609 protein-coding genes, 3 tRNA genes and 4 pseudogenes (2 of these 616 running past the window's edge) are annotated in these 922,746 nt (G+C 70.0%); 348 read left to right on the forward strand and 268 right to left on the reverse strand.

What is annotated here, in order from left to right:
• The 6 genes from NR792_RS01965 to NR792_RS01990 form a co-directional block, all read left to right on the forward strand.
• Positions 1-164 carry the 3' end of an acyl-CoA carboxylase subunit beta gene (locus NR792_RS01965; protein ID WP_375758356.1) on the forward strand. Its footprint begins 1,453 nt before the window's first position, so only the last 164 of its 1,617 coding nucleotides appear in the window; its start codon lies off the left edge, out of view; the stop codon is at positions 162-164.
• 12 nt (positions 165-176) lie between these two features.
• On the forward strand, positions 177-2,189 hold the full coding sequence (locus NR792_RS01970) for an acetyl/propionyl/methylcrotonyl-CoA carboxylase subunit alpha (RefSeq protein ID WP_375758357.1): 2,013 nt from the start codon (positions 177-179) through the stop codon (positions 2,187-2,189).
• Entirely contained in the window at positions 2,186-2,959 is a 774-nt protein-coding gene (locus tag NR792_RS01975) for an enoyl-CoA hydratase family protein (protein WP_375758358.1), read from the forward strand. Before NR792_RS01970 ends, NR792_RS01975 begins: the two co-directional genes overlap by 4 nt.
• A 17-nt stretch (positions 2,960-2,976) precedes the next feature.
• Positions 2,977-4,587, forward strand: coding sequence for an AMP-binding protein (locus NR792_RS01980; protein ID WP_375758359.1), 1,611 nt, complete (start codon positions 2,977-2,979; stop codon positions 4,585-4,587).
• The gene (locus NR792_RS01985; RefSeq protein ID WP_375758360.1) at positions 4,568-5,251 is read left to right on the forward strand and encodes a pilin; all 684 of its coding nucleotides are present in this window, start codon (positions 4,568-4,570) and stop codon (positions 5,249-5,251) included. The genes NR792_RS01980 and NR792_RS01985 overlap by 20 nt, the downstream gene beginning before the upstream one ends.
• Before the next feature lie 335 nt (positions 5,252-5,586).
• Positions 5,587-7,023: a hypothetical protein gene (locus tag NR792_RS01990; RefSeq protein ID WP_375758361.1), complete on the forward strand. Its 1,437-nt coding sequence runs from the start codon at positions 5,587-5,589 to the stop codon at positions 7,021-7,023.
• A 58-nt stretch (positions 7,024-7,081) separates the two neighbouring features.
• Here the strand turns inward: NR792_RS01990 and NR792_RS01995 are convergent, their stop codons facing one another.
• Together NR792_RS01995 and NR792_RS02000 are read right to left on the reverse strand one after the other, a co-directional pair.
• Positions 7,082-7,282 carry a hypothetical protein gene (locus NR792_RS01995; RefSeq protein WP_375758362.1) on the reverse strand — a complete coding sequence of 67 codons (201 nt, stop codon included), beginning with the start codon at positions 7,280-7,282 and terminating at the stop codon, positions 7,082-7,084.
• A 62-nt stretch (positions 7,283-7,344) separates the two neighbouring features.
• Positions 7,345-9,093 (reverse strand): hypothetical protein, encoded by a 1,749-nt coding sequence (locus tag NR792_RS02000; RefSeq protein ID WP_375758363.1) that lies wholly within the window; start codon positions 9,091-9,093, stop codon positions 7,345-7,347.
• A gap of 293 nt (positions 9,094-9,386) precedes the next feature.
• Between NR792_RS02000 and NR792_RS02005 the strand changes: the two genes are divergently transcribed.
• Positions 9,387-10,262 carry a phytanoyl-CoA dioxygenase family protein gene (locus NR792_RS02005; protein ID WP_375758364.1) on the forward strand — a complete coding sequence of 292 codons (876 nt, stop codon included), beginning with the start codon at positions 9,387-9,389 and terminating at the stop codon, positions 10,260-10,262.
• A 9-nt stretch (positions 10,263-10,271) separates the two neighbouring features.
• Here the strand turns inward: NR792_RS02005 and NR792_RS02010 are convergent, their stop codons facing one another.
• Positions 10,272-11,552: an MFS transporter gene (locus NR792_RS02010; protein ID WP_375758365.1), complete on the reverse strand. Its 1,281-nt coding sequence runs from the start codon at positions 11,550-11,552 to the stop codon at positions 10,272-10,274.
• Between the two features lie 67 nt (positions 11,553-11,619).
• Entirely contained in the window at positions 11,620-12,192 is a 573-nt protein-coding gene (locus NR792_RS02015) for a DUF2231 domain-containing protein (protein WP_375758366.1), read from the reverse strand.
• A gap of 225 nt (positions 12,193-12,417) precedes the next feature.
• Between NR792_RS02015 and NR792_RS02020 the strand changes: the two genes are divergently transcribed.
• Positions 12,418-15,087, forward strand: a complete 2,670-nt coding sequence (locus tag NR792_RS02020) for a DEAD/DEAH box helicase (RefSeq protein ID WP_375758367.1) — start codon at positions 12,418-12,420, stop codon at positions 15,085-15,087.
• 3 nt (positions 15,088-15,090) lie between these two features.
• On the opposite strand, the gene NR792_RS02025 is transcribed toward NR792_RS02020, so the two are convergent.
• The 3 genes from NR792_RS02025 to NR792_RS02035 all read right to left on the reverse strand — a co-directional run bounded on the left by NR792_RS02025 (position 15,091) and on the right by NR792_RS02035 (position 16,722).
• Positions 15,091-15,753 (reverse strand): hypothetical protein, encoded by a 663-nt coding sequence (locus tag NR792_RS02025; RefSeq protein ID WP_375758368.1) that lies wholly within the window; start codon positions 15,751-15,753, stop codon positions 15,091-15,093.
• A gap of 140 nt (positions 15,754-15,893) precedes the next feature.
• Positions 15,894-16,382: an SRPBCC domain-containing protein gene (locus NR792_RS02030; protein WP_375758369.1), complete on the reverse strand. Its 489-nt coding sequence runs from the start codon at positions 16,380-16,382 to the stop codon at positions 15,894-15,896.
• A 4-nt stretch (positions 16,383-16,386) separates the two neighbouring features.
• Complete coding sequence (locus tag NR792_RS02035; protein WP_375758370.1) at positions 16,387-16,722, reverse strand: ArsR/SmtB family transcription factor; 336 nt, start codon at positions 16,720-16,722, stop codon at positions 16,387-16,389.
• A gap of 92 nt (positions 16,723-16,814) precedes the next feature.
• On the opposite strand from NR792_RS02035, the gene NR792_RS02040 reads away from it, so the two are divergent.
• Positions 16,815-18,461: an endo alpha-1,4 polygalactosaminidase gene (locus NR792_RS02040; protein WP_375758371.1), complete on the forward strand. Its 1,647-nt coding sequence runs from the start codon at positions 16,815-16,817 to the stop codon at positions 18,459-18,461.
• 83 nt (positions 18,462-18,544) lie between these two features.
• On the opposite strand, the gene NR792_RS02045 is transcribed toward NR792_RS02040, so the two are convergent.
• Positions 18,545-18,925 (reverse strand): hypothetical protein, encoded by a 381-nt coding sequence (locus NR792_RS02045; protein ID WP_375758372.1) that lies wholly within the window; start codon positions 18,923-18,925, stop codon positions 18,545-18,547.
• 223 nt (positions 18,926-19,148) lie between these two features.
• Between NR792_RS02045 and NR792_RS02050 the strand changes: the two genes are divergently transcribed.
• Complete coding sequence (locus NR792_RS02050) at positions 19,149-22,787, forward strand: protein kinase (RefSeq protein ID WP_375758373.1); 3,639 nt, start codon at positions 19,149-19,151, stop codon at positions 22,785-22,787.
• Positions 22,788-23,092: 305 nt separating this feature from the next.
• Here NR792_RS02050 and NR792_RS02055 read toward each other — a convergent pair whose 3' ends face one another.
• On the reverse strand, positions 23,093-24,646 hold the full coding sequence (locus tag NR792_RS02055) for a sigma 54-interacting transcriptional regulator (protein ID WP_375758374.1): 1,554 nt from the start codon (positions 24,644-24,646) through the stop codon (positions 23,093-23,095).
• 223 nt (positions 24,647-24,869) lie between these two features.
• Between NR792_RS02055 and NR792_RS02060 the strand changes: the two genes are divergently transcribed.
• Together NR792_RS02060 and NR792_RS02065 are read left to right on the forward strand one after the other, a co-directional pair.
• Positions 24,870-25,595, forward strand: a complete 726-nt coding sequence (locus NR792_RS02060; RefSeq protein WP_375758375.1) for a hypothetical protein — start codon at positions 24,870-24,872, stop codon at positions 25,593-25,595.
• 43 nt (positions 25,596-25,638) lie between these two features.
• Positions 25,639-26,466 carry a hypothetical protein gene (locus NR792_RS02065; protein ID WP_375758376.1) on the forward strand — a complete coding sequence of 276 codons (828 nt, stop codon included), beginning with the start codon at positions 25,639-25,641 and terminating at the stop codon, positions 26,464-26,466.
• Between the two features lie 22 nt (positions 26,467-26,488).
• Here the strand turns inward: NR792_RS02065 and NR792_RS02070 are convergent, their stop codons facing one another.
• Both NR792_RS02070 and NR792_RS02075 read right to left on the reverse strand, forming a co-directional pair.
• The gene (locus NR792_RS02070; RefSeq protein WP_375758377.1) at positions 26,489-27,226 is read right to left on the reverse strand and encodes an endonuclease/exonuclease/phosphatase family protein; all 738 of its coding nucleotides are present in this window, start codon (positions 27,224-27,226) and stop codon (positions 26,489-26,491) included.
• Between the two features lie 77 nt (positions 27,227-27,303).
• On the reverse strand, positions 27,304-28,239 hold the full coding sequence (locus NR792_RS02075) for a bestrophin family protein (RefSeq protein WP_375758378.1): 936 nt from the start codon (positions 28,237-28,239) through the stop codon (positions 27,304-27,306).
• Between the two features lie 188 nt (positions 28,240-28,427).
• Between NR792_RS02075 and NR792_RS02080 the strand changes: the two genes are divergently transcribed.
• The 5 genes from NR792_RS02080 (at position 28,428) to NR792_RS02100 (ending at position 33,135) form a co-directional block, all read left to right on the forward strand.
• Positions 28,428-29,126, forward strand: coding sequence for a DUF4476 domain-containing protein (locus NR792_RS02080; protein WP_375758379.1), 699 nt, complete (start codon positions 28,428-28,430; stop codon positions 29,124-29,126).
• A 39-nt stretch (positions 29,127-29,165) separates the two neighbouring features.
• Positions 29,166-30,299, forward strand: a complete 1,134-nt coding sequence (locus NR792_RS02085) for a hypothetical protein (RefSeq protein ID WP_375758380.1) — start codon at positions 29,166-29,168, stop codon at positions 30,297-30,299.
• Positions 30,300-30,371: 72 nt separating this feature from the next.
• Entirely contained in the window at positions 30,372-30,782 is a 411-nt protein-coding gene (locus NR792_RS02090) for a hypothetical protein (RefSeq protein ID WP_375758381.1), read from the forward strand.
• A gap of 31 nt (positions 30,783-30,813) precedes the next feature.
• Positions 30,814-31,977 (forward strand): serine hydrolase domain-containing protein, encoded by a 1,164-nt coding sequence (locus tag NR792_RS02095; protein WP_375758382.1) that lies wholly within the window; start codon positions 30,814-30,816, stop codon positions 31,975-31,977.
• Between the two features lie 27 nt (positions 31,978-32,004).
• The gene (locus NR792_RS02100; protein ID WP_375758383.1) at positions 32,005-33,135 is read left to right on the forward strand and encodes a TPM domain-containing protein; all 1,131 of its coding nucleotides are present in this window, start codon (positions 32,005-32,007) and stop codon (positions 33,133-33,135) included.
• A 40-nt stretch (positions 33,136-33,175) separates the two neighbouring features.
• On the opposite strand, the gene NR792_RS02105 is transcribed toward NR792_RS02100, so the two are convergent.
• Both NR792_RS02105 and NR792_RS02110 read right to left on the reverse strand, forming a co-directional pair.
• Entirely contained in the window at positions 33,176-33,934 is a 759-nt protein-coding gene (locus NR792_RS02105; RefSeq protein WP_375758384.1) for a 2OG-Fe(II) oxygenase, read from the reverse strand.
• A 60-nt stretch (positions 33,935-33,994) separates the two neighbouring features.
• The gene (locus tag NR792_RS02110; RefSeq protein ID WP_375758385.1) at positions 33,995-34,363 is read right to left on the reverse strand and encodes a hypothetical protein; all 369 of its coding nucleotides are present in this window, start codon (positions 34,361-34,363) and stop codon (positions 33,995-33,997) included.
• Positions 34,364-34,482: 119 nt separating this feature from the next.
• Here NR792_RS02110 and NR792_RS02115 point away from each other — a divergent pair, with 119 nt between their 5' ends.
• Positions 34,483-34,836: a calmodulin gene (locus tag NR792_RS02115; protein ID WP_375758386.1), complete on the forward strand. Its 354-nt coding sequence runs from the start codon at positions 34,483-34,485 to the stop codon at positions 34,834-34,836.
• Between the two features lie 63 nt (positions 34,837-34,899).
• A complete protein-coding gene (locus NR792_RS02120) occupies positions 34,900-35,931 on the forward strand; it encodes an SRPBCC domain-containing protein (RefSeq protein ID WP_375758387.1) in 1,032 nt (343 codons plus the stop codon).
• A 43-nt stretch (positions 35,932-35,974) separates the two neighbouring features.
• On the opposite strand, the gene NR792_RS02125 is transcribed toward NR792_RS02120, so the two are convergent.
• The gene (locus NR792_RS02125; RefSeq protein ID WP_375758388.1) at positions 35,975-37,168 is read right to left on the reverse strand and encodes a macrolide family glycosyltransferase; all 1,194 of its coding nucleotides are present in this window, start codon (positions 37,166-37,168) and stop codon (positions 35,975-35,977) included.
• Positions 37,169-37,286: 118 nt separating this feature from the next.
• Here NR792_RS02125 and NR792_RS02130 point away from each other — a divergent pair, with 118 nt between their 5' ends.
• Positions 37,287-37,895 (forward strand): TetR/AcrR family transcriptional regulator, encoded by a 609-nt coding sequence (locus NR792_RS02130; protein ID WP_375758389.1) that lies wholly within the window; start codon positions 37,287-37,289, stop codon positions 37,893-37,895.
• Here NR792_RS02130 and NR792_RS02135 read toward each other — a convergent pair.
• Positions 37,881-38,471, reverse strand: coding sequence for a hypothetical protein (locus tag NR792_RS02135; protein ID WP_375758390.1), 591 nt, complete (start codon positions 38,469-38,471; stop codon positions 37,881-37,883). The genes NR792_RS02130 and NR792_RS02135 overlap by 15 nt on opposite strands.
• 138 nt (positions 38,472-38,609) lie before the next feature.
• Between NR792_RS02135 and NR792_RS02140 the strand changes: the two genes are divergently transcribed.
• The gene (locus NR792_RS02140) at positions 38,610-39,773 is read left to right on the forward strand and encodes a sensor histidine kinase (protein ID WP_375758391.1); all 1,164 of its coding nucleotides are present in this window, start codon (positions 38,610-38,612) and stop codon (positions 39,771-39,773) included.
• Positions 39,770-40,417: a response regulator gene (locus tag NR792_RS02145; protein WP_375758392.1), complete on the forward strand. Its 648-nt coding sequence runs from the start codon at positions 39,770-39,772 to the stop codon at positions 40,415-40,417. The genes NR792_RS02140 and NR792_RS02145 overlap by 4 nt, the downstream gene beginning before the upstream one ends.
• Here the strand turns inward: NR792_RS02145 and NR792_RS02150 are convergent.
• From NR792_RS02150 to NR792_RS02160, 3 genes are all read right to left on the reverse strand, one after another.
• Positions 40,414-42,069, reverse strand: coding sequence for a serine hydrolase domain-containing protein (locus NR792_RS02150; RefSeq protein WP_375758393.1), 1,656 nt, complete (start codon positions 42,067-42,069; stop codon positions 40,414-40,416). The two genes, NR792_RS02145 and NR792_RS02150, sit on opposite strands and share 4 nt — an antisense overlap.
• An 87-nt stretch (positions 42,070-42,156) precedes the next feature.
• Positions 42,157-42,528, reverse strand: coding sequence for a hypothetical protein (locus tag NR792_RS02155; RefSeq protein ID WP_375758394.1), 372 nt, complete (start codon positions 42,526-42,528; stop codon positions 42,157-42,159).
• A gap of 2 nt (positions 42,529-42,530) precedes the next feature.
• A complete protein-coding gene (locus tag NR792_RS02160) occupies positions 42,531-43,256 on the reverse strand; it encodes a hypothetical protein (RefSeq protein ID WP_375758395.1) in 726 nt (241 codons plus the stop codon).
• A 226-nt stretch (positions 43,257-43,482) separates the two neighbouring features.
• On the opposite strand from NR792_RS02160, the gene NR792_RS02165 reads away from it, so the two are divergent.
• The gene (locus NR792_RS02165; protein ID WP_375758396.1) at positions 43,483-44,385 is read left to right on the forward strand and encodes a hypothetical protein; all 903 of its coding nucleotides are present in this window, start codon (positions 43,483-43,485) and stop codon (positions 44,383-44,385) included.
• A gap of 411 nt (positions 44,386-44,796) precedes the next feature.
• Complete coding sequence (locus NR792_RS02170) at positions 44,797-45,798, forward strand: hypothetical protein (RefSeq protein WP_375758397.1); 1,002 nt, start codon at positions 44,797-44,799, stop codon at positions 45,796-45,798.
• A gap of 72 nt (positions 45,799-45,870) precedes the next feature.
• Here NR792_RS02170 and NR792_RS02175 read toward each other — a convergent pair whose 3' ends face one another.
• Complete coding sequence (locus NR792_RS02175; RefSeq protein WP_375758398.1) at positions 45,871-47,121, reverse strand: MFS transporter; 1,251 nt, start codon at positions 47,119-47,121, stop codon at positions 45,871-45,873.
• Between the two features lie 103 nt (positions 47,122-47,224).
• On the opposite strand from NR792_RS02175, the gene NR792_RS02180 reads away from it, so the two are divergent.
• Positions 47,225-48,193: a LysR family transcriptional regulator gene (locus NR792_RS02180; protein ID WP_375758399.1), complete on the forward strand. Its 969-nt coding sequence runs from the start codon at positions 47,225-47,227 to the stop codon at positions 48,191-48,193.
• A gap of 18 nt (positions 48,194-48,211) precedes the next feature.
• Here the strand turns inward: NR792_RS02180 and NR792_RS02185 are convergent, their stop codons facing one another.
• The 3 genes from NR792_RS02185 to NR792_RS02195 all read right to left on the reverse strand — a co-directional run bounded on the left by NR792_RS02185 (position 48,212) and on the right by NR792_RS02195 (position 50,693).
• Positions 48,212-48,520: a hypothetical protein gene (locus NR792_RS02185; protein ID WP_375758400.1), complete on the reverse strand. Its 309-nt coding sequence runs from the start codon at positions 48,518-48,520 to the stop codon at positions 48,212-48,214.
• A 484-nt stretch (positions 48,521-49,004) separates the two neighbouring features.
• Complete coding sequence (locus NR792_RS02190; RefSeq protein WP_375758401.1) at positions 49,005-50,135, reverse strand: 50S ribosomal protein L11 methyltransferase; 1,131 nt, start codon at positions 50,133-50,135, stop codon at positions 49,005-49,007.
• Positions 50,136-50,198: 63 nt separating this feature from the next.
• Positions 50,199-50,693 (reverse strand): endonuclease V, encoded by a 495-nt coding sequence (locus tag NR792_RS02195; protein WP_375758402.1) that lies wholly within the window; start codon positions 50,691-50,693, stop codon positions 50,199-50,201.
• 131 nt (positions 50,694-50,824) lie between these two features.
• Here NR792_RS02195 and NR792_RS02200 point away from each other — a divergent pair, with 131 nt between their 5' ends.
• A complete protein-coding gene (locus NR792_RS02200; protein WP_375758403.1) occupies positions 50,825-52,795 on the forward strand; it encodes a DUF4185 domain-containing protein in 1,971 nt (656 codons plus the stop codon).
• A 54-nt stretch (positions 52,796-52,849) separates the two neighbouring features.
• On the opposite strand, the gene NR792_RS02205 is transcribed toward NR792_RS02200, so the two are convergent.
• Positions 52,850-53,827, reverse strand: coding sequence for a hypothetical protein (locus NR792_RS02205; protein ID WP_375758404.1), 978 nt, complete (start codon positions 53,825-53,827; stop codon positions 52,850-52,852).
• Between the two features lie 155 nt (positions 53,828-53,982).
• Positions 53,983-90,264, reverse strand: coding sequence for a non-ribosomal peptide synthase/polyketide synthase (locus NR792_RS02210; RefSeq protein ID WP_375758405.1), 36,282 nt, complete (start codon positions 90,262-90,264; stop codon positions 53,983-53,985).
• A 289-nt stretch (positions 90,265-90,553) separates the two neighbouring features.
• On the opposite strand from NR792_RS02210, the gene NR792_RS02215 reads away from it, so the two are divergent.
• Complete coding sequence (locus tag NR792_RS02215) at positions 90,554-91,012, forward strand: hypothetical protein (RefSeq protein WP_375758406.1); 459 nt, start codon at positions 90,554-90,556, stop codon at positions 91,010-91,012.
• Positions 91,013-91,030: 18 nt separating this feature from the next.
• On the opposite strand, the gene NR792_RS02220 is transcribed toward NR792_RS02215, so the two are convergent.
• The gene (locus tag NR792_RS02220) at positions 91,031-92,317 is read right to left on the reverse strand and encodes an amidohydrolase family protein (protein ID WP_375758407.1); all 1,287 of its coding nucleotides are present in this window, start codon (positions 92,315-92,317) and stop codon (positions 91,031-91,033) included.
• Between the two features lie 329 nt (positions 92,318-92,646).
• Here NR792_RS02220 and NR792_RS02225 point away from each other — a divergent pair, with 329 nt between their 5' ends.
• Complete coding sequence (locus tag NR792_RS02225; RefSeq protein ID WP_375758408.1) at positions 92,647-94,218, forward strand: PKD domain-containing protein; 1,572 nt, start codon at positions 92,647-92,649, stop codon at positions 94,216-94,218.
• Between the two features lie 64 nt (positions 94,219-94,282).
• Here NR792_RS02225 and NR792_RS02230 read toward each other — a convergent pair whose 3' ends face one another.
• From NR792_RS02230 to NR792_RS02240, 3 genes are all read right to left on the reverse strand, one after another.
• Positions 94,283-95,317, reverse strand: a complete 1,035-nt coding sequence (locus NR792_RS02230; protein WP_375758409.1) for a hypothetical protein — start codon at positions 95,315-95,317, stop codon at positions 94,283-94,285.
• A gap of 60 nt (positions 95,318-95,377) precedes the next feature.
• Positions 95,378-96,445 carry a PKD domain-containing protein gene (locus NR792_RS02235; protein WP_375758410.1) on the reverse strand — a complete coding sequence of 356 codons (1,068 nt, stop codon included), beginning with the start codon at positions 96,443-96,445 and terminating at the stop codon, positions 95,378-95,380.
• Between the two features lie 196 nt (positions 96,446-96,641).
• Entirely contained in the window at positions 96,642-97,445 is an 804-nt protein-coding gene (locus NR792_RS02240; RefSeq protein ID WP_375758411.1) for a hypothetical protein, read from the reverse strand.
• A gap of 221 nt (positions 97,446-97,666) precedes the next feature.
• Here NR792_RS02240 and NR792_RS02245 point away from each other — a divergent pair, with 221 nt between their 5' ends.
• Together NR792_RS02245 and NR792_RS02250 are read left to right on the forward strand one after the other, a co-directional pair.
• Positions 97,667-100,459 (forward strand): ATP-binding protein, encoded by a 2,793-nt coding sequence (locus tag NR792_RS02245; protein ID WP_375758412.1) that lies wholly within the window; start codon positions 97,667-97,669, stop codon positions 100,457-100,459.
• Between the two features lie 192 nt (positions 100,460-100,651).
• The gene (locus tag NR792_RS02250; protein ID WP_375758413.1) at positions 100,652-102,541 is read left to right on the forward strand and encodes an AAA family ATPase; all 1,890 of its coding nucleotides are present in this window, start codon (positions 100,652-100,654) and stop codon (positions 102,539-102,541) included.
• A 16-nt stretch (positions 102,542-102,557) separates the two neighbouring features.
• On the opposite strand, the gene NR792_RS02255 is transcribed toward NR792_RS02250, so the two are convergent.
• Positions 102,558-103,796, reverse strand: a complete 1,239-nt coding sequence (locus NR792_RS02255; protein WP_375758414.1) for an erythromycin esterase family protein — start codon at positions 103,794-103,796, stop codon at positions 102,558-102,560.
• 161 nt (positions 103,797-103,957) lie between these two features.
• On the opposite strand from NR792_RS02255, the gene NR792_RS02260 reads away from it, so the two are divergent.
• Positions 103,958-104,944, forward strand: a complete 987-nt coding sequence (locus NR792_RS02260) for an alpha/beta hydrolase fold domain-containing protein (protein WP_375758415.1) — start codon at positions 103,958-103,960, stop codon at positions 104,942-104,944.
• 126 nt (positions 104,945-105,070) lie between these two features.
• Here the strand turns inward: NR792_RS02260 and NR792_RS02265 are convergent, their stop codons facing one another.
• The gene (locus tag NR792_RS02265) at positions 105,071-106,369 is read right to left on the reverse strand and encodes a FadR/GntR family transcriptional regulator (protein ID WP_375758416.1); all 1,299 of its coding nucleotides are present in this window, start codon (positions 106,367-106,369) and stop codon (positions 105,071-105,073) included.
• A 246-nt stretch (positions 106,370-106,615) separates the two neighbouring features.
• Complete coding sequence (locus NR792_RS02270; protein WP_375758417.1) at positions 106,616-107,488, reverse strand: NAD(P)H-binding protein; 873 nt, start codon at positions 107,486-107,488, stop codon at positions 106,616-106,618.
• 123 nt (positions 107,489-107,611) lie between these two features.
• Between NR792_RS02270 and NR792_RS02275 the strand changes: the two genes are divergently transcribed.
• Positions 107,612-108,340, forward strand: a complete 729-nt coding sequence (locus NR792_RS02275; protein ID WP_375758418.1) for a TetR/AcrR family transcriptional regulator — start codon at positions 107,612-107,614, stop codon at positions 108,338-108,340.
• A gap of 11 nt (positions 108,341-108,351) precedes the next feature.
• Here NR792_RS02275 and NR792_RS02280 read toward each other — a convergent pair whose 3' ends face one another.
• The gene (locus tag NR792_RS02280) at positions 108,352-108,774 is read right to left on the reverse strand and encodes an immunoglobulin-like domain-containing protein (RefSeq protein ID WP_375758419.1); all 423 of its coding nucleotides are present in this window, start codon (positions 108,772-108,774) and stop codon (positions 108,352-108,354) included.
• Between the two features lie 321 nt (positions 108,775-109,095).
• Here NR792_RS02280 and NR792_RS02285 point away from each other — a divergent pair, with 321 nt between their 5' ends.
• Positions 109,096-109,809: a hypothetical protein gene (locus NR792_RS02285; protein ID WP_375758420.1), complete on the forward strand. Its 714-nt coding sequence runs from the start codon at positions 109,096-109,098 to the stop codon at positions 109,807-109,809.
• 31 nt (positions 109,810-109,840) lie between these two features.
• Here NR792_RS02285 and NR792_RS02290 read toward each other — a convergent pair whose 3' ends face one another.
• The gene (locus tag NR792_RS02290; RefSeq protein ID WP_375758421.1) at positions 109,841-110,800 is read right to left on the reverse strand and encodes a hypothetical protein; all 960 of its coding nucleotides are present in this window, start codon (positions 110,798-110,800) and stop codon (positions 109,841-109,843) included.
• 311 nt (positions 110,801-111,111) lie between these two features.
• Between NR792_RS02290 and NR792_RS02295 the strand changes: the two genes are divergently transcribed.
• The gene (locus NR792_RS02295) at positions 111,112-111,885 is read left to right on the forward strand and encodes a lysophospholipid acyltransferase family protein (protein WP_375758422.1); all 774 of its coding nucleotides are present in this window, start codon (positions 111,112-111,114) and stop codon (positions 111,883-111,885) included.
• Between the two features lies 1 nt (position 111,886).
• Here NR792_RS02295 and NR792_RS02300 read toward each other — a convergent pair whose 3' ends face one another.
• Positions 111,887-113,284, reverse strand: a complete 1,398-nt coding sequence (locus NR792_RS02300; protein WP_375758423.1) for an APC family permease — start codon at positions 113,282-113,284, stop codon at positions 111,887-111,889.
• A gap of 20 nt (positions 113,285-113,304) precedes the next feature.
• Positions 113,305-114,717, reverse strand: a complete 1,413-nt coding sequence (locus NR792_RS02305) for a DUF3943 domain-containing protein (RefSeq protein ID WP_375758424.1) — start codon at positions 114,715-114,717, stop codon at positions 113,305-113,307.
• Between the two features lie 511 nt (positions 114,718-115,228).
• On the opposite strand from NR792_RS02305, the gene NR792_RS02310 reads away from it, so the two are divergent.
• The 3 genes from NR792_RS02310 to NR792_RS02320 all read left to right on the forward strand — a co-directional run bounded on the left by NR792_RS02310 (position 115,229) and on the right by NR792_RS02320 (position 118,103).
• Positions 115,229-115,900: an endonuclease/exonuclease/phosphatase family protein gene (locus tag NR792_RS02310; RefSeq protein ID WP_375758425.1), complete on the forward strand. Its 672-nt coding sequence runs from the start codon at positions 115,229-115,231 to the stop codon at positions 115,898-115,900.
• Positions 115,897-116,568 carry a hypothetical protein gene (locus NR792_RS02315; protein WP_375761561.1) on the forward strand — a complete coding sequence of 224 codons (672 nt, stop codon included), beginning with the start codon at positions 115,897-115,899 and terminating at the stop codon, positions 116,566-116,568. Before NR792_RS02310 ends, NR792_RS02315 begins: the two co-directional genes overlap by 4 nt.
• 89 nt (positions 116,569-116,657) lie before the next feature.
• Positions 116,658-118,103, forward strand: a complete 1,446-nt coding sequence (locus NR792_RS02320; RefSeq protein ID WP_375758426.1) for a hypothetical protein — start codon at positions 116,658-116,660, stop codon at positions 118,101-118,103.
• A gap of 34 nt (positions 118,104-118,137) precedes the next feature.
• Here the strand turns inward: NR792_RS02320 and NR792_RS02325 are convergent, their stop codons facing one another.
• Both NR792_RS02325 and NR792_RS02330 read right to left on the reverse strand, forming a co-directional pair.
• Positions 118,138-118,527: a hypothetical protein gene (locus NR792_RS02325; protein WP_375758427.1), complete on the reverse strand. Its 390-nt coding sequence runs from the start codon at positions 118,525-118,527 to the stop codon at positions 118,138-118,140.
• Between the two features lie 155 nt (positions 118,528-118,682).
• On the reverse strand, positions 118,683-119,087 hold the full coding sequence (locus tag NR792_RS02330) for a RidA family protein (RefSeq protein ID WP_375758428.1): 405 nt from the start codon (positions 119,085-119,087) through the stop codon (positions 118,683-118,685).
• A gap of 106 nt (positions 119,088-119,193) precedes the next feature.
• Here NR792_RS02330 and NR792_RS02335 point away from each other — a divergent pair, with 106 nt between their 5' ends.
• Positions 119,194-120,102, forward strand: coding sequence for a LysR family transcriptional regulator (locus tag NR792_RS02335; protein ID WP_375758429.1), 909 nt, complete (start codon positions 119,194-119,196; stop codon positions 120,100-120,102).
• Positions 120,103-120,146: 44 nt separating this feature from the next.
• Here NR792_RS02335 and NR792_RS02340 read toward each other — a convergent pair whose 3' ends face one another.
• Together NR792_RS02340 and NR792_RS02345 are read right to left on the reverse strand one after the other, a co-directional pair.
• Entirely contained in the window at positions 120,147-122,138 is a 1,992-nt protein-coding gene (locus tag NR792_RS02340) for a choice-of-anchor Q domain-containing protein (protein WP_375758430.1), read from the reverse strand.
• 247 nt (positions 122,139-122,385) lie between these two features.
• On the reverse strand, positions 122,386-125,271 hold the full coding sequence (locus tag NR792_RS02345) for a YncE family protein (RefSeq protein WP_375758431.1): 2,886 nt from the start codon (positions 125,269-125,271) through the stop codon (positions 122,386-122,388).
• Between the two features lie 223 nt (positions 125,272-125,494).
• On the opposite strand from NR792_RS02345, the gene NR792_RS02350 reads away from it, so the two are divergent.
• The 3 genes from NR792_RS02350 to NR792_RS02360 all read left to right on the forward strand — a co-directional run bounded on the left by NR792_RS02350 (position 125,495) and on the right by NR792_RS02360 (position 130,758).
• Positions 125,495-128,260 carry a LuxR C-terminal-related transcriptional regulator gene (locus NR792_RS02350; RefSeq protein ID WP_375758432.1) on the forward strand — a complete coding sequence of 922 codons (2,766 nt, stop codon included), beginning with the start codon at positions 125,495-125,497 and terminating at the stop codon, positions 128,258-128,260.
• A gap of 180 nt (positions 128,261-128,440) precedes the next feature.
• Positions 128,441-130,120: a hypothetical protein gene (locus NR792_RS02355; RefSeq protein ID WP_375758433.1), complete on the forward strand. Its 1,680-nt coding sequence runs from the start codon at positions 128,441-128,443 to the stop codon at positions 130,118-130,120.
• An 11-nt stretch (positions 130,121-130,131) separates the two neighbouring features.
• Positions 130,132-130,758 carry a hypothetical protein gene (locus NR792_RS02360; RefSeq protein ID WP_375758434.1) on the forward strand — a complete coding sequence of 209 codons (627 nt, stop codon included), beginning with the start codon at positions 130,132-130,134 and terminating at the stop codon, positions 130,756-130,758.
• A gap of 16 nt (positions 130,759-130,774) precedes the next feature.
• Here NR792_RS02360 and NR792_RS02365 read toward each other — a convergent pair whose 3' ends face one another.
• Positions 130,775-131,557, reverse strand: coding sequence for a tol-pal system YbgF family protein (locus tag NR792_RS02365; protein ID WP_375758435.1), 783 nt, complete (start codon positions 131,555-131,557; stop codon positions 130,775-130,777).
• 377 nt (positions 131,558-131,934) lie between these two features.
• Between NR792_RS02365 and NR792_RS02370 the strand changes: the two genes are divergently transcribed.
• Positions 131,935-132,900, forward strand: a complete 966-nt coding sequence (locus NR792_RS02370; RefSeq protein ID WP_375758436.1) for a 3-hydroxyacyl-CoA dehydrogenase family protein — start codon at positions 131,935-131,937, stop codon at positions 132,898-132,900.
• A complete protein-coding gene (locus NR792_RS02375) occupies positions 132,897-133,571 on the forward strand; it encodes a hypothetical protein (RefSeq protein ID WP_375758437.1) in 675 nt (224 codons plus the stop codon). Before NR792_RS02370 ends, NR792_RS02375 begins: the two co-directional genes overlap by 4 nt.
• On the opposite strand, the gene NR792_RS02380 is transcribed toward NR792_RS02375, so the two are convergent.
• Entirely contained in the window at positions 133,507-134,112 is a 606-nt protein-coding gene (locus tag NR792_RS02380; RefSeq protein WP_375758438.1) for a hypothetical protein, read from the reverse strand. The two genes, NR792_RS02375 and NR792_RS02380, sit on opposite strands and share 65 nt — an antisense overlap.
• Positions 134,113-134,158: 46 nt before the next feature.
• Here NR792_RS02380 and NR792_RS02385 point away from each other — a divergent pair, with 46 nt between their 5' ends.
• The 3 genes from NR792_RS02385 to NR792_RS02395 all read left to right on the forward strand — a co-directional run bounded on the left by NR792_RS02385 (position 134,159) and on the right by NR792_RS02395 (position 140,865).
• Entirely contained in the window at positions 134,159-136,582 is a 2,424-nt protein-coding gene (locus NR792_RS02385; protein ID WP_375758439.1) for an OTU domain-containing protein, read from the forward strand.
• Between the two features lie 19 nt (positions 136,583-136,601).
• A complete protein-coding gene (locus tag NR792_RS02390; protein WP_375758440.1) occupies positions 136,602-138,497 on the forward strand; it encodes a WD40 repeat domain-containing protein in 1,896 nt (631 codons plus the stop codon).
• 88 nt (positions 138,498-138,585) lie between these two features.
• Positions 138,586-140,865 (forward strand): kelch repeat-containing protein, encoded by a 2,280-nt coding sequence (locus NR792_RS02395; protein ID WP_375758441.1) that lies wholly within the window; start codon positions 138,586-138,588, stop codon positions 140,863-140,865.
• A 9-nt stretch (positions 140,866-140,874) separates the two neighbouring features.
• Here the strand turns inward: NR792_RS02395 and NR792_RS02400 are convergent, their stop codons facing one another.
• Positions 140,875-141,213 carry a hypothetical protein gene (locus NR792_RS02400; protein ID WP_375758442.1) on the reverse strand — a complete coding sequence of 113 codons (339 nt, stop codon included), beginning with the start codon at positions 141,211-141,213 and terminating at the stop codon, positions 140,875-140,877.
• Positions 141,210-142,037, reverse strand: coding sequence for a DUF2092 domain-containing protein (locus tag NR792_RS02405; RefSeq protein WP_375758443.1), 828 nt, complete (start codon positions 142,035-142,037; stop codon positions 141,210-141,212). Before NR792_RS02405 ends, NR792_RS02400 begins: the two co-directional genes overlap by 4 nt.
• A gap of 242 nt (positions 142,038-142,279) precedes the next feature.
• Between NR792_RS02405 and NR792_RS02410 the strand changes: the two genes are divergently transcribed.
• Positions 142,280-143,110, forward strand: coding sequence for a HEAT repeat domain-containing protein (locus NR792_RS02410; RefSeq protein WP_375758444.1), 831 nt, complete (start codon positions 142,280-142,282; stop codon positions 143,108-143,110).
• Positions 143,111-143,548: 438 nt separating this feature from the next.
• Here the strand turns inward: NR792_RS02410 and NR792_RS02415 are convergent, their stop codons facing one another.
• Positions 143,549-144,514: a M91 family zinc metallopeptidase gene (locus NR792_RS02415; protein WP_375758445.1), complete on the reverse strand. Its 966-nt coding sequence runs from the start codon at positions 144,512-144,514 to the stop codon at positions 143,549-143,551.
• Between the two features lie 536 nt (positions 144,515-145,050).
• Between NR792_RS02415 and NR792_RS02420 the strand changes: the two genes are divergently transcribed.
• Positions 145,051-147,663 carry a hypothetical protein gene (locus NR792_RS02420; RefSeq protein ID WP_375758446.1) on the forward strand — a complete coding sequence of 871 codons (2,613 nt, stop codon included), beginning with the start codon at positions 145,051-145,053 and terminating at the stop codon, positions 147,661-147,663.
• Positions 147,664-147,685: 22 nt separating this feature from the next.
• Here the strand turns inward: NR792_RS02420 and NR792_RS02425 are convergent, their stop codons facing one another.
• The 4 genes from NR792_RS02425 to NR792_RS02440 all read right to left on the reverse strand — a co-directional run bounded on the left by NR792_RS02425 (position 147,686) and on the right by NR792_RS02440 (position 149,853).
• On the reverse strand, positions 147,686-148,066 hold the full coding sequence (locus tag NR792_RS02425) for a sterol desaturase family protein (protein ID WP_375758447.1): 381 nt from the start codon (positions 148,064-148,066) through the stop codon (positions 147,686-147,688).
• Positions 148,067-148,224: 158 nt separating this feature from the next.
• A complete protein-coding gene (locus NR792_RS02430; RefSeq protein WP_375758448.1) occupies positions 148,225-149,049 on the reverse strand; it encodes a hypothetical protein in 825 nt (274 codons plus the stop codon).
• 14 nt (positions 149,050-149,063) lie between these two features.
• Positions 149,064-149,348, reverse strand: coding sequence for a hypothetical protein (locus NR792_RS02435; RefSeq protein ID WP_375758449.1), 285 nt, complete (start codon positions 149,346-149,348; stop codon positions 149,064-149,066).
• A 142-nt stretch (positions 149,349-149,490) separates the two neighbouring features.
• A complete protein-coding gene (locus NR792_RS02440) occupies positions 149,491-149,853 on the reverse strand; it encodes a hypothetical protein (RefSeq protein ID WP_375758450.1) in 363 nt (120 codons plus the stop codon).
• A 431-nt stretch (positions 149,854-150,284) separates the two neighbouring features.
• Between NR792_RS02440 and NR792_RS02445 the strand changes: the two genes are divergently transcribed.
• Positions 150,285-151,403: an alpha/beta hydrolase family protein gene (locus NR792_RS02445; protein ID WP_375758451.1), complete on the forward strand. Its 1,119-nt coding sequence runs from the start codon at positions 150,285-150,287 to the stop codon at positions 151,401-151,403.
• A 56-nt stretch (positions 151,404-151,459) separates the two neighbouring features.
• On the opposite strand, the gene NR792_RS02450 is transcribed toward NR792_RS02445, so the two are convergent.
• Both NR792_RS02450 and NR792_RS02455 read right to left on the reverse strand, forming a co-directional pair.
• Entirely contained in the window at positions 151,460-152,437 is a 978-nt protein-coding gene (locus NR792_RS02450) for a hypothetical protein (protein WP_375758452.1), read from the reverse strand.
• 94 nt (positions 152,438-152,531) lie between these two features.
• Positions 152,532-154,283: a serine/threonine protein kinase gene (locus tag NR792_RS02455; RefSeq protein WP_375758453.1), complete on the reverse strand. Its 1,752-nt coding sequence runs from the start codon at positions 154,281-154,283 to the stop codon at positions 152,532-152,534.
• A gap of 124 nt (positions 154,284-154,407) precedes the next feature.
• Between NR792_RS02455 and NR792_RS02460 the strand changes: the two genes are divergently transcribed.
• Positions 154,408-156,369: an ABC-F family ATP-binding cassette domain-containing protein gene (locus NR792_RS02460; protein ID WP_375758454.1), complete on the forward strand. Its 1,962-nt coding sequence runs from the start codon at positions 154,408-154,410 to the stop codon at positions 156,367-156,369.
• On the opposite strand, the gene NR792_RS02465 is transcribed toward NR792_RS02460, so the two are convergent.
• The 6 genes from NR792_RS02465 to NR792_RS02490 all read right to left on the reverse strand — a co-directional run bounded on the left by NR792_RS02465 (position 156,370) and on the right by NR792_RS02490 (position 164,233).
• Entirely contained in the window at positions 156,370-157,605 is a 1,236-nt protein-coding gene (locus NR792_RS02465; protein ID WP_375758455.1) for an endonuclease/exonuclease/phosphatase family protein, read from the reverse strand.
• Positions 157,606-157,683: 78 nt separating this feature from the next.
• Entirely contained in the window at positions 157,684-158,694 is a 1,011-nt protein-coding gene (gene gspC / locus NR792_RS02470) for a type II secretion system protein GspC (RefSeq protein ID WP_375758456.1), read from the reverse strand.
• A gap of 302 nt (positions 158,695-158,996) precedes the next feature.
• Positions 158,997-159,131, reverse strand: coding sequence for a hypothetical protein (locus NR792_RS02475; RefSeq protein ID WP_375758457.1), 135 nt, complete (start codon positions 159,129-159,131; stop codon positions 158,997-158,999).
• 172 nt (positions 159,132-159,303) lie between these two features.
• Positions 159,304-161,193: an HNH endonuclease gene (locus NR792_RS02480; RefSeq protein ID WP_375758458.1), complete on the reverse strand. Its 1,890-nt coding sequence runs from the start codon at positions 161,191-161,193 to the stop codon at positions 159,304-159,306.
• Between the two features lie 41 nt (positions 161,194-161,234).
• Complete coding sequence (locus tag NR792_RS02485) at positions 161,235-161,936, reverse strand: zf-TFIIB domain-containing protein (RefSeq protein ID WP_375758459.1); 702 nt, start codon at positions 161,934-161,936, stop codon at positions 161,235-161,237.
• Between the two features lie 53 nt (positions 161,937-161,989).
• Positions 161,990-164,233 carry an ATP-binding protein gene (locus NR792_RS02490; RefSeq protein ID WP_375758460.1) on the reverse strand — a complete coding sequence of 748 codons (2,244 nt, stop codon included), beginning with the start codon at positions 164,231-164,233 and terminating at the stop codon, positions 161,990-161,992.
• Between the two features lie 110 nt (positions 164,234-164,343).
• On the opposite strand from NR792_RS02490, the gene NR792_RS02495 reads away from it, so the two are divergent.
• The 6 genes from NR792_RS02495 to NR792_RS02520 all read left to right on the forward strand — a co-directional run bounded on the left by NR792_RS02495 (position 164,344) and on the right by NR792_RS02520 (position 172,649).
• Complete coding sequence (locus tag NR792_RS02495; RefSeq protein ID WP_375758461.1) at positions 164,344-166,791, forward strand: transglycosylase SLT domain-containing protein; 2,448 nt, start codon at positions 164,344-164,346, stop codon at positions 166,789-166,791.
• A gap of 78 nt (positions 166,792-166,869) precedes the next feature.
• Positions 166,870-168,312 carry a hypothetical protein gene (locus NR792_RS02500; RefSeq protein ID WP_375758462.1) on the forward strand — a complete coding sequence of 481 codons (1,443 nt, stop codon included), beginning with the start codon at positions 166,870-166,872 and terminating at the stop codon, positions 168,310-168,312.
• A gap of 149 nt (positions 168,313-168,461) precedes the next feature.
• Entirely contained in the window at positions 168,462-169,610 is a 1,149-nt protein-coding gene (locus tag NR792_RS02505; protein ID WP_375758463.1) for a hypothetical protein, read from the forward strand.
• Between the two features lie 89 nt (positions 169,611-169,699).
• A complete protein-coding gene (locus tag NR792_RS02510; RefSeq protein WP_375761562.1) occupies positions 169,700-170,656 on the forward strand; it encodes a serine/threonine-protein kinase in 957 nt (318 codons plus the stop codon).
• A 24-nt stretch (positions 170,657-170,680) separates the two neighbouring features.
• Positions 170,681-171,061 (forward strand): VOC family protein, encoded by a 381-nt coding sequence (locus NR792_RS02515; RefSeq protein WP_375758464.1) that lies wholly within the window; start codon positions 170,681-170,683, stop codon positions 171,059-171,061.
• A 136-nt stretch (positions 171,062-171,197) separates the two neighbouring features.
• Positions 171,198-172,649, forward strand: coding sequence for an NAD(P)/FAD-dependent oxidoreductase (locus tag NR792_RS02520; RefSeq protein ID WP_375758465.1), 1,452 nt, complete (start codon positions 171,198-171,200; stop codon positions 172,647-172,649).
• Between the two features lie 21 nt (positions 172,650-172,670).
• On the opposite strand, the gene NR792_RS02525 is transcribed toward NR792_RS02520, so the two are convergent.
• From NR792_RS02525 to NR792_RS02535, 3 genes are read right to left on the reverse strand one after another with little or no spacing between them, the layout of a single operon-like run.
• Complete coding sequence (locus tag NR792_RS02525) at positions 172,671-174,230, reverse strand: pyridoxal phosphate-dependent decarboxylase family protein (protein ID WP_375758466.1); 1,560 nt, start codon at positions 174,228-174,230, stop codon at positions 172,671-172,673.
• Positions 174,227-198,946 carry a non-ribosomal peptide synthase/polyketide synthase gene (locus tag NR792_RS02530; RefSeq protein WP_375758467.1) on the reverse strand — a complete coding sequence of 8,240 codons (24,720 nt, stop codon included), beginning with the start codon at positions 198,944-198,946 and terminating at the stop codon, positions 174,227-174,229. The genes NR792_RS02525 and NR792_RS02530 overlap by 4 nt, the downstream gene beginning before the upstream one ends.
• Positions 198,939-202,268 carry an amino acid adenylation domain-containing protein gene (locus NR792_RS02535; protein ID WP_375758468.1) on the reverse strand — a complete coding sequence of 1,110 codons (3,330 nt, stop codon included), beginning with the start codon at positions 202,266-202,268 and terminating at the stop codon, positions 198,939-198,941. Before NR792_RS02535 ends, NR792_RS02530 begins: the two co-directional genes overlap by 8 nt.
• Positions 202,269-202,531: 263 nt before the next feature.
• Here NR792_RS02535 and NR792_RS02540 point away from each other — a divergent pair.
• The 8 genes and pseudogenes from NR792_RS02540 to NR792_RS02575 all read left to right on the forward strand — a co-directional run.
• Positions 202,532-202,684 (forward strand): annotated as a pseudogene (locus NR792_RS02540) (serine/threonine protein kinase); the annotation flags it as partial.
• A 73-nt stretch (positions 202,685-202,757) separates the two neighbouring features.
• Positions 202,758-202,982 (forward strand): hypothetical protein, encoded by a 225-nt coding sequence (locus NR792_RS02545; protein WP_375761774.1) that lies wholly within the window; start codon positions 202,758-202,760, stop codon positions 202,980-202,982.
• Between the two features lie 1,229 nt (positions 202,983-204,211).
• Positions 204,212-205,606 carry an L-seryl-tRNA(Sec) selenium transferase gene (selA, locus tag NR792_RS02550; protein WP_375758469.1) on the forward strand — a complete coding sequence of 465 codons (1,395 nt, stop codon included), beginning with the start codon at positions 204,212-204,214 and terminating at the stop codon, positions 205,604-205,606.
• A complete protein-coding gene (locus tag NR792_RS02555; protein ID WP_120526360.1) occupies positions 205,603-206,196 on the forward strand; it encodes an HNH endonuclease in 594 nt (197 codons plus the stop codon). Before selA ends, NR792_RS02555 begins: the two co-directional genes overlap by 4 nt.
• A 123-nt stretch (positions 206,197-206,319) precedes the next feature.
• Entirely contained in the window at positions 206,320-207,366 is a 1,047-nt protein-coding gene (locus tag NR792_RS02560; protein ID WP_375758470.1) for a MinD/ParA family protein, read from the forward strand.
• The gene (locus NR792_RS02565) at positions 207,363-209,084 is read left to right on the forward strand and encodes a helix-turn-helix domain-containing protein (RefSeq protein ID WP_375758471.1); all 1,722 of its coding nucleotides are present in this window, start codon (positions 207,363-207,365) and stop codon (positions 209,082-209,084) included. The genes NR792_RS02560 and NR792_RS02565 overlap by 4 nt, the downstream gene beginning before the upstream one ends.
• Positions 209,085-209,161: 77 nt before the next feature.
• Positions 209,162-209,425 carry a hypothetical protein gene (locus tag NR792_RS02570; protein ID WP_120526362.1) on the forward strand — a complete coding sequence of 88 codons (264 nt, stop codon included), beginning with the start codon at positions 209,162-209,164 and terminating at the stop codon, positions 209,423-209,425.
• 11 nt (positions 209,426-209,436) lie between these two features.
• Positions 209,437-210,477, forward strand: coding sequence for an RluA family pseudouridine synthase (locus NR792_RS02575; RefSeq protein ID WP_375758472.1), 1,041 nt, complete (start codon positions 209,437-209,439; stop codon positions 210,475-210,477).
• Here NR792_RS02575 and NR792_RS02580 read toward each other — a convergent pair.
• Both NR792_RS02580 and NR792_RS02585 read right to left on the reverse strand, forming a co-directional pair.
• Positions 210,458-211,768, reverse strand: coding sequence for an HD-GYP domain-containing protein (locus NR792_RS02580; protein WP_375758473.1), 1,311 nt, complete (start codon positions 211,766-211,768; stop codon positions 210,458-210,460). The two genes, NR792_RS02575 and NR792_RS02580, sit on opposite strands and share 20 nt — an antisense overlap.
• 4 nt (positions 211,769-211,772) lie before the next feature.
• Positions 211,773-213,539: a HEAT repeat domain-containing protein gene (locus tag NR792_RS02585; protein ID WP_375758474.1), complete on the reverse strand. Its 1,767-nt coding sequence runs from the start codon at positions 213,537-213,539 to the stop codon at positions 211,773-211,775.
• Between the two features lie 198 nt (positions 213,540-213,737).
• Between NR792_RS02585 and NR792_RS02590 the strand changes: the two genes are divergently transcribed.
• Positions 213,738-214,070: a hypothetical protein gene (locus NR792_RS02590; RefSeq protein ID WP_375758475.1), complete on the forward strand. Its 333-nt coding sequence runs from the start codon at positions 213,738-213,740 to the stop codon at positions 214,068-214,070.
• A 43-nt stretch (positions 214,071-214,113) separates the two neighbouring features.
• Here NR792_RS02590 and NR792_RS02595 read toward each other — a convergent pair whose 3' ends face one another.
• The 7 genes from NR792_RS02595 to NR792_RS02625 all read right to left on the reverse strand — a co-directional run bounded on the left by NR792_RS02595 (position 214,114) and on the right by NR792_RS02625 (position 223,412).
• Positions 214,114-216,582, reverse strand: coding sequence for an OPT family oligopeptide transporter (locus tag NR792_RS02595; RefSeq protein WP_375758476.1), 2,469 nt, complete (start codon positions 216,580-216,582; stop codon positions 214,114-214,116).
• Between the two features lie 71 nt (positions 216,583-216,653).
• On the reverse strand, positions 216,654-217,541 hold the full coding sequence (locus NR792_RS02600; RefSeq protein ID WP_014396039.1) for an RNA polymerase factor sigma-32: 888 nt from the start codon (positions 217,539-217,541) through the stop codon (positions 216,654-216,656).
• A 420-nt stretch (positions 217,542-217,961) separates the two neighbouring features.
• Complete coding sequence (locus NR792_RS02605; protein WP_375758477.1) at positions 217,962-220,031, reverse strand: DUF3488 and DUF4129 domain-containing transglutaminase family protein; 2,070 nt, start codon at positions 220,029-220,031, stop codon at positions 217,962-217,964.
• Complete coding sequence (locus tag NR792_RS02610) at positions 220,028-221,008, reverse strand: DUF58 domain-containing protein (RefSeq protein ID WP_375758478.1); 981 nt, start codon at positions 221,006-221,008, stop codon at positions 220,028-220,030. The genes NR792_RS02605 and NR792_RS02610 overlap by 4 nt, the downstream gene beginning before the upstream one ends.
• Positions 221,005-221,985, reverse strand: coding sequence for an AAA family ATPase (locus NR792_RS02615; RefSeq protein WP_375758479.1), 981 nt, complete (start codon positions 221,983-221,985; stop codon positions 221,005-221,007). The genes NR792_RS02610 and NR792_RS02615 overlap by 4 nt, the downstream gene beginning before the upstream one ends.
• Positions 221,986-222,124: 139 nt before the next feature.
• On the reverse strand, positions 222,125-222,451 hold the full coding sequence (locus tag NR792_RS02620; RefSeq protein WP_375758480.1) for an STAS domain-containing protein: 327 nt from the start codon (positions 222,449-222,451) through the stop codon (positions 222,125-222,127).
• Between the two features lie 223 nt (positions 222,452-222,674).
• A complete protein-coding gene (locus tag NR792_RS02625) occupies positions 222,675-223,412 on the reverse strand; it encodes a lytic transglycosylase domain-containing protein (RefSeq protein WP_375758481.1) in 738 nt (245 codons plus the stop codon).
• Positions 223,413-223,716: 304 nt separating this feature from the next.
• Here NR792_RS02625 and NR792_RS02630 point away from each other — a divergent pair, with 304 nt between their 5' ends.
• From NR792_RS02630 to cglE, 14 genes are all read left to right on the forward strand, one after another.
• Positions 223,717-223,863 (forward strand): lmo0937 family membrane protein, encoded by a 147-nt coding sequence (locus tag NR792_RS02630; protein ID WP_216619045.1) that lies wholly within the window; start codon positions 223,717-223,719, stop codon positions 223,861-223,863.
• On the forward strand, positions 223,860-224,429 hold the full coding sequence (locus tag NR792_RS02635) for a hypothetical protein (protein ID WP_375758482.1): 570 nt from the start codon (positions 223,860-223,862) through the stop codon (positions 224,427-224,429). Before NR792_RS02630 ends, NR792_RS02635 begins: the two co-directional genes overlap by 4 nt.
• A gap of 75 nt (positions 224,430-224,504) precedes the next feature.
• Positions 224,505-225,158 (forward strand): HupE/UreJ family protein, encoded by a 654-nt coding sequence (locus NR792_RS02640; protein WP_375758483.1) that lies wholly within the window; start codon positions 224,505-224,507, stop codon positions 225,156-225,158.
• A 54-nt stretch (positions 225,159-225,212) separates the two neighbouring features.
• Positions 225,213-225,686, forward strand: a complete 474-nt coding sequence (locus NR792_RS02645; RefSeq protein WP_014396048.1) for a hypothetical protein — start codon at positions 225,213-225,215, stop codon at positions 225,684-225,686.
• A 77-nt stretch (positions 225,687-225,763) separates the two neighbouring features.
• Positions 225,764-226,534: a hypothetical protein gene (locus NR792_RS02650; RefSeq protein WP_375758484.1), complete on the forward strand. Its 771-nt coding sequence runs from the start codon at positions 225,764-225,766 to the stop codon at positions 226,532-226,534.
• A 143-nt stretch (positions 226,535-226,677) separates the two neighbouring features.
• Positions 226,678-227,346: a 50S ribosomal protein L3 gene (gene rplC / locus NR792_RS02655; protein ID WP_375758485.1), complete on the forward strand. Its 669-nt coding sequence runs from the start codon at positions 226,678-226,680 to the stop codon at positions 227,344-227,346.
• Positions 227,347-227,653: 307 nt separating this feature from the next.
• Positions 227,654-228,472 carry an outer membrane beta-barrel domain-containing protein gene (locus NR792_RS02660; protein ID WP_375758486.1) on the forward strand — a complete coding sequence of 273 codons (819 nt, stop codon included), beginning with the start codon at positions 227,654-227,656 and terminating at the stop codon, positions 228,470-228,472.
• Positions 228,473-228,481: 9 nt separating this feature from the next.
• Positions 228,482-229,693 (forward strand): outer membrane beta-barrel domain-containing protein, encoded by a 1,212-nt coding sequence (locus NR792_RS02665; protein WP_375758487.1) that lies wholly within the window; start codon positions 228,482-228,484, stop codon positions 229,691-229,693.
• A gap of 2 nt (positions 229,694-229,695) precedes the next feature.
• Positions 229,696-231,234 (forward strand): tetratricopeptide repeat protein, encoded by a 1,539-nt coding sequence (locus tag NR792_RS02670; protein ID WP_375758488.1) that lies wholly within the window; start codon positions 229,696-229,698, stop codon positions 231,232-231,234.
• A gap of 260 nt (positions 231,235-231,494) precedes the next feature.
• Positions 231,495-235,154, forward strand: coding sequence for a tol-pal system YbgF family protein (locus NR792_RS02675; protein ID WP_375758489.1), 3,660 nt, complete (start codon positions 231,495-231,497; stop codon positions 235,152-235,154).
• On the forward strand, positions 235,151-236,662 hold the full coding sequence (locus NR792_RS02680; protein WP_375758490.1) for a tetratricopeptide repeat protein: 1,512 nt from the start codon (positions 235,151-235,153) through the stop codon (positions 236,660-236,662). Before NR792_RS02675 ends, NR792_RS02680 begins: the two co-directional genes overlap by 4 nt.
• A 158-nt stretch (positions 236,663-236,820) precedes the next feature.
• On the forward strand, positions 236,821-237,105 hold the full coding sequence (locus NR792_RS02685) for a hypothetical protein (protein ID WP_375758491.1): 285 nt from the start codon (positions 236,821-236,823) through the stop codon (positions 237,103-237,105).
• A 56-nt stretch (positions 237,106-237,161) separates the two neighbouring features.
• A complete protein-coding gene (locus NR792_RS02690; RefSeq protein ID WP_375758492.1) occupies positions 237,162-239,240 on the forward strand; it encodes a TonB family protein in 2,079 nt (692 codons plus the stop codon).
• 164 nt (positions 239,241-239,404) lie between these two features.
• Positions 239,405-240,004, forward strand: a complete 600-nt coding sequence (cglE, locus tag NR792_RS02695) for an adventurous gliding motility protein CglE (RefSeq protein WP_375761563.1) — start codon at positions 239,405-239,407, stop codon at positions 240,002-240,004.
• A gap of 6 nt (positions 240,005-240,010) precedes the next feature.
• Here the strand turns inward: cglE and NR792_RS02700 are convergent, their stop codons facing one another.
• Positions 240,011-240,703, reverse strand: a complete 693-nt coding sequence (locus NR792_RS02700; RefSeq protein ID WP_375758493.1) for an aspartate/glutamate racemase family protein — start codon at positions 240,701-240,703, stop codon at positions 240,011-240,013.
• A 287-nt stretch (positions 240,704-240,990) separates the two neighbouring features.
• Between NR792_RS02700 and NR792_RS02705 the strand changes: the two genes are divergently transcribed.
• Entirely contained in the window at positions 240,991-241,797 is an 807-nt protein-coding gene (locus NR792_RS02705; protein WP_375758494.1) for a hypothetical protein, read from the forward strand.
• An 80-nt stretch (positions 241,798-241,877) separates the two neighbouring features.
• Here NR792_RS02705 and typA read toward each other — a convergent pair whose 3' ends face one another.
• From typA to NR792_RS02720, 3 genes are all read right to left on the reverse strand, one after another.
• The gene (typA, locus tag NR792_RS02710) at positions 241,878-243,728 is read right to left on the reverse strand and encodes a translational GTPase TypA (RefSeq protein ID WP_375758495.1); all 1,851 of its coding nucleotides are present in this window, start codon (positions 243,726-243,728) and stop codon (positions 241,878-241,880) included.
• 165 nt (positions 243,729-243,893) lie between these two features.
• Positions 243,894-244,817, reverse strand: coding sequence for an alpha/beta fold hydrolase (locus tag NR792_RS02715; RefSeq protein ID WP_375758496.1), 924 nt, complete (start codon positions 244,815-244,817; stop codon positions 243,894-243,896).
• Entirely contained in the window at positions 244,814-246,403 is a 1,590-nt protein-coding gene (locus NR792_RS02720; RefSeq protein WP_375758497.1) for a sigma 54-interacting transcriptional regulator, read from the reverse strand. Before NR792_RS02720 ends, NR792_RS02715 begins: the two co-directional genes overlap by 4 nt.
• A 113-nt stretch (positions 246,404-246,516) precedes the next feature.
• Here NR792_RS02720 and NR792_RS02725 point away from each other — a divergent pair, with 113 nt between their 5' ends.
• The 6 genes from NR792_RS02725 (at position 246,517) to NR792_RS02750 (ending at position 252,862) form a co-directional block, all read left to right on the forward strand.
• Positions 246,517-247,524: a cation diffusion facilitator family transporter gene (locus tag NR792_RS02725; protein WP_375758498.1), complete on the forward strand. Its 1,008-nt coding sequence runs from the start codon at positions 246,517-246,519 to the stop codon at positions 247,522-247,524.
• Positions 247,525-247,571: 47 nt separating this feature from the next.
• Positions 247,572-248,615, forward strand: coding sequence for a hypothetical protein (locus NR792_RS02730; protein ID WP_375758499.1), 1,044 nt, complete (start codon positions 247,572-247,574; stop codon positions 248,613-248,615).
• Positions 248,616-248,625: 10 nt separating this feature from the next.
• Complete coding sequence (gene rsmD, locus NR792_RS02735) at positions 248,626-249,183, forward strand: 16S rRNA (guanine(966)-N(2))-methyltransferase RsmD (RefSeq protein WP_375758500.1); 558 nt, start codon at positions 248,626-248,628, stop codon at positions 249,181-249,183.
• Positions 249,184-249,230: 47 nt separating this feature from the next.
• The gene (gene coaD / locus NR792_RS02740) at positions 249,231-249,713 is read left to right on the forward strand and encodes a pantetheine-phosphate adenylyltransferase (RefSeq protein ID WP_375758501.1); all 483 of its coding nucleotides are present in this window, start codon (positions 249,231-249,233) and stop codon (positions 249,711-249,713) included.
• 79 nt (positions 249,714-249,792) lie between these two features.
• Positions 249,793-250,986: a pyridoxal phosphate-dependent aminotransferase gene (locus tag NR792_RS02745; protein ID WP_375758502.1), complete on the forward strand. Its 1,194-nt coding sequence runs from the start codon at positions 249,793-249,795 to the stop codon at positions 250,984-250,986.
• 217 nt (positions 250,987-251,203) lie between these two features.
• A complete protein-coding gene (locus NR792_RS02750; RefSeq protein ID WP_375758503.1) occupies positions 251,204-252,862 on the forward strand; it encodes a carboxypeptidase regulatory-like domain-containing protein in 1,659 nt (552 codons plus the stop codon).
• 69 nt (positions 252,863-252,931) lie between these two features.
• Here the strand turns inward: NR792_RS02750 and NR792_RS02755 are convergent, their stop codons facing one another.
• A complete protein-coding gene (locus NR792_RS02755) occupies positions 252,932-253,684 on the reverse strand; it encodes a hypothetical protein (RefSeq protein ID WP_375758504.1) in 753 nt (250 codons plus the stop codon).
• A gap of 142 nt (positions 253,685-253,826) precedes the next feature.
• Here NR792_RS02755 and carB point away from each other — a divergent pair, with 142 nt between their 5' ends.
• The 3 genes from carB (at position 253,827) to NR792_RS02770 (ending at position 262,017) form a co-directional block, all read left to right on the forward strand.
• Positions 253,827-257,078: a carbamoyl-phosphate synthase large subunit gene (carB, locus tag NR792_RS02760; protein WP_375758505.1), complete on the forward strand. Its 3,252-nt coding sequence runs from the start codon at positions 253,827-253,829 to the stop codon at positions 257,076-257,078.
• Positions 257,079-257,354: 276 nt separating this feature from the next.
• On the forward strand, positions 257,355-261,236 hold the full coding sequence (locus NR792_RS02765; protein WP_375758506.1) for a hypothetical protein: 3,882 nt from the start codon (positions 257,355-257,357) through the stop codon (positions 261,234-261,236).
• 115 nt (positions 261,237-261,351) lie between these two features.
• On the forward strand, positions 261,352-262,017 hold the full coding sequence (locus tag NR792_RS02770; RefSeq protein ID WP_375758507.1) for a hypothetical protein: 666 nt from the start codon (positions 261,352-261,354) through the stop codon (positions 262,015-262,017).
• Between the two features lie 25 nt (positions 262,018-262,042).
• On the opposite strand, the gene NR792_RS02775 is transcribed toward NR792_RS02770, so the two are convergent.
• Entirely contained in the window at positions 262,043-264,364 is a 2,322-nt protein-coding gene (locus NR792_RS02775) for a PAS domain S-box protein (protein WP_375758508.1), read from the reverse strand.
• A gap of 465 nt (positions 264,365-264,829) precedes the next feature.
• On the opposite strand from NR792_RS02775, the gene NR792_RS02780 reads away from it, so the two are divergent.
• The 24 genes from NR792_RS02780 to NR792_RS02895 all read left to right on the forward strand — a co-directional run bounded on the left by NR792_RS02780 (position 264,830) and on the right by NR792_RS02895 (position 302,920).
• Positions 264,830-266,788 (forward strand): hypothetical protein, encoded by a 1,959-nt coding sequence (locus NR792_RS02780; RefSeq protein ID WP_375758509.1) that lies wholly within the window; start codon positions 264,830-264,832, stop codon positions 266,786-266,788.
• A 16-nt stretch (positions 266,789-266,804) separates the two neighbouring features.
• Positions 266,805-269,126 carry a phage tail sheath subtilisin-like domain-containing protein gene (locus NR792_RS02785; RefSeq protein ID WP_375758510.1) on the forward strand — a complete coding sequence of 774 codons (2,322 nt, stop codon included), beginning with the start codon at positions 266,805-266,807 and terminating at the stop codon, positions 269,124-269,126.
• Complete coding sequence (locus NR792_RS02790; protein ID WP_375758511.1) at positions 269,126-269,689, forward strand: phage tail protein; 564 nt, start codon at positions 269,126-269,128, stop codon at positions 269,687-269,689. The genes NR792_RS02785 and NR792_RS02790 overlap by 1 nt, the downstream gene beginning before the upstream one ends.
• A gap of 24 nt (positions 269,690-269,713) precedes the next feature.
• A complete protein-coding gene (locus NR792_RS02795; RefSeq protein ID WP_207057404.1) occupies positions 269,714-270,205 on the forward strand; it encodes a phage tail protein in 492 nt (163 codons plus the stop codon).
• Between the two features lies 1 nt (position 270,206).
• Positions 270,207-271,082 carry a hypothetical protein gene (locus NR792_RS02800; protein WP_375758512.1) on the forward strand — a complete coding sequence of 292 codons (876 nt, stop codon included), beginning with the start codon at positions 270,207-270,209 and terminating at the stop codon, positions 271,080-271,082.
• A gap of 20 nt (positions 271,083-271,102) precedes the next feature.
• Complete coding sequence (locus NR792_RS02805; RefSeq protein ID WP_171417092.1) at positions 271,103-271,321, forward strand: hypothetical protein; 219 nt, start codon at positions 271,103-271,105, stop codon at positions 271,319-271,321.
• A complete protein-coding gene (locus NR792_RS02810) occupies positions 271,318-272,046 on the forward strand; it encodes a hypothetical protein (protein WP_375758513.1) in 729 nt (242 codons plus the stop codon). Before NR792_RS02805 ends, NR792_RS02810 begins: the two co-directional genes overlap by 4 nt.
• Positions 272,047-272,053: 7 nt before the next feature.
• Positions 272,054-272,332: a tail protein X gene (locus NR792_RS02815; RefSeq protein WP_171417096.1), complete on the forward strand. Its 279-nt coding sequence runs from the start codon at positions 272,054-272,056 to the stop codon at positions 272,330-272,332.
• Positions 272,332-273,519, forward strand: a complete 1,188-nt coding sequence (locus NR792_RS02820) for a phage late control D family protein (RefSeq protein ID WP_375758514.1) — start codon at positions 272,332-272,334, stop codon at positions 273,517-273,519. The genes NR792_RS02815 and NR792_RS02820 overlap by 1 nt, the downstream gene beginning before the upstream one ends.
• The gene (locus NR792_RS02825; protein ID WP_375758515.1) at positions 273,519-273,893 is read left to right on the forward strand and encodes a GPW/gp25 family protein; all 375 of its coding nucleotides are present in this window, start codon (positions 273,519-273,521) and stop codon (positions 273,891-273,893) included. Before NR792_RS02820 ends, NR792_RS02825 begins: the two co-directional genes overlap by 1 nt.
• A gap of 82 nt (positions 273,894-273,975) precedes the next feature.
• Positions 273,976-277,746, forward strand: coding sequence for a baseplate J/gp47 family protein (locus NR792_RS02830; RefSeq protein WP_375758516.1), 3,771 nt, complete (start codon positions 273,976-273,978; stop codon positions 277,744-277,746).
• Entirely contained in the window at positions 277,743-280,283 is a 2,541-nt protein-coding gene (locus tag NR792_RS02835; protein WP_375758517.1) for a hypothetical protein, read from the forward strand. The genes NR792_RS02830 and NR792_RS02835 overlap by 4 nt, the downstream gene beginning before the upstream one ends.
• Before the next feature lie 805 nt (positions 280,284-281,088).
• Positions 281,089-284,730, forward strand: a complete 3,642-nt coding sequence (locus NR792_RS02840; RefSeq protein ID WP_375758518.1) for a phage tail protein — start codon at positions 281,089-281,091, stop codon at positions 284,728-284,730.
• A complete protein-coding gene (locus NR792_RS02845) occupies positions 284,727-292,328 on the forward strand; it encodes a hypothetical protein (RefSeq protein ID WP_375758519.1) in 7,602 nt (2,533 codons plus the stop codon). Before NR792_RS02840 ends, NR792_RS02845 begins: the two co-directional genes overlap by 4 nt.
• Positions 292,329-292,358: 30 nt before the next feature.
• Positions 292,359-292,700: a hypothetical protein gene (locus tag NR792_RS02850; RefSeq protein WP_375758520.1), complete on the forward strand. Its 342-nt coding sequence runs from the start codon at positions 292,359-292,361 to the stop codon at positions 292,698-292,700.
• Positions 292,700-292,909 (forward strand): hypothetical protein, encoded by a 210-nt coding sequence (locus NR792_RS02855; RefSeq protein ID WP_375758521.1) that lies wholly within the window; start codon positions 292,700-292,702, stop codon positions 292,907-292,909. Before NR792_RS02850 ends, NR792_RS02855 begins: the two co-directional genes overlap by 1 nt.
• Complete coding sequence (locus tag NR792_RS02860) at positions 292,906-294,093, forward strand: phage baseplate assembly protein V (RefSeq protein ID WP_375758522.1); 1,188 nt, start codon at positions 292,906-292,908, stop codon at positions 294,091-294,093. The genes NR792_RS02855 and NR792_RS02860 overlap by 4 nt, the downstream gene beginning before the upstream one ends.
• A gap of 4 nt (positions 294,094-294,097) precedes the next feature.
• Positions 294,098-294,292, forward strand: a complete 195-nt coding sequence (locus NR792_RS02865) for a hypothetical protein (RefSeq protein ID WP_375758523.1) — start codon at positions 294,098-294,100, stop codon at positions 294,290-294,292.
• Positions 294,261-295,895 carry a hypothetical protein gene (locus NR792_RS02870; RefSeq protein WP_375758524.1) on the forward strand — a complete coding sequence of 545 codons (1,635 nt, stop codon included), beginning with the start codon at positions 294,261-294,263 and terminating at the stop codon, positions 295,893-295,895. Before NR792_RS02865 ends, NR792_RS02870 begins: the two co-directional genes overlap by 32 nt.
• On the forward strand, positions 295,892-298,063 hold the full coding sequence (locus NR792_RS02875; protein WP_375758525.1) for a hypothetical protein: 2,172 nt from the start codon (positions 295,892-295,894) through the stop codon (positions 298,061-298,063). Before NR792_RS02870 ends, NR792_RS02875 begins: the two co-directional genes overlap by 4 nt.
• Before the next feature lie 1,225 nt (positions 298,064-299,288).
• Complete coding sequence (locus NR792_RS02880; protein ID WP_375758526.1) at positions 299,289-300,020, forward strand: hypothetical protein; 732 nt, start codon at positions 299,289-299,291, stop codon at positions 300,018-300,020.
• Positions 300,017-300,238, forward strand: a complete 222-nt coding sequence (locus NR792_RS02885) for a hypothetical protein (protein ID WP_375758527.1) — start codon at positions 300,017-300,019, stop codon at positions 300,236-300,238. The genes NR792_RS02880 and NR792_RS02885 overlap by 4 nt, the downstream gene beginning before the upstream one ends.
• A 193-nt stretch (positions 300,239-300,431) precedes the next feature.
• Complete coding sequence (locus NR792_RS02890; protein ID WP_375758528.1) at positions 300,432-302,078, forward strand: metallophosphoesterase family protein; 1,647 nt, start codon at positions 300,432-300,434, stop codon at positions 302,076-302,078.
• A complete protein-coding gene (locus NR792_RS02895) occupies positions 302,075-302,920 on the forward strand; it encodes an HAD family hydrolase (protein ID WP_375758529.1) in 846 nt (281 codons plus the stop codon). Before NR792_RS02890 ends, NR792_RS02895 begins: the two co-directional genes overlap by 4 nt.
• Positions 302,921-303,379: 459 nt before the next feature.
• On the opposite strand, the gene NR792_RS02900 is transcribed toward NR792_RS02895, so the two are convergent.
• The 6 genes from NR792_RS02900 to NR792_RS02925 form a co-directional block, all read right to left on the reverse strand.
• Positions 303,380-304,306 (reverse strand): hypothetical protein, encoded by a 927-nt coding sequence (locus NR792_RS02900; protein ID WP_375758530.1) that lies wholly within the window; start codon positions 304,304-304,306, stop codon positions 303,380-303,382.
• Between the two features lie 192 nt (positions 304,307-304,498).
• Complete coding sequence (locus tag NR792_RS02905; RefSeq protein WP_375758531.1) at positions 304,499-306,031, reverse strand: formylglycine-generating enzyme family protein; 1,533 nt, start codon at positions 306,029-306,031, stop codon at positions 304,499-304,501.
• Positions 306,031-306,801, reverse strand: a complete 771-nt coding sequence (locus tag NR792_RS02910) for a hypothetical protein (RefSeq protein WP_375758532.1) — start codon at positions 306,799-306,801, stop codon at positions 306,031-306,033. The genes NR792_RS02905 and NR792_RS02910 overlap by 1 nt, the downstream gene beginning before the upstream one ends.
• A gap of 11 nt (positions 306,802-306,812) precedes the next feature.
• Entirely contained in the window at positions 306,813-307,337 is a 525-nt protein-coding gene (locus NR792_RS02915) for a hypothetical protein (RefSeq protein WP_375758533.1), read from the reverse strand.
• 12 nt (positions 307,338-307,349) lie between these two features.
• On the reverse strand, positions 307,350-315,359 hold the full coding sequence (locus NR792_RS02920) for a hypothetical protein (RefSeq protein ID WP_375758534.1): 8,010 nt from the start codon (positions 315,357-315,359) through the stop codon (positions 307,350-307,352).
• A 30-nt stretch (positions 315,360-315,389) separates the two neighbouring features.
• A complete protein-coding gene (locus NR792_RS02925; RefSeq protein WP_375758535.1) occupies positions 315,390-317,747 on the reverse strand; it encodes an AAA family ATPase in 2,358 nt (785 codons plus the stop codon).
• Between the two features lie 148 nt (positions 317,748-317,895).
• Here NR792_RS02925 and NR792_RS02930 point away from each other — a divergent pair, with 148 nt between their 5' ends.
• Together NR792_RS02930 and NR792_RS02935 are read left to right on the forward strand one after the other, a co-directional pair.
• Complete coding sequence (locus NR792_RS02930) at positions 317,896-318,399, forward strand: flavin reductase family protein (RefSeq protein WP_375758536.1); 504 nt, start codon at positions 317,896-317,898, stop codon at positions 318,397-318,399.
• A 42-nt stretch (positions 318,400-318,441) separates the two neighbouring features.
• Positions 318,442-319,041: a superoxide dismutase gene (locus NR792_RS02935; RefSeq protein WP_375758537.1), complete on the forward strand. Its 600-nt coding sequence runs from the start codon at positions 318,442-318,444 to the stop codon at positions 319,039-319,041.
• Between the two features lie 77 nt (positions 319,042-319,118).
• Here the strand turns inward: NR792_RS02935 and NR792_RS02940 are convergent, their stop codons facing one another.
• From NR792_RS02940 to NR792_RS02955, 4 genes are all read right to left on the reverse strand, one after another.
• Complete coding sequence (locus NR792_RS02940) at positions 319,119-321,845, reverse strand: protein kinase (RefSeq protein WP_375758538.1); 2,727 nt, start codon at positions 321,843-321,845, stop codon at positions 319,119-319,121.
• Positions 321,846-321,875: 30 nt separating this feature from the next.
• Positions 321,876-322,838 carry an SMP-30/gluconolactonase/LRE family protein gene (locus NR792_RS02945; RefSeq protein WP_375758539.1) on the reverse strand — a complete coding sequence of 321 codons (963 nt, stop codon included), beginning with the start codon at positions 322,836-322,838 and terminating at the stop codon, positions 321,876-321,878.
• A gap of 77 nt (positions 322,839-322,915) precedes the next feature.
• Positions 322,916-323,821, reverse strand: coding sequence for a sigma-70 family RNA polymerase sigma factor (locus NR792_RS02950; RefSeq protein ID WP_375758540.1), 906 nt, complete (start codon positions 323,819-323,821; stop codon positions 322,916-322,918).
• A gap of 84 nt (positions 323,822-323,905) precedes the next feature.
• Positions 323,906-325,285, reverse strand: a complete 1,380-nt coding sequence (locus NR792_RS02955; RefSeq protein WP_375758541.1) for an amidohydrolase family protein — start codon at positions 325,283-325,285, stop codon at positions 323,906-323,908.
• A 332-nt stretch (positions 325,286-325,617) separates the two neighbouring features.
• Here NR792_RS02955 and NR792_RS02960 point away from each other — a divergent pair, with 332 nt between their 5' ends.
• From NR792_RS02960 to NR792_RS02980, 5 genes are all read left to right on the forward strand, one after another.
• Positions 325,618-336,735, forward strand: a complete 11,118-nt coding sequence (locus NR792_RS02960) for an SDR family NAD(P)-dependent oxidoreductase (RefSeq protein ID WP_375758542.1) — start codon at positions 325,618-325,620, stop codon at positions 336,733-336,735.
• Entirely contained in the window at positions 336,732-342,344 is a 5,613-nt protein-coding gene (locus NR792_RS02965; protein ID WP_375758543.1) for an amino acid adenylation domain-containing protein, read from the forward strand. Before NR792_RS02960 ends, NR792_RS02965 begins: the two co-directional genes overlap by 4 nt.
• A gap of 89 nt (positions 342,345-342,433) precedes the next feature.
• Entirely contained in the window at positions 342,434-346,060 is a 3,627-nt protein-coding gene (locus NR792_RS02970; protein WP_375758544.1) for a beta-ketoacyl synthase N-terminal-like domain-containing protein, read from the forward strand.
• Complete coding sequence (locus NR792_RS02975; protein WP_375758545.1) at positions 346,057-346,548, forward strand: hypothetical protein; 492 nt, start codon at positions 346,057-346,059, stop codon at positions 346,546-346,548. The genes NR792_RS02970 and NR792_RS02975 overlap by 4 nt, the downstream gene beginning before the upstream one ends.
• A gap of 11 nt (positions 346,549-346,559) precedes the next feature.
• Positions 346,560-347,036, forward strand: coding sequence for a hypothetical protein (locus NR792_RS02980; RefSeq protein WP_375758546.1), 477 nt, complete (start codon positions 346,560-346,562; stop codon positions 347,034-347,036).
• An 88-nt stretch (positions 347,037-347,124) separates the two neighbouring features.
• Here the strand turns inward: NR792_RS02980 and NR792_RS02985 are convergent, their stop codons facing one another.
• Positions 347,125-347,802: a DUF1579 family protein gene (locus NR792_RS02985; protein WP_375758547.1), complete on the reverse strand. Its 678-nt coding sequence runs from the start codon at positions 347,800-347,802 to the stop codon at positions 347,125-347,127.
• Between the two features lie 127 nt (positions 347,803-347,929).
• Here NR792_RS02985 and fabD point away from each other — a divergent pair, with 127 nt between their 5' ends.
• From fabD to NR792_RS03030, 9 genes are read left to right on the forward strand one after another with little or no spacing between them, the layout of a single operon-like run.
• On the forward strand, positions 347,930-351,364 hold the full coding sequence (gene fabD, locus NR792_RS02990; protein ID WP_375758548.1) for an ACP S-malonyltransferase: 3,435 nt from the start codon (positions 347,930-347,932) through the stop codon (positions 351,362-351,364).
• 20 nt (positions 351,365-351,384) lie between these two features.
• Positions 351,385-351,633, forward strand: a complete 249-nt coding sequence (locus tag NR792_RS02995; protein WP_375758549.1) for a phosphopantetheine-binding protein — start codon at positions 351,385-351,387, stop codon at positions 351,631-351,633.
• A 10-nt stretch (positions 351,634-351,643) separates the two neighbouring features.
• Positions 351,644-352,906 carry a beta-ketoacyl synthase N-terminal-like domain-containing protein gene (locus NR792_RS03000; protein WP_375758550.1) on the forward strand — a complete coding sequence of 421 codons (1,263 nt, stop codon included), beginning with the start codon at positions 351,644-351,646 and terminating at the stop codon, positions 352,904-352,906.
• Positions 352,903-354,165: a hydroxymethylglutaryl-CoA synthase family protein gene (locus NR792_RS03005; protein WP_375758551.1), complete on the forward strand. Its 1,263-nt coding sequence runs from the start codon at positions 352,903-352,905 to the stop codon at positions 354,163-354,165. Before NR792_RS03000 ends, NR792_RS03005 begins: the two co-directional genes overlap by 4 nt.
• Positions 354,156-354,959, forward strand: coding sequence for an enoyl-CoA hydratase-related protein (locus NR792_RS03010; protein WP_375758552.1), 804 nt, complete (start codon positions 354,156-354,158; stop codon positions 354,957-354,959). The genes NR792_RS03005 and NR792_RS03010 overlap by 10 nt, the downstream gene beginning before the upstream one ends.
• A 22-nt stretch (positions 354,960-354,981) precedes the next feature.
• Positions 354,982-355,719 (forward strand): polyketide synthase, encoded by a 738-nt coding sequence (locus tag NR792_RS03015; protein ID WP_375758553.1) that lies wholly within the window; start codon positions 354,982-354,984, stop codon positions 355,717-355,719.
• A 9-nt stretch (positions 355,720-355,728) separates the two neighbouring features.
• Complete coding sequence (locus NR792_RS03020) at positions 355,729-368,112, forward strand: SDR family NAD(P)-dependent oxidoreductase (protein WP_375758554.1); 12,384 nt, start codon at positions 355,729-355,731, stop codon at positions 368,110-368,112.
• Complete coding sequence (locus NR792_RS03025; protein ID WP_375758555.1) at positions 368,105-374,257, forward strand: beta-ketoacyl synthase N-terminal-like domain-containing protein; 6,153 nt, start codon at positions 368,105-368,107, stop codon at positions 374,255-374,257. Before NR792_RS03020 ends, NR792_RS03025 begins: the two co-directional genes overlap by 8 nt.
• A 3-nt stretch (positions 374,258-374,260) precedes the next feature.
• Complete coding sequence (locus tag NR792_RS03030; RefSeq protein ID WP_375758556.1) at positions 374,261-381,301, forward strand: SDR family NAD(P)-dependent oxidoreductase; 7,041 nt, start codon at positions 374,261-374,263, stop codon at positions 381,299-381,301.
• Positions 381,302-381,381: 80 nt separating this feature from the next.
• Here NR792_RS03030 and trxA read toward each other — a convergent pair whose 3' ends face one another.
• The gene (gene trxA, locus NR792_RS03035) at positions 381,382-381,723 is read right to left on the reverse strand and encodes a thioredoxin (RefSeq protein WP_207057359.1); all 342 of its coding nucleotides are present in this window, start codon (positions 381,721-381,723) and stop codon (positions 381,382-381,384) included.
• A 167-nt stretch (positions 381,724-381,890) separates the two neighbouring features.
• On the opposite strand from trxA, the gene NR792_RS03040 reads away from it, so the two are divergent.
• The gene (locus tag NR792_RS03040) at positions 381,891-382,643 is read left to right on the forward strand and encodes a VOC family protein (protein WP_375758557.1); all 753 of its coding nucleotides are present in this window, start codon (positions 381,891-381,893) and stop codon (positions 382,641-382,643) included.
• A 29-nt stretch (positions 382,644-382,672) separates the two neighbouring features.
• Here the strand turns inward: NR792_RS03040 and NR792_RS03045 are convergent, their stop codons facing one another.
• From NR792_RS03045 to NR792_RS03075, 7 genes are all read right to left on the reverse strand, one after another.
• A complete protein-coding gene (locus tag NR792_RS03045) occupies positions 382,673-387,382 on the reverse strand; it encodes an amino acid adenylation domain-containing protein (protein WP_375758558.1) in 4,710 nt (1,569 codons plus the stop codon).
• Between the two features lie 34 nt (positions 387,383-387,416).
• A complete protein-coding gene (glyA, locus tag NR792_RS03050; protein ID WP_375758559.1) occupies positions 387,417-388,772 on the reverse strand; it encodes a serine hydroxymethyltransferase in 1,356 nt (451 codons plus the stop codon).
• 50 nt (positions 388,773-388,822) lie between these two features.
• Complete coding sequence (locus tag NR792_RS03055) at positions 388,823-393,433, reverse strand: SDR family NAD(P)-dependent oxidoreductase (RefSeq protein WP_375758560.1); 4,611 nt, start codon at positions 393,431-393,433, stop codon at positions 388,823-388,825.
• The gene (locus tag NR792_RS03060) at positions 393,426-401,264 is read right to left on the reverse strand and encodes an amino acid adenylation domain-containing protein (protein WP_375758561.1); all 7,839 of its coding nucleotides are present in this window, start codon (positions 401,262-401,264) and stop codon (positions 393,426-393,428) included. The genes NR792_RS03055 and NR792_RS03060 overlap by 8 nt, the downstream gene beginning before the upstream one ends.
• Before the next feature lie 22 nt (positions 401,265-401,286).
• The gene (locus tag NR792_RS03065) at positions 401,287-413,010 is read right to left on the reverse strand and encodes an amino acid adenylation domain-containing protein (protein ID WP_375758562.1); all 11,724 of its coding nucleotides are present in this window, start codon (positions 413,008-413,010) and stop codon (positions 401,287-401,289) included.
• An 82-nt stretch (positions 413,011-413,092) separates the two neighbouring features.
• Positions 413,093-414,511, reverse strand: coding sequence for a cytochrome P450 (locus tag NR792_RS03070; protein ID WP_375758563.1), 1,419 nt, complete (start codon positions 414,509-414,511; stop codon positions 413,093-413,095).
• A 40-nt stretch (positions 414,512-414,551) separates the two neighbouring features.
• Complete coding sequence (locus NR792_RS03075) at positions 414,552-416,348, reverse strand: ABC transporter ATP-binding protein/permease (RefSeq protein WP_375758564.1); 1,797 nt, start codon at positions 416,346-416,348, stop codon at positions 414,552-414,554.
• Positions 416,349-416,601: 253 nt separating this feature from the next.
• Here NR792_RS03075 and NR792_RS03080 point away from each other — a divergent pair, with 253 nt between their 5' ends.
• The gene (locus NR792_RS03080; protein WP_375758565.1) at positions 416,602-417,864 is read left to right on the forward strand and encodes a winged helix-turn-helix domain-containing protein; all 1,263 of its coding nucleotides are present in this window, start codon (positions 416,602-416,604) and stop codon (positions 417,862-417,864) included.
• A 4-nt stretch (positions 417,865-417,868) separates the two neighbouring features.
• Here the strand turns inward: NR792_RS03080 and NR792_RS03085 are convergent.
• The 4 genes from NR792_RS03085 to NR792_RS03100 all read right to left on the reverse strand — a co-directional run bounded on the left by NR792_RS03085 (position 417,869) and on the right by NR792_RS03100 (position 420,537).
• Positions 417,869-417,967, reverse strand: a tRNA-Sec gene (locus NR792_RS03085).
• Between the two features lie 43 nt (positions 417,968-418,010).
• A complete protein-coding gene (locus tag NR792_RS03090; RefSeq protein WP_375758566.1) occupies positions 418,011-418,979 on the reverse strand; it encodes an SAM-dependent methyltransferase in 969 nt (322 codons plus the stop codon).
• A 161-nt stretch (positions 418,980-419,140) separates the two neighbouring features.
• Complete coding sequence (locus NR792_RS03095; RefSeq protein ID WP_375758567.1) at positions 419,141-419,434, reverse strand: hypothetical protein; 294 nt, start codon at positions 419,432-419,434, stop codon at positions 419,141-419,143.
• A gap of 29 nt (positions 419,435-419,463) precedes the next feature.
• Positions 419,464-420,537 (reverse strand): metallopeptidase family protein, encoded by a 1,074-nt coding sequence (locus NR792_RS03100; protein ID WP_375758568.1) that lies wholly within the window; start codon positions 420,535-420,537, stop codon positions 419,464-419,466.
• A gap of 88 nt (positions 420,538-420,625) precedes the next feature.
• On the opposite strand from NR792_RS03100, the gene NR792_RS03105 reads away from it, so the two are divergent.
• Positions 420,626-420,982, forward strand: coding sequence for a response regulator (locus tag NR792_RS03105; RefSeq protein WP_120546639.1), 357 nt, complete (start codon positions 420,626-420,628; stop codon positions 420,980-420,982).
• Positions 420,983-421,163: 181 nt separating this feature from the next.
• Positions 421,164-422,807 (forward strand): chaperonin GroEL, encoded by a 1,644-nt coding sequence (gene groL, locus NR792_RS03110; RefSeq protein WP_375758569.1) that lies wholly within the window; start codon positions 421,164-421,166, stop codon positions 422,805-422,807.
• Between the two features lie 94 nt (positions 422,808-422,901).
• Here groL and sinK read toward each other — a convergent pair whose 3' ends face one another.
• Positions 422,902-424,419, reverse strand: a complete 1,518-nt coding sequence (gene sinK, locus NR792_RS03115) for a hybrid histidine protein kinase/response regulator SinK (protein WP_375758570.1) — start codon at positions 424,417-424,419, stop codon at positions 422,902-422,904.
• A 169-nt stretch (positions 424,420-424,588) separates the two neighbouring features.
• On the opposite strand from sinK, the gene NR792_RS03120 reads away from it, so the two are divergent.
• Positions 424,589-424,975, forward strand: coding sequence for a demethoxyubiquinone hydroxylase family protein (locus tag NR792_RS03120; RefSeq protein WP_375758571.1), 387 nt, complete (start codon positions 424,589-424,591; stop codon positions 424,973-424,975).
• Between the two features lie 18 nt (positions 424,976-424,993).
• Here the strand turns inward: NR792_RS03120 and NR792_RS03125 are convergent, their stop codons facing one another.
• Positions 424,994-426,379, reverse strand: a complete 1,386-nt coding sequence (locus tag NR792_RS03125) for a diguanylate cyclase (protein WP_375758572.1) — start codon at positions 426,377-426,379, stop codon at positions 424,994-424,996.
• Positions 426,380-426,431: 52 nt separating this feature from the next.
• On the opposite strand from NR792_RS03125, the gene NR792_RS03130 reads away from it, so the two are divergent.
• The 5 genes from NR792_RS03130 to NR792_RS03150 all read left to right on the forward strand — a co-directional run bounded on the left by NR792_RS03130 (position 426,432) and on the right by NR792_RS03150 (position 433,436).
• Positions 426,432-427,247, forward strand: a complete 816-nt coding sequence (locus NR792_RS03130; protein ID WP_375758573.1) for a chemotaxis protein CheW — start codon at positions 426,432-426,434, stop codon at positions 427,245-427,247.
• Positions 427,248-427,364: 117 nt separating this feature from the next.
• Entirely contained in the window at positions 427,365-428,627 is a 1,263-nt protein-coding gene (locus NR792_RS03135) for a PleD family two-component system response regulator (protein ID WP_375758574.1), read from the forward strand.
• 53 nt (positions 428,628-428,680) lie between these two features.
• The gene (locus NR792_RS03140) at positions 428,681-432,160 is read left to right on the forward strand and encodes a valine--tRNA ligase (RefSeq protein ID WP_375758575.1); all 3,480 of its coding nucleotides are present in this window, start codon (positions 428,681-428,683) and stop codon (positions 432,158-432,160) included.
• A 9-nt stretch (positions 432,161-432,169) separates the two neighbouring features.
• A complete protein-coding gene (gene nadC / locus NR792_RS03145; RefSeq protein WP_375758576.1) occupies positions 432,170-433,048 on the forward strand; it encodes a carboxylating nicotinate-nucleotide diphosphorylase in 879 nt (292 codons plus the stop codon).
• 130 nt (positions 433,049-433,178) lie between these two features.
• On the forward strand, positions 433,179-433,436 hold the full coding sequence (locus NR792_RS03150) for a hypothetical protein (RefSeq protein WP_375758577.1): 258 nt from the start codon (positions 433,179-433,181) through the stop codon (positions 433,434-433,436).
• A 21-nt stretch (positions 433,437-433,457) separates the two neighbouring features.
• On the opposite strand, the gene NR792_RS03155 is transcribed toward NR792_RS03150, so the two are convergent.
• Positions 433,458-435,071 carry an alkaline phosphatase family protein gene (locus tag NR792_RS03155; RefSeq protein ID WP_375758578.1) on the reverse strand — a complete coding sequence of 538 codons (1,614 nt, stop codon included), beginning with the start codon at positions 435,069-435,071 and terminating at the stop codon, positions 433,458-433,460.
• Positions 435,072-435,164: 93 nt separating this feature from the next.
• Between NR792_RS03155 and NR792_RS03160 the strand changes: the two genes are divergently transcribed.
• From NR792_RS03160 to NR792_RS03175, 4 genes are all read left to right on the forward strand, one after another.
• Positions 435,165-435,575 carry an acyl-CoA thioesterase gene (locus NR792_RS03160; RefSeq protein WP_375758579.1) on the forward strand — a complete coding sequence of 137 codons (411 nt, stop codon included), beginning with the start codon at positions 435,165-435,167 and terminating at the stop codon, positions 435,573-435,575.
• Positions 435,576-435,618: 43 nt separating this feature from the next.
• Positions 435,619-436,584 carry a class II fructose-bisphosphatase gene (glpX, locus tag NR792_RS03165; RefSeq protein WP_014396138.1) on the forward strand — a complete coding sequence of 322 codons (966 nt, stop codon included), beginning with the start codon at positions 435,619-435,621 and terminating at the stop codon, positions 436,582-436,584.
• Positions 436,585-436,629: 45 nt separating this feature from the next.
• Entirely contained in the window at positions 436,630-437,055 is a 426-nt protein-coding gene (locus tag NR792_RS03170; protein WP_014396139.1) for a type II toxin-antitoxin system RatA family toxin, read from the forward strand.
• A gap of 407 nt (positions 437,056-437,462) precedes the next feature.
• Positions 437,463-437,642, forward strand: coding sequence for a hypothetical protein (locus tag NR792_RS03175; RefSeq protein ID WP_120556713.1), 180 nt, complete (start codon positions 437,463-437,465; stop codon positions 437,640-437,642).
• Between the two features lie 112 nt (positions 437,643-437,754).
• On the opposite strand, the gene NR792_RS03180 is transcribed toward NR792_RS03175, so the two are convergent.
• Complete coding sequence (locus NR792_RS03180) at positions 437,755-438,843, reverse strand: ADP-ribosylglycohydrolase family protein (RefSeq protein WP_375758580.1); 1,089 nt, start codon at positions 438,841-438,843, stop codon at positions 437,755-437,757.
• Between the two features lie 80 nt (positions 438,844-438,923).
• On the opposite strand from NR792_RS03180, the gene eno reads away from it, so the two are divergent.
• From eno to NR792_RS03195, 3 genes are read left to right on the forward strand one after another with little or no spacing between them, the layout of a single operon-like run.
• Positions 438,924-440,222 carry a phosphopyruvate hydratase gene (gene eno / locus NR792_RS03185; protein WP_375758581.1) on the forward strand — a complete coding sequence of 433 codons (1,299 nt, stop codon included), beginning with the start codon at positions 438,924-438,926 and terminating at the stop codon, positions 440,220-440,222.
• 2 nt (positions 440,223-440,224) lie between these two features.
• The gene (gene surE / locus NR792_RS03190) at positions 440,225-441,016 is read left to right on the forward strand and encodes a 5'/3'-nucleotidase SurE (protein WP_375758582.1); all 792 of its coding nucleotides are present in this window, start codon (positions 440,225-440,227) and stop codon (positions 441,014-441,016) included.
• Positions 441,017-441,060: 44 nt separating this feature from the next.
• On the forward strand, positions 441,061-441,945 hold the full coding sequence (locus NR792_RS03195) for a peptidoglycan DD-metalloendopeptidase family protein (protein WP_375758583.1): 885 nt from the start codon (positions 441,061-441,063) through the stop codon (positions 441,943-441,945).
• A gap of 109 nt (positions 441,946-442,054) precedes the next feature.
• Here NR792_RS03195 and NR792_RS03200 read toward each other — a convergent pair whose 3' ends face one another.
• Together NR792_RS03200 and NR792_RS03205 are read right to left on the reverse strand one after the other, a co-directional pair.
• Positions 442,055-443,056 carry a 2-dehydropantoate 2-reductase gene (locus NR792_RS03200; RefSeq protein ID WP_375758584.1) on the reverse strand — a complete coding sequence of 334 codons (1,002 nt, stop codon included), beginning with the start codon at positions 443,054-443,056 and terminating at the stop codon, positions 442,055-442,057.
• Positions 443,053-444,582, reverse strand: a complete 1,530-nt coding sequence (locus tag NR792_RS03205) for an acyl--CoA ligase (RefSeq protein WP_375758585.1) — start codon at positions 444,580-444,582, stop codon at positions 443,053-443,055. The genes NR792_RS03200 and NR792_RS03205 overlap by 4 nt, the downstream gene beginning before the upstream one ends.
• A gap of 149 nt (positions 444,583-444,731) precedes the next feature.
• On the opposite strand from NR792_RS03205, the gene NR792_RS03210 reads away from it, so the two are divergent.
• The 5 genes from NR792_RS03210 (at position 444,732) to NR792_RS03230 (ending at position 449,801) form a co-directional block, all read left to right on the forward strand.
• Positions 444,732-445,514 carry an SDR family NAD(P)-dependent oxidoreductase gene (locus NR792_RS03210; protein ID WP_375758586.1) on the forward strand — a complete coding sequence of 261 codons (783 nt, stop codon included), beginning with the start codon at positions 444,732-444,734 and terminating at the stop codon, positions 445,512-445,514.
• Between the two features lie 63 nt (positions 445,515-445,577).
• Entirely contained in the window at positions 445,578-446,723 is a 1,146-nt protein-coding gene (locus tag NR792_RS03215) for a hypothetical protein (protein ID WP_375758587.1), read from the forward strand.
• Between the two features lie 17 nt (positions 446,724-446,740).
• Complete coding sequence (locus NR792_RS03220; RefSeq protein WP_375758588.1) at positions 446,741-447,883, forward strand: tetratricopeptide repeat protein; 1,143 nt, start codon at positions 446,741-446,743, stop codon at positions 447,881-447,883.
• An 8-nt stretch (positions 447,884-447,891) separates the two neighbouring features.
• Positions 447,892-449,220, forward strand: coding sequence for an AHH domain-containing protein (locus NR792_RS03225; protein WP_375758589.1), 1,329 nt, complete (start codon positions 447,892-447,894; stop codon positions 449,218-449,220).
• 14 nt (positions 449,221-449,234) lie between these two features.
• The gene (locus NR792_RS03230; RefSeq protein WP_375758590.1) at positions 449,235-449,801 is read left to right on the forward strand and encodes an imm11 family protein; all 567 of its coding nucleotides are present in this window, start codon (positions 449,235-449,237) and stop codon (positions 449,799-449,801) included.
• Between the two features lie 43 nt (positions 449,802-449,844).
• Here the strand turns inward: NR792_RS03230 and lexA are convergent, their stop codons facing one another.
• On the reverse strand, positions 449,845-450,513 hold the full coding sequence (lexA, locus tag NR792_RS03235; protein WP_375758591.1) for a transcriptional repressor LexA: 669 nt from the start codon (positions 450,511-450,513) through the stop codon (positions 449,845-449,847).
• 196 nt (positions 450,514-450,709) lie between these two features.
• On the opposite strand from lexA, the gene NR792_RS03240 reads away from it, so the two are divergent.
• The 6 genes from NR792_RS03240 (at position 450,710) to NR792_RS03265 (ending at position 465,983) form a co-directional block, all read left to right on the forward strand.
• Positions 450,710-454,048 (forward strand): response regulator, encoded by a 3,339-nt coding sequence (locus NR792_RS03240; RefSeq protein ID WP_375758592.1) that lies wholly within the window; start codon positions 450,710-450,712, stop codon positions 454,046-454,048.
• Positions 454,045-455,883 carry an ATP-binding protein gene (locus NR792_RS03245; RefSeq protein WP_375758593.1) on the forward strand — a complete coding sequence of 613 codons (1,839 nt, stop codon included), beginning with the start codon at positions 454,045-454,047 and terminating at the stop codon, positions 455,881-455,883. Before NR792_RS03240 ends, NR792_RS03245 begins: the two co-directional genes overlap by 4 nt.
• Positions 455,884-455,916: 33 nt before the next feature.
• Entirely contained in the window at positions 455,917-456,891 is a 975-nt protein-coding gene (locus tag NR792_RS03250; protein ID WP_375758594.1) for a FecR domain-containing protein, read from the forward strand.
• Positions 456,892-457,074: 183 nt separating this feature from the next.
• Positions 457,075-458,979, forward strand: coding sequence for a hypothetical protein (locus tag NR792_RS03255; protein WP_375761564.1), 1,905 nt, complete (start codon positions 457,075-457,077; stop codon positions 458,977-458,979).
• A 170-nt stretch (positions 458,980-459,149) separates the two neighbouring features.
• Positions 459,150-462,842 carry a flagellar motor protein gene (locus NR792_RS03260; RefSeq protein ID WP_375758595.1) on the forward strand — a complete coding sequence of 1,231 codons (3,693 nt, stop codon included), beginning with the start codon at positions 459,150-459,152 and terminating at the stop codon, positions 462,840-462,842.
• Between the two features lie 24 nt (positions 462,843-462,866).
• Complete coding sequence (locus tag NR792_RS03265) at positions 462,867-465,983, forward strand: hypothetical protein (protein ID WP_375758596.1); 3,117 nt, start codon at positions 462,867-462,869, stop codon at positions 465,981-465,983.
• On the opposite strand, the gene NR792_RS03270 is transcribed toward NR792_RS03265, so the two are convergent.
• Entirely contained in the window at positions 465,967-467,322 is a 1,356-nt protein-coding gene (locus NR792_RS03270) for a DUF4388 domain-containing protein (protein ID WP_375758597.1), read from the reverse strand. The genes NR792_RS03265 and NR792_RS03270 overlap by 17 nt on opposite strands.
• 27 nt (positions 467,323-467,349) lie before the next feature.
• On the opposite strand from NR792_RS03270, the gene NR792_RS03275 reads away from it, so the two are divergent.
• Positions 467,350-467,739 (forward strand): VOC family protein, encoded by a 390-nt coding sequence (locus NR792_RS03275; protein WP_338267321.1) that lies wholly within the window; start codon positions 467,350-467,352, stop codon positions 467,737-467,739.
• 59 nt (positions 467,740-467,798) lie between these two features.
• The gene (locus NR792_RS03280; RefSeq protein WP_375758598.1) at positions 467,799-469,784 is read left to right on the forward strand and encodes a hypothetical protein; all 1,986 of its coding nucleotides are present in this window, start codon (positions 467,799-467,801) and stop codon (positions 469,782-469,784) included.
• A 19-nt stretch (positions 469,785-469,803) separates the two neighbouring features.
• Here the strand turns inward: NR792_RS03280 and NR792_RS03285 are convergent, their stop codons facing one another.
• The 5 genes from NR792_RS03285 to NR792_RS03305 form a co-directional block, all read right to left on the reverse strand.
• Complete coding sequence (locus NR792_RS03285) at positions 469,804-470,766, reverse strand: alpha/beta fold hydrolase (protein ID WP_375758599.1); 963 nt, start codon at positions 470,764-470,766, stop codon at positions 469,804-469,806.
• An 87-nt stretch (positions 470,767-470,853) separates the two neighbouring features.
• Positions 470,854-471,966 carry a hypothetical protein gene (locus NR792_RS03290; protein WP_375758600.1) on the reverse strand — a complete coding sequence of 371 codons (1,113 nt, stop codon included), beginning with the start codon at positions 471,964-471,966 and terminating at the stop codon, positions 470,854-470,856.
• A gap of 255 nt (positions 471,967-472,221) precedes the next feature.
• A complete protein-coding gene (locus tag NR792_RS03295) occupies positions 472,222-473,484 on the reverse strand; it encodes a hypothetical protein (RefSeq protein ID WP_375758601.1) in 1,263 nt (420 codons plus the stop codon).
• Positions 473,485-473,706: 222 nt separating this feature from the next.
• Positions 473,707-475,659, reverse strand: coding sequence for a serine/threonine-protein kinase (locus tag NR792_RS03300; RefSeq protein WP_375758602.1), 1,953 nt, complete (start codon positions 475,657-475,659; stop codon positions 473,707-473,709).
• A 55-nt stretch (positions 475,660-475,714) separates the two neighbouring features.
• On the reverse strand, positions 475,715-476,062 hold the full coding sequence (locus tag NR792_RS03305) for a PEGA domain-containing protein (RefSeq protein WP_375758603.1): 348 nt from the start codon (positions 476,060-476,062) through the stop codon (positions 475,715-475,717).
• Positions 476,063-476,543: 481 nt separating this feature from the next.
• Between NR792_RS03305 and NR792_RS03310 the strand changes: the two genes are divergently transcribed.
• The 9 genes from NR792_RS03310 (at position 476,544) to NR792_RS03350 (ending at position 485,965) form a co-directional block, all read left to right on the forward strand.
• Complete coding sequence (locus NR792_RS03310; protein WP_375758604.1) at positions 476,544-477,455, forward strand: hypothetical protein; 912 nt, start codon at positions 476,544-476,546, stop codon at positions 477,453-477,455.
• A complete protein-coding gene (locus NR792_RS03315; RefSeq protein WP_375758605.1) occupies positions 477,448-478,179 on the forward strand; it encodes a PIG-L deacetylase family protein in 732 nt (243 codons plus the stop codon). Before NR792_RS03310 ends, NR792_RS03315 begins: the two co-directional genes overlap by 8 nt.
• Positions 478,176-480,104 (forward strand): glycosyltransferase, encoded by a 1,929-nt coding sequence (locus NR792_RS03320; protein WP_375758606.1) that lies wholly within the window; start codon positions 478,176-478,178, stop codon positions 480,102-480,104. Before NR792_RS03315 ends, NR792_RS03320 begins: the two co-directional genes overlap by 4 nt.
• A 40-nt stretch (positions 480,105-480,144) precedes the next feature.
• The gene (locus tag NR792_RS03325) at positions 480,145-481,248 is read left to right on the forward strand and encodes a class I SAM-dependent methyltransferase (protein ID WP_375758607.1); all 1,104 of its coding nucleotides are present in this window, start codon (positions 480,145-480,147) and stop codon (positions 481,246-481,248) included.
• A gap of 68 nt (positions 481,249-481,316) precedes the next feature.
• A complete protein-coding gene (locus NR792_RS03330; RefSeq protein WP_375758608.1) occupies positions 481,317-482,528 on the forward strand; it encodes a proprotein convertase P-domain-containing protein in 1,212 nt (403 codons plus the stop codon).
• A gap of 91 nt (positions 482,529-482,619) precedes the next feature.
• Positions 482,620-484,125, forward strand: coding sequence for a hypothetical protein (locus NR792_RS03335; RefSeq protein ID WP_375758609.1), 1,506 nt, complete (start codon positions 482,620-482,622; stop codon positions 484,123-484,125).
• A 67-nt stretch (positions 484,126-484,192) separates the two neighbouring features.
• Positions 484,193-484,876, forward strand: coding sequence for a fimbrial protein (locus NR792_RS03340; RefSeq protein ID WP_375758610.1), 684 nt, complete (start codon positions 484,193-484,195; stop codon positions 484,874-484,876).
• Positions 484,877-485,009: 133 nt separating this feature from the next.
• Positions 485,010-485,636: an SRPBCC family protein gene (locus NR792_RS03345; protein ID WP_375758611.1), complete on the forward strand. Its 627-nt coding sequence runs from the start codon at positions 485,010-485,012 to the stop codon at positions 485,634-485,636.
• A complete protein-coding gene (locus tag NR792_RS03350; protein ID WP_193430354.1) occupies positions 485,636-485,965 on the forward strand; it encodes a helix-turn-helix transcriptional regulator in 330 nt (109 codons plus the stop codon). Before NR792_RS03345 ends, NR792_RS03350 begins: the two co-directional genes overlap by 1 nt.
• Before the next feature lie 33 nt (positions 485,966-485,998).
• Here the strand turns inward: NR792_RS03350 and NR792_RS03355 are convergent, their stop codons facing one another.
• Positions 485,999-486,364, reverse strand: a complete 366-nt coding sequence (locus NR792_RS03355; protein WP_375758612.1) for a hypothetical protein — start codon at positions 486,362-486,364, stop codon at positions 485,999-486,001.
• Positions 486,365-486,504: 140 nt separating this feature from the next.
• A complete protein-coding gene (locus NR792_RS03360; RefSeq protein WP_375758613.1) occupies positions 486,505-487,326 on the reverse strand; it encodes a hypothetical protein in 822 nt (273 codons plus the stop codon).
• A 527-nt stretch (positions 487,327-487,853) separates the two neighbouring features.
• On the opposite strand from NR792_RS03360, the gene NR792_RS03365 reads away from it, so the two are divergent.
• Both NR792_RS03365 and NR792_RS03370 read left to right on the forward strand, forming a co-directional pair.
• Positions 487,854-488,369 carry an OmpA family protein gene (locus NR792_RS03365; protein WP_375758614.1) on the forward strand — a complete coding sequence of 172 codons (516 nt, stop codon included), beginning with the start codon at positions 487,854-487,856 and terminating at the stop codon, positions 488,367-488,369.
• 453 nt (positions 488,370-488,822) lie between these two features.
• Positions 488,823-490,979, forward strand: coding sequence for a DUF4082 domain-containing protein (locus tag NR792_RS03370; RefSeq protein ID WP_375758615.1), 2,157 nt, complete (start codon positions 488,823-488,825; stop codon positions 490,977-490,979).
• Between the two features lie 68 nt (positions 490,980-491,047).
• Here NR792_RS03370 and NR792_RS03375 read toward each other — a convergent pair whose 3' ends face one another.
• A complete protein-coding gene (locus tag NR792_RS03375; protein ID WP_375758616.1) occupies positions 491,048-491,407 on the reverse strand; it encodes a hypothetical protein in 360 nt (119 codons plus the stop codon).
• A gap of 54 nt (positions 491,408-491,461) precedes the next feature.
• Positions 491,462-491,914: a YciI family protein gene (locus NR792_RS03380; protein ID WP_375758617.1), complete on the reverse strand. Its 453-nt coding sequence runs from the start codon at positions 491,912-491,914 to the stop codon at positions 491,462-491,464.
• Positions 491,915-492,060: 146 nt separating this feature from the next.
• Between NR792_RS03380 and NR792_RS03385 the strand changes: the two genes are divergently transcribed.
• From NR792_RS03385 to NR792_RS03405, 5 genes are all read left to right on the forward strand, one after another.
• On the forward strand, positions 492,061-492,579 hold the full coding sequence (locus NR792_RS03385; RefSeq protein WP_375758618.1) for a DUF3592 domain-containing protein: 519 nt from the start codon (positions 492,061-492,063) through the stop codon (positions 492,577-492,579).
• Positions 492,580-492,823: 244 nt separating this feature from the next.
• On the forward strand, positions 492,824-493,450 hold the full coding sequence (locus NR792_RS03390; RefSeq protein WP_375758619.1) for a hypothetical protein: 627 nt from the start codon (positions 492,824-492,826) through the stop codon (positions 493,448-493,450).
• Positions 493,451-493,571: 121 nt separating this feature from the next.
• Positions 493,572-494,111: an RNA polymerase sigma factor gene (locus tag NR792_RS03395; RefSeq protein ID WP_375758620.1), complete on the forward strand. Its 540-nt coding sequence runs from the start codon at positions 493,572-493,574 to the stop codon at positions 494,109-494,111.
• The gene (locus NR792_RS03400; RefSeq protein ID WP_375758621.1) at positions 494,108-494,953 is read left to right on the forward strand and encodes an anti-sigma factor family protein; all 846 of its coding nucleotides are present in this window, start codon (positions 494,108-494,110) and stop codon (positions 494,951-494,953) included. Before NR792_RS03395 ends, NR792_RS03400 begins: the two co-directional genes overlap by 4 nt.
• A complete protein-coding gene (locus NR792_RS03405) occupies positions 494,950-496,851 on the forward strand; it encodes a hypothetical protein (protein WP_375758622.1) in 1,902 nt (633 codons plus the stop codon). The genes NR792_RS03400 and NR792_RS03405 overlap by 4 nt, the downstream gene beginning before the upstream one ends.
• Before the next feature lie 28 nt (positions 496,852-496,879).
• Here the strand turns inward: NR792_RS03405 and NR792_RS03410 are convergent, their stop codons facing one another.
• Both NR792_RS03410 and NR792_RS03415 read right to left on the reverse strand, forming a co-directional pair.
• Complete coding sequence (locus tag NR792_RS03410; RefSeq protein ID WP_375758623.1) at positions 496,880-498,208, reverse strand: peptidoglycan-binding protein; 1,329 nt, start codon at positions 498,206-498,208, stop codon at positions 496,880-496,882.
• Between the two features lie 101 nt (positions 498,209-498,309).
• Positions 498,310-499,335, reverse strand: coding sequence for a methyltransferase (locus NR792_RS03415; RefSeq protein ID WP_375758624.1), 1,026 nt, complete (start codon positions 499,333-499,335; stop codon positions 498,310-498,312).
• A gap of 100 nt (positions 499,336-499,435) precedes the next feature.
• Between NR792_RS03415 and NR792_RS03420 the strand changes: the two genes are divergently transcribed.
• Complete coding sequence (locus NR792_RS03420) at positions 499,436-500,779, forward strand: ankyrin repeat domain-containing protein (protein ID WP_375758625.1); 1,344 nt, start codon at positions 499,436-499,438, stop codon at positions 500,777-500,779.
• Between the two features lie 59 nt (positions 500,780-500,838).
• Positions 500,839-501,852: a methyltransferase gene (locus NR792_RS03425; RefSeq protein ID WP_375758626.1), complete on the forward strand. Its 1,014-nt coding sequence runs from the start codon at positions 500,839-500,841 to the stop codon at positions 501,850-501,852.
• A gap of 15 nt (positions 501,853-501,867) precedes the next feature.
• On the opposite strand, the gene NR792_RS03430 is transcribed toward NR792_RS03425, so the two are convergent.
• Positions 501,868-502,746 carry an SMI1/KNR4 family protein gene (locus NR792_RS03430; protein ID WP_375758627.1) on the reverse strand — a complete coding sequence of 293 codons (879 nt, stop codon included), beginning with the start codon at positions 502,744-502,746 and terminating at the stop codon, positions 501,868-501,870.
• A gap of 22 nt (positions 502,747-502,768) precedes the next feature.
• A complete protein-coding gene (locus NR792_RS03435; protein WP_375758628.1) occupies positions 502,769-503,596 on the reverse strand; it encodes a crotonase/enoyl-CoA hydratase family protein in 828 nt (275 codons plus the stop codon).
• 161 nt (positions 503,597-503,757) lie between these two features.
• Between NR792_RS03435 and NR792_RS03440 the strand changes: the two genes are divergently transcribed.
• A complete protein-coding gene (locus tag NR792_RS03440) occupies positions 503,758-504,081 on the forward strand; it encodes a hypothetical protein (RefSeq protein ID WP_375758629.1) in 324 nt (107 codons plus the stop codon).
• 210 nt (positions 504,082-504,291) lie between these two features.
• Positions 504,292-504,759, forward strand: coding sequence for a hypothetical protein (locus NR792_RS03445; protein WP_375758630.1), 468 nt, complete (start codon positions 504,292-504,294; stop codon positions 504,757-504,759).
• A gap of 15 nt (positions 504,760-504,774) precedes the next feature.
• Here the strand turns inward: NR792_RS03445 and NR792_RS03450 are convergent, their stop codons facing one another.
• The 4 genes from NR792_RS03450 to NR792_RS03465 form a co-directional block, all read right to left on the reverse strand.
• On the reverse strand, positions 504,775-505,557 hold the full coding sequence (locus NR792_RS03450; RefSeq protein WP_375758631.1) for an endonuclease/exonuclease/phosphatase family protein: 783 nt from the start codon (positions 505,555-505,557) through the stop codon (positions 504,775-504,777).
• Entirely contained in the window at positions 505,554-506,861 is a 1,308-nt protein-coding gene (locus NR792_RS03455) for a hypothetical protein (RefSeq protein ID WP_375758632.1), read from the reverse strand. The genes NR792_RS03450 and NR792_RS03455 overlap by 4 nt, the downstream gene beginning before the upstream one ends.
• Before the next feature lie 99 nt (positions 506,862-506,960).
• Entirely contained in the window at positions 506,961-507,722 is a 762-nt protein-coding gene (locus NR792_RS03460) for a DUF72 domain-containing protein (protein ID WP_375758633.1), read from the reverse strand.
• A gap of 86 nt (positions 507,723-507,808) precedes the next feature.
• Positions 507,809-508,324 carry a hypothetical protein gene (locus tag NR792_RS03465; protein ID WP_375758634.1) on the reverse strand — a complete coding sequence of 172 codons (516 nt, stop codon included), beginning with the start codon at positions 508,322-508,324 and terminating at the stop codon, positions 507,809-507,811.
• A gap of 217 nt (positions 508,325-508,541) precedes the next feature.
• Between NR792_RS03465 and NR792_RS03470 the strand changes: the two genes are divergently transcribed.
• Positions 508,542-509,513 (forward strand): aldo/keto reductase, encoded by a 972-nt coding sequence (locus tag NR792_RS03470; protein WP_375758635.1) that lies wholly within the window; start codon positions 508,542-508,544, stop codon positions 509,511-509,513.
• 11 nt (positions 509,514-509,524) lie between these two features.
• Here the strand turns inward: NR792_RS03470 and NR792_RS03475 are convergent, their stop codons facing one another.
• Positions 509,525-510,454, reverse strand: a complete 930-nt coding sequence (locus tag NR792_RS03475; protein ID WP_375758636.1) for a LysR family transcriptional regulator — start codon at positions 510,452-510,454, stop codon at positions 509,525-509,527.
• A gap of 103 nt (positions 510,455-510,557) precedes the next feature.
• On the opposite strand from NR792_RS03475, the gene NR792_RS03480 reads away from it, so the two are divergent.
• Positions 510,558-511,196: a glutathione binding-like protein gene (locus NR792_RS03480; RefSeq protein WP_375758637.1), complete on the forward strand. Its 639-nt coding sequence runs from the start codon at positions 510,558-510,560 to the stop codon at positions 511,194-511,196.
• Here NR792_RS03480 and NR792_RS03485 read toward each other — a convergent pair.
• Positions 511,190-511,873 (reverse strand): DUF1361 domain-containing protein, encoded by a 684-nt coding sequence (locus NR792_RS03485; protein WP_375758638.1) that lies wholly within the window; start codon positions 511,871-511,873, stop codon positions 511,190-511,192. The two genes, NR792_RS03480 and NR792_RS03485, sit on opposite strands and share 7 nt — an antisense overlap.
• A gap of 168 nt (positions 511,874-512,041) precedes the next feature.
• Between NR792_RS03485 and NR792_RS03490 the strand changes: the two genes are divergently transcribed.
• Positions 512,042-513,448: a hypothetical protein gene (locus NR792_RS03490; RefSeq protein WP_375758639.1), complete on the forward strand. Its 1,407-nt coding sequence runs from the start codon at positions 512,042-512,044 to the stop codon at positions 513,446-513,448.
• Position 513,449: 1 nt separating this feature from the next.
• Here NR792_RS03490 and NR792_RS03495 read toward each other — a convergent pair whose 3' ends face one another.
• Together NR792_RS03495 and NR792_RS03500 are read right to left on the reverse strand one after the other, a co-directional pair.
• A complete protein-coding gene (locus tag NR792_RS03495) occupies positions 513,450-514,373 on the reverse strand; it encodes a hypothetical protein (RefSeq protein ID WP_375758640.1) in 924 nt (307 codons plus the stop codon).
• 1 nt (position 514,374) lies between these two features.
• Positions 514,375-517,119, reverse strand: coding sequence for a TonB family protein (locus tag NR792_RS03500; RefSeq protein WP_375758641.1), 2,745 nt, complete (start codon positions 517,117-517,119; stop codon positions 514,375-514,377).
• Between the two features lie 227 nt (positions 517,120-517,346).
• Between NR792_RS03500 and NR792_RS03505 the strand changes: the two genes are divergently transcribed.
• Positions 517,347-518,072, forward strand: coding sequence for a hypothetical protein (locus NR792_RS03505; RefSeq protein ID WP_375758642.1), 726 nt, complete (start codon positions 517,347-517,349; stop codon positions 518,070-518,072).
• Between the two features lie 30 nt (positions 518,073-518,102).
• On the opposite strand, the gene NR792_RS03510 is transcribed toward NR792_RS03505, so the two are convergent.
• The 4 genes from NR792_RS03510 to NR792_RS03525 all read right to left on the reverse strand — a co-directional run bounded on the left by NR792_RS03510 (position 518,103) and on the right by NR792_RS03525 (position 523,015).
• Positions 518,103-519,644 carry a hypothetical protein gene (locus NR792_RS03510; protein ID WP_375758643.1) on the reverse strand — a complete coding sequence of 514 codons (1,542 nt, stop codon included), beginning with the start codon at positions 519,642-519,644 and terminating at the stop codon, positions 518,103-518,105.
• Between the two features lie 182 nt (positions 519,645-519,826).
• Positions 519,827-520,642: a hypothetical protein gene (locus NR792_RS03515; RefSeq protein WP_375758644.1), complete on the reverse strand. Its 816-nt coding sequence runs from the start codon at positions 520,640-520,642 to the stop codon at positions 519,827-519,829.
• Positions 520,643-520,895: 253 nt separating this feature from the next.
• Entirely contained in the window at positions 520,896-522,323 is a 1,428-nt protein-coding gene (locus NR792_RS03520) for a Kelch repeat-containing protein (protein ID WP_375758645.1), read from the reverse strand.
• Between the two features lie 119 nt (positions 522,324-522,442).
• On the reverse strand, positions 522,443-523,015 hold the full coding sequence (locus NR792_RS03525) for a hypothetical protein (protein ID WP_375758646.1): 573 nt from the start codon (positions 523,013-523,015) through the stop codon (positions 522,443-522,445).
• A 196-nt stretch (positions 523,016-523,211) separates the two neighbouring features.
• Here NR792_RS03525 and NR792_RS03530 point away from each other — a divergent pair, with 196 nt between their 5' ends.
• On the forward strand, positions 523,212-524,615 hold the full coding sequence (locus tag NR792_RS03530) for a hypothetical protein (RefSeq protein WP_375758647.1): 1,404 nt from the start codon (positions 523,212-523,214) through the stop codon (positions 524,613-524,615).
• Here NR792_RS03530 and NR792_RS03535 read toward each other — a convergent pair.
• The gene (locus NR792_RS03535) at positions 524,591-525,367 is read right to left on the reverse strand and encodes a class I SAM-dependent methyltransferase (RefSeq protein ID WP_375758648.1); all 777 of its coding nucleotides are present in this window, start codon (positions 525,365-525,367) and stop codon (positions 524,591-524,593) included. The two genes, NR792_RS03530 and NR792_RS03535, sit on opposite strands and share 25 nt — an antisense overlap.
• A 202-nt stretch (positions 525,368-525,569) precedes the next feature.
• On the opposite strand from NR792_RS03535, the gene NR792_RS03540 reads away from it, so the two are divergent.
• Both NR792_RS03540 and NR792_RS03545 read left to right on the forward strand, forming a co-directional pair.
• Positions 525,570-526,442, forward strand: coding sequence for a hypothetical protein (locus NR792_RS03540; protein WP_375758649.1), 873 nt, complete (start codon positions 525,570-525,572; stop codon positions 526,440-526,442).
• Between the two features lie 41 nt (positions 526,443-526,483).
• The gene (locus NR792_RS03545; protein ID WP_375758650.1) at positions 526,484-527,380 is read left to right on the forward strand and encodes a hypothetical protein; all 897 of its coding nucleotides are present in this window, start codon (positions 526,484-526,486) and stop codon (positions 527,378-527,380) included.
• Between the two features lie 70 nt (positions 527,381-527,450).
• Here the strand turns inward: NR792_RS03545 and NR792_RS03550 are convergent, their stop codons facing one another.
• Positions 527,451-531,053, reverse strand: coding sequence for a hypothetical protein (locus NR792_RS03550; RefSeq protein WP_375758651.1), 3,603 nt, complete (start codon positions 531,051-531,053; stop codon positions 527,451-527,453).
• A 228-nt stretch (positions 531,054-531,281) separates the two neighbouring features.
• Here NR792_RS03550 and NR792_RS03555 point away from each other — a divergent pair, with 228 nt between their 5' ends.
• The 3 genes from NR792_RS03555 (at position 531,282) to NR792_RS03565 (ending at position 535,925) form a co-directional block, all read left to right on the forward strand.
• Positions 531,282-532,616 carry a hypothetical protein gene (locus NR792_RS03555; RefSeq protein ID WP_375758652.1) on the forward strand — a complete coding sequence of 445 codons (1,335 nt, stop codon included), beginning with the start codon at positions 531,282-531,284 and terminating at the stop codon, positions 532,614-532,616.
• A 76-nt stretch (positions 532,617-532,692) separates the two neighbouring features.
• Positions 532,693-533,613: a hypothetical protein gene (locus tag NR792_RS03560; protein ID WP_375758653.1), complete on the forward strand. Its 921-nt coding sequence runs from the start codon at positions 532,693-532,695 to the stop codon at positions 533,611-533,613.
• A gap of 224 nt (positions 533,614-533,837) precedes the next feature.
• Positions 533,838-535,925, forward strand: a complete 2,088-nt coding sequence (locus NR792_RS03565) for an alpha-amylase family glycosyl hydrolase (RefSeq protein WP_375758654.1) — start codon at positions 533,838-533,840, stop codon at positions 535,923-535,925.
• Positions 535,926-535,947: 22 nt separating this feature from the next.
• Here the strand turns inward: NR792_RS03565 and NR792_RS03570 are convergent, their stop codons facing one another.
• A complete protein-coding gene (locus tag NR792_RS03570) occupies positions 535,948-536,079 on the reverse strand; it encodes a hypothetical protein (protein ID WP_375758655.1) in 132 nt (43 codons plus the stop codon).
• Between the two features lie 96 nt (positions 536,080-536,175).
• On the opposite strand from NR792_RS03570, the gene NR792_RS03575 reads away from it, so the two are divergent.
• On the forward strand, positions 536,176-536,625 hold the full coding sequence (locus NR792_RS03575) for a hypothetical protein (protein ID WP_375758656.1): 450 nt from the start codon (positions 536,176-536,178) through the stop codon (positions 536,623-536,625).
• 23 nt (positions 536,626-536,648) lie between these two features.
• Here the strand turns inward: NR792_RS03575 and NR792_RS03580 are convergent, their stop codons facing one another.
• The 4 genes and pseudogenes from NR792_RS03580 to NR792_RS03595 all read right to left on the reverse strand — a co-directional run bounded on the left by NR792_RS03580 (position 536,649) and on the right by NR792_RS03595 (position 544,276).
• Complete coding sequence (locus tag NR792_RS03580) at positions 536,649-537,977, reverse strand: PQQ-dependent sugar dehydrogenase (protein WP_375758657.1); 1,329 nt, start codon at positions 537,975-537,977, stop codon at positions 536,649-536,651.
• Between the two features lie 823 nt (positions 537,978-538,800).
• Positions 538,801-539,181, reverse strand: a pseudogene (locus NR792_RS03585) (esterase/lipase family protein); the annotation flags it as partial.
• A 98-nt stretch (positions 539,182-539,279) separates the two neighbouring features.
• On the reverse strand, positions 539,280-540,113 hold the full coding sequence (locus NR792_RS03590; protein ID WP_375758658.1) for a YopT-type cysteine protease domain-containing protein: 834 nt from the start codon (positions 540,111-540,113) through the stop codon (positions 539,280-539,282).
• Between the two features lie 29 nt (positions 540,114-540,142).
• Positions 540,143-544,276, reverse strand: a complete 4,134-nt coding sequence (locus NR792_RS03595) for an MG2 domain-containing protein (protein WP_375758659.1) — start codon at positions 544,274-544,276, stop codon at positions 540,143-540,145.
• Between the two features lie 188 nt (positions 544,277-544,464).
• On the opposite strand from NR792_RS03595, the gene NR792_RS03600 reads away from it, so the two are divergent.
• A complete protein-coding gene (locus NR792_RS03600; RefSeq protein WP_375758660.1) occupies positions 544,465-545,064 on the forward strand; it encodes a hypothetical protein in 600 nt (199 codons plus the stop codon).
• A 28-nt stretch (positions 545,065-545,092) separates the two neighbouring features.
• On the opposite strand, the gene NR792_RS03605 is transcribed toward NR792_RS03600, so the two are convergent.
• Positions 545,093-545,407: a hypothetical protein gene (locus tag NR792_RS03605; RefSeq protein ID WP_375758661.1), complete on the reverse strand. Its 315-nt coding sequence runs from the start codon at positions 545,405-545,407 to the stop codon at positions 545,093-545,095.
• 353 nt (positions 545,408-545,760) lie between these two features.
• Here NR792_RS03605 and NR792_RS03610 point away from each other — a divergent pair, with 353 nt between their 5' ends.
• On the forward strand, positions 545,761-546,144 hold the full coding sequence (locus tag NR792_RS03610) for a hypothetical protein (RefSeq protein ID WP_375758662.1): 384 nt from the start codon (positions 545,761-545,763) through the stop codon (positions 546,142-546,144).
• A 21-nt stretch (positions 546,145-546,165) separates the two neighbouring features.
• Here the strand turns inward: NR792_RS03610 and NR792_RS03615 are convergent, their stop codons facing one another.
• Together NR792_RS03615 and NR792_RS03620 are read right to left on the reverse strand one after the other, a co-directional pair.
• Positions 546,166-547,182 (reverse strand): peptidylprolyl isomerase, encoded by a 1,017-nt coding sequence (locus tag NR792_RS03615; protein ID WP_375758663.1) that lies wholly within the window; start codon positions 547,180-547,182, stop codon positions 546,166-546,168.
• 194 nt (positions 547,183-547,376) lie between these two features.
• The gene (locus tag NR792_RS03620) at positions 547,377-548,405 is read right to left on the reverse strand and encodes a hypothetical protein (protein WP_375758664.1); all 1,029 of its coding nucleotides are present in this window, start codon (positions 548,403-548,405) and stop codon (positions 547,377-547,379) included.
• Positions 548,406-548,703: 298 nt separating this feature from the next.
• Here NR792_RS03620 and NR792_RS03625 point away from each other — a divergent pair, with 298 nt between their 5' ends.
• Complete coding sequence (locus NR792_RS03625) at positions 548,704-549,996, forward strand: OprO/OprP family phosphate-selective porin (protein ID WP_375758665.1); 1,293 nt, start codon at positions 548,704-548,706, stop codon at positions 549,994-549,996.
• Between the two features lie 38 nt (positions 549,997-550,034).
• On the opposite strand, the gene NR792_RS03630 is transcribed toward NR792_RS03625, so the two are convergent.
• Positions 550,035-551,003 (reverse strand): AraC family transcriptional regulator, encoded by a 969-nt coding sequence (locus NR792_RS03630; RefSeq protein WP_375758666.1) that lies wholly within the window; start codon positions 551,001-551,003, stop codon positions 550,035-550,037.
• 102 nt (positions 551,004-551,105) lie between these two features.
• Between NR792_RS03630 and NR792_RS03635 the strand changes: the two genes are divergently transcribed.
• Complete coding sequence (locus NR792_RS03635) at positions 551,106-552,050, forward strand: alpha/beta hydrolase family protein (protein WP_375758667.1); 945 nt, start codon at positions 551,106-551,108, stop codon at positions 552,048-552,050.
• A gap of 94 nt (positions 552,051-552,144) precedes the next feature.
• Here the strand turns inward: NR792_RS03635 and NR792_RS03640 are convergent, their stop codons facing one another.
• Entirely contained in the window at positions 552,145-553,008 is an 864-nt protein-coding gene (locus NR792_RS03640) for a hypothetical protein (RefSeq protein WP_375758668.1), read from the reverse strand.
• A 652-nt stretch (positions 553,009-553,660) separates the two neighbouring features.
• On the opposite strand from NR792_RS03640, the gene NR792_RS03645 reads away from it, so the two are divergent.
• On the forward strand, positions 553,661-554,932 hold the full coding sequence (locus NR792_RS03645; RefSeq protein ID WP_375758669.1) for a hypothetical protein: 1,272 nt from the start codon (positions 553,661-553,663) through the stop codon (positions 554,930-554,932).
• A gap of 125 nt (positions 554,933-555,057) precedes the next feature.
• Here the strand turns inward: NR792_RS03645 and NR792_RS03650 are convergent, their stop codons facing one another.
• The gene (locus NR792_RS03650) at positions 555,058-555,339 is read right to left on the reverse strand and encodes a hypothetical protein (RefSeq protein ID WP_375758670.1); all 282 of its coding nucleotides are present in this window, start codon (positions 555,337-555,339) and stop codon (positions 555,058-555,060) included.
• 171 nt (positions 555,340-555,510) lie between these two features.
• On the opposite strand from NR792_RS03650, the gene NR792_RS03655 reads away from it, so the two are divergent.
• Complete coding sequence (locus tag NR792_RS03655) at positions 555,511-556,419, forward strand: LysR family transcriptional regulator (protein ID WP_375758671.1); 909 nt, start codon at positions 555,511-555,513, stop codon at positions 556,417-556,419.
• 6 nt (positions 556,420-556,425) lie between these two features.
• Here the strand turns inward: NR792_RS03655 and NR792_RS03660 are convergent, their stop codons facing one another.
• From NR792_RS03660 to NR792_RS03680, 5 genes are all read right to left on the reverse strand, one after another.
• A complete protein-coding gene (locus NR792_RS03660) occupies positions 556,426-556,596 on the reverse strand; it encodes a GMC oxidoreductase (RefSeq protein ID WP_375758672.1) in 171 nt (56 codons plus the stop codon).
• Between the two features lie 105 nt (positions 556,597-556,701).
• Positions 556,702-558,501: an amidohydrolase gene (locus NR792_RS03665; protein WP_375758673.1), complete on the reverse strand. Its 1,800-nt coding sequence runs from the start codon at positions 558,499-558,501 to the stop codon at positions 556,702-556,704.
• 1,331 nt (positions 558,502-559,832) lie between these two features.
• On the reverse strand, positions 559,833-561,845 hold the full coding sequence (locus NR792_RS03670) for an AAA family ATPase (RefSeq protein ID WP_375758674.1): 2,013 nt from the start codon (positions 561,843-561,845) through the stop codon (positions 559,833-559,835).
• The gene (locus NR792_RS03675; RefSeq protein ID WP_375758675.1) at positions 561,842-562,381 is read right to left on the reverse strand and encodes a hypothetical protein; all 540 of its coding nucleotides are present in this window, start codon (positions 562,379-562,381) and stop codon (positions 561,842-561,844) included. Before NR792_RS03675 ends, NR792_RS03670 begins: the two co-directional genes overlap by 4 nt.
• Complete coding sequence (locus tag NR792_RS03680; RefSeq protein ID WP_375758676.1) at positions 562,381-563,388, reverse strand: hypothetical protein; 1,008 nt, start codon at positions 563,386-563,388, stop codon at positions 562,381-562,383. The genes NR792_RS03675 and NR792_RS03680 overlap by 1 nt, the downstream gene beginning before the upstream one ends.
• Before the next feature lie 986 nt (positions 563,389-564,374).
• Between NR792_RS03680 and NR792_RS03685 the strand changes: the two genes are divergently transcribed.
• The 3 genes from NR792_RS03685 to NR792_RS03695 are packed head-to-tail and all read left to right on the forward strand — an operon-like array spanning position 564,375 to position 567,040.
• Positions 564,375-565,211, forward strand: coding sequence for a trypsin-like serine peptidase (locus NR792_RS03685; RefSeq protein WP_375758677.1), 837 nt, complete (start codon positions 564,375-564,377; stop codon positions 565,209-565,211).
• 24 nt (positions 565,212-565,235) lie between these two features.
• A complete protein-coding gene (locus NR792_RS03690; protein WP_375758678.1) occupies positions 565,236-566,750 on the forward strand; it encodes a hypothetical protein in 1,515 nt (504 codons plus the stop codon).
• A 20-nt stretch (positions 566,751-566,770) separates the two neighbouring features.
• On the forward strand, positions 566,771-567,040 hold the full coding sequence (locus NR792_RS03695) for a hypothetical protein (RefSeq protein WP_375758679.1): 270 nt from the start codon (positions 566,771-566,773) through the stop codon (positions 567,038-567,040).
• Here NR792_RS03695 and NR792_RS03700 read toward each other — a convergent pair.
• The 3 genes from NR792_RS03700 to NR792_RS03710 all read right to left on the reverse strand — a co-directional run bounded on the left by NR792_RS03700 (position 567,037) and on the right by NR792_RS03710 (position 571,330).
• Positions 567,037-568,236, reverse strand: a complete 1,200-nt coding sequence (locus NR792_RS03700) for a serine/threonine protein kinase (RefSeq protein ID WP_375758680.1) — start codon at positions 568,234-568,236, stop codon at positions 567,037-567,039. The two genes, NR792_RS03695 and NR792_RS03700, sit on opposite strands and share 4 nt — an antisense overlap.
• A gap of 225 nt (positions 568,237-568,461) precedes the next feature.
• On the reverse strand, positions 568,462-570,405 hold the full coding sequence (locus tag NR792_RS03705; protein ID WP_375758681.1) for a serine/threonine protein kinase: 1,944 nt from the start codon (positions 570,403-570,405) through the stop codon (positions 568,462-568,464).
• A gap of 22 nt (positions 570,406-570,427) precedes the next feature.
• A complete protein-coding gene (locus NR792_RS03710) occupies positions 570,428-571,330 on the reverse strand; it encodes a DUF2381 family protein (RefSeq protein ID WP_375758682.1) in 903 nt (300 codons plus the stop codon).
• Between the two features lie 866 nt (positions 571,331-572,196).
• Here NR792_RS03710 and NR792_RS03715 point away from each other — a divergent pair.
• Both NR792_RS03715 and NR792_RS03720 read left to right on the forward strand, forming a co-directional pair.
• Entirely contained in the window at positions 572,197-572,421 is a 225-nt protein-coding gene (locus NR792_RS03715; RefSeq protein ID WP_375758683.1) for a helix-turn-helix domain-containing protein, read from the forward strand.
• The gene (locus NR792_RS03720; protein ID WP_375758684.1) at positions 572,418-573,605 is read left to right on the forward strand and encodes a tyrosine-type recombinase/integrase; all 1,188 of its coding nucleotides are present in this window, start codon (positions 572,418-572,420) and stop codon (positions 573,603-573,605) included. The genes NR792_RS03715 and NR792_RS03720 overlap by 4 nt, the downstream gene beginning before the upstream one ends.
• 120 nt (positions 573,606-573,725) lie before the next feature.
• Here NR792_RS03720 and NR792_RS03725 read toward each other — a convergent pair whose 3' ends face one another.
• The 6 genes from NR792_RS03725 to NR792_RS03750 all read right to left on the reverse strand — a co-directional run bounded on the left by NR792_RS03725 (position 573,726) and on the right by NR792_RS03750 (position 580,838).
• Positions 573,726-575,129: a UdgX family uracil-DNA binding protein gene (locus NR792_RS03725; protein ID WP_375758685.1), complete on the reverse strand. Its 1,404-nt coding sequence runs from the start codon at positions 575,127-575,129 to the stop codon at positions 573,726-573,728.
• Positions 575,129-576,379 carry a putative DNA modification/repair radical SAM protein gene (locus NR792_RS03730; RefSeq protein WP_375758686.1) on the reverse strand — a complete coding sequence of 417 codons (1,251 nt, stop codon included), beginning with the start codon at positions 576,377-576,379 and terminating at the stop codon, positions 575,129-575,131. The genes NR792_RS03725 and NR792_RS03730 overlap by 1 nt, the downstream gene beginning before the upstream one ends.
• A gap of 139 nt (positions 576,380-576,518) precedes the next feature.
• Positions 576,519-578,315: a hypothetical protein gene (locus NR792_RS03735; RefSeq protein WP_375758687.1), complete on the reverse strand. Its 1,797-nt coding sequence runs from the start codon at positions 578,313-578,315 to the stop codon at positions 576,519-576,521.
• Between the two features lie 109 nt (positions 578,316-578,424).
• Positions 578,425-579,879, reverse strand: a complete 1,455-nt coding sequence (locus NR792_RS03740; RefSeq protein WP_375758688.1) for a carotenoid oxygenase family protein — start codon at positions 579,877-579,879, stop codon at positions 578,425-578,427.
• An 11-nt stretch (positions 579,880-579,890) separates the two neighbouring features.
• Positions 579,891-580,298, reverse strand: a complete 408-nt coding sequence (locus tag NR792_RS03745) for a DUF2141 domain-containing protein (protein ID WP_375758689.1) — start codon at positions 580,296-580,298, stop codon at positions 579,891-579,893.
• A 204-nt stretch (positions 580,299-580,502) separates the two neighbouring features.
• Positions 580,503-580,838 carry a hypothetical protein gene (locus tag NR792_RS03750; protein WP_375758690.1) on the reverse strand — a complete coding sequence of 112 codons (336 nt, stop codon included), beginning with the start codon at positions 580,836-580,838 and terminating at the stop codon, positions 580,503-580,505.
• Positions 580,839-581,067: 229 nt separating this feature from the next.
• Between NR792_RS03750 and NR792_RS03755 the strand changes: the two genes are divergently transcribed.
• The 3 genes from NR792_RS03755 (at position 581,068) to NR792_RS03765 (ending at position 584,635) form a co-directional block, all read left to right on the forward strand.
• Positions 581,068-582,009, forward strand: coding sequence for a sigma-70 family RNA polymerase sigma factor (locus NR792_RS03755; RefSeq protein ID WP_375758691.1), 942 nt, complete (start codon positions 581,068-581,070; stop codon positions 582,007-582,009).
• Between the two features lie 10 nt (positions 582,010-582,019).
• Complete coding sequence (locus NR792_RS03760) at positions 582,020-582,814, forward strand: alpha/beta fold hydrolase (RefSeq protein ID WP_375758692.1); 795 nt, start codon at positions 582,020-582,022, stop codon at positions 582,812-582,814.
• 75 nt (positions 582,815-582,889) lie between these two features.
• Complete coding sequence (locus NR792_RS03765; protein WP_375758693.1) at positions 582,890-584,635, forward strand: hypothetical protein; 1,746 nt, start codon at positions 582,890-582,892, stop codon at positions 584,633-584,635.
• Between the two features lie 35 nt (positions 584,636-584,670).
• Here NR792_RS03765 and NR792_RS03770 read toward each other — a convergent pair whose 3' ends face one another.
• Positions 584,671-585,939, reverse strand: coding sequence for a DEAD/DEAH box helicase (locus NR792_RS03770; RefSeq protein ID WP_375758694.1), 1,269 nt, complete (start codon positions 585,937-585,939; stop codon positions 584,671-584,673).
• A 196-nt stretch (positions 585,940-586,135) separates the two neighbouring features.
• On the opposite strand from NR792_RS03770, the gene NR792_RS03775 reads away from it, so the two are divergent.
• The 3 genes from NR792_RS03775 (at position 586,136) to NR792_RS03785 (ending at position 590,077) form a co-directional block, all read left to right on the forward strand.
• Positions 586,136-586,366: a hypothetical protein gene (locus tag NR792_RS03775; RefSeq protein ID WP_375758695.1), complete on the forward strand. Its 231-nt coding sequence runs from the start codon at positions 586,136-586,138 to the stop codon at positions 586,364-586,366.
• A gap of 231 nt (positions 586,367-586,597) precedes the next feature.
• Positions 586,598-588,172 (forward strand): hypothetical protein, encoded by a 1,575-nt coding sequence (locus NR792_RS03780; protein ID WP_375758696.1) that lies wholly within the window; start codon positions 586,598-586,600, stop codon positions 588,170-588,172.
• A 12-nt stretch (positions 588,173-588,184) separates the two neighbouring features.
• Entirely contained in the window at positions 588,185-590,077 is a 1,893-nt protein-coding gene (locus NR792_RS03785) for a hypothetical protein (RefSeq protein WP_375758697.1), read from the forward strand.
• A 64-nt stretch (positions 590,078-590,141) separates the two neighbouring features.
• Here the strand turns inward: NR792_RS03785 and NR792_RS03790 are convergent, their stop codons facing one another.
• The 6 genes from NR792_RS03790 to NR792_RS03815 all read right to left on the reverse strand — a co-directional run bounded on the left by NR792_RS03790 (position 590,142) and on the right by NR792_RS03815 (position 598,782).
• The gene (locus NR792_RS03790) at positions 590,142-590,687 is read right to left on the reverse strand and encodes a DUF488 family protein (RefSeq protein ID WP_375758698.1); all 546 of its coding nucleotides are present in this window, start codon (positions 590,685-590,687) and stop codon (positions 590,142-590,144) included.
• 61 nt (positions 590,688-590,748) lie between these two features.
• On the reverse strand, positions 590,749-594,459 hold the full coding sequence (hrpA, locus tag NR792_RS03795) for an ATP-dependent RNA helicase HrpA (protein WP_375758699.1): 3,711 nt from the start codon (positions 594,457-594,459) through the stop codon (positions 590,749-590,751).
• A gap of 342 nt (positions 594,460-594,801) precedes the next feature.
• Positions 594,802-596,256, reverse strand: a complete 1,455-nt coding sequence (locus NR792_RS03800; protein WP_375758700.1) for a M12 family metallopeptidase — start codon at positions 596,254-596,256, stop codon at positions 594,802-594,804.
• 34 nt (positions 596,257-596,290) lie between these two features.
• The gene (locus NR792_RS03805) at positions 596,291-597,748 is read right to left on the reverse strand and encodes a glycosyl hydrolase family 18 protein (RefSeq protein WP_375758701.1); all 1,458 of its coding nucleotides are present in this window, start codon (positions 597,746-597,748) and stop codon (positions 596,291-596,293) included.
• Positions 597,749-598,169: 421 nt separating this feature from the next.
• Positions 598,170-598,577, reverse strand: a complete 408-nt coding sequence (locus NR792_RS03810; RefSeq protein ID WP_375758702.1) for an IS5 family transposase — start codon at positions 598,575-598,577, stop codon at positions 598,170-598,172.
• Complete coding sequence (locus NR792_RS03815; protein WP_375758703.1) at positions 598,516-598,782, reverse strand: transposase; 267 nt, start codon at positions 598,780-598,782, stop codon at positions 598,516-598,518. Before NR792_RS03815 ends, NR792_RS03810 begins: the two co-directional genes overlap by 62 nt.
• An 89-nt stretch (positions 598,783-598,871) precedes the next feature.
• Here NR792_RS03815 and NR792_RS03820 point away from each other — a divergent pair.
• Positions 598,872-600,463, forward strand: a protein-coding gene (locus NR792_RS03820) for an IS3 family transposase (protein ID WP_375756402.1) whose coding sequence is annotated in 2 segments (ribosomal slippage) — positions 598,872-599,360 and positions 599,363-600,463 — 1,590 coding nt in all. Because the reading frame shifts where the segments join, the coding sequence is not laid out codon by codon here.
• A gap of 241 nt (positions 600,464-600,704) precedes the next feature.
• Here the strand turns inward: NR792_RS03820 and NR792_RS03825 are convergent.
• Positions 600,705-601,945, reverse strand: a pseudogene (locus NR792_RS03825) (IS3 family transposase).
• 93 nt (positions 601,946-602,038) lie between these two features.
• Here NR792_RS03825 and NR792_RS03830 point away from each other — a divergent pair.
• Positions 602,039-602,434 carry a hypothetical protein gene (locus NR792_RS03830; RefSeq protein WP_375758704.1) on the forward strand — a complete coding sequence of 132 codons (396 nt, stop codon included), beginning with the start codon at positions 602,039-602,041 and terminating at the stop codon, positions 602,432-602,434.
• 95 nt (positions 602,435-602,529) lie between these two features.
• On the opposite strand, the gene NR792_RS03835 is transcribed toward NR792_RS03830, so the two are convergent.
• Complete coding sequence (locus NR792_RS03835) at positions 602,530-603,588, reverse strand: hypothetical protein (RefSeq protein WP_375758705.1); 1,059 nt, start codon at positions 603,586-603,588, stop codon at positions 602,530-602,532.
• Between the two features lie 686 nt (positions 603,589-604,274).
• The gene (locus NR792_RS03840) at positions 604,275-605,894 is read right to left on the reverse strand and encodes a hypothetical protein (protein ID WP_375758706.1); all 1,620 of its coding nucleotides are present in this window, start codon (positions 605,892-605,894) and stop codon (positions 604,275-604,277) included.
• 392 nt (positions 605,895-606,286) lie between these two features.
• Here NR792_RS03840 and NR792_RS03845 point away from each other — a divergent pair, with 392 nt between their 5' ends.
• The 5 genes from NR792_RS03845 to NR792_RS03865 all read left to right on the forward strand — a co-directional run bounded on the left by NR792_RS03845 (position 606,287) and on the right by NR792_RS03865 (position 610,364).
• Positions 606,287-606,853, forward strand: a complete 567-nt coding sequence (locus NR792_RS03845; RefSeq protein ID WP_375758707.1) for a GNAT family N-acetyltransferase — start codon at positions 606,287-606,289, stop codon at positions 606,851-606,853.
• Positions 606,854-606,936: 83 nt separating this feature from the next.
• Positions 606,937-607,131, forward strand: a complete 195-nt coding sequence (locus tag NR792_RS03850) for a hypothetical protein (protein WP_375758708.1) — start codon at positions 606,937-606,939, stop codon at positions 607,129-607,131.
• A gap of 288 nt (positions 607,132-607,419) precedes the next feature.
• A complete protein-coding gene (locus NR792_RS03855) occupies positions 607,420-607,857 on the forward strand; it encodes a hypothetical protein (protein WP_375758709.1) in 438 nt (145 codons plus the stop codon).
• Between the two features lie 279 nt (positions 607,858-608,136).
• Entirely contained in the window at positions 608,137-609,051 is a 915-nt protein-coding gene (locus NR792_RS03860) for a hypothetical protein (protein ID WP_375758710.1), read from the forward strand.
• Between the two features lie 158 nt (positions 609,052-609,209).
• Positions 609,210-610,364 carry a hypothetical protein gene (locus tag NR792_RS03865; RefSeq protein ID WP_375758711.1) on the forward strand — a complete coding sequence of 385 codons (1,155 nt, stop codon included), beginning with the start codon at positions 609,210-609,212 and terminating at the stop codon, positions 610,362-610,364.
• 1,242 nt (positions 610,365-611,606) lie between these two features.
• Here NR792_RS03865 and NR792_RS03870 read toward each other — a convergent pair.
• From NR792_RS03870 to NR792_RS03900, 7 genes are all read right to left on the reverse strand, one after another.
• The gene (locus tag NR792_RS03870; RefSeq protein ID WP_375758712.1) at positions 611,607-613,490 is read right to left on the reverse strand and encodes a PHB depolymerase family esterase; all 1,884 of its coding nucleotides are present in this window, start codon (positions 613,488-613,490) and stop codon (positions 611,607-611,609) included.
• A 49-nt stretch (positions 613,491-613,539) separates the two neighbouring features.
• Positions 613,540-614,592, reverse strand: a complete 1,053-nt coding sequence (locus NR792_RS03875; protein ID WP_375758713.1) for an alpha/beta fold hydrolase — start codon at positions 614,590-614,592, stop codon at positions 613,540-613,542.
• Between the two features lie 2 nt (positions 614,593-614,594).
• Positions 614,595-616,235: a hypothetical protein gene (locus NR792_RS03880; RefSeq protein WP_375758714.1), complete on the reverse strand. Its 1,641-nt coding sequence runs from the start codon at positions 616,233-616,235 to the stop codon at positions 614,595-614,597.
• Positions 616,236-616,297: 62 nt separating this feature from the next.
• The gene (locus tag NR792_RS03885) at positions 616,298-616,918 is read right to left on the reverse strand and encodes a hypothetical protein (RefSeq protein WP_375758715.1); all 621 of its coding nucleotides are present in this window, start codon (positions 616,916-616,918) and stop codon (positions 616,298-616,300) included.
• Positions 616,919-617,186: 268 nt separating this feature from the next.
• Complete coding sequence (locus NR792_RS03890) at positions 617,187-618,566, reverse strand: FAD-binding protein (protein WP_375758716.1); 1,380 nt, start codon at positions 618,564-618,566, stop codon at positions 617,187-617,189.
• Positions 618,567-618,734: 168 nt separating this feature from the next.
• Positions 618,735-619,013: a hypothetical protein gene (locus tag NR792_RS03895; RefSeq protein WP_375758717.1), complete on the reverse strand. Its 279-nt coding sequence runs from the start codon at positions 619,011-619,013 to the stop codon at positions 618,735-618,737.
• A 92-nt stretch (positions 619,014-619,105) separates the two neighbouring features.
• Positions 619,106-620,407 carry a trypsin-like serine protease gene (locus NR792_RS03900; RefSeq protein WP_375758718.1) on the reverse strand — a complete coding sequence of 434 codons (1,302 nt, stop codon included), beginning with the start codon at positions 620,405-620,407 and terminating at the stop codon, positions 619,106-619,108.
• A gap of 271 nt (positions 620,408-620,678) precedes the next feature.
• Here NR792_RS03900 and NR792_RS03905 point away from each other — a divergent pair, with 271 nt between their 5' ends.
• Positions 620,679-621,173, forward strand: a complete 495-nt coding sequence (locus tag NR792_RS03905) for a hypothetical protein (protein ID WP_375758719.1) — start codon at positions 620,679-620,681, stop codon at positions 621,171-621,173.
• 85 nt (positions 621,174-621,258) lie between these two features.
• On the opposite strand, the gene NR792_RS03910 is transcribed toward NR792_RS03905, so the two are convergent.
• Positions 621,259-622,008, reverse strand: a complete 750-nt coding sequence (locus tag NR792_RS03910) for a hypothetical protein (RefSeq protein WP_375758720.1) — start codon at positions 622,006-622,008, stop codon at positions 621,259-621,261.
• Between the two features lie 575 nt (positions 622,009-622,583).
• Between NR792_RS03910 and NR792_RS03915 the strand changes: the two genes are divergently transcribed.
• The 4 genes from NR792_RS03915 (at position 622,584) to NR792_RS03930 (ending at position 626,257) form a co-directional block, all read left to right on the forward strand.
• Positions 622,584-624,041, forward strand: coding sequence for a hypothetical protein (locus NR792_RS03915; protein WP_375758721.1), 1,458 nt, complete (start codon positions 622,584-622,586; stop codon positions 624,039-624,041).
• 119 nt (positions 624,042-624,160) lie between these two features.
• Positions 624,161-625,237 carry an amidohydrolase family protein gene (locus tag NR792_RS03920; protein WP_375758722.1) on the forward strand — a complete coding sequence of 359 codons (1,077 nt, stop codon included), beginning with the start codon at positions 624,161-624,163 and terminating at the stop codon, positions 625,235-625,237.
• Complete coding sequence (locus tag NR792_RS03925) at positions 625,230-625,601, forward strand: metal-sulfur cluster assembly factor (RefSeq protein ID WP_375758723.1); 372 nt, start codon at positions 625,230-625,232, stop codon at positions 625,599-625,601. Before NR792_RS03920 ends, NR792_RS03925 begins: the two co-directional genes overlap by 8 nt.
• A gap of 338 nt (positions 625,602-625,939) precedes the next feature.
• The gene (locus NR792_RS03930) at positions 625,940-626,257 is read left to right on the forward strand and encodes a hypothetical protein (RefSeq protein WP_375758724.1); all 318 of its coding nucleotides are present in this window, start codon (positions 625,940-625,942) and stop codon (positions 626,255-626,257) included.
• Between the two features lie 56 nt (positions 626,258-626,313).
• Here NR792_RS03930 and NR792_RS03935 read toward each other — a convergent pair whose 3' ends face one another.
• The gene (locus NR792_RS03935) at positions 626,314-627,255 is read right to left on the reverse strand and encodes a glycoside hydrolase family 43 protein (RefSeq protein WP_375758725.1); all 942 of its coding nucleotides are present in this window, start codon (positions 627,253-627,255) and stop codon (positions 626,314-626,316) included.
• 112 nt (positions 627,256-627,367) lie between these two features.
• On the opposite strand from NR792_RS03935, the gene NR792_RS03940 reads away from it, so the two are divergent.
• On the forward strand, positions 627,368-628,408 hold the full coding sequence (locus NR792_RS03940; protein WP_375758726.1) for a glycoside hydrolase family 43 protein: 1,041 nt from the start codon (positions 627,368-627,370) through the stop codon (positions 628,406-628,408).
• A 44-nt stretch (positions 628,409-628,452) separates the two neighbouring features.
• On the opposite strand, the gene NR792_RS03945 is transcribed toward NR792_RS03940, so the two are convergent.
• A complete protein-coding gene (locus NR792_RS03945; RefSeq protein ID WP_375758727.1) occupies positions 628,453-631,308 on the reverse strand; it encodes a TonB-dependent receptor in 2,856 nt (951 codons plus the stop codon).
• Between the two features lie 320 nt (positions 631,309-631,628).
• Here NR792_RS03945 and NR792_RS03950 point away from each other — a divergent pair, with 320 nt between their 5' ends.
• From NR792_RS03950 to NR792_RS03995, 10 genes are all read left to right on the forward strand, one after another.
• On the forward strand, positions 631,629-632,693 hold the full coding sequence (locus NR792_RS03950; RefSeq protein WP_375758728.1) for an aldose epimerase family protein: 1,065 nt from the start codon (positions 631,629-631,631) through the stop codon (positions 632,691-632,693).
• A 34-nt stretch (positions 632,694-632,727) separates the two neighbouring features.
• Positions 632,728-633,864: a galactokinase gene (galK, locus tag NR792_RS03955; RefSeq protein WP_375758729.1), complete on the forward strand. Its 1,137-nt coding sequence runs from the start codon at positions 632,728-632,730 to the stop codon at positions 633,862-633,864.
• Between the two features lie 105 nt (positions 633,865-633,969).
• Positions 633,970-635,067: an ABC transporter ATP-binding protein gene (locus NR792_RS03960; RefSeq protein WP_375758730.1), complete on the forward strand. Its 1,098-nt coding sequence runs from the start codon at positions 633,970-633,972 to the stop codon at positions 635,065-635,067.
• Positions 635,064-635,999 carry a carbohydrate ABC transporter permease gene (locus NR792_RS03965; protein WP_375758731.1) on the forward strand — a complete coding sequence of 312 codons (936 nt, stop codon included), beginning with the start codon at positions 635,064-635,066 and terminating at the stop codon, positions 635,997-635,999. Before NR792_RS03960 ends, NR792_RS03965 begins: the two co-directional genes overlap by 4 nt.
• A gap of 4 nt (positions 636,000-636,003) precedes the next feature.
• A complete protein-coding gene (locus NR792_RS03970) occupies positions 636,004-636,828 on the forward strand; it encodes a carbohydrate ABC transporter permease (protein WP_375758732.1) in 825 nt (274 codons plus the stop codon).
• A 20-nt stretch (positions 636,829-636,848) separates the two neighbouring features.
• Positions 636,849-638,171: an extracellular solute-binding protein gene (locus tag NR792_RS03975; RefSeq protein WP_375758733.1), complete on the forward strand. Its 1,323-nt coding sequence runs from the start codon at positions 636,849-636,851 to the stop codon at positions 638,169-638,171.
• A 101-nt stretch (positions 638,172-638,272) separates the two neighbouring features.
• Positions 638,273-639,547 carry a xylosidase gene (locus NR792_RS03980; protein ID WP_375758734.1) on the forward strand — a complete coding sequence of 425 codons (1,275 nt, stop codon included), beginning with the start codon at positions 638,273-638,275 and terminating at the stop codon, positions 639,545-639,547.
• 12 nt (positions 639,548-639,559) lie between these two features.
• The gene (locus NR792_RS03985) at positions 639,560-640,639 is read left to right on the forward strand and encodes a glycoside hydrolase family 43 protein (RefSeq protein ID WP_375758735.1); all 1,080 of its coding nucleotides are present in this window, start codon (positions 639,560-639,562) and stop codon (positions 640,637-640,639) included.
• A 26-nt stretch (positions 640,640-640,665) separates the two neighbouring features.
• On the forward strand, positions 640,666-641,502 hold the full coding sequence (locus tag NR792_RS03990; protein WP_375758736.1) for a phytanoyl-CoA dioxygenase family protein: 837 nt from the start codon (positions 640,666-640,668) through the stop codon (positions 641,500-641,502).
• 54 nt (positions 641,503-641,556) lie between these two features.
• A complete protein-coding gene (locus NR792_RS03995; protein ID WP_375758737.1) occupies positions 641,557-642,696 on the forward strand; it encodes a UTP--glucose-1-phosphate uridylyltransferase in 1,140 nt (379 codons plus the stop codon).
• A 57-nt stretch (positions 642,697-642,753) separates the two neighbouring features.
• Here NR792_RS03995 and NR792_RS04000 read toward each other — a convergent pair whose 3' ends face one another.
• Positions 642,754-643,314 carry a DUF1993 family protein gene (locus tag NR792_RS04000; RefSeq protein ID WP_375758738.1) on the reverse strand — a complete coding sequence of 187 codons (561 nt, stop codon included), beginning with the start codon at positions 643,312-643,314 and terminating at the stop codon, positions 642,754-642,756.
• A 160-nt stretch (positions 643,315-643,474) separates the two neighbouring features.
• Between NR792_RS04000 and NR792_RS04005 the strand changes: the two genes are divergently transcribed.
• The gene (locus NR792_RS04005; RefSeq protein ID WP_375758739.1) at positions 643,475-646,123 is read left to right on the forward strand and encodes a M12 family metallopeptidase; all 2,649 of its coding nucleotides are present in this window, start codon (positions 643,475-643,477) and stop codon (positions 646,121-646,123) included.
• Positions 646,124-646,419: 296 nt separating this feature from the next.
• On the opposite strand, the gene NR792_RS04010 is transcribed toward NR792_RS04005, so the two are convergent.
• Both NR792_RS04010 and NR792_RS04015 read right to left on the reverse strand, forming a co-directional pair.
• Positions 646,420-647,388 (reverse strand): hypothetical protein, encoded by a 969-nt coding sequence (locus NR792_RS04010; RefSeq protein ID WP_375758740.1) that lies wholly within the window; start codon positions 647,386-647,388, stop codon positions 646,420-646,422.
• Positions 647,389-647,539: 151 nt separating this feature from the next.
• Positions 647,540-648,430, reverse strand: a complete 891-nt coding sequence (locus NR792_RS04015) for a GON domain-containing protein (RefSeq protein ID WP_375758741.1) — start codon at positions 648,428-648,430, stop codon at positions 647,540-647,542.
• 361 nt (positions 648,431-648,791) lie between these two features.
• On the opposite strand from NR792_RS04015, the gene NR792_RS04020 reads away from it, so the two are divergent.
• Complete coding sequence (locus NR792_RS04020) at positions 648,792-650,075, forward strand: hypothetical protein (RefSeq protein WP_375758742.1); 1,284 nt, start codon at positions 648,792-648,794, stop codon at positions 650,073-650,075.
• On the opposite strand, the gene NR792_RS04025 is transcribed toward NR792_RS04020, so the two are convergent.
• Entirely contained in the window at positions 650,072-650,287 is a 216-nt protein-coding gene (locus NR792_RS04025; protein ID WP_375758743.1) for a hypothetical protein, read from the reverse strand. The genes NR792_RS04020 and NR792_RS04025 overlap by 4 nt on opposite strands.
• 96 nt (positions 650,288-650,383) lie before the next feature.
• On the opposite strand from NR792_RS04025, the gene NR792_RS04030 reads away from it, so the two are divergent.
• The 9 genes from NR792_RS04030 to NR792_RS04070 all read left to right on the forward strand — a co-directional run bounded on the left by NR792_RS04030 (position 650,384) and on the right by NR792_RS04070 (position 661,154).
• Positions 650,384-652,225 carry an NADPH-dependent F420 reductase gene (locus tag NR792_RS04030; protein WP_375758744.1) on the forward strand — a complete coding sequence of 614 codons (1,842 nt, stop codon included), beginning with the start codon at positions 650,384-650,386 and terminating at the stop codon, positions 652,223-652,225.
• A 42-nt stretch (positions 652,226-652,267) separates the two neighbouring features.
• On the forward strand, positions 652,268-653,431 hold the full coding sequence (locus tag NR792_RS04035; RefSeq protein ID WP_375758745.1) for a hypothetical protein: 1,164 nt from the start codon (positions 652,268-652,270) through the stop codon (positions 653,429-653,431).
• A 176-nt stretch (positions 653,432-653,607) separates the two neighbouring features.
• The gene (locus tag NR792_RS04040; protein ID WP_375758746.1) at positions 653,608-655,062 is read left to right on the forward strand and encodes an FAD-dependent oxidoreductase; all 1,455 of its coding nucleotides are present in this window, start codon (positions 653,608-653,610) and stop codon (positions 655,060-655,062) included.
• A gap of 195 nt (positions 655,063-655,257) precedes the next feature.
• Positions 655,258-656,958 carry a hypothetical protein gene (locus NR792_RS04045; RefSeq protein ID WP_375758747.1) on the forward strand — a complete coding sequence of 567 codons (1,701 nt, stop codon included), beginning with the start codon at positions 655,258-655,260 and terminating at the stop codon, positions 656,956-656,958.
• Positions 656,958-658,004, forward strand: coding sequence for a hypothetical protein (locus NR792_RS04050; protein WP_375758748.1), 1,047 nt, complete (start codon positions 656,958-656,960; stop codon positions 658,002-658,004). Before NR792_RS04045 ends, NR792_RS04050 begins: the two co-directional genes overlap by 1 nt.
• A gap of 11 nt (positions 658,005-658,015) precedes the next feature.
• Positions 658,016-659,596: a DUF1501 domain-containing protein gene (locus NR792_RS04055; protein ID WP_375758749.1), complete on the forward strand. Its 1,581-nt coding sequence runs from the start codon at positions 658,016-658,018 to the stop codon at positions 659,594-659,596.
• A gap of 82 nt (positions 659,597-659,678) precedes the next feature.
• Complete coding sequence (locus NR792_RS04060) at positions 659,679-660,215, forward strand: transposase (protein ID WP_375758750.1); 537 nt, start codon at positions 659,679-659,681, stop codon at positions 660,213-660,215.
• Between the two features lie 397 nt (positions 660,216-660,612).
• Positions 660,613-660,837, forward strand: a complete 225-nt coding sequence (locus NR792_RS04065) for a hypothetical protein (protein ID WP_375758751.1) — start codon at positions 660,613-660,615, stop codon at positions 660,835-660,837.
• 56 nt (positions 660,838-660,893) lie between these two features.
• Positions 660,894-661,154, forward strand: coding sequence for a hypothetical protein (locus tag NR792_RS04070; RefSeq protein WP_375758752.1), 261 nt, complete (start codon positions 660,894-660,896; stop codon positions 661,152-661,154).
• Positions 661,155-661,353: 199 nt separating this feature from the next.
• Here NR792_RS04070 and NR792_RS04075 read toward each other — a convergent pair whose 3' ends face one another.
• Positions 661,354-661,635: a hypothetical protein gene (locus NR792_RS04075; protein ID WP_375758753.1), complete on the reverse strand. Its 282-nt coding sequence runs from the start codon at positions 661,633-661,635 to the stop codon at positions 661,354-661,356.
• 49 nt (positions 661,636-661,684) lie between these two features.
• Positions 661,685-662,107 carry a hypothetical protein gene (locus NR792_RS04080; protein ID WP_375758754.1) on the reverse strand — a complete coding sequence of 141 codons (423 nt, stop codon included), beginning with the start codon at positions 662,105-662,107 and terminating at the stop codon, positions 661,685-661,687.
• 112 nt (positions 662,108-662,219) lie between these two features.
• On the opposite strand from NR792_RS04080, the gene NR792_RS04085 reads away from it, so the two are divergent.
• Complete coding sequence (locus NR792_RS04085) at positions 662,220-662,582, forward strand: hypothetical protein (RefSeq protein WP_375758755.1); 363 nt, start codon at positions 662,220-662,222, stop codon at positions 662,580-662,582.
• Between the two features lie 32 nt (positions 662,583-662,614).
• Here the strand turns inward: NR792_RS04085 and NR792_RS04090 are convergent, their stop codons facing one another.
• Complete coding sequence (locus NR792_RS04090; RefSeq protein ID WP_375758756.1) at positions 662,615-663,016, reverse strand: hypothetical protein; 402 nt, start codon at positions 663,014-663,016, stop codon at positions 662,615-662,617.
• A 435-nt stretch (positions 663,017-663,451) separates the two neighbouring features.
• Between NR792_RS04090 and NR792_RS04095 the strand changes: the two genes are divergently transcribed.
• Positions 663,452-663,949 carry a hypothetical protein gene (locus tag NR792_RS04095; protein ID WP_375758757.1) on the forward strand — a complete coding sequence of 166 codons (498 nt, stop codon included), beginning with the start codon at positions 663,452-663,454 and terminating at the stop codon, positions 663,947-663,949.
• A 315-nt stretch (positions 663,950-664,264) separates the two neighbouring features.
• Here the strand turns inward: NR792_RS04095 and NR792_RS04100 are convergent, their stop codons facing one another.
• Both NR792_RS04100 and NR792_RS04105 read right to left on the reverse strand, forming a co-directional pair.
• Complete coding sequence (locus NR792_RS04100) at positions 664,265-665,629, reverse strand: IS701 family transposase (RefSeq protein WP_375756965.1); 1,365 nt, start codon at positions 665,627-665,629, stop codon at positions 664,265-664,267.
• A 95-nt stretch (positions 665,630-665,724) separates the two neighbouring features.
• Positions 665,725-668,316: a CHAT domain-containing protein gene (locus NR792_RS04105; RefSeq protein ID WP_375758758.1), complete on the reverse strand. Its 2,592-nt coding sequence runs from the start codon at positions 668,314-668,316 to the stop codon at positions 665,725-665,727.
• A 441-nt stretch (positions 668,317-668,757) separates the two neighbouring features.
• Between NR792_RS04105 and NR792_RS04110 the strand changes: the two are divergent.
• A pseudogene (locus NR792_RS04110) lies at positions 668,758-669,311 on the forward strand (site-specific integrase); the annotation flags it as partial.
• A 283-nt stretch (positions 669,312-669,594) separates the two neighbouring features.
• Here NR792_RS04110 and NR792_RS04115 read toward each other — a convergent pair.
• Together NR792_RS04115 and NR792_RS04120 are read right to left on the reverse strand one after the other, a co-directional pair.
• Positions 669,595-671,586 (reverse strand): protein kinase, encoded by a 1,992-nt coding sequence (locus NR792_RS04115; RefSeq protein ID WP_375758759.1) that lies wholly within the window; start codon positions 671,584-671,586, stop codon positions 669,595-669,597.
• A 53-nt stretch (positions 671,587-671,639) separates the two neighbouring features.
• Complete coding sequence (locus NR792_RS04120) at positions 671,640-672,980, reverse strand: trypsin-like peptidase domain-containing protein (protein WP_375758760.1); 1,341 nt, start codon at positions 672,978-672,980, stop codon at positions 671,640-671,642.
• A gap of 256 nt (positions 672,981-673,236) precedes the next feature.
• On the opposite strand from NR792_RS04120, the gene NR792_RS04125 reads away from it, so the two are divergent.
• Complete coding sequence (locus NR792_RS04125; RefSeq protein ID WP_375758761.1) at positions 673,237-674,244, forward strand: ATP-binding protein; 1,008 nt, start codon at positions 673,237-673,239, stop codon at positions 674,242-674,244.
• Positions 674,245-674,247: 3 nt separating this feature from the next.
• On the opposite strand, the gene NR792_RS04130 is transcribed toward NR792_RS04125, so the two are convergent.
• Positions 674,248-675,285: an agmatinase family protein gene (locus NR792_RS04130; protein ID WP_375758762.1), complete on the reverse strand. Its 1,038-nt coding sequence runs from the start codon at positions 675,283-675,285 to the stop codon at positions 674,248-674,250.
• Between the two features lie 77 nt (positions 675,286-675,362).
• On the opposite strand from NR792_RS04130, the gene NR792_RS04135 reads away from it, so the two are divergent.
• A complete protein-coding gene (locus NR792_RS04135; protein ID WP_375758763.1) occupies positions 675,363-675,791 on the forward strand; it encodes an MmcQ/YjbR family DNA-binding protein in 429 nt (142 codons plus the stop codon).
• A gap of 6 nt (positions 675,792-675,797) precedes the next feature.
• Here NR792_RS04135 and NR792_RS04140 read toward each other — a convergent pair whose 3' ends face one another.
• Together NR792_RS04140 and NR792_RS04145 are read right to left on the reverse strand one after the other, a co-directional pair.
• Positions 675,798-676,787, reverse strand: a complete 990-nt coding sequence (locus tag NR792_RS04140; protein ID WP_375758764.1) for an NAD(P)H-quinone oxidoreductase — start codon at positions 676,785-676,787, stop codon at positions 675,798-675,800.
• Positions 676,788-676,822: 35 nt separating this feature from the next.
• On the reverse strand, positions 676,823-677,824 hold the full coding sequence (locus tag NR792_RS04145; protein ID WP_375758765.1) for a magnesium transporter: 1,002 nt from the start codon (positions 677,822-677,824) through the stop codon (positions 676,823-676,825).
• A gap of 52 nt (positions 677,825-677,876) precedes the next feature.
• Here NR792_RS04145 and NR792_RS04150 point away from each other — a divergent pair, with 52 nt between their 5' ends.
• Positions 677,877-678,080 (forward strand): DNA gyrase inhibitor YacG, encoded by a 204-nt coding sequence (locus NR792_RS04150; protein WP_120526005.1) that lies wholly within the window; start codon positions 677,877-677,879, stop codon positions 678,078-678,080.
• 150 nt (positions 678,081-678,230) lie between these two features.
• Positions 678,231-679,301 (forward strand): lysylphosphatidylglycerol synthase transmembrane domain-containing protein, encoded by a 1,071-nt coding sequence (locus NR792_RS04155; protein ID WP_375758766.1) that lies wholly within the window; start codon positions 678,231-678,233, stop codon positions 679,299-679,301.
• A 12-nt stretch (positions 679,302-679,313) separates the two neighbouring features.
• Here NR792_RS04155 and NR792_RS04160 read toward each other — a convergent pair whose 3' ends face one another.
• Positions 679,314-679,775: a hypothetical protein gene (locus NR792_RS04160; protein ID WP_375758767.1), complete on the reverse strand. Its 462-nt coding sequence runs from the start codon at positions 679,773-679,775 to the stop codon at positions 679,314-679,316.
• Positions 679,776-679,944: 169 nt separating this feature from the next.
• Positions 679,945-680,199: a ribbon-helix-helix domain-containing protein gene (locus tag NR792_RS04165; protein ID WP_014396286.1), complete on the reverse strand. Its 255-nt coding sequence runs from the start codon at positions 680,197-680,199 to the stop codon at positions 679,945-679,947.
• 363 nt (positions 680,200-680,562) lie between these two features.
• Here NR792_RS04165 and NR792_RS04170 point away from each other — a divergent pair, with 363 nt between their 5' ends.
• A complete protein-coding gene (locus NR792_RS04170; protein WP_375761565.1) occupies positions 680,563-681,129 on the forward strand; it encodes a TMEM165/GDT1 family protein in 567 nt (188 codons plus the stop codon).
• Positions 681,130-681,194: 65 nt separating this feature from the next.
• Here the strand turns inward: NR792_RS04170 and NR792_RS04175 are convergent, their stop codons facing one another.
• Positions 681,195-682,244: an NAD(P)-dependent alcohol dehydrogenase gene (locus tag NR792_RS04175; protein WP_375758768.1), complete on the reverse strand. Its 1,050-nt coding sequence runs from the start codon at positions 682,242-682,244 to the stop codon at positions 681,195-681,197.
• A 117-nt stretch (positions 682,245-682,361) separates the two neighbouring features.
• Between NR792_RS04175 and NR792_RS04180 the strand changes: the two genes are divergently transcribed.
• Positions 682,362-682,862, forward strand: a complete 501-nt coding sequence (locus NR792_RS04180) for a DUF1579 domain-containing protein (RefSeq protein WP_375758769.1) — start codon at positions 682,362-682,364, stop codon at positions 682,860-682,862.
• A 23-nt stretch (positions 682,863-682,885) separates the two neighbouring features.
• Here the strand turns inward: NR792_RS04180 and NR792_RS04185 are convergent, their stop codons facing one another.
• The 5 genes from NR792_RS04185 to NR792_RS04205 all read right to left on the reverse strand — a co-directional run bounded on the left by NR792_RS04185 (position 682,886) and on the right by NR792_RS04205 (position 686,635).
• A complete protein-coding gene (locus NR792_RS04185) occupies positions 682,886-683,458 on the reverse strand; it encodes a class I SAM-dependent methyltransferase (protein ID WP_375758770.1) in 573 nt (190 codons plus the stop codon).
• 34 nt (positions 683,459-683,492) lie between these two features.
• A complete protein-coding gene (locus NR792_RS04190; protein WP_375758771.1) occupies positions 683,493-684,308 on the reverse strand; it encodes an isocitrate lyase/phosphoenolpyruvate mutase family protein in 816 nt (271 codons plus the stop codon).
• Positions 684,309-684,341: 33 nt separating this feature from the next.
• Positions 684,342-684,863 carry a methylated-DNA--[protein]-cysteine S-methyltransferase gene (gene ogt / locus NR792_RS04195; RefSeq protein ID WP_375758772.1) on the reverse strand — a complete coding sequence of 174 codons (522 nt, stop codon included), beginning with the start codon at positions 684,861-684,863 and terminating at the stop codon, positions 684,342-684,344.
• Positions 684,856-686,418: an AlkA N-terminal domain-containing protein gene (locus NR792_RS04200; protein ID WP_375758773.1), complete on the reverse strand. Its 1,563-nt coding sequence runs from the start codon at positions 686,416-686,418 to the stop codon at positions 684,856-684,858. Before NR792_RS04200 ends, ogt begins: the two co-directional genes overlap by 8 nt.
• Positions 686,419-686,561: 143 nt before the next feature.
• Positions 686,562-686,635, reverse strand: a tRNA-Ile gene (locus NR792_RS04205).
• A 623-nt stretch (positions 686,636-687,258) separates the two neighbouring features.
• On the opposite strand from NR792_RS04205, the gene NR792_RS04210 reads away from it, so the two are divergent.
• The 7 genes from NR792_RS04210 (at position 687,259) to NR792_RS04240 (ending at position 698,410) form a co-directional block, all read left to right on the forward strand.
• A complete protein-coding gene (locus NR792_RS04210; RefSeq protein WP_375758774.1) occupies positions 687,259-687,426 on the forward strand; it encodes a hypothetical protein in 168 nt (55 codons plus the stop codon).
• A gap of 659 nt (positions 687,427-688,085) precedes the next feature.
• Complete coding sequence (locus NR792_RS04215; RefSeq protein WP_375758775.1) at positions 688,086-689,303, forward strand: HlyD family secretion protein; 1,218 nt, start codon at positions 688,086-688,088, stop codon at positions 689,301-689,303.
• Between the two features lie 2 nt (positions 689,304-689,305).
• Positions 689,306-692,035: an ATP-binding cassette domain-containing protein gene (locus NR792_RS04220; protein ID WP_375758776.1), complete on the forward strand. Its 2,730-nt coding sequence runs from the start codon at positions 689,306-689,308 to the stop codon at positions 692,033-692,035.
• Positions 692,032-694,143: an ATP-binding cassette domain-containing protein gene (locus NR792_RS04225; RefSeq protein WP_375758777.1), complete on the forward strand. Its 2,112-nt coding sequence runs from the start codon at positions 692,032-692,034 to the stop codon at positions 694,141-694,143. Before NR792_RS04220 ends, NR792_RS04225 begins: the two co-directional genes overlap by 4 nt.
• A complete protein-coding gene (locus tag NR792_RS04230) occupies positions 694,140-695,633 on the forward strand; it encodes a TolC family protein (RefSeq protein WP_375758778.1) in 1,494 nt (497 codons plus the stop codon). The genes NR792_RS04225 and NR792_RS04230 overlap by 4 nt, the downstream gene beginning before the upstream one ends.
• A 6-nt stretch (positions 695,634-695,639) precedes the next feature.
• Positions 695,640-697,388 (forward strand): hypothetical protein, encoded by a 1,749-nt coding sequence (locus tag NR792_RS04235; RefSeq protein WP_375758779.1) that lies wholly within the window; start codon positions 695,640-695,642, stop codon positions 697,386-697,388.
• An 8-nt stretch (positions 697,389-697,396) separates the two neighbouring features.
• A complete protein-coding gene (locus NR792_RS04240; RefSeq protein ID WP_375758780.1) occupies positions 697,397-698,410 on the forward strand; it encodes a phosphotransferase enzyme family protein in 1,014 nt (337 codons plus the stop codon).
• Positions 698,411-698,444: 34 nt separating this feature from the next.
• On the opposite strand, the gene NR792_RS04245 is transcribed toward NR792_RS04240, so the two are convergent.
• The 4 genes from NR792_RS04245 to NR792_RS04260 form a co-directional block, all read right to left on the reverse strand.
• Positions 698,445-699,044, reverse strand: coding sequence for a hypothetical protein (locus NR792_RS04245; protein WP_375758781.1), 600 nt, complete (start codon positions 699,042-699,044; stop codon positions 698,445-698,447).
• A 53-nt stretch (positions 699,045-699,097) separates the two neighbouring features.
• Entirely contained in the window at positions 699,098-707,200 is an 8,103-nt protein-coding gene (locus tag NR792_RS04250; protein WP_375758782.1) for a SpvB/TcaC N-terminal domain-containing protein, read from the reverse strand.
• 93 nt (positions 707,201-707,293) lie between these two features.
• Positions 707,294-707,656, reverse strand: coding sequence for a nucleotidyltransferase domain-containing protein (locus NR792_RS04255; RefSeq protein ID WP_375758783.1), 363 nt, complete (start codon positions 707,654-707,656; stop codon positions 707,294-707,296).
• A gap of 4 nt (positions 707,657-707,660) precedes the next feature.
• Entirely contained in the window at positions 707,661-716,615 is an 8,955-nt protein-coding gene (locus NR792_RS04260) for a neuraminidase-like domain-containing protein (RefSeq protein ID WP_375758784.1), read from the reverse strand.
• A gap of 352 nt (positions 716,616-716,967) precedes the next feature.
• Here NR792_RS04260 and NR792_RS04265 point away from each other — a divergent pair, with 352 nt between their 5' ends.
• Complete coding sequence (locus tag NR792_RS04265) at positions 716,968-717,276, forward strand: hypothetical protein (protein ID WP_375758785.1); 309 nt, start codon at positions 716,968-716,970, stop codon at positions 717,274-717,276.
• A gap of 70 nt (positions 717,277-717,346) precedes the next feature.
• On the opposite strand, the gene NR792_RS04270 is transcribed toward NR792_RS04265, so the two are convergent.
• The 10 genes from NR792_RS04270 to NR792_RS04315 all read right to left on the reverse strand — a co-directional run bounded on the left by NR792_RS04270 (position 717,347) and on the right by NR792_RS04315 (position 725,470).
• Positions 717,347-718,033: a MotA/TolQ/ExbB proton channel family protein gene (locus tag NR792_RS04270; RefSeq protein WP_375758786.1), complete on the reverse strand. Its 687-nt coding sequence runs from the start codon at positions 718,031-718,033 to the stop codon at positions 717,347-717,349.
• A 149-nt stretch (positions 718,034-718,182) separates the two neighbouring features.
• Positions 718,183-719,001: an SDR family NAD(P)-dependent oxidoreductase gene (locus tag NR792_RS04275; protein ID WP_375758787.1), complete on the reverse strand. Its 819-nt coding sequence runs from the start codon at positions 718,999-719,001 to the stop codon at positions 718,183-718,185.
• A 140-nt stretch (positions 719,002-719,141) separates the two neighbouring features.
• Positions 719,142-719,420, reverse strand: coding sequence for a hypothetical protein (locus tag NR792_RS04280; RefSeq protein WP_120528784.1), 279 nt, complete (start codon positions 719,418-719,420; stop codon positions 719,142-719,144).
• Between the two features lie 107 nt (positions 719,421-719,527).
• Positions 719,528-720,091: a hypothetical protein gene (locus NR792_RS04285; protein WP_375758788.1), complete on the reverse strand. Its 564-nt coding sequence runs from the start codon at positions 720,089-720,091 to the stop codon at positions 719,528-719,530.
• Positions 720,092-720,343: 252 nt separating this feature from the next.
• On the reverse strand, positions 720,344-720,613 hold the full coding sequence (locus NR792_RS04290) for a hypothetical protein (protein WP_375758789.1): 270 nt from the start codon (positions 720,611-720,613) through the stop codon (positions 720,344-720,346).
• A 138-nt stretch (positions 720,614-720,751) separates the two neighbouring features.
• Positions 720,752-720,913 (reverse strand): hypothetical protein, encoded by a 162-nt coding sequence (locus NR792_RS04295; protein WP_375758790.1) that lies wholly within the window; start codon positions 720,911-720,913, stop codon positions 720,752-720,754.
• Between the two features lie 79 nt (positions 720,914-720,992).
• Positions 720,993-721,757 (reverse strand): hypothetical protein, encoded by a 765-nt coding sequence (locus NR792_RS04300; RefSeq protein ID WP_375758791.1) that lies wholly within the window; start codon positions 721,755-721,757, stop codon positions 720,993-720,995.
• 127 nt (positions 721,758-721,884) lie between these two features.
• Complete coding sequence (locus NR792_RS04305; RefSeq protein ID WP_375758792.1) at positions 721,885-723,657, reverse strand: protein kinase; 1,773 nt, start codon at positions 723,655-723,657, stop codon at positions 721,885-721,887.
• A 57-nt stretch (positions 723,658-723,714) separates the two neighbouring features.
• On the reverse strand, positions 723,715-724,797 hold the full coding sequence (locus NR792_RS04310) for a hypothetical protein (RefSeq protein WP_375758793.1): 1,083 nt from the start codon (positions 724,795-724,797) through the stop codon (positions 723,715-723,717).
• Positions 724,769-725,470 carry a hypothetical protein gene (locus NR792_RS04315; RefSeq protein WP_375758794.1) on the reverse strand — a complete coding sequence of 234 codons (702 nt, stop codon included), beginning with the start codon at positions 725,468-725,470 and terminating at the stop codon, positions 724,769-724,771. The genes NR792_RS04310 and NR792_RS04315 overlap by 29 nt, the downstream gene beginning before the upstream one ends.
• 201 nt (positions 725,471-725,671) lie before the next feature.
• Between NR792_RS04315 and NR792_RS04320 the strand changes: the two genes are divergently transcribed.
• The 9 genes from NR792_RS04320 (at position 725,672) to NR792_RS04360 (ending at position 735,655) form a co-directional block, all read left to right on the forward strand.
• Positions 725,672-726,403 (forward strand): hypothetical protein, encoded by a 732-nt coding sequence (locus NR792_RS04320; RefSeq protein ID WP_375758795.1) that lies wholly within the window; start codon positions 725,672-725,674, stop codon positions 726,401-726,403.
• 2 nt (positions 726,404-726,405) lie between these two features.
• Positions 726,406-726,777 (forward strand): hypothetical protein, encoded by a 372-nt coding sequence (locus NR792_RS04325; RefSeq protein WP_375758796.1) that lies wholly within the window; start codon positions 726,406-726,408, stop codon positions 726,775-726,777.
• Between the two features lie 173 nt (positions 726,778-726,950).
• Positions 726,951-727,568 (forward strand): hypothetical protein, encoded by a 618-nt coding sequence (locus NR792_RS04330; protein WP_375758797.1) that lies wholly within the window; start codon positions 726,951-726,953, stop codon positions 727,566-727,568.
• A 16-nt stretch (positions 727,569-727,584) separates the two neighbouring features.
• Positions 727,585-728,754 carry a glycosyltransferase gene (locus NR792_RS04335; RefSeq protein WP_375758798.1) on the forward strand — a complete coding sequence of 390 codons (1,170 nt, stop codon included), beginning with the start codon at positions 727,585-727,587 and terminating at the stop codon, positions 728,752-728,754.
• Between the two features lie 62 nt (positions 728,755-728,816).
• On the forward strand, positions 728,817-728,990 hold the full coding sequence (locus NR792_RS04340; RefSeq protein ID WP_375758799.1) for a hypothetical protein: 174 nt from the start codon (positions 728,817-728,819) through the stop codon (positions 728,988-728,990).
• Between the two features lie 108 nt (positions 728,991-729,098).
• A complete protein-coding gene (locus tag NR792_RS04345) occupies positions 729,099-730,844 on the forward strand; it encodes a DUF692 family multinuclear iron-containing protein (protein ID WP_375758800.1) in 1,746 nt (581 codons plus the stop codon).
• Positions 730,845-730,875: 31 nt separating this feature from the next.
• Positions 730,876-732,849, forward strand: a complete 1,974-nt coding sequence (locus NR792_RS04350) for a PqqD family peptide modification chaperone (RefSeq protein ID WP_375758801.1) — start codon at positions 730,876-730,878, stop codon at positions 732,847-732,849.
• Positions 732,850-732,862: 13 nt separating this feature from the next.
• Positions 732,863-734,632, forward strand: coding sequence for an asparagine synthase (glutamine-hydrolyzing) (asnB, locus tag NR792_RS04355; RefSeq protein WP_375758802.1), 1,770 nt, complete (start codon positions 732,863-732,865; stop codon positions 734,630-734,632).
• A gap of 48 nt (positions 734,633-734,680) precedes the next feature.
• Positions 734,681-735,655: an N-acetylmuramoyl-L-alanine amidase gene (locus NR792_RS04360; RefSeq protein WP_375758803.1), complete on the forward strand. Its 975-nt coding sequence runs from the start codon at positions 734,681-734,683 to the stop codon at positions 735,653-735,655.
• A gap of 4 nt (positions 735,656-735,659) precedes the next feature.
• On the opposite strand, the gene NR792_RS04365 is transcribed toward NR792_RS04360, so the two are convergent.
• A complete protein-coding gene (locus NR792_RS04365) occupies positions 735,660-737,207 on the reverse strand; it encodes a hypothetical protein (RefSeq protein WP_375758804.1) in 1,548 nt (515 codons plus the stop codon).
• A 122-nt stretch (positions 737,208-737,329) separates the two neighbouring features.
• Here NR792_RS04365 and NR792_RS04370 point away from each other — a divergent pair, with 122 nt between their 5' ends.
• On the forward strand, positions 737,330-738,175 hold the full coding sequence (locus tag NR792_RS04370) for a biosynthetic peptidoglycan transglycosylase (RefSeq protein WP_375758805.1): 846 nt from the start codon (positions 737,330-737,332) through the stop codon (positions 738,173-738,175).
• A 25-nt stretch (positions 738,176-738,200) separates the two neighbouring features.
• Here NR792_RS04370 and NR792_RS04375 read toward each other — a convergent pair whose 3' ends face one another.
• The 3 genes from NR792_RS04375 to NR792_RS04385 all read right to left on the reverse strand — a co-directional run bounded on the left by NR792_RS04375 (position 738,201) and on the right by NR792_RS04385 (position 741,482).
• Positions 738,201-739,112 carry a biosynthetic peptidoglycan transglycosylase gene (locus NR792_RS04375; RefSeq protein ID WP_375758806.1) on the reverse strand — a complete coding sequence of 304 codons (912 nt, stop codon included), beginning with the start codon at positions 739,110-739,112 and terminating at the stop codon, positions 738,201-738,203.
• Positions 739,113-739,260: 148 nt separating this feature from the next.
• Positions 739,261-740,211 carry an NmrA/HSCARG family protein gene (locus NR792_RS04380; RefSeq protein WP_375758807.1) on the reverse strand — a complete coding sequence of 317 codons (951 nt, stop codon included), beginning with the start codon at positions 740,209-740,211 and terminating at the stop codon, positions 739,261-739,263.
• Positions 740,212-740,213: 2 nt separating this feature from the next.
• Positions 740,214-741,482 carry an SET domain-containing histone-lysine N-methyltransferase gene (locus NR792_RS04385; protein ID WP_375758808.1) on the reverse strand — a complete coding sequence of 423 codons (1,269 nt, stop codon included), beginning with the start codon at positions 741,480-741,482 and terminating at the stop codon, positions 740,214-740,216.
• A 162-nt stretch (positions 741,483-741,644) separates the two neighbouring features.
• Here NR792_RS04385 and NR792_RS04390 point away from each other — a divergent pair, with 162 nt between their 5' ends.
• A complete protein-coding gene (locus tag NR792_RS04390; RefSeq protein ID WP_375758809.1) occupies positions 741,645-742,184 on the forward strand; it encodes an RNA polymerase sigma factor in 540 nt (179 codons plus the stop codon).
• A gap of 22 nt (positions 742,185-742,206) precedes the next feature.
• Here NR792_RS04390 and NR792_RS04395 read toward each other — a convergent pair whose 3' ends face one another.
• Both NR792_RS04395 and phbB read right to left on the reverse strand, forming a co-directional pair.
• Positions 742,207-743,847 (reverse strand): PHA/PHB synthase family protein, encoded by a 1,641-nt coding sequence (locus NR792_RS04395; protein ID WP_375758810.1) that lies wholly within the window; start codon positions 743,845-743,847, stop codon positions 742,207-742,209.
• Positions 743,848-743,857: 10 nt separating this feature from the next.
• Positions 743,858-744,583 carry an acetoacetyl-CoA reductase gene (gene phbB / locus NR792_RS04400; protein ID WP_375758811.1) on the reverse strand — a complete coding sequence of 242 codons (726 nt, stop codon included), beginning with the start codon at positions 744,581-744,583 and terminating at the stop codon, positions 743,858-743,860.
• A gap of 222 nt (positions 744,584-744,805) precedes the next feature.
• Between phbB and NR792_RS04405 the strand changes: the two genes are divergently transcribed.
• Entirely contained in the window at positions 744,806-745,987 is a 1,182-nt protein-coding gene (locus NR792_RS04405; protein ID WP_375758812.1) for a patatin-like phospholipase family protein, read from the forward strand.
• Positions 745,988-746,006: 19 nt separating this feature from the next.
• Complete coding sequence (locus NR792_RS04410) at positions 746,007-746,333, forward strand: hypothetical protein (protein WP_375758813.1); 327 nt, start codon at positions 746,007-746,009, stop codon at positions 746,331-746,333.
• Positions 746,334-746,423: 90 nt separating this feature from the next.
• Here the strand turns inward: NR792_RS04410 and NR792_RS04415 are convergent, their stop codons facing one another.
• On the reverse strand, positions 746,424-747,881 hold the full coding sequence (locus NR792_RS04415; protein WP_375758814.1) for a hypothetical protein: 1,458 nt from the start codon (positions 747,879-747,881) through the stop codon (positions 746,424-746,426).
• A 166-nt stretch (positions 747,882-748,047) separates the two neighbouring features.
• Between NR792_RS04415 and NR792_RS04420 the strand changes: the two genes are divergently transcribed.
• Together NR792_RS04420 and NR792_RS04425 are read left to right on the forward strand one after the other, a co-directional pair.
• Positions 748,048-748,353, forward strand: coding sequence for a hypothetical protein (locus NR792_RS04420; protein WP_375758815.1), 306 nt, complete (start codon positions 748,048-748,050; stop codon positions 748,351-748,353).
• A gap of 116 nt (positions 748,354-748,469) precedes the next feature.
• Entirely contained in the window at positions 748,470-748,883 is a 414-nt protein-coding gene (locus NR792_RS04425; RefSeq protein ID WP_375758816.1) for a hypothetical protein, read from the forward strand.
• An 85-nt stretch (positions 748,884-748,968) separates the two neighbouring features.
• On the opposite strand, the gene NR792_RS04430 is transcribed toward NR792_RS04425, so the two are convergent.
• The 4 genes from NR792_RS04430 to NR792_RS04445 form a co-directional block, all read right to left on the reverse strand.
• Positions 748,969-749,580 (reverse strand): glycoside hydrolase family 19 protein, encoded by a 612-nt coding sequence (locus tag NR792_RS04430; RefSeq protein ID WP_375758817.1) that lies wholly within the window; start codon positions 749,578-749,580, stop codon positions 748,969-748,971.
• Positions 749,581-749,658: 78 nt separating this feature from the next.
• Positions 749,659-754,395 carry a CHAT domain-containing protein gene (locus tag NR792_RS04435; protein WP_375758818.1) on the reverse strand — a complete coding sequence of 1,579 codons (4,737 nt, stop codon included), beginning with the start codon at positions 754,393-754,395 and terminating at the stop codon, positions 749,659-749,661.
• Positions 754,392-755,588: an ABC transporter substrate-binding protein gene (locus NR792_RS04440; RefSeq protein WP_375758819.1), complete on the reverse strand. Its 1,197-nt coding sequence runs from the start codon at positions 755,586-755,588 to the stop codon at positions 754,392-754,394. The genes NR792_RS04435 and NR792_RS04440 overlap by 4 nt, the downstream gene beginning before the upstream one ends.
• Positions 755,581-757,902 carry an MFS transporter gene (locus NR792_RS04445; protein ID WP_375758820.1) on the reverse strand — a complete coding sequence of 774 codons (2,322 nt, stop codon included), beginning with the start codon at positions 757,900-757,902 and terminating at the stop codon, positions 755,581-755,583. The genes NR792_RS04440 and NR792_RS04445 overlap by 8 nt, the downstream gene beginning before the upstream one ends.
• Positions 757,903-758,032: 130 nt before the next feature.
• Here NR792_RS04445 and NR792_RS04450 point away from each other — a divergent pair, with 130 nt between their 5' ends.
• Genes NR792_RS04450 through NR792_RS04470 form a run of 5 tightly spaced genes read left to right on the forward strand, consistent with a single transcriptional unit; the run spans position 758,033 to position 764,186 of the window.
• The gene (locus tag NR792_RS04450) at positions 758,033-759,289 is read left to right on the forward strand and encodes an OprO/OprP family phosphate-selective porin (RefSeq protein ID WP_375758821.1); all 1,257 of its coding nucleotides are present in this window, start codon (positions 758,033-758,035) and stop codon (positions 759,287-759,289) included.
• Between the two features lie 16 nt (positions 759,290-759,305).
• On the forward strand, positions 759,306-760,064 hold the full coding sequence (locus NR792_RS04455; RefSeq protein ID WP_375758822.1) for a hypothetical protein: 759 nt from the start codon (positions 759,306-759,308) through the stop codon (positions 760,062-760,064).
• Positions 760,061-762,154 carry an MFS transporter gene (locus tag NR792_RS04460; protein ID WP_375758823.1) on the forward strand — a complete coding sequence of 698 codons (2,094 nt, stop codon included), beginning with the start codon at positions 760,061-760,063 and terminating at the stop codon, positions 762,152-762,154. Before NR792_RS04455 ends, NR792_RS04460 begins: the two co-directional genes overlap by 4 nt.
• A complete protein-coding gene (locus NR792_RS04465; protein ID WP_375758824.1) occupies positions 762,151-763,209 on the forward strand; it encodes a hypothetical protein in 1,059 nt (352 codons plus the stop codon). The genes NR792_RS04460 and NR792_RS04465 overlap by 4 nt, the downstream gene beginning before the upstream one ends.
• Positions 763,206-764,186, forward strand: a complete 981-nt coding sequence (locus NR792_RS04470; protein WP_375758825.1) for an ABC transporter substrate-binding protein — start codon at positions 763,206-763,208, stop codon at positions 764,184-764,186. The genes NR792_RS04465 and NR792_RS04470 overlap by 4 nt, the downstream gene beginning before the upstream one ends.
• Here NR792_RS04470 and NR792_RS04475 read toward each other — a convergent pair.
• Both NR792_RS04475 and NR792_RS04480 read right to left on the reverse strand, forming a co-directional pair.
• Positions 764,158-764,880, reverse strand: a complete 723-nt coding sequence (locus NR792_RS04475; RefSeq protein WP_375758826.1) for a hypothetical protein — start codon at positions 764,878-764,880, stop codon at positions 764,158-764,160. The genes NR792_RS04470 and NR792_RS04475 overlap by 29 nt on opposite strands.
• Before the next feature lie 146 nt (positions 764,881-765,026).
• Positions 765,027-766,277: a hypothetical protein gene (locus NR792_RS04480; protein WP_375758827.1), complete on the reverse strand. Its 1,251-nt coding sequence runs from the start codon at positions 766,275-766,277 to the stop codon at positions 765,027-765,029.
• A gap of 100 nt (positions 766,278-766,377) precedes the next feature.
• Here NR792_RS04480 and NR792_RS04485 point away from each other — a divergent pair, with 100 nt between their 5' ends.
• Positions 766,378-766,836, forward strand: a complete 459-nt coding sequence (locus tag NR792_RS04485) for a GNAT family N-acetyltransferase (protein ID WP_375758828.1) — start codon at positions 766,378-766,380, stop codon at positions 766,834-766,836.
• 45 nt (positions 766,837-766,881) lie between these two features.
• Here NR792_RS04485 and NR792_RS04490 read toward each other — a convergent pair whose 3' ends face one another.
• Positions 766,882-767,631, reverse strand: coding sequence for an MBL fold metallo-hydrolase (locus NR792_RS04490; RefSeq protein WP_375758829.1), 750 nt, complete (start codon positions 767,629-767,631; stop codon positions 766,882-766,884).
• Between the two features lie 99 nt (positions 767,632-767,730).
• Between NR792_RS04490 and NR792_RS04495 the strand changes: the two genes are divergently transcribed.
• Positions 767,731-768,555: a helix-turn-helix domain-containing protein gene (locus NR792_RS04495; protein WP_375758830.1), complete on the forward strand. Its 825-nt coding sequence runs from the start codon at positions 767,731-767,733 to the stop codon at positions 768,553-768,555.
• A gap of 37 nt (positions 768,556-768,592) precedes the next feature.
• On the opposite strand, the gene NR792_RS04500 is transcribed toward NR792_RS04495, so the two are convergent.
• The 4 genes from NR792_RS04500 to NR792_RS04515 all read right to left on the reverse strand — a co-directional run bounded on the left by NR792_RS04500 (position 768,593) and on the right by NR792_RS04515 (position 772,207).
• Positions 768,593-769,003 carry a VOC family protein gene (locus tag NR792_RS04500; RefSeq protein WP_375758831.1) on the reverse strand — a complete coding sequence of 137 codons (411 nt, stop codon included), beginning with the start codon at positions 769,001-769,003 and terminating at the stop codon, positions 768,593-768,595.
• Positions 769,004-769,126: 123 nt separating this feature from the next.
• Complete coding sequence (locus NR792_RS04505) at positions 769,127-770,497, reverse strand: FAD-binding oxidoreductase (RefSeq protein ID WP_375758832.1); 1,371 nt, start codon at positions 770,495-770,497, stop codon at positions 769,127-769,129.
• A 46-nt stretch (positions 770,498-770,543) separates the two neighbouring features.
• Positions 770,544-771,317 (reverse strand): dienelactone hydrolase family protein, encoded by a 774-nt coding sequence (locus tag NR792_RS04510; RefSeq protein ID WP_375758833.1) that lies wholly within the window; start codon positions 771,315-771,317, stop codon positions 770,544-770,546.
• A 65-nt stretch (positions 771,318-771,382) separates the two neighbouring features.
• Positions 771,383-772,207, reverse strand: a complete 825-nt coding sequence (locus NR792_RS04515; protein WP_375758834.1) for a helix-turn-helix domain-containing protein — start codon at positions 772,205-772,207, stop codon at positions 771,383-771,385.
• Positions 772,208-772,278: 71 nt separating this feature from the next.
• Here NR792_RS04515 and NR792_RS04520 point away from each other — a divergent pair, with 71 nt between their 5' ends.
• From NR792_RS04520 to NR792_RS04530, 3 genes are all read left to right on the forward strand, one after another.
• On the forward strand, positions 772,279-773,733 hold the full coding sequence (locus NR792_RS04520; RefSeq protein ID WP_375758835.1) for an RluA family pseudouridine synthase: 1,455 nt from the start codon (positions 772,279-772,281) through the stop codon (positions 773,731-773,733).
• Between the two features lie 113 nt (positions 773,734-773,846).
• Complete coding sequence (locus NR792_RS04525; RefSeq protein WP_375758836.1) at positions 773,847-774,383, forward strand: hypothetical protein; 537 nt, start codon at positions 773,847-773,849, stop codon at positions 774,381-774,383.
• Between the two features lie 221 nt (positions 774,384-774,604).
• Positions 774,605-775,189: a DUF2716 domain-containing protein gene (locus NR792_RS04530; protein ID WP_375758837.1), complete on the forward strand. Its 585-nt coding sequence runs from the start codon at positions 774,605-774,607 to the stop codon at positions 775,187-775,189.
• Positions 775,190-775,204: 15 nt separating this feature from the next.
• Here NR792_RS04530 and NR792_RS04535 read toward each other — a convergent pair whose 3' ends face one another.
• A complete protein-coding gene (locus NR792_RS04535; protein ID WP_375758838.1) occupies positions 775,205-775,399 on the reverse strand; it encodes a hypothetical protein in 195 nt (64 codons plus the stop codon).
• Positions 775,400-775,509: 110 nt separating this feature from the next.
• On the opposite strand from NR792_RS04535, the gene NR792_RS04540 reads away from it, so the two are divergent.
• From NR792_RS04540 to coaBC, 5 genes are all read left to right on the forward strand, one after another.
• Positions 775,510-776,124, forward strand: coding sequence for a hypothetical protein (locus NR792_RS04540; RefSeq protein ID WP_375758839.1), 615 nt, complete (start codon positions 775,510-775,512; stop codon positions 776,122-776,124).
• A 77-nt stretch (positions 776,125-776,201) separates the two neighbouring features.
• Complete coding sequence (locus tag NR792_RS04545) at positions 776,202-776,714, forward strand: FHA domain-containing protein (protein ID WP_375758840.1); 513 nt, start codon at positions 776,202-776,204, stop codon at positions 776,712-776,714.
• Between the two features lie 57 nt (positions 776,715-776,771).
• On the forward strand, positions 776,772-778,064 hold the full coding sequence (locus NR792_RS04550) for a Stp1/IreP family PP2C-type Ser/Thr phosphatase (protein ID WP_014396319.1): 1,293 nt from the start codon (positions 776,772-776,774) through the stop codon (positions 778,062-778,064).
• Between the two features lie 111 nt (positions 778,065-778,175).
• Complete coding sequence (locus NR792_RS04555) at positions 778,176-781,154, forward strand: carboxypeptidase regulatory-like domain-containing protein (protein WP_375758841.1); 2,979 nt, start codon at positions 778,176-778,178, stop codon at positions 781,152-781,154.
• 40 nt (positions 781,155-781,194) lie between these two features.
• Positions 781,195-782,412, forward strand: a complete 1,218-nt coding sequence (gene coaBC / locus NR792_RS04560; RefSeq protein ID WP_375758842.1) for a bifunctional phosphopantothenoylcysteine decarboxylase/phosphopantothenate--cysteine ligase CoaBC — start codon at positions 781,195-781,197, stop codon at positions 782,410-782,412.
• Here coaBC and NR792_RS04565 read toward each other — a convergent pair.
• Complete coding sequence (locus NR792_RS04565) at positions 782,398-782,856, reverse strand: SgcJ/EcaC family oxidoreductase (RefSeq protein ID WP_375758843.1); 459 nt, start codon at positions 782,854-782,856, stop codon at positions 782,398-782,400. The genes coaBC and NR792_RS04565 overlap by 15 nt on opposite strands.
• 83 nt (positions 782,857-782,939) lie before the next feature.
• Between NR792_RS04565 and NR792_RS04570 the strand changes: the two genes are divergently transcribed.
• Positions 782,940-783,857, forward strand: a complete 918-nt coding sequence (locus tag NR792_RS04570; RefSeq protein WP_375758844.1) for a LysR family transcriptional regulator — start codon at positions 782,940-782,942, stop codon at positions 783,855-783,857.
• On the opposite strand, the gene NR792_RS04575 is transcribed toward NR792_RS04570, so the two are convergent.
• On the reverse strand, positions 783,847-784,905 hold the full coding sequence (locus NR792_RS04575) for an SDR family oxidoreductase (protein ID WP_375758845.1): 1,059 nt from the start codon (positions 784,903-784,905) through the stop codon (positions 783,847-783,849). The two genes, NR792_RS04570 and NR792_RS04575, sit on opposite strands and share 11 nt — an antisense overlap.
• Positions 784,906-785,021: 116 nt before the next feature.
• Here NR792_RS04575 and NR792_RS04580 point away from each other — a divergent pair, with 116 nt between their 5' ends.
• Complete coding sequence (locus tag NR792_RS04580) at positions 785,022-785,924, forward strand: LysR family transcriptional regulator (protein WP_375758846.1); 903 nt, start codon at positions 785,022-785,024, stop codon at positions 785,922-785,924.
• A gap of 6 nt (positions 785,925-785,930) precedes the next feature.
• Here NR792_RS04580 and NR792_RS04585 read toward each other — a convergent pair whose 3' ends face one another.
• The 3 genes from NR792_RS04585 to NR792_RS04595 all read right to left on the reverse strand — a co-directional run bounded on the left by NR792_RS04585 (position 785,931) and on the right by NR792_RS04595 (position 787,971).
• Complete coding sequence (locus NR792_RS04585; RefSeq protein ID WP_375761566.1) at positions 785,931-786,407, reverse strand: SMI1/KNR4 family protein; 477 nt, start codon at positions 786,405-786,407, stop codon at positions 785,931-785,933.
• Positions 786,408-786,573: 166 nt separating this feature from the next.
• Positions 786,574-787,479 (reverse strand): hypothetical protein, encoded by a 906-nt coding sequence (locus NR792_RS04590; RefSeq protein WP_375758847.1) that lies wholly within the window; start codon positions 787,477-787,479, stop codon positions 786,574-786,576.
• A gap of 84 nt (positions 787,480-787,563) precedes the next feature.
• Positions 787,564-787,971 (reverse strand): hypothetical protein, encoded by a 408-nt coding sequence (locus NR792_RS04595; protein WP_375758848.1) that lies wholly within the window; start codon positions 787,969-787,971, stop codon positions 787,564-787,566.
• A 147-nt stretch (positions 787,972-788,118) separates the two neighbouring features.
• Here NR792_RS04595 and NR792_RS04600 point away from each other — a divergent pair, with 147 nt between their 5' ends.
• Positions 788,119-788,937 carry a helix-turn-helix domain-containing protein gene (locus NR792_RS04600; protein WP_375758849.1) on the forward strand — a complete coding sequence of 273 codons (819 nt, stop codon included), beginning with the start codon at positions 788,119-788,121 and terminating at the stop codon, positions 788,935-788,937.
• Between the two features lie 4 nt (positions 788,938-788,941).
• Here NR792_RS04600 and NR792_RS04605 read toward each other — a convergent pair whose 3' ends face one another.
• Positions 788,942-789,505: an NADPH-dependent FMN reductase gene (locus tag NR792_RS04605; protein WP_375758850.1), complete on the reverse strand. Its 564-nt coding sequence runs from the start codon at positions 789,503-789,505 to the stop codon at positions 788,942-788,944.
• Positions 789,506-789,727: 222 nt separating this feature from the next.
• Here NR792_RS04605 and NR792_RS04610 point away from each other — a divergent pair, with 222 nt between their 5' ends.
• From NR792_RS04610 to NR792_RS04620, 3 genes are read left to right on the forward strand one after another with little or no spacing between them, the layout of a single operon-like run.
• Complete coding sequence (locus NR792_RS04610) at positions 789,728-790,747, forward strand: uracil-DNA glycosylase family protein (RefSeq protein ID WP_375758851.1); 1,020 nt, start codon at positions 789,728-789,730, stop codon at positions 790,745-790,747.
• A gap of 37 nt (positions 790,748-790,784) precedes the next feature.
• Entirely contained in the window at positions 790,785-791,792 is a 1,008-nt protein-coding gene (locus NR792_RS04615; RefSeq protein ID WP_375758852.1) for an alpha/beta hydrolase, read from the forward strand.
• Between the two features lie 12 nt (positions 791,793-791,804).
• Positions 791,805-792,830 carry an L-erythro-3,5-diaminohexanoate dehydrogenase gene (locus NR792_RS04620; RefSeq protein ID WP_375758853.1) on the forward strand — a complete coding sequence of 342 codons (1,026 nt, stop codon included), beginning with the start codon at positions 791,805-791,807 and terminating at the stop codon, positions 792,828-792,830.
• Here the strand turns inward: NR792_RS04620 and NR792_RS04625 are convergent.
• From NR792_RS04625 to NR792_RS04635, 3 genes are all read right to left on the reverse strand, one after another.
• Entirely contained in the window at positions 792,827-794,569 is a 1,743-nt protein-coding gene (locus tag NR792_RS04625; RefSeq protein ID WP_375758854.1) for a glycosyl hydrolase family 18 protein, read from the reverse strand. The two genes, NR792_RS04620 and NR792_RS04625, sit on opposite strands and share 4 nt — an antisense overlap.
• A 266-nt stretch (positions 794,570-794,835) precedes the next feature.
• Complete coding sequence (locus NR792_RS04630) at positions 794,836-795,453, reverse strand: ankyrin repeat domain-containing protein (protein WP_375758855.1); 618 nt, start codon at positions 795,451-795,453, stop codon at positions 794,836-794,838.
• A 78-nt stretch (positions 795,454-795,531) separates the two neighbouring features.
• Positions 795,532-797,076 (reverse strand): catalase, encoded by a 1,545-nt coding sequence (locus NR792_RS04635; RefSeq protein WP_375758856.1) that lies wholly within the window; start codon positions 797,074-797,076, stop codon positions 795,532-795,534.
• A gap of 313 nt (positions 797,077-797,389) precedes the next feature.
• On the opposite strand from NR792_RS04635, the gene NR792_RS04640 reads away from it, so the two are divergent.
• From NR792_RS04640 to NR792_RS04660, 5 genes are read left to right on the forward strand one after another with little or no spacing between them, the layout of a single operon-like run.
• Positions 797,390-798,940 carry a lysine 5,6-aminomutase subunit alpha gene (locus NR792_RS04640; protein ID WP_375758857.1) on the forward strand — a complete coding sequence of 517 codons (1,551 nt, stop codon included), beginning with the start codon at positions 797,390-797,392 and terminating at the stop codon, positions 798,938-798,940.
• Positions 798,937-799,422: a hypothetical protein gene (locus NR792_RS04645; protein WP_375758858.1), complete on the forward strand. Its 486-nt coding sequence runs from the start codon at positions 798,937-798,939 to the stop codon at positions 799,420-799,422. Before NR792_RS04640 ends, NR792_RS04645 begins: the two co-directional genes overlap by 4 nt.
• A gap of 4 nt (positions 799,423-799,426) precedes the next feature.
• Entirely contained in the window at positions 799,427-800,212 is a 786-nt protein-coding gene (locus NR792_RS04650) for an OAM dimerization domain-containing protein (RefSeq protein ID WP_375758859.1), read from the forward strand.
• A complete protein-coding gene (locus NR792_RS04655) occupies positions 800,209-800,607 on the forward strand; it encodes a hotdog fold domain-containing protein (protein WP_375758860.1) in 399 nt (132 codons plus the stop codon). Before NR792_RS04650 ends, NR792_RS04655 begins: the two co-directional genes overlap by 4 nt.
• On the forward strand, positions 800,604-801,431 hold the full coding sequence (locus NR792_RS04660) for a 3-keto-5-aminohexanoate cleavage protein (protein ID WP_120591679.1): 828 nt from the start codon (positions 800,604-800,606) through the stop codon (positions 801,429-801,431). Before NR792_RS04655 ends, NR792_RS04660 begins: the two co-directional genes overlap by 4 nt.
• 50 nt (positions 801,432-801,481) lie before the next feature.
• On the opposite strand, the gene NR792_RS04665 is transcribed toward NR792_RS04660, so the two are convergent.
• Positions 801,482-802,936 carry an FAD-dependent monooxygenase gene (locus NR792_RS04665; RefSeq protein ID WP_375758861.1) on the reverse strand — a complete coding sequence of 485 codons (1,455 nt, stop codon included), beginning with the start codon at positions 802,934-802,936 and terminating at the stop codon, positions 801,482-801,484.
• Positions 802,937-803,027: 91 nt separating this feature from the next.
• Between NR792_RS04665 and NR792_RS04670 the strand changes: the two genes are divergently transcribed.
• The 6 genes from NR792_RS04670 to NR792_RS04695 all read left to right on the forward strand — a co-directional run bounded on the left by NR792_RS04670 (position 803,028) and on the right by NR792_RS04695 (position 807,431).
• A complete protein-coding gene (locus NR792_RS04670) occupies positions 803,028-803,654 on the forward strand; it encodes a TetR/AcrR family transcriptional regulator C-terminal domain-containing protein (RefSeq protein WP_375758862.1) in 627 nt (208 codons plus the stop codon).
• Positions 803,655-803,828: 174 nt separating this feature from the next.
• A complete protein-coding gene (locus NR792_RS04675) occupies positions 803,829-804,605 on the forward strand; it encodes an SDR family NAD(P)-dependent oxidoreductase (RefSeq protein ID WP_375758863.1) in 777 nt (258 codons plus the stop codon).
• A complete protein-coding gene (locus NR792_RS04680) occupies positions 804,595-805,389 on the forward strand; it encodes a class I SAM-dependent methyltransferase (RefSeq protein ID WP_375758864.1) in 795 nt (264 codons plus the stop codon). The genes NR792_RS04675 and NR792_RS04680 overlap by 11 nt, the downstream gene beginning before the upstream one ends.
• A gap of 117 nt (positions 805,390-805,506) precedes the next feature.
• The gene (locus NR792_RS04685; RefSeq protein ID WP_375758865.1) at positions 805,507-805,887 is read left to right on the forward strand and encodes a hypothetical protein; all 381 of its coding nucleotides are present in this window, start codon (positions 805,507-805,509) and stop codon (positions 805,885-805,887) included.
• A gap of 82 nt (positions 805,888-805,969) precedes the next feature.
• The gene (locus tag NR792_RS04690; protein ID WP_375758866.1) at positions 805,970-806,926 is read left to right on the forward strand and encodes a hypothetical protein; all 957 of its coding nucleotides are present in this window, start codon (positions 805,970-805,972) and stop codon (positions 806,924-806,926) included.
• 109 nt (positions 806,927-807,035) lie between these two features.
• Positions 807,036-807,431, forward strand: a complete 396-nt coding sequence (locus tag NR792_RS04695) for a LysM peptidoglycan-binding domain-containing protein (RefSeq protein WP_375758867.1) — start codon at positions 807,036-807,038, stop codon at positions 807,429-807,431.
• Positions 807,432-807,467: 36 nt separating this feature from the next.
• Here the strand turns inward: NR792_RS04695 and NR792_RS04700 are convergent, their stop codons facing one another.
• Both NR792_RS04700 and NR792_RS04705 read right to left on the reverse strand, forming a co-directional pair.
• Positions 807,468-808,169, reverse strand: a complete 702-nt coding sequence (locus tag NR792_RS04700) for a hypothetical protein (protein ID WP_375758868.1) — start codon at positions 808,167-808,169, stop codon at positions 807,468-807,470.
• Between the two features lie 62 nt (positions 808,170-808,231).
• A complete protein-coding gene (locus NR792_RS04705) occupies positions 808,232-809,791 on the reverse strand; it encodes a ChaN family lipoprotein (RefSeq protein ID WP_375761567.1) in 1,560 nt (519 codons plus the stop codon).
• Positions 809,792-809,905: 114 nt separating this feature from the next.
• Between NR792_RS04705 and NR792_RS04710 the strand changes: the two genes are divergently transcribed.
• Both NR792_RS04710 and NR792_RS04715 read left to right on the forward strand, forming a co-directional pair.
• Positions 809,906-812,788, forward strand: coding sequence for a TonB-dependent receptor plug domain-containing protein (locus NR792_RS04710; protein WP_375758869.1), 2,883 nt, complete (start codon positions 809,906-809,908; stop codon positions 812,786-812,788).
• Entirely contained in the window at positions 812,788-813,618 is an 831-nt protein-coding gene (locus NR792_RS04715; RefSeq protein WP_375758870.1) for a 5'-nucleotidase C-terminal domain-containing protein, read from the forward strand. The genes NR792_RS04710 and NR792_RS04715 overlap by 1 nt, the downstream gene beginning before the upstream one ends.
• 45 nt (positions 813,619-813,663) lie before the next feature.
• Here NR792_RS04715 and NR792_RS04720 read toward each other — a convergent pair whose 3' ends face one another.
• Complete coding sequence (locus NR792_RS04720) at positions 813,664-813,945, reverse strand: TIGR04563 family protein (RefSeq protein WP_014396355.1); 282 nt, start codon at positions 813,943-813,945, stop codon at positions 813,664-813,666.
• 9 nt (positions 813,946-813,954) lie between these two features.
• Positions 813,955-814,164, reverse strand: a complete 210-nt coding sequence (locus NR792_RS04725) for a TIGR04563 family protein (protein ID WP_014396356.1) — start codon at positions 814,162-814,164, stop codon at positions 813,955-813,957.
• Between the two features lie 444 nt (positions 814,165-814,608).
• On the opposite strand from NR792_RS04725, the gene tilS reads away from it, so the two are divergent.
• From tilS to tsaE, 10 genes are all read left to right on the forward strand, one after another.
• Positions 814,609-815,976, forward strand: a complete 1,368-nt coding sequence (gene tilS, locus NR792_RS04730) for a tRNA lysidine(34) synthetase TilS (RefSeq protein WP_375758871.1) — start codon at positions 814,609-814,611, stop codon at positions 815,974-815,976.
• A 182-nt stretch (positions 815,977-816,158) separates the two neighbouring features.
• A complete protein-coding gene (gene ftsH, locus NR792_RS04735) occupies positions 816,159-818,075 on the forward strand; it encodes an ATP-dependent zinc metalloprotease FtsH (RefSeq protein ID WP_014396358.1) in 1,917 nt (638 codons plus the stop codon).
• Positions 818,076-818,409: 334 nt separating this feature from the next.
• A complete protein-coding gene (locus tag NR792_RS04740) occupies positions 818,410-820,413 on the forward strand; it encodes a DNRLRE domain-containing protein (RefSeq protein WP_375758872.1) in 2,004 nt (667 codons plus the stop codon).
• A 300-nt stretch (positions 820,414-820,713) separates the two neighbouring features.
• On the forward strand, positions 820,714-822,723 hold the full coding sequence (locus NR792_RS04745; RefSeq protein WP_375758873.1) for a DNRLRE domain-containing protein: 2,010 nt from the start codon (positions 820,714-820,716) through the stop codon (positions 822,721-822,723).
• A gap of 150 nt (positions 822,724-822,873) precedes the next feature.
• Positions 822,874-824,097 (forward strand): dihydropteroate synthase, encoded by a 1,224-nt coding sequence (gene folP / locus NR792_RS04750; protein WP_375758874.1) that lies wholly within the window; start codon positions 822,874-822,876, stop codon positions 824,095-824,097.
• Positions 824,098-824,261: 164 nt separating this feature from the next.
• On the forward strand, positions 824,262-825,656 hold the full coding sequence (glmM, locus tag NR792_RS04755; RefSeq protein WP_375758875.1) for a phosphoglucosamine mutase: 1,395 nt from the start codon (positions 824,262-824,264) through the stop codon (positions 825,654-825,656).
• A 101-nt stretch (positions 825,657-825,757) separates the two neighbouring features.
• Positions 825,758-826,483 carry a pyridoxine 5'-phosphate synthase gene (locus NR792_RS04760; RefSeq protein WP_120603339.1) on the forward strand — a complete coding sequence of 242 codons (726 nt, stop codon included), beginning with the start codon at positions 825,758-825,760 and terminating at the stop codon, positions 826,481-826,483.
• Between the two features lie 6 nt (positions 826,484-826,489).
• The gene (locus NR792_RS04765; RefSeq protein WP_120588133.1) at positions 826,490-826,864 is read left to right on the forward strand and encodes a holo-ACP synthase; all 375 of its coding nucleotides are present in this window, start codon (positions 826,490-826,492) and stop codon (positions 826,862-826,864) included.
• A gap of 14 nt (positions 826,865-826,878) precedes the next feature.
• Positions 826,879-828,411, forward strand: a complete 1,533-nt coding sequence (locus NR792_RS04770; RefSeq protein WP_375758876.1) for an NAD(P)H-hydrate dehydratase — start codon at positions 826,879-826,881, stop codon at positions 828,409-828,411.
• Entirely contained in the window at positions 828,408-828,896 is a 489-nt protein-coding gene (tsaE, locus tag NR792_RS04775; RefSeq protein ID WP_375758877.1) for a tRNA (adenosine(37)-N6)-threonylcarbamoyltransferase complex ATPase subunit type 1 TsaE, read from the forward strand. Before NR792_RS04770 ends, tsaE begins: the two co-directional genes overlap by 4 nt.
• 1 nt (position 828,897) lies before the next feature.
• Here the strand turns inward: tsaE and NR792_RS04780 are convergent, their stop codons facing one another.
• From NR792_RS04780 to NR792_RS04800, 5 genes are all read right to left on the reverse strand, one after another.
• Positions 828,898-829,767, reverse strand: coding sequence for a class II glutamine amidotransferase (locus tag NR792_RS04780; RefSeq protein ID WP_375758878.1), 870 nt, complete (start codon positions 829,765-829,767; stop codon positions 828,898-828,900).
• 87 nt (positions 829,768-829,854) lie between these two features.
• Positions 829,855-831,120: an imidazolonepropionase gene (gene hutI, locus NR792_RS04785; protein WP_375758879.1), complete on the reverse strand. Its 1,266-nt coding sequence runs from the start codon at positions 831,118-831,120 to the stop codon at positions 829,855-829,857.
• Positions 831,121-831,122: 2 nt separating this feature from the next.
• Positions 831,123-831,842, reverse strand: coding sequence for a hypothetical protein (locus NR792_RS04790; RefSeq protein ID WP_375758880.1), 720 nt, complete (start codon positions 831,840-831,842; stop codon positions 831,123-831,125).
• Positions 831,843-831,852: 10 nt separating this feature from the next.
• On the reverse strand, positions 831,853-833,508 hold the full coding sequence (gene hutU / locus NR792_RS04795; RefSeq protein ID WP_375758881.1) for a urocanate hydratase: 1,656 nt from the start codon (positions 833,506-833,508) through the stop codon (positions 831,853-831,855).
• Positions 833,509-833,616: 108 nt separating this feature from the next.
• Positions 833,617-834,048: a hypothetical protein gene (locus tag NR792_RS04800; protein ID WP_375758882.1), complete on the reverse strand. Its 432-nt coding sequence runs from the start codon at positions 834,046-834,048 to the stop codon at positions 833,617-833,619.
• Between the two features lie 180 nt (positions 834,049-834,228).
• On the opposite strand from NR792_RS04800, the gene NR792_RS04805 reads away from it, so the two are divergent.
• From NR792_RS04805 to NR792_RS04820, 4 genes are all read left to right on the forward strand, one after another.
• Positions 834,229-836,589 carry an FdhF/YdeP family oxidoreductase gene (locus tag NR792_RS04805; RefSeq protein WP_375758883.1) on the forward strand — a complete coding sequence of 787 codons (2,361 nt, stop codon included), beginning with the start codon at positions 834,229-834,231 and terminating at the stop codon, positions 836,587-836,589.
• Positions 836,586-838,820: a hypothetical protein gene (locus tag NR792_RS04810; protein WP_375758884.1), complete on the forward strand. Its 2,235-nt coding sequence runs from the start codon at positions 836,586-836,588 to the stop codon at positions 838,818-838,820. Before NR792_RS04805 ends, NR792_RS04810 begins: the two co-directional genes overlap by 4 nt.
• A gap of 380 nt (positions 838,821-839,200) precedes the next feature.
• On the forward strand, positions 839,201-840,496 hold the full coding sequence (locus NR792_RS04815) for a sigma-54 interaction domain-containing protein (protein WP_375758885.1): 1,296 nt from the start codon (positions 839,201-839,203) through the stop codon (positions 840,494-840,496).
• A gap of 122 nt (positions 840,497-840,618) precedes the next feature.
• The gene (locus NR792_RS04820) at positions 840,619-841,491 is read left to right on the forward strand and encodes a MaoC/PaaZ C-terminal domain-containing protein (RefSeq protein ID WP_375758886.1); all 873 of its coding nucleotides are present in this window, start codon (positions 840,619-840,621) and stop codon (positions 841,489-841,491) included.
• A gap of 49 nt (positions 841,492-841,540) precedes the next feature.
• Here NR792_RS04820 and NR792_RS04825 read toward each other — a convergent pair whose 3' ends face one another.
• Positions 841,541-842,002, reverse strand: coding sequence for a multiprotein-bridging factor 1 family protein (locus NR792_RS04825; protein ID WP_375758887.1), 462 nt, complete (start codon positions 842,000-842,002; stop codon positions 841,541-841,543).
• A gap of 110 nt (positions 842,003-842,112) precedes the next feature.
• Between NR792_RS04825 and NR792_RS04830 the strand changes: the two genes are divergently transcribed.
• The 6 genes from NR792_RS04830 to NR792_RS04855 all read left to right on the forward strand — a co-directional run bounded on the left by NR792_RS04830 (position 842,113) and on the right by NR792_RS04855 (position 848,309).
• On the forward strand, positions 842,113-842,520 hold the full coding sequence (locus NR792_RS04830) for a (deoxy)nucleoside triphosphate pyrophosphohydrolase (RefSeq protein WP_120555303.1): 408 nt from the start codon (positions 842,113-842,115) through the stop codon (positions 842,518-842,520).
• Between the two features lie 2 nt (positions 842,521-842,522).
• The gene (locus NR792_RS04835) at positions 842,523-843,464 is read left to right on the forward strand and encodes a hypothetical protein (RefSeq protein ID WP_375758888.1); all 942 of its coding nucleotides are present in this window, start codon (positions 842,523-842,525) and stop codon (positions 843,462-843,464) included.
• A 148-nt stretch (positions 843,465-843,612) separates the two neighbouring features.
• Positions 843,613-845,658 carry an ATP-dependent zinc metalloprotease FtsH gene (ftsH, locus tag NR792_RS04840; protein ID WP_375761568.1) on the forward strand — a complete coding sequence of 682 codons (2,046 nt, stop codon included), beginning with the start codon at positions 843,613-843,615 and terminating at the stop codon, positions 845,656-845,658.
• A gap of 106 nt (positions 845,659-845,764) precedes the next feature.
• A complete protein-coding gene (locus tag NR792_RS04845) occupies positions 845,765-846,013 on the forward strand; it encodes an RNA polymerase sigma factor region1.1 domain-containing protein (protein WP_375758889.1) in 249 nt (82 codons plus the stop codon).
• Between the two features lie 84 nt (positions 846,014-846,097).
• Positions 846,098-846,688: a nucleotide exchange factor GrpE gene (locus tag NR792_RS04850; protein WP_375758890.1), complete on the forward strand. Its 591-nt coding sequence runs from the start codon at positions 846,098-846,100 to the stop codon at positions 846,686-846,688.
• An 85-nt stretch (positions 846,689-846,773) separates the two neighbouring features.
• Entirely contained in the window at positions 846,774-848,309 is a 1,536-nt protein-coding gene (locus NR792_RS04855; protein ID WP_375758891.1) for a trypsin-like peptidase domain-containing protein, read from the forward strand.
• A 12-nt stretch (positions 848,310-848,321) separates the two neighbouring features.
• Here NR792_RS04855 and NR792_RS04860 read toward each other — a convergent pair whose 3' ends face one another.
• Positions 848,322-848,954 (reverse strand): DUF6066 family protein, encoded by a 633-nt coding sequence (locus NR792_RS04860; RefSeq protein WP_375758892.1) that lies wholly within the window; start codon positions 848,952-848,954, stop codon positions 848,322-848,324.
• Positions 848,955-849,151: 197 nt separating this feature from the next.
• Here NR792_RS04860 and NR792_RS04865 point away from each other — a divergent pair, with 197 nt between their 5' ends.
• A complete protein-coding gene (locus NR792_RS04865) occupies positions 849,152-849,511 on the forward strand; it encodes a PilZ domain-containing protein (protein ID WP_014396384.1) in 360 nt (119 codons plus the stop codon).
• An 88-nt stretch (positions 849,512-849,599) separates the two neighbouring features.
• Here the strand turns inward: NR792_RS04865 and NR792_RS04870 are convergent, their stop codons facing one another.
• On the reverse strand, positions 849,600-851,150 hold the full coding sequence (locus NR792_RS04870) for a Glu/Leu/Phe/Val dehydrogenase (RefSeq protein ID WP_375758893.1): 1,551 nt from the start codon (positions 851,148-851,150) through the stop codon (positions 849,600-849,602).
• Positions 851,151-851,447: 297 nt separating this feature from the next.
• On the opposite strand from NR792_RS04870, the gene NR792_RS04875 reads away from it, so the two are divergent.
• The 6 genes from NR792_RS04875 to lanKC all read left to right on the forward strand — a co-directional run bounded on the left by NR792_RS04875 (position 851,448) and on the right by lanKC (position 860,827).
• Positions 851,448-851,523: transfer RNA gene (locus NR792_RS04875), tRNA-Thr, on the forward strand.
• Between the two features lie 120 nt (positions 851,524-851,643).
• On the forward strand, positions 851,644-854,085 hold the full coding sequence (locus NR792_RS04880) for an ABC transporter permease (RefSeq protein ID WP_375758894.1): 2,442 nt from the start codon (positions 851,644-851,646) through the stop codon (positions 854,083-854,085).
• 162 nt (positions 854,086-854,247) lie between these two features.
• Positions 854,248-855,957: an ABC transporter ATP-binding protein gene (locus tag NR792_RS04885; RefSeq protein WP_375761569.1), complete on the forward strand. Its 1,710-nt coding sequence runs from the start codon at positions 854,248-854,250 to the stop codon at positions 855,955-855,957.
• Entirely contained in the window at positions 855,954-857,711 is a 1,758-nt protein-coding gene (locus NR792_RS04890) for an ATP-binding cassette domain-containing protein (protein WP_375758895.1), read from the forward strand. The genes NR792_RS04885 and NR792_RS04890 overlap by 4 nt, the downstream gene beginning before the upstream one ends.
• A gap of 114 nt (positions 857,712-857,825) precedes the next feature.
• On the forward strand, positions 857,826-857,948 hold the full coding sequence (locus tag NR792_RS04895; RefSeq protein ID WP_375758896.1) for a class III lanthipeptide: 123 nt from the start codon (positions 857,826-857,828) through the stop codon (positions 857,946-857,948).
• A gap of 203 nt (positions 857,949-858,151) precedes the next feature.
• Positions 858,152-860,827, forward strand: a complete 2,676-nt coding sequence (gene lanKC, locus NR792_RS04900) for a class III lanthionine synthetase LanKC (protein ID WP_375758897.1) — start codon at positions 858,152-858,154, stop codon at positions 860,825-860,827.
• A gap of 6 nt (positions 860,828-860,833) precedes the next feature.
• On the opposite strand, the gene NR792_RS04905 is transcribed toward lanKC, so the two are convergent.
• Positions 860,834-863,020: a WD40 repeat domain-containing protein gene (locus NR792_RS04905; protein WP_375758898.1), complete on the reverse strand. Its 2,187-nt coding sequence runs from the start codon at positions 863,018-863,020 to the stop codon at positions 860,834-860,836.
• A 157-nt stretch (positions 863,021-863,177) separates the two neighbouring features.
• Entirely contained in the window at positions 863,178-868,025 is a 4,848-nt protein-coding gene (locus tag NR792_RS04910) for a diguanylate cyclase domain-containing protein (protein ID WP_375758899.1), read from the reverse strand.
• A gap of 192 nt (positions 868,026-868,217) precedes the next feature.
• Between NR792_RS04910 and NR792_RS04915 the strand changes: the two genes are divergently transcribed.
• The 4 genes from NR792_RS04915 to NR792_RS04930 all read left to right on the forward strand — a co-directional run bounded on the left by NR792_RS04915 (position 868,218) and on the right by NR792_RS04930 (position 870,628).
• On the forward strand, positions 868,218-868,613 hold the full coding sequence (locus NR792_RS04915; protein WP_375758900.1) for a hypothetical protein: 396 nt from the start codon (positions 868,218-868,220) through the stop codon (positions 868,611-868,613).
• A gap of 72 nt (positions 868,614-868,685) precedes the next feature.
• A complete protein-coding gene (locus NR792_RS04920; protein ID WP_375758901.1) occupies positions 868,686-869,030 on the forward strand; it encodes a DUF2019 domain-containing protein in 345 nt (114 codons plus the stop codon).
• 25 nt (positions 869,031-869,055) lie between these two features.
• Positions 869,056-869,475, forward strand: coding sequence for a DUF2019 domain-containing protein (locus tag NR792_RS04925; protein WP_375758902.1), 420 nt, complete (start codon positions 869,056-869,058; stop codon positions 869,473-869,475).
• Between the two features lie 379 nt (positions 869,476-869,854).
• Positions 869,855-870,628 carry a ferredoxin--NADP reductase gene (locus NR792_RS04930; RefSeq protein WP_208729782.1) on the forward strand — a complete coding sequence of 258 codons (774 nt, stop codon included), beginning with the start codon at positions 869,855-869,857 and terminating at the stop codon, positions 870,626-870,628.
• A 9-nt stretch (positions 870,629-870,637) separates the two neighbouring features.
• Here the strand turns inward: NR792_RS04930 and NR792_RS04935 are convergent, their stop codons facing one another.
• The gene (locus NR792_RS04935; protein ID WP_375758903.1) at positions 870,638-871,681 is read right to left on the reverse strand and encodes a hypothetical protein; all 1,044 of its coding nucleotides are present in this window, start codon (positions 871,679-871,681) and stop codon (positions 870,638-870,640) included.
• A gap of 435 nt (positions 871,682-872,116) precedes the next feature.
• Positions 872,117-873,328 carry a DUF418 domain-containing protein gene (locus NR792_RS04940; RefSeq protein WP_375758904.1) on the reverse strand — a complete coding sequence of 404 codons (1,212 nt, stop codon included), beginning with the start codon at positions 873,326-873,328 and terminating at the stop codon, positions 872,117-872,119.
• Between the two features lie 143 nt (positions 873,329-873,471).
• Here NR792_RS04940 and NR792_RS04945 point away from each other — a divergent pair, with 143 nt between their 5' ends.
• Positions 873,472-874,704: a GNAT family N-acetyltransferase gene (locus NR792_RS04945; RefSeq protein ID WP_375758905.1), complete on the forward strand. Its 1,233-nt coding sequence runs from the start codon at positions 873,472-873,474 to the stop codon at positions 874,702-874,704.
• Here the strand turns inward: NR792_RS04945 and NR792_RS04950 are convergent.
• The 7 genes from NR792_RS04950 to NR792_RS04980 are packed head-to-tail and all read right to left on the reverse strand — an operon-like array spanning position 874,688 to position 881,336.
• The gene (locus NR792_RS04950; RefSeq protein ID WP_375758906.1) at positions 874,688-876,100 is read right to left on the reverse strand and encodes an acyltransferase; all 1,413 of its coding nucleotides are present in this window, start codon (positions 876,098-876,100) and stop codon (positions 874,688-874,690) included. The genes NR792_RS04945 and NR792_RS04950 overlap by 17 nt on opposite strands.
• Positions 876,101-876,130: 30 nt before the next feature.
• Complete coding sequence (locus NR792_RS04955; protein ID WP_375758907.1) at positions 876,131-876,766, reverse strand: FMN-binding negative transcriptional regulator; 636 nt, start codon at positions 876,764-876,766, stop codon at positions 876,131-876,133.
• A 20-nt stretch (positions 876,767-876,786) separates the two neighbouring features.
• Positions 876,787-877,917, reverse strand: a complete 1,131-nt coding sequence (locus NR792_RS04960) for a GNAT family N-acetyltransferase (protein WP_375758908.1) — start codon at positions 877,915-877,917, stop codon at positions 876,787-876,789.
• Positions 877,895-878,779: an aspartyl/asparaginyl beta-hydroxylase domain-containing protein gene (locus tag NR792_RS04965; protein ID WP_375758909.1), complete on the reverse strand. Its 885-nt coding sequence runs from the start codon at positions 878,777-878,779 to the stop codon at positions 877,895-877,897. Before NR792_RS04965 ends, NR792_RS04960 begins: the two co-directional genes overlap by 23 nt.
• A 13-nt stretch (positions 878,780-878,792) precedes the next feature.
• Positions 878,793-879,872, reverse strand: a complete 1,080-nt coding sequence (locus NR792_RS04970; protein WP_375758910.1) for a DUF3419 family protein — start codon at positions 879,870-879,872, stop codon at positions 878,793-878,795.
• A 10-nt stretch (positions 879,873-879,882) separates the two neighbouring features.
• A complete protein-coding gene (locus NR792_RS04975; RefSeq protein ID WP_375758911.1) occupies positions 879,883-880,605 on the reverse strand; it encodes an iron-containing redox enzyme family protein in 723 nt (240 codons plus the stop codon).
• Positions 880,602-881,336, reverse strand: coding sequence for a GNAT family N-acetyltransferase (locus tag NR792_RS04980; protein ID WP_375758912.1), 735 nt, complete (start codon positions 881,334-881,336; stop codon positions 880,602-880,604). The genes NR792_RS04975 and NR792_RS04980 overlap by 4 nt, the downstream gene beginning before the upstream one ends.
• Positions 881,337-881,602: 266 nt before the next feature.
• Between NR792_RS04980 and NR792_RS04985 the strand changes: the two genes are divergently transcribed.
• Positions 881,603-882,154 (forward strand): glutathione peroxidase, encoded by a 552-nt coding sequence (locus NR792_RS04985; RefSeq protein WP_375758913.1) that lies wholly within the window; start codon positions 881,603-881,605, stop codon positions 882,152-882,154.
• A gap of 2 nt (positions 882,155-882,156) precedes the next feature.
• Here NR792_RS04985 and NR792_RS04990 read toward each other — a convergent pair whose 3' ends face one another.
• A complete protein-coding gene (locus NR792_RS04990) occupies positions 882,157-882,858 on the reverse strand; it encodes an MBL fold metallo-hydrolase (RefSeq protein ID WP_375758914.1) in 702 nt (233 codons plus the stop codon).
• Positions 882,859-883,008: 150 nt separating this feature from the next.
• Here NR792_RS04990 and NR792_RS04995 point away from each other — a divergent pair, with 150 nt between their 5' ends.
• The 8 genes from NR792_RS04995 to NR792_RS05030 are packed head-to-tail and all read left to right on the forward strand — an operon-like array spanning position 883,009 to position 891,389.
• Entirely contained in the window at positions 883,009-884,223 is a 1,215-nt protein-coding gene (locus tag NR792_RS04995) for an FAD-dependent oxidoreductase (protein ID WP_375758915.1), read from the forward strand.
• Between the two features lie 55 nt (positions 884,224-884,278).
• Positions 884,279-884,917, forward strand: a complete 639-nt coding sequence (locus NR792_RS05000; RefSeq protein WP_375758916.1) for a carbonic anhydrase — start codon at positions 884,279-884,281, stop codon at positions 884,915-884,917.
• Between the two features lie 60 nt (positions 884,918-884,977).
• Positions 884,978-886,702, forward strand: a complete 1,725-nt coding sequence (locus NR792_RS05005; protein ID WP_375758917.1) for a sigma 54-interacting transcriptional regulator — start codon at positions 884,978-884,980, stop codon at positions 886,700-886,702.
• A gap of 60 nt (positions 886,703-886,762) precedes the next feature.
• Positions 886,763-887,224 carry an SMI1/KNR4 family protein gene (locus NR792_RS05010; protein ID WP_375758918.1) on the forward strand — a complete coding sequence of 154 codons (462 nt, stop codon included), beginning with the start codon at positions 886,763-886,765 and terminating at the stop codon, positions 887,222-887,224.
• A 14-nt stretch (positions 887,225-887,238) separates the two neighbouring features.
• Entirely contained in the window at positions 887,239-887,781 is a 543-nt protein-coding gene (locus NR792_RS05015; RefSeq protein WP_375758919.1) for a latent transforming growth factor beta-binding protein, read from the forward strand.
• A 52-nt stretch (positions 887,782-887,833) separates the two neighbouring features.
• Complete coding sequence (locus NR792_RS05020; RefSeq protein WP_375758920.1) at positions 887,834-889,804, forward strand: protein kinase; 1,971 nt, start codon at positions 887,834-887,836, stop codon at positions 889,802-889,804.
• Positions 889,801-890,532 (forward strand): hypothetical protein, encoded by a 732-nt coding sequence (locus tag NR792_RS05025; protein ID WP_375758921.1) that lies wholly within the window; start codon positions 889,801-889,803, stop codon positions 890,530-890,532. The genes NR792_RS05020 and NR792_RS05025 overlap by 4 nt, the downstream gene beginning before the upstream one ends.
• 32 nt (positions 890,533-890,564) lie before the next feature.
• Positions 890,565-891,389: a GNAT family N-acetyltransferase gene (locus tag NR792_RS05030; protein ID WP_375758922.1), complete on the forward strand. Its 825-nt coding sequence runs from the start codon at positions 890,565-890,567 to the stop codon at positions 891,387-891,389.
• A 3-nt stretch (positions 891,390-891,392) separates the two neighbouring features.
• Here NR792_RS05030 and NR792_RS05035 read toward each other — a convergent pair whose 3' ends face one another.
• Complete coding sequence (locus NR792_RS05035) at positions 891,393-892,754, reverse strand: GON domain-containing protein (RefSeq protein WP_375758923.1); 1,362 nt, start codon at positions 892,752-892,754, stop codon at positions 891,393-891,395.
• 194 nt (positions 892,755-892,948) lie between these two features.
• A protein-coding gene (locus tag NR792_RS05040) for a non-ribosomal peptide synthase/polyketide synthase (protein WP_375758924.1) crosses the window boundary here: on the reverse strand, positions 892,949-922,746 show its 3' portion. The gene runs 2,731 nt beyond the window's last position; the window shows 29,798 of its 32,529 coding nt (coding positions 2,732-32,529); its start codon lies beyond the right edge, outside the window; it ends in the stop codon at positions 892,949-892,951.

Genomic DNA, 922,746 nt, shown 5'->3' on the forward strand with positions numbered 1-922,746 from the left:
TCGACCAGGAGTCGGATGCCTTCCACTGCAGCGCGCGGCTGTTCGACGACGGTGTCATCGACCCCCGGGACACGCGGCGGGTGCTCGGGTTCATCCTGGCCACGTGCGACGAGGCTTCGCGCCGCACGCTGTCGCCCAACTCCTTCGGCGTCGCCCGGCTGTAGGCGAGGGGAATCATGAAACGCATCCACAAGGTGCTGGTGGCGAACCGGGGTGAGATCGCCGTGCGCGTGCTGCGGACGTGCCGCCGGCTCGGCCTGCGCACGGTCGCCGTCTTCTCCGACGCGGACCGGGAGGCCCCCCACGTGCGGCTCGCCGACGAGGCGATGCACCTGGGGCCGGCGCCCGCGAGGGAGTCCTACCTCTCCATCGAGCGGGTCCTCGCCGCGGCGAAGGCCTCCGGGGCGGACGCCATCCATCCCGGGTACGGCTTCCTCTCCGAGAACGAGGACTTCGCGCGTGCGTGCGCGGAGGCCGGCTTCGTGTTCGTCGGGCCGCCGGCGGAAGCCATCGAGCTGATGGGGAACAAGCGGCAGGCGAAGCTGCGCATGCAGGCCGCCGACGTGCCGTGCATCCCCGGCTATGAGGCGGCCCGTCCCGGTGAGTCGCTCGAGGACGAGGCCCTGGTCCGCGAGGGCCAGCGCATCGGGTTCCCCATCATGGTGAAGGCCGCGGCGGGCGGCGGTGGCCGCGGCATGCGCCTGGTCCGCGACCCGGGCGCGCTGCTGGACGCCATCCGCTCCGCGCGCTCGGAGGCGACGAACGCTTTCGGCAGCGGCGAGCTCATCCTGGAGCGCGCCATCGAAGGCGCGCGCCACGTGGAGGTGCAGGTCTTCGCGGACGAACATGGCAACGCTGTGCACCTGGGGGAGCGCGACTGCTCCATCCAGCGGCGGCACCAGAAGGTGATTGAAGAGAGCCCGTCCCCGGCCGTCACGCCCGAGCTGCGCGAGCGCATGGGCGCCGTGGCGGTGCAGGCCGTCCGCGCCATCGGGTATCGCGGCGCGGGCACCATCGAGTTCCTCCTGGCCCCGAATGGCGACTTCTTCTTCATGGAGATGAACACGCGCCTGCAGGTGGAGCACCCGGTGACGGAGCTCGTCACCGGGCTCGACCTGGTGGAATGGCAGCTGCGCGTCGCCGACGGCGAGCCGCTTCCGTTGACGCAGGCGGAGGTCACCTTCCGTGGGCACGCCATCGAGGCGCGCCTGTGCGCGGAGGATCCGGCCAGGGGCTTCCTCCCGCAGGCGGGGCGGCTGCTCGCGTGGGTGCCGCCGGAAGGCGAGGGCATCCGCGTGGACCACGGCGTGCGTGAGGGGCAGGACATCACGCCGTTCTACGACTCCATGCAGGCGAAGCTCATCGCGCATGGGCCGGACCGCGAGACGGCGCGCGAGCGGCTGGCCGCGGCGCTGCGCGAGCTGACGGTGTTCGGCGTCACGACGAACAGCACCTTCATCCAGCACGTCCTCGGGCACGAGGCGTTCCGCTCCGGCCGTTACGACACGGGCTTCGTCGGCGCGCACACGCCGCCGGAGACGCTGCAAGCGCTGGGGCAGGCCTCCACGGAGGACCAGGCCATCCTGGCCGCCGTGCTCTTCCATGACGACGCGGTGGCGCTGGCCCGCAAGGGCGGGTTCGACGCGGCGCTGACGGGCTGGAGCAGCTCCTACGCCCTGCCGGTGCCGGTCGTCCTGCATGACGGGACCGCGGAGCTCCGCGCTTCGGTCCGCCCCGTCTCGCCGGAGGCGTACGACGTCCGCATCGGGGACACGCGGGTCTCGCTCTCCCTGCGCGGGCTGGGCGCCGAGCGCGTGGAGGTCGAAATGGCGGGGAGGCGCCGCGCGGTCCGCTACCGCCGCGCGGGAGGCACGTTGTGGTGCTCGCTGGACGGCATCACGCGCAGCTTGCGCGACGTCTCCTTCCGGCTGCCCTCCGAACGCGAGCGGGCCAGCGACGGCCGCCTGCGCGCGCCCATGGATGGACGTATCATCCGGGTGAGCACCCAGGTGGGTGCGACGGTGAAGCGGGGCGACGTGCTGGTGGTGCTCGAGGCGATGAAGATGGAGTCGTCCCTCATCGCTCCCACGGATGGTGTCGTCACCGCGGTGAACGTCACGGTCGGGGCGCAGGTGCCGGCACGGCACGTCGTCGCGGTCGTCTCCCCTGAAGCGAAGGAGGCAGCATGAGTGAAGCACCGCTCGTCCGTTACGAGGTGTCTCGCGGCGTCGCGACCCTCACGCTCGACTCGCCCCGCAACCGCAACGCGCTGTCGCGGGCGCTCGTCACGCAGCTGCTGGAGCGGCTGCACGCCGTGGGGGCGGACCCCTCGGTGCGCGCGGTCGTCCTGGCGGCCACGGGGCCCGCGTTCTGCGCCGGTGCGGACCTCTCGGAGATGGCGGACGGAGGCGCCGCGAAGGCACCGGCCGTGCTGCTCGACGTGCTGCGCACCCTCGTGACGCTGCCCCAGCCGGTCGTCGCGAAGGTCGCGGGGCAGGTGAGGGCGGGGGGCATCGGCATCGTGGGCGCGTGCGACGTGGCGGTCGTCGCGGAGTCCGTGAAGTTCGCCTTCACGGAGGCGCGCATCGGCGTCACGCCCGCGGTCATCTCCCTCACCACGCTGCCGCACCTGACCCGCCGGGCGGCGAGCCGCTACTTCCTCACCGGTGAGGCGTTCGACGCCGCCGAGGCCGCGCGCATCGGGCTCATCACGTCCGCGGTGCCGGACGCGTCGCTGGAGGGCGCCGTCGAGCAGATCCTGGAGACCTTCCGGGTGTCGTCACCGCAAGGCCTTCGCGAGACGAAGCAGCTGGTGGCCGCCGGGCTGCGCGCGCGCCTGGACGCCGGGGGCGCGGACATGGTCGCGCTCTCCGGACGGCTGTTCGCCTCAGAAGAGGCCCAGGAGGGCATGCTTGCCTTCCTGGAGCGCCGTCCCCCCGCGTGGGCCACACCCAAGTAGACGAAAAGGAGCACACGATGTCCGCGACCCAGGAAGCGCAGTTCCCGCGCATCAGCCGAGTCTCGCTGGGAGACATCGTCCACCGGTCGGCACTGCGCTGGCCGGAGCGGACGGCGCTCGTCGACGGTGACCTCGAGTTCACCTACGCGGAGCTCGACCGGCGCTCGAACGCGTTCGCGCACTACCTGCTCGCGCAGGGCCTTCCCCAGGGCGCGCGCATCGCGATGCTCTGCGGCAACTCGGCGCAGATGGTCACTGCGTTCATCGGCATCTACAAGGCCGGGCTCGTCTGGGTGCCCATCAACACCGGCCTCGCCGTGGAGGCCGTCCGGTACATCCTCGAGCACGCCGAAGCCACGCACGTCGTCATCGACGCGGAGTTCCTGGCGAAGCCCGGGCTGCGGGCGATGCTCGACGCGCTGGGCACCCGCCTCATCGTCTGCGTTCCGGAGGGCCAGGCGTCACCGGGCGGGGACATGGCCGCGTTCCCGGACACGCTGAAGGGACAGCACGGCACCCTGCCGGAGGTGGGCATCGAGAGCGGCCAGCTCGCGCAGATCATGTACACCAGCGGCACCACCGGCCAGCAGAAGGGCGTCATGCACTCGCACGCGTCGGTGCACGCGGCGCTGAGTGGCAACCTCTTCGAGCTGGAGATGCGGCCGGGCGACTCCACCCTCTGCGTGCTCCCGATGTTCCACTGCGCGCAGCACGCCATCGTGATGACGTTCCTGCTGGCCGGGGCGGCCATCGTCGTGCGGCGTGTCTTCGACCCGGCCGCGATGCTCGCGACCATCGAGCGGCGCGGCATCACGTTCCTGCTGGGCCTGCCGGTGATGTACGGCGCGATGCTGGCGCACCCGGCGCGGCCGGCGACGAAGCTGTCCAGCCTGCGCATGTGCCTCTACGTGATGGCCCCCATGGCCCGCACGCTGCTCGTGGAGCTCATCGAGCACTTCTGCCCGGGAGGCTTCGCGCTCGCGTCCGGGCAGACGGAGATGTACCCGGCGACGACCATGTTCAAGCCGGAGCAGCAGCTCAAGCGGTTCGGCTCGTACTGGGGAGACTCGGTCGTGACGAACGAGACGGCCATCATGGACGATGACGGCCGGCTGCTCGGACGCGGCGAGGTGGGAGAGATCGTCCATCGCGGGCCGAACGTGATGCTCGGCTACTACAAGGACCCGGAGGCGACCGCGCGGGCGCGCGCCTTCGGCTGGCACCACACCGGCGACCTGGGCATGTTCGACGCCGACGGCCAGCTCCTCTTCGTGGACCGCAAGAAGGACATGATCAAGACGGGCGGAGAGAACGTCCCGTCCATCAAGGTGGAGGAGGTCCTCCTGCGCCACCCCGCCGTGCTCCAGGTCGCGGTGGTGGGGCTGCCGCACTCGCGCTGGACGGAGGCGGTGACGGGCTTCGTCGTGCTCAAGCCCGGCGCGTCCGCGACGGAGGCGGAGATCAACGCCCACTGCCGCCAGCACCTGGGAGGGTTCGAGGTGCCGAAGGCCATCGTCCTGCTCCCGGCCATGCCGCAGACGAGCACGGGCAAGGCGCAGAAATTCGTGCTCCGGCAGCAGTACGCGCGGCACTACGATGCGGGACGTGATGACCTCGATACCCCCTGAGTCCGCCCCGCCGAAGAAGACCGCCCTGCCTGGAGTCGCACTGGGCTTTGCCATCGCAAGCCTGTGCGTGGGCTGTCTGTGGCCGGTGGGCATCCTGCTCTCCGTCTTCGCGATGATGAAGACGGGCAAGCCGGAGTATGCCGGCCGCAGGGGGCTCGCCACGGCGGCGCTCATCGTGTCGTGCCTGGGCTTCTTCTTCATTGGCATCCAGGCCGCCATCGTCATTCCCAACTTCATCAAGTTCCAGGCGCGCTCGAAGCAGGCGGAGTGCAAGGCCAACCTGCAGTCGGTCTTCCTGTCGGCGAGGACGCGGATGCTGGAAGAGCAGCCCCTGGACGACTTCCAGGCGCTGGGCTTCGAGCCCGGGCCGCGCAATCGCTATGCGTACGTGCTGGCGATGCCGGAGGCCGTCATCCCCGTGGCCGGAAGCTTCCCGGCGCTCGACCCGGAGGAGATCCAGACGGCGCTCGCCAGGGCGGAGGTGGAGCCCGGCGTGCAGGGGCAATGTCCTGACTGCGCCCTGACGGTCGCGTGCGTGGGCAACGTGGACAACGACGCCACGCTGGACGTGTGGAGCATCTCCACCGCCAACCGCACGGACGCCAACAACGAGGCCATCGCTCCCGGAGAGGCCTTCCACCACGTGGACGACATCAATCAGTGAGCGGTCCCGGGGGCGGGTAGTCATTCGGGTTTGTGAGGCCTTTCCAGGATGACGCAGCTCACCCGGCGGCTGTCGTGCCCGGGGCCCCTGCGCGTTTCCGGCCGGACGTGATAGTTATTGCCGGAGTGGGGGCCGAGGGGGGCGAAACCCGACTCGTGGCGTGGGACGGAGTGACGGAGTGGCCCTGACGGACCTGCTGGCGCTGCCGGGAGCGCCTGCCTCCAACAACATCGTCCGGATCCGGCTCTAGCCCCGGACTGCGCTGCTTCGAAAGCCTTTCAATGACTGCTCAAGTACGAAGTGCCTCCCCGCGCCGCATGGGGAGGCTGCTGGGCTTGCTGCTGGCGAGCCTGGGCGCCGCCCATTGCCATGAGAACGTGGAGCCGCCTCCACCGGTGGAGGTGGATGAGCCGGATGAGCCGGAGGAGGAGGAGAAGACCTTCTTTCCGGCGGTGGCCCGTGACGCCCGTCTGCTCCAGGTGGATGAAGCGCAGCGCGTCCTGTTGTCCGTTCGTGCGGATGGCACGTACGCGCAGGCGCTTCCCACGGGAGACCCCGTGCGCATCGCGGACGTGGCGGAAGGGGCGGACATCTCGACCGACAGCCAGACGGTGGTGCTGTGGAGCGCGGCGGTGAACGACGAGCGGACGGTCTGGCTCTGGCGGGCCGGGACGCCGGAGGCCATCCTGCTCAGCCAGAAGGCGCGGGGCGCGGTGCTTCATGACGAAGCGCAGAGCTACGTGGCCTTCCTGGAACGGGACGGCGCGGGAACCACCTCCGTCCGCGTGGCGGGGACGGCGTCCTGCATGCCCGGCGACTGCGTGCTCCAGACGCCGCTCCAGGTCCAGGGCGGGACGCCGGTGCTCGAGCGCGGTGGCCGCCTGCTGTCCCTGGTGGAGGGAACCCACCGTTGGTTCATCAACACGTCCGCGGGCGCGGTCACGGACCTGGGCGTCCTGCCGGGCCCCTCGTTCCTGTCGCCCGAGGGGACTCGCTACGGCTGGGTGGTGGAGGATTCGCAGCATGTGCGGGTGTTCGACACCGCCACGGGCGTGCAGCTCTGGGAACAGGGCGGCAACCCCGCCCCCGTCTACGTGAAATGGACCTACACCGGTGCCTTCATGCTCAACGAGGCGAGCGTCCTGGTGACCGCCTATGCGACGGAACAATGGGGAGGCCCCTCCCTCCCTGGGTCCCACTTCATGGACAGGTGCTGGGCGGAGGGCTGCAACATGGTCACAGCCCTCTACGCGTGCAGTCCGGTCGAGAGCTCCGGACAGCCGGCGATGCATTGCCAGTCGGACCCCTGCATCACGCGCGGCTGCACGACGCCCCAACCGCAGATCCGGGACGGCGAAGGGGTGTCGGTCCACACGCTAGACAGCGGCACCCTGGCCGGGCCCTTCTTCAGCCGGGGCTTCAAGGATGTGGTCTCGCTCAAAGGCATCGCAGGGCGGCAGGTCTCGCTGGAATGGAAACGGCAGGAGTCGCTCTGGAAGCTGAACCTGGAGGCTCCCACTCCGACGGCGCCCATCCAGTTCCTGCCGGATCAGCAGCGGGTGCTGTTCCATCAACCGGTGTCACGGGACGGGACCGTCGAAGACCATCTCTGGACGTGGGACCGGTTCGAGCGGGTCGACCTGGGGGTGCTGGGTGGAACGCCCGGGCCTGGAAGCCTCATGCGGGACGACCCGCCCACGCTCTACATGGATGTCGACACCGTGAACGCGGACGGCACCTCCGCCAGATCCATCATTCGCGTCGCGCTCTGAGCGCCGTTCGTACGGCCGGGCCCCGACGTGGACCCGGCCGTGGTTCATCTGCTCCGGCCTACTGGCAGATGGTGACGTCCGAACACACGCACTGCCTGCCGCCGCCCAGGCCACACTGCCGGAAACACGAGCAGTCTTCGTTCATGCAGATGTTGGGGCAGATGCCCCCGGCCTCGGAGTTGGTGGGAACGAGCGTCCCGACGGCGCCTCCAGCCACGACTCCCAGCACGAACATCCACTTCGCCATTGCCTTGCGCATGAACCGCCTCCCGGGTTGAACGACCCGCCAAGTCTAGCGTCACGTCCTCTTCCGCCGTGAGCTCAGGGGGCGGCGTGGGGCGTGCCCACGTGGCCGTCTTCCGGGACACGTCCGTCCCCGCCGAGGGCCCACGCCGCCGGCAGTGCGAGCACGGCGCTCGTTCCGGGAAGGTGCCGCGTGGCGTAGCCGAACGCGCCCGGTGCCGCGAGGAAGGACTCCAGCGAAGGGTCGTTCTCGAAGCGAGGCTCCTCGCGCAGCTTGTGGTCCAGGAAGACGAGCTCGATGCGTTCGCGGCGCAGGTACTGGGTGAATGACTCACCCGGGCGCCGCGTCCAGGGCGGAACGCGCCGGAAGGGGGCACCCAGGTACACCGGCAGCCCGCCCTGCGTGTCCAGGACGCCCAGGGAGCCTCCTGCCGCGACGTGGCTTCCCAGCCCGAGCGCGCGCAGGGCCCGCACCTGCTGGAGCAGCTCCCTGCGCGGCCTGGAACGGGCATCGGGAGCAGGCACCGCCAGCACCACCAGGACCGCCGACAGCGCGGCGCCCCCCAACGCGCCAGCGGTGCCCACCGCGCGGGACGGTCCCGGGGGAAGGCCGGGCACGTCCAGCGCGTGCTTCATCAACGCGAGCAGCGCCAGCCCCATCACGCCCGGAATGACGAGGTAATGCTGCCGGGGGTAGAAGAGGACCGAGGACACGATGCCGGGGAGGAGCACCGCGGCTGCCGCGACCGCGCTCCAGGCCACCCGCGGCGTCGCCAGGGCCCGGACCGCGTTCCTCCCGCGCCGGGCGAAAGCCCCCAGCGGAAGCGCCAGCACGGCGACGAGGAGCAGCACGTGCGCCATCTGCTCGCGCGTCCAGGGTCCGTTCCGGGGCGTGGGCGGCACGTCGCCGTAGCCGTAGGTGAAGAGCTTGCGCGACTCGCGGGGAAGGCGCGACAGGTTCCAGCGCACGTGCGCGAGGAACGCCCCCGGGTTCGAGCGCAGGGCGTCCCCCAGCGTGCTGGCCTCACCGAAGACGGGCTGGAGCACCTGTTCGCACCGGGACCAGGGATTGACCCGGACCTCGCCCGTGCGCCTGGCGAGTCCGTCCGCGAAGTGCTGACAGAACGCGTAGAAGCGCCGGTTGCTGGTGTTGCCGAACGGGTTGCCCAGGAGGCCCACCAGGACGAGGACCATCCCCGCGTAGGCCACCGCCGTGCCCCACGCGTGACGTCGTCGCGCGGGCTCCCGGCGGACGCGGCGCGACAGCTGGAGGCCCAGCAGCGCGGACACCGCCAGGAAGGACAGGAAGCCCTCGGGCCGTGCGAACGACGCCAGCAGCAAGCCCGCTCCCAGCCGGCCCCAGGCGCCCTCGGGCGTGGCGGCCCGGCACGCGGCGCACGACGCGGCCAGGATGATCAGCAGCGCCAGCAGGGTGGGGCGCGGCTGGATGTGCGGCGCCAGCGACAGCAGGTACACCGCGCTCGCGGCCAGCGAGAACCCGGGCCGGACCCCCACCTGTCGCAGCAGCGCGTAGCCCGCGACGGACGTCAGCAGCACGAGCCACCGGGTGTTCGCGTAGTAGAGCGCCACCGGATCCGGCCAGACGTACGAGAGCGCGAAGTACCAGAGCGAGTACAGCGGCCCCCACTCCGGATCCGGCAGCCCGCTCTGGGGCAGCGTGAGCGCGCGGTGCAGGTAGTCCGCCTCGTCCCACGGCGCCAGGTCGAGCACCGCTTCGACGCCCTGGCCCAGCTTCACGCATGCCAGCACGAGCGCCAGCAGACACACCGCCTCGGCGAGGAACGCGAGGGGCCTGGCTGGGGACATGGATCCGCTCCTCGCCGCGCGGAGGGTTCGCGGGACGCGCGCCACCCTACCGTCGGGGTTCGGGAATCCGGGGCATGGCCCCCGGTGTCCGTCCACGGAGCGACGAAGCCCACCGCATCAGGGCCTCCGCCCCTGGACCCTGGGACCAGACAAGCATCCGGCATGGGACAAAGGTCGGAGACGGCCAGCCGGGCTCGCGCAGCACGGCCCGGCCGTCCAGGCATCAGTCCAGGCTTCGGCGCGCAATCGCAGACAGCGCGAATCACCTGAACCCGCGGGGGTGTTGAGGCCGCATGGAACAGCATGGACAGGCATGGGAAGCGGAGAGCCCTCGCAAGGACCTCCGGGGCGCCGAAGCGCGGTTCGACACCGCGACCCTCATGGCGGGCCTCTACGGAGACGGCATCATCGCCCGCAGGGGGGCCTTCTCGCCGGAATGGGTCCGCCAGGTGGGAGAGGACATCGACGTCCTGTTCCGCGAGGCACTCGGGCGGCCGGGCGGCGCGCTGCCCCGAGGCCCCAACCGCTACTACGTGGAGATCCACCCCGAGCGGCTCCGCGGCTTCGTGGAGCTCGTCACGCATCCGTGGCTGGTGGCGGTGTGCGAGGCCGTGCTCGGCCCGGACTATCGCGTGGTGGAGCTGGGCTTCGACATTCCAGGGCCGGGCGCCCTGAACCAGCCCTGGCACCGGGACTTCCCCGCGCCGCAGGCCACGCTCACCGGGCGGCGCCTGAACTCGCTCGCCTTCAACCTCACCACCGTGGACGTCCACGAGGACATGGGGCCCCTGGAGATCGCCCCCGGCACGCAGTGGGAAGCGGGCGAGGACTTCGACGGCGGCATGTTCCCGCCCAAATCGCAGGCGTCCCGCTATGAGCGCCTCGCCCAGCGCAAGATGCCCAAGGTGGGCGACCTCTCCGCGCGCTCCGCCCTCACCATCCACCGGGGCACGGCCAACCGCTCCAACAAGTCCCGCCCGGCCCTCGTGCTCGGCGTGGATGCGCCGGACGGGCGCAACGCGGAGCGGCACGACCTGCAGCTCAGCCGCGCGTACCACGACACCCTGCCGGAGGCCGTGCGCCGCCACATGACGTACCGCGTGGTGGACTCGCTGGAGACCATCGTCCAGGCGCACACCATCGACGGGCTCCTGACGAGCGACGCCTGAGGCGCCGGGCTACCGGGCCGTTCCAGGAATGAGAGGGCCGCCCCGCTGCCTGCGTGGCGGCCTCTCGCGCGCTGGAGCGGGTTCGTCCTTGTGCGGCGGCTCCTGCACGCGAAGGGCGAAGAGGAGCGTGGCCCCCATGCCCACGCCCGCGAGCGTCAGGAAGGCGGCGGGATAGCCCCCGAGCTTCACCATCCAGCCGCCCAGGATGTTGCTCAGCGCCATCCCCAGCCCGACGGCCGAGTACGTCATTCCCTGGAGCAGGTTGAAGTGGCCGGTGCCCTTGCCCAGGTCCGCCATCATGACGATGAGCAGCACGCCGTAGATGCCCGCGCCCAGACCGTCCACCACCTGGAGTCCAATGAGGACGGGCTTGGTGTCGATGAAGGCGAAGAGCAGGGCGCGCACCGGCACCAGCAGGAAGGCCACGAGGAAGAGGCGCTTGCGGCCGTGCGTCGCCGCCCACCTCGAGGCCAGCGGCGCGACGGCGATCATCACCGCCTGGGCAATCGTGATGCAGATGGACAGGAACAGCGCCGAGTTCCGGACGTCGTCGAGCCCCAGCTTCTGGCCCAGCAGCGGCAGCATCGCCCCGTTGGCCAGGTTCCACAGGCCCATGCAGACGATGAAGAAGGCGATGTTCCGCCGCGACCACAGCGCCCGGGCGCCGGCGAGAGAGGACGTCGCGGAGCGGGAGCCCTCCTCCGCAGCGGCCCGTGCCAGGTCGTGGTCGATGTCCCGCTCGCGGATGAGCAGGGTGGCCGCGATGATGGCCACGCACTGGAACACCGAGAAGTAGAAGATGCCCTCGTAGGAGATGTACCAGCCGATGAAGATGGACACCACGGCGGCCAGCATGTTGCCCGCGTGGTTGAAGCCCTCGTTGCGGCCGATGCGCCGGGACATGCGCTGGTGCCCGACCATGCCCAGCGTGATGGCCGCGACGCAGGGCGGAAACAGCGTCTGCACGAGGCCCAGCGCCACCTGCGCCAGGCTGATGGGGAGCAGGGTGGGGAGGAAGACGACCGTCAGGCAGGACGCCGCGACGATGGCGGACGCGAGGATGAGCAGCAGGCGCTTGAGGCGCGTGTGGTCGATGAGCGCGCCCACCGGCGCCTGCGCGAGGATGGAGACGAACCAGGGGATGGCCACCACCCAGCCAATGCGGGCCGGGTCCCACTTCAGGTCCGTCAGCAGGTAGACGGAGAGGTAGACGCCCACGCCGTCCTTCACGTCCGCCATGAAGACGTTGACGAGGTCCAGCCCTCGCAGGCTGCGTTTCGAAGCACCCAAGGGACACCCCCAGGTCCAAGGGTGTCCTTCGTGAGCATCGCGGACATCGGCCGGAGGCGCCCCGCGGTCAGGCTCCTGCCCGCGCCGTCAGCGCGGCGCGCGCCCGGCCCAGCAGCCATGCGGCGCCCCGGCTCGCGTCCTTGATGAGCGCCACGGGGGCCTCGGGCGACAGCAGCAGGGGCTGCTTCAACGAGCCCTGCGGCGCGTCCTTCGGCATCGGGTTGATGCCGATGCCCTGCTCGTAGACCATCTTCCCGCCGAGCGTCGCCGTGTAGAGCGAGAAGGCGCACGCGCCCAGGCCCAGCGCCGTCGTCACGGCGGTGGGCGCCTTCGCCAGCCGCCACGCCATGATGCCCAGCGCGCCCAGCGTGATGAGGGCATTGCCCACGCCGTGCAGGACCGTCATGTCCCGGGCGCGCGGCGAGTTCATGCGCACCTCCTGGCTCGCGGCCAGGCCCGCCACCCCGGCGAACACCGCGCTCGCCGCGCCCGCCACCCACAGGCGGCGCCCCACCTTCTCCCAGGCGCGGTCCCCCGTCGTCACCACGATGAGGTCCGCCACGGCCGCCGTCGGCAGCAACGCCAGCGGCATGTGCACCACCGACGGGTGCAGCTCATGAAGCAGCATCTCCCTTTTCATCGTCCCCTCCCGGTCCTGTCGAAGCGGAAGGTAGGCATGGGGCAGGGCGCCTGCGTCGGGCCCCCGGTCGGAGCCCCCCTTCGTGCGGGAAATGGGCAGGGGACAACGTTTCAGCTGGATCCACGTCCAAGGCCGCTGCTGGTGGCGGCTGCCTGCCTCCCTGGCGCGGGCCTGGGCGGGCGAATTGCTTCCCCTGGACACCGCCCGTGCGTATCACTGGTTTCCGTGCGTACTCCCACCGACCGATACCTGCCGCCTCGCGCGGATGCTTCCTCCTCCGTGGCGGCCCAGCGCGGGCGGGTCATCGTCATCGCGCCCACGCGCGCCGCGTGCGAGACCATCGAGCTGGCGCTCGGGCTGGAGCTGCGCACGTACCTGGAGGAGCACCACGGCAAGCGCCTCCGGGAGCTGGCCCGGAGCGGGCAGGGGTTCGGCATCGTCGCGGGCACCGGCACGGGCAAGACGCTCGCCATCCGCCCCATCGCGGAGGAGCTCGTGGGCCGCAAGCCCCTGCGGGTGGCGGTGGTCAACCGGGAGCGGGAGGCCACCGCGGAGACGCCGCTCGCGGACGTGGTCATCGTCACCACCGGCATCGCGCGGCGCTGGTTCCAGGGCGGCGTCATCCGGCGGGAGGACACGCTCATCGTGGATGAGATCCACCAGACCTCCGCGGAGCTGGAGCTGTGCCTGGCCCTGGGCAAGCGCGTGGGCTGCCGCTTCATCTGGCTGTCCGCCACCGTGGATCCGGCCTTCTACTCGCGCTACCTGGACAGCGCGGACGTGCTCCAGGTGTCCTCCTTCGACCCGCGCAAGGCGGCCACGGTGGAGGTGGAGCGCCGCCAGCCCCTGTCCTTCCTCGACGACGCCTTCCTGCGGGACGTGGAGCGGCGTGGGCGCGGCGTGGGCGTGTTCCTGGCCACGCGCGCAGGGGTGGAGGAGGTGGCGGCCCACGTGCGCGCGGACTGGCCGGAGATCCACGCGGCGCACTACCACGGCGGCGAACCGCTGCGCGCCATCCGCCCCTTCCTGGAAGGCACGGCGCCCCGGCCCTTCGTGCTCGCGATGACGGCGGCGGGGCAGAGCGCGCTCAACGTGCCGGGGCTGGACACGGTCGTCATCGACGACATGCGCTTCACGAACCTGGTGGAGGGCGGCCGCAACATCCTCACCCGCGTGCACCTGGGCAACAACGAGCTCTTGCAGATGGCGGGGCGCGTGCACGGGCGCGTGGAGGGCGGGCGCGTCTTCATCCTGAGTGACCGGCCGCTCCACTTCGCCTCGCTCAAGCCCACCGAGCCCGAGTTCCAGCTCGCGGGCGAGCCGGAGCGCGTGGCCCTCACCGCGGCGGCCCTGGGCGTGCGGGCGGACGAGCTGGACCTGCCCGTGCCGTTGGACCGCAACGCCTATCGCCGGGCGCTCGGGAAGCTCCAGGCGCGCAACATCGTGGACGCGGACGGGCGGCTGTCCGACTACGGCCGCGCGGTGGAGGCCCTGCCCGTGGAGCGCCCCTGGGCGGAGCTCATCGTCAACGCGGAGGACGCGCTGCTGCCGTTCCTCGCGGTGTGCAGCTCGGTGGAGTCGCTGCACCGGATGACGCGCGAGGAGCGCAACCTGGAGGGCGTGCTCGTGCCCGGCAGCGACCACCTGACCGCGTACAACCTGTACGCGGAGGCCTTCCAGGAGGCGGGCACGGTGGGCGAGGTGCAGGGGCTGCCGCGCCACGTGTTCAACGCGGAGAAGCTCGCGGCGTGGGCGGAGGGGCGCGGGGTGCTGGTGAAGGCCCTGGAGGACGCGGCGCTCGCGATGGCGAGCGTGTACCGGAGCGTGGGGCTGAAGCTGCCCGCGCACATGCCCTTCGCGACCTCCCGCGTCTACCAGCGCTTCTGCGATCTGCTCGCGCGCTTCATGCCCTTCGACCTGGTCATCGACGAGCGCACGGCCTGGGGCGAGGTCGCGCGCGTGTCGAAGACGAGCGTGTGCGGCAACCTGGGCGCGGTGGCGGGCCCGCTGCGCTACTTCGCGGACCGCAACGGCGATTCGCAGGCCGGCATCGAAGGCACCCAGCTGCCCCAGTCGCTGCTGCGCCGCTACGCCCGGCGGCACTCGGCGGCGCCAGCGTACGACGCGCGCTTCCGCTCGGTCGTGCTCATCACGCGGGTGGAGTTCTTCGGCTTCGCGCTGGAACAGGAGGTGGAGGTGCTGCGCGCCTGGGGGCCGGAACTCGCCAAGGCGGCCCGGCACGCGCTCGCGGAGGCGCTGGCGCAGGGCGAGGCGCCCCATCCCGCGGTGGACCGTCACCGCGTCGCCATCGCGGAGGTGCGCGAGCTGTGGCGGCGCTCGGGCGGAACCACCGCGCAGCTTGGGTTCCCGGAGCTCACCGCGCTCTACGAGGCGCAGCTGGAGGGCGTGGACACGCTCGACGACTTCAAGGCGCGCCCGCTGCGGCTCGACCTGGACGCGCTCGTGCCGCCCGCGACGCGCCGGGCCCTGCGGGCGCTGCCGGACGCCGTGGAGGTGCGCGAGCAGGAGGTCGCGCTCGAGTACGACGTGGAGACGCTGTCGGATGGGGCCCCCCGCGGCGTGGTGCGGCTGCACCTGCCGGAGAAGCTCGCCCGGACGTTGGTGGAGGAGGAGCTGCCGCTGCTCGACCGCCCTCAGCGCTTCGCCGTGGCCCGGGGCCGTCGGGGCGTGCTCCAGGCCCGCTCGCTCCTTGAGCTCCAGGAGCTGCTCGACCGGCCCTGGATGCCGGACGAGATCGCCGAGGTCACCCGGGAGCGCCCGCCCCAGACGCAGGAACGGGAGCGCGGCGCTCCCAGACGCGGACCCAACCGGGGCCACCACGGCAAGGCGCCCAGGAACGCAAAACGGCCAGGAGGCGGCAGGCGGCGGCGCTGAGCGTCAGAAGCCGAAGCCCAGCCGCAGGAGGTCCAGGTTGATGTCCACGATGCCCCCGCTCCCGCGGCTGCTGCCCCACGGCAGGTTGTACCGGGCGCCGAGGTCCACCACGTCGCGCCGCTGGTTCCAGCTGTAGCCCACGCCCGCGCCGAACACGAAGGCCAGGTAGAAGTTCGAGGCCGTCGTCTTCTGGAAGCCCAGGTCGAGGCCGAGCGTGAGCTGCCCTCCCGTCGCGCCTCCATCGGGCCGGTCCTTCTCGTTGATCACCATGCCGCTCAGCTTGGGCTGGAGGAAGAAGCCATTGCCCCGTGCCCGGGCCCACGGCCTCCAGGCCACGCCCGTGGAGAGCGTGAGGGAGCGGACCGTGCCGCAGCTGTCGAAGTCGTCGGTGCAGCGGCGGCGCGAGAACCGGGGAGTGATCTCCAGGACCAGGTCGCTCCGGTCCGACAGCTTGCGGTTCACCCCGACAGGGAGCGCCAGATGGACCATGTCGCCCATGGGCGGTCCCATCACCGCGAAGAAGCCATGCATCGCGGGAGCGACCCAGAGCACGTTCGCAGGCCGCTCACCCACCAGGGGCTGCTGTCCTGGTCGCTCCATGGACTGGGCCCGGGCCTGCGTCACGGAGAGGAGAAGGAGCACGGGGACCAGCATCGCCTTGTTCAACGCATGCCTCCTGCGGCGGGGAGTCCCTTGCTGGAGCAAGGGACGTTCCACCGGCACGCACGAGACTCACGCAGAGTGACAGTCCCTCCGCGCATGACACGCCTGTCAGAGCCCGCGGGGGAGGACCCCGGACACAGGTGTCACACGCGCCGCTCGGCGAGCGCGGCGAGCTGCGCCGTGACGGTGCCCCAGCCTTCGTGGAAGCCCAGGTCGTTGTGCAGGTCCCTGTCCCCGCGGTTCTTGTGCATCACGTGGGCGCTGTAGTCGGTGCCCTGAGGATGATCCTTCAGCGTGATGATGGCGGTCATGAGCGGCATGCCGGAGACGTCCGCGGGCCGCCAGTCCGCGACCAGCGTGTTCGTGAACACGATGCGCTCCAGCGTGTCCACGGCGAGGAAGCACGCGCTGAGGTGCGGCATGAAGTCGCTGGTGGCCGCCTCGCTGAAGTGCGTCACCAGCGCACCGCCGGAGCGCAGGTCCAGCTCCAACACCTTGCACCGGGAAGGCGCCGGCACCCACCACTGCGCGAAGCTGACGGGGTCCGTCCACGCCTTCCAGACCACGGCGCGAGGGGCCTTGATGATGCGCGAGATGCTCAGGTCGAGCTCGGGATGCAGGGCAGGGGACATCGCTTCACTCCTTGTTGGAGAGGGTGGTGACGAACTGCTCGAGCCGGTCCGTGCGGGCTTCCCAGAGGGCACGCTGCGCGGACAGCCAGGACTCCACGACGGCGAAGGGCTTCTTCTCCAGCGCGCACGTCCGCACGCGCCCCTCCTTGTGCGTGCGGATGAGCCCGCTCTCCTCCAGGAAGTGGATGTGCTTCATGAAGGAGGGCAGGGCCATGTCGAAGGGCTTCGCCAGGTCGCTGATGCTGGCGGGCCCCTTGCCCAGACGCGACAGCACGGCCCGACGGGTCGGATCCGCGAGCGCCTGGAAAATTCCATTCAGCTGTTCCGGATGCTTTTCCACGAGGCTAAGTAACGTCTCCCGACACTTAGCGCAAGGGCTAAGTGATGGGGTGGCCTTTTGTGATAGCCGGGCACGAACCCCCTGGAGGCGTGATGCTGAATCGAAGTGCCTGGCTGTTCCCCTGTCTTGCCTTGCTGCTGCCCGGATGCATGCCATTGGAGGCGGATGAAGCGCTGGCGCCGGAGGCCCAGGCGCAGGCCCTGACCGGCACGGAGGTCATCGACTTCGCCTCCGCGAGCACGCAGGCGAACACGGACGCGTCCGGCAAGAGCGGCGGCATGGCCGTGCTCAAGACGAACAGCGCGAACTGCACGGTCGGCGCGTACGCGGACTGCTATGCGCAGTACATCGAGTTCAGCCCCAGCTACACGGGCTACCTGACCTTCAAGCTCTCCAGCCTCACCCAGGCTGCGCCCACCCCCGCCCAGGTCACCCAGCTCCAGCTGCTGACGAAGTACCAGGGGCCCGGCGTGGCCACGTCCTACTACCAGTGGCAGCTCTACCGGTTCACGACCTCCAGCTGGGTCAACATCGCCAGCTCGCAGGGGCGCGGTGACTGGGTGTGGACCCCGGCCCTGACGCTCAACCTGCCCACCACCGAAGTGGCCGCGAACTTCGTGTCGAGCACCGGCGACATCCGCGCGCGCATCGTCAAGGGCGCGGGCACGGACGCGGCGCAGCTCGACAGCCTCCGCCTCCAGGTGTCCTGGGACATCGCCACGACGTGCACCGCGGAGACCGACGCGGCCTTCTGCTCGCGGCTGGGCAAGAACTGCGGCCAGGTGAGCGGCACCGACAACTGCGGCCAGGCGCGCACGGTCGTCAGCTGCGGCGCCTGCCAGAGCCCGGCGACGTGCGGCGGTGGCGGCACCGCGAACGTCTGCGGCCAGGGCTCCGCCTGCACGGTGGCGGCCTTCCCCAGGGGCACCACCTGGATGTGGGACCTGGAGCACGCCTCCCTCCCCACGAACCTCGACGCGCAGGTCTACGTCGTGGACCTCTTCAACACGACCAGCGCGAAGATCCAGGAGTACAAGACCGCCGGGAAGAAGGTCGTCTGCTACTTCAGCGCCGGCACCTACGAGGACTGGCGCGAGGACGCGAACCAGTTCCCGCAGGACACGTACTGCACCCCCGGTGAGAACTGCGCGCAGTCCGTCCACATCCTCGGAGACTGGTGCACGAGCGGCGGCGGCTGTGAGTGGTGGTTGGACCACCGCAAGCAGGCGGTGCGGACGGTGATGACGTCGCGCATGCAGCTGGCGAAGAACAAGGGCTGCGACGCGGTGGAGCCGGACAACATCGACGGCTACTCGCACGACGATGAAATCAGCTGCACCGACCAGGCCTGCTGGGGCCTCACGGCGACGAACCAGCTCGACTACAACCGCTGGCTGGCCACCACCGCCCACTCGCTGTGCCTGGGCATCGCGCTCAAGAACGACGTGGACCAGGTCCCCTCGCTCGCGGACTCCTTCGACTTCGCCATCAACGAGGAGTGCCAGAAGTACAACGAGTGCGGCGCCTACAAGACCTGGTTCACCAACAAGAACAAGGCGGTCTTCAACGCCGAGTACCGCGTGGACTCGGGTGGGGACACCACGAATTGGACGAACTGCACGGGGACGGGAGCGACCTGCGCCTGCGGTGAGAGCAACTTCGTCCAGGGGGACCTGCGCACGCTGGTCTTCAGCACCGCGTCGGTCCGCTACGACAACATCCACTTCAGCTGCTGGTAGCGCGGGCGGGCCGGGGCGGTCTTCACGCCCCGGCCTTCATGGAGGGGCGCGGCACGCTGGCGGCATGCCTCGCCCCGGCGGCGCTAGGCCGGTGGCTCCTCACCACCGGCGGAGACATCAATCGTCCCGTTGGCTGTCTTTGTGTCATTCCAGGGCTGGGGTTGGTCGCTCGTGAAGCTGTAGTTGTAGCGGTGGGACTTCTTCTGCGAGCCCGAGGGCGCGTGCGCGTGCGCGACGTAGAAGACGAAGTACCAGGCGGTCACGCCCCTGTCATATTCCGTCGCGGTCTGGGAGATGACCCGGACGGGCTTCTCCAGCGTCAGGCGCGGTTGCCCGGCCTCGCTGGGCGCCAACACCAGGAGCGTGAGCGCACCGCCCGGCGTTGTCCGGCAGGGCGGTACCTTGATGGGATTGATGCTGTTGTGCTCGGGGAAGTCGATGACTGCGTCCAGCTTGAATGGCATGCGGTTCTCCAGCGTTGCCCCGGAAGGGGCGCGGGGCGCCCGTCCTTCCTATTCAATCGCAATGCCGGACTGACGGCCGTGGGTTCCTGTGCGCCCGCGGACGCCGCGGTCCCAGGTCGGCGGCACGTCGGCGACATGCCGCGCGTCATTCGCCCGGAGCGCACTTCGCGTCCGTTCAGGGCTCGCGTCATACTCAGGGCCCTCTTCACGAGGCCCCCTGCCAATGACCCGCGATGATGAGAAGGAGATCTGGCTCGCCATCGATGAGGGCCTCCTGCCGCGGGAACAGGCGGGGGCCCTGCTGGAGGAGGCCCGGCGGCGCCAACGCCGCCCGCTGGAGCTGCTCCGCGAGCGGGGCGTGGTGTCCGAGGAGACGCTCCAGTCACTCCTGAAGGACAGCGCTACCCCGGTGGGGCCCCAGCCCATGGAGGGCCCGCCCGACGACGAGACCGCCACCCTCGACGGGCCTCCGGGCCTCCGGGCCCTGGCGCCGCGACAGGCCGGCGCCCCGGCCTTCCCCATCCCCGGGTGGGAGCGGTACCAGTCCGTGCGGTTCCTCGGACAGGGCGGCATGGGGCGCGTGTTCCTGGCCCTGGATCCCCGGCTGCGCCGCCACGTGGCCCTCAAGTTCGTCCGGGACGACGACGAGGCCCTGACCCGCCGCTTCATCTGCGAGGCGCGCGCCCAGGCCAAGGTGCGTCACGAACGCGTGTGCCAGGTGTACGAGGTCGGTCACGTCGAGGGGAAGGTCTTCATCGCCATGCAGTACATCGACGGCCAGCCGTTGAGCGCCCTGGTGGGCTCTCTCACCGTCGAGCAGAAGGCCCTGGTGATGCGCGAGGCGGCCCTGGGGGTGCACGAAGCCCACCGCGTGGGGCTCATCCACCGGGACATCAAGCCCTCCAACATCATGGTCGAGCGCGCCGAGGACGGCACGCCCCGGCCCTACGTGATGGACTTCGGCCTGGCGCGGGACTGGAACGAATCCGTGACGGCCACCGGCGCGGTGCTGGGCACGCCGCACTACATGGCCCCGGAGCAGGCGCGTGGGGAGGTGAGCCGGCTCGACCGGCGCGCGGACGTCTACAGCCTGGGCGCCAGCCTCTACTTCCTCCTCACCGGCCAGGTCCCCATCCCGGGTGCCAACGGCCTGGAGGTGCTCAACAACATCCCCACGGCGGAGCCGCGACCGCCGCGGCTGCTGGAGCCGGGCCTGCCGCCGGACCTGGAGGCCGTCGCCCTCAAGTGCCTGGAGAAGGATCGCTCCGCCCGCTACGACTCGGCGCGCGCGCTCGCGGAGGACCTGGACCGGTTCCTCTCTGGCGAGCCCGTGCTGGCGCGCACCGGCTTTGGCTACGCCCTGCGCAAGCGGTTGCGCAAGCACCGGCTCCTGGCCTCCGTGAGCGCCGCCGCGCTGGTCGCCGTGTCGGTGGCGCTGGGCTGGGGCGCCCTGGCGCGCCGCGAGGCCGCCGAGCGCGAGCGGATCGCCCAGCGCTTCACCGAGCTGGTGGAGCACCTCGAGGCCATGGTGCGCTACTCCGCGCTCTCCCGGCTGCACGACACCCGCGAGGACCGCCGGGCCCTCCAGGCGCGCATGGCGGAGCTGGAGGCGGAGATTGCCCGCGCCGGGCCGCGCGCCCTGGGCCCCGGGCACTACGCGCTGGGGCGCGGCCACCTCGCGCTGGGGGACGAACAGAAGGCCCGCGAGCTGCTCGAGTCCGCCTGGAGTCACGGCTTCCACGAGCCCCGGGCCGCGTACGCGCTCGCCCTCGTGACGGGGCGGCGCTACCAGCAGCAGCTCCTGGAGGCGCAGCGGATCCGCAATCCCCAGCTGCGGGAGGTCTCGACGCGCGACGCGGAGCGCCTCTACCGGGACCCGGCGCTGGCATGGCTCAAGCAGAGCGAAGGCGCCCAGGTGCCGTCGGTGGAGTACGTGGCGGCGCTGGTGGCCTTCTATGAAGGCCGCTTCGACGAGGCCCTGGCCCTGCTGGAGAGGGCCCGGACCCGGCTGCCGTGGTTCCATGAGCTGCCCATGCTGCGCGGGGACCTGCTGGAGGCCCGGGCCTTCAAGCGCTGGAACGGAGGGGACCCCGAGGGAGCGCGCACGGACTTCGACGCCGGCCGCAAGGCCTACGCGGCGGCGGCGGCGGCGGCGGAGAGCGAGCCCGCCGTGTACCGGTCCCTGGCGCGGCTCGAGGCGGACGCGATGGTGATGGAGCTGTATGGGAAGGGGGACGTGATGCCCTCCTACCAGCGCGCCCTGGACGCCCTGGCGCGCTGCCTCACCGTGGTTCCGGAGGACGCCGCGTGCCTGGTGCAGATGGCGCGCGTCCACCACCGCCTGGCCGAGTACCAGCTCACACGGGGCGAGGACGGGACGGTGCCGCTCGCGAAAGCGATGGATGCCGCGCGGCGCGCGAAGGCGGTGGAGCCCCCGCGCCTGGAGGCCACGCTCTACCTGGCGCGGAGCGTCTGGCTCCAGGCGCGCTACCGCATCGAGAAGGGCGAGGATCCCCGCGAGCTGCTCGCGAAGTCCGCCGCGTTGTTCGAGAGCATTCCCGTGACGGACCGGGACCGGGGCTTCTACGGAGACTACGGCCTCGTCTTCAAGACCTGGGCGGACTTCGAGGACCAGGTGGGGGCGGACTCCCAGGGCAGCCGCGACAAGGCCATCCGCGCCTACGAGGCGGCCATCGCGCTCGACGCGCGCATTCCCGAGGATTGGATCAACCTGGGCAGCGCGCTCTTCACCCGCGCGGCCCTGCCGCGCAACGCGGAGGCGGACCAGGACCTGGAGAAGGCCCTTCACGCGCTCGAGAAGGCCCGGGCCCTCAACCCCGGGCACATGGTGCCGTACTTCTACGCGGGCGAGGTCCATGCGCAACGGGCCCGCCGGCGGAGGAATCGCGGTGAGGACCCACGCCCCGAGCTGGCGCTCGCCCTGGAGCAGTACCGGCGGGGAATCGCCATCAATCCCAAAATCCCCAACCTCCACAACGGGGTGGGCGGCGTGCTGGTGCTCCAGGCGGATGATGCGTGGAACCGGGGGGAGGATCCGCTTCCCGTGCTCGACGAGGCCCGGGCCGCGTACGCGCAGGCCATCGCGGTCGCGCCGGGACAGGGCTTCGCCTATGCGAACCTGGGCTCCCTGCTCGTCCGGCGCTGCAACTACCTGCTCGCGCGGGGCGAGGATCCCCGGCCGAGCGCTCACGAGGCGGAAGCGCCACTGCGGCAGGGCCTGGAGCGGATGCCGGGGGCCACCTGGCTGAGGGGCCTGCTGGGCACGGTGCACGTCATCCAGGCCCGCTTCGAGCTGGACCACGGGAGGGACCCGGGGGCCGAGCTGTCGCGCGCACTGGAGGAGCTGCGCGCCGCGCTGGAGAAGAACCCACAGGACGCGGAGATGTGGCTCCAGCTCGGAAAGGCGAAGGCGATGGAGGCCCGCTGGAAGGAGCGGCGCGGGCCGCTCCAGACCGGGGCGGTGGAGGAGGTGGCGAAGTCCTTCGAGAAGGCCATCACGCTCTCACCGGACGAGCCGGAGTATCGCCTGGAGGCCGGCCTCTTCTACCGCCACCACGGGGAGCGGAAGCAGCGCGAGGGCGGGGATGCAGGCCCCTGGCTCCAGCGAGGGTTGGAGCTGGCGGAGCAGGTCCTGAAGGCCCGGCCTGACTGGCCCGTGGCCCAGGCCCTGCGTGCCAGCTTGCGTCTGGAGTGGGCAGACACCGCCGGGCCCGAGGATCCGAATCACTGGCGGCGTCTGGCATTGGAAGAGCTCACCCAGGCGCTCCAGCGCAATCCGAACCTGTCCCACGAGTGGAGCGGCGTGCTCACCGCCGCGCGGCGTCCTGGCGCCGGCCCCTGAGCCGTGAAGGCTAGCGCCCGGCGCTGTTGCCGGACGTTTCAATGGTCCCGTTGTTCTGCTTTGAGTCAGGCGCTCGGCTGTCGGACGTGGTGCTGTCGGGCGTGATGCTGTGGGGGTTGCAGCATGACATGGCGCTCTCCAGGGCTTCCCGGAAGGATTCCGGGGGTGACGTCTGGCATTTCAAGCAGGATGCCAACCATGCAACCCCCTGCGTCCCATGGGCTTGCCACGCATGGAGCCTGTGGGGCCAGACTCGCGGTGAAACAGCACGCCTCGCGACATGCCGCCGACATGCCGCCGTCGGTTCAGGCGTCCTTCGGGACCAGTCCCAGCTCCTTGACGCGCCGGTTCAAGGCCCGCTTGGAGACCTCCAGGCGCCGTACCATCTCATCCAGATTGCCACCGCATGCGTGGAAGCAGAGGGTGAGCTCCTCCACGCTCAGGTCACCGGCCAGGCGGATGCTGGGGTTGCGCTCGATGAGGTCGTAGATGGAGGAGCGGGCGATGCCCAGGTGGTGCGCGGCCTTCTTGACGTCCCAGTCGTGCGCGCGCAGGGCCGTGAGCAGCTCCTCCTCGCCCACCTCCGTGGACTTGCGGCGTGCCGCGACCTCGGGCTCTGGAGCAGGAGCTTGGGGTGGAGGCGCCCGGTGCGGGGCGGCTTGCGGAAGCCGCAGCTCCTGGGCGAGGCGCGTGTCCAGCTCCAGGAAGGACTGGCCCCGGCTGCCGATGACGAGCTGCTTGGCCACGTTGCGCAGCTGGCGGATGTTCCCCGGCCAGGGGAAGAGCAGCAGGCGGACCGCCAGCGCCGCCGGCACCCAGGGCGGTGCGTAGGGGTCGCTCGGGGTGAGGAGGTGGGCCTCTCCCAGCGCCTCCAGTTCCTGGCGGGCGAAGTGGAGGAACAGCGGCCCGATGTCCTCCCGGCGCTCGCGCAGGGGCGGGATCCGGAGCTCGTAGCCGGCCAGCCGGTGGAGGAGCGGGGCCCGGAAGCGTCCGTCAGCGATCTGCGCTTCCAGGTCCGCGTCCGTGGCGGCCACGAGGCGGACGTCCGTGGCCACGGGCCTGCTGGCCCCGACCGGGTACATCTCCCCGGTTTCCAGCACCCGGAGGAGCATGACCTGCACCTCGGGGGAGGCTTCGCCCACCTCGTCGAGGAAGAGGGTGCCGCCCTGGGCGGCGCGGAAGAAGCCCTCGCGGTCGCGCTGGGCGCCGGTGAAGGCCCCCCGGACGCTGCCGAAGAGCTCCGCGGCGGCCAGCTCCTTGGGGATGGCCCCCAGGTTGACGCTGATGAACGGGCCGCTGCGCCGGCTGCGCGCATGGAGGGCCTGGGCCACCAGCTCCTTGCCCGCCCCCGTCTCGCCCCGGATGAGCACGGGCACGTCCACGTCGGCCACGCGCTCGATGTGCCGGCGCAGGCCGTGGAGGGCGGCGCTCTGTCCCACCATGCCCAGCGAGGCGGGGGCGTGCGCTTCGGGAGGCGGGGCCAGGTGCAGCAGCAGCACGGTGCGCCCGGAGAACTCGAGCGGGACGCCCCGCGCGAGCTCCTCGGGGCCGAACTCCCGGCCGCCGTGGAGCGGCTCTCCCGCGCAGGTGCAGCGTCCTTCGTCTCCCGGGACGACGCGGACCCCTTCGCCCACCGGAGCGAACAGGACGGGCTTGCGGCTCATGAAGGGGTCGCCCAGCGGCAGCCCCAGCGGTTCACCCGGGCGGGTGAAGTCCGGGGCATTGCGGGAGAGCGCCACCTCCCGCCCGGCGAGGAGGCCATGGAGCAGCAGCCGCTCTCCGATGCGCGCGGCCGTGGGGTGCGAGACGAGCGTCAACGCAGGGATGGGGCGCGCGGCGGAGCGTTGTCCCCGCGGCATCGATTCGGCGGCCGTGGAGACATCCGCCGTTGCGACGGGGGCCTGGGGATCGCGAGCACCGGGACGAGGCATTGGCGCGAATGTACCTCACCCTCCCGGGAAGGCACTCCGGGCCTGGCATATCGCGTGCTTATGCCTGACGTCGGAGCGCACGAGACGAAGTCAAGGCGCTCTTGAACAACCCCATACCCTTGCAAGGGTATCCCACCCGGAGAACCAATCCATGGCGACCAACTATCAGATCAGCATCCAGATGAGCGACGAGACCCTCACCGCGCTGACGGACGGCGGGTACTACCTGTATGGCTTCAAGGGCGTGAGCACCGCGATGAAGGGCGGGGCGCCGCTCGTCTGGTTCCAGTCGCAGGCGTACTCCCAGAGCACGATCCTCCAGTGGCAGGAGCAGTACCAGGCCTACACCTCCACCAACGCCATCATCCCCAACGGTCACATCTCCGCGAGCGCGGCGTACGACATCGACCTGGAGCAGACCCTGAACGTCACCGGCCAGAGCGGCATCGGGCAGGTCGTCCAGGGAGGCACGCCCGGCGCCATCTCCATCGTCAACCAGACGAATCCGCCCAAGCAGTTCACGTGTGGCATCTCGCAGGTGCAGAGCATCGCCGGCGGCGCGTCCACCAGCACGCCCCTGTGCGCCTTCCCGCTCTACGGCACCGGCGCGGACGTCATGGCTCCCATCGAGCGCTGCCTCCTGATGTTCGCCACGCAGCAGGTCAACACCGGCACGGTGATCTACAAGGCCTACAGCCAGGGCATCCTGGCGGATCTGACGGGGGCGCAGCAGCGGTCCGTCTCGTTCGACATCAACAACGGCTGGAGCTGGGGCGGCGGCTCGTGGGCCAGCAGCGTCGCGCCCCAGACGGACCTCGTTCCGCTCCTGATTTCCAGCAGCACCGTCACCTCCATCAGCCGGAAGCTCGTGGCTTAAGGCTGGCGGCGCGAGCCTCAAGCCAGACGCGAGGAAGGGTCCCATGCAGGAGCGCACTCTCATCCACATGGGGCTCCACCTCGCGGCGCTGGCCGTCCTGACGTGTGGCCCGGACGCGCTGGCGGTTCCGGCCAGCCCCTACCGGGTCACCCTCACGTTGAGCGAGGACACCGTCAAGGGGCTGGCGGAGTCCGGCACCTTTCTCTACGGCTTCATGGCCGTCGGCGGCACGGACCAGGCAGGGGTGCCGCTGGTCTGGTTCCAGCTGCGCGACTATTCGCTCACCACCATCATCTCATGGCAGGAGCAATGGCAGGCCTATGTCTCGCTTCAGCCGACCGCTCCGACGCCCCTGTTCAACGCCAGCGCCTCGTACGGCATCACGCCGGGCCAGACCTTTCAGGTCCAGACGCCCCAAGGCCTGGGGCAGGTCGTCAATGACGGGATGCCGGGTGCCATCTCCATCGTGAATCAAACGCAGACGCCGCTCACCTGCGGCATCTCCCTGCTGTCCGGGGGCGCCTCCGCCCCCATCGCGGCCTTCCCCCTCTACGGAAACGGGCTCCAGCTCCTTGTCCCCGTGAAGCGGGTGCTCTTGATGTTCTCGACGGTCCCGCTCGAGCCGGGGACCGCGCTCCGGCGCTCGTGCGGCCCCGGGGTCCTGATGGATTTCAGCGACGCGCGGACGCGTGGGCTCTCATTCGATCTCAACACCGGCTGGGATTGGGGAGGCCAGGGCTGGGCGCGGGCGGTCCCGGCCGGTTCGGACCTCGCCCCGTTGCTCATTGTCCAAACGGCCCCCCTGATGCCTCTTCACCGCCCTGTCAAGCCCCCTCCAGCCGTCGTACCTGCCCCATTGAAAAAACAATGACGCTCAATCCCCGGCCCTCGCCTCAATACTGGACCGTCGCGGTGTAGGCGAAGTGGTCGGAGCCGTACTTCTCCAGCCGCTCGGCGGGGCCGGTGCCGATGCCGATGCTGACGTAGATCTGATCGATGGGCACGCCGTCGACGCCCGCGGTGCGCAGGTGGTTCATCCCGGGGATGTCCTGCGACAGCGCGCGGTTGAAGTCTCCCACCAGGACGACGGGCAGCCCCCGGCCGCGCAGCTCCGCCACCACCTCACGCACCACCGCGTTGTGCGTGCGCCAGCGCTCCTGCCGCTCGGGGTGCTCCCCATTCCAGGCGCCAGAGATGTAGTGGGTGTTGACGAACGCCAGCTTCGCGCCGGTCGCGAGGTTCTTCAGCACGACCCAGTTCACGAAGCGCGACGGCGTCACCCCGGCCTCACCGCCGTGCGTGAGGCGGGACCCGTCACCGGTCTTCTCGTACTTGTTCTTGCGCCAGGAGATGGCGATGGAGTTGCGGGCGTCCAGCCGGTCCTCGCCGGGCCGGAAGTGGGCGTAGTACTCCATCGCTCCCAGCTTGGAGTGCCCCTCCGCGGTGCTCACCTCCTGCCAGCCGATGACGTCCGCGAGCGGCTGGAAGTTCGCCTCTCCGTAATGCGTGTTGTGCGTCGCGACCGTGGTCGTCGTGACGGCGAGCGCCGCCGTCTGCTCCGGAGAGGTGGAGGGCAGGAGCCCCAGGGAGAGCAGCACACTGAGAACTGCCGAGGACAGGAGCTTGAGCATGGTTCCCTCGAAACGTGCGCCAGGCCTTTCCTGGCGCATCAAGGGAAACTAGCTAAACCAGCAAATATAGAAAACCCCTAGGGGAGGATGAAGTCCTTGGGGCGCAGCGGCTCCGGCTGGGGCTCCCCCAGCGCCTCCAGCAGGTTGATCTCCGCCGTGCGGGCCATCGCGAGCAGGGGCAGGTCGTTGGGTGCCTGTCCGAAGGGCTCCTCCAGCTCCTCGCTCAGCAGGTCCAGGCCGAAGAAGGTGTAGGCAATCATCGCCGTGAGCACGGGCGTGAACCACCCCATGGACTCGGCGAGCCCGAACGGCAGCATCAGGCAGAAGAGGTAGGCGGTGCGGTGCAGGAGCACCGTGTAGGCGAAGGGCAGGGGCGTGAGGCGGATCCGCTCGCAGGCGGTGAAGACGCTCATCATGGCGTGCACCCGTTCGTTCAAGGCACCCCAGGTGATGTCGGTGAGTCGGCCCTCCCGCAGCAGGCGGGCCAGCTCCACCTGGTGCTCACGCAGGAGGGCGTTCGGGCGGTTGACACTGCTCAGGACGCGTGCGCGCTCGGAGTCGGAGACATAGCGGCTGATGTCCTCTCCGGCGTCGTGTCCCCGCAGGTGCGCGGCGAGTGCGTAGGGGAAGGCGATGGTGCGATGCACCAGCCGCCGGGCCGCCTGCCGTCCCGCGACGGGCAGCTCGTCGCGCCCATCGTCCAGCAGCGCGATGGCCGCGTGGGTGAAGGCGCGCACCTCGATGATGAGCGCGCCCCACTGCTTCCGGCCCTCCCACCACCGGTCGTAGCAGGCGTTGTTGCGGAAGCCGAGGAAGATGGAGAGCGCGATGCCGAGCAGAGACAGGGGCGCGGGCGACGTCACCGGAAGCCGCAGGTAGCCCTGCTTGAGCGTCAGGACGACGAGGGAGGCGAGCGCCGCGACGCCCAGCACGTGAGGCAGGACGCGCGGCAGGATGGTGCCGCGCACGACGAAGAGCAGCTTGAAGAAGCCAGGACGGGGACGAACGATCACGAGCGGGGTCTCGTGCACCAAATCCCGCCGGGTCGCAAGCGCGCGGTGCGGTGCGCTTCGACCCGCCTCCCCTGAAGTCTTCTCTGCCAGGGAGCGTGAATATTTTCGCGCGCAGTGCGTGACAAGGAACGGCGGCGACAACGTCTACCGTTTCGACCGCACCCATCCCGCACCCCACCTGGAGTCCCATGAACCGCATCGTCCGTGCCGTGCTCGTTTCGTCCCTGTTTGTCTCGTCCGCCGGCTTCGCGCAGGACGCGGAGTTCAACATGCAGGTGGATGTCGATGATGCGGACATGCCCTCCGCCCGCATCAAGATGAAGACGACGACGAACGTGGATGGCGAGGAGACCACCACCGTGAAGGTGCGCGGCGGCGGCACCAAGATGGACGTCCGCGTGACGGGCGGCATGACGGGTGGAACGATGGAGACGGAGAGCCGGACGGAGACCCGGACGGAGACCCGCGGGTTCAGCCGGTCGGAACCCCGTGACGAGCCCCGCGAGGAGCGCCGCGCGGAGCGGCCGATGCCCTCCGAGCCCGCGTTCCGCGACTGTGGCGTGGGCTCGGACGAGGGCTGCACGACACGGCGGGATGGACAGCTCCCGATGGACGCCTCCACCTGGCGCGGCTTCTACCAGTCGCTCAAGAGCGAGAACAACGAGCTCGTCCGCCAGGAGAAGGCGGAGAAGATGCTCAAGCGGGTCTACCTGACCGCGGCGCAGTTCGGCCTGGTGCTGGACCTGTTCAACAATGAGATCACCCGCCTGGAGGTGGCGAAGGTCACCGCGCCCCACGTGGTGGATCCGCAGCACGCGCTGGGCTTCTCCTCCAAGTGGCGCAACTCCATCAGCGGCAGCGAGTACACCGACATCATCACCGAGTAGTCCCGGAAGGTCCTAGACTGCCTCCTTCCTGGAGGCTGAATGCACCCGAAGAGACCCCACCGGTTCCCCGCGTCCACGCTCCTTTCGCTGGCCGCGGGGTTCGTGCTCGCCTGCGCCGCGGGCTGTTCAAGCGATGACGCGGGCGTGGACGTTCCCAATCCGCTGACCAACCCCAAGGACGGGCCTCCCGCTGGCAATCCCAACGCGGAGGCCACGTGCAGCGTGCCCGCCGAGGCGGGACTCGCGGACGTCTCCCGTCCCACCACCGTCGTCGGGACGGGGACGCCGGCCAGCTGTACCGGCGAGGCCTTCGTCCAGGCCGTGGCGAAGGGCGGGGTCATCACCTTCGACTGCGGCCCGGAACCCGTCGTCATCACGCTCGACCGGACGGCGAAGGTCTTCAACGACAAGGGACCGGACATCGTCATCGACGGCAAGGGGCTGGTGACGCTCAGCGGGGCAGGGAAGCACCGCATCCTGTACATGAACACCTGCGACCAGGCCCAGGTGTGGACGACCTCCCACTGCCAGGACCAGGACCACCCCCGGCTGACGCTCCAGAACCTCACGTTCGTGGATGCCAGCTCCAAGAGCGAGTCGGAGTACGACGGGGGCGGCGCGGTCTGGGTGCGCGGCGGGCGGGTGAAGGTCATCAACTCCCGCTTCTTCAACAACGCGTGCGCGGATGTCGGGCCTGACGTCGGGGGCGGCGCGCTGCGGGTGTTCGACCAGTACGACGACCTGCCTGTCTACGTGGTGAACACGACCTTCGGCGGCAAGGAGGGCTACGGCGGGGTCTGCTCCAACGGCGGCGGCATCAGCAGCATTGGCGTGTCGTGGACCGTCATCAACAGCCTCTTCTCCCACAACCGGGCCATCGGCAAGGGCGCCAATCCCGCCAGCCCGGGCACGCCGGGCGGGGGCAGCGGCGGGGCCATCTACAACGACGGCAACACGATGACGCTGTCGCTCTGCGGCACGCGGATTGAGCACAACGAGGTCAACGCCCACGGCAGCGCCATCTTCTTCGTGAGCAATGACCACTCGGGCGACATCCGCATCGACCGCTCGGTCATCCAGAACAACCAGGGCGGCTCCTGGTACGAGTCCTATCCTCAAATCTCCAACCACGCGGACACGCCCATCCGGGTGACGAACTCCACGATCGAGTGACAGCGGCCCTGGTGGCGTGCCAAAGCCTTTCAGTATGCTCCGCCCCGGTCTTGCATCCGACCGGGGGGACTCATGACGGAACGACGTGAGTGGGTGTTCGGAGCGCACCGGGTGCACCTGGAGGCGCCCGATGTCTTGTGGGTCGACTTCAACGGCGCCACGAACCTGGACGATGCGAAGCGTCTGCTCTCCATCGTGCAGGAGGTGGCGGTCGACGGCCCGGTGTTCGTCGTCGTGGACATCGACGGGTCCGTCATCGACAAGCCCGCCCGCGAGTACTTCAGCAAGGAATCCAGCCCGGAGTGGCTGCGCGGCGTCATCTACGTCGGAACCCAGCGCCTGCAGATGGCGAGCGCCAAGGCCGTCGCGTTCGCGCTCTACCTCACGGGCAGGCTGAAGGGCGACGTCGAGTTCGTCACGAGCGGGCAGGCCGCGCGCGAGCTCATCGAACGCAAGCGCGCGAAGGCGGCCGCGGGCCGCTGAACCCGGTTGCTCCGAGGAGGCTCCGTCCGGCATGAAGCCAGCCACCATGACCGTCCCCTCGCTTGCCGCCATCGTCCTCGCCTCCCTCCTCGTCGGGTGTGCGGGAGCCACCGCGAACAGCCGGGGCGCGCCAGCCCCGGAGGCGAGCACGGTGGACACCCTCTTCCGCGACTACGACGGCCTGGATCGCCCCGGAGCCAGCGTCGTGGTGATCCATGACGGGCAGGTCGTGCTCCGTCGGGCCTACGGCCTGGCCGGACTGGAGAAGCGCGAGCCCGCCACGCCCGACAGCAACTACCGGCTCGCCTCGCTCACCAAGCAGTTCACGGCCACGGCCATCCTGCTGCTGGTCCAGGATGGCCGGCTCCGGATCGAGGACCGCGTGGTGGACGTGCTCCCCGGCTTCCCGCCCTCCCTGCGGGAGGTCCGCGTCCACCACCTGCTCCAGCACACGTCGGGCCTCTGGGACTACGAGGACTTCGTCCCGGCGACGCAGCCGGTGCAGGTGAAGGACCGGGACGTGCTGACCCTGGTCTCCCGCGTGGACCGCACGTACTTCCCGCCTGGAACGGCGGTGCGCTACAGCAACTCCGGCTACGCGGTGCTCGCGCTCCTGGTGGAGCAGGTGAGCGGAATGCCGTTCGCGCGGTTCCTGCACGAGCGCGTCTTCGTTCCGGGCGGCATGCGTTCGACCGTGGCGCACGAGGAGGGGGTCTCCCAGGTGCCCCGCCGTGCGTATGGGTATGCCGTGGGCCCGAGCGGCTTCGTCCCCAGGGACCAGAGCCCCACCAGTGCCGTGCTGGGGGATGGCGGCATCTACTCGTCCGTGATGGACCTGGTGGCGTGGGACCGGGCGCTGGATTCGGACGCGCTGCTCCGCACGGAGACCCGGAAGCAGGCCTGGCTGCCGCCGACGCTTCAGGGCGCCTCCTCGCGCTACGGCTTCGGCTGGTTCGTCGACGACGACGGGGGGCGGCAGCGGCTGTCGCACCACGGTGAGACGTGTGGCTTCACCAACGCCATCGTGAAGTATCCGGAGCAGCGCCTCACGGTCATCGTCCTGACGAACCGCGCGGGCGGAGCACCGTGGACGCTGGCCCAGGGACTCGCGGACCTGTGGCTGGACAGGCCCGCGAAGGACGGGCCGCCCACGAACCGCCCCTGGCCGTTCGAGACCCTGCCCAACGCGCACTGAAGGGGGCCTTGGGTTACCTTCGGACCCATGCGCGCATGGCTGGGGTGGTTGGTGGTGTTCTGTGTCCTTGGCACTCCGGCCCTGGGTGTCACGGTGGAATCAATCCCCCGGCCCTCCAAGGGCTCCTGGACGGTGGACCTCACCCCGAACCGCGTCCTCACGCCGGCGGTCAGGGCGGAGGTGGACCAGCTGGCCCATGCGCTGAACGACGAAGGGCTCGGCCAGCTCATGGTGGTGATGGTGGGCACGACGTCGCGAAGGCCCCCGCGTGAGTTCGCGCTGGCGCTCTTCAACCGCTGGGGCATCGGCCATGCCGGGCGGGACGACGGCGTGCTGCTCTTCATCGCGTATTCCGACCGCAAGGCGGAGATCATCCTCGGAGACGGGGTCGACGAGCCCGAGGACCAGGAGGCCAGCGACGCCGTGATGGCGCAGGACATCGTGCCCGCCTTCAAGCGTGGAGACCCGAACGAGGCCGTGCGGCAGGGCGCGCAGGGCCTGAAGGCGCTCATCGAGAACGCGCGGCTCAACAACCCCGGTGCCGCCGCCGCCGACCTGGGAGGCCAGGAGCCGGCATCAGCGCCGACCGTGAGCATCACGGAAGCGCCCGCGAGCATGACGGAAACGTCGTCCTCGGAGCCGAGCCTCGGCTTCTTCGCGGGCGCCACGGGCGTGGTTGGCGCGCTGGGGCTGGCCGGCAGTGCCTGGCTCCGCCGTCGTCCTCGCAAGTGCCGGACGTGCGGCAACCCGCGGGCGCGGCTTGGTGAGGCGCAGGACGATGCCCACCTGGACCCGGGCCAGCGGAAGGAGGAGTCGCTGGGCTCGGTGGACTACGACGTCTGGTGGTGTGAGTCGTGCGAGGACGGAACCGTCGAGCGCTATGGCCGGTTCTTCTCCCGCTTCAAGCGCTGCACGCGGTGCCGCTATGTGACGGGCAAGCAGACCTCGCGGACGCTGCGAAGCGCGACGTACGACCACGGGGGCGAAGTGGAGGTCACGGTGCGCTGCGGGCACTGTGACTACGTCACCACCTCACGCCACAGCACGCCGCGGCGCACCCGGTCCTCGTCGTCGAGCTCCTCCTCCCGCTCCTCGAGCTCCTCCCGGTCCTCTGGAGGCGGGCGCTCCTCGGGCGGCGGCTCCAGCGGAAGCTGGTAGTCGCGTCATCCGGCTCAGCCTGTGCGCCCCCGGGCGCGGCTCAGGAGCGCGCTGGCGCCCAGAGGGCGCTGTGGGCCTCCGGCGCGTCCGGGGACTCCTCCGCCGTGTAGAAGTAGGCCGCGACCGTGGCGCGGCCCCGTCCCTCCGGACACATCAGCGCGGAGGGGTGGCCATGCCAGTGGGTGTCCCCGTGCGCCATCACGACCAGCCGGTCGAGCACTGGCGCGATGCGCGCCTCGCACCGGGACAGGTCGGCGTTCCACAGCTCCAGGTCTCCGCCCCAGGCGGGCTCCCAGCCCGGGTTCAGGTAGTAGAGGACGGTGAGCCGCCGTGAGAGCGCGCGGGTGCGGTCACGGTTGAAGTCCGCGTGGAGCGCCAGATGGCCTCCTCGCAGCGTGAGGTGCAGCCCCGCGCCCCGGAAGTGCGGATCCGCGATGAGCCCTTTGACGCCGGTGAGCGTCTCCAGGAAGTCGAGGAACGCCATGCCCGAGAGCTCCGCGAGCAGATGGCGAAGCGCGCCAGGCACGCCCTCGAAGGCCTTGCGCTGAAGCTGGCCCAACCGCGCTGCCTGCTCCGGGTGATCGCGCCGCATCCACGGAGCCCCGGTCGCGCCGGGAAAGACGCCGGCCAGTCCCGTCGCCAGCCGTTCGCCCAGGAAGCCATCGATGACGACGTGCGGATGGGGCCGGGCGGTGCCATAGGCGTCACGATGCTCCAACGCGAGCGAGCGGAGCGCCGTCCGGCTGAGGAAGAAGCTGGGCCCCAGCAACGGGCCCTCTTCGAGGGTTGCGACGCTCACGGGATCTCTTCCGCTCGGGTGTCCGGACTTCGATGATGCCATGCGCGCGGAACCCACGTCTTACCCGGGGGCGCCGCCTTCGGTCTCGAGGAGTGCCGCGAGGAACAGCGCATACGTGAGCTCGGCGACGGGCCGCCGCTCCCGCCGGGCCTGGAGGCGCAGCGCCTTGGGCAGGGAGCAGACCTGGCCCCCTTCACCGTCGCGCATCTGGACATAGCCTCGCGGGGAATAGCCAACCACCTGCCAGCCCATTCCACCCAGCGCCCGGCTGAGGTCGTCGGTGAGCTGGTGGTGGATGGCGCGAGCGATGGGGACGGGGCGGAAACGCTCGCTCGACCAGCCTTCCGCGTCCTCGCGCCAACCCCGCGCGCGCAGGTAGTTCACCTTGCGCGCAAGCGACAATCCGCCGACGTGGCGCTCGAGCTTCATGGGCCTCCTCGGGACTGGGACGCACTGGCATATTCCATACACAGACCACCGTCCCCAATCCGATAGGTAGGGCCGGGCCAATCCGTTACATGGGGCCTCCACGAAAAAGGAGACTCACAATGGCTACCGCCACCCGATTCGCTTTCACCCAGCCCAGCTCGCCTGGGACCGAGTTCATCATTGAGTTGACGGATGAGGCGATGATTGCCCATGCGCGCCGAGTCCTTTCAGGAGAGGAGAAGAACGCGGTCCACGTCCACGGGCGCATCATCAAGCGGACCGCCCCCTACAATCCGAAATTCTCGTTCCACATCGACCCCCAGACCATCCGTTTCTTCGAGATGGCCATCGAGGTCTGCGACGCCAACATGACCTATGTCGAGGACCATCTGGACGAAGCCGGCGGCGCGTTCCTGCCCGGTGGTCACTGGTGCCCGTGGGACTCCAAGCTGACGCGTGAACTGAAGGCGTAAGCGGCGCGCCGCTGCCTCCGGTTCTGCTAAGTCGGGACGAAACGCTCCGGAGGCCCGACGACCATGGCGACGAAGACCCGAGTCCCGCAGACGATTGACGCCTACCTGGCGGGCCTGGAGGACCCCACGGTGAAGAAGACCCTGGGGGCCCTGCGCACGCAGCTGCGGAAGCTGCTCCCCAAGGCCACCGAGTCCATCACCTACCAGATGCCCACCTTCAAGGTGGACGGGGCCTCCGTGGCGGGCTTCGCGTTCTTCAAGAACCACTGCGGCTACTACCCCTTCAGCGGCAGCGTGGTGCCGGCCCTGAAGTCGGAGCTGGCCGGGTACGCCACGTCGAAGAGCGGCGTCACCTTTTCCCCAGACCAACCGCTTCCCGCGAAGCTGGTGAAGACGCTGGTGCAGGCGCGGCTCGCGGAGATCGCCACGCGCGGGAAGAAGCCCGCGGCCGCGAAGAAGGCCGCGGCCGTGAAGAGGCCCGCGGCCGCGAAGAAGGCGCTCGTCACCGACCGGGTCACCGACGCCGCCGTGAAGGAGGCCACCGGACGCGACTGGAAGGCGTGGATGCGCGCGCTGGACAAGGCGGGGGCGGCCGGGCTGGCCCACAAGCAGCTCGTCGCGCTCGTGAGCCGGGAGGTCGAGTCCGGGTGGTGGCAGCAGTCGATCGCGGTGGCGTACGAGCAGGCCCGAGGCCAGCGCGTGGTGGGCCAGACCGCCGCCACGGGCTTCCAGGTGGGCGTGGTGCGCACGCTGCCCATGACCGCCCCTGAGCTCTGGGCCTGGGTCACGACCCAGCCGGAGCGCTGGCTGGGCCCGGGCGCGACGCTGAAGGCCGAGCCGGGCGGGGAATACAAGGTCCCCAAGCGGCGCGGGTCCCCCGGCGTGCGCGGAGAGGTCCGGGTGGTGAAGCCCGGGCAACGCCTGCGCATGACCTGGCAGCCGGACGGCTGGACGAAGCCCGCCACGTTGCAGCTCACGCTGACGCCCAAGGCGAAGGGCGCCTCCCTCCACGTGCACATGGAGAAGCTCCCGGACGCGGAAGCCCGGGAGGCCATGCGGGAGCGCTGGTCGAAGGTCCTCGCCCAGGCCGTCTAGCGAAGTGCGCCTCTCCTCCGGGAAGTGAAGCAGGGGAGGCCCATCACAGGCGGAACTCCTGCTCCAGCAGCGCCGCCGCGCGCGCGGCTCCGGCCCCCGCCCGGAGCTCCCGCTTGAGGCCCGCGAGCCGGGCCGCGACGGCCGGATCCTCCGTGAGCTGAAGCAGCGCCGAGCGCAGCGCGTCTGGCGTTGCGTGCTCCGTGTCGAGCCGCCGCGCGATGCCCAGCGCGACGAGCTGGTCGGCGTTGGCGAACTGGTCCGACGCCTGGGGCACGGCAATCATTGGCACCCCGCAGTACAGGCCCTCCTGCGAGCCGCCCATCCCGGCGTGGGTGACGAACGCGTCGGCCTGCTCGAGCACCGCCAGCTGCGGCACCCAGCGGTGGACCTCGACGTTGTCCGGGATGGCGCCAAGGTCCTCCATCGCCACGTGCTTGCCGATCTGCAGCACGACGTGCCAGCCGGGAAGCCCTCCGAAGGCGGCGAGGCACGCGCGGTAGAAGGCGGGCTGGAGGGTGAAGGTCGAGCCGAGCGACACCAGCAGCACCTTCTCCACGCCCGGGGGGCGCTGCCACGAGCCCTGCGCCGAGCGGTCTCCGAAGCACGGCCCCACGAAGGTGAAGCGCTTGCGGTCCACCCGGTCCGCGTGGGGTTGGAGCGCGCTCGGGATGAGCACCAGGCCGCGCGGCGGCTTGCCGACGAACAGCATGGCGTCCGTCTCCGCCACGCCGCACTCCTGGAGCCAGGCGGAGTAGCGCTGGTAGTGCGCCACGGCGCGCGGCTCGGTGCGCAGCATCTCCACCATCGCGGCCATGTCCTGCTCGTAGCCCTCCCAGGCAACCATGCTGGGGGAGAGCTGGACCGCGGGGAGGCCCCAGTTCTCCGCGAGGATTCGCGCCGTCGAACAGCCGATGTCGTACAGGAAGAGATCCGGCCGGTCGTGCTCATAGGCCGCGCGCAGCTGCGGAAGCATGGCCATGGCGTCATCGAGGAACATGTCCAGCTGCCCCACCATGTCGTCGGGCCAGCGTGTGTTCGGCGTCCCCTCGCGCGGGAGGAGGGAGCGGTAGGGCCGGAGCTCCGCGCCCGTGCGGGAGATGGCTTCCGCGAAGGCGGCGTCGTTGGCGTACGTCACCCGGTGCCCCCGGGACACCAGCTCCCGGATGAGCTCCAGGCTCGGATTGACGTGGCCATGGGCGGGGATGCTGACCATCGCGATGTGGGCACGACGAGACATGGAGCTCTCCTGGCAGGATGTTGGCGAGACGGACCGTCTCGTTTCGTCATGAACCATGGAGGAGGGGCGGACGTCAAGACGAGACGTTCCGTCTCGCGAGCTGGTAGGGTGGCGTCCGATGACTGACCCGAAGACCCCGGAACCGTCCCGCCGCAGTGAGCGCTCCCGCCAGGCCATCCTCACCGCCGCCGTCGAGCTCGTCGGGGAGGTGGGCTATGCGCGTCTGACGGTCGAGGCGATCGCGGCGCGGGCGGGGGTGGGCAAGCAGACCATCTACCGCTGGTGGCCTTCCAAGGGGGCGGTGGTGCTGGACGCCTTCGTGGAGCTGAGCGGCGGCAACCAGCCCGCGGCCCTGCCGGACACCGGCAACCTGGAGGCGGACCTGAGGACGGTGCTGCGGGCCACCGTGAAGGAGCTCACGGATCCGCGCTTCGAGTTGCCCTCGCGGGCGCTCACCGCCGAGTCCCAGGCGGACGCCGCGCTGGCCCAGCAGTTCGTGGAGGCCGTGCTGCGGCCCCACCTGAAGGCGATTCAGGAGCGGCTGCGCTCGGCACAGCGCGCGGGCCAGGTCGCGAAGGGGGTGGACCTGGCGGTCGCGGTGGAGTTGCTCGTCGGGCCGCTCTTCCACCGGTGGCTGCTTCGCACCGCGCCCCTCACGAGCGCGTACGCGGACACCGTGGCGGCGCTGGTCATCGCCGCGCTGCGGCCCCCGTCAAAGGGACGCTAGCGGGCCCTCGACGCCCACGTGCCGGGCGTTCACGACCAGGGCCGCGGTGAGGGTGCCGATGCCCGAGGCCCCCATGGCGGCCATGTGCTGGAACCACCAGTGCATCCGCTCCTGGGGCGGCCGCATCCAGTACCACAGGCCGGTGAGGCCGCAGAGGATGCCCACCGGCGCGAAGCCCCACAGCAGCGGTATGCCCATCCGCAGGCCGTACGCCCCGGTGAAGAGCCCCAGGCACAAGAGCAGCGTGGACAGCCCCACGTCCAGCGGGTGCGTGCTCGCCTCCGTGCGCGTCTTCGTCCTCGGCACGCGCACTCCCATGGACGCGGCCGCCGCGCTCAGCACCGCGAGGTAGACGAAGAAGAGGGCCATGGGCTGCTCGCGCGGCGCCTGGAGGAAGCGCCCTCCGGAGCTGACCAGCGCGAAGAGCGCGGCGGAGATCGTGGCGCCCACGTAGATCCGGCCCGCGCGCCGGTGCAGGGCACCTCCCTTGTGCGCCACCAGGGGAAGCCAGAGCGTGACGAACGCGACGACGCCCGACGCGATGTGGAGCCAACGGGCGAGCAGGTAGAGCGACATGGAGGCCTCTGGCGGGGTGCGAGTCCGAAAGGACGGTACGCGCCCGCGCGGGTGCCTCCATCTGACGGAAGTCATACGGCCCGCATGTGACTTCCGGCACATGGCCCGTCCTCCAGGGGTGTCCTAGGGTCTCCCGTCATGCCCGAGCGGTCCCCCGTGGCCAAGCCCGCCACCACCCATCGCATGCTGCTCGTCGCCGGGATGCTGACCTGGGCCGTGGTCGGCTTCGCGCACGCCGAGGACCTGGCGCGTGAGCCCGCGCGGTGGATGGCTCCGGACACGCTGCTCTGGGGTCTCTCGCTCCTCACCTTCGGTGGGGCCTTCTGGTTCCAGACGCGGGTGCAGGGCAAAGGAGAGCTGCCGCTGCTCGCCGCGCAGACGCTCGCGGCGCTGGTCTGCCTCGCCACGGGGGAGAGCAGGCTGGACGGCGCGCTGCTCGCCATCACCGCGGGGCAGGTCCCCGAAATCCTCCCGCAGCGCCGGGCGCTGGCGTGGGTGGGGGCCCAGGTGGGGGGCATGTTCGTCGTGTTCGCCGTCCACCACCCGCTCGTCCAGGCCCTGGTGCAGACGCTCATCTACACCGGCTTCCAGGTCTTCACGTTCGGCACGGCGCTGGTGATGGTCCGCGAAGCGGAGGCCCGCCGCGAACTGGCCCGGGTCCACGTGGAGCTCCAGGCCACCCAGGTGCTGCTCGCCACCCGTGAGCGCGAGGGCGAGCGGCTGCGCATCGCCCGCGAGCTGCACGACTCCGTGGGGCACCACCTCACCGCGCTCAGCCTCAACCTGGAGGCCGCCGCGCATACCGCGAAGGACCCCGCCTCCACCGGACACCTGCGCCGCGCCAGGGATGCGGCCCGCACGCTGCTGTCCGAGGTGCGGGGAACGGTGACGGCGCTGCGCGATGCGCCCACGCCCCTGCTGCCGTCGCTGCGAGCACTCGCGGAGGGCGTCCCGGGACTCGCCGTCCACCTGGAGGTCCCCGAGGCGTTCGCCCTGGAGTCCTCCGAGGCTGCGCACTCGCTGTTCCGCTGCGTGCAGGAGGTCCTCACCAATACGCTGCGCCACGCAGGGGCCCGCAACCTGTGGATCACCATCGTGCCCACGGAGGATGGCGGGGTGCGGGTGCACGCGAGGGATGACGGGGGCGGCGCGGCGCAAGTGACGCCCGGCGCGGGGCTCACTGGCATGCGGGAGCGGTTCACCCGGCTGGGGGGCCGCGTGGAGTGGCGCGCGGCGGCGGGGCGGGGACTGGAGCTGGAGGCGTGGCTGCCGGCCACGCCGGAGAGCGGGGTGGGCACGTGAACACCCTCCGGCTGGTGCTCGTGGATGATCACGCCCTGGTGCGCCAGGGGCTGCGCAGCCTGTTGGAGCTCACGCCCGACCTGCGGGTGGTGGGCGAGGCCGCCGACGGCGAGGAGGCGCTGCGCAAGGTCGCGGAGCTGGACCCGGACGTGGTGCTGATGGACGTGCGCATGCCGCGCATGACGGGGCTGGAGGCCCTGCGCGCGCTGCGCCGCACGGATCCTGAGCGGCGCGTGGTGCTGCTCACCACCTTCGACGAGGACACGGCGCTCATCGAAGCCCTGCGCGCGGGAGTGCAGGGCTTCCTCCTCAAGGACGTGTCCCTGGAGGAGCTGGCGGAGGCCATCCGGCGTGTCGCCTCCGGACAGACGCTGCTGCCCCCCGGCATCGCGGAGCGCGTGGCGCGCGGCATGGCGGAGGTGCCCCGCGACTTCCCCCACGCGGACCTGCCGGAAGGGCTCACCCGCCGCGAGGTGGAGGTGCTGCGCCTCATCGCGCGGGGGCTGAGCAACCGGGAGATTGCTGAAGCGCTGGGGACGGCGGAGGGGACGGTGAAGAACCAGACCTCCAGCATCCTCTCCAAGCTGGGCGTGAGGGACCGCACCCGCGCCGTGCTGCGGGCCATGGAGCTGGGCTGTCTCTAGCGCGGCTTCCGCTCGAACCGCAGGTCCCCGAAGCCGAAGCCCGTCACCTGCCCGCTGGCATCCCGGGTGAGGTGGAGCAGGCCGTGGGGCGTGTTGAACGCATCAGCGAAGGCCGGCACGAGCGGCGGGCTTCCCAGGGCCCGGCCCTTCAGCACCGCCTTCCCATCCTTCAGCTCGATGCGCCAGGTCACCTCCAGCTCGGGGCTGTAGTACGTCCCCACCAGCTGCTTCCAGGCTGCGTCGGAGAGCGAGGAGGCCGGCTGCACCCGCTTGAAGACGGTCCGGATCTCCTCGCTGCGCAGGAACGTCATCTGCTCTCCCGCGAAGCGGAGGGTGAGGGGCGCCCCCTCCACGTCGAAGCGGTCTTCGCCCGCCGGCCGAAGCGGGAGCGCGCGTCCCGGGAAGGCCAGCTCCAGCTTGCCGTCCTGCTGGCGGACGTTCACCACGCGGTGGGCGTCCTCGTCGTAATAGAGGCCGGCGTACCGGGCGAGGTCCCCGCTCGCGGTCGCAAGCGTCGCGGGCGCCGCGGCCTTCGCGTCCCGCGGTTCGGCCGCCTGGAAGACATGGCCCAGGACGAGGTCCGCCACGCGCTCGGCGATGTCCGGTCGCATGTCCGCCCGGTTGCAGAGGATGGCGATGGAGAGGTGGTGCGCGGGGAAGCGCATCAACGCTGCGCGATAGCCTCCCCAGGCTCCGGAGTGATGGACGCGTTCCACTCCGCGATAGGTGTCCAGGAACAGCCCCCGGCCATAGGACGTGCTGGCGCCCGTGTTCAGGGTCCCGCGCACCTGGAGCCCGTCGATGAGGGCGCGCCCGCCCACCCTGGCGGTGGTGAAGTTCTCCTCCCATTTGACCAGCTCGGTGACGCTGGTCTGGACCTGTCCGTCCCCCAGCTGGTTCCAGTTCGACATGTCCAGCTGGAAGCCGCCCTTGCCGGCAGGGGCATAGGCCGTGGCGCGGCCGGGGACGACGGCCGTGTGGTCGTCGCGGAAATGGCTCCGCGCCATTCCCAGCGGCTGGAAGAACCGCTCCTTCGCGAACGCGGCCAGGTTCTGGCCCGTGACGCGCTTCACGATGAGCGCCGCCAGGAAGTAGCCACTGTTGCTGTATTCAAACCGCGCTCCGGGCTTGAACCTCAGCGCGCGCTGGCGGGCGATGACCTCCAGGGCGTCGTCGTCGTCGGTGACGTCCTCGTAGTGAAAGCCCTTGAGGAAGAGCAGGTCGTTGTAGTCGCGCAGCCCGCTCGTGTGGTGGAGCAGGTGGTCCACGGTGATGGGCGTCCCTGGGTCCGGCAGCTCCGGCACGTACTTCCGGATGTCATCCGTCAGCGCCAGCTTCCCCTCGTTGGCCAGCAGCACGACGCTCGCGGCGGTGAACTGCTTGGACACCGAGCCGACGTCGAACAGCGTCGTGGGGGTGATGGGCGTGCCCTGGTTCAGGTCCGCCGTGCCGTAGCCCCGTGAGTACAGGAGCTTGCCGTCCTGGGAGATGCCGAGCGCGCAGCCCGGGGTCGCAGGGCCGCTGTAGTCCTTGAACACCGCGTCGATGCGGGCCGGCTGGATGCGGACGGCGGAGGGTGGGGCGGCCAGGGCCGGAAGCGCCGTCATGAGTCCAACGAGCCCGACGACCGTGAAGCGCGGCGAGGCGTGCATGGGGGTTCTCTTGAAAGGAGGGACCACCGGGGTGGCACGCGAAGGCTGTCATGGGGTTGAGGGGCGCATCAACAGACGCCGGCCGCCTCAGCGAGTCTTCTGCTGGTAGGTCTTCACCAGCGCGTTCATGCGCCGCCCGCTCGGGTCCTCCTTGCGGGGATCGGAGACGACGAGCACCCACTTGCCCGAGACCACGCTGGAGCCGACAGCGTCGCCGATGAGCGCCCAGCCGGCCTCCTCCGCCTTCTTGGCCTGCTCCGCGCCGTCGAAGAGGCACACCGTGGCCTCCAGGCCGCTCACCTTGCCGGCCTGGCACTTCCCGCCGGGCAGCTTCTCGCCGACGTCGGTGAAGCCGGACGGTGACTCACCCGCCGCCTTCCACGCGTCCAGCACGTCGTTCGCATTGCTGGAGCATCCCGCCAGCAGCAATGCCCCCAGCGCGAATCCCTTGCGCCGCATGCTCAGTCCCGTCCCTTGTGTTTGTGCTTCTTGTGCTTGCCGTGACCGTGGCCATGGTCGTGGCCATGACCATGGTGATGGTCGTCATCGTCGTCGTCCCGGATGATGATGACCTCGCGGGAGGGCGGAGGCGGCCTGCCACCGACCCTCACGTCCACGTCCACGTTCACGCCCACCTGGATGATGGGGCCGTGGTACTGGGGCGGCGGCGCGAAGGCCATCACCGGCCGCGGCACGTTCCAGCCGCGATAGACCGTGTTGACCCGCACCCGCTTCGGGTTCTCCCGCCGGTATTCCTCGGGGTACTCGCCCGCGTAGAAGTGGACGTCCTCCTTGTCCACGAACTGCTGGCGCGGCGGCGGCTCGTAGGCGTGGTAGTGCGGCCCGTCGTGGTAGCAGTACTCCACCACGTCCACGTCCACGTCGATGTTGACGATCACGTTGAGCACCACCGGATGGTGCCCGTAGTAGGAGTGCCGGGGGCCCTCGTAGCCGAAGGGCGTCGGGTCGCCGATGAAGACGTAGACGTTGTCGCGCGTGCGGTAGAGCGTGTCCGCGTGCAACGGCGCGGCGGAGTGCACGTGCGGCGCCTCGAGGTGGCACAGCCCGTCCCGGGGCTGCCCGGTGCGCGGGTGCATTCCCGCGTACCTCCACTGCTTCGCTTCGGCCGCGCTGGCGGCCATGAGCAGCAGCGCCGTGGCCAGCGGGGCCAGATTCCTGTGTGACATGGTGGGGGTTCTCCCTGGAGGCGGGCACGCTCCAGCGAACCTCTGACCCGGACCGCCCCGGAGCGGTCACATCCGGGCGCGGGGCCCGCCTCCGCGGTGTCCGTGGAGGTGCTCCACGCGCCTCCCGGTGACAGCAGGCGCGAAACATTTCGGTGCCGCGACACTCAGCCTCCGGCGTGCTTCGCGGCCATCGCCATCCGCGCGGCGTCGACTAGGGTCGCGCCGCATGAACCCCCGTCTGCCCCTCGTCTTCCTCGCCGCCTTCCTCGCCGTGTCCAGCGCGGGGGCCAAGCCCTACCGCGCCATGGTGACGCGCACCGCGTCCACCACGAAGGCCGGCAACCTGGAGCTGGGCCTGCGCTACCAGGGCTTCTTCGCGTTGGACCTGGATGCGTCGCAGCCCTACCAGCAGATCTCCCCGAGCCTGCGCTTCGGCATCGTCGACAACCTGGAGGCCAACCTCTACGTGGAGCTGCTGGCGCTGGGGCTTCCCGGCGAGGACGACTTCAAGGTCGCCTTCGGTGACATCCCGCTCGGGTTGCAGTGGACGTTCCTGGAGACGAGCCAGGCGGCGCTGGCGGCCTACGGGCGCGTGACGCTGCCCACCGGGCCCAGCGACGAGGACGGCATCATTCCGAGCCTGTCCGACGGCACCTGGGACTATGAGGGCACCCTCGTGGGCGAGCTGCGCGCGGGCAAGGACCTGCGCTTCATGCTCAATGGCAGCTATCTCCACCAGGGCACCCGGGACCGCGGAACGCTGCCGGAGTTCGATGTCCCGGACGCGGTCCAGCTCGCGCTCGCGGCGACCTACAACCTGGACAACTTCACGATGCTGGGGCTGGAGGTGGTGGGCCGCCTCTACTTCGAGGACGTCATCACCCCCGTCTGGCGGGACAACGCCGCGCAGGTGGAGATCCTCCCGATGGTGCGCCACGAGGCGTTCCCCGGCCTGGTGCTGGAGGCCGTCGCGGGCGTGGCCGTCACCGAGGACCTGCGGGAGATCTACCAGTTCCGCGTCCTGCTCGGTGCGACCTACGAGTTCGACCTCTCCTCGGGGCCCAAGCTGCCGAAGAGCAAGCAGGACCTGCGTCCGCCCAAGAAGCCCGCGCCCAAGCGCCGCCGCTGAGCAAGGGGGCTGTCTCGACTTTCGAACCTGCCCCGGCGGGCGCGGCCGGGGCTGGACACTTCGACTGTCCAGGCCCGGACGGCACGACCCGGGGACTGGGGCGCTGGGGGCAGTCGTCCGTCCTTTCCTGGATGGGCCGCTGTTCCCCGGGGGGCATTGGGACGGGTCCGGGGCACCCATACCCTTGCGGGCCACATCGACCTGAAGCGAGGCCCCCCGATGTCGAAACCCCGCTGCTCATGCCACTCCCGGTTGCTCCGTGTGCCGGTCCTGTTGCTCTCCCTGCTGCTGTGCAGCGCATGTGAGGCCGTGGGGCGGATCGAGACTCCCGAAGGGCAGGCTCTTGCCCTGGAGCCGTTTCCTGCTCTGCCGGCCCCCGCCGGGCTTCGCCCCGTCGCGATCTGGGAGAGCATGTTCGTGGATGAGTGGGGGCGGGAGCACGAGGAGACCTTCCTGCCCTGGAGCCACTCGCGCGACAGCTGGGACTTCTACAACCTCGCCTACGGCCTGGACGCCAACACCGCGATGTACCGGGCGACCGGGAGAGTTGCGTACCTCGACCGGGCGCTGCTCTACGCCAACAACCTGGTGGCCTCCGCGCGCGTCTCCTCGTCGCTTCCGCGAAGCCAGTTCAAGGACGAGTACCTGGGCTGGTCCTCGTCGAAGTCGGAGCCGTCCGGGCAGGAGGTGCCGCTGTATGAGAGCTATTGCTGGCGCTACGTGACGCGTCTGCTGCGCGTCATCCGCGAGACGCCGGCGCTCTACGCCGCCAGCGCCTACCGCGCGCAGTACGACCGGCTGCTGGCGTTCACGGAGAAGCACATCTTCGACAAGTGGTTCCTGCGAGGGGCGGATGACTTCGTCTACCGCAACCGCACGCACATGGCCGCGCACTGGGCCTTCATCTCCATGGACCTGTCGAGGATGACCACCGACCCCGAGCGCAAGGCCCGCTACCTGGAGGTCTTCGACAACATCCACCACGGCATGCCGAACTTCCCGACCTCCCTGCGCACGAAGCTGGAACCCAACCCGGACCACCCGGGGGCCTGGTTCTGGAACGACAAGTGGGACACGAACGCCCAGCCCGGTCAGGACGTGGCGCACGCGAACAACCTGCTGGCCTTCATCGTCGAGGCCCACGACGCGGGCATGGAGTGGACGGACGCGGACATCCGCGGGTTCGTCGTGACGCTCAACACCGTCATCTGGCCCGCGCCCAGGGTGTTCGCGGAGTATGTGGATGGCTCGGGGGCAGGGGAGGGCTGGTTCAACGACGGGCTGATGAAGCTCGGCCGCTACGACGTCAACCTCCAGCGCCGGCTGGAGCAGCATCGCGTCGGGCAGAACACCCAGTACTTCGCCAACTGCGCGCTCAACGTGCGGCTGCTGTCCGAACGGGCCGTGCAGTAGGCGGCCGGCTCGGGGAGGGGAGGCCGGTTCGCTTTGCGCGTGCCGGCGCCCCTTCGCGCGCAGCCCCGTGGCTCAGCGGGCCGTGCGTGCTCCCGGGAACAGGCGGACCCCCAGGGCCGCCAGCGAGGTGAGCGTCGCCAGCAGCGTCACGGCCGTCCATCCCCACCGGGCCAGCACGAGGCTGCCGCCGGCCGCGCCGATGGACATGCCGATGAACATGGTGACGAACAGCACCGCGTTGAGCCGGCTGCGCGCGGCGGGGTCGATGCCGAAGACGAGGGTCTGGTGCGCCACGAGCGTGATCTGCGCGCCCAGGTCGAAGCCGATGGCGCTGGCGCCAATCAGCCACAGCCGGTGATTCGGCTCCAGCCACGGCGCCGCGAACATCGTGGCGAAGGAGACGACGGTCAGGCCGGCGCCCAGCCGCGTCACGACTTCCGGCCCGAAGCGATCCGCGATGCGGCCCGCCACCGGCGCCCCCAGCGCTCCCGCCGCGCCCGCGAGGCCAAAGGCCCCTGCCGCCGCGCTCCCCAGGTGGAACGGCGCGCCATGCAGCATCACGGCGAGCGTGGACCAGAACGCGCTGAAGCCGATGGAGATCAGCCCCTGCGCCAGCGCCGCCCGGCGAAGCGCCCCGTACCTGCGCCACAGGCCGGCGAGCGAGCCGAGCAGGGCGCCGTAGGAGAGCGTGTTGGTCGGGTGGAAGCGGGGCAGGCCGCGCCAGGCCGCCACGCCGACGAACGCCACGCTGGCGGCGGCGACCCCGTACATGGCGCGCCAGCCGAAGTGCTCGGCGACCACGCCGCTGATGACACGGGACAGGAGGATGCCGAGCAGCAGGCCGGTCATCACCGTGCCGACGACCTTGCCGCGCTCCTGCTCGGGGGCCAGGGTCGCGGCGGCCGGCACGATGTCCTGCGCCAGCGTCGCCGTCAGGCCCACGGCGAAGCTCACGAGGAGCAGCAGCTGGATGCCCGGCGCGATGCCGCCCAGCAGCAGCGCCACGCTCAGCAGGGCGGCCTTGATGAGGATGATGCGGCGCCGGTCGAAGCGGTCGCCCAGCGGCGTCAGCAGCAGGATGCCCAGCGCGTAGCCCAGCTGCGTGAGCATGGGCACGAGTCCCACCGCGGTGTCGGAGGCGCCGATGGAGGCCCCCATCACCCCGAGCATCGGCTGGCTGTAATAGATGGAGGCCACCGACAGGCCAGCGCTCGCGGCCAGCAGCAGGCGCAGGCCGCCCGACAGGGACGGGCTGGCGGCGGAGACCCGCGCGGGGAGGGGGACGTTTCCGGCGGTTCCATGTACGGCGCGAATGAAGGACATGATGTTCACCTCGGCTGATGCGCTACGAGGCAACAGTGCGCCAGAGGGGCAGGGCGCGGTAGACGCGTGCTCCGTACAGCGGTTATACGCTGCGCGTATCAACATGCCCCGCCCCTCCAAGCAGGTCCGGCCGAGGAGTTCCGCCCCCACCACGCCCGCCAGCGCCGACCGGCTGGAGCTGATGCAGACCTTCCTGCGCATCGTTGACGCGGGGAGCCTGTCCTCCGCCGCCGCGCAGCTGGGCACCACGCAGCCGACGGTGAGCCGCCGGCTCCAGGCGCTGGAGCGCTCGCTGGGGCTGCGGCTGCTGCAGCGCTCCACCCATGCGATGAAGCTCACCGAGGACGGCGCGCGCTGCTACGAACGGGCAAAGGAGTTGCTGGCCAGCTGGGAGCTGTTCGAGGCCGACCTGCGCGGCGCGAGCGACGAACCGGAGGGCACGCTGCGCGTCGTGGTGCCGCACGCGTTCGGGCAGCAGTTGTTGGTGGAGCCGCTGACGGAGTACCTGCGCCGCCACCCGCGGGTCTCCGTCGAATGGCTGCTGCACGACCGGGCGGTGGACTTCATCGCGGACGGGATTGATTGCGCGATCCACGTCGGCGAGGTGCATGACCCGAGCGTGGTGGCGATCCGCGTGGCCGAGGTGCCGCGCATCGTCGCGGCCGCGCCCTCCGTGCTGGCGGGAGGGCCGGTGCCGACGCATCCCGACGAGCTGGCCAGGCTGCCCTGGCTGTCCCTGCGCACGTTCTATCGCAACGAGCTCTCACTGACCCACGTGGCCACCGGAGAGGTCCAGCCCATCGTCTTCCAGCCCCGCGTGAGCACGGACAGCCTCTACGCGCTTCGCAGCGCAGCGGTGAAGGGGCTCGGTGTCTGCGTGGGCTCGTCCTGGGTGATGCACGAGGACATCCAGCGGGGCCGGCTGCTGCACCTGGTGCCGCGATGGCAGGCCGCGCCCCTGCCCATGTACCTGCTCTATCCGTATGCGCGGTTTCACCCAGCGCGGCTGCGCAGGTTCGTGGAGTTGATGCGGGAGATGATCCCCGCAGCCCTGGCGGTGGCGGTGCGCTGAGCCGTCCGTGGTAGGTTTTCAGCGCTTTTCCCGGCGCAATGCCATTCCACGAAGAGGAGCTCCCATGAAGAAGTCCGCGCTGCTGTCCGTGCTGTCCGGTTTGCTGCTGGTGGCCTGTGGTGGAGTCCCCGACTCGAGCACCGAGCCGGCCGATGCGCCCCTGGGCACCACCGAGGCCGCGGTGTGCTCCGATGGAAGCTGTACGTGTATCGCGCCGGACTGCGACGCCCTGAACTGGACGACCTGCGGGAAGGGAAGCGCCACGACGACGTGCTCCTGGAACGACGGCACCACCTGCAGGACCGCCACCTGCAGCTGCTCGAGCATGAGGTGGCTCTGCCCTTGAGCGGGCTGCAACGCCTTTCGAACGTCCAGCCGGATTGTGGGCTGGCCGACACGGTTGTTTGAGAAGGAATTCGGATCCTGGGTAGCCTTGAACGTTCAATCCTACCCAGGAGTCCGGATGCGGAAGTGGATGAGCCCGCTTGGCGGCATTGGCAGCCTTGCTGTTGTCCTTGCCTCGTTGACAGCCTCCGCGGCGCCGACGTCGTGCACGGATGAAAGCGAATGCAATTGCGCTACACCCTGCAGCGAAATCTGCTTCATGGGGCCCATCGGGGCCCGCTATCCGTCAACGTGTGGCCAGGACGGGATTTGCATTGACTATTGTGGTGGCGTTGGCGCCGAGGCCTCTGCCACCCAGGCGGCTCAGGCGCAACAGGACGCCTCCCTGGACGTCTGCACCGAGCCGGTCCCGCAGGCCAGCACCGCGAAGAGCTGAAGGGCGGAGCCGCTCCCGTGTCCCGTCGTGCTACCTGGCGGCGGGCACGAGGCCGTAGAGGGTGGTGACCTCCTTGGAGCGCGCGGCGTGCAGCGGGTCCGCCTTGTCCTTCGCCTTGGAGTGCCGCGCCGGGTTGGACTTCCGCCACGCCACCTTCAGGCCGCAGCGCTCGAATTGCTCCTCGAGCCACCCGGGCGGACGCAGCCCCAGCAGCACCGCCAGGTCCGACAGGATGAGCAATCCCTCTCCACCCGGCGTCAGCGCGGCGGGGAGCCCTTCGAGGAAGCGCCGCAGGAACTGGCTGTCCTCGTCGAACACCGCGCGGTCCACCCGGTTCTTGGGAGGTTCGGGGATCCACGGCGGGTTGCAGACGACGAGGTCCGCCTTGCCCTCCGGGAACAGGTCCGCCTCCGCCACCTGGAAGCGCTGCGCAAGGCCAAGCCGCTCCGCGTTCTCGCGTGCGCACGCGACCGCGCGGGAATCGCAGTCCGTGGCCTGCGCGAACGCCGCGCCGCGCTGCAGGAGGAGGAAGGAGAGCACGCCGGTGCCGGTGCCCACGTCGAACACGCGCTTGCCCTTCACGTCCGGCACGGCCGCCAACAACTCCACGTAGTCGGTGCGCGTGGGCAGGTAGACGCCGTAGTGCGGATGGAGCAGGCCCTTCAGTCCCGGGACCGCCAGGCCCTTGCGCCGCCACTCCGCCGCTCCGAGCATGCCGAGCAGCTGCTTGAGCGGCACGACGGTGAAGTCCGCCGTGGGCTCGCCCCACACCTGCCAGCACGCCTCCGCGACGTCCGGTGCGCGTGAGAGCTCCAGGTGGTAGCCGCGGTCCAGCGCGACGACGATGCGCGACAGCGTCGCGTGCTCCTGCTGCCGGGCGCGGCGTTCGGCCCGGAAGGCCTCCAGCGGTGAGCGGGCCTGCCAGGGGCGCTCGAGCCGCCGGCCCAGCGCGCCGAGCAGCTGCTTCGCGTTGTGGAAGTCGCCGGTGTAGCGCAGGAACTCGCCCCGGCGGACGCGCTTGAGCGCGGCGTCGGCGCTGAGCCCGTCGTCCACGGGCGACAGGCGCGTGGGGGCGGGCTCGTCACTCTCCGAGTGCCAGGTGAACGCGGCGTCGGCCGGAAACTCGAAGGTCGCGGCGGCGGGGCGGCGGGGACGGTCCATGGGCCGTGGGGTAGCACGTCCTGGCCCCTCCGGCCCTGCGTCTTGCGACGAATTGTTCCGGAGTCAGGACTCACGGCACAGCCGGTCCACGAACTTCAGCATCGTCGGCAGGCGCGATGAGCCGTGCATCCGCCGGATGTGCTCCGCGGCGGTCGCGGTCTCCATGCCGATGGCGGTGATGAGCAACGGCTTCAGGCTCTGGCCTCGCACGATGGGCAGGGCCGAGCCGGTGGTGACATAGGGCGTCTTGGCCACGCCGATGACGGGCACCGCGCGGCAGAGCGCCTCGTACAGGTGGGCACCCAGGCCCGGCTTGTCCTCTCCGAGCCACACGTAGCCGTCCACGACGATGGCCTCCAGCGGCTCCTGCACCCCGGCCAACACCCGCAGCAGGTGCGGCAGCTCGCGGCGGTAGAACTGGCCGGGCTCGTAGGGCTCCGCGACGGGGCCCCGCTCCACCAGGTGCCCGGCCTCCTTGCCGTCCGTCCAACCACGGAAGAGGACGCACGCGGCCACGGTGACGTCAGGGCGGTAGTCCACGTCCACGCAGGCGAGCATCCGGTTCTCCTTGCCGGCCCCAGGCTACACGGGCCCGCGCTCCACTGGAGTCTTCCGCGCAAGTGCGCCTAGATTCAGGATTTGTCTGTTTTGCTGTGAATACCCATTCGTGTGCCGGAGGAGCCCAGGTGATGAGGCGTGTGACGACTTGGAAGCGGGCGGTGGTGCTGCAAGCAATGTGTCTGCTGGGCGGCGCGGGGACGGCCGGGGCGGTGACGCCCACGAACGTGACGAAGGTGGCGCGGGTGACGGGCGCCACGCAGGCAGGGGAGACGCTGCCCAACCCGAACCAGACGCACACGAACTACGAGGTGTACGGCACGGACCTGGGCATCGTCTGGGACAAGGGGGGCGGCGAGGTGTTCGTCCTGTTCGGAGACACCTTCGGCGCGGGCTGGTGCGGCAACGGCGGGTGCGGCGGCGGCTGGCGCAGCAACGTGCTGGCGCGCTCGGCGGACACCACGCTGTCCAACGGCCTGACTTTCACCACCATGGTGCAGGACGGCACCCGCCACGCGAAGGAGGTGCTGGCGTCCCGGAAGGTGGACAACGACGAGATCACCGTCATCCCCACCGCGGGCGTCAGCGTCGGGACGCGCCACTACATCCACTACATGTCCGTGAAGCACTGGGGCAATCCGGGGCAGTGGACCACCAACTACGCGGGCATCGCGTACTCGGACGACAACGGGCAGAACTGGGTGAAGCACCCCACGGCGCGCTGGGTGAACAACGCGTCCTTCACGAACCCCTTCCAGATGGGCGCCTTCGTGAAGAACGGCGGCTTCGTCTACCTGTACGCCACGCCCAACGGGCGCTACGGCAACGTGCACCTGGCGCGCGTGCCGGAGGGCGCGCTGCTGGACATCAACGCGTACCGGTACTGGGACGGCAACGGCTGGTCCGCGTCCCAGGCGGCGGCGCGGCCGGTGGTCATCGGCATCGCGGGGGAGCTGTCCGTCTCCTACAACGCCGCGCTGGGCCGCTTCCTGATGACGTATCTCAACGAGCACCGGCAGGCCGTGGTGCTGCGCGATGCCGGCACGCCCACCGGGCCCTGGAGCGGGGAGAAGCTGCTGGCCACCGGCGCCGCCTTCCCCGGCATCTACAACGGCTTCATCCACCCGTGGGGCAACGGCGCCAGCGAGCTGTACTTCATCATCTCGCAGTGGACGCCCTACAACACGTTCCTGCTGCGCGCGACGCTCACCGCCGACGCGGACGGCAACAACCTGCTGTCCGAGCCGGGCTTCGAGACGCAGGGCCCCACGCCGACGATGGCCCCCTGGTACCTGGCGGGCGCGGGCGGCATCGACCGGGCGCTGGGCCAGGCGCACTCCGGCCAGGACAACGGCTTCGTGCGCGCGTCCAGTGGCTGGAACGCGCTCAAGCAGAGCGTCGTGGTGCAGCCGTACACGGACTACACGCTCAAGGGCTGGCTGCGCTCCTCGTCCAACACCACCCGGGGCTACTTCGGCGCGCGCGCCGCGGGCAACGGCCCCATCCTGGGGGAGACGCAGTACGGCTCGCTGCCGTCCTGGGCGGAGCGCACCGTCACCTTCAACTCCGGCGCCAACTCCATCGTGGAGGTGTACGGCGGCGTGTGGGCGGACGCGGGTGACACCTGGGCGCAGCTGGATGACGTGAGCCTCACCCGGGGCGCGAACCTGGTGGCGCAGGGCGGCTTCGAACAGCAGCCGTCCTCCACCGCCACCTCCCCGTGGTCCGTGTTCGGCAAAGGCGGCATCGACCGGGGACTGGGCTTCGCGCGCACGGGCGCCAACAACGGCTTCGTGCGCAACGACACCGGCTGGAACGCCCTCAAGCAGGAGGTCGCGGTGACGCCCAACACCGTCTACACGCTGACCGGCTGGGTGAAGACGTCCTCCAACCAGAACGACGGCTACTTCGGCGTGCGCGGGCTCAACGCCGGCCCCATCCTCAACGAGGTGCACCTGACGCAGCCGCTGGGCGGCTACACGCTCCAGACCGTCACCTTCAACTCCGGCTCGAACCACAGCGTGGAGGTGTACGCCGGGACGTGGGCGAACGCGGGCGACACCTGGCTCCAGGTGGACGACGTGGCGGTGGTCCGCAACTGAAACCGCCGCGTGCGAGCCAAGGGCCGATGCGGTCATCGGCCCTCCAGGAGTCGCTCAGGCGAGCAGGACCTGGAGTCCCTGCAGGAGGTGCATCGCGGCATCGCGAGAGGGCAGCCCCGCCTGCTCGACGAGCACGGCCTCGGGCTCCTCACTCGCGACCCTTCGCTCCAGGTCGTGGAAGGCTTCGAGACGCGCCTGACGCACCCGCTGGCGCGCTTCGGGCGTGAGGCGCTCAAGCGCCCAGGCCTCCACGGCCCAGGACAGCTCGGCATGGCGCAGCTCATCCTCGGCGATCCGGCTCAGCGCCTCCCGCACCTGCTCGTCGCGCGCCGTGCGTGCCTGCCACGCGGCCACCATCGCGCCATAGGTCTCGCCGACACACCCTTCCTTCGCGTTCTCCGACAGCAGGGCCTCCAGCGAGCGCGAGGAGAACGGAGCGACCTCCACCGCGGGCACGGTGGCGCCGTGTCGCCGGGCCAGTGCTCGCGCGGCGCGCGTGTGGCGGACCTCTTCTCCGGCCGAGCGTCGGGCCGCGCGGATCAGCTCGGCGGGAGCGCCGTGGGCCTTCAGCTCCTCCGCGAGCCGGAGGAAGGCGGGCACGGAGGCCGCCTCCAACCAGGCCATCCGCGCGAAGTGGCTGCCCAGCGCGCACCGCGCCTGCGCTCGCGCCGCCTGGAGTCCCTCGGGCCGGCGTCCGTCGGAAGCGCATCCCGCGGGTGCGGTGTAGAAGCAGTTCGTGTAGGGCTTCATGAGCACACCGCCGTCCTCTTGCCACGAGGAAACGGAGTGGACCTGGCAGCGATGGGCGTCCGGACGGCACACCGCCAGGCAGTTCGAGTCCGTGGGGGTTCCCCCGTCCGGAAGCCAGCCGCTGACGTCGTAGCGTGCCTCGCGCGCGTCATACGGGATGCATCCCGGATCCTCTTCCGCGCAACCCATGACCGACAAGACGGGCGCGGCGAACAGCAGCCGGGCCACGGTCTGTCGAAGCAGCAGGTTGCGTGGAAGCAGGTGGTTCTTGTCGTTGGCCATGCGAGTTCCCCCTCGGGTGTTGAAGGCTTTCAGGTGGCGTTCAAGACGAGGGCGTCAATCGCCGGACGCATGAGCACGCCCCTGAAACCGCGTCACCGGTCTTAGTCCAATCCCTGACGCAATGGCAGAGGCCATCCCTCTCATGGGTTGTGGGGTCACCGGCTTTCGGAGTCCAGGGCGCGCAGGCGCTCCGTGAGGCGTTCCGCCAGCGTGGGGACCTGGGGCTCTTCGAGGAGGGTCAGGTGCGTGCCCGGCACGTGGCATACCGAGACGCCTCCCGGGAGCCAGGCCTTCCAGCCTTCGTCCTCGGCGCGGTTGGGGTCGCTCGCGCGGACCGCGGCGCGGAAGAGCTCGGCGGGGCCTTCGTAGCGGCTGGCGGGCACGTAGCCACGGTTGGCCTCTCCCAGCCGTTCGTGGACGGCGAAGAGGCGCTCGATCTGTCCCGGCTCCAACCCGCCAGCGGCAGGCAGGTTCCGGAGGAGTTGGACCATCCGCGACAGCAGCGCTTCGCCGTCGAGGCTTTCCAGTTGCTCGAGCTCGGAGGCGGGGACGTCCTGGACGGGGAGCCCGACCATCTTGCCGAACGCGGCCAGACGGATCAGCGGCGGCGGCTCCGGGTCCGGCTCTCCCGACGGTGCGAGGCTGTCGAGCAGCGCCAGGAACTCCACCGGCTCGCCGAGGGCCTGGAGCTGACGCGCCATCTCGTAGACCACCAGGCCGCCGAAGGACCAGCCCGCGAGCCGGTAGGGACCGTGGGGCTGCACTTCGCGCACCTGCTCCAGGTAGAGCCGGGCCAGGGCCTCCATGGACGACGGCGGCAGCTCTCCGTCCTCCAGGCCGGGCGCGAACACGCCATACACGGGCCGCTCGTTGCCCAGGTGGCGCACGAGGTCCGCGTAGCTGAGCACGCCACCGCCGCCGCCATGCACGAGGAACAGCGGCCGGCGCTGTGAGTCCCCCGTGTCGAGCCGCGCCAGGTTGGGGCCCAGCGCGCGGGTCTCGTCGGAGGGCGACAGCAGCGTTGCGAGCCGCTCGACGGTGGAGCCCTGGAAGAGCGCGGACAGGGGCAGCGCCCGGCCCGTGCGCTCGCGGAGGAGCGCCATCAGGTGCACGGCGAGCAGCGAGTGGCCGCCCAGGTCGAAGAAGTCCGCATCGGCGCTGACGCGCTCCAGGCGCAGCACCTCCGCGAAGGCCTGTGCAAGCAGTTGCTCCATGGGCGTGCGCGGCGCGACGTAGCGGCCGTGGGACGCGGCGGCGTCCGGGGCGGGCAGGGCCCTGCGGTCCACCTTGCCGTTCGCGTTGAGGGGCAGGGCCTCCAGCACGACGAAGGCGGAGGGCACCATGTAGCCGGGCAGCTGTTGCTGGAGCTGGACTCGCAGCGTCTCCGCCAGGTCTTCGGACGCAGGCATGGACGGGACAACGTAGGCGACGAGGCGCTTGTCGCCGGGAACGTCCTCGCGAGCCAGCACCAGGGCCTCCGCGACGGCGGGGAGCTGGCGCAGCGCGGCTTCGATCTCGCCGGGTTCGATGCGGAAGCCGCGCAGCTTGAGCTGGAAGTCGGTGCGGCCGAGGAAGTCGAGCGTGCCGTCCGCGCGCCAGCGGGCCTTGTCACCCGTGCGGTAGAGGCGCTGGCCCGGAGTGGTGGCGAAGGGATGCGGGACGAAGCGCTCGGCGGTGAGGTCGGAGCGGTTCAGGTAGCCCCAGGCGAGGCCGTCACCGCCGACGAAGAGCTCGCCGGAGACACCCACGGGCACCGGGCGCAGATGCGTGTCGAGCACGTAGGCCGTGGCATTGGAGATGGGGCGGCCAATCGACACGGGACCGTCCACGCGCGTGTCGGGATGGAGCGTCAGCGTGGCGGAGAAGGTCGTGTTCTCGGTGGGGCCGTAGCCGTTGACGAGGACGGAGCCCGGGCTCAGGCGGGAGAGGTGCTGGCGCACGCGCTCCGCGGGCAGCACGTCGCCACCCGCGAGGACCTGGCGGACCTGCGCGAGGGCTTCGCCCTGATGCAGCGTCATCTGCTCGAAGAGGGCTGCGGTGAGCCACAGCGTCGTCACGCGGTGATGACGAAGCAGGGCCGCGAGCTCCTCGGTGGAGACGGCATGGTGCGGCGCGAGGACGAGCTTCGCGCCGTGGAGCAGCGCTCCCCAGATTTCGAGCGTGGAGGCATCGAAGGCGACGGGGGCGAACTGGAGGAAGACCTCGTCGGGGCCGAAGTCGATGAAGGCGCTGCCGAGCACCAGCCGGGTGACGCCCCGGTGAGGCACCAGGACACCCTTGGGCCTGCCGGTGGAGCCGGAGGTGAACATCACGTAGGCGAGGCTGTCTGGCGACGTGGAGACAGCAGGCGCATGCGTGGGCTGACGCGCGAGGAGCGAGGCCTCGTCGTCCAGCAGGAGGGTGCGGCCGGGGAAGGACGGCAGACGCTGCGCCAGCGAGGCGTGGGACAGCAGCAGGGGCGAGGCGCAGTCCTGCAGCAGCAGGGCAAGGCGCTCACGGGGATGGGCCAGCTCCAGGGGGACGTAGGCGGCGCCAGCCTTGAGGATGGCGAGGAGGGCGACGATGAGGTCGAAGGAACGCTCCAGGCCCACGGCCACGGGCGTGCCCGGAGTGACGCCCAGACCCATGAGGGCATGGGCGAGCTGGTTGGCGCGCTCATCGAGCTGCCGGTACGTGAGGCGGTCCTCACCGGAGATGAGGGCCACGGCCTCCGGCGTGCGCCGGGCCTGGGCCTGGAACAGCTCGGGCAGGGTGGCATCGCGCGGGGTGTGGGTGCGCGTGTCGTTCCAGTCGAGCAACACCTGACGCTGCTCGTCCTGGGAGAGCATGGATGCGGATGCGAGCGGCGCCTCCGGATGCGCGACGAGGGCTTCGACGAGGGCGCCGAAGTGACGCGCCATGCGCTGCGCCGTGGCGGGGGCGAAGAGGTCGGTGTTGTAGCCGAGCGAACCGTCGAAGCCGTCCGGTGTCTCGAAGAGGAACAGCTCCAGCTCGGCCTTGACGCTGTGGCCTTCCACGTCCAGCGGGCGCAGGACGACGCCCGGCAGCTGGACGGCGGGCATGGAGGTGTTCTGCAGGGAGAAGAGGGCCTGGAACAGCGGCGGCCGCGTCAGGTCGCGCTGCGGCCTCAGGTCCTCGACGAGGCGCTCGAAGGGGACGTCCTGGTGGGCATAGGCACCCAGGGAGGCCTCGCGCACCTGCTGGAGCAGCTGGTGGAAGGACGCGCCAGGGGACACGCGGGAGCGAAGGACGAGCGTGTTGACGAAGAAGCCGATGAGGCTCTCCGTTTCCGCGTGCGTGCGGCCCGCGATGGGCGTGCCGACGCTGATGTCCTCCTGGCCCGCGTAGCGCGAGAGGAGCACCTGGAAGGCCGCCAGCAGGAGCATGAACGGTGTGACGCCGCCACTCCGGCCCAGGGTCTTGAGGGCGTGCGCGAGCGACGCGGACAGCCGCAGCGGGACGACGTCTCCATGGAAGGTCTGCATGGGGGGGCGCGGCTTGTCCGTGGGCAGCTCCAGGGGCGCCGCGTCCGCGAGGCGCTGACGCCAGTAGGAGAGCTGGGCGTCGAGGACCTCGCCTTGCAACCACGAGCGCTGCCAGAGGGCGTAGTCGGCGTACTGGACAGGCAGCTCGGGCAGGGGCGAGGGCCGGCCGTCGGAGAAGGCCTCGTAGAGCGCGGCCACCTCGCGGACGAGGACGCCACGGGACCAGCCGTCGGAGACGATGTGGTGCAGGGTGAAGACGAGCACGTGCTCGGTGGGCGTGAGCTTCAGCAGCAGCGCGCGCACGAGCGGACCGGAGGCCAGGTCGAAGGCACGCTGGGCTTCGGTGGATGCCAGACGACGGGCTTCGTCGAGGGCTGCGTCGCCCAGGTGGCTGAGGTCCACCGTGGGCAGGGGCAGGTCGGTGGGGGACTCGATGTGCTGGAAGGGCTGGCCCTGGCGCGAGGGGAAGCGGGTGCGCAGGGCTTCGTGGCGGCGCACCAGCTCGGTGAGGCTCTGGCCCAGGGCTTCGACGTGCAGCTCACCTTCCAGGCGGAGGATGGACGGGACGTTGTAGGTGGACGACCCGGGGACGAGCTGATCAATGAACCACAGGCGCTGCTGAGCGAAGGACAGCGGCAGCTCTCCCGTGCGAGGTGCCGGCACGAGCGGAGGTGCCTTCACGCCGGACGCCTGCTTCCCTGCGTCGTCGATGCGGCGCGCGAGGTCCGTCAGGACCGGAGCTTCGAAGACGGAGCGCAGGGGCAGCTCCACTCCGAACGCCGCACGCACGCGGGCCACGAGCTGTGTGGCGAGCAGCGAGTGTCCGCCCGACTCGAAGAACTGATCCTGTGAGCCCACGCGGGGAAGATGCAGCACTTCGGCCCAGAGAGACGCGAGCAGCTCCTCCGTGGGCGTGCGAGGCGCCACGTAGTCGGAGCTCGACGCGGAAGCCTCCGGAGCGGGAAGGGCCTTGCGGTCGACCTTGCCGTTGGAAGTGAGGGGCAGGGCCTCCAGGAAGACGAATGCGGAGGGCACCATGTACTCGGGCAGCCGCTGCTTCAGGGCGTCGCGGAGTGAGGACAGTTCCGTGGAGTCCGCGACGACGTAGGCGACGAGGCGCGCCTCGCCGGGCGAGTCCTGGCGAGCCACGACGACGGCTTCATGCACGGAAGGAAGAGCACGAAGCACGGTGGCGATTTCGCCGGGCTCCACACGGAAACCACGCACCTTCACCTGGAAGTCGACGCGGCCGAGGAACTCCACTCGACCGTCCGCGAGCCAGCGCACGCGGTCGCCCGTGCGGTACATGCGAGCGCCCGCGGTAGGACTGAACGGGTCCGGCACGTAGCGCTCGGCCGTCAAGTCAGGGCGGCCGAGGTAGCCGCGCGTCACCTGTGCGCCACCGACGAAGAGCTCGCCGGGGACGCCCAGCGGAGTGGGCCGCAGCGAAGCATCCAGGACGTAGAGGCGAGAGTGTGCCAGCGGCCAGCCCAGTGCCACGGAGGCGGGAGTCGGATTTGCCGGAGGCAGCTGCACGCGGCCAGCGAGCACGCCGACCGTCGTCTCGGTGGGGCCGTAGTGGTTGTGCACCTCGCAGTCCGGAGCGAGTGCATGGACGGACTGGAGCAGGGCCCAGGTGGAGGACTCACCGCCAAGCACCAGACGCTTGCGAGGCAGGACGTGTCGAGGCTCGGGAGCGGTGAGAAGGGCGGCCAGGTGCGAAGGAACCACCTTCATGCAGTCAATGGGGTGATGCGCGAAGTAGTCGGCCAGTGCCGCGGGGCTGGAGGCGCACTCCTGGGAGAGGACGTGAAGCAGGCCACCGGTGGTGAGGGCGGGGAAGAGGACGGTGTTGCCCAGGTCGGCGACGAAGGTGGAGACGAGCGCGAAGCTGGAGCAGGCCTCCAGGCCCAGACGCTGCGTCACCGAATCGACGTAGGTGGAAAGCTGGGAGTGCGCGACGGCGACGCCCTTGGGCCTGCCGGTGGAGCCGGAGGTGAAGAGGACGTAGGCGAGGGAGCCCGGATGCGCCTCACCCGAAGGCGCGTCGGTGCGCAGGCGTGAGAGCACCGAGGCGTCCTCATCCAGGCGAACGACGTGCGCGCTGGAAGAGGAGGCGAAGGAGGACGCGGAAAGCACCGAAGCGTCCTCGTCCGGGCGAACGACGTGCGAGATGGAAGAGGCAAACGCGGACGCGTGGCGGGCCACCGTAACGACGACGGGCGCGGAGACCTCCTGCACGAGGGACTGCAAGCGTAGGGCAGGCTGAGCCGGGTCCAGTGGCACGTAGGCACCCCCGGCCTTCCAGACGCCCAGCAAGGCAACGACGGTTTCAACGGAGCGCTCCAGGCACAGGGCGACGCACGAGTCGGTGCCGACGCCCAGCGAGCGGAGGTGCCAGGCCAGTTGGTTGGCACGTGCGTCCAGCTCTCCGTAGGTGAGCACCTGGCCGTCGCACGCCACGGCGGGCGCATCCGGCTGGAGGGCAGCGCGCTGCTCGAAGAGGGAGTGCACGCTGCGCGGCGGAGGAAGCGGCGCCGCGGTGGAGACGAAGTCCGAGAGGAGCAGCTTCTTCTCCGCGTCCGTCAGCAGCGGCAGCTCACTGACGTGTGAGTCGGGCGAAGCAAGCGCGGCGTCCAAGAGGACGTGCAGGTGCTCCACCATGCGGGAGACGGTGGCCTCCACGAAGAGGTCGGTGCGGTAGCCCAGGGTGCCGGTGAGGCCATGCGGCGTCTGGGAGAGCGACAGGGTGAGGTCGGACTTGGTCGCCTCGAAGTCGCGCGCGAGCGGCTGGAAGGACAGGCCGGCGAGACTCAGCTCCGAGGCCGGCGCGTTCTGCAGCACGAGCATGACCTGGAAGAGAGGCGAGTGGCTCAAGCTGCGCTGCGGTTGCAGCTCCTCGACGAGCTTCTCGAAGGGCAGGTGCTGGTGCTCGTAGGCGGCCAGGGTGGTGTCACGCACCTGGGCCAGGAGTTGCCGGAACGAAGCGTCCGGCGCGACGTGGGAGCGCAGGACCAGGGTGTTGATGAACAGGCCGATGAGGCCCTCGGTCTCCCCCCGGGTGCGGCCGGCGATGGGCGTGCCGACGGAGACGTCCTCCTGGCCGGAGTAGCGCGACAGCAGCACCTGGAAGGCGGCCAGCAGGGCCATGAAGGGCGTGACGCCTTCACGCTGGCAGAAGTCCGTGAGCGCATCGGACAGCGGCAGGTGCACGGGCAGGGACGCACCGCGCTGGGACTGCACGGCGGGACGCGGCCTATCCGTGGGCAGCTCCAGCAGGGCAGGCGCGCCCGTGAGCTGCTGCTTCCAGTAGCCCAGCTGCGCCTCCAGCACCTCTCCCTGCAACCACGAGCGCTGCCACACGGCGTAGTCCGCGTACTGGACCGGCAGCGCTGGCAGCGGCGAGGACCTGCCCTGGACGAAGGCCCCGTAGAGCCCCGCCACTTCTCGCACGAGCACGTCCATGGACCAGCCGTCGGAGACGATGTGGTGCATCGTCAAGAGCAGCACGTGCTCTTGCGAATCAAGCCGGATCAGCGAGGCGCGCAGCAGCGGCCCGCGCGCGAGGTCGAACGGACGCACGGCCTCGGCGGCGGCCCGTCCCTGGGCCTCGGCCTCACGTTCGGCCCTGGGCAGCGCGCCCAGGTCCACCACGGTCAGGTGGAAGTCACCGGCGGGATGGACCTCCTGGAATGGCTCCGCGTCACGAACCACGAACGTGGTGCGCAGGGCCTCGTGACGATGAAGGAGCGCGCGGAAGGTCTGCTCCAGGGCTGGCACGTCCAGCGCTCCCCGCACGCGCAGCGCGAACGGGATGTTGTACGTGGCGGTGCCGGGCTGCAGCTGATCAATGAACCACAGCCGCTGCTGCGCGAACGACAGCGGCAGCGGGCCCGTGCGCGGCACGGGGACCAGCGGAGGCGGCGCGGGCAGCTCCACCTTCCGCTGGGCGACCAGCGTCCGGTACACCTCGCGAGCGCGCCGGTGTGCCTCGGACCAGGTGAGGGTTTCGCCCTCCAGCTCCGCGGCCACGGCCTCCGGCGTGAGCCGGGCCTGGGCCTGGAGCAGCCGGTGCAGGCCGGCGTCCTTCGCGGTGGCGGCGGATGAATCACGCCACGTGCGGAACAACAGGTGCCGCTCCCCAGCCGTGAGCAGGGGCAGCGCGTGGAGCGGATGATCCGGCCCCGCGAGCGCTCCCTCCAGCAGCACGCGCAGGTGGCCCATCATGCGCTCCGCCGTCGAGGCGTCGAACAGGTCGGTGCTGTACTCCAGCACGCCGCGCAGCCCCTGGCCCCGGTCGTTGACGGACAGGACGAGGTCGAACTTCGCCGCGCGGTGCTCGATCTTGAGCGAGCCCATCCGAAGCCCGGGCCCGAGCACCTCGGGCATCGGGGCGTTCTGGTACGCGAGCATCACCTGGAAGAGGGGCGCGCGGCCGGCGACGCGCTCGGGCCGCAGGGCTTCCACCAGCTTCTCGAAGGGCACGTCCTGATGGGCATAGGCGCCCAGCGTCACCTCGCGCACCCGGGCGAGCAGCGCGCGGAAGCTGGGGACCCCGGCGAGGTCCGTGCGCAGGACCAGCGTGTTGACGAAGAAGCCGATGAGCCCCTCCAGCTCCGCGTGCGTGCGGCCGGCGATGGGCGAGCCCACGGAGATGTCCTCCTGGCCGGAGTAGCGCGACAGCAGCACCTGGAACGCGGCCAGCACCACCATGGACGGCGTGACGCCCTCCTGGCGGCAGAGGGCCTGGAGCGCCTCCGACAGCTCCACGGGGAACTGGAACGCATGCGCGCCACCCTGGAGCGTCGGCGCGGCCGGGCGAGGGCGATCCGTGGGCAGCTCCAGCGTCCGGGGCGCGCCCTGGAGCCGGGCCCGCCACCAGCCGAGCTGTGCCTCCAGCACCTCGTCGCGCAGCCACCCGCGCTGCCAGAGGGCGAAGTCCGGGTACTGCACGGCGAGCGGTTCAAGGCTCGCGGGTCGTCCCTGCGCGTGGGCCGTGTACAGCGTCGTCAGCTCCTGGACGAGGACGCCCATGGACCAGCCGTCGGAGATGACGTGGTGCAGGGTGATGAGCAGCGCGTGTCGCGCCTCATCCAACCGGACGAGGAGCACGCGCCAGAGCGGCCCCGTCGACAGGTCGAAGGGCCGCCCTGCCTCGTGTTCGACGAGGCGCTGGAGCGCGGCTTCGCGTTCGTTGGCGGGTAGGTCACTGACGTCCGCCCAGACCGCGGGCAGCGGAGGCTCCGGGGCGATGACCTGGACGGGCTGGTGCCCGTGCTCCTGGAGCGTGGTGCGCAGGGACTCGTGGCGCTGGAGCACGTCGCGCAGGGCGCGCGTGAGCGCGGGCACGTCGAGCGGGCCCTCCAGACGCACGGCGGTGGGGAGGTTGTAGTTCGTGCTGTCGGGGTCCAGCTTCGAGAGGAACCACAGGCGCTGCTGCGCGAAGGACAGGGGCGCGGGGGCCTGCGTGGTCCGCGCGCGGAGCGGCGGCACGGGCGCCGCGGGCCGCTCCAGCACCAGCGCGTCGATGCGGCGGGCCACCGCCTCCACGGTGGGGCTCGCGAAGAAGTCGGGCAGGGAGAGCTCGACCCCGAAGTGCTGACGCACACGCGCGAGCACCTGGGTGGCGCTCAGCGAGTGGCCGCCCAGGTCGAAGAAGCTGTCCTCGGCGCCGGGTTCCTCGACGCGAAGCACGCGGCTCCAGAGCGCCGCCAGCTCGCGCTCCGTGTCGGTGCGCGGCGGGCGGGTGGGGACGCGGACCCGCGAGGCTTCGGGAGCGGGCAGGGCCTTGCGGTCCACCTTGCCACTGGGTGTCAGGGGCAGGGCCTCCAGCACCACGAAGGCGGAGGGCACCATGTACTCCGGCAGCTTCTCGTGCAGCCGCGAGCGCAGCGCGGAGACCTCCACCGCCTCCGTGCCGCTGCTCCGGACGACGTAGGCGACAAGTCGCTTGTCGCCAGCCACGTCCTCGCGGGCTACCACGACCGCCTGGCGCACGCCGGGGTGCTGCTCCAGCGCGGCTTCAATCTCCCCCAGTTCGATGCGCAGGCCGCGCACCTTCACCTGGAAGTCCGCACGGCCCACGTACTCGATGGCGCCATCCGGCAGCCAGCGGGCCACGTCGCCGGTGCGGTACAGCCGCGCGCCCGGCGAGTCGCTGAAGCCATCCGGGATGAAGCGCTCGGCCGTCAGCTCCGGGCGTCCCAGGTAGCCGCGCCCCACCTGCACGCCGCCAATGAAGAGCTCACCGGGAACGCCCACGGGCACCGGCTCCAGGCGGGAGTCCAGCAGGCGGATCTGGGTATTGGCCACCGGCCGGCCAATGGGCACGGAGCGTCGCGACTCACCCGGCAGGCACTGGTGGAAGGTGACGTCGACGGCAGCCTCGGTGGGGCCGTAGAGGTTGTGCAGCCCGGCCCACGGCAGCCGTCGCAGGCAGCGCTCCGCGAGTTCCAGCGGCAAGGCCTCACCGCTGCACACCACGCGGCGCAGGGAGGTGCACGCTTCCAGCCCGGGCTCCTCCAGGAACACCTGGAGCATGGAGGGCACGAAGTGCAGCGTGGTGACGCCGGCCTCGGAGATGAGGCGCGCGAGGTAGGCGGGGTCCTGGTGTCCGCCGGGCTTGGCGACGACGAGGCGCGCACCCGTCATGAGGGGCCAGAAGAACTCCCAGACGGAGACGTCGAAGCTGAAGGGCGTCTTCTGCAGGACGACGTCCGAAGGCCCCAGGCCATAGGCGGACTGCATCCACAGCAGCCGGTTGACGACGGGACCATGGGCATTCATGGCGCCCTTGGGGCGCCCCGTGCTGCCGGAGGTGAAGATGACGTAGGCCAGGCCGTCGGCGGTGGCGCGAGGAGGAGGCGCATGCCGGGGCTGGAGCGAGATGTCCTCCCACTGGGTGTCGATGCACAGCACCCGGGCGTCATGGGCGGGCAGACGCGACAGCAGGTGCTCCTGGGCCAGGAGGACGGCGGGGCGCGCGTCCTCCAGCATCCAGGTGAGGCGCTGGGCGGGGTAGGCGGGGTCGAAGGGGACGTAGGCGCCGCCGGCCTTGAGCGTGGCGAGCAGGGCCACGACGAGCTCCAGGGAGCGCTCCAGCAGCAGGCCCACGCGAACCTCGGGCCCCACGCCGCGCGCGATGAGGGCATGGGCGAGCTGATTGGCCCGCGCGTCCAGCTCCCGGTACGTGAGCGTGCGGCCCTCGAACACCAAAGCAACCGCGTCGGGCGTGCGCTCCACCTGGGCCTCGATGAGGCCATGCAGCGTGGCATCGCGCGGGAAGTCGGCCGCCGTCGCGTTCCACTCCACCAGCACCTGCCGACGCTCGGCGTCCGTGAGCGGGCGGACGTTGGCGGAGTCCTCGCCCGGCTCCACCGGAGTGGGCTTCGCCACTTCGCGCGCCGCGACCTCCTCCAGCGGGAGGAGGGGCACGGACAGCGCGGGGCCTTCACGCCGGCGGGAAGGCGCCGGCATGCCCCGGCCTTCGAGGGCCGCGTCGATGCGCGCGGCCAGCCCTTCGACGGTGGGCGCGTCGAAGAGGGCGCGCAGTGGCAGTTCCACGCCGAACGCCTCCCGGATGCGGCTGATGGCCTGCGTGGCCAGCAGTGAGTGGCCGCCCAGGTCGAAGAAGCTGTCGGTGGCTCCCACCCGGGGGACACCCAGGAGCGGACGCCACAGCCCGGCGAGCCGCTCCTCGGTGCCGGTGCGCGGCGGGACGTGCTCGCGGTCCTCGCCGGTGAAGTCCGGCGCGGGCAGGGCCTTGCGGTCCACCTTGCCGTTGGCGGTGAGGGGCAGGGCGGGCAGCGCCACGAAGGCCGCGGGCACCATGTACTCGGGCAGGTGCTGCTTCAGGTGCTCCCGGAGCGCGGCCGCGTCCGGCGCGTCCGCGACGACGTAGGCCACGAGGCGCCGGTCGCCCGGCACGTCCTCGCGCACCAGCACCACCGCCTCCTTCACCGAGGGGGCCGCGCGCAGCACCGCCTCCACCTCTCCCAGTTCGATGCGGAAGCCGCGCACCTTCACCTGCGCGTCGGCGCGGCCAACGAACTCCAGCGTGCCGTCCTCGCGCCAGCGCACCACGTCGCCCGTGCGGTACAGCCTTGCTCCGGGTTCGCCCGAGAAGGCGTCCGGCAGGAAGCGCTCGGCCGTCAGCGCGGGACGCCCCGCGTAGCCACGCGCCACGCCCACGCCTCCCAGGTACAGCTCTCCCCGCACGCCCACGGGCACCGGCTCGCCGCGCGCGTCCAGCGCGTAGGCGCGCACGTTGGCCAGGGGCCTGCCGATGGCGGGCACCCGTCCGTCCGCCACGCAGTCGGTGAGCGTGGCCACCACCGTGGCCTCCGTGGGGCCGTAGGTGTTGAGCAACCTCCGCCCGGAGGCCCAGCTCGCCACCACGTCGGCTGGCAGCGCCTCGCCTCCGGAGATGACGGTGCGCAGCGCGGGCAGCCCGTCCGCGGGCGTGGCCGCCAGCGCCGCGGGCGTGAGGCTGATGACGGTGAGGGCCTCCTCGCGCAGCAACTGCTGGAGCGGCGCGCCCGGCATCAGCTTCTCCATCGGCGCCAGCACCAGCGTCGCGCCGGCGCACAGCGTGGTGAAGATCTCCTCCACCGACAGGTCGAAGCTCAGGTTGGCGAACTGGAGGACGCGGTCCCCCGGCCCGATGCCATACGCCAGCGCCTCGTGCGTGACGAGGTTGGCCACGCTCCGGTGCTCCACCAGGGTGCCCTTGGGCAGGCCGGTGCTGCCGGACGTGTAGAGCAGGTACGCCAGGTGGCGCGGGGTGACGCCGCAGGCCGGTGCGTCGGTGCGCTCCTGCGCGAGGGCGTCGCGTTCCGCGTCCAGGCAGAGCGCGGACGTGCGGTGGGGCTCGGGGAAGCGGTCGCGCAGCGCCGCCTGCGTCAGCAGCACCCGGGCGCCGCTGTCCTCCAACATGAAGGCGCGCCGCTCGCTCGGCAGGAGCGGATCCACCGGCACCCACGCGCCTCCGGCCTTGAGGATGCCCAGCAGGCCGATGACGACGTCCAGCGAGCGCTCCACGCTCAGGGCCACGCGCACCTCGGGCCCGACACCCCGGCGGCGCAGCGCGTGGGCGACCTGGTTGGCGCGGGTGTCCAGCTCCGCGTACGTGAGGTGCGTTCCCCCGAACGTGGCGGCGCGTGCGTCTGGCGCGCGGCGCACCTGGGCCTCGAAGAGGGTGTGCACGCAGGCGTCGGGGAAGTCCGCGCGCGTGGCGTTCCAGTCCACCAGCACCTGCTGGCGCTCCGCTTCCGTCAGCAGCGGGAGCGCGGAGAGCCGGCGCTCGGGAGCGGCCACCAGGGCCTCCACCAGCACGCGCAGGTGGTGCATCAGCCGCTCGGCGGTGGAGGCGTCGTAGAAGTCCTGGGCATACTCCAGGGTCCCCGTGAAGCCCCTCTCGGTCCGGCTGAGCGCCAGCGTCAGGTCGAACTTGGCGGCGCGGCCTCGCGACGGGAGCGCGCGGAACGTCAGCCCCGGGACGGACAGCTCCGCCGGGGGCGTGTTCTGGAGAATGAACATCACCTGGAACAGCGGCGCCTGGTGCAGGTCGCGCATCGGCTGGAGCTGTTCGAAGGGCACGTGCTGGTGCGCGAAGGCGTCCAGCGCGGTGGTGCGCACACGGGCCAGCAGCTCGCGCACGGTGGGGTCCCCGTCCAGGCGGGTGCGCAGGACCAGGGTGTTGAGGAAGAAGCCGATGAGCCCTTCCAGCTCCGCGCGGTTGCGGCCCGCGACGGGCGAACCCACGCTGATGTCGTCCTGGCCGGAGTAGCGCGCCAGGAGCACCTGGAAGGCCGCCAGCAGGAACATGAAGGGCGTGACGCCCTCGCGGCGGCAGAGCGCCTCCACGGCTTCGCTCAGCGCCAGCGGAAGCTCCACGGGGAGCAGCCCCGCACGGAGCGAGGCGTGGGGCGCGCGGGGCCGGTCGGTGGGCAGCTCCAGCGCTTGCGGTGCCCCGTCCAGCTGGCGCCGCCACCAGGTGAGCTGCTCCTCCAGCACGTCCCCTTGCAGCCACTGGCGCTGCCAGGCGGCGTAGTCGCCGAACTGGAGGGGCAGGGGCGGCAGGGACGCGGGGGTGTGGGTGGCGAAGGCCCGGTAGAGCTCCACCACCTCGCGCACCATCACGGACATGGACCAGCCGTCGCTGATGATGTGATGCAGCGTGAGGAGCAGCACGTGCTCCCCGGCGTCCAGGACCAGCAGCGACACGCGCAGCAGCGGGCCCGTGGCCAGGTCGAAGGGACGCAAGGCCTCCGCGTCGGAGCGTCGCTGCGCCTCGGCCTCACGCGCGTCGGCGGGCAGCGAGCGCAGGTCGATGGGCTCCAGCGTCAGGGGGCCGGGCGGCGCGATGACCTGGATGGGGCCCTCGGCGGTCGCGCGGAACGTGGTGCGCAGGGCTTCGTGCCGGTGCACCAGGGCCTCGAGGGCGTGGCGCAGGGCCTGGACGTCCAGCGCTCCCGACAGGCGCAGGGCCAGGGGCATGTTGAAGGCCGTGCCGCCGGGGGCCAGCTGGTCGAGCAACCACACCCGGTGCTGCGAGTACGAGACGGGCAGCGCCTCGGAGGACGGCGCGCGCTGGAGGGGCGGCGCCGCCGCGAGCTGGCCGGACTGGAGCGCGGCGTCGATGCGTGCCGCCACCTCCGCCAGGGTCGGCCCTTCGAACAGCGCCTGGAGGGGCAGCTCGACGCCGAACGTGGCGCGCAGGCGCGAGACGAGCTGCGTGGCCAGGAGTGAGTGACCGCCCAGTTCGAAGAAGTGGTCGGTGGCACCCACGCGCGGCACGCGAAGCACCTGGGCCCAGAGCGCCGCGACCTGCTCCTCGGTGGGCGTGCGCGGGGCGACATACCCGGCGGTGGAGACCGGAGCCTCCGGCAGGGGCAGGGCCTTGCGGTCCACCTTGCCATTGGGCGTGAGCGGGAACGCATCCAGCGCCATGAAGAGCGACGGCACCAGGTGCTCGGGCAGGTGCTGGCGGGCGAAGTCGCGCAGCGCCGCGGGCTCCAGCGTTTGTCCGTCCCGCAGCACCAGCCACGCCACGAGCCTGCCATCGCCGGAAGCGTCGAGCCGGGCCCCGGCCACTGCCTGGAGCACGTCCGGGTGCCGGACGAGAGCGGCCTCCACCTCTCCGGGTTCGATGCGGAAGCCACGCACCTTCACCTGGAAGTCGGTGCGGCCCAGGAAGTCGAGCGTCCCGTCGGAGCGCCAGCGCGCGAGGTCGCCCGTGCGGTACATGCGAGCGCCGGGGTCGCCGGAGAGGGCATCCGGCACGAAGCGCTCGGCGGTCAGTTCCGGGCGCGCCAGGTAGCCGCGCACCACGCCGTCGCCCGCGATGAAGAGCTCACCGGGAACACCCACGGGCACGGGCTGGCCCCGCGGATCCAACACGTACAGGCGCGTGTTCGCGATGGGCGCGCCAATGGAGATGGTGGCGGGCAGTGCCTCGCCGGTGACGGCGTGCACGGAGGAATAGACGGTGGTCTCCGTGGGCCCATACATGTTGCGCAGCAAGGCCGAGGGCACGGCTTCCCGCAGCTGGAGCGCGAGCGCCCCGGGCAAGGCTTCGCCGCCGACGAGCAGGTGCCGCAGTGCTCCCAGCGACGTCACGGAGTCGGGCGCCAGCACGAGTGTGCGCGCGAAGGCGGGCGTGCACTGCAGGTGGGTGACAGCGTGGCGACGCAGCAGCTGCGCGAGCGGGAGCGCGCCGCTCCGGGCCACGGCCTGCTCGTCGTGGAGGACGACCTGGAAGCCGCGCGTCAGCGTCCAGAGCAGCTCCAGGACGTGGATGTCGAAGGAGATGCTGGTGACGGCGAGCCAGGTGCCTGGAGTGGACGTCTCCAGCTCCGCGTCCATGGCCTCCAGGAAGTTCGAGAGGGTGTGATGGGTCACCATGACGCCCTTGGGGCGGCCTGTGCTTCCCGACGTGTAGATGACGTAGGCCAGCGTCGCGGGCAGGGAGGCACCCGGAGCGTGCGCGGCCTCGCCGTCGCCGGTCTCCTCGATGAACACCACGTCCAGCCCGTCCGCCGGCACCGCGTCCCGCAGCGGCCGTTGGGTGACGAGCACGCGGGCCCGCGAGTCGCGGAGCATCCAGGCGAGGCGGTCCGCCGGGTAGCCCGGATCCAACGGCAGGTAGGCGCCGCCAGCATGGAGGATGGCGAGCATCGCCACGACCATGTCCGGAGCGCGGCGGGCGCACAGGGCCACGGGCTCATCCGGGCGCACGCCCAGCGCCTGGAGCCTGCGTGAGAGGCGCAGGACTCGCTGGTGGAGCTCACGGTAGGTGAGCCGCTCCTCTCCGGCGACGAGCGCGACCGCGTCCGGTGTGCGGGTGGCCTGGGCTTCGAACCGGGAGTGGACGCGGGTGGCGTCGAAGGGACGGGCAGTGTCGTTCCACGCGAGGAGCACCTGCTGGCACTCCTCGGGCGGGAGCAGGGGCAGGTCGTGCACGCGTGTTCCTGGCGTGCGAACGGCGGCCTCCAGCAGCACGCGCAGATGGCCGACGAGCCGGCGGATGGAGTCCTCGCGGAACAAGGCGGTGCTGTACGTGATGGAACCGGCCAGACCCTGGGGCGAGTCCGTGAAGGCGAAGGTGAGGTCGAACTTCGAGGACGTGCTTCCGTCCTGCTCGACGGGGCGCAGGGACAGGATGTCAGGCCGTGCACCTTCCTCCGCGCGGGGCGCGTTCTGGAGGATGAGCATCACCTGGAAGAGCGGTGAGCGGCTCAGGTCGCGCTGAGGCTGAAGCTCCTCGACGAGCTTCTCGAAGGGGATGTCCTGGTGCGCGTAGGCCCCGAGGGTGGCTTCACGCACGCGGCCGAGCAGTTCCACGAAGGTGGGGCCGTCATCCAAGCGGGAGCGCAGCGCGAGCGTGTTGATGAAGAAGCCGATGAGGCCTTCGAGCTCCGCGAAGCGGCGGCCCGCGATGGGCGAGCCGATGACGACGTCGTCCTGCCCGGAGTGGCGCGCGAGCAGGGCCTGGGTGGAAGCCAGCAGCGCCATGAAGAGCGTGGCGCCGTGCCGCTGGGCCAGCGTCTGGAGGCCGTTGGAAAGCTCCTGGGGGAGCAGGAACTGGACGGAGGCGCCGCGGAAGGACTGGACGGCGGGACGGGGGAAATCGGTGGGCAGATCCAGCGCGCTCGGTGCGCCGGTCAGGTGCTGACGCCACCAGGAGCGCTGCCGCTCGAGGGCGTCTCCCTGCAACCAGTTGCGCTGCCAGAGAGCGTAGTCCGCGTACTGGAGGGGCAGTGCAGCCAGTGGCGAAGTGAGGCCTGTGGAGAAGGCGCGGTAGAGGGCACCCAGCTCGCGCACGAGGATGCCCATGGACCAGCCGTCGGAGACGATGTGGTGCATCGTCACGAGCAGCACGTGCTGCTGCTCGGCAAGCCTCAGCAGCGAGGCGCGGAGCAGCGGGCCCTTCGCGAGGTCGAAGGGGCGCAGGGCTTCGGCGCCAGCAAGACGCCGGGCCTCAGCTTCGCGCGCGTCCGGAGCGAGGTGCTCCAGGTCCTGCACGTGCAGGGTGAAGTCAGCGGTGGAGTGGAAGCGTTGGACGGGCTCGCCCGCGTGCTCATGGAAGGTGGTGCGCAGGGACTCGTGACGCTGGAGGAGCTCGCGGAAGGAGCGCTCCAAGGCTGTCAGGTCCAGCGGCCCGTCCAGGTGCAGGGCGCCCGGGATGTTGTACGTGGAAGTCCCGGGCTGGAGCTGATCCAGGAACCACAGTCGCTGCTGAGCGAACGACAGCGGCGCTTCATCGCCACGCGCGATGGCGGCGGGTGGCGGCAGGGCGGTGCCTTCGGTGGCCTGTAGCGCTTCGTCCACACGGAGGGCGAGCCGGGCGAGCGTGGGGGCCTCGAAGAGGGCACGCAGGGGCAGCTCCACGCCGAAGGCGGAGCGGATCCGCGAGACGAGCTGCGTGGCCATCAAGGAGTGGCCACCGAGCGCGAAGAAGTCGTCCTCGCGTCCGATGCGATCCACACGGAGCACGTTGGCCCAGAGGCCGGCCAGCAGTTCCTCGGTGGGCGTGCTTGGGCGCGTGTACGACTCACGTTCCTGCGCGGAGGCCTCCGGCGCGGGAAGCGCGTTGCGGTCGAGCTTGCCGTTGGGTGAGAGCGGCAGGGCCTCCAGCGCGACGAAGGCGGAGGGCACCATGTACTCGGGCAGCCGCTGCCGCAGGGCCTCGCGCACGGTGGCGATGTCGAGGGTCGCGGAGGCGGGGACGACGTAGGCGACGAGGCGCTTGTCGCCAGCCACGTCCTCGCGGGCCACGACCACCGCCTGGCGCACGCCGGGGTGCTGCTCCAGCGCGGACTCAATCTCGCCCAACTCGATGCGCAGGCCGCGCACCTTCACCTGGAAGTCCGCACGGCCCACGTACTCGATGGCACCGTCGGGCAGCCAGCGGGCCACGTCGCCCGTGCGGTACAGCCGCGCGCCCGGTGTGTCGCTGAAGGCATCCGGAATGAAGCGCTCGGCCGTCAGCTCCGGGCGTCCCAGGTAGCCGCGTCCCACCTGCACGCCGCCAATGAAGAGCTCTCCCGGCACGCCCACGGGCACCGGCTCCAGGCGGGAGTCCAGCAGGCGGATCTGGGTATTGGCCACCGGTCGGCCAATGGGTACGGAGCGTCGCGACTCACCCGGCAGGCACGGGTGGAAGGTGACGTCGACGGCGGCCTCGGTGGGGCCGTAGAGGTTGTGAAGCCCGGCCCACGGCAGCCGCTGCAAGCAGCGCTCGGCAAGCTCCACCGGCAGGGCCTCGCCGCTGCACACCACGCGGCGCAGGGAGGTGCACGCTTCCAGCCCGGGCTCCTCCAGGAACACCTGGAGCATGGAGGGCACGAAGTGCAGCGTGGTGACGCCGGCCTCGGAGATGAGGCGCGCGAGGTAGGCCGGGTCCTGGTGGCCGCCGGGCTTGGCGACAACGAGGCGTGCGCCCGTCATGAGGGGCCAGAAGAACTCCCAGACGGAGACGTCGAAGCTGAAGGGCGTCTTCTGCAGGACGACGTCCGAAGGGCCCAAGGCGTAGGCGGACTGCATCCACAGCAGCCGGTTGACGACGGGGCCATGGGCATTCATCGCGCCCTTGGGGCGCCCCGTGCTGCCGGAGGTGAAGATGACGTAGGCCAGGCCGTCGGCGGTGGCGCGAGGGGGAGGCGCATGCCGGGGCTGGAGCGCGATGGCCTCCCACTGGGTGTCGATGCACAGCACCTGGGCGTCATGCGCGGGCAGGCGCGACAGCAGGTGCTCCTGGGCCAACAGCACGGCGGGGCGCGCGTCCTCCAGCATCCAGGTGAGGCGCTGGGCGGGGTAGGCGGGGTCGAAGGGGACGTAGGCGCCGCCGGCCTTGAGCGTGGCGAGCAGGGCGACGACGAGCTCCAGGGAGCGCTCCAGCAGCAGGCCGACGCGAACCTCGGGCCCCACGCCGCGCGCGATGAGGGCATGGGCGAGCTGATTGGCCCGCGCATCCAGCTCCCGGTACGTGAGCGTACGGTCCTCGAAAATGAGCGCCACGGCATCCGGTGTGCGCTCCACTTGCGCCTGGGTCAGCTCCGGCAGGGTGGCTGCGCGCGGGAAGTCGACGCGGGTGTCGTTCCAGTCGAGCAGCACCTGGCGCTGCTCGGCCTCGTCCATGAGGGGCAGCGCGGACACAGGCTGCCCGGCATCCAGGACGACGGCCTGAAGCAGCACGCGCAGGTGGCTGATGAGCCGGCGAATGGAGTCCTCGCGGAACAGGGCGGTGCTGTACGTGACGGAGCCGGCCAGCCCCTGGGGCGAGTCCGTGAAGACGAAGGAGAGGTCGAACTTCGAGGACGTGCTGCCGTCCTGCTCGACGGGGCGCAGGGACAGGGCGTCGGGCCGTGCGCCTTCCTCCGCGCGGGGCGTGTTCTGGAGGATGAGCATCACCTGGAAGAGCGGTGAGCGGCTCAGGTCGCGCTGGGGCTGCAGCTCTTCGACGAGCTTCTCGAAGGGAATGTCCTGGTGCGCGTAGGCCCCGAGGGTGGCTTCACGCACGCGGCCCAGCAGTTCCACGAAGGTGGGGCCGTCATCCAGGCGGGAGCGCAGCGCGAGCGTGTTGATGAAGAAGCCGATGAGGCCTTCGAGCTCCGCGAAGCGGCGGCCCGCGATGGGCGAGCCGATGACGATGTCGTCCTGCCCGGAGTGGCGCGCGAGCAAGGCCTGGGTGGAGGCCAGCAGCGCCATGAAGAGCGTGGCGCCGTTACACTGGGCCAGCGTCTGGAGGCCGTTGGCAAGCTCCGCGGGAAGCAGGAACTGGACGGAGGCGCCAGCGAAGGACTGGACGGCGGGACGCGGGAAGTCGGTGGGCAGCTCCAGCGCACGCGGTGCGCCGGACAGGTGCTGACGCCACCAGGAGCGCTGCCGCTCAAGGGCGTCACCCTGCAACCAGTTGCGCTGCCAGAGAGCGTAGTCGGCGTACTGGAGGGGCAGTGCAGCCAGCGGTGAGTCCAGGCCGGCGGCGAAGGCGCGGTAGAGGGCACCCAGTTCGCGCACGAGGATGCCCATGGACCAGCCGTCGGAGACGATGTGGTGCATCGTCACGAGCAGCACGTGCTGGTGCTCAGCGAGCCTCAGCAGCGAGGCGCGCAGCAGCGGACCCTTCGCGAGGTCGAAGGGGCGCAAGGCTTCGGCGCCAGCGAGACGCCGGGCCTCCGCGTCGCGGGCGTCCGGAGCGAGGTGCTCCAGGTCCTGCACATCCAGGCTGAAGTCGGCAGTGGCGTGGAATCGTTGGACGGGCTCGCCTGCGTGCTCATGGAAGGTGGTGCGCAGGGACTCGTGGCGCTGGAGGAGCTCGCGGAAGGAGCGCTCCAAGGCTGTCAGGTCCAGCGGCCCGTCCAGGCGCAGGGCGCCCGGGATGTTGTACGTGGCCGTCCCGGGCTGGAGCTGATCCAGGAACCACAGTCGCTGCTGAGCGAACGACAGCGGCGCTTCATCGCCACGCGCGATGGCGGCGGGTGCCGGCAGGGCGGTGCCTTCGGTGGCCTGTAGCGCTTCGTCCACACGGAGGGCGAGCCGGGCGAGCGTGGGAGCCTCGAAGAGGGCACGCAGGGGCAGCTCCACGCCAAGGGCGGAGCGGATCCGCGAGACGAGCTGGGTCCCCAGCAGCGAATGTCCACCCACCTCGAAGAAGTCGTCCTCCGCGCCGATGCGCTCCACGCGGAGCACTTCGGTCCAGAGGGCCGCGAGCTTCTGCTCGGTGGGAGTCGTCGGGGGCACGTAGCGTCCCGGCTCCAGCGCGGTCGCGGTGGGGGCGGGAAGGGCGTTGCGGTCCACCTTGCCATTGGGCGTGAGGGGCAGGGCCTCCATCACGACGAAGGAGGAGGGCACCATGTGCGCAGGCAGCAGTTGCTGGAGGTGGGCTCGCAGCGCCGCGGCATCCAGCGTCGGTCCACCGGCCCCGGAGGGAATGGCGACGTAGGCGACGAGGCGCTTGTCGCCGGGCACGTCCTCGCGGGCCATCACCAGCGTCTCGGCGACACCGGGCAGCCGCTGCAATGCGGACTCCACCTCACCCGGTTCGATGCGGAAGCCGCGCACCTTCACCTGGAAGTCGGTGCGGCCCAGGAACTCCAACGTGCCGTCCGCGCGCCAGCGGGCCTTGTCGCCCGTGCGGTAGAGGCGCTCACCGGGCGAGGACGTGAAGGCATTGGGAATGAAGCGCTCGGCGGTGAGGTCGGGGCGGCGCAGGTAGCCCCACGCGAGGCCGGCGCCACCGACGAACAGCTCCCCAGCCACGCCCACGGGCACAGGCCGCAGGTGGGTATCCAGCACGTAGACCGTGGACTGCCCGATGGGCTTGCCGATGGGCACCGCGTGCCCGACGGGGGACCCCGGGCCCATGACGTGGGCGGTGGAGGCGGTGGTGTTCTCTGTCGGGCCGTAGCCGTTGACGAGCACGGATCCAGGAGCCAGCTTCGCCAGGTGCTGGCGGGCGCGCTCGGCGGGCATCACGTCGCCACCGATCATGAGCTGGTTGACCCGCGCCAGGGTCTCGCCCTGATGGATTGCCAGCTGCTCGAAGAGGGCCGTGGTGAGGACGACGCTCGTCGGGGAATGGCGGCGGAAGAAGGCCGCGAGCTCCTCCAGCGAGAGCGAATGCGGCGGCGCGAGCACCAGCTGGGCCCCGTGCAGCAGCGCACCCCAGATCTCCATCGTGGACGCGTCGAAGGCGGTGGGGGCCAGCTGGAAGTAGCGGTGCTCCGGACCGAAGCGGAAGTAGGACGCGCCGCACACCAGCCGCACGACGCCGCGGTGGGGCACCATGACGCCCTTGGGCCGGCCGGTGGAGCCGGAGGTGAACATCACGTAGGCGAGGCTGTCCGGCGATGCGGGCACCCTGGGCGCATGAGTCGGCTTGCGCTCGAGCAGCGCGGCGTCGTCATCCATCAGCAGGGAGGCGCCGAAGAACGACGGAAGGCTCTGCTCCCAATCGGAGCGGGTCACCAGCACGGGCGCCCCGGAGTCCTCCAGCAGCATGGCGAGGCGCTCGTGGGGGTAGTTCATCTCCAGCGGGACGTAGGCCCCGCCGGCCTTGAGGACACCCAGGATGGCGACGATGAGGTCGAGCGAGCGCCCGAGGCCCAGCGCCACGGGAGTGCCCGGACGCACGCCCAGGCCGATGAGCGCATGGGCGAGCTGGTTGGCGCGCTCATCCAGCTGCCGGTACGTGAGGTGGTCATCACCGAAGACCACGGCCACCGCGTCGGGCACCGCGCGCGCCTGATCCGCGAAGCGCTGGTGGATGGAGAGCTCGTCGGGGAACGGCGACCGCGTGTCGTTCCACTGCACCAGGAGCTGGCGCAGCTCGTCCTGGGAAAGCATGGGCGCGGAGGCGAGCGGCGCCTCGGGATGGGAGACGAGCGCTTCGACAAGGGAGACGAAGTGCCGCGCCATGCGCTGTGCGGTAGCGGGAGCGAAGAGGTCGGTGTTGAAGCAGAGCGCGCCCTCGAAGCCGTCGGAGGACTCGAAGACGAACAGCTCCAGCTCGGCCTTGACGTTGTGGCCCTCCAGCTCCAGGCCTCGCAGGGAGAGCCCGGGGAGCTGGAGCGAAGGCATGGACGTGTTCTGCAGGGCGAAGAGGGCCTGGAAGAGCGGCGGGCGCGTCAGGTCGCGCTGGGGCCTCAGGTCCTCGACGAGTCGCTCGAAGGGGATGTCCTGGTGTGCGTAGGCGCCGAGGGACGCTTCACGCACCTGCTGGAGCAACTGGCGGAACGAGGCACCCGACGCGACGTGAGAGCGAAGGACGAGCGTGTTGACGAAGAAGCCGATGAGGCCCTCGGTCTCCACGCGAGTACGGCCGGCGATGGGCGTGCCGACACTGATGTCCTCCTGGCCGGAGTAGCGGGCCAGCAGCGCCTGGAAGGCAGCCATCAGGAGCATGAAGGGCGTGACTGCTTCACGCTGGGCGAGCGCCTTGAGCGCACCCGTCAGCGGCAGGGGCAGCCGCAGTGGCTGCACGCCACCGTGGGCCTTCTGCACGGCGGGGCGGGGGAAGTCAGTGGCCAGCTCCAGCGGAGCCGCGTCCGAGAGGCGCTGGCGCCAGTAGGCAAGCTGGGTGTCGAGCACCTCGCCCTGCAACCAGGAGCGCTGCCAGAGGGCGTAGTCGGCGTACTGGATGGGCAGCTCACGCAGGGGTGAGGGCTGACCTTCGGAGAAGGCCGTGTAGAGCGCGGCCACCTCGCGGATGAGGACACCGCGGGACCAGCCGTCGGACACGATGTGGTGCAGGGTGAAGACGAGCACGTGCTCGGTAGGCGTGAGCTTCAGCAGCAGCGCGCGCACGAGCGGACCGGCGGCCAGGTTGAAGGGACGCTGGGCCTCGATGGACGCCAGGTGCCGCGCTTCGTCGAAAGCCGCATCGCCCAGGTGGCGGAGGTCCACCATCGGCAGGGGCAGGTCGCTGGGGGAAGCGATGCGCTGGAAGGGCTGACCCTGGGTTTCGGAGAAGGTGGTGCGCAGGGCCTCGTGGCGGCGCACCAGCTCGGTGAGGCTCTGCCTCAGGGCTTCGAGGTGCAGCTCGCCTTCCAGCCGGAGGATGGACGGGATGTTGTAGGTGGACGACCCGGGGACGAGCTGATCCATGAACCACAGGCGCTGCTGCGCGAAAGACAGCGGCAGCTCTCCCGTGCGCGGCGCCGGCGCCAGCGGAGGGGCCTGGAAAGCATGCGCCTGTCGCGCGGCCTCGATGCGCGGTGCGAGGGCCGCGATGGTGGGCGCCTCGAAGAGCGCGCGCAGCGGCACTTCCACGCCGAAGGCGGAACGGATGCGGGAGACCAGCTGTGTGGCCAGCAGTGAATGGCCGCCGAGGGCGAAGAAGTCCTCCGCGATGCCAACGCGTTCCAGGCGCAGCACGTCGGCCCAGAGGGACGCGAGCAGTTCCTCGGTGGGAGTGGTTGGGGAGACGTACCCGGTGGAGGATGCGGATGCCTGCGGGATGGGCAGCGCCTGACGGTCGACCTTGCCGTTGGGAGTGAGAGGCAGGGCCTCCAGGAAGACGAAGGCGGAGGGCACCATGTACTCGGGCAGCCGCTGCTTCAGGCTCTCCCGAAGCGCGGACACGTCCGTGGAGTCCGCGACGACGTAGGCGACCAGGCGCGTGTCGCCGGGGGAGTCTTCGCGAGCCACGACGACGGCTTCGTTCACGGAGGGAAGCGTCCGCAGCACGGTGGCGACTTCGCCGGGCTCCACGCGGAAGCCACGCACCTTCACCTGGAAGTCGACGCGGCCGAGGAACTCCACGCGGCCGTCCGCGAGCCAGCGCACGCGGTCACCCGTGCGGTACATGCGAGCGCCAGGGATGGGGCTGAACGGATCCGGCACGTACCGCTCAGCCGTCAGGTCAGGCCGAGCGAGGTAGCCACGCGTCACCTGCGCGCCACCGACGAAGAGCTCGCCGGGGACGCCCAGAGGCGTGGGCCGCAGCGAAGCATCCAGGACGTAGAGGCGGGAGTGCGCCAGCGGCCAGCCCAGTGCCACGGAGGCGGGAGCCGGGTGTGCCGGAGGCAGCTGCACGCGGCCTGCGAGCACGCCGACAGTCGTCTCGGTGGGGCCGTAGTGGTTGTGCACCTCGCAGTCCGGAGCGAGCGCATGCACGGACTGGAGCAGGGCCCAGGTGGAGGACTCACCGCCGAGCACCAGACGCTTGCGAGGCAGGACGTGGCGAGGCTCGGGAGCGGTGAGCAATGCGGCCAGGTGCGAAGGCACCACCTTCATGCAGTCAATGGGATGACGCGCGAAGTAGTCGGCCAGTGCCGCGGGGCTGGAAGCGCACTCCTGGGAGAGGACGTGCAGGAGCCCACCCGTGGTGAGGGCGGGGAAGAGGACGGTATTGCCCAGGTCGGCGACGAAGGTGGAGACGAGCGCGAAGCTGGAGCAAGCCTCCAGGCCCAGTCGCTGCGTCACGGAGTCGACGTAGGTGAAGAGCTGGGAGTGCGCGACGGCGACGCCCTTGGGCCTGCCGGTGGAGCCCGAAGTGAAGAGGACGTAGGCGAGAGAGTCCGCCAATGCCTTGGCGGGAGGCGCATCGGTGCGCAGGCACGAAAGCGCCAGGGCGTCCTCATCCAGACGAACGACGTGCGCGCTGGAAGAGGCAAACGCGGACGCGTGGCGAGCCACCGTAACGACGACGGGCGCGGAGACTTCCTGCACCAGGGACTGCAAGCGCAATGCGGGCTGAGCCGGATCCAGCGGCACGTAGGCACCACCGGCCTTCCAGACGCCCAGCAGCGCAACGACAGTCTCGACGGAGCGCTCCAGGCACAGGGCGACGCACGAATCGGTGCCGACGCCCAGCGAGCGCAGGTGCCAGGCCAACTGGTTGGCACGTGCGTCCAGCTCTCCGTAGGTGAGCACCTGGCCGTCGCACGCCACGGCGGGCGCATCCGGCTGGAGGGCAGCCCGCTGTTCGAAGAGGGAGTGCACGCTCCGAGGCAGAGGAAGCGGCGCCTCCGTGGAGACGAAGTCCTGAAGCAGCAGCTTCCGCTCCGTGTCCGTCAGGAGCGGCAACTCACTGACAAGCATCCCAGGAGAGGCAAGCGCGGCCTCCAGCAGGACGCGCAGGTGCTCCACCATGCGGGAGACGGTGGCCTGCTCGAACAGGTCCGTGCGGTAGCCAAGGGCTCCCGTGAGACCCTGGGGTGTCTGCGTCAGGGAGAGCCGCAGATCGAACTTGGTGGACTCGAAGTCCTGCTCCAGGGGCCGGAAGGTCAGGCCCGCGAGGCTCAGCTCCGTGGCAGGCATGTTCTGCAGCACGAGCATGACCTGGAAGAGGGGCGAGTGACTCAGGCTGCGCTGTGGCTGCAGCTCCTCGACGAGCTTCTCGAAGGGCAGGTGCTGGTGCTCGTAGGCGGCCAGGGTGGTGTCACGCACCTGGGCCACGAGCTGGCGGAACGAAGCCGCGGGCTGCACGTTCGAGCGCAACACGAGTGTGTTGACGAAGAAGCCGATGAGGCCCTCGGTCTCCGCGCGAGTGCGGCCAGCGATGGGAGAGCCGACGGAGACGTCCTCCTGGCCGGAGTAGCGCGACAGCAGCACCTGGAAGGCGGCCAGCAGGGCCATGAAGGGCGTGACGCCCTCGCGCTGACAGAAGTCGGACAGCGCCGCTGACAAAGACAGAGGCAGGTGCACGGGCAGGGACGCACCGCGCTGAGACTGCACTGCGGGACGCGGCTTGTCCGTGGGCAGCTCCAGCAGGGCGGGAGCACCGGAGAGCTGCTGCTTCCAGTAGTCCAGCTGCGCTCCGAGCGCATCGCCTTGCAGCCACGAGCGCTGCCAGACGGCGAAGTCGGCATACTGCAAGGGCAGGTCGGGAAGCGGTGAAGGCCTGTTCTGGACGAAGGCCGCATAGAGCGCGGCCACCTCGCGCACGAGCACCCCGCGAGACCATCCGTCCGAGACGATGTGGTGCAGTGTCACGAGCAGCACGTGCTGGTGCTCGGTGAGCTTCAGGAGCGAGGCGCGCAGCAGCGGGCCCCGGGTGAGCTCAAAGGGACGCAGCGCTTCCTCGGCGGCGAGCCGCTGCGCTTCCGTCTGACGCGCCTCCTCGGTGAGGTGCTCCAGGTCCACCCGGTCCAGGATGAAGTCCACGGAGGAGTGGATGCGCTGGACGGGCTCGCCCGCGTGCGCGTGGAAGGTGGTGCGCAGGGACTCGTGACGGCGGATGAGCTCGTGGAAGGCGCGCTCCAGGGCGGAGACGTCGGCTGGACCCTCCAGGCGCAGCGCGTACGGCATGTTGTACGTGGCCGTTCCAGGCTGGAGCTGATCCAGGAACCAGAGCCGCTGCTGCGCGAACGACAGCGGCAGCTCCCCCGTGCGAGGCACCGCGACGAGGGGTGGTGCCAGAAGCCCGGACGTACGGGCCCTGGCGTCATCGATGCGGCGCGCGAGGCCTGTCAGGCTCGGGGCTTCGAAGACGGAGCGCAGGGGCAGCTCCACGTCGAAAGCCGCGCGCACGCGGGCCACGAGCTGCGTGGCCAGCAGCGAGTGTCCGCCCAGCTCGAAGAAGTGGTCGGTGGAGCCTACGCGGGGAAGGCGCAGCACCTCGGCCCAGAGGGACGCGAGCTTCTCCTCGGTAGGCGTGCCCGGGGCGACGTAGGCGGAGGAAGAGCTGGTGGCTTCGGGAACGGGAAGGGCCTTGCGGTCGACCTTGCCGTTGGGAGTGAGGGGCAGGGCCTCCAGGAAGACGAAGGCGGAGGGCACCATGTACTCGGGCAGCCGCTGCTTCAGGGCGTCGCGGAGCGAGGACACGTCCGTGGAGTCCGCGACGACGTAGGCGACGAGGCGTGCCTCGCCGGGAGAATCCTCGCGAGCCACGACGACGGCTTCATGCACGGAGGGAAGTGCACGAAGCACGGTGGCGATTTCGCCGGGCTCCACGCGGAAGCCACGCACCTTCACCTGGAAGTCGACGCGGCCGAGGAACTCCACGCGGCCGTCCGCGAGCCAGCGCACGCGGTCACCCGTGCGGTACATGCGAGCACCGGCAATAGGGCTGAACGGATCCGGCACGTAGCGCTCGGCCGTCAAGTCAGGGCGGCCGAGGTAGCCGCGCGTCACCTGTGCGCCACCGACGAAGAGCTCGCCGGGGACGCCCAGCGGAGTGGGCCGCAGCGAAGCATCCAGGACGTAGAGGCGAGAGTGCGCCAGCGGCCAGCCCAGTGCCACGGAGGCGGGAGTCGGATTTGCCGGAGGCAGGAGCACACGGCCTGCGAGCACGCCAACGGTCGTCTCGGTGGGGCCGTAGTGGTTGTGAACCTCGCAGTCCGGAGCGAGCGCATGCACGGACTGGAGCAGGGCCCAGGTGGAGGACTCACCGCCGAGCACCAGACGCTTGCGAGGCAGGACGTGGCGAGGCTCGGGAGCAGTAAGCAATGCGGCCAGGTGCGAAGGCACCACCTTCATGCAGTCGATGGGGTGACGCGCGAAGTAGTCGGCCAGTGCCGCGGGGCTGGAGGCGCACTCCTGGGAGAGGACGTGCAGGAGCCCACCCGTGGTGAGGGCGGGGAAGAGGACGGTGTTGCCCAGGTCGGCGACGAAGGTGGAGACGAGCGCGAAGCTTGCGCAGGCCTCCAGGCCCAGGCGCTGCGTCACGGAGTCGACGTAGGTGAAGAGCTGGGAGTGCGCGACGGCGACGCCCTTGGGCCTGCCAGTGGAGCCCGAAGTGAAGAGGACGTAGGCGAGGGAGTCCGGATGCGCCTCCCCCGGAGGGGCGTCGGTGCGCAGGCGCGAAAGCGCCAGGGCGTCTTCATCCAGGCGGACGGCATGCGCGGAAGTGGATGCGAAGGAGGACGCGTGGCGAGCCACCGTAACGACGACGGGCGCGGAGACTTCCTGCACGAGGGACTGCAAGCGTAGGGCAGGCTGAGCCGGGTCCAGTGGCACGTAGGCACCCCCGGCCTTCCAGACGCCCAGCAAGGCAACAACGGTTTCGACGGAGCGCTCCAGGCACAGGGCGACGCACGAGTCAGTGCCGACGCCCAGCGAGCGCAGGTGCCAGGCCAACTGGTTGGCGCGCGCGTCCAGCTCTCCGTAGGTAAGTACCTGGCCGTCGCACGCCACGGCGGGCGCATCCGGCTGGAGGGCCGCGCGCTGCTCGAAGAGGGAGTGCACGCTGCACGGCGGAGGAAGCGGCGCCGCGGTGGAGACGAAGTCCGAGAGGAGCAGCTTCTTCTCCGCGTCCGTCAGCAGCGGCAGCTCACTGACGTGTGAGTCGGGCGAAGCGAGCGCGGCCTCCAAGAGGACGCGCAGGTGCTCGACCATGCGGGAGATGGTGGCCTCCACGAAGAGGTCGGTGCGGTAGCCCAGGGTGCCGGTGAGGCCATGCGGCGTCTGGGAGAGTGACAGGGTGAGGTCGGACTTGGTCGCCTCGAAGTCGCGCGCGAGCGGCTGGAAGGACAGCCCCGAAAGACTCAGCTCCGAGGCTGGCGCGTTCTGCAGCACGAGCATCACCTGGAAGAGAGGCGAGTGACTCAGGCTGCGCTGCGGTTGCAGCTCCTCGACGAGCTTCTCGAAGGGCAGGTGCTGGTGCTCGTAGGCGGCCAGGGTGGTGTCACGCACCTGGGCCAGGAGCTGCCGGAACGAAGCGTCCGGCGCGACGTGGGAGCGCAGGACCAGGGTGTTGATGAACAGGCCGATGAGGCCCTCGGTCTCCCCCCGGGTGCGGCCGGCGATGGGCGTGCCGACGGAGACATCCTCCTGGCCGGAGTAGCGCGACAGCAGCACCTGGAAGGCCGCCAGCAGGGCCATGAAGGGCGTGACGCCTTCACGTTGGCAGAAGTCCGTGAGCGCATCGGACAGCGGCAGGTGCACGGGCAGGGACGCACCGCGCTGGGACTGCACGGCGGGACGCGGCCTGTCCGTGGGCAGCTCCAGCAGGGCAGGAGCGCCCGTGAGCTGCTGCTTCCAGTAGCCCAGCTGCGCCTCCAGCACCTCCCCCTGCAACCACGACCGCTGCCATGCCGCGTAGTCCGCGTACTGCACGGGCAGCGGGGCCACGTCCGGCGTCCGCCCTTCACGGAACGCCTCGTAGAAGGAGACAAGCTCCCGCACGAGCACGCCCGTGGACCAGCCGTCGGAGACGATGTGGTGCATCGTCAAGAGCAGTACGTGCTCGGTGGCCGCGAGCCTCAGCAACTGGACGCGCAGCAGCGGCCCTTGCGCGAGATCGAACGGACGCATGGCCTCGGCGGAGGCCAGGCGCCGCGACTCCTCCAGCGCCGCGTCTCCCCGTGCGCTCAGGTCCACCACGGGCAGGGAGAAGTCGACAGCGGGGTGGATGACCTGGACGGGCTCGGGCTGCCGTGGCGCGAAGGTTGTGCGGAGGGGTTCGTGCCGCTCGATGAGGGCGCGGAAGGCCCGCTCCAGCGCCGCGACGTCCACGACCCCCTGCATCCGCAGGGCCGTGGGAATGTTGTAGGCGAGGTTCCCAGGCTCCAGCTGATCAATCAGCCACAGCCGCTGCTGCGCGAAGGACAGCGGCAGGTCCCCCGTGCGAGGCACCGGCGTCAACGCAGGCCCCTCCACGGAAGCCCGAGGCCCGGCCTCGTCGATGCGCCGGGCGAGCGCCGCCAGGGTGGGCGCCTCGAAGAAGGTGCGAAGCGGCAGCTCCACGCCGAAGGCCGCGAGCACGCGCGAGACAAGCTGGGTGGCCAGCAGCGAATGTCCACCCGCCTCGAAGAAGTCGTCCTCCGCGCCGATGCGCTCCACGCGGAGCACCTCGGTCCAGAGGGCCGCGAGCTTCTGCTCGGTGGGAGTCGTCGGGGGCACGTAGCGTCCCGGCTCCAGCGCGGTCGCGGTGGGCGCGGGAAGGGCGTTGCGGTCCACCTTGCCATTGGGCGTGAGGGGCAGGGCCTCCATCACGACGAAGGAGGAGGGCACCATGTGCGCGGGCAGCAGTTGCTGGAGGTGGGCTCGCAGCGCCGCGGCATCCAGCGTCGGTCCACCGGCCCCGGAGGGAATGGCGACGTAGGCGACGAGGCGCTTGTCGCCGGGCACGTCCTCGCGGGCCATCACCAGCGTCTCGGCGACACCGGGCAGTTGCTGCAGCGCGGACTCCACCTCGCCCGGTTCAATGCGGAAGCCGCGCACCTTCACCTGGAAGTCGATGCGGCCCAGGAACTCCAGCGTGCCGTCCGCGCGCCAGCGGGCCTTGTCGCCCGTGCGGTAGAGGCGCTCGCCCGGAATCGCGGCAAAGGGATGCGGAACGAAGCGCTCGGCGGTGAGGTCGGGGCGGCGCAGATGGCCCCACGCGAGGCCGTCGCCTCCGACGAACAGCTCCCCAGCCACGCCCACGGGCACGGGCCGCAGGTGGGTATCCAGCACGTAGGTCGTGGACTGCCCGATGGGCTTGCCGATGGGCACCGCGTGCCCGACGGTGGCCCCCGGGCCCATGACATGGGCGGTGGAGGCGGTGGTGTTCTCTGTCGGGCCGTAGCCGTTGACGAGCACGGAGCCGGGAGCCAGCTTCGCCAGGTGCTGGCGGGCGCGCTCCGCGGGCATCACGTCGCCACCGACCATGAGCTGGGGCACGCGCGCCAGCGTGTCTCCCTGGTGGAGCGCCAGCTGCTCGAAGAGCGCCGTGGTGAGGATGACGCTGGTGGGGGCGTGGCGGCGGAAGAGGGCTGCGAGCTCCTCCAGCGACAGCGAATGCGGCGGCGCGAGCACCAGCTGGGCTCCGTGCAGCAGCGCGCCCCAGATCTCCTGAGTGGAGGTGTCGAAGGCGATGGCCGCCAGTTGGAGGTAACGGTGCTCCGGGCCGAAGCGGAAGTAGGACGCGCCGCACACCAGCCGCACGACGCCGCGGTGGGCCACCATGACGCCCTTGGGCCGGCCGGTGGAGCCCGAGGTGAACATCACGTAGGCGAGGCTGTCCGCCGAGGTGAACACGGCGGGCGCGTGCGTGGGCTTGTTCGCGAGCAGCGCGGCGTCGTCATCCATCAGCAGGGTGGCGCCGAAGAACGACGGAAGGCTCTGCTCCCAATCGGAGCGGGTCACCAGCACGGGCGCCCCGGAGTCCTCCAGCAGCATGGCGAGGCGCTCGTGGGGGTAGTTCATCTCCAGCGGGACGTAGGCCCCGCCGGCCTTGAGGACACCCAGGATGGCGACGATGAGGTCGAGCGAGCGCCCGAGGCCCAGCGCCACGGGAGTGCCCGGACGCACGCCCAGGCCGATGAGCGCATGGGCAAGCTGGTTGGCGCGCTCATCCAGTTGCCGGTACGTGAGGTGGTCATCACCGAAGACCACGGCCACCGCGTCCGGCCTCGCGCGCGCCTGATCCGCGAAGCGCTGGTGGATGGAGAGCTCGTCGGGGAAGGGCGACCGCGTGTCGTTCCAGTCGATGAGCACCTGGCGCTGCTCGGCCTCGTCCATGAGCGGTAGCGCGGACACGGGCTGCCGCACGTCCCGGACGACGGCCTGGAGCAGCGAACGCAGGTGTCCCAGCATGCGCGCGACGGTGGCCTCGTCGAAGAGGGCGGTGCGGTACTCGGCGGAGAGGCGAAGGCCGCGAGCCTCCTCGGAGGCGATGAGCGTCAGGTCGAAGCGGGCCACGCCGCCGTCCACCGGCAACGTGTCCATGCGCAGGCCGGGAAGCGGCACGAGCGACAGGGGCGCGTTCTGCAGGACGAACATCACCTGGAACAGCGGTGAGACGTTCAGCCAGCGCGAGGGCTGGAGCACCTCCACCAGCTTCTCGAAGGGCACGTCCTGGTGCGCGAAGGCGCCAAGGGCGGAGTCATGCACCTGGCTCAGCAGCTCACGGAAGGACGGGTCCCCGGACAGGTCCGCGCGAAGGACGAGCGTGTTGACGAACAGGCCGATGAGGCCTTCGAGCTCGGAGCGCGAGCGGCCGGCGACGGGAGTGCCGACGGCGAGGTCGTCCTGACCGGAGTAGCGCTGGAGCAGGACGTTGAACGCCGCCAGCAGCACGGAGAACAGCGTGCGGCCCTCGCGCAGGGCCACGAGCTTGAGGCGCTGGACGAGCGGAAGGGGCAACAGCAACTCGTAGCGAGCCCCCCGGCCGTCGGGCTGCGCCTGGCGTGGCCGGTCCGTAGGCAGCTCCAGCACGGCGTGCGGATCCAACCGCTGACGCCAGTACGACAGCTGTGCTTCGAGCGCGTCCCCCCGCATCCACTGGCGCTGCCATGCGGCATGGTCCGCGTACTGCAGGCGCAGCGGTGTCAGGGACGGGGCCTGGCCGGAAGCGAAGGCCCGGTACAACTCCGCCACCTCGCGGACGAGCACGCCCAGGGACCAGCCGTCGGACACGATGTGGTGGATCGTCAGGAGCAGCAGGTGCTCCTGCTCCTCCAGGACCAGGAGGGCCGCGCGCAGCAGGGGCCCGGTGGTGAGCGTGAAGGGGCGAACGGCCTCGGCGGTGGCGCGGCGGCGTGCCTCGGCCTGACGCTCCTCGTGCGGCAGGGAGCGCAGGTCGGTGAGGTCCAGCGCCAGGGCGGAAGGCGGCGCGATGATCTGGACGGGGCCTTCGGGCGTGTCGCGGAACGTGGTGCGCAGGGCCTCGTGCCGGTGCACCAGCGCCTCGAGCCCCCGGCGCAGGGAATCGACGTCCAGAGCCCCGGACAGCCGTAGGGCGACGGGCATGTTGTACGTGGCCGTCCCGGGCTCCAGCTGATCAATCAGCCACAGCCGCTGCTGGGCGAAGGACAGCGGCGGAGCGTCCCCGCGCGGCACCGGCACCAGGGGTGGCAACCCGGTCGCGGGTTCCGACGCGCTGGTCGCGTCGAGGTGCCGCGCGAGGCCTTCCAACGTCGGGGCCTCGAAGACGGTGCGCAGGGCCAGCTCCACGCCGAAGACCGCGCGCACGCGTGAGACCATCTGCGTGGCCAGGAGCGAGTGGCCGCCCAGCTCGAAGAAGTGGTCGGTGGCGCCCACGCGGGGAACGCGCAGCACCTGGGCCCAGAGTGCCGCGAGCTTCTCCTCGGTGGGGTTGCGCGGGGCGACGTACTCAGCGGTGGAGACCGGGGCCTCCGGGGCCGGCAGGGCCTTGCGGTCCACCTTGCCACTGGGCGTCAGGGGCAGGGCCTCCAGCACCACGAACGCGGAGGGCACCATGTACTCCGGCAGCTTCTCGTGCAGCCGCGAGCGCAGCGCGGAGACGTCCACCGTCTCCGCGCCACTCCGGCATGCGACGTAGGCCACCAGCCGCTTGTCACCGGCAGCGTCCTCACGGGCCACGACCACCGCCTGGCGCACGCCGGGGTGCTGCTCCAGAGCGGACTCAATCTCGCCCAGCTCGATGCGCAGGCCGCGCACCTTCACCTGGAAGTCCGCACGGCCCACGTACTCGATGGCGCCGTCGGGCAGCCAGCGGGCCACGTCGCCGGTGCGGTACAGCCGCGCGCCCGGCGAGTCGCTGAAGGCATCCGGGATGAAGCGCTCGGCCGTCAGCTCCGGGCGTCCCAGGTAGCCGCGCCCCACCTGCACGCCGCCGATGAAGAGCTCTCCCGGCACACCCACGGGCACGGGCTCCAGGCGGGAGTCCAGCAGGCGGATATGGGTATTGGCCACCGGCCGGCCAATGGGCACGGAGCGTCGCGACTCACCCGGCAGGCACTGGTGGAAGGTGACGTCGACGGCGGCCTCGGTGGGGCCGTAGAGGTTGTGCAGCCCGGCCCACGGCAGCCGCCGCAAGCAGCGCTCGGCAAGCTCCACCGGCAGGGCCTCGCCGCTGCACACCACGCGGCGCAGGGAGGTGCACGCTTCCAGGCCGGGCTCCTCCAGGAACACCTGGAGCATGGAGGGCACGAAGTGCAGCGTGGTGACACCGGCCTCGGAGATGAGGCGCGCGAGGTACGTCGGGTCCTGGTGTCCCCCAGGCTTCGCGACGACGAGGCGCGCGCCCGTCATGAGAGGCCAGAAGAATTCCCAGACGGAGACGTCGAAGCTGAAGGGCGTCTTCTGCAGGACGACGTCCGAAGGCCCCAGGCCATAGGCGGACTGCATCCACAGCAGCCGGTTGACGACCGGGCCATGGGCATTCATCGCGCCCTTGGGACGGCCGGTGCTACCGGAGGTGAAGATGACGTAGGCCAGACCATCGGCGGTGGCGCGAGGAGGAGGCGCATGCCGGGGCTGGAGCGCGATGTCCTCCCACTGGGTGTCGATGCACAGCACCTGGGCGTCATGTGCGGGCAGACGCGACAGCAGGTGCTCCTGGGCCAGCAGCACGGCGGGACGCGCGTCCTCCAGCATCCAGGTGAGGCGTTGGGCGGGGTAGGCGGGGTCGAAGGGGACGTAGGCGCCGCCGGCCTTGAGCGTGGCGAGCAGGGCCACGACGAGCTCCAGCGAGCGCTCCAGCAGCAGGCCGACGCGAACCTCGGGACCCACGCCCCGTGCGATGAGGGCATGGGCGAGCTGGTTGGCCCGCGCATCCAGCTCCCGGTACGTGAGCGTGCGGCCCTCGAACACCAAAGCAACCGCGTCGGGCGTGCGCTCCACCTGCGCCTGGATCAGCTCCGGCAGGGTGGCCGCGCGGGGGAAATCAGCCGCCGTCGCGTTCCAGTCGAGCAGCACCTGACGCTGCTCGACCTCGTCCATGAGGGGCAGCGCGGACACACGCTGTCCGGCGTCCAGGACGACGGCCTGGAGCAGCGAACGCAGGTGCCCCAGCATGCGCGCGACGGTGGTTTCGTCGAAGAGGGCGGTGCGGTACTCGGCGATGAGGCGCAGGCCGCGAGCCTCTTCGGTGGCGATGAGCGTCAGGTCGAACCGGGCCGCGCCCGCGTCCACCGGCTGTGCATCCATGCGCAGGCCGGGGAGGGGAGGGAGGGAGAGCGGCGCGTTCTGCAGGACGAACATCACCTGGAACAGCGGTGAGACGTTCAGCCGGCGCGAGGGCTGGAGCACCTCCACCAGCTTTTCGAAGGACACGTCCTGGTGCGCGAAGGCGCCAAGGGCGGAGTCATGCACCTGGCCCAACAGCTGACGGAAGGACGGGTCCCCGGACAGGTCCGAACGCAGGACGAGCGTGTTGACGAACAGGCCGATGAGGCCTTCGAGCTCGGAGCGCGAGCGGCCGGCGACAGGGGTGCCAACGGTGAGGTCGTCCTGACCGGAGTAGCGCTGGAGCAGGACGTTGAACGCCGCCAGCAGCACGGAGAACAGCGTGCGGCCCTCGCGCTGGCCCAGCTCCTTGAGGGCCTGGGTGAGCACCAGGGACAGGACGATGGAGTGGCGCGCGCCCTGGACGTCCATGTTCGCGGGGCGCGGACGGTCCGAGGGCAGCTCCAGCACGGCGTGAGGATCCAACCGCTGGCGCCAGTACGACAGCTGCGCTTCGAGCGCGTCCCCCTGCGACCCCTGCCGCTGCCACGCGGCAAAGTCCGCGTACTGCAACGGCAAAGCCGTCAGGGACGACGGCTGGCCGGACGCGAAGGCCTGGTACAGCTCCGCCACCTCGCGGACCAGCACGCCCATGGACCAGCCGTCGGACACGATGTGGTGGACCGTGACGAGCAGCAGGTGCTCTTGCGCGGAGAGCCGATAGCGCACCGCGCGAAGCAGCGGCCCCCGCTCCAGGTCGAACGGCACACGGACGTCTTCCCGCACACGGCGCAAGGCCTCGGGTTCACGCTGCGCTTCAGGCAGGCCCCCCAGGTCCACCTCCGCGATGGACAGCTCCAGGTCCGGAGCGACCTGCTGGAGCGGCCGGCCCTCGTGCTCCGGGAAGGTGGTGCGAAGCGCGTCATGGCGGTCCACGACGGCCTGGAAGGCCCGGGAGAGCGCCACGGGGTCCAGCTTCCCGGAGAGGCGCACGGTGACGGCCATGTGGAGCGCCGCGTTGCCGGGTGACAGCCGCTCCTGGAGCCACATCCGTTCCTGCCCGAAGGAGGCGGCCACGCGGGTGGACGGACGGATCTTTCCACGCAGCAATTCGGCCAGCCGCGAGCGCTTGTCATCAGAGGGGAGGGTCATGTTGGCGCCAGCTCCTTCGTGTCGCACGGACGGGCGCCGACTCCTCCTGTGGAGCGGCGTCTTCCTGAAGTGCGCGACGACGTGAACTGGGGGCCAGCTATCTCACCGAACGGTTACCTTGTCCAAACACGAGGCGGACTGAGCCCGGCGGCCAGGATGTCCGGGGCGCGTGAATCGCGCACGGCAAGCTCCTGGGTGTCCACGGACGCAATCACACACAGTGCGGGCCGCTCGATGAGGCGCTTCGTGGAGGTTGTCTGGCGGGCCTGCGCGCCTCTAGGCTTGCCGGATGAAACGACTCCTCGCGGCGCTGCTCCTGCTTCCTTCGATGGCCTTCGGCCAGGTGCGTGTCGACATCGATGTGAAGCTGCCCGACATCGTCTTCAAGACCGCGCCGGCGCTCGTCGTCGTGCAGCCCGGCGTGCAGGTGGTGGAGGACTACGACGAGGACCTCTACGTCGTGGACGATGCGTACTGGGTGCGCCGCGATGGGCGGTGGTACCGGGCGCGCGACTACCGCGGTGGCTGGGAGGTCGTGGAGGAGCGGCGGGTCCCCGTCACCGTCGTCAAGCTGCCTCCCGGGCGCTACAAGCGGTGGAAGCGCTCGAAGAAGGGGGCCGTCGTGCCCGCGTCGTACCGTGAAGGCGGCCGCGAGCACCATCATGACCGGGACCGCGGCGATGACCACCACAAGGACCGGGGTCACGACGACCACCACAAGGGCGGCAAGGGCAAGGGGAAGAAGTAGCTCCGCCTCGGGGGCCCGTCAGGGGCCCGGCGGCGCGCCACCCGCTGGCGCGCGGACGAAGAGCGCCTTGCCCGCGCGAATCGTGCACTTCACGGCGGTGAACCGCCGGACATCCGTGGCGGGATCGCCGTCGAGCACCACGAGGTCGGCGTCGAAGCCTGGCTTGACGCGGCCCCGGCGCTCGGCGGCGCTCCAGCGCGCCGCGGGTGCGGTGGTCAGCGACGCGAGGAGCTGCATCGGCGTCAGCCCCGCGTGCGCCATGAGGACGTATTCCTGCGTCGGATCCAGGTCCGTCATGTACCCGGCGTCAGTGCCGAACAGGACCTGGCCCCCGGCGCTCGAGAACGCCGCGAGCTGCCGTTCGGCAGCCGCCACGATGCGCTCGCGCACGTCGGTGGGCACGTCCGCCTTGGCGAGCTCGTAGCCCCAGAGCTGCAGCGTGGGGACCACGGAGACGTGGCGCGAGACCATCTGTCCGATGAGCTCGGCGCTCCACTCCCTCTTCGGTGAATCAATGGTGGTGTGCACGATGACGTCGGCGCCGGCCTGCACGGCGGTGCTCACGCCGTCGGGATCCGTGGGATGCACCATGACCAGGCCTCCCCGACGGTGCGTTTCGTCCGCCGCGGCGCGCGCGATGTCCGCGGCCATGCGCCGGATCTCGCCATGCCCCTGGGGCGTGGCGACGAAGAGCTTGGTCCCCTGCGCGCCGGTTTCGAAGCTCGTGCGGACGTTGGCGCGAGCCTCCTCCGCCGACGCGGGTTGCGGAAGCTGTCGCAGCAGCTCGGGCGGCAGGTCGCGCAGGTAGAAGGGGATGCCGTTCTCCGGATACAGCGGGGAGCCGACGGTGAGGATCGCCGGGCCCTGGAGTTCGCCACGCTCGATGCGCTGGCGGAGGGCCCCGGTGTTCGCGGGGTCGGAGCCGGTATCGACGACCGTCGTGAAGCCAAAGCGCGTGGTCAGCTGGCTCAGGGGCTGCTGGAGTTCGTCACGCGGCCGGTCCGCGGCCCCGGCGAACGCAGGGTCCGTGAAGTGGACGTGGCTGTTCTGGAACCCGGCCGTGATGACCCCGCCGCCGCAGGCGTCCTCGCGCCGCACGCCCGCCGGCGGGGCGTCCGACGCGGAACCGATGGCTTCAATCTTCCCATCGCTCACGAGCACCCAGGCGTTGTCCAGCGGCGGCGCGTCCGGAGCGACATAGAGCCGCGTGCCAGTCAGGAGCCAGCGATCAGTGGCGGCAGGACGCTGGTTCGACGCGCAGCCCGCGGTGGCCAGCCAGAGAAGACTCAGTGCGATCCGTTTCACGATGTTCACCTCGCTGCGCCGCACCGTGCACTCAAGAACGCACCCAGTCAATCGGCCAGCTCGGCACAGACCACCCCATCCCTGTGTCGATGCAATGGAGGGCGTCGCATGTTGCCCTCTTCTTCCCCTCTCGGTCGCAATCTCGCCATGGGCGCACTGGCCCGGTCCGGCGTTTGATATGACTTCAGGCATGTCCCTGAAGGCCTCCCTCGTCACGTCGCTGGGTGCCGCTTCGGTATATCCTGCTTTGTCGGAACCTTATTGACTTCCTGGTTTGGGCGCTCGCAATGTCTCCCCCGTCGCGAAGGTTGGCGACAGGGGAGCACACCATGCCGAAGTCGAAGCAACTCGCGTCCTGCCTTGCCCTTGCCCTGGCTGCGTCCGCGCCGGCGGCCCTGGCTGATTCGGCCATCTACGGCGGGGGGCCGTTCTATTCCGGCGGCACCGCGGTGATGAACGACCTGCGCGGCTCGGGCTTCACCACCGTGATCCTCTGGAGCTTCCACATCGAGGACAACGGCGACCTCGTCTACAACGACATCCCGGTGGTCAGGAACGGCGCCTACATTGGAGACCCGGCGTGGCCCACGCGGCTGGCCACGCTGAAGACGGCGCCGACCTCGGTCAATCGCATTGAAGTGTCCATTGGCGCCTGGAGCGTTCCGGACTTCGAGCGCATGGCCCGGCTGGTCAACGGCACCGCCGCGGGCTGCGGCAGCACCCTGGTCTGCGGCACCGGCACCAACAGCATCCTGTACCGCAACTTCCAGGCGCTGAAGACCGCCACCGGCGCCACCGCGGTCAACTTCGACGACGAGAGCGCTTACGACCTGGCCCCGACGACCCAGTTCGGGCAGATGCTCATTGGACAGGGCTACAAGATCACCTTCGCGCCCTACACCCAGCAGACCTTCTGGCGCAGCCTCAAGGACAACCTCGGCAGCGCGGTCGACGGCATCTACCTGCAGGTGTACGACGGCGGCGCCGGCAACAACCCGGCGAGCTGGAACACCGCGATGGGCATGACGGTGGACCCGGGCCTGTGGTCCCGCCACGGCTCCGGCTGCGCCAGCGGTGACAGTCCGGCCACGGTGCAGAGCAAGATGAGCAACTGGAAGAGCTCCGCCGGCATCAACGGCGGCTTCATCTGGCTGTACGACGACATCCAGGCGTGCGCGGCGCAGGGCACGAGCGCCCAGTACGCGGCGGCGATCAACACCGCGGTCAGTGGCAACACCCCGCCGGTGGCCAACTTCGGCGTCACCGTGAGCGGGCTGACCGCGACCTTCAGCGACGCCTCCAGCGACAGCGACGGCAGCATCGCCTCGCGCAGCTGGAACTTCGGCGACGGCAGCGGTTCGACCACCACCAACCCCAGCCATGTCTATGCCAGCGGAGGCAACTACACCGTCAGCCTGACGGTGACCGACAACGGCGGGGCCAGCCACACCAAGACGCAGACCGTCTCGGTGGGCGCCGGCTACGTCAACCTGGCGCTCAACAAGCCGGCGACCGGCTCCACCGCCTGCAACAGCAGCGAAACGCCGGCCAAGGCGGTCAACGGGAGCGTCTCCGGTGGCACGACGGACAAGTTCTGCTCGTTGGCCTCGGGGGCCTGGCTGCAGGTGGACCTCGGCTCTGCGCAGACGGTCAGCAGCTTCGTCGTCAAGCACGCGGGCGCGGGCGGTGAATCCAGCACCTGGAACACCCGGGCCTTCACCATCCAGACCTCCAGCAACGGCACGAACTGGAGCACCCCGGTGACGGTGACGAACAACACCGCCAGCACCACCACGCACGCCATCAGCGCCACCTCGGCGCGCTACCTCAAGCTCAACGTGACCACCGCGTCCCAGAACGGCGACCCGGCGACGCGCATCTACGAATTCGAGGTGCGCTGACCCGGGTTGCAGGAGCGGCATCGCGCGTCGCGGGCACGGACGCGCGATGCCCCACGGCCCTGGGCTACGGCTGCACTACGCCCGACTCGTAGGCCTTGCGGATGGCCTGGGCGCAGACGCGGGACTTCTCACCCTCCTCGTCACCGAAGAACTGACGATTGCGGGCCAGGATCATGTACCGGCTCCTGGCGGGACTCACCCAGGGATAGAAGCCGAATGCTCCCGGAGAGGAGTGGCCCGTCACGGTCCACTCGCCGTTGCGCATCTCTCCCTCGATCCAGTGCCCGAGGCCGTAATACGCCTCGCCCCCCGTCCACGGGGTGAAGGACACGCCGGGCCCTCCTGGCCAGGCCGGGACGGCGTCCACGGTCAGCAGGGAGGACATCACGTACTCGTCGTTGATCATCTTCGACAGGAAGACGCGGTACTGGGCCGCGCTGGCGGAGAAACCCCCGGCCACGGCGACGTCGCTGTCGGACTCCGGCAGGGTGGTGCCCAGCCGGGCGTTGACCCAATCCATGACGCTCAGCAGCCCCGTGCCCTTCCGCGAGCCAATGTCGTCCAGGGCCAGCTTCTGCAGGTGGCCGCCGTTGTAGAAATACCGGCCGCTCTGGAGCGGGCGGTAGGAGACGTCCTTGTAGGCGGAGCCGTAGCACTCCGAGACGGTCGTCCCGGGGTCCCCACACAGGGTGCTGCGCTCGTCGATGTAGCCGCTGGTGAAGTTGAGCAGCTTCTTCTCGTTCGCGGTGAGGTTCGCGTACCCCCGCGACTGCACGTAGGCCCCCGCGTACAGCCACTTGCTCGCGGACGCGATGGGCAGCACCGTCGTGGCCGTCACGCCGCCGCCCTTCGGGATGGCGTAGAGCGGCCCCGCGCGATTGCCAAACTCCCAGTAGAAGTTCCCGAGCGGCGTGCAGCTCGTGGAGGTGTTGGCCGTGGTCAGCGCGGCCTGCTCGCCCGCCGTGAGTTCCGCCTGGGACGTGGCCAGGGGCGCATCCTCGACAGGGCCGAGGGCGTCCTCGGCGGTTCCACAGCCGATGAGGCCCAGGGCCAGCAGCCCGCACGCCGGGATGAACGTCGTCCTTCCGAATTGCTTCATGGGTATTTCCTCCGGGTTGGACCCCTGTGAACCCGGGATGCGTCCGGAAGTTTCGCGGCGCTATTTCGCGGGCGGCCGTTCCGAGGCGCGGGGAGCCGGGCGCGGGGGCTCGGCCTTGTAGGCGGACCAGGACAGCGACACCTCCGCGCCCGTCGCGTCGCGACCGTGGAGGGAGTCGATGACCTGCTTCACCTCCGGGCGCACGTCGGAGGGCAGCACGGTGACGTGGCCCCGGAAGCCTCCGCGTCCCAGGTCCTCCTCCACGGTGATGACCTCGCGCCACGCCCGTGTGCGGGAGTCCACCTGGTCGTCCCACGTCACCGTGAGGCGTTCCACGCGCTCCCACGTGACGGCGCCGCCTTCCGGCACGTCGACCTGGACCTTGCTCCTCCAGCCCTCGTCCGAAGTCCGTGGGGCCTCGCGCTCCAGCTGGAGGCTCGCCCGGGGTGGCGCATCGGAAACAGGCTGCCCCCGGACCTGCACGAACGCCGTCGCGGTCTGCTCGGCTGCTGCGCCCCGCGCGGATACCCGCACCGTGTGGACACGCGCTTCCGGTTCGCCTGCGTAGACATGCGAGGCCGTGGGCTCCGTCGTCGCGGTGGAGCGTCCATCCCCGAAGTCCCAGGTGTACGCGGTGGCGGGGTAGGGGGACACCGCCCGGAAGGCGAAGGCCGTGGGGCCCTGCTGGGCGGCTTCGAGGCGAAGCGCGCGGGCCTGCCCCTCGTCCTGACCGCACGCGCGCACGTCGATGCTGGCGACCTGCTCGGCCAGGACGCCGACGCGCCGGCCCCCCAGGTCCTTGCAGAGCTGGAAGCGCACGAAGTACCGGCCGGGCGTGGCGGGTGCACGCCAGGGAAGGCGTGTGCCGGGCTGCAGCTCCGCGCCCGTCTCCGCCCCCGGCCACACCCAGCGCGGGACGGCGTCCGGTTCGGCCGTGCCTCCCACGCGAGCGGACAACGTCATCCGCTCCCCCGCGCAGACCCACGGGCGGTCCGTGTCGATGCCCTCGATGACGGCGGTCGACGTCAGCACCACCCGCTCCTCGTTGAGCGCGGCGGAGAGGGCTTCTCCCGTCGCGGCGGGCGGAATGCGCTCGGGGGCGGGTGGCTGTGATGGCGCGGCACGCACGATGGGAGCCGGCGCCCCCTGGGGAGGGGCCACTCCCCAGGGGGCCGGGAGCACCGGAGGCGCATCCTCCTGTGACCGCGCACGGGCCAACCCGAAGACCCCGAGGCCAGCACTGATCAGCAGCACCAGCACGCCGCCGGCCTGCTTCCTTCGGTCGCGACCTCCAGGGGCCCCAGGGGACATGGGTGGTCGAGCGTCAGAAGCCGAAGTCGTTGAGGTGGCGCCGGTAGCCCTGGGAGTTGGGCCGGTACCACTGGTCATCCCAGCCCTTGAACTCCACGTCGTCGAGCAGCCGCTCCGTCTTCCCGTTGAGCACGACCGGGTTGATGAGCTGCACGGCCGTGGAGCCCACGTTGCGCGAGGCAAGCTTGTTCGCGGTGGTATCCAGGTACTGAGCCGTCGTGCGGCTGCAGTAGTCCTGGGAGAAGCACCCCTTGTCGCACGTGGAGAGGGTGTTGTAGGCGGCGTGCTTGTCCTCGGCCATGTAGAGGACGGGCCATCCGCGATAGCCATTGCGTGAGTCGCTCAGGTCGTACTCGAGCTGATCGAACGCGTACCAGGCCGAGGAGTCACACGCGCTCTTGCGGTGCGCGGACAGGTAGGCCTGGTCGAGGTACCAGCGCCCGCCGGAGTAGTGCACCTCGAAGAGCTGGAACTCGGGGTCGCCGTCGTGGCCGGTGGTGACGCCGGTGTCCTCGAAGAAGGTGTCCAGGTAGAAGATGCGCACGGTGCGGGTGGCGAAGGCCTGGCTCTTGACGGCGTAGTACGGCCGGCGTGCCATGCCGCTCTCCCCGCTGTCGAACCAGAACAGCGGCATGAACCACTTCGCGAGCTGGTACTCGCAGTCGTCATTGAGGCCGTCCCGGTCCGCGTCCGTGCCGGTGCCCCAGCAGTTGTCGCCATAGGGAATGACGGAGAGGCCATCCGCCCGGGCCACCGGGGCGGACAGCGCGAGGAACAGGCCCAACGACACGACGGCGGTGCGAAGACCACGGCTCATGGAAGCGCTCCAGAGGGACGTCGAAGGAGGCCGGAGGCTACCGGTCGCGCGTGGACGGGAACAGGGGCGCGGAACCGCCAGCTTCCGTCGAGCAGCGGACGTTCCCGGGGGGCCGGGCAGCTCCCACCGGCGGAAGTTCGGGTACGGCCCATGGATTCGCGTGAGCATCACGCACCCCGCGCATCGGTCGACGCCGTGTTGCATTGATGCCTTCAACAACCATGACGCCTGCCCATGGCCGCGCCCAACGGCCCGTCCCCCGCCTGCTCTCGCAGGCGCTCCGCGTGGGGGCACTGCTCTGTGCCTGCATCCTGGCCTCGTGGAACCTCGATGCGCTGGTCCACAGCGTCCCCTTTCCCATCTTCCTCGCGGGAGTCATGGCCGCGGGCTGGTACGGCGGCCTCTGGCCCGCGCTCTCGCTGACGGTCCTCGCGACGCTCGTCCTCGACCTCCTGTTCATCCATCCCCTGCACTCGCCCGCCATCTCCAGCCCCGGCGAGGGCGTGCTGCTGGGCGTCTTCAGCGTCGTGGGCGTGCTCATCAGCACGGCGGCCGGCACGCTGCATGAGGCGCGCAGACGCGCGGAGCAGTCGCAGCGCCTCACCGAGGCGCTCGCTCGGGCCGTCACGCCCGCGGACATCGCCGAGGTCGCCCAGGCCCACACCCTGACGCTGCTGGGGGCTCGCGCCACCGCGCTGTGGGTGATTCCCGACGGGGGAGGCACGGAGACCGCGCGCCTCGTTCCCGCCCCCGCGGCGGAGTCCCCTCCGCCAGACGCGCTCGCCTCCCTCGCCCAGGAGGCCCTGCGCACGGGCGCACCGGTGTTGCCCCGGGGCACCGCGCGGGGGCTCTCCCTGCCGCTGCGGAGCGCCAGCCGGGTGCTGGGGGCGCTCGCCTTGCTCCTGCCGGGCCGCGGGGGTGCGGGGGCCCGGCAGCTCCAGGTGGCCCGGGCCCTGGGTGACGCCTGCGCGACAGCACTGGAGCGGGCCCTGCTCCACGAGCGGTTGCAGCGCGAGCGGAGGCTGCTCGACTCCGTGCTCGAGCAGGCCCCCGTGGGCGTCATCGTCGCCGAGGCGCCCAGCAGCCGGATCCTCTTCTACAACGCGGCCTCGGAGCGCATCCTCGGCCACCCCGTCATCCCCTCGGCGGACGTGTCGCACTACGCCCGCTATGGGGGCTACCACGCCGACGGCACCCCCGTGGCCGCCGAGGACTACCCCACCGCGCGCGCCCTCCTGAAGGGCGAGCAGGTGCGCAACGAATTGATGCGTTACCGCCGTGGCGACGGCCAGGACTCGCTCCTGGAGATCAGCGCGGCCCCGGTGCGGACTCCCGATGGAACCATCACGGCCTCCGTCTGCGTGTTCGCGGACGTGACCGAGCGCCAGCAGGCCGAGCAGCGCCTGCGCGCGAGCGAGGAGCGCTACCGCCAGCTGTTCGAAGCCGCGCCCCAGGTCATCTGGACGAACCGGACGGACGGCGGCAACACCCAGTTCAACTCGCTCTGGTTCAAGCTGACCGGGCAGACGCTGGAGGAGGCCTCCAACTACGGGTGGCTGAACGCCATCCATCCCGAGGACCGGGTGCGGCTGAAGCTGCAGCGTGAGGAGGCCATCCGTCAGGAACAGGCGTATGCCATTGATTTCCGCCTGAGGATGGTGAACGGCGGGTACCGGTGGCAGGTGGGGCGCGTGGTGCCCCTGTATGGCGACTCCGGCAAGCTCGAGGGCTGGCTGGGCGCCGCCATCGACGTCCATGAACGCAGGCGGGCGGAAGCCGTGCAGCACTTCCTCTCGGAGGCGAGCGCCACCCTGGCCCGCTCACTCGATGAGCGTGAGACGATCGAGCAGGCCACCCGGCTGATGGTGCCGGAGCTCGCCGACTGGTGCATCGTGGATCTCCAGACACCGAACGGGCTGGAGCGCGCGGCGGTGTTCCACCCGGATCCCAGCGCCGCCTCGGCGGTGGAGATCATCCGCCGCCACCGTCCCCGCCCGGAGTCACCCAGCCCCGTGCTGGAGGTCTTCCGCACCGGTCAGGCGAGGCTCGTGGAGCGGTTCGACGACGAGGACTACAGGGCCACCGTGTCGTCGGACGAGCACCTGGTCGCCGTGCGCGCGCTGGCGCCGCACACCCTCCTGGTGATCCCCCTGGTGGCCCGGGAGCGCCTGCTGGGAGCCATCACCCTGCTGCGCGGTGGGGCCCGCGAGCGCTTCACGGAGGAGGCGCAGGTGCTGGCGCAGGACTTCAGCCAGCGGTGCGCCCAGGCCATCGACAACGCGCGCCTCCTCACGGAGCTGAAGCGCTCCCTGCGGACCCGGGATGACTTCCTGTCGTCGGTGAGCCACGACCTGCGCAACCCGCTGTCGGTCATCATGATGCGCGCGGCGGGCCTGCGCGCGGAGGTGGACCAGCGAGGCAGCATCGTGCCCGAGCGCCTCACGACCGCGACGACGCGCATCCTGTCGGCCGCCGAGGAGATGCGCTCGATGGTCGAGAGCCTGCTCGACGTGGTGCGCAGCGAGATGGGCCAGCAGCCGAACCTGCGGCGCGTCCAGCTGGACGTGGGCGAGCTCGTGCGCGGCGTCATCGTGGATCAGCAGCAGGTCACCCAGCGACATACCTTCCAGGTCCACACCCCTGAAACGCCGGTGATGGCCTTCCTGGACGAGGTCCGCGTGCGGCGCGTCGTGCGCAACCTGCTGCTCAATGCGGTGAAGTACAGCCCGGAGGGGAGCAGCATCGACGTGCACGTCCAGCAGGGGGACGCTGAAGGCCGGAGCTGGGCCGTCATCGAGGTCCGGGACCAGGGCATCGGCATCCCCGCGAGCGACCTGCCGCACCTGTTCGAACGCTTCCACCGGGGCGGGAACGTCGTGGGGCGCATCCCCGGCACGGGGCTCGGGCTGTTTGGAGCCCGGCAGCTCGTGGAACAGCACGGAGGCCGCATCACCGTGACGAGCGTGGAAGGGCAGGGCAGCACCTTCCGGGTGTGGCTGCCCCAGCAGCAGTGACGCGGGGGCAGGACGACCGCGCTCATCCTCGATGCCCCCGGCCGCGCGCCTTGAGCCTGAGCGAACCCGGTGGCCAGGCCCACGCGCCGCAAGGACGCCCCATGAAGCTCCGACGCCTGTCCCTGCTGTGAAGTCCGCGCCTGCCGCGCAGGGCAGGTAGAATCTCCGCGCCTTGGCTTGGCTGGAGGATTGATGCAGATCACGGCGGTGAGACTTCCCAAGAACTTCCTGGAGTTAGGGATGGAGCGCACGACCATGGACCGTTTGGGTTCCATGGTGGTTCTCGCGGGACCGAACGGCGGCGGCAAGTCCCGGCTCCTTCGGTCCGTCTACACCGCCGTTAAGTATTACCACCTGACAGAACAGCAGGAACACCTGCGGAGAGAGGTGGCATCCCAAAAAGAAATCTTGTCGACCCTGCGACTCGAGCTTTCCATCACAACCCAAGAGCTTCGCCTGGCTTCGCTCAAGAAGCAGATCGATGAACACGAGCAACTGCTTCAGAAACACGAGGAAACACTGGCGGATGTCCCCCTGGTCGAGCTCAAGCAGCTGAGGGACGACAGACCGATTCATCAGTACGTGCCCCGGTCCGTTGACTTCGTGGATCCCTTCAAGCAGGCCCGTAACGCGACCCTCGCGGCAGCAAACCAGGTGCGTAACGAGGTGGGCTTCGAGCCTCTCAGAGACGGCTGCCTTGCCTACATTGGTAATGTGCAGGACCGCTGGTTCCAGGCCACCCATCCCCAGGTGACCATCCCTGAGAATGAGAAGGCATTGGCTGTCGCCGAATACCAGCGGCTGCGCGACGATCTCAAGAAGCTCCTGGGTGCGCAGCTCGATCGCAACCTGGACGGCGCACCGACTCTTTGGGGCCGCTCCATCCCGAAGGCCGGACTCTCCGATGGTCAGCGCCTCCTCCTGCAACTCGCGGTGGCTCTCCACGCGCAGGGCACGAAGCTGAGCGAGGCCGTCCTTCTGCTTGACGAGCCCGAGACGCACCTACACCCAGCGGCAGTGATCGACGTCCTTGAAACGCTCCGCAAGGCGACGCCGGACGGGCAGCTCTGGATCGCGACCCACTCATTGCCCGTGCTGGCATGGGCACCGACCGAGTGCCTCTGGTTCGTTCGCGAGGGCCACACGAAGTGGGCGGGACGGGAACCTGAAATGGTGCTCTCCGGCCTGCTGGGTGATGCGCAAGGTCGTGAACGCCTGGAGGCGTTTCTCCAACTGCCCGCGCAGTTCGCGAGCAATCGTTTCGCGGCGGATTGCCTTCTGGCTCCGACCGTCGTCATGACCGGTGGCGACGATCCACAACTCCGGCAGATCCGCGACGCCATCCTCAAGCTGCAGAACCCCAGCCGCCCCCTCCGCATCCTGGATTTCGGTGCAGGCAAGGGGCGGTTGCTGGCGGCGCTGCGCGAAGCCCATAACGAAGTCCGGCCGTTCGTCGAGGTGATCGACTATCGCGCCTTCGACGCGGGTTCGACCGACAGCAAGCATTGCTCGTCGCTGATCGACACGGCCTACGGCGAGGGCGCATCGGCGGAGCGGTACTTCAGTCAATACGCCGAGCTGGAGGCTCAGCTCGACACAGGCAGCGTCGACGTGGCAATCCTGTGCAACGTCCTGCACGAAATCACGCCAAGTCAGTGGCCATCCCTCCTGGGGCCTGACTCGGCGCTTGCCCGACGGCTCCGGCCAGACGGGTTCCTGCTCATCGTCGAGGACATCCACATCCCAGTGGGGGAGAAGGCCCACCGCCACGGGTTCCTCCTGCTCGATACGTCCCCACTGAAGGGCTTGTTCGCCTGGCGCGAGAGCGATGCCTCCATCCAATTCGCGGCGGAGCGGGAGGGACGACTGAAAGCCTGGCTGGTGCCAGCATCACTCCTACAACGGGTCAGCTCCGCGACCCGCACCGAAGCACTCCGGCGTCTTCAGCGACAAGCGCGGGACGAACTCCAGAAGCTACGTGAGGAGACCACGAGCTACCGCAACGGCCAGCTCCACGGCCTGTGGACCCAGCTCTTCGCCAACGCAAGCCTCGCTCTGGAGGAGTTCGGCCCCACGGCCTGAAGCTTCCTACGCCAGCTCACCCACCCCGGGGCGTCGGGCGGGATGGGGCCTCTTCCCGGAAGATCAGCAACCCGTCCAGGACCGTGTCCCAGGGCGCCGTCATCCACGTGTAGTTCAACGGACGGGCCACCCTGGGCCCGAAGTCACGAAGCTGGCGCCCATCCAGATACCGGGTGTCCGCGGGGTGGTTCGAGAACGCCCAGCCCTCCAGGGAGTCGGCCGTCGCGGGGGCAAGGACGAAGGTGCGAGTCGTGCTGCCGAGGGAGTAGCTCCCGGCGCTCGCGGAGAACCCCAGCACGAAGGCCTGGGCTCCGAACCTCTCTTGGACATGCGACCCGAAGGACGTCCCGTGTCGCGCGTCCGCATCCACGCCCTTGAGGTCCTTCGCGGCATGGATGGTGGCAAGCCAGACGATGGCCTTCCGCGGCTTGGAGGACTGGGACAGGAGCCACTCCAGGTTGAGGAACATGGAGCGGTCCCGCGCGCTGAAGTCGCTCCAGTTCCGTGAGTCCTGGGGCTGCTCCGGAGCCTGCGACATCGCGGCGACCTGACGGGTGAACAACCGCTCCAGGTTGCGGACCATCTGCAGCGGGCGCTCGGCCCCGGGCATCGCGGCCGCTTCGGGGGCGGCGAGCACCGACGCCAATTCCTGCCAGCAGCCCAGGATGAACTTCGCGGTCTCGGCCGTGTACGGGTGGGCTTCGTCATATCCCCAGGCCATGTGCCGCTCGATTTCCGCTCCGCACGCGGCCTGCCTTGGACCGTCGAGGGAGGCGAGGAACTCACGCGTCATCTGGCGATGGGCGTAGGTGCCCCTGCCAATCTGATCATCGATCCCACCAGCCAGGAGGGTCCCCGCCTGGATGCGCGCGGTCAGGAACGGAATCAGGGGCGCCATCTCCTCGGTGGCCCACATCCCGCCAATCGCGGTGGCGACCGTGTCCTCGCTGACGGGTTGGCCCGCCTTCAGCAGCGCCTGGATGCGGAGGAAGTCGTAGGTGCCTGACTCGATGAAGAACGCATCGTACTGGCACTCCTCCACGAGCCTGCGCGTCAGGGCCACCTTGAAGGCGACCGTCCTGGCATTGCCGTGGTGGGACTCCTCGCCCAGCAGCGCGATCCTCTTGTCACAAAGCTCCCGGACGATCCGGTCGGCGTCCGAGTCCGCCACGGCCTCCCGCGCGGCCGTGCCCCGGGAGGGCGAGGGCGAGGCACAGGCTGAAAGCAGCGGGAGCAGGAGCAGGAGGTATTTCATTCGCGGTCCTTTCATGAGCGGAGTGACCTACTCTAAATCCGTTTTGGCCTGAAAACGTGACATCCTTTGCCGCGTCGTGAGGTGAGGGCCGCGTCTGATAAAGCCGGAGGGGAGTGCTCATCTCGCGCCGTCAACGACGGCCTGCCTGTCCCCGACCTTCCATGACCCGCCCGAACGCATCCCCCGACTTCGACCCCCAGCTCGCCGCGCTCCTGCCTTCGTTGGAGGGATATGTGCCGGTGAAGATGACGCTGGAGCAGCTCGAGCACTTCCGCGCGTTGAGCCGTGTGAGCCGGGAGGACCTGCTCGGAGATGCGAAGGTCCACTGCGTCGACCACCGCATCCCCGGGTACCAGGGCGCGGAGATCACGGTCTCGGTCATCACGCGCCAGGACCACGCGACTCCGGGGCCCGCGGTCTATTTCATCCATGGCGGCGGCATGGTGATGGGGACCCGCTTCGCGGGGGCGAAGCCGCTGGTGGACTGGGCGCTCCGTCATGATGCGGTCTGCGTGACGGTGGAATACCGGCTGGCGCCCGAGCATCCGGCGCCCACCCTGGTGGAGGACTGTTACGCCGGGCTGGAGTGGATGGCGGCGAACGCCGCGCTGCTGCGGTTTGATCCGAACCAGCTGGTCATCTTCGGCGGGAGCGGCGGGGGAGGGCTCGCGGCGGGGACGACGCTCCTGGCCCGGGATCGGCGCGGCCCGCGGCTGCTGGGCCAGCTGCTGCAATGCCCCATGCTGGACGACCGCAACGAGACGGAGTCCGCCCATCGGTACGACGGCGTCGGCGTCTGGGACCGCACCAGCAACCTGACGGCCTGGCGGGCGGTGCTGGGCGACCGTCTGGGCGGCCCTGACGTGTCTGCCTATTCCGCGCCCGCGCGAGCAACGGAACTCCGGGGGCTGCCTCCGACCTTCATCGACGTCGCGGCAGGGGAGACGTTCCGGGATGAAGCCGTGGCCTATGCGCGCGGAATCCTGGCCGCTGGCGGCGAGTGCGAGCTGCATGTCTGGGGGGGCGCCTTCCACGGCTTCTACGACATCGCCCCGCAGTCCGACGTGGCCCGGGCCTGCATCGCGACGCGCGACGCCTGGCTGGGACGGATGTTTGCCCGCGGCGCAGCGGGCAGGAGCGCGACGTAACGGAGGGCTCGGGGGCCGCTAAGTAGGTCGCCAAATGTTCCTGAACGAATCCGAGGCGAAGCGGGGGGAACGGGCAAGGCCCCTGCATTCGTCTCGGAACTGGTGGCTCCCTACTTAGATAGGCCCTCAGGAGTTCGTTGCCTCATCCGGGGCGGAGGCACGGCTCAAGCGGATACGTCGGGGGCAGTCGGCACAGGAGTGCTCTTTCAGAGGGGCGACGTGCGGGTCTTCATGGACGATGGAAGAAGCGAAGGGCCGTGGCTGCACACGAAGCAGGTCGCCCTGGTAAGCGAGCAACGGAGCTTCCGGAGGCGCGCAGTCCCCTGGGCCTGGGGGCCTGGGGGGCGTGATGCAGTCCGTCCGACAGTCGGATGGGTCTTCCCAAGGTCGCGCCCGGCACGCCCACCCAACGCCCCCCTCATTGGGCGCGCAGGGGGAAGTTCCGAACGCCTCGGTGGCAGACGTGGGGGCGCCGAGGCCGTGCTCCTCCACGGAAGGGTGTGTCTCAAAAGCGTCGTCTTGCGCAGTGACTGACGCGGGGGAATCAAGGCCGTGCTCCTCAACATACGGGCGTGCATCGAGCGCATCGTCCTGCGCGGTGGCTGACGCGGGGGCTTCGAGGAGGCCCTCCTGGGCGCACTGGACCTCGGGAGACACAGGCTCCTGGGGGGCTGGCGCGAACTGGTTGAGCACGCCCTCATCGCATGCCTTCATCAGCGTAGGCAGTTGGTGCTGAAGTGCCTGCGCGTCGCGCTCGCTCAGGGCGTGCATCGCGCACAGGGCCCACTGGCGCAGGGATTCGCCGCCCATGAAGGACAGCAGCCGGGCCGCGTTGCCTCTCAGGGCCCGTTGCAGGGACTGAATGAGGAGCACGTGCCCTGGACGTGACGCCGCCTGGGCCGCCAGCCGCAGCAACTCGAATTCCAGCTGCGCGCACCGTGCCCCGGGGTTCCAGTGCGCCGCGTCCGAGAGCCTGTAGCAGGTGTCCTCCAGCAGGCTCACGTCCCGCTCGGAGGCACTCGCGCAGCAGTCCGCCAGGAGCTCCACCAGCACCTGCCGCTTGAGGCTGAAGAAGCCCTCCAGCAGCCGCCGGCACTCCTCGGAGCGCTTGTCATGCAGCGCCAGTCCCAGGTTCTCCAGCGTCAGCGACTCATCCAGCGCCACCGCACGCGTCACCCGGCCGGGACGCTGCACCACCAGGCCTCGCGCCGCCAGCCGCCGCAGCGCTTCGCGCACGGTGCCTCGGCTCACCCCATAGCGACGCGCCAGCACCTGCTCCGAGCCAATCTGGCCGTTCCTCGGCAGCCTCCCGAGCGAAATCTCTCGCTCGAGTTGCTCCTCCACGTACGCCACGAGCCCCACCCGCACCATCACCGCCACCCTCCTCGCCCAGTACGCCTCCATCCAACCAGAAGGGTCTGACATGGACGCGGGGGCACACCGTCCTCATGTCCTCCCGTGCCGGTGCGGCCCCGGGCCCCATGCAGCGCGAACCTGTCCGACTGTCAGACAGGTTTGGCGAAGGCGCGCCCGGCGGGCGCCCCTGCCCGTGGGCCCGCCGTGACGCCCGCGGATGCACACCGTCGCGACTCACCGCTGCGCTTCGCAAGGCGCGTCTTCGCGGAGAACCTTCAGGCCGCAGGCCTTGTTCATCAACTTCTGGCCACCTACTTAGGCCGTCCGGTCCAGCTTCTCGGTCAGCACCTCGCGCATGTTCGTCGGCGCACGGCCCAGCAGCTCTCGCAGCGTGGGATCGACGGGCGCGAACTCGCCGTCGCGGCTCGCGCGGTAGAGGCCGAGCGAGATGGCCACCGCGGACGCGGGCATGCCGGAGGCCACGAGCTTCGCGCGCATCTCGTCCTCCGGCACGGTGCTCCGACGGAGCGGGCTTCCGAGGACGCTCGACGCGAGCTCGCACAGCGCTTCGAAGTCGAGCGCCTGCGATGCCGTGAGCGGCGGCGTCGGCCCGTCGTAGCGGCCCTCGTTCGTCAGGATCACCGCCGCCGCCTCCGCCAGGTCCGCGTGCGTGGTCCAGGAGACCTTGCCGTCCGTGGGCGCCTCGAAGACTCCCGTCTGCAGGCCCTTCGCCAGCAGGAACACCGCGCTCGAAGCGTAGAAGCCGTTGCGAAGCGCGGTCCACGCCAGCCCGGACTCGCCCAGCATCTGCTCCGTCGCCGCATGGTCGAGCATCGGGGGAAACGCCGAGGAACGGCTCGCGGCCATGTGGCTCGTGTAGACGATGCGTCGCGCTCCGGCAGCCCGTGCGGCGTCGATGGCGGCGCGGTGCTGGGCGAGGGTGTCGCCGCCCGTCGCGCGCGCATTCGATGAAACCATCAGCACCTGGGACGCGCCCTCGAAGGCGTGCGCCAGGCTCGCTGGATCCGCGAAGTCGCCCCTGCGCACCCGGACGCCACGTGCCGCCAGGTCCTGGGCCTTCCGCACGTCCCGGACACTGACGGCGACCCGGTCCGCCGGGACGCGGGTGATGAGGTTCTCCACGATGAGACGGCCGAGCTGCCCGGTGGCTCCGGTCACGACGATCATCGAACGCTCCTTGGAATATCAGCGAAAACGATTCTGCGTTACCGGCGATAACGTAGTGGCCGTTATCGGCGATATCAAGACTTCGTTATCGGCGTTCCGGGGGCTGCGTGCTATCTCAGCCCCATGAAGGAGAAGGACCGCGAGAAGGTCGCTGCCGAGGACGCGGAGGGCTCCGATGTGCGCGCGCGCATCATCGCGGCTGCCGCTGAACTCATCGCTTCCGGAGGGCCCGAGGCCGCCACCACGCGGGCCGTGGCCTCCGCCGCGGGGGTGCAGGCACCGACCCTCTACCGGCTCTTCGGCGACAAGCGCGGCCTCCTCGCGGCTGTCTTCGAGCACGCGATGAAGCGCTACGTGTCGGAGAAGGCCGCGCGCAAGCCGCACCCGGATCCGCTCCAGGACTTTCGCGACGGGTGGGATACGCACATCGCGTTCGGCCTCAGCCATCCCGGGCTGTTCGCCATCATGAGCAGCGATCCGCAGCTGGCGTCGCAGTCCCCGTCCCTTGGCGACGGGGAGGATGTCCTGCGGCGCCGCATCCGGAACCTCGCGCTCGCGGGGCGGCTGCGGGTCAGTGAGGAGCGGGCGCTCGGCCTCGTGTCGGCGATGGGCATTGGCGCCGTGCTCACGCTCCTGAGCCAGCCCGAAGGCAAGCGTGACCCCGGACTCGCCCAGGCCGCGCGCGAGGCAGCCGTGGCCGCCATCACGAGCGAGGCGGCGACACCGAAGAACGCGGAGGTCCGCGCCGTGGCCGCCGCGCTGCGTGCCTCCATGGGCCGGATCCGTGGGCTCTCAAAAGGCGAAAGCCTGCTGCTGAGCGAGCTGCTCGAGCGCATCGCGGACGCCGGGTAACCGCTATCGCGTCACGGCACCTCCCGCTCGACGCGGAACGGATTGCTGATCACCTGCTCCTGGCGGGAGCGCCCCTGGGAGTCGGTCCGCAGGGTGTCCACGTCGCTCACGATGCGGTACTCGCCGGACTGCAGCTCCGAGGGGAGCGTCAGCGTGCCTTGGTCCTGCGCACCGATCTTCAGCGTGTGAAGCACGGCCGGGCAGGCTTCGTTCTCGCCCAGGTGCGGCGTGTGGAGCCACCCGCTGTCCTCCCGGCGCTCGACCCGGACGGAGCAGAGGTTGTAGCCCACCTCGCGAGTGCCTTCGTTCTGAAGCACGAGCTGGACGGTGTCGCCGGGCAGGTACGCCGTGGCGTCCGTGGTGAGAGAGACCTCCACCTCCCCACAAGCCATGAGAAGCGAGGTGAGGGCCATCAACGGCAGTGTGCGTCGCATCTGCGTTCTCCTGGGGTTGAGTCCCGGCGCTGATGCAGCCGTCAGGCCATCGTCATCCCTGCATGATCCGGAGGGTTGCATGGGAGGCGCTCTCGGAAATCCACAGCCATGGCGACCGGGCTCTCAGGTATCTGAGGACCCGACGAGAGGTCCGCCAGACCCACGTACGTGTTGGGGCCGGGGACGCCGTCAGTGGGCCCGGTGGAGTCCCCCTGGTAGACTTCCCTGGACTCCGATGTGGGCTTCCGCGCCCCTCGCGAAGCAGGGGGGCCTGCCTTGACGTCCAATCCCAACCACGCTGCACCATCAAGGGGAATCACCATGAGAGGCTTTGTTCGCGCAGGGGCCGTGCTGCTGTCCGCGCTCATTGGCAGTGCCTGTGGCCAACCCGAGCGGGAGCAGGGGACGCGCCAGGAGCTCGGGTCACTGGAGAGCACGCTCCGCATCGAGCCCGCGTGGGAGCGGACGACCGGGTACTTCATCGAGGAGGTTCCCTATTTCCGGTACTATGGCGACGACGACCGGGACGAGACCTGGACGTCGAATGCCTGGGATGGGCGCAGCCAGGATGTCCAGGGCCGTCAAATTCCCGGCCATATCCCCGGAGACACCTGGTTCTACACGCCGGACCTTGGCCAGGGCCAGGTGGGCGCGGATGGCTACCTCAAAGGCACCTACTACTGGTTCAGGACCCAGGTGGAGCTCACCAACGTCGCGGCACTGAAGTCACTCAAGCTCGAGGACAAGTTCCGCCCAGGCCGCGTCGTCATGAACGACGGCTACGTCGTCTTCGTCAATGGCATCCCCGTGGTGGGCCTGTTGCCCGGCGTGACCAAGAGCCTGGTGACTGGCGGAGACCCGCTCCATGGCACCAGCATCGTCCAGGATGCATCCCTGCCCACGGAGTGGTCCTCCGAGGCTTTCCCCATCCCCCTCTACAAGCTGAGGGAGGGGACGAACGAGATCGCCGTCCTCTTCGAGGAACGCTACGGCGGCGGAGGCCTGGGGCACCTGGTCCTGGATGCGCAGTACTGATTGAGCCTTCCTCGGTGAACCTGGCTGGCCGTCAAGGCGTTCCCTTGTCCGCCTGGAGCACCTTGACCTTCAGCCAGTATTGAATGGCGTAGTCGCGATCAATTGGGATGGGCTGGCCCATTGCTTCCACTGGAGTCCCGCTCGACAGGACTCCGAGCACCGGGACGCCACGAAAGTAGCTTTCATTGTCGGGGGGCTGGCCTTGCCTCAAGACCAGGGCGCCTCTTGCCTGAAGCAGCGTGCCCTCACTGATGGTGCTCGGCGACTTCGTGAAATCCCTTCCGTCAATGTCACGTATCCTTGGCTTCGTCCACGAGCCGTTCTTTTGGTCCCCGATCCAGATGAAGCCGATTTTGTCTTCCAGGCTTGGCCGCTGGGTCTGTGGGGTTGCGAGCTGGGCGAGTTCAACAGTTCTTTCCGAGACAATATCTTCAAGCTTTATGGCTTGCGGTGCGATAGCAGGCGGATGCGCTACGCCTGCATCAGGCAGCCCGCCAGCGGAGATGCGCACTTCTCGCTCGGTGTTCTTTTGCAGCTGTTCGATGAGCGCTTTGTTCTGGTCGTTTTCTAGAGAAAGAGCAATGAGCTTGGTTTTCGTTTCCGTGTCGAACTCAATCTCCGTCGGCCCGATCTTCTTGATGTAGCTGAGATCGATGTTCAGGAGGCTCCCCGCGCAGTAGATGGCAATCAGGATGCTCGCGGTGAGGATGGGTGTTTTTGACAGTTCGACCAGCGCGTTGAGTCGAGCGGTTTGCTGGTTTTGGGCCGTAAGCTTCTTGTGCTCTGCCACCTCCTTGCGGATCTCGGCGAGCACCTCCTCGGACCTTCGGCTTGCATCACGGACTTGCTCAAGGAGCGGTTGAGAAACTTCGCGGGCAGCTGATTGGGCGCGAGTGGCTGCGTCCTGCGCGCTGCTGAGGAGCATTTGAATTCCTGTGCTCCAGTCCGAGGATATCTCAGGCAAGGACGGGTCTTTTTGGACGTCGGGCATGTCATCCCCCAGTGATCACACCGGCAACTGCTTGTAACGAGCCAGACCCGGTGTTGACCGCGAGCGTAAAATCAGAGGTGCGGCCTGTCCAGGCCGCATGGCAAATCAATAAAGAGGAGACCTGACGGAGGCCTCGAGGAAGGAGTTGGGCCCTGGGATGCTTCCAGAAAGCGTCCCTCGTCCTGCTCGCCGCGATTCGCGTCTGGCTCTGTGCGCCGGTTGCCCCGAGGGCGCACGCTCGCGCCTGGAATCGAGCAGGGCCATGCGTCGGGGGAGGGGGGCTGCACCCATCCGGGGAGAATGCGCACCTGATGTGGGTGGATCCACCCATCCATGACAGAGTGGGGATCATCCGAATCCCCCTCTCGATTGCGTTCTGGACCTTCCTCGCGCTGTCCAGCGCGGTGTTGTTCCTTGGAGCGCTCCTGCTGTGGGCGCTCACCCGCCCGTTTGACGCGAATGGACGCGTGCTTCACCTGTACTCGTGCTTCTGGGCGCAGCTGTATTTCTACGTGAACCCGATGTGGCACCTGCGGGTGGAGGGCCGCGAACGCCTGCCCTGGAAGGGCGCGGCGGTGCTGGTGGCCAACCACGAGTCGCTGGGGGACATCCTGGTCCTCTTCGGCCTCTACCGGCCGTTCAAGTGGGTCTCCAAGGCGGAGAACTTCAAGCTGCCGCTCATCGGCTGGAACATGCGCCTCAACCGCTATGTGCCGCTCATCCGTGGAGACCGCGCGAGCATCATCCAGATGATGGCCGGGTGCAGGCGCTGGCTGGCGCGCGGCGTCCCCATCCTGATGTTTCCCGAAGGCACCCGCTCCCATGACGGCCAGGTGAAGGCCTTCAAGGATGGCGCCTTCACGCTCTCCATCCAGGAGCACTGTCCCATCATCCCCATCGTCCTCACCGGCACCGCGCGCACCATGCCCAAGCACGGGCTCGTCCTCCAGCAGGCGGTCCACGCCCGGGTGCGCGTACTGGAGCCCATCGACCCCGCGGGCTTCGGTGGAGACATCCACGCCCTGCGCGACCACGTGCGCGACGTCATCATCCGCGAGAAGGCGCGCATGGAGGCCGAAGGGTGAGTCAAGGCGCGCCGAGCGCCGGCGGAGCCTCCGGCCGCCGGGTGCGCCGGCGCCAGTAGAGGAACACGGGCACGCCCGCGCCGAGCAGCAACGTGCCCTTGAGCGCGTTGAGCGGGTTGGAGGCCGTCGAGCCCAGCAGCACGTACAGCGCGGCCGCGATGAAGAGGAGCGGGGTGACGGGATAGCCGGGCACCCGGTACGCGGCGCGGGGCACCAGCCCCTGCCGCTCGCGCGCGCGGTAGACGAACAGCGTCGCGGCCGTGGCGCCGAAGACGAGCCAGTCGGCGAAGACGACGGAGTCGAGCAGCTCGCCGTACGTGCCCGTGCCCGTGAGGAGGATGGCCCAGGCCGCCTGGAACACGATGGCGTTGGAGGGCGTGCGGTAGCGCGGGTGCAGCCGCGCCATCCAGGGGAAGAACAGTCCATCCGCGGCCATGGCCTGGTAGACGCGCGGCGAGACGAGGATGACGAGGTTGAGGAAGCCGAAGGTGGAGAGGGCGACGCCCGCGGTGATGAACGTGCGGCCCGCGGGCCCCAGCAGCTGGCCGAGCGCGTCCGCCGCCGGGGCGCTGCTCGCCGCGAGCCCCGCCGCGCCGAGCGTGCGCAGGTAGGTGAGGTTCGCCAGCAGGTACACCGTCACCACGCCGATGACGCCGAGCAACAGCGCGCGCGGCAGGTTGCGCTCGGGGTCGACCATCTCCTCGGCCACGAAGTTCGTCTGCTGCCACCCGCCGTAGCTGAACAGCACCGGGACGAGCGCCGCCCCCAGGGCGAGCACGAGGGAGTCAGGCGCCTGGGGCACGGCGGCCGCCTCCACCGCCGCCGGACGGACGCCTTCGAGCAGCAGCCCCGCGCCCACGAGCCCCGCGAGCGCCAGCAGCTTGAGCACGGTGAAGACGTTCTGCGTGAGCGCTCCGGGCCGCACGCCCAGGTAGTTCACCCCGGAGAGCAGGACGATGGCGCCGACGGCGAGGGGGAAGCGGAAGCCGGCCCCCAGGCCGGTGAGCGCGAGGGTGTAGTTGGCGAAGGTGACGGCCACCGCGGCGATGGCGCCGGTGGCGATCATCAGCATCATCCCCCATGCGTTGAGGAACGCGGGCAGCGGGCCGAAGGCGTCGCGCAGGTAGACGTAGCTGCCGCCCGCCTTGGGGATGCGCTGTCCCAGCTCCCCGTAGATGAAGGCGCCGATGAGCGCCACGCCTCCGCCGAGCAGCCACACGCCCAGGGTGAGCCCCGGCGTGTGCACGCGCTGCGCGACGATGGCCGGGTTGAGGAAGATGCCCGAGCCGATGATGCCGCCGATGACGAGCATCACCCCCGAGAAGAGGCCGACGCGGCGCGCGTATCCGTCACGAGGCTCGGCCGGGCGGGCTTCATCCTGGAGAGGGGAGGGGCTCATGGGCGCCGAGCATAGGGGGCTCAGTGCCACGACACGAACACCTGGAACCGCGGGGTCTGCTGGGGGTCGCGCTTCGCGTCGGGAATGAGGCTGTCGCGCCGGAAGAGCTGGAGGCTGCCACCCAGCCCCAGCCCACGGTAGACCGGGATGTCCGCATGGAGGCGTCCCTCGTGGATGAGGTGGTCCTTCACCACTCCGTCCAGCGTGTGGATCCATGACGTCTCCAGCTCCACGCCGACGTACTCCCACGGCCAGGAGCCCAGCGCGGCCCGCAGCGTGACGCCCACCCCGGGGCCGTAGTCGTAGCCCCGTCCGCTGGTTTCGGAGAGGTTGGAGGAGATGGCCGCGAGCGCCACTCCCCGCAGGTCCAGGGCCGCGCGCACGTCCATCGAGCCCAGCACTGAATGGCGGTAGAGCAGGCTCCCGCTGAAGGACTGCGCTCCCACCTGGTAGTTGCCGATGTCCACGAAGTCGTAGAGCTGGTACGCGCCCAGCAGGACCTGCCACCGGGGGCGCTGCACCAGCGAGGTGACCGCGAGCAGCCCCTGCGCCTCGGCCTGACCCAGGAAATGGCCCTGGCGGACGATGAAGCTGGCGTCCACCGAGAAGCTGTCGAATGGCTTGTGGAAGTCGTCGAGGAACGGGTCGCCATGGCGCATGCCCAGCCCGATGAGGAGCCGGCCCTCGCCCGGTTCCCCTGCGTCGTTGTCTCCCTCCTGGAGGAACCCCACGCGCGCGATGCCGGCGAAGTGGGGCGGCGTCCACTCGCGCGGCGTGGGCCCGACCCTCCACGCCTCGCCCCGGACGACCCGGCTGAAGCCACGCCCCGGATTGAGCAGGCCCGCCGCCACCTCGCGGCCGCCCCGCTCCCAGCCCGTGGCACCGTTGTCCAGGATCATCGAGGACAACCGGTACAGCACCTCGCCGACGGCGAGACCTCCGATGCTGGTGTTGATGATGTCGTTGGTGGACGGGGGGTTGTTCTCGCCGAACACCTCCCACTGGAGGCTGCCAAAGAGGGTGAGGGGGGCGGCCTCCCAGTAGCTCAAGCCATTGTCGCGCCCGATGTTGTAGTAGATGGCGCCGTGGTACGGGTGGTCGAGCTGGTTGGCGGTGAACTTGTCCGCGTCCCACTCGAAGCCGCTCGTCAGGTTGCGCCGCCACACCTCCGGGCTCACCTCGGCCCAGTCGCGTTTGCGGATGAACCGGTTCACCGACCAGATCGCCGTGTTCGCCACCGTCACCTCGCCCAGCGCCAGCCAGACATTCCGGCGCGGAGGAGGCGGTTCCTGGCACCCGGCGGCGGCTTCCCGGCCCGCCTTCCCTTCGGCCCCAGGCGTGGGCTCCCCCTCGGCGAGCGGCGCATCCGCGGGGAAACCATGCGCCTGGGCCGGGAAGGCAGCGGCCAGCAGCAGCGCGGTCGCGACGTTCACGAGGGCTGCCGGGCTGGTCCGCCTGGACTTCACGGCCATGGTCCCCAACGCGCGGCCCCGCCTCTCCTGAGCCGGAATGAGTGCCCCCCGGCCCGCCACGCCGGGAAGCCTGTCGGGATGGAGGGTGGGGCTGACCTGCCAGGCCGGCCATCAGCCCTGGAGCCGGAGGAGCCGTCGGACGCGCAACGGTTGCCTCCTCTCTGCTCGAATCACAGGGCAATGGAGGGGCCAGGCGGAGGCTGTCGCGGCCCCGATGCCGCGGCGAATGGAATCTCCGGTTCCCCGCATTGTTTCAAGTGGCTTGATGAGTCAGTCATTGCGTCCCAACGAAGCCCGCGGACCCCGAAGGAAGGGCTCGCTCGTCGCGCTGCCGTGGGCGCTCCTCCTGCTCTCGCTCCTGACCGCGTGCCCACAGGCGGAGAACTACGCCGATGCGACAGGCCCGAGGTACAGCGGGGACCATCGGACTGCTGACGCTGCTTCCGCGGAAGCGCCCTCCTCGCTCACCGTCGTGACGTTCAACCTTTCCTTCGCAGAGCAGGTCTCCGAGGCGATAACGGCCCTCTCGAGACCGCCGCTCGCGGGGGCGGACGTCATCCTGATGCAGGAGATGGACGCGGCCTCCGTGGACCGGATCGCACGGGAGCTCGGGCTGGCCTACGTCTACTACCCCGGCTCGGTCGCGGTGGATGGGGATGACTTCGGGAACGCGGTGCTGAGCCGGTGGCCCATCACCGCGGATTGGAAGATCAACCTTCCCCATGACGACCCCTACCGCCAGCAGCACCGCATCGCTGTCGTCGCGACGCTGGACGTCCGGGGGACCCCCGTCCAGGCGGTCTGCGTGCACAACGCGACGCCCATCGTCGGGCTCGGCGCCCGGTTGGATCAGGCGGAGACCATCATCGACGCGCTCGACGGAACGGGGCCGTTGCAGATCATCGCTGGCGACTTCAACACCTCCGACCCGGGAAGCCTCAAGCAGACCGTGAAGCTGTTCTCGGAGCGGGGCTTCCACTGGGCCTCGGAAGGAGTGGGGGACACCGTGGACTCCGTGATTGGTGGCCTGCCGCTCGACTCCGTCTTCGTCCAGGGGCTCTCCGCGGTGGAGCGCGGCGTGGACAAGCGTCCCGCCGGGAGCGACCACCATCCCGTCTGGGTTCGCTTCGCGTGGCCGCCATGACGCCGCGACACGTCACGTGGGCCCTGGGCCTGGGCGGGCTCCTCCTCATCGCGCCCGGCTGCATGAGCGGAGCGCGGAACCTCGGCGCGGCGACGACCCCGGCGGGGACGACCGAGGTCGGCGTCTCAGTGAACGCGGTCGCTTTCGAGCGCGGCCGGGAGCGGGCGTACCTGCCCAGTCCCGAGCTCACCTTCCGCAAGGGGGTTGGCGAGAACTGGGATTGGGGCGGTCGCCTCACGCTGCTGGGCCTCGAGCTCGGGACCCGGCATCGGCTCGTCGAGCGGTCGCCCTGGACGTTGTCGGTCGCTCCGAGCGCGGGGCTCTGGTACGTGCCCGTCACCAACAACTCCACGGAGCCCGTCAATCTGCGCCTCGGGGCGCAGGCGCTGCTCGATTACCGGCTCAATCGGACGTGGACCATCACCGGGGGCGCCTCGCTGATGGGGACCTTCGCGGGACCGCTCACCGTCTTTCAAGGCAGGTTCAACGGCTCGCACCTGCTTGCCTTACCGGGCGGCTCGCTGGGCGTCGCGTTCCGGCTGCGCCCGAACCTGGAGCTGCGAGCAGAGGGCGGCCTCGAGCTTCCGCTCGACCTGAGAGACGGCCGCCGGCAGCCGACGGGCCATGTCGGGCTGACGCTCCGCTGGCGACGCGCCGACGCTCGCTGACGGAGCGGGGCGTGCACCGGCTCCAGCCCGCCCCCCCAGGGTGATTGTGCCCGGCCGCGGGGGCTCCCTAGTCTCGACTCGGGGGGCCCATGCTGCTCAAGCACGACTATTACGCCGACGAGGTCTGGCCGGGATGGATCAATGACATCCGCAACTCGCCCCGTCGCGCCATCTTCCTGCATGGGGTGATGGGCAGCGAGCTGTACGACCGGCAACGCCGTGACACCCTCTGGGCCGACTCGGGCATCTGGCACGAGGTGGACAACCTCGCCTTCCTGAACGTCACGCCCCAGGGCGGAGTCGACAGCCCCGGGCAGTTCATCTACGCACGCTCCACGGTCAACCTGCCCGTCTTCGGCGATCACTACGCCGACTGTCTCGCGGGAATCGGGTGGGGCCGCTTCAACTTCGACTGGCGCGACGGCATTGGCATCGAGGCCCAGCGGCTGGCGCTCTTCCTGCGGAGTCTGCGCACGGACGGGCAGCCGCTGCGCTTCGTCACCCACAGCATGGGCGGCTGCGTGCTGCTGCGGATGCTGGCCTCCACGCGTGAGTTCGATGACGCCATCGAGCGCATCGTCTTCTGCGCGCCGCCCTTCTGGGGTGCCCTCAAGCCCATCCGGGTCATCGAGGATGGCACCGGCTCGCCCGCGGACTGGCTCATCAGCAATGCCACCCTGCGCCAGTCCGCGGCGAGCATGCCGGGGCTCTTCAACCTCCTCGTGGCTCCCCGCGAGTACTGGCCCACCCGCCTACCCGGGCTGGACGCGACGCTGAAGTACCCCGTGCGCACCGGTCAGGACCTCTACAGCGCCGGGTCCTGGACCAATCCCTACCGCCTCGAGCTGCGCGACCCGCTGCTGCGCTTCTCATACAGCGGCTACCAGTTCACCCGCCCGCAGGCGCAGGACGTGGCCCAGCGCCTGGCGTCACGCATCGTGGTCATCGTCGGCCTGAATGGGAGGACGGACTACGCGGCGCGCATGGGGCCGGGAGGCTGGACGCTCCACTCGCAGCCGCCACCCCCTCAGGGCAGGCTCTCCAACGGTGACGGCACCGTGCTCTTCCAGTCCTCGTTCCTGCCGGGGCTGCCCACCAGCTGCTACCACGCCTATGTGCCCCCGGTGCGCGAGGACTCCCACAGCGACCTGGTCAACCTGCCGGAGGTCATCAACGCGATCCGCACGGCGCTCGCGGGAGACTCCCTGGCCTCCAGCGGGCTGGTGCCCTATGCGGACTTCATCCAGGCCATCGACTGGAGCCTCGAGGTCGAGCAGGCCCCCGAGCTCGGACTGACGCAGAACCTGGGTTACCTGGAGCGCGCGCGGCTGCGGGCGCGGCTTCCCCTGGCGGCGTGGGGACCCTCGCTGGACCCGGGAGGGAACGACGACCGGCTCTTCCATGCCACGCGGCAGTCCGCGTTCAAGGTGCTCCAGGGCGCGGACCTGCGCACGGAGGCAGGCCGCCTCGGGGTGAGCTACCGCTTCCTCGCCGACCACATCCGGGACCTGCTCCTGCCAGTGCTCTCCGGATGACGGCCCCTTCAAGGGGTGCGGCCTGGACGCAAGGTCAGAACGAAGCGTTCCACGTGAGCGCCGCGCCGCCGCGGGTGGGCGCGATGCTGACGTCGGTCAGCGCGGCGAGGGCGCGGTGCTGCCGCTTCCACTCGACATAGTTGTTGTGGCGGCTGATGCCCACGAGCAGGAGCGGAACGCCCACGGCCGTCAGGGCGCCGCCGATGACCAGCGAGGTCCCAAGGCAGACGTCCTGCGTGTCCCGGGGAACCATGCTCGTCTTGCAGAGGGGCGAGGTGAGCAGGTTGACCGCCCCGACGCCGGTCATGATGCTGCCCGTGACGAGCATCCCGGTGCCCGTGGGAGGAGGCTTGCCGGCGGACAGGTCCAGCCCGTGCTCCTGGGCGAGGACGGGAGCCGAGGCGAAGGTGACAGCTGCGCTCACAACCCATGAGAGAGTCACGTTCATGTGACAACGAGAGCGTGGGGGCGAGCAAAACGTCAAGCGTACCCCGGTCACACCTCCTCGCAGGGCGTGTCTGCCTTTGGGGTGATTTCGACCCGCACGCACCGGCCGTATGGCCTGGCGCATGAAACTGCTCAATCCACGACCGCGGTGGCTTCAATCTCGACGAGGACGCCCGGCTCGAAGAGCACGGAGACCCCGATGAGTGATGCCGGCGCCGGCACGATCCCCAGCTCCTTGGAGACCTGCTCGATGCCGGCGAGGAAGGCGGGCATCAACTCATGCTTCCAGTCGACCACGTAGAACGTCAGCCGGACGACGTCGTTGAACGTCGCCCCGGCGGCCGCGAGGGCGATGGCGACGTTGCGGTAGGCCTGCGCCACCTGTCCGGCCAGGTCCCCCCGCGCGACGAGCTGTCCCTGCGCGTCGTACGCGACCTGTCCCGCGACGTGCACCTGCCGGGTGCCGGTGGAGATCGCCACCTGCCGGTACACGTCGGGCTTCATGAGTCCATCGGGGTTGAGCAGGGTCACGGGCATGGAGGCGCTCCAAATGAATGGGTGAATGCCGGGTTCCTATACCGGGCCCATTGACGAACGGCGTTCCCCTCTCCAGCGACGCGGTCGCTACAATGGAGCGCCATCGATGAAACGCGCCCAACTGGATGAGATTTTCGCCTTCATGGCCGTCGTGGACGCGGGCAGCTTCGTGGGCGGCGGCCAGGCCCTCGGCCTGACGCGCTCGGCGGCGGGCAAGGCCCTGGCCCGGTTGGAATCCCGCCTCGGGGTGCGCCTGCTCAATCGCACGACACGCCAGCTGAGCCTCACCGACGAGGGCCGTGTCTTCCAGGAGCACTGCCTGCAAGTCCTCGCGGCCCTGGACGACGCGGAAGCCAGCGTGGGGCAGCGCGCGGGAACGCCTCGGGGGGTTCTCCGGCTTACGCTGCCGGCCGCCTTCGGCAGACGGCGGGTCCTTCCCTTGCTGCGGGACTACCTGCGGGCCTGGCCCGAGCTGCAGGCGGAGGTGAGCTTCACGGACCGCGTCTCGGACATCATCGAGGAGGGCTACGACCTGGCCGTGCGCATCAGTGCCTCCAGCACCGATACGCGCCTGGTCTCCCGGGTCGTGGCTCGACACCCGGTGTTCGTCTGCGCCGCGCCCTCCTACCTCAAGGCGCACGGTGAACCCGCCACGCTGGAGGACCTCGCGGCGCATGAGTGCCTGCTCTTCAGCAGCCGGACGCGGCGGCAGCCCTGGCATCTGCGTGAGAAGGGCGGCTCCCCGGTGAAGGTGGAGGGAAGAAGCCGCCTGCGGCTCGACAGTGGCGAGGCGCTCCGGGACGCGGCCGTCGCGGGACTGGGCATCGCCTATCTTCCCGGCTTCCTGGTCGATGAAGACCTGGCCAGCGGGCGGCTCAAGGCGCTGCTGCCGTTCTGCGAAACGGAGTACGTCCCGATCGTCGCGCTCTACCCGAGCAGGCGTCACCTGCCGGCGAAGGTGCGGCGCTTCATCGACCTGATGGTCGAGCAGTGGAGCGCGACCCCCGCGGCCTGAACGACAGGGGCGAGCTGACCTCGAGCTCGCCCCAGCCTCATCGCCTAGTTCTGCAAGGTCTGCGAAATCGAGCTGCTGTCACCCGCGGCGGACGTCGTCGCTCCGGGATAGGTCAGCTTGTACGACTCGGCACCGCCGTGGAACACGCCCGTGTCGTAGCCGCCGGTGAAGGCGGTCTTGTTCTCGGCGTAGGTCCAGCCGGCCGCCGTCTCGAAGTCCGCGTTCGTCACGGTGACGCCGTTGATCGCGACATCATCCACGTTGTAGGCGACCGCGTAGTTCGACACGCCCGCCTTGCTGATCAGCCGGAACCGCAGCTCGAAGCTCGGGCTGGCCGGCGCGATGTTGACCGTGTGCGACTGCCAGGCCGTGCCGTCCGCCGTGACATCGCTCTCCCACACGACCACGCCATCCACGAGCGCCTGCTTGAACCAGTAGCCAGCCGTCGGGCCGGCCACGCTGTCCTTCTCCCAGAACGTGAGCGTCTTGTTCACGTTCACCTGCTGCGTGACGGAGCTCGCATCCCCCGCGGCGGACGCCGTGGCCCCCGGGTAGGACAGCTTGTACGACCGCGCTCCCCCATGGAACGAGGAGTCATAGGCTCCCGTGAAGGCGGCGTTGTTCTCGGCATAGGTCCAGTCGGTCGAGGACTCGAAGCCCGCGTTCGCGACGGTCAGGCCGCCGATGGAGACATCATCGACATGGAAGGAGATGGGGTAGTTCGACACGCCCGCCTTGCTGATCAACCGGAACCGCAGGTCGAAGCTCGCTGCGCCAGGGTTGATCGCGACCGAGTGCGACTGCCAGCCCGTGCCGTCCGCCGTGACGTCGCTTTCCCACACGACCACGCCATTCACGAGCGCCTGCTTGTACCAGTAGCCGGCGGTGGAGCCGGCCTCGCTGTCCCGCTCCCAGAACGTGAGCACCTGGCCCGGGGGCGCGGCGCCATGCTCGTAGGCGCCAATGTCATACTTGCCACCCACGGGGCGGGGATTGCCGTCCAGGTCGACGGAGGGCGCGAAGGTGGGGGAGCCCGCGTTGATCGCCAGCGAACCCGCTGCCAGGTGGAAATCTCCCGCAGACGCGTTCACGAACCGAGGAGGGGCGATGACGGTCCCGGAATGGCTCGCGCCGGAGCTGAAGTTGTACGTGTTCTGATACACGAGGTTGTTCGTGTACGTGTTGTGCGAGCCGACGTCACCCGAGAGGTTCACGCCATAGACGTTGTTGACGAGGATGTTGTTGGAGACATTCACGTAGTCGGCGGGACCGCTGTATTTGTAATAATCGCCGCCGCCGACGATGATGCCCCACTGCGTGTTCACGATCGTGTTGTTGGCGATGGTGACCTCGTGGGCGTCATGCCAGAGGTGGATGCCTCCCCCTCCCGGGTTGTTGTAGGAGAGGTTGTTCGTCACCGTCGCCCGGGTGCTGATGTAGATGTTCTGGATGAACCGGCAGTTGTTTCCGATGTCGTGGACCTTGTTGCGCGTCACCACCGTGCCCGTCATGAAAGTGGTGAAGGCGCTATCCACGATGTTGATGCCGGAGCCGCCACCGCCGTTGCAGGCCTGATCGGAGCGGGCGGCGATGTGGTGGACGTCGTTGTTGCTGATCGTCACATACGAGCCCTGGTTGAGCAGGCCGTTAGGCATCCGGGTGCCCGTGCCATCGAACTCGAACCCGTCGATGTCGACGTACGCGCCCCGGTTCTCCCACATGATGCCCGTCGTCGCCGTGGCGTTCGGCGGGACGATCTTCGCCCGGGCGCCCGTGGTCGGGTTCGTGTCGGAGACGTAGCGGATGCGGGCGGCGGCCGTTCCGCTCTTCGTTGTCAGGAAGCTGCCGCTGTAGGTTCCTGGCGCGACATGGATGGTGGTGGGAGTGCCAGTGATGGCGGCCTGCGATGCCCTCAGAATGGTCCTGAAGGGATTGCTTTGCGAGCCCGTCGTGCCCGTCGCGTCACTGCCCGTCGTCGACACGTAGAGGTCGGCCGCGGACGCGGTGGAGGCTGAAAGCAGACAGAGGAAGGCCATCAAGGACGGTCTACGAAGAAAGTGCATGGTGTTTCTCCCTGGTGAACGCAGCGGCGCACCGGCGGTGCGTGGGGATACTCTCCATGTCTGACAAAACAGAGTAAAGCAAGAATTAACATTTTAACCGGAATTGCATGTTCGCTGGATTGTTTGATGGGGATGGCACGGACGCATCCAGCACACGAAAAAGCCCCGCCTCCCCGGGGGCACCGGAGAGGCGGGGCAGGGGGCCACGCGCTGAAGCGGGCTACTGACCGTCGAGCCTGCCGTCCAGGTTCCGGTCGAGCGCGATGCGCGTGCCGGAGCCCGGGGGCACCGCGGTGAAGGTCACCTCCTGGCCCAGCGTGTTCGCCAGCGCGCGCAGGGCCGCGGTGGTGAGGTTGGCGGTGCCGTCGTCGGGCTTCCAGGTGCCGGCCGCGCGGTCGAACAGGAAGCCCTTCACGCGGGTGCCGATGGCGGCCTTCGCCACCAGGTCGGCCTCATACGTGGCGCCGCCGAGGATCTTCGACACGAAGGGCGCCTTCGCCCGGGCCATCAACAGGTCGATGCGCGCCCCCACCGCGGAGGCGTTCGTCGACGTGAGCGTCACCTGCTGACCGACGATGGGCGCCAGGTCCGAGTCCACCGCCAGCATGTAGGCCTCCACGCTCCGGCGCTCGGAGTCGCTCCGGAAGCCCACCAGGGGGCCACCGATGCTGTTGTTGGCGAAGACGATGGCGCTGAAGAAGCGGAACAGCGTGTCCACCGCGCCGTCGTGCGTGAAGCCGAAGCCGCGAACCTGGTCGCCCGTGGGCCCGGTGTCCGGGTGCTGGAAGAAGCTGTTGTCCGGGAAGCCGAACATGCCGACCTTCGTGTACATGTTGCGCACGTGGGGAATCTTCATGATCTGGCTGATGCCTTCGAAGCTGGATTGGCCGTCGGTGCCGAAGAAGCCCTGCGACGGGTCTATGGTGTGACAGCCATTGCAGTTGAAGCCGGTGTTGGCGCCAATCGCCAGGCCGTCCACGCGGCGGCTGCCGAAGTAGAAGTCGCGGCCGGCCGCCTGCGTTGACGTGAGCGAGTTGTCCAGGTTGCGGATGGGATTGGGCGGCAGCTGCACCTGGAGCTGGAAGTCGGTGAACTTGTTCATCTCCGCCTCGGTGGGCTGGTCCGCGCGGCCGAGCAGTCCGGGGAAGGCGACGACGAAGTTCTTGAACGACAGGGCCTCGTCATACGCCCCCGCGCCGAAGAAGCCCGTGGAGCGGTCCCCGCGCCAGTGCATGGCGCCCGACGTGGACATGCCGCGCAGGGTCTGCGTCGTCATGGGGCCCTTCATCGGGTGGAAGGCATTCTGGTTGCCGGTGCCGTTGACGTCCGAGCCCGGGTGGCCGGTGAGCAGGCGGAACGCGCCAATCTCCAGGCTGCTCGCGAGCCGCTTGTCGATGGCGTTGGTCGTGACCGCGTCATCCGGGTTGCCCAGGTCCCACGCGAGCTCGTCCTTGTCGCCGAAGACGTGGCAGCTGGCGCAGGAGGCCTCGCCGTTGGCCGAGGAGAAGTTCGCGTCGTAGAGGAACGGGCGGCCCTGCACGACGGAAGGAGGCTCCGGGTTGTAGAGCGCGGCCGAGGCCACCTGGCTCTTCGTGCCGAGGTCGATGACCTTCACCGCGTTGTCGAAGCGGGTCATCACGTAGAGGCGGTTGCGCGCCTCGTCCAGCACCAGGCCGCTGGGGCCGCCGCCGCTCACCGGGATGTAGTTGGCGCTCGCCGTGCGGGGGTTGAACGTGTCCGCCTCCAGCGCCGCGGTGTCGAAGACGCCGACCTTGCTGGAGCTGAACGCGGCCACGTACAGCTTCGCGCCGTCGCTCGAAACGGCCATCTCCGTGGGGGTGGAGAGGCTGTGGTCGCGGGCCGTGGGGTCGAAGCCGGGGGAGCCGGCCAGCTTCGAATAGTCGATGTGCTTGTTCAGGTGGCGCGGCGACACCGACGTCCCCTTGATGACGGTGATGCGCATCTTCGCGATGTTGCCCTGCACCGTGGTGCCGCCGAAGACGCCGGGGCCCTCGAAGCGGGTGAGGTTGTTGGCGTCGCTGTTGGTCGCGTACACCGCGCCCGTCTTCGGGTTGGTGGCCAGGTTGAAGACGGTCGTGCCCACGCCCGTGTAGAACGCCTTCTGCTGAAGGCCGTCCGCGTCGATGGCGAAGACGTCCTTGTCCGGCAGGTTGAAGCGCACGCCGTTGTTCCAGTTGCGGCCGAGCGTGTCCTCCCAGCGGCTGGTGGCGCTGTTCCACTTGACGATGAGGCCCGTCTCCGGCGCCTTCGCGCCTTCAACGTTGGTGGACGGCCCGGGCAGCCCGCCCAGGAAGAGGTTGTTGCCCCAGGGGAACGTGTCCGGCTGGACCAGGCACACGCCCGCCGTCCTGAAGCCGTCGCACACGCTGTCCATGTTGATGGTCGTCGTCCGGTTGCCGGACTGCGCGATGGCCGCGTAGACCGTCCTCTTGTCCGGGCTGACGGCGAGCCCGCGCGGGGTGTCACCGAAGAGCGTCAGGATGCGCACGGGCGTGCCGCCCAGCGTCGTCCCCAGGGACGCGGGGTTGAAGACCCAGATGTCCGCGCGGCCCACGCCCGGCGTGGTGAGCTGCGGGTCCCCCGCGCCGGGCACGGAGGCGATGGACGGGTCCGTGCGGTGCTGGCCCCGGTGCGCGGTGGAGATGAACGCATGGCCGTTGGCGCCGGCGAACACGATGTCGCGCGGCTCGTCGCCCACCAGCAGCGTGCGCACCACGCGCGGCGTGCCGCTCACGCTCACCACGCTGATGCTGTCCGACAGGTGGTTGACCACCCAGACCTCGGTGTTGCTGCGCGCGGCGACGGAGACGGGCTCCAGGCCCACCGGCACCTCCGCCACCAGCGACAGGCCCCCGCTGGTGACGTTGAAGACCTCCAGGCGGTTGTCCGGCGTGTTGACGGCGAACAGCTTCGTGCCGTCCGGAGAGAGGGCCAGCGGGCGCACGTGCGCGCTCTCGAACTCGATGAACGCGGGCGCCTGGGCCGCGGCACGGGAGGAGACGAACAGCGACACGGCGGCGCACAGCAGACCGGCTCGGGCGCGCCACCGGTTCTTGCTCAGGGCCACCTGCGGGAAATGGACCATCTGGAACTCCTGGGTGAGCAGGTAAGAACTGCACAGTCGGAATTACCAGGGTGTGTCAGGACATCGCCCCCTCCGAAGGGAGGGGGAGGGGAGGGGGGCCCACGGCCGTGATGACGCGTTGCGTTGGTGGCGGATTGGCACTGGGCGTCCCGGGGCCCCGGTTCCCGCACGCACCGCCCGTGGTCTACTTGGCGCGCCATCGGTCGCAGGGGGGAACGTGCCCATGCCGAGCTCTCGAAATGCCCCAGGGAGCGCGCTCCCGGCGTCCGCGCCGCTGAGCGACCCGCTCTCGCACCTGCTGCCGACGAAGCTCTCGCCGCCGCAGACGGCGTCGGTGCTCGTGTCGCGGAGCGCGGCGCTCCGGAAGATCGACCGGGGTGTCGGCGGCAAGCTGGTGCTGGTGACCGCGCCGCTGGGCTCGGGCAAGACGACGCTGCTGACGCAGTGGTACCGCGAGGCGCGCGGGTCGCGGCTGCTCGCGTGGCTGTCGCTCGACGAGCGGGACAACGCGCCCGAGCGCTTCTTCTCGTACCTCGTCGGGGCCATCCGCCGCGCGGCCCCGGAGTTCGACGCGTACATCACGGGCCCGCTGGACGCGCAGGTGGCGCTCCCGCTGGACCATGCGACGACGGTGGTGCTGCGGAGCCTGTGGAACCTGGGGCGCGAGCTCGTCGTGGTGCTGGACGACTTCCACGTGCTGCGGGAGCGCGCGCTGACGCGGGCCTTCTCGTACCTGCTGGACCACGCGCCGCCGCACGTCCATTGGATCGTCTCGTCGCGCGGCCCGCCGGAGCTGGACCTGGCGAAGCTGAAGCTCACCGAGCAGCTGGTGACGCTCGACAGCCGCGACCTGGGCCTGGACGGGGAGGCCATCCACGAGCTGGGGCAGCGGCTGTGCGGCGCCGCGCTCAAGCCCGAGGACGTCGAGTACCTGCGCGCGCGCACCGAGGGCTGGGTGGCCGGCGTGAAGCTGGCCCTGCTGACGGCGGGCGAGCACGCCAGCGTGAGCGACGCGCTCCGCAAGGCCATTGGCTCCAACCACGACGTGGCGAAGTACCTCGCGGACGTGGTGCTGCGCGAGCAGACGGAGGAGGTGCACGCGTTCCTGGTGCTGAGCTCGGTGGTGGACCGGCTCAACGGAGAACTGTGCAACGCCCTCCTGGGCATCACCCGCGGGCCCGCGCTGCTGGCGGAGCTGGAGCGCGGACAGCTGTTCATCCAGTCGCTCGACACGCAGCACCAGTGGTACCGCTACCACCCGCTGTTCCTCGACTTCCTGCGCACCCAGCTCGCGTGCACGCACGGCGACCGCATCCCCGGGCTCCACCGCGCGGCGAGCGCGTGGTTCGCCGAGCACGGGCTGCCGGACGAGGCCCTGACGCACGCGTTCGCCTCCGGGGACCGGGGCTGGTGCCTGGAGCTCACGGCCCGCTGCGTGGAGGCGTGGATGCGCGAGGGAGAGATTGCCTCCGTGCTCCATTGGACGACGAAGCTGACGGCGGAGGAGACCCTGCGCTCGCCGGCCATCTGCGTGGCGCGCATCGCGTGCCTCACCCTGTCCCGCGCCTTCGTGCCGGCCTCCCTGGCGCTGCAGGACGCGCAGCGCCGGCTCCAGACGGCGGCGTCGGACCCGGAGCGCGAGCGGCTGTCGCGGCAGCTCTCCCGGCTCGCGCTGCTGCACGCCGTCCTCTCGGACTCCGCGCAGGGCTCCGTCATCGAGCTGGAGACGCCTCCGGGGGACGAGGACCCGGACGTCTTCATGGCGGGCGCGGTGCTGGCGGCGAAGGCGTACCAGGCGCTCCGGCTGAACCGGTTCGATGCGATGCGCCGGCTCGCGTCCATCGCGCGTGAGACGCTGCAGGCGCAGAACAACCCCTACATGGTGGGCTACACGGACGTGCTCATCGTGCTGGCGGACCGGGCCCAGGGAAACATGAAGGACGCGGTGGACCGGTGCGAGGCGGCCTTCGAGCGCGCGAGCCGCGGCCGGCGCAACCCGGTGTGGGTGAACGCGGCGACGGCGCTGGCCAACACCCGCTACGACCAGAACCGGCTGGACGAGGCCGAGGCGCTCTGCATCGAGGTCCTGCCGCTCCTGTCCCAGGCGGCGGTGTTCGAGACCTTCGCGATGGCCTACCTGGTGCTGGCCCGCATCAAGACGATTCGAGGCAAGTACGCGGAGGCGTGGCAGTTGCTGGACTACCTGCACAGCGTGCTCGAGTGCGGACACCAGACGCGCTTCCTGGCCCATGTCTGCGGGGAGAAGATCCGCCTGTCCCTGGTGGAGCAGACCCCCGCGCGGATGAAGGCGGTGGCGCAGGAGTTCGGCCTGGGCGAGCGCATGCGCCGGGGCGAGTGGAGCGAGCGGCGCTTCTACGACGAGGCCTGGGAGCAATCGGGCGTGGCGCAGGCCTGGGTGTTGATGGCGCGCGGGCGGCACGCCCGGGCGCACGGGCTGCTGGAGACGCTGCGGGCCAGCGCGCATGACGCCGGCTGCGTCGCCCGGGAGACGGCGCTGCTGGCCGCGCTGGCGGTGTGTCATTGGCGTGCCGGAGATCCGACGGCGGCGTTCGCCGCGGTGAACCGGGGCTTCGCGCTGGTGCCCCGCTTCGGCTTCAGCCGGGGCGTGTTCGACGAGACGCCGGGGCTGCAGGAGGTCATCGTCGCGGCGGCCACGCAGCGCAAGCTGAGCCACGTGCTGCCGGCCCGCTACACCGAGCGGTACCAGGACCTGCTGTCCCTGGGCCACGCGGGACAGGCCCCGTTCCCGGCCCTGCCCAGCGCGCCGCTGGAGCCGCTCACGGAGCGGGAGCTCCAGATGCTCAAGCTGCTGGCCCAGGGCCTGAGCAACCAGGAGATCAGCGAGCGCTCCAACGTGGCGCTCTCCACCACGAAGTGGCACCTGCGAAATGTCTTCGCGAAGCTCGACGTGACGACGCGCACCGCCGCCATCGTGAAGGCGCGGGAGCGGCTGGAACGGAATCTCTGACACCCACTCCGGGTGACCGGCGGGAACCGCCAGGCTCGGGGCGTCAAAGGGCCGTCGCGTGGCCGACAGCCCCCGGCCGGGGTCGTCTCCTGGGCTGGCGCCCCACGTCGTGGCGCCCATGGAGGTCGTGGCCCCGTCGGTGGGAGGGCGCTCACGGCCGGCCGGGAAGGGACTGTCCGGATGAAGGCGAACCGCTGGCTGTTGCTGGGGGCGCTGGGTGTGGCGCTCGGTGTCGTGGCGTGTAGCAGTGGAGACATCGGCAAGCCGCCGGAGAACCCGCCGGTCACCGTGGACGCCGGAGCGGACGCGGGGCCGCAGCCCCTCCCCGACGCGGGGCCTGGCTCCCAGTGCCTCGGCGAGGGCACGGCGTGCAGCCGGGACTCGGGCGCCCAGTGCTGTACGGGCCTCTGTTCGGACACGGGCGTCTGTCCGGCCCCCAGTACCCAGTGCACCGCCGCGGGCGAGGCCTGCACCAGCGGCATCGAGTGCTGCACGAACAGCTGCCTGGACGGCAAGTGCTCCACGCTGCAGTGCCTGGACGTGGGCAGCACGTGCGCCAGCGCGGAGGCGTGCTGCACGAAGCTCTGCGGCGCGGACGGCAAGTGCGCGGCGCTGCCTTCCAGCAGCACCAGCAACTGCAAGGTGCCGGGCCAGGCCTGCACCGGCGCGGGGGACTGCTGCTCCAGCAACTGCCAGGGCGGGGTCTGCAAGCCGGCGTACTCGTGCCAGGCCAACGACGACCTGTGCATGAAGGGCTCGGACTGCTGCGGCGGGGTGTGCTCGCAGGAGAACACGGGCACCCCGGGCCGCTGCGTGGCGGTCAGCGGTGGTGGCGCGGGCAGCTGCCTCCAGGACGGCAACCCGTGCTCGGGCTCCAGCAACTGCTGTTCGCGCACGTGCGTGGACCTTGGCTACGGGACCACCGTGTGCCAGCCGGTGGGCGGCTGCCGTCCCACGGGCAATTACTGCACCGGCGACGGCGTGTGCTGCGGAGGGGAGAAGCTGTCCAACGCGGTGGACTGCCGCGAGAGCCGCTGTGACAAGCCGAATGGCTGCAACCCGGTGGGCAACATCTGCGGCAGCGGCCAGCTGCCCGACGGCGGCATCATCGACGTGAACGCCCGCGAGGCCTGCTGCGACGGCCAGAAGGCCGTGTGCAAGGTGGACTCCGCCGGCGTGCCGCGCTGCTTCGGCGGCTGCCCCAACAACAACTGCCCGGCGGGCTGCCCCACGGGCTACACCGGCGAGGAGCCGTGCTGCATCGCGCAGGACCAGCAGTGCCAGTTCTCCGACCAGTGCTGCGGCGGCGCGCGCTGCCTGCCCGGCGCGAATGGCGGCCTGACCTGCCAGAAGGTGACGTGCGATCCCGTGGGCACGACGTGTGACCCGGAGAACTCCAAGTGCTGCGCGGGCACCACCTGCTCCATCGTCTCCGAGTTCGCCTACGCCTGCCTCGCCAAGGCCGTGCCGGGCGGTGGCGGCACCGACGGCGGCACGGGCACCCAGGACGGAGGCACGGGCGGAACGGACGCGGGCACGTGCGCAGCGAACGGGAAGGCCTGTGCCTCGGGTGCCGCCTGCTGCTCCGGCATCTGCACCAATGGCACCTGCGCGGCCCCCAGCGCCTGTCAGCCCCAGGGCCAGGCCTGCACCTCGCCCGCGGACTGCTGCGTCGGGCTGGGCTGCAACATCCCGGGGGGGAGCATCGTCGGCACCTGCGAGACGGGCTCGACCTGCTCCGCCGCCGGTCAGGCGTGCTCGCCCACCAGCCTGTGCTGCCCGCGGCTCAACTGCGAGACGTTCGCCGGCGAAGCCTGCACCGGGACGACGCCCTGCACTTGCAACAGCCCCATCGGCTGACAGGAGAAACCATGCTCACCTCCCTTCCTCGCACCCTGACCGCTGTCGCGTGCTCCCTCTTCCTGTCCCTGGGGCTCACGGCTTGCGGTGATGACGACATCAGCTCCGACGAGCAGGCCCGCCGCGCGTACCTCGGACTCGACCCGTCCGTGAGCAAGGCCCTGCAGCTGGGCTTCACCGGCTTCAACGCCGCGTCCAGCGCGAACATCCCGCCCCAGTCCACGACGGGCGACGCCTCCGGGACGCTGCTCGTCACCGGGCAGGTGGATCAGGGCAGCTCGGCCAACAAGGGCATGCGGCTGAGCATCGGCATGACCGGGTACTCCGACGGTGAGATCGTCCTGGGCGGGGACGAGGACCCGGTGAACATCACCTACGCCTCGAGCACGGACACGGCGGCGCAGCCGGAGCTCACCCTCCAGCTGCGCGACATCCCGGACGGCACCTTCACCGGGACGCTCAAGGGGCCCTTCCAGATGACCGGGGACCTGGAGGGCAGCGTCACCCTGGACCTTGCCCTCTCGGGTGAAATCGAGGACGACGGCACCGGCCAGGTCCGCCGCACGCCGGGCAGCACCCGGGTGACGGGCACCGCCACGTCCGGCGACGGCGTCTACACCGTCGACGTCACGCGGTAGCCAGAGGGGCCCACCGCTACGCCACGCGGGAAAGCCCCCGCCGCTCCATGAAGGCCTGCAGCTCGGGCCACCGGGCGGAGAGGAACTCGAGGTCGCCGGGGCGCACGGGCTGGAGGGACGCCAGCGTGGCATCGATGGCGGCCGCGTTGCCCACCGGGTCCAGGGCGTCCAGGGCAAAGGCCCTGAGCAGCTTGAGCCGGCGGGCGTCGCGCCCCACCAGCGCGTCCGCCTCGCCCGCCCGCGCATCCAGCTCGGTCACTGCGGCGGCGGGGTTGCCTTCGCGGCACAGGAGCGCGACCTCCGGCAGCAGCGCGTACATGGGGGGCAGGGCGCCGTTGCGCTTGCGTCCCTCCTCCAGCCAGGCGTGCGCGGAGGCCAGGTCTCCCTGAGCGAGCCGCGCCGTGGCGATCAGGCTGGGCATCCACCGGTGCATCGCCGGGACGGCGCTCCGCAGCTTGCCGGAGCGCTCCGCCGAGCCGAACAGCTCCAGCGCGCGTCCGGTGTCTCCCAGCGACAGCTGGCACTGCCCCATCATGGCGACCGAGATCGCCCGCTGGACGCCCTGGGTGGCGCGGCGGGCGGCTTCCTCGAAGTGGCGGGAGGCCTGCTGTTCGTCTCCCACGCTGAAGTAGGAGACGCCCTGGTGGTAGGTCCCCGCCCAGCGGCGGATCCGCCAGTAGAAGAAGGCGAACAGCACCAGGAAGACCGTGACGAGGAGCGGGACGTGCAGCTGGGGTCCCCAGGCCTCCCCGGCCCCGCGACCTCCCCGGCTGAAGTGATTGTAGGCGACCAGGAACACGCCGACCCAGACCGCCCAGGCGATGCCCCTTTGCACGGAGAGGAGTGGAAAGGGTTTGAGGTGGGACTCTTTCGGCAGGGGGAGTTCGTTCACGGGACCTGCGACCCTACCAGCTCGCTTTCAGCGACGCGGTCCGCGTGATTCAGACCGTACTCCCGCGCCTTGCGTGGCATCTCCGCCCTCCGGTTTCGTGAGCTGCTGGGGCCAGGGCCATTGGATGTCACCTGGGGCTGTTTTCCCACGATGCCGGACGACGCGCTGCGGTGGAGGGCGCGGAACGGACAATTGCAGCACTCCTTCACGGCAGCGGCCCAAAACGCCGCGTGCGTGTGAGATGGATTGCCTCCGCCACGCGAGCGCGGCGACGCTGCGCCGCCATGACGATCAGGCGACTGATGCGGGTGGGCGTGGTGGGTGGCGGAGCCATGGGGTGCGGCATCGCCCTCGAGCTCGCCATCGCCGGCAGGCGGGTGGTGCTCTACAACACGCGTCCGGACAGCAGTGAGCGCGCGAGGGCGAAGCTGGAGCGCGACGCGGCCCTGCTGGTGGAGACCGGCTTGCTGACCCCGGCGCAACGGGAGGCGGCGCTCGGGCGCATCCGGCGCACCACGGTGCTCGCGGAGGCAGTCGTGGACCAGGACCTCGTCCTCGAGTCCGTGCCCGAGGACCTCGCGCTCAAGCAGGAGGTCTTCCGCCAGCTGGACGCACTCGCGGCGCCGGACACCGTGCTCGCGTCCAACACCACCGCGCTGAGCGTGACGGCGCTGGCCCGCGACTGCACCCGGCCCGAGCGCGTCCTCAGCGCGCACTACTACCTGCCGGCGCACCTGGTTCCCCTGGTGGATGTCATCCCCGGGGAGCGGACCTCCCCCGACGTCGTGGAGGCCGTGCGCCAGTTGCTCGAGGAGGTGGGCAAGACGCCGGTGGTGTTCGCGAAGGACGTGCCGGGCTCGGTGGGCCCGCGGCTGCTCCAGGCGCTCATCGGCGAGGGAATCCGGCTGGTGCAGGAAGGCGTCGCCACGCCGGAGATGGTGGACCGCGTGCTCACCCAGGGCATCGGAAGGCGCCTGGGCGTGTCCGGCGTCTTCGACCGGCTGGACCTCGCGGGGTTGGACCTGGTCACCAGCGTCATGCGCAACGCCGGGCGCCCGGTGCCGCCGGTGCTCGAGCGGAAGGTGGAGCAGGGGGAACTGGGGCTGAAGACAGGGCAGGGCTTCTACACCTGGACGCCGGACACCACCGCCGCCTTCGAGGAGCGCGTCGCCCGCGGCCTCATCACCCAGCTTCGCGAGGACCGGGCCGAGGGCCGCCTCCGCGCCCCCACGGCGGAGGTCCCGGAATGAGCCCGCGGCACGTGCTGCTGGAGCCGGGCGTGCTGTCGGACTTCCTCGCGGACGCCCAGCGCGAATACGCGGCCTGCACCCCGGAGCTGCCGCCCCGGAGCTGGGCCGTGTTGCTGGGGCGCTTCGTCGAGGACGGGATGCGGGTGGAGCGCGTCCGCTTCGCCACCAACATCCGTGAGACGGACGAGGCCGTGCTCCAGGAGTTCGACGCCGCCATCATCCCGCGCTTCGGGGCCTGCTACGCCAATGGGCGGCGCGGCTACTGGTGCGAGCCCCGGGAGCTGCTGCGCATCACCGCGGAGGCGGAGGCCGCGGGGCTGGAGGTGCTCGGCTCCATCCACCTGCACCCGGACTGGCACCGCATCGGCCCGCCCCACGAGCGGGGCCTGCGGGTGAGCCAGGAGCCCACGCCCATGGACCGGCACCTGTTCCAGGGCGCCGGCTGGCCGCTCAACATGATCCTCTACCTGGAGCGGCGCGAGGGGCGGCTCTACCACGCGCTCGGGGCCTGGGCCTCCCCGGACGACTCCTCGCCCGACGCCGGCTGCCGCGCCCTGAGCCTGCACTTCGGCATGCCGGACACGGCGAGCACCGAGGCGCCACGCGTCAGTCGGTCAGCAACACCATCAGCAGATGGGCCAGGGCCTTCGCCTCAGCGTGTTCTGGGTTGAGCTCCAGCGCCTGGCCGGCCATGGCGTCGGCCTCGGTCAGGCGGCCCTGCTCCTTGAGGAACAGGCCGTAGGCGTAGAACGCCTCCGCGGACTTGGGCTCCTTCGCGATGCGCTCCAGGAACGGCTTCTCCTCGGCGTCCGGCGGCGTGAAGGCACCTGACGGAGGACACGGGTCGCCATACTGGCCCTTGATGCTCTTGGAGTACGCCCCTGGCGCGTGCACCTTGAGCGCCTTCATGAAGCGCTTGAGGTCCGTGGCCACCTCCGCGTCCCGGGCACAGAGCCCGAGCACGGCGATGTACAGCCCCTTGTTGAGCCCGGGGTAGGTGTCGGACTTCTCCACGGCCAGGAAGCCCCCGCTCGGTTGTGCCACGCGCACCCAGAGCACCTGGGCCTTCAGCCGGTCGAGCGCGGCCTGCGCCTCCGCTTCGGTCTTTCCGCCTCCGACGATGATGATGTCGTACGTGCGCGGCTTCGGCTCCCGGGCCGAGGCCAGCAACGGGACACAGACGGCCAGCAGCAGCAGGAGGCGGGAGTTCATCCCCCCAATCTACCTATACTGGGCGTACGGGGGAACGCAGCCACTCATGGCCACCAAGAAACAGCGACTGAAGCAGAAGAAGGTCGAGCGCGCGAAGAACTACCAGGAGCGGATGGAGCAGCGGCAGCTCGACGCGCGCATCGGGCCCCGGAAGCGGGAGGTCGCGATCATGCCCGCCGTGCAGGCGGAGCGCGACCTCACCGCCGCCGTGTTCGGTGGCGACGCGGAGGCCTATGCCGCCTTCGAGCAGGAGGTCTCGCTGCCGGCGGTCCTGCGGCTGCACCGGGTCTTCGGAGGCAGGGCGGGCGTGTCCGTCCTCGCGGGCGTCATCGAAGACGTCTGCCACGGAGACGCCGGGACCTTCGCCGAGCTCCTCCAGGGGCTCGGGAGCGAACGGGCGCTGCGGCACATGCTCGTCGTCTTCAACGGCGACACGACGCTCATCTCCATGCTGCTCACGCGGCTGGGGACGACAGGCGCGTTCACGGACGCCTTCAAGCAACAGGTGGAGGAGCGCGAGAAGGTCCGGCGCGAACAGGGTGAGGGGAACCTTCCCAGCATCGCGGGGCGCGTGGAGCGGTTCGCCACCGAGGCCAGGACGAAGCTCGCCCTCGCGCAGGCCCAGGCCGCCCAGAAGGCCCAGAACATCCAGCACCCCGTCGTCCAGAACCTGATGCGGGAGTGGTACGCGCGCCAGGCGGAGCTGGAGGACCTGTTGCGCAGCGGCAAGCCCTCCGTGCAGGCGCTGACGGGCGCCATCGTCACCCTCAACGACTTCCTCCAGGGCGCGGAGCGGGTGCGGGCCACCGTCGAGCAGGAGTGGTTCCACTGGATCAAGTTCCGGGACAGCAAGGCGAAGATCGACGAGCTCATCCGGGTGGCGAAGCAGAAGCACACGGACATCGCCGGGGAGCTGATGACGCGCTCCGGCCCCATGCCCTTTCCACAGCAGCGCATGGTCCCCAGCGCGAAGGACCTGGAGGCCGTCCAGGCACGGATGAACCAGGACAAGGCCCTGCGGACCCCGAGCCAGGCCTGGGCGCTCGTCGCCGCCGAGCGCAAGGGCGCGTTCGAGAAGGCCTTCGCCCGCGTCAAGGCCTTGCAGCGCATGGCGGACCTGAACGCGAAGTGGGGCACGGACTACGACGAGGAGGACTTCGAGCGCATCCTCCAGCACCTGGTGCAGCTGCGGCTCGTCACGAACTACACCTTCGCGAAGAAGCCCGGCGACAACCTGGACCAGCGCAAGAACAAGCCCGTCGGGACGCCGCTGAAGGACCTGCTGATGAGCAGCACCACCTTCAAACAGGTCTGGGAGACGGGCGCCAGCCAGGCCTCGACCGACCTGACCAAGCGCGGCGCCGTGGAGGAGCAGATGGGGTACGCCTTCGCCCTGAAGCGGACCCAGGGCCGGTTCCAGGACTACAACGACGCCACCAGCCGCTTCGCGCCCACCGACGGCGCGCAGATGCCCAAGTACGCGGCGCTCGTGTCCCCCACGCAGAAGCACGGCGTCGCGCAGCGCTACGGCAAGAGCTACGTCATCTGGAAGGACGCCCTGCACGAGCGCATGACGCACACCCCCGGAGACAGCTGGAACCAGCTGGACCAGGGCGTGAAGCACTTCACCAGTCCCAATCACCCGGAGATGCTCTTCGCGCACACGGATGAGCCCATCATCCGGCTGGCCGCCGCGGAGGCCACGGGGAAGGACGCCGCCTGGCTGAAGAAGCAGCGCGCGTCAGGGGCGGAGTTCGGTGGGCCCTACATCGAAACCCAGCTCCACGGGGACCTCACCTGGAAGGACGTGGCCACCATCGTCGTGGGCGACGACGAGGAGGACGCGGAGGCGATGGTCGAGCAGTTCCGGGCGTTCGCGAAGAAGCACGGCCACGACTTCCTCGTCCGCGGCAAGGGCGAGCGGGGCGCCGTCCCCATGGGAGGCCGCAAGGCCCCGTTTGTCCCGCGGGCCGTCGAGGTGAGCGTCGACAAGGGAGACATGCCCAAGCCGTCCTCGCGGAGCGCGCAGCGGCAGGTGTCCGCCGGGCATGGATACTTCCTCACGTCGGCGCAGGCCGCGCGGCTCGCCCGGGCGGGACGCCAGAACGTGGCCATCGCGCCCGACGGAGACTGCCTGTTCGCGTCGTTGATCCGCGTGGGCGCCTACGCCGGTTCGGTGATGCGGCTTCGCCAGCTCGTCGCGGACCGGGTGGCGAACGGGCGAATTGACATCAGCGCCTTCAATCTCGATCCACGACAGACGGCCGCGGACATCCGCCGGCTCGGCTCGTACAACAACCTCGCGGGGGATGCGACGCCCTCCCTCCTCGCGAACGCGCTCGGCATCAACATCCTCATCTACAACCCGGATGGCAGCACCACGACGCTCGACAGCGGAAGCGCTCGCACCTTCCACGTCATCCGGTTCCTCGCGCCCGCGGCGCACTACCATGCGACCGCGCCGCTCTGAGCGGCAGGTCAGGTGCTTCATGACCTCTCGACGCGTCTTCGGCGCCGCCCCGTTCAACGTCCCTGGGGAGTTCATCGGAGTCGACTTCTCCCCGGACTCGAAACACCTGTGGGCCATCCTCTCCACGGGGGAGCGCTCGCACGTGGTGTCTTTCGACATGGTGAGCGGGAAGGTGGCCGGACAGCACGAGGCCGACGGCGCCCTTCGGGGGGTGCGCGCGCTGCCAGGGGATGAGGTCCTCGTGGGTGGGTGGGGGCTCATCCGCCGTCTCTCCGCGAAGGGCAGGGCGGTCTGGACGCTGAAGGGCCAGCAGCCCCTCCACCTGGCTGGCGTGAGTGCGGACCGGTCCCTGTTCGCCACGATCGAGGGCAAGGTGGCCCAGGTCCGCGACGTGAAGCGCAACACCGTGCTCCACACGCTCAAGGAGAAGGACGGAGACCTCCATGCCGTTGCCTTCAGCGCGGACGGTGCGCTGCTGGCGACCGGGTCGGCTCAAGGCGTGGTCCGCCTGTTCGACGCGCGGACAGGGGAGGAGCGGGCAAGGCGCAAGAGCACCAAGGTCCTGGCCCTGGCCTTCTCGCCCTCCGGCGGGCACCTGCTCGTGGGCCACGGCAACGGCAAGGTGGGGCTGTGGGGCGTGCCGGACCTGAAGCCGGTGAGGCACTTCGTCGGCTGGCACGGGTTCGACGCGGGAGGCGGCGCGGGTTGCCGGTGGGTGGGCTTCTCCGCCGACGGCACGCGCGCGTACTCGCTGGGCAACGAACACCGGATTCGCACCTGGAGCGTGCCGGGCGGTGCTGCCGGGCCGGTCATCGACGTGCCCGCTCGCCACATGCAGGGCTCCGTGACGGCCCTGTCACCGGATGGGCGGTGGCTCGCCAGCGGATCCACCCAGGGCGCCCTCAGCGTCTGGTCCACGGCGGACGGTGCGTCGCGCACAGGTGAGGCCGCGCCGTCACCCATCCTGGGATTGGCGCTCATGCCGGGCGCTGTCGTTGCCGCCTCGAACCGTGCCTATGTCTCATGGGACCTGGGCTCTGGCTCGCGAACGGAGATCGAAGCCAACTTCCCTCCCACGGATGTGAAGGGCCTGTCTTCCGGGAGGCTGGTGCGGCTCGATTACGCATCCCTCTACGTGGAGAAGTCGCTCAGCGCGAAGTCACGCGAGGCCTTCGAACTGGCCAGCTACGCGTCGGGGCCGTTGGCCATCTCCCGGGATGAGACGCGGCTCGCCGCGCCCGCGCAGGAGCGGGTCCAGGTCTGGGAGCTGAAGCGGTCCCGGCTCCAGGCCGACCTGGTGCACAAGGAGCGCGTCCAGGCCTGTGCCTTCGGGCCCGCGGATGCGTGGCTGGTCACCGCGGACGATGCCCTGCACCTGTGGCGGTTGGGAAAGTCGCCAGAGATCATCCGGGACATCGCGCTGGACGACGGCGTCAGCGTTCAGGGGCTGGCGGTGTCCCCACGCGGCTGGATCGCGGTGAGCGTGGCGGACAGCGACCGCGATGACGCGGAGAGCTGGCTGTTGCTCGTGGACCCGCGAAGCGGCGAGACGGTGTGCCGGCTCGAACGGCATGACGCGATCCTGGGACAGCTGTTCTTCGCGGGGGACACACGCATCGGAGTGGCCGATTCGCTGGGGCGGCTGCTCCTCGTGGACGCGAAGGACCCGGCGAATGCGCGCTGGCTGGAGCCTGATCCGGAGGACGCCATGCCCACCTCGTTGGTGAAGGAGGCACGGCCCCTCGCGCGGCTCGGCGACACGGTGGCCCATGTGGGGCCGGATGGCAGCGTGGTGGTGGCGACGTTGAAGGACGGGCCGCTCGACGCGGGGGCTCCCTTCCTCCTCGAGGTGGGGGCCTCGCGTCCCATGCGCCTGTTTGGAGGGCCTGGCCGTCCAACACGCGACGGCGCATGAGGCTGCTGGGGTGATGTCCAGCGCCGCTTCCCCTTGCCAATACTCCGCGCCCTGGCTGCAAGGAATTGGAAGAGGGGGAGGCTGGCTCATGAAGAAAGCATTCACTCCGTGGATGTTCGCGCTCGCGGTGGCGCTGCTGGCGGGCTGCTCGGATTCCTCCAGGAATACCCGCCCGGTCCGGTTCGCTGTCTCCGTCAGCCAGGCCCTCGCCTCCGACATTGCTCGCGTCTCGGTCACCTCGAGCGCGGCGGATATCCCCTCGGTGACCGTGGACCTGGCTCCCACCCACGGCGTGTGGGGCGGCATCATTGGCAACATCCCCGCGGGCTCCAATCGCTCCTTCCTGGCTCAGGCCTTCGACTCCTCCGGCACCTTGCGCTTCGAAGGTTCCGCCACGGGAGTCACCATCACCGCCAACCAGAGCACCCTGGTCGCCATCACCCTCCAGCAGCTCCACCCTCCGCCGCCCTTCGACAACGAGGCGCCCCTCATTGACTCCCTGGTGGCCTCCGCCACCTCCGTGCCCGCGGGAGATTCCATCTCGCTGACGGCCACCGCGCATGACCCCAATCCGGGCGATGCCCTCTCCTACGCCTGGAGTGCGACCGCGGGGGCCTTCTCCGCGCCCTCGGCTGCCTCCACTTCGTGGGCCGCGCCTGCCTCCACGGGCATCCAGACCCTGACCCTGACCGTGACGGACTCGCGCGGCCTGTCCTCCAGCGTCGTGCTGACCGTCAACGTCACCTCGGGCGGCGAGGGAGATGCGGAGCTGTCCATCTGCTTCAACAGCTCCCCCGTGGTGACCGCGCTCAGTGCCAGCCCCACGCAGCTGGCCGTCGGGCAGACGACGTCTGTCTCCACCTCGGCTTCCGACCCGGACGGTGACAGCCTCTCCTACGCCTGGAGCGCATCCTGTGCCGGCACCTGGGCCCAGGCCTCCTCCCGTTCGGCCCGGTTCACGCCTTCGGAGCTGCCCGCGGGGAGCTGCAACAACTGCCGCCTGACCGTCACGGTCTCCGATGGGCGCGGCGGACAGACCACCGGCACCGTCGCCCTGTGCGTCAGCGACACGCCCCCGGCCAACCACTTCAACCCCGTCATCATCCGCTCGTACCGCTCCTCGGACACGGCCTCACCAGGCCAGGAGCTCACCTACGAGGTGGTGGCCAGCGATCCGGAAGGTTCCGCCCTCACGTTCTCCTGGGAGGCCAATACCGGCACCCTGGGCACGCCGGCCAGCGACGCCTCCCGCAGCCGCGTCACCTGGACGGCTCCCTCCTGTGCCAGCACACCCCCTTCCATCACCGCCACCGTCACCAATGCCTTCCACCTGACTGACACCCGCACCTTCACCGTGACGGGGCTGCCGGCCTGTGAGGAGCCCTGGTCCTTGACTGGCTCCCTGGCGGGGCTTCGCGCCGGCCACGAGGCAGCGCTGCTGCCCGACGGCAGGGTGCTCGTCATGGGAGGGGATCGCGCGGATAACGAATTCCTCGCGACGGCGGAGCTGTACGACCCGGCCACGGGGACCTGGGGCCCCACCGGCTCCATGGCGGACGCGCGTTGGCAGTTCACGGCGACGCTGCTCCCCGATGGCAGGGTCCTCGCCGTAGGGGGACTCAATTCCCCCGACTTTCTCGCGACGGCGGAGCTGTACGACCCGGCCACGGGCACCTGGAGCCCCACCGGCTCCATGCAGGATCGCCGCTCCGGCCATACGGCGACGCTGCTGCCCGATGGCACGGTGCTCGTCGCGGGGGGCATCAGCGATATCGGAGGGCGCGTGAGGGAGGAGGTGTACGACCCGGCCACGGGGACCTGGAGCCCGACCGGCGCCATGGCGGAAGCGCGTTGGGCCCACACGGCGACGCTGCTGCCCGATGGCAAGGTCCTCGTCGCCGGGGGATTCGGTCCTCCCAGCATGGCGACGGCGGAGCTCTACGACCCGGCCACGGGCACCTGGAGCCCCACCGGCTCCATGACCGAAGCTCGCGCCTTCCACACGGCGACACTGCTGCCCGATGGCAGGGTGCTCGTCACGGGGGGATTGGACATCTTTGGCGCCTCCCTGGCGACGGCGGAGGTGTACGACCCGGCCACGGGCACCTGGAGCCCCATCGGCTCCATGGCCGAAACTCGCGCCCTCCACACGGCGACGCTGCTGCCGGATGGCACGGTGCTCGTCGTGTCGGGACAGATGCCGCAAGTGTACGACCCGGCCACGAACACCTGGAGCCCTGCCGGAGCCCTGGTCGAACCCCGCTCGGACCACACCGCGACGCTGCTGCCCAACGGGCAGGTCCTCATCGCGGCGGGATTCGGGAGCTCCGGCGTCCGGCTGGCAACGGCGGAGCTGTACTCGCCCTGAGCGCGGAGGCTACTCGACGACGTAGACGAGGCTCTCCCCCTGGTAGTAGGGGCGGTAGCGGACGCCGCCGCATTGCTGGTAGGTGATGCCGCCCGCCACCGTGGCCGCGCACCCCGCGGGGAGCGCCGTGACGGTCTGCGCTCCCGCCGGCACCGCCACCACGGCCGTGTTCGTGCCGCCGTACATGGCATCCTGACGGGCGGCCGTGCGTCGCGAGGTGCGCCGCGCCACCCGGCGCGACGTGCCGTAGTAGGCCAGGGCCACGTCCGGGAGCAGCTCCCCCAGGAAGAAGAGTCCCATCAACATCGCCGCCGCCCGCTGGCGGGACTTGCGCGCGAGCATCCTCATTTCGAGCCTCCTTGCTGCGCCCCGCCCTGCGCATCGGGTGCGAGGAACGACACGCGCATCGCATCGCGTGGGGGCGTGAACTGGAACTGGTCCGGGGTGAGCTCGGGCGACAGGTTCCATTCGGACAGGTTCACCGAGTACTGCGGCGCTCCCGGCAGGTCCCGGGAGGTGATGACGTACTTGCGCGGCAGGGGCCGCGGGCCGTCCTCGACCCACACCTCCCAGTCCACGCCGTCGTTGTTGCGGAACGCCAGGTGGTGCACGGCCACGCCGTCCACCCTGGAGCTGCCGAGATACTTCCCGGAGCGCACGTCCTCGGTGAGGACGGCGTAGGGGTTGCTGACGAGCAGGTCCGCCCCGGGCGCATCCAATCCGAGCTTCTGTGAGGCCATGTCCAACGTGGCATCCAGGGTGGAGGGGGCTGGCGTCGTCGCATAGGCGTTGGCGCGCTCACCATGGAGGGTGAGCTGCCGGCCGTCGTAGAAGAGATGAAGCCTGGCCAGGTCTCCCGTGCGGTCCACGCGGAGCCGGTTGGGCCGCTGCAGGCGCACGTCACCCGCGCGCTGCAGCTGGACCTTCTGCCCCGAGTCGAGCACCTCATCGAGCGTCCCCTCGGTGCGGACGGAGAACTCACGCTGCGCGGACAGGAAGTCGCTCATCTGGCGCAGGATGCGCTGCGCCTGGGGGTCGATTCGATCGGTGGGCCCGGTGGAGGCTTTCGTCTGCTGCGCGTCCCCGAGCAGGGGCGTCGCTCCGAGGAGCAGGGCGAGCAGGGGCCCCCACCACCTCTTCCACGACCTTGCGCTGCGACCTGTGTCTGTCATGAGCACCTCCTGGGGCGCGAGAGACGCCCCGGACGCCGGGCGGCCTCGCGGCACGTCTTCGGCCATTGCCCCAGGACGTTGGGAGTGGGGCCACCGGGTACAAAGACTCACCGGATCGACCGCCGCGCTGTCTGGTGGCCCGTGGAAGGCCGCCGCGCAGGCTGCCCACGGCCGGACACCGTGGCCGCCGGACGCCCCGGTCCAGGGCTGAACGGGGGACGTCTGGCGCTACGCTGCCGCGCATGACGTCCCCGCCCGAAGCCGACCTCTCCACCGACGCGCTGTTCGCCCGCACGCTCCAGGGCGACGAGGAAGACGAGGGCGCGTGGAGCGCCATCTGGCAGCTGCACCACCGCGGAGGGGAGGACGTCTTCCAGCGGGCCGCCGCCTGGCTCCAGTCCCCGTCCCCCAAGGAGCGGGGACGCGGCGCGAACGTCCTTTCCCAACTGGATTTCCGGCACCGGGGGCCGGAGCTCGTCGCGCGCTTCACGGACGCACTCCTGCCGGCGCTCGCGAAGGAGCAGGACGCCGCAGTGCTGGAGGCGATGGCCGCCGCGCTGGGCCACCTGGGCGATCCCCGCGCGGTGCCCGCGCTGCTTCCCCTGAAGGACCACCCGGACGCCCACGTCCGCTTCGGCGTCGTCATGGGGTTGTCGCGGCACCGGGACGCCCAGGCGCTCCAGACGTTGCTCCAGCTCTCCCGCGACGCCGACGAGGTCGTGCGCGAGTGGGCCACGTTCACGCTCGGCTCCCAGGCGCGGGAGGTGGACACGCCGGAGCTGCGCGAGGCGCTGGTGGAGCGGCTCTCCGAAACCCACCCGAAGATTCGCGGGGAGGCGCTCCTGGGGCTGGCCCTGCGCAAGGACGCGCGCGTCCTCGAACCGCTGCGGCGCGTGCTGGAGGGGCCCGGGGTCACCACGCTGGACGTAGAGGCGGCCCAGGCGCTGGAGGACGTCTCGTTATTGCCGCTGCTTCTGGCGCACCGGGAGGCCTTCGACAAAGAGGACGACGACCCTGAGTTCCTCGCGGTCCTCTTCGAGGCCATCCACTCCCTGGAATCCCTCTCCCGGTGACGCTGGCCCGTTCCCTGGAACGGGCCAGCGCCCTGGAGACCTTCGAGCTGAGAGCGCTACCTGCCCTGAATCATGAGCAGGGCAGCCAGCGGAGGAGGCTCAATAGCAGGCGCAGTCGTTCCTGCTGGGACAGAAGCCATACGAGAAACCCATTTCGATACAAGACTGGATGCAGGCATCACAGGTATACGCCTGGGGCCCCTGAGGTGCGGGAGTAGAGAAGGCCAGCGTGGCACCGAATGACAAGGCAGAGGCCGCGGCGACGGCGAGCAATGTCTGTCCCGCGTTTTTCACGAAGCGAATCATGACAACTCCTGGATGGGCTGATATCCGTTCGAGACACCGCAGCAAGGGCTGCGGCCTGAAACGGTAGCCTTGCAAGGCGAAGCCGTCAAAGCGGCACAGCCGGGGCCCGTTGTCAGGTGTTCGCGCCGTGCCTCACTTCTCCAGGTCGCCGACGATCTTCTGGAAGGGCGACGGCTGGCCGGACAGCTTCTGGAAGAAGTTCCGGGCGTCGGTGCCCTCGTCGTAGTTCTTGAAGGCCACGTCGTTGCTGTTGTTCCCGTCGGGCTTCAGGCCCGAGTAGTCCTGGCGGGACGGCAGGCCGTGCTCGGCGCGGAGGGCGTTCTCGGTCGGGTTGTTCTTCGTGTGCGGCGTGGGGCGCAGGCCGATGGTCTCGAACTCCTCCCGCAGGCGGAGGCGGTCGTCGACGGTCTCCTTCATGTCGGTCGAGTGCGACGGGTACTGCTTGAAGATGGCAGCGTCGCTGTGCTTGCTGGCGGCCAGGGGGCTCACCTGGAGGCCGTTGGACGCGCGCCACGCGTGGACCGACTCGTGGCCCAGGCTGTTGAAGCGCTGGCCGCCGCCGTTCTCGTTGTACTTGACGTCGCTGGCCGTGCCGGCGCCGGGCTGGCCGTCGAAGCGGTACGCCGGGCGGGTGGACGACAGGGTGCCGTCGTTGCGGGGCACATGCGAGTTGGGCAGCGCCGAGTTGCGGCCCGAGTAGACGTCCATCGACGTCAGCGGATGGCGCAGCGTGCCCGTGGCGCCAGGGTTCACGGCCTGGGTGCGGCCGTTGATGTCGTTCAGCATCTGGTTGCCGACGGGCTTGCTCGTCAGGCGGTTGGTGGAGTTGCGCACGTCCTGCGTGAAGTCCGCGAACTGCGCGCCGGACTGGCCGTTGTCACGGCGGGTCCGGATGCCCTGGAGCTTGGGGTCCACCACGCCGTAGTCGGTGGGCTTGAGGTTGTTCTTGCCCGCCTGCAGCTCCGCGGGCGACACCGGGGCCTTCGGCTTCGCGGTCTCGGGCCGGGCCGGCAGGCTGTCGCTGCGGGGGCGGGAGGTGGAGGAGCTGGAGCCGAAGGAGGAAGAGGGCTTGGAGAAGGAAGAGGAGCGCAGCTTCATGGGGGGCCTCGGAAGTGGAGTGCAGCGACGGACCACCCCTACTGCACCCCCCGTGCCCACCGTTTCACGGCCCTTGGACCGTCTGCTCCTCATGGTTTCCAGGGGGTTACGGCGAAGTGGCGGCCGCGGCCCTGGTGACTGGAGTCGGGGGCCTGATGTCTGGAGTCATCAGGCCGTGATGGTGCTGACCTCGAGGCCCGCGGAATTCGAATCCGCGAGTTGCTTCTCCGCGGGTCCCCCAGCCCCTCGGTACGCCTGATGGGGCAACCCTGGACAATGGCGTAAGCCTTGAGCAGGGCTTGGCACCATCCGTCGCCAGCTCCACCCTGCGATTCCACGTGAAAGCCATCAATCCCAGGGCAGGTCGTCTGCCTTTCAAGGAAGGCCCCGCCATGTCATTTACTTGGAGTCGCCTCGAAACCCGCCAGCTGACCCCCTCGAGACTCCTGCAGGGGATGGCGGTTGCCTGCTTCGCCCTGGTGCTCTGTCTCTCGGGAGCGGCACAGGCTGGAGCCACGCCGCGGGTCGCCCCTTCCTTGAGCGCCGACATCCCGCTGGAGCTGCGCGAGGCGGTCGAGAAGTCACGCTATCGGATTCGGGAGCAGGAGCGCGCCACGCACCCGCACGGCTACCGGTGCGCCAACCCGGCTCAGGCCTTCGACGCAACCTTCACCGGAGCGGGATTGGACCTGACGCCGCGCGGGCCTTCGACCGGCTCCTCGCCGCTGCGAATGAGCCTGCGCGGCTACGGCTACGGCGAGCAGATGCAGCCCGTGGCGGCCGCCGAGCTGGTCGTCCGTGACAACCGCATCGAGTACCAGCGCGGGCCGCTGACCGAATGGTACATCAACGAGCGGCAGGGCCTCGAGCAGGGCTTCACCCTGGCGGCCCCGCCGGCGGGGTCCCCCTCGGGCGAACCGCTGGTGCTGCGGTTGGGCGTGACCGGTGAACTGCGTGCCGTGCTCGAGGCCGACGGTGCGCAGGTGGCCTTCGTGGACGCGGGCGGAGAGCGGGTGTGGAGCTACAGCAAGCTCGCCGCCTTCGACGCCAAGGGCCGCCAGTTGCCGGCCCGGATGCGCCTGGCGCGGGACGAAGTGCGGCTGGAGGTGGATGACCGGGACGCGGCCTACCCGGTGACCATCGATCCGCTCATCGTCACCGAGCAGGCGAAGCTCACCGCCAGCGACGCGGAGGGGGGCGACTTCTTCGGCTCCGCGGTGGCGCTCAGCGGCGACACCGCCGTCGTCGGCGTCCCGGGCTCCAACACGGCGCCGTTCCTCGATGGCGGCGCGGCCTACGTCTTCGTGCGAAGCGGCTCCACGTGGAGCGAGCAGGCGAAGCTCACCGCCAGTGACGCGGCGGAAGGGGTCGCCTTCGGCGCCTCGGTGGCGATCAGCGGCGACACCGTCATCATCAGTGATCCCAACCGCGACGTGGGTGCGGGCGCGGTCTATGTCTTCGTGCGGAGCGGGACGACGTGGAGTGAGCAGGGGAGGCTCACCCCCAGTGACCTGGAGGCAGGTGACCAGCTCGGCTTCTCGCTGGCACTCAGCGGCGACACCGCCATCGTCAGCGCCTTCCGCGACGATTCGGAGGCAGGCGAGAATACCGGCGCGGTCTACGTCTTCGTGCGAAGCGGCTCGACGTGGAGCGAGCAGGCGAAGCTCACCGCCAGCGACGCGGCGGAGCTTGAAGAGTTTGGCTTCGCGGTGGCGTTCAGCGGCGACACCACCTTCATCAGCGCCCCTAACGCTGACACGGAGGCGGGCGAGAATGCCGGCGCGGTCTACGTCTTCGTGCGCAGTGGCACGACGTGGAGCGAGCAGGCGAAGCTCACCGCCAGTGACGCGGCGGAAGGTGACCTCTTCGGCCGCTCGGTGGCGCTCAGCTGTGACACCGCCATCGTCGGCGCCGAAGGCGTCGACACGGAGGCGGGCGAGAATGCCGGCGCGGCCTACGTCTTCGTGCGCAGCGGCACGACGTGGAACGAGCAGGCGAGGCTCACCGCCAGCGACGCGGCGGCGTCCGACTCATTGGGCACCTCGGTGGCGCTCCGCGGCGACACCGCCATCGTCGGCGCCCCTTTCGACGACACGGCGGCGGGCACGGATGCCGGCTCGGCCTACGTCTTCGTGCGCAGCGGCACGATGTGGAGCGAGCAGGCGAGGCTCACCGCCAGCGACGCGGCGGAAGGTGACCTCTTCGGCCTCTCGATGGAGTTCAGCGGCGACACCCTCGTCATCGGCGCCCCGGCCGACGACACGCCGGCGGGCGAGAATGCCGGCTCGGCCTATGTCTTTGTGCTGGGCGGCAAGGCCGATCTTCAACTCAGTAAAAAGGTCAGCCCGGCCCCCGTGGTGCTCACCGGACAGCACGTGACCTATACCCTGACGCTCACCAACAATGGGCCGGCACCTGCCACGAACGTCGTCATCACCGACAAACTGCCCGGCTCGACCCGCTTCGTCTCGTGCAGAGCGAATCAGGGTGGGGTCTGTGGCGGAGCCGGTAACAACCGCGTCATCCGCTTCACCTCCCTTGCTCCCTCCACGACGGCAACCGTCACCCTCGTGGCTCGCGTCGCCTGCGACGTGACCGACGGCACGCCCATCATCAACTCCGCCACCGCCACTTCCGACACGCCGGACGCCAATCCCGCCAACAACTCGGCAACGGTGAAGAGCCGCGCCTTCAATCCGGCTCCCCTGGTCCTCTCCTCGGTCGCCACCTCCATGCTCTGGCCCCCGAACGGCAAGCTCATCAACGTCGGGCTCATGGGCCACGCGATCGACACGTGTCCTGGAGTCGCTCTCAAGGTGCGCGTGTTCAGCGACGAGAATGACCAGCCCTCCTCGCCGGATGCCAAGGACATTGCTCTGCGCACGCTGCGCTTGCGCGCCGAGCGCAGCGCGCAGGGCGACGGACGGGTCTACCTGATCGTCATCAAGGCCACGGACGCTGGAGGCAAGGTGGGAGTCAGCGTCCAGACCGTGGTCGTGCCCAGGAACCTGAGCCCGGCAAGCATCTCCTCGGTCCATCGCCAGGCGGCGGCGGCAAGGATCCATGCGCTGTCCCACAACGGCAACCCGCCACCCGGCTATTTCTCCATGGGCGCGCCCGGCGCTTCAGCCATTGGCCCGGAGCCGTAGGCGCCTCCGGGGGAGCTGGCTGCTATCCGTAGGGCGTCTGCTTGTGACGCTGGAACGGGTACGCCAGCTGCCCCAGGTAGGTCTCCGGCGGCTGGAACTTCGTGGTCCCGTACTTCGAGGGCCAGTGGGCCGGCATGTGCGCGGTGCCGAAGATGACGTCGATGAACGACAGGAAGACGGCGAAGTTCTTGTCGAGGCCTTCGTCGTCCGACGTGTGGTGCCAGTGGTGGAACTCCGGCGTGGCGAAGATCCAGCGCAGGTACGGCCAGCGGTGGTTGACGTTGGCGTGGATGTACACCGCGTGGAAGGACACGAAGACGAGGTAGCCGTAGATGGCGGCCGGGTGGAAGCCCAGCAGGAACACCGGCACGAAGCCCGCGAAGCGGTTGACCAGGATGTCCACCAGGTGGCTGCGCGGCCACGTGCGCCTGGAGGTCCAGCTTCACGGCCCAGGACAGGAACACCTGCACGGGGATGAGCACCGCGAAGGTCCAGGAGGAGTGCGGCGGGGCCTGAGCCTACACCACCCGGTTGAGGGCGCAGGAGCGCCCCCGGAGGGCCTCAGGGGACGCGGATGCCGTGGCGCGAAAGCGGCGCCCGCACCTGCGTCTCCGCCGTCTCCTGGCTCACCGTGACGTAGTCCCGGGACTCCATCCAGCCCAGCTCCGTCACGTGCTCCAGCAGGAAGCCCTCGCTCGTGACGCCATCCTTCGTGGTGCTGCGAAGCTTCTCCCAGAGCGGGGCCTGCGCATCCAGGGCCTCGCGCGCCACGCGCCCCAGCCGGTCCTTCTCCGCGGCATCCAGGTCCGGGGCCAGCCAGTCCAGGTAGAGGAACCCCAGCCGTCCGTGCAGGGCCTCCTCCTGGACCAGCGTGGTGAGCACCGCGCGCGTCAGCGGGTGGGACGTCGCGCGGAGGCAGCCGGACAGGAGCGCGAAGGAGAGCGTCTCCCCCACGCAGCACACCCGCACGATGAGCTCGCTGGCGCGCTGGAGGTAGGTGAGCGACGGGTCGAACGCCACGGCGAAGGCCCCGGGCGAGTAGGACAGCTGGGTGCCGCCTCCCAGCCGCATCGCCATCCGCGCGCAGAGCTCCACGTGGTGGATCTCCTCCGCGGGGAAGCGCGCCGCCAGGCTCCACAGGTCCAGGGGCACGCGCGCCTCACCCATCACCTGGACCAGCTGCCCCATCACCGTCGCGCTGCCGAATTCGTTGAGCGCCCGCAGCGTCCACGAGTACCGCGCCCGCTCCAGCAGCGCCGCCGGGTAGCGCGACGGCTCCAGCGAGTCCCACGGATAGCGTTCCGCCACGTGGCCCGACGCGCGCTCGTGCAGGGTCAGCGCGGGGCCGTCCGTCAGGTCCAGTTCGAAGAGCGTGTCGGTGGTCATGCCGGACGCCTCCTTCAAGGGTTCTGAGGCAGGCCCGCGTCCGTCCCCGCGTCGGTGCCCGCGTCCCTCGGGGCATTGTCGGTGCCATTGGACGGGTCGCAATCATTGTCAATCAGGCCCCCGTCATAGACGCACGGCGCGGGGTTGGTCGTCATGCCCATGCCGCACGCGACCATCGTGAAGGCCGCGCTCGCGGCGGTGGCGGCCAGCAGCACGCGGCCCCGGCGGCGCTCCGGAGGGGCGGGCTCCAACGGCAGGGAAGGGGACGACACATCGGGCTTCGGGGGGAAATCGCTCATGGATGACTCGCGGTTCGCCGGCCCGACAGCTCGCCCGGCACCCTAACCCGGAGGGCCTGGACCTGTCATCCACCCGTGCCGAAGCGGATGGGAGGGGCGGGTGACGGCATTGGCTTCGCCACCCACCTGCCTCAATCAATGACTAGCAGAGGCCAGCCCAGCGGACGTAGCCGTAGCCGCCGATGCAGGTATAGGGCGCGTAGCAGTAGAGCTGGCCACGGACCCAGTTCTCGCCGTTCGACGAGAACACCGAGCTGTCGGTGTTGAAGTGGTTGCCGTACTGCATCACGAACACGATCTGGGAGGACGTGTTGGGCTGGCTGTAGATACCGAGCTGGCTCCAGCAGACCGTATAGACAGACTCCTGATGGAAGCGAGGCTGCTCGAGGGTGGGCTGCTGCTCGGAGCCCATGGAGAGCTCCTCCTGGGCATCGACACCACAGCCCGTGCCGAGCAGCGCGACACCGCCAGCCAGGCCCACAATCATTCGCAGGTTCTTCATCATGTGATGTTTCTCCGTGAAATATGACGCCGCGCATCGTCCCCTTGCGGCGGGCAGTTGCCAGAGGAGGTCGCATTGTTTCAACGCGAGGCGCGCGGAACATATAGCGGAGGCACCCAACCTGTATCAAATGCGGGGCATTGCTCGCCTTCGCGAGCGGGCCTGCTTTCGCCGTTGCTGCTGGGGGCGTGACTTCGGCACCGTGGGAACCCTTTTCGCACAGCGAGTGGAACTCCACGAAACCGGGGGCACTTCAGTTGCACGTCTACAGCGAGATTCGCTGCCTCGGCCGGCAGCGTTCCGTTTGCACGTCATGAGTGACTGTTCAGGTCGGAGCCGGTGTTCCACAAGCGGATGCCAGCCTTTTGCCGTACCCGCAGCGGGTCCGGCAGGTGCGGCAGCCGTGCCACCCTTCCTGCAAGGAAATGACACCCATGCGCGGTCTCTCGCTCGCCACCGTACTGACCCTTGTCCTGTGCGCATCGCCCGCCGCGGCGGACACGGCGCCCTCCCTCCCCGAACCTACCGGCCGACAGCCGGTCGGCAGCACCTCCCTGTACCTGAAGGACACCTCGCGCCCCGACCCGTGGGTGCCTTCGGTGAGCTACCGGGAGCTGATGGTCTCCCTCTTCTACCCGGCGCTCTGGGCGCACGGTCCGAAGGCGCGGTACATGACCCCGGCGGAGTCGGCGGCGCTGCTCGCGGACAGCGGTCTCCCCGACGTGCCGCCCGACCTGCTGAGCAGGACGCGGACCCACTCCGTCCGCGATGCGTGGCCGGCCGGTTGGGCGCACAGCCTGCCGCTGGTCGTGCTGTCGCCGGGCTACAAAAAGCCCCGTGCCACGCTCAGCGCACTCGCCGAGGACCTGGCGAGCCACGGCTACGTCGTGGCGGTGGTGGACCACACCCATGAGACCCTTGCCACCAGCTTCCCCGACGGACACGTCACCGGGTGTGCCTCGTGCGACATCCCGCACGACCCCGGTTTCTGGCAGAAGCTGGAGCAGGGCCGGGCGGCCGACGTGTCCTTCGTGCTGGACGCGCTGACCGGTCCGCACGCGAAGTGGCGTGGCGCACACCTGCTCGATCCGTCCCGCGTCGGCATGGCCGGCCACTCCGTGGGGGGCGCGAGCACCCTTCCCACCATGGTCAATGACTCCCGCATCCAGGCCGGAATCGACATCGACGGCACCACGGAAACCCCGCTCCTCGCCCCCGGGTTGTCCCGGCCATTCATGATCCTGAGCCACCAGCTCACGCCCACCCTGTGCCAGCCCGGCGTGAACACGCCCTGGGAGCGGGACTGGCAGCAGATGACCGGGTGGAAGCGCTGGCTCGAGGTGGCAGGCACGGTGCACGCGTCGTTCACCGACGTCGGGCTGTTCGCGGACCACCTGGGCATCGACATCGGCGCGAGCACCCCCGGGGAGCGCACCCAGGCCATCACCCGGTCCTATGTCAAAGCGTTCTTCGACCAGCACCTGCTCGGCAAGCCGCGGCCACTGCTGGACACGGCCTCGCCGCTGTACCCCGAGCTCGTCTTCTGCCACTGAGCGTCTTCCGCCCGGCGGAGACGGCACCGTGGCCGTCACCCCCTGCTCGGTCTCCGCTACTTCCGGATGAACTGGCCCGACTGCAGCAGGGTGTGGATCTCCAGCTTCATCTTGTCGAAGTACTCATCCTCGAGGGACGCCTCGCCGGTCTCGAGGGTGACGTACCGCCGCTTCTCCCCGAAGTCGTCCCAGCGCCGCTTGATGGCACCGCGGCCCAGGAAGTTCTTGGGGCCGTCACCGCCCAGCTTGTTGTCCGAGAGGAAGTCGTCGTAGGGGATGAACAGGACCTTGGCGAACTTCCCCTTGTCGTCATAGTCCCGGATGACGTTCTCCAGCTTGCTCTGCTCCTGCTTGTTGCAGAACATCACGACCTGGAACTTCTCCACTCCCGGGATGGTGAAGCCACTCAGGAACTTGCAGAGGACCTTGAAGCTGCTTCCGCTCGAGGCGTAGTCCGTCACGCCCACCTTCAGGTTCGTCGGGCCGCTGGGGTTCCACTGCCTTGCTTGCTCGATGCCCTTTTCCAGCTTCCGGATCAGGTACTCCTGCCATGCCACGGAGGGCTTGGCGCCTTCCCCTCCGGTCGTGAGGGAGCCGCTCACCTTGACCCCGGGCAGCCTCCTGGCGACCCCTGCTTCCTCGAGCTTCTCATTCACGAACCAGTTCATGCATCGCTTCACCAGCGTCAGGCTTTCACCCAGATACACCATCAAATCGATTTCGTGATGGATCGCCAGCTGGGCCAGATGGATGCTCATATCCACATAGGAGCCCAGGGTCCTTTGCGGATCCTTGTTCCATTCCTTGACGAAGAAGCTGTCCGCGCGGACCTGTCTCATCATGTCGGCGCCGCAGCAGTTCGTCAGGCACTCCCGTGGAACGAGCTCTCCGCAGTTCGAGCAGAAGCCGCGATAGTCCTTGCTGAAGGCACTCCTGCATTTCCCACACATGTCCAGCACCGGGTAGCCGGCGTTGGTGATGGGGCCTTCGCTGTATTCTCCGGGGTCGAATGGGCAGCCGGTATGACAGGGCATGGCGTTCCTCCTGCGGGTGGGCGCTGTATCCTTGACGAACCTTGGGAGATGGCTCGGCTTGCCGGGATGGAGGCCGCGGGCCCCGGAGCTGGGCCTACTCGAAGACGCCGATGCCCGGGTCGTTGCCACCGGACTTCGCGGGCTTCGTGGGCCGGGGCGGCGGCGCGGCGCGCACCGGATCCAGCCGCACGTTCACGCGCTGCTCCGCCGTGTCCGCGAGCCGGCTGTAGTCCAGGGTCTTCTCCTGGTCCTGATGCCCGGCGAGCTTGAAGCGCAGCTCGGTGACCTTGGAGCGCGGCATGAGCAGCTTGGTGGGCGTGGTGCCGATCTGCACATCGCCATCAAAGATGGCCGCGCCCGCGGGCGTGGAGATGAACTCCACCGTCACGTCCTGCGGCAGCGCGGCCGGAGGAGGCGTCGCCGGCTCCTGCACCCGCGCGGGCGGCGCATCCACGGGCGCCTTCGGAGGCGTCATCGCCACGGGGGCCGGCGTTGGTGCCGTCTCGCCACCCCCGCGCGCCATCACCACCGCGACGCCCGCGCCAATGAGCAGCAGCGGCACGCCGATGATCGCGGCCTTCACACCCGCGGACATGCCCTTGGGCGGCGGCGGAAGCTCCGGCTCCACGGGGCGGGGGGCAGGCGGACGGGCCCGGTTCGCGGCCACGGGTGCCGGACTGTGCGCGTTGGACGTCCCACGCGGCGCCGGTGCCTGCGCTCCCGCCGGCGTGGTCCCCCGGGGCTGCGGGGCCAGGCCCATCCGGGAGCCCGTCTTGCCCGGGGCCGGCGCACGGCCCGCGCGGCTGCCAGAGCCCAGCCGGCTGCCTGAACCCGCGCGGCTGCCAGAGCCCGCGCGGCTGCGGCTGCCCGTGCCTCGCTCCGCACCCGGCGTGCCGCCCGTGGGGTGGGCGTCCAGTTCCTCCTGGGACAGGCCCTCCACCGCGTCCAGCAGCGCGTCGATGAACTCCTGCGCGTTCTGGTACCGGTCCTCCTTCTCCGGCGCGAGCGCCTTGGCGAAGAAGGCGTCCAGCTCCGGCGGCACCGGCGCGCCCTGGCGCTTGCTGTTCACCGGGGGGACGGGCTGCGTCAGCGACGCCGTCAGCGCCTTGCGCACCGTGTTCGCGCCGTAGGGCGAGCTGCCCGTGAGGCAGAAGTAGAGCACGCCCGCCATCGAGTAGAGGTCGGAGCGCTGGTCCACGGACTCGCCGCCGGCCTGCTCGGGCGGCATGTACTGCGGGGTGCCCAGCACCTGGCCCGTGGAGGTGAGCTGCTCCTCCTCGTCCTGCTCCAGCGCCTTCACCAGACCGAAGTCCAGCACCTTGACGAAGTCCTTCCCGTCGAGCGCCTGGACCATGATGTTGTGCGGCTTCAGGTCGCGGTGGACGCAACCCTCTTCATGCGCGTGCGCCAGCCCCAGCGTGGCCTGCTCCAGCAGGTTCACCGCGCGGCGCAGCGTCATGGGCCCTTCGCGCTTCACCAGCTCCTTGAGGCTCTCCCCCTTGAGGAGCTCCATCACGTAGTAGCAGGTGCCGTCCGCCGCCCGGCCGAAGTCGAAGATGGTGATGACGTTCGGGTGGCGCAGCCGGCTGGCGATCTCCGCCTCGCGGCGGAAGCGCTCGAAGAACTGGGGCGCCGCGGCAAGCGACGGGTTGAGCGTCTTCACGGCCACCGGGCGCTGCACCGACGTCTGCGTGGCGCGGAACACCATGCCCATGCCGCCCTGACCCAGGACGCTTTCAATCTTGTACCGGCCGTCCAGCACCTGGCCCAGGAGCTGGAGACTCTGCGCCGCGCACAGGTGATCTTGACCTTCAGTACTACCGCAGTGGGGGCAGGGGGCGGCCATGGGTGCCGGGAGTATAGGCAAGCCCCGCCTTCCGCCCAACCGGGGAGATGTGCTCCCTGGGCAGTCAAGCAGGCATCAGAACCGTTCCCGTAGGGCTTCCCGGCTGTTATCTCCCCCCTCCGCCATGAGCCTCGTCATCGCCCAGGACATCAGCCTCGCCTACGGAAAGAAGGTCCTCTTCGACGAGGACAATTTCACCCTCGGTCCCAGGGACCGGGTGGGCCTGGTGGGGGCCAACGGGACGGGCAAGTCGTCCCTGATGAAGATCATCGCCGGGGTGAGCCAGCCGGACGGGGGCACCGTCCAGTACAGCCGCCGCGCCCGGGCGGGCTACCTGCCCCAGGAGATCGCCGGCCTGCCGGAGGGCACGGTGGTGGAAGCCGTCATGAGCACCGTGCCCGGCCGGGACTCGCTGGAGTCGCGCCTCAAGGACACGGAAGCCGCGCTCGCGGCCAGCACGGACGAGGAGGAGCAGCTGGAGCTGGCGCAGACGCTGGCGGACCTCCACGCGGAGCTGGACGACTTCGAGAACCGCTACGGCCGCCACCACGCCGAGCGCATCCTCAAGGGCCTGGGCTTCAAGGACGCGGACCTGTCCAAGCCCACCCAGGCGCTCTCCGGCGGCTGGCGCATGCGCGCGGCGCTGGCGGGCCTGCTGCTCCAGGACCCGGACCTGCTGCTCCTGGACGAGCCCACGAACCACCTGGACGTGCCCACGCTCGCGTGGTTCGACGGCTTCCTGCGCCGCTCCAACAAGGCGATGGTGCTCATCTCCCACGACCGCGACTTCCTCAACCGGCAGATCAACCGGGTGGTGTCGCTGGAGATGGAGGGCGTGCGCGAGTACGCCGGCAACTACGAGGACTACAAGCGCCAGCGCGCGGAGGAGATGGTGCTCCTCCAGGCCCGCGCGGAGAAGGTGGAGCAGCGCCGCGCGGAGCTGCAGGGCTTCATCGACCGGTTCGGCGCGAAGGCCACCAAGGCGAAGCAGGCGCAGAGCCGCGCGAAGATGCTGGCCAAGCTGGAGAAGGTCCAGATCCTGGAAGAGCGCCAGACGATGAAGTTCCGCTTCCCGGAAGTGGAGCGCAGCGGCCGGGACGTGGTGTTGATGGAGGGCATCACCAAGCGCTACGGCGCGCTCACCGTCTACGACGGGCTGAACGCGCGGCTGGAGCGGGGGCAGCGCATCGCCGTGGTGGGCGCGAACGGCGCGGGCAAGACGACGCTGCTCAAGATGGTCGCGGGGGAGCTGGCGCCGGACACCGGCAAGGTGACGCTGGGGCACAACGTGGTGGTGGGCTATTACGCGCAGCACCACGCGGACAAGCTGGACCGCCGCAACACCATTATTGAAGAGGTGCGGCCCCTGGCGGCGGACAAGCCGGAGAGCTACGTGCGCGGCGTGCTGGGCGCGTTCCTCTTCAGCGGCGACGACGTGGACAAGCCCATTGGCGTGCTGAGCGGTGGCGAGCGCGCGCGCGTGGCCCTGGCGAAGCTGCTGCTCATCCCGTCCAACTTCCTCTTGATGGACGAGCCGACGAACCACCTGGACCTGGACTCGTCGGAGATGCTGATCGAGGCGCTGAAGCTGTACGGCGGCACGCTCCTGTTCGTGAGCCACAACCGCAGCTTCATCAACAACCTCTGCACGCACGTCTGGGAGGTGGCGGACGGCAAGCTCACGTCGCACCCGGGCAACCTGGACGAATACCTCTACCACCAGGAGCAGCTGCGCCTGGCGGCGGAGGGCGCGGACACGGGCGCGTCGAACGGGAAGGGCGCGGCGGCGGGCGCGGGCCCGGTGTCGGAGAAGGAGCGCAAGCGCCTGGAGGCGGAGGCGCGCCAGCGGCGCTCGGTGGTGGAGGGCCCCATCAAGAAGGAGATCGCGAAGCTGGAGGAGCGCATCGCGAAGGTGGAGGCCGAGCAGAAGGACCGCGAGGGGCAGCTCGCGGATCCGGTGCTCTACAACGACTTCGCCCGGGCGAAGCCGCTGATGGACGCGCACCGCGCGGGCAAGGAGGAGCTGGAGGACCTCTATGCCCGGTGGGAGGCCGCGCAGGAGAAGCTGGCGGCGGCGCAGGCCTGATCAGCTGATCTCCGTGTAGCCGGCGTGCGGGTGGTCCGACGTGTCCCGGGTATCCACCTGGGCGCTGTTCTGGGTGTTCACGCCGGCGGTGGTCCACACCTGGTCGAAGTCCTCGATTTCATCCGGGTCGCCGCTCGTGCCGCCCACGGCGCGCTGCAGGCCGTACTGGCCGAAGATCTCCTGGACCTCCGAGGTGGAGGTGTTGAGGTCGCCCATCACCACGACGTCTCGCGCGGGCGGGCCCTTGGCCTCGGCGGCGGCGAGCTGCGCGATGTACGCGAGCTGCGCGTCACGCAGTTCCTTGTTCTCCTCACCCGCGGCGACGTGGACGTTGATGATGGTGCGCTCCTGGCCGTCCGGCCCCTTGACGCGGGTGACGAGCGCGGCGCGCGGCTCCGACGCGTCGTTGTGGCGGAGGACCTCGTTGTTGTCGTGCAGTTGGTTGCGCTCCTCGGGCGTCAGCTTGCCGTCCGCGAGGGCGGCCAGCTCGTCGGCGGAGGCGGCGCCCTTGCCCCCGACGCGGGTGGGCAGCGCGACGGTATAGGCCTCGGTGAGCTCATCCGGAGACGCGACGTAGGTGGCGTTGCCGTAGGTGGCATCCGAACCCCTGTCCTCCTTGATGCCGCCCTCCTGGTCATCGCCGGAGAAGGCCTCGCCCGTGACGAGCGTGCCCCCGGGCGTCTGGTAGAGGGTGGTGCCGTCCACGCCCTCGCGGATGGCGGTCTCGGGAGCCTCCGCGTAGATGTCCACGGGTTCAGGGCTGTCTTCTCCCAGGAAGACCGCGAAATCCCGGTCGACGCCGGCGACGATGTCGAGCGCGGTGTTCCGGTCGCCGCTGCGCTTGACGTTCACGTCCACTTCCTGGAACGCGACGACGGTGGCGCCGGAGTCCTTGATGAGCTCGGCCTGGGCCTTGCGGTTGGTCTTGCTGTTGTACTCGTCGCCCGCGCCCGTGGCGGTGTTGATGGTGAGGATGGCCGTGCCCGTCTTCTTGGACGGCAGGTCCTCCGCCTGCTGGGGCTTGTCGTAGCCGGTGTGGATGGCCCGGGGGTTGAGCTCCGGCATCGGGCTCTTGCGCCCAGGGCCCGACGGGGTGAACGAGTCCTGGTTCCGCAGGTGCGCGGGCGGCGGCTTGAGGGCGGGGGCGGCCTTCGGGGCCACCTCCGGGCGGGGGGCCGGCTTGGGCGTGATGCGGGCGCGGAAGGCGTCGCGGGCGGCGGGGCTCCAGAGGCTCATGGGATGGCTCCGTGGTCAGGTCGGGAACAGCGGGTTGCCGACATGTACGCAGCGCCCTGGAAAGGGGTTACAGGGGATTTACTGAACGTCGAAGACCTTCCGGACCGGCGCGCCGCCGCGCTCGATTTGAAGCTCGATGCGCCGGGCCTCGCGCAGCGTGTTGAAGGCCTCCAGCGCCTTGTCCGGGCTGTCCAGGTCCAGGCCGTTGATGCGCTGGAGCACGTCACCATTGCGCAGCCCCAACCGTGAGTAGAACGAGCCTTCACGGATGGAGAACAGCTTGAAGCCGACGGGGCGGCCGTCGCGGAAGGAGGGGACGACGCGGGCCTGCATCATCAGCTCATCCAGGTGCGTGAGCGCCTCGGTGACGTCCTCGCGGGGCACGGCATAGGTGTCCGCGCCCGTCTCGCGGATGCCACGGCCCAGCACGGCGCCGGGGTGGACGTTCACCGGAACGGGCGCCACGCTTCCGGAACCGTCGACGTATTCCAGCCGCCCGTCCACCAGCAGCAGGATGCGCTCCCGCTCGATGGCGAAGACGCGGGCGCCCTGGATGGTGTCACTGAGCATCAGGCTGCGCGCGCTGCCGGCCGGAAGCTCATGGATGGAGGCCATGGACCAGTGGGGATCCTGCGCCACCAGCGTCCCCAGCAGCCGGATGCCCAACGTGCTCCGGCGGAGGTCCGGCGGTCGCTCAGGATCCACCTCCACTGCCACCGCGGTGGCGAACGGGAGCCCCGTCAGCCGTGCCAGCCGCGCTTCATCCAACGCTGGCGCGGGAGGACCGTCTGAAGGCGCTGAAGCCGCGGCCCACGTGTCCCGAGGGCTCGGAGTCACGAAGGCCATGAACCCCTGGTTCACGATCAGCGCGGCCGTCAGGGCACACGCAAAGACAAGCAGGACGGACAGGCCCTGGACGGACCTCTGCTGCATGACACGGTTCACGCAAAACCTCCCTGTTTGGAACAGGGAGGCCTTGAGCAAGACAAGGGCCAGGAGGGGAGGGCGCCGGGCTTCAGAGGGAAGCGCCAACCCGCCCCGGCCTGTCGCTGGACCGCCTGTCAGGGAACGCGGTGCCGGGAATGACATCCCGCCATGACACGGTGTCTGAGCCAGCCCTCAGTGGCTGTGATAGAAGGACGAGCCCCAGATGGACGCCGTGCGGCTGGCGGGAGCCGCGCCGACATAGCAATGAGCGCCATCAAAGCCTCTGATGGGGTACGAGGGCAGCGGCGTGATGTAGAGACTGTTCGCGTACTTGACGGGCGTCGAGCCCCAGGGCAGCGGCATGACGAAGCAGTCGGCCCCGTCGAGCCAGGTCGACGAGGGGCAGGCATTGCCGGGGCTAGACGTCCGGTAGATTTTCCGGACCAGATGAAGTAGCTGGTGCGCTAGGAGGGGTAGGGAAGGATGTAACAGTTCGCGGTGTCCCCCGAAGGCGCCAGAAACGACGTGCCGGCCAGCGCGTTGACGTAATTGGCGTTGTTGTGGACGAACGCCGTCAGCCCGGCGGGGGTATCCATCACGTGGCAGTTCGCCACGTCCCATCCCGTTGGGAGGCCACGCAAGGGAAACTGGCGGTGGCGCAGGCGTAGGTCTGTGCCGATGGCTTACAGAATTTTTGCGTGCGCTACTTCGGTGTGCGCCCACAGTGTTTTATGGATAGTAGGTTTTTGATTTCGCGTAGGCGGGTTTTCTTCATTCTCCGGCGGCTGTGTCGTTAGCGGAGAACGCTACGCCTTCCGGGCGCCTAAACATTGACAGCCAGTGATGGCGCCAGGATTCAATGTCAATCTTATGTTCTGACGTTGTTCGAAGATGCGTACGCAACGGTTCTGTGAGTCCAGATGTGCAAATAATCTGCCCTTCGGCAGTGACTCCGATGGCACCAAGATGCAGGAGTCGGTGGCACAGGGGGCACAGGCAAACGACGTTTGACTCGGAGTCGGCTCCGCCTGCCCCTAATGGATGGACGTGATGGGCTTCGGAGTATGGGTGGCCATCAATGTAGTCAAAAAGTTTTCGGTCGCAGATTTGGCAGGCATTGTTCTCTGCTGCTTTTACTTTACGGACAACCTCTGAATCCCGTTCAATTCGCGAGCCAGAGTATTTAGATCGCGAAACGTCTCGCTCGAAAGAGCCAATAGGTGTGGTGGTCTGCCGTGGCTTGGGGGTGAACGAGATTGGGAGAGAATTTTCGCGCTGGTCAGCTATCGGAACATGTGTAGTGTTGGCAGATGAGCGTGTAGGGCCTTTTGCCTCCTGAGGTGGGGGTAGAGGGCTTTCAATTGCTGCTGTGTGGCCAAGCGAGAGATCGTTTGCGCTTGTGTCGCCGGGCGGCTCTTGCAGGTGGCTGGTGCCAGTCTCCTTGGCGGCAGGAGTAGAAAGTTTGGGCGGGATGACCGTAGAGGTCGCGACTTCCTCAAGGCTTCGACCAGGCCAGTATTTTTGACCAAGCTCTCGTGCCTTGGAAATCGCAGATGCGCTGTTTGACTCAAGGATTGCGGCGATGAAGTTGCCGGCTTGGTGTTGGTATCCGAGAAGCGCGGTAATTGCGATGCCAATTCGGGCTTGAGGAGAAGCGCTTTTAAGTTCTGTCTCCAGTAGCTTGAGCCCAAGTGTGCTTTTGGAGCTAATTGCCAATTGCCGCGCTTCGTGGTGTTTTCCTGGATGATTGAGGATGGCCTGGATGTGGTTTGTCCATGCTGGGTCATTCAGGGCGAGAAGTGTTCTTATGGCAGGCTTGGGGATTAGCTCAATCAGCTCGGAGGGCGTGGCGTCTGAATGGGCGGCGGCGATACGGGAGATGGTGTTTTTGAGATTCTCTAACGAGCCTCGACGACCATGGGTTGTTCCATAAATCTGTGCGGCGAGGGCGACGCTTTCCGTGGTGCTTTCCTCAAGGAGTTCAAAGCATTCTGGGGGGATGGCTGCGTCCGGATCTGTATAGGCTGAGGTTATTGCGGTCAGTGCATTGGAGATTCTGATTCGAGGGCGGTCGCTTAGAAGGTAGTCTATCGCCGCTAGGGGGGAGTACTGGGCCAGAAGTAGGACTGCTTCTTCGTTGATGCTGTCCGGGGCATCAAATGCAAGGCGTTCCAGTGTCTCAATTGTTTTCCTTGGATCGATAGGGTACGTCCAACGAGCAGCTAGCAGTTGAACTGGTTCGCCTCCTGTTGCTAGCGCATGCAGCACGCCACCTCGGGCGAGAGGTGTGTTTGAGGCAATGAGTGACTCGATTCGCCGAAGATAGTTGTGGCGGTTGGGGTTTCCTTTTAGTTGGTTTGTGTATAGCTCAAGCATCTGTTTTATGGCCGTGAGGTGGCCAAGATGCCATAGGAGGTTGATTAGGAATGTCTTGTCGGTTGTTTTGTTGGTTGTTTTTAGTTCTTCTAGAATGGCGGGGATGAATGAGGTGAGTCGGCGATGGCGAATTAGCTCACCTATTGCATTCTGGTGGTCGTCGCTGAGGAGTGCTAGGGAGATAACTGCTTTGGGTTGTCCCTTGATGAGCTGGGCGCGGTCTTTCGAGACTTGGTCTCGGAGGGCTATTCCGCGAAGTCTTCTTAGTTGGGCGAAGTCAATCATATTTTCTGATTGAAAGCGGTTTGTGGGAGGCTAGGAGGTGGTTATCTCTTGAAGATCTTCGACAGCAGCCACACGACGGCGGACTCCGCGGCGCTGTTGTTCAGGTGACGGGCCCGGCGGCCGTAGGTCTCGCTGGGCTGGGCCTTGGTCAGCTCGTCCGTGTAGGGCGCGGAGCCCTCCGGCGCGCAGCTTCCACAGTACAGCCGCTCCTCCCAGACGAAGCCGTAGCGCGCGTCCATCCGCCGGTCACACGTCACGCAGGCCGGCTCGTCGCCGATGCGCACCCTGGGCAAGAGGTTCAGGCTCCGCCGGTCGTCGTACTCGTGCTCGAAGTCGGCGGCGGGTGCCGGCTCGTGGCGGGGCTCCGGCTCCGCGGCCTTCTGGAGCCGGGCCAGCTCCTCCGCGTCCAGCGCCACGCCCCGGCACTTCCCGCAGACATCCACCGCCACGTCGCGCAGCTCCACCACCGGCAGCGGCGCCGCTCCGCACGTGGGACAGGTGGGCGCCTGACGCCCGCAGGACGGACAGCCCGGGACGTACTGGAGCGACGCCTCACAGCCCTTGCACCGTCCGGGCTTGCCCTTCGCCTGCTCGAACACGGCCGCCAGCGTGGGCGCGCCGACGACCTTCGCCAGCATCTCCTCCTCGAACCAGGCGGCGCCGCACGCACCGCACTCGTCGCGCACCAACCCCCGGGACCAGGTGTTGCGCATCGTCGTCTGGCAGAAGGGGCACGCCTGCATGGCGTCCGCCAGCCTACCGGGTCTTCCCCGGAAACGGGATGCCCGGCGCCCGCTCACCCCGCGCGGCGGCGCTTCTCCTTCTTTGGCTTGGGCTCCGGCGGCTTCGGGACGGGTGTGGGTTCGCGCAGCTCCTCCGGGACGGGCAGGGCGGGCTGCGAGGGGCGCGTGGGGGGCGCGGGCGTGCCCTCCGGCAATGCGCCTTCCACCGGCTCGGACGGGAGCGCCGGCAGCCGGATGATGAACGCGGTGCCTTCGCCCGTCTTGCTCTGCACGCTGATGCTGCCGCCGTGGTTCTTCACGATGCGTTGGCAGATGGCGAGCCCCAGGCCCGTGCCCTTCTGCTTCGTCGTGAAGAAGGGCACGAAGATGTGCGGCTGCTGATCCGCCGGGATGCCCGGGCCGGTGTCGGAGACGCGCACCTCCACGAACTCGCCGCCCGCGCTGCGCAGGTCCCCGAAGCGCTCCGGCTTCTCCGTGCGCACCGTGATGCGGCCCGTCTGCGGCCCCATCGCCTGCACCGCGTTCTGCACTAGGTTGATCAGCACCTGCTTGAGCTGCTCCGCGTCGCCCTCCGCGCGCGGCAGGCGCAGGTCCAGCTCCACCGCCAGCTCCACCGTGGCCGGCATGTCGTTCTGGATGAGCCGCATCGTGCGCGTCACCACCTCGTTGAGGTCGGTGGGCCCGAAGCTCTGCTTCAGCGGCCGGGAGTAGTCCAGGAACGCCGTCACCACGCCGTTGAGGCGGTTGACCTCCTCCACGATGACGTCCAGGAACTCGCCGTCCTCGCCCGGCAGCTTCTTGGGGTCCAGGCACTGCGCCGCGCCCTTGATGGCGCCCAGCGGGTTGCGGATTTCATGCGCCAGACCCGCCGCCATCTCGCCCAGCGCCGCCAGGCGGTCGCGCTCGCGGATCTTCTCGTACAGCTTGGAGTTCTCCAGCACCGTCGCCATCCGCTCGGAGACCTCCAGGATGAGGGCGATCTCATCCGACGCGTACGCCTCCGGCACCCGTTCGTCCCACAGGTTCAGGAAGCCGATGACGCGGTCGTTGCCCATCAGCGGCACGCAGATGCCCGCCTTCATCTGGAGCAGCGCGGCGCGCGTGTCGTTGAGCCGCTTCAGCTCATCGCGGAAGCGCTTGCCCTCCACCGCCTGCACCCGCATCACGGAGATGCGCCGCTCGATGTTCTCCAGCAGCACCGCCTTCTGCCCGCTGGCCACCGCGAACAGCACGCCGCGCGCGGCGGCCGTGTCCAGCAGCGCCACCGGCAGCGGCCCGCGCGAGTCCAGCAGCCGGTACCCGGGCCGGTCCTCCGCCATCAGGTACACCGACGCGTGCGTCACGCGCCCCGTCTCGTGCAGCGCGTCCAGCACCACGCGCGCCAGTTCCGAGATCTCGATGACGGACGCCATGCGCACGCGCAGGGCGCCCAGCGTGCCCAGGAGGGCGAAGCGCTCGCGGAAGAAGATGCGCACCACCATCTCCTCCACCTTGGTGCGCAGCGGATCCAACAGGATGAGGATGACGAACGCGGCCACCACCGTGTTGAAGACGAACAGCGACGTGTTCTCGTCCACCCACGCGGTGAGCACCGTGAAGACCGCGGCCAGGATGATGGCCAGCACCGTCTGCGAGGCGATCTTCCCCAACAGCTCGTGCAGGTCCATCAGCCGCAGCCGCAGGAGCGTCTGCGCGAGGAAGAACAGGTAGAGCGTCGCGAAGACCGGCCCCAGCGTGGGGAACGGGATGTCGAAGCGCGACAGGAAGTCCAACCCGTTGAACAGCACCGCCGCGCCCGCGCCAATGGCCAGGTACGCCAGCCGGAACTGCTCGATGCGCGACTCCGTCGTGCGCACCCGGTGCACCAGCAAGGACACGGAAGTGAACAGCGCGCCCAGCACCCAGGCGCCCATCGCCACCCGCGCCCAGGGTTTGTCCGCCAGGGGTGTAACGGCGACCGTCAGCCCCAGCACGCCGGACAGGAGGGCGAGCCGCCGGCCGACCTGGTGGGCGCCCTTGCTGACCCCCAGGAACTCGAGGAAGAAGGCGACCGCCGCCCCGGGCACCAGGGAGACGACGAGCACCGAGGCCCCGAGTGCGATGCGCGACACCCAGCGGTAGTCCTGGGCGGGAAAGATGCTGTGGAAGAAGAGGCTGAGGTAGTACCCGGCGACCGTCAGGGTGAAGACGGAGTAGAGCGTGAGGACCCGGGGCCGTCCGGGCCGCAACAACATGGACACGCCCAGGGCCAGACCGATGATGGAAGCAAGCAGGGCGCTCTGGGTGCGGATATCCATGTGCAGGCGGACAGTCTAACCTCTGTCAGGGGCTGGAAATTTTCCATCCATCCCCAGTTGTCCTCGGGCGTGCCCGAGCGCATCTCCCAGGGTCCCCGAGGCCCCCGCGAATGAAAGTCTCCCTCCAGCATCTCGCCCTCCTCGCCTCCGCGGCGCTGTTGTCCGCGCAGGCTCCCGCCCCCGCTGACTCCACGACCGCCGCCACGGCTCCGGCGGCACCGGCCACCACGGCTCCGGCACCGGCCCCCACCGACGACACGGATCAGGCCCCCACGACGCGCACGGACAGCGCGCCGTCGGAGGCGCAGCTGACGCCGCCGCCGGACGCGGACAAGGCGCCGTCGCCGGTGGGCTACGTGCAGGTGTTCAACCCGGCCTTCCCGGGGCTCGTGCCGCCCACGCCGGTGGTGCACCGCGGGCGCCGCTACGGGCTGGAGGACCTGACGCCGTACTTCGCGGACGGCAAGAAGCGGGACGCGAAGGACGCGTTCGACAAGGGCCAGTACACCCGGGCGCGCACCCTGCTGGAGGGCGAGGGTGACAGCCCGCCGGTGCGCTACCTGCGCGCGCTGTCGGCGGTGCGGGCCGGGGACGACAAGGCGGCGGCGACGGAGATGGCGGCGCTGGCCAACGACTACCCGGCGCTCAAGGACCGCTGCCTCACGCACGCGGGTGTGGCGCTGGAGTCCCAGGGACGGCTGGACGACGCGGCGGAGAGCTTCAAGCAGGTGCCGGAAGGCTCGCGCATGTACGTGGACGCGCGCCTGGGCCTGGCGCGCGTGCTGCGCAAGAAGAAGGACTACGACGGCGCCATGGCGGCGCTGACGCCGCTCACCCAGCGCATGATGACGGGCTGGGGCCGCAACGTGGGCGCGGAGGCGCTCATCGCCACGGCGGACCTCGCGGTGGAGAAGAAGGACAAGGCCGCGGAGAAGGCCGCGCTGTGGAAGCTGTGGGCCAGCCAGCCCCTGTCGCCCATCGTCAAGCAGGTGGAGAAGCGCCTCAAGGGGCAGACGCCGCCCGTGGACGCCAAGGTGGGCCGCGCGGAGGCGCTCATCGAAGCGCACCGCAACAAGCAGGGCATGGCCATCCTGGAGCCGATGCTCAAGACGCTGAAGCTGCCGGACGCGCTCGCGTGCCGCGCGCACTTCGCGTTCGGCAAGGGGCAGCGCAAGGAGCGCCAGCACACGGCCGCCATCCAGGTGCTCACGCCGGTGGTGGAGCAGTGCAAGGACCGCGACCTCCTGGCCCGCGCGCTGTACGTGCTGGGCTCGTCGCGCTCCATCGTGGATCAGCAGCGCGGCACGGACACCTACGAGCGGCTGGCGAAGGAGTTCCCGGACCACTCGTTCGCGGACGACGCGCTCTTCTACGCGGCGGACCTGTACGTGAAGACGAACCGTCCCAAGGACGCCATGGCGCGCCTGGACGAGGTGGCCCGGCTCTACCCCAAGGGCGACTTCCTGGGCGAGGCGCTCTTCAAGGCGTTCTGGGTGGCGCGCACGTCGAAGGCGGAGGACGGGGGCTTCTCCTTCCTGGACCGCATCGAGCAGCAGTTCGCCAACGCGGACGAGTCCTACGACGTGGAGCGCGCGCGCTACTGGCGGGCCCGCACGCTGGAGGAGCGCGGCAACATCCAGGGCGCCGCGGAGCTGATGGAGAAGCTCGCGGTGGAGCACCCGGCCACGTACTACGGCCTGATGGCGCGCTCGAAGCTGGGCGAGCTGGACCCGAAGCGGCTGGAGCGCGTGTCCGCGTCCATCTTCGACGTGCCGGAGTCCGCCAGCCCCTGGCCCATGTTCGCGGGCCCCATGGGGGACGACCCGCACTTCCGCGCGGGCGTGGAGCTCCTGCGGCTGGGCTTCCCGGACTCCGTGTCGTCGGAGCTGATGCTGGTGAACCGCACCAATCAGCCGCCAGAGTCCATGCGGCTCCTGGTGATGGTGCTGTCGCAGTCCGGCGACGCGCGATCGGCGCACGCCATCGCGCGGCTCGCGCTGCGCAAGGACCTGAGCGGGCGCATCACCGCGCAGACGCGGCCGGTGTGGGAGGTGGCCTATCCCAACGCGTTCCGCGACCTGATTGAGAAGCACACCTCGCCCGCGGGCGTGGAGCCGGACCTGCTCCAAGCGCTGATGCGCGAGGAGAGCGCGTTGGATCCCAAGGCCCTGTCCTGGGCCGGCGCCATGGGCCTCACGCAGCTGATGCCGTCCACGGCGAAGGGCGTGGCGCGCGAGCTCAAGGTGAAGAAGTTCACTGTGGACTCGCTGCTCCAGCCGGAGCTGAACATCCGCTTCGGCGCGCACTACCTGGGCGGGCTCATCAAACAGTTCAAGGGCCACACGCCCTACGCGGTGGGCAGCTACAACGCGGGCTCCGGCGCGGTGAACCGCTGGCGCGCGGCCAACCCGGACCTGCCCCTGGACGCGTGGGTGGAGGAGATCCCCATCGCGGAGACGCGCGGCTACATCAAGCGCGTGCTGCGCTCCTACAACACCTACCAGCTCCTCTACGGCCGCGTGCCCAAGGTGCCGGTGATGCCTAGTGCATCGCGTTAGTGTGTAATCCTGGCTGAAACCTGAATTCACGTATTCTTTGTGGAGGGGGAGGGGCGGGCCGTGGTTTCGTCGGCCGCCATGCTCCCCCTCCGAACGAGAATCGCTCCCCTCGCGGTCATGCTGTTCACCCTGGTGGGCCTGTGCCTTCCGGCCCGGGCCGAGGCGCAGGCCTGGTCACTGACGACGGAGCAGCGCCAGGCGTTCCTGCGCTACTACGCGCCGGTCATCTTCAAGCGCGCGAACGCGAACGACGGCAAGCACGGCTACGACTGGCTGACGAACTTCGACTTCGACCAGGACGGAGACTTCTCCAACAACAAGCTGCACTGGAAGCAGATCAACCAGTACGTGGACGCGTCGCGCACGGGGCCCAGCGCCTTTGACAGGTGGCGCATCCGGCCGACGCTCTACACCTCGCTGATTGAGTTCATGGACGGGGGGAAGAACCTCGTCCTCGTGTATCACCTGTATCACGCGCTGGATAAGAACGCGGCGGGCAACTGGCAGCTCCACGACTGGGAGCGCGTCGAGCTGCAGCTTCGCAACGTGGTGGGCAACCCGGGCAGCGGGGAGTCCGTGGCGTTCGCGGTGGTGACGCAGCACAAGCGCCACGTGGTGCGCCGGCAGGGCAGCACGGACCTGAACTTCATGCAGACGGGCACGGGCAGCCACCTGCTCATCTGGCAGGCGGAGTGGTCAGACAAGCTGCTGGCGCCGCACGGGCAGGAGCTGCGCTTCGTGACGGAGCCGTACTCGTTCTTCGCGGGGCGGATGGCGTCGGGCGGGAAGGCGGAGGCGGACGTGAACAACGACGACGGGCGCAAGAAGCTGCACTACGCGTTCGTGCCGGAGGACGACGCGGCGGCGGTGGCGGCGTTCAACGCGCAGCCGGTGCGCTACGCCACGGCGGACGCGCAGGCCAGCCGCTACGACAACGGGTCTTCCGCCAATTGGCCCGCGGTGAAGCGCGTCACCTATGAGCTGCAGGACCTGGCGGACATCCTCCCCACGCACTGGGAGTTCGGCGGCTACGCGACGCACTGGCTGCCGGACTCGCCGCGGTTCTTCTTCCTGGAGAGCCCGGTGGTGAACGAGGCGGGGCAGGCGGAGGTGAGCGCGGGCATGCAGCGCTTCTTCTCGAAGACGCGCGACATTGAAGGGCAGGACGACCGCGAGGGCTACCCGTCGAAGGCGTGGTTCTTCGGCACGTTCGAGCTCAACGACAAGGCGTCCGACACGGGCGGCGGCGGTGGCTCGTTCGGCGACAAGGCCTGGGCGAGCACCGTGGTGGACTCGCGCGGGCAGACGCGCACGAGCGCCAGCGGCTACCCGGCGTCGGCGAGTTCCTGGTGGTGGCAGCACGACTACTTCGTGCACTCGGGCGTGACGGACGACACCGACGGGCAGGAGCAGGGCTTCTGGCTGCAGGGCGGGTGGTACCTGCCCCAGAACGGCGGCTTCGACGGACGCTGGGTGCAGCTCTTCAGCGACCGGCCAGGCAAGGAGTCTGGCGAGTACTGATTTGGTCCTGATTGCCAGGTGGGGGCAGAGCGAGAAGCGGCGCTCATGCCCACCCGCCCGGCGCCGAGGGAAGCGGCTCGGGGGAGGGGATGGGCTGGTAGGATTGGAGGGTCGTCCCACCCCCCTCGTTTGCGTGAAGGAAACACGCCATGAGCCAGCCCAGCGCCCCCAGCCCCCAACACATAGACCTCAACCGAACCGCCGTGGAGATTGCCCCCGAGACCTTCTGGGTCGGGAAGCGCGAGCCCGGCGGCATCTTCTTCGCCAACCCGTACCTGCGCCGTTTCCGGGGCACGGACGCGCGGACGAAGAAACCCTCCGAGTTCAACCTCCTCATCGACCCCGGGTCGAGCAGCGACTTCTCCACCATCCACACGAAGGTGGTGTCGCTGATTGGCGGGATGGACCGGCTGTCGGCGCTCTTCATCAACCACCAGGACCCGGACGTGGGGTCGTCCGCGAACATCATCTCCGCGCGCTACTCGCCGCGCGCGAGCATCCTGTGCTCCGAGGACACCTGGCGGCTCATCGTCCACTTCAACCTGCCGCGCAACCGCTTCATCCCGACGGAGAAGTTCACGGCCGGGCTGAGCGTGCCCACGGGGCACAAGCTGCTGCCGGTGCCGTCGCCCTTCTGCCACTTCCGGGGCGCGGTGATGCTCTATGACCCGCAGACGCGGGTGCTCTTCACGGGGGACCTCTTCGGCGGCCTCACGGACAGCAAGGCGCAGGGGCTGTGGGCGGACGAGTCCGACTGGACGGGCATCCGGGCGTTCCATCAAATCTACATGCCGGTGAACTCGGCGCTGGTGCGCGCGGTGGCGGCCATCCGCAAGCTCACGCCCGCGGTGGAGATGATCGCCCCGCAGCACGGCCGCATCATCCGGGGCAAGCTGGTGCACCAGTTCCTGGAGCGCATGGAGCGGCTGCAGGTGGGCCTGGACATCATCGACGAGGCGCAGGACCGCACGCACCTCCAGGCGTGGAACTCGGTCATCGACCGGGTCCTGAACCTGGCGCGCGGCTACCTGGGCGACTCCGTGGAGGCCAAGCTCTCCGCGAGCGACGCGCTGTCGGACACGGCGAAGTTCAACGGCCCGCGGCTGGAGGTGAGCCGCATGGGCAAGTGGACGCTGGAGCACGTGGTGGAGGTGCTCTGCCAGGGGGAGCCCTCCGAAATCTCCGGCCCCATCATGGTGGAGGCCACCATCGCCGCCGCTGAATACAACCTGCCCACGCCGCACCTGGACATCGAAGGCGCGGGTGCGCCGGCCCCGGTCTCCCTGCTGGAGTCGTGAGAGGGGGGCGGGTGCATTCCAAGGACCGTGACAGCGGTGGCTTGACCTACCTGGGTCCGGAGGCGCTGAACGCGCGCCCGGGCAACGCCGTGGCCGAGGACGGCTCGGAGCCGACGCTGCCGCAGGTGCGGACGCCCGTGTCTCCCGGCGGCACGTTGATTCAGGGGGCCGTGACGCCGCGGCCCCTCGCGCCCGTGAGCCAGGGGCTCGTCCCCGGGCAGGTGGTGGCGGGGCGCTACCGGGTGGAGAAGTGGCTGGGCGTGGGTGGCACGTCGGCGGTGTACCAGGCGCTGGACTTGAAGACCCACCAGCGCGTGGCGCTCAAGGTGCTGGCCGTGCCGCACGCGGACGCGGCGATGGTGACGCGCTTCCGCCAGGAGGTGGAGCACGCCCGCGCCCTGGAGCACGTGAACATCCTGCATGTCTTCGACGTGGGCTCGGATGGGGACAGGCACTACCTGACGGTGGAGCTATTGGAGGGCAGGGACCTGCGGCAGGTGATGCTGGAGGGCCGCCCCACGCTGGCCAATGCCTTGCGGTGGCTGACGCACGCCACGGTGGCGCTGGAGCACGCGCACGCGCACGGCGTCCTGCACCGGGACGTGAAGCCGGGGAACCTGTTCATCACGCGCATGGGCGTGCTGAAGCTGATGGACTTCGGGCTCGCCAAGAGCGCGCACGTGATGGGCAACACGGCCCAGGGCGCGACCTTGGGGACGCCGGAGTACATGGCGCCGGAGCAGGTGACAGGGGCGGAGGTGTCTCCGGCCACGGACCTGTATGCGCTGGGCGTGGTGGCGTACGAGCTGCTCACCGGGCAGCTGCCGTTCCGTCACGCGCAGCCCGTGCCGCTGATGCTGATGCACGTGCAGGAGACGCCGGTGCCTCCGAGGAAGCTGCGTCCGGAGCTGCCGGAGGCTTTCGAGCAGGTCGTCCTCAAGCTGATGCGCAAGCGGCCGGAGGAGCGTCAAGCCAGCGCGACGATGCTGCGCGCTGAACTGGCGAGGCTGTGGCCTCTGGCACTCCAGCGCGGGCGCGGACTATAGGGGGCTCATCCACTGGGGGCCCTCATGTCTGTCAAATTCAACCACACCATCATCCACGCGAAGGACAAGGTGGCGTCCGCGCATTTCCTCGCGGAGTTGCTCGGGCTGCCGGAGCCCACGCCCTTCGGGCACTTCCAGGTGGTGAAGCTGACGGACGGGGCGTCGCTCGACTTCATCACCACGCAGGACGCCATCCACGGTCAGCACTACGCGTTCCTGGTGACGGAGGAGGTCTTCGATTCGCTGATCGCGAAGATCCGCGACCGGAAGATCCAGCACTGGGCCGACCCGCGCGGCCAGCATGAGAACCAGATCAACACCCATGACGGAGGCCGCGGGGTCTACTTCCAGGACCCGAATGGCCACTACATGGAAGCCATCACCGTGCCCTACGGCGGCTGGTGACACATCCAATCCCAGTCAGGAATGACACCTCGGGGTCCAGGGAAAGACCGCGAGCCCGGGTAACGCGGAAGACGGCGTGATACTTTCTCGGGGCGCGGCCCAGGCTGTCGCACACCTCGAGCAGGAGCATTCCGTCATGGCTGGCAGCTTCGACGTTCTCATCATCGGCAATGGGGTCCTGGGCCTTTCCACCGCCAATGCCCTGATTGCTCGGGACCCGGAGGTCCGCGTCGCGGTCATCGGCCCCGTGGCCCGGACCTACGGCGCCTCTCCGGCGGCCGGCGCGATGATGGGATGTTTCGGTGAAATCACCCGGGCGTCCGTGGCCGGGAAGTACGGCCCCATCAAGCTGGGGCTGGGCCTCCAGGCCCGGAAGCTGTGGCCCACGTGGCTCGCCGCCCTCAACGCGCAGCTCCCGGAGTCGGACCGGCTGGCCATCACGCCCGGCACCTTCGTGGTGGCCAACAACCGCTCCGGGCTCATCGAGGATGAGAACTTCACGGTCATGCGCCGCACGCTCCAGGAGTACCAGGAGCGCTTCGAGGACGTGAACCCGCTCCACATCGCCGGCATGCACCCCGCCGGCGACAGCCGCCCCACCGCCGCGCTCTTCATGCCGGATGAGGGCTCGCTGGACTCCAGCCGTCTGCTGGCGGGCCTGGCCGGCGCCGCGGTGCGCTCGTCGCGCGTCTCCTTCCTGGAGGACACCGTCAGCGGGCTGGTGGTGGAGGGTGGCCGCGCCGTGGGCGTGCAGCTGGCGGATGGCCAGAAGCTGTCCGCGAAGCACGTGCTGCTCGCCTCGGGCGTGCAGAGCCAGAAGGTGCTGGACTCGCTGCCGGACCTGGCCCGGCGCGTGCCCCGCCTGCTGCCCGGCATGGGCACGTCGCTGGTGCTGGAGACCACGGACTTCCCCCTCAACCCCAGCGTCATCCGCACGCCCAACCGCGCCTTCGCCTGCGGCCTGCACGTCGTGCCTCGCGGCGCGAACCGCGTCTACGTGGGCGCCACCAACAACACGATGCTCGCGCCGGCGGACCGGCCCACCGTGTCCGACGTGTTCTTCCTGATGGACTGCATGATGGAGCAGATCCACCAGGGCTATCAGGGCGCGAAGCTCATCTCCACGGCGGTGGGCAACCGCCCCATCGCCATCGACACGCTGCCGCTCATCGGCGGGACGTCGGTACAGGGCCTGTGGATCGCCTCCGGCACCTACCGCGACGGGCTGTTCCTCTCTCCGCTCGTGGCGCAGCACATGGCCGGCCTCATCCTGGGACAGGGCGGCCTGATGGAGAACGTCTTCCCCCCCGAGCGCAAGCCCATCAACCGCTTCACGCGCGAGGAGGCCATGGAGGAGACGGCGCGGCACTACGCCGCGGCCGGCTGGGAGCACGGCATCCGCATCCCCAAGGTCGGCTGGCACGAGACGTTCGCCCGCATGTTCAAGCGGACCATCACCACCGTCTACGAGGAGATTGGCACCGACTACGTGCTGCCGCCGGAGTTCGTCTACGTCGTCGACAACGACCGCGAGCGCATGGTGCCGTACTTCCGCGACTACTACCGGAGCGTGGACGCCGCCTGGTAGCGGCGCCCCGAGGGCCCGGGGCTACTGCGCCTCGCGGGCGAGCTGGATGAGCGCGTCGGCCAGCGCGGCCATGTGTTCGGGCCGCGAGGCCGGGTTGATGAAGACGGCCCGCAGGTACAGGCGGCCGCTGGCGTGCCGGTAGCAGCTCACCGCGAACTTCCGGCCCTGCATCAGCCGTGACAGCAGCGCGTCGTTGCGCGCGTTCTCCCTCGCGAGCCCCTCGGGCGTCCCGCCGTCGGCCTTCGGGATGAGGCGGAAGGCGAGCATGTTCATGGCCGGCGTGTCGGGGAAGAGCTCGAAGCAGCCGCTCTTCCTCAGGCGCCGCGTGAAGTCCCGGGTGAGCGCGAAGAGGTGGTCCACGAGCCTGCCGTAGCCATCACGGCCGAAGTGGCGCAGCAGCAGCCAGGCGCCCAGCGAGTTGAGCGCGCGCGAGCCGTCCAGCGTCACCTCGCCCAGGTCGGGCACCTCGCTCGCGACGAAGTAGTCCAGGCTCACCTTGCCCAGCAGCGTGAGCAGCCGCGCGTCGCGCACCAGCAGGCCGCCCAGCTGCGCGTTGAGGCCCAGCACCTTGTGGGGATCCAGCGTGACGGTGTCCGCGTCCTGGAGGCCGTCGAGCAGGCCCCGGTGACGCTGGGAGAAGAGCATCAGGCTGCCGTGGGCCGCGTCCACGTGGACGAGCGCGCCGTACTCACGGGCGAGCCGCATTCCCTCGCGCAAGGGGTCGACGGCGCCCACTCCCGAGCTTCCCGCGGTCAGCACCACCACGGCGGGAAGCTGGCCCTGGCGCCGCGCCTCCACCAGCGCGGCCTCCAGGGCGCTCGGACACAACCGGTCCTCCCGGTCGGTGGGAACGCGGTGGAGTCCCGCGTCGCCCAGCCCCAGCTGGCGGACGGCGGCGAAGATGCTGGGGTGCGAGGCCTCGGACGCGAAGACGCGCATCCCCCGGTGGCCCGTGCGCGACAGCGCCTCCACGAGCCCCAGCGCGTTGACGTCCGCCCCGGCGCGGCGCAGCGCTTCGTTGCGCAGGATGAGCAGGGCCTGGAAGTTGGATTGCGTCCCGCCGGAGGTGAAGCAGCCTCCGGCCTGGGGGACGTCCGGAAACGCGAGCGACGTGAGCCAGCCGAGAACCTGCCGCTCGACGAACGTGCCCGAGCGCGCGGACGAGAAGGTGATGGGGTCCTGCGCCAGGGCGCGGATGAGCAGGCCGCTGAAGACGGAGTAGTCCGTGGGCGGGACGTCCAGCTGCGCGAACCACGTGGGCGAGCGCTTGTCACGCCCGTGGGGCATCACGTGTTCGGCGACATCCGCGAGGATGGCCTCGATGGGTTGTCCCTCCTCCGGGAGCGGCGCCTCGAAGGCCTTGGCGATGACGCGGGCGGGGACGGACGGGGGGACGGGGCTGGAGGCCGGGGCCCGCAGCCGCTGGAGCGTGAGGGCGACAAAGCCCTCCAGCCGGGAGCGGACCTCGTCCTCGGGCAGGGCTTCGAAGGCGGCCCGCAGGGCTGGGGGCAGCTCCGGGTAGGAGGACTCGGTGACGTCGGCGTGGACCATCGCGGCGGGGGTCGCTCGTATCGCGCTCAAGGCGTCTCTCCTCCCACGCGGGAAGGCGGGGATGGGTGCTCATCGGGTTGAAGGGTGGCGGCGGGTGGCTGGGCTCGTGCGGTCGCGGCGTGCTCCAACAGCGGCGCGAGGACTCGCGCGAGCCCCTCCACGTAGAGGGGATGCAGCAGCGTGTAGTGGTCGCCGGGGACAGGGATGACGTCCACGTGGGGCGCAAGGGCGTCCCATCCGCGAGCGTCCGGATTGCCGGAGTCCGCGCCGACGATGAGCGTGAGGGGCACCGGAAGCGGCGTGAACGCGTGCCTTGCGAGCGCGCGGACGTTGGCGGTGAAGACGCGGAGCAGGATGCGCAGCTCCTCCAGTCCGGACTCCGCGGAGAAGAGGCCGGTCCGCTGACCTTCCGCGTGCAGGTGGTGCAGCAGCGCCTCCGGTCCGCCGCCGATGACGTTCGCGGGAAGGCGAGGGGGCAGCCCGGCGAGGCGGGCCAGGTCCAGCGCGAAGTGGAGGGCCAGCTCCGAGTCGTCATCCCCCATGGCGGCGTGGGCCGGGCTGGGCTCGATGAGGGCGAGCAGCTCCACGACTTCACCGGCCTGATGGAGGTGGCGCGCCATCTCCGCCGCGATGACGGCGCCGAGTGACCAGCCTCCCAGCCGGTAGGGGCCGTGCGGCTGGACGGAGCGGAGCGCCGCGACGTAGTGCCGGGCCATGGCGTCGATGGAGTCCAGCGGCGGCAGCCGGCCGTCGAGGCCCTGTGCCTGGAGGCCGTAGACGGGCTGCTCGGGCCCGAGCTGCCGCGCGAGGTCCGCGAAGGCGAGCACGTTGCCGCCCGCGGGGTGGACGCAGAAGAAGGGCTGGCGGGTCCCTCCGCGCTGGATGACGACGAGCGAGGACGTTGGGGCCGGGCCGTCATCGAGGACGGCCGCGAGCTGTTCGAGGGTCGGGGCCTGGAAGAGCGCGGCGAGCGGGAGGCTCTTGCCGGTCCGCGCGCGGATGCTCGCGGCCAGACGGACGGCGAGCAGTGAGTGGCCACCCGACGCGAAGAAGTCGTCGTGGATGCCGACCTGCTCCTTGTGGAGCAGCTCCGCCCAGAGCGTGGCCAGCAGTGCTTCGGTGGGCGTGCGCGGGGCGACGTAGCCGTGAGAGGAGGCGTGGGCGTCGGGAGGCGGCAGGGCCTTGCGGTCGAGCTTGGCCTGGGCGGTGAGAGGCAAGGCGTCCAGGCGCACGAAGGCGGAAGGCACCATGTACTCGGGCAGGTGCCGCAGGAGGAAGGTGCGCAGGCTGGAGGTGGCGAGGGTGTCCGGGGCGGTGACGTAGGCGACGAGGCGCTTGTCGCCGGGGACGTCCTCGCGGAGCAGCACGATGGCCTGGCGTACGTCGGGGTGGCGCAGCAGGGCGGCTTCGACTTCGGGCAACTCGATGCGGAAGCCGCGCAGCTTCACCTGGGAGTCGAGGCGGCCAAGGAACTCGAGCGAGCCGTCGGGACGCCAGCGGGCCTTGTCACCGGTGCGGTAGAGGCGCGCGCCGGGCGTGGAGGCGAAGGGGTCTGGCAGGAAGCGCTCTGCGGTGAGGGAGGGCTGCTCGAGGTAGCCGCGCGCGAGGCCGTCACCACCGATGAAGAGCTCACCGGGCAGGCCGATGGGAAGCGGGAGGCCCTGGGCGTCGAGGACGTAGACGCGGGTATTGGCCAGCGGCTTGCCGATGGGCAGGGAGGCACCGGGGAATGAGGAGTCTTCTAGCTGGAAGGCGGTGGCGAAGACGGTGGACTCGGTGGGGCCGTAGCCGTTGGTGACGGGGAGGTGGAGGGCGTCGAGGACGCGGCGCGCGTGAGGAAGCGAAACGACGTCGCCACCGGTGAGCAGGTGCTTGAGGGGGCGAAGGCCCTCGAGGTGGCCGTCGACCATCTGCGAGAAGAGGCCGGAGGTGAGCCAGAGGGTGGTGACGTTGAAGCGCTGAAGCAGGGCGCCCAACTCCTCGAGCGAAGGAGGGTGGGGCGGGGCGATGACGAGGCGGGAGCCGTGAAGCAGGGCGCCCCAGATTTCGAAGGTGGAGGCGTCGAAGGAAATGGGGGCGAGCAGCAGGAAGGACGCGTCGGGCCCGAAGTGGGTGAGGCCCGTGGCGAAGAGGGTACGAAGGACGGCGCGGTGAGGCGTGCCGACCCCTTTGGGCCTGCCAGAGGAGCCGGAGGTGAAGTCGATATAGGCGAGGCTCAGCGGCAGTGCGGAAGGTGCCGGGGCATGGGAGGGCAAGTCCTCCAGCGAGACTTCCTCCAGCACCACAGTGGTCAATGCCTGGGACTTCGCAGTGGCAGACGTGCTGCCTGCGGTTGAGGAGGCAAACGCATCCCTCACTGCCGTGGAGGCCAACGCGTCACTCGTTGTCGTTGAAGCGAACGCGCCGCGTGCTGCCGTGGCGCCGAATGCGTCGCTAGCTGTCGTGGAGGCGGAGACATTCCGCGTTGCATCGGCTGCTGTGCCGTCGCCAGGTAGCGCGGCGGCAGCCGCATCGCGTGTCGATGCGGAGATCAAGGCCTCGGGAAGCTTTGCCAGGAACGCACGGGACGTGAGGAGGACATGAGGACGGGCGTCCTCCACCATGGCCACAAGACGCTCACGCGGGTAGCTCGGGTCCAGCGGCACATAGGCGCCACCGGCCTTGAGGATGGCGAGCAGGCCGACGACGAGCTCCAGCGAGCGCTCCAGCGCGATGGCCACGCGCGAGTCAGTGGTAACGCCAAGGCCGCGCAGGTGGTGGGCGAGGCGGTTGGCCCGCGCATCCAGTTGCCGGTAGGTGAGGCGCGCCTCTCCGAACTCAAGAGCGAGCTTCTCCGGGAAGCGGGCGACGACCTGGGCGAAGACTTCCGGAAGGGTGGAGTCCTGCGGGTAGCTGGCGTCAGTGGCGTTCCACTCCACCAGCATCTGGCGCCGCTCGTCCTCGCCGAGCATGGAGACGGACGCGAGGGGCGCGTCCGGCTGGGACAGCAGCGCGTCCACGAGGCGGCCAAAGTGCGCGGCCAGTCGTGAGGCGGTGCTCACCTCGAAGAGGTCGGTGTTGAAGCCGAGCGCCCCTTGGAAGCCCTCGGGCGTGTCGGAGAGGATGAGCTGCAACTCGAACTTGGAGGTGGACGCTTCCACGTCCAGGGGATGCAGCGACAGGGCCTGTTCGCGAAGAGGTGCGGCCGGGGCGTTCTGCAGGGCGAAGAGGACCTGGAAGAGCGGAGCGCGGCTCATGTCGCGCGTGGGCTGAAGCTCTTCCACCAGCCGCTCGAAGGGCACGTCCTGATGGGCGTAGGCCCCGAGCGCTGTCTCCTTCACCTGCGCGAGCAAGGCCCGGAAGGAGAGGGCGGGGGCGACGCGTGCGCGAAGCACCAGCGTGTTGACGAAGAAGCCGATGAGGTCTTCGACCTCTCCACGTTGACGCCCAGCGATGGGAGAGCCGACGGTAACGTCCTCCTGGCCGGCGTAGCGGGAGAGCAGCACCTGGAAGGCACTCAGCAGCAGCATGAAGGGCGTGACGCCTTCCTGGAGGCCCAGGGCCTTGATGCGACTGGACGTCTCGGCCGGCAGGACGACGGACACCTGCGCGCCGTTGGAGGACTGCACGGGAGGCCGAGGCTTGTCCGTAGGCAGCTCCAACGGCACGGCACCAGAGAGCTGCTGCCTCCAGTAGTCCAGTTGCGCCTGGAGGACGTCGCCTTGCAGCCACTGCCGCTGCCAGACGGCGTAGTCGGCGTACTGCACGGGCAACGGAGGCAGGGGTGAAGGCCTGCCCTGGGAGAAGGCCTCGTAGAGGGCGGCCACTTCACGCACCAGCACGCCCATGGACCAGCCGTCGGAGACGATGTGGTGCATCGTCAGTAGCAACACGGACTCGTCCGTGCCCAGCCGCAACAGCCGTGCACGCAGGAGCGGTCCCTGGGCGAGATCGAAGGGACGTGTCGCTTCCTCGGCCGCGAGCCTCGACGCCTCCGCCTGCCGCTGTGCTTCGGGCAGTGCCCGCAGGTCCTCCACGCTCAGGGGCTGCCGTACGGGCGCGTGGATGCGCTGGAAGGGCACACCGTCGTGCACCACGAAGGTGGTGCGCAGGGCTTCGTGCCGTTCGAGCAGGACCGCGAAGCTTCGTTGCAGCGCGTCCTCGTCCACGGTGCTTCGCACGCGCAGCGCCATGGGCATGTTGTACGCACTGCCTCCCGGCTGGAGCGTGTCGAGGAACCACAGCCGCTGCTGCGCGAAAGATGCGGGCAGGTCCCCCGTGCGCGGCACGGGGACGATGGCGGGGGCCCGGTGCTCCGCTTCCGCGTGCCCATCCAACCGTGCGGCGAGCGCCGCGACGGTGGGCGCTTCGAAGAGCGCACGCACGGGCAGCTCCACCTGGAAGGCTTCACGCACGCGGGACACCACCTGCGTGGCCAGCAGCGAGTGTCCCCCCAGGGCGAAGAAGTCCTCATCCACGCCCAACTCGCGCAGACGCAGCACCTCCGCCCAGATGGTCATGAGCCGCTGTTCGATGGGGTTGCGGGGGGCCACTCGTGAGACACCGGCTCCCTTCACCTGCTCCGGCGCGGGCAGGGCCTTGCGGTCCACCTTGCCGTGCGTGTCGAGCGGCAGCGCCTCCAACGCGATGAACGCGGAGGGCACCATGTACACAGGCAGCTTTCGCGCCAGCATCGAGCGCAGGCCCGCCGTGTCGGCCGTGGGCCCGTCCGCCGTGAGGAGGTAGGCCACCAGCCGCTGATCGCCCGGCACGTCCTCGCGTGCCAGCACCACGGCCCGGCGCACTCCGGGCACTTCCTCCAGCGCGGCCTCCACCTCTCCCAATTCGATGCGGAAGCCGCGCAGCTTCACCTGGAAGTCGATGCGGCCCAGGAACTCCAGCTCCCCAGTGGGGCTCCAGCGCACCCGGTCCCCCGTGCGGTACAGCCGTTCGCCCGGTGTCGTCGCGAAGGGATCCGGAATGAACCGCTCGGCGGTGAGCCCGGGCCGGTGCAGGTAGCCTCGCGCCACGCCCGCGCCCGCGATGAACAACTCTCCCGGAACGCCGGGAGGCAGGGGCTGGAGACGCTCGTCGAGCACGTAGGTCCGGACGTTGGCCAGCGCCCTTCCCAGCGTGGGGCGTGTCGTGCCGCGCACCTCGCGGAGGGTGGCGTCCACGGTGCACTCGGTGGGACCGTAGACGTTGAAGCCATGGAGGCGCGGATGGGCGGACAGCTTCGCCCACAGCGCTTCATCCACGGCTTCCCCTCCCACCAACACCCGCAGGGCCCTGCCGGAGCCCAGACCTGCCTCCAGCAACAGCCGCAGGTGCGAGGGCGAGCAGTCCAGCACGTCCACGCCGTGCCGCTCTACCCAGGCCGTCATCAACGCCGCGTCCTCGCGCACTGCCTGGGGGACGACGCAGAGCGCGTGGCCGTCCGACAGCTGGACGAGCTGCTGGACGGAAGCGTCGAAGGACACCGGCGCGTTGAGGCTGACGCGCATCGGCCCCTGCACGCCGCGATAGGCCGTGGCACGAAGGGCTTCGCGCAGGTTCATCACCGAGGCGTGCTGCACCATCACGCCCTTTGGACGGCCCGTGCTGCCCGACGTGTAGATGACGTAGGCCAGGTGCGAGGGCACGCTCCACCGGACCGGGTTGCCGCTGGATTCCCGGGCGAGGGCTTCGCGCTGAGCCGCGTCGTCCAGGAATACGGCCTCCGCGTGGCGGTGCTCCACCCGCGCGCCCAGGTGGCGCTGCGTGAGGACCAGGGCCGCACCGCTGTCCTGGAGCATGAAGCCCAGCCGCTCGGGGGGCAGGGCCGGATCCAGGGGGACGTAGGCGCCACCCGCCTTGAGGATGGCGAGCACCGCCGCCACCAGGTCCACACTCCGCTCCAGGCACAGCGCGACCCGGACCTCGGGACCGACGCCACGGGCTCGCAGCCAGTGGGCGAGCCGGTTGACCCGGGCATTGAGCGCATCGAAGGAGAGCGCGCCCTGTTCATCGAGCACGGCGAGCGCGTCCGGTGTGCGGGCGGCCTGGTCCTCGAAGCCTTCGTGCAGGGCCCCGGTCCACGTGGGCTCCCGGCGGCTGTCATTCCAATCCAACAGCACCGCCTGACGCTCCCCCGCGGGCAGCAGGGGCAGGTCGCCCACCGGTGCATCCGGCGCGGCGAGCGCGGCCTCCGTCAGGATGCGCAGGTGTTCGCCCATGCGGACGACGGTGGCCGCGTCGAACAGGTCCGTGCGGTAGGCAAGCGTTCCTTCCAGGCCTCCAGGCTGCTGTGCCAGGGACAACGACAGGTCGAACTTGGCGGTCCGAGCGTCGGGCTCGAAAGGTTCGAGCCGCAGCGGTGCATGCGCGTTGGGGCCCGCAGGGATCTCCGTGCCCGACACCGGCAGGTTCTGGAGGGCGAACATCACCTGGAAGAGAGGGGAGTGACGAAGGGAGCGCTGGGGCTGGAGCTCCTCAACGAGCTTCTCGAAGGGGAGGTCCTGGTGCTCGAAGGCAGCGAGGGTGGAGGCGCGTACCTCGGAGAGGAGGTGGCGGAAGGAGCGGTGAAAGGAGATGCGGGAGCGCAGGACGAGGGTGTTGACGAAGAAGCCGATGAGGCCCTCGGTCTCGGAGCGGGTGCGGCCCGCGATGGGAGCGCCGACGCTGAGGTCGTGCTGGCCGGAGTAGCGGGAGAGGAGCAGCTGCCAGAGGGCGAGCAGGGCCATGAAGGGAGTGGCGCCCTGCTGCTGGCAGAAGGTGAGGAGGCGGGAGGTGAGGGCCGCGGGAAGCTGGACGGGGACGTACGCGCCGCGAGAGGACTGCACGGCGGGACGGGGCCTGTCGGTGGGCAGCTCCAGGAGGGCAGGGGCACCGGAGAGCTGCTGGCGCCAGAAGTCGAGCTGGCGGACGAGGACGTCCCCTTGCAGCCACTGACGCTGCCAGGAGGCGAAGTCGGCGTACTGCACGGACAGGGGCGGCAGCGACGAAGGCCTGCCCTGCGCGAAGGCCTCGTAGAGGGCAGCCACTTCCCGCACGAGCACGCCCATGGACCAGCCGTCGGAGACGATGTGGTGCATCGTCACCACCAGCACGTGCTCCTCCTCGGCCACTCGCAACAGCAGGGCTCGGAAGAGGGGCCCCCGTGAGAGGTCGAACGGGATCATGGCCTCTTCGGAGGCCCGGCGTCTGGCTTCGGTCTCCCGCGTTGCGTCCGGCAGGGTGCTCAGCTCCACGAACGACAGGTGGAAGTCCACGAGGGGCTGGATGACCTGCGCGGGCTCGCCGTCCTGCGTGCCGAAGACGGTGCGCAGGGCTTCGTGACGTTCGACGAGCGCGGTGAATGCACGCTGCATCGCCGCCACGTCGAGCGGGCCTCGCAAGCGCAACGCCGTGGGGATGTTGTAGGCGCTCCCCCCGGGTTCGATCTGGTCGATGAGCCACAGGCGCTGCTGCGCGAAGGACAGCGGCAGGGCGCCTGCGCGCGGCACCGGCAGCAGGGGTGGTGCCAGGAGCGGACGAGAACCCAGTGCCGCGTCGATTCGCAACGCGAGGGCGGACAGGACAGGGGCTTCGAAGAGGACGCGCAGCGGCAGCTCCACCCCGAAGGCGGCGCGGATCCGGGAGACGAGCTGGGTTGCCAGCAGCGAGTGGCCTCCCCGCTCGAAGAAGTGATCATCAGCGCCCACGCGCTCCACCTGGAGCAAGGGAGCCCACAGCTCGGCGAGTTGCTTTTCGGTGGGTGTGCGCGGGGCGACGTAGCCGTGAGCGGAGGCGTGGGCGTCAGGAGGAGGCAGGGCCCTGCGGTCGAGCTTGGCCTGGGCGGTGAGCGGCAAGGCGTCCAGGCGCACGAAGGCGGAAGGCACCATGTACTCGGGCAGGTGCCGCAGGAGGAAGGCGCGCAGGCTGGAGGTGGCGAGGGTGTCCGGGGCGGTGACGTAGGCGACGAGGCGCTTGTCGCCGGGGGCGTCCTCGCGGAGCAGCGCGACGGCCTGACGCACGTCGGGGTGGCGCAGCAGGGTGGCTTCGACTTCGGGCAGCTCAATGCGGAAGCCGCGCAGCTTCACCTGGGAGTCGAGGCGGCCGAGGAACTCGAGCGAGCCGTCGGGACGCCAGCGAGCCTTGTCCCCGGTGCGGTAGAGGCGCGCGCCGGGCGTGGAGGCGAAGGGGTCTGGCAGGAAGCGCTCTGCGGTGAGGGAGGGCTGCTCGAGGTAGCCGCGCGCGAGGCCGTCTCCACCGATGAAGAGCTCACCGGGCAGGCCGACGGGAAGCGGGAGGCCCTGGGCGTCGAGGACGTAGACGCGGGTATTGGCCAGCGGTTTGCCGATGGGCAGCGAGGCACCGGGGAATGCAGTGTCGCGCAGGTGGAAGGCGGTGGCGAAGACGGTGGACTCGGTGGGGCCGTAACCGTTGGTGATTGGGAGGTGGAGAGCGTCGAGGACGCGGCGCGCGTGAGGAAGCGAGACGACGTCGCCACCGGTGAGCAGGTGCTTGAGGGGGCGAAGGCCCTCGAGGTGGCCATCGACCATCTGCGAGAAGAGGCCGGAGGTGAGCCAGAGGGTGGTGACGTTGAAGCGCTGAAGCAGGGCGCCCAACTCTTCCAGGGAAGGAGGCTGGGGCGGGGCGATGACGAGGCGGGAGCCGTGAAGCAGGGCGCCCCAGATTTCGAAGGTGGAGGCGTCGAAGGAGATGGGGGCGAGCAGCAGGAAGGACGCGTCGGGCCCGAAGTGGGTGAGGCCCGTACCGAAGAGGGTGCGAAGGACGGCGCGGTGAGGCGTGCCGACACCTTTGGGCCTGCCGGAGGAGCCGGAGGTGAAGTCGATATAGGCGAGGCTCAGCGGCAGGGCGGACGGCGTGGGGGCGTGGGAGGGCAAGTCCTCCAGCGGGACGTCCTCCAGCACCACGGTGCTCAACGTCAGCCGCTTCGCGAAAGCAGACGTGTCGCCCACGGCTGAGGAGCTAAATGCGTCGCTCGTTGTCGTGGAGGCGGAGACATTCCGCGTTGCATCGGCTGCTGTGCCGTCGCCGGGTATCGCGGCGGCGGCAGCGTCGCGTGTCGACGCGGAGATCAGGGCTTCGGGCAGCTTCGCCAGGAGCGCACGGGACGTGAGGAGGACATGAGGACGGGCGTCCTCCACCATGGCCGCAAGACGCTCACGCGGGTAGCTCGGGTCCAGCGGCACATAGGCGCCACCGGCCTTGAGGATGGCGAGCAGGCCGACGACGAGCTCCAGCGAGCGCTCCAGGGCGATGGCCACGCGCGAGTCGGTGGTGACGCCGAGGCCGCGCAGGTGGTGGGCGAGGCGGTTCACTCGCTCATCCAACTGCCGGTAGGTGAGGCACGCCTCTCCGAACTCAAGAGCGAGCTTCTCCGGGAAGCGGGCGACGACCTGGGCGAAGACTTCTGGAAGGGTGGAGTCCTGCGGGTAGCTGGCGTCGGTGGCGTTCCACTCCGCCAGCACCTGGCGCCGCTCGTCCTCGTCGAGCATGGAGACGGAAGCGAGGGGCGCGTCCGGCTGAGACAGCAGCGCGTCCACGAGGCGGCCGAAGTGCGTGGCCAGTCGTGAGGCGGTGCTCACCTCGAAGAGGTCGGTGTTGAAGCCGAGTGCCCCTTGGAAGCCCTCAGGCGTGTCGGAGAGGATGAGCTGCAATTCGAACTTGGAGGTGGACGCTTCCACGTCCAGGGGATGCAGCGACAGGGCCTGCTCGCGAAGGGGCGCGGCCGGGGCGTTCTGCAGGGCGAAGAGGACCTGGAAGAGCGGGGCGCGGCTCATGTCGCGCGTGGGCTGAAGCTCTTCCACCAACCGCTCGAAGGGCACGTCCTGATGGGCGTAGGCCCCCAGCGCCATCTCCTTCACCTGTCGCAACAAGTGGACGAACGCCTTCTGCCCATCCACCTGGATGCGCAGTGCCAGCGTGTTGACGAAGAATCCGATGAGGTCTTCGAGCTCTCCGCGCTGACGTCCCGCGATGGGAGAGCCGACGGTGACGTCCTCCTGGCCGGCGTAGCGGGAGAGCAGCACCTGGAAGGCACCCAGCAGCAGCATGAAGGGCGTGACGCCCTCCTGGAGGCCCAGGGCCTTGATTCGGCGGGACGTCTCGACCGGCAGCACGACGGGCACCTGCGCGCCGTTGGAGGACTGCACGGGAGGCCGAGGCCTGTCCGTGGGCAGCTCCAACGGCACGGCACCGGAGAGCTGCTGCCTCCAGTAATCCAGTTGCGCCTGGAGGACGTCGCCTTGCAGCCACTGCCGCTGCCAGACGGCGTAGTCGGCGTACTGCACGGGCAGGGGTGGCAGGGGCGAAGGCCTGCCCTGAGAGAAGGCCTCATAGAGGGCAGCCACTTCACGCACCAGCACGCCCATGGACCAGCCGTCGGAGACGATGTGGTGCATCGTCAGCGCGAGCACGTGCTCGGTGGGCCCCAGGCGCCAGAGCTTCGCGCGGGCCAGCGGGCCGGAGTCGAGCTGGAAGGGGCGTGAGGCCTCCTCGCGCAGCTGTGGCTCCAGTGCAAGGGCGCCCGCCTCCACGACGACGAGCGGCAGCTGTGACGTGTGTGAGATGCGCTGAAGCGGCTGGCCTTCGTGCTGGACGAAGGTGGTGCGCAGGGCTTCGTGACGGTGCACCAGTTCGTCGAGCGCGCGTTGCAGCGCGGCCTCATCCAGGGGGCCCACCAGCCGCACGAAGGTGGGCATGTGGTAGGCGGCGCTCAGCGGCTGCAGCTGGTCGATGAACCAGAGGCGCTGCTGGGCGAAGGAGAGGGGGAGGTCCCCATCGCGCGGGACGGGGCGCAGGGCAGGGGCTTGCGTGCGCGCGGCGGAGTCGATGCGCGCCGCGAGCGCGGCCACGGTGGGCGCTTCGAAGAGCGCTCGCACCGGCAGCTCCACCTCCAGGGCGGAGCGGATCCGGGAGACCAGCTGCGTGGCCAGCAGCGAGTGGCCTCCCAGCTCGAAGAAGTGAGCGTGAATGCCGATGCCTTCCCGGCCCAGCACCTTCTCCCAGAGCGAGACCAGCTGGGTCTCCAGCGTGTTGCGCGGGGGCTCGTGGGTCGCGGATCCGCGTGGGGCTTCTGGTGCGGGCAGGGCCTTGCGGTCCACCTTGCCGTGGGCCGACAGCGGCAAGGCCTCCATTGTCACGAAGGCGGACGGCACCAGGTACTCCGGCAGCCGCTGGCGCAGGTGGTCGCGCAGCCGCGCGGTGTCCAGCTCCGCGGGCACGACGTAGGCCACCAGTCGCTTGTCTCCGGGGACATCCTCGCGCACCAGCACGGTCGCATCGGTGACCGCGGCGTGCTCGCGCAGCACCGCCTCCACTTCGCCCGGTTCGATGCGGAAGCCGCGCAGCTTCACCTGGAAGTCCATGCGCCCCAGGAACCTCAGCGTTCCGTCCGCGCTCCAGCACACGCGGTCCCCGGAGCGGTACAGCCGCTCACCCGGGATCGCCGCGAAGGGATGCGGCACGAAGCGTTCCGCGGTGAGGGCTGGCCGCCCCAGGTAGCCTCGCGCCAGGCCGTCGCCGCCGATGTACAGCTCGCCCGGCACCCCCACGGGGACCGGCTGCATCGCCGCATCCAGCACGTAGACCTGTGTGTTGGCGATGGGCCGGCCGATGGGCACGGAGCCGCCCACGGCGTCTCCGGGAGCCATCACGTGGCAGGTGGTGAAGGTCGTGCTCTCCGTGGGCCCGTAGCCGTTCACGAGGCCGCGCGACAGGGCCAGCCGCTCGCGAACCCTCGGCACGGGGAGCACATCGCCTCCGGCGAGGAGCTGCGCCACCGCCGCCAGGGCCCGGGGCTGCTCCTGCTGCATCTGGTCGAAGAGCGCCGCCGTCAGCCAGAGCACCGACACCCGATGCCGGAGCAGGGCCTGACCCAGCTCGTCCAGCGACGGAACCGCCTGGGGAAAGAGCACCAGCCGGCCGCCGTGCAACAGTGCACCCCAGATCTCCAGGGTCGACGCATCGAACGCCAGCGGCGCCAGCTGCAACACGACTTCCGAGGGCCCCAGCTTCACGAAGCGCGAGCCGATCAACAGCCGCACCACGCCCCGGTGGGGAATGGCCACGCCCTTGGGCGTCCCCGTCGAGCCCGACGTGTACGTGACATACGCCAGCTGCTCCGCACGGACGGGCGCGTGGAACGCCTCCGCCGGCTGACGTGCGATCCGTTCCCCGTCGGAGTCCAGGCACACCACCGGGCGCGAGGACTCCGGAAGCACCGGCGTCAGCGACTGATGCGTGAGCACCGCCGCCACGCCCGAATCCTCGAGCAGGAACGCCAGCCGCTGGGCCGGGTAGGAGGGATCCAGCGGCACGTAGCAGCCACCGGCCTTGAGGATGCCCAGCAGCCCCACCACCAGCTCCACGCTCCGGTGGAGACACACCCCGATGCGCGGCTCAATGCCCAGGTCCAGCGTCAGCAGGAAGCGCGCGAGCTGATTGGCCCGCGCATCCAGTTGCCGATAGGTGAGCGTCGCCCCTTCCGCCTCGACGGCGATGGCGTCTGGTGTCCGGAGCGCCTGCTCCTGGAAGAGCGAGTGGATGCTGGCGTCGCGGGGGAAGTCGGAAGCGGTGGCATTCCACTCGACGAGCACCTGGCGCCGCTCGTCCTCGCCGAGCATGGAGACGGAGGCCAGGGGCGCGTCGGGCCGCGCCAGCAGTGCGTCCACGAGGCGGCCGAAGTGCGCGGCCAGTCGCGAGGCGGTGCTCACCTCGAAGAGGTCCGTGTTGAAGGCGAGCGTGCCCTGGAAGCCCTCGGGAGTGTCGGAGAGGATGAGCTGCAACTCGAACTTGGAGGTCGCCGTGTCCGCCTCCAGGGGATGCAGCGACAGGGCCTGGTTCCGAAGGGGCTCCGTGTTGGGCGCGCCTTGCAGGGAGAAGAGGACCTGGAAGAGCGGGGCGCGGCTCATGTCGCGCGTGGGATGGAGTTCCTCCACCAGCCGTTCGAAGGGCACGTCCTGATGCGCGTAGGCCCCGAGCGCCGTCTCCTTCACCTGCGCGAGCAAGGCCCGGAAGGAGAGGGCGGGAGCGACGCGTGCGCGAAGCACCAGCGTGTTGACGAAGAAGCCGATGAGGTCTTCGAGCTCACCGCGTTGACGCCCAGCGATGGGCGAGCCGACGGTGACGTCCTCCTGGCCCGCGTAGCGGGAGAGCAGCACCTGGAAGGCACCCAGCAGCAGCATGAAGGGCGTGACGCCTTCCTGGAGGCCCAGGGCCTTGATGCGACTGGACGTCTCTGCCGGCAGGACGACGGACACCTGCGCGCCGTTGGAGGACTGCACGGGAGGCCGGGGCTTGTCCGTGGGCAGCTCCAACGGAGCGGCGCCGGAGAGCTGCTGCTTCCAGTAATCCAGTTGTGCCTTGAGGACGTCGCCTTGCAGCCACTGCCGCTGCCAGACGGCGTAGTCGGCGTACTGCACGGGCAGGGGTGGCAGCGGCGAAGGCCTGCCCTGGGAGAAGGCCTCGTAGAGGGCGGCTACTTCGCGCACCAGCACGCCCATGGACCAGCCGTCGGAGACGATGTGGTGCATCGTCAGCGCGAGCACGTGCTCCGTGGGCCCCAGGCGCCAGAGCTTCGCGCGAGCCAGCGGGCCGGCGTCGAGCTGGAAGGGCCGTGAAGCCTCCTCGCGCAGCTGCGGCTCCAGTGCAAGGGCGCCCGCCTCCACGACGACGAGCGGCAACTGTGACGTGGGCGAGATGCGCTGAAGCGGCTGGCCTTCGTGCTGGACGAAGGTGGTGCGCAGGGCTTCGTGACGGTGCACCAGTTCGTCGAGCGCGCGTTGCAGCGCGGCCTCATCCAGGGGGCCCACCAGCCGCACGAAGGCGGGCATGTGGTAGGCGGCGCTCATTGGCTGCAGCTGGTCGATGAACCAGAGGCGCTGCTGGGCGAAGGAGAGGGGGAGGTCCCCATCGCGCGGGACGGGGCGCAGGGCAGGGGCTTGCGTGCGCGCGGCGGAGTCGATGCGTGCCGCGAGCGCGGCCACGGTGGGCGCTTCGAAGAGGGCTCGCACCGGCAGCTCCACCTCGAAGGCCTGGCGGACCCGCGAGACCACCTGCGTGGCCAGCAGCGAGTGGCCACCGAGCGCGAAGAAGTCCTCCTCCACGCTGACCCGCTCCGCGCGCAACAGTCCGGCCCACAGGGCCGCGAGCCGTTCCTCGGTGGGGGTTCGCGGGGCGATGAAGGCCTCCGCGCGGGTCGTGTCTTCCGGCGCGGGCAGGGCCTTGCGATCCCGCTTGCCGTTCGAGGTGAGCGGCATCGCCTCCAGGTGCACGAATGCGGACGGCACCATGTAGGCCGGCAGCCGCTCCTGGAGGAAGGCGCGCAGCTCCCCGGCGGGCACGGGCTCCGCCGCGCTCACGACGTAGGCGACGAGCCTCGGGTCTCCGGGCATGTCCTCACGCGACACGACCCAGGCTTCCCTCACTGCGGGGTGCTCGCTCAGGGCCGCGGTGACTTCTCCCGGCTCCACGCGGAAGCCGCGCACCTTCACCTGGAAGTCGGCGCGGCCGATGAACTCCACGCGCCCGTCCGGCAGCCAGCGCACCCGGTCCCCGCTGCGGTACATGCGCGCGCCCGGCAGCGGGCTGTGCACGTCCGGCAGGTAGCGCTCCGCCGTCAGCTCCGGCCGGCCCAGGTAGCCGCGGGTCACCTGCGCGCCGCCGATGAACAGCTCGCCCGGGATGCCCACGGGCACGGGCCGCAGCCCTTCGTCCAGGACGTACAGCCGCGTGTGCGCCAGGGCCCGGCCCAGCGGCACCGGTGCCTGGGGCCGGACCTCCACCGGTCCCGCGATCACGCCCACGGTCGTCTCCGTGGGGCCGTAGTGGTTGAACAGCTCGCAGTCCGGCGCCAGTGCGCGCACCTGCTCCAGCAGGGCCGGCGAGGAGGACTCGCCTCCCAGCACCAGCTTCCTCCGGGGCAGGACGTGGCGAGGCTCGGCCGCCGTGAGCAGCGCCGCCAGGTGCGACGGGACGATCTTCATGCAGTCCACCGCGTGGCGCTGGAAGTACGCGGCCACCTCCGTGGGACTGCTGGCCAGCTCCTGCGGCAGCACGTGGAGCAGGCCTCCCGTGCACAGCGCGGGGAAGAGCACCGTGTTGCCCAGGTCCGCGGCGAACGTGGAGACGAGCGCGAAGCTCGCGCACTCCTCCAGCCGCAGCCTTTCGGTGGCGGCCCGCACGTACTGGAAGAGCTGGGCATGCTCCACGGCCACGCCCTTGGGCCGGCCCGTGCTGCCTGACGTGAAGAGGACGTAGGCCAGTGACCGCGCGGTGGCACCGTGGGCAGGCGCTTCCCGTGGCTGGGCCGAGAGTTCCTGCGCGTCCGTGTCCATCCGGACCACGTGCGCCGCGAGCGAAGTGAAGGCCTCCGTGTGACGGGATGCCGTCACGACGACGCGTGCCGCGACCTCCTCCACCAGGGACCGCAACCGCTGCGCGGGTTGGGACGGCTCCAGCGGGACGTACGCCCCCCCGGCCTTCCAGACCCCCAACAGCGCCACCACCATGTCCACCGAGCGCTCCAGGCACAGCCCGACGCGCACCTCGGGCCCCACGCCCAGCGAGCGCAGCCGCCACGCCAACTGGTTGGCGCGCGTGTCCAGCGCTCCATACGTGAGCACCTGATCACCGCAGGCCACCGCGGGCCGCTCCGGGTGGCGAGCGGCCTGCGCCTCGATGAGCGCGTGCAGCGGGCCCGGCGCGACGAAGGCGTCCGCCGTTGCGTTGAAGCCTTCCAGCAGCTGCGCGCGCTCCCCGGCGGACAGCAGGGACAGGTCGCCCACCGGAGCATCCGGCGCGGCGAGCGCGGCCTCCGTCAACGTGCGCAGGTGTTCGCCCATGCGGATGATGGTGGCCGCGTCGAACAGGTCCGTGCGGTAGAGGATCTCCCCGGTCAGGCCCTCGGGTGTCTCCGCCAGCGAGAGGTTCAGGTCGAACTTCGCCGCGACGACGTCCGACTCCACCGGACTCAACTCCAGCGCGGACGCGCCTCCCTCCACCTGGATGGCGGCGTCCGGCGTGTTCCTCAGCGTGAACATCACCTGGAAGAGAGGGGAGTGACGAAGGGAGCGCTGGGGCTGGAGCTCCTCAACGAGCTTCTCGAAGGGGAGGTCCTGGTGCTCGAAGGCAGCGAGGGTGGAGGCGCGTACCTCGGAGAGGAGGTGGCGGAAGGAGCGGTGAAAGGAGATGCGGGAGCGCAGGACGAGGGTGTTGACGAAGAAGCCGATGAGGCCCTCGGTCTCGGAGCGGGTACGGCCTGCGATGGGCGCGCCGACGCTGATGTCGTGCTGGCAGGAGTAGCGGGAGAGGAGCAGCTGCCAGAGGGCGAGCAGGGCCATGAAGGGAGTGGCGCCCTGCTGCTGGCAGAAGGTGAGGAGGCGGGAGGTGAGGGCCGCGGGAAGCTGGACGGGGACGTACGCGCCGCGAGAGGACTGGACGGCGGGACGGGGTCTGTCGGTGGGCAGTTCCAGCAGGGCGGGGGCACCGGAGAGTTGCTGGCGCCAGAAGTCGAGCTGGCGTGAGAGGACGTCACCTTGCAGCCACTGCCGCTGCCAGGAGGCGAAGTCGGCGTACTGGAGAGGCAGGGGCGCGAGAGCCGCGACGAGGTCCGAGGAGGAGGCGGCGTAGAAGGAGGCCACCTCGCGCACGAGCAGGGCCATGGACCAGCCGTCGGAGACGATGTGGTGCATCGTCACCACCAGCACATGCTCCTCCGCGCCCACTCTCAGCAGCAGGGCTCGCAGCAGCGGCCCCTCCGCCAGATTGAACGGGCGCCAGGTCTCCGCTTCGGCACGTTGCCGCACCTGGGCCTCGCGCTCCGTGTCCGGAGCGTCTGACAGGTCCACCTCTGGCAGCGTGAACTCCTTGGGCGGCTGGATGACCTGCACGGGCTCGCCGTCCTGCGTGGCGAAGACGGTGCGCAGGGATTCGTGACGCTCGACGAGCGCGGTGAAGGCTTTACCCAGCGCTCCCCGGTCCAGACGTCCGCGGACGCGCAGCACCGTGGGGATGTTGTAGGCGGTGCCACCGGGCTCGATCTGCTCGATGAGCCACAGGCGCTGCTGCGCGAAGGACAGCGGCAGCGCGCCCGTGCGCGGCACCGGCAGCAGGGGCGGGGCCCGCGATGCGTCCTCGGGCCGGGCCGCGTCCAGCCTTCGTGCGAGCGCCGAGAGCGTCGGGGCTTCGAAGAGGGCTTGCAGCGGCAGCTCCACGCCGAAGTCCGCGCGGATGCGGGAGACGAGCTGGGTGGCCAGCAGCGAATGGCCTCCCAGCTCGAAGAAGTGATCATCCGCCCCCACGCGCTCCACCTGGAGCAGCGGCGCCCAGAGCGCGGCGAGCCGTTCCTCCGTGGGCGTGCGCGGGGGCACGTGGCCCGGCGTGCCGCTCGCGCGGAGCTCGGGTGAAGGCAGGGCCTGCCGGTCCACCTTGCCACTGGAGGTGAGCGGCAACGCCTCCAGCACGACGAACGTCGCGGGCACCATGTACTCGGGCAGCCGCTGCTGGAGGAACGCGCGCAGCTCGGCCACGCCCGGGGTCCCGTCCCCGGTTGGCACCACGTACGCGACCAGCCTCGGCAGCCCCGGCGCATCCTCGCGCACCAGCGCCACGGCCTGGAGTACCGCCGCGTGCGCTTGCAGCGCGGCCTCCACTTCACCCAGCTCGATGCGGAAGCCGCGCAGCTTCACCTGGAAGTCGGTCCGGCCCAGGTACTCGACGTCCCCTTCCTGCCTCCAGCGCACGCGGTCGCCGGTGCGGTACAGCCTCGCGCCTGGCTCGGTGCCGAAGGGGTCGGGGAGGAAGCGCCCGGCGGTGAGATCCGGACGGCCCAGGTAGCCGCGGGCCAGTCCCACGCCCCCGATGAACAGCTCCCCGGGCACGCCCACGGGCACCGGCCGCAGGTGCGCGTCCAGCACGTAGAGCCGCGTGTTGGGCCACGGCTTGCCGATGCCGGGCGCGTCGGCTCGGACCGGCCCTGGCGTGATGGAGGCGCAGACGGTGGCTTCGGTGGGACCGTAGGCGTTGAGCAGCGTGCGGCCCTCGCTCCAGCGCCGGGCGACCTCCGGGGACAGGGCCTCGCCCGCGGAGATGACGGTGCGGAGGCTCTCGAGGCCTTCCGACGTCAGCTGCGCCAGCACCGACGGCGTCAGCGTGACGGCGGTGACCTCCTGCTCGGACAACAGCGCGCGCAGGGGCGCGTCCGGCAGCAGCCGCTCCCGGGGGGCCAGCACCAGCGTGGCTCCCGCGAGCAGCGGCGCGAAGGTCTCCAGGATGGCGGCATCGAAGGTCGGGGACGCGAATTGGAGGACGCGGCTCGCGGGAGACAGGTCATGGGCCCGGACCGCCGCGAGCACCGAATTGCACAGCCCTCGGTGCGCGAGGAGCGTGCCCTTGGGCCGGCCCGTGCTGCCCGAGGTGTAGATGACGTAGGCCAGGTGGCCCGCGTGGATCTCCACCTCCGGTGGCGTCGTGGGGCGGCGCGAGATGGCGGCCGCGTCGGTGTCGAAACAGCACGGCACGCAGGACGAGGACAGGGGCAGCACGTCCAGCAGCGCGTCCTGGGTCAACAGCACCTGGAGCCCCGAGTCCTCCAGCATCAGCGCGAGTCGCGCGGTGGGGTGGGCGGGATCCAGGCAGAGGAAGGCGCCTCCCGCCTTGAGGATGGCGAGCATCCCCACCACGCCCTCCACCGAGCGCTCCACGCACAGCCCCACGATGACCTCGGGGCCGACGCCCAGCGCGCGCAGCTGGTGCGCGAGTTGATTGGCGCGCGTGTCCAGCTGGCGGTACGTGAGGTGTTGCGATTCGAAGACGACCGCGCGCGCGTCCGGCGTGCTCCGGACCTGCGCCTCGAACAGCGAGTGCAGGCTCGCCTCGCGTGGGAAGTCCGCGTCGCTGGCGTTCCAGTCCACCAGCAGCTCACGGCGCTCGGCGTCCGTGAGCAGGGGCAGCTCGGACAGCCGCAGGTGGGGGCTTCGCAGTGCCGCCTCCAGCAGCACGTGCAGGTGGGTGACCAGGCGCTGCGCCGTCTCCGGACGGAACAGGTCGCTGGCGTACTCCAGCACGCCCGTCAGGCCTCGCGGCGTGTCGGTGAGCACCAGCGTGAGGTCGAAGCGGCCCGTGCCGCCCTCGAGGGGGATGGGCTCGAAGCGCAGCCCCGGCGCCTCCAGCGTGCCCATGGGCATGTTCTGGAACGTGAAGTTCACCTGGAAGAGCGGCGAGCGTGAAGGGTCCCGCTCAGGCCGCAGCACCTCGACGAGCTTCTCGAAGGGCAGGTCCTGGTGGGCGTGCGCCTCCAGGGTCGTGTCGCGCACGCGGGCGAGCAGCTCGCGGAACGTGGGGTCCGCGTGCAGGCGTGTGCGGTACACCAGCGTGTTCACGAAGAAGCCGATGAGCGCTTCCTGCTCCGCGAAGCGGCGGCCGGCCATGGCGCTGCCGACGCTCACGTCGTCCTGGCCCGAGTAGCGGCTGAGCAGGGCCTGGAATCCGGCCAGCAGGGCCATGAACGGGGTGACGCCCTCGGCCTGGCACAGCGCGGCCAGTGACTCGGAGAGCGCACGCGGCAGGGCGACGGGCACCGCGTCACCCCGGAAGGACGCCACCGGTGGACGCGGGAAGTCGGTGGGCAGCGTCAGGAACGCGGGGGCGCCTTCCAGCTGCTGACGCCACCAGCGGATCCTCGACTCCAGGGCCTCACCCCGAAGCCACGCGCGCTGCCAGGCGGCATGGTCGGCGTACTGCACCGGCAGCGGGGTCAGCGCGGAGGGCTGTCCGGACGCGAAGGCCTGGTAGAGCGCCACCATCTCCCGGACGAGCACGCCCAGCGACCAGCCGTCGGAGACGATGTGGTGCATCGTCACCACCAGCACGTGCCGCGTCTCTCCCAGGCGGATCAGCACCGCGCGCAGCAAGGGCCCCGCGGTGAGGTCGAACGGACGCAGCTGCTCCTCGGCCGCGAGCCGGTGCGCCTCCGCTTCGGGAGCGCCGTGGGACGACACGTCGAGGACCGCCAGCCGGAAGGCCGCTGGCGCGTGGATGCGTTGCAGAGGCGCGCCGCCGTCCGCGTGGAAGGTGGTGCGCAGCGCCTCGTGCCGGCGGACGAGCTCCGTGAAGGCCTGCTCCAGCGCGGCCGTGTCGACGCGGCCCTCCAGGCGGAGGGCGGACGGCATGTTGTAGGCGCTGCCTCCCGGATGCAGCTGCTCGAGGAACCAGAGGCTCTGCTGGGAGAAGGACAGCGGCAGGGGCCGTCCGTCGCGGGGCACGGGTGTCAGTGGCGGGAGGACGCTCGCGGGGGCACCGGTGGTCGCGGCGTCCACGCGCTCCGCGAGCTTCGCGGGCGTGGGCGCTTCGAAGAAGGCGCGCAGGGGCAGCTCCACGGCGAAGGCGGACCTCACGCGCGCGAGCACCTGGGTGGCCAGCAGCGAGTGGCCGCCCAGCTCGAAGAAGTCATCGTCCACGCCGAGCGTGTCGATGCCCAGCATCTCCTGCCACAGCTCCACCACGCGGCGCTCGGTGTCGCCACGGGGGGCCACGTACGGCGTCGCCAGCGGCGGGCGGGGATGCCGTCCGGTGTCCCGGGGCCGGGACCCGTCCGTCGGATCCGCAGCCGTCCCGGACGTCCCACCGGCCTCCGGCTCCTCAGCGCGCGGCGGGCCCCGGGAAATCCACCAGCGTCCCCCTTGAGCCGAGGCGGCGAGCAGGCCCAGCCACACCGGGATGACCTCCTCCCGCCACGCGTCCAGGTCCACCACGTACCAGCGCGGCCCCGGGCCCCGGTTCTGCTCCGCCGCGAAGGTGTCCATCGCGGCATGCGCGGCGGCCAGCACGCCACGCCCCACGCCTCCCACGACGGCCGTCAGCGAGGAGCACACTGTCACGAAGTCCGGAGCACGCCCCTGGAGGGCCCTGGCCAGCGCTCCCAGCACACCGACGCGGGAGCGGAAGACAGGTGCCCACGCCTCGGGAGTGGCGTCCGCCAGGGGTTGCCTGGCCGCGCCCGCCGTGCCCTCCGGCACGAAGAAGACGCCGTGGAGCGCGCCGAAGCGGGCCTCGGCGGCGAGCAGCCCCTGGAGGAGCGGCTCGGGCTCACCCGCGCCCATCGGCGCGAGGAGCACGCCCTGCGCCCCCGTGCGCTCAAGGCCCCCGAGGCGCTCCATGTTGGGCGCCTGGGGCACGGTATCGGTCAGCAGCACCAGCCGCGCCCGCGCGGTGGTGGCGAGCGCCTCGGCCAGGGCAAGGCCTCCGGCCTCCAGATCCCCCAGGACCACGTACACGCCGCCCTCGCGCAAGGGCGAGGGGGATGCCGCCGCGCGTGGCGGGACGACCGGCTCGAACGACTCCGTGAAGCGGTGCGGCCCGCGCAGCGCGACCACGGCCGGCCCGCCCGCGCCCAGCTCCGCCACCAGCCGATCCGCCCAACGCGGACCTTCCTCCGGCCGTGGCGCGCTCACGTCGATGGCGCGGCAGCGCAGCCCCGGGTACTCCTGGGACAGCACCCGACACACGCCGGACACGGTGGCCTGCCATGCGCGCAGGGGCTCCTCGCCCGTCACGTCCTGGGCGCCACACGTGAGCACGGCCAGCGTCACGGGCCGCTTGGCCGCGGCCGGCCCCAACCGCCGCGCGAGGTCGAGCAGCCCGTGAAGCACGCGGTCCACCGCGCCCGGGCCCTCCGCAGGGGCCAGGGGCCACAGGAACGCGACATGATCCGGCCCTTCGCCAGCCGCCAGCCGTTCCTCAAGCGGTGCCCAAAGCGACTCCGGATCCAACGCGAGCACGCCCGAGCCCCGTGCTTCCAGCCGTTCCTCAAACGGTGTCCGGGACGCGTCCGGGCTCAGCGCGAGCACATCCGCGCCACGCGCTTTCAGCCGTTCCTTGAGCGGCTTCAAGGGTGCGTTCGAGTCGAGCGCGAGCACGTCCGCGCCGCGCGCCTTCAACCGCTGCGCGATGCTTCCGCCAGGCGCGTTCGCATCCTCCAGCACCAGCCAGCGCTGAGCGTCGAAGCGGGGGACAGGGGCGCCCGCGATGCGCTGCCATGTGGGCACTGCGCACTCGAGCGCGGGCGTGACGTCCTCGCGGGGGACCTCGGACACGGCGAAGGCCGGAAGCCGGGCACCCGGAACGGACGCGACCGCGAGCAGGTCGAAGCGCTCCCGCTGGAAGGGGTAGGGCGGCAGCGGGACGCGGCGGCGGGGCTCCTTGCCGTACAGCTTCGCCAACTCGATGGGCGCACCGGCCAGCCAGAGCCGGGCGGCGGTCTCCGTCAGGTGCAGGTGGGCGTCCTGGCCGTCACGCGGGCGGGGCAGCGACGTGAGGGCGGTGGGAGGACTGCCCGCGGGCGCGCACTGCCGGACGAACGTTCCCAGGGCCTGGCCCGGACCGACTTCCAGATAGAGCCGTTCCGCGCCCCCGAGCAGCGTGGTCGCGGCCTGCGCGAAGCGGACGGGCTCGCGCAGGTGGCGCGCCCAGGTTCGTGGATCCGTGGCCTGCGCGGCGGTGATCCACGTCCCGGACAGGCTGGAGACGTACGGCCGCTTCGGCGGCGACAGGCGCACGCGCGAGAGCTCCTGGAGGAAGCCCGCCACCATGGGCTCCACGGCCTCCGAGTGAAACGCGTGCAGCGCGCGGACCCGCCGGGTGCTCACACCTCTGGCAGCCAGCGTCGCCTCCAGCGCCTCCAGCGCGGAGGAGGGCCCGGCCACCACGACCAGCGCGGGCGCGTTCACCGCCGCGACGGACACCCCCGGCGGCAGCAGCGGCGCGAGCGCGTCCTCCGGCAGGGACACCGACAGCATTCCGCCGGGCGGCAGTGCGTCCATGAGGCGTCCGCGCGCGGCAACCAGCGCCAGCGCGTCGGGGAGCGAGAAGACGCCCGCGAGGCACGCGGCCACGTACTCGCCCGTGCTGTGGCCGACCATGGCCTCCGGCTCCACGCCGAACGAACGCCACAGCTGCGCGAGCGCGTACTCCACCGCGAACATCGCGGGCTGCGCGAAGGTCATCCGCTCCAGCAGCGCTTCGGCCTCCTGTGCTGCCTGAGCCGGAAACAGCACGGAGCGCAGGTCGCGGCCCAGGTGCGCGGCCAGCGCGTCGCAACACGCGTCCAGGTGCTTGCGGAAGACGGGCTCCGCTTCGTACAGCGCGCGGCCCATGTCCACGTGGTGGCTGCCGTGGCCCGGGAAGAGGAACACCACGGGGCGGCGCGTGTTCACGCTGAAGCCCCCCAGGTGGCGGCGCGGATCCGCCAGCGCGGCCCGCGCATCCTCCAGGTTCCGGCAGAGCAGCGCGCGCCGGTGCTCGTGCGTGCGGCGGCCTCGCTGGAGCGTGGACGCGACGTCCGCCAGCTCCAGGCCCGGCGTGCGCTCCAGGTGCGCGGCGAGCCTCGCGGTGGCCTCGTCCAGCGCCCGGGGCGTGCGCGCGGACAGCGGCAGCACGTGCCACGCGCGCCGGGTGCCGGCGGCCTTCGCGCGCGGCGGCTCCTCCAGCACCACGTGGACGTTGGTGCCTCCCAGGCCGAACGAGCTGACCCCGGCCCGGCGCTTCACCGCCCCGTCCCACGGCCGGGGCTCGGCGGTGACGAAGAAGGGGCCGCCGTCGAAGTCGATGGCGGGGTTGGGCTGCTGGAAGTGGGGCGTGGGCGGGATGACCGCGTGCTTCAGGGCCAGCACCGTCTTGAGCAGCCCCGCCACGCCCGCGGCGGAGTCCAGGTGGCCGATGTTCGCCTTCACCGTGCCCAGCACACAGCGCCGCGTGCCCGAGCGCGCACCGCCGAAGGCCTGGTTGAGCGCGGCGACCTCCACCGGGTCGCCCAGCGCCGTCGCCGTGCCGTGCCCCTCCACGTACTGGAGGTCCTCCGGCTCCACGCCCGCGACGCCCAGCGCCTCCGCGATGGCGGCCGCCTGGCCCTCCACGCTGGGCGCGGTGAAGCCCGCCTTGGCGGAGCCGTCGTTGTTGACGGCCGACCCGAGGATGACCGCATGGATGGTGTCCCGATCCCGCACCGCCTCCGACAGGCGCTTGAGCACCACCACGCCCACGCCCGAGCCGAAGATGGTGCCTTGCGAGCGGGCGTCGTACGCGCGGCACAGCCCGTCCGGGGAGATGATCATCCCCGGCTGGTACGCGTACCCGGCCGCCTGCGGGAACGCCACGGAGACGCCGCCCGCGAGCGCCATCTCGCACTCGCCCGACAGGAGGCTCTGACAGGCCAGGTGCACCGCCACCAGCGCGCTGGAACAGCCCGTCTGCACGGTGGCGCTCGGCCCCCGCAGGCCCAGCCGGTGCGAGGTGCGCGTGGCGACGAAGTCCTTGTCGTTGGCGAGCGACAGGTTGTACAGGCCCACCGTCTGCAACAGCTCCGGGCGCCGCAGCAGCGCCTGGAACAGGTACGAGCTGGTGCTGGTGCTCGCGAAGGCGGCGATGGCCTCCGGGAAGCGCTCCGGGTCGTAGCCCGCGTCCTCCAGGGCCTCCAGCGCCGTCTCCATGAAGACGCGCTGCTGCGGATCCAGCACCTCCGCCTCGCGCGGGCTGTAGCCGAAGTACCCCGCGTCGAAGTGCGTGGGGCCGTCCAGCGGATACGCGGCGCGCACCCAGTCCGGCCGCTCGCGCTGGGCCTTGGGCACCCCGGCCTGCTCCAGGTCCGCCTCGGTCAGCTCGCGCCGCGAGTGCACGCCGCGCCGGAGGTTGTCCCAGAAGGCGTCGAGCGTGGGCGCGCCGGGAAAGCGTCCCGACATGCCAACGATGGCGATGCGCTCCACCGTGTCCGCCGTCTCCTCAGACATCCGCGTCTCCGTCCAACTCCGGCTCCAGCTCCACGTCGTCGTCCGAGTCCGTGTCCCGCGCGGGCGCGGCCACCGTCCTGCGCGCGAACGCCTGCCGCCGGCGCGACCGGTCGCGTCCGGACTTCGCCCCGTTGTCGGATCCGCCACCCTGCGCCATGCGCTCCGCCAGGGCCCGGACCGTGGAGTGCTGGAAGAGCACCGTCAGCGGCAGCTCCACGCCCATCTCCGCGCGCAGCCGCTGGTGCAGCCGCAGCGCGAGCAGCGAGTTGCCGCCCAGTTCGAAGAACGGATCATCCAGGCCCACGCGCTCCACCTGGAGCACCTCGCTCCAGAGCCGGGCCAGCTGCTCCTCCCGCTCCGTGCGCGGCGCCTCGAACGTCCGCCCCGAGTCCAGCTGCCCGGACGTGGGCGGCGGCAGCGCGCGCACGTCCAGCTTGCCGTTGGCGGTGAGGGGGAACGCGGGCACGGCGACGAAGGCGGACGGCACCATGTGCGGAGGAAGCCGCTCCAGGAGGAAGGCATGCAGCGCCTTCGCGGTGGGAGGCTGTCCCGCCGTGGCCGGGACGAGCCACGCGACGAGCCGCTGGCCCCCCGCGGGCGTGTCCTGGATGAGCACGGCGGCCTCCTCCACCGCGGCGTGCTGGCGGAGCGCCGCTTCAATCTCGCCCAGCTCGATGCGGAAGCCGCGCAGCTTCACCTGGCCATCCAGCCGGCCCAGGAACTCCAGCTCTCCGTCCGGCCGCCAGCGCACCCGGTCTCCCGTGCGGTAGAGGCGCGCGCCGGCTTCCGACGCGTAGGGATCCGGCACGAAGCGCTCGGCCGTGGTGCCCGGCAGGTTCAGGTAGCCGCGGGCCAGGCCCACGCCGCCCACGCACAGCTCCCCGGGGACGCCCACCGGCACCGGCGACAGCCGCGCGTCCAGCACGTACACGCGCACGTTGGGGATGGGGCGGCCCAGCGGCGGGGCGCGGCCCTCCGGGCGGACCTCCGTCGCGGTGGCCGTCACCGTCACCTCCGTGGGCCCATAGCCGTTGATGAAGCGCCGGCCCTCGCCCCAGCGCGCCACCAGCTCCGCGGTGCACGCCTCGCCGCCGGAGAAGACGGTGCGCAGCGCGGGCAGGCCCGTGGCGTCGGTGGCCGCGAGCGCCGTGGGGGTGGCGTTGAGCACGGTGATGGCCTGCTGCTTCAGCACCTGGTGCAGCGGCTCGCCGGGCATCAGCCGCTCCACGGGCGCCAGGCACAGGGTGCCGCCGGCGGTGAGGGTGGCGAAGATCTCCTCCACGGACACGTCGAAGCCGGGGTTGGAGAACTGGAGCACGCGCGAGCCCGGGCCCAGCTCGCTGACGCGCGCCTCGTGCACCACCAGGTTGCAGGCCGCGCGGTGCGTGGCCACGACGCCCTTGGGCTGGCCCGTGGAGCCGGAGGTGTAGATGACGTAGGCGGGGCCGTCCGGCAGGGGCGCTCCGGGGGGCGCCCGCGAGCTGTCCGCGTCGGGGACGCCGTCCTCGAAGCACACCGTGCGAGCACCCGGCGCGGGAGGCAGTCCCGCGAGCAGGGGACGGTGCGCCAGCAGCACCTTCACGGCGGAGTCCTGGAGCATGAAGGCCAGCCGCGCCGCGGGATAGGTCGGATCCAACGGCACATACGCGCCGCCCGCCTTGAGCGTCGCGAGCATGCCCACCACCATGTCGAACGAGCGCGAGGCACACAGCCCCACGTACGTCTCCGGCCCCACGCCTGAGCTGCGCAGGTGCCACGCCCACTGGTTGGCGCGAGCGTCCAGCTGCCGGTAGCTCAGCGCTTCGCCCTCGAAGGTGAGCGCGAGAGCGTCGGGCGTGCGGCGTGCCTGGGCCTCGAAGAGGGTGTGCAGCCCGTCCTCGTGGGGGTAGGGCGCGGATCCGCCGCTCCACGCTCCCAGCACCTGCTCGCGCTCGTCCGGGGTGAGCAGGGGCAGCCGCGACAGGGGCTCCTGCGGCGCGGCCAGGGCCCCCTCCAGCAAGCGGCTCAGGTGCGCCAGCATCCGGCGGACGGTGCCGGGCTCGAACAGGTCCGTGGCGTACTCCGCGGTGAGGCGCAGCCCCTGGGGCAGGTCCTCGGCGATGAGCGTCAGGTCGAACTGGGCGGAGCCCGTGTCCACCGGACGCGCCTCCAGTTGCAGGCCGGGCGCCTCCAGGGGCGGCAGCGGTGCGTTCTGGAGGACGAACATCACCTGGAAGAGGGGCGCGCGGCTTGGGTCGCGGCCCGGCTTGAGGGCGTCCACCAGCCGCTCGAAGGGAAGCTCCTCGCGAGCGAACGCGTCGAGCGCCACCGGCTGGAGCCGCGCCAGCAGCTCCCGGAACGACGGGGCGCCGGACAGGTCCGTGCGCAGGACGACCGTGTTGACGAACAGGCCGATGAGCCCCTCCAGCTCCGCGCGGGGGCGGTTGGCCACGGGCGTTCCGACGGCGAGGTCCTCCTGGCCGGTGTAGCGGTGGAGCAGGGTCTGGAACGCCGCGAGCAGAGTGACGAACAGCGTGCGCCCTTCCTTCCGGGCGAACGCCTTGAGGTCCGCGGTGAGCGCGGCGGGCAGTTGGAGCGCTTCACGAGCGCCGCGAGTGCCCAGCACCGCCGGACGAGGCTTGTCCGTGGGCAGCTCCAGCGACGCGTGCGGATCGATGCGCTCGCGCCACCACGCGAGCCGCGCCTCCGCCTCCGCGCCCTCCTGGGCCCGGCGCTGCCAGCCCGCGTAGTCGCCGTACTGCAACGGCAGCGGCGGCAGCGCGGAGGGCTTCCCTTCGAGGAAGGCCGCGTAGAGCGCCGTCAGCTCGCGGACGACGACGCCCATGGACCAGGCGTCCGACACGCCGTGGTGCATGGCGAAGAGCAGCAGGTGCTCGCGCGCGGACAACTGGAAGAGGCGCGCCCGGAACAGCGGCCCCCGTTCCAGGTCGAAGGGCTCACGGGCCACCTCCGCGACGCGCTGCACGGCCCGGGGCTCCCGCTCCGGCGGGGGAAGTGCCTGCAGGTCCTCCACCGGGAGCGCGGCCTCCTGCGTGGGCGCGATGACCTGCACGGGCCGGCCGTCCGCCAGCGAGAAGGTGGTGCGCAGCGCCTCATGGCGGAGCACCAGCGCCTGGAGCGCGCGCTGGAGCACCGGCGCCTGGAGCTCGCCCGTGAGCCGCACGGCCACCGGCATGTTCAGCGACGCCCCCCCGGGGCTCCACTGTTCCAGGAACCACATCCGTTCCTGCGCGAAGGAGAGCGGAGCGCGCTTGGGTGCCGCGACCTTCTCCTGGAGGAGCTTCGCTAGCAGGGCCCGCTTGTCGTCGGTGGGTGACGTCATGGATTCCGGTATTGCCCTGGAGGGCATGGAAACGTTGAGAACCCCGCGAATGTCTCACGAAACATCCCAGGCTCCGATACACGCCGGCAGGCCCCCTGCTTCGCGGCGGGTTTGACCCAGGGGCGGGGGACTTGACGCCGACGCCGCGGCCCCTCGCGCCCGCGAGCCAGGGACTCGTCCCCGGGCAGGTGGTGGCGGGGCGCTACCGGGTGGAGCGGTGGCTGGGCGTGGGCGGCACGTCGGCGGTGTACCAGGCGCTGGATTTGAAGAACCACCAGCGCGTGGCGCTCAAGGTGCTGGCCGTGCCTCACGCCGACGAGGCGATGGTGACGCGCTTCCGCCAGGAGGTGGAGCACGCGCGGGCCCTGGAGCACGTGAACATCTTGCACGTCTTCGACGTGGGCTCGGATGGCGACCGGCACTACCTGACGGTGGAATTGCTGGAGGGCAGGGACCTGCGGCAGGTGATGCTGGAAGGGCGCCCCGCAGGTGACCGGCGCGCAGGTGTCACCGGCCACGGACCTGTATGCGCTGGGCGTGGTGGCGTACGAGTTGCTCACCGGGCAACTGCCGTTCCGTCACGCGCAGCCCGTGCCGCTGATGCTGATGCACGTGCTGGAGCCGCCGGTGCCGCCGAGGAAGCTGCGCCCAGCGCTGCCGGAAGCCTTCGAGCAGGTCGTCCTCAAGCCACGAGAACCAGATCAACACCCATGACGGAGGCCGCGGGGTCTACTTCCAGGACCCCAGCGGCCACTACATGGAAGCCAGCACCGTGCCCTACGGCGGATGGTGATGCCTTGACGCAAAGTGCTGAAGCTCTGCGTGTTTACCCTGTCTGGGATGGCCCATGTCCTGATTGTATTCGCAAGTCAGCCCAACGGCCGGGCCAATGCAGGCAAGCGAAAAGAGTCGCTGCCTGCGGTTGAGGTGCGCCTTGATGCGCATGGGCAATGCGAGCAGGCCCACCTGCGCTTCATGAAGTTGCGCACGCAGCGAGGCTGCATGCTCAGATAACCGAAGATATGCCTGACACCTCCATGGTGTTTGGGGTTGTGTATGGACGTGTGTGGGCGTGTGACTGTCTTTGCGTTCAGTGCGGACTTCAAGGAAAGCCAGTTGTGCCCAGATGCTGGTTGATGACGGGGCTGGCCAGTTGATAGGCAACACGCATTGAGCTAATGTCGAGTCCCGGATTCAGCCTTGTTGAAAGGGGGGGCAATGCGATCTGTATGTTTGGTGCTTGCCGTGATTGTGAGTGGGCTCTGGAGTTCACCTGCTCAGGCTCAATGTGCGCCCGTTTCCCATGCTCGTGACGATTACGCCGCACTCAGCAGATTCTGGGGCACCACATTTCCGCTCTGCCGTCTCCGTGACGGGATGAATAATGCCTATGCTGATCGAGGTAATCGGGTCGTTTGGGCGGACCAGGCATGGCTTGATAGAATCGCAGGAACGTATGGCTCATGGGCCGCATCCGGGATTCTGGCACATGAGTGGGGGCATATGGTGCAGGGGAGTGTTTCTGGGACCGCTGCTGAGCTTCAAGCTGATTGCCTGGCAGGGGTCTTCTTGAAGGGAATGGGGCTCTCCTGGCAAACCGTTGAGCAGTTCGCCGCTGTGAATTGGAGCGAGGGCGGTGATCCCTATTGGGTGCCAGATGGGCATGGCACCAAAGCTCAGCGAGTCGTTGCTGCGAGGCGTGGTTATTCTGGGTATTTTGGACAGTCGGGTTACGCGCTTGTCGCGCTGTGTCCTTTGAGTGCATTCTGAGTCAGGGATGAGTTGAGGCGCTTTTCTACTGCTGGCTCTCTCGCAGGGGCACTTTCGCTGTGTCTCTGCGCGAGTTGGGAGGATGTTGAGCTAATGCACGTGCATGTTGGACGGCGAGATATTGTTCAGGTCTGAACTTCACGACGCCGAAGCGAGTAGTAGAGTCCCGGGGCATGGGCGCTGCCTCGAACCCCCCGGACAGCAAGAACGCACTGCTTCGCGGCCTTCCTTCCATCGAGCAACTCCTCCGGCGGCCGTCGCTGGAGTCCCGGCTCGCGAACCTTTCCCATGCCCGCGCGGTCGCGGCCCTGCGGCTCGCTGTCGAACGCGTGCGCTCCCGGCTCCTTGCCGGTGACGCGCGGCCCTTCGAGGACGCGGACGTGGAAGCCGCGCTCGAATCCCTGGCCACGCCGAACCTGCGGCCGGTGATCAACGCCACCGGCGTCGTGCTCCACACCAACCTGGGCCGTGCGCCGCTTGCCCCGGAAGCCGTGGAGCGCGTCGTCGCCGTGGCACGGGGCTACTCCAACCTCGAATACGACCTGGACGAAGGTGAACGCGGCAGCCGCTACGCGCCCCTCATCGGTCACCTGCGCACGCTCACCGGCGCGGAGGACGCCATCGTCGTCAACAACTGCGCGGGCGCCGTGCTGCTCGTCCTCGCCGCGTTGGCCTCCGGCCGTGAGTGCGTCGTGTCACGCGGAGAGCTCGTCGAAATCGGCGGCGGCTTCCGCATCCCGGACGTCATGCGCCAGTCCGGCGCGAAGCTCGTGGAGGTCGGCACCACCAACCGCACCCGCCGCGCGGACTACGCCAACGCCCTGAGCCCGGACACCGGCCTCATCGTGAAGGTCCACCGCTCCAACTTCGCGCTCGTCGGCTTCACGGAGGAGGCGCCCCTCGCGGAGCTGACGGAGCTGGGGCGCTCCCGCGACGTGCCCGTGTTCCAGGACCTGGGCTCGGGCGCGCTCGTGCCGCTGTCGGGCCCCGGCCTCACCCCGGAGCCCACCGTGGGCCAGGCCATCCGCGAGGGCGCGGACGTCGTGGCCTTCTCCGGCGACAAGCTCCTGGGCGGACCCCAGGCGGGCATCATCGTCGGCCGCGCGGACCTGCTCCAGCGCATCAAATCCCACCCGCTCACACGCGCGCTGCGTGTCGACAAGATGACGGTCGCGGCCCTGGAGGCGACGCTGGAGCTGTACCGGGATGGCCGCCCGGACGCCGTTCCCACCCAGAGCCTGCTCACCCAGCAGCCAGCGGTCTTGCAGGCCCGGGCGGAACGGCTGGCGGCCCTGCTCGCGGCGCACGGCATCGTGTGCCGCGTCGTGTCCGTGGATGGACAGGTGGGAGGGGGGGCCATGCCCCTGGCCCGGTTGCCTTCCTCCGCTTGCAGCCTCACCGTAGAGACGCCGAAAGTATTCCTGGAACGTCTGCGCGAAGGCGAGGTGCCGGTTATTGGCAGGATTGCGGATGACGAGGTCGTTCTCGACGTCCGGTGTCTCTCAGAGGAGGACCTGGGGCAGGTCGCGCAGGCTGTGGCGGCCGCCCGTTCGGGAAGCCAGCCATGATCAACAGCGCCGTGCTCGTTTTAAACCGGTACTACCAACCGGTTCACGTGACGTCAGTCAAACGGGCTTTTTCCCTGCTGTATCAAGGCGTCGCCAAAGCCATCGACGAGCAGTACCGGCTGTATGAGTTCGAGGACTGGGCCGCCCTCAGCGCCACCCAGGACAGCATCACCACCATCGACCGCACCATCCGTGTCCCGCGCGTGCTCGTGCTCGGCGCGTATGACCACCTGCCGCGCGCCAAGGTGCGCTTCTCGCGCCTCAACATCTACGCGCGCGACAACGACACCTGCCAGTACTGCGCGAAGCAGCTGCCCCGCAGCGAGCTCAACCTGGACCACGTCAACCCGCGCACCCAGGGGGGCAAGACGACGTGGGAGAACGTGGTGTGCTCCTGCGTCCCCTGCAACCTGAAGAAGGGCGGACGCACGCCCGAGCAGGCCGGCATGCGGCTGCTCAAGAAGCCCGTGCGCCCGCGCTGGACGCCGCTGTTCCGTGGCGCCATCCGCAAGGTCACCTACCGCGAGTGGCTGCCGTTCCTGCACCTGGCGGACGTGTCGTACTGGAACGTCGAACTGCTCGACGAGTGACAGCGAACGGTTCCCCGGCCGCCTGCTCCCCGAGCCTCCTGGCGACGGGGCACGGGCACCGGGGGCCGTAGGGGCCGGCCGTGAAATGGCGGGGTGTCGACTCGGGCAGTAGGACGGGCTTTGATGCGAGCCTTCGTGAAGCCCGCCCCCTTGCCTCCATCCGCCCCCGCCTCGCTTGCTGGCTCCTCGCCGCGTGCGGCCAATGACGTGTCGTCCGCCGGGCCCGCGGGCCTTACGCGGCGCGCCCGCTCGCGACGGATCATCGCGGTGGGCGGTGGCAAGGGCGGCATCGGCAAGTCGATGGTGTCCGCGAACCTGGGCGTCGCGCTCGCGCAGGCCGGCCACAAGGTGCTGCTCGTGGACGCGGACCTGGGCGGCGCCAACCTGCACACGTGCCTGGGCGTGGGGCCTCCGGAGGCCACGCTGTCGGACTTCCTCCGGCGCGGGAAGGCCAACCTCGAAGAGGTGATGGTCTCCACCGGCGTGCCCGGGCTGTCGCTGATCGCCGGCGCGCAGGACTCGCTGGACGCGGCGAACCTCAAGTACGCGCAGAAGCAGAAGCTCTTGCGCACGCTGCTGTCGCAGACGACGGCGGACTACCTCATCCTGGACCTGGGCGCGGGCACCAGCTTCAACACGCTCGACCTCTTCCTCATCGCGGACCACGGCCTGCTCGTCGTGCTGCCGGAGCCCACGTCCGTGGAGAACGCGTACCGCTTCGTCAAGGCGGCCTTCTTCCGCATGCTCCAGCAGACGGAGGCGCGCTACGGCATCCAGGACCTCGTCGAGAGCGCGCTGTCCACCCGCGAGGGCGGCCTGCGGACCCTGCACGACGTCGTCGAACAGGTGCGGCGCAAGGCCCCTTCGGACGCGGAGCGGCTGGAGCGCGAGCTGGCGGCGTTCCGCGTGCACCTCGTCGTGAACCAGGCGCGCACGGACGCGGATGAGAAGGTGGGCGCCGCGATGGTGTCCGCGTGGAAGAAGTTCTTCGGCATCGACATGGATGACCTGGGCGCCCTGCGCTACGACGACGAGGCGTGGCGCGCGGTGCGCAAGCGCAAGCCGGTGCTCATCGAGCGGCCCGACTCGCCCGTGGCCCAGGGTCTCCAGCGCATCGCCGCGCGCATCCTGACGCTCGACGGCCCTTCCCCCGAGTCCGCCATCCCATGAAGCCCTTCGCGCAGCAGACCTACTACGAGCTCCTGGAGGTGCCGCCCACGGCCTCCGACGCGGAGATCCGCGCGGCCCACGAGCGCCTGATGGAGTTGTATTCACCGGATTCCATCGCGGTGTACGCGCTGGGAGACCCGGACCAGGTGGACGCGCTGCGTGAACGGATGAACGAAGCGATGGAGATGCTTACCGACGCGGACCTGCGCGTCGAGTATGACCGCTCCATCGGGCTGTCCACGGAGCGGCTCGCGAAGGCGGCCGTGACGGCGGATGCCGCGGACAAGGTGGACTCGGCCGCGCGGGTCGCGGAGGCCCTGGCCACCGCCGCCGCGGCGCTGGCGAAGGCGGCGGGCGCGGTGGACGCCGAACGGTTGGAGGCGGAGTCGCGACTGAAGGCCGCGGCGTCCGTGAGCGATACGGAAGGGGAGGCGCCCCGCGCGAGCGAGACGCCTGGAAAGAGCGAGGAGCGGATGCGCGGTGAGGAGTCGAAGCGGCAGGAGGCCTCGGGGAAGGACGCGCCAGGCGTGCCCTCCGAGCCGGTGATGGTGGGGGGCGTGGCGGTGGTGGAGGCCTTCCGTGCCTCGTTCACCCGGAGCCTGTCGTTCGTCTACGTCCCCACGACTCCGCTGCGCGGACAGGGCAGGGGAGCCACCGAAGCTCCGGCGCCCGCCCTGGACGCGAAGCCGTCCGCCCCCGAAGGCGCGACGCCTGCCGCGACACCGGAGGCCGTGGAGGCCGAGGCGTCCAGCACGCCCGCTCCCGAAGTGACCCCGTCGGCCGCGCAGGCGGTCAGCGCCAACGCTTCGGATCCGGTCAGCGCCCCTGCTTCGACGCCCGTGCAGGACGTGGCCGCGCAGGCCCCCGTGCAGAGCGGCACCGGCTCCGCGGTCGTCGCTGACGGATCCGCCGCCGCATCCGGTGGTTCCGCCGGGGTCGCTGACGGATCCGCCACGCCCCCGGACCGCGTGGAAGCCGCCCCTCCGGCCGCCGAGGCCGCCCCGCAGGCGCCCACCGTCGAGGCCTCCGCGGAGCCACCGGCCCCCGAGGCCAGCGCGGCGACGTCCCCAGCCGAGTCCAGCTCCGTGGCCACCAGCCCCGCGCCCACGCCAGAAGCCTCCAGCGCGGACGCCGTGACGACCACCCAGGGCGAGTCGGATCCGAACCCCGCCCCGGGCGCCCCGACCCCGGATTCCAGCACCACCGCGCTGGCCCGGATGCCGGCCACCGGCGCCTCCCGCGCCGCCGTGCGGCCCCTGACGTCGCGCCCCATCGACTCGCGTCCTTCCGCGAACAGCCCCACGGGGCCGGGCACCGTGAAGGGCCCCACGGTCCGCAAGCTCGGGGAGGCCCAGGTGCTGGCGCAGGACTCCGCCATCGCGACGGCCGAGTCCGCGCTGGCCCAGGTGGCCGCCAAGGTCCGCGAGGGCCGGCCCCGGGGCGTGGACATCCCGGCGGACGCCGAGTTCAACGGCGAGCTGCTGCGCCGCGTCCGCGAGGCCCGCGGCCTGTCCATCCAACAGCTCGCCGACCGCACCCGCATCTCCGTGCGTCACCTGGAGAACGTGGAGGCGGACCGCTACACCGCGCTCCCCACCACCGTGTACCTGCGCGGCATCCTCATGAACCTCGCCCGCGAGCTGGGCCTGGACCCCCTGCGCGTGTCCAAGAGCTACCTGGCGCTGTTCTCCGAGAAACCCGCCAAGTCGGGCCGTTGACCCGGAGGCGGCCGGGCACCCTCCCGTGCGACGGGAAAAGTTGACTCGCACGGGGTGGGTGCCTAAGTAGTGGCACGATGACGGAAGAGGAAAAGGTCAAGGCGATGCGACTCGCTCGCGCGATCGCCTCCGATATCTCGCTCTACAACGAGCAGAAGATCATCAAGGGCATCGAGCAGGACAACCTTTTCGAGGTCCTCAAGGAGGAACTGGAAGAGGGGCGCGCGCTCTACAAGAGCCGCGTGAGCGCGGAGATCAGCACCCAGGCGAACTTCTTCGAGCGCGCCATCAACGACATCGTGCTGCGCTCCAAGGCGCACGTGAAGTCGAAGATCTGGTAGCGCCCTCCGCCGTGGCCTCACCCGACACGCGCGAGCACCGCGCCCTCCCGGAAGCCCGGGGCGAGCGGCTGGATGCGTACCTCGCCCGCGCGTTCCCGGACCTCACCCGCTCCCGCCTCCAGGGCCTCATCGCGGACGGCCACGTGCTGTCCGACGGCAAGCCCGCCAAGGCCGCGCAGCGCCTGCGCGGGGGCGAGCTGCTGTCGCTCCACGTCCCCGCGCCCGTCGCCGCGATTCCCCAGGCCGAAGCCCTGCCCGTGTCCGTGCTGCACGAGGACCGGGACCTCGTCGTCGTGGACAAGGCCGCCGGCATGGTGGTGCACCCGGGCGCGGGGCACGCCTCCGGCACGCTGGTCAACGCGCTGCTGCACCGCGTGAAGGACCTGGCCGGCGTGGGCGGCGAGCTGCGCCCCGGCATCGTCCACCGGCTGGACAAGGACACCACCGGCTGCCTCGTCGTCGCCAAGCACGAGCAGGCCCTGGTGGCCCTCCAGAAGGCCTTCAAGACGCGCGAGGTCCAGAAGACGTACCTGGCCCTGGTGCACGGCGTGCCGCCCGCGGAAGGGCGCATTGAAACGCTCTATGGCCGCCACCCCATCCACCGCCAGAAGTTCACCGGCAAGGTGAAGGAGGGCAAGCCCGCCATCACCCTGTTCCGCGTGCGTGAGGCCTTTGAGGGCGCCGCGCTGGTGGAGGTGGACCTGCTCACCGGCCGCACGCATCAGATCCGCGTCCACCTGGCGGAGGCCGGGCACCCGCTGCTCTGCGACGCGCTCTACGGCGCCGGCCGCAAGGCGAAGGGCGCGGTGGCGCAGGCGCAGGAGGGGCTGGGCCGCCAGGCGCTGCACGCGTGGCGCCTGGCCTTCGAGCACCCGCGCACCCACAAGGCGCTGGACCTGGAAGCCCCCCTCCCGGAGGACTTCACGCAGGCGCTCACGCTCTTGCGCGAGGCGAGCGTGCCCGCGGGCCCGCCTCCGAAGGCTCAGGCGAAGGCGAAGGCGAAGCCCGCCTCGAAGAAGCCGGCGACGAAGGCTACAGGCCGGAAACGCTGAGCTGCTGCTGACGGCGGGAGAGGACCTTGATGGGCTGGATGGCCATCACCCGCATGAAGACGGACAGCAGCTCCGGGTCGAACTTCTGGCGCATCTCCGTCCACATCAGCATCAGCGCCACCTCCGGGCCGTACGCGTCCCGGTAGGGCCTGCGGGAGGTGAGCGCGTCGTACGCGTCGCAGATGGCGATGATCTTCGCGTACACCCCCAGGTTCGTCTTGGGGATGATCATCTGGATGTTGCCGCGCGCGTCGCGCACCGCCGTGCCGTAGTCCGTCTTGTGCTCGAACGTCGTCACCACGCGCAGGAGCGTGGAGCGGCTGAAGCCCTTCTCCATCAGGATGTTGCGCACGCTGATGAGCGGCGCGCGCGCCACGGCCGTCTTCTCGTCCGCGGTGAGCGCCCCGCGCTTGGTGGCCAGCTCCTCCGGCAGCGTCGTCATGCCCGCGTCGTGGAAGAGGGCGATGTAGCCCAGGTCGCGCAGCTGCGGCTTCGTGAGGCCCAGCTCCGCGCCGAACACGATGCACATCAGCGCCACGTTCACCTGGTGGTAGACGAGGTAGTCCTCCTCGCGCTTCTGCGTCGTCATGCCCAGGAAGTGGGTGCGCTGGTCGTAGGAGATGTCCACGAAGTCCTGCACCAGGCGCAGCGCCCGCGAGGACCCGATGGGCTTCCCCGCGCGCACGGACTCCAGGTACTTCTGCAGGAAGAACACCGCGCGGGCGTACACGGTCATCGCGTACTTCTTGCGGTCGACCTTCTGGTCGCCCGGCGTGTCCATGTCCTTGTTCAGCTTCTCCTTGAGCCTGGAGAACTTCGCCACGCGCATGTTGAGCAGCTTGCGCCCCTGGAGGCCGTCCTCCTCCGCGGTGGAGGACTGCTCCTTGCTGAAGATCCAGATGAAGTTCTTCAGCTCCTGCGTGGTGACGGGCTTCGTCAGCGTGATGCCGCCCACGTCCTTGGCGCGCATCTCCGCCAGGAGGTAGCGCTGGTTCTCGATGGAGTTCAGGTCCACCTTCACCAGCATGCCGTTGAGGTAGTACGAGTCCTTGACGCCCGTCAGCTCCAGCCGGCCTTCCTTGCCGATGATCTGGTTGATGATGTCCTGGAGCTGGTGCAGCGGCTTCTCGAAGACGGCGTTCTCCGGGTCGTACATCTTCACGGAGCGCACGAGCATGTAGAGGCCCGCGAGCATGGAGCGCGAGAGGTTCTGGAGCTTCTCGTTGTGCTCGCGCCCGTACTCCCCCAGGTTCTCTTCCTGGGTCTGATTGATCTTCAGGTTGTCGGCCATGGTGTCAGCTCGCCTCTTCCGGAAGCGCCGAGTCCCCGAACAGGGCCTTGCGCGTCTGGTACATCGCCTTGCGTGCCGCGGTGAGGACTTCCAGGGGCTGCGCCTTGTCCTCCACCACGGCCTGCAACATCTTGTAGGACTGGATGGAGCCCGCGCCGCCCAGGCCGGTGATGGCCAGCAGCTTGTCCTCCATCACCCGCCGCTTGTTGAGCAGCGACGGCTTCACCGTGAGCAGCTGCTGCATCATGGACAGCGCGGCGGGCAGGTTGGTGGCCCCGATGGCCCCGTACACGGCGGCCTTCTCGTCGGACGTCTTCTTGTCCCAGCCGGGGTCTCGCACCAGCCGCACCAGGTCCGTGAAGGCCTTCTCGCGGTCGAACTCCGGCAGCAGCTTCGCGGCCAGCATGCGCACCTGGGAGACGCTGTCGGTGAGCGCGTCGTGGATGATGCGCCGGGCCTCCGCCGTGCGGCCGCGCCCGATGATCTGCATGACCTCCAGCTTCACCACCAGGTTGGGGCTCTTCATCACCTGGCCGAACATCTTCACCCGCTCCGGGTGGTTGCTCTTCTCCAGGATGTAGACCATGTCGCGCACCGTCTGCGGCCGGTCCGACAGCAGGCGCGCCACGAACGGCTCCGGCAGGTCGCGCGCGAAGGTGGCCAGCACGTCGCCCAGGAGCGCGCGATTCTCCGGCAGCTCGATGGTCTCCAGCACGCTGAGCAGGGGCAGCACCGAGTCCACGCCCAGCGCCTGCAGGTAGCGCGTCACGTCCTGCGGCTGCCGCGTGCGCGTCGTCTTCAGCGACTCGCCCAGCCGCGTGAGGCGCTGCTCCTCGCCCATCTTGTGGAGGAAGTTGTTGAGCAGGCGCCCCAGGTCCTCGCCGCCCTCGCGCTGGGAGAGCGCGCGCAGCTTGAGGACGATCTGGTTCACCGTGGCGAAGTCGTCCTGGAGCAGCAGCATGTCCAACAGCTGCAGGAAGATCTCCTCCAGGAGGGCCGCGTCATCCACGCCGCCTTCCACCACCTGGAACACCGCGCCCACCAGCTTCGGGAAGAGGCGCGCGTTCTCCTCTTCGGTGATTTCGCGCTGGATGCGGGCCTTCAGGTCGTCCGAGGCGTGGCGGCCGCCCACGACGAGGCCGCGGATCTGCTCCACGCCGTCCAGCTTCGCGTCCAGGTCCTCCGCGGACACGCGCGCGAAGCGCAGGAAGTCATCCGAGTTCGTCTGGAGGCGGGAGTAGAGGTAGCCCACCACCTTGTCCACCTCCACCTGGACCTCGTCCTCGTTGGCTCCCTCCATGGAGAAGCCTTCCACCACCACGTACTCCACCTGCTGCATGCCCGCGCGCCACAGCTGCGCGAGCACGTCGTCCGCGCCGCGCTCCGGCTCCGACAGCGCGATGAGCGTGAGGGTGACCAGCTCCTCCAGCGGCAGCCCCGGCCGGAAGATGAGCTGACGGATGCCGTCGCGGAAGAACTTGTAGGGGAGCGGCGACTCCTCGGAGAAGAGCGGCTCGCCATGCAGCGTGAAGTTCTGCTGCTCCACCTTCAGCGAGAGCGGCCCGAACTTCTCCGTGTACGCGGAGATGGCCTCCTGCGCCTTGGCGAGGAACTCCGGGAAGCGCGCCTCGTTGTGGCGGTACATGCCAATCTGCTTGATGCCCTTGAGCAGGTGGAACGCGAACGTCTTCGCCAGCTCCACCTTCTCGCGGACCTCCGGCGACTGCTCCGGCTCGGCGTTCGCGTCCGTGACTTTCTGGGGCTGTGCCATGAAACCTGGAAGAATCCGGAGGGGGCGGAAGGCCCCGCTGGGGGAACCCGAAGTGTACTCCTGTCTCCCGTCGGCTCCCAATCCGAGAAACGCCCAGAATCCAGAGGTTTGAAGTGACAGCTGGGCAACACCGGGCGGACTGGCGGTGAATCCCGGGTGTGTTAGGCAGGGGGCCCCTTTCCTTCCGGAGTCCCGTCCATGAAGCGACTGGCCGCGTCCGCCCTCGTCCTGGCGTCCCTCACGGGGTGCTTCCGCATGAGCGTGCGCAGCCCGGCGCCGCGCGACGGGGCGCCGGAGTCCCAGCTGGGGGCGAGCTTCGTGGCGGGGCTGACGACGTCCAACGTGGCCGCGGCGGAGTGCCGGCATGGCCTGTCGCGGGTGGACGTGTACTGGCCGTGGTGGAGCCCGTTCGTCTACGCCTTCACCTTCGGCGTCGTGACGCCGCTGCGCGCGGAGTACGTCTGCGCGAAGGGGGCGGCGGACTCCGGCGGCGGCGACACGGAGGTGCCGCCGTCGGTGCCCGGGCTGTGACGGGGCCTCCCCGCCCGGAAGCGGGGAGGGCGCTTGCCGGCCGTCAGTGCGACGGCGGCGGGGCCTCCGCGCCGCTCTTGCCCTTGAGGGCGGAGCGGAAGAGGACCGCGGTGAGGACGGCGAAGAAGGCCAGGCCCCAGACGTTGGACCACGTCGGGTGCGCCAGCTCGCTCTCGCCCACGGCGTTGAGGAAGGCGCCCACCGCGCCCTCGTGCCCGAAGAGGGCGGGCAGGTTGATGGCGCGCGTCCAGGCGCCGTCGCTGGCGATCTCCAGGAACGCGATGAGCACGCCCGCGATGGAGCCGCCCGCGATGTAGCCGGAGGACATCAGCGTGCCGGGGGAGAACTCGGACTCCGCCGCGCTGCCGCCGCGCAGCTTGTCCACGAAGTGGCGCACCATGCCGCCCACGAAGATGGGGGCGCTGCTGCTGATGGGCAGGTACACGCCCACCGCGAAGGGCAGCGCGGACACGCCGCACAGCTCCAGCATCAGCGCGATGAAGACGCCCAGCAGCACCAGGTCCCACGGCAGCCGCTGCGTGAGGATGCCGTCGATGATGAGCGCGAACAGCTGCGCCTTGGGCGCCGAGTAGCGGGTGAGCGTCTGGCCCTCGTACTCGCTGATGCGGCCGCCGATGCCCGGGTCCACCACGTACTGGATGCGGCCCTGGTCATCCACCAGGTAGCGGCCGGCGGGCACGGGCGTGTCCGCGCCGCGCACGAAGCCTTCCTTGTAGACGCGGTCCGGACCGGCGGTGACGAGCCCCGCGTCCGACAGCTTCAGCGACGGGCCGTTGGCGGGCGACAGCGTGAGGCTGGACAGCTGCTCGGCCGGCACCGGGCGCCAGCTGCGCAGCTCCAGCGCGCCGTCCGCCGGCGCCACGTCCAGGCGCTCCGCCCACAGCGAGCGCTTGAGCTTTTCGGGCGTCATGCCGCGCTGGGTGAGCGCGTCCTGGGACACCGCCCAGCGGTAGGTGTGCTGGGTGCGCGTCTCCTGCGTCAGCTCCGTCACCTGCACGCCCGGGTGCGCTTCCGGGATGACCGCCGTGGCGCCCTGGTTGAGCAGCACCAGCACCAGGCCGATGAACATGGCGCTGGTCAGCACGCCCACGAAGAGGGCGATCTGCTGCTTCTTGGGCGTGCCGCCCACGAGGAACGCCGTCTTCAGGTCCTGCGCGGTGGTGCCGCCGTTGGACGCCGCGATGCCCACGATGGCCGCCGTGGTGAGCGCCATGAAGCGGTCCGGCGACGACGTCCAGCCGAACAGCAGGTACACGAGGCAGGTGACGAGCAGCGTGGCCACCACCATGCCGGAGATGGGGTTGGACGAGGAGCCGATCTCCCCGGTGATGCGCGCGCTCACCGTCACGAAGAAGAAGCCGAAGATGACGATGAGGATGGCGGAGATGAAGTTCACGTGCAGCGGCGGCGCCAGCCAGATGGCGAGGATCAGCAGCGCGCTGCCCACCAGCACCACCGTGATGGGCAGGTCCTGGTCCGTGCGCAGCACCGTGGGCAGGGCGCCCTGCGTGCGCGACTGGCGCAGCGTCTCCACGCTGCGCTTGAAGGCGCCCACGATGGTGGGCATGGAGCGGATGAGGCTGATGAGGCCGCCCGTCGCCACCGCGCCCGCGCCGATGTAGAGCACGTACGCGTTGCGGATCTGATCCGGCGACATGTCCTTGATGAGCTGCCCGTTGTGCACCAGCAGGGGCGTCTCCATGCCGCTGCCGAAGAAGGAGATCATCGGGATGAGGATGAGGTAGCTGAGCACGCCGCCCGCGAAGGTGATGCCCGCCACGCGAGGCCCGATGATGTAGCCCACGCCCAGGAGCTCCGGGGACACCTCCGTGGAGAGCGTCGCGGCCTTGAGCCCCTTGATGGGCGTGCCGATGGCCTCCTTGAAGAGCTTCATCCCGGAGTAGGCGAACTTGTAGACGCCGCCGATGATGAAACCCAGGATGACCGTGCGCGCGTTGGTGCCGCCCTGCTCACCGACGATGAGCACGTCCGCGCTGGCGGTGCCCTCCGGGTAGGTGAGCTTGCCGTGCTCCTGGACGATGAGGCCCTGGCGCAGGGGGATCATCATCAGCACGCCCAGCACGCCGCCCAGCGCGGCGGTGAGGAACGCGTGCGTGAGGCTGATGTCGTAGCCCAGGATGAGCAGCGCGGGCAGCGCCGCCGCCACGCCGAACGCGAGCGACTCACCCGCGGAGCCCGTCGTCTGGACGATGGTGTTCTCCAGGATGCTGGAGCGCCCCAGGGCCCGGAAGATGGCGATGGAGAGCACCGCCACCGGGATGGACGCGGACACCGTGAGGCCGACCTTGATGGCCAGGTACACGGACGACGCCGCGAACACGATGCCCAGCACCGACCCGAGCACCAGGCCGCGGATCGTCAGCTCCGCGGGCGACTGCTCCGGTGGGACGTAGGGCTTGTGCGAGGCGGGACCATGCGCCTCCGCGAGAGGGACGCGATCATCGACGACCGGCGGGGAACCGTGGGACAAGCAGGCACTCCTGACAGGAAATCAGGGGGCCCGTTGTAGCAGGGTCTCCGCCGGGGCGCGAAAACTGCCCGCTAGCCCTGGGCGGCGAGCGTCTCCGGATCCACCTCCGCCATGAGGGCGGCCAGCTCCGACTTGAGCTTGTCCTTGGCGCGGATCTCCAGCTGGCGCGCGCGCTCGCGGGAGAAGCCGAAGTGCTCGCCCAGCTCCTTGAGCGTCATGGGGCGCTCGTTCATCACGCGCTGCTCGATGATGAAGCGCTCGCGCGGATCCAGGCGCATGAGGGCGGTGCGGACGCGGTTGTTGATGAGGCCCGCCTCCTCCTTGTCCGCGAACTCGTCGTCCTGGGGCGCCGCGGCGCTCACCACGAAGTCCACGTGGCTGTTGCCGCCGTCCTCGCCCATGGGCGCGTCCAGGGACAAGTCCCGGCCGCCCATGCGCTGCTCCATCTCCCGCACCTCACCGGGCTTCACATGGAGCTTCCTGGCAATCTCGTCCACGTTCACCACGGCCTCGCCGCTGCCCAGCTTCTCCAGCTCGCGGCGCGTGCGCGCCAGACTGAAGAACAGCTTGCGCTGCGCCTGCGTGGTCCCAAGCTTCACCAGGGACCAGCTCTTCAGGATGTAGTTCTGGATGTACGCGCGGATCCACCACACCGCGTACGAGATGAGGCGGATGCCCTTGTCCGGGTCGAACTTCTGCACCGCCTTCATCAGGCCGATATTCCCCTCCTGGATGAGGTCCGACATCTTGATGCCGTAGGAGCGGTACTCGTAGGAGACCTTCACCACGAAGCGCAGGTTGCTGGTCACCAGCCGGTGACCCGCGGCCAGGTCTCCCTTGATGAACCGGCGCGCCAGCTCCTGCTCCTCTTCCACCTTCAGGAGCGAGTACTGGTTGATCTCCGAGAGGTACATCGCGAGGGAGCCGGAGTTGGACGACTGCTCGGTCGAAGCCTGCATGGATGGATTCTCCAAATCGGGCCTCCTGCCGCGGCGGAGGCGCTTGAAAAAGTGCTCTGGGTTCAAGTCCTACAACTTGACGTGTCTGCCCTGAGCAACCGGGATGCCAACCAGGGTTGGATGTATTCGCGTGTGTCTCCGAGGGGTTGGAAGACGCAGACCCGCGCCTCCTGGGAACGGTCTGTAACCGTTACCCGTGGCCGAGAGGAAATCCGCGGGTCTGCGAGGGGAGAAGGTGCACGGCTCACGGCCCTCGAGCGCACGTCGCGATGGCTTTCGCGAAGCGTGGTTCGCTCAAAGGCTTAATGCCGACGCAGGTCGACAGTGGCGACATTTCTCCACCTCGGCTGGGCGTTCCTGGGGAGGGCGGGCGACCGGCGACGGAAGCCGGCTTCCGTCCGGAGGGCACTTCTCTTCCGCTCAGGAGGCGCGGGCGGTAGGGCCCGCCTGTCCGGCCGGCTTCGCGGCGCGGCGGGCGGCTTCGGCGTCCAGCGCGCGGCGCAAGGTGGCGAGCAGGTGCTCGGCCTCTCCCTCGCGCAGGGTCCGGCCGCCGAAGCGGGCCTCCAGGTAGCGGCGGGTGAGGGGCGTCAGCGCCAGCGCCAGCGGGTGGCCGTCGCGCGCCAGGCGCGTGGTCAGGTCCTCCAGCGTCTCGTGCTCGAAGCGCGGCACGTGGGCGCGCTGGAGCACGGCGTCCACCCGGTCGAGGAAGCGCGTGGCCTCCAGCATGGGGGCGCGCCCCGTCCAGCGGGAGACGAAGCGGGCCGCGCGCCAGACGACGAGGGCCACGACGGCGGCCGTCACCCACGCGCGCGGCGGGGGCAGGCGGCTGGGGGCCTCGTTCGCGGGGGCCCCGGCCGGGCGGCGCGGCGGGCGGACCAGGGAGCTGGCCAGCGCGAACTGGTCGCGGAAGGAGTAGTCGACGACGGAGTTGCGCCAGCGCGCCTCCACCGCTTCATAGAAGGCGAGCACCTTCTCCAGCAGCACGGAGCCCTGGCTCGTGCGGTTCGACGGCGGCGTCGCGTCCACGGTGACGAAGCCCCGCCCCGGCACCAGCACGTGCGTCCACGCGTGCGCGTCCCCCGCGCGAATCAGGTAGCCGCCGTCCACGCGCGTGCCGCCGTAGAAGCCCGTGGCGAGCCGCGCCCCGATGCCCTGCGTGCGCAACAGCAGCGTGAGCGCGGTGGCGAAGTGCTCGCAGTGCCCCGCCTTGCGCACGAAGAGGAAGTCCGCCAGCGGGTCCTCCGGGATGCCTCCCTGCTCCAGCGTGTACGCGTAGTCCTTCTGCAGGAAGGCCGCGAGCTTGCGCGCCGCGGCCAGCGGCTCCTTCTCTCCCTGGAGCACCCGCGCCGCGAGCTGGGCCACGCGCGGATCCAGGTGCTCCGGCAGCGCCAGGAGCTGGTCGCGCTCCGCCTGGACCAGGCCGGCGGACAGGCCCGCCTTCGCGTCCGGGGGCAGGCTGTAGGCCTCGTAGGTGTACGAGGGCGCGGTGATGGTGAAGCGCACCTCGCCCCCGCCCTGGAGCTGCACGGGGCTGTTCCGGGTGCCGGTGGGGGTGTGGGCCATGGCGTTGCCCAGGCGCGAGGGCATCTCCAGGGCAATCAGCGTGCGGGCGCCGTACGCGGGCAGCAACTCGATGCGCTGGTGCAGGAGCGTGTCGCTGGCGGGGCGCAGGGTGATCTGCCGCTCGGTCTGCTTCGCGCCGACGACGTTGGTCCACTCCATGCCGTCGAAGGTGTCGTAGGTGCGGCCCACCCAGTAGGCGTCCAGCGCGTCGCGCTCCGGATCCGGCGTGAGCGTGGCGCGCAGCACCACGCGCGGGTTGCCCTTGATGGTGCCCGCGCCGCCCAGCCGCACGGTGTTGGAGTAGCCCGCGCTGCTCACCGCGCCCAGGCCCGGCGCCGAGCGCGGCCCCACCATGGCCCAGTTGAGGCGCGGGAAGAGGACGAAGAAGGCCACCGCGCCGGCCACCGCGAACGCCAGGCCCGCGGACAGCGGCCGCATCACCGCGCGCACCGGCACGGGCTCGCCGTCCGGCACCGCCGCCTCCACCACGCCCAGCGCCAGCGACAGGCTGGCCAGCACCCCGAAGGCGATGAGGCACAGCGCGTACGTCATGTCGCCGGACAGCGCCGCGCCACCGGCCACCATCAGCAGGCCCGTCAGGTGCGTCTGGCCCTCCGCCGCGGCGTCCGGCGTGGACAGCATCCGCTGCGCGGCGATGAGGCCCGCGAAGGCGCACGCGGCCACCACCGCGTTCATCGCGCCGGACGTCAGCTGGAGGCCCAGGAGCACCGCCGCGACCATGAGCCCCAGCGCGGACAGGCGCGCGTGGCGCGCGACGAGCCGCACGTCGCACAGCGCCAGCACCAGCGCGCCCAGGAAGATGCCCAGCGCCCACAGGGGGAGCTGTCCGGACACGGCCATCGCGCCGAAGGCGGAGCCCGCCGCCAGGTCGCGCAGGACGAGCCGCAGCCGCAGGGGGCGCTTCACGCGGCCTCCCGGGAGCCCGCTTCCGCTTCCGCGTCCTCGAAGCCCACCCACGCGAGCGCCTGGAGGATGCGGCGCTCCTGCGAGGCCCCCGCCGCCGGCCGCAGCGTGCGCTCCGGGAGCTGGAGGCCGACCTCGTGCCCCGCGTCCAGGAGCTGGTGCGCCTGGGCCGCGACCTCCTCACAGCGGCGCTCCAGCGCGTCGCCCGTGAGGCCCGTCTCCAGCGCGAGCTTCCAGACGCGGCGCTCCTCGCGCTCGCGCTCCACCTTCAGCAGGCGCCCCACCGCGGCGCTCTTCAGCCAGTGGATGCGGCGCGCGTCCTCGTTCGCGGCAAGCTCGCGCAGGCCCGCGACGTCACCGGTGCCATCCAGGTGGCGCGGGCTGCCCGCCTCGCCGCGAGGCCCCTTCTCCGCGGGCCCCGGCTCCTTGCAGGCGTAGCCCCGGCGCGGGTACACGAGCAGCATCCCCTCCAGGGAGAACACGCGCGTCTTGGCGAACAGGCCCAGCGGCCACGTCGTGGTGACGCGCACGCCGGACAGGCGCACGGGGCCCCGGTGGGGCGCGGCCAGGTCCGCCCGGACAATGTGCTCCTTGCCGGCGGGCAGGTGGCCCAGCTTCCCGGTGCCGGTGAGCGGGGAGAGGTCTTCCGAGAACGTCAGCGCGAAGCCGTGGCCCGCCTTGCGCGACACCGCCCAGCGGTAGGCGAAGGGCTCGCGCGCGAAGGCCGCGTCCGCGCCCACCCGGCGCACCGTCAGGTCGCGCAGGCAGCGCTCCGACAGCACGCCGGACACCACCACCATGCTGAGCAGCAGGCCCAGGAGCAGGTAGAGCAGGTTGTTGCCCGTGTTGAGCGCGCCCAGCCCCACGCCGAACGTCACCACCAGGTACGTGCGGCCCGTCTTCGTCACCGTCAGGGTGCGCGGCGGACGCAGGAAGGCGCGCAGCCGCGCCTTGAGGGAGGAGCGGGCGGGGGCCTTCACCGGGGCGCCGCCACCTTGCGGGCGATCTCCTCCACCAGGTGCGCCGCCTCGTCCCGCGCGGACACGCCCTGCACGGCGCTGCGCAGGAGCACGCGGTGCGCCCAGCAGGGCACCAGCATGGCGCGCACGTCGCCGGGGGTGACGAAGTCGCGTCCCTCCCACAGGGCCTGGGCCCGCGCCGCGGACCCCAGCGCCAGCACCGCGCGCGTGGAGGCGCCGCGCTCCAGGTCGCCGTGCTCGCGCGTGGCCCGCGCCAGCCGCACCACGTAGTCCGCCACCGCCGCGTCCAGCTTCACGTCCTGGACGAAGTCGCGCAGCGACGCGAACTCCTCCGGCCCCGTCACCGCCTCCACCGACGGCAGCGGGGACGCCGCGCCGCGCGTGGTGAGCAGGCGCGCCTCCACGTCCGGCGCCGGGTGGCCCAGCGACAGGCGCACGAGGAAGCGATCCAGCTGCGAGTCCGGCAGGGGATAGGTGCCGGAGAAGTCCACCGGGTTCTGGGTGGCGACGACGGTGAAGGGCGAGGGCAGGGGGTGCGTCTCACCGTCCAGCGACACCTGGCCCTGCGCCATGCCCTCCAGGAGCGCGGACTGGGTGCGCGGCGGCGCGCGGTTGAGCTCGTCCGCCAGCACCAGCTGCCGGAACAGCGGCCCGGGCCGGAAGGAGAAGGTGGCCGTCTGCGCGTGGAACACCTGCGCGCCCAGGATGTCCGCCGGCAGCAGGTCCGCGGTGAACTGGATGCGGGAGAAGGAGAGGGCGCACGCTCGGGCCAGGGCCTCCGCCAGCGTCGTCTTGCCCACGCCGGGCATGTCCTCCAGGAGCAGGTGCCCGCCGGCCACCACACAGGTGACGACGCGCCGGACCTCCTCGGGCTTGCCCTGCACGGCACGGCCAAGCTGGGCGGCGAGCCGCTCCATGACCGCACGTGCGGAAGCAGGGGAGGGAACTGGACCGAGGACGCGGGCGGGCTGGGTCATCCTGGGCGCGGACTCTAGCCCAGGCGACCGCGAGCAGGCACCCCTCCAGGCCGCCCGTGTTCCACGCCGGATGGCCGCTTGCCCTGGAGGCGCGGACACTTTCCGGGGATCCACACGGCCCGGAGGGCCTGACCGTGACTCAGACGGACAGGATGTCCTCGGGCGTGTAGTACGCCCGGTGCGTCGACGGCGAGGACAGCACGCCGAAGTAGCGGAACATCCGCTCGTGGTGCGTGGCCAGCCCGCGCAGCTCCACGGCGCCGTCCTTCAGCCCGTGGGTCAGGACACCCACCGCGCTGTCCTTGAACTCACGCAGGTGCGCGAAGTCCAGGACCACCTCGCTCTGGCCCAGCGCCTGGAGCGAGTTGCGCAGCTCCTGCGCCGTGCGGCCGTCCAGCGTTCCTTCCAGGCGCAGGGTGATCCGACCCGCCGCTTCCTGCTCTTGGTGAATCCGAAGCCCAGTCATGTTGCGCGCTCCCGCTGAGGTGTGCACGTGTGTGCCGCCTGCGATGGTGAATGGCGGCTGAGGCACGTTCCGGACCACCTGTGGGTCCGGGGGGGCCCCACGCGTCGTGGGGGGTGCACAGCCGGAGACAAACACTGCACCTTTCCGGAAGATTCGGTCAGTGGCGGGCTTGCAACTTCGGCCGGAGTGTTGGCGACCGGGCGAAGCGCATGTCACGCAGCGGTCAACCCTTGCGGTCGGCTGTCGGCTGCTCGGCACGCAGGCTGATGGCGCGCTCCTGCTGGGCCTTCAGCTTGCGGAACTCCTTCACGACCTTGGCGGGGTAGCCGGCCATGAACTTCACCCGGTTCTCCTTCTTGGCCAGGATGCGCCTGGCCAGCCCCGGACCCGCGTTGTAGGCGACGAGCGCGCCCTCCACGGAGCCGAAGCGGGTGATCAGGTCCGCCAGGTAGGCCGTGCCCAGGTTCACGTTCGTCTCGAAGTCGAAGAGGTTCGTGTGGCGGCCCAGCTTGTAGCCGGACTTCTCCGCCAGGTACTTGCCCGTGTCCGGCATCACCTGCATGAGGCCCATGGCGCCCACCCCGGACACCGCGTAGTTGTTGAAGGAGGACTCGCAGCGGATCAGCGCCACCACCAGCAGCGGATCCAGGTTGTTGCGCTCCGCCTCGCGGACGATGGAGACCGCCAGCCGGCGCTGCTGCCGCTCGGGGAGCCCGGAGGCGCGCACGGCCTCGGCCACGCCCAGCTGCTCCGCGCGGAGGTAGTCCGCCTCATCCTCATACTGCTGCAGACGGGCCAGGGCCGCCTTGAGCTGCGCATCCTTCTCCGCGAGCTGCGCCCTCAGGGCCGCGACGTCCGGCGCTTCACCCTGGGCACCCACCGGCACCTGCACCGGGAAAGCCATCGCGTTCGTCCCCACCAGCACCACCGCCGCCGCCATCGCCACCGTCCAACCCCGCATCTCGCCCTCCCCTGGCGCCCCAACTCCCCGCGCCCGCTAACTCGCCCACACCCAGCGGCTAAGCAGGCAACGTGCCAGCGTACGTGGCGGGCGCTGGCTGCCTCACGGATCCTTAAGAGAGGGCCTGAAACAGGTCCGGCGGGGCTCACGGTGGCCGGAAAAAATGCCCGGCCTGGGAAGTTTGTTTCCCAACCTGACCCTGCAGAAAGCTCCACCTGTTGCCGCGGTGCGCCCGCGTTCCTAGCTTGCGCCCGGTCTGATTCCTGGACCTTCGTGTGGCGGGAGGCGTGGCGTGTACTGGACCATGGGCATCATCTTGATGGTGTTGTGGGTGATGGGGCTGATCACCGGTTCGACGGAGGGGCAGTGGGTGCACCTCCTCCTGGTGTTCTCGCTCATCGCGTTCGTGCTGGGCGTCGCGTCGCTGGGGCGCCGGCGGGGGCTGGCGTGAACCTGCCGGAGCTGGACATGGCGTGGCTGGAGCTGCCGCGGGACAAGGCGGGCTTCGTGCGGCGCGAATGTCCCCGCTGCCAGCGCTCCTTCAAGACGCGGCCCAGCCGCCACGACGCGGGGATGCTGCAGCGGCTGCTCGCGGGCTACTTCCCCTTCGAGAACCTCCACGAGGCGTACACGGCGGAGGAGCTGCCCGCGTGGCACTGCCTGTACTGCGGCCACCGCGCGCTGCCGGACGCGTGGCTCACGCCGGAGCAGTCCGCGCACGTGGAGCAGATGGCGCGCGCGTGGGCGAACCACGTGCGGTACGAACAGCTGGCGTACGTGCAGCGCACGCTGTCGCAGAACCCGCGGCCCACCTTCGTGTCGGTGGCGCCGGAGCCGCTGCCCCGGCCGCTGCCTCAGGACGAGGAGCTGCTGCGCACGCTCCCCATGGTCTGCTGCGGGGAAGAGGTGCAGGCGTCGTGGGACTGGGATCAGCCCATGGTCTGTCCGCGCTGCGGCGCGCACCACGGCGGGCTCTCCGGCCGCCAGCAGGTGCATCTGGAGTTCGTGCGCGAGTAGGCAAGGCCCGGCCGCCCGGCCGGATCATCCCGGAGTGGACGGGCGGGTCGCGCGGAGGGCAGGCTCCTTCGCGCGATGAAGCCGTTTCCCGCAGCCCGGGTGGTGTTGCTGGCCCTGGTCCTGCTGGGGCCGGCCGCCGTGCACGCCCATGAGGTGGAGGTCGCGCCCGCGGCGGTGGACGGCTTCGCCGGCTGGGTGGGCGAGGGCATCCGCCACATCCTCGCGGGCGCGGATCATCTCCTGTTCCTCTTCGCCGTGTTGCTGGTGGGCGGCTCGCTGCGGCGGATCCTCCTCCTGGTGACGTCCTTCACGCTGGCGCACTCGCTGACGCTGGCGGTCACCTCGCTGGGCTGGTGGACGCTGAGCGCGCGGGGCACGCGGTGGGCCGAGGCCGCGATCGCCGCCTCCATCCTCTACATGGCGCTGGAGAACCTGCTGCTGCGCCGGCATGGACACCGCGCGGGGCTCACCTTCCTGTTCGGCCTGGTGCACGGGCTGGGCTTCGCGAGCGTGCTCAGCGGCTACGGACTGGGGGACTCCGTGGTGGTGGCGCTCGTGGGCTTCAACCTGGGCGTGGAGCTGGGGCAGGCGGTGGTGGTGGCCCTCCTGGTCCCCGTGCTGCGCATCGTCCAGCGCAGGCCCCGGCTGCACTCGAAGGTTGTGCGCCTGTCATCCATCTGCCTCGCGGGGGCGGGGCTTTATTGGATGGTTGCTCGCGCGGTCGGTTGAATTGCCCCAACAGCGTCCCTAGCTTGCGTTGACGAGGGTGGGGGAGGGACGCTGATGGGTGCGAGGCATACCCGGCTGGCCGCTGCACTGGCCGCCGCGTGGGAGGCGGAAGTGGTGTCAGCTCGTCGCATGACGGGGCTGGCGGAGCGCATGAACGACGCGCGGGTCCGGGCGCGCCTGATGGTGCTGGCCGCGTTCTGCCGCGCCCATGCGTCCCGGCTGCTGGCCCGTCTGGCGGCGCTGGGACGCGGGCCGCTGCCGGTGCCTCCAGAGGAGATCGATCTGGATCCGGACACGGTGCTGGAGCTGCGCCGGGAGGGGGCCTTCGCCCGCGCGTCGGCCGCGCGCTACGAGACCACCGCGGAGATGGCGCGCCAGCACGCGGACCTGTCGTCCGCGTGGGTGTGCGAGCTGAACCGGACCGAGGAGCAGGACCGCGCCCGGGAGCTGCTCGCCCTGGCGGAAGGCGCCCTGGCGGCGGTGCGGCGGGGCGAGTCCCAGGCCGTCGCGGCCCCCGCGGACTCCTGAGGGAGTGACGGGGCCGGGCGCTTTCGGACGCGCTCGGCCGGTGACAGTCCTGGCGACTTGGGCGTATGACTCCGCCCATGGCGAAGGAGAGCTACAACGATCTCATCTTCCAGCTCGGCGACCTGGCCCGGGACGTCCTCCCGGGCAAGCCGAACTGCCCCCGCTCCATGGAACGCGTCTACCGCGCCGAAGAGGTGCTGGAGGCGCGCCGGGATGAGCTGGCGGCGCTGGAAGCGGAGATGAACGACGAGGACGTGGCCTATCAGGATTTCCTGGCGCAGCACGAGGACGACTGTGCCGCCCAGAAGGAGATCACCGGCCGGTTCCAGAAGGCGGTGACGGCGGTGGAGGGCAAGGTGAAGGGGCTGCGCAAGACGCTGGACACGCGCCGCGCCGACCTCCGCTACGCCATCGCGGGCCTCAAGAAGCTGGAGGCGAAGCTCGCGGACCTGGAGATGACCACCCAGGACCCCGTGAAGCTGGACACCGCCCGGCAGAACCTGAAGAAGAACCGCATCGCCCAGATGCGCCTGGCCCGCGAGGTCGAGGACTGGGAGGCCCAGCTGTCCAGCGCCCTCACGCCCACCCCCGGTCAGCCCGGCGCGGCGGGCATCCTGGCGCACAAGCGCCTGATCGAGCTGGAGGACGGCGCCGCGGAGCAGAAGCGGCAGCACGACGCCCGGATGGCGGAGCTCGACCAGGCCATCGCCGCCAAGGAGGAGGAGATCAAGGGCGCGGAAGATTATCTGGATCAAGCCCTGTTCCTCCTCGGCGAAGAGGTGTATGCCCAGCGCATCGCGGATACGCAGCTCAACCCCTTCTACCCGCGGTTGGATGTCGCGCAGTGAGGGGGACGCCCACCCTTGGTGCTTGACGTAGGGGACGTGTTTGCTATCTTGCGCCGCTTCCTGGCGGCCGCGGGGACGCGTGTAGGCCAGTTCATTGATTTCATTGGGCTTTCAGCGCCACGGGCGCTCGCTGTGAGGACGACGTGAAGGGTCTGATTGGCAAGAAGATCGGCATGACCCAGGTGTTCAACGACGAGGGCAACCTCGTTCCGGTGACGGTCATCGACGTCAACACCTGTCTGGTGGTCGGCAAGCGCACCCCGGAGAAGGATCAGTACTCCGCGGTGACCGTGGGCTTTGGCGAAGTGCGCGAGAAGGTCCTGAACAAGCCGCAGCTCGGCTTCTTCAAGAAGGCCAGCGCCACGCCGCGCCGCCACCTGCGTGAGTTCCGCGTCACGGCCGAGGAGGCCGCGGGCTTCAACGTGGGCGACGCCATCAAGGCGGACATGTTCGCCAAGGGCGAGCTGGTGGACGTCACCGGCGTGACCAAGGGTCGCGGCTTCTCCGGCGTCATGCGCCGCTGGAGCTTCAAGGGTTCGCAGACCAAGACGCACGGTACGCACGAGTATCAGCGTCACCCGGGCGCCATCGGTCAGCGTAAGACGCCGGGCCGTACGTACCCGAACAAGAAGATGCCGGGTCACTACGGCGTCGAGCGCGTCACCACGCAGAACCTGACCGTGGTGGACGTGGACGTGGAGAAGGGCCTCGTGCTCGTGAAGGGCGCGGTCGCCGGCCACAACGACGGCATCGTCATCGTGCGCCCCTCCATCAAGGTGGCCATGCGCGCGCAGCACAAGGCCGCGCGCTAGTTTCCTGAGCCGCTGACGCCGGGGCGCTTCACCGCGCCCCGTTCAACGCCCCGCTTCCGGCACCTTCGGGTCCCGGGCGGGGCGTTCGTCGTTTCCGGCGACGCGAGGGCTCGCATCCTCGTGGAAACGTTGAGTGCTGGTCGCCCTGGCGACAAAGGGCGAAAACTTTACCGACTGCCGCTGGGATCCGCTTGCGGTGAAGGGGCGCCGTGCTCACATGGCTGTCCCACGCCGGAGCCTCGCCGTCCAAGCAGACGGGTTGCCATCCGGATCACCCAACGGCCCACCCCCGGGCCGGGCAGGAGATATGAACGCACGCACGCTTCGCGTCTTCGCCGCGCTGAGCCTCTCGCTGACGGCGCTCGGCGCCGCCGCACAGGAAGACGGCGTCCTGGACTCGGCGGTCGTCCGCAACCGGCTCTACAAGCCCGCGGGCCATCCGGAGCTGTCCCTGTCCGTGGGCCTGCCAGTGCAGACGCACCTGACGGCGCACTACTTCTTCGACGCCGGCCTGGCCTACAACCTCTTCGACACGTTCGCGCTGGAAGCGCGCGCGGGCTACGCCGCCAGCCGCCACACGGGCCTGGCGCGCTCCATCTCCGAATCCTTCCTGGACCGCGAGGACAAGCGCGTCACGGACGAGCTGGAGGACATGTGGCGGATGGGCCTGCACGGCGTCGTCGGCGCGCGGTGGGCTCCCATCTACGGGAAGATCTCCCTCGTCGCGGACATCCCGGTGCACTTCCAGACGTACCTCTGGGCGGGCGGCGGCCTCACGGACCTGAAGCGCCAGTCCGTCATCCAGTGCACCCAGGTGGTGGACCGGGCCGCGGGCGTCTGTGACAACCGCACGGACGTGACGGACCGGGGCAGCGCCACGGAGAACTACTGGGTGAAGGAGTCGCGCGTGGCGCCGGTGGTGTCCGCCGCGCTGGGCTTCCGCTTCTTCATCAAGGAGCAGCACGGCATCCGGCTGGAGCTGCGCGACTGGATCTTCAAGGACAGCTACCGCGTGAACCTGCTGCGCGACGACTGGGAGGCCGGCAATGCCACCGGCGAGCCCGCCGGCAGCCCGGGCCTCACGCACCTGGTGCAGTTCGACCTCGGCTACACCTTCTCCTTCTGACCCCTTCCTATGCGACCCTTCCGTTCCATCGCGCTCCTCGTCGCCGCGGTGCCTGCCCTCGCGTTCGCGCAAGGCGCCGCCCCGGCGCAGCCGCCGGCCGCTCCGGGTCCGGATGCGACCGCGCCGGCCTCTCCTTCACCCGCGGAACCGCCGGAGCGCCAGCGCACCGAGCGCGACGCGCCCGCCGTGCCCCAGTCCTCTCCGGAAGCCGCGCCGGCCCGGCCGTCCGCGCCCACGCCCACCGACGAGGACGACACCGGCGGCACGCCGTCCGCCCCGTCTTCGGAGGCCCAGGCTCCGGCCGCCACCCCGCCCGCGGACGCGCCGGTGCTGGACTCCGGTGAGGCGCCGCGCACCACGGACGCGCAGCAGCAGCGGCTGGTGAATGGCGCGCCGCTCTACAACCCGAACGTCAACGTCCACATCGTCCAGAAGAAGCGCTTCGCGGACGAGGGCAAGCACGAGCTGGTGCTGTACCCCGGCGTCGTGCAGGTGAACGGCAAGTTCACCAACCACGTGGGCACCGCGCTGCACTACGTCTACCACCTGCAGGAGAACTTCGCCCTCCAGGTGGGCGGCCAGTACAACTGGTACTCCGACGAGAGCGACTTCAACCTGGAGCTCATCGACAAGGTGCGCGAGCAGGCCCAGGCCGCGTCGTCGCTCCTGCTCCAGTGGGGCGCTCACGCGGGTGTCGAGGTGACGCCGCTCTACGGCAAGTTCGCCTTCTTCAACAACTCGCTGGCGCAGTTCAGCCTGGTGCTCAGCGGCGGCGCCGGCATCGGCAAGACGCGCCACCTCATCCGCCCGGAGGTGGCGAACGAGGTGGAGGGCCAGACGTACCAGGTGCCCGCGCGCTTCGGCGACACCGGCAACAAGTTCCTGGGTGAGGTGGGCGGCGGCTTCCGCGTGCAGTTCGGCGAGTCCTACGCCATCCGCCTGGAGGTGCGCGACCTCATCTACACCGCGCGCGTGGACAAGGTGGACGGCTGCAACCTGGCGGACTTCGAGGCGCTGGAGGCCGCGCGCGCCGCCAACCAGCCCTTCGACGGCCTCAACCTGAGCGGCAGCTGCAAGGTGGCCAAGTTCGACGGCGTGGACCCGGAGACGAAGAAGAACTACCGCGAGGACATCATCCTCGGGAGGGATCTCGTCGCCGAGCCTTCGTCGGACGTCCTCAACAACGTCAGCTTCTACGCTGGCTTCTCGGTGCTCTTCTAGCCATGTCCCGACTGCTCCGACTCCTCGTCGTCCTCGGGCCCCTCGCCGTGCCCGCGGTGGCCTTCGCCCAGCAGGACGTGGGCGCCTACAACCGCGCGCTGTCCGCCTTCAACGCGGGCCAGCTCGACACCGCCGCCCCCCTCTTCGCGCAGCTGGCGGAAGGGGAGGACGCGGACCTCAAGGGCAAGGCCGAGTTCTACCTGGCGCAGACCTTCGCCAAGAAGGAGCTGCCCGTCGCGGCCTTCATCTCCTACGCGGCCATCGTCAACGCCGGCCCCAAGCACCCCTCGTACCTGAAGGCCATCGAGGGGCTGGTGGACATGCAGCAGCGGCTGGATGAGCAGAACCTCATCCCCAGCATCCTCAACCAGGCCTACACCGACGAGGTGCGCGACCAGTGGGTCACGCTGCCCAAGGAGGTGCTCGCGCGCATCAACTACCTGGTGGGCACCGCCAGCCAGCGCCGCATGCGCTTCGAGGAGTCCCGGTCGCTGCTGGAGGCCGTGCCCGCCGACAGCCGCGTCTACGCGAAGGCCCGCTACCTCTTGGGCACGGTGCTCGCCGACCCGCGCTTCCCGGGCCGTCCCGGGGAAGGGGAGACGCTGGACAAGGAGGCCATCGCCGCGTTCCAGGCCGCGCTCAACGCCAAGGAGCCGCAGGTGGAGCTGCCGGAGACGCGCGAGCTGGCGCTGCTGGCCCTGGGCCGCGTGCACTACCGCCGCGGCGAGTACGCGGACGCGGTGAAGGCGTACGAGGGCGTGCCCCGCTACGCGCGCTTCTGGGACCAGGCCCTGTTCGAGAACGGCTTCGCCCGCTTCCAGAACGAGGACTTCGGCGGCGCGCTGGGCAGCCTCCAGGCGCTGCACGCGCCGCAGTTCGAGGGCGCCTTCCAGCCCGAGTCGTGGATCCTCAAGGCCACCGTCTATTACTACTCGTGCCTCTATGACGAGGTGAAGACGACGCTCGCCGCGTTCGACGAGCGCTATGGCCCCATGGCGAAGCAGCTGGAGTCCTTCACCGGCGACGACGTCGCGCCCATCAACGCCTTCAACATGGTGTCCTCCGAGAACCGCCGCCTGCCGCGCGCGGTGTACCTGTGGATCCGCAACAACGAGCGCATCCGCGAGGTGATGCGGACCCTGTCCCGCGTGGACCAGGAGAAGCGCGCCATCAGTGAAGGCCCGTGGCGCGGGACGCCGTTCGCCGCGCAGACCGTGGCGTCGCTCGAGGAGATCCGCACCACGCTGCTCCAGGTGGGCGGCACGCTGGCCAAGAACCGCATCAAGGAGGCCGCGGACAACCTCCGCACCTTCTCCGACCAGGCGGAGATCATCCGCGTGCAGACCGCGCTGGATGAGAAGGACCTCTTCTCCGAGGGCGTGGACCAGAAGGCGCTGCTCACCCGCCAGACGCTCTACCGCCCGAAGATGCCCGGCGCGGACTACAACTACTGGCGCTTCCAGGGCGAGTTCTGGATCGACGAGATTGGCTACTACCAGTACACGCTCAAGCGGGGCTGCCCTGCCCGGCAGGAGAAGTAGCAGGGTAGGCCCCAGGCCCACCTGACAGCCACCGGCAGCACCCTCGAGGCCCCGCCACCGTGACTTTGCGTCACGGGGACGGGGCCTTCTGGCGTGATGTTGAGTCCTGAAAGGTGGCTCGGCGTGATCGCGTACGCCGGGGCACAAGGCACGTTCCGGGCCACTTCTCAATCTGGGTACCCGCGTCTACTTTCCGTCGTCCCTCCCAACTGGGCAGAAGTTTTCCCAGGGTGGCGAGGCGCGGTTCTCCAGGAGCTCGCATGAAGGTGGTTCTTCGGTTCGGTGCACTGGCGGTGGGCGTCGCGCTCGCGGCCGGTGGGGTGGGGGAGGCGGCGGAGCAGACGGCACCGCCGCGCAAGGTGGCGACGAAGAAGTCCTCTTCTGCGAAGGCCGCGGCCAGGAAGGCCGAGGCCAGCAAGAAGGACAAGGAGGAGGCGAAGAAGGCGGAGCTGCCGCCCGGCGTCGCGCCCCAGGACATGCGCAAGGGCCCGGCGCGGGTGAAGCCCGCCACGGCCAAGTTCGCGGACGTGCCGCGCATCGCGGACTCCAAGAAGGACGCGCTCGCGGACAAGAAGCGCGACGAGGCCATTGAAGGCTTCAAGCGCCTCATCCCCAAGCTGCAGGAGACCTCCACCCAGAAGGCGGAGATGCAGTACCGCCTGTCGGAGCTCTACTGGGAGAAGTCCAAGTACCTCTACCAGCTGGAGATGGAGAAGTTCCTCACGGCGGAGAAGGCCTACGACGCCGCCGTGGCGCGCGGCGAGAAGGCCACCGCTCCGGAGCAGGACCACCGTGAGTCGGAGCGCTACCGCGCCGAGACCATGCGCATCTACGAGGCCATCCTCAGCGAGTACCCGGACTACCCGGCCCGCGACGAGGTCCTCTTCTCCCTGGGCTACAACCTCTACGAGCTCAACCGCCGCGAGGACGCGGTGGCGCGCTACGAGGAGCTGATCCGCGACTTCCCGAAGTCGCAGTTCGTCCCGGACGCGTACATCCAGCTGGGCAACCACTACTTCGAGAACAACAAGCTCGCGCCCGCGAAGGAGAACTACGAGAAGGCGCGCGACTCCGGCGTTCCCAAGATCTACGCCTACGCCACCTACAAGCTGTCCTGGTGTGACTTCAACGCGGGCGACCTGGACGCGGGCCTGAAGAAGCTCCACGAGGTCGTGGACTACGCGAGCCAGCGCGGCGAGGAGCTGGGCGACCTGCGCACGGAGGCCCTCAACGACCTCACCGTCTTCTACGTCCAGCTGGATCAGCCCAAGGAGGCGCTCGCCTACTTCAAGCAGAAGGCCCCGCCCAAGCGCCAGGGCCGGCTGCTCGCCAAGACGGCCGCGGGCCTGGTGGACGCGGGCCACTTCGACAGCGCCATCCTGGTGTACCGCACGCTCATCGACGACGCGCCCATGGGCGCGAACGCTCCCGAGTACCAGCAGGCCGTGGTGCGCGCCTACGAAGGGCTGCGCCAGCGCCAGCAGGTCCGCAAGGAGATGAAGCGGATGGTGGACCTCTACCGCCCGGGTGGCGAGTGGTGGACCGCCAACGCGGGCAACGCGGGCGTGCTGCGCAACGCCTTCAGCGTGACCGAAGAGGCCATGCGCGTGATGGTCACCGAGTACCACCAGGAGGCGCAGAAGACGCGCCAGGTGGAGACCTACCGGCTCGCGCGCGACATCTACAAGCAGTACGTGGACGCGTTCGCCTCCAGCGACAACCCGGAGTTCGTCGCGGACTCCGCCTTCAACATCCGCTTCTTCTACGCTGAAATCCTCTGGGCCCTGGAGGAGTGGGAGGCCGCCGCCGGTGAGTACGACGCCGTGGTGGCGTTCAAGATCCCGGACCGCGACTCCGCGAAGGAGGTCTCCAACGAGTCCTACCGCAAGTCCGCCGCGTACAACGCGGTGCTCGCCTACGACAAGCTCGTCAAGATTGAACGCGGCCAGCTCTCCAAGAGCGACCTGAAGGACGGCCAGAAGGTCGACGAGAAGAAGGACAAGGGCGACGTCGCCAGGCAGAAGCTGGTGAAGCGCGACGCCAAGGAGCAGGCCGAGCAGCCGCTCACCAAGTTCGAGGACCGGCTGGTCGCCGCGTGCGACACGTACAACACCCTCTTCCCGGGCAACCAGGATGAGATCGACCTGCGCTACCAGGCGGCCGTCATCCTCTACGACCGCGCGCACTTCGTGGACGCGGCCCGCCGCTTCGGGGAGATCATCGACAAGTTCCCGGAGGAGCGCCGCTCGCGCGACGCCGCGGACCTGACCATGTACGTGCTGGAGAGCCGCGAGGAGTGGCAGGAGCTCAACACGCTCTCGCGCAAGTTCCTGGGCAACAAGAAGCTGTCCAAGCCCGGCTCGGACTTCGCCCTGCGCGTGGCCCGCGTGGTGGAGGGCAGCCAGTACAAGTACGTGGACGAGGTCGTCTACAAGAAGGAGAAGAACCCGGCGAAGGCCGCCGAGGAGTTCCTCGCCTTCGTGACGGAGTTCCCCAAGTCGGAGAACGCGGACCGCGCGCTCACCTACGCGATGGTCATCGCGCAGGAGGCCGGTGAGGTGGACAAGGGCATCACCGCCGGCGAGCGCGTCCTCAAGGAGTACCCGAACAGCAACTTCGAGCTGAAGACCCGCTACACGCTGTCCGGCCTCTACGAGAAGGTCGCCGAGTTCAAGAAGGCCGCGGCCATGTCCGAGTCCTTCGTGGCCGAGTACGACGCCGCCCTCAAGGCCCGCGAGTCGCAGTCGAAGAAGGACAAGGAGAAGAAGGCCAAGGCCACCACCGTCGCGAAGAAGGACGACACGCCGGGCGCCGCGGAGGACGCGGAGTCCAAGCGCGCGCAGAAGGCCGCCGAGCGCAAGGCGCAGGTGGACGCGGCGGGCGAGTGGGTGGCGGACGCCCTCTTCAACGCGGGCGTCTGGTACGACGGCCTGGGCGAGTCCCAGAAGGCCGTCAACGCCTGGAACAGCTACCTGACGCGCTTCAAGGACCGCAAGGACGTGCCCCAGGTGGCGTTCTCCATCGGCCTCGTGTGGGAGAAGGAGAAGAAGTGGGGCGACGCGGCCCGCGCCTTCGACCGCTTCGTGGAGGACTACGGCCGGGACTCGCGCACCGCCGCGGGGCAGCCGTACCTGGCGCGCTACCACCAGCTGCTCGCGTACCAGAAGATGAAGGACGTGCGCGGCCAGGAGAAGGCGCAGGAGGAGCTGGTGCGCGGCTGGAACAAGCTGGCGGAGAGCGTGCGCAAGGACACCGCGGTGCTCAACGCGTACGGCCACGCGCGCTTCCTGGCGCTGGAGCCCACGTGGAAGCGCTTCAGCGACATCAAGTTCACGCGCGTCTCCACCATCCGCCGCGACCTGCAGGCCAAGCAGAAGGAGATGCTGCGCGTGGAGAAGGAGTACGCGGCGGTGCTCGCCACGGGCTCCGGCGAGTGGGGCATCGCGGCGCTGACCCGCATTGGCCTCGCGTACGCGGACTTCGCGCGCAACATCATGGACTCGCCGGACCCCTCCGGGCTGGATGACGAGCAGCTCAGCATGTACCGCGCGGAGCTGGAGAACCTGGCCATGCCCCTGGAGGAGAAGTCCAGCGAGGCCCTGGAGAAGGGCCTCCAGAAGGCCTACGAGCTGGGCATCTACAGCGAGTGGACGCTGGCCGCGCAGGATCAGATCAACAAGCTGCGTCCGGGCGCCTACGCCCAGGTGAAGCCGGTGACGTACCGGGGCAGCAGTGATTCGCGCATCGCCGCGGGCGTGCTGAAGGACCTCAACGGCCCCATCAGCGCCTCCGCGGAGCCGAAGCCCGCCGCCGCGCCGGAGGCCGTGCCCGCCGAGGGCGCGAAGCCTGCCGCTCCGGAAGGGGCCCCGGAGGCCGCGAAGCCTGAACCCACCGCGTCGCTCGAGGGGGTGCGGCCGTGAAGACGAACCACAGCATCGACATCAGCAGCCAGTTGAAGGGGATGGGGACGACGGGGATGAACGGCTTTCGCACCAAGCGGATGTTCCTGGCGGGGGCCTTCGCCTTCGCCTTCACCACGGCCTGCGCCACGGGGCCCCGCCCCACGCCGGTCGCGATGAACACGGTGGAGAAGCCCGCCGCCGTGGCCGCCGCCACGCCCGCGCCCGCCCCGGTGCAGAAGGGTGACACCGACGGCCAGTTCGCCGAGGCCCTGAAGGCCTACGAGGCCGGTGACCTGGACGCCGCGCGCAAGGGCTTCGAGGCGGTCGTCTCCCAGGAGCCCAAGGCGCTCAACGCCCGGTTCAACCTGGGCGTCATCGCGGAGAAGCAGGGCCGCCCGGCGGACGCCCGCGCGGCGTACGAGCAGGTGCTCACCCTCGATCCGGCGCATACCCCGTCGGTGATGAACCTGGGGCTGATGCACCGGCACGAGGGCCAGCTGGACGAGGCCCTCGCGCTGTACACGAAGGCGCTCCAGACGCCGGGCCACGAACACGACGAGCCCGTGCTCAACGCGCTGGCCGCGACGTACCGGCTGGCGGGCAAGCTGGACGAGGCGGAGGCCACCGGCCGGCGCGTGCTCGCGCGCAGCAAGGACAACGCGGAGGCGTACAAGACGCTGGCGCTGGTGGCGTACGACCGAGGCCAGTACCGCCTGGCGGAGCTGCTGGTCATCAACGCGCGCAAGGTGGCGCAGGACGACCCGGCCATCTCCAACACGCTGGGGATGATCTACCTGAAGATGGACGACCGCCCGCGCGCGCTCGCCCAGTTCCAGAAGGCCGTGTCGCTGGATGACAACTTCGCGCCCGGCCACCTCAACCTGGGCGCCCTGGCGCTGAGCTACCGCGACTACGCGGGCGCGGAGAAGGCCTTCACCAAGGCCCTGTCCCTGGAGCCCGACGGCCTGGAGGGCCAGCTGTACCTGGCGTACGCGCTGGACGGCCAGAAGGGCCTGGATCCGAAGAAGGGCGTGGCCGCGGGCGAGGCCTTCGAGAAGGTGCTCGCGCGCGCCGCGGACAAGCCGGAGGCGGTGTGCGGCGCGGGCTGGGCGTACGCGGCCGACCGCGCGGGCTTCGAGAAGGCCATCGCGTTCCTGGACCGCTGCAAGGAGCTGCCCGTCTCGACGGATCAGGACAAGCAGCTCATCACCGCCAAGGTGAACGGCCTGCAGAACATGCTCAAGAACCCGCCGCCGGCGCCGGCTCCGGCCGCCACGGCGGAGGCGGAGGGCGAGCCCAAGACGGACGCGGCCGCCACCGGAGGCGCGGGTTCGTCCGTGATGAACCAGCTGCCCCAGGACGCCAACGCGCCCGAGCAGATCCCCGCCGAGGGCGCCGCGGAAGGCAGCACCGGTGCGCCCGAGGCGGCTTCGGAGGCGGCTCCCGAAGCGGCTCCGGCCGCGCCCGCCGCCAACGAAACGTCTGGCAATGGACAGGCGGCGCCTTCGCCTGCGCCGACGCCCTGAAGAAACAACAGTCGCCCTGGCGGGAAGGACGAGAACTTTCTTCCCGTCTCCAGGCCCCCAGGTGCAAGCGGCCGGGCGACTCCCTTAGAATCCAGGGACTTGGAGTTGGTGCGAGCCCTGCAATGGATGGCGCGAAGCGGGCCTGGCGGAGACATCACATGAAAAGACTGCTGGCAGCGATGGTGATGGTGGCGGGACTGGGGGCGGCTCCCGCCCTGGCGCAGGACAGCGGCAGGGACTCGGTGAAGATCATCCAGGAGGAGGATCGCACCGTGTACCGCAAGAAGACGGTGATTGATTTCACGGATGTCGCGGTGGAGGGCGAGCTCACGAAGCCGGAGGGCTCCTACGTGCTCAACCGCAAGAAGACGGATTTCCAGAGCCTCATCAAGGTCCGGGAGAACTTCGACCCGGAGCTTCAGAAGTCGGCGGACAATCTCTAGACAGCACAGGTGGCGTTGAACGTTTTCGGGACGGGAAGGGAAGAAGGAAGAACTTCATGGCGGCGGCGAGAAAAAACGGTTTGACGCTTCGGATCACCACCCCCGACGGCTCCATCCAGGAGACGGTTTCGGAGGCGGAGAGTGTCATCGTGGGGTCGGGCGCCCAGGCGGCGGTGAAGATTCAGGATCCGCGCGTGTCCAACCTCCACGTGATGCTGAAGGTGGACAACGATGGCTCCGTGACGGCCATCGACCTGGGCAGTGAAGGTGGCACCCAGGTGTCCGGGCAGAAGCTCATCATCCCCACGGCGCTCAAGCCCGGGGACGTGCTCACGGTGGGCACCTCTCAGGTGGAGGTGCTCTTCGGTGACGCGCCCCGGCCGGTGGCTCCGGCGGCGGCGGTGGCCCAGCCCGGCGTGTTCCAGCAGCGCCCGGTGATGCCTCCGGCGGCTCCGGTTCCGGCGCCGGTGGCCCACGCGGCGCCGGTGGCCCACGCGGCCCCGGTGCCTCCGAACATGCGGCAGGCGCCTCCTCCTCCGCGGCCCGCGATGAACGCGGCCAACGTGGTGGGCACGGTGAGCACGCCGCGCTCCGCTCCGGCGGGCGCGCTGGGCACGCAGGTGTCCACGAACGTGACGTCCACCCCGGTGTTCGGTCCTCCGGCGCCTCCGGTGGCGGCGCGCAAGGCCACGCCTCCCCAGGTGGCGGCGGCCCGCAAGCCGCAGCCTCCGCCGCACCTGCAGGAGCCGCTGCCCCGGGACGCGCAGCCGACGCCTGACGCGAAGGTGCTGCAGGTCTCCATGCTCTGGGGCGACCAGATGCTGGAGGTCCAGCACTTCAAGGACGGCGCGCCGGTCACCATCGGCGAGGGCGCGAAGAACACCTTCACCGTGTACTCGCCGCAGGTGGGCAAGAGCCACGTGCTCGCGGTGAGCAAGGGCGACAAGCTGGAGCTGCGCGCTCCGGCGGGCTCCGGCGTGTTCGTCACCAACAACGGTGACGTGCGCACGAAGGACGCGCTGCGCGCCGCGGGCCAGCTCAACAACGCCACGCCGGACCAGGAGCAGCTCTTCACCCTGGGCCTGCATGACCGGGCGGAGGTGTCGCTGGGCACGGTGGCGTTCGTGATGCGCTACGTGAAGCCGTCGCCGGCCATCCTGGCGACGTCGCTGTCGGACCGCGACTTCAGCTTCTTCAAGATCTCCGCCATCTGCCTGCTCGTGGCGGCGGCGTTCGTCACCGCCATGGTGCTGACGCCGCGCACGGAGACGAAGTCCGCGGACGACGTCTTCGAGTCCCAGCAGCGCGTGGCCAAGTTCCTCATCGCCCCGCAGAAGAAGGAGGAGGCGAAGAAGCTCCAGCTCTCCGGCGTGGAAGAGGGCGCCAAGGCCAAGGACGAAGAGGGCAAGTTCGGCAAGCAGGAGGCGAAGCAGGAGGAGGCCGCGCCCTCCAAGCCGGGCACCCCGGTGGTGGACAAGAGCAAGAAGGAGAAGGACCGCCAGGTGGTGGGCAAGGTCGGTCTGCTGGGCGCGCTCAAGGGCATGAAGGGTGGCGCGTCGGATGTGTTCGGTCCGGGCGGCATCGGCACCGGCATCAACAACTCGCTGGGCGGCCTCAAGGGCGGCGCGGCCATGGGTGACGCGCACGGCGTGGGCGGCCTGGGTTCGCGCGGCACGGGCAACGGCGGTGGCGGCACGGCGCTGGGCATCGGCGGCCTGGGCACCCAGGGCAACGGCCGGGGCACGGGTGGGTCCGGCGGCATCGACCTGGGCGGCCGCGGCAAGTCCGTCACCAAGGTCATCCCCGGCAAGACGACGGTGATTGGCGGCCTGGACAAGGACGTCATCGCCAAGGTCATCCGGCGGCACCAGAACGAGATCAAGTACTGCTACGAGTCGGAGCTGAACAAGAACCCGTCGCTGGCCGGCAAGGTCGCGGTGGCCTTCACCATCGACCCGGCGGGCGCGGTGGCGGACGCCACCGTGTCGGAGTCCACGCTGGGCAGCACCCCCGCGGAGCAGTGCATGATCTCCCGCATCCGCCGCTGGAAGTTCCCGGAGCCCAAGGGCGGCGGCGTGGTGAACGTGACGTACCCCTGGCTGTTCTCGCCCTCGGGCGCGGACGCCGCTGAGTAGTCCGGGGCGCGATTCGTAGACTGGAAGACCGAAGTGGCGTGGACGAAACGGTCCACGCCATTTTCGTTTTTCCCCGCTGCCGTTTCGTGCCCGGCATCACTACTGTCCGTGCCGCTGCTGCCTGGAGTGCGAGGGAGCAGGAGGACAACGTGACGGGAGGAGTCGTGAGGAAGTCGCTGCTGTTGGCCGCGTTCGCGCTGGCGACGCCGGCCCTGGGAGCCACCCCGCCGGAGGGCGTCCCATTCGAGCCGCGCCGGGGGTTCTTCACCGAGACCGACGTCGGGGTGTTCTTCACGGTGGGCGGCGAGAACAGCTACTCCAACGCGCAGTCGTACGTGCAGCTGGGCATCGGCTACGACCTGACGGAGCGGCTGTCGCTGGGCGCCCACTTCGCGCTGGGCTCCTCCGCGCAGAACTGCTTCGCGGGCTACCTGCCGGAGTCCAATGTCTGCGCGCTGTCGGACAACTTCACGGTGGCCTTCGGCGACCTGACGGCCGCGTACCACGTGCAGCTGGCCCACCGCTTCTACCTGACGCCCAAGGTGGCGGCGGGCTACACGCGCCTGGACCCCACGCCGGTGGATCCGGAGAAGGGGGACCCGGGCCGCTCCATCAACGCCTTCAACGCGGGCCTGGGCGTGGGCGTGGAGTACGCGACGTCCTTCGAGCACTTCTCCGTGGGCGCGGACCTGCTCGGGCGCTACATCATCGGGCCCAACATCATGACGTTCGCCGTGTTCCCGCGCGTGAAGTACACGTTCTGAGACGGGCTACGAGCCCAGACAGAACCCGGCGGCCTTCCGGGCGTGGATGGCCGTGGTGTCGAACACCGGCACCGACGCGTCACCGGGTTTGATCAGCAGGGTGATCTCCGTGCAGCCCAGGATGATGCCCTGGGCGCCCCGGCGGACCAGGCTCTCCATGATGCGCTGGTAGCGCTCCCGGGAGGCGGCCTTCACCTGGCCCAGGCACAGCTCCTGGTAGATGACGTCATGGACTACCTGGCGCTCCTCGTCGGTGGGCACCAGGACCTCCAGGCCTGATTCGGCGAGCCTGCCTTTGTAGAAGTCCTGCTCCATCGTGTAGCGCGTTCCGAGCAGGCCCACGGTCTTCACCCCGGCGCGGAGGACCTCCTGGGCGGTGGCCTCCGCGATGTGGAGGAAGGGGATGCGGATGGCGGAGGAGAGGTCCGCCGCCAGCTTGTGCATGGTGTTGGTGCACAGCACCAGGGCCTCGGCCCCCGCGCGTTCCAGCGCCCGGGCGGCGTCGCACAGGATGCGGGCCGCCTCGTCCCACCGGCCGCTGCTCTGGGCGTGCTCAATCTCCTGGAAGTCCACGCTGTAGAGGACGACCTTCGCGGAGTGATGGCCCCCCAGCTCTCGCTTCACGTGCTCGTTGATCAGCCGGTAGTACTCCGCCGAGGACTCCCAGCTCATCCCGCCCAGCAATCCAATCGTCTTCATCCGTTTCGTCCCTTCATTGATTGAGGGTCCGCTCCATGCGCCGCCTGCCGGGCGTAGCTCGCGGGACGCGGACGTGCTCGAAGTGCCGGGGATCCGGGCGCGGATACAAGAGGCCCCGAGGCTTTCCCGCGTTCGACTCCACGCTTCCTCCCGCCGGACGTCCGTGCGCGGTTCTACTACCGCTTCGACGGGCGGCGGACACGGGCCACGACCGGGGGGCGGATTCAGGTCCCTTCGCCGTGTGCGCACCGTGGAAGGCACCCTCGCAGCCCCTTGCAGGTATGCCCATGACCCCCGTCGTCCGTTCCCGCGCCCGCGCGTGGGTGCTGGTGCTGTCGTTGCTGTCCGTCCCCGCGCTCGCGCAGGGCCTCCCAGACCTGCCGCCCGCGGAAGCGTGCTGGGGCCAGGTGCCGGACGCGGACGGTGACGGCGTGAGCGACACCTGCGAGCTCCAGGTGGCGGCGGCCTTCATGCCCACGCTGTGGATTGCCCAGGGCGAGAAGGGCGTGGCGCGGCGGCCGTACTTCGCGGCGCGGCGCCTGAACTCCGCGCTGCACACCCTGCGCATCTTCTACATGAGCGCCTACTTCGAGGATCACGGCATCCCCAGCCTGGGCATCTTCAACGTCTTCGCGCACGACGGGGACTCCGAGTTCCAGGTGCTGGACGTGCACTACGCCGACGGCCGCTGGTTCCTGGACCAGGCCTTCCTGTCCGCGCACCTGGAGTCGGCCTGCGACTCGTCGGGCTGGTACTCCTACGCGCAGCTCGAATACGCGGGCGCGTTCCGGGGCGCGCCGCGCATCTACGTGGCCGGCAACAAGCACGGCGCCTACAACGCGAAGGCCACCTGCGACCGGGGCTGCTACTTCACCGACAGCTGCTCCCAGGGACGGCAGGAGGCGCTGGACCCGGAGAACCGGCTCGCGGCCCGCAACGTGGGGTCCCTCAGCGCGCCGTTGATCAACGCCGTCACCGTCAACGGCCAGACGGAGCGGCTCTTGGACGACGTGGAGTTCAAGGGCTGGGACGACCAGGCGGGCCGGAGCAACTCCTCGCCGTACCGCGCCCGGCTCGTCCAGTTCGGCTTCTAGGCCTGGAACGAAAGAGGGGCCGCCACCCGCGTGTGCGCGGGTGACGGCCCCTGGAAGCTTCAGGCGTTCAAGGCGAAGGACTACTCCGCCTCGGCGCGCTCCTCGCGCTTGCGGTCGCGCTCGGCGCGGTAGCGCTCGCCCACGGCCAGCGCCTTCTTGCGCATGCGCACGGACTTGGGCGTCACCTCGACGAGCTCGTCGTCGGCGATCCACTCCAGGGCCTTCTCCAGCCCCATCTCCTTGGGCGGCACGAGGATGACGTTCTCGTCGCGGCCGGCGGCGCGGATGTTGGTGAGCTTCTTCTCGCGGCAGCAGTTGACGTTGAGCTCGGACGGGTGCGCGTGCTCGCCGATGATCATGCCCTCGTACACCGTCACGCCCGCGCCGATGAAGAGCTGGCCGCGCTCCTGGATGCTGAACAGCGCGTAGGGCACCGTGTCGCCCAGGCGGTCGGAGACCATCGCGCCGTTGGCGCGCTTCGGGATGTAGCCGAACCACGGCTCGAAGCCGTCGAACTGGCTGCTCATGATGCCCTCACCGCGGGTGATGGTGAGGAACTCCGAGCGGAACCCGATGAGGCCGCGCGCGGGGATGCGGAACTGGAGGCGGGTGCGGCCCGAGCCCAGCTGCGCCATGTCCGTCATGCGGCCCTTGCGGGGCCCCAGGCGCTCCGTCACCGCGCCCACGCTGTTCTCCGGCACGTCGCAGAAGAGCAGCTCCATGGGCTCGTGCGTCTGCCCGTCCACCACCTTGGTGATGGGCTCCGGGTTGGAGGCGGTGAGCTCGTAGCCCTCGCGGCGCATGTTCTCGATGATGACCGCCAGCGCCAGTTCGCCACGGCCCACCACGCGGAACGCGTCCGGCGTCGCGGTGTCCTCCACGCGCACGGCCACGTTGCGGTAGGCCTCGCGGTACAGGCGCTCGCGCAGGTTGCGGGAGGTGACGTACTTGCCCTCCTTGCCCGCCAGCGGCCCGTCGTTGACCTTGAAGATCATCATCATCGTGGGCTCGTCCACGGTGATGCGCGGCAGCGCCACGGGCTTCTCGGCGTCCGCGATGGTGTCGCCAATAGAGATCTCTTCAATGCCCGCGATGGAGACGATCTCACCGGGGCCCGCGTCCGGGATCTCCGTGCGCTTCAGGCCGGAGAAGCCGAACAGCTTCACGACCTTGCCCTGCTGCACCTTGCCGCCCTCGCGGACGACGGACACGGGCATGTTCGGGGTGATGCGGCCCGCCTGCACGCGGCCCACCGCCAGACGGCCGACGTAGTCGTCGTAGTCCAGGTTGGCGACGAGCAGCTGCAGCGTCGTCTGCTCCGCCGGGGGCGCGGGCGGGGGCGGGATGTGCTTGATGATGGCGTCGTACAGCGGCTCCAGCGTCTTGCCCGGCACGTCCAGCGACGTGGAGGCCTGACCCTGGCGCGCGACGGTGTAGAGGACGGGCATCTCCAACTGCTCTTCGTTCGCGCCCAGGTCGATGTAGAGCGAGTACACCAGGTCCAGCACTTCCTTGGCCCGGGCGTCCTGACGGTCGATCTTGTTGATGACCAGCACCGTCTTCAGGCCCATGGCCAGCGCCTTGGTGAGCACGAAGCGCGTCTGGGGCAGGGGACCTTCAGCGGCGTCCACCAGCAGGATGACGCCATCGACCAGGCGCAGACCGCGCTCCACCTCGCCACCGAAGTCGGCGTGGCCCGGGGTGTCGATGATGTTGATCTGCATCCCCTTGTAGGAGACGGCGGTGTTCTTCGCGAGGATGGTGATGCCCTTCTCGCGTTCGAGGTCGTTCGAGTCCATGACCCGTTCGGCCACGTGCTCATTGGAGCGGAAGGTGCCTGCCTGCCGGAGCAGGTGGTCGACGAGGGTGGTCTTGCCGTGGTCGACGTGAGCGACGATGGCGACGTTGCGGATGTTTTCGCGAGAGATCATGCGGACCAACTGACTGAAAGAAGGTGCGAGGAGAGACGCCCAGGACGGGGTTTCTCAATCCCACCGGAACCCGGAAGGCGGGGGCTTATATGCCGGGGGCTTCCCACCTGCAATGAACGCGGGTGTCCAGCAGGCAAACAATCAAGCCCCCCACCCGCCGGGCGCTTATCCCACCTTTGGCTGTGACTCCGCGGTTTCAACCCCCAGCCGCTCTCTGAGGAAGCGCTCCACGCGCAGCTCCACGAGCCCCGGGACTTCCAGTGGGGCGGTATGGGTGCCCTCGGAAATCATCAGGAGCTCGGAGGCGGGGATGCGCTCGGCCATCTTCCGGGACAACCACCCGGGGGTGAAGCGGTCCTTCTCCCCGGCGACCACCAGGGTGGGCACGTCCACGCGCTCCAGGTGGTCCTCGGCGGTGTGGTTCGCCAGCGAGTCCAGGGTGCGCACGAACACGACGGGGTCCATCCGCGCCAGGTGCGTGAAGTAGGGCGCCAGGTCGTTGCGCGCGATGAGCTCCGGGTTCATCTCCAGGCGGATGGCCAGCTGCACCACCAGCTCCGTGGTGAGCGCCCCGTGCACGATGCGCGCGGTGTGGCGGGGGAAGCGCTCCACCGCGGCCCTCAGGGTGGGGAAGAGGCGCTTGAGCAGCGTGGAGTCATGGAAGGTGTCCAGGGGCAGGCCGTAGCTGCCGCACACCAGCACCAGCCCCTCCACGCGCCGGGCGTAGCGGCGGTGGAACTCCAGCGCCACCTGCACGCCCATGGAGTGGCCGAAGAGGACGGCCTTCTCCATGCCCGCCGCGTCCATCACCCGCGCCAGGTCGTCGCAGGTGTACTCCATGCCGATGCGCGTGCGGTCCGTGGGGACGGTGCTCTTGCCGTGGCCCCGGTAGTGCCATCTGAGCACGCGGTGGCGCCGGCCCAGGTAGGGCAGGAGGTACTTCCACGCGAAGCCGTCACAGCCCAGGCCGTCGCACAGCACCATGCCCGGGCTGCCCTCGCCCCGCACCTGGTAGTAGAGGTCCGCGCCGTCGGGGACCCGCAGCGAGTCCTGGCGGAAGGAGACCGCCTGTCCATGGGGCGCGCTCACGCTTCCACCTCGTCCGCGTCCAGGCCTTCGGGGATGCCCTTGTCCAGCCCGTAGCGGGAGATCTTCAGGATGAGGTTGGAGCGGCTGATGCCCAGCTCCCGCGACAGCCGGCTCTTGTTGTAGCGGGTGCGCACCAGGCCCTGGTGGATCATCTCCTTCTCCAGGGACTCCACCGCCTCGTGCAGCTTGCCGTGCGCGCGCGGGGCGATGAAGGGCCCGCCTCCGGGGACGACGGCGTCGCGGATGCGGCTGGAGAGCAGCTCCGCGGGGATGACCTCCAGCTCGCCGCCCAGCACCAGCAGCCGCTCGATTTCGTTCTCCAGCTCGCGGATGTTCCCGGGCCACGCGTACGCGCCCAGGATGCCCAGGGCCTCCGGCGCCAGGCCGCGCGCGCGCTGGCCCTCGCGGTGGTGCTTGCGCAGGAAGTGGTCGATGAGGACGGGCAGGTCGTCCTTGCGCTCGCGCAGGGGCGGCAGCTGCAGGCGGATGACGTTGATGCGGTAGAAGAGGTCCTCGCGGAACTCGCCGCGCTTGACCAGCTCGCCCAGGTCCTTGTGGGTGGCGGCGATGACGCGCACGTCGACCTCGCGGGACTGGGTGCCGCCCACGGGCAGGAAGGTGCCCTCCTGGAGCACGCGCAGGAGCTTCACCTGGAGGGCGGGGGACATGTCGCCCACTTCATCCAGGAAGAAGGTGCCCGTGTCCGCGACCTCGAAGAGGCCCTTCTTGTCCTTGAGCGCGCCGGTGAAGGCGCCCCGGGTGTGCCCGAAGAGGGCGCTCTCCAGCAGGTTGTCGTTGAAGGCGGAGCAGTTCTGCACGACGAACGGCTTGTCCTTGCGCGGGCCGTTGTGGTGGATGGCGCGCGCCACCAGCTCCTTGCCCGTGCCGGACTCGCCGTTGATGAGGACGGTGGAGTCGGAGTTCGCCACCTTCTCCATCAGGCGGAAGACTTCGTTCATGGCCCCGGAGCGGCCGATGATCTTCTCGAAGCGGTAGCGGTTGGACAGCTCGGAGGCCATGGACTGGATGGTCTCCTCCTTGCGCGTGAGCTCCACCTCCTGGTTGGCGATCTCCGTCACCGCGAACTCCAAGAGGTCCGACAGCTTGCTCAGCTCCGAGCCGTCCAGCACCGGCACGCGCTCCGCGGCGCCCTCCAGCTCCAGCAGCGCCCCGGGGGCGATGTCGCGCATCTTCCCCAGCAGCACCTGGCCGTCGCCGGGCGTGAGCGGCTGGCGGGCGAAGCCCTCCACGAAGAGGAAGCCCTCGTACTCGTTGCGGATGTAGAGCGGCGCGCCCACGATGGACAGGCGCAGGTGGCAGTCGTGGAACAGCGAGCGGCGCAGGTTCTTGGCGGCCTTGAACTTCTCGTGGAGCACCCGCACCGACTGGGCACACCGCCGCATCCCCTCCCGCGCCCCCAGCGAGTGGCGGCAGAAGTCGTTGGGCGGCGGGATGAAATCCCCGCGCTGCCAGTCGTGGACCAGGCCGTTGCGATCCGCGAACGACAGCTCCACCTGCCACCACTTGCGGATGACATCCCTCAACATGACAATGGTGTGCAGATTCTGATGCTTCTCGAAGTCCATCCCCACGGTCCTCGCCCTGTTGCGGATCAGGACAATGGATCTACGGGGTTGTCCGAAATCAATCCAGCGGCACCTGTCTGAATGACGGCGCTGTTCGCGTACCCTGGTTCCCTGTGAGCGCACCCCCACATACACACGGCAGGGCAGGGCACGGCCATTCGCACGACCACGATCATGACCATTCCCACCATGGGCACTCGCATGGCCATGGGCATGGACATTCGCACGGCCCCAAGCGGGGCGGGCTGGCGGAGGAGCGGCGCAAGGACCGCCGCCGGCTGCTGTTCGCGCTGGGGCTGACGGCGACCATCATGGTGGCGGAGGCGGTGGGGGGTTTCCTCACCAACTCGCTGGCGCTGCTCTCCGACGCCGGGCACATGCTGACGGACGTGTCGGCCATGGTCCTGAGCCTGCTGGCGCTGTGGTTCGCCGGGCGGCCCGCGGACCTGAAGAAGACCTACGGCTACTACCGGATGGAGATCCTGAGCGCGCTGCTCAACGGGGTGCTGCTCCTGGTCATCACCATCTTCATCCTGATGGAGGCCTGGGAGCGCATGCGCACGCCGGCCCCGGTGGAGCTGGGGACCATGTCGCTGGTGGCGGGCATCGGCCTGGTCGCGAACCTGGCGGCGCTGGGCTTCCTGCACCAGACGCACTCCATGAACGTGCGCGGCGCGTTCCTGCACGTGCTGGGGGACACGCTGTCGTCGGTGGGCGTGCTCATTGGCGCGGGCATCATGTGGTGGACCGGCTGGTACATCGTGGACCCCATCATCTCCGTGCTCATCTCCGCCATCATCGTCGTGGGCGCGCTGCGGCTGGTGAAGGACGCGGTGGACGTGCTGCTGGAGGCGGTGCCCGCGCACGTGGACCTGGAGCAGGTGAGGGATCTCATGGGGAAGGTGCCGGGCGTGCAGGCGGTGCATGACCTGCACGTGTGGACCATCTCCAGCGGGATGTACGCGCTGTCCGCGCACCTGGTGGTGGCGGACCCCATGGTCTGCAACAACGACGACATCCTGTCCGCGGTGAAGCACGACCTCTTCGACCGCTTCGGCATCGACCACACCACCATCCAGATCGAGAGCCAGTCCTACGCCCACCTGGGCGAGGTGCACTGACTCACGCTTGCGAAAGGCGCGCGGGGCGGGGATTCTCGCCGGCTCCTATGAGCGTGCTGGACAAGGTGTTGTCGCTGCGGCCGGGCAACGTGGTGGCGCGGGTGGGCCCGGGCTCCCGGGTGCCCCTGCTGGATCCACGGGAGCTGCTGCGGGCGCTGGAGTCCACGCCCATGGCGCTGCCGTGCCTGCCGGTGCTGTCCAAGGGCGCGCTGCCGGGCCTCTTGGGCGCCGCGCGCGCGGAGGACGCGGTGCTGGGCCTGGCGTGTCCGCACCCGCTGGCGGACCGGGGCGCGCCCGAGCGCTTCGTGCAGGCGGTGCACGCGGCCGCCCAGGAGGCCGGGCACACCCGGCCCCTGTTCCTCCAGGCCGGTCCCATCCGGGTGACGTCCACGGACGCGGACGTGCTGGACGCGCTCCAGGAAGGGCTCTTCCGCGTGGTGGACGCGGGCTTCGCGCTGGTGTCGTTGGATCTGTCGCGCCTCACGTCCTACGAGGCCGTGGAGGCGGTGAACGCGCTGGTGGGCCCGCTCAAGGAGCGCGAGCTGTCGCTGGAGGTCTCCCCGCCGCAGGTGTCCTCCGGCGGGCTGGTGGACGCGTGCGCGACGCTGCTGGAGGGGCTGTCGCAGTGGCAGGTCCCGGTGCGCTTGCTGCGCGTGCCGGACGCGCAGCTGGGGGACGGTGAGCTGGACGTGGAGGAGCTGCGCCGGGTGGTGGAGACCGCCTCGGCCAAGGGCGTGGCGGTGACGGTGGAGGACGTGTCCACGGGGGCGGCGCGGGGGCTGGCCAGCTACGTGGCCGCGGGCGTGCGCAAGGTGGACCGGGGAGGGCCCCTGGGACCGCTGGCCCTGCGCGCCTGGCCGCCGGAGGTGCGCGAGCCGGTGGTGGCGCGGGCCCAGGCGGCGGGCATGCCGGCCGGCGAGCTGCTGTCCGTGCTGGAGGAGGGGCTGCCGCCCCTGTCGCCTGGCGCGCGCGAGACGCTGGAGGCGCTGTCCTTCGCGGAGGCCACGGAGACGCTGGCGGCGCTGGGGGCGCACCGCTCGGCGTCGGTGGCCATGGCGTTCCTGGCGAAGCCGGACGGCGACCTGGGCTAGAAGGGCGCCCATGCGCATCGTGGCAGGCAGCGCGAAGGGCCGGGCCCTGACGGGGCCCAAGCCGTCGTCCGGACACATCCGCCCCACGGCGGACCGGGTCCGGGAAACCATCTTCAACATGCTGGGCCAGTTCCTGGACGGCCAGGCCGTGCTGGACCTGTACGCGGGCACCGGCGCGCTGGGGCTGGAGGCCCTGTCGCGGGGCGCGGGCCGGCTGGTGCTGGTGGACCAGGACCGCGAGGCCCTGGAGCTGTGCCGCAAGAACACCGACGCCCTGGGCTTCAGCGCCCAGGTGTCCATCCTGGCGCAGCCCGTGGTCCGTGCGCTGGGGACGCTGGGCAAGCAGGGGGAGAAGTTCGAGCTCGTCTTCGCGGATCCGCCCTACGCGGCGCGCGTGGTGGAGACGGTGCTGGAGGCGGTGGCGGCCGCGGGCGTGGTGACGCCGGGCGGCACCGTGGTGGTGGAGCACGACAAGCGGGAGGCGGCCCCGGACGCCCACGCCGGGCTCACCCGGGAGGACCAGCGCCGGTTCGGGGACACCCTGGTGAGCTTCTACCGGGCGCCGTGACGTGCGCTTGACCCGCCCCCTGGGCCCGCCGAGACTTCCGGGCACCCATGCCGGTTGCCATCTATCCTGGTTCGTTTGATCCGCTCACCAACGGGCACCTGAGCCTCATCCAGCGCAGCCTGAAGATGTTCGACCGGCTCATCGTCGCCATCGCGGTGAACCCGAAGAAGACGCCCCTCTTCAGCCAGGAGGAGCGCATCGAGCTCATCCGCGAGGCGGTGAACGACAGCCGCGTGGAGGTGGACGCCTTCCACGGCCTGCTCGTGGACTACGTGCACCAGCGCAACGTGAGCGTCGTCATCCGCGGGCTGCGCGCGGTGTCGGACTTCGAATACGAGTTCCAGCTGGCGAACATGAACCGCAAGCTGGCGCCGGACATCGACACTGTCTTCATGATGACGGGCGAGGACTACTTCTACATCTCCTCGCAGCTCGTCCGGGAGGTCGCCACCTTCGGAGGCAACGTGGAGGGGCTCGTCCCCCCGAACGTGAACGCGGGGCTGAAGAAGAAGTTCGGCCCGAAACCGTAGGGCCCCGGAGCGGCGACAGGGCAACGCAGCGCGCCCGTTGTGCTTGTCCGCTTCGGGAGTTCCGCGCTAGGCAGGGCGCATGAAACTCGCCCGCCGGCTGCAAGCCATCAAGCCCTCCGCCACCCTGGCCCTCAACGCCCGCGCCAAGGCGCTCGCCGCCAGTGGCAAGGACGTGGTGGTGCTGGCCGCCGGTGAGCCGGACTTCGACACGCCGGAGTTCGTGAAGCAGGCGGCCATCGACGCGCTCCGCTCGGGCTTCACCAAGTACACCGCCACCGCGGGCATGCCGGAGCTGCGCGAGGCGGTCTGCCGCAAGCTGGAGAAGGACAACGGCCTGAAGTACGCGCCGGATCAGGTGGTGGTGACGGCGGGCGGCAAGCAGTCGCTCTACAACTGCTTCCAGGCGCTGCTGGATGAAGGGGATGAAGTCATCATCTTCGCGCCGTACTGGGTGAGCTACCCGGACATGGTGCACCTGGCGGGCGGCACGCCGGTCATCGTCCCCACGCGCGAGGAGGACGGCTATGCGCCGGACCCCGCCGCCATCAAGAAGGCGCTCACCCCGCGCACGCGCGCCATCGTGCTCAACAGCCCGGCCAACCCCACGGGCGCGGTGTACTCGCGCGCCACGCTGGAGGGCATCGCGGACGCGGTGCGCGGCCACGACTGCATGCTCGTCACCGACGACATGTACGAGAAGCTCCTCTACACGGGGGAGCCGTTCCTCAATATCGGCAACGTGGCGCCGGACCTGGTGCCCCGGCTGCTGGTGTCCAACGGCCTGTCCAAGTCCTACGCGATGACGGGCTGGCGGCTGGGCTACGCGGCCGGGCCCAAGGCGCTCATCTCCGGCATGCAGCTCGTGCAGGACCAGTCCACCTCCAACGCGTCCTCCATCACCCAGAAGGCGGCGCTGGCTGCGCTCAACGGCCCCACGGACACCATCACCGCGATGGTGAACGAGTACCGCGCGCGCAGGGACCTGTTCGTCGCGGGGCTCAACGCCATCCCCGGCATCCGCTGCCGGCTGCCGGAAGGGGCCTTCTACGCGATGGCGGACGTGCGCGGCCTGCTGGGCAAGACGTACAAGGGCAAGCCGCTGACGGACTCGCTGCAGCTCTCCGAGGCGCTGCTCAACGACTTCCTCGTGGCGGCGGTGCCGGGAGACCCCTTCGGCGCGCCGGGCTACATCCGCATGAGCTTCGTCACCTCGCGCGAGGTGCTCCAGAAGGGCCTCGCGCGCCTGCGGGACTTCGTCGCCGCGCTGGGCTGAGCGCGGGCGCGGGTCCGTCATCCCGGTGAGGTGAAGCAGCGGTCTGGGGTGTTGACGCCCCGGATTTCTTCTTCACTTCGCGTGATCTGGAAAAACACGCACAGAGTCAATTTTCGCACTCCCAGCGCGTTTGAGGGGTTCGTTACGGGACGTCGTGCCCGGAACGGCTTCACCAGACTGACCGGGCGCCTCGCGCCCTCCACCGGGAAGAATCCACATGATGATGAAGAGAAAGGGCGCGCTCTGGGCGCTGCTCCTGGCCGTGCTGTCCGCTTGTGGCGCTGATGACGACATGGGGCAGGTGCGGGGACACGTCACGACAGAAGCGGGGGACGCGCTGGCGGGCGCCCAGGTACGCGTGGACGGCACGGGCGCCGTGGCCACGTCGAATTCGCTGGGCGAGTTCACCCTGTCGAACCTGCCGCGCGGTGGACACACGCTGGTGGCGTCCCACGCGGACTACGTCGACAGCTCGCAGCGGGTGGAGGTCAAGGCCGGGGCGGCGGCGGAGGTGTCGCTCAAGCTCGTGCTCGCCGTGGGGCGTGTGACGGGGACCGTCCGCATGGAGGACAACAGCTCTCCGGCGGGGGTGCTCGTCTCCGTCCCTGGCACCGACGTCAGCGCGGTGACGGACGCGCAGGGCGCCTTCACGCTGCCCGCGGTGCTCCCGGGCGCCCGGACCGTGGTGGCGCACATGGACCACTACAAGAAGGCCTCTCGGGACCTGGCGGTGGTTCGCGACGAGAACCCCTCCGTGGACTTCGTGCTGGCCCGGAATGAGACCGCCCCGGCGGTCACCGTCCCCCTGTTGTCGGTGCAGGGCGGCGTCCTCACGATCACGGGCGGGCCCTTCGGGATGGCGCGTGGCGAGAGCACGGTGACGGTGGGTGGGGTTCCGGTCGCGGAGTACTTCTCCTGGACGGACGCGAAGATCGTCGCGCGGGTGGCCGCGTCGCTCGCTTCCGGGGACCAGCCGGTGGTGGTGACGATGGAGGCGTCCTGGCGCCCGGTGGTCACGGACTCGGTGCGCGTCCTGCGGGCCAGGACGGTGTTCGTCGAGAATTCCCTGGGCGCGGGCATCCGGCCCGACGGCACCCTCGTGACGTGGGGAAAAGGGTGGCCGCCCATCGAGAATCCCCCGCAGGTGGGCGGCCTGGTGGGCGTCGCGCTGGGGACCTACCACAGCGTTCTGCTGAAGGCAGACGGCTCGCTGGTGTTGTGGGGCGGTGAAGCCGCATACCTCCCGCCCCTTGACGTGCACGACGGCGTGGCCGTGGCCTGCGCGCGCTACACCTGCTTCGTGCTCCGGGCGGATGGGACGGTCCTCGGTTGGAGCATGCACTCGGAGCCGGAGTCCGTGGTTCCCCAGGGGCTGAAGGACGTGGTGTCCATCGACGGAGGCTTGACCCACGTGGTCGCGGTGACGATGGACGGCCGCGTGGTGGCCTGGGGTCACAATGAGAACAACGCGACGACGGTCCCCGCGGGCCTCTCGGACGTGGCGGAGGTGGCGGCGGCGGGCAACCACACCATCGTCCTCAAGCGGGACGGCACCGTGACGGGATTCGGGTCCAGCTTCACGGGCGAAAGTTCCCCTCCCTCGGACCTCTCGGAGGTCATCTCCGTGGGGGGCGGCACGCTGCACGGCTATGCCCTCACGAAGGCGGGCCAGGTGCACTGCTGGGGCAATGGCTACGGCGTGTGCAACCTGCCCACGGAGGCCCTGTCCCAGGTCGCGCAGGTCGTGACCGTCAAGGACGGAGTCTGGGGCATGGTGCTCAAGCAGGACGGCACCCTGGTCTCCTGGAAGGGAGAGTATGCCGGTGAGCGCGTTCCTCCTCCCCAGGGGCTCATCCTGGCGGTGCCGCCTCTCTAAGAGGAGCGGCGCGACATCGCGGTGACAGGACAGGGTGCCCGGTGGGAACACCGGGCGCCCGTGTCGTCTTCAGTCCGTGTACGCGAAGGCGTGCCAGCTCAGGTCCGGGCTGCCGCGGAAGAGGAAGATGGCCGCGTGGCCGGAGAGGTTGCCCACCGCGGCCCAGGTGTCCTTGAGCGCGCGCGGATCCAACCCCAGGCGCGCGGGCGGCTTGCCGTACTTCTTCTCCATCTCCGCGATGGGCAGCACCTCGATGTCGTAGAGCGTGACCAGGTCCGTGCGCCGCGCGCGCAGCTGCTTCACCCACGCCTGCACCAGCTCGTCCGGGGTGTTGAAGCGCTTGTCCTCCAGCTGGAACGGATACGACAGCTCCGCGGACGCGTTGCGCACATCCCCCGTCAGCAGGCTCTGGAAGAGGAAGCGCGCTTCGTTGTGGATCATCGTGCGCGCGATGCCTTCGGGGGACAGGTCCTCCTCGCTGGGGCGCGCGGCCTCACGGCCCGGGCCCAGCTGGACGCTGCCCGCGGTGGAGGGGGTGGGCGGCGTCGGCGGGCGCGCGGTGGGAGCCATGGGCGCGGCGGCCGGGGCCGGGGTGGGCGCTGGCGCGGCCTTGCGCGGGGCCGGGGTGGGGGACGCCGCCGGTGGCTGGGCCGGCGTGGGCGCGGCAGGGGCTGGAGCCTCGGCCGGCGTCGGCGCGGCGGGAGCCGGAGCCTGGGCGGGGGCCGGGGTGGGCTCGGCGGGGGCGGGCGTGGCGGGAGCGGTGTCCTGGGCGAGGGCGGGCGCGGAGAGAAGGACGAGCAGGGCCAGGGGCCAGCGACGCATGAAACCTCCGGTGGGAAGCGCGGCAGCGTAGCAGAGGACGCCGGGCCGGGGTCCTCCGAGCAAGCGGCCATCGGACGGTCCCTTTGGATGCCACAACGCACCGCGTGCATGTGGGGGCGGACGTTGGTATGGGGGGCGCCCGATGCCCAAGCGCACTGATATCCGGAAGGTTCTCGTGATTGGCTCGGGCCCGATTGTCATCGGGCAGGCCGTCGAGTTCGACTACTCAGGCACCCAGGCGATCAAGGCGCTTCGGGACGAGGGCGTGGAGGTGGTGCTGCTCAACAGCAACCCCGCCACGGTGATGACGGACCCCGAGTTCGCGCACCGCACCTACATCGAGCCCATCACCGTGGAGGCGGCGGAGAAGATCCTCGCCGCCGAGCGCCCGGACTCCCTCCTGCCCACCATGGGCGGACAGACGGCGCTCAACCTGGCGAAGGCGCTCGCGGAGCGGGGCATCCTGGAGAAGTACGGGGTGCGGCTCATCGGCGCGTCGCTGGAGGCCATCAACAAGGCCGAGGACCGCCAGCTCTTCAAGGCGGCCATGCAGAAGATTGGCGTGGCGCTGCCCAAGAGCGGCTACGCCACGACGCTCACGGACGCGATGGCGCTGGTGGAGGAGATCGGCTTCCCGGCCATCATCCGCCCCTCCTTCACGCTGGGCGGCACGGGCGGCGGCATCGCGTACAACCGCGAGGAGTTCGAGGCCATCTGCCGCTCGGGCCTCAAGGCGAGCCCCACCTCCACCATCCTCGTGGAGGAGAGCGTGCTCGGCTGGAAGGAGTACGAGCTGGAGGTGGTCCGCGACTCCGCGGACAACGTCATCATCATCTGCTCCATCGAGAACCTGGATCCGATGGGCGTGCACACCGGTGACTCCATCACCGTGGCGCCCGCGCAGACGCTGACGGACCGCGAGTACCAGCGCATGCGGCAGGCCTCGCTGGCCATCATCCGCGAGATTGGCGTCGACACGGGTGGCTCCAACATCCAGTTCGGCATCCACCCGCGCGACGGCCGCATGGTCGTCATCGAGATGAACCCGCGCGTGTCGCGCTCCAGCGCGCTGGCGTCCAAGGCGACGGGCTACCCCATCGCGAAGGTCGCCGCGAAGCTGGCGCTGGGCTACACGCTGGATGAGCTGCGCAACGACATCACCCGCGACACGCCGGCCTCCTTCGAGCCGACGCTGGACTACGTGGTGGTGAAGGTGCCGCGCTTCAACTTCGAGAAGTTCCCCAAGGCGGACCGCACGCTGACGACGAGCATGCGCTCGGTGGGCGAGGTGATGGCCATTGGCCGCACCTTCCCCGAGGCGTACATGAAGGCGCTGCGCTCCATGGAGCTGGGGCGCGTGGGCCTGGAGTCGCCGGAGCTGCCCACGGAGAAGGAGGAGCGGCAGAAGGTGCTGAACGAGGGGCTGCGCGTGCCCCGCCCGGAGCGTCCGTGGTTCGTGGCGCAGGCGTTCCGCGAGGGCATGACGGTGGAGCAGGTCCACGCGCTCTCCGCCATCGACCCGTGGTTCCTGCGGCACATCGAAGCGCTGGTGCACGAGGCGCAGTCGCTGGCGGACATCGGCCGGCTGGACCATCTGCCGGACGACGTCTTGCGCCAGGCGAAGTCGCACGGCTTCTCCGACAAGTACCTGGGCAACCTGATGGGCTACCCGGAGGCGGAGGTGCGGGCGCACCGGCACTCGCGCGGCATCCGTCCGGTGTTCAAGCGGGTGGACACCTGCGCCGCGGAGTTCGAGGCGTACACGCCCTACCTGTACTCCACCTACGAGGAGGAGGACGAGGCGCCCCCCACGGACCGGCAGAAGGTCCTGATCCTGGGCAGCGGTCCCATCCGCATCGGCCAGGGCATCGAGTTCGACTACGCGTGCGTGCACGCGGCCTTCGCGCTGCGCGAGGCCGGGTACGAGACGGTGATGGTCAACTGCAACCCGGAGACGGTGTCCACGGACTACGACACGTCCGACCGCCTCTACTTCGAGCCGCTGACCATTGAAGACGTGCTGGAGGTGTCCCAGCGCGAGAAGCCGGTGGGCGCCATCGTGCAGTTCGGCGGGCAGACGCCGCTGCGGCTGAGCGTGCCGCTGGAGCAGGCGGGGCTGCCGATCCTGGGCACGTCGCCGGACGCCATCGACCGGGCGGAGGACCGCGAGAAGTTCTCCAAGCTGATTGAGAAGCTGGGCCTGAAGCAGCCGGAGAACGGCGTCGCGCGCAGCCACGCGGAGGCCTTCAAGGTGGCCGAGCGCATCGGCTATCCGGTGATGGTGCGTCCGTCGTACGTGCTGGGCGGCCGGGCGATGGAGACGGTCTACGACGCGGCCAGCCTGGAGCGCTACATGCGCGAGGCGGTGAGCGCGTCGCCGGAGCACCCGGTGCTCATCGACCGCTTCCTGAAGGACGCCATCGAGGTGGACCTGGACCTGGTGGCGGACCGCACGGGGCAGGTGCTGATTGGCGGCGTGCTGGAGCACATCCAGGAGGCGGGGGTGCACTCGGGTGACGCGGCGGCGACGCTGCCGCCGCACTCGCTGTCGCCGGACCTGGTGGAGCGGATGAAGGACCAGGCCATCGCCATGGCGCGCGAGTTGGGCGTGGTGGGCCTGATGAACGTGCAGTTCGCCATCCAGGGGAAGAACATCTACATCCTGGAAGTGAACCCACGCGCCAGCCGCACGGTGCCGTTCATCTCCAAGGCCACGGGCATGCCGATGGCGAAGATCGCCGCGCTCTGCATGGTGGGCAAGACGCTGAAGGAGCTGGGCCGCACGGAGGAGCCGGAGTTCCGGCACGTGGCGGTCAAGGAGAGCGTCTTCCCGTTCGCGCGCTTCGCCGGGGTGGACGTGATTCTGGGGCCGGAGATGAAGTCCACGGGCGAGGTGATGGGCCTGGCGGAGGACTACGCGTCGGCCTTCGCGAAGAGCCAGCTGGCGGCGGGCGTGAAGCTGCCCAAGACGGGCCGGGTGTTCATCTCCGTGAAGGACGAGGACAAGCCGGCGGTGGTGGACCTGGCGCGGCGCCTGCGTTCCCTGGGCTTCAGCCTGACGGCGACGTCGGGCACGCACGACTACCTGCAGACGAAGGGCATCGAGTCGCAGCGGGTGCAGAAGGTGAAGGAGGGCCGGCCGAACATCGTCGACAAGATCGTCGACGGGGAGATCGTCCTGGTCATCAACACCACCTTCGGCAAGCAGGAGATCGCGGACAGCTTCTCCATCCGCCGTGAGTCGCTGATGCACTCGGTGCCGTACTACACGACGGTGCAGGCGGCGCGCATGGCGGTGGGCGCGCTGGAGTCGCTGAAGCGCTCGGACCTCGCGGTGAAGCCGCTGCAGGGCTACCTGTACGGCGACGCGGGCGTGCCTCCGGCGCGGCGGTAGTGCTGTAAGGAATTGCGCCCCCTGGATGACAGGGGGCGCGCAGGACCTGGGCGTTGATGGCGAAGGCAGGGTGTCCCTCCTGCCCCTCGCGCCGCCCATGTTCAAAATCCGAAAGTCCTGTTAGGGTTGCGAAAGGCTTTCAGCCTGCACAATCCGTCGTGGCTGGGATGGGACCCGCCCAATCCCTGCACCCCTGAACGTCAGGGAGCCGCTGACGGGTCAGTCCATCCGCTTCCCGGATGCCTCCCCTTGCTTCGTTGCCTTGAGAGATCTGTCTTGACCCATTCCACCTCCCGACTCGTGTCATTGCGCACGGCCGGGCTTGCAATCTTTTTCAGCCTTCTCACGGCATGTATTGATGAGGCTCCCGCGCCGCAGGAGTTGGTAGGCACTCGCCCACAAGCCTTGAGCCTGGCGCGGAACACGGCCATCTCCGGGCGGTTCTACGCCTTCACGGTCCTGGCGACCGAGGGACAGGATCCAAGTGCGGGGCGGGGAGGCTACAATCACCCGCCGGGGCTCGCCGAAAACGGGGCCATTGCCTTCTATCACAACGATCATGCGGGCTCGGAGCTGAGTGCCATTGCCGCGGCGGAGCTCGCTCTGGACGGAGGGGTGGGATTCAAGGTCGTCAGTTATGGCCCCAGCACTGTCCGCCGATACCTGTCGAGTGGCTCCATCAACGAGATGGGGCATGTCGCGGTAACGGCGCGCCAATCCAGCACCAATACCCAGACGCTCTACCTGTTCGACACAAACCCGGCGACGGCGGGCGACATTGGCAGCTTCGCGACGAGCGGCGGCCCTCGGGACGTGGATTTCGCCACCATCACCCCGAACGTCACCATCAACAACAGTGACAAGGTGGCTTTCATTGCCACGAACAAGGACGGTGGGACGGTCCTTGTCTCCATGGGGCTGAACGAGGATGGGGGCACGCTCCAGCAGGCCAAGCTGGACGGTGGCTTTCCGGTCATCGTGGATGCGAACAACCAGACCCTGATCCGCCCGGATGAGACGAGCGAGCTGCTGCTCTTCCCGTATCCGGTGAACTCAGCGCCTCCCGTGGCGGTGCTGCCAGCGGGCTACTTCTCCTACGTGGGCAAGAAGCCCGGCATCTCACGGGATGGAAAGCTCATTGCATTCTATGGAGACCTGACGCCCGCGGGAGCTCAAGCGCTTCGGGAGGAGGCGGGCCCCGGTATCTTCCTGAGCGCCACCAATGCCGCGGGAACGCGCCTGTTCGCCAAGATCGCGGGGAAGGGCAAGCGCTTCGAGGTTCAAGACTCCCGATTCAATAACATGGATGGTCTCTGCATCCCCGACGGTGGGCCTGCCAGCGAAGTCTGCTACTCGGCTGAGCTTGGCTTTGATTCGAACCTCACCCCCCGCTCGCTCACCTTCCCGAATCCGGACGAGCGGGTGCTCGTCATCCGGCACAAGTACAACTCCATCTTGAATGGGGACACCGCCGTCGTCGCGTTCACGGCCACTCCGGAAGGGGAGGACTTCATGAAGACGTTCAGTCCGCAGAAGGGCCTGTGGACTGTCCGGATGAACCTGGTGAACGCGGCCGACTACCCCATCTCCAAGCTCCTGGCTCCGACGCCCGTCATCCAGGTGGGAGACACCCTCGGGGACAGGACGGTCCAGGGATTCACCTACGACTTCGCCCTCGCACGTGCCCCCCGCTACCGCAGTGGGATTACCGCGCCAGGCTTCACGCAGGGGGAGCACCAGCTGGCCCTCAACGTCCAGACACAGCAAGGCCGGCTCCTGGCCCTCGCGACCTGGAGGGATGCGGACGCGGATGCGTTGCCCGACCACTGGGAGGCGCGCGGTATCGACTTCAATCAGGATGGCACCATCGACCTGCCGCTCCACCTGGCGCCCTACAATGCCAAGGTCAACGAGAAGGACCTCTTCGTTGAAGCGGACTACATGGAGGATCCGGATGACGGCGGCGTCGCGCATCGGCCCACCGCGGCTCAGATGACGGCCATTCAGGACGTCTTCCGCAAGAACAAGATCGCGCTTCACGTCAGCTTCGATGAACAGCTGCCCGAGGCGGACTATACGGCGTTTCAGGCGATGGAGGTCGACTCCCAGCTCGACGGTGGGTCCTCCTCCCTGGCGTTCGTTGAGCCGCTGGTCTACGGCACCGGCATGAACCCCTGCGCACCGGATGCGGGGGCCCACCTGGGGACGGCCACTGAGCGCGCCTCCGCCGCATGCCCCGACGTCATGGGCGCCCGCTACCTGAGTCACCGCTACGTCCTCTTCGCGGACTCGAATGGGAACGCGATCCACTCCACTGGCATCGCGCGGAACAACGGCAACCTTCTCGTCGTGGCCGCGTCAAGCCTGGGGGACTACGTGGCCTCCGATGGAGGCGTGACACTTCCCGAGCGGGTTGTCTCCACCGGCCTGATGATGGCGCGGTGTACGCAGCCGTTTGATCGCAAGCGCTGCGGGCTTCAGCAGATGAACGCGGACACGTTCATGCACGAGCTGGGGCACACGCTTGGGCTCCGGCACGGTGGCGGAGACAACTTGAGCTGCAAGCCTCACCATCAGAGCGTGATGAATTACGCCTACCAGTTCGCCAAGGATGATCCGGAGCGAGTCCTCGACTACTCACAGGCGGATCTGGGCCCGCTCGACAAGACCCAGCTCAATGAGCCCCAGGGCGTTGGGGCGGTCCTGGTGAAGAACCTTGTCCACGGTCTGCCCGACGGAGGTGTTCAGCGGGTCGATGCCGGTACCCTGGCCATTGACTGGAACGGCAGCGGGGCCGCGACGGATACGGGCATTCCCGTTCCCATCGACACCTTCGGTAGCTCCTGCCCTGGCAACAGCGCGGCGGTGCTTTCCGGGGCCGAGGAGTGGTCGAAGATCAACTTCGAATTCCGCACGGCGTCGCGCTCGGAGAAGACAGGCGTTTCGAACGGGGGACCGGTAGAGCTGACCGTCGACCCTCGGGAGCCCGTGCCTGACGTGGACTTCGACGGAGATGGGCTGGGCGTTCGCAATGACAACTGCCCGCTGGTCCACAACCCGGGACAGCAGGACAGTGATGGGGATGGGATCGGGGACGCGTGCGATCCCGACCTGGCCTATGTGGATGTGCAGCTCGTGGCGGCGCTGTCGCCGACCACGGTGGCCGTGAACGGTGAGATGCAGTTGACGGCGACCGCTACCAACACGGGCACGCTTCCGGCCACGGGGCTGTATTTCCGAGTGGTTCTTCCGGAGGAGGTCACCCTGGTTCAAAGCACGGGTGGAACAGGACAGCCCTGCCACGCCTCTGGCACGCGTATCATCTGCGCGGCGCAAGCGATCGTCGGGAGCTCGTCCACGAGCATCTCGCTCGTGCTGAAGCCCACGGAGCTGGGGGCGTTCTCGGTCTCGGTCGATGCCGATGTGCCGGTGGATCCGACCCTGGCCAACAACACGGTGACGCTGGAGGGAGTGGCGGGCGTCTGCACTCCCAAGACCTGCGTGGAGCTGGGCGCGACCTGTGGATCCGTGCCGGATGAATGTGGCGGTACGCTTTCCTGTGGTTCGTGCACATCCCCGTTGACCTGTGGCGGTGGTGGCACGGCGAACGTCTGTGGTTGCTCCGCGGAAACAGACAGCCAGTTCTGCTCGCGGCAGGGCAAGAACTGCGGGGCCGTCACAGGCACGGACAACTGTGGCCAGACGCGCACGGTGGCGTCCTGTGGAAGCTGCACCAGTCCTCAGACCTGCGGTGGCGGCGGCACGGCCAACGTCTGCGCTTGCTCAGGGGAGACGGACGCTCAGTTCTGCACCCGCCTGGGGAAGAGCTGTGGGGCGGTGACCGGCACGGACAACTGCGGTCAGGCGCGCACGGTGGCCTCCTGCGGGAGCTGCACCAGTCCGCAGACCTGCGGTGGCGGCGGCACGGCCAACGTCTGTGGAACCTGCACTCCCGTGCCTCAGGCGACGGCTTGTGCGAACTGGCAGTGCGGCACGGCGTCGGACGGGTGTGGCGGATCTTATACCTGTGGAACCTGCGGACCGGGGCTGGGGTGTGCGCCCATCAGCCACGTCTGTGGCACGCCCAGTTGCCCCGGGGGAGGCATCTCCGTGTGCAACGACCTGTTCTGCCGCTGCGAAGGAGGAAATGACATGTGACCCGCGGGGAGCCTCCGCGGGTTCCCTGGGTTCATCAAGCTGAAGACAGAAGACCGTGAGTGCTCGCGGCCCCTGGGAGCTCGGGGGCCGCGAGTCATGGAGGAAGAGGGGACGAATGCGCATCGAGGAGTTCCGGCCTGCGCTCGAGAAGGCGGCGTCAAGAATCGGGATGGGGGTCCGCTTCAGTCCTGGCGCGACAGGGGAAGCCCTCGACGCGTGTGAGCGGCGGCTGGGCGTGACGTTCCCTGCGAACGTCCGGCGCTTCTACGCGGCCCATGACGGGGTGTGGGTGGAGGCGCCGTCGCTCATCATCCGGCCCCTGGAGGAGCTGGTCCTGGCGCCTGGCGGGCGGCTGTCCTTCGCGGACTTCGACTTCCAGCACACCCTGGCGTTCGCCGTGGATGCGGTGAACGAAGCAGGGGAGTGGGACATCGTGAACGCGAAGACCGGCTTCAAGGTCACCCTCACGATGGCGAGCTTCTGGTCCAACAAGGTCTTCGCCTGGGTGATGCGCCAGCGGCCCATCTGGGCCGAGGAGCATCCGACGCAGGTGTTCCTGGGGCAGCAGGACGTGCCGGAGATCGGGTCGAGCATCACCGACCCCGTGGAAAAGGCGTTCTTCGACATGGCCATGGCCGCGGCGGTGTTGCGGTGGACGAACGGCGACGCGCCCGTGGCTGGGTTTGACCTCACGTTCTTCGCTCGAGTCGTGAAGGACCTCGCGTCGCGCAAGGAGGAGGTGTTGCGCGTGCTCAATGGCGAGGAGCCGGATTGGCTGTAGCTCTAAAAGGGAATGACCGGTGGCATCAATCCGACACCGGCAGCTCCACGATGAACGTCGCGCCCTTCCCGGGTTGGCTCTCCGCGCGCAGGGTGCCGTGGTGGGCTTCGACAATCTGCCTGGTGATGAAGAGGCCCAATCCCAGGCCTCCGTAGTGCCTTGTCGACACGGCGCGGGTGAACTTCTCGAAGATGGCCTGGAGGCTCCCCTGCGCGATGCCGATGCCTTCGTCCTTCACGCTCAGCCTCGCCCGGCCCAGGCCCTTCTCCACCCGGATGGTCACCGGGTGGCCCGCGCCGTACTTCAGCGCGTTGGACAGCAGGCTGCTCACCACCTGCTCCAGCCGGTGGCGGTCCCAGCGGCCCGCCACGCCCGGGGCGGCTTCGATGATGAGCTCGCAGCCCGCCTTCGCCGCCTGCGCCTGGAAGCGCTCCACCTCCTTGCGCACCACGTCCGCCAGGTCCACGTCCTCCAGCCGCAGCGGCGCGGAGGGGCCCGTGAGCTGCGTCACCTCCAGCAGGTCGTTGATGAGCGTGGTCATCTTGCGGACCTGCCCGGAGACGGTCTCCGCGGTCCTCGTCACGCGCTCCCGCAGCGTCTCCAGCGTCTGGGCTGACTGCGCGTCGCGCACCAGGGACTGGAGCTTGAGCTGCAACGGCGTCAGCGGCGTCTTCAATTCGTGCGACGCCACCGTCAGGAACTCGTCCCGCAGGGACACCGCGTGCTGGAGCTGGGCCTGCGTCTTGCGCAGCTCGGTGACGTCCTGGAGGGCCAGGAGGATGGCCGCCGGATGCCCGTGCTGGGCGGGCAGCGGCGCCGCCTCCACCAGCAGGGAGTAGTGCCCGGTGGGCGTGTGCCAGATGACCGGCTCTCCGTGGACGGGCGAGCCCTTCGCGGCCCGGACGCCCGGAATCTCATCCATGCTCAGCTCGCGTCCCGTTTCGTCCGTGAAGCGATGCGCCCCCGAGTAGGACTCCGCCCGCAGGCCCCCGGGGAAGTCGCCGCCGGCCATCTGCCGGGCCGCCTGGTTCGCGAAGAGGATGCGGCCCGTCCGCGGCGCCACCAGGATGAGCGCCACCGGCGTCCGGTCCAGCACCGCCTCCAGCCACTGCTGCTGGTTCCTCAGCGACGCGGCCCACTCCTCCAGCTTCTTCCGGGCCTCCACCCGCTCCGTCACGTCGATGGCGAACGACAACACGGAGTCCACCTGGCCCGACAGGTCGCGCAGCGGCTGGCACACGAGGTCGAACCGGCGCGTGGCCTCCACCCCTTCGCCCTGGAAGTCGGTGGTGACGGCGATCTCCTTCTCCATCACCGGCTCGCCGCTGGTGTAGGCCTTCTCCAGCATCCTGGAGTAGTGCAGGCACTTGAGCTGCTCCGCGTTCCTGACGGAGGTGCCCAGCAGCTCCGCTCCCTGGGACAGCCGCTTGTAGAGGGGGTTCACCAGCGTGAAGACCTGCTCCTTGCCGGTGAGGAGCGCGATGGACGCCGGGGCGCTCGTCAGCACGGCGCGCAGCCTCGCGCGCTCGTTCTCCGCCCGGGCCTCCGCCTGCTTGCGGTCGGTGATGTCCTCCGCCGTGGACACCCACTCGCGGATGGCGCCCTTGTCGCCGAACACGGGCACGGCCCGGCCCACCACGTCCCGGTAGCCCCCGGCGTGGAAGCGCAGGCGGAACTCGCCCCGGTAGGACGTCTTCGTGCGCAGGGACTCCACCCAGCCGCGCACCACGCGCTTGCGGTCCTCCGGGTGGATGGCGGCGAGCCAGCCCAGCCCCAGGTGCTCCTCATGCGTCTGGCCCGTGAACGCCAGCCAGCGGGGCGCGGGCTCCACCACCTCGCCCCGGGCGTTGGTGGTCCATACCGGCTGCGCCATGGCCTCCACCAGCGAGCGGTAGCGCTGCTCGCTGGCCCGGAGGGCTTCGTGGGCCCTCCGCTGCTCGGTGATCTCCGCGACGATGACGCCGATGCCCAGCAGCACGCCCGCTGGCGTGCGCACCGGGTAGTAGCTGACGAGGAAGTGGCGCTCCACGCCCACCTCCTTCGGCGTGGCGCCGCTGACCTCCACCGTCTGCGCGGTCCCGCCCTCCAGGATGCGCTGGTACTGGAGGCGGAGCGTGGGCCACATCTCCGGGACGATCTCCTGCACCTTGCGCCCCAGGTGGGCCGCGCGCGGAATGCCGTTCATGGCGGCGAGCGCGTCGTTGACCTGGACGAAGCGCTGCTCCATGTCCACGACCGCGAGCCCCACCGGCGTGCTCGCCACCAGCGTCTCGAGGAGCAGCCGGGAGTGCGCGTCGGTGATGGACTCGGAGGACTCCGGGTCGAAGCTTGCGCTGTGACTCTCCACGCGCGCCTCCTCTGACCCCGGCCCTTCCCGGCGAGCTTGGAGGCAGGGCCCCGTGAAGCCGCTTCCCACCATGGGAGTGGCCTGACCTGGAGGGTGTGCATCCCCGGCCCTCGCGGGCAATCCGCGCCCGCCTGGAGGAGCAGCCGCTGATTGGCCGCGCCCCCACGAACAGTCCCAACGGCGGCGTCCCGGATGACGAGCGGCCTCCAGGAAGAGGGGCGCGACCCGGCGGACAACCACCCCGTCCCACCCTCCCCGCAGGGCAGGGTCGGCGTCAGGTTTGACACACTCCAGGTCAAAGGCTGTCGGCCCTCCAGTGTTGACGTCCGTCTGGTTCCTGGTTCATTGTCGCCCCCTCGTCGCATGTCGCATGCGGTGGACCAGGCGGTTCTGCGGGGTACCGGGGGGTGCCGTGACGCAGCAGCTTGAAACCAGACATGCCGCTGCCCTGGAGGGTCCCTTCGCGTGATTCGCGAGATCCTCAGCGGCCTGCTGTGGCAGGGCAGGATGGCCTTGCGCAGCGGCGACGTGCGCGTCTTCGCCGCGCATGGCTACGTGGACGAGGGCTACCGGCCCTCGCGCGTGCCCTTCTTCTCCGTCGTCGGTCCGCTGGGCCTCTTCCCTGAACCCGAGCGCGAGAACGGCCGCACCGGCGTCGCCACCGTCCGCGTCCCGGGGCACCTCATCGGCAGGCCTCGCGCCGCCGCGGACAGCGTGCCTCCGGGCGGCTCGCTCAAGCTGCGCCTGGATGGCCGCGCCACCGTCACCCTCACGGGCCTGCCGGGAGGTTCGTTCGCCTCCACCGCCACCGGCCCCGCGCTCGCGGCCGCCCTCAACGCGAAGCTGGAGGAGGCGCGCATGGGCGGCCTCTTCCAGGAGCCCACGGGCGCGCCGCTCACGGACCCCCTGCTGCTGGAGGCGCTCGCCGCCGCGACCGCGCGCTGGGACCTGGAGGGGGGCCGGCTCGCGCTCAGCTCCGACCCGGGCATCGCGTCCATGGAGTTCCGCTCCAGCGTGGAGGTGCTGCCCGTCACCGGCAGCATCGCGGGCCCCCTGGGCCTGGAGCCTCCGGAGCGGGCCCAGGAGGGCAGGGCGTTCCTGAGCAAGCTGCGCGCGCCCAAGGCCATGGCCATCGACGTGCAGGTGGACCTGTGGGCGGGCTCGCAGGTGGACCTGGCGTCCATCATGGACACGGTGGCGCTCTCCATCCCCACGCGCGGGCAGATGGTCCTCCGCCCGTCGCTCTTGGCCGAGGACGTCCCCGACGGCGCCACGAAGCTGCGCCTCCTGCCGCGCGGTGAGCCCACCACGCTCCTGTCCCTGGCGCACCTGGAGTCCAGCGACCAGGGCCTGGAGCGCGCGCGTGGCGGACGCGTGGACCTGACGCCGGGCGCGTCCTTCCTGCCGGCCTCCGAGGGCCTGCGCCTGTCCGGCACCGGCACCGCCTCCGTCCTCGTGCACCCCATGCCCGCCGTGCCGGATGCCTTCCACGCCGACAATCCGGCCCCGGACGGGCTGGCGCTGTCGCTGGGGCTGCGGGTGGCCTCCGGTGCCGTGGCCGCGCAGACGCTGCCGGTGGCCGTCCTGATGTCGCAGGGGCAGCCCGTGCTGCGGCTCGTCGTCCGCTACGAGCAGGTGGGCACCCGGCTCATGGGCGAGGTGGTGGCCACCGCGACGCTGTCCCAGGGCAGCGGCACGCAGGTCGCGGAGACGCGCTGGCGCCTCCCCGCGGAGCGGCTGGAGGCCGGCGTGGTGCTGCACGCGCGGCTGGAGGCGGGGGAGGGCGTGGTGTGGCTGTCGGCGGACGGGTCGCCGCAGCCGCTCCAGGACGCGGAGGCCACGCCCGCGCCGCCCGTCGCCGCGCCCGGCGTCACCGTCGCCGGCAGCGACATGGTGCTCACGCTGGGAGCGCAGACGGGCACGCCGCTGGACTTCACGGTGGACCACCTGCACCTGGTGGCGGAGCCGGTGGGGCCGTTGGATCCGGCGCTGCGCCGCAGCGTCACCGCGGCCCCTCGCCTCAAGGTCGGCGACGTGGTGGTGCTGGGCGCGAGCGAGGACGGCTATCGCGTGGGCAAGCGGCGCTTCCAGGCGCTGGTGCTCGGGCTGGACGGAGACGCGGTGACGCTCAGCCGGCCCGTGGAGGGCGCCTGGACCCGGGGCCGCACGCTGGTGTTCCAGGAGGAGTGCTTCTTCTTCCAGACCCAGCTGCGCCGCCGCGACGACCTCTTGAACCACCTGTACCGCTGCAGCGTGGACTACCGCGTCTCCGCGCTGATGGACGAGCCGAACGCGCGCGCCAGCGCCCGGCTCGTCGAGAAGCCCCAGGTGGACCTCATCGCGCGCGGTGCCTCGCGCGGCGCCAGCGGCCACCCGGGAACGTCCGTCACCGAAGTCGATACCGCCAGGCGCGGGACCATCTGAACCCAGGAGGATGAACGTGGCTGAGCGATTGCATCCGGGCGTCTATGTCGAAGAGATCAGTGCCGGTGCGCGCCCCATCGAAGGGGTGGGCACGTCCACGGCGGCGTTCGTCGGACGCACGGCGCGCGGCATCCCGGGCCTGGCCCAGTTCGTCACCGGCTTCGCCGAGTACGAGCGCGCCTTCGGGGGCCACGAGCCGGGGGAGGCGGGCCTCGTCGCGCAGGCGGTGGAGGCCTTCTTCGACTCGGGCGGACGCCGCGCCTACGTCGTGCGCGTGCTGCCCTCGGACGCGGTGGCCGGCGCGTCCGCGCCCCTCGTCTCGCGCGCGGGCGGTGGCCTCAACGCCCTCACGTTCCTCGCGCGGGGCGCGGGCGAGTGGTCCGACTCCCTGCGCGTCCACGTGAGCGACTCCATCAACTTCCCCAGCGAGGCCTTCCGCGTGGAGGTCATCTGGACGGAGGCCGGAGCCACGCGCCGCCTGGAGACGTTCGAGGACGTGCGCATGGACCCGTCCAGCGAGGACTACGTCGCGGACCGCATCAACGACATCTCCCGCTACATCCGCGTGCGCGACGAGTTCCAGGTGAGGCTGGCCGCGCAGCCTTCCGGCTCGGTGCTGGTGCCGGGGGTGCCGCCCAGGCTCAAGGCCGCCGTGCTGTCCGGCACCAAGTACAGCCTCTACGACGGCGGCAAGCTGCAGGTCTCCACCTGGGACGAGGCCCAGCCGGACCTGCCCCGCACGACGCTGGACGTGCCCATCACCCAGGCCCTGGTGACGACCGCGGTGCCGGCCGCCGCGTTCGCCAACGGCCGCACGCAGCTGGACGCCACCCAGCTCAAGACCTTCCTCACCCAGGCCGTCACCGCCGCGGGGCTCACCAACACCTTCGTCATCGGCGGCTCGGACTCGCCGGAGATTTCGCTGAAGGTGGCCACCGGGCCCACGCTCACCATCGCCAAGCCCTCGGGCACGACGTACGACCTGGATGAGGAGGACGCGAAGGTCACCGTGGGCCCGCCGGGCGGCACCACGGTGGTGCCCATCCCCATCCTGGCGGCGAACGCGGCGGCGGTGACGCCCGCGGAGCTGAACCAGTCGCTGACCACGGCGCTCGCCGGCAAGGTCGCGTCGGTGGTGACGGACGGGCAGGGCAACACCGTCATCACCGGCCTGCCCACGGCGGCGGGCACCTCCACGCTGTCGCTCACCGCCACCGGCCTCACCGGCAACGCCGCCGCCGGCACCGCGGGCCTGACGGCGGAGAGCTTCGACGGGCTCCAGCTCTCCATCAGCGAAACGCTCCAGCCCACGGTGCCCACCATGCTCCGGCAGCTGGGCTTCGCGGCGCGCGCCCGGGGCTACTCCAACGACTCGCCCGCGAACCCCGCCGTGCGTCCGGCGTCGGTGACGAACGTGCGGCTCCTGGGCGGCGACGACGGCACGGGCCTGCTGGACACCTCCGACTTCGCGGGCGACGCGAAGCTGCGCACCGGCCTGCACGCGCTGGACACGGAGGAGATCAACATCGTGGCGCTGCCGGGCAAGAACGAGGTCGCGTTCATCTCCACCGGCATCGCGTACTGCGACAACCGGGGCGACTGCTTCTTCCTCGCGGATGGCCCCGGCGGCGTGGACAAGGACTTCGTCGTCGCGCCGGATGACGCGAAGCAGTTCGTGGAGGGCCTGCCCGCGCGCTCGAAGAACTCCGCCATGTTCTACCCGTGGATCCGCGTGGCGGATCCGGTGGGCGTGGGGCGCAACCCCACGCGGCTGGTGCCACCGTCCGGCCACGTGGCGGGCCTGTTCGCCCGCACGGACACCACGCGCGGCGTGTGGAAGGCGCCCGCCGGCATCGAGGCGTCCATCTCCGAGGCGCTGGGGCTGCAGTACTCCGTCATCGACGCGGAGCAGGACCTGCTCAACCCGGTGAGCCTCAACTGCCTGCGCCAGTTCCCCGGCGTGGGGCTGGTGTCGTGGGGCTCGCGCACGCTGTCTCCGGATCCGGAGTGGCGCTACATCCCGGTGCGCCGCACCGCGCTCTTCCTCAAGGAGTCCCTGCGGCGCGGCCTGAAGTGGGCGGTGTTCGAGCCCAACGACGAGGAGCTGTGGGGCCGCATCCGCGTCTCCATCGAGTCCTTCATGCTGGGGCTCTTCCGCCAGGGCGCCTTCCAGGGCAGCACGCCCGAGGAGGCCTTCAGCGTCGTCTGCGACCGGAGCACCAACCCGCAGGAGAACGTGGACGCGGGCATCGTCACCGCGCAGGTGGCCTTCGCGCCGCTGAAGCCCGCGGAGTTCGTGGTCATCGAAATCAGCCAGAAGAGCCTGCTGGCGGCCTGATGCCCACGCCCGTCCCCGCCAACGCGCGCAACCCGCTGCGGACCTTCCGCTTCCGGCTCCGGATGAGCACGTCCGCGGCCGGCGAGTACGTGGCGGGGGTGCGCTCCGTGTCCGGCCTGTCCGTCAACGTGGGGGCCTACGAAATCTGGGAGGGCGGCAACAACCTGCACCGCTACGCCCAGCCCCACAAGGTGAGCTGGGATCCGCTCGTGCTGGAGCAGGGGCTGGCGCTCGACGACACGCTGGAGCGCTGGGCGCGGGCGGTGCTGGAGTTCGCGCGCACCGGCAAGGCGCCCGGCGAGCCGGTGAAGCGCGACCTCTTCATCGACCTGTGGGACGCGTACGCGCACCCCACGGACGTGCCCACGCCCGGGGGCATGGAGGCGCGCATCCGCAGCTTCCACGTGCACAACGCGTGGGTGAGCAAGTTCCACGCCCTGCCCAAGCTGGACGCCATGGCGGGGGAGGTGGCGCTCCTGTCGCTGGAGCTCACCCACGAAGGCTGGGAGCCGGTGCCCCGGCCCGTCCTGTCCAAGCCGGCGACGACCATCCCGACGCCCTGACGACCCCATTCGAGGAGCCACGCCATGCCCCGATTCGTCGAATCCACGAAGCGCGACCCGTACCGCAACTTCAACTTCCGCGTGCTGTTCAACAACATCGAGGTGGCCGCGTGCCGCAAAATCAGCGGCCTCACCGGCACCGTGGAGGTGGTGAAGTTCCGCTCCGGCAACAGCACGTCCACCGTGGACGAGCTGTCCCCGGGCCGCGTGCACTACGAGCCCTTCACGCTGGAGGCGGGCCTCACCCAGGACACGACGTTCCGGGACTGGGCCCTCCAGCTCATCCGCCACGAGGCCACGCCGGGCTTCCGCGCCGCGGAGCCGGACTACCGGCGCACCGTTGAAATCCTCGTCTACGACCTGGACTTCAACCGCGCGGTGAAGAAGTTCGTGCTGCGCAACGCGTGGGTCTCGAAGTTCACCGCGATGTCGGAGCTCGCCGCGGAGGCGAACGAGATCCTCATCGAGACCGTCGAAATCCAGCACGAGGGCTTCACGCTGGAGGCGGTGACCTGACGTGCTCCTGGAGCCTCCCATCCCGGTGCTGCTGCCGCACGGCCTCTTCGACGAGGACGGCCGCTGTCACCGCCAGGGCGAGCTGCGCCCGCTCACCGGCCGCGAGGAGTGGGCGCTGGCCCAGGCCGGCGAGCGTCCGGGGCCGCGCGCGGTGAGCGCGTTGCTGGCGGCGTGCCTGGGACGGCTGGGGGACTATCCGCGCGTGGACGCGGAGCTGGCGGCCTGCCTCACGCGCGGGGACCGGCACCACCTGGCGCTGCACCTGCGGGCCCGGATGTACGGGGACCGGGTGACGCTGGTGGCGCGCTGCCCCGCGCCCGGGTGCGAGGCGATGGCGGACGTGGACGTGCGGCTCTCCGCGCTCTCCCCGGACCGGGCCGTGGAAGCGCCGGAGGTGCTCACCGTCGCGCTGCCGGAAGGCCGGGCGGAGGTGCGTGAGCCGACGGGCGAGGACGACGCGCTGCTCGCGGAAGCGCAGGGCACCCGCGCGGAGCGGTCCGCGCTCCTGTGGTCGCGGCTGGTGGCGGTGGAGGGCGTGGCGCTGACGCCCGACGCGTGGCTGTCGCTGCCCGCGCGCTCGCGGCACGCGGTGGCGCTGGCGCTGGCGCAAGGAACGTCCGCGCCGGACCTGGGGCTCCTGGCGCGCTGTCCGAAGTGCGCCGCGTGGCTGGAGCTGGAGCTGGATCCGTTCGCGCTGCTGGCGCGCGAGCTGCGGGGGGGGGCGGCGCGGCTGGAGACGGAGGTGCACGTGCTGGCCTTCCACTACCACTGGTCGGAGGCGGACATCCTGGCCCTGCCGCGGGCGCGGCGGTGGCGCTACCTGGAGCTGCTTCGCAACGAGCTGGAAGGCCGTCCGCTGGTGGATGGCTGGAGCTGACGAGAGAGGACGCACACGCCATGGCCCCACCCCCGGTGCAAGGACAGGTCGGACTCACCCGCCGCGAGCTGGAGCGTGAGCTCGCGTGGATGCTGCGCAGCGTCCCGGAGAACCCCAAGGAGTTCATGAAGCTGCTCACCCAGACGGTGGTGACGCTGATGGACAAGAACAACGAAGCCATCGCCCGCGGGCTCGCCCAGCGCGAGTCCACCGGCACCGGTGCCCGGGGCAACGGATGACGCGCAACCTGGACCCGACGCTCATCGCGTTCGACCAGCAGCTCCAGAAGGGCATGCTGGTGACGCTGCCGCAGACGGCCGACGACAAGAAGTCGGAGCCCTCCGTGCGCGCGCTGCGCTTCCAGTACAACCCGGAGACGGTGACGCGCACGCGCGCGGGCCAGTGGGAGACGAAGCCCGGCAAGACGCCCGAGCAGACCAAGGTCCTCACCGACGGCCAGCGCGGCGGCGGCCTGCACGCCAAGAGCGAGACGATTGCGTTGAAGCTCGTCTTCGACGTGACGGAGGCGCTGCTGCGCGACACGAAGGGGGAGGGGACCCAGGGCGTGCTGCCGGAGCTGGCCATCCTGGAGGGCATGGCGCTGGGCAAGGACCAGACGGGCGAGGAGGAGAAGAAGCCCGCGACGAAGCTCGTGTCGCTCAACCCCACGGAGCTCCTGCTGATGCTGGGGCCGCGCACCTTCCCGGTGGTCATCACCGGCATGACCATCGTGGAGCAGCGATTCGACCCGGCGCTGTACCCGCTGCGCGCGGAGGTGGACCTGCGCATGCGCATCCTGGAGGTGGGGGAGAACGCGGCGAACAACAAGGTGGCCCAGGCGTTCGCCAACCTGCGGGACCAGCGCCTGCGGATGGAGGACCTGGCGGCGGTGAAGGGCGCGGACGCGAGCACCCTCATCGCGCAGGCCCTGGCGCCGCAGGTGAAGCTCAACGGGGCGAGCTGAAGCGGCCATGAGCGACCCTTCCTCGCGACACAAGGACCTGCCGACGTACGCGGTGCCGCTGGGCCCGGAGGGCGCCACGGTGTCGCTGTACGTGCCCCGCGTGGCGCCGCGCGTGCCCACGTCCCTCCTGCACAAGGTGGTGGCGGGGGACCGGTTGGATCTGCTCGCGCAGCGCTACTTCAGCGACCCGTTCCAGGCGTGGCGCATCGTGGACGCCAACCCCACCTTCGAGCCCGAGGCGCTCCTGGTGCCGGGCACGGTGCTGCTCATCCCGGAGAAGCCCTGATGGCGGAGCAGCGCGCGGCGTTCCTCCAGCTGTGGATCGACGGGCAGCCCGTGACGGACGCCCGCAGCCGGGTGTCTCGTCTGGAGGTGGACGAGCGCACCGACGACGCGTCGTCCTTCCACCTGTCGCTGGACATGGCGCCCACGGACGCCGGGGACTGGGACGCGCTGGCGGACGGCCGGTTCGCGCTGCTCAAGCGCATCACCATCAGCTTCGGGCTGGGGCTTCCGGACAGCGAGGCGCCGGACGTGCAGGAGGTGGTGTTCGACGGGTACATCACCGCGGTGGAGCCGTACTTCGGCCCGTCGCGCGTGCCGGACTCGTCGCTGGAGGTGTACGGGCTGGACGCGTCGTGCCTGATGCACCTGGAGGAGCGCACGCGGTCGTTCAGCGGGCTGTCCGACGCGGGCATCGTGCGGCAGCTCTACGGCGAGTACGGCTTCGCGCTGGACGTGCAGGAGACGGCGCCGGTGCGCGACCCGGCGCGCGCGGTGGTGCTCCAGCGCGGCACGGATGCGTCGCTCATCCGGTGGCTCGCGCGGCGCAACGGCTACGAGGCCTTCGTGGAGCGCAAGCAGGGCCCGGTGGGCGCGGGCGCGAACGCGGCGGCGGAGTGCGTGGGCCACTTCCACCTGCCCCGGCCGGACGGGCCGAAGCAGCCGGACCTGTCGCTGATTCCACGCTCCACGCCGTCGGTCATCGAGCTCAAGGCGCGCTGGGAGAGCCACCGGCCCACGGAGCTGCGGGGCGAGCACATCGACGAGCGCACGCGGCGCATCCGCACCTCCACGGTGACGGCGCCGCGCTTCCCTCGCATGGGGACCACCAGCCGCGCGGACATCCTGAAGGCGCGCATGGCGGCGGTGCTGCCGAAGCGGCCGCGGACGAAGGCAGTGGGCTTGCAGTTCGTGGACGTGCCGCACGACGTGCCGGAGGTGGAGAACCTGGCGTGGGCGGACTACCGCGAGGCGGACTGGCTGGCGGAGGCGAACGGCACGGTGCAGGGGCTGCGGTACGAGCGCATCCTCCGCGCCCGGCGTCCGGTGGGGCTCGTGGGCGCGGGCAAGCTGATGGACGGCACCTGGTACGTGCGCGGCGCGCGGCACCGCTGGGTGTGGGCGGAGGCGCTGGCCCGCTACGAAGTGGACGTGGACCTGGCGCGCGACGCGCTCAACGGGGTGGCGTGATGGGGCGCGGCCTGCACTTCCCCTTCCAGCTGGGAGACCTGGGCACGCCCCGCACGGTGGGGCCCACGCAGGTCATCCGGCAGCAGCTGGAGCAGCTGCTCTTCACGCTGCCCGGCGAGCGGGTGAACCGGCCGCGCTTCGGGTGCGGGGTGCAGCGGATGGTGTTCGGCGCCGCGAGCCCGGAGGCCGCCGCCGCGGCCGAGTACATCATCCGCCTCAACGTGCAGGAGTTCATGCGCGACGTGGTGCGCCTGGACGCGGTGAAGGTGAGCGCCGAGGACGCGACGCTCTACGTGGACATCCTCTACACGCTGCTGGCGACGGGCGAGGAGCACGCGGAGCTGTTCCGCCGGGACCTGGAGGCGCCGCCGTGAACGCGCACGTCCTGCTGACATTGCCGCCGGAGGCGGGCGAGGAGCGTGCGGAGCCGTTCCGCCGGGATCTGGAGGCCCTGCCGTGAGCGTGCGCGTCCTGCTGACCTTGCCGCTGGAAGCTTCGCTCGCGGCGGCCCAGGCCGCGTTGCCGGCGACGCCGCCGGGCGAAGTGGAGTGGGTGCTACCCGTGGGCGAGGGCGTGCTCACCACGGACCTCGTCGTCGGCACGCCGGCGCATGCGCTGCGGCTCACGGGGGGGCCGGGCGTGACGCTGAAGCTCGATGGCGGAACGCTCGAGGTCACGGGCCTCGTGACCGGCCTGTCGGACGTGACGGTGGTGGCGGTGGACTCCGGGTTGATCCTCCTGGGGACTCGGGTGGAGGTGGCGGACGTCACGGTGAGCGCCAACGCGTCGGGCGATTGCGCGGCGCTGAGCGTGGAGACGCCGGATGGCACGGTGGCCATCGACTCGCTCACGGTGACGGCGGCGAAGGGCGAGGACGCCACGGGGCTCCGGCTCCTGGCGGCGGAGGCTCGCGTCACTGGCCTGTCCATCGAGGCCGTGGAGGCCACGGTGGGTGAGGCCTTCGGCGTGCGGGCGGTCTGCCAGCGCTCGCAGTGGGCGGACGTGACGGTGCGGGACGTCGTGGGCGTGGGGTCGGGCGTGGGCGTGGAGCTGGCGGGCTTCACTCGCGCGGACCTGTCCGGGCTCACGGTGTCGAAGGTGTCCGGTGGGAGCGCGACCGGTGCTCGGGTGCTGGTCGCCCGGGAGGAGGGCGAGGGTCTGTCCGCGGTGGACGTGTCCGTGACCGACGTGAAGGCGCTGGGGACGGAGTGGGGCGTCGGGCTGGTGGCGGCTTCGGTGGGTGCGTTGCAGGTGCGCGGCTTCACCGTGCAGCGGGTGCAGGGGGCGTTCGCGCTGGGCCTGCTCGCGCTGGGCGGGCGGGGCATTGAGACGGGCATCGGGCAGGTGGAGGACGTCGCGGGCGGCTCGCGGGCCACGGGCATGCGGGTGCTGGGCGGTCCTTCACTGGAGCCGGTGGCGGTTCGCGACGTGGAGGTGAGCCGGGTGTCGGCCACGCCGGTTCCGGTGGGCGCGCAGCCGGCCTCGGCGTGGTCGGACTGGCTCACCGCCGCGCTGGACTCATTGTCGGCTTCGGTCGTGGGGCCGCTCACGCTGCCTGCGCTTCCCTCCGATGCGGACGTCGTGGGCCTGCATGTGGCCGCGCCGCTGGGCGGCCTGGAGCCGGTGCTGGACGTGGGCACGCCGGGAGAGATGGCCGTCGAGGACTGCTCCCTCTTCGTCATCACCGGCACCGCGCTCCAGTTGGAAGGCGGGCTGCGCACGGCGCTGGTACGGCGCAGCGAGGCCTGGACGTCCGTGCACGCGGGCTGGCTCCAGGCGGAGCAGCTGCTGCTGGCGCAGCTCACCTGGCACCGGCATGCGCATGGGCTGCGGCTGGGGCCGGGGGAGATCCGCGCGTACGACTCGCTGTTCACGGCCATTGGCGGCGCGCCCTTCGTGCTGGAGACGGACGCGGAGCTGTCCGCTTCGCCCGCGTTGTTCGCGCAGGGCGCGGGCCTGCCGTTCCTGGAGGTGGGGCCGCTGCCATACCGGACGCCCGGTGCTCCGGAGGTGCCTCCCGTGCTCCTCACCGGCGGCCTGCCGCCCCCGGAGACCGTGGACCTGCGGCTGGTGCCCGACGCGGCCATTTCGCGCGCGGCGGTGCCCGTGCCGGGCGACGGTCCTCGCGACCCCGCGCCGTTCGTGGGCGCGTGGGCTCCGGACGTGGTGCCGGGCTGTGACGTGCGGGATCCGCAGCCGCGTCCATGGCTTGCGGCGCCGGAGCGGCCGGCTCCTGGCGCGTTGGTGGACTACCGTGCCCGCGACGCGCAGTCGCTGCTGGCGGTGATGCTGGAGCGGGCCCGCACGGTGATGGCGCCGTGGGAGGACCGGGGGCCCGCGGACTTCACGACCATGCTGCTGGAGGCGGTGGCCGCGCAGCTCGACTCGCTGGCGTACCGGCAGGAGCGCGCGGTGGTGGAGGGCTTCCTGGAGGACGCCCGGCTGCGGCGCTCCGTGGAGGACCACGCGCGCGGCCTGGACTACGTGCCGGACCCCGGGCTCTCCGCCACGGTGATGCTGCGGTTCCGGTTGGATCCAGCAGCGCTCGCCGCGCTGGTGAAGGCCCGGCTGGAGGAGCTGCACCTGCCGGTGCTTCCTCCCGGCACCACCGCGCTGGAGTTCCTCACCGGCGGTGGCGTGCTGGAGATCCCGGCCGACACGCTGGTGGCGAACGCCACCACGGACGAGCACTCGCTGGTGTTCGTCACCGAGTCGCCCCTGTCGTACTTCCCCCGCCTGGAGGCCGTGACGCTCGCGGAGTCCGTGCGGCCGGGGGACACCGGGGCCACGCTCGCGGGCCTCTACCCGGAGCTGGAGCCCGGCCGGTGGCTGATCCTCTACCGGGGACGCGGCGAGGGGGGGCACGTGGTGCGCGTGACGTCCGTGGCGCTCGCCACCGATACGACCTTCGTCGGGTGGGATCCCCGCCGCTTCGCGCCGGAGGCCTTCCTGGCCCCGGGGGACCCCGCGCCCGGGCCTCGCGCGACGGTGCTGGGCAACGTGGTGCCCGCGCATCACGGGCTGCCGGTGACGCCGCTTCCGGAGGGCTTCGAGGCGGACTCGGCGGAGCCCTTCGCGCGCAGCCTCGCGCAGTGGCGCGCGCTGCTGTCGCCCGTCGTGGACGGCAGCCAGGAGCGCGAGTGGGCCCTGCCGTTCCACCCGGTCAGCGTCCAGGCCTCCGGGTATCCGCTGCCGGGCGAGGCATCGCGGCGCGGGACGCCCCAGCTCCAGGTGAGCGTGGAGGACGACCCGTGGACGCTGGTGGACGACCTGTCCGTCCAGGGACCGGGGGATGAGGTCATCGTGCTGCGCGCGACTCCCACGGGCGGTGCCAGCCTGCGCTGGGGCGACGGCGTCAATGGCGCCGCGCTGCCGCCCCGGGAGACGACGCTGGGGCTGTCGTTGCGCATTGGCCTGGGGACGCTGGCCAACGTGGGGGAGGGCGTGCTCACGCGGCTGCTCCAGGTGCCGTTGGATCCGCAGCGCTCCGCGTCCGCGGGCGAGCTGCTGGCCCAGTCGATGGACGACGTGCGCCTGCTGGTGCGCGTGGACAACCCGCTGCCCGCGGTGGGGGGACGGGATCCGGAGTCGCTCGACTCCATCCGCTACCGCGCGCCGGCGGGCGTGTCGCAGCCCCTGTCCGCCGTCACCGTCGAGGACTACGTGCGCATGCTCCAGCAGCTGCCGGAGGTGGCCGGGGCCTCCGCGCGCGTCGTGGGCCGGGACCTGCGCACGGTCATCCGCGTGACGGTGCTGCTGCGCGACGAGGACACGCTGGACCGTGACGAGCTGCTGCGCCGCTGGGCCGGGGTGCGGCGGCGGTTGGAGGAGATCCGCCTGCTGGGCGTGGACGTGGAAGCGCTGCCGCCGAAATGGGTTCCACTGGATCTGGACCTGGAGGTGGATGCCGCGCCGCACGCGCAGGCGGACCAGGTGCGCGACGCAGTGGTGGGCGCCATCGCGGGTGACGGGGGCCTGTTGGATCCGGACCGCTCCGGCCTGAACGGCGACGTGCAGCTCGCGGACCTGTACCAGGCGGTGCTGCGCGTGCCGGGCGTGACGGCGGTGCGGGTGAAGCGCTTCCGCCGGCTGGAGCCCCACGCGCAGGAGCGGCTGGAGTCGGGCGTCATCCCCATTGGACCGGAGGAGGTGGCCACCGCGCGTGGGGGTTACTGGCCGGGCTCGGAAGGCGTCCTCACCGTGCAGGTCTGCGGAGGGCTGCGATGAGCCGCGTTCCTTCCTCGCACCAGGCGCTGACGCATGAGCAGCTCCGCACCCGGCTGGGAGAGTCGGCGCGCATCGTCTTCTCCCGGCTGGACGAGGCACCGACCTGGAACCCGCTCGCGTACGCTGCGCCGTCGTCGGTGGACCTGGGGCGCGGGCTGCTCGACAGCGTGGCGCTGGCGCTGCATGTGCTGTGGACGTACCAGCAGGCGTGGGCGGAGGAGGGCTTCCTCGCCACCGCGCGGCTGGAGGACTTCGTCTCCAAGTTGCTCGGGCACATCGGCTACCGGCCGAGCCCGGGCACCGCGGCGGTGGGGCTCCAGCACTTCCGCTGCAAGGCGAACGTGCGCGGCACGCTGCCGGCTGGGACGGCGGTGAACTCAGCGGCGGAAGGCGAAGAGGCCGCCGCCGTCTTCGAGACGCTCGCGCCACTGCGCCTGCTGCCGGAGCTCAACGAGCTCCGCGCGTTCCTGCCACCTCGCACGGGCGCGGAGACGGGCACGGGGACGGGAGCCGGAACAGGGACGGGTGGTGGCACGGGGACGGGGGGGACGGGCACGGGAGGCGGCACGGGCGGGGCAGGGGGCGGAACCGGTGCGCCTTCCGGCGAGGCGGGTGAGCCCGGTGCTCCGGCGCCCTCGGGCGGCATCTTCGGGCCGGGGTCGGTGGTCGCGGGACTTCAGGATCGCATCGAGGTGCAGCGCCACGGTCCGCTGGAGGAACGGCGGGTGGCTCGGGCGAAGCAGGATGCTCGCAAGCTGGCGTCGCTGATGAAGACGCTGGACCTGGGCGGGGATGCCGCGTGCAAGGGCACCCTGGACGCGCTCTGCGAACAGCTGTGCGAGGCCCAGAAGGTCGTGGCGCAGGCGGTGCCCCCGCCCGGCCGTCCCGTGGGGGCGTTGTCCGAGTCGCAGGAGATCCTCGCCCGTCAGCTTCGGAATCTACAGAAGCGGCAGGCGGAGGCCCTGGCCGCGTTGGAGGCGGCCCTGGCGCCCTGCGCGGACGAGGACCCGGCGCTGCACGCCGTGCGGTTGGACAAGATGGTCACATTCCTGGATGCCTTCGTGAACAGCCTCATCCAGGAGGCGCGGGATCAGCTCGTCATCCTCAAGGGCAGCGAGGCGCTGAACCGGGCGGACCTCGCCTTTGGCGCCGAGGCAGGTGTGGCCCGGCCGCTGGGCGTGGCGAGCGCCGGCACGGATACGGTCTATCTGCTGGCGCTGACGGATGCGTCCGGGCTCACGTCGCAGGAGCCGCCGGTGCGCCCGGGGGACTGGCTGGTGCTGGCCGAGGACGTGGAGCGGCTGGGCCCCGGCGGCGTGAAGGGCACCGAGCGGCTCTACCGCGAAGCCCTGCGCGTGCTGCGCGTGCGCATGGAGATTCCGCCGGGTCAGCGCACGCCGATGACGCAGGTGACGTTCCAGCCGCCGCTGTCGCGCTCGTACGCGTTGGACCGCGTGGTGCTGCTGGGCAACAACACGCTCGTCAGCGAGGGCTCCACGGTGGAGGAGGTCGCCGTGCCCGCGCTGGACCTGCGCACGGTGCCGCTGCTTCACGGTCCGGTGACGTGGCTGCGCGACCCGAGCCACGCGGGAGGCCGCCGGCCGGAGGTGTCCCTGACGGTGGGGGGACGCGCGTGGCATCCGGTGGATTCGCTCCTGGACGCGGCGCCGGACGAGCTGGCCTTCGCGGTGGAGCCGCTGCCAGCCGGGGCCGCGCGACTGCGCTTCGGCGGCGAGGACCACGGCTCGGCGTTGCCCCTGGGCGCGGAGGTACGGGTCCGGTATCGCGTGGGGCGGGGGACGGGCGGCAACCGTGCCGCGCTGCGGCTGATGGCGATGGCGACGCCGCATCCGTGCGTGGAGAAGACCTTCAACCCCTTGTCGCTGGCCGGTGGAACGGACCCGGAGGCACCCGCGCTGGCGCGCGTGCGAGGGCCCGCCACGGTGGGTGCGATGGACCGCGCTGTGTCGCTGCCGGACGTGCTGGCGCTGACGCTGGTGTTCGACGGCGTGCACCGCGCGAACGTGTTCCGCGACGCCGTGCGCCGCCGGTCCTTGAAGGTGGTGGTGTCCGGGCCAGAGGGTGCGGCCCTGCGCGCGTCCGACCTGGAGGCACTGCACGCGCACCTGGCGGCGCGGGTGGCACCGGGCGTGGAGCTGCACCTGACCAACCGGCAGCGCGTGGAAGTGCGGCTGCGAGTGCTGCTGCGCGTGGTGAAGGGGGCGGATCCGGTCGCGGTGCTCCAGGAGACGCGCTTGCGCCTGGGCGTGGACCGCGACCCGGAGCGCGAGCTGGGGTTGCTGGATCCGGACCGCGTGGAGCTGGGCCAGGACCTCCAGCTGTCGGACGTGTACGGTGCGCTCGCGGGAATCAGCGGCCTGCGGTCGGTGGTGGTGCAGCGGCTGCATCGCGAAGGCACGCCGCCGTCCCTCTTCGAGCGCATCGCCACCGCGCCCGGCGAACTGCTCGCATGGGCACCGCCGTCCGGCGAAAGCGACGGCGTCGCGCTGTCCTACGAGGAGGCCCAGGACCTATGAGCCCCGCCTCGATGCACCGGCCCGGTCATCGCCCCAAGCTCACGGACCTGGGGTCTGTCTCCATGGATGAGAAGGCGAGAACCCGGCTGGGACACCCCGTCGGCGGCGCACCACATGAACCTGTCCGACTGTCGGACAGGTTTGGAAGGCCGCGGCCGGCCCCTCTGGGCTGCCGGGTTCCCTCGGACGTTCCTCATCGGACCGGCAGACTCACCTGCCGTGGCTGGGCTGGGCTCCCGCCCCCCCCGAGCACCGGAAACCTGTCCGACAGTCGGACAGGTTTGGGGAGCCGGGGCTGGAGGGGCCTCCGCTCCTACCGGGCAGGGGAAACCGGTCCGACAGTTGGACCGGTTTGGAGAACCGGGGCTGGCGGGATGCCGCTGCTCCAGCCGGGCACTGGAAACCTGTCCGACAGTCGGACCGGTTGGGCGAACCGCAGCGGAGAGAGGCCGCTCCCGCCGGGCACCGGAAACCTGTCCGACAGTCGGACCAGTTGGGCGAATCGTGGCAGGGGGAGGGCGCTCCAGCCGGGCACCGGAAACCTGTCCGACAGTCGGACCAGTTGGGCGAGCCGTGGCGGGGGGAGGCTGCGCCAGCCGGGTACCGGAAACCTGTCCGACAGTCGGACCAGTTGGGCGAACCGCGGTGGGGGGAGTCCGCTTCAGCCGGGCACCGGAAACCTGTCCGACTGTCGGACAGGTTTGGACCGCGACGGGCGGGAGGTGGGCAGCCTGGATGTCCGGGGGCTTGACGTGGGCCGTCACGGTGGGACCGCAACACTGCGCTTCGTGGAGGTGCGGATCCCATGAGCCTTCCCTCCCAGCGGCTGATCCAGCTCCTCCCAGGCCTCTACACGGCGCGGGACTCCACGCTCGCGGACCATCCGTTCCTCAAGCTGCTCTCCGTGCTGGGCATGGAGCTGGACGCGTTCTCCCGCGCGGTGGACCAGCTGTGGGACGACCACTTCGTGGAGCGCGCCGGACCGCAGGCGCTGCCGTTGCTCGCGGAGCTCATGGGTGCGCGGCTGCTCACCGACGACCCTCGCGTGCAGCGTGGGGTGGTGGCCCGCGCGGTGGCGTGGCGTCGGCGGAAGGGCACGCTCGCGTCGCTGGAGGAGGTGCTGTCCGTCACCAGCCTCTGGGACGCGGAGGTGGATGAGTCCTTCCGCTCCCTGCTGGAGACCCAGGACCTCAATGACGTGCTGCCCTGGCGCGGCCGCAGCGCGGTGGTGTGGGATCCCATCGGCCTCGCGGATCCGCTCACCCGCCGCTCGCCCGGCGTCGAGCGTCCTCGCGATGGCGTCCCGGAGCGCGGTCCGGTCATTGGCATCGCCCCGGGGGAGACGCTGGATCAGGCCCTGCGCCGGCTGGGGAGCGCGGATGCCGGCCGCCATGCCGCGACGCCGCGCACGCTGGACCTGCTGGGCTGGGCACGCCCGGACGTGGCGCTCATCCGCACCGCGCGACTGACACCCGTGGAGCTGGAGGAAGTCACCCCCGCCACGGTGCACACCCTGCCCAACGGCTACCGGGGCTTCCGCGTGGATCCCCTGGACCGCGATGGCCCCCTGGTGTGGCTCAAGCCGCTGGAGCGAGCGGACCTCACGGGCGGCCTCACCGCGCGCCATGAGCCCGCGCCTCCGTCGCTCGCCACGGGGCGCACGGCGGCGATGCTGCTCACCCCCACCGCGCTGGCCGAGGACGCCAACGCCGCGGAACGCGCGGACGCCATCACCGTCTCCGTCGACGGCATTCCGCTGGTGGGACCGGAATCGCTGCCGCTCCTGCGTGGCCCCCTGCCCACCGCGCCTGTCGGGCCCGCCCCCACGCTCCGGTTCGCGGACCGGGGCCGGCCGTCGCCGGGGGACACGTGGCGCCTCACGCTGCTCGCGGCGCGTGAGAACTCGGACACGGTGCTCCTGTCCACGGAACTGACATCGGGCACGCTGAACACCGTCACCGTCGCTCCGGAAGCGAACCTGCTCCTGGGCGGCACCACGGCGGCGCTCCTCGTCGAACGCTTGAGCGGCGAGCCGCGCCTGCGCGACGTGGACGGCTCGTGGCGCACCCTCGCCGCGGGCATTCGCCAGGGACCACCCCGCAGCAACGCCGTCCGCGTGGACCTGTCGGGCGCCCCATGGGTCGCGCGCATCGAGCAACACCTCGCGGACGGCAGCCTGCGCCTCGCCCGCTTCGACGCGAGCGCCGACGGCGCGCCCTGGCAGGTGGCGGAGCTGGGCGGCGCGCTGCCTCCGGATGGTCCGGGCATGTCCCTCGCCGTCGTCGGAGACGCGCTGCTGCTGGTGGCACCGGATGGGACGGGAAAGCTGGGCGTGTGGTCGGTGACGGACCTGGACACCGCCACGCCGACGGCAGCGCGGCTGGACACCGCGAGCCCGCGGCAGCCCTCCGCGCGCCTGGCGCCTGGCCTGTGCGTGCGAAGTGGCCGGCTCTTCGTCCACGGCGGCGACCTGGGCGGCGCGCCCACCGGTGACCTCTGGTCGCTGCCGGTCGCGGGTGGACCGTGGCGGCCCCATGCGGTGCGCAACCGCCAGGAGCGCAAGGCCGCGACACTGCTGAGCACGCCGCAGGGCCTGGTGCTCGTGGGCGGCGAGGCCGTGACGGGCGAGCTGGCCGTGCCGGTGATGGCCTGCGACCCGGCCTCCGCGAGCCCGGCCTGGCGTCCCCTGGCCCCGCTGCCCATCACCGCGAACCTGCCCGGCCTGCTCGTGGCGGCGCCGACCGCCGAGGGCCTGGAGGCGCTCGTCTGGGCGGACACGACGCGTCCCCGCAGGATGACGCTGAAGGCAGGAGAGGGCGCCTGGGTCACGGGACCGCTGGAACTCTCGGGCACGAACCCTCCGGTTCCAGGAGAGGCGCTGTACGTCGATGGCCGCTTGCTCCTGGTGGATCCGGTGCCATTGCCCGCGTCGGAGGTCGTCTTCTCGTTGGGAGGACGCGGACATTTGGCCTTCCTGCCGGAGCTGGCCCTGCTGCCGGATGAGCTCCTGCGCTTCAACGTCGCCAACGACGGCGCAGTGTTCATCGAGCCTCGCGAGGGCCAGCCGCTCCCGCTCGACTCCCGGCCCGGTGGCGCGTACCACTCCCGGGATGCGTCGGGGGTCGGCGGCGCGCGGCGCTACTCGATTCCCGGCCGGCTGAAGCGCCACCCGTTCACGCTGCGCCAGCGAAGCCTGGGCCCGTGGACGACGCTCGCCCCGAGCAACGCCTCCGGCATCGTCGCGGTGGATCCGCGCCTGGGACGCGTCGTGCTCCAGGACGACGCGCCCGTGGGCCGCGTCACCGTGTCCGCGCGGGTGGGGCGGGGTGCCTCGCTGGGCGCGGGGCTGCTCCCACCGGACCGTCGTCCGCCCGCCGCGTGGGCGGAGCCGGACCTCCCGTTCATCGACCCTCCGGACCGTCCTGGCGACCGCTCCGGCACGGGTCTTCCCGTCACCGCGTGGATCTCCCCGGAGCGCGCGGGCGGAGTGCTGGCGGCCGGAGGCCAGGAGCGGCCCATCGTCTCGACCGTCGCGCAAGGACTCGGCTCCGGAACGCCCCCGGTGCTGGGCCTCATCGGTTCGCCGCGCCTGCCGCCGGAGCGCCTGTCCCAGGGGCTCGACGGTGGGCTGTCCCTCTTCGCCGCGGACACGGGCGCGGCCCCCTGCATCGGCGCGGATGAGCATGGCCTCTCGCTGGCGCTCTACCCGGGGTTCGGGGGCAGCGCGGCCACGCGCGTGTGGCTCGCGGGCCTGTGGCTCGCGGGACGCCTGGAGCTGGTGCTCGCGCGGGGGCAGGCGGACCTGCGCTGGTGCAACCTGGGCGCTCCCGGGCAGGTGGGCCTGTGGATGCCGGGCGGTGGGCACCAGGACATCAGCGCGCGGCGCTCGCTGCCTCCCGCGGACGTGGAGCTGCGCCTCTACGGCTGCATGGTGGGCGTCATCGAGCTGCCGCCCTGGGTACACCTCGTCGCCGCGGGCTGCACCTTCGACGCAGGGGACCGGGGCGCGGTCGCCATCCGCGCGGCGGGGGCTCGCGTGCGGCTGCGGCACTGCACGGTGCTGGGCGCCACCGAGGCGGGCGTGCTGGAGGCGTCCTCCTGCGCCTTCGCGGGCGAGGTGCGCACGGACCGGCCGGACCTGGGCTGGCTGCGCTACAGCCTGCACGCGCGCGGCGGACAGCCTCCGGTGTCGCACCAGTCGCGGGTGCACACCGTGTCCTTCCAATCCAACCGCCAGACGGACCCGGGCTACCTCGTCCTGGGCGACAACAACGGCCCCGAAGCGCTCCATGCCTCCGAGCGCGGCGGAGTCCCCGGCGCCCACGGCGAGCGCTCCGACCACGAGCGCGAGCTGTCCGCGCGCACCGACGACAGCATGCCCATTGGCGTGACGCCCTTCCACGCCGACCGCAGCCAGGACGACCTCAATCGGATGAACCGATCATGACCGTGAAAGCGTACACCTCCAGGTCCCGCTTCGACGAAGCCCGGCGATTCTCCGGCGTCTACCAGCAGATGGGGCGCATGAGCCTCGACGCTGACTGGAACGAGGAGGTGCGGCTGCGCACCGTGGATGCGCGCCGCCGCTCCGCCGACGTCGCCGAGGGCTCGCCCGACGACGGCTTCCGCATCGTCGACACGTACCTCGTGGACCCCATCCGCAACGTGCTCGGCTGGACGGGGCAGGGCCTGCCCGTGGGCGACGAGCGCACCATCCCACGCGAGCTGCGCCTGGACCGCTACGACGCGGAGACGCTGCCCTTCGTGGTGCGCAGCCGGGGCCACATCGCGCTGCGCCGCACGCTGCCCGCACCGCTGGACCTCACCGCCGTGCCGCGCTCCGACGGCACGACCTTCACCGCATCGGCGCTCGTCATCGGCGTGCGCTTCGAGCGGCCGCCCACCGACGATGAGATCATCGATCTGCGCGTGGTGGTCGCGGACACGGACGGCCACGAGACCATCATCTCCGCCGGGCTGGGCCAGCGCCCCGCCGGCTGGAACGACGTGCGCTTCCCCGTCTCCGCGTTCGCGAGCGTGGACCCGGCGAAGCTGAAGACCTGGGGCATCCTGGGCCTGCCACCGGTGGCCCGCACGTGGGTGACCGCGCTGCGCGTGGAGGACGCGGCCCTGGGCGCGGACGTCGTCATCCGGGGCGGTGACGGGACGCTGCCGGGCGCGGGCCGCATCCTGCTCGACGGCGTGCGCGTCTTCCTGGAGCAGGACCTGCGCTACTCCGCGCAGCCGGACCTGCCGGAGGCGCCCCCGCTGGCCGCGCTGCCCACGGACGGCACGCGGCACCACTTCTTCTTCCTCGACTGCTGGGAGCAGACCACCACCCACCTGGACGACGCGTTCCTGGAGGAGCCCGCGCTGGACGGCCAGGACACCACCGTGCGCCTGCGGCTCGTCACCCAGGTGCGCGCGCTCCAGGGTCTGGCCGCCACCGACGCGGAAGCCCTGCCCACGCCCACCAGCGGCGCGCGGCTCACCACCAACATCCCGAAGGGCGCGCTGCCGGACCGCTTCCCTCCGGAGCCGCTGGACCCCTGCCGCGACCGCTGCCTCGCCACGGAGAGCGCCTCCACGGGCGAGGGCTACGTGGGCTCCGACAACCTCCACTTCCGCGTGGAGTTCTTCCGGGGCGGCGCGCAGCCGGTGGTGCTGTGGTCGCGCGACAACGGCTCCACGGTGCTGCCGCTCACCGCGCCCGCGGCGGCGGACGCGATGACGCTCCAGGTCTCCCCCGCGAGCGCCTCGAAGCTGCGCGCGGGCGACCTCGTCGTCATCGAGGACCGCGTCACGCGGCTCCAGCCGGAGGGCCCGTCGCTGCCGGTGCTGCGGCGGCTGCGTGGCGTCCAGGCGGACACGGGCAAGCTGGAGCTGGCGGACGCGAGCGCCGTGCTCACCACGGACCCCGCGGTGGTCCCCGTGGGAGGCACGCTGGGCCGTGCCTTCAGCCCCGCGCAGGGCGCCGTGGTGCGCCGGTGGGACGGCGGTGACCTGGCGGTGCCGAACGTGCGCTACCGCTTCGAGGACGGCATCACGCTGGCCTTCGCCAACACGCAAGGGCGCGCGAGCGAGTACTGGTCCTTCACCGTGCGCGTGCGCGCGGCGGACGGCGCGGCCCGGGGCGAGGTGGAGCAGCTCACGGACGCGCCCGTGCACGGCCCGGTGCACCACTGCGTGCCGCTGGCGCGCGTGACGGGCGGCGCGGTGCGCACCTTCCAGGACCTGCGTCCGCGCTACCTGCCGCTCGCCCAGGTGCGCGACAGGCTGGTGGAGCTCTCCGAGCGCGTCGTGGGCCCCGGCGTCTTCACGGTGGTGGTGGGCGACGGCGTGCGCAGCTTCGGCGACGTGGACCAGGACCTGCTCGAAGGCATCACCGGCGACGAGGCGCTCCAGGCGGCCGTGGACCGGATGGGCGGGCAGGGCGGCTCCATCTTCGTGCGCTCCGGCCGCTACAAGCTGGAGCACCCGGTGCTCCTGCGCAACCTGTCCTCCGTGCACCTGCTGGGCGACGGCGAGGCCACCGAGCTGCGCACCCAGGGCTCCGGCGGCGCCTTCTTCGTGGACCGCTGCGGCCTGGAAGGCGACGTGCGCATCGAGGACCTCAAGCTGGTGGAGGCCCCCTTCGAGGACGTCGTCATCGGCGGAGGACTCCAGCCTGTCGTCAAGGCGGTGAAGGCGAGCGTGTCCACCACGGACGGCAGGCGCTTCGTGCCGCTCTTGGAGGTGGACGACGACCGCGTGCTGGAAGAGGACGACGTGAAGCACCCGTCCGCCGAGGCCGACTTCGTGGACGTGGTCGCCGGCCGCATCAAGGTCATCGTCCCCGGCCAGGGCCGCGCGGCGGGCTCCGTGGTGGCCACGCTGGTGCAGCTGCGCAAGCTGCAGCGGCTGCACCCGGGCCAGCCGCTGGAGGACGTGCCGGAGGCCAAGCCGCTGCTCGACGCGCTGGCCACGCTGCCGCACGGCGTGGTGACGCTGGCGGACTCCAGCGGCGTGACGCTGCGCCGCTGCCACATCCAGGCGAACCAGGCCGGCTCGGAGGCGACGGGCGTGCTGGTGACGGGCACCTGCGCGCGCATCGTCATCGACGAGAACCGCATCGGCGCGGCGACGGGCATCGCGGTGGCGCCCTATGCCCCGTACCTCGCGGAGCGCTTCCTCGCGTCCTTCCCGCGCGCGGGCCTCTTCGTCGACGCGCTGGCCATCACGAACAACCGGCTCCAGCCGCTGGGAGAGGCGACCACGGGCATCCACGTCGCGGACGGGCGCCTGGCCGGCGTGGAGGTGCGCGGCAACCGCGTCCAGGGCTTCCACGTGGGCATCCTCGTGCAGGACCTGGCGGAAGGAGGCGTGACGGGGCCGGTGGACCGCGTGGTGGTGGCGGAGAATCAAGTCCTGGGCTCCGCGGCCGTGGGCATCCAGGTCGCGGGCGACGGCGTGGACGTCGTGGGCAATGAGATCCGCAACGCCGTGTCGGACGGCCTGTTCCAGGTGGGCATCCAGCTGTCGGGCCGGGCGCTGCGCGTGCGCGAGTCGTGGATCTCCCTGCCGGCCGTGCCCGCCGCGTCGGTGCTGGGCGTGGTGGCCGGCATCGTCGTGGGCGACGGCCTGGATGACGGCCAGTCCAACGGCCGCCCCGCCGCGGACGTGGAGGTGGTGGACAACCGCATCGAGGGCGACGGCGAGTCCACGCCGGGCTTCGGCATCCTGCTGGGCGGCCCGCACCCGGTGTTCGACGTGCGCATCCGGGGCAACGTGGTGCGCGCGCTGGGGGACGCGGCCGTGCGCACCTGGGGCACGGGCGGCGCGGTGGGGCGCCTGCGCATCGAGGACAACCGCTTCGAACAGGTGGCGCTCGCGGACGTGCCGTCGCAGACGGACAACACCGTGGCGCTGTCCCGGTTGGACCCGGGCCTGGGCGGCATCCTGAACGCGGACGCCCGCGCCCGGCCCCGGCCGCTCCTGGAGGCGCTGCTCGCCAACGCCACGCCCCGCGTGCGCGCTCCGCTGGACGCCGCGCTGCGCTGGCTGGAGCGGCTGACGCTCCGGGGCGCGGTGGTGCTCGCGGGCGTGGACGAGGCGCAGGTGCGCGGCAACCGGCTGCTCCAGGTGGGAAGGACGCAGGCGTACGGCGCGCCCGGCCTCGCGGACGCGGAGGTGCGCGCGGCGGGCATCGCGGTGGTGTCCGGCTCCGGCATCACCGTGGAGGGCAACGAGGTGGACGGCGTGCACGCGCCGGTGACGAAGACGCAGCCGCCGCCGGTGACGGGGCCGGTGAAGCTGCCGCCCATCACCCAGGTGCTCCAGCAGCTCAGCGTCACGACCACCACCGTCCGTCCGGAGCGTGCAGACGTGCACGGTGCCGTGGTGGGCATGTACGCCACCGTGTTGCAGTACACGGGCGCGAACGAGGACGGACGCCAGAAGATCGGCCGGGGGCTGTACGGGCCGCTGGACACCATCGCGCTGGAGCTGAAGGACCTGGGGACGATGCCCGCCTCCATCATCGACGCGCTGGTGCGCGAGGTGGCGGAGATGCGCGCCGCCCAGGGCTTCGAGGACCACACGAAGACGTCGCACGCGGTGCGCTCGTCGCTGGCGCGGGCCTCCAGCTTCACCGCGCCGGATGACGTGTCCCAGGAGGCGTGGGACACCGTGGCGCAGTTCGACCTGGCCACCGTGTCCGGCAAGGAGGCCGTGGCGAAGACGGCGGACCGCATCAAGGGCGCGTTCGACTCGCTGGTGCAGGGACTGCCCACCAACGTGAAGAAGGTCCTGCTCGAGGCCCTGGGCCGGGTGCAGGGCGGGCCCGGGGACCTGACGGCCCTCGTCACCCTGTCCGGCGCGTTGAGCCAGGTGGCCCAGCTGCGCGAGGCGCAGGTGCAGCGCGCGCGTCAGCCCGTCATCGGCCAGGCGGTGGGGCCCAAGAAGACCATCATCGGCACCTTCGCCGAAGCCGCGCTCCAGCAGCTCCCGCTTCAAGCCGGCCCCAAGCGCGCGAAGGCCAACGCGGACGTGCTCGTGCAGCTGCGCCAGTCCAAGGAGGCCCTGGCGGATCAGCTCAAGGAACTCCACCCCGCGCTCGCCTTGCAGGTGGAGGCGGACTACCGCGACGTGGAGCGCACCAGCGGACAGGCGCAGCCGGTGGAGCGCCTGCGCGCCACGCTCAAGCAGGTGCTGGAGTTCACCACCGGCCAGCTGCCCTCGGCGGAGGTCGCGCTGGAGGACGCCGCGCGCGTCACGGCGCAGGGACGCACCGCCACCATCGGCCTGTACGCCACGAACCTGGACCGGCAGGCCGCGGGGCTCGTCACCGAGTCCGAGGACTCGGTGGAGAAGCAGCTGCGCGCCTTCGGCACCGCGGTGGGCCAGCTGGGCGAGCTGGTGAGCGGCGACGCGGAGCTGTCCACGCTGTCGCTCCAGGCGCACCAGGCGGTGCTCGCCGCCATCGCCCAGCCGCAGAAGCGCATGGAGCAGGTGGCCATCGCCCGGGGGCTCCTGGACCGCATCCGGGTGACGACGCTGGACGTGCTCCCGGTGCTGCCCACGCTCCCTTCACCCATGCCGGTGAAGGCGGAGCCGCTGGAGCGCTGGGTCTCCGCCCTGGGCGCGCTGGTGCTGGCGGTGCGCGGCCTGGCGCCGGGGCCGGTGCTCACCGGGTCGCTCCAGCTCTACCTCTCCCACTACGAGCGCGTGCTGGACATCGCGGGCGTCCAGGGGAAGTTCCGCACGCTGGCGCTCAAGCGCGTGACGGAGGCCATCACCACGCTCAACGGCGGCAATGGGGGCGCGGCCTCGCGCCAGGCCCTGCACCTGCTGGTGGACGAGCCCGCCACCACCGCCGCGGAGGCCATCGCCAAGTCCAGCGCGGTGACGGCCGAGCTGGACGCCGCCGCGGTGCTGCTGCGCGCCGTGGAGCAGGCCCTGGACCCCGCCGAGGACGATGCGTCGCGGGTCGCCCGCCTCCAGGAGTACCTGCGCCAGCGCGCCGAGAAGGTCTCCGCGTCGCTCGTCGCCGTCGTCACCGGCATGCAGGACCTGGACGGCATCCTGGGCGTGCTGCGCAAGTCGCTGGAGCAGCTGGCGCGCGGCGAGGCCCCGGACCCCGGCGACCTGGTGGACCCCGTCTTCGACACCTTCCCGTCGCCCGCGGACGGCCTCTTCGTGTCGGGCGTGCAGGGCCGCGTGCGGCTGGCGAACAACACCGTGCGCGACACCGTCACCGGCATCACCGCCCTGGGCGCGGCGGGGCACCTGCTGACGGAGGCGCCCACCGAGCCGGGCTCGCTGCTGGACGTGGAGGGCAACCGGCTGGAGGGGTGCGCGGTGGCGGGGCTGCGGCTGCGGCCGGACCTGTCCGTGACGGTCGTCTCCGACAACCACCTCTTCGCGTGCGCGGGGCTGCCCACCGCGGGCGACCCCGGCCTGGGCCAGGCGGTCGCCACCTTCGTGGGCTCCGGCGAGCTGGTGGTGAAGGGCAACGTCTTCCTGGAGAGCGGCAACGCGCTGCCCCAGGCGCTGCTCCACGAGGTGGCCATCGACTGGCGGGGAGAGACGGTGGTGCGCGGCAACACCGTGCGCCACGAGGGCGGCGGAGGCGGCGGCGCGGGCGTCCTCGTCGTCACCGACACGCTGCCACCGGACCTGGTGACGAAGCTGTCGCGAGTGCCCTTCCTCGCCACGGATCCGGTGCCCAAGCCGGGCACGGACGGGCGCACCGTCCCGGGCAAGCCGTTGCCGTCCTCCTCCCTGGCCACGCTCGCCTCCGTGCCTCGGGTGGAGGATCTGGTGCAGATCGGCTCGCTGAAGCAGAAGTTCGCCGCGGGGCCGGTGCTCAACCGCGCGCTCGCGGTGAAGGCCCAGGACTTCGCGCCCGCCCTGAGCGCCAGCGCGGCGGCCTCGCGCTACCTCTCCGCCACGGCCGCGCTGGTGAAGCCCGCGCTGGTGGACTTCCTCATCAAGCCCATCCCCATCCTCCCGCGGCCCATCGTGAAGGCGAAGCGGGGCGTGCAGGTGGAGGGCAACGACATCACCGCGCGCGGCCCCGCGTTGCTGCTGTTGGGCAACGGCGGCGCGGTCATCTCCGCCGCCGTGTCCGGCAACGAGCTGCGCAGTCAGGGCGGCGTGGGCGCGGTGTACCTGCGCCGCGCGGACTCCACCGTCTTCAGCGGAAACCGGTGCCAGTGCCTGGACGCGGTGAACGTCGTCGTCCTTCGCGTGGAGCGCGCGCCGGTGACGTTCACCGGCAACGTGGTGTTGGGCGCGGAGACGGTGACGCCGCCCCGGCCGGTGGTGCGTCCCCCGTGGACGCTGCCCGCGGACAAGCTGACGCTCCAGATTCCCGTGGGCGGCGGCTCCACCCTGGGCGTGCCCCTGGACCAGGGGCTGCTCCTGGGCGGCCTCCAGCGCCGCCGCGACGTGGCGAGCGACGCCTTCTCCACGCTGCTTTCGGAGCTCGTCACCCAGCCCCAGACCCGCGCGGAGATCCCCTCCAAGGCCGTGCTGGACCAGAGCACCGTGGAGGACGTCCGCTCGAAGCTGCCCGCGACCATGGACGTGCGCCTGGGGGCCCGGACGCTCTACGGCATCGCCGTGACGAAGGACGACTCGCCCACCAGCGCGCTGCGCGACCTGGTGGACCGCGTCGCGATGCACGCGGAGAAGCCCGAGGACGTACAGGGCCAGGTGCGCTCCGTGCTGGCCGCGTCGCAGGGCGACCCGAAGAAGGCCCTCCAACTGGTGGACAAGAGCGTGCTCGGCATCGACTCGGCGGCGTCCACCGTGAAGGAGAGCATCCTCAACGTCTCCGTGCTGCACGAGGTGCTGGCGGACTCGTTCTACTCGGGCGGCGTGAAGGGCCCCAAGCCGGTGCAGGACGCCGGCGTGCTGCCCGTGCCGGAGGAGCCGCCGCCGGATCCGTACGCCCACTCCGTCGTCATCCTGGGCGGCTCGCGCGTGGCGGCCGTCGGCAACGCGACCACCTCCGGCGTTCACGTCCAGGAAGCCGACGCCGTGGTGGAGCTCAACCCGTAGCGCTGGAAGCCCTTTCACCAGGACACCCCCATGCCCGACCCCTTCGCCCTCAGTGGCCGCGTCGCCCTCCAGCGCACCGCGCTGCCCGAAGTCACCCTCTCCGCCACGCCGGACGCGCCCGACGCGAAGGCCGCGGCGCTGGCGAACCTGGCCGGCACGCGCGCGAAGCTGGACCTGGACGCCGCCGTGCTCAAGGCCCTGGACGTGCGCATCTCCCGGCTGCCGCCCATTCCCACCGTGCCCGCCACGCTCCAGGACCTGGTGCGCGCCGCGCGCCGCAAGCTCGCTTCCGAGCGCCAGCGCGAGGTGGGCGTCTGGGTGGACACGCGCGTGAAGCTGGCGACGCGGCTCGTGCAGAAGCTGGAGGAGTGATGCGCAAGCTGCTCGAAGCCCGCATGGGGCAGCGCTGCTACCTCTTCACCACGCTGGGCCAGGTGTACGTGGGCCTGGTGGTGGAGCTCATCGACGACGTCGTCCACCTCACCGGGCCGGACGGCCTCACACCCGTCTACATCAACCTGTCGGACGTCTCCGGCGTGCGCCAGTACGACGAGGACAACGACCTGGGGACCGCGCGATGATTGAACAACTGCTGCAGCAGCTCATCGAACGCACGGAGAGCCGCTACTTCGGCAAGTACCGAGGCTATGTGACCAACGTGTCGGATCCCCTCAACCTGGGGCGCATCCAGTGCGTGGTGCCGCGTTTGATGGGGGACGTGGCCACCGGCTGGGCCATGCCGTGCACGCCCTACGCGGGCCCGGACCAGGGCCTCTTCGTGGTGCCGGACGTGGGCGCGGGCGTCTGGGTGGAGTTCGAGGGGGGCGACCTGTCCCAGCCCATCTGGAGCGGCATGTGGTGGGGCCAGCCCGCCCTCTCCGACCTGGGCCAGCCGGACTCCAGCGCGCGCGTGGCCCCGGACGTCAGCGAGGTGCCCAAGCACGACTATCCGCCGCAGTCCGCGGTGCCGGGCGTGCGGATGCTCAAGTCCGCCACGGGCCACTACATCGTCCTGGACGACCGGCCGGAGTCCGCGCGCGTGGAGATCCACGACCGGCAGGGCAACCGCGTCATCCTGTCCGCGGAGGGACTGGACCGGCTCATCAGCAACGAGCGCACGGTGAACGAGGGCAACCGCTCCGCGGAGGTGGACGGCGACGACCGGCTGGAGGTGGGCGGCGCGCAGGAGGAGACGGTGGACGGCAGCCACACCCGCGACGTGGGCGGGGACGTGTCGCTGCACGTGACGGGGTCGCTGACGGAGAAGGTGGACGTGGCGGGCTACAGCCGCGTGGTGGGCGGCAGCGGCCTGAAGGAGACGGTGGGCGGCCCGCGCGAGGACCGCATCCAGGGCAGCCACACGCGCACCGTGTCCGGCGCGTCGCAGGAGACGGCGGTGGGCGGCTTCGGCGTCACGTCCGGCGGCAACGTGAACCTCGCCGCGGGCAAGGCGGTGAAGGTCGCCGCGACGATGCCGGACATGCCGGGCCCGTCGCTCAACGCCATCTCCATCGACGCGCTGATGGGCAACGTGTCCATCAACACCATGTTGGGCATGTGCCAGGTGGGCGGCATCTCCGCCATCTCGCCCATGGTGCTGGGGGACGGGCTGGCCATCCACTTCACGATGCTGGCCCAGATCCTCAAGGCCGTGAACCCGATGACGGTGGCCGCGTACGGGCCGCTGCTGGACGTCTGGGCCGCGATGACGCCGATGCTGGACTGGTCCTACTTCGGCTTCGTCAAGCGCATGCCGGTGGGGTGACGCGATGAAGGAGCCCGGCTGGAAGCCGCTGGAAGCATCGGTGCTGCGCGAGCGGCTGGAAGAGGTGAAGGCCCTGCTGCTCCAGGCGGCGGCGGTGGGCGTGGCCCAGGACGCCGAGCGGCTGGAGAAGCTGATGGAGCTGGAACAACGCACCCGGGAGGACACGCGTGGCCGAGTTCAACGACGCCGCTATCGCTGAGCTCCACGGCGCGCTGGAGGTCTGCTGCGACGAGCTGGCGAAGGCCCTGGCCGAGGCGGAAGGGACAGAAGGCGACGGCACCGGGACGGGGACGGGGACGGGCGCGGGGACCGCGGCCGGGCCCGCGTGGCGGCCGTTGGTGCTCGCGGCGCCGCCGGGGCTGGAGCAGCTGGTGGGCATCGTCAAGCCGCCGCTCCAGATCATCATCGCGGTGCTCCAGTTCGTGAAGGCGCTGCTCCAGGCGCTGGCGGCCATCCTCCTGGGGCTGCTGGATCCGTTCCGCGCGCTCATCCTCGCGGCCTACACGCTGCTCAAGGACATCATCGACGACCTGCTCAACGCGGGCGCGTACCTCTACGCGGACGCGCCGGGCATCGGTCCCACGGAGACGAACCTGGCGGAGACGGGCTTCATCCCGAACCTGCCCAGGGACTTCAAGGCGGGGTTCGCGCTGGAGCGGCCGCCGGCGACGCCGGACGCCTTCGCGCGCTGGGCGGGGCGGTTCACCGCGTCGTTCGACGACCCGGGGGACAACGCGCGCCCGGTGGTCACGGACGGCGCGCCGGTGCAGGCGGTGTTCATCGTGATGGCGGCGCCCTCGCTGGATGCGCTCCGGCAGGCGCTGTACCTGCTGGGCAAGCTGCTCAACATCAGCGCGTTCAAGAAGGCGTTCGAGAAGTACCCCAGGGGCTCGCTGGATCCGCGCCGCAGCCGGGCGCGTGGCAAGTCAGTGAAGCCGGACTGGAAGTCCGCGCGCATGCGCGACCTGTTCCCGGACCTGGAGAAGCTGCTCATCCTCCCGGAGGCGCTCCGGTCGCTGCTGCTGTCCGTGGACAACCTCGCGTCGCTCATCAAGAGCCTCGCCGCCGCGATGCAGGACAAGGCGCAGGTGTTGATGAAGCTGGCGCAGGCGGTGCAGGCCATCATCGACCTGCTGGACGCGCTGAAGTCCGCGGGCATGTACGCGCTGCCGGTGTCCACGACGGGCGGGGTGGCGGGGCTGAAGCAGGCCTTCCTCACGGCGACGAACCGGCCCCCGGGCGGCTACGTGGGCGGCATCTGCCTGCTGGCGTCCGGGCCCAACCTGGCGAAGGCCGCGATGCTCTGGGAGCTGCTGGGGATGTCCGCCGCCATGGACCTGGCGTCGGGAGAGCTCACGCTGAAGGACGTGGCGAAGGCGATAGAGAACAGCAAGGCGGCCCAGGTGCTGGAGGCGAGCGCGGACGAGGTGAAGGACGCCTGGGGCAACCTGAAGACGAAGGCCCAGAAGCAGGCGGACACGTTCGTGAAGGCGGTGGAGGAGGCGCCCGAGGAGTTCGTGAAGGCGGTGGGGCGCACGCCGGAGGAGCTCAAGGCCGCCGCCGAGCGGGGTCGCTCCACGCTGGTGGAGGTGCTGGACCAGTCGAAGGAGCATCTGGAGGAGCAGAAGGAGATCGTCGAGGGCATGGCCACGACGAAGCACTCCCAGCGCCGGGGAGCGCGTTCGCTGGCGATGGGGTTTGGCGGGCCGGGTGCGTCGGAGCGTCCACCGAGCCCGCAGCCGCCCGCCGCTGAACCGCCCGCGCCGGCTCCCGGCACGCCGAAGAAAGGAACCGGCCCGTGAGCGCGGTGAAGCGCCTGAGCATGGAGCTGGATGGGTGGCAGGCGGCCTGGAAGCAGCTGGAGGCCTTCCTGGACCGCGTGGAAGGCGTGGCGGACCAGGACGCGCCGCACGTGCAGACGGTGTGCGCGCTGCTGCCGGTGTTCAACGTCATCGAGCGGGCCCGCCGTCGCGCGGTCGGAATCGCGCTGGCGCCGGCCCTGGCCAGTGCTCCCCGGGGCGAAGGGCTGCCCGCGGTGTCCGTCGGCTCATTGGTGGGGACGGAGGGCCGGCTGCCAGGAGTGGAGGAGCTGGAGTTCGCGGTGGGCACCATCGGCACGGACAGCGACGGGCAGCTCACGGGCGCGGCGGTGCTCTCCAGCACGGTGACGCTGTTCGCGTTCCGCGACGAGAAGCACGGCGGCGAGGTGGCGGTGCGCGTGCCCACGTATGACTTCGGGCCGCTGTCGGCGAGCGGCGTCGTGTCGGACGCCATCGACGCGGGCCTCTTCACCACGGACCAGCGGAAGGAGGCCGCGGAGAGCGGCGTCGCGGAACTGGGGACGTGGACGGGCCTGCGCACCGCGAGGCGGGCACAGCTGACGACAACGTCGGAGACGGTGTCGCTCAGCAGCGTGCTGGACGGGCTGTCCGTCTCGTCGCTTTCGAGCGCCTTCGACCCGGTGGCCTCGGGCGCTGCGGCCCGGAAGAGCGAGTGTCTGGCGGACCGGAACGTGCTGCTCCAGGCGAAGGCCACGGTGGAGGAGCAGGGCGCGGCCCCGGAGCTGACGGATGCGCTCCAGCGCGCGGCGGACTCGTTGCAGGCGTCAGCGACGGACTACGGCGCGGTGGCCACGGCGCTCCAGCCTCCGCGCACCGTGATTGGGTCCGTGCCCGGACTGGCGTCGCTGAAGACCACGCTGCGGAGGGCGGACTCCCCCGGCATCCCCGGGCAGCTGTCCAACGAGCTGACGACGCTGGACATCGAAGCGGGGAAGGGGATGGACGAAGCGGTGGCGGCGCGGCTGGCGTATCCGGACGGCCCGCTCCGGATGCTCCGGACGCTGGAGTGGTCGCTGCGCTTCCACTGGGTGTTCCGCCAGAGGTGGTTCGACGCGCGCAACCGGGCCGCGCTGGCGCCGCTGCTGCGGCAGGTGCTGAAGCCGTTCTGCGACAGCCTGACGCGGGTGCTCGCGGGACAGTCCACGGGGATTCCGCTGGTGGGCCCGGTGCTGCTGGTGAAGGACACGCCCACGCAGGCGACGGCGCTGTCGGTGACGCCCACGGTGGACCTGGGGCGGGTGCAGGCGGGGCACGTGGCGCACGTGGGCGGAGACCGGCCCACGCTGGCGCTGGTGCTGGGCTGGGAGGTGAAGGGGGGCACGCCGGGCGAGAAGCGGCTGCGCATCGCGCCGCTGAACGTGTCCATCGCGACGGACGCGAAGCTGCCGGGGGTGGCGGGACTGGTGAGGAGTGGTGCGCCGGTGGACGGGAGCGCCGTGTCGGTCTCGTCGCAGGAGCTGCTGGACGGGCACTCGGCGGCGGGCCCGCAGGCGGACGGGGTGGTGCAGGAGGTCATCGCGCTGGGCGCGAAGCTGAACCTGCTGCTGGGGCAGGGCGGTGGGGCGCTGGGGCTGGTGCCGCCGGCGGTGGCGGCGCCGTATCCAGGCCAGACGTTCAAGCTGCTGCCTCCCGTGGAGGTCGGCGCGACGCGGCTGTTCCTGGACGGGGTGCCTTCCGCGAGCGCGTCCGGCTCGAGCAAGCCCGTGCAGGTGGCGAGGCCGGGGGAACTGCTGCTGGTGCGAGGCGCGGACGACGAAGGCACCTGGTGGCAGGGCGTGGCGCAGGTGGACACGGTGGACGTGCGCACGGGCGCGGCGGCCCGGGCGGATGATGAGGTGACGACGACGCCCACGCCCCTGTGCTGCGGGGACGACGAGGCGGTCGTGGTCATCACGCTGCGCGACCTGCAACTGCCGAAGGCGCTGGTGCGCGACGTGACACTGCGGCGCGACTTCAAGGGCTTCGGAGGTCCCAGCCTCGCCACGGGCGTGATGCTGCCCATCGAGCTGGACCCGGGCACGGCGAACATCACGGTGCAGGACGGCGGCGTGACGAAGATGGTGCTGCGGGACCCGGAGCTGCGGGCCGCGACCACGGTCCTCAAGTCCTGGCTGGGAGTGCCGACATGAGCGAAGCACGAGACGACCTCTTCGCGGTGGCCGCGCTTCTCGCGGACCTGGACCGGGTGCTCCATCCGCTGGAGCGGGGAGAGGGCGGGGACTTCAAGGTGGATCCGCCCCTGCCGCCGTCCCTGCCGACGCCGGGTGCGCAGAGGCGGGGAGGGGAGACAGGTCGCGCGGTGAAGACCGCGTCGCCCACGTCAGGCCCCAGGTCCATGGCGCTCACCGAGCCTGGAGACGTGACGCCGCCGGTGCTCCTCAGGCCCGCTGTTCAGGCCCAGGGCCCCACCAGGACGGAACCCCTCGCGCCGGTCCGCCGTCGCGTTCCCCGGCCCGAAGGGACACCGGCAACGACGCGGGAACCAAGGCCCACGGTCGAAGCCCCGACCCGAATCCAGGAAGAGGGCCCACGTCCCACGAGCGCGGTCCCCGTGGTCGCTACCGCTCCAGAGCCCCACGCGGAGTTCGTGGAGTCACCTCCAATCCTTCCTCGCATCCAGGCCCGGGAGGTTCCTTCCCAGGATGGCCCCCGGGTCGCACCCGCGAAGCAGGACACTCCTGAAGTGTTTCCTGTGGTCGAAGCGGTGGTGGAAGCCCCCGTCTCCCGGAGGAACCGGGTGCCGCGGCCCTCCGAGGAAAGGACCACCGAACGCCCTCGGGTCAGCGCACGGGCTCCGGAGCCCGCCACGCGGCGCCACCGGGTTGCCCGCGCCGTCGCGCAACCTCAACAACAGGCTTCCCCCGTGGCGCCCGGTATGACCCCGGCACGGGTATCGCCACGGAGAAGGCCACTCCACGCGCCGGACCGCCTGCCTGCCCCGGACACGCGAAAGGCCCCACCGTTCCAGGACGCACCCGGGCCACGACGTCACGACAGCGTCGCCCAGCCCGAAAGGACAGCCGCGCGGGAACCCGCACCGCCAGGACGAAGCAAGCCGGCGGAACCCGCACGTCCTCCATCACGGAGCGTGGGGCGCCCCGTACCAGCAGGGCCGGTGCACATCGAAGTGAAGACGTTGCTTCCTCCGCCGCGAGTCGAAGCACCGCCCCGGCAGGAAGCCCTGGATGAAGACCTCCCGTGGATTGAAGCACCGGATGACGAAATGGACACCGGTGCGCGAGCCCTCTTCGTGAACGGACGTCGCGTCACGGACAGGGACCACGAAGCGCTCCAGCAAGCAGAACAGCGACTGCGGCGCCGGATGACCGGCCGCTCCCTGTGGCGGAGGCGAGGATGAGTGGACTTCCTCCAAGGCAGCGACTGGGGCACCTGTTGCGCTCCCTCTCCAAGCACCTTCCAGATCAGCTCGACGGCCTGCTGGAGAACGCGAGGTTCAAGGATGGTGCCGCCGCGCTCCAACGGCTGGCGGACCCGGCGCACGTGGAGAAGGCCCTGGCGCGCATGTCGCCCGAGGAGGCTGGATGGCTCGCCGACATCCTGACCGAACGCTGGTCATGGATCGTCGACGTCCAGCTGGATCCCGAAGTGGCCATCGTCGCGCCCGAAGAACTCTGGATCGGCGCGGAGCCTGTGCGTCTGCCCATGTCGCTCGCGGCGGTGGGCCTGGATGAGGGGTTCGAAGCACTCTGGGAAGGCGCGGTGCTACCGGGCCCGCAGTCCTCCAGGGCCACGCTCCTCGCGAAGCCACCCGAAGGCAAGGCACCCGAAGTCGCCCGCGTCCGGGCCCAGGTCCGCGCGAGCGTGAAAGGCCAGCGCTGCGTGCTCATCGCACAAGCCCAGGTCGCGCTGAGAAGGCCGTCGGTGGTGGTGAGCGACGACCGGCGCAGGCTGCTGGCCCAGGATCAAGCGGGCCGCCCGGCGGTGGGTTGCCGCCTGGAGATCGGCACGGAGGTGCACATCACGGGTCCAGGCGGGCTGGTGGAACTGGAAGTCCCAGCGCCGTCCGGCGTGTCACTCAAGCTGGAAGGCATCCCCGCGGGCCGCATTCCAGGAGGCAAGCCATGAAGACCATGACGCCCCAGACGCGCAAGACCCCCGACCGCAAGCCGGCCATGAACAAGTCCATCGCCCCTTCGCAGCAACCCAAGACCGACACACCCCGAGCCCAGCTCGGAAGCGCGGCCGCGGGGCCCACGATGAAGGCCGCGGCCGGAAGCAACTTCAAGGCGAAGAGCGCGCCCAAAGTCGCGGCGAACCCCAACATCCGGATGCCGAAGAAGTAGCTAGAGCGGATGCTGCCCAGTCAATTTGTACAGGTCGGCCCTCGCCACGCTTCCATGAGGTGCGCGCAGGGGCTCAATCCTACAGGACCTGACCACCCCCTGTCAGGTTTTGTGGGCACCCGTCAGGGAACTAGCTTATCCTCATTACTACATACACAAACTGCACCCAGGATACAGCCAAACAGGATGCCTCATGCCCAATGTCGAGACGCTCATACTCCGATTCAGAGACCTGACGACGCCACAGGGCGAAACAGTGAAGCGGCACAACAAGATCGCTGAGCAGCACGGGTACGTTTGGTGGGGTTGGTGGAACAAAGGGGGCGAGCAAGTCCCGGTCACTACTTTTGGTGAACTGCTCACCAAAATGACCAACAAAGCCTCCAGACGAGGAAGGCAGAGCCAATCCAGTCTGACGCTATATCTCCTTGATTCGGGGACGAGCCAGCTCTTCGAGGCGCTGTGTTTCGAGATCAAGTGGTCCCCAACTCGGGAACTTCTCAAAACACCTGAAACAGCGAAGACACCAACCTACTATAAGTCTAACCGGAACTTGGCATGGTTTAAGTTGGGCGCAATTAAGCCCTCAAACATCAATCTGCAGACCCTCTCCTATGTGCAGGTAGACGAGTTTTTTGTCGACGCCCCATCCAAGTACACGGCTTTCTACAACAAGAGAGTGCACTCAACAGGCGAACTTACGCATCAGAACAGAACTATCTGGTTCGTGCGTCCGAGTCTTCCGACCGACAGCAACCACGAGATTTCAATTGCAGGCACGGAGCAGCTCGCTCCGTCACACTTTTCACGCAACTTCACATCCTCGTCCAGCCTTAATTTACTCTGGGTGTCTGATCTCCACTACACAGCTGGCTCCAACAGCCACCATGCCTTCCCAATCAAGCCGAGCACGGCAAAGAAGAGCCTAGGCCATGCGATTGAACTAGCTTTGCGTGATTCAGGAACACCGGATCTTGCAGGAGTGGTGGTTTCCGGAGACGTCACATGGAAGGCGGATCCGGCCGAATTTGAGCAATCCAAGAGCTTCTTCGACTGGACACGGAGCTGGGCGAAGCTAGAGCCGCACCAGTTTGCAGTTTGTCCGGGCAATCACGATGTAGCCTTCTCGGCTCGCCCGAACGACAAAGACTCACCCATTGACATTGCGTTCGAACAGGCACGAAATCCATACTCGAAGTTTTACCAAGACCTATTTCACCTCCCCGCGAATCAGTTTTTGAGCTGCGGCCGTCGAATCCTCGTAGGAGGGGCAATTCCCATTGAGATTGTCTGCCTGAACTCATCGCTGCTTGAGCAGCGGCCGGGGATTTTCCAAGGCCACGGATTTGTTGGCGATGAGCAACTACGAGATGCCTCAAAGCAGCTCGGCTGGGAGGGAAAGAGCGACGAGGCGCCGCGACCCTACCGGATCGTGGTCCTGCACCACCATCTAGTGCCGACAAGCTTTCGCGAACAGCCAGTTCCAGGAGCGCTCTACAGTGTAGTCCTTGACGCAGAGGCTCTCATGCAATGGATGGTCAAGCATCGAGTCAATCTTGTGCTGCATGGCCACATGCATCAACCGTCGTGCACCGAGATCGTTAAGCCGACGTCGCTCGTCGGGAGCGTTTCCAACTGGTGGCGCTTCCACGTCATCGGTATGGGGAGCACAGGAGTCGAGCGTAACCATCTCCCTCCCAACACGCCAAACACCTTCGGTGTTCTTCAGTTCAAGCGCAACTCCGTACGAGTCACCGTGCGATCAGTCGACGCGGTTGCGGAATCCCAGGAGGTTTGGAACATTGAACTGCCGTACGAATCCGCTCGAGAGCGAGCATGAAACTACTTATAACAGACCTCGACAACACGCTGTATGACTGGGTTACGTTTTTCTCAACGGCATTCAAGGCAATGTCGAGTGAGCTGACTCGGCTACTTGATATCGACGAGGCGACGCTGTTTGCTGAATTTAGAGCGATTCACCAGCGATACGGCGACTCGGAATACCCCTTTGCTTTACTAGAGCTTCCATCAGCAAGACGGCGTTTTGGGGACATTCCGGTCGGAGAGATGAAGCGACATCTTGACTCGGCCCTGCACGCCTTCAATTCTGCTCGCTCGCGAGAGTTGCGACTGTACGAGTCCGTCAAAGAGACTTTGCAGATACTTTCCGCATCCGGCGTAGTCATTGTCGGACATACGGAAGCTCTAGCCGTTAATGCGGAATTCCGACTCAGACGACTGGGAATCGAAAAGCACTTTAAGCACCTTTACGCACTTGAGGGAAATGTAACTCCGCATCCCGACAGCTCAGATCGCCAGCCCACGCCAATGCGAGAAGGTTTTGTGCGACTAGTTCCACGTGCGGAGCGAAAGCCCAACCCGCGCTTGCTCGCAGACATCTGCAACCGAGAAGAAATTTCTCTAGCTGAATCCTGGTATGTTGGTGATAGCCTCATCAGGGACATTGCGATGGCGAAGGCGGCTGGCGTCAAAGCTGTCTGGGCAGAGTACGGCACCCGCTACGACCAGTCTCAATGGGCGGCGCTCGTGAAGATCAGCCATTGGACTTCTGAAGACGTAAAGCGCGAAGCCGAACTGAAGCAGAATGCCGCCAAAATCACTCCAGACCACACGATCCAGCGCTATTCCGAGCTACTGGCTCTTGCCGCAGCAGGATGACGTCGAATAGGCGCTTTGCCACAGCCTGTGGCGCAGACCAACAGACAAATGGTGTCATGCCGGAGAGGACTGGTCCTACAGTTGGAGTTCGGAAAGGACCGCAGTTCGCCTCCTGTTGAAGAAACAGGAGGGGGAGCGAGACTTCCCATGCAGCAGCCATCGGCCACTGAAGCGCAGGCACCGGAAGTTCTGCTGGTTGGCCGTCTCGTAATGGAACTGGAGGCGGTAGGCAGCCTGGCTGCAACCTCTCTTGCGTAGGCACGAGGCGCAGGCCACGACATTTGAATACGTGAAGGCGGCACTGGAAGAGCGCAACACAAGAATGCGTGCTGCCTCTCGGAAGACGCGAGGCACCGAATGCCCTATGCCTTCCGGCACGTGCTGTTGCGCCTTTAGCCACTACGCTCTCTTCCCGTGCTACGCCAGCGCACGCGCCCTGCTTGGTGTCTGGAAAAGTATTTAGGCTGTTTCCTGAGATGGTCTGATGCCACAGCACTTGCCTATTAGTTTGCAAATATCCAAAAGGTCGAGCACTCCTTCTTCTGGTCCTCTCTCCCAAAGCTTTACCATTCGATCGTCATCGCCGGTGGTGCCGAAGTATGGCTGGAGTTCGGCTCCCCTTAAACGAATGCCCTTTGGATCCTCAAGAGCTATGAGCGAAAGATGGATTTGCCTGTGCTTCCATACTCGGAATACCCACCCCAGCCAGAATCGCTTTTCATTAAGCGAAACGGAGACGCCATAGTACCAAGTTTTCCCTGGAGATTTCGAACCATCAATCTTTGAGAATTGAAGGCGAGGCGAGAAACGCGCCCGAATGAACTGAAGGGCTAACCAAAGGTTGCGCCAAGTCAAGCCTCTTCTCTTTGTTTCCCAGTACTTCATGTATTGATTGGCACCCAAGACCAAATCGGCCGATGCGAGTTTCGAGCTGCCCAGCCAGAGGCCCGCAAGTGAACCAATCGTCTTGGAGCCGAGAATGCCATCAATGGCCTCCCAATGAATGATTTTCACTCCGTCTCCAAGTTGCTTTGGTGGCTGCCGCCAGCTTGGCATGATCAATACGTCAATTCGCGTATTGTTGTCGGCTTGTTTGCCTAGTCTGAGAGCCTTTGTCTGTCGCTTGGTAAAGGGAGCATCGCCTTTGAGCTCGATGCGCACTTGCCTGCCGCTGTCGGACGTCAATACGATGTCGTGACGTGCTTCACGGTTGGCTGACCACTCTTGGCTCGTGACCTTCCGGAGATTCCATCTCAAGTCGGTTCCAATTGCCTCCTGGAACCTCCTGATGACTCGCTGGGAGCGCAACGCTTCGACCAAAATGGCTTCGGCAAGGGCCTCTCGTTGCGTGACATAGCGCGAAATGACATCAAGCCAGTTGCTCATGTTTTCCTTGTGTGGCTGATCGTCTCTTCTGGGTTTATACAAAGTGTATGCGAGGGGTCTTGGGAGGGGTACCCAATGTGCTTGGATTGAGCAGCGCGCTACTGAGTTGGCGTGATTCCAGTGTGTGCGGCATGATTCTAGTGTCAGGAGCATCCTTGGTCTTGGTCCACTACGGCTGTAGCGCTTGCTTCATCAAGCCGAAGATGCCACCACCCACCGCACGGCTCCCACCGCACTCCCATCCTCCGCCGCCACCTCGCGACGGGAAGCGCACCGCGGCTGCTCCCGTCCGCCGCACAGCAGGCCATCCCGCGCCCACTGAGGCAGCGAAGCGACAAGCTTCTCCACGCCCCATGGCGAGGCGCGCGAAGCCCCGTCTTCCATCATCGAATTGCCCCACGGGAACAGCCGCCCATCCGGCCCCCGGGCCGCCATCTCCCATTCGTCACCAGAAGGCAGCCGCAGCTCCACGCCTTCGATGCGGGCCAACGCCTCGCACACCTGCTCCGCTTCCACCCGCGTGCAGGGCAGGGGCTCCTCCGCGTCCGGCCCCGCCGTGCCCACCGGCCCCTGCGAAGCCGCCAGAGCCCAGGCCGCCGCGGCCCGGCTCACGGGCACCCGTGCGACGAAGTACCCAGGTGACTTCACCCGCCGCAGCGTCCCCTCCGTCCCCAGCCAGTGCTCCACGGGCGGCACCCAACTCGCTTCCAGCCCGGAGCGGCGCAGCCGGTACGTGCCCTCCCGCTCCACCAGCGCTTCCGGCAACGACGCGGGAGGCGGCCCCGGATCCACGGGCGTCGTCAGCGAGTACAGGAGCAGTTGGGGGTCGTTCCGCACTTCCACGGGACCTGACAGCGCGCGCAGGAGCGGCGACATCCGCTCGCGCTTCGGTGAACCCTCCGGGGGCGGCGGCCGGCCTGCGAGTAAATCGGCCACCACGTTCCGCAGGCCCACGTAGAAATGCCGGTCCAACGGGGACGCGCCTTCTCGCGTCGACGTGGGGATGTTCGCCTCGCGCAGCGCCGGCAGCACCGCGCGGGCCTGGAGTCGTGCCGCCGCAAGCACCGCCGTCACCCGCACCTCCGCGTCCTCGTCCACCAGCGCCGAGTTCAGCACCGCGTCGATGTCCGGATTGGACGCCGTGTAGTCGTGGATGAGCCAGCGCAGCACCTGCCGCCGCTGCTCCTCACCGGGCAGGTGCGCGAACAGCACGGAGCGGTCCGGATGCGCCTCCTTCTCCGCCTTCAGCCGCTGGAATACCTCCTCCGTCCCATCCGGCACCAGCGATGCCAGCACGCGCTCCGCGGTCCGCGACACGCTGAACTCCGGGTGGAACCGCAGCGCCGACACGCGGTCCAGCGACGCGCGCTCGCGCAGCGTCTCCGTGGCCAGCAATCCCAGCAGGACCTCCCGCGTCTCCGACGACGTCAGCAGCGCCGCCAGCGCCGGCGCATCCAGCACCGGCACCGCCTTGCGCACGGTCGCCCATTGCCCCAGCGCATCGCGGCCGGAGAACTCGAGCACCCGCAGCCGGAGCACCGGATTGAACGTGTAGTGCAGCGCCGTGTCCGTCCCTCGGTGCACGTACACCGCGAGCTCCGGCTCGCCGGGGATGATGGGCGGCGTCTGGCTTTCGGACTGGAGGAACCAGCCCAGCGCGGACAGCACCCCGTCCATCGCCTCGAACGAAACCTCCGGCCGCGCGACGAGGGCAGGGGAGCGCATCAGGCCGGCTTCACGCGCGCATGCAGCGACTCACCCACCCGCGCCACCGGCCGCCCCTCCACACCCACGAAGTACGCGCGCGCGGCCCACACCAGGTCACTCCACGAGGCCCGCTCCGCGGCCTTGTTCTTCGGATAGCCCTCCACGTAGGAGTCCCACGCGGGCCGCACCGCTTCCGACGGGGCCTGGACCTTCATCGCCGTCGCCAGGTAGCGCACGAAGCCCTGGACGTTGAAGCCGAACTGCTCTCCGGGCGTGAGCGTCGCCGGGAGCTTCCCGCCTCCCACCAGCTTCGCCGCCAGGTCCGGGTCGCCCAGACACAGCGCCACCAGCCCACAGCGGTACAGCAGCAGGTCGTCCTGCTTCTTCACCGTCTTCGCGATGGCCGCCAGCCACGCCTTCGCTGCCGAGCCCTCCACCAGCCCCTGCGCGGCCCCGCAGGCCTCCGCCGCGTTCACGAAGGACAGCACCTGGATGGCGACACGCGGGGGATCCACGGACTCGAAGAGCCGCCCGGCCTGCGTGAGCGCGGGCTCGCACATCGGCACCAGCGGCTCGGCCGCCGCGCGGGCCTCCGTGGCCCCCGTCAGCACGATGAGCGACGCCAGCACGTCCGCCAGCGTCCGCAGGTGCGTCACCGGGGTGTTCGGCTTCGCCAGCGCCATCGCGGTGAAGCGCTTCATGAACTCCCGCGCGTGGGCGTCCTCTCCCCACTCGGAGGAGAAGAGCCCGGCCCACGTGCCTGGAGCGCTGTTCGAGGACTCGGCCATGGGGTCTCTCCTTACGAGTGCTTCCGCTGCCGGAAGATGGCCATGTGGCGGTTCCACAGGGCGCGGTGCGCATTTTTGACGGGCGCCGCGGCGCGCTGCAATCGCTCGAAGAGGCCACCGACCTCCGCCTCCATCCGCAGCTTCGCGACGAACTTCGTCTCCGCCTTCAGCCCCGCGTCCTTGCTCCGCTGGAGCCGCGCCAGGTTGGCTTCCTCCCAGGCCCCCAGGTCAAGCTTACGAGCCAACGACAGCAGCGTGTCCACCTCCGCCTCCGTGCGGGTGAAGCGCTCCAGGAAGCGCTCCACCGTGCCATACGTCTTCTTCTCCTCCGGCGCGCCGGCCTCGGTGAGCAGCAGGCTCTTGGCCACGCCCACGTCCAGCTTCGGGATGTTCCGCAGGGGAGCGTCACAGAAGGGACAGGCTGACGGCTCCTGGAGGACGGTCCGCCGTCCTCCTTCCAGGTCCACCTTGTTGTGGACGGTGAACGTGGAGCCGCACACGAAGCAGGTGACGGAGATGGAAGGGGCGACGCGCATGTCGGAACCTCATCATGGAGGAGGCCAGATGGGCGGCAAGAGATCGATGACGCGGCGGCCGAAGCTCTCCGCGTCCGTTTCAATGGGCTGCCGGAAGTACCGGGGGTCCCCCGGCCCATAGTAGTGGCCGCCGGAGCCGGGCAGGTTGCGCCACCACCGGCGCGAGAACGGATGCGACTGCCGGCCCAGCGAGTACTGGTAGGCCTGATACGCCTGATAGTAGTGGCGCGACTCGTGGACGGCGGTGCCCACCGCGTCGCCCACGTCCAGGTTCTCGTTGATGACGATGACGCCCCGCCGGTTCATGGGCGAGAGCCGGCCCTGAGGCGTCACGTTGAAGTTCCACTCCATCCAGCCGTAGTCCCCCGCCGCCAGGTTCTGGAACTCGACCCGGGGACGGCGTGACTTGGGGATGCCCAGCGCGTCCATGGCCGCGCTCACCGACTTCTTGAGCGCCTGCTGACGGTCGCGCAGCGACAGCGTGCCGAACGTGGCGGGGTCCAGCTCCGGGATGGCCTCCAGCCCCTTCTGGAGGTCGCGCATCTGCGCCAGCTCGAAGGGCTTGAACCGGCGGTTGCGCCAGCTGCGCGAGAGGGTGATGTCGAAGTCTCCCCAGCCCAGCACGTTGCCGGTGGGGCCAATCGTGCGCACGCGCTTCGCGGCCTCGAACGGTTCGGTGATGCGGGCGATCTCCCCCGGCTTCACGTTCGGGTCCAGGCTGTGGATGAGGCTCTTCAGCTCGCTGGGGTCGATGTTGTACTGCGCCAGCAGGCCCGGCTTGCGCTTCGTGCCCTTGAGGGCCTTCTCCACCTTCTCCAGCGCCTTCATCGTGGGCTTGACGCGGCCCTTGTGCATCGCGGCCTTGAACTCCTTCATCAAGGCCTCGATCTCCGCGCGGGCCGCGGCGCCCTCGGGGATGACGGCGTGGACCAGGGACAGCTTGCGCCACGCATCCGCGATGCGCTCGACGCGGCCCACCAGGTCCCGGCCCGGCGCGGGCATGGGCGTCTTCGGCCCGATGCGCAGCTCGATGGAGAGCTGCCACTCGTCGATGGCCTTGCCCAGGGCCTCCAGGTGCGCGGGCCCCAGGCCGTGCGCCTTCGCCCAGGCCAGGTCGGTCAGCTTGTCTCGCAGCTCGTCCAGGTTCTGGCGGAGGTTCTCTCCCACCGCGGTGAACTTCTCGAGCGTCGGAGCGTGGCCGCCGCCCTTGACCTCCACGACGTGGAGCTTCGCGAGCTTCGGATCCGCGGCGTGGTCGAACTCGACGATGATCTCGTCGAAGCCGCTGCCCTGCGCCTCGCCCAGGGGCTTGAAGTCCAGCCGCCGGAACTTCTCCGTCGGGCCCAGCTTGTTGCCGAGAACCGCCTCCGTCATCTTCTTGGACTGGATGTTCTCCAGCGCCCCGCCGGCCTCGGTGATGTCCCTGCCGCGCACCTGCCAGCGGTTGCCGGACCGCTTGGACATGATGAGCTGGAGGTATTCCTTCTCACCCGTGGCACGGGTCACCTCCACCAGCTTGTAGTAGCGGATCTCCGTGGTGCCGGGCTTGAGCTCCTGCCAGGCGGGGCCGATCTGCGCCACCGTGTCCTTCGGGTCCAGCTTCAGCGTGGTGCGCCCACGCTGCTGCTGCGAGAACACCTGGCGCTCCGCGCCCTGGATGAACGGGTCGTCCTTCAGCGGCGGCGTCTTCGAGAACGGTCCCACGTCCGGGTGGTCGGCGTGATGCACGGTGTTGGGCCAGGCGTCGTTGGCCCGGCCCGTCTGCGAGATGACCGGCTCCGTGTCCGTCACGGTGAGCACCGGCGCCTGCCGTTTCTTGCCGCCCCCCGCGCGCTTCTTGGCCGCCGTCTTCGCCGGCGCCTTCGGAGGCTTCTTGGTGAACAGGCGCGGCGGTTCATTCAGGTACTGCGGCTTCGCGCGCACGCCCTGGCCGAACTCCGCCAGGTCCAGGGGCGTGAAGGCATCCACCTCCTTCATCCGCTGGCGCAGGTTCTCCAGCGTCTTCTCGCCCTGGCGGATGCGGCGGGCCGCCTCCGCGGGGTCCATGGACACGCCGCGCTTGCCCTCCAGCGAGGCCAGCAGCGACTCCTGCGCGTCGATCTCCAGGCGCAGCTTCTTGCGGTAGAGCTCGAACTGCTTCTCGATGGGCAGCTTGTCCCAGTGCCGCAGCGCCGTTTCGTCCAGCGACTTGACCAGGCCGCGCGTCGCCTTGTCGTGGCGCTGGAGCAGGTGCAGGCCCTCCTCGCCCAGCGCCGACAGGTCCGCGCCCGCCTTGACGACGATGGTGGGCTTGCCCCGCCGGAACATCGTGACGGCCTGGCCGCTCTTGCTGCCGGTGAGCGCCTGGAAGTCCGCCTCGGAGACCAGCTCGATGGGCGTCTTCGCGAAGGCCTTCCGCTGCGCGGGCGGGATGTGCTCCAGCAGCTCCTTGCGCATCACGCGCTGGAGCTGCTTCTTGTCGAAGTCGTTCGACATCTGCTTGAGCAGGCTGTCGTCGAACTCGCGCAGGAACTCCTTCATGTTCCCGGCGGGGTTCTCCGCCTTCCACTTCTTGAAGAGGGTCAGCCGCTCCTTGGGCGTGCCCCGGAAGTGCAGCAGGTCCTGGGTGCGCGGAGGCAGCCGGGGCTTGGAGATGCCGCCCAGCGCGCCCAGGCCCCCGGCCAGCACCGCGCCCGGCGCCGCCTGCATCACGGTGCCCGCCAGCACGTTGAGGAGCGCGTTGCCGCCCTTGTAGTTCTCGTCGTTGAGGACGTTGCCCAGGAAGGCGGACGGCACGGACTGCACCAGGCCCTCGGCGCCCTGCGCCAGGCCGTGCGCCGTCATGCGCGCCAGCGTGCCGCCCTTCTCCGCCATGCGCGCCAGGAACCCCAGCTTGAGCAGCTTGGAGCCCATGCCCGCCGTCGCCGCGGCGGTGAGCGCATCCAACGCGCCCACGCCCGCGTCGGTGGCCGCCTCCTCCCAGCCGTAGGCGGCGCCCTTCATGGCGGCCTTCGTCGCCATCATCACGGCGGCCGTCGCCAGCGCCGTGCCCACCAGCACCGTGGAGCTGGCCATGAACGCGCCGAACGCCGCCCAGAACCCCACGCCCGCCGGTGGGAAGAAGATGCTCACGACGACGCCAATGGCGACCACCACCGCCATCACCACCGCGCCGAGGATGTTCACGAGCCGGTCGGTGACGAAGTCCACCTGCTCGCGGTGCATCCTCACCGACTCGTCGGCGTGCCCCGCCTGGACCGTCACGCGCTCGGCCTTCTTCTCCCAGTCGTCCTGCCAGGCGCGCAGCCCGTCTGCGGTGTAGTTCTTGTCCCCGGGCTTGGGGCGCATCCGCTCGTGCCGCTCCAGGGCCGCCACCTCGGCGTCCAGCGCGGACGCCTGGTACAGCACCAGCTGGTACTCCGAGGACGCCATGCCGTTGGTGGAGCGCGCCTCGAAGTGCGCGCGGCGCCAGGCCCGGTCCGCCTTCTCCTGGGGCGTGACGGGCTCGCCGTGGTCCACCATGTCCAGGATGTCGAAGGCCTCGCGCCCGCTCAGCTCCTCGTCGATGCGCGCGCGGAAGCGCTCGAGGGGCGTGCGCGTGTCGCCAGGGTCGGGCGGGTTGTTCTTCGCCCACTCCTCGGCCATGGCCTTGATCTCCTCCTTCGTCTTTCCGGCCATGACCTCCTTGAGCGCGTCCTCGTCCGTGCCCGCGCCCTGCACGGCGTACTGAACGACCTCCGCGTCGGTGAGGTAGCCCTTCTTCAGGAGCGCATCGACGGCCTCCCGGTCCGCGCCGGACGTGTCCATGCGGACGGCCTGCTCGAACGTGGGCTGGCCCAGCGTGGCGTCCACGTAGGCGGCGTCGTACTCGGCCGCCAGCGCCTTCATGTTCGCCGGGGCGTTGGCCTGGGCCCGGGCCTTCGCCTGGACGTCCACCTCCTTGCGTTCCTTCGCGATGCGGGCCTGGAGCTTCTCCGGGCTCCACTTGTCCAGGAACTCCACCTCGCTGATGAGGCCCTTCTTGCGGTCCTCATCGGTGAGCGGGCCCTTGCTGGCGGGCTTGACCCTCGCCGCGTCCAGCTCGCGCTCGATGTCCAGCCGCTCCTGGATGTCCAGGTAGCCGTCGCGCCGCGCGTCGGCGATCTGCCGCTTGCCCTCCGCGGACATCGCGTCGCGGATGATCTTGTCGTCCGCGTAGAAGATGCTGGTGTGCTCGATGTGGATGCGCGCCGCATCCACCTGGAGTCCCTTGTCGTCGCGCAGGCCCTGGATGAGCTTGAGCTCGTCGCCCTGCATCTCGTCGCGGAACGCGGCGCTGAGCGCGCTCTCCGTGCCCACGCGCTCGGTCCAGTCCTTGCCGTATTGCTTCTCATACGACGCGTCGAGCGCCTGGTTGCGCTTGAGCAGCTCCTCGCGGAACGTCTTGGAGTCCCAGCCGTACTGCTGCGCGTCGGCCTCCGTCTCCTTGCGGATGCGGTCGTAGACGCCCTCCATGGCCTTGCGGTCGGTGCCCAGGCCGAAGAACCACCCGCCGCGCATCGCGCGGTCCATCTCGATGGCGCGCGCGTCCTCGGTGCGGCCCTCCACCAGGGCGTGCATCTCGTCGGCGTCGTGGGTCTTGAGCGCGCCGCTGCGCAGCTCGTCGTCCATCTGGGCGACGAGGTCCTTGCCGTACTTCGCCTGGTAGGCCTTCTTGATGGCCTCAATCTGCTCCGGCGTCTTGCCGCGCAGCAGGTTGAGGATGGCGCCCTCGTCCGTGCCCAGGCCCGTGCCCAGGAAGGTGCCCTCCATGGCTTCGTTCAGCTCCACGGCGGCGACCTTGGCGGCGTTGCCGGAGAGCAGCGCCTCGGCCTTGTCGGCGTCGTGCGTGGTGGTGCTGAAGAAGTCGTCCAGCTCGCTCTTGAGCCGCGCGCGCAGGTTCTCGCCGTGCTCCTTCTCGTAGAGGACCTCGACGTAGTGGCCCTGCAGCGGGTTGAGGTTGGCGAGCGCGTCGAAGATCTTCTTCTCGTCCGTGCCCCACTGGTCCACGCCCTCCCAGACCATGAGGGTGATGTTGCGGGCGCGGTTGCTGAAGAGCGGCTCCTGCTGGTCCACGACGGTCTTCAGGCGCTCCAGGTCGGTGGACGCGAGCAGCTCCTTGTCCAGCGCCTCCAGCAGCGGCTTCTTGCGCTGGCCGGTGATGCGCACGGCCAGGCCCTCCGCCAGCGCCTGCACGGGGTCCTTGCCGCCCTTGCCGTAGTAGGAGAGCAGGATGGCCTTCTGCTCCTCGCTGAGGGCGTTGTTGCCCTTGATGGTCTCCTCGTCCAGCTCCTCGCCCTGGCGCAGGCGCACCTCCGCGAGGAACAGCATGTTCTGGTCCAGCGACGCCTTGTTCTCCTGCGCGCGCGCGGCCTCCCACGCGCGGCTCTCGTCGTGGGCGGCGGCCAGCCAGTCGATGATCCACCCGAGCAGCCGGTCCCAGAAGCCGCGCTCGTAGCCGATCTGCTTCGCGTGCCAGTCGCGGATGACCTCCCGGGCCTCCTTGCCGGCGTCGCGCAGCTCCTGCTGGTAGCGCTCGACGCTCTTGTCGATGTCGCGCTTCGCCTGGGTGACGACGGCGGCAATCTCCTTGCGGCGGTCGTCCAGCCACTTCTTGGTGGGACGGTACGCCTCCGCGGCGGCCTTGAGCTTCACCGGATCATCGCCGGCGTCCTTCTCCAGCTCCCATTTGTCCTGGAGGGCGGCCAGCTCGTAGGCGCGCATCTGGTCGGTCGCGGCCTTCGCGAAGGCTTCCTTGAAGCGCTTGCCGTTCTGGTCGTACCGGACGACCCAGTTGCTCACCTTGGTGTCGACCGCGGCGATGAGGGCGTCGCGCTTGCGGCGGGCCTCCGTCAGGTCGACGCCGCCCTTGATGGCGGCGGCCTTCGCCTCGGACTGCGCGTCGAGCGAGGCGCGCATGCGCGACAGGGAGTCCGCGAACCCCTTGCCGCTCTGCTCCAGGCTCGTCTTCGCGTCCTCGTGGGCCTTGCTGAGCGTCTCGGTGGTGGCGGTGTGCGAGTCCACCAGCTGCTTGCGGCGGGCCTCCACCTTCGCGTCCAGGTCCTCCTTCTTGAGCTGCGCGGCGTCCGCGACGCGCTGGAGCTCGGCGGCGAAGATGGTGCGCTCGGCGGTGACGAGCGCCGTGCCCCAGGACGCGTCCAGGCCACCCGGGACGTAGGCCTCCCGGGCCTTCTGGACGGAGGCGTCGGCGTACTTGTCCGGAGCGGCGAGCAGCCGCGCCAGCACGTCGCCAATGTCCACGCGCGCGAAGTCGGGGACGTTGATGGGCGCGGGCGCGCCCTGTTCCAGGACGGTGAGGCCCTTCGCGGGCTCCTTGGGCTGGGCCTTCGCCTTCTTCTGCTTGTCGGCCGCGGCGGTGATCTTCTTCTGGAGGAGCGTCCAGTCCTTGAGCTTGTCGGGGTCGGTGGGCTTCGGGCCGCCGGGCTTGTAGACGATGTCGCCGAGCGGCCCCTTGATGAGCATGTGCCCGCCGTCGTCCTGCATGAGCTGCGAGCCGATCTCCGGCACGTGGCCCAGCGGACTCTTCTGCAGGTCGGGGAGCTTCGCGTTGCGGACCTCCAGCTTCCGCTCGCACTTCGCGTCCACCAGCGAGGAGGCCTTGCCGGTGGGGTCGTCCGGGATGGCGGGCAGGTCCTTCGGCTGCTGCGCCGGGGTGATGGCCTTCTTGCCCTCGTCCTCCAGTTGCTTGAGGCGCGCGGCGCGGACCGCGTTGGGGTCCACGGCGGCCTGGGTGATCTTGAACGTGTAGCGGGGCGCGGGAGGAAGCTTGGGCTCCGGCACCTTCGCCGTGGTGCCGGCGATGCGGCCCTTCCAGGCGGCGACGGCGTCCGCGCCCTCGCTCGCCGCCGGAGCGGCGGGGATGGGCGCAGCCGTGACAGGTGCCTCCGCCGTGGGCGCGGGAGGCGCGGCCGGCAGCGGGGCAGGGGGCTCCACCGCGATGGCGCCCGTCGGATCCGGCGCGGACTCCAGGCCCTGCTGGATGCCCTGGACGCCCTTCGCGTGGGCCTCGGCCAGCTGCTTCTGCGCGTCCAGCGCCGCCGGAGCCACGGGGACCGCGGGCGAGGGAGCCTCCTCGGGAAGGCCCGTATCGACCGTGGCATCCGTCTGGATGGGAGGAGGCTTCGCGACGGCTCCGGGCCCCGTGCCACCGGAGGCCTGGCGGATGACGATGCGGACGTCGCTCCGCGCCGACAGCGCGGACACCACCGTGTCGATGCGCGCGGCTTCATCCATGCCGCCGGGGGCCGTTCCCGCGGGGACGGCGGCGGGCTCGGGTGCTTGATCCGGCGTGGCTGCTTCACCGCCCGCGCTGGGCGCATCGACGGTGGTCTCCGGCGGCGGGGCGCCGGTGGGCGACGTGCTGCCCCCCAGACCCGCTGCTTCGACGCTTGCATCGAGCGTCGCCGTGCCTCCGGTGAACGGGCTGAGCGCCAGCGGGGTGGAGGGCGTGAGGTCGGAGGCGCGGGCCTCGGCCAGGCGCGCGGCGAGGTCTCCCAGCTGATCCGCGGAGCCCGGGGGCAGGACGGACGTGCGCGCCGCCGCACGCCGCCGGGCATCCTCCTCCTGCTGCGCGAGGGTCGCGGGCTGGGATTCCCCCGGCGCCTGCGCGAGCCCGGTGTTCGGCTGTGGCGCGAGCCCGTGGATGCCCAGCTCCGCCTCGACGGCGCCGGGCGTGGAGAGCAGCGCGACCTCTGGCGGGTGGCCGGGGCACGGCTCGAAGAGGTGCGAGCGCGGACCGCCCAGCGTCCGCCACGCCGGGTCGCTCCAGCGGCGCTCCTGGTCGCGCGCGGCCTCGCGGAGCACGGGCCCATGCAGGGCCGGGGACGCGCCCTTCAGCGACGCGAGCCGGGCCGCCAGCTCGCGCGCGGGATTGGAGGAGGACGGGCCCCGGGGAACGACGCCCGGTGCACGCGGCAGGGCCGCTGAGGACGAGGGAGTGCGCCCGGAGCCCTTCCGGATCGTGGCCTTGGCGGACGCCTTCGAGCCCTGTTCACGGATGCGCACGGTCCCCCCGTACCACCAGTGAATGGGACGCTAGGCCATCTCCACGTCCAGCACCAGGGAGGCCCGGATGGGATGTCCATGACTGCTCCAGAAGCGGTGGAGCAGGTCGAAGTCGTAGCTCTCCTGGACGCGAGGGGTGAGCTTGCGGCCATCCAGCTCATGCGGGAGGCCGCGCGCGAGCAGCCCATGGAGCACGCCGAGCAGCTCGTGCTCCTCCTCCGCGCGGTTGGACCAGGCGGAGACGATGAGGCCCAGACGCAGCGCGCCGCTCTGGGTGACGGCCAGCCGGTAGAGCGCGAGCGACACGGCGGGCCGCTTCCCCGCGAGCGCCTCCCGGGTGGGAGAGCCGTGGAGGATGTGGATCTCCTTGAGGAAGTGTTGTCGCAGCTGCGAGTCCAGCGCCTCCTGGAACACCTCCGCCACGCGGCGCAGCCGGGTCCCCGCGTCCGCGGGAGCATCCGCCTCCGGACGCCGGGACAGCCGGCCCAGCTCGTACAGCTCCAGGGCGACGGCGCGCTCCAGGTGCTCCTGGGCCAGCGGGGCGCCGGCCTGTTCGGCGAGGAAGATGGCCTTGAGCGCGGCGTTGCGGATGTCGCCGCCCGCCAGCCGGTGCCGCTGGGCGAGCCCCGCCAGGTCGAGCGTCCCCACGCGAGGCACGCCCTCCGGAAGCATCAGCTCCCAGATGCGCCGGCGCTCCTCGACCTCGGGGAAGGGGAACTCGATGCGCGCGTGGAAGCGGCGCAGGAACGCTTCGTCGATGGCGGTCTGGAGGTTGGTGGCGAGGATGATCAGTCCGTCGTGGCGCTCGATGCGCTGGAGAAGGAAGCCGACCTCCAGGTTGGCGAAGCGATCATTGGCGTTGCTGACCTCCGTGCGAGCGGAGAACAGCGAGTCCGCCTCGTCGAAGAACAGCACGGCGCCCGCGCGCTCGCCGTGGGAGAGCACCTCGTCGATGTTCTTCTCCGTCTCGCCCACGTACTTGCTGACGAGCCGCGACAGGTCGACGACGTACAGCGGCCGGCCCACCGCATGGGCGATGACCTCCGCGGCCAGCGTCTTGCCGGTGCCGGAGCGTCCGGAGAAGAGGGCCACCGGGCCGGTGTGCAGCCGGAAGCGGCGCAGCAGGCCGCGCTCCTCGGCGACGCGGTCGCGCTGGGCCACGTAGAACAGCAGGCGCTCCAGCGCCGCGCGGGTCGTGTCGCGCACCACGAGGTCCGCGAACGTCCGCGACGTCTCCAGCCGGTAGCCATGGCGCAGCGGCACCTGCACGAGCCGCGACGCGGCGGCGCGAAGGGCGTCCGCATCACCCCCTGGCGCCGAGTCGAACACGCGGCGGATCTCCTGGAGCCCGCCCCGGAAGCCGGACGCCAGCCGTCCCGCGTCCGCCTCCGCCAGGGACAGTCCCCGGGCCCGGGCCTCCTCCCGCCACAGGGCCCGCCGCTGGATGAAGCCCAGCGCGGGAGCCTCGTGGTGCGGCACGGCGACAGGCTGCGCGGAGTCCGCGAGCACCAGGGCCCGCCCGCCGAATCGCTGGCACAGGCCCGACAGCGTCTCCGTGACGGACAGCGCCAGTCCGCGCTCACACCCGGACACGTCCAGGGCCAGCACGGCGCCGCGCACGGAGGCCAGGCGCCAGAGGGCCCGGGCCATGGACGCCGGCTCCTGTGTGCCCGCCCACCGCGCGACGACGAGGGGCATCCCCGCATCGGAGGCGAGCCCCAGCGCCACGCCCAGGCGCTCACCCTCGCCATGCACGACGGCGAACGTCCCCGGCGCCGCGCGCTCGCCGGACGGCAGGGCGTCCACGCCATGCCACTCCAGCGTGAGGTCCCCCATCACGGAGGGACGGGGCAATTCCAGCAGGGCCTCGCGGACCTCCGGAGCCAGGTCCACGGGCCGGAGCATGGGAGGAAAGGCGCCGGCGCCCGTCTGCAGCAATCCGCCCCCCACGAGGAGCCCGCTGTCGGTCAGCGACGCCATCAAGCGCTGCGCGCGAGCCGGCGTGCGGCCCAGCACGGTGAGCAGCAGCCGCTCCACGTTCCATCCCTGCGCGGTCTCGTCCTGGAGCACGGCGAACAGGCGCGGGTAGCGCGGCTCCAGCCAGGCCGCGAGCAGCAGCAGCAGCGCCTCCTCCTCCACGGGGTCGACGCGCAGCGAAGCGCGCAGCCGGGCGAAGGGGAGGGGTGGCGAAGCGCCCAGGAGCGGCGTCTCCGCCAGCGCGGTGCTGAAGGCCAGCTCCGCCGCGGAGGGGCGCACGGTGGTGCGCACGGCATCCCAGCCACTCTCCTGCTCACCCCGAAGCTTCGACGCGCGGGCCTCCTCCAGGTCACACACCTGGACGAGCAGCGCATCCAGACGCCTCAGCGTCTCCCCCCACAACGGATCCATGGGCGCCTCCGGCCGGCCAGCATACGGGGGGCGGGTGGATCAGGCCATCGAGGGAGCCAAAAGAGGGGGGTGCCACTGCGTTGGTATTCCGCCAATGGATTGGAGGAAGTGCTGACCCGGTGGCGGGGCGGGTGGTAGAGACCGGCACATGACTCAGAGCGGTACTGAAGGGGTGTCGCCCCTGGAGTTCCGGGAGGCGATGTCCCGGTGGGCGAGCGGGGTGGCGGTGGTCTCCGTCCGGGACACGGACGGGGTCGCGGCGACGACGGTCAGCTCCTTCAGCTCGCTCTCCCTCACGCCTCCGCTGATCGTCCTGTCGCTGCAGCAGTCCTCCCGCACGCTCAAGCGCGTGGAGGCCGCCCGTCGCTTCAGTGTGAGCGTGTTGTCCACCTCCCAACGCGACGTGTCGATCCGCTGCGCGAAGGGGGAGGCCGAAGGCCTGGTGTTCGACGAAAGCGCCTTCGTGCAGGACAGCCTGGTGGGTCTGGCGTGCGCTCTGTTGGATGTGCACCGTTACGGCGATCACCTGTTGCTGGTGGGCCGCGTGGAGCGCATCCAGCGGGGAGCGGAGGCCGAGCCCCTGCTCTACTGGAACCGGGCGTATCGCGCGCTGACGGCGCACCCGGAGCCAGGGCCCGCCCCGAAGTCGTGAAACCGCAGACGAACCTCACGTAACCCAGAAAGGACGTACCCGATGCCCTTCACGCTGCCCGAGCTTCCGTACAAGAAGGACGCGCTGGCCCCTCACATGAGCGCGGAGACGCTGGAGTACCACCACGACAAGCATCACGCGACGTACGTCAACAAGCTGAACGAGCTGACCGCGGGCAAGCCCGAGGCCACCAAGTCGCTGGTCGAGGTCATCCTCAGCAGCGACGGCGCCGTGTTCAACAACGCCGCCCAGGTGTGGAACCACACCTTCTTCTGGAACTGCATGACGCCGACCAACGGCGGCGGCAAGCCGACGGGGGAGATCGCGGAGGCCATCAACCGCGACTTCGGCTCCTACGAGGAGTTCAAGCGGCAGTTCGCCGACGCCGCCGCCACGCAGTTCGGCTCCGGCTGGGCGTGGCTGGTGCAGGACAGCGGCGGCAAGCTGTCCGTGATGAAGACGGCCAACGCGGACCTGCCGATGAAGCACGGCAAGAAGGCGCTGCTCACCATCGACGTCTGGGAGCACGCCTACTACATCGACTACCGCAACGCGCGCCCCAAGTTCATCGAGACCTTCCTCACCAGCCTGGTGAACTGGGACTTCGTGAACCAGAACCTGAAGGCCACGGACGTCAAGTGATGTGAAGTGACGGGAACCGCGCGGCCCGGCTCGGCACGGTCCGGAGCGGCGCGGTTCCTGGAATCGGTTTGAGAAGGTCAGTGGGGCGAAGGCCAGGCCCCGGCCAATCCCTCCACCAAGAACAGTCGCGAGAGCGCCTCGCTGTAGCTGTATGCGTAGAACTTTCCGTCCGCGGAGAGTGCCAGCGTCATCACGGAGATGAGGCCCGGCATGGTGCCCCCCGCGGGGACGGTCAGGTGCGGCGTGCTCGCGCCGGTCCTCACGTCGACCCGGGAGACCTGCACCGGGAGCGAGACGCGTCGCAGGTAGAGGGCTTCTCCGCTCGCATCCCAGGCCACCACGGTCTGGCCCGAGAAGCGGCCGGGGACGGTGCTTCGCGCTTCACCTGTCGCGGAAGACACGCGGAGGTTTCCTTCCGCATCCACCGCCGCGAGCCGTGCGCCGTCCGGGGAGATGGCCGTGTCGAAGCCCGTGCCTTCCGGTGTGATGGGCGTAGGGGCTCCGGCACCGGGCTCGTACACCCACAGGCGGGCGCGATGGCCCTCCTCGTTGGCGCGCAGGAGCAACCGCCTTCCATCCGGGAACCAGCGCGCGGTGAGCACCGTGGCGACCGGCGCGAGCGACAGGGGACGCGGCTCCCCCGCGCCCGTGGGCAGCAGCAGGTACTCCATCCGCTCGCCGTAGCGCGCCGTGAACACCTGCTTGCCGTCCGGAGACAGCGCCATGGGAATGCCATCTCCCAGCCGCACGGGTGGGGCGCCATCGGTGGTCCGCAGGTAGGCGCCGTAGGTGGGGCCCTCCACCTCGCCGCCCTCCGCGAAGATGAGCGTCCGGCCGTCGCGGGACAGGTCGGTCATGAATGAGGAGTCCGACCACGCCAGGTCGCGCTCCGTCCCCGCCTGGCCGAACGCGAGCCCGGTGCGGATCACCGGGTGGTCCACCAGGACGGCGCCCTCGCTGGAGATGTCATGCAGCACCATCCTCCCGGCGATGCGATCCACTGGCCGCAGCGTGCCTCGCAGGTCGACCGCGAACAGCTCGGAGTCGGCGCCCGTGCGGGAGGCGGTGAACCACACCTCGCGCCCGTCCGGAGCCCACGCGAGCCCCCGGATGCTCGCCCAGTCCGCGGAGAGCTCCCGGGGCGGACCGTCCTTCTCCAGTACCCAGACGCCGCCCCGGTCGTCCTTCGGATGCGCGTGGAACAGGAACGCGATCCGCGCTCCGTCCGGAGACACGCGCGCGTGGCTGATCCACCCCTGGGACTCGAAGCGCACCGTGCCGGGAGGCTGCTCCAGCCGGAAGTTCTCACCCACGCGGCGCACCACCGCGAGCGGTCCGTCGCTCCGCCCCCAGTCCGCCTCCAGCACGCCGTCGAGCACGGCCCGCGGCGCGCCACCACCCAGCGGCATCAGGCCCAGCGTCCCGCTGCCATGGTCCGCGTCGAAGAAGCGGGGCTCGAGCAACACCGCCAGCTCTCCGCGCGACGACGCGGCGAGCACGTCCGCGGGGTGCCCCAGCGGTTGTGACAACGGCCGTTCGGTGCGGGCGCTGTAGAGCTCCGCGCGTCCTCCCTCCCACGCCGCGCCATAGAGCAGCGTGTGGCCGTCCGCGGAGAACCGCGCGTTGAGCACGTGGCCCCGGCGGAACGTGACGGGGCGGTACGTCGGGCGCGCCGCCTGCGCCGCCGTCGCCTCCGGGGCAGCCTGCCCGCGTAGGAAGGCCACGAGCCCGCCGGCCACGAACAGCAGCACGACCGCCGCGGCCGCGAACAGGGCAGGGTGGAGGACCGGGCGCCGCCGCACGGCCAGGGGCGCGCCGCGAGCCGCGATGGACTCCAGGGCGAAGGCCAGGTCCTGCGCGGACTGGAACCGGTCCCCCGGGGCCTTCGCCAGACAGCGGGCGATCACCGCCCCCAGCTCCCCCGGCAGCACGGGAGGTTCATCGCGGAGCGCGGCGCTCATCCGCTCCACCGGGCTGTCCCCGCCGAAGGGCGCACGGCCGCTCACGGCCTCGTGGAGCACCGCGCCGAGCGAGAACACGTCCGCGCGAGCATCCACGCCCTGACCGCGGATCTGCTCCGGTGCCATGTACCCGGCGGTGCCCACCACCGCGCCGCTCTGGGTCAGCGAAGCGTCCTCGGTGCGCTCGGTGAGCCGCGCCAGACCGAAGTCGAGGATCCGCGCGCTCCCGTTCGAGCAGAGGAAGATGTTCGCGGGCTTGAGGTCGCGGTGGATGACGCCGCGTGCGTGCGCGGCCGCGAGCCCCTGCGACAACTGGAGGCCCAGCCGCGCCACCTGCTCCAGCGGCAGCGGTCCCCGCATCAGCCGCGTCCGCAGGGTGACGCCCTCCAGCCACTCGGTGACGAGGTAGGGCACGTCCTCGTGGGTGCCCACGTCGAACAGGGTGAGCAGGTGCGGATGGGACAGCACCCCCGCGGCGCGGGCCTCCTGCCGGAAGCGCGCCAGGCGCTCCGCGTCCTGGGCGAACCGCGCGGGCAGCACCTTCACCGCCACGTCCCGTCCCAGCCTGTGGTCGCGCGCCCGGTACACGTCACCCATCGCGCCACTGCCAGCATGTTCGACGATGACGTACGGCCCCACCTGCTCCCCCGGGGCGAAGGCGCGCAGCGGAGGGGCCGCCTCGGTGAGCCGGCCCTCCGCATGCCATGTCGCCGCGACGGCCGCGATCAGCGAGCCGCAGGCCTCACAGCGTGAGAGGTGGGCCTCGGCGAGGCCGCGCTGCTCTGGCGGCAGGCGGTCCTCCACGAAGGCGAGAATCGTTTCCTCGGAAGGACACCCGGACATGGTGGGACGCGACTCTAGGGGCGTTGGTGCTCAGGGAAGAAGCGGGGGCACCGCGACCCGGTACGCGCGGAAGGGCAGGGCCGGCGCACCCGGCGTGCCGAAGAGGAAGCCCATCTGCGACTCCAGCACCCAGGCCCCGTCCTCGGTGAGCGCGGCGGCGGTCGGCTCCACGAACCCGTTGGCGAGCACCTCCTTCGCCCCCGCGCCTTCACCGAGCGTCACCAGGGACGCCTGACCCGCCGTGTTCTCCACGACCAGCAGCCGCTGTGAGTCCACCCACTCCAGCCCATCCGGCGTCTCCAGCGCCGGGGCCACCGGGATGATTACCGGCGCCGCCGCGCTGCCATCCGGTTGGATGTCGATGGAGAACAGCGTGCCCGTGTCGCTCTTCACGACGTAGAGCCTGCTCGCCCCGTCGTAGGCGATGCCATTGAGGGTGAAGGCCCCAGGCTCGGAGGGCGCGAACGCGTCATCCGAGGCCCACGTCGTGAGCGCCGTCCCACCGACCGCGAGCCGGACGATGATGTTCGCGAACGAATCCGTCGCGTACACGTTGCCCGCCGCGTCGACGGTCACGTCGTTGCAGAAGCCACTCTCACCGGGCATGGGATGGCTGGCCTTCTGTGCGCCCGTGGAGAGCGCATACGCGGCCAGGTGCGCGGGCTGCTCGGGCGGAAGCAGGTCGTCGTAGGTGCAGGCCCAGAGCGTGTCGTGCGCTTCGTCCACCGCGAGCCCGTAGACGCCGAAGGCGGGGCGGCCCGGGACGAAGACCTCGGCCCCCAATGCTCCCGGCCGGGCGCGAGCGATGGCCCCCGTGCCCAGGCTGCCCGCGTAGAGCGTGCCGTCCTTCGCGGCCGCGATGCCCTCCGGATAGAAGTCCTCGTCAGGCCACTGCACTTGCGTCAGGCCGGAGCCAGGGGCCTCCGGGAACGGCTCGCAGGCGGAGAGGGCGGCGGCGAGGGTGACGACGGACATCCACGAACAGGCGCGCATGGGGCTTTCCTCGGTGAGGCCCGGAAGGGGCCTTTCGATGCCCTGACACCGGCCGGAAAAACCCTTGCAGCGAAAGTTCAGCCCCCCTGGCCGAGCAGCCGCGTGAGGCTCAAGTCCACCTGGCTCACGACCAGCGCCGCGATGCTGTCCACCGACGACGCGCCGACCCCCAGGCGCTCACAGAGCTGCCGCGTCGTGGTCTCCGCCACCTGTTCGCGGGCGCGGCTGAGCCAGCGCGAGACGGTGGACATGTGCACGCGGTAGAGCGCCGCGATGGCCTCCAGGGACAGCGCCTCCACGTGGTACAGGCGCATCAGGGTTCGGTCCCGGTCGGACAGCTGCTCCAGCGCTGTTCGCACGGCCTCCGTGAAGGCCTCGCGGTAGCGCGAGCGGAGGTGCTCCAGCTCTGGTCCCAGCTGCTCGCCGAACGCGGTCTCGACGGAGTCCTGGGCCACTGCGTCGGCCCGCGCTTCGGAGCGCTTGAGGTTGAGCGCGATGCGCAGCGCCGCCACCCGCACCCAGCCGCCCAGCGCGCCGCCGCCGGTGAACTCCGAAATCTTCGGCTCGGAGCCCGGCTCCGCGGTGAACAGCTTCTCGCGCAGCAGCTGCCGCACCTCCGCCACGAACGCGGGCGAGCGGTCCACCCCGGACACGAACGCGCCGACCTCGCGGAGGTAGTCGTCCTCGAAGAACTGGAGCGCGGCGCGCTGGTGCCGCAGGCACCCGAAGGTCAGGTACAGCTCCGAGAAGGCAGGGGAGTCCCCATCGAGCGCCGCCAGCAGGGCCGAAGGGGACGCGAGCCGCTCCGCGACGAACGCGACGAACGCCAGGGGCTCCACCCCCAGGCCGGGCCAGCGCGAGCCGGCGCGCTCGATCGCCGAGGCGAACAGGCCCTCCAGCCGCGCGGGCTCCGGAAGCGAAGCCGGCGCGCAGCCAGAGGCCGCGAGGAAGGCGGAGGCCAGCGGGGTGGGAGCAGGGGGCACGCCCGGGACGCTACTCAGACATCGCCGCTGGCGGAACCCACCCGCCGGACGGACCCCTTTCCCGCTTCGCGATACGTCGGGGCGCTACGCCGCGGACGTCGACGGCGGCGCGGCCGACTTCAGGCCGTAGCGGAAGCCCATGCCCAGGTGTCCCGGCGGGCCCTGCGTGAGGGGCTTGTTGACCTCCTCGGCCAGGGGGCCGACCTTCGCCGCCACCTGGGCCAGCTTCTGCCGGTCGAAGTTGTACACGTCGATAGCGTTGCCGCCGACCATCATCGACACGTCCAGCGACGGCATCCCGGAGAAGGTGAACTGCATCGACTTCTTCGAGTGCGGCCACGTGCCCTCCAGGTGCGGGAAGTCCGACCCCCAGAGGATGTTCTTCAACCCGATGGCGTGCCGCTGCTCCGCCTCCTCGCGGAACATGAAGGTCCCCACGTAGCACTGGCGCGCCCAGTACTCGCTCGGCTTCATGCGCAGCGTCTGGCGCACCGCCGCGAACCACGGCATGTCGTAGAAGAAGTCCAGCTCCGCCAGCTTCTGCGGCGCCCAGTACGCGGACTGCTCGGTGAACACCACCTTGAGCTTCGGGTGCCGCTCGAACACGCCGCCCCACATCATGTACCAGAGGGGCGCGGAGCCGTAGAAGCTCAGCTCCGTCATCCGGATGAGGAACGCGTCCGGCGACGTGCCGTACGGCGGCTGGCCACCGCCCGCGTGCACGTTCACGGGCATGCCCAGGTCCTCGCACACCGACCAGAGCGGCTCGTAGATGGGGTCGTTGTAGCCGCGCATCTCCGTCAAGAGCAGCAGCGGCAGCAGCACGCCGCCCGTCAGCCCGGAGGCATGCGCGCGCTTGACCTCCTCCACCATCAAGCCCACGTCATGCGTCGGTAGGATGGCCACGCCCGCGTGACGTCCCGGGTTGGTGGCACAGAACTCGGACAGCCACCGGTTGTACGCACGCGCTCCCGCGGCCACCAGCTCCACCGGGTACAGCTCCGGCTGCTTGCCCGGCTCACCGCCGCCCATCTGGCCAATGCCGCGCCGGCCATGCGCATACCCCGCGCCGAAGGGCGGCTCGTTGTCCACGTTGCCGTCCGGGAAGATGACGTCACCCACCACGCCGTCCTTCTCCAGCACCGCCAGCCGACGCGCCGGGTCCCAAAGGCTCTCCGACGCGTCCGCGAAGGACACGGTCGCCGTGAACTCGGACGCGGCCTCCTCGGAGAGGCCAATCGTCTTCATGCTCTCCACGAAGGTGTCCGACGAAGCCTCGGCCGGCGCCCCGGCGGGGGCAGCGGGCTTGCCGTCCGGCGTGCCGCGGCTCTCCTTCAGGTAGTCCTCGAACGCGTTCCAGTGCTTCTTCTCCAGGTAGTCCCGGAACGTGCGGGCCGGCGGTCCGGCGTGGCCGTCCGAGGTGACGACGACGTAGCGGCCATTCGAAAGATGCGGCTCGGTCATGTGGTGTCCTGTGGGAACGGTGCTGCGGGGTGGGCGGAGTACGCCGTGACAGCGCGTTTCAGCGGTTAAACAGGGATGGCAGCATAGGCGTTCCTGGGGAGTGATTGCAGTCGCGATCCGCCGCCGTATTCCCGCGTGACCTGGGAAAGGTCCCTGCGGCCACGCTGATCAGGAATCAGTGAGCTGCCAGTGAAGTTCAGGTCACGGGGATTAATCGGCGAGATCTGGTTTCCACCTGCATTTCCATTTGTTATCTAGCGCACCCCGGATCGGGGATCCGGGGTGGGCCATTTCGATGAGGGACGGCCGGGGGAAGGCCGCGAGTGCTGCTCGTGAGTGGAGACGGAACCAGAGGCCCGACGCTGTCGGAGGAGGAGAAGCGGGAGCTGCTGATCCGCCTGCTGCAGGGCCGCCGTCCGGGCGCCCGCGCCCAGGCCATCGCCATCGTGGGAATAAGTGGCCGCTATCCCCAGGCGGAGAGGCTTGACGGGCTGTGGGAGAACCTGAAGGCCGGCCGCAACTGCATCAGCGAAATTCCTCCCACGCGCTGGGATTGGCGGCGCTTCCACTCGGATGACCCGGAGGCGCCGGAGTCCATCTACAGCCGGTGGGGTGGGTTCCTCGCGGACGCGGACGCGTTCGATGCGGCGTTCTTCAACCTCTCGCCGCGCGAAGCCGACGGGATGGATCCCCAGGAGCGGCAGTTCCTGGAGGTGGCGTGGGCCACCTTCGAGGACGCGGGCTACGACGTGAGCGCGCCGTCGCTGGACCGGGACGTGGGCGTGTTCGTGGGGGTGATGAACGGCGGCTACGGGTGGGTGGCGTCGGAGGCGTGGGGCTCCGGGCAGCGGACCGCCGCGCGCAGCCCGTTCTGGTCCGTGGCCAACCGCGTCTCGTACCACCTCAACCTGTCCGGTCCCAGCTTCGCGGTGGACTCCGCCTGCTCGTCGTCCTTCACGGCGCTGCACCTGGCGTGTGAGAGCCTGCGCCGGGGCGAGTGCCGGGCCGCGCTCGCGGGTGGGGTGAACCTCATCCTCCACCCGATGCACTACCACGCCCTCACCAGCATGAAGATGCTGTCCCGGGGGGATGCGTGCCGCGCCTTCGGGGAGGGCGCGGACGGCTTCGTGGACGGCGAGGGCGTGGGGGCCGTCCTGCTGAAGACGCTGGAGCAGGCGCTCGTCGACGGCGACCGGATCCACGCGGTCATCCTCGGCAGCGCGGTCAACGCCGGGGGCAAGACGAGTGGCTACACCGTCCCCAATCCGCACGCGCAGCAGCGGGTCATCTCCCGGGTGCTGGCGGAGACCGGCGTCCACGCGCGCACGCTGAGCTACGTGGAGGCGCACGGGACGGGCACGTCGCTGGGGGACCCCATCGAGGTGGCCGCGCTCCAGCGCGCGTTCCGTGAGCACACGCAGGAGCGGCGGTTCTGCGCGCTGGGGTCGCTGAAGGCGAACATCGGGCACCTGGAGTCCGCGGCGGGCATCGCGGCGCTGACCAAGGTCGTGCTGCAGCTGCGCGAGGGGATGCTCGTCCCGTCGCCGCACTCGGAGCGCCCCAACCCGAAGATCGACTTCGACGCGTCGCCCTTCTTCGTGCAGCGCGAGCTGGCGGAGTGGCGCAGGCCGGAGGTGGAGGAGGGCGGGCGCGTGCGGCAGGTGCCGCGCCGGGCGGGGATCAGCTCCTTCGGGGCGGGCGGGGCGAACGCGCACGTCCTGGTCGAGGAGTACGTGGCGCCGCCCCGGCGGGAGGTGCCCGAGTCCGGGCCTGTCGTCCTGGTGCTCTCCGCGAAGAACCTGGAGCGGCTCCGGGTGCATGCGCGGCAGGTGGCGGCGTTCCTCGTGGGGAACGCGCGGGCGCGCGCCAGTGGAGCGCGTCACGCGGCGCTGGCGGACATCGCCTTCACGTCACAGGTGGGACGGCAGGCGATGGAGGAGCGGCTCGCCGTCGTGGCCTCCACGGAGGAGGCGCTGGCGGACGCGCTCCAGGCCTTCGCTTCCGAGCAGCCTGCTTCGCTCCCTGTCTTCCACGGCCGCGTCCGGGGGCTCTCGGAGGCGGCCGCACCGCTTCCGGCCGGGACGGCCGATGCCGAAGCGCTGGCGCGTGCCTGGGTGGCGGGCGCGCGCGTGGACTGGCGGGCGGCCCTGCATGCGGGGCGTTCGCGGCAGCGCGTCTCGATGCCCACCTATCCGTTCGTGAGGAAGCGCCACTGGATTGGCGAGCACCGCGCGCCAACGGTCCAGCGCGCGGCGGAGCCCGTGAGCTCCGCACCCGCCGTCGTTCCGCAGCCCGCCGTCCCCGTCCGGCCCACGCCTTCCGCCGCGGAGGTCGCTCCGGCGCCCCCGCCGCCTCCCCGACATGAGGTCCCCATCGTGAACAGACCCAAGATCCAGCTGCGGCGGCCCGGGCAGACCTCCGCGAGGGAGACGCGCGAGGAGACCCCCGTGGCCCCGGTCGAGACCGTCCGCGCCGCCGCGCCCGAAGTCGCCGCGCCGCCGGCTCCACCCGCCGTGAATCCGGCGGAGGCCCAGGCCCGGTCGGAAGGCCTCAAGCAGACCGTGAAGGGGGCCCTGGCGCGCGTGCTCTTCTGCGAGCCCGGGGACATCGACGAGGAGAAGAACTTCCTCGAGCTGGGGCTGGATTCGATCCTCATGGTGGAGCTGACCAAGGGGTTGAGCCAGGACCTCCAGCTCAAGCTCAAGGTCAACAAGCTCTACGACCATCCGTCGGTCCTCCGGCTGGCCGAGTACCTGGCCTCGCAGGTCCCCGCCGCCGCGTCGCCTTCCGCGCCCGCGCCAGCACCTCGCGAGGCCATCCCCGCGCCGCGAGCCCCCGAGCCGGAGGCCCGTGCTTCCATCCCCGCGCCGCGCGCCACTGAGCCCGAGTCTCGTGTTCCAGCGGCTCCGGCCCGCGTGTCCGAGCCCGCGCCGCGCGAGTCCGCTCCGGTGGCCGAACGTCCCCGCGTCCCTGACGCGCATGCGCTGGAGGCCGAACCCCCTCCGTTCCACGTCACCCTGAAGCGCAAGCCGACGCCGAGCGCTCCCGAGCCCACCCCGGCTCCCGCCGTGGCCGCGTCCACCGACGTCGCCATCATCGGCATGTCCGCGCGCTTCCCGGGTGCCCGGAACCTGGACGAGTACTGGGCCCACCTGGCGGCGGGCGTGGACTCGGTGACGGAGGTCCCTCCGGAGCGCTGGGACGTCCAGCGCTACTACGATCCGGATCCGAAGAAGAAGGACCGCTCCACCAGCAAGTGGGGCGGCTTCCTGTCGGACATCGACAAGTTCGACCCGCTCTTCTTCAGCATCTCCCCGGCCGAGGCCCGGCTGATGGACCCGCAGCAGCGCCTGTTCCTCCAGGAGTCCTGGAAGGCGCTGGAGGACGCGGGCTACTCGCCGGAGCAGCTCAGCAAGGCCCGCTGCGGCGTCTACGTCGGGGTGATGAACAACGACTACAACCGGCTGGTGGGCCTGGCGGACCCCGACCGCAGCCCCGCGCTCCAACTGCTGGGCAACTCCAACTCCATCCTCGCCGCGCGCATCGCGTACCTCCTGAACCTCAAGGGGCCCGCGCTGGCGCTGGACACCGCCTGCTCCTCGTCGCTCGTGGCCACGCACCTGGCCGTGCGCAGCCTGCTCGCGGGAGACGTGGACCTCATGCTCGCGGGCGGCGTGACGCTCTACATCACCGAGGATCCGTACATCCAGATGAGCAAGGCCGGCATGCTGTCGCCCAACGGGCGCTGCCGCGCCTTCGATGACCGGGCGGACGGCTTCGTCCCCGGCGAGGGCGTGGGCGTCGTCGTCCTCAAGCGGCTCGCGGACGCGCTCCGCGACGGCGACCACGTGTACGGCGTCATCCGGGGCTCCGGGACCAACCAGGACGGCAAGACGAACGGCATCTCCGCGCCCAGCTCGGACGCGCAGACGGAGCTGGAGCTCCAGGTCTACCAGCGCGCCGGCATCAGCCCGGAGTCCGTGACGTACGTGGAGGCGCACGGCACGGGCACGAAGCTGGGCGACCCCATCGAGGTGGAGGCGCTCACGGAGGCCTTCTCGCGCTACACCGACCGCAAGCAGTTCTGCTTCCTCGGGTCGGTGAAGTCGAACCTCGGCCACACGTCCGCCGCCGCGGGCGTGGCCGGCCTCATCAAGGTCCTGCTGTCCTTCCAGCACCGCCAGCTGCCGCCCTCGCTCCACTTCGAGCGGCAGAACAGCAACATCGACTTCGCCGCGACGCCGTTCGTCGTGAACACCGCGCTGCGGGACTGGACCGTCCCCGGCAACGGTCCCCGGCGCGCGGCCCTCAGCGGCTTCGCCTTCAGCGGCACCAACGCGCACCTCCTCCTGGAGGAGCCCCCCGCACGGCCCGGCGCGCCCCGGGAGGCGAGGGGCACCGCGCGCCTCGTCGTCTTCTCCGGCAAGACGGAGGAGGCCCTGACGCGGCGGCTGGAGGACATGGCCACCTGGCTGCGCCGCCACGGTGAGGCGCACCGGCTGGGGGACATCGCCTTCACGCTGCTCGTGGGCCGGGCCCACCACAAGGCCCGCACGGCGTTCGTGGTGCGCAGCCACCGCGAGCTGCTGGACGGCATCGAGGCGGCCCTGGCGGGACGCGAGGTGCCGTATCAGCTCACGTCCGATCCGCGGGACGCGGGACGGAAGGTGGATCCGCTCCTCAAGGAGCTGGGGCGGACGCTGATGGCGGAGCTGGCCTCGCCGGGCGCACAGGCCGGGGAAGGGGCCCAGGAGCAGCTCTTCTCGCTGGCGTCGCTCTACGTGAAGGCCGCGCCGCTGAACTGGGCGGCGCTGTTCTCCGGTCCCCACCAGCGCGTGCCGCTGCCCACGTACCCCTTCGCGCAGGAGCGTCACTGGGTCACGCCCGTCATGGGCGCGGCCCTTCCCGAAGCCCCCCGGACCGTGGAGGCACGGGCGGCCGCCGTCCGTCGCCGCACGGTGCTGGAGGCCTCGTCGCCGCTGGTGGCGGATCACCGCGTGAACGGCGCGGGCGTGCTGCCGGGCATGGCCTACCTCGAGCTGGCCCGTGAGGCCTTCGCGGCCGCGCATGGCGAGGGGCCGGTGTCCCTCTCGCAGGTGCTCTGGCTCCAGCCCTGCGTCCTCGACGGTGCGCGGAAGGTGCTGTGGACCACGCTGGAGGAGAAGGGCGGCCACGCGCTCTTCGAGGTCCGCTCCGGTGAGGGAGACGACGCGGTCCTGCACTGCAAGGGACGCATCGAGGCGGCGGTGGAGCGCGCGGGGGCCGAGTCGTTCGCGCTCCGTCCGTTCCAGGCCCGGAGCACGCACCACGTCGATGGCGAGGTGCTGCGCCAGCGCTTCGCCCAGATGGGGATCCACTACGGTCCCACCTTCCGCGCCCTGCGCGAGGTGTGGAGCGACGCAAGCGAGGCCCTGGGCCGCCTGGAGGGCGCCGCGCCGGAGGGCAGCCGCTGGAGCCTTCCGCCGCAGCTGCTGGACTCGGCCGCGCAGGCCGTGGCCGCGCTCACGTCGTCGTCCGGCGCGCTGATGCTGCCGTTCTCGCTGGGAGGCGTGGACGTGCGTCGCCCGCTGCCGGCTTCGGGCAGGGCGTACGCGCGGGTGCGGATGCAGGACCCCGCGCGCGTCGACGTCGCGCTGCTGGATGAGCAGGGCGAGGTGTGCGTCGAGCTGCGGGACCTGGGCTTCCGCGAGCGCAAGTCGCGGCCGCAGGGCTTCTTCTACCTGCCCCGCTGGACGGAAGCGGCGCTGCCGGCGCAGGACCGCGAGCTGGGGCGCGCGGTCATCGTCGCGGGTGCGGACAGCCTGGGCCTGGAGGACGGCCTGGCCGCGGTCCATGCCCGCGCGGGCGTACTGCGGGTCCGTCTGGGTGCGCGCACCCGGCGCGAGGCCGAGGGCCGGTGGGAGTGGTCCAGCGCGGATGAGGCCGGCGTCGAGGCGTGGTGGAACGAGGCCGGGCAGCCCCGGCGGCTCTACTTCCTCGCGGGCATCGACGCGCGGGCGGCGGCGCTGGACGACGTGGAGGCGCTGGAGGCCAGCCAGGAGCGCGGCGTGCTGGCACTGTTCCGGATGCTCAAGGGCCTGTCGCGGCTGGGCGTGCTCCAGCAGCGCCTGGAGCTGGTGGTCGTCACCGCGGACGTGTTCCCCGTCACCGGCACGGAGCAGGCGCGTCCGTCCGGCGCGAGCCTCCACGGCCTGTGCAAGTCGCTGGCGAAGGAGCACCCCCAGCTGGCGGTGAGCTGCATCGACGTGGGGGCGCGTGACGCGCTCCATGCCCCGGGCGTGCTCGTCTCCCAGCTGGTCGCGGAGCCGGAGCACAAGGGCCGTCTGGACGTGGCCTTGCGCGAGGGGCGCCGTCACGTCCGGCAGCTCGTTCCCGCCCGTCTGGAGGCAGGGGACGGAGTCCTGCGCCAGGGCGGCGTCTACGTCATCGTGGGCGGTCTGGGCGGCATCGGGCTGGCGCTCGCGGAGGACCTGGCCGGGCGCTTCCAGGCGCGGCTGGTCCTCACCGGACGCGGTCCCCTGACGGAAGCACAGCGCGAGCGCATCGCGGCCATGGAGGCGCGCGGCGCAAGCGTGCTGCACGTCCGCGCGGACGTCACGCGCCCCGCGAGCATGCGGGACGTGATGGCCCAGGCGAAGGCGCGCTTCGGGGCAGTCCATGGCGTGGTGCACTCCGCGCTGGTCCTCCGCGACGCGCCCATCGAGCGCATGGACGCCACGGCGTTCATGGAGGCGATGGATGCCAAGGTCCGGGGCAGCGCGGTGCTGGCCCAGGTGCTGAAGGACGAGCCGCTCGACTTCCTGGTGTTCTTCTCGTCCATCCAGTCCTTCTCGGGGAACGCGGGGCAGGGCAACTACGCCGCGGCCTCCCTGTTCCAGGACACCTTCGCCGGGTGGCTGGGCCGCTCCGCGCGCTTCCCCGTGAGCGTCGTCAACTGGGGCTACTGGGGCTCCGTGGGCGCCGTCACGGATCCGAAGTACCAGCGCGCCATGGAGCTGCGAGGCGTGCACTCCATCGAGGTCGCCGAGGGCCTGGAGGCCCTGCGCCAGGTGCTCGCGAGCAGCGCCCCCCAGGTGGTCGCCTTCAAGGGCACCCCGGAGGCGTTGGCGAAGCTGGGCGTCTCCCAGGAGGAGCCCGTCGCGGTCGCGGGCCGCCGTCAGGCGCAGGGGCGTGAGGTCCGGCCCCCGGAGCCGGTCCGCGCGCCCGTGGAGGCCCGCCCGGCGTCGCAGGCGGTGGTGCCCGTGCGGACGGGGCCGTCGCTCGCGGAGGTGGAGCGCCGCATCGGTCAGCTCACCAGCGAGGCGCTCAGCGTCAGCTCGGACGTCATCAACCCGGAGGTGCCGTTCTCGGACTACGGCGTCGACTCCATCACCGGCGCCGGGATGATCGAGCGCATCAGCGAGGCGTTCGACCTCGAGCTGCCCATCACGGTCGTCTTCGACTACTCGAGCGTCCGCGCCCTGGCCCGGCACATCCTGTCCCTGCTCGACGCGGCGAAGCCCCAGGCTGCTCCCGTGGCGCCGCCAGCGCGCGAGCCTGAACCGGCCTACGCCAGCCCGGAACCGCCGCCCGCGTTCGCACCCCAGCCGCGGGTGGAAGCGCCCAGGCCGTCCCTCCCGACGGTGCCTCCTCCCGCGCCCCAGGCGCAGCCGGTGCGTGAGGCCGCCGCGCCCCGTCCGGCCTCGCGCTCCATCGCCGTCATCGGCATGTCCGGGCGCTTCCCCGGTGCGCCCGACCTGGACACCTTCTGGAAGCGGCTGGCCGCGGGCGACAACCTGGTCGGGGAGATTCCCAAGGAACGCTGGGACATCGACGCGTACTACGACGCGGACCCGCGCAACCTCGACGCGACGAACTGCCGCTACGGCGCCGTGCTCGACGACATCGACAAGTTCGACGCGGCCTTCTTCAACATCGCGGGGCGGGAGGCGGACCTGTCCGACCCGCAGCAGCGCGTGTTCCTGGAGGAGGCGTGGAAGGCGCTGGAGGACGCGGGCTACGCGGCCCGGTCCATGTCGGAGAAGCGCTGCGGCGTCTACGTCGGCGTCGACGTGGGCGACTACGGCCTGCGCATGGCCCAGGCCGGCATCAAGCGCGAGGCCCAGGCCATCTGGGGCAACGACACGTCCATCCTCGCGGCCCGCATCGCGTACTTCCTCAACCTGAAGGGCCCGAGCATGGCCATCAACACGGCCTGCTCCTCGTCGCTGGTGTCCATCCACCTGGCCTGCCAGAGCCTGCTCGCTGGTGAGACGGAGATGGCGCTCGCGGGCGGCGTCTACGTCTCCACGATGCCCAACTTCCACATCTACGCGAGCAACGCGCAGATGCTGTCGGTGGACGGCAAGTGCAAGTCGTTCGCCGCCGGTGCCAACGGCTTCGTGCCGGGCGAGGGCGTGGGCGTCGTCGTCCTCAAGCCGCTGGAGGCGGCGCTGCGCGACGGCGATCAGATCCACGGCGTCATCCGCGCCTCCGCCATCAACCAGGACGGCAAGACGAACGGCATCACCGCGCCCAGCGCCGCGTCCCAGACGGAGCTGGAGGCGTCCGTCTACGAGGCGGCGGGCTGCGACCCGGCGACCATCACCTTCGTGGAGGCCCACGGCTCGGGCACGCGGCTGGGCGACCCCATCGAGGTCAAGGCGCTCACGGACGCGTTCCGGCGCTGGACGGACAAGCGCGGCTACTGCGCGCTCGGCTCGGTGAAGACGAACGTCGGGCACACCATCGCCGCGGCCGGCATCGCGGGCGTGCTGAAGGTGCTGCTGTCGCTGCGGCACGGCGCCATCCCGCCGTCGCTCCACTTCGACACGCCCAACGAGTTCATCGACTTCAAGAACAGCCCCTTCGTCGTCAACACGCGGCTGAAGCCCTGGGAGCCCGCACCGTCGGCGCCCCGCAGGGCGGCCGTCAGCTCCTTCGGCTTCAGCGGCACCAACGCGCACCTGCTCATCGAAGCCCCGCCCGAGCAGCCCGCGCCGTCCGCCGCGCACGGCCCGCAGCTCCTCCCGCTGTCGGCCCGGACGCCGGAGGGCCTGAAGGCCGCCGCCACGCGGCTCGCGGACTTCCTGCGCCGCCAGCAGCCCTCGCGTCCCAGCGAGGGCAGGGGAGACGGTTCGCGCATCCGCGAGGCGCTGCTGGAGGCCGCAGCGGGCATCCTGGACGTCCCGGCCTCGGCCCTGGATCCGGAGCGCCCCTTCGAGGAGGCCGGCTTCGACGTCGTCCAGCTCGCGGCGTTCGCGGATGAGATTGGCCGCCGGCTGGACCTCGAGGTGCGCCCGCGCCTCTTCATCGAGTGCCCGACCCTGGCGTCGCTGGAGCGGCACCTGACGGAGCGTCAGCGCGGCGCTGGTGTCGAAGTCCTTCCGGAGGGCACGCCCGTCTCGCTCTCCGACGTGGCGTACACCCTCCAGGTGGGCCGCGAACCGATGCCGGAGCGGCTGGCGGTGGTGGCCCGCGACGTGACCGAGGCCATCGACGCGCTGACCCGCTTCGCCCAGGGGCAGACGGCTCCGGGCCTCTTCACCGGCAAGGTGGACGCGGCCCTGCCGCTCGCGGGCCTGCTCTCCGAGGGCCGCGCCGGCACGGCCTTCCTCCAGGTCGCGATGGAGGAGCGGCAGCTCTCCACGCTGGCCCAGCTCTGGAGCATAGGCGTGGAGCTGCCCTGGCGCACGCTCCACGGCGCGGAGCGGCCCCGGAAGGTGTCGCTGCCCACGTATCCGTTCGCGCGGGTGCGCCACTGGTTCCCGGAGTCGCGTCCCGTCACGCAGGAGGCCGCGTCGCTGCTCACGCCGCGCGTGGAGCAGGCGCTGCGCGACAGCACGGTGCGCGAGCTGCCTCCGCCCGCGAGCCGCGAGGACTACGAGCGCTTCAACTCACTCATGCTGCTGGGCTTCTTCCAGCGAATGGGCGTCTTCCTCCGCTCGGGGGAGCAGTACACGGTGGACGGCCTGCGCTCGAAGCTCCGCGTCGCGCCGGGCTACACGCGCCTGTTCTCCGCGCTGCTGAACATCCTGGCCCGTGCAGGCTACGTGCGGCTGAGCGGAGCGGACGTCACCACGCTGCCGGAGCTGGACGCGGCGGCGCCGCACCTGGAGCGGCAGAGCCTGCAGGCGCGCGGTGAGCGCCTGGTCGCGCAGGCGCCGATGACCGCTCCGCACGTCGCCATCATGTGGGCGTGCGCGGAGCGCTACGGCGAGGTGCTGCGCGGAGAGATTCCCGCCACGGACCTGCTGTTCCCCCAGTCGTCGATGCGGCTGATGGGCCCCATGTACAAGGGCAACCCCGTCGCGGACTACTTCAACGCGCTGGTCGCCGACAGCCTGCGCCAGTACGTCGCCGAGCGGCTCGCGCAGCTCCCCGACGGCGGGAAGATCCGCATCCTGGAGGTGGGCGCTGGCACGGGCGGCACCACCGACCTGGCCCTGAAGGCGCTGAGCCAGTACGCGGACCGCATCGTCTACACGTACACGGACGTGTCGCGCTCGTTCGTCCAGTACGGCCGCGAGAACTTCCGGTACGGGTTCATGGAGTACTCGGTGCTGGACATCGAGAAGGACGTGGTGCCGCAGGGCTACACGGCGGGCGCCTACGACGTGGTGCTCGCAGCCAACGTCCTGCACGCGACCGAGGAGCTGCGCCAGACGCTGCGCAACGTGAAGACGCTGCTGCGCCCCGGAGGCTGGCTGCTCCTCAACGAGGTCACCACCGTGCACGACTTCTCCACGGTGGCCTTCGGCCTGCTGCCCGGCTGGTGGCGCTTCAAGGACGACCTGCGGCTCCAGGACGCGCCGCTGCTGAGCAGCGACCAGTGGCGGTCCGTGCTGGGCGCCGAGGGCTTCCCGAAGGTCGTCGTGCTGGGCCACCCGGATCAGCAGCGCTCCGACCTGGGACAGAACATCATCATCGGCGAGCGCGACCGCCGCGGCCTCGCCACCGCCGCGAGGACCCTGGCCGCGCCGGCCACCGTGGTGACGAACGGCCATGCCAGCGTGGGGCAGGGGACACCGGTCTCTACTCCGAGGGGCGCACGGCCGGACCTGGAGTCGGTGATCGCCTCATGCGTGGAGGTCGTCGTGGCGAACGGCGCCGTGCAGCTGGATCCGCTCAAGCCGTTCCAGGACTTCGGCGTGGACTCCATCTTCGCCGTCAGCATCATCGAGCGCATCAACGCGGCGCTGGGCATCGCGCTGCGCTCCACGGACCTCTTCAACTACGCGAGCGTCGCGAAGCTGGCCGAGCACATCCGCGCCACCTTCCCCACCGCCGAGGCGGGAGCACGGCCCGCGCCCGCGCCGCAGCCGGTCTCTCCGGCGGCTCCCATCGTCGTGCAGGCGAAGCCCGAACCGGCACCGGCCGGTGACGACGGGCTCCTGGGCCTGCTGGACCGCATCGAGGCCGGGGAGCTGAACCTCGACGCGGTGGAGCGCTTCGTCGGGGGCGCGTCATGAGCCGCCAGGAGCCCATCGCGGTGGTCGGCCTCTCCGCCCGCTACCCCGGGGCGCGGGACGTGCGGGAGCTGTGGCGCAACCTCGTCGAGGGGCGGGACTCCATCCAGGAGGTGCCCCGCGAGCGGTGGGACCACGCCCGCTGGTACGACCCGGATCCGGACGCGCACAACAAGAGCGTCAGCCGGTGGGGCGGCTTCATCCACGACGTGGACCGGTTCGACCCGCTCTTCTTCAACATCTCCCCGTTGGAAGCGGAGTGGATGGACCCGCAGCACCGCCTCTTCCTGGAGGAGGCCTGGAAGGCGCTGGAGGACGCGGGCTGCGCGGCGGGCACGCTCGAAGGCCGGCGCTGCAGCGTCTTCGTGGGCTGCAAGGAGGGCGAGTACGTCCAGAAGCTCCAGGGACAGGAGCTCAACGCGTTCACGCTGAGCGGCAACAGCGCGGCCATCCTCCCGGCCCGGCTGTCGTACCTGCTGAACCTCCGGGGCCCGAGCGTCCCGGTGGACACCGCGTGCTCGTCCTCGCTGGTCGCCGTCCACCTGGCCTGCGAGAGCATCCGCAGCGGCTCGTGTGACATGGCCATCGCGGGTGGCATCGCGCTGATGCTGACGGCGCGCACCCACGTGGTGCTCGGCAAGGCGGGCATCCTGTCGCCCCAGGGCCGCTGCCGGACCTTCGACGACGCGGCGGATGGCATCGTGACGGGGGAGGGCGTGGGCGTCGTGGTGCTCAAGCGCCTGGAGCAGGCGCTGGCGGATGGGGACCGGATCCACGGCATCATCCGGGGCTCGGGCATCAACCAGGACGGCAGGACCAACGGCATCACCGCGCCCAGCGCGCCGTCGCAGCGCGCCCTGGAGCTGGATGTCTACGAGCGCTCCGGCGTGCACCCGGACACCATCGGCTACGTGGAGGCGCACGGCACCGGCACGAAGCTGGGCGACCCCATCGAGCTCCAGGCGCTCACCGAGTCCTTCCGCCAGCACACCGGCCGGAAGCAGTTCTGCGCCATCGGCTCCATCAAGACGAACATCGGGCACACGATGGAGGCGTCGGGCGTGGCGGGCCTCATCAAGGTCCTGCTGTGCCTCCAGCACCGCAAGCTGGTGCCGTCGCTGCACTACACGCGCTCGAACCGGCACCTGGACTTCCCCAGCACGCCCTTCTTCGTCAACACGGAGACGCGCGAGTGGCGCACCGACGGCCAGCCACGAAGGGCCGCGCTCAGCTCGTTCGGCTTCAGCGGCACCAACGCGCACCTCGTGGTGGAGGAGGCCCCGGAGCTTCCCGCGCGTCCGGTGTCCACCGAGCAGCGCCTCCACGTCCTGCCTGTGTCCGCGCACTCGGAGCAGGCGCTGCGGCAGCGGATGGCGGACCTGCGGACCTGGCTGGACACGGAAGGAGCCCAGGCCAGGCTGGACGACCTCGCGCTGACGCTCCAGGCGGGCCGCAGCCACTTCGCGCTGCGCGCGGCCTTCCTCGCGAGAAGCACGGGCCACCTGAAGGACCTGCTCGACGCAGCCCTGCGCGGCGAGAGGCCGGAAGGGCTGTGGGTGTCCACCGCGGGAGCGCAGCCGAACGCGCGCAAGGACACCGGACTGCTCACGCTGGGCAACACCCTGTTGGCCGGTTCGCGAGCACCCATGGCGGAAGCGGAAGCCTGGCGCCGCATGAGCGTGGTGGCCGGCCTGTACGTGAAGGGCTACGCGCTGGACTGGCGCGGGGCGCACGGCACGGAGACCCGGCGCATCCCGCTGCCGACGTACCCCTTCGCCCGTGAGCGCTACTGGTCGGAAGGCGGACCCTGGAGCGACGCCGCGTCACCGGAAGGTTCGCTGGCGCAAGTACCCGCCACGCCGCGCCTCTCCGCCGCAACGCTGCAAGGTTCGCCCGCGTCCGTTGCGGCTCGGTCTTCAGCCGCGGCCCCCGAAGGTTCGCTGGCGTTCGTCCCCGCCGCGTCGCACGTCTCCGCTGCGACGCTGGATGGTTCCTCCGTGCCCGCTTCGGCGCGGTCTTCCGTCGCCGTAGCCACGGAGGGCGTGCTGCCTGTCCTGCGCGGGATGATCGCTTCGCTGTTGAAGCTGCCGGAGGCCACGCTCCAGCCCGATGAGGAGCTGATGGTCTATGGCTTCAACTCGCTGATTGGTGCCCGGCTGCTCCGCCGCCTGGAGGAGACCCACGGCGTCGAGCTCACCAACGCGGCGCTGCTGGAAGCCGGCACGCTCCGGCGGCTGGCGGAACTCGTCGCTCGGGAGATGGGCACGGAGGCGGTTCCCACGCCGCCACCGGCTCCGGTCTCACTGCCCACGCCCGCGCGTGAGCGGCCCGCCGCCGTGGAAGAAAAGGCCGGCCCGCCCCGTCACCCGATGTCGGCGGGACAGCTGGGCCTGTGGATGATCCAGCAGCTCTCCCCGGAGAGCAGCGCCTACAACGTGCCGTGCGCCTTCCGCATCCGGGGCACGCTGGACGTCCCCGCGCTGAAGGCCGCGCTCCAGCGGCTCTGGGCCCGGCATCCCAGCCTGCGAGCACGTGTCGTGGTGGAGGACGCGCAGCCCCTGCTGGCGATGGCGCCGGCGTCGTCGGAGGTGCCGTTCGAAATCCACACCCTGCCCGCCGCCTCACCGGAAGACGAGCAGGCCTTCCTGTCACGCCTGGGCTTCAAGCCGTTCGACCTCTCGCGGGATGTGCTCGCGCGGGTGCACCTGGTGCAGCGGCCGGGCCGTGAACCGCTGCTGGTGCTCGCGGCGCACCACCTGGTCATGGACGGAAGCTCGCTCCAGCTCCTCGTGAGGGACCTGGAAGCGCTCTACCGCGCGGAGCGGACGCACGGGGACGCGGCGCTCGTGCCGCTGTCCGCCACCTATGCGGACTTCGTCGCGTGGCAGGAGCGGATGCTCGCGTCCGATGAGGGCCTGCGCCACCGCGAGTTCTGGCGAAGCCGTCTGCTGCCACCGCCCCCCGCGCTCCAGCTGCCCACGGACCGGCCGCGTCCGGCGAAGCGGCGGCTGGAGGGCCGGGTCCACGCGACGACGCTCCCGCTGGAGCTGGCCCTGGACGCGCGCCGCCTGGGCGCCACGCAGCGCATCTATCCCTTCAGCCTGTTCCTCGCGGCCTTCAAGGCGCTGCTGCACCGCTACACGCAGCAGGAGGACCTGGCGGTAGGCGTGCCCGTGGCGGGCCGGCCCCGGACCGAGTTCGAGGACGTCGTCGGCTACTTCGTCAACGTGGTCTGCGTGCGCAGCCGCGTGGCGTCCGACCTGCCGTTCCTCGACTACGCGCGCTCGCTCCAGTCCACCCACCTGGAGGCGCAGGAGCACGCGGACTTCCCCTTCACGGAGATGGTGCGCGAAGCGGGTGGGGCGAGGGATCGCGGCCTCATGCCGCTCATCCAGGCCCAGTTCGTCTACCAGAACTGGCTCTCCCAGGGCGGCCTGGGCACGGGCGCGGCGGACGGCCTCGCGCTGGACGCCATCCTCGACCTCCAGCAGCAGGGCGAGTTCGACATCTCGCTGGAGCTGGTGGAGACCGAGGGCCGCGTGCACGCCTTCTTCAAGTACGCCCCCGACCTCTTCGACGCCGCGACCGTCGAGCGCATGGCCACGCACTACGAGGGCCTGCTGCGCTCGGCGCTGCGCGACCCGCGCCAGTCCATCGGGGCGCTGGAGCTGCTGGGGCCCGTGGAGCGCTACCAGCTGGAGACGGAGTGGCGGCGCACCGCGCGGCCGTTCCCCCGCGAGAAGTGCGTCCACGAGCTCTTCGAGGAGCGCGTCGCGCACGGTCCGGACGACGTGGCCGTCACCTTCGAGGGTGGCCTGCTCACCTACGGCGAGCTGAACACCCGGGCCAACCGGCTCGCGGCGACGCTGCGGCAGGCAGGCGTGGGGCCGGACTCCATCGTGGCCATCGTCGCGGAGCGCTCGCTGGAGCTGATGGTCGGGCTCTACGGCATCCTCAAGGCGGGCGGTGCGTACCTCCCGGTGGATCCGCGCTACCCGGCCGACCGCATCCGCTACATGCTCGAGGACAGCCGCACGGACGTGGTGCTCGTCAGCGACGCACGCTTCACGCCGGAGGGCTTCGCCGGACGCGTGTTCGACCTGCGCGACGCGGCGACGTTCAGCGGTGACGGCGCGAACCTCGCGCCACGCGCCCGGCCGGACTCGCTCGCCTACGTCATCTACACGTCGGGCTCCACCGGCCGTCCGAAGGGCGCCATGCTGGAGCACCGCGGCCTCATCAACCGGCTCAAGTGGATGCAGAACCGCTATCCCCTGGGCCGGGGCGACGTCATCCTCCAGAAGACGCCGTACACCTTCGACGTCTCCGTCTGGGAGCTGTTCTGGTGGTCGCTGGAGGGCGCGAGCGTGGCGCTCCTGGCCCCGGGCGCGGAGCGGGACCCACGGCAGGTCGCGGACGCCATCGCCCGCGAGCAGGTGACGGTGCTGCACTTCGTGCCGTCCATGCTCGGCGTCTTCCTGGAGTACGCACGGACGCTCGACGACGTGTCGTCCCTCTCCAGCCTGCGTCAGGTGTTCGCCAGCGGCGAGGCCCTGACGGTGTCCCAGGTGGAGCGCTTCAACGCGCTGCTGCACCGCCAGAACGGCACCCGGCTGGCGAACCTCTACGGGCCCACCGAGGCCAGCATCGACGTCTCCTACTTCGACTGCTCGGAAGCCGAACATCACGAGCGCATCCCCATCGGCCGGCCCATCGACAACATCCAGCTCCTCGTGCTGGACCGGGGCGGGCGCATGCAGCCCATCGGCGTGCCGGGGGAGCTGTGCATCGCGGGCGTGGGGCTCGCGCGCGGCTACCTCCACAACCCGACGCTGACGGCGGAGCGCTTCGTCGCCCATCCGTTCGCGCCGGGCGAGCGGCTCTACCGCACGGGAGACCTGGCGCGGTGGCTGCCCGACGGCAACCTGGAGTACCTGGGGCGCCTGGACCGGCAGGTGAAGGTGCGCGGGCTGCGCATCGAGCTGGGCGAAGTCGAGGCCGCGCTCTGCGCGCTGCCCGGCATCCAGCAGTCCTTCGTCATGGCCATGCCCGCTCCGGACGGCGCGGGCCATGACCGCGTGGTGGCGTATTGGGCGGGCGACGCGGCCCAGCCGTACACGCCCGACGCGCTCCGGAAGCTGCTGGGCCAGCGGCTGCCGGAGTACATGGTGCCGTCGGCCTTCCTGCGGCTCCCGGCGCTGCCGCAGACGGCGCACGGCAAGGTGGACACCCGCGCGCTGCCCCCGGTGGAGCAGGGGACCGCCGCCGATGAAGCCTCGCGCGGCGAGGACGCGCGGCCGGGCCTGGAGGGCACCATCGCCGGCATCGTGCGGCAGCTGCTGGGCGGACGTGGGGTGGGGCGGAAGCAGAACTTCTTCGACCTCGGGTGCCACTCGCTCCAGCTCGCGCAGGCCGCCATCCGCCTGGGCGCGGCGCTGGGCCGGGACGTGCCGGTGGTGGCCCTGTTCGAACACCCCACGGTGGAGGCCCTGGCCCGTCACCTCTCTCCCGGGGCGCAGGAGCGCGGGCTGGCGGAGAGCGCACGGCGCGGACAGCGGCAGCGGCGGATGCTCGCCGCGCTCGCGGCCCGGCCCGAGGACCCACGGGCCTGAGGCGACGACAGGCACGGCTGGAGCTGGAAACAGACCTTTGAAGCCGCCGGGTCCTCGGGTGAGGCCCCTCGCGGGATGGAGTGCGAAGCGTGCGTGACGATTCGAACGAGTCAGTGAACGGTCTGGATGTCGCCATCGTCGGCATGGCCGCGCGCCTTCCCGGCGCGAAGGACGTGGATCAGTTCTGGAAGAACCTCTGCGACGGCGTGGAGTCCATCCGCGTCTTCTCCGACGAGGAGCTGCTGGCGGCAGGGGTGGACCCCGCGGCGCTGAAGGACCCGAACTACGTCCGGGCCTCGCCGGTGCTGGACGACATCGAGTCCTTCGACGCGAGCTTCTTCAACTTCAGCCCGCTGGAGGCGAAGGTGATGGACCCGCAGCGGCGGCTCTTCCTGGAGTCGTGCTGGCACGCGCTCGAGGACGCCGGCTACACGCCGGAGGGCTACGCGGGGACCATTGGCGTCTACGCGGGCGCGGGGCTCAACACGTACCTCTTGCAGAACGTGCTGGGCGACGAAGCGCTCGTGCGCAACATCGGCCTGCAGCAGCTGCTCATCGCCAGCGACAAGGACTTCCTGCCGACGCACGTCTCCTACAAGCTCAACCTCACCGGCCCCAGCGTCAACGTCAACACCGCGTGCTCCACGTCGCTGGTGGCGCTGCACTTCGCCCGCCAGGCCCTCATCCTGGGCGAGTGCGACATGGCGCTCGCCGGGGGCGTGTCCCTCAACGTCCCGCACCTCGCCGGCTACCACCACGTGCAGGACAGCATCCTGTCCCCGGACGGGCACTGCCGCGCCTTCGACGCGCAGGCCCGGGGCACGCTGTGGGGCAACGGCAGCGGCGTGGTCGTCCTCAAGCGGCTGGCGGACGCGCTCGCGGACGGCGACGACATCCGCGCGGTCATCAAGGGCTCGGCCATCAACAACGACGGCTCCACCAAGGTGGGCTACACGGCCCCCAGCGTGGAGGGTCAGGCGAAGGTCATCGTCCAGGCGCTCGCGACGTCGGACGTGGCGCCGGAGTCCATCAGCTACGTGGAAGCCCACGGCACGGGGACGGAGGTGGGGGACCCCATCGAGCTGGCCGCGCTGACGCAGGCCTTCCGCCTGCACACCGACCGCAAGGGCTTCTGCGCCATCGGCTCGGTGAAGACCAACATCGGCCACCTCAACGCCGCCGCGGGCGTCGCCGGCCTCATCAAGGTCGTGCGCGCGCTGGAGGAGCGCAAGCTGCCGCCCAGCCTCCACTTCCAGACGCCCAACCCGAAGATCGACTTCGGCAACAGCCCCTTCTTCGTCAACACCGCGCTCACGGAGTGGAAGCGCGGGGAGACGCCGCTGCGCGCGGGGATGAGCTCGCTGGGCATCGGCGGCACGAACGCGCACGTCATCCTGGAGGAGGCGCCGGCGCGGCCCGCGCGCACGGAGACCTCCCAGGACGAGCAGCTGCTGGTGCTGTCCGCGCGGAGCCCGGAGGCGCTGGACCGCGTCACCGTCCTGCTGGCGGACCACCTGGAGGCGCACCCGGAGCTGTCCCTGCGCGACGTGGCCTTCACGCTCCAGCGCGGCCGCCGCGCCTTCACGTACCGCAGGGCCGTGCGCGCCCGCACGCTCCCCGAGGCCATCCGTGCGCTGCGGGAGCGCCGGTTCGCGTCCCCGGACGCGGGCTCGGTGCCCGCCTCGTGGCAGGCCCTGCTCGGGCCCTGGCTCGCGGGCGACGAGGTGGACTGGTCCATGCTGCACGACGGCGCCTCGCCCCGCCGCGTCCGCCTGCCGCTCTATCCCTTCGAGCGGCAGCGGCTGTGGGTGGAGCCACGCGCCCCGGAGGCCCAGGCCCCCGTGAAGGACAAGGACGCCTTCTGGCGCAAGCGCCCGGACATGGCGGACTGGTTCTACCGCGCGCAGTGGAAGCAGTCCGCGCTGCCGCTGGAGCCCGTGCCCGCGACGCGCGAGACGTTCCTCGTCTTCTCCGACGGCGCTCCGCTCACCCGGAAGCTCATTGAACGGCTGGGCCGCCGGGGCACGGTCGTCACCGTGACGCCCGGCGCGACGTTCGCGAAGCAGGGCGACGCGGCGTTCAGCCTGCCCGTGTCGGACCGCAAGGCGTACGAGCTGCTGGTGCTGGAGCTGCGCAGCCGTCAGCTGCTGCCGGACCGCGTGCTCCACTTCTGGGGCCTTCAGTCCGTGGACGCTCCCCGCCCCGCCAACGACCTGGACGCGCTGGTGGCCTCGCAGGAGCAGGGCCTCTTCAGCCTGCTGTTCTTCGGCCAGGCGCTGGGACAGCTCGCGGTGACGCGGTCCATGCGGCTGCTCGCGTTCTCCAACGACGTCTTCGAGGTCACCGGCGAGGAGGCGCTGCGCTACGAGCAGAGCTCCGTGTCGGGCATCTGCAAGGTGCTCCAGCAGGAGTACAACAACCTCCACTGCCGCGCGGTGGACCTCTCCGTGCCGGAGGACGGCTCCTGGAAGGTGGACGCGCTGGCGGAGGCGCTGGAGCGCGAGGTGCTGTCCTCCATCGGGGACGTGCTCTGCGCGTACCGGGGCACCCGCCGGTGGATCCAGTTCTACGAGCCCGTGCGCGTGACGGCCGACGCGCCGAAGCCGCCGCTCGTCCACAAGGGCGAGACGTACCTCGTCTACTACGGCCTGGAGGGCATCGGCTTCCTCACCGCCCGGCGCATGCTGGAGCAGGGCGCGCGGCTCATCATCCTGGAGGAGCCGGACTTCCCGGAGCCCGACGCGTGGGGCCAGTGGCTGGGCGCGAAGCGCCGCGAGCCGATTGGCGTCCGCGTGGGCAACGCGGTGGGGCTCCAGGCCGCGGGCCATGACTTCGTCCTGAAGAAGGCCCGGCTGGATGACGTGGAAGCCATGCGGCGCGTGCTGGCGGAGGCCGAGGCGGAAGCAGGCCCCATCCGCGGGCTGCTCCACGCGTCCGGCGCGTCCAACTTCGAGCGCATCAAGCCCCTGCGCGACGCGGACCGCGAGCTGTGCAAGCAGCACTTCGCCTCCATCCCGCACAGCCTGCGGATGCTGGACGAACTCCTGCGTGAGCGCGACCTGCGCTTCCGCGTGATGATGAGCTCGCTGGGCTCGGTGCTGGGCGGCCTGGGCTTCATCGCCATCGCGAGCGCCAGCAGCCTCGCGTCCAACTACACCGTCCTTCAGAACCGCCGGCACGCGCAGAAGTGGGTGGTCCAGTACTGGGACTCGTGGGACATCGAGTGGAAGAAGGCGAAGGAGATCGTCCACCCGTCGATGTACGAGCGGCTGGCGCCCAGCGTCCTCACCGAGCCCGAGGGGCTGGAGTCCTTCCACCGCCTCTTCGCCATCCCGGACTCCACCCAGGTCGCGGTGTGCGCGACGGACCTCCAGGCCCGCTACGACAAGTGGGTGAAGCTGGAGGCCGTCCGGCAGGAGCCCGGCACCGCGGAGGTGCTCAAGCGCCCGGACCTGGACACGCCCTTCGTCGAGCCGCGTGACGAGATGGAGCGCACCATCGCGTCCGTCTACCAGGAGTTCCTGGGCGTGGACCGCGTGGGCGCGGACGACGGCTTCCACGAGCTGGGGGGCCACTCGCTCCTGGCCACGCAGATGGTCTCCCGGCTGCGCGAGGTGCTGAAGGTCGACGTGGAGCTGTTCGTCGTGCTGGCGCACCCCACGGTCTCCAGCCTGGCGGCCCACCTGTCCACCGTGGCATCCGGAGCGCGGGCATGAGTCACCCTGAAAGGAACGCGATGCAGCCCGAGTTGGTGAAGATGAGCGTGGAGGACTTCGAGTCCATGGACGACCTGTCGCTGTGCCGGGCCTGCGTCTGGGACGCGAGCATGAAGATGCGCGGCACCGACAACGAGACGCGCTCACGCGTCTATGGCTCGCTCACGGAAGGGCAGCGCGCGGTGTTCATGTTCTGGGTGCTCAACGCCCGGGGGCCGCGCGGCTTCACGCAGCTGCACGAACAGCTGCCGCACCTGGTGTACGAGGACTCGTTCTGGGACGGGCTGCGCGCCGCCGGCCGGCTGGTGGGCGTGGAGGAACTGGTGACGCTCACCGACGCGTTCCTCGCCCTGCGTGACCAGGACGGCAACGAGGAGGCCATCGCCAGGCTCGACGCCGCGCTCGCCCAGCTCATCCGCCGCGAGCTGCCGCGCTTCTCCGCCTTCATCCGCGCCCATCCGGGCCAGTTCGTGCAGCTGGACAGCTAGGGGACACGGCCATGGGAACGACGTTGATCCGCATGACGCGCCAGGAGCTGGCCTCGCTGGACGACACGGCGCTCTGCCAGAAGTGCGTGCAGCCCGCCGCGCTGGCCATGCGCGGCCGGGGCAGTGACGTGCGCGAGCAGGTGTACGGCTCGCTGACGCCCGGCCAGCGCGCGGTGTTCATGTTCTGGGTGCTCTACGCGCACGGCCGGGGCTGGACGCAGATGTGCGCGGAGCTGCCGCACCTGGTGGGCGAGGACTCGTTCTGGCTGGAGCTCAAGCTGGCCGCGAAGCACCTGCACCTGGACGAGCTGCTGGCCCAGACGCAAGCCTTCGAGAAGCACCTGCGCGAGGCGCGCGCGGCGAACCGGCCCATCCAGGGGAAGGAGCAGGACGACGCGCTCCTGGCCAAGACGCTCGCGCGGGACATCCACACCGTCGCGAGCTACATCCGCGCCAACCCCGGTCAGTTCGTCGAGCTGAAGGACTGACATGCGCCGCGGACCTTCCCCAGCGCACCGCGGGACTCCCCGGCCGGCCACGTTCGAGCGTGCCGGCCAGGGCTCCGCATGGGACCTGCTAGCGCTTGCAGGTCTCCTCGACCATCACCACCCACTGGCCGCCGATGTTGGCCTCGCCGGTGTGGGACATCTCCTTCGCGCTCTTGCGGTGGAAGACGCCGCGGGCGCCGGACTTCATGCCGCCCATGTTGTACTCGCCCACCCAGGTGAAGGTGTCGCCCTGCCAGCCGGCGGACAGCTGCTCGCTGCGGCCACCGAAGTTGTCGTGCCAGAGCGCCAGCAGCTGGTTGCTGGTCGGGTCGAAGCCGAGCGCGTAGTCACCGACCACCGGGAACTGGTTCTTGGCGGTCTTCTTCTCCTCCAGGCGGATGGAGACCCAGAAGCCGTTCAGGTCCTTCTTGCCCGTCCAGGTCGTCTCGATGGGGTAGGAGGGCACGCCCGGCATCGGGACGCGCGTGCCGGAGCACTTCCACTTGCCCTCGAAGTCCTTCAGCTGCGCGAGCAGCGGGGAGGGCTGGGGCAGGGCGGGCGGCGGACCCTGCTGCGCGGCGCCAGCGGGCGGCGCGGCGGTGGTGGCCGCGGGAGCGGCGGTGTTCGCGCCCGGCTTGGCGGCCGGCGCGGCGGGGGTGGCGGGCGTGGCGCCGGGCTTCGCGGCGGGAGCCTGGGGCTCCGCGGCCAGCGCCGGGGCGGAAAGCAGGGTCAGGCACGTCAGGGAGACTGCGAATCGGTTTGTCATGGTCATGGTGTTTTCCTCGGACTACAGGGACGGACCATAACGGCGGGTTTGCGATGACAGAAATTGTTTCGTCACCGGGTACATGTCTGGCAATCGGCACGGGCGACAGGGTTCGGGGGCACAGGTCATGAGCGCGCCATTGGTCTTCCTCTGTTCGGGACAGGGGTCGCAGTACCTGCAGATGGGGGTGGACCTGTACCGCCACGACCCGGTGTTCCGGGAGTGGGTGCTCCGGCTGGACCGCGTGGCGACGCCGCTCATCGGCACGTCGGTGGTGGGGCTCTTGTACGGGGATGGCCGCTCCGGCGCGCCGCTGCCGCGCGCGCTGCACAGCAACGCGTCCATCTTCACGGTGGAGTACGCGCTGGCGCGCTCGCTGATGGCGCGGGGGCTGGAGCCGGCGATGACACTGGGCGTGAGCCTGGGGGAGATCGTCGCGGCGGCCATCGCGGGCATCTACGAACCGGAGGCCGCACTGGAGGCGTGTGTCCGGCTGGCCCGGGCGGTGGAGGGCGCGTGCGAGGCGGGCGGGATGCTGGCCGTCCTGCATGATCCGGCGCTGATGGAGCGCGAGCCCGGCCTCTTCCAGGGCGTGGAGTTCGCGGGACGCAACGACGCCTTCCAGTTCGTGGTGTCCGGCCGCGTGGAGGCACTGCGCGCGGTGGATGCGCGGCTCCAGGCACGGGGCCTCACGACCTTCGAGCTGCCGGTGGCCCACGCGTTTCACTCGTCGTTCATGGACCCCGCCCGGGAGCGCTACCTGGCGGACCTGCGGGGCCTGCCGCAGCGGGCCGCCCGCATCCCCGTGGTGTCCGGCCTGGACGGCGGCGTCCGCCGTGAGCTGCCACCCGAGCACCTGTGGGGCGCCATCCGGGGCCCCATGGCGTTCTCCGACGCCGTGCGCGGGCTGGTGTCGCGCGGCGAGTACACCTTCATCGACGTGGGGCCCTCCAGCTCGCTGGCGAACCTGCTGAAGGCGGGCGTCGCGAAGAGCGGACGCCCCGCGGTGTTCTCCGTGATGACGCCGGCCCACGGCGAGGTGGAGCGCCTGAAGCAGCTGGAGCGCGCGCTCGTGCCTCCTCCCACCGTGTCCTCTCCTCCACTCCAGCATGAGAAGAAAAGCATGATTGCGTACGTCTTCCCGGGGCAGGGCACCCAGCGCAAGGGCATGGGCGCGCGCCTGTTCGAGCCGTACCGGTCGCTCACGGACAAGGCGAGCGACATCCTGGGCTACTCCATCGAGGAGCTGTGCCTCCAGAACCCGGACAACCGCCTGGGGCAGACGCAGTACACGCAGCCGGCGTTGTACGTCGTCAACGCGCTGTCGTACCTGGAGAAGAAGGCGAAGGACGGCGAGCCGGACTTCGTCGCCGGTCACAGCCTGGGTGAATACAACGCCCTCTTCGCCGCGGGCAGCTTCGACTTCGAGACGGGCCTGCGGCTGGTGAAGCGCCGCGGGGAGATCATGGCCGAGGCGAAGGGCGGCGGCATGGCGGCCGTGGTCGGCCTGTCGCGCGAGCGCATCGAAGAGGTGCTGCGCTCGTCGGAGGAGTTCGGCGCGCTGGACGTGGCGAACTTCAACACGCCGAACCAGGTGGTCATCGCCGGACCGGCGGACGTGGTGCAGCGCGCGAGCCCGGCCTTCGAGGCGGCGGGCGCGAAGGCGTACGTGCTGCTCAAGGTGAGCGCGGCCTTCCACTCGCGCTACATGGTCGCGGCGTCGGAGACGTTCCGCCGGTTCCTGGCGGGCTTCGACTTCCAGCCGCCCCGCATCCCGGTCATCTCCAACGTGGAGGCGCGGCCCTACGAAGCGGCGCGGTGCCGCGAGCTGCTCGCCATCCAGATCGCCAGGCCGGTGAACTGGGCGGGCACGGTGCGCTACCTGCTCGCGCAGCCGGGGATGAAGATCGTGGAGGTGGGCCCCGGCATCGTGCTGGCCAACATGCTGAGGGACTTCGAGGGAGAAGTTCCGGCCGCGCCCGTCGCGGCGGCGCCGGCACCCACCCAGGCCTCCGCGCCGTCCGCGCCTTACGTGCCCGTCGCGGCGGCGCCGGCATCCACCCAGGCCTCCGCGCCGTTCATGCCCGAGGCGAGCGCGCCGGTGGCACCTTCGCCCGCTGCTCCCGAACTCCGGCGCAACGGGGTCGTCCGGCACGAGCCGCGTGAGGCGGCTCCCGTGGCGCAGGAAGGCTTCTCCGCGCAGTCGCTGGGCAGCGCGGAGTTCCGGGCCGACCACGGCATCAAGTACGCCTACGTGGCGGGCGCGATGTACCGGGGCGTGGCATCGAAGGAGCTGGTCGTCGCCATGGGCAAGGCCGGCATGCTCGGCTACTTCGGCTCCGGTGGCGTCCCGCTCCGCGACACCGAGGCCGCCATCCTCTACATCCAGCGGGAGCTGTCGCGCGGCCAGGCCTACGGCATCAACCTGCTGAGCAGCCCGCAGAACCCGCAGCTGGAGGAGGACACCGTCGACCTCTTCCTGCGCCACGGCGTGCGCCACATCGAGGCCGCGTCCTACATGGCCGTGACCTCCGCGCTGGTGCGCTACCGGCTGGTGGGGCTGGAGCGCGACGCGCGCGGCAACGTCGTCCCGAAGAACCACATCGTGGCCAAGGTCTCCCGCCCGGAGATCGCGGAGGCCTTCCTGCGTCCCGCCCCGGAGCGGCTGGTGCGGCGCCTGGTGGAGCAGCGGCGCATCACCCCGGAGCAGGCCGAGTGGTCCCAGCGCATCCCCCTGGCGGACGACCTCTGCGTGGAGGCGGACTCCGGCGGCCACACGGACCAGGGCGTCGCGTACGCCCTCACCCCCGCCATCATCCGCCTGCGCGACCGCATGATGACCCAGTACGGCTACGCGAAGCGCGTGCGCGTGGGCGCGGCGGGAGGCATCGGCACGCCGGAGGCCGCCGCGGCGGCGTTCATGCTGGGCGCGGACTTCATCCTCACCGGCTCCATCAACCAGTGCACGGTGGAGGCGGGCACCAGCAACGAGGTGAAGGAGCTGCTCCAGGGACTCAACGTCCAGGACTTCGACTACGCCCCGGCCGGGGACCTGTTCGAGCTGGGCGCGCGCGTCCAGGTGGTGAAGAAGGGCCTCTTCTTCTCCGCCCGCGCGAACAAGCTCTACGACCTCTACCGCTTCCACGACTCGCTGGAGCAGATCGACGCGAAGACCCGCGAGCACCTGCAGACCGCCTACTTCCGCAAGAGCTTCGACGCCGTCTACGAGGACGTGAAGGCCTACTACCCGCCCTCGGAGATTGAGAAGGCGGAGGCCCTGCCCAAGTACAAGATGGCGCTCATCTTCAAGTGGTACTTCGGCTACAGCACGCGGCTGGCGCTGGGCGGCTCCAAGGAGAGCCGCATCGACTACCAGGTCCACAGCGGGCCGGCGCTCGGCGCCTTCAACCAGTGGGTCAAGGGCACGCCGATGGAGCGCTGGGAGAACCGGCGCGTCGCGGAGATTGGCGAGCTGCTCATGCAGCAGACCGCCCAGGTCATCACCGACCGGATGCGCGCCTTCGGTGCGCTTCCGCGCGGCAACGTTCACGCAGCAGCTTGAGCAGGACAGGAACAACGACGATGAGCACGGACCTCTTCCAGGTGATTTCGGAGAACATCCTCAAGGTGCTGCCGGACGTGGACGCGCGGCTGATCACCCCCGAGCGGCAGCTGAAGGAACTGGGCGCGAACTCCATCGACCGGATGGAGATCGTCATGGGCACGATGGAGGACCTGGGCATCAACGTCCCCGTCACGGAGCTCAGCCAGGCCAAGGACATCGGCTCGCTGCTGGGCATCTTCCAGCGGCACCACGCCCAGCGCTCCTGAGTTTCGCACCGTGAGCGACCGCCGCATCATCATCACCGGCATGGGGGCGCTGACCGCCCTGGGCCTCGGCGTGCCCGCGCTCGCGCGAGGCCTGCGCGAGGGCCGCGTCGCCATCCGTGCGCCCCAGCAGCCCGCCCTGGCTGGCCTCCCGGCCGCGGCGGAGCTGGAAGGCTTCACGCTCGCGGAGGCCCTGAAGTCGCTCCCGGAGGGGGCCGGGCCGCTCCTGGAGAAGGCCCGCCGCCTGGCCCAGCGCGCACCGCGCCCCATCGAGTGCGCCACCTTCAGCGCCCTGGAGGCGTGGCTGGACGCGGGGCTGCACACAGCGCCCGTGCCCGCGGAGCGCGTGGGGCTGATCGTCGCGGGCAGCAACCTGTCGCTGCGCCTCCAGCACGACACGGCGAAGAAGTTCGTGGCGAACCCGGAGTTCATCGACCCGCGCTACGCCATGCGCTTCTTGGACACGGACCACGTCGGGGTTCTCAGCGAGGTGCTGGGCATCCGGGGCGAGGGCTTCACCGTGGGCGGTGCGTCCGCCAGCGGGAACGTGGCCCTGCTCAAGGCCTGGCAGCTGCTCCAGCTGGGCGAGGTGGACGCCTGCCTGGTGGTGGGACCCCTGGCGGACCTGTCCCCCATGGAGCTTCAAGCGCTGCACCACCTGGGCGCGCTGAGCCCGGGCGGCGGCCGCGAGGCGGACCAGGTGTGCCGCCCCTTCGACGCCGGGCGCGACGGCTTCGTGCTGGGGCAGGGGACGGCCTGTGTCGTCCTGGAGCGGGAGGACTCGGCGCGCCGTCGTGGGGCTCCGCTTCACGCGGAGTTCGCGGGGGCGAGCCTGGTGCTGTCCGCCAGCCACTCGGCGGCGCCGGACGTCGCGGGCGAGGCCGCGGCGATGCGCGGGGCGCTGGCCCGCGCGGGCGTGGCGCCGGAGGCCGTGGAGTACGTCAACGCGCACGCCACGGCGTCCACCGCCGGTGACGACGCGGAGGTGCAGGCCCTGCGCGAGGTGTTCGGCGGGCACCTGGGCCAGGTGTGGCTCAACGCCACCAAGGGGCTTTTGGGCCACTGCCTGTTCTCCGCGGGCGTCGTGGAGTGCATCGCGACCGTGCTCCAGCTCCGCGAAGGCTTCCTCCACCGCAACGCGAACCTGCGCGAGCCGCTCGCCCAGGACTGCCGCTTCTGCGGCGACGCGGCCACCGCGCAGTCCGTCGGTGTGGCGCTCAGCAATTCGTTTGGTTTCGGCGGCATCAACACGAGCGTGGTCATCCGCAGGTCATGAACGGACACGAGGCGCAGCGCATGGAGTTCGGCATCGAGGCGATGAATGCGTACGGCGGTGAGGCCTACCTGGACATCCGCACGCTCTTCGAGAAGCGGGGGCTGGACCTGACACGCTTCGACAACCTCCTGATGGAGAAGAAGGCCGTCGGCATGCCCTGGGAGGACGCCATCACCAACGGGGTGAACGCCGCCAAGGCGCTGGTGGACGCCCTCACCCCGGAGCAGCAGGCCCGCATCGAGCTGGTCATCGCCTCCACGGAGTCCGGCGTCGACTTCGGCAAGGCCATCAGCACGTACATCCACGACCACCTGGGGCTGCACCGCCGGTGCCGCGTCTTCGAGGTGAAGCAGGCCTGCTACGGCGGCACGGCCGCGCTCCAGATGGCGCTGGGCTTCGTCGCGTCGGGCGTGTCCCCGGGCGCCAAGGCGCTGGTCATCGCCACGGACGAGGCGCGCAACGGCTCGCGCAACACGTACCACGAGCCCTCGCAGGGCACCGGCGCGGTGGCGCTGCTCGTGGGCTCCGAGCCGAAGGTCCTGAGCATGGACCTGGGCGCCAACGGCTACTACAGCTACGAGGTCATGGACACGTGCCGGCCCCAGGTCGGCATCGAGGCGGGCGACCCGGACGTGTCGCTCCTGGCGTACCTGGACTGCCTCCAGAACAGCTTCAAGGGCTACGCGGAGCGCGTGGAGGGGGCGGACTTCCGCACGAGCTTCGACTACCTCGCGTTCCACACGCCGTTCGCCGGCATGGTGAAGGGCGCGCACCGCAAGATGATGCGCGCCTTCGGTGGGCCGGGCCTGGGCGCCGCGCAGATTGAAGAGGACTTCCAGCGCCGCATCGTCCCGGCCACGCGCTACTGCACGCAGGTGGGCAACATCTACTCGGCCACCGTCTTCCTGGCGCTGTGCGGCCTCATCGACCACGCCAACGCGCAGGACTTCCACCGCGTGGGCCTCTTCTCCTACGGCTCCGGGTGCTCGTCGGAGTTCTACAGCGGCACGTTCGACCGGAACTCGCAGCGGGTCCAGGCGCGCTTCGACATCGGCGGGCACCTGGCGCGCCGGCACTCGCTGTCCATGGACGAGTACGAGCGCATCCTCGACCGGAGCATGGAGATCGGCTTCGGTACCAAGGACGCCGAGGTCCAGGTGGGGGACCTGTCCAACCTCTACGCGCGCCAGTTCGAGGGCCGCAAGCGCCTGCGGCTCGTCCGCGTGAAGGGCTTCCACCGGGAGTACGCATGGACCTGAGCGGCCATGGGGGCCTCCAGACGCTGCGCGTGGACGCGGCGGACGGCGTGGTGACGGTGACGATCCACCGCCCGGAGGCGCGCAACAGCATCAACGCCGTGCTCCTGGAGGAGCTGCACGCGGTGCTGGACGCCGTGGAGGCGGACGCGCGCCAGCAGTTGATTGTCCTGCGGGGCCAGCCGGGCACGTTCTGCACCGGCATGGACTTCGACGAGGTGTCCACGCTGCGCCCGGACGCCACCGCCGCGGAGCAGGAGGTGCTGACCCGTCCGTACATGCGGCTCTTGCGGCGCATGGCGACGATGTCGCGGGTGATCATCTCGCACGTGGACGGCGAGGTGCTGGCGGGGGGCGTGGGCTTCGTCGCCGCCAGCGACCTGGTGGTGGCCACGCCGCGCTCGCGCTTCAGCCTGTCGGAGGTGCTCTGGGGGCTCATGCCCGCCATGGTCATCCCGTACCTCATCCGGCGCGTGGGCTACCAGCCCGCGTACCGCATGGCGCTCACCACGCAGCCGGTGTCCGCCGAGGCGGCCCTGGCCATGAACCTCGTCGACGAGGTGAGCGACTCACCGGAGCTCGCGCTGCGCCGGCTGAAGGTACGGCTGTCGCGCGTGCAGCCCGCGACGGTGGGGAACCTCAAGCGCTACTTCCGTCAGGTCTGGGTGCTGTCCGACGAGGTGGAGGAGCTGGCCGTGTCGGAGATCTCCCGGCTGATGGTCCACGGCGACTTCCAGAAGAACCTGCGGGACTTCGTGGAGCACCAGCTGCTGCCCTGGGAAGCGAAGGACCGCTGAGGCGCGGGAAAGGGGGCGTGCGATGGATGACGTGGTGAAGCTGACGGTGGAGGGGAGCATCGCGGTGGTGCGCATGGAGGAGCGCGCCCAGAAGAACACCTTCTCCCGCGCGCTGGTGGAGGGGCTCCAGGGGGCGTTCGCGCAGGTGGCACGGCGGCCGGACCTGAAGGTCGTCGTGCTCACGGGCTACGACACCTACTTCTGCTGCGGCGGGAACAAGGAAGAGCTGCTCGCGATGAACGAGGGCCGGATGCGGTTCACCGACATGGCCTTCTACGACCTGCTCCTGCGGTGCGAGCTGCCCGTGGTGTCGGCCATGCAGGGGCACGGCATCGGCGGCGGGCTGGTGTTCGGCTGCACCGCGGACGTCATCGTGATGGCGCTGGAAGCCGTCTACTGCACGAACTTCATGCGCTACGGCTTCACGCCGGGGTTCGGCGCCACCTGCGTCATCCCCCGGAAGTTCGGCGACGTGCTCGCCAGCGAAATGCTCTTCACGGCGGCCAACTACACCGGCGCCCAGCTCAAGGAGCGCGGCGCGCCCATGCACATCGTCCCGCGCAAGGACGTGCTCTCGGTGGCGATGGCCAAGGCGGAGGAGCTGGCGGACAAGCCGCTCGTGTCACTCAAGCTGTTGAAGCAGCGGCTGACGGCGCGGCTCCGCGCGGAGCTGGCGGACGCCGTCGACGCGGAGCTTCGGATGCAGGAAACGACGTTCACCCTCCCCGAGGTCCGGGAGCGCATCGAAGGTCAGTTCTAGGGAGGCAGCATGCGCAGCAAGTCGGGTGTGCCAGGGGAGTCGATCGCCATCATCGGGATGGCCTGCCGGTTCCCGGGGGCGAAGGACGTTGAGGCCTATTGGCACAACCTCGTCGCGGGGGTGAGCTCCATCCAGCCCCTGCCGCGCGAGCGCTGGGTGACGAAGCCGACGAGCCAGGGCCAGTGGAGCGGGCTCGTGGAGCACGTGGACTCGTTCGACGCCGCCGCCTTCGGCATCTCTCCCGCCGAGGCCGACAACATGGACCCCCAGCAGCGCCTGGTGCTGGAGGAGGCCTGGCACTGCTTCGAGGACGCGGCGGTGCCGCTGGACCGGCTGCGCGAGAAGAAGACGGGCGTCTTCATCGGCACCATGAGCAGCGACTATCTCCAGGAGCTGGGGATGGCGGGCGTCACGGCGAGCCGCTACGCGTCCACGGGCGGGTTCGCGTGCATCGTGGCGAACCGCGTCTCGTACGTGTTCGGCTTCCGGGGGCCCAGCATGGCCGTCGAGGCGGCGTGCACCTCGTCGCTCGTCGCGCTGCACGAAGCGAAGGAGGCGCTGCTGCGCGGCGAGTGCGACTACGCGCTCGTGGGCGGCGCCAGCCTGAACCTCCACCCGTGGAAGTTCGACGCCTTCGAACAGCTCCGGCTGTTCAGCCCGGAGGGCAAGAGCAAGACGTACGACGTGGACGCGGACGGCTACGCGCCCGGAGAGGGCATCGGGCTGGTGCTGCTCCAGCGGCTGAGCGACGCCCGGGCCGAGCACAACCGGGTCCTCGCGCTCGTGCGGGGGACGGCGGTGAACCACAACGGGCACGGCCGCGGCCTCACCGCCCCCAGCATGCCGGCCCTGCGCGACGTGACGCTGGCCGCCAGCGAGGACGCGGGCTTCGGCCTGGACACCGTGAGCTACATGGAGTCCCACGGGACGGGCACGTCGCTGGGAGACCCCATCGAGTTCGAGGGACTGACGCAGGCGTTCCGCAAGCACACGCAGGCGCGCAACTTCTGCCAGCTGGGGTCGGTGAAGCCGAACGTCGGCCACCTGGAGCCCGCGTCCGGCGTGGCGAGCCTCATCAAGATCCTCCTGATGCTGAGGCACCGGTGGGTCGCGCCCAGCATCGACGTGAAGACGGTGAACCCGCTGGTCGACTTCGACGCCAGTCCCTTCCAGTTCGCGCGGGCCTCGGTGCCGTGGAAGAGCGTCCGGGAGGACGTGCCGCTGCGCGCGGGCATGACCTGCTTCGGCTTTGGCGGCGTGAACGCGCAGGTGCTGGTGGAGGCCGCGCCGCCGGACACCGCGCACCGTGAGTCGTCCGAGCAGGGTCCCCAGGTGTTCACGCTGTCGGCGAACTCCGCGGCCAGCCTGTCGAACCTGGTGGAGGCGTGGAGCACGTTCGCGTCGGGGAAGGACTTCGACGGGCTGCGGCTGGAGGACGTGTGCGGGACGCTCGCGCGGGGGCGGCAGTCGCTGCCGTACCGGCTGGGCGTCGTCGTGGAGGAGCGCGACGGTGTCCGCCGGTTCCTGGCGCAGGCGCCGCAGGCGGAGCGCCATGGCCCGCGGTCCTGGGTGCTGCGGGTGGGGTCCGGCGTGGGAGGGCAGGGGACGGCCTCGCGGCTCGTGCCGGGAGGCGCGCTGCGGCGGTGGGTGGAGGATGCGAAGCAGGCGGAAGCGCTGACGACGCCGGAGGGCGGCTTCGTGGCGGCGCATGCCTATGTCGCCGGACTGCTGGCCACGGGCTTCGTGCCCGAGCGCATCACGGGCCATGGTGATGGCGTGTGGCCGGCCCTGGTCGTCAGCGGCGTCGTGCGGCTGACGGACGCGCTGCGGGTGCTGCGCGGCGAGCTGTCTCCGGGCGCGGTGGAGCTGTCGCGGCCATCGGTGCCCTTCGTAGATCCCGTGGGCGGCGGGGTGTGGATGCGGTACGCGCTGGACGCGGACTACCTGCGCGACCTGGTGGCGCGGGCCCATGGCGTGGTGGACACGCTCGTGCCGTGGGTGGAGAGCGCGCGGCTGCTCATCCGCAAGCAGCACTCCTTCCGCAAGCTCGCGGCCGAGTGGGCTCCCGCACTGGGCGGCCTGCACGCGGGGCTCACCTCGCTGCTGGATGGCACCCATCCGCTGCGGGACGTCGAGGACCGGCACCAGCGGTTGTTGTTCGCGTTCGTGAGCGCGGTGCTGCTGCGGTCGCTCCAGCAGAAGTGGGAGCTGGACACCGCGCTGGAGCGGCTGGACCCGGTCCTGCGCGAGCTGCTGGAGCTGGTGTCCGGTGAGGTGATTCCCCGCCGGGAGCTGGTGGAGCTGCTCGCGGTGGAGCAGCCGGACTTCGAGCGCATCGCCACGCTGGCGCACGCGCGTCAGCGCCGGCTGCGGCCGGGGGCCGTGTGCCCGCTGCTGGAGGGACGCAGCGGACGGCTGCACGAGGCGGGGGACTTCGCGCAGTGGCTGGGGCGCGCGCAGGCGCTCCAGCAGGCGCCCGATGCCGGAGAGGACTTCGCGTGCCTCGCGCTGGGTGAGACGGCCCTGACGCGTCCGGCGGAGCTCGCCGTGATCCCCGCCCAGACGCGCACCCTGGATGACAGCTTCTGGGACACGGCCTTGAAGCTGTGGCTCCGGGGCGTGGACGTGCGCTGGGATGAGCTCTACCCGGACGGCGCCTACGCGAAGGTCGCCCTCCCGCTGTACCCGTTCGTGCGTCGCCGTCACTGGATCGAGGACTCGCCACTGCGGGCCGAGCGCGAGGGCCGGGTGTCCGTGACCACTGCCGCTCCGAAATCTTCTGTTCCCACGCAGGTGGAGGTTCCCGCCGTGTCGAAGTCCTCGCCGCCTCCTGCTCCGCAGGCCGCATCCGCCGCGCCGTCGCTTCCGGCACCTCGTGCTCCGGCGATCGACGCGCGGGCCTTCACCCGGAAGGTGGAGGCGGAGCTGTTGGCCGCGGGCACGGAGATCCTCCGCGTCGACGCGGGGGCCCTCGGGGCGCATGACAGCCTGGGGGACGTGGGCTTCGACTCGCTGGGGCTCAAGGACTTCGCCGCCCGCATCGAGCGCCAGTTCAAGGTGGACTTCAACCCGTCCCTGTTCTTCTCGCACCCGACCATCGCGAGCATCGCGGAGCACCTCTGGGAGCAGTACGGCGAGGAACTCGCGCGGGCCCAGGCGCCCGCGAACGCCGCGCCTGCCGGAGCATCCGCGTCTGCCGGAGCAGCCGCGCCTGCCGCAGCGCCCGCGTCTGGCGCAGCTCCGACGTCTGCGGGAGCACCGGCGTCTGCCTCAGCACCCGCTTCTGGCGCAGCACCTGCGCCTTCGACACAGGCGGTGCCTCAGGCCCCGGTGATGCCCGTGACGGAGGCTCCTCGTGCGACGGCCGCAGCCGCTGAATCTCGTGTCGCCCAGCGGACCGAGGGCACGGAGCGGGGCGTGGCGATCATCGGAATGTCCGGCGTGTTCCCCGGCGCCCGGGACGTGGACGAGCTCTGGCGCCGCCTGCGCGCGGGTGAGCACCTCATCTCCGAAGCGCCCACGAACCGGTGGGACTGGAGGGCGTGGGGCGAGGAGGACGGCGCCTACCTGCGCTGGGGCGGCTTCGCGCCGGGGTTCGACTGCTTCGACGCGTCGTTCTTCGGTGCCTCCCCGCGCGAGGCGGAGCTGATGGACCCGCAGCAGCGCATGCTGCTGCAGAGCACCTGGAAGGCGCTGGAGGACGCGGGGCTGCCGCCGTCGAAGCTGTCGGGGCGCAACGTCGGCGTCTTCATGGGCGTGTGGTCGCAGGACTACCACCACCGCCTGTCGCATCACGGCCTCCTGCACGCGCAGGTGGAGACCGGCAACGCCCTGACGATGCTGGCCAACCGCATCTCCTACTTCTTCAACTTCCGGGGACCCAGCGAGGTCCACAACGCCGCCTGCGCCAGCAGCGTCGTCGCGCTCCACCGCGCGGTGCAGTCGCTGCGGTCCGGTGAGTGCGACATCGCCATCGCGGGTGGCGTCAACGTGCTGGCCCTGCCGGAGGTGACGCAGAACCTCGCGCAGGTGGGCATCCTCTCCCGCGACGGGCGCTGCAAGACGTTCGACTCGTCGGCGAACGGCTACGTGCGCGGCGAGGGCTCGGTGGTGGTGGTCCTCAAGCGCCTGGACCAGGCGGAGGCGGACGCGGATCCCATCCACGCGGTCGTCCGGGGCTCCCGGCAGAACCACGGCGGCCGGGCCAACTCGCTGACCGCGCCGAACCCGAAGGCCCAGGCGGAGCTCATCCTCGGGTCGCTGGACGACGCGGGCTTCGAGCCGGAGACCGTCACGTACATGGAAGCGCACGGCACGGGCACCGAGCTGGGTGACCCCGTGGAGGTGGAGGGCCTGAAGACGGCCTTCACCCAGCTCGCGCGGCGGCGCGGCCGGGCGCTGAAGCAGGCGAACTACTGCGGCATCGGGTCCATCAAGACGAACGTCGGCCACCTGGAGTCGGCTGCGGGCCTCGCGGGCGTGGTGAAGGTGCTGATGGCCATGCGCCACGGCGAGCTGCCGGCGAGCCTCCACGTCCAGAAGCTCAACCCGCTGGTCCGGCTGGAGGGCAGCCCCTTCTACATCGTCCACAAGACGCAGCCCTGGACGCGCCTGACGGACGCCGAGGGACGGACGGTTCCCCGGCGCGCGGGCGTGAGTTCCTTCGGCTTCGGCGGCGCCAATGCCCACGTGGCGCTCGAGGAGTACGTGGCGGCCCGGCCCCAGGGCGTCACGTCGTCGTCCGGCCCCTGGCTGTTCCCCCTGTCCGCCCGCAGCGCGGACCGGCTGAAGGATCAGGCGGCGCAGTTGATCCGGTTCATTGAGGAGCGCCAGGGCATTGCCCCGGCAGGCACCGGCGTGCAGGGGAGCGCGGAGGACATCGTGCTGACCGCCGCGTCCGCGGTGCTCGGGATTCCCGTGGACGAGCTGCGCCACGAGGAGGACTGGGGCGCGACGGCGCTCGGGCCCGCGGGAGTGGCGGAGCTGCTGGGCCGGGTGAACGAGGCCTGCGACGTGGAGCTGTCCTCGTCGGTGCTGAGTGGAAGCCTGTCGTTGAAGCCGCTGGTCCAGGCGCTGGAGGCGCGGGGTGTGGGTCGTGCGGCCGCGCAGCCGGCGCAGGGGCCGGTGGCGGAGCTTCCGCTCGCGGACGTCGCCTACACGTTGCAGGTCGGCCGTGAGGAGATGGAGGAGCGGCTGGCCATCGTGGCGGGGAGCGCCGCGGAGCTGCTCCAGAGGCTGCGCGCGTTCCTGGCGGGGCGTCAGGACGGAGAGACGTTCGTGGGCAGCGCGAAGGGCGCGGGCCGCCGCAACACGCTCCTGAGCGACGACGAGGACGCGCAGGTGATGCTGCGGAGCTGGGCGCGCAAGGGGAAGCTGCCCCGGCTCGCGGAGCTGTGGGTCGGAGGCGCGGGCATTGACTGGGCGGTCCTCCCGCAGGGCGAGGGCTGCCGGCGAATGCCGCTGCCGACGTACCCGTTCGCGCAGGATCGCTACTGGCTGGATGCGCCGAAGGCAGCCCGGACCTACGTCCCGTCGCCGCTGGCTCAGGCCGGTCTGGCTCCGGAAGCCGCGCTACCGCGTGGCGGACACGCACCGTCGCACCCGGCGACCGTGACGCCTCAGGCGTTTGAACGCCCGTCGGGCCACGGACCCACGCCCACGGCTTCGTTCGCGCCAGCTGCGGTGGCGTCGCCTCCAGCGTTCGCGCCGGTGACACCGACCTCCGCGTTCGCGCCAACTGCGGTGGCGTCGCCTCCAGCGTTCGCGCCGGTGACACCGAACTCTGCGTTCGTGCCATCGACGATGGCAACGCCGTCGGGATTCGCGCCGACGGCATCCTCCTCCACGTTCGCGCCGGTGACACCGACCTCCGCGTTCGCACAAGCGACGGTAGCAACGCCGTCGGGGTTCGCGCCGACGGCTTCCTCCTCAGCGTTCGTACCAGCGACGGTGGCAACGCAGTCGGGGTTCGCGCCGACGGCCTCCTCGTTCGCGCCGGCGGGTGTGGCCTCGACGCCGGGGACCGCGCACGGAGCGGTAGGGTCCCCTTCAGGGTTCGAGCGCCCGATGGGGCAGGGGCCATCGCAGATGCCTGCGTTCGCGCCTCCCGCGGTCGAGGCTCCGAGAACGGCCTTGGCCCCCGCCTACGGGCATCCCGGTGCGCATGCGCCGGCAAGCACGGCGTCGACGCGGCCCGTGGCGGCGCAGCCCCCGGTGGACCTGGGCCGGGCGGTCGAGGGTGAAATCGTGCGCCTCGTCGCGGAGATCCTCGGGATGCCGGAGGACCGCATCGACCGCGAGCAGCAGTTCGCGGAGTACGGAATCAACTCCATCATGGGCATCGGCCTGGTCAACAGCCTCAACCGGACCCTGGGCCTGTCCCTGCGCACGACGACCCTCTTCGACTACCCGAACGTCTTCCGCCTCCGGGACTTCCTCCTGAAGACCCACGCGAGCGCCGTGGAGCGGGCCTTCGCCGCGAAGGCTCCGCCGCCGCAGGCCGCGCCGCAGCCCGAGGTCCAGCTCGCGGACCGCCAGGTCTTAGAGGCCCACATCCCGACGCCCGAGCCCTCACCCGTGGCGTCGTCGGACATCGCCGTCATCGGGCTCGCGGGGCGCTTCCCGGGAGCCCCGAACGCGCGTGCCTTCTGGAAGCTGCTGGAGTCCGGCCGGAGCGCCATCACCGAGGTCCCCGCGAGCCGCTGGGACTGGACCCGGCACTACGATCCGGATCCGATGAAGCGCGACAAGACCCACTGCAAGTGGGGCGGCTTCCTCACCGACATCGATCGCTTCGACGCGCGCTTCTTCGGCATCACCGGCCGCGAAGCCGAGCTGGCCGAGCCGCAGCAGCGCGTGTTCCTGGAGGAGTGCTGGAGCGCGCTCGAAGACGCCGGCTACGCCACCGACGAAGCGTCCCGGCTGCGCGTGGGCGTCTTCGCCGGAGTGAACGCGGGCGACTACACCCTCAACCTCCAGCAGGCCGGAGTGCAGACCGAGGCGCAGGCGCTGGCGGGCAACGACTGCTCCGTCATCCCCGCGCGGCTGTCCTACTTCCTCAACCTGAAGGGCCCGAGCATCTCGCTCGACACGGCCTGCTCGTCCTCGCTCACGGCCGTCCACCTCGCATGCCGGAGCCTGCTCGTGGGCGACTGTGAGATGGCGGTGGCGGGAGGCGTCTTCATCGCCGTGACGCCGTCGTTCTACATCAAGACCAGCAACGCCGGCATGCTGTCCCCGCGCGGCCAGTGCCGCACGTTCGACGACGGCGCGGATGGCTTCGTCCCCGGAGAAGCCGCGGCGGCGGTCGTCCTCAAGCCGCTGGCGGCGGCGCTGCGCGACCGCGACCACATCTACGGCGTCATCAAGGGCACGGGCGTCAACCAGGACGGCAAGACGAACGGCCTGACCGCGCCCAGCGCCCTGTCGCAGGAGGAACTGGAGCGCTCCGTCTACGAACGGGCCGGTGTGCACCCGGAGACCATCAGCTACGTGGAGGCGCACGGCACGGGCACCCGGCTGGGGGACCCCATCGAAGTGCAGGCCCTGACGAACGCCTTCCGCGCGTCGACAGACCGCACGCGCTTCTGCGGCCTGGGTTCGGTGAAGACGAACGTGGGCCACACGGCCGCGGCGGCCGGCGTCACCGGGCTGATCAAGCTGCTCCTGTCGCTGGAGCACGGCCTGCTGCCGCCCAGCCTCGGGCTAGAGCGCGAGAACGAGCACATCGACTTCCAGTCGAGCCCCTTCTACGTCGTCCGCCAGCTCCAACAGTGGCCGCGCCAGGAAGGCCGTCCGCGCAGGGCGGCGCTCAGCTCGTTCGGGTTCAGCGGCACCAACGCCCACCTCGTGCTGGAGGAGGCGCCCGCCGTGGCCCACGCGACGGGCGAGGTGCCGGACTCCCACGCCCTCATCGTCCTGTCCGGCCGGACGGAGGAAGCCCTCCTGCGCCGGATGCAGGACCTGGGCGGATGGCTGGAGGCGGAGGGCGCGACGTCCTCGCTGGAGGACATCAGCCACACGCTGCTCCTGGGCCGCCGCCACTTCGCGGTGCGAGCCGCCTTCGTCGTCCGGAGCGTCGCCGAGCTGCGCGACCAGCTGCGGGAGGCCCTGAGGCAGCCCGCGGGCGCGCGGGGGCCGTGGTTCGCGGAGGTGGCCAATGTCATGTCGCGTCCGCCGGTGGACGCGGCGGCGGACGAGGCGCGCTGGCGGGAGGCACGCGCCTCCGGTGCGCGCTTCGCGGAGCAGCTCCACGCGCTCGCCACGGCGTGGTTGAAGGGCGGCTCCGTGGAGGGCACGCGCCTGTTCGCGGACCGTGAGCGCCGGCGCGTGTCGCTGCCGACGTATCCGTTCGCCCGGACGCGCCACTGGATTGGCGAGTCCGCGCGCGACGCGCACCTGCTGCTCGGAGCGGTGGAAGCGGGAGGCACCCTGGATACGGGGCTCGTCTTCACGCGGCGCCTGCCGGAGGAGGCCTGGGTGGTGGCGGAGCACCGGGTGCGGGGACACGCCATCCTTCCCGGCGTCGCCTACCTGGAGATGGCGCACGAAGCGGCGCGCCAGGCGCTCGGGCCCGGGCAGTACACGCTGCGCCGCGTGGTGTGGCTGCAGAAGCTGGCGGTGGAAGGCGCGGGACGCGACGTCCGCCTGACGCTGCGCCGGGGCGAAGCCGGCCGGTTGGACTTCCTGGTGCAGAGCCAGGGGGCCGACGGCGAGGGCTGGACGACCCACGCGCAGGGAGAGATCCACACGGGTTCGCAGCCCGAGGCGGGCGCGCGCGTGTCCCTGGAGGAGCTGCGGGCGCGGTGTGAGCGGAGGCTCGACGCGCCGGAGCTGTACCAGCGCTATGAGGGAATCGGCCTGCGTTACGGCGAGAGCTTCCGGAGCGTGAGGGAGGTCCGCTGTGGCGCGACGGAGGCGCTGTCGCATCTAACGGTGAACGGGAAGCAGCGCGAGGAATGGAACCAGTGGGGCCTTCCGCCCGGCATGCTGGACGGCGCGATGCAGAGCGTCCTCGGCGTGGTGGAGCAGGCGCCAGGGACCACGGTCATGCCCTTCGCGGTGGAGGAGGTCGTGCTCCGCCGCGCGGTCCCGGCCGAGGCCTTCGCCGCCATCAAGCAGCTCGGGCGCTTGCGCTACGACGTCGCGATCCTCGACGCGAAGGGAGAGGTCTGCGTCGAGCTGAACGAGGTGACGCTGCGGGAGTGGCGAGACACGAAGCCGCAAGCCGCCGCGAAGCCTGAGCCCGCCGTGAAGGCCGAAGCGCTCCTGTACGCGCCCAGGTGGGAACCGGCGCCGGCACCAGTGCGTGCCCGCGAATGGAACCCCACGACGCAAGGCGCGCGCGTGGTGCTGGTAGGCCACGAAGGCTGCGCGGAGCTGGAAGAGGCCCTGGCGCAGGCGCACGCGACGGAAGGCGTGGTGCGGGTGCGGCTGTCGGAGCGGACGCACCGTCACGGCCCGGGCCAGTGGGAGTGGAACCGGCGCGACGAAGCCGGAGCGCAGGAGTGGCTGCAAGAGGCCGGAGGCCTCACGCGGCTGTACTTCCTGGGAGGCGCGGACGCGAAGCCCACTGCAAGCGTGGAGGACGCGGGAGCGCTGGAAGCCAGCCAGGAGCGTGGAGTGGTGGCCCTCTTCAGCCTGGTGAAGGCGCTGAGCGTGCACGGCTGGGCGCTCAAGCCGTTGGAGTTGAGGGTGGTGACGGTAGGTGCGCACCGCGTGGTGGAAGGCGAGACCCCACGTCCGTGGGGCGCGAGCGTGCAGGGCTTCGCGAAGGCGGTGGCGAACGAGTACCCGGCGCTGCGGGTGAGCTACGTGGACGTGGGGACGGAGGACGTCGCACGCGGCCAGTGGGTGGAAGGCGTGGTGGGGGAGGAAGGGGACGGGAAGGGAGCGGACGTGGCGCTGAGGCAGGGGCGCCGGTACGTGCGCAGGCTGCTGCCGGTGAAGCGGCTGCAGCAGGGGCGGGTGCCGCTGAGGCAGCGGGGCGTGTACCTGCTGGTAGGCGGCGGAGGTGGCATCGGGCTGGCGGTGGGCGAGTGGCTGGCGAGGAAGTACGCGGCGCGGCTGGTCATCGTGGGGAGGCGCGAGGCAGAAGGAGAGCTCGCGCAGAAGCTGAAGGCGTTGGAGGCCGCTGGAGCCGAAGTCGAGTACGTGCGGGCCGACGTGACGAAGCCGGGCGAAGCGGCGCGAGTCGTGGCGCAGGCGAAGCAGCGCTTCGGCACCGTGCACGGCGTCTTCCACCTCGCCGTGGTGATCCAGGACCAGCTCCTGGAGCGGATGACGGAAGGCATGCTGCGCACGGTGCTGGACTCGAAGGTGAAGGCGAGCGTGGCGGTGCACGCGGCGCTGGAGGGAGAGCCGCTGGAGTGCGCGGTCTTCTTCTCCTCGGGCCAGTCGTTCTGGGGCAACGTGGGCGCGTCGAACTACTCGGCGGGCTGCACGTTCCAGGACGCGTACGCGGCGTGGCTGCGCGAGGTGAAGAACGTGCCCGCGTTCGCGCTGAACTGGGGCTCGTGGGGAAGCCTGGGCCTCGTGGCCGACGAGGGGCTGCGCAGGCGGCTGGAGAACCAGGGCATCCTGCCCATGGAGGCCTACGAGGGCATGGAGGGCATGGAGGCGGTGCTCGCGGGGGCGGCGCCGCAGATGATGGTCTTCAAGGGCACACGCCCGCTGCTGGAGCGGCTGGGCGTGGACTTCAGCCGGAGCGTGGAGGTGTACGCCCCGGCGCCCCCTGGCCTCGAAGCCCGCGCGCTCCAGGAGGCGCCGGTCTGGGAACAGCAGGCCGGTGGCCGGCTGCCCGGGGTCGAGGACGCCTACGCCCAGGTGGAGGCCTGGGGCCGTGCGATGCTGCTGGGCGCATTCAAGCGCCTGGGCGCCGTGGTCCACGCGGGCGAGGAGTGGGACGCCCAGACGCGGGCGCGGCAGGTGGGCGTGGTGGAGGACCACGCGCGCCTCTGGCAGGCGATGCTGGGCGTGCTGGAGCGCGGCGGCTACGTGGAGCGCCGAGGCACCTTCATCCGCGTCACGCCCCGCGCGGAGACGTCACCGGACGCGCGCGAGCTGGAGGCCTGGCGGGAGCACCTGCTCGTCACGCACCCGGAGTTCCGGCCGCACCTGGACCTGATGTGGGCGACGCTGTCGCGGGCTCATGAGGTATTGCGCGGGGAGCTGCTGCCGACGGAGGTGCTGTTCCCGGACTCCTCCAGCAGGCTCGTGGAGGCCTACTACCGGGGCCACCCGCTCGCGGACTACTTCAACCGCCTGGTGGCCATCATGTGCCGCTGGTTCGTGGAGGAGCGCCGCCGCACCGGGAGCCAGGAGCCCGTCCGCATCCTGGAGGTGGGCGCCGGCACGGGAAGCACCACGGCGTTCGTGCTGGAGGCGCTCAAGGACGTCGGCGCGGTGGAGTTCGTCTTCACCGACGTGGGCCTGGGCTTCGTCAACGCGGCCCGCAAGCAGTTCGGCACCGCGTATCCCTTCGCCACCTTCCAGGTGCTCGACGTGGAGAAGCGCCCGGAGGCCCAGGGGCTGGTGCCGGGCTCCTTCGACCTCGTGATGGGGACCAACGTGCTCCACGCGACGAAGAACATCCGCAGGACGCTGGAGCAGGTGAAGGTGCTGATGAAGCACCACGGCTGGCTGGCCATCAGCGAGCTCACGGACGTCCCCGAGTACACGACGCTGACGTTCGGCTTCCTCAAGGGCTGGTGGCTCTTCGAGGACGTGGCGGACCGGCTCCCCGACGCGCCCCTCCTGAGCATCCCGGGCTGGAGCACGGCGCTCCAGGACACGGGCTTCCGGCCGCTCGTGGCCTGCGGTCAGCCCGGCGGGCTGGGGCACGGCCTTGCCCAGCACGTCATGATTGGAGTCAGCGACGGGTGCGTGGGTGCGCCCGCCATGGTGTCCGCGCAGCCGCCCGTGCCCACGGTGTCCGCCCCCGCGAAGCCTCCCGCGCCTCCGCGTCCGGAAGTGCCTCCAGCGCCTGTGCCGAAGCCTCCGGCCGCCACGCCTCGCGTGACGGGCTCCAGCGAGGAGCAGCGCCGGCAGGTGGAGCGGGAGATCGTCCAGGTGGCCGCGGTGGTGCTGCGCATCCCGGAGCACGAGCTGCTTCCGGAGCTGCCCTTCGCGGAGCTGGGCGTGGACTCCATCCTCGCGGTGGACCTGTCGGACAAGCTCAACCGGGCCCTGTCCGTCGCGCTGCGCAGCACGGACCTGTTCAACTACGGCTCCGTCCGGCAGCTCGCCAAACACATCCTGGAGCTGCGCGGGAGCGTGCCCTCACAGGCCCCCGTGAATGGCGAGGACGAAATGCTCTCGATGCTCGCGGCGCTCGAATCGGGCGACGTGTCCATCGACGAGGTCGATGACTTCCTGGAGCGCAGACATGGATAGGGAAGCCCTCCGTCGCAGGGACATCCTGGAGAAGGTGGCGCGCAGGGAGCTGTCGCGCGAGGAGGCGATGCGCCTGCTCAAGGAAACCGCGCCCGTCTCCCGGCCCGTCGCCCCCGTCGCGGCGCACAGCGGGACGGGCTCGCGCGACATCGCCATCATCGGCATGTCGGGCCAGTTCCCCGGCGCGCCGGACGTCGAGCGGTTCTGGGAGAACCTGCTGGAAGGCAGGGACTCGGTCACGTCCATCCCGAAGGACCGCTGGGATGGCGACGCCTTCTATGATCCGGATCCGCGCGTGCCCGGCCGCAGCACGTGCAACCGGGGCGGCTTCCTGTCGGACGTGGACCGGTTCGACCGGGAGTTCTTCGGCATCTCCCCGCGCGAAGCGCAGCTCATGGATCCGCAGCAGCGGCTGTTCCTCCAGGAGGCGTGGCGGGCGCTGGAGGACGCGGGCTACTCGGACACGGCGCTGGCGGAGCGCTCCTGTGGCGTCTACGTCGGCTTCGGCTGGAGCGACTACCGGCTGGCGATGGCCGAGCGCGACCTGGTGCCCGAGGGCTACGCCCTGGGCGGCATCTCCGGCGCCATCCTCGCGGCCCGCATCGCGTACTTCCTGAACCTGCGCGGGCCCGCCCTCACGGTGGACACGGCCTGCTCCGCGTCGCTGGTGGCCATCCACCTGGCCTGTGAGAGCCTCTGGAGCGGCACGGTCCGCATGGCGCTGGCGGCGGGCGTGTCCCTCTTCATGACGCCGGACGTGCACGTGCTGGCGTCGAAGATGGGGATGCTCTCCACGGACGGGCGCTGCAAGACCTTCGACGACGAGGCCAACGGCTTCGTCCCCGCGGAGGGCGTGGGCGTCGTCGTGCTCAAGCCGCTGGAGGACGCGCTGGCGGACGGCGACAGCATCCACGCGGTCATCAAGGCCACGGGCATCAACCAGGACGGGAAGACCAACGGCATCACCGCGCCCAGCGCGCCGTCGCAGCTCGCGCTGGAGACGGGCGTCTACACGCGCTTCGGCATCGACCCGGGGACGCTCGGGTACGTGGAGGCCCACGGCACGGGGACGAAGCTCGGGGACCCCATCGAGATCCAGGCGCTCAGCGGCGCGTTCGCGCGGTTCACGGACCGCAAGCAGTTCTGCGCCATCGGCGCGGTGAAGACGAACATCGGTCACTCCATCGCGGCGGCGGGAGTGGCCGGGGTGATCAAGACGGCGCTGTGCCTGAAGCACCGCCGCATCCCGCGCTCGCTGCACTTCCACAAGCCGAACCGGCACATCGACTTCGCGCAGACGCCGTTCTACGTCCCCACGGAGACGCGTGACTGGCCCGCGGAGGCCGGCCGGCCCCGGCGCGCGGCGATCAGTTCGTTCGGCTTCAGCGGCACCAACGCGCACCTGGTACTGGAGGAGGCACCGGCGCGGAAGGACGGCCGCCCGTGGCCCGTCCACCTGGCCCTCTTCTCCGCGAAGACGGAGCCCGGCCTGCGCCGGGTGCTGGAGCGGTTCCTGGCGTGGATGCCGGAGGGGCTGTCGGAGCGCTCTCTCGAGGACGTCACGTACACCTTGCAGGTGGGCCGCAGCCACTTCCCGGTCCGCTGCGCGCTGGTTGCTCGCGATGCCGCCGAGTTGAAGGCCCAGCTCCAGGCCGTGCTCCGGGGCGAGGCGGTGGAGGGAGCAGGGTCGGCCAACCTGGAGTCGAACCCGGTCCCATGGGATGCCGCGCGGCAGTCGCGCGGAGAGGCGCTGCTCGCGGAGACCTCGGCGTTGGCGCCGGACGCGGAGGCCGCCTGCCGCAATGGGCTCCTGGCGCTGAAGGACCTCTACCTCCAGGGCTATGCCTTGCCCTGGGAGACGCTCCACCATGGTGGGGGACGCCGTCGGGTGTCCCTGCCCACGTACCCGTTCGAGGGCGAGCGCTACGGCCTGCCCGGACCGCATCCGTCACCGGGGACGGGGAGTGCTGTCACTGTCGATGCAGCGTCATCGGGTGGCGCTCATTCCGTTGCCGCCCCGAGCGCGTCGCCGACGATGGGAACTGCTCCGGCCGGCACCACGGCGCCTGTGCTCGCCGCGAAGGCCCCACCGGCGTCCACGTCTCCGGGGGATGATTCAAGGGAGCGCCTGCGGAAGGACCTGGCTCGGCTCGCGGCGGAGGTCCTCAAGCTGGATCCGCGTGAGCTGGATCTGCGCAAGCCGCTGAGCGTCTACGGCTTCGACTCCATCCTGTTCACGGAGTTGGTGGGCGTACTCAAGCGGGTCTACGGCGTCGAGCTCGACGCGACCGTCTTCTTCGAGCACCCGTCGCTGCTGTCGTTCGCGGATCACCTCCACGGCCTGTTGCCGGAGTCCGTCCTGCGCGGCGACATGCTCCCTGAGCGTCAGGCTGACATCGCGGAAGCCAGCCTCCCCGTGGTCATGCCGACGCGCGGTGCCGAAACAACGGTCGTGACCCCGGAGCCCGCCGCGACGCCGGTCGAGGCGGCGACGGATGAGCCCATCGCCATCGTCGGGATGGCGGGCCGGTTCCCCCAATCTTCGGAGGTGGACGCGTTCTGGGAACACCTCCTCGCGGGCGATGACCTGGTGACGGAGGTCCCCGCCGAACGCTGGGACTGGCGTGCGTACTTCGGAGACCCGGCGCGGGACCCTGGCAAGACGCGGGTGAAGTGGGGCGGCTTCATCGACGACGTGGACCGGTTCGACGCCCTGTTCTTCGGCATCTCCCCCAAGGAGGCCGAGGTCATGGATCCGCAGCAGCGCCTCTTCCTGGAGACCGCCTGGAAGGCCATCGAGGACTCCGGCCACCGCACCGCGGAGCTGTGGGGCTCCAGGACCGGCGTCTTCGTGGGCATGGCCGCGACGGACTACCCGAGCGTGCTCGTACGCCAGGGTTCACCCGTCGTGCCGCAGTCGGTGACGGGCTCGTCGCGCTCCATCCTGCCCAACCGCCTGTCGTACCTGCTGAACCTGCGTGGACCGAGCGAAGCGGTGGACACGGCCTGCTCCAGCGCCCTCGTCGCGCTGCACCGCGCGGTCCAGGCCCTGCGGCGAGGCGAATGCGACCAGGCCCTGGTGGGCGGCGTCCACGTGATGCTCGACCCGGACCTGTTCGTCATCGCGGACAAGGGCGGACTGCTGAGCCCGGACGGACGCTCCAAGACGTTCGATGCGAGCGCCAACGGCTACGTGCGCGGAGAGGGCGTCGCGGTGGTGGTGCTCAAGCCGCTGCGCAAGGCGCAAAAGGACGGGGACACCATCCACGGCCTCATCCGCGGCGTCGCCATCAACCACGGCGGCCGTTCCACGTCCCTGACCGCGCCGAACCCCGTGGCCCAGGCGGAGGCCATGGTCGAGGCCTACTCCGAGGCGCGGATCGACCCCGCCACCGTCACCTACGTCGAAGCGATGGGCACGGGGACTGCGCTGGGAGACCCCATCGAGCTCAACGCGCTGAAGAAGGCCTTCGCGGAGCTGTACCGGCGTTGGGACCATCCGCCCGCGCCCCGGCCTCACTGCGGCCTGGGTTCGGTGAAGACGAACATCGGCCACCTGGAGCCCGCCTCGGGCATGGCCAGCCTGGTGAAGGTGCTGCTCGCCCTGCGGCACGGAGTCCTCCCGGCCACCCTCCACGTGCGCGACGTGAACCCGCGCATCCAGCTGGAAGGCAGCCCCTTCTACCTGAACCGGGAGGCCCGTCCCTGGCCGCGCCTGAGCGATGCGAAGGGGAACGTCGTGCCCCGGCGCGCGGGCGTGAACTCTTTCGGCTACGGCGGCGTGAACGCGCACGTCGTGCTGGAGGAGTACCTGCCGCCGTCCCGGTCCGAACCCGCGCGACGGAGCGAGCCCGGAGTGCTCGTCCTCTCGGCGAGGGATCCGGAGCGGCTGCGGGCCTACGCGGCGCTGCTGCGGGACACGCTGGGACGCTCGGCGGCGCCACAGGCCAGGGCCTCCTCCGAAGGCCTGCGGGAGGACGTGGCGGCGCTGTGCGCGGAGCTGCTGGGCGTGGACGCGGCGGAGGTCCTCGCGGACGACTCCATCCTCGGCGCGCTGCTCCAGCGCAACGTCATCGGAAGGCTGGTGGAGCGCATCGAGGAGAAGTGGGACGTCTCCCTGCTGCCCTCGGAGTTCGTGGGCGTGGAGGGACTGGGTGCGCTCGTCGAGCGCATCGCCCGGAAGCGTCCGCAGACCGCGCCCGCGTCCAACCCAGCAGGCCTCTCCACGGCTGACTTCGCGTCGGTGCTCTACACGCTGCAGGTGGGACGGGATGCCCACGACGAGCGACTGGCGCTCGTGGTGTCGAACGCGAGCGAAGCCCGCGAGGGACTGGACGCCTATCTGCGCGGACAGGCGCTGCCGGGCCGGCTGTACCTGGGCCATCGGAAGCGAAGCGCCGAGGCACTGAAGGCCCTGGGCGCGAAGGCGGAAGCCCCGCCCCTGGAAAGCCACCTGAAGCACCACCACGCCGCGCCCCTGGCCGAGGCCTGGGCCCTGGGCGCCGAAGTGGACTGGTCCAGCTGGTACACGGAGGCCCCGCCGCGAAGGGTGCCCCTGCCGACCTATCCCTTCGCCCGCACCCGCTACTGGGCCGAAGCCGGAACCCCGCCCGCCCCGCAGGCCCTGCTGGGAACGCGCGCCACCAGCACGGACGGAACGCGCTTCACCCACAAGCTGTCGGGGGAAGAGTTCTTCGTGCGCGACCACGTCATCCAGGGCCAGCGGTTGCTGCCGGGAGCAGTGTCGCTGGAGCTGGCGCGAGCGGCCGCCGTGGAGCTGCTGGGCACGGCGACCGTACGGGGACTGCGTCAGGTGAGCTGGCGCAGGCCCGTGGTGGTCGACGCACCGCGAGAGGTCTCGCTGCGGTTCGGTGGCGGGGACGACGGCCTGGACTTCGAGGTCGCCATGGACGGGGAGGGCGCGCGCGAGCACGCACGAGGCCGGTTGCTCCTCGGCGCGCACCGTCCGGCGCCGGCGCCCATCGACGTCGCCACGGTTCTGGGCCGATGCCCCGACCGGAAGCCCGGAGCCACCTGGTACGACGTCCTCCGCCAGTCCGGCTCCGACTACGGCCCAAGCCTGCGAGTCATCGAGGAGCTCGCGAGCGGCGAGCACGAGTCCATCGCGCGGCTGCGCCTGCCCGATTCGCTGCGGCAACACCGCCAGGACTTCGTGCTGCATCCGGCGCTGATGGATGGCGCGTTCCAGTCGCTCGCGGGCCTGCTCCGGCCTGGAGCGTTCGTCTACGTGCCCGTGGCGTTGGAGGAGCTGGAGCTGTTCGGCCCGCTGCCACCCGACTGCTACGTCCGCGCCGAGGAAGTGGCCTCGCCGCCCGCCGACGGCCTCCGGACCTTCCACCTCCAGGTCCTCGACCTGGAAGGCCGTCACGTCGCGCGTCTGCGAGGCCTGTCCGTCAAGCCGCTGGAGCGGGGCCTCACGCGGCCTGCGGCGCCGTTCTACTGCGAGCGGCGCTGGGAGCTGTCACACGCGCAGACGCCCGAAGCCGTCCCGGACATGGGAGGCCCGCTGCTCGTCTTCGGTCCGGATGCGGCCTCGGTGGATCGGGTGAGGACACACCTGACCGCGCTGGGCGTGGACGGCACGGAGGTCCTCTTCGTGCGGCCCGGCGAGCGGTTCGAGCGCATCGGGCGGGACGTCTTCACGGTGGCGCCAGGACGTGAGGAGGACTTCGACCGGTTGCTGGACGCGCTGGGCGAAGGGCGGCTCCCGGGGCGGCTCCTGCACCTCTGGTCCGAGCCCCCCGTGGGCACGGACGCGGAGGACCTGGAGCAGCAGTTGCTGCTTGGCTTCTACTCGGTGGCGTCGCTCTGCCGGGCCCTGGCGAGCCGCAAGCCGAAGCAGCGGATCCAGCTCCTGCATGCCCACGCCTCCGGGCGGGACGGCAGCGAGCCGCTCCACGCCGCCGTCGCGGGGCTGCTGCGCACCGCGAGGATGGAGAGTCCGGCCCTGGCGCTCCGGAGCGTGGAGCTCGCCGACACCGAGCGTCCATCGCTGACCGGCGCGCGGAGTCTGGCCGTGCTCCTGCGGGAGCTGGGCAGCGTGGATGGGCAGGACGTGGAGATCCAGTACCGGGAAGGGCGTCGTTACGTGAGCAGCCTGGGCGTGCTGCGGGAGAATCGCTGAGCCATGTCGGTGACGAGCAACGATGTCTCGCAGCAGTCCCTGCTCCGTGAGCGAGGGACGTATGTCATCACGGGCGGAGCCGCGGGCATTGGCCGGCTGTTCGCCGAGTTCCTGGCGAAGCAGGTCCATGCCCGGCTGGTGCTCGTGGGCCGCTCCGTCCCGGATGCACGCACGGCGGAGCTGCTGGAGCGCCTGCGCGGCCTGGGCGGTGAGGCGGAGTACCTCCGCGCGGACGTGTCGGACCGGGCCCAGGTGCAGGGCCTCGTCCAGCGGGCGAAGGCCCGGTTCGGCTCCCTGCACGGGCTCATCCACTCCGCGGGCGTGCTGCGCGATGCGCTGCTGATCAAGAAGACACGCGAGGACATGCGCGCCGTGCTCGCGCCCAAGGTGCAGGGCGTGATGGCGCTCGACGAGGCGCTGAAGGATGAGCCGCTGGACTTCTTCGTCCTCTTCTCGTCGCTGTCGGCGGTCATCGGCAACGTGGGGCAGGCGGACTACGCGTACGCCAACGCCTTCCTGGACCGGTTCGCGGAGCGGCGCGAACGGCTCCGGGCCCGGGGCGAGCGCACCGGCAGGACGCTGTCGCTGAACTGGCCGTTCTGGCGCGAAGGCGGCATGGCGCTGGACGCCGCGTCCGAGAAGTACATGACGCAGGTCATGGGGCTGAACCCCATCGACACCGCCACGGGCCTCCAGGCGTTCATGGACGGCCTGGCGTCGCCGCTGGCGCAGTTCGTGGTCGTGGAAGGAGACCGGCAGAAGGCAGGCCGCACCCTGGGCCTGCCCGGCGCGGAAGCCCCCGCACCGCGTGCGCCCGCGAAGCCGGAGCCTGCGGCCGACTCCAGCGACCTGCTGGCGCGCACGGAGGCCTTCCTGAAGACACTGCTCTCACGGGAGACGAAGGTGCCCGTCGAGCAGCTGGATCCCACCGAGCCGCTCGAGCGCTACGGCGTGGACTCCCTGGTCATCGTCGGCGTCAACACGGCGTTGCAGCAGCACTTCGGTGACATCTCCCGGACGCTGCTGTTCGAGTACCAGACCACGCGCGAGCTGGCCGAGTACTTCGTCCGCCAGCACGGCCCCCGGATGCGGGAGCTGGTGGGCGCAGCCGTCACCGAGGCACGGGCCCCGGCGGTCCCGGTGCCGGAAGCCCGCGCGCCGGTGCAGGAGTCCACACGCGACGTGCGCCCGGCCGCGTGGGAGCGCGCGGACCCGATGGAGGATGCCATCGCCATCGTGGGCGTGAGCGGGCGTTATCCGATGGCGGACGACCTCTGGGCCTTCTGGGACAACCTGAAGGCGGGGCGCGACTGCATCACGGAGATTCCGCTGGGGCGCTGGGAGTACCCACCCTATTTCGACGCGGACAAGGACGCGGAGGGCCGGAGCTATTCGAAGTGGGGCGGCTTCCTGTCGGACGTGGCGGCGTTCGACGCGCTCTTCTTCAACATCTCCACGCGGGAAGCGGAGGGGATGGATCCGCAGGAGCGCCTCTTCCTGCAGACGGTCTGGTCGCTGTTCGAGGACGCGGGCTACACGCGGCGCACCCTGGCCCCGAAGGCGCCCAGGACGGGCGTGTTCGTCGGGGTGATGTACGGCCAGTATGAATGGCTGGGCGTGGAGGCCGCGCTCCGGGGCCAGGCCTCGCGGGCGCAATCCGGACACTGGTCCATCGCCAATCGCATCTCCTACTTCTTCAACTTCCAGGGCCCCAGCCTGGCGGTGGACACGGCCTGTTCGTCATCGCTCACGGCCATCCATCTGGCCTGCCAGTCCCTGCGTTCGGGCGAGTGCGATGTGGCGGTGGCGGGCGGGGTGAACCTGTCCATCCATCCGCACAAGTACACGCTGCTGAGCCAGGGCCGCTTCGCCTCCAGTGACGGGCGGTGCCGCTCGTTCGGAGAGGGGGGCGACGGCTACGTGCCCGGCGAGGGCGTGGGCGCGGTGCTGCTCAAGCCCCTGCGCAAGGCGCTCGCGGACGGGGACCGGGTGTACGCGCTGGTGAAGGGCTCGGCGCTCAACCACGGCGGCAAGACGAATGGCTACACGGTGCCCAACCCGAACGCCCAGGGCGACGTCATCGCCGAGGCGCTGCGGCGCGCGAAGGTCGACGCGCGGGAGCTGGGCTACCTGGAGGCGCACGGGACGGGGACGTCGCTCGGAGACCCCATCGAAGTCACCGGGCTGACGCGCGCCTTCGGGGCACCCTCGGCGGAGCAGGGGCGCGTGCCCATGGGCTCCGTGAAGTCGAACATCGGCCACCTGGAGGCGGCGGCGGGCATCGCGGGGGTGACGAAGGTCCTGTTGCAGCTGAAGCACGGGCAGCTGGTGCCCTCGCTCCATTCGGAGCCCGCGAATCCGAACATCCGCTTCGCGGACGCGCCCCTCGTCGTGCAGAAGGAGCTGGCCCCGTGGCCCGCGAAGGAGCACGGGCCGAGGAGGGCGGCCATCAGCTCCTTCGGCGCGGGAGGCGCGAACGCCCACGTGGTGCTGGAGGAGTTCCGGGAGACGAAGGCCGGGGCACCGGCGCCGGAAGGCCCGTGGTTGTTCCCGCTGTCCGCGAAGGGACCGGACCGGCTGCGGGAAGCCGCGGAGCGACTGGTCCGCTACGTGCGCGAGCGCATGGAACTGGAAGGCGTCCGTCCCTGCGACGTGGCCTTCACGCTCCAGGTCGGACGCGAGCCGATGGAAGAGCGTCTGGCCATCGTGGCCGACAGCAAGGCGGCGCTGCTCACGAAGCTGGAGGCCTTCCTGGAGGGCCGTTCAGCGGACGGGCTGTATCGGGGCGCGGGCCGCAAGTCCACGCTGCTGAGCACGGACGAGGATGCGCGGCGCCTGCTGGAGGGCTGGCAGCAGCGAGGCCGTCTGACGAGCCTCGCGGAGGCCTGGGTGGAAGGCGCGGCGATCGACTGGCGCCTGCAGGGGCACGAGGCCTGCCGGCGCGTGTCGCTGCCCACGTATCCCTTCGCGCGCGAGCGGCACTGGGTGGAAGCCGCCGCGATGGAGGGAGGCCTCGTGGGGCCGCATCCGCTGCTCGGGCGGTTGAAGCCGGAGGCGAGCCTGGGCAGTGGGCTGGTCTTCCAGCAGCGCTTGTCGGACTCCGCCTGGGTGGTGGCGGAGCACCAGGTCCGAGGCCGCGCCATGTTGCCGGGAGTGGCCTACCTGGAGATGGCCGCCGTGGCGGCGCGTCAGGCGCTGGGCCCCGGGAAGTACACGCTTCGGCGGGTGCGGTGGTCACAGCCCCTGGTCGTGGAAGGGGCAGGGCGCGAGGTGCGGCTGACGCTCCGCAAGGACGATGCGGACCGGATGGAGTTCGAGGTCCGAAGCCAGCAGCCCGGAGACACCGGGTGGACGACGCACGCGAGCGGTGAGGTCCTGGTCCAGGGCTCCGAAGCGGGTGACGACGCGGCGGTGTCGCTGGACGAGGTGCGTGGCCGGTGCGTTCGTCACCTTGAAGCAAGCGAGGTGTACGCGCGCTTCGAAGCCCTGGGCCTGCGCTACGGCGAAGGTTTCCAGACGGTGCGCGAGGTGTGGAGCAACGAGGAAGAGGTCCTCGCACGCCTGGAAGCCAGCGCCGCGCAGCAAGAGGCCTGGGGCCGCTGGGCGCTGCCCCCCGGCGTGCTGGATGGAGCGTTGCAGAGCATTCTGGGGCTGAGGGTGGGCGACGGCCTCGCGGTGCCCTTCGCGGTGGAAGAGGTCGCGGTGCGCGGGCCCGTGCCGCCAGAGGTCTACGTCCACGTCCGGTCCTCGGGAGGGCTGCGCTACGACATCACGCTGGTGGACCGCGATGGCGAACCCTGCGTCGAGTTGAAGGAAGTCGCGCTGCGCGAGTGGCGCGAGACGGCGTCGGAAGTCGCGGCCAAGGCCGAAGCGCTCCTGTACGTGCCGAAGTGGGAGCCGGCGCCGGCACCAGTGCATGCCCGCGAATGGAACGCCACGACGCAAGGCGCGCGAGTGGTGCTGGTGGGCCACGAAGGCAGCGCGGAGCTGGAAGAGGCCCTGGCGAAGGCGCACGCGACGGAAGGCGTGGTGCGGGTGCGGCTGTCGGAGCGGACGCACCGCCACGGTCCGGGCCAGTGGGAGTGGAATCGGCGCGACGAAGCCGGAGCGCAGGAGTGGCTGCAAGAGGCAGGAGGCCTCACGCGGCTGTACTTCCTGGGAGGCGCGGACGCGAAGCTCACTGCAAGCGTGGAGGACGCGGGAGCACTGGAAGCCAGCCAGGAGCGGGGAGTGGTGGCCCTCTTCAGCCTGGTGAAGGCGCTGAGCGTGCACGGCTGGGCGCTCAAGCCGTTGGAGTTGAGGGTGGTGACGGTAGGTGCGCACTGGGTGGTGGAGGGCGAAAGCCCGCGTCCGTGGGGCGCGAGCGTGCAGGGCTTCGCGAAGGCGGTGGCGAACGAGTATCCGGCGCTGCGGGTGAGCTACGTGGACGTGGGGACGGAGGACGTCGCACGCGGCCAGTGGGTGGACGGGGTGGTGGGGGAGGAAGGGGACGGGAAGGGCGCGGACGTGGCGCTGAGGCAGGGGCGCCGGTACGTGCGCAGGCTGCTGCCGGTGAAGCGGTTGCAGCAGGGGCGGGTGCCGCTGAGGCAGCAGGGCGTGTACCTGCTGGTAGGAGGCGGAGGAGGCATCGGGCTGGCGGTGGGCGAGTGGCTGGCGAGAAAGTACGCGGCGCGGCTGGTCATCGTGGGGAGGCGCGAGTCGGAAGGAGAGCTCGCGCAGAAGCTGAAGGGGCTGGAGGCCGCCGGAGCTGAAGTGGAGTACGTCCGGGCGGACGTGACGAAGCCGGGCGAAGCAGCGCGGGTGGTCGCGCAGGCGAAGCAGCGCTTCGGCGCCGTGCACGGCGTCTTCCACCTGGCGATGGTGCTCCACGACTGCGCGCTCGAGCGCATGACGGAGGACGTGCTGCGCACGGTGCTGGACTCGAAGGTGAAGGCGAGCGTGGCGGTGCACGCGGCGCTGGAGGGAGAGCCGCTGGAGTGCGCGGTCTTCTTCTCCTCGGGGCAGTCCATCTGGGGCAATGCGGGGCAGGCGAACTACGCCGCGGGCAGCACGTTCCAGGACGCGTTTGGCGCCTGGGTGCGTGAGGCGAAGGGCCTCCCCGCGTTCGTCCTGAACTGGGGCTACTGGGGCAGCGTGGGCGCGGTGGCCAACGCGCACCATCAGCAGCGGCTGGCCCAGCAGGGCATCCTGCCCATCGAGGTCGCGGAGGGCATGGCGGGCATGGAGGAGGTGCTCGCGGGAGCGGCGCCGCAGGTCATGCTCTTCAAGGCCACGCGCCCGCTGCTGGAGCGGCTGGGCGTGGACTTCAGCCGGAGCGTGGACGTGTACGCGCCCGGTGCCCGGGGGCTCGATGCAAGAGCCCTGGAGGAGGCAAGCACCTGGGGTCGGCGGGTGGAGTCGAACCTGCGCGGCGCGGCCACGGCCTACGCCGACGTCGAACAGTGGGGCCGGGCGGTGCTGCTCGGCGCACTGAAGCGCCTGGGCGCCGTGGGCCACGCGGGCGAGGAATGGGACCTCTACGCACAGGCCCGGAAGGTGGGCGTGGTGGAGGAGCACTCCCGCCTCTGGCAGGCGCTGATGGGCGTGCTGGAGCGGGGCGGCTACGTCGAGCGCCAGGGCACCCGCATCCACGTGAGGCCGGAAGCCTCGCAGGCACCGGACGCGAGCGGGCTGGAGACGTGGAAGCAGCGGCTGCTCACCGCGCATCCCGACCTGGGCCACCTCATCGCCCTGCTGGCCCTCTGCCTGGACGCCTATCCCGACGTGCTGACCGGCCGCCGCGAGGCCACGGCGGTGCTCTTCCCGCAGGGCTCCATGGAGAAGGTCGAGCGCGTCTACAAGGGCAACCCCATCGCGGACTTCTTCAACGGCCTGGTGGCGAACGCGATCCGCGCGTACGTGCAGGTCCGGGTGGCGGAAGCCCCGACGACCGTGGTCCGCATCCTCGAAGTGGGCGCGGGCACCGGAGGCACCAGCGAGCACGTCCTGACCGCGCTCAAGGACCTGGGGCCGCACGTGCGCTACGTCTACACGGACGTGTCGGCGGGGTTCGTCCGGTACGGCGCGGAGAAGTACGGCACGGCGCACGCCTTCCTGGAGCCGAAGGTCCTGAACATCGAAGCGGACCCCAGCGCGCAGGGCATCGAGCCCGGGAGCGTGGACCTGGTGCTGGCCACCAACGTGCTGCACGCGACCCGGAGCATGGGCCGCACGCTGGCCCACATCCAGCGGATGCTCCGCGCGGGCGGGCTGGTCGTCATCAACGAGCTCACCCGCGTCTGGGACTTCACCACGCTCGTCTTCGGGATGACGCAGGGCTGGTGGCTCTACGAGGAAGGCGAGGGCCGCATCGAGCACTCGCCGCTGCTCGACGCCGCGGGGTGGACCGCGCTGCTGGGCCAGGCGGGCTTCGCGAAGGCCGCCTTCGTCCCGCACGCCACGGGGGCAGGGCAGGACGTGGTGATCGCCCGGAGCACGGGGCAGGTGGTGCACGCCGCCCAGACGGCCACCACCAGGGCCACCGCGCCCGAAGCCACCCGCCGGGACAAGCCCGTCCCCGTGAAGCGGAAGCAGGCCCCCACGCCGGTCCTGGACCTGCGCGCGAAGACGCTGGCCTACGTCACCGGCGTGTTCTCCACGCTCCTGAAGATCGCCCCAGAGCGCTTTGATCCGCAGGCGACCTTCGAGACCTACGGCGTGGACTCGCTGGTGAACCTGTCGGTCATCAAGCAGCTGGAGAAGGACTTCGGGAAGCTGCCCGCCACGCTGCTCTTCGAGAACATGACCCTCGACATGCTGGCGACGTACTTCATGACGGAACACGCGGAGCGCGTGCGCACGCTGTTCCAGGAAGAGGTCCCGGAGCCCGAGCCCGTCCAGGCGAAGCCGCCGGAGGCCCCACTGCCGGCCCCGCCGCCCCGGCTGGGCGACACGCCGGAGGGCGACCTGGAGCGGATCCGCGCCTACGTGGAGGGCCTGTCCGGAGCGGAGCTGGACGCGGCGCTGGGGCAGGTGCTGGGAACCCCCGCGCTCCAGGACCGCTAGGAAAGACAAAGGCTCCATCGTCCGGAACACACGGGCGATGGAGCCTTGGGTTCAGCAGGGGAGCCCGTGGCTCCCAGGGGTCACGCCTGCGGCGACAGGATCTTCGTGATGGCGCCTTCGAGGCGGCTCTTGGGCACCGCGCCGACGATCTGCTCCACGACCTTGCCGCCCTTGAACACCAGCAGGGTCGGCAGCGAACGGATGCCGTACTCCTGGGAGGTGTCCTGGTTGGCGTCGACGTCGAGCTTGGCGATCTTCATCTGGCCCTTGTAGCGGGTCGCCAGCTCCGCGACGGCGGGAGCAATGGCCCGGCAGGGGGCACACCAGGCGGCCGTGAAGTCCACCAGCACGGGAACGTCTGACTCCAAGACTTCCTTCTTGAAATTGGAATCCCCGATATCCAGTACATCCGTGCCTGCCATGTTTCCTCCTGGTACTTTGCGCCCGAGACATATGCAGGGGCCGCGACCATCCTGATCCGGAACCTAAGGGCCACGCAGCGAAAAAGCACGGCTTTGGCGGCCCGGCGGTGGGAGCAGTGTCGGAGAGTGGAAGGCGACCCCATTCGCGGAGCGAAAGGAAGGGCCAGATGCGTGAGGGAAGGGCCATCTTGGGGCGCGTGGTGTGGCGGGAGCTGACGACGCCGGAGCCGGAGAAGGCGAAGGCGTTCTACGCCGACCTCTTCGGTTGGACGTACGAGGAGGCGGCCCCGGGGGCGGGGACGACCCTCCGGCTGGCGGGGCAGCCGCTGGGCGCCATCCGACAGGCCCAGCGGGTGGGGTTCGGGACGGGCTGGGTGAGCTTCGTGTCGGTGGACAACGTGGACGCCTCGGTGGTGATCGCCTCCGCGGACGGGGGCGGAGCCCTGCCGGGGCTGAGAGAGGTGCCGGGGCTGGGGCGGGTGGCCCGGGTGGTGGACTACGCGGAAGCGATGCTCGCCGCGGTGAAGAGCCCCCCGGGGACCCCGGTGCCCCCGAAGGCAGAGGTAGGAGCCTTCTGCTGGGAGACGCTGATCACCCCCGACGTCGCCCGGGCGAAGGAGTTCTACGGAAAGGTCTTCGGCTGGAGGATGCAGTCCGCGGCGGACGGAAGCACCGTCTTCGCGGCGGACAGCACCCCCGCGGGCCAGGTCGCCAGCGCGGAGGAATCCCCGGACGCCAGGCAGCACTGGCGCACGCACCTCCGGGTGGAGAACCTGGACGCCACGCGTGAGCACGCCGTGCGGCTGGGCGCGAAGGTCCTGGTCCCACGCAGGGCGGGCCCCGCGGGCGGAAGCCTCGCGGTGCTGACGGATCCGACCGGCGTGGAGTTCGGACTCCTGGAGCCCGCGCGCCCGAGCTGAGCGCGGCGGGTCAGGGCGAAGGCGGCTCGCTACAGGTGGCGCTGGACCAGTGCTCGGAGGGGCTGGTCCGGTCCGGCGACCATGCCTTCCAGCAGGGCCTTGAACTCCTCCAGGAGCCGGGTGATGGCCTCCGCGCCGTGGCGGCTCCGGTAGTAGGAGAGGACCAGCTGCAGCTCCGCGCCGGGGATGACCTCCACGCGCAGGGGGAACTCGGTCTGCGCGACGTCGTAGTTGTCCCGGGCGAGCGGATGCTTGCCCACCCAGCCCTTGCCCACCTCGAGCAACGCCGGATCCACCGGGTAGTTCTCGAACACGATGATGCTCTCGAAGGGGATGCGGTCCGGCGACAGGCCCGCGAGCTGCTGGATGCGCGGCAGCGGCGTGTACTCGTGCTGACGCGCATCGACCTGCCGGGTCTGCAGCTCCTTCAGCCAGGGCACGAGCAGCGTGCCGGGATCCACCTGGATGCGCATGGGCAGCGTGTTCATGCACAGCCCGACGACCGTCTCCACGTCGGCCATGTCCGTGGGCCGGCCCGACGAGGTCACCCCGATGACGACGTCCTTCCGGCCCTGACCGTGGTGGTGCTGCAGGAGGACCCAGGCGCCCTGGACCAGCGTGTTCACCGTGAGCTGGTGCTGCCGGCCCATCGCCTGGAGCGCCGCGGTGGTGGCCGCGGACAGCGTCAGGCTCTGCTTGTCGAACCGGTCCTCCTGCGGCGCCAGCGGGGCGGGAGCAGGCCCGAGGACGAGCGGCTCCGGACCCGAGAAGCCGCTCAGCTGCTGCCGCCAGAACTGCTCGGACGCGGCGGAGTCCTTCTGCTGGATCCACCCGATGTAGTCCGCATAGGAGCGCCGCGCCTGGAGCGGCGGGGCCTCGTTCGTCAGGAGCGCCCGGTACGTGAGGAACACGTCCTTCAGCACGATGGCCCGGGACCAGCCATCCAGCAGCGCGTGGTGGTTGCTCCAGGTGAAGTAGTACGTGCTCGCGTCCACGTGGATGAGCAGCAGCCGCATCAGCGGCGCCCGTGACAGCTCGAACCCGCGCCGCCGGTCCGCCAGCAGCAGGGCCGCCAGCTGCTCCCGCTGCGCGTCCAGGGACAGGTGCCGCCAGTCATGGGCCTCGAGCGGCACGTCCACCGCGCGGCGCACCACCTGCAACGGCTCGTCCAGCCCTTCCCAGGCGAAGCCCGTCCGGAGGATGGGGTGGTGCTCCGCCACGCGCTGCCACGCCTCCCGGAAGCGCTCCACGTGGAGGTCGCCGGGAAGCTGCATGCTGGCGTGGACGACGTAGAGCCCCGGGGCATGGGGCCCCCGGTCCCTCAGCAGCATGTTCCGCTGCATGGGGGAGACGGGATACAGCGCTTCGATATTGGAGTCCTCCGCGCGCATCCGGTCCGCGGCCTGCTGCTGCGCGGCCGTGAGCCGGGGACCCGAGGCCTCTCCCGCGGGCCGCGCGACGACGGGCTCCACCACCTCCGCCAGCGCGGCGAGCGTCTGGTGCTGGAAGAGCTGCTTCGGGGTGAGGTGGAGTCCCGCCTGCTGGGCCCGGGCGACCAGTTGCACGCCCAGCACCGAGTCGCCGCCCAGGCTGAAGAAGTTGTCGTGCACGCTGAGCTGCTCGACCCCCAGCAGCGCGCTCCAGATGCCCGCGAGCACCTTCTCCTCGGGCGTGCGCGGCGCCACCACCGGCTGCGCGTCCTGGCGGATCAGCTGGGGAGCCGGCAGGTTGCGCCGGTCCACCTTGCCGTTGGGTGTCAGCGGCAGGGCCTCCAGGAAGACGTACGCGGTGGGCACCATGTACTCGGGGATCCGGGACTTGAGGGCGGCCCTCACGTCCTCCGCCGTCAGCGTCTGGCCCGCGTCGGGCACGACGTAGGCCACCAGCCGCTTGGGGCCCGAGCCCTCGGCCCGGGCGACGACGATGACCTCGTCGACGCCAGGGAGCTTGCGCAGGGCGGCCTCAATCTCTCCCAGCTCGATGCGCAGCCCGTTGATCTTCACCTGGTTGTCGATGCGGCCGAGCAGCTCCAGGTTGCCGTCCGGGCGGTAGCGGGCGAGGTCCCCCGTCTTGTAGAGCCGGCCGCCGGGGCGCGTGCTGAACGGGTGCGGGATGAACTTCGTGGCCGTCAGCTCGGGCCGGTTCAGGTAGCCCCAGGCCACCCCCACGCCGCCCAGGTGCAGCTCGCCCGGCACGCCGATGGGCACCGGCTGCAGCTGCGCGTCCAGCACGTAGCAGAGCTGGTTCGTCATGGGCATGCCGTAGGGGATGCTCTTCCACGCGGGGTCGGTCTCCACGACGTCGTAGAGGGTGGAGTCCATGGAGATCTCCGTGGCGCCGCCCAGGCTGATGACCCGTGCGCCCGCGACCACCGCCTTGAGCCGGTCCGGCAGCGAGACGGGAATCCAGTCGCCGCCCAGGAGCACCAGGCGCAGCCAGCGGGGGACGCGCTCCGCGTCGGTGCCCACGCTGGCCAGGAGCATCTCCAGCAGCGCGGGCACGGAGTGCCACACGGAGACGCGGTGCTGGACCATGAGCTGCGCCCAGTGGGCCGGGTCGCGCTCGAGCGCCGCGACGGGCAGCACGATGGTGGAGCCCGCGGCCAGCGTCCCGAAGACGTCATACGCGGACATGTCGAAGCTCAGCGAGGACAGGGCCAGCACGGCGTCCCCGGGGCCCACTTCGAAGCGGCGGTTGAAGTCGGTGAAGTTGTTCACCCGGCCCCGGTGGTCCAGCATCACCCCCTTGGGGTTGCCGGTGGAGCCCGACGTGTAGATGACATAGACGAGGTCCTCCGGCGTCGCGACATGGGCCGGGTTCGTGTCCGGCTCCCGGGCGATCTCCGCCCAGTCCGTGTCCAGGCACAGCACCCGCGAGCGCTGCGCGGGCAGCCGCTCCAGCAGCGGTGACTGCGTGAGCAGCACCGGCGCCTGCACGTCCTCCAGCATGAACTGGAGCCGCTCCTTCGGGTAGGCCGGGTCGAGCGGCATGTACGCGCCCCCCGCCTTCACAATGCCCATCAAGCCCACCACGGCGTCCAGCGAGCGCCGCACGCAGATGCCCACCTTGACGTTGGGCCCCACGCCGAGCGCGCGCAGGCGGTGGGCCAGCTGGTTCGCGCGCCGGTTGAGCTCGCGGTAGCTCAGCGCCTCCTCGCCACACACGGCGGCGACGGCGTCCGGCGCGCGGTCCACCCACGCCTCGAACAGCTCATGCAGGCACGCGCGCTCCGGGAACGCCAGGTCCGTGGCGTTCCAGTCCCGCAGGAGCTGCTGCTGCTCGGGCGCCGTCAGCAGCGGCACGCGGGACAGGCGCTGGCCGGGATCCGCGGCCACGCTGGTGAGGAGCGTGCGGAAGTGCCCCTCCATGCGGTGGATGGTGGCCGCGTTGAAGAGGTCGGTGCTGTACTCCAGGGACACCTGGAGCCGGCCCTCGACCTCCATGAGGTAGAGCGTCAGGTCGAACTTCGACGTCCCGCTCTCCACCTCCATGGGCGCCATCGTCAGCTCCGGCAGCGCCAGCGGCTTCGACGGGTCGTTGCGGAACACGAACATGACCTGGAACAGCGGCATGTGGCTCAGGCTTCGCTCCGGCTGGATGAGCTCCACCAGCTGATCGAAGGGGAGGTCCTGGTGCGCGTACGCACCCAGGCACACGTCCTCGACCTGCTTCAGGAACGCGCGGAAGGTGGGGTCCCCGTCGAGGTCCGTGCGGAGCACCAGCGTGTTGGCGAAGTAGCCAATCAGCCCCTCCAGCTCCGGCTGGGTGCGGTTGGCGATGGGCGTGCCCACCAGCAGGTCCACCTGGCCGTTGTAGCGGTGGAGCAGCAGCTTGAAGGCGGCCAGCATCGTCATGAAGAGCGTGACGCCCTCCTGACGGCTCACGTCCTTGAGCGCCGCCGTGAGGGGCGCGTCGAGGAGGAAGAGGTGGTGCGCGCCGCGGAAGGACTGCACGGCCGGGCGGGGGCGGTCGGTGGGCAGCTCCAGCACCGGCAGGCTGCCCGCGAGCTGCTTCTTCCAGTACGCGGCCTGCTTCGCGTACTCCTCACCGCTCAGCCACTCGCGCTGCCACACGGAGTAGTCCGCGTACTGCACAGGCAGCTCCGGGAGGATGGACGCGCGGCCCGCAGCGAGGCTTGCGTAGAGCGTGCCCATCTCCTGGAGCATCACGCCCATGGACCAGCCGTCGGAGATGATGTGGTGCATGTTCAAGAGCAGCACGTGCTCCCGCTCCGCCAGGCGCAGCAGCGTCGCGCGGACCAGGGGCCCCTTTTGCAAGGCGAACACGTGCCGGGCCTCCGCGAGCGCATGCCGCTCCACCGCCGCGTCCTGTTCCGCGCGGGGCAGGCCCTGGAGGTCCACCACCGGCAGCTCCAGCGCCAGCGCGGGCGCGATGACCTGCACGGCGCGCCCTTCCTGGGCCTGGGGCGCGAAGGTCGTGCGGAGGACCTCGTGCCGGCGGACGATCTCATTCAGGCTGCGCCGCAGCACCTGCGCGTCCAGCTTGCCCGTGAGGCGCACGTTGGTGGGGACGTTGTAGAGCGGGCTGTCAGGCTCCAGCTGGTCGAGGAACCAGAGCCGCTGCTGGGCGAAGGAGAGCGGCACGGCCGCGTTCGGAGGCCGCCGTGGGACGGCCGGACCCCGGGGGGCCTCGGCCTCGGTCTTGTTCTTGAGCTGTCGTGACAGCAGGGCGCGCTTCTCGGGAGGAAGGGCGGCGAGTCGCTTGGAGAGGTCGCTCATGGAGAGGTCCGTCGTGCTCGGGAGGGAGTGACGCCTACGGCTCGGGGTGGACGGCCGCGTAGCGGGGAAGGGGGAAGCGCCGGGACAGGGCGCGGACCTCCGCGCGGATGCCGGCCTGGAGGGTGGGGCTGAGGCTGTACTCGCGCGGCCCCAACACCTCGATGCCGGAGAGGACGCGGTGGAAGAGGTCGGCGCACTGCTCCATCTCGCGCGGGCCGTAGCCCCGGCCCGCCAGCGTGTTGGTGCCCAGCCGCACGCCGCTGGCGATCTCCGCCGGGTTCTTGTCGCCCGGGATGGAGTTCTTGTTGACGATGATGCCGCAGGCCTCCAGCGCCTGCTCCGCCAGGATGCCGGTGAGGCCCCTCGCCGCGACGTCCACGAGCACGATGTGGTTGTCCGTGCCGCCGGAGATGATGCGGTAGCCGCGCGCCTGGAGCGCCTGGGCCAGCGCGCGCGCGTCCTCGACGATGCGCTCCGCGGTGGCCTTGAAGCCGGGGGTGACGGCGACGGCCAGGGCCCGGGCCTTGGCCGCCATGGCGTTGATGATGGGCGCGCCCTGGAAGTAGGGGAACACCGCGCGGCGCATCAGGTCGGTCAGCGTGTGCTTGCCGTCCGGGCCCATCGCCTCGTGGTCGCGCCCCAGCAGGATGAGCCCGCCGCGCGGCCCGTAGAGCTGCTTGTGCGTGCACGTGGTGGTGAAGTGGGCGTGGTCGATGGGGTTCGGGTGGAGCCCGGTGATGACCAGCCCCGCGATGTGCGAGATGTCCGCCAGCAGGTAGGCGTTCACCTCGTCGGCGATCTCCCGGAAGCGGCGGAAGTCGACGACGCGCGAGTACGCGGTGGCGCCGCAGATGATGAGCCGGGGCTTGAACTCCCGGGCCATCCGCGCGGCCTGCTCGTAGTCGATGAAGCCGTTCTCATCGACGCCGTAGTGGACGGAGCGGAAGTACTGCCCGGACATGGAGACCTTGGACCCATGTGTCAGGTGGCCGCCCGCGCGCAGGCCCATGCCGAGGATGGTGTCGCCCGGCGACAGCAGGTGCGACATGACGATGTAGTTGGCGGACGTTGCCGAGTGCGGCTGGGTGTTGGCGTACTGCGCTCCGAAGGCGGCCTTGGCCCGGTCGATGGCCAGCTGCTCGATGCCGTCGATGCGCTCGCAGCCGGCGTGGTAGCGCTTGCCCGGGTAGCCCTCGGCGGTCACGTTGACCGCCACCGAGCCCTGGCACGCGAGCACCGAAGGGTCGGCGATGCTGCACGAGGCGACCATCACGAGCGTGTCCTGCTGACGCTCGTACTCACCTTCGAGCAGCGCGAAGAGCGCGGGGTCTTCCTCGGCGAGGAGCTCGGTCCCGCTGCGCATGAGCTCCGAAAGGACGTTCTTGTTCACGGGGGATTCCTCTCGTTGGAACGGATGGGGAAGGAGCGGTGTCACGGCGTTCATGAGGCTTCGCTTTCGGCCAGCAGGCCCGCGGCGTCCTCGCTGGACATCGCTTCGATGTCGGCGAGCATCCGGGCCAGGGTGTCGTCATCCACCTGCTCGGCCTGCGCCTCGAGGACGACGTCCGCGATGCTGGCGACAGTGGGGCTCGCCAGCAGGCGGCGCAGCGGAAGCTCCACCTTGAAGGTGGCCTTCAGCCGGGTGGTGAGCTGGGTGGCCAGCAGCGAGTGCCCGCCCAGCTCGAAGAAGTTGTCGTGGATGCCGACCCGGTCGATCCCGAGCAGGGTCTGCCACAGGTCCGCGATGGTCTGTTCCAGCTCGCCGCGGGGCGCGACGTAGTCGGTGCGCAGCTGGGGACGGGCGTGCGCGAGGTTCGCGCGAGAGGCGGTGCCGCCCGGGGCCGTGCCGTCCTCCTGGAACCGGGTCCACCGGTCGAGCCGGGCCTGGAGCGAGCCCGTGGACATGAGCACGTTGGCGACGGGCTCCAGGGACAGGAGGTGCTCGAAGGCCTTCACGCCTTCGGCGGAAGTGACGGTCAGCTCCTGGAGCGTCGCGCCCAGCGCGTTGCCCTGCGCGGGAGGCGCGTCCGTCCGCCAGCCCTCCCAGTTGAGGGAGATCCAGGGGAATGAGGAGGCCCGGCTGTGCGCCTGGGCGAAGACGTCCATGAAGCGGTTGGCGGACGCGTAGGCTGCGTAGCCAAGGCCACCGAGGACCGACGCCAGCGACGAGCACAGGATGCAGAAGTCGAGCTCGCGTCCTTCCAGGAGTGAGGCCAGCACCTGGAGGCCCCGCACCTTGGGGTCGAAGTGCCAGTCGCAGTCGGCGGGCTGGGCCTCGTCGATGAGGCGGACGGCCCTGTCGCCCGTCGTGCCCGCCGCGTGGATGACGCCATGGAGGGGACCGAAGCGGGCGGTGGCCGCGTCGAACGCCGCGGACATCTGCCCCGCGTCGGCCACATCCGCGCGGAGCACCAGGACCTCGGCGCCCAGGGACTCCAGCTCGTCGAGTGCGCGGAGCCGCTCGCGGGTCGCCGCGTCCGCCGTGCCCGACTCCTCACGGTTGGGCACGCCGGTCCTGCCGAGGAGCACCAATCGGGCCTGGACGGTGCGCGCCAGGTGTCGCGCCAGCTCGAGGCCGATCTTCCCGAGCCCGCCGGTGATGAGGTAGGTGCCGCGCTGCCGGAGCGGGAGGGTGGCTTCGGCGGTGGGACGCGAGGGGACCTGCTCGAAGGTCCGCACCCAGCGGTGGCTGCCGCGGTAGGCGACCTCCGCGTCCTTCACGTCGGCGAGGACTTCCTTCACGAGCCGGGCCGCGAGCGTGACGGTGCCCGCCGCACCCGAAGGAAGCTCCACGTCGATGCTCCGGCAGGAGAGGTTCTGGTGCTCCTGGGGAATCACGTTGCAGAGGCCCAGCACGGCCGCCTTCGAGGCGTTCAGCGGCTCGTGGCCGGTGACCTCCTGCGTTCCGTTCGACAGCGTCACGATGCGCAGCGACTCCGAGAGGTGCTGGCTCCCGAGCGCCTGGGTGAGGAACAGGAGGCTGTAGAAGCCAAGGTCCAGGTCCCGCTCGAGCACGTCGGAGCCCGGCTCATCCGGACGCGTGAGTCCCCAGCCGTGGAGGATGAGGTCCGGCGAGGACTGGCCGGTGCTCAGCTCACCCAGGAGCCGCGAGTAGTCCGCGCGGTTCCGCGGATCGATGACGAACCCGTGGCTGCCCTCGCGGCGGTACTCCGCGCCCATGGTGACGGAGAAGACGGAGTGGCCGAGGGCTTCGAGCCGCGAGACGAGGGAGGCAGCGAGGCCAAGCGGGTCGACGAAGACGAGGCAGCGGCGAGGCGTGGAGGCAGCGGAGGAAGGCGGAAGGGAGCGCTTCCAGGACGGCAGGTAGAACCAGTCCTCGACACGCGGCCGCTTGCGGAGCGGATCCGCGAGAGAAGCAAGCGACGCATGGCCCGGCTCCACCCAGAAGCGCTGACGCTCATAGGGGTAGGTGGGGAGGAGAGCGCGGCGAGGCTGCGAGGCGTGGACGGCAGGCCAGGAGATGGGGACGCCGGAGAGCCAGGCGCGGCCGAGGGACGAGAGCAGCACGTGGACGTCATCGGCCTCCTCCTGAGGGTGGCGCATGGAGGAGAGGACGAGGGCGTCCGGATGGGCACGAGTGGAGAGGTGGGCGAGACGGGAGAGCGTCTGGCCTGGGCCCACTTCAAGGAAGAGGGGCGAAGGAAGAGACGCGAGCGCCGTCTGAACGCCAGAGGCGAAGCGAACCGTCTGGCGAAGGTGGCGGGCCCAGTAGTCGGGGCTGGTGGCTTCGCTGGAGGTAATCCAGGTGCCAGAGACGTTGGAGAGGAAGGGAAGAGAAGGAGGCTGGAGGGAGAGGGAAGAGAGGACGCGGGTGAACTCCGCGAGCAGCGGCTCCACCATGGAGGAGTGGGCGGCGACGTCGATGGCGATTTCGCGGTGCTCGACGGAGGAGGCGCGAAGGCGCTCGGCCAGCTGGGAGATGGAAGCGGTAGGGCCAGAGACAACGCAGAGCGAGGGAGCGTTGACGGCGGCGAGGGAGAGCGAATCGCCCAACAGCGGAAGGACGTCGGCCTCGGAGAGGGCGACGCTGAGCATGGAGCCCGAGGGCAACTGCTCGAAGAGACGGCCACGAAGGCAGACAAGGGCGAGCGCGTCTTTCAGTGAGAAGACGCCCGCGAGACAGGCGGCGACGTACTCACCGAGGGAGTGGCCGATGAGGGCCTGGGGCTTGAGGCCCCAGGCGAGCCACTGCTGGGCGAGGGCGTAGGAGGTGACGAAGAGGGCGGGGAGGCCGAGGCGAGGCTGGCGCAGGAGGGAGGCGCAAGCGTCGGCGCGGGAAGCCTCGGGGTAGAGGACGGCGCGCAAGTCCTGGCCCAGGACGGGCAGCAGGAGCGAAGCGCAGTGGTCGACGGTGTCGCGGAAGAGAGGGAGGGACGCGTAGAGGGACTGGCCCATGAGGGCGTATTGAGCGCCGCCGCCGGGGAACATGAAGACGACGGGCCGGTCGTCGGATTCGTCGAAGGCAGAAGGCTGTGCGTCCTGGAGAAGCTGCGAGGCCTGGAGGGCGTCGGAAGCGATGACGAAGCGGCGGTGGGGCAACAGCCGGCGGCCCACCTGGAGGGTGAAGGCAACGTCAGCCAGGGGCAGCTCAGGGTGGCCCTGCAGGTGCGAGGCGAGCTGCGCGGTGGCGCTCTCCAGCGCCGAGGCCGTCTTCGCCGAAAGCACCAGCACCTGCGGTGCGTTCGTGGAAGCAGCGACCTCCCGCGCGGGAGCTTCCTCAAGGACGACGTGGGCGTTCGTGCCGCCGATGCCGAAGGCGCTGACGCCGGCCCTGCGAGGTACGCCAGCAGGAGGCTGCCAGTCCTTCAGCGACGCATTGACGTAGAAGGGACTGTCCTCCAGGCCCAGCTGAGGATTGGGCGCGGAGTAGTGAAGGCTGGGCGGCAGCTTGCGGTGGTGTAGCGCGAGCGCCGTCTTGATGAGGCCGGTGACACCGGCCGCCGCATCCAGGTGGCCCAGGTTGGATTTGACCGAACCCAGGGCGCACGTGGCACGCGAGGAGGAGCGGAAGGCGCGCTTGAGTGCCGCCAGCTCAATGGGGTCACCCAGGGGCGTGGCGGTGCCGTGCGCTTCGACGTAGGAGATGGAAGAGGCCTCCACGTCGGCCATCGCGAGCGCTTCGGTGATGGCCTCGGTCTGGCCGTCGACGCTGGGGGCGGTGAAGCCGGCCTTGAGGGCGCCATCGTTGTTGATGGCCGAGCCCTTGATGACGGCATAGACGGTGTCGCCGTCGCGCAGTGCATCCGAAAGGCGCTTGAGGAGGACGACGCCAACGCCGTTGCCGCTGACGGTGCCCTGGGCCCTGGCATCGAAGGTACGGCAGTGCCCGTCCGGCGACAGGATGCCTTCCGGCTCGTAGACATAGCCGGAGGCCTGCGGAACCTGGACGCAGGCGCCGCCCGCCAGCGCCATATCGCAGCGGTAGCTGATCAGGTTCTGGCAGGCGACGTGGACGGCGACGAGCGAGGTGGAGCAGGCCGTCTGGACGGTGAGGCTGGGACCGCGAAGGCCGAGCTTGTAGGCCACGCGCGTCGCCACGAAGTCCTTATCGTTCCCCAGCGCGGCCTGGTAACCCGAGGCACCGGCCAGCAGCTCCGGGTGGCCGTACAGGTTGTGCAGGAGATAGGTGTTCATGCTCACACCGGCGAAGACGCCGGTGCGGTTGTCGGGAGCGGGGGCACCATGGCCCGCGCGCTCGAGGGCTTCGGCGGCGCACTCGAGGAAGAGACGCTGCTGGGGATCCATGGTCGCGGCCTCGCGGGGAGCGAGTCCGAAGAACGAGGCATCGAACTGGTCGATGTCGGCGATCACGCCCCGGGCGGGGACATAGTCGGGCCGGCCTCGCACGGAGGCGTCGACACCGGCGGCGGCCAGCTCCGCGTCGGAGAAGAAGGAGACGGACTCGGCACCCGCGCAGAGGTTCTCCCAGAGCGCTTCGATGCTCCGCGCGCCGGGAAAGCGCCCGCTCATGCCGATGATGGCAATGGTCTCCATGCCATCCTGGGGACCCTCCTCGACCAGGCTATCCATTCTTCTTCCCCTCCTTCATGCGCATCAGCAGCCGCTTCTGTTGATCCATGACCTGCTTCTGTTTGGTGGCCCGCTCCTGATGCTTCTCGAGCGAGGGTTGCTCGGAGCCGTCACGGCTCAACAGCTTCGCGAGTGAGCGGATGGTGGGAGCCTGGAAGAGCTCGACCAGCGGAACGTCGAGCTTCAAGGCCTCGCGGAGCTGCGCGTGAAGCTGGACCATCAGCAGCGAGTTGCCGCCGAGGTCGAAGAAGTTGTCGTGGATGCCGACCTTGTCGAGGCGAAGGACGGCCTGCCACGCGGAAGCAAGCTGTACCTCCAGCGCGCTCTGCGGCGCGATGAAGCCCGTGTCCAGCGAAGGCCGGGCGTCCGGCGCAGGCAAGGCGCGCCGGTCCAGCTTGCCGTTGGGCGTAAGCGGAAGCGCATCCAGCGGCAGCAGGTGCGCAGGCACCATGTAGCCGGGAAGCAGTTGCTGCAACGCGCGGCGTAGCTCACTGACGGAAGGAGCGTCAGAAGCGAGGACGAGGTAGGCGACGAGGCGCTTGTCGCCGGGCACGTCCTCACGGACGAGGACGGCCACCTCCCGCACGCCCGGCTGACGGGCCAGCGCGGCCTCAATCTCCCCCAACTCGATGCGGAAGCCGCGCAGCTTCACCTGGTTGTCGTTGCGACCCAGGAACTCCAGCTGTCCATCCGCGCGCCAGCGAGCGAGGTCGCCGGTGCGGTAGAGGCGAGCACCCGGCGAAGTGCTGAAGGGGTTGGGGACAAAGCGCTCCGCAGTGAGCGCGGGCTGGCCAAGGTAGCCACGCGCGAGGCCTTCACCGCCGAGGAAGACTTCGCCCGGCACGCCCAGAGGAGTCGGCTGACCGAAGCGGTCCAGCAGGTACACCTGGGAGTTGGCGATGGCGCGTCCAATGGGAGGCGTGCCCGTGGCGTCGGCGTCGAGGAGGGCCCAGGTGGAATAGGTGGTGTCCTCGGAAGGGCCGTAGAGGTTGAAGAGGCGCTGGAGGGTGGGCACCTGGAAGGCGCGCGACACCAGGGCGCGAGGAAGCGGCTCGCCCGCGAGGTTGACGGTGCGGACGGAGGGGGGAAGGCCCGCGCCGCGAAGCAGCTCGGAGAGGGCGGAGGGGACGGTGTTGAGGAGGGTGACATGGGAGGCGGCGGGGTGCGAAGGCAGCTGGAGTGCGTTGTCCGCGAGGACGACGCTGCCGCCGAAGCACAAGGGGACGAAGAGCTCGAAGACGGAGAGGTCGAAGCAGACGGAGGTGCTGGCCAGCACGCCGGAGCGCTCCTCCGCGGAGAAGCAGTCGCGGGCCCAGAAGAGCATGGCGACAGCGCTGCGGTGGCTGATGGCGACAGCCTTGGGACGTCCCGTGGAGCCCGAGGTGTAGATGAGGTAGGCGAGGTTCTCCGGGAAGAGGCCCAGCGGCGGAGGAGACGAAGGCCGAGAGGCGACTTCATCGGCTACCTCATCGAGGCACAGCGCGCGGTGCGCCCCCGCCGGCAACCTGTCGCGAAGCTCCGAGTGGGAGAGGACGAGCCCCGCGCGAGAGTCCTCGAGCATGAGGGCCAGGCGCTCGGAGGGGTAGGCAGGGTCGAGGGGGACGTAGGCGCCGCCCGCGCAGAGGATGGCGAGGAGGCTGGTGACGAGCTCGTCGGAGCGCTGGAGGAAGACGCCGACGGTGACTTCGGGGCCGACGCCCAGGTGGCGCAGGTGGTGGGCGAGGCGGCAGACGCGCTCGGAGAGGGTACGGAAGGAGAGCTGCGTTTCAGCGGTGAAGAGGGCCGTGGCGTCCGGAGTGCGCGCGGCCTGGGCGAAGAAGAGGGCGGGGAGCGAGAGCTCCAGCGGGTAGGGCACGGCGGTGGCGTTGAGGTCCACCAGCAGCCGCTGACGCTCGGCCTCCGGCAGGACCGGCAGCTCACGGAGGCGTGCGTCGGGTGACGCGACGGCTCCGGTCAGCAGGGTGGAGAACTGATCCGCCAGCCGGGCGATCGTCTCTGGCGCGAAGAGGTCGGTGTTGTACTCCAGGAACCCGCGGATCGAGTCCCCGGTCTCCTGGAGTGACAGGGTCAAGTCGAACTTCGCGGTGACGGTGTCGGTGCCCTCGACCTCCAGCGTCACCCCCGGCAGGCCCAGCGAACGCAGGGGCGCGTTCTGCAGGATGAAGAGGACCTGGATGAGGGGCGTGTGGCTCAAGTCGCGCGACAGGTGGAGCGCATCGACGAGGTGCTCGAAGGGCAGCTCCTGGTGCGCGTAGGCCTCCAGGCAGGTGGCCTGCACTCGACGCAGCAGCGCGCGGAAGGAAGGCTGACCGGAAAGGTTCGCGCGAATGGGAAGCGTGTTGATGAAGCAGCCGATGAGCGACTCGGTCTCGCTGCGCGTCCTGTTGGCGATGGGGGTGCCGACGATGAAGTCATCCTTGGCGCAGTAGCGCTGGAGGAGGACCTGGAAGGCGGCCATCAGCGTCATGAAGAGAGTGAGCCCCTCCTCCCGGCTGAGCGCGTGCAGGGATGCCGTGAGCTCCGCGGGGAGCTGAAAGGGATGGAGCGCGCCACGCGTGGTCGCGATGGCCGGACGCGGGAAGTCCGTGGGCAGCTCGAGAATGGTGGGCACGTCCGCGAGCTGGTGGGTCCAATAGTCCAGCAGTGACTGCCGGGCCGGGCCCTGGAACCACTCGCGCTGCCAGAGCGCGTAGTCCGCGTACTGGATGGGCAGCGGAGGCAGCGCATCCGGCTGGCCGCGCAGCGCGGCGGCGTAGAGGGTGGCGACCTCCTGGATGAGCACGCCCATGGACCAGCCGTCGGTCACGACGTGGTGCATGGACAGCAGCCACAGGTGCGAGTCATCCGCGAGCCGCAGCAGACAGGAGCGCAGCAGCGGTCCCTTCTTCAGGTCGAAAGGTCGCAGGGCGAAGTCCTGCGTGTGCCGGGCCACCTCGGCGGACCGGGCGTCGGCCGGAAGCGAACGCAGGTCGGTGAGCGGCAGCGGGATGTCGGGGTCCGGAGCAATGACCTGCATGGGCCGCCCGTCGACGAGCTGGAAGGTGGTGCGCAGGACTTCGTGGCGCTGGACGACGGTGCGCAGGCTGTACGTCAGGGCGGCCACGTCGAGCGCCCCCGTCAGGCGCACCGCCAGGGGAATGACGTAGAGCGGGCTGTCCGGCAGCAGCTGGTCGATGAACCACAGCCGCTCCTGCGCGAAGGACAGGGGCAGCGCGGAGGCACCCTGGTCCCGGGGACGGATGCTCCCGGGCGTTTGATCCTGCTTCGGCGTGCCGGCAGTCGCGTCCGAGCCGGACTGCTCGGCCAGGTGCTTCTGGATGAGCGTGGCGAGCTGTCCCACGGTGGGGGACTGGAAGAGGCTCCGGAGCGGCAGGGTGACCTGGAACGCATCCCGCACGCGCGAGGCGACCCGCGTTCCCAGCAGTGAGTGGCCCCCCAGCTCGAAGAAGTTGTCGTGCAGGCCGACCTGCTCGACCCCCAGCAGCTCCTGCCAGATGTGGGCGAGCTGCTTCTCGATGGGCGTCGAGGGGGCGGCGTAGGGCGTCTTCAGGTGGGGGCGTGCATGCGGTGCGGACGCGGCCGACTCCGTGGTGCCGGGCAGCGCGGCGTCCCGCTGGAGCCACAGGGCGAGCCGGGCCTGGAGGTCTCCGGTGGAGACGACGATCTGCCCGCAGCCCAGTCCCCGGCTGAGGATCCGCTGGAAGGCATCGAGCGCTTCCGGCGCCGTCATCGTGTAGCGGTCCATGCTGGTGCGGACCTGGGCGCGCGGGTTCGGCTGCTGCACCTGCCAGCCATCCCAGTTCGTGCTGATCCACGGCGTCCCGCCTCGCTTGTTCTGACGGGCCGCGAAGGCATCGACGAACAGGTTGGCCGCCGAGTACGCGACGAAGCCCAGTCCGCCCAGGACCGAAGCGTTCGAGGACAGCAGCACGCAGAAGTCCAACGCCGAGTCCCGGAGCAGCGTGTCCAGGACGTAGAGCCCGTGGACCTTGGGCTGGAACTGGGACGCGGACTCCTGACGGCCCACGTCGCGAAGCGGGCTGAAGATGGACGTGCCGTGGGTGATGCCCGCCGCATGAATCAAACCGTGAAGGGGACCGTAGCGGCCAGTGGCCTGGGAGAGGGCGGCACGCATCGAGTCCACGTTGGCGACGTCCGCGCTCAGCACGAGCACCTCCGCGCCCAGCGCCTCCAGCTCCTGGAGCTTGCGGATCCGCTGGCAGGTGGGCTCATCCGAAGGGTGCTGGGAGAGCCACTCCGGCCAGAGCTCCCGCGAGGGCAGGCCGGTGCGGCCGACGAGGACGAGCCGGGCCTGGACGGTTCGCGCGAGGTGCTCGGCCAGCAGCAGGCCGACGCCGCCAAGGCCGCCCGTGATGAGGTACGTCCCGCGCTGACGAAGCGCCGGACCCGGCTGCGTGGCGGCTTCCAACCGGAGCGGTTCGTAGGCCTGCACCCAGCGCTGGTGGCCGCGATAGGCAACCAACGGCTCCGAGGCGTGGGCTTCGAGCTCCGTCAGGAGCTGGCCGACGAGCGCCGATGACGGAGAGACGCCACCGTCGGGAAGCACGATGTCGATGCAGCGGCAGGAGATGTGCGGGAACTCCTGCGGAATCACCGTGCAGGGGCCCAGCAGCGTGGCCTTCTCCGGCTGGGCTGGCTCCAGGGCGGTGACATCGCAGAGGCGATTCGACACGACGTCGATGCGCAAGGGCTTGTCAAAGCCCAGCGTGTCGAGCGCCTGCGCGAGGAACAGCATGCTGTAGTAGCCGCGCTCTTGCGTGTGTTCGAAGTGCGCACGTTCTTCCCGGACCGCCGGCTCGTCGCCAGTGACACTCCAGCAGTGCACGACGGTGTCCAGCGGCTGCTCCCGGACCTGGAGTGCGGTGAGCAGCCGCTCGTAATCGCCACGGATCGTCGGGTTCAGCGTGAACGAGCGCGGACCGTTTCGCTGGTACTCCGCGCCCAAGGAGACAGAGAAGACGGAGTGGCCGAGGGCTTCGAGCCGCGAGACGAGAGAGGCAGCGAGCCCAAGCGAGTCGATGAAGACGAGGCAGCGGCGAGGCGTGGAGGCAGCGGAGGAAGGCGGAAGGGAGCGCTTCCAGGACGGCAGGTAGAACCAGTCCTCGACGCGAGCCTGCTTGCGAAGCGGGTCCGCGAGAGAAGCAAGCGAAGCGTGGCCCGGCTCCACCCAGAAGCGCTGACGCTCATAGGGGTAGGTGGGGAGCAGGGCGCGACGAGGAGGCGAGGCGTGGACGGCAGGCCAGGAGATGGGGACGCCGGAGAGCCAGGCGCGGCCGAGGGACGAGAGCAGCACGTGGACGTCATCGGACTCCTCCTGGGGGTGGCGCATGGAGGAGAGGACGAGGGCGTCCGGATGGGCACGAGTGGAGAGGTGGGCGAGACGGGAGAGCGTCTGGCCTGGGCCCACTTCAAGGAAGAGGGGCGAAGGAAGAGACGCGAGCGCCGTCTGAACGCCAGAGGCGAAGCGAACCGTCTGGCGAAGGTGGCGGGCCCAGTAGTCGGGGCTGGTGGCTTCGCTGGAGGTAATCCAGGTGCCAGAGACGTTGGAGAGGAAGGGAAGAGAAGGAGGCTGGAGGGAGAGGGAAGAGAGGACGCGGGTGAACTCCGCGAGCAGCGGCTCCACCATGGAGGAGTGGGCGGCGACGTCGATGGCGATTTCGCGGTGCTCGACGGAGGAGGCGCGAAGGCGCTCGGCCAGCTGGGAGATGGAAGCGGTAGGGCCAGAGACAACGCAGAGCGAGGGAGCGTTGACGGCGGCGAGGGAGAGCGAATCGCCCAACAGCGGAAGGACGTCGGCCTCGGAGAGGGCGACGCTGAGCATGGAGCCCGAGGGCAACTGCTCGAAGAGACGGCCACGAAGGCAGACAAGGGCGAGCGCGTCTTTCAGTGAGAAGACGCCCGCGAGACAGGCGGCGACGTACTCACCGAGGGAGTGGCCGATGAGGGCCTGGGGCTTGAGGCCCCAGGCGAGCCACTGCTGGGCGAGGGCGTAGGAGGTGACGAAGAGGGCGGGGAGGCCGAGGCGAGGCTGGCGCAGGAGGGAGGCGCAAGCGTCGGCGCGGGAAGCCTCGGGGTAGAGGACGGCGCGCAAGTCCTGGCCCAGGACGGGCAGCAGGAGCGAAGCGCAGTGGTCGACGGTGTCGCGGAAGAGAGGGAGGGACGCGTAGAGGGCCTGGCCCATGAGGGCGTACTGAGCGCCGCCGCCGGGGAACATGAAGACGACGGGCCGGTCGTCGGATTCGTCGAAGGCAGAAGGCTGTGCGTCCTGGAGGAGTTGCGAGGCCTGGAGGGCGTCGGAAGCGATGACGAAGCGGCGGTGGGGCAACAGCCGGCGACCCACCTGAAGGGTGAAGGCAACGTCAGCCAGGGGCAGCTCAGGGTGGCCCTGCAGGTGCGAGGCGAGCTGCGCGGTGGCGCTCTCCAGCGCCGAAGCCGTCTTCGCCGAAAGCACCAGCACCTGCGGCGTGCCCGCACTGATCAACGGCTCGGAAGAATCAGGTTCGGGAGCCTCCTCAAGCACGACGTGGGCGTTGGTGCCGCCGATGCCGAAGGCACTCACGCCAGCCCTGCGCGGAACACCAGCAGGAGGCTGCCAGTCCTTCAGCGACGCATTGACGTAGAAGGGGCTGTCCTCCAGGCCCAGCTGCGGATTGGGCGCGGAGTAGTGAAGGCTGGGCGGCAGCTTGCGGTGGTGCAGCGCCAGAGCCGTCTTGATGAGGCCAGTGACACCGGCCGCCGCATCCAAATGGCCCAGGTTGGATTTGACCGAACCCAGGGCGCACGTGGCGCGCGAAGAGGAGCGGAAGGCGCGCTTGAGTGCCGCCAGCTCAATGGGGTCGCCCAGGGGCGTGGCGGTGCCGTGCGCTTCGACGTAGGAGATGGAAGAGGCCTCCACGTCGGCCATGGCGAGCGCTTCGGCGATGGCTTCAGCCTGACCGTCGACGCTGGGCGCCGTGAAGCCCGGCTTGAGGGCGCCATCGTTGTTGATGGCCGAGCCCTTGATGACGGCATAGACGGTGTCGCCGTCGTTCAGCGCATCCGAGAGGCGCTTGAGGAGGACGACGCCAACGCCGTTGCCGCTGACGGTGCCCTGGGCCTTGGCATCGAAGGTACGGCAGTGGCCATCCGGCGACAGGATGCCTTCCGGCTCGTAGACGTAGCCGGAGGCCTGTGGAACGCGGATGCAGACGCCTCCCGCCAGCGCCATGTCGCACTCGCCATTGGCGAGGGACTGGGCCGCGAGGTGGACGGCGACGAGCGAGGTGGAGCAGGCGGTCTGGACGGTGAGGCTGGGACCGCGAAGGCCAAGCTTGTAGGCCACGCGTGTCGCGACGAAGTCCTTGTCGTTGCCGAGCATGAGCTCGTAGCTGTCGACCGTCGTCATGACCTCTGCGTTGGTGCAGAGGTTGTTGAGGAGATACGTGTTGGTGCTCACCCCGGCGAAGACGCTGGTGCGGTTGTCGGGGGCGGGAGCGCCATGGCCCGCGCGATCGAGGACCTCCGCGGCGCACTCCAGGAAGAGGCGCTGCTGGGGGTCCATGGTGGCGGCTTCGCGAGGAGCGAGGCCGAAGAACGAGGCATCGAACTGGTCGATGTCGGCGATCACGCCCCGGGCAGGGACGTAGTCGGGCCGGCCTCGCACGGAAGCGTCGACACCGGCGGCGGCCAGCTCCGCGTCGGAGAAGAAGGAGATGGACTCGGCGCCCGAGCAGAGGTTCTCCCAGAGCGCGTCGACGCTCCGCGCACCGGGGAAGCGCCCGCTCATGCCGATGATCGCGACTTCGTGACTGAAGGTCTCTGAGGTGTCCATCGTGAGGTCTCGGGTGCCGGGGTTACTTCTTCGACGTCTTGTTGCGCTCGCGCAGTGCCCGCTGGTTCTTCATCGAGGCCTTGCGATTCGTGGCCCGGTCCTGGCTGTGCTCGAACGAGCCCGCTTCGGACTGCTGCGTGACGTGCTTCGCGAGTGAGCGGATGGTGGGAGCCTGGAAGAGCTCGACCAGCGGGACGTCGAGCTTCAAGGCTTCGCGAAGCCGCGTGTGAAGCTGGACCATCAGCAGCGAGTTGCCGCCGAGGTCGAAGAAGTTGTCGTGAACGCCGACCTTGTCGAGGCGAAGGACGGCCTGCCACGCCGAGGCAAGCTGCACCTCCAGCGCGCTCTGCGGCGCGACGAAGCCCGTGTCCAGCGAAGGCCGAGCATCCGGCGCGGGCAACGCGCGCCGGTCCAGCTTGCCATTGGGGGTGAGCGGGAACGCATCCAGGGGCAGCAGGTGCGCGGGCACCATGTAGCCAGGAAGCAGTTGCTGCAACGCGCGGCGCAGCTCATTGACGGAAGGAGCGTCAGAAGCGAGGACGAGGTACGCGACGAGGCGCTTGTCGCCGGGCACATCCTCGCGGACGAGGACAGCCACCTCGCGCACTCCAGGTTGACGGGCCAGCGCGGCCTCAATCTCCCCCAACTCAATCCGGAAGCCACGCAGCTTCACCTGGTTGTCGCGGCGGCCGAGGAACTCCAGCTGTCCGTCCGCGCGCCAGCGAGCGAGGTCGCCCGTGCGGTAGAGGCGAGCACCGGGTGAAGCGCTGAAGGGATTGGGGACGAAGCGCTCCGCGGTGAGCGAAGGCTGGTCGAGATAGCCACGCGCCAGTCCGTCTCCGCCTGCGAAGAGTTCCCCCGGCACACCAATGGGAGAGGGCTGGCCGAAGCGGTCCAGGACGAAGACGGAGGTGTTGGAGATGGGGCGGCCCAGCGGGACAGAGGCCCCCACCTGCGAGGCATCCGAGAGAGGAGCGCAGCAGGTGAAGGTGGTGTTCTCGGTGGGGCCGTAGCCGTTGACGAGGGTGCAATGGGGCAGGCGCGAGAGCCAGGCCCGCACGTGCGAAGGCGAGAGGACGTCACCACCCGCCAACAAGGTGCGAAGGGGCCGCAGCAGGGGCAGCAGGGAGTCGTCGAGGGAGTCGACGAGCTGATGGAAGAGGCCCGCGGTCAGCCAGAGGGTGGAGACGTTGAAGTGGGAGACGGCGTGGGCCAGGGACTCAGCGGAAGGAGGCGAGGCGGGGAAGAGGGCCAGCCGGGCGCCATTGAGAAGCGGGGCCCACACTTCGAAGGTGGAGGCGTCGAAGGCGGTGGGCGCCAGGTGCAGCACGACGTCATCGGCACGCAGGGCGAAGTAGTTGGAGTCCTTCACCAGTCGGATGACGGCCTGATGCGGAACGCTGACGCCCTTGGGACGTCCCGTGGAACCCGATGTGTAGATGACGTAGGCGAGGCCCTGGGGTGAAAGGGCGCAGGCCGGAGGCGAGGACGGTCGCGAGTCCACCTCGGATTGCACCTCGTCGAGGCACAGCACCCGGTGGGCGCCCGTGGGCAGCCTGGAGGAGAGCGCCGAGTGAGAGAGGACGAGGGAGGCGCGGGAGTCCTCGAGCATGAAGGCAAGGCGCTCGGAGGGGTAGCTGGTGTCGAGGGGGAGGTAGGCGCCGCCCGCGGAGAGGATGGCCAGGAGACTGACGATGAGGTCGGGCGAGCGCTCCAGGAAGACGCCAACGGTGACCTCGGGGCCGACACCCAGGTGACGCAGGTGGTGGGCGAGGCGGCCGGCACGCTCGGAGAGGTCGCGGTAGGTGAGGGAGGCGTCGGAGGTGAGGAGCGCGAGCGCGTCCGGAGTCCTGGCGGCCTGGGCATGGAAGAGCGAGGCGATGGAGTCGGACGGATAGGCGGAGGTGTTGGCGTTGAACTCCACCAGCACCTGCCGTCGCTCGCGCTCCGACAGCACCGGCAGCGTGTGGACCTCCGCGTCCGGTGCCGCAACGACGCCAGCCAGCAAGGTGGCGAACTGTTCGGCGAGCCGAGCGATCGTGGGCGCGGCGAACAAGCCCGTGCGGTATTCGAACCAGCCCTTCAGCCCATCCGAGGTCTCCTCCAGGTTGAGCGTGAGGTCGAACTTGGCGGTGGTGCTCTGGGTGGGCAGCGGCTCCAGATGCAGGCCGGGGAGAGCCAGCGCCGCCATGGGAGCGTTCTGGAGGACGAAGAGCACCTGGACGAGCGGCGTGTGTCGGAGGTCGCGCGACAGGTGGAGCGCGTCGACGAGGTGCTCGAAGGGCAGCTCCTGGTGCGCGTAGGCCTCCAGACAGGTGGCCTGCACCCGCCGCAGCAGCGCGCGGAAGGAAGGCTGACCGGAGAGGTTCGCGCGAATGGGAAGCGTGTTGATGAAGCAGCCGATGAGCGACTCGGTCTCGCTGCGCGTCCTGTTGGCGATGGGAGTACCGACGACGAAGTCATCCTTGGCGCAGTAGCGCTGGAGGAGGACCTGGAAGGCGGCCATCAGCGTCATGAAGAGGGTGAGCCCCTCTTCGCGGCTGAGCGCCTTCAAGGACGCCGTGAGCTCCGACGGGAGCTGGATCGCGTGCAGGGCCCCCTGGGGCGACGGCACCGCGGGACGCGGGAAGTCCGTGGGCAGTTCGAGGACGGAGGGCACGTCCGCGAGCTGCCGGGTCCAGTAGTCCACCAGCGGTCGACGGGCCGGGCCCTGGAGCCACTCGCGCTGCCAGAGCGCATAGTCGGCGTACTGGATCGGCAGCGCAGGCAACGCATCCGGCTCACCACGCGATGCGGAAGCGTAGAGCGCGGCGACCTCCTGAACGAGCACGCCCAGGGACCAGCCATCGGCCACGATGTGATGCAGCGACAGCAGCCACAGGTGCGAGTCGTCCGCGAGCCGAAGCAGACAGGAGCGCAGCAGTGGTCCCTTGATCAAATCGAAGGGCTGCGCGGCGAAGGACTGCGTGTGCTGGGCCACTGCGGCGGACTGTTCGTCGGCCGGAAGCGAGCGAAGGTCGGTGAGCGGCAGCGGCACGTCCTGCACGGACGCGATGAGCTGCACGGGCTTGTCGTCCACCAGTCCGAACGTGGTGCGAAGGCTCTCATGGCGCTGAACCAGGGCTCGCAGGCTGTGCGCGAGGGCCGCCGCATCCAGCGTCCCCGTCAGCCGCACGGCCAGCGGGATCGAATAGAGGGCGCTGTCCGGAATGAGCCGATCGATGAACCAGAGCCGCTCCTGAGCAAAGGAGAGGGGAAGGGGTCCATCGGGACGAGGCTTGAAGGCGGGCTCAAGCGCCTGCGAAGTAGGCGCGTGGGCCTGAAGGTGACGCGCGAGCCCCGAGATGCTCGGTGCCTGGAAGAAGGCGTGAAGCGGAACAGAGATGGCGAACCGGTCGCGCAGCCGGGAAACCACCTGGGTGGCCAGCAACGAGTTGCCACCGAGGTCGAAGAAGTTGTCGTGGACGCCGACCTTGTCGAGGCGAAGGACGGCCTGCCACGCGGAGGCGAGCTGCACCTCCAGCGCGCTCTGCGGCGCGACGAAGCCCGTGTCCAGCGAAGGCCGAGCATCCGGTGCAGGCAACGCGCGCCGGTCCAGCTTGCCATTAGGCGTGAGCGGGAACGCATCCAGGGGCAGCAGGTGCGCGGGCACCATGTAGCCGGGAAGCGCCTGCTGAAGAGCGCGGCGCAGCTCACTGACGGAAGGAGCGTCGGGAGCGAGGACGAGGTACGCGACGAGGCGCTTGTCGCCGGGCACATCCTCGCGGACGAGGACAGCCACCTCGCGCACTCCAGGTTGACGGGCCAGCGCAGCCTCAATCTCCCCCAGTTCGATGCGGAAGCCGCGCAGCTTCACCTGGTTGTCGCGGCGGCCGAGGAACTCCAGTTGGCCGTCCGTGCGCCAGCGAGCGAGGTCGCCGGTGCGGTAGAGGCGGGAACCGGGCGAAGCGCTGAAGGGATTGGGGACGAAGCGCTCCGCGGTGAGCGAAGGCTGGCCAAGGTAGCCACGCGCCAGGCCGTCCCCGCCTGCGAAGAGTTCCCCCGGGACGCCAATGGGAGAGGGCTGGCCGAAGCGGTCCAGGACGAAGACGGAGGTGTTGGAGATGGGGCGGCCCAGCGGGACAGAGGCACCCACCTGCGAGGCATCCGAGAGAGGAGCGCAGCAGGTGAAGGTGGTGTTCTCGGTGGGGCCGTAGCCGTTGACGAGGGTGCAGTGGGGGAGGCGCGAGAGCCAGGCCCGCACGTGCGAGGGCGAGAGGACGTCACCACCCGCCAACAAGGTGCGCAGAGGCCGCAGCAAGGGCAGCAGGGAGTCGTCGAGGGAGTCAACGAGCTGATGGAAGAGGCCCGCGGTCAGCCAGAGGGTGGAGACGTTGAAGTGGGAGACGGCGTGGGCCAGGGACTCAGCGGAAGGAGGCGAGGCGGGGAAGAGGGCCAGCCGGGCGCCATTGAGAAGCGGGGCCCACACCTCGAAGGTGGAGGCGTCGAAGGCGGTGGGCGCCAGGTGCAACACGACGTCATCGGCACGCAGGGCGAAGTAGTTGGAGTCCTTCACCAGGCGGATGACGGCCTGGTGCGGAACGCTGACGCCCTTGGGACGTCCCGTGGAACCCGACGTGTAGATGACGTAGGCGAGGCCCTGGGGTGAGACGGAGAGAGGAGGCGGGAACGAAGGCCGCGAAGCGAGCTCGACGGCAACCTCATCAAGGCACAGGGTGCGTTGAGAGCCCGGCGGAAGCCGAGGAGCCAGCGCCGAGTGAGAGAGGACGAGGGAGGCGCGGGAATCCTCGAGCATGAAGGCAAGGCGCTCGGAGGGATAGCTGGTGTCGAGAGGAAGGTATGCGCCACCCGCGGAGAGGATGGCCAGGAGACTGACGATGAGGTCGGGCGAGCGCTCCAGGAAGACGCCGACGGTGACCTCGGGGCCGACACCCAGGTGACGCAGGTGGTGGGCGAGGCGGCCAGCGCGCTCGGAAAGTGCGCGGTAGGTGAGGGAGGTGTCGGAGGTGAGCAGGGCGAGCGCGTCCGGAGTCCGGGCGGCCTGGGCATGGAAGAGCGAGGCGATAGAGTCGGACGGATAGGCGGAGGTGTTGGCGTTGAACTCCACCAGCACCTGCTGTCGCTCGCGCTCCGACAGCACCGGCAGCATCGCGAGCGGCTGGTTCGGCGTGGCCACGATGCCTTCGAGCAACGTCTGGAACTGGCCCATCAGTCGCTGGATCGTTTCCGTCGTGAACAGTTCGGTGCGGTACTCGAACCAACCCGTCAGTCCACCGGAGGTCTCCTCGAGATTGAGCGTGAGGTCGAACTTCGCGGTGGTGCTCTGGGTGGGAAGTGGCTCCAGGTGCAGGCCGGGAAGTTCCGGCGCCGTCATGGGCGCGTTCTGGAGGACGAAGAGGACCTGGACGAGCGGCGTATGGCTCAGGTCCCGCGAGAGATGGAGCGCGTCGACCAGGTGCTCGAAGGGCAGCTCCTGGTGCGCATAGGCCTCCAGGCAGGTGGCCTGCACGCGACGCAGCAGCGCGCGGAAGGAAGGCTGCCCGGCGAGGTTCGCGCGAATGGGGAGCGTGTTGACGAAGCAGCCGATGAGCGACTCGGTTTGGCCGAGGGTCCTGTTGGCGATGGGGGTGCCGACGACGAAGTCATCCTTGGCGCAGTAGCGCTGCAGGAGGACCTGGAAGGCGGCCATCAGCGTCATGAAGAGGGTGACGCCCTCCTCCCTGCTGAGCGCCTTCAGGGCCGTCGTGAGCTCCACGGGAAGTTGCAGCGGCTGAAGCGCGCCGCGGCTCGAAGCGATCGCGGGGCGAGGGAAGTCCGTGGGCAGTTCGAGGACGGAGGGCACGTCCGCGAGCTGTCGGGTCCAGTAGTCCAGCAGTGGTTGACGGGCCGGGCCCTGGAGCCACTCGCGCTGCCAGAGCGCATAGTCGGCGTACTGGATGGGCAGTGCGGGCAGGGAGGCCGGCTCACCGCGCAACGCGGAGGCGTAGAGCGCGGCGACCTCCTGGACGAGGACACCCAGGGACCAGCCATCCGCCACGATGTGATGCAGCGACAGCAGCCACAGGTGCGAGTCGTCCGCGAGCCGAAGCAGGCAGGAGCGCAGCAGCGGTCCCGTGTGCAAATCGAACGGCTGCACGGCGAAGGTCTGTGTGTGCTGAGCCACAGCTGCGGACTGTTCGTCGGCCGGAAGCGGGCGCAGGTCGACGAGCGGCAGGGGCACGTCCTGCACGGACGCGATGAGCTGCACGGGCTTGTCGTCCACCAGGCCGAACGTGGTGCGCAGGCTCTCATGGCGCTGAACCAGGGCACGCAGGCTGTGCGCGAGGGCCGCCGCATCCAGCGTCCCCGTCAGCCGCACCGCCAGCGGCATGACGTAGAGCGGGTTCCCCGGTAGCAGTTGGTCGATGAACCAGAGCCGCTCCTGGGCAAAGGAGAGGGGAAGGGGGCCCGCGGGACGAGGCTTGAAGGAAGGCTGGAGCGATTGCGCCGCAGGCGCGTGGGCCTGGAGATGACGCGCGAGCCCCGAGATGCTCGGCGCCTGGAAGAGGACGTGCAGCGGCACCGAGATGGCGAACTGGTCGCGCAGCCGGGAGACCACCTGGGTGGCCAGCAGCGAGTTGCCACCGAGGTCGAAGAAGTTGTCGTGGACGCCGACCTTGTCGAGGCGAAGGACGGCCTGCCACGCGGAAGCAAGCTGCACCTCCAGCGCGCTCTGCGGCGCGATGAACCCCGTGTCCAGAGAGGGCCGGGCATCCGGTGCATGCAAGGCGCGCCGGTCCAGCTTGCCGTTGGGCGTAAGCGGAAGCGCATCCAGCGGCAGCAGGTGCGCAGGCACCATGTAGCCGGGAAGCAGTTGCTGCAACGTGCGGCGCAGCTCACTGACGGAAGGAGCGTCGGGAGCAAGGACGAGGTACGCGACGAGGCGCTTGTCGCCGGGCACATCCTCGCGGACGAGGACGGCCACCTCGCGCACGCCCGGCTGACGGGCCAGCGCGGCCTCAATCTCCCCCAACTCGATGCGGAAGCCGCGCAACTTCACCTGGTTGTCGTTGCGACCCAGGAACTCCAGCTGTCCATCCGCGCGCCAGCGAGCGAGGTCGCCGGTGCGGTAGAGGCGAGCACCCGGCGAAGTGCTGAAGGGGTTGGGGACAAAGCGCTCCGCGGTGAGCGAGGGCTGACCGAGGTAGCCACGCGCGAGGCCCTCACCGCCGAGGAAGACTTCGCCCGGGACGCCCAGAGGAGTCGGCTGCCCGAAGCGGTCCAGCAGGTACACCTGGGAGTTGGCGATGGCGCGTCCAATGGGAGGCGTGCCCGAGGCGTCGGCGTCGAGGAGGGCCCAGGTGGAATAGGTGGTGTCCTCGGAAGGGCCGTAGAGGTTGAAGAGGCGCTGGAGGGTGGGCACCTGGAAGGCGCGCGACACCAGGGCGCGAGGAAGCGGCTCGCCCGCGAGGTTGACGGTGCGGACGGACGAGGGAAGGCCCGCGCCGCGAAGCAGCTCGGAGAGGGCGGAGGGGACGGTGTTGAGGAGGGTGACGTGAGAGGCGGCGGGGTGCGAAGGCAACTGAAGGGCGTTGTCCGCGAGGACGACGCTGCCACCGAAGCACAGGGGGACGAAGAGCTCGAAGACGGAGAGGTCGAAGCAGACGGAGGTGCTGGCCAGCACGCCGGAGCGCTCCTCCGCGGAGAAGCAGTCGCGGGCCCAGAAGAGCATGGCGACAGCGCTGCGGTGGCTGATGGCGACAGCCTTGGGACGTCCCGTGGAGCCCGAGGTGTAGATGAGGTAGGCGAGGTTCTCCGGGAAGAGGCTCAGCGGCGGAGGAGACGAAGGCCGCGAGGCGACTTCATCGGCTACCTCATCGAGGCACAGCGCGCGGTGCGCCCCCGCCGGCAACCTGTCGCGAAGCTCCGAGTGGGAGAGGACGAGCCCGGCGCGAGAGTCCTCGAGCATGAGGGCCAGGCGCTCGGAGGGGTAGGCAGGGTCGAGGGGGACGTAGGCGCCGCCCGCGCAGAGGATGGCGAGGAGGCTGGTGACGAGCTCGTCGGAGCGCTGGAGGAAGACGCCGACGGTGACTTCGGGGCCGACGCCCAGGTGGCGCAGGTGGTGGGCGAGGCGGCAGACGCGCTCGGTGAGAGTACGGAAGGAGAGCTGCGTTTCAGCGGTGAAGAGGGCCGTGGCGTCCGGAGTGCGCGCGGCCTGGGCGAAGAAGAGGGCGGGGAGCGAGAGCTCCAGCGGGTAGGGCGCGGCGGTGGCGTTGAGGTCCACCAGCAGCCGCTGACGCTCGGCCTCCGGCAGGACCGGCACGGTGGAGACCGGCTGGCGGGGATCCGCGACGATGCTCTCGAGCAGCGTCATGAACCGGCCGCTCATCCGCTCGACCGTCGCCGCCTCGAACAGGTCCGAGTTGTACTGGAACGCGCCGACGAGCTCCGCGTCGTGCTCGGCCATCATCAGGGTGAGGTCGAACTGCGACACCTGCTGTTCGAGCGCGATGGCCTCGAACGGGAGCCCACCGACCGTCATCGTGGCCCCCGCGGAGCCCAGCGCGAACTCGGGCAGGCCTCGCAGGGCCGCCGGCAGCTGGGCCTGCTGCAGGGTGAACATGGCCTGGAAGAGCGGTGACCGGCTCGCGTCCCGCTTCGGGTGGAGGCGGTCGACGAGCAGGGCGAAGGGGAAGTCCTGGTGCTTCAGCGCCTCCAGGACGACCTGCCGCATCCGCCGCAGGAACGCCTCGAAGGCCGGCCGCCCGGACAGGTCGGCCCGGAGGACGACGGGGTTCACGAAGTAGCCCACGACGTGGGCCGTGCCCGCCTCGGTCCGCCCCAGCGTCGGAGAACCGACCAGGATGTCGTCCTGCCCACTGTGCCGGTGCAGCAGCACCTGGAACGCCGCGAGCAGCGCCGTGAAGAGGGTCGTCTCGGCGCCACGCGCGAGCGCCTTGAGCTTCGCGCTGACCTCGGCCCCTACCCGGAACGGAACGGAGCCGCCACGGTAGGTCTGCACCGGCGGCCGCGGATGATCCGTCGGGAGGTCGAGGACGGGCAGGGTGCCCGCGAGCTGCTCACGCCAGTACGCCCACAACCGCTCGCCTTCACCGCGCTCCAGCCGCGCGAGCTGGCGCCGCACCTGGTCCGTGTAGCGCATGGGCAGCGCGGGCAGGTTCGCCGGATGGCCCGCGAGCGCGGCGGGATAGAGCTGATCCAGCTCGCGGATCATCACCGTCAGCGACCACAGGTCGGCCACGACGTGGTGGACGACCAGCAACAGCACGTGCTCCTGCGCCGAGCGCTCGAAGAGCTGGACGCGCAGGAGCGGACCGCGCTCCAGGTCGAACGGACGGTGCGCCTCCGCGCTCAGCCGCTCCCGCAGCCACGCCTCGCTCGGGGCGAAGGCCTCTTCCAGCAGGAAGCATCCGTCGTGGAAGGGCGAGAGGACCTGCACCGCGCCGCCCGGCTGATCCGAGAAGGTGGAGCGAAGCTGCTCATGCCGCTCCACCAGGGCCCGGAGCGAAGCGCGCAGCGCCGCCACGTCCAGGAGGCCGCGGATCCGGACCGCGCTCGCGATGTTGTACGCGACGCTCCCGGGATCGAACTGCTGAAGGAACCAGAGGGCCTGCTGGCCCGGCGAAAGCGGGGCCCTGTCCGAACCGGCCTCCGCCGTGGGCACGACCGCGTCCACACCGGGGACATCCGCCTGCGTCTCCAGCGCGCGCAGCACCAGCGCCGCCAGGTCGCCGAGCGTGGCCCCCTCCAGCACGTCCGCCATGGGCAACGGCACGTGGAAGCACGACTCGACGCCGTGCTGGAGCTCCACGGCCATGAGCGAGTCGAGCCCCAGGCCGCTGACCGGCTGTCCCGAAGGAACCTGGGTGGGCGCCACCTGAAGGAGCCGGGCCACCCGCTCCCGCAGGTCCTGCTCCAGCAGCCCCGGTCGCTCCTCCGGCGCGGCCGCCAGCAGTCGCTCCCGGTCCAGCACTGGCTCCCCGGCTCCCTGCTCGAGGCGGGCCGGCCCGCTGCGACTGATGACGTCCAGCGCTCCCGACCGGAGGTCCTCCCGGCAGGCGTTGCGCTGGATCTTCCCGCTCGACGTCTTCGGGATGCCGCCGGTCCGGATGAGGACGACCTCGGAGACGTAGACGCCATGCTGTTCGGAGACGGCCTGCCGGATGGCAGCGGCCACGGGCTCCGGGTCGGTCTTCAGGTGCTGGCGGTCCAGCTCGTACACGATGACGAGCTGCTCTTCGCCGCCCGCTTCCATCGAGAACGCCGCGCCACAGCCGGAGCGCAGCGCGGGGTGGCTCTGCTCGGCCGTCAGCTCCAGGTCCTGCGGGTAGTGGTTGCGGCCCCGGAGGATGATCAGGTCCTTGAGGCGGCCCGTGACGAAGAGCTCGCCGCCCTCCAGGAAGCCCAGGTCCCCGGTCCGCAGGAAGGGCCCCTCCGTGCCGCCCGCGAGGTGCGCGTGGAACGTCTGCGCCGTCTGCTCCGGACGGCGCCAGTAGCCCTGGGCGACGCTCGGGCCGGACACCCAGATCTCGCCGACCTGCCCGGACGTCAGCTCCACCCCCGTCCGCGGATCCACGATGAGGATCCGCTGGTCCGGAAGACTCTGGCCGCACCCGATGAAGGACCGCGCGCCGTCGGCACCGGGGGGCGCTTCGATGAACCGGTTCTGTTCCAGCGCATCCGCCCGTGCGCTCCGCATCACCGGAAGCGCGGTGTGCTCACCGCCGGAGACGATCAGCGTCGCCTCGGCCAGGCCGTAGCAGGGATAGAAGGCACTTCGGCGGAAGCCACGGGGCCCGAACACCTCCGTGAAGCGGTCGAGCGTCTCCGTCCTCACGGGCTCCGCGCCGGTGAAGGCGACATTCCACGCGCTGAGGTCGAGCTTCTCCAGGTCCTCGGCCGTGGCCCGGCGCGCGCACAGGTCGTATGCGAAGTTCGGTCCACCGCTGGTGGTTGCGCGCTCGCGGGAGACGGCCTCCAGCCAGCGCATGGGGCGCTGGAGGAAGGCCAGCGGCGACATCAGCGTGACGGGGAACCCGACGAAGATGGGCTGGAGGATGCCTCCGATGAGCCCCATGTCGTGGTACGGCGGCAGCCAGATGACGCCCCGGCTCTCGGGCGTGTGCCCGAAGCAGCGCTGGATGAGCGTCAGGTTGTGCAGCAGGTTGCCATGCGTGAGCACCACGCCCTTGGGCGTGGACGTGGAGCCGGAGGTGTACTGGAGGAACGCGAGCGTCCCGGAGCCCATCTCCGGGGCCCGCCAGCCTTCCGCGTACCCGGCGACGTCCTCGCCATCCGTGGCCAGCCACTTCAGCGCCGCCAGGTCCGGCATGTCCGTGAAGAAGCCCTGGAGCATCTCCAGGATGGGCGATGTCGTGAGCGCCAGCTCCGCCTGGGCATCGGCCGCGATGGCCTGGAGCCGGGGGGCCTGGCGGGGCCGCATTGGCGGGTAGGCCGGCACGGCGGTGACGCCGGCATACAGACACCCGAAGAACGCGGCGATGTACTCCGGCCCCGGTGCGTACAGCAGCAGCGCCCGGCGCCCCGCCCAGCCACCCTGGATCAGGAGCGCGCCAATGGCCCGGGCCTGGCGGTCCAGCTCCGCGTACGTCAGCGGGGCCTCTTCCGACTCACCATCCAGCAGGAAGGTGAACGCACGGGCGTCGGGCTGATGGAGCGCACGCGTGCGCAGCAGCTCGACGAGCGTGGAGAACCCAGGGGTGGAGGAGGATCGCGAAGCATTCATGGCGGAAGGGGCCTTGGCGTGAAGGCATGAGGGTGCGGACGCGGCGTTGCCGCGCCTGCCGTTCCCCCACACCGCGCTTCGTTCAGGAGAGGTCGACCATCTCGTGGATGTTGCCGCGCACGCCCGCGCGCACCGGGAGGCGTCCGGGCTCGCCCAGCGTCATCGGGATGCCGCGCTTCGGGAACAGCGTCAGCCGGACGCGGCGGTCGATCCTCGCGCCCGCGTCCAGCTGCATGCTGAAGCGCTGGAGCAGGATGGCGAGGACGATCTTCATCTCCATCATCGCGAACTCGGCGCCGATGCAGCGGCGCGCGCCCGCGCTGAACGTCATGAAGCCGTAGGGGTTCGCCGGCGCCTTGTGCCAGCGCTCGGGCTTGAACTTCCGCGGCTCGGGGTACAGCTCCGGCATCATGTGCGTCATGTAGATGCTGAGGATGACGAGCGTGCCCTTGGGAATTGTGTGCGCGCCCAGCTCCACCGGCTCGTTCACCACGCGCATGCTGTAGGTGCCCGGCGGCAGCAGGCGCAGGCTCTCCTTGATGCACCCCTCGAGCAGCGGCAGCTTTCCCAGGTGCTCGACACCCGGAGCGCCGCCGCGCAGCACGGACTTCAGCTCCTCCAGCACGTTGGCGAGGATCTCCGGGTGCTGGGACAGCAGGAACAGCGTCCAGCCCAGGGCGTTGCCGCTCGTCTCATGGCCGCCGTTGAAGAGGTTGTTGGCCTGGCCGATCAGCTCGTGGTCGGTCATCTCCGTCCCCTCCTCGTCGCGCGCCTGCATCAGCAGCCACAGCAGGTCGTGCTGCGGCTCCGGGTTGGCGCGCTTCTGTTCAATCTTCTTGAGCAGGTGCGCCTCCAGCGTCTCCGACAGGCGCAGCAGCCGGCGGTAGGGCGTCCCCGGCAGGTCGCGGGGGAAGGCGAACACGCCCAGGCTCGTCTGGGTGTCGATCCACTTGCGGATGACGCCGCCCAGCAGCGAGGCCTCCGTGCGGGAGTCGGTGCCGAAGAGCGTCTTGCCCACGATGATGAGCGCCAGGTGCTGCATGGCCTTGGCGACGTTCAGCTGCTGTCCGACCTTCCACCCGGAGATGTACTCCTCCGTCACGCGGACCATGTCCTCGCAGTACACGTCCAGGTGCTTCTTGTGGAACACCGGCATGATGAGCCGGCGCTGCTTCTTGTGCCGCTCCCCGTTCATGGTGATGAGCCCGGAGTTCAGCCGGTCCAGGCTGGAGCCGGGCGGGATGGGCAGCGTCAGCGACATCGACGGGATGTGGAACGTCGTGTTGTCCGTGAGGACGCGCTGGTTGTTCTCCGCGCCGAAGGCGTAGACCCACTTCGGGTCCTGCTTCGCGAAGGCGACGACGTTCCCGTAGGTGGCGTGCGCCTCGCGCATGTGCGCGACGGGGTCGAGCGAGAACTTGATGAGGCTTCCCTGGAGTCCCAGCAGCGGCAGCGCGCTCGGTCCCGGGATGGGCGGGGAGGATGGACGGGCAGTCGTCATGGAGGGGTCCTGGCGGTGGATTCCTGAAGGGGGCAGGGCGCTACTTCACGTACCAGCGGAGCCAGCGGGACATGGCCCAGAGCCCGCCCGCGGCCATCACGAAGAGGACGGCGAGGTCCAGGTAGAACCGGGGGCCAATCGTCCCGCCCAGCGCGTGCCGCAGGGCGTCCGCCGCGTAGGTGGGCGGAATGGCGTAGCCGAGCATCCGCAGCGGCGCGGGGAGCGCGGCCTCCGGGATGAAGACGGGGGCCGCCATGAGAAGGACGAAGACCAGCGCGTTCGTCACCATCACGATGAGGTCCACGCTCTTGAGCGCCGTGCCCAGCGTGACGCCCAGTGACGCGAGCGACAGGATGGTCAGCGGCATCAGCACCAGCACCCATGGGCTGAAGTGCAGGTCCACGTCGTACAGGACGGGCCCGGCGAACAGCGGGATGAGCATGCCCGGCAGCGTGACGGACAGCCGCGACAGCATCAGCGAGATGACGAAGGCCGCTTTGCTGATGGGCAGTGAGGCGTAATAGAGCAGCAGGCCGTCGCGCTTCATCACGCCCACGCGCTGGGCCATGGTGACGACGCCCTCGATGACCACCGCGAAGACGGAGGCGCCGCTGATGATGTAGAGGAGGCTCTCGCGGTCGTTCAGCCCGCGGCCGACCCGGGCGAGCCCGAAGATCATGGCCAGCGGCATGAACAGGGAGAAGACGAGGAACAGGGGCCAGGTCCTGCGCACCTCTCCCATCTGCTCCAGCCAGAGGTACTGGATGTCCACGAGGAACTTCCGCCAGCCGGTCAGCCGGGGCTCCCCGGGACGCGGCCGCAGGCTGGAGGGTGCCGCGGGAAGCAGCTCCACGGCCGCCGCGGCGGGCGCGGCCTCCACGACGGCAGGGGAGGGCGCGGGCTTCGGGACGCCCGGGTCCTTCAGCTCCAGGTAGACGTCCTCGAGCGACGGCGGCGCGAGGCGGAAGTCGTCGAGCCGGGCCAGCCCCAGCTGGTTGACCACGATGTCGGTGGCGAGCGCGACCTGGAGGCTCGGCAGGTAGAGGCGGTAGCGCCCGGGGTGGGGCTGCTCCAGGTCGCCCATCGCGGACAGCTTGAGGTGGTTCTCCGGGGCCAGGCCCTCACCGTCCCGCAGCTGCAGCTCCAGCCGGACCCGCGCGCCCAGACGGGCCTTGAGCTCGCCGGGCGTGCCCAGGGCGATGATGCGTCCGGACTGCATCACCGCGACGCGCCGGATGACCTTCTCCGCCTCCAGCACGTTGTGGGTGACCAGGATGCAGGTCGTCCCGTGCTCGCGGTTCAGCCGCGCGATGACGTCCCACACCAGCCGGCGCTTGTGCGGATCCAGCTCATTGGTGGGCTCGTCGAGCAGCAGCACGGGAGGCCAGCCCATCAACGCCATGGCGAAGTTGACGATGCGTGTCTGGCCACCACTCAGTTGATACACATACTGTCGGGAGCACTCCGTCAGGCCCAGCTCCTCCAACAGCTCGCGCGCCTGTTTCCGGGCATCCGCTTCCGTCTGTCCACGCAGGCGCCCGACATAGACAAGGGCCTGCTCGACCTCCACGAAACGCAACCCCAGGCGTGTCTGGGGCAGGAATCCCACCAGTTCCTTGACGAGCTGGGGACGCCGGGTGACATCAATTCCCTCCACCAGGATGCGTCCGGAGCTGGGCTGGAGCAATCCCAGCAACTGGCTCACGAGCGTCGTCTTCCCGGCGCCATTCGGCCCGAGCAGCCCGAAGACCTCGCCTCGGCGGACCTCGAACGACAGTGCGTCGTTGGCGACAATCTGGCGCTTGTCACGCCCCTCGCCCTGGAACGTACGGGTCAAGTTCTCGACTGTGATTGATACAGGTTCCAGAGACATGACCGAGTGTCACCCCAAAGGCGTCTGGCGCGTGCGCAATAAGACAGAGCCAGATAGGCAAGTCGAGTAAATATCGTTCTTCCAGGAAGCTACGTAATCATACGTAGAGCCATGTTTGTGATATCTGTGATTGGAATCGTCTCGCGTGGCTTGAATGCTGATACGCGTCGTATTGCCTGGGCTGGGACAGGGCGCGTGGTAGCTTCCGCGAGCGTTCATGCGCTCCGCTCAATCCCTTCGGACCCTCTCCCCCACGACGGCACGCCGGCTCGCGCTGTCCCGCCAGCACCTCGCGGGAGACCGCGCGGCGGGCCCGGCCCGTTTCCTGGACGTGGTGCGCGACCTGTGCTGCCTCCAGCTCGATCCCACCCAGGTCGTGGCGCGCAGCCACCTGCTGGTGCTGTGGAGCCGCCTGGGCGCGTATCCCCTGGCGGACCTGGAGTCCTTCATCTGGAAGGAGCGGCAGCTCTTCGAGTACTTCGCGCACTGCGCCTCGTTGGTGCTGACGGAGGACTTCCCCATCCACCGTGCGCGGATGCGTCACTTCACGTCAGGCAGTTCGCTCCGTGAGCAGCAGGCCGCGCGCTGGTTGAAGGACAACGCGGGCTTCCGCCGCTACATCGTCGGGGAGCTGCGGCGGAAGGGGCCGCTCCCGTCGGACGCCTTCGAGGACCGGTCGCGCGCGGGCTGGTGCTCCGGTGGCTGGAACACGGGGCGCAACGTGAACCAGATGCTGGAGCTCCTGTTGGGCCACGGGCTCGTCCTGGTCGCGGGAAGGGCGGCGGGGCAGCGCCTCTGGGGGCTCCCGGAGCACTGCCTTCCGGGCTGGACGCCGCGGGACGTGCTGTCCGTGCGTGACGCGGTCCGGCTCGCGGCGCAGCGGTCGCTGCGCGCACTGGGGGTCGCGCAGGCGGCACACATCCGGCGCTACTTCGTCCGGGACACGTATCCCGGACTGCCGGAGGCGCTGCGCGACCTGGAAGCGGCGGGGCGCATCGTCCGCGTGCGGATCCGGGACGGGAGCCGCGACTGGCCCGGCACCTGGTACGTGCACGCCGAGGAGCTCCCGCTGCTCGACAGGCTTGAGGCGGAGGAGGGTAACTGGGAGGGACGCACCGTCCTGCTCTCGCCCTTCGACAACCTCATCTGCGACCGGGCCCGCACGGAGGCGCTCTTCGACTTCCGGTTCCGGTTGGAGATCTACGTGCCCAAGGAGAAGCGGCAGTACGGCTACTTCGTCATGCCCCTGCTGCACGGGGACCGGCTGATTGGCCGGGTGGACCCGGAGCTGGACCGGGAGCACGGGCGGCTGGTCATCAACGCCCTCCATGTCGAGGAGCACGCCGCACGGTCCGCGGAGCCTGCCCGGGCGGTGGCCCGCGCGCTCCAGTCGCTGGCGTCCTTCGTGGGCGCGCGGGAGCTCCACTACCCGGGCCCGGTGCCGAAGGCGTGGCGACGCGCGCTCGTCACGGGCGCGTGAGGAGTGGCGGTAGGGCACGGGAATCGAACTCGCCAGGGACTGCTCTCGCAGCCCCTCACCGGTTTTGAAGACCGGGCCGGCCACCAGGTCCGGAGGCCCTACCGTCGCCGATTACCGCCGCTTTAGCGCCGGTCCGTCAACCGCCGTCACGGCTTGCGCGCGGACACGACGGCGTACTCGTCGCAGTTGAACAGCGCGGGCCACTGGAGCTGCTCCGGCGTCATCCGCATGGCCCGGTGCACGTCCGCGCGCACCTGGTGCAGCGACGTGCTCCCGGGCTTCTTCTCCAGCTGCGTCATCCCGCGCAGCGCCACCAGCGCCGTGTTCACCGCCGGGTACACGTCGTTCGCGATGGACTCCACCTTCGCGTCCTGGAACCCCGCCCGCCGCAGCTCCGCCAGGTAGCGCTCCGTCGACCAGACGTTCGCCTCCGGGAAGGCAATCAGCCCCCGCCAGTAGCGGTAGCGCAGCCGCTGCCGCAGCCCGGCGCCCGACTCGCGGTCCGTCTTCTGCGCCATGTCCGCCATCACCAGCCGGCCCCCCGGCTTCAACACCCGGAACGCCTCGCGCAGGAAGTCCTGCCGCGTCCGGAAGTGCATCGCGGACTCCAGCGCGAACACCACGTCGAACGCCCCCTCGCCCCCCGGCAGCGCCGTCGCGGAGCCCACCTCCAGCCGGACCACGTTCTCCAGCCCCGTCAGCTTCAACCGCTCCCGGCCCACCCGCACCTGGTTGGGCGTGATGTTCACCCCCACGATGCTCGCGGGCTTGAACTCCTCCGCCCACAGCAGGTCCTGATCCGCGTACCCGTTGCCACAGTCCATCACCGCGTCGCCGGGCCCCAGGTTCGCCGTCCTCGCCAGCAGGCGCGCCATCTCCGCCTGCGCGGACCGGAACAGTTCCCCCACGCGCTCCACGTTGGAGTCGTCCACCTTCTCCACGTTCTTCCAGTAGCCCAGGTTGATCCAGAAGGGCTCCCGGCCTGTCTCCACCCGGATGTCCTGCGGCGCGGGCAGCCCCGCCACCCAGGCCCCTGTCTCGTTCGTGTAGAAGCGCTCCGGGTCCGCCAGGAGCGCACTCTTCAGCCGCGTCGCGACCTGCCTCACGTTGACCATCCCAAGCCTCCTTGGACTTCCAATCGACGGCGGAACCCTAGTCCGGGTCACGGCGATTCCGGACCTGGCTCGCATGTCGGTTTTCACTGGTGAAAGGAGGGGGTGGACGCCCGCTCTGCGTCCCAGGGGGCGCCTTGCCTGACGCCTCAGCCGCCACGGCCCTACTGGCAGATGCCCGGGCAGTCCGCGGCCGACCCGGGCTGGCACGTGTCGGTCGGATCATCCACGCAGGTCGTGCCGGACACGTCCGTCACGCAGCCCCCGAAGAGGCCGCCGCAGCACGCGACGAAGCCTTCCGGCACGTCGCACGGCGTCGGGTACGCCATGCACGTCCCGGTGTCCGAGCGCGCGAACACCACCACCTGGGGACACACCCGCGGCTCTTCGGCCCCGCCTCCGGTGCAGCCCGTCAGGCCCAGCACCGCCATCAGCCCCAGCCTCGTCCATGCTCGCATGGCGCGCATCAGGGCAGGGGAGAACGGCGCTAGTCCAGCCCCCGCTCCCACAGGTCGTCCTCATCCAGACCCATCAGGTGACCGACCTCGTGCATCACCGTGATGCCAATCTGTTCGATGAGCTCCTCGCGGGTGCGCGCGAAGCGCTCCAGGTTCTTCTGGTACAGGACGATGGCGGGCGGGAAGTGGTCCGCCGCGTCCATCACGCTGCGCTCGCCCACGGGCGTGCCCCGGAACACCCCCAGGATGCACGGCGACAGCGGCGGCTGCTGACCCAGCAGGTCCTCGTCCGACGGCAGGTCCTCCACCGCCAGGGTCACGTTGTCCATGTACTGCTTCACCTGCGAGGGCAGGGCGCGCATCGCGTCCTCCACCGCGCGGTCGAACGCCGCCTCCTCCAGGGCCACCGGCGGCGGCAGCTCTTCCGGCGCCAGTGCCTGCGCGCGCGTGAAGCGCTTCTTCGCCTCGCGCGCATCCTTGCGCCGCTCCGCGATGAGCCCCAGGTAGTGGTGCGCCCACGCCTCGTCCGGCGCGTCCTTCAGCACCCGCTCGAAGGCCTCCTGCGCGGGCGCGAAGCGGCAGAGCTCGAAGAGCGCGATGCCCCGCTCCAGCTGTGCGTCCGGGGAGCGCGGCATGTGCGTCAGCGCCTGGTCCAGGCTCTTGAGCGCGGCCTCGCACTCCCCCAACTGGTTGAGGCCCATGCCCTCCAGGAGGAGGAACTCATAGACGAGCTCCACGTCGTCGGCCTTCTGCGCCAGCTTGCGCCCGCGGCCGCACCACTCCAGCCCCTCCTCCACCGCCTCGCGGTCCTCGCCCGTGCGACAGACGAGGAACTCCGCCGCGCCGAAGAGGATCTCCAGGTCTTCCGGAGCGACCTTCAGGGCGGCGCCGTAGGCCTTGCCCGCGTCCTCCAGGCGGCCCACCTCCACCAGCGCGGCGGCCCGGTAGTGCAGGGCTTCTGGTGAGTCCGGAACGTCCCGGAGCAGGGCGTCGGCGCTGGCGAGCGCGGCCTCGAAGTCCCGTGCCTCGAAGGCGTCCGCCACCCCCTCCAGTCGCGCGTCCACGCCCCTCGCCTCCCCTTGCTTCGCCGTGCGCTTCGCCATACGGGCCGGCAGCTAAGAAGCCGTGCTTCGCGTTGTCAACGACCGGCGTGGCTGTTACCTTCCAGCGCCCCGTTTCGGCCCGAACCCCGTGAACATCCTGGTCGTCGACGACGATTACGAGCTGTGCACCATGCTCTCTCGCTACCTGGAGATGCATGGCTACACCGTGTTCTCGGCGTCGGACGCGCTCCAGGCCCTGGACATCATGGAGCGTCATCCCGTGGGGCTGGTCATCACCGACTACCTGATGCCCCACCTGGACGGCATCCACTTCACGGAGATGCTGAAGGCGGACCCCCGCTTCCAGAACATCTCCGTCCTGATGATGACCGCCAGCACGGACGCCAACATCTCCGACCGCGGCCTGCGCAAGGGCGTTGCCATCACCCTGCAGAAGCCCCTGGACATGGGGCAATTGCTCAACCTCGTGCGCTTCGCGGAGTAGGGCCTTCCGGCAGGTCGCCTGAACCCCCCGTCCGGGCGGGCTGGAAGGCGTCCTCAGGCCCACACGCCTGCCCCTTTCCGTTGACATCGTCGATGCGGCCCTTATGTTGGCGCTCGACATGGCCGAGTGCTAACGGCCATCCCCATTCGTAGAAATTCCCCAAGCATTATCGGAGGTTGCGATGGCAGCGAAGGAAATCTTCTTCCATCAGTCCGCGCGGGATTCCATCCTGCGTGGCGTCCGGATCCTCGCGGATGCGGTCGCGGTGACGCTCGGTCCCAAGGGCCGCAACGTGGTCATCGAGAAGAGCTTCGGCTCGCCCACCATCACCAAGGACGGCGTCACCGTCGCCAAGGAGATCGATCTCGAGAACCGCTTCGAGAACATGGGCGCGCAGATGGTGAAGGAGGTCGCGTCCAAGACCTCCGACAAGGCGGGCGACGGCACGACGACGGCGACGGTGCTGGCGCGCGCCATCTATGAGGAGGGCCTGAAGCTGGTGGCCGCCGGCCACAGCCCCATGGACCTCAAGCGCGGCATCGACAAGGCGGTGGAGGTGGTGGTGGCGGAGCTGAAGAAGCTCTCCAAGCCCACGTCCGACAAGCAGGCCATCGCGCAGGTGGGCACCATCTCCGCGAACGGTGACGAGACCATCGGCACCATCATCGCGGACGCGATGGAGAAGGTGGGCAAGGAGGGCGTCATCACCGTCGAGGAGGCCAAGGGCCTCGAGACGACGCTCGACGTGGTGGAGGGCATGCAGTTCGACCGTGGCTACGTGTCGCCGTACTTCGTCACGAACCGCGATCGCATGGAGGTCGTCATGGACGACCCCTACATCCTCATCAGCGAGAAGAAGGTCTCGTCGATGCAGGACATGATCCCCGTGCTGGAGCAGGTGGCGCGCTCGGGCAAGCCGCTGCTCATCATCGCGGACGACATCGAGGGCGAGGCCCTGGCGACGCTGGTGGTGAACAAGATCCGCGGCGTGCTGAACGTGGCCGCGGTGAAGGCGCCGGGCTTCGGTGACCGCCGCAAGGACATGCTCAAGGACATCGCCACGCTGACGGGCGGCATGGTGGTGAGCGAGGAGCTGGGTCACAAGTACGAGAACCTGACCCTCAACGACCTGGGCCGCGCCAAGCGCATCACGGTGGACAAGGACAACACCACCATCGTGGACGGTGCCGGCCAGAAGGCGGACATCGAGGGCCGCATCAAGCTCATCCGCACCCAGATCGAGACGGTCACCAGCGACTACGACCGCGAGAAGCTCCAGGAGCGCATGGCGAAGCTCGTGGGCGGCGTGGCGGTCATCAACGTCGGCGCGGCGACCGAAGTGGAGATGAAGGAGAAGAAGGCCCGCGTGGAGGACGCGCTGCACGCGACCCGCGCGGCCGTCGAAGAGGGCATCGTCCCTGGCGGCGGCGTGGCCTACATCCGCAGCCTCAAGGCGCTGGACGGCCTGAAGCTGGGCGGCGAGCAGGACTTCGGCGTGGAGATCATCCGCAAGGCGCTCCAGGAGCCCCTGCGCAAGATCTCCAGCAACGCCGGCATCGAGGGCGCCGTCGTCATCAACAAGGTCAAGGAAGGCACCGGCGCGTACGGCTTCAACGCCCGCACGGAGGTCTACGAGGACCTGGAGAAGGCCGGCGTCATCGACCCGACGAAGGTCGAGCGCACCGCGCTGCAGAACGCCGCCTCCGTGGCGTCCCTGCTGCTCACCACCGAGGCGATGATCGCCGAGCGCCCGAAGAAGAAGGCCAAGGGCGGCGCGGGTGGCGGCGCCATGCCGGAGTACGGCGGCGACGACATGGACTACTGAGCCGCTTCGAGGCTCGGTAGCTCGGTCGTTCCGTAGGGTTTCCGGCCCCGGTGGGCTCCCGTGCGAAGCGGGGCACCCGGGGCCGGAGTCTTTTTCAGGCCGAGGCCTTCTTGAAGGCCAGGCTCAGCTCCCGGCTGAGCGCCGTGGTGTCGGAGAGCAGCTTGGGCAGGCACGCGGCGGCCCCGGCGCGCAGCGACGCCAGCGCCGTCTCCATGGTGAGGTGCTCCGCCAGCACGACGAAGGGCGCGCCCTGGCTCAGGCCCCGGGCCAGCTCCAGTGCCTTCTTGCCGTAGGCCGGCGCGAAGTCCCACGACACCACCACGCCCACGGGCGGCTCCAGCGCGGCCACCTCCGCGCCGGCGACGACGCGGGCCTCCAGGCCCAGCAGGCCCAGCGCTTCTGAAATCAGCCGCGCGGTGGCCGGGTTGTCCTCCAGCACGTCCACGCGGCGCATGGTGGCGCTGGGGGCCGGGGCGGGCGGCGCCACGGGCGTGTACAGCGCCTGGCGCAGGAGCGCGCGCACCTGGCGGATGTCGTCGAAGGGCTTGAGCAGGTAGTCCACCACGCCCAGCTGCAGCGCCTGCTGCGTCGTCACCAATGAGGGGTAGCCCGTCATCAGGATGACGCGCGAGGCGGGGTCCAGCTTGCGCGCGTGCTGGGCCAGCTCCAGGCCGGACAGCCCGGGCAGGTTCTTGTCCGTGACGATGAGGTCCACGCGCGACGAGCGCAGGAGCTCGAGCGCGGCCTCGCCCGTGGCCGCTTCAATCACTTCGCACTCCTTCTCCATTAGGTCCTTGAAGACCATCCGGATGATGCCCTCGTCGTCCACCACCAAGAGCCGCTTGCGAGGCGGGCGGGGCGCGTCCGTGGGCGGGAAGAGCACGCGGAACACCGTGGCCGGGGGCGGCACCTCGCGCAGCGTCGTCGGCGGCACCAGGGCAATCTGCGCGTGGTGCTCCTGCGCGATGCGCCGACAGACGGCGAGCCCCAGGCCGGTGCCGCGTTTGCTGGCGGAGACGTAGGGCTCGAAGATGCGCGTCTTGAGCTCGTCCGGGATGCCCGGGCCCCAGTCGGACACGTAGAGGGCCGCGGACGCGCCCTCGCGCGCCAGCGTCACCTTCACGCGGCCCCGGCCGGCCATGGCGTCGCGCGCGTTGTTGAGCAGGTTGAGCGTGAGCTGTTCAATCAGCCGCGCGTTGCCCTGGATGGAGAGGTCCTCGGGGGCCTCCACCTCCAGGGAGATGCGCGCCGAGTCCGGGTTGACGCTGAACACCTTCGCCGCCGCCCAGATGGGCGCCGCCAGGGACAGCCGCTGCTGCGGGGCCGGCCGCTCGCTGGCCAGGCGGATGAAGTCGGAGACGATCTGCTCCATCCGCTCCACCTGCGCGAGCAGCAGCTTCAGCGGCCCGCTGGAGCCCCCTTCCTCGGCCAGCAGCTGGGCGTAGGCCTTGGCGCCCAGCAGCGGCTGGCGCAGCTCGTGGAGCACCTCCGCGGCGACCTGGTGGGTGTGGGCGTTGGCGCGTTGCAGCGCCGCCGCCGCGAGCCGTGCCTTCTCCAGGTCCCCCGCGTCCAGGGCCTGGAGCAGCTGCGCGAGCGGCGAGGGGGTCTCCATGCGCGGAAGCATGACGGAGGCAGGTGTTCAGGCGCAACGCACCCCCAGCGGGATTCGGTTGACCCCGCTCGCGACCGAACGGATGCTCGCCACCGCCCTCCAGCGGGGCCCGACGGGACACAGGATGCCCGCTCGCCTGCTGGGGACTCTCCCTGTCGCAGAGGCCCTCATGCCGCAGACGAACCCGTTCCACTCGCTGGTGCCCCGGAAGCTGACGGACTCCGAACTGGCCCGCTCCATCCGGCTCAACATCGAGGCGGAGCTGGACGCCATCAACCTCTACGCCGCGCACCTGGATGCGACGGACAACGAAGAGGCGAAGGCCATCCTGCGGCACGTCATGGACGAGGAGCGCGAGCACGCGGCCCTGTTCTGGCAGCTCATCGCGCGGCTGGACCCGGAGCAGGCCCAGCACGACCGCGAGGCGTCGCAGAAGTACCACCTCATCACCACCGGCGCGTCCCACGAGGAGGTGGAGGCGGTGGGCGAGGGCGGCGGCGCGCCCGCCGAGGTGGAGCTGCCCAAGCGCCTCACCGTGGGCAGCCTGCGCAAGTAGCGCGGGCCTGAGCCTGCTTCAGCCCTGGCCCTGCGGGGGCGGGTTCTGACGGCGCTCGGCCGGGGTGGCTTCCAGGTCCTGCGCCGCCATGTAGACGACGTTCCGGGTGCCGCGCTTGCCCCGGTACATGGCCCGGTCGGACAGGTCCAGCAGGTGGTCCTTGTCCTGGGCGTGCTCCGGGAAGCTGGCCACGCCGATGCAGGTGGTGAGCTTGAGCGCCAGCCCCTCGCGGCCCAGGAACTGGTGGGTCTCCATGGTGCGGCGGATGCGCTCGGCGACCTTGAGGGCCCCGCCGGAGTCGGTGCCGCGCAGGAGCACCACGTACTCGTCGCCGCCGAAGCGCGCCACCACGTCCGGGTCGCGCACGCAGCCCTTGAGCACGCGCGCGGCCTCCACCAGCACGCGCGAGCCCACCAGGTGCCCGTGCGTGTCGTTGATGGCCTTGAAGCGGTCCAGGTCCAGGAACAGCAGGGAGAAGGGCCGCTGCGTCTGGAGGGCCTCGTTCACCTCGCGGTCCAGCACCAGGTGCAGGTAGCGCGTGTTGAACAGGCGGGTGAGGTCGTCGACGTACGCCAGGTCCTCCACGGCGGCGAAGCGGCCCAGGTTGCGCAGGGCCAGCGCCCAGTTGCGCACGAGGAAGCTCACCGTCTCCGGGTGGTGCTCCACCGGAGCGCTGTCGTGGAAGAGCACCGCGTGGCCCAGCACCAGGTCGCCGTCCACGGCGGGGAAGGTGAGGGTGCGCGGCCAGGGCACCTGCAGGCCGTCGAATGACTGGGGCGTGCGCGCTCCCGCGAGCCGCTCGACGAGCTGCGGGACCAGCGCCTCGTGCAGGTCCACCGGCAGCCCGCGCATGCCGTGCGAGCGGAAGCCCGTGCCGCCCGGGTCGCGCTCCAGGAGCATGACCGCGGAGGCGTTGGCCATGGACTCCAGCGCGTCCGCGGTGGCGGCGGCCAGCCGCTCGCGGTCGAGCGTGGTGGCGATGCGCTGGCCCGCCTCCAGGAGCGCGACGTGGTGGCGCAGGGACGCGTTCTCGCGCATCAGGTCGCGCGTGGTGAGCGCGCGGCGCAGCGCGTGCTCCAGGGCCTCCGGCGCCACCGGCTTGACCAGGTACTCCGCCGCGCCGCTCTTGATGGCGCGCACCGCGGGGGCCACCTTGTCCAGGCCGGTGATGACCAGCACCTCCACGCCGGGGTAGCGCTCGCGCACGTGGCGCAGCACTTCCATGCCGTCGCCGCCGGGGAGGATGAGGTCCGTCACCACCGCGTCGAACCGCCCCGCGGCGAGGGCGGCCTTCGCATCCGCCACGGTGGGCACCGCCGTGACGAAGTGTCCCGCGGCGGTGAGGTAGTCGCCGTAGAGGTTGCGGGCGATCTTTTCGTCGTCGACGAGGAGCAGTCGCGCCATGACTGCTCAGGGCTTAGCACCCAACCCTGGAAGGCTGCTAGGGTCCCCCTCCGTGTCGCCCTTTGAAAGCGGACGGCGGCTCTGCCTGCTGGTGGAGGCCGGTGAGACGCGCTACGCGGTGGAGGCCACGTCCGTCATCGAGGTCGCGATGCCGGGCGCTCGCGGCGCGAGCCTCCGCGGCGTGCTGGAGGTGAAGGATCTCTCCTCGCTGCTCGGCGGACCGCCGGAGGACGTGCCGGGCATGGTGGTGGTGCTGGACGTCAGCCCCACGCTCGCGGTGCGGGTGCGCTCCGTGGTGGAGGTCGCGGACGTCGCGCGGGATCCGTTCTTCCTCTTGCCCCCCGGCCTGGCGGACTCGCTGGCGCCCCTGAGCCGGGGCGCGGTGCTGCACAAGGACCGGCTGTACCTGGAGCTCATCGTGGAGGCGCTGCCGCACCGGGCGGGCCCCCGGGCCACCCCGCCGGAGCTGAGGCCCGTGCACTGGGTGGACGTGCCCCCGGAGCGGGCGCTGGTGCTGGAGTCCCAGGGCGTGCTGTTCGGCGTCCCGCTGGGCAACGTCTCCCAGGTGGTGCCCCGGGGCGAGGCGTTCAGCGTGCTCCCGGTGCAGAGCGGACCCGTGGCGGGGGTCTACCCGCACGCGCAGGCGCTGTGGCCCATCTGTTCGGTTCCGGCGCTCCTGGGGGCGCCGGCCCGGGTGGAGGACCTGTTCGTCCTGACGGAGCTGGCGGGGCGCAACGTGGGGCTGGCGGCCACCCGGGTGCTCGGCGTGCTGCAGAAGTTCAAGCCGGCCGAGCTGACCGGAACGTTCCGGGCGCCGGGGCTGCCGGATCCGGTGATGTTACTGGACCTGCAGCGCATGTTTTCTTGATCGGCCCAAAGCGCGAATCCTAAGCTTCTCCGATTGACACAGGGCGTGCAGGCAGGCTTGCTCGCCCGAAATCTCAAACGAATTCAGGGGGGTATGCGCCCCCCGAGGCCGGAGCCGATGCCCAAGAATCTGCTGATCGCCGACGACTCGCTCACCATCCGCAAGGTGATCGGGATGATCTTCGCGACGGAAGACTTCCAGGTGACCGCGGTGGACAACGGGCTGGACGCCATCTCCCGCACGCGCGAGCTGCGCCCGGACGTGGTGCTCGCCGACGTGATGATGCCGGGCAAGAGCGGCTACGAGGTCTGCGAGGCGCTCAAGAACGACCCCGCCACGCAGGCCATCCCGGTGCTGCTGCTGGCCGGCACCTTCGAGGCGTTCGACGAGAACCGCGCGAAGGCCGCCCGTGCGGACGACCACATCACCAAGCCCTTCGAGAGCCAGATCCTCCTCGACAAGGTGAAGGCCCTGGTGGGCCAGAAGTCCAACACCATGCCCGCGTCCGCCGCGACGCGCGTGCTGCCCCAGACCGCCGCTCCGGTGGCCCCGGCCGGTGCGCCGCCCGCCGCCGTGCCTCCGGGGGCGCGTCCCGCGGGTGCGCCGCCTCCGGGCGCCGTGCCGCCGGGTGCCCGTCCTCCGGGGCCGGGCGTGCCGCCGCCTCCGGGGGCGCGTCCTCCGGGCGCCGGTGTGCCGCCGCCTCCGGGCGCCGCGCGTCCGCTGCCGGGCGCCGTGCCTCCGGGTGCGCGTCCGCCGGGTGCGCCGCCTCCGGGCGCCGTGCCGCCGGGTGCGCGTCCGCCACCGGGCGCCGTGCCGCCGGGCGCGCGTCCTCCGGGTGCGCCGCCTCCGGGCGCCATGCCGCCGGGTGCGCGTCCTCCGCCGGGCGCCGTGCCTCCTCCGGGTGCGCGTCCTCCTGGGGCGCCGCCTCCGGGCATGGCCGCGCGTCCTCCCGGTCCTGGCGCTCCGAACATCCCGGGGGGCTTCCCGCGTCCGCCGGGCGCCGCGCCGCTGCCCTCCGCGCCCCCGCCCGCCGCGGTGCCTCCGGCCGCCCGGGCCCGGGACCCGTTCGGGCTGGGAGCGCCGTCCGCGCCGCCCGCCGCGCAGGCCCGCACGGAGAGCATCCGCATCGAGGACTCGCTGCCCGAGCCCAGCGGCGCGGAGGAGATCTCCCTGGACATCGGCGGACCCTCGCCGGCCACTCCGCCCGCGCGCGCCCGTCCGGCCGCGGATGGCGGCGAGGCGCAGCTTCGCGAGGCGTTGTCGAAGGCGTCCCGCGAGGTCATCGAGAAGATCGCCTGGGAGGTCGTCCCGCAGCTGGCGGAGACCATCATCCGGGAAGAGCTGGAGCGGCTCATCAAGGACCGCGAGACCCAGCATTGATTCGCAGTCCCCCCTGATTCCCCGCCGGCCCCGTCGGGGGCCGGCCGCTTGCAATGACTGACACGACTGAACTGTCCAAGGCCTACGAGCCCTCCGAGGTGGAGGCGCGGTGGTACAACCACTGGCTGGAGCGTGACTACTTCCGCGCCGAAGCCCCTTCCGCCAAGCCGCCGTTCAGCATCGTGCTGCCGCCGCCCAACGTCACGGGCAGCCTGCACATCGGCCACGCGCTCACCGCCACCATCCAGGACATCCTCACGCGCTGGAAGCGCATGAGCGGCTTCAACGCGCTCTGGCTGCCGGGCACGGACCACGCGGGCATCGCCACGCAGATGGTGGTGGAGAAGGAGCTCAAGAAGACGGAAGGCAAGAGCCGCCACGACCTGGGCCGCGAGGCGTTCCTCGAGCGCGTCTGGACGTGGAAGGGCAAGTTCGGCGCGCGCATCGGCGAGCAGCACCGCTACCTGGGCGCGTCGCTGGACTGGAGCCGCGAGCGCTTCACCATGGACGAGCAGTCCTCGGCCGCGGTGCGCGAGGTGTTCGTCCGGCTGTACGAAGAGGGCCTGATGTACCGGGCCCAGAAGCTCATCAACTGGTGCCCGTCCTGCCGCACGGCCCTCTCCGACCTGGAAGTGGAGCACGAGGAGAAGAACGGCTCGCTCTGGCACATCCGCTACCCGGTGAAGGACAGCGACCGCTCGCTCACCGTGGCGACGACGCGCCCGGAGACGCTCGTAGGCGACACGGCGGTGGCCGTGCACCCGGACGACCCGCGCTACCTGGGCCTCGTGGGCCGCAGCGTGTCCCTGCCGCTCACCGACCGCGAGATCCCCATCATCGCGGACGCGGAGCTCGTCAACATGGAGTTCGGCACCGGCGTGGTGAAGGTCACGCCCGCGCACGACTTCAACGACTACCAGACGGGCCTGCGCCACAAGCTGCCAATGCTGTCCATCCTGGACGAAGCGGCGCGGATGACGAAGGACACCGGCAAGTACGCGGGCCTGGATCGCGCGGAGGCGCGCAAGCAGGTGCTGGCGGACCTGACGGAGCTGGGCCTGCTGGAGAAGGAGGAGCCGCACAAGCTGAACGTGGGCACCTGCCAGCGCTGCGCCACGGTGGTGGAGCCGCGCCTGTCGCCGCAGTGGTTCATCAAGATCGAGCCCCTGGCGAAGCCGGCCATCGAGGCGGTGGAGCAGGGCCGCACGAAGTTCGTCCCCGAGTCCTGGACGAACACGTACTTCCACTGGATGAACAACATCCACGACTGGTGCGTGAGCCGCCAGCTGTGGTGGGGCCACCAGATTCCGGCGTGGTACTGCACGGCGTGCACGCCCCCGGAGGCGCGCTCCAAGGACACGGCGGACGTCATCGTGTCGCGCACGACGCCGGAGTCCTGCCCGAAGTGCGGCGGCACGGAGCTGACGCAGGACCCGGACGTGCTGGACACCTGGTTCTCGTCCGCGCTGTGGCCGTTCTCCACGCTGGGCTGGCCGCGCCAGACGGCGGACCTCCAGACCTTCTACCCGACGTCCGTGATGGAGACGGGCCACGACATCATCTTCTTCTGGGTCGCCCGGATGATGATGATGGGCCTGCACTTCATGGGCGAAGTGCCCTTCCGCACCGTGTACCTGCACGCGATGGTGCGCGACGAGAAGGGCGAGAAGATGTCCAAGACGAAGGGGAACGTCATCGATCCCCTGGACGTCATCTTGGGCGCGAAGGCGGACGCGCTGCAGCCGTCCTTGCGCAACCGCTTCCCGCAGGGCATGCCCGCGCACGGCGCGGACGCGCTGCGCTTCACGCTCGCGTCGCTCACGCAGCAGGGCCGTGACATCAAGCTGTCGATGGACCGCCTGGGTGGCTACAAGGCGTTCTGCAACAAGCTGTGGAACGCCAGCCGCTTCGCCCTGATGAACATGGGCGACTTCCGCCTGGACAAGACGCCGCTGGAGGGCCGCAAGCTGACGCTGGCGGACCGGTGGATCCTCTCCCGGCTGCAGAAGGCCACCGGGGAGACGCGCGCGTCGCTGGAGGCGTTTGGCTTCGCGGAGGCCGCGTCCACGCTGTACCAGTTCCTGTGGGCGGAGTTCTGCGACTGGTACATCGAGCTGGCGAAGGGCTCGCTGTACGGCGAGGACGCGGAGGCCAAGGACACCACGCGCGCGGTGCTGGTGACGTGCCTGGACCGCATCCTGCGGCTGATGCACCCGTTCATGCCGTTCATCACCGAGGAGATCTGGCAGAAGCTGCCGATGTCCCGGCCCACGGAGAGCATCTGCATCGCGGCGTACCCGGAGCCGGAGGCGGCGTGGGTGGACGCGGCCGCGGAAGGCGAGATGGCGCCGGTCATCGCGGCCATCGAGGGGCTGCGCACGCTGCGCGGCGAGAGCAACCTGCCGCCGTCCGCCAAGGTGAAGGCGGTGGTGCAGAGCCCGGACGCGACGACGCGCGAGCTCTTGGAGCGGTGGCGCGCGTACCTGATGCCGCTCGCGGGCCTGTCCGAGGTGGTGGTGGGCCCGCCGGGCGCCAAGCCTCCGCAGGCGGCGGCGTTCGTCAGCGGCAACCTGGAGATCTACGTGCCCCTGGCGGGCCTGGTGGATCTGGACGCGGAGCGCGACCGCCTGAAGAAGGAGATCGCCCGCGCCGAGCAGGAGCTCGCCGCTTTGCAGCGCAAGCTGGACAACCCGAACTTCGTGGCCCGTGCTCCGCCGGACGTGGTGGAGAAGGACAAGGCCCGGGTGGCGGAGCTCCAGGAGCGCACGGTCAAGCTGCAGGATCACCTCCAGCGCATCGCCCCGGAGCCCCCCATGTCCGAGACGCCGTCACCGTTACCGGGCAGCACCGAGTCCGAAGCCCCTGAAGCGTCCGAGAACATCGCGCCCGAGAGCGCGCAGGTGAAGGTGGCCGCCGAGCCGCAGGCACCGAAGGACGAAGGGGTGAACCTGGGGCAGGAGCTGAAGGGCGAGATTGAGGCCGAGGAGGCTTCGCAGGCGCCCCAGGCCGCGGATCCGGTGGTGGAGGAGGCGCTCAACAAGCTGCGCGAGGGCACCAAGGAAGGCCTGTCCGCGGCGGACCACCACGACCTGGGCGTCGCGTACATGAGCATGGGCCTCGTGGACGACGCGATGCGCGAGTTCGACCGGGCCAAGGAGGGTGGCGACACCCGCGAGGCGCCGGAGGGCTCGGCGGAGCCGGTGAAGAAGGCCGCTGGGAAGAAGACGGCCGCGAAGAAGGCTCCGGCGAAGAAGGCCACGGGCAAGAAGACGGCCGCGAAGAAGGCTCCGGCGAAGAAGGCCCCCGCGAAGAAGGCGGCGGGGAAGAAGACCGCCGCGAAGAAGGCCGCGGGCAAGAAGCCGGCGGCGAAGAAGGCCGCCGGGAAGAAGACCGCGGGCAAGAAGGCGGCGGCGAAGAAGGCCCCTGCGAAGAAGGCTTCCGCGAAGAAGGCGGCGGGGAAGAAGGCCGCCGCGAAGAAGTCCGCGGCGAAGAAGACCACTCGGGGCAAGCCGGCGCGCAAGACACGCCGGTAGGAGGCGGAAGTGCAGCAGGATTATCTCGATCGGCTCATCGCGCTGTCCCTCGACGAGGACCTGGGCGCGGCGGGGGACGTCACCTCGCTCGCGGTGGTTCCCGCCGACGCGGAGGGCAGTGGTGAGCTGGTCGCGAAGGAGCAGATGATCGTCGCCGGCCTCGATGCCTTCGTCCGCGTCTTCCACATGGTGGACGCGGAGGTGGAGGTGGAGGTCCTCAAGCGCGACGGCGAGGAGATCAAACCGAAGGTGGTCGCCGCGCGCGTCCACGGCAAGCTGCGCTCGCTGCTGGCCGCCGAGCGCACCGCGCTCAACCTGGTGCAGCGCGCCGCCGGCATCGCGACGCTGGCCCAGCAGGCGATGACCTCCGTGCGGGGGTCGAAGCTGCGGGTGCTGGACACGCGCAAGACGCCGCCGGGCATGCGCGGGCTGGCCAAGCACGCGGTGCGCATGGGCGGCGCGTCCAACCACCGCTTCGGCCTCTTCGACGGCATCCTCATCAAGGACAACCACATCGCGGCGGTGGGCGGAGACATCACCGAAGCGGTCCGCCGCGCGAAGCTGAATGGCCCCCGGCTGGTGAAGATTGAAGTGGAGGTCACCAACTTCAAGCAGCTGGAGGAGGCCATCGCGGCGGGCGCGGACGTCATCATGTTGGACAACATGGACGACGCGCAGATCCGCGAAGCGGTGAAGCTGACGGCGAGCCGCGTGCCCATTGAAGTCTCGGGCGGCGTCACGCTGGACCGGCTGCCCCGGCTGGCGAAGCTGGGCGTGGACTTCGTGTCGATGGGCGCGCTGACGCACTCGGCGCGGGCCATGGACCTGTCGCTGGAGATCGCGACGACGAAGAAGTCCACGCGCAAGTCCCGCTCCACGCAGGGCTGAGGCGGTACTTTATTTCAGGCTGAGGACATGGGCAGGCGGGTCAGTGAAGGCTGACCCAGCCTGCCCATTGTCATCGGAGTGACGCAGGGAATGAGTCCCGCGCGGGCGATGGTCTTGGGGGATGACTGCCATGCCGATTCGCTTGGATGAACTGCAGGAGAGAGCGCGCGTCGCAGTCCGCGAGGCTTTGGCCCGCTGCCCGCCGATCCCAGCAGCCTTCCGGCAGGAGCTGGTGATCGGCGTGAGAATTGATGGCAATGAACGTGTCTTCGAACTCTACAAGGCTGGAGAGAGGCCTGAAGATGCGCTCGTTATTGCGAGAGCCGTCTTGAATGCTTCGACTGGAGACCTCAAGCAGGTCGAAGTGTTTCCAGAGCGATGGACATGACGGTGCTCTTCCGGAGCGCCTTCATTTCACCAGCGCCTCCGCGCGCGGCTTGCCCTCCGCTGACGCGGGCATGCCCATCTCCAGCAGCGCGGACAGGGTCGGGGCCACGTCCACGGGGTTGATCTCCTCCAGGTACAGGCCCGGCTTCACGCCCTTGCCCGCGAACACCACGGGCACCTGCGTGTCGTACGAGTACGGCGTGCCGTGGTTCGTGCCGCGCGGATAGTCGCTGATGACCTGGAAGGGCTTCGCCATGAAGACCACGTCGCCGCTGCGCATCGGGTAGTAGCCCCGGCGCATCGCCGCCACCAGCCCATCCGGGTCCGGTGCCGTGGCCAGGTCGTCCTTCGCCACCGCCCACACGGTGTAGGGCTGCTTCGCCAGCCATGCCGCCGCCGCGCGCCGCACCGCCGCCGCGTCCACCTTGCCATCCTCCAGCGCCTTGCCGCCCAGGTACACGTCCAGCTCCAGCAGCTTCACCGTCACGTCCACGCCGAACTTCGCCTTCAGTTCCTGCGCCAGCCCCTTCGCCGCCTCCACCGGATTCAGCCGCGCCGCCGGCACGCCCGCCTGCACCCACGCCTCCGGAATCTCCGCGCCGCCGTGGTCCGCCGACAGCGCGATGACCAGGTTCGCCTTGCCTCCGGCCGCGCGCTCGGCGGCGGCGATGAGCTCGCCCATCGCCTGGTCCAACCGCAGCATCGTGTCCTGCATCTCCCACGAGTACGGCCCGAACGCGTGGAACACCGCGTCCGTGCCGCTGAAGCTCACCGCGAGGATGTCCGGCACGTCGTCCTTGCCCAGGCCCTCGCCCTCCAGCGCCGCCTTCGCCGCCTGCACCAGCAGGTCATGCGACAGCGGGGACACCGCGAACGCCCGGTACGACGCGGGCCCGGGCGCCTGGAGCCCGCCCTTCAGCGCGTGGGGGAACACGCGCCCCATGCCGTAGGCCTCCGGCTCCATGGCGCGGTCGTCGTCGCCTACGTACTCGGCGCGAGGGCGCAGCAGCTCCCACGTCTTGCCGAACCCCGCGTCCGCCAGCTTGCGCGCGTTGAACGCCTGCATCCACGCGGGCTCCGCCTTCGCGTACCAGGTGCTCGTCACCATCCGCCCCGTGGCCTCGTCGAACCACCACGCCTGGCCCTGGCGCCCGGCCAGCGGAATCGCCGCGCGCGACTTGAACGACAGCGCCACCACCTTGCCCCGGCCTTGCGTGGACACGCGCAGCCGGTCCGACAGCGTCTCCGCCATCAGGTTCGCCGGGCTCGTGTCCGACCCCGCGGCCGTGTTCCCGTTCAGCACCGGATGCGTCGGGTCCGTGTAGACCTGCACCGCCTGTCCCATTGCCCGGTCGTAGACGTCGTTGTCCACGATGCCGTGGCGCCAGGGGTTCGCGCCCGTGGCCAGCGTGGCGTGGCCCGGGGCGGTGCGCGCCTCCGCGTAGGCGTACCGGGCGTAGGGGTAGTACGCGCCCGTGGAGAGCAGCCGGCCCAGGCCGCTGGTGAGGCGCGGACGGCTCCGGAGCAGGAGGTCGCTGCCCATCGCGTCCACGCTGATGAACAGCGTGAGCTTGGGGGCCCTGGCGGCGGCCGGCAGGGCGAACAGGACGAGGAGGGCGGCGAGAAAGCGCGACATGGTGCGGCAGCCTCTTCTGCCGGATGAACAGAAGCAACCAACATGCGCGCCCACCGCTTGGACACGTCACCCCGCCCTGATATGGGCGGCCCAATGGTCGAGGCACGGCTGCGCGTCATCTACGGCGACACGGATCAGATGGGGGTCGTCTACTACGCGAACTACTTCCGCTACTTCGAGTTCGCCCGCAGCGAGTTCTTCCGTGCCCACGGAGGCAGCTACCGCGAGCTGGAGAGCACCGGGCTGCTGCTGCCCGTGGTGGAGGCCAGCGCCCACTACAAGGCGTCCGCGCGCTACGACGACCTGCTCCTCATCCGCACCACCCTGGGCGAGTTGCGCCGTGCGTCACTCGTGTTCACCTACGAGCTGCTGCGCGACGGTGATTCCCCCACGCTCCTGTGCACCGGCCGCACGATGCACGCCTGCGTGGGGCGCGACGGAAAACCCCAGCGGCTGCCCGAAGCCATCGCCCGCCTGAAGGCCGCGGACGACACCGACACCTGAACCTTTTCCCCTTCCCGAAATCCCGAACGAGGAGCACCCGACAATGGATCGCAACCTGGCAATGGAGGTCGTGCGCGTCACCGAGATGGCGGCCATCGCCTCCGCCCGGCTCATGGGCCGCGGCAACAAGGACGAGTCCGACCAGGCCGCCGTGGACGCGATGCGCCGCGCCTTCGACGCGCTGAACATCGACGGCACGGTCGTCATCGGCGAGGGCGAGCGCGACGAGGCGCCCATGCTCTACATCGGTGAGCGCGTAGGCGCCCGCAACGCCGGCGCCCCCGAGGTGGACATCGCCCTGGACCCGCTGGAGGGCACCAACCTGTGCGCCTACGGCCGCCCGGGCTCCATCTCCGTCGTGGCCATGTCCAGCCACGGCGGCCTGCTCAACGCGCCCGACACGTACATGGAGAAGCTGGCCGTGGGTCCGCGCGCCAAGGGCGCCATCGACCTGACCAAGTCCCCCACGGAGAACCTGCGCTCCATCGCGGAGCGCATGAAGCTCTACGTGGAGGACCTCACGGTCATGATTCTGGACCGCGAGCGCCACGCCGACCTCATCAAGGAGGTCCGCGCCGCGGGCGCGCGCGTGCGCCTCATCGAGGACGGTGACGTGGCGGGCGCCATCGCCACCTGCTTCGAGGGCTCCGGCGTGGACGTGCTCATGGGCATCGGCGGCGCGCCCGAAGGCGTCATCGCCGCGGCCGCCATCCGCGCCACCGGCGGGGACATGCAGGGCCGGCTCGTGCCGCGCAACCAGGGCGAAATCGAGCGCGCCAAGAAGATGGGCATCTCCGACATCCACAAGATCTACACCGCCGAGGAGCTGGCCCGGGGCGAGGTGATGTTCGCGGCCACCGGCGTGACGAGCGGCGACTTCCTCAAGGGCGTGCGCTTCTTCGGCGGCGGCTGTGAGACGCACTCCGTCGTCATGCGCAGCAAGACGGGCACCGTGCGCTTCATCCAGTCCATCCACAAGTTCGACAAGAAGCCGGGCTACGCGCCGTAAGCTGTCCGTCAGCCTGAGTCCTTCACGCCTCCCGGAGACACCGTCATGGCCGGCGCCACGCGCACCATCACCATCAATGCCCCCGTCGAGAAGGTCTTCGACATCATCACCAACTACGACCGCTACGCGGAGTTCCTCCCGGAGGTGAAGAAGGTCTCCACCTCGCAGCGCCAGGGGAACACCGTCCAGGTGCACTACGAGGTCGATGTGGTGAAGCGCATCCGCTACACCATCCGCGTCACCGAGGAGCGCCCCAAGCGCATGTCCTGGACCTTCGTCGAGGGCGAGGTGATGAAGGACAACAAGGGCAGCTGGACGCTGGAGCCCGAGGGCGAGGGCAAGACCCGCGCGACCTACAACGTGGAGATGGCCCTGGGCGCCCTCATCCCCAAGGCCATCATCAACACCCTCACGGAGACCCAGCTCCCCAAGATGCTGGAGGCCTTCAAGCGCCGCGCGGAAGCGCCCTGACGGCTTTCGTCACCCGCTGACATTCCGCGTCAGGTTTCCGCCCGCCTGCCTGTCATCCCGTACGGCCCGTGCCGTGCAAGGGGGCAGGAGGGCGGGCGGGCCCTTTTCGGCTGGAACCGTGCCGCTCAAGGGCAGGGGGGCCACCTGAAATGAGTCGTGTTGCGGCGCGCGGTGGGCGCATTAGGATCAGGCGAATTTTGAACGTCCACGCACGTCTGCCTGACATCCGTGGCACGGTTGCCCTGTCCCGGATGTCGGGAGCTGGACGAGCAGCCATGCGGAATCAGGCCGGCGTCACCAGAAAGAAACCGGGGTTCTTAATTTGCATCAAAGAGATGTGGAAGTGGTAAGGGGGCGGGACGGCGGGCGTACATCGGGGTACGTAGGCTGAGGGAGAGACCGAACCCATGCTCGACGCGTTCATCATTGAAGAAATCAAGCGCCGCGAGCGGCTCCGCCGCGAGGATTACGAGCGGCCGGTGGTGGAGCTCCCACTGCCTGCACCCGATGACCGTCCCCAGCGGAGGACGGACACCGAGGAAGAGAAGCCGTCGCGAGGCGTCGTCGTCATCGACCTCCTCGGCTGATGACCCATCCCACCCGTGGCCCTGGAGCCACGGCGTGTCCCGGAGCCCGCGGACGGGCCGCCCCTCACCGGACGGCCCCCGCGGGCTTCGCACTTGCGGGGCATGAGGGGCGCTAGGCCGGGGCCAGCAGCAGCAGGTGCCGGGGGTGGTACACCTCCCACAGCACCGTCCCCTTCTGGAGGGGATTGTAGGGCTGGAGGGCCAGGAGGACCTTCTGGCGCCACTCCTCCGGCAGCGCACCTTCCCCGTGGAAGGCGCCCACCAGCGCCCCGGTGACGGAGGCGTGGACCTCCGTGTCGCCGCCCCGGTGGATGACGTCCAGGAGCGCGGCTTCCGCGGTGGGCACGTGGAGCAGCTCCCAGAAGGCCAGCCGGAACGCTGCACGCACCGCGTTATTGCCGGGCCGGTGCATGTGCAGCTCCGGGCCATAGAGCTGCGGGTCGTCCCTGGCCGCCAGGGCCAGGTCCTCGCGCAGGAGGCCCGCGGCCTGGGACACCTCCTGGACGTAGTCCTTCTCCTGCTTTCCCAGGGCGGCGGCCGCCAGGGAGATGCCCACCTCCGCGGCCGGCAGCAGGTCCGCGGCCTTCAGGTTCGGTCCCCCCGTCACCGCCTTGGCGATGGCGGCGCACAGCCCCGCGCTGGCCAGCTGGCTGCGTGGGTCGAAGTGGGTGAGGGCGGTGTCCTCCAGCGCGGCCTTCGCCAGGGCGAAGGAGTCCTTCGCCAGGTGCACGCCCAGGGGCACCACGCGCGGCAGGGCGCCAGCGGGGGCCAGGCGGCGGAAGTTCTTCTGCCAGACGCGCTTGCCGGCGTCCTTCATCTGGGGCGGGAGGCTCGCGTCACACTCCTGGAACAGCTCCCTCATGGGCTCGCTGACGGAGATGGCGTGCGGCTGCCAGGCCCGGTAGCGCTTGAGCGCGTCTCCCGCGTCATAGCGCTTCAGGTCGCGCAGGCTCAGGGCCAGCGCCACCGCGAGCTGGGTGGGCTCCGTCACCTGCCCCTTGCGCAGGTCGTGTGGTCCGCCGCCGTGCATGCCCTGGTACGGCCCCTCGGCGAGCTGGGGGAAGGACGGAGCGTAGAAGGGCCTCCCCGCGGTGGGGACGGCCAGGGCGTTGCCGATGGCGAGGCCCAGCAGGGCCCCCCGGGCGCGTTGACCAGGAAGCGGATCGGGGCCCGTGGCGCGGCGCTTGGGAGGAGGAGGCATTCGGCGGCTGGACACTGTAGCAGGCGGCCCGTGCGAGCGTGCTTGCCCGTTCCGGCCGTGCCTCGTAGAAACGGCCGCCTATGACCGAGATCGCTCAAATCCTGGCGCGTGAAGTGCTCGATTCCCGTGGCAACCCGACCGTGGAGGCCGAAGTGCTGCTCGTGGGCGGCTCGCGTGGCCGCGCGACGGTGCCCTCCGGCGCCTCCACCGGCGAGCACGAGGCGCACGAGCTGCGCGACGGCGACAAGGGCCGCTACCTGGGCAAGGGCGTGCAGAAGGCCGTGGACCACGTGCGCGACACCATCGGGCCCGCGCTCATCGGCATGGACGCCGTGGACCAGGTCGCCGTGGACCGGCGGATGATTGAGCTGGACGGCACGTCCACCAAGTCCAAGCTGGGCGCCAATTCCATCCTCGCCGTCTCCATGGCCGCCGCGCGCGCCGCGGCGGACGCGCACGGCCTGCCGCTGTACCGCTACGTGGGCGGCCTGCAGGCGCGCACGCTGCCCGTGCCGCTGATGAACATCCTCAACGGCGGCGCGCACGCGGACACCCGCGTGGACGTGCAGGAGTTCATGGTGGTGCCCGCCGGCGCCAAGACCTTCGCGGAGGGCCTGCGCTGGGGCGCGGAGGTGTTCCACGCGCTCAAGAAGATCCTCAAGGGCCGCAAGCTGGCCACGGGCGTGGGCGACGAGGGCGGCTATGCCCCGGACCTGCCGGCCAACGAAGAGGCGCTCAAGCTCATCATGGAGGCCATCGACGCCGCGGGCTTCAAGGCGGGCGAGCAGCTGTTCCTGGCGCTGGACGTGGCCGCGAGCGAGTTCTTCGACAAGGGCTCCAAGAAGTACAAGCTCAAGGGCGAGGGCAAGGAGTACGACTCGCAGGGCCTGCTGGAGTACTACCGGGGCCTGACGCAGAAGTACCCCATCATCTCCATTGAAGACGGCATGGCGGAGGATGACTGGGAGGGTTGGAAGAAGCTCACCGACGCGCTGGGTGACACGGTGCAGCTCGTGGGCGACGACCTCTTCGTCACCAACGTGGAGCGCCTGTCCAAGGGCATCCAGACGGGCACGGCGAACTCCATCCTGGTGAAGGTGAACCAGATTGGCTCCCTGACGGAGACGTTCGACGCGGTGCGCATGGCGCACAAGGCGGGCATGACGTCCATCATGAGCCACCGCTCCGGCGAGTCCGAGGACACCACCATCGCGGACCTCGCGGTGGCGCTGGACTGCGGGCAGATCAAGACGGGCTCGGCGTCGCGCTCCGACCGCGTGGCCAAGTACAACCAGCTCCTGCGCATTGAAGAGGAGCTGGGCGCCGGGGCGCGGTACGCGGGCCGCACCGCCTTCCGCTCGCTCGCGAAGAAGCAGTGACCGTGAGCACTCCGCGCCCCCGCATCCTCGTCTCCAACGACGACGGCTACTTCTCCGAAGGGCTGCAGACGCTCGTGGAGGCGGTGAGCCCCCTGGGCGAGGTGTGGGTGGTGGCGCCTGACCGCGAGCAGAGCGCCGCCTCCCATGCCATCAGCCTGCACCGGCCGCTGCGCATCAAGGAGGTGCGCGAGCGGTGGTTCGCCGTGGACGGCACCCCCACGGATTGCTCGTATCTGGCGGTGAACCACCTGCTGAAGGACAATCGTCCCCAGCTCATGGTCTCCGGCATCAATCACGGCGCGAACCTCGCGGACGACATCATGTACTCCGGGACGGTGGCGGCGGCCATGGAGGCCGCGTTCCTGGGCATTCCGGCCATCGCGTTCAGCCTGGTGACGCGGGGGCCGTTCGACTTCGGGCCGGCGGGCCGCTTCGCGCGGGCGCTGGTGACGGAGGCGCTGTCGCGGCCCCTGCCGCCCCGGATGCTCCTCAACGTGAACATCCCCGGGGGCGTGGAGCCGGACGGCTACGTCATCACCCGGCAGGGGCGGCACTCCTACGGCAACAACGTCGTGGAGAAGGAGGACCCGCGCGGCCGCAAGTACTACTGGATTGGCGGCACGGAGTACGCGCACGACGACATCCCGGGCAGCGACTGCAACATCGTCATCGACGAGAAGCGCGTGTCGGTGACGCCGCTGCACTTCGAGATGACCGACCACGGTCGCATCCCCGAGTTGACGGGGTGGAACCTGCAGGGCTTCAAGCGGCACGGTTCGGACGGCGGTGCCTGAGGTTGGGGCCGGGCGGCTCCAGCCGAGCGGGCAGGGCGCTCTGGGTGTTGCTCGCGGCCGCGCTGTCGGGCGGCTGCGTGGGCACCCAGGCCGCTTCCTCCTCTCAGCTGGACACGGCGGGCGCGCTGCCCGCGTCCACGAGTGATGGCAAGCCGCTGTCCTTCGCGCTGAGGCCCACGCACGAGGAGCCGGAGCTGGTGGCGGTGCGCCACCGCGTGGCCCCGGGCGAGACGATGTACCGCATCGCCAAGACGTACGGCATCACGGTGGAGGAGCTGGCGCGGGCCAACGGCATCAAGGATCCGCGCGAGCTGTCCGTGGGCCAGGAGCTGATGATTCCGGGCGACGAGCCCCCGAAGTACGGCGACCCGGGACCGCTGTCCGACGAGGAGCCGGAGCTGGTGCTCTCGAAGCCCGGGCAGGCGCCGGTGTCCACGCCGCGCCGTCCGGTGCCGGCGGTCTCGCGCCGTGAGGAGCGGCCGCGTGCGCGCGTGGTGTCGGGGCGGCCGGGCGCGCCGTCGCGTCCGAGGCTCGCGACGCAGGGGATGCTCGACTGGCCGCTGCGCGGGGTGCTGTATGGCCGCTTCGGCAAGAAGGGCAAGGAGCCGCACGACGGCATCGACCTGGCGGCGCCCGCGGGCACGCCCATCAAGACGGCGCAGGAGGGCACGGTCCTCTACGCGGGCGAGCAGAAGGGCTACGGCCTCATCGTCATCGTGGAGCACGCGCCGCCGCTGATCACCCTGTACGCGCACAACCGCGACCTGCGCGTGAAGACGGGGCAGAAGGTGCGGCGCGGGCAGGTCATCGCCACGGTGGGCGAGTCCGGCCGTACGTCCGGGCCGCACGTGCACTTCGAGGTGCGCGTGGATGGCAAGCCGGCGGATCCGCTGGAGTACCTGGGCGTGATGCCGTCCGCGTCCGACTGAGCCCCTGGATGGGAAGGGCGGCCCCCTCCCGCCCGGAGCGTCCCAACCTGTCCGACTGTCGGACAGGTTCGCGTGGTGCGCCGTTGACGGGCGGTCCCCAGCCGAAGGCTCAGGTGGCTTCGGGCGTCGCGCGGGGCGGGTAGCCTCCGGCATGGCGGGCGCGCTCGCGCACCAGGGCGAGGATGTTCTCGCAGGTGGGCATGGGGCGGCCCACGAGCTGGCCCAGCTCCACGACGGCGCCCAGCAGCGCGTCGATCTCCATGGGGCGCCCGCGCTCCAGGTCCTGGAGCATGGACGTCTTGTGCGCGCCGACCTGGCCCGCGCCCTGGATGCGCTGATCCACGTCGATGAGGAAGCGCGTGCCCAGCGTCTCCGCCATCGCCTGCGCCTCCACCATCATCGCGCGAGCCACGGCACGCAGGTCCGGCTGGCGGGAGAGGACGTCGAGCGTCGCGCCTGTGAGCGCCGACAGGGGATTGAAGGCGAGGTTGCCCCAGAGCTTCACCCAGATTTCATCGCGGATGCGGGGGCGCACGGGGGACTTGAGCCCGGCCTTCATCATGAGCTGTGACAGGGCCTGCACGCGCGGGCTCTTGCTGCCGTCCGGTTCGCCCAGCGTCACGCGGTCGTTGTACGTGTGGACGATGACGCCGGGGGAGACGACCTCCGCGGCCGGATACACCACCGTGGCGATGACGCGCTCCGGAGGCAGCGTGCGCAGGAGCACGCCGCCTGGATCCACGCTCTCGATGTGGCGGCCCGCGTACGGACCCTCGAGTCCGTGGAAGTACCAGTAGGGCACGCCGTTGATGCCGGTGACGAGCGCCGTCTCCGGGCCCAGCAGCCGGGCAATCTGCGGCGCGGCGGCGGGCAGGGCGTGGGCCTTGAGCGTGAGGAACACGTAGTCCTGCGGGCCCGCGTCGTCGGGAGAGTCCGTGCAATGCGGACGTACGGTGACCGTCTCGCCGCCGCTGGTGAGCGTGATGCCATTCGCGCGCATCGCGTCCAGGTGGGCGCCTCGCGCGATGAAGGTGACGTCCGCGCCGGCCTGGAGCAGCTTGACGCCGAGGAACCCGCCGATGGCGCCCGCGCCGAAGATGGCGATCCTCATGACGTGAGCCCCAGCCGCTCCGCGAGCCCGATGCGCTGCACCTTGCCGGTGGGCCCCTTGGGCAGCTCCGTGAGGAGGACGATGCGGCGGGGCACCTTGAAGTCCGCGACGCGCGACGCGACGAAGTCACGCAGCTCGCGCTCGGTGGGGTGGTGGCCCTCGCGCGGGACGACGGCGGCGGCCACGTCCTCGCCGAGCTTCGGGTGGGGCAGGGCGAACGTCACGGCCTGCTGCACGGCGGGATGATCCAGCAACACGGTGTCCACCTCCAGTGGGCTGACCTTCTCCCCACCGCGATTGATCAACTCCTTCAGCCGGCCCGTGAGCCGCAGGTAGCCCTGCGCATCGAGCGTGCCCTGGTCGCCCGTGCGGAACCACCCGTGGGTGAAGGCGCGTGCGTTGGCCTCGGGGTTGTTCACGTAGCCGGACATGACGTTGGGACCCCGGATGACCACCTCGCCGAGCGCACCTGGAGGCAGCAGCGTGCCCGCATCGTCCATGATGGCGACCTCGGGGCCCGCGGCGAGCCCCACCGAGCCCGCGTACCGGGGACGCGGTGGCAGCGGGTTGGAGGCCATCTGGTGCGCGGCCTCCGTCATGCCGTAGCTCTCGATGACGGGCACGCCGAAGACGCGCTCCAGCTCCTCCATCACCTGCGGCGGCAGCGACGCGGAGGAGGACCGGATGAAGCGCAGCCGATGGTCCTTCAGGTTGTCCGTGTTGCGGCGGGCTCGCTCCACCAGGGCCTGATGCATGGTGGGGACGGCCGTGTACCAGGTGGGGCGGACCTCCTCGAACCAGGAGAAGAAGCGCAGGGCGTTGAAGCCCGGCGAGCACACCACGCGGCCTCCGGCACCCAGGCTGGACAGCACCGCCGCCACCAGCCCGTGGATGTGGAACAGCGGCATGATGTTGAGGCACGCATCCGTGGGCCCCAGGCCCAGCCGCGCGCCGATGTGCCGCGCGGAGGCGCTGAGGTTCGCCTGCGTCAGCGGGACCAGCTTGGGGCGTGCTGTCGTACCCGACGTGTGCAGCACCAGCGCGACATCGTCAGCAGCCGCGGGCCCGGGACGTTGCGCCATGCCCGACAGCGGCGGCGCGGCCTTGAGCGTGAAGTGCCCCGCGGGTCCCTCCGGTGTCGGACTCAGTTCGATGAGCGGGAGGCTCCGTGAGCGCGCGACCTCGCGGGCCGGCCCCTCCATGCCTTCGAGCACGACGAGGGCCCGGGCCTGGAGGTCCTCCAGGTAGAACGTGAGCTCGTCCGCGCGGTAGGCGGGGTTGAGCGGCGCGGTCGTCGCGGCGCCGGCCACGGCGAGGAAGGCCGCCGCCATCTCCGGCCCGTTGGGCAGCACCAGCGCGATGCGGTCACCCTGGCCCAGGCCCCACGCGTTCAACTGCTCGCGGATGCTCCCGGTGAGCTCCCGCAGTGCGCCGTACGTCAGGCCCTGCCTGCCGGGTGCACCGAGCGCTACGTCCTCCGCCCGTCCGCGTGCGAGCAGTGCTTCGAGGGTGTCCATCCGCTCCATGCCGGGCTCCACGTCCTCGGGGTTCCCTTCCGAATATGGCCGTGGATCCTCGTGGGCAACCGCTTTGTGCTCGGGCTGTCCTGCTCCGGGGCGCGCCGGAGCGCGGGTCCCGGGCGCTCTGCTATATCGGCGCGCCGGGAGGCTTCACCATGTCGCGGAAAGTGGCGCTCATCACCGGCGCGTCGGCGGGGCTCGGAGAGCAGTTCGCGGAGCAGTTCGCGAAGGATGGACATGACGTCATCCTCGTGGCGCGCGGCGCGGGGAAGCTGGAGGCCCTGGCCCGGAAGCTGGAGCAGGCGCACGGCGTGAAGGCGCACGTGCTGGCGACGGACCTGGGGCAGCCCTCCGCACCCGACCAGCTCTTCGCGCGCGTGCAGGAGCTGGGGCTCGCGGTGGACTTCCTCGTCAACAACGCGGGGTTCGGCTCCTCCGGGCCGTTCCTGGATCAGGACCTGGGACGCGAGGCGGAGATGGTGGAGGTCAACTGCACCGCGCTCCTGAAGCTCACGCACCTGTTCGCGCGGCCCATGCGCGAGCGCAAGCAGGGGCGCATCCTCAACATCGCGTCCACCGCGGGCTTCCAGCCGGGGCCGTACATGGCCACGTACTACGCGACGAAGGCGTTCGTGCTGTCGTTCACGGAGGCGCTCGCGTTCGAGCTGGAGGGCACCGGCGTGACGGTGACCTGCCACTGCCCGGGCGCCACGAAGACGGAGTTCACCGCGCGCGCGGGCAACGCGGAGTCGCGCCTGTTCAAGCGGTCCGGCGTGGCGGAAGCCCCCGAGGTCGCGGGGCATGCCTATGCGGCGATGATGAAGGGGCGGGTCCTCGCCGTGCACGGCGTCCTCAACCGGCTGGCGGCCTTCTCGCTGCGGTTCAGCCCCCGTGCCGCGGTGCGTTTCGTCACGGCGAAGCTCAACCAGCAGGCCTGAGCGGGCAGGGAAGCGGGCACGGAGCCCCTGGGCGCGGGCCGGGAGGAGGGTAGAGTGTCAGGCGTGTTTCGCACCCCCTGGCTCCTCTTCTCGTGCCTCGTGTCGCTGTCGTCACCTGTCCTCGCGCAGGACGGGACGGCCGTTCCCCCCGGGCTCCCCGCTCCGGCGTCTCCCGTGAGCCCGGCGCAGGCCACTCCCTCGACGGTACCGGACGCGCCGCCTGCGTCCTCGAAGCCGCCGGTCGCCGATGGGGTGACGACGCCGTTCACGGTGGCCGTGCTGCCCCTGGAGGCGAATGCGGCGGGGAAGGAGGCCGCGCCGGGCATCACCTCGCTCATCGCGAGCCGGCTCGCGGAGTCGCCCCGGCTGCGCGTGCTGTCCCAGCGCGACATCCAGACGATGCTCGACGCCGAGCGCCAGCGGCAGCTCCTGGGCGACACCACCTGTGAGAAGGGGAACTGCCTCCAGGAGCTGTCCTCGCTGACGGGCGCCCGCTACATCCTCACGGGCCGCCTGGACCGGTTCGGGGGGCAGTACCTCCTCACCGCGAGCCTGGTGGACACCCACGAGGGCCGCAGCCTCGCCCGGCCGCGCGCGGAGGCCTCCGACGACGGCGAGCTGCTGCGCACGGCCGTCGCCGTGTCCGACGAGCTGAGCGCGGCGCTGGCGTCGCCCGGTGAAACCATCACGGCCCGGCCGCTGCTGGGCGGCGCGGTCGCGTCGTCGCCAGGGGGCGGGCTGACGCTGGGGCTGCGCTTCAACAACAGCTTCATCGACAAGCTGTCGTCGCTGAACCCCGGTCTGGACCTGGAGCTGGGCTACTGGTTCCACCCGGAATGGCAGGGCTTCCTCCAGGTGGGCTTCACGCTGGTGCGCTCCAACGGCGACGAAGGCGAGGGCAAGCTCAACGTGCTGCCCAGCATCCTGGGCGCGAGGCACTACCACCGCCTGGACAAGTCCCTGCGGCCCTACTGGGGCTTCGGCCTGGGCGTGCAGCTGGCGTTCGGCGACTACGGCATCTTCCAGAACACGGGCCCGCTGCCTTCCGTGGTGGGCTTCGTGGGATTGGAATACCTGCTGGTGGGCCACGTGGGCTTCCAGCTGGAGCTGGGGACGAACATCGCGCAGGCGGTGCTGGGGCTCGCCGACGACGGCGCGGGCGACGGCCTCAACCTGGATGTCAACGCTGGCATCGCGTACCACTTCTGAGTCTTCCGGAGCCTTTCATGTCCTCGCGTCTGCGCGCCCTGCCGCTCCTCGCACTGCTGGCCTCCGGGGCCTGCACCGAACCGCCGAAGATGGATCCGAAGGACCAGGCGGAAGGGCTCTACCTCCGGGGCAACTCGGAGTACCTCCAGGGCAAGTTCGACGCCGCGCTCAAGTCCTTCGACGAGATGAAGGCCCTGGCGCCAGGGGACCCGCGCCTGCCCGCCGCGAGGGGCGAGGTGCTCCTGTCGATGAGCCGGCTGGAGGAGTCCGCGAAGGAGTTCGAGGCCGCGCTGCGGTTGGATCCGAAGCGCTCCACCAACTGGAGCCGGCTGGGGTTCATCCAGGCTCAGCTGGGCAAGAAGGACGAAGCGCGGCAGTCGTTGCAGAAGGCGCTGGCGCTGCATCCAAAGGACTTCAACGCGCTGGAGCAGCTGGGCGAGCTGGCCGAGGAGCGCGGCGACCACGACGAGGCTGTGCGCGACTTCACGCAGGCGGCCGAAGCCGCGCCGGAGGCGTCGAAGTCCGACCTGCTGGTGCGGGCCGTGGACGTGCTGACGAAGCAGGGGCGGCAGGACGAGGTGCTCGGGCTCTTGCGCAAGGCGACGGGGCAGGGCGTGCGGACGCCGGAGGTGCTGACGGCGCTGGGAGACGCGGAGGTGCGCGCGGGCCGCCTGCCGGAAGCGGCGGCGGCGTACGAGGAGGCCGCGAAGAAGTCGCCCAAGGACCCGACGCTGTGGGAGCTGGTGGCGGAGATCCAGCTCAAGCTGGGCAAGCGCGAGGAAGCACTGAAGGCCTACGGCGAGTCGCTGAAGGTGAAGGACCGCGCCATCGTCCATGTGGCGATTGCGAGGGCGCACCTGGCGGTGGAGGACCGCGCGGCGGCGGAAGGGGAGCTGCAGAAGGCCCTGGACACGGTGTCGGGCGCGGACGTGGGGGAGATGCAGGAGCTCGCGGACCTGCTCACGACGTTGGGGCGCAAGCAGGACGCCCTGCGCATCCTGACGAGCCTGGGCTCGGAGCCGGGGCACGCGAAGAACACGGACTTGCAGCTGGCCACCGCGAGGCTCGCGCGTGACTTGAAGGACACGGCCGCGGTCCAGGCCGCCTGCGCCCGGGTGGCCGCGGCGGCGACGGATGGTGGCGTGGTGAAGTGCCCGTAGGTGCGCGGATGCATCGCGGGTGGCTGTGCCTGCTCCTGCCGTTCCTCCTGACGGGCTGCGCCTCCGTTCGGGTCGTGCGTCTGGACACGGGGCGAGCGGAGCCCGTCGTCGTGACGCCCCGGGTGGAGGAGGAAGCTCCGCTGGAGGACGCGGAGCTGGAGGCGGACGAATTCGAGGCGGCGGTCACGGCGCTCGCGCGGGATGTCCGTCCGCTCTCGCATCCGTTGCGGGATGCCCGGGCGATGTTCGGAGTGCCGGAGCGCAGTGGCGTGTTCGGGTACGACGCGCGCACGCATCGGATCCGCCCCCTGGGGGAAGCGGAAGCGCGCGAGCTGCACCTGCTGGACGATGCGTCGGCGGAGCTGACGCGTGCCTATGGGCGCTGGTGCGAGCGCAAGAAGCAGGGACGGGACTGCCTGTCGTTGTTGGAAGAGGGGCCGCTGCTCGGGAGCGACGGCCGGTATGCACTGGCCCTCGCGCTGGCGATGGATTCGGTGTGGGAGGAGACGGCGGACGCGTTGCGGAACACGGTGAATCCGCAAGCGGTGCTGGCCACCGTGACGGCCTCCGTGACCGTGTACCTGCTGTTGTGGTCGTTGCCCGAGCCTGTGTCCAAGGGCATCGCGGCGCTGATGACGGCGACGTCCATCGCGTATCTGGGCGTGGACACGGTGTGGGGGCTGCTGAACGGGTGGCTGACGTTGGTGAAGCAGGCCGACCGCGCGATGACGTTCGACGAGCTGCGCGAAGCAGGTGAGGGCTACGGGAAGGTGCTGGGGAAGAACGCCGCGCGGGTGTTCGTGATGCTGGCCACGGCGGCGCTGGGCAACACGGTGGGGCTCGCGGCGAAGGCACCTGGGCTGCCGGGCTCCGCGCAGGCGGCGCTCGCGGTGGAGGCTCAGGCGGGCTACGCCTACGCGGGCATCGGTGGCGTGCGGTCCGTGGCGATGACCGCGGACGGCTTCACCATCGCGCTGGCGCCCAACGCGGTCGCCATGTCGTCACGGGACGGCAGCCAGAAGCACCATCTGGCGACCCTGCGGAACAATGCGTCCGCCTTGCGCGGAGGACCGTGGACGCCCCGCTTCCGGCGAATCTTCAAGAAGGCCGGGATGGAGCTGAAGGACCCGGAGAACGTCGTCGAGGTTTCGGGACATCGCGGCCCCCATCCTCAGCGGTACCATCAACGGGTAATGGCGCGACTCAACAGTGCCACAGCAAATTGCCGGAAGGTCGAAGACTGCCGTGTGGCACTGATCCGAGCGCTTGAACTCCTGGCCAAGGAAGTCAAAACGCCTGGCACAGAACTCAACCTGCTCGTCACACGAGGCGGGTAAAAGCCTAGAGCCCCATGACACTTCGCTACTTCGAGCTGTCTGAAGACGTCCAGGCCGGAACCTGGTACCTCGGCGACCCCGTCGATGATCAAGGGCAGGAGGTCGAAGACCCCTGGCAGTTCCGGGCGGGTCGTCCGGTGTCGATCTCCGGCAGGTTGACCGTGCCTATTGATCAGCAGGGGCGTGCGTTGGATTTCTCGACTGCGGGAGTTGGACTGGCGCCCGTTGTCCACGTGCAGGTGGCATCCGTCTTCGCGGAACTCGCTCCAGAGGATGTCCAGTTCATTCCTGTCCGCATCAAGGGCATGCCAGACCAGTACGTCATCCTCGTGGCCACGAAGTGCATCCTCTGCATTGATGAGCAGGCTTCTGCCGTCCAGTTCTGGACCGCCGAAGATGGATTGCCAGAGAAAGTTGGGTCGTACTACGCCGTGGATGATCTGCACATCGACGTGAAGAAGGTCGGCACCACGAAGGTGTTCCGGACCGAGGGCTGGAAAATCGCCCTCATCGTCTCAGAGGACATCAAGCACGCCCTGGAACGCATCCGCGCCACGGGAGTCCGCTTCACTCCCGTCTGACCTCCCGCCCGGGCCCACCGTGCCCGGGCGGCGTCACCGCGCCTTAGGTCCGGCCGCCCTGCAGCTTCCGGTACACGCCCACCACCTGCCCCAGAATCATCGTGGAGCGGAAGTCCGCGCGGTTCACGTAGATGGGCTGCATCGTCGCGTTCGCCGGCTGGAAGCGGATGCGGTCCTGCTCCGGGTAGTAGCGCTTCACCGTGGCCTCGTCCTCGATGAGCGCCACGACAATCTCCCCCGGCTGCGCCGACGGCGTCTTCTTCACGAAGAGGTAGTCCCCGTCGTGGATGCCGTCGTCGATCATCGACTGGCCCTTGACCCTCAGCGCGAACACCTCCCGGCCGTTCACCCCGCCCAGGAGGAAGCTGTCGATCTTGACCGAGTCCTCCATGTGCTCCTGCGCCAGCGCCGGCGCACCCGCCGCCACCTTGCCCAGGAGGGGGATCTCCACCATGCCGGACTCGCGGCTCTTCATCCCCAGGCCCAGCAGCAGCCTTGCCCGCTTGGTGGGCACCAGCGAGCGGCTCTGCTGCTCGCCCCGGGTCAGGTAGCCCTTGCGCTCCAGGGCCTTCAGGTGGTCGTTCACCCCGTTGGTCGAGCGGATGTCCATGTGCTCCCCAATCTCCCGGATGGTCGGGGGGAAGCCTCGGACCTCCGTCTCCTTCACGATGAAGGTCAGGATTTCGCGCTGGCGCTCCGTGAGCTCTTCCATGGCCGCACTCCTTCGCTCGGTCGCCCGCCTGCTCTGGCGGTGATGGGCAACAGAATTTCAGTGTCCCATGCTCCCTGAACATACGTGTAGAGTCAATCTGTTCAGTACCCCCACCCATACCCGCCGTGCTGCCCCCGACCTGTCGTTCTCGTGGCTTGAGGAGGCGCGTTGATCTCGGCGTACACTTGGCGCCGCCGTGTCCGACCTCCGCCACACGCTGCTCTTCGTCGATGACGAGGCCGACGTCCTGGACATCCTCAGCCGGATGTTCCAGCGACGCTATCGCGTCCTCACCGCGCCCCACGGCAAGGCAGCCCTGGAAATCCTGCGTACCGAGTCCGTGGACGTCCTCGTCACCGACCAGCGCATGCCGGAGATGACCGGCATCGACCTGGTCAACGCCGCCCGCGCGGAAGGGATGGACGTCACCACGCTCCTGCTGACCGCCTACACGGACCCGCAGGACATCATCGCGGCCATCAACCAGGGCCAGGTGTACCGCTACGTCACCAAGCCCTGGGACGTGAACGACCTGCTCATCACCGTGAAGAACGCGGTGGAGTTCGCCCAGCTCAAGAAGGACAAGGAGAAGCTCATCCGCCAGCTGCACCAGCGGGTGGAGGCCCTCTTCGTCCTCTACGAGGTCAGCCGCGCCAGCGCGAACGACCCGGCCAGCTACGACGCCATCATCGACCGCGTGCTCACCGCCGTGGCCCGCGTGCTGCCGTACGACTGCGGCGCCGCCCTCATCGCGCCGGACGGCCAGCGCGGCGCCACGCTGCGCCTGCGCTGCGTGGGCAACGTGGGGGAGGAGGCGCTCTTGGGCGTCAAGGAGTCCATGCTCGGCGCGTACCGCAAGAGCAGCGGCCTGACGCTGCCGGAGGACCGGGTCATCACCCGCGTCACCGGCACCACCACGAAGGACTCCGCGTCCCCCGTCGTCTACCCCAACCAGCTCACGGTGAACCTCACCGCCGCGGGCAGGCCCGTGGGCATGCTGTCGCTGTTCTCCCACCGCGCGGACGCGTTCACGGAGGACGACGGGCTCTTGCTGGACGTGCTCGCCAACCAGACGGCGGACGCCATCCAGTCGCTGCGCAGCGCGGAGGAGGAGGCCCGCCACCGCATGGAGCGCATGGTCGCGTCCATGGCGGACGGCGTGGTGCTCACCGACGAGAAGAACGACATCGTGGTGATGAACCCCGCGGCCCGCCGCATCCTGCGCGCGGGGGAGGAGGGACAGGTGCCCTCCAACCGGCTCTTGGAGGAGCGCCTGGGCTTCCAGCCGTTCCAGCTGGTGCGCAACCTGGAGTACAGCGGCCACCAGGTGCTGCGCGAGGACGTGAAGCTCTTCGAGCGCACCGTGCAGACCACCGTCACGCCCGTCAACGACGCGCGCGGCACCCTGCGCGGCGTGTGCGTGGTGCTGCGCGACATCACCGACCAGAAGCGGCTGGAGGAGCGCAAGGACACCTTCGTGTCCATGGTGAGCCACGAGCTGCGCACGCCGCTCACCTCCATCACCGGCGCGCTGGACCTGGTGCTCAACCGGATGGCGGGGGACATCAACGAGCGGCAGCACCGCTACCTGTCCCTGGCGAAGGACTCCGCGGAGAAGCTCAACAGCATCGTGGACGACCTGCTGGACCTGTCGAAGTACGCGCAGGGCCGGCTGAAGATGAGCTTCGAGCGCATCTACCTGGAGGAGCTGGTCCAGCGCGTGGTGGAGAAGTACGGGCCCGCCTTCGCGGAGAAGCGCATCCGCGTCGTGCCGCAGCTGCCGCAGCACCCGCTGCGCGCCATGGTGGACCCCAACCGCGTGAACCAGGTGCTCAACAACCTGCTCAACAACGCGGTGAAGTTCACGCCGGAGGGCGGCGAGGTGCGCGTGGAGCTGCGCGCCACGTCCAGCCTGCCCGGCTACGTGGTGCTCTCCTGCTGGAACAGCGGCGACCCCATCCCGGAAGAGAGCCTGGAGCGCATCTTCGACCGCTTCGAGCAGGCCCGCACGCAGGCGAACCGCACCGTGCGCGGCACCGGCCTGGGCCTGCCCATCTGCCGCAACATCGTGGAGGCCCACGGCGGCCGCATCTGGTCCGAGCCCTCTCACGACGGCGTGCGCTTCATCGCCGTGCTGCCCACGGAGCCGCCCCAGGACGTGCTGTCGCAGGCGGCCGTGGACACGCTCTTGCCGTCGCCGCAGCCCATCCGCGCGGACTCGCGTGGCAAGGTGCTCATCATCGAGGGCGAGCCCGAGGTGGGCCACATCATGAAGGCCCTGCTGGGCGCCCGGGGCTACCGGGTGCGCCTGGCCGCGACCGCGGAAGAGGGCCTCTCCGCCGCGCGCAACCTGCACCCGGACGTGGTGCTGGTGTCGGTGCGGCTGCCGGACGTGGACGGCCTGCGGCTGGCGGAGATCCTCCGGAATGATCCGGAGACGCGCCGCTCGCCGCTCTTGCTCACCTCCGCGTTCGACGAGCGCCAGCGCGCCTTCCGGGCCGGCGCGGACGCGTTCCTCGTGCGTCCGCTGGCGGGCGACAAGCTGCTGGCCACGGTGGACTCGCTGGCGCGGGGCCGCGCCGGGGCGCAGCACGGGCGCGTGCTCGTCGTGGACGACGACGTGAAGATCGCCCTCATCTGCCGCGAGGTGCTGGAAGGCCTGGGCTTCGAGGTCGGCGTCGCGCACAGCGTGGAGGAGGGCCGCCGTTCGCTGCGCGAGCGCAGGCCGGACGCGGTGCTCCTGGACGTCACGCTGCCGGACGGCGACGGGTTCGCGTTCCTGGAGGAGATCAAGGCCGAGCGCGCCAGCGGCCACATCTCCGTCATCTTCATCTCCGCGCGCACGGAGACGTCGTCCAAGGTCCGCGCGCTGAAGCTGGGCGGGGACGACTACATCACCAAGCCCTTCGACGCGCTGGAGCTGGGCGCGCGCGTGGAGAGCATGCTGCGGCGCAAGGAGCAGGAGCTGTCCTCGTCGCCCACCACGCAGCTGCCCGGGTCCACCGCCATCGAGCGCGAGGTGCAGCGCCGGCTGGGCGCGCGCCAGCCGTTCGCGTTCTGCTACCTGGACCTGGACAACCTCAAGGCCTACAACGACTACTACGGCTTCGCGAAGGCGGACGGCGTGGTGCGCCAGACGGGCGACCTCATGCGGGAGATCTTCCAGCAGGAAGGCGCCCCGGGGGACTTCCTGGGCCACGTGGCCGGGGACGACTTCGTCTTCATCACCTCCGTGGAGTCGGTGGACCGGGTGTGCCAGCGGGCCATTGAAGCCTTCGACCGGATCATCCCGCTGTACTACGACCGGCAGGACCGGGAGCGCGGCCACATCGAGGCGGAGGACCGCTTCGGGGAGAAGCGCCAGTTCCCCATCATGAGCGTGTCCGTGGTGGCGGTGATGACGGACGGCGTGGCGCATGACCACGCGGAGCTGGCGCGCCGGGCCGCGGACATGAAGAAGCGGGCGAAGGCCATCACCGGCTCCGTCTTCCTGCGCAGCGACCTGGAGCGCGTGGTCCGGTCCGTCACCGGATGAGGCTCTACCAGCAGCTCATCCTCTTCATGCTCGCCGCGACGGTGCTGCCCCTGGCCATCGTGGGCTTCCTGCTGCTGTCGCGCTCGGAGCAGGCGCTCGCGCAGCGCATCGATGATCAGCAGCGCGCGCTCGCCACGGCCACCGCGGAGGCGGTGGAGGCGAACCTGATGGAGGTGGTCAACGGCCTGGCCCGCTCCGCGGAGCTCCTGCCCTGGGAGCGCGCCACGCCGGACGAGGTGCGCGGCATGCTGCTGCTCCTCTACGGCCAGTCCACCACGGTGAGCGCGGTCATCCAGGCGGACGCGCAGGGGCAGCCCCTGGGGCCCGCCGTGTTCCGGAGCGCCGAGCCGCTCGAGCGCCATCCCGCCTTCGACGCCGCGAGCGTCCCCCAGCTGGCGCAGGCGGTGCCGGTGGAGCAGTTCCGGGATGGGGGCAAGGGCCAGGCGGCGCTGGGCACCGCGTACGTGCACGCGGGCTCGGGCGTGGCCGCGGTCGCGGTCGCGGTGAAGCTGGGGGCCTCGGAGGAGGCGCCGTACGCCATCGCGGAGCTCGTCTTCACGCAGCTGGAGGCCCTGCTCGCGCGGCGCGCGGACGATGGGCAGCGGCTGGACGTGGTGGACAGCGCGGGGCGCATCCTGGCCAGCTCCCAGCCCGCGCGGCGCATGGCGGCGCTGGAGCCGGAGCTGCGCAAGGCGCTGGCCTCCGCGCAGGAGGCGGACGCCGGGCGCAGCTTCCAGCTGAAGGACCCCGCGCGCCGGGTGAGCGTGGCCTGGGTGGACACGCTGGAGATGGGCGTCGTCGTGACGGAGGACGAGGCCCTGGCGCTGACGCCGGTGCGGGAGCTGCGCACCACGGTGCTCGCGTCCGTGGCGGGCGCGCTGCTGGTGCTGCTGGCGCTGGGCGCGCTCTTCACCCGGCGGCTGGACCGGCGGCTCGCGCAGGTGGTGCAGGGCGCGGAGGCCTATGGCCGCGGCGAGCTGGAGCGCCGCCTGCCGGTGGAGGGCCAGGACGAGCTGAGCGAGCTGGCGTCCACCTTCAACCGCATGGGCGAGGAGCTGGAGGCGTCGCGCGCGCGGCTGATGAGCTGGAACGATGACCTGCGCGTCCGGGTGGAGGAGGCCACGGCGGACCTGCGGGCGGCGCAGCTGCAGCTGGTGGAGGCGCAGAAGCTGGCGGCGGTGGGCCAGCTGGGCGCGGGCGTGGCGCATGAAATCAACAACCCGCTGGCCGGCATCCTGGGCAACGTGCAGCTCCTGCTGCTGGACCGGGGCGCGGACGACACGGACTTCGAGACGCTGCGGAAGATTGAGCAGAGCGCCAAGCGCTGCAAGGACATCACCCAGAACCTGCTGCGCTTCTCCCAGCAGCGCGAGCGCCCCGACCTGCGGCCCGTGGACCTGAACGCGGTGGTGCGCGACGCGCTGAGCCTCACGGAGAACCAGACGCGCGGAGAGGGCATCGACCTGGTGACGGAGCTGAGCGCGGACGTGCCTCGCGTGAAGGCGGACCCCGGACACCTGTCGCAGGTGGTGCTGGCGCTCCTGTCCAACGCGCGCACCGCGATGATGAAGACGCCGGTGAAGCGGCTCACCCTGCGCACGGGTGAGCGCGACGGGATGTGCACCCTGGAGGTGGAGGACACCGGCAAGGGCATCGCGGAGAGCATCCGCCCGCGCATCTTCGAGCCCTTCTTCACCACCAAGGACGTCTGGTCCAATGTGGGCCTGGGCCTGAGCGTCGCGTGGCGCATCATCACGGAGGCCGGGGGGACGCTGGAGGTCCGCTCGGAGGCAGGGCAGGGGGCCCGGTTCACCATCGTGCTGCCCCGGGCATAGAATCCGTCGCGGTGTGCTAGCTAGGGGCTTCGCATGGCCGCTCCCCCTTCCCGCAAGCGACAGGTGCCGTTCCTCGTCGGGCTCGTGCTCATCCTGGCCGCGCTGCCGGTGGGCTGGTTCGTCTTCCTGCGGGAGACGCCCGCGCCGCTGCCGCCCGCCCCGCCGCCTCGCGCCGTCGTCACGCCGGCCACGGCGAAGAAGGCGGTGGAGCTGGTGCTGAGCCAGTTCGACGGCAACGTCGAGGTGCGGCACGGTGAAGGCGCTTGGGAGCCCGCTCGCAAGGACATGCCGCTTCGGCCCACGGACGTGGTGCGTACCGGCCGCGGGGCCTGGGCGGTGGTGCTCAACGGCGAGTCCGTGGAGCTGCGCATGGAGTCCGACACGGAGATCTCCGTGGAGCAGCTGTCGGACGAGCTGTCGAAGGTGCTCCTGAGCAGCGGTCTGGCCACCGCCACCGTGCGGGGCCGCCCCAACGTGCGCCACACCTTCATCTTGAAGGCGAAGAACGGCGACGCGGAGGCCAGCACCTCGCAGGGCACCTTCACCATGACCAACAACGGCAAGGGCACGGTGAGCGTGGGCACCCGCGAGGGCGACGTGAAGCTGACGGGCAAGGAGGGCAAGTTCGTCATCGTGCGCGCCGGCCAGCGGTCCATCGTCCGTCCCGGCCAGGCCCCCACCGAGCCCGCTCCCATCCCCAGCACCGTGTTCCTGAAGATGGAGTGGCCCGCCGGCAAGACCCAGCGCAAGCCCGAGGTCGCCGTGACCGGGCGCACGGATCCGGGCAGCCGGGTGATGGTGGACGGCGTCAGCGTGCCCACGGAGGAGGACGGGAGCTTCACGCTCAACGTTCCGCTCAACGCGGGCCCCAACACCGTGAAGGTGAGCGCCGTGGGCGTGGGCGGCGCGCGCCAGGACGCGCAACGCGAGCTGGTCCTGGACACGACGCCCCCCATCAAGGTCGATCCCGGGGCGATGTGGAAGGCCTCCGGGGCCCCCCCGCCCTGATCCGCCGGGCGGGCCTCCAGGTCCTGTGATGCAAGGCCCACCTCATGGGTGGGACAAGGGAGTGGGAGTGTTCCCGGGATCGCTGGGCGAGGCTTCCCCGCGGCCAGCGGCAGCAAAGTGGTGCAGTCCCGGCGGAGGGCCTTGTAGAGTCGGGGGGTCCTGGAACGTCTCCTGCTCTCCGCGCTGGTGTTGGTCTGTGCCCCGGTCTGGGCGGCTTCGCTGGAGCTGCTCGGCCCGGACGTGCCCGTGCCTCCAGAGGGCTTCACGGTCGCCGTGGTGCGCCGGGACGCCGGAGGCCAGCCGGTGGCGTTCACGCCGTCGTCGGTGACGGCGGAGGGCGCGGAGCTCAAGCCCGGACCGGACGCTCCGCCGCTGCGCACCTATGTCGTCGTGCCCAAGGCCCAGGCGCGCGCGGTGGTGGTGCGCGTGCAGGGCGACGGCGAGGAGGTCCAGGCCCGCTATGACGTGGGGCCGCCCGCGAGCCACATGGAGCTGTCGCTGGAGCCCGCGCTTCCGGTGAAGGGGCGCGACAAGGAGGCGACGCTCACGGTGCGGCGGCTGCGGCCGGATGGGACGCCGGACGACAGCGGCGCGCCGCCGGTGCTGCGCGCGAGCACCGGGCAGGTGGAGGACCTCCAGCACACGGGGCCGGGCACGTACACCGCCCGCTACGTGCTGCCCCCGACGCGCCTCCCCGAGGCCGCCATCCTGGTGGCGCTGTCCGCGTGGCCGCATCCGCAGTCGGTGCATGGGGCGTATGGACGGCTGCTGGTGCCGCTGGCGACGGCGGTGGACCTGCCCGGCCGCAGTGAGCCCGGCGGTCAGGTGTCGCTGGAGGTGGCGGGCAAGCGCTTCGGGCCCGTGCCGGTGGACGCGGGCGGGCGCTTCGTGCTGCCGCTGGTGGTGCCCCCCGGCTACTCACTGGCCCGGGGCGAGGTGAAGGACGATTCGGGCCACGTGGAGCGCCTGGCCATCGACCTCCAGCTGCCGCCCACGGATGGCCTGGCGTGCGTGCTCAACCCGCAGCGGCTGCCCGCCGACGGCGTGTCCCAGGCCCGGCTGCTGTGCGCGACGAGTGATCCGAAGGGGCTGCCCGTGGCGGACGCGCGCGTCACGGTGAAGGCGAAGCACGGCCGGCTGGAAGGGCCCCAGCGCGACACGAACGGCATGCTGGAGTGGCGCTACACGGCGCCGCGCACGCTCGCGGAGGATGAGCGCATCGAAGCGGCGTGGCCCCAGCGGGGCCCCGGCTCGCGCGAGTCGCTGCCGATGCAGCTGGTGCAGGGCGCGGTGCGCGACGTGACGGTGTCGGTGTCCGAGTCCCCGGTGCACGCGGGCACGACGGCGCGCGTGGTGGTGACGGCGCGCGACGCGGCAGGGCAGCCCCGCGCGGCGGCGAAGGTGGTGCTGTCGTCGCCCGTGGGGACGGTGGGCCCGGCGGTGGAGTCCCCGCCTGGGACCTTCACGCTGCCGTGGACCGCGCCGCAGGACCTCCCCGGGCCGAGCACGGACGTGACGGTGCACGCCTATGGTCCGACAGGCACGGAGCCCGCGCGGCTCGCGGTGTGGCGGCGGGACCAGGCGCTCGTCGCGGGCGTGGTGGACCTGGCGGGCTGGCCGGTGCCGCGACAGCCGCTCCGGGTGGACGGCGTGGCGAAGATGACGGGGGAGGACGGGACGGTGGACGTGGGCTCGGTGTGGACCCCCAAGGTGCGCGTGTCGCACGGCGTGTGGCCGGGGCTCGACGTCACGGTGTACTCGCTGGGGTCACGGCGATTGGTGTTCCCGCTGTCTTCGCCGCTGGTGCCCGAGCCCGTCGTGAAGCGGGTGGAGCTGGCTCCGCCGCTGCCGGTCAACGTGCGGGTGCGCGTGGAGGGCCCGCGGGTGACGTGCTGGGTGGAGGACTCGAACGGCCAGGTGCTGAAGGACCGGCCGGTGCACGTCGCGCTGTCCGAGGGCGAGCGGGGTGACGCGTCCGTGCAGGACGGGCTCACGCGCTTCACCGTGCGAGGTGCGCGGGGCCCCGTGAGCGTGTCCGTGGCGGACGTGCGCACCGGCGTGACGGCGGTGGAAGAGGTGCGGCCTTGAGGTCTCCGCGCCCGGCGCATGATGTGGTGCTCGCGACCGGGAACCACCGGGAGGGGGCACCTGCGTGCGGCGAGGCAGCTGGGGCCACCGGCGTGGTCGCGTCCGGGCATGTGACACGAGGTGTCCGGACAGAGCCGCTTCCGCGCCAGGAGCCGCGCGCGGGCAGGCTCGTGCCCGAGACGGTGACACGGGGTGCCCGGCCGGATCGCGAGGGCAAGTCACCCCAGCCGCCGCGTCCGGCACGGGCCAGTCGGCTGGCGGCGGGCCACTCCGCCACCGTGGGCCTCGTGCTCGTCCTGTTCCTGCTGTCGTCCGTGGCGTCCGCGCAGGCGCTGTCCTCGGACCTGCCCGCGCAGGCGTCGACCCTCGCGGGGCGCGTCTGCGTGGACGTGGACGGCGATGGCCTCTGCGGCCCCGACGAGCCCGGGCTCGCGGACGTGCGGCTGGTGCTGGCCACCGGCCGTGAGGTGCGCACCGATGCCTTCGGCCGCTACCACCTCACCGGCGTGGACTCGCGCGTGCCGGACCTGACCGACGGCCCGCACCTGCGCCCCGGACGCCATGCGCTGAAGGTGGATCCGCGCAGCCTGCCGCCGTCCAGTCAGGTGGTCCCCCGGACCGCGACCGTGGAGGTGCCCTGGGGCGCCGCCGTCCTCCAGGACTTCGCCGTGCGGCCGCCGCCCACGCGCCCCTCCGCGCCCGCCGCCGCCGCACCCAGCCGCCCTCCGGAAGCCCGCGTCGCCAACGGGGGACTCCGCTTCGTCATCAGCGGCAAGGCCTCCCCCGGCGACCGGGTCCGCGCGGGCGACGTGGACGCGACCGTGGAGGAGTCTGGCGCGTGGCTCGCGACCGTGTCGCTCCAGCCCGGAACGAACGTCATCACCCTCACCACCACCTCGCCGGGCGGGGCGGTGGAGTTCACCCAGCAGTCCTTCGACGTGGTGCGACGCGGTGAGCACGGCTGGCTCGTCATCCCTCGCGAGCGGCAGCGCCTGGGCGCCGTGCGCGGGCTCTCCGCGGACGCGCCGCTGCCCGCCGGAGACACGTTCCTGCGCCTGGAGGTCCCCCCGGGTACCGGGGTGACGTCTCCCGACGCGAGCCTCCACGCGGGCTCCGACGGTGAAGTCCGCCTGCCCGTGCGGCTCGTGCCGGGACGCAACACCGTCCCCCTCCGGCTGGAGCCCCCAGGGCAGCCCTCGAGCGTCGTGACGGTGTCCGTCGAAGCGCGTGCCCAGGCCTTCGCCGTGGGCCTGCTCGACGTGGAGGCCAGCATCGCGCCGGCCGGCGGCGGCTTCCGGCTGCGGGGGCGGGGCGCCCTCCACGGCGAGGCCCAGCTGGGGCCCGTTCAGGTGGTGGGCGAGCTGGACCTGAGCGACACCGACCTGCGCCAGCTGAGCGACGCACCGCTCGCGGACTGGCTGCGCCCCCGGCTGCCGGAACGCTTCGACCGCTGGCCCGACCCCGACCTCGTGCCGGCGGAGTGGGGCGATGCTTCCGTGTCCCTCACGCCCAACCCCACCGAAGGACGCCTGCGCGTGGAGGCCCGGCACGACGCGTACGGCCGCGCGGGCTTCGGCACCTACCGCGCGCTCTTGCAGGACCGCGAGGTGGGCCGCTACCACCGCCCCCTCTTCGGCCCCTACGCGGAGCTGCGCGAACAGCTGGGCCCCGTGCGCGTGGGCCTGGACGTGTTCGCCGGAGGGCTGTTGGACCCCACGCGCGGCCTGGCCGCGACGCCCGCGCACGAGGAGCTGCGGGCCACCGGCGGCAGCCTCTACTACCTCGGGGGCGGTACCGTGGCGGAGGGCTCCGAGCTGGTGCGCGTGGAGGTGCGCGACGGCGTCACCGGCCTGCCGCTGGGCGAGCAGCACCTCATCCGGGGCCGCGACTACGACATCGACTACCTCGCGGGCCGCATCCTGCTCGCGCGCCCGCTGTCGTTCCTCACCGGCGCGTCGATGCTGCGCACGGACGCGCTCACCGAGGCGCCGGAGCCGGTGCTCGTCGTGGACTACGCCGTGCTGCACACCGGCGACCCGCGCGACTCCGTGGGCGGCGAGGCCTGGGCCCGCTGGCGCGACTCCACCGTCGGCCTGTCCGCCGTGCGCGAGCGCCGGCTGGGTTCTCCCTTCCAGCTCCTGTCCGGGCGGGGTCAGACGAAGCTGGGCGGCTACTCGCTCCTCGCCGAGGCCGCCAGCAGCCGGGGCTTCGCGGTGGAGTCGGGCGTGCTCGGCGTGTCGGACGACGGCGGCCTGTCCTTCCTCCGCCCGGTGGGCATGCGGGACGACCACGGCGGCGCGGTGGGCCTGCGCCTGAGTGGCCCCGGCGTCCTGGGCCCCGCGCATGGCGGCTCCGTGGATGCCGCGTGGCGCGAGCGCTCGCGGGGCTTCTCCGACGGCGCGCACCTGGACGCCGCCCGCTTCCGGCAGCTGTCCCTGCGCGTCACGCAGCCCGTGGGACCGGTGGCGCTCACGCTCCTGGGCGACGAGCGGCGCTCGGCGGATCCGCGCCTGCCCTTCGAGGACACGCCCTTCGGGGCCCGCACGCTGGGCGCCGCGGTGGGCTACGACCGCGGCGACTGGGGCGCGCGCGTGGAGCTGCGCGACAGCTGGCTGCGCGCCACCGACGTTCCTGGCGAGGGCGACGCGCTCGAAGGCGGCCGCACGTCCCTGGGGGTGGCGGGCCACTACGCGCTGTCCTCGCGCCTCACCGTGTCCGCGGGCCACCGGCAGCGGCTGCACGAGCGCGGCGCCGGTCCGGGCAGCATGGACGACACCTTCACCTCCGCGGGCGTGGACGTGACGCTGGACGACGACGCCACCGTCGGCGTGAAGGGCGGCTGGGGCCCCGAGCTGGGCCCGCAGGCCTGGCTGGATGCGCGCGTGCGGCGCGGCCGGGAGACGTACTACGGCGGCTACTCCGTGGACGTGGACGGGCCGGACTTCGGCGCGGGCCGCGCGGTGACGGGCGCGCGCACGGAGGTGGGGGACGGCACCACCGTGTTCGTGGAGGACGTGAGCGCGCACGACGCCATGGCGGTGCGGCGGGCCCGCGCGGTGGGCTTCCAGTGGGCGGCGGGACAGAGCGGCTTCAGCGCGGGCGCCCGCTACGAGCGCGGCGTGCGCCACCCGCTGGACATCAAGAGCGACCTCACGCGCGACGTGGCCAGCGTGTCCGCGCAGTGGCTGCGCGAGCGCTTCCGCGCGGACGTGCGCGCGGAGCTGCGCCACGAGGAGGGCACCCCCGCGCGCGGCGCCTCCGGCCCGGTGGACCGCACCCAGGTGGTGCTGGCGCTGGCCGCGGAAGCCCGGCTGCTGAAGGACGTGACGGCCTCCGGGCGGCTGGACTTCGCGCACACCGTGGGCCGGGAGGGGCTGGAGGCCCGGTTCGCGGAAGGGTTCGCGGCGCTCGTCTGGCGGCCGGGCCCCTGGCTGGTGGTGGCGCGCTACGGCCTCACGCGCGAGCTGTCCCCCGGCGCCCGCTTCGTCTTCGGGGACCGGGTGCTCCAGACGGTGTCGCTGATGCCGGCGGTGCGGCTGGGCGAGCGGCTCTCCGTGGCGTCGGGCCTGCACGTCGGGCGCTCCAGCCTGGGCGCGTCCTCGCGCTGGGTGTGGACGGGCACGCTGCGGCCCGCGGTGCGGGTGCTGGGCGGACTGGAGGTCGCGGTGGAGGCCGCCCGGCGCACCTCCGCGGCGGATGACCAGGGGCTGAGCGCGCTGCGGCCGGAGGTGGCTTACCGGCTGGACGAGCGCCTGCGGGTGGCCCTGGGGTACACCGTCCTGGGCTTCAGCGGCTTGGGTCTGGAGGCCAATCCGGAGGATGCTCCGGATCGCCTCTATCTCCGGGCGGAAGTGGCCTGGTAGTCGCCGGGCAGAGGGACGTCGAACGTGCGAGTCTGGCGGATCATCCTGGGGCTGGGGTTGTGCGCGGGTGTGGCTCGCGCGGAGTGGACCCACGTCCAGACCCAGACGGGCATCTCGAAGAACGTGACCGTCTTCCGGCCCGGCTTCTTCGCCGTGGCCACCGACACGCAGCTGTACGTGTCGCGCGACGGCAGCGTGACGACCCTGAACCAGGGCACGGCGGGCAGCTTCCTGCGCGGCCCCGACTGCGTGGTGGGCATCCGCACGGACGGCACGCTCCAGAGCGTGGGCGGCTGCTCCCCGGCGGATGACGGCAAGCACCTGTTCCCCGTCACGGGCAACGACTTCGACGTGCGCGCCGTGCACGTCACGGCGGACGGAGGCGTGGGCTACGCCGTCGCCGCCGAGCTGCCCCTGATGACTCCGCAGTTCCGCTCCTCGCTCGTCCCGTCCGACGGCACGGCCGAGTGGGGCGTCCTGGCGCCTCCACAGCCGGGGCAGACCGCGCAGCCGCAGCTCGCGGTGCTGCCCCCGCAGGCGGATGGCCTGCCGCAGGCGCTGTTCTCCGTGTCCTCGTCCAAGGCGAACCTCCTCTGGTACCGGGGCACGAGCGCGGTGCCCTACACGGCCATGGGCAGCCCCGCTCTGAACTCGGCCCACGGCGTGGCGCTGCTGCCGGGCGCGACGCCGGACAAGCCGCTCGCGTTCTTCGGCAACGACCTGGGCCTGTTCCGCGGGACGCTGGGCACCACCGCCTACCCGTTCGAGCCCATCCCGCTGGCGCCCGGCGCGGTGGACGCGCTCGCGCTGGACGTGTCGAGCGGCTCCAGCGCGGGGACGGGCTTCGGCCTGCTGCTGCTCAAGCAGTCGGATGGCAAGGTGACGGCGTTCAGCGCGGAGCCGGTGACGCCGCCGGCCCTGCCGGGCACGCTCTGGCGGCAGAACACGGACCTGCCCGTGGGCATCACCCAGACCGCGCTGCAGCTGGCCTGCGCGGACGCGTCCTACTGCGTCGCCATCCTCAACGGGTACGCCCAGAACGTCCTCATCTACGAGAACGCGAACGCGCCCGACGTGAGCGAGCTGCCGGGCAGCCTCCGCGTGGACGAGGGCACGACGCAGGACGTGCAGCTCAAGCTGCGCGACGGTGACGGGGACGCCGTGCGGCTCTCCGCCACGGTGCGCGCGCCGGGCAGCCCGCTCACCGTCGTCCAGGAGCCGCTCGACTCGCGCGAGGACAGCGGGCTCAAGCTGAAGCTCACCGCGCCCCCGGCCATCTGCGCGAGCCAGACGTCCTACCTGGACGTGGTGGCCTCCGACGGGCTGCGCGCGCACGACACGCCCAAGGCCATCGCGCTGGAGCTGCGCCACACCGTCGCGCCCGGCGCGCCCCAGGTGGGCCCCCCGGCGGTGGACGGCGGCGCCTTCTTCATGGGCGGGCCCCCGGGCACCCTCACCCCCACGCGGGGCCCCACCGGCTGCGAGCCCGTCAGGTACGCCTGGACGACGCCCTCCCGGGCGCCGGTGCTCACCGAGGACGCCGCGGGCGTGGCCACCCTCACGCCGCCCTCCACGAAGGCGGACCGCTGCAAGGAGGGCATCACCCTCTACAACTACGAGGTGCGCGCGTTCGACAGCGAGCTGGGCTCCCTGCCCACGACGGTGCCGGTGCAGCTCCACCCGTGGGGACCGCCCGACGCGCCGTTCACCAGCGGCACGCGCGAGGTCTACTCCGGCACGGCCCTGGGCCCCCAGGCGACCCACCTGTGCGCGGCGCCTCCGGGGACACCGTCGACGCCGGGACTGCCGCCGGTGTCGACGTTCTGGTCGGTCCTGGAGAACCCCTCGGGCGTGTCGGTGCTGGCCCAGCGGGGGAACGCCCGGCTCCCGGTGGACGCGGAACCCCTCGAGGGCAACTCCGTGCTGCTCACCTCGGCGACGTGCGTGGACACGCTCCAGCTGAAGCTGCGCGCCTTCAACCGCATCACCGTGGACGGCTACACCCTCGACGGCCCTCCGTCCGACGTGGACGTCGCGGTGAAGCCGCGGTGGGTGCCGGTGGATTCGGTGAGGGCGGAGGTGACGTTGGAGCCGCCGGAGGAGCGCACGGTGCGCGGCCGCGTGACGACGAACCCGCCGGTCAACTGCACGGGCACGCGTGTCCTCACCACGGTGGTGACGCTGGAGGACCCGTCCGACCCGAGCCGCGTGTTCGCCACGCGGAGCTACCCGTGGGCCGCGGGCACCTTCGAGCTGGACCTGCCCCCCACCTGTGGCAGCGCCAGCTACACCGTGCGGGCGCGCGTGCATGAGGCGTTGGGGGAGAGCTCCGTCAAGACGCCGGATGTGCTCGTTCCCTTCTCGCGGGACGCGCGCGACGTGGTGCTGGGCGAATTGGACGGCGAGCTCATCGCCACCTGCGGCGAGGGCGCCCGGGGCACGCTGCGCCAGACGATTCCGGAAGGGGCCTGCTCGGCGGTGGACCTGGCGTGGGCGCCTGGCGGAGGCCCGGAGCTGGCGCCGCTCGACCCCCAGGGGGACTCGGTGGCGCTGGCCACGGTGGACACGCAGCTGGAGTCCCTGGTGGGCGAGCACGTCACCCTGGACGTGACGGCCACGGGCGAGGGCGCCAGCGGGGCGGCGCGGCGGCACGCGGTGCGCATTGGCGCCCGGCCCTTCGTGACGGTGGAGCGGCGCACGGAGACGACGGGCCTGGGCACCGACTCCGGCCAGTTCGGCGTCACGGTGACGCTGCGCAATGACACCGCCTGCGGCGTGAGCGCCATCCGCTACGCGGAGACCGTCACCGGCGCGCAGGTGCTGCCCCAGACCGTGACGCTGAACGGCCGGCCGGTGACGCCGGTGAACGTGACGGAGCAGCACTTCGAGGTGGAGCCGGTGCCGCTGCCCGCGGGCGCCACCGCGACGCTCACGTACGTGGTGCGCCCGGCGCTGCTGACCCCGCCGGCGTACTCGGGGACGGCGACGCTGCGCGACGTCGTCGTGTCGCGGGCGGAGGCGCCGCCTCCCTCCACGTCGGGCTGCGGGTGCTCCGGCGGGGGCTCGGGCGTGACGGCCTTCGGGCTGGGCGCGCTGGCGTGGGCCGCCCGGCGCCGGCGGGGCGTCAGAGCCCGAAGCTGATGCGCTGGCGGCGGTTGGGCGTCTCCTGCCGCTCCTCCAGCACGCCGGACAGCTCCAGGCCGCGCAGGGTGGCCAGGGCCTCGCGCTCCGACAGGTCGGTGAGGGCCAGCAGGTCCTCCACCGTCTTCGTGCCGTCCGCGAACGCGAGCAGCATCGCCTGCGGCCCGTCCAGCTTCAGCTCGTGCAGGCCGTAGGGCGGATCCGCCGCGGGGAACAGGCGGCGTCCGGGCGCCATGCGCTGGCGCAGCGCCACCAGCGTCTCCGTGCGCGCGACGCCCTCCAGGATGAGGTCGCCGGGGAAGAGCGACAGCGGCACCAGGTCCGCGCGCTGCGGCCGCATGGGGCTGAAGCCGTAGCCGCCCTCCGTCCACGCGAAGGTGGACCAGAGGATGTCCTTCACCTGCTCCTCCAAGAGCTGGCGGCGCTGCTTGGGGCTCAGCAGGCCGCGCTTGAGCAGCGCGTCGCCGGTGCGCAGCGAGTGCTCGCGCGCGTAGCCCACGGCCTCCGCGAGCTGGCCTTCCGTGAGCGCGCCCTTGCGCAGGCAGAAGCGGCCGAAGCGCTCCGGGGCCAGGTTGGAGGCGGCGTACACGACGCGGCCCGCCTCGAAGTAGACGACCTTGAGCACCGTGCCCTGGCGCAGCTTCAGCTCGCCGTGGTGGCGCGCCTCGTAATAGGCGTTGAGCAGGCGCGGCACGGACGTGTGCGCCAGGTCTCCGCCCAGCGACCACTCCGGCAGCTGGCGGCGCTGGCGCGCGGGGACGGGCGCGGCCTCCGTCCACACGGCGCCGCGCTGGGCGAAGGGCAGGGGCAGGGCCTCCGACACGCCGGGGGCCTCTTCCGGGAGCGCCGGCTCGGACGGCTCGGCCGCGGCGTCGACGGACTCGAGCGCGGGCTCCCCTTGAGCGGGCGGCTCCTGGACCAGCTCCTCCAGGACGAGCAGGTCCACCTCGTCGAGCAGCTCCCCGTGCGTCACGGGCGGCACCCCGGCGGCCTCCTCCAGCGCGTCGAGCACGGCGTCCAGCTCGAAGGGCTTCTCGAAGAAGGCTCGCGCGCCGTGGACCTGCGTGGCCTCCTGGGCGAAGCGGTCGCCCTTGTAGACGCCGCTGACGGCGATGGCGGGGATGGCGTGGGCCCGCAGCGCGCCCAGCACCTCGCTGCCGCGGATGTCCGGCAGCAGCAGGTCCACCAGCGCGGCGTCGAAGCGGGTGGTGGGGCCCAGGGCCTCCAGCGCGGACTCGCCGGTGAAGACGGTGAGCGCCTCGTGGCCCCGGTTCTGCGCCACCGTGGCGATGAGGGAGGCGAGTTCCTGGTTGTCCTCCACGATGAGCAGTCGCGCCATGGGCGGCCAGACCCTACCATCAACCCCATGAAGGACGTTCAGGGCTTCCACCACGTGGCGATTCAAGCGAAGGACGTGGAGCGCGTGACCGCGTTCTATCGCGACCTGCTGGGCTTTCCGGAACTCAAGCGCCACCTGCGTGAGGACGGGACCCTGCGGAGCGTCTGGGTCGGCGTCCCAGGGGGCGCCTTCCTGGCCATCGAGGCGGTGGACGGGATGCCGGAGGAGGTGCCCTTCCGCCATCCGGCGCCGGGGCTGCTGATGTTGGTGTTCCGGATTCCCCGCGAGGCGCGAGGTGGGGTGGTGGAGACCTTGGCCCGGGCGGGGGTGCCGCTGGAGCACGAGACGCGCTGGACGCTCTACGTCCGGGACCCGGAGGGCAACCGGGTGGGGCTGAGCCACCATCCGGACGACTAGGGGCGCGTGCCCGGCCGGGTGCTTGCGGAGGGTGACGGGGCATGGCTACAAGCGGCCCCATGCGCCTGGGTGAACTGCTCGTGAAGGACGGCCTGGTGTCGGCGGCGGGGGTGGAGGAGGCGCTGGAGTCGCAGGTGGTCCACGGCGGCCGGCTCGGGACGAACCTGGTGGAGCTGGGGCTCTTGTCGGAGCAGGACCTGGCGAAGGCGCTGGGCAAGCTGCACAACTGCGCCTACGCGTCCGGGGAGATGGTGCCCGACCCGAAGGCCGTGGCGCTGGTGCACCCGAACGAAGCGGACGACAAGGAGTTCCTGCCGATGCGGGCGGACGCGACGCGGCTGAGCGTCGCGGTGGTGAACCCGCATGACTTCCCGACGTTGGACGCGATCGCGTTCAAGACGGGCAAGCGCGTGGTGCCGGTGGTCATCCCCGAGTTCCGGATGAACCAGCTGCTCAGACGGCACGCGAAGGCGTTCCGGCAGCTGCGGGCCATTGACATGGAAGCGGTCCGGCCGAGGCCCGCGAAGGGCGCGGCGGCGGAGCTGGCGAAGGCGGCGGAGCGGCCGCCGGACCTGATGAGCGAGGAGGAGTTCCAGTCCGTCTACGCGCAGGCGCTGCGCGGCGGCTCGGATGCGGAAGCGGACGTGCTGGAAGGGGAGATCATCATCACCGGCGAGGAGGTGATGGAGGCGCCCGTGGCCGCGCCGCCCCAGGGCCGGCCCGCGATGCCGGCGGCGGTTGCGGCGCAGTCGCGTCCCGGAGCGCCCACGCCGCCCGCGGCCCAGAGGCCCGGAGCGCCGAGAGTGGACATCCCCGCGCACGTGGCCCCGTCCGTGCCAGTGCCCGGAGCGCCCGCGCAGGCGGCCCGTGCTGCGAGCTCCGTGGGGCAGGGGGCAGGGGCGCAGGGAGTCCCCGCGCACGTCGCGGGGCAGCCCGGAGCGCAAGGAGTGCCGGCGCACGTCGCGGGTCAGTCCGGAGCGCAAGGAGTGCCGGCGCACGTCGCGGGGCAGCCTGGTGCGCAGGGAGTCCCCGCGCATCTGGCGGCTCAGGCCGGGGCGCAGGGCGTGCCCGCGCATCTCGCAGGTCAGGTGGGGTCACAGGGAGTCCCCGCGCATCTGGCGGCTCAGGCCGGGGCGCAGGGCGTGCCCGCGCATCTCGCAGGTCAGGTGGGGTCACAGGGCGTGCCCGCGCATCTGGCGGCTCAGGCCGGGGCGCAGGGAGTGCCCGCGCATCTGGCGGCTCAAGCCGGGGCGCAGGGAGTGCCCGCGCACCTCGCGGCCCAGGCCGGAGCACAGGGAGTCCCCGCGCACCTCGCGGCCCAGGCCGGAGCACAGGGAGTCCCCGCGCACCTCGCGGCCCAGGCCGGAGCGCAGGGCGTGCCCGCACAGGTCCCGGCGCAGGCGCGTGGCGGTGCTGGCATGCCCGCGCACGTCGCGGCCCAGACGGGTGCCGGTGTGCCCGCGCATGTCGCGGCCCAGGCCAGCGCGACGGGCGCGATGCCTCCGGGTGCTATCGCAAGCCCTCCCGTGGCCGCGAAGCCGGCGGCTCCTCCTCCGACGCCGCTCACGTTCCCGGAGGCCCAGGCGGAGCTGGCTCGCAGCTCGGACCGCGAGGACGTGGCCCGCACGGTGCTCCGCTTCGCGATGGGCAAGTGGCGCCGGTGCCTGCTGCTCTCCGTGCAGGGCAACCTCGTCACGGGCTGGCACGGCATGGGGCAGGGCGTGAACGACGAAGGGGTCCGCCGCATCGGCGTGCCGCTGCGTGACCAGAGCACCTTCCGCCTCGTGCGCGACCTGCGCTCCCACTACGTCGGCCCGGTGAAGCGCGACGCGGCGATGGGCATGTTCTACCGGCTGCTCGGCGGAGGCTTCCCCACGACCGCGGTCATCCTGCCGCTGCTGGTGCGCGGCAAGGTGGTGCACCTGCTCTACGTGGACAACGGCGCGGAGCAGTTCACCCCGCCGGACGTGGGAGAGCTGCTCATCCTCTCCCAGGGCGTGGGCCGCTCGTACGAAGCGATGATGCGGCGGCGCAAGAGCGCGTAGCGCCGTCCCACCCGAAGGCTCACCCGTTGCCCGTGGGCCGTTCCGAATCGCGAGCAGCCAGCACGGGCAGCGCATCGGGCCGGTCCCACAGGACGAAGTGGCTGCACCCGTCCAGCTCCACCACGTCGAGCCCCGGCTTCGCGCGCACGGCGCTCTCCCGCATGGAAGCGGACTCCAGCACCCGGTCCTTCCCCGGGACGAGCACCGTGCCGCGCCGCACGTTCCCGAACAGGGACGCATCGCGAGACCGACTCCAGGCGTCGATGTCCCGCAGGTTGGCCATCATCGTCGCCACCCGCTTCGGGTTGAACGGGAAGGCCATGATCAGCTCGCGCTTGCGAGCATTCTCCAGCGGCCCCCACGCGCCCCGGTTGTGCCTGGCAATCGGCGCGAGCCGCCACAACGGGATGAGGAACGGCAGCAGCCAGAGCTGCGAGGGCGTCAGGCTCCGGTAGGGACGGGCCTGCGGGAGCACGGGCGCCTCCAGCACCACCTCCACCCGCTCGAACAGGTCCGGCCGCAGCTTCGCGGCCTCCAGCACCACGGCGCCTCCACGCGAATGTCCATGGACGCGGATGACGTCCGTCCGGGGCAGGTGCTCCAGGGCCTGCACCAGCACGGCGGCGTCGTGGGCGATGGTGCCCTCCGGCTCGGCGGGCACCTTCGCCCAGGGCGCGGGCTCCTCGCGGTGGCCCGAGATGGGCAGGTGGTAGTCGCAGCTCGTCAGCAGGATGAGCTGGAGGTCGGGCTCGCGGTAGTGGTGCGTGAAGTAGCGCATGTCGGCCACGAAGCCGTGCATGACGATGACCGTGGCGCGGGGCTGCTCGCAGCGCCGTTCGGCGATGACGGCCTTGCCCACCCGGTAGACGTGTCCGTCGAAGGGCTCGCTCGCGCGGGGCGTGCCCACCCGGTTCATCAACCACCAGCGCGCGGCCGGCACGAGGACAGCGGCGCCAGCAAGGACTCCAAGAGCCACGGACATGCATTCACCCTGGGCGGGAAGGGCACCGGTCGACGCACGGCCCGTTCACGTCGCGCATCATAAGGGCCGCGTCCCCGTCCTGCCGCTTCAAGGAGAAGCCGTGTCCGTCAGGTGTTGGCAGGGCCTCCGCCAGGCAGGCGCCCGCCGGCCCAATTCCTTGCAGAGGTCCTGGAGTCCGGACGCGCCAAGCGACACGGAGAAGGGCTCGCGGCCGTCCCCAGCGTCGACGCCGAAGGGCACCGAGGCGAAGTCGTACAGCCGGGCCAGCCGCAACAGGAGCACCTCGGGCGGGCGCTGCGAGGGAAGGAGCGCCGGGGCGTACACGTCCGCGGGCCGCGTGAGCACGCGCTCCGGGGGCTTGGGCAGGGCCCGCACCGGACGCAGCCCCTGCTGTGTCAGGAGCGCTTCCATCAGCCCGAGCCGCTCGCGCTCGACCTGTTCACGGAACAAGGAGCGCACGCGGGGCGGCAGCCTCCGGTCCGCCTCGGACTGGAGGGCCTTGCAGTCCTGCGTCTTCCCCGCGGTGAAGTCCCTGCGCAGGCGCCCGACAAGCTCCCCATAGGCCGCGACACCTTCCGGCGCATCCGCTTCCAGCCGGAAGAACGGCAGCGCCGAGCCCTGGGATGGCGCGAGCACTCCCCCTGCCTTGTCCACGAGCACGCGGGCCTGGAGCTTCCGCGTGTCGAGCGGCCAGCGCATCGGAGTGATGACGACGGGTGCGGGCTCGCGCGACCGCGAGGGCTCCAGCCCCGGAGCCACCTGGTACGCCTCCCCGGAGCGCACGAGCGGAAACCCCTCGCAGCGGCGAGTCCCCGCGGGTCCACGCGTGCGTTCTTCCACGGGCATGGCCAGGCACGTATCGAAGTCCGCGCGAGGCATGCTTCCCACGAGGCCCAGGTCCAGGGCCTCCTCACGGACCCGCCACTCCCAGCGCTGAAGGCGGGGCAGCCATGCGTAGCGCCGGAGCAGCTCGGCCGCGAAGGGCGCTTCCGGCCGCTGGACCTGCTGGAACGCCAGCAGTCCCTCGGCGGGGTCCCGGGTCCAGACCTGGACGTCGCGGAGGAGGGCCTGCACCTCCACCTGTTCCGCGCCCAGCGTGAGGGTCAGCTCGACCTCGCGAGGCCCCGCGGGACATCCGCACAGGAAGAGGAGGATCCACCCCGCGAGGCACCGGCTCAGGTTGGCCCCCAAACATCCCATGTCACGTGCCCTCAATGCGTCAGCGCCATCGACCTTCGGCTCCACCGCGCGACGATGGCAGGCGCGGAACCGGAAACGCCAGGAGGTTCCACGGCGCTCCCAGGCCCTCGGACAGGAGTCCTGTCCCCCTGGATGAGAAAGAGAGAACCCTGCCGGGACGCACCGGGAGGCCGAGCCGCACGAACCTGTCCGACAGTCGGACAGGTTGGGACCATGCCGGGCGGGAGGTGCATGGCATGGAGGCGGTCCGGGGGCTCAGCGCTCCACGGGGAGGGCCGGATCGCGGCTGCGCGGCCCGGACGTCCCGGGCACCACCAGCCTCCGGGCCTTCTGGAACAGCGGCACGGGTGGCTCCTCCGCCACGTACACGCCCCAGTAGTACTCGCCGGGAGCCAGGCCGGGCAGGACCACCTGCTGCGGGCTGCCCTCGCGCATGAGCACCGGCTCCCGCAGTTCCCGGTCTCGCGCGACGACCAGCCGGTAGCGTGGCTCGCCGCCAATGGACTGCCACGCGAAGACGAGGTCCTCGGCGGCCAGGGCGTCCGGGGCCTCGTAGCCATCCCGTGGGGTGACGAGCAGTCCGCGTGGCGGCTGGCGGTCCACGAAGATGCGACGGGCGAAGCCGGACTCGCCCGGCCGTCCCTCCGCATCCAGTGCGGACACGCGCCAGACGAACATGCCGGGCTGCTGCGGGAGGAACGTGAAGCCCAGGCCCTCGACCTGCGTATCCACGACGCGCCGGGTGAAGCCCAGGTCGCGCGCCACCTGCACCTGGTAGCTCCGCGCTCCGTCCAGCGGCCCCCAGCTCAGCGGGATGCGCAGCCCCGGGCTCCACGCGATGCGCGCGTCCACGCCCGGGGAGAGGCTGGTGGGGAAGGGCGGGCCATCGTGTTCGGCGTCCTCCAGGCCGCGTGCGACGTCCAGCCAGTTGCCGGCCGCGAGCGTGCGGCGGTGCGCGCCCTCGGACAAGAGCAGCCGTCCTCGGGAGACACTGAGGTGCATGCCGCGCGCGGTGCGGGTGACGCGGAACTCCGCGGGGCCAGCGTGGGCCTCCACCGTGAGCGCCACCTGCCGTCCGTTGTCACCGCGCAGCACGAGCGGGCCATCCGGCAACGCATCCTCGGGCAGCAGGCCCCGGGCGGTGCCCGACTCCAGCGCCACCACCGAGCCACCGCCAGTCGGCGGCGCGGGACGCTCGACCATCACCACGGTGCGCTCCTCCAGTTCGATGCGTCCACCGCCCCGAAGCTCGATGCGCGTGGAGGCGTCCGGCCCGGTGCGCACCCAGTCACCGGAGCGGAACGTGGCCCCCGCTTCGAACGGCTCCCAGTACGCATTCGCGGTGCGCATCGTTTCGACGGGACCGTGCGCCACGGCGCAGGTGGCCACGATGGCGGACAGCTCCCGCGACACCCTCTCGGAAGCGCCGTCATCCTCGGCGGTCCGAGCGCAGCCCGCGACCAGCAGGAGCACGACCCACCGCGCGATGCCCCAGCGCGCAAGCCCGAGCTCACCCATGACGCCATTCCCGCGAAACGCCGATGCCAGGTGGCTTGCCCGCGCCACCGCGCTTCTATGCGGAAGGGCCGTGCTCATCGCACCCTCCAGCTCGAGGAGGCCATGCGCAGCTCATCCGCCACCGCGCTTCCACGCGGAAGGGCCGTGCTCATCGCACCCTCCAGCCCGAAGGGGCCATGCGCAGCTCATCCACCACCGCGCTTCCACGCGGAAGGGCCGTGCTCATCGCACCCTCCAGCCCGAGGAGGCCTTGCGCAGCTCATCCTCCAGGGACCGCAGCCGGATGCGTGGCGCGCTCCGCTCCGGTGCCGCCTCCAGCGCGGCGCGCAGGTGCGCCATCGCCTCCGCCGCGTCCCCGCGCTGCGTGGCCTCCGCCGCCATCCGCTCGAACGCATCCGCCAGTGCCGCCAGCCGCGTGCGCACGCGTGGATCCTCGGGCCGCAGCGCCCGCGCGGCCTGGAGCTGCGCCAGCGCCGTGTCCTCTCCCGCGCCCGTGAGCTTCGCCACCGCGATGAGCCGGTCCGCGCGAGCCAGATGCCCGGCCAGCGCCACCTCCCGAGCATGAAGCGGCCACCGCAACGCCGCGCCCGTCGCGCAGAGGACGGTGAACACCAGCGCGCCCCACCGCAAGGCCCTGCCATGCCGCGCGGCCGCCAGCCTCACGGCCACCGGGATGCGCTGCTCCACGGCGAAGCGCCACCGGCGGTAGCCCGGGAACGCATGCGGCCGGTCCTTGCCACGCGCGACCCCCATCAGCGCTTCCGTCTCGCGCCGGGCCCGGTCCAGCGATTCGCCGAACAGCTCGCGCATCGTCCGCACCAGGTCGAAGGGGGGCAGGGTGCTCCGCACGCGCTCCAGCGCCTGCCGCAGCACCTTCGCGCTGGGCGCCCGCGCCGTCGGCTCCGGCGCCGTGGCCCACTGCACCAGCCGCTCCAGCTCCGGCGTCACGTGGGAATTGAAGTGGGACGGCTTCAACAGCCCGGGAGGCCCCTCCGTGCCGGTGGTGACTTCCGAGGCCCGGTGCAGCGTGAGCAGCTCGTAGAGCACCAGCCCCATGCCGTGGATGTCCCACGCGGGCTCCGGGCGTCCTCCGGCGGCCTGCTCCGGCGCCATGTACGCGCGCTTGCCCACCACCATCAGGTCATTCCCGCTGGCGATGCTGGCGGACGCCACCCCCATGTCCACCAGCTTCACCTCGCCGTGCAGCCCGACCAGGAGGTTGCCCGGGCTCACGTCGCGGTGCACCAGGTGCAGCGGACGCCCATCCAGGTCGCGCTGTCCATGCAGGTACTCCAGCGCCTTGCCCAGCTCGATGGCGAGCGTCACCGCGAGCGCCACCGGCGGAGGCCGGCCCCGCTGCCGCAGCTCCTGCACCAGGTCCGCGCCGTTGCGGCCGTGCACGTACTCCATGGCCATGAAGGGCCGGCCCGCGGCGCTGCCCACGTCGAACACCTGGATGACGTTCGGGTGCTGGAGCGTGGCGCTCAGCCGCGCCTCGGTGAGGAACAGCTCCGACAGGCGCGGGTGCCGCGCGTACTCCTGGAACACCAGCTTGAGCGCCACCAGCTTGTCCACGCCCTCCGCCATCGTGCGCCGCGCGAGGAGCACCTCCGCCATGCCGCCCGCGCCCAGCCGCTGGAGCAATTGGTACGGCCCGAACGCGTCGAACGGCCGCAGCCCGCCCTGCCACGCCTCCGGGTCGCGCGCGTGCAGCAGCTCCAGGTGCGAATAGTCATTCAGCGCGGACGCGCCGCTGACCGTGGAGCGGGGCCGGATGCCCACCGGCGTCGGCTCCTCGCGCCAGGAGTGCTCGCTCGCTCCGGTGACGCCGCCGGGTGCGCTCCCGGAAGGCATCCCCACCGGCGCGGGCGCGGGCGGCTCGCGCGGGCTCAGGGGAAGCGGAAGGCTGCCCGCGTCCAGCGAGACGAACTTGACGAAGTAGCCGCGCACCCAGCCGGACACGCCGTGCTCCATCACCCGCACACGGCCGGAGACCGCGGGCCCGTCCCCCTGGAAGGCGACCTGCAGCGGGAACTCCGTCCCGATGGGCTGCGGCGTGTCCTCGGGAACGAACAGGCCGTGCTCCGTCATGCTCTTCCACAGCCGCGCGCGGGACTCCGGCGCGTCCGCGAACGGCAACCGGAACAGCCGGCCCTTCCTCTTTGGCTGCTTCACGCCGGACCTCCCCGCGAAAATGACGGTGCGCTTCGAGTCCGCGGCCCGCTTCGCGTCACGGCGAAGCGGTCAACGTCACCTGGATGGGCTCGGGCCGGTCGCCCACCATCACCTCCGCCCGCCACGTGGCGTGCCCCTCCAACCGGACGCTCACCTGGTGGAAGCCGGGCGCCAGCGGAAGCAGCGCTCCCAGCTGGCGCGCCAGCCCCATCGCCCGGCCGTCCACGAAGACGCGCGCGCGGTCCGGCATCACGTCCAGGCGCAGCCCCGTCGTCGTCGCGCGCTCCACCCGCACCGGACGGCTCGCGGGCATCGCCGGACGCACGCCTTCCACCCGCAAGAGCGCCAGGGCCTCACCGTCCCGGGAGACGGGGTGGCGCGCACAGGCGCAGGTGCCAGCCATCAAGGCGACCATGAGCAGACGTCTCGCATGCGGAGGCATGACAGGGATTGGGCGCGCGCGCGGGGGCCCACGTCAAGGCGCCGGCCCCCGCGTCGCAATCGCTGTTCCCATCCGTACAACCCGGCGAAAACAGCGCTCCCAGAGGTGCTTTCCAGACCCACCAGCCCAGGTCGTTCTCCCGAGTGAAAAGTAGGTGTTCCCGGGTGGACGGATGGCCCCCGTCCGTGGCTCCTGGCGCGCATGCGCGTGAGCGACGGCGCGTGCGTGCCAGGTGACCTGGGAGGTGGCTGGGTTTGAGAGGAATTGGACCCGGGGACGGGGCCGGGCGGATCCACGCATGTCAGACGCCACCCGTAACCTGCGACACGTTCCAGCCTGAATCCCACCCATGACGACCCGACATCCCATGCCCGCCACCGCGCCCCGGACACCGGCCCCGTCCCTGCCTCCCCGACCCTTCACCTCCGCGCGAGATGGCCTCGTGCGCAGACAACCCCAGCGCTTCACGGACATCCGGCCGCTGAGGCTGGAGGACTACGTCTCCGGGACGCCGCGTCAGCGGGAGTCCTTCGCGCGGCGGCTGATTACCCACCTGTCGGAGCGCGGCTTCTTCTACCTGGAGCGTCCCACCGCCTTCCTGGAGCGGCACGCCCTGGCGGGTCTGTTCGAGCGCTACGAGGCGACCTTCCAGCACGCCCTCCTGGCGCACCCGTACCTGCACGCGCTCCTGCCCGCCGCCACGGTGTTCCAGACGGGCTACAACGCCACCTGGTACCCGGAGTCGCCGGTGGTGAGGCAACCCATCGAGGCGTTCATGGCCAAGCCCGCGACGTGGACGGGCTTCCGCCGCCGCCCGGTGCCGGAGCCGGTGCGGGAGCTGCTGGAGGCCTCGGAGGACGCGTACGACGCCTGCCACGCCGTGGGCCTCGTGCTCCTGGAGGCGCTGGAGCTGGGCTACGGCCTGCGCGCCGGGGGGCTCACGCGGCTGTTCCGCCGCCGCACGGAAGGGGCGGTGCGGTTCGTGAAGTACCACGCGCCCAGCACGGCGCGGCGCCGGCGGGAGGTGGTGGCGCACGCGTCGGAGCCGCACTCGGACAAGAGCTTCTTCACCTTCAACCTGGGGGAGTCGCGGCCGGGGCTGGTGTGGCTGGACGGGAACACGCCGCGCCTCATGCCCAACGACTCGGGGCACTGGCTCATCACCTCCGGCCGGTTCTCCGAAGGGCTGACGCGCGAACTGGACGCGCCGGTGCGCGCGTTCCGGCACACGGTGCACAACGACGGGGAGCGCGTGGTCATCCTGGGCTTCGTGACGCCCGAGGGCGACCTGCACGATCTGCCGCTGGACGCGTGGCCCGCGCCGCCGCTCGCCGCGGGAGGCGTCCGTGGCTGAGCGCGCGCGCAACCGAAGGGACGAGGGGCCGGCGCACGTCTTCTTCTCCCCGCATCCGGACGACGTGGCGCTGGGGGCGTACGCGAGCCTGCTGGGCGTGCCCCGGGGCATCGTGCCCACGCTCGTCACGGTCTTCTCGCAGAGCTGCTGGGAGTTCGTGCTGCCGGTGGACCCGTCGCGGGCCATGGCGGTGACGTCGCTGCGGATGGGCGAGGACCGGAGGTTCGCCCGGGCGCACGGCGCGGACCTGGTGCACCTGGGCTTTCGCGACACCAGCCTGCGCTCGCCGCCGGGAGGCCCCGCGGAGCCGGAGGAGGCCCGGGCGGCGCTGGCCTCGCGCGTGCTGCTGGCGCTGGACGAGGTGCTGGCGAGCGTGTCCGACGACGCCATCTGCTACGTGCCGCTGGGCATCTCCAGCCACGTGGACCACCTGCTGGTGCGTGACGCCGTGCGGTCGCTGCGCGGCGAGCGGGGCGTCGTCTACTACGAGGACCTGCCGTACTCCGCGCACCACCCGGAGGACGAGATCGTCGACTACGCGTGGGCGCTCGGGCTGTCGCCCCGGTGTCTGGACATGACGGCGGTGTGGCCCGCGAAGCTGCGCGGGCTGTCCTTCTACGCAAGCCAGCTGGAGCCCCAGACGCTGCCCGCGGTGGAGGCGCACGCACGCAGGCTGGGCGCGGGCCGGGGGTTGTGCGAGCGCGTCTGGACGGTGGCGCCATGAGCGCGAGTGAGCCCCGGCAGCTCAGGCCGGACGATGGGGACCTGCTGGTGCACCTCTCCTACGAAGCCACGCGCACGCTGGGCGGGATGGGCGTGGTGCTGGAGCACCTGCTGTCCTCCCCTGAGTACCGGCAGGCCTTCCCGCGCACGCTGCTGGTGAGCCCCACGGTGCGGCCGTGCGGGCTGGGGAGCTACGCGCCGGAGGAGTCGCTGGCGCGCGACCTGGAGGCGCACGGCGAGGTGTTCTACAGCGGCCTGCGCCCGGACAACCCGGAGCGGTGGGCGCGCGTCTTCCGGCCGGTGGAGGAGAAGCACGACGTGTCGTTCGTCTACGGGCGGCGCGACGCTCCGGGCGGTCCGGTGGAGGTGCTGCTCGTGGACCTCACCGACGTGCTCCGGGGCTACCGGGTGCGGCTGGGCACGCTGCCCCGGTTCCTCGCGCGGCTGCACACGCTGCTCGGGGTGGACCTCCCGTTCGACTGCCGGGGCGGGCGTCCGGCGGCGTGGCGGGGGCTCTCGCGCGTGTGGCGCAAGCGCTTCGGCACGCGGCTGGGCGCGGCGCCCTGGGTCAACCGCCTGTTCCGCAAGGCGGTGCGGCACGGCCTCATGGACGCGCCCGCGCTGGACCACGACGCGATGCTGGCCATCGTCCTCGCGGAGCCCGTCTTCGACGCGCTGGAGCGGCTGCGCCCGGCGAAGGAGGGGGCGGGGACGGTCATCCTGGCGCAGGAGCACCTGTCGCTGCCGCTCGCGTACAAGGCGCTGCTCGACGGGCGCGACTGGTGCCGCACCGTGTACTACGCGGGCGAGGTGCGCACGCCCCGCGTGCTGGTGGAGTACGGCCAGGGAGGGCAGGGCGCGTCCGACGCGCGCTTCTACAACATCCAGCGCCTGGGGCTGGAGCAGGGCAGGACGCTGGACCAGGTGTACCCCGTGGGCACCTGGCCCAACTTTCAAATCCTGCGCAACGGCCACCTGTGCGACCGCGTGGGCGCGGTGAGCGCCTCCGTGGCGGACGAGCTGCGCTTCCTGGACGCGCGCTACGCGCTCCACCCGGTGACGGTGGTGCCCCACGGGCACCGGCCCATCGAGACGGGCTGGGACGCGAAGGAGGCCGCGCGGGCGAAGGTGCTGGCCCATGCGCGCAGGCAGTGGGGGAAGGACTTCCGCCTGCTGCTCACGCACATCGCGCGGGACGAGGTCTGCAAGGGGCTCTGGCGCGACGTGGACGTGTGCGAGCACCTGGCCACGCTGCTGCCGCCGGAGCGCAAGCCCGCGCTGCTGGTGATGGTGACGGAGTGGAACGACGCGGAGCCGTCCGACAACCTGCGCGCCCTGAAGGCTCGGGTGGACGCGTTCAACGCGAAGGACACGGGCCTGCACATCGCGCTGGTGAACCAGCCCACGTGGCCCGCCGGGCTGGACTTCACGCGGGACGACCTGCACCGCGCCACGGATGTGTCCCTGGGGCAGTCGCTGTATGAGTCCTACGGGCTGGCGCAGCTGGAGGCCCTGGGCTGCGGCGCCATCTGCGTCATCTCCGGCGTGAGCGGCGCCAGGCGGGCCCTGCGGGAGGTCTGCCAGCGGCAGGGCCTGTCGGAGGCCGCGCACCCGAACCTCGTGGTCTCCGACGCGGCGGCGGACGCCCGGGAGGCGGGCCTGGCGCACACGGTGGAGGCCTGGAAGGCGCTGCCCCCAGGCGTGCTGCGGGAGCAGGAGCTGCGCACGGCGGAGCGCGTGGCGGAGGAGGTGGTGCGCCGCCTCCCGCGCGACGCGCACGAAGGCCGCCTGCTCCTGGCGACAGGCTGGGCGCTGTCGGAGCGGCTGCGCTGGGAGCCGCTCATCCGCGAGCAGCTGCTCCCGCTGCTCCGCTTCCCGAAGCAGGAAGCACAGGCCGTGTCCGACTGGAGCGCGGCCCACGGCTGAAGCCGCGTCACGCAATCACTTTCAAACAGGAGTGCGGCACATGGCTGAGAACAACAAGGCCCCGGCGCTCATCGTCGTGGCACACCCGGAGGACGTCGTCCGCCTGTTCAGCACGGTGGCGCCGGGGGCGGACCTGGCGGTGGTGACGGAGGACGGAGGCGCGGGCCGGGAGCTGGAGGTCGTGGGCCGGGCCCTGGGCGCGCGGAGCACGCACCTGCTGCTGTCGCCCTCGGAGGTGGGGCCCTGGTGCCGCGAGCAGCGCTCCCGGGGCGACGTCCGCGTCTTCACGCACAGCCCGCAGGAGGACGCCCCCCTGCACCGCGAGGTGGCGCTCCTCGTCAGCCGCGTCTTCGACCGGCTGTGGGTGCCCGCCACGGGCGCCAGGCCCACGGCCTGGACGGTGCTGGACGACGCGGCCTTCCAGCGCAAGCTGGGCCTGCTCAACACGCTCTACCGGGAGCGTCCGGGCGGGGCCAGCTCCGGCGCCTGCACGGACCCCGTGCGCGACGGGCCCGGCATCGAGGCCTTCACGGAGGCGCGGGCCGCGGACGTGGTGCGCGCCCTGTCCCTCACGAAGCCGGAGATCTTCTCCGAGCTCGCGGACCCCTGGGGCTTCGCCCGCTCCACCTACGAGAGCGAGCGCTTCGCCCTCACCGCGAAGGTGCTGGGGGCGCTGCGCCCCGCCGCCCCGCCCCGGCGCGTGGTGGACGTGGGCGCCTGCGAGGGAATGATGACCGAGCACCTGCTGTCGCTCTTCCCCGACGCGAACGTCCAGGCCGTGGAGTCCGAGCCCCGCTTCGTCACGCGCCTGCGCGAGCGGCTGGGCGGCCATGCGCGCGTGCGCGTCGTGGAGGCCAGCGCGGAGGACGTGGCGCTGGAGGCGGACCTGGTGCTGCTCGCGGAGGTGCTCTACTACCTGTCCGAGGACGCCAGCCGCGACCTCCTGGACCGGCTGCGCGCGTCCCACCTGCTCACGTCCTACGGCGGAGGCTTCGGCGCCTGGCTGCACGCCACGCTCGCGGGACGGGGCTGGAAGTGCATCCAGTCCGCCACGCTTCCGGGCCGCATCGAACCGGTGGACGGCGCTGGAAGCCCGTTGCTCGTGCGCCGCGCGGGCACCGAAATCCGTCTCTGGGAGCGGTGACCGCGCTGTCTCAAGACAGGACCTGAGTGGTCGCCGACACGCGGCCCGTCATGGAGTACATGGAGGCCATGAACTCCAGACTCCGTCGTTTTCTGTCGTTTTCCTCGGTTCCCCTCCTCCTGAGCTGCGGCGCGGCCGCGGTGTCGGACACGCCGGCCGCCGCGCTGGCCGTGCAGACGCAGGAGCTGGCCTCGGGCACGCCCGCGGGCAACGGGGTCGTGCTGTTCCTCAACGACTGGAACACCACGTTCTCCGTGCTCGACACGCAGGTGCCGCTCAACTCGCAGGCGGCGCAGAGCATCGCTGACTGGCGCGAGGGCCCGGACGGCATCCTGCACACGGGGGATGACCGGCGCTTCGTCTCCATCGAGCAGGTGGATGACCTCCTGTACGTGGGGCCGGCGGCGCTGACGGCGCTGGAGACGTACGCCCGGGGCACGGGCCGGGTGGACCTGCCGGTGGACGGCTGGGTGGGCACGTTCCACGGCGTGTCCTTCAACGTCGCGGAGGCGCGCCGGGCGCTGGCGGTGGTGAACACGCAGTCCGCGGCGGCGCTGCAGGCGACGTACGGCGTGCCCGCGGTGGCGGCGAACGCGATGGTGGCGGCTCGGCCGTTCTACGACATCCTGACGCTGGGCCGGCTGCCGTTCGTGGACGGGACGGCGCTGCAGAACCTCAAGACGGCCACCCAGCAGGGCGCGGAGGGCGACCCGTGCACGGGCGCGACGACGTGCGGGGCCGGGCTTGGGTGCGAGGGCATCCCGAACGACAACTCCAGCCCCTATGGCCGCTGTGTGACGGCGGCGAGCACCCCGGGGGACGGCGCGTCGTGCTCGCGCTTCGTGCCGTGTCAGGACGGGCTGGCGTGCCACGGCCTGGACTCGGGCGCGGTGGAGGGCTGGTGCCGGCCGGCGTGGATGTCCGGTGAGTTCACGGCGTACGCGGACCTGACGCTGCAGGCGAACACGACGCCGCGGACGTCGACGCAGCCGGTGGTGGGGCTGGCGACGGTGCCGGAGGACATCACGGTGGAGCTGGACCTGGCGCACAACAACCCGTCCAGGCTGGTGCTGACGCTGGAGGATCCGGGCGGTGAGACGGCGCTCCTGTGGGACGGCCCCAACGAGGGCACGCCGCCCAAGCGCATCCCGGTGACGCGCGGCATCCCGCGGGACGGCACCATCAACGGCCTGTGGAAGCTGCACGTCGTGAACCCGTCGGGCGTGGGCAACGGCAAGCTGCGGGAGTGGAAGCTGAAGCTGACCAGCCGCTGGGACTGAGCCGACTCCCTCGAAGAATGGTTTGACGCCCGCGAGGCTTGTCCTCGCGGGCGTTCGGAGAAGCCTGCTGCCCGACCTGCGAGGAAGACCCATGCACCGCATCCATCGTCGTCGTGCGTCCGTCCTGGCCCTGTCGCTGGCGGGGTTGCTGACACTCGCCGGTTGCGGGCCGGAAGCCCGCGAGCCCGCCGCGGCCCCTCGTGAAGCGGCGTCTCCGCTGGCCCTCGGGACTGGCGGGGACACCTCCTGCGTCTGGGGGAGCCCGGACTGCAACCTGTGCATCCCCGACGTGCCGCTTCGCTTCCAGGAACTACGGGACCACGGCGAGGTGCTGGGCTTCCATCCCGGGCCGTTCAATCTCAACGTGGCCTACCCGGGCGCCAATCACTGGCAGGGCATCCAGCGTCTGTCGATGGGCTCCGGCCGCTACCTCGTCCTGTCCAAGCGCGATGACGCCCCCGGTGGCAGCGTGGGGCACCTGGTGCACATGGCCACCCGCAACGGGGAGGGACGGCGCTTCCGCTCCAACCGGCTGAGCCCCTCCATCCAGGAGCTCGAGGACACCCTGCCACCGGGCGCGGACGCCGCGGTGGCGGCGTTGCCGGTGCTCGACGGCTACCGCCACGGCGGCGGCATGCAGGCCGTGGGCAACATCCTGGCGTTGCCCATGGAGGAGGGGGCGGGCCCGGGGCGCGTCGCGCTCTATGATTACAACCTGTCCCAGACGCCGAGCCCGTTCGCCCATGTCCACGGCCTCACGGCGAACGCGGGCACGGCCTCGCTCACGAAGCTGTCGGACGGGCACTCCCTGCTCCTGCTCGGGCACTTCGACGCGAAGGCGCTGGAGGTCTTCCGCTCCACGGAGCCCGACATCCGCTCCGCGGCCAACCAGTGGCAGCGCGTGGACCTGTGGGAGGCGTCGGAGCTGCCGCAAGGGGAGTGGGGTGCCTTCCAGAGCCTCAACTTCGTGACGGACTGCAACGACTCGCGGCTGTACCTGGTGGGCACGCGGCTGGGAGGACTGCGCTGGGGCGCGGTGAGCGACGACTACGCCCACCTGTACCGGGTGCACCTGGAGGGCCACATGCGCCTGGAGCACGTCGCCTCCAAGCACCTGTACTGCAGCAACGACGGCTCGCGGCAGTGCAACCTGGACGCGGCCGCCGGCGTCTTCGTGGGCCCGGACCGAGGCCTCATCCTCTACGCCACCGAGCACGCGGATGACGGCCCCGCCTCGACGGTGAAGCTGGTGGAGTTCCGCGGCATCTGGGCGGACGCGTCCTGCCGCACGGACCTGCGGCGCGCCTACGTCGACTTCTACGACGACTCCGACTTCAGCGACCGGGGCGTCATCCTCGACTACGAGGACCAGGGCCTGAAGAACTGGGCGCGCTTCGACGACGTCGACGAGTTCAACGACAAGGCCTCCGCGGTCCGCTGGTGCATCCCCCCGGGCCATCGGGTGCGGCTCTACGGCGACTCGAACTACAAAGGCAGCTACAAGGACCTGGTGGGCGACGGCCTGCTCCACGAGGTCAACCTGAACAGCTGGAGCTTCGGCGACAAGGTGTCCTCCGCGCGCTGGCTGGCCTGGTGACGGAAGTGTCCTCGCATGAGCCCAGGCGGCCTCCTCGCGCCGGCTGCCCGCTGTACGCTGCTGCTCCATGGCAACCCTGAAGTGCCCGAAGTGCGGCCGGCCGCTCGAGCTGACGGGACTCACGCCGGGCTCAGAGCTCACCTGTCCCTGCGGCCACGTGACGCGCGCCCCGGCGGGCTCCCGCCGGAAGTGGTTCTTCCTCGCCCTCGGCCTGTTGGTCTGCCCATGCATCGGCACGGTGGCCGTGGGCACGATGCGCAACTTCATCCGCTTCGGGCAGCGCGCCCGCGCGGCGGAGTGCAAGTCGAACCTGAAGGCCTGGTACACGCTCCAGCAGGCCCATTTCCGGGACACGCGGACCTACGAGCCAATCTTCGCGAAGGTGGGCTTCGCGCCCGAGCGGAGCAATCGCTACGCGTACTTCGCGGGCACGGGGCCGATGGAGGTTCGCGACGAAGCGCGAAGAGAGGTCCCTGAAGGGGCGGTGGCCATCGGCGTGGACACCTTCTGGTTCACCCAGCTGCGCCCCATCGGCGTGGAAGCGCTTCCGCCGCCGGTGAAGGGGCGGCTCGGCCTCTCCGGCACGTGCCCCGACTGCGACATCACCCTGGCCTGCGTGGGGAACACCGACGAAGACGCGACGCTGGATGTCTGGATCCTCTCCACGGGACCGCTGGACCTCCAGGACAAGGATGGAGAGAACGCCGAGCCCGGGTTCCCCGTGCAGCTCGTGGACGACACGCAGGACTGAGGGATGCCAGGGCGAGGAGTGAACCCGTGAGTCATTGACGGCCTTCCGGTCCAGCCCACGCCAGGCCGGGATATAAGAATTGACTAATATGAGTCCGGCCTGTAATGACCGTATGAACGCAGGAGGACCGCACATGCTTCACAAGCTCATTGGCGCCGAGTTTCGCGCATGCGTCGACCGTGACTACGAAGGCAAGCCGGCCCACGTGGTGGTCGCCCACCGCGTCTATCCCACCGACGTCGAGGACCTGTGGGACGCGGTCACCAACCCCGAGCGCATCCCGCGCTGGTTCGCGCCCGTCGAGGGGCAGTTGCAGAAGGGCGGCCGCTATCAGATCAAGGGGAACGCGGGCGGAACCATCACCCGCTGTGAGCAGCCCACGGCGTTCGACCTGACCTGGGAGATGAACGGCGGCATGAGCTGGGTGACCGTCCGCCTGGCGCCGGAAGGGAAGGGCACGCGGCTGACGCTCGAGCACATCGTGCACGCCGCCGACGTTGAACAGTTCTGGAGCCAGTTCGGCCCGGGCGCCACCGGCGTGGGCTGGGACCTGAGCTTCCTGGGGCTGGGCCAGTACCTCGAGACGGGCAGGGACGTGGCCGCGGAAGCCGTCGCCAGCTGGGGCGCCTCCGACGAAGCGAAGGCCTTCATGCGCTCGAGCGCGCAGGCCTGGGCGGATGCCCACGTGGCGGCCGGAGAGGCCCCGGACGTGGCCCGAGGGATGGCCGAGCGCACGGCCGCGTTCTATACAGGAGGCTGATGCACGCCTTTGACGTCCTCGGTGATCCGGTCCGCCGCCGCATCCTGGAGCTGCTCGCGGAAGGCGAGCACGCCTCGGGTGAGGTCGTGGCCGTGGTGCAGCGCGAGTTCGGCATCACCCAGTCGGCCGTCTCGCAGCACCTGAAGGTCCTCCGGGACAACGGCTTCGCGACGGTGCGGGTGGATGGCGCCCGGCGCCTCTACGCCGTGGACGCCGCGCCCCTGGCGGAGGTGGATGCCTGGCTGGACCGCTTCCGGGCGTTCTGGACGCCGAAGCTGGATGCCCTGGCCACCGAGGTCGCCCGGGGCAAGAAGAAGCGGGGCGACTGAGACGCCGCCCCGCTCGCTCCGTTCAACCGGGAATCAGCAGAGCCCGGCCCAGCGGACGTAACCGTAGGCGTAGCAGTTGTAGGGCGCGCTGCAGACCCAGTCCCCCCGGACCCAATACTCCCCCTCCGACATGAACACCTGACTGTCCGTGGCGAAGTAGTTGCCGTAGTGCAGGGTGGCGATCTTGAAGCTGATCGTGGTGCTCGGGTCCCGGTAGACGCCGAGGTCGCCCCAGCAGACCATGTAGGTTCCCTGCTGCTGAACGCGGCCCGACTTCTCAGGGACCTCGGGAGCCGCCTCCATTTCCTCCGGTGTCTCCGGGGGAGGGCCGCCACAGCCCGTCCCGAACAAAGACACACCGCCAACGACACACATGAGCATGCGCAGGTTCTTCATCATCGGATTGTCTCCAGGTGAAGGATGCCGCCGCGCGTCGTCCCCTCGATGTATACACGCTACAAAGGCCGACGTTTCAGTCAGGGCCTTGCACGGCGCGCGACGTATACAGCAGGGGTTGAGATGTCGCCAGGCCGGGGGGCTCAGGGGCCGTGGAGGAGGGTGCCCCCGGCTCCGACAATCCACACGTCATCCGGTCCCGTGCCGGAAACCCCAAACAGCTCCTGGGTCGTCGGCGAGGCCACCTGCGTCCAGTTGTCGCCGTTCCAGTGCATGATCACCCCGCCCGAACCGACGGCCCAGACGTCGCTCGGGCTGCTTCCCCAGACGCCGTGAAAGAAGGGGAAGGGCGCCCGCTGCTCCAGGGTCCGGCCGGACGTGGACGTCCACCGCATGAGCACGCCCGAGGAGCCCACGGCGAAGGCTTCATTGGCGGAGGAGGCCCAGACCCCCTGGAGGAGCGTCGTCGTGGGAGTGGTCAGCGACTCCCAGTCCGTGCCGGTCCACCGCGTGATGGAGCTGTCCTGGGCGGCGAAGGACGTGCCGTCCGCGACCTTGAAGACATCCGACACCTCCGTGTTCGGGTTGGGAGCGCCCGTGGCGAACTTCGTCCACTGCGCGCCGTCCCAGACGAACGCCTGGCGCTGATCCCCCTCCTTGCCGACCGCGATGGCACCGCCAGTGGACACCGCGGAGACGCCCTTGAGCAGGGCCGTCGTCGGGGAGCTGCCGTACACGGACCAGGTGCCGCCCGTCAGGGAGAGGAAGGTACCGCCTTCGCCCACCGCCCAGCCTCCACCCCCGGCGGCCGTCACCGAGTAGAGGTCCACGGACGTCGGCGAGCCGGCGGCGCTCCACTGGAGGCCATCCCACCGCAGCACGGTGCCACGGAAGCCCACGGCGTACGCCTCCGTGGGTGACACGGCAGCCACGTCCCGCAGGGTCGCCGTGGTCGTGCTCGGCACGAGCTGGAACCCGGTCGGCGAGCCTGCGTCAATCGCCGTCCCCGCATCCGTGCCCGCGTCAGCCTCAGTGCCCGCGTCAACCTCTGCCCCAGCGTCCGCCACCGTGCCCGCGTCGGGCGCTTCCTGCGTGCAGGCGCCCTCCCGGCACACGGCGCCGTCTCCACACGCGACACACGCCTCGCCAAAGGAGCCGCAGGCTGAATCCTCCGTGCCGCGGAGGCAGACGCCTCGCTCGTTGACGCAGCCCTCGCACCCGTTCGGGGAGTTGCACGCTACCGCCATGCTCACGCCCACGCTCAAGCCCAGGACCAGGGCGAGAACACTTCCTCGAATTGTCGACATCCGCGCGACCTCGGAACTCCTGCCCCCGGCCGGTCAGGTGACATCCACCCTAACAGATTCAGCGAGCGCTCAGCCGGTTTCCCGGGGGGCTCCACCGCCCCTGTCTTCGCACTGGACGCGACAGGCCGCCCTCGGCAGCCTTCAGCCCGGGCTCCCTTCCCCCTGGAGCCCAAGGAGTCCTACGGATGAAGCTCAAGGCGTTCTGCATCGCCGTGTCGCTGTTGGCCGTCCCCGGCGTGGCCGCCGCGCAAAGCCCCTTTGATTCCCTGAAGAAGGCCGCGGGCGACGCCAGCAAGTCCACCGTCGAGAAGCGCGTCAACACGAAGCTGACGGAGGAGGGCCGCAAGAACCAGTGCAGCTTCAAGACGGGTACCGCCGAGCTGGCCCCCGGCTGCGACGCGAAGCTCAAGAAGCTCACCAACGCCCTCGTCGACGCGAAGAAGCAGCTCGTCGCCGCCGGGGTCAAGAGCTACAAGTTCGAGGTCTCCGGCCACACCGACTCGACGGGTGACGCCGCGAAGAACAAGACGCTCAGCGAGCAGCGCGCGGAGACCATCGTCAAGGAGCTCGTCGCGCGCGGCATCCCCCGAGGGGAGATCACCGCCGTGGGCTACGGCTCCGAGCGCCCCCTGGTGAAGCCGGACAACACCGAGGCGAAGCGGGCGCAGAACCGCCGCTACGAGCTCCAGGTCCGGCTGTAATCGTCACACGGCCCGTCCCGGCCAGTCGCCGAGCTGCCTGGAAGGGGCGTGAGACATGTCTGCGCAATACGCTCGGATTGGCGTGAAGGTGGCGGACTGGGATGTCTTGCCAGTCCGCTCGGAGTACATCGAAGGCCATCCCTTCTTCAAAGCGCTCGGCTCCGTTCGGAAGAGAGGGGCCGTGCCGCCCGGAAGCGCGAAGCGGCCCATCCGCTGGGCTCTGGCAGGACTCCCTGGACAACCCGCACGCGGTCGCGCTGCGCTGCGAGCGGTGAGTTTCCTCTGCCCGCGAGGCTTCTGGGGGCGGAGTGGGTTTCAGGAATCGCCAGGACCGCAATCCCGGAAGGGCCCTTCTTCCATGAAATCCATCGGTGTGGCATTTCACCTCCAGTCTTTCCCCCCAAGGAGTCTGAAGTGCTTCGACATGCATCACGATGGGTCACGACGTTGGTGGTGGGTTTCACCTGGGTCCAGGCGGGCTGTGGTCCCTCGCAGCCGGCGGCTCCGGAGACACCGCGCACCGAGGAGGCCGCGCAGCCGCTGCTGACGGGTGAGCGCGCCCTCTTCGACGCCTCCGCGGTACCGGCCGTGGCGGCCGCGGATGACAGCGGCGCGGTGGAGCTGGGCGTGCGCTTCCGCAGCGACGCGCCGGGGCGGATCATGGGCGTGCGCTTCTACAAGGGCCCGGGCAACACGGGCACGCACACCGGCAGCCTGTGGTCGGCGTCCGGCTCGCTGCTGGCCACCGTCACCTTCCAGAACGAGACGGCCTCCGGCTGGCAGGAGGCGCGCTTCGCCACGCCGGTCACCATCGCGGCCGACACGAACTACGTCGTCTCGTATTACGCGCCCGCGGGGCACTACGCGGTGACGAGCAACGGCTTCGCCTCGGCGCTGGACGCGCCGCCCCTGCACGCCGAGGCCACCAGCAACGGCCTCTACCGCTATGGCAGCACCAGCGGCTTCCCGACGAACTCGTTCAACGCGAGCAACTACTGGGTGGACGTGGCCTTCCAGCCCAATGACACCACGCCCCCGACGGCGCCCACGAACGTGGTGGCGACGCCCAACTCGTCCACCGCCATCGACCTGACCTGGTACGCGTCCGTGGACGGCAGTGGCGAGGTGCGGGGCAACGCGCGCTGGCACCTGGTGTACCGGGGCAGCCAGCTCATCGCGGAGCTGCCCGGCACCACCCTCAGCTACCGCGACACCGGCCTGACGCCCGCCACCGCGTATTCCTACACCGTGCGCGGCCGTGACGCCGCCGGCAACGTGGGGCCCGCGTCCGCCACCGTCACCGCCACCACGCTCGCCAGCACCGCCTGCAATCCCTGCAGCTTCTGGAACGTGGTGACGGGTGATCCGCATGGCATCAACGGGGACGCCACGCCCACCGAGGTGGGACTGAAGTTCCACACGGACGTCGCGGGCACGGTGACGAAGGTCCGCTACTACAAGAGCGGCATGGACACCCCTCCGGCCGTGGGCCACCTGTGGAGCGCCACCGGCACGCTGCTGGGCACCACCGTGCAGGCGCCCGTGGAGAGCGGCTTCGGCTGGCGCGAGCTGGCGTTCCCGACGCCGGTGAGCATCGCCGCGAATACGACCTACGTCGTGTCGTACTTCGCGCCCGGGGGCTACTACGGCATCACGGCCCACTACTTCGCCAGCGCGGGCGTGGACATGCCGCCCCTGCACGCCCCGTCCGCGGTCACGGCCGGCGGCAACGGCGTGCGCCACCTCAATGGCAGCGGCTTCCCCTCGGACACGTATTACAACGCCAACTTCTGGGTGGACCTCGCCTTCGTGCCCGCGACGGGCGAAGCGTCGCCGGTCGACCTGTCCGTGCAGCATTCCTTCCCCGCCGGCTCAGGCATCCGGGGCGAGGCGCTCGTCTATGACATCACGGTGACGAACCACGGCACGAGGGCGGCCACCAACCTCACCCTCGACGTCCCCGTGCCCACGGGACTCGCGCCCTTCACCTTCTATCCGACCGCGTCGGTGGGCACGTGCGGCTACCAGACCAACGACAACATGCACTGCGACATCACGGGCCTGCCCGCCGGACAGAGCGCCGTCGTCCGCATGACGCTGGTGCCTTCGCTCGCCGGGACGTTCCAGTTCCAGGCGACCGTCGCGGCCTCCGAGACGGACAACGTTCCGGCCAACAACACGAGCACGCTGACGATCCCCGTGGGCCCCGCGACGAACCTGGTCACCTTCGATTCCTTCGACGGTGCGGACGAGGCCATCACCGGCCCCCGCGGCCCCTTCTACTTCGTGCAGAACAAGTGGTACCTCGCGTCGCCCTGGGGCGGGTTCACCACGAAGAGCGTCTCGTTCAACGGCGGGGGAGTGAACCAGGGGCAGCTCCAGATCTACGGGGAGCGGACCGTCGTCGGCCTCGACGCCTTCACCTGGGACGCGGGCGCGACACTCACCCTGAGCTGCTTCAACCAGCCCACGCGCACCTTCCCCCTGACGCAGGGGCAGGTGACCCACGTCGTGACGAACTGGCAGGGCTCCTGCTCGTCCGTCACCCTGGCGACGTCGAACGGCTGGGACACGAACTTCGACAACATCCAGCTGTCGCCGCTGCCCTGAGCCGTTGACGGGGGCGGCCCCGTCTCCCGCGCCTGCCTCCACACCGGAGGCAGGCGTGACGGCGGCGCTCAAAGCGCCAGGAGCACCTCGACTTGCGCCTGCAGCGCGCGGGCCTCTTCGTGCCTGCCGAGCTGGGTGTAGAGCGCCACCGCGTCGCGACGCTCCTGGACTTCACGCTGGATGAGCGCATCCACCGCTTCCGGGGACAGGAGCAGTCGAGCCACTTCACCGCTCCCGAGTCCCTCCGTGCCGCCGGCGATGGCGCCCCCGACGACAGCTTCAGGCGCGACGCTCAGGTCGGGAGCCTCGGCATTGTCGATGGCGGCGAGCGTTTCCCGAAGCACCGCCGAGGCGGGTGCATTTCGGGTGCGCAGTGCGTCTTTCAGCGCGGCACGCAGCGTGGCCTTCCATTCAGCGACGGTCCTCATGCGCCTACCATAGGCGAGCATGTCGCCCGAGGCAGCGGCCTGTCGCCTCCAGCGCTACTTCTGCGTGGGCTTCGGTGCTTCCGCGGGCGGCGCCTTGGGGAAGGCGAGGTAGCCCTTCTCGGTGTACCAGGCGAGCACCTCCACCTGCAGCCGGCCCGCCTTGACCATCGGGTCCTGCTCGGCGAGCTGCCGCGCCTCCTGCTTCGTGGCCGTGCGGTAGATGCACGCGCCGCGCATGCCCACGTCGTCCTGCTCGTCGAAGGGGCCCGCCAGCACCATCTTTCCGCTCTCCCCCATGCGGGTGAGGTGCGCGAGGTGCTCGCCCTGCAGCTTCTGGAGGGCTTCGGGCTCCATCTTGGGGGCGTTGGGCGCGCGCTTGAGCAGGACGAGGTAGTGCTTGTCGAACTCGAACTTCTTCTCGGCCGGGGCCGCGGGCTTCGCGGCCGGAGCGCTCGGCGCGGCAGGGGAGGAGGAGAGGGCGAGCAGCAGCAGCGTGGTGGTGAGCATGGTGCGGGCGACGCTAGGGGGCAGGCCGGACATCGCGCCACACACTGCCCGTGGAGCGGACGACCGTCGCGGCTTACGCTGCTTCGCGATCTCTTCGTACTCGTGCTGATGTTTCACGCAGGACCGGGCGGATGAGGACCGATGCGATGATGCGATGGCTCTTGATGCTGGCCCTGCTGGGAGTCGGCGTGGCGATGGCGATCGGCGGAGGCCAGCGGGTGTTCCGCGCCCACGCGAGCCAGGGCTGGCCCACGGTGCAGGGGAGGGTGACCGGCTCCCGCGTGCGGACGACGGTGTTCAGCACGGGCACGTTCAACGGCGGCCCGGATCATCACGTCTACCGCCCGGTGGTGAGCTACGCCTACGCGGTGCGGGGCACCCCGTACACCTCCGACACGTTGGCCTTCGACGGCACCGGCACCGGAGGGCCGGCGGACGCGCAGGCCGTGTCCCGCCAGTATCGAGTGGGCCTGCCGGTGACGGTGCACTACGACCCGGACGACCCCGCCGTGGCGTGCCTCCAGTGCGGGCGCACCGAACCCGTGAACCACGTGGTCATGCTGGGCGGCGCGGTGTTCGTGCTGGTGGCCATCGGGAACCTCGTGGCGCTGGCGCGCGGAGCGCCAGGCCCCGCCCGCCACCCGCGTCCCGGACGCGCGCCCTGACACGACGCTGCAAGCCCGGCCGCGCCGACGCGGACCGGAGCCGCTCCCTCGCGCGGCGGGCGAGAATGGACAACATGCGGCCTCCCACCGCCCCCCTCCCTCCGAGGCGTGCCCTGCGATGGACGTCGGGGGCTCGCGTGGCCTGGAAAATCGGGCCGAAATGGAGGTTTTAAACGCGCGCCGGCCGCTGGGGTTCTCCAGGCATTCACGGCACACGGGCCCGACACCGGGCCCCGGAGAACCCATGAAGCCTGCTCGCGCAGTCACCGCCGCCTCGCTGTTCGCCGCCCTTACCGTGTCCACGCTCGCCCATGCCCAGGCGCCCGTGGACTCCGGGCCGCCCGGCTCCGTCCGCAATGGCCCGTCGTATGGCCACCGGCTCGACGTGGGGGGCAGCTTTGGTGTCAACAACGCCGGGGGCCAGGGCCTTGTCTCGGGGTTCAGCCTGATGGCCGACCTGCGCCCGGTGGACTTCCTGTCCGTGGGGGCGGGCGTGGGCCGAGGGCTGTGGGGCGTGCGCTTCACCGCGCACTCGCGCGTGTATCCGCTGGGCGTCTCGCGCGGCCTCTTCCTCCAGGGCGCGCTGGCGCACAACCTGGGGCGCACGACCTGGCTCGGCGAGGAGGATGGGGTGGACGTGAGCGTCATCCGCTCCGCCGTCACCACGGCCAATGCCTCGCTGGGCTACCGCATGGACCTGGGGCGCCGCGGATGGCTCGGCTTCGAGGCGGGCTGGGCCTACCGCCTGGATCCCGCCACGTACCGCACGGGCGGTGAGCGCGAGCTGACCGACAGTGAGGAACGGAACCTGCGCTTCGCCCGGCCGGGCGGTGTCGTCCTGGGCATCTCTGGCGGCTTTTCCGTCCTGTAGCAAGGTCCGCTAGTCTGCGCGCCCCCGCGTCATGTCGGATCCCGCCACCGCCCCTCCTTCGGTCCTGCCCTTTCCGGGGGACGCCCGGCGCGGGCTCGAGTCGCGCTCAGACGAGGAGCTGATGCTCCTGTCCGCCGGGGGCTCCACGCAGGCCTTCGAGCAACTGGTGCGCCGGCATCACCCGCGGCTGGCGCGCTACTGCGGCAAGTCCGTGGGCAGCACGGCGGAGGGGGACGAGCTGGCGCAGGAGACGCTGGTGCGGGTCTGGGAGATGCGCCGCGAGTACCAGCCCCGCGCACCCTTCGTCGTCTTCATGCTCACGCTGGCCCGCAACCTGTGCCGCAACCGCGTGCGCGACGCGGGCCGGCGCGGACGCTGGCAGGCGGAGGACTCCGACGGAGCCCGGGTGGAGGCCGTGGCCTCGCCGGCCTCCGCGGACGTGGTGGAGCAGCTGCTGGAGCGCGAGCGGCGGCGGCGCGTGCGCGAGGCCCTGCTGACGCTGCCGGAGAAGTTCCGCGAGGTGCTGCTGCTGCGGTTCGACCAGGAGCTCGACTACGCGGAGATCTCCCGCATCGTCGGGCGCAACGAGTCCACGGTGCGCTCGCGCGTGTTCCATGGGCTGAAGAAGCTCCGCGAAATGGTGCCGGGAGGAAGTCCATGATGTCGGCATGCCCTGAGCCTTCGGTGTGGCCGCAGCTCGTCGGCCGACAGCTCTCCGAGGAAGAGGCGCAGGCGCTGCGGGCCCATGCCCGGGACTGCGCGCGCTGCCAGGCCGAGCTGCGGGAGACAGAAGCGCTCGTCGCGCGCATCGCCGCGCCGCTGGAGCCCGCCGCGCCCACGCAGGAGGCGGTGGCGCGGGTGATGCGCCGGGTGCACGCGGGGGCCGCGGAGCGGCGGGTGATTCCACTGTGGGCCCGGCCCTGGGCGGGAGGGGCCGCGGCCGCCGCGCTCGCCGCGGGGCTGGCGGTGTTCATGCTGCGGCCCTCGCCCGGGCCGGGGCCAGGGCCGGGGACGTGGACCGCGCGCGGCGGGCCAGTGGCGGCGACGCTGGGCCGGAGCGTAGGCATCACCTTCCATGGGCCGGGCACAAGCGCCGCGCCGCTGGCCCCGGACTCGGTGGTGCCGGCGGATGCGGGCTTCGGGGTGCGCTACCGCAACCTGGACACACGTGAGCCGGTGTACCTGCTGGCCTTTGCCCAGGACGCGCGCGGCGAGGTGCACTGGCTCTACCCGGCCCACCTTCGTGAGGACGCGAACGAGCCGTCGGTGCGGCTGGCGCCGTCGGCGGAGGCGCGGGCGCTGGAGGAGGTGGTGGTGCTGGAGGACCCGGCGCCCGGGCCCTTGCGCCTCGTGTCCATCGTCACGCGCGCGCCGTTGGGGGTGAAGGACGTGGAGTCGCTCCCGCCGGAAGGGCTCACGCTGGAGGCGCTGCGGCGACGGTGGCCGGAGGCAGCGGTGGAGTCGGTGTCCGTCGTCCTGGCGGGAGCGGGGTCCACGCCTTGAGGTTTCTGCTTCCGTTGCTCGTCGCGCTCACTCTGTCCACCCCCGCCGCGGGCGAGGCGCCGTCCTCGCCGCCCGCGGTGTTCGCGCTGGTGGTGGCCAACAACCAGGGCTTCGCGCCCGGCCGCGCGAGGCTGCAGTACGCGGACGACGACGGGGCGAAGTACCACGAGTTCTTCTCCATGCTGACGGAGCCCGGGGACGTGGTGCTCCTCACCGGGCTGGACTCGGACACCCGCCGGCTCTTCCCGGCGCTGGAGCCACAGGTCCGCGCTCCCACGTCGCAGAACGTCGCGGAGGCGGCCCGGGCGCTGGCCGCGCGCATCGCCGAGGTGAAGCGCGCGGGCCGCGAGGTGGACTTCTACTTCGTCTTCGCCGGCCACGGCGACGTGGACCAGGGGCGCGGCTTCCTGGAGCTGAGCGACCGGGCCTTCGACGCGGATGACCTGCAGGCGCTGCTGCGCCAGGTGGACGCCACGCGCGCGCACGTCATCCTGGACAGCTGCAACTCCTTCTTCGTGGTGAGCCCGCGCAAGGCGGGCGGGCGGCGCTATGCCACGCCGCAGGACATGACGCGGAGCCTGGCGCAGCGGCTGCCCGCGGTGGGGGTGCTGCTGTCCACCAGCGCCGAGGCCGAGGTCTACGAGTGGTCCGAGCTGCAGTCCGGTGTCTTCAGCCACGTGGTGCGCTCGGGGCTGATGGGGGCCGCGGACGCGGACGCGGACGGACGCGTCACGTACGCGGAGCTGGAGGCCTTCGCGAGCATCGCGGCGCGGGAGATTCCCAACCCGCTCTTCCGGCCCCGCCTCTTCGCGCTCGGTCCGGGGCGCAGCCCCCAGGCCACGCTGGTGGACCTGCGCTCGGTGCGCTCAGCGGTGACGCTGAGGGTGGACGCCGTCCCCCCGGTGCGGCTCACGCTGCGCGATGCCCAGGGCTTGCGGTGGGCGGACCTGAACAAGGAGGCCGGGATGCCGCTGGCGCTGCGCCTGCCGCCCCGGGTGGCGCGGGGCCTGGAGGTGGAGCGCCCCGGCGGCCCCGACACCGCGCGGGCCTGGACCCTGGGGGAGGTGGCCCCCGGCGCCACGGTGGAGCTGGCGAGCTTCAGCCTCCCCCTGCCCGCGCCTCCGGCCGCGCGCGGGGTGCAGGAGCAGCTGCGCAGCCTCTTCGCGACGCCCTTCGGTCCCGAGTCGCTCGCCGCGTTCGAGCGCGCGCGGCTGGCCGAGCCCGCGCCCGTGTACGGCATCTCGCTGGCGGAGCGGGAGCGGATGCGGCAGCTGGTGGAGACCTTCACCACGATCGAGCGCGACCGGCGCAGAACGGAGACCATCCTCTTCGGCGCGACGCTGGTGTCCTCGGTGGGCACGGGGGCGTTCCTCGTGGCGGAGGGGGACCGGGACAGCCGGGTCCAGGGAATCTCCGCGCTGGCCGTGAGCCTGCTCTTCAGCGGCGCGGACCTCCTCCAGCAGCTCCGGCGCGAGGACCCCGAGGCCCTCCTGCGGGAGTTCCACGCGTCGCAGGCGGACGCCGCGGCGGACCCGGGCCTCGCCGTCGCGCGCGTGGACTACCGGCTCAACCGCTTCCTCGCGCAGGAGCGGAACATCCGGCGCCGGCTGGAGACGGTGGGGTGGATCTACATGGGCGCGTCCGCGCTGCTGCTGGGGATCGCCGAGGTGCGGCGCGCGGACGGCTGGCCGGGCCACGACGTGAGGGAGGCCGAGCGCGCCGCGCTGCTCGCCGCGGTGAGTGCCACGTCGAACCTGCTGCGTGCCCATTACACGGGAAGCGCCACCGAGCACCTGGTGCGGCAGTGGAATTCGGACCCGGAGCTGCGGCGCCTGCCTCGCGTGGCCGTGGTGCCCTCCGCCGGGGGCGCGATGCTGGCCGTGGGGGGCGTCTTCTGACGCCACCCACGACCGCGCCGTCATCGCCTCACGACACAGGCACGGGCTTCGGGCTCACCTCCACCATGCCGAGGTTGCCATCCACGTACTCGGCCATCTGCTCGGGCGTCACTTCGATGGGGCCCTTGGGGCAGAGCGGATCATTGACGATGTAGTTGCCGGACTCCGTCCTGCCCGTCACCGTCACCCAGTGTCCGCCGAAGTTGCTCTTCATCAGGTAGTTGTCGTCGGCATACGCGGTGGGCCCCCAGGCCTGGTGGAGGGAGTTGTCGCCGAAGGGATTGCCTCCGAGGATGACGGGGTGCCCGCGCGAGAGCGCCGCGTCCACGACCGCCACGTCGACCTTGTTCTTGCGCACGATGGTGGCATCGGCGCCGGCCTCCTTCACCCCCTCGGCCACCTCGTCCACGTCCATCTTGCGAGACTTCGAGGAGTCGTAGTCGAGGATGTTGTCCCGCACGCCGTCGATGGCCTCGCCCGCTCCGGCCGCGTCCGGATGCTCCATCGCGCCCACGGCCGTCGCCGCGATGACCACCGAGGTCGGCCCGCAGTCGTTGCCGCCGTAGGACTCGCTGCCGTCGTTGAAGTCCTTGTAGCCCGTCTTGCCCCACTGGGCGACGTGGAGGTCCTTCGCCTCCTCCAGCGTCTTGACGGTGCTCGGGGGCGTGGGGGGCACCAGGTTCTTGCCGGACAGGTCCTGCACCCGCACCTCGCCGTCCGGCATGCGGGTGAGGGTGCCGCGCTCGAACCGCTGCACCATCGCGCCATCCTTGCCCGGCTCCAGCGGACTCATGGGCCGCCCGAGCTGCGGCGCGTAGGCTTCCGCCAGGAGGCCCATCGTGGAGTCCGTGGCCGGGTGCTGCGGGCGCTGCATGGCGGCCAGCGTGGCCGGGCTCATCCTGCCGTCCGCGGGGGTGATGCCCTCCGCGGTCTGGAAGTCCTTGATGGCCGCCTGGGTCTTGTTCCCGAACGTCCCGTAGGCAGCGCCTCCCATGTCCAGGTAGCCCGCGCCCTCAAGGAACTTCTGCAGGCGCGTGATGGGCCCCTCCTTGACCTTGTCGGTCTGGTTGATGGCGACGTCACCCACGCCCGTGGCGTCGGTGAGTGAGGGCGGGCCTCCCGTCGGCTGGGACCCCGGGAAGGGGCCCTGCCGGGCCACGGACACCAGCTTCGCCATCCCCTGCAGCCGCCGCATCGCCTCGCCGTTCACCGCGCTCTCGAAGGCGTCGCGAACGACGTTGCGCGGGGGCTCGGGCTGCGGTCCCAGCTGCGCCCCCGGCGGGCACTGCGGAGGCGTGCTCCGCGTGGCAGCCGACGGCGTGAAGAATGAAAACGGATTGTTCTGGATGCGTGACATGGCTTCCCCCTCTGGGCCCCCACGGCCCTGATGAAGCCAGTATCGAGTCCGGCCCTTATCCGGATGAGTTAAGCCGAGTTAAATCTTTGCCCGGCGAGCGCTCAGGCCTTCACTGCCTCGATGATGCTGACCCCGCTCCGGGTGGGGGTGATGCGCTCCACCTTCCAGGAGGTCGCGGTGAGCAGCGCGCGGAACTCGTCCGTGGTGCGCTCGCGGCCGTCGGCGACCACCAGCATGTTGAGGTCGATCAGGTGCATCGGGTCTGGCGTCCGGTTGTCTGGAATCACCAGCTCCAGCACGAAGAGCCGGGCCCCGGAGGGCGCCGCCTCGTGGAGCCGGCGCAGGATGGCGATGGAGGCGTCGTCCTCCCAGTCATGGAGGATGTGCTTGAGCAGGTAGGCTTCGGCGGGGGGGATGCCGGGCTCGAAGAAGCTCCCGGCCACCACGTCCACGCGGCTGGCGAGGCCTCGGGACTCCAGCGCCGTCTTCGCGGCCTCGGCGACCTGGGGCAGGTCGAAGAGGATGCCCCGGCAGGAGGGATGGGCGGCCAGCACGTGCGCGAGCAGATCGCCGTGGCTTCCCCCGATGTCCGCCACGCGGGCGAAGGAGGCGAAGTCGATGTGCTGCGTCACCTCACTGGCCACCAGGGCGGACAGGTTGCCCATGGCCTGGGCGAAGTACCCCGCCTCCTCGGGATTGCGAGCGAAGTGCCCCCAGATGTCCGAACCGAGGGCGGCCTGCACCGGGGACTTTCCAGTCCGGACCGCTTCGGTCAGCAGCCCCCAGGGCAGCCAGTGCGCCGGGGCGGCCTGGGTGATGGCCATCTCCCTCAGCGATCCAGGGACGTTCGAGCGCAGCCCTTCGCCCATCGGTGTCAGCGCGAAGGTCCGCTCGGAGACGGCCTCCAGGATGCCGACGGTGAGGCCGCCCCGCAGCAGCCGGAACAGGGCGCCCGGGTGGACGCCAAGCTCGGCCGCCAGCGAATCACTGTCGCGGGGGCCTCCCGCGAGCAGGTCCGCGATGCCCAGCCGGGCCACGGTGCCGATGACCTGGGTGCGCCAGTAACTGGTGATGGCCGCATGGAGCTGCAGCGCGGGAAACGGATTCGTGTCGGGCGTGTTCTTCATGGCAGGAGTCTAATCCCGTTCAATGCGGTTCCGGACCGTCCCAGCGACGCGAGGGGTCGCGTCATGACGCACGGGCGGGCCTTGTCCTAGATTCGCTCCCATGCCCCAGCCCTGGTCGTTCGTCCTCACGAGACGGGTTCTTCCACTCGTCGTCACCGGCGTCCTGGTGAGCGGGCCTGCCAGGGCCGGGTCGTATGTTCCCGAGCGCGACGTCGCCCGCGAGCTCCCCGCCAACAGGGAGGACTGGGGCGGCCGGCACTGCGGGCGAATCATGGGGCGCGTGTGGCGACACGAGCAGGTTGCCGGCACGAACCAGCGGACCGTGTACCCGTCAGAAGCCATTCGTCCCACGGCGCTCGCGGACTGCGAGCTGTACGTGGTCCGGGTGACGCAGGTGCATGACCAGGGGGCGACCTTCACGCGGCCACCGCGCGTGGCCCTGGCGGTGGAGCAGGTCATCCTCGGCGAGCCGCAGCCCCAGCCCCTCCCGGCGGTCTTCAGCGAGTCGCTCGGCGACCACTTCTGCGGCAATGGCGCCATGGAGGAAGCGATGCAACGGGCCCAGGAGCCGGTCCACGGCCCCGCGCTCGGGACGCGGTTCATCGTCGCGGGAGGATGGAGCACGGATCGCACCTGGTTCGAGGTGACCTCCAGGAATCGCTGGCCCGTCACCGACACGATGCTGGCGGACTTCGCGACGGCGCTGAAGGCGGCGCGCAAGGAGGACCGCGCCTTCGACAGGCGCATCGAGGCGCGGCGGAAGGAAGACCTCGCCGCGCGGACAGACCCTGCCCTCGTGCAGGCGGTGGAGCAGGGCGACAGGGCGCGCGTCCAGGCGATGCTCGACGGAGGCGCGCGAGCGAACGCGCGCGAGAACAAGAAGGGGCTCTCCGCCTTGTATCGGGCCGTGGAACGCAAGGACGCGCCCATGGTCGCGCTCCTCATGCGCCACATGCCCAAGGGCACCCAGGACTCCCCGGCGCTGAGGCTGGCGCTGATGGACCCCGAGCTCGTCCGCACGATGCTGGAGGGCGGCCTCTCCTGGAAGGGAGAGCCGAACTCATACGGCCCCCTGAGCGAGGCGGCCTCCCGGGGCGCCTGCGAGGCACTGGCCCTCATGCTCAAGGCGGGCGCCGACCCCAATACGCTGGGCCAGGACCAGCAGGCGTTGCTCCATACCGCGACCCGGTCGAGTGAGGGCTTGCGGTGCGTCCCGCTCCTGCTGGAGGCGGGAGCCCGTGCGGAGGTTTCCATCAGGGGGTGGACGCCGTTGATCTACGCCGCCCACGAGAAGTACTCCCCTGACGCGGACCGCGCCATCCGGGCCCTGGTGGCGCACGGTGCGCAGGTCCATCGCAAGACGCCCGGGAAGAAGACCCTGCTCGAGGCCGCACAACGAAGCCCGGAGATGGTGGAGCTGCTGAGGAGCCTGGGGGCCCGCTGAGCAGGCCCGCGTGAGCGGCTGGGTTGACGTCTGGATTTGACCGGGAGTACGACCCGCGGATGACCCCTCCGTCCGTTCATCCGGCGCAGCGCCTCGTCGACCTCGGCTTTGGTTTCATCCTCTCCGGTGCGCTGGCCACGGCGGCGGAGCTGGGCGTGGCGGACCACCTGGAGCAGGGCCCGAAGAGCGCGGCCCGGCTCGCGGAGGACGTGGGCGCGGACGCGGCGGCGCTGTACCGGGTGCTGCGGCTCCTGGCGAGCGAGGGCGTGTTCTCCGAGGACGCCGACGGCAACTTCGCGCTCACCCCCGCCTCCGACCTGCTGCGCACCCAGGCTCCCGGCTCCCTGCGCAGCGCCGTGTTGATGCTCACGCAGGACATCTTCTGGGCACCGACCGGCGCGCTCACGCAGACGGTGCGGACGGGGACGAACGCCTTCGAGCGCATCTTCGGCAAGACCTTCTTCGACCACCTGGCGAGCAACGCGGCGGCGGGCGCCACCTTCCACCGGGGCATGTCCAGCCTGTCGGACCTGGAGGACGGCCCCATCGCGCGCAGCTATGACTTCAGCGCCTGCCGGCAGGTGGTGGACGTGGGCGGGGGCCACGGCGGCTTCCTCATTGAAGTGCTCCGCACGTCGCCGTCGCTCCGGGGCGAGCTCTTCGACCACCGGCACGTCCTGGACGAGGCGCGCATCGCGTCGGCGGGGCTGTCCGAGCGCTGCGAGCTGGTGGAAGGGGACTTCTTCCAGACGGTGCCTTCCGGCGCGGACACGTATGTCCTCAAGCGCATCCTCCACGACTGGAGCGACGCGGTATGCGTGGACATCCTGCGCCACTGCCGCCGCGCGATGGCCGAGGGCGGCCGGGTGCTGGTGGTGGACACCGTCATCCCGCCCGGGAGCGCGCCGCACGGGGGCAAGGTGCTGGACGTGATGATGCTGGCCTCGCTGCCCGGCGGACGGGAGCGCACCGAGGAGGACTTCCGCAAGCTCTTCGCGCAGGCGGGCTTGCGGCTCTCACGCGTCATCCCCACGCCGGCCGCGCTCAGCATCACCGAGGCCGTGGCCGCGTAGGGGAGGGGCCTCCGCTCACTTCGCCTTGAGGAAGAACCGGTGCTCCGACCACCAGTCGAAGTGACCGCGGCTGCGTGAGAAGTAGATGCCGCGGCCGGCATCGAGTGGCTTCTCCCAGATGTTGCCGCCGTCCTTCTTCTTGAGCTCGCCCGTGGGCTTGCCCAGGAGCTTCGTCGCCGTGAAGTCGTTCACGCCCGAGGGCAGCTTGAACGCGAGCGGACCGTCGTAGTTCTTGCCGAGGTGCACCTCGCGGATCACCCCGTCCCGCCCGACGCTGACGGTGATGCCGCGCTTCGGGTCCTTCAGCTTGCCCTGCGCCTTGGGCAGCTTCGCCGGCAGCTTCAGCTTCTTCAGCTCCGCCGGAAGCTTCGCGTCGCTCACGTGCCTGCCGAGCAGCGACACGAGCCCGCGCGGAAGGGGCGCGAGCTTCTTCACGCCCTGACTGACGACGGGCGCGGGCGTGGCGTCGCGCTGGTACGTCTTCACGTTGAACTTCGCGGGCTTCGGCGCCTGGACCTTCTCCTGGGCGAGCCACGCGACGAGCGCCTTGCGCCCGTCACCCTCATCAAGGTCGTCCAGGCGCGTCTTCCCCGCGCCGAGCGCGAGCAGGAACGCCTCGAGGCTGGGCGCGACGACCTTCAGCACGTCCGACTCCGAGTCGAACAGCACCACGGGCGCCGGCTTCACCGTCGAGACGAGCGCGAGCAGCGAGCCCTCTGGCAGCGAGAGGAAGCACCACGCGTCGCGCAGCCCGCCAGGCACCTTCGGAGAGATGAGCTCGAAGGTCCCGAACGCGCCGTACTCCTGCTTCGCGACCCACTTCGCGAAGCGCGCGAGCAACGGCGGAACGGTCTGCCCCTTGGGGGCCTTCAGCTTGACGAAGTACCGGGTCATCGAGTCGCTCCAGACGCTGGGGTTAGCGCCCCTCGAACTTGGGCGGACGGCGCTCGGCGAAGGCGGAGAAGGCCTCCGTCAGGTCATGCGACTGGAGGAAGGCGGAGTTCCACACCGCCACGTAGCGCAGGCCGTCCGCGATGGACTTGTCCGCGCAGTACTCCATCACCTGCTTGGCGCCCTGGATGACGAGCGGCGGATTGTCCGCGATGCGCCGCGCCGTCGCCCGCGCCTCCGTGAGCAGGGCCTCGGGGGAGGGGAAGACCTCGTTGACCAGGCCCATGCGCAGCGCTCGCGCCGCGTCCACGTCGCCGCCGGTGTAGGCCAGCTCGCGCGTGTTCCCCTCGCCGATGATGCGCGGCAACCGTTGGAGCGCACCCAGGTCCGCGACGATGCCGACCTTCACCTCGCGCAGGGAGAACTTCGCGTCCTGCGAGCAGTACCGGAAGTCACACGCGGCGATGAGGTCCATGCCTCCGCCAATGCACCAGCCGTGCACCGCGGCGATGACGGGCTTCCGGCACCGGGCCACCCCTTCCGTGGCCTGCTGCATCTCCCCAATCAGCTTGAGCAGCTGGCTGCGCTCCTTCGCCAGGTTGCTCTCCGCGGTGAGCAGCGGCCCCAGGGACTCCATCATCCCCATCAGGTCCAGGCCGTAGGTGAAGTGGCTGCCCTCGCCGCGCACCAGCACCACGTGCACGGCGTCGTCGGCGTCCAGGGAGCGGAGCGCCTCGGGCATCTCCCGCCAGAAGTCGGGGCCCATGGCGTTGCCCTTGCCCGGGCCGGTGAGCACCAGCTCGGCGATGCCGTCGGCCTTCTCGATGCGCAGTGACTTGTACGTGCCGTCCATCCGTTTCCTCCCGGGGAAGTGAGCGGGCGGCACTTGAGCAGATGCGGCGCTGCGCCTCCACTGCGTCCCGGGCGAAAGGGGCGCGATTTGCAAGTTGCGACTGCAAGTCAATCTCGATATCCTGTGATTCAAAGACATTCACGTCTTGAGAGGGAATCACCATGCGCAGAACCGCTCTTCGTGCTGCTCTTGCCGTGACCGCCGTCGCCGCCATCTCCTCGGGGACCGCGTTCGCTGCCTCCGCCATCAACTGGGAGGTGGGCCTGACGTTCTACGGTGACAACTTCACCACCCCGGTCGCGAACTTTCCGGCCCCCGACGGCGGGTGCCATCCGTTCCCGGCCACCGCCGACGCGCTCGTGGGGTGGAGCAACTTCCAGCACGTGACTGCCTACCGGACGGCGGACTGCAGCGGCTATGCGATCGGCCTCGGCACGCTGAGGACGTTCCAGCCGGGCGAGTTCGCGAGCTTCACCGCCTACTGACGTGCCACGACGGATGGGCGTGTCGTCTGGGACGCCCATCCGTCGCAGCCCCTTTGACGGGATGGGACTTCAGCAATAGAGCGAAGGCACACGCCTCCTGGAGGTCCGATGTCGCCGCGCCATCTCGTATCGTGCTTGTTGCTGGTGGGACTTGTCTCCGCCTGTGCTTCGTCCTCTCCAGCGGAACGTCCGGCGCGTCAGCCCCCCAGGGTGCTCTTCCAATCGCCGCTCGCGCTGCTGCTCGAGCACCACGCGGAGCTGGCGCTCACCACCGACCAGCTGATCCAGGTGGGCCAGCGGGAGGAAGCCCTCGAAGTGACCAACCAGCCCTTGCGTGAACAGCTCCGGCAGGTCTGGCACCCCGAACCGGCCCCGGGGGAGGGGCCCCCGCGCGGGCCCGGGGTGGGCAACAGGAATGCCCCTGTGGGCCTCGGAGGCCGGCCCCGATACCGGCCTCCCGCTCGGCCTCCCGCGCCCCTGAGCGAAGAGGACCAGAAGCGGCAGCAGGCCCTGCTCCAGGCGATGGAGGACAACGAGCTGGCGGCCTACCGCGACGCCGAAGCGCTCCTGGACGAGACGCAGAAGCAGAAGGCGCAAGCGCTGGTCGCGAAGCTGCGCGAGGAGCGGCAGCGCGCGCGAGAGTCCTTGAAGGAGCCCGAAGCCCCACCGGTGCCGTAGTCCCGGGGGCGTCCGCTAGCGCAGCAGCCGCGCGGCGATCGGCAGGTGGTCGGAGGGCTCCTGCTCCGAGGGCATCGGCGTCCGCGCGTCCAGCGCGGGCAACCGGTCTGGCCGGGCTCGCAGCGCGCTGGAGTGGAAGAGGAAGTCGATGGCCTTGGGCTCGCCGTTCGCGTTGCAGGTCGGCTGGTGCTGGCCCGCGTAGGCATCGAGCAGCCCGGCCGCCTCGAAGGCCTGGACCAGCGGCTCACCGGGCCGGGCGTTGAAGTCGCCGCACACGATCCACAGGGCCTGCGGATCCTTGAGGAGCAGCTCGTTGATCAGCTCTGTGGCCTGCTGCATGCCCTGGTGCTGCTCCACCGGCCTGTCGGGCCGGTCCCAGCGCAGGTGCGTGCAGGCCACGCGCAGCCGCTCCCCGCCGACGTCGAAGTCCACGACCAGCGCCAGGTGCCCGGAGATGCGTCCGTCCTCCAGCCGGTCCCGGAAGTAATGGACCCGGTGGCCCGGACTCCGCTCCAGGCGGTGGAACACCGCGCAGCCATCCGGGCGGCCTTGCTGCTTCTGCGCCATCACGCCCACGTACCCGCGCGGCGCCAGCGCCTCCTGGAGCGCGGCGAAGCTGTCGGGCTCCACCTCCTGAAGGCAGACGACGTCCGCGTCCAGCGCGACGATGCGGCGGGCCAGCAACGCGTGGCGGCTTCTCGGCCGGAGCAGGTCCGCGGGCGTGTGCGGGAACCACTCCGGCTTGACGTAGGCGTCCGCCAGGATGTTGTACGAGGCGATCCGCAGGTCCACGGTCATGGCTTGCCGGCCTCGGCCTTCCAGCGCTGGAGCTGTTCCTTCGAGGGGAAGCCCCGCACGCGGTAGCGCTCCGGGTACATCCCCAGCTCGGGCATCAGCAGCGTCCCGACGTCGCGCACCACGAGGTCCCAGCGGACGGCGGCCACCGGAGGCGCGTCGGGGCCCAGCGCCGCGTCCATGAAGAGGATGACGTCCGTGCGTGGCAGGAGCGTCTCCGCGTCGCTGGGCCAGAGGGTCTGGCTGAAGAAGCGTCCCTGGTCGTCCTTCTCCGCGATGACGGCCGCGACGTAGACCTCGCTGCCTTCCTGCTCATGTTGCTGCCGGAGCCGTGCGGTCTGCTCCTGGTAGCCGCGCACCTGGCTGGCGAACGCGAGCTTCTCCAGGATGCTCCGGGACGGGCTGCCCGGCTCGGGGAGGAAGGGCCGCCACCCGTCCGCCGTGAGGCGCAGCGCGGTCCCGTCCACGGGGCGCGGCGCGGTGACGCCCGCCTGGGCCGCCTCCGCCACGGTGAGCAGGCCCGTGGCGTCCTCGGAGCCGGTGATGAGCAGGGTGTCCCGGTTGGGCACCACCACCACCGGATCGCCCCGGACCTCGCAGCCTCGCACCACCTCGTCCAGGAACAGCCGCGAGGCCGCATAGCTGTCGTTCGTGAAGAGTCCGCAGGCGCCCAGGGTCAGGCTCCTGAGCGGTACGGGGTCCAGCCGCCGCAGGTTGGCGAGCGCATCGGCGCGGGCCTGTTCGTAGGTGATGCCCCAGCGCGACAGCTCCTCCGGGGGCACGTAGCGCATGGCGTCCGGGGTGTCCTGGACGAGCGCCTCCGCCAGCACCTCGCCCAGCGGCCGCCAGGACACCGGCGCCGGCTCGCCGGGCTGCAGGGAGAACTGCTCGAAGGTGTCGCGGGCGCGCACCACCAGCATCAGCCGGGGACGTGCCTGCTCATAGGTCGCCGGGGTCTCCGGGAGCACGCCGGCCCGTCCCAGGCGCGCCAGCAACGCGCCACGCTGTTCGGGCGGGCTTGCCAGGTACTCGCGGTGGAAGTTGCCGAGGAAGAGGGACATCCCCAGGCCGCCGTCCGGGGAATAGCGCTGGATGAGGAAGCGCTCCGGGTCGTACTTCAGCTCGCCCGTGGGGTCCGCCGCGCGGAGGGCCTCCAGGGCCTGCTCGGCGAAGGCGTCCGGGTCCTGCGGATCCAGGGTCAGCGGCACCAAGGCCTCGCGCGTTCCACTCGCGAGGACCAGCGCGATGAGAAGCACCAGGGCCGAGACACCGAAGCCGGCCACCTTCCACTGCGTGTTGCGTGACATGGGCCCGGGAGCAGACACCTTCCGGGCCGTCTCGCGCAATCACCGGGACCGCGCTCCCTCCGCTTGCGCGCGGCGCGTCCTTCATGCCGACGGGCACCTTCAGCGTGTCGCGCGCTGCCCGTCGAGCCGCAGCAAGGTCAGTGCGTTCGGGAGGGCGGCTCCCTCCGCCGTGTTGTCGAAGATGCACCACACGCGCCGGCCGGCCTGCTCGTGGAGGGAGAGCTCCGTGGCCAGCGCCTCCAGGTACGCATGGGAGTACTCGGAGTAGTACATCTTCGGCGAGCCGTGCAGCCGGTAGTAGACGACCTCCGCGTCCGGTGGCGTGGGCGCGCGCACCGCGGGCGGATCCGCTCGCACGTAGCGGATGCGGGCGTCGTCCAGCACGCGCCGGGCCTCGTCCGTGAACCAGGTCCGGTGCCTGGGCTCGCACACGACGTCGACCCCGGTCCGCTCCCGCAGGGCCTGGAAGAAGGCGCGGGCCGTCCCGGGCTCGTGCTGGAGGCTGGGCGGCAACTGCACCAGCAGGCAGCCCAGCTTCGCCTCCAGGTGGCCGGCCTCGCCCAGGAAGCGCTCCAGCGGCTCCTGCACGTCGCGCAGGCGCAGCTCATGGGTGAGGACCTTGGGGACCTTCACCGCGAAGCGGAACGTCTCCGGGACGCTGTCCCTCCAGCGGGCGTAGGTGGCGGGCCGGTGCGGCCTGTAGAAGGAGGAGTTGATCTCCACCGCGGGCAGGACGCGCGCATAGCGCTCCAGGTGGGTGCCCGTCGTGGGGAAGTGCTCACCCACCGCGCTCGACAGGCTCCAGCCGGCACAGCCGACCCGGCAGCGCTCCCGAGCAGGAATGGAAGGTCCCTGGCGCACTCCGGGAACCTAGGCACGGGCAGCCGCGGCGGCAGGGTGGCCCCGGCCCGGCGTCGTCCGCCGGGCGGAGCCGCTCGCGGTGCTCCCTAGTACTTGCAGACCCGGCAGCCGAGGTTGCAGGACGTGGAGATGGTGCAGCAATAGCCGGGGCTGGGAGTGCAGCAGTAGCGCCACGCGCCGCACGTCACGCAGCAGGTGATGCCCTCGTCGGCGGGCGCGGCCAGCGGGTTGAAGTCCAGGGGCCTCTCGTCGATGGTCGTCACCGCCACGCTGAAGGCGGCGCGCAGGCCCCGGTGGACCTGACCGTCGGCCCGGGCCTCGATGACCTCGATGGGCGCGGCCGAGTCCAGGTCATAGCCGTTGTAGATGGTGTAGCGCACGGTGTCCGGCCCGACGACCTCCGGCACGATGCGGTAGGAGAGCTTCCGCAGCTCGTTGGTGGCGCTGAAGCCCTGGCCATCCACCGCGCGAACGACCGCGCTCTCTCCCGTCTCGCTGTAGACCGTCATGGCGATGATCTTCTTGTCGCTGGCGGCCTCCGCGCTGCCCATCACGAGGAACAGCGAAACCAGCCCCACCAGCCTTGCAGCGGTCTTGAGCATGCACGTCTCCTTGTCGCGGGTTACGCAACCAGGACGCGTCCCGAATGCCTGTCTTTGAGCCGCCGTCCCACGGGTCAGGGCCTGCCGCCGGGACGCAACACTCGGGCCTCCCTGCTGGACTTCCCCGGGGGCGGGTGGTCAGGCTCACCGGCTCGAACGGGAGGGCCGGCCCGTTCCAGCACGGCGTCGTTCCGCGACCGGCCGAACAGGGGTCACCATGAAGTATTCGAATCTGGGGCGTTCAGGGCTCTCCGTCAGCCGCATCTGTCTGGGCACGATGAACTTCGGCTGGACGACCGAGGAGCCGGATGCGCATGCCATCATGGACTCCGCGCATGACAAGGGGATCAACTTCTTCGACACGGCGAACGTGTACGGCTGGGGTGAGAACAAGGGCCGCACGGAGCAGATCCTCGGCAACTGGTTCGCGCAGGGCGGCGGCCGGCGCGAGCGCACCGTGCTGGCGACGAAGGTCTATGGTCCGATGGGGGAATGGCCCAACGAGGGCAAGCTGTCCGCGCTCAACATCCGCCGGGCCCTGGACGCCAGCCTGAAGCGGCTGAAGACGGACTACATCGACCTGTACCAGTTCCACCACGTGGACCGCGCCACGCCGTGGGAGGAGATCTGGCAGGCGATGGAGGTCGCGGTGGGGCAGGGCAAGGTGCTCTACGTAGGCAGCAGCAACTTCGCGGGCTGGCACCTCGCGCAGGCGCAGGCGGCGGCCGCGCAGCGAAACTTCATGGGCCTGGTCAGTGAGCAGTCCCTCTACAACCTGCTGGCCCGGACGGTGGAGCTGGAGGTGCTGCCGGCCGCGAGGCACTACGGCCTGGGCGTCCTGCCGTGGTCACCGCTCCAGGGCGGGCTGCTGGGCGGAGTCCTGCGCAAGGAGCGCGAGGGCAAGCGCAGGCTGGAAGGCCGCGCGCAGGAGCAGCTCCAGAAGCACCGCGAGCGCATCGAGCGCTATGAGGACTTCGCGTCGGAGCTGGGCCACGAGCCGGGGGATGTCGCGCTGGCGTGGCTGCTCCACCAGCCCGCCGTCACCGCGCCCATCATCGGGCCGCGCACCGCCGGACAGCTGGAGTCCGCGTTGCGCGCGCTGGACGTGAAGCTCGACGAGAAGGCGCTGGCGCGGCTGGATGAAATCTTCCCCGGCCACAAGCCCGCGCCGGAGGACTACGCCTGGTAGCGGCAGGCCGCTCACCCCACGGCGAGACTCCGGGGCACCGTGGGCTCGAGCGCGGCGAGGAGGCGGAGCGCGGCGTCTCCGACCTCCTTGCGCCAGGCCATCCGCCAGGGCCGCCGCAGGGGCCCTGACGCCAGCCGCTTCACCACGAGGTCGCCCTTGCCCAGGTGCGGGGTGGTGATCCACTCGGAGAGCACCGCGACGCCCAGGCCCGCGCGGGCCACGTCGAGGATGGCCTCGGTGAGCGGCAGCCGCTCGATGCGGAGCCGGGGCCTCTCGCGGCCGAAGACCTGCGTCATGAACCACTGCGATTCCGCCGCGGGCGTCTGCCCCGTCAGGAGCGTGTGCTCGCGCAGGTCCTCCCGGGTGAGCGCCCGGCGGGACGCCAGCGGGTGCGACGCGGCCACCACGAAGATGATCTCATCCGAGAAGAGCGGCCGGGTCTCAATCCCGGTACGGGGGACGGACGCCGTCGTGAGCAGCGCCACGTCCAGCTCTCCCGCCACCAGCGCTGGAACGGGGTCCTGGGTGTGCTCCACCGCCAGGGAGAGGTGGAGGCCCGGCAGGCTCTTGCGCAGCGTCACCAGCGCGGACGGCAGCCAGTGGTAGGCGGTGTAGCACTCGCAGACGAGCCGGAGGCGGATGGACGGCGCCACCGGCGCGCGCACCCGGTGCTCCAGGTCTCCCAGCTCCACGAGGAGCCGCGTGGCGCCCGCGACGAGCTCCTGTCCCGCGGGCGTGGGCACCAGCCCGCGAGGGGTCCGGTCGAAGAGGCGTGTCCCCAGCCGCTCCTCCGCCGCGAGCAGCGCGCGGCTCACCGCCGGCTGCGTGAGGTGCAGCACCGCCGACGCCTTTGCCGTGGTTCCGGCGGAGGCCAGGGCCAGCACCACGCGCAGGTCGCGCACGTCCAGGCGGGGGGAGGGGGGCGGAGCAATGTCTTCCATGCATCCAGCCTATGCCAACGATGCGTTGGACGCATCCCCTCTGGAGGCGGAGAGTGCCGCCTGTCTCGCGAAGGCCCCACCCCGAAGTCCTGGAGGTCACAACATGCAGCTCTACTTCTCCTCCCTGGCCTGCTCGGCCGCGACCCGCATCAGCCTGTACGAAGCGGGCGCGGAGGCTGAGTTCATCGAGGTCGACTCGAAGACGAAGCGCACGCACGACGGCAGCGACTACCTGCAGGTGCATCCGCTGGGGCTCGTCCCCGCGCTCCGCACCGACAACGGAGACGTGCTCACGGAGAACGCCGCCATCCTGCAGTATCTCGCCGGGGCGCTGCCCCATGCGGGCCTCGCGCCGGACGACAGCAGGGGGCGCGTGCGGCTCCAGCAGTGGCTGTCCTTCATCGGGACCGAGCTGCACAAGGCGACCTTCTTCCCGCTCCTCGACGCGACGTCGAACGAAGGCGCGAGGAGCTATGCCCTGGAGAAGGGGACCGCCCGGCTGGCCTACCTGGAGCAACACCTCACCGGCCGTGAGTTCCTGCTGGAGCGCTTCAGCGTCGCGGATGCGTACCTGGCGACGGTGCTGGGCTGGTGCGTGGCGACGCCCATCGACCTGAAGAAGTGGCCCGCGCTCAGCGCGTACTTCGCGCGCATGCTGGCGCGGCCCAGCGTCGCGAAGGCCTTCCTGGAGGAGCGGAAGCTCTACGGGGCCCAGCTCGAGCGGCACAAGCCGCGTCAGTGACGGCGCACGCGGGCGAGCAGCGCCTCGTAGCCGGCGTACGACAGCGGCAGCAGCAGGGCGAAGAGCAGCGTCACCTGGGGCAGGGAGGGGTGGGCCAGGGGCTCGCGCACGTGGGCGGCCATGGCGCCGAGGAGGCGCTCCGGCCGCGTCAGCACGTCCCAGCTGTTCCAGCGCTCCACCCGGCCCAGGTAGATGCCATAGCCGCACAGGAGGGACGTGATGGCGACGAAGGCCCACGCCGCCGTCCGTCCCCAGCGCTCCTCCAACCACCGCTTCCAGATCTCCAGCGACAGCAGGCCCAGCATCCACCCGGTGGCGGCGAACAGGGCCAGCAGGGCCGCGTCGAACCAGAGCGGCACCACGGGCCGCCGGCGCAGGTGGATGAAGTCGGTGAGCAGGTAGGGCGCGTTGGGGAAGAGCGCGAGCCAACCGAGCGCCAGCGGGGCCAGGGTCCAGGGGCGGTCCAGGCCCCACAGCATGAGCACCCGCGCGAGCAGGGCCAGCAGGTAGGGCGCCCACGCCAGGAACAGGTTCCATGACAAGAAGGCGAAGCTGGCGCGCTCGCTCCAGTCGAGCCGGACGGCCAGCAGGTCCACCGCGAGGAGGCTGCTCACGGTCGCGGGCAGCAGGCCATGGCGGCTCAGGACGGACAGGACGTCGGACGTGGGTCGGGACATGGTGGCGTGTGGCGGGGCAGCCGCGCTTCGTGGCGGAATGGCCACGGAAGAGGCCCCTCGGACCGGACCCAGAGCAATGCGCGGGCCAGCCCGTGGCCGCCCCTGGCTGCCATGCCAGGCGATTTCGGGAGAAACTGGGCCCACCCGTTTTCCTTGCCAAGGTGGGTCATGGTCCATGCTCCTGTCGTGCTCGCGACGCTCATGCTCGCGGGTGCCGCGCCTGTTCCGGATGAAGCCGCGATGTGGAAGGCCGTCTTCTCGCTGGAGCGGCCCGTCCCGGCGACCCGGACCCGCTCGGAGTCCGAGCTGCTCAAGGGCGGCGCCACGGCCTACGGCGTCCTGGTGAAGGTCGCGCGGGTCGGGGGCATGGAGCAGGCCCTGGCGGCCGCCGGACCGACCTCGTCCTGCAGCATCACCGCCGCGTCGCGCTTCACGGCGATGCGGCCGGATCGCTCGATACTGCCCACGAAGGCGGTGGACCTGGCGGCACGGATGCTGATGGAGGACGCGGCGCTGCGTCAGCGGGCGCAGCGGTCCGAGGAGCCGTTCGAGCGGGGCCTGGCGCTGGCGGCCGCGTCACGGGTCCCCGCGACGCAGGTGGAGGCCCTGGCGGCGATGCGGCTGGAGCCGGATCCGAAGCTGCGGCTGTGGGCCACCGCGTTCGCGGAGTGCTTCACGCGCCTGGCCGAGAAGCGGAACGACGGCTCCGCGGAGGCCCTGAACGCCGCGGCGAAGGAGCTGGCGGAGCTGGCCGACGAGGTGCGGGCACCCCTGCGGTGCGTGGAGCCCGCGGAGCTGGAGCCGGTGCTCGTGGACGAGCTGGCCCGGGGGCTGGCCGAGTCCGCCGGGTATTCCTCCTCCGATGACGCCATGACGCTCTCCGTGCGGCGCGAGAACGGCGAACGGGTGGAGCTGAGCCCCGCGTGCGCGCTGGCGGCCTATGACGCGGCGGCGGCGAAGGGGGGCTACGACGAGGGATTGCTGAAGCCGCTCGCCACGACGATGCACGGCGACCTGAAGCTGAGGAAGGCCGCGGGACAGCGGCTCGCGCGCGACCTGGACCACGTGCAGGAGCACCGCCGCAACTACCTGGCCGCGGAGCTGGTGCTCGCGGGCCACGAGGTGCCCAGGAAGGTGACCTTCGATATGACGCGGCTCCCGTCCATGAACATCGAGCTGGAGGCCGCGGTGCGGCAGGGCAACCCGGAGGCGAAGGCCGCCATCCAGAAGCTCATCCTCTGTAGCAGCGACATGGACCAGCGGGAGATGGCCCTGCTCGGCTACGTCGGGACGAAGGCGGCGGCGGACAAGGCGTATGCGCTGGCGCGGCAGTGTCCCGCGGGGAAGGCCGCGGCCGTCGCGGCGCTGGTGCGGATGAAGGACCCCCGGGCCCTGAAGCTCCTGCCCCAGGCCATGGAGGACTGGGGCTTCAACCAGGAGGCGCTCAAGCGCGCCCTCCTGGAGGCCTACACCCCGAAGCTGGGGGAGCAGCTGCGGGCCCTGGAGGCCAAGGGAAACAACCAGGCGCGCTCCGCGGTGCAGTACCTGAAGGCCGCGAACGTGATGAAGCCGTAGCTCACGGGCTCCAGCGCGCGCGGCGCATCAACCAGGAGCTGCCGCCGCGCCCGTCGCGCACCACGGCCCAGAACGTCACCTCCTGGGCCGCCGCGCCGTCGGCCGGCTCCCACTCCACGCGGTGCCGTCCCTCCTGGCCGCCGAAGTCCGCGCCGCCCGTCTCCGACAGGCTGAACTCGCCCAGCGTGCTGTACCAGGCAATCTCCCACGCTTCCTTCAGGTTGACGGCCTGCAGCCGCAGGCCCGGCACCACGTAGCTCTCCTCCAGGCCCGACACGTCGTCCGCCGTCACCACGAAGGGCCCGGGGCCGCTCAGCTCCAGCGGCTCGGCCTCCGGCCAGGGCACGTCGTCCACCCGCAGGCCCGGGAGCACCGGCTGCACGTTCTCCGTCATGCCCTCCACCACCGGGCACCAGAAGACCATCAGCTTCTGCGCGTACACCTCCTCGTCGCCCGCCGTCACCCGGAGCACCAGCGGCATGCGGATGCCGCCCAGCCCCTGGTAGGGGTCCTCCTCCAGCACGCGCTCCAGGAGGAGCTTGTCCCCCGCCACCCGCGCCGCGCCGGGGCGGATGGAGAGCGTCAGCTCGCCCGCGGTCGTGGTGCCCTCCGCGAGCAGCGCGCGGTCCGCCTCCGTCTCGCACGTGCGGTCATCCTGATCCGCGCAGGCCCACAGCGTGTACTGGATGGGGCGCCCCTCGCCCGCGGGGTCCACCAGCAGCGCGCGGTACGTCAGCTCCTCCGCGAGTTCGTCAAAGGCCTCCGGCGTCTGGTCGCAGGTGGAGGCGATCAGCTCGGGCTTCTCCGTGGAGACGCCGAGCACCCGCAGGTCGTGCACGTTCGAGGGCTTGTCCTCGGGTTCGACGCAGGCGAAGGAAGCCAGCGCCAGGAGCAGCAGGCCTCCGGTGTGGAGCAGGGCTTTCATGTCAGAAGCTTCCTTTCACGCCGACCACGGGAAGGATGGGGATGCCGGGCACCTCGTACTCCCGGCGCTGCCGGTAGTCGTTGAAGGTGAACTCGACGTTCTCCGCGTTGTAGAGGTTCTGCACGTCCAGGTAGACCCCCAGGGTCCAGCTCTGGAACTGCCAGCTCTTGTCCAGCCGCATGTCCAGCTGGTGGAAGCCGGACGTGCGCGACGAGGCATAGGGCCCGTACGTGCCGTTGAAGCGGTTGCGGTCCACCTGGTACAGGTCGAACGTGTGGTTGATGGGCGTCGTCGGACGGCCGGTGGTGTAGCGGAAGCGCCCGCCCAGCTCCCAGCCGTTGCCCAGCACGTAGCTGCTCACCAGCGTGAGGATGTGCGTCTGGTCGAAGGGGCTGAGGCCGTACGTCTCGTCGCCGCTGCCGCCAAAGCCCCCGCCGAAGTCGCCGCCATTGCCCTCGGGAGCGGGGCCGGTGCGGCCATCCAGGGACCGGCTGAAGGTGTACGACAGCCAGCCGGACCACCGGTCGGAAGCGGACGCGCGCTGCTTCTTCACCATCACCTCCAGGCCCAGGGCGCGGCCGATGCCCTGGTTGGAGTACGGCACCTGGATGACGCCTCCGCCCGGCAGCGAGCGCAGCTCCCCGGGCGCCGCGATGTTGTTGAAGCGGCGGTTGAAGAAGCCCGTCACGTCCACGTTGAACACGTCCGTCAGCCGGTGCTCCACGCCGAGGCTGCTCTGGAACGCCCGCTGGTAGGCGAGCTCCGGGTTGCCGTAGGGCAGGGTGATGAAGCGGAACGTCTCCGCCGGCTGGCTGTAGAGGCCGAGCGAGCCCTTGAGCTGGGTGCGTTCGGTGGCCTCGTAGCGCACCCACAGCCGGGGATCCAACACCAGGTTCCGCGCGTCGCCCGCGAGCTGGTAGTTGCCGCGCACGCCGGGGGTGAAGGTGAACTTCCCCACCTTCAGGTCCGCCTCCACGAAGAGCGCGCCATCGAAGGAGCCCAGGCCAATCTTCTCCACCAGCAGCTCGCCCACGGACTCGGCGCCGGGGAAGGCCACGTACTCGAAGTTCTCCGGCGCGGGGAACTCCACGTCGAAGGACTGGTGCTCGTACACGATGTCCAGGCCGGTGCGAACGGTGAGCGCGGGGGACAGCTCCAGGCCCAGCACCTCGCGCGCGCCCACCGTGTAGCCCACGCCGTCCTGCTTCGCGGCGCCGAACTTGAAGCTGGTGCCGTCGTAGCCCACGTACGGCGTGAAGACGGACGTGAGCGCGCCCTTGCGGTACGTCCAGTCGCCCTTGAGGCGGTGGAAGAGCGTGTGCGTGTCCACCGTCAGGTCGCGCTCCGTCTCCGGGCCGGACGACACCAGGCGCAGCTGGTCGTCACTGCCGAAGGCCATCACGTAGCCGGTGCTGCGAGCGCCGCCCGCCTGGGCCTGGGCCTCCTCCTGCGTGCGGGCATCCCGCTTCGCGCCGAAGTCCACGCGCACCTGGTAGTCCCAGTAGCGCGGCACCACGGACAGCGTGCTGCCCTCGTCCTTGGGGAGGACGAGCGGCAGCAGCGTGTCGATGTACGAGCGCCGCGCGGCGGCGGCCACGCTGATGCCGTCCGTCACGGGCGACTCCAGGAAGAAGCCCGCGTCCAGCAGGTCCACCTTCACCGAGCCGTGGAACGTGTCGGCGGCGCCCTTGCGCGTGCCCACCTCCACGATGCCGCCCACCGCGCGGCCGTACTGGCTGCCGTAGCCGCCTGGGAAGAAGTCGAGCTGGTCGATGAACTCGGCGTTCACCACCGAGGGGCCGCCGAGGAGGTGGAAGAGGAGGGGGATGCGGACCCCGTCCATCATCGTCGCCGTCTGGCCGGGGTTGGAGCCGCGCACCAGCAGCTCGCCGGAGATGAAGGGCGCACGCGCCACGCCCGGCAGGGTCTGGATGACGCGGATGGGGTCTCCGAAGGTGCCCGGCGTCTTCTGCGCCTCCTGGCGCGTGATGGTCCGGCGCACGACCTCCTTCTTCGGGCGCTCGGAGCGGACGACGGTCTCCAGCGCGCCGGCGGTGGGGGCGAGGAAGAAGTTCACCTCCGTCGTCTCGTTCGCCTGGAGCTGCTCCTTCGTCTGGTAGAGCTGGAAGCCGGACGCCACCACGCGCACCGCGCACTCGCCGGGCGGCACCTCCAGGGTGAAGCGGCCGTCCGCGTCGGAGAGGGCCTCGGGGGCCTCCGGGTCGTCACCGCAGCGCACGGTGGCGCCGGCCACCCGCGAGCGGCTGCCGCGGGAGATGAGCTGGCCGGTGAGCGTGGCCTTCGGCGCCGCCTGGACCTGCTCCGGTCCCGGGGCCTCCTGCGGAGGAGCGTTGAGGGTGAAGTGGTAGACGTACTCCACCTGCACCGGCGCCGGCACGCCGTCCACCTCCGCGGGGGAGAAGCGGAACTGGCGCACCGCCGCGATGGCCGCCTCGTCGAAGCCATGGCCCGCCGGCTCCGTGGGCAGCACGTCCGACACGCTGCCGTCCGCGCCGATGGTGATGATGAGGCGCACGGAGGCGGTGAGTCCCTCCGCGAGCGCCTCGGGAGGGTAGGCGGCCTCCACCTGCTGCAGCAGCTCCGGTGGCTTCGTCATCACGGGCTGGGCCTGCGCGGCCGCCTCCGTGGTCGGCGCGTCGGCCTGCGGGGCCTGCGCGAGTGCTGGAGAAGCCAGCAGGAGCGAGGCCGCGGCGAGAGCGCTTCGGGCTTTCAGGTTCGGGGACATGGGGCGGGGGAGCATACGGGATGTGGCGTAGGGTTCAGCGCTTCCAAAGCATGGACCCGGACCGAATGTCACAGCCTTGTTTGACTGGGGGGCCGAGCGGTGGGGCAACGCCTTGCAGGGATGACATCAGCTGGGATTCCGTGTAATCAATGTCTGGCATCACGATCGCTGGCCCGGGGACTGGAAGGCCCTGGAGGACGGCGGCATGCCAGGAACCCACACATCCCATGAAGAAACTCATCCCCGTCCTGACGGTATCCACCCAGCTCATCGCCTGTGGCGGCGCGCTGAACGATGACAGCCCTGCCGCGACGGACAGCATCGCCCGGCAGGAGAGCGCCATCTCCGCGACCAACTGCCAGGTGAACCTGCCCATCCGCGTCGTGGCGACGACCCGCGCCACGAAGCTGTATGCGAACCCCGACGCGACGAGCGCCGTGCTGCTGGACCTGCCGGTGGGCTACACCGTGGAGCTGCGGACGACCGTCTATGAGACCAGCCGGGCGTGCCCGACGAACGGCTTCTTCGAGGTGCTGGACGTCAATGGCAACTACGACCTCGGCTATGTGAAGGCCGTGGACCTCGCGTTGGCGGGCTGGGCGCCGGACGGCCTCAGCAACCCCCAGTACCCGCTGACCATCACCGCGAACACCCAGGCCAACGCGGCGTATGACTTCCTGACGGACAGCACGGACCAGGATTACTGGCGCGTGTCGTCGTTCGAATCGAATGTCCAGATCAAGTCGCCCCCGGGCCGCAACTACAACATCCAGCTGGTCCGCTGGAACAGCGTGGACGGCTCGGTGACGGTGCTCGCGGAGTCCACCCAGACGACCCTGGGGGGCTACGACATGCTGGCCGTCACCGCGACGGACCGCACGGTCCGCATCGTGAGCGCGGACGGCTACTACGGCATCGGTCCGGGCAACTTCTACAAGATCTGGGCGTACTGAGAGACCTTCCGAACCGCCGCGGGGGCTCGTCTATCGCGGGCCCTCGTCCGGCGGCGGCGCCCGGGTGTAACGCCAGAAGGTGTAGCCCGGGGCGTGGGCGAATGGCGCGGTGTCGCGGAGGAACAGGCTGCCGCGCAGCTCCCGCTCCTGGGGCTCCTCCGGCTCCTTGTCACCCCGGGCACGCACCCAGATGAGCGTCCGCGCCGCTTCCAGCTCCGCCCAGAGGAACGGGGTGCGCTGGTACTGTCTGGGGTCGGGGAGGGGCTTCGCCTGGGCCTCCAGCGGCTGCAGCGCCGCCAGCCGGTAGACGTCCCAGTAGCCGCCCATCAGCAGGCTGCCGGGCGCCACCCGGGCCAGCGTTCGTGCCGCTTCGAGCGCCCGCGCGTGGTCCTCCGTCATCCGCGGCGGCTGCGTCCAGGCCCACACCAGGGCCACGCCGGCAGCGCCCACACCCAGCGCGCCAATGACTCGCAGCCTCCGGGGAGACAGCCACACCGCCACCAGGTGCAGGAGCAGCGCGCCCAGGCCCACCAGGAGCAGCAGGTGGGCCAGCGCGAAGTAGCGCGCCGCGAAGCCGTTGTGGCGCACGTGCGCCACGGCGACCAGCAGCGCCAGCTGCGCCAGCGCCGAGAGCCCGCACGCGAGCGCCATCCAGGCCGGGTCGGACAGCTCCGCCCACGCGGCCCGTCCCCGCCGCGCGTGGCGCACGAGCCACGTCCCCGCGAGCCCGAGTCCCACGAGCAGCAGGCCGCCCATCGGCAGCGGCCCCGACCACAGCAGGGCCAGCACCCGGCCCGCGTTGTCCCAGAGGTGGCCCTGGTCCAGCATCACGGGGCTGCGGAATTCGTCGCGGTAGGTGCGAAAGGCGTAGCGGTGGTACAGCCGCCGCAGCTGCCGCTCGAACACGCCGCCCACCGTCACCGGTACCGCCGCCATCAAGGCCTGGCGCCAGCCCATGGGGCTCCGGGCCCAGGCGCGCAGCGACTCCACGCTCCAGAGCACCACCAGCACGGGCACGCTCGACGTCGACACCCAGCAGGCCAGCGCGGCCGCCAGTGACGCCGCCACGCCCCAGCCCACCCGGGCGCCGCGCGCGTCCGCTTCCAGCAGCCGCCGCAGGCCCAGCCAGGTCCACGCGAGCATCGCGAACTGCCAACCGTAGGGCTGGGAGGCGTCCAGCACGTAGAGGCGGACCTCCGCCGGGCCCGCCAGCGCCAGGGGCACCAGCACGAGCATGCCCGCCGCCACGCCCGAGGCGCGAACCAGCCGCGACAGCGGGAACGCGCCGGTCCAGGTCACGACGAGCAGCAGCGCCTGGAGCCCCTCGGCGGACCAGTCCCGTCCGCCCACGAGCCGCGCGAGCAGGAAGGGCCACGCCCCGAAGCGGTCCTGCCCCAGGTAGTACGCGTGGAAGAGGTCCACCCGGGCCGCCCGTGCCATCAACACCGGGATGGCGGAGTCGGAGGAGAACAACGGGCCCGTCTCGAGGCCCGGCCGCACCAGGACCCCGGCGAGCGCCAGCGACAGCGCCCAGCCCAGCACTGCCAGGGCCTCCGCGGGGACCCGCTTCATGCCCGCACCCGGGCGCATGCGGAGGGAGGGGCTTGAAGCGCGGGGAAGGGGAGGGGCCGGGGAGCCATTCGCGCGGGAGGATGCGTCAGGAGCCATCCCGGGAGCCAGCCTTCCGCGCGGGAGCCGGCGGGTGACGACGTCCGTCAATCCGTGGGGCCATGACGCCTTTGGCGGCGTGTCCTCTAATGCTTCGGCAGGTCACCGGACGGAGGGCTGCTCTCGTCGCCCGGATTCGCCTGCCCTGCTCCCGCCGCGAGCAGTCTGCTCCGCTCCTGCTCGGCCCGTAACACATTGAGGTCCGCCTCGGCTTCCGCGGCACGGGCCCGCGCCTCGGCACGCCGAGCTTCCGCCTCCACACGCCGAGCCTCCGCATCAGCACGCCGAGCCTCCGTCCCGGTCGCGCTGCCTTCAGCCACCTTTGACTGGTCTCGGATGAGCGCCGATGCCGCCTCCTTGACGAGGTCGATGGTTACCTCCTTCACTACCGCGCCTGAGAGCGCGTACGCGCCGACAAGCACGCCGACGAACATGCGTCTGCACTTGCGAAAAACCCTCTTCGCGAGTTTCGACTGCCTTGTATCAAGGTCCGTCAGCTCTGCTTGCAAGCGTTCCAGTTGCCTCCGAGCATCCTTCGCGCTTCGCGCACCCGGGTGGCTCCGGGCGGCATCGACGGCCGCGAGGACGTCCAAGACAAGGGTCCCCGCTGGCGGTGGAGGCGGAGACCGGTAACCGCTCTTGATGAGTACCTCCACCAGGGTGTCGCAGAGCAAGTCCGAGACACGGTCCACCTCGTCTTGTCTGTATCGGGCCGGCGTGGTCGGGCCGTGCTCCAGTTGCTTCCAGAAGCCCTCGTCATCGAGCACGTCCTCAAGTGCTCTGAGGGCCCTCGTTCGAGCGAACTCGATGAGTTTGATTCTGCTGCGAGGGTCCTTGACCGGCTCGCAAGCGATGCCCAACGCCACGACGGCGGATTCAACACTCTCTTTCCACCCGGACATACCCCTCTCCTCGACGCGCTCATGGGGAAATGTCAGGACTGCGCCTCCACCCGTCAACGCTCTCCCATACCTGCGGAGGAGGCGAGCGCCAGGCTTGAGGGGAGCGGCATCCGTGAACGGGGCCTGGTGCCAGGCGTGCCATCCCCTCGCGGGCCGTATGCTACCGACTGCGGGCGGGCACGGAACATCGCCGTGCCCGCCAGTGGCGCCAGGTCCGTGGCGAAGCGACCCCAGACTCGCCGGGCGCCCGTCCCTATTGCGCGACGCAGCCGGGCTGCGTGATGACGCAATTCGTGCTGGCCTCGCTGACACAGATGCTGTCCCAGGCCGAGTTGCAGCAGAACGGATCGAGGGTGCACACGGTGTTCGCGCACGTGCCGCAGCTCTTGCTCAACGCGGTGCCAGACGTGCAAACGTCATGGGCGCAGGCGGTGGGAGCGGTCGTTCCACAGACGTTGTTGGTGCACGTCAACCCAGAACCGCAGGTGCCGCAGCTCAGCGTGCCGCCACACCCGTTGGAAATGGTGCCGCAGTTCTTGCCCTGCGCGGCGCACGTCGTCGGCGTGCACGGCGGAGGGGACAGGTCGAACTTCTCGATGCTGGCCAGCGGCACCATGGAGCCCGAGCTGCTGGAGGCAGTTCCTCCCAGGAACAGGACGCGGCCGTCCGGCAGCGCGACGGTGGGATGGCTCCTGCGCGCCTGCGCGAGCGCCCCCACCGTGCTCCAGGTGCCGGTGGTGGGCGTGTACAGCTCCACGGTGGTGTTGTTGTAGGAGCCGCCGGCCAGGAGGATGCTTCCGTTGGGGCGCATGACGGACGGCGCGGAGAAGTGTTGGACCGCCGTGTTCCCGGTGTTCGTCCAGAGGTTGGTCGCGGGGTCGTACGCCTCCGTCATCTGGGCGGAACCGACGGCGAGCGCCTTTCCGCTGGAGAGCAGGTGGAGGGTGTGGTCGCTGCGGGCGGAGTTCATTGGCGCCACGACCGTCCAGGTGCCGGTGGCGGGCGTCCAGAGCTGGGCGAGGCTGGTGGTGGCGCCGCCTCCCGTGAGGAGCACGCGCCCATCCGCGAGCCGCACCGCGGAGTGGAAGCCCATCGCGGAGGGGAGCGAGCCCGTGGCGGTCCAGGTGTTCGTGGCCGGGTCGTAGAGGTGGGCCGACGTGCCGCCCGACACCCCGCCCACGCCTCCCACCACCAGCACCCGCCCGTCCGAGAGCAGCGTGGCGCTGTGGCCGTAGCTGACGCGGGGCAGGGGGGCCACGGTGGTCCAGGTGTTCGTGGCGGGCTGATAGCGCTCGACCGAGGACAGGATGGCGCTCGGGCCGTTGCCGGCCACGATGAGCACGCTGCCGTCCTGCAACAGCGTGGCGGTGTGCGAGCGGCGCGCGACGCTCAACGGGGGACCGGCGCTCGACGTGGCGGTGGCCGGGTCATACAGCTCCGTCGACGCGGTCTCCGTGGGAGTCCCGCCGCCCACCACCAGCACCTTGCCATTGGCGAGCAGCGTGGCGGTGTGTTGATAACGCGCCGTCAGGAGGGAGCCCGCGGGATACACGCTGAGCGCGGAGGACTGCGAGGCCTCGACGGCGGGGGCCTCCGTCTCCGAGGGCTCGGCTTCAGGGCTGCACGCGAAACAGAGCAGCAGGGGAACGACGAACAATGCCTTCCAAGACGACAGGGACATGCGGTGCTCCTGGGGGGATTTCCGGGAGCATCGCAGGGCCCTCTGACTCTTGCATGAAACATGAGCACGGCTCGGGAACCCGGACGGCGACCGGGTCGAACCGCGAGGTGCCGGATGACTCAGGTGCTTCGCTTCGCCTTCGCCACCTTCTTCGCTCCGCTCCCCACCTTCGTCGCCTTCTTCTTCGCTCCGGCCTTGCTCGCTGCCTTCTTCGTGGCCTTCCGCGCTCCGGCCTTGCTCGCCGCCTTCTTCGCTCCTCCGCGCGTGGGGGACGCGACGCCCGGCGCGGGTGCCCGGGGTTCGGCGGGCAGGCCCGGCCCGGCGTCGTAAGCGGTCGTCCGCCACGCCATGCCCTTGCGCAGGTGCGCGATCCATTCAGGGTGCGTCGGATGGACTTCGAGCGCGGCACCGACCTGCTTCACCTTCGCCACGAACGCCTGCGCGTTCGCATCCATCCAGTTGCTGCTGAAGGCACCTGGCTCGCGCTTCAACCGCGCGAACGCCGAGTCACCCAGGTGGCTGTACTTGCTGAACTCGGCGTCCCCCGACTTCTCGATCGGGTCGTACATCAACATCAACGCGAACACCGCCCGTGGCGCGGGCTTCCCGGAGTCGGGGTGCACGGAGGTCACCCGCAGACGGGCAACCTGGCGGGTGACGTTGAGGACGCGGACGGCGAATAGATCAGACATCCCATGACGATACCGCGAGCGCCGTCCGGCGTGCGCCGAACTTGGGGTCACCGCGACTCACCGACGCCTGGGATAGGGGCGCGAAGCGGCATGGATGCAGTCCTTCCGTCCCTCCCCCGATGCAGGTACTCCTGGAGGCCGGGTTGAGCCACGATGCACTGGCGTGGGCGTCCTGGCACCGCGCTTGGGAGGAACCGTGATCCACGCGAAGCCGAAGGGAAGCCACCTGGATGCCACCGCCAGGAAATACATCACGGACGTCACCGCCGAGATTGGCAAGAGCTGGAACCCCAAGCTCGGTTATGGCTGGAGCAGCGTCGACAAGGCGCAGGAGACGCTCCAGGAGCTGCTGGGGAAGTCGGACTACGCCAGTGAATTGACGCAGCTCGCGCTCACCCAGTGGGGCATCAACGGCACGAAGATCCAGGACAGCCAGTTCGCCTTCATCGGCACCTGGGCCTCGATGCTGGACTACTACTTCGACGCGTTCTTCGAGCTGCCAGGGACGGCCAACCTGAAGCAGGACATGGACCGGCAGGTGCTGTGGTCGCAACAGGACGTCGCCATCGGGGGCGCGACCTGGTCCACGAACACCATCAACTCGGCCTACAAGGCCAGCAACTCCTCCGCGCACCTCCTGCAGTTGCTGCGCACCGCCTACCACGCGAACAAGGACCAGTTCCGCCAGGAGGCCTGGACCTCGCTGATGAACATCGCCGGTCCCGGAGAGACGACCATCTACGCGGATGTCCGGGGACAGCTCTCCGCGCCCCTGGACCTGCGGACGCTGGCCTCGACGGAGGTGGTCCAGCTCCAGCGGCAGCTGGAGTGCATCGACAGCTACACGTCGTTCTTGAACATGGCCTGGCTGGAGGACCTCTTCACGCGGCAGCAGGTCCCCATCCTGATGTACAACAAGCTGAACGTCGACGAGCTGGCCGCGGTCCGGATGGCGGTCCGTCACCGGGACACCCTCGTCAACGTGAAGTACGAGCAGATGGGCAAGGCCCTCAAGGGAGACTTCACGCCCAAGGCGACCCTGCTGTATCTCTTCAAGGAGCTGCTCGAGGTCTTCTACGACAAGCTGTATCAGGTGCACCGCCGGAAGTTCGTCAACGACAAGTCCCGCGGCTTCTTCAAGGTCAACTCGAACGAAGGCACCATCAGCCGGCTCAAGAAGGTCAAGACGTCCTTTGACTGCATCAAGATCAGCGGGCTGTTGAAGGTGTCTCCACCCTCCGCGGAGCACGTCGGGCCCAAGCCCCCGATGCCGGTCGCGCTGACGGGAACCGGCAAGGAGTTCTTCTACCTGCTGGCCAAGGGCGCGACGCCGTTCATCTGCGGGGAGTACCTCATCCTGTCGCCGACCCCGGTGCCTGGCACCCTGGCCGAGAAGCTGGCGCGGATTGAGCTGAGGTTGAAGAACAACCTCAAGAAGTACTACCGCCCCATGAAGGAGGAGCTGAAGTACGCCGACCTCGTCAAGGGCGACAAGAACCCGATGCCCTTCGAGGGCGTCGATCCGCTGAAGATCGAAGCCCAGCTGTTCAGCGTCGCGAGCATGGCGCCCCCGTCCTACGAGGACCTGTTCGGCAAGTGAGCCGCGGGGATGAGGATCACGTCCTCGTCCTGTTCCAGCCGGTACGTTCCGTCAGGCTGACGGCAGCGCTCGGCATGCGCACGGATTCGCGCATCGAGTCTGCGCCATGCGTCCGGGCTCAGGTCCGCCAGCTGCTCGGCGGTGAAGCAGCCTTCCAGCACGAGGAAGCGGCAGAGCGTCTCCATCTCCTCGAAGGTGTTCGCGGCGAACCCGCTCATCGTCGCGATCGTCTCGTGGGGCAGCTGCTTGCGCCGCAGCTCGGCGACGATGTGCTCGCTGAAGTACAGGGTGTCGGAGAACTCACGGCACATCGCATGGGTCGGCCCCCGGGCGGCGGCCATCACCATCAGGCAGGTCCCTCCCGGGCGCACGAAGCCGAGCAGTCTGTCAATGAAGCCGCCCCATTCAGGGACAGGCACGTGGTACATGACGTGTGAGCAGACGACCAGGTCATACCGGTCCTGCGAGTCGTACCGGTCCAGGGAGAGCGGGAGGACCTTCGCCTTCTCGTGATGGAAGCGGGCGCTCTGCTCGGGATGGGGCTCGAGCAGGGTGAGCGAGTCGAAGAGCGGCGCGAGCCGTTCCGCCACCGTGCCCGCCCCCGCGCCGACGTCCAGCAAGGTGCGGCGTACGGGAAGCCCCGGCAGCAGCCGCTCCGTGACGATCTGGTGGATGTTCTCCGGATGCCTCGCGGACGCCGCGAGAATGCGGAACGCCGTGGCGTAATCCTGCGGTGACATCGTGATTCCCATGAAGGACTCCCCCTGGTGCCGGGACAAGCTGCGGGGGAGAGGCTACCACCCCGTCGACGAAGATTTCGAATGAGGGGGGTGAGGGGAATTTCCTCCGGGTTTCGTTGAGGGGGCAGGGCCGGAAGAAACGCACGGCGAACGCCGCGCGCCTCCGGCTGCATCAGGCCATCCACATACCCCTGACGGGGCGGAGACTCGGACCATGAAATTCCGGAAGCAGACACAGCCGTGGCGGACCGCGGCGCTCGCGGGGGCCCTGCTCCTGCCCGCGGCGGCGCTGGCGAACGAGACCCACGTCTACGGCATCGCCAACTTCGGCGGCGCGGGGCAGTGCAACGCTGATTCGCACTCCGTGCATACGAAGACGGCGGCGGAGTTCGCGGGCTACTTCAACTCGCTGGTGAACCAGGGCCTCTGGTCGGACGTCCGCACCATCAACAACTCGGGCGCCCGCGCGGACCTCTGGACGGACGCCTCCAAGGCAGCGGCGGTCGACGCGAAGGACACCCAGCTCAACGCCGGCGTGGACGACGCGGACGTCCTCTTCGTGCACACCCACGGCGGCCACAACGAGTCGTCCCTGCGCAGCTGGCTGGTGATGGGCACCGACGTGGACTCGTGCTCGGCCATCACGGACATCCACATGAACCTGGGCAACGGCAAGCTGAACATCGCCGTCGTGAAGGCCTGCCAGTCCGGTGACTACCAGGTCTGGAAGCAGGGCGGGTACCGGCAGCTCGTGACGAGCAGCAGCGGCTTCAGCGTGTGGAACGCCTTCCACGGCGACTCGTCATGCGGCAACTTCGTGAAGCGCTACGTGAGGCGCTACGTGTCGAGCTCGCGGAACGAGGGCGTGGGCGAGAACTGGATCGACGAGGCCTACGACTGGGACATCGGCAAGAACAACGACGACTGCCCGGTGTCCATCGTCTTCGGTGAGACCAAGGCGAAGCGCGTGGCGATGTTCGAGAACGGCGGCTGGCAGGACCGCAAGAACACCGGCACCAAGTCCGGCTCCACCTACTTCTTCGTGGGGGGCTGCGACCCCGACAACGGGCAGAAGCTGCCCGAGTGACCGCCCCTTCCATCGACCTCGCCCAGAAAGAACGAAACGCCATGAAGACCCATCTGCTCTTCCGCTTCCTGACCGTCCTCCCGCTCGCCGCCGCGTCTGGCTGCGACAGCGGCGCCCTCATGGAGCCCGACGCCGCCCCCACCACCCAGGTGGCCCGCGCGACCATCGGCTTCATCTTCGATTCCACGGCGCTGGCCACGCCTCCCACCGGAGGAATCCCCACCACGCTGCTTCCCCGCACCGCGTTCGATCCCACCCCGTTGCAGCGCTCCCTGGTGGGAACGACCGAGACCTTCTCCCTGTCGGAGGTGCCGGTGGGCACCCGCGGTGACATGGAGTCCCAGACCTGGAAGATCGAGAGCGACCCGTCCGAAGGCCAGGTGCTGGTGCTGAACAAGGTGGGCGCGGGCGCCGAGACGCCGCAGGACCCCGCGCTGTTGCAGCGGGCCGCGCTGGCGCGCCTGCAGCGCTGGGGCATCCCCACGGCGGAGCTGGGGGCGGTGCGGCAGGTGAAGTCCTTCACCCAGAGCGAGGAGAACGGCGTCTCCGAAGCCCCCGCGCTCCACCGCCACAAGACCTTCGTGATGCGCGCCATCAACGGCATCCGCGTGGAGGGCCACCGCGCGGTGGTGTCTCACGGCCCGGATGGCAGCTTCCAGCGCGCGCTCATCAGCTGGCCCGCCCTGGCCCGCTCCGGCCACCTGCTGCGGACGCGGCTGACGACGGCGGAGATCGAGCAGCGGGCGCGCGTGGCGCTGGCGGCGGAAGGGGAGACCACGGGGGCCGTGCACCTCTCCTGGAAGTACGTGCCCACCCAGCTCAGCACGGGTGAATGGGCGCTGACGCTCCAGGTGGCCGCCGTGATGCCCCCGGTCACCGGCACGACGAGCACCGAGGAGCCGCGCGTCATCGATGTCGACGTGAGCGCCGTGCCGTAGGCAGCACACCGAAAGGCGCCGTGGAGGCGGGGGGCCTCCACGGCGCCGGCACCCAGGCGGCTCGTGTTACCTAGACGTCCTCGACGTCCGCGAGCGCCGACAGCTCGATCCCGGTGAAGGAGAGGTCGGTCAGCACCTCCTGGTCCACGTCGAGCCCCTGGGCCGCGGGCAGCATCGGGTTGTGCGACCCCTGCAGGTACCTGAACCAGCCCGACCCGGCGTCGCTGCCCTTGGCCTCCTCGGCCGCCTTGCGGTCGTTGCGCCACGCGGCCGCCGCGGCTTCAGCGGTGTCGAGCGCGGCCCCCGTGAGCCCCAGCCCGTACTTCAGCTGGGAGGGCCCGGCCATGAGCAGGTCGAGCCCCTGGCCGTCACGCGTGCCGCCCTGGGTGCCCGGGCCGTTGTATGCCCACGTGTCCGCCTGTCCCAGGTGGGGGATGAGGTCGGCGTAGCCCTGCGGCAGGTTCGCCGCCACGCCGCCCGCGTTCGCGACCACGGAGGCGGGCAGGGTGAACAGGTAGCTGTTGCCGCTGATGGTCAGGCGGGGCCCGTCCACCAGCCGTCCCACGATGCGCTTGCGGTGGAGCTCCACCATCCAGTCGAGGACCGCGGTGAGCCTGGCGCTGCGCGCCCGCAGCGCGGCGTTGAACCCGAGCCGCTCGCCGATGGCCAGCGCGTGCAGCCAGTACCCGATGAAGAAGTCGTGCTGCTGGTACTCGCCGTTCGACATGTAGCCCGGCCCGAAGCGGTTCACGAGGATGGCGAAGAGCTGGAACTCGCTCGTGAACGTCTCGGGAGGGTTGAAGAGCCCGGGCGTCGTCGCGCACCAGGTGTCGTGGAAGTCCTCCAGCTGGAGCTGCACGAAGGCCAGCACGTCCTCGCGCGAGTACAGGCGCTCGCTGCGCTTCGCCGCGGTCTTCCACGCCAGCGCCGCGTGCAGGTACGCCCACGCCGATGAACGCTCCCCCAGCTCCCCCCATCCCGGGAGGATCCGGTTGGAGTACAGCCGCGTCTGGTCCCAGAACTTGTGACCGAGGAAGGCGAACTCCGGCGTCCGGAACAGGAGCGAGCCCCAGTGCGGGTACTGGTGCGCGTGGGACGAGTCGATTTGATACGTGCCGAAGACCGGCTTGCCGGGCGCCGAGCCATGCACGGGCACCTTCGCCCGCCACGGGTTGGCGTCATCGCAGAGCTCGTAGGGCCGTCCGCCCTTCGCGTAGTAGGCGCGCTCGGGCGGGGTGCTCGCCTCGCCCCACCCGTACCAGTGCCCCCGCATCGTGATGGGGCGGGTGGGCCTGCCGCGGAACAGCGGACGCGGGCGGCCGTCCTCGAAGACGTGGATGGGGTCGGAGACGTAGCCCGTGAGGTAATCGAGCGCGAGCTCCAGGTACGAGGTCCCGTCCCAGCGCTGGCCGGACGGGTTCGTCAGGTACAGCCACACCGGCTCCGCGATGGCCTGCCGATCATCGCGGATGCCTCCGGGCCCGGTGACCGGCGAGCGCGCCTGCATGTTGAACGGCGTGTACTTGAGCCACGTCGCCCCGACCGCGCGCTTGGAGTTCGTGCCGTAGAGCCCCTTGTAGGGGTCGCCCGCGCCCACCGTCGCGTCGTTCACCCAGGTCTCCGCGTCCGTCGGGTGGAAGGGCATGACGCGGATGTTGCCGAAGCCGTTGACCTGTCCATCCGGGCCGTGGCCCCCGAACGCGAGCCGCCAGTCGAAGCCGTTGCTCGAGTAGTCGAGGTGCATGGCGTAGGGCACGTCGGTCGCGTAGCGCGGCAGCTTCGTGCCCAGCGTCTGCGGCGGCACCGGCTCCGGCTGCTTCGAGCGCCAGATGAGGCCCGCGCGCGCCGTGCCGAACGGGACCCAGCGGTTCGTGGGCGTGGTGAGCGGCTTGTTCACGCCGTCCCACGGCCCCTCGAACACCGGGCTCCGTCCCGCCTGGTTGAGCGGCGTGCCGTCATGCTGCTGGAGCGTGCCCAGGGGATTGCCGGCCCTGTCGCGCACCACCCACTTGTGGGGAATCATGTAGCTGTCGATGCCCTGGGGATCGCCGAACGGCGTCGAGGGCAGCGCGCTCGGCGCGAAGTCGTAGCCGAACTGCAGCTGCGTGTAGCCCCGCATGCGGATGCCTTCGCAGTAGTAGCGCAGGCCGCCGATTTCGATGGGCGCCTCCAGCGGGGTCACCTCGGTCCACGTGCCGACGAGCGGTCCGAACTCGGCATCCTCGAGGGACAGGTTCTGGCCCACCACCTTCGTTATCGTGTAGACGCCGACCTGGACGGGCGCCCCCGTGGACCAGTCCTGCAGCACGACGTCATGCGCCTCGTTCGCCGCCGTGACGTAGGGGCCTACGCGCACCGCCAGGTCCTCGCCAGCGCTCGCGTCCGGCGAGCCGAGGCGATACCGGAGGGGGTAGGGGCCGGAGGGGGCGGTGAGCGCGGTGGCGTCGAACATCAGGGTGCGCGCGACGCTCGCGGGCACGACGGTGGAGCCCAGCGCCGTGAACTGCTGCGTGACGACCGGCACCGGCACCGTGAAGTCGAGCGCGCGCACGCCGAGGCCCGCGGTGCCGTTCCGGTGGTTCCAGCCGATGTTGTTGACGAAGAAGGGGAGCACGGGCTGGAGCTTGAGCTTCGCGGTGAGCGTGCGCGGCCCGCCGAGCGCCACCCCGTCCTTGTAGAACTGCACGCTTCCCCCTGGCCCCTGCGGATCGTCGGTGTAGCGGAACGCGACGTCGATGTCCGCGCTCGCCGCCAGGCCATACGGGATCTCGAGCTGCTGGTTGTCGGAGTGGTTCCTGAACACGATGTTGTACGCCCAGTCGGAGTAGACGGTGAAGCCGCCGGGCACCCTGTCCATCCACATCGCGCCCAGCGTCGCGGCATCGTCGATGGACGCGGGCATCCGCCCCCGGAAGCGGAAGCCGAAGAACGCCGGGACGTCGTTCGTCAGGGTGAAGTCGAAGCCCACCGCGCCTGTCGTCGCCAGCCCGCCCTTCGCTCCACCCGTGGGCCCGAGCTGGATGTAGTCGCCCTCGTCGGTGATGGGCGCGGCTTCAGTGGAGACCAGGACCAGGCCGCTCGGCATCCCGGCCGGAGCCGCGAAGGGTGGCAGCGTGGCGGTGGGGATGCTGGCGCTCCGCTCGTCATAGGTGACGTGGGTGGTGACCGTCCCCAGGGGAAGCGCGCTGCCCGGCGTCTCCAGCAGATGCACGTCGCCCGTGAAGTCGTCGGGGAGGTCGAGCGTCGCCGGGAAGTAGGACGCCGGGGTGCCGTACACGTCCCGCGTCCCGACGACGGCGGGCGTGCGGTGGAGGTAGGGGAGCCGGAAGTCGGACAGCTTGAGGCGCCTGCCGAGCACGAGGTCCAAGGTGGGCAAGCGCAGCTGCCTGTCCGTGTCCGCGTAGAGGCCCACCGTCAGCGGCGCGACCGTCGTGGGGCCCGACCGCAGCCGCGCCGCGTGGACCGTCCCGGTCCGCTGCACGTCACCCGTCACGACCGGGTGGATGAGCGCGGGAGGGTCTTCCTGCAGCGACAGGTTCGGCAGCGCCACGCGGCACAACACCTGCCCGGAGGCGTCCAGGAAGTCCACGGCCCACAGGCCCGCGTTCTTGAGCCGTGCCCCTTCCAGGAACAGCGCGGCACCAGCCGGGGTCAATTCAAGCGGAGCAGTCATTTTCGGGTTTCTCCAAGGACAGCCCCGCTCCAGAAGCACCGCGAGACGCGGAGGTTTCATGGGCGCGGGGTCGCCAGCGGGGATGGGGTGCATTTGCTGGCATCCCAGACAGTCCTCATCGCCGCGAACCCTCGCAAGGTTGAGCCAGGTGTGAATTCATGTCTGACTTTGGGGGTGACCCCGTCTGGCCATGCGGGAGGACCCGCCAGGAGCTTGAACGGCGGGTCAGTGTGGTCCAAGACAGATGGCGGCCGGGAAGACGCCGGTGCGGCTCCAGCGGCGGTAGTATTCACAGACATGGGACTCCTCAATGGCGTAAGGAGTGGAACTGCTGGCCTCCGGCTGGTGCTTCCGGGACGCTTCGCGATTCAAGGCGAGCAAGAGACCAGTGCGGAGCTGGTGGATCTGGATCGAAGAGCAGCGCTGTTCCTCTTCCGCTTCAATCTCCAGCTCGATCTCAGCCCGGAGCACGACGAACTGCTCGCGCTCGACATCGAGCGCCATGCTCGCGACCTCTTCGAGCGGAACTTTCACGAAAATCACGGGCAGCAGCCAGCGGGAGGGGGCGGCGCGAAGGTCCCACGCACCGCGGACCCGGCCTGGTCGCCGGTGGTGAGCATCAAGCGCATCCGGCTTGGCACCTGCGGGGCCTTGTCCGTGGTGCACCGCATGGCGTACGAGCACGGGATGGAGGTGGTCATGGGCCACCTGCTCATCCCCCTGCGCAGCGGCCTGTTTGAGTTCCGGATCGTCGCGGCGGAGCGCGGTCCCACAGGTGTTCGTGAGAGCGTCATCTTTGGCGAGGAAGCGGCGAAGGCGGGCGTCAAGACCGACGAAGCGCTGGATCGGGTGATGAAAAGCTTCAACTCGGATGATCCGCGCCATGACTCCCGCTTTCCCCAACATCCGCTCAGCGTGGTGCGCTCCCTGCTTCAGCTGCTCGCGGCGCCAGGGAACATCCAGGTCACCGAACCCGCGCTCCAGCTCCACGCGGGGGAGGTCCGGATCCCGGAGCTCGGATGTGCCATGACGCCTCCTCCGCGCTACCTGCGGACCTCTGACAGCAACGGGACGTTCCTCCGGTTCAGCCGGCTGGCGTTCGCGGGGGGAGCTGTTGGCTCGGATGGGGTGCAGGTGCTGACCATCAGCTGCTTCCAGGCGGATGTGACTCCGGAAGACCCTGAGTGCATGAAGAAGGTCACGGCCCAGGGGGCGTCACTGCTCCAGGGGCGGTCGAACGGTTCCGCAAGCTCCCAGGTGGAAACCTGGATGGCCCCTGGACCGGGCGGAGGCATTCATCTGTTCTTCCACACCGTGTTCCCTTCAAGGACGCTGGGGGATCCCCCGAAGCGAGCCATTCTTCGCCTCTTCACGCATGCCAGGGGCGTGGTGAATGTTGTGCTGCTCGAAGCAGCCACATGCCTTTCCAGGGAGGAGCTGCTCGGGGACATCGAAGCCGTCATCCAGTCCTGGCGTGTCCTCGAGGTCGCGGCCGCGCCGCCGCCACCGAGCCCTCCCCCCGCGGAGAAGAAGAAGAAGAACTGGTGGCAGTGGTCGGTGTGAGCTCGCGGGCCCTTCAGCAGGGGCCCCCTGGCCGAACCGTCATCCTGGACACTCCATTCAACGTCGGGGACGCACCATGGCGGAAGCCGAACTTGTCGCGAAGCTCTCCATCCGGCTGCGTGGCTTCGTGTTGCCAGACAGCACCTCGCAGTTCGAGGGCTACGTCGAGCCCGGCACCTACTTCGTGCTCGAGCACAGGACGGGCTACCCGACGAAGGACACCGACTACGCACGGCTGGAGGTGCCGACGCTGGGAGCGCTCGACACGTGGATCTGTACGCGCTGGAAGTCGCAGTCCTACGCGACGGTCTTCCTCGCGCAGAAGCCCCCGCCAGTGCAGCGGCGGACGTTCGACGACGAGCCCCTCGCCGTGCCCGAGGCGACGCTCGTCGGGCTCCTGAAGGACTTCACCGCCTATCGCTACGACCTGAGCCAGGCGTACTACCCGTGGACGCTCCCCGGCATCCGCGTCCCGCTGGCGCCTCCGCGGAAGAACAACTGCTGCACCTTCGTGGAGGCGCTGACCGTGAAGGCCTTCTCCGACGTGCACGGCGCGGAGTTCGCCTGGGACGCGCGCAGGCACCGGCAGATGATGGTCGCCTCCACGGAGGACTATTTCTCCCCGGTCACCGCCGCCATCGAGAGCGGCATGGCGGTGCTCCCGCCGTCCGAGGACACGCCTCCCCACCCGTGGACGCTCATCCAGGGCTGGCGCAAGCAGTGGGACTCCGGCCACACCTTCCTCGTCGTGGACCACCACGTGGAGACGGACAAGGTGCTGCTGCTGGAGTCCAACGCCTATGAAGGCCTCAACGGGGTCGGCTTCCGGAACCTCGGCAACCTGAGGGACCTTGGCGTGGACCTCCTGGGCGACAAGCCGCTGGGCGACTGGTGGACCCGGAGCGACGTGTGGACCTGGCGGCGCATCTGCTCCACCTACCTGTCCCGGAAGCAGGCCTGGCTCAAGGTGAAGGACCGCATGCTGTCAGGGCTCTGAGCCCCGGAGTGAGCTTCCACGGACGGCCAGTCGAATCGTCCGTGAGCAGGCGCGCACGCGTGTCTTGAACCGCGGGGCCGGACGGTATGCTGCTCCCTGGGTTTTCATGGGGCGTCGACCCCAGAGGAGCGCGTGTCATGCACTGGCGGAAGTCCCTTCTCTCGCTGGCAATGGCGGGGGTCCTGGCCGCTTGCCAGGACGGGAGCAGTGGAGGTGATGGAGGGGTGGACGCGGGGACGGACGCGGGGGTGGAGGATGGAGGGGTGGACGCGGGGACGGACGCGGGCGCTGCCTACACCGCGACGGTCAGCGTCGCCGCGACACGGGCCGACAGCCGCCTGGCCTGCTTCAAGGGCAACGGCGAACCCGAGTGCGGTCTTCGCCTGTACCAGGTCATGGTCGAGGCGTTCGTCGATGCCGACAGCGCCGCGGACTCCAACACCGGCTACGGCACCAGCCATCACAAGGGCGATCTGCAGGGCATCATCAACAGCCTCGACGCCATCAAGGCGACGGGGGTCAACGCCCTCTGGTTGACCCCCGTCTTCGCCAGCGTGCCCGTGAGTGGCCAGGACGACTGGGCCAGCCGCCTGGATGCCACGGGCTACTTCGCTTCCGACTACTTCAACGTCGACCCGAAGTTCGGCACCAACGCCAGACTCAAGGAGTTGGTGGAGGGGGCCCATGCCCGGGGGCTGTATGTCTTCCTCGATGGCGTGTTCGGCCACTTCAAGGTCAATGCCAGTGATTACGCCTCGCCGCAGGGCCGCAAGCTCTCCACCACGGGGCAGGTGGGGGGCACGGGGCGGGCGGCGGTCTATCCGGACGACCTCGACTTCTTCAAGGAGGTCGCCACGCACTGGGTGACCGAATACAAGATCGACGGCTGGCGCCTGGATCAGGCCAATCAGGTTCCGGTGCAGTACTGGGACGACCTGCGGACCGCCGTCAGCACTGCCGCGGCGGCCGTGAGCTACACGAACGCGGCCGGCCAGAGCGTCCATCCGCTGGGGTACATGGTGGCGGAGATCTGGAGCGGGCCGGCGGACATCGCCAGCAAGGGCTATGGCACCACCGCGAGCCCCGCGCTGCTGTCCGCGTTCGACTTCCCGATGCGCTACAGCCTGGTGCAAACCCTGGCAGTCGAGGAGTCCGGCACGGGGAACCGTGGAGCGAGCAACCTCCAGGCCGGGTATCAGAACCAGCTGGCGTATCCCCCCCACGCCATGCCGAACCTGATGCTGACCAACCACGACCTGGTCCGCTTCGGAGATCTCCTCCAGCGAGGGGGCCTGGCGGAGCCCGAGGACAACACCTGGTGGGCGCGGCACAAGGCCGCCTTCAGCGTCATGGCCGGGTACAGCGGCCCCATCACCCTCTACTACGGGGATGAGGTCGGACAGGAGCTGCCGGGCTTCGCGGCGAAGGAGGACAACGCGACCTGTGCGCTCCGGGGCGTCTGCGACGACCATGTCTCCCGGACCTCCGCCATCGTGGAGGGCATCCCGACCACGGTGGGGGCGCCCGCCACGGTGCTCTCGCCCGCGCAGGCGGACCTGAAGCACCACGTCGCTTCCCTGATGGCGCTGCGTGACGCCCACCCGGCGCTGGCGAATGGCAGTCGGACGCACATCTACGCGGACGAAAACGTCTACATCGACCGCAAGGACAAGGGCACCGACAACGTCCTGTATGTGTTGAACGTGAAGGCGACTCCCGCGGTCATCACCGTGGCGGGGACGGCCATTGGCAGCGCGGGAGCCCTCGTCGATCTCCTGGGCGGCGCCGACGTGGCCCTCTCGGAAGGGCACCACGAGATTGCGCTGAGGCCGTTCGAGGGCAGGTTCTTCGACATCGCATCGCCGACGGCCGAGGGTCCTCAGACGGGCCCGGGAGGTGGGCTCTCCGGTCAGGGGCCGCTGGCCCGTTGCGACGCTCCGACGGTCGACGGGCTCGGCCCGCTCGGCAAGGAGGTCTTCATCCGGGGCAGCTATGTCGGTGGGGACAACTTCGGTGCGACGCCCGCCCACCGCCGGTTCGCCTACAAGGGCGACAACATCTACCAGGTGGTGGTCAACGAGCCGGACGTCACCGCCTATACCTTCAAGTTCGCCAGCGCGGACTGGTCGAAGGAGCTCGCGGTGTCGGGCGGGGGGCCGGTGGTGATTGCCTCGGAGCAGCCCATGTCGCTCGCCGCGGGCCCCGGCAAGGAGTCCTCCCTCGCCATTCCGGAGGCCGGCAACTACGTGTTCAGCTTCCGCATCAACGCCACCCTCGACGGCGGCGAGCTGATGGTGAGCAGGTGCCCCTGACGCTTCCAGGACCCGCCTGGCCTCACCGGATGGGCGGCACGTAGGCCTTCAGCGGACCTGCCCGCGGGGCCTCCTCGGCCCGTGACTCCTGGGGCCTCAGGCTCATGCCCACCGAAAGCATGGCGAAGAGCACGAGCGCCGCTGCCCACAGCACGAACTCCAGGGCGCTCGTGCCTTGCCTTCCAACGGGGGGCGGCTCCCCCGAAAGTGACATCCCGGTGAACGACCGGGGGCCATGTATGCTCGTGGGATGTCCCCTTCATTCCTCGCGTTGTTGGTGATCGCCGTGTTCGTGGGAGCCCTCGCGGGCTTCTGGTGGCGCTCCGCCAACCGCGAGCGACCGGCGGATGCGGATCCGCCCACCGCGCGGTCTCCAGAGGAGGGAGAGGTGGTCCTCGCGGAGTTGATCGAGTCCGGGCAGATGATCGACGCCATCAAGCTCTACCGGCACCTTCATGGCTGCGGCTTGAAGGATGCGAAGGACGCCGTGGAAGCGATGCGGGAGGGTCGGGCGCCAGTGGGGCCTCCCGAACGCCGGGACTTGTCCGAGCCGGAAGCGAAAGCCGCCATGGAGCGCGCTGTTCAAGACAACAATCTCATCCAAGCCATCAAGTTCCACCGATGGCTCTACGGCAGCAGCCTGAAGGAGGCGAAGGACGCGGTAGAGGCGATGCGAGCCGACCTGCTCCGGCGGGATTGAGGTCCGCCGGAGGCAGGAGTCCTTCAGGGGGCGCGGCCCGGCGGGGTGGCCCCCGGGGTGAGCTTCCACAGACGGCCGTTCGAATCGTCCGTGAGCAGGTAGAGCGCACCGTCAGGCCCCTGGACCACCTCGCGGATCCGCGCGTTGCGCTCCGTGAGCAGGCGCTCCTCGCCGACCACGCGGTCGTCCTTCAAGACAAGCCGCACCAGCGCCTGGCTGGACAGGCCGCCGATGAAGAAGTTCCCCTTCCACTCCGGGAAGAGCGCCCCCGAGTAGATGGTGAGCCCCGAGGGCGAGATGACCGGATCCCAATAATAGACAGGCTGCTCCATGCCGGCGGCCTGCGTCGTCTTGTGGATGGGCTCGCCCGAGTATTCCTCGCCATAGCCAATCGTGGGCCAGCCGTAGTCCTTGCCTGCTTCCGGGCGGTTGAGCTCGTCGCCTCCGCGCGGTCCCATCTCCACGACCCAGAGCCGCTGCTGGGCGTCCAGGGCCGCGGAGAGGATGTTGCGGTGTCCGGAGGACCAGATCTCCGGCCGGGCGTCCTTCCGGCCCACGAAGGGATTGTCCTGGGGGATGGAGCCATCCGGGAAGATGCGGACCACCTTCCCGAAGTCGCTCTTGAGGTCCTGCGCCTGGACGCGGCCCGGGAGGATGGAGCGCTCGCCGAGCGTGACGAAGAGCTTGCCGTCCGGCGTGAAGACGAGCCGTCCGCCCGCGTGCAGCGTGGACTCGAGCGTGGGCTGCATGCGGAAGATGACCTGGAGGCCCTCGATGCGAGGCTTGGGTCCGTCCACCAGCCGTGCGCGCGCCACCGCGAGCCCGTTGCCGCCCTCGCGCGGCTCGTAATAGGTCCAGTAGATGAGGCCGCTCTTCGCGTAGTCGGGCCCGACCTCCACGTCGAGCAGCCCGCCCTGTCCCCGGCCGTCCACCTTGGGGAGCCCCGCCACCGGAGGCGACTTCTTGCCCGCGGCGGTGACGATGAAGAGCGAGCCCGTGGGCTTCTCCGTGACCAGGAAGCGGCCATCCGGCAGGAACGCGAGGGCCCACGGCTTGTTGAAGCCCGAGGCAATCTCCGTCACGACGATGGGCGTGCGCGTCTTCACCGCCGGGGCGCGCGTCTGCTGCGGGAACGCGGGCTTGAACTCCGGGACGTTGGGGGGCGCGGTCTCCACGGGCGCGCCCGGGGGGATGTCGCCCTGTCGCGGCACGGACTGCTGACTCTCCCCCCCGCGTCCTGGGGCGAGGTTGCCCTCCTGGCGAGTGGGCGGCCGGGGTGTCTGGGCCTGCACTTCGGGGGCGGCGCTCAGCAGGAGGGAGGCGAGGAACGGGGTCACGAGGCCATGGCGCATGGGGTGACTCTCCGTCGGGACCGGCGGGACGTCATCCGTCGGCGGGCATGCGGCGCTCCGCTTGGTTGCCTGGGTGAACAGTCGCGGCGCTGGCCACCGTGAAGTCGATGACCCGGTCCCACATCGCCTGGAACTGCGGCTCCTGGAAGTGGGAGCCCGACTTCAGCCAGCTGATGTACTCCGGGGGCTGGTCGAAGTGGCCCATGACGTCCAGGTGGTCCCCGACCGCGACGTGGAGGACCTCTCCCCAGACCTGGGAGCGGCTCGGGACGATGCCGTCGCTCCGGGACTCGAAGTTCCTGCCAAAGACATCCTGGAGGGCCTGGGACTGGGCCGCCGTGCGCTCGGGAATCTGGAGCTCCCGGGACAGGGGCGCGCTCTTCGCATGCAGGAAGGAGAAGATTCCATGGAGGAGGGCGTCCGGGGTGAGCAGCAGGGGAAAGGACCGTTTCGGCGGAGGCGCGCCCGTGACGACGCAGCCGTAGCGCACGCCCTCGCGGTCCGCCGTGTTCGCGTTGAAGGTCCGCATGCTGGCCGGCATGAGGTCCTGGATCAGCGCCTGGTTCTCGCCCACCTGGCTGAAGAACCGGATGAGGTCGTCGCGCTCGGCCTTGGAGAGGTCCACCGTCAGCCGGACGACCTGATTGAAGAGGTTGGGCGGGAGCTTCGCCTCTTCGCTCCTCAGGACGAGCCAGTAGCACGCCTGGAGCGCGGCGGTCCGGAAGGGCATGGCCTTGCGGTGCAGGGTGAGGAAGGTGAAGAGCCACAGGTAGCGCAGCAGCGTCTTCCCCACGTCGCCCTGGTGGAAGTAGCTGGCCAGCGGGGTGCCGTGATGGGGGGTGGAAAGGGTCACCACCGAGCGCACGCGCTTCACGAAGGCCGGAGCCTCCCCGGCCATGCGCGGTGAGACGACACTCCGTGCATCCAGCCCGCCCGTGGAGTGCCCGACGAGGTGGAGCTGCGCGTCGTCCTCGTTCGCGGTCCGCGCCATCTCCCGGAACACGTCGCGGGCACGCGTCTCCAGCCCGGCGGTGGGGGCGGAGGCCACGGCATGCACCTGCGCGTCGATGCCGCGCTCCTTGAACCGCTGCTCGAGCAAACGGGGGACGTTCTGGAAGTAGGCGATACGCTCCGTTTCCTTGTCACCCATCTGGGTAAAGCCAAAGAAGCCGGGGACCAGATAGACGCGGTGCCGGTTTTCCATGGAGGGAAGGCTAACCCAGGGCGCGGTGGACGTGCTTTGCCCGGCGGTGCGACTGTCCCTGGCTGCACAAGGCAGCAAGTCTTCAAGTGAGAGGGGGTTCAGCTCGCCGTGACCAGGAACGAAAAGAGTTCCTTGTAGTGAGCGTAGCTGTCCACCGTATGCAGGAGTGCGTAGAGCGCGAAGCCGGCATTGTCGCTTCCCTTGCAGTGGAACTCGCCACAGTTCGGATCGAAGAAATAGAAGTCGGTGCTGAAGACCCCTTCCGTCCGATAGACAGCAATGGCATGGAACCGCTCGAGTCCCAGGACGTGGGCGCGCTCCCGTTCAAGGTTTTCCTTCGCGAAGGTCTGCGCTGCTTTGACGTCCTTGAACGGAGGGACCTTCAGCACCCCCGAGATCCGCACGGCGTTGTCCTTGGCGAGTTCCTGCAGCGCCCTGGGAAACTTGACGTCGCCCACCGTGATGAGCTTGTTCTTCTTCACGTCGTCAAATACGCCCTTGCTGACCTCGTACAGCGTGTCTCCCTCTGCTACGTAGCCTTGCTTCGAGAGAACGAGCGAAGCCTGCATGGCCAACATGAGCCGCGGTATCGTTTCACGGACTTTGGTTTGCTTGGCGGCGTAGACCCGCTGATTCGTGATCAGCTCCGGAGCTGCTTTCTTCAGCGCGGCAAGCCGCACGGCCGGAAGTTCCTGTGGCACCCCATAGCTTCCTTTCTGCGAGTCCATGATCCGGCGACACCAGGAGAAGCTGAGCGCCGCGCAAAAACCGCTGCGCTCCACGTCTCCCACGAAGTCTCCCTGCTTGAAGGCGGTGCGGGACGCGGAGTACCTGACAACGTATTCTGGAAAGTTCATGGCCATGCCTCCTGGCGTGGAAGGAAAGGCTGCGGGCTGACCAAACAGATCCAATCCTAGCAATGAACCGGCCATGTCAGGCATCGGTGGCGCTGTACCCGGAGCTACGGCTTCGGGGCGATGGTGACCTTCACGCCTTCGCTCCACGTCTTGTGCTCGTCCGCGTAGTACAGGTACGCGCGGCTGGACGGGCCCGTGTAGGTGCCGGGCACCGCGGCCACCAGGGACAGCGGCACGTCGATGCGCTTGTGGGGCTCCATGCCTCGCCAGTACAGGACGACGTCGCGCCCGAGCACCTCGTACGCATCCACCACCTGCCGCTTCACCAACTCCTTGAGCTGGTCGTGCCGTACCTCCAGGCCGCCCGGCACACCGAAGATGGCCACCGCCGTGGGCAGCCGCTGGCCCGTGCGGTTGGCCACCACTACCCGCGCCTCCGTGGGCTCGCCCTCGGTGAGGGCCGTCTTCGCCAGCGCCACCTCCAGCGTCACCGCCGTGTCCTTCGAGCTGTCCGGCGTCACGCTGTTGTAGGTGACCTCCACCGAGTACGGCAGCTCCGCGCCCCCCTCCATCCGCAGCTCCACGCGGCGCTCGCCCGCGCCCAGGAGCGCGCTCACGTCGGGCAGCTTGAGGGCTTCCTGGGAGGAGCCGTCGAAGCGCACCGGCTCGCCCACCGCGCGGCCGTCCACGTAGACGCGCACCAGGCCCGGGGTGAGCTTCGACGCACGCGCCTTGTCGTAGGCGATGATTGCGCGCAGCGCGAGCACCGTGCTCTGCGTCGCGCCGTAGCGGCCACCGTCGCTGGACTCCGCGAGGAACTTCATCGCGCGCTCCACGTTGCCCACGTAGGCGGGATCGCGCATCCACGCCAGCACCGCCAGCGCGGTGGTCTCGATGTTCAGCGTCTCTCCAGAGCTGCCCACGATGGACTGCGTCGCGCCGCCCACCACTCCGTCCTGCCCCTGCGAGGTGGCGAGCCGGCCCATCAGCGTCCGAGCCTCGGCGGTGTCACCGGCGAGCGCCAGCGCGTTGGCCGCCAGGGCCACCACGTAGCTGTTGGTGCTCTTCGCCGCGGCGGCCTTCAGCGAGGCCACCTCGCGCGACAGTTCCTTCGCCTGCGAGGCCGGCTGGCCCGCGCTCTCCAGCAGCGTCCAGAGGATGTATGCGTTCGACGTGTCCGCGTCCTCCACCCACACGTGCAGCGCGCGACGCTTGCGATTGAAGCCGCCCTGGCCATCCCGCTGCTGGAGCAGCCACTCGCGCGTGCGCTCCAGCATCGCGGCGTCCACCTCGCGCACCTGGCGCATGTCCGTGAAGTGCAGCAGGCCGAACGCGGTCAGCGCCTCATGGCCCGGGTTCTGCCCGAACCACTCGTAGCCCTTCTCGGACGTCTCGTAGCCCACCAGCCGCTGGTAGCCGCGCTCCAGCTTCTCGCGCGCGCTCGCCACCAGCTCCGGGTTCACGCCGGTGTGCGTCTGGAAGTACTGCTGCGCCATCGTCATGGGGTACGTCGTGGAGCTGGTCTGCTCGAAGCAGCCGGAGGGCTCCTGGATGAGGCGGGCCAGCGACTCCGTCATGTTGGCCAGCGGGCCCGGGTACACCGCGATGGACGTCCGCACGCTGCCGGGCACCAGGCTCTGGGGCAGCACCACCCGGTGCTCCGCCGCTGCCTTCGCGGACACGAGTCCGCCGAAGGACACGCGGCCCGGGAAGCCCCGGGGCTTGATGGACAGCGTGCGGGTGACGACGTCCGTGTACTCGCCCGCGCTCGCCGTGAGCTTCACGTCCACCGGCCGCGCCTCCTGGCCAATCTCCAGCGAGAAGAGCTGCCGGGCCCGCGCCTGTGAGGCCAGGTCCAGCGTGGGGCCGCCGGAGACCTTCACGTCGCCCTTCAGCTCCACCTTCACCCCCGCGCCCGAAAGCCGCGCCTGGGTCCCGTTCACCAGCGCCACCGGCAGCCGCACCACGTCGCCCGACGTCACCTCGAGCGGCAGCTTGGGCTCCGCGTAGAACGGCTGCACGGACTCCAGCTCCGCCACCGCCGAGCCGAGCGCGCCGTCACCGCCCACCGCGCCCGCGAACGCCTTGAACGTCGTCACCGAGTCGCTCATCGCGAAGGACACCCGCGCCTCGCCGGTGCGGGCATCCGTGCGCACCCCGGCGTTCCAGTAGAGCGTCTCCGCGAAGTCGACCCGGTCTCCCGCCTTGCGCTTCGGCCGCGCGGTGTGCGCGAACTCGCGCAGGTAGAGCAGCTGCCCCTGGACGACCTGCCTGTCGTCGAAGCGCATGTCCCGCTTCGCGCGGAAGGCCTTCCCCGCCATCATCGGAGCCTCTTCCTCCTTCGCTACCTGGAGCACGGGGGCAGGGGCTTCTTCCGCCGGGGGCAGGGGAGCCGGAGCCGCCGCGGCGACGGGGGCCATTTCGGGGAGGACCGCGCCCTCGGCCTGGCCGGCGAAGGCTTCGTCCTCGAGCGCGACGTTCCGGTCCATGGCGGGCTGTGCCTGCCCCACGCCCGCGACAGCGCCGCCGCGTCCGGCCCTGGTGACAGTCGGCCGGGGCTTGCGGACGGGCTCCTTCGGCCAGCGCACCGCGAGCACGCGCATCGCCGCGTCACCATGCCGGGCGAGGAAGGACTGCGTGTCAGTCAGCGCGAAGCGCCGCCAGCCCTGCGTCCCCAGGAGCAGGTCCACCGCCAGCTTCGACTCCGGATTCTTCGCGTCGAGGTAGACCTGGGCGTCGGCCAGCTCCTTCACCTCGGGCTCCAAGAGCACCATGACCGGGAGCTGGGGCGCCTGGTCGCGCTTCTCCAACAGCTCCAGCACCGCGTCATCCGTCACGGTGAGCATCACCAGCGCGGAGACCGGCTGGCCGCCGCGCGTCGTCCGGGCCGTGAGCCGCACCGGGCCACCGGGCACGTAGCGCTCGCGGTCCGCCTTCAGCTCCACCGTCAGCTCCTTCGAGGGCTGGCGGAACACCAGCCGCTCCGCGAGGGGCCGCCCGTCGTGGTCCCACACCGTGGCGACGAGCACTCCGTCCGCCTCGCCCGGGTCCAGCGTCACCGGCCCGCCCTTCACATCGCCAATCACCGCCGAGGCGACGCGCACCTCGCGCTGGCTCAACGTCACCGTCGCACGGCCGACGCCGGACAGGTCCACGGCGAGCTGCACCAGCCGGCCCGCGGGCACCACGTCCTCGCGCACGCGGATGACGGCGCCCGTCGGCTTCACCTCCGGAAGCGGGAAGCTCTTCCGGAGGCCTGACGGCGAGTCGATGCGCAGCGCGTACCGAACACCCGCTCGAGGGGTCAGCTCGAAGCGGCCACGGCCCTCGTGCTCCGAGCGCACTCGGGCGACCACCTTGCCGCTGTCCACCTCCACCACCCGGCCCACCAGGTCCGCGGGCTTGCGAGCGGGCGTGCGCGCCTCGAAGTAGACGCGCGAGGCGAGCCCCGCCACCAGGTCGCCGCCCTCCGGGTACAGGGCCAGGTCCAGCGTCTGGAGGAGGATGGGGATCGTCTTCGCCGCGGACTCCACCACGCCCCCGTCCTCGATGGTGAAGGCCAGCGTGCCCTCGCCGCGCTCCATTGCCGCGGGCAGCGGGAAGCGCACCGTGCAGCGCCCCTTCGCGTCCACCGTGCAGGGCACCTGCGCCACGGTGGCGCCATCCACGAGCGCGTTGGCTGTCACCTTCGCGCCCTCGGGCACGCCGCCTTCCGCGCGCTTCACGTCCAGCGTGGCGGTGACGGTGTCGCCCGGCCCGTAGCCGTCCCGGAGGAACTCAATCTGGGACTTGAGCCGGGGGGCCCGGTAGGCGCGTATGTCGAACTTCCGCTCCGCGGGGGCCGCGCCCGTCCACGGGTAGGTGACGCGCAGGGTGTATTCGCCGCCGGGCTGGCCGGCGGGGATGGGCCAGGCGTAGCCCCAGACGGCGTCCGCAGTGGACGCCGTGCTGGTGGTGACGACGTCCCCCTTGGGCCCCCGCACCTCCAGCTGCGCCTGGAGTGAGCCCGCGTAAGGCTTGCGGCTCAGGGCCTCCAGTACGAGGCCCCGCACCAGCACCTGCTCCCCGGGGCGGTAGAGCGGCTTGTCGGTGGTGACATGGGTCAGGTAGCGGTTCTCGCCGCCCAGCGAGCGCGTGGTGGCCCGGGCCGCGAGGACCCGGGGCGACAGCATCACGAGGAGGGCGGTGAACCCCAGGGGCAGCAGCGCGCGCAAGGGAAGGGGAGCGTGGAAGGCCATGGCGTCATCCAACGGACGAGCACGCCAGAAGTTCTGACCCTCCGAATCCTTGTCGCGTTGTCACTTCTCCCGCAGTGTGAGCAGCGCAATCCGGACGCTCAGACATGGTGAGAGGAGCAGCGGCGATGAACATGTATCGGTCGATGTGGATGCTTGGCTGTGGAGTCCTGGTTTCGTGCGGTGCCCCGATGCAGGACGAAGAGGCGGCGGTGCTCGGCACGCGGCAGGAGGGCCTTGCCCAGGTCTTCACCCAACAGGTGGACTTCACGGCGGCCACCGGGGCCACCCAGCTCACGTTCCCCGCGATCGCATTCGACGCGTATCCCGATCATCCCTCGGGCGCCGGGTCGAGCTGCGGCCGGACGCCGCCGGGCATCGACCTGCCGTGGGGCTCCAGCGCGCCCACCGTCAACGTCCTGGCGCCTCGCGCCAACACCTGGCTCTGCTTCATGGGGCCCGGCTGGAACCACAGCAACAACACGAATCCGCTGCCCGTGAAGCCCACGATCATCGCCAACGGTGAGGACGACTTCGAGATCGCTTTCTTGCGTCCGGTCTCCGCCGTCGGACTGGAGCTGCTCACGAACCATCTGGCCCAGCACAAGGTGACCCTGACCTTCACGGACGCCACCCAGGAGGTCCTCGAGGATGCGGTGCTCGATACGGGTGCCCATGCCTTCGAGTTCCTGGGGATCCAGTCCACCAAGCGCATCCGGTCCATCTTCATCGACACCAACGGCGGCGCCTCGGTGAACGAGGGCATCGCCGCCATCTGGACCGCGCCGTAACGACAGACGCCTCCGCGAAACCTCTCGCTCAGCGCTTCGCGGCGCGCTTGCGGACGGGCCGGGCGGCCCCCTGCGTCAGCCGTGCCTCGAGGAAGCGCGCGGCCTCGTCCGACAGACGCAGTGGCTGAGTCCCGCCCCCCGTCAGGAAATCGCGCACGCCCGGGGCATCCTCCTTGCGGCCGCCCGCGAACACGAGCCAGCACGCGTCGCCACGGTAGTCGTGCGCGTACCGGGCGACGAGCGTCCCTCCGCGGAAGATCTCATAGAGATAGTCGCCGAAGGGCTCACGGTCCCGGGTCACCTGTTGGAGGGTCAGCGGGAGTGGCGCGGACGTTCGTTTCATCGCGGAAGGCGTCTGTCGACAAAGCGTTTCGAAGACTGTTCTAACTCGGAGTCTCCCCGCCCCGAAAGCGTGAACCCCATGCGTCACTTGCCCCGCCACCTGGCCGCAGCGCTCGCACTCCTCGCCTGCGGGCCCGGGCCGGAGCACGAAGGCGATGGGGAGCAGGGTGGGGCGGTGGGGCTCCCCCTCACGGCTTCCATGGGGTCGGTTCGGACGGAGCACGCGGCGACGCTGCTGGCGACGGCAGGGTGCTCGTAGTGGGCGGCGAGAATGGCACCGCCGCTCCCTACCTCGCCAGCGCGGAGCTGTACTGACGCGGCCCCGGCAAGGGCCCCGTGCTAGAAAAGACGCCCGTGTTCCCAGACAAGCCCCTGCGCCGCCCCGAGCCGCCGCCCCCGGAACCGCCCCGCGCCTGGTGGCGGCGCGTCGTGGACTACCTGGAGCTGAACACCTGGGAAGGGCGGGGGGCCTTCTGGCTCGTGCTGGCCGTGCTCGTCGTCGGCTTCTGGCCGCTGGGGGTGTTGGCGGTCGCGGACGTGAGCGGCACGACCCGCCGGATGCTGGTCGCCGCCGGGCCCGTGTCCATCTGCCTGGGGTTCGCCGTCCTCATCCTGTGGTGCGGCCACCGGTACGGAGAAGGGCTTCGGTGGTCGCGCCGCCAGACGTGGGGACTGGCCGTGATGTTCCTGGGCCTGGGCCTGCTGGGCGGCCTGGGCCTGTGGTTCAGCGAGGGCTGACACCCGAAGCGGGGCCGCGCCTCAGCCCTGCTCCGCGCCCTCGAAGGAGACCTTCGCCTTGTTCATGACGTGCTCCACGGCGAGCAGGTACCAGCCCAGCTCGGCCAGGCGGCGCGTCGTCTCGGGCGACTCGCGCAGGGCGGCGTGGGCGTCCTCCGCGCTCAAGCCGAAGGGCTCCACGTAGTCGCGGATCAGCTGCTCCAGCTTCTCCGGCGTGAGCTGCAGCTTCTCCGCCTCGGTGACGGCCTTCAGCGCGATGCCGATGTGCAGCCGGCGCTCGGTGTCCGCGCGCGTGGTGGGGTCCGTGAGCCAGCCCTGGAGCGCCTCCTGCTGCTCGTCCACGTCGAAGTGGTAGGCGACCATGGCCTGGCCCTCGGCCTGGACCCAGCGGCGGCGGAGCTCCTCCTCCACCAGCACCCGGGGAAGCTCCACCGGCGCGCGCCGGGCCACCTCGTCCAGGACCATGTCCTGGGCCCGGGCCCACAGCTGCCCCGCGACCTCGTCCTCCAGCTCCTCGCGGAGGTTGACGAACACCTCTTCCAGCGTGCTGCCCATCCCCAGCTTCTGGAGGAACTCCGGGGAGCTCTCCGGAAGCATCGTCACCTGGTGGGCGCCGACGATGTCCACCAGGAAGCGGGCGGGCTTCCCCTGGAGGCCTTCGACCGGGTAGTCCGCCGGAAGCTCCAGGGCGATCTGCATGGACTCGCCCACCTTGCCGCCTTCCGCCAGGGCCTCGCAGAACCCGGGCAGCGCCTCGATGGGCGCCAGCTCCGTCGTCATGCCGAAGCGCGCGGAGAAGGGGATGAGCTTGCCGTCGCAATAGCCCACGATGTTGAGCTGGACGTCGTCGCCCGGCTCCAGCGCTTCGCCCTTCTGACGCTCGCGCGTGGTGGCCAGGGCGCGGCGCTTCTCGTGGAAGGCGCGCAGCAGGTCCTCTTCCGTGAGGTCATCCGGGGTGGGGACGCGCACGGCGATGCCCTCCAGGGAGGGGGCCTGCACGCTGGGAAGCTTGAGGGCTTCGGCGGAGACGCTGCTCACCACCGGGCTCATCTTCAGCAGCCGCTCGACGCCGCGGCCGGATCCTGCAGGCCCTTGAGGGGGGGTCACGAAGGCTCCCGGGAGATAGACGACGTGGCCGCGTCCGCGCCAATGGGGAACAAAGCGACGGCTCGGCATGGACTTGAGATCTAGTCCAGCCGAGCCGCTCTGACAAACCGCGAAGGTTTGAATGCTTACTTGAAGAAGGCGCCCACGATGCTGGACACCGTGGAGACCGCGGCGCCCACCTGGCTGACCACCGGGATGTTGGTGGCCGCGGCGATGGAGCCCACCGCGGTGATGACCGACGTCACCTTCTTGCCGACGCCCGCGTTCTTGTCCATCAGCGTCGCGCCCGCGTTGGCCACGTCCACCGCGGCGATGGCCACGTTGACGCCCGGAGCGAACCGGCCCAGCGCCTTGGCGGCGGTGCCCGCGGCGGCCTTCGCACCCTGCTTGAGGGCGGCCTCACCGGCCTCGCGGCCCACCGTGGACAGCGCGGCCTTGGCGGCGGAGCGCGTCCCGCTGCCCAGGATGCCCTTGGCCAGCGTGCCACCCGCCTTCGCGGCGTCGCCCGCGGCGGAGGTGACGGCGCGGCTCACGTTCTTCAGCGACGCGCCCTCCATGATGCCCTTGGTGGCGGCGCCCTTGACGGCCTTGAGCACGTCATCGCTGGCGTTGGGGAGCGCCTTCTTGAAGGTGTCGAAGGCCGCCTTGCCGGCGTCCAGCTTGCCCTTGAAGATGCTGCCGCCCAGCACGCCGCCCATCACCTTGCTGCCGACGATGCCGCCCGTCGCGGCGTTGATGGTGGACCTGGCCGCGTCCAGGGAGGAGCGCGTGGCGGTGATGATGTCGTCCTTGCTGCCGGAGCGGATGGCCTGGCGGACGTCCTTGAAGGCCGTGGCGCCCGCGGCCACCGCGCCGGGGATGCCCGCGTAGCGCATGGCGGCGCCCATCTGCGCGCCGAACTTGGTCAGCCCCTTGAAGCCCTGGGAGAAGGTGGGGTTGCGGACGAAGTCCAGGTTCGTCTTCCCGAGGATGCCCTGGGCGCCGTCCTTGATGTTCTTGATCTGCTGGAAGGCGTCCTTGCTGAAGTTGATCGCCTTGGAAGCCTGGGTCGCGACCGCGATGCCGCCCTTCACGAGCTGCTTGTTGGCCTCGAAGGTCTGCTGGACGTTGGTGCGGACGGCGTTGAAGGTGCGCTTGATGTCGGGGAAACCCATGGTGGGCCTCGTAGGTTTGGAAGGGAGGAACTTGAACGGATTATCGGACGCGGAGCGCCCGAGTTGCTTGAGACCGTTCTTCCAGGATGACACGCGCGGGGCAGGAGCATCAAAGCGCCAGATGCCCGGAATCATTGCACTTTTTTTCAGGCCGCCTGCCTGGCCGGGTAGTTCAAGACCCCCTCGTCGAACCGCGCGGTCCGCGGCGAGTAAAGGTGACAACACGCCCGCCCGGCGATTCTTGACTGCATCACTTTCACACGGGAAACGTGCGCGCCCCTCTCCTGAAAGGTCCCGCGTGTCCGTCTTCTCCGCCGCCCCTCTCGCCACCCTGGGGTTGCTGCTGCTCGCCGCGCCCCAGGCCCGCGCCCAGGCGACCGAGCCCGAAAAGCCCCCGGAGCCCCCCAGCGTCCAGCTCTCCGAGGAGGGCTACACCTTCTCCACCGCCGACAAGGCCTTCGTGCTGAAGGTCCGCGGACAGCTCCAGGGGGACGGCCGCTTCTACTTGGCGGACTCGGACCGGAGCGGCACCAACACGTTCCTCATCCGGCGCCTGCGCCCCTTCCTGGACGGGACGCTGTTCGGCTTCGTGGACTTCCGGCTGATGCCGGACTTCGGCGTCATGCAGCCGCTCATCCAGGACGCGTATATCGACCTGCGCCCCGTCGAGTGGCTCCGCCTGCGCGCCGGCCGCTTCAAGACGCCCTTCGGGCTGGAGCTGCTCCAGGCCAACACGGACGTCCCGTTCATCGAACGCTCGCTCACCTTTGACCTGGTCCCCGTGCGCGACGCGGGTCTGCAGCTGCACGGCGACATCGCCGGGGGGCGCCTCCACTATGCGTTCGCGGTGGTCAACGGCGCTCCCGACGGCGCCAGCATCGACGTCAACACCGACGACAGCTTCGACCTGGTGGCGCGCGTCTTCGCCCAGCCCTTCAAGGGCGACACGTCCTCCGCGCTCCAGGGACTGGGCGTGGGCGTCGCCGTCTCCCGGGGGTTCCAGTTCGGCACGCCCTCCACCACCGCCGCCAACACCGGCCTGGTGCCTCAGCGCAGCACCGGCCAGGAGATCATCTTCAGCTTCCTGAACAACGGGACCACCGGCCCGACCGCCATCGCGAACGGAGAGCACGTGCGCCTCTCGCCCCAGGGCCACTTCTACTGGGGCCCGGTGGGGCTCCTCGCGGAGTACGTCCTGTCGTCCCACGAGGTGAGCGTCGGTGACCAGCGCGCGCGCCTGCGTCACCACGCGTGGCAGGCGTATGCGTCGTATGTGCTGGGCGGGGACGCGTCCTTCACGGGCCCCAAGCCCCACCGCCCCTTCGACCCCAAGACGGGCAAGGGCGGGGCGCTGGAGCTCTCCGTGCGCTACCAGGGCCTGGACATGGACGATGACGCGTTCCCCGTCTTCGCGGATCCCACCCGCTCCGTGAGCCAGGCCCGGGGCTTCGGCGTCGCGACCCTCTTCGCCTTCAACCGGCGCGTGCGCGTCGCGTTGAACTACCACCATACGGACTTCGTGGGCGGGGCTCCGGAAGGTGACAGGGAGGCCGAGAACGTCGTGCTGTCCCGCTTCCAGGTCGCGTTCTGAGACACGGGCAAGGCCGCTGACGCGCGTCCCAGGGCGCGTCAGCGACGTTGACGTTGCGCACGTTGCTCGCGTGGGTGGGCGAAGGGCTGGCGCCGGAACGCCGCCGGGCCCGTGCCCTGCCAACGTTTGAACGCGCGGCTGAACGCGGGAACGCTCTCGTACCCCACGCGGCCCGCGATGGTCTCCACCTTCTCGGTGGTGTCGCGAAGCAGCTCCGCGGCCCTCGCGATCCGCCAGCGCGCGAGGTACTGGAGCGGGGACTCGCCCACGAGCTCCGTGAAGCGCGCCGCGAACCCCGAGCGCGACATGCCCACGCGTCTCGCGAGCATGTCGACGGTCCAGGGATCGGCGACGCGGGCGTGCATGAGGCTCAGCGTCTCGTAGACCCGTGGGTCGGCGACGGCGGGGATGGCGCCGCGCTGACACGGGCCATCCCCTACCGTCGAGCGGAGGGCGAGCACGAACAGCACGTCGGCCAGACGCTGGAGCACGATGTTGCTCGCCGGCAGGGGCGACGCGCTCTCGGCGAGAATGAACTGGACCGCGGCGGAGATCATTGGCCCCGAGGCCGGGTCGCTCGCTGACAGGACGACGAGCGGCGGCACCCCCTGAAGGAGCACCGGCCCGCGTCCGTCGCTCAGCTCGAAGAAGCCCGCGACAATGGAGGTGGCCGCGCCGCGCCCCCCGATGCGCCGGGGGACCCAGCCGGGAGAGTAGGGGCCGTCGCAGACCGGGAGCAGGTCGCTGTCCGCCGAATCGCGCAGCGCGTGGGCCGTGCCGTGGGGGACGAACCCGACCTCTCCAGCCGCCAGGACGCGCGCCCGCGCTCCCTCGACTTCGAGCCGCGCGCTGCCATGCGCGACCAGGTAGAAGCTCGCGCGATTCCGGCGGGGAATGCGAAGCCCCCACGGTGCGCGCGCTTCGATGGGGTTGTAGAGCGCGTGCCGGATCAACGAGGCGCCGAGCACGTCGGCGACCGCGTCACCGCGGGGATCTCGAAGCTCCAACGGCGTTGGCTTTTCAGCTAACTGTTTTGGAGTCTTGCGCATGGATCGTCCATAGCGCAGCCGGTATCCCAGGACCAGTTCACCCATTGGGAGAGCGGTCCCATGAGCAAGCCAATCATTCGAGCTGAAGCCGGGGCCTTCGGTGCACCCGCGCCGGTGGTGTCGGTGAGTCCGGTCGTTCTGTCAGCGCCGGGGCGTGGCGCGGAGCTGGAAGTGCGGGTCTCCGCGCCCGTGACGGGAAGCGGTTTGCCCATCATCGTCTTCGCGCACGGATATGGGTCGTCGTCGGACGGCTATCTTCCCCTCGCACACCATTGGGCGGCTCGTGGCTTCGTCGTGGTCCAGCCCACCTTCCTCGATTCGAGGACGTTCGGCCTTGGACCGGACGATCCGCGGACCCCGTCGATCTGGAAACTCCGCATCGAAGATGTCACGCGCGTCCTCGATCACCTGGATGTCATTGAGGCATCCGTCCCGGGACTCACGGGTCGCGTCGATCGCAGTCGGGTCGCAGCGGTTGGGCACTCGTTCGGGGCTCAGACGGTGGGGATGCTGCTCGGCGCCAGGATGAGGGGCCCCGATGGCGGATTGGGGGATGACCTGTCCGATCCTCGGATCAAGGTCGGCGTGTTGCTTTGCGCGGGTGGCCGAGGGGGCGACGCGCTGAGCCCGCTCGCGCGCGAGCATTTTCCGTATCTGGATCAGGTGTATTCCGAGATGACCACTCCGACCCTCGTCGTCGCGGGCGATCGGGACGCGTCTCCGTTGACCATCCTCGGTCCGGAATGGTTCACGGACGCGTACACCTTGAGCCCGGGCCCCAAGTCGCTCCTGACGCTGTTTGGAGCCGAGCACATGCTCGGTGGGATCTCCGGGTATCTCGTGACGGAAACGACCGACGAGAATCCCGCGAGGGTCGCAGCCGTCCAGCGGCTCACGTGGGCATACCTCCGCACGGCGTTCTACCCAGACGATCGTGCCTGGCCCGTGGCGTGCGAGGAGTTGATGACGAGCCCGAATCCGCAGGGACGGGTTGAAAGCAAGTGAGCAGGGCGGTGGGGGTTCCTGTGCCCATGGGACACCGAGCAGCGAGCCGCCACTCCGTGTCCCACGGGGCCTGGTTCACGCGCGGCCGCGCGTGTCAGTCGTCCTCTTCCTCTGTGTCAGGGGAGCACGGCAGGTTGGCATCCCCGTCGTAATGGTCGAACGTGCCCACGAAGTGCGCACCCTCGCGCGGCCAGGTCGTCGCGGTGGGGCCTGCGCCCGCGTAGGTGAACGCGTCGAAGCTTCCGCAGGTGTTCCAGGGGAGCAGGAACGGAACCTCGAGCGTCTGGTTCGGGCTCAGATCCACCGTCTGCGAGAGCATGGTCGACGTCCCGACGTAGCCACCCGTGCCGTAGTGCGTCTCCACGACCCTGACCACGACCCGCTGCTGGTAGTCCGAGGTGTTGGTGGTCACGGCATTGCGCCAGCTCGGCTGGTTCCAGATCCGGTCGACGTCCACGACGGACGGCACATACGCCGGGTTCTTCCAGCCGCAGAGGCCCGTCGTGTTGACCCGGCTGATCTGCTGCGTCACGCCGGTGGAGGACACCGTGTAGACGAAGACCGAAACCGGATCGACCTTCTGCAGCCCGTCCGAAGCGAAGACATACGAGATGTCGGCCGTCTGGCCGGGCAGGAACACCTTGGTGGCGCCCGGGATGCTGACGAGCTGCACACTGCCGTCCGCCTGCGTCACCCGGAACTTGGGCTCGACCGTGAGCTGGCCGCCGGCCGGAACCGCGGTGCTCACGGTGCCACTGATGGACAGTGTGCCGAAGTCGTTCACGGCGTCCGTCTGGACGCAGCTGGCCGCCGCGTCCGTGACGACCGGCGTGGCGGGAGCCGTGACGTTCGGGTTGGTGGCGATCACCGCGGCCGAAGCGGGAGCTGCCGAGAGGACACCGCCCACGAGAAAGGACACGCGGGCGAGGGTGGCGGTGAAGGCACGTCGATGGTTCAAGCGGAACACCTTTGGACTCCGTTCTTCCCTGGCGGGAAGTGGATGGGCTGTGTCCGCGTGCGCGGACAACGCGCCGCAAGTACCACGACGCTTGTGTGACAAACAAAGCAGGCCGCGCCGACCGCTGTCCGAGGGAGCGCGCCTTCACGCGGTGCTTCAGCCCATGTGACGGACCGTCCTATTGACCGCGCCTTCACCCGAGCGCGCGCAGCGTCTCCGCCGCCCGGCGCAGGTCCTCCCCTCCACCGTCACCGTGAATCACCTCACCGGGTCCGTGATGGAGCTGCTGGAGGGCAAGAGGCGTTCGCATCCTTCCAGTTCGGCGGCACGGACATCGTCGTGCTCATCGAGGCGGCGTGCGGCGTCGGCCTGATGGCACGGCCCAACGTGCACGACAACCCGGGCAGCTGGACGGGGCAGGTCTTCCCCCTGAGCCACCGGCCCCGAAGCCGGGGACGTCCGTCCGGTGTCCCCGGCTTGAGCCTGCCAGGCCCTCTCCACCAGCACATCCCAAAGGGCATGCGCCAACACACGCGCGAGACCCGGGCCCGGTATCCGCCAACACCCAATCTCTCTATCCATCCGCCTCACGCGGCAGGCCGGGATGCTCCGCGCCCGCCGTTTCACCCGCAGCACCCGTGAGGCCTCTTAAATGAGCCAGGAACAGTTCCACATGCAGGGACAGCAGATGATGGGCGAAGCCCTCAAGGCCCGCATCGCCGACGCCGTTCGCGAGCGCGTCGTGTCTGGACTGGAGGAGCGGATTGGCACGGAGATTCGTGAGCGCGTCGGCGACGCGGTCCGCAGCGCGATGAGCGAGCGCGCCATGGCCATGCCGCAGGGGGACGGCGGCAGGCAGCCGCTCGACGCGGACACCCTCGCCGAGGCCGTCCACCAGCGCCTCACCGACGTCATCCGCGAGCGCGTCATCAGCGGCGTGCACGAGCGGGCTCGCGAGGTGCTCCGGGATCGGCTGGGTGAGGCGCTGCGCGGCGCCCTGGCCGAGAACTGGATGAGCATCCAGCAGGCGGGCGGGCAGGTCGACCCCCACCGCATCGCCGAGCGCGTGCGCACCCGGCTTGAGGATGCTCTCCGCGACAGGCTCGGCTACGTCGTGCGCGAGCGCGTTCGCGACGCGCTGCGCGAGCGGCTGGGCGAGTCCCTGCGCGTCGCGATGTCGGAGCGGAGGATGGGGATGGAGGGCTTCGCGCCGGTGGACTCCGAGCGCATCGCCGACGCCATCCGCACCCGGCTTGCCGACACCGTGTCCGAGCGGATCCACACCGCCGTGCGTGAGCGCGTGCGCGAGGCGTTGAAGGAGCGTCTGGTGGAGACGCTGCGCTCCGCGCTGTCCGAGCGCAGGATGCAGGGCATCGATCCGGAGCGCATCGCCGACACCCTCCGCGACCGCATCGCGGACGGCATCCGCGAGCGCGTCCAGAGCGGCATGCGCGAGCGCGTGCGCGACGCGCTGCGCGAGCGGCTGGGCGACGAACTGCGCGCTCGGATGAGCGAGCGCACCCTGGGCTTCGCGGGTGGCCATCCGCAAGCCTTCGGCCAGATGGACCCGGAGCGCATCGCCGAGGCGCTCCGCGGGCGCCTCGTCGACACCCTGCACGAGCGGCTGTCCGACAACCTCCGCGAGCACCTGCATGAGGCGCTGCGGGAGCGGCTGGGTGACGCCATCCGCGAGTCGATGGGCTCGATGGGCCCCCCGATGCGCGGCGGCTTCGATGAGCAGTACATGGGCGGCTTCCAGCCGCAGGGCCCCGGCCAGGTCGACACCGAGAGCCTGGTGGCCGCCGTGCGCGAGCGCGTGGGCGAGGACCTCCGCGAGCGCATGACGGACATGGTCCGCGAGCGCGTCAGCGAGGCGGTGCGCAAGGAGCTGAGGAACAGCAGCGGAGCCCAGGCCCTGTCCTGACGAGCACCGCGTCCCGGGGCCGGGCAACCGCCCCGTGGATGCAGGGCCCGGACTTCCGCGCCGGCGGCGGTCCGGGCCTCCCTTTCTCCCGCGCGTCACCCTCCAGCGGCCCTTCTTGGCCTTCTTCACCCTCCCGCCGCGCCCAACAGGGCTCCCCGCCAGCCCCGGGCATCCCGACATGGGGCCGGACTCGAGCGGCGTTCGCGCTCAGGCAGAAGGGGCGCCGGGGGCACCGCGATGCCCGGCATGACCAGGTCCAAAGTCTGGGCCCCTGTGGTCAGCGAGTACGCGGCCAGGTGCGACGGCTGCGCGGGCGGAAGGGTGTCGTCATAGGTGCACGCCCACAGCGTGTCGTGCGCCGTGTCCACCGCCATCCCGTAGACGCCGAACGCGGGCCGGCCCGGCACGAAGACGCTCGCGCCCAGCTCCCCAGGCCGCGCGCGGGCGATAGCCCCCGTGCCGACGCTGCTGAAACCTCGCCACGCTGCTGGCGGAGGCAGGCGAGCTGGGGCGCGGACTGCCCCTTGGGTGCCGCTAGCATGCCTTTTGGTTATGCTGCGATCATGGAACTCAGACACGTGAGGTATTTCGCGGCGGTTGCCGAGCAGCTCAGCGTGACCCGCGCGGCGCAACTGCTTCATGTTTCTCAACCTGCGCTCAGTCGGCAAATCCGCGACTTGGAGGAGGAGCTCGGAGTCGATCTCCTCGAGCGATACCCCAATTCCATCGCTCTGACGGAAGCGGGCAAGGTGTTTCTCGCCGAATGCAAGGTCATCCTCCGTCGGGTCGAAGACGCCGTCGAGAAGGTGCGACGGAAATCGCCTTCGCATCGGTCCATCCTGAGGATCGGATTCGCCGCCACGCCGGCCGTGGAAATCCTGAAGCAAGCGATGCGGGTTTTCCACAAGCAGCATCCATCGATCCAGATCGAGCTAAAAGACCTGTCGAGCAACGGGATCGTCCGCGGCGTGAGGGATCTGAAGCTGGATCTCGGAATCACCATCGGCGTCGCCCCCCAGTCATTCGAGGGGCTGGCGATGAAAGAGCTCGGAAGCTACGGCGTCACCGTGGCTTTCCCCAAAGAGCACCGTTTCGCGAAGCTGAAGCAAGTGCCGTTGGCCGAAGTCGCGAAGGAAGGGCTGATCACCTTCACGAAGAGCGAGCACCCGGAGGCTCATTCGGCGATCCGGAAGATCCTCTCCGGGTTCACCGAGGAGCCGAACATCGTGATGGAGTGCGACGGGATCTCCAGTCTCTTCGCGGCCGTCGAGTCCGGCAAAGGCGTCGCGATCGGCTTCGAGACGATGGCTAAGCTCGCGGGCAGCCGGCTCAACTTCCGTCCGGTGCTGCCGTCCCCGCCCAGGCTGCCCGTCGTGGTGATCTACGATCAAGCCAAGCTGTCCTCGGCAGGGAACGACTTCCTGGCCATCCTGGCCGCCGTGAAGCTGAAGTCGCTTCGTCCGGCGGCGGGTCTGCTCATCGTCTGACGCCTCTCATCGGAACAGCTCGTGGGCGAGCTTCTCGGCCAACATGATCGTGGTCAGATTGGTAGGAACCGACGGGATCGCCGGAATGATCAACGAATCGATGACCCGTAGGCCTTCCACGGCCCGAACCTGTCCCCATCGATCCGCGACCGGGGTCGGATCGCTCTCCGCGCCCATCGGCGGGCCAGGACGGCCCCCGCCGACCCAGCGCCCACGATGATCACGTCCGCTCCGGCGGCTCCATGCGCTCTGTTCACGCTTTGGCCCATGGGTTTCAGCTCGTCATTTCGCGCCATAGTAGCCGCCGAAGTACTTGATCGGGGACCACGTCGGGATGATCTTCGGCAGTTCCGGAGCGAGTTTGCTGTATTTGCCCGCACCGAACACGACCTTCCCGTCCACGACGGTCATCACGGAAGTGATATGCTGGATCTCCTCTTCCGGCACCGAGAAGTAGTCGGTGCTCAGCAGCGCGAAGTCCGCTAGGTTGCCCGGCGCGATCCTCCCGCTCTCGTTCTCGGTCTTGGTGAACCACGCGGCACCCAAAGTATAGAGTTTGAGCGCCTCTTCCCGGCTCAGGCGGTTGTCCTTGGCCAGGATCTCCGAGCCCGACACCGACTTGCCGGTGACCATCCACTGGATAGCCACCCACGGGTTGTAAGAAGAAGCCCTGAATCCGTCGGTGGTCATGGCCAGCGGGATCCCGCTGTCGACGAGCTGACGCAAGCGAGGCGTCTGCAGGGCCACCTCGCGGCCGTGGGTCTTGATGAAGCCGTCTCCGTGGAGCGCCATCTTGTCGTCCAGCGCGATTCCGCCGCCCAGTTTCTTGATCCTTTCGATGTTTTTCGGGCTGATCGTTTCGGCGTGCTCAATGCTCCACCGCAGGCCGTCGAAAGGCGTTTTCTTGTTCAGCGCTTCCAGAGCATCCAGGAATGGAGAGATGTTCTCGTCGTAGCTGATATGCATCCGGAACGGGCTTCGCCGCTTCACCAGCTTGCCCACGTCCTCTTCGACGGTCTTTCGCATGAATTCCCGATCGATCACCACAGCCGGCCGGTCGAAGTTCTCATGGTCGTGGAGTTGGGCGTTCAGCACTTCTCCGTTGGTTTGGTATTCGTGACCATGCGCCAGGGTCGGGTGCGTGTTGTCCCCGGGGCTGGTCGGAGACTTCTTGGTGATGGCATCGATCTCGGCGTCCACCATCGAAGCGCCGGGCTCGACGAGCTGGAGATCCATGAAAGGGAAACGAACGTTCAAACGCTGATCCCTGATCAGGGCTTCGATGGGCTTGTGCCCTTCCGGGTAGGGGATGATGCTGCCGGACTCCAGCGCCGATACCACTCCGAACCGGTTCAAGTCGTTGATCGCGTAGGCGAGCGAGTTCACCTTCTCCGCGAAGGAAGGCAACGGGACCACCGCTTCGAGCGCCACGAAGGTCCAGGTGAACCCTCGCACGACGCCGGTGTACTTGCCTTGCATGTCTTTCTCGAATTCCGTGCCGGGCGGCATCTGGAGCTTGGGGGTTCCCACGCCGATCTCCTTCATCGCCAACTCGTTCAAGAACGCCTGGTTGTAGGCGTATTGAACGATGTACGGCCGGTCAGGTACCGCGGCGTTCAGCTCCTCCAAGGTCGGGAACCGGTTCTCCTTGAACTGATACGGCGACCAACCCCCGATCACCTTGACCCATTGGCCCTTGGGCGTTCTTTTGGCCTGTTCCTTCAACATCTCGAGGGCGCGGCTCAAGGTGGGAACCCCGTCCCACCTCACGTTGTAGTTGTAGTTGTTCTCATTCAGCACGTGGACGTGGGCATCATTGATGCCCGGGATCAGGCGATGCCCCTCCGCATCGATCAGTTTGGTTTTGCTGTTCTTGAGGGCGAGGATCTCGGCGTCGTCGCCCACTGCGTAGATCCGCCCTCTTTTGATCGCGACCGCGGAAGCCGCCGGCTGCGCTAGGTGCTGAGTGGTGATCTTCGCGTTGAAAACGATCAGATCGGCCCCGGGAGGAAGCTCGTCTCCACGCGCATGGAGGCCGACGAGCAACAGGTGCGAGAGAGCCAGGAGTCGGAGTGCAGACATGGAGTCCTTTTTCACGGCAGTGGGTTGCATTGGGAGGCCAGCAGAGGGCCAAGTGATCTGCCTTGGGTGAGAGTCTCGTACGGAAGAAAATCCCGGAACAATACTTGCTCGTAGGGACTAGCATGCCTATCGGGCATGCTGCGTGGGGACTGCCCTGGTCCGAGAACCGCGCCTGAATGTCTGCCTCGGTTCAGAGCTGTTCAGCCGCAGCGAGCGCGGGTCGAAGTTGGTCAACCCCACCGAAGTCCAGACGCCGTCCACGATCATCGTCTTGACGTGGTACATGGCTGGCTCCCTCAAGCGGGGGCAGAGCTCCCTCAAGCGGGGACAGAGCCGAAGCCGGAAGAGGCAAGTGAGCCGCCTTTAGCAGCGACGAGGCAGGAGCCGACCCAAGAGCGCACGCCGCGGCTTACTTGGGCCGGGTTGCTGCGCAGGAGCTTCGCGCTGGACGTGTTCGCCTGCGGCAGGTGTGGAGGCAGGCGCCGGGTGCTGGCGTATCTGACGGCTCCCGGTGGGGTGCGTGCCATCCTGAAGCACCTGGGACTGCCCACGCTGCCTGGGAGACTGGCTCCAGCACGGGGGCCACCCCAGAACGCGTGGTGTTGAGTCTGCAGCAGCAGTGGCCCGTCGCCTGCCGCCTCCTCATCCTTCTTATGCGCTCCGGATTTGGTCCAAATTTGGTCCTACAAGAACCGATTTGGTCCCGAAATATAAGCCCCGCTCTCTTCTTCAGAGGGAACTCGCATGAGAGCGGCGGGTTGCTCGGCGTGGAAGCGGCGGCATTCGAACCCGCATCAAGGCGGAAGCAAAACCCTAAGCAGGTCGCGCTGTTACCAGCTAACGCCTTGATCTCACACCGGATCTTTCCCCCGCTCCGTCCCGTCTCGTCCCATCTCGTCCCGTTCAATTCCCCGCTGGAGGGGCACACTGGGGGCACATGCTGCCTACCTGGATCAAGCCTCTCCCGGACGAGAGCATCTAGAGGTTCCTAACCTCCTGGGGCTCGCGAGCAGTATGTGGGAGTTTGGCAGTAGCGTGCGCCGTGGCAAGGTCGCGCTGGGCCGCCCGCCGAGGTGCGGCAGTTCGTGGCCCCGCCCCGCCGCCGAGCCCGCGCCCGAGCGGGCACTGCCCGCTCCTGACGAGGAGGAATCAGCCGAGGAGCCCCTGCCGCAGGCGTACGCTCAGGCACACTCGCTATCCACCCTCAAAAGCGCCCCCATCTTTTCTAGGCGTGGCGTTCCACCGGTGCTGCCAAAGGCGGTTGGCTTGCTCCTTCCGGCCCGATTCCACACCTCTGGAGAGGGTCGAGTACTGACGGACAATCAGCATGATTACGGCGATGAGACGCTTTTCAGAAAGCGCTCATGTGCTGGAAGCGCCGTGAGGTTAATTCCAGATTTATTTAGCCGCTCCATCTCTTCTTTTCGAAGATGAGTGATTATTAGCAGCTGACCTAACTTAACTTTCCTGGACAAACGCAGAAGCGCCTCACAAAAATTTACGCGGTGAATATCGTCAGGATTCTGCTGAAGTGGCTCATCCCACAAAAGCAACCCTGGGTGATGCCCTCCGTTGTTCAAGCTGGTCTGCCAGAGCGCGACGGAGAAGGCAGAAATGAGCCGGGCACGGTCGCTGCCTGAGCCTATTGAGCGAAGGCGACGGTGCTCAAGATATGGCGTGTAGTGTTCATCCAAGCGAACAGCCTTCACTGATGCCTTCGAAAGCTTTGCATATCCAAGATCAAGCAGCATTGATTTAAACGTACTAACGAATGCGGCTTCTTTGGCGGCGTCCTCTTCGGAACCTCCGCCCTCCAAGGCTCTTGAAAAAGCCGAGAAGATTTTGTTCCAGTCGTCGATCTGTTTTTGTAGGTCGAGCAGTTCGTTTGCTGCTTTCCGGTTCTTTTCAATAGCCCTCTCAATGTCAATGATCTGAATAGCAGTTCCAACGATAGCTTCGCGCTGAGGGCCTGCTGCCGAATTTATTAGTTCAAGACTTCTTTCCGCCGCGAAAAACTCTTGTTCGGCTCGCTCAAGCTCGCGAACTGTCCTTTCAACTTCAGTCCGCGTGGCCGCCAAGGATGTTTTCAGTGCGTCTCGATCCTTTTCGAGAGTGGTGATGTGCCGCTCGATTGTTTCTAACCCCTGATTATCGAGTTCCAATTCTTCGATATTCAGGTCGCGCAGGCATGTGGGGCACTCCGCATGCTGTGGAAAGCCGATGTTGTCCTGCTTTAAGCGTAGTAGGTCTTTGGCTGATGCAATTCGGCCGCCTGTTGTTTGAAACAATTCCTCTTGCGCAAGAAGTTGCTGCCGGAGAGTGTTGAGTGACTGCTTCTTCTTATGGATGGACTCCTTCAACTGGATCGCGCGTGACGATGCTGCCGCAACAGGTGCAGTTGTCTGGGAGGCAGTTTGATCTTTGTTGAGCGCACTCCGGAGTTGATCTGCCTTTAATGTGAGTTGCTTATGCTCTTCGGCAGGAGACCAATGGAAGCGCTCTCGCAGATAGTCGGAAAGCTTCAGAGATTTAAGCCGCTCTCCGATGGTTTCAAGTGAGAGTTTGGTAGGGAGTGTTTCGTCCCAGCCATTCGACCGAATGAATTCGTTCGTTCGTTCAAGTATGCGAATGGCGTCTTGTCTTATTTCCCCGCTTTGGGACTCTGACGATTGCTTGGCAAACCGCTGCTTCAACCGGGTGTCTAGCCCCAGAAGATACTCTACCGCCGCTTCGTTGATGGCGATTTGCCCATATCGATAAATCTGAAGACTTTGAAGATCGCTCCAACCCTCAGTCTGCTCAATGAAGAAAAGGGGTCCTAGGTTTTCAACGTAAATTGGGCTGGAAGCCCCTTTGTTGGTCATTACCTCTGCGAGAGGTAGCCCGGCCGTTTGGAACAGCCAATGTTGGAAGCCGGATGCCTCGCTGCTAAGACTCCCGAGACCAACCAGCAAATTCCGCTCAGGGCCAAAATTGGTGCCTGTGCGTTCAGCGACTGCAATGTAGTTCGTTTTGCCCCCAATTATAGAGCGTCGCAATCGGTAGGTTCTGCCTAAGTGGTTAGAGAACTCCACTTCGGCATGCGACTCGTCCACTCTAGAGGTCTGGTCTTCGTGAAGTTCTATGCGCTCGCGAACGCCAGATGAGAAAATGGCATTATCTCCGGGCCTTACCCCATACATGGGCTCAAGACCAAGGCACCAAGCAATCGATGTGGAGATAAGAGTTTTGCCATAGTCGTTTTCGCCGGTGATCACATGGATCCCAGGTTTAAGGTCTATATGGCCCCTGAAAGGTAGCCCTTCTGCGACCCCTCGTATGCTGACGCTTTTTATATGAATCATCCGACACCAAGCATCGACTGCGTAATCCGGAGTTCTTGAAGCTTACGAATTACGTCCCGCTCGCTCTGAAAAAGATTGTTTTTCTCTACTGCCCGCAGCAGTTGGATTAGAGGGTTTTGCTTGGTTGCCTTGAGGACAATGTTCTTGCCTGCCCGTTGTAGGGCCCCGGTAGTTACAAGGAAAGTTACCGATGCGGCTTGGGTGTCATCCGTAAGGAACCCTCGCGGGAGCAAAGGCCAGTTCTCTAAATCCAGAACCGCTCGTTGAGTTCTGTGTTCATGCCAAATACGAAAGTCCTTCAAAAGCGTTGGACGCACCGCGAGAAAGTGAGAAAATTTGAGGATAGAACTGTTGATCTGCCAGACTTGCTCATCCTGCTTTTGGGGAGTGCCTAACTCCTGGGTGGCGCACGAGATCACGCTGAAATTGTAAATTGCGTCATGAAAGAACGGGCGAGCAATCCGGCCTGGTATGATTTGGGGGCGCAACTTTGAGGCAGAAAGCAACTCCGAGAGTTCGTCGAAGGCATGAGCCATTACGACCTCCAGTCGATAGGGCACTCGCCAACGAGGCGCGCAGTAATTTGATTCGCCACGTTTTGCACCTCCTCTTGGGGGAATCGCAGTTCTTCTTTTAGGCGCACTGCGATTGCTTCGCGGAAGCCTGAGAGGATTTTGTTAAAATCTTCTGGTTCCGCTGTCATCGACTGCTCTAATGCCTTGTTTGCCTCAGCTTTTATGAGCTTTTCGTACTTTTTGTAGATATTTGGCGCAGTGTTGTTCAGGCCTTCGGCGATTTGGAGGCTCTCGCTCCAGTCTTCGAGGAGGCGTTTGCGTAGTTCGTCTACCCGATTCTTCTTTTGGGGGTAGGCATTGGCAAGAACCTGCATTTTTTCTTCGAAGGCACTCAGGTCCGGAGGGAGTTGCGTAGCCTGATTAGGCTTTTGATTTAGAATTTTTACGAGATCTGGTTGTTCGAGGCGTAGAAGTGCATGATCGTCTACTGCGTAGCAAGTGGCGATTTCTCGGGGCCCTTGAAATGTCAATGCGCAACTTTGAGCGACGTACGTTAGCTTGCTGAGCTTTTTGTACTCTTCGAATGTGGCATTTAGTAGGCCGATAATAGTGTTGTCTTCGAACCAGCTGCAGCAGAGGTTGATCTGAGTGATCTTCGTCCCTGGGCGTACAATACTTCCTAGTTTTTTGTTCTCTGCGTGGACGGGCTTGGTTCCCTTTTTGGCATTTGGCGGGAAGTCAAGTTCAAGTATGCGGCGAAGGTCCGAGTAGAACTTTGCTAGTACTTTATTTTTAATGTCAGTAGGCGAAGCACCTGCTCCTGAAATTTCGGGACCATAACAGCAATAGCCTATTGTATGATTGTGGGAGAGGCCATCAAGCCCGCCGTCTCCGCCTGGCTTGTCAGGAATGGACTGAAAGCCGAAGAAATTGCGTCCAAGCAACGTACACACCTCAAGTTGGAAGTCGTCTCCCTCAAGCGTGGCAAGGCGCCTTGCGTATTCGTCGCAGATCGGTCGATAAGCCAAGAGGGCCTCCGTGGCAGGCTCAATGAGGTTGGTGTACAGTCATGCCGCACAGTAGAGTATAGAACGGATAGCTCTTGTGAAGAAAGCATGCAGCGGGGGCGAGGAGCCCATGTGTGCGACGATCCGGCGCGTAGAGGAAGAGAAGTGCGGTTAGCTGCGAGCCAAGTACCGGGGGGGCGCTAATGCACACGCCATGCAGCCCTCGACAGGATGCTGCGCTGCCTCTCTACCGGCTTGGCACACACCAGGCGGCACCCATCAGTGGCTCTCCTCGGTTCCGGTGCCCTCGCCCGCCACCCTTAGAAGTCCGCATTCTTCCTGAGCGTTCCTGGAGTGCTCGCGCGCGTCGGACGGGGCAGCCGTGCTTGGTGCGGTGATCGAGTGTTCCCTCAAGCAGGGGCGGAGCCGGGGCAGGAGGAGGAGAGCCCCGCCTTTGCCGCGACGGTGGAGGAGCCGAGGAAGGAGTGCACCCCCCGTTTGGACTGGTCCGGGCTGCTGCGTAGGACGTTCGCCCTAGATGTGTTCGCGTGCTTGAGGTGTGGAGGCAGGTTTAAGGGTGTTGGCGTACGTGAAGAGGGCAGGAGGGGTGAAAGCGATTGTGGAGCACCTGGGGTTGCTCACGGCGAGTGCGCACCTGGCCCCTGCGCGAGGGCCGCCCCAGAGCGCGTGGTGTTGAAGCTCAAGCCGCCACAGCCAGCCAAGAGAGCCAGGCACCTGCCGCGCCCCTCCTGAGAAGGCGGCTGGGGTAGGCGTGTACCCCAAAGTGGTTGCGCGGCCTCTCCACCGGCTTGGCACACAGCCCACATGTCCCCCTCTGCGGTCGTCCTCGGCCCTCCTCGGCCCCTCTGCACCAGCCCTCTCCTTCAACCGGCCTCCCATTTTCATATACGCTAGTGAATAGCACTGGCGCGGGACTTGCCCTGTCGCGCGGGTGTCCATTCGGGCTCACCCAGTGACCGTCGACGCAAGGAGCAGGCGGGAGTGCCATGACCGGTTCACGCTCAAACTTCAAACCCGAGCTGTCCTCGCCCCGTCAGGAAGCGCCGCGAGGCGTTGCGCCGCTGTCCCTGGGCTTCGAAGGCGCGCTGGAGGCACAGCGGCTGTCTCAGGCGCCGGAGGGGAGCGCCCGGCTGCTCAGCATCCTGGGGCCGGTCGACCATCGCCGGATCGAGTTGAGGAACACGGTCGCGCCGTGGCGGAGGGTCTGCGCCCTGCGAATCGACACCGACAACGGCACGTTCAATGGCACCGGCTGGCTGGCCGGCCCCTCGACCGTGATCACCGCCGGCCACTGCCTGCACAACGACGCTTTCGGCGGCTGGGCCCGCCAAGTCACGGTGATCCCGGGCCTGAGCTGGAACAAGCGGCCGTTCGGGGAGGTCGTCTCCACGCGCTTCTCCTGCGCCGATCCCTGGCTCCAGGCCCGCGACCGAGCGCACGACATCGGCGCCATCCATCTGGACGTCCCCCTCGGCGAGCAGGTGGGCTGGATGAAGTACGAAGCCATCGACCCCGCCGCCCTCACCCGGGCCTCGGCCGTGGTCTCCGGCTATCCGGAATACGCCGGCAGCTACGAGCACCTGCTGGTGGCCAAGGGCTTGGTGCGTACCAGCCTGGACGGCCGACTGTACTACGAGATCGACACCACCGACGGCCAGAGCGGCGGTCCGGTCTGGATCGGCGACGACGCCGCACCGACCGTGGTCGCCGTGCATGCCTACGAAGCCAACGCTACGCCCGCCGAGGTGGGCCCGGGCGTCAATTCGGGGGTGCTGCTCACCCCCAACCACCTGCGACTGATCCAAACCTGGCAAGGCGGCTGAAACCGCCCATTTGAGGAGACACCCATGTTCCCAGTACCCAGACGCCTCATTCCCCTCCTGACCGCAGCCGGCCTGTCCGGCGTCCTGCTGGGGGCCTGCGCACGGCGGGCCCCCGAAGCCCCGTCCCCGGCGGCGGCCAGCGGTCCCGTGCAGGTCCTGTCGGCCAAAGGTCTGAATCCCCAGGCCGGCGAGGCCTCGCCTCAAGGGCGGCTGCTGATCGGGCGCGGCAAGGACTACACGCCGATCGCCGAGGACCCGCAGGTGTTGTTCGCCCGGCTGGAAGGCTCGATGGCCGAGCGGCGCAAAACCGGCTGGGCCATCGTCGAGGCCCTGCTGGAGCCTCAAAAGCTGACCGTGGACGGCAAGACCTACGACGTACCCCTGTGGCACACGTGGTTCGAGGGCATGAGCGGCAATCCCGAGGTCGACCAGAAGATCAAGCTGTTCATCGCCCAGTTGGCGGCCTGCAAGGCCGACGCCGCCTGCCGCAAGACCCGCGCCGAGATCGCCCACGAGGTCATGGAGCAGAGCGGCGGGGACAAGAACCTAGTCCGCAGCCTAGTCTCGGCTAACCTGACCCAAGTGCTCAGGCAGTCCGCGGGTTTCGACCGCAGCGCGCCGGAGGAAGAGCTGGGCCAGGGCTTCACCCTGTTCAGCCCTTCGTTCGTCGAGCACGTGCTGGCCCAGGCCCAGGGCATCGAGACCTGCTCCAACAAGATTCCATGGAACCAGCCGCCTCCCAGCGCCAGCCAGTTCTCGCCCTGTGTCGACGAGTTCCCGCGCAGCGCGGTGATGGTCAAGACCAACTGGAACGAGATCAACAGCGCCAACCCCCAGGTCCACTCCCACGACACCGACGCCGCCGCGATCACCGCCGTGGTGAAGGGTGGGTCCTGGCCCAAGCCCACCCCGGCGCCGGTCGATCCCAGCGGCATCTACACGGTGCAAACCACCGACGGGAAACTGTACGGCCTGCAGTCGATCCACTTCTCGACCAAGGACACCCGCGAATGGCTCTGGATCTCGTTGTGGTGGAGCCCCAAGCCCAACGAGGACTTCGGCCAGGACCGCCCGGCCTCTCTGGCCCGGTTCAACGGTGGGGTCTGGTCGCACTACAAGATGTGCATCACCACCGCCTTCAACGAGGCCGATCCCAAGCCCTGGGGTTCCTACGAGAGCGGCCAGCCGGGTCTGGCGGCGGCGATCAAGGCCTCGTACGACGGAGTGGCCGAGCAGCGGGGCCCCGCGCCCTATGACAAGGTCACCACCTGGTGCAGCAATCCCAACCTGGAGCACCACACCGGCAACGGCCGCACCAACTGCATCGGCTGCCACCAGTATCCGGTGACCTGGAACACGCTGAAGAACCGCGAGACGAGGTTCAGCGACACCTACACCGCCGAGATGGCCGCCGAATATCCGCAGTACGGCCGCGCCCTGCGGCGCACGAACTTCCCCGCCGAGTTCGCCTGGTCGTTCGGCATGGAGTTCCAGGGCCAGATCCAGGATGCTCGGGAAGCCCAGGGCTTCCAGTGGTGAGCCCGCCAAAGGAGGACGCAATGGTTTCCTACGCCGCCGACATCCGGCCGCTGTTCAACGCCCGGGACCTGAGCTGCATGCGCCGCAAGGGCGTGAAGTTGGACGACTACCGCTGGATGTCCGATCCGACCGGCGGGGACGGCTACGACGACCACGCCAACGGCCGGATGGTGTTCGACTTCGTCCGGCCGGACGGAAGCGAACCGCGCATGCCGATGGGCGGGCCCTACTGGGAAGACGCCCAGGTGAGGCTGTACCAGCAATGGATGGACGGCGGGTTCCAGCCTTAGGTGGTCCCGCCCCGCTCGTTGATGATGTCCTCTTCCGTCACCATATTAGGCGGTAGCTGGCTCTCGCTCGTGGGCCCGAGAACGCCCCGGCTCATGCTGGCCCCCGTCAGCGAGAGCAGCACCTCGTCTAGCGCCTCCTTGGGCCTGTAGGGGGCTCCTAGCGCAGCAAGGCCCACCCGAAGTTCCGCCTCCACTTCAGCCGCCGACTGATAGCGATCTTCCGGGTTCCGCTGGATCAACCTGCGGACGATGGCGCGCAGCGGATGCACCAGCGGCTGGGTGAGCTCGTCCACTTCTTCCCGGGTGAATGTGGCAGCCCGCAGGATGCAGTCTTCGGCATGGTCCGGTAGGTCTGCCTCCATGGCCATAATCGCCGCGTCCAGAACCTTCCCCTTGACCTTCTCCGTTAGCGCCTCCTCCAAGTCGTCGGGCCGCACGGTGGCGGTGCTGTAGAGGTGTCGCCAAGTGGCCAGTTCCAGCAGCACCAGCCCCAGTGAGAACAGATCCGAGCGCGGATCGGTCTCCTCGCAGAGCAACGCCTCGGGGGAGCAATAGAACACGTCGCCTTGAGGGCGCGGCAGCGTCGTTGCCACGCGGCCCGGCAGCAGGGAGCGCGCGCGGGCAAAGTCCGTCAGTATCACCCCTCCCTCTGGCTCCAGGAAGATGCGGGCGGGGTTCAAGTCCCGATGAACGATGCCCAGCGGGGTGCCGTTCTCGTCCTTGCAGGTGTGTGCGTAGTGCAGGGCGCCCGCGACTTCGGCGCCCACGTAGAGGCAGAACGCCGGGGAGAGGAGTTTTTCGCGCATCTGCGAGTAGGTGATCAGGGTGTTGATCGAGGTGCCCTCTACACGGTCGGACACGATGTAGAGAACGCCTTGGACTTCGTAGGGCCCGAGGGTGCGGGCGATTCTCGGGTGTTGCAGGTACGTGGCGAGGTGCGCCTCTTCCCGGAGCCGTGCGCGCATCCTCTCCAGCGTGTCGGGAGCGTCTGACGACGTGGGCGGCAGAGAGCGGACGATGACTTCCCGCAGGCGCTTCTTCTCGGTGCGCTCCCAGGCTGGGACGGTCATTTCCCCAAGCTTGGATTGCGCCAACTCTTCGACCAACGGACGCGACAGATCCACCTCATACGAGAGATCGCCGTGCGAGAAGAGAATCACCCCCGGGACGCTCCAGGGTTGGCGAGAAGTAGCCATGTGGGATCGGCTCCTGGCAGCACGCGAAAGGCGCCGCGCAACGAAGAGAAACACTACCTAGCATGTGCAGAGACATGGAACGACGCCCAAGGTTAGACGCGGCGCGATCTGTGGCTACAGCATCAGCGGAACGCATCGGCAGGCCCACCTCGATGCGGGAGGGGGCCACACCTGGCCGACGCGCGTTGCCTATCCAATGCGCGCAAGCGCTCCTCCGGGCCCGGCTCACCTCCACCGCTTAACGGCCGCCGTCCCGGACACCTTGACCGCCACCGGGGCGCCCGGCTTCGAGCCTTCTTCCAGGGGCGTGCCCAATTCGCCGCTGTTCGCCAGTTCGAGGCAGATCGGCGCAGTGCGCCCGCCTGGAAGGTGGGCACGGACGTATCGTCCATAGATGCGGTCGCCAGTCGTCCACAGATGCCCATCTACCCGCATCCCCGCAGGCGCCTTGCCTTCCGCCCTGATCAGGGCCCCCGTAACGGGCCCATCCTTCCAAACGGCATCAGGTTGCTCGCGTGCCTCTTCATAGGTTCCCTTGGTCACGTCCAGCAGGATGCCAGGCCCGGGGAATTCGTAGCCCACTGACCACCCTAGCTCATGCATTGCCTTCAGGGCTCCTTCGGGACACGGCTCGGGATCCGGGCGCGTCTGCACGCCAGTGCAGCCCGCTTCAAGCCATGCGACGGAGGCCACGAGCGCCGTGCACTTCTTGATGACCGCGCGCCGTGCGCTGACTCTCTGGACTTGCTGCGGGTCGGGTACGCCATTGGTGAGAGTCGGGGAGTTGTCGGGCAGCTTCACGGACGGGCTCGCCTCCTTCTGGATAGCGAGAGGGGAGGCTAACCGTTCGGGGCGGCTTGTCGGCTTTTCGGCCAGAGGGCTTGAGGCTGGGAACTGATCCGCTGGTGTGCTCCTGGCCACGGAGGGCCGCTCGGGTTGTGCTGACGTATGCAGCAGGGAGGCGACCAGGACTGCCGCGAAGACAGAGAGCGCCAACGCCCCGAGGAACACCGGACGCAACCTCGCACGGCGCGGGCTGTGCTGCACAGGAGCCCGCGCAGCAGCAGAAGGCACGGGCGCCGCATCCGCTGACGCTACCTGCACCGGAGAAGGCACGGGCGCCGCATCCGCTGGCCACACCTGTACCGGGAGCGGATGGGAAGGGAACGGCTCCTGCGGACCCTCGGGTTGTCGCGCTTCCACTGGCAAGGGCTCCGCTTCCGGGGGCTCTGGCGGTAGCTGCGAGGATGCCGGGTGAATGGGGATCTCGCGCCAATCGGCCCCCTCATAGCGCTCCAAGTCTGCCAGGAGGCGCCGCGCATCCTTCGCCGTCGCTGGCCGCACCTCCAGGTCACGATGGATCAGCTTCATCGCGTAGGCACTCAACTCCGCTGGCACGCGCCCCTTGGTTTTCCGGAGCGGGGTAGGCGGCACCAGCAACATGCTATTGAGCACGGGCCGCTCCTCGGTGCGTTCCGGTGTGGGGTCCGTCAGCACGTCGTAAAGGTTGGCACCGAGCGCGAAAATATCGTCCGTCGCCTTGAACGCGTAACGGGCCCCATGCTTGAGGCGGTTTTCATCCCAGAAACTCTGAGCCTCGGGGCTGCGGTTGCGCGGCGTCCCTGGTGGGAGCGGCCCATCCGTCAATTCCTCGGCTGTTGCGTAGTCCGCCGCTCCAAAGTCGATGATCACCGGATCGCCGCCCTTGGTGACCATGATGTTTCTCAGGCTCAAATCCCGATGGAGCACGTTCTTAGCGTGCACGTTCTCTAGGGCATCAAACAGTTTGAGGAACAGGACGACGACTTCATGTGGCGTCGGGTGGGTCCGCTCGACCCACCGCGCGAGCGTGTAGCCGTCTACGAAATCTAGAACGATGTAGTGGAAGCCTGAGCGCGCGTCCGGCCACCGACCTTGCCCCAGCATGCGGATGATGTAGCGGTGGTTCAGTTGCTGAAGACAGGCCGCCTCGCGACGCGCGCGTGCGTCCGTCTGCTTTGGATCAATGCTGCGCTCTGTCTGACAGGCCACCTTGAGCGCGAAGCGTTGGCCATTCTTCTCCACCTCGTAGACGACGGCGTACCCGCCCCGTCCGATACGTCGGACAATGCGCCAGTCGCTCAACATTTGGCCGGGCTTCAAGTCCAAGGGATCAAAATCCGCGAACATGCTGCGCACCTCTCACCAGTGGCTACAGCGTCACCTCGGGAATGGACAGACAGCGACTCCCATCACCGTTGCACACCCGCACCGAGTGCTGCGCTCGCAGCCATGCTTCCCCCTCACGCGCGGGCATCTCCACTTCCACGGCCATGCTCACCACACCGCCCGGGGGGATGGTTGCTTGCCCTGAGAGCACCACGCGAGCGCGGCGCGGCTCGCCTCCTGCGGGCGTGACATCGGCCCACGCGGGCGCCCACGGCTCCTCCCCGGTGTTGCTCACTTCGAGGACAACCACGCTCCATGTTGCCCCTCCGAGGCCCCAGCACCGAGCGGGGCGAAGCTCCCCCCCGCGAGCCTTGATGCACCCTAGATCGAACGTTGCTCCCCTCAGGCCCTTCTCGGTCACGAAGCCCGCGAGCGCCACGGCTGCCGGACTCAAGGCTGTGGGCCGTGCCTTCAACGCCTCCAGTTCCTTGGCTTGCGCCTCGCACCGCTCGCGCGTGGTCGACAGTTCCACGCGGCACGCCTCGACGGTTTGCGGCGGGCGGCTCACGTTGACCAAGCCGTCCGCTGTGCCCGGCTGCCCGGTCAGCAGGAACACGACGCTTGCGGGTGAGCCCTCGCGGTAGGTGACTCGCAACGCGAGCCGTTCGCCAGTCCCGAGCGCCACGGCGGGCGAGAGCGTCACGCCTGCATCCCCCACCTCGAATACAGCGAAGCGGGCGCGGCCCTCCACCTGGACAGACTCACGCAGAATCGGAGCGCCAAGCAGGATCACCGTGACGGTGCCAGGCGCGACGTAGAGCACCGGGGACTCACCCGACTTGCCCATGAGAACGACGGAGCGCCCTGCAGGCGCGGCCTGTACCGTCGCTGTAAGGCCCACCAGCAGGGAGGCGAGCGCAAAACTTGGGGTGAAGGGTCGGAACAAGGCGGGGGAACCTCCCGGGTAGGCCCCCAGAGTAGCAGACAGGCTAGCGCCCCCGCGTCGAAGTCAGGCGCTGTCCATGCGCCATACGTCGGCTGCCATTCCGCGTGCCGTTCACGGCCCCACCGCGCACGCCACGACTCATGCGCGAGGGCTCCACGTGCCCAGCAGGTGAGCCTGGACGCGGGAGACTCCACCGGGCGTAACTTCACCCGTCGGGCGCACGGGGTCTACTGGCGCACAGGCCCGCCCCGATACGCGCATGGTGGCGCCGGGCGTGGGGCTATTGGTGGGCTCCGGTGGCGCCGGGCGTGGGGCCATTGGTGGGCTCCGGTGGCGCCGGGCGTGGGCTCCGGTGGCGCCGGGCGTGGGCTCCGGTGGCACCGGCCGTGGCGCCGAGCTGCACCCCGTAGAAGTCCCGTAGAAGTCCCGTATGAAGTCCCGTCACCGCTTCGCGCCCGCCACGGTTCAGCCGCACCGTGCCCTGCACCGCGCACGCGCCATCCACCCGCCCGCATGGGCCCTTGGTTGCCCGGGCGCACGCTTGCCAATCACCGCTCGCGCTTCGCCCCGCGTCTGGACACAAGGCGCTGCGCTGTGTCACTCCTGCTTTGGGTAGTTCTGGGCAGGTTGGCGAGTTTGTGAAGGGCGGGCAGGGCGATGGGTGGGAGCAACTCCCTGGAGGGGCAACCCTCCATGTGCGGCGCAGTCGTGCGCCGTTGGCTGGCCGGTGACACCACCGGCAGAAACGCCGAGAACACCGGCGAGAACCCTGGCAGAAGCTCCGGTGACAACGCTAGGAACGCCAGCAGCAACGCCGGAGCGCGTCGCTGGTCACTCCAGGCGACGCCGCAGGAGGGGGAGCGGCCATGAGCGCGCCCCCTCTGACTGCGAACACCGCGCCCGCGTTTCTCACCGTGGAGGAAGCCGCCGAACTTCTGCGGGTGAACCGGAAAACCCTCTACGAGGCGATCCGGCTCGAACAGGTGCCCGGGGTTGCACGGCTCGGGCGAATCCTCCGCATCCACCGGGACACGCTGCTAACGTGGAGCCCCGGTAACAGCAGACCTGCGCTCGGAGACACGAAGTCATGAGCGTCAGACTGCGGCAGTGGAAGACCCAGGAGGGCAAGGTGCAAGAGGCGTGGTGGGTGGACGTCAAGTACCAGCACCCCAGCGGCAGGGTGGAGCGGATCCGCAAGGCCTCGCCCATCAACACCCGCCGGGGGGCTGAAGAGTACGAGCGTCAGATCCGCCATGCGCTTCTCACCGGAACCTTCGGAAAGGAGAACGGCGCGGGTCGGGTTCCCACCCTCGGGGAGTTCGTCCCGCGCTTCCTGACGTACAGTGAGAACAACAACAAGCATTCCAGCGTCGTCACCAAGCGGCAGATCCTGGATGATCACCTACTCCCCGCGTTCGGCAACATGCCCCTTGATGCCATCGGTCCAGCGGAGATCGAAGACTTCAAGGCGGCCATGCGGAAGAAGCCCTCGGGGGCGCGCGCACGGAAGGAAACTCCCACGCGGGCGGCCCTCCTCAAGCGCAAGGGCTCCGGTGCGGTGAAGCTGCTCTCCCTCAAGTCGATCAACAACGTTCTGACGGTCCTGCACAAGTTGCTGGCACTGGCTCAAGAACAGGGCGTGCTCCAACACGTCCCGCGCGTCAAGCTGTTCAAGACGGACAAGCCCGCCTTTGACTTCCTCTCCTTCGAGGAAGCCGAGCGCCTGAGCCATGCCGCTGAGCCGGAGTGGCGGACGTTGATCCTCGTGGCGCTCAAGACGGGGCTGCGGCTTGGGGAACTGATCGGGATCCAGTGGGCAGACCTGGACTTGCAGCGCGGCAAACTCCACGTGCGCCGGACCATCTGGCGCGGCATGATGGGACTGCCCAAGGGTGGACGGGAAAGGACCGTGGACCTGCCTACGTCGGCGGTGGAAGCACTCAAGGCACACCGTCACCTGTGCGGCCCTTACGTGTTCTGCCAGCCGGACGGTCGCCCGCTCACCGCTGGGATGACCAAGCATCCGCTCCTGCGAGCGCTGCGTAGGGCAGGAGTCAGCCGCCCGGAGGGTTCCATCGGCTGGCATGACCTTCGCCACACCTACGGCAGCCACCTCGCGATGCGGGGCGTTGCTCTCAAGGTCATCCAGGAGTTGATGGGCCACGCGACCATCGAGATGACCATGAGGTACGCGCACCTGTCGCCCGAGGCGCGGGAGAGCGCGGTGCAGGAGTTGGATCGGCCCATCCCCCAGCCACGCGCCGCTCTGGGCTAGAGACGCCCGAGGGGCACACTGAGGGCACATGATGAAAACGAAGACAAAGAAAAACCCAGCAACCCTTTAAGATTGCTGGGCTTCTCGGGATGGCGGCGGCGGGAATCGAACCCGCCGCCTTCACCCGAGCGTGCGCAGCGTGTCCGCCACCCGACGCAGGTCCTCCTCGAAGTGGACCCGCGCCTGGGCCCGCGCGCGCTCGTCCGGCATGCGCAGGAGCGCAGAAGGGTGGAAGGTCGCCATCCATGCCTTCGCCCAGGGCGTGTCGAAGATCTGCCCCCGGCTCAGGTTGATGCGGAAGCCCGGCCCGAGGAAGGCCTGCGCCGCCGTGGCCCCGAGGCAGAGGATCATCTTCGGCCTCACCTGCGCCACCTCGGCATCCAGCCACGCCTTGCACGCGAGCACCTCACTTCGTCCGGGCTTCGCATGCAGACGCTGCTTCTCCTCGCCGGCCACCCACCCGAAGTGCTTCACCGCGTTGGTGACGTAGAGCTGCTCGCGCTCCAGGCCCACCGCGGCGAGCACCGTGTCGAGCAGCTGGCCCGCCGGACCGATGAAGGGCCTGCCCATCCGGTCCTCCTGGTCTCCAGGTTGTTCCCCCACGAGCATCAACCGCGCCCCCGCCGGTCCCTCGCCGAACACCGTGCGCGTGGCGCGCTCATGCAGCGGACAGGCCCGGCAGCCTTGCGCCGCCTGGGCGAGCGAGGCGAGGTCCCGGTGCTTGGGCAAGAAGCGGCTCGATTCAGAGAGCTCCAGCTTCGGGCTCACCATTCGCGAGGTGCGCTCGGGCGCCTGGCGCACCAGCTCTGGAATGAGCCGGGCCTCGGGCAGCGTGGACCAGTGCTTCTTGGGCATCTCCGCGCGCATGGCCCGCACGTTGAGCCGCGCCGGATTGAAGGTCGACGCGTAGTACGTCCCCCACAGCTCCTCCAGCGCATCCCCCTCGGGGGCTTGCGAGCGCGGCACGCCCGGCCCGTAGGTGAGTCGCTCCAGGTCCCAGGACACGCTCGCGTCCGGCGTGAGGATGCTCCAGCGCATGGAGGGAAAGCGGCGCGCGAAGAAGGGCGCCACGTAGCGCACGATGAGGTGCTCGGGGCGGTGCCACGCGATGAAGAACTCCTCGCCCTCGCGCTCCACCCGCCGGAAGCGCACGAAGGCCTTCATCTTGTGCGCGTCGCGCTGCACGCCCTTGGCCAGCATGAGCACGCGGTGCACGTCCGCGTCGCTTTCGATCTCCAACAGCTTGCGCTCCCCGTGCGTCAGCCGCCACAGCACCCGGTAGAGCAACCCCCAACGCTCCGGCGAGCGGTGACACGCCGCCTTTTCCGCCAGCTCCAGGAACGCTGGCGGCACCGACAGTCCCGTCACGGGCGCGCTCGCGGGCACCACGTCGGGTGCGAGCAGCGAGCCCTGTCCGCGCCCCTCCTCGGTGAACAGCACCTGCTGCGGGGACACGCCCCGGGCGAGCAGTCCGCGCGCCGCGTCGCGGAACGAGTCCAGGTCCGGCCCCACCTCCACCCGCATCAGAGCTCCCCGGTGAGCGCCTCTTGCGCGGAGGTGAACAGGGAGAGCTGCGTGGCGGGAGGCGTCACCCGCTCGGCGAGCCGGGCCGAGTCGATGAGCCCCGTGGGCCGGTGGTCCGCCGTCACGATGAAGGGCTTCATGCGCGTGAGGGGCACGCGCAGCCGCGCCAGGTCCGCGAGCGTGACGCGGTGCCAGCGGCGGATGCGGAGGAGCCGGTCCACCGTGCGCACGCCCATGCCCGGCACGCGCAGCAGGGCCTCGCGCGGGGCGCGGTTCACGTCCACGGGGAACGCCTCACGCCGGCGCAACGCCCACGCGAGCTTCGGGTCCAGCTCCAGGGACAGGTCTGGCTGCTCGGGCGGCGCGAGCTCGTCCACGCGAAAGCCATAGAAGCGCAGGAGCCAGTCCGCCTGGTACAGCCGGTGCTCGCGCACGAGCGGCGGTGCCTTCGCGGGCAGGCGGGCGTCCACGAGCGGGATGGGGCTGTAGGCCGAGTAGTACACCCGCTTGAGCTTGAAGCGCGTGTAGAGGCGGCTCGCGGTGTCGAGGATGGCCGCGTCCGGCGTGGGCGTGGCGCCGACGATCATCTGCGTGCTCTGGCCCGCGGGGGCGAACTTCGGCGCCTTGGGGCTCTCCTTGCGCTCGGCCTTGGACTGCTCCACCCGGGCGGAGATCTCCTTCATCGTCCCGCCGGTGACCGCGAAGCTCTTCTCCGGCGCGAGCTTCTTCAGGTCGCCGTCCGTCGGCAGCTCGATGTTGGCGCTCAGCCGGTCCGCGTACCGTCCCGCCTTGTCGATGAGCTCCCTGGACGCGCCCGGCACCGCCTTGAGGTGGATGTAGCCCTGGAAGCCGTGCACCTCGCGCAGCGTGCGCGTCACCTCGATGAGCTGCTCCATCGTGTAGTCCGGGCTCTTGATGACGCCGGAGCTCAGGAACAGGCCTTCGATGTAGTTGCGCTTGTAGAAGTCGAGCGTGAGCCGCACCACCTCCGCGGGCGTGAAGCGCGCCCGGGCGGTGTCGCTGGAAATGCGGTTGATGCAATACTGGCAATCGTAGATGCAGAAGTTGGTGAGCAGGAGCTTGAGCAATGACACGCACCGGCCATCCGGCGTGTAGCTGTGACAGATGCCCATGCCCTCGACGCTGCCGAGACCTTCCTTCGCCGCCTTGCGTTTGCCGCCGCTGCTCGAACACGAGGCGTCGTACTTGGCGGCATCGGCGAGGATCTCCAGCTTCTTGCGCACGTCCATGGAGACAACCCTAGCCACCACCCCTGACGCGCGAGGCCGTGAAAGGCTCTCATGAGCAGGGAGGCAAGGGGGCTCCCTCTCCGCCTGCCTGGACAGCTGACGAGGCCCTGTCGCGCGGCCGTCCCGGGACGGCGGGAGCTCACTTGGTGTGGGAGGTCCCAGGCGTCTTGACGCCGACGTCCACGCGGGACGAGAGGCTCACCCCGATCCCTCCCTCATCGGAGGGCTCCAGCTTCACCAGGACTGGCTTCTCCTCCAGCTTCTTGCGGTACTCCTCCACCAGCTCCTGGTGGTTCAGGGGAATGCAGGACAGGCACGCGACCTTCTCGGCGTCCATCGCATTCTCCAGCGGGCCTGTCTGCGGGAGCCCGCGCTGGATGACCAGCCCGCCGGCCGTCTTCAGCTTCTCGATGACGCGCTGCAGGCTGGCGACCTGTTTTTCAATCTTGTCCCGCGACAGCTCTTTCGCCCGCTTCTCGACCTGCCGCGCGACATTCTCTTTTTCGTGCTGCTTGAGCTTCCTGTTTGGATACCACTGCGCGCTCAGCGTCGCTTCGGTCTCCTTCTTGAAGGTGCTGACATAACGCACCGCCAGCTCCTCCACGGAGAGGTCCTTGATCGCGGAGTACTGGGCGATGCTGCTGCTCCTGGGGTCAATGCCAAGCATGGTCATGGCCCAGGACGGCAGCGCATATTCGCTCATGAACAAGCCGCCACCCGTGTTCTGATCGTAGCCAGGCAAGAGCTTGCAGCTGGGATTGATGTGGTAGTACTTGCCCTTGCCATACCAGAAGACCTGGTCGGAGATGTCCTCGGTCTTCACGCCTGGACGATGGGTCCCTGTCTCCGGCCGTGGATTCTCCGGGAGCGCGAAGACCTTGTCGGTAACCCCGAGGTACCCCGCCTTCAGTCGGGCAAAGAGAAGGTCGCACAGGCTGTTGAACGTCAGGCCCTTGAGCCCCTCGTCCGACAGGTTGGACTCGACCCAATGGATGACGAGCGCCACCTCGCGGCGCGGCACCGCATGCCGCTGGGGCAGGGACAGGAAGTTCTGCCTGTATTGCTCGCCCTCTTTCCCTTTGGCCATCTGCTCGCGCATGGCCATGTTCCCGGAGCCGGTGCCGTGCACCGCGTAGGGGTACTTCCCGCCGTACCATTCATGCTCCAGCGTGTCCGTGCGCGTGCTGTCCCTCCCATTGTCCCAGTTCAGCGCCTCTCCCGAGGAGGTGACCCGGTGGAAGGCCGTGGCGAAGGAGAAGGCCTTGGCCCCCGTTCTTCCGTACTGCTTGCCGTGCTGGATGAGATCGAGCATCAGCAGGTTGATCAGCAGGGCGGAGGGGAAGCGCGAAGCCTCCATGCCGAACATCAGCGCCACGGTGCCGGTCAGGAACGCCAGATCCTTCGGGTGGTAGTCCGTGCCGGGCTTCTTTCCATCCAGGATGGCGAGCATGTCCTCGGCGATCTGCCGGTCCTCGGCCCCTTGTTCGAGCAGTCCGGTGAAGCCCGAGTGGATCTCGCCATAGTTCAGGTCGTCCTGCTCCTTGTAATAATAGACGCGCTCGGACCACACACGCGGCTCCTCCGGGAAGTTGGAGTAGCTGAAGAGGGCGTCGTGCGACCCGCGGGAGAGAAGCGAGACGGCGCAGGGCAGCAGCAGCTTCGAGAAGTTGTCTCCGCGCACCGCGAAATCAGGATTGAGCGCAGGCCACGCCGCGGGCTTCTGGATGATCAACCACGGGATCGTCTTCGTCACCGAAGGCGTTCTCCGACGCAGGACTTCATCGTGGACCTTGATCTTCAGCTCCAGGTCCACCGCCTGATGGGTGTCGGTCTGCTCGCGGCATTTCTTGATGATGGCCGCGACGACCGTGTCGACGGCCCTCAAGATCTGGGTGAACGGAAGAATCCCCGTGTTTGTCTGGATCTGATGCTTCATCGCGGGCCTCTGGCCCGAGCGCTTGGGGATGCCCTCATCCGTCGCTCGGCGCGCAACCGGGTGGCCTATCTATGGTAGCGCGAACAAGGACAGACCGGTCAACCGCGGCTCATCCCTTCAGGAACGTGCCGTGGAAGCCCAGTGGCAGCGCGCGGGGCAGGGTGGCGAGCGCGACGGGCCCATCCTCAAGGTGCTCCGCGTCGAAGGCCGCCAGGCGCGTGTGGCCGCGCGTGCAGTCCAGCGACGTGCCCAAGAGCCAGCCCTGGCCCTCCCGTGACCCCGTGGGCACGAAGAGGTGCTCCTCGGCGATGATGCCCGGGCCGTAGTCGAAGCGCTGCACCTTGTCGCGCTCGACGTCGATGCGCGCGATGACGCCCCCATGCGGGAGCACGGCGTCCGGGTCCTCCATCACGACGAAGTGCGCGCTCCCGCGCCGTCCCGGGACGCGCGCGTCCACGACCGGGAACTCCGCGCAGTGGGAGCTGCGCAGGATCCGGCCCTGGCCGGCGCCCAGGGGAATCTCCAGCTGTGCCAGCCGCGCCGGTGGGCGCTCCTTCACCCGGCCCTGGATGTCCTGGGCCACTGTCAGGTGCATGAAGTGCGAGTCCTCGTACCAGCAGGCGTACGCGCGCAGCCGGTCTCCGTCCTCCCACGCATGGCCGAAATGGAAGACGAAGCCCGCGGGCAGCTCCCGGCGCACGACGCGCGTCAGGTCCGCCTTGTCCACCACGAGCACCGTCGTGCCCAGCGACGGCTGCCAGGCCTTCTTGTCGAACCACGTCAGGTCGCGCGTGTCGTCCCACAGCAGCGGCGCGAGCACCACGATGAGGTGGCGCTCGGTCTGCGCGAAGGCGTGCGCATAACCGGGGATGGGCATGGGCAGGGACGCGAACTGGAGCATCCGCCCGTCGGCGCTGAAGTGATACAGCATCATCAGGCCCTGCTCACCGGCGTACGGGGCGAGCCCGAAGTTCCAGTAGCTGCCGTCGCGCTCGGGCAACGGGTGCGCGGAGAAGGGCACGCCGGTCAGCTCCTCGGACCAGTCCTTCGTGCCGCGCGTCTCGAGCGTCGCCGGGTCCAGCCGGTACGCGGAGCCCGCCTCCCAGAGCGCGAGCAGCTCGCCGCCCACCATGAGCACCGACGTATTGGCCACGTTATGGGCGTCGTTGCCGCGCGCGGGCAGCTCGGCGGTGCCCAGCGCGTAGTGGCCCAGTCGCTCCTCATTCTGGAACTTGAAGGTCGACACGAAGCGCCCGTGGTGCGTGACGCCACGGGATGAGACGCGGAAGGACTGCACCATGCCGTCACCGTCGAACCAGTGGCGCACCCGCTGGCCCGCGCGCTCCAGGCGGGCGGGGCCATTGCGGTACAGCGTGCCGTGCAGTGCGTCCGGGAAGCGGCCCTTGACGTGCGCTTCCACGGGCGCCAGCGCCGCTGGCGTCACGGAGCGCCACCCCAGGGCCCAGTCGGGGGCCGAGGACGGCGTGGCGGCGGGCCGGGGGCCCGAGGCGCAGCCGGAGACCAGCGCGGCGCCCATCCCCTTCAACAGTGTGCGGCGGTCCATGGCGCGAGTCCTCAGAACACCGTCAGGGTGAGCAGCGTGCCGTCGGGCGCCAGCGTGAACTTCGCCTCATCGAACTCGGGCTTTCCGCGCGCGCCCACGTTGTTGCTGAAGCCGTAGCCCTCCTTGGGGATGCCGATGAAGTTGGTGTCGAGCTTGTTGTTGTCATTGGCATCATGGAACAGGCTCACGGCGTAGGTGCCCGGCGCGAGGTCCGGGATGGTGACGGTCACCTTCGCGTCCTTCACCTCCACGGAGCGAATGGCCACGGGCTTGCCCTTGTCGTTGAACGACGCCGCGTCGGCGTGCACGGCGATGAGGACGTGGCCCGTCTTCTTCGTCAGGCCCTGGATGTCCAGGGTGAGCGTCGCGGCGTGAACGTTGGCGGCCAGCAGCAGGGAAGCGGCGATCAGGGTCTTCATGGTGGGCCTCGGGTGTGGCGGGTGGATGCGAGGCAATATGAAGGGACGCGCCAGGGGGCACATGTGCCTGAAGTCACATGCGGACGTTTTCTTTCCGCGCGCCCTCCGTGGATGGCCCCGCGCCATGAAGGCCCTTCACGGAAAAAGCCCGGCCATCCCTCGCGGGCGCCGGGCTTTCTTGATGAGACCTTGGCTGAGAAAGGCCTAGCAGGTCTTGTTGTAGAGCGCGATGCAGTTGTCCTTGAACTGCTGCAAGCTGCACTTGCCGTTCTGCTGACAGGTTGCCCACCCGTTGTAGCGCGGGTCCCGACAGTACAGGAGCGTGACCCAGCAGCCGGCACCCATCGCGGAGACGTCGCCGCTCGAATCCCCCATCGACGCCAGCGGCTCTTCCGAGCTCATGGGGCCGAAGTCCAGGTTGATGCTCTGACCGGACTCGGTCGTCACCGTCTGCACGGAGTCCGACGAGGGCTCTTCCCCCGCACCACATCCCATGAGCGGAACCGCGGCCAGCATGAGTCCCAGGAGCAACTTTTTCATTGTCGTTCTTTCTCCCTCAGAGAAACCAAGAACGCCTGAGGGGGCGTCGCCATGTGGATGGACCGCCTCCACGCCCGGGATTCTAAACCAGAGCAAGACCGCGTAAACATGCAAAAGCAGAAATATCAGCTAGAACACAAAATCATGTTCTTGGAATTCGCGCGAGCGTGGGCCTGTTCTCCGTGCTTGCTCGACGTATCCTTTCTCGCCCGTCGCGTGTCTCTCCGTCATGAGCACTGAGTCACAAGACCCGCTGGGCGGCACCGTCAAGGCGTCCTGGCGCCTTTTCCTCGACACCTACGAGCCACTCCGCCCGGACCTCTACCGGTACTGCCGGCAGCTGACGCGCAGTCCCTGGGATGCCGAGGACATGGCCCAGGAGACGATGGCCCGCGCGTTCGCGAGTCTCGGCATCATGGCGGAGCCGCCGCGCAGCCCACGCGCGTGGCTCTTCCGGGTCGCGAGCAACCTGTGGCTCAACCGGATGCGTCAGGCGCGAGAGGCACCGGCCCCCGACGGCGTCGAGGTCCCGGAGCCGGCAACGCGCGCCGAGCCTCGCGCGACGCGTGAGGCCGCGGGGACGCTGCTGTCGCAGCTCTCACCGCAGGAGCGCGCCGCGGTCGTGCTCAAGGATGCCTTCGGGCTGTCACTCGAGGAGACCGCCGAGGCGCTCTCCACCACGACCGGAGCCATCAAGGCCGCCCTGCACAGGGGGCGGGCGAAGCTGGTGACGCCGGAACCGGACGCGCCGGCTCCGGTGGCGCCCGCCGTCCTCAACGCCTTCTGCGACGCCTTCAACGCGCGGGACCTCGATCGTCTCACGGCGCTCCTGCTCGATACGGCGACCCTGGAGTATCCGGGCTTCAAGATCGAGTACGGGGCCCGGGCGGTCAGGGACGGCTCGTTCCAGGGAACGCTCTTCGGCTGTCCCGAGGGCGGCTACGTGCTCGCGGAGCCGCCTCGTTGCGAGCTCCGCGCGCACCGTGGCGAGTCGCTCTTCCTCTGGTGGTCGGGAGACGAAGTGCATGCCGTCGTGCGGGTGGAGCTGGACGGCGACCGCATCGCGCGGCTGCGGGACTACTACCATTCGCCCGAGGTCCTGACCGAGGTCTGCCGCGAGCTCGACGTCCCCTTCCGCACGCACGGCTACCACCCTGCTGCCTCACCTTGAAAGAGCTGCCATGACAATCCACACCGTCAGGTCCGCCGATGGGCCGTCCATTGCGTTCGAGACCACCGGCAAGGGTCCACCGCTCATCCTGGTCGGCGGAGCGTTCTGCGACCGCACCGCGCCGACCTCGGGGACACCGCTGGCGGCCCTGCTGGCCCATCGCTTCACCGTGTTCAGCTATGACCGGCGCGGCCGTGGGGACAGCGGAGACACACCACCCCATGCGCTCGAAAGGGAGGGGGAGGACCTCGCGGCGCTCATCACCGCCGCCGGCGGATCCGCCGCCGTGTTCGGCAACTCGTCGGGTGGTCTCCTGGCCCTCGATGCCGCGGCGCGAGGACTCTCGATCCCCAAGTTGGTCGTCTATGAGCCTCCCGTCATCCTCGATGCGGACCGGGCCAGGGCGTTTGAAGGCCTCGCGACGCAGCTCGACGAGGCCGCCGCGGGGAATCGGCGTGCGGAGGCCGTTGAGCTGTATTTCACGAAGGTGATGCAGATGCCCGCGCCAGCGGTCGCGCAGTTGCGCAAGGCGCCGATGTGGGCGGGCCTCGAGCACCTCGCGCACACGCTGAGCTACGACCTCCTCATCACGGCCCGCGGCCCCTCGCGTCTCGAGCAGATGCCCGCCGTCCGTGCGGCGACGCTCGTCATGGACGGAGGCGCGAGCCCCGGCTGGATGCGTGAAGCAATCCAGGTCCTGGCACGGGCCATTCCCAGCGCGCGCCACCGGACGCTGGAGGGACAGACGCATGCCGTCGACCCGAAGGCGCTCGCGCGAGCGCTGGAGGAGTTCCTGGGCGAATGACTTCAAGCAGGTAGGTCCCGGTTCTGACCTATACTCAGGCGTCGCGCCCGTCGCTCCCTTCGTGCAGGAGGTCCGATGCCGTTCACGCCAGTTCCTGGAACCTATCCCATCCAATACACCTGGACGAACGGCGCCACCGCCGCGGTGAACAACCGCATCGCGGCGGTCCGTGGCGTCGCCACGGGTGGGGTCGGCGCGGCCACCCAGCTCTCCGCGAAGGACTGGGCCATCGCCATTGATCCGCGTGAATCCGCCGCGGGGGCGCCTCCGCGACCTATCGGCGTCGCCGTGAACGCGCGCTACAACACGCTGGGCGCCTGGGTGAACCGGGCGCCTGAGTCCGCCCAGGTCTTCGCGGAACTGGCGGACAGCGTCCGCCGGGCGGAGAGCGCGGACAGTCTATTGCCCACCGCGACGTCCGCGGCGCCGCTGGCCCACATGCCGGAGGCCACGACGAGCGCGATCGCGATCAACAGCGACATGACCGGCGACCTGTGTTGGCTCATCGTCGCCATGAAGCTCTGTCCCGACCTCGCGGTGGCGATCCGCATCGGGCCGACCGAGAAGCATCTGCGGGTCTGCTCCGCCATGATTGAGCAGCTGGTCGCGGCACGCCTGGGCCGGCGGACCATCCTCATCACCGGACCCGCGCCGGCCCCGGGCGCCCCGGTTCCGGGCTGGGCGACGGGCTCCAAGACGACGCACTGGCATCCTGTCCACATCGCCCGCGCGAGCCTGCCGCCGGGGACGAATGTCGAAAGCTGCTTGAGTACGTCACGCCGGGTCTTCGAGGCCGCGGTGGAACAGGCGATGGAGGAGCAGCGCTCGATCGCGGATGTCGCCTGTGAGTTGTTCGAGCAGACCTTGACGGAACGCCTGATGGTCACGGAGAAGAATGCCATTGATGCCGCGATCCGGGCCTTGACCCAGGCTCCTGGCTGCTTGAGCACCGCCGCCGGCTACATCCTGGTGGCCAACCGCGTCGAGGATTACAACTACCAGCACAACACCACCCCGGCTCGCCTCGCCGCGGTCGATGGCGCCCGTGGCGTTCGAAGGTTGGTGACCTTCGGGCGCCCTCCGGTGGGAGGTGGAGGCAGTCACATCGACCTCTATGCGAATCATGCCCGCACCGAGGCACAGCGCGCCTATTTCTGGGCCCGCCTCAAGGCGAAGATGCGGGAGCTGGGGCGCGATGTCGTGATTGTCGGGGGACGGAGTGGAACCTTCGATATCGCCTACCACTCGGGGGAGGAGCCCACCGGTGGAGGGTTGTGTTGGGACATTGCCGCGGCGGCACAGCGCGATCCCGAAGTCGATCGGCTCCAGCAACAAGCCGGCCCCTGCTGTAACAGCGGCCTGAGCCTCGCCACCCTCGCGACCGTCGCGTCGCAGCGCGACGCTGGCGCCGGCGCCGTGGGAGATATCGCCGCGAGGCTGACCGGTCTGCTTCATGGCGGACCGGGTGCGGTCCGCAATCCCATTCTTCCCCCCGGTCCCGCGACCACGGTGCCAGGTGCCGATAGCCAGGCGATGCGCAACGCGGAGGTGGGCCGCGCCGCCTTTGAAGCCAACACCGCGGGGAACATGATCTCCGCCCAGCTTGGAACGACGCTGAACCTGTCCGAGCAGATCGTCAGCGAGCTGGCCTGCAAGGAGGCCAACAGGGTACGTCCGGTGCTGCCGGGGGTGGCGTTGCCCAATCCCGCGGCGGCCCCGAAGCCCAGTCCCCATCCCTTCTTGTTCCGGTGCCCGTTCTGTGGCGACACGCAGCAACAGAAGAGCAAGTACCGGCGCCACCGTTTCTGGAACCGGCATTGAGCGGGTGGGGCTCCGCGCCGTGAAGCAGGGGGGCGCTATGGCTTGCGCTTCGGGGGATGGCCAGCGGCGGCGGCGGCTTCACGCAGTTTGTCCTTCTTGCTCTTGCGCCGGCCCTTCACGCCGCCATTCACATCCAGCGGCGGTGCGGTGGGCGCGGCCGTCTCCGTCGGCTCGAAGCCTGCCACCTGCTCACGCGCGACGGTGAAGTGGTTCCGCTTCTCGATGAGGCGGAAGTGGGCTTCGGTGTCCGCGCTGACGAAGCTGATGGCCACGCCCTGCTCGCCCGCGCGTCCCGTGCGGCCAATGCGGTGCACGTAGTCCACGGTCGAGCGGGGCAGGTCGTAGTTCACGACCGCGGGCAGTCCCGCGATGTCCAGGCCGCGTGCGGCGACGTCGGTGGCGACGAGGACGCGCACGCGCTTCGCCTTGAAGTCCGCGAGCGCCTGCGTGCGGGCCCCCTGGCTGAGCTCTCCGTGCAGCGACGTCGCGGGGATGCCGGCGCGGTTGAGCTTCAGCGCGACATGGTCCGCCGCGTAGCGGCTGGCGACGAACGCAAGGACGTGGGACCACGCGTGGGTCTCCAGCAGCTGCCGCAGGAGCATCGTGCGCCGGGGGGCATCCACCTGGATGGCCCGCTGGACGATGAGGTCCGCGGAGGGCAGCTCGCCTTCGTCGACGTCGATGCGCGTGGGCTCTTGCAGCAGCCGCTCCGCGAACGTGCGCACGGCGGCTGGGAACGTGGCGGAGAACAGCAGGTTCTGGCGGCGCGCGGGCAGGAGTGCGAGCAGGCGGTTGAGCTCGTCGGCGAAGCCCAGGGAGAACAGCCGGTCGGCCTCGTCGAGCACCAGCGTCTCCACCTGTCCCAGCCGGAGCGCGTTCTGCTCCACCAGGTCCAGCGCGCGGCCTGGCGTGGCCACGACGATGTCCGCGCCACCGCGGAGCGCCAGCATCTGCGGGTTCGCGGAGACGCCGCCGACCGCGAGGCAGGTCTTCAGCGGCTTCTTCAGGTGCCGGCCGTACTGTTGGATGGCTTCGACGATCTGGGCGGCGAGCTCTCGCGTGGGGACCAGGATGAAGGCCCGCACCGGCCGGACCGAGCCGCCCGGGCGCGCCCGCAGGGCCTCCAGGAGGGGCAGCAGGTAAGCGGCGGTCTTCCCCGAGCCGGTCTTCGCCGAGGCCTGGACATCGCCGCCGCGCAGCACCACGGGAATGGCCGCGCGCTGCACCGGTGTGGGTTCGTCGTATCCGAGTTCGGCCACGGCGCGGGTGAGCGCGTCCGACAGGCCGAGCGAAGCGAAGGTCATGGGAGGGGAGCCCTGGGGTGGCACGAAGCGCGGGCATCCTATAGCGGGCTTCAGCTCCTTGATACGCTCGCAGCGGCACTCCCACCTCCCAAGACAGGAACGACGCGTGACCTCCATGCCGTGGCGATGGCTCCTCGCACTGACCCTCACCGCTTGTGCAGGCACGGAGCCCGGAGGAGGGGAGGGGCCGACCGGAATGGAGTGCACCACGGAGCTGCGCCCCCACTTCGACGGCGAGGGCTGCTGCGGCGAGCCGGTCGGGGAGCCGCTCTGCTCCACCGGCACCATCGTGTTCTGCGAAGTGCGTGATGCCCGCTCCGAGCCCGTCGGCTGCTACTACAAACACAACAGCACGAAATTGCGCTGCACGAGCTGCCAGAACACCAACGACTGCGTAGCCGATGCAAACCGTGTCTGCGGGAAGTGAGCGCCCGGGCGTCCGCGCGGGTTTGCGCTCGCGGCACCCCTTCGTTAGCGTGCCCCGCCTTCTTCCGCCTCCTTGGGGCCTTCCGTAATGGCCATGCACCCCGTCCGCGCTGTCTGTGTTTCCCTGCTCGCGCTCCTCGCCTCCAGCTGCTCCAGTAACTCCTGCGAGGGCCCGCTGTGCGACATTCCGCCCAATCCCTGCGGAGCCGACCGGGACTGTGGCTGGCAGGGCATGGGCTATGAACCCCTGGCCGTGCCCACCGCGCTCCGTACGGGTGAAATCATCTCGGTGGGCGGCACCGTCCAGCCCCGCGCCTTCGCGCTCAAGGTCGACAAGGGCCGCATCCACACCTTCACCTGTACGGCGCAAGGCTTCGAGGTCTGTCAGGTGCAGTTCCAGGGCGAAACGGCCGGCGAGCCCGCGTTCGTTGAACAGGAGGGGCGCACGACGCGCGTCCATTTCCGCGTGACCGATGACCAGGGCGCCGCCGCCATCGTGACCGCGCTGCCCGCGGGCAGTACCGGCACCTTCCAGTACAGCCTGGCCGAGCGCGAGGACGACCACGGTCTGGACGTGGCCAGTGCCACGCGCCTCATTCCCGGTGAGGCTCCGGTCCAGGGCCTGCTGCAGGCGGGCCCGGACACGGACACGTTCGTCTTCGACGTGGCCGCGGGTCACGTCATCCAGGTGCGTTGCGCGGGGGCGTTCACGTCGGACATCCACAGCCGCCTCTTCGGCCCGGATGGACAGGAGCTGCTCTCCAGCAGAGCGCCCACGGGCCAGAGGTTCCAGGCCACGCTCACGGGGCGGCATGCCTTCGCGCTCAGCGGTTACCAACACACCGCCATTCCGTACACCTGCGGCGTGGAGGACGTAGGGGCGGACGACCACGGTGACTCGCCCGACACCGCGACCGTGCTGCCTGAGGCCAGCAGCATCCCCCTGAAGGGGACCCTGGAGCATGGCGGCGACCAGGACGTGTTCACCTTCCTCGCTCGCGCGGGTCACGCGTACGCGCTGCGCTGTGACACCCCCGCCTTCGGGCCCTGCCGCGACGCCCGCGTCCTCACGCGCAGGAGCGAGAACCTGCTCTTTCCAGTAGGCGTTGCCCGGGATGCGTGGCTCCAGGTGCGCGTGGAAGGAGCTGGCGAGTGGGGCGCGTATGCCCTCACGCTCCTGGAGCTGGGCATGGACCAGGGTACCGGCGCCCAGGACGCGGTTCACATCCTCGGCGACGTGCAGCTCACGGGCTACCTCACCCCCAGCGGCGACGTGGACTTCTTCCGCTTCGACGCGGCGGCAGGACACGTCTACAGCCTGGAGGCGGACGGCGCCTCCGTGGAAGCCGTCCACCTTGAGGCCCCGGGCTCCAGCCTCACCCGCTACGACATCGCGAAGGTGCACCACTTCATGGTGGACGCCGACGGCCCGGTGCTGGTGCGCGTCTTCGGTCCCCTGGCCCAGTACCGCCTGGACGTGCGGGAGGTGGGCGTAGACGACCACGCGGGCACCGCCATGAACGCGACGGACCTGGGCGCCGCGCTGAGCGCCACGGGTGTGCTGAACGCCTCCACCGACGTGGACTGGTTCGCGCTGACGCTGGAAGCGCGTCCGCATGCGTTGAGCCGCATGTCGCTCGACACGAAGTTCGACCTCTTCGAGGCCGATGGCGTGACGCCCATCCCCTGGGATGCGGCGTCCGGCGCCTGGGTGCCTCGCGTCGCGGGACGCCACCTGCTGCGGGCCGACATGTTCGGACGCTTCCAGGGCCCGGATGCCTACCGCGTTGAACTCCTTCCCCGCTGAGCGCCCAAGACCATGCGTGCCTTCTTCCCCCTCCTCCTGGCCACCGCGCTGCTGGCCGGCTGTGGCACCGACGAAACACCTCCTCCCTCCACCGGGCCCTCCCAGGACGAAGTGAACCGCGTGTGCGCCGGCGTGCACTGCACCGCGGGCTACTGCACGAGCGAAGGCGGGGTGGCGGCGTGCCGCTGCGGTCCCAAGGACCAGGAGCAGGGCTCCACCTGCGAGGTGGAGGAGGTGAACGACTTCGACGAGGTCCCGAACCCGGGTCCCCAGGAGCGCGGCCTTCCCGTGGTCGCATTGTCCGGCAGGCTGCACCGGCTGGACGTGGACAGCTTCACCTTCCTGGGCACGAAGGGCCTCACGTACCGGTTCACCTGCACGCCGGAGGGCTTCCAGTGGTGCGACCTGTCCGTCGTTCCCTGGCCGACGGCGTATGACCGTGGGCTCGTGACCTACGAGGGCCGCGACACCGTGCTCACGGTCACGATGACCGTCACCCGGCTGTACACCGCGTCTGTCGCCGCGTGGCCCGGGCGCTTCTCCACGGAGCGCGGCACGTACACGGTGTCCCTGGTGGAGGTGGGGGATGCGGAAGGGCACCCGGACGTCCAGGCGAATCCCATCCCCACGGACGGCACGCCCGTCAGCGGCCACATCGACTTCCGGGGGGACGAGGACACGTTCGCGTTCACCGCGCTCGCGGGGCATGTGTACCGGGCACGCTGCTCGGGCCAGGACCTGACGCCGGCCATCGAGTCGCTCATGCCCCTGGAGGCGTGGCGCAACTTCGAATGGGAGGAGGGTGGCAGTGGCACGGCGGTGGTGAAGCTGAGGGCCGGAGCGCACCGGCTGCGGATGGGGTCCCATGCGGCCCGGGGCACCGCAGCCTATCAGTGCACCCTGGAGGACCTGGGCGCGGATGACCACACGGACGAAGCGGACGGGGCCACGGCGATGCCGGCCTTCGCGTCGGAGCTGGAGCTGAAGGGCGCGCTGGAGACACGCTCCGACGCGGACTGGTTCAGCTTCCCCGCGAAGGCGGGCCACGCGTACGACCTCGTCTGCGACCGCGCCACGCAGTTCGTGTGTGCCTCCAGCTTCATCGCGATCCCCACCACCCTCCCGACGCCGAAGGCAGAGGTGCTCCCGGTTGCTCTGAAGGAGGACGGCCTGCTGTGGGTCCAGGTGTCCAACCCGCTGCGCAGCGACAGCCTGATGAATCCCCGGGGGCCCTATGCGCTCCGGATCGTGGACCTGGGGCCGGACCAGGGCTCGGGCGTGGAGGACGCGGTGCCCGCGAGCGTCGGTGTGCCCATTCCGGGCGTGTTCGCGCCGCACAATGACAGGGACACCTTTCGCGTGAACGTGGAGGCCGGGCACGTCTACCGCCTGAGGCTTGCTGACTGGGCGGTCTCCTCGGCCTTCGAGGCCTACCGGCCGTCGGAGCCGGGCCGGAACCTGATGCTCTTCAACCTCCCGCCCAAGGAGTTCTTCAAGTCGACCCGCTCGGAGCCCATCGTCTTCTCGGTGGGCGGCGTGCAGGGGCCCTACGTCTTCACCATCGAGGACGTGGGGCTGGACGACCACGCGGACGCGCTCGAGGACGCCACGGTCTTGCCCGCGTCGAGGCTCTACGCCGAGGGATGGATCGACACGTCGTATGACGCGGACTGGTTCGCCTTCGACCTGGAGGCGCGAGCGTACGAGGTGCGCGGCCCTCCGCTGGGGAACGGCTCGCCGGTTTGTGCGCTGTTGGAGGCGGATGGCGTGACGCCCGTCCCGACGCAGGCTGTCTCCGGCGACGTGCGGCCGAACGCTCCGGGCAGGTACTTCCTGCGTGTGGGCCACCCCGGCATTCCGGCCTCGCCCGGGGGCCCCTACCGCTGGGAGCTGCATCCGCGCTGACGCCCCCGCATCCCTGGCCGGGCTCGGCAGGTCAGGGGCGGGGTGGGGCGTCGCCTGATCTTCCTTACGTCGCCGGGTACAGCACCTGTCGCCCCCGCAATTGCGCGAAGGCGGTGAGCCGGTGCGGCTCCACGCGAGTGGGACTCGTGATGTGCGTCACCAGGACGCCCCGCGCCCAGAGCGCATCCGCCACCAGCGAGCGATGGCAGCGCCAGCGCAGCGCCTCCGCGCACATCAGTGCCACCGGCCCCCGAAGCGCCACCTCGCGCAGCGCCTCCAGACCCTGCGCGAAGTCCTCCGTCAGCATGTAGTCCGCGTAGCCGCGAAAGCTCAGGTTGCGCCAGGCCGCGTTGGGCGAGTCCTTGCGCGCACGCCGCAGCCCGCCGAGCGCCGCCAGGTGCAGGTGCTCGACTCCCACCTTCGCCAGCGTCTTTCCCAGCACGTCCACGTTGAACTGCGGGTTCGTGCGGGAGCGCGGCACCGTGCGGATGTCCACCAGCGTCCGCACGCCGTTCGCCCACAGCATCTCCACCAGCTCCTCGATGGTGCGCGTGGAGTGGCCCAGCGCGAACACCTGGACGCCGCTCCACCCTCTCGCTCGCCTCGGCATCCCCATCATCGGTCCTCTCCAATGTTGGACATGGGCCAGCGCCCGACAAGGCCACTCGCTTCTAGCGAAGCGCCGCGAGGGCCGCGCTGACCTTCGCCACCGTCACCGACACGGGCGTCGTCACCTCCGGAGCGAAGATGGCTACGCGGAGCTCCTCGAAGGCCCACCGTAGATCCTGCGCCGCCTCCTGATCACGCACGGTGGCGCGCCTGGCGAGGAAGGACTCCCACAGGGGAGTGAAGGGCGCGGCCTTCGCTGCGTCCTTGGCGGGGTTCGCCACCGCGCGCGCCAGCCGTGCCTGGGCCGCGCGGAGGTAGCGCGAGTAGTTCAGCAGGCGCGTGAAGGGAATCCACTCAATGAGCTTCGCGGGGAACAGGTGCCCGAGCTGCGCGCGGATGTCCCGCACGGCCGCCGCACCGCTCGGCCCCTTGGAGGCTGCCTTGAGTGCGGCGAGCGTCTCAGCAAGCTCCGCGGAGGTGGCTACGACGACGTTCGCCCAGTCCCGGGCCGTCTGCTCGATGCGCTGTGAGCCCTCCTGGAGCAGCGCCTCGAAGGCCGCCTTCGTGCGGGGCAGCGGCGCACCCGGTGCGAGCTTGAACGCATCGTCGACGCTGCGTGCGAGGACGAGCACCCGGAAGGCGTCCGCCTGGCCCCGCGCGGGCGGCGCGCCGTCCAGGGAAGGGAAGGGCAGCGGCATGCGCGCGGCGCTGACGGCCACGTGTCCGCGCGCGGCGAGCATCAGGAGCCGGCGCACCCCCGTGCGCGTGGCCGCTTCGGCGGCGGCGGCGGTCTCCAGCAGCACCAGGTCCACGGCAGCGCCCCGGTCGACAAGCGCGGGATAGCTGCGGACCTCGAGCCCGCCGACCCGCCGGGTGACCACGGAGGGCAGCTCGCCGAAGGTCCAGGCGGTCAGCCCCTTTCGCTCCCAGTCCGAAGTCGGTGCAACGCTGCGCAGCGCCGTCCGTGCACGTCCCCCGTGCTGCTCGAGCAGCGCGTCGGCGTCGCGGCTGCGCGCGAGCTCCTTTCCCCGCTCGTCGAGCACCCGGAGCGTGATGCGCAGGTACGGTGGCACGGCATCCGCGCGGAAGGACTCCTCGGGCACGTCCACCCCGCACAGCCGGGACACCGCGCGCGCGAGCGCTGGAATCATCGGCCCGCGGAAGGGCACGAGTTCCTTTTCAAGACGGTCGACCAGGTCCGGCAACGGCCCCAGCTGCTTGCGCTGGGCGCGGGGGACCTGCTCGAGCAGGGCGGTGAGCTTCTCCCGCTGCCACCCGGGGATGGTCCAGTCGAGCTCCCCCGGGACCAGCTGGGCGAGCAGCAGCAGCGGCACGCTCAGAGTGATGCCGTCGTCCTCGGCCGAGGGGTCGAAGGTGTACGTCACCGGCACGGACGCCCCGTGCAGGGTGATGGCATCCGGGTAGCGCGCCGGCGACAGGCCCGGGTCGTGCGAGAGGGCGTCCTCCATCGAGAGGACGAGCACGTCGGGGTCGGCCGCCTCGGCCTTGCGGCGCCAAGCCTCGAAGCCCGCTCCGTCCGTCACGTCCTCCGGGACGCGCTGGTCGAAGAAGTCCAGCAGCGCCTCGCTGTCGAGCAGCTCGCTGCGCCGGGCCTTGTCCCGCAGGCGCGCCACGCGCTCGAGCACCTCGCGGTTCTCCTCCTGGAACGCCCCCCGGGTGCGGTACTCGCCGCGCACCAGGGCATGCTCAAGGAACATCAGCCGTGCCCGGGCGGGGTCCAGGCGGTCCAGGGGCACGGGGCGCTCCTTGAAGACCTGAAGCCCGAAGAGGGTCGCGTTCTCCTTCACGATGGCGCGCGCGGACTTCTCCGACCAGTGCGGTTCGGAGTAGCTGCGCTTGAGCAGGTGGGGCGCCGCCGCCGCGAGCCACTCCGGGTCGAGCTTCGCCACGGTGCGCGCGAACAGCTGGGACGTCTCCACGAGCTCGAACGCCATCACCCAAGCAGGGGGCTTCTTCGCGAGCGCCGACGAGGGGTGAACCGTGAAGCGCGTCTGCTTCGCGCCCGTGTAGTGGCGCTGCTCCGGATTCCACTGGCCGATGCGGGACAGCAGCCCGGTGAGGAGCGCCTGGTGCAGCACGTCCCCGCGTGCCGGGGCGCCCTGGCCCTTGCGCGGCAGGCGCAGCTCGCGGACGGTCTCCTCGAGCTGGCGCTGGACGTCCCGCCACTCGCGCACCCGCAGGAAGGACAGGAAGTTGTCCCGGCACACGCGCCGCAGGTGGGACGTCCCCCGGCCCTCGGCCTCGCGCACGAACGCCCACAGCTTGAGCAGCCCCGTGAAGTCCGAGTGCTCGTCACGGAAGCGTCGGTGCGACTCGTCCGCCTTCTGCGCGAGCTCCCGTGGCCGCTCGCGCGGGTCCTGCAGGTTGAGCGCCGCGGCGACGATGAGCACCTCCTCCAGGCACCCGTACTCAGCGCCGGCGAGGATCATCCGCGCGATGCGCGGGTCCACCGGGAAGCGCGCGAGCTGGTGCCCGAGCGGCGTCAAGGTGCGCTCCTTGCCCTCGATGGCCCCGAGCTCCTCGAGCACCCGCCAGCCCTCGGCGATGGCCCGCGGCTGGGGCGGGTCGAGGAAGGGGAAGTCCTCGACGTCACCGAGGCCGAGGGACTTCATCCGCAGGATGACCCCCGCGAGCCCGGTGCGCTTGATCTCCGGGTCGGTGAAGGCGGGCCGCGTGGTGAAGTTCACCTCGTCGTAGAGGCGCACGCAGATCCCCTCGCGCACGCGGCCGCAGCGCCCCTTGCGCTGGTCGGCGCTGGCCTGGGAGACCGGCTCGATGTGCAGGCGCGTGGTGCCCGAGCGTGGGTCGTAGCGCGACAGGCGCGCCACCCCCGTGTCCACGACGTAGACGATCCCCGGGATGGTGATCGACGTCTCCGCGACGTTGGTGGCGAGGATGACGCGTCGCTGGGGGATGGTGGCGAAGACGCGCGACTGCTCGGCGGCCGACAGACGCGAATACAGGGGCTGCACCACCGTGCCGCGGAGCTCGCGTGCGTTGAGGGCATTCTCCGCCTCGCGGATCTCCCGCTCCCCGGGGAGGAACACGAGGACGTCCCCGTTCGGATCGAGCGAGAGCACGTTGGCCACCGAATCGGCGACGGAGTCGGCGAGCTCGTCGTCCTCGGGGGGCGGCTCGTAGAGCACGTCCACCGGGAAGGTCCGGCCCTCCACCTGGATGACCGGAGCCCCGCCGAAGAATTGCGAGAAGCGCTCGGTCTCGATGGTGGCCGAGCTGACCACCACCTTGAGGTCGGGGCGCCTGGGGAGGATGCGCTTGAGCCACCCGAGCAGGAAGTCGATGGTGAGGCTGCGCTCGTGGGCCTCGTCGAGCACGATGGTGTCGTAGCGGCTCAGGAGCGGGTCGCTGTGGATCTGCGCGAGCAGGACGCCGTCGGTCATGAACTTCACGGCCGTCCGCTTGGACGAGCGGTCCTCGAAGCGGATCTGGTAGCCGACGTCCGTGCCCAGCTCCGTGCCGAGCTCGCGAGCCACGCGCGCCGCCACGCTCGTCGCGGCGATGCGCCGGGGCTGGGTGACGCCAATCTGGCGCGGGCGGCCGCGCCCCATGGCGAGCAGGACCTTCGGCAGCTGCGTCGTCTTCCCCGAGCCGGTGGCCCCCGCGACGATGACCACCTGATGGGCGGAGATGGCCGCGGTGATGTCCTCCACCCGGCTCGAGATGGGGAGCTCGGGGGGGAAGCGCAGGGTGGGCAGGCCGCCGGGGGAGGGGGAGGGTGAGTCGCCGGACATGGCGGTATGGACTAGCACTGAAGCGCGCGCTCCGCCCCTGACGAATCGTGTGGGCGCCTGCGAGCCCGGCGTTCCTGGAGAGATGCTCCCTGCACGCCACTACGCACCTGCATGCGAACCGTGGGAGTGACGCCCGGCAGGGAGATGCACTCTTGGGCGGTGGAGCTCCGTGGGCCCCCCCGCCATCTGTGCCCTGGCGCGGTGTGGCAGGGGAGGGGTAGGTGGGGAGCACGGGTGGGCGTACCGCATGGCTATCTGGATGGTCGCGTGGCCCATCAGCTCCTGGATGAGCTCGCCCGGATTCGGTGGCTCTCCCGCACTTTGTGCCGAGCATCGCTGGTATCAACCACGGGTGAAGTCCGCATACCAGAGGTGCTGATCACCAGAACCCATCCAGCTCATGTAGAGCCGCCCCGCATATTCCGCCAGGGTGGGACCAACCGTGGTCCCGATCCATCCAACACGCGCCTGTCCCGACCATGGGTCGGCACCGCCGTTGAAATCAGCGTACCAGATGTGCTGGTCGCCACTGCCCCTCCAGGTCACATAAAGCCTGCTTCCGAGAGCAGCGATCGCTGGCCTGTGGCGAGTACCGGCGAATTGATAGCGCTGCTGGCCCGACCAGCTCGCGCCATCGAAACTACTCCACCAAAGGCCCTGATCGCCGTTGCCCTTCCAGGCCATGTAGAGCCGATTTTGGAAGACCGCCAGTGCTGGGCTGTCCGTGGTGCCCACGCCGGGGACCTGTTGCTGGCCCGACCAGTTCGCGCCATCGAAACTGCTCCACCAGATGTACTGGTCGCCGTTGCCCTTCCAGGCCATGTAGAGCCGATTTTGGAAGACCGCCAGTGCTGGGCTGTCCATGGTGCCCACGCCGGGGACCTGTTGCTGGCCCGACCAGTTCGCGCCATCGAAACTGCTCCACCAGATGTGCTGGTCGCCGCTGCCCTTCCAGGCCATGTAGAGCCGATTTTGGAAGACCGCGAGCGCCGGGCCGTCCGTGGTGCCCACGCCGGGGACCTGTTGCTGGCCCGACCAGTTCGCGCCATCGAAACTGCTCCACCAGATGTGCTGGTCGCCGCTGCCCTTCCAGGCCAGATAGAGCCGACTTTGAAAGACCGCGAGCGCCGGACTGCTCGTGGTTCCTACGCCGGGAACCTGTCGTTGGTCGGACCAACCGGAAAAGTTTTCATAGAGCTTGTTCACCCCATCAATGTCTGACTGGGTCCAGTTCCCCCAGCCCCGGACCCCTCCTCCCAGCGGCTTCGTCCGATCGGTCTTCAATCGCATTGTCCATACTTCTCGATCCGGTGGTCCCCCCCAGCCGGTTGCAGGCGCTGGGTAGTGCATAACGGATAGATGATCGTATTCCGTCAGCGGCTTTGTGTTTTTGTTAACTCCGAACTTATGGTTCTCGGACCCAGGGATATCCGCCCACTGCACCTCGATGAACATGTCCCGGTCCGAGCGAGACTGCTCATGAATCAGCCCGAGCACATGCCCCAACTCGTGAAGCGCTAAGTGCCCCGCTGTGATGTTCATTTCCTGCTCAATCGGAGCGCCCGACTGGGGCTGTTTCACCCCGGTAGACTCGCTCCAATTTCCTTCCTCTGCTTTGTAGATAATGCGAACATAATGCTCTTCGTTACCTCGCTGGCAAAACCAGATTCGGGTATTCGCCTCGATCTTCTCCATTGCGGAAAGGATGTCCCCTTTGTAGGGATGGTCCTCCGGTACAAAAATGAATGGCACCTTCCGGGCGGGCCAAGGCTTGACGTCTTCAGCGGTGCTGGACATAGGGATTCCCGTCTCAATCAGGCTTACCAGGAAGCTACTCAGTCAAACATCCGACTTCATACTGCGATCCGCCGGATTTCCTGTCGCCAGAGATCCTATAAAGGGACTTGATGATGCTTCTTCCCTCATCCCAAGCATCATTCGTGACCTCCCAGATGATGACGCCTTGCATTCCCTGGCTTTTGGCAAAACTCAGCTTGGCTGCGGCGCTCCCTGGAGTTTCGTAGTATATGTTGTGGGCGTAATGGTATGTCCCGGCTGTGGAAATGAAGGGAGGCCGGGACGTGTTTCCCGGCACCTTGATGTTGGCAGTCGCAGACAGGTGTGCGTCGGGGAACTGAGCCAGGATGTCCTTGTATCGGACGGACATGTAGCCAGTCTGACTGTCTTCGGCTTTGCCATAGGCAAAGTCGTAACCATAGATGGGAACACCCAGTGCCAGCTTGGCTCTTGAAACCTGCTGCCCGGGCCCCTGCCAGTTCACGAAGAACGGATTGGTCCAATACCAGAGGGAGTCTTCCGTCGAGAAGATGGGATTGTCCAAGGATCCGCTGGGCCATGGGCCCTGCTGCTCCGCTGCATACGCTTCCTGATCGCGTATCTTGAATAGGGACGTATGGGGACCCACGGGGGACTTGTTCCAGGAGCCCGTCAGGTCATAGGTCATGACTCCGACCCAGTCGAGGTGGTCAACCATCTTCGGGTCATAGTTATTCCCATACCACGAGGTTGCAAAGACAGCTGCGGAGACGAGCTTGTCAGGCATGGAGCGCCGCAACCGCTCCGCGAAGACTGTCAGGGCATACCCAGCAGGATGGGGGCCCTGGCTCTTGAGTCTGCCGCCCTGGTCATTGCCGACCTTGCCCCACCACCCCTCCAGATCCAAATCCACGCCATCCAGTCCCCTGGATTGCACGAAATCCACGACCCTCGCCACCAGTCCGTCGAGAAGTCGTTCGGCGGCTGCGTCCGAGAAACTGTAGCCGTTCTCCGAAACGGAGAGATGCTTCCCCACCTCTTCCATGAACTGAAGAAACCCAAAGTCCGATGCGCCACCCAACGCGACCATGATTCGGGTGTCGTTGGCGTGGCCGATGGAGACAACATTCTGGACGAACCGCTCGATCGCCTCCAACGAGGTTGTCTCGAATTCGCCGAGGTGTCTCTCGCTGAGCATGAGGAATGATAGGATTCCATGGGTCATATTCTTGTATATCTCTCCGTTCAGGAGATTCAGATCATCCGCCCCTCGCCAGGTTGGAATGTATGTGATGACCTTTGCCGTTTCAGTTCTGCCGCCTGGAGGAGCCGATACATCGTAGAGCTCGTCATGGAGTGCCCATCCAGGATCCTCTCCAGGAGCCCCACCAGCCCAGAACTTGGCGACAAATATATTTCCGCCATGCTTGACTATTGCCCCTTCCTGGTATCCGCTTCCGTCCTGCTTGGGGGTCCAATCGGGCACGTGTAGATATTCCTTGGAGAATCCCACGGCTGCCTCCTTTCATTGAAAGCCCTGATGGTTTGTGAGCAGGTCGCATGGTGCTATTCTTGCGAGGCTTGGTTTCAACACCATGCAGATGCGGTGTTCGTACGAAAAGAGGCGCTCCTGCCAGGGGCGTCATCCCTGCATATCGAAGGAGCAGGCTGACGCATGGGATTATGTCCCGGAGCGAGGAGGATGCGCGGCAACCGCAGGCGGCTGGTTCTGCAGTTGATGGCCTCCTCGGCTCAACACATTGAGCCTGGAGAGCGAGCCTCTCCCAGTTCGGTGGCTCTCTGCACTTCGGGGCCCCTCGGGGACGTAGGCAGGCCTGGCAAGCTATCTACTGGGCGATTACTCCCTGGGAATGGAGACACTGCACCCATTGGACGTAGCTGCCATGCACCGCAGTACTCGGGGCTGTCCCTGATTAGCGCAGCCAAAGAAGCAGGGAAGCGACGTGCAGGACGGCGAGATAGCACTTCGCTGTCTTGTCGTAGCGAGTGGCCGCAGCCCGAAAGCGCTTGAGGTCGTGGAAGAAGCACTCCACCCGGTGGCGCAGCCGGTAGAGGGGGCGGTCCAGCGGCGGAGGTTGCTTGCGGCCGGGGTGGGAATGAATCACAGGCTTCATCTCCACCTTCAAGACGTTGGAGCGAATGCGCTCGGCATCATAGCCGGTGTCCGCGATGAAGGCTTCGCCCTCGGCGTGCACCAGCAACTCCTCGGCCATGGTGGACTCATGCTGCTGGCCGGGTGTCAGCGCGAGGTGGATCGGCTTACCGCCCGTCGTTGTGACGGCGTGAACCTTCGTTGAAAAACCTCCTCGAGAACGCCCCAAAGCATTGCTTCGGACCCCCTTTTCCGCCCGAGGCGTCCTGGTGCGTGCGGACGACGGAGGCATCCGTGAGCGAGCCGCGCTCATCCATTTCAAGCCGCAGGGCCTTGAAGATGGCTTCCCATCTGCCGGCCTGCGCCCAGCGGTGGAAGCGGTTGTAGACGGTCTTCCAATGGCCGAACCGCTCGGGCAAGTCCCGCCACTGCACGCCCGTCTTCCCCCTGTGTCAGGGAAGTTGTCGCCTCGGCTGAATGGCCGGGATGACCGCGCCTTGGGGGCGAGAGCAGGCAGGACGCAGTGCCGTACACGGATGCATTCAAGTCTCAGATGGTGAAGCGGATGGTGGGCCCGGGCGCGGTGAGTGCCGCGGCGCTGGCGCGCCAGGTGGGCGTCTCGCAGCCGACGTTGTCGCAGTGGCTGCGGGAGGCGAATAAGTTGGCGGCGATGACGCCCCCGCCCGAGGAGAAGAAGCCTGCCGGTCCGAAGAAGTGGACGCCCGAGGAGAAACTGCGCGTGCTGGCGGAAGCGCACGGGCTGGAGGGCGAGGCGCTGGGAGCACTTCTGCGCCGGGAAGGGCTGCATGAAGAGCAGCTGGGGGAGTGGCGGGCCGCGGCCGCTGGAGCACTTTCCCAAGGCGCGCAGACGGCCTCCTCCGCAGCTCTAACGGCCAGCCAGCGTCGGCGGCTGGCCTCGTCGGAGAAACGGGTGAAGGAGCTCGAGCGCGAGCTGCGCCGCAAGGAGAAGGCGCTGGCGGAGACGGCGGCGCTGCTGGTGCTCGAAAAAAAACTTCAGGCGCTGGGCTGGGACGAGCGGCCCCTGGAAGACGAGGACGACGCAGCGGACGAGAAGAGCGAGAAATGAGGCTCGCCCTCATCGACGAGGCGCTGGAGAAGGGCGTGCGCCTGGAGGCCGTGTGCGAGCGGCTCGGGGTGGCCCCTCGCACCATCCAGCGCTGGAGGAAGCCGGAAACGGCCCAGGACGGGCGGTGCGGCCCACGCACCCAGCCGGCCAACCGCCTCTCCGAGCTGGAGCGGCGCCGCATCCTGGCGGTGGCCAACAGCGAGGAGTTCCGCGACGCCTCGCCCAAGCAGATTGTCCCCAGGTTGGCCGACCGGGGCGAGTACGTGGCCAGCGAGGCAAGCTTCTACCGGGTGCTGCGCGAAGCAGGGCAGCTGGCCCACCGAGGCCACGCCAAGGCCCCCACGCCCAGGCCCCGGGCCGAGCACACCGCCACCGAGCCGAACGGGGTGTGGAGCTGGGACATCACCTACTTGAAGGGCCCGGTGAAGGGAGCCTTCCTCTACCTGTACCTGGTGGTGGACGTCTTCAGCCGGCGCATCATGGGCTTTGAGGTGCACGAGGAGGAGTCGTCCGAGCATGCAGCGGCCCTCATCCGCCGCTGCTGGCAGCAGGCCGGCTGCCCGGAGGGCCTGGTGCTGCACTCGGACAACGGCGGCCCCATGAAGGGCGCCACGATGCTCGCGACGCTGCAATGGCTGGGCGTCACGCCCTCCTTCAGCCGGCCCCGCGTCTCGGACGACAACGCCTTCTCCGAAGCCCTCTTCCGTACGCTGAAGTACCGCCCCTCTTTCCCGCGGCGCCCCTTCGCGTCCGTCGAGGATGCGCGCTCGTGGGTGACGCGCTTCGTGGCCTGGTACAACACCGAGCACCGCCACTCCGCTATTCGCTTCGTCACGCCCGACGACAGGCACTTCTGCCGCGAGCACGCGCTGCTGGCCCGACGCCGCGAGGTGTACCAACGCGCTCGCGACCGTCACCCCGAGCGCTGGAGCCGAGACACGCGCGACTGGACGCCGATGGGCCCCGTCCGTCTCGGCCCCTCTCCGAACCTCACCCCGGCAGTGCAGGAGATGAAGCGCATCGGCTGAACCCTCTCACGCGACAACTACCTTGACGCTCACCGTCTTCACACGCCAGATGACGGCGTTGATGAAGTCGCGGTCCCCTCGCTTCGAGGGTGGGCCGCTGCGAGAGCCCAGCAGGGGCTCGGGTCCTCGCTGATGCATACCGTCCGCGTCTGGCAGGTCGCTCCGGTCCACACCCGATGGACCGCCGTGCTACCCGTCCGGTGTACCGCACCGGATTGTTGAGACACCAGGTTGGTCGTAATCAGGCTGCCTGCTTCGACTGCATCAGCTCCCGCCGGGCCTGACTCGGCGAGAGGAAGTTGTGGCGCTCCAGTAGCCAGTGCTCGTTGTACCGGTGGGCCCACTCCAGCAGGGCCCTGCGGAGTTCCTCCACGGTGGAGAAGGTGTGCACCCAGAGCAGCTGCTCCTTGAGGGTGCGGATGAAGCGCTCGGCGCAGCCGTTGCCCTCGGGGCTGCGGACGAAGGACGGACTGGACTCGGCTCCGAGGAAGCGCAGCTCGTCCTGGAAGGCGTCGGAGGTGTACTGGCTGCCGTTGTCGTGGCGGATGGCCAGCCCAGTGGCTACGCCCCGGCCGTACGCACCGAAGCGAGCCTTGACGCCCTGGCGGATGGGCTCGAGGGCTTCGAAACGGGTGCCTACCTTGGCCGCGTGGATGCCGACGCACTCGGCGGTGCCGTGGTCGATGGCGATGAAGACGGTGGCCTGGCCCTCCAGCGTCGTCACCGTGCAGGTGGCGTCGGTGCCCCACATGACGTCAGGCTTGTCGGTGGTGATGGTGCCGTCGTGGTGGCGCGGCCCCAGCACCCGGCGAGCACGGCCTGGTGCCAAGAGCCCTGCCTGGCGCATCAGCCGCAGGCAGCGGGCCTTCGAGGTGCGCACGTCCTGAGCGCGCAGCCGAGCCCATACCTTGCGGTGCCCCTCGCCCAGGAAAGGCGAGCGGGCCAGCACGCCACGGATGGCCTCCAGCAGCGCCTCGTCCGTCAGCGCCGTCTTGGGGCCGCGCCGGGCTACCGGGCGGGTCTCGGACTGGCGGCGGCTGCGGTGCCGGTACACCGTGGCGCGAGGCACGCGCCAGGTGGTCGTCACGAGCGCCAGCCCGTACGGCTTGCCGCTGGAAGGCGAGAGAGTGGCGCTCATCCTCTCGACTTCCTCCAGGGAAAACCCGGCGCGTTGCCCTCCAGCAGCCGGGCCTTCTCGGCCAAGAGCTCGTTCTTCATCATCAGCTCGCCCACCATGGCCTTGAGCCGCAGCACCTCGTCGTCTGCTGGCTCCGGCTCACGGCTCTTGAGGTTGGCCTCGGCCCCAGCCAGGAACTTCTCCCGCCACTCGCTCAGCACCGCCGCGGTGACGCCCAGCTCCCGAGACAGCGCGTCGAGTTCCTCGCCCTTGAGCAATCGGAGAACGGCCTCCTTCTTCCGCTTCGCCGAGAACCGACCGCGCTCCGCCGTCCTGTCCTGCTTCTGCTGCTTCTTCACATCCACCTCACGAGGGGGAGGTTATTCCCCCAGAGAGGTGTCTCAAGAAATCCTGGGGCGGAGGACCGGGCAGGACGCGAGGAGGCGGCGCGGCGGTTGGTGACCGAGGCGCTGGCGCGGAGCCCGGACATGGGAGGGGGACCCCCGCGCAACGCAATAGGGTTGTTCGAGCCGGGGGCCGTCCGTCGTGGGCTGCGCTTCCACCCGAGTGACAGCGCCCCGCAGTTGCCTGCTGCGCTCTACCTCGAGTTCATGCCGGCCGGCGCTGACATGGTGTACGCGCAGTACGAACTGGCGCATCGCATCCTCGAGAGTGCCGCGACGCTGCTCGAGGATGCGCGCTGGTACGCCATCCTGACGCAGTGCGAGGATAATCTCGACTGCTGGGAGCTCGCGGCGGGTCGGCTGCGCTACGAGCGGCACCTGACAGAGGAAGAGCAGGCCCGAGAGCTGCTGCAACAGCTCGAGCCATCGCTCCAGGGCCGTCTGGACTGACTGCGTGATTCAGTTGGGCTGAGCGACGGAGTCGCCGCAGTGGGAGAACCCTCCCACTGACGCCCGACCCGCTGCGGCTCGTGGTCGTCGGCTTGCTACTCGAAGAGGGAGAGCTGCCCCAGCGAGCGCAATTCTCCCGTTGTCTCCCGCGGGGTTGCCCGCACACGGACCTGCGACACCGGTGTCGTTCCCGTGAGGGCCACTTCCATGAAGGGCTGCACACCGGCGCCGCCAAGCAGGTTGGCCAGGGGCATCCACTGGGTGCCGTCGGCACTCCCCTCCAGCACCAGCTCGTTCAGGATGCCCGAGACCTCGAAGTTGCGCAGCACGGCCTTGCGCGGCACCACGGACCGCGAGAGCTGCACCGCGACCTCCCGGACTCCCGACTGGAAGAGCACGAGCCCGCCGAGGTCGCCGCTGGTGATGCGGCAGGGCGTCTCGGCGTTCAGGTAGGTGCACGCCGCGCCACGGCTTGCCGGGACGCGAGCGCGGCGAGGCAGGGCCACCTCGTCGCTGGAGTAGGAGAGGCCGACCGTCACGCCCCCCGCTTTCGCGTCGCGCTCGACGATGACGGAGGCCTTGAGCCCCGCCGCGTCCTCGAGGACGTCGTCGCTCAGGTGGACCGGTGAGGAGGCCTTGAGCACCTGCCAGGCCTCCCTGACGCCCGACGGGCGGATGGACAGCACGTGCTCATCTTTCCCGGCACCGTGGGTGACGGACAGGGGCCGGAAGCTCACGCTCACCCCCTGCGCCTCCGCGGTGGCCGTCAGTGTGCCGGTCCACTCCTGGAAGGTGGGCAGCGCCACCTCCGACTGCTGGATGGGGAAGTAGGCCGAGAGGCTCCTTCCCTGGGACTGCGCGGGCGAACGGACGATGAAGCAGCGCGCGATGCTCCCGTTGCGGGTGTCCGCCCCCAGCAGGTCGAGCTCGAAGGTGCCGTCGGCTCGGGTCTTCACCGACCTCCAGCTCGATGAGAAGGCCGCGAACGCGCACGAGGAGTTCTCGCTGCGGTAGAGCTTCAGCAGCGTTTCCGGGAGCGGCGCGCCAGCCTCGTCAACGAGTCGCCCCTTCAGGACGATGTCCAGGTCCTCCTCCACCTTGCTCGCGGTACAGCCGCCCAGCATCGCCAGTACACCCAGGGGCAACGTGCGCATCCATCGCATGGGAACCTCCTCCACCGGTGAGCCGGGCTGCCAGTGCAAGACCGGTGCAGAGCCCCGCTCCCTCTGGGGACGGGTCCCCGGGCCCGTTCGTTCCTGACAGGGTCGTCATGGCGCGTCCCCTACGCGGGTGCCACCGCCACTTCGCAGCGATGGCACCCGCGACCGTCCGACTCCAATGGCAGCCTGGAAATAGGCGCTGGGCACAGGCGCGGTTGCTCGAGACCCACCTGCCCACGCACGGCGACCCCGGGCATCGGGTGCACGGGTATGCGAGGCTGCACCTCTACCTTCTCACCCGGGATGTATCACTCATGAAGAAGCTCTGCTTGTTCGCCCTCGTTGCTGTCCAGCTTGCATGTGGCTCGCCCGCCGAGCTCGGGGCTGAATGCGAGGACTCTGGCGGATGCACGGAGGGGCTCGAGTGCAGGCCGATGAAGCAACTCGGACCCGATGCGAACGGCGAGATCAACTGTGTGGACGCCGAAAGCGTCTGCTCCCAGTCCTGCTCCGTCGACGCGGATTGTGCAGCCCTCGGCGAGCGTGTCATCTGCGTCACCGGCTGCGGCTCGAGCTTGTGCTTGCGCGGCTCGCGCAGCTAGACGCGTAAAAACGCGCAGGGCGGCCCATCTCCGGGCCGCCCTGCAGTGAAGCCCCCGTCTGCACCCGCGCCCTGCGCGCTACGGCGCCGTGGTGAAGGAGAAGGTGCCGGTGCTCTTGAGGAGTGTGGACTCGCCGGAGGTCGCGGAAGCCAGCGGCCCGGAATAGACCCTGTCCCAACCGCCGGGGATGGCGATGGCATCCGTGGTGGCTGCGGGAATGACGCTGCTCAACTCCCAGCGATAGGACGCGCTTGGAGGCAGCTTCACGCCCAGTGCGGCGAGGTTCGGCAGCACCCACTGGGTCTCGCTCGTGAACAGCAGCAGCGTGGGCTGACCCGCGACGGAAGGCGTGAGCGAGACCTTGTGCACGGCACCGGGCACGGGGCTCCACGAGAACGCAGTCCCCGGGCCGACATTCGTTGCGCCGCTGGCGGGTGCCTGTCGCACTGCGGCCGCCGGGATGGCGAGGGTGACGCCTGTCGCGTCGGAGGCGAGGCCCGTGCGCAGCGCGGTCGCCGTGCCGGTGGCGGTGGTGCCCGTCGCGGTGAGGTAGAGCGTGGCGCCCGGCACGTTCGGCGTCGCGATAGCCACGGTGGTTTCGTCGCTGCCGCTGCGGCTGAACAGCGGGGTCACGGCGGTGGGCGCGTACTGCAGCACGACGCCGTGGCTCGTGAGGGAGACGCCCGCGGCGGGTTGCAGCGTCGCGGTGAAGGCGTCGTGGGGGATGGGGCCAAGGGTGACGTCCTGTTCCGTGAGGCTGCCCCGCGAGACGAGCGCCAACTCCTTGAGCTTCCCGTAGGAGTACTGGCTGGGGTTACCGGCCGCGTCCTTTTCGAATTGGAGGGCATGGACGGTCGCGGTGGTGCCCGGGATGCTCTGCCACAACACTCTGTCCGTATAGTCACTCGAGCTGCTGGTACGGCCTTGGAAGCGGAGGGGGATGGGATTCGTGACCGCGATTGCCACGCTGTAGACCTGGGTCGCGGGTGCGGCGGGCGGGGGGACGCCGCCGAGGACGTTGCCGCTCACGTCCGTGAAGCTGAACGGGGTGGGCGTGCCGGCGCCACCGGAGAGGGTGAGGGCCGGGTCGGAGCGCGTGAGGCCGTAGAACACCGACGTGGTGGCATTCGTGGGCTCCAAGAGCACGAGCTCATAGGGCGAGCGTACTTTCGTGAAGCTGAAGAGCCCCTGCGCGTCCGTCTTCACGCTGCTGAAGCTGCCATCCGGCAGGGCGAGCGCCACGGTGAGCCCCGACGCCGGCCGATCAATGTCGGCGAGCACCCGACCCTGCACCTCGGTGCGCATATGCACCTGGATGACCGACGAGGCCTTCTGGGTGTCGGAGCTGACGGTGAGCGTGGCCTTCACGAGCCCGGGAGTGCTCGCGGGCGGGGTGTACTGAACGCTGGCGCCGCTCGAGGCGGACAGCGTGCCCGCGCCGCTCGCAGGGCTCAGCTCCCAGGTGTACGTGCCGCTCGCGCCGGTGGCGCTGAAGGTGAGGGGCGCGCCGCCCATGTCGACACTCTGGTTGCCCGGGCTCAGGACGAGCGCCGCGGGTGTCTCCGGTGTCTCCGGTGTCTCCGGTGTCTCCGGTGTCACTGGCGTCTCGGGGGCCGGCGGCGCGTCGCCCCCTCCGCAGGCGGTGAGGGCGAGGAGCAGGATGAGGGTTCTCAGCACGGCGCGCGGCGACACGGTCACGGGGGCTCCCTGACTTCGAGTGCGGATGGCTCGATCGAGGTGTAGCCCGGCCAGCGTCGCAATCCCAAGAGGCGTTCCGCGAAGAGGCGCGAAGTCAGGTCACGAGGTGTAGAGCTCCGTGGAGGCGAGCCCCAGGCCCGAGCTGTTGGTGTCTCCCACCGCCAGCACCTTGCCCGAGTGCAGGGAGCTGAGCGTGAAAGGAGTTGCGCACCGCCAGCGTGCTGGCCGTGGCACTCCAGGTGCTGGTGGCCGGGTCGTACAGGCTCGCGCTGGACAGGTAGAGCGTCGTGCTGCTGCCGCCAATCTTGTTCTTGCCGCCTGCCACAGCGCCCGCAGGCGTGCCGACTTCTGCTCGGTCCAGCCAGGCTCTCCGATACGGTAGAGTCGGCGCCATGCTGACCCCTTTCTTCGCCACGTACCCCGAGCTCGAGACCGAACGGTTTCGGATGCGGCCGCCCCGGCTGGAGGATGCCGCGGAGCTCGCCGCCATCTACGAGCACCCCGAGGTGGCGCGCTACCTCCTCTACGGCACGACGGGGGGCGAGCCGAAGATGCGCGAGAAGCTGACGCGGGACCTGGAGTCCGCAGGCCGCGGAGAGGGCTTCCGCTGGGTGCTCCGCGCGCGGGTCGGGGACGTCCCCCTGGGCACCGTGGGCTTGTTCAACTGGAGCTCGCGCGACCGGCGCGCGGAGGTGGGCTACGTGCTGGGCATGCCCCTGTGGGGCCAGGGCGTGATGAAGGAGCTGATGCCCACGGTCCTGCACTTCGGCTTCGCGCGGATGGGGCTCCACCGCATCGAGGCGCGTCTGGATCCGCGCAACGTCGCCTCCCTGCGCGTGCTCGTCCGCGCGGGCTTCCAGCAGGAAGGCATCCTGCGCGACAACAACGTCGGGCCCGAGGGCTTCACGGACACCGCGCTGCTCTCACTGCTGGAAGGGGAGTGGGCGGGCCGGAAATGATTTTTTAGACGCGCGAGGCCCCCTGGGGTTCTCCGGGCATTCACGACACACGGGGCCCACGACCGGGCCCACCGGATGACCCCATGAAGACCTCCCACGCCGCGGCCGCCTCGCTGTTCCTCTCGCTCACCGTATCCACGCTCGCCCAGGCCGCGGAGAGCGCCACCGAGCACCTGGTGCGGCAGTGGAACTCAGCCCCGGAGTTGCAGCGGCTGCCCCGCGTGTCCGTGGCGCCCGTCGCGGGGGGCGCCATGCTCGCCGTGGGCGGGAGCTTCTGAATCAGGTCAGCCTGCTCTTGCTTCGACATCGCGACGAACAGCTCATCGTCGATGACCTCTCCGTCATAGAGGCACCACGTCTCGTCCAGCCCAGCGGACTCATCCCCGTGGGTGTCCGGGAGTTGGCCGCCGTGTCCCGAGTAGGTGATGAGAGGCAATCTCGCCACGTTGCTGGCGGAGTCGAGCGAAGTGGGGCGTGCGTGGCCCGGCCGTCGCCGCGGGCGAGCGGACCGCAGCCGGCCGCCGACGCGTTGCCGAACAACGCGCGCCGTGCCGTATCATCGTCGCATGACGACACCACGCACGCTCACCGACCTGATGGACGAGGTGTCTGGCCGCGCCCGCGACTGGTCATTGCCACAGGACCTCGGCTTCGATCGCATGACGGGCGCGGCCGCCTGGCTGGCGAGCGACGATCCGCTGGCGATGCTGTTCCTGCTCGCTGCGGTACATCCCCGACGCGAAGAGGCGATGTGTATCGAGCTGGCGACCAAGATGTCGTTCTTCGAGCCCATGCGGGACGAAGCCGACACGATGAGTCGCCGCCGCAGCGGCATGAACTTCAATGGTCGGTCTCCGTTCTACTTCATTCATCTCTACCAGCGGCTGCGCGCCGCCTGGCAGGTGACCGAGGACACCCAGCGGTCGCGGCTCGGGCCCGAGCTCGCCGCGGCGATCCGCGTCGTCGTCCCCGATCCGTTCACGCTCGTCAGGCCCGCCGCATAGGGCCCAGGGATGAACAAGCGAGCGCCGCCCCCTGCCGCGCCCCAGAGGGGGCGCGCGGACTGAGCGGGCGTGTGTCCAATGAGGGCCGCACGGCTTCTGCAGCGGCCTGGCGCACAGCTCGCGGCACCCGTCAGCGTCCCTCCTCGGCACCTCTGCACCCGCCCTCACCCTCAACAGGGCCCCATCCCTCTTATGCGCATGCGCTGAGCCCGTGCGAGAATCCTGCTCCTTCGTTTAGGATCCGTGAGTCGCCGCAAGCCGCGAGGAGTGAAGCAGACGATGAAGCTCCAAGAGGTAAAGGGGAAGGTTGATTTCGCCATCATCACCATGCGAGAGGACGAGCTTCGAGCCGTCCTCGCCCGATTTCCGGGCGAACCGGTGGAGAGCGAGAACCGGTTCTATCATCTCAGCCGAGTGCCGGTGGCGGACGGATCGACGGTACTGGTAGCGATTTCTCGTGCCTTCGAGCAGGGGACCGGAGAGGCGCAGACCGTTGCAAGGCACATCATTGACGACCTAGAGCCGCACTGGATTCTGGTCGTAGGAATTGCTGGGGGGGTTCCGGACTTTGAACACACGCTTGGAGACGTAATTCTCTCTACAAGGGTCAATGATCTGACGGTTCATGCCATCCACGAGAGCGCGCCAAACCAATTCGCGCTCTCTGGGGGCCCAGGCCGCCACGAAGTCACCAAAATTATTACGGCTCTTCCCATGCTGGAGTTGCGGATCGAGGGCTGGAACACCAGAGATTCGATTGGAATGGCGCGTCCCCCGGTGAAATGGAGCAAGCCGGAGTCCTTGTATGGCGACGAAAAATGGAAGAAACGGGTACTCGACAGCCTGAAGCACCACTTTGGTTCCTCAGTGTCTCCCCGTAATCCCTTGGTGCGTGCTGGTCCTATTTGCTCCAGTGATGCGCTCATCAAGGACACGAAGACTCTGCAGCAGTGGCTCAACGCTACTCGGGACGTACTAGCAGTGGAAATGGAGGCTGCCGGAGTCTTCCGAGCTGTTCGCAGTGGTAAGAGGGAGTACCCTTTCCTATCCATTCGAGGAATAAGTGACATTGTAGGCTTCAGGCGTCATCCGGATTGGACTGCCTATGCGTGCCACACAGCGGCAGCCTTCACGCATGCGCTGATCAAAAGTGGCCTCGTGAATCGCAGGGAGCAAGCAACCCCAAACCCTTGACCGCCCTTCCGCCACTTGACGAGCTTGAGGCGGAAGGGACAAGAGGAAAGCTCACAAGAGGACTGCATAGCGGCGTACGCCCCACGTCCTCCGCCACACCATCTGATGGGCTCTGGCGAGAAACCATGGGCTCAACGGACAGGGAGCGCATTAGCATCTTGGCTCTCGCTGAGACATTGGCTGCGACTGCCATATCCGCTTACGTCGCTTTTCGCTATGAGACACTCTACCTTTTGATAAGCGCCAGTGTCGCGCCGCTGCTGCTATTGAGGACGCCTGACTCGCAGCGACTTGGGCTCCAAATTGGCTTGCCGCTCATTGAGCATCTTTGGAAGGCGACCATAAAAGTATTGAATGCGCCCAGGGCTGAGAGTTTTATCAAATACGACCAGCAAAGTTATGTCTCAAGGGTGAAGTCTTTTCTCGGTGACGTAGCTCATTCCGCAGGGCTCACTCAGTTCATGATCTACTTTGCGATTCCCATCATCGGGCTTACGATAGTGGGAGTTCGAACTGTTGCTACACTCTTGGCTTTTTTAAAGTCCCCGCTGGAGTCTATCAGGAGAATTCCTGACAATTGGTGGCACGGGATTTCTTGGGTCGATATGACTCAGGCCCCAGAGCCATTGGCAGGAGTTAATGCGGTAGCGCATTCCCCGGAATTCCAAAAATTTGGCTCGGCTTTGCAGATAACTCGCCCACAGGTCATGTTTCAGCAAGTTCGAGGGGTTTGGGCTGAGGGGGGGTGGGACTTAGGCAGGCTCCCTGTGTTGTTTTTCACAACACAACTCATGCTCATTGTCGTGTTTCCAGCGTGGTTTTATCGCTGGGCTCTCAAGGGGACATTTCTTCTTTACAGTCCAATGGTGTGGGTCGTCCATTACAGTTTTAGTGATGACCCATGGGAGCGACTGAGAGACATCTGCGAACTCGCTGTCCATCGGTTGGTTCGCGGCTACTCAGTGTTGGTTCTTGCGGCATTGTCCAGCAAAGTCGTTTTGGATCTACTTGTTCCCCAGTGGTCGAATCTCTGGACGTCGCATCCCTCCGCCTTACTTTTAAATACGATTATTGCGCCACGACAGCTTCCGCTGTGGCAGATGGCCATGGCCGTTAACGCGGTTACGGCATGGGGACTTTACTTCTTTGCAGACTGGGCGCTAGCTAGGCGCGGCCGAGGACGCGCTCCTGTGCAATATCGAATCGAAACCATTGTGCGCACTGCTTGGATTGTGCGCACTGTGCTCAGTGTTTTCGTGATTGCTAATGGTGTTTTTGCTGCTGCGGTCTTGGCTGGAGTAGCTTGTCTGTAGTGTTCCTTGGTTGTCTCGTATTCGTGTGTGGTTTCAAAAAAATTACAACGCATGTCAATGGTGCTCGCGGCATCCACTGCTGGCAGGGTAAATGCGACAGCTTCGTTCCACCAAGTGCATTGCCGTCACATGGGTCCACTTCGCGTTCAAGAAGGAGACTCCCCTTGCGCGTTGTGTACCGTCGGAAGCAGGGTGGGGCGCCGCCGGGATCCCTCAGAAGATGGCATTGAGGAAGGGCGTGACGTAGCGGTGCGCGTCAAGGTAGTTGTCGTGTGAGAGGATTCAACCGACGCGCATCAGTGCCTGCACAGATGGGTGGGGTTCGGGGAGGGGTTGAGGCGGACGGGGCCCGCCGGCGTCCAGTCGCGCGTGCTGCGGCTCCAGCGATCGAGGTGACGGGCTCGGACGCGCTCCCTCAAGCAGGTGCGGAGGAGGCGAGCGCGGGGCTTGAGGCACCGGCCAGGAATGAGCGGATGGAGCAGAGGGCACCGCTAGTGGACTGGTCAGAGTTGCTCAGGAGGACGTTCGACTTCGACGTGTTCGCCTGCGAGAGGTGTGGAGGCAGGCTCAAGGGTCTTGGCGTACGTGAAGGGGGCCCCCGGGGTGCGGGCAATTCTGGAGCACCTGGGCTTGCTCACGGCAGGTGCGAGATTGGCCCCGGCACGAGGGCCACCCCAGACTGCGGGGTGTTGAGGCTCAAGAGGGCCAACAGGCCGGCGGCCCCTGCCACACGCACCGGATGGGAGCGCGGCCTGGGCAGGTGTGTACCCCCAAGGGAGCTCAAGCGGCCTGTCCACCGGCCAGGAGCATCGCTCGGGCAGCACCCGTCATCGTCTCTCCTCAGCACCTCTGCACCCGCCCTCACCCTCAACAGGCCATTTATTCGCCCGATGCGTCATCGGGCTTGCAGGTCATCCCATAGCCCTTGTTCGTGGTGTTGAGGGTGCTGCCCAGGGAGTTCCAGGAGCCGGCGACGACGTCCAGCTTGAACATCGCGGCATGGGTTCCCTGGAGGTGCGTCACCGTGCCGCCCGTGATGAAGACGTCGCCAGAAGGTCCGGCCCACGGTGGTGGCGTCGAAGGTGACGGTGCCGCTCTGGATGTAGAGGTTGCGACCTCCGGCATGGCTCGCGGTGATTGTCACGTTGCCCCCGGTGACGGTGGTGCCGCATGCGGCGGGGTGATGCGTTCAATCCCTCTCCTGACGCCGCCCCGGATGTCCCCCGGGGCGGCGTGCGGGAACTACGGGGTGTAGACGACGGTGAGCGTGGCGTTCGCACCGTCCTTCACGAAGAGGTAGGCCGTCGCCGCGGGATTCTGGGCGAAGCGCAGGCGCAGCTGCGTCCGGCCCCGCGTGTTGACGGCGGACGTCCCCGCCCCCGCGAAGTCCGTGGAGCGGATGGTGCCCGAGGTGAACTTCGCGACGCCCGCCACGGCGCTCGCGGTCGCGGGGGCGGTCCAGTCGCCCGTCTCCGTCGCGGCCGCGTTGAAGGTGCCCGTGGCCACGTCGATGACGAGCGTGTTGCCCGCGGGGCTGGCCCAGGGGTCTCCGGAGCCGGACGCGTAGGAGAGGGTCAGGAACGCCTGGGTGATGCTGGCGGTGTCCGGCAGGCTGGACGTGTCGAACGACAGCAGGGAGCGGTTGTGCTTGCCGTCCACCCCGCGTCCGAGCGCCAGGCCCGTGAGCGTCCCGAGCTCCGCCGCGCTCCCGTCCGCGTTCGCCTTCACGTAGCCATCCTCCGCCGCGATGCTGGTGAAGCTGACCGTCGTCGGCGTCGTCCCGCTGTTGCTCACCGTGACGGACGTGTCCGCGTCCAGCGCGGAGTTCCCCGCCGCATCGAACGCCCGGGCCCCCACCACATGCGAGCCGTTGGCGACCGTCGTGGTGTTCCAGCTGAACGCATGGGGCGCCGCGCTGGCCGTGCCCACGAGGTTCCCATCCACGTAGAAGTCCACCCGCGTGACGCCGACATTGTCGGAAGCGCTCGCGGTCACCGTCACGGTGCCACTCACCGTGGCGCCGGAGACGGGCGCCGTCACGTTCACCGTGGGCGCAGTGGTGTCATCCGGCGGAGTGCTGGCTTCCGTGAGCCCGAAGAAGAGCGCCTGGTGATACACACCACAGAGGTTCACGTCGGACTGGTACGCGCCCGTCGCGCCACAGGCGGTGCTGCTCCCAGGAAAGCTGTACTGCGGATCCACCGGGACGGCGTGACCCATGCCGGTGAGCTCATAGGTCTCCACCAGCGCCGTGCCCGCGCTGTCCCGGTACACCTTGTGCGGGAAGCCCCCCACGGTGTCCGTCGTGTCCGGCGTCTGGTCGATGCCGTGCACCTGGGTCCACTGCTTCATGGACTCGGTGAGGTTGGAGGGCCTCACCGTGAAGTCATTCGTGCCATGCCAGATGGAGACGCGCGGCCGGGGACCCGTGTAGCCCGGGTAGGCGTTGCGCACGAGGTCCGCCCACGCCGCGGGCGTCTTGCTGACGCCGGGGCTCATGCAGTTGAAGCCCTCGGTCATGGAGTTGGCGCACCGGTACGGACCGCCCGAGTTGATGGCGCCCGCCGCGAAGACGTCCGGGTAGGTGGCCAACATGGCGGGAACCATGAAGCCTCCCGCGGAGAAACCCGTGACGAACACCCGCGCCGGGTCGATGGAGTAGGCGGCCTTCATGGCGTCCACCATCTGCTTGATGGACAGCGCCTCACCCGCGCCGCGCGCGATGTCTCCCGGCTCGAACCAGTTGAAGCAGCTGCTGGGGTTGTTGCTGCTCGGCTGCTGCGCGTAGACGACGTAGAACTTGTAGACGTTCGACGCCGCAGTCCACCCACCGGGCTCCATGCTCGCGGCATTCTGCGTGCACCCGTGCAACACCACCACCAGCGGTGCATTGGCTGGCATGCCCGCGGGCACCTGCCGGAACATCTGGAGGTTGCCAGGGTTGGACCCGAAGCCCGTCACCTGCGTCAGCCCCTGTACCACCTGCTCGACCTGGGGGACGCCGGTGTCCGGCGCTTCGGCTCCCAGCGGGCCGCAGCCCGCGGTCGCCGCGACGGCCAACGCCGCGACGCGAAACCAGGGGACGTGCGTGAACCACCCAAGACGACGAATGCCTCGACCGTGCATGGTGCCTCCCTGGCCGCCACGGGGGAGGAGGGTGGGCGGCCGAGTCTGTCTAGGGGTCGGGTGCCCCGGCCGCCGGTAGGCTCTTGAGGAACGCCTCCAGCGCCGCGTTGAACGGCACCGGGCAGTCGAGCTGCACCGTGTGGCCACACCCTTCCAGTCCCACCAGCTTCGAGCCCGGGATGCGCGCGTGGCCGTATTCGAAGATGTCCCGCGGGAAGCCGCCGTGCAGGAACGGGTTGGGAATCAGGCGGTCCGCCTCCCCGAAGATGATGATGCTGGGGGCGGTGATGCGGTGGAGGTTGTCGCGCACGAAGTCGTCGTGGGCGAGCCCCCGCACCGAGCGCACGTTGGCATAGGCATACGCGTCGAACTCGGGCGACTTCGCCAGCCGCACGCGCTCCTCGATGAGCCACTCCAGCTCCGGCCGCCAGTGCTGGAAGTTGGCCTGCCGCACGCTGCCCCAGATGCCGTACTCGGGTGCGGACTTGATGAACTCCGTGCTCATCACCCGCGCGAACCAGTCCTTCTCCTTCTGGGAGAACTTCTCGAAGCCCGCGGGCGACACCAGCACCACCCCCGCGGGCTCGTCCGGGTAGCGGATGGCGTACGACAGCGCCGTCTGCCCTCCCATGGAGTGGCCCACCAGGATGGGATGCTCGACGCCCAGGCTCCGCGTCAGCTCACGCACCGCGTCCGCCATGGCCTCCATGGTGTACGGAAAGGAGCCGGGCTTGTCGGACTTGCCATACCCGGGCAGGTCCACCGCGACGACGTGGTAGCCCGCACGCTGGAGCGCGTCGAGCTGCGCGCTCCAGAACTTCAGGTAGCTGCCCAGGCCATGGATGAGCACCACGGTGCGCGCACCGGGCGCGGCGGGCAGCTCCACGTAGGCCATCTGAGGCACACGCGCCATGCCGTAGGTGGCCGCCGTCTCGGGTAGGGCCACCCGCTTCAGCGGCCAGGGCTCCTTCGCCCCGGGCGACGCGTAGTCCAGGTCCTGGAACGCCAGCGGTGGCGCGCTGGCGTATGAGCGCACGCAGCCGGTGGAGGAACCCAGCCCCGCCACGAGCAGCAGGGCCTTGAGGGCGCGGAAGGGGCTCATGGTCAGAACGCGTACCAGGTGAAGGTGGTGAAGGCGGCGAAGGGGTTGTTCTTCACCGTCGTGGAGCCGTCATAGAAGGCGCCGCGGAACAGGTAGCCGGCGTGCAGGCCCACCGTCATGAGGTAGCGGATGGTGTAACGCACCTCCGCGTTCACCTCGGCGCCAATGAACCGCCCCCGCCGCACGGCCGGGTCCCAGCGCGGCGGGCTCGCCCCCGCGTTGGCAAGGCCCGTGGCCAGCTTGAGGTTGAGCGTGTTGGGGATGACGTCCCACGCCGCGCTCGCGATGCCGGTGCGCAGGCCGTAGCCCTGGTTGGAGATGTCCGTCACCGCGCCCGTGTAGTTGTTCACGGTGCTGGTGAAGGGGAACAGCAGCAGCATCTTGTGGTTGAACCACACCGAGCCGGGCAGGCCGTACTGGTTGAGCGTGAAGGCGCCCGTGTAGCGGCCGTCATCCAGGTTGCTGTCGCCGGTGGTGAACATGCCCTCCAGCGTGACCAGGTCCGCCGGACCGCGGCCCCACTGGTAGAGCAGCTCCAGGTTCGCGGACAGGCCGGAGATGTCCACCTTCTTGTTGAACGTGGTGTCCGCGCGGTCGCTCGTGTAGCTGCCACCGTTGTACATGACGAATCCGGAAGCGGCGAGGCGCCCCGCGCGGAAGTCGATGTTGTGGTGGAAGTTCGCGCCCAGCCAGAAGACGTTGCCCGTGGGCCGCTCGATGTTGAAGCGCGGGGTGCCGACGAATGGGCCGAGGCCCGTGGACGAAGGCCCGCTCTTCACGATGCCTTCGAAGGCATACGCGTCCCCCTTCGTGTCATCGCGCAGGTACCAGGCGGACAGGCCGATGTTCGTCCCGGGCTGCACGGGGTAGGCGTAGTCCGCGGTGAGCAGGTAGATGAACTTCAGGCGCGGGTCGTCCTGCGTCGCCTTGTCCGCCTGGGCGCTGCCCAGAGGCAGGAGGCTCAGTTTGGAAAACCCCTTGTAGTTGCTGTAGAGCGACAGGCCCGTGGCGTCGCTGCCAATGAACGCCAGCTTGTAACCCGTGCGGACGATGTCGTTGAGCGGCGAGCGCGTCGGGTCGAAGATGGAGTCGTAGACCGGCTGCGTGCCGATGAGCAGCGTGAGCCGGGCCGGGTTGCGCGTGGGATAGACCGCGACGTTGACGTTCTTCGTCTGGATGTTGACCTGGTCCGCGTTGAAGCCGCCGCCCTCGTTCTGCTGCGAGGCATTGGCGGCGCGGCCCCAGAGGTAGTCCACCTCGACCTGGGCGCGGAAGGACGCCAGCCCGTCCGCGAAGGACGGGCTGTACTCCAGCACGGGGATCCAGCGCTGCTCCACGTAGAACGCCGAACGCCCCGGCTCCACGCGGACGGCGCTGCCGGACAGCGAGCCGAGGGGCCCCAGCGACACGCCCTTGAGGCCCGCGGGGTCGCCCACGCTGTTGGTCACCGACAGCCGGGTGAAGAAGTAGTTGATGAGGACGAACTCGCGAGGCTTCGCGTCCTCCTCGCGGTCCTTCTCATCCAACCAGTCGCCGTAATAGAGGCCCGGCACCGTGGTGCCTTGCCCCGCCGCCGGCAGCGCCAGCCCCAGCACGAGCGCCACCGCGCCCAGGCGCGCCGCGCCCAACCACCCTCCCGACATATAGACACCTCACCCTGATGGATTGCCGTGAGGGCGGTTCGCGCCCACCGTCCGCCGTGCGACTAGCCGCTGATGTCGTAGACCTGCACCGCGTTGCCGGTGAAGGCCACACCGGAGACGGTGACCGTCTTGGCGCCCACCGCGCCGTCGGCGCAGCGCCAACCCGTGGCCTTCGTCTCGAAGTAGAGCTCCATGGAGAGCTTCTTCGTGTCCGAGGAGAAACTCGCGCGGCCTTCCTGCTTGAAGCTGCCGTAGTCCACCAGGATCTCGAAGCAGCCGCCGCCCGCGGTGATGTTGGAGATCGTGACCGCCTTGGAGTCGAACACCAGCGCGTTCTGCGCGGCGGAGTGATCACAGGTGCTGCCGGGCTTGCCGACGCCGGCGGAGTTGCGGATGGTGCCGGGGATGCTGGAGACGTGGAAGTTGTTGCCGCCCACGCCAATGGTGACCTTCTGGAAGCACTGGCTGGCCGAGCCCCAGTCGATGTCCTCGTCCAGCGACAGCGGGTGGCTGGGGATGTTGTCCCCCTCCATCACCAGCGTCTTGCCCTCCAGGAAGGCCAGGATGTTCGACTGGCTGTCCAGCTTGGGCGCGCTGTCCACGGGAGTCTGCGTCGTCTCCTCGCCACAACCCGTGAGGCCCAACGCGCACAGCAGCATCGCGGACGAAAGCGTCTTCTTCATGGGGGTGACTCCTCGTTCGGGCGCACGGGGGAAGATGAAGCCCGATTCATGTTTCAGCTACGGGTAGCACCCGCCTGACAGCCTTGTCAAAAGACAGGCGATGACCTGATGCGTCAGGACGCCTCATTTCCCCGCGAGCCGAGCCAGGGCCGAAGCCGGAAGGGGGCTGGCGTACCTGACGCCCCCCGTCAGCCCAGAGGGCCTGTGCTGGGGTGGCGATGTCATCGAGCTGGAGGTCCTGGTCGTCCAGGCCTTGGGCGCACCTTGATCAGAAGATGCCCTGTCCCGGCGTGAGGACGCGGTCCGGGTCGTAGCACTGCTTCGCGTGCTCGAACCGCTCCCAATAGGGGTGGAAGTGGCGGCGCCAGTCTGCGGGGCTCAATGGCACGGCATCCACGGGATAGATCTTCCCGCCAATGGCCGTGAGCCGGTCGAAGATGGCGCGGTTCTTCCGCACGAGGGATGCGACGTTCTCCGGCGTCGGTGGAATGGCGGTGCGCAGCAGCGAGAAGAGGAAGACATGTCTGTCGTTGGGAGTGCGCAGGAAGGGCGTGGTCAGCTCCGAGGAGCGGAAGGGGTAGAGGAGGATGGGCCCCTGTCCCATGTCGGCCTCGGTGGTCTGCGAGAGGACCTCCTGGACGAAGGACTCGGCGGACCGGGCGGGGACGAACATATCCAGCCACGGATGGGGGAAACCCCAGACGCCGAGTTGCTTGAGCAGCTCGACCAGCGGCGCGAGCCGGTTGGCGAAGTCGAAGTAGCTGCCGTCACTCACCTGGAGCGTTCCCGGCTGGAAGCCCAGGCCCGCGAGCAGTCTCGCATCGTGCGGCTCCGAGCCCGGGGTGAAGTACTTCACCACCTCGAGCTGATACGCCCGACCTCCGTTGGAGGCGACGGCGGAGCCCTCTACGTAGTCGAAGCGACCGTCCTCGATGAGCCGCCGCTGGTCCTCCATGAAGCGGTGGAGGTCGTTGTACAGCGCGATGTACGTCCGAGCGCGGGGCGGCACTTCGACGAGCCGCACCCTTGCTCGCACGATGATGCCGAACTGGCCCAGGCCCGAGCGCACGGCGTCGAACAGGGGCCGCTCACGCCGGCGCGAGCACCGCACGAGCTCACCCCGACCTGTGACGACATCCATTTCCAGGACGTTGTCCACCTGGAGGCCCCAGCGGAACGCCTGTCCGCCGATGCCCCCCGCCGACAGCGTTCCACCGATGCTCAGCTCGATGTAGTCGGTGAGCACCGGCGGGCTCTTGCCGCGGGGAAGCGAGGCCTGGAGCAGCTCGTGCCACCGGACGCCTGCGTCCACCCAGGCGCTGTCCTCGCCAACCTCGTGGACGGTCGACAGCGTGGACATGTCGATGACGATGCCCGCCGTCACCTGGGACTGGCCGAAGGTGCTGTGGCTCTCACCGAGGCCCCGAGCGGCGGCGATCTTCAGGCCCTGGCGCCGCGCGAAGCGGACCATGGCCACGATGTCCTTCACCGAGCCGGGAACGAGCACCGCCCACGGCGTGCGGTGGAGGATGTGACCGAAGTCCTCCGCGGCCGCGGTCCGCGACGCTGTGTCCAGCAGCACCTCGCCATCGAGTGACGGCAGGGGGACTGCGCCAGCCTCCAGCGTGGAGGCCCAGCTCCGGCTCATGGGATTGAATGCCACTGCCACCAACGCACCTTGGAGCAACGTCCTCCGGGAGATGGTTCGACTCGACATTCACTCCTCCTTCTACGTTGGAGACTTCCATCCTCGCGCACGCCCCGCTGTACGCGTGGGCCGATCTGACGGGCAAGGGGCTCCGAAGCATGCACGCCGCTACGGGCTGTCCGCGAGCTGCCGCTCCTCCTGCTCGCGCAGGGGCGAAAGCACGCAGCGGGCGAACACGCCCAGGTACTGCCACGAGGCGCCCATGCCCTTGAACCCCGCGAGCATCGCGCGGGCCGCGAGCACGGGCCGCATCGAAGCCAACGCCGCCGCCCCCACGCCGAACAGCACCAGCGGCAGGAGCAGCGAGAGCGCCACCGAGGCGAGCGCGGTGAGCCCGAAGGTGAGGACGCCGAGCAGGGCGAGCAGTGGAAAGAGAAGGCGTCGCACGGGATGCCCATTCGTGGCATCCGCTTCCCCCTTTCCGTCAAACCCGGGGCGGGCGGTGACGGACGCCACCGCCCGCTTCGGTCCTTCAGGGACTACTGGACGGTGTACGCCACCGTGCCGCTGCAGCTCCCGCTGTTGTAGCAGCCAACGCGGATCTGGTAGGTGCCCGCCGTCGTGGCCTTGAAGCTCGCGTAGGACAGCGTGCCGCAGGCGTCGTCGTTCGAGGCCACCTGGGTGGCTCCGTTGAACAGGCGCAGGTACGTGTCCCCCGTGCCGGAGGCGCCCGGCACCGTGCAGGTGCCGAACTTGAGGGTCTGCCCGGCGGCCAGGGTGACGTTACGGTTGACGGTGTTCTGGTTGGCACTGTTGGTGTTGGTGGCGGTGAAGGTGAACGTCACCGGCGTCGGGGGCGGCGGGTAGCCCGCGCACAGGCGCGTGCTGGTCGCCACGCCGCAGTACTCGTCGATGGCCGGCCGAACGTAGGTGATGTCCTCGCCGCGGCAGCCCGTCTCCGTGCAGGTGTTGACGACGGTGCAGCTCCCGTTGGCTTTGTAGTCGGTCTCGCCGCGCACCAGGATGCCGGCCACCGTGTAGCCGTTGTTCTCGTACACGCCCGAGCCCGAGTTGCCGCCGAACGTGTCCGTGGTGCCCACGAAGTAGTCCAGCGTGCCCGCGCGCGCGTCACGCACCTTGCCGCCCGAGTCGATCTTGAAGGGAATGCCGCTGCCCGAGCCGATGACCGTCACGTTGGTGCCCACGGGCAGCGCGGCGTTGCCCGCGCGAATGGGGGCGGGCGTGAAGCGCGGGGTGGCCGGCCGGTCCAGCCGGACGACGGCGAAGTCCAGGTTGCGACCGCCCACCGTGGCCTGCTGGCGCGCGACAATCGCCTGGCAGGAGAAGATGTCCGCGGTCGTCACCGTCTGCAGGGTGCCGGCGGCGGTGCGGTAGAAGTTGAAGACGAAGCGCGTGCTGCTGCAGGCCGACGCGCTGGTGATGCAGTGGCCCGCCGTGAGCACCAGGTCATCGTCGATGAGCGTGCCGGAGCAGAAGGCCGGGGTCGGGTCGTCCAGGAAGCGCTCGGAGGTGCAGAGGTTGTACGCGGAGCGCAGCGTGGGCGCGTTGAAGGTGACGTTGTTGGCGTTGGTCGCGTTGAAGTCCGAAGGGTTCATCAGCGCGACGGTGGACTGCTGAGCGCGGGCGCGCAGCGTGGCGTTCGCGTGCGCGTACACGTCCGTGCGGTTGTCGGTCCCGTAGACGACGGGCTGCTGCTCCGTACCCAGGGGAGCGTTGTCGGTGGGCTCGGCCTCGGGCGCCGGACCACAGGCCACGAGGGAAAGGGTACACAGCAGCGTTCCAAGCAGCGTCCTACGGCCGGAAGTCCGGGGGATTCGCATGTGCTGAACACTCCTTGAGGGTGAGGACCGCCCGCCAGGGGGCGAGCAGCGGACCGCATGCTCGCGCCAATCATGCACTCTCCGCAACACGGACTTAACGCTGAGTCATTGTGGTCCCGGAAGTCCCAGCAGAAAGTGCATGAGTCCTGCCACGGTGCCAGTGTCTGCGTGCGCCAGGACGGCTTCACTTCTGAAACGTCTTTCACGTCTTTTGACACCTGCCACCTCCCGTGAGAATCCGCGCGCCTCACGGCTGCATCGAGGAGGCTGTATGTCTGGCAAGTTCATGCGTGGTGGAAAGGTGTTGTCCCTGGTCTCGGTCATCGGACTGGTGGGGTGTGGCCCGGAGCTCACGGAACAGGAGTCCCAGTCCGCGGCGGATGTGACCGTGGACGCTCCCGCGGAGAGGACGGTCACCGCGGCCTGCGTTCCCTCCTGGGACGCGAGCTCCTGGATGGTGTCGGCCACGTCGCCCCTGTCCAGCGGCAGCCCGGGGATGCTCCGCGTCGGGTTCTGCCTGAGGCAGCTGAGCAACTGCGGCACCCTGACCCAGCGCTACTCAGGGTATGTGGTCGCGAATGGGATCCCGGTGACCAAGGCTCTGACCTTCACGGTCGCGGGCTACCAGGAAGCGTGCCAGGTGATCGAGTACGCCAACAAGGTGAAGATCGGCCCCAATTCCTTCCAGGGCAAGGCGGACAGCGCCAACGTCCTCGCCGAGGCCGACGAGCTCAACAACAACTGGACGTTCTCGGTCACGTTCTGAGCCGGCGGAACGCGCGGCCCCAGCCCCTTTCCGGCCCGTGCCGGGAAGGGGCTTTCTGTTTCAACGGGCGCGAGGCGCCGCCGGGTTACTCGATGGTCGGGGCCTGGCTCATGCCGGCCGTCGGATCCGCGCTGCCCTGACCGAGCGCGCCGCCCAACAGGGAGCTGCCCGCGGAGCCAACGGCGCCGACGACGCCCGTCACGCCCTGGGCCACGCCCTGCACGCCCTGGCTGACGGCCTGCACGCCCTGGGTGGCGGCCTGCACCAGCTCGGTGATGCTGCTGATCACCGAGGCGACGCCCTCCAGCAGCTTGCCGATGCTCTCGGTCTTGCTGGCGCCGGCCGGCGAGAAGCCGTCCGTCTGGAGCGACTGCATCATGGGCGAGGCGACCGCGGAGCCGGGCAGCTGGGCGCCGGTGGGCAGCGACGGCGAGGAGGGCGTGGCGCCCGGCAGCTGGCCAGCGTTGGGCAGGAACGACAAGGCGAGGTCCGGCAGCTGGCCGGCGTTGGGCAGGAAGGGCGAGGCGAGGTCCGGCAACGCGGTGGCGGCGTCGAGCAGCGAGGACTTGGAGAACTTGGAGTCCGGCTTCTGGGGCGCGTTCGGAGCGTTGGGCGAGGAGGGCTTGGCGTCTGGCTTCTGGGGCGAGTTCGGCGAGTTGGGCGAGGAAGGCTTCGCGTCCGGCTTCTGGAGGGCGTTCGGAGCGTTGGGCGAGGAGGGCTTGGCGTCCGGCTTCTGGGGGACGTTGGGGGAGCTCGGCTTGGCGGACGGGATGTCCTGCGCGGGGGGACGGCGGATGGCGTTGGTGGAGAAACCGCGACCGGAGGAGATCTTCATGGGGGAGCTCGTTTCGGAAGAAGAGGGTGGGGACCGCGTTCAGCGTTGAGTCCACCCATAGCAGCGGGCGTGCCAGGCCCTCCGAAGCCCCATTGCGCGCCCAACCCGTTGATCTCATTGGGGCCGCGTGTGGCGCGGCCTCCGTTCCCCCAGGCAGGACCTGGTGACTGCCGTCACGGGCTGATGTGTCCGGTCATCAGGGGCCGGAGGCGGATGGGGATCCGGCGCCCCACCTCGTACTGGCAAGCGGATGCCCACCGACCCCGAAGAACTCAAGCGATGGCTCCGAAGGAGAAAGGCCCTGACGGCGAGGAAGAAAAGGGGGGCCGGAGAAGCCATCACGTCGGTGGGTCGTAGAACGCACTCTGGCCTGGCTCTCCAAGCTGGTTCCGAAGGCTGGTCCAGGCAGGGTCGTCCTCGTTTGAGATGGTTGGTTGGCCCGGCTCGGGCGATGTGCACCCGGGTACTCAAGACCCCCTTCCTGACTTCTCAGAGAGTTGCCATGAGATTCATCCAGACGTGTTCTTCTCTCTGCGATGGGTCGCAAGACATTGCACGACAGGAGCACGGACATCATGCATCGACGAAGCCGGAACCTCGCGGTCCTCGCGGCCCTGCTCACGGGCACCGTGGCGCAAGCGGAGACAACCGCCTACTGCGCCCGCGTCACCCGGGAGCCTTTGGGCAAGGACGGTCACGAAGTCGTGAAGTTCGACGCGGACAGCGGACGCGTGACGGACGGGTCCCTCTATTTGTCCGAAGGAGACCGGCTCCAGTTCATCTTCAAGAAGCAGAACCCGTTCCGCTATGACTACCGCTTCGCCGTTACCTCCCAGCCGCTGGGGAACGCGCTCGCGCTGAGGTTCCTGGCGGCAATTCCCGGCCTGGAACTGAGCGAACGCTTCGAGTTTCCCCCCAACCGCAAGCATACGGATGGCACGTCCCTGCGAGCGGAGGCTCTGCCAGCCCCGTGCACGGAGTCCTTCACCAAAGCCCAAGCGGAGATCGAGAAGAAGGTCGAGGACCTCAGGAACCAGAGCGAGAAGCTCACCGCTGACCTCGGGTACTTCGATGCGGCCCACGGCTTCCTCCTGGCCACCAGCGGTGACAGCCTGGAGGATCCCAAGGTCATCTGCGAGCGCGCGGAACGGCTGAAGGACTGGCCCCATGCCCCGGGCTCATTCAAGGCCCGCGCGGCGGCTTTCACTAAAGAGGTCCAGGGGTTCGACGCCTTCATCGCCGCCCTGAAGGACAAGGATGGCAAGCCGCTTGCCCCCGAGTGCCAGAAGGCACTCACCGAGACGAACGCCGAGGTCAAGAAGGCCCTGACGGACGTCGCCTCCCAGCACGAGGAGAACGCCACGAAGGTGGAGGCCATGCTCCAGGAGAACAAGACCCGCATCGAGCAACTGGACACGCTCCTGTCGAGCGTGATGGGCCGCGAGGACCTCTTCTACGAAACGCGCTTCATCTCCGCGCGCAATGAGCCCACGGGGGTGAAGGTGGAACTCTTTCGCCGAGACCTCCGCATGGTGGACGCGGCCGAGCGTTCCGTGGCAGTCGTGAACATGCAACTGGGCACCAGCCGCTTCTCGCTGTCGGCGGGAGTGGTGGTCTCCAGCGTCGACAGCGGGCGCATCATCCGTCAGTCGGCGAAGGTTCCGGAGGACGGCAGCCAGGTCAGGCTCGTCTTCGGCCGGGAGGAGCAGTCGACGCTGACCGTCGCTCCGGCCTTCTTCTTCAACACGCGGCTCTACGACTGGAGTCCGAGCATGGTGGACTGGGGCATCGCCGTGGGAGTCGTGACCGCCCCCGTGAGTTCGGCCCTTCGCATTGACTACACCCTGGGGACGTACTTCTCGTTCTGGGACATCCTCAACCTCCACGCGGGCGTCCATCTGGGCCAGCGGGATGCGCTCGCTGGCGATTTCCGGTTTGGAGAAGAGGTCCCTGCGGGAACCCCCGACCCCATCCCCACCACCAAGAAGTGGCAGGTGGGATTCCTGATGGGGTTCTCGCTCCAGATCAACTGAGCCACGGCGAGTCCTCGAATAGAATCGCCACCCCGCCTGCCTGGACACGTATCCGTAGCGTGGTGATGCTTTCGGCCCACCGGCACGGTGCCGGTGGGCGTTGGATAGGGAGTTTCCTGGTGATTGACGACGGCTTCGTCATTGATGCGGTCACGCACGCGTACAACCTTCATCCCACCAACTTCCGCGCCGGCAGGTACGCGGCGTCCCTGGCGCAGCTCATCTGGGGGTTGCACAGCAGCCTGTCGGGTGAAACCCACCGCGTCCCCACGGAAGCAGGCTTCCTCAAGGACTGGTCGGTGCGGGAGCTGGCCCACATCCTCTTCGTGGAGAGCGGCGTCGACCTGGCGGTGCACCACGTGCTGCCACTGCGGACGCTCTACCATGACGGCCTCTGTTCCTATGAGAAGTCGCTGGAGATCAAGAGGCGCTACCCGAACCGCTTCCTCCTCTACGCCGGCGTGGATCCGCTGCGTGGCACGGCGGCCCTGGAGGACCTGGAGCAGCAGGCCGAGGAGCTCAAGCCGCACGGCCTGAAGCTCTACCCGGCGGCCTGGTTGGGGGAGTCGTTCCGCCACACAGGCTGGCGCATGGACGACCCGAGCATCGCCTTCCCGCTCTTCGAGCGCGCTCGGAAGCTGGGGATCCGGAACATCGCCGTCCACAAGGGGCTGCCGATGGGCGCGGTGCCCATCGAGGCCTACAAGGTGGATGACATTGGCGGCGCGGCGGATGTGTTCCCGGACCTGAACTTCGAGATCGTCCACGGCGGCATGGCCTTCCTGGACGAGACGGGAATGCAGCTGTCCCTGTTCCCCAACGTGTATGTGAACCTGGAGGTGACGGGCGCGCTCATCGTGAAGCGCGAGCGCTGGTTCGCGGAGTCGCTGGCGGCGCTGCTGAAGTGGGCGGGCCCGGCGAAGATCATGTGGGGCTCGGGGACGGTGTTCAGCCACCCGCAGCCGGCGCTGCTGAAGTTCTGGCACGACTTCCAACTGCCGGACGACCTGGTGCAGGTCGCGGGCATGCAGGTGACGCCGGAGGTGAAGCGGATGATTCTCTGCGACAACTACGCGCGCTACGCGGGCATCGACGTCCCAGCCGTGAAGGCGAGCATCGCCCACGACGAGTTCTCCAGGCTGAAGGCCCGGGGAGACATCCGGCCGTACAGCTACCACGAGGGACACCATGACTGAGCAGGCGCTGCGGGAGTGCATCCAGGACATTCCGGACCCGTGCAGTTGCGCCACCGGGGTGCCGTTGGGCATCGGGGAGATGGGGCTCATCGAGTCCGTGAAGCACCTGGATGGAGAGGTGACGGTGCGGATGCACATCACCTCTCCCATGTGCATGATGGCGGCCTACTTCATGCGTGAAATCGAGCAGCGCTTGCTCGCCCTGGAAGGTGTCACGGCGGTGCGCGTGGAGTTCGACAAGGACCTCCGGTGGACGCCCGGGGACATCCAGCCGGAGGCCCGCGAGCGGCTCGCGGCCAAACGCATCACGATGCTGGGGGGCCGCCTCCTGCCGCGTGACGAGGCGCGAACCGGCCCCGCCTGACGGCGGTCACCCGCTGTCCCAACCCGCTCGCGGTCCTGCGTCGTGGGCCCGTAGCTGATGTGTCCGGTCATCAGGGGGGCGGAGGCGGATGGGATCAGGAGCTCCAGCTCGTGCGGCTTGCCTGTAGCCCGAAGCGCTACAGCCAGGCAGGGCCCTGTGACGTGAATCGACACATCTCCATTCACGAATCACAACCACCACGATCGGCCCACGCTCGAATTGCCCTCTGGAATCCCTGGGAATGTTGGGCTCCGGGATGGCTGGCATGAAGCCTGCTTTGCGCCGTGCCTGCTTCATCGCGACGGAAGAACAACCTTCACCTGGGAAGACACATGCACATGCGGATCGCCGTGGGAATTCTGGCCGGAGGACTGATGCTCGGTTGTGGCGGCGTCGATTCGGAAGCAACGACAGGCGACGCGGCAAGAGAGGCCATCCCGGAGAACGCGGGCACGGTCCAGGCCCAGGCCGGCGCCATGGCCGATGAGTTTGAAGTGAAGGCCCACGGCGAGTCGGGCGTGTCCTGCAACTCAGAGCAGCGGAAGGCCGCGGAGGAGCACATGGTCAAGAATCACAGCAGCTTCGCGAAGATGGTCAGCTGTGAATTCGTGATCATCAACTACCAGGGCTACATCCGCTATACCTACACGTACTGAAGCCTGTCGTTCACCCACCGGCGCCAGGCGTTGGCCTCCACACCCAACCCTGGCGCCTACCGCCGTGGCAGCTCGACTTCCTCATCCGTCGGTCCGAGCACCCGCGGTCCTTCCGGTGTCCACACGATGGGGTCGATGCACATCCGCCGTGCCGTCTGGCCCACGTCCCACGCGTGGTAGACCATCACGTCCTGACCGTCCGGCCCGACGACGACGCTGTTGTGCCCGGGCCCGATGATGCGACCGGGGACCGTGCGCAGCAGCGGCGGCACGCCCTTCGGCTCCGTCCACGGGCCGAGCGGGTGGTCGGCGACGGCATACGCGACGCCGTACGACGGCGTGAGCCAGGAGCCTCCGGAGTAGAAGCACCAGTACCGCCCGTGCCGCTTCACGACGGACGGCCCCTCCAGCGTGTGCCAGTCGTAGACCTGGCCGTACATCGGGCGCTGACGCAGGTAGATCTGCCAGTCATCCGAGGGCGTGAGCATCGTGCGCGGTCCCCCGCGCAGGGCCATCATCCCGTCGAGCACGTCCACCGCGAGCATCGTTCCGACCCGCGCTCCCTCCAGCACGTCCCGGGCGTGGAAGAGGTACCAGGTCCCGTCGTCATCCCGGAACGGCGAGGCGTCGATGGCGAACCGTTCGTCGGGGCTCAGGTTGACGCCCAGGTCCCGGAACGGGCCCGTGGGCGAGTCCGCGACCGCGACGCGCAGGTGGTGGCCCCGGTCTTCAAACCCCACCGAGTAATACATCCACCAGCGCCCCTCGTGCTCCGCGACCTCCGGCGCCCAGTAGTCCGTGCCCTGCGCGGGCGGCAGCGGCTCCAGCGCGCCGCCCACCGAGGTCCAGTGCACGAGGTTGGGGGAGGTGAGCACCTCGAACGGTCGTCCATCGACGACCTTCCCGGTGCCATAGGCGACGTAACCACTTCCCGTGCGCAGCACGAACGGGTCGGCGAAGTAACCGTCGTGGACGGGGTTGCGATAGCGGATCGACATGGTGCGGGTGGATATCACGGCGTGGCTCCACGACCGTGGTGACGACTGATACCCTCCAGGCAGATGACTTCAGTCCCCGCCCACCCCGGGTGAGGGCGTCAGGAGACCTCCCTTGTCCGGCATCGGCAGCACGTCGTTCCGTGGCCTTCTCGCCGCGGCCCTGGTCCTGAATGGCTGTGCCACGAAGAGCGAGACGCCCCCACGGGCCGACGTGGCCTACGCGCCCGTGTTCCGGGCCAACTTCCCGGACCCGTTCATCCTCGAGCACGACGGGCGCTATCTCGCCTATGCGACGAATGACGGCGTCAACGTGCAGATGGCGGCCTCCACCGACCTGACGAACTGGCGACTGCTCATGGAAGAGGGGGCGTCCGGGCGCAAGCACGACGCCATGCCGGTCCTGCCCACCTGGGCGCAGGAAGGCTTCACCTGGGCACCCGAGGTGCTGAAGGCCGACGTCGGCTACGTGCTCTATTTCACCGCACGTCACGCGGCCAGCGGCCTGCAGTGCATTGGTGCCGCGACCAGCCAGGAGCCGCTCGGGCCCTTCACGTCGAAGGCCCCGGAACCCATTGTCTGCCAGCAGGCGCTCGGCGGCACCATCGACGCGAGCCCCTTCCGGGCTCCGGACGGGCAGCTCTACCTCTACTTCAAGAACGACGGGAACCACTCCGCCTTCAACAAGCCGACGGAGCTCTTCGCCCAGCGGCTCTCCCCCGATGGACTCCAGCTCGTCGGCGAGCCCGTCTCGCTCGTCCGCAATGACAAGCCCTGGGAGCGACACGTGGTGGAGGCCCCCACCATGGTGGAGCGGGGCGGCGCCTACTTCCTGTTCTTCTCCGCCGGGGACTATGGCTGGCAGGACTCGGAGCGCGTGTCGAGCTACGCCATCGGCTACGCCACCTGCGAGGGGCCGCTGGGCCCCTGCGTGGATGCGCCCACCAATCCGTTCCTCGGCAGCACGTCCCAGCCGTGCCTCAGCGGTCCCGGTCATCAGACCGTGTTCCAGGCCGGCGGCGAGGACCTGCTCGCCTTCCACTCCTGGTCGGCGACCCAGGCCTGCGGGCCCGCGAAGCAGGGCCGCTTCATGCACATTGCCCAGCTGACGTGGCAGGACGGCGTGCCCCGCATCGCCCCGCTCGCGCCGCGCTGAGGCTCCGGACTCCGGAAGCCCCAGCGCGGACCCGCGGGCGCTGACTAGATGCGGAAGCGCAGGCCCAGCGCGAAGATGCTCTCCTCGTAGCGCACGTCGCGAGGGTAGGTGTCACCCTCGGGCGTGAACTGCCGGAAGCTCCGGTAGGGGTTGCCGAGGATGTTGGACGCGTCGAACGTGAAGGAGAGGCCGTCCAACGGCTTCGACGTCCAGGGCGCGTAGCTCGCCGAGAAGTCGAGCCGCGCGACGCCGTCCACGTACTCCCCCGTGAACCCGTCGCCGTCGGGGTTCTGGACGTAGCTGGTGATCCACCGCGAGCGGCGGTTGTACGCCAGCCGCGCGGAGAGCCCGTCGCGCTCGTACATGGCGACGAGGTTGTAGGACCACTTGGACACGCCGGGGATGCGGCCCACCTCGCCCAGCCCCAGGTTGAAGCCCGTGGGGAAGGCCTGCTCGTCGTCCAGGTACGTGACGTTGGCGTAGGCGCCGAAGCCCTTCAGCCAGCCCTGCGGGAGGAAGTCGAAGAAGGTGCCGAGCGACGCCTCGAAGCCCTGGATGCTGCCCTCGCCGCCGTTCACCGGGATGTTCACGCGCACCCGGTCCTGCCCGTAGGTGGGGTCGTCCCGCGTCACGTCCAGGTTCGTGATGAAGCCCTTGATGTCACGGTGGAACAGGGCGAGTGACGCCATGCCGGTCTGCAGGAAGTAGTACTCCAGCGAGGCGTCGTAGTTGTTCGAACGCACGGGCTCCAGGTCCGGGTTGCCGCCACTGCCGGTGATCTGGCAGCCCGGCGGCGGGTTCGGATCATTCAGACAGGGCGGGGGAGAGCCGAGGGTGACGGGGCGCATCTGGTCGAAGCCCGGCCGCGTGCGCGTCTGGTTGGCGGACAGCCGCAGGTGCAGGTCGGGGATGAAGCGGATGCGCGTGGTGGCGCTGGGGAGCAGGTCGGTGTAGCTCCCGCTGCCCTTCTGGACGGTACCGCCCACCGCCGTGGTGGAGACCTCGGTGTGCGTGCCCACCACCCGGGCGCCGACGACGCCGTCCACCGGCACGCTGCCGACCTTGAACTCATAGCGGCCCTGCCCGTACCCGGCGTAGGTCTGCTCGCTCGCATCGAAGATGCGCAGCCGCTCGGGGGCGCCCGGGTTGAAGCCCTGGATGGCGCGCAGCTGCTCCACGTTGTTGCGGAGGCTGTCATACGTCGGCACCACCCAGGAGCGCGTCCCCTGGATGTCGCCGCCGCCGCGGAAGCCGGGGCGGAACACATGCAGGTCCACCGGCATCTCGGAGAGCGGCGTCCCGGCCGCCAGGCCGCAGGGCGCACCGGGGTTGCCGCCGTCATCGTCGGCGCAGTAGCGCTGACCGTTCTCCTGGTAGGCGTCGCGCGTCGTGGCCCGGAGCCCGAACTCAATCTTCGGGATGAAGGACACGCCCGTCCTCAGGTCGGCGTCCGCGCGGGCCTGCCAGTCGTCACCCGCCGCGACATAGGAGCGGTCGAAGAAGCCGACGTAGCGGAAGTTGGCGGGGTCCGTCAGGTCGTAGTCCTGCAGCGCGAACTCCATGCCGCCGGGCCCCCGAGGCACGTCGAAGTTGACGTTGAACGTGGGGGAGGTGGCCAGCTCCTGGTCGAAGCTGTAGAGCGACAGGTCGAACTTGCTGTTCGTCCTCGCGACGTCGGCCGTGACGCGCAGCGGCCCCGCGTCGTACACGCCGCCGACGGCGAGCTGGAGGGTGTCCGTCTCGCGTCGGGTGGCGCCCTGGAACATGAACGGCCGGGCGGCGTTCTCCACCGTCATGCTCTGCGCCTGGTCCGTCGTGCCCGGACGCAGCAGCACGTTGGTGTAGCGGGCGCCCTCGCCCCACAGCCGCATCTCCAGCTGACGGTCGGAGACGCTGTCGCGGTAGCCCTGCCAGAGGCCGTCGACATAGAACTCGAGCGCGTCATTCGGCTTCCACTGCACCGAGCCGTTGATGGACGGCCGCTCGCGCTGGCCCCCGCCGTAGAAGATGCCGACCACGTCCGGAGAGCGGAACTGCTGGCCCGAGTCAGCGGCCGTGCCGGGATTGATGAAGCCGGTGTTCCAGCGCGCGGAGTCCAGGTAATTGAGGCGGGTGTAGGAGAAGTTGACCAGCGCGCCCAGCTCGCCCGCCCCGGTCTTCCAGCGGTCGGTGATGAGGAGGTTGGCGTTCGGGTCATACCGGCCGGACTGGTTGGCGTAGCTGCCCCGCACGGAGCCGGAGACCTCGAAGCCGTCGAAGTCGAACGGCCGGCGCGAGCGCACGTCGATGAGGCCGGCGAGGCCGCCCTCGACCTGATCGGCGGTCGTGGTCTTGTAGACCTCCAGCGCCGCGATGGCGCCCGACGGGAAGTCCGCGAGCGCGACGGTGCGCGTCTCGGCGGTGAAGATCTCACGGCCGTTGTAGGTCGTCGTGAGCTCGGGCAGGCCGCGCACCAGCACCTGGCCGTTCGCCTCGCCGCGGGCGCGGTCCACCTGGACGCCCGGGATGCGCGCCGCCGTCTCGGAGACGGTCACGTCCGGCAGCTTGCCGATGTCCTGCGCCACCACCGTGTCGACGATCTGGTCGGAGTTGCGCTTGATGGTCTGCGCCTGCTGCATGCTGCGCTGCAGGCCGACGACGACGACCTCCTCGTAGAACTCGTCAGCGCCAACGTCGTAGGCCTCGGTGGCTTCGGCGTACGTGCCCGCGTCCACCTGCTGCGGGGGGGCCTGCACCACCGTCCCCGCGTCCGGCGCCGTCCCGGCGTCAGGGGCGGGCGGCGTGTTCTCCGCGGTCCGCAGGGGCGCATCCGTCTGGGCCGCCCGGGCTCCGGATGGGGCGGTGGAGAGCATCAGCAGCGCGAGGGAGGTCGGACAAAGAAGAAGCGTCTTCAAGCGCATCCAGTGCTCTCCTAAATTTTCATGCATTCCAGCTTTGTTCGGGTGGCATCTGCCTTAGGGGCTGGAGGGTGTCAAGACGAGTTATCACTGCTTCGCGGCGCCCGGGTCCCGAGGGAGAACAAGACTCCCTGCGTCAAGAACGGTCCCGGCAGGCCTGAAGATGTTTCAGGGGCCCCTGTTGGACCCGGGTCCACTTGTCTGTCATTCGGGGCTCCGGGGCTCGTGCACGGTATGCCCATGGCCGGGCTTCCTGCTCTTTCTTCCAGCGCGAGATCGCCTGACGTAGTCTCGCGCGCCCATCTTTCGTTGCAGGAGGCCGCGTGGAGCGGAGTTCCTTCGGTACGGCCCCGGGCGGACAGCCCGTTGATGTCTACACCCTCACCAACCGGCAGGGGATGGAGGCGCGCGTCACCAACTACGGCGGCATCATCCTCAGCCTGCGCGTGCCGGACCGGGACGGCCGCTTCGACGACGTGGTGCTGGGCTACGACGCGCTGGCGGACTACGTGGCGGAGTCCCCGTACTTCGGCGCGCTCGTCGGCCGCTATGGCAACCGCATCGCCCGGGGCCGCTTCACGCTCGACGGCCGGCAGTACACGCTGGCGACGAACAACGGGGTGAACCACCTGCACGGCGGGCTCAAGGGCTTCGACAAGGTGGTGTGGACGGCGGCGCCCTTCGAGAACGACCAGGGCATGGGCCTGGTCCTCACCTACGTCAGCCCCGACGGCGAGGAGGGCTATCCGGGGACGCTGACGGCGCGGGTGACGTACACGCTGACGGCCGACAACGCGCTCGTCTTCGACTACCACGCCACCACGGACAGGCCCACGCCGGTCAACCTCACGCAGCACAGCTACTTCAACCTCGCGGGCGACGGGCAGCGCGACATCCTGGGCCATGTCGTCACGTTCAACGCGGACCGCTTCGTCCCGATTGACGCGACGTCCATCCCGCTGGGGCCGCTGCGCGACGTGACGGGCACGCCGTTCGACTTCCGGCGGCCCACGGCCATCGGCGCGCGCATCCAGCAGGACGACGAGCAGCTGCGCAACGGGCTTGGCTATGACCACAGCCTCGTGCTCGACAAGGGGGGCCAGCCCGGCGCGCTGACGTTGGCCGCGCACGTCCTGGAGCCCACCACCGGCCGGGTGATGGAGGTCCACACCACCGAGCCGGGCATGCAGTTCTATTCCGGCAACTTCCTCGACGGCACGCTGAAGGGGAAGCGGGGCGCCGTCTACCACCACCGCTTCGGCTTCGCGCTGGAGACCCAGCACCTGCCAGACTCGCCGAACCAGCCGGCCTTCCCCTCCACCCTCCTGCGCCCTGGCGAAGAGTACCGCTCGCGCACCCTCTACCGCTTCTCCGTCTCCGGAGCGTGAGCTCCGCTGCGCCCCCACCCTGGTGAACACTTCGATGACGCTTCGCGAACAGGTCGAGCAGGACTTCCACCGGCGCTTCGGCGCGGCCCCCACCGCCGTCGTGCGGGCCCCGGGCCGCGTCAACCTCATCGGTGAGCACACCGACTACAACGACGGCTTCGTGCTTCCCATCGCCATCGACCGCGAGGTGTGGATCGCCTTGCGCCCGCGCGAGGACGGCCGCGTCGTCGTCCACTCGCTCGACTACAGCGAGTCCCTGTCCTTCGAGATCGGGCCGCTGTCGCGCGCCGGCACGGAGTGGGGCGAATACCTCAAGGGTGTCGCCTGGGCGCTGCGGGAGGCTGGCCACACGCTGAAGGGCTGGGAGGGGGTGCTGGGCGGGAACGTGCCGCGCGGCGCGGGGCTCTCCTCGTCCGCCGCCGTGGAGCTGGCCACGCAGCGCGCCTTCGCCACGGTGAGCGGCCTGCCGTGGCAGCCCGCCACCATGGCGCTGCTCGGCCAGCGCGTGGAGAACCAGTGGATGGGCCTCAACACCGGCATCATGGACCAGATGATCGTCGCGGGCGGACGCGAGGGCCATGCGCTGCTCATCGACTGCCGCGACCTGTCGCTCCAGCCCGTGCCCCTCCCCAAGGGCGCCGTGGTCGTCGTGCTCGACACGGGGACGCGCCGGGGGCTGGTGGACTCCGCCTACAACGAGCGCCGGAGCCAGTGCGAGGCCGCCGCGCGCTTCTTCGGCGTCAAGGCGCTGCGGGATGTGGACGCGGAGACCTTCTCGAAGCGGGAGCAGGAGCTGGACCCGCTGGTGCGCCGCCGCGCGCGGCACGTCATCACGGAGAACGACCGCACCGTGCAGGCCGCCGAGGCGATGCGCGCCGGAGACCTCACGCGGCTGGGCCGGTTGATGGACGCAAGCCATGACAGCCTGCGCGACGACTTCGAGGTCACCAACGAAGCGCTCAACGCCATCGTTCTGCTGGCGCGGGCGGAGCCGGGCTGCTTCGGAGCCCGGATGACGGGCGCGGGCTTCGGCGGCTGCGCGGTGGCCCTCGTCGCCCCCGGTCAGGCGGAAGCGTTCGTCCAGAGCGTCCACGCGAAGTACATGCAGGCCACGGGGAACACCCCGCAGTGCTACGTGTGCCAGGCCGCGGAGGGGACGAGCGTCGTGTGACGTGCCCCCGGGTGGAGTCCTGAATCCCTCTTGTCAGTCCAGCACCGGGGCCACGAGGCCCTGACGCTGTGTCGGGGCGCTTGCCGCCCCCCAGGAATGTGAACGATGGCGGATGTGCTGCTTCGGGATGTGCGCAAGCAATATGGCTCGCAGGCGGTAATTCACGGTGTCTCGCTCGAGCTGCGACACCGCGAGTTCATCGTCTTCGTCGGCCCCTCGGGGTGCGGCAAGTCCACGCTGCTGCGGATGATCGCCGGCCTGGAGCAGGTGAGCGGCGGGGAGATCTTCATCGGCGGGCGCCGGGTCAACGACACGCCGGCGGGTGACCGCGGCATCGCCATGGTCTTCCAGAACTACGCCCTCTATCCGCACATGACGGCGGCGGACAACATGGCCTTCGGCCTGCGCAACATCGGCACGCCGCGCGCTGAAATCGACGAGCGCGTGGCGACCGCCGCGAAGACGCTGCAGATCGAACACCTGCTCAACCGCCGCCCCGCGCAGATGTCCGGCGGCCAGCGCCAGAGAATCGCCATCGGCCGCGCCATCGTCCGCCGGCCCGACGTCTTCCTCTTCGACGAGCCGCTCTCCAACCTGGACGCGGCGCTGCGGGTGCAGATGCGCGTGGAGCTGGTGCAGCTCCACCAGCGGCTGGAGGCCACCTCCATCTACGTCACCCACGACCAGGTCGAGGCGATGACCATGGCGGATCGCATCGTCGTCTTCCGCGACGGGCGCATCGAACAGGTGGGCACGCCGCTGGAGGTCTACCGGTCGCCCGCGAACACCTTCGTCGCCGGCTTTATGGGCGCCCCCAAGATGAACCTTCTTAAGGCACGGGTGGTGGCCGTCAGCCCCGGACAGGTGGAGGTCGCCCTGCCGGGCGGCCGGGCCTGGCTCGCGGCGGATGGCCGCGCGCTGACGGCGGGTGCGCCCGTCACCTTCGGCGTCCGCCCCGAGCACGTCCGGCCGACGTCGGGGGAGGGCATCTTCCGGGGGCAGGCGCGCGCCATTGAGCGGCTGGGACGCGAAACGCTGCTGCACGTGGTGGGGGCGGACGGAGCCACGCTCATCGCCACCGACACGGGCGACAGCGCCGTGCGCCTCGGCGACACGGTGACACTCGCGATTGAACCCGGCCATGGCCGGCTCTTTGGCGCGGATGGAATGGCCCTGCCGTCCACCGCCGCGAGCGCCGCATGAGTGTCCAGGCCACGAGTGTCACCCCGGCCCAGGCTCCAGATGCCGGCTCGCGCAACGAGGGGCTTGCGCGCCATCGCAACGCCGTCGCCGGCTATGCCTTCCTGGCGCCCTTCCTCCTGTTCTACGCCGTCTTCCTGCTCTATCCCTTCGCGCTCGGCCTGTGGATGAGCCTGCACGACTGGGAGATCGTCGGGGACTTTCGCGAGTACATCGGCCTCTTGAACTACGCGGAGCTGTGGGACGACCCGTACTTCTGGGAGGCCCTCAAGCGCACCCTGCAGTTCGCCGCCATGACGGCCCCGGCCGCGACGTTGCTGGGCCTGGTCCTGGCCCTGGCGCTCCAGAAGCCGTTGCGGATCTACGCGGCGCTGCGGGCCGTCTTCTTCGCCTCCAACATCTTCTCCGTCACCGTCGTCACCCTGGTGTGGGCCATGGTGCTCAACCCCGACCGCGGCCTCATCGCCAACGGCCTGCGCGCGGTGGGGCTTCAGCCCATCGCCTTCCTGGCCGACAAGGACTGGGCCATGCCGGCGCTGATGGTGACCTCCCTGTGGTGGACCGCCGGCCTCCCGATGGCGCTCTTCCTCGCCGGCCTCCAGCAGATCCCCCCGGAGGTCTACGAGGCGGCCCGGCTGGACAAGGCCTCGCGGTGGGCGGTGCTGCGGCACATCACGCTTCCGGCGCTCGCGCGTACCACGCTGCTCGTGGTGGTGCTCCAGACGGTGATGCACCTCCAGGTGTTCGGCCAGCCACTGCTGATGACGCGCGGCGGGCCCGCCAACTCCACCCGGCCGCTGGTGCAGCTCATCTACGAGACCAGCTTCCGCGACTGGCGGTCCGGCTACGCCTCCGCCATCTCGACGGTGTTGTTCGTCCTGATGTTCGGCGTGGCGCTGCTGCAGTTCCGCCTGTCGCGGCAGGAAGGGGAGTGACGCGATGAACCGGACCCTGACGGACCGCCTCATCCTCGCCCTGGTGGTGGTCGCCGCCTTCGTGTGGATGATGCCAATGCTGTGGGTGCTGACCCTGTCGCTCAAGCCCAACGAGGAGCTGGTGCGCTCCACGAACGGCATCATCCCCTGGCCGCGCACCCTGGAGCACTTCGCCACGTTGCTGCGGGTGTCCTTGACGCCGCGCTGGCTGCTCAACAGCGTGGTGGTCGCCGTGGGCATGACGGTGGCGACGCTGCTGCTGTCGTCGCTCGCCGGCTACGCGTTCGCCCGCATCGACTTTCCGGGACGCCGCGCCGTCTTCCTGCTGGTGATGGCCGGGCTGATGGTGCCCGAGCAGGCCATCCTCGTGCCCCTGCACGCCATGTTCGCGGACTGGGAGCTGCACAACACGTACTTCTCCCTCATCGCCCCCCGCCTGGCGGGGCCGATGGGCGTGTTCCTGATGACGCAGTTCTTCAAGGCGGTTCCCCGCGAACTGGAGGAGGCCGCGGAGCTCGACAACGCGGGCCGCTTCAAGGTCTTCTGGTCGGTGATGTTGCCGCTGTCGCGCCCCGCGCTGACGACGTTGGGCATCTTCACCTTCTTGTTCGCCTGGAACGACTTCCTCTGGCCTGTCGTCACCGCGACGCAGCCGGAGATGTACACGCTCAGCGTCGGGTTGGGTTCGCTGCAGGGCAACTTCGCGATGTCGGAGGGGCTCGGGTTCCTGATGGCGTCGGCCGTGTTCGCCAGCGCCCCCATGCTCATCCTCTACGTCGTGTTCCAACGCTACATCGTGCAAGGCATTGCCATCACCGGCGGCAAGTAGCCCCCCCTGGAGCCGCTCCCATGAAGATGAAGACGCTACTGCCGGCAGTGCTGCTGGCCGCGATGTTCGGCACCACCGCCGCGCGGGCCGGGACGGAGATCACCCTGTTCCGCTTCTTTGGCGGGTGCAGCGACGCGTACGCCAACGTCACGGACGTGTCGAAGGCGGTGGGCGAGTGCGGCATCGTCCAGGTGCTGACCAACAAGTTCAACGCGGAGAACACGGACGGCATCACCGTCAAGACGCAGTCGGTGGAGTGGGGCGTCTACTACGATCGGCTGAGCGCCAACGTCGCGGGCCGCACCCCGCCGGACATCGCCGTCATGCACCGCAGCGTCCTGCCGAACTACCAGGTGCGCAACCTGCTGCTGCCGCTGGGCAAGGACTTCGCGGCGGTGGGCATCGACGTCGCGGACTTCGTGCCGGCGGCGCGCGAGGGTGTCACCGCCAACGGCGAGATCTGGGCCCTGCCGTTCGACCTTCACGCCCTGCTGTGGCACGTCAACGCCGACCTGTTCATCCGGGCGGGGCTCGTGGACGACAAGGGCCAGCCGAAGCTGCCCCGAAGCCCCGCCGAGTTGATGCAACACGCCGCGACGATGAAGGCGAAGACGGGCAAGTCCTACTTCGCCATCCCCTCCGGCGCGGACCCGATGCCCTCCTGGCAGTACCTCACCTGGGTCTGGCAGCAGGGCGGCAACATCGTGGACGCGCAGAAGAAGGAGGCGCTGCTGGAGTCGAAGGAGAGCCGGGAGGCGCTGCGCCTGCTCGACGCGCTCTACGCGTCAGGCGCCGCCAATCCCCAACACGACTACGCCTCCGCGCAGCAGGCCTTCCTCGCCGGAGAGGCGGCGGTGCTGGTGAACGGCACCTGGGGCGTGGACACGTACGCGGCCCAGGCCGCGACGGGAAAGTCCGGTCTCAAGAACTACGTCGTGCGGGACATGCCCAACCTCTATGGCAAGGAGGCCGTCTGGTCCGACAGCCACACCTGGGTGATGCCGAAGCAGACAAAGCCGGATGCCGCGAAGCAGAAGGCGGCGCTCACCTTCCTGAAGTTCCTCAACGACAACAGCCTCCAGTGGGCGCGGACAGGGCACCTGCCGGTGCGCGCCTCCGTGCTGCAGAGCGCGCAGATGCGGGCCCTGCCGCACCGGGCGGAGTACACGCGCACCGCCACCATCGCCACGGCGCTGCCGCCCATCCAGTACCAGCGCGCCCTGGGAGATCTTCTGGTCAACGAGCTGAACTCCACCTGGCTGGTCCAGAAGGATCCCGACAAGGCCCTGGCGGACTCCCAGCGCGCGGCCGCAGCCATCCTGCGCCGCTCCCGACGCAGATAGCCGCCCTCCATGCTTCCTTGCCTGCCCGGGGTTCAGGCCGCGCCCCGGTACTCACGCTGCTGGAGTGGGAAACGCGGCCTCCACTAGCATCACGTGCCCCCATGACTTCTTCCGTTGACCGTGAAGCTCCGCGTGGCCCCTCGGGTGCCCAGGCGCCTGGCGCCAATGCCCTCCGCTCCAACACCCCGCGAGACACGGCGGACTTCTTCGACCTTCCGCCGGATGCGACGCGCACGCTGAAGGACATCGTCGCGAACCTGCAGCGGGTCCCCGAACCGCTCCTCCACGAGACGATGGCCGACCCCTTCGTGCTGCGATTGACGGCGGCGAACCCCGGTGGCGCGCGCACCGCCGGCCTCTGGATGGTGGCCACCACCAATGACCAGCCGTTCGCCTTCCGGCTGTATCGCTTCGACGGCGGCCGCTGGGTGCCGCACCTGAAGGATGGCAGGCATTGCGCCATCTTCCCCGAAGGGCGGCTCCCCGCGTGGTGGAACGCCGGCGAGATGGATCCGCTCTCGCCTGACTTGCCCCGGGACCTCGTCGTGGCTCGCTGGGCCCCTGAAATCGACGTGCGCCACGGGCTCCTCACGCTGCACTACACCGCGAGGGACCGCGCCGGCATCCTGCGCTCCGCCTACGCCACGGCCACCGCCATCGACGGTGAGTGGACGGACCATGGCTACCTCGACATCAACGTCCGCGTGAAGGACCTGGCGCCCGGCTACCCGGGCGGGCCCGCCGGTGAGAACCCGGTGGTCGGGATGATTGACGGCCATGTGGCCACGGCCGTCGACGCGCAGGGGACGGAGCGGACGTTCCTGCTCACCAAGGTGGACGGCAACGGGCTGCAGTGGACGGACCCGGTGACGGGGCAGCGCCACAAGGCGCCCACGCCCATCCTGTCGCACGAGTTCCGGCAGGAGCCCGATGGCCGCATCATGCTCGTGGGTGAGGCGAAGGTCCTGCTCACCAATGGCCCGCATCACGACGGCCTGATTGAGGGCCAGTTCGTGGTGCACGAGAACGGCCAGTCCCACCTCATCTACAGCGCGGGCTTCTTCGGCAACGCCGAGTACCGCACGTACATCGCGAAGCTGGACCTGCTGGCGAACGAGGTGCGGGACGAGCGGCTCCTCATCGACAGCCAGAGCCCGGCGCTCGGCGGGCAATGGAACGGCCCGGGTCACCCCTCGTTCGTCCGGGTGGGCGAAGGCCTCCACGCGATGTACCTGCACGTGTGGCGCAACGGCACCGAGTATTCCAAGGACGGGGACCAGCGCAGGGCCATCCAGTGCCATGTCGCCTTCCGGGACCTGGAGGGCCGCCCGTGTGAGCCGTTCCTCGTGGAAGAGCGCTTCTCCACCCCGGCCTGACGAAAGCCCCGGATGCCCCTGCTGCCACTGCTGGTCCTCAACGCCGCACTGACGGCCGCGACCTATTCCAATCCCGTCTTCGACGAGGACTTCCCGGACCCCACCGTCCTCGACGCGGGCGGTGGGTGGTACTACGCGTACGCCACGCAGGGCACCGTCGCCGGCAAGGTGCAGAACGTCCAGGCGGCCCGCTCGCGCGACCTCGTGAAGTGGGAGCGCGCGGGCGACGCGCTGCCCGTGAAGCCCACGTGGGCCTCGACGACGCAGATGTTCTGGGCGCCGGACGTCCACCGTCGCGGGCGCAGCTTCTTCCTGTACTTCTCCGCCACCCTGGACCCCGAGCGTGCGGCGAGCTTCAAGAAGGAACGGGGCGCGGTGGACAGCCCGGAGGAGGTCTTCTGCCTGGGCGTCGCCACGGCGTCCAAGCCCGAGGGCCCGTTCCACGACAGCGGGCGTCCGCTCGTGTGCGGGTTGTCCTTCGTCAACATCGACCCGATGGCCTTCGATGACGCGCGCACGGGGCGCAAGTACCTCTACTGGGGTTCGGGCTTCCAGCCCATCCGCGTGCAGGAACTGGCGGCGGACGGACTCTCCTTCAAGAAGGGGAGCGCTCCCACGGAGCTGGTGCGCGCGGACAAGGGCGTCCCGTTCCAGACCCTGGTCGAGGGCGCGTGGGTCGTCCAGCGCGGCGGCTACTACTACCTCTTCTATTCGGGCGAGAACTGCTGCCACGGCCCGCTGCAGGAGGTGAAGTACGCCGCCCTGGTGGCGCGCTCCCGCACGCCCACCGGTCCCTTCGAGACGCTGGCGCAGGCGACGGGCGCGCCTGACAGCGCCGTGCTGCGCCGGAGCGACGCGTGGATCGCACCGGGCCACAACTCCGTCTTCACCGACCGCAAGGGACAGGACTGGATTGCCTACCACGCCATCGACGTGCGGCGTCCCTACGTCGAGGAGGTCATCGGCAAGGACCGCTCGGTGCGCCGCCCGATGTTGATGGACCGGCTCACGTGGAAGGACGGGTGGCCGCGCGTCGAGGGCGGGATGCCCTCGGCGGGCCCCGTGGCCGCGCCGTCGTTGACCGGCAAGTGAGCAGCACCCCGCTTGGGAGAGGGAACATGAGCACCGTGCACGCACCGCAGGAAACCCACGAGCCGGCCGACCTCCTGCGCGGCCTCTACGGCGACGGCATCATCGGGCTCAAGGGCGCCTTCCCACGCGACTGGGTGGCGCGGATGCGCGAGGACATCGAGACGCTCTTCGCCGAGGCCCAGCGGGTCCCCGGCGGTGCGCTGCCTCGCGGGCCGCAGCGCTGGTATGTGGAGGTGCACCCGGAGCGCATCCGGGGCTTCGTCGACATCGCCACCCACCCGTGGTTCGTCGCCGTCTGCGAGGCGGTGCTCGGGCCTGACTATCGCATCGTCGAGGTGGGCTTCGACGTTCCCTTCCCGGGCGCGGCCGACCAGCCCTGGCACCGCGACTTCGCCGCGCCGGAGGCCACGACGAAGGGCCGTCGCCTCAACTCGCTGGCCTTCAACCTGACGGCCGTGGACACAATCCCGGAGATGGGGCCGTTCGAGGTCGCGCCCGGAACCCAGTGGGATGTGTTCGAGGGCTGCGCCAAGGGCATGTTCCCCCCTCGCGAGCTCTGGCCGCGCTACATCGCCCGCGCGGTGCAAAAGCTGCCGCGCATGGGCGACATCTCCGCCCGCTCCGCCCTGACCATCCACCGGGGCACCGCCAACCGCTCGGACCAGTCGCGTCCGGTGCTGGTGGTGGGCGTGGATGCGCCGGACGCGACGAACGCCAACCACCATGACCTGCAGGTGACGCGGCGCTACCTGGAGTCCCTGCCAGCCCGCGTCAGGGAGCACCTCACCTGCCGCGTGGTCGATGCGCTCGCGACGGTGGTGCAGCATCACACCATCGAAGGGCTGCTGAAGCCCGCGTACTGAGTCGAGAGCGCGGGGGCCATGCGTTTCGGTGACGGGCGCTCTATCCTCCCGCGCATGAAAAACCAGGCCCCGGATGTGGATGGAGAACTGGATGATCCCCGGCTCGCGCGTGACGGCTTCGACGCGGCCAGCTTCCGGGCGCTGCTCGCCCGCTACCAGCGCGGAGAGCTGACGGAGGCCCGGTCCGTGGAGGGCCCCCTCGAACCGCCGCGGCCGGGGGACGTCCAGCCGCTGCCGGGCGAGGGCACCCCTGCCCACGAAGCCTGCCGTGCGGCGGGGGAGCAGGCCTTCCGCGAGGGCGCGGTGGCCGCCCTGGTGGTGGCCGGTGGGGCGGGGACGCGTTTTGGAGGCGGCGTGAAGGGGCTGGTCCCCGTTGTGGGGGAGCACACCTTCCTGGACCTCAAGCTCGCCGAGGCGCGCCGGTTGGGCGAGCGGCTGGGCCGCCCGGTGCCGGTGGCGGTGATGACCTCCTATCTCACGCACGAGGCCATCGCCGAGCACCTGGAAGCCCGGGGGCTGGGGCGGGACGTTTTCCTCTTCCGGCAGCGGATGCTTCCCCGGCTCACGCCGGAAGGTGCCTTGTTCCGGGAGGCGGACGGGCGGCTGTCCTTCGCTCCTTCTGGCCATGGGGACGTGTTCCGCGCCCTGCGCGAGAGCGGGGTAGGGCAGACGCTGCGCGAGCGCGGGGTGCGTTGCATGTACTTCTCCAACGTTGACAACCTGGCGGCGACGCTCGACCCGGTCGTCATCGGGATGCACCTGCAACGGGGCTGCGACATGACGGTGGAGGTGACGCCGCGGGCCAACCCCAGTGGCGCGCTGGACGCGGGCGCCGCGCCGGTGCGCGTGGACGGCCTGCTCCAGCTCGTGGAGAAGGTGGACCCCAAGCAGCATGCCTTCATCTCCACCAACAACATCACCTTCCAATTGGAGGCCATGCTGAACGAAGCGCTGCCCATTCCCTACCGGGTGGTCCCCAAGAAGGTGGACGGCGCGCCCGTGCTCCAGTTCGAGCAGGTGACGGCGGAGGCCAGCAGCCTCACCCGGCCGGATGGCCAGCCGCTGCTGTCGCTTGCCTTCATCGAGGTGGGGCGCACGGACCCCGCGACGAGCCGCTTCGAACCGGTGAAGGCCCCGGATGACCTCCCCCGGGTGGCGGAGCGCCTGCGGCCGCGGCTGGAGGCCTTGCGTTAGGGGCTTTCGCCACGCCCAAGCCGCCTGCCGCGCCCCTGAGGGGGCGCGTCGTTCAACTCAACGCGTCCCCCAGTTGCCCAAGAAGTCGCCCATGGTGAGCTGCACGCCTTGGTTGCGCAAGATGCCGTAGGCGGCGGTCACGTGATAGAAGAAGTGGGGGATCGCGAAGGCGATCAGAAACTGGCTGCCTTTGGAGCGCATCGAGCCACGGCGATGCTCGATCACGATCTCCCGCTCGAGGCCGGCTTCCAGGTCGCCTGACGCGATCTCTCGGAGATACGCGATCGTCGCATCCAGGCGCTGGTGCAGATTCGCGAAGCTCCTTGCATCGTTCGCGGCCGGCACCGATGGCGCACCCAGCAACTGCGCCATCGCCAACCGGGCTCCCTCCGCGGCCCAGTGGACTTGAGCAGCGAGCGTGTACATGTGCAGGTCCATCGGCGCGTTACCCGCGGCGCCACGCACGAGCCCTTCCTCAGCGAGTCGCGCGTCCAGCAACGCCGCTTCATCCCTGCCACTGGCAGCGGCATGGTCTTCGGCCTTCGTCAGCTGCGCTTTCAGGTTTGTCAATCCGCGGATGAACAGGCCAGCAGATAGATCGTAGGAATTCAAAGGCATGGCGCACCCTTCACTTGCTTCATGCGCCGATGCTAACCGGTTTCGACCGGCGCCTGATGGCCGTCACGCTCCGGTCACGCCCCCCGGGCTACTCCGCTTCGCGCTGACACTGCGTGTCCAGTGCGAATCAGAGTCACTCACCTCCAGGGGAAATCCTCACATGCGTAGCAATACCCATCACGCCCGGTTCATCCGGGCGCTCACGGCCGTGGCCTGCCTGGGCACGGCCTGTCGCCCCGAAGGGGCCGTGGAACCCAGCCCTCCGCCACCGCCCGCGCCCCAGACGCCGGCCACGGCCATCACCGGCGTGCGCTCGGCGTGGGTCCGTCTGGGGCCCAACGCGGAGCCGAAGGAAGTGAAGTACGAGGCCGTCAACGGGCTCGCCCTGTTCGAGGGGGACATCATCCTGGGCACCGTGGAGGACGTGGAGCGCGAGTCCGCGAACGTGCGCGCCCAGGCCGAAGGGCGCGTGTCCGCCCAGTCCATCCACGTCACCGGCAGCAGCAAGCGCTGGCCCAACGGTGTCGTCCCGTACGTCCACATCTATGGCTCGCTGGATGACAACGCCGTCGTCCACGACGCCATCCAGCACTGGCAGCGCAAGACGGGCCTGCGCTTCGTGCCCCTGTCCGCGTCGACGCCCACGTCCACCGACCACGTCTACTTCGTGAAGGGGCCGGGCTGCTCATCCTCCGTCGGCCGTCAGGGCGGCCGTCAGTTCATCCAGCTCGAGGGTGCGTGCGGTCTGGGCGCCGTCATCCACGAAATCGGCCACGCCATCGGCTTCTGGCACGAGCAGAGCCGCGAGTTCCGCGATGACTTCGTGGAGATCCTCTGGGGCAACATCGAGGAGGGCAAGGAGCACAACTTCGAGCAGCACATCAGCGACGGCGACAACTTCGGGCCCTACGACTTCGGCTCCATCATGCACTACGGGGCCACGGCCTTCGGCCGCCCCGACCCCGTCACCGGCAACCCCATGACGACCATCCGCACCAAGGGCGGTCAATCCATCGGGCAGCGCGATGGCCTGAGCGCGGGCGACATCACCTCCGCCGCGGCGCTCTACCCGGGCGAGGTGAAGGGAAACTTCGAGGAGATCTCCGCCACCGGCCAGGTGAAGGGCTGGGCGCTGGACACCGCCTCTCCGGAGCGGTCCATCGACGTGCACTTCTACATCGACGGGCCGGCCGGCTCCGGCGCGCTCAACACCGCGGCCCCCACGAACGTCTTCCGCGCGGACGTCAACAGCGCCAACGGCGGCATCCTGGGCAATCACGGCTTCTACTTCCCCGTGCCCGCGTACTTCCGCGATGGTCAGACGCACACGGTGTACGCCTATGGCCTTGACGCGCAGGGCCTCCACAACCCGCTCCTCGCGGGCTCGCCGCGCAGCTTCAACCTGCCGGGCGCCTTCGGCACGCTCAACACCCTCTCCTACGACGGCGTCGTCTCCGGATGGGCGCTGGACCTGGACTCGCCCAACACCTCCATCACCGTCTCCTACTCCATTGACGGCAATCCGGCGTCGGTGGGCAGCGTCGTGGCGAGCCTCTACCGGGCCGACGTGAAGGCCGCCTACCCGATGGTGTCGGGCGCCCACGGCTTCTCCTTCCGCATCCCGGACGCCTACATGGACGGCCTGGAGCACACGCTGCGCATCTACGCGGTGGATCAGCAGGGCCGCCACAGCCCACTGCTCACCAACGCGCCCAAGACCTTCCGGCTCGCCATGCCCGCGGTCTACCGCGCGGGTGTCTTCTCCGGCACGGGCGGCGCGGAGCAGCTGCTGTCCCTCTTCGGAACGGGCTACGGCACGCGCGTGTTCGTCACGGGCTACGTCAACGCCATTGGCTGGCCCAGCGAGGACTACCACGAGATCTATGGCGCATCGCCCCTGCTGGACGGCTTCCACAGCCCCGGTGACACCCAGCTCCAGGGTGACTTCCGCGGCCTCGGCCATGACCAGCTGCTCCTCATCAACAACAACGCCGTCACCGGCGGCGGCCGGGTGCTGGTCGCCGACTTCCGCGACGGCGTGGTCCCCGGGGAGGTGCGCTACCTGGAGACCTACGGCCAGAACACCCTGCTCAACGACTGGCATGGCACGGAGGACCTCCAGCTCGCGGGGGACTTCCTCAACCGCGGCCATGACCAGGTGCTGTTCTTCAACCGCTCCGGCTACGCGGGCCGGGTGATGATCGCCGACTTCAGCGACGGCGCCGTGCCCGCGGAGGTCGGCTACTACGAGAACTGGAGCGCCCCCAACTCCTTCGAGGACTGCTCCGAACCGGACGACGTGCTCCACGTGGGCGACTTCCGGAACCTGGGCTACGACCAGGTGCTCTGCATCAACCGCTCCGGCCCCGGCGCGCGCGTGCGCATCCTCGACTTCCACACCGGCGTGGCTCCGGCGCAGGTGCGCTACGTGGAGCAGCCCGGCGCCTCCACGGTGCTGGACAACCTGGTGGACGCGGAGGACAAGCAGGCCGTGGGCGACTTCCGGGGCCTGGGCTACGACCAGCTCCTGATGGTGAACCCCGGCGCCACCGGCCCGGCCATGATTGTCGCGGACTTCCTCGACGGCGTCCCGCCCGCCGAGGTGCGCTACCGCGAGGAGAAGGGCGTGAGCACCACCCCCGGCCGCCTGGGCAGCCGGACGATGCTCGTCGGTGACTTCCGCGGCGTGGGCTACGACCAGGTGCTCTACGGCACCTCGACGGACCCCTCCCGCTACACCTTCATCATGGACCTCTCCGACGGTGTCGCTCCGGCGGAGAAGGTCTTCGAGAAGGCGGAGATCAACTGAGCCGCTGAGCCGTCACCTTCGTACAGGGTGGAGCCCCGTCCCCAGGTCAGGGCCGCGGCTCCACCTTGTGCCTGCGCGCGGGGCTCTGCTGCCCCGCGCGTGGAGCAGCCGGCGGTGAAGACATGTCCGCGCTGCTCCATCCGCCGAAGCCAAAGCTGTTGCTGACGACGTAGGCTCCCCGGTCGACGATGAGCTTGCCGCGTCTGCCTACTCCCCCGAGGGGAACCACCCGAAATGCGGGAGCGCCACGGAACGGGGCTACTCCCACTTGACGGACCCGATCGCCGAGCCGTTCTTCAGCGCGCCTCAATGAGCTCGATCGCTCGCGTTGCGGCCGCCCCCAGCGCTGAGTGCGGCTTCATCCCGCGCAGCGCATCCAGCGCTCCCGATGCCTCACCACCCATGAGCCCGAGCGTGACGATCGCAAGCTGGCGTCGTGCCACGTCCGCGGAGTCATCTCTCAGGAAGGCCGCCAGCGCTGCCGCACTGATGGGGCCTCCACTTCGCAGCGCGAGCCCGATGGATTCCGTGTCACCGAGCTTCCGTGCGAGCGACGCGTAGTCGGGCACATATTCCGGAGCCAGGACACGCCCTTCCGGCGTGAAGTGAACGAGTCGTTGATTCACCTCGAGTTCCAGCACGCTGAAGTCTCCCGCTCGATGTTCGAGGCGCCGGGTGATCACGAAAACGGACGGTGACGGAATCGACTTCGTGTCGAGGAACACCCGGTAGTGGCGCTGCGAAGCTTCGAGTGACAGGCTGTGCGACGTCCGCCGTGTCTCGGTCACCGCCAACCGCTCATTGAGCGTCCGTGGGTACGTGATGCGTGCCGCGGGATTTTCTTTCGGCGGAGGTTGGGCGACCTGCTCTTGCGCCAGCTCCAAAGCGTGGGCTGGCTCGAAGAAATCACCAGACTCCTCGGCGTACGCAATGCCGTCGGTGATCGAAGCGAGCACACCCCACACAGCCACCGCACTCGCGAGCTGATTCAGGTCGGCTCTCGTCACGAGTGAAACGACGAGCTCCTGCTTCGCCACGCGCTTGCGGACCTTCGCCTCCAGCTCCGCATCAGCGATCGGCTCGACCCGCCATTCGAAGCCCGCGTCATAACCCTGGAACGTCGCCGGCCAGAACCCACTGTCGTCGCGAGTGTTCCATTTGGGGTCGAGTCGGAGGGCAATCTTCGCCTTGTCGAGCGCCGCATTGAGTTGGGCCGCAGTCGGTAGTCGCTGGGTGCGCAGAAAGACGGAGTGCGTGATGGACATGCGCGGGTTTCTCCCTCGGACTCGCGCTGCAATCAGGTGCTCGCGCCGCGCCGTGCTGGAGCAGGCGAAACGCTCATCGTAGTCAACCCGGGCCAAGCCTGGTGCAGAATCGGAAGCGTGGCGGCCACTTACTGCTGCGGCGGGTTGAGCGTCAGCTGCAGCAGGGTGCCCCGTCCATGCCGTGGCACCAGGCGGACCAGCACTGGTTGGGATCATGCCCGACGCACAGCGTGTACTCGCCGTCGTGGGTGAGGGAGTAGTCGGTCTGGAGGTCCTTGCAGGTGGCCGGCAGGAGGAGCGGGGGGCGGTACTTCAGCTGCAGCAGCGAGCCGGTCTGGTTGTAGGGGTTGTAGCTGCCCAGGGGGCCGGTCCAGCCACAGAAGCCTCCGCCGGAGAGCGTGACGACCTGTCCATCGCCGCTGGCGACGGCGTTGCCTGAGGCATCGAAGCCCCCCACGCCGAACAGGCCCGAGTCCACCTCGAAGTTCGTGCCGATGAGGTTGATGTTGGCCTGGGCCTGCTCGCCATTGCAGGACATGGCGACGCCGAAGGGCATGGCGCGCACGGTGTCCGGCGAGTGCGTCAGCTCTCCGGTGGAGGTCGCGAAGGTCTGGTCGCCGGTGTCCACCTGGAATGTGTCCGGGTGCAGGCGCACGCGCTGGTAGGACGTGACCACGCTGGTGCCGGGCGAATCCCCGCCCGCGAGGTAGCGCGAGACATTGGTGTCCTGCATCTGCAAGGGGAGGGTGAGGTACTCCCTGGGCGTGCCGGCCATGTCGTGGCAGTACGCGCCCCAGGATGCGTCGGGGTCACCGCCCACGTACAGGGCGTAGTGGCCGTCCGGAGCGTTCGGGTGGACGGCATGCACGTCCGCGCACGTCGCGGGCAGCGTGCTGAGCGCCTGGGGCGCGGAGGCTCCGGCCGGAGACGCGGGGTCGTTCGTGCCGCAGCCCACGGCGAGCGCGGTGAGGCTCCAGGCCAGGACGCGGGTCGCGCGGCGATCCAGGATGGGGACGGCGAAGGACTTCGGGGTGGGCTTCATGGGTGTGGGGCTCCTTGGAGGCTGCTGCGGAGCCCTTCCATGGCAAGGGCGGGGCCAGCGGCGATGCGCGCGGGCTCCGGCCGGGATTTCGCGGTGTTGCGCGGTTGGACGGGCCCCCGGCGGTGGCGCGGGCGTCTTTGTCCTCGCTTGCGTCGTGATGCCCACCGTGGACGCGCTGACCGTGATGCATGGCGGTGCCTCACTCGCCTTCGCGCTCGCGGTCCATGGAAGCGCTGCGGCCTACGGAGTCGTGCTGGCCGCCGCGCTGTTACGCTCTCAAACAGTCACTTCTTGATTCATTGAGCGACGGAGTCTTGTTATCTGGCCACCTGCATTCCACACCCTCTCGAGGTACCTTCCGATGAGTGGCCAATTGCTGACCTGGGCCGTTCTCCCTTTGCACCCACAGGTGGGGCTCGAGGCTGTCGCCGCAGCGCTCGCTGAGTTCCATCCAAGACTCGAAGGTGAGTACCTCCGCGTCTCCAATTTCTTCATTGTCCAGGTCGTTGCGACACAGGTGCCGAACCGGTTGGATTGGAGCTACGCGTCGAGCACGGCGCCCATTGGTGCGACGAGCGTGGAGATCCTCGCACCCGCCGAGGGCTGGCTTGGCCGGCTCGCATCGCCGGAGGTCATGTCGGCTGTTGGCATCAAGGGGTTGAGTGCTTCAATCACCGCGGATCGCTACCTTCAGCTCACCGCGATGGTGTGCAAGCTCGCCGCGCTTGTTACCGCCGTGGTGCAGCCCCTGGCCGGCTACATGGCCTTCCCCTCCGCCGCCTTCGTGGCGGATTCAAACGACTACATCGCGAAACTGAACCCCGGACCTCTCTGGTCGTATCCCTTGAAGCGTGCTTCCGGGTGGATCGAAAGCTCGGGTCTTGGCGGTTTTGGGTTGCCTGACATCGCGATGCCCACGGACCCGTCACGACAGCAGGTCTTCGAGTCAACCGCCTACGCGATCATGCAGGCGATGATCTCGAATGGGCCGTTGCCAATAGGCACCGTGTTCGGGTCGAAGGCCGGCCAGTTCCGCGTCGACGCGGAGTTGTCCGATGCGATCTGGCTCCAGCCCACGGAAGCTGGGCTCGGGAGCGAGGCGGCCGCTCGTGGCCGTGCGTGTGTGGGCCGCAAGCGCGCGCTGGCTTCTCTCATTGGCCCTCACTCGCACTACCATGTCCCCCGCAGCGAGCACCACGTCGCGCAGGAGCACTTCTTCCTCCTCGGTGATGAGTGCATCGCGGTGACCAACGGCGTGAGTGATGCCGCACAGCGAGGTGGACAACAAGAAGACGAGAACACCCACGTCGAGTTCGCGGTGCACGCGCGCCGGTTGGGCGCCTGGACGCACCAGGTGCTCGCGTGGATGGCTCAGAGCTTCCACGCCCACAACGGTGCTCGGCCGTTCCGTTTGTACGACCGGGTGGTCCCGCCCGCACCGATGGGAGGGGCTGCCGCGGTCCTGCTCTGGCCGTACGGCCACCTGCAACCGGAGCCCACCCGGCGTGTCGAGCTTTGGATCTTGCTCCCGCTGACCGCGGAAGAACTGAGGCAGTTCCGCGAGAACCCGGAGTCCCAGGCCCAATGGATTCAGGAGCGTGAGACTCAACGAGACATTGATCTCATCGAGCAGCGATGGGGCTAGCGAGGGTCATTGGCGAAGGCTTCCTGGCTGGCACGGCGCAAGGCCTCGATGAACTCTTCGACTTTCGAAACCCGGATCGCTCCCATCCCTGACAGCTGGCCTTCTGCGTCCACGAACATCCACTCCACTGACGGCTCGCCAAAGCAAGACACGAAGCCGACATGAAGGTCCGAGCCTCCGGTGTCATTGATTACCACTGTGGGATGAAACATGGATTTTTCCTGTTCCGAGGTTTCCGCTCGCCCGAGCAAATCCCTCCAATCCGCTGACTGTCAATCCGACGGGGCAGGTGTGTACTGGAGGGGCTCGTGAGCTTGCCCTTTGTCGGAGGAGAGTCCGCGCCAGACCCCAGGCGCGAGTCGTGGCCCCTGAGGCTGCGGCGTGACCCGGAGGGTGGCTGCCTGCTCGAGCTCGTCAACTCCGGTGGCGTGCACCCGATCCACGCGATCCACGAACGTCTTCGCGGTGTCCTGGAGCGGCTGCCTGACGGCCTCGAGCTCGCCTATCTGTGCCGGGTCGCCCCGGGACGGCACTACAACGTCTCGCACCTGATCGCGGTCGAGCTCTGCGAGCGCCAGCCGCGACTCGCAAGTGTCAGCGCGCTGTTGCCGGAAGACTTCATCGCGGCGCGGACCTGGCTTCTTCTCGCTCGTGCCCAGGCGCGATTGATGGCGGGCGAAGTGGCGGGCAGCGTCGAGGATGCGCGTCAGGCCTTTCAACGCGGGGTCGAAGCGGCGGATGCGCCTCGCGTTGCCGAGTTCTTCGCCTGGCTGCCGCCGGAAGGCCGCGAGGCCCTTCGTCCGGAGTACCTGGCCTGGTTCGAGCGGCAGCCCGTGGAACAGCTCACGCGCTGGCAAATCGAGCTCCCCTGGTGGTCTGAACGCCAGCTCCTGGAGCACGGAACCGCCCTTGCTCCGTACCAGTACTGGAAGGATCGTGAGGAAGCGGCGCGCGTCGTCGCGGAGCTGCGCCGTCGCGGCTCCGGGTCGGCTGCACGGTTCGAAGCGCAACTCGGCGCCACCGCCGCGCCGCAGGGCATGGCCACCGGCGATGTGCCTGTGCCCCGCACCGACAGGCCGCTCCGCATCGGGATCATCGGCGGGGGACGGATCGGCGTGCGGCTCGGCACGCTGTGGGCGAGGGCAGGGCACAGCGTCCGCATCGGGGTCCGGCGGCCGTGGCGGGTGTCCGTGGAGCCACCGGTCGCGGTGGGCGACGTCTCGCGGGCGCTGTCTCACGGGGAGGTCATCGTGCTGGCGACGCCCGTCTCGGCCCTCGAGAGCGTCGCCGAATCCGCACGACAGATGCTGGCCGGGGTGGTCGTGATCGACGTGACGAACCCCGAGGATCCTTACTACGCAGCCAGGTTGGGCAATTCTCAGCGCGGCTCTGGAGCGTTGACCGGGTCGCTGTTCCCGGGAGCGCGAACGGTGAAGGCCTTCAATACGCTCCACGAGCGAGCCTTGTTCGGCCCGGCGGTCGCGCTCGTGCCCCCCGCGGTTCCGATCGCCTCGGATGACGCGGAGGCCGTGGCCACGGCGGAGCAGCTCGTGCGCGATGCGGGCTTCGAACCCGTCGTCGTCGGGCCGCTCGCCGCCTCGGCGCGCTTCGACCGCGGGACAGCGCTCTGGGGCTCGCTCGCCAGTCACGCACAGGTATGCGCCGCGCTTGGCATCGAGGCCCCCGCGCGGCCATCGCACGAACAGGTCCCGACCCGCACGCTGGTCGAGGCCGTGCTCTCCCTGGCCATGCCGAAGGAAGCGCTCGAGCCCGACTTCGGGGAGGACTTCCACCCCTTCGGGGATGCCTGGCGCCGGCAGTTCGCCGAGTGGCGGCTTCCGTGCCCGGAGGGGCTCGCCGAGCTCGCGGACGGCGCGGGGGAGGTGTTGATTGATATCGGCGGCTGGGGGCTTATCGAGCCGCAGGGGGATACCGACCTTCGCGAGGGGCTTCGGCGCGACGTCTCGGCGGCGCACCTTGCCGACATGGCGCCTTTGTTCGGCCGCGATGGCGACCTCTTGCTGCTGGACGCGGAGGGGCGCGTCCACCTCTGGCTCCATGAAGAAGGGGAGGAGACGCGGGTGGTCGCCAGGGACTTCCGCGCGCTCCTCGCGATCTTCGCGGCACACATCGACCCGGGCCTTCTCTGACCCTCATCGGCACCTCCAGCCGGCGTGTTAGCGTTCCGCACGATGAGCGGGCAAAAAGGGACGATCGTCGAGCTCAACCCCATTGATGCCCTCGGGTGGATCGAGCTCGACGAAGGCGGGCGGGTGCGCTTCGGCGGCACCGCGCTCAAGGGCTTCTCCGTGAGCCCCTCGGTTGGCACCCGGGTCGAGGTGCACGGCACCGCGCCGGGCTACAAGGGCGTGCCCAAGGCGGTGATGGTGACGCCGCTTGTCGTCGCGCCCGCGGCCACCGAGGAGCCCAAGGACGAGCCGAGCCCCGCGCGGAAGAAGACCCCATGGCCGACCTTCGTGCGCGAGCACCCGCGGTGGAGCGACGTCGCCGAGACCTGCGTGCCCTGCGCGCGCAAGGCGCCTCGTCCCGAGCTCCCCGAGCACCCGCTGTTCGCGCCCTGGCGCCGTGAGCTCCGCGAGACCGCGCCAACCTCCGTCGATCTGAAGGTGCCGCATTACCTGAAGCCCGAGAGCTTCGCTCCCGGCCCCGGTGATTGCTTCGCGCACGGCTCCGTCGCCTGGCTCGACGAGCCGCGCTGGCCGAGCTGCGGCGTCTGCGCTCGCCCGCTGGAGATGTGCGTCCAGATTTCGCCGGCCGTGCTCGCGGACTTCCTCCCCGGCGGCCGCGGCCTCGCCGCGCTCTTCTGCTTTCACTGCGGCGTTGCGATGAACAGCGATCCGCGCGTCGCGCACGTGCGCCTGGTGGAGCCGAGGCACCGCGTCACCGGCCCCGAGGCGTGGCAATCGGCGTCGAGTGGCTGGCGGCGCGAGAGCCAGCGGGTGACGCCGGCCTCCCCGGCAACCGAGTTGGCGTCGGCGAGCTGGTACCGCTTCCGCTCGGAGAGCACGCCGGAGACCGCGTCGAGCGGGCTCTTCGGCTTCGATGCGCCCGAGCTCGACGGACCGTTCCCCGAGGGCTTCGATCCGGATCTGCTCGAGGAGGTCGACGTGGAGTACGACGACTGGCTCAAGCATCTGCGCGGCGGCGCGCGCTGGGGCGGAGCTCGCCTCGGCGGCGTGGCGGGCTGGGACCAAGCCGACGCGACGCCGAGCTGCGCGCACGGCGAGATGCCGCACCTGCTCGACTACGAGGGCGGGCAGTTCCTCGATGGGGCGCTGCACGTGTTCTCGTGTCGCGAGCGGGTCTGCGAGCTGGCGTTCGTCGCGGAGTTCTGAGGCGCCTGCGCTCGACCGTCTCTTGCTCCCTCAGGCGCATCTTCGCCTTGGGCTCCTCCAGGGTGGCGGTGAAGCCTTCGAGCCCCGGGTCCGAAAGGGCATGTCAGACCGGTGATGTGCAATCTCCTTCGGCGGGACCCGCAGCGCCACGACATGAACCCTTGGAGGCTTGGGACTTGGAAACCCCTGGACGCGGATTCGGAAGCGCCGTGGTCATCGGCAGCAGCATGGCGGGGCTCTTGAGCGCGCGGGTGCTCGCGGACCACTTCGACAAGGTGACGCTGGTGGAGCGGGATGTCCGGGGGGAGGGGCCCGCCGCGCGCAAGGGTGTTCCGCAAGGGCCGCACATCCACGTGCTGTTGGACACGGGCCGGCGCATCCTCGACAAGTACTTCCCGGACCTGTTCGAGCAGCTCCAGGTCCAGGGCGCCGAGCTCATCGACTCGAGTGGAGACCTCGCCTGGCACCACTTCGGGGTGTGGAAGCTGCGCCGCACCAGCGGCATCCCCGGGCTGCTGTGCACCCGGCCCCTGCTCGAGTGGAACGTCCTGCGCCGGGTGAAGGCGCGGCCCAACGTAGCGGTGCGCGAGGGCTGCTCCATCGAAGGGCTCATCTCCGACGAGAAGGGCACGGGGCGCATCACGGGCGTCCGGGTCAAGACACCCCAGGGCGAGGAGTCGTGGGAGGCGGACCTCGTCGTGGATGCCAGTGGCCGGGGCTCGCGGATGCCTCAGTGGTTGGAAGCCATCGGCTATGCGCGCCCGGAGGAAGAGCAGGTCATCGTGGACCTTTCCTACACGACGTGCCTGCACGAGCCGCCGCCCCACTTCCAGAAGGAATGGAAGGCGCTCTTCCTCTATCCAAGTCCTCCCAAGGCCTGGCGCGCGGGTTTCATCTCACACGTGGAGGGAGGCCGGTGGCTCGTCACCCTCAATGGCTACTTCGGGGAGCACGCGCCCACCGAGTACGCGGGGTTCCTCGAGTACGCGCGCTCACTGACGCGTCCGGACCTGTACCACTACCTGAAAGAGGCCACGCCGATAGGGCCCATCTCCCAGCACAAGGTGAAGGACTGCCGGTGGCGGCACTACGAGAAGCTGCCCCGCTTTCCCGAGGGGCTGGTCGTCCTGGGAGACGCCGCGTGTGCCTTCAACCCCCTCTACGGGCAAGGCATGTCGGTGGCGGGGCTTGGCGCGGAGCTGCTGGACACCTGCCTTCGCGAGCAGGCCGGACGAGGCGAGCTATCCGGCCTGGCACAGCGCTTCCGCGAGCGGCTGCCTGAAGTCATCCGGCTCCCGTGGCTGTTGGGCACGGGCATGGATCTGCTGTATCCGCAGGCCGTCGGGAAGCGGCCCTTCGGGCTGGGCTTGCTGCACTGGTACCTCCTGCGGCTGATGGAGCGTACGTCGACCGACGCCCACGTCCATCGCCAGTTCTACCGGATACTGCACCTGCACGCGGGGCTGGAGGCGGTTCTCCAGCCCTCCGTGGCCTTGCCCGTGTTGGGCCATGGCGTCATGTCGCTCCTCCGCCCTCTCCAGCGGCTGGCGAATACCGAGACACGGCCTCCCCCTCTCACGCCCCCGCGTCCAAGCCCTGTCCCGGTCCAGAAGTCCACGGATACGTTCTGAGCCCGGATCGCGCCTCCTGTCCCATGGAGTCATGCGCCCGGTGTATTGTTCGTGCATATGCACTGGCACTTGCACCTGAAGCGCGTGGCCCTGCTGGCTGTGCTCTTCGCGGCGTCCGGGCTCATTGGAGTCGACGCGCACGCACAACAATGTGGCCCCGAAGCGCCTCCCCCCGCCGTCCCTCTCAATGACCAGATGAGCGGCACGCGGGTCTTGCGCCGCCTCGTCCTCGGTCTCACGGGGACGACGCCCACCGTCGAGCAGTACGAGGCGATGGCGGCCGCGACCACGCCCGAGGCGCGGGAATCCATCCTGCGCTCCACGCTCGAGGCCGCGCTCGCCTCGCCGAAGTTCTACGAGCGGATGGTGAACTTCGGCCACGAGTGGCTCGCGGTGGGCGCATACACCACCGGCGCGGCGGGTGACGCCTACCAGGGCGACATGTCCGGCCACCTCTTCAAGTGCGACGCCAACACCGCGCACGCGGGCGCGTACTACGCCGTGCACGAGTTCGGCGATTCGGGGGACCCGGCCAGGCAGTGCCAGGACCAGGACGCCGACGGCAACCCCGCCGTGCCCGAGGTGCACCAGGTGGAGCCCTGGTGGGCGCCGGGCACCACCGTCACCGTGCTCGGCAAGGCCGGCTCCGACGTCACCCAGGTCACCGACAGCAAGGGCCAGCCGGTCGACTGCGGCCTCGCGAACGGCGGCTACTACGACCCCATGCTGCCCCCCGCGTGCGGCTGCGGCCCGAACCTGGTGTGGTGCAGCCCGCTCTACGGCCTCCAGGGCAAGAGCAACTACGACTTCGGCGTGCAGCGCCGGCACCCCTACGAGGAGCCCGCGCGCCTCTTCGCGCACCTCGCGTGGCACGACCGGCCGCTCTCGGACCTCATCCTCGGGAACTACTCGGTCGGCACCAACTGGCTGCGCGCGCTGTACGTGCGCTTCGGCCGGCAGATGGGCACCAGCGCGCTGGACAAGAACACCACGTGGTGGCGTCCCGACGCGGACAACGCGCCGCGCGACCCGCTGCACCCCACGCCGAATGATCCGCAGGCGTGGCGCGAGTTCGTGGTCGAGGACCTGGAGCCCTTCCACCTCGCGCTCACCCCGGACCGGGCGCGCTCCGGCAGCATCGACCGCACCTACCGCTTCGACCCGCGCACCACGACCGACGCGCCCCAGGGCCTCCCCACCGCGGGCGTGCTCACCATGATCGGCTCGCTGTCGTCCTTCCCGCGCGAGCGCGTCCGGGCCGCGCGCTTCCTCGAGATGTTCGCCTGCCAGAGCTTCTCGCCACCGCCCGCGGACGTGCACTTCCCGCCCCTGGAGGTGGACCCCGGCACCGGCGGCACGTGCCTGCACTGCCACCGGACGCTCGACCCCGCGGCCATCTCCTTCAAGCGCTGGGACTTCAACCCGGCCCAGAGCTTCTACGTCCCGTGGCCCTTCATGCCGGGCGTGGGCCGCTACCGCATCACCAAGGAGTGGCTGTCCGGGCAGTACCCGCACACCGGCACCTCACCGGGCTACCGCTGGAAGAACGCGTTCGTCCCCAACACAATCCTCACGCCCGTCACCCCCGAGCAGGTGAAGGCCAACCCCGAGGCGGTGCTGCTCGACACGATGCCCGACACGTACACGCTGCTCGGCGAGCACGGCGACGGCACCATGGGCCCGCTCGGCTTCGGGAAGCTCGTCGTGCGCTCCGGCGAGTTCGACCGCTGCGTCGCGCGCAGGATGTATTCGATGTTCATCGGCCGCGACCTGAACCCGGGCACGGAGAAGGGCTTCATCGACAAGCTCGCGCGGGAGTTCGTCGCGGGCGACCGGAAGCTGAAGCCCTTCATCCGATACCTCTTCGAACAGCCCGAGCTGCGGAGGGGCCTGTGATGAACACGTTGCGTTCGACCCTGATGGGCGCCGCGCTGGCCGCGATCGTGCTCCTCGCCGTGAGCTGCGTCGGGAAGATCTCGGACGCTCCCGGTGACTCCGCGGAGGACCCGGGCGGCGACAGCTGCGCGGCCGTGAGCAGGAACGACGAGATCCGTCTCGCGCTCGCGCCCGCGTGCCAGGGCTGCCACCTCACCGGCAACAAGCCCCTCTTCGCCTCGCTCACCGCCTTCGAGAGCGGGCTCGTCTACAACGAGAAGTACGTGAAGCGCGGCGACCCCGCGAACAGCATGCTCATCCAGCTGCTGAACGGCGTGGCCCCCGGCAGCTATCCCCAGATGCCGCCCGGGCAGCCGTACAACGAGCTCGTCAGCAACGGCCGCGTCACGCTGACCATCGCGCAGGTGGAGGACTGGATCCGGAACCTGCCGGCCACGCCCGCGCAACTGGAGGCCCCCGTGGCCGAGGAGTTCAGCGTCCGCCGGCTCACCGCCGAGGAGATGATCATCAGCCTGATGGATCAGCTCGGGCTCACCCTCGCGGACTTCGTCAGCACCACCGACCCCAACTGGCGCAACAAGCCGTACGTGGCGAACGGCGGCAAGTTCTTCATCTGGCCCGGGGACTGGGCCCCCGGCATCTCGGGCGAGTACGTCTCCGACTCGCGCAGCGTCGAGCGCTTCGAGGCGCTCGGCGGCGGCAATTCGCTCCTGTACCGCAAGCGGGACGTGGGCTTCGGTCCGTCCGCCGCGCAGACGCTGGTGCAGATGTCCCAGGCGTGGTGCGCGCGCGCCGTGGACAAGAAGAGCAACCCGGCGGTGCTGCGCTACGTGACGCTCGCCGACACCGCCAAGAGCAACCCGGACGCGGTGCGGAAGAACCTGGGCTCGCTCTACCTGCGCATGCTCGGCCAGCCGCCCTCGGACGCGGAGGCCCAGGGGCTGTACGAGCAGGTCTACCTGCCGCTGGAGGCGCAGAACACGCGCCTCGCCTGGATTGGCGTCTGCGCGGCGCTCATCCGTCACCCGATGTGGATCACCTACTGAGCGAGGACACCATGCCGAACACCTCTCGTCGCACCCTGCTCAAGTGGGCCCTCGGCGCAGGACAGCTCGCGCTCCTCGAGCGCGCGGGGCTCCTCGGTTCGAGCACCGCGCACGCCGCGGACGTCGACGTCCCCTCGCGCCTCGTGGTGCTCTACATCCCCGGCGGCTACCGGCCGGCGTACTACTTCACCCCGATGGAGGACGCGGACATCCCGCTCTGCGTCCCCACGCCCTCCACCCACAGCGGCGAGCCCGTCTTCTTCCAGGCGAGCCAGCTGGTGAACCTCGCGCCTCCGAACGGCTCCTACAAGCCGCTGCGGACGTGGCAGTCGTGGAACCCCGCCGACCCGGCCGCGCGCGGCAACTACAGCCCGCTCATGTACGGCTACACGCACTTCGCGCTGGCGGATCAGCTCAGCGTGCTGCACGGCATCGACCAGGGCACCAACGACCACTCGAGCGCGTTCATCTCCTCGATGTGCGGTGTCGCCGGCGCGGACTACCGGGCGCCCGCCGTGCACTCGGTCATCGCGAACCACCTGTACGAGAAGTACCGCGAGAGCCGGCCGCTGCCCTTCGTCGTCGTCACCGGAGAGCGCGGCACGCCGGTGGGCATGGGGCTGCCCTCCCACGCCTCGCCCCTGCGCGTGCCGTCCATCGAGGCGCTCAAGCCGATGCTCTCGGCGAAGCCCTCGGACAACCCGTGGTGGACGGGGCTCGACGCGCGCACCGAGGCGCCCGAGCTGGACGCGCGCGGGAAGCCCACCGGGGGCACCCTGAAGACGACGACCATCGAGCGCTTCTCGCTGACGCGCGCCGAGCAGCTCCTGCGCCGCTCGACGGCGAAGGTGGACAACTACCTGGAGGGGCTGCACGGCTCGCTGTCGGCGGTGTCGCGCGTGCTCGCGACGGACGTCGTGTCCGTGCTGGAGAAGACCCAGGGCATCGAGATGATGACCTCGAATCGCCCCGCGTACCTGTCGAGCTACCTGCCCAACCAGTCGTTCACGTACACCTTCGGCCTCGCGAACTTCCACCTCACGGGGCTCGACGCGCGCATGGACATGGCGCTGCGCCTGCTCAAGGCGGACCTCTGCACCTCGGTGCACGTCTCGCTGCAGCAGGACTTCGACACGCACAGCGGCCTGGGCCATGGCTACAGCTGCGCGCACGGCCGCGGGATGATGGACAACGTCGCGCGCTTCCTCGGCGAGCTCAAGGCGGCGCCCGCGCCCGGCAAGCCCGGCAAGACGCTGCTCGACGACACGCTCGTGCTGGTGATGAGCGAGTTCGGCCGGAGCTGGGCCTCGCGGAGCAGCGACGGCAGCTACTACCTGCCGGACGATCACCACCCCTACACGTCCATCTGCTTCGCGGGCGGGAACGTGGCGGGGAACCGGCAGGTGGGCTCGTACACCACGCGCGGGCTCGGCGTCCCGGTGGACATCATCGAGGAGAACGGCCAGGCCTCGAAGCGCGTGCCCCGCTCCGCGGACGCGGTGACGACCGCGCTGCGCATCCTGGGCATGGAGGCGCACGAGTTCTTCATCCCCGGCGGCTACGGCGAGGTCGTGGGGCTCCGCAAGGCGTAGTCCCGACCGGGCGAGTGGATGGCCCAGGGGGCAGGGAAAGCACCCTGGGCGTTATTTTTCCGGTGAATCCTGTTGCCCTGGGGTGTGCCCCTCCCAGCGCCGTTCCCCGGCGTTCAGAAGGAGGACGGCACCCCGCAGCAGGCAGGGCCTGGAGCGGCTGTGCCGCTACGGGGCGCGGGGCGCGCTGGCGCTGGAGCGGTTGTCACGAGCGCAGGATGGCCGCATCGCCTGGCGGATGAAGCGCCCGCTGCCGGACGGCACCACGCACCTGCTCTTTACCGGGCTGGAACTTTTACGGCGTGTGGCGTCGCTGGTGCCTGCGCCTCGGACAAACCTCACGAGGTTCCACGGCGTCTTCGCTCCAGGCGCGCAACAGCGGCCATTTCTGGTCCCCCAAGCAGAAGAGGAGGAGGCGAGCATGGCGCCCCAGGCAGCGGCCAGCAAGGAGCCGCTGAAGGAGAGGAGGCCGCGAGTGGACTGGGCGGGGTTGCTCAGAAGGACGTTCGACTCCGACATGTTCGTCTGCGTGAGGTGTGGAGGCAGGCGGCGGGTCTTGGCATCCGTGAAGCAAGCCGCAGGGGTGCGAGCGATTGTGGAGCACCTGGGATTGCTGCGGTAGGTGCGAGCCTGGCCCCGGCGCGAGGGCCACCCCAGGGCGCGGGGTGTTGAGGCTTACGCCGCCCCAGCGCCAACAGGCCCAGGCTGCTGCCGTGCACCTCATGGGAGGGCGAACTGGGCAGGCGTGTCCCCCAAGGGGCTCAAGCGGCCTCTCAACCGACCGGGTGCGCTGCTCGGGCGCCCCTGTCAGCGGCCCTCCTCGGCCCCGGCTCTCCAGCACGCCATCCCTCAAAAGGCCTTCCATCCTTCCTATACTCGAGGGCACCCCGCTTCCATGTGGCTGCTCCTGCGTCTCCGCCCGGGTCCTGGACGCGGATGGCCAGGAGATTGACCGCGTCACCGTCGCCCATCCTCGTTAGGGCATCCTGCTCCGCTACTTTGAAGCGGATGGCTCTCTGGTGCAGCGAGCCGAGCACTGGGCCTTCGAGCTGCGCTGCATGCGGCACCCTGACATGGTCGCGCGCAGCGTCCAGCCGCGCGGGCGGATGACGGTGACGGACCACGAAGGGCGAGAGGTGGGCGCGCTGTATCCCATCGCTATCATCCTTGATGGGCTGCTGTGCGTCGATCAGGGGCGACGCGCAGCAAGGGGCTTGCGCGAACCGGAGATTAAGGCGGTGTGACAGCGGCTGATGTTGTGCGCTGCTCGCCCCAGAGGGGCAGGTGCTACGGTTTACGGATGGTGCTGGAGCTTCTAGATGGGCTGACCGAAGAGGAGGCCAAGGCCGTCGAGCGATACTGTGGGAACCACAAGCATCCCACCCTCCCTTGGCAGTCGCACCCGGGGCCGGACCCCAATGCGCTAGAGCGCCACTGGTGCATCGTGGTGCCGTTGTTCGTCGCCAATGCCGTGAGGACGTTTCAGCCCGGATACGACAGCCTGGGCGGATTTCTCGAGGTGCTACTCGACATGAGCGACCTGCAAGAATGGCCACCCTGACGCCTGCGTCTCGGCATGTTCTTCCTCGCGCAGACGCGCAGGCCTCGTGCCGCGCCCGCCTCCTCAAGGAGTGCCAACGGTTCCGCCCGCCATAGCAGGTACAGGGGGGCGCCCTCGTTGGGACTGGGGTCGTCCGCCGCCGGACGCACCTCCTCCAGCATGACGCCGTCCGTCCGGGGTTCGCGAGCACCAGCCCCCACTACCCTGGGACCGGCTCATGGCCGCGCTCCAGGTGCTCGGCGCCCGCGACGAGGGTGCACCGGTCCAGGACGGCGCCGTAGCAGGCGGTCTGGGCGGGCAGCCGCCGCAGCGTGTCCGCGTCCGCCTTCACATCGTAGCCGTGCAAGCAGGCCGTGCTGAGCGCGGCCAAGTCCACCCGCACCAGCCCGAGCTCTAGGCCCAACTCTGGCAGCACCCACGCCTCCGGGCACGTGGCCTGGACGCTGCGCACCAGCGGGGGGCGGACGTCGGTGTCTTGCATGCCCGGGTGAAAAGAGCCGCCGCTCCCTGCTTTGTCGCTGCCTCGGGCGCTATTTTGACGTGGACTTCTTGCTGGAAGAGTTCGGTGTCGACCGCTCAAGCTGCAGCTGAACCTCTGCCAGCAAAAGGTAAAAGCTGTGAGCGCTAAGGAACGTCCGCGCGAGATGGTCCTGTCCAGCGTCAAGGAAGGCGGCGACCTGTCCTGACGATTCCGACAATCGGCCCTGTACTTCTTCGAGTTGGCGGAGCGTGAGCAGCACCCGAGATTGAGCGTGCATATCAGCTAGCTTGGCATATGCCGCGCGGTGGTACTGCCTGACGACGTCGCTCCGCTCATCCGGGGTTAGCAGCTCCATTGGGGCAGCTAGCTTCCGGGCAAGGTCCGTGCGCTGGCTGTGTGTGAAATCGACGAGGTCCTCCTCGAGGACTTGCGCGTAGGTCGCAATCGAATCTTGGGCTCTTTCCTTGCTCATTGGCGTGGCTCCTCAGCGAGGAGCATACGTTGCCTTTGGCCTTGCGCCGCCCCTTCTGTCCGGGCATGCCCCCCCATGAGTCCTGAGTTCCGGCGCCGTCCTCGTTCTGGCCGTGAGCCAGCTCCTCGTGCCCCTCCTCAACGGGCTGCTGTCGCGCCGGCAGACGAAGCACGAGTCCGCCGTGGACCAAGTGCCCCTGCTGGTGCAGTCGCTGGGCGCGGTAGCTCAGGACGTGCGCGACATCAAGGCGGAGCTGCGCGTGGTGAACGAGCACGCCGCTATGCTGAAGGTGGTGGAACTGCGCCTCGGGGCCCTGGAGGACTGGATGGGCGCCGCGCGGCCGCAGCTGCACCAGGTGGTGAACCACGTCACGCTGCTGATGGGAGAGCGCACCTCCCGGCAGCTCCAGCACGCCGCGGACGTGGTGGCCAAGGATTCAGACCCTGGTCACCCCGAATCCATTCCTGCCTCATGATGGCCAAGAATAGGCTTTGTCAGGCCTCAACGTCAGACTGGCGGGCCATCAAGCATCCGTTCGAGCCGTTTTTTGCAGTTTTGAAATGATGCGCGGCCCTCTTCGCGCTGTGCTTGGTAGTGCTTTATGATGGCGATAAATCCAGAGGCAATGGTGGTCGCTGACAGGAGAAGCAGGAATGTCAGGGTGGTCTTGCTTGTCTTTGTTATTTCGTCAGGCAGCGCGGTGATCAACCCAATGGCGCCGGTGAATGCGGAGGTGAAAACACCAAGCGTGAGGTCACGATGGGAGCGGTGAAGACCAGCGCCACTTCCCTCCAGCAAGATGTCTAAGTCCTGCTTGGTGATTGAGCAGGCCTTCAGCTGTTCAGGCGTCGCCGGGAGAATTGCTTGCGTCCCAATGTGGTATGCACTGGGATTCTGTAGGCCAGTCATTCTTCGACCCCAAGAATCTTTGTGTTGTACATGTCTACGCGCCCGCACTCAAGGCACGTGAGACTTAGGATCGGGAGATTCATGGTGTGCTTTGCCGGGAAGACCGTTTCACTGGCGTGCGTCGCAACGAGTTTGAGCGCATAGACGTTCCAGTTAGTCTTACCGCATGACTTGCATTTTTCGGATATGCCCTTGGTGTTCAGTGCCGCGAGTGCTCTTTCGGTAATCGCTAGGCTTTTCCTCTTTGCTTCCGCTTCGTCTGGATCGATTGGTGTTTTTGTGGTGGTCATTGATGTCTCGGTGTCGAAGATTTCGGGGACTGTCTGTTCGGTCCGCCAACAGTTCTGACTGCTCAGGTTCTACCAGATACGGTCGGCCTGCACAGGGGCGCGCGCCCCTTCTCCGGGGAACACCTCGTAGTCCCCGGAGCCCGCCGTGCCCATCATCACCTCGCAACGTGCCGCCTTCCTCGCCCTCGTCCTCGCCCAGAGGCACTCGCCCTACCGCTGGAACGCGAAGGGGCAGCGAGCTTCGGTGAATAGTCCACGCCTCTTCGACTGCTCCGGACTCGTGACGTGGGCCTTCCACCAGGTGGGCTGGCGCGACTGGAGGGCGGACTACAACACCGACCGGCTCTGGGCGGAGTGCGCGCCGGTGGCGAGCGCGGCGGACCTGCAGTTCCCCCAAGCAGAAGAGGAGGAAGCGAGCGTGGCGCCCCAGGCAGCGGCCAGCAAGGAGCCGCTGAAGGAGAGGAGGCCGCGAGTGGACTGGGCGGGGTTGCTCAGGAGGACGTTCGACTTCGACATGTTCGTCTGCGTGAGGTGTGGAGGCAGGCGGTGGGTCTTGGCATACGTGAAGCAAGCCGCAGGGGTGCGAGCGATTTGGGAGCACCTGGGATTGCCTGGGGCAGGTGCGAGCCTGGCCCCGGCGTGAGGGCCACCCCAGGCCGCAGGGTGTTGAGGCTTACGCCACCCCAGCGCCAACAGGCCCAGGCTTCCTGCCGCGCACCTCATGGGAGGGCGGTCAGGGCCAGCGTGTACCCCAAGGGGCTCAAGCGGCTTCTCCCCGCGCCTGGCTCACGGCTCGGGCGGCCCCGGTCTGCGGCCTTCATTGACACCTCCGCTCCAGCCCCCGCCCTCTACATGGCCCCTATCCCGCCTATACGCCATGTTCCGTATGTTCCGTAAGCGGAGGACACCCCTTACCAACGGCCGGCCCAGTTCTGACTTCCGTTAGACGCTGTTAGTACTACTTGATCAGATGCGTGAGGGGCCTTGAGGAGGAGCGCGAGCGCCGAGTCTGCGGAGGCACAGCGGACAATGGCCGAGGCGGCGCAGCAGCAGATGCTGAAGCCGTCGACGCACCTGGGGCAGCGTCCAGGGAATCCTCCTCCGGGGGAAAAAGCGCTCGACGGAGCGCGAGGAAGCCATGGGCCACCATGCAGAGCGTGGCGTGGTGATGAAAGCCTCTCCAGGTGCGGCCCTCGAAATGGTCCAGGCCGACTTCGCCCTTCATCTCCTGGTAGTCGCGCTCAACGCGCCAGCGCAGCTTCGCCAAGGTGACGAGGCGTTTGAGGGGCGTGTCCTCCGGCAGAGACGAGAGGTAGTACTTCGTTGGCGCAGCCTCGCCTGGCGGCCACTCGCACAAGAGCCACTCGGGGGCGCCCGGCGCCTTGCGCACGACATGGCCTTCAGCGACCTGGATTCGCACCGCGGCGAAAGTGGAGGACTGCATGCCACGGCTGCCCTCGCGCCAGCTGATGCGGCGGTACTCCTCCTCAGGTAACTGGCGTGCCAATTCTTCAATCGTCCAGGGCTGCACGCCGCTGTCGTCGACGAAGCGAGTCCGAGGGCGCCCGTACGTGCCCGCCTTCTTCACCGGCAGGTGTGGCGTCGCCCCCGGAGGCCACACCTTGTGCTGCCCCGGCACCGCGACGAGGTAGGGCAGGCCCCGTGCCGTGAGTCCTTCGCGAAACTCCCGGCAGTTGCCATACCCCGCATCCGCCAGGACGACGTGCTTGCGCACGCCCCACTTCAGCGCGTCGTCCAGCTGCGACAGCGCCAATTCCCATTTGCGCGTGGCGCCCACCTCCTCGGGGACTCCGGCCGCCTTGCGCCGCGCCTTGTCCGTCACCCACTCCTCGGGCAGGTACAACCGCATGCCAATGCACCCGCTGCCGCGTGCCCCTGCCAGGTGCAGGCTGACGGCCACCTGGCAGTTGTCCGTGCGCCCCAGCGTCCCCGAGTACTGCCGGGCGACTCCCACCGAGTGCTTCCCCTTCTTCGGAAACCCCGTGTCGTCCACCACCAGCGCTTCCAACTCCGGTAGCCGCAACTCCAGCTTCCGCGCCAGTCGCTCCCGCAGCGACTCGTCGCTCCACGTCCCTTGCGACACGCACTGCTGCAGCCGCTGACGCATCGCCTCGACTTCGCCTGCGTCCTCCACCAGCCGGGCCGCCATCGGCTCAATGCTCTTGCGCTCCCCGTCCAGCAGCAGGCCTGTCACGTAGGCCTCCATGGCGCGCCGTCTCTCCAGCCGCCCCATGCCGACGACCATCTCCTCAAGGTAGGCGCCCAGCGCCTCGTCCAGCTTCTTGAGCTGTGCGGGTGTCATCCCGACCGTAGATCATGGTCGCCAGCTGGATTCAAGTGACCGGGTAGTATTAGATGCCAAGGGGTGCCCTGGGGCGCCGCTTGCGACAAAGGAAATCAAGAAGCGCTGCCCTTCACCTGCGGATCGCCAAAAACATGCATGGCAAGCCAATCCAATGGATGCGAAGATATGCGCCGCATCTCATCGTTGGCAAAGTAGGTGGATTCAACAACGCTGAATCCGGTGTTCCAGGCGGCAACAAAAAACTCCAGCCAACTTCCGGCCTTCACGGAGTCTATGGGCCAGGGACTCGCAACAACAGAACGACACCCATTGCCCAGAAGCATTTCTGGCAGGCTAACATTGGTGCTCAGATATGGCGAGACTCCTACCTTCCCTGCGCTGCAGACCAAAAGAACCACTACCCCAGAACCTCTTAGGGTTTCCGCGAGTTGATTCAACGCCATTGGGCGATCCTGCTCGTCCTTCAGCATTCTGAAGAAATGCCCCTCTGCGCCGACTATGCCATGCGCACCAACAACAACAAGGTCAGGCGCTTTGTCCTGGTGCTCACGCCAGCGTCGATCGATTGGCACTGACGAGAACCATTCATGGATGTACTCATTGATAATTCTCAAGGGTGATATGGCCGCCTCGATGTCAGGATTGGCAATCCATGCCGCAACCTTGCCAGTCGTTTCTCTAGGAGCAGATCGCGCGAGCCTTAGCCAAGATAGCGATGGAACCACTGCCAGTGGGCGCTCCCCAGCAAACCCATCCTTGCGAACAAGCAGGTTGGCCGGAACAGTTGCGACACGACCGCCCTGCAAGAGAATGGTTACTGCACCTTGGGATGTAGAGGATAATCCAAGTTTAGAGACTACGCGCAGAACTTCGTCGTAGCCGTATGATCTGAACCGTTCCAGGTTGCGAAGTCGCTGAAGGCCTGATTTCTCCCAGAGTTCGAGTGCCGCAGGGTCGAAAATGTCGCGCGACTCTACTATTGGCCCAACTACAGCTCCATTACAGACGGTTACCCGTACAAGCCTGTTTTCAGAATCCAGTCCAATGGCCTCTATGTGCTCCCCATTGTTGGAGAGATTGCGCGCAAAAGAATCCAGATTTTTCGTCCATTCCTCGGAATCCAGGCCGTCTGATTTGGCGGCCGACAAGTGTGTTAGTATCGATGCTTGACTGGATTTTCCGTTAGAAGCAGATGCGCGATGATCTGCAATCAACTCAAGGGAGCTAAGAGCGTCTCTTCCGTTAGCGCTTTTGATAGACTGAGATAGAGCGCGCGGCGCGAGAGTTCTCAGCAACCAAGCGTCAGTCCCAAGCTCAGTTCGTGCACCTTTGCTGAAGTTTGCTCCCAGTTCAAGGAGTTGATGTACGCCAATTGTCATCGAAGCCAATGTGCGGTAGCGGGACGCGGTTGACTCGCCAGACAGCTGAATTATTTCATCAAACTTGGCCTGAATTTCCTCCGAAATGGGGTGGCTTGACGTTTTGCATCGATAGATTACTGCCGCAAATACACTCGCGATTGCCCCGATCGTGCCGCCATATTTCCGTGTTTTGATTATTTCGGACACGGGCGACAAAAGCGGTTTGAGTCTGCTTGTCAGTATGTCAGCAGAGGCTCCTTCGTTTAGTGCTTGGCTCAGGATGATCTTAGCCTCGATGTGGATCAGATAATGGGGGAACTTGCTAGCCAAGCCCGTCAACTGGAATCGGGCGCGCGCGATCTTGAGCAGTGCGTCGGCAGGCGTCCAAAGGTCCAAATGCAGCAAAGTGTGGATGAGCGTAATAGATTCTCGTAATGCGATGTCCGGGGGAACCTCTTCGTCGATGGACGTGGCGCAATTCCAGCAAATCAAGGCGTTGACGTACTTTCGTGCGCGCAGAAACGTCTCTGCCAGAATTCCCCACGCGTATCTTGCGGAAATTAAATGTTGGCTATGAGTGGACAAGGATAGGGCCTGGAAAGACAATTCAAATGCGCCTGTTAGGTCGTAATTGTCTGCAAGTACTTCTGATGCTATTCCGATGAGGCGAAGGTCTTGGGGGTCTTGTTTGGTCGGGTGCGAAAGGTCGACACCTGCCTTTAGCAGGAGCATGTAAAACTGCCTCTTGTTGGAGGCATATACTCCTGGGGTTTTTAGGAGCGTCCCGGCGAAGCCGTAGAGACTACTCCTTTCAGTTGTAAGCAGGTGCTGCTCGGGGGCCACCCGCTGAAAGCTAAGCCGGTTAACTCCTGGATTGAGCTGATTAATGTATCGGCGAAAGAATTCAGAGAACTGATCGGCACTGGCGTCCTCAGATTCACTCGTCGGCATCGAGGAAATCCTGACTTGATCGGATCGGCTAATAGCCAACTCCGTAAGGATCGATTGGCCGCTGTGCCCACACGATTCGACCGATAGGACGTCCGCTAATTGCGACACCCAGCGAAAATCGTATGGATGGTTTGCGGCAAAGCGGCATGCCTTAAGAACGACACTCAGTAGAAGTGAATGAGATGCGCCGTTCTGAAGCCCTTCGATTTCGTCGCCTTCTCGGAGCAGGATTCGCTCAATGGCGTTTGTTAGACACTGGATATCAGCTTCGTCGCTTAGTTCGTATTCAGCTAGGAGTTTTAGGGCTGATAGGGGCTTCTCTTCGAGTAGAAGCTGAAAGACTTGCTCTGTGATCGGGGAGGTTTGGCTCATTTGTTGTGGTCAAAGGCTTAAATCGCAGCGTTAGGGTTTTGTTGAGGAAAAGATAGTCTTCGTCGAGATTGCCGGGCGAGGGGTGAGTGGTCGTAGCCGGATTGACAGGTTTGAACCGAGGATAGCGGAAGTTCTAGACTTGGGGCTGTGTGCCACATAGATGGGTGGGCGCGCAGAGCGGGTTCCCTCAAGCAGGGGGGGCGGAGCCGGGACAGGAGGATGAAAGCCCCGCCTTTGCCTCGACGGTGGAGCCTTTGGAAGGAGGGCACACCCTCTTTGGCCTGGGCCGAGCTGCTGAAAAGGACGTTCGCCCTGGATGTGCTTGCGTGCTTGAGGTGCGGAGGCAGGCTTGAGGGGGGGCGTACGTGAAGGGAGCAGGAGGGGGAGAGCGATTGTGGCGCACCTGGGGTTGCCAACGGCGAGTGCGCATCTGGCCCCTGCGTGAGGGCCGCTCCAGAGCGCGTGGTGTTGAAGCTCAAAGAGGCGTGGTGGGTGGGACGTCAAGTACCAGCACCCCAGCGGCAGGGTGGAGCGGATCCGCAAGGCCTCGCCCAGCAACACCCGCCGGGGGCTGAAGAGTACGAGCGTCAGATCCGCCATGCTCTCCTGACCGGAACTTTCGGAAAGGAGAACAGCGTGGGCCGGGTTCCCGCCCTCGGGGAGTTCGTCCCGCGCTTCCTGACGGACAGCGAGAACAACAACAACAAGCACTCCAGCGTCGTCACCAAGCGGCAGATCCTTGATGACCACCTGAGCCCCGTGTTCGGCAACACGCCTCTTGATGCCATCGGTCCAGCGGAGATCGAAGACTTCAAGGCGGCCATGCGTAAGAAGCCCTCGGGGGCTCGCGCACGGAAGGAAGCCCCCACGCGGGCGGCCTCCTCAAGCGCAAGGGCGCCGGTGAGGTGAAGCTGCTCTCCCTCAAGTCCATCAACAACGTCCTGACCGTGCTGCACAAGTTGCTGGCACTGGCTCAAGAACAGGGCATGCTTCAAGGTCATTCAGGAGCTGATGGGGCACGCCACCATCGAGATGACCCTGAGGTACGCGCACCTGTCACCCGAGGCACAGGAAAGCGGTGCAGGAGTTGGATCTGCCCATCCCCGAGCCGCGTGCCGCTCTGGGCTAGAGACGCCAGAGGGGCACACTGGCGGCACATGATGAAAACGAGGACAAAGAAAAACCCAGCAACCTTTTAAGATTGCTGGGCTTCTCGGGATGGTGGCGGCGGGATTCGAACCTGCGGCCCCGTGGCGGGGGCGTTACGCCAACCGGTGCCTACTCCTCCACGGCCTCCTGCGGTTCCTGGAAGTCCACGTCGAAGTTGACGCGCTGGCCGGGCTCGATGGTGAAGGTCTTCTGCCAGTGCGACGGGCCCACAGTGACGTTGAGGCGGTGGTAGCCCTCGTAGACGTCCAGTTCCTCCACGGGGACCGTGCCCGCGGGCTTGCCGTCGATAGTGACGTTGGCTCCGGCGGGGCCTCGCACGTTGATGAAGGCCTTGTTGAGGAAGAACTGGTAGCCGGAGCGGCCCGTGGGGGCCACCGTCACCGTGCGCGACACAGAGATGCCGAGCGCGCCGTTGGTGAAGGTGAGCAGGTGCTTGCCCGGCGGCAGCGAGGCGGACAGCGGCGTGCGGCCCAGCAGCGCGTTGTTGAGCGTGACCTCCACGCGCGGCTCCACGGTGAGGTCCAGGGTGCCCATGGTCGGGCCCGCGTCCACACCGGCGTCTTCCACACCCGCGTCCTCGATGCCCGCGTCGAAGGGCTCGGCCACGACGATGGGCATGCCCGCGTCGAAGGTCTCAACGGTCATCGTGCCCTGGAGCTGGCGCTGGACGATCACCGCGCCCGCGCCGAGCGTCAGCACGAGACCGCCCACCACGAACGGCACCCAGGAACGTGAAGGCTTCTGCGCGACCGCGGCCGGAACCGTTGGGCTCGCCGCTCCGCCGAAGATGGGGCCCGTGGGCCGCGTCTCCGTCGAGGACTTCGGAGCAGGGGAGGGCGTTGCGGTCTGACCCGTGGCCGGACTCGAGGTGCTCGGAGCATTGCTCTGCGCAGGGGGCGCAACCGGTGCGCTCTGCGAGCCTTGCGCGGCAGTGGAGGTCGCGACCGGCACGGAGGTCGGGACCTGCGCGGCCGGCACGGACGCCGAGGCCTGTGGGGCCACGGCCTGAGTGGGGACGGAAGTCTGCGGCGCGGTGGCCACGAGCTGCGCGGGCGCGGACGTGCTGCTCTCCGCCGAGGAGAACTCCGGCACCTTGCTCTTCACGGGCTCCGCGAGCCCCACGCCCTGCGCGATGAGCTCCGCGATCTGCGGCGCGGGCATGCCCGCCTTCGACAGCGCCTCCGCGATGCCCTTCTCGATCGTCGCCCTTCGCGCCGCGCGCGCCTCGCTCTCAGGCGGGAACAGCTTCGCCAGGTGCGCCGCGAACTCCTCGTGCTCCGGCAGCTTTCCAACCGCCTCCACCAGCGCCTCGCGGAACGCGAGCGCCGACGGGTAGCGCTCCAGCGCGCGCTTCGTCGTCGCGCGGCGCACGACGGCATCCAGCTTCAGCGGCACGTCCGCGGGCATCGGGGGCAGGGCGCGGTTGAGCACCGCCTTGTCCGGATCCGCCGACTCCTTGAACGGCATCTTCCCCGTGAGGCACTCGTGCAGCGTGAGCCCCAGCAGGAACACGTCCGACTGCACGTTGACCGCTTCGCGCCCGCCCAGCAGCTGCTCCGGGGACGTGTACGCGCGCCGGTTCTTCACGCGCTTGCCACCGCGCTCGCGCGGCGCCACGGAGAGCGCTCCGTAGCCCGTCACCTTCGTGAAGCCGCTGAAGGACACCATCAGCGTCTCGGGCCGGATGTCTCCGTGCACCAGCGGTGAACCGTCGTCGTTGCCGGCGACGTGCGCGTAGTGCAGGCCCATCGCCGCGTCCGCCACCACCAGCGACGCGAACGCGGGCGACATGCGCGGGTTCGCTTCCAGTACGCGCCGCAGGGGCTCGCCGTCCGCGAACTCGGTGACTCGCGCCAGGCCCCCGTCCAGCTTCTCCAGGCCGTGCACGCGCAGGATGTTCGGGTGTTCGAAGACGATGGCGCGGTTCGTCTCGCGCTCCAGGCGCGCCACCAGCTCCGGGTTCTGGGCAATCTCAGGGGGTGCCCAGATGAGCACGACGGGACGGGGCGTGGCGCCTTCCTCCAGCGCCAGTCCGAGGAACGCACGCGAGCCCTCTCCAGCGAGGAGGGGGCCGAGTGATTGATAGCGAGGCGTACTCATGGGAACGGCATGCTAGTGCCCTTCCCGTCGATCCTGGAATCCCCGGGTCGCTCCTAGAGTCGCTGGCCTTCGAAAGGCAGCGTCAGGTGGTAGCCGTAACGCCCGCGCCGCACGAGCAACAGCACGCTACGTCCCCGTCGCGCCGTCAGCAGGGCTTCACGGAAAGTGTCACCCGTCGGGACAGGCTGATTGTTCATCCGCAACAGCACGTCCCCCGGCTCCAGCCCAATCTCCGAGGCGGCGGACCCCGGCCGCACGGACGCGATCGCCATCCCGCCCTTGCTCTCCTTCACGCGGAGTCCCAGCTTCTCCCACGCCAGGGTTTCAAGCAGGCGAGCAGGAAATTCAACCGGCGTGACCTGCACCGTGCGGCTTGAGCCTGCTCGGAAGAGCACCAAGGGGAAGACCGAGCGGGCCGGATAACCGCGCACGCGCGAGTCGAAATCCTCCGCGTCCTGGATGCGCGAGCCGCCCAGTTCCGTGACCACGTCGCCACGCTGCACACCGGCCTGCGCGGCGGGGCTGTCCGGATCCACGTTCGTCACGATGACGCCGTACGTGCGGTCCCACCCGAGCCGCGCGGCCACCTGCGCTCGCAGGTCCGCCGTGTCCATGCCCACCCACGCCGGGCGCACCTTCCCGAAGCGCGTGAGCTCCTCCACGATGCGCCGCACCTTGTCCGCCGGGATGGCGAAGCCGATGCCCTGGCCGTTCGCGTAGATGGCGGTGTTGATGCCGATGATCTCTCCGTCCACGTTGAGCAGCGGCCCGCCGGAGTTGCCCGGGTTGATGGCCGCGTCCGTCTGGAGGAAGTCGTTGTAGACGCGGTCGTCCGCGCGGAAGGTGCGGCCCGTGGCGGACACCACGCCCGCCGTCACCGTCTTGCTCAGGCCGAACGGGCTGCCAATGGCCACCACCGTCTCGCCAATCATCAGGTCGGAGCTGGTGCCCAGCTTCGCGGTGGGCAGGGGCTCCTTCGCGTTGACCTTGAGGACGGCCAGGTCGTTGTTCGCGTCGCTGCCCACCACCTCCGCGTCGAAGGTGCGCCCGTCCGCGAGCACCACGTGGATGGCGGAGGCGCCCCGGATGACGTGGTCGTTGGTGACGATGATGCCGGACGCGTCGATGATGGCGCCGCTGCCCAGGCCGGTGATGCGCTGGCGCGTCTCCGGTTGAGCCATCCCCTGGCCGAAGAACTCCTCCAGCGGCGAGCGCGGCCGGCCCCGGAAGCGCGACTCCACCTCCTGCTCGGTGCCGATGTAGACGACCGCCGGGGAGACCTTCTGCACCACCTCCACCACGTCGCTGCGCCGGCGCGACAGGTCCGCGTGTGCCGGAAGCGCCAGCACGAGCCCCGTCAGCAAGAGCCCCCACCGGATGTGTGCTGCCCTCATGCCCTTCCTCCATACGCCGCCGGAAATTGTCTCCCGGAAGACAGTCTGAATGTCGGGAAGGCCGCAGCCATTCCCTGGGTGTCTGGAAGCGGCGTCCGGCTCTTCATAGACCAGATGGCGCGGCCGTGATCGAACGCACTTCAGGCAGAACGTCCCTGCCCCGGCCCGATTGCGGCCCGGGAGCACAGGGCGGGCCCTGGGCGTCCCGGCGCGGCGAGTTGCTTGATGCCCGCGGGGGCCGAGGGAGTGGTTGCACATGAGTCTCGTCCTGGTCGCGGATGATGAACCCGCGGTGCTGGAAGTCCTGAGCCAGGTGATTGAGGACCTGGGGCACGACGTGGTGCGCGCACGGGATGGCGAGGAGGCCCTGGCGCTCGCTCGCGCCCACCGGCCGAGGCTGGTGGTGACGGACCACATGATGCCGCGGATGAGCGGCATGGAGCTGTGCAGCCGGCTGAAGCAGGAGCCGGGCCTGCGCGAGGTGCCCATCATCCTCTTGAGCGCCGTGCTCCAACAGGGCTCGCCGGATGCGGCCGCGTTCCTCAACAAGCCCTTTGAAATCACCGACTTCGAGACGCTGATCCACGACGTGCTGGAGAAGGCCCCCGCCGTGCCCGCGGAGCCCTCGACGCCGGTGGAGGCGCTGAGCCGGTGGGTGGCGCAGTCGCTCCAGGGACCGCTGGAGGCCGCGCGCGAACAACTGCGCACGCTCCGCGACCTGCCGCCGCCCGGCAAGGGCGCGGTGGAGGCGCTGAGCACGCAGCTGCAGTCACTGGAGCGGATGGGCCACTACCTCCAGGACGCGGCCCGCCTGAGCGCGGGCAGCGTGACGCTGCGGCAGGTGGAGGGCGACCTGCGCCGGCACCTGGAGGCCTCCGTCGCAAGGTGCCGCACCGCGGGGCCCGGGGTGCCGGTGGAGGTGAGGGTGCCCCCGGAGGCGGTGGGCCTGAGATTCGACCCGGAGCGCCTGGAGCAGGTGTTCGACGTGCTCCTGTCGAACGCGGCCCGGCAGGGTGGGGTGCGCGTGGAGCTGGAGGCGTCCCCGGAGCAGGTGCTGGTGCGCGTGAGCGACCGGGGGCCGGGCATCCCGGAAGCGGAGCTGCCCCGGCTGTTCCAGCCCTTCCCGGAGGGCCCCGCGCGAGGAGAGGCGCTGGGGCTCTACGTGGCCTCGGAGCTGGCGAAGCTGCACGGCGGCGCGCTCTCCGCTGAGTCGCGCCCCGGGCAGGGCGCGACGTTCAGCGTGTCCCTGCCGCGCGTGGCCTGAGCGTCAGGCCTTCTGCGACTTCAGCATCCAGCCGATCATCTTGTAGAGCAGGCGGGCGCCCACGTTGGCGTCCCACTCGCTGCCTTCCGGGTCGGGGGCCACTTCGGTGAGGTCGAAGCCGACGATGGTGCGGCCCGAGCGCACGACGCCCGCGACGAGCGCGGTGGCCTCCGGGAAGGACAGGCCGCCGGGGACGGGCGTGCCGGTGTTCGGGCACAGCACGGGGTCCAGGCCGTCGATGTCGAAGGACAGGTAGACCTGCTGCGGCAGCTTGTCGACGATCTGCTTCACCTGCTGGTTCCAGGGCAGGCCGTCGAAGCGGTTCTGCTGGAGGACGGCGTCGTAGAAGGCGTGGATGCGGCCGCCGGAGCCCTCGATGTAGCGGTGCTCGTTCTCGCTCATGTCGCGCAGGCCCACCTGGACCAGCGTCTTCACGCCCGGGATGCGCTCGCACACGTTGTAGAAGATGGAGGCGTGCGACCAGGTGAAGCCCTCGTACGCGACGCGCAGGTCGGCGTGCGCGTCCAGGTGGAGCACGCCCATGCCGGGGTACTTCTCCGCGTGGGCCTGGATGATGCCGTAGGAGATGGCGTGGTCGCCTCCCACGGCGGCCACGCGCTTGCCCTGCTCCAGCCAGTGCTTCGCGGTGCGGTAGACGTGGTCGTTGAGCTTCTCGCTGAAGCCGTTCACGTCCTTCGCGGCGGCGAGCAGCTCGGCCTCGCCGGACTCGATGCCGCCCGCTTCGATGACGAGCTGGGCGCGCTCCTTGGCGCGTTCGTTCCATTCGTGCAGCTCGGCGGGGGCCTCCAGCATGGCGATGCCGCGCTCGTAGGGCCGGCCGGTCTCCACGTCGAACAGGTCCACCTGCTTGCTGGCCTCCAGCAGGGCGGCCGGACCGTTGGACGTGCCACCGCCGTAGCTGGTGGTGGCCTCGAAGGGCACGGGGATGACGACGACGTGGGCCTCGTCGGGAGAGTGGGGGAGGCCGAAGATGCCGGAGCCCGGCTGCGCGGCGGCGGCGGGGTCGAAGTGGGTAGCCATGGCGGCGCAGGATACGGTTCCGCTCCCCGGGCGCAATGACTTCGGTGGCGCCTGGCGGCAGGGCAGGGAGGAAACGGATGGCGACGCGGAAGAAGACGGTGGCGAAGCGCAGGGGACGGCTCACGGTGGACGACGTGCGCGAAATGGCGCTGGCCCTGCCGTCGACGGAGGAGCGCCCCTCCTACGGCACGCCCGGTTTCCGGGTGAGCGACACGCTCTTCGCGCGGGTGCTGGATGACGACTCCATCGTCATCCAGGTGGACTTCGACCACCGCGAGGCCCTGCTGGATTCCAAGCCAGACATGTTCCAAGTGACGCCGCACTATCAAGACTGGCCCATGGTCATCGTGCGTCTGAAGACCGTGAATCGGCGCCTGCTGCAAGCCCTGCTCAAGGAGGCCTGGCGCCGGTGCGCTTCCGCCAAGGTGCTCAAGGCGCAGGAGCCCGCCGTCGCCGCTCCCAAGCGGGCAGCGAAGAAGGCCGCCGCCCGCAAGCGGACCGTGTAGCGGCTCTCAGTCCCAGCGAACGACGATCTTCCCCACGGTGCCGTTGCCCGCCATCCGCTCCAGCCCGGAGCGGAGCTCCGTCATGGGCAGCACCGCATCCACCACGGCCCTCAGCGCGCCCGAGTCGAACAGGGGCAACAGCTGCCGCTCCGCCACCTGCGTGAGCAGCATCTTCTCCTCGGCGGGCCGGCTGCGCAGCACCGTCCCCGTGAGCGTGAGCCGCTTGCGCATCACCAGCCCCAGGTCCAGCTCCGCGCGCGCTCCCGCCACCGAGCCCACCTGCATCAGCCGCCCCCGGGGCGCCATGGCCTTCACGGACTCCGGCAGGTAGGCGCCGCCCACCAGGTCCAGGCACACGTCCGCGCCCCGGCCTCCCGTCGCGGCCAGCACCGCGTCCGCGAACACGGGCGGGTTGCTCTCACACAGCACCGTCTGGCCCACGCCCCACTCGGAGGCCCGTGCCAGCTTGTCCGCGCTCCGCCCCGTGCCCACCACCCGCACGCCCATGGCCCGGCAGAGCAGCGCCGCGGCGGACCCCACGCCGCTCGCCACCGCGTGCACCAGCACGGCCTCCCCGGGCCGCAGGTCGGCCTGGAGCACCAGCGCGTCATAGGCCGTGAGGTACGCCTCCGGCAGCGCCGCCGCGTCCGCGAAGTCCAGGCCCGTCGGCATGCGCAGCACCTCGCGCTCATGCGTCGTGAGCACCTCGCTCCACGCGCCCCCGCCCACCAGCCCCATCACCCGGTCGCCCGGCTGGAACTTCCGCGCACGCGGGCCCACCGCCACCACCTCGCCCGCGTACTCCAGGCCCGGCACGTCCTGGGGCGCGTCGGGTGGCGGCGGATAGGCGCCGCGCACCTGGAGCAGGTCCGCCCGGTTGAGCGCGCTTGCCCGCACCCGCACCTGCACGTCGTACGGCCCCGGTACCGGCTCCGGCCGCTCGTCGAACGCGAGGACCTCCGGACCGCCCGGCTTCGTGATGCGCACGACCTTCATGACCCTGCCCCCTTCAGCGAGGAAACCCACCACCGTTACAACAACAACCGCGTCACCAATCCGAAGTACGCCAGCAGCGTCACGTTGTCGGACACCGCCAGCACCAGCGGCGCCGACGCCAGGTGCGGATCCACCTTCAGCCGCTTGAAGAGGAACGGCAGCACCCCGCCCAGGCACGACGCCAGGGTGGCGGACACCGTCACCGCCACGAACAGCGCCAGGGGAAAGCCGAACCCCGGTGAATAGACGCGGCCGAGCAGCGCCACCACCGCCGCCGCCATCAGCCCGGCCAGGCTCGCGGCCAGCACCTCGCGCGTCACCACCTTCCGGTCCACCTCGCCGTGGGAGACCATCGACACCGACACCGCCGTTGTCTGCACGCCCAGGCTCTCCGACAGCACCAGCACCATGGGGATGAAGGCGCTCACCACCACCAGCTCCGCGACCGTGCGCTCGAACAGCCGCGTCGTCGTGGCGGCCAGGAACCCGCCGGCGATGTTCACGAGCAGCCAGGGGAAGCGCTTGAGCGCCATGCGCACCGGCCGCGTCTCCCGCTCCTCGCCCTGGGGGAGGCCCACGAAGCGGTAGACCTCGTCGCGCACGCGGCCCTCCACCTCGTCGAAGAGCGTGTCGGAGAACGCGTCCACGAACTGGTTCATCTCCACCACGCCCACGATGCGCCCGTCCGCGTCCACCACCGGGAACGCCAGGAAGCGGTAGGTGACGAAGAAGTCCTCCACCACCGCGTCGGACGCGTCCACCGGCAGCTTCACCACCCGGGTGAACATCAGCGACGCGATGCGCTCGCCGGGGTCCGCGCGGATCAGCTTGCGGATGGGCACCACGCCCACCAGGCGGCCGTCCGGGTCGCACGCGTAGCAGTAGAAGATCTCCCCCGTGCCGGGGTGGGTGCGCAGCTTCTCCAGCGCCTGGGCGACCGTGTCCTCCACGCCCACGGCCGTGAAGTCCCGCGACAGCCGGTCGCCTTGCAGCAGCGTGTGAGCAGTCTCCGAGGGTGTCTGCACGAGGCGCGGCACGAAACGTCCTGGCCCGCCGGAGCGTCAAGGCTTATCTAGGAGTCCATCCACCATGCCACTCGCGCCGTGTCCCATCTGTCAGAAGCCCGTGCCTCCGCGCCCGGAAAACACCTCCCAACCCTTCTGCTCCCGCCGCTGCCGCGCCGTGGACCTGGGCCGCTGGCTGGGCGAGGAGTACCGCGTGCCCGACCGTCAGGCCGAGCAGCAGGAGGACGAGCTGCCCTCCGACGGTGAGACGCGCCGTCACGACGCCTGAGCCACCGTCCGGCGCCGGAAGCTTCCCGGCCCGGTCGAGCGACAGGGCAGGGGAGCGGGCCGCTGGAGGGCCCGCGCCCATGCGCCCCGGAGGGCAGGGGGCAGGCGTGCCGCTGGAGTCGCGGAGAGAGTGACGGTATACCCGCCTGCCGTGAAACGCGCCGTCAACCTCATCGCCAGCCTGCTCGTCACCGTTGCCTTCATGTGGTGGGCCTTCCGGGACACGGACGTGTCCACGCAGATCGCCAGCCTCAAGGCGGCCAACTACGCGTGGCTCCTGCCGTACTTCCTGTGCCTCGCCGCCATCCACGTCTTCCGCGCGCTGCGCTGGGGGGCGTTGCTGTCGGGCCTGGAGCACGTCCCGTTCCGCAAGCTGAACGAGGCGTCCGGCATTGGCTTCATGATGCTGCTGGTGCTGCCGTTCCGCCTGGGTGAGTTCGCCCGGCCCTTCCTCATCGCCCAGCGCAGCTCCATCCGGCGCAGCGCGGCCATGACGTCCGTGGTGCTGGAGCGCATCGTGGACGGCCTCTTCGTCGCGGCGCTGTTCCGCGTGCTGCTCTTCTTCGTCCCGACGGAGACCCCCGAGGTCCGGTACGTGAAGCTGGGCTCGTGGCTGATGTTCGCCGTGTTCGGCGGCGGCCTGATGTTCCTGCTCCTGGGCCTGTGGCAGCAGGAGCGCACGGTGCGGCTGGTGCGCGCCACCGTGGGCCGCTTCTCCCCGGGCGTCGCGGACAAGGTGGCGGACGTCGTGGACACCTTCGTGGGGGCCATGCGCCAGCTCCCCGACCGCAAGCACATCGCGCTCTTCTTCCTCTACACGTTCGCCTACTGGGGCGTGAACGGCCTGGGCATGGCGCTGCTCGCGCGCGCGTTCGACTGCTCCGGCGCGGCGCCGGGCGTCGTCTGCGAGCCCATGAACCTGTCGCTGTTCCAGTCCTACATCGTGATGTGCGTGCTGGTGGTGGGCGTGATGATCCCCGCCGCGCCCGGGATGATGGGCACCTTCCAGGCCGCGACGAAGGTGGGCCTGGGGCTGTTCCTGCCCGCCGCGATGGTGAACGCGCACGGGCTCGCGTACGCGAACGTGCTGTGGCTGTGCCAGACGGTGCAGCAGATCGCCTTCGGCCTCATCCTGCTGTCCATCAGCCACATGTCCTTCCGTGAGCTGGCGGGGAAGATGAAGAAGGACGACGACACCTCGGTGTCGCGCTCGGTGGCCTGAGGCCTTCCGTCGCTACGGGGCGGGCCGGGGCGCCGGTCCCCCTTCGGAAGGCGGCGGGACCTGCTGATTGCGCACGCTGTTGCGCACCTGGTCGGTGACGGCGGCCGGGTCCACGGTGCCCTTGAAGGTGCCAAAGGGCGTCTCAATGCGCTGCTCGTGCCGGCCGTCGGTGCCCGGCGGGCCGCACCAGGCCTTGTCCTGTTCCTTCAGGGATGCCACGGGCGTGTGCACCGCGGTGCGCGTCTCGGTGGTGGACTTGGCCACGAGCACCTGGTCGCGCATGAGCACGCAGTGGTCCTCGTCGAAGTACCAGGCAGACGAGCCGTCCGTGAACTCCTGCGCCCGCACCGGTCCCTTGCCCATGGTGTCGGCCACCTGGGCGGCCGTCATGCCGGGGTAGAGCTTCTCGAAGCCGGGGGTGGCGCAGCCGGTGGCGGCCAGCGCGAGGAGGGCGGTCAGCAGGGCGGGACGCATCAGGGGCGCGGCTCCTGAAGAAGGGGAGGCCTGCGACCCTAGCGTGTTCCCCCGCGGCGGCTCCAGGGAGGCCCTGGAGGCGGCAGGGGAAGGGACTACAGCTCCTGCTCCAGCCAGCGCCGCAGCCGTTCACGCAGCGACAGCGCACGGCGGCGGGGCAGGAGACCGCTCACGACTCGCCCTCGGTCTTGGCGGGCATGCGGCCGTACTTCGACAGCAGGTCCTCCACGGCCTCGCGCAGGTACTCGCTCTGGTGGATGCGGGTGCGCCGCGCCAGCTCGCGCAGCTTGTGCACCTGCTCCTCGGGAACGAGGACGTGGGTGGAGACGATGTCGGCCTCGGGGCTTCGGACCTCACCGGGTTCCACCGCGGACGGGGACGACGGAGCGTCGGGGCTCAGCGGGCTGGCGCTTCCATCCTGCATCGGGCTTCCTCCAGAATGCTGCTACAGGCCGCTACCGACCTGGCGTGGGCATTAGGGGGCCGGCCTCTCGTGTCGTCAAAAAAAGGAACACCCGACGTCGCCGGTTGACCTGGCACCGGGTGCGCTGCTACTGGCACATCCACGTAAGGGGAGTAGTTCCCGCCCGGTAGCGATGGGCGGAGGGGCGCTCGACACACTGGCTGGTGACAGCCCGGGCCCCCATCTCGCTAAGCGCGGGACGAACGAGACCTTCGGACAGGGATTCATGCTCCCTGGCCGAGGTCCGTCGTGCGCGCTCCTCCCTGACGCGCTCCACCACGACGCCCTCCGCGCCAGGGACTGGGATGGAGTGCCATCGTGTCGTTGGAAGCCATTGTCGGTTCATTCGTCCTCGTCGCCGCCAGCGAGATGGGCGACAAGACGCAGCTGCTGGCGTTCTCCCTGGCGTCGCGCTTCCGCAAGCCGTGGGCGGTGCTGGGCGGCATCTTCGTGGCCACGGTGGCCAACCACGCGTTGGCGTCGTCGGTGGGCACGTGGGTGTCCACGCACGTCCCCGCGCGGGTGATGGCGCTGTTGCTGGCGGTGATGTTCCTGGGCTTCGGCCTGTGGACGCTCAAGCCCGACACGCTGGACGAGGATGGCGCCAGGCCCCCGCGCTTCGGCGCCTTCCTCACCACGGTGGGGCTCTTCTTCATCGCGGAGATGGGGGACAAGACGCAGCTGGCCACCATGGCGGTGGCCGCGCGCTACCAGGCCCCGGTGCTGGTGACGCTGGGCACCACCGCGGGGATGCTGCTGTCGGACGGCCTCGCGGTGTTCCTGGGCGACCGGCTGTCCGGGCGGGTGAACATGAAGTACGTGCGCTGGGTCACGGCCGCGCTCTTCTTCCTCTTCGGCTGCGTGTCGCTCTGGACGGCCTGGCGAAGCTGACGAGGCGCGACGCAAGGCCCCGGCGTGCAGGGACGCCGGGGCTTCGCCCGAGCTTCGGGCAGCGGCTACTTCGCCTTCAGGCTCGCCGTGTCGATGACGAAGCGGTAGCGCACGTCGTTCTTGAGCATGCGCTCGTAGGCCTCGTTGATCTTCTGGATGGGGATGACCTCCACGTCGGAGGCGACCTGGTGCTTCGCGCAGAAGTCGAGCATCTCCTGCGTCTCGCGAATGCCGCCAATCATCGAGCCGCCCAGCTTGAGCCGGCGGGGGATGAGCGAGAAGGCCGCCAGGGGCGTCGGCGCTTCCGGCGCGCCGACGATGATCATCGTGCCGTCCGTCTTCAGCAGGTTCAGGTAGGCGTTGTAGTCGTGCTGCGCGGAGACGGTGTCGAGCACGAAGTCGAAGCTCCTCCGCAGCGTCTTGAACGTCGCCTTGTCGGACGTGGCGGCGAAGTGCGCGGCGCCCAGGGCGAGCGCGTCATCGCGCTTGGACGGCGAGGTGCTGAGCACCGACACCTCCGCGCCCAGCGCCTTGCCCAGCTTCACGGCCATGTGGCCCAGGCCGCCCAGGCCCACGACGGCCAGCTTGCTGCCCGCCTTCACGCCGTAGTAGCGCAGCGGCGAGTACGTGGTGATGCCCGCGCACAGGAGCGGCGCGGCGCGGTCCAGCGGGATGCCCTCCGGGATGCGCACCACGTACTTCGCGTCCACGGTGATGTGCGTGGAGTAGCCGCCGTAGGTGGGCTGCCCCTCGTAGTCGCGGCCGTTGTAGGTGTTCACCGAGCCGCGGTCGCAGTACTGCTCCTCGCCCTTGAGGCACTGGGGGCACTCGCGGCAGGAGTCCACGAAGCAGCCCACGCCCACGGAGTCACCCACCTTGAACGTGGTGACGGCGCTGCCCACCTTCGACACCTTCCCGACGATTTCGTGGCCCGGCACCATCGGGAAGAGGGCGCCGCCCCACTCGTCGCGGGCCTGGTGGATGTCGGAGTGGCACACGCCGCAGTACTGGATGTCGATGAGCACGTCCTGGGGACGCGGCTCGCGGCGCTCCACGGTGAAGGGGCCGAGCGCGGCCTTCGCGCTGGGTGCGGCATAGGCGGAAGTGGTGGGCAAGGAAGGCTCCTGATGGGAAACGAAACAGGGGCGACAATGTAATGACGCGGGCGCGCCCGTGCTGGAGAAAGCAAGGGAGTGGACCTGCCTGGGGGGCGTCCGTAAGACTCCCCGTCCATGAGCCAGGAACGCCTGCAGCAATCCCTCTCCGCCGGTCCCCACCACCTCCTCTCCCAGTTGATCGGCAACTGGGAAGGTGTGGCGCGCACCTGGTTCGAGCCCGACAAGCTGGGGGATGAGTCACCCATCTCCGGCAGCTTCCGGAGCGTGCTCGACGGCCGCTTCGTGGTGCACGAGTACACGTCGTCGCTGGGCGGCAAGCCGCTGTCCGGGATCGCGACGCTGGGCTACCACCTGGACGGCCGGCAGTTCACCATGTCCTGGGTGGACACCTTCCACGTCGGCACGGACATCATGACCCTGCTGGGCGCGGCCGGGGTGAGCGACCGCTTCTCCGTGCTCGGCACCTACTTCACGGGCGAGCAGTCCCCCCGCTGGGGCTGGCGCGTGGACATCCAGGTGACCGGTCCGGATGCGCTGGTCGTCACGCACTTCAACATCGAGCCTGGGGCGGAGCCGCAGAAGGCCATTGAAATCCAATACAAGCGGCGGGGCTGAAGAAGGGCCACGGAAGCGCGCTTCTACGGCACCTGCTGGGGCTTTTGAGCCAGGACGCGCGCCTCGTGGCGGCCGGAGTCCGTCCAGCCCTCGGTGAATGAGAGGGATTGGAGCCCCTGGAGCAGGGTGGGCAGCTCACCCTCCTCCAGGAGGAAGCGCGCGGACGGGTGCGGATGGCGTTGCAAATTGCTCCGGGTGGGCTGGGCGAAGACGAACAGCCCGCCCGGCGCGAGCAGTCCCGGCACCGCGGCGAAGAGCGGCCGCCAGAGGTAGTTCAAGCACACGACGAGGTCGAACGGACCGGGCGGCAGTGCCTCTGTTTCCAGGTCCAGGCGCAGGCGCGTGAGGGAGACGCCCGCGTCGCGCGCCAGGCCTTCCGCCTGCGCCAGCGCCACGTCGGAGATGTCCACCAGCGTGACGTCCAGCCCGCGCTGCGCGAGCCAGCACGCGTCGTGTCCCGGGCCGCCGGCCAGGTCGAGCGCCCGGCCTTTTCGGGGCAGCCGGTCCGCGAGCGAGCGGAGGAAGTCGGAGGGCTCCCGCGGCACGGAGGCCTGCTGGTAGCGGTCGTTCCAGCGCTGACGATCCTCCTGGGACATGGCTCGGCTCGGCTCCTTTGGGCGCGGCGGGGAGTTACTTCCGGGTCATCAATCCGTTGAGGGACGGATAGCTGGCGGCGGCTTCGAACAGGCTTGGGGAGTGTCCCTCGCGGAGGAACGCGGAGGCGAGCGCCCCGGCCCGGCCCCAGATGGCTTCCGGGATGGCGGAGCCGGCGCTGAGCCGCCGCACGCCCAGCCGCTGAAGCTCCGCCGGGGCGGGGAGGTCCGGCCGCGCGAGCACGTTCACGGGCAGCGGGGTGCCCCGGGTGATGGCCTGGATGTCGGCCGCGTCCGTGATGCCCGCGACGAAGAGGCCATCCGCGCCGGCCTGCTGGTAGCGGGCGGCGCGGGCCAGCGTCTCCTCCACGCGGCGCTCGGGCGGCACGAGCTTGCGCAGGTAGACGTCCGTGCGCGCGTTGACGAAGACGTCGATGCCCAGGCGCGCGCCGGCCTGCTTCACGCGCTCAATCTTCGCGGCGAGCAGCTCCGGAGGCCCGTTGCCGTCCTCCAGGTTGCAGCCCACGGCGCCCTCGGACAGCAGCCGCGCCACGTTCTCGCCGGCGGCGGCCGGGTCGTCGGAGTAGCCCGCTTCGGCGTCCACGGTGAGGGGGACACGGATGACGCTGGCGATGGCGCGCACCGTGGCGACGAGCGCCTCCACGGGCAGCGCGTTGCCGTCCGGGTGGCCCAGGGCCCAGGCGACGCCCGCGCTGGTGGTGGCGATGGCCTTGGCGCCCAGGCTCTCGAAGAGGCGGGCGCTGCCGGCATCCCAGGCATTCGGAAGCAGGAGCAGGTCCGGACCCTGGTGCAGCGCGCGGAAGGTGCTGGCGGTGTCTGGACGGGAGGTCATGCGAGGAGGCTCCGGTGAGGGGTTGAGAGGGATTCAGGCGTGGGTCTGCTCATGATCGAGCAGCCAGCGTTTGCGTTCCAGCCCCCCGGCATAGCCGGTGAGTGAGGCATTGGAGCCGACGACGCGGTGGCACGGGACGACGATGCCCACGGGATTGGCGCCATTGGCCATGCCCACGGCGCGAATGGCCTTGGGGCGCCCGATGCGCTCGGCGAGCCGGCCATAGGAGGTGGTCGTGCCCGCCGGAATCTCCCGGAGGGCGCGCCAGACCTCGCGCTGGAAGGGCGTGCCGGCGGTCTCCACGGGAAGGGAGGCGATGGCGGACAGGTCTCCGCGCAGATAGGCCTGGAGCGCGGAGGTCCGGCCGGAGGGGTCGCGCGCGGGCTCCAGGACGCAGCCGCCCTCGCCGTAGTGCAGGCGCAAGAGCCGGTGCATGCGGGCCTCGTAGCCCTCCCAGTCCAGCGCGCGCAGGCGGCCTTCCTCATCACAGACAAGGAGCGCCACGCCGGTGGGGGTGGGCGTGGAATCAATGAAGAAGCGCAGGCGGTCAGGCATGGGCGTGTCGGCGAGCGGAGGAGGTGGGAGTGCGTGAGGGTTGAGCGCGAAGGCTGGCGTTGTCGCGCCGGGGCTCACGGGCTTGGAGGGCCACCGAGGTCCAGAGGTGCTGGGCGGCGTACGCGCGCCACGGGCTCCAGGCTTCGGCGCGTTGGAGGAGCGCTTCGGGCGTGGGGCGCGGGCCTCCGGGTTCCGTCGCGGCGCGAAGCAGGGCGACGTCGGAGGCGGGAAAGGCATCCGTCTCCCGGACGGCGCGGAGGGCGATGTACTGGGCGGTCCACTCGCCGATGCCAGGCAGGCGCGTGAAGCGGGCCACGGTGTCCGCGAGCGACGGGCCGGGCTGGAACAGCGTGGGATCCGCCACCACCGCCGCGGCGAGCCCGGAGAGCGCCCGGGCCCGAGCGGCCGGCATACCCATGCCGGTGAGGTCCGCGTTGGCGAGGGCTTCGGGACGGGGGAAGGCGCGCAGGAGCCGGGCGTCGCCGGTGAGCGCCGGGTCCAGGCTTTCGCCGTGCCTGTCCAGGAGCCGCTGCCCCAGCTGCCGCGCGGCGAGGGTCGTCACCTGCTGGCCCAGGATGGCGCGGACGGCCAGCTCGAAGCCGTCCCAGCCGCCCGGGGCGCGAAGGCCGGGACGCGCGGCGAGCAGCGGCGCGAGCAGGGCATCCGTCGACAGGTGCGCGCGGATGGCCTCCACGTCCGCGCCCACGTCGAAGACGCGCCGGACCTGGGCGACGACGGAGGGCAGCATCCGCACGTCGCTGACGCGCAGGGTGGCTCGCAGGGCGTCGAGCCCCGGAGCAGGGGACACCTCCACGGCCCCCTGGCCCCAGGCGTTCGTGAAGGTCCGCAGATAGCGGCCCGGCTCGACGTGCTCCATGCCGGTGAGCGCGCGGGCCGCCAGCCAGGCCATCAGTGCGTCCCAGTCGTAGGGCGGCCGGTACGGGATGAGGAGCGTCACCACGGGGACGGCGGAGGCCGCGGGGGCCGTCCGTGCACGGCGCATGACGCCCGGAGGACGGCCGTAGAGCGACCGGAAGACGGCGTTGAAGCGCCGCACGCTGCCGAAGCCGGACGCGAGGGCGACCTCGGCCATGGACAGGGACGTCTCATGGATGAGCTGGCGCGCGAAGAGCATGCGGCGCGTCTGGGCCACGGCGACAGGGGAGGCGCCCAGGTGCTGCTGGAACAGCCGCCGCAGCTGCCGGTCCCCGACGCCGAGCCGGCCCGCCAGGACGTCCACGCTGGCGTCCTCGGCGTCGAGCAGGCCGTCCGCGATGAGGGCCAGGGCGCGCGAGACGGTGACGGAGGTGCCGCGCCAGGGCGCGAGGGAAGGGGAGGTCTCCGGCCGGCAGCGGAGGCACGGCCGGAAGCCGGCCTCCTGGGCGGCGGCGGCGGTGGGGTAGAACGTGCAGTTCTCGAAGCGGGGCGCGCGGGCCGGGCAGATGGGCCGGCAGTAGATGCGCGTCGTCTTCACGGCGGTGAAGAACCGCCCGTCGAAGCGGGAGTCCCGCGTCGTCAACGCGCGGTAGCAGGCGGTGGGGTCCAGGCCGTCCATGGGGGAAAGGTCACACGCCGGGCCCGGGATGTCTGGCCGTTTTCGGACGTGGACGTGGGCCCCCTCCGCCGTGCCTCCCGGAGCCAAGGACCCAAAGAAAAAGCCCCGGAATCACTTGGGAAAGTGACTCCGGGGCTGCTTGATGGCCAGGGTCAGACTTGAACTGACTACCTGCGGATTATGAGACCGCCGCTCTAACCAGGTGAGCTACCTGGCCGTGAAGCCCCGCCCGTATACCGGGCCAGGGCCGTGACCGCAAGAACTTCGGACGGGGGCCAGAGCGCGTCCTGACAGAGCGCATCCACCCTCCCGGCCCCGGCCCGGGCGCCTGCAGGGCCGAGGAGCCAGCAGCCCCTCGACGAGGCAGCTGGCGACATCCACCCGCCGGCCGGCGAGGAAGCCGTGGCGCACCTCGAAGAGACGGCCATCGAGGCTGACGACGCCGTCGCGGGAGACGCTGCGGCGCCCCTGCACGGTGAGGGCCTCGGCCAGTTGCGTCTCGGAGACGAGGCGCGGCTGGTGGGAGCCCCAGGCAATGCCGGGCGTGTCGCCCATGCGTGAGGCGTGCGGCTGCGAGTCGCAGTGGCGGGCGAGGAAGGTGTCGAGGCGACGCTGGACTTCGGCGAGAGACTGCGAGCGGTCCGGGCGTAGCCGTAGGGGTAGGCGACCTCGTCATGGCCGGCCGAGCGCACCCGGAGGGTGTTCAGCACTGTCTGCCGCTGATAGGCCCCGGGGGCGGCCAGCCTGCGCGCGTAGCCGAGTTGCAGCCGCGTGCCCCGCCCGTCGTCCGCCTCCTGAATCAGTCCGGTGGGCGCGGCGTCGAGCGCCACCGTACGCGCCTTGCCCGCCACCAGGCAGTACAGCTCGGCGTTGCCGCTGCCGACGACGTCCGCGGCCAGCGGCGCCTGGACGCCCATCCCCAGGGACGCGAAGGCGCCCACCGGCTGGGCGACGAACCCGTCGCCGGTGTTGGCGTACAGCGTCGAGGTGCCGCTGCCCGGGCTGTAGGTCAGCGCGTCGGCGAGGCCGTCCTTGTTGGCGCCGGTGAAGGTGACGTGCAGCCCCTGGATCGAGGCGAGCTGCTGTCATTGAAACATTGAAACCATGATGACTCGCCGAGGGTGGCTGACTCAGCAGGTCGGAGGAGGGTGCCAAGTCATCTCAAGCAGGCCAATTTGCTCATCCATGCTGGCGCGGCACGGCTGAGCAGGAACAAGACGGCGGGTGAACCTGCCCGACTTGCAAGGTTGAGGTTGAGGTGCCGTCCCACTTCGGGACGCCACGAGATTGGCTCAATGAGACGTTGCCCGAAATGAGAGAAGGGGTTGATGGAAGATCCCCATCAACCCCCCTCTGATACTTCGGAAACGAGGAACGACCAGCTTCTACAGCTTGCATCAAAACACCCGACGACTAACGCGCCTTCGGGCCGCCGCGAACGTGGATCTTGATCTTCATGTCGTGCCTCCTTTCGATTTAAACGCTAAGTGAACATGAAGCTGGATGTCAAATCGAGCCAGGCATAATTGTGCAACGCATTGCGGCGACGTGGACGAATTCCGCGTCGCATCAAGATGCCGTATTCAGACAATGGGGACGTGAATCACAAAGCAGGGGCCGAGGTGTTGACACGGCGTGACCATTAAGGCGACCTTGGTTCGAGGACCATGGCATATCCCTTCGAGCGGACCCTTCGTTCCCTGAACTACGAGTCGGACACGCGCCTCGTGTTCGTCGCTCTGATGGTGTTGTGCGTCGGCGGGCTCATCGCCTGGTCGCTGTTCGTCCAGGTCCCGCTCGTCAAGGCCAGCTCACAGGCCCGCATCGAGCCACACAACGCCGTCCATCGCATCGAGCCGCCCAGCGCGGGCAGGGTCGTGCACTCGCTGCTCAAGCTCGATCAGGAGGTCAAGGAAGGCGACCTTCTCATCGAGTTCGACGCACGGGCCGAGCGCCTCGAGCTCGAGCGGAGTAAGGCGACGCTCGCCGCGACCGAGAAGGAACTCGTCATCATCCGCCAGCAGATCACCAACAAGCACCAAGAGGCGGCTTTGACGGCACGGGTGGACGAGGTCGCAGTCCAGGAGGCCCTGGGGAGGGAGCAGGAGCTCGCGCCCAGGCACCGGCTCGCGGTGGAACGCGAGCAGCTGGCCCTCAAGAGCCCGACGGGCTCGGTCTCGGAGATGGAGAAGCTCGAGCGCACGACCGATGTTGACGCGCTCCGCTTCGCGCAGACGGCGCAGGGCCTGGCGCTCACCCGACTGCGGCACGAGCAGAACGTGCGCCGTCAAGCCCTCGCCGCGCAGCTGCTGGGACTCGAGCGCGAGGCGCTGGGCGCCGAGGGGCGGATCCGGGAGCTCCAGGGCACCATCGACCGCCTCGAGTACCAGATCGAGCGGAAGCTGTATCGGGCGCCGGCCACGGGCCACCTGGTCGACGTGGCGGAACTCGGCGCGGGAGCGTTCATCGCCGACGGGCAGCGGGTCGGCACCATCGTCGCGAGCGATGCCGAGGTGCGGGTGCGCGCCCGCTTCCCGAAGGAGGTCGTCGGATTGATCCAGCCCGGTCAAACGGCGCGCCTCAAGCTCGACGGCTACCCGATGACCATCTACGGGACGGTCCCCGCGAGGGTGACGGCCGTCGGGACCGAGCCCGGCCAGACCGCCACGCCCGAGGCCATCCCCGGGACGGTGCGCGTCGAGCTCAAGTTCGCACCGCCGGACGATCCTCGCATCCAGCTGCGCCACGGCATGACCCTGGCGGTGGAGGTCGAGGTCGCGCGGGCGTCGCCTGTCGCGCTGCTGATGCGGGCGGTCGGCGAATGGAATCCGCAGCCTGAAGAACAGCCCACGACCGTGTTCCGGCCCGAAGCCGAGGCCCGCTGACCATGACTCCTCCCAGGCGCCGGCGCTCGATCATTCCCGAGGTGATCCAGATCTCGGCGACGGACTGCGGTCCCGCTTCGCTCAAGAGCTTGTTCGCGGGAATGGGCGCCGAGCTCAACTATCGCGTCCTTCGCGAGGTGTGTCAGACGGACGTCGATGGCACCTCGATCGTCACCCTGGATGAAGTCGCGAACCAGCTCGGGCTCGACTCCGAGCAGGTGATGCTTCCGCTCGATCACGTGGTGGTCCCCGAAGCCAAGGCGCTTCCCGCCATCATCGTCACGCTCAGCGCGGGAGGACGGCCGCACTTCGTGGTGCTGTGGAATCGCATCGGCCCGTTCATCCAGGTCATGGACCCGGCGGCGGGCCGTCACTGGACCCGGATTTCGACGCTGCTGAGCCACCTGTACCAGCACACCACGTCCGTTCCGGCGACCGGCTGGCGCGAATGGGCCGGGTCCGAGGAGGCGGTCGCGACGTTCGAGCGCCGCCTGCTGGACCTGGGCGTGACGCAGGCGCGGGCGCTGGTGGCCCGGGCGATCGAGGACTCCGGATATCTTTCGATCGCCAGGCTCGACGCCGCGTGCCGGGCGTCCGAAGCGATGATCCGCGCGGGCGCCGTCCGGCGAGGCCGGACGGCGGCGGGTCTGCTGCAATCCATGATTGCGAAGGACGAGTCCGGCGAAGTGCCCATTCCCGCTTCGTATTGGTCCGTTCGCCCCAACCCCGAGGTGGAGGGCGAGCTGTCGATGACCGGCGCGGTGCTGATGCGGGTTCGCGGTTGGCGCGAGGCTTCGAGCGCAGGCGAAGACGCGCCGAGAGCCGTGCTCGCGAACGACCTGGCGACGGAGCTCGTCGCCAGGCAGGTGAGCCCGGCGCGAACGCTGCTCCGCCTGCGAGGCGAGGATTCGTGGGTCGTTCCGGGCCTGATCGCGGTGGGCCTGGTGTTCGCCACCTTCGGGCGGATCCTGCAAGCGCTGATGCTCCGTGGCGTGCTCGACCTGGGGCGCGACCTGGGCACGTTCGCGCAGCGTGCGACGGGCATGGCCGTTCTCGCGGGCGTCGCGCTCTGCTTCATGCTCATCCAGATCCCCATTTCATTGGGATTGCTCGGCATCGGCCGAAGGCTCGAGGTGCGGCTGCGGAAGGCGTATTTCGAGAAGCTCCCCGAGATGGAGGACCGCTATTTCCAGAGCCGGCTCGCCTCCGACATGGCGTCTCGCACGCACAACATCCAGGCGATGCGGTCGCTGCCGCCCCTGCTCGCGCAGGCCCTGGTCCTGTCGCTCGAAGTCGCGAGCATCACCGCCGCGCTCATCTGGGCCGCGCCGCACGCATGGCACATCGTGCTCGCGCTCGCGGCGGTCACGCTGCTCGTGCCCCTGGTCGCGCAGAAGCTGCTCTTCGAGCCCGACCTGCGCGTGCAGATGCACTCAGGCGCGCTCAGCGGATTCACCCTGAACGCGCTTGTCGGGCTCACGCCGATCCGGATCCACGGCGCCGAGCGGTCGCTGCGCCGCGCGCAGGAGACCTTGCTCGTCAGCTGGACCAAGGCGCGCTATTGGCTCCAGACGCTGTCGGTCGGGTTCGAAGGCGGGCTGATGCTGGCGAGCTATGGCCTCGTCATGCTGCTCGTCTATTCGTACCTCGCGGGCACCAATCGGGCTTCGCTGGTGTTGTTGGTCGTCTATTGGGCGCTGCGGTTCCCCATCCTCGGCCAGCGGCTGATGGTGCTGAGCCGCGCGTTCCCGAATGCGATGAACCGGGTTCGCCGGCTCCTCGACGTCATCGGCGACATCAAGGATCCGCCGGCCCGGCCCGAGGCGCCAGTGCAGGAGCCTGTCGCGCCCGCGGACGCCGCGAGCGGCGTTTCGATCGTGATGGAGAAGGTCCGCGTGAAAGGCGGCGGTCACACCATCCTCGACAAGGTTTCCTTGAACATCGCCCCCGGCGAGCACGTGGCCGTGGTCGGTGTCTCCGGAGCAGGCAAGTCGACGCTGGTCGGCCTTTTGCTCGGCTGGCTCCGGCCGGCGCGCGGCGAGATCAAGGTCGACGGGCAGGTGCTCGATCAGGCCGCTGTCGAGCGGCTGCGGCGCACCACGGCCTGGGTGGATCCGGCGATCAGTCTCTGGAACCAGAGCCTCATCGACAACCTCCGGTATGGCAACGACGGCGCGCACGGCTGGTCACTGTCGGGTGCGCTCAAGGGCGCCGAGATGCTCGACATCCTCGAGGCGCTTCCAGACGGGCTGCAGACGTCGTTGGGCGAAGGCGGAGGGCTGGTCTCGGGCGGCCAGGGTCAGCGCGTGCGCCTGGCGCGCGCGATGCTTCGCTCCGGCGTGCGCCTGGCCATCCTCGACGAGCCCTTTCGCGGTCTCGATCGCGACCGGCGCGCGCGGCTCCTCGCCGAGTCCCGGCGGCTCTGGGCGGACATCACGCTTCTCTGTGTCACCCACGACGTCGAGCACACCCAGGAGTTCGACCGCGTGCTCGTGATCGAGAACGGTCGGATCCTCGAGAACGGGCCGCCGAAGGAGCTGCTCGCGAACAAAGAGTCGCGGTACGCCGTGCTCCTTCGCGCCGACCAGGAGAACCGCACGCTGCTCTGGGGCGGTGGGCGCTGGCGCCATTGGTGGCTTTCGGACGGCCAGCTGGTGGAGAGGCCGGCGCCGAAGCCGGTGGAGACGCCGGTCGCGAAGCCCGCCACGGGCGAGTTGGAGCTGGTGGGATGACGCGCTCGCACTCCGACCTGTTGTGGCCGGTCGAGCGTCTGCCCGATGCGCTGGAGCAGCTGGCGCAGAGGCAGGGCTATGGCAGGGCCGCGGGTGAGATCGCTCCGCCCGCGGCGGCCGTCGAGCCGAGCCGGGTCTGGATGTTCGCGCTCGGAGATCGACTCGGCGTGGAGCTCGAGCCGATCACGCCGCTCTACCACGAGCTGCCCGAAGTCCTCGAACGCGCCGCGCCCTGCATCCTCCAGGTCCGGCGAGACGGCGTCCCGTCCTATCTGGTGCTGCTGGGGACGCGGCGCGGGAAGCTGCGCCTGCTCGCGCGCGACGCCACGGCGGTTTCGGTCCCGGCGAAGAGCGCGCTCGCGCTCCTGCGCGAAGAGCAGGAAGCCACCGTCGCCGAGGTGGACCAGCTGCTCGGCGGCGTGGAGATGTCGCCCCGTGCGCGCGAGCACGCCCGCTCACGGATGCTGTTGCAGCGGCTCGGCCAGGCGCAGCTGCGCACCGGCTGGATCATGCGCCCCAGGCGCACCGCGAGCCGGCGGACGCTGCTCGGCGACATCCCGTCGCTCGTCGCCGGCATCCTCGTGAGCCACACGCTCCTCTCAGTGGTGCTGGCTGGCTCGTTCTGGTTGCTCGGTCGCGCCGCGCTCCAGGCCCACCTCGAGACCGGCTGGTTCCTGGGGTGGATCGCCGTGATCGCGTGCGCGATTCCGCTGCGCATGCTCGAGGTGTGGTGGCAGGGCGTGTTCTCGATCCGGCTCGGAACGCTGCTGAAGCAGCAGCTCCTTGCGGGAACCCTCAAGCTGACCCCCGACGAGGTGCGGCTCGACGGCATCGGCCGCCATTTCGGCCGCGTCGCCGAGGCCGAGGTCGTCGAGCAGCTTGCGATCGGCGGCGCCCTGCTCGCGGTGTTGTCGCTCGTCGACTTGATCCTGGCGGGCGTCATCCTCGTGCTCGGGGCGGGAGGGTGGCCCCAGGCGATGGTGCTCGTCCTGTGGGTCGTGGTCGCGTTCGTCCTCGCGCGCCGCCACTACGGCGTCCAGCGGACGTGGTCGAGCGCGCGCGTCGAGATCACCCACGACCTGCTCGAGCGCATGCTCGGCCATCGAACGCGGCTGGCGCAGCTTCCACTCGAGCGCTGGCATGATGGCGAAGACGTCCGCTTGAGCTCCTACTCCGAGATCTCGAAGGTCATGGATCGCCGGACCATGCAGCTGACCGCGCTCCTGCGCGACGGCTGGTTGGTGCTCGCCCTGCTGACCTTGCTGCCGGCGTTCAGCAGCGGTACGGCCAATCCCAGCGCGCTGGCGGTGTCCGTGGGCGGCATCCTGCTCGCGCTGCGAGCCTTCGACGAGGTCGCCGTCTACTTCCAGCAGGTCTCCCAGGCGGCGGTGTCGTTCGAGCAGATCCGCGACTTGTTGCTCGCGGTGGGCCGCCCCGAGCTCGAGTCGAAAGTCCCTCTCGAAATGGAGGGAGGCAAGCCCACCGACGCCGCCGGCGGAACCCTCATCGAGGCGCGGGGCGTGACCTTCCGGCACGACGCGCGCACCCGGCCGGTGCTCGAGAACTGCTCGTTCCAGATCGCGCAGGGCGACCGCATCCTGCTGGAGGGCCCATCGGGCGGTGGCAAGTCGACGCTGGTGTCGCTGTTGACGGGCCTGAGGACGCCGCAGGGCGGTGTGATGCTGCTGCACGCGTTGGACCGCGCGACGTTCGGCTCCTCGGGCTGGCGCAAGCGCATCACCGCCGCGCCGCAGTTCCACGAGAACCACGTCCTGTCCGGCAGCTTCGCGTACAATCTCCTGCTCGGGCGCGAGTGGCCGACCTCGCCCGAGCTGCGGACCAAGGCCGCCGCGCTGTGCAAGGAGCTCGGGCTGGACGAGCTGGTCGCCAAGATGCCCGCCGGCCTCGAGGAGATGATCGGCGAGACCGGCTGGCAACTCTCGCACGGCGAGAAGAGCCGGCTCTACATCGCGCGCACGCTGCTGCAGGGGGTCGAGCTGGTCATCCTCGACGAGAGCTTCGCCTCCCTCGATCCCGAGACCATGCGGGTCGCGCAGCGCTGCGTCCTCAACCACGCGAAAGCCCTCGTGGTCGTCAGCCACCCATGAGACTTCGATTGACGCTCGCCCTCCTCGCGACGATCTGCTCCGGTTGCGAGCTGATCCGTCCCGTCGTCGTCGAACCGCCTCTGGCGCCGAGCAGCTACTCGACCGCCGTCGATCCGCGCACCGAGCCGCCCCAACCGTCCAGCCCGCCCGAGGGCGGGGTTCCAAGCCCCCAGCCGTCGGAGGAGGGCGTGCCCGCGCAGCCAGCCGAGCCCGTCACCCAGGACTCAGTCTGGTGGACGGCGTTCGCCGATCCGGCTCTCGACTCGGCCATCCAGGAGTGCTTTGGCGACAACCTGGCCCTGCGCGACGCGCGGGAGCTGATCTACGAGAACCAGCTCGACCCCGCCGTGCCGCAAGGTTGGTGGTACCCGCTCCAGGTCGGCATCCTGAACCCGGCGGGGCTGCGTCATGTCGTCGCCAACCTTCCGCCCGCGCCGCCAACCCGGACCGAGTACAGCGTCGCCACCGTCGGTGTCGGCGTGGCCTACCAGGTCGACCTGTTTGGAGCCCTCGATGCGCAGCGGCGCGCGGGATTGAACTTCGCCGAGCAGCAGCGGCAGCTCACCGAGGGCCGCGTCCAGGACCTCGCGGTGCGGATCACCCAGCTCTGGTTCGACATCCTCGAGGCCCGCGCGCTCCGGGAGCTCACGCTGCGGCAGATCGACTACAACAAGGAGCTGCTCCGGCTGATTCGAGCGCGGTTCGAGCAGCACCTCACGCCCCGGCTCGTGGTGCTGCAGCAGGAGCAGCTGCTGCTGAACCTCGAATCGCAGGTGCCGCTGATCGCCACCCGGAACGCGCTCTTGAATTCGGAGCTGAAGGCGCTGCTGGGCCGGGTACCCAGCCCCGCCGACGACGTCATTCCACTCGATCGACAGCTTCCCGATCTCCCGCCCCCACCGAAACTCGGAACGCCGGGCGACCTGAACGTGAACACGCCCGAGATGCGGCTCGCGGAGCTGCGCGTCGCCGAGGTCGAGCACCGCATCAACGCGAACCTGGCGAGCTGGCTTCCGACGATCGAACTGGTGGGCAACGTGGGCGCTTCGAAGTACGGCCTCAAGGAGCCGGTCCTGGGCGAGTCCGTCGTCGGGGTGGGCCTGACCTGGGCCCTGTTCGATGGAAGGCGGGTCACCGAGTACATGCGACTGCCGATCCAGCTCCAGCGTCGCCATGTCCAATACCAGCTCGCGCTGCACACCGCGATCGGACGGGTGCAGGATGCCGTGGTCCAGGAGCAGAACGAGGCGACGAGCCTGCGCAGCCTGCGTGCGCAGGTCCAGCTCGGGCGGCAGCTCCTGGACGAGGCGAGGCGGCTCTTCGAGCAGGGGCACTCGGACTATCTGACGGTGCTCACCGCCCTGACGAATCTGGTCGGGCTCGAGCGCGCAAGTCTGCAAGCGCAACGGCTGTTGCTCAACCATCGCGTCGAGGTCTATCGCTCGCTCGGCGGCACCTGGTCGCGCGACGTCACACTGGAGCGGGAGTGAGAAGCCATGGCACAGCTGCAAGCGGATGAGATGCTCTACATTCCCAATCGAAGGCGGCTCACGCACGACCGGCTCGACGCAGGCAATGGCCAGCAGGTCCTGCACCTCTTCTATGGCGAGGTGGAGCTCATCTTCGACGAGCCGGACATCGCGCCCTTGGGCGAGAAGCTGCTCCAGGTCGAGCAATTCCAAGCCTCCGACGCCATGGCGTGGTCGGACGGCGCGCCCCATTCCTGGGACAAGATCCGGGACCTGCTCGAAGCATTGATTGAACAGCGGGTGTTGAGGCGGGTTTCGGATGCGCCCACGGGCCGCACCGCGGTGTCCTACCCTGAGCGGCTGGGTGAGGTGCCAGCCGGGCGTGAGCCGCTCACGTTCAGCGCCCACGACAATCGTTGCCCCTTCCTGACCGAACAGGCGTTCGGAAGGGCGTTCGAGCTCTCGAACCTCGAGGTGGTCGTGCCGGTCTACCGCGTGGCGCATCCGGCGCTCGACGGTGACGGCCGGCAAGTGGGCGAGAACAACGTCGCACCGCGCACCTTGTTCCTCGATCTCCCAACCGTGCGCAAGCAGTGCCACTACGCGGGGAGCCGGTACCAGAGCGAACTCCCGATGAACGTGACCGCGATGAAGGCCATGGCGCGTCAGTGGCCGGACCTGCTCTCGCTGACGGAGCAGTTCCGCAAGGCCTTCCTCGCGCGCATGCCGCCCCGGACCCCGGGCGTGCTCACCGCGGGCGAGCTCCACGTGATGGTCGTCTGCACGCTCGCGTCGGTCGGGTACGTGCTGGTGCGGGGCACCCAGCCGGTGCCGAACGGCGAGCTCGACAGCGGGCTCGCGGCCATGTTCCGGCTGATCGACGGAGTTCGCCTGGTCACCAACGACCTGGTGCGCGACGCCCCCGAGCAGCCCGTCACCGCGCAAACGATTCTGGACCATGCCGAGCGTCACGCGGTCTTCCATGGTCCGCACGGCGTGTGCGCCGGGCCGCCGGCGCTGATCAACGAATATCTGCAGGTGTTGACCGGCCTGGCCCCGGCACCCATCGAGGCCCAGCCCGACATCGCAGCGCGCCTCGGCGATCTCGACGCCGCGATCGATTACGGCCTGCTCGGGCAGCGCGTCGAATCGGTGGTCCGCTTCCTCGGCGCGACCCAGGGGCTGCTCCACGAACGGCTCCGGGCGGCGTTCGCCGGACACCTCCCGCGCACCGCGCTGCAAGAGTGCGTGGAGGCGCCCATCGATGTCGCGCATTACCCGTTGCTCCGGGACGATTTCCCACTCGCCGAGACATACCAGCGCGAGATCAAGCTCAGCCGCTGGTTGTTCGCGCGCATCGGCGAGGCGTTCCCCGGCACGCCACAGGGCACCTCGCTGGACGAGCTGGCGAAGCTGGATCCCGCCGAGCAGGCCACGAGCCAGCGGCGACTGGCCGAGCTCTTCGCGCATGGGCTGCCGGGAGACAAGGTCGTGGCGGAGCCCCTCCGCGGTGAGCTTGCTGGCGTCGCTGCCAGCGCGTTCGCGCTCGAGCGCCGGTGCCTGCGCGTCGTCGAGCGCGAGCAAGCGATGCTGAACCAGCGGCTCCGGCGCCCGGATCACCCCCTGACCGGCACGGACCTGGCTGTGTTCACGCGGCCGCGCAATGGCCCCCCGTTGGCGGAGACCCTCTCGCGCGGCCTGGGCGTCTCGGTCACCAGCGACTCTGCCTCGACCGTGCTGGGCTACGGTGAGAGCAGCCTCACGTTGAAGGACTAGAGGGTTCAATGCATCCAGAGCTCGTCCGCCGCTTCCACGAACCGATTCGCGATGAGGCTGCGCGCCGGTATGGCCTGTCGCCCGAGCAGCTCACCGAGCTCACGGCCTTCGAGAACTTCGTCTACGAGGCGGAGAACGACGACGGCGAGGGCCTGATCTTGCGCATCTCGCACAGTACGCGGCGAACGATCGACTACACGCTGGGTGAGGTCGAGTTCGTTCGCTATCTGGCCGCCGCGCGCATTCCCATCGCCTCGCCGGTCCTCTCCGATTCGGGGCAGTTCGTGGAGCGGATCGAAGACCGCGAGCCCGGCAGCTACTTCGTCGCCACCGCGTTCGAGCGCGCGCCGGGCATCGTCTTCGACGACGCGCCTCCGCTCAAGGAGCGCTACTGGAAGCCCCCCCTGTTCCGCGACATGGGCCGGCTGTTCGCGCGGCTCCACAACCGCGCCCAGACCTACGCGCCTTCGAGCCCCAGGCTCAAGCGCCAGGAATGGCATGAGTACGACGTGGTCGACATCGACCGGTTCGCGCCTCCCGAGGAGAAGCTCGTTCGCGAGCGCACCGCGGCGATCATCGCGCGATTGAACCAGCTACCGCGAACACCGGAGAGCTACGGGCTGATCCACGCCGATCTCCACATGCACAACTTCTGCTTCGCCGAAGGGAAGATCACCGCGTTCGACTTCGACAACTGCGAGTACGCGTGGTTCGTCAAGGACATCGCGGTCCTCCTCTTCTACATCGCGCGAGGCGAGGCTCGAGAGGCGCGCGACGAAGCGGTCGCTGCGTTCCTGGGGCCGTTCCTCGAAGGGTATCGGGAGCTCCGACGGATGGAGCGCGAGTGGCTCGCGGCCGTGCCGGACCTGCTCGCGCTCCAGCGCTCGATGAATTACGCGCTGTTCCACCAGTATCGCGACCCGGCCGTGCTCGACGAGAGCACGCTCGACCGGTGGGGGCGGTTCCGGCGCGACATCGAAGCGGACACACCCGTCCTGCAGCTTGATTTCACGAGCTTCTAGCGCATCAGAGGGATGGGGCTCAGGAGAAGCGCGGCTATCTCCGTTGACGATTCAGGGGGGAGCGCCTCCACCAGTCAGAAGAGAGAGAGGTCTCGATGCAGCTCGCGACCAGCGAACCCGCGGCTTCACGGACCCGTTCATCTTCGGACTCGAGCAATCGCCGATAGGCCGGCAGGCCCGTCGAGACCGCCTCGCGGACCGTGGGCGCGCCTGGCGCAGCGGCCCCATGGACGTGGTCGCTGGCCTCCGCGAGGCTCCGCAGGTAGTCCAGCAGCCACGGCCGGTCAGGGCGCTGCTCCGCGGTCGCCATCCGAATCAAGAATGGAACCGCGAAGACCGTCGCCGGATACAGCGTTTGCTGGTGGAAGATGTTGCTCTGGAGCTCGGCTTGCGCATCTTCCCGTTCGTCGTCGTCACCGTGGGCGGCGATGCGGAGACAATCCGGTACATCTGTCGCGCCACCGTAGGCATGCTCCAGCCGCTCCCACGCGATGAGGTCGACATCGCGCAGCAGCTCATCATCCGGCGCAGCCACCTGAAGCGCCAGCTTCCGCAGATACTCCTTGCGCCTGTCCCATATCGTGCGTCTTCGCAGGGTCAGGGCGCTGAGTCGCCGTCGTAACGCGGTCAACATGCGACACCGGTGGCTGTCGAATCCATGTGCATGCCCTCGCTCTCCAGGTGGCGTCAGTGGTGCCGTTGAGACTCCGGTAGACACTGCTGCATGGCCATTTCCGCGGGAGTCAGAACGGACGGATCGCTCGACATGGCGTCCCTTGGCAAGAAGGGCACGATTGGCGGTGCGTAGGGAACCGTAAACTCCAGACTTGGCGTCAACTCAACGGGAGTGCCACCCTGCTCCAGGGCTCGAGCCGCTCGAATGGCAGCGGGTTTGGGGCTGGAGCCGGGGCTGCTGGCCCGGCGGGGTGTGATGACTCGCAGCGAACCGGTGACGCTGCTGTCGAAGAACCCGGGCCGCGCGCCACCTGGCGCGCCGAGGGTGGGAGCGCACTCCGCACACGGTACCTGATCGACAGCGATGGTCCGTCCCCCGTGCGGGCCGAGGTCCTCCAGCACTTGAGGTTCCGCATGGGGGTCGCCACCCTCGGCGGGGCTTCTCCTGACCGGCGTCGTTCTCCCACTCCCGTCTCGTCCCACGGCGTAGGTTCGCCCCGACGAGGTGCCACGTCCCGTGGAGGTCTCGCCATTCGCCGCGCGCTCGCTGACCAGTCTCTCCACCAGCGCGGTGTCACCGGCGCTCGAACCGCGACCGGTCCATCCGCTTCCCGTGGCACGAGAGATGCCCGCTCCGGCGCCCGTGGCCACCACCTGTCCAACGGCGCCGCGCACCAGGAAGCGCCTCGCTTCTTCAGGACTCATGTCCTGCTCGAAGACTGTCGCGATGTTGTCCACCAGCACGCTCCCGCCTCCGGTAGGCATCGCCGTCGCGAGCACAAGGCCCGCACGCAAGCCTTCTGCGTGGGGATCGTCCGCGGCGGCGATACGCCGGCCCGTCCCACTCAAGAACTGCACATCCAGGTCATCGGGGTCGTCGGTGATGGCATAGGTCACCATGGCGGCTCCCATCTGCCCGAAGTCCATGACGACCAGCGCAGGTTCGATGATGCCGCGTGCGGCTCCGGCGACACCCGCGGCGGCGTCATCCAGGAACTCATCGAAGCTGTAGCGGCCGCTGGGATCCTTCAGGCGGACGGGGTTGCCACGGACGTACTCGTAGACGTTGAGTCCATCCGCGATCAGGAGCGGGTCGCAAGCGGTCCATCTCGCCAACCAGGGGGCGTAGTACCTGGCACCGTGATAGTAGAGCCCGCTCTCCTCATCGCGCTCCTTCCCCGTGTACCGATAGCGCTTGGGGACCTGGGTCTGGCTCTGCACCGCCTGGTAGGACGTGCTGCCGAAGGGCGTGTATTCCTCGTAGGAGAGGACTCGCGCCTGGTCGTCGAGCTCCAGGCTCGTGGAGCCGAGATGATTGCCGTGCTGGTATCGGATCAACTGGGCCGGAATCCCCGTCTCGGTCCCCTGGGTCCGGGTCTCGACCACGGCGATCCGTTGCTTGTCATCCATGAGGTGCAGGGTTTCGCGAACGAGGCCGTTCGCGCCGGGCTTGCGGTAGACCTCAAAGCCCCCAAGGTAGAGCCGCTCGTCCTTGACCTGGCCGTTCGCCAGCTCCGTGACCTTGCGGATCCGCTGCCCCCCGGCGTCGTAGACGTACCAGGTGCGCTCGCCCTGGCGCTGGACGCCGTCCGAGTCAGAGGGATTGACCGCCTGGCGCTGGGTCATCTGGAGCCGATCACCCTCGCTCCACTGCATGAGCTGGAGCTGTGGCAGCTTCAGCATGTTGCCGTGAGCGTCATAGCCGTCTCCGGCGGCGCTGTACGTCTCCGTGATGGGCGTGCCATCACCCACCGTCGTGCTCGTCAGGCGATTGCTGTACTTGCCCGCCTCGAGCTGACTCGGCTCGCTGTACGTGTAGCTTCGCGACCAGCCCGGGGCGCTCGGCGACGTCCCCCGATGCTGCATCCGCGAGAGGTTCCCGGCCGCGTCGTAGACGTAGCGCTCGAGGTAGCGCCCCATGGCGTTGCCGTCGTTCGGGTGCTGCAGTCCGACGCGCCGCACATCATTGTACGCGTGGGGAATCGGCGGGCCGCCGACCTGTCCGAGATGCTCTCTTCCAGTCGCCTCGAGCAGTCGGAAGACGGCGTCGTAGGTATAGTCGGCGCTCGGGTCGACGTGCGCGTTGCTGAAATAGACGGCCTGCTGCGCGCTGTCGTGCAGGTGGGTGACGTTTCCGGCGGCGTCATGGGTGTAGTGGAGGTTCTGGACGCCGCAGGCCGTCCCGGGCGGCGGTTCCTCCGGCGCGGCGAGGGTCGCCGGCGGCGGCTGCGGGTTGTCGCAGTCGCCCGTGAAGGTCGCGCCACGCCAGGTGTAGAGCTGGATGAGCCGGAAGGTGTCTACATCGTAGCGGTAGCGAGTCGAGACGCCGTTCTTGTAGTCGACGCGCAGCCGCTGCGCCCTGGCATCGTAGTCGATGTTGACGATGCCGACCGGTGCGGGGGCCTGGGTTGCCGGGTCGATGAGCGCGACCGGGACGCTCCCATGTCCGAGCCAAACGTCCATGCGCTCCAGCAGGTTGGCCTCGTTGTAGCCGGGCTGGATGACGTTGATCCTGGCGCCTGGCTGATTGCCGCGAGGCGCGACCACCTGGATGGGCCGGTTGAGCGCGTCGTAGCGCGTCTGGCTGAGGTACGCCTCGAGCCCCAGCGTGACGCTCCCCGACCAGTCGACCGTGGTCTTGTAGGCGGGCTGCGATTGCCCATGGCTCACCATGGTGTCGACGAGCCGGCGCGAGGTCCTCAGGAGGTTGCCCTTGAAATCGTAGTCGTCGCTCGTGACGACCCCCGCCTGGTCGAACAGCTCGACACGCTTCCCGCGCAGGTTGCGCGCCTCGGGGGCCGGGCGGGACTCTCCGTAGGCGCCGCGGCCCACGAGCAGCTCGGGGCCGGCCCCCTTGGCGAGGTAGGACGCCGTTGGCCGCTGGAGGACGTCGTAGGCGGTGCGAGAGCGGTGGCCCCGGCTGTCCCAGGTATAGAGCGACTTTCCCGCGACGTCGTTGAGCAGCCAGCGCTGCCCCGCTTCCATGCTGGATTGGTGGATGCGATTGCCCAGCAGGTCATACTCGTAGCGCACGACGACGCGGTCCTTCGCGTCGATGACCTCTCGCTGGTTGCCTTCGATGTCGAATACGACGCGTGACGCGTAGAACTCCTCCGTCGGCGGATCGCCCGCGGGGGCATCCGCCTGCTTGAAGCGGTTATGCGCCACGGTGACAAGGGTCCGGCCGAGCGAATCGGTGTGGGCCACCGACGGTGTCGCGGCGTACAGCTCGGATTTGAGGGCCGCGGCCTGCTCATGCGGCCCCAGGGCGCCGGAGCTCCGGCGCGCATGCCAGGTGGGCAGGTACTCGGAGCTGGGAAGGCGCGCGAAGAAGTCGTGGACGTCCGCATCGGCCTGCGGCGTCGTCACCAGCACGGTGTCGCTCACGTCGCAGGTGGCCTGGCGCCATGGAGCGAAGACGACCTTCTCCCAGGTGTGGTTGGGGTGCAGCGTGGCCACCAGTCGGTCAACGGGATCGTAGAAGCGAATCGGGCTCTTCCCGATGCGAACGTCGAACTCGAAGCGATGGGTGTCGGTGAAGTAGGGCTCGTACTGCCGGACCGGCTTGCCCTTGTTGTTGAACACCGTCCAGCCCGTTCCCACCCAGCGTGGGCTCACGCTGGCCGACGTCATCTGGGGCTGGTTGTCGGCGCCCACGACAATGGCGCCTCCCGCATCACGAATGGGCACCGGTCCAGGCTCGGCCTGGGCCTTCCTCTGGATTTCCCGGCAGAAGCCATCCGAGTACGCGATCTGGGTCTGGATGCGCAGGCCACCTGGAGGCAGCGGCTCGCTGACGTGGGTCTCCCGGGCGAGGGTCGCGGCGGACGCCGGCGGCTTCCTGGCGAGGTCGGGCTCACGCCAGTACGCCGTCAGGTCGCTGATGAAGCGGGTTGTCGCGTCCGCCAGCAACTGTGCCGCGACGGGCCCCCTGGGCGCGGCGGCGAACGCCTCGAGCTCGGCTTGCGTCAGGTCTGGACGGAACGCCGCCGTCAAGCGGTCTCCGACCGCGGGGCTGTCTTCCGGCTTGCCCATCACCGCCGTGCCCGCGACCAGGCCGAGCGCGTCGAACGCGATGGCGGTGCGGTTCCGGTTGGCGTCCATCACCAGCACGGGCTGCAGGACGCGGTAGTCGTGGCCGTGGCGGACGGGCGGCTGCGTGGGGTCCACATGCCGCTCGCCCACGGTGACCCTGTTGCCCAAGGGGGACCGCGTCTCGCGGACCATCAGGTCATGGGCATCGTATTCAACGAAGCTCTCGGTGCTCGCGGCGGCGGTATGGAATGGGTCTCTGGCGCGGTGGGGCAGGAAGAAGTGCGCGCGTGCGTGGCCCAGCTCCTGCGCGGCGGTGTCCGAGGCCCCTGGCGAGAAGAACACCTGCCCCGAGGGAGTCCACCAGTCCGGCCCCAGCGTGCCGTTCTCGTCGCGTGTGTGGACATAGCGGCCTCCCGGCGTGGAGCCGGTTCCGTCGAGCATGGCGTCCGTGACACGGCCGGCGAACACCTGCTGGACGAGGCCAGGGGTGAGGGCGAGCTTGTAGGCCTCGAAGGGCAGGGCCCGCGACTCCAGCCTTCCCAGCGGCAGCGCATCCACCAGGTCGTCGCGGCGAAAGAGCGTGCGGACATGCTCGATGAGCCGGCGCTGCCTGCCGCTCGTGGGCGCTTCCTGGTACTCGAGCTCGTCATCGAAGAGGGCGACGTAGGAGCCCGGCGCGCCGGGGCCGGGCGCCACGAAGTCTTCGCGCCGGAAGCGCCCGGCGGGGCCCGAAGGCGCGTAGCCCGTCAGCTCATAGGTGCGGACCTCGTACGCCAGCGGAGCGCGGTATGCGGCGGTTCCGTCAATGGGGTTGGTGACGCGATTCTCCGTGCAGGTGACGTACGTCCGGGACTGCTCTTCTCGCACCGGCAGCGGGAGCGAGGGGGCGGAGAATCGCCGTCCGTAGCCCACGGTCGCCGATTTCAAGACGTTGCCGAAGTCGTCGACCTCAAGCGTGAGGGAGTGCGAGACGCGCGGATCGAGCAGCCGCTCGACGCTGGGATTCGTCGCGGCCATCGCCTCGTCAACGAGCTGGCCGCCGAGGACCGGAACCCGGGTGCGCTCGTAGCTGTACCCAATCACCTCACCCGCGTGTTTGAGGAACACGGCGTGGCGATTCCCGCCTCTACCCTGGAGACACCTGACCCCGTAGTTCCGCTCCGTGACGGCATATGGCAGCGACGCCCTGTCGCTGTTGTCGAGGGCATAGACCTCCTGCCGCAGCAGGGAGCCTCGCAGGGCCCGGCAGGCCTCGCGTTCCTCGTCCGCCGTGAGCCCCGGCGGCAACACCGTGTCCTTGAGCGCCAGGTCCCGTGCTTGTGCGTCGGTCAGGCCGGGCTCACGGAAGTACTCGCCCGTGTCGTGCGCGTCCAGCAGGCCGGCGAAGTAGTTCGAGACGTGGTCACGCCCGAGGTAGACGCCGGTGTGGAACCAGGTCTTCGTCAAGACCGGCGGGACGTGGGAGTCGTCCTGGATGTTGGCCCCCGCCGGAAAGACATTGCTCGCGCGGAGCGCCGCGAGCTCCTCGGTATCGAGCTGCTCGACGAGCCCGAAGCCCCGGAACTCGCGCTCATGGCCGTCGAAGTAGCCGTGGTGGTAGGTGTAGCGGGTGACGAACCGGTTGTGGCTGATCCGGTCATAGGTCTCCACCCGTTCGACCACGTGCACCGGGAAGGGGAGCTTCGTGATCCACGGCTTTCCGTCGAGCTTGTCCCGCAGGTAGAACTTCGTGGAGGGTGCGTACTGGACGTGCGTCTCGGCGCCCAGGTTGTTGATGGACCTGACGAGGAGATGGGGCTTCTGCCCGCCCATCAGGTCGATGTACCGCAGCGGCCTCCGGGCATCGCCGGGGAGCGGCGAGGACCAGGCCAGGCACGCCGTTCCGTTGCCGAGCAGGTCGGCGGTCATCACCGACGACAGGTCGTCGACCCGCGGAAAGCCGGGGAGGGGACGCGCCGCGCTCCAGGCGTTCCCGGATTGGTTGAAGTAGAGCCGGACGCCGTCCCTGCCGAGGTAGAGGAGGTCGTTGGCCCCCGAGCCGTCAATGTCCGCGAGCCGGAGCCTTCGCTGGTCGAACTGGTCGGGAGCGTCGAACCATGGCGCGTTGTCCATGGTCACCCTGGCGCCAAAGAGGCCGTAGCCGAGGTTGGGCCAGTAGCAGGCCTCCCCGTTGCGGATGCGCACCAGGTCGGTGAGGCCATCCCCGTTCATGTCCGCGAGGTAGACCGCCTGGGTGCCGTCGGCGAACACCAGGCGGGGACCCTTCTCCTCGTCCCACGGCTTGCGCACGTGCCGGGCCGGACCGAAGCCCTCCTCCTGGAGCGAGGGGTACCAGGTGAGGACCTCGTCCTCCGTGATGAGGACGTCTGCGTGGCCGTCCCCACTCAGGTCGATGAAGCGCGTGTTCGGGTCATCCCAGCGGATGTTCGGGAGCTGGCGGAAGGTCCGGAAGGATTCCCAGCGCTGGTCGTGCGTGCGCTCGTAGAAGCCGGGCGTGGGGCCCGCGAACGTCACGACATCGAGCTGCCCATCCCCCGACAGGTCGAGCAGTTGCTCACCTCCGGCCTCGGCGCAGAGCGAAGGCTGGGTCCGCAGCACCTGCGTGGCGCCGAGCCTTCCGTCGCCCAGGTTCGGCTTGTAATGCCAGGCGCCGCCCTGCTTCGTCAGGACGCCGGGGAGCCCTTCGCCATCCAGGTCCACCCACTGGTCGCTGGCGCCGTCGACGCCGATGGGGAGGTTCGCCTGGCTGTCCTCGTCGAGCTCGCGGACGTCCGCCTGGATCCGCGCCTGGGAGTACTCGAACTCCAGCGGAGGGAGCGACTTCTGCAGATACCTGACGTAGCGGAGGCCGTCGCGAACCTCGACGGGCGCCGCCGCGTCCCGCACGTAGCCGGAGTGGGTGACGCGGCGGATGAAGGACGCGAAGCGCGTGCTGCCCGGATGGGCCAGCTCGTCCTCCACGGTGACGGATGGCGTGAGGCCGAGGTCCTCGTAGTCGAGCTCGGTGGCCTTCACGAGGCACGGCTCGGAGCCGAGCTCGGTGAAGCGGTGGAACATCAACACCCGGCGGCACCGCCGGTAGGAGCGGACCTCGAAGCCGGAGCGATACACGGAGAACGGATCCGGACGCACCGCCCACTTCCCCGTCGTGTCGACGGAAGCCCGCGCGTAGCGATGCTGCTCGGCGACGGGCTTGTCGGGCGTCGGAGGCAGCGCCTCGTAGTGGCCCTCGTCGTAGTCGAACACCACCTCGAAGAGCCACTCGGCCGCGGCGAGGTCCGGCTGCACGAGCCGCGAGACGCGGTTGCCGTACTGGATTCGCTTCAGGTAGCGGTTGGCGGTCCGCACCCGGTTGCGCTCGCTGGCACGGCCCTGGTCGACGTGGACGTCATTCTCGTCCGCGTACTCGTAGACCATGGCGTTGCCCTTGTCGTCGTAGCTCTCGCAGATGAGCCACTCGAAGACGCGACGCGGATGGGGGGAGCCGCCCTCGCCGGGGTCGAAGACGCGAGACCGGTTGTTCCTGCCGTAGAGGGTGGTGATGTTGTCGCGAGAGATGGAACGCCAGTGGACGTCACCGGTCGCCGTCTCGGTCCAGCGCTCGATGCGCGCGAACAGGCCCTCCACGCGGGGGCGGTAGCAATGGATGATGAAGCCGGGCCAGGTGGCGGTGTCCTCGTGCCGCGTCTTGTCCGGCAGGAGCAGGGGAACGAGGTCCTCCGCGCCGGACAGGAGGAAGACGTCGGACTCCTCCGCGTCGCGGTACCTCGGCAGGCCCTTGTCCGTCTTGCGGCGGATGCGGGGCAGCGACAGCGACCAGCCAAAGCCGAAGGGGCCGTTCCCCGTCCCCGAGTCGTAGGCGAGCGAGAGTTGCGGACCGAAGCCGGACCGGCCCGGGCTGACGGCGAGAGGCACCGTCATGGAGCCACTGCCCGTCGCGGGGTTCGCGGCGAACTTCTCACCGATGCCGCGGATGGCGCCCCCGCCCTTGGGCCACGTGACGCCTGGCAGCAGGGGCGCTTCCTCGCTTGCGGTACCCGCCGGGTCCCGCGTCGCGCCGTCGTTCTTCTTCTCGTCCATGAAAGTCCTCGGGAAGCCGGATGTCTCTCGGGCTGCTGCGTGCACCGCCAGCCAGGACGCCTGGCGGTGCCTTCTTCCACCGGGCGACGGGACTCAGCCCGCCCGGCCCCACTCGCGGGCGTCCGCCAGGAGCGTGACGCCCTGCGCCCGGAACAGCACCTTCGCCTGCCGCGCGACGACCCAGGTGAAGGAGTACTCCTCGCGCCGCCGCGCCTCGAACTCCTCGGGCGTGACCACGACGATGTCCATGGGGTGGAGGACCCCCACCAGCTGGCTCCTCACCGCGGCCACGCGCGCGTGGACGGGCTCCGCCGTGCGCTTGATGACGAGCAGGTCCAGATCGCTCGCCTGCGTGCTCCGGCCGATGGCGTAGGAGCCGAACAGCCCCACCAGGTCCGGGGCATAGCCCTGCACCACCCGCTCCACGATCTGGTGGATGTCTCGCTCGGTCAGCATGGGCTCAGGCCACCTGGTAGTGAGCGACGAGGATGACGTCCTCGACCTTCGCGGGATCCAGCCGGCGGTGGCCCGCCACGGTCATCCCCAGGGCCTCCGGGATGCTGGCCTCCGCGAGCGTCAGCACCCAGGGGCCCGGGACCACCGGCGACGTGGGGGACAGCTCTCCCACGAGGGCCGCCGGGCCGTACGTCACCCCGGGCGCGAGCTGGACCGTCGTGGGCGTGGCGCTCTGCTGGCCCAGGGAGACGGACAGCGTGGTGCCCGCCACGGGCGCCTGCTTGAGCACGACGAAGAGCTGGAGCTTGCTGACCTTCGGGCTGCCCAGCGCCGAGTACGCGAAGTGCTCCGAGGACAGCGGCAGCGACAGGGTCTGCACCGCCGCCGAGGCGTCCGGGGTGAGGAAGCGATACCACGAGTCCCCGAACGCCTGCGTCACGTCGAGCAGGACCGCGCGGGCGCCCGCCTTCGCCTTCAGCGCGTTGCGCACGGTGGTGGGGTCCAGGCCCGGCCGCGCCGTGTAGCGCAGGTGCATCACCACGTCCGACAGGGTGGACACGTCGAACGCGTTGTCCTCCTTGGCGAGGGTGAGCGTCCACGAGCTCACCGCGCCCCGGCCCTCGAACGGCAGGAAGCGCTCGTCACGCAGGTTGAGCTCGAACGTGCCGGTGTCGTTCTGCCCGCTGCTCGTGGCGATCCGCTCGCCGGCGCCGCCGGCGTCGATGAGCGCCGCCCCCGCGGTGGGGGTGTTGCGCAGGCTGCTCGAGTTGAGCGTGAGCGTGGCACTCACTCCGCTGTACGGACCCGTCACGGCGGGGAAGGTGAGCGCCACGGACTTGATGCGCCGGAAGTAGTGGCCGGGGTGGGTGCTGTCGAAGAGGTCCTCCGTCAGGTTGACGGTGCACGTGCCCGTCTGCCGCAGCCGCAGCAGCTCCAGGGGCTGGAGGAGGGCGAGGGAGATGTGCCGCGTCAGCTCCAGCTCGCGCTTGTTGGCGTCGAAGTAGCTGGCCTCCATCCGCCGCAGGTCGAACAGCAGGCCCTCGGCCGCGAGCAGGCCCTTGCGCTGGCCGTCCCAGTAGCCGAACCGGATGAAGTCGTCCGAGGCCCCGAGCTCGTACTTGTAGGCGGCGTTGGCCCGCTTCGCGAGGTTCGTGGCGAGCTGGTACGCCTGGGCGTGGACCGTGGACAGCTGGCCCAGCATCCAGTCGTACAGCTCCGTCCCGGTGTACTTGTCGGTCAGGAACGCCTCCACGCTCTGGGCGTGGACGAGCTGCTGCTCGTGGTTGGACAGCTCCTTGCGTGCGATGGCCACCCGCAGCTCGGCGGCGATGAGCTGCTTGTCGAGCTGCTCCAGCTCCTTGTCCGCCAGCCTGCGCTGCAGGGCCCACTCGTCCGCGCGGCGCTGGTAGCCGCCCAGCGTGCCCGCCATCTGCGCGCCCTCGTTGAGCACGATGGCGATGCTCCGGGCCATGGACGCCCAGGAGCTGGACGACCGCGAGAAGTTCTCGCCTCCGTACTGCACGGTGGCGGTGGGCGTGCCGCCGAAGCCCGCGGCGCCAATCGCGGTGGCCGGGATGAGCGACGTGGCGCCGGCGGCGATGTCGAAGCCGATGGCCACCGTGTTGCTCACCGTCGCCGCGGCCTGGAGCGTGAGCGCGGCGCCCTCGTAGGCGTTGAGGAAGGGGATGTCGCGGTAGTAGTCCCGCCGCAGCGTGACGAGCTGCTGCTGCTTGCGCAGCCCCTCCAGCGCCTGCTCCGCCTCCTTCACCTGCTGCTGGCGCACCTCGCGCACCTTCTTCAGCAGGTCCACCTCCTGCCCGGAGCGCAGCCGGGTGAGCGCCTCCGCGTCCTTCTTCTCCATGGCGGAGAGCACCAGCGAGCCCAGCGTGCGCACCTCGTTGGCCAGCTCCACGGCCTTCTGCAGGTAGGTGGCGAACCGGTAGACGGGCTGGAACGCGCTCAGCGCCGGGGAGATGTCCACCCCGGCCGCCGCCGCCTTGGCCAGCAGCAGCGGGTCCAGGGGTGGCTCGTACAGCGGCAGCTGCCGCACCACGCCGGAGAGGTTCATGCAGTTGCGGACCTTGAAGAGCCGGTCCGCCACCGTGTCCCAGTAGGCCAGCAGCGCGTGGTTCGGCGGGACGCAGAAGAAGAGCGTCTTGCCCGTTCCGGTGAGGAGCTTGGGCAGCGGCGCGCCTCCCGTGGGCACCGTCCCCGCGGGCACCAGGTTTTCGATGCCCACCAGGATGTTGGAGAACTCATCCACGTTCCCCAGCGTGTTGTAGGTCAGCGTCGTCTGGGTCCCCGCGGCCACCGAGGGGAAGCGGACGCGGTCCGGCCGGGGGCCGAGCAGCAGGGCGGCCATGACGTAGAGCTGGGTGGCCTCGTTGATGCTCTCCATCGTGTCCTGCGCGAAGAGCTTGTCGCCCCAGGCGATGAGGTTGTCGAGGTACTTCATCACCGTCGCGCGCTGGTACGCGGTGGGGCGCAGCCGGGCCACGCGGTGCGGGTCGTAGGGGTTGTTCCGCCAGTCGACGATGGCCGTCAGCAGCGCGGGGTCGCTGGTGCCCCCCGCGAGCAGCGCGAGCAGGGACTCGATGCGCTGGCGCTGGTAGTCCGCGGACTGCATCTGGAAGAAGGGCTTGGTGCGCCAGTAACGCTGGGGGACCGGGTAGGTGCTGGCGTCGGTCGGGTCGAAGACGAACTGCAGCCAGCGCAGCGCCTCCTCGTGGCGGTGGTTCTGCATCAGCCGCGAGGCGATGAGCTGCACGCCGAAGAAGAAGAGCTCCCAGTTGTAGACGGAGTAGGCGCCGTCCGCGGTGAAGTCGATGTCCTCCACGGGCACCGTGTTGACCCAGGGCCAGGGCGTCGTCGACGGCGCGTACGTCTGGGTGAAGTCGAAGGCCGCCCCGCCCCGCGCGGCGACGGGATTGACCTGCAGGCCCCGGCTGAGAAGGCTCTCGAACCCGCCGCTGTCCAGCTCCCGGAGCAGGAGCGGCGCGAACGGGTGGTAGAACGTGGAGAACGCGTAGCTCGTGACCTCCTGCCAGGAGTAGCTCGCGTCGCCGTACACGATGCTGTACCGGGGCACGACGAAGAACGTGTGCGCCGAGTCGGACACGAAGAAGGGGCTGCTGGAGGTGAACTGGCGGTCCTGCTGTGACGGGGTGATCTTCGGCTGGAGGATCTTCCCGAGGATGCTCGTGCTCGCGAGCACGCCGTTGGCGCCGGCCGCGCGCATCACGGTGAGCGGCACCGGGGCGCCCAGCCGCGTGCGCCAGTTCAGCAGGCCGTCCGCGGTGTACGAGTAGCCGAGGTGCTGCCCGGTGTAGAGGTACTTCGAGGGCTGCACCAGCGAACCCGGAGGACTGGTGGGCGGCTCCTGGATGGTCAGGTACGAGGGCTCGCGCGAGGCATCCACGGAGGTCGGGAGGGAGCCCGTCACCTGGCTGATCTGCGGCGGTGCGTCCGGAGTGGACAGGCGCGCCCGCGCCCACAGCACCGTCTCGTAGGTGCCCACCGTCGACGGCCGGACCCGGCTGAGGTACATGTCAATCCACAGGTTGCGCGGATCGCCCTCCCAGAGCTTGAAGGTGAACTGGGACGGGTGGACGAAGGGCTTCACGTACATCTTCTCCGCGTAGGTGCGCTTGGGCAGCCACTGGCCGCCGCGCCGCTCGCTGAGGGACAGCTCCACCGTCCAGTACTTCTTCGGCGCGGAGGCGGTGGTGTCCTGGGGCGCCGTGCCGCCCATCCTGGGGATGGGGATGTCCCCCACGGCCTCGGTCTTCTCCGTGAAGGTGGGCCAGAAGAGGTACAGCCGGTTGTTCCACACCACGGGGATGAGGTGGTCTCCGGTGATGTCCAGCTCCAGGGGCTCCCACGCGCTCCAGCGGCCAAGGGTGGTCCCGGGCAGGAGCTCCCGGTAGCGGTAGAAGTACCGGGCCGGTGCGCCTCGGGTGCGGCCGAAGACGTGGAGGATTTGCGTGCCGTCGCGCTTCGTCTCCAGGTAGCTCGAGCACACCTCCAGCCGCGCCACCTCGAGCAGCTTCACCAGGTAGCCCCGGTACGCCTCCTCGGCGGTCTCCGAGTCGACGTCCTTCTGGAGCAGCTCGCTCTCCAGGTCCGAGAAGAAGGACGACTTGTCCTGGCGGAGCTCCGGCAGCAGGTAGTTCTCCGGGTAGAGGAACACCTTCCGGTTCGCCTCCCACAGCCGGTAGCCCTTCATCCAGGTCCAGTGGCGCCAGCCGCTGTCCGTGCTCTCGTTCACCTTCACCTGGGGCTCCAGGTTGAGGAAGCAGCGCTGGACGAACTGCTGCACCGAGGCGGCGGCCTGCTTCAGCCGCGTGGTGAGGGCGCAGGCGCTCATCTCCGGGTCGATGAGGAGCTGGCCGAAGAGCTGCTCGGTCGTGGTGAGCCCCGTGCCTGCCTTCGGGTTGGGCGACAGCAGCCAGGCCACCAGCGCGTCCCGGCGCTGCACACGCAGCGCGTCCTCGATGGGCTGCACGGCCCCGTACCAGGTGGAGGGCGTGTACCGCGCCTCCAGCGCCCTGCGCGCCGCGCGGGCCGAGTCCGTTGCCGCCGTCTTCCCCGGCTTGGGCACGCCCAGGAGCAGCAGGGAGGTGGCGCGCAGGCCGTAGCGCTGGGCGTACACCAGCGCGTCCGCCAGCCGCGTCAGGGCGCGGATGTCCCGGTGGAGGGCGACGGTGCTCATGCCCATCGCGTCCGCGAGCGGGGTGAGGTCCTCCAGCAGCGCGTTCAGGGCCGGGGCCAGCGCCTGGCGCGCGGTGGACACCCCCGTGGCCCCTGTGGGCGGCGTGGTGAGCCAGCCGCTCAGGACGTCGAAGAGCTTCGGGCTGCGCGCGCGCTGGAGCCGCTGCAGGCGCAGGGCCATGAACAGCGTCTCGAGCTCCGTGAACCGGCTGGTGTTCGTGTCGGCGGTGGGCAGCGAGGCCGGGTCCTGCCAGGCGAAGTCCGCCGCGCGCGTCACGAGGAAGGAGAACTCCGGCTCGGTGGGCTTGAGCACCTGCACCAGGGCCGCGGCCTTCACCACGCGCGTGAAGGACTCGGTGATCTTCGGGAACCGCTCCGGGCCGTACTGGTACGTGCCGTCGCCCTTGCGTGCGAGCAGCTCGGTGATGACGGTGGAGCCCAGCGGGAACAGGGCCGCCTTCGTCAGCACCGGGGAGACGATGTTGGCGGTGGTGCCGGCCGCGGCGGCGAACTTCTGCACGAAGGCGGCCTGCGTCGCGGCGGAGCTGCCGGAGCGCTCGGCGGGCGCCAGCTTCTCCAGGGCCGCGCGCACGTCGGCGAGCACGTTGGCCACGGCCTCCGGCGTGACGGCCAGGGTGGAGCGCTCGGGCGTCTTGTGGCGCAGCAGGTAGTCCAGGTCCGCCACCGGGAGCCCGGTCTCCAGGAGCAGGGCGAGCCGACGCAGGAACTCCAGGGTGTCCTGGGGCGTGGTGAACGGCGACTTCTCCGTCAGCGCGATGAAGCGTCGCAGGTCGGGGACCGTGAGCTTCAGGGCGGAGGCCAGCCGCGTGTAGCGGAACAGCGTGGTGACCGTGTCCAGGCTGAGGAGGTTGGGGAGCGGGAGCTGCGTCGTGAGGAGCGCGAGGTCCTCGGGCCGCAGGCCCAGCGCGGCGGCGAGGGCGCTGCCAGCGGCCTCATCGCTCAGGTTGGCCGTGAAGGCCTGCCCGGCGCCCACGTCGGGGAAGACGCTGCTGAAGGCGAGGAGGGTGGGGCTGCGAAACACCGCGTCATAGGGGGACGGGATGACGGCGTCCTCCTCGCCCAGGTGGGAGAGGACGTTGCGCGTCTCCAACGGGTACCAGAAGCCGAGCAGCTGCGGCAGCGGCAGGTCGAGCGCGCGACGCAGCTCCAGCATGGGGGCCAGGAGGTTGAGGAACGCGGCGTCCAGCTGGCCCGCGCCCGCGCGGCCAATGGCCCAGTCCAGCTCCCACATGGGCAGTCCCGTCGCGCGCCACAGCCGGAGGAAGCGCTGCATCCGGTCCAGCACGCTCGCGGTGAGGTTGCCCAGGGTGATCTTGTCGGTGTCGTAGAGGATGACGCCGTTGCTGTCCTTGCCGGGCGTCACCGTGACGGTGTGGTTCGTCACGAACTTCACCTGCAGCACCTGGTACAGCTCCCGCAGGCTCAGCCCGGTGCGGTGGAGCAGGATGGGCACCCGCGCCAGCGCCGCCGTCCAGGTGCCCGTCACGTTCTTCGTCGTGTCGTCCGGGTACTTCGGGTGGACGAGGTTGTTGGCCAGCTCGTCCAGGCCCCAGCGCTGCCACTGCGTGAAGGTGTCCGTGCCGCTCACGAGCGCGTAGGCCGTGGCGTTGAGGCCGAGCGTGTCCGCGACGAGGGTGGCGTCCACCGGCCCGTTCGTGGTGCCCTTGAGCAGCCGCAGCACCTCGTTGCGCGAGCTGCCCATCCCCTCGAGGTAGGCCCGGGTCTGGGCGAACTGCAGATCGAACGGGAGCGTGAACGGGAAGGGCGCCACGGCCGTCTTGTCATAGGCCTCCTGCCGGATGCGGAACGGCATGGCGCGCCGCTCCTCGGCGGAGCCCACCGTGTCCCGGAGGATGGGCGGGGTGGCGGGCGGTGGCGCCACCTTCTCCTCGAGGCACTCGTTGACGAGATCGATGTAGGGGACGGGCACCTCGGTGTTGGCGCAGCTGAGGACGGTGTGGGCCAGGTCGGGGCGCCGCGAGAGCAGCACGCTGAGCGCCGTGACTCCCGAGGCGGGACGGGCCTTGAGGTACTGCAGCAGGTCCACCAGGTACGCCGCCGGGCTCGTCACCGAGCGGCAGTCCGGGCACTCGTTGAAGTCGAGCGAGCCGAAGAGGGACTGCACGGTGGGGAACGCGCTCATCGTCGTGAGCGCGGCCAGGCTCGTGGCGCTCGTGAGCGTCTCCGGGGCACCGTCCTCACCCGCGAGCGCCCGGGCGAACTGGTCCGGCGACGGCGCCGAGGCGCCGATGGCCGCGGGCTCGATGCCCGTCATCGCGCTGTTGTACTGGCCGAACAGCGTCAGCGCGGCGGCGTAGGTGCCCTCGGCGCGGTCATACAGCTCCCGCGCCTTCTCCGGGCCGCCCAGCGGCTCCGCCATCTCCGCCACGAAGGCGTCCCGGCCCTTGGAGAAGATGCTCTGCGCGGAGCCGTACCCCGCCGCTGCGAGCGCCTCCACGGACTCGTGCCGCGGAGCCAGCTTGAAGAGGCGCTGCACCCGCTTCAGCGCATGGACGGTGTCCTCCGTCAGCCCCGCCTGCTTGTCGCGCAGGAACCGGTCGACGTGCATCCGCCGCAGGTTGAACCCGGGGTGGGCGTCCAGGAAGTCCACCAGCTCGGACCGGGCCGGCACCCTGCTGCTCCGGGCCTTGCGCAGCCGGGCCGAGAAGGCCACGGTCTCGAAGCGGCGGGTGAAGGTCGCCTCCAGCCGGTTGGCGATGCGCTGGATGCGCTCCTCCGCGGACTCCTCCTCGAAGACGGGGCGGATGTGGGCCGCGTCGCGGTCCACCTTCCGGAGTCGCTGGGCCCAGTCCTCCCGGTCCAGCCGGGCCAGGGCACGCAGGTCCGAAGTCTTCCGCTCATCGAGCTCGGCGAGGACGTGCGCGGTCAGCGGCAGGTGTCCGCCCAGCATCATCCCGGCCTGGGTGGTGGCCCGGAGCTTCCGCTGCGCCTGCGGGTCCACGCTCGGGTCGTTCTTCAGGTCACGCCAGACGGCATGGGTGCTCCCCAAGCGGGCCAGCCTGTCCACGAAGGTCTTCCGGACCGGCTCGGGGATGGCGCCCGCGGCGAGCAGGTCCCTGAGGGGCGTCTTGCCGCGCAGGGGACGCGCCTCCACCTGGAGCCGGCGGAGTTCCCTCAGCTTCTCCAGCTCCGAGGCGAGCGTGTCACCCTGGGAGCTGGGGAGGATGTTGGAGGCGATGGCGGTGCGCAGCGCCTGCTCGAGGATGTGCTCGGGTTGGCTGAGCACGCTGGCGCGAATCCGCCCCAGGAAGTCGTCGTCGAGCCCCGAGTCGCCCGGGGCGTCCAGCGCGGCGTCGAGGGAAGGGGGCACCTGCTGGCTGAAGAGCCCGAACAGCGTCTCGGGCCGCAGCTCCATGGAGGCCATGAGCCGGTGGGCGAGGTGCAGCCAGGCGACGGGCCTGAAGTCGAGGTCCGCGCTCTCCGCCAGGAAGCGCAGCTCCCGCTGCTTCCCGTCCTCCCTCAGGGACTCGAGCGGGGTCTCCTGGAGCTGCTCCCGGCTCCGCTTCAGGAAGGCGGAGTAGAGGGACTCACCTCGCACCTCGGAAGCCCCCGACGTGGCGAGGTCGATGCGCTCCTCCTCCGTGGCACGGAAGCGGATGGGGGACTCCACGCGCACCGTGCCCGACGCGTCGAGCGCGCGCACGACCAGGTGGGCGGGCTGCACGCGGCTGTACGCGATGGTGTAGGCACCGGACGCGTCCGTCGTCGCCTCGCCGAGCGCCTGCTCCACACGGATGCGTACCGTGGAGACGGTGACCCGGAGCCCTTCCACCGGCCTGCCGTCCGCATCCACCACCCGGCCCCGCACGATGGCGGGAGTGCCCTCGGGATGGGGGCGGGGCGCGGCCCTCGCGGAAGGCCTGTCACCGGCGCGCATGTCGATGCCGGTGTCGCCGAAGGTGAACGGGCCCGAGGGGGTGGTGAGGCCCTGGTGGACCTCGAGCATCCGGAGGGCCTCCAGGGTTGGCCCGTTGAGCTCTCCACTCGCGGCGAGGCCACGGCTGACCTGGAACGCACGCAGCGCCGTCTCCGTGCCGGAGCCGAACTGCTGCTGACTCTCTTCGGATGCGGCCACGGAGAAGCCCGCGCGAGTCAGCACCCGCTGGAGTGTCCCAACCTCAAGGCCAGCCGCGCCGACACGAAGCCCGATTTGCATGGGGAGTTCCCAGGTTTCCAACTGCGATGTGATTGTCCAAGCACGCGACATGCGACAGGCGTGAGCGGACCGTGAGCTGTATAGCCTGGGGGGCTGACATGGCTGTCTTTGCACTCCCTCCCAGGTTTCACGAGTGAAGACCCGGAAGGCTGAAGACAGACATGGCTTCGAGGGGCGCACTACCAGGCAGGTCCGTGCCTTTGCGTGCACTGCCCGGCTACACACCCGGTCAGAGGCCTCGGACTCCGGGTGTTTCGGGTCTGAACACACCCAGCCGCTTGCGCAGGAATCGGATTCTCGCGGCTGTGCATTCAGGCCAGGAGCTCACCGCGAAAAAGTATTAGGCTTCCGGTTGCCCCACGAGTGGGGTGCAACCTCCATCGCAGTAGGAGATCCGATGCGAATGCAGAGGAAGTTCCTTCAGGCTGTCACCGCTGCCCTTGCCGTGCTCCCCGCGGCGGCCTTCGCCTACCCGCCGCAGTGTGACGAAGTCTGCTATGCCCCCGGCGCTCCTTGCGAGACCGTCTGTTTCCTCGGGGCCACTTATTACACCTCGTGTGGTGAGTCCGGTTACTGCTACCAGCCCGCGCCCACGCCGGCTGAGCCCACGGCCTCCGTGATGGAGACCGAGTCCCTCCAGTCCGACGCCGCCGCGCTGGTCTGTGACGACGCGCAGTCCGCCGGATCGCGGAACGCGACTCGCGAGGGCTGAGCCGTTTGAAGTCCGGGCGGGGTTCCGGCATCACGTCCGGACCTCGCCCGCTTCAGCACCGCATCCCCCTTCAGTCCCTCGTGCCCACGGCGCGCGTGCGCTTGAGGGCGCGGGAGGTGGCGTCGAGGAACTCGTTGCTCGCCTCGGAGAGGTCCACCGCGCGGGCGTCCACCCAGCCCTGCAGGGAGTTGTAGCCCATGACCGCGGGGATGGCGACGAGCAGGCCGAAGGCCGTGGTGACGAGCGCCTCGGAGATGCCCGTCGAGATGGTCCCGATGCCGCCTGAGTTCGCGGCGCCCATCTCCTGGAACGCGGTGACGATGCCGATGGTGGTGCCGAGCAGGCCCACGAAGGGGGCGGTGGAGCCCACGGTGGCGAGGTGGCCCAGGCCGCGCTTGAGGCTCTGGACCTCGCGCTGCGCCTGCCGCTCCAGGCTGCGCGCCACGGACTCCATGACCTCCTCACGGCTGTCGGTTTCGGAGATGCGGTAGGCCGTCAGCCCCGCGCGGATGGTCCTGCCCAGGTAGCCCACGTCCTTGTCCGTCTTCGCTTTGGCGGCGGCGTCGAAGTCGCCGCTGGCGAGCAGGGTGTCCAGCTGCGCGGCGTACTTGCGCGAGTGGCGGCGGGACGCGCGAAAGACAATCGTGCGCTCGGCGAGGATGAGGAGGGACACCATCGACATCAGGCCCATGGCGATGACGATGAGCTGTGCGACCGGACCCATGTGGGTCCACAGACCCGCGAGTGTGAAGTTCATGGCGGGAACGAGACGCGCCTCCGTGCGCGTGGGCCACGGCGTGGCCCCATGAGGGAACGGCGGTACCGGGAAGCGTGTCCAAGGTACGCAGGCGCATGGACGCGAGGGTGGGCCCACGTCCATGCGTTGGTCATCGTTCTGTCATTGCGTCAGCCGTCGACGGGCCGGGTGAGGCCCAGCGCGTCCGCGTAGCTGTGCAGCCCGCGGATATGATTGCCGCCGTCCACGGCGAGGGTGTCTCCGGTCATCCAGGACGCGAGGTCGCTGCAGAGGAACGACACCACCTTCGCCACGTCATCCGGCTCGCCCCACGCCTTCCCGAGCGGCGTGTGGGCGAGGAAGCCCTGCGCCATGGCGCCAGCCCCCAGGCCGGCCATCTCCGCCAGAGGGGTGCGGATGGCGCCCGGGGCCACGACATTCACCCGGATGCCGTAGCGCCCCAGCTCCGAAGCCGCGGCCTTCGAGAAGTTCGCGAGCCCCGCCTTGGAGGCGCAGTAGTGGGACAGCCCGTCCGTCACCGCCGTCTGGTTCAGTGAGGAGATGTTGACGATGGAGCCCGGCTGCTTCGCGGCGACGAGCGCCTTCGCGAGAGCCTGGGTGAACAGGAAGGGCCCCTTGAGGTTGATGGCCAGGACCTGGTCGAACTCCGCCTCGGGCAAGTCGAGCACCGTGCGGATGGTGGCCGTTCCGGCGTTGTTCACCAGGATGCCCGGGAGGCCGAACTCCCGCGTGGCGACTTCGAGCGCTCGCGCCACGTCCTCCGCGCGAACCACGTCTCCCGCGAAGGGCACGGCCCGGGTGTGCCCCTCCGCCGTCCGGTTGAGCTCCGCGGCGGCCGCCTCCAGCTTCTCCGGTGTCCGCCCGAACAGCAGGACGTTGGCGCCGTCCCGCATGAGGCGCGCGGCGATTCCCAGACCGATGCCCTGTCCTGCTCCCGTCACGATGGCACTGCTCGACATCAGCTTCATGGTGTGGCTCCCAGCTCAGGTTCGAGTGATGGCCACGACTTTACGCCGAGTGCGCGTCGCCGCGGGGCGCGGGCGACGCGAGCTTTTCGGTCGTCACTTCGATGGGGCTTCTTATGGATGCTTCTGCCGGCAGGCGTCGCTCAAGGGCAGACGCAGGTGCCAGTGCAGCGGTAGTCCAGCGTGCAGGACGTGCCACAGGCCGCCACGCAGTTGGCCTCGGTGCCGTACCACCTGACGTAATTGCACGTCCAAAGCCGCGAGCAGATGGCCTGCTGCGTGACGTTCCCCTCGGGGAGCTGCTCATCGACGGAGCCGGGCTCGGACACGGGGGCCTGCTCGGGCTCGTAGGTGCCGCCGCAACCCGAAACGGAGACGGCGACGCCGACGAAGACAGCGACGAGAGAAAGGGGGATTCGCATGGGGACACTCCGGGGTTCCACGAGGTGGATTCCAGCGGAGCCGTCCATATCATACCCCGCGTGTGGGCCCTCAAGGCTGCTGGCTGCGATTGCCTCCGCCGTCCACCTCAGTGCCCGCCGGTCTGGGTGTTCCAGATGGCTCCGCCGCGCGAAGTGCGGATGACCACGTTCCCATCATTCTGGACGGAGAGATACGCGCCGTCGTAGCCGTGCGTGCGGCTGTGCCATAGGGCCCTTGGCGCCGAGGTATAGATCACGAAATTTCCGTCGCCCTGCATGACCGCCCCCACGGCGGAAGTCCCGTGCGTCTGGGAGTGCCAGAGGGCCGCCGCGCCCTGGCGGAGCACCAGGTTGCCGTCGCTCTGCATGACAAGCCAGAAGCGACCGTCACAAGAATAGAGGCGCTGCCCGTGGCCCAGTCCCTGGTTCGCGTTCATGCGACCGCAACCCGTCGGGGCCGGGGGCGGGCTCCACGTCCTGCTGGAATCCTCCAGCTCCTGTTGGGCCTGGGACTGAGAGTCGTCGGAAGCGGAGCGTGCCGTATCTCCACCCTCCGCGGGGGCGTTCGAGCCCTCCTCCAGAGCTGGACCGCACGCTGTCAGGTCGAATGCCAGCAATCCCAGGACCATCACCTTGGACAAGCGCCACGCCTGAATCTCATTGCGATTCATTCCGAACTCTTTCTGTGTGTGTCGAGGCAGATGGCTCGCGCGAACCCATGCGCCTCACGGAGGCTCGCCCGTACGTCCGGAATAGCCAGACGCGTTGACGTAATTGCTCATGGATCTGTGTAGTCGGAATTGCCTGTAAGAACGGCGCCGTCGTTGGGATGAAGACGCCGTGTCGGTTCCTGGAGCGACACCCCGCCGCCTTTCAAATGCGAGAGCGGCGCGGCGTTACTTCCTTCGCTCCGTCCCGAAGGCTCATCGTGAGCCCTCCGTGGCATCGCGGCCACGCTGGCGGAGCAGCGCCGCGGCCCGGGTCCGGACGCTGGCCATGGGGTGCTTGCGGGCAGCCTCCTCCAGCGCGGGCACCGCGGCCTCACCCAAATCCTTGCGGAGGAAGTCCTCGCAGGTGCCGTGGAACCGGTCACTGACGAGGCCGCGGATAATCGTGCGCACGGCGAGGATGAGGAGGGACACCATCGACATCACGCCCATGGCGATGACGATGAGCTGTGCGACCAGCCCCATGTGGGTCCACAGACCCGCGAGCAGGAAGCGTGTCCAAGGTACGCAGGCGCATGGACGCGAGGGTGGGCCCGCGTCCATGCGCTGGTCATCGTTCTGTCATTGCGTCCGCGTCCCGCGCGGCAAGTGAGCGCGATAGGGCTACCGGCCCAGCTTCACTTCCTTGGCGTGGATCTCCTCCGCCTCCACCCAGTCCGCGTGGATCTCCTTGGCGTAGATGACGTCGGCGGAGACATGGCGCGTCTTCAGCTCGGAGCCGCCCCAGTTCTCGCGGCGGGGCTCGCCCCGGATGATGCGGCCCACCCGTCAGAGGGCGCATTCACGTGCAGGTAACAGCCGGAGCCCATCAGCGTGAGCCCCAGGAGGAACAGGTGCCGTCGCATCAGGGGATCCCCGTGTTGTCCACCAGCACCGCGTTGGAGCTGGGCACCGTGGCCTGCCCCACCGTGAAGCGGTTGCGCAGCAGTGTCACCCCGTTGCCGGTGATGGTGGCGCTGGCGATGTCCGAGAAGGCGGCGGAGAAGTTGTTGGCATTGCTGGTCAACCGGCCGCTGATGCTCACGCCCCGCATCCGGTTGCCACCGCCGAGCACCGTCACGTTGCCGTCAATGACAGACAGCGGGCCCAGCGTCGGGGACCACGCGCCGAAGATGAGCACGTTGTCCGACCGCAGCTCCAGGTTGCCGGAGTACGTGCCTTCCTTCAGGACGATGATGGTGCCGTCCGCCGCCGCGGCCTCGGCGATGCTCTCACCGGGCTCCACCTCCACGACGTCACCGCCAATGGGATAGCGCACGGGAGGGAACAGCTGCTGGACCGCGCCGTCCCGGTACGACAGCACCACGTCGTAGAGCTCCTTCTCCCGGACCACCTGGAACGAATAGGTGCCCGGGTCGAAGTCCAGCGTCACCGCGCCCGTGGGCAGTTCTTCCACCAGCGCCAGCCCGGTGGAGTCCGTCCTCGACATGGGCAGGTCCCCCACCTGGAACTCCACGCCCGAGCGCTCGGCGCCGGACGCCACCGCCGTGGTGGAGCCCTGGTTGATGACCGGATTGACGAGCACCACCGCGCTCGTCACCTCACCGAAGCGGCCCGGTGAAGCGGGCGGATCGTCATCTCCGCATCCCACCAGGACCAGTGCCACCATTGCCGCGACACATCCTCGAATCATGATGAAGCCTCCGACGGAGAAGACCGCTCCCGGTGGCAATGGCCACGGCTCCCGGAGCACTTCGCACTCCCGGCCCATCCGCCTCCAGCCCGGTGGGACTTCTTCAGCGGGACTGACGCTCGCGGAGCAGCATTGAGGCCCGCGTCCTCACGTTGGCCATGGGGTCCGTCCGGGCGGCCTCTTCCAGGTAGGGCACGGCGGCGTCGCCCAGGTCCTTGCGGATGAAGTCCTCGCAGAGGCCGTGGTACCGGTCGCTGACGAGGCAGCGGAGGGCGTTCTGGATGAGCGTGGGAGCGTTCCGGTACGCGGGGTCATTGCGCAGCGTCATCCGGTACGCCGCCACCCCGTCCACCCAGCGCAGGTTGTCGAAGTCGACGTTGCCCTCCAGGTACCGCACGTAGGCGCTCTTCGGGTGCCTCACGGCCAGCTTCTTCAAGAGCGCCAGCGCCGAGTCCCGCCGCTGCGCGGCAATCAAGCGATGGGCTTCGTCGATGCCCGGGAGCTGCTCGGGGACGGGATGAAACACGTCGGGGGACGCGGCCTTCTGCTGGGGAGCCTCCTCCCGCGCGCCGTCCTTCGAAGCCCCGGGAGCCTTCTGCGCCGGGAGGGAGGCGGCCGGAGGGCTCCCCCGCCAGACGATCGCCGCACCGAGCAGGACGAGCACCGCCGCGCCGCCCACCGTGACGTGTCCGAAGCGGAAGGGAGCGCGCGCCTGGGGTCCAGGGGCGGCGGGCTTCGCGTCGGCGATGCGCTCCGTGGCCTCGTGGCGCGAGGACGCCGGCTCCGCCGCCGGGGCTTCCAGGGACGACTCGTGCTCCGGAGTTCGCATTCCAGCCGGGGTCCGTATCCGGATCTCGCGCGTGGGCGCAGGAGCGTGCTGCTTCGCGACAGCCTTGTCCACCGGGCGCGCTGACGCGGTGGGAGCAGGCTCCAGAGCCTCGCTCGCGGAGCGCTGCGCCTCCGGTCCCATCGGAGTGGCGGGAGTGGGCCTCGGAGTCGTCTGGGTCTCCGACACCGCCATCAACTCCACGTCGAGCGCGGACAGGAACTCCGCCGCGGACTGGAAGCGCTCCGTGGGGGCCTTCGCCAGCGCCTTCGCCACCGCCGCCTCGAGCCCGGCGGAGAAGCCCGCATCCGGTGCCGCGTCACGCAGCCGCGGGGGCGGCACCTCGCGGTGCATGCGCAGCAGCTCCGCGGTGCCCTGCGCGGAGAAGGGCTTCCGGCCGGTGAGCAGTTCGAAGAGCAGCACACCGGTGGCATACAGGTCCGCCGGCGGGCCCACCGGCTCCCCGTGGATCTGCTCCGGCGCCATGTACGCGGGCGTCCCGAGCATCATCCCCGCGGTGATGCCCGTCACCTCGTCGCGGAGCTTGGCGATGCCGAAGTCGAGGATGCGCACCTGCTCCCCGAGCCCCACGGCATGGGTGACGAGGATGTTCTCCGGCTTGATGTCGCGGTGGATGATGCCCTGTCCATGCGCGTGGGCCAGCCCGGCGAGCACCTGCCGCACCGCCGCCAGCGCCCGGCCCAGAGGCAGCGCCCCGTCGCGCAGCAGGCCCCGCAGCGTCTCGCCGGTGACGAAGTCCATCACCATGTACGGCGAGTCCTGGTCCACGCCGAAGTCGATGACCGACACGCAGCACGGATGCGTGAGGCGGCTCATCGCCCGCGCCTCCACCTGGAAGCGCTTGCGGAAGTCCTCGTCCTGGGCTGCCCACGCATGGAGGAACTTGATGGCGACCGCCTTGCCCACCTCCAGCCGCTCGCCCCGGTAGACGATGCCCATGCCGCCCGCGGCCAGCCGTTCGAGGATGCGGTAGCGCTGCTGCAACACCGTGCCGATGCGGGCATCCGAAACGGCCGTGGGCTCACTCATGGGCGCGCAAGATAGCAAGGCCCACGACGCGGCAGACACCAGGTAGGCAGGCGAGCCTCACACATGTTTGCGTGCCACGGACCAGATGAAGCCGTCGTACCAGAAGTGCATCAGGGACACGACGAGGGTGAAGGCCCAGAGGCTCTCCAGGTCCGGGTCCAGCAACTCGGCCCCCACGCCGTAGGCGGCCACGGTGCCCAGGAAGAGCGCGAGCGCCAATCCGCGCCACTTCAGCCGCAGCCGCTCCCGGAGGCGGGAGCCCTCCATGGCCCACACCAGCGCCAGGTACTGCACGGCGTGGAGGAGGTTCATGATGAAGAACGCCTCCCCCCACGAGTTGAAGCCCCACGAGTAGATGGAACAGGCGCCCGTGGTGACCAGCAGGAACAGCTTGTGGAAGGAGGGCCGGTGTCCCTTCATCCGCAGGCGTGCCCAGGCCACCACGTAGACGATGAGGAACGCGCCGCCTACGCCCAGCACGCCCAGCGTCCAGGCGCGGTGCGTGGCCGTCATCCGCGCGGGCACGGCGGCGAGCCACGGCACCCCCACCGCCTCGAAGGACTCGAAGCTGCTGAAGTGATCCAGCATCGTGGCGCCCGCGAGGATGGGGCCCGCGTACAGCAGGTGGTTCAGCCAGAAGTCGAGCCGGCGGCCCGCCGTGGGGGAATTGCCCCGGTTGCGGTCGTAGATGCGCGCGAGTCCAAACGTCTGCAGCCCGGAGTGCCACACGTCCCAGAACGTCGCGAGCACGGTGGCGCCAGCGGCCACCACCACCGAGCCCCGGATGGCCGCCCACGCGAGCACGGGCACCAGCACGAAGCGCAGCGGGTGGAGCCGGAAGATGGCGGGGTTGCCGTGGCTGCGCAGGAACACCGCCACCAGGTGCGCATGGATGAGGCTGCCCACCATCAGCCCGGCCCACGTCTTCTCCTGGCCGAAGAAGCGGACGGGCGTGTCGCTGAAGGCCGTCCCGGAGATGGCGATGCCCAGCCCGAGCGCCAGCAGGGGCGGCAGCAGGAAGAAGGCCCAATCGAAGACGGGCCCCACGATGTACGGCGAGCGCGCGGCGAGCGGCGGCGCCTCACGTCTGGGTTCTTCCGGGCGCTCCGCCTCAACGGGGAGCGGCTGGGCCAGGCTCATGGGCCGTCTCCTCTCGTGCCGTGAGCGCCACCCGTTCGCCCAGCTCCTCCACCAGTGCCGCGAGGAACAGGCTGCTCCCCACCAGCTCCAGCGCCTCCTCCACATGGTCGATGAGCGCGTAGACGAGGTTGTCGTTGCCGTGCTGCTCCGTCCACCAGCCCAGCGGCAGCTCCATGCCCAGCGCGCCGCCGACGTACAGCGCACCGGCCAGGATGAACTGCGCGCGCCGGCGCGGCGGCAGGCGCGCCAGGAAGGGAAGGAAGGCGAGCCCGCCGAGCAGCACGAGGATGGCCGCCGGCACCACCCACGTGAAGAACAGCACGCCTCCCAGCGAGAGCAGGCCTCCGAGGTGCTCGTGCAGGCCCACGCTCTCATCCAGCGACAGGTACGCGAAGATGATCGCCAGGGCCCACCAGTGGCGGCGCCCCGGGTCGCGGGACAGCCCCGCCGCCCGGCCGATGAGCGCGAGCACGAGGGCACAGCCCAGCAGCAGCGCCGAGGCGTACCAGGTGGGCAGGTTCTCCTCGTAGCTGAGCGAGAGGAACGCCACGAGCGGCTCCAGCTTCCGGGGGCCGAGCGCGAGCGCCGCGACCTCCACGCCCACTCCCAGCGCGGTCAGCACGCCCGAGAGCGCGAGCAGCCAGCGGCGAAGTATCTGGGGGGAGGGGAGCATCGGGGACCGGGGACGGAGGTTACCCGGAGGCGCGCGGCGTGGCGTGGTGTCGAAACGTTTCGCGTCCACTGTCCCCTGGTCGGTCGCGGAGCACGCGGACAGACACCCGAGGTGCGAGTCGAAGGCCGTGCCCGCGGGTGTGCTCGACCTGGGGGGGAGCAGGTCCGGTATAACGTGCGCTCCCGAAAGAGGACCCCCACCATGTCACGGATGAATCTGGCCGGCCTGTCCGCGCTGCTGCTGCTCACGGCCGCCAGCGCGGCCGAGGCGAAGCAGTGGAAGTACGCGGGCATGCACCCGCGCACCGGCCAACCCGCGGATGGGCTGTGCCACATCGAGATGATGCACGTGCACACCGCCGCGCCGATGTATGTCGATACGCTCTACCGCACGCACGACAACGCCTATGTGTTCATCGGTGACCCGACGCCCTTCGGCTACGAGGGGACCCGGCACCCCTACTACGGGCACCACCCGGTGGTCCTCAACGTCATCATCAACATCGACGTGGACGTGGACACGGTGGAGTACTGCTACCACGACGGGCCGCACTACCACGCCTACCCGCCGCCGCCGCGCCAGGAGTTCGTGGAGAAGGAGGACGTCCACTACTACGCGGGCGAATACCCTGACGCGTACAAGCAGGAGAGCCCGAAGCGGGGGCGCGTCAACACGGTGTACCGCACGTGGAGCGCGCCGCGCCCGGTGGTGACGGTGGCTCCGCCGCCCGAGTACCACGGCCCCATCATCCAGGTGGGCCTGAACCTGCCGAGCGTCGAGGTGCGGGTGGGCTCGCCGCCTCCGCCCCGGCGGGACGTGGTCATCATCCGCGAGGAGCGCGTCGTGCACGTGCACGATGACCACTGCGACCACCACGACCACCGGAAGCACAAGAAGCACAAGAAACACAAGAAGTTCAAGGGACGGCACTGAGCATGCGGCGCGCGCTCATCCCCGTGATGGTGTTGCTGGTGGCGGGTTGCTCCAGCGGCGTGGACGACGTGCTGGCGGCGTGGAAGGCGGCGGGAGAGTCGCCCTCCGCGTTCACCGACGTCGGTGAGAAGCTCCCCGGGGGCAAGTGCCAGGCCGGCAAGGTGAGCGGCCTGGAGGCCACGGTGTGTGTCTTTGACAGCGCCGACAAGGCCAGGCAGGCCGAGGAGGCCGGCTGGGCCCTCGTCGGCAACGCGGTCGGTTCCGCCGTGGTCTCGGGAAAGACGGTGCTCGTCATCGCCGACCCCAAGAAGGAGGACCCCAGCGGGCGGCGCATCAACGCCCTGGTGAAGGCATACCAGGACAAGACGCGCTGAACCGGGCTTCATCGGCCGGAGCCGCCTGGCGCCCGGCGCGAGCGGCTCCGGGCGGGCCGGGGCGGTCATCATCACCTTCTGGGTGCTGCTCGCGCTGCTGCTCGTGCGGTGGCTGCGGCCCCACTGACGCCATCGGCTGGCCCGAGCCACGTCTCTGACCGTATAGAGACGACATGACCCTTGCACCGCTTCTTGTCGTCGTCCTCGCATCGACACCGACCGCGGGTGACGTGCCGCGCTCGGGCTATTTCGGTGCGGGAATCAACCTGGAGCCCATCGCCCTGGGGCCCATGCAGGCGTTCTCGGGCGGCCGGGCGGCGGTAGGCATCAGCCTCCAGGCCTCGCTCCAGGTGGATCTCGGTGCCCGGTGGGCGTTCCGCCTGCCGCTGGAGTTGGGGGTAGGCGGCTCTGGGGATGCCACCTTCTCCGAGCTGGGCGTCACCCCTGGGCTGCTCTACCGCTGGCGCGACGACGCAGGCCAGCGATGGGTTCCGTACGTCGGTGGCGGGCTGAAGCTCGGAGCCGCGGGAGCGGGCAGGGAGTTCCTGGGGCTGCCCCTCGTCACCACCGTGCAATCGCTCGACTTCGACTTCGATGATGACGGCGACGGCGAGTCGGATCCCAACTTCGAGTCGCGCCTGGGGGTCTTCCCGGAAGTCTGGGCCGGGGTGGAGTGGCATCCCAATCGATGGTTCGCGCTCAACATAGGAGCGGCCTATACCTACGTGCGGCTGCTCGGCACGAACGTTCATCTGCTGCATGAGCGGGTGGGCGTGAGGTTCTCCCTTTAGCCGTCAGGAGCGTGAGATGCGCTTGCTGCTCGCTGCCCCGGGCTCTCGCGGGGACTTCCAACCCATGCTGGCCCTGGCCCTGGGGCTGCGCGCGGCGGGGCACGAGGCCGTGCTCGCCGCGCGGCCGCTCTACGCCCCGGACGCCGCCGCCTTCTCGGTGCCCTTCGAGCCTCTTGGCCAGGACATCGACGCGTTCATCCGGAGCCAGCCCGCAGCAGGCCCCGGACGCACCTCGCCATCCGGGGTCCAGGCGTTCCTCGAGCAGGAGTTCCTGACCCACCTCGAGCGGATCCCCGCGCTCTCGCGGGGCGTGGATCTCGTCCTTGGCGCGGGGATGTCCTTCGCCATCCGCTCGGCGGCCGAGTCCGTGGGCGTGCCCTACCTCGCCGTCGCCTATGCACCCGGGGTCTTCCTGACAGGAGGGCGCCGCTCCATCGCCATGCCCGAGGTGCTGCTCCAGACCCTGCGGAGCTTCCACTCCAGGCATGGACTGCCAGCCGTGGAGGAGCTGCTCGCCTACGCCTTCGCTCCCGAGCGCGTGTTGCTCGCCGCCGACGCCGAGCTCGTGGGCCCTCTTGACGGAGTGAAGCTCTGGAGGCCGCCGCCAGGCGCGCTGCTGCTCGACGACCCGCGTCCGCTCAGCGCCGAGGTGGAGGCGTTTCTCGCGGCCGGTGAGCCGCCTGTCTACGTTGGCTTTGGCAGCCTTTCGGGGAGCCAGCCCGCCCTTGACGAGCGACTCGTCCACGAGGTCGCCACGGCCGTGGGGTGCCGGGTCTTGTTCTTCACAGGCAAGGCCGTGCCCCCACAGCGGGAGCCTTTCGGACGGGTGCTCCCGATTGGCCACACCGCGCATGGTCCGCTCTTCGCGCGTGTCAGGGCCGTGGTGCATCACGGCGGTGCGGGCACCCTGGCGGCCGCCGCGCGCGCCGGAGTCCCCCAGGTGGTGGTCCCCCATGCGTTTGATCAGCCCTTCTGGGCGGAGCGGGCGCACCAGCTGGGGATCGCACCCGCGCCAGTGCCCGCGCGCGGCGTGACCGCGCACCCACTGGCCTCCGCGGTGCAACAGGCGCTCACCGACGACCGCCTGCGCGAGCAGGCCCGGGGACTCGCGGCCACCCTGAGCTCCCGCAGCGGCGTGGACACGGTCGTGGCAGCCCTCACGGGCAGCGGAGTGCCTCGGGATTGACACCCGGAGTGAAGCCTGGATACCGTGAGTACCCTATAAACTCTGGCTCGCTGAGGTACTCCATGGAAAACGCCGCCCTCTTGCAGGACACGCAGACGCAGGTCCAGGTCGAGACCGAGGAGTTCAAGCTGGAGATGCTCGACTGTGGCCCTGCCTACGCCTTTCAGGACACCGGCAGCGTGTGCTTCAGCTGCGTGTGCGGCTCCTGCCTCTGCGGCACCCCGTCCAACGCCTGAGTCGCGAGCAGGCACGGTGTCCGTGCGGTGAACGGCACGCCACGTTAGGGGCGCGAAGCTCTTCCTGTGTGCGCGCACCCGGGAGAGCTCTTGTCCAGGCTGGATGATGTGCCCGTACTCGGGGTGGGGATTGGCTACCGCCCCGAGCTGCGTGATCAGCAGTTGAAGTTCATGGACCGCATCGACTGGTTCGAGCTGATCGCCGACCGGTACGTGCGCTCCGTGCCCGAGAGCTTCGAGCGCGCGTTGCCGATGCTGGACACCCATCCGCTGGTGCCGCATGCGCTGGAGATGTCCATTGGCACAGCGGGGCCGTTGGACGTCGGGTACTGCGAGGAGGTGGCCGAGCTCACCCGGCTCGTCCGTGCGCCCTTCACCAGTGATCACCTGTGCCTGACGCAGGCGGGGGGCATGGAGCTGGGGCAGCTGACGCCGCTGCCCTTCACCGAGGCCGGAGTCCGGCGGTGTGCCGCCAAGACGCGGCAGGTGCAGGAGATCGTCGGCCTCCCGTTCCTGCTCGAGAACATCACCTATCCCTTCGCCTTCCAGAGCCCCATGGGCGAGGCGGAGTTCATCAGCCGGGTGGTGACGGACGCCGACTGCGGGCTGCTGCTGGATCTGGCCAACCTCTTCATCAACTCCCAGAACCACCGCTACGATCCCTATGCCTTCCTCGATGCGCTGCCGCTCGAGCGCGTCATCCAGGTGCATCTGGCGGGGGGCGAGCGGCGTGCCGGGCAATGGATCGACAGCCATAGCCAGCGGGTGGACGCGCATCCCGAGGTCTGGAGCCTGCTGGAGTACCTGGTGCAGCGCACGCGGGTGCGGGCCATCCTGATCGAACGGGATCAGAACTTCCCTGAAGAGTTCCAGGAGATGCTCCAGGACATCCAGCGGGCCCAGGAGATCCTCCACCGCGCCCACCAGGTCCCGGTCCGGAGGCCGGTGCGGGACTCGGCCCCGGTATGGCCCGAGCGCCCCACGGAGGCCTTGCCCGTGGACGCGCCGGAGTTCCAGGCCGCGCTGGCCCGGGTGCTGGTGGAGACGGGGCTCGGACGGCGGTTGGTGGGCAATCCCCAGGTCGTGGGCGAGGAGCTGGGCCTCCTGCCGGAGCAGACGGAAGCGCTCGTCGCGGTGGGGGCAGAGGCGCTCACCACGTTCGCCCATGATCTGGCGAGCAAGCGGCTCATGCTCGTGAGCAAGATGGCGCCAGCGAGCTGCCGGTGGCTTCAGGCCCGGAAGCTCTGGCATGAGCTCTCGCACCGCTTCGTGGACGAGTACACCCCGCGCCACTCCCCCGAGTTCGTGAACCGCACGGTGCGGGATGCCTTCTGGTTCCTCCAGCTGCTCGAGCGGGTGGTGGAGCAGCGTCCCGAGCTGCGTTCACCCCTGGCCGACATCGTTCGCTTCGAGCGCGTCCAGCTCGAGCTGTCGTCGATGGCCGTCCCGGTCCAGAGCGCCCTGGACTTCCGTCGTGCCTACGAGAGCCGTCCCGCTCCGAGCCTCGAGGAGGTGCTGGCCGCGCGGCCTGTCACCGGGCCCCACATCCGGGTGGAGCGCTTCGCGTGTGACGTCACCGCTCTCGTGCGGCGCATCAACGAGGGCCAGGCCGTGGGAGACGAGTCCCCGGGCAAGCCCACGGTGGTGCTCTTCACCAAGGCGCCGGGCTTCCGCAACGTGCGCCATCTGGCCATCAACGAGCGGACACAACGCCTGCTCGAGCTGTGCGATGGGACCCGCACCACGGCGGAGCTCGCCTCGCTGCTGTCGCCCGCCACGGGGGCGCAGCCCTTCGTCGAGGCCCTCCGCCGTCTCTACGAGCTGAATGCCCTCACCTTCGCCGCGGCGAGCTGATTCGCTCCCGCCGAGCCACTTGGAGAGCCTCGTGCGCATCTGTGCCATCGTGAAGTACCCCCCCATCCAAGGGGGCGTGAGCGCCCAGTCGTATTGGATGTGCCGTGCGCTGGCCGAGGCGGGCCATGAAGTCCACGTGGTGACCAACGCGGACGAAGTCGAGGACGACTACCGGCTCATGCTCACGGCCGATGATCGCTCCTGGTTGGAGCCGACCTTTGGCCAGGGGCGGGTGCGCGTCCACCGGACGGAGGCTCACTCTCCGGCCTTCCTGCACGTGCCCCAGAGCAATCCGTTCCTCGGCAAGCTCGCCGGTCTGGCCACGGAGGTCATCCGCCGTTACGGCTGCGAGGTCATCTTCAGCTATTACCTGGAGCCCTATGGCGTCGCGGCGCACCTGGCCTCGTCCTGGACGGGCGTGCCGTACCTGGTGCGCAACGCCGGCAGTGACCTGGGCCGGCTGATGAACCGGCCGGGCCTGGGCACCACGTACCATGAGGTCCTCCGGCACGCGCACGGCGTCTGTGTCGGCAACCCCCTGATGTTCATGGGCATGGGGGTGCACCCCGACAACATCTACCGCGGCGTGCCCCCGGACCTCATCCGCAAGTGCTTCAGCCCCGACGTCGAGCCGCTGGATCTCAATGGCTATCTCAGCGAGCTGGTCCGCGATCACCCGCACCTGGTGAACAACCCGCGCCCGATCGATCCGTCGCTGCCTGTGATTGGCATTTACGGCAAGGTGGGCGTCGTCAAGGGGACGTATGACTTGCTGAGCGCGCTGGGCATGCTGCGCAAGGAGGGATTGCGCTTCAACCTGGTGGTCCTCACTCGCGGCCGCAGGACGTTGCCCCTGCACAAGGCCATCGAGGAGCAGGGCCTGGCGGAGCAGTCCTGGGTGTTGCCCTTCGTCGCCCACTGGAAGGTGGCCCGCTTCATCCGCGCCTGCCGCGCGGTGTGCTTCCTGGAGCGCGATTTTCCGATCACCTTCCATGCGCCCACGGTGCCCAAGGAGGTGCTCGCTTGTGGCACCTGCCTCGTGCTCTCCGGGGAGGTCGCCGCCAAGCAGCCGTTCCGCGAGCGCCTGGTCTCCGGGCAGAACGTGCTCCTGGTGCCCGACCCGAAGGTGCATGGCGAGCTGGCGGCGGCGCTGCGCCGGGCCATCGAGGATCCGGCCGGCGCGCGAGCCATCGGCCTGCGCGGCCTGGAGCTGCTGGAAGGGCTGCCCCAGAGGGACCTCGCCGCCGAGTACACGCGCCTCTTCGAGGACGTCCTCGCCCGGCACCGGGGGCAGCCGCGGAACATGACCGCGGCCGATCGCGGCGTGCCCGCGGACCGTACCGAGGCCCTGCGGCGCACCGTGCCCGTGCTGCTCGAAGCCCTGGGGGAGGGTGCCGACGCGATGATCCAGGCCTTCCTGGACGCCCACCCGGAGGCGCACACCAACCCCTTCGTCGACGCGGTGGCGTTCTGCCGGTGGGTCGGCTCGGCTCAAGGCGGGAAGAGCGTGGAGCCGTCCCTGGCGGAGGCTGCCCGCTGGGCGGGGCTGATCGCGTGGATGGGCCACTTCAGCGCCGAGGATGGGGGACAGCCGCCCTTCGACTTCCCGGACCTCTGGGAGTCGATGAAGTCAGAGGTCCCCGCCGAGCGGCTGCGGTCCCTGGTTCCGCTGCGCAGCAGATGGGTGCGGATGGAGCGCTTCAGCGCCTTGCCGCCCAGGGTGCTCGGCGCGGGGCAGGGCGCAGGGGGCGAGGCGACCGTGCTCTTCCACAAGCGGCCCAACCTCTACGGACACCACTTCCGGGTCAATCCCTTCACCGCGGAGCTGGTCTCGCGGTGTGATGGCGAGCGCACGGTAGGGGAGCTGATCGAAGGCTATCGGCGCCAGCACGAGCGCTCCGCGGATCAGGTGGAGCGCGCCGTGCTGGAGGCGCTCGACCGGTTCCACCGCGAGGGCCTGGTGATCTTCACGGAGAAGAGACCGGCCGCGCTCGCGGAGGCGTGAAGAGGAGCCTCCTGTGTGTGGGATTGCTGGCATCTTCGGTAGGCCGGATCGTGCGCTGCTCGAGCGCATGACCCAGCGGATCAAGCACCGGGGTCCGGATGGGCAGGGCACCTGCCTGGTCGGGCATGCGGGCCTGGGCAGCACGCGGCTGAGCCTGCTCGACTTCGCGGGTGGAGCGCAGCCCATGGCCAGCGAGGGCGGGCTGACGCTCGTCTTCAACGGCGAGCTCTACAATCACGAGGCGGTGCGCCGCGGCCTCGAGCGCGAAGGACAGCCGTTCCGGACGCGCGGCGACACCGAGGTGCTTCTCCACGCCCTGGAGCGGCGGGGGCTGGCCTGCCTGGAGGACATCGAGGGCATGTTCGCCTTCGCGGTGTCGGACGGCGAGCGGCTCACCCTCGCGCGTGACGCCTTTGGCATCAAGCCGCTGTACTACGCGCTCGTGGATGGAGGCCGCCGGCTCCTGTTCGCCTCGGAGCTCAAGGCGCTGCTGGTGGACCCGGCGCTGCCACGCGAGCTGGACCGTGCCGCCCTCTTCGAGTGGGCCACCTTCCGCTTCCTCCTCGGTGAGCGCACCCTCTTCAAGAGCGTGCGGCAGGTCCCGCCCGGAGGCACGCTCGAGGTCTTACTCCGGCCGGATGGCATGCTCGAGCTGCGCCCTGGTCAGCACAGCGCGCCACGCCCGCTCACCCTGCCCACGAGCGAAGAGGAGCGGGTGGCCCTGTTGATCGAGCGGCTTGCGGGCTCCGTGCGGCAGCAGCACGTGGCGGATCACCCGGTGGGCCTCTTCCTCTCCGGTGGCGTGGACAGCTCGTTGCTGACCGCGCTGCTGGCGCGAGAAGGGGTGCAGCGGCTGCACACCTTCAGCCTGGCGGATGATGCCGGGCACCTGGATCTCGACGTGAGCCGGCGGCTCGCGGAGCGCCTGGGCACCCAGCATCATGAGTATGTCTTCAGCGCGGCCGAGCTGCTCGAGACCCTGCCTCGCGCCATCTGCGCGCTGGAGGGGCCGGCCGAGCCCACCATCGTCGAGTCCGCCGCACCGCACATCCGTCACCACGTCAAGGCGGTGCTGTGCGGAGACGGGGCCGATGAGCTCTTCGCGGGCTATATGACCCATGCCACGCCGGGCCCTTGGGTGAAGGCCTGCGCGGAGAACTACAACCGGATGATCCGAACGGGCGAGGTGCCCTCGGACGAGTGTGCCTCCACCAAGGCGACGCTCCGGAAGCTGGTCACCCCGCAGTCCGACGCCGCGCGCGAGGCCTTCCACCAGTTCTTCCTGGAAGGGCAGCTCACGGATGGGCACCTGCGCGTGTGGGATCTCGGCTCCATGGCGAGTGGCCTGGAGGTCCGCGTGCCCTACCTGGACAAGGGGATCCGCGACCTGGCGCTCTCGCTGCCTTGGGAGCAGCGCATCCGGGGGCGGACCTGCAAGGCGCTCCTGCGCGCGGCGGCCCGCGGGGTGCTGCCTGACTCGATGGCCGCCGAGATCGTCGACAGACCCAAGCTCGCGGCTCCCTCCGCGGTCCGCCGTACGGCGGAGGAGCTCAACCGCGTGGCTGGGGAGAGGGTGTCGGCGGAAGGCCTGACGCACCACGCCCTGCACAGGTACTGCGCCTCGCCGGCCCAGCGACTCCTGCTGGACTTGTTCGTGTATCTCTTCGTCGGCCATGGGGGAGAGGTGCCCGAGGGCTTCCGCTGGAAGGAGCTCTACACCGGGCACCGGCGCGAGCTGGAAGAGGCGCTCGAGAAGGCCGCGCCCGGTACCCGCGCGTCATGAGCCGCTCCTTCGGTGCTACCCTCGCGCCGTCGCGAGAAGGAGCCGTGCATGAAGAAGTGGACTGTCATCCCAGCCCTGCTCGCATTGCTGCTGGGCACGGCATTCGTGCAGGCAAACACGTCTGTCCAACCCCGTGCCCCGCGACCCAGGCTCGTCGCCGGGCCATGGAACCCCCGGGCGCCGTTGTCCAGGGCGGTTGTCTGTATCGACCCTGGCCATGGGGGTGAGGGAAAGGTCCCGAGCGACTACTACACCGGAGGCTCGGTGGGCGTGGCGACCGGCCAGAGGGAAGGCGCCGTCAACCTGCGCGTGTCGCTCTTCCTGAAGCAATACCTGGAAGCGGCGGGAGCGCGGGTGGAGCTGACCCGTATGGAGGACGTGCGCTGCGGTCAGGAGCCCTCGGCGGCGGCCGAGCTGGGGTGCCGCAGCGACTTCGCGAACACCCGGGACTGCGACCTGTTCGTCAGCGTCCACCACGACTTCGCCCCCGGGCCCGACAACGCCACCAAGGTGTTCTTTCCGGAGGGGGACGAGGGCTCCCTGCCGCTCGCGCAGAACGTGTCCACCGCCGTCTCCCACTACCTGGGCACCATCAACCGGGGCGCGTTGCCGTCCTCGCTGGCGGTGCTCCAGAAGCTCCAGATGCCCGGAGTGCTGGTCGAGGCCTCCCGGCTCAGCATTCCCGACGAGGACCGGCGCCTGGCCACCGAGCCCCACAACCAGAAGGAGGCCATGGCCATCACGGTGGGAATCCTCAACTACCTCCGGCTCCTCCGGGGCCAGGAGATTGCCCTCGCGGACATCTACCCCGCGCTCCCCTCGATGCCGGAGGCCCAGTCGGGCGCCGACGCGGCGTACGTGCGGACCGAGCTCGTGGAGCGCTGGGGGATCCCCTGGATGCGCTGCGAGCAGCTCACCTATGACATTCGCGGGGCGGTGGTCGCGCGCAGGCTCGTCCACAACGGGGGGCGGCTGAGTGCCAATCCCTCGTTCAAGCTCAGCCACCTGTTCGCCTGCCAATAGCAGCTCAAGGCTCAAGCCCGGGGGATGCCCCCGCGGACGCCGGGGCGCCTCCGTGCCTCATCAGGGCCCGTCCCGCGGCGGAGTACCAGACACAGTCCCGGTGCTCGCTTCGTGCCTCGCCGGGCGTGGTGAAGCGCGGGGCCACCTTCCAGGACACGTCGCTGGTGCGGATCAGGCGGTGCGACGGCAGCGCCTCCAGCAGCGCGAAGGCCCGCCCGTACTCATGGATGTCGCCAGGGGTGAACTCGGATTCGGAGAACACGAACCGGCAGGCTTCCGGGTGGGCCTCGCGCAGGGCCGTGTAGCGCGCCATCCACGAGCTGTCGCGCTCCTGCCAGGCCGCCCAGAGCAGCGAGGTGGACACGAGGGCGGCGGCGCCCCAGGACGCCCTCGGCGAGGCAGAGGGCGGCGCCGGGGGAAGGGTGTCACTGGCAGGGGCCGCGGTGAGGCTGGGTGGGGCGAGCCGAAGCCCCAGCAATACCAGCGCGAACAGCGCGACATGGCCCATGCGCTCGTAGAGCGCCCCATCCGGGATGATGACGGACGGCAGGCTGCAGATGACGAGCGAGCGGAAGACGAAGGTGGAAACCCGCTCACGGGGCGTGGCGGCCTCCGCCTTCCGCAGCGGCCGCAGCAGCGCGATGAGGGACCACACCAGGATGCCGACGGCGAACGCCAGCTGGAGCAGGGTGGGCCGCGCCATCTCCGCCCACGGCCAGAAGGGCACCAACACCGCGGGCATGTTGGACAGGCGTATCAACATCCACGCCGGGCTCGCGAGCTTGCCCACCACCGCATTGGGCTTGAGGAGCAGCAGCTCCACGTAGGAGGCCCAGCTGCCCCCACACAGCCAGCGGACCACACCGAAGGCCAGCAACACCACCAGTCCCCCCAGCAGCACCGCCCCCAGGCTTCTCAGCCTCCCGGCCGACAGCCAGGGCTGCTCGCGCGGTCCTCCGCTCGCGCACGCCAGCAGCATGGGCCCGGCCCAGACAAGGGCGGGGTAGTGCATGAGCCAGGCCGCGCCGAGCATCAGTCCGCCCACCCAGGCGTCCCGCGCGCTCCAGGACTCCAGCCGGGACACGAACAGCCCGAGCAGCGCCACCTGCCAGGGAAGGTAGAGGACGTCATCCTCGAACGTGCGCAGCAGGAACAGGTTGCCGCCGCAGGTCACCCACGCCGCGGAGAGCAGCACGGCCGGCCAGGCCGCCACGCCACAGCGCCCCAGCAGCCGGCACAGCAGCACCCCGGCCAGGGCCAGCGCGGCGGCATGCAACAGCCGGAAGCCGAGCAGCACGTCACCGCCCAGCCACTGCGTGAGCTTGACGGACACCGCGTAGACGGGCAGCAGCACCTTGTGCGCCGCGTAGGGGAACGTCACGAGGCCCGGCAGGTCCCGCTCGAGCACCCGATAGAGGTGGACGGCGGCGTCCACGTCAAGCTCCGCCATGGCGCGCAGCCGGCTCACGCCCAGGGCGAAGAGCATGGCCAGCACCGCCAGGGGGAGGTCTCGACGCAGGATTTGAAGGGAGACAGGCGACAGTTTACGCATTCCTCGGCCCGCTGTAGCTTAATCAAAATATCTTGAAAGTGCCGAGTCCCATGCCTCCCTTGCTTCACTTGCTTTCCGCAGGCCGGTGGAAATGGAGGCGCTGGTTCGGAGGCGCACTGGCCGTGTTGCTCGGCCTGGGATTGGGCAAGGTGGGCGGCTGCATCCACACCCTGCCGGACGTGTCGCCGCTGGCCACGTCCAACCCCACCGAGACGCGCTACAGGCAGCTGCGTGCCCTGGAGGGCGCGGTGGCTTCACCTGGGCGTGAGGCGTGGACGCCGCTGGGAGGGATTGCGCCCGTGCTCATCTGCGCGGTCGTCAAGGCGGAGGACACGGAGTTCTTCCGTCACGCGGGGTTCGACGGGCCGCAGCTGTTCCGGGCGCTGATGTTCGCGGCCCAGGGCTCCCCGAAGATGGGAGGGAGCACCCTCACGCAGCAGCTCGCGCGCAACCTGTACCTCGACAACCAGCGGACCGTGCAGCGCAAGGCCAGTGAAGCGTGGCTGGCCCTGCGGCTGGAGCAGCGCGTGGGCAAGCGCCGCATCCTGGAGCTGTACCTCAACGTCATCGAGTGGGGGAACGGCATCTGGGGCGTGGATGCCGCCTCCAGGCACTACTTCGGCAAGTCCCCCGCGGAGCTGGATGCGTTCGAGGCCTCCGTCCTGGCGGCGCTCATTCCCGCGCCGACTCGCGCACTGGAGGGCGTCAACCTGGAGCGGGCGGAGCGCGTCCAGCGCCGGGCGCTCAAGCAGATGCGCGGCTCGGCCATCATCAGTCCGGAGGTGTGGCAGGACGCCTCCGAGCGGGCCAGCCACCTGTACGCGGCGCTCGCGAGCGGCCTGTCCCTGGAGGATGCGCTGGCCCGCGCGCGTCCGGCGCTCCCTCCCGCGGCGGCTCCCGCCGAGGAGGCGGGGGCGCGGAGGCTGGAGGCCATCCTGACCACGGGGTGTGCGCTCGACATCCGGTAGCGCTTCCCGCGGGGGCTGGGGGCCGTCAGAACTTCGGGACGGGGTGGTGGATCCACTGCTGGAGCTCGGCCCTGTGGCCGCAGGACTCCGCGAGCACGCGCTCGGGCGGTAGCTCCTCCTTCACCCTGCGGGAGGGCAGCGGAGGGAGGGGCGCGTCCGCGGGCGCGGTGCGCGCCAGCGCCTCCTCGAGCGCAGCGCCGTGGGAGAGGGCCTGGAAGACCGTGAGGTGGCGCCGCATGGCGGCCTGGTACGGGGCGGGGGCGAGGAGGCCGGAGACGTAGAGCCTCCAGAGGAGCTGGGCCTGCTTGGCGCGGGCACGCTCCAGGTTGGGGCCCTCCAGCGGCTGGAGCGGAGCGGGGGCGATGGCGCCGAAGAAGGTGCCTTCGAAGGCATCCAGCTCCGAGGGGGACTTGCCGAAGTAGTGCCGGCTGGCCTGGGCGACGCCCCAGACCTCCGGGCCCAGCTCCATGATGTTGAGGTACAGCTCCAGCAACTGGGGCTTGGTCAGCGCGCTCTCCAGCTCCCGGGTGAGGAGGACCTCGCGCACCTTGCGGGCCACCGTCTTTTCAGGGCCGAGGAAGAGGTTGCGCGCCAGCTGCATGGTGATGGTGCTGTGGCCCACCACCCGGCCCTGGAGCCGGCCCTGGATGGCCTGGAGGGTCTGCTGGTGGTTGAAGCCGCGGTGCGCGAAGAAGACCGTGTCCTCCGCCTTCACCACGCCGCACACCATGGGCAGGGACATGGCGCTCAGTGGGAACCACTCCACCCGGGCGTCCGGCGCGAGCCGGCCCTCGGTGATGGCCCTGCGCATGTAGCTGGTCCGCACGGGGGGCTCGTGGGCCAGGAGCGACACCGACGGCAGCCCCTGGGACACCCAGAGGAGGCCGGCGGCGAGCGCGAGAGGCGCCAGGGCCAGCCCCCGGAGCAGGACCGCCACCACCCGGTGCGACCTCCCACGGGGGCGCGGTGGGGAGACCTCGTTCTCGGGGAGGGGGGGCTGTCGGAGCATGGAGGGTGCGGCCATGTTCAGCTGGCCGCCTCCCTCCGCGCAAGCGCGCCCGGCCGCATGAGCAGCCCCAGGCGGCTCACGCCGCCCGCAGGAAGCGGGCCTTGTTGCGCTCCAGCCACTGGGCCAGCGTCTGCGCCCGGGGGTTCAGCTCCCGCGTGAGCACCGGATCCCTGACGGCGCAGTACTCCGTGGCGAAGTCCCGCATGAAGTGGAACATGTTCGCCAGCTCCGCGGCGCCAGGGAAGTTGAACGTCCGGTACACCTCCGGCGACATCGAGTGATAGACGACCTCCTGCCCGAGCACGTGCTTCAGCGTGCGGGCAATCTCCGCGCCCGTCAGGTGCTCGCTGGCCAGGCCCACCGTCCTGCCCACTCCCTGGGGCCCACGCTGGAAGATGCCGTGGAGACAGCCGCCCAGGTCCTCCGCGGCCAGGCCCGGCAGCTTCTGGTCCTCCGTGGGCAACACGAAGTCGAGCGTGCCGTCCGCGTTGCGCTTCGACCCCATCCCGAACAGCAGCAGGGTCTCCCAGGGCAGCGACGTGCGCACGAACGTCACCGGCACGCCCGCGTCGGTGAAGGCGGCGTCGCTCTCACCCTTCACGTCGAACTGCGGGACCTTGTACCTGCCCTTGAGCGTGGGCATGCGCGCATCCCCGGGCGGCATGAAGCGCCGGGTGTCCTCCTGGGTGGACCAGAGGACGTGTGCCACGCCCGCCTCCTTCGCGGCGTGCGCCATCGCGCGCGCCTGCGTGAGCTCCCGCTCCGGCGCGGACTGCTCCCAGGAGCTGGTGACACAGAAGGCGCCGTGCGCCCCCGTGAACGCCGCGCGCAGGCTCCTGGCGTCATTCACGTCCGCCGCGACGACCTCCGCGCCCAGCTTCGCCAGCTTGCGCGCCAGCTCCGAGCCCGGCTTGCGCGTGAGCGCGCGCACCGTGAACCCACCCCGCGGGTCCGCGAGGATGGCGCGCGCGAGCCCGCCTCCTTCCTCTCCCGTTGCTCCCACCACCGCGATGATCTTCTTGCTCATGGTCATGTCCTCTCGTCCCGGGCGCCGCCGGAGGCTTGGATGGTGCGCGCGAGGCCCGCGTATGCGTGGAGCAGCCGTTTCTCTCCACGCCGCAGCAGCACGCAGTTGCGCTCGTTGCGCGACAGGTCCGCTTCGCGCAGCAGCCGCTCGTCCTCCTCCAGCGTCGTGTCGAAGCCCGCGAGCCGCGCCTCGCAGAGGTCGCTCAGGTGCTGGAGCACCCGCGCCTCCGTGCGGGAGCTCAGCGGGGGCACCGGGCCCAGCCCCTGCTCCTCATGGGCCTCGGCCGTGAGCCGGGCCAGCTCCTCCGTGTCCGCGCAGGCCACGCGCAGGAAGGAGAACATCGCCACCGTCGAGGAGTGGCCGTAGTGCAGGGGCACCTCGAAGCGGCGCCGTGACGCCGGGGTGGGAAGCGAGAGCAGCTCCCGCTTCCGCTCCGCGTGGGGCTCGTCCTCCGGGACGCCCAGGTAGAGCACCAGCGTGTCGTCCGGGTTGTCCTCGGGCACGAACCCGTAGTTCAGCAGGAACCGGTAGCCAGGCTTGATGCCGTAGCTGATGTGCAGCTCCTCGCCCGCGGCCACCGGCTCCCGGGCCCTCAGCACGAACGCCCCGTCCTCCGTGTTCCCCCACACGACCCGGGGCGACGCGCGGTGGTTGAGCATGTCCGCCACCGGGACGACACACCGGATGAGCCGGCCCTCCACCGTCAGGCCGAAGGTGCGGCTGATCAACACGTGCTGCGCCCACAGGAACGCGTCCGGCGTGAAGCGCGTGAAGCCAGGCACGCTCGCGGCCAGCTCCGCGTACCGCGTCAGCATCAGCTCCTTCCACCGAGCCACTTCGCGCAGCGTGGACGAGCCCTTCAGCAGCGACAGCTCGCGCGCGTCGAAGAAGAGGGGCAAGTGAGGGAAGGCGCGCGGCAGCACGTCCAGGTAGGGCTTCCAGGCGGAGTCTTCCCGCTCGCGCTCCTGGAGGAGGAAGGCCGCCAGATAGGACTCCTCGCTCGTGTCGGGCGCATGGGCTTCGATGAGCCGTCCCACGTCGGATGCGCGAGCCACGTCGAGCGTCATCAGACACGCGCGCGGCACCTGGAGCACCACCTCACCGGGCGCGATGGCGGCCTTCGCGAAGACGCCGCGCTCGTCTCCCTCCAGATGCCCCACCCACAGCTTCGGAAAGCTCGCGCCCGCCTGCCTGCTCCAGCTGAGCGCGAGGTGCTCCTTCAGCGGGTGCTCTTCCTCGAGGGTGTCCGGCTCTTCGTCGTGCGCGCTCATGGGCTCCGCCATGCGTCGGGGTTGGTCCCCATGAAGACGTCTGGCAACGCGCGTTGTGATTTGCCGTTATTTCGGGGTCGCCATTAATTGAGCGAGTAAGAGCTTTTTCACAAAGACCGCGCTGCGCCGTTTCCAGGAGCACTTTTTTGGGCACTGGAAACCGTGAAAACAACTTCGACTCCCTCTCCCTTCTGGCGGGTCTGGCAGCAGCACAAAGAGCATCTGTTCCAGCAGGCTCTTCGACTGATGGGAGGGAACGTCGCGGATGCGGAGGACGCGGTGAACAGCGCGATGCTCCGCGCGCTCCAGAAGTACGCGTCGCCGCCCGGGCGGATCCTCAACGAGCGGGCCTGGCTGAGCCGCATCCTCCACAACATCTGCATGGACATCCATCGCGAGCGGCAGCGCCGGGGCGAAGCCGAGGGGCGGATGGACGACCTGGAGCCCGTGGAGCCGGAGTCCCACGAGCCGCTGCCCGACGCGGGACTGCTCCAGCGCGAGGACGCCGAGGCGGTCCGCAAGTGCATCCAGGAACTTCCACCCAACCTGAAGGGTCCGCTGGTGATGCGCTACCTTCAGGATATGTCCTATGCCGACATCGCCGCGCAGCTGAGATTGACTCACGTCAACGTGCGCAAACGCATCCAACTGGCGTACGGCATCCTCCGCGCCACCGTGCCCCAGGCCCTCCACTCCCGTTGAGTGGAGGGCGCGGCCTCGCGGCTCACTCTGGAAGGAGGCGTGGCTGGACGTAGCGGCCCGGCGCCGGTTCCAGGCAGCGCAGCGCTCCCTCGCCGGGGATGCGCGCGGGGACGCGCTCCGTCGAGCGCTCAGACTGCCAGGCCTCCCAGTCCGCCCACCATGAGCCGGGGCGCTCCAGCGCGCCCGCGAGCCACGTGTCCGCGTCTGGCGCCAGCGGCCCGGGGCCGGGCACCCAGTGGCGATACTTGTTCGCCGCCGGCGGGTTGATGACGCCCGCGACATGGCCCGAGCCCGCGAGCACGAAGCGCACCGGGCCGGCGTAGTGCCGCGCGCCCCGGTACACCGAGCGGAACGGCGCGATGTGGTCCTCCCGGCAGGCCTGGACGTAGAGGGGGACGCGCACCCGGCCCAGGTCCAGCGGGACTCCCGCGAAGGACACGGCCCCCGGCTGGACCAGGCGGTTGTGCAGGTACAGCTCGCGCAGGTACGTCGCGTGCGCGCGCGCGGGCAGCCGCGTGGGATCCGAGCTCCAGGCGAGGAAGTCGCTGGGCGCGGGCTCCCGGCCGAGCAGGTAGTTGTTCACCACGAAGGACCAGAGCAGGTCCTTCGCGCGGAGCAGGTTGAAGGTGGTCATCATCTCCAGCCCGTCCAGATAGCCGCGCTGGCGCATGTGGGCCTCCAGCCGCTCCAGCTGGGGCGCGTCGATGAAGGCGCCGAGGTCCCCGGGCTCGCTGAAGTCCACCTGCGTGGTGAGCAGCGTCGCGCTGGACACGCGCGGGTCCCCGCGCGCCGAAAGCCACGCGAGCCCCGCGGCCAGCAGCGTGCCGCCAATGCAGTAGCCCAGCGCGGAGACCTCCTGCTCGCCGGTGGCGCGGGTGACGGCGTCCAGCGCGGGGAGCAGCCCGTGCAGGAGGTAGTCCTCCAACTCCACGTCGGCGTGGCTTTCGTCCGGGTTCACCCACGAGACGAGGAACACCGTGTGGCCACGCTCCACGGCCCAGCGGACGAACGAGTTCTCCGGGCGCAGATCCAGGATGTAGAACTTGTTGATCCACGGGGGCACCACCAGCAGCGGGCGCCGGTGGACGGTGGGCGTGGTGGGCCGGTATTGGATCAGCTGGAACAGGCGCTCCTCGTGGATGACGTCGCCCGGGGTGGTGGCCAGGTTCTCTCCCAGCCGGAAGGTCCGTGGCTCCGTCATCCGGGGGGCGAGCCGGCCCTGACCGCGCGCCAGGTCCGTGAGCAGCGCCTCCAGGCCCGCCAGCAGGCTCCTGCCACCGGATTGACTCGCGGCGCGGAGCACCTCCGGGTTGAGCGCGGGGAAGTTGGAGGGCGCGAGCGCCTCCGTGAGCTGGCGGGTGTAGAAGCGCGCCTGGTGCGCCGTGTGGGGGGCCACGCCCGGGACCTCCGCCACCAGGTCGTGCAGCCAGTCCGCGCCGCTCAGGTACGCGCGGCGCACGAAGTCGAAGAAGGGCTGCTCCCGCCAGGCGGGATCGCGGAAGCGGCGGTCTCCGTCCGGGCGGGAGGGGCCTTGGGGGACGCCCAGTCGCGCCGAGCGTTCCCACAGGCCGGCTCCCGCCGCGAGCATCCGCTGGGGGTCCATCGCCAGCCGGAGGAGGACTTCCAGGAAGGCGCGCCGCATGGGCTCCAGGGATGCGTCCATGTTCCGCTCCTCAGTACATGTGCTGCCCACCATTGACGGTGAGCGTGGAGCCGGTGATGAAGCCGGCCCGGTCGGAGGCGAGGAACGTCACGGCCCGGGCAATCTCCTCGCCGCGCCCCAGGCGGCCCACGGGGATGCGGGCGCGGATCTTCACCAGCTCCTCGGGAGGCACGGCGTGCAGCAGGTCCGTGTCGATGTAGCCCGGCGCGATGAGGTTGGCGGTGACGCCGCGGGACGCGCCCTCGCGCGCCAGGGCCATCGTGAAGCCGTGCATGCCCGCCTTGGCCGCCGCGTAGGCCGTCTGGCCCAGCTGGCCCGTCTGCCCGTTGATGGAGCCGATGTTGATGATGCGGCCGAAGCCGCGCTCGCGCATGGGGCCCACCACCGCGACGCACAGGTTGAAGCAGGAGCTGAGGTTGGTCTGGATGACCTCGTTCCACTGGTCATGCGTCATCTTGTGCAGCATGGCGTCCCGGGTGATGCCGGCGTTGTTCACCAGCACCTCGACGGGGCCAATCGAGTCGATGATCTTCTGCACCCCCGCCGCGCACTGCTCGGGGCTGGCCGCGTTGAAGCGGAACGCCGGAATGCCCGTGCGGCTGGTGAAGGCCTGCGCCGCCTGCTCGTTCGAGTTGTAGGTGACCGCCACGCGGTACCCCTGCTGCCTCAGCGCATCGGCGCTCGCGGCGCCAATGCCGCGCGTTCCTCCCGTCACCACTGCCACGCGTCCGCTCATGTCTCTTCCCTCCAGGTTGGGGGTTGCGCCTGAAGGACGCGGTCGCGTCCCGGGTGTGAATGCCCGGGCCTGGGGGACGCGCGGAATTCACAGCCGCGCGGCCCCAGGCGTCCCTTCAGGGCTGTCCCGTGGAGGGGGGCGCTGGGAAGGGTGGATTGGGAACCGTTGGCCTCCTCTTCCGCGGGACGGCACCACACGCGCAGCACCCGCGAGAGGACATCCATGACACAGCCACACGCACCGCAGGATCGCCCGCAGGTCATCGTCGTCTTCCAGGGCGGCGGTGCCCTGGGGGCCTACCACGTGGGGGCCTACCAGGCCCTGGAGGAGGCCGGGCTCCACCCGGACTGGGTCTCCGGCATCTCCATTGGCGCCTTCACCGCGGCGCTGGTCGCGGGCAACCGCCCGGAGAAGCGGCTCGAGCGGCTGGAGGCGTTCTGGCGGGAGGTGTCCTGGCCCGGCACCGAGTGGGGCTCCCTGTTGAAGGGGCACCTGCGCCAGCTCTTCAACCTGGGCAGCCACATGACCAGCCTCCTCTTCGGCCAGCCCGGCTTCTACTCCCCCCGGATGGTGCCGCCGATGCTCGCGCTCCCCGGCTCGCCGGAGGCGCTGAGCTTCTACAGCACGCGGCCCATGCGCTCGACGCTGCGGCGGCTGGTGGACTTCGACTACATCAACTCGCGCGCGACGCGGCTGAGCCTGGGCGCGACCCGGGTGAGCGACGGCCACATGGTGTTCTTCGACAACACCCGCGGCATCGTGGGCCCGGAGCACGTGCTGGCCAGCGGCGCGCTGCCGCCCGCGTTCCCGCCCAGCCTCATCGACGGCGAGCTGTACTGGGATGGCGGCTGCGTCACCAACACGCCGCTCAACGCCATCCTCGACGACCCGCCCAAGCGCCACGCCGTCGTCTTCATGATCGACCTGTTCGATGCCCGGGCGCCGCTGCCCACGGCCATGGACGAGGCGAACTGGCGCATGAAGTCCATCCAGTACGCGGGCCGCACGTCCCACCAGGTGGAGCAGTTCGCGAAGGTGTGGAACCTGCGCAGCGCGGTGACGCGGGTGGTGCGGAGAGCGTCGGCGTCCTCGCCCATGGCCTTCAGCGACGAGCCTGAAGCGAAGCCCACGCCGCGGCTGGACATCATCCACCTGACGTACCAGCGCGGCGAGCACCAGCTGTCCAGCAGCGACGCCGAGTTCTCCCGGGCCTCCATCGCGGAGCGCCGCGCGGACGGCTACCGCGACATGCGGCGGGCCCTGGCGACGTGCCCGTGGACGCAGCCCGCTCCCGACGGAGGACCGCAGGCGTTCAGCGACGACGACACGGCTCCGGCCGGCGGGACCGCCCTCGTCCACCGCGTCGAGGGCGATGCGGTCCACACCCAGGTCCCCCTGTCGTAACCCCAGAAGGAGCCACACCATGACCGAAGCGAAGAAGACCGACACGCAGGCCCACCTGCTGGATTGGGGGAGGGGCCTCCTGGAGCAGGCCGTCGCCGTCCAGCGCTCCGCGCTCGAATCCTCCCGGCAGTTCGTGGAGGGAGACAGCGCGGCGCGCTCGCTGCGCGAGCACCACGAGGAGTGGCTGCGCAAGTCGCTGGAGGCCCTGGCGCCGCTCTACGCGCTGGAGCAGTCCGCGCGCGAGCAGGTGCTGAAGGCGCAGACCCGCCTGTTCGAGCTGGCCGACGACACCCTGCGGGGCCTCGCGCTGCCCGGCATGGAGCGCGGCGGGCCCGGCTCCCGCTGAAGCGTCGCCAGACTCCAGACTCCAGCCCCGGACGGCGCGTTGGCCGTCCGGGGCTTCGTGCGTTTGGGAGTCAGGCGCGTGGGGTGGGCCTCACTGCGCGCGCGGCGTCAGCGGCAGCCGCACCGCGGGGTCTCCCAGGAGGACGTAGCCCCCCAGGTCCTGGCGCAGCATCCACAGGTGCGCGCGCCGGGCCGCGTCCACCTGCACGGGCCGGCCGGCGCTCCGCGCCTGCTCCTCCTGGTCGTACAGCGTGGTCAGCTCCAGGTTGGCCTGGTGGCCTCCGCGCAACAGCCAGCCCAGGCCCAGGCCGGCGCGGCGGCCTCGCGCCAATTGCTGGAGCGGCTCCAGGAAGCGGGACACCTTGCCGGTGCGGCTGTCGCGGTCCTGGAAGCCATACGTCCACGCCAGGTCCACGTGGCCCAGGACGGCGAGCGGCCCCTGGGGATTGGCCAGCGCGGCCTGGGGCAGCGCGGCGACGAAGGGGCGCTCGCCGGGCTGGGGCAGCGCCGCGGTGAGGGAGTCCAGCCTCCCGCTGAACTGGCCAGCCGCCTGCAACTGCTTCAGCCAGTGCTGGAAGGCGCTGCGCGACGGGGTGCCCGCGCCGAAGCAGGCGAAGAGGAACCAGATGCCGCCGGGCAGGAAGGGCCGCGCGGCCACGGCCTCGCCGTCCAGGTGCTGGCCCTCGCCCAGGTTGAGCGCGCCCTGGAGCGCGAGCCTCGCGTCGGTGCTCCGCCAGCCCGCTCGCGGACTGCCCAGGCCATGGCTCATGGAGAAGAGGAGGGAGGGCTGCGACCGCGCGGCGTGCTCCAGCAGTTCGTTCACGGCGGGCTCGCCCGGCACGCCCAGCTCCAGCACCTCGCGCGCGGGGAAGCGGCCCAGCTCCCGGGCCTGCCGCGCCGAGGCGATGGCGGGGGCCACCAGCGACTGGTAGCCCGTGCGCGTGGCCGCGGTGCCGTCATGGACCGTGAAGAAGAGCGAGCGGGCCTGGACCTCGGGGGAGGGCGCGAGCTCCCAGCGGAGCACCTTGTCGACATAGGCCGCGTAGTCCTGCTCGCGCCGGAAGGCCAGCCGTCCCACGTAGGCGCTGGTGGCCGCGGCCTGCTGCAGCTCGAAGGGCACCTGGTCGAAGTCCCCGAGGAAGAGCAGGTAGCGGGGCCGGTCCGCCACGGGCACCGCCTCGTCATCCAGGACGACGCGCACCCAGCGCGCGAAGTCCTCCAGGCTCCGGGCCTCCCGGGCCAGCTCCGGCTTCACGCGGTAGACGAGGACGGGGTGGCCCTCCTGCTGCTCCTGCCTGCGGCGGCGCAGCGGCTCCACGAGCGCGAGCAGCCGGTCGCCTTCAGGCCCCTCCGGCGCGACCAGCCCCCAGCGCTGCGCGGGCAGCGAGTTGGGGTCCTCGCCGTCGTCCCACAGGTGGCTCTCCTCCGGCGCCTGGGCGTCGGCGCCGCGCGGGATGCGCGCCGTGGCCTCCGGGGGCAGGCCGTCGGGCGCCACCGGCAGGTGGGAGTCCGCATGTGATAACAACAGCTCAACGCTCTGCATGCTCATCGTGAGAAGGCCTTTCGCGCGGCGCCCGGGAATGGGGCGCCTGCCGCAAGAGACGCGGAGGGGCGTGGCGGTGTGAGTTGTCATTCACACACAAGGGCCGTGCGCCGTCCTGGAAACGCAGTGCCCGGCAGGTGTCCGCCGGCAACCCAATCCCAGGAGCACCCCCATGCAGTCCGCCGCGCAGCTTTCCACGTACATCATTGCCTTCGCCGGTGCCGCGCGCACCGCGCAGCGTCTCATGTCGTCCGGCATGGATCCGATGACGATCGCCGAGTACTACTTCGAGGTGAACCTCACGAGCGACTTCGAGATCAAGAGCGAGACGGACGTCGCGCTCAACGTCTGGCGCATGAGCATCAAGGAGAAGCTCACGCTCGACTACAAGGAGCACATGGGCCTCACGGTGAAGTGCACCATCAAGCCCGCGGCCGTGCTCGCCGCCCAGGGCGCCGCGGGTGGCGGGGCCGCCTGAGCCGGTCCGCCTCACGCTGAGCCGCGATGAAACAGACCCGTCGCCGCCGGTGCTCCGCGACGGAGCACTGGCGGCGACGGCATGCCCGCCACCCTTCGCCCTGCAAGCCCTTCCCCATGGCAAAGCCCAATCCCACGCCTGACCACGCCCAAGTCCTCATCCACGACCTCATCCTGGCCGTCCAGTCCTCGCTCGACATCGCGGAGGAGACGGCCCGCAAGCACTATTCCTTTTCCGTGGTGGAGCTGGAGGTGTCCGCCAGCTTCGAGTTCGAGATGACGGAACAGGACAGCGACATCCCCGAGGACAAGCCCCAGCCCAAGCGCTGGTTCTCGCTCTTCGGCGGCGGCGGCAGGAAGGATGCGCTCAACCACTCGCGCCTGCACGACCTCAACGACAAGGACTCCAGCAAGCTCACGGTCCGCATGCTGTTCCGGCCTGGCGGCAAGCACCTGGCGCCGGGCACCGACGCGGCGGCGGACGCCACCACGCCCCCGGCGGCGGACGCGGCGAGCACGCCCGCGAAGTAGCCCTGACGCGAACGAGCCCGCGGTCCCGGAAGGCCGGGCCGCGGGCTCTTCGTGTTTCAGGGGCACGCGGCTTCGCGCGGGCCCGTCACTTCGCCAGCAGCCTCAGCGCCCGCTGGTAGTACGAGTCCCGCGACGCCTTGCCGTTGTAGCCGCCGTTGATGCGCCGGGTGATGGCGTCGAACTCGCCCTTGTCGGCGTGCTTGTTGAGGTTGCGGCTGTTCCAGAACCAGACGGCGGTGCGGAAGCCCACGTCCGGGTCCGCCGCGCGGGTGGGGTTGTTCTCCAGGTCCAGCTCCAGCGCCTCGCCCGCCGCGCGGTAGTTGCTGCGGCCGGTGATCTGGATGGGGCCGCGGCCCTTGTAGCGCGCGCCGTCGCCCGGGTGGATGTTGCCCAGGTCCTTGCGGCGCTCATAGGCGTGGCCCGAGGCCAGCTCCTCGAAGTAGCGGAACTCGGCGCTCTCGTGGGCGATCTGCGCCAGGAACGCGGCCTGGCGGCGCGGGGTGTTGATGCCGCCCTCGGCCATGGCGTCGTTCAGGTGCGGCAGCAGCTCCTTCAACCGCGCCCCGGGCAGCCGGGGCATGAGCGTGCGCAGGTGCTCCACCGTCAGCGCCTGGAACGCCTCCTGGGGGGCGGCTTCGGAGGAGGCTTCGGGCTGCTTTGACTTGGAGGACTTGGAACCAAAACCAAAGAAAGACATCCGGGGGACTCCGTGGCTGTGGCGTGGGATGGCTGGAAGACGCCCGGTGCCCTGGCGTTGTGAGCGCGTCAGGGAGCTTCAAGGCGCGTCAGGGAGCGGCGTCCGCCCGTGACGGCGCTCGCACTCCACGGTGGCCTCCCAGGCCGGCGCGGGCAGGTCGCCCAGGTGGCCGCGCCGCTCCCCGGGCGTCAGGCAGGCGGAGCTGACCGACTGGAGCTTCTCCTGGAGCCGGTCGACGGGAAGCGGCTCGCGCGGACGCCACACGCGGGCGCTCCCATCCGTGGAGCCGGTGACGAGCCGGGGCTCCTCCGGGCGTGGGCTGAACACGGCCGACGTCACCTCGCCCTCGTGCGCGGAGAGGACGAGGTACGGCTCCAGGGGACCTGCCGCGAGCCACACGCGGGCGCGCCCGTCCGCGCACGCGGTGACGAGCCGGCCACCATCCGGGCTCCAGGCGGCCCAGGGCACCGGGGCCTCGTGCCGGAGGATGGCGTGCGCCCCGCGGACCCGGCCGTTCTCCACGGTCCAGATGCGCGCCGTGCCGTCCTGGGAGGAGGTGAGCACCTGATCCGCGGCCTTCGGGTGGAAGGCGGCGGAGAGGACCCAGTCGTCATGGCCATAGAGCGTGGCGAGCAGCCGCCCCTCCGCGCTCCAGATGCGCGCGGTGCCGTCCTGCGACGCGGTGATGAGCCGGCGGCCGTCCGCGCTGAAGGCCACGGAGCGGACCTGGTCGCCGTGGCCCTCCAGCGGCACGGACGCCCGCGTGCCGTCCACGCGGAGGATGCGCGTGGCGCGCGGGCTGGAGGCGAGCGCCACCCGCAGGCCGTCCGGGCTGAAGGCGGCGCCGAAGAAGGGCTCGCGCTGGGCCACCAGCACGCGCCGGCCCTCCACGCTCCCGTCCGAGGGCCACAGGCGCGCCGTCCCGTCCAGCGACGCCGTCAGGAGCCACCTGCCGTCCGGGCTGAAGACCACGGAGCGGACGTCCTGCGCGTGGCCCCGGAGCACGCGCACGAGCCGGCCGTCCTCCGACCAGAGGCGCACCGCTCCGTCCTGCGACGCCGTGGCCACCTGCGTCCCATCCGGGCCCACGGCCACGGACCAGACGAAGCCACCCGGCTCCTGCAGCGGGAGCGAGTCCCGGGGCGCGTCCAGCCGCCACACCCGCGCGGTGGCGTCGATGGAGGCGGTGACGGCCTGCTTGCCGTCCGGGCCGAAGCCGCCCCACAGGACGGTGGAGCGGTGGCCGGGCAGCAGCCGGGGCGGCGCGTCCTCCCGCGTGGACCACAGCCGCGCCGTCGTGTCCGAGGACACGGTGAGGATCCACTCGCCCAGCGGGCCGCCGAAGGTGGCCATGCGCACAGCGCCCTGGTGGCCGCGCAGGACGCGGGGCTCGCCCCGTCCATCCGCCCGCCAGAGGCGCGCGGTGTTGTCCAGGGAGGCGGTCACCACCCACTGCCCGTCCGGACTGAAGCGCGCGGTGGTGAGCTCGCCCTGGTGCCCCTTCAGCGGCACGGGGCCCTGCGCTCCGCTGACGGACCAGACGCGGGCGATGCCGTCGCGCGCCACGGTCAGCACGTGCGTGCCCTCCGGATCGAACGTGGCGGAGGTGACGGGGGCGGGGTGGGGCAGCTCGCGCGGCGGCTCCGCTGCCCGCACGGACACGATGCGCGCGGTGCCGTCCTGCGAGGCGGTCACCAGCCGCTTCCCATCCGGGCTGAAGGCCACGGTCTGCACGGGGCCCCGGTGCGCGACCTCGCGCGGCTTGTCCGCCGCCTCCAGCGGCCACAGCCGCGCCAGCCCGTCCCGCGACGCGGTGGCCACCCACCGGCCGTCCGGGCTGATGGCGCCCCACTGCACCACGCCGCGGTGCCGGAACGTGCGCAGCAGCGCGCCGTCGGACGTGCTCCACAGCCGCGCCGTCCCGTCATGGGAGGCGGTGAGGACGCTCAGTCCGCCGGAGGGGCTGAAGGTGGCGTGGTAGACGGGCCCTTCATGGCCCGCGAGCACCCGGGGCTCTCCCTCGCCGTCGGTCCGCCACAGCCGCGCCGTACCGTCCTTCGAGGCTGTCACCACGCGCTGTCCGTCCGGGCTGACCTCCACGTGGACCACGGCCTGCGTGTGCCCTCGCAGCACCGCCCGGCTCAGCGGCTCCTGGAGGACCTCCGACACGTCCTGGGCCCAGCCCTGGAGCTGCCCGGGCTGCCGCACCTCGCGCAGCATGAGCAGGGCGAGCGTGGGGTTGTCGCGCCGCAGCTTCCGCGCGACGTCCAGCAGCACCAGGTCCCGCGCGCGCTGGGCGTAGCGCTGCGCTTCCTGGCGCTCGCGCTGGGCCCGGGCCTCCAGCTGTCTTGCGTTCCACGCGAGCCCCGCCATCACCCCCGCCACCACGAGCGCGGCCCCGAGCAGCCGCATCAGGCGCCGGCGGGCGGACGCGTCCTGGGCCTCGGCCGTGGCCACGCTGGCGTCGAGGAGCTGGAGCACGTCCTCGCCGGGCTCCTCGCTGTAGCGGCGCAGGATGTCCTGCGCGTACCCCAGCCGGCTGCCGGACAGCAGGTAGGGCGCGCCGCCATCCGGCTCCCCCCGGTGCGCGAGCCATGCGTGCGCCCAGGACTGCAGCTCGCGGAAGTGCTGGAGCCGCTCCTGATCCGCCCGGGCCCACTCCACGAGCTCCGGCCAGGTGCGCAGGAGCGACGCGTGGGAGAGCTGCAACCACTCCACGCCCGCCGCGTCCTCGTCGCGCGTCAGCAGCCTCGCGGTGAGCAGCATGGTCAGCACGCGGTCGAAGTCGGCGCGGGGCTCCGGGAGGGTGGGGCGCAGGTGCCGCTGCCTCACCCGGCCCCGCATGCCCGGCGCGGGGCCCTGCTGGAAGTCCACCAGCTCCACCAGCAGCCGCCGCGCCTGGCGCTGCTCGCCGGGGGACAGCGACGCGTAGAGCCGGTTCGCCACGCGCTTGAGCGCCCCCGCCACGCCGCCCAGGGCCGCGTAGGCGCGGTGCGTGAGCAGGGGGCCCTCGCGCTCCTCCCAGAGCTGATCCAACGCGTACTGGAGCAGCGGCAGCGAGCCGGGCTCCTGTCCCACGTCCTGGAGCAGCCGGTCCACCAGGCCGGGCTCGAAGCCCAGCCCCACCTTGCGCGCGGGGCCCTCGATGGCGGCGCGCAGCGCCTCGCCCTGCAGCTCGCTGACGAAGAGGCGGTGCGCGTCCGAGTACACCACCGCGTCCAGGCGCGTGCCCCCGGCGTCCACCACCAGGTCCCCGCAGCGCCCCAGGAAGTCCACCTGGAGCGTGGCGAGCACCACCACGCGCCGCCCCGCGTCCCGCGACAGGCTCCAGAGGTCGGTGGCGAGCTCGCGGCGCGCCTCGGACGTCAGCGCCGTGAAGAGGTCCTCGAACGGATCCACGAGCAGCAGCTGCCAGCGCTCGGCGGGGACCTGGCGCACCTGCTGGAGCGTCTCGGCGTGGCCCTGCCCGGGCCGCAAGAGCCGCACCTCCCAGCCGGCGGCCCGCAGGTCCCGGGGCAGCCCGGCGAGGGCGAGCGAGGACTTGCCGCTGCCCGAGACACCGGCCAGCACCTGGAAGCGGGGGCGCTGACCCTCCACCGCTTCGTAGACGCGCTGGATCAGCTCCCGCTGGAGCGCCTCCCGTCCGAAGAAGAAGCGGCGGTCCTCCTGCCGGAACGGCAGCAGGCCCCGGTAGGGACGCAGGGCCACCGGGCGCGTGTCGCTCCCGTGCTCCGCGCGGGCGTAGAGCTGGAGCGAGACGTGATCCAGCGCGGTGGTGTCGAGCGCGAGCTGACGCCGGGCGTGCCCCACCGCCTCCTCCAGCGAGGCGGGCGCCACCAGCAGGGACTGGTAGAGGGCGCGCGTGAGCACCACGGAGCCCGGCACGGAGAGCAGCAGCCGGGAGGCCACCACCGCCGGCAGGCCCGCGCGGTGGAGCGCCTGGGCCACGCTGCCCAGGTGGTTGTCCGTCGTGCCCGCGCCGCTCTGGCACGCGCAGAGCACCACCAGCCGCAGCGTCCCCGCGTAGGGCATCAGCAACTGGCGCAGCGTCGCGCCGTCCACGAGCTCCGGCTCTCCGCCCTCCCACGACGGGTTCCACAGCAGGCCATACGTCTGCCCCCGCCGGCCGCCGTGGCACAGCAGGTGGAGCACGGAGACGGGCTCGCCAGGGCGCGCGAGCGCCTCCTTCAGCGACTCCAGCGAGACGTGCGGCAGGACGTCCCGCGACGGCTCAAACGGATACACGCCTTCCTCGCAGGCCGCGGCCAGCTCGCGCTGGTGCGCCCCGGCCGGGACCTGGCCTCCCGCGGCGGACCACGCGTAGAGGATGCGGCCCGCGCGCGAGGTGCCCGGCGCGGGCGTGTCCTGGGTCGCGGGCCATTCGTAGCGCACGAGCACACCGGGGAGCTCCGCCACGGTGCACCCGGAGGTGCCCAGCGTGAGCAGCTCCCAGGGCAGCGCGTAGAGCTCCGCCGCGGCGAACCGGAAGGTGAGGTGCACCGGGCGGTCCTGCTGGACGGCGGCGAGGATGTCGCGTGCGTGCGTGTCCCAGCCCACTGCGTCCAGGAAGCCGCGCAGCCGCTCCCCCAGGCGCTGCACCACGCCTCGGTCCGGCTGGGGCCGCTCCAGCTCCGCCAGGTCCGCCAGCAGCGCCGGCTCCCACGCGAGCGCCGCGTGCGCGTAGCTGCCCTGGGCCCGCCGCAGCAGGTACTCCTGGGGCTCCAGCCGGAAGTGGAACGGATCGCCGGCCTCCTGCGCGCGCACCAGCTCCACGAGCAGCTCCAGCGGCGCGGGCCGGGCAGGGGACGCGCTCACGGTGGCGGGGCCACCGCGGGCTGTCCGTCCTGCCGCACCAGCCGGCCGTCCAGGTCGTAGATGGAGCTGGCCTGCTCCAGGAAGTGGAAGGGGAGCTTCACGTCCAGCTGGCGCGCGCGCCGCAGGTGGATGGCGAGGTCCGGCGGGGAGATGACCCCCATGGGCAGCCGCGATGGCGGCAGCCGCGACCCCAGCACCTCCAGCACGTAACGCGCGCCGAGCTGACCGGCGCTCTTGAAGGGCACGCCGATGGACATGACCGCGCTGACGCTCCCCTCGCGCACGGCCTCGCGCACGGAGCCCAGCACCGGGATGCCCTCGGAGAGCCCGTCGATGCGCTCCAGCTCGTCGTAGACGGCCGAGGACGTGGTGACCCAGAAGAGGCTGTGCCGGCCCTCCGGGTCGATGAGCCGCATGGCGCGGGCCATCCGGGGCACCTGCTCGGAGAGCATCGCTTCCGCGCTGCGCTTGCCGTCCACCGCCAGCTCCAGCAGCTGGAAGCCGTCCCGGGCCGCCAGCCGCCGCATGGCCTCCGCCTCCACCTCCACGGTGCTCTGGTTGCGGCGGTCGTACACCACCGTCAGCACCTTCAGCGGGCCCAGCAGCTCCTGGAGGTAGTGCAGCTGCACGTCCGGAGAGAGGGACAGCGAGACGAAGGCCATGTTGCCCGGCTTGGCCTGTTGAGAGGCCCCCTCCTCGAAGCCGAGCCACAGCTCCGGCGCCTTGCAGAGCGCCACCACCGGCGTGGGCTGATTGCCGAAGCGGTTGTAGAGAAACCGCGTCGCGTCCGAGCCCAGGGCGATGACCAGGTCGAACTGTCCGGAGTCCGCCAGCGCCAGCATGCGCTCCTGCTCCTGGCGGCCCGTGCCCAGCTTGTACAGCGTGAGCTCCACCCGCACGCGCCCGTCGCGGAGGACGGGCAGCATGCCCTCGAGGATCCAGTTGAGGCTGCTCTGCGCCACGGTGAGCAGCACGAGCACCTCGCGCACCTGCTCCCGCGGCGTGGGGGGCCGTTCGTGCGCGATGCGGATCCGCTCCGCGGACGCCTCCACCCTCCAGCCACGAAGCGACTCGGGGGGCAGCTCCACCCAGGCGGACAGGTCCTCCGGCTGCGCGGAGGCCGGCAGGGACGTGACGAGGAGGAGCAGCAGGCCCACGAGCCACCCGGCCCGCGAGGAGGTGACGTCACGCATGGCGGGCCTCGCGCCCGGGCAGGCCCCGGGTCATCCAGAAGTACGCGGCGCTCAGCAGGAGCACGCCGGCGCCCAGCCCTCCCATCACCTGGAGCGGCTCCGAAGGCAGGTGCCAGAGCGCGCTCACGACCAGGGGCCCCAGGCACTGCCCGAGCGCGCCCACGACCGGGGAGATGGACGGCGGGCCCCGCTCCCGCGCGCGGCCTTCCCCGGGGCTCGAGAAGGAGGGACGTTTGAGGCAGGCCTGGATGAGCGCGTGGCAGAGGCCCCAGAGCCCCAACGCCAGCGCGAACACGGGCTCCAGTGCTCCCGCGATTCCCAGTGCCAGCAACGCGACGCCCAGCCCCAGCACGCCGCCCTGCAAGAGCCTCCGGGTCCTGGCGGTGCGCGGCGGCGGCAGGACGTGGCAGAGCAGCGCTCCCAGCGCATGAAGGGCCAGGAGCTGGCCGATGCGGTCCGCGTCCTCGCCCTGGCCCGCCAGCCACAAGGGCAGCGCGAAGCAGAGGCCTCCGCCGCGAACGAGCAGGGAGGGCAGGCCGACGAGCAGCAGCGCCGGGAGGTGCTCACGCGGGCTCGACGGGAGCGGTGGGGGCGCGAGCCAGGAGAGGGAGGCCCGGAAGGGACCGGGCCCGCGGGCCAGGGCCGGCGCCTCCAGCGGGGGCAACCACAGCCGCGCGTACGAAAGCGCGGCCAGGGCGCAGAGGCCGCCGCACAGGAACGCCGCGCGAGGGCCCAGGTGGGCCGCCAGCAGGGCGCCCAGCACCGTGCCGCTGAGCAGCCCGCCGCAGCGGGACAGCACGAGGCGCGAGCCGTGCGCTGGGGGCTGCTGGGAGTGGAAGACCGCGAGGAGGTACGCCCGGGTCCCGGCGGCGAGCGCTCCGTGCCCGAGGCCCGAGAGGCAGCGCAGCAGCAGCCACAGGCGGAAGTCCCCGGTCCACGCCATCAGCAACAGGGGCGCGGCCGACAGCAGCAGGGCGCCCATCAGGAAGCGGCCGGGGCCCAGGTCGCGGACGGAGCGCTCGGAGTAGAGGTGCGCGAGCGCGCTGGCGCCATGGAAGGCGAAGATGAGCAGCGCGGCGCCCCCGCCTGACTCGAGCGCCTCCGCGGAGGTGGCGAGGAAGGCCAGCGGGAGCCCGTCCAGGAAGGCCCCGAGGAACGCGAGGGGCTGGAGCCGGTCCACCACGCCGTGCTCGAAGGCCCGCGGTCGTGTCCCACGCCGGGGCAGGGGCGCGAAGGCCCTCAGCACGAGCAGGCCCAGGAGTCCGCACGCCAGGAAGAGGAAGAGGAAGCCGCGGCACCCGCGCCAGAGCCGGGCGTCGAGCGCGCCCTTCGCGGCACCCACCTCCAGCCGCACGGGGAGGCTCCAGGGGCCCTCCGTCAACTCCAGGTCGATGGTGTACTTGAAGCGCTCATGCCCGGGCGCCCCCGCTCCCGAGCCGGCCTGGACCAGCACCCGCTCATCCGCGATGAGCGCGAGCGAGCCCAGGTCCGTGTTGGAGCGCTGGTAGTCCTCCAGCAGCGTGTCCAGCCCGCGCAGGTGGGAGAGCGTCAGCCCCAGCCGTGCCGCCTCGTTCAGCCGCCGCGCCAGGGAATGGGCCAGGCTGCTCGTGCGCTGCTGGAGGCCGTCCGAGTAGAGGTCCACCAGCGCCAGCGACGTGGCCAGGGTCATGACGCCGAAGCCGGCGCTGAAGGCCAGGCCCAGCCAGCGCCGGGGCCGCCGCATCCACAGCCGCCGCGCCCCCAGGACGAATGCCCCCTGGAACAACAGACAGCCGCCCAGCAGGGTGAAGAGGGGCTGGAAGCGCTGGAGCACACGCAGGTCCACGGCCTGCCGGGACATCACCAGCTCCAGGCGGCCCACCACGCCGAAGCGGTCGGAGAGCGGCAGCGCCACGCGGAACGCCCTCGCGTCCTCCGTCACCTCGAAGCGCTGGCCGGGAAGGGCGGGCACGCGGCTGGGAAGGGGGGGCGCGCCTTGTTCCCCGGGAGGTTCGGAGAAGAGGAGGCGGCCCTCGGCATCCAGGACGCGGACCGCCTCCAGCGTGGGGTCCGCCTCGCGCAGCGCGCGGGCCAGGGGGTGGAAGCCGGTGAACTGCTCCAGCGCCACGCCCACGCGCAGGAACATCTCCACGGGCCCCTGGATGACCGCGCCCTGCGCCGCGAGCCGCTCGAACTGGAGGTGGGCATAGCCGCGCTGCGCCTCCCTCAGCCCCACGGCGACGACCCCGCCGAGCGACGCGGCCAGCACCAGCAGGAGGGCGCCGAGCCGGACCCGGCGCAGCCCGCGTCCGTGCCGGAGGAAATGGGCAGACATGGATCCTCTCGAAAGGCGTGGCGCCGGGGACGGGAGACAGCCGGGCCGCGCGCTGGTGACTTCCGAGGACGGTCCCGGGCGGGCCGGTGTGAAGTTTCACAAAGACAACCATGTGGACGTCGTGCGGGGCATGAACGAACTCCGCGGGCTCAAGCCGTTTTTCATGTCTGTATTTGTCGCGGTGCTCTTGCTGCCCCAGGGCTCCCGGGCCGACACGCCGGCCCCGGGGGGCGTCGCCGTCCTCCAGGGCCGCGACGGCCGGTCCACCCTGCGCGTGGGCATGAACCTCCAGTCGGACCTGCGCCTGCACCCCACCGACGAGGCGTTGGAGAGCACCTTCCTGGTCCGCCGCGCACGGCTGAACCTCACGGGGACGCTGGCGTCCTTCGCGGACGTGCGGCTCATCGCCGACGTGGGCCAGCGCGACACGCCGCTCTTCCAGGACGCGTGGCTGGAGCTGCGCGCCGCTCCCTGGCTCCGGCTGCGGGCGGGCAGGCTCAAGGTCCCCTTCGGCTACGAGTGGCTGGAGACGTCCTCCGTCTTCCTCGACTTCGTGGAGCAGTCGCTGCTCTACACGCTGGTGCTGCCCCGGTACGACCAGGGCCTGGCGCTCCATGGCGAGCTCGCTGAGCAGCGCGTGGAGTACTGGCTGGGACTCTTCAACGAGGCCAGCAGCAAGGCGCGCGACGAGGACCGCGGGAAGATGCTGGCCGGCCGCCTCTCCGTGTCACCGCTGGACGGCGTCTCCGTCGCGGTGAGCGCCACGCACGCGCTGGGGAACAACCTTCCCGAGGAGCCCCGGAGCAAGCTGGCCACCGGCTACGGCTTCCTCACGGCCCCTCGCTACAGCGTCACGTACGCCACGGGCGCTTCGGGCCTGTACGTGGCCCCCGCCGACTGGCGCCTGGGTGCTGACGCCGTCTCCTTCCAGGGCCCCACCTCGCTGAAGGTGGAGTACGCGCGCTTTCACGCCTCCCAGCGTGAGGGCTGGCTCCAGGCCGCGGACGTGGGCAACGACGCGCGGCGCGTCCACCTGCAGGGGCTGCGCTCCCAGGCCGTGTACGCGTCCGGGACGTGGGTGCTGACCGGGGAGAGGAAGCATGAGCGCGGCGTGGAGCCCTCCCATCCCTTCGACCCCGGGGCGGGCCAGTACGGAGCGGGCGCGTGGGAGGTGGGACTGCGCTACGGCTTCGCGCAGCTGAAGTTCGACGGCCTGCCCGGACACGACGGCCCCTCCGAGGAGCGCATCCAGGAGCTGACCGCGGGCCTCAACTGGTACGTCAACACGTCCACCCGCTGGATGTTCAACGCCAGCCGGTACCGGTTCTCCCAGGGACAGCCGTCCTTCGACGAGTTCCTCATGCGCATCCAGTGGTCCTTCTTCTGAAGGCGGGGCCAGGGCCATGAGTCTGTTCTTCAAGCTGGGGGCCGCGACCGCGGCCATCCTGTGCTTCTCCATCGCGCTGATCGTCCTGCTCAACTACGCCAAGTTCGAGACGACGCTCGGTGAGCTGCAACGCTCGCGGCTGCGCGTGCTGGCGCTGGACGCGAAGGCCTCCACGGAGGCGGCCATCGACCTGGGCCTGGCCCTGCCCGCCGCGCGGGACGCCCAGCAGATCCTCACCCGGGTCTCCGCCATGGACCCGGACATCCGGGGCGTCGTCATCCTCGACCGCCGGGGCACGGTGCTGTTCCAGAGCGGGCTGCACGCCACCACCCACCTTCCCGGCTCCGCCCGCGAGCGCGCGGTCTGGTTCGAGGAAGCCGCCGCCGCGCGTGACGGCACCTGGAACCGCGCGGACAGCACGGCGCTCCTGGTGGGCGCGCCCATCCTCAATCCCTTCAGCCAGCCGGTGGGGTTCGTGCTCATCACCTATGACCGCCGGGCGCTGGATGCGCGCGCGGGCGTCTTCCTCCACACGTTCGCCCGGCAGGCGCTGTGGCCGCTGGGCTGCGGCTTCACGCTGGTCTGCGCCCTGATGTGGGGCCTGCTCAAGCCCCTGGGCCAGCGCTTCCAGGCCATGGAGAAGACCTTTCGCGGGATGGAGGGCCCGGCGCCCGCGGCCCCGGCGGACGAGGAGCTGCGCGCGTTCGATGCGCGCTACCAGGAGGCCTCCCAGGCCCTGGCCCGGGCGGAGCAGTCCCTGGAGGGCAGCACATGAGCCCGGCCGCCGACGGAGGCCTGTCCCGGGGCCGCATCTGGCAGGTGAGCCTGCTGTCCACGCTGCTCATCGTGGCGACGCTGGTGGCGGCCTCCGTCCAGGCGTCGCGCCTCTTCGAGGAGTCACTGCGCCCGGACCTGCGGGCCAAGGCGGAGACGCTGGCGGAGACCGTGGCCCTGCAGTTCCACCGCGCCGCGGACCTGGGCATCCCGGTGACGCGGCTGGGGGCGGCGGATGCCTACCTGGACGACGCGGCCGCGGGCCACGAAGAGCTGCGCTACATCGGCTTCGCCTCCCCGGAGGGCCGCTTGCTGTACGCGTCGCGGGAGCTGAAGGCGCGGCCCGAGTCCTTCTTCGACAGGGTGAAGCAGGCCCACGCGCAGGAGGAGTCGCGCGGGCTGGCGCGCCTGGAGGGCGCGCTGGACCTGGCCCATCCCGTCGAGTCGCGGGGCCGCGTCATCGGACAGCTCCACCTGGGCATCGACGCGGGCTACGTCGAGCAGCGGCTCCAGGAGATCCACACCGACATCCTCATCACCCTGTTCGTCACGGCGCTGGTCACCATCGAGGTGCTGATGGCGCTGATGGGCCTGCTCGTCGTCCGGCCGCTGCGGCTGCTCCACCGGCTGCTGTCGCTCGGGAGCGAGGGGGACTTCACCCGGCAGGCCCGGTTGCGGCTGCACGACGAGGCCACCCGGGCGCTGGCCGCGGCGACACGGCTGGTGCGCCGCCTCAACGTCCGCTACGCCGCGCTGACGGAGCGCGCCGCCCAGGCACGGCGCGGCGCGAGGCTGGCCGAGCCGGTGGAGCAGGCCCTCTCCGCGCTGGGGGAGCGGTTCCGGTTCGGCGACCCGAAGGCCCCCGCGGCGCTGGAGGAGCCGGAGACCGGCGACCTGCGGCTTCCGCTGTTCATCTACCTCTTCGGCTCGGAGCTCTCGCGCTCGTTCTGGCCGCTCTACGTCAAGCGGCTCTACCAGCCCGGCCCCTTCTTCTCGGAGAGCTTCATGGTGGCGCTGCCCATGTCGCTGTGGGTCACCGCCATGGTGCTGTGCACGCCGCTGGGCGGGCGCCTGCTGAATACCCGGGGCAGCCGCGTGGCGCTCCTGGCGGGCATGGTGCCCAGCGCGCTCGGCCTGGCGCTGACGGGCCAGTCGTCCAGCCTGACCGAGCTGTTCCTCTGGCGCATCGTCACCGCTGGTGGCTACGGCATCGTGACGGCCACGGCGCTGCTCCACGTCGCGCGCACGTCCACGCGGAGCCACGGCGCGCGGAGCATGGGCGTGTTCGTGGGCGCCTCGACGGCCGCCAGCGTGTGCGGCACCGCCATCGGCGGCATCCTCGCGGACCGCATCGGCTACGGCGCGACCTTCGGGGTCGCGGCGGGGCTGGTGTGTCTGTCCATGGTGCTGGTGGGGCTCCTGACGCCGGACTCGGGGCCCCGGGAGACGGACACGCACCGCCCGGTGGCGGCCTACCTGGGCATCCTCAAGCGCGGCCGGGTGCTGCTGTTCATCCTGCTGGCGGCCATGCCGGTGCGCCTGGTGCTGACGGGGTTCCTCTTCTTCCTGACGCCGCTGCGCCTGCATGAGCTTGGCTTCAGCGAGGCCGCCATCGGACGGCTGATGATGGGCTCCTTCATCGCCACGGTGTGCGCGACGCCAGTCGTGTCGCTGCTGGCGGACCGGTACGGCTGGCACCGGGGGATGATGCTGGCGGGCGGCGGGGCCTCCGGGCTGGGCGTGCTGCTGTTCGCGTCGGCGGACGGCAGCTGGCCGCTGCTCGCCTCGGTGCTGCTGGTGGGGCTGGGGCAGGCGCTGGCGACGACGCCGCTCTTGGCCAGCGTGCCGCCGCTCTTCGCCGAGGAGTGCGTCGGGTTCGGTCTGGACGCGCTCCTGTCCGTGTTCCGCATCATCGAGCGGGTGGGCAGCCTCGCCGGCCCGCTGCTCGCCGCCGCGCTGCTGAGCGCCAGCGGCTTCGCCCGGTCCGCCCACGCCATTGGCACCGGGATGCTCGTGCTCACCGCGGGACTCGCCGCGTACCTCTTCGTCCGCTCCCTTCCTTCCTCCACTCCCACCCCGAAAGCCCCATGACCCGACTCTCCAGAGACCTGCTGAAGCTGACCCCCTTGCAGCGCGAGCGCCTGGACGTGCTGTTCCTGGCGCAGTACGCGCCGGAGCCCGGTGCGCCGAGGCCCGACATGCACCCGGAGCACGGCGTGCTCCCGCGCTACAACCACGAGCTGTTCCACACGCTGACGCAGCTGGGGCTGCGCTGCTCGCCCTGCCGCGCGCTGGAGGACCTGGTCCACCTGCGCAGCGAACCCAACTACGTCTTCACGCTGCTCAACCGCGCGCCGTTCCGCAGCTCGGAGGTCTTCACGTCGGCGTTCTGCGAGTGGCTGGAGGTGCCCTATCTGGGCGCGCCGCCCAACATCCGCGCGCTGGCGGAGGACAAGCACCTCACCAAGCTGATGGCGCGGGCGTTGGGCATCCCGACGGCCCCGTGGCTCGTCAGTCCGGCGGAGGGGCCGCTGCCCGCCGCGCCGGACTTCCCCGGCCCCTGGTTCGTCAAGCCGCGCTTCGGCGCCGCGTCCGCGGGCATCTCCGAGGACAGCATCCAGGAGACGGAGGCCGGGCTGCACGCGCGCCTGCGCTACTTCCAGAACCTGGGCCAGGCCTGCCTCGTGGAGGCCCTCATCCCCGGCGTGGACCTCACGGTGCCGGTGCTGGGCGGGCCGGAGCCCCTGGTGCTGGGCGTCGCGGAGGAGACGTCCGCGCTGCCGCACGGCATCGTCACCCACCGGCAGAAGCGGCTCCTGGACGGAGGCCGTGAGCGCCGGCTCGTGGCGCCGGGGGCGCTGGAGGCGCGGCTGCGCGAGCATGCGCTGAAGCTGTGCGCCGCGGTGATGGAGTTCGACTACCTGCGCGTCGACTTCCGCCTGCACCGGGACACCGGGGAGCTGTTCCTGCTGGAGTTCAACATCGGCTGCAACCTGGGCAGCCACGCGGCGGTGATGTTCCTCTCGCGGCAGGCGGGCTTCAGCCAGGCGGACGTCATCGAGCACATCGTCCGGCACAGCCTGGACCGGCAGCACCGGCTGTGGAACAGGGCGTCCTTCAGGACGGCGCGGGAGGCGGAGCGATGAGCCGCCCGGCGCTCCTCGCGGCGCTGGTGCTGCTGGCGGCGGCCTCCGCCTCCGCCGCGCCGTACCGCGTCTTCATGGTGCTGCACCGGGCCGGTGCGGAGACGGACCAGGGCTTCAAGGACTATCTGCACAGCGCCGGGCTGGAGGTGGAGTTCACGGTCCGCAACATCGAGGGCGACGCCAGCCGGCTGCCGGCGATAGTCCAGGAGATCCGTACGAAGCGCCCGGACCTCGTCTACGCGCAGAGCACGCTGGTGACGCAGGGGCTGGTGGGCCAGCTGGGAGAGACGGACGCGCCCCCGCGCATCACCGACATCCCGGTCGTCTTCGCCATGGTGTCGGATCCGGTCAGCGCGGGCCTGGTGGAGCGGCTGGAGAGCTCCGGGCGCAACCTGACGGGCGCCATCCACGTGGCCTCGCTGCCCGTCCAGCTCAAGGCCATGCAGTCCTTCATGCCGCTGAAGCGGCTGGGCATCGCGTACAACCCGGCGGAGCTGTCCCAGCGCACCATGTTCGACCGGCTCTCGCAGCTCACCGCCCAGGCCGGCATCGAGCTGGTGGCCGTGGATCCGCTCGGTCCGGATGGGAAGCCGGACCCGGAGCGGCTGCCCAAGATGATGCAGCGGCTGGCGGCCCGGCGGCCGGACCTGGTGTACCTGCCGCCGGTGAACTTCTTCGCGCCGCACAGCCAGTTCCTGATGAGCGAAGCGCTGAGGCTGGGCCTGCCCACCTTCTGCGCCATCGAGGTGCAGCTGGAGGCGGGCGGCATGATGGGGCTGGTGGCGCCCTTCTACAACGTGGGAGGGCTCGCGGGCTTCAAGGCCGCGCAGATCCTCCGGGACCGCCGGCCGCCCTCGGAGATTCCCATTGAAGCGCTGTCGCGCTTCTCCTTCGAGGTGAACATGCCGGCCGCGCACGCGCTGGGCCTGTACCCGCCCATGCACATCCTCAGGTACGCGAGGATGCGGGAGCGGTAGGGCGGGGGACTTCCATCGCGTCGACGTGGAGCAGCTCCCGCATCAGGTCCAGCACCAGCTGCTGCGCCAGGTCCTGGCCAAGGGCATGGGAGAAGCGGACCGCCAGCCGCCAGGCCTCCTGGCGGTGCGCGAGCGTCGCGGGCGCGAGCGCGAGCGCGGTCAGCTGCTGGCGCAGGGCCTCCAGGGGCCAGGCCACCTGCGCGCCGAAGGCGTTGCGGCGCAGCAGCTCCCCGGCCAGCTCCCGCAGGTGGACCACGTCCTCCCGCGCCCGTCCCAGCGCGGTCACCTCCGCTTCCGTGAGGCGGACCTCCAGCCCCGCCGTCAGCAGCACGGCCTCCAGCACCCGCGCGTGCAGGAGGGAGGCGGGCTCCGCCGCCAGCACGAGCGGAGAGACCCCCTCCGCGAGCCCCCGGCGCACGTCGCGCGCCTGGGCGGTGGTCAGCCCCAGCTCGCGGGCGAGCTGGGCCAGGGGCAGCTCCGCGAGGCCGGGGTGTCCGGAGTCCTCCGCGGTCGCGGACCGCAGCGCCAGCCCGAAGGCCAGCAGGCGGTTGGGGCCCTCCGGCAGCCGCGCGCGCAGCGACGCGAAGAGGGCCTCGCCTTCCAGGGGGCCTTGTCCGCGGGGAGTCCGCGACAGGCGCTCCGCGAGCAGCGCGACGTCGAACAGCGCGGAGTCCCGGGCCTGACATGCATTCAAGATGTCCGTTCGGATCATGCCGCCAGGACGGCGCGGGCAGACCGGCTGTGATTCCCCTGAAAATAAAAGAGGCCCCACGGGGCGGTGTGCCCCGTGAGGCCTGCCAGAGTCACCGGCGCCAGGCCGGGTCCTCCCGCCTGCTTCGGCTACTTGAGGGTCCGGTTGACGCGCTTCACCTCGCTGTCGTGCACCGTCACGGCGTCGAGGATGAGGTTGGCGTAGGCCTGGGCCGCGGTGGCCGGCGTCTTGTTCACCCCGCGCGGGCCGTTGAGGTACAGGTCGAGCGCGGCCACGCTGGCGGTCCAGTCGGCGTTCACCTGGGCCGGGGCCTTCTTCAGGCACTGGAGCCCGGCGTCGAGGATGGACTTGCAGTAGGCCTGCCACTGCGCGTTGCACGCCTGCCAAGCCTTGTGCTGCGTGGTGGTGGGGTTGGCGGGCGGGTAGAGGGGGCTCCAGGACTCGCCGCGGCCCAGGTGCGTCGAGGACGCCGCGTGGCCGGTGGCCTCCATGAAGATGCTGCAGGGGAAGCAGGAGGCCAGCTTCGTGGTCTGCTTGCCCACGGCAATCTCATACGGCGTGCCCGGGTTGTAGGGCGTCTTCTTGTTCGGGCTGGTGTCGTTGGCCAGCTGGTGGACGTGCACGTCGTAGATGGCCTGGATCATCCCGTGCGTGTAGGCGCAGATGTCGCGGTTGCGCTGGGGCGTCGGCCCCTCGAAGTGCATGCCCCACTGCTTGAGGCCCTGCTTCTTCTCGTCCGGGTCCGCGTGGTCCTGCATGTCGGTGGTGAGGATCATCCCCCAGGTCTTGTCCGGAGGCGCCTCCGGCGGATGCCACCGCCGCCCGTACGCGTCGTCGAACGGGACGGTGTGCTGGAAGGTGCTCATCAGCCCGGTCTGCCCATCCGTCCGGCCGTCGATGAACCCCGTGTACGCGCCGCGGCCCTGGTAGCCCAGCTGGCCCGCGGTGGCCGGGTGGGTGGCAAGCTCGAACAGCTTCGCGGCGTAGCCCTCCGGCATCGGCGGGTTGTAGCGGTAGGCGTCCGCGGGGCTCTTGTCGCCGGAGCCACCGGTGATGCGGCCGCCGGTCGTCCAGATGGGCGTCGTGCCCAGCTCCACCTTCTGCTCGGGCTTGAGCCCCGTGGCATGCAGCAGTTGGTTGAGCTTCTCGATGGTGGAGATGTGGAGGGCGACGTTCTCCGTCTGCTCGCGCAGCTCCTTCGTGGGCAGCTTCTGGGCGTCCTGCACCTCGAAGTCGATGCGCGCGTGCCGCTTGTTCACGTCGGCGTTCGTCAGGCGGCTCCACGCCCACCCGATAATCGCCGCCGTCATGATGACGTCCGAGTCCCTCTCGTATCGCGTGTCCGGGCTCAGGATGCCCTGCTGCTTCACCAGGCTCATCGAAGACCTCTCCCTCTGGAGCTTTGAGCGCCCGCTCCAACAGGCGTTGGCTCCAGGACGCGGGACGGCCACCGGCTGTGAAGACGGCTAGACTCCTGGCATGCCCGCCACCACCTTCCGCAACGCCCGTGCCTCCGACCTGCCCACCATCGTCCAGCTGCTCGCGAATGACGCCATCGCGCAGTCGCGCACCGGCTATGCCCAGGAGGTCACTCCCGCCGTCGATGCCGCGTTCAAGGAGATCACCGCCGACCCGAACAACGAGATCGTCGTGGGCGAGCTGGACGGCCAGGTCGTCGCCACGCTCCAGCTCACGTACATCCCAGGCCTGGGCCGTGGGGGGATCCGGCGGGCACTGGTGGAGGAGGTGCGCGTGCGCTCGGACCTGCGGGGGCAGCGCATTGGAGAAGCGCTGATGAATGAGGCGATGGCGCGCGCCCGGGCCCGGGGCTGCACCTTGATGCAGCTCACCACGGACAAGCGCCGCCTCGAAGCCCAGCGCTTCTACGTGCGTCTGGGATTCGTGGCGAGCCACGAGGGCATGAAGCTCCCTCTCTGAGTCACGGCTCCAGCCCTCACCCTCCACGGGGCCACCATCCCGCCTTCACGCGGCTCGCTGTGGATGCGATGGGCCAGGCTGGAGATGGCGCAAGCCGCGAGCGTGGCGCAGGACTTCGCGCGCATCGAGCGGGCCGCCGTGGCCGATGTGGAAGGTCCGCATGCCCGCTTCGACCAGGCGCTCGAGCTCGGCTCCCACGGCCTGGGGGGCCGCCTCGAAAGGGGGCCGGATGGCGTGACGTGTCCGGAGGATGCCGCCCAGGAGGACTCCCGACGCGAGGAGATCTCCCACCAGCGCCTCGCGCGAGGTGAGCTGTACCGAGAGCGAGCCCGCCGTGTGTCCCGGCGTGTGCCTCACGATGCCCTCCACGCCGAACGGCGCCAGGTCCAGCGCCTCGTCACCCGAGAGCAGGATGTCCGGGTCGGCGCGCGTATAGGGTTCGTGGATGAGCGGCGTCTTCACGAACAAGCGGCCGAACCAACCGGTCGGGCAGAAGGTCATCGGCGCCTGCCCGATCAGATGCGCCCGCTCGTCCGCGTGGGCAACGATGGGAGCACCGGATCGCTCGCGCAGCGCGGCGGCGCCCCCTGCGTGGTCCACGTGGGCATGCGTGACGACAATCAGCTTGAGATCCTTCCAGCCGCGGCCGATCCTCGCCAGTGCTCGTTCAACCTTGCCCTCCGAGCCCGGAAGTCCGGCATCAACGAGCACGCAGCCCGCGGCGCCCTCGACCAGATGGGCGTTGATGATGCCGAGCGGTAGGATGGGAACCCGAATGATTCGCGGAGCCTGCATGTCTCTTTCTTCTCCCTGGGGGGGCCAAATGAGTGCTCCCAATCTGACGCGCCGGGGCCGCGGGGGCCTGTTCCATTCCGACGCAGCGGCTGGCCTGTGATGGAACACGTCACGGTCGCGGCGCCGCCCGAGACGCTCATCGAGCGTTCCGTCAGGCTCGCGGAAAGCGAGCTCCTCTGGCTCCGGCCCGAACCCTTCGCGGTGCGCTGCGAGCCGGAGCGCAAGCAAGGCGCGCTCAAGCTCCTCGTGGCGCTGGAAGGCAGCGGGAGGGTTCGGCAGGTCGGCCGTCAATGCGTTCTGGAGCCAGGGACATTCACGTGGCTTCATTCAGACGCCCCGTTCGAATTGACGATGACGCGCGGCCGCCGGCTTCTCCTCAGGATGCCCGCCGAGCATGTGCGAGGGCGCCACCCCCAGGTTGATCTCCGGACGGCGGTGTCGCGCGGGCGGGACCATGCCGGAGAGCGCATCGTCGCGCAGCTCCTCCAGGGGGTCGCACACGAGGGGCACTCGTTGTCTGCCCCGGAGTGTGCTGCCGCGGTCAACGCCCTTCTGGAGGTGGTGGGCCTGTGCCCCCGCTCCGTGGCCCTCGACGCCACCCAGGCGAGAGTCGAGCAGGCTCTCGCGAGCATCGAGCTGCGACTCGGGGACCCAAGTCTGCAGCCCGACGACATCTCCCGGGAGCAAGGCGTCAGCCGGCGCTATCTCGACAGCCTCCTACGGCGAGCCACCGGGCGGACGCTGGCGGACTACACCCGCCTGCGCCGCCTTGAGCGGGCAGCCTACGATTTGCGGACCCGCCCTGACGCACTGACGGCCGAGGTCGCGGCCCGCTGGGGCTTCCGGGATGCGAGCCACTTCACGCGGCTGTTCCGGCGCCGCTACGCCACCACTCCGACGCAGTACCGCGGGCAGCGTGACTGAAGATGGATCATCGAGGGCATGAAGCGCCCTCTCTGAGTCACTGCTGCGGCTGGGCGGCGGCCGGGTCCATCCAGAACGGCTCCCACTGGTGACCATCCAGGTCCGAGAAGCTGCGCTGGTACATGAAGCCCATGTCCGTCTTCTCCTTGGTCTCCTTCGCGCCCGCCGCCAGCGCCTTCTCCATCAGCGCGTCAACGGCGGCGCGGTTCTCCTGGGACAGGGCAACGATCACCTCCGTCGTCTTCGTGGCGTCCGCGACCTCCTTCTGGGTGAACGTCTTGAAGAAGGGCTTCACCAGCAGCATCACGTAGATGTCCTCGCTGATGACCATGCACGTGGCGTTGGCGTCGGTGAACTGGGGGTTGAACGAGTAGCCCAGCTTCGTGAAGAAACCGACCGCGCGGTCCAGCGACTCGACGGGGAGGTTGACGAAGATCTTGCTGCCCATGGTGCGTCTCCTGGCGGAAGAAAGAGGATGAGGTGAACGTCGCCTTCATCCACGCGACGAACGCGCTCCCGCCGGATCGACACCGGATTTATTTTTCCGGGCGCCCCTGCCAAACCTCCGGAATCACAACAGCTTGCCGGGGTTCAGCAGGCCCAGCGGGTCGAGTGCACTCTTGATTGCCTGGTGCAGGCGCAGGGTCTCCGGCCCCAGCTGCGCACCCAGGAAGCCACGCTTGAGGGAACCCACGCCGTGCTCTCCGGTGATGGTGCCTCCCAGGTCCAGCGCCGCGCGCAGGATGTCGTCGAACGCCTCCTTCGCCCGCGCCAGGGCCGCCGCGTCCTTCCGGTCGAAGACCACGGTGGGGTGCATGTTCCCGTCGCCCGCGTGTCCGAACGTCCCGATGAGCACCCCGTGCCGCTCCGCGATGCGCTCCACCTCCGCGAGCAGCTCAGGGATGCGCACGACGGGCACGCCCACGTCGTCCAACAACGTCGCGCCGCGCTGCTCCAGCGCCGGGAAGGCGAAGCGTCGTGCGCCCATGAGCAGCTCGCCCTCGGCCTCGTCGGCGGTGCTCATCACGGAGGTCGCTCCGGCCCGCTCGCAGGACGCGACCATCAGGGCCAGCTCCTCTTCACCCTGGGGGCCTCCCGCGTCAGAGCGCGCGATGAGCAGGGCTGCGGCTTCGACGTCCAGGCCCATGGGCTTCCAGGCCTCCACGGCGCGCACGGTGGTGCGGTCCATCAGCTCCAGCAGGGAAGGGCGCGTGCGCTCCATGACGTCGCAGACGGCCGTGCCCGCGCTCACGAGCGTCGGGAACGCGGCCACGAGCGTCGTCGCCTTCGGCGGCCGGGGCCGCAGCCGCAGCGTGGCCTCGGTGAGGACGCCCAGCGTGCCCTCGGAGCCGACGAAGAGGCGCGTCAGGTCGTAGCCCGCCACGTTCTTCACCGTCCGCCCGCCGGTGCGCACCACGGTGCCGTCCGCGAGCACCGCCTCCAGGCCCAGCACCGCGTCACCCGTCACGCCGTACTTCACGCAGCACAGGCCGCCCGCGTTGGTCGCCAGGTTGCCGCCGATGGAGGAGAACTCCCAGCTCGCGGGATCCGGCGCGTACCAGAGGCCCTGCTCCGCGGCGGCGGCCTTCACCGCGCCGGTGAGCGCGCCGGGCTGCACGACGGCCAGCATGCCGCGCCGGTCCACCTCCAGGATGCGGTTCATCCGCAGGAGCGACAGGACGATGCAGCCGTCGCTCGCGTTCGCGCCGCCCGACAGGCCGGAGCCCGCGCCCCGAGGCACCACCGGCACGCGCAGCGCCGTGGCCACGCGGAGCACGGCCTGGACCTCGGCGGTGGACGCGGGCCGCACGAGCACCCTCGGCATGCCCGAGGGCGCCCACTCCGCCTGGTCGTTCCGGTGCGCCGCGAGCACGTCCGGATCCGTGATGACCGCCTCCGCCGGCAGCACCTCCGCCAGCGCCCGCTCCACGTCGACCGTCATGAAGGCCTCCCAGGCTCCGGAGCATGAACGCCGGGCAGGCCACCCGTCATCCGTGCCCCGGCTCCGAACCTCCAGTTTGCCCTCTGGCCGGAGCCGCTTCACCCAGGACCTGCGCCAGGAACGTCCGCAACGCGGCGTCCGCGCGTCCGGCGGCGACGGGGTGGTGCTGGATGCCCGCCTCGGGACGGTTGGCGCCGGGAAAGGTGAAGGCGTGCATCGCGTGGCCGTAGGCCTGGAGCTGCCAGTCGGCGCCCGCCTCCGTCAGCTCCCGTGCGATGGCCAGCACCGCGTCGGGCTTCGCGGTCGGATCCTCCCAGCCATGCAGGAGCAGGATGCTCGCGGAGATGGGGGGCTGGGGGCCCAGGCGTGGCGGGTGGAGCATTCCGTGGACGCTCACGGCGCCCCTCAGTCCCGCCGGCGCCGCGCGGGCAAGGTCGAGTGCGCAGAGGCCTCCGAAGCAATAGCCCAGCACCGCGACGCGTGAGGGGTCGACGCGCGGATGGCGCCTCGCCGCTTCCAGGGCCGCGAGCATGCGCCGGCGCAGCAGCGCACGGTCCTCCATGAAGGGCCCCATGAGGTGGGAGTTGTCTCCCGTCACGTCTCCCCGGACCCCCTTCCCATACACATCCAGGGCGAAGCCCACGTAGCCCTGGGCCGCGAACCGGTCCGCCATCCCGCGGATGATGGCGTTCTGTCCATCCCAGGCATGGGCAATCAGGACGCAAGGACGCGGGCCATCGTGGGCGGACTCGTAGGCGACGTACCCTTCACAGAGGGTGTCCCCGTCGGCGTAGTCGTGGGTCTCGGCATGGAGGGGCATGGTGGAGCCCACGCTGCCCCCGCCACGGCCGGGCCGTCTTGAACGAATGCGACATGCGCAAGGCGTCACAGGAAGTGCGCGAGCGCCGCGGCCGAGCCCTCCCGGCTGGGATTGAAGTAGTCCGCCATCATCGAGCGGGGCGCCCCGTCGAGCCGTCCGGGCGTCAGCCCCAGGTAGCGACGCCACGTCCGGATGCGATGGGCTTGATCGCTGAAGCCTTGAAGTGGATCCCCCTGGCCCGTCTGCGCCGCGAGCATGCTGGAGTGGATCCGCTCCAGTGCGAGCAGCTGCCGGGGCGAATGACCGACGTGCTCCTGGAAGCCGCGCTCCAGCTGCCGCGTCGACACGCCCACCGTCCGTGCCGCGGCTTCCACGCGAGACGTGCGGCGCAGCACCTCCCAGGCCCGAGCGAGCCGCTCGGTTTCGGAAAGGGGATTCGTCGTGGCCAGCCTCCGGAGCAACCACGCATCCAGGCGCGCGGTGACCTGGTGGGGCTCCCACGCGGCCGACAGGTCCTCCACGAGCCGCCGGGCCTGCCCATCGCCCAGCACTGCGCCCAGCTCCAGCAGGTCGTCCCCCGTGGACCGCCCGCTCGCGGGAAAGAGGCGCGCGAGTCCGGCCGGCTTCAGCATGACCATCACGAAGGCGCAGCCCTCGCCAGAGCGCCACTCACGGCGGCGGGACTGGATTCCCAGGAGCGATGCTCGCGGGGCTCCCGCCGCGAAGTCGCTCGAGCACGGCCGGCCGAAGTTGAGGGTCAGCACCGCCGCCGGGGACGGGGAGGTCTGGATGGGCCGTCCCGCGTAGGCGCCCTTCAGGTCCTGGATGAACCAGTACCCCAGTACGAAGGGCGACAGCGGCGCGGCGGGAGCTTGCTTGAGGAAGTGCACGGCGTGTCTCGGCCTCCACCCGCCAGCGTAGTCGCCCGTCGCCGGACGATTCAGGGGATGATGGGGCCCGGATGAAGACCCGAACAGACGAGGCGGAGCTCATCCGGACCCTGACGCTCTTCGAGGGGCCACGGCCTGAAGACCTGCCCGCGCGGCTGGCGAACCCCTTCCACGCGGCACCGCCTGGCCCCTGGGGTCTCCGGGCGGCGGAAGCCCTCCAGCAGCGGCTGCGGCAGGACCCCACGTCCCGCGACGTCTTGTGGCGGCCCGGCGGCGGCAAGATGTTCGGCGTCCTGGTGGTCGCCACACCGGATGGACAGGTGGGGTTCCTGAGCGCGTTCTCCGGGATGCTGGGTGGCGCGTGGACCGTGGAGGGCTTCGTGCCGCCGCTGTTCGATCCCCAGGACCGCGACGCGTTCTGGCCCTCGGGCGAGGCGGAGCTGGCCGCGCTGGAACAACGGCATGCGGAGCTGTGCCGGGAAGCCGAGGCACTGCGAGCGCAGGGTGCCGCTCACGCGCTCCGGGAGGTGGAAGCGCGCCGGGCGGAAGTGGAGCACGTGCGCGCTGAACGTTCGCGAGCACTGTGGCGGCAGGTGACTCAGGGATATGTCATTCCCAATGCGCGCGGCGAAACCCAGACATTGGCCGCGCTGTTCGCGCCAAAGCCTCCTCCCGGCGGCGCGGGTGACTGCGCGGCGCCCAAGCTGCTGGCGTATGCCTTTCGCCAGGGGCTCACGCCGCTCGTGCTCGCGGAGTTCTGGTGGGGCGCGCCGCCGTTGGATGGCCGCCGCGAGTCCGGTGCGTACTACCCCGCGTGTGACAACAAGTGCGGCACGGTGCTGCCGTTCATGTTGCAGGGGTTGGCGGTGGAATTGCCGGCTCCCGTCGCGACGGTCAGCGCCGGGCCGCGCGTCCTCCATGAGGACCCGTGGCTCCTCGTGGTCGACAAGCCCGTGGGACTGCCCACGCTCCCTGGACGCCATGCGCCCACGCGCGACTCGCTGCTCGTCCGGCTCCAGGCCCGGTTCCCGGAGTTGACCCCCGCCAGCTTCCTCCACGAACTGGAGCCCGACGCCTCCGGCCTCCTGGTCATCGCGCGGGACGCGGAGACGCGCGCCTCGCTCCAGCGCCAGTTCTCCCGCCGCGAGGCGGAGCACCGCCACGTCGCCTGGCTGGACGGCCCCGTGGCGGAAGACGCCGGCACCATCGACCTGCCCCTGCGCGGAACGGCCCACGCATCCCTCGAGGACTGCGTGGACGCACGCCACGGCAAGCGGACCCTGAGCGCGTGGAAGGTGCTCCGGCGCGAGGCCTCCCGGACCCGGGTGGAGTTCGTGCTGACGACCCGACTTCCCCACGCGTTGCGTATCCATGCCGCGCATCCGCTGGGGCTGGGACTTCCCATCCTGGGGGACGCGCGCTTGGGACGAGAGGACGCACGGCTGATGCTCCATGCCGAGGCGCTGGCCTTCGTGCATCCTCGCTCGGGCGAACGTCTGGTGTTCACGTCGCCCGCTCCGTTTTGAATGCAGGACCGTGCGGATGATTTGATCAATCCAGCGGCCCGCGGAGACCAAGTGGATAGGGAAGGGCGGCAAGGCCCTTCGTGAACAGAACCCCCACCTTGGAGAGGAACCCCATGATCCACGCGCTCAAGAACCGCCGCTCGAAGTCCATCCTCGCGGGAACGCTGCTCGCCGCGACGGCGCTGACCGGCTGCGGAGAGGACGACATCAACCGCAAGTACCAGGGGACGTACAACCTGGAGCTCCAGCTCGACACCGGCGCGAAGCAGTCGGAAGGGGAGCTGGACGTGGGCTTCAACGTCTACAACGACGACGACGCCATCATCTCGATGAACAAGCTGAAGTGCTCCCTCTCCGCCACCTACGCGAACGTCACCGAGCCCGGCGCGGAAGGCGGCGAGGTGGAGTCCGAGTACCTGCGCGACGTGCGCCCGGATCAGCTCCACGTGTGCCCCGTGCCCGCGGAGCTCGGAGAGAACCTCTGGCTGGACTTCCGCCTGGGCAATGGCCGCATCCAGAACAGCCAGCTCACCATCGACTACGCGGGGACGGTGGTGCGGGGCACGTTCGAGGAGGTCAACGGCGGCCAGGGCGCCCGCGTAGGGACCTTCAGCTACACGTTCCTGGGGGACGAGGCCGAGCTGCCGTAGGCGTGCGCTCCCCTCGCCAGCGCGCCGTCCACCGCGCGACACCCGGTGCGGTCTTCAAAGACTCACAGCTCCGGCCCTCTCCGTAGGGGGACGTCAAATGACAGACACGGACCCCTCCCGGCAGGTGCTTGCGCGTTTCCTGCGTTGCGCGCATACCCTGGCTTTCGCGGAATGGGGGGGACAAGGTCGTGCTCGAGCTCAAGCCAGAACCCGAAGCCTGGATGCCCTTGTCAGCCGACGCGGAGCGCCACGCGCTGGACCATGCGTGGCCGTCCGCGGAGCAGGGCAATGTGCGCTTCGTCATCGACGACGCCTTCTTCCGCCTGGAGCACGACGCCCGGCTGGAGCTCTATCGCGACCTGGCGGCTCGGATGCTCGCCGTGTTCCGCGAGCTCACCCCGCCCGGCGGCTGGCTCTACGCGTTGGATCCGCAGCACCCGTGCTTCCGTCTCTACCCGCACGTGCGCTTCGAGGCCGGCGCGACGCTGCAGGAGATGACCGGGCTCTACACGCGCGAACACATGGAGCAGGTGGAGCGAGGCATCCACCCGCTGGCGTTCGAGCCGCGCTGGGCCATGGACGTCCACCCGGCGGGGGACCCCGAACACCTCTTCGCGCCGCCGGACTTCCACTTCGTCTTCGCGGCGCGCTACCGCGTGGGCAACTTCGACGGGCTGGAGGCCCCGGGCCGTGGCCCCATCGAGACGGAGACCTACGAGCTGCTGGGACACCGCCTCATCGCCGCCGTGGACCGCGACCCGCCGGCGCTCTTCCAGCGCGCGCGCAGGCTCGGGCCTGACGACTGAGGGACCGCGGGAACGTCAGGCCGGGCGGGGCACGGCACGCGGACGGGGCGCGCCCTCGTAGTAGAGGCTGGCCTGCCCCTCGCCGTAGACGACCAGCACCCGGTCGTTCTCCTCCAGGAGCCCCGACGTCTTCTGCGTGACCTTGCGAACCAGCGTGTCGAGCTGCGCCGGACCCTGCTTGCTGCTGGCCCGGACCGTGACGACTGGCATTCGGTGTTCCGCTCCTGGTGACCTCCCGCGACGGGCAGAAGGGCGCTGCGTGTCATAGCCAACGGAACACTTCGTTGACAAGTGCGCGCTGCCACGGTGGATAGCGTCCCATGCTCCACCTCGCTCGAACGTTGCTGGTCATTTCACTCGCCGTGGTCTCCACCTCCGCCGCCGCGCAGTCGCGCGGGCCGGATGACCTGCGGAGCCACGTGTCGCGCACGCCCGCCTGGCTGCCCCGGGGCGTGTTCCTGGGCACGCAGTTCAACAACGGCGCGGTCATCCCCAACGTGCGCGTGCAGTGGGAGTTCACCCTCTTCCAGGACCGCAAGGACGCGTGGATCGCCATCCTGGAGGGTGGGGTGGGATGGGCGGCGTCGCTGCCCGACACGGCGATGGAGGGCTTCCTCCTGCCGGTGTCCTCCTACTACGAGCACACCGCGCAGGTGGGCTTCGGCTACCGCAACCACCTGCCGGGCAAGGCCCACTGGGGCTTCCAGGTGACGGGCGGCCCCACCTTCTACGGCGCCCACTTCACCACCCAGCCCCCGGACCGCCGCACCGCGGGCAGCGTCCAGGGCCGCATCCAGATTGGCTACCAGCTGCAACGGGACGTGGGCGTGGGGCTCGCCCTGGGCTACTCGGAGCCCTTCGGCCTCAAGAGACGCAGCCTCGCGCGGGACTTCGTGGGTGGCGTGAACATCGGATTTTTCGCGGATTGGCGGTAGGGGCGCGGTACACTCCGTGAGCGGGAGCGGCCCCGCCTGCCGGTGCGGGCCGGGCGCCGCGTCCACGTTCACGCCCCATGGTCGAGCTGCTCAGTGCCCACGTCGCGCGCTACCTGCGCAACCGCGAGGAGTTCGAACGGGGACTCCCCGCGGCGGTCCTCCTCTTCACGCCTCCTTTGGGCGGGGTGACTCCCGCCGACCTGGAGGAGTACCCGCTGCGCACCGTGACGAACGCGGGCCCGCCGACGCTCGGCCAGGACGAACCCGTCGTCTTCCCGGTGCTCAAGTGCCAGGGCAACGCCTTCGGCCGGGGCATCACCGTGGGGCGCACCAGCAACAACGACGTCGTCCTGGATGACGGCAGCGTGTCCCGCTTCCACGCGTGGTTTTCACGGGACCCGGGGGATACGGGTTTCCTGCTGACGGATGCGGGCTCGAAGAACGGCTCGTACGTGGCGGGAGGCCGGTTGTTGGCTCGCAAACCCATGCCGGTGGAGGACGGGGTGCGGCTGCGCTTCGGTCAGGTGGAGGTCAGCTTCTACACGGCCGGCGGCTTCACGCGCCTGCTGGCTGTGCGTCTACAACCCTGAAGCCTTGCCACGTCTTCGGCGGCCTGCGTAACGTGCGGAGTCACCCTCTAGGCACGGATGGGAGCGTTCGCGGTGGCCTTGACCACAGAAGCCTTCGGGCTGACCGATGTCGGCCGGAAACGGCAACACAACGAAGACGCGATGATGGTGGACGCGTCGCTCGGCCTGTTCATGGTCGCCGATGGCATGGGCGGACACGCCGCGGGTGAAGTCGCCAGCGCGCGGGCCACGGAGGTCGTCAAGCAGCACATCGCGGCCAACCGGCACCTGCTCAAGGACCTGGCGCAGAACCCCACCGCGGACAGCCGCTCCGCCGCCGCCGCGCTGGTGGAGGTGGCGGTGCAGCGCGCGTGCGCGGACATCTACCGCACGGCGATGACGGACGCCTCCAAGCGCGGCATGGGCACGACGTTCGTGTGCCTGGCCGTGGGCGGCAACAAGGGCGTCATCGGCCACGTGGGCGACAGCCGTGTGTACCTGGTGCGGCACGGACAGTGCCACCGGCTCACCGAGGACCACACGCTCGTCGCCGCCCAGCTCAAGGCCGGCACCATCACCAAGGAGCAGGCCGCCACCTCGCAGTACCGCAACGTCATCACCCGCGCGGTGGGCATCCAGGAGTCCGTCCAGGTCGACACGCTCATCGTGGACCTGATGCCCGGCGACGTGTTCCTCCTCTGTTCCGACGGCCTGCACGGCTACATCGAGGACGAAGAGATCCTCCCCCTGGTCGCGGGGCTGCAGCCCGGGGACCTGCCGCGCAAGCTCGTGGAGATGGCCAACGAGCGCGGCGGCAAGGACAACATCACCGCCGTGGTGGTGAAGGTGGCCGGCGACAGCGCGGCGCTCGCCAGCGAGGAGACGAGCGAGGCGCAGTCGCGCATGGAGGCGCTGCGGAAGATCCCGCTCTTCCGCCACCTCACCTACAAGGAGCAGACGGCGGTGCTGTCCATCGCCACCACGCGCACCTACCCGGCGGGTCGGGAAATCGTGGTGGAGGGGCAGCCGGGCGAGGAGCTCTTCGTCGTCATCCGGGGCCGGGTGGCCATCGAGAAGAACGGCGTGGAGATCGCGGAGCTGCGCTCGGGCGGGCACTTCGGCGAGATGGGCCTCATCGACAACGCGCCCCGCTCGGCCACCGTGCGCGCCACGGAGCCCACGCGGACCATGGTCATCGCCCGCTCGGACCTCATGGGGCTGATGAAGCGCGAGGCCATCCTCGCGGTGAAGATGCTCTGGAGCTTCGTGCAGGTGCTGAGCGACCGGCTTCGCGCCACCAACTCGGAGCTGAGCGAGGCCCGGCAGGAGCTGGCGGTGGCGCAGGCCATCCAGCCGTTCGCGGAAGACTGATCCGGGAACCCCACGGGCCCCCGGGACGTCCTCAACAGGACGCTCTGGAATTTCCCGGGGGAAACCGTCGTTGGGGGGCCGGCCGGAGAGTAAGGTCCCGGCCGCGTACACATGCGCAAATGGGTCTTCATCGCGGTGGCCGCCGTGCTGGCCATCACCGCCCTCGTGCTGGGGCCCCGGTGGGGCGCTCCCGCCGCGCGTCCCGTGTCGCCCGTCTCCGCCAGCTCCATCCGCCAGGGGATGCCCGCCTTCAACGCGGTGGCGGTGTCCTCCGGCGCGCAGGAGGGGCTGACGCTCACCGGGCGCGTGCTGGACGGCGGCGGCCGGCCGGTGGCGGACGCGGAGGTGTCGCTCGCGGCGTCGGCGGAGCGGACGCTGGCGGACGTGCGGTGCGACGAGTGCGGCCTGGCGCTCCTGGCCTGCACCGCGCATGAGACGGCGCTGCACACGCGGGCCTTCTTCGAACAGCAGCAGGGCTTCCTCACGGCGCGCGCCACGGTGCGCACGGACGCGGAAGGCAGGTTCCGCTTCGAGCACCTGGCGGGCGTGTCCTTCACCGTCTGGGCCCGCGCCGCGGGGCTGGGCGTGGCGCTCAGGGACCGGGCCGCGCCGGGAGAGCCGGTGGAGCTGTACCTGCCGCCCTTGCGGAGCATCACCGGCACGGTGGTGGACGACTCCGGACAGGCGAAGCCCGGGGCGCGCGTGCGCGCGGTGTCGCGCAAGGTGCCGCTGCCCTTCGAGGCCGTGGCGGGCGCGGGCGGGGCCTTCATGCTGTCCGGCCTGGGCGAGGGGCCCTTCTACGTGCTCGCGGACGCGGAGGGCTTCCAGCCCGCGGTGGCGCAGCAGGTGGAGGCGGACTCGCAGCCCCTGCGCCTGAAGCTGACGCCGTCGCGCACGCTGGAGGTTCGCGTGACGCGCGACGGGGCGCCCGCGGCGGCGACGGTGCGGCTGAGGGGCGACCACCTGACGCGCGAGGAGCACACGGAGGCGCAGGGCGGGCCGGTGCGCTTCAACGGCCTGTACCCGGACGAGGTGGTGGTGACGGCGGAGGCGCCGGGCTTCGGCTCCGCGCCCCAGACGCTCACGCTGTCGCAGCGGGTGACGCAGGTGACGCTGGTGCTGGAGGCGGCGGGCCGGCTGCTCGTCACGGTGGTGGACGAGGACGGCCAGCCGGTGCCCAACCCGCAGCTGCTCCTGCGCACGGTGGCGGGCGACCTCATCCGCCGCGACGCGGTGCCCACCGGGGCGCTGGCGGAGCTGGGGCCGCTGGCGCCGGGCGAGTACGTGCTGGAGGGGCAGGCGGAGGGCTTCACCGCGGCGCAGCTGCCGGCGCGCGTGGCACCGGGTGAGACGCCGCTGGAGCTGGAGCTGGCGAAGGCCACGGTCATCCGCGGGCAGGTCATCGACGAGTACGGCCGGCCCGCGTCGGGCGTGTCCGTCCTGGTGCAGCCCACCGGCGAGGTGGTGAACGCGGGCGAGGACGGCCGCTTCACCGCGCAGGTGCCCATGCCCGGGCTCTACACGCTGCACGCGCACCACTCCGAGTGGGGCGGCGGCAGCGTGCAGGCGACGGCGCCCGCGACGGACGTGACGCTGTCGCTGGAGGCGAAGGCGGGCGCGGACGTGACGGTGTCCAGCGGCGGCCGGCGGGTGGAGGGCGCGGACGTGGTGATGTGGGCGGATCCGGAGAACATCTTCCGCAGCGACCGCCCCTCGGGGCCGGACGGCGTGGTGCCCATGCGCGGGCTGCCGCCGGGCACGTACCAGCTGATGGCGTCGCATCCGGAGTACCTCCAGTCCGGGCCCAAGGCGGTGACGGTGCAGGACGGCGCCCGGCAGCAGGTGACGGTGGAGCTGGAGGCCGGCGCGCAGCTCGTGGGCGACGTGGTGGACGAGGACGGCCAGCCGGTGGTGGGCGCGGCGATGAGCGTGTCGCCGCGCGTGGCGGAGCCGACGCAGTCGGACTCCAGCGGCCACTTCGAGTTCCGCGCGCTGCGGCCGGACCGCACGTACGCGGTGGAGGCGCGCCACGCGGGCTACGAGGTGATGGAGCGTCCGCAGGGCAAGGCGGGCGGGCCGCCGGTGCGGGTGAAGATGCGCAAGCGCTCGACGTTCCGGGGCCGCGTGGTGGACGACTCCGGCCAGCCGGTGCGCCGCTTCCGGGTGGACGAGCACGACGTGAACAGCCCGGATGGACGCTTCGAGCTGCCGCTGTCCACGGCGGGCGACCGGCTCATCGTCGCGGTGGACGCGGCGGGGTACGAGCCCCAGGTGGTGGACCGCCCGTCGTCGCCGCCGGACATGGGTGACATCGTGCTGGTGAAGGCACCGTCGGTGTCCGGCCGCGTGCGGGATGCGTCCGGAGGCCCGGTGCCGGACGCGGTGGTGACGTGCGACGTGTGCGACGGGTCGGTGCTGTCGGGGCCGGACGGCACCTTCACGCTGGCGAGCCCTCCCTTCGTGCCGCGCTTCACGGTGTCCGCGCGCAAGGGCAAGGTGAGCGGCACGCAGGAGGTGCCTCGCGGGAGCACGGCGCCGGTGGAGCTGACCCTCAAGCCCGCGACGCGCCTGACGGGCCGGGTGTACCTGGCGAACGGCCAGCCCGCGGCGGGCGCGCAGGTGGAGGGGCTCAACGCGGACCGCAGCGAGACGGTGTCGCTCATCACCGGCGCGGATGGCCGCTACAGCGCGGACCTGTCGCCGGGCAGCTATCGCTTCGTGGTGGGGCCTCGCGGAGGCATGGGCGAGCCGGCGGTGGTGGTGCAGGTGGCGGGCGCGGACATGACGTTGGACCTGGGGCCGGTGCCGGGCACGGGTTCGGTGACGGTGCTGCTCCAGCCGGAGCGGGGCAAGGCGCTGTGGGTGGTGCCGGGGGAGGTGGGCGCGGTGGGCAATCCGCCCACGGAGCTGCTGCGCTCGCGCTACGCGCAGCTCGTGTACCAGCCCATGTCGGAGCGGGTGGTGGTGCAAGGCTTGCGGCCGGGCCGCTACACGCTGGTGTGGGGCTACTTCCACGCGGAGATGCCGGGGACGGGCCCGGTGGTGCGCGCGGTGGACGTTCCCTCCCAGGGTGAGGTGTCCCTGCGGTAGTCGTGTTGCGACCGGGCGGGCTGCCGCGTAATGAAGCCGCATGGACGCATCCGCATTGAAGGGTCGCCGCATCATCGTCGGCGTGGGTGGCGGCATCGCGGCGTACAAGGCCTGCGAGCTGGTGCGTGAGCTGGGCCGCGCGGGCGCGGAGGTGCGGGTGGCCATGACGGAGGCTGCGCGCCAGTTCGTCACCCCGCTGACCTTCCAGGCGCTCGTGGGGCACCCGCCGCTCACGGACTACTTCGACCCGGCGCAGGAGGGGAACTTCGGCCACCTGGACCTGGCGCGCTGGGGCGAGGCCTACGTGGTGGCGCCCGCGACGGCGGACCTCATCGCGAAGATCCGCGCGGGCTTCGGCGGTGACGCGGTGACGACGTCGCTGCTCGCCTTCAAGGGGCCGGTGGTGCTGGCGCCCGCGATGAACGTGGCCATGTGGGAGAACGCCCGGACGCAGGAGAACGTGGCGTCGCTGCTGACGGAGGCGCGCTTCAGCACGGTGGGGCCGGGCGCGGGGATGCTGGCGTGCGGAGACGTGGGCTCGGGCCGGCTGGCGGACGTGGGCGCCATCGTGTCCGCGGTGGCGGCGAGGCTGGGCGGCGGTCCGCTGACGGGCAGGACGGTGCTGGTGACGGCGGGCCCCACGCGCGAGTACCTGGACCCGGTGCGGTTCATCTCCAATCCGTCCACGGGGAAGATGGGCCTGGCGCTGGCGCACGAGGCGCGCGCGCTGGGCGCGAAGGTGACGGTGGTGCTGGGCCCGGTGGGCGCGGTGGACCGCACGGGCCTGGAGGTGGTGGACGTGGTGAGCGCGGAGGACATGGCGCGCGAGGTGCTGTCGCGCGTGGAGTCCGCGGACGCGTTCATCGCCACGGCGGCGGTGAGCGACTGGCGGCCGGAGACGCGAGCGCCGCAGAAGGTGAAGAAGGGCGAGGGCCCGGAGAACCTCAAGCTGGTCCGCACGCCGGACGTGCTGCTGGAGGCGTCGCGCAAGGTGGCGGGCCGGGCGAAGCGTCCCGTGCTGGTGGGCTTCGCGGCGGAGACGGAGCGGGTGGTGGAGCACGCGCGCGAGAAGCTGGAGCGCAAGGGGCTGGACGCCATCGTCGCCAACGACGTCACCGCCGAGGGCGCGGGGTTCGGGACGGACACGAACCGCGTGACGGTGATTTCGCGTGGTGGCCCCGACCGCGTGTTGCAGGGGAGCAAGCGCGCGGTGGCGGGCGAAATCTTGTCGCTGCTGCTCGTGTCACCGCGAGGCTGAGCGCTTCGGCGCCATCAGCCGCAGCATCAAGCGCGCGAAGGCGTTGGGCGGCTGGATGCGGGTGTTCTGGAAGGCGGTGAAGTACCAGATGCCCTCGCGCTTCACGGCGACCGTGGTCTGGATGGAGCGCCGGCCCTTGGGAGCCTTGCGCTGCCAGCGCAGCTGGACGACGCCTTCGGTGTGGATGAGCGCCACGTCCGGCGCGAGGAAGCGCAGGGACTTCACCTCACCGTCGAGCGTGGAGCCCCGGAGGACACCGTCGAAGAGGGCCTGGTGGGCCTCCGCATTGGCCTGCCGTCCCTTGAGGTGGCTGCCGTCGAAGGCGACGTAGTCCACGTCCTCCGTGAAGCACGCGGCGTAGGCCTGGGCATCGCCCTGGTTCCAGCATTCGTAAAGTTGCTGCATGCGCTCGCGGATGGCGGCGGCTTCGGTGGCGGAAGACATGGGGCCTCGCTTTCTGCGCCCATGACTACGGCCCTGAAGGCCATCTCCACCAGTGATGGTCCATGATGGTTAGAATCACGGCCGTGAATCTCTCCGCCATCGACCTCAACCTGTTCCTCGTGTTGCACGCGGTGCTGGAGTCCGGCAGCGCGACCGGTGCGGCGCGGGAGCTTCACGTCACGCAGTCCGCGGTGAGCAACGCGCTGGCCCGGCTGCGCGACGTGCTGGGAGACCCGCTGGTGGTGCGCAGCGGACGGGGGCTGGTGCCGACGCCCCGGTGTGAAGAACTGCGGCCCTTCATCGCGTCCGCCGTGGGTCAGCTCCAGCTGGCGCTGGAGGGAGGGCAGGGCTTCAAGCCGGAGACGTGCACGCGGACCTTCACCCTGGCGGGCGCGGACCACCATGGTGTCTCCGACGTGCCGGTGCTCGCGGCGCTGTTCGAGAAGCGTCTTCCCGCCGCGCTCCTGCGCGTCGTGAGCATCGACTACCTCGTCGAACGGGATGGGCTCACCACGGGCGCGGTGGACGTGGCGTTGGGCCCAGCGGAGGCCACGGGACCGGGGTGCCACGCCGAACCGCTGTACACGGATGACGCCGTGCTGCTCGTACGCCGCGACCATCCGCGCATCCGAGGCAAGACGCTGACGAAGGCGCTCTACAACACGTCGAAGCACATCGACCTGCACCTCGCGGAAGGGCGCCCGGGCATCGGCGCCCAGCAGCATGCGCGCATCCTCAAGGAGCGCGGGCTCACGCGGGAGGTGGGGCTCGCCGTCCCGCACTTCTTCGCGGCGGCGCTGGCGGCGGCCCGCTCCGACCTGGTGGCCGGTGTGCCCCGCCGGGTCGCCCGGGCCTTCTGCGACATGCTGCCCCTGCGCACGGTGGAGATGCCGTTTCCCTCACCGCGCATGACCAAGTCGCTCATCTGGCACACCCGGACGGACGCGGACCCGGGTGCGCGCTACTTCCGCTCTCTCGTGGTCGAAGCGCTCAGGGAATGACCTTGCGGCGGCGGTAGTCCGCGAAGACCTCGCGGAAACTCGCCTCTGTTTCGATGTGCCCCGGGAACCCGTGGCGGCGAGCCTTGGACGGGTCCGCGAGGAAGTCGAAGTTCGTGGAGAACACCCCCTGGGCATGCCGCCAGGGATTGATGTCCGTGTACGGATGAGGCGCGAGCCCGTGCTTCGCGACCATCGCGTCCCAGAGTGGCGCCTTGTCCGCCATCGTCTCCACCAGGGAGATGGGGAGGGGAGGGGCCACCTCCAGGTCGAACATGCGGGCGATCCTCGGCCACAGGTCGCTCCAGCGGAACTGGTCGCCGTTGTTGATGTTGAAGGCCTGGTTCGCGGCCTGTGGGCTCGTCGCGGACCACAGCATGGCTTGCGCCAGGAGCCTCGCGTCCGTGAGGTCCATGAGGATGTCGTAGGCGGACGGCGGCCCGGGGAAGCGCAGCGGGATGCCCAGTTCCTTGGACATGGATGCGTACACCGCGATGGCCAGCGCCGCGTTCATCGGCGTGCCCATCGCGTAGCCCACGACGACGGACGGGCGGAGCGCGGACCACGTCCACGCCTTGCCCCGCTGGCGCTGTTCCAGGAACACCTGCTGATCCACGTTGAACGAGGGCGGCATGTGCGCCGCGTCCGTCTCCCGGGCGGGCGTCTTGAAGGGGCCCAGCTGCGCGCCATAGACCTTGTAGCCCTGCATCAGGTTGATGTGCTGGAGGTTCCGGGCGACGGGCTCCACCGCGTCCACCACGTTGACGAGCATGGCGACGTTGGGCGCCACCAGCTCCGCGAGCGTCGGGCGGTCCTGATAGGCGGCGTAGAAGATGTGCGTCACCTGCGTCAGGCCGCTCAGCTTCTCGCGGCTGTCGGCCGCGTCGAGCAGGTCCACCGAGATGAAGCGCACGCCCTTGCGCGGCTCGCCTCCACGGCGGGACAGGCCGATGACCTCCCAGCCGCCGAGCGCTTCCAGGTGTTCGATGAAGTTGAGGCCAGCGATGCCATGGGCCCCGACGACCAGGGCCACGTTCTTGGGGGAAGACATGGGATTCTCCATGCGGCCCCACGTGGATCCGTTTCCGGGGCCGCACGGGTCTAGTATTCGCGTGCCGTGTCACGAGGTAGAGCCGCTCCAGGCACAGGACTTGTGAGTTCAATTCAATGGCCCGTCTGGAAATCAATCGCTCCGGAGAGATGGAGGTCTTCGTCCGGGTCGTGGAGCAGGAGGGATTCTCCGCGGCGGCGCGCACGCTGCGGATGACGCCGTCGGCGGTCAGCAAGCTCGTCGCGCGGTTGGAAGCCCGCCTGGGCGCGCGGCTCATCCACCGCAACACCCGGGGCCTCCAGCTCACGTCCGAGGGCTGCGTCTTCTACGAGCGCAGCGTCCAGGTGCTCGCGGAGCTGGAGGCCGCCGAGCGCGGTGTCACGTCACACGACGCGCCTTCGGGCCGGGTGCGCGTGAACACCAACGTGCCCTATGGGACGCACGTTCTCCTGCCGCAGGTGCCCGCGTTCCAGTCCCGGTATCCGGGCATCCGGTTGGACATCGGGCTCACGGATCAGGTGGTGGACCTGCTGGAGGACCGCGCGGACGTGGCCATCCGCGCGGGTCCGCTCAAGTCGTCCAAGCTCATCGCGCGGAAGCTGGGGGAGACGCGCTTCCACGTCGTCGGCTCACCGGAGTACTTGAAGCGCGAAGGGACGCCGAGGACGGTCGCGAACCTGGAGAAGCACAACCGCCTGGGCTTCAGCTACGCGCGCTCCGCGCAGCACTGGCCCTTCGTGGAGCGAGGCGTTCCGGTTTCTATTCCGTGTGTCGGCAACGTGCAGGTCAGTGACGGAGAGGCGGTGCGGCACCTGGCGCTCGCGGGAGCAGGGCTCGCTCGGATCCCGGTGTTCATGGTCCGCGAGGACCTGCGGGCAGGACGGCTGATCGTGGTGATGGAGGACCGGAACCCCGGAGACACCGAGGCGTTCCATGCGGTGTTCCTCGATCCCGCGAGGCAGCTCCCAGCACGCATCCGCGCGTTCCTCGACTACTTCGGCGAAGTGGGGCTGGGTTGAGCGCTCCTATTCCTCCAAGGGTCCGCTGCTCAGCCAGAACGAGCGGTTGCCACTGCGCAGCGCCTTCTCCAGGAACTCCGCGAAGGATGCCGCGATGCGAGGAGCCTCGTCTGGATACGTCTCATGAAAAGCGTCGAGCAGTGGGTAGCTGCCGTTCTCTGGCGTGGCTACGTCCAGGATGACGAAGTTGGTGTCCTGCATGTCTACCAACGTGTAGTGCGACGGCGACCCGTCCGCGTCCTCTTCGCTGCCTCTGATGGCAGCGCGAGCTCGCTCGATGCGATCCAGCGGCAGCAGGTGGTAATTGACGTCTGGGAGCGGGGCGAAGAGCGTCGCCCCGTTGCAGTGCAGGTAGAAGGCTCGCAGGTCTTCGTCCAGCTTCCATCCAACGCGTGCCTCGAAGGCGGCTATCTGCGCGGGCGTCGCCGGTGGGTTGGGAAAGTGATGGGTGGAGACTTCAGCCAGCAAGCGCTTCATGGACATGGAGATCTCCGAACCATGCGCCATGGCGGGCTTGCCCGTCGTACCAACCGTGGCCGAGCCGCATCCAACAAGGGCAAGGACGAACGCCGCGCTCGCGGCACGCAGAATGGCTGTCACGGCAAGCGGTGATAGCGCGGCAAGAGCGCGCCCGCCAACCAGGCTCGGACTAACGCTGCTCCACGACCGCAACCTGTCCCGGTGACCCTTCCACTCCATGGAGGAACGTGTGCTGCTCCACGTGCACGGCCTCATGGAAGTCAGGCTCACCGTTGCCACCGCTCCAGTCCACGCGGTCCATGCGGATGACTCGCGAGGAGTACGGCAGCAGCGTCGCCGGATCCGTCACCAACTCCAGTTCCACGTGCGCGTACCGTCCTTGCGTCTCATCCGTCTGTCCCACGGGCTCCCGCACGAGCTTCAGCTTCACGCACCGGGGCTCCGGCTCGGCTTCGGAGCAGGGCACTCCCACGTCCAGCCGGACGCGCTCCTCGGCGGGGACCTCCTCGGTCTTCTTTTGCCCGGTGCCCACGGACATTGTCGTGGACACGACCTCCGTCTGCCCTGGCTTGAAGCGCGCCCCGTGCCAGCTGCCCACCCACTCGTTCCACCGGTTGCGGGCCTCCCGCTCCAGTCCGTTCGTGAGCGCCTTCGTCATCTGCGCCTTCTTCCGCGGGCTGACCGGCAGCGCATCCAACAGGTCCCGGCCGGGCCCGTCCTCCAGCGGATCAATCCCCTGGAAGTCCCCCTTCGCGTCGATGATGGACGTGGCCAGCGGCTCCACGAAGGCGGGGAAGGGGGCTTCGATGATCTCCACGTCCTGGATGACCAACCTCCGGCGCCCCTCCTCATCCACGGGCCCGAGCCGCATCGCGTACCGGCGCTGCGCCGTCATCCGGCCGCTCCAGTCCGTCCGCACGTCCACCGTGTGCATCACCCGGATGGCTGCCTGCTCCGGCCAGCCGTAGCGCAGCGTCACCAGGTCCTTTCCCTGCGCGCCTCCAAGCGTGGCGCAGCCAATGACTCCGGAGGACAGCGCTGCGATGACGAGCCACGGGCGCGGGAAGGAAGTCATGTCCCCCCACGATAGCAATGCCCGGCGGGCCGCGCGGCACGGCGTGAGGCCCGGGCCGCGCGAACCGGACACTCGGCGAAGCGCTCAGGCCAGCGCCGCCGTCGTGCCGCGCCGCAGCCCCGCGTACTCCAGCGCCGCGAACACCGCGACCGCCAGCGCCTGCGCCGTGACGAACGCCACCCCGAGCCCCGTGGGCGCCGTCGGGCCGTGCGTCATCAGGAGCACGCTGTCCACCACCCACAGCGCGTTCACCGCGACCACGAACCACACCGGCCACGAGGGCAGGGTGTCTCGCGACGCCAAATACCCGAGCAGCAGGGCGAAGGGGATGAGCCCCAGCCCCGCCGCACGCAAGAGGCCCGGCTCCAGGCCCAGCAGCGGCCCCAGGGGGCCCGCGGCCGCCGCCATCAACAGGCCCATGGCTCCACTGGCGACGCCGTCCAGCAGCAGCGCGCGGCGCAACAGGCTTCCCGACACGTTCTTGACGCTCATGGCACACGTTTCCCTTGCGAAGAGTTGGAAACGGCGGAGGCCGTGAAGCCGTCCGTCGTTGATGGACAAGATGCGAGCCGGGCCGCGCGGTGTCGATTACCTCCGAGGGAATGGAAGCGCTGACGTGGGCCCCCTATCTTCCCGGCCATGACGAGCCTTCAGCAGAGCCGGCCCGTGGGAGAGCTGCTGCGCGGCTGGCGTCAGCGGCGCGGGCTGAGCCAGATGGACCTCGCGTTGCGCGCGGAGGTCTCCACCCGGCACGTGAGCTTCCTGGAGACCGGCCGCTCCCAGCCCAGCCGCGAGATGCTGCTCCACCTGGCGGAGGAACTGGACGTGCCCCTGCGCGACCGAAACGGCCTGCTGGTGGCAGCGGGCTTCGCCCCCGTCTTCTCCGAGCGCCCCCTGGACGACCCCGCGCTCACCGCCACGCGCGAGGCCGTGGAGCTGGTGCTCGCGGGCCATGAGCCCTACCCGGCGCTCGCGGTGGACCGGCACTGGACGCTCGTCACCGCGAACCGCGCGGTGGGCGTGCTGCTGGCCGACCTGCCGCCGGAGATGCTCCAGCCGCCCGTCAACGTCCTGCGCCTGAGCCTGCACCCGAACGGGCTCGCGCCGCGCATCGAGAACCTGCGCCAGTGGCGCGACCACGTCCTCACGCGGCTGCACCGGCAGGTGGACTCCAGCGCGGACGCCACGCTCGCGGCGCTCCTGGAGGAGCTGAAGGGCTACCCGGTGCCGGAGGCCGCCCCGGACGCGAAGGCGCGCGACTTCGCGGGCGTGGTGGTGCCCCTGCGCGTGCGCACGTCGCTGGGGCGGCTGTCCCTCTTCAGCACCACCACCGTGTTCGGCACGCCCGTGGACATCACGCTCGCGGAGCTGGCCATCGAGTCGTTCTTCCCGGCGGACCCCGACACGGCGGAGGCGCTGCGGCGGGCCGCCACGGAGAGGGCCCGCCAGGACACCTGAGGCGCTACGGCTTCACGCGCACCGTGCGCAGCGCCGTGCCCCAGGAGACGAGCTGATCCAGGAGCGCGTTCACCTGCTTCTCCTTGTGCGGATCCGGCTTGAAGACGGTGTAGTGCTCGAAGTCGGTGGACAGGAACAGCTGCACCTGCGCGCGCACCGTGGCCATTTGCAGCTCCGCGGCGACGAGGCGCAGCTGCTCCACCGCGCGCACGCCGCCCGCGCTGCCGTAGCCCACGAAGCCGGCGGCCTTGTTGTTCCACTCGCCATAGACGAAATCGAGCGCGTTCTTCAGCGCGCCGGACGGGCCGTGGTTGTACTCGGGCGTGACGAAGACGTAGGCGTCGTAACTCGCCACCGCCGCGCTCCACTGCTTCGTGTGCTCCTGGGTGTACTTGCCCATGGACGGCGGGGTCGGCTCGTCCAGGAGGGGCAGGTTGAAGTCCTGGATGTCGACGAGCTCGTATGTGGCGTCGCCGCGCTTCTTCGCGATGTCGTGGACCCAGCTGGCGACTTTGTCCGCCTTGCGGCCCGGCCGGGTGCTTCCAACGACGATGGCCACCTTGATCATGTGCGAGGGGCTCCTGGAAAACGGGTAGGACGTCCGCCCGCCATCTTCCCCGCGTCCGCCCGGAGGCAAGGAGGGTTCGCCCGGGGTGTGTCCTGATTCGACCAGAGCCCGGCGCATCCGCCCGGAAGGTGGCGCAAGCCCCGACCCTGGGCTAAGCGTACAGGCAACTTCCCCGGCTGCTTCCTTGCACCGGGACAGCTCCTCCGATACCGATCCACGACCGTGAACGACGACACGCCTGATTCCGCGCAGGAGCTGGCCGACGTGCTCCAGGACGTGCGCCGCCACCTCCTCTGGCAGGAGGAGACCGCGGGCCGCTCGCTCCTCGTCGACGCGAAGGTCGCCGCCGAGCTCCAGCAGCAGCGCGCCGCCGCCTCGTCCGTGCGCTCGATGATTGCCCGGACCAGGGCCCCCGAGCCGGCCGCCGCCCCCCCGCCTCCCCGGCCCCCGGCGGAGTCGCCGACGCGCGACGCCCTGCACGCCGCGATGAAGCAGCCGCTGGGCGCGCCGATGGCCGCCGCCCCGCCTCGCGCCCCCATGGCCGCGTCGCGCCCGCTGGCCTCCGACACCCCGGCCCCTCGCGCCGCGCCGCCGCCTGCTCCGGGGATGCTGCTGGACGTGCCGAAGTCGACGCCCCGCTACAACGGCGCGCTGCCCGGCGTCGTGGAGGGCGAGCGCCCCACGCTGGATCAGATCCGCCGCGAGCTGGGCGACTGCCGCCGCTGCAAGCTGTGCACGGGCCGCAAGAACATCGTGTTCGGCTCCGGCAACCCGCGCGCGGACCTGGTGTTCGTGGGCGAGGGCCCCGGTGAGACCGAGGACCTCCAGGGCGTGCCCTTCGTGGGCGCCGCGGGCGACCTGCTCACCAAGATGATCGGCGCCATGGGCTTCACCCGGAACGACGTCTACATCGCGAACGTCGTGAAGTGCCGCCCGCCCGGCAACCGCAACCCGGAGCCGGATGAGATCGCCGCGTGCGAGCCCTTCCTGCGCTCGCAGCTGCTCGCCATCCAGCCGAAGGTCATCGTCGCGCTGGGCAAGTTCGCGGCGCAGACGCTCCTGCGGGACACCACCCCCATCACCCGCATGCGGGGCCAGTGGCGCGAATACGAGGGCATCCAGCTCATGCCCACCTTCCACCCCGCGTACCTCCTGCGCAACAGCGCGGAGAAGCGCAAGGCGTGGGAGGACCTGCAGCAGGTGATGAAGCTGTTCGGCAAGCACCCGGGCTCCAGCGCATAGACCGCGCGGCGCACCGCGACGACCAGGAGAGGCACCGATGAAGGGAGTGCTCGAGACGCGCGAAGTGCAGTCCCCCGCGCTGGAGAACAACCCGCTGGGAGATCCGGCCCGCCGCCGGCTCACCGTGTACCTGCCGCCGGGCTACGCCGCGGGCACGCAGCGCTACCCGGCCGTCTACTTCCTGCACGCCTTCGGCAACGGCGGCGGCTCCTGGACCAACGCGTCCGGCTTCTCGCCCTCCGTGCCGGACCGCCTGGACGCGCTCATCGAAGCCGGCACCATTCCGCCCGTCATCGGCGTCTTCCCGGACGCGTGGACGAAGCTGGGCGGCAGCCAGTGGGTGAACAGCGACGCCATTGGCCGCTACCGCGACTACCTCATCAAGGACGTGGTCGGCTTCGTGGACAAGACCTTCCGCACGCTGCCCAAGGCCGCGTCGCGCGCGGTGGTGGGCCACAGCTCCGGCGGCTACGGCGCGCTGGTGATGGGCCGCTACCACCCGGAGGTGTTCTCCCTGGTGGGCGCGCACGCGCCGGATTCCTACTTCGAATATTCGTACCTGCCGGACCTGCCCAAGGCGGCCACCGCGCTGATGAAGGCCGGCGGCGTGGACACATGGGTGACGGAGCTGCGTCAGCGCGCGCGGGACACCAAGGTGCGCGGCGACGACTTCCCGGTCATCAACATCCTGGCGATGGCGGCGGCGTACTCGCCGAAGAAGGGCGAGCCGCTCAACCTGGAGCTGCCCTTCGAGCAGCACAACGCGAAGCTGCGCCTGGACGTGTGGAACCGGTGGCTGGTGCACGACCCCGTGCGCTTCGTGCCCAAGTTCCTGGACTCGTTCCGCAAGCTCAAGACGGTCTACCTGGACGCCGGCACCCGCGACGAGTTCAACCTGCGCTGGGGCACGCGCATGGTGGCGGACGACTTGAAGGCCGGCGGCGTGGACGTGGTGCACGAGGAGTTCGAGGACGGGCACTCGGGCGTGTCGTACCGCTTCGAGCGGTCGCTGTCGGTGCTGGTGCCGCGCCTGGCCGCGGACTGATAAGGGGGGGGCATGGATACGTACGGACTGTCGCGCGTCGTCGGTGAGAAGGGCGTGCTGCCGCAGCGCGCGCGCAAGCTGGACCCCTCGTTGCCGTGCGGCGAGGCGGAGCTGCTCATCGACGTGGAGAGCCTCAACATCGACGCCGCGTCCTTCAAGCAGATCAAGGACGACGTGGGGGGCGACCCCGCGCGCATCGCGGGGCGCATCCAGGACATCGTGCGCGAGCGCGGCAAGATGCAGAACCCCGTCACCGGCTCGGGCGGCATGCTCATTGGCCGCGTGAAGGAGCTGGGCGCGAAGCACCCCGCCAACGGCGTGCTCAAGCCCGGGGACCGCATCGCCACGCTGGTGAGCCTGACGCTCACGCCGCTCGTCATCGAAGAGGTGAAGGCGGTGCACGCGGACATCGACCGCGTGGACATCCGCGGCCACGCGCTGCTCTTCGCGAGCGGCATCTACGCGAAGCTCCCTTCGGACATGCCGGACACGCTGTCGCTGGCGGCGCTGGACGTGTGCGGTGCGCCCGCGCTGGTGGCGCGCCACGTGCGCCCGGGCATGACGGTGGCGGTGCTGGGCGCGGGCAAGAGCGGCGCGCTGTGCCTGGCGCAGGCCCGCCGCAGCCTGGAGAGCCGGGGCAAGCTGCTGGCGCTGGACATCTCCCAGAAGGCGCTGGACGCGCTGTCCGCCATCGGCCTGTGCGACGAGGCCCTGAAGGTGGACGCCACCCAGGGCGTGGACGTGATGGAGGCGGTGCGGAAGGCGACGGGCGGTCAGCTCTGCGACCTGGTGGTCAACTGCGCCAGCGTGGGCAACACGGAGATGGCGTCGCTGTTGTCCGTGAAGGACGGCGGCACGGTCATCTTCTTCTCCATGGCCACCAGCTTCACCACGGCGGCCCTGGGCGCGGAGGGCGTGGGCAAGGACGTCACCATGCTCGTGGGCAATGGGTACGTGCCCGGCCACGCCGCCCTCACGCTGGAGCTGCTGCGCACCGAACCGGCGCTGCGGCAGCTCTTCGAGGCCCGCTACATCTAGGGCTTGAGGAAGGCCGTGTGCACGGCCTTCATCAGCGGATCCCGCTCACCCGCCGGGGCGTTCTTGAAGTGGCCCTGGTTGACGGTCCAGATGATGCCGCCCCCCAGGCCCTTCTCCCGCGCCCAGCGGCCCTTCTCCGACACGGACGCGATGTCCTCGTAGGAGATGTAGTTGCAGGACTGCGGGCCGTACGCGGTGGGGAAGGAGAGGTAGGGCGCCTTGGCGGCATCATCCCAGCGGTACGCCTCCGGCGAGTAGTAGAGCGTCTGGATGTTGGCGTAGCTCATCGCATTGTCGCTCTGCTCCTCGCGGATGTCCTTGCGCCCGTCGAGCGGGGTGCCCGGCTCGGTGATGCCCTTCCAGCAGGTGCCAAAGAAGCCCACGCCGATGCCGATGCGCTGCGGCGGCACGCCCGCGTCCAGGAACGCCTGCACGGAGCTGGAGACGGAGCTGGGGTGCTGGTGGGTCTCACCGAAGAGCGCGCTGGTGTGCCAGCTCGCCCACTGCCCCCAGTGGCCGCTCATCTTGTAGGCCATGATGTTCATCTGGTCCACGCGGGCCGCGAGCTGGCGGTGGAACTCCGCGTCCACCTTGCCCAGTGGGAAGTTGGAGTTCACCCAGCCCACCGGCACCGTGATGATGATGTTCTCATCCGCGGCGCGCAGGTCGTCCAGCAGCGCGAGCAGCGGCGCGCTGTCCTGCGGCAGGAAGATGGGCTCCCAGTCCACGTCCACGCCGTCGAACTGCAACTCGCGCATCGTGCTGATGATGTTGCGCACGAAGTTCCGGCGCTTCTCCAGCGTCTCCGTCGCGCCCTTGAAACCGTCGTACTCGCCCATGCCGCCCAGCATCAGCAGCGCCTTCTTGCCGGCCGCGTGCGCCCGCTGCGCCAGGGCCCGGGCCATCTTCGGGCCCTCCACGGCGTCCACGTCGAAGTCGGTGTAGAGCGTGCCGTCGGTGCGCGGGCGGATGCGGCCCACCGCCAGGTGCGTGAGCAGCGACATGTCCACCGAGTCCACCGGGTACAGGTCGCGCTGGTAGCCCACCCAGTAGCCCATCACCCAGCTCGTGGGCGCGCCGCCCGGACGCAGCGTCACCGCGGCCGTCGGGCGTGAGCACGGGCCTTCGCCCATCTCGTTGGCCGCGCAGACCGTGAAGGAGTACGCCTTCCCGTTGTCGAGCTGTTCAATGAGCGCGCCCGACGCCGGCGCGTCCACCCGCTTCACCTGTCCGCCCGGCTCCGTCATGACCTTGAAGTACGACAGGGGGCGGCCGCCGTGGCTCGCGGGCGGCAGCCAGCTCACGTACGCCTGGCCGTTGCCCGCGGTGGGCACCACCGAGCGCGGCTGGCCTGGCGGCGTGGGGGCCGCGATGCTCATCCCCGCCAGCGGCGTCACCAGGTCCGTCTCCACGGAGGCCTTGCCCTCGCCCACGGCGTTCACCGCGGAGACCTTGAAGACGTAGGTGATGCCGTTGTTCAGCCCCAGCACCGTGGCCTGGGTGTCGGGCACCTTCACCAACGCGCCGCCGCACTCGGGGACACAGCGCACGACGTAGTACAGCAGCGGGCTGCCACCATCGCCGGCAGGCACCGTCCAGGTCACCAGCGCGGAGGCATCCCCCGGCTGCGCGACGGCCTGCTTCGGCGCTTCAGGAGGCGTCGGGGGCACTTCCGGCTCGTCCTTCTTGCCGCCGCCGAAATCACAACCGCCCAACATCACCGCGAGAGTCAAAACCACCCATCCCTGCAACGGATTTGACCAATGGCTGTTCATTCCCGCACTCCTGTCTGGACGCGGGATGTTATGCGATAGGACCCCCTGTATGAGTCAACGTGAAGCGGAAAACTCCAGCAATTTTGTATGGCTGGTAATTGACCTATTAGGCGGACTAATTTCATTCTCGTAGGTCATCACAGAACCTCCGTGGGTGGGAAATCCAGCCACCGGGGGATGGCTGGTCTTCGGGGTGGCTGGCGGGCGGGTCCGCCCATGAGCGCCGTTTCTCAGCGCACCTGCGCGGTAGGGGCGTCCGGGACCTGCGCGGGAGCGACCGGGGCCTCCGGCGTCTGGGTCCGGGCCCAGTCGTTGGCGGAGCGGCCGCTGGCGTCGCGCAGGGCGGGGGAGGCGCCCTGGTGGCGCAGCTCGTCGGCGACCTCCGTGCGGCCGAAGAGGACGGCGAACATCAGCGCCGTCTGGCCCAGGCGGTTGGTCTGGTCCACCGCGCAGGGCTGCGCGGAGAGCAGCTTCACCACGTCCGCGTAGCCCTTGAAGGCGGCGCCCATGAGGGCGGTGTTGCCCCGGCTGTCGCTCGCGCACGCATCCGCTCCGGCTGCGAGCAGCGCCTGCACCGTCCGCGTGTGGCCGTAGTAGGCGGCCAGGATGAGGGGGGAGAAGCCCCGTGCGTCGCGGGCCTCCACGGGCGTGCCGGCCTTCACAAGCCCCTCGACGATGTCGGTCTCGCCCTCGCGCGCGGCGGCGAGCAGGTAGCGCTCCGCATCGCTGGTGGCGAGCAGCCGACCGGTGGGCGTCGCCGGGGCGCGCAGGGACATCCACGCGGCGGTCAGCACCGTGCACACCAGCATCACCAGACCCAGCGAACCGAGCAGCAGCTTGCGAACCATGAGGCGTCTCCAGGGCGTACAAAGAGAGGGGAAGGCAGTGGGGCCGCCGAGGCGTCACCGGCGGCCCCGGGCGTCACGTCACGGCTGGTCGCGCGTGGCCAGCGGCGCGAGGGTGGCCTTCGCGTCGTCCAGCTTCACGTTCACGGCCTTGGCCAGGCGCGTGCCGTAGTCCGCGTTGGCCGCGTAGAAGTGGCCCACCATGCGCGCCTTGACCTTCGCGTCGCGCACCTGGCCCAGGTCGCCGGCCAGGTTCTGGATGAGCCGCTCCTTGGCGGCCGCGTCGAGCGAAGCGTAGAAGGCACCTGCCTGCGAGAAGTTGTCCGTCTTCTCGATGGGGCGCTGCTGCGTGGTGCCCGTGAGGGGCGCGTTGGAGAAGAGGGCGGAGGGCGTGTCCGACGTCTCCCGCGTGACGCTGGGTTCGTAGTTCACGTCCGACTTCGTGTTGCCGCTGTTCATCGCGCCGGCCTGGCTGTTGTTGTTCACCGCGGCGCGCGCGCGGTTCACCGGCAGCGACAGGTAGTTGGCGCCCAGGCGGTAGCGCTGCGTGTCCGCGTAGGAGAAGAGGCGGCCCTGCAGCAGCCGGTCCTCGGACGGCTCGATGCCCGGCGGCAGCACGCCCGGGGAGAAGGCGGACTGCTCCGTCTCCTCGAAGAAGTTGTCCGGCATCTTGTTGAGGGTGAACTTCCCCAGCTTCACCGGGGGCAGCTTGTCCTTGGGCCACTCCTTGGTGGCGTCCAGCGGATCGAACGCGAAGCTGTCCAGGTCCTTCGGATCCAACACCTGCACGCTCAGCTCCCACGAGGGGAACTTCCCGGCCTGGATGCTCGTGTAGAGGTCATGCGTGGCGTGCTGGAAGTCCTCGCCGCCCAGCTTCGTGGCCTCCTCCACGGTGAGGCCCTTCACGCCCTGCTGCGACTTCCAGTTGAACTTGACGTACTTCACCTGGCCCCTGGCGTTGACGAACTTGAAGGCGTGCACGCCGTTGCCGTCCATCTGGCGGTAGTTCGCCGGGATGCCCAGGTCCGTATAGAGCTGGGTGAGCAGGTGCGTGGACTCGGGCTGGTGGCTGAAGAAGTCGAAGTAGCGGCCCGGGTCCTGCCGGTTGGTGACCGGGGACGGCTTCAGCGAGTGCACCATGTCCGGGAACTTCATGGCGTCGCGGATGAAGAAAACGGGCAGGTTGTTGCCGACCAGGTCCCAGTTGCCCTCGTCCGTGAAGAACTTCAGCGCGAAGCCGCGCGGGTCGCGCAGCGTCTCCGGCGAGCCGCCGGGATGGATGACCGTGGAGAAGCGCACGAACATCGGCGTCTTCTTGCCCTTCTGGGAGAAGACGGACGCGCGCGTGAGGCTGGAGAAGTCGCCGTAGCTCTCGAAGGAGCCGTAGGCGCCGACACCGCGCGCGTGCACCACGCGCTCCGGGATGCGCTCACGGTCGAAGCGCGCGAGCTTCTCGATGAGGGCGAAGTCCTCCAGGAGGATGCCGCCTCGCGGGCCGGCCGTCTTGGAGCTCTGGTTCGTGCCCAGCGGCGCGCCTGAGTCGGTGGTGATGGGAGGAGGGTTGCCGGCGGCGAGGACGGGAGCGCCGGACAGCAGGACCGCGAGCATCAATGAGCGTCGGTTCAAGGGAACTCCTGGGGGTTACGGGGACCGGGACACCCCCAGAGCACGCCTCGTGCCGACCCCTCACTTCCTGTGATTCCAATGGGTTGGGTGTGGATGCATGGCCGCGATCACCAGCCTTTCGGTGGATAGACCGAAATGGCGGTGGGGCTGGTCACCGCCCTTTCGGTGTTGGGATTCGCAACGAAGTTTCGGTGCAGTGGCGTTCGCGTGATGCGTCTCGCCATTCGAGAGGCGCGGTGCGGCATCGTTTGCTGGCGGTGCGGGAGGCCGTGTTCTTGAGCCGAAGGACGCTGCGCTCGGGTAGGGTGCGCGCATGTCAGGCCCGTTTATCGACGACGCGCGGATTGCCGAGGCGCGCAAGCTGGCGGACGAGATCGTCAATCCGATCTTCGACCTCATCCAACGCAACACCACTGTCTCCAATGAGCGCACCGTGTTGCGCTTCTTTGGCATCTCCGGCGCGGGTGCGCGCGGCGTACCGCTGGCGAACCTCATGGTGGACAAGCTGAAGTCCGCCGGGGTGCTCAACCGGGGCGCCGCCTACTGGTACGGCCGCGCGCTGCAGCTGGGCGCCAGCAGCCCGCTGGACGCCGTGGAGCGCATCACCGCGCTGCCCACGGACAAGCTGGGCGCGCTGTCGCCGGAGATGGAGGGCAACCTTCGCGACGCCGTGCGCGAGGAGGCCCGCGCGGCGATGACGGAGCTCAAGGCCCGCATCGCCCAGCGCAACGCCCTGCGCGAGCAGTTCCCCATGTCGCCCGCGCCGCACAAGTACGTCATCGTCGCCACCGGCAACATCTACGACGACGTGGACCAGGCGCGCGCGGCGGCGCAGGCGGGCGCGGACGTCATCGCGGTCATCCGCTCCACGGCGCAGTCGCTCCTGGACTACGTGCCCCACGGCGCGACGACGGAGGGCTACGGCGGCACCTACGCCACCCAGGAGAACTTCCGCGTGATGCGCGAGGCCCTGGACGACGAGAGCCGCAAGCTCAAGCGCTACATCCAGCTCACCAACTACTCGTCCGGCCTGTGCATGTCGGAGATCGCCTTCTGCGCGGCGTACGAGAAGCTGGACATGCTCCTCAACGACGCGATGTACGGCATCCTCTTCCGCGACATCAACATGCGGCGGACGTTCATCGACCAGTACTTCAGCCGCCGCATCTGCGCCCTGGCCGGCATCATCATCAACACCGGCGAGGACAACTACATCACCACCGCGGACGCCTACGACGCGGCCCACACCGTCATCGCCAGCCAGTTCATCAACGAGTGCTTCGCCAAGCGCGCGGGCCTCAAGGACTGGCAGCTGGGCATCGGGCACTCGTACGAAATCGACCCGTACCGCGACGACACGCTGCTCCTGGAGCTGTCGCAGGCGATGCTGGTGCGCCGCTGCTTCCCGGACGCGCCGCTCAAGTACATGCCGCCCACGAAGCACAAGGAGACGGACATCTTCTTCAGCCACGCGTACGACGTGATGGCGGACCTGGTGGCCATCTGGACGCGGCAGGGCATCCAGCTGTTGGGCATGATGACGGAGGCCATGCACACGCCGCTGCTCGCGGACCGGTACGTGGCGCTCAAGTCCGCGTCGTACATCCACCGCGCGGCCCGCGGCATCGACGAGGAGTTCACCGTCCGCGAGGACGGGAAGATCGCCAACCGCGCGCGCGAAGTCTTCGCCAAGGCGGAGGAGCTGCTGCGCGAGTGCCACTCGGAGGGCATGGTGGCGGCCATCGGCAAGGGGCGCTTCGGTGACGTGAAGCGCGAGGAGACCGGTGGCAAGGGCCTGGACGGCGTGCTGGAGAAGGCGCCGGATTACTTCAACCCGTTCCTGGAAATGCTGGAGGCGTCATGATCCTGGGTACTTTCGTGGCTGTGATGATGGCCGCGGGCGGCAGCGCGGATGCGTTGAGCAGCGTGACGGTGAAGAACATCGCGCTGAAGGCGCCGGCGGCGTGGACGCGCTCCAACATGGACGGCACGGAGAAGTTCCTGGCGCCCTCCGGTGACGCGTACTTCCTGGTGGACGTGGGCACGGTGCAGACCGCGGGCATGAAGGCGGAGCTGTGCCGCACGAAGATCCTCGCGAACATCGGCGGCGACAGCTGGACCATGCTGAAGGTGGGCGGCCAGCCGGCGGCCACCAAGACGGACACGGACGCGGCGCCGGACGGCAGCGGCAACGTGGACACGGTGACGTACGTGGGGTGCAACGGGAAGACGACCTGGTCCGTGGTCTTCTACATGGAGCAGGGCAAGAAGGACCGTTTCGCCGCGGTGGCCGAGAAGGTGGGCACCAGCGTGTCGTTCACGCCGCCCAAGAACAAGAAGGGGTAGTTCGATGGTGAAGCCGAGCAAGCAGATCATCCGCCCCTACGGCGACCGTCGCGACGACGGCATGGTGCAGCTGTCGTTCACGCTGCCGGTGCCGCTGTCGGAGAAGGCCAAGGAGGCCGCCGCCCAGTTCACGAAGAAGATGGGCTTCACGGACGTGAAGGTGGCCGCCGCCGAGCGCGCCGCGGACCAGTACACGTTCTTCGTCGTCTACGCCCGCTCCAACGTGACGCTGGACTACGCGGAGATCGACGTGCCGGAGGTGGTGGTGCGCAAGATGGGGTTCGACGACCTCAACGCGCTCATCAAGGAGAAGGTCCGCCGCCGCATCGTCGTCTTCGGCGCGTGCACGGGCACGGACACGCACACGGTGGGCATCGACGCCATCCTCAACATGAAGGGCTACGCGGGCGACTACGGCCTGGAGCGCTACCCCGGCTTCGAGGCGTACAACCTGGGCAGCCAGGTGCCCAACGAGGACCTCATCAAGAAGTCCATGGCGAAGCACGCGGACGCCATCCTGGTGTCCCAGGTCGTCACGCAGCGCGACGTGCACAAGGACAACTCGCGCCAGTTCATCGACGCGGCGAAGGCGGCGGGCATCCACGGCAAGACGCTCTTGCTGCTGGGCGGGCCGCGCGTGGACCACAAGCTGGCGCTGGAGCTGGGCTTCGACGCGGGCTTCGGGCCGGGCACCAAGCCGTCCGACGTGGCGAACTACATCGTGCACGCGGTGATGAAGAAAGAGGGCACGGAGTCCGCGGACTCCCACTATCAGGGGGAACCCACGTGAGCACTGGCACGAAGGCGGTACTGCGGCTGCGCATGGGCAGCCATGACGCGCACTACGGCGGCAACCTGGTGGACGGAGCGCGGATGCTCGGTCTGTTCGGGGACGTGGCCACGGAGCTGTGCATCCGCTCGGACGGGGACGAGGGGCTGTTCCGCGCCTACGACTCCGTGGAGTTCCTGGCCCCGGTGTACGCAGGGGACTTCATCGAGGCGGAAGGGGAGATCATCTCCGCGGGCAACACGTCGCGGAAGATGCGCTTCGAGGCGCGCAAGGTCATCAAGCCCCGGCCGGACGTGAACGACTCGGCGGCGGACGTGCTGCCGGAGGCGGTGGTGGTGTGCCGCGCTTCGGGCACGTGCGTGGTGCCCAAGGACAAGCAGCGGGTGAAGCGATGAGCAAGCCCATGGTCATCACCGCCGCCCTGGTGGGCGCGGAGACGACGCGCGAGCAGACGCCGTACCTGCCCATCACCGCGGAGGAGATTGCTGAAGACGCGGCGAAGTGCCGCGAGGCCGGCGCGGCGATGGTGCACATCCACGTGCGCACGGCGGAGGGCAAGCCGTCGCAGGACGCGGAGCTGTTCCGCGCGGCCATCCGCGCCATCCGCAAGCGCACGGACGTGCTCGTCCAGGTGTCCACGGGCGGCGCGGTGGGCATGGACGTGGACGAGCGGTGCGGCGGGCTCACGCTCACCGGCGCGGACAAGCCGGACATGGCCACGCTCACCACGGGCACGGTGAACTTCGGGGAAGAGGTGTTCTGGAATCCCCGGCCGCTGGTGCGTGACATCGCGAAGCGCATCAAGAGCATCGGCCTCAAGCCGGAGCTGGAGTGCTTCGACGTCGGGATGATCGACGAGGCGCGCTACCTGGCGAAGGAGGGGCTGGTGGAGCTGCCGGCGCACTTCGACTTCGTGCTGGGCGTGCCGGGCACGCTCCAGGCGCGGCCGGAGGTGCTGGACTTCATGATCGCCGCGCTGCCGGAGGGAAGCTCCTGGACGGTGGCGGGCGTGGGGCGCCAGCAGCTGCCGTTCGTTGAAGAGGCCGCGAAGCGCGGCGGCAACGCGCGCGTGGGCCTGGAGGACAACATCTACCTGTCCAAGGGCGTGCTCGCGAAGGGCAACTTCGAGCTGGTGGCGGAGGCCGCGAAGCGCGCCCGTGCCGCCGGCCGGGAGCTCGCGACCCCCGAGCAGGCCCGGCAGCTCTTGCGCCTGGGCTGAGACTTCGACGCGAGGCCCGGGAGCGGATGACGCCCCGGGCCTTCGTCTCTTCAGGCCGCCCAGGCCCAACCGACGTGGCCGTCCGGGCGCACCAGCATGCCGCCCACGCCTTCGAGGTCACCTCGCCCCACGGGGCCCTGTGCACGCAGCGTCGTCACCCGGGAGGGCCAGCCGGGCTCCCAGCGGGGCAGGGGGCGTGAGTCGTCCTCTCCCAGGCCCAGCAGCAGCCACCGGCCCGGATGCAGCGCCGCGTAGAGCCGTGTGTCCGTGCCGAGCTCCACGTCGCTCAATCGCCGGCCGCTCCATTCGGGCAGCACCGGTGCACGCACCTCCGGCGCGGGCACGTCCAGCGGCGCGTAGCCCACGTCGAGCGCCCCGATGTTGTCCGCGAGCTGGCGGTTCAGCCTGGGCTCACGAAGCAGGTCGCTCATCATCGCGCGCAGGGCCAACGTCTCCCGCGTGGCGCCCATGAGCGCGGTCTGCGCCAGCGTGTTGTGGATCAGCGCCTGCCCCACGGGACGGCGCTCGCGCGAGTAGCTGTCGAGCAGGGCCTCCGGCGCGCCGTCCTTCACCACCGCCGCCAGCTTCCATCCCAGGTTCATCGCGTCCTGCAGGCCGACGTTGAGCCCCTGGCCTCCCGCCGGGAAGTGCATGTGCGCGGCATCCCCCGCCAGCAGCACGCGTCCCTCGCGGTAGCGCTCCGCGAGCCGCGTCTCGTTGCCGAAGCGCGACAGCCACCGCGGCTCCCGCATCCCGAAGTCCGAGCCCGCGATGCGCAGCGTGCACTCCCGCAGCTCCTCCAGCGTGACGGGCTCCCGCACCGGAGCCTTCTCCCGGAGCGGATCATTCACGACGATGCGGTGGACGCCCGGGGCCATGGACACCACCATCACGCCGCCCCGCTCGTTCGCGATGCCGATGGCGGGCTGGGCCGGCGGTGCTCCCAGCGTCACGTCCCCCAGCATCGCCGTGCGCGTCACGTCCGTCCCCGGGAACGGGATGCCCGCCAGCCTCCGCACCGCGCTCCGGGCCCCATCCGCGCCCACCACGAAGCGTGCCCGGATCCGGAAGGGGCCCGCGTCCGTGGCGCCCTCCAGGTCCACGCCTTCGCCGTCCTGTCGCAGGGCCTCCACGGTGTGACCGCGCCGCACGGCCACGCCCAGCTCCCGCGCCCGTTCCTCCAGCAGGGCCTCCGTCACCGCCTGCGGAAGGAACAGCGTGTAGGGGAAGCGCGTGTCCAGGACGCTGAAGTCCAAGCGCGTGTCGAGCATCGCGAAGTGCCCGGTGGGCAGCGGCCGTCCCCGCTCCAGGAACCGCCCCTCCAACCCGCGCAGCGCCAGCACCTCCAGCGAGCGCGGATGCAGCGTCAGCGCCCGCGACTCGCGCACGGCCTCCGCGCGCCGCTCGAACACCTCCACCCGGACACCCGCCAGCGCCAGCTCGCACGCGAGCCACAGTCCGGTGGGACCTCCTCCCACCACCGCCACATCAAGGACCTCCGCCATGACCGACCTCCCGCCCGAAGGCGTCAAACTAACGTTGTTAGGGATCGACTAACGCTGTTAGTTTGTCAAGCCAGCGAGGGCCAGAGAGGGCATGCGAATCCAGCGGGAGCAGGTGGTGGCGGCGGCGTGGACGCTGCTGGACGAGCACGGCCTGGAGGGCCTCACGATGCGCGTCCTGGCGAAGGCGCTCTCCATCCAGGCGCCGTCGCTGTACTGGCACTTCCCGGGCAAGCAGGCCCTGCTGGACGCGATGGCGGACACGCTGGTGCAGGACGTGGCGCGGACGCTGACGGCGGACTCGCCGTGGGAGCCGGTGGTGCGCACCGTGGCACAGGAGCTGCGGCGCGCGTTCCTGTCCCACCGGGACGGCGCCCGCGTCTACGCCGGCACCGTCGTGGTGTCCGAGCACACGCTGCGCGTCTCCGACACCGTCATCGGCGCGCTGATGCGGGCGGGGCTCGACTCGCAGGCGGCGGGCTGGGCGGCGTTCACCGTGCTCGACTACGTGCTGGGCTTCACCATCGAGGAGCAGGGCTTCACCGCGCAGGACGCCGAAGCGAGGGAGCGGGAAGGGGCGCTGCGTCAGCTCGCCTCGGCGCGCTATCCCCACGCGGCCGGTGCGGTGGACGCCATCCTGGACCGCGACTTCGACCGGCGCTTCGCCTTCGGGTTGGACCTGCTCGTCGCGGGCATCCGCGCGCGGCTGTCCACGCCGTAGCGAGGCGCTGTCAGGAGTCCGGCGCGCATTTCGTCCCGCTGTCCGGCACGCAGCGCACCTGACGACGCACCTGACGACACCGCCCGCTCATCCGGCTGTCCACCCGGGACGGCTCGGGCATCATGCCGCGCATTCCTCCCGGCCTGACGGGAGCCCACGGGGAGTCGCGAAGCGATGGACACGGGACTGCAGGGCAAGGGTGTGCTGGTGACGGGCGGCGCGGGCGGCATCGGCTCCGCGCTGGTGCGCGCGTTCGCGGACGAGGGCTCGAAGGTGGCGGTGCACTACCACCGCAGCCAGGAGAAGGCGGCGGCGCTCGCGCGCGAGGTGGGCGGCACGTCGGTTCGCGCGGACCTCACGGTGGAGGCGGACGTGGACGCGCTGGTGCCTCAGGCGGTGAAGGACCTGGGCCGGCTGGACGTGCTGGTGTGCAACACCGGCGTGTACCCCGCGCCCGACGAGCCGCTGTGGCGGATGTCGCTGGAGCGCTGGCGCCGCACGCTGGCGCAGAACCTGGACAGCGTGTTCCTGAGCTGCCGCGCGTTCCTGCGCCACGTGGAGACGACGCGCACGGGCACCATCGTCATCATCAGCTCCACGGCGGGCCTCTTCGGCGAGGCGGGCCACACGGACTACGCGGCGGCGAAGGGCGCGCTGGCGGCGGGCTTCGTGAAGAGCCTGAAGAACGAGCTGCACCGCATCGCGCCCATGGGCCGCGTGAACGTGGTGTGCCCGGGCTGGACGGAAGTGGACCGCAACCGCGCGAAGCTGGTGGACCCGGAGTTCGTCGGCCGCGTCACGCGGACGATGCCGCTGCGCAAGGTGGGGCAGCCAGAGGACGTGGCGCGCGTCGTGGTGACGCTCGCGTCGGATCGCATCTCCGGCCACGTGACGGGAGAGGTCGTCACCGTGGCCGGAGGCATGGAAGGAAGGGTGCTGCATGAAGACTGACCTGGACGTACGGACGTACAACCGCGAGGCGTGGAACGGCGAGGTGGGCCGAGGCAACGTGTGGACGCTGCCGGTGTCCCCGGAGGTCATCGCCGCCGCGCGGCGGGGCGACTGGAGCGTGGTGCTCACCCCGACGAAGCCCGTGCCGCGCGCGTGGTTCGGGGACCTGAAGGGCAAGGACGTGCTGGGCCTGGCGAGCGCGGGCGGCCAGCAGTGCCCGGTGTTCGCGGCGGCGGGAGCGCGCGTCACCGTGTTCGACAACTCGCCCGCGCAGCTGGCGCAGGACCGCAAGGTGGCCGAGCGCGAGGGCTTGGAGATGAAGTACGTGGAGGGCGACATGCGGGACCTGTCCGCGTTCGCCGATGGGAGTTTCGACCTCATCTTCCACCCGTGCTCCAACTGCTTCGCGGAGGAGATCCGGCCCGTGTGGCGCGAGGCCTTCCGCGTGCTGCGTCCGGGCGGCGTGCTCCTGTCGGGCATCTGCAACCCGGTGCGCTACCTCTTCGACCCGGCGGAGGAGGAGAAGGGCGTGATGCGGCTGAAGTACACGATGCCGTATTCCGACTTCACCAGCCTCACCGACGAGGAGCGCCGCCGCTACACCGACAAGGATGAGCCCATGGTCGTGGGCCATTCGCTGGAGGACCAGCTGGGCGGACAGCTGGACGCGGGCTTCGTGCTCACGCACCTCTTCGAGGATTCGTTCGCGGAGAAGGACCTGCTCTCCAAGTTCCTGCCCACCTTCATGGCCACCCGGGCGCTGAAGCCCGCCTCCCGGCTGTGAGAAAAGGGCGATTTAACCTTCGGCGGGCTCCGGGGTTTTGAGTGTCAGAGCGCGACGGGAAGCATGCTGCACGGCTGCTCCCGGAGCGTTTTGACCTGAACCCGGAGTCCACACACCATGTCGCTCAAGTCCATGCTTCGCGGTACCGCCGTCGCCACGCTGCTCCTCGCCGTGCCCGTGCTCGCCCAGACGGCCGCGCCGTCCGACTCCGCCAAGACCGGCCAGTGCGAGGGCCGCCGCGGCAAGCACGGCGGGGGCCACAAGTTCGGCCGCATGGAGCAGCGCCTGGACAAGCAGGTCGCCGAAGGGCGCCTGACGCAGGCCCAGGCGGACAGCTTCAAGGCGGAGGCGAAGCAGCTCCACGAGGAGATGAAGGCCGCGCGCGCCGCCGCCAACGGCCAGGTGGACGAGACCCAGCGCGCGCAGTTCAAGGAGCGCCGCAAGGCGCTGAAGCAGAAGATCAAGGCCGCGCTGGCGCCCACGCAGCAGGGCGCTTGAGGTCCCGCCGTGAGTGGGGGACGTGACGCGAGGGCCCCGGCCGGCACAGACTGACCGGGCCCTTTCGTCCGCGGGAGCCCCCATGCTTCGCAGCCTCCTCGTCGCCGTCGTCGCCCTGAGCACTGGCTGCCGCGCGCACTCCAGCGCGACGCAGGCCGCGGCGACACAGCAGGCCCCAGCGGGAGCGCCGGACGCGCCGGGCTCGGTCGAGTCGCCGGTGGCACTGGTGGCGGACGCGGAGCTCCAGCGCGTGCAGAAGCGCGCTCAATACATCGTCGAGTCGGAGCAGGGCGCCATCCGCGCCACGGACCTGCTGCTCGCGCGTCCGGACCTGGACCGCGCGCGGATGAACTGGCTCTTCACCGTGCCGCGCGGCAACGCCTGGTACGCCGTCTTCGGCCGCTTCAACCCGCAGGACGCGTTCGTCCCCGCGTACGCGTACCGCGCGCCCATCGAGTTCTCCGGTGAGATGGAGGACTTCCCCGTCGAGTCCCTGCCCGAAGGCATGGACGCGCTGGCCCGCGCGGTGAGCACCGCCTGCGAGCGCGTCTTCCAGGTGCACGGCCGCAAGCAGCTCAAGTCCGTCGTGGTGGAGGAGGACGGCGGCATCACCGTGTACGTGCTCCAGGGCTTCGACGACTCGACCCTGTACCTGCTGGGCGGTGACTTCCGCTTCAAGTTCAGCAAGGACGGCCGCCAGCAGCTCCAGGAGCTGCCCCTGCACCAGGGCCTCATCCCCGTGTCCGTCGCGCCGGACGCGGACGGAGAGGTGCCTCCCTTCTCCGCGCACGCGCATGTGCTCTTCCCGGGGCCGCTGGAGACGGAGCTCGCGCTGGTGATGCTCCATCCCGCGCTGGGCGGCCTCTTCGTCGGCGCGGCGGACCAGGACTGCGTCTACGCGCTGTCGCCCGACGGCACCATCCGCGCGGTGCGCCTGAGCCGCGAGGAGATCCTGCGCGAGCTGCGGCCGGACGGCACCTTCGCGCCACCCGAGGCTCTCAAGGCCGAACCGGAACCCGGCTCGGACGTGGTGCTCTGAACAGCTCCTGGCTCCGCAGTGTTGAGCTTCGTTCAGGCCCTTTCCCGCGGCCCGTCATGGCCAGCGGGCGGGGTGTTTGAGTTCGCGGCCTCACGACAGGAGGACGCGGATGGCGTTGCAGAGCGACTACCAGGACGTGCTGGACGTGGCGAAGAGCGTGGGCGCGAAGATCGAAACGCGCGAGGAGAACGGCAAGCTCGTCATCAAGGGCTCCGTCGACCACGCCTTCGACCGCGATCGCATGTGGGATCAGATCAAGGCGAAGCACCCGAAGTGGAACGACGAGATCATGGTGATGCTCGACGTGACCCACGCCGAGCCCTATGGCGTCTACACCGTGAAGTCCGGCGACACGCTCAGCAAGCTGGCCAAGGACATCTACGGGGACATGAAGCTGTACACGAAGATCTTCGAGGCCAACAAGGATCAGCTCAAGGACCCGGACCACATCAAGGTGGGCCAGGTCCTCAAGCTGCCGCCGAAGACCATCGCCAACCGCGCCTGAGCGCGGCGCTGGACGGAGGCCCGTCCTGCCGGTGCATCAAGGGCAGTACGGGCACTCCACCGTGGCCTCGAGCGAGTCGTAGACGAGGCAGTTCTGGTCCGCGGCGTTGTCGTTCTTCTGCTGGCAGCGGTAGTTCCACACGGACGCGCACTGGGTATAGACCTGCGCATCGCCAGTGGGCCCCTGGTAGGTGGACGTGCAGGTGCCGCCCGAGCTTCCACCCGACACGGTGCAGCTGAAGGGGTCCGTGCCGCTGGTGCACTTGAGGCCGGAGCAGTTGGTGCCGCTGCCCATCCACTTGCCCGAACAGCTGGAGCCGCTCGTGCGGTGGTCACAGAGCACGCGGTTCAGGTTCGAGTCGTAATAGGCGCACGCACCGCTGCCGTTACCGCCGCCACCACCGCCACCGCCACCGCCACCGCCGCCGCTGGAGCCTCCGGAAGGCGTTCCCCAGCTCCACTCGGGCGTCCTCGGCTCGGAGTAGGTGTCCAGGGTGACCGTGCCCTCCGGAAAGCCCACGTCCTCGCACGAGTCGCCCTCGAAGTAGCCGCAGTAGTCCCAGCCGTCGCACCAGAAGTCGCGGCACTCGTCCGCGGTGTCGTCGTTGCAGAAGTAGATGCTGGAGCCATGGACGCAGGCGCCCTGTTCGGCGAAGCAGCCTGGAAGCACGAGGCCCACGGCGAGGGACAGGAGGAGCGCGGACGCGACGCCCGTGGAGCGGCGAGGAGCTGGGTTCATGCCGCCGGAGGGTAGCTGCAAGCCGCCGCTGGATTCAGCTGGGTCAGCGGCACCACAGGCCTCTACAGCCCTCGCAGGCGCGCGGCCCAGGCGAGGTACGCGCCCCGCGGATCCACGAGCGGATCCCGGAAGAGGGCGCGGATGTCGGCGGTGTCCACCTGACCGGCGTCGAAGGCGCGGTAGAGGCTGTCCCCCAGAAGGTAGCCCAGCGCGTGGCTGACGCCGTGGAACAGGCGGTCGCGGCGCAGGGGGAGGAGCTTCACGGCCTCGTCGGGGGCCTCGGACTCCGTGGCCTTGTGGGCGAGGACGAAAGCGGCGATCTGCCGCTCCAGGCCCCGGGCCTCGCCGAAGCGCCGGGCCCACTCCGTGACGCTGGGGCAGGTGCGGCGCGGGTTGATCAGCTTGGAGCCGAAGAAGCCCAGGGCCTCTTCCAGGCAGCGCGCGTAGAAGGCCTCGGACGCGCCGCGCGGAGCGTCCATGGCGTCGCCCACGGCGCAGTGGCGCACGAAGTGGGCGGCCTCCTCCGCGGCGTGGTTGAGGGACAGCGACGCGAGGTACGCCGTGCGCGCGCGCGGGATGTAGCCGCTCTCGCGCGACAGGATGTGCTTGCGCAGCTGGGACAGCTCCGCCTGGGTGAAGCGGCCGCGCCGGCGGATGCGGGCGAGCACGTCGCCGTCCGCCGCCGTCGTCACCTCCACCGAGTCCAGCTCACGGCCCACGGGCACGCCCGCGAGCCCGCCGATGAGCTCCGCCATGTCGCGGAAGCGCTCCGCGGCGCTGCGGTCGAGCAGGGGCGCGTCGTCGCCTTCGGCCTCCAGGTAGTCCAGGAAGCTCTGCTGGCAGAGGACGGGCGAGGCGTTCATCAGGCACAGCGCGCCGTCCGCCAGCTCCACGGCCTCCGCGCTGCCCAGCCGGCCCTCGCGCGCGAGGCGCCACCAGAGGCCCTCGGCGTTCTGGTACACGACGAGCCCGCGGCGCGGCTGCGCTTCTCCCAGCGCGCGCTCCACCTGCGCGGGGAGGTGGCAGGGCGCGGCGTGGAACTGGCCCACCAGCACCATCACCAGCGGGACGTCTTCCGCGCGGGCCACGCGGGCGATGCGTTCCGCGGCGAAGGCGTCCCGCAGCGCGAGCGAGCGCTCACCCTGGGCGCGCCGGTCGATGGCGGCCACCTGGAGCTTGTGGCGCTTCGCGAAGCCCAGCACGGCGCGGATGCCGGCGCCGGGACCGAAGCCCGGAGTGGGGCCGTGCCCCAGCCGAGACAGGAGGGTGCGCTCGGGCAGGCGACCCGCGAGGTACGCGTCGAGGGCCGCCTGGTGACGGCCTTCCACGCACTCGAGCGCCAGCACGACGCGGCGCCCGGAGGCGAGGGCGCGCTCGACGAGGTCCAGGTAGGTCTGCTGGGCGAGCGGCAGCGTGTGGTAGTCGCCGACGTAGACGAGGTCCGACGCCGCGATGCGCTGGTGCACGTGGGTCAGGGGGACCACGCGCTGGTAGGTGCTCGTGCGCCGGCGGTAGCGGGCCTCGTAGGCGCGGAAGGCTTCGGTGCGGCCTTCGACCACCCGGGCGATCTGGGCGCGTTGGCGGCGGAAGAGGGCGAGGTGAAGGGCAAGCGACGCGCGCATGGAGAGCGACAGGCACCGTCGCATGCGCTCGCGGGGGCGGCAAAAAATCAGCGGGACGCGGGCAGGTGCCTTGCTTGACTCGCATGGCCCTGCAACGGACCATCGTCGGCAATCTTGCGGACCGTTCTTCCTCGCACGCTCATCCTCTGTGCCGTGGTGTTCGTCGCGGCCTCCGTCCACGCGCAGGAGCCCGCGCTGCTGCACGCGCCGCCGCGGCGCGCGGAGGCCCGGCAGCCCCTCCAGCTGGATGCGACGCTGGTGGATGGCGGCAAGGTGCTGGAGCTCTTCGTCCGCTATCGCGGCCCGGGAGAGCCGTACGTCCAGGTCCCGATGGAGCTGCAGTACGGAGACCTGTACCGCGCGATGGTCCCCGCCGAGCACATGGTGCCGCCCGGCGTGGAGTACTTCGTCGAGGCGGCGATGGTGGATGGGTCGCGCACGCCGCTCTTCATGTCCGCGCTCCGGCCCGCGAGGGTGATGGTGGGAGCGCAGACCCCGGAGCCTCCGCCAGCGAAGGTGCCGCCGGCCCGCAAGGGAGGCCGTGAGGAGCAGAAGTCCGCGCCCGACATCGATGCCTTCTCGCCGCCGTCAGGGGGAGGGGAGGACGATGACGCAGGGAGTGCTTCGGCTCCGCCACCCGCGAAGGCCGGGACCTCCGCTCCAAACGCCACCGGGACGCGCACGGATGGCGCGGACCCGCGTGCTTCGGGCCGGGCGGAGGCGACCGACCCGCGCGCTTCGGGCCGGACGGACGAGCCACGCACTTCAACCCGCGCGAATGGTACGGACCCGCGCGGCTCCCGCGCTTCCAGCTCCGACGATGCGATGGCCGCGCTCAACGCGGACCTCCCACCGGACTCCCGCGCGTCCTCTTCCTCCCGCACCGCCCTGGACGACGACCTGGCGCTCTACAGCGCGGAGGACGTGCTCGCGGTGACGACGCTCCAGGAAGAGGCCGTGCGCACCGTGCCGGCCATCGGTGCTTCCTTCAACCGCTCGCAGATGATCGCGCTGGGGGCCCGCACGGTGGCGGACGTGCTGGACGTGGTGCCCGGTGTGTCCGTCAGCCGCGACGTGCAGGGCTTCCACCGCACCGCCATCCGGGGCCTGCGCAATGACGCGGAGATCCTCTTCCTCCTCGACGGCCACCGCCTCAACAACTTCTTCGACGGCAAGGCGCTCATGAACCTGCCGGTGGAGAACCTGGAGCGCATCGAGGTCATCCGCGGCCCCGGCTCCGCCATCTACGGCGCGGGCGCCTTCCAGGGCGTCGTCAACCTCGTCACCCACCACGCCGACGGCGTGCGCGGCGCCGTCTCCACCGGCGGCGTACCCCGCGACGACGGCCGGCTCGCGCTCGCCACCGACGGCCACCTGTCCGCCGCTCACTCCACCGGCGACCTGCGCCTGTTCGCGGACCTGGACCTCTGGACCCAGGAAGGGGACTCGCTCGTCATCGACCACGACGCGCTCGACGACGAGGCCGTGGACCAGGGCCTGCGCGACGTGGACGAGCCCGCGGGCCGCACCCGCGACGGCCGCTTCCTCGTGAACGCGGGCGGAGGCGTGTCCTACGGCCTGGACAGCGCCGGCCGCGTGGGCGTCACCGCGCGCTACCTCTCCGAGAAGCGCGATGCGCTCGTCGGCCTGTTCGACACCGTGGGCAACGACTCCCAGCTGTCCTGGAACGTGCTCCTCGCCGACCTCACCTGGGAGCGGCCCCTCGCCGACGGCGGCCAGGTGCGCGCGCGGCTGGGCTTCGATCAGCAGTCCACCGAGCGCCTCTTCCAGCTCACCCCGCACGACTTCCGCACCGGCGACGGCGTGGACCGCCTCTTCCCGGACGGCCTCCAGGAGGAGACCCGGGTCACCGTGCGCACCGTGACGGCCTCCGTCGACGCGGACTTCGCGCTGGCCCGGGAGAACCACCTCACGCTGGGCCTCGTCGCCGAACAGCAGTCCCTGTCCCGCTACGACTACACCACGAACTACACGCTCGACGGCCGCCTGCGCCCCAGCCCCGCCGCCCCCGAAGGGCTCGTGGACCTCACGCAGGGCGCGGCCTCCCGCCGCCTCAACCTGGGCCTCTCCGCGCAGGACCAGTGGACCGTGCTCTCCGCGCTCACGCTCACCTTCGGCCTGCGCCTGGACGCCACGCAGCTGCCCGACGTGGACGCCGCGGGCTCGCTGGACGCCAGCAAGATGGTGGTGCGCGTGAACCCGCGCGTGGGCCTGGTCATCGCCGCGTCGGACGCGCTCGTGCTCAAGGCGCTGTATGGCCGCGCCTTCCGCGCCCCCACGCCGCAGGAACTGGTCGAGCGCATCCCCGACACCGACTACAACCAGGGCCGCTTCGAGGGAAACCCGCTCCTGAAGCCCACCACCGTGGACACCTTCGAGCTGGGCATGGACCTGGTCCAGGCCGCGGGCGACACCCGCGTGCGCGTGCGCGCCAACGCCTTCCTCCAGAACTTCGCCTCGCCCATCACCCCGGTGGACACCAGCGGCAACATCGTCCCCCTGCGCAACCGCGAGCTGGGCGTGCGCGTGTACGGCGTGGAGGCGGAGGCGCGCCTGGAGGCGTCCAAGCGCGCCGTCGCGTGGGTCAACGCCAGCCTGTCTCGCGCGCAGGACCTGGAGCTGCCGGAGCAGTCCCGCCTGCTCACGGACGTGCCCCAGGCGCGCTTCAACGCGGGCGTGTCCATGCCGCTGGGGGACTGGGTGAACCTGGACGTGGTGGTGCGCTCCGGCGCCGAGCGCCGCAACAACAACCGCTCCACGCTGGAGCTCATCCGCCGCTATGAGATTCCCGCGTACAGCCTCATCACCGCGCAGCTGCGCACCGAACCCATCTGGGAGCACTTCGAGGTGACGCTGTTCGCGCAGAACCTCTTCGACCACGACCTGCGCGACGACGTGCCCCGTCCGGACCGCGTCACCGGCCTGCTGCCGCGCGAGGGCGTGTCCGGCTACCTCACCCTGAGGGCCTTCTACTGATGGACCGCCGCCACCTCACCGCCGCGCTCGCGGCCCTCGCGCTCCTGCCCGGGTGCCTCGCGTACAACGACTCCTGCACCCCGCTGGTGGACGACCCCGACGCCGTCGTGGGCTACCTGGGAGAAGAGGTCCAGCTGGGCTCCGCCTTCACCCGGCACGACAACAACGCGCTGGGGCAGCTGGCCGCGGACGCGTTCCTCCACGCGGAGGACGGCGCCGCGAGGCCCACCGAGCTGGGCATCATCAACGGCGGCTCGCTGCGCGACGAGGGCCTGTGCGTCACCCGCCCGTCCCTGCGCACGGGGCCGCTCACCGACGGCGTCCTGCACGAGGTCATCCTCTTCGAGAACCTCGTCGTGACGGTGGACCTCACGGAGAAGCAGCTCGTGGACCTCTTCGAGCACTCCGTGGAGGCGCTGGCCCTGGAAGGGCAGGCCATCGTGTCGCCGTCCGGCGCGTTCCTCCACGTGTCCGACGGCACCACCCTGCGCGTGGACTGCGCGCGCCCGGCGGGCCAGCGCGTGACGGAGCTGCGCGTGAGGGGCCGCACCGTGTCCCTCCCCGCGAGCGACGACGCGTCCATCCGCTACCGCGTGGCGATGTCCACGTTCCTGCTGGAGGGAGGCGACGGCTACGGGAGCATCCTGGGCAACGCGGGACAGGACCCGGACCGCAACCCGGTGACGGCGCGCAAGCTGGGCGGCACGGACGCCAACATCGCGGCGGCGTACATGAAGGGCACCTATCCCAGCCCGGTCCAGGCGCTGAAGGAAGCCCCGCGCATCGTCTTCGACAACTGTGCCCGGCCCGCCCGGCCCGCCCCGCGCTGAAGCTCGCGCGGTTTCGGACTTGCGGGGGCCGGGGTGGACGGCTCCCTACGGCTTGGAGGGCTCGTCCGAGGAGGCCGGGGCGCTGGACGTCACCACCGCCGGAGCGGAAGTGGCCGTCTGGGCCGCGGCGGCCACCGGCCGTGGAGGCAGGGGGCCGAGCACGTCATTGACCGAAGGCATCCGCCGGATGTCGGCGCGCGCGACCTTCCACGCCTGCTGGACGATCCACGACAGGGAACGATCCTGCCGGGTCGCCTCACGCTGGATCTCTTCCAGCATGTCCTCGGGAAAATAGAGTGACTGCTTGCGATGGTCCGTGGTGGCCATGGCCCTGCCTTACGGCCTTTCTTCGCGCGGGTCCGTGCGCTCGTCGCCCGTGACGTCGTTCACGGCAGGGAAAGACTTGATGCGGTCGCGGGCGATCTTCCAGGCCTGCTGCACCACCCATGAGAGGGAACGGTCCTGCCGGTTCGCCTCCTCCTGGATCTCCTTCAGCATCTCCTCGGGGAAGTACAGCGACTGCTTGCGCTTGTCGGTGCCTGCCATGCCTGGGTCTCCGGGGCGGATTCGAGGTGACGACCTGAACACACCGGAGCGGTTATCCGACAGACGCCCTGAAGGGTCAACGGTTTCGGAGCAGTCAGTCGTGCGCCCGCAGGCTGAACGCTCCGCTTCCGACACTGCTCCGGCGCTGCATTGACAGCAGAAAAGAGAAACGCCCCGGCCTCCACGAGGGAGACCGGGGCGCTTCGGAAAGAGGGACCGCAGGGAGCGAATCTCCGAGCGGCCCCGTGGACCCAGAGGGGGAGGGGGGGGACCCCTAGGTCCAACGTCATGAAGTCCAGAACGTCCGACCAACAACCGTGAGGCGCCGTTCTATTTCCGCCCCGCGTCCATCCATTGTGGGAATCATGGAATGCATCCCCACGCCTTCCGTCCACCGCGACTCTGTAACCCGGCCATCCCCCTCGCCATTCCGACCGCTGCGCCATGCCTCGCGCGTCTCCTGAACGTCCCTCGCTGACCGCCGCGCTCGCCCGCTCCTATGCCGAGCACGGCCTCGCCTCGCGCTCGGTGCTGCTCGCGGTCTCCGGAGGCGCGGACTCCACCGCGCTCCTCGTGGGAACCGCGCGCGTGCGCGAGGCCCTGGCGCTGCGCGTGGAGGTGGCGACGGTGGACCATGGCCTCCGGCCGGAAGCCTCGGAGGAGGTGACCTCCGTCGTGGGCCTGGCCGCACGCCTGGGCCTGACCTGCCACGTCCGGCGGCTCGCGCTCTTGCCCGGCGCGGGCGTGGAGGCCCGGGCCCGCGAGGCGCGCTACGCGACCCTGGAGGTCCTGCGGCAGGAGCGCGGGTTGGACGCCGTGGCCACCGGTCACACGCTCGACGACCAGGCGGAGACGCTGCTCATGCGCCTGTCCCGAGGGGCCGCGCTCCGGGGCGCGCGGAGCATCCACGCGCGTGCGCCCACGCTCATCCGGCCGCTGCTCACGTGCTCGCGCGAGGACGTGCTCGCCTTCCTGGCCACCGAGGAGGTGGGGTTCGTGCGCGATCCGATGAACGCGGACCCGTCCCTCTTCCGCACGCGCATGCGCCTGGACGTGCTGCCCGCGCTGAACCGCGCGGCGGGCTTCAGCACCGTGGAGCACCTGGCCACCTTCGCGCGCCTCGCCTCCGAGGACGAAGCCCTGCTCGCCGGGCTGGCGGACGCGGCGTGGGAGCGGCTGGCGCTGGAGGGAGGCGGCCTGGACGCCGTGGGGCTGCGCGCGCTGGAGCCGCCGCTGTCGCGCCGCGTGCTCGCACGGCTGTTGCTCACCGCGGGCGCGCGGGTGGACCACGCCACGCTGGAGCGCGGGCGGGACGTGGTGGCGCGCGGGGGCGTCATGACGCTGAGCGACGGCTTCCTGCTCAAGGCCACCGGCGGACGGGTGCGCTGCGTGGGGCCCGGGCGCCGGACGCCGCCCGCGCCGCTGGTGCTCGCGGGGCCGGGCGCGCATGGGGACTTTGGCGCGTGGCGCTTCCAGGTGGCGGAAGGATCCGCGCCCCCGGGGGTGTTGGCCCTGGTGTTGGAGGAGGGGACGGCGTGGCCACTCACGGTGCGTTCGAGGAAGCAGGGCGACCGCGTCCGGACGCGCGCGGGCCATCGCAAGGTGCAGGACGCGCTGGTGGATGCCCGCGTTCCGGCGGAGGCGCGCGACGCACAGCCGGTGGTGGTGGACGCGCGCGATGCTCCGCTGTGGCTTCCCGGGGTCCTGCCGCGCTTCGTCGAGCCTGGCGCCGCTTCCCTCACGGTGCCTTGCCGACACTCGCTGTGGGCATTCCCGCCGGCTTCAAGCGAACGGAAGACCCCTCCGTTATAGAGTCGAAGCTTCGAATCAGGGGATGGTCGCGGTCCCCTAAATAGTTGAGGGCTTTTTGCTGTTGCTGATACGGTCCGTCGCTGGCCTGCACACGGGCGGGCGTCGGGCAACATGACGAAACTCGCCGGGGTTCTTCCTGGCACGGCCCTCATCCCGCCGAGTACCGAAAGGGCAGCTGAAACGTGCGTTCGACCTACAAGACCATCGGGCTCTGGGTCATCCTGATCGTCCTCTTCGTCGCCTTCTACAATTTCTTCTCGCAAGGCAACGAGCAGGTGCAGGAACCGACCTTCACCCAGCTTCTGACCAAGGTGGAGGAGAAGAAGGTCCGGGCCGTCTCCGTCAAGGGCAACACCTACTCCGGCACGTTCAGCGACTCGAACGACAAGTTCCGGACCACGGGTCCCGCGCCGGACGTGGCCGTGCTCAACCAGCTCCGCGCCTCCGGCGTGGACGTGAAGTACGAGCGCGAGGAGCAGAACAGCCTCTGGCTGACCATCCTCGGGCAGTGGATGCCCGTCGTCTTCCTGTTCCTGTTCTTCATCTTCTTCATGCGCCAGCTCCAGGGCGGCAGCGGCAAGGCGATGACGTTCGGGAAGTCCAAGGCGAAGCTCCTGAGCGAGAGCCACAACAAGGTCACGTTCGCGGACGTGGCCGGCGTGGACGAGTGCAAGGAGGAGCTGGAGGAGATCGTCGCCTTCCTCAAGGACCCCAAGAAGTTCACCAAGCTGGGCGGCCGCATCCCCAAGGGCGTCCTGATGATGGGCCCCCCGGGCACGGGCAAGACGCTGCTCGCCCGCGCGGTGGCCGGTGAAGCGGGCGTCCCCTTCTTCTCCATCTCCGGCTCGGACTTCGTGGAGATGTTCGTGGGCGTCGGCGCCAGCCGCGTGCGCGACCTCTTCGAGCAGGGCAAGAAGAACGCCCCCTGCATCATCTTCATCGACGAGATCGACGCCGTGGGCCGCCACCGTGGCGCGGGCCTGGGCGGCGGTCACGACGAGCGCGAGCAGACGCTCAACCAGCTGCTGGTGGAGATGGACGGCTTCGAGTCCAACGACGGCGTCATCCTCATCGCCGCCACCAACCGTCCGGACGTGCTGGACCCGGCGCTCCAGCGCCCGGGCCGCTTCGACCGCCGCATCATCGTCCCCCGTCCGGACCTCAAGGGCCGCCTGGGCGTGCTGAAGGTGCACACCCGCCGCGTGCCGCTGGCCCCGGAGGTGGAGCTGGAGGTCATCGCCCGCGGTACGCCCGGCATGACGGGCGCGGACCTGGAGAACCTGGTCAACGAGTCGGCCCTGATGGCCGCGCGCCAGAACAAGGAGCGCGTGGACCTGGCGGACTTCGAGCAGGCGAAGGACAAGGTCTTCATGGGCCCGGAGCGCCGGTCCATGATCATGACCGACAAGGAGAAGCGGAACACGGCCGTCCACGAGGCCGGCCACGCGCTCCTCGCCAAGCTGCTGCCCGGCTGCGACCCCCTGCACAAGGTCACCATCATCCCGCGCGGTCAGGCCCTGGGCGTCACCTGGAGCCTGCCCACCGAGGACAAGGTGAACGGCTACCGCAAGCAGATCCTCGACCAGATCACCATGGCCATGGGTGGCCGCATCGCCGAAGAGCTCATGTTCAACGAGATGAGCAGCGGCGCGGCGAACGACATCGAGCGTGCGACGGAGACGGCGCGCGCCATGGTGTGCCGCTGGGGCATGAGCGAGAAGATGGGCCCGCTGGCGTTCGGCAAGAGCGACGGTGAGGTCTTCCTGGGCCGCGACTTCAACTCGTCCAAGGACTACTCCGAGGACACCGCCCGGCAGATCGACGCGGAGGTCCGCAGCATCGTCGTGGGCTGCTACACCCTGGGCAAGCAGCTGCTGACGGACAAGCTGGACGTGCTCCAGCGCGTGTCCGACGCCCTGGTGGAGTACGAGACGCTCGACGCGGAGGACGTGAACATCATCCTCCAGGGTGGCCAGCTCACCCGTGAGCGTCCGGCGCCGCGCGTCAGCTCCACGCCGAAGCCGACGGAGAAGAAGGACAAGCGGAAGATCCTCGACGCGCTCGAGGGCCTGCCCAACATGGAGCCGAAGAAGGCGTAACGCCTCTCCAGCCTCCCTCCTGAAGTGACGAAGGCCCTTCCCGTGGAAACGGGGAGGGCCTTTTCGTTTGTCTTTGCGTCGCCCGGCTGCTGCCCGAGCGTCCTTTGCCCGGAGTGAAAGCCCGGCGCCATCCCGCACCCTCCGCGTTCCCTCGCACCGCGCACCGCTTCCCCTTCAGGGCACCGCGAGGGCCTCCCTGGGGGGGCGGTTCCGGTGTCCGCGAGCGGATTCACGCTGGCACCACGGATGCAATTTGAAAGGACCGCGGGGCTGGGAAGGCCTCGTGGGGGACGACACGACAATGCGGATCGGGTGGAAGCGGGGAGCGCAGGGTGTGGCGGCATTCGCGATGCTGGCGTTGCTGCCACGGTGCGGTGGAGCGACGGGGGCGGAGGACGAGGTCCAGGACGGGGCACTGATGGCGGTGGAGCAGGCGGCGCTGCCCACCGTGTGCCAGCCCCGGAGCTATCTGGACGCGAGGACGCTGATGCCGGTGGGCGACGCGTCGGTGCGCAATGACCAGCCGGATGTGAACATGAGCACCCAGTCCACGCTGTACGTGGACGCGGCCCCCACGCGCTACCAGTCCTATCTGCGGTTCCAGCAGGAAGGGGAGGGCGGCGAGCTCGTCCAGGCGCGGCTGCGGCTGTACGCGAAGCAGGGCACGAACACGGGGGTGTCGTTCCATCCGGTGACGGGAGGCGCCTATCCGCCCGCCGTCACCTGGAACACCCGGCCGACGGAGGGCGCCGCGGTGGCCACCGTGGCTTCCGTCGCCAATGACGCCTGGCTGACGGCGGAGGTGAAGGGCGCGGTGACCAGCCGCCGGACCTTCGACCTGGGCATCCTCCCAATGGGAGACGACGGGGCGGAGTTCTCCTCGCTGGAGGCGTCCAACGTTTCGCGCCGGCCGCAGCTGGACACGGTCTACCGCTACGACTGGTGCACGTACCGGGGGAGCAGCACGCCCTCGCAGGCCTGGACGAAGACGCTGGGAGGCGCGGCGAGTGAGCGCGTCCACGCGCTGCTCAACCTGCCGGATGGCTCCGGCTTCGTGCTGGGCGGGACGTACAGCGGAGGCCCGGCGCAGGCGGGCGGCGCGGCGCTGCCGGGGCCCTCGGGCATCCTGGTGGCGCGCTTCAACACGGCGGCCCAGCACCAGTGGTCGCGTGCGTACGCGGTGGGGCAGCAGGTGTCCCTGGGGGCGATGACGGTGACGCCGGTGGGCAACGTGCTGGTGGTGGGCACCTACCAGGGCAGCCCGGACCTGGGCACCGGCGCGCTGCCGTACGTCCATCCCAATACGGGCGCCCTGGGGATGTTCGTGCTGAAGCTGTCCCCCACCGGCAACCCCGTCTGGTCGCACGGCTTCCTCGCGGAGAAGCGGCCCGGGTGGGAGGAGGGGCAGGTCTATCCCTCCTTCGTCGTCCCCACCGTCGTCGCCACCGACGCCAACGGGAGCGTCATCGTCGCGGGCCACTTCGAGGGCTACACGAACCTGGGGGGCAGCGAGCTCTACGCGGGCTCGATGAGCGAGTCCCTCGATGATTCGACCCAGTCCCTCTTCCTGGTGAAGTACGACTACAACGGCGGCCACCAGTGGTCCCAGGCCTTCGAGACCGTGGACGAGTACACCGAGGCGAACGCGCTCACCACGGACGCGGCGGGCAACATCCTGATGGGAGGCCGCGGCAACAACCCCGTGCTCGCGACGCCGGGCAAGCGCGTGGGGACGGCCTTCGTGGCGCGCTTCACGCCGGGCGGCGCGCCGGTGTGGGGCTACGGCCTGAATGGGGCCATTGGCCGCGTCAGTGGTCTGGCGGCCCTGCCCGACGGAGGCGTGGCGTTCGCGGGCGGCTTCAACGGGACGTTCACCTTCAAGGGCCAGACGTATGCGAGCCACGACCCCATGCACGACGTGCGGCCGGATGACGGCATGTTCGGCACGCTCACCGCGTCCGGCGGCGAGGGCTGGGTGCGCGTGCTGACGACCCAGCCTGGCGGCGACATGGCCGAGCAGGTGGCGGTGGATGGCGCGGGCAACATCCTGGTGAACGGCCGCGTGTCCGCGGACACGTTCGATTTCGGCGGCGGAGCGCTGGGCACGTTCGGGCTGCCCCGGACCGAGCCGTTCCGGTTCGTGGCCAGCTTCAGCCCCACGGGCGCCCACCGCTGGTCGCGCATGCTGGGGACGCAGGTGTCCAGCGCGTTCATGGCGGTGTCCCCGGACGGCAGCACCCGGCTGGGGTTCACGTTCGAGGGCTCCACGCCGGTGGGCGCCACGACGTTCGTCTCGGCGGGGCAGGCGGACATGGGCCTCATCCAGTTCACGCCGTAGCCGCGTGACGCGCTGACGCGTTGACGCGTTGACGCGGGGCTTCGGGCCCGGTCCTTCCACGCGGGAGGGGCCGGGCCCGCTGCCTTTTCCGGGCTGCCCATCCCATGCGGGGAGTGAACTCCGGCCGAGTGCGTTGGGCGTCCCCGTGACGTTTCCCCGCGACGGTTTTCCCTCGGGAGGCCCTGCCCGCGGGGGCCACCAGGGGAAGCCCCTTGGCACCCGGAATGCACTGCGAGTGTGCGCGAGGACGACCTCGCTGGGAGAAGCACGATGACCGGGTGGAAGTGGGGAGTCAGGGGCTTGACGGCAGTTGCAATGGTGACGCTGTTGCCACGCTGTGGCGGGATGGCCGAAGGGCAGGAGACGAACGAAGCGGGGGCGTTGAAGGCGGTGGAGCAACAGGCGGAGGCGGCGTTGCCGGCGGCGTGTCACCCGCAGACGCGCACGGTGTGGAACACGCTGCACGCGCTCGGGGACGTGTCGGTGAAGGAGGACGCGCCGGACACGAACTTCGGCGGGGAGTCCCTGCTGTCCGTGGACATGGGGCCGGCGAATTACGAGTCCTACCTGGGCTTCCACCTGCCAGAGCGCGGCGGCCGGCTCGTGCACGCGAAGCTGCGGCTGTTCGCGAGGAGCGACACCGCGACCGGCGTCAACGTGCACCGCATGCGCTCCTCGTGGGAGGAGACGACCACCACCTGGAACAGCCGGCCCCTGGTGGACGTGCCGGTGGCTTCACTGCCGAGCGTCACCGAGGGGACCTGGGCGGAGTTCGACGTGAAGGACGCCGTGTCCTCGGACCGGCAGGGGTTCTCCCTGGGGGTGACGGCGGCGGGGCTGGACGGCGTGGAGTTCGACTCGCGGGAGGCGTCCAACAGCGCGCGGCGGCCGCGCGTCGAGACGGCCGTGACCTACGACTGGTGCACCTACCGGGGCACGGGCGCGTCCAGCCTCCAGTGGACGAAGACGCTGGGAGGCTCGGACACCCACGGGCTGGTGTCGCTGGTCAACCTGCCCGCAGGGGGCGGCTTCGTGGCGGGCGGCTGGTATCAGGGCACGGGGGACATGGGCGGCCCCACGCTGCCCGCGCCGGGAGGACTCTTCGTCGCCCGCTACGACGACTCCGGCTGGCATCAGTGGTCGCGCGCCTACGCCCCGGGTGAGCTGACGAGCCTGAGCGCGCTGACCGTGACGCCCCTGGGCAACGTGCTGGTGGTGGGCACGTACCATGGCGCGCCTGACTTCGGCACCGGCCCGCTGCCCTACGTCGACCCCACGAAGATGGGCGGCATGTTCCTCTTGAAGCTGTCCCCCAGCGGCACGCCCGTGTGGGCCCACGGCTTCGCCGCGCGGACGCGCCCGCCGGACAGCGGCGGCCGGGAGTACAGCGCCGTCTCCCAGCCCACCGCGGTGGCCACGGATGCCAACGGCAGCCTCGTGGTGACGGGCTACTTCCAGGGCTACATGGACCTGGGCACCGGTGAGATCTTCGCGGGCCCGAGCAGCCAGGGGAATGATCCGACGAACGGCATCTTCCTGGCGAAGTTCGACTACGACGGCCATCCCCTCTGGGCCCAGGCCTTCCCGGCGGGGGAGGGTGACAAGTCCAGGGCGCTCGCCATCGCGGGTGACGGCACCATCTACCTGGGCGGCAAGACGGGCACCCCGACGCTCGCGGGGGAGGGGGCGTACCCGAACGCGCCCTTCGTCGCGCGCTTCGCTCCGGATGGCACGCGCGCCTGGGCACGCTCGCTGAGGGGCAGCTGGGGGTCCATCAACGGCCTGGCCGTGCTTCCCTCCGGTGGCGTGGCCTTTGGCGGGGACTACAGCGGCGACTTCACCTTCAACGGCGTCCTGTACGTGAGCGAGGACCCCACGCCCGAGGACACCGTGGTGGGCGACGCCGTGTACGGCACGCTCACCGCGTCCGGCGCCGACGGCTGGGTGCGGACGGTGATTGATGGCGGCAGCGGGGACTCGGTGCGCCACGTGGCGGTGGATGCCGCGGGCAACGTCACGGTGGCGGGCAACGCGTCCATGGATTCCTTCAACCTGGGGGGCGGCACGCTGGGGACGCCGTGGCTGTCTCCGTACCTGTTCCTGCAATACGTGGCGAGCCACGGCCCGACGGGGGACTTCCGCTGGTCGCGCCTGCTGGGGCTGTCCACCTCGAGCGTGTCCCTCGCGGTGACGCCCGCGGGTGCCACCCGGGTGGGCTTCAACTTCCAGGACATCGTCACGACCGTGGATGACTACACCTTCCACGCGTACGGCATGTCAGGGACGGGCCTGCTCCAGTTCAGCCCGTAGCGTCCTCCTGAAGGCCAGGGCCCGGGGTTCCCCTCAACAGGGTGCACCGGGCCCTTTTCCGTGTTCCTCGCCTCCTGCTATCCAGGGGGATGGGGCCGGTCGACCTGGGTTCGCGGCCGCCCCCAAGCCTTTCCTTCGGGGGACCTGAACGTGCTGCGTGCCCGCCTCATCTCGCGAGACCGTCCCGACGACCTGTCGCTGGTCCTCCGCCGCCTGAACCTGTCCGCCCGCAACCGCGAACACCTGACGCGCGAGCTGGGCTATGCGCACGTGCTCGTCACCGGGGGCCGTCCCTCCTACGAGGAGGAGCTGGTGCCTCCGTACGGCTCCAAGGAGCGCGAGAAGCTGCCCACGTGGACGCCGGGCGGTCACGTGGACCACCCCGGCGAGGTGCTCCTGTCCGGCAGCCGCCAGCAGTTCGACCGGCTCATCTTCCTCGCCAGGAAGTCCCCCCGCACGGACGGCCTGGCGCGCGTGCTGGAGGAGGTGCTGTCCCCTCCGCCCATGCCGGCGCTGACCCTGAGCGGGCGCCGGTTCGAGTGGGGCACGCGCACGTACCTCATGGGCGTGGTGAACGTGACGCCGGACAGCTTCTCCGACGGCGGCAGCCTCCCGGACGCGGACAGTGCCGTGGAGCACGCGCTGAAGCTGGTGGACGCGGGCGCGGACCTCGTCGACGTGGGCGGTGAGTCCACCCGGCCGGGCGCCCTCCCGGTGTCCGTGGACGAGGAGCTGTCGCGCATCCTCAAGGTCGTGGAGGGCATCAAGCGCCGCTCCACCGTGCCCATCTCCGTGGACACCATGAAGGCGGCCGTCGCGAAGGAAGCGCTCCAGGCCGGGGCCCACCTCATCAACGACGTCACCGGCTTCCACTCGGACCCGGCGCTGGCCGGCGTGGTGGCCGCCGCGGGCGCCGCGTGTTGCCTGATGCACACCCAGGGCATGCCGAAGACGATGCAGCAGGCCCCCCGCTACGACGACGTGGTGGGCGAGGTGATGGACTACCTGGAGGAGGGGATGTTCCAGGCCTCCGAGGCGGGCATCCCTCGCGAGCGCATCCTCCTGGACCCGGGCATCGGGTTCGGCAAGACGCTGGAGCACAACCTCTTCCTCCTGCGCCGCCTGGAGGAGCTGCGCGGGCTGGGGCAGCCCTTGCTGGTGGGCACCAGCCGCAAGTCCTTCCTCGGGAAGCTGACGGGCGGCAAGGGCCCCCAGGAGCGCCTGGCGGCCACCCTGGGCTCCGTGGCGGCCATGGCCGTCCTGGGCGGCGCGGACGTGGTGCGGGTGCACGACGTGGGGGAGGCCCGGGACGCGCTGGCGGTGGCGGACGCCATCCGGCGGGCCCGGGGTGGCGGTGACCTGTATGGCGGTTGACGGGGACAAGCCCTGGCGCCGGGGGTGTTCAGGTCCGCACGCCCGGGCGCTTGCCTGGGTGGCACCGCATCCCTAGCTTCGGGCCCACGTGCCGGACGGGGTATAAGCCCCCGGACGCGAGTGGCCGGAGCCCTTCCGGCAATGGGAAAGGTGGAGCGGCACACATGGCGTACAGGATGGACATGCCCCCCAAGGAAGCGCAGAAGACGGAGCGGCTGTTCGGAACGGATGGCGTCCGCGGCGTCGCCAACGTCTATCCGATGACGGCCGAGGTCGCGATGAAGCTCGGGCGCGCCCTGGCGTACCTCATCCGCAACGGTCCGCACCGCCACCGCGTCATCGTGGGCAAGGACACGCGACTGTCCGGCTACATGCTGGAGCAGGCGCTGTCCGCCGGCCTCATCTCCATGGGCGTCGACGTGGAGCAGGTGGGCCCGCTGCCCACGCCCGGCATCTCCAACCTCACCACGTCCATGCGCGCGGACGCGGGCGCCGTCATCTCGGCGTCCCACAACCCGTACCAGGACAACGGCATCAAGTTCTTCTGGCGCGACGGCTTCAAGCTGCCGGATGAGACGGAAGCCAAGATTGAAGAGCTGGTCTCCAGCGGCGAAATCGACAACATCCGCCCCACGGCGACGAAGATTGGCCGGGCCATCCGCCTGGACGACGCGCGCGGCCGCTACATCGTCTACCTGAAGGCCACGTTCCCCCGCGAGCTGACGCTGGAGGGGATGACCATCGTGGTGGACTGCGCCAACGGCGCGGCGTACCGCACGGCGCCGTCGGTGCTGGAGGAGCTGGGCGCGAAGGTCATCGCGCTGGGCGTGTCCCCGGACGGCAAGAACATCAACCACAAGTGCGGCGCGCTCCACCCGGAGGGCCTGTCCAAGGCCGTGGTGAAGCACGGCGCGCACCTGGGCATCGCGCTGGACGGCGACGCGGACCGCCTCATCGTCGTGGACGAGAAGGGCAACGTCGTGGACGGCGATGCCATCATGGCCATCTGCACGGGTGAGCTCGTCGCGCGCAAGGAGCTGAAGAAGAAGACGCTCGTCTCCACGGTGATGAGCAACATCGGCCTGGAGCGCGCGGTGGCGCAGTGGGGCGTGAAGGTGGTCCGCACGCGCGTCGGCGACCGGCACGTCGTGGACGAGATGCGCCGCAACGGCTACAGCCTGGGGGGCGAGCAGAGCGGCCACCTCATCTTCCTCAACCACACCACCACGGGCGACGGCACGCTCGCGGCGCTGCAGCTTTTGGCCGTGATGTGCCGCCAGCAGAAGCCGCTGTCGGAGCTGGCCTCCATCTTCCAGCCGGTGCCGCAGACGCTGCTCAACGTCGTGGTGAAGCAGAAGCGCGAGCTGGGCGAGCTGCCCACGGTGATGAAGGCCATCAAGAACGTGGAGCAGAAGCTGGGCAACAACGGCCGCGTGCTGGTGCGCTTCTCCGGCACGGAGCCCAAGGCCCGCGTGCTGATTGAGGGCGAGGACGCGGCGCGCAACGAGGCGTACGCCCGCGAAATCGTCGAGGCGCTCTCCAAGGCGCTCAACGGCTAGCGACAGCGGTTGACTTCCGGACGCCGGCCACGAATAGAGGGGCCGGCGCGGGCCAGGGCCTTCGGACAATCCCGCACCGCGCCAGCGCAAGGAGCGGGACGATGGGACAGCGACTGGGTGTCAACGTGGATCACGTGGCGACGCTGCGGCAGGCGCGGCGCACCGTGTATCCGGATCCGGTGACGGCCGCGGCGATGGCGGAGCTGGCCGGCGCCCGGCAGATCACCATCCACCTGCGCGAGGACCGGCGCCACATCCAGGACCGGGACCTGCGCATCCTCCGCGACACGGTGCAGACCCTCCTGAATCTAGAGATGGCCGCCACCGCGGAGATGGTGAAGATCGCCTACGAGTACAAGCCGGACGTGGTGACGCTCGTCCCAGAGCGGCGCGAGGAGCTCACCACCGAGGGCGGCCTGGAGGTGGCGGGCCAGCGCGAGTCCATCGCGAAGATCATCAAGAACCTCAAGGACGGGGAGATCGCCGTCTCGCTGTTCATCGACCCGGACCTGGACCAGGTGCGCGCGTCGCACAAGGTGAACGCGGACCGGATTGAATTGCACACGGGCCGCTACTGCGAGGCGCGCAACGAGAAGGAGCGCGCACGGGAGCTGGCGCGCATCGTGGACGCGGCCAAGGCGAGCGCCAAGCTGGGCATGGGCGTCGCGGCGGGCCACGGGCTCAACTACGACAACGTGCAGGCCATCGCGCGCATCCAGGAGATCGACGAGCTCAACATCGGGCACGCCATCGTGGCGCGCGCGGTGCTGGTGGGCTTCGAGCGCGCGGTGCGCGAGATGCTCGAGCTGATGCGCGACCCGGGATAGCCGGCCATGCCCATCGTCGGCCTGGGGTTGGACCTCTGCTCCATCGAGCGCATCCAGCGCATCCTGGACGGCCCGCGCGCGGAGGCGTTCCTTGCGCGCGTGTACACCGACGGGGAGCGGGCCTACTGCGCTCCACGGCATGACGCGGCCAGCGCGTACGCGGCGAGGTTCGCGGCGAAGGAGGCGCTGGTGAAGGCGATGGGCGTGCCTCCCGGCGTGAAGTGGCGGGACATGGAGGTGGTGCGCGAGGGCGGTCCGCCGCGCTTCGTGCTCTCCGGCGTGGCCCGTGAGGTGATGGAAGCGCGGGGGTGGGAGGCGATGCTCGCGCTCACCCATGATGCCGGCGTGGCCGCGGCCACGGTGGTGCTCCAGACGAAGTAGGGAGGTTGGAAGCCATGCAGCGCGTGCTCACCGCCGTCCAGATGCGTGAGGCCGAGAAGGCCGCCCAGGACCAACACGGGATGCCGTCCGGGTTGTTGATGGAGAACGCGGGCCGCGCGCTCGCGGAGGCCGCCCGGAGCCTCGCGGGCCCGGGAGGGCGCTTCACGGTGCTGTGCGGCCCCGGCAACAACGGCGGGGACGGCCTGGTCGCCGCGCGCTTCCTGTTGGAGGGAGGCGCCCGCGTGGTGGTGTCGCTGGTGGGGGACACCGGGAAGCTCACCCCGGAGGCGAAGCGCAACCTCCAGGCGCTGGAGGGCTTCGGGGAGTCGCCGCGCGCCTTCGAGGTCCTGCCGGAGGCGGGCCCGGGCGACGTGGTGGTGGACGCCCTCTTCGGCACCGGCCTGAAGCGCGCGCCGGAGGGCCTCTTCGCGGACGCCATCGGCACCGTGGCGCGGTGGCGGCGCGCGGGGGCGAAGGTGGTGGCCGCGGACGTGCCGTCCGGCCTGCAGAGCGACACGGCGGAGCCCTTCTCGCCGTGCGTGGAGGCGGACGTCACGGTGGCCTTCGGCTTCGTGAAGCCCGCGCATGAGCTGGAGCCCGGCGCTTCGCTGTGCGGTGACGTGCGGCGCGTGGACATCGGCCTGGGGGGTGAGTCCACGCGCGCGGTGTCCGGGGCGGAGCTGTTCCGCGTGGAGGAGAAGGACGCGCGCGACGCGATTCCGAAGCGCCGCGCGGATTCGCACAAGGGCACCTACGGCCACGTGCTGGTGGTGGCGGGCAGCCCGGGCAAGACGGGCGCCGCGGCGATGGTGGCCCTGGCCGCGCTGCGCAGCGGGGCGGGGCTCGTCACGGTGGCCACGCGCGCGGAGGCGCTGCCGTGGGTGATGGCGCACTCGCCGGAGATCATGGGCGTCGCGCTCCCGGGTGAAGGCCCGCTGGGGAAGGGCGACCTGGAGGCGCTGAAGGCCGCGCTGGAGGGCAAGGACGCGCTGGTGATGGGCCCGGGCATTCCCCGGGGCCCGGAGACGGGCGCGCTGATTGGGGACCTGCTGGCGGCGGTGGAGGTGCCCGCGGTGCTGGACGCGGACGCGCTCAACGCGGTGGCGGAGGACCTCACGGTGCTGCGGCGGGCGAAGGGGCCCGTGCTGCTCACGCCGCACCCGGGGGAGATGGCGCGCCTGTGGGGCCGGACGACGAAGGACGTGCAGGCGCACCGCGTGGGCGTGGCGCTCAACCTGGCCACGTCGCTCAACTGCACGGTGGTGCTCAAGGGCTCGCGCACGCTCATCGCGGAGGCCGGCGGGCGCGTGTACATCAACCCCACCGGCAACGCGGGCATGGCCACCGGCGGCACGGGCGACGTGCTGTCGGGCGTGTGCGGCTCGCTGCTCGCGCAGGGCATCCCGCTGCCCAAGGCCGCGCGGACGGCCGTCTACGCGCACGGGCTCGCGGGCGACCTGATGGCGCAGCAGCGCGGGCTGATGGGCCTCATCGCCACGGACCTCTTGATGGGCCTGGGCCACGTCTGGACGCGGTGGGAGCGATGAGCGGCGTGGATGCGCGGCCCACGCGCTCACGGCGGCTGGTGTCTCCGTCTCCGGAGGACACGCACCGGCTGGGCGTGAAGCTGGGCCAGCTGCTCCAGCCCGGGGACTTCGTGGGGCTGATTGGGGACCTGGGCGCGGGCAAGACGCACCTGGTGCGCGGCGTGGCGGAAGGGGCGGGCGTGGCGCAGTCCGAGGTGGCCAGCCCCACCTTCGCCATCGTGTACCCGTACGAGGGCCGCATCCCGCTGTACCACGCGGACCTGTACCGCCTGACGGACTACGACGAGCTGTACGCCACCGGGTTCCTGGACCTGGTGGGCGGCGACCACGCGATGCTGGTGGAGTGGTTGGACCGCATCCCCCAGGCCGCGCCGCGCGACTTCCTGCGCGTCACGCTCCGCCATGAGGGCGAGGACGCGCGGAGCCTCGACGTGGAGGCCTTCGGCGCGCGTCCCGCGGCGCTGCTCGACGCGTGGCTGGGCTGAGTCAGGCCACGGGGTGCTGCTCTTGCGGCCGCGGGTTCAGCACCCCGTCCGCCAGCGTCTGCACCTTCCAGCGGTGGAACACGAGCCGCGAGTCCACGCCCACCACGTCCTCTTCATCCACGGGCACCCAGTGGGGCCCGCCGCACAGCGACTCGCTGGCGATGAGGAACTGCTGGAGCGGCACGCCCGTGTGCGGCGCGCGCAGCGCTTCCGGGCAGCCGCCGATGCCGGAGGAGATGAAGAGGGTGCGGTTGCGGCGCGTGGCCACCATCGCCTCGCCGTCCGTGACGAGGAAGTTCATCGCGGAGCGCTCCTTCGGCTCGCGGCTTCCCGGCACGTCCGTCAGCGTGGACACCAGCGTCATCGTCTCCGCGAGCGCCTGCGCCATCGCCTCCACGCCCACCGTGCCGTCGAGCGGCCCGCGCGCAGACAGCCGCGACAGGAACAGGTAGAAGCAGCGCTCGCTGTCCGTGGTGCCCTTGATGTTGACGCGCAGCTCCGGGTGGATGAGCGCTTCCACGGTGGCCTTGTGCTTCGCGAACTCGCGCAGCGTGCCGTTGTGCACGAAGGACCAGCGGCCGTAGTGGAACGGGTGCGAGTTGCGCAGCTCCACCGCGCCGACACTGGCCTGGCGGATGTGCGCCACCACGGTGCGCGCGGACACCTGGCTCGACACCCGCTCGAAGTCAGGGTCGCTGTGCGCGGGGCCCACGCCGTGCGCGACGAGCGGAGAGCACTCCGGACCGTAGGTGGCGATACCCCAGCCGTCCTTGTGCTCACGTGACTGGATGAGGAGGGAATTCCTCTCCGTCACCAGGGCGGTATGGACAGCGGCGGGAACTGCGCTTCTGAATCCAAATAATCGGCACATGGTGGCAGCTGATCTCTACAACGGCCGGCCCACGAGGGAAGTTCCACCTGCCCCCTTGGCCGATGCCTGTTGTTTAGAGGCATCCACTCAGGGGCAGTGATTCATTCGCGCGCGAAAGACCACACGCCCACCCTTCACCACCACGCGCGCGTGACTGATACCCAGATGATAAGGCAGATGCCGGTAGCTGCGACAGGCGAACACCACCAGGTCGCCCGCATCACCCACGGCCAGTCGCCCCTGCCGTTGCAACCCCAAGCATTGCGCGGCCCCTCGGGTGGCGGCCCAGTAGGCCTCCGCGGCTGACAGGCCGTTCTCCAGGCAGGCGAGCCCCAGCACCAGCGCCGTGTTCTCCGTCATGGAAGAACCGGGATTCACGTTGGAACCCAAAGCAATGTTGACGCCCGCGTCGCGCAGCTTCCGGCCGGGCGCGTAGGGGCGCATGCGCAGGAAGAGGGTGGAGGTGGGCACGAGGACGGCGGTGACGTTCGCGGCGGCGAGCGCGCGGATGCCCTCGTCCGTCACCTGCTCCAGGTGGTCCGCGCTGGCGGCCCCCACCTCCGCGGCCAGCGCGGAAGCACCGCACGCGGTGAGCTGATCCGCGTGCAGGCGCGGCGTGAGGCCCAGCGCCTTGCCTGCGTTGAGCAGCCGGCGCGACTCGTCCACGGTGAAGGCGCTCTGTTCCGTGAAGACGTCGCAGAAGCGCGCCAGTCCCTCGCGCGCCACGGCGGGGAGGATCTCGTTGATGCAGAGGTCCAGGTACTCGGCGCGGCGGTCCTTGTACTCGGTGGGCACCGCATGCGCGCACAGGAGCGTGGGCACCAGCTCCAGCGGTGACAGCGCGCTCAAGCGGCGCACCGCGCGCAGCATCTTGAGCTCGTCGTCGAGCGACAGGCCGTAGCCGCTCTTCACCTCGGCGGTCGTCACGCCCTGCGCGAGCAGCCGCTCCAGGCGGGGCAGGGCGAGCGTGGCCAGCTCCTCCTCGCTCGCGGCGCGCGTGGCGCTCACCGTGTTGACGATGCCGCCGCCCGCCTTGGCGATTTCAAGATACGTGGCGCCCTGGTTGCGCAGGTCGAACTCGGCGGAGCGCTCGCCCGCGAAGACGAGGTGCGTGTGCGGATCCACGAAGCCCGGGCCCACGAAGCCGCCCTCGGCGTCGATGACCTCCGTCGCGTCCGTGAGCGCGCCCTTCGGAAGGCCGGACTCCGGGCCCACCCAGGCCACGCGGCCATCCTTCACGCCAATGCCCGCTCCCGGGCGCGGGGTGAGGGCTGCTTCCGCGGGCTCGCGGTGGGTGCCCTCCACGGTGAGCACCTCGGAGGTGTTGCGCACCCACAGGTCCAGGGCTTCCATGCTCACCGTCCTCCGCGCGCACCCATGACGGGCGCGTTCCAGCTCGTGTCACCCGAGTGCGCCCGGCCGAAGCCGCCGGACAGCTCCAGCTTCGTGCGCGTCTCGCCAAACTTGATCTGCGCCGCCACCACGGCGCCGTAGAAGTGCGTCGTCACCTGCGAGCCGGGGTTCACCAGCGACTGCTGCACGCTGAAGAACGGCACCAGGCCCAGCGACATGCCGGGCTCCGGCTGCACGGTGAACGCGCAGGTGGCCTCCACGCCGAAGAGGCTGCTGGTGCTGTCCGTATCCCCCAGGCCGAAGTCGGACGCGCCGCGCACGGAGAGGGCCGGGGCCAGGCCCAGCCGCTCCGAGCCGACGTAGTACGACAGCCCGGTGTAGACGCCGTAGCCGGGCACGGGCAGGCCGACGAACTCGCCCTGCACGCCCAGGTGCCACGACAGCCGGTCGTCCACGGGCACCGTCACCGAGCCGTCGATGTCGATGCCCCATTGGTCGTTCTGGAAGGGCTTCGCGTCGCCCTGGAACGCGCTGTTCTCCCCGCGCTCCGACAGCTGCGGAGCGTTGAGGCGGGGGCCGGCGCGCAGGCCCAGCTGGAAGAAGTTCTCCTGGGGCATGCCCGGGCCCAGGCGCATCACCATGGGCCCGGCGGTGGTGGGCGTGCAGCCGACGAGCACACCCATCACCGCGGTCATCACGAAGGCTCGGACGCGTCGTGGCATCCGGCGCACTCTAGGCGGTGAGGCCGGGGATGCGCACGCCCCGCTCCTTCGCCACGTCGATGGCCTCCGGGTAGCCCGCGTCCGCGTGGCGCAGCACGCCCATGCCGGGGTCGGACGTGAGCACGCGCTCGATGCGGCGCGCGGCCTCCGGCGTGCCGTCCGCGACGATGACCTGGCCCGCGTGCAGCGAGTAGCCCATGCCCACGCCGCCGCCGTGGTGGAACGACACCCACGACGCGCCGTTCACCGCGTTCACCAGCGCGTTGAGGATGGGCCAGTCCGCCACCGCGTCCGAGCCGTCCCTCATGGCCTCCGTCTCGCGGTTGGGGGAAGCGACGCTGCCGCAGTCCAGGTGGTCGCGGCCAATCACGATGGGCGCCTTCACCTCGCCCTTGCGGACCAGCTCGTTGAAGGCGAGGCCCGCCTTGGCGCGCTCGCCGTAGCCCAGCCAGCAGATGCGCGCGGGCAGGCCCTGGAACGCCACGCGCTCCTGAGCCATGTCCAGCCAGCGGTTGAGCGACGCCTTCTGGGGGAAGAGCTCGCGCACCGCGCGGTCCGTGCGGCGGATGTCCTCCGGGTCTCCGGACAGCGCCACCCAGCGGAAGGGCCCCAGGCCCTCGCAGAAGAGCGGGCGGATGTACGCGGGCACGAAGCCGGGGAACTCGAAGGCGTTCTGCATGCCGCCCACCTTCGCCTGGCCGCGCAGGTTGTTGCCGTAGTCGAAGACGTGGCTGCCGGCGGCCTGGAAGTCGTTCATGGCCTGCACGTGCATGATCATCGACTCGCGGGCGCGCTTCACGTAGCCCTCCGGGTCACGCTTGCGCAGCTCCGCGGCGGCCTCCAGCGACAGGTCCGTGGGGATGTAGCCGTTGAGCGGGTCGTGCGCGCTCGTCTGGTCCGTCACGAGGTCCGGCTTGATGCCGCGCCGGTACAGCTCCCGGAACACCGACGCCGCGTTGCCGATGATGGCGATGGAGCGGCCCACGCGCTTCTGTTGCGCGTCCTTCGCCAGGGCCAGCGCCTCATCCAGGTCCTTGGCCACGACGTCCAGGTAGCGCGTCTCCACGCGGCGCTGGGCGCGGTGCGGATCGATTTCCACGCCCAGGAACACGGCGTTGTTCATGGTCGCGGCCAGGGGCTGCGCGCCGCCCATGCCGCCCAGGCCGCCGGAGAGGATGAGGCGGCCGGCCAGGTCCTCGTTGCCGAAGTGGAAGCGGCCCGCGGCGGCGAAGGTCTCGTAGGTGCCCTGCAGGATGCCCTGCGTGCCGATGTAGATCCACGAGCCGGCCGTCATCTGGCCGTACATCATCAGGCCCTTCTTCTCCAGCTCGTGGAAGTGCTCCCAGTTGGCCCAGTGGCCCACGAGGTTGGAGTTGGCGATGAGCACGCGCGGCGCGTCCGGGTGCGTGCGCAGGATGCCCACGGGCTTGCCGGACTGCACGAGCAGCGTCTCCTCGTCGGTGAGGCTCTGGAGGCTGGACACGATGCGGTCGAACGAGGGCCAGTCCCGGGCGGCCTTGCCGGTGCCGCCGTAGACGACCAGGTCCCCGGGCTGCTCGGCCACCTCCGGGTCGAGGTTGTTCATCAGCATCCGGAGCGCGGCCTCCTGCACCCAGCCCTTGCAGGAGAGGGTGGTGCCGCGAGAGGCGCGGATGATGCGGGACATGCGGAAGACTCCTGGAGAAGGGGGCGCCCACCCTAACCGAACCCCCGGGGCCGCGGGGGGCTTGCGTGCAGCACCAGCGTCACTCCGGAGACTGCTGGACGCCGTGCGTCAGTAGTCCTTGCGCGCGTCGATGTAGGCGCTGAAGTGGAACACGTTGGTGGAGTCGTAGAACTTGAAGTAGTTGCCCACGGGCAGGCTCAGGCCGTACGCGGTGCCCGAGCAGCCGGTGCAGATGAACGCGCCGTTGCGGCGGATGTTCCAGAGGCCGCTGATGTCGTCCACGCTGGTGGAGATGGCGGGCGAGCCCACCAGCTCGAAGTCGTACTCGTTGCCGCCCGCGAACCCGTGGAAGTTGACGAACGCGGTGTTCGTGGACTGGTTCCAGCTGACGACCGTGTTGGAGCTGGTCACGTTGTAGCGGCCGGTGTTGTCGAAGACGTAGAGGCCGTTGCTGGACCAGATGCTGTGGACCACCGGGGCGGCCAGGGCGGGGAGGGACAGGAACAGCGCGGCGACGATGGCGGAACGGAAGGCCTTCATGGGGGTGCCTCCTGCTGCGGGGGTAGCACGGAGCGCCGGGGGGCACTCCGCGTGAAATCCATCCTGCATGTTCCCCGGGAGACTTGAAAGAGTGGTTTACCTGGACGGCGGCGGCGAAGGCCCCGGCCTGCCGGGAAGGCGCGGGCGCGGTAGAGTCCCGCCGCTCGGAAGAGGTGGGACATGGATCAGGGACAGGATGGGGGCGGGAACGCACTGGCGGTGCCGGGGGCGCAGCCTCCGCTGGAGGCGCGGGCTCCGGACGTGGGGCCGGTGAAGACGGTGGCGGGCGGCGTGCCCGCGGTGCTGAGCGCGTTCAAGCACGTGCTGTCCGAGGCGGGGCCGTGGCGCGGCGGCAAGCTCGTCTGGAAGATCAACCAGCAGGATGGCTTCGACTGTCCGGGGTGCGCGTGGCCGGATCCGCAGCACCGCTCCGTGCAGGAGTACTGCGAGAACGGCGCGAAGGCGGTGGCGGAGGAGGGCACGCAGGAGCGCGTGACACCGGAGTTCTTCCGCGAGTGGAGCGTGGCGCGGCTCGCGGAGCAGTCCGACCTGTGGCTGGGCAAGGCGGGCCGGCTCACGCACCCCATGGTCCTGCGTGAGGGCTCGACGCATTACGAGCCCCTGTCCTGGGACGAGGCGTTCGCGCTGGTGGCGGAGGAGCTGAACGCGCTGGGCTCGCCGGACGAGGCGGCCTTCTACACGTCCGGCCGCACGAGCAACGAGGCCGCGTTCCTCTACCAGCTGTTCGTGCGGCAGTTCGGCACCAACAACCTGCCGGACTGCTCGAACATGTGCCACGAGTCCAGCGGCACGGGCCTCTCGGAGACGATTGGCATTGGCAAGGGCACGGTGACGCTGGAGGACTTCGACCACGCCCAGGCCATCTTCGTCATCGGGCAGAACCCGGGCACCAACCACCCGCGCATGCTGACGGCGCTCCAGGCCGCCGCGCGCCGGGGCTGTGAGATTGTCTCCGTCAACCCGCTGCCGGAGACGGGGCTCAACCGCTTCAAGCACCCGCAGGAGGTGCTGCACCTGTTCGGCCCGGGCACGGCGCTGAACAAGCTGTTCCTCCAGGTGCGCATCAACGGCGACGTGGCGCTCCTCCAGGGCCTGGGCAAGGCGCTGCTGGAGCGGGAGGCGAAGGCGCCGGGCACCGTGGTGGACCGGGCCTTCGTCGAGGGCAAGACGACGGGCTTCGACGCGTACGCCGCGCACCTGGCCACGGTGTCCTGGGACGACGTGGTGGAGGAGAGCGGCGTCCCGCGCGACCAGCTCGAGGCGGCGGCGGACATCCTGGCACGCTCCGAGCGCACCATCTTCTGCTGGGCCATGGGGCTCACGCAGCACAAGAACGCGGTGGGCAACATCCAGGAGATCGTGAACCTCACGCTCCTGCGCGGCAGCATCGGCAAGCAGGGCGCGGGCGTGTGCCCGGTGCGCGGCCACAGCAACGTGCAGGGCGACCGCACCATGGGCATCTGGGAGCACGCCAGGCCGGAGTTCATGGACGCGCTGTCGAAGGAGTTCGGCTTCGCGCCGCCGCGCCACCGGGGCCTGGACACGGTGGGGACGCTCCAGGCGCTGCACGACGGGCGCGTGAAGGTGTTCTTCGCGATGGGCGGCAACTTCCTGTCAGCCACGCCGGACACGGAGTTCACCGCGCGGGCGCTGAGGCGGGCGCGGCTCACGGTGCACGTGTCCACGAAGCTCAACCGCGCGCACCTGGTGCATGGCCGGCGCGCGCTCATCCTCCCGTGCCTGGGACGGACGGAGCACGACGTGCAGGCGGCGGGGCGGCAGTTCGTGACGGTGGAGGACTCGATGGGGATGGTGCACGCGTCGCGCGGCGCCGTGGCCCCCGCGTCCGAGCACCTGCTCAGCGAGCCCGTCATCGTGGCCCGGCTGGCGCAGGCGGTGCTGGGGGCGCGCTCGAAGGTGTCGTGGCTGTCGCTGGTGGAGGACTACGACCGGGTGCGCGAGCTGATCCAACGGTGCATCCCGGGCTTCGAGGACTTCAACCGCCGCGTGCGTGAGCGCAACGGGTTCGCGCTGCCCAACGGTCCGCGCGAGGGGCGCTTCACGACGAAGGACGGCAAGGCGCACTTCACGGTGCACACGATGCCGCGCCACCGGCTGGAGCCCGGGCAGTTGCTGATGATGACGCTGCGCTCGCATGATCAGTACAACACCACCGTGTATGGCCTGGACGACCGCTACCGGGGCATCCACCAGGGCCGGCGCGTGGTGTTCCTGCACCCGGAGGACGTAAAGGCACGCGGGCTGACGGCGGGGCAGAAGGTGGACCTCACCAGCCACTTCCAGGGGGAGACGCGGGTGGCGCGCGAGTTCCTGGTGGTGCCGTACAACATCCCGCGCCAGTGCGCGGCGACCTACTTCCCGGAAGCGAACGTGCTGGTGCCGGTGGACAGCTTCGCGGAGAAGAGCCGCACGCCCACGTCGAAGTCCGTGGTCATCACCGTGGCCCCGAGCCCCGTGGCCCAGGCCCTGGTTCCGGCAAGTCCTTCGAGGCCCGGGTGAGCCTGTCGCAGCCCATGGTGGAAGCCTCCTGGCCGGAAGCCCTCCAGGCGCTCCATGCACGCGTCGCCGCCACGGAGCCGCGGGAGGCCGTGGCGTCGAGCGCGGAGTGGCGCGAGGACTTCGCCCGCTGGGTGCGCGGTGCTTCGCTGGAGGAGCGCAACCGGGCCCAGGCCGCCGCATGGGAGCGGCTGTCCCCGGGCGAGCGCACCCCGGCGGAGCTCCTCTTCCTGCTGTCCACGCTCAGCGAACTGCTCTGGCCGTACGAAGACCCGCGCCCGGGCCTGCTGAAGCAGTTGCTCGCGCGGCAGCACGCGGCGGTGACGGCGCTCCGCGACGCGGGCGACACGGAGAACGCCGAGCGCCTCCAGCGCGAGAGCACCGTGACGGTGTCCACGGTGCTGACGCGCCACCTCAAGCGTCACCCGGAAGCGCTGTCGACGCTGGTGCGCGGCGTGCCCTGCACCTACGACGGCCGCGCGCTGCGCTTCCAGGACACCGTGGAGGTGGACCTCAAGTACGTCATGGGCACGGGGGCGAAGTCCGTGGACCTGCTGGAGCAGCTGCGCGCGCTGCTCCCCGACACCCGCGACGGCGGCCGCGACAAGCTCACCGACTTCATCCGCACGCGCGCCGCCCGCATCCCCTGGCGCGAGGCGAGTGAAGTGCTGGGCGAGCGCCTCTTCTCGCTGGCCACGTCGGAAGACGGCCGCAACGGCATGCGCGGCTTCCTCGCGTGCTACCCCAACGGGCGCAAGGAGCCGGACTGGTGCTCGCGCGCGGGGCTCCTCCTGGCGCGCACGGTGGAGGTGGGCGGACCGCCCGCCGTGGTGGAGAACCTCTGCGACCTGCTCACGCTCTTCGACGCGCCCCCGGTGGACGGACTGCGCGGAGCATTGGGTGCGCTCGTGCAGAGCGACTTCGAGACGGCCGCCGACCTGGGCCACGCGCGCTTCGTGCTCGACCACTGCCAGGGCACGATGCGCAAGGCCGAGCCCGCGCTGGCGCTCACGCTCCTGTGGCTGGAGGAGCGGCTGTTCCGCGCCTCCGTGCGGCGCGGGGTGCCAGAGGCCTTCGAGCGGCGCACCCGCGCCCGCGCGAAGCTGGAGTCACTGCCCGGCTTCACGCACCTCGTGTGGCTGGCGGAGGAGTGCGCGGAGATGTGGCCGCGCTTCCGCACGCCCGCGCGGCCCGGCCTGGACGGGCTGGTCGCCTGGCGCAAGGAGGTGACGTGGCGCATGGGCAGGAAGCCCGTGCTGCGCAAGGCGGCCATCGAGTTCCTCCTCTGGTGCGCGCCGGACGAAGCCTCGTCGGAGGCGGAGCTGGCCACGCTGTCCCTGGTGCGCACCGCCACGGACCGGCGGCAGGTGCGCCGCCTGCTGGAGCACCCGTCCCCCCGGGCCCGCTTCCGCGCCCGTTCGCTCCAGGCCTTCCTCCAGGCTGGCGCGGGGCAGGGGAAGCACGCGCCTGCCTTCGAGCCCTCCGAGCCCACGACGCTGACCGCCTCCCTGCGCCACCTGCACGCGACGCGCGCGGTGCCCGTGGGTGGCCGCACTTGGCTGCGCGACCGCGACCTGGAGGACCTGCTCGTGGGCGCGGTGGGACGCGTGGAGGCGGACGTCGCCCAGCGCCATCCGCAGCGCTTCCGAGAGGAGACGCCGGAGCTGGTCGCGGGGCTGCTCGAAGGCCTGCGCTCGGAGCTGGAGCGCGTGCAGGCGGACCTGGGGTCGCTGGTGGCCTCGCCGCTGTCGCTGTCCATGGCCGTGCATCGTCAGACGACACCGCCCGCTGACGGAGGCACGGAGGTGGCCTTCGTCGTGTCCGTGGAGCGCGAGGGCTTCGTGCGCACGCGCCGCGTGGTCCGGGTGCCGGTGGCGAAGCTGGAGCAGCGGGGGGAGGGCCAGTGGCTGCCCACGTTCCGTCTGGGCCGTGAGCGCCTGGACGCGCTGCTCAATCGCACGGAGGCCGCGTTCTGCCTCTTCCTGGTGCCCGCCTTCGTGCGCCCGGAGTGCTGGGTGGTGCCCGCGCGGCTGGCTCGGGCCCTGATGGAGACGCAGGGCGCCCTGTCCGGCGTGCCGCGCGACGCTGTTCAGGGGGCCTCCCGGTCCCTGGCGCAGTGGCTCGTGTACGACGTGCTGGGCCTGTGGGTGGGCGACGAGCGGCCCGACGTGGTGGAGGCGGCGCGCGAGGGAGACAGCGCCGCGGAGTTCGTGGTGAACCTCACGGTCCGCTGACCCCTCGGGAAAAAGCCCCGGGAATTGTCCGGGAATATCCAGAAGCCCCGGCGTAAAGGCCCATGAGGGGTGCTGGAACATGCCCGGGAGGGGTCCCGGGCCGCGGGTCCGTCCGTCGGCTGACGGGGAGCAGGCATGCCTCCATGCGCGCGGCGTCGCGCGTGTCTCCAGGGAAGCGAGAGGCATTCATCATGAAGACTTCATTGCGTGCGGCGTGGGCCCTGCTGGGCCTGGCCGGCACGACTGTACGGCGTCACGTGTGCGTCCTACCGCGCGACGTCTGACTCGCTGTGGCCGCAAGGCTGCGCCTGAAGATCCTCCGCGCCTGCTGAAGCGCGGTCCACCACACGCCACCGGTCCCGGGGGGAACCGTGTCCTCAATGAACCTGTCGAACGAGGAGTCCGCCGTGTCGCGTTTCCACTGCGAGATGAAGCCGGAGCAGAAGGGCGCACGCGCGCGGGCCCCGGATGAACGCCCGGGGACGTACGTGGACGGGGTCCGGTGGCGTCAGTCGAGAGCCAGGGGGCGGAGCGGATCCACCGGGGGCCATCCGCCCGCGCGCCACGACGCGGAGGTGATCGCGTCCGAACGAAGGCAGCCCCTCACGGGGATCGGGCCGGGCCGCGTGGAGGCAGTGCACCCCATGCAGCCCTGTCCGGGCCACGCCGAGGACTCCCCGGGTCTGACGAACGGCCCGGGACCGGCGGTCATGCCGGAGCGGGTGACCTTCGGAGATCTGGTGGCCACCTCCGCCGCGACGCGGGCCAGCTTCGAGCGCATGGCGTGCGCGGCGGCGTGCAACGCCACGGTGCTGCTGGAAGGGGAGACGGGCACCGGCAAGAGCCGCGCGGCGCAGGCCATCCACCGCGCCGGGGCCCGCGCGAACGCGCCGTTCCTCGTCGTGGACTGCGGCGCGCTCCCGGCCAACCTCCTGGAGAGCGAGCTGTTCGGCCACGAGAAGGGAGCCTTCACCGGCGCCATCCAGCGCCGCGTGGGGGCCTTCGAGGAGGCCGACGGCGGCACCATCTTCCTGGACGAGATCGGCGAGCTCCCCGCCGAGCTCCAGCCGAAGCTCCTCCGCGTGCTGGAGAACCGGGAGATCCGCCGCCTGGGCTCCAACACGTACCAGCCAGTCAACGTGCGCGTCATCGCGGCCACGCACCGCGACCTGCGCCAGGAGGTCCAGGCGGGCCGCTTCCGCGCGGACCTCTACTTCCGCCTCGCCGTGGTGGGCATCCCCATCCCGTCGCTCCGCGAGCGCACGGAGGACATCCCGTTCATCGTCGAGCGCATCCTCGCGGGGCTGGGCGCCACGCCGGAGCAACAGGCGAAGCTCACCACGCCGGACTTCCTCGCGCGGCTCCAGCGCGCCCCCTGGCCGGGCAACGTGCGCGAGCTGCGCAACCACCTGGAGCGCTGCCTCGTCTTCCAGGACGCGCTGCCACCCACGGCGACGGATGCCGCGAATCCCCTGGCGCCCGCCATCCCTCGCGCGGTGGACCCGTCACTGACGTACGCGGAGTCCCGACGCCGGGCGCTGGAGTGCTTCGAGCGCGACTACGTCGAAGCGCTCCTCAAGCTGCACGGAGGCAAGGTGTCCCAGGCCGCCGCCGCCGCGGACATGGACCGCGTCTACCTGTACCGGCTCCTGCGCAGACACGGCCTCAAGAGCTGACGCGCGCGGTGGGCGCTGGAGGGCGTCTGCCTGTCATCCGCTCCCGCGCAGGCACGGGCTCAAGCGCTGACGCATTCACAAATCCCGCGCGCGGCGGGAGCGGGTGGCGGAGAATCCGCCGCATGTCCGCTCCCATCCTCGACCTGCACGCGCTCCCGTCGATGCCCGCCACGCTCCTGCGCGCGGCCGTCCCCTTCGGGAAGTCCCGGGGCGGCACCACGCTGCCGGACCTGACGCTGCGGGCGCACGGCTGCCGTGCGTCGCCCGTGCTGCTGGAGCGCTACCGCATCGCGTGCGGCTTCGACGCGGACGGCTTCCTGCCGCTCACGTACCCGCAGGTGCTCGCGACGCCGCTGCACATGAGCCTCCTGGGCCTGCCCGACTTCCCGTACTCCGCGGTGGGCATCGTGCACGTGCGCAACCACCTCCAGCAGCACCGCCGCCTGCCGGACACCACCGCGCTCACCGTGGCCTGCCGCTTCGACGGCCAGCGTGAAGTCCCCGCCGGCCACGAGTTCGACATCCAGACGCGCGTGGAGTCCCAGGACACGGGCGAGCTGCTCTGGGAGGCCGTCAGCACCATGCTGCGCCGCAAGGCCCCCCGGAAGGACGGGGACGGCACGCGCAAGGCTCCGCCTCCCGAGGACACGCGCTTCGCGTCCAGCCGTCCCGCGTCCTGGAGCATCCCCGCCGACACCGGCCGCCGCTACGCGCGGGCCTCCGGCGACTTCAACCCCATCCACCTCACCGCCGTCACCGCGAAGCCCTTCGGCTTCCCGCGCGCCATCGCGCACGGCATGTGGACGCTCGCGAGGTGCGTGGCGGAGCTGGGGGAGGCGGCCCATGCGGACGCGCTGCGCCTGGACTGCGACTTCAAGAAGCCCCTCCTCCTGCCCTCCCGGGTGACGTTCCAGACGGCTCGCGAGTCCGCGGGCGTGGCGTTCCGGGTGCTGACGGAGGAGGGGAAGCCGCACCTGGTGGGGCGGCTGGGCTGAAAAAAGAGGGCGACGCGCCGGCGGGCCGGGGAGGGGCCCGCCAGCCGCGTCAGTCACTCAGCTCCGGGAGGTCCGGCAGGCTGTCCGGGTCCAGCTTCATCAGGGCGCACAGCCGGCTCAGCGTGGGGATGGTCGGGACCATCACCCCTCGCTCGACGCGGGCCAGGACTTCCACGCCCAGTTCCAGATGCTCCGCGACTTCCTCCATGGAGAGCCCCGCCTGCTGCCGCGCTGCCTTCAGCGCGGCGCCAAGCGCTTCGGCCCGCTCTCTCCGACTCTGTGTCATCCCCCGAGCATGGCGCCATCCGGCCCTCCCGTCACTTGAATCCCACACGCCCCCCTCGTGGACGGCGGCCCGGCCGGGGAGCGCCTCCCCGGGACGTGAAGTCCCCAACAGCCCGCTCCCCCCGGGGTCCAGCCCTCCGCCGGCCCTCGCCGGAGCCCGGCACTCCGGTCCCGGCCTGCCCCCACGGGACGGAAGCCGGGTGGGGTGGCCACGCGTCCCGGCCATGCGCACGCTGCTCCCTGAGGAGGGGCCTTGCGCATTGGCGCCGGGCAGGGGCTGTGTTACGCCGCCGCACCCCGACTTCCATCTTTGGGACCCCAATCGAGGAGAAGTGAATGACCCGTCGTCACGTGCGAGTCGTCGGCGCGATGCTCCAGAACGAGATGGGTCGCTACCTCATCACCCAGCGTCCTCCCACCGCGTCGCTGCCCCTGTTGTGGGAGTTCCCGGGCGGCCGGGTGGAGGAGGGGGAGCACGACGCGGTGGCGCTCGCCCGCGAGCTCCAGGAGGAGATGGGGGTCCGCATCGAGGTGCTCGAGCAGGTCATGCACACCCACCACGAGTACCCGACCTACGACATCGACTTCCGCGTGTTCCGCTGCCGCCTGAGCCACCCGGACGCGGAGATCCACCACCTGCGCGTGCATGACCACCGCTGGGTGGCGCTGGAGGAGATGGGCCAGTACCGCTTCCCCGACGCGGACGCCAAGACGCTGGCCCGGCTGCTGGACCTGGATCACTGACCGTGCGCCCCTCGACCGTGCGCTTCGCCGCCGCAGCGGGCCTCCTGCTGTCCGTCGCCTGCTCCAGTTCCCGCCCCGCGCCCACCGGCGACAGCGCCCCGGACGCCGGCCTGCAGCAGGTGCCCGCCACGGGGCTCGAGGGCTGCCTGCTCTACACGGACGGCCGCCAGACGGGCGCCGTGCCCCGCCAGGTCCCGGAGCTGTCCGGGCTGGCCGCCAGCCAGAAGCACCCCGGCGTCTTCTGGGGACACAACGACTCCAACAACGCCTTCGAGCTGTTCGCCCTGGATGAGACGGGCGCGGTGAAGGCCACGCTCACGCTCACCGGCGCGGATCCGCGCGACATCGAGGACGTCGCCGTGGGCCCGTGCACGCCGGGCGGCCAGGAGGCCTGCATCTTCCTGGCGGACACCGGCGACAACTTCGAGCGGCGCAAGGAGGTGCGCCTGTTCCGGCTGCCCGAGCCCGCGGCCGTGGAGAACGCCTCGGTCCCGGTGGAGACGCTGCTCTTCACCTACGAGGACGGCCCCCACGACGCCGAGTCGCTCATCGTCGATGGCCGCTCCGGCCAGGTGGCCGTGCTCACGAAGACGCGCGCGTCGCTGGGGGACCTCTACGCGGTGGAGGGGCTGAAGCCCGGCGCCACGGGCAAGGCCCGCAAGCTGGGCACCCTGCGCGTGCCGGACGACGTGGACCGCCTGTCCACCGCTGCCTCCCTGCACCCCTCCGGCGAGCGCCTGCTGGTGCGCACGTACACCCGCGTGTGGGAGCTGCGCCGCTCGGACGCGAAGCGGCTGGAGGACTTCGTCCAGGCGCAGGTGGTGGAGGTGCCCGGCGCCAGCCAGGCCCAGTCGGAAGCCGTGACGTTCCTCCAGGACGGCCGCGGCTACCTGTTGGGCAGTGAGTTCGCGGGGGAGCCCCTGGTCCGCATGGACTGCCGCTGATCGGACAGTCCTGACCTCGTTCGTCGTCGTCCGATCACGCCCTGCGGTTGACGGCTTGGCGGGGGTGACCATCTTTGGCCGGCTGAGGGAACCGTCATACGACATGGTGTCGTCTGTACGGGGGAGGGGGAGGGCGAGCGTGCCGACGATGAAGCCACAGGACCTGCCGCCGGGGATGGGCCCGCGCGGAAAGAAGAGCGACAAGCCAACACCCACGAAAGGTGGGTTCAAGTTCGGCTCACCACTGGGCTACATCCTCCTGCTCGTCCTGGGGTTCCTGCTGTTCCGGAACGTGTTTCAGGACGCGGGCGTGCGCCGTGTGTCGTACAGCCAACTGCGCGACGCGGTGGAGAACGGCCAGTTCAGCCGCGTCCAGATTTCCAATGAGTGGGTGAAGGGCTTCCTCAAGGACAACGCCCAGCCGCCTCCGGGCGAGCGCGGCACGCTGCGCAGCGAGCCCAGCGCCCTGCCGTGGATGGCCTACCGCGTCCCCGGTGACGAGGGCCTGGTGCCGCTCCTGGAGCAGAAGGGCATCCAGTTCGAGGCCGTCCCGCAGTCGAGCTTCAGCGAAGTGTTGTGGATCTGGCTCATCCCGATGGGCCTCCTCATCCTCTTCTGGAGCTTCATGATGCGCCGGATGTCCGGCGGCATGGGCCAGGGCCCGCAGAGTGTCATGTCCTTTGGCAAGACTCGCGCGAAGGTGCAGGCGGAAGCCGACACCGGCGTGGGCTTCAAGGACGTGGCCGGCGTGGACGAGGCCGTGGACGAGCTCCGCGAGATCGTCGAGTTCCTCAAGACGCCGGAGAAGTTCCGCCGGCTGGGTGGCCGCATCCCCAAGGGCGTGCTGCTCGTGGGCCCTCCGGGCACGGGCAAGACGCTGCTGGCGCGTGCCGTGGCCGGTGAAGCGGGCGTGCCCTTCTTCAACCTCTCCGGTTCGGAGTTCGTGGAGATGTTCGTGGGCGTCGGCGCGGCCCGTGTCCGCGACCTCTTCGCCCAGGCCACCGCGAAGGCGCCGTGCATCATCTTCATCGACGAGCTGGACGCCATCGGCAAGAGCCGCAACTCGGGCGTGGCCGGTGGCCATGACGAGCGGGAGCAGACGCTCAACCAGCTGCTCGCGGAGATGGACGGCTTCGACAGCCGCGCGGGCCTCATCATCCTGGCGGCGACCAACCGCCCGGAGATTTTGGACAGCGCGCTGATGCGCCCGGGCCGCTTCGACCGGCAGGTGCTGGTGGACCGCCCGGACAAGCGCGGCCGTGAGCGCGTGCTGGAGATCCACGCCAAGGGCGTGAAGCTGTCCTCGGACGTGGACCTGAAGCAGATCGCCTCGCGCACGCCGGGCTTCGCCGGCGCGGACCTGGCCAACGTGGTGAACGAGGCGGCGCTGCTCGCCGCGCGCAAGAACCGCGACGCGGTGATGCGGGCGGACTTCGAGGAGGCCATCGAGCGCGTGGTGGCGGGCCTGGAGAAGAAGAACCGCCGCATGAACGAGCGCGAGAAGGAGATCGTCGCGCACCACGAGGCGGGCCACGCGGTGGTGGGCTGGATGCTGCCCTACGCGGAGCGGGTGACGAAGGTGTCCATCATCCCGCGCGGTCTGGCGGCGCTGGGCTACACCATGTCGCTGCCCCTGGAGGACCGCTACCTCATGTCGCTGGACGAGCTGCGCGACAAGATGGCGGGCATGATGGGCGGCCGCGCGGCGGAGGAGATCTTCATCGGCGAGGTGTCCACCGGCGCGTCCAACGACATCAAGCAGGCGACGGAGATCGCCAAGATGATGGTCCGCGACTACGGCATGAGCACGCTGGGTCCGGTGGCGCTGAGCGGTGAGCAGGGGCCGGGGTTCTTGCGGTCCGCGGGCCTGCCGGAGTCGCGCACCTACTCCGAGCAGACGGCGCGGATGATCGACGAAGAGGTCCGCAAGATGGTCTCCGAGGCGCTCGACCGCGCCCGGGAGGTCCTCCACACCCACCGTGACAAGGTGGAGGCACTGGCGGCGCGGCTCCTGGCGACGGAGGTCATCGAGGAGGAAGCGATGATCTCCATCCTGGGGCCCAAGGTGCAGGCGCAGCGCGGCCTGCTCCACCCCGAGGCGCGCACGGTCATCTCCGCGCACCCCGTGGGCGGCACGGAGTCCGAGCCAGTGGTCCCGCCGACGCAGCACACGGAAGGCAAGCTCGACTCGTAGGCCCGAGCCTGCCTGCCCTCCAGGCAGCCCTTCGCCCACCGGATCCACCGCCAGCCTGCGGTGACCGGTGGGCGAAATTACTTTCCAACGACAAGGAGGCGTCGCCGTGGAGAACCGGATCGGAAAGAGCTACGTCGCGCGGAAAGCGTTGTTCGCCAAGGGCCTGAAGGACGGCCGGCTCACGGTGCAGGAGATCGAGGAGGCGCTGCCACCGGGGACGCTGACGGCCGCCGAGCGGTGGCTCCTCTACTACTCCCTTCGCGCCGCCCAGGTGGAGATCATCGACGAGGTGACGGGGCAGGTGGATCACGGCTTCATGGCCGAAGCGCCGCCCTCGGCTCCGTCCAACCACTAGGCGCGTTGACAGGGCCGCCCTCGCGGTTACGTTCGCGCCGCTCACCGAGGTCCGCTTCTTCCAACCCCTGGCGCAGGTTCGACAATGGACGGCAATCCCCGCAGCGACGAGACCCCGGAGACGCAGGCCCCCGCCGACAGTGAGGCGGAAGGCGCGTCCTCCGACACCCAGGCCGAGGCCGTCCAGGACGGCGAGGTGGCGCGGCTCCAGGCGGAGCTGGAGGCGTCGCGCCGCCGGGTGAACGAGCTGGCGCGGGGGCTCCAGGTCCTCACCAAGGACCAGGAGGAGTTCAAGCAGCGCATCACCCGCGAGCGCGAGCGGATGCTCGACGTGGAGCGCGGCAACGTGGCCCGCACGCTGCTGGAGGCCATCGACGAGCTGGACCTGGTGCTGGCCAACAGTCAGCAGGACGCGTCGCCCCTGGTGCAGGGCGTGCGGATGATCCGCGACAGCCTGCTGTCCAAGGCCCAGGCCACCGGCATCGAGCGCCTCCAGGTGGTGGGGCGCCCGTATGATCCGAACCTCGCCGAGGCGGCCGACATGGAGGTGACGCCGGTGCAGGACGACGACCAGAAGGTGGTCGCCGAGTTCCGCGCGGGCTACCGCCTGAAGGACCGCATCATCCGCCCCGCCCGGGTGAAGGTGGCCCGGTACGTGGCCCCGGCCCAGGCCTGAGCGTTCCCCCTCCTGACCGCGTCCCAAGGAACCGGGAGCGCGGCCGGGAAGGGCGGAGGGGGCCGGACTGTTGGGCCCTGTCGCCATGGCCTGCCGTGTAAGCTGCCGCCCCGTGTCTGTCCGACTGCTCAGCGTCCTTCTCGTGGTGGCGCTCGCCCCGGTGGCGGGAGCCGCCGAGGATCCGCTCACGCCCTGGCTCCAGGCCCGGGTGCGCGAGCACATCGCCTGGTTCGCCTCCCCGCCGCCCGCGACGACGGACGCCCCGGCTGCCGCGGGCGCGTCCTCGCTCTGGCGCGAGCGCCCCGCGGGCTACGCGGGCCTGCCCCACTTCACGCCTCCCACGTCGCTGGCGCCGCTGATCCGCGCGGTGGAGGCGGGCGTGGTGAACATCACCACGGTGGGGCCCGGCGCGGTGGCGGGCGCGGTGAAGCGCTCCACCGGCTCCGGCTTCGTGCTGACGCCCGACGGGCTCGTCGTCACCAACAACCACGTGGTGGCCAACGCGCAGGGCCCGGCGGTGTACCCGTCCGGCTCCGGCGTCACGCCCGGCAAGGACGGCCCCCGCGAGGTGCCGGTGCAGCAGGTGTCCGTGCGGCTGGCGGACGGCCGCGAGTTCCCCGCGGACGTGGTGGGCCGCGACGCGTCCACGGACGTGGCGCTCCTGCGGCTCAACGGCGCGGGGCTGGGGACGCTGCCGGCGGTGTTCCTGGGGGACTCGGACGCGCTGGAGGTGGGGGACTGGGTGGTGGCCATCGGCAACCCGTTCGGCCTGGACCACTCGGTGGCGCACGGGATGATTTCCGCGAAGGAGCGCGTGCTGGGCGTGGGCCAGTTCGACGACTTCATCCAGACGGACGCGCTCATCAACCCCGGCAACTCCGGCGGCCCCCTCTTCAACATGAAGGGCGAGGTGATTGGCGTGAACACCGCCATCATCAGCGAGGGGCAGGGCATTGGCTTCGCGGTGCCCATCAACCTGGTGAAGGACCTGCTGCCCAACCTGCGGGAGAACGGGAAGCTGGAGCGCGGCTGGCTGGGCGTCGTCATCAACGAGGACGGCGCGGACGCCACCGCCACGGCGCCCGTGGTGAAGGACGTCTACCGGGGCAGCCCCGCCGCCGCGGCGCACATCCGCCCCGGGGACCGGCTGGTGGCGGTGAACGGCCGGCCCATTGGCAGCTACCTCCAGCTGCTGCGCAAGGTGGCGCTGCTGGCGCCGGGCACGGAGGCGAAGCTGACGCTGCTGCGCGACGGTGGCACCCAGGAGGTGGCGGTGCGGCTCGTGGCCCGGCCCGCGCAGGAGGCCACCGAGGGGCTCTCCAACCGGGGCGGCAGCTCCGCGAACGACCTGGGGCTGGTGCTGCGGGACTTGACGCCGGAGGTGGCGGCGCCCCTGGGCTACGAGCCCTTCCTGGGGGCGCTCGTGTCCGGCGTGGTGCCGCGCAGTCCGGCGGAGCAGGCCGGCCTGCGCGCGGGTGACGTCGTCATGGAGGTGAACCGCCGGCGGGTGAAGGACTCCGCCGGGGTGAAGGCCGCCCTGGAGCGGGGGAGCGCCGGGGCCAGCATCCTCCTGCGCGTGCAGCGGGGCGACGCGCTCCAGTACATCGCCATCGCCCGCTGACGGCCGCGGCCGCTACTTCGCGGCGTCCTTGCCGTTGATCCACAGCCCCATCTGGTTGCCGGTGCGGCCCTCGGTGACGAGGACGGCCTCGATGCGGGCGTTGACGCCGTAGTTCTTCCCGCCGCCCTTCTTGGGCAGCGTCCACACCGACTGCGGCGTGAAGACGACCTGCGCGCGCACGCCCCGGGTGCTGAAGACGCGCTGGAAGGTGCCGCCGTTCCACATCTCCGGCGCCGTGCCGCTCACCACCAGGTGGTTCATCACCGGGTTGCCCTGCGCGTCCGTCTTCTTCGGCGCGCCGTGGGACAGCCCGTACTTCCCGCCCGCGAAGAAGGGCGTGATGTTGATGGTGTACTCGTTGGTGCCGGGGTTGAAGTCGCCCGCGGACAGCATGCCCGCGTCGTCCTCGGTGATGATCATGTACAGGCGCTTGCCCGTGTACTTCTTGCGGAACGCCTCCGCCTGCTGCTTGCACCGCGGATCCACGAGCGCCCCGTCACACTCGCCCACGTACTTCTCCAGGAAGGCCCCCAGGCCACCCAGGGGCTCGGACTCGTCACGCAGCTTCGCGAAGCGCGAGTCCACGTCGGCCAGGGCGAGCGTGGGCACAAGGAGGGCAAAGGCGGCGGCCAGGATGCGATTCACGGCGGGGAACTCCGGAAAAAGGGGGGAGGGACAGCCCTCTGGATGCTGCCACTCCCGCCGCGCCGGGGGCAGCGCTTTCCCGTGAAACGAGCCATGGTGCGTCATGGTGCGTCAGGGTGGATGTAGGTGATTATTTGCCTACATCTGGCTACCGTGTAGTTTGCCCCTGTCCCCACCTGTCTCGGAGCCCTCCCCGCATGAACACGCAGCCCCAGGAACGCCGCTCCCACCTGCGCTTCGACAAGATCTTCACCGTGTACCTGTCCACGCAGGACGGGATGATGCGGGGCATTGGCCGCAACATCAGCGCGCGGGGCATGTTCATCGAGGTGCGCGACTCGCTGGGGCTGGGCGAGAAGCTGAAGGTGACGTTCGCGGGCGAGGACGGCACGGAGATGACGTGCCTGTGCGAGGTCCGCTACCAGGTGGCGCTGGCCTTTGGCCGCAAGGACGGGCGGCCCGGCAACAGCCGCGGGGTGGGGCTGCGCATCGTGGCCTACGAGACCATGGATGACGCGCCGCTGCTGCTGGTGGACCGCGAGCGGGTGATGCACTGAAACACCACGGGGCACGGCCCTTCCCCCAAGAAGCGGGAAGACACCGTGCCCCGGTGGGGCGACGCGCAGGAGGCCCGGATGGGGCCGGTTACTGCGAGAAGCCCTCGAGGAGGTAGTGGGCCTCGATGCGCTTGAGCGCGAGGATCATCGCGGCGCAGCGGCTGTCCACCGCCTTCCCGATGCAGTACGGGCGGCTGTCGTGCATCTCCGTCTTGCGCGGCTGGTTGCGCGAGATGTCCCGGATGATGCGGTAGTTGCGCTTCATGGCGCGCTCGAGGCGCTGATCGACCTCCGCCTCGCTCCAGCGCTCCATGCGCTTGTTCTGGATCCACTCGTAGTAGGACACCGTCACGCCGCCGGCGTTGGCGATGATGTCAGGGATGAGCTCGATGCCGCGCTTCTGCAGGACGCGGTCGGCCTCCGGGGTGGTGGGGCCGTTGGCGCCCTCCGCGATGAGCTTGACCTTGAGGCGCTCCGCGACGTCCGCGGTGATCTCACCACCGAGGGCCGCGGGGACGAGGATGTCCGCCTGGACGTCCCACAGGTCCTTCTTCTCGATGCGCTGGGCGCCCGGGAAGCCCACGACGGAGCGCTTGAGGTTCTTCGGATCCGCCACGTAGGCGGCCAGCGCGTTCACGTCGATGCCGTCGCCGTTGAAGATGGAGCCGTCGGCGTCGTTCACCGCGAGCAGGCGCGCGCCCATGTTGCCCAGGATGATGGCGGCGTGGCTGCCCACGTTGCCGAAGCCCTGGATGACGAAGGTCTTGCCCTTCACGCTCTCGCCGCGGTCGGCGTAGTAGTCCTCGATGCAGAACGCGACGCCCTGGCCGGTGGCCTTGCCGCGGCCTTCCGAACCGCCGATGCGCACGTCCTTGCCGGTGACGATGCCGCGCAGGTTGTGGCGCTCGCGCTCACCGTCGGAGAACTGGCGGTAGAGCAGCGCCATGATCTCCGGGTTCGTGCCCACGTCCGGCGCCGGGATGTCGATGTTCGGCCCGATGAGGCTCTTGAGCCGGTACATGAAGCGCAGGGTGATGGCCTCCAGCTCCTCGCGGCCGTACTCGCGCGGGTCCAGCTGGATGCCGCCCTTGCCGCCGCCGAAGGGCACCTCCGCGATGGCCGTCTTCCAGGTCATCTCCGCGGCGAGCGCCTTGAAGAGGTCCAGGGACACCTCGCGGTGGTAGCGCAGGCCGCCCTTGTAGGGGCCACGGGCCTGGTTGTGCTGGACGCGGTAGGCCTTGAAGCGCTGCGACTCACCGGGGACCAGCTGGTAGACGTGACCGTCCGGCAGGCGCAGGTGGCCGTGGCGGATGGCGACGTCGGAGCCCAGGAGGGCGCGGCCGTTGAGGATCAGGTTGCCGTTGGCCAGGCGCTCCAGGCCCTCGGGGTTGCGCACCTGGGTGACGGGCAGGTCGGAGAAGGCCTTGGCCTCCTCCGGCAGCAGCGGCACGAGCCGGTCCTTGAGCTTCGCCGTGACGTAGAAGATGTGCTCGTAGTCGGGCTCTTCGAGCTCCAGACGCACCCGCTTGTCCAGGCCGATGAGATCCGCCGCGTAATTGAAGATCTCCATCGCCTCCGTGTAGATGGTGCGCTTGGGCGTAGGGGCCGGGGCGCGCATGAAAGTCTCTTCGCTGGCCATGATGGAACGTGCTCCTTGAGGGCCCACCCGGATGGGGGCCACTGGGGAAAGCGGCGCCCTTATGAGCACAGGCGCCACGGGGATTCAACCGCTCTGGCAAGCGACCATTTCTCCAAATAATGGAGAAAAGTCGCGGACTTAGGCAACGCGGTGTGTCACCCCGCCGGACGCACCGTGTCATCCCTGTCAGGGCTTCTGGAGGCTGGAAGCGGGCGTGGGGGAGGGCGCTTGAAAAGGCGCGGAAAAACTCCTTGCCGGGTCCGGATACGGATGGTACTTACGCGCCGCTTTCGGTGCGCCGACATAGCTCAGTTGGTAGAGCAACTGATTCGTAATCAGTAGGTCTCCGGTTCAAATCCGGATGTCGGCTCCAAGAAGAGAAAGGCCGGTTGCCCCTGGGCAGCCGGCCTTTTTCATTTGCGCCCCGGGATTCCCGGAGCCCCTTGATATCGGGTAGTAAACCCAGGCCCCCCGCTGCCCGAGGCCTGCCCGAATGGATTCATTCAAAGGTGAGCTGCGTCACTCGCTGCGCGGCCTGAGGCGCAGCCCCGGCTTCGCGCTCACCTGCATCCTGCTGCTGGCGGTGGGCATCGGCGCGAGCACGGCGCTCTTCAGCGTGGTGGAGGGGGTGCTGCTGCGACCCCTGCCGTACCCGCAGTCCGAGCGCCTCGTGCGGCTCTCGGAGCTGTCGGCGAACGGGCGCAAGATGCAGTTCTCCGACCCCAACTTCGAGGATGTGCAGGCGCGCAGCCGCTCCTTCGCGGCGCTGGCCCAGGTGCTCGGCGGGGTGCAGGTGGCCGTCACCGGCGCGGACGCGCCCGTCTTCGCCTCGTCGGCGCTGGTGTCCCGGGACTTCTTCCGGGTGATGGGCGTGCAGCCCACGGTGGGACGCGGCTTCGTTCCCGAGGAGCAGCAGTCCGGGGGCGCCCCGGCGGTGGTGGTGAGCCACGCCTTCTGGACCCGGCGCCTGGGCTCCGCACCGCTCGGCTCCGGCCGCACCCTGCACTTCGAGGGGCGCGTCTACACGGTGGTGGGCGTGATGCCCGCGAGCTTCGACTACCCGGCGGGCACCGAGCTGTGGACGCCGCGGGAGCTGGAGGGCCGGCTGCCCAGCCGCAGCGCGCACAACTGGCTGGTGGTGGGGCGGCTCGCGGGGACCGTCACGCTGGAGGCCGCCCAGCGCGAGCTGACGGACATCGCCCGGGCCCTGAAGGCCGAGCACGGGGATGACACCTGGATGGTGGACGCGGCGGCGGTGCCCCTGCGCGAGAGCGTGGTGGGGCAGGCGCGGCCCATGCTGCTCATCCTGCTGGGGGCCGCGGCCTTCCTGCTGCTCGTCGCCGGGGCGAACGTGACGAACCTGCTGCTGGCCCGCCTGGCCACGCGCCGGCGCGAGCTGGCGGTGCGCGTGGCGCTGGGGGCCGGCCGTGGCACCCTGGTGCGCCAGTTCCTCGTCGAGACGGGCGTGCTCACGCTCACGGGCGGCGCGCTCGGAGTCCTGCTGGCCGCCTGGAGCGTGCCGGCGCTGCTCGCGCTGGAGCCGGGAGACCTGCCGCGCGCGGGCGAGGTGGGGGTGAACGGCATGGCGCTCGGGTTCGCGCTCGCGCTCTGCGTGCTGCTGACGCTCGGGCTCGGGTGGATCACGGCGCTGCGGGCCTCGGGGCAGAGCCCGTGGGCGGCGCTGACCCAGGGAAGCCAGGCCGTCGCGGGAGGCCGCGTGCGCGGGGCGTTGGTGGTGGGGCAGCTCGCGCTCACGCTGGTGCTGCTCGTCGGCGCGGCGCTGCTGGCGCGCAGCTTCCTGCGCCTGCTCAGCGTGGACCCGGGCTACCGCACGGAAGGCATCGCGGTGCTCAGCTTCGAGCTCCCGCGCGCCCAGGACGAGGCGGAGGGGCGCACCCAGGTGCAGCTGCAGGAGACGCTCACCGCGCGGCTGCGCGAGCTGCCCGGGGTGGCCGCCGTGGGCAGCGTGAACCAGTTCCCGCTGGAGGGGAGCGGCGCGGATGGGACGTTCCTCGTCCTCAACCGGCCGGACGAGGTGCCGGACTTCGAGGCCTTCCAGCGGCTGGTCCGCGAGCCTTCGCGCACGGGCAGCGCGAACTACCGCGTCGCGACCGAGGGCTACTTCCGCGCGATGGGCATTCCCCTGGTGAAGGGCCGCCTCTTCGAGGCGAGCGACACGCGCGAGGCCCCGCATGTGGCGCTCATCAGCGAGTCGCTCGCCCGCGCGCGCTGGCCCGGCGAGGACCCGCTGGGCAAGCTCATCCAGTTCGGCAACATGGACGGGGACCTGCACCCCTTCACCGTGGTGGGCGTGGTGGGAGACGTGCGCGACGAGGGGCTGGACACTCCGCCCGAGCCCACCCTCTATGGCTGCAGCCGGCAGCGGCTGCGCTCCGCGGGGCACTTCCACCTCGCGGTCGCCGGGAGCGGCGGCTCCACGGCGCTCGCCCAGGCGGTGCGTCCGGTGCTGCGCGAGCTCACCCCGGACCTGCCCCCGCGCGTGCGCACCGTGGAGAGCCTGCTCTCCAGTTCGCTCGCGCAGCGCCGCTTCAGCCTGCTGCTGCTCGGCGCCTTCGGCGGCGTGGCGCTGCTGCTCGCGGTGCTGGGGCTCTACGGCGTCGTCTCCTACGCGGTCGCCGAGCGCTCGCGCGAGTTCGGCATCCGCTTCGCGCTGGGGGCCAGCGAGCGCGCCGTGCTCGGGCTGGTGATACGGCAGGCCGTGGGGCTCGCCGGGCTGGGGCTGTTGATTGGAGCGCTGTGCGCGCTGGGCCTCACCCAATTGCTCACCAGCCTCGTGTACGGCGTGAGCGCCACCGACCCGGTGGCCTTCGCGGGCGTCGCGCTCCTGCTGCTCACGGTGGCGCTGCTCGCGAGCCTGGTGCCCGCGCGCAGGGCCGCGCGCGTGGACCCCATGTCCGTGCTGCGCTCCGACTGAAGGCGACACATCCCGCGGCGCCGCCCGGCTTCAAGTCCTGTTTCACCGCTGGTATAAAGCTTCCAGAACGTCGGACTTTGGAGCTTTTTCTTGTCCTCGGCAGCGGCCTCCACGGATGGGCGTGCGTCTGTGTTGAAACAGGTTGTCTGGCTCTTGCGCGGAGTGACGAGGGCGGCGCCGCTGTTCGTGACGGCCTGGGTGCTCCTGACGCTGGCGGGCGGAGCGCTGGAAGCGGCCAGACTCTGGGCGATGCGCTACGCGGTGAATGCGCTCGTCGGCGTGGACGCCGAGGGACGGACGTTGGCGCAGTGGCTGATTGGCCTCGCCGCCATCTTCGCCGTGCAGCAGGTCGTTCAGATTCTGGAACCGTACGTGAGCGAGCGGGTGCGCGTGGCGGCGGGGTTTGACTTGCAGGATGCCGCCCTGGGCAAGCTGGGGCGGTTGCCCTTGGATGTGTTTGATACATCCAGCAATCACGACGTGATCCGCCGGGTCTCCGAAGGCGCGGACAAGCGCGGCATGGAGCTGGTGGGGCATCTGCTGGCGGTCGTCCAGCTCCTCCCGACCGTGGGGGTCAGCGTGGTGGCGCTGGCGCTCACCGCGCCCTGGCTGCCGGTGCTGGCGGTGGGTGGGCAGGCGCTCCTGCTGTGGACCTCCGCCCGCCAGGGGGCGCTGGCGCGGCGGTTCGAGGTCGCGCAGACCCGCCAGCGCCGCCTGGCGGATTACTACGCGTCGCTGCTCACGCAACGGGCGGCGGCCCCCGAGGTCCGCCTCTGGGGACTGCGCGACATCCTCCTGGGGCGGTGGCGCGCCGAGCTGAGCGCCTACTTCCAGGGCCGGTTGCGCCTGGCGCTTTCGAGCGCGGTGCGGGCGGCCGGGAGCAGCGCCGGGTTCGTGCTGCTGCTGCCGGGGGCGCTGGTGCTCCTGGCGCTGTTCAACAAATCGATTGAACCGGGCCTGGCCGCCCTGGTGTTGACGGCCCTGCGCAACGTCACCGCGGGCATGTACATGATGATGCGCTCCGTGCGCAGCTTCGTCACCCACGCGGGGTATGCCTCCGACCTGCGGTTCCTGCTGGAGTCCATGCCCACGGAGGAGGCGGGGGCCGCGCCGACGCAGGCCTTTCCCGAGCCGCTGCGCGAAGGGATCCACCTGCAGGGCGTCGGCTACCGGTATCCGGGCGCGGAGCGGGATTCGCTCACCGACGTCAACGTGACCATCCGCGCCGGTGAGGTGGTGGCGCTGGTGGGCAGCAATGGCGCCGGCAAGACGACCCTGGCCGGAATCCTCACCGGCCTGCGCCGCCCCACCACCGGCACGGTGCTGGCGGATGGGGTGGATCTGCGCCAGGTGAGCCCGTCCGCGATCCGCAACGCCTGCGCGGTCGTGCCCCAGAACCCCATGCGGTATCCGGCGAGCCTCCAGGAGAACATCGCGCTGGCGGCCCCGGCCTCCGAGCCGGCCCGGCTGCGGCAGGTCCTGGAAGGGGCGGGCCTGTCCGGGCAGGCGCCGGCGCTGGACGCGCTGCTGGGGCCGGAGTTCGGCGGCACGGACCTGTCCGGCGGACAGTGGCAGCGGGTGGCCATCGCCCGGGCGCTGTTCCGGCCCGATGCGCGCGTCATCGTCTTCGACGAGCCGACCTCGGCGATTGATCCGCAGGCCGAGCTGGAGTTGTTCAAGCGGATCGCCGACCTGGGGGTGGGGCGGACCACCATCCTGATCTCGCACCGGCTGGGACCGGCCCGGCTGGCGGACCGGGTGGTGGTGCTCGAGGGGGGGCGCGTGGTCGAGCAGGGGCCCCCGGCCGAGCTGCTGGCGGCGGGCGGGCGCTTCGCCGAGATGTATGCGGCCCAGGCGGGATGGTACACGTGAGCGCGAAACCGGCTCCCCGGTCCCAGCTGGCGGGCGTGGTGCGCGACCTCATCGTGGCCGCCCCGTTGCCGGCGCTGACGCAGCTGCTCCTCACGGCCCTGAACGCGGCCCGTCCCGGCCTCTCCACCGTCATCACCGCCGGCTTCGTGAACGGGCTGGTCCAGGGGAGCGGGGTGTTGCCCTGGGCCGTGGCCTACGGGGCCGTGGCGCTGGTGGAGATGCTGACCAACGTGTTCAGCGGCCCGGCGCGGGAGTGGCATCAGGCGATGATCACCCTGCGGGTGCAGCAGCGGGTGCTGGCCTGTGCTGGCGGGGTGCCGCTCGCGAGGCACTTCGACCCCGACTTCCACGACCGGCTGGCGCAGGCGAGCAAGAACCTGAGTGAGCGGCTGGCCCGGTGGATCCAGAGCGCCCTGTCCCTCATCCACTCCACGCTGGCGACCGCGGGGCTCCTGGGCGCCATCTTCGCGCTGGGCGGCGGCGCCTGGCTGGCCGGGCTGCTGGTGGTGAGCAGCCTCGCCGGGCTGCTGACGCATGGTCCGCTGGCCCGCATCGAGCGGGAGCGGTCGCGCGCCCTGGCCAAGCCCCAGCGCCTCGCGTCCGCGTGGGCCGACCTGCTCTTGAAGCGCGACTCGGCCGGCGAGGTGCGGCTGTTCGGGCTGGGGGATTGGCTCCGGACCCGGTGGGCCGCCGCCTATCGGACCTGCGGCGAGGTGGATGTGCGGGCGGCCGGCAGACAGCTGCGGTGGAACGGCGCTGGCGCGGCCGTGACCGTGGCGACCTACGGCGCGCTCCTGGTGCTGGCGGCGAGCGCGGCGGCCCGCATGGACCCGGCGCAGGCGGCGGGCGCGTTCGCCGGCTTCCTCATGACCGGCGAGCTGATGCAGTCCTTCCTGCACCAGATGCTCAATGACGCCGGGAGCATGTATCAACACGCCGGGGTCATCGGCGATCTGGCGGCGTTGTTCGCCGAGCCCGAGGAGACAGAGCGGCTGCCTCCCAACGAGGGCGCGGAGCGGCCCGTCTCGGTCACCGCCGAGTCCGTGGTGTTCCGGTATCCGGGCGCCGCGGCCGACACCCTGAAGGGCGTCTCCCTCAGCATCGCGCCGGGCGAGGTCGTGGCGCTGGTGGGGGCCAACGGGGCGGGGAAGAGCACCCTGGCCTCGCTCCTGCTGGGACTGCACCGGCCCGGCGGCGGCTCCATCCTGGTGGACAGCGCGGAGCTGTCCGAAGGTTCGCGCGGCAGCGCGGTGTTCCAGCACTTCATCCGGTTCGCCCTGCCGGTCCGCGACAACGTGGGGCTCAGCAACCCGGTCAAGCTGCGCGACGACGCCGCGCTGCAGGGCGTCCTCCAGCAGGCGGGCTCGGACCTGAAGGGGGAGCTGGATGCCTGGCTGGGCGCCGAATTCGGTGGGCGCGACCTGTCCGGCGGCGAGTGGCTGCGGGTCGCCATCGCGCGAGGGCTGCTGGCCCGGAGCGGGCTCATCGTGCTCGACGAACCCACCGCCGCCATCGATCCCGTGGCCGAGGTCGAGCTGGTCAAGCGGCTGCTCACGCTGGGCGCGGGACGCACCGCCATCGTGGTGTCGCACCGGATGGGGATTGCCCGGGTGGCCAATCGCATCCTGGTGATGGAGGACGGGCGTATCGCCGAGACAGGCACCCACGCCGAGCTGCTGGCGATGAACGGCCTCTACGCCGAGATGTGGCGCGCGCAGTCATCATGGTACGTCGACACACTTCCTCGCCGCTGATGCAACACGCAGAGTATTTGTCAAGCTTGACAAAGATTTGGATAAAGCAGGATCATGTTGATACCTCTGAAACCCGTGCACTCCCGCTCGGACCGGAGGGATAGGTAAACCCCCATGACCCACGTCCTCAAGCTCCAGAAGCTCGCCGTGAAGACCACCTCCGACGAAGGTCGCATCGCGATCAGCTGCACCTCGTGTGACTCCCAGAGCTGCAACAAGCAGGAAGAGGTTTCCTGAAGCTGTCTTTTGTACAGGCTTCATCTGCTTTGCCGCTGAGTCGCACCTGATGTAACCGTGTGGACCTGGGGCCTCGCCTCGGGTCCACACGCCCAGTGTCCCCCCCCGCATGGCCATTCACCTGAACCCTCTCATTGGGGATTCGTGAACCTGGGCCTGCACCTTTATTCAGACGAAACACGGACGGAGCTTCGCCTGCTTCCATGAATTTCAACCGGTTCGTCTACAACTTCTATTGGTTCGTCAATCGGGAGGTGTTCGAGCAGTGGACGTACTACCGCCCGAGTGATGCCTTCTTCCGGCGCATCCGGGCCCTCCTGCCGCCCAGGTGGTCCGTCCGGCGCAAGAGCATCTGGGTCCACGTCAATCCGCCCGAGAAGAAGTTGCCGGCGCAGGGCTGGAAGATCCACATCTCCGCCACCCCCTCGAACTGCGAGCAGATCCTGGAGCGGGTCGCCCGGGTGTGCATCGAGCGGGGGACGTCGTTCAAGTTCCTGCTGGACGAGGACCTCCTGGTGCGCACGTCGCACAAGGGATGGTCGCGTGAGGCCAGCGGAAAGTTCATGGCGCTCTACCCCCGGGACGACGCCGACTTCCGCGAGCTCATCGAGGCGTGCCACGTGGCACTCAAGGGGTTCTCCGGCCCCTACGTCCTCTCCGACAGGCGCTACAAGGACGCGGGCGCCGTCTACTACCGCTACGGCGGGATCAGCGGCCTGTCCGAGCTTACGCCCGGTGGCGAGCACTCGATGGTGCTGGTGGATCCGCAGGGCAAGCACCAGCCCGATCTCCGCAAGCCCTACTGGAGCCCTCCCGACTGGGTGACGGATCCGTTCCCGGCGGAGGAGAAGGGCGGAGCGGAGGACGAATCCGGCCTGCTGGGGGGCAAGTACGATGTCGAGAACGCCCTGGCCTTCTCCGCGACCGGAGGGGTGTACCTGGGCAAGGCGCCCTCGGGCGCCAAGGTGATCATCAAGGAAGCGCGACCGCTGACCGGCTACGACAACCGGGAGTCGGACGCGGTGGCGCGGCTGCACAAGGAGTTCCGCATCCTCCAGAAGCTCCAGCCGGCGGGCATCGCGCCCACCCCGGTCGAGATCTTCCAGGAGTGGGAACACGCCTTCCTCGTCGAGGAGTTCATCGAGGGCAGCAACCTCGCCGTCCACATCCTCCACAACAACCCGCTCATCAAGCTCAACTCCGGCCAGGAGTTCCGGCGGGACTACCTGAGCAGCCTCAAGCGCATCTGGATCAACCTGGCCGAGGTGCTCGCCTCCATGCACGACGCGGGAGTGGTGGGCGGGGACATCTCGCTGACCAACATCCTGGTGAGCGACCCGGAGCAGGGGAAGGTGCGGCTCATCGACCTGGAGGCCGCGTGGGAGGAGGGGAAGGACTTCCCCATCCAGCTGACGACGACCGGGTTCTCCCCCAAGCGCAAGGAAGGCGTCCCCGCCAGCAAGGAGGACGACTACTACGCGCTGGGCGCGCTGATGCTGGCGACGCTGTTCCCGATGAACTCGCTGCTCGGACTGGATCCCACCGCGAAGGACCGCTTCCTCGAGGAGATGCGGAAGGACCTGGGGGTGCCGAGGCCCCTGACCGAGCTCATCCGCCAGTGCATGAGCGACGAGCGGGAGGCGCGTCCTTCTCCCCGGAAGGTCGCGGCGCTGCTCGGCGATCTGCCCGAGGTGGGAGAGCTGGAGCCGCACCCGCCTCCCGACCGGGACGCGCTGCTCGCCATGGCCGTGTCGAGCATGGACCACGCGCTGGCGAGCGCGGATTACTCCCGCGATGACCGGCTCTTCCCCGCGGATCCCCACGTCTTCGGGACCAACCCCTTGAACGTGGCCTTCGGGGCCTGCGGCGTGGCCCTGGCCCTGAACCGGATCAAGGGCGAGGTGCCCGGCGCCGTGCGCTCCTGGATCCTCTCCAAGCCCCTCCACCCGGACTCCTACCCTCCCGGCCTGTATGTGGGCGCGGCCGGCATCGCGTGGACGCTCTGGGAGATGGGCGTGGACGACGTCGCCCGCCGCGTCCTGCGGGACGCGGGCGAGCACCCGCTGCTCTTCCGCGAGGCCAATGTCTACCAGGGCGCGAGCGGCTACGGCCTGGCCTGCCTCCGGCTCTACCTGGGCTCCAAGGAGCAGGAGTGGCTGGACCAGGCCGTGCGGGTCGGCGAGTGGCTCCTGCAGCAGAAGCAGGAGAACGAGCGGCAGGAGTACTCCTGGGCGGATCAGGACGGGAAGACCTGGCTGGGACACCCGCGCGGCGCGAGCGGGATTGGCCTCTTCCTCCTCTACCTGGGACTGGCCGCCAACGAGCCCCGGTTCGTGAAGGCCGGCAGGCAGGCCCTGGCCTTCGATCTCTCCTTCGCCATGGAGGTGGATGGCGTGCTGAGCATCCCCCGGGGCCCGGTGGGCGACTTCGAGAAGGTGGTCACCCACTACTGGCTCAACGGAAGCGCCGGGGTCGGGTTGTCGCTCGCCCGGTTCTGGAAGCACACCCAGGAGCCGGAGCTGCTGGCGCTGATGAAGCGGTTCGCGGAGGACTGCACTCGCAAGTACGTGGCCTTCCCGGGGCTCTTCCAGGGGCTCTCGGGCCTTGGCAACTTCCTCCTGGACCTCCACGAGTTCACGGGCGAGGAGCGCTACCTGCAGGACGCGCACAAGACCGCGCGTGGCGCCACCCTGTACGGGGTCAAGCGCTCCACGGGCGTGGCCTTCCCCGGGCATCAGCTGATGCGGACCTGCACGGACTTCGCCACGGGCTCGGCGGGGGTGGCGCTCTTCCTCCACCGGCTGGCCAAGGCGGACGAGAAGCCGGGGGACTTCAACTTCACGCTGGATGCGCTGCTCGCGACCCCGGCGCGTCGCTGAGCGGGACTACCCCTGGACCCACTGGGCCTCGTCAGCGAGGCGCAGCGGGTCCGGGAGGTAGGGGTCCAGCTCGCCGAGCTCGAAGCGGCAGAGCCCGAGGGCGTACCAGACGGCGCCCGCCGCGGCGCCGACGCAGCGGTAGCGTCCGTCTGGCGCGAAGGCCACCCAGCCCTCGGGGAGTGAGACGAGCACGGCGAGGCGCCGGCCCGAGGCCACGTCCCAGAGGCACACGGTGCCGTCGAGCGAGCCGCTGGCGAGCAGGGTGCCGTCGTTTCGGAAGGCGACGCTGGCGACGCTCTGGAAATGGCCCTTGAGGACGCGGTGCTCGGCGCCGGTGGCCGCATCCCAGAGGCGCACCGTGGTGTCGTCGGAGCCGGTGGCGAGCAGGGCGCCGCCGGGATGGAAGGCCACGCTTCGGACCAGATCGGAGTGGCCCTTGAGGACGCGGCGCTCGGCGCCAGTGGCCGCGTCCCACAGCCGCACGGTGGTGTCGTCGGCTCCGGACGCGAGCGCGGCGCCGTCGGGGCTGAAGGCCACGCCCCAGACGCCATGGGAGTGGCCCTTGAGGACGCGGCGCCCGTCGCCCGTGGCCGCGTCCCAGAGCCGCACCGTGGTGTCGTCGGAGCTGGAGGCGACGGTGGCGCCGTCGGGGCTGAAGGCCACGCTCCGGACCAGCTGGGTATGGCCCTTGAGGACGCGACGCCCGTCGCCCGTCGCCACGTCCCAGAGGCGCACCGTGTTGTCCGCGGCGGCGGAAGCGAGCGTGGCGCCGTCGGGGCTGAAGGTCACGCCTCGCACGAGCTGGGAATGGCCCCGGAGGACATGGCGCTCGGCGCCGGTGGCCGCGTCCCACAGCCGCAGCGTGTTGTCGCCGCTGGAGGCGACGGTGGCGCCGTCGGGGCTGAAGGCCACGCCGAAGGCGGCTTGGAAGTCACCCTTGAGGACGCGGCGCTCGGCGCCGGACGCCACGTCCCAAAGGCGCACGGTGCTCCCGGCGCTGGAGACGAGGGCCGCGCCGTCGGGGCTGAACGCCACGCCACGCACGAGCTGGGAGGCGCCCTTGAGGATGCGAAGCTCGGTCCCGGTGGCCACGTCCCACAAGCGCGCGGTGCTGTCTTCCGCGCCGGAGGCGAGGGTGGCGCCGTCGGGACTGAACGACACGGTCCGGACGAGCTTGCCGTGGCCCTTGATGACGCGGCGCTCGGCCCCGGTGGCCACGTCCCACAAGCGCACCGTGGTGTCGCCGGAGCTGGAGGCGAGGGTGGCGCCGTCGGGGCTGAACGCCACGCTCAAGACGGACTGGCCGTGGCCCTTGAGGACGCGGTGCTCGGCGCCGGTGGCCACGTCCCACTGCCGCACGGTGGTGTCGGCCGAGCCGGAGGCGAGGGTGGTGCCGTCGGGGCTGAACGCCACGCTGAAGACGCTCCGGGCGTGGCCCTTGAGGACGCGGGTTTCGGAGCCGGTGGCCGTGTCCCACAGCCGCACGGTGGCGTCGTTGGAGGCGGAGGCGAGCGCGGCGCCGTCGGGGCTGAACGCCACGCTGAAGACGCGTTCGGAATGCCCCGTGAGGACGCGGCGCTCGGCGCCGGTGGCCACGTCCCACAGGCGCAAGGTGGTGTCGAACGAGCAGGTCGCGAGCGTGGAGCCCTCGCGGTTGAGGGCCACGCAGAAGACGCGCTGGGAGTGGCCCCGGAGGACGCGGAGCTCCGCGCCGGTGACCACGTCCCACAGGCGCGCGGTGGAATCGTCGGAGGCGGAGGCGAGGGTGGCGCCATCGGGCGTGAAGGCCACGCTCCGGATCACTCCCTCGTGCCCCGGCAGGACGCGAAGCTCGGCGCCGGTGGCCACGTCCCAGAGCCGGATGGAGCCGGCATGGCCGGTGGCGAGCAGCCGCCCGTCCGGGCTGAAGGTGGCGGCGTAGCACCAGGTCGCCGCCGAGATCATCGGCTCCGGCTTGCCTGCGCCGGGCAGCGCGGCTCCGAACAGGTCGCAGCCGTCCAGCGCGCCCGGATCCAGCTTCGCGCCGACCAGCCTGGCCCTGCGGAGGCGGGCCCCGGTGAACCTGGCACCGGTCAGGTCCGCCCCCAGGAACGAGGCGCCGGTGAGGTCCGCCCCCGTGAAGTCAGCGCCCCGCAGGTCCTGTCGCGAGAAATCCCGGCCGCGCAGATCCTGGCCTGCGTACGTGTGGGTCATGGAGCCTCCAGTTGAACGACGCCGCTTCGTGGCATCTCCGCGCGGAGGTTGGATCGATCCCCGGCGAGGGCGCGAGCAAAGTCTACGCCTGCCCCCCAGGAGAAAGTCATGTTCCGCTCCCTCGCCTTGTTCCTGGCTCGGGCGCTTCCTGGCGGCGTCAGGCGGCCCGCCCCTCGGCGACCCGCACCTGGTTCCGGCCGCCGCGCTTGGCTGCGTAGAGCGCTTCGTCCGCCGCGCGCAAGACCTCCTCGACCGCGTCCCCGTGCACCCCAAGCTCGCCGAGCCCGGCGGACGTGGTGACCTTGAACGCGCCGAGCTCGCTCTGGAACGAGAGCGCGGCCACGGTCTGGCGGATGTGCTCGGCCACGGCCTGTGCTGCGGCCAGGTCGGTGGCTTCGAACACCACGCAGAACTCCTCGCCGCCGTAGCGGGCCACGAAGTCCGTTGCCCGCGTGCAGGTGCCCACGGCCTTCGCCACCGTGGCCAGCACCTCGTCTCCCGTCGAGTGGCCGTACTTGTCGTTCACCGACTTGAAGTGATCGATGTCCATCATCAGCACGGTGAGCGGCAGGGTGTTCCGCCGCGCGCGGGCGCTCGCCGTCTTGAGGTGCTCCTCGAGGGCCCTGCGGTTCCTCAAGCCGGTGAGCGCGTCGGTGTTCGCCTGCTGGTGCATCGCCTCCAGGTCGCGCTCCAGCGAGACGCGCTCCAGCTGCAACCGCGCCGCGCGCGCTGTCTCCAGCGCGACCGAGATGTGGTTGGCGATGGCCACGAAGATGACCTCGTCCTCGCGGCCGAACACTCCGCGCGCCAGCCGGTGGTCCAGGTACACCACGCCGAGCAGACGCCCGTGCAGCATCAGCGGCGCGGCCATGATGCTTCGCAAGTCATTGGCGAGGATGCTCTCGGTGGCCCGCACCTCGCCCTCGTCCGTGCCCGTGACGACGAGCGGCCGGTGCGTGTCGCGGACCCGTTCGATCACGGTGCGGCTGTATCCACCGAGCTCCTCGAGGTCCACGCCGCCCGCTCCGCGGCCCACGCTGAGCACGAGCTCCTGCGTCCCCTCGCGGCACAGGAGCAGGAACGCGCGCTCCGCCCCGAAGATCCGCACGATGACGTCCAGCGCCACCCGCGCCTGCTCGCGCGGCTCGAAGACGATCGCGCAGGCGAGGCTGACCTCGAGCAGTGCGTCGAGCTGCCGCTGCAGGCGGAGGTCGTGCGCCGGGGCCTCCTCCACGGGCTCCGAGCCGGAGACGCTGCGGCTCGAGGACTCGACCTGGAAGTGCGCGCGCACCCGCCGGGCTCGCGCCTCCCAGCCGGCCTCGTCGGCCAGGGCCATCGCGAGCCGCGCCTCGCGCCGCGAGGACTCCATCCGCCCGCGCTCGCGGAAGAGCCAGGCCCGCTCCACCATCACCTCGAAGAGGACCCACGGGCAGTCCACCTCGCGGGCCAGCGCCTCGGCGCGCGCGAAGCGCTTCTGCGCGGCGGCGGCCTTGCCCTCGAGCCGCCGCAGCATCCCCTCGCAGAGGAGCGCATGGCTTCGCAGCACCGGGGTGCTGGCCGCGCGCTGGAGCTCCGCGATGGCCGCCCGCGCCTTCCCCAGCAGCTCCGTGCGGTTCCGGGACGTGCTCGTCCGGACCTGCGCGAGGCGCGCGTGGGCCGCGTAGACGAAGAAGAGGCGCAGGTGGAACGGGGTGAACTCCGGCCGCATCCCGAGCCGGGCGTGTCGCGCGAGCGCCTCCTCCAGCGCCGGACCGGACTCGCCCTGCTCGAGGTGGAAGAGCACGAGGTTCTGCAGGTAGACGCTCCAGCGCCAGCGCTCACCGGGCGCCTTCTCCACCATCCGCTCGACGCGCTGGAGCTCCGCGAGTCCTTCCGTGGGCCGGCCGAGGATGGCCAGGATGGCCCCGAGGAATGACGGGTACGGGTGGCCGAGGAGCGCCGCGTCCGCGCCCGCGCTCGCAGGCGCCGCACGCGCGTGGGCGCGCCGGATCCACGCCTCGGCTTCAATCACATACCCTCGGGCGAGCAGCGCCCAGGCCGCGTCCACGCAGCCGTTGACGAAGTCTCCCGCGTCCAGGAAGCGGCCGTAGGCGTCCACCCAGCGCCGGTGCTGGGCCTCCGCGCCGGAGGAGTCCCCTCCGATGTGGGTGGCGATCCCCTGGTACAGGAGGCTCCGCGCGATGAGCGCCCGGTCGTTGAGCTGCTCGGCCACGCTCGCCGCCCGCGCGGACGCTTTCGCCGCGGCCGCTGGACGGCCCAGCACCGCCTGCACCACCGCGTTGTTTCCGAGGAAGAAGACGAGCTCGCGCCCCGGCCCCAGCCGGAGCGCCGGCGCCCACGGCCGGTAGGTCATCTGGAGCAGCAGCAGGTTGCGGACGTCGAAGTAGGCGACGTGCGCCCCCAGGTCGCAGAGCTTCGCGAAGAGGCGGTGGTGCTCGGCCTCCTCGCCTCGCGCGTGCTCCCGTCGAGACCCGAACAGGCCCACCACCAGTCCGGTGAGAGAGGCCCAGAGGAGCACCAGCACCTGCGACAGCAGGCTCCGCGGGGAGCGGATCCCCAGCTCGGCCATGCCCGAGGAGATCTCCGACCAGGCGTGCTGGGTGTCGAAGCCGCCCAGGTGCACGTGGGCGAGCCGGCAGCGCAGCTCCGCGCGCCGCGCCGGGACGCGCTCGGCGGAGAGGGCGAGGGTGTACTGCTCGACCGCCTCGGCGAGGCGGCCCGAGCGGGCGCAGGCGTCTCCGCGCGCGGTGGCGAGCTCCGCGTCCCGTGGCAGCCCCAGCTCGCCAGCGGCCCGCTGGGCGGCCTCGAGGAAGGTGTGGGCCTCCTCGTTCGCGCGATCCTCCAGGGCGAGCTGTCCGGCGGCCAGGTTGGTCTCGTAGCGCCGCCGCGCATGCTCCGGCGCCTCGCCGAGCGCGTAGTGACGGGCCAGGGCATACGTCTTCGATGCGTCCTGGCCCTCCTGCGCGTCCAGGGCGGTGGCGATCCGGCGGTGCAGCGCGCGGACCTCGTCCACCGAGAGCCCGCCGAGGAGCGCCTCGCGGACGCGGTTGTGGACGAAGGCGCACGTGCCGGCGTCCTTGAAGTCCGCCAGGCGCGCCGTCACGGCCTCGGAGAGGGCAGCCAGCACCTCGTCCTCGCCGAGCCCGCAGCTGGGGCCGAGCAGCGCCGTCGGGAACCGCATCCCGACCACCGCGGCCGCGGTGAGGACCCGCCGGGCTTCGTCCCGGAGCGAGCCGAGCCGCCGGACCACGAGCTGGATGACGTCGTTGGGAAGCTGCAGCCGATCCAGCTCCTCGGTGTCGAGCTTCCAGGCTCCCCAGTGCGGCACGAGGAGCCCGGAGTCCAGCATCGCGCGGACGTACTCGACGACCGCCAGCGGCAGCCCGTTGCTCCGGGTCATCACGGCGTCCACGAGCTCGGCCGAGACGGCCCGGCCTCCGAGTTCGCTGGAGATCAGCGCCTCCACCTCGGAGTGGCCCAGCGGCCCGAGCCGAGGGACGGCCTCGCCGGCCCCACCGAGGGCGTCGGTGAAGGCGCGCACGCCCTCCGCGCACTCGGGCTCGTCGCGCGAGGTGCACAGGAGGACCAGGGGCGCCTGGGCGAGCAGCGTCGACAGCCAGCGCATGACCTGGAGCGTGGCGGGATCCGCCCACTGGACGTCGTCGAGGAGGAACGCGGCGCCCGGGTGGAGCTCCGCGAGCCGCACCAGGAACCGGGCCACGGCGCCGTAGAAGAGGTCCTGTGCCTCGGCCAGTCCGGGGTCCTCGGTCGCGTCCCGGAAGAGGAGGGAGAGCCCGGGCGACAGCCGCTTGAGCAGTCCGGCCGTGTCTCCGGCGGCCTGCCGGAGGCGCTGCTCGGAGGCTTCGCGCTCGGCGTCGGGCAGCCGCCGCAGCTGCCGGAGGTGCTCGTCGATGGCTTCACGCAAGGGGGCGAAGGGCAGGGGATCCGCCCGGAGGCACTTGCCCTCGAGGACCAGCGCCCCGGTGGAGCGCGCCTGTCGCGCCGCCTCGCGCATCAGCCGGCTCTTGCCGCTGCCGCTCTCGCCGTGGAGGAGCGCCATCCCGCCCTTGCGCTCCAGCGCCCGGTTCCACAGCCGCGACAACGTCGCGAGCTCCGCTTCACGGCCGACGAACGCGGGCTCGGCGGCCGGCGTCGCGCGGGGTTCTGCCTTGCCGGGCGCCAGTCCACCGGATGCCTCCGGCGCGGAGAGGCGGTCGAGGTCGGCGGCGAGCGCCTCGCCGGACTGGTACCGGTCGTCGGGATCCTTGGCGAGGAGCTTCTCGATGACCGCGACCAGGCCCGGGCTCAGGTCCGGACGGAGGGCGCGCAGGTCCGGAGGGCGGTGCGCGGCGTGCTGCCGCAGCAATTCGCCCACGTCGGTGGCGGTGAACGGGGGCCGGCCGGCGGCGCCCTCGAAGAGGATGACTCCGAGCGCGTAGAGGTCCGCGCGTCCGTCCACGGGCCGCTTGAGCATGCCGGACTGCTCCGGCGCGCTGTACAGCAGCGTCCCCGCCAGCTTGCGGCCCGCCTCGCCTCCGGTGGCCCGCGCGACGAACCCGAAGTCGATCAGCGTGGCGCGCCCGGTGTCCGCGACCACGACGTTCTGCGGCTTGACGTCCCGGTGGACCAGCCCGTGCCGGTGGACCTCCGAGAGCGCCCCGGCGAGGTCCCGCGCAATGGCAACCAGCGAGGCCTCCGGCAGCCGTCCCTGGGCGAAGCGGGCCGCGAGGCTCGGCCCGAGGACGAGCTCCAGCAGGAGGTAGGGCTGTCCGTCCACGTCCCCCACCTCGAGGATGGACGGCAGGCTCCGGTGCCGGAGGCAGGCCAGGAGCGCGGCCTCCCGGCGGAAGCGGGGCCGGGAGACGCGCCCGGACTGGGCCACGTCCTCACGGAGCATCTTCAGCGCGAAGACGGCCCCGCCCCGCGAGGCGCGGTAGACCACGCTCTGCGAGCCGCGGCCGATCTCCGCCTCGAGCTGTAGGTCGCCGAAAACGCCGTGCCCCATGCCCTCCCCATTCTAGCCCTGAATTCGCACAGGGCCGGTTTCCGTCCAGGGCCCCTACGGAGCGTGCAGGTCGCCGTCCGGGTGGAATTCACTCCTGGGCTTTCCGCCTGGAGGCGGGCATATCCGGCGGGTCGTCCGTGATTCCGCCTGGCTTGCCTGGGCCAGGACGAGGGCTTGGGACTGGAGCGCTGGATGCGGCTTCCGTGGCTGATGCTGTGCCTGCTCTGGACCTGGGTCGGGTGCAGTGGCTCGACGAAGGTCGTCCGGCTCGACACGGGGCGCGGTTCGCCTGTCGTGCATGGGCCTCGCGCGGGTGGAACCGCCGGGCCGGTCGCGCTCGATGAGGACGACATGCGGCAGGCCGTGGAGCGGCTGGCCCGGAGCATCCGTCCGTCACCGCGTGCCCAGGATGCAGCCCGGCGCCTGTTCGAGGTGGAGCCACGAAGCGGTTCGTACTTCGTGGATGTGCAGCGTCGGCGCATCACGCCGCTCGGGCCCGGCGAGCAGCTGTCCGCCGAGCAGTCACACGCTGACGTCGAGCTGACCCGGGCCTATTTGCGTTGGTGCGCGTGGACCTCCAGCACCTGATGGTCGAGGCGGATGCGGCGCTGACCTGCGATGAACTGCGCGGCGCGGGGGAACGGTTCGGAAAGGTGATACATGGAAAAGCTTGTCAGTCAGTTCGCGGAGAACGTGGCTGCCCAGACGGATGCAATCTGGCGCGGAGACTCCACGGCCGCAAACAGGTATGCGAAAAAGTACATCTCCATCCACAACAAGCTTCGTGCCCACGGCGATGCCGGACGCGAGGCGCTGACTGTGTTGTTCGCGCACCCTCGCATGGATGTTCGCGTCATGGCTGCTGCCTACCTTCTTCGTTATCGGACGAAGGACGCCACGGCAGTTTTGAAAGAGGCGGCCAAGGGGGAGGGGCTCGTGCCTTTCAAGGCGGGTCAGGCGCTGCTGCGTTGGGAGGAAGGCACCTGGTCTCTTGACCCGGAGTAGAGGCGAATTGCAGGCTCCAGTTCAGGTGAGGATTCCGCCTTTGGCCCCCAAACCCGGCAATCGATTCCCTGGAGCGCGGCAGCCTTCTTTGCAAGCCGCCTCCATTGAAGCACTCGTAGAGAGGTATCGAGAGGCTTCGGCGAAACATGGACTTCTTCTGGATGCCCTGAAGACGCGGGCGGCGAACAAGGAATATGGTCGCGTGATCGCCATCGAGAAGGAACTGCGGAGTCGTGGTGCGCAATCGCACGCATGCCTCTTGAGACTTCTTGGCGACTCCGCGCCAGGCACGCGCTTCTGGGCGGCTTCGGCCGTGCTTGGATTCGCTTCCCCAGAAGGAGAACGAGTGCTTGCCGAGCTTGCAACGCCACCCTTGAGCCTGATTGGTCTCAGCGCGGCAGTGCTGCTTGATGCGTGGAAGGACGGAACATACAAACCCAGGTGACTCTTCTGGATACGTACACTCGGTCAGGCTGCCCACGCCGGAGCGACCTGCACCTGGTTCCGGCCGCTGTGCTGTTCGGAGGCTTCGCGCTCGGCGTCGGGCAACTGCCTGAGGTGCTCGTCGATGGCCTCGGGCAGGGAGGCGAAGGGCCACGGATCTGCTCGGAGGCACTTGCACTCGAGGCTCAGCGGCCCGGTAGAGCGAGCAGGGGAGGGCAGGGCCGGCTGGCGGACCCGCTGGAGACCTGAACCCGGCGATAAGCGCAACGCTGGCCGCCCGCCTGCTTCCCCTGGTTCCGGCGGGGAATCCGTCGCAGAACGCGGCTTGTTCGGGCGCGAGGCGCTCGTGAAGGCCTCCGACCCTCTTTGGGAGCAATGACGTGAGCAGTCTCATGAAGGAGTCCGTGCTGCGCGTGCACCACTGGACCGACACCCTGTTCAGCTTCGTCACCACGCGTGACCCGGGCTTCCGCTTCGCCAGCGGCCAGTTCACGATGATGGGCCTGGAGGTCGAGGGCCGGCCGCTGCTGCGCGCCTACAGCATGGTGAGCGCGCACTACGACGACCACCTCGAGTTCCTGAGCATCAAGGTGCCCGGCGGGCCCCTGACCTCCCGCCTGCAGCACCTGAAGGAAGGGGACCAGGTCCTCGTCAGCAAGAAGGCGACCGGGACGCTCGTCCTCAAGCACCTCTTGCCCGGCAAGAACCTCTACATGCTGAGCACGGGGACGGGCCTGGCCCCGTTCCTCAGCCTGGCGAAGGACCCGGAGATGTACGAGCAGTTCGACCGGGTCATCCTCACGCACACCTGCCGGCGGGCCGAGGAGCTGGCCTACCACGACCTCTTCCTCCACGAGCTGCCGCACAACGAGTTCTTCGGGGAGCTGGTGAAGCAGAAGCTCACGTACTACCCGAGCGTCACGCGCGAGGACTTCCGCAACACGGGCCGCATCACCGACCTCATCCAGAGCGAGAAGCTGTTCAAGGACGTGGGTCTGCCGCCGCTGAACCCGGAGGTGGACCGCGTGATGCTCTGTGGCAGCCCCGGCATGCTCGCGGACCTCACGACCATGCTGGAGGAGCGCGGCTTCCGGGAGGGCACCCCCGGAGAGGCCGGGCACTACGTCACCGAGAAGGCCTTCGCGGAGCGCTGACGGGCCGCTTCAGAGCACGCTCTTTCCCAGCGCCAACACCACCTCGAGGAAGCGGCGGTCGGCGAGGAGCAGGGGCACCATGGGCGCCATGGCCGCGATGAGGACGGCCAGCGCCGCACGGACGTCCACCGGGAACCAGCGCATGCCGCGCGCGGTGTTGAAGGACGTCCCCAGGTCCGCGAGCGAGGAGAACTCGGGCGCGCCCAGCGGATCCTGTCCGGCGGGCAGCTCGCGGTGGAACCACCGCTGCTCGAAGCGCCGTGAGTGCCAGGAGGCCACGCCCGAATAGGCATGGTCCCCCCGCCGCTTCGCGAACAGGAGCTGTCGGCTGAAGCAGGCCAGCGGCGCGAAGACGACGACCAGGCTGAGGAGCGCGAAGGCGAACAGGTGAAGGGCGTAGTCGGTGAAGTCCGCGCTGGGGGCTCGCGTCAGCCGCTGCGCGGTGAGCGTGGAGGCCACCGCGAGGACGATGAGGGCGAAGCTGGCCTGGCAGGTGCCCAGGAAGCCCAGTCCTCCCGCCGCGTCGGGATGGGTGGGCACGAGGGCGAGCGGCAGCCGGGAGACCCTGAACAGGAAAATGGCCCACAGGACGCCCCGCCAGAGCCAGCGCAGGACCAGGAACCGGATGAGGGGCATGCTCACCACGAGGTACCACCACCCGGCCAAAGTGGGCGGGCCACCGGGCTCCGTGTGGACCCAGACCGGATTCGCCTGGTGGGGCAGGTCCATGAAGGACACGGCGAAGGCGGCCACCAGCAGCCCGGCCTCGAGGGTGGCGCTGCGCCTCAGCCGCAGCACCCCACGCGCGATGCCCTCGAAGGTGGCCAGGTGCTTCGCATCAATCAGCTCCGAGACGACGAACTGGCGCACGGCCGCCGCGAGGCTCAGGTCGACGTAGCGCTCGGCCGCGATGAGCAGCGGCAGGGACACCAGGAACTCGACGTGGATCCCCAGGTCGCGCAGGAACGCCCGCGGCACGGTGGGCCCGCCCTGGGCGAGCGACAGGGCGAGGAGCGGCAGCCAGCCCACCAGCGTCAGGACGAGGATCCGCAAGGACCGGGAGGCACGGCGGGGGCCGGCAAGGGGGCGCCGCCGACCGAGCGCGCTTCCTTGGATGAGCGAGAAGTCGAGCAGTGAGGCGGGGACGTCCATGGCGAATTCAAAGCTGCGCCTTGGGTGTGGCCCCTGCCAGGAGCATTGCCTGCCAGGCCACGAGGTCCGGGAGGTGGCGGCTTCAAACAGACGTGTCGTGCTTACGCAGACAAGCGTCCATTCATAGATTCCCGTCCTGATGTGGAGGCCATGAGGAGACAGCCATGAGCAAAGGCAGCGGTGGAAAGGGTGGCGGTCAGGGCGGCGGTGGAGGCGCGAAGGGAGGGAGCGGCGGCAAGGGGAGCGGAAGTGCCGCGCCTCGCCCACCCAACGGCCCCAGCACGACAGGGAGACCGTCGGGCGGTGGCCGGGGGAACAACGCTCCCAAGAAGTGATTCAGCGCAGGGGCTGGAGACGCCCGTAGGTGAGCGTGCGCCAAAGCCACTCGGCGGGACCGAAGCGGAAGTGTCTCAGCCAGGCGTGGCTGAGCAGCACCTGCACCGCGAAGAGGCCCAGCGCGATGCCGACACAGTGTGACGGCGGCACGCGGCCGATGAGCCCCAGGCCCCAGCCGTTGTAGAGGCACAGGCTCAAGACCGTCTGCATCAGGTAGTTCGTCAGCGCCATGCGGCCCACGGGGGACAGCACCGCCAGCACCCGGCGCCAGCGCTCACGCTGGAAGAGCAGCGCGAACCCGGCGAGGTACGCGGCGCCCAGGAGCACGTAGCCCAACTCCTGGAGCGCCATCAGGAGGAACAGCCCGGCGTGGGTCGCTGGCTCCAGCCCCTGGGCCCGCAGCTGGAAGGCCAGCAGTCCTCCCGCGTTGAGCAGCCCTCCCACTCCCAGGCCCCACCCCAGCACCCGGCGGAGCAGGGCGCGGTGGCGCTCCACGTCCTGGAGCAATCGCTGACGCCCCGCCAGCAGGCCCAGCAGGAAGCGGCCGAGGATGAGCGTGAGCCAGATGAGCACCCGGGGGGAGCTGAACCACGTCGCCAGGACGTAGCGGGCGTTGCCCCCCTGCGCCGTCCAGACCGAGTCACTGGAGAGCGCCGCCAGCAGCTCGGCCCGCAGCGCCGATTCGGGTGCATGCGCCGCGGCTCCCGGCCCACACAGCTGGAGTGCGAATACCAGGGGCGGCATCACTCCCAGCAACACCACCACCCAGCACCACAGCGCCCGGTCCGACCTTCCGGCGAAGAGCAGCAGCAGCAGGCCCGCCAGCGCGTACAGGTGGAGGATGTCCCCCAGCCAGAGCCCCAGCAGGTGCACCGCTCCGAAGCACAGCAGCACCCCCATCCGCCGCAGATGGATGGGGACGTGCGAGGTGCCCCGGCCCTCCGCTCGCGACAGCTGGAGGGAGAAGCCCAGCCCGAAGAGGAAGCCGAAGAGGTTGAGGAACTTGTGCGCCACGAGGAACAGGAACAGGGCGCCGGTCACCAGCTCGGGGAGCGGCGAACCCAGGGCCCGGAGCTGCTCGGGTGGCAGCAGGTTGCGGCCTCCGAACCAGAGGAAGGAGTTCGAGACGAAGACACCGCACAGCGCGAAGCCGCGCAGGGCATCCACCAGCTCGACGCGCTCTTGAGACGACACCGGAGATGAATGAGACACGGGCGCATCCTGCGGGGAGCCTCTGACATTGCCTTGAGAACACGGTTGGGTTTTGTGACAGACCCCCGGCAACCCGCCGGAGCCTTCCCGTGTCATGGGGCGTCAGGGCACTGTTCCGCCTCCGATGTCCGCGGAGGAATGACATGCGCGGTAGCAGTGCCGAAAGGCTCTCGTCCGTCGAGCACGACGCCGGCGGAGTGACGGTCCGGGAAGCCGGTGGGGCGTTCTGGAAGGACGGGGGCGCGCGTGATTGGGATTGCTGGGTTCCCGAGGGCCACTTCAACCTCAGCCAGCGTTTCCTCAAGTGTGCCCAGCACATCCAGATGGAAGGGTTCCATCAGGTGCCCATCACGCTGAGCGACGGGCGCGGGCAGCCCGTGGGCGTTGCCGCCACCTATCGCAACACCATCGACGGGGCGGACCTGGGCAATGAGCGGATCCAGCAGGCCGTCCACCTGGTGCGCGGCGCGGCTCCTCGCTTCCTGAAGTACGGCGTCATCGAAGTCGGCAACCCGGCGGGAGTGGGGTTCCCGGTGCGCTCGTCGCTGGCCAGCGCCGAAGCCATCACGACCGTGGCGCGCTGGGCACAAGCGGAGGCGGACCGTCAGCGGTCATCGCTGGTCGTCATCCGGGACATCGAGCCCACGGCCGCGCCTGGCGCCGTGGAGGTGCTCCGTCGCATGGGCTTCGTGCCCTCGCCGCTTCCCGCGACGTTCATCGTCCCGCTGCCGTTCACCTCGTTCAATGAATACAAGGCCCACATGCGCGCCCGCTACCGGGGACGACTGGCGGGCTGCATGAAGGAGACGGCTTCGCTTCGCGTCGAGGTCGTGGAGCAGTTCGCGGAGTTGGCGCCCCAACTCACGGCGCTGTGGCGGACCCTCTACGACCGCGCCACCCAGTACCGGCGGCTGGTCCTCACCGAGGGCTTCTTCGCCTCGGCCAGCGACATGCCCGAGGCGAAGGTGATGCTGCTGCGCCGCCCCGACGACAGCGTCGCAGGGTTCGGGCTGCTGTTCGTCGACGGTCCCATGCTCCGGTTCTCCTGCACCGGCTTCTCACGCGAGGCGGCGCTGGAGGAGGGCGTCTACTTCCGGCTGCTGTACGAGGTTGTCCGCTACGCCATCGAGCACGGCTGCAAGGCGGTCAACATGGGGATGACCACGGCGGGACCGAAGATGAGCGTCGGGGCCCAGCCCGTCCACGTGTCGGCGTGGATCTGGCACCGGTCCGCCCTGCAGCGTCAGGGCCTGGGCTGGCTCACCCAGAACCTGATGAAGCCGCCGCCTCCCGTGGAGCGGAACGTCTTCAAGGAGGACGTCCCCCTGTTCCAGGACCCGGCGCTGGCGGAGCAGCCGGTCACGCCCCGGCCCTGAGCCGTTCGCCGGTGTCCAGCCGGATGGCCTCCTGCACGTGGGGCCAGTCCGCCAGGTGCCGCGCCAGCGTCCGGAAGTGCTCCCTCCGGACGCTCACCCGCACCACCTGCTTCATCCGGCCGTCCTCCATCCGGGGCAGGACCGTGCTGTGGAAGGCCGGCAGCAGCAGCCACTTGTTGAGCTGCGAGCTCCTCAGCAGCGTGACGAAGGCCGCGCCGTCGAAGCGCACGTGCGCCAGCTCCTGACTGGTCCAGTTGGAGGAATAGACGCGGTCCTTCCCGAGCAGCCAGTGGTGATACACGCTGCCCTGGCTGGTGTTGCGCCGCCAGTAGTCCGCCCAGTGCAGGTCCTCGCGCAGCTGCGTCCGGCCATAGGCAGACACCACGGCCCGGTTGCGGAGGGCCAGCTCGGTGACGCTCGAGTTCCACAGGTCCGCGCGCCTCAGCACCGCGGACGCGTTCCCCAGGCAGTTGGCGACGGACCCGGACGGCGCGCCCAGCAGCTCGCGGACGTCGATGGGGAAGTACAGGCCCACTTCGGGGGACGCTCGCGGCTCGCGGGTGCACTCGCCGAAGAACTTCAGCAGCGTCGCGTTGACCACGTCGTTGGTGGACACCTTCGTGCCGGCGGCCTGCGCCTGGGCCTTGATGGCGTCCACGCCGTCCTCGTCCAGGAAGAGGCAGACGGGGACGGCGTCCGTCACGGCCTGCTTCAGGTAGCGAGCGATGCCCAGCGTCGCCTTCGCGAGCGAGATGTGCACGATGCCGTGACGGCCCTGCCTGGAGGGCTGGACGCTGGCCGCTTCGCCCGGCTCGCCCAGGTTCCGCCAGATGTCTCGCCGGTCGAACACCGGGGAGGTGCAGGGCTCATGGCCCGGGTCGCTGTAGGCGTCGGAGACGGCTCGCAGGAAGTCGTAGATGCCGTGCAGGTCCGTCAGCGCGTGGTTCCAGCTCAGGCCCACCACGGAGGCGTCGCGGAAGTGCGTGAGCTTCAGGTGCAGCAGGGGACGGCGCCCGTCGTGGACCGGCGGCTTCCCGGGGGCCAGCCGGGAGACGAAGTCCCCTGAGTAGAGGACCCTCCGGTCTCCCGTGGGGAAGGGCGCGTCGACCCCGTCGAGGTCCAGTCCAACGGCGCTCATGCCCTCACGGACCCCGGGGCGGGACGGGTGGTGGCAGATGACGAGCACCGCGTCTTCCTGCTGCCTCAGGGTGCCGTGGAAGAACGGATAGCGGATCAGCGTCGCGCGGAGCGCCTGGGTGAAGCGCTCGGTGTCGAGCCTCCCGCTGAAGACCGCCGCGAAGCTCACGAACATGTCCTTGAGCGCGACGTCCACGGCGCTCAGCGCCCACGTCCGCTTCAGCGGTTCGGAAGGGGTGAGGACTCGCTGCCGTGTCATGTTCGGGGGCCTCCGGAGAGGGTGACTGCGTCAGGGTTTTTCGCGCGTGCGGGACCGCTCGCGCATCAGCTCGACCAGGGCCAGCGCTTCGCCGCCCTGTCCCGCCAGCGCTTCCATCATTCCCGCCTGGTCTTCCGCCGAGCGGTTCTGGCCCAGCTTGAACTTGCCCTGGAGCTCCTCGATGGGCAGCTCGAAACCGACGATCTGCTCCAGCATCCGCGCGTGCTGCTCCTCGGACAGGCGGGTGTCGTGACCGGGGGCTCCGATGGCGGGCTCGTACTCCGCGATCGTCGCGTCGATCAGCTTGGACAGGTCCGCGGGCGTGTCGATGATCCGGGGCCGTCCGAGCGCGTGCACCACCGCGTAGTTCCAGGTCGGCACCGACGGCCGCACCTTGTACCAGGTGGGGGAGATGTAGGCGTGGGGGCCATGGAAGACGCAGGTCACCGGCCGCTCGCCGTCGAAGTCCTTCCAGTGGGGATTGGCGCGCGCCAGGTGCCCCATCAGGGTGCCCTTGTCGCCCCGGCCGGGCACCAGCAGCAGGGGCACGTGCGAGACGTGGGTGCCGGAGCCGTGCGAGATGACCGTGGCGAAGCTGTGCTGCTTCATGAACGCGTGCAGCGTGGGGAGGTCCGACTCCTGGAAGGTGCGGGGCGTGTAGAGCATGCGGTCCTCGACGAGGGCGGTCAGATGCTCAGGGCGGAGAACACCCTGGGCCCGACGACGTTGTAGATGCGTCGGAGCAACGACCAGGACAGCCTTGCACGCCAGGGGAGGTGAGAGAAGCAGAGCAGCTCGTACTCGGTCAGCGGCGTGGCCCCTCGCTTCTGCTTGAACTGTCCGGAGCCCGAGCTCAGGTTGAGCGGCAGGCCCCGCTGTTCGGCCAGCTGCATCAGGTGGCTCATCCCCGCCCGGTACAGGCCGTGCTTGCGCGACAGCACCGGGTCGTGGCCCACCACGGAGCCAATCAGCTCTCCGCCCGCGACGAAGCAGGTGACGAAGTAGGCGAGCCGGCCCTCCACCTCGATGCCGTAGACCTCCAGCAGCCCCTGCCGGAACACCTCCTCGAACCAGGCCTCCGTGAAGAAGGCGTTATGGTCGGAGTACTTGTCGATGTAGAGCGCCCGGTACAGCTCGCGCAGCCGGTCGATGACGCCGGGCTCCGCGGCCGTGAGCCGGCGCAGGTTCGCGCGGTGCTGGTTCAGCAGGTTGCGGTCCTGCCGGAACTCCCGGGGCGGCTTCTTCCCTTCCTCGTGCCGCCACACGTACATCTGGCGGTTGAAGATGGCGTGCAGCGCCGCGCCCGGACGCTCCCGGGTCACCGCCTCCGCCGTCTCCGCGGTGGCCCGCTTGAAGACGAAGGCGTGCTTCGGGAAGCGCTCGCGCAGCGCCTGCGTCAGCCGCTCGAGCTGCTCGGGCGTGAAGCGAAGCGCCGGCCCCGTGGCCACCATCCAGTGGTTCACGTAGACGACCCGGTCCAGGTGACCCGGGCGGATGACGGCCCGCACGGCCCGGATGAACGCGAGGAGCGCCCGCCGCGTCCCGGGCTCCTTCACGGAGTCCACGAACTCCTCCGCGTAGGTGATGTAGTTGATGAACGGCGACGTCAGGTAGCAGTCGCTGTCCGCGCCGTCGTTGACGATGAGCGGCGTCACCTCGCCATCCACGTCCGCCAGCAGGACGCGGTGCCGGGTGTTCCCGATGAACGGCGTGGTGCCGCGCTCGACGTAGTGGCCGACGAGCTTCGACGCCAGCCGTGCACTGTCACTGCCCTCCGTGGACGGAAGGGCGTGCTCAATGAGCCTGACCGGAGCCATGGCGCACGTCGAACGAGTACACCGGGGTCGTGCCCACGGTGAGCGTCACATCCCGCACCGCCTCGCCACGGAACGTGTAGCGCAGGCGCGCCTCCGGCCCCATGCCGAGCAGGTCCACCGTGTCCTCCGACACCGGCACCGCCTTCAGCATCGGCTGCTCGTTGACGAAGATGCACAGCTCGTTGTCCACCATGCGCATGCCGCCCCGGGCCTCGGACGGCAGCGGCGCGAGCCCGGTGCCGGGCAGGCTGAAGCCCTGGGGGAGGGTGAAGTCGAAGGCGAAGCGCTCGACGACGCGCGGATCCAGCTCCGCTTCCGCGGCTTCGCTCCCCATCGCCTGGAGCGACGGCGGGAGTTGTCCCGGTGGGAAGAGGCGGAGCAGCGCCTCGTCCGCCGTCACGTCCAGCACCAGGTGGATGCGGGCCACGGCGCTCTTGTTGACCCCGTGGTGCGGCAGCGAGAAGTCGCCGTACCAGAACTCGCCCGCGCTCCAGACACACCGCTGGCCGCCCACGAAGAACTCCACGTCGGGGTGGGTGACCACGGGGATGTGGAGCCGGACGATGCGCTTGGAGAGGAACGCGTCGGAATGCTCGCGGATGACGCCGCCGGGCTCCAGGCGCAGCAGGCGCGCCAGCCGCAGCTTCAGCCCCAGGCCCGAGAGCAGGTCGCGCAGATAGGGGGCCTGCTCCAGCACGGGCGACGCTCCCGACGTGGCGGAGTGCAGACAGATGGAGGTCCACCCCTGATGCCCTTCTCCGGGGTAGCCCGCGGGGAGGGCTTCCACCTGGCGGCGGACGGCGTGGTAGGCCGCCTCCAGCGCCTGGGGGTCGAACGTCTTCGTCAGCTTCACGGCATGCATGGGACGGCGCTCCTCAAGAACGTCGCTGGTAGAGATGGATTCGCCAGAGCTGCGTGCGCTCCTGGGCGATGGCGTCCTGGTAGCGGTCGGAGACGGCCTCGTAGCCCTGGACCTCCGGTGCGGCGACGCGCAGGTGTCCCCGGGTGACGACCAGGGCGTCCGGCGTGAGGCCGGGCTTCATCGCGTTCAGGAAGTCGCGCTCGCGCTCCGGCGGGAGGAACGAGGGCACGTCGGAGAGCGACACGAAGTCCACGTCCCGCTGCTCCTGGACGTGCTGGATGATGTCGCCCCGGACGTACTCGATGTCGGTGTCGCGCGCGGCCCGCTGCGCCGCCAGGAAGACATCGGCGTCGCACTCGACGGGATAGCCCTCCGGGTAGCGGAGCTCTCCGAAGAAGACCAGCTGGAGGAAGAAGCTGGAGCGCACCGGCAGCGTGCGGAAGAGCCGGTCGAAGATGTCCCAGTAGATGCGGAACGCGCTGCCGGGGAGGTTCTTCTTCGGGAAGTCCCCCCGGTAGAGCAGCGAGTTGAGCACCGCCGAGTTCCCCATCAACAGGAGCACCAGCTTCCAGGCCCCCTTGGGAAAGCCCGAGTCCAGCCAGGCGCGCTGCCCCGCGACGTCCGGCTGCTCGAACATCTTCCGGCCGCGCTGGCCGGTGAACAGCCCGACGAAGCGCGACAGCGTGCGCAGCATCCCCTCGAAGCGGCCCAGGTAGACGATGCGCTCGCCGGCCTGGACCGCCTGGCGCACGGGTTCCAGGGCCGTCCGCGCGGAGCCGGAGAGGGGCAGGGAGGAGAAGAGCTCCAGCCGGCGCTGGATGGACATGGCCTCGTAGCCCAGGAGCCCCAGGTACTCCGTGTGGTTCAGCTGCCGGAGCGCGGCGATGCGCAGCTCGGTGAGCGCGAGCTGGGTGTCGGAGATGTCCACGCACGTCAGCTTCCGGGGCGCGCGGGCGAGGAGCGGCACCACGCGCCCGCCGCTGCCAGCGACGGCCACCACGTGCCGGGCGTCCGCCGGGAGGGCGTGCAGCTCGACGCTGGAGTCCTCGTCGCCGAGCGAATAGTTCAGGTGGCTGAAGTAGGCGCGTGCCATGGCGTGGGGCTCACAGCGCCTTGAGGAAGGCGGCCCGCTCGCTGCGCCCGTCGACGAGCTGGGCGTAGGCGTCCGCCACCTCGTCCATCATCCGCCAGGTCAGCCGCAGGCTGGTCTCCATCACCTGCGCCACGTCCTCCCAGTCCTCGGGCGTCTTGCACTTCTTGGCGATCATCTCGTCGACCGCCTGCGAGTGCTCCGCGTCGATGTCCGAGTGCGCGACGAAGAAGGTCATCTGCGCCGGGGTGAGCCCCAGCGTCTTCTGCACCTTGCCCAGGAGCGGCCGGATGTAGTCGTAGCAGCTCTCCGCCCAGAAGCTGTACCCCAGGCGCTGCAAGGGATTGCCCTGGTAGGAGATCCAGTACAGGTACGCGATGAGGACCTCCGTCGCCGGCAGGGCGCGCGGGATGGGGAACCCCGGCTGAAGGCCCATGCTGGCCACGTCGTGGAGGGCCATCTGCTCGTGGCCGACCTCCTCCTCCGCGTGGTTGAAACAGAACTTCTGGTAGTGCCGGTCGTCGTCACAGCGCACGCCCACCAGCGCCTGGTTGCGGGCGTTGTGACGCGTGTAGTGATACGTCTCAATCAGATACAGCGCGTAGAGCGCCTTGGTGACCTCGCCCTGCTGGACGGTGCGGACGAAGCGGGACTGGGCCAGGAGCTCGTCCCAGACCTGGGAGCGGCGGTGCTTCAGGGCCTCCAGGCCGGGGACTGCCTTTGTCGTGTCGGTCATGTCTGTTCCACCTCAACCAAGCGGGAGTAGGCGTCCGGTGAGTCATTCAGCCGGAGGCGGGTGAGTCGTTCGGACATCCGGGTGCTCGCGGCGATGAGCTGCGGCCAGGTGCCCGCCATCAGCGTGTAGGGCTGGGGGCCCCGCATGGGCACGCGGTGCTGCTCCTCCGAGGACGCGGCCAGCCCGTAGCGCTCGAACACGGTGCGCGCGGCCCGGCGGCACAGCCCGACGATGCCGACGTAGCCCTCCGTCATCGCCCAGGTGCACGCGGCCACCAGCAGGCGCGGCGTGACGGAGGGGCTGCGCGCCTCCGGGTCCACGACCAGGCGGCTGAACTCCGCGTAGCCCTGGAACCGGGGCGCCTCACCCTCCAGGGAGGCCGCGAGCGCCTGGAACTCGAAGGGGCCGGGCGTGATGCGCAGGCTGCCCACGAGCTGCCCGTCGCGGCTGGCGTGGAAGTGCGCGCTGCGCTCGTCCAGCTCCAGCCGCCAGTCCAGCTGGAGCTGCTCGGGGCTCAGCAGGTAGCTCAGCCGCGCCCGGTACTGGGCGTCGCGGAACTGCCGCACGCGCTCGACCTCGGTGGGGGTCGTCGCGTGGAAGAAGGGGCCTGCCAGCACCACGGGCGTCTGGCCCGCGCCGAGCCGGGCCATCCGCGTCTCCAGGACGCTCATCGCCGCGAGACGGGAGGCGAGCTCCTGGTCGCGGGATGCGCCACCACCTGTATCAGCCACGGACTTCCCCCTCTGACTTTCGCAATGCTGCCGCTGGCGGCGGGCGCCGGCGCAAAGGCATACGTGTTCAAGGAATGGGGCGAGAAGTGTCTCGCCTGCGACAGAACAGTCGCCCAGAACGGCACGTCGCGTAAAGCGCGCCAGGGGTAGACATCCCGCCGTGGCTCGAGCCTCCTCCGCGAGTTGAGCACGCCGTACTCAAAGCAAGACATCCCACGTCCTGCCCGTTAGAGTGGCCGCCCCCCGAACAGGAAGTGAGACTGAACATGAGCCAGAACCTCTTCGACATCCCCCTCAAGGGCATTGACGGCGCCCCCCGGACGCTCGGTCAGCACAAGGGCAAGGTCCTGCTGGTGGTGAACGTCGCGTCCAAGTGCGGCCTGACGCCCCAGTACGAAGGACTGCAGAAGCTCTACGCGAGCAAGCAGGCGCAGGGCCTGGAGGTGCTGGGCTTCCCCGCGAACAACTTCCTGGGACAGGAGCCGGGCAGCGAGGAGGAGATCCAGCAGTTCTGCACGCTGAAGTACGACGTGACCTTCCCGCTGTACTCGAAGATCTCCGTGGTGGGGCAGGACAAGCACCCGCTCTACCACGCGCTCACGGGTGCCATCCCCGTGGCCACGGGCGAGGGCCCCATGCGCGCGAACCTCAAGGGCTACGGCATCGAGGCGAACCCCCAGCCGGAGGTGCAGTGGAACTTCGAGAAGTTCCTCATCGGCCGGGATGGCCGCGTCGTGGGCCGCTTCGCGCCGGACGTGTCGGCGGAGGATCCGCGCCTCCTGCAGGCCATTGACGCGGAGCTGGCGAAGCAGGCCTGAGCTCAGGCCCCCGGCACCGGGGGCTGGAGCCGTCCACAGGCGCGGTTGGCCGGGACGGCGATGTCGATCTTCTTGGGGCGGGGCAGGTTGAGGGCATTCATCACCTGGATGAACTCCTCGCGGCTCCGTCCCGCGATCCGCGGGTTGTGCTGCTTCTCCTCGCCGATGCTCGTCGCCGTGTGGCCGTGGTAGTCGTGCCCGGGATAGACGAGCGTCGCGTCCGGGAACTGGAAGAGGACGCGGGTGATGGAGTCGTAGAGCTGGCCCGCGCTGCCGTTCTGGAAGTCGGTGCGGCCGTTGCCCCGCACCATCAGGGCATCCCCGGTGAAGACGCGGTCGCCCAGCAGGTAGCTCACGCTGTCGTCCGTGTGGCCCGGCGTGGCGAGCACCTGGAAGGCGCTCTGGCCGACGTGCACCGTGTCCCCATGCCGCACGTGGAGGTCGGCGCCGTCGGCCCCGCCTGCTCCCGCCACCACCTGGCACCGCGTGCGCTCCCGCAGCACCCCGGACGCGGTGACGTGGTCCGCGTGCACGTGGGTGTCGAAGACGTGGGAGAGGACCAGTCCCAGCTCACCTATCAGCCGCAGGTCGCGGTCCACCTGCTCCAGCACCGGGTCGATGAGGACGGCCTGACGCGTGGACTCATCACCGATGAGGTAGGTGTAGGTCGAGGACTCGGAGTCGAAGAGCTGGCGGAAGAGCATGTCGAAGCCTTCGGGTTCGGGCCCCCGAATCCTGCTCCGGAAACCGGGCCCAAGAAAGGGATGTCCTGCTTTCAACGTAATGTCGCCTTGGAGCACAGTTGTCGTGGGGCGCTTGCGCACGCAGTCTCCCGGCGCTCATCCGGAGGCCCCATGTCCGCTCCCTCGCAGCACCATCGCGTGCTGATCATCGGCGGCGGCACCGCGGGCCTCACGGTCGCGGCACGGCTGCGGCGCAAGGGCCTGCGGGATGTCGCCATCCTCGAGCCCTCGGCGCAGCACTACTACCAGCCGCTGTGGACGCTGGTGGGCGCGGGCGCCGCGGACATCGCGAGCTCCGTGCGGCCTCAGGCGGACTACATCCCGGAAGGGGCGCGGTGGCTCCAGGACCGGGCGGAGGAGGTGGACCCCGTCCGCCAGCAGGTGCTCACGCGGGGTGGGGCGCGCCTGGCCTATGACTTCCTCGTGGTCGCGCCCGGCATCCAGCTGGACTGGGACCGGGTGCGCGGCCTGCGCGAGGCGCTGGAGACGCCGTTCGTGTCCAGCAACTACGACTTCCGGCTCGCGCCGAAGACGTGGGAGATGGTGCGGGCGTTCCAGGGCGGCACGGCCCTCTTCACGCACCCGGCCACGCCCGTGAAGTGCGCGGGGGCGCCGCAGAAGATCATGTACCTGGTGGCGGACCACCTGCGCCGGAGCGGGCTCACCGGGAAGTCGCGCGTCGTCTTCGGCTCGGGGGCCCGGACCCTCTTCGCGGTGCAGCCCTTCGCGCGCGTGCTGGAGGGCGTCGTGGACCGCTACGGCATCGAGACGCACTTCGGCCACGACCTGGTCGAGGTGCGCGCGGAAGCACGCGAGGCCGTCTTCGCGGTGACTCGGGACGGACGCCGGGAGCAGGTGACGGTGGGCTACGACCTGCTGCACGTCACGCCTCCGCAGAGCGCGCCGGACTTCATCAAGCGCAGCGCGCTCGCCCATCAGGACGGCCCGAACGCGGGTTGGGTCAAGGCGCACAAGCACACGCTGCAACACCCGGAGCACCCGAACGTGTTCGCCATCGGGGACGCGAGCGACCTGCCCACGTCCCGCACCGGCGCCGCTGTCCGGGCGGAGGCGCCGGTGCTCGTGGAGAACCTGCTCGCCGTGATGGCGGGGAAGGAGCCCACGGCCCGGTACGACGGCTATGCGTCCTGTCCGCTGGTGACGGGCTACGGGCGGATGCTGCTCGCCGAGTTCGACTACGAGGGCCGGCCCGCGCCGAGCCTTCCGTTCATCAACACCCTGGTGGAGCGCCGCGACCTGTGGCTGCTCAAGAAGTACGGGCTGCCGCGCCTGTACTGGGACTGGATGCTGCGTGGGCGCGCCTGACACTTGGGAAACGGACTGCTCGACGGTGGGCCCCGCTCATGCCAGCGTCACGTCCGTGACTCCCTACGACAAGATCTTCGAGAACAACAAGCTCTGGGCGGAGGAGCAGCTCCGCGCGGATCCGGACTACTTCACCAAGCTGTCGGTGTCGCAGCAGCCGGACTTCCTCTACATCGGGTGCTCGGACAGCCGCGTCCCCGCCAACCAGATCATGGGCCTGGCGCCCGGTGACGTGTTCGTGCACCGCAACGTCGCCAACCTGGTGAACAACGTCGACCTCAACGTGATGTCGGTCATCAACTACGCCGTCCGGCAGCTCGACGTGAAGCACATCATCGTCTGCGGCCACTACGGCTGCGGCGGCGTGCGCGCGGCGATGCAGCCCAAGGACCTGGGCATCCTCAACCCCTGGCTGCGCAACATCCGCGACGTGTACCGCTTCCACAAGCAGGAGCTGGACGGCATCGCGGACGAGACGAAGCGCTACGAGCGGCTGGTGGAGCTCAACGTCCTGGAGCAGAGCATCAACATCATCAAGACGGCCGCCGTGCAGAAGTCCTACCTGACGCGCGGCTTCCCCATCGTGCACTCGTGGGTGTTCGACCTGCGCAACGGCATCATCCAGGACCTGAAGCTGGACTTCGCCCAGACGCTCCACAGCATCCAGGAGGTCTACGACCTCACGAAGGAGTGACGTCGTGGGGCGAAGGCCGCCGGACGCCCCGCCCGGGTCCGGCCTAGACTCCTCCGCCGCATGCGCTTCTTCCTGACCCTTCCGGACGGACGTTCCATCGCGCTGGAGAAGCCGGTGGTGTCCGTGGGCTCCGAGCCCGCGTGTGACGTCGTCCTCTCCGCGCCCGGGGTGAAGGGCAGCCATGCCCTGCTGTTCCGTGACGCGCGGGGGTGGACGGTGTCCGCCGCCGGTCCGGACTGCGACGTCCGGGTGCGTGGCAAGCGGGTGGAGCTGTCGCCGCTGGAGCCGGGGGCGTCCTTCAGCCTGGGCAAGGCGTCGCTCACGCTGACGGCTTCGGAGCCCACCGCCGGGCTGGCGCCTTCCGCGACGCCTTCACGCCTGCTGGGCGTGCTGACGGACTTCGCTTCGCGGCTGCTCGTGCAGCGTCCCGCGTCGGAGCTGCTGGAGGCCGCGCTGCGGGGCATCGCGGACGTCACCTCCGCGGACGTGGGCTTCCTCGTGTCGGTGGAGGGCGACCGGCGGCAGGTGCTGGGGGCCACCGGCTCCGTGCCGGCTTCGGTGGTGGTGGACAGCCTGGTGGATCAGGTCGTGGGCTCCGGGGCGCCGGTGCTGGTGCCGGACGTCGCGGCGGAGGCGGCGCTCGCGGGCGCTCCCAGCGTCCTGGCCCTGCGGCTGACCTCCGCCCTGGTGCTGCCGCTTCGCGCGGGCTCCGCGCCCCTGTGCGCCGTGTACCTGGGGCGGCGTCTGGGCAGCCCTCCGTTCTCGCCGCGCGAGCTGGAGGAGGCCATGGCGCTGTCGTCGCTCGCGGCGCTGCTCCTGGCCACGTCGCGGGAGCTGACGGAGCTGCGTGAACAGGTGGACAGCCTCACGCAGCGCATCGCCGCGGCCACGTTCGAAGGGCTCATCGGTGAGTCGCCCGCGATGCGGAACCTCTATCGGCAGGTGGAGCGCCTGGGGCCCACGTCCCTTCACGTGCTCATCCAGGGGGAGACGGGCACGGGCAAGGAGGAGGTGGCCCGTGCCCTCCACCGGCGCAGCGGCCGGCGGGGACGGCTGGTGGCCATCAACTGCGCGGCGCTCCCGGAGTCGCTCATCGAGCGCGAGCTGTTCGGCCATGCTCGCGGGGCGTTCTCCGGCGCGACCTCCGACCGCGCGGGGCTGGTGGAGGCGTCGGACGGGGGCACGCTCTTCCTGGATGAGATTGGGGACATGCCGCTGTCGCTCCAGTCGCGCCTGCTGCGTGTCGTCCAGGAGCACGAGGTGACGCGGCTGGGGGAGCACCGTCCCCGCAAGGTCGACATGCGCGTCATCGCCGCCACGCACCAGCCGCTGAAGGCGCTTGTCGCGAAGGGCGGCTTCCGCGAGGACCTCCTCTTCCGCTTGGACGAGGTACGCCTGGAGGTGCCCCCGCTGCGGGAGCGCGGCGAGGACGTGCTGCTCATCGCGCACCACGTGCTGAAGCAGCAGGGGACCCGGGCTCGGGGCTTCACGCAGAAGGCGGCGGAGGCCCTGCGCGGTCATCCCTTCCCGGGCAACGTCCGCGAGCTCGTGTCCCGGGTGCGTCGCGCGGCCATCCTCGCGTCAGGGGAGCTCATCGGCGTCGAGGACCTGGACCTGGCGGCGGACACGGCGCCGCTGGTGCCCCTGGACGAAGCGCGCGATGCCTTCGTGCTGCGCTACGTGCGAGAGGCCATCGCCCGCAGCGGCGGCAGCAAGAAGGAAGCGGCCCGGGCCCTGGGCATCGGCCTGCGCTCCGTGTTCCGCTACCTGGGCGAAGAGGACTGAGGGGCCAGATTGCGACGCGTGTCGGAGTGGATCATCCCTATGGCGAGTAGCTCCGAAGCCATGTCGATGCTGCTGGATGAGGTGTCGCGACGTCATTTCCCCAATCCGCCCGCGACTCCGGCGGAAATCGATGCCTTCGAGCAGCGGGTCGGATGGCGCCTGGACCCGGACCTCCGCGCCTTCTACCTGCACTGCGATGGCGCGAAGCTGTTCGACCGCGTCGACCCCGCGTTCTTCTTCTACCCCCTGGCGAAGCTTCGCCGCGCTCGGGTCGTCCTGCTCAAGGATGACACGGACAAAGCGGGCCCTGCGTCCTGGTACGCGGTCTGCGAGGTGCGGGATACCAATTACATCTTCGTCGATGTGAGCCTGCAGGCGGAGGGCCGGTACGCCATCCGGGATGGTTACCGCGAAGCGTTTCCAGACCCTGCCTACAACCGCCAGATCGCGGGTTCCTTCTCGGAGTTCCTGGGTGGGGCGCTCCGTTCCAATGAAGAATGGTTCTGGCTCCAGGAGGAGTAGCTCTGTCCCACGCCATGCGCTTCCCGCTCTCGTTCCTCCTCGTGCTCGGGGTCCTGCTGGTGGGCCCGGGCTGTCCGCTCGACATCCAGGTCCGTGAGGCTCCGGACGCGGGATGCTCAGGGGACTCCTGCGTGCTCTCGTGTGCCGCGGACCGGGAGTGCCCGGAGGGACAGCGCTGCAATGACTTCTACGATGAGTGCGAGCCCGGTCCCCGCATCACCGAGCCCTGCTCGGACAACGTCGCCTGTTACGGGATCGCGAGCTGCAAGGACGGACGCTGCGCGCGGCGCTGTGCCGTGCAGGATTGTCCCCTGGGCTACCAGTGCTCGCCGGGACCGGAGTCCCTGTGCGTCGAGACGTGCGAGGGCCTGACACCGGAGAACCTGGGGCGGTTCTGCGCGTCCTCGATGGAGTGCACCCGGTGCGGCCTCTGTGCGGACTCGGGAGGTGGGAAGAAGTGCCACCAACCCTGCCGGTCGGATGCGGAGTGCCCCGACTCCCGGCCCGGGGTGTGCGTCCTGCTCCCTGGATCCAGCCTGCGCGTGTGCCAGCAGTGACGGGACCCCGGGGTTTGCCCGCGCGGATCGCGCTTCCTAGACTGCGCGCGCGATGACGGGCGAACTGCTGGCCGGCCGCTACCAGTTGGAGCAGGAGTTGGGGCGGGGCGGGATGGCGACGGTGTTCCTCGCCCGCGACCTCCGGCTGTCCCGCCGCGTGGCGGTGAAGATGCTGCACCCGGGTATGGAGGCCCGCCTCACCGAGCGCTTCCGCCAGGAGGCGGAGGTGGTGGCGTCCCTCCAGCACCCCAACGTGCTGGCGGTCCATGACTTTGGCGAGGACGCCGTGCGCGGCCCGTTCCTCGTCTGTGAGTGGGTGCAAGGGGAGAACCTGCGCGAGCTGGCGCGGCGCCTGGCCCCCGTGCCGCCCGAAGCCGTCGCGCTCCTGGGCTGGGAGCTGGCCCGCGCCCTGGAGGCGGCGCACGCGCGCGGCGTCGTGCACCGGGACGTCAAGCCGGAGAACGTGCTCGTGGCGCGCGGCGGTCCGCTGAAGCTCGCGGACTTCGGCATCGCCGCTTTGGCGGACCGGGCCCGGCTGACGAGCACCGGCGCCGTCATCGGCTCGCTGGCGTACATGGCTCCCGAGCGCATCGACACCGGTGCATGGTCCCCCGCGTCGGACGTCTACGCGGTGGGCGTCGTGTTGTTCGAGCTGTGCACGGGCACGACGCCGCACGCGGGAGAGGGCAGTGCCCGGCTGGCGGTCTCGGTGATGACCCGTGATGCACCGTCACTGCTGGAGGTCGCGCCGGGCACGCCCGCGCCGCTGGGGGCGCTGGTCGCGCGGTGTCTGGCCCGGGATGCGCGCGACCGGCCCGCGGATGGCGCGGCGCTGGTCCAGGAACTGGAGGCGGTGCTGCGGCCGTGGGTCGGCGCGCCCGCTGAGGCTTCACGCGCCTTCTTCGCGGCACCGGAGGCTTCCGTGGCCCGCTGGCGCGAGGATGGCTTCCAGCGGCTGTTGAACGAGGGCCGCGCGCTGCTCGCCGCAGGGCAGGGGGCCCAGGCCGCCCGGTGTCTCAATGCCGCGCTGACCCTCCAACCCGGGGCCCCGGAGGTGCTGGCGCTCCTGCGCTCGCGTCCCATGAAGAAGGGCCTTGTCCGGCGCGCGTGGGATGCGCGGCCGGGACGAGCGAAGGGGCTTGTGGCCGGCGTGGTGCTCGCGGGAGTGCTGGGGAGTCTGGGGACGTGGGGATGGCGCTCGCGCGAGCGTGCGGAGGGCTCTGGAGCCTCGACGGTGGCCACCTCCGTGCCTCCCGCGTCCGTCGCGAGCTCGAACACGGTGGATGCCTCCGCTCGTCCATCTGGCGTGGCTCCCAATGCAAGGGACGGCGCGTCCGTACCTCCTGCGTCCGTCGTGAGCTCGAACACGGTGGAGGCCGCTGCTCCTCCGCCTGGCATGGCTCCCAATGCAATGAGGGGCAAGCCCGTGGCCTCCGCGTCCGTCGCGAGCACGAACGCAGGTGCCTTCGGGACTCCTTCGCGGGCGGCGAGTCCTCCGACACGGGAGACCGCTGGCACTTCGCGGCCTCAGGGGGCGCGTCCCGGGACAACGAATGCCGTCTCTGGCGAGGACCTGCCCGTACGCGTGCCGGACGCCGAGGACTTCGCGACCCTGTCGGTGGCGACGCGCCCCTGGGCCGAGGTGTTCGTGGATGGCCAAAGCCGGGGCTACACCCCACGGCTGCGTGAGCTGCGGCTGGCTCCCGGAACGCACCGGCTCCGCTTCCACAACCCCCTGTGCGAACCCGTCGAGGAGGTGCTCGAAGTGGCTGCCGGCGAAGCGGTGTCCCGTGAAGTCTCCCTGCGGGTGCGCGACGCGGAGGTCACCATCGTCGCGCCCGCGGCGTCCCGCGTCTTCGTCGACGGCGTGGAGGTGGGCGTGGCCCCGCTGCCGGCCCCCGTGAAGCTCACGCACGGGGGACACCTCGTGTCGGCCCGGGACCCGGGAGGCAACGTGCTGAGGCAATCGCTCAACGCGGTGGCGGGCTCCCGCACCACGGTCGTGCTGGAGACGTCGCCATGAAGACCGCCATCGTGTCCCTCGTGCTCGCGGCGTCCTCCGCGCTGGGGCCTGCCCGTGAGGCCTACCAGTCCGGCGACCTGCCCCGGGCCCGGGCCTCGCTGGAGGGCCTGCTCCAGCCCTTGCGGCTCTCCCACCCCCAGGAGGAGGCCGAAGCCCACCTGCTGCTCGCCGCGACGCTCCATGCGCAGGAGGACCTGCCGCGCGCGGAGCAGGAAGCCGTGGAGGGGCTCGCGCTCAACCCCGACGCGAAGCTGGACCCGCTGGTGTATCCGCCGGACTTCATCGCCTTCGTCGAACGCGTCCACGTCCAGCGGCGCGAGCGCATCGCCCGGCGCGCCGCCGAGCGCCGGCCTCCCGTGCTCCTGCCCCGGCCCTCCACCTCCGCCCCCGTCCTCGTCGAGTCCCGCCCGGCGTCGCAGGGCTGGTACCTGGTGCCGTTCGGCGTGGGCCACCTCGTGCACGGTCAGCGCTCCAAGGGCGCCGTGCTGGCGGTGGGCCAGGGCACGACGTTCGCCGTGTCCGCCGTCTCCCTGGGCGTGGCCCTGTCCCTGCGCGGCTCCGACGGCCGGTACTCCGCACAGGACGCGCCCACGGCCCGGGCCCTCAACGTCTCCTACCTCGTGGGGGCCTACGCCTTCGCGGCGCTCTACGCCTACGGGGTGCTGGACGGGCTGCTGTCCTCACCCGCGCCGCTCGCCCCGCCTCCGGGAAGCCTTCTCGCGCACTGACGCGGGGGCCCGCCCCGGTGTAAAGGGAGCGGATGAACGACGTGAACCTGGTGGAGATCGCGCGGCGGTTCGAACACAAGCAGGCCACCTCCGCGGTGGTGCTGGCGAGGGACTCCGCGCCGCTCGCCGACGGCTGGATGGCGTTCGGCGGCGTGGGCTCGTACATCAACAAGTCGTGCGGCTACGGCTTCGAGCGCGAGGTCACGGACGCGGAGCTGGACGCACTGGTGGACTTCTTCTCCTCGCGCGGGGTGGAGCCCAAGGCGGAGCTGAGCCCCTTCGCGTCGCAGGCCCTGCTCAAGGGGCTGGCGAACCGGGGCTTCGTGCTGCGCGAGTTCGAGACGGTGCTGTACCGGCCGCTCCCCGCCGGAGAGGACCTGTCGCTGCTGGCACGGGGCGCGGCCCCGGGGCTGCGCATCGAGCGGGTGGATCCGTCCGACGACGCGGCGGTGCGCAGGTTCGTGGAGGTCGCCGGCAGCGGCTTCGTCCCGGAAGGCGAGTCGATGCCAGAGGTCTTCTGGGAGATGGGGTTGAAGGCGGCGCGCCAACCCAACTCGGACGCGTACATGGCGTGGATTGGCGACGAGCCGGCGGGGGCGGGGAGCTGCGAGGTGAGCGACGGGCTCACGTCCCTGTTCGGCACGTCGGTGCTGCCGGCGTACCGGCGGCGCGGCGTGCAGCAGGCGCTCATCGCCGCGCGGCTGGCGCGAGGACGGGAGAAGGGCAGCGACCTGGCCGCCATCATGTCCTCGCCCGGCATCCCCACCGAGCGCAACGCCATGCGCCTGGGCTTCCAGATGGCCTACTCGCGCGTCGTGCTGGTGAAGCCCGGCGCGGGGCTGGTGCCGTCGCCCTGAGGGCTACGGCAGCGGCGCGGTGTACACGAGGGGCAGCAGCGCGCCGTTCTGGTTGAACGGGTTGTAGCTGCCCTGCGGGCCCACCCAGCCGCAGCCTCCGTAGCCGTGCATCTCCACCACCTGGTTGTTGTCGTGGAACGCCCACCACGACGGCTCGCTCGAGGGGCCGAACCGGGCAATAGCGCCCATGGGCACGGAGAAGGGCGTGCCGCGCAGGTCCACGTTGGCCAGGCCCGTGCGGCTGCACCCCATGGCCGCCGCGTAGGTCATGGACGTCACCGGCTCCTTGTTCATGTGCTTGAGCGCGCCGGCCGACGTCGCGAAGGTCGGGTCCCGGGTGTCCACGGCGAGCGTGACGGGGTTCAGCCGGACGCGCGTGTACCGGGTGCGCACGTCGGTGCCCGGCGAGTTCCCTCCCGCCGTGTACTGCGCGAAGTTGGCGCCGTCCTCGGTGTGCACCAGGGAGAGGTACTCCTTCGGCGTGCCGGCCATGTCGTGGCACCAGGCCGTCCAGCGCTTCAGCGGATCCTTGTTCACGAACAGCGCGTACTGGCCGTCCTGCGAGCCGGGGCGGGCGGTCCGGATGTCCTGACACGTCGCGGGACGGTCCCCGCCGCGGTAGTGGAGCTGGAGCGTGCCACCCTGCTGGTTGTAGGGGTTGTAGCTGCCCACGAGGCCCACCCAGCCGCAGAAGCCGTCGCCGGACAGGTCGACGACCTGGCCTTCCTCGCTGGAGACGGCGGCACCGGACCTGCTCGCGCCGCCCACGCCGAACGCCTCCGCGTCCACCGTGAACGGGGTGCCCCGGAGGTCGATGCGTCCCACGCCCAGTCCGCCGCCGCACGTCATGGCCACGCCGTAGGGCATGGAGGTGACGATGTCCGGCGAGTGCGTCAGCTCGCCCGTGGAGGTGGCGAAGGTCTGGTCGGCGGTGTCCACGCGCAGGGTCGTGGGGTCGATGCGCAGCTGGTAGTAGGTCGTGCGGACGTCGGTGCCGGGTGAGGCGTCGCCCGCGGTGTACTGCGAGAAGTTGGAGCCGGGCTCCTTGCGCGGCAGGGCGAGGTACTCCTTCGGTGTGCCGGCCATGTCGTGGCAGTACGCGGTCCAGGACGCGGTGACGTCACCGGCCACGTACAGCACGTAGTAGCCGTCCGGCGCGCCGGGCTGGGCAGTGCGGATCTCCAGGCAGCTCGTGGGCAGCGCGGCAAGGGCCTGGGTGCGCTCCGCCGGGGTGCTGGGGCTGGCGCTGTCGCTGGCACCACAGCCCGCGGCGGCGAGCGCCAGGAGGCTCCAGCCCAGGGTCCGCGCACGGCGGGGGAAGCGGGGGACGGCGGAGGACACGGCGAAGGGCTTCGGGTGATTCATGGGGATGAGGCTCCTTGGGGGTGCGGAGCCTTCCCATGGCAAGGTCGGGGCCACGCGGGCCGCCGGGGCCACCTGGATGGAGTTCCGGGACGTTGCGAGCGCACCGGAGCCTCCTGGGGCGGGAGCGGCGGCGCGAACGTGCCAGTCCTGGCACGCGCTCCGGCTCCTCCCAGGAGGCGGTCTGTCAGGCTCCCTCAGGACCCTCCACGGACATCGTGCTGGAGCGCTTCCGCCAGGCGCTCCGCGAGCCGCTGGACGTGGGGCGCGCGCAGCAGCGTGTAGTGGGTGCCGGGGAGGACTTCACGCGTCAGCCCGCCGTGAACGTGCGCGCTCCAGCCGTCATCCCCGGTCACCAGGTTGTCGCCCGCCTTGAGCAGGAGGACGCGGCCGGTGAACGTTCCGGGGCGGTGGACCTTCAGCGCCCGCAGGTTGTGGGTGAAGACCTGGAGGAGCGTGCGCCCCGAGGCCGTGGACGCTTCAGGCGACGCGAGCTGTCCCTGGTCGAGCTCGAACAGCGCGGCCACCTGGCGCGCGTCATCCACGTCGAGCGGCACCCGATCGTCCGTCGCCGGGGTCGGGTCGATGAGCGCCACGAGCTCCACGGTCTCGCCTCGGGCCTGGAGCTGGCGGGCCATCTCGAAGGCCACCACGCCTCCCATGGACCAGCCTCCCAGGCGATACGGACCTTGAGGCTGCACGGTGCGCATGGCGGCCACGTAGAGCGCCGCCATCGCCTCCACCGTGTCGAGCGGCGGACGGCTTCCATCCAGCCCCTGCGACTGGAGTCCGTAGAAGGGCTGATCCGGGCCCAGCTGCTTCGCCAGCGCCGCGTACGCGAGCACGTTGCCGCCCACCGGGTGGACGCAGAAGAAGGGCCGCTGCGTGCCCTCGCGCTGGATGGGCACGAGCGGGGAGAAGACCGCGGGCGCCTGCTGGAGCAGCCGGGCCAGCGTCTCCACCGTGGGCGCATGGAAGAGGGCGGCCAGGGGCAGCTCGCGGTGGAACCGCTCCCGGATGCGCGCCATCAGCTTCACGGCGAGCAGGGAGTGGCCTCCCAGGTCGAAGAACGGCCGCGTCACGCCGATGGGCCGGACGCCCAGCAGCTCCTCCCAGAGCGCCACCAGCTCGCGCTCCAGGTCGTCTCGCGGCGCGACGTCGGTGGCCTTGGAAGGACGCGGGGCCGGAGCCTCCGGGACGTGCATCCGGCGCAGCTCTTCCTCCGTCAATGGGGACGCTCGGTCCAGGAGCGCGTCGGGCGCCGCGAGGACCGTCTCCAGCAGCGTGCTCCAGCGCTCCATCAGTCGCTGGACCGTGGCGGCCTCGAAGAGGTCCGTGCTGTACGTGAGCGCGCCCTGGAAAGCGCCGGGCAGCCGCGTCAGCGCGAGGTCCAGGTCGAACTTCGCCGTCGTGGGCGCGACCTCCACCGCCTGGAGCGTCAGGCCGGGGAGCACGGCCTCCGGCGCCGGCGTGTTGTGCAGCGCGAAGAGGGCCTGGAAGAGCGGGGTGCGGCCCAGGTCGCGCTCGGGCTGGAGTGCTTCCACCAGCCGCTCGAAGGGCAGGTCCTGGTGTTCGTACGCGCCCAGCGTGGTGGCGCGCACCTGCGCGAGGACCTTCCGGAACGACGTGTCCGCGGCGAAGCGGGCCCGGAGGACCAGCGTGTTGACGAAGAAGCCGATGAGCCCTTCGGTCTCCGCGTGGCGGCGGTTCGCGATGGGCGTGCCCACCAGCACTTCGTCCTGGCCGGCGTACCGCGACAGCAGCAGCTGGAACGCGGCCAGGAGCACCATGAAGGGCGTGGCGCCCTCGTGCTTCGCCAGCGCCTCCACCGCGTCACTCAGGGCAGGTGACAGCTGGACGGGCAGCAGCGCGCCTCGTGCGGAGCGCCGCTGCGGACGGAGCCGATCGGTGGGCAGCGCCAGTGCGTGCGGTGCCCCTTCGAGCTGCCGCTTCCACCAATCGAGCTGGCCCTCCAGCACCCGGCCCTCCATCCACGCGGCCTGCCACCGGGCGAAGTCCGCGTACTGCACGGGCAGCTCCGGCAGCGGCGACGGCTGGCCCTGGCGGAAGGCTTCGTAGAGCGCCACCAGCTCACGCACGAGCACCCCGAAGGACCAACCGTCGGAGACGGTGTGGTGCGTGCACAGGAGGAGCACGTGCTCCGTCGCGGCCAGGCGCAGCAGCGTGAAGCGCGCCAGGGGACCGGTGCCCAGGTCGAAGGGACGCAGCGCATCCGCGTCCGCCCGACGCCAGACCTCGGCCTCGCGCTCCTTCGCGGGCAGGGCTTCCAGGTCCTCCGTGCGCAGTGTTCCCGTGGGGGCCGCGTGGATGCGCTGGCGTGGCGTTCCGTCGTGGGACTCGAACGTCGTGCGCAGGGTTTCGTGCCGCTGCACCAGCGCGTCGACGGCCCGCTGGAGGGCGGAAGCGTCCAGCGCTCCGGACAGCCGCAGCGCGAAGGGCATGTTGTAGAGCGGGCTGCCCGGCTCCAGCTGGTCGATGAACCACAGCCGCTGCTGCGCGAAGGACAGGGGCGCGGGTCCTTCCCCCTGCGTCCGCGTCAACGGCGGCAGCGTGGGTGTGGGCGCCGCGTCCGGCAGCCGCCGTGCGAGGCCCGCCACGGTGGGGGTCTCGAAGAGGGCCCGGACCGCCAGCTCCACGCCGAAGCGCGCGCGCACGCGGGCCACCACCTGCGTGGCCAGGAGCGAGTGTCCGCCCAGCTCGAAGAAGTTGTCGTGGCGGCCCACGCCGGGCACGCGCAGCAGCTCCTCCCAGAGGGCGGCGAGGCGCTCCTCGGTGGGCGTGGCCGGAGGCTCGAAGACCCGTGGGGGGAGCCGCGATGCGTCCGGCACGGGCAGCGCCTTGCGGTCCACCTTGCCGTTGGGAGTCAGCGGCAGGACGGGCAGGGCGAGGAGGGCGGCGGGCACCATGTACTCGGGCAGGTGCCGGTGCAGGTGCTCGCGCAGCGGAGCGGTGTCCACCTCCGGCGTCACGTAGGCCACGAGGCGCACGTCGCCCGGAACGTCCTCGCGGACCAGCGCCACCGCGTCCCGGATGCCGGGGTGCGCGCGCAGTGTGGCTTCAATCTCGCCCAGCTCGATGCGGTGGCCGCGCAGCTTCACCTGGAAGTCCAGGCGGCCCATGAACTCCAGCGTGCCGTCCTCGCGCCAGCGGGCCTTGTCGCCCGTGCGGTACAGCCTTGCGCCCGGCTCCGTGCCAAAGGGATCCGGCAGGAAGCGCTCGGCGGTCAGGTGCGGACGGCCCAGGTAGCCGCGCGCGACGCCCTCACCCGCGAAGCACAGCTCTCCCGGCAGGCCGAAGGGCACCAGCTCCTGACGCGCATCCAGGATGTACGCGCGCAGGTTGTCCAGCGGCCGCCCGATGACGGGCAGCGCATGGGAGGTCCCCTGCACGTCCCACACGGTGGCGTCCACGGTGCACTCGGTGGGGCCATAGGCGTTGAAGGCCCGCGTACGTGAGGTCGCCGCGAGCCGCCGCCACATCACCTCATCCAGCGCCTCACCGCCCACCAGCATCAGCGACGGCAGACGGGGGCGCTCCAGCATCCCCGCGTCCAGGAGCAGCTTCAGTTGCGCGGGGGTGCAGTCCAGCGCGTCCACGCGTGTCCGCTCCAGCCACTCGAGCATCCGCTCCGGCTCCAGCCGGAGTTCGTCCGGGACGGGGCAGACGCAGTGGCCGCCCAGCAGCTGGAGCACCTGCTCGATGGAGGCATCGAAGAACAGCGGCGCGTTGATGCTGACGCGAAGCCCCGAGGACTGCCCCGCATAGGCGGTCCGCAGGAGCGCGTGGTGCAGGTGGAGCAGGGAGCGGTGGCGCACCATCACGCCCTTGGGCGTGCCCGTGGAGCCGGAGGTGTAGATGACGTAGGCGAGGTTGCCCGAGCCCGCCGCCGGGGGCGGGTTGTCCGTGGACTGGTCCGACAGTCGGACCGGTTCGATGTCTCCCGCCACCGCCGGTACTGCCTCCCCCAACCTGTCCGACTGTCCGACCGGTTCGATGTCTCCCGCCACCGCCGGCACGGCCTCCCCAAACCTGTCCGACAGTCGGACCGGTTCGAGGTCTCCCGCCGCCGTCGGCACGGCCTCCCCAAACCTGTCCGACAGTCGGACCGGTTCGAGGTCTCCCGCCGCCGTCGGCACGGCCTCCCCAAACCTGTCCGACAGTCGGACAGGTTCTTCGTCCAGCCGCACCAGGTGGGCCACCTCTGGTCGCCACGCTTCTTGCAGGGCCCGCGTCGTCACGAGCACGGACGCGCCGCAATCCTTGAACAGCAACGACTTGCGCGCGGCGGGGGCGGACGGGTCCAGGGGCACGAAGGCGCCTCCGGCCTTGTTCACCGCGAGCAGCGCGACGACGCTCTCCGCCGAGCGCTCCAGGCACAGGCCCACCGGGACCTCCGGCCCCACGCCCAGCGAGCGCAGGTGCCAGGCGAGCTGGTTGGCCCGGGCGTTGAGCTGCTGGAAGGACAGCGTCGTCTCCCCGAACACCACGGCGTCGGCGTCCGGGGTGCGCGCCACCTGCTCCTCGAAGCGGCCGTGCAGCGTGCCGTCGCCGTCGAAGGACGACACGCCTCCTGCCAGGTCGCCCAGGAGCCGCTGGCGTTCTTCCGCCGAGATGAGGGACACGCTGGACAGCGGTGCATCCGGTTGCGTGAGGACCGCCTCCAGCAGCACGCGCAGGTGGGTGAGCAGCCGCGCCATGGTGGGACGCTCGAAGAGGTCCGTGGCGTACTCGAGCTTGCCGTGGAAGCCGTCCTCCCGGCGGTCCAGGTCCAGGCTCAGGTCGAACTGGGACGTGGTGCGCTCCGCGAGGGCCGCGGGCCGCACGGTGAGCCCGGGCAGTGACAGCTCCGGCACCGGCGCGTTCTGGAGCGCGAACATCACCTGGAACAGCGGCATGCGCCCCAGGTCTCGCGTCGATTGCAGGGACTCCACCAGCCGCTCGAAGGGGATGTCCTGGTGCTCGTACGCGCCCAGCGTGGTGGTGCGCACCTGGGCCAGCAGCTCCCGGAACGTGGTCCGGGCGCTGAAGCTTCCGCGCAGCACCAGCGTGTTGACGAAGAAGCCGATGAGGCCCTCGGTCTCCGCGTGGCGGCGGTTCGCGATGGGCGTGCCCACCAACACATCGTCCTGGCCGGAGTAGCGGTGCAGCACCGTCTGGAAGGCCGCGAGCAACACCATGAAGGGCGTGGCGCCCTCCTGCCGCGCCAGGGCCTCCACGCGCTCGGACAGGGCCAGGGGCAGGTGCACCGGCACCGTGTCGCCACGCTGGGTGGAGACGGCGGGACGGGGCTTGTCGGTGGGCAGCTCCAGGGCGCGGGGGGCTCCGGCGAGCTGCTGGGCCCACCACGCGAGCTGCGCCTCCAGCGCCTCACCCTGGAGCCAGCCGCGCTGCCAGAGCGCGAAGTCCGCGTACTGCACGGGCAGTTCCGGGAGCGCGGGCGGACGGCCCTCGCGCAGGGCCGCGTAGAGGGCGGTGAGCTCGCGCACCATCACGCCCAGCGACCAGCCGTCGGAGACGATGTGGTGCAGGTGGAGCACCAGCACGTGCTCCTCCGCCGCGAGCTTCAGCAGCAGGGCTCGGATCACCGGACCCTGCTCCAGGTCGAACGGCCGCTGCGACTCCGCCGTGGCCCGGCGCTCTGCTTCGCGCAGCCGGGCTTCGGCGTCCTCCAGCGCCGTCAGGTCCACGCGCTCCAGCGGCACGGTGGCCTGGGCGTGGATGTGCTGCACGGGCTGGCCCGCCTCCGTGCGGAAGGTGGTGCGCAGGGCTTCGTGCCGCGCCATCAGCGCGTCCAGGCTTCCCTTGAGCGCGGCCTCGTCCAGCGCGCCCAGGAGTCGCAGGGCGACGGGCATGTTGTAGAGGGCGCTGCCCGGTTCGAGTTGATCGATGAACCACAGCCGCTGCTGCGCGAAGGACAGCGGCAGCAGCGGAGGCCTGGGGGCTCGGGCAAGGGGCGGAACGTCGGCATCGCGCTTCGTGGCGGTGCCGAGGTGCTGTGCGAGCGCGGCCACGGTGGGCGCGTTGAACAGCTCACCCAGGGGCAGCTCCACACCCAGCACCGCCCGGATGCGCGACACCACCTGCGTGGCCAGCAGCGAATGGCCGCCCAGGTCGAAGAAGTCGTCGTGGATGCCCACGGCGTCCAGATGCAGCACCTCCGCCCAGATGGCCGCGAGCCGGGCCTCCAGCGCGTTCCGGGGGGCCTCGCGCGTCGACTCGGCGGACCGGGGCGCTTCGGGGGCGGGCAGGGCCTTGCGGTCGACCTTGCCGTTCGGTGACAGGGGGATGGACGGCAGCGCCACCCAGGCGGACGGCACCATGTAGTCCGGGAGCAGCCGCTGCGCGTGCGCCTTCACGCGGTCGGTGCTGGCGCCGTCTTCCTCGAGGACCACGTAGGCCACGAGCCGCTTCTCACCGGGCACGTCCTCGCGCGCGAGCACGACGGCCTCGTGTACGTCCGGGGCCTGGCGCAGCACGGCCTCCACTTCGCCAGGCTCGATGCGGAAGCCTCGCAGCTTGAGCTGGAAGTCGGTGCGGCCCAGGAACTCCAACGTGCCGTCGTCGCGCCAGCGGGCCCGGTCGCCCGTGCGGTACAGGCGGGCGCCCGGCGTGGCGGAGTGGGGATGGGGGATGAACCGCTCGGCGGTGAGGTCCGGCCGCTGGAGGTAGCCCCAGGCCAGGCCGTCGCCGCCCACGTACAGCTCGCCAGGGAGCCCCGGCGGAAGGGGCTGGAGGTGCGCGTCCAGCACCCACGCGGTGGAGTTCGCCAGCGGCCGGCCAATGGGCACCGAGCGCTCCACGGTGTCTCCGGCGCGCAGCGTGTGGGTGGTGGAGAAGGTGGTGTTCTCCGTGGGGCCGTACCCGTTGACGAGCACGGCGTCCGGCGCCATCCGCGCCAGGTGTTCCCGAACGCGCGGCACGGGCAGCACGTCGCCGCCCGCGAGCACCTGCCGCACGCTCGCGAGCGAAGCGCCTTCATGCAGGACCATCTGCTCGAAGAGGGCGGCGGTGAGCCACAGCGTGGTGACGCCCTCCACGGTCAGCAGCGTGCCCAACTCCGACAGCGACAGCGCGCGAGGTGGCGCCAGCACCAGCTTCGCGCCGTGCAGCAGCGCGCCCCAGAGTTCCAGCGTGGACGCGTCGAACGCGACCGGTGCAGCATGGAGGAGCACCTGCTCCGGGCCGAAGGTGATGAAACCGTTACCCCGGACCAGGCGCACGATGCCCCGGTGGGGCACGCAGACGCCCTTGGGACGGCCCGTGCTGCCCGACGTGAACATCACGTAGGCCAGCGCGTCGGCGGGCACCCGCACGTCCAGCGCCGTGTCCGGCTGCTTCGCGATGAGTTCCGCCTCCGCGTCCAGAAGGACCAGGAGCCCGGCCACCGCCGGCAGCTCATCCGCCAGTGCCTCCTGCGTGACGAGCACGCTGACGCCCGCCTCCTGGAGCACCCAGGTCGTGCGTTCCGCGGGCGCCTTCGCCTCCACGGGCACGTAGGCCGCGCCCGCCTTGAGGATGCCGAGCATGCCGGTGACGAGCTCCGGCGAACGCTCCACGCACAGCCCCACGCGATCCCCGGGCCGGACTCCCAGCCGCCGCAGGTGGTGCGCGAGCTGGTTCGACCGCCGATCCAGTTCCGCGTATGAGAGCGCGCGCGCCGCGTCCGGCGCCGTGTCCGCCGGCAGGGGGGCCCCAGCACTCGCGGGCATCATCTCCAGTTTCGCGGATGTGCGCTCGTGCGCCGTGTCAGCCGGCCGGAAGGTCCCCGGATTCGCGGGCATCCTCACGGCGATGGCGTCCGGTGTGCGCGCGGCCTGCTCCGCGAACAGCGCGGGCACGGACGCGTCACGCGGGTACTCCGTCGCGGTGTCGTTCCAGGTGGCCAGCACCTGCCGCCGTTGCTCTGGCGTGAGGAGCGGCAGGCGTGTCAGCGGGGTCGCTGGCTCGGCCACCGCGGCGTCGAGCAGCACCTTCAGGTGCCGGGCCATCCCGGCCACCGTGCCGGGCGTGAACAGGGCGGTGTTGAAGTTGAGGCCCCCCGTGAAGCCTTCCGGCGCACGGTGCAGCAGCAGCTCCAGGTCGAAGCGGATCGCGCCCGGGTCGGCGTTCATCGGCTCCAGCGTCAGGCCGGGCAGGGCCAGCGGTGGCAGCGGCGCGTTCTGCAGCGTGAAGGTGACCTGGAAGAACGGCGTCCGGGAGGCGTCGCGCGCGGGGTGCAGCTCCTCGACGAGCTTCTCGAACGGGAGGTCCTGATGCTCGTACGCGCCCAGGGTGGTGTCCCGCACGCGCGCCAGCAGGGAGCGGAAGGTGTCGTCCTCGCGCAGCCGGGTGCGCAGGACGACGGTGTTCGCGAAGTAGCCGATGAGGGCCTCGGACTCGGCGTGGCGGCGGCCCGCGATGGGCGAGCCCACCAGCACGTCGTCCTGCCCGGCGTAGCGGCCCAGCAGCACCTGGAACGCGGCCAGCAGCACCATGTACGGCGTGGCGCCCTCGCGCTTCGCCAGGGCCTCCAGGGCTTCGCTCGAAGCGGCCGGGAGGGTGAACGGCATCAGGGCGCCCCGGAAGGTCTGCCGGGCCGGACGCGGATGATCCGTGGGCAGCTCCAGGTGCGACGGCGCGCCTTCCAGCTGACGCCGCCAGTAGCCGAGCTGCGCCTCCAGCACCGCGCCCTGCAACCAGCCGCGCTGCCACAGCGCGTGGTCGGCGTACTGCACCGGCAGCTCGGGCAGCGTGGATGGGAGGTTCTGGGCGAGGGCTGCGTAGAGCGTGCCCATCTCGCGCACCAGGACGCCGGTGGACCAGCCGTCGGAGATGATGTGGTGCAGGTTCAGCACCAGCACGTGCTCCGTGGGCGACAGCTTCAGCAACAGGGCCCGGAGGAGGGGACCCTGCTCCAGGTCGAACGGCGAGCGGGCTTCTTCCGTGGCGATCCACGAGGCCTCGGCGCGGCGCTGCTCCAGGTCCGGGATGCCGGTGAGGTCCACCTGGCGCAGGGGCAGTGGGCCCGGTGCGTGGATGACCTGCTCGGGGGCGCCTTCGTATTCGCGGAACGTGGTGCGCAGCGCTTCATGACGGCGCAGCAGCCTGTCGAAGCTCCGCTGGAGCGCGCCGACGTCGAGCGTGCCCTCCAGCCTGAGCGAGAACGGCATGTTGTAGGCCGTGTCCGCGGCGCCCAGTTGATGGATGAACCACAGCCGCTGCTGCGCGAACGAGAGCGGCAGCACCGCGGGCCGCACCCCGCGCGTCAGCGGCGTGAGGCCGGTGGAGGTCGTCGGCTCGGGCTGGACTGGAGCGGGGGCCGCGGAGCCGGGCGGAGCGATGCGCCGGGCGAGCGCCTCCACGGTGGGGGCTTCGAACAGCGTGCGCAGCGGCACCTCCCGGCCCAGGCGCGCACGCACGCGCGCGGCCACCTGGGTCGCGAGCAGCGAGTGGCCGCCCAGCTCGAAGAAGCTGTCCCGCACGCCGACCCGCGCGATGCCGAGCACCTGCGCGAAGATCTCCGCCAGGGCGCGCTCGGTGTCGTCGCGCGGGGCGATGGGCTCTGTGCGAATGGTGGCGGACGCGTCCGACGCGGGCAGGGCCTTGCGGTCCACCTTGCCGCTGGAGGTGAGCGGCAGGGCCTCCAGGCGGACGAGGGCGGAGGGGACCATGTACTCGGGCAGCCGTGACTGCAGGAACGCGCGCAGCCCCGCCGTGTCGAGCGTCCCGCCGTCGACGGTGACATAGGCGACGAGGCGCGGTCCTCCCGCGTCCTCCTGGCGCACGACGGCCACGGAGTCGCGCACGCCGGGCCAGGACTGGAGCGCGGCTTCGATGTCGCCTGGCTCGATGCGGAAGCCGCGCAGCTTCACCTGGAAGTCCGCGCGGCCCAGGTACTCCAACGTGCCGTCCGCGCGCCACCGGGCGATGTCGCCCGTGCGGTACAGGCGGGCGCCGGGCGTGTCGCTGAAGGCATCGGGGATGAAGCGCTCGGCGGTGAGGGTGGGGCGGCGCCAGTAGCCCCGGCCCACCTGCACGCCGCCGATGAACAGCTCACCCGGGATGCCCACCGGCACCGGCTGCCCGTGGCGATCCAGGACATACATGCGCGTGTTGGCCACGGGCTGGCCAATGGGGACGACGCGGAGCGAGGCGTCGCGCGGGCACTCCCAGGACGTGACGTCCACGGCGGCCTCGGTGGGGCCGTAGAGGTTGTGCAGCGTGGCGTGCGGCAGGCGGGCCTGCGCGCGGAGCACCAGGTCCGCGGGCAGGGCTTCGCCGCTGCACATCACCTGGCGCAGGCGCGTCAGGGACTCCAGGCCGGGCTGCTCCGCGAAGACGCGCAGCATGGACGGCACGAAGTGCGCGGTCGTCACGCCTTCGCGGGCCATCAGCGCCACCAGGTAGTCCGGCTCCTGGTGTCCGCCCGGCCGCGCGAGCACCAGCCGCGCGCCCGTCATCAGGGGCCAGAAGAACTCCCACACGGACACGTCGAAGCTGAACGGCGTCTTCTGCAACACCGTGTCCGAGGGCATCAGGCCGTAGCGCGCCTGCATCCAGCGCAGCCGGTTGACGACGCCCGCGTGCGCGTTCATCGCGCCCTTGGGACGGCCGGTGCTCCCGGAGGTGAAGATGACGTAGGCGAGGGAGTCATCGCCGGCCAGCGGCACGGGCCGGGCCGTGGGCTCGCTCGCGAGGAGCTCCCCCTGCGTGTCCAGCGCGATGACGTGCGCCGCGTGCGGAGGCAGTCTGGCGCGGAAGCGATCCTGGACGAGGAGCACGGACGCGGCGGTGTCCTCCAGCATCCCTGCGAGCCGTTCCGAGGGCGTGGCCGGATCCAGCGGGACGTAGGCCGCGCCGGACTTCAGGACGCCCAGCAGGGCGACGACCATCTCCAATGAGCGCTCCAGGCAGACGCCCACCAGGGTCTCCGGCCCCACGCCGCGAGCCCGCAGGTGGTGCGCGAGCTGGTTGGCCCGGGCCTCGAGCCGCGCGTAGGTGAGGCGCTGGTCCTCGAACTGGAGCGCGATGGCCTCTGGCGTCCGTTCGGCCTGGGCTTCGAAGAGGTGGTGGAGCGTGGCGCCACGGGGGAAGTCCACACGCGTGTCGTTCCAGCCGTGCAGCACCTGTTCGCGTGCGGCCGGCGTGAGCAACGGCAGGGTGGAGACCGGGGCATCCGGCGCGGCGACGACGGCCCTGGCCAGCACGGTCAGGTGCTCCGCCAGGCGGGCCACGGTCGCGGCGTCGAAGAGGGCGGTGGCGTACTCCAGGCGGCAGCGCAGGCCGTCGCGCTGCTCCCAGACCTCCAGGGACAGGTCGAACTTGGACGTCGTCACCGGCACGTCCACGCCGCCAATCTGGAGCCCGGCGCCACCCGTTGTCTGGGCCTCGGGCACGTTGATGACGTTGAGGACGGTCTGGAACACCGGCGTGCGGCTCAGGTCGCGAGGCACCTGGAGCACGTCCACCAGCTGCTCGAAGGGCATGTCCTGGCGTGCGTAGCCGCCCAGGGCCTGCTGCTTCACGCGCGAGACGAGCTCCCGGAAGCCCGGAGCCCCGTCGAGCTTCGCGCGGAAGGCGAGCGTGTTGACGAAGCAGCCCAGCAGGCCTTCCACCTCGGGGCGCGAGCGGCCCGCGATGGGCGTGCCCACCGCGAAGTCGTCCTGTCCGGAGGTGCGGGAGAGCAGCACCTGGAACAGCGCCATCAGGACCATGAAGGACGTGGCGCCTTCACGGCGGCCCAGGGTGAGCAGGGGCTCGGACAGCTCGCGAGGCAGGTGGAAGGCGTGGGCGGCGCCCGCGTAGGACTGCATGGCGGGACGGGGCCGGTCGGTGGGCAGCTCCAGCGGCGGCGTACCCTGGAGCAGGTCCTTCCACCAGCGGGCCTGCTCCGCCAGCACCGGGCCCGTCAACCACGCGCGCTGCCACACGGCGTAGTCGGCGTACTGCACCGGCAGCGGCGGCAGGACGGACGGGACGCCCGCGCTGGCGCACGCGTAGAGGACGGGCAGCTCGCGGCTGAGGACCAGGGCGCACCAGGCGTCGGAGACGACATGGTGCAGGAGCAGGTGGAGGACGTGCGTGTCGGGAGCCAGCCGCAGCAGGAGCGCGCGGGCGACGGGGCCCGTGTCCAGGTGGAAGGGCGTGGCGGTGTACGCCTGGCAGCGGCGGAGCATGGCGGCCTCGCGCGCTTCGGCCGTGTCGCCGGGGACGTCTTCCGTCTCCAGGGGAAGGGTGCCCGTCGCATGGATGACCTGCACCGCGCCGTCGTCGGCCAGCGCGTAGGTGGTGCGCAGGACCTCATGGCGCTCCACGAGGGAGTGGAGCGCCGTCTGGAGCGCGGTGACGTCCAGCGTGCCCGTGAGCCGGAAGATGATCGCGTTGTTGTAGGCGGTGCTCTCCGGCTCCAACTCCTGGAGGTACCAGAGCCGCTGCTGCGCGAACGACAGCGGCAGCGGCCGGTCGCGCGGCGCACGCGGAATCGCCTGAAGGGCACCAGAGGCCACGACGCCATGCACCGTGGCCCGAGCACCCGCGCTGGGCGGCCAGGCAGCGGCCTGGGCCGTCGTGGCCGGAGCATTCGCGTTGGGCAGCCAGGCAGCAGCCTGAGCTGTCGTAGCCCGAGCACCCGCGATGGGCGGCCAGGCAGCGGCTTGGGCCGTCGTGGCCGGGGCACCCGTGAGGGGCACCATGCCTCGCGCGGCGCCAGCCTCCAGCACGGACGACGCACCCGCGAGCGGCCCCGCGCTTTGAGCAACGCCCTGGGCCGTCGCGGCCGGAGCGCTCGCGGACACGATGCGCGGTGCGGACTGCTTGAAGGCCGGGAGGTTCATGGCCTCCACGCGACCATCCGCGCGCAGGCGCACGGGGCGGCCCGTGCGGTAGAGGCTCATGGCCCCACCCAGCGGATGCGGCACCAGTCGCTCCGCTGTCTCACCCGCCGCCCTCCAGAGCGCGGCAGGCAGGCCCGCGCCTGACAGGGCCAGCTCCCCCACGACTCCCGCGGGCACGGGCTTCCCCGCCGCGTCCAGCACCCAGACGTCCAGCCCCGGAGGCAGCTTCTCCTCCGGCGCGCGCGGCAACAGGCCTCCGTCACGGGCCTCGCCCGCGAGCAGCACGTCGCCGCCCGCCGTGCGCTGGAGCGCCGACGCCAGCTCCTCCGACGCGTTCTCCAAGACCCAGGCCCCCACCGGAGCCAGGGCCTCCCGTGCTCCCGAAAGGTCCGCCAACGCGCGGGCCAGCCGCGCCGTGGTGTTCACCAGCACCGCGCCCGACTGACGGGCCAGGGACAGCAGCTCCTCCGCGTCCGTCTCCCGCTCATTGCGCACGCGCCGCGAGTGTGACGCCGCATCCGCGGCCACGGCCTCCCGCGCCATGGCCAGGCGCCGGAGCCCTTCCAGGACGACCGGCGTCTCCAGCCCGAAATCGATGAGGCACGTCACCTCGTCCACGTCCGAGGCCCGCACGTCACGCAGCCGCTGGATGCCGCTCTCCACCGTGCCGATGAGCCCAGTTCCCTTCGCGTGGTGCTCGAAGGTGTGCTCCAGGAGCGCGTCGATGTCCTCGCGGGACACCTTGGCGATCTCCCCCTGGTAGCCCTGCGCGGCGAGCAGCGACGTCGTGATGTCCGCCGAGCTCCGGAAGTACGCCAGCAGCGGCTTGCGCACCCGCCTCAGGACCTCCGCCTCGTCGTCACCGAGGAACGTGTGCAGCATGCACGTGATGTGGCCCCGGCCCGGGTGCCCGTTGCGGCGCCACGCCTCGCGGTAGAGGGCCACCTTCGGCTTCAGCTCCTCCAGCGAGTGGGCGAAGAGGCCCGTGAGGACGCCCGCGCCCAGCTCGCCCGCGAGCCGGAACGTCTCCGGGTTCGCGGTGGCGGTGAGCCACACGGGCAGCTCCTTCTGCACCGGCTTCGGGCGCAGGCCCACCTCCACGGTGACGCCGTTGCCGCCCGGCCGCCGCAGCCGTTCGCCGCGCCACAAGCCGCGCAGCGTCTCCAGGTGGCGCAGCAGGATGTTGCGCCGGTCGGCGTAGTTCCCGGGCGCGAAGATGAAGTCCTGCACGTGCCAGCCCGTGGCCACGGACACGTCGACGCGGCCCTGCGACAGGTTGTCCACGACGGCCCACTGCTCCGCGATCAGCAGCGGATCATGCAACGGCAGCACGACGCTGCCGGAGCGCAGGCGCAGGTTGCGGGTGACGGCCGCGAGCGCCGCGGAGACCACCGCCGGCTGCGGATAGATGCCGCCGAAGGAGTGGAAGTGCCGCTCGGGCGTCCAGATGGCGGAGAAGCCGTGCGCGTCCGCGAACTTCGCGCCCTCCATCAGCAGCTCGTACTTGGGCCCGGAGAGCGAGTCCTCGTCATTGGCGAAGTACGACAGGCTGAGCTGGAGCGGACGTGACGCCTCCTCGGTCGACACGCCCCGGCGCGACGCGGTGGCCTCGGAGGGGAAGAGCACGCGCAGGCCGCGCGACAGGGCCCAGAGGGCTTCGAGCTCGGGCTTCTCGGGAGCCGGTTCGGACGCCGCGAGCCAGGAGGTGCCCAGCGCCGGATGCAGCCGCGCATCCAGGCCCGCGAAGAAGCCCGTGAGCGACGCGTGACTCAACGCCCACGCGGGCTGGCCCGCCCCCATGGGCAAGAGCCACGCCAGGGACTCCGGGGAGGGAAGCGGAAGCGCCTCGTCCCCCGTCGCGGACGACGCATCCCCCAGCACCTCCTCGACGTGCAGGACGCGCGAGGACTCCAGGCGCGCGGAGGTGAAGAGCCCCCGCCAGGTCACGAGCCGGGGCACGACGCTGCCTTCCACGGCGTAGACGGCCAGCGAGTCCAGGTCCGTGGGGCCGAGCGCCACCGGAGCGCCACCGGCCTCCAGGACTCCCCACAGCGCGGCCAGCTTCTCCGGCGACGCACGCAGGCAGAGCGCCACGGGTTCTCCCGGCTGGAGCCCCTGTTCCCGCAGCCGCAGGGCCAGCCTGCGCGCACGCGAGGCCAGCTCCCGCCACGTCCAGGTCCGTCCCGCCTGCTCCACGGCGACGGCATCCGGCTGCCGCAGCGCGTGTTCACGCAGTCGTGCGGGCAGGACCGGGGCGTGCGTGACGGGGGGAGGGACGGGCCATGCCCGGCGGTCGGCCTCGGTGGCCAGCGGCAGGCGGGAGAGGGGCTCCTCGGGCCGGGCCAGCGCCGCGCCGAGCAACACCTGGAGGTGCTCCAGCATTCGCCGAGCGGTGGAGGCGTCGAACAGCTCCGTCGCGTACTCCAGCGCGCCGTGCACGCGGCCGGGCTCCTCGGTGAGGATGAGCGTCAGGTCCGACAGCGTGGCGCCCCACTGCACGGGCGTGCCCGGCACCTCCACGAAGGTCCCCCGCGCTCCGACGGCGGCCAGCGCGTCGCCGCCCATCTCTAGATTGGAGTGGTAGACGAAGACCGTGTCCGTCATGCGCTCACGGCCGATGTCCCGGCCGGGGACGAGCTGTTCGACGAGCATCTCGAACGGCACGTCCGGCCGCGACTGCACGTCGGTGACCTCTCGCCGCACGCGGTGCAGGAGCTCGCGGAAGCTCGGGTCATCCCCGACGTGGGTGCGGAACGCGGCGGAGTGCGCCACGTAGCCGATGAGCGGCAGCAGCTCCGGCCGCGTGCGGTTGCCGATGGGCGTGCCGACGATGAGGTCCGTCTGCCCGGTGTAGCGGTGCAGGAGCGCGTTCCACGCGGCGAGCACCGTCATGTACGACGTGAAGCCCTCACTGCGTCCAAAGGCGACGAGCGCCTCGGTGAGCGCCGGTGGGAAGTCCAGCACCATGCGCTCGGAGGTGAGCGGGCAGTTCGCGGGCCGGGGCCGGTCCGTGGGGACGCCGAGCTGCCGGGGCATGCCGGCCAGCCGCTGACGCCACCACTGCTCCTGTTCGGGGAAGCGGGCTTCCGCGAGCGACTGCCGCTGCCACGCGCCGAAGTCCGCGTACTGCACGGGCAGGGGCGCCAGCGGGGACGGCCTGCCCTGGAGGAAGGCGGCGTAGAGCTGCCCCACTTCCTGGAGGAAGAGGGCCGAGGAGAGCGTGTCGCAGACGATGTGGTGGATGGCGCAGACCAGCAGGTGCAGGTCCGCGCGCAGGCGCACGAGCGTGGTGCGCAGCACGGGGCCTCGCACCAGATCGAAGGGGCGCGCGGCGTCCTCGCGGGCGATGCGGAGGGCGGCCTGTTCGCGTTCCTCCGGCGTGCCTTCCACCTCCACGACGGGAAGCGGGATGCGCACGAAGGGATGGAAGCGCTGCACGGGCTTGCCGTCCACGGCGTCGTAGGTGGTGCGCAGGGACTCGTGGCGCTGGACGACCTCCTGGATGGCGCGCTCCAGGATGGCGGCGTCGGCGGGGCCTTCCAGGCGCAGGACGAAGGGAATCGTGTAGGCGGACAGGCCGGGGAGGTACTGCTCCAGGCGCCAGACGCGCTCCTGGACGAAGGACAGGGGCAGCGGCTCCGTCCTGGAGCGGGGCACGAGGGGCAGCTCCCGCGTGGGCTCCGGGGCCGGGGCGTGCTGGAGCAGCGGTTCGATGCGGGAGGCGAGCCCCGCGACGGTGGGCGCTTCGAAGAGGGCGGCCAGCGGCACCTGGACGTGGAAGGTGTCGCGGAGCTGGTTGAGGAGCTGCGCGGCCATGAGCGAGTTGCCGCCCAGCTCCAGGAAGTTGTCGTCGCGTCCGACGAAGTTCACGCCCAGGCGCTCGCGCCACAGCGTGGCGATCCGCACCTCCACGTCACCGCGAGGCGCATCCTCACGGCCACCGGGGACGGGAAGGGCAGGGGGCGCCATGGCGGGAGAAGCCAGCGTTGCTCCCGTGCTCACGGGCGGAGCAGAGAGTCCGCCGGCCGGGTCCGTGCGAGGCGCGGACGCCGTCGCCACGGGAGCCGCCATGCTGGAGGCAGAGGCCTCCGTCCGAGCACCGCCGTCAACGGGCACGAGCGCGGACGCACTGCCCGGGTCGCGAGGCTCCACCCAGCAGCGCTTGCGCAGGAACGCGTACGTCGGCAGGTGCACGCGGCGGCGCTGCTCGTGGGCGTAGAACGCGGTCCAGTCCACCTCCAGGCCCTGCATCCACAGCTCCCCCACGCACTGCGACAGGCCCGACTGCTCCGTCGTCGCACCGCCCCGGCGCAGTGAAGCGAGCGCCTTCACGCGCGCCCTGTCCTCGCCCAGGCACGCGCGCATCAGCGGGGTGAGGTCCTGGCCGGGCCCCACCTCCAACAGCACGCTGCAGCCCTCTTCCAGCAGGGTCCCCACCGCGTCGGTGAAGCGCACGGGCTGCCGCATCTGCGTGGCCCAGTAGTCCGGAGCGGTCAGCTCCCCCGGCCGCGCCAGCGCTCCCGTGAGGCTGGAGACGTACCGCACGGAGGGCTCACTCCGCTGGAGCGAAGCCACCACGCGCGCCAGCTCTCCCATCAACGGCTCCACGTCCGCCGAGTGGAAGGCATGGCCCGACGGCATGCGCACCGCGCCCGCCTTGCGCTGCTGCAACACGGCCTGGAAGCGCTCCACCTCGTCCACCGGTCCGGAGACGACACACCGGTCCGGCGCATTGATCGCCGCGAGCGTCAGTCGTCCAGAGAGCAGGGGCTGGACCTCCGCCGCGGGCAGCGCCACGCCGAGCATCGCGCCCGGAGGCAGCCGGTGCATCAGCTCCCCGCGCGCGACGGCCAGCCGCAGGGCCTCCGGCAGGGAGAGCACGCCCGCGACACAGGCGGCGGCGTACTCACCGAAGCTGTGACCCAGGACGGCATGCGGAACGATGCCCCACGCCTGCCACAGCCGCGCCAGCGCGACCTGCACCGTGAACAGGGCCGGCAGCGCGACGCGCGTATCGGAGAGCGCGGCGGAAGCCTCCGCCTCCTGGCCCGGTCCCGGACGCAGCAGTGCTTCCACCCGCGAGCGCAGGGGCGCGTCCAGCAATCCAAGGCACGCCTCCACCTGCGCACGGAACGCCGGCACGGACGCAGCCAGCTCCCGTCCCATGCCCACCTGCTGTGAACCCTGGCCGGAGAAGACGAAGGCCACCCGCTTCCGGCGAGCCCCCTCCACGTCCTTCAACCGCGCGGGCGTGGCCGGCTTGCGAAGCTGCTTCGCCAGGTCCGCCGCATCCCTCGCGACCACCATGCGGCGGTATTCGAAGGCCCGTCGTCCCACGGCCTGTGTGTACGCCGCGTCCGCGAACCCGCTCCCGTCGCTCGCGACGTCCACGGAGAACCGGGCCGACAACGCCTCCAGGGACTCCGGCGAGCGCGCCGACAGCACCCGCAACGCAAGCTGCTTCGCCGCAGCCTCCAACGTTTCCGGCGAACGCGCCGACAGCACCTGATCCGCCAGCTTCAACGCCGCGGCCTCCAGCGCCTCCGGAGACCGGTCCGCCAGCACGTGCGACGCCAGCGCCTGCGCTCCCGCCTCCAGGGACTCGGGCGAGCGCGCCGACAGCACGAAGAGCTGGTGCGAGCGCGACGTGGGCCCGCTCCGGACGACCGGGGCCTCCTCCAGCACGGCGTGCGCGTTCGTCCCGCCCACGCCAAAGGAGCTCACCGCCGCGCGCCGGGGCGTCTTCCCCCGGGGCCAGGGCCGCAAGCGCGTGTTGACGAAGAACGGTCCCGCGTCGAAGTCGATTCGCGGGTTCGGTGCCTCGAAGTGGAGGCTGGGGGGAATCGCTTCCTCGCGCAGCGACAGCGCGACCTTGATGAGCCCCGCGAGCCCCGCCACCGTGTCCAGGTGGCCCACGTTCGTCTTGAGCGAGGCGAGCGCGATGGTGCCCCGGTGCTCGGGGCCCAGGCCGTAGGCGCGCTGGAGCGCCGCGACCTCGATGGGGTCGCCCAGGGGCGTCGCCGTCCCGTGCGCCTCCACGTAGCCGATGTCCCGCGCCGTCACGCCCGAGCGGCGCAGCGCCTGCGTGATGACGGTCGCCTGGCCCTGCACGCTGGGGGCGGTGAAGCCGGACTTGTCGCGCCCGTCGTTGTTGACGGCGGTGGCTCGGATGACGGCGTGGATGGGGTCACCGTCGCGGACCGCGTCCTCCAGCCGCTTGAGCACCACCGCGGCCACGCCGCTGCCGGAGACGGTGCCCTGGCCCTTCGCATCGAAGGCGCGGCAGTGGCCGTCCGGGGAGTAGATCATCCCCTCCTGGTGCACGTAGCCGGTGCGCTGCGGCACCGACAGCCGCGTCGCGCCCGCGAGCGCCACGTCGGACAGGCCGGACAGCAGGTTCTGACACGCGACATGCACCGCCACGAGCCCCGTGGAGCACGCCGTGTACACGAGCATGCTCTCGCCGGTGAGCCCCAGCTTGTAGGACACCTTCGTCGGCAGGCTCTGGTAGGTCGCGGTGCCGAACAGCTCGAAGAACGCCGCCGAGTCCAACGGCAGGTGCCGCTGCACCTCGTTCGCGTAGCCGGACTCGTTCGCTCCGGCGAAGAGGGAGATGACGCCCGGGAAGCGCGCGGGGTCGAGGCCCGCGTCCTCCAGCGCCGCCCACGCGCACTGGAGGAACATCCGCTGCTGCGGGTCGGTCCACTGCGCCTCGCGCAGTGACATGTCGAAGAACGCGGGATCGAACTGGTCGATGTCCGCGAGCACACCGTGGGCGGGCACGAACCCTGGATGCTGTGACAGCTCCACGCCGGGAGGCAGGCCGGGCATGGACTCCAGCTCCTCGGGAGTGAAGCGGGAGATGGACTCCACGCCTTCACGCAGGTTGCGCCAGAACTCCTCCACCGATGCCGCACCGGGGAAGCGCCCGGACATGCCGATGATGGCGATGGCGTTCGACGGCAGCGCCGCCGTCCCGTCCTTCGTGAGCCCGGAAGGCTCCGGAGCGGAAGCAGGCACGGACTGCGCAGGCACGGGCGCAGGAGCGGAGCCCGGAGGCACCGGCGCGGACCGCACGGGGCTGGAGGTCTGCGCCAATGATGCGGACTCAGGACGCACGTGTGCCTCGGGCGTCGGCGCGGGCACGGTGGCCGGGAGCGCTCTCAGCCCCTCGCGCTCCAGCCGCCGGGTCAGTCCATGGACCGTGGGGTGCTCGAAGAGCCAGACCACCGGCACGTCCCGCTGGAGCGCCTCGTGCAGCCGGCTGGCGACGCGGACCACGGTGAGCGACGTGCCCCCCAGGTCCTCGAAGAAGTGATCATGGACGCCGACGCTCCGGGCGCCCAGCTCGCGGGCCCAGAGGGCGGCGACCTGTTCCTCCAGCGGATCCGCGGGCTCCACGAAGCGGCCCTTTCGAGCACTGGCCGCGACATCCGGCGCGGGCAGGGCCCGACGGTCCAGCTTGCCGGTGGCGGACAGGGGCAGGACGGGCAGCGCGACGAACGCGGTCGGGACCATGTACTCGGGCAGCCGCTGCCGCAGGTGTTCGCGCAGCGCGGGGACGTCCAGCACGCCCGCCACCACGTAGGCCACGAGCCGCTTGTCGCCGGGCACGTCCTCTCGCACGAGCACGGCCGCGTCGGTGATGGCGGGCCAGTCCCGGAGGGCGGCTTCGACCTCGGACAGCTCGATGCGGTAGCCGCGCACCTTCACCTGGCTGTCGATGCGGCCCAGGAACTCCAGGCTGCCGTCCGCGCTCCAGCGCACGCGGTCGCCCGAGCGGTACACGCGCTCTCCGGGCGCGGTGGCGAAGGGGTGGGGGATGAAGCGCTCGGCGGTGAGGTCCGGGCGGGAGAGGTAGCCCCGCGCGAGCCCGTCCCCGCCGATGAGCAGCTCCCCCGGCACGCCCACGGGCACCGGCCGCAGCGAGCCGTCCACCACGAACGTCCGCGTGTTCGGCAGGGGAGGCCCGATGGGAATGGCCTCGGTCCGGACGTCCTCGGGCCGCTCCATGCGGAGGCAGCACGCGAAGACGGTGGCCTCGGTGGGGCCGTAGCCGTTGACCACCGGAAGGCCCAGCGTCTCCACCACGCGACGCGTGTGCGTGGGGGACAGGACGTCCCCACCCACGATGAGCTGCCGCAGCCCGCGCAGCACCTCCAACTTCACGTCCACCACCTGCGCGAACAGGCCCGCGGACAGGTAGAGCGACGTGACACCGTGACGGCGGATGACCTGTCCCAGCAGCTCCAGGTCGGTGGGCGGCTGGGGCGGGAAGACGACGAGCCTGCCGCCGGACAGGAGCGGGCCCCACAGCTCCACCGTCGACGCGTCGAAGGACAGGGGCGCCATCAGCAGGAACGTCTCGTCAGGAGTGAAGCGGGCCCAGGTGGCACCGTGCAAGAGCCGCAGCACGCCCCGGTGCTCCACGGCGACGCCCTTGGGGCGGCCGGTGCTGCCGGAGGTGAAGTCCACGTACGCGAGGTTCCGCGAGGAGAGGGCCACGTCCGGAGCGGAGGAAGGCTGCCCCTCCAGGCGAACCTCCTCCACGAAGATGCACGGCACGCCCTCCGCTGCCGGCAGCGAGGCCCGCAGTGCGCGGGTGGTGACGAGCAGCCGGGGCGGAGCGTCCTCCACCATGAGGGCCAGCCGCCGAGCCGGATACGCGGCATCCAGCGGCACGTAGGCCCCGCCCGCCTTGAGGATGGCCAGGAGCGTGACGATCAGCTCCACGGAGCGCTCCAGGCACACGGCCACCAGCGCATCCGGCCCCACGCCCCGCGAGCGCAGCACCCAGGCCAGCGCATTCGCCTGGGCATCCAGCTGCGAGTACGTCAGCCGCGCGTCCCCGAACTCCAGCGCGATGGCCTCCGGACGCCGTGCGGCCTGGAGCGCGAAGCGTTCCGCGACGTTCGACTCGCGCGGGTAGTCCACGTCCGTGGCATTCCAGGTCGTGAGCACCTGCTCGCGCTCCTGGGGCGTGAGCCATTCCAGCCGGGCCAGGGGGACGTCCGGAGCGGAGACGACGGCGTGGAGCAACGTCCGCAGGTGGCCGGCCAGCCGCTCCACGGTGGGGTGCTCGAAGAGGTCGGTGCTGTATTCGACGACGCCGCGCAAGCCGTCCGGCGCCTCATGCAGCAGCAGGCCCAGATCGAAGCGCGCGGTGGCGTTGTCCACCGGCACCGGCCGCAGCGTGAGCCCCGGCGCCTTCAGCTCGCCGGTGGGCGCATTCTGGAGCGCGAACACCGCCTGCACCAGCGGATTGCGGCTCAGGTCGCGAGGCACCTGAAGCTCCTCCACCAGCTTCTCGAAGGGCAGGTCCTGGTGCTCGAAGGCGGCGAGCGCCGTGGCCCGCACCTGGGACAGCAGCGTGCGGAACGAGTCCCCCGGACGCACGCGCCCGCGAAGCACCAGCGTGTTCACGAAGAAGCCGACCAGCCCCTCCAGCTCCGAGTGGTCGCGGCCCGCGATGGGCGAGCCCACCAGCAGCTCCTCCTGCCGCGAGTACCGCGACAGCAGCACCTGCCACACCGCGAGCAGCGCCATGTACGGCGTCGCGCCTTCCGAGCGGCCCAGCGCCACCAACCGGTCCACCCCGTCCGCCGGCAGGTGCACCGGAAGCAGTGCCCCCTTCGTGGACTGGAGCGCCGGACGCACCTTGTCCGTGGGCAGCTCCAGCACCTGGGGCGCCCCGGCGAGCTGCTGCTTCCACCACGCCACCTCTCGCGCCAGCACGTCCCCCTGGAGCCAGGAGCGCTGCCACACGGCGAAGTCCGCGGGCTGCACGGGCAGCGACGGCAACACGGGCATCCGGCCGGAGGCGAAGGCTTCGTAGCCCTCGGCCACCTCGCGGACCAGCACGCCCAGCGACCAGCCATCGGAGACGATGTGGTGCATGCACAGGAGCAGCAGGTGCTCCCGGGCCTCCAGCCGCAGCAGCCGCGTGCGCAGGACCGGCCCCCGGCCCAGGTCGAAGGGAAGCGCGGCCTCCTCCAGGGAGCGCCGCTGGGCCTCGTCCTCGCGGGACTCCCGGGGCACGGTGGTCAGGTCCGTGACGGGCAGCTCCCAGGTGCCCGGCGCGTGCACCTTCTGTACGGGCTGTCCGTCCTTCATCGCGAAGGTGGTGCGCAGGGCCTCATGTCGGGAGACGACAAGCTCCAGGGCCCGGCGCAGCGCCTCCACGTCCAGCGCGCCGTCCAGCCGCAGCGCGGTGGCGATGTTGTAGTGACTGCCACCCGGACGCAGCTGTTCCACCACCCACAGCCGCTGCTGCGCGAAGGACAGCGGCAGGTCCCGGTCCCGCGACGTGGCGACGAGTGCCGGGATGCGCGGGCCCGCGACGCGCGAGAGGAGCCAGGCCTCCACCCGCTCCGTGAGCCGGGCGACGGTGGGCGCATCGAAGAGGGCGCGCAGCGGCAGCTCCACGCCGAAGGTCGAACGCAGCCGGGAGACGAGCTGCGTGGCCAGCAGGGAATGGCCTCCAATGACGAAGAAGTCGTCGTGCAGCCCCACGGACTCCAGGCGGAGCAGCTCCTGGAACAGCGTGGCGATGCGCTGCTGGAAGAGGGTCATCCGCTCCGGGACCATGGGCCCTGCGGCGACCGAGCGCGCATCCGGAGCAGGCAGGGCCTTGCGGTCCACCTTGCCGACGGGCGTGAGTGGCAGCGCGTCCAGCGACACGAACGCGGAGGGCACCAGCGGCGAGGGCATCCGTTCGGAGACGAAGGCGCGCAGCTCCGCAGCTTCCACCAGAGCGCCCGGCACGTACCAGGCCACGAGGCGATCATCGATCACCCCGGCCACGGCGGCCTTCACCGACGGGTGCTGACGGAGGATGGCCTCCACCTCGCTCAATTCGATGCGGAAGCCGCGCAGCTTCACCTGCGTGTCCATGCGGCCCAGGAAGTCCAGCGTCCCGTCCGCCAGCCAGCGCACGCGGTCGCCCGTGCGGTACAGCCGCGCACCGGGCACGTCACCGAACGGGGAAGGCACGAAGCGTTCCGCCGTCAGCTCGGGGCGTCCCAGATAGCCGCGGGCCAGTCCGTCACCGCCCAGGTACAGCTCGCCCGGGACGTTCACGGGCACGGGCTGCCCGTACGCATCCAGCACGTACGTCTGGACGCGCGTCATCGGCCGGCCGATGGGCACCGACGTCGCGTGCTCCGGCAGGTCCACGATGTCGTGCGTGGTGACGCCCACGGTGCACTCCGTGGGGCCATACAGGTTCACCAGCCGGCCCGGAGGCCCCGCGCGCAGCACCGCGCGAGCCGCATCCGCGTTCGCGGCCTCACCCGCGTAGATGACCACGCGCATCGTGGCGAACGCGTCCGGCACCTCGCGCGCCACGGTGTGGAACAGCGCCGTGGCGAACAGGGCGGTGGTGGCGCCCACCTCGCGCAGCGTGCGCGCCAGCTCCGCCGGAGCCAGCGTCACCTCGCGCGGCAGGATGACGAGCCGGGCGCCGTTGAGCAGCGCGCCCCAGATCTCGAAGGTGGCCAGGTCGAACGAGGGCGTCCCCGCCTGCACCATGCAGTCGTCCGGCCCCAGCTGGACGTAGTTCGTGTCCCGCACCAGGTGCACGATGGAGTGGTGCGTGATGCCCACGCCCTTGGGCGTGCCCGTGGAGCCCGACGTGTAGAGCACGTAGGCCAGTTGCTCCGGCCGCACGGTGACGTCCCCGGACGCGAGCACCGGGTCCTGACCGGGCTCCTCCGTGTCCAGCCCCAGGCACACCGTGGGCAGGGAGTGCGAGGGGAGGGCGCCCAGCAGCTCCCGCTGGCCCACCACCGCGGAGACACCCGCGTCCTCGAACATGAACGCGAGGCGGGAGCGCGGATAGGCAGGGTCCATGGGCACGTAGCAGCCGCCCGCCTCCAGGATGCCGAGCATCCCCACCACCAGCTCCAGCCCCCGCTCCACGCACAGCGCGACCCGGGCCTCGGGCCGGAGCCCGGAGGCCCGCAGGTGCAAGGCCAGCCGCCGTGCCCGTGCCGCCAGCGCCGCGTAGGTCAGCACCTGCCCCTCGTGCTGGACGGCCACCGCGTCGGGAGTCCGGAGGGCCTGGGCCGCGAACAGCTCCGGCACGGTGTGCGGCGTCATCGGACGGTGCGTGGCGTTCCAGTCCACGAGCACGCGCTGGCGCTCAGCGCCGCCGAGCAGCGAATGCTCCCGCACCGGCGCCTCGGGGCGGGCCGTGAGCGCGCCAAGCAGCACCTCGAAGTGCGCCATCATCCGGGTGACGGTAGCGGGGTCGAAGAGGTCGGTGCTGAAGTGGAGGTCGCCGCTGAACGCGCCCTCCCGCTCCTGGAGGCTGAAGTCCAGGTCGAACTTCGCGGTGGTGATGGCCCCGCCGCGCAGATCCAGGCGCAGGCCGGGAAGGTCCAGCGCTCCCACGGGGGCGTTCTGGAACGTGAACGCCACCTGGAACAGCGGAGAGCGGCTCAGGTCCCGCGCGCCCTGCATGCCCTCCACCAGCTTCTCGAAGGGGAGGTCCTGGTGCGCATACGCCGCGAGCGTTGTCGCCTTCACCTGGGCCAGCAGCGTCTGGAACGAGGCCCGCGGGTCGATGCGCGCGCGAAGCACCAGCGTGTTGACGAAGAAGCCGATGAGGCCCTCCGTCTCCGCGCGGTTGCGGTTGGCGATGGCCGAGCCCACGAGCACGTCGTCCTGCCCCGCGTAGCGCGACAGCAGCAGCTGGAAGCCCGCGAGCAGCACCATGAACGGCGTGGCGCCTTCCCGGGCCGCCAGCGCCTTCACCGCTTCGGACACGCCCGTGGACAGCGACACGGGAAGCGACGCTCCCCGGAACGACTGCGCGGAGGGACGCGGCCGGTCGGTGGGCAGCTCCAGCGCGGTAGGCGCGCCATCGAGCTGCCGCCGCCACCAGTCCAGCTCCGCCTGGAGCACATCCCCCTGGAGCCAGGAGCGCTGCCACACGGCGAAGTCCGCGTACTGGAGGGGCAGGGGCGCCAGCGCCGGAGCCTGACCGGAAGCGAAGGCCCGGTACAGCGCGCCCAGCTCGCGCGCGAAGACCCCGATGGACCAACCGTCGGAGACGATGTGGTGCAGCGTGAGGAGCAACCAGTGGCGCCGTGAATCCAGCCGCAGCAGCACCGCGCGCACGAGAGGCCCCATGCCCAGGTCGAAGGGCCGAGCCGCTTCGGAGGCAGCGTGACGGTGCGCCTCGGCTTCACGGCGGTCCTCGGGAGTGGCCTCCAGCGAGACGACGGACAGCGTGAGCGCCGCATCGGAGTGGATCCGCTGGACTGGCGAGTCCCCTTCGGATGCGAACGTGGTGCGCAGGACTTCATGCCGTCGCACCAGCGCCTGGAGGGACTGCTCCAGCGCGGAGGCATCCAGCTCCCCGTCGAGCACCAGGATGCCGGGCACGTTGTAGAAGGCACTGCCGGGCTGGAGTTGATCCAGGAACCACAGCCGCTGCTGCGCGTAGGACAGCGGCACGGGACCGGAGCGAGGCACCGCCACGAGCGGCGGAGTTCCTGGCCGGGAGTCCTCCCGCGAGCGAAGGGCCGCCACGCGAACCGCGAGCGTCTCCACCGTGGGAGCGGCGAAGAGGTCGCCCAGCGGCAGCTCCACGCCCAGCGTCGAACGCACACGCGACACCACCTGCGTGGCCAGCAGGGAATGGCCGCCCAGGTCGAAGAAGTCATCGTGGATGCCCACGCGAGCCACATGCAGCACTTCGGCGAAGAGGGCGGCGAGCTGTTCCTCCACCGCATCGCGAGGCGCGACGTACCGGTCCGCCGAGGCCACGGGCGCCTCGGGAGCGGGAAGGGCGGAGCGGTCCAGCTTGCCGTTCGCGTTGAGAGGAAGCGCGTCCAGCACCACGAAGGCGCTGGGGATCATGTAGTCGGGAAGCCGCTCCTGGAGCGCGGAGCGCAGGGCCTTGCCGTCCAGGGACTCGCCGACGACGTAGGCCACCAGCCGCTTGTCTCCGGCGACGTCCTCGCGCACCACGGCCACGGCTTCCCGTACACCCGGCAGGAGGCGCAAGGCGGCCTCGACCTCACCCGGTTCGATGCGGAAGCCGCGCAGCTTCACCTGGAAGTCGGTGCGCCCCAGGAACTCCAACGTTCCATCCGCGCGCCAGCGCGTCCTGTCACCGGTGCGGTAGAGCCGTGCACCCGGTGTCGTGCTGAACGGATGGGGCACGAAGCGCTCGGCGGTGAGGGCGGGCTGGTGGATGTAGCCCCACGCCAGCCCTTCACCACCGACGTACAGCTCCCCAGGCATGCCAGGAGGCACCGGCCGCATCGCCGGGTCCAGCACGTAGGCGGTGGAGTGGGGCAGCGGACGCCCGATGGGCACGGAGGTCCCCACGGCGTCGCCTGCTTGCATCGGGTGGGTGGCGGAGAAGGTGGTGTTCTCCGTGGGCCCGTAGCCGTTGATCAGCACCGCGCTCGGGGGCAATCGGGCCAGGTGTTCCCGCACACGGGACACGGGGAGCACGTCGCCGCCCGCCAGCACCTGCGCCACGGAAGCAAGCGCCTCCGGATGGTGCACGGCCATCTGTTCAAAGAGGGCGGCCGTGAGCCAGAGCGTGGTGATCCGGTGCTCGGTGAGGACCGCCGCGATGCGCGCGAGGGACAGCTCGCCGGCAGGCGGAAGCACGAGCCGGGCCCCATGCAGCAGCGCCCCCCAGATTTCGAGGGTGGACGCATCGAACGCGGCCGGCGCGAGCTGCAGGACGGCCTCCTCCGGACCGAAGCGCATGAAGCCGGTGTCCACCACCAGCCGCAGCACGGCGCGATGCGGAACACAGACGCCCTTGGGCGCCCCCGTGGAGCCCGAGGTGAAGAGGACGTAGGCCAGCCGGTCCCCCTCCGAGCGCTGCTCCGGCACAGCGGTCTCTGGACGCGCAGCCACCCGGGCCGCGTCCGCATCCAGCAGCACCAGCGGCGTCATCAGCGAGGGCAGTTCATCCGCGAGCGCCTCCCGCGTGACGACCATCGCCGCACCGGACTGCTCCAGCAGGAGGGACCAGCGCTCGGGCGGGGCATGCAGGTCGATGGGCACGTAGGCCGCCCCGGCCTTGAGCACGGCCAGCAGCGCCACGATGAGGTCCGCCGAGCGGGGCAACAGCACCGCGACGCGGCTGCCCTCCGCGATGCCGGAGGCGCGCAGGTGGTGCGCGAGCTGGTTCGCCCGGGCCTCCAGCCGCGCATAGGTCAGGCTGCCTGCCTCGGATACAAGCGCCACCGCGTCCGGCGTCCGCGCGACCTGCTCCGCGAAGCGAGCCGGGATGGACTGCGTGGAGAAGTCCCGGACGCCGGAAGCTCCGCTCCAGTCCTCCAGCACCTGACGCCGCGCCTCCGTGGGCATGAGCGGCAGGTGCTCCACCGGAACCTCCAGCTGCCCGGGAAGCGCTTCCAGCAACGTGGCGAAGTCCCGCATCAACCCCTGGAGGAAGGCCGCGTCGAAGATGTCGGTGTTGTAGTGGAGGCTCCCGGTGAAGCCCTCCGGCGACTCCTCCAGGATGAGGCTGAAGTCGTACTTCGACGACGTGAAGGACGGAGGCAGCTCGCGCAGCGTGAGGTCCGGCAGCCGCCACTCCGCGGTGGGCGCGTTCTGAAGGGTAAGGGTGACCTGGAAGAAGGGCGAGTGACTCGGGTCGCGCGCGGGCTGGAGCTCTTCCACCAGCTTCTCGAAGGGTACGTCCTGGTGTTCGAAGGCGCCGAGCGTGGTGGCGCGCACCTGCGCCAGCAGCGTCCGGAACGAAGCGCGCGGGTCGATGCGCGCACGCAGCACGAGCGTGTTGACGAAGAAGCCGATCAACCCCTCCGTCTCCGCACGGGTGCGGCCCGCGATGGGAGCGCCCACGCTGACGTCGTCCTGTCCGGCATACCGCGACAGCACAAGCTGGTACGCGGCCAGCAGCACCATGAACGGCGTGGCGCCTGACTGCCTCGCCACCGCATGCACGCCCTCCATGAGCTTCCGGGACAGTCGCACCGGGAGCCGGTCTCCCGAGAACGTCTGCACCGCCGGACGCGGCCGGTCCGTGGGAAGCATCAGGAGCGGAGGCGCGCCCGTGAGCTGCTCACGCCACCACGCAAGCTGCGCCTCGAGCACCTCCCCCTGAAGCCACTGCCGCTGCCACACAGCGAAGTCCGCGTACTGGATGGGGAGTGGCGGAAGCGAGGCCTGCACGCCGGAAGCAAAGGCCCGGTACAGGGCCACCAGCTCGCGCACGAGCACACCCGTGGACCAGCCGTCCGAAGCGATGTGGTGCGTGAGCACGAGCAGCACGTGCCGCGTCTCCTCCAGCCGCACGAGCACCGCGCGGAAGAGCGGTCCCCGAGCCAGATCGAAAGGCTGCTGTGCCTGCTCGGAGATGAAGTCCCGCAGCCGGGCCTCGCGTGCGCTTGAGGGCAGCGCGTCCAGATCCACGAACTCGAACGGGCACGCCGCAACGGCTTCGATGCGCTGGACGGGACCGTGAGTCCCGGTCGCGAACGTGGTGCGCAGCACCTCATGACGCTGGACCATCGCATCCAGGGCCTGCCGCAGCGCGGGGACGTGGAGCACGCCTTCGAGCAGGACGGTCCCGGGCAGGTTGTACGCGACAGCACCGGGCTGGAGCTGCTCCAGGAACCACAGGCGCTGCTGCGCGAAGGACAGCGCCAGCTCCCCATCCCGGGACACGGGCCGCAGGGGCGGCGCCTGCGAACCCACAGCCCGACTCCGGGCCTCATCCAGCACCGAAGCCAGGGCCGCGAGCGTGGGCGTCTTGAACACCGAGCGCAGGGGCAGCTCGACCTGCAACGCCGCCCGGATGCGCGAAAGGAGCTGCGTTGCGAGCAGCGAATGGCCGCCCAGCGCGAAGAAGTCGTCATGCACGCCCACGCGCTCCACGCGCAGCAGCTCCGCCCACAGCGAAGCCAGCCGCTCCTCCGTGGGCGTGCGCGGCGCGACGTACTCGGGCGCCACGGCCGCGACGACGTCCGGCGCGGGCAGGGCCTTGCGGTCCACCTTGCCGCTCGACGTCAGGGGCAGGGCGTCCAGCGGAACGAAGGCCCCGGGCACCATGTACTCTGGGAGCTTCTGGGCGAGGAATGTCCGAAGTGCCTCCGCCCCCGGTACGTCCGTCCCACCGACGAGGTACGCCACCAGCCGCGTGTCGCTCGCCGTGACGCCCGCCA

The organism is Corallococcus exercitus, assembly GCF_042231735.1.
In the GTDB taxonomy this organism is placed as follows: Bacteria; Myxococcota; Myxococcia; order Myxococcales; family Myxococcaceae; genus Corallococcus; species Corallococcus exercitus_B.

What these genes read in the sequence shown, in the direction of transcription:
- NR792_RS04405 (WP_375758812.1), top strand. Translation starts at nt 744,806, where the DNA reads ATGACACAGCCACACGCACCGCAGGATCGCCCGCAGGTCATCGTCGTC.
- NR792_RS02045 (WP_375758372.1), bottom strand. Translation starts at nt 18,925, where the DNA reads ATGCCATTCAAGCTGGACGCAGTCATCGACTTCCCCGAGCACAACAGC.
- coaD (WP_375758501.1), top strand. Translation starts at nt 249,231, where the DNA reads ATGCCGGTTGCCATCTATCCTGGTTCGTTTGATCCGCTCACCAACGGG.
- NR792_RS04530 (WP_375758837.1), top strand. Translation starts at nt 774,605, where the DNA reads ATGCCCTTGTCAGCCGACGCGGAGCGCCACGCGCTGGACCATGCGTGG.
- NR792_RS02530 (WP_375758467.1), bottom strand. Translation starts at nt 198,946, where the DNA reads ATGTCTGAGGAGACGGCGGACACGGTGGAGCGCATCGCCATCGTTGGC.
- NR792_RS02980 (WP_375758546.1), top strand. Translation starts at nt 346,560, where the DNA reads ATGGGAACGACGTTGATCCGCATGACGCGCCAGGAGCTGGCCTCGCTG.
- NR792_RS04275 (WP_375758787.1), bottom strand. Translation starts at nt 719,001, where the DNA reads ATGAAGCTGATGTCGAGCAGTGCCATCGTGACGGGAGCAGGACAGGGC.
- NR792_RS03030 (WP_375758556.1), top strand. Translation starts at nt 374,261, where the DNA reads ATGTCGGTGACGAGCAACGATGTCTCGCAGCAGTCCCTGCTCCGTGAG.
- NR792_RS03060 (WP_375758561.1), bottom strand. Translation starts at nt 401,264, where the DNA reads ATGGACACCTCAGAGACCTTCAGTCACGAAGTCGCGATCATCGGCATG.
- NR792_RS02215 (WP_375758406.1), top strand. Translation starts at nt 90,554, where the DNA reads ATGAAACGACTCCTCGCGGCGCTGCTCCTGCTTCCTTCGATGGCCTTC.
- NR792_RS02965 (WP_375758543.1), top strand. Translation starts at nt 336,732, where the DNA reads ATGAGCCGCCAGGAGCCCATCGCGGTGGTCGGCCTCTCCGCCCGCTAC.
- NR792_RS04905 (WP_375758898.1), bottom strand. Translation starts at nt 863,020, where the DNA reads ATGACCCACACGTACGCAGGCCAGGATCTGCGCGGCCGGGATTTCTCG.
- NR792_RS04920 (WP_375758901.1), top strand. Translation starts at nt 868,686, where the DNA reads ATGGAAAAGCTTGTCAGTCAGTTCGCGGAGAACGTGGCTGCCCAGACG.
- NR792_RS02700 (WP_375758493.1), bottom strand. Translation starts at nt 240,703, where the DNA reads ATGAAGACGATTGGATTGCTGGGCGGGATGAGCTGGGAGTCCTCGGCG.
- NR792_RS02895 (WP_375758529.1), top strand. Translation starts at nt 302,075, where the DNA reads ATGAAACTACTTATAACAGACCTCGACAACACGCTGTATGACTGGGTT.
- NR792_RS02835 (WP_375758517.1), top strand. Translation starts at nt 277,743, where the DNA reads ATGAGCCGCGTTCCTTCCTCGCACCAGGCGCTGACGCATGAGCAGCTC.
- NR792_RS03420 (WP_375758625.1), top strand. Translation starts at nt 499,436, where the DNA reads ATGCCCCAGCCCTGGTCGTTCGTCCTCACGAGACGGGTTCTTCCACTC.
- NR792_RS02650 (WP_375758484.1), top strand. Translation starts at nt 225,764, where the DNA reads ATGGCGAAGGAGAGCTACAACGATCTCATCTTCCAGCTCGGCGACCTG.
- NR792_RS04450 (WP_375758821.1), top strand. Translation starts at nt 758,033, where the DNA reads ATGAACGAACTCCGCGGGCTCAAGCCGTTTTTCATGTCTGTATTTGTC.
- NR792_RS02270 (WP_375758417.1), bottom strand. Translation starts at nt 107,488, where the DNA reads ATGATCGTCGTGACCGGAGCCACCGGGCAGCTCGGCCGTCTCATCGTG.
- NR792_RS02400 (WP_375758442.1), bottom strand. Translation starts at nt 141,213, where the DNA reads ATGAGGATGCTCGCGCGCAAGTCCCGCCAGCGGGCGGCGGCGATGTTG.
- NR792_RS04420 (WP_375758815.1), top strand. Translation starts at nt 748,048, where the DNA reads ATGCAGTCCGCCGCGCAGCTTTCCACGTACATCATTGCCTTCGCCGGT.
- NR792_RS04615 (WP_375758852.1), top strand. Translation starts at nt 790,785, where the DNA reads ATGAAGGGAGTGCTCGAGACGCGCGAAGTGCAGTCCCCCGCGCTGGAG.
- NR792_RS04150 (WP_120526005.1), top strand. Translation starts at nt 677,877, where the DNA reads ATGCCACTCGCGCCGTGTCCCATCTGTCAGAAGCCCGTGCCTCCGCGC.
- NR792_RS02685 (WP_375758491.1), top strand. Translation starts at nt 236,821, where the DNA reads ATGAAAAGACTGCTGGCAGCGATGGTGATGGTGGCGGGACTGGGGGCG.
- NR792_RS03885 (WP_375758715.1), bottom strand. Translation starts at nt 616,918, where the DNA reads ATGAAGAAGACGCTTTCGTCCGCGATGCTGCTGTGCGCGTTGGGCCTC.
- NR792_RS03280 (WP_375758598.1), top strand. Translation starts at nt 467,799, where the DNA reads ATGCGCCTGGGTGAACTGCTCGTGAAGGACGGCCTGGTGTCGGCGGCG.
- NR792_RS03960 (WP_375758730.1), top strand. Translation starts at nt 633,970, where the DNA reads ATGGCGGATGTGCTGCTTCGGGATGTGCGCAAGCAATATGGCTCGCAG.
- NR792_RS02480 (WP_375758458.1), bottom strand. Translation starts at nt 161,193, where the DNA reads ATGATTGACTTCGCCCAACTAAGAAGACTTCGCGGAATAGCCCTCCGA.
- NR792_RS04305 (WP_375758792.1), bottom strand. Translation starts at nt 723,657, where the DNA reads ATGAGTGAGCCCACGGCCGTTTCGGATGCCCGCATCGGCACGGTGTTG.
- NR792_RS04230 (WP_375758778.1), top strand. Translation starts at nt 694,140, where the DNA reads ATGAGACTTCGATTGACGCTCGCCCTCCTCGCGACGATCTGCTCCGGT.
- tsaE (WP_375758877.1), top strand. Translation starts at nt 828,408, where the DNA reads ATGAGCGGCGTGGATGCGCGGCCCACGCGCTCACGGCGGCTGGTGTCT.
- NR792_RS03860 (WP_375758710.1), top strand. Translation starts at nt 608,137, where the DNA reads ATGAAGCTCCAAGAGGTAAAGGGGAAGGTTGATTTCGCCATCATCACC.
- NR792_RS04005 (WP_375758739.1), top strand. Translation starts at nt 643,475, where the DNA reads ATGCGTAGCAATACCCATCACGCCCGGTTCATCCGGGCGCTCACGGCC.
- NR792_RS03745 (WP_375758689.1), bottom strand. Translation starts at nt 580,298, where the DNA reads ATGAAGACCCTGATCGCCGCTTCCCTGCTGCTGGCCGCCAACGTTCAC.
- NR792_RS02460 (WP_375758454.1), top strand. Translation starts at nt 154,408, where the DNA reads ATGAGCCTCGTCATCGCCCAGGACATCAGCCTCGCCTACGGAAAGAAG.
- NR792_RS03135 (WP_375758574.1), top strand. Translation starts at nt 427,365, where the DNA reads ATGCCCAAGAATCTGCTGATCGCCGACGACTCGCTCACCATCCGCAAG.
- NR792_RS04600 (WP_375758849.1), top strand. Translation starts at nt 788,119, where the DNA reads ATGACGAGCCTTCAGCAGAGCCGGCCCGTGGGAGAGCTGCTGCGCGGC.
- NR792_RS02505 (WP_375758463.1), top strand. Translation starts at nt 168,462, where the DNA reads ATGAGCCAGCCCAGCGCCCCCAGCCCCCAACACATAGACCTCAACCGA.
- NR792_RS02915 (WP_375758533.1), bottom strand. Translation starts at nt 307,337, where the DNA reads ATGCGCGTCGCCCCTTCCATCTCCGTCACCTGCTTCGTGTGCGGCTCC.
- NR792_RS02495 (WP_375758461.1), top strand. Translation starts at nt 164,344, where the DNA reads ATGAAAGTCTCCCTCCAGCATCTCGCCCTCCTCGCCTCCGCGGCGCTG.
- NR792_RS04090 (WP_375758756.1), bottom strand. Translation starts at nt 663,016, where the DNA reads ATGACTGGCCTACAGAATCCCAGTGCATACCACATTGGGACGCAAGCA.
- NR792_RS03580 (WP_375758657.1), bottom strand. Translation starts at nt 537,977, where the DNA reads ATGCGCCATGGCCTCGTGACCCCGTTCCTCGCCTCCCTCCTGCTGAGC.
- NR792_RS04245 (WP_375758781.1), bottom strand. Translation starts at nt 699,044, where the DNA reads ATGTTGACCGCGTTACGACGGCGACTCAGCGCCCTGACCCTGCGAAGA.
- NR792_RS02750 (WP_375758503.1), top strand. Translation starts at nt 251,204, where the DNA reads ATGATGATGAAGAGAAAGGGCGCGCTCTGGGCGCTGCTCCTGGCCGTG.
- NR792_RS03685 (WP_375758677.1), top strand. Translation starts at nt 564,375, where the DNA reads ATGACCGGTTCACGCTCAAACTTCAAACCCGAGCTGTCCTCGCCCCGT.
- NR792_RS03495 (WP_375758640.1), bottom strand. Translation starts at nt 514,373, where the DNA reads ATGAAAGCCCTGCTCCACACCGGAGGCCTGCTGCTCCTGGCGCTGGCT.
- NR792_RS02340 (WP_375758430.1), bottom strand. Translation starts at nt 122,138, where the DNA reads ATGGCCTTCCTCTGTCTGCTTTCAGCCTCCACCGCGTCCGCGGCCGAC.
- NR792_RS02000 (WP_375758363.1), bottom strand. Translation starts at nt 9,093, where the DNA reads ATGTCCCCAGCCAGGCCCCTCGCGTTCCTCGCCGAGGCGGTGTGTCTG.
- NR792_RS04850 (WP_375758890.1), top strand. Translation starts at nt 846,098, where the DNA reads ATGGACGGCAATCCCCGCAGCGACGAGACCCCGGAGACGCAGGCCCCC.
- NR792_RS02125 (WP_375758388.1), bottom strand. Translation starts at nt 37,168, where the DNA reads ATGTCTCGTCGTGCCCACATCGCGATGGTCAGCATCCCCGCCCATGGC.
- NR792_RS02140 (WP_375758391.1), top strand. Translation starts at nt 38,610, where the DNA reads ATGCCCGAGCGGTCCCCCGTGGCCAAGCCCGCCACCACCCATCGCATG.
- NR792_RS04910 (WP_375758899.1), bottom strand. Translation starts at nt 868,025, where the DNA reads ATGGGGCACGGCGTTTTCGGCGACCTACAGCTCGAGGCGGAGATCGGC.
- NR792_RS02320 (WP_375758426.1), top strand. Translation starts at nt 116,658, where the DNA reads ATGCTGCTCAAGCACGACTATTACGCCGACGAGGTCTGGCCGGGATGG.
- rsmD (WP_375758500.1), top strand. Translation starts at nt 248,626, where the DNA reads ATGCGCATCGTGGCAGGCAGCGCGAAGGGCCGGGCCCTGACGGGGCCC.
- NR792_RS02955 (WP_375758541.1), bottom strand. Translation starts at nt 325,285, where the DNA reads ATGACCGAGCCGCATCTTTCGAATGGCCGCTACGTCGTCGTCACCTCG.
- NR792_RS04320 (WP_375758795.1), top strand. Translation starts at nt 725,672, where the DNA reads ATGTCACGGATGAATCTGGCCGGCCTGTCCGCGCTGCTGCTGCTCACG.
- NR792_RS04125 (WP_375758761.1), top strand. Translation starts at nt 673,237, where the DNA reads ATGAGTCTCGTCCTGGTCGCGGATGATGAACCCGCGGTGCTGGAAGTC.
- NR792_RS02600 (WP_014396039.1), bottom strand. Translation starts at nt 217,541, where the DNA reads ATGCAGGCTTCGACCGAGCAGTCGTCCAACTCCGGCTCCCTCGCGATG.
- NR792_RS04035 (WP_375758745.1), top strand. Translation starts at nt 652,268, where the DNA reads ATGAGCGGGCAAAAAGGGACGATCGTCGAGCTCAACCCCATTGATGCC.
- NR792_RS03855 (WP_375758709.1), top strand. Translation starts at nt 607,420, where the DNA reads ATGACGACACCACGCACGCTCACCGACCTGATGGACGAGGTGTCTGGC.
- NR792_RS03880 (WP_375758714.1), bottom strand. Translation starts at nt 616,235, where the DNA reads ATGTCGGGAGGGTGGTTGGGCGCGGCGCGCCTGGGCGCGGTGGCGCTC.
- NR792_RS02670 (WP_375758488.1), top strand. Translation starts at nt 229,696, where the DNA reads ATGTCCCGACTGCTCCGACTCCTCGTCGTCCTCGGGCCCCTCGCCGTG.
- tilS (WP_375758871.1), top strand. Translation starts at nt 814,609, where the DNA reads ATGCCTCGCGCGTCTCCTGAACGTCCCTCGCTGACCGCCGCGCTCGCC.
- NR792_RS03870 (WP_375758712.1), bottom strand. Translation starts at nt 613,490, where the DNA reads ATGCACGGTCGAGGCATTCGTCGTCTTGGGTGGTTCACGCACGTCCCC.
- NR792_RS02345 (WP_375758431.1), bottom strand. Translation starts at nt 125,271, where the DNA reads ATGGTCCATTTCCCGCAGGTGGCCCTGAGCAAGAACCGGTGGCGCGCC.
- NR792_RS03365 (WP_375758614.1), top strand. Translation starts at nt 487,854, where the DNA reads ATGAAGCTCAAGGCGTTCTGCATCGCCGTGTCGCTGTTGGCCGTCCCC.
- NR792_RS02465 (WP_375758455.1), bottom strand. Translation starts at nt 157,605, where the DNA reads ATGAGCCTCTGGAGCCCCGCCGCCCGCGACGCCTTCCGCGCCCGCATC.
- NR792_RS02210 (WP_375758405.1), bottom strand. Translation starts at nt 90,264, where the DNA reads ATGACCCTCCCCTCTGATGACAAGCGCTCGCGGCTGGCCGAATTGCTG.
- NR792_RS03980 (WP_375758734.1), top strand. Translation starts at nt 638,273, where the DNA reads ATGACTTCTTCCGTTGACCGTGAAGCTCCGCGTGGCCCCTCGGGTGCC.
- NR792_RS02090 (WP_375758381.1), top strand. Translation starts at nt 30,372, where the DNA reads ATGACGGAACGACGTGAGTGGGTGTTCGGAGCGCACCGGGTGCACCTG.
- NR792_RS04360 (WP_375758803.1), top strand. Translation starts at nt 734,681, where the DNA reads ATGAAGAAGTGGACTGTCATCCCAGCCCTGCTCGCATTGCTGCTGGGC.
- NR792_RS02095 (WP_375758382.1), top strand. Translation starts at nt 30,814, where the DNA reads ATGAAGCCAGCCACCATGACCGTCCCCTCGCTTGCCGCCATCGTCCTC.
- NR792_RS04665 (WP_375758861.1), bottom strand. Translation starts at nt 802,936, where the DNA reads ATGGCGGAGGTCCTTGATGTGGCGGTGGTGGGAGGAGGTCCCACCGGA.
- NR792_RS02390 (WP_375758440.1), top strand. Translation starts at nt 136,602, where the DNA reads ATGACCTCTCGACGCGTCTTCGGCGCCGCCCCGTTCAACGTCCCTGGG.
- NR792_RS02770 (WP_375758507.1), top strand. Translation starts at nt 261,352, where the DNA reads ATGCGCATCGAGGAGTTCCGGCCTGCGCTCGAGAAGGCGGCGTCAAGA.
- NR792_RS02240 (WP_375758411.1), bottom strand. Translation starts at nt 97,445, where the DNA reads ATGAGCCGTGGTCTTCGCACCGCCGTCGTGTCGTTGGGCCTGTTCCTC.
- NR792_RS04815 (WP_375758885.1), top strand. Translation starts at nt 839,201, where the DNA reads ATGAACCTGTCGAACGAGGAGTCCGCCGTGTCGCGTTTCCACTGCGAG.
- NR792_RS02560 (WP_375758470.1), top strand. Translation starts at nt 206,320, where the DNA reads ATGCGAGCCTTCGTGAAGCCCGCCCCCTTGCCTCCATCCGCCCCCGCC.
- NR792_RS04130 (WP_375758762.1), bottom strand. Translation starts at nt 675,285, where the DNA reads ATGGCTACCCACTTCGACCCCGCCGCCGCCGCGCAGCCGGGCTCCGGC.
- NR792_RS04680 (WP_375758864.1), top strand. Translation starts at nt 804,595, where the DNA reads ATGAAGACTGACCTGGACGTACGGACGTACAACCGCGAGGCGTGGAAC.
- NR792_RS03170 (WP_014396139.1), top strand. Translation starts at nt 436,630, where the DNA reads ATGGCCGGCGCCACGCGCACCATCACCATCAATGCCCCCGTCGAGAAG.
- NR792_RS04140 (WP_375758764.1), bottom strand. Translation starts at nt 676,787, where the DNA reads ATGAAGGTCGTGCGCATCACGAAGCCGGGCGGTCCGGAGGTCCTCGCG.
- NR792_RS05005 (WP_375758917.1), top strand. Translation starts at nt 884,978, where the DNA reads ATGCGCTTCTTCCTGACCCTTCCGGACGGACGTTCCATCGCGCTGGAG.
- lexA (WP_375758591.1), bottom strand. Translation starts at nt 450,513, where the DNA reads ATGGAAGAGCTCACGGAGCGCCAGCGCGAAATCCTGACCTTCATCGTG.
- NR792_RS02500 (WP_375758462.1), top strand. Translation starts at nt 166,870, where the DNA reads ATGCTCCCCCTCCGAACGAGAATCGCTCCCCTCGCGGTCATGCTGTTC.
- NR792_RS02360 (WP_375758434.1), top strand. Translation starts at nt 130,132, where the DNA reads ATGCTCACCTCCCTTCCTCGCACCCTGACCGCTGTCGCGTGCTCCCTC.
- NR792_RS03325 (WP_375758607.1), top strand. Translation starts at nt 480,145, where the DNA reads ATGGCTGAGAACAACAAGGCCCCGGCGCTCATCGTCGTGGCACACCCG.
- NR792_RS02085 (WP_375758380.1), top strand. Translation starts at nt 29,166, where the DNA reads ATGCACCCGAAGAGACCCCACCGGTTCCCCGCGTCCACGCTCCTTTCG.
- NR792_RS04565 (WP_375758843.1), bottom strand. Translation starts at nt 782,856, where the DNA reads ATGTCTTCCGCCACCGAAGCCGCCGCCATCCGCGAGCGCATGCAGCAA.
- NR792_RS04950 (WP_375758906.1), bottom strand. Translation starts at nt 876,100, where the DNA reads ATGACACGGCAGCGAGTCCTCACCCCTTCCGAACCGCTGAAGCGGACG.
- NR792_RS02280 (WP_375758419.1), bottom strand. Translation starts at nt 108,774, where the DNA reads ATGCGACGCACACTGCCGTTGATGGCCCTCACCTCGCTTCTCATGGCT.
- NR792_RS02370 (WP_375758436.1), top strand. Translation starts at nt 131,935, where the DNA reads ATGACGATCAGGCGACTGATGCGGGTGGGCGTGGTGGGTGGCGGAGCC.
- NR792_RS02130 (WP_375758389.1), top strand. Translation starts at nt 37,287, where the DNA reads ATGACTGACCCGAAGACCCCGGAACCGTCCCGCCGCAGTGAGCGCTCC.
- NR792_RS04640 (WP_375758857.1), top strand. Translation starts at nt 797,390, where the DNA reads ATGTCAGGCCCGTTTATCGACGACGCGCGGATTGCCGAGGCGCGCAAG.
- NR792_RS02690 (WP_375758492.1), top strand. Translation starts at nt 237,162, where the DNA reads ATGGCGGCGGCGAGAAAAAACGGTTTGACGCTTCGGATCACCACCCCC.
- NR792_RS03430 (WP_375758627.1), bottom strand. Translation starts at nt 502,746, where the DNA reads ATGACCCGGTACTTCGTCAAGCTGAAGGCCCCCAAGGGGCAGACCGTT.
- NR792_RS02395 (WP_375758441.1), top strand. Translation starts at nt 138,586, where the DNA reads ATGAAGAAAGCATTCACTCCGTGGATGTTCGCGCTCGCGGTGGCGCTG.
- NR792_RS02755 (WP_375758504.1), bottom strand. Translation starts at nt 253,684, where the DNA reads ATGCGTCGCTGGCCCCTGGCCCTGCTCGTCCTTCTCTCCGCGCCCGCC.
- NR792_RS04880 (WP_375758894.1), top strand. Translation starts at nt 851,644, where the DNA reads ATGGATTCATTCAAAGGTGAGCTGCGTCACTCGCTGCGCGGCCTGAGG.
- NR792_RS04800 (WP_375758882.1), bottom strand. Translation starts at nt 834,048, where the DNA reads ATGAAGGCCTTCCGTTCCGCCATCGTCGCCGCGCTGTTCCTGTCCCTC.
- NR792_RS03905 (WP_375758719.1), top strand. Translation starts at nt 620,679, where the DNA reads ATGTCTGGCAAGTTCATGCGTGGTGGAAAGGTGTTGTCCCTGGTCTCG.
- NR792_RS03500 (WP_375758641.1), bottom strand. Translation starts at nt 517,119, where the DNA reads ATGTCCCCGAACCTGAAAGCCCGAAGCGCTCTCGCCGCGGCCTCGCTC.
- NR792_RS03380 (WP_375758617.1), bottom strand. Translation starts at nt 491,914, where the DNA reads ATGCTCACCACCACGCTGCTGCTGCTCGCCCTCTCCTCCTCCCCTGCC.
- NR792_RS02160 (WP_375758395.1), bottom strand. Translation starts at nt 43,256, where the DNA reads ATGTCACACAGGAATCTGGCCCCGCTGGCCACGGCGCTGCTGCTCATG.
- NR792_RS04580 (WP_375758846.1), top strand. Translation starts at nt 785,022, where the DNA reads ATGGCCCGTCTGGAAATCAATCGCTCCGGAGAGATGGAGGTCTTCGTC.
- NR792_RS02065 (WP_375758376.1), top strand. Translation starts at nt 25,639, where the DNA reads ATGCAGGAGCGCACTCTCATCCACATGGGGCTCCACCTCGCGGCGCTG.
- NR792_RS04520 (WP_375758835.1), top strand. Translation starts at nt 772,279, where the DNA reads ATGAAGACCCGAACAGACGAGGCGGAGCTCATCCGGACCCTGACGCTC.
- NR792_RS03455 (WP_375758632.1), bottom strand. Translation starts at nt 506,861, where the DNA reads ATGTCACGCAACACGCAGTGGAAGGTGGCCGGCTTCGGTGTCTCGGCC.
- NR792_RS03025 (WP_375758555.1), top strand. Translation starts at nt 368,105, where the DNA reads ATGGATAGGGAAGCCCTCCGTCGCAGGGACATCCTGGAGAAGGTGGCG.
- NR792_RS02935 (WP_375758537.1), top strand. Translation starts at nt 318,442, where the DNA reads ATGCCCTTCACGCTGCCCGAGCTTCCGTACAAGAAGGACGCGCTGGCC.
- NR792_RS02115 (WP_375758386.1), top strand. Translation starts at nt 34,483, where the DNA reads ATGGCTACCGCCACCCGATTCGCTTTCACCCAGCCCAGCTCGCCTGGG.
- NR792_RS02795 (WP_207057404.1), top strand. Translation starts at nt 269,714, where the DNA reads ATGCCCCGATTCGTCGAATCCACGAAGCGCGACCCGTACCGCAACTTC.
- NR792_RS04550 (WP_014396319.1), top strand. Translation starts at nt 776,772, where the DNA reads ATGGGAGCGTTCGCGGTGGCCTTGACCACAGAAGCCTTCGGGCTGACC.
- NR792_RS02150 (WP_375758393.1), bottom strand. Translation starts at nt 42,069, where the DNA reads ATGCACGCCTCGCCGCGCTTCACGGTCGTCGGGCTCGTTGGACTCATG.
- NR792_RS02930 (WP_375758536.1), top strand. Translation starts at nt 317,896, where the DNA reads ATGACTCAGAGCGGTACTGAAGGGGTGTCGCCCCTGGAGTTCCGGGAG.
- NR792_RS04760 (WP_120603339.1), top strand. Translation starts at nt 825,758, where the DNA reads ATGGGACAGCGACTGGGTGTCAACGTGGATCACGTGGCGACGCTGCGG.
- NR792_RS04380 (WP_375758807.1), bottom strand. Translation starts at nt 740,211, where the DNA reads ATGAGCAAGAAGATCATCGCGGTGGTGGGAGCAACGGGAGAGGAAGGA.
- NR792_RS04965 (WP_375758909.1), bottom strand. Translation starts at nt 878,779, where the DNA reads ATGCATGCCGTGAAGCTGACGAAGACGTTCGACCCCCAGGCGCTGGAG.
- NR792_RS01980 (WP_375758359.1), top strand. Translation starts at nt 2,977, where the DNA reads ATGTCCGCGACCCAGGAAGCGCAGTTCCCGCGCATCAGCCGAGTCTCG.
- NR792_RS04270 (WP_375758786.1), bottom strand. Translation starts at nt 718,033, where the DNA reads ATGAACTTCACACTCGCGGGTCTGTGGACCCACATGGGTCCGGTCGCA.
- NR792_RS02250 (WP_375758413.1), top strand. Translation starts at nt 100,652, where the DNA reads ATGCAGATCACGGCGGTGAGACTTCCCAAGAACTTCCTGGAGTTAGGG.
- NR792_RS02900 (WP_375758530.1), bottom strand. Translation starts at nt 304,306, where the DNA reads ATGAGCAACTGGCTTGATGTCATTTCGCGCTATGTCACGCAACGAGAG.
- NR792_RS04525 (WP_375758836.1), top strand. Translation starts at nt 773,847, where the DNA reads ATGATCCACGCGCTCAAGAACCGCCGCTCGAAGTCCATCCTCGCGGGA.
- NR792_RS04335 (WP_375758798.1), top strand. Translation starts at nt 727,585, where the DNA reads ATGCGCTTGCTGCTCGCTGCCCCGGGCTCTCGCGGGGACTTCCAACCC.
- NR792_RS04445 (WP_375758820.1), bottom strand. Translation starts at nt 757,902, where the DNA reads ATGTCTGCCCATTTCCTCCGGCACGGACGCGGGCTGCGCCGGGTCCGG.
- NR792_RS02905 (WP_375758531.1), bottom strand. Translation starts at nt 306,031, where the DNA reads ATGCGCTCCCCTGCCCTCGTCGCGCGGCCGGAGGTTTCGTTCGAGGCG.
- NR792_RS04955 (WP_375758907.1), bottom strand. Translation starts at nt 876,766, where the DNA reads ATGCTCTACACGCCCCGCACCTTCCAGGAGTCGGACCTCCCCACGCTG.
- NR792_RS04250 (WP_375758782.1), bottom strand. Translation starts at nt 707,200, where the DNA reads ATGGACGAGAAGAAGAACGACGGCGCGACGCGGGACCCGGCGGGTACC.
- NR792_RS03340 (WP_375758610.1), top strand. Translation starts at nt 484,193, where the DNA reads ATGGCAACCCTGAAGTGCCCGAAGTGCGGCCGGCCGCTCGAGCTGACG.
- lanKC (WP_375758897.1), top strand. Translation starts at nt 858,152, where the DNA reads ATGAATTTCAACCGGTTCGTCTACAACTTCTATTGGTTCGTCAATCGG.
- NR792_RS02645 (WP_014396048.1), top strand. Translation starts at nt 225,213, where the DNA reads ATGGGTGCGAGGCATACCCGGCTGGCCGCTGCACTGGCCGCCGCGTGG.
- NR792_RS04705 (WP_375761567.1), bottom strand. Translation starts at nt 809,791, where the DNA reads ATGCGCGCGTCGCTTGCCCTTCACCTCGCCCTCTTCCGCCGCCAACGC.
- NR792_RS02430 (WP_375758448.1), bottom strand. Translation starts at nt 149,049, where the DNA reads ATGACCACCGACACGCTCTTCGAACTGGACCTGACGGACGGCCCCGCG.
- NR792_RS02055 (WP_375758374.1), bottom strand. Translation starts at nt 24,646, where the DNA reads ATGCCGCGGGGACAACGCTCCGCCGCGCGCCCCATCCCTGCGTTGACG.
- NR792_RS03910 (WP_375758720.1), bottom strand. Translation starts at nt 622,008, where the DNA reads ATGAAGATCTCCTCCGGTCGCGGTTTCTCCACCAACGCCATCCGCCGT.
- NR792_RS03755 (WP_375758691.1), top strand. Translation starts at nt 581,068, where the DNA reads ATGAGCACTGAGTCACAAGACCCGCTGGGCGGCACCGTCAAGGCGTCC.
- NR792_RS04690 (WP_375758866.1), top strand. Translation starts at nt 805,970, where the DNA reads ATGCTTCGCAGCCTCCTCGTCGCCGTCGTCGCCCTGAGCACTGGCTGC.
- NR792_RS03835 (WP_375758705.1), bottom strand. Translation starts at nt 603,588, where the DNA reads ATGCGCACGTTGCCCCTGGGTGTACTGGCGATGCTGGGCGGCTGTACC.
- NR792_RS03560 (WP_375758653.1), top strand. Translation starts at nt 532,693, where the DNA reads ATGGCGGAAGCCGAACTTGTCGCGAAGCTCTCCATCCGGCTGCGTGGC.
- NR792_RS03320 (WP_375758606.1), top strand. Translation starts at nt 478,176, where the DNA reads ATGAGCGCGAGTGAGCCCCGGCAGCTCAGGCCGGACGATGGGGACCTG.
- NR792_RS02675 (WP_375758489.1), top strand. Translation starts at nt 231,495, where the DNA reads ATGAAGGTGGTTCTTCGGTTCGGTGCACTGGCGGTGGGCGTCGCGCTC.
- NR792_RS02050 (WP_375758373.1), top strand. Translation starts at nt 19,149, where the DNA reads ATGACCCGCGATGATGAGAAGGAGATCTGGCTCGCCATCGATGAGGGC.
- NR792_RS03605 (WP_375758661.1), bottom strand. Translation starts at nt 545,407, where the DNA reads ATGAAACGAACGTCCGCGCCACTCCCGCTGACCCTCCAACAGGTGACC.
- NR792_RS03080 (WP_375758565.1), top strand. Translation starts at nt 416,602, where the DNA reads ATGCGCTCCGCTCAATCCCTTCGGACCCTCTCCCCCACGACGGCACGC.
- NR792_RS02200 (WP_375758403.1), top strand. Translation starts at nt 50,825, where the DNA reads ATGAGGCGTGTGACGACTTGGAAGCGGGCGGTGGTGCTGCAAGCAATG.
- NR792_RS03435 (WP_375758628.1), bottom strand. Translation starts at nt 503,596, where the DNA reads ATGGACGGCACGTACAAGTCACTGCGCATCGAGAAGGCCGACGGCATC.
- NR792_RS02120 (WP_375758387.1), top strand. Translation starts at nt 34,900, where the DNA reads ATGGCGACGAAGACCCGAGTCCCGCAGACGATTGACGCCTACCTGGCG.
- galK (WP_375758729.1), top strand. Translation starts at nt 632,728, where the DNA reads ATGACGCTTCGCGAACAGGTCGAGCAGGACTTCCACCGGCGCTTCGGC.
- NR792_RS02705 (WP_375758494.1), top strand. Translation starts at nt 240,991, where the DNA reads ATGACCCCCGTCGTCCGTTCCCGCGCCCGCGCGTGGGTGCTGGTGCTG.
- NR792_RS03425 (WP_375758626.1), top strand. Translation starts at nt 500,839, where the DNA reads ATGACCCCTCCGTCCGTTCATCCGGCGCAGCGCCTCGTCGACCTCGGC.
- NR792_RS04650 (WP_375758859.1), top strand. Translation starts at nt 799,427, where the DNA reads ATGGTGAAGCCGAGCAAGCAGATCATCCGCCCCTACGGCGACCGTCGC.
- NR792_RS03760 (WP_375758692.1), top strand. Translation starts at nt 582,020, where the DNA reads ATGACAATCCACACCGTCAGGTCCGCCGATGGGCCGTCCATTGCGTTC.
- NR792_RS02350 (WP_375758432.1), top strand. Translation starts at nt 125,495, where the DNA reads ATGCCGAGCTCTCGAAATGCCCCAGGGAGCGCGCTCCCGGCGTCCGCG.
- NR792_RS02730 (WP_375758499.1), top strand. Translation starts at nt 247,572, where the DNA reads ATGAGCGTGCTGGACAAGGTGTTGTCGCTGCGGCCGGGCAACGTGGTG.
- NR792_RS03750 (WP_375758690.1), bottom strand. Translation starts at nt 580,838, where the DNA reads ATGAAAAAGTTGCTCCTGGGACTCATGCTGGCCGCGGTTCCGCTCATG.
- NR792_RS04000 (WP_375758738.1), bottom strand. Translation starts at nt 643,314, where the DNA reads ATGCCTTTGAATTCCTACGATCTATCTGCTGGCCTGTTCATCCGCGGA.
- NR792_RS02885 (WP_375758527.1), top strand. Translation starts at nt 300,017, where the DNA reads ATGAAGACCATGACGCCCCAGACGCGCAAGACCCCCGACCGCAAGCCG.
- NR792_RS02205 (WP_375758404.1), bottom strand. Translation starts at nt 53,827, where the DNA reads ATGGCCAACGACAAGAACCACCTGCTTCCACGCAACCTGCTGCTTCGA.
- NR792_RS02925 (WP_375758535.1), bottom strand. Translation starts at nt 317,747, where the DNA reads ATGGATCCGTTGTGGGGGGAGACGCTGAGGCGTCTGGATGCGCTGCTC.
- trxA (WP_207057359.1), bottom strand. Translation starts at nt 381,723, where the DNA reads ATGGCAGGCACGGATGTACTGGATATCGGGGATTCCAATTTCAAGAAG.
- gspC (WP_375758456.1), bottom strand. Translation starts at nt 158,694, where the DNA reads ATGTCATTCCCGGCACCGCGTTCCCTGACAGGCGGTCCAGCGACAGGC.
- NR792_RS03415 (WP_375758624.1), bottom strand. Translation starts at nt 499,335, where the DNA reads ATGAAGAACACGCCCGACACGAATCCGTTTCCCGCGCTGCAGCTCCAT.
- NR792_RS04100 (WP_375756965.1), bottom strand. Translation starts at nt 665,629, where the DNA reads ATGACACCCGCACAGCTCAAGAAGCTGGACGAGGCGCTGGGCGCCTAC.
- NR792_RS02845 (WP_375758519.1), top strand. Translation starts at nt 284,727, where the DNA reads ATGACCGTGAAAGCGTACACCTCCAGGTCCCGCTTCGACGAAGCCCGG.
- NR792_RS04300 (WP_375758791.1), bottom strand. Translation starts at nt 721,757, where the DNA reads ATGGTGGCACTGGTCCTGGTGGGATGCGGAGATGACGATCCGCCCGCT.
- NR792_RS03525 (WP_375758646.1), bottom strand. Translation starts at nt 523,015, where the DNA reads ATGTCTGATCTATTCGCCGTCCGCGTCCTCAACGTCACCCGCCAGGTT.
- NR792_RS02100 (WP_375758383.1), top strand. Translation starts at nt 32,005, where the DNA reads ATGCGCGCATGGCTGGGGTGGTTGGTGGTGTTCTGTGTCCTTGGCACT.
- NR792_RS04870 (WP_375758893.1), bottom strand. Translation starts at nt 851,150, where the DNA reads ATGGCCAGCGAAGAGACTTTCATGCGCGCCCCGGCCCCTACGCCCAAG.
- NR792_RS02590 (WP_375758475.1), top strand. Translation starts at nt 213,738, where the DNA reads ATGAAGCGACTGGCCGCGTCCGCCCTCGTCCTGGCGTCCCTCACGGGG.
- NR792_RS03275 (WP_338267321.1), top strand. Translation starts at nt 467,350, where the DNA reads ATGAAGGACGTTCAGGGCTTCCACCACGTGGCGATTCAAGCGAAGGAC.
- NR792_RS02485 (WP_375758459.1), bottom strand. Translation starts at nt 161,936, where the DNA reads ATGCAGGCGTGCCCCTTCTGCCAGACGACGATGCGCAACACCTGGTCC.
- NR792_RS04725 (WP_014396356.1), bottom strand. Translation starts at nt 814,164, where the DNA reads ATGGCAGGCACCGACAAGCGCAAGCAGTCGCTGTACTTCCCCGAGGAG.
- NR792_RS04995 (WP_375758915.1), top strand. Translation starts at nt 883,009, where the DNA reads ATGTCCGCTCCCTCGCAGCACCATCGCGTGCTGATCATCGGCGGCGGC.
- NR792_RS03230 (WP_375758590.1), top strand. Translation starts at nt 449,235, where the DNA reads ATGACACTTCGCTACTTCGAGCTGTCTGAAGACGTCCAGGCCGGAACC.
- NR792_RS02445 (WP_375758451.1), top strand. Translation starts at nt 150,285, where the DNA reads ATGCGCGGTCTCTCGCTCGCCACCGTACTGACCCTTGTCCTGTGCGCA.
- NR792_RS03095 (WP_375758567.1), bottom strand. Translation starts at nt 419,434, where the DNA reads ATGCGAGCATGGACGAGGCTGGGGCTGATGGCGGTGCTGGGCCTGACG.
- NR792_RS02865 (WP_375758523.1), top strand. Translation starts at nt 294,098, where the DNA reads ATGAAGGAGCCCGGCTGGAAGCCGCTGGAAGCATCGGTGCTGCGCGAG.
- NR792_RS02135 (WP_375758390.1), bottom strand. Translation starts at nt 38,471, where the DNA reads ATGTCGCTCTACCTGCTCGCCCGTTGGCTCCACATCGCGTCGGGCGTC.
- NR792_RS02410 (WP_375758444.1), top strand. Translation starts at nt 142,280, where the DNA reads ATGACGTCCCCGCCCGAAGCCGACCTCTCCACCGACGCGCTGTTCGCC.
- NR792_RS02415 (WP_375758445.1), bottom strand. Translation starts at nt 144,514, where the DNA reads ATGAAGCTGCGCTCCTCTTCCTTCTCCAAGCCCTCTTCCTCCTTCGGC.
- NR792_RS04290 (WP_375758789.1), bottom strand. Translation starts at nt 720,613, where the DNA reads ATGGGGCTGGTCGCACAGCTCATCGTCATCGCCATGGGCGTGATGTCG.
- NR792_RS03790 (WP_375758698.1), bottom strand. Translation starts at nt 590,687, where the DNA reads ATGCCGAGGCGAGCGAGAGGGTGGAGCGGCGTCCAGGTGTTCGCGCTG.
- NR792_RS04340 (WP_375758799.1), top strand. Translation starts at nt 728,817, where the DNA reads ATGGAAAACGCCGCCCTCTTGCAGGACACGCAGACGCAGGTCCAGGTC.
- NR792_RS03670 (WP_375758674.1), bottom strand. Translation starts at nt 561,845, where the DNA reads ATGATTCATATAAAAAGCGTCAGCATACGAGGGGTCGCAGAAGGGCTA.
- NR792_RS03590 (WP_375758658.1), bottom strand. Translation starts at nt 540,113, where the DNA reads ATGGCCGGTTCATTGCTAGGATTGGATCTGTTTGGTCAGCCCGCAGCC.
- NR792_RS02625 (WP_375758481.1), bottom strand. Translation starts at nt 223,412, where the DNA reads ATGCGGGGTTGGACGGTGGCGATGGCGGCGGCGGTGGTGCTGGTGGGG.
- NR792_RS03540 (WP_375758649.1), top strand. Translation starts at nt 525,570, where the DNA reads ATGAAATTCCGGAAGCAGACACAGCCGTGGCGGACCGCGGCGCTCGCG.
- NR792_RS05030 (WP_375758922.1), top strand. Translation starts at nt 890,565, where the DNA reads ATGAACGACGTGAACCTGGTGGAGATCGCGCGGCGGTTCGAACACAAG.
- NR792_RS04975 (WP_375758911.1), bottom strand. Translation starts at nt 880,605, where the DNA reads ATGACCGACACGACAAAGGCAGTCCCCGGCCTGGAGGCCCTGAAGCAC.
- NR792_RS02080 (WP_375758379.1), top strand. Translation starts at nt 28,428, where the DNA reads ATGAACCGCATCGTCCGTGCCGTGCTCGTTTCGTCCCTGTTTGTCTCG.
- NR792_RS03845 (WP_375758707.1), top strand. Translation starts at nt 606,287, where the DNA reads ATGCTGACCCCTTTCTTCGCCACGTACCCCGAGCTCGAGACCGAACGG.
- NR792_RS04895 (WP_375758896.1), top strand. Translation starts at nt 857,826, where the DNA reads ATGACCCACGTCCTCAAGCTCCAGAAGCTCGCCGTGAAGACCACCTCC.
- NR792_RS04115 (WP_375758759.1), bottom strand. Translation starts at nt 671,586, where the DNA reads ATGAGTACGCCTCGCTATCAATCACTCGGCCCCCTCCTCGCTGGAGAG.
- NR792_RS03620 (WP_375758664.1), bottom strand. Translation starts at nt 548,405, where the DNA reads ATGGGTTTCCCCGACATCAAGCGCACCTTCAACGCCGTCCGCACCAAC.
- NR792_RS03510 (WP_375758643.1), bottom strand. Translation starts at nt 519,644, where the DNA reads ATGAAGCGGGTCCCCGCGGAGGCCCTGGCAGTGCTGGGCTGGGCGCTG.
- hutU (WP_375758881.1), bottom strand. Translation starts at nt 833,508, where the DNA reads ATGTCCCGCATCATCCGCGCCTCTCGCGGCACCACCCTCTCCTGCAAG.
- NR792_RS02555 (WP_120526360.1), top strand. Translation starts at nt 205,603, where the DNA reads ATGATCAACAGCGCCGTGCTCGTTTTAAACCGGTACTACCAACCGGTT.
- NR792_RS04620 (WP_375758853.1), top strand. Translation starts at nt 791,805, where the DNA reads ATGGATACGTACGGACTGTCGCGCGTCGTCGGTGAGAAGGGCGTGCTG.
- NR792_RS03705 (WP_375758681.1), bottom strand. Translation starts at nt 570,405, where the DNA reads ATGTTCGCGGATTTTGATCCCTTGGACTTGAAGCCCGGCCAAATGTTG.
- NR792_RS03015 (WP_375758553.1), top strand. Translation starts at nt 354,982, where the DNA reads ATGGATGACGTGGTGAAGCTGACGGTGGAGGGGAGCATCGCGGTGGTG.
- NR792_RS03720 (WP_375758684.1), top strand. Translation starts at nt 572,418, where the DNA reads ATGAGCGTCAGACTGCGGCAGTGGAAGACCCAGGAGGGCAAGGTGCAA.
- NR792_RS03945 (WP_375758727.1), bottom strand. Translation starts at nt 631,308, where the DNA reads ATGCGCTTGAAGACGCTTCTTCTTTGTCCGACCTCCCTCGCGCTGCTG.
- NR792_RS02275 (WP_375758418.1), top strand. Translation starts at nt 107,612, where the DNA reads ATGAAGGAGAAGGACCGCGAGAAGGTCGCTGCCGAGGACGCGGAGGGC.
- NR792_RS02295 (WP_375758422.1), top strand. Translation starts at nt 111,112, where the DNA reads ATGTGGGTGGATCCACCCATCCATGACAGAGTGGGGATCATCCGAATC.
- NR792_RS04410 (WP_375758813.1), top strand. Translation starts at nt 746,007, where the DNA reads ATGACCGAAGCGAAGAAGACCGACACGCAGGCCCACCTGCTGGATTGG.
- phbB (WP_375758811.1), bottom strand. Translation starts at nt 744,583, where the DNA reads ATGAGCGGACGCGTGGCAGTGGTGACGGGAGGAACGCGCGGCATTGGC.
- NR792_RS04075 (WP_375758753.1), bottom strand. Translation starts at nt 661,635, where the DNA reads ATGCAAGACACCGACGTCCGCCCCCCGCTGGTGCGCAGCGTCCAGGCC.
- NR792_RS04495 (WP_375758830.1), top strand. Translation starts at nt 767,731, where the DNA reads ATGGAACACGTCACGGTCGCGGCGCCGCCCGAGACGCTCATCGAGCGT.
- NR792_RS02825 (WP_375758515.1), top strand. Translation starts at nt 273,519, where the DNA reads ATGGGGCGCGGCCTGCACTTCCCCTTCCAGCTGGGAGACCTGGGCACG.
- NR792_RS03740 (WP_375758688.1), bottom strand. Translation starts at nt 579,879, where the DNA reads ATGGACCGCCGCACACTGTTGAAGGGGATGGGCGCCGCGCTGGTCTCC.
- NR792_RS03295 (WP_375758601.1), bottom strand. Translation starts at nt 473,484, where the DNA reads ATGGGTGAGCTCGGGCTTGCGCGCTGGGGCATCGCGCGGTGGGTCGTG.
- NR792_RS05025 (WP_375758921.1), top strand. Translation starts at nt 889,801, where the DNA reads ATGAAGACCGCCATCGTGTCCCTCGTGCTCGCGGCGTCCTCCGCGCTG.
- NR792_RS04315 (WP_375758794.1), bottom strand. Translation starts at nt 725,470, where the DNA reads ATGCTCCCCTCCCCCCAGATACTTCGCCGCTGGCTGCTCGCGCTCTCG.
- NR792_RS02375 (WP_375758437.1), top strand. Translation starts at nt 132,897, where the DNA reads ATGAGCCCGCGGCACGTGCTGCTGGAGCCGGGCGTGCTGTCGGACTTC.
- NR792_RS03355 (WP_375758612.1), bottom strand. Translation starts at nt 486,364, where the DNA reads ATGATGAAGAACCTGCGCATGCTCATGTGTGTCGTTGGCGGTGTGTCT.
- NR792_RS02265 (WP_375758416.1), bottom strand. Translation starts at nt 106,369, where the DNA reads ATGTCAGACCCTTCTGGTTGGATGGAGGCGTACTGGGCGAGGAGGGTG.
- NR792_RS04575 (WP_375758845.1), bottom strand. Translation starts at nt 784,905, where the DNA reads ATGTCTTCCCCCAAGAACGTGGCCCTGGTCGTCGGGGCCCATGGCATC.
- NR792_RS03125 (WP_375758572.1), bottom strand. Translation starts at nt 426,379, where the DNA reads ATGGCGCGACTGCTCCTCGTCGACGACGAAAAGATCGCCCGCAACCTC.
- NR792_RS03465 (WP_375758634.1), bottom strand. Translation starts at nt 508,324, where the DNA reads ATGCTCAAGACCGCTGCAAGGCTGGTGGGGCTGGTTTCGCTGTTCCTC.
- NR792_RS02790 (WP_375758511.1), top strand. Translation starts at nt 269,126, where the DNA reads ATGCCCACGCCCGTCCCCGCCAACGCGCGCAACCCGCTGCGGACCTTC.
- NR792_RS03775 (WP_375758695.1), top strand. Translation starts at nt 586,136, where the DNA reads ATGGAGTGCACCACGGAGCTGCGCCCCCACTTCGACGGCGAGGGCTGC.
- NR792_RS02330 (WP_375758428.1), bottom strand. Translation starts at nt 119,087, where the DNA reads ATGCCCGTGACCCTGCTCAACCCCGATGGACTCATGAAGCCCGACGTG.
- NR792_RS03595 (WP_375758659.1), bottom strand. Translation starts at nt 544,276, where the DNA reads ATGGCCTTCCACGCTCCCCTTCCCTTGCGCGCGCTGCTGCCCCTGGGG.
- NR792_RS03925 (WP_375758723.1), top strand. Translation starts at nt 625,230, where the DNA reads ATGACTGAGCAGGCGCTGCGGGAGTGCATCCAGGACATTCCGGACCCG.
- NR792_RS02815 (WP_171417096.1), top strand. Translation starts at nt 272,054, where the DNA reads ATGAGCGACCCTTCCTCGCGACACAAGGACCTGCCGACGTACGCGGTG.
- NR792_RS04255 (WP_375758783.1), bottom strand. Translation starts at nt 707,656, where the DNA reads ATGCTGACCGAGCGAGACATCCACCAGATCGTGGAGCGGGTGGTGCAG.
- NR792_RS03200 (WP_375758584.1), bottom strand. Translation starts at nt 443,056, where the DNA reads ATGAGGATCGCCATCTTCGGCGCGGGCGCCATCGGCGGGTTCCTCGGC.
- NR792_RS03010 (WP_375758552.1), top strand. Translation starts at nt 354,156, where the DNA reads ATGGACCTGAGCGGCCATGGGGGCCTCCAGACGCTGCGCGTGGACGCG.
- NR792_RS02805 (WP_171417092.1), top strand. Translation starts at nt 271,103, where the DNA reads ATGGCCCCACCCCCGGTGCAAGGACAGGTCGGACTCACCCGCCGCGAG.
- NR792_RS04825 (WP_375758887.1), bottom strand. Translation starts at nt 842,002, where the DNA reads ATGGCCGGGACGCGTGGCCACCCCACCCGGCTTCCGTCCCGTGGGGGC.
- NR792_RS04105 (WP_375758758.1), bottom strand. Translation starts at nt 668,316, where the DNA reads ATGAGCCAAACCTCCCCGATCACAGAGCAAGTCTTTCAGCTTCTACTC.
- carB (WP_375758505.1), top strand. Translation starts at nt 253,827, where the DNA reads ATGCCCAAGCGCACTGATATCCGGAAGGTTCTCGTGATTGGCTCGGGC.
- NR792_RS02490 (WP_375758460.1), bottom strand. Translation starts at nt 164,233, where the DNA reads ATGGATATCCGCACCCAGAGCGCCCTGCTTGCTTCCATCATCGGTCTG.
- eno (WP_375758581.1), top strand. Translation starts at nt 438,924, where the DNA reads ATGACCGAGATCGCTCAAATCCTGGCGCGTGAAGTGCTCGATTCCCGT.
- NR792_RS03975 (WP_375758733.1), top strand. Translation starts at nt 636,849, where the DNA reads ATGAAGATGAAGACGCTACTGCCGGCAGTGCTGCTGGCCGCGATGTTC.
- NR792_RS04695 (WP_375758867.1), top strand. Translation starts at nt 807,036, where the DNA reads ATGGCGTTGCAGAGCGACTACCAGGACGTGCTGGACGTGGCGAAGAGC.
- NR792_RS03690 (WP_375758678.1), top strand. Translation starts at nt 565,236, where the DNA reads ATGTTCCCAGTACCCAGACGCCTCATTCCCCTCCTGACCGCAGCCGGC.
- NR792_RS02890 (WP_375758528.1), top strand. Translation starts at nt 300,432, where the DNA reads ATGCCCAATGTCGAGACGCTCATACTCCGATTCAGAGACCTGACGACG.
- NR792_RS04855 (WP_375758891.1), top strand. Translation starts at nt 846,774, where the DNA reads ATGGCCTGCCGTGTAAGCTGCCGCCCCGTGTCTGTCCGACTGCTCAGC.
- NR792_RS03070 (WP_375758563.1), bottom strand. Translation starts at nt 414,511, where the DNA reads ATGACGACTGCCCGTCCATCCTCCCCGCCCATCCCGGGACCGAGCGCG.
- NR792_RS04715 (WP_375758870.1), top strand. Translation starts at nt 812,788, where the DNA reads ATGGACCGCCGCCACCTCACCGCCGCGCTCGCGGCCCTCGCGCTCCTG.
- NR792_RS03055 (WP_375758560.1), bottom strand. Translation starts at nt 393,433, where the DNA reads ATGGATAGCCTGGTCGAGGAGGGTCCCCAGGATGGCATGGAGACCATT.
- NR792_RS01970 (WP_375758357.1), top strand. Translation starts at nt 177, where the DNA reads ATGAAACGCATCCACAAGGTGCTGGTGGCGAACCGGGGTGAGATCGCC.
- NR792_RS03395 (WP_375758620.1), top strand. Translation starts at nt 493,572, where the DNA reads ATGCTCCTGTCCGCCGGGGGCTCCACGCAGGCCTTCGAGCAACTGGTG.
- NR792_RS04220 (WP_375758776.1), top strand. Translation starts at nt 689,306, where the DNA reads ATGACTCCTCCCAGGCGCCGGCGCTCGATCATTCCCGAGGTGATCCAG.
- NR792_RS03345 (WP_375758611.1), top strand. Translation starts at nt 485,010, where the DNA reads ATGCTTCACAAGCTCATTGGCGCCGAGTTTCGCGCATGCGTCGACCGT.
- NR792_RS03040 (WP_375758557.1), top strand. Translation starts at nt 381,891, where the DNA reads ATGCGTGAGGGAAGGGCCATCTTGGGGCGCGTGGTGTGGCGGGAGCTG.
- NR792_RS04020 (WP_375758742.1), top strand. Translation starts at nt 648,792, where the DNA reads ATGAGTGGCCAATTGCTGACCTGGGCCGTTCTCCCTTTGCACCCACAG.
- sinK (WP_375758570.1), bottom strand. Translation starts at nt 424,419, where the DNA reads ATGGAGACCCCCTCGCCGCTCGCGCAGCTGCTCCAGGCCCTGGACGCG.
- NR792_RS02335 (WP_375758429.1), top strand. Translation starts at nt 119,194, where the DNA reads ATGAAACGCGCCCAACTGGATGAGATTTTCGCCTTCATGGCCGTCGTG.
- NR792_RS02745 (WP_375758502.1), top strand. Translation starts at nt 249,793, where the DNA reads ATGAAACTCGCCCGCCGGCTGCAAGCCATCAAGCCCTCCGCCACCCTG.
- NR792_RS04485 (WP_375758828.1), top strand. Translation starts at nt 766,378, where the DNA reads ATGCCCGCCACCACCTTCCGCAACGCCCGTGCCTCCGACCTGCCCACC.
- NR792_RS04595 (WP_375758848.1), bottom strand. Translation starts at nt 787,971, where the DNA reads ATGAGCGTCAAGAACGTGTCGGGAAGCCTGTTGCGCCGCGCGCTGCTG.
- NR792_RS04240 (WP_375758780.1), top strand. Translation starts at nt 697,397, where the DNA reads ATGCATCCAGAGCTCGTCCGCCGCTTCCACGAACCGATTCGCGATGAG.
- hrpA (WP_375758699.1), bottom strand. Translation starts at nt 594,459, where the DNA reads ATGTCCGGCGACTCACCCTCCCCCTCCCCCGGCGGCCTGCCCACCCTG.
- NR792_RS02155 (WP_375758394.1), bottom strand. Translation starts at nt 42,528, where the DNA reads ATGCGGCGCAAGGGATTCGCGCTGGGGGCATTGCTGCTGGCGGGATGC.
- NR792_RS04045 (WP_375758747.1), top strand. Translation starts at nt 655,258, where the DNA reads ATGAGCGGCACGCGGGTCTTGCGCCGCCTCGTCCTCGGTCTCACGGGG.
- NR792_RS04200 (WP_375758773.1), bottom strand. Translation starts at nt 686,418, where the DNA reads ATGGACGGCCTGGACCCCACCGCCTGCTACCGCGCGTTGACGACGCGG.
- NR792_RS02030 (WP_375758369.1), bottom strand. Translation starts at nt 16,382, where the DNA reads ATGTCCCCTGCCCTGCATCCCGAGCTCGACCTGAGCATCTCGCGCATC.
- NR792_RS04985 (WP_375758913.1), top strand. Translation starts at nt 881,603, where the DNA reads ATGAGCCAGAACCTCTTCGACATCCCCCTCAAGGGCATTGACGGCGCC.
- NR792_RS04425 (WP_375758816.1), top strand. Translation starts at nt 748,470, where the DNA reads ATGGCAAAGCCCAATCCCACGCCTGACCACGCCCAAGTCCTCATCCAC.
- NR792_RS03470 (WP_375758635.1), top strand. Translation starts at nt 508,542, where the DNA reads ATGAAGTATTCGAATCTGGGGCGTTCAGGGCTCTCCGTCAGCCGCATC.
- NR792_RS03480 (WP_375758637.1), top strand. Translation starts at nt 510,558, where the DNA reads ATGCAGCTCTACTTCTCCTCCCTGGCCTGCTCGGCCGCGACCCGCATC.
- NR792_RS04490 (WP_375758829.1), bottom strand. Translation starts at nt 767,631, where the DNA reads ATGCAGGCTCCGCGAATCATTCGGGTTCCCATCCTACCGCTCGGCATC.
- NR792_RS04160 (WP_375758767.1), bottom strand. Translation starts at nt 679,775, where the DNA reads ATGCGTCCCGCCCTGCTGACCGCCCTCCTCGCGCTGGCCGCCACCGGC.
- NR792_RS03350 (WP_193430354.1), top strand. Translation starts at nt 485,636, where the DNA reads ATGCACGCCTTTGACGTCCTCGGTGATCCGGTCCGCCGCCGCATCCTG.
- NR792_RS04675 (WP_375758863.1), top strand. Translation starts at nt 803,829, where the DNA reads ATGGACACGGGACTGCAGGGCAAGGGTGTGCTGGTGACGGGCGGCGCG.
- NR792_RS04180 (WP_375758769.1), top strand. Translation starts at nt 682,362, where the DNA reads ATGAGCCAGGAACGCCTGCAGCAATCCCTCTCCGCCGGTCCCCACCAC.
- NR792_RS02170 (WP_375758397.1), top strand. Translation starts at nt 44,797, where the DNA reads ATGTTCGTGGATGAGTGGGGGCGGGAGCACGAGGAGACCTTCCTGCCC.
- NR792_RS03270 (WP_375758597.1), bottom strand. Translation starts at nt 467,322, where the DNA reads ATGGCGCGACTGCTCATCGTGGAGGACAACCAGGAACTCGCCTCCCTC.
- NR792_RS03220 (WP_375758588.1), top strand. Translation starts at nt 446,741, where the DNA reads ATGTCCTCGCGTCTGCGCGCCCTGCCGCTCCTCGCACTGCTGGCCTCC.
- NR792_RS03930 (WP_375758724.1), top strand. Translation starts at nt 625,940, where the DNA reads ATGCGGATCGCCGTGGGAATTCTGGCCGGAGGACTGATGCTCGGTTGT.
- NR792_RS03120 (WP_375758571.1), top strand. Translation starts at nt 424,589, where the DNA reads ATGCCGCAGACGAACCCGTTCCACTCGCTGGTGCCCCGGAAGCTGACG.
- NR792_RS03385 (WP_375758618.1), top strand. Translation starts at nt 492,061, where the DNA reads ATGATGCGATGGCTCTTGATGCTGGCCCTGCTGGGAGTCGGCGTGGCG.
- NR792_RS02255 (WP_375758414.1), bottom strand. Translation starts at nt 103,796, where the DNA reads ATGAAATACCTCCTGCTCCTGCTCCCGCTGCTTTCAGCCTGTGCCTCG.
- NR792_RS04310 (WP_375758793.1), bottom strand. Translation starts at nt 724,797, where the DNA reads ATGAGCCTGGCCCAGCCGCTCCCCGTTGAGGCGGAGCGCCCGGAAGAA.
- NR792_RS05015 (WP_375758919.1), top strand. Translation starts at nt 887,239, where the DNA reads ATGCGCTTCCCGCTCTCGTTCCTCCTCGTGCTCGGGGTCCTGCTGGTG.
- NR792_RS03695 (WP_375758679.1), top strand. Translation starts at nt 566,771, where the DNA reads ATGGTTTCCTACGCCGCCGACATCCGGCCGCTGTTCAACGCCCGGGAC.
- NR792_RS03065 (WP_375758562.1), bottom strand. Translation starts at nt 413,010, where the DNA reads ATGAATGCTTCGCGATCCTCCTCCACCCCTGGGTTCTCCACGCTCGTC.
- NR792_RS03635 (WP_375758667.1), top strand. Translation starts at nt 551,106, where the DNA reads ATGAGCAAGCCAATCATTCGAGCTGAAGCCGGGGCCTTCGGTGCACCC.
- NR792_RS04120 (WP_375758760.1), bottom strand. Translation starts at nt 672,980, where the DNA reads ATGAGGGCAGCACACATCCGGTGGGGGCTCTTGCTGACGGGGCTCGTG.
- NR792_RS02615 (WP_375758479.1), bottom strand. Translation starts at nt 221,985, where the DNA reads ATGACCCAGCCCGCCCGCGTCCTCGGTCCAGTTCCCTCCCCTGCTTCC.
- NR792_RS02810 (WP_375758513.1), top strand. Translation starts at nt 271,318, where the DNA reads ATGACGCGCAACCTGGACCCGACGCTCATCGCGTTCGACCAGCAGCTC.
- NR792_RS02070 (WP_375758377.1), bottom strand. Translation starts at nt 27,226, where the DNA reads ATGCTCAAGCTCCTGTCCTCGGCAGTTCTCAGTGTGCTGCTCTCCCTG.
- NR792_RS04830 (WP_120555303.1), top strand. Translation starts at nt 842,113, where the DNA reads ATGACCCGTCGTCACGTGCGAGTCGTCGGCGCGATGCTCCAGAACGAG.
- NR792_RS03675 (WP_375758675.1), bottom strand. Translation starts at nt 562,381, where the DNA reads ATGGCTCATGCCTTCGACGAACTCTCGGAGTTGCTTTCTGCCTCAAAG.
- NR792_RS03160 (WP_375758579.1), top strand. Translation starts at nt 435,165, where the DNA reads ATGGTCGAGGCACGGCTGCGCGTCATCTACGGCGACACGGATCAGATG.
- NR792_RS02015 (WP_375758366.1), bottom strand. Translation starts at nt 12,192, where the DNA reads ATGAAAAGGGAGATGCTGCTTCATGAGCTGCACCCGTCGGTGGTGCAC.
- selA (WP_375758469.1), top strand. Translation starts at nt 204,212, where the DNA reads ATGGGCGCTGCCTCGAACCCCCCGGACAGCAAGAACGCACTGCTTCGC.
- NR792_RS04015 (WP_375758741.1), bottom strand. Translation starts at nt 648,430, where the DNA reads ATGAAGCCCACCCCGAAGTCCTTCGCCGTCCCCATCCTGGATCGCCGC.
- NR792_RS01995 (WP_375758362.1), bottom strand. Translation starts at nt 7,282, where the DNA reads ATGCGCAAGGCAATGGCGAAGTGGATGTTCGTGCTGGGAGTCGTGGCT.
- NR792_RS04820 (WP_375758886.1), top strand. Translation starts at nt 840,619, where the DNA reads ATGTCCGCTCCCATCCTCGACCTGCACGCGCTCCCGTCGATGCCCGCC.
- NR792_RS03100 (WP_375758568.1), bottom strand. Translation starts at nt 420,537, where the DNA reads ATGGCGAAGCGCACGGCGAAGCAAGGGGAGGCGAGGGGCGTGGACGCG.
- NR792_RS04970 (WP_375758910.1), bottom strand. Translation starts at nt 879,872, where the DNA reads ATGGCACGCGCCTACTTCAGCCACCTGAACTATTCGCTCGGCGACGAG.
- NR792_RS02195 (WP_375758402.1), bottom strand. Translation starts at nt 50,693, where the DNA reads ATGCTCGCCTGCGTGGACGTGGACTACCGCCCTGACGTCACCGTGGCC.
- NR792_RS04700 (WP_375758868.1), bottom strand. Translation starts at nt 808,169, where the DNA reads ATGAACCCAGCTCCTCGCCGCTCCACGGGCGTCGCGTCCGCGCTCCTC.
- NR792_RS04865 (WP_014396384.1), top strand. Translation starts at nt 849,152, where the DNA reads ATGAACACGCAGCCCCAGGAACGCCGCTCCCACCTGCGCTTCGACAAG.
- NR792_RS03600 (WP_375758660.1), top strand. Translation starts at nt 544,465, where the DNA reads ATGCAGGACGAAGAGGCGGCGGTGCTCGGCACGCGGCAGGAGGGCCTT.
- NR792_RS05010 (WP_375758918.1), top strand. Translation starts at nt 886,763, where the DNA reads ATGTCGATGCTGCTGGATGAGGTGTCGCGACGTCATTTCCCCAATCCG.
- NR792_RS02005 (WP_375758364.1), top strand. Translation starts at nt 9,387, where the DNA reads ATGGAACAGCATGGACAGGCATGGGAAGCGGAGAGCCCTCGCAAGGAC.
- NR792_RS04280 (WP_120528784.1), bottom strand. Translation starts at nt 719,420, where the DNA reads ATGCGAATCCCCCTTTCTCTCGTCGCTGTCTTCGTCGGCGTCGCCGTC.
- NR792_RS03475 (WP_375758636.1), bottom strand. Translation starts at nt 510,454, where the DNA reads ATGGAAGACATTGCTCCGCCCCCCTCCCCCCGCCTGGACGTGCGCGAC.
- NR792_RS04455 (WP_375758822.1), top strand. Translation starts at nt 759,306, where the DNA reads ATGAGTCTGTTCTTCAAGCTGGGGGCCGCGACCGCGGCCATCCTGTGC.
- NR792_RS04135 (WP_375758763.1), top strand. Translation starts at nt 675,363, where the DNA reads ATGGCGACGCGGAAGAAGACGGTGGCGAAGCGCAGGGGACGGCTCACG.
- NR792_RS03090 (WP_375758566.1), bottom strand. Translation starts at nt 418,979, where the DNA reads ATGGTCAACGTGAGGCAGGTCGCGACGCGGCTGAAGAGTGCGCTCCTG.
- NR792_RS03645 (WP_375758669.1), top strand. Translation starts at nt 553,661, where the DNA reads ATGAGCCAGGAACAGTTCCACATGCAGGGACAGCAGATGATGGGCGAA.
- NR792_RS02175 (WP_375758398.1), bottom strand. Translation starts at nt 47,121, where the DNA reads ATGTCCTTCATTCGCGCCGTACATGGAACCGCCGGAAACGTCCCCCTC.
- NR792_RS03700 (WP_375758680.1), bottom strand. Translation starts at nt 568,236, where the DNA reads ATGGCTACTTCTCGCCAACCCTGGAGCGTCCCGGGGGTGATTCTCTTC.
- NR792_RS02720 (WP_375758497.1), bottom strand. Translation starts at nt 246,403, where the DNA reads ATGGACTTCGAGAAGCATCAGAATCTGCACACCATTGTCATGTTGAGG.
- NR792_RS05020 (WP_375758920.1), top strand. Translation starts at nt 887,834, where the DNA reads ATGACGGGCGAACTGCTGGCCGGCCGCTACCAGTTGGAGCAGGAGTTG.
- NR792_RS03545 (WP_375758650.1), top strand. Translation starts at nt 526,484, where the DNA reads ATGAAGACCCATCTGCTCTTCCGCTTCCTGACCGTCCTCCCGCTCGCC.
- NR792_RS02230 (WP_375758409.1), bottom strand. Translation starts at nt 95,317, where the DNA reads ATGAAGCAATTCGGAAGGACGACGTTCATCCCGGCGTGCGGGCTGCTG.
- NR792_RS03390 (WP_375758619.1), top strand. Translation starts at nt 492,824, where the DNA reads ATGAAGCCTGCTCGCGCAGTCACCGCCGCCTCGCTGTTCGCCGCCCTT.
- NR792_RS04535 (WP_375758838.1), bottom strand. Translation starts at nt 775,399, where the DNA reads ATGCCAGTCGTCACGGTCCGGGCCAGCAGCAAGCAGGGTCCGGCGCAG.
- NR792_RS02940 (WP_375758538.1), bottom strand. Translation starts at nt 321,845, where the DNA reads ATGTCCGGGTGTCCTTCCGAGGAAACGATTCTCGCCTTCGTGGAGGAC.
- NR792_RS04685 (WP_375758865.1), top strand. Translation starts at nt 805,507, where the DNA reads ATGTCGCTCAAGTCCATGCTTCGCGGTACCGCCGTCGCCACGCTGCTC.
- NR792_RS03335 (WP_375758609.1), top strand. Translation starts at nt 482,620, where the DNA reads ATGCACCGCATCCATCGTCGTCGTGCGTCCGTCCTGGCCCTGTCGCTG.
- NR792_RS04050 (WP_375758748.1), top strand. Translation starts at nt 656,958, where the DNA reads ATGAACACGTTGCGTTCGACCCTGATGGGCGCCGCGCTGGCCGCGATC.
- NR792_RS02580 (WP_375758473.1), bottom strand. Translation starts at nt 211,768, where the DNA reads ATGGCCGACAACCTGAAGATCAATCAGACCCAGGAAGAGAACCTGGGG.
- NR792_RS04720 (WP_014396355.1), bottom strand. Translation starts at nt 813,945, where the DNA reads ATGGCCACCACGGACCATCGCAAGCAGTCACTCTATTTTCCCGAGGAC.
- NR792_RS03850 (WP_375758708.1), top strand. Translation starts at nt 606,937, where the DNA reads ATGAAGACCTCCCACGCCGCGGCCGCCTCGCTGTTCCTCTCGCTCACC.
- NR792_RS03490 (WP_375758639.1), top strand. Translation starts at nt 512,042, where the DNA reads ATGGTCCATGCTCCTGTCGTGCTCGCGACGCTCATGCTCGCGGGTGCC.
- NR792_RS04660 (WP_120591679.1), top strand. Translation starts at nt 800,604, where the DNA reads ATGAGCAAGCCCATGGTCATCACCGCCGCCCTGGTGGGCGCGGAGACG.
- NR792_RS03450 (WP_375758631.1), bottom strand. Translation starts at nt 505,557, where the DNA reads ATGACCGTGGACCTGCGGATCGCCTCGTACAACATCCTGGCGGACGCC.
- NR792_RS02040 (WP_375758371.1), top strand. Translation starts at nt 16,815, where the DNA reads ATGCTGAATCGAAGTGCCTGGCTGTTCCCCTGTCTTGCCTTGCTGCTG.
- NR792_RS03715 (WP_375758683.1), top strand. Translation starts at nt 572,197, where the DNA reads ATGAGCGCGCCCCCTCTGACTGCGAACACCGCGCCCGCGTTTCTCACC.
- NR792_RS04285 (WP_375758788.1), bottom strand. Translation starts at nt 720,091, where the DNA reads ATGAATCGCAATGAGATTCAGGCGTGGCGCTTGTCCAAGGTGATGGTC.
- NR792_RS04605 (WP_375758850.1), bottom strand. Translation starts at nt 789,505, where the DNA reads ATGATCAAGGTGGCCATCGTCGTTGGAAGCACCCGGCCGGGCCGCAAG.
- NR792_RS02435 (WP_375758449.1), bottom strand. Translation starts at nt 149,348, where the DNA reads ATGAGCGATTTCCCCCCGAAGCCCGATGTGTCGTCCCCTTCCCTGCCG.
- NR792_RS03485 (WP_375758638.1), bottom strand. Translation starts at nt 511,873, where the DNA reads ATGTCCCGACCCACGTCCGACGTCCTGTCCGTCCTGAGCCGCCATGGC.
- NR792_RS03045 (WP_375758558.1), bottom strand. Translation starts at nt 387,382, where the DNA reads ATGAGCGACCTCTCCAAGCGACTCGCCGCCCTTCCTCCCGAGAAGCGC.
- NR792_RS04540 (WP_375758839.1), top strand. Translation starts at nt 775,510, where the DNA reads ATGCTCCACCTCGCTCGAACGTTGCTGGTCATTTCACTCGCCGTGGTC.
- NR792_RS03800 (WP_375758700.1), bottom strand. Translation starts at nt 596,256, where the DNA reads ATGTCCAGCACCGCTGAAGACGTCAAGCCTTGGCCCGCCCGGAAGGTG.
- NR792_RS03970 (WP_375758732.1), top strand. Translation starts at nt 636,004, where the DNA reads ATGAACCGGACCCTGACGGACCGCCTCATCCTCGCCCTGGTGGTGGTC.
- NR792_RS04780 (WP_375758878.1), bottom strand. Translation starts at nt 829,767, where the DNA reads ATGTGCCGATTATTTGGATTCAGAAGCGCAGTTCCCGCCGCTGTCCAT.
- NR792_RS04585 (WP_375761566.1), bottom strand. Translation starts at nt 786,407, where the DNA reads ATGTCCATGAAGCGCTTGCTGGCTGAAGTCTCCACCCATCACTTTCCC.
- NR792_RS02840 (WP_375758518.1), top strand. Translation starts at nt 281,089, where the DNA reads ATGAGCCTTCCCTCCCAGCGGCTGATCCAGCTCCTCCCAGGCCTCTAC.
- NR792_RS03440 (WP_375758629.1), top strand. Translation starts at nt 503,758, where the DNA reads ATGCGCAGAACCGCTCTTCGTGCTGCTCTTGCCGTGACCGCCGTCGCC.
- NR792_RS03770 (WP_375758694.1), bottom strand. Translation starts at nt 585,939, where the DNA reads ATGACCTTCGCTTCGCTCGGCCTGTCGGACGCGCTCACCCGCGCCGTG.
- NR792_RS04960 (WP_375758908.1), bottom strand. Translation starts at nt 877,917, where the DNA reads ATGGCTCCGGTCAGGCTCATTGAGCACGCCCTTCCGTCCACGGAGGGC.
- NR792_RS05035 (WP_375758923.1), bottom strand. Translation starts at nt 892,754, where the DNA reads ATGAATCACCCGAAGCCCTTCGCCGTGTCCTCCGCCGTCCCCCGCTTC.
- NR792_RS03225 (WP_375758589.1), top strand. Translation starts at nt 447,892, where the DNA reads ATGCATCGCGGGTGGCTGTGCCTGCTCCTGCCGTTCCTCCTGACGGGC.
- NR792_RS04415 (WP_375758814.1), bottom strand. Translation starts at nt 747,881, where the DNA reads ATGAGCATGCAGAGCGTTGAGCTGTTGTTATCACATGCGGACTCCCAC.
- NR792_RS03900 (WP_375758718.1), bottom strand. Translation starts at nt 620,407, where the DNA reads ATGCGAATCCCCCGGACTTCCGGCCGTAGGACGCTGCTTGGAACGCTG.
- NR792_RS02880 (WP_375758526.1), top strand. Translation starts at nt 299,289, where the DNA reads ATGAGTGGACTTCCTCCAAGGCAGCGACTGGGGCACCTGTTGCGCTCC.
- NR792_RS03550 (WP_375758651.1), bottom strand. Translation starts at nt 531,053, where the DNA reads ATGACTGCTCCGCTTGAATTGACCCCGGCTGGTGCCGCGCTGTTCCTG.
- NR792_RS04385 (WP_375758808.1), bottom strand. Translation starts at nt 741,482, where the DNA reads ATGAGCGCGCACGACGAAGAGCCGGACACCCTCGAGGAAGAGCACCCG.
- NR792_RS04260 (WP_375758784.1), bottom strand. Translation starts at nt 716,615, where the DNA reads ATGTCGCGTGCTTGGACAATCACATCGCAGTTGGAAACCTGGGAACTC.
- NR792_RS02165 (WP_375758396.1), top strand. Translation starts at nt 43,483, where the DNA reads ATGAACCCCCGTCTGCCCCTCGTCTTCCTCGCCGCCTTCCTCGCCGTG.
- NR792_RS04010 (WP_375758740.1), bottom strand. Translation starts at nt 647,388, where the DNA reads ATGTCCATCACGCACTCCGTCTTTCTGCGCACCCAGCGACTACCGACT.
- NR792_RS02380 (WP_375758438.1), bottom strand. Translation starts at nt 134,112, where the DNA reads ATGAACTCCCGCCTCCTGCTGCTGCTGGCCGTCTGTGTCCCGTTGCTG.
- NR792_RS02820 (WP_375758514.1), top strand. Translation starts at nt 272,332, where the DNA reads ATGGCGGAGCAGCGCGCGGCGTTCCTCCAGCTGTGGATCGACGGGCAG.
- NR792_RS02285 (WP_375758420.1), top strand. Translation starts at nt 109,096, where the DNA reads ATGAGAGGCTTTGTTCGCGCAGGGGCCGTGCTGCTGTCCGCGCTCATT.
- NR792_RS03985 (WP_375758735.1), top strand. Translation starts at nt 639,560, where the DNA reads ATGCCCCTGCTGCCACTGCTGGTCCTCAACGCCGCACTGACGGCCGCG.
- NR792_RS03785 (WP_375758697.1), top strand. Translation starts at nt 588,185, where the DNA reads ATGCGTGCCTTCTTCCCCCTCCTCCTGGCCACCGCGCTGCTGGCCGGC.
- NR792_RS02315 (WP_375761561.1), top strand. Translation starts at nt 115,897, where the DNA reads ATGACGCCGCGACACGTCACGTGGGCCCTGGGCCTGGGCGGGCTCCTC.
- NR792_RS04185 (WP_375758770.1), bottom strand. Translation starts at nt 683,458, where the DNA reads ATGTCCCAGGAGGATCGTCAGCGCTGGAACGACCGCTACCAGCAGGCC.
- NR792_RS03660 (WP_375758672.1), bottom strand. Translation starts at nt 556,596, where the DNA reads ATGGGCGCGGAGAGCGATCCGACCCCGGTCGCGGATCGATGGGGACAG.
- NR792_RS04215 (WP_375758775.1), top strand. Translation starts at nt 688,086, where the DNA reads ATGGCATATCCCTTCGAGCGGACCCTTCGTTCCCTGAACTACGAGTCG.
- NR792_RS03140 (WP_375758575.1), top strand. Translation starts at nt 428,681, where the DNA reads ATGACTGACACGACTGAACTGTCCAAGGCCTACGAGCCCTCCGAGGTG.
- NR792_RS02570 (WP_120526362.1), top strand. Translation starts at nt 209,162, where the DNA reads ATGACGGAAGAGGAAAAGGTCAAGGCGATGCGACTCGCTCGCGCGATC.
- NR792_RS02300 (WP_375758423.1), bottom strand. Translation starts at nt 113,284, where the DNA reads ATGAGCCCCTCCCCTCTCCAGGATGAAGCCCGCCCGGCCGAGCCTCGT.
- hutI (WP_375758879.1), bottom strand. Translation starts at nt 831,120, where the DNA reads ATGGAAGCCCTGGACCTGTGGGTGCGCAACACCTCCGAGGTGCTCACC.
- NR792_RS03735 (WP_375758687.1), bottom strand. Translation starts at nt 578,315, where the DNA reads ATGAAGCATCAGATCCAGACAAACACGGGGATTCTTCCGTTCACCCAG.
- NR792_RS02440 (WP_375758450.1), bottom strand. Translation starts at nt 149,853, where the DNA reads ATGATGAAGAACCTGCGAATGATTGTGGGCCTGGCTGGCGGTGTCGCG.
- NR792_RS04555 (WP_375758841.1), top strand. Translation starts at nt 778,176, where the DNA reads ATGCGCAAATGGGTCTTCATCGCGGTGGCCGCCGTGCTGGCCATCACC.
- NR792_RS04630 (WP_375758855.1), bottom strand. Translation starts at nt 795,453, where the DNA reads ATGGTTCGCAAGCTGCTGCTCGGTTCGCTGGGTCTGGTGATGCTGGTG.
- glpX (WP_014396138.1), top strand. Translation starts at nt 435,619, where the DNA reads ATGGATCGCAACCTGGCAATGGAGGTCGTGCGCGTCACCGAGATGGCG.
- NR792_RS02110 (WP_375758385.1), bottom strand. Translation starts at nt 34,363, where the DNA reads ATGAAGCTCGAGCGCCACGTCGGCGGATTGTCGCTTGCGCGCAAGGTG.
- NR792_RS04165 (WP_014396286.1), bottom strand. Translation starts at nt 680,199, where the DNA reads ATGCAGGATGGAAGCGCCAGCCCGCTGAGCCCCGACGCTCCGTCGTCC.
- NR792_RS03210 (WP_375758586.1), top strand. Translation starts at nt 444,732, where the DNA reads ATGTCGCGGAAAGTGGCGCTCATCACCGGCGCGTCGGCGGGGCTCGGA.
- NR792_RS03175 (WP_120556713.1), top strand. Translation starts at nt 437,463, where the DNA reads ATGCTCGACGCGTTCATCATTGAAGAAATCAAGCGCCGCGAGCGGCTC.
- NR792_RS02850 (WP_375758520.1), top strand. Translation starts at nt 292,359, where the DNA reads ATGCCCGACCCCTTCGCCCTCAGTGGCCGCGTCGCCCTCCAGCGCACC.
- NR792_RS03505 (WP_375758642.1), top strand. Translation starts at nt 517,347, where the DNA reads ATGAAGAAACTCATCCCCGTCCTGACGGTATCCACCCAGCTCATCGCC.
- NR792_RS03765 (WP_375758693.1), top strand. Translation starts at nt 582,890, where the DNA reads ATGCCGTTCACGCCAGTTCCTGGAACCTATCCCATCCAATACACCTGG.
- NR792_RS04590 (WP_375758847.1), bottom strand. Translation starts at nt 787,479, where the DNA reads ATGACTTCCTTCCCGCGCCCGTGGCTCGTCATCGCAGCGCTGTCCTCC.
- NR792_RS03990 (WP_375758736.1), top strand. Translation starts at nt 640,666, where the DNA reads ATGAGCACCGTGCACGCACCGCAGGAAACCCACGAGCCGGCCGACCTC.
- NR792_RS03180 (WP_375758580.1), bottom strand. Translation starts at nt 438,843, where the DNA reads ATGCCTCCTCCTCCCAAGCGCCGCGCCACGGGCCCCGATCCGCTTCCT.
- NR792_RS04365 (WP_375758804.1), bottom strand. Translation starts at nt 737,207, where the DNA reads ATGCGTAAACTGTCGCCTGTCTCCCTTCAAATCCTGCGTCGAGACCTC.
- NR792_RS03330 (WP_375758608.1), top strand. Translation starts at nt 481,317, where the DNA reads ATGAACTCCAGACTCCGTCGTTTTCTGTCGTTTTCCTCGGTTCCCCTC.
- NR792_RS04055 (WP_375758749.1), top strand. Translation starts at nt 658,016, where the DNA reads ATGCCGAACACCTCTCGTCGCACCCTGCTCAAGTGGGCCCTCGGCGCA.
- NR792_RS04265 (WP_375758785.1), top strand. Translation starts at nt 716,968, where the DNA reads ATGCAGAGGAAGTTCCTTCAGGCTGTCACCGCTGCCCTTGCCGTGCTC.
- NR792_RS02190 (WP_375758401.1), bottom strand. Translation starts at nt 50,135, where the DNA reads ATGGACCGTCCCCGCCGCCCCGCCGCCGCGACCTTCGAGTTTCCGGCC.
- NR792_RS02975 (WP_375758545.1), top strand. Translation starts at nt 346,057, where the DNA reads ATGAGTCACCCTGAAAGGAACGCGATGCAGCCCGAGTTGGTGAAGATG.
- groL (WP_375758569.1), top strand. Translation starts at nt 421,164, where the DNA reads ATGGCAGCGAAGGAAATCTTCTTCCATCAGTCCGCGCGGGATTCCATC.
- NR792_RS02660 (WP_375758486.1), top strand. Translation starts at nt 227,654, where the DNA reads ATGAACGCACGCACGCTTCGCGTCTTCGCCGCGCTGAGCCTCTCGCTG.
- NR792_RS03915 (WP_375758721.1), top strand. Translation starts at nt 622,584, where the DNA reads ATGCATCGACGAAGCCGGAACCTCGCGGTCCTCGCGGCCCTGCTCACG.
- NR792_RS03005 (WP_375758551.1), top strand. Translation starts at nt 352,903, where the DNA reads ATGAACGGACACGAGGCGCAGCGCATGGAGTTCGGCATCGAGGCGATG.
- NR792_RS03520 (WP_375758645.1), bottom strand. Translation starts at nt 522,323, where the DNA reads ATGTCCCTGTCGTCTTGGAAGGCATTGTTCGTCGTTCCCCTGCTGCTC.
- NR792_RS04440 (WP_375758819.1), bottom strand. Translation starts at nt 755,588, where the DNA reads ATGCGTGACGTCACCTCCTCGCGGGCCGGGTGGCTCGTGGGCCTGCTG.
- NR792_RS03935 (WP_375758725.1), bottom strand. Translation starts at nt 627,255, where the DNA reads ATGTCGATCCGCTATCGCAACCCCGTCCACGACGGTTACTTCGCCGAC.
- NR792_RS03155 (WP_375758578.1), bottom strand. Translation starts at nt 435,071, where the DNA reads ATGTCGCGCTTTCTCGCCGCCCTCCTCGTCCTGTTCGCCCTGCCGGCC.
- NR792_RS02855 (WP_375758521.1), top strand. Translation starts at nt 292,700, where the DNA reads ATGCGCAAGCTGCTCGAAGCCCGCATGGGGCAGCGCTGCTACCTCTTC.
- NR792_RS02665 (WP_375758487.1), top strand. Translation starts at nt 228,482, where the DNA reads ATGCGACCCTTCCGTTCCATCGCGCTCCTCGTCGCCGCGGTGCCTGCC.
- NR792_RS02355 (WP_375758433.1), top strand. Translation starts at nt 128,441, where the DNA reads ATGAAGGCGAACCGCTGGCTGTTGCTGGGGGCGCTGGGTGTGGCGCTC.
- NR792_RS03725 (WP_375758685.1), bottom strand. Translation starts at nt 575,129, where the DNA reads ATGCGGGTGGAGGTGGGGCCGGACCTGGACTCGTTCCGCGACGCGGCG.
- NR792_RS04990 (WP_375758914.1), bottom strand. Translation starts at nt 882,858, where the DNA reads ATGCTCTTCCGCCAGCTCTTCGACTCCGAGTCCTCGACCTACACCTAC.
- NR792_RS02450 (WP_375758452.1), bottom strand. Translation starts at nt 152,437, where the DNA reads ATGCCCTGTCATACCGGCTGCCCATTCGACCCCGGAGAATACAGCGAA.
- NR792_RS02945 (WP_375758539.1), bottom strand. Translation starts at nt 322,838, where the DNA reads ATGCGCGCCTGTTCGTGGATGTCCGTCGTCACCCTCGCCGCCGCCCTC.
- NR792_RS04545 (WP_375758840.1), top strand. Translation starts at nt 776,202, where the DNA reads ATGGTCGAGCTGCTCAGTGCCCACGTCGCGCGCTACCTGCGCAACCGC.
- NR792_RS02985 (WP_375758547.1), bottom strand. Translation starts at nt 347,802, where the DNA reads ATGACAAACCGATTCGCAGTCTCCCTGACGTGCCTGACCCTGCTTTCC.
- NR792_RS03515 (WP_375758644.1), bottom strand. Translation starts at nt 520,642, where the DNA reads ATGTCCGGGTGGAAAGAGAGTGTTGAATCCGCCGTCGTGGCGTTGGGC.
- NR792_RS04915 (WP_375758900.1), top strand. Translation starts at nt 868,218, where the DNA reads ATGCGGCTTCCGTGGCTGATGCTGTGCCTGCTCTGGACCTGGGTCGGG.
- NR792_RS02405 (WP_375758443.1), bottom strand. Translation starts at nt 142,037, where the DNA reads ATGACAGACACAGGTCGCAGCGCAAGGTCGTGGAAGAGGTGGTGGGGG.
- NR792_RS03535 (WP_375758648.1), bottom strand. Translation starts at nt 525,367, where the DNA reads ATGGGAATCACGATGTCACCGCAGGATTACGCCACGGCGTTCCGCATT.
- NR792_RS02225 (WP_375758408.1), top strand. Translation starts at nt 92,647, where the DNA reads ATGCCGAAGTCGAAGCAACTCGCGTCCTGCCTTGCCCTTGCCCTGGCT.
- NR792_RS04330 (WP_375758797.1), top strand. Translation starts at nt 726,951, where the DNA reads ATGACCCTTGCACCGCTTCTTGTCGTCGTCCTCGCATCGACACCGACC.
- NR792_RS04765 (WP_120588133.1), top strand. Translation starts at nt 826,490, where the DNA reads ATGCCCATCGTCGGCCTGGGGTTGGACCTCTGCTCCATCGAGCGCATC.
- NR792_RS04190 (WP_375758771.1), bottom strand. Translation starts at nt 684,308, where the DNA reads ATGACCTCCCGTCCAGACACCGCCAGCACCTTCCGCGCGCTGCACCAG.
- NR792_RS02290 (WP_375758421.1), bottom strand. Translation starts at nt 110,800, where the DNA reads ATGCCCGACGTCCAAAAAGACCCGTCCTTGCCTGAGATATCCTCGGAC.
- NR792_RS04945 (WP_375758905.1), top strand. Translation starts at nt 873,472, where the DNA reads ATGCGCGGTAGCAGTGCCGAAAGGCTCTCGTCCGTCGAGCACGACGCC.
- coaBC (WP_375758842.1), top strand. Translation starts at nt 781,195, where the DNA reads ATGGACGCATCCGCATTGAAGGGTCGCCGCATCATCGTCGGCGTGGGT.
- NR792_RS02565 (WP_375758471.1), top strand. Translation starts at nt 207,363, where the DNA reads ATGAAGCCCTTCGCGCAGCAGACCTACTACGAGCTCCTGGAGGTGCCG.
- NR792_RS03890 (WP_375758716.1), bottom strand. Translation starts at nt 618,566, where the DNA reads ATGAGCCGGAGCTGGGCCTCCACGCTGGAGGCTGGCGCAGTCCCCCTG.
- NR792_RS04395 (WP_375758810.1), bottom strand. Translation starts at nt 743,847, where the DNA reads ATGGACGCATCCCTGGAGCCCATGCGGCGCGCCTTCCTGGAAGTCCTC.
- NR792_RS04460 (WP_375758823.1), top strand. Translation starts at nt 760,061, where the DNA reads ATGAGCCCGGCCGCCGACGGAGGCCTGTCCCGGGGCCGCATCTGGCAG.
- NR792_RS02520 (WP_375758465.1), top strand. Translation starts at nt 171,198, where the DNA reads ATGGCTGGCAGCTTCGACGTTCTCATCATCGGCAATGGGGTCCTGGGC.
- NR792_RS04080 (WP_375758754.1), bottom strand. Translation starts at nt 662,107, where the DNA reads ATGAGCAAGGAAAGAGCCCAAGATTCGATTGCGACCTACGCGCAAGTC.
- NR792_RS04070 (WP_375758752.1), top strand. Translation starts at nt 660,894, where the DNA reads ATGGTGCTGGAGCTTCTAGATGGGCTGACCGAAGAGGAGGCCAAGGCC.
- NR792_RS02385 (WP_375758439.1), top strand. Translation starts at nt 134,159, where the DNA reads ATGGCCACCAAGAAACAGCGACTGAAGCAGAAGAAGGTCGAGCGCGCG.
- NR792_RS03780 (WP_375758696.1), top strand. Translation starts at nt 586,598, where the DNA reads ATGGGCTATGAACCCCTGGCCGTGCCCACCGCGCTCCGTACGGGTGAA.
- NR792_RS04225 (WP_375758777.1), top strand. Translation starts at nt 692,032, where the DNA reads ATGACGCGCTCGCACTCCGACCTGTTGTGGCCGGTCGAGCGTCTGCCC.
- NR792_RS03400 (WP_375758621.1), top strand. Translation starts at nt 494,108, where the DNA reads ATGATGTCGGCATGCCCTGAGCCTTCGGTGTGGCCGCAGCTCGTCGGC.
- NR792_RS03285 (WP_375758599.1), bottom strand. Translation starts at nt 470,766, where the DNA reads ATGTCCGTGGCTCTTGGAGTCCTTGCTGGCGCCGCTGTCCTCGTGCCG.
- NR792_RS02260 (WP_375758415.1), top strand. Translation starts at nt 103,958, where the DNA reads ATGACCCGCCCGAACGCATCCCCCGACTTCGACCCCCAGCTCGCCGCG.
- ftsH (WP_375761568.1), top strand. Translation starts at nt 843,613, where the DNA reads ATGAAGCCACAGGACCTGCCGCCGGGGATGGGCCCGCGCGGAAAGAAG.
- NR792_RS03875 (WP_375758713.1), bottom strand. Translation starts at nt 614,592, where the DNA reads ATGAGCCCCTTCCGCGCCCTCAAGGCCCTGCTGCTCGTGGCGGGGCTG.
- NR792_RS02630 (WP_216619045.1), top strand. Translation starts at nt 223,717, where the DNA reads ATGGGCATCATCTTGATGGTGTTGTGGGTGATGGGGCTGATCACCGGT.
- NR792_RS02185 (WP_375758400.1), bottom strand. Translation starts at nt 48,520, where the DNA reads ATGCTCGAGCAGCTGCAGGTGGCGGTCCTGCAGGTGGTGCCGTCGTTC.
- NR792_RS04790 (WP_375758880.1), bottom strand. Translation starts at nt 831,842, where the DNA reads ATGCCACGACGCGTCCGAGCCTTCGTGATGACCGCGGTGATGGGTGTG.
- NR792_RS03730 (WP_375758686.1), bottom strand. Translation starts at nt 576,379, where the DNA reads ATGGACGTGCGCAAGAAGCTGGAGATCCTCGCCGATGCCGCCAAGTAC.
- NR792_RS02180 (WP_375758399.1), top strand. Translation starts at nt 47,225, where the DNA reads ATGCCCCGCCCCTCCAAGCAGGTCCGGCCGAGGAGTTCCGCCCCCACC.
- NR792_RS03205 (WP_375758585.1), bottom strand. Translation starts at nt 444,582, where the DNA reads ATGGAGCGGATGGACACCCTCGAAGCACTGCTCGCACGCGGACGGGCG.
- NR792_RS04770 (WP_375758876.1), top strand. Translation starts at nt 826,879, where the DNA reads ATGCAGCGCGTGCTCACCGCCGTCCAGATGCGTGAGGCCGAGAAGGCC.
- fabD (WP_375758548.1), top strand. Translation starts at nt 347,930, where the DNA reads ATGAGCGCGCCATTGGTCTTCCTCTGTTCGGGACAGGGGTCGCAGTAC.
- NR792_RS03020 (WP_375758554.1), top strand. Translation starts at nt 355,729, where the DNA reads ATGCGCAGCAAGTCGGGTGTGCCAGGGGAGTCGATCGCCATCATCGGG.
- ogt (WP_375758772.1), bottom strand. Translation starts at nt 684,863, where the DNA reads ATGCCTGACCGCCTGCGCTTCTTCATTGATTCCACGCCCACCCCCACC.
- NR792_RS02535 (WP_375758468.1), bottom strand. Translation starts at nt 202,268, where the DNA reads ATGACGTCACCCACCGACGACAAGCGGGCCCTGCTAGCGAAGCTCCTC.
- NR792_RS02640 (WP_375758483.1), top strand. Translation starts at nt 224,505, where the DNA reads ATGAAGCCGTTTCCCGCAGCCCGGGTGGTGTTGCTGGCCCTGGTCCTG.
- NR792_RS02860 (WP_375758522.1), top strand. Translation starts at nt 292,906, where the DNA reads ATGATTGAACAACTGCTGCAGCAGCTCATCGAACGCACGGAGAGCCGC.
- NR792_RS04470 (WP_375758825.1), top strand. Translation starts at nt 763,206, where the DNA reads ATGAGCCGCCCGGCGCTCCTCGCGGCGCTGGTGCTGCTGGCGGCGGCC.
- NR792_RS02585 (WP_375758474.1), bottom strand. Translation starts at nt 213,539, where the DNA reads ATGGCACAGCCCCAGAAAGTCACGGACGCGAACGCCGAGCCGGAGCAG.
- NR792_RS03575 (WP_375758656.1), top strand. Translation starts at nt 536,176, where the DNA reads ATGTCCCCTTCATTCCTCGCGTTGTTGGTGATCGCCGTGTTCGTGGGA.
- NR792_RS03665 (WP_375758673.1), bottom strand. Translation starts at nt 558,501, where the DNA reads ATGTCTGCACTCCGACTCCTGGCTCTCTCGCACCTGTTGCTCGTCGGC.
- NR792_RS02515 (WP_375758464.1), top strand. Translation starts at nt 170,681, where the DNA reads ATGTCTGTCAAATTCAACCACACCATCATCCACGCGAAGGACAAGGTG.
- NR792_RS04670 (WP_375758862.1), top strand. Translation starts at nt 803,028, where the DNA reads ATGCGAATCCAGCGGGAGCAGGTGGTGGCGGCGGCGTGGACGCTGCTG.
- NR792_RS04480 (WP_375758827.1), bottom strand. Translation starts at nt 766,277, where the DNA reads ATGAGCCTGGTGAAGCAGCAGGGCATCCTGAGCCCGGACACGCGATAC.
- NR792_RS02995 (WP_375758549.1), top strand. Translation starts at nt 351,385, where the DNA reads ATGAGCACGGACCTCTTCCAGGTGATTTCGGAGAACATCCTCAAGGTG.
- NR792_RS04235 (WP_375758779.1), top strand. Translation starts at nt 695,640, where the DNA reads ATGGCACAGCTGCAAGCGGATGAGATGCTCTACATTCCCAATCGAAGG.
- NR792_RS04500 (WP_375758831.1), bottom strand. Translation starts at nt 769,003, where the DNA reads ATGGGCAGCAAGATCTTCGTCAACCTCCCCGTCGAGTCGCTGGACCGC.
- NR792_RS03290 (WP_375758600.1), bottom strand. Translation starts at nt 471,966, where the DNA reads ATGGGATGTTTGGGGGCCAACCTGAGCCGGTGCCTCGCGGGGTGGATC.
- NR792_RS04025 (WP_375758743.1), bottom strand. Translation starts at nt 650,287, where the DNA reads ATGTTTCATCCCACAGTGGTAATCAATGACACCGGAGGCTCGGACCTT.
- NR792_RS04465 (WP_375758824.1), top strand. Translation starts at nt 762,151, where the DNA reads ATGACCCGACTCTCCAGAGACCTGCTGAAGCTGACCCCCTTGCAGCGC.
- NR792_RS03965 (WP_375758731.1), top strand. Translation starts at nt 635,064, where the DNA reads ATGAGTGTCCAGGCCACGAGTGTCACCCCGGCCCAGGCTCCAGATGCC.
- NR792_RS03410 (WP_375758623.1), bottom strand. Translation starts at nt 498,208, where the DNA reads ATGTCACGCATCCAGAACAATCCGTTTTCATTCTTCACGCCGTCGGCT.
- NR792_RS03995 (WP_375758737.1), top strand. Translation starts at nt 641,557, where the DNA reads ATGAAAAACCAGGCCCCGGATGTGGATGGAGAACTGGATGATCCCCGG.
- glmM (WP_375758875.1), top strand. Translation starts at nt 824,262, where the DNA reads ATGGCGTACAGGATGGACATGCCCCCCAAGGAAGCGCAGAAGACGGAG.
- NR792_RS03245 (WP_375758593.1), top strand. Translation starts at nt 454,045, where the DNA reads ATGAGGCTCTACCAGCAGCTCATCCTCTTCATGCTCGCCGCGACGGTG.
- NR792_RS04805 (WP_375758883.1), top strand. Translation starts at nt 834,229, where the DNA reads ATGGATCAGGGACAGGATGGGGGCGGGAACGCACTGGCGGTGCCGGGG.
- NR792_RS02245 (WP_375758412.1), top strand. Translation starts at nt 97,667, where the DNA reads ATGACGCCTGCCCATGGCCGCGCCCAACGGCCCGTCCCCCGCCTGCTC.
- NR792_RS04505 (WP_375758832.1), bottom strand. Translation starts at nt 770,497, where the DNA reads ATGACGGTCGACGTGGAGCGGGCGCTGGCGGAGGTGCTGCCGGCGGAG.
- NR792_RS02620 (WP_375758480.1), bottom strand. Translation starts at nt 222,451, where the DNA reads ATGACTGGGCTTCGGATTCACCAAGAGCAGGAAGCGGCGGGTCGGATC.
- NR792_RS03150 (WP_375758577.1), top strand. Translation starts at nt 433,179, where the DNA reads ATGCCGATTCGCTTGGATGAACTGCAGGAGAGAGCGCGCGTCGCAGTC.
- NR792_RS04430 (WP_375758817.1), bottom strand. Translation starts at nt 749,580, where the DNA reads ATGTCTTTCTTTGGTTTTGGTTCCAAGTCCTCCAAGTCAAAGCAGCCC.
- NR792_RS03250 (WP_375758594.1), top strand. Translation starts at nt 455,917, where the DNA reads ATGGCCGCTCCCCCTTCCCGCAAGCGACAGGTGCCGTTCCTCGTCGGG.
- NR792_RS03305 (WP_375758603.1), bottom strand. Translation starts at nt 476,062, where the DNA reads ATGGCTGGCACCTGCGCCTGTGCGCGCCACCCCGTCTCCCGGGACGGT.
- NR792_RS02060 (WP_375758375.1), top strand. Translation starts at nt 24,870, where the DNA reads ATGGCGACCAACTATCAGATCAGCATCCAGATGAGCGACGAGACCCTC.
- NR792_RS02455 (WP_375758453.1), bottom strand. Translation starts at nt 154,283, where the DNA reads ATGGCCGCCCCCTGCCCCCACTGCGGTAGTACTGAAGGTCAAGATCAC.
- NR792_RS04645 (WP_375758858.1), top strand. Translation starts at nt 798,937, where the DNA reads ATGATCCTGGGTACTTTCGTGGCTGTGATGATGGCCGCGGGCGGCAGC.
- NR792_RS02910 (WP_375758532.1), bottom strand. Translation starts at nt 306,801, where the DNA reads ATGGCCGAGTCCTCGAACAGCGCTCCAGGCACGTGGGCCGGGCTCTTC.
- NR792_RS01985 (WP_375758360.1), top strand. Translation starts at nt 4,568, where the DNA reads ATGACCTCGATACCCCCTGAGTCCGCCCCGCCGAAGAAGACCGCCCTG.
- NR792_RS01975 (WP_375758358.1), top strand. Translation starts at nt 2,186, where the DNA reads ATGAGTGAAGCACCGCTCGTCCGTTACGAGGTGTCTCGCGGCGTCGCG.
- typA (WP_375758495.1), bottom strand. Translation starts at nt 243,728, where the DNA reads ATGATCTCTCGCGAAAACATCCGCAACGTCGCCATCGTCGCTCACGTC.
- NR792_RS03375 (WP_375758616.1), bottom strand. Translation starts at nt 491,407, where the DNA reads ATGAGGACCGTCGCTGAATGGAAGGCCACGCTGCGTGCCGCGCTGAAA.
- NR792_RS04510 (WP_375758833.1), bottom strand. Translation starts at nt 771,317, where the DNA reads ATGCCCCTCCATGCCGAGACCCACGACTACGCCGACGGGGACACCCTC.
- NR792_RS04325 (WP_375758796.1), top strand. Translation starts at nt 726,406, where the DNA reads ATGCGGCGCGCGCTCATCCCCGTGATGGTGTTGCTGGTGGCGGGTTGC.